Source organism: Stenotrophomonas maltophilia, assembly GCF_002799245.1.
Lineage (GTDB): Bacteria > Pseudomonadota > Gammaproteobacteria > Xanthomonadales > Xanthomonadaceae > Stenotrophomonas > Stenotrophomonas maltophilia_S.
Genome location: NZ_NEQV01000002.1, coordinates 113,063 through 1,035,808, shown reverse-complemented (window position 1 = coordinate 1,035,808; position 922,746 = coordinate 113,063). Strand labels below are relative to the sequence as shown.

At 67.1% G+C, this 922,746-nt stretch carries 793 protein-coding genes, 11 tRNA genes, 1 other RNA gene, 4 pseudogenes and 3 riboswitches (2 of these 812 only partly in view); of the genes and pseudogenes, 326 read left to right on the top strand and 483 right to left on the bottom strand.

Annotation, left to right across the window (positions count from 1 at the left end):
* The 4 genes in view from pgaA to pgaD are tightly spaced (at most 1 nt apart) and all read left to right on the top strand, a layout consistent with a single transcriptional unit that may run on beyond the window.
* On the top strand, positions 1–21 hold the 3' end of the coding sequence (gene pgaA, locus B9Y64_RS10585; RefSeq protein ID WP_100440615.1) for a poly-beta-1,6 N-acetyl-D-glucosamine export porin PgaA. It extends 2,007 nt beyond the left edge of the window; 21 of the gene's 2,028 nt are visible here — the last part of the coding sequence; its start codon lies beyond the left edge, outside the window; the stop codon is at positions 19–21.
* 1 nt (position 22) lies between these two features.
* Complete coding sequence (pgaB, locus tag B9Y64_RS10580; RefSeq protein WP_100440614.1) at positions 23–1,909, top strand: poly-beta-1,6-N-acetyl-D-glucosamine N-deacetylase PgaB; 1,887 nt, start codon at positions 23–25, stop codon at positions 1,907–1,909.
* Position 1,910: 1 nt separating this feature from the next.
* On the top strand, positions 1,911–3,167 hold the full coding sequence (gene pgaC / locus B9Y64_RS10575) for a poly-beta-1,6-N-acetyl-D-glucosamine synthase (RefSeq protein ID WP_100440613.1): 1,257 nt from the start codon (positions 1,911–1,913) through the stop codon (positions 3,165–3,167).
* Complete coding sequence (gene pgaD / locus B9Y64_RS10570) at positions 3,164–3,634, top strand: poly-beta-1,6-N-acetyl-D-glucosamine biosynthesis protein PgaD (RefSeq protein WP_100440612.1); 471 nt, start codon at positions 3,164–3,166, stop codon at positions 3,632–3,634. Before pgaC ends, pgaD begins: the two co-directional genes overlap by 4 nt.
* Before the next feature lie 143 nt (positions 3,635–3,777).
* Here pgaD and B9Y64_RS10565 read toward each other — a convergent pair whose 3' ends face one another.
* The 11 genes from B9Y64_RS10565 to B9Y64_RS10515 all read right to left on the bottom strand — a co-directional run bounded on the left by B9Y64_RS10565 (position 3,778) and on the right by B9Y64_RS10515 (position 15,089).
* Positions 3,778–5,049, bottom strand: coding sequence for a glutamate-5-semialdehyde dehydrogenase (locus B9Y64_RS10565; RefSeq protein WP_100440611.1), 1,272 nt, complete (start codon positions 5,047–5,049; stop codon positions 3,778–3,780).
* Complete coding sequence (gene proB / locus B9Y64_RS10560) at positions 5,046–6,203, bottom strand: glutamate 5-kinase (protein ID WP_100440610.1); 1,158 nt, start codon at positions 6,201–6,203, stop codon at positions 5,046–5,048. Before proB ends, B9Y64_RS10565 begins: the two co-directional genes overlap by 4 nt.
* A gap of 11 nt (positions 6,204–6,214) precedes the next feature.
* A complete protein-coding gene (locus B9Y64_RS10555) occupies positions 6,215–6,478 on the bottom strand; it encodes a YciI family protein (RefSeq protein ID WP_100440609.1) in 264 nt (87 codons plus the stop codon).
* On the bottom strand, positions 6,478–7,773 hold the full coding sequence (gene argH, locus B9Y64_RS10550; RefSeq protein ID WP_100440608.1) for an argininosuccinate lyase: 1,296 nt from the start codon (positions 7,771–7,773) through the stop codon (positions 6,478–6,480). The genes B9Y64_RS10555 and argH overlap by 1 nt, the downstream gene beginning before the upstream one ends.
* Positions 7,774–7,793: 20 nt before the next feature.
* Positions 7,794–8,747: an N-acetyl-gamma-glutamyl-phosphate reductase gene (gene argC, locus B9Y64_RS10545; RefSeq protein ID WP_100440607.1), complete on the bottom strand. Its 954-nt coding sequence runs from the start codon at positions 8,745–8,747 to the stop codon at positions 7,794–7,796.
* A complete protein-coding gene (locus B9Y64_RS10540; RefSeq protein WP_100440606.1) occupies positions 8,744–9,346 on the bottom strand; it encodes a GNAT family N-acetyltransferase in 603 nt (200 codons plus the stop codon). Before B9Y64_RS10540 ends, argC begins: the two co-directional genes overlap by 4 nt.
* A gap of 3 nt (positions 9,347–9,349) precedes the next feature.
* Positions 9,350–10,678, bottom strand: a complete 1,329-nt coding sequence (locus B9Y64_RS10535; RefSeq protein ID WP_100440605.1) for an acetylglutamate kinase — start codon at positions 10,676–10,678, stop codon at positions 9,350–9,352.
* A gap of 75 nt (positions 10,679–10,753) precedes the next feature.
* Complete coding sequence (locus tag B9Y64_RS10530; protein WP_100440604.1) at positions 10,754–11,842, bottom strand: acetylornithine deacetylase; 1,089 nt, start codon at positions 11,840–11,842, stop codon at positions 10,754–10,756.
* 85 nt (positions 11,843–11,927) lie between these two features.
* On the bottom strand, positions 11,928–13,124 hold the full coding sequence (locus B9Y64_RS10525) for an argininosuccinate synthase (protein ID WP_100440603.1): 1,197 nt from the start codon (positions 13,122–13,124) through the stop codon (positions 11,928–11,930).
* A 71-nt stretch (positions 13,125–13,195) separates the two neighbouring features.
* A complete protein-coding gene (locus B9Y64_RS10520; protein WP_049412647.1) occupies positions 13,196–14,206 on the bottom strand; it encodes an N-acetylornithine carbamoyltransferase in 1,011 nt (336 codons plus the stop codon).
* Between the two features lie 319 nt (positions 14,207–14,525).
* Complete coding sequence (locus B9Y64_RS10515) at positions 14,526–15,089, bottom strand: hypothetical protein (protein WP_100440602.1); 564 nt, start codon at positions 15,087–15,089, stop codon at positions 14,526–14,528.
* A 187-nt stretch (positions 15,090–15,276) separates the two neighbouring features.
* Between B9Y64_RS10515 and cysS the strand changes: the two genes are divergently transcribed.
* The 3 genes from cysS to B9Y64_RS10500 are packed head-to-tail and all read left to right on the top strand — an operon-like array spanning position 15,277 to position 18,404.
* On the top strand, positions 15,277–16,653 hold the full coding sequence (gene cysS / locus B9Y64_RS10510; protein ID WP_100440601.1) for a cysteine--tRNA ligase: 1,377 nt from the start codon (positions 15,277–15,279) through the stop codon (positions 16,651–16,653).
* A 54-nt stretch (positions 16,654–16,707) separates the two neighbouring features.
* The gene (locus B9Y64_RS10505) at positions 16,708–17,160 is read left to right on the top strand and encodes a SufE family protein (RefSeq protein ID WP_100440600.1); all 453 of its coding nucleotides are present in this window, start codon (positions 16,708–16,710) and stop codon (positions 17,158–17,160) included.
* Positions 17,157–18,404, top strand: coding sequence for an MFS transporter (locus B9Y64_RS10500; RefSeq protein WP_100440599.1), 1,248 nt, complete (start codon positions 17,157–17,159; stop codon positions 18,402–18,404). Before B9Y64_RS10505 ends, B9Y64_RS10500 begins: the two co-directional genes overlap by 4 nt.
* A gap of 210 nt (positions 18,405–18,614) precedes the next feature.
* Here the strand turns inward: B9Y64_RS10500 and dksA are convergent, their stop codons facing one another.
* Positions 18,615–19,841: an RNA polymerase-binding protein DksA gene (gene dksA, locus B9Y64_RS10495; protein ID WP_100440598.1), complete on the bottom strand. Its 1,227-nt coding sequence runs from the start codon at positions 19,839–19,841 to the stop codon at positions 18,615–18,617.
* A gap of 271 nt (positions 19,842–20,112) precedes the next feature.
* Here dksA and yidD point away from each other — a divergent pair, with 271 nt between their 5' ends.
* The 3 genes from yidD to B9Y64_RS10480 are packed head-to-tail and all read left to right on the top strand — an operon-like array spanning position 20,113 to position 22,560.
* Positions 20,113–20,367 carry a membrane protein insertion efficiency factor YidD gene (gene yidD, locus B9Y64_RS10490; protein WP_100440597.1) on the top strand — a complete coding sequence of 85 codons (255 nt, stop codon included), beginning with the start codon at positions 20,113–20,115 and terminating at the stop codon, positions 20,365–20,367.
* Between the two features lies 1 nt (position 20,368).
* Entirely contained in the window at positions 20,369–21,715 is a 1,347-nt protein-coding gene (locus B9Y64_RS10485) for a dihydroorotase (protein WP_100440596.1), read from the top strand.
* Positions 21,715–22,560 (top strand): M23 family metallopeptidase, encoded by an 846-nt coding sequence (locus tag B9Y64_RS10480; RefSeq protein WP_162292370.1) that lies wholly within the window; start codon positions 21,715–21,717, stop codon positions 22,558–22,560. The genes B9Y64_RS10485 and B9Y64_RS10480 overlap by 1 nt, the downstream gene beginning before the upstream one ends.
* 265 nt (positions 22,561–22,825) lie before the next feature.
* Here the strand turns inward: B9Y64_RS10480 and B9Y64_RS10475 are convergent, their stop codons facing one another.
* From B9Y64_RS10475 to efp, 5 genes are all read right to left on the bottom strand, one after another.
* Complete coding sequence (locus B9Y64_RS10475) at positions 22,826–23,545, bottom strand: squalene/phytoene synthase family protein (protein ID WP_100440594.1); 720 nt, start codon at positions 23,543–23,545, stop codon at positions 22,826–22,828.
* A gap of 11 nt (positions 23,546–23,556) precedes the next feature.
* A complete protein-coding gene (locus tag B9Y64_RS10470; protein WP_100440593.1) occupies positions 23,557–24,252 on the bottom strand; it encodes a phosphoglycolate phosphatase in 696 nt (231 codons plus the stop codon).
* Positions 24,249–24,965 carry a bifunctional 2-polyprenyl-6-hydroxyphenol methylase/3-demethylubiquinol 3-O-methyltransferase UbiG gene (ubiG, locus tag B9Y64_RS10465; protein ID WP_100440592.1) on the bottom strand — a complete coding sequence of 239 codons (717 nt, stop codon included), beginning with the start codon at positions 24,963–24,965 and terminating at the stop codon, positions 24,249–24,251. The genes B9Y64_RS10470 and ubiG overlap by 4 nt, the downstream gene beginning before the upstream one ends.
* 25 nt (positions 24,966–24,990) lie before the next feature.
* On the bottom strand, positions 24,991–26,334 hold the full coding sequence (locus B9Y64_RS10460; protein WP_100440591.1) for a TRZ/ATZ family hydrolase: 1,344 nt from the start codon (positions 26,332–26,334) through the stop codon (positions 24,991–24,993).
* 162 nt (positions 26,335–26,496) lie between these two features.
* The gene (gene efp / locus B9Y64_RS10455; protein WP_014037874.1) at positions 26,497–27,063 is read right to left on the bottom strand and encodes an elongation factor P; all 567 of its coding nucleotides are present in this window, start codon (positions 27,061–27,063) and stop codon (positions 26,497–26,499) included.
* A gap of 120 nt (positions 27,064–27,183) precedes the next feature.
* Between efp and epmB the strand changes: the two genes are divergently transcribed.
* Positions 27,184–28,200, top strand: a complete 1,017-nt coding sequence (gene epmB / locus B9Y64_RS10450; RefSeq protein WP_162292369.1) for an EF-P beta-lysylation protein EpmB — start codon at positions 27,184–27,186, stop codon at positions 28,198–28,200.
* A gap of 134 nt (positions 28,201–28,334) precedes the next feature.
* Here epmB and B9Y64_RS10445 read toward each other — a convergent pair whose 3' ends face one another.
* The 3 genes from B9Y64_RS10445 to B9Y64_RS10435 form a co-directional block, all read right to left on the bottom strand.
* Positions 28,335–30,461, bottom strand: coding sequence for a putative bifunctional diguanylate cyclase/phosphodiesterase (locus B9Y64_RS10445; protein WP_100440589.1), 2,127 nt, complete (start codon positions 30,459–30,461; stop codon positions 28,335–28,337).
* Entirely contained in the window at positions 30,458–31,333 is an 876-nt protein-coding gene (locus B9Y64_RS10440; protein ID WP_428993243.1) for a phosphate/phosphite/phosphonate ABC transporter substrate-binding protein, read from the bottom strand. Before B9Y64_RS10440 ends, B9Y64_RS10445 begins: the two co-directional genes overlap by 4 nt.
* A 103-nt stretch (positions 31,334–31,436) precedes the next feature.
* Positions 31,437–32,207, bottom strand: a complete 771-nt coding sequence (locus B9Y64_RS10435; RefSeq protein ID WP_100440587.1) for an RNA methyltransferase — start codon at positions 32,205–32,207, stop codon at positions 31,437–31,439.
* Positions 32,208–32,327: 120 nt separating this feature from the next.
* Here B9Y64_RS10435 and B9Y64_RS10430 point away from each other — a divergent pair, with 120 nt between their 5' ends.
* The gene (locus B9Y64_RS10430; protein ID WP_100440586.1) at positions 32,328–33,155 is read left to right on the top strand and encodes an inositol monophosphatase family protein; all 828 of its coding nucleotides are present in this window, start codon (positions 32,328–32,330) and stop codon (positions 33,153–33,155) included.
* Positions 33,156–33,850: 695 nt separating this feature from the next.
* On the opposite strand, the gene htpX is transcribed toward B9Y64_RS10430, so the two are convergent.
* Positions 33,851–34,717: a protease HtpX gene (gene htpX, locus B9Y64_RS10425; RefSeq protein ID WP_100440585.1), complete on the bottom strand. Its 867-nt coding sequence runs from the start codon at positions 34,715–34,717 to the stop codon at positions 33,851–33,853.
* A gap of 93 nt (positions 34,718–34,810) precedes the next feature.
* Here htpX and gluQRS point away from each other — a divergent pair, with 93 nt between their 5' ends.
* From gluQRS to phaR, 3 genes are all read left to right on the top strand, one after another.
* Positions 34,811–35,731 (top strand): tRNA glutamyl-Q(34) synthetase GluQRS, encoded by a 921-nt coding sequence (gluQRS, locus tag B9Y64_RS10420; protein ID WP_100440584.1) that lies wholly within the window; start codon positions 34,811–34,813, stop codon positions 35,729–35,731.
* Between the two features lie 17 nt (positions 35,732–35,748).
* Positions 35,749–36,489 carry a beta-ketoacyl-ACP reductase gene (locus tag B9Y64_RS10415; RefSeq protein ID WP_014037880.1) on the top strand — a complete coding sequence of 247 codons (741 nt, stop codon included), beginning with the start codon at positions 35,749–35,751 and terminating at the stop codon, positions 36,487–36,489.
* Positions 36,490–36,672: 183 nt separating this feature from the next.
* Complete coding sequence (gene phaR / locus B9Y64_RS10410; RefSeq protein WP_100440712.1) at positions 36,673–37,212, top strand: polyhydroxyalkanoate synthesis repressor PhaR; 540 nt, start codon at positions 36,673–36,675, stop codon at positions 37,210–37,212.
* A 74-nt stretch (positions 37,213–37,286) separates the two neighbouring features.
* Here the strand turns inward: phaR and B9Y64_RS10405 are convergent, their stop codons facing one another.
* The 6 genes from B9Y64_RS10405 to B9Y64_RS10380 all read right to left on the bottom strand — a co-directional run bounded on the left by B9Y64_RS10405 (position 37,287) and on the right by B9Y64_RS10380 (position 44,903).
* The gene (locus B9Y64_RS10405; RefSeq protein WP_100440583.1) at positions 37,287–38,249 is read right to left on the bottom strand and encodes a TraB/GumN family protein; all 963 of its coding nucleotides are present in this window, start codon (positions 38,247–38,249) and stop codon (positions 37,287–37,289) included.
* Between the two features lie 2 nt (positions 38,250–38,251).
* Complete coding sequence (locus B9Y64_RS10400) at positions 38,252–39,181, bottom strand: DUF1684 domain-containing protein (RefSeq protein ID WP_100440582.1); 930 nt, start codon at positions 39,179–39,181, stop codon at positions 38,252–38,254.
* Positions 39,182–39,192: 11 nt separating this feature from the next.
* Positions 39,193–41,100, bottom strand: coding sequence for a DNA mismatch repair endonuclease MutL (mutL, locus tag B9Y64_RS10395; RefSeq protein ID WP_100440581.1), 1,908 nt, complete (start codon positions 41,098–41,100; stop codon positions 39,193–39,195).
* A 188-nt stretch (positions 41,101–41,288) separates the two neighbouring features.
* Complete coding sequence (locus tag B9Y64_RS10390; RefSeq protein ID WP_100440580.1) at positions 41,289–42,857, bottom strand: N-acetylmuramoyl-L-alanine amidase; 1,569 nt, start codon at positions 42,855–42,857, stop codon at positions 41,289–41,291.
* An 82-nt stretch (positions 42,858–42,939) separates the two neighbouring features.
* Positions 42,940–43,422 (bottom strand): tRNA (adenosine(37)-N6)-threonylcarbamoyltransferase complex ATPase subunit type 1 TsaE, encoded by a 483-nt coding sequence (gene tsaE, locus B9Y64_RS10385; RefSeq protein ID WP_100440579.1) that lies wholly within the window; start codon positions 43,420–43,422, stop codon positions 42,940–42,942.
* Positions 43,419–44,903 (bottom strand): NAD(P)H-hydrate dehydratase, encoded by a 1,485-nt coding sequence (locus B9Y64_RS10380; RefSeq protein WP_100440578.1) that lies wholly within the window; start codon positions 44,901–44,903, stop codon positions 43,419–43,421. The genes tsaE and B9Y64_RS10380 overlap by 4 nt, the downstream gene beginning before the upstream one ends.
* A gap of 23 nt (positions 44,904–44,926) precedes the next feature.
* Here B9Y64_RS10380 and queG point away from each other — a divergent pair, with 23 nt between their 5' ends.
* Both queG and xseA read left to right on the top strand, forming a co-directional pair.
* On the top strand, positions 44,927–45,997 hold the full coding sequence (gene queG, locus B9Y64_RS10375) for a tRNA epoxyqueuosine(34) reductase QueG (RefSeq protein ID WP_100440577.1): 1,071 nt from the start codon (positions 44,927–44,929) through the stop codon (positions 45,995–45,997).
* 44 nt (positions 45,998–46,041) lie between these two features.
* Complete coding sequence (gene xseA, locus B9Y64_RS10370; RefSeq protein WP_100440576.1) at positions 46,042–47,373, top strand: exodeoxyribonuclease VII large subunit; 1,332 nt, start codon at positions 46,042–46,044, stop codon at positions 47,371–47,373.
* 527 nt (positions 47,374–47,900) lie between these two features.
* Here the strand turns inward: xseA and B9Y64_RS10360 are convergent.
* Together B9Y64_RS10360 and B9Y64_RS10355 are read right to left on the bottom strand one after the other, a co-directional pair.
* Positions 47,901–48,797 carry a M48 family metallopeptidase gene (locus B9Y64_RS10360; RefSeq protein ID WP_005417787.1) on the bottom strand — a complete coding sequence of 299 codons (897 nt, stop codon included), beginning with the start codon at positions 48,795–48,797 and terminating at the stop codon, positions 47,901–47,903.
* A gap of 87 nt (positions 48,798–48,884) precedes the next feature.
* Positions 48,885–50,777 (bottom strand): formylglycine-generating enzyme family protein, encoded by a 1,893-nt coding sequence (locus B9Y64_RS10355; protein WP_100440575.1) that lies wholly within the window; start codon positions 50,775–50,777, stop codon positions 48,885–48,887.
* An 84-nt stretch (positions 50,778–50,861) separates the two neighbouring features.
* Between B9Y64_RS10355 and rnd the strand changes: the two genes are divergently transcribed.
* Together rnd and B9Y64_RS10345 are read left to right on the top strand one after the other, a co-directional pair.
* Positions 50,862–51,941 carry a ribonuclease D gene (gene rnd, locus B9Y64_RS10350; protein ID WP_100440574.1) on the top strand — a complete coding sequence of 360 codons (1,080 nt, stop codon included), beginning with the start codon at positions 50,862–50,864 and terminating at the stop codon, positions 51,939–51,941.
* Between the two features lie 121 nt (positions 51,942–52,062).
* Complete coding sequence (locus B9Y64_RS10345; RefSeq protein ID WP_100440573.1) at positions 52,063–54,135, top strand: DUF4034 domain-containing protein; 2,073 nt, start codon at positions 52,063–52,065, stop codon at positions 54,133–54,135.
* An 88-nt stretch (positions 54,136–54,223) separates the two neighbouring features.
* On the opposite strand, the gene B9Y64_RS10340 is transcribed toward B9Y64_RS10345, so the two are convergent.
* Both B9Y64_RS10340 and B9Y64_RS10335 read right to left on the bottom strand, forming a co-directional pair.
* Positions 54,224–56,554 (bottom strand): TonB-dependent receptor, encoded by a 2,331-nt coding sequence (locus B9Y64_RS10340; RefSeq protein WP_100440572.1) that lies wholly within the window; start codon positions 56,552–56,554, stop codon positions 54,224–54,226.
* Positions 56,555–56,770: 216 nt separating this feature from the next.
* A complete protein-coding gene (locus B9Y64_RS10335) occupies positions 56,771–57,352 on the bottom strand; it encodes a TetR/AcrR family transcriptional regulator (RefSeq protein ID WP_100440571.1) in 582 nt (193 codons plus the stop codon).
* A gap of 101 nt (positions 57,353–57,453) precedes the next feature.
* Here B9Y64_RS10335 and B9Y64_RS10330 point away from each other — a divergent pair, with 101 nt between their 5' ends.
* The 4 genes and pseudogenes from B9Y64_RS10330 (at position 57,454) to B9Y64_RS10315 (ending at position 60,509) form a co-directional block, all read left to right on the top strand.
* Positions 57,454–58,509 carry a sugar phosphate isomerase/epimerase family protein gene (locus tag B9Y64_RS10330; protein ID WP_100440570.1) on the top strand — a complete coding sequence of 352 codons (1,056 nt, stop codon included), beginning with the start codon at positions 57,454–57,456 and terminating at the stop codon, positions 58,507–58,509.
* Positions 58,510–58,530: 21 nt separating this feature from the next.
* Positions 58,531–59,424 (top strand): alpha/beta fold hydrolase, encoded by an 894-nt coding sequence (locus B9Y64_RS10325; protein WP_100440569.1) that lies wholly within the window; start codon positions 58,531–58,533, stop codon positions 59,422–59,424.
* A pseudogene (locus tag B9Y64_RS10320) lies at positions 59,414–60,339 on the top strand (alpha/beta hydrolase). The gene B9Y64_RS10325 and the pseudogene B9Y64_RS10320 overlap by 11 nt, the downstream one beginning before the upstream one ends.
* A gap of 94 nt (positions 60,340–60,433) precedes the next feature.
* Positions 60,434–60,509, top strand: a tRNA-Ala gene (locus tag B9Y64_RS10315).
* Positions 60,510–60,571: 62 nt separating this feature from the next.
* Here B9Y64_RS10315 and B9Y64_RS22140 read toward each other — a convergent pair.
* Both B9Y64_RS22140 and B9Y64_RS10310 read right to left on the bottom strand, forming a co-directional pair.
* Entirely contained in the window at positions 60,572–60,742 is a 171-nt protein-coding gene (locus B9Y64_RS22140) for a hypothetical protein (protein WP_202909056.1), read from the bottom strand.
* A 217-nt stretch (positions 60,743–60,959) separates the two neighbouring features.
* Positions 60,960–61,721 (bottom strand): SDR family oxidoreductase, encoded by a 762-nt coding sequence (locus B9Y64_RS10310; protein ID WP_100440568.1) that lies wholly within the window; start codon positions 61,719–61,721, stop codon positions 60,960–60,962.
* Positions 61,722–61,853: 132 nt separating this feature from the next.
* Between B9Y64_RS10310 and B9Y64_RS10305 the strand changes: the two genes are divergently transcribed.
* Positions 61,854–62,696 carry a bifunctional transcriptional activator/DNA repair enzyme AdaA gene (locus tag B9Y64_RS10305; protein ID WP_100440567.1) on the top strand — a complete coding sequence of 281 codons (843 nt, stop codon included), beginning with the start codon at positions 61,854–61,856 and terminating at the stop codon, positions 62,694–62,696.
* Between the two features lie 73 nt (positions 62,697–62,769).
* Here the strand turns inward: B9Y64_RS10305 and B9Y64_RS10300 are convergent, their stop codons facing one another.
* The gene (locus B9Y64_RS10300; protein WP_100440566.1) at positions 62,770–63,795 is read right to left on the bottom strand and encodes an NADP-dependent oxidoreductase; all 1,026 of its coding nucleotides are present in this window, start codon (positions 63,793–63,795) and stop codon (positions 62,770–62,772) included.
* Positions 63,796–64,164: 369 nt separating this feature from the next.
* On the opposite strand from B9Y64_RS10300, the gene B9Y64_RS10295 reads away from it, so the two are divergent.
* The 7 genes from B9Y64_RS10295 (at position 64,165) to dxs (ending at position 70,464) form a co-directional block, all read left to right on the top strand.
* Positions 64,165–64,240 (top strand) — tRNA-Phe (locus B9Y64_RS10295).
* A gap of 72 nt (positions 64,241–64,312) precedes the next feature.
* A tRNA-Phe gene (locus B9Y64_RS10290) sits at positions 64,313–64,388 on the top strand.
* A 161-nt stretch (positions 64,389–64,549) separates the two neighbouring features.
* Positions 64,550–65,101, top strand: coding sequence for a lipocalin family protein (locus B9Y64_RS10285; RefSeq protein ID WP_100440565.1), 552 nt, complete (start codon positions 64,550–64,552; stop codon positions 65,099–65,101).
* 164 nt (positions 65,102–65,265) lie between these two features.
* Positions 65,266–65,742, top strand: coding sequence for an LEA type 2 family protein (locus tag B9Y64_RS10280; RefSeq protein WP_100440564.1), 477 nt, complete (start codon positions 65,266–65,268; stop codon positions 65,740–65,742).
* Positions 65,743–65,806: 64 nt separating this feature from the next.
* Positions 65,807–67,597 carry an acyl-CoA dehydrogenase C-terminal domain-containing protein gene (locus B9Y64_RS10275; protein WP_100440563.1) on the top strand — a complete coding sequence of 597 codons (1,791 nt, stop codon included), beginning with the start codon at positions 65,807–65,809 and terminating at the stop codon, positions 67,595–67,597.
* A 188-nt stretch (positions 67,598–67,785) separates the two neighbouring features.
* Entirely contained in the window at positions 67,786–68,451 is a 666-nt protein-coding gene (locus tag B9Y64_RS10270; protein WP_014037907.1) for an HNH endonuclease, read from the top strand.
* 105 nt (positions 68,452–68,556) lie between these two features.
* Positions 68,557–70,464: a 1-deoxy-D-xylulose-5-phosphate synthase gene (gene dxs / locus B9Y64_RS10265; RefSeq protein ID WP_100440711.1), complete on the top strand. Its 1,908-nt coding sequence runs from the start codon at positions 68,557–68,559 to the stop codon at positions 70,462–70,464.
* A gap of 133 nt (positions 70,465–70,597) precedes the next feature.
* Here the strand turns inward: dxs and B9Y64_RS10260 are convergent, their stop codons facing one another.
* From B9Y64_RS10260 to B9Y64_RS10250, 3 genes are all read right to left on the bottom strand, one after another.
* Complete coding sequence (locus B9Y64_RS10260; protein WP_005417823.1) at positions 70,598–70,801, bottom strand: hypothetical protein; 204 nt, start codon at positions 70,799–70,801, stop codon at positions 70,598–70,600.
* A gap of 174 nt (positions 70,802–70,975) precedes the next feature.
* Positions 70,976–71,533, bottom strand: coding sequence for a DUF3011 domain-containing protein (locus tag B9Y64_RS10255; protein WP_100440562.1), 558 nt, complete (start codon positions 71,531–71,533; stop codon positions 70,976–70,978).
* 131 nt (positions 71,534–71,664) lie between these two features.
* Complete coding sequence (locus B9Y64_RS10250) at positions 71,665–71,871, bottom strand: hypothetical protein (protein WP_100440561.1); 207 nt, start codon at positions 71,869–71,871, stop codon at positions 71,665–71,667.
* A 403-nt stretch (positions 71,872–72,274) separates the two neighbouring features.
* Here B9Y64_RS10250 and B9Y64_RS10245 point away from each other — a divergent pair, with 403 nt between their 5' ends.
* From B9Y64_RS10245 to B9Y64_RS10230, 4 genes are all read left to right on the top strand, one after another.
* Complete coding sequence (locus B9Y64_RS10245; RefSeq protein ID WP_100440560.1) at positions 72,275–72,559, top strand: hypothetical protein; 285 nt, start codon at positions 72,275–72,277, stop codon at positions 72,557–72,559.
* A 12-nt stretch (positions 72,560–72,571) separates the two neighbouring features.
* Complete coding sequence (locus B9Y64_RS10240) at positions 72,572–72,805, top strand: DUF1653 domain-containing protein (protein WP_100440559.1); 234 nt, start codon at positions 72,572–72,574, stop codon at positions 72,803–72,805.
* 90 nt (positions 72,806–72,895) lie between these two features.
* On the top strand, positions 72,896–73,468 hold the full coding sequence (locus B9Y64_RS10235; protein ID WP_100440558.1) for a TetR/AcrR family transcriptional regulator: 573 nt from the start codon (positions 72,896–72,898) through the stop codon (positions 73,466–73,468).
* 13 nt (positions 73,469–73,481) lie between these two features.
* Positions 73,482–73,814: an SMR family transporter gene (locus tag B9Y64_RS10230; protein ID WP_100440557.1), complete on the top strand. Its 333-nt coding sequence runs from the start codon at positions 73,482–73,484 to the stop codon at positions 73,812–73,814.
* A 22-nt stretch (positions 73,815–73,836) separates the two neighbouring features.
* On the opposite strand, the gene B9Y64_RS10225 is transcribed toward B9Y64_RS10230, so the two are convergent.
* The 3 genes from B9Y64_RS10225 to B9Y64_RS10215 form a co-directional block, all read right to left on the bottom strand.
* Positions 73,837–74,010 carry a DUF1328 domain-containing protein gene (locus B9Y64_RS10225; protein WP_005417836.1) on the bottom strand — a complete coding sequence of 58 codons (174 nt, stop codon included), beginning with the start codon at positions 74,008–74,010 and terminating at the stop codon, positions 73,837–73,839.
* Positions 74,011–74,104: 94 nt separating this feature from the next.
* Positions 74,105–74,746, bottom strand: coding sequence for a LysE family translocator (locus B9Y64_RS10220; protein WP_100440710.1), 642 nt, complete (start codon positions 74,744–74,746; stop codon positions 74,105–74,107).
* Between the two features lie 97 nt (positions 74,747–74,843).
* On the bottom strand, positions 74,844–75,476 hold the full coding sequence (locus tag B9Y64_RS10215; protein ID WP_100440556.1) for a cation transporter: 633 nt from the start codon (positions 75,474–75,476) through the stop codon (positions 74,844–74,846).
* Positions 75,477–75,592: 116 nt separating this feature from the next.
* On the opposite strand from B9Y64_RS10215, the gene B9Y64_RS10210 reads away from it, so the two are divergent.
* Entirely contained in the window at positions 75,593–76,285 is a 693-nt protein-coding gene (locus B9Y64_RS10210; protein WP_100440555.1) for an aspartate/glutamate racemase family protein, read from the top strand.
* A 12-nt stretch (positions 76,286–76,297) separates the two neighbouring features.
* Here the strand turns inward: B9Y64_RS10210 and B9Y64_RS10205 are convergent, their stop codons facing one another.
* Positions 76,298–76,693: a hypothetical protein gene (locus B9Y64_RS10205; RefSeq protein WP_100440554.1), complete on the bottom strand. Its 396-nt coding sequence runs from the start codon at positions 76,691–76,693 to the stop codon at positions 76,298–76,300.
* Between the two features lie 241 nt (positions 76,694–76,934).
* Between B9Y64_RS10205 and B9Y64_RS10200 the strand changes: the two genes are divergently transcribed.
* A complete protein-coding gene (locus B9Y64_RS10200; RefSeq protein ID WP_100440553.1) occupies positions 76,935–77,450 on the top strand; it encodes a DUF3011 domain-containing protein in 516 nt (171 codons plus the stop codon).
* Positions 77,451–77,535: 85 nt separating this feature from the next.
* On the top strand, positions 77,536–77,985 hold the full coding sequence (locus B9Y64_RS10195; RefSeq protein WP_100440552.1) for a GNAT family N-acetyltransferase: 450 nt from the start codon (positions 77,536–77,538) through the stop codon (positions 77,983–77,985).
* Here the strand turns inward: B9Y64_RS10195 and B9Y64_RS10190 are convergent.
* The 10 genes from B9Y64_RS10190 to thrS form a co-directional block, all read right to left on the bottom strand.
* The gene (locus B9Y64_RS10190; RefSeq protein ID WP_100440551.1) at positions 77,964–78,305 is read right to left on the bottom strand and encodes a low molecular weight protein tyrosine phosphatase family protein; all 342 of its coding nucleotides are present in this window, start codon (positions 78,303–78,305) and stop codon (positions 77,964–77,966) included. The genes B9Y64_RS10195 and B9Y64_RS10190 overlap by 22 nt on opposite strands.
* 53 nt (positions 78,306–78,358) lie before the next feature.
* Positions 78,359–78,435, bottom strand: a tRNA-Pro gene (locus tag B9Y64_RS10185).
* A 68-nt stretch (positions 78,436–78,503) separates the two neighbouring features.
* Complete coding sequence (locus B9Y64_RS10180; protein WP_005410431.1) at positions 78,504–78,860, bottom strand: MerR family transcriptional regulator; 357 nt, start codon at positions 78,858–78,860, stop codon at positions 78,504–78,506.
* Positions 78,841–79,140, bottom strand: coding sequence for an integration host factor subunit alpha (locus B9Y64_RS10175; protein ID WP_005410432.1), 300 nt, complete (start codon positions 79,138–79,140; stop codon positions 78,841–78,843). Before B9Y64_RS10175 ends, B9Y64_RS10180 begins: the two co-directional genes overlap by 20 nt.
* 27 nt (positions 79,141–79,167) lie before the next feature.
* Complete coding sequence (gene pheT, locus B9Y64_RS10170; RefSeq protein WP_100440709.1) at positions 79,168–81,564, bottom strand: phenylalanine--tRNA ligase subunit beta; 2,397 nt, start codon at positions 81,562–81,564, stop codon at positions 79,168–79,170.
* Positions 81,565–81,652: 88 nt separating this feature from the next.
* Positions 81,653–82,648, bottom strand: a complete 996-nt coding sequence (locus tag B9Y64_RS10165) for a phenylalanine--tRNA ligase subunit alpha (protein WP_005417865.1) — start codon at positions 82,646–82,648, stop codon at positions 81,653–81,655.
* Positions 82,649–82,841: 193 nt separating this feature from the next.
* The gene (gene rplT / locus B9Y64_RS10160) at positions 82,842–83,201 is read right to left on the bottom strand and encodes a 50S ribosomal protein L20 (RefSeq protein WP_005410435.1); all 360 of its coding nucleotides are present in this window, start codon (positions 83,199–83,201) and stop codon (positions 82,842–82,844) included.
* 11 nt (positions 83,202–83,212) lie between these two features.
* Positions 83,213–83,410, bottom strand: coding sequence for a 50S ribosomal protein L35 (gene rpmI / locus B9Y64_RS10155; protein WP_005410436.1), 198 nt, complete (start codon positions 83,408–83,410; stop codon positions 83,213–83,215).
* A gap of 266 nt (positions 83,411–83,676) precedes the next feature.
* Positions 83,677–84,219 carry a translation initiation factor IF-3 gene (gene infC, locus B9Y64_RS10150; RefSeq protein WP_079222586.1) on the bottom strand — a complete coding sequence of 181 codons (543 nt, stop codon included), beginning with the start codon at positions 84,217–84,219 and terminating at the stop codon, positions 83,677–83,679.
* Positions 84,220–84,267: 48 nt separating this feature from the next.
* Positions 84,268–86,169 (bottom strand): threonine--tRNA ligase, encoded by a 1,902-nt coding sequence (gene thrS / locus B9Y64_RS10145; protein ID WP_100440550.1) that lies wholly within the window; start codon positions 86,167–86,169, stop codon positions 84,268–84,270.
* A 429-nt stretch (positions 86,170–86,598) separates the two neighbouring features.
* Here thrS and B9Y64_RS10140 point away from each other — a divergent pair, with 429 nt between their 5' ends.
* The 3 genes from B9Y64_RS10140 to B9Y64_RS10130 are packed head-to-tail and all read left to right on the top strand — an operon-like array spanning position 86,599 to position 88,728.
* Positions 86,599–86,895, top strand: coding sequence for a hypothetical protein (locus tag B9Y64_RS10140; protein ID WP_049445770.1), 297 nt, complete (start codon positions 86,599–86,601; stop codon positions 86,893–86,895).
* Complete coding sequence (locus tag B9Y64_RS10135; RefSeq protein ID WP_100440549.1) at positions 86,895–87,158, top strand: hypothetical protein; 264 nt, start codon at positions 86,895–86,897, stop codon at positions 87,156–87,158. Before B9Y64_RS10140 ends, B9Y64_RS10135 begins: the two co-directional genes overlap by 1 nt.
* Before the next feature lie 10 nt (positions 87,159–87,168).
* On the top strand, positions 87,169–88,728 hold the full coding sequence (locus tag B9Y64_RS10130; protein WP_100440548.1) for a PepSY-associated TM helix domain-containing protein: 1,560 nt from the start codon (positions 87,169–87,171) through the stop codon (positions 88,726–88,728).
* A 24-nt stretch (positions 88,729–88,752) separates the two neighbouring features.
* Here B9Y64_RS10130 and B9Y64_RS10125 read toward each other — a convergent pair whose 3' ends face one another.
* The 29 genes from B9Y64_RS10125 to B9Y64_RS09985 form a co-directional block, all read right to left on the bottom strand.
* Positions 88,753–89,157: a VOC family protein gene (locus B9Y64_RS10125; protein ID WP_100440547.1), complete on the bottom strand. Its 405-nt coding sequence runs from the start codon at positions 89,155–89,157 to the stop codon at positions 88,753–88,755.
* Between the two features lie 97 nt (positions 89,158–89,254).
* A complete protein-coding gene (locus B9Y64_RS10120; RefSeq protein ID WP_100440546.1) occupies positions 89,255–90,445 on the bottom strand; it encodes a glycoside hydrolase family 18 protein in 1,191 nt (396 codons plus the stop codon).
* Between the two features lie 280 nt (positions 90,446–90,725).
* On the bottom strand, positions 90,726–92,834 hold the full coding sequence (pnp, locus tag B9Y64_RS10115; RefSeq protein WP_100440545.1) for a polyribonucleotide nucleotidyltransferase: 2,109 nt from the start codon (positions 92,832–92,834) through the stop codon (positions 90,726–90,728).
* Positions 92,835–92,985: 151 nt separating this feature from the next.
* Positions 92,986–93,246, bottom strand: coding sequence for a 30S ribosomal protein S15 (gene rpsO / locus B9Y64_RS10110; RefSeq protein WP_005410445.1), 261 nt, complete (start codon positions 93,244–93,246; stop codon positions 92,986–92,988).
* A 174-nt stretch (positions 93,247–93,420) separates the two neighbouring features.
* Positions 93,421–94,329, bottom strand: coding sequence for a tRNA pseudouridine(55) synthase TruB (truB, locus tag B9Y64_RS10105; RefSeq protein WP_100440544.1), 909 nt, complete (start codon positions 94,327–94,329; stop codon positions 93,421–93,423).
* Positions 94,330–94,436: 107 nt separating this feature from the next.
* Entirely contained in the window at positions 94,437–94,820 is a 384-nt protein-coding gene (rbfA, locus tag B9Y64_RS10100; RefSeq protein ID WP_005410447.1) for a 30S ribosome-binding factor RbfA, read from the bottom strand.
* A gap of 132 nt (positions 94,821–94,952) precedes the next feature.
* Positions 94,953–97,604 carry a translation initiation factor IF-2 gene (gene infB / locus B9Y64_RS10095; protein WP_100440543.1) on the bottom strand — a complete coding sequence of 884 codons (2,652 nt, stop codon included), beginning with the start codon at positions 97,602–97,604 and terminating at the stop codon, positions 94,953–94,955.
* Between the two features lie 92 nt (positions 97,605–97,696).
* On the bottom strand, positions 97,697–99,208 hold the full coding sequence (gene nusA, locus B9Y64_RS10090) for a transcription termination factor NusA (protein ID WP_005410449.1): 1,512 nt from the start codon (positions 99,206–99,208) through the stop codon (positions 97,697–97,699).
* 4 nt (positions 99,209–99,212) lie between these two features.
* Positions 99,213–99,803, bottom strand: coding sequence for a ribosome maturation factor RimP (gene rimP / locus B9Y64_RS10085; protein WP_014037945.1), 591 nt, complete (start codon positions 99,801–99,803; stop codon positions 99,213–99,215).
* A gap of 368 nt (positions 99,804–100,171) precedes the next feature.
* Positions 100,172–100,248: transfer RNA gene (locus B9Y64_RS10080), tRNA-Met, on the bottom strand.
* Between the two features lie 82 nt (positions 100,249–100,330).
* Positions 100,331–100,407, bottom strand: a tRNA-Met gene (locus tag B9Y64_RS10075).
* A 127-nt stretch (positions 100,408–100,534) separates the two neighbouring features.
* Positions 100,535–101,995: an NADH-quinone oxidoreductase subunit NuoN gene (gene nuoN / locus B9Y64_RS10070; RefSeq protein ID WP_100440542.1), complete on the bottom strand. Its 1,461-nt coding sequence runs from the start codon at positions 101,993–101,995 to the stop codon at positions 100,535–100,537.
* A gap of 15 nt (positions 101,996–102,010) precedes the next feature.
* Positions 102,011–103,519 carry an NADH-quinone oxidoreductase subunit M gene (locus tag B9Y64_RS10065; protein WP_100440541.1) on the bottom strand — a complete coding sequence of 503 codons (1,509 nt, stop codon included), beginning with the start codon at positions 103,517–103,519 and terminating at the stop codon, positions 102,011–102,013.
* A gap of 23 nt (positions 103,520–103,542) precedes the next feature.
* Positions 103,543–105,705 (bottom strand): NADH-quinone oxidoreductase subunit L, encoded by a 2,163-nt coding sequence (nuoL, locus tag B9Y64_RS10060; protein ID WP_100440540.1) that lies wholly within the window; start codon positions 105,703–105,705, stop codon positions 103,543–103,545.
* 7 nt (positions 105,706–105,712) lie between these two features.
* Positions 105,713–106,018, bottom strand: a complete 306-nt coding sequence (nuoK, locus tag B9Y64_RS10055) for an NADH-quinone oxidoreductase subunit NuoK (RefSeq protein ID WP_005410454.1) — start codon at positions 106,016–106,018, stop codon at positions 105,713–105,715.
* On the bottom strand, positions 106,015–106,671 hold the full coding sequence (locus B9Y64_RS10050) for an NADH-quinone oxidoreductase subunit J (protein ID WP_093999837.1): 657 nt from the start codon (positions 106,669–106,671) through the stop codon (positions 106,015–106,017). Before B9Y64_RS10050 ends, nuoK begins: the two co-directional genes overlap by 4 nt.
* Before the next feature lie 9 nt (positions 106,672–106,680).
* On the bottom strand, positions 106,681–107,169 hold the full coding sequence (gene nuoI / locus B9Y64_RS10045; RefSeq protein WP_005417924.1) for an NADH-quinone oxidoreductase subunit NuoI: 489 nt from the start codon (positions 107,167–107,169) through the stop codon (positions 106,681–106,683).
* A gap of 4 nt (positions 107,170–107,173) precedes the next feature.
* Complete coding sequence (gene nuoH / locus B9Y64_RS10040; protein ID WP_006458641.1) at positions 107,174–108,268, bottom strand: NADH-quinone oxidoreductase subunit NuoH; 1,095 nt, start codon at positions 108,266–108,268, stop codon at positions 107,174–107,176.
* Positions 108,265–110,499, bottom strand: a complete 2,235-nt coding sequence (nuoG, locus tag B9Y64_RS10035) for an NADH-quinone oxidoreductase subunit NuoG (protein WP_100440539.1) — start codon at positions 110,497–110,499, stop codon at positions 108,265–108,267. The genes nuoH and nuoG overlap by 4 nt, the downstream gene beginning before the upstream one ends.
* Positions 110,496–111,836, bottom strand: a complete 1,341-nt coding sequence (nuoF, locus tag B9Y64_RS10030) for an NADH-quinone oxidoreductase subunit NuoF (protein WP_100440538.1) — start codon at positions 111,834–111,836, stop codon at positions 110,496–110,498. Before nuoF ends, nuoG begins: the two co-directional genes overlap by 4 nt.
* Before the next feature lie 4 nt (positions 111,837–111,840).
* Positions 111,841–112,368, bottom strand: coding sequence for an NADH-quinone oxidoreductase subunit NuoE (nuoE, locus tag B9Y64_RS10025; protein WP_006381132.1), 528 nt, complete (start codon positions 112,366–112,368; stop codon positions 111,841–111,843).
* Between the two features lie 97 nt (positions 112,369–112,465).
* Positions 112,466–113,773: an NADH-quinone oxidoreductase subunit D gene (locus B9Y64_RS10020; protein WP_057499470.1), complete on the bottom strand. Its 1,308-nt coding sequence runs from the start codon at positions 113,771–113,773 to the stop codon at positions 112,466–112,468.
* A complete protein-coding gene (locus B9Y64_RS10015) occupies positions 113,770–114,519 on the bottom strand; it encodes an NADH-quinone oxidoreductase subunit C (RefSeq protein ID WP_010486428.1) in 750 nt (249 codons plus the stop codon). Before B9Y64_RS10015 ends, B9Y64_RS10020 begins: the two co-directional genes overlap by 4 nt.
* A 33-nt stretch (positions 114,520–114,552) precedes the next feature.
* On the bottom strand, positions 114,553–115,107 hold the full coding sequence (locus tag B9Y64_RS10010) for a NuoB/complex I 20 kDa subunit family protein (protein ID WP_005417936.1): 555 nt from the start codon (positions 115,105–115,107) through the stop codon (positions 114,553–114,555).
* Entirely contained in the window at positions 115,098–115,454 is a 357-nt protein-coding gene (locus B9Y64_RS10005) for an NADH-quinone oxidoreductase subunit A (RefSeq protein ID WP_005414075.1), read from the bottom strand. The genes B9Y64_RS10010 and B9Y64_RS10005 overlap by 10 nt, the downstream gene beginning before the upstream one ends.
* Positions 115,455–115,565: 111 nt before the next feature.
* Positions 115,566–115,650 (bottom strand) — tRNA-Leu (locus B9Y64_RS10000).
* Between the two features lie 51 nt (positions 115,651–115,701).
* The gene (gene secG / locus B9Y64_RS09995; RefSeq protein WP_014037951.1) at positions 115,702–116,139 is read right to left on the bottom strand and encodes a preprotein translocase subunit SecG; all 438 of its coding nucleotides are present in this window, start codon (positions 116,137–116,139) and stop codon (positions 115,702–115,704) included.
* Between the two features lie 32 nt (positions 116,140–116,171).
* Positions 116,172–116,927 (bottom strand): triose-phosphate isomerase, encoded by a 756-nt coding sequence (gene tpiA, locus B9Y64_RS09990; RefSeq protein WP_100440537.1) that lies wholly within the window; start codon positions 116,925–116,927, stop codon positions 116,172–116,174.
* Between the two features lie 345 nt (positions 116,928–117,272).
* Positions 117,273–118,250: an isopenicillin N synthase family dioxygenase gene (locus B9Y64_RS09985; protein ID WP_100440536.1), complete on the bottom strand. Its 978-nt coding sequence runs from the start codon at positions 118,248–118,250 to the stop codon at positions 117,273–117,275.
* 153 nt (positions 118,251–118,403) lie between these two features.
* On the opposite strand from B9Y64_RS09985, the gene B9Y64_RS09980 reads away from it, so the two are divergent.
* From B9Y64_RS09980 to B9Y64_RS09970, 3 genes are read left to right on the top strand one after another with little or no spacing between them, the layout of a single operon-like run.
* Positions 118,404–120,281 carry a DUF3413 domain-containing protein gene (locus B9Y64_RS09980; protein ID WP_100440535.1) on the top strand — a complete coding sequence of 626 codons (1,878 nt, stop codon included), beginning with the start codon at positions 118,404–118,406 and terminating at the stop codon, positions 120,279–120,281.
* Between the two features lie 20 nt (positions 120,282–120,301).
* Positions 120,302–121,447, top strand: a complete 1,146-nt coding sequence (locus B9Y64_RS09975) for a glycosyltransferase family 4 protein (protein ID WP_100440534.1) — start codon at positions 120,302–120,304, stop codon at positions 121,445–121,447.
* Positions 121,440–122,297: a polysaccharide deacetylase family protein gene (locus B9Y64_RS09970; protein ID WP_100440533.1), complete on the top strand. Its 858-nt coding sequence runs from the start codon at positions 121,440–121,442 to the stop codon at positions 122,295–122,297. Before B9Y64_RS09975 ends, B9Y64_RS09970 begins: the two co-directional genes overlap by 8 nt.
* 48 nt (positions 122,298–122,345) lie before the next feature.
* On the opposite strand, the gene B9Y64_RS09965 is transcribed toward B9Y64_RS09970, so the two are convergent.
* The 6 genes from B9Y64_RS09965 to trpB form a co-directional block, all read right to left on the bottom strand.
* Positions 122,346–122,828, bottom strand: coding sequence for an RcnB family protein (locus B9Y64_RS09965; protein ID WP_100440532.1), 483 nt, complete (start codon positions 122,826–122,828; stop codon positions 122,346–122,348).
* A 257-nt stretch (positions 122,829–123,085) separates the two neighbouring features.
* Positions 123,086–124,447 carry a phosphoglucosamine mutase gene (gene glmM / locus B9Y64_RS09960; protein ID WP_100440531.1) on the bottom strand — a complete coding sequence of 454 codons (1,362 nt, stop codon included), beginning with the start codon at positions 124,445–124,447 and terminating at the stop codon, positions 123,086–123,088.
* Positions 124,447–125,322 (bottom strand): acetyl-CoA carboxylase, carboxyltransferase subunit beta, encoded by an 876-nt coding sequence (gene accD, locus B9Y64_RS09955; RefSeq protein ID WP_100440530.1) that lies wholly within the window; start codon positions 125,320–125,322, stop codon positions 124,447–124,449. The genes glmM and accD overlap by 1 nt, the downstream gene beginning before the upstream one ends.
* 216 nt (positions 125,323–125,538) lie before the next feature.
* Positions 125,539–126,348, bottom strand: coding sequence for a tryptophan synthase subunit alpha (gene trpA, locus B9Y64_RS09950; RefSeq protein WP_100440529.1), 810 nt, complete (start codon positions 126,346–126,348; stop codon positions 125,539–125,541).
* 1 nt (position 126,349) lies between these two features.
* Complete coding sequence (locus tag B9Y64_RS09945) at positions 126,350–127,030, bottom strand: hypothetical protein (RefSeq protein WP_100440528.1); 681 nt, start codon at positions 127,028–127,030, stop codon at positions 126,350–126,352.
* Positions 127,027–128,244, bottom strand: coding sequence for a tryptophan synthase subunit beta (gene trpB, locus B9Y64_RS09940; RefSeq protein WP_014647880.1), 1,218 nt, complete (start codon positions 128,242–128,244; stop codon positions 127,027–127,029). Before trpB ends, B9Y64_RS09945 begins: the two co-directional genes overlap by 4 nt.
* Positions 128,245–128,341: 97 nt before the next feature.
* On the opposite strand from trpB, the gene B9Y64_RS09935 reads away from it, so the two are divergent.
* On the top strand, positions 128,342–129,229 hold the full coding sequence (locus B9Y64_RS09935) for a LysR family transcriptional regulator (RefSeq protein WP_100440527.1): 888 nt from the start codon (positions 128,342–128,344) through the stop codon (positions 129,227–129,229).
* 77 nt (positions 129,230–129,306) lie between these two features.
* On the opposite strand, the gene B9Y64_RS09930 is transcribed toward B9Y64_RS09935, so the two are convergent.
* The 9 genes from B9Y64_RS09930 to B9Y64_RS09890 all read right to left on the bottom strand — a co-directional run bounded on the left by B9Y64_RS09930 (position 129,307) and on the right by B9Y64_RS09890 (position 143,371).
* Positions 129,307–130,416 carry a toxic anion resistance protein gene (locus B9Y64_RS09930; protein ID WP_100440526.1) on the bottom strand — a complete coding sequence of 370 codons (1,110 nt, stop codon included), beginning with the start codon at positions 130,414–130,416 and terminating at the stop codon, positions 129,307–129,309.
* 44 nt (positions 130,417–130,460) lie between these two features.
* On the bottom strand, positions 130,461–131,168 hold the full coding sequence (locus tag B9Y64_RS09925) for a cell division protein FtsY (RefSeq protein ID WP_100440525.1): 708 nt from the start codon (positions 131,166–131,168) through the stop codon (positions 130,461–130,463).
* Positions 131,165–136,555 (bottom strand): DNA repair ATPase, encoded by a 5,391-nt coding sequence (locus B9Y64_RS22400; protein WP_100440524.1) that lies wholly within the window; start codon positions 136,553–136,555, stop codon positions 131,165–131,167. Before B9Y64_RS22400 ends, B9Y64_RS09925 begins: the two co-directional genes overlap by 4 nt.
* 85 nt (positions 136,556–136,640) lie before the next feature.
* Entirely contained in the window at positions 136,641–138,659 is a 2,019-nt protein-coding gene (locus B9Y64_RS09915) for a hypothetical protein (RefSeq protein ID WP_075677095.1), read from the bottom strand.
* Positions 138,656–139,330, bottom strand: a complete 675-nt coding sequence (locus B9Y64_RS09910; protein ID WP_100440523.1) for an OB-fold-containig protein — start codon at positions 139,328–139,330, stop codon at positions 138,656–138,658. Before B9Y64_RS09910 ends, B9Y64_RS09915 begins: the two co-directional genes overlap by 4 nt.
* A 168-nt stretch (positions 139,331–139,498) precedes the next feature.
* The gene (locus B9Y64_RS09905) at positions 139,499–140,155 is read right to left on the bottom strand and encodes a phosphoribosylanthranilate isomerase (protein WP_014037969.1); all 657 of its coding nucleotides are present in this window, start codon (positions 140,153–140,155) and stop codon (positions 139,499–139,501) included.
* On the bottom strand, positions 140,152–140,922 hold the full coding sequence (gene truA, locus B9Y64_RS09900; protein ID WP_100440522.1) for a tRNA pseudouridine(38-40) synthase TruA: 771 nt from the start codon (positions 140,920–140,922) through the stop codon (positions 140,152–140,154). The genes B9Y64_RS09905 and truA overlap by 4 nt, the downstream gene beginning before the upstream one ends.
* Before the next feature lie 32 nt (positions 140,923–140,954).
* Positions 140,955–141,317 (bottom strand): VOC family protein, encoded by a 363-nt coding sequence (locus B9Y64_RS09895; protein WP_100440521.1) that lies wholly within the window; start codon positions 141,315–141,317, stop codon positions 140,955–140,957.
* A 26-nt stretch (positions 141,318–141,343) separates the two neighbouring features.
* Positions 141,344–143,371: a FimV/HubP family polar landmark protein gene (locus B9Y64_RS09890; RefSeq protein ID WP_100440520.1), complete on the bottom strand. Its 2,028-nt coding sequence runs from the start codon at positions 143,369–143,371 to the stop codon at positions 141,344–141,346.
* Between the two features lie 39 nt (positions 143,372–143,410).
* On the opposite strand from B9Y64_RS09890, the gene B9Y64_RS22395 reads away from it, so the two are divergent.
* On the top strand, positions 143,411–143,539 hold the full coding sequence (locus B9Y64_RS22395) for a hypothetical protein (protein WP_265350052.1): 129 nt from the start codon (positions 143,411–143,413) through the stop codon (positions 143,537–143,539).
* On the opposite strand, the gene B9Y64_RS09885 is transcribed toward B9Y64_RS22395, so the two are convergent.
* From B9Y64_RS09885 to prmB, 4 genes are all read right to left on the bottom strand, one after another.
* Complete coding sequence (locus B9Y64_RS09885) at positions 143,540–144,568, bottom strand: aspartate-semialdehyde dehydrogenase (protein ID WP_053500248.1); 1,029 nt, start codon at positions 144,566–144,568, stop codon at positions 143,540–143,542. It lies immediately after the preceding gene.
* Between the two features lie 92 nt (positions 144,569–144,660).
* Positions 144,661–145,698, bottom strand: coding sequence for a 2-hydroxyacid dehydrogenase (locus B9Y64_RS09880; protein WP_100440519.1), 1,038 nt, complete (start codon positions 145,696–145,698; stop codon positions 144,661–144,663).
* A complete protein-coding gene (gene aroC, locus B9Y64_RS09875) occupies positions 145,691–146,794 on the bottom strand; it encodes a chorismate synthase (RefSeq protein ID WP_100440518.1) in 1,104 nt (367 codons plus the stop codon). The genes B9Y64_RS09880 and aroC overlap by 8 nt, the downstream gene beginning before the upstream one ends.
* Positions 146,791–147,720: a 50S ribosomal protein L3 N(5)-glutamine methyltransferase gene (prmB, locus tag B9Y64_RS09870; RefSeq protein ID WP_100440517.1), complete on the bottom strand. Its 930-nt coding sequence runs from the start codon at positions 147,718–147,720 to the stop codon at positions 146,791–146,793. Before prmB ends, aroC begins: the two co-directional genes overlap by 4 nt.
* Positions 147,721–147,842: 122 nt before the next feature.
* Here prmB and B9Y64_RS09865 point away from each other — a divergent pair, with 122 nt between their 5' ends.
* Positions 147,843–148,493 (top strand): SCO family protein, encoded by a 651-nt coding sequence (locus B9Y64_RS09865; protein WP_005417991.1) that lies wholly within the window; start codon positions 147,843–147,845, stop codon positions 148,491–148,493.
* Complete coding sequence (asd, locus tag B9Y64_RS09860) at positions 148,490–149,332, top strand: archaetidylserine decarboxylase (RefSeq protein ID WP_100440516.1); 843 nt, start codon at positions 148,490–148,492, stop codon at positions 149,330–149,332. Before B9Y64_RS09865 ends, asd begins: the two co-directional genes overlap by 4 nt.
* A gap of 83 nt (positions 149,333–149,415) precedes the next feature.
* Here the strand turns inward: asd and B9Y64_RS09855 are convergent, their stop codons facing one another.
* On the bottom strand, positions 149,416–149,763 hold the full coding sequence (locus tag B9Y64_RS09855) for a ribonuclease E inhibitor RraB (protein ID WP_100440515.1): 348 nt from the start codon (positions 149,761–149,763) through the stop codon (positions 149,416–149,418).
* 24 nt (positions 149,764–149,787) lie between these two features.
* On the bottom strand, positions 149,788–151,398 hold the full coding sequence (locus B9Y64_RS09850) for a transglycosylase SLT domain-containing protein (protein WP_100440514.1): 1,611 nt from the start codon (positions 151,396–151,398) through the stop codon (positions 149,788–149,790).
* Positions 151,399–151,520: 122 nt separating this feature from the next.
* On the opposite strand from B9Y64_RS09850, the gene B9Y64_RS09845 reads away from it, so the two are divergent.
* Both B9Y64_RS09845 and greB read left to right on the top strand, forming a co-directional pair.
* On the top strand, positions 151,521–153,026 hold the full coding sequence (locus tag B9Y64_RS09845) for a helicase HerA-like domain-containing protein (protein ID WP_100440513.1): 1,506 nt from the start codon (positions 151,521–151,523) through the stop codon (positions 153,024–153,026).
* 121 nt (positions 153,027–153,147) lie between these two features.
* Positions 153,148–153,654, top strand: a complete 507-nt coding sequence (greB, locus tag B9Y64_RS09840; protein ID WP_100440512.1) for a transcription elongation factor GreB — start codon at positions 153,148–153,150, stop codon at positions 153,652–153,654.
* 53 nt (positions 153,655–153,707) lie between these two features.
* Here the strand turns inward: greB and B9Y64_RS09835 are convergent, their stop codons facing one another.
* Positions 153,708–154,544, bottom strand: coding sequence for a DUF3025 domain-containing protein (locus B9Y64_RS09835; protein WP_100440511.1), 837 nt, complete (start codon positions 154,542–154,544; stop codon positions 153,708–153,710).
* Positions 154,541–155,902 carry a 30S ribosomal protein S12 methylthiotransferase RimO gene (gene rimO / locus B9Y64_RS09830; protein ID WP_049436796.1) on the bottom strand — a complete coding sequence of 454 codons (1,362 nt, stop codon included), beginning with the start codon at positions 155,900–155,902 and terminating at the stop codon, positions 154,541–154,543. Before rimO ends, B9Y64_RS09835 begins: the two co-directional genes overlap by 4 nt.
* 204 nt (positions 155,903–156,106) lie before the next feature.
* On the opposite strand from rimO, the gene B9Y64_RS09825 reads away from it, so the two are divergent.
* The 3 genes from B9Y64_RS09825 to B9Y64_RS22135 are packed head-to-tail and all read left to right on the top strand — an operon-like array spanning position 156,107 to position 157,380.
* Positions 156,107–156,778 carry a dienelactone hydrolase family protein gene (locus tag B9Y64_RS09825; RefSeq protein ID WP_049445708.1) on the top strand — a complete coding sequence of 224 codons (672 nt, stop codon included), beginning with the start codon at positions 156,107–156,109 and terminating at the stop codon, positions 156,776–156,778.
* Complete coding sequence (locus tag B9Y64_RS09820; protein ID WP_014037994.1) at positions 156,775–157,197, top strand: HIT domain-containing protein; 423 nt, start codon at positions 156,775–156,777, stop codon at positions 157,195–157,197. Before B9Y64_RS09825 ends, B9Y64_RS09820 begins: the two co-directional genes overlap by 4 nt.
* 15 nt (positions 157,198–157,212) lie before the next feature.
* The gene (locus B9Y64_RS22135) at positions 157,213–157,380 is read left to right on the top strand and encodes a LiaI-LiaF-like domain-containing protein (RefSeq protein WP_005418011.1); all 168 of its coding nucleotides are present in this window, start codon (positions 157,213–157,215) and stop codon (positions 157,378–157,380) included.
* Between the two features lie 114 nt (positions 157,381–157,494).
* Here the strand turns inward: B9Y64_RS22135 and dcd are convergent, their stop codons facing one another.
* Positions 157,495–158,067, bottom strand: a complete 573-nt coding sequence (gene dcd, locus B9Y64_RS09815; protein ID WP_100440510.1) for a dCTP deaminase — start codon at positions 158,065–158,067, stop codon at positions 157,495–157,497.
* Positions 158,068–158,145: 78 nt separating this feature from the next.
* Positions 158,146–159,000: an iron-sulfur cluster carrier protein ApbC gene (gene apbC / locus B9Y64_RS09810; protein ID WP_042359268.1), complete on the bottom strand. Its 855-nt coding sequence runs from the start codon at positions 158,998–159,000 to the stop codon at positions 158,146–158,148.
* A gap of 213 nt (positions 159,001–159,213) precedes the next feature.
* Here apbC and B9Y64_RS09805 point away from each other — a divergent pair, with 213 nt between their 5' ends.
* Together B9Y64_RS09805 and B9Y64_RS09800 are read left to right on the top strand one after the other, a co-directional pair.
* Complete coding sequence (locus B9Y64_RS09805) at positions 159,214–162,003, top strand: TonB-dependent receptor plug domain-containing protein (protein WP_100440509.1); 2,790 nt, start codon at positions 159,214–159,216, stop codon at positions 162,001–162,003.
* A gap of 410 nt (positions 162,004–162,413) precedes the next feature.
* On the top strand, positions 162,414–165,221 hold the full coding sequence (locus B9Y64_RS09800; RefSeq protein WP_100440508.1) for a TonB-dependent receptor domain-containing protein: 2,808 nt from the start codon (positions 162,414–162,416) through the stop codon (positions 165,219–165,221).
* 118 nt (positions 165,222–165,339) lie between these two features.
* On the opposite strand, the gene B9Y64_RS09795 is transcribed toward B9Y64_RS09800, so the two are convergent.
* Complete coding sequence (locus tag B9Y64_RS09795) at positions 165,340–168,456, bottom strand: TonB-dependent receptor domain-containing protein (RefSeq protein ID WP_100440507.1); 3,117 nt, start codon at positions 168,454–168,456, stop codon at positions 165,340–165,342.
* Positions 168,457–169,017: 561 nt separating this feature from the next.
* Between B9Y64_RS09795 and B9Y64_RS09790 the strand changes: the two genes are divergently transcribed.
* From B9Y64_RS09790 to B9Y64_RS09775, 4 genes are all read left to right on the top strand, one after another.
* Positions 169,018–171,120 (top strand): M13 family metallopeptidase, encoded by a 2,103-nt coding sequence (locus B9Y64_RS09790; protein WP_100440708.1) that lies wholly within the window; start codon positions 169,018–169,020, stop codon positions 171,118–171,120.
* Between the two features lie 186 nt (positions 171,121–171,306).
* The gene (locus tag B9Y64_RS09785) at positions 171,307–173,316 is read left to right on the top strand and encodes a M13 family metallopeptidase (RefSeq protein ID WP_100440506.1); all 2,010 of its coding nucleotides are present in this window, start codon (positions 171,307–171,309) and stop codon (positions 173,314–173,316) included.
* A 125-nt stretch (positions 173,317–173,441) separates the two neighbouring features.
* Complete coding sequence (locus B9Y64_RS09780; protein ID WP_100440505.1) at positions 173,442–173,936, top strand: VOC family protein; 495 nt, start codon at positions 173,442–173,444, stop codon at positions 173,934–173,936.
* A gap of 76 nt (positions 173,937–174,012) precedes the next feature.
* Positions 174,013–175,596: a phytoene desaturase family protein gene (locus B9Y64_RS09775; RefSeq protein ID WP_100440504.1), complete on the top strand. Its 1,584-nt coding sequence runs from the start codon at positions 174,013–174,015 to the stop codon at positions 175,594–175,596.
* A 441-nt stretch (positions 175,597–176,037) separates the two neighbouring features.
* Here the strand turns inward: B9Y64_RS09775 and B9Y64_RS09770 are convergent, their stop codons facing one another.
* From B9Y64_RS09770 to B9Y64_RS09740, 7 genes are all read right to left on the bottom strand, one after another.
* Positions 176,038–176,712, bottom strand: a complete 675-nt coding sequence (locus tag B9Y64_RS09770; RefSeq protein ID WP_095377638.1) for a rhomboid family intramembrane serine protease — start codon at positions 176,710–176,712, stop codon at positions 176,038–176,040.
* Between the two features lie 93 nt (positions 176,713–176,805).
* The gene (locus B9Y64_RS09765; RefSeq protein WP_406753028.1) at positions 176,806–177,234 is read right to left on the bottom strand and encodes an MGMT family protein; all 429 of its coding nucleotides are present in this window, start codon (positions 177,232–177,234) and stop codon (positions 176,806–176,808) included.
* Entirely contained in the window at positions 177,141–178,061 is a 921-nt protein-coding gene (locus B9Y64_RS09760) for a DMT family transporter (RefSeq protein ID WP_100440503.1), read from the bottom strand. Before B9Y64_RS09760 ends, B9Y64_RS09765 begins: the two co-directional genes overlap by 94 nt.
* A gap of 159 nt (positions 178,062–178,220) precedes the next feature.
* Positions 178,221–179,579, bottom strand: a complete 1,359-nt coding sequence (gorA, locus tag B9Y64_RS09755; RefSeq protein WP_100440502.1) for a glutathione-disulfide reductase — start codon at positions 179,577–179,579, stop codon at positions 178,221–178,223.
* Positions 179,576–180,826 carry an NAD(P)/FAD-dependent oxidoreductase gene (locus B9Y64_RS09750; RefSeq protein WP_100440501.1) on the bottom strand — a complete coding sequence of 417 codons (1,251 nt, stop codon included), beginning with the start codon at positions 180,824–180,826 and terminating at the stop codon, positions 179,576–179,578. Before B9Y64_RS09750 ends, gorA begins: the two co-directional genes overlap by 4 nt.
* A gap of 3 nt (positions 180,827–180,829) precedes the next feature.
* The gene (locus B9Y64_RS09745) at positions 180,830–182,074 is read right to left on the bottom strand and encodes a DUF418 domain-containing protein (protein ID WP_100440500.1); all 1,245 of its coding nucleotides are present in this window, start codon (positions 182,072–182,074) and stop codon (positions 180,830–180,832) included.
* A 99-nt stretch (positions 182,075–182,173) separates the two neighbouring features.
* The gene (locus tag B9Y64_RS09740) at positions 182,174–182,656 is read right to left on the bottom strand and encodes an FKBP-type peptidyl-prolyl cis-trans isomerase (RefSeq protein WP_032128998.1); all 483 of its coding nucleotides are present in this window, start codon (positions 182,654–182,656) and stop codon (positions 182,174–182,176) included.
* 111 nt (positions 182,657–182,767) lie between these two features.
* Here B9Y64_RS09740 and B9Y64_RS09735 point away from each other — a divergent pair, with 111 nt between their 5' ends.
* Both B9Y64_RS09735 and B9Y64_RS09730 read left to right on the top strand, forming a co-directional pair.
* Complete coding sequence (locus tag B9Y64_RS09735) at positions 182,768–183,307, top strand: C40 family peptidase (protein ID WP_100440706.1); 540 nt, start codon at positions 182,768–182,770, stop codon at positions 183,305–183,307.
* Between the two features lie 131 nt (positions 183,308–183,438).
* Positions 183,439–184,212 (top strand): C40 family peptidase, encoded by a 774-nt coding sequence (locus B9Y64_RS09730; RefSeq protein ID WP_100440499.1) that lies wholly within the window; start codon positions 183,439–183,441, stop codon positions 184,210–184,212.
* 245 nt (positions 184,213–184,457) lie between these two features.
* On the opposite strand, the gene B9Y64_RS09725 is transcribed toward B9Y64_RS09730, so the two are convergent.
* Positions 184,458–185,792, bottom strand: coding sequence for a dicarboxylate/amino acid:cation symporter (locus B9Y64_RS09725; RefSeq protein ID WP_100440498.1), 1,335 nt, complete (start codon positions 185,790–185,792; stop codon positions 184,458–184,460).
* A gap of 154 nt (positions 185,793–185,946) precedes the next feature.
* On the opposite strand from B9Y64_RS09725, the gene B9Y64_RS09720 reads away from it, so the two are divergent.
* The 5 genes from B9Y64_RS09720 to B9Y64_RS09690 all read left to right on the top strand — a co-directional run bounded on the left by B9Y64_RS09720 (position 185,947) and on the right by B9Y64_RS09690 (position 191,276).
* The gene (locus B9Y64_RS09720) at positions 185,947–187,653 is read left to right on the top strand and encodes an alkaline phosphatase (protein WP_100440497.1); all 1,707 of its coding nucleotides are present in this window, start codon (positions 185,947–185,949) and stop codon (positions 187,651–187,653) included.
* On the top strand, positions 187,650–188,195 hold the full coding sequence (locus tag B9Y64_RS09715) for a WG repeat-containing protein (RefSeq protein ID WP_100440496.1): 546 nt from the start codon (positions 187,650–187,652) through the stop codon (positions 188,193–188,195). Before B9Y64_RS09720 ends, B9Y64_RS09715 begins: the two co-directional genes overlap by 4 nt.
* A gap of 629 nt (positions 188,196–188,824) precedes the next feature.
* Positions 188,825–190,111: a tRNA lysidine(34) synthetase TilS gene (gene tilS / locus B9Y64_RS09700; protein WP_100440494.1), complete on the top strand. Its 1,287-nt coding sequence runs from the start codon at positions 188,825–188,827 to the stop codon at positions 190,109–190,111.
* Between the two features lie 36 nt (positions 190,112–190,147).
* A complete protein-coding gene (locus tag B9Y64_RS09695; RefSeq protein ID WP_006381978.1) occupies positions 190,148–190,408 on the top strand; it encodes an exodeoxyribonuclease VII small subunit in 261 nt (86 codons plus the stop codon).
* On the top strand, positions 190,398–191,276 hold the full coding sequence (locus B9Y64_RS09690; protein WP_100440493.1) for a polyprenyl synthetase family protein: 879 nt from the start codon (positions 190,398–190,400) through the stop codon (positions 191,274–191,276). The genes B9Y64_RS09695 and B9Y64_RS09690 overlap by 11 nt, the downstream gene beginning before the upstream one ends.
* Positions 191,277–191,364: 88 nt before the next feature.
* On the opposite strand, the gene B9Y64_RS09685 is transcribed toward B9Y64_RS09690, so the two are convergent.
* The gene (locus B9Y64_RS09685; RefSeq protein WP_100440492.1) at positions 191,365–191,736 is read right to left on the bottom strand and encodes a DUF4870 domain-containing protein; all 372 of its coding nucleotides are present in this window, start codon (positions 191,734–191,736) and stop codon (positions 191,365–191,367) included.
* 87 nt (positions 191,737–191,823) lie between these two features.
* Positions 191,824–193,191, bottom strand: coding sequence for a metalloprotease PmbA (gene pmbA / locus B9Y64_RS09680; RefSeq protein WP_100440491.1), 1,368 nt, complete (start codon positions 193,189–193,191; stop codon positions 191,824–191,826).
* Positions 193,192–193,259: 68 nt separating this feature from the next.
* Here pmbA and yjgA point away from each other — a divergent pair, with 68 nt between their 5' ends.
* On the top strand, positions 193,260–193,847 hold the full coding sequence (gene yjgA, locus B9Y64_RS09675; protein ID WP_100440490.1) for a ribosome biogenesis factor YjgA: 588 nt from the start codon (positions 193,260–193,262) through the stop codon (positions 193,845–193,847).
* Between the two features lie 41 nt (positions 193,848–193,888).
* Here yjgA and tldD read toward each other — a convergent pair whose 3' ends face one another.
* The 4 genes from tldD to B9Y64_RS09655 are packed head-to-tail and all read right to left on the bottom strand — an operon-like array spanning position 193,889 to position 201,366.
* Positions 193,889–195,334 (bottom strand): metalloprotease TldD, encoded by a 1,446-nt coding sequence (tldD, locus tag B9Y64_RS09670; RefSeq protein ID WP_100440489.1) that lies wholly within the window; start codon positions 195,332–195,334, stop codon positions 193,889–193,891.
* A 58-nt stretch (positions 195,335–195,392) separates the two neighbouring features.
* Positions 195,393–199,247 carry a YhdP family protein gene (locus tag B9Y64_RS09665; RefSeq protein ID WP_100440488.1) on the bottom strand — a complete coding sequence of 1,285 codons (3,855 nt, stop codon included), beginning with the start codon at positions 199,245–199,247 and terminating at the stop codon, positions 195,393–195,395.
* Positions 199,248–199,277: 30 nt separating this feature from the next.
* Positions 199,278–200,765, bottom strand: a complete 1,488-nt coding sequence (rng, locus tag B9Y64_RS09660; protein WP_005418079.1) for a ribonuclease G — start codon at positions 200,763–200,765, stop codon at positions 199,278–199,280.
* Positions 200,758–201,366, bottom strand: coding sequence for a Maf family nucleotide pyrophosphatase (locus tag B9Y64_RS09655; RefSeq protein ID WP_100440487.1), 609 nt, complete (start codon positions 201,364–201,366; stop codon positions 200,758–200,760). The genes rng and B9Y64_RS09655 overlap by 8 nt, the downstream gene beginning before the upstream one ends.
* 130 nt (positions 201,367–201,496) lie before the next feature.
* Here B9Y64_RS09655 and B9Y64_RS09650 point away from each other — a divergent pair, with 130 nt between their 5' ends.
* From B9Y64_RS09650 to arcD, 4 genes are all read left to right on the top strand, one after another.
* On the top strand, positions 201,497–202,234 hold the full coding sequence (locus B9Y64_RS09650; protein WP_100440486.1) for an SIMPL domain-containing protein: 738 nt from the start codon (positions 201,497–201,499) through the stop codon (positions 202,232–202,234).
* 217 nt (positions 202,235–202,451) lie between these two features.
* Entirely contained in the window at positions 202,452–203,102 is a 651-nt protein-coding gene (locus B9Y64_RS09645) for an energy transducer TonB (protein ID WP_100440485.1), read from the top strand.
* A gap of 194 nt (positions 203,103–203,296) precedes the next feature.
* A complete protein-coding gene (locus B9Y64_RS09640) occupies positions 203,297–206,104 on the top strand; it encodes a TonB-dependent receptor (RefSeq protein WP_100440484.1) in 2,808 nt (935 codons plus the stop codon).
* Positions 206,105–206,256: 152 nt separating this feature from the next.
* On the top strand, positions 206,257–207,678 hold the full coding sequence (arcD, locus tag B9Y64_RS09635; RefSeq protein ID WP_100440483.1) for an arginine-ornithine antiporter: 1,422 nt from the start codon (positions 206,257–206,259) through the stop codon (positions 207,676–207,678).
* Between the two features lie 150 nt (positions 207,679–207,828).
* Here arcD and B9Y64_RS09630 read toward each other — a convergent pair whose 3' ends face one another.
* The 9 genes from B9Y64_RS09630 to B9Y64_RS09590 all read right to left on the bottom strand — a co-directional run bounded on the left by B9Y64_RS09630 (position 207,829) and on the right by B9Y64_RS09590 (position 215,819).
* Positions 207,829–208,776 (bottom strand): alpha/beta hydrolase, encoded by a 948-nt coding sequence (locus B9Y64_RS09630; protein ID WP_406753118.1) that lies wholly within the window; start codon positions 208,774–208,776, stop codon positions 207,829–207,831.
* A gap of 151 nt (positions 208,777–208,927) precedes the next feature.
* Positions 208,928–209,004: transfer RNA gene (locus B9Y64_RS09625), tRNA-Asn, on the bottom strand.
* Positions 209,005–209,026: 22 nt separating this feature from the next.
* On the bottom strand, positions 209,027–209,497 hold the full coding sequence (gene rlmH, locus B9Y64_RS09620) for a 23S rRNA (pseudouridine(1915)-N(3))-methyltransferase RlmH (RefSeq protein ID WP_005418108.1): 471 nt from the start codon (positions 209,495–209,497) through the stop codon (positions 209,027–209,029).
* Between the two features lie 64 nt (positions 209,498–209,561).
* Positions 209,562–209,972 (bottom strand): ribosome silencing factor, encoded by a 411-nt coding sequence (rsfS, locus tag B9Y64_RS09615; protein WP_005418109.1) that lies wholly within the window; start codon positions 209,970–209,972, stop codon positions 209,562–209,564.
* A 58-nt stretch (positions 209,973–210,030) separates the two neighbouring features.
* Positions 210,031–210,696: a nicotinate-nucleotide adenylyltransferase gene (gene nadD, locus B9Y64_RS09610; RefSeq protein WP_100440482.1), complete on the bottom strand. Its 666-nt coding sequence runs from the start codon at positions 210,694–210,696 to the stop codon at positions 210,031–210,033.
* A gap of 3 nt (positions 210,697–210,699) precedes the next feature.
* Positions 210,700–211,737: a DNA polymerase III subunit delta gene (gene holA, locus B9Y64_RS09605; RefSeq protein WP_100440481.1), complete on the bottom strand. Its 1,038-nt coding sequence runs from the start codon at positions 211,735–211,737 to the stop codon at positions 210,700–210,702.
* A 12-nt stretch (positions 211,738–211,749) separates the two neighbouring features.
* The gene (gene lptE, locus B9Y64_RS09600; RefSeq protein WP_100440480.1) at positions 211,750–212,334 is read right to left on the bottom strand and encodes an LPS assembly lipoprotein LptE; all 585 of its coding nucleotides are present in this window, start codon (positions 212,332–212,334) and stop codon (positions 211,750–211,752) included.
* 137 nt (positions 212,335–212,471) lie between these two features.
* On the bottom strand, positions 212,472–215,114 hold the full coding sequence (gene leuS, locus B9Y64_RS09595) for a leucine--tRNA ligase (protein WP_100440704.1): 2,643 nt from the start codon (positions 215,112–215,114) through the stop codon (positions 212,472–212,474).
* A 105-nt stretch (positions 215,115–215,219) separates the two neighbouring features.
* A complete protein-coding gene (locus tag B9Y64_RS09590) occupies positions 215,220–215,819 on the bottom strand; it encodes a DUF998 domain-containing protein (protein WP_100440479.1) in 600 nt (199 codons plus the stop codon).
* Positions 215,820–215,987: 168 nt separating this feature from the next.
* On the opposite strand from B9Y64_RS09590, the gene trxA reads away from it, so the two are divergent.
* The 5 genes from trxA (at position 215,988) to B9Y64_RS09565 (ending at position 221,615) form a co-directional block, all read left to right on the top strand.
* Entirely contained in the window at positions 215,988–216,845 is an 858-nt protein-coding gene (trxA, locus tag B9Y64_RS09585) for a thioredoxin (protein WP_100440478.1), read from the top strand.
* A gap of 107 nt (positions 216,846–216,952) precedes the next feature.
* The gene (locus tag B9Y64_RS09580; protein WP_100440477.1) at positions 216,953–218,653 is read left to right on the top strand and encodes a FecR family protein; all 1,701 of its coding nucleotides are present in this window, start codon (positions 216,953–216,955) and stop codon (positions 218,651–218,653) included.
* Positions 218,650–220,272 (top strand): CHASE2 domain-containing protein, encoded by a 1,623-nt coding sequence (locus B9Y64_RS09575; protein WP_100440476.1) that lies wholly within the window; start codon positions 218,650–218,652, stop codon positions 220,270–220,272. Before B9Y64_RS09580 ends, B9Y64_RS09575 begins: the two co-directional genes overlap by 4 nt.
* 126 nt (positions 220,273–220,398) lie before the next feature.
* Positions 220,399–220,851, top strand: coding sequence for a DUF4442 domain-containing protein (locus tag B9Y64_RS09570; RefSeq protein WP_100440475.1), 453 nt, complete (start codon positions 220,399–220,401; stop codon positions 220,849–220,851).
* Positions 220,852–220,898: 47 nt separating this feature from the next.
* Complete coding sequence (locus tag B9Y64_RS09565; protein WP_100440474.1) at positions 220,899–221,615, top strand: hypothetical protein; 717 nt, start codon at positions 220,899–220,901, stop codon at positions 221,613–221,615.
* Between the two features lie 8 nt (positions 221,616–221,623).
* Here B9Y64_RS09565 and B9Y64_RS09560 read toward each other — a convergent pair whose 3' ends face one another.
* Complete coding sequence (locus B9Y64_RS09560) at positions 221,624–222,940, bottom strand: hypothetical protein (RefSeq protein ID WP_100440473.1); 1,317 nt, start codon at positions 222,938–222,940, stop codon at positions 221,624–221,626.
* Between the two features lie 76 nt (positions 222,941–223,016).
* Between B9Y64_RS09560 and B9Y64_RS09555 the strand changes: the two genes are divergently transcribed.
* The 9 genes from B9Y64_RS09555 (at position 223,017) to rnfB (ending at position 232,057) form a co-directional block, all read left to right on the top strand.
* Complete coding sequence (locus B9Y64_RS09555; protein ID WP_100440472.1) at positions 223,017–223,700, top strand: DUF502 domain-containing protein; 684 nt, start codon at positions 223,017–223,019, stop codon at positions 223,698–223,700.
* Positions 223,697–224,482, top strand: coding sequence for a queuosine precursor transporter (locus B9Y64_RS09550; RefSeq protein ID WP_100440471.1), 786 nt, complete (start codon positions 223,697–223,699; stop codon positions 224,480–224,482). Before B9Y64_RS09555 ends, B9Y64_RS09550 begins: the two co-directional genes overlap by 4 nt.
* 94 nt (positions 224,483–224,576) lie before the next feature.
* Positions 224,577–226,523: a DUF885 domain-containing protein gene (locus tag B9Y64_RS09545; RefSeq protein ID WP_100440470.1), complete on the top strand. Its 1,947-nt coding sequence runs from the start codon at positions 224,577–224,579 to the stop codon at positions 226,521–226,523.
* A 16-nt stretch (positions 226,524–226,539) separates the two neighbouring features.
* Positions 226,540–227,610: a serine hydrolase domain-containing protein gene (locus B9Y64_RS09540; protein ID WP_100440469.1), complete on the top strand. Its 1,071-nt coding sequence runs from the start codon at positions 226,540–226,542 to the stop codon at positions 227,608–227,610.
* Entirely contained in the window at positions 227,607–228,011 is a 405-nt protein-coding gene (gene gloA2, locus B9Y64_RS09535) for an SMU1112c/YaeR family gloxylase I-like metalloprotein (protein ID WP_100440468.1), read from the top strand. Before B9Y64_RS09540 ends, gloA2 begins: the two co-directional genes overlap by 4 nt.
* 295 nt (positions 228,012–228,306) lie before the next feature.
* Positions 228,307–228,750 (top strand): DUF2147 domain-containing protein, encoded by a 444-nt coding sequence (locus B9Y64_RS09530; protein ID WP_100440467.1) that lies wholly within the window; start codon positions 228,307–228,309, stop codon positions 228,748–228,750.
* Positions 228,751–228,852: 102 nt separating this feature from the next.
* A complete protein-coding gene (metG, locus tag B9Y64_RS09525; RefSeq protein WP_100440466.1) occupies positions 228,853–230,949 on the top strand; it encodes a methionine--tRNA ligase in 2,097 nt (698 codons plus the stop codon).
* A gap of 78 nt (positions 230,950–231,027) precedes the next feature.
* Positions 231,028–231,618 carry an HAD family hydrolase gene (locus B9Y64_RS09520; RefSeq protein ID WP_100440465.1) on the top strand — a complete coding sequence of 197 codons (591 nt, stop codon included), beginning with the start codon at positions 231,028–231,030 and terminating at the stop codon, positions 231,616–231,618.
* Positions 231,619–231,643: 25 nt separating this feature from the next.
* The gene (gene rnfB / locus B9Y64_RS09515) at positions 231,644–232,057 is read left to right on the top strand and encodes an Rnf electron transport complex subunit RnfB (protein WP_100440464.1); all 414 of its coding nucleotides are present in this window, start codon (positions 231,644–231,646) and stop codon (positions 232,055–232,057) included.
* Positions 232,058–232,121: 64 nt separating this feature from the next.
* Here rnfB and B9Y64_RS09510 read toward each other — a convergent pair whose 3' ends face one another.
* Positions 232,122–232,469, bottom strand: coding sequence for a RidA family protein (locus tag B9Y64_RS09510; RefSeq protein WP_049465077.1), 348 nt, complete (start codon positions 232,467–232,469; stop codon positions 232,122–232,124).
* Positions 232,470–232,663: 194 nt separating this feature from the next.
* Here B9Y64_RS09510 and mprF point away from each other — a divergent pair, with 194 nt between their 5' ends.
* Entirely contained in the window at positions 232,664–235,228 is a 2,565-nt protein-coding gene (gene mprF, locus B9Y64_RS09505; RefSeq protein ID WP_100440463.1) for a bifunctional lysylphosphatidylglycerol flippase/synthetase MprF, read from the top strand.
* Between the two features lie 512 nt (positions 235,229–235,740).
* Here the strand turns inward: mprF and B9Y64_RS09500 are convergent.
* The 4 genes from B9Y64_RS09500 to B9Y64_RS09485 form a co-directional block, all read right to left on the bottom strand.
* Positions 235,741–237,087 carry a virulence factor family protein gene (locus tag B9Y64_RS09500; protein ID WP_238379859.1) on the bottom strand — a complete coding sequence of 449 codons (1,347 nt, stop codon included), beginning with the start codon at positions 237,085–237,087 and terminating at the stop codon, positions 235,741–235,743.
* A gap of 78 nt (positions 237,088–237,165) precedes the next feature.
* The gene (locus B9Y64_RS09495) at positions 237,166–237,783 is read right to left on the bottom strand and encodes a DUF998 domain-containing protein (RefSeq protein WP_100440461.1); all 618 of its coding nucleotides are present in this window, start codon (positions 237,781–237,783) and stop codon (positions 237,166–237,168) included.
* Positions 237,780–237,953 carry an oxidoreductase-like domain-containing protein gene (locus tag B9Y64_RS09490; protein WP_238379858.1) on the bottom strand — a complete coding sequence of 58 codons (174 nt, stop codon included), beginning with the start codon at positions 237,951–237,953 and terminating at the stop codon, positions 237,780–237,782. The genes B9Y64_RS09495 and B9Y64_RS09490 overlap by 4 nt, the downstream gene beginning before the upstream one ends.
* Positions 237,954–238,002: 49 nt before the next feature.
* The gene (locus tag B9Y64_RS09485) at positions 238,003–238,605 is read right to left on the bottom strand and encodes an HD domain-containing protein (protein ID WP_100440459.1); all 603 of its coding nucleotides are present in this window, start codon (positions 238,603–238,605) and stop codon (positions 238,003–238,005) included.
* Between the two features lie 229 nt (positions 238,606–238,834).
* Here B9Y64_RS09485 and B9Y64_RS09480 point away from each other — a divergent pair, with 229 nt between their 5' ends.
* Positions 238,835–239,986, top strand: a complete 1,152-nt coding sequence (locus B9Y64_RS09480) for a tetratricopeptide repeat protein (protein WP_100440458.1) — start codon at positions 238,835–238,837, stop codon at positions 239,984–239,986.
* Between the two features lie 7 nt (positions 239,987–239,993).
* On the opposite strand, the gene B9Y64_RS09475 is transcribed toward B9Y64_RS09480, so the two are convergent.
* Positions 239,994–240,329: a zinc ribbon domain-containing protein YjdM gene (locus B9Y64_RS09475; RefSeq protein WP_014038055.1), complete on the bottom strand. Its 336-nt coding sequence runs from the start codon at positions 240,327–240,329 to the stop codon at positions 239,994–239,996.
* A gap of 192 nt (positions 240,330–240,521) precedes the next feature.
* Here B9Y64_RS09475 and B9Y64_RS09470 point away from each other — a divergent pair, with 192 nt between their 5' ends.
* The 3 genes from B9Y64_RS09470 (at position 240,522) to B9Y64_RS09460 (ending at position 242,601) form a co-directional block, all read left to right on the top strand.
* A complete protein-coding gene (locus B9Y64_RS09470) occupies positions 240,522–241,883 on the top strand; it encodes an Hsp70 family protein (RefSeq protein ID WP_100440457.1) in 1,362 nt (453 codons plus the stop codon).
* 230 nt (positions 241,884–242,113) lie between these two features.
* Entirely contained in the window at positions 242,114–242,407 is a 294-nt protein-coding gene (locus B9Y64_RS09465) for a YkgJ family cysteine cluster protein (protein WP_053462562.1), read from the top strand.
* A gap of 11 nt (positions 242,408–242,418) precedes the next feature.
* Entirely contained in the window at positions 242,419–242,601 is a 183-nt protein-coding gene (locus tag B9Y64_RS09460; RefSeq protein ID WP_005410566.1) for a hypothetical protein, read from the top strand.
* 49 nt (positions 242,602–242,650) lie between these two features.
* Here the strand turns inward: B9Y64_RS09460 and B9Y64_RS09455 are convergent, their stop codons facing one another.
* The 3 genes from B9Y64_RS09455 to B9Y64_RS09445 are packed head-to-tail and all read right to left on the bottom strand — an operon-like array spanning position 242,651 to position 244,652.
* Positions 242,651–243,532 (bottom strand): DUF4097 family beta strand repeat-containing protein, encoded by an 882-nt coding sequence (locus tag B9Y64_RS09455; RefSeq protein WP_100440456.1) that lies wholly within the window; start codon positions 243,530–243,532, stop codon positions 242,651–242,653.
* An 11-nt stretch (positions 243,533–243,543) separates the two neighbouring features.
* Positions 243,544–244,077: a hypothetical protein gene (locus B9Y64_RS09450; protein WP_100440455.1), complete on the bottom strand. Its 534-nt coding sequence runs from the start codon at positions 244,075–244,077 to the stop codon at positions 243,544–243,546.
* The gene (locus B9Y64_RS09445) at positions 244,074–244,652 is read right to left on the bottom strand and encodes an RNA polymerase sigma factor (RefSeq protein ID WP_100440454.1); all 579 of its coding nucleotides are present in this window, start codon (positions 244,650–244,652) and stop codon (positions 244,074–244,076) included. Before B9Y64_RS09445 ends, B9Y64_RS09450 begins: the two co-directional genes overlap by 4 nt.
* 125 nt (positions 244,653–244,777) lie before the next feature.
* Here B9Y64_RS09445 and B9Y64_RS09440 point away from each other — a divergent pair, with 125 nt between their 5' ends.
* Both B9Y64_RS09440 and B9Y64_RS09435 read left to right on the top strand, forming a co-directional pair.
* Positions 244,778–244,957 carry a hypothetical protein gene (locus tag B9Y64_RS09440; RefSeq protein WP_100440453.1) on the top strand — a complete coding sequence of 60 codons (180 nt, stop codon included), beginning with the start codon at positions 244,778–244,780 and terminating at the stop codon, positions 244,955–244,957.
* A gap of 33 nt (positions 244,958–244,990) precedes the next feature.
* Positions 244,991–245,584, top strand: a complete 594-nt coding sequence (locus B9Y64_RS09435; RefSeq protein ID WP_100440452.1) for a mechanosensitive ion channel family protein — start codon at positions 244,991–244,993, stop codon at positions 245,582–245,584.
* A 493-nt stretch (positions 245,585–246,077) separates the two neighbouring features.
* Here B9Y64_RS09435 and B9Y64_RS09425 read toward each other — a convergent pair whose 3' ends face one another.
* A complete protein-coding gene (locus B9Y64_RS09425; protein WP_100440451.1) occupies positions 246,078–246,344 on the bottom strand; it encodes a DksA/TraR family C4-type zinc finger protein in 267 nt (88 codons plus the stop codon).
* A 169-nt stretch (positions 246,345–246,513) separates the two neighbouring features.
* Complete coding sequence (locus tag B9Y64_RS09420; RefSeq protein ID WP_100440450.1) at positions 246,514–247,071, bottom strand: DUF2058 domain-containing protein; 558 nt, start codon at positions 247,069–247,071, stop codon at positions 246,514–246,516.
* A 63-nt stretch (positions 247,072–247,134) separates the two neighbouring features.
* Here B9Y64_RS09420 and B9Y64_RS09415 point away from each other — a divergent pair, with 63 nt between their 5' ends.
* The 3 genes from B9Y64_RS09415 to B9Y64_RS09405 all read left to right on the top strand — a co-directional run bounded on the left by B9Y64_RS09415 (position 247,135) and on the right by B9Y64_RS09405 (position 250,087).
* Positions 247,135–247,635 carry a M48 metallopeptidase family protein gene (locus tag B9Y64_RS09415; RefSeq protein WP_014647976.1) on the top strand — a complete coding sequence of 167 codons (501 nt, stop codon included), beginning with the start codon at positions 247,135–247,137 and terminating at the stop codon, positions 247,633–247,635.
* Between the two features lie 47 nt (positions 247,636–247,682).
* A complete protein-coding gene (locus tag B9Y64_RS09410; protein WP_100440449.1) occupies positions 247,683–248,381 on the top strand; it encodes an RNA pseudouridine synthase in 699 nt (232 codons plus the stop codon).
* Positions 248,382–248,497: 116 nt separating this feature from the next.
* Positions 248,498–250,087 (top strand): phospholipase D family protein, encoded by a 1,590-nt coding sequence (locus B9Y64_RS09405; RefSeq protein ID WP_100440448.1) that lies wholly within the window; start codon positions 248,498–248,500, stop codon positions 250,085–250,087.
* Between the two features lie 3 nt (positions 250,088–250,090).
* Here B9Y64_RS09405 and B9Y64_RS09400 read toward each other — a convergent pair whose 3' ends face one another.
* The gene (locus tag B9Y64_RS09400; RefSeq protein ID WP_100440447.1) at positions 250,091–251,167 is read right to left on the bottom strand and encodes an HDOD domain-containing protein; all 1,077 of its coding nucleotides are present in this window, start codon (positions 251,165–251,167) and stop codon (positions 250,091–250,093) included.
* Between the two features lie 278 nt (positions 251,168–251,445).
* On the opposite strand from B9Y64_RS09400, the gene B9Y64_RS09395 reads away from it, so the two are divergent.
* On the top strand, positions 251,446–252,543 hold the full coding sequence (locus tag B9Y64_RS09395) for a Glu/Leu/Phe/Val dehydrogenase dimerization domain-containing protein (RefSeq protein WP_049448108.1): 1,098 nt from the start codon (positions 251,446–251,448) through the stop codon (positions 252,541–252,543).
* A 46-nt stretch (positions 252,544–252,589) separates the two neighbouring features.
* Here the strand turns inward: B9Y64_RS09395 and B9Y64_RS09390 are convergent, their stop codons facing one another.
* Positions 252,590–255,433, bottom strand: a complete 2,844-nt coding sequence (locus tag B9Y64_RS09390) for an autotransporter serine protease (protein ID WP_100440446.1) — start codon at positions 255,431–255,433, stop codon at positions 252,590–252,592.
* A gap of 182 nt (positions 255,434–255,615) precedes the next feature.
* Here B9Y64_RS09390 and B9Y64_RS09385 point away from each other — a divergent pair, with 182 nt between their 5' ends.
* The 3 genes from B9Y64_RS09385 (at position 255,616) to B9Y64_RS09375 (ending at position 257,824) form a co-directional block, all read left to right on the top strand.
* The gene (locus B9Y64_RS09385; protein WP_100440445.1) at positions 255,616–256,791 is read left to right on the top strand and encodes a thiolase family protein; all 1,176 of its coding nucleotides are present in this window, start codon (positions 255,616–255,618) and stop codon (positions 256,789–256,791) included.
* Between the two features lie 124 nt (positions 256,792–256,915).
* Complete coding sequence (locus tag B9Y64_RS09380) at positions 256,916–257,257, top strand: hypothetical protein (RefSeq protein WP_075676974.1); 342 nt, start codon at positions 256,916–256,918, stop codon at positions 257,255–257,257.
* A 156-nt stretch (positions 257,258–257,413) separates the two neighbouring features.
* On the top strand, positions 257,414–257,824 hold the full coding sequence (locus tag B9Y64_RS09375; RefSeq protein ID WP_100440444.1) for a hypothetical protein: 411 nt from the start codon (positions 257,414–257,416) through the stop codon (positions 257,822–257,824).
* 252 nt (positions 257,825–258,076) lie between these two features.
* Here B9Y64_RS09375 and B9Y64_RS09370 read toward each other — a convergent pair whose 3' ends face one another.
* The 10 genes from B9Y64_RS09370 to rlmD form a co-directional block, all read right to left on the bottom strand.
* Entirely contained in the window at positions 258,077–259,714 is a 1,638-nt protein-coding gene (locus B9Y64_RS09370) for an acyl-CoA dehydrogenase family protein (RefSeq protein ID WP_100440443.1), read from the bottom strand.
* A 61-nt stretch (positions 259,715–259,775) separates the two neighbouring features.
* Positions 259,776–260,030, bottom strand: a complete 255-nt coding sequence (locus tag B9Y64_RS09365) for a hypothetical protein (protein ID WP_100440442.1) — start codon at positions 260,028–260,030, stop codon at positions 259,776–259,778.
* Positions 260,031–260,211: 181 nt separating this feature from the next.
* Entirely contained in the window at positions 260,212–261,480 is a 1,269-nt protein-coding gene (locus tag B9Y64_RS09360; RefSeq protein ID WP_100440441.1) for an FAD-dependent oxidoreductase, read from the bottom strand.
* 126 nt (positions 261,481–261,606) lie between these two features.
* On the bottom strand, positions 261,607–261,813 hold the full coding sequence (locus tag B9Y64_RS09355) for a cold-shock protein (RefSeq protein ID WP_005410590.1): 207 nt from the start codon (positions 261,811–261,813) through the stop codon (positions 261,607–261,609).
* Between the two features lie 88 nt (positions 261,814–261,901).
* Positions 261,902–262,648, bottom strand: a complete 747-nt coding sequence (locus B9Y64_RS09350; RefSeq protein ID WP_100440440.1) for an S-methyl-5'-thioinosine phosphorylase — start codon at positions 262,646–262,648, stop codon at positions 261,902–261,904.
* An 82-nt stretch (positions 262,649–262,730) separates the two neighbouring features.
* Positions 262,731–263,285, bottom strand: coding sequence for a hypoxanthine-guanine phosphoribosyltransferase (locus B9Y64_RS09345; protein WP_005410592.1), 555 nt, complete (start codon positions 263,283–263,285; stop codon positions 262,731–262,733).
* Positions 263,285–264,292 (bottom strand): beta-N-acetylhexosaminidase, encoded by a 1,008-nt coding sequence (gene nagZ, locus B9Y64_RS09340; RefSeq protein WP_100440439.1) that lies wholly within the window; start codon positions 264,290–264,292, stop codon positions 263,285–263,287. The genes B9Y64_RS09345 and nagZ overlap by 1 nt, the downstream gene beginning before the upstream one ends.
* 163 nt (positions 264,293–264,455) lie before the next feature.
* Positions 264,456–265,151 (bottom strand): DsbA family oxidoreductase, encoded by a 696-nt coding sequence (locus tag B9Y64_RS09335; protein ID WP_100440438.1) that lies wholly within the window; start codon positions 265,149–265,151, stop codon positions 264,456–264,458.
* Positions 265,152–265,264: 113 nt separating this feature from the next.
* A complete protein-coding gene (locus tag B9Y64_RS09330) occupies positions 265,265–265,750 on the bottom strand; it encodes a CYTH domain-containing protein (RefSeq protein WP_100440437.1) in 486 nt (161 codons plus the stop codon).
* 34 nt (positions 265,751–265,784) lie between these two features.
* Positions 265,785–267,119 carry a 23S rRNA (uracil(1939)-C(5))-methyltransferase RlmD gene (gene rlmD, locus B9Y64_RS09325; RefSeq protein WP_100440436.1) on the bottom strand — a complete coding sequence of 445 codons (1,335 nt, stop codon included), beginning with the start codon at positions 267,117–267,119 and terminating at the stop codon, positions 265,785–265,787.
* Positions 267,120–267,246: 127 nt separating this feature from the next.
* Between rlmD and B9Y64_RS09320 the strand changes: the two genes are divergently transcribed.
* On the top strand, positions 267,247–267,975 hold the full coding sequence (locus B9Y64_RS09320) for a response regulator (protein WP_014647994.1): 729 nt from the start codon (positions 267,247–267,249) through the stop codon (positions 267,973–267,975).
* Positions 267,976–268,334: 359 nt separating this feature from the next.
* Here the strand turns inward: B9Y64_RS09320 and recO are convergent, their stop codons facing one another.
* From recO to rpoE, 9 genes are all read right to left on the bottom strand, one after another.
* Positions 268,335–269,054, bottom strand: coding sequence for a DNA repair protein RecO (recO, locus tag B9Y64_RS09315; protein WP_100440435.1), 720 nt, complete (start codon positions 269,052–269,054; stop codon positions 268,335–268,337).
* 18 nt (positions 269,055–269,072) lie between these two features.
* A complete protein-coding gene (gene era / locus B9Y64_RS09310) occupies positions 269,073–269,969 on the bottom strand; it encodes a GTPase Era (RefSeq protein WP_100440434.1) in 897 nt (298 codons plus the stop codon).
* Positions 269,966–270,646 (bottom strand): ribonuclease III, encoded by a 681-nt coding sequence (gene rnc / locus B9Y64_RS09305; RefSeq protein ID WP_100440433.1) that lies wholly within the window; start codon positions 270,644–270,646, stop codon positions 269,966–269,968. The genes era and rnc overlap by 4 nt, the downstream gene beginning before the upstream one ends.
* Positions 270,636–271,019, bottom strand: a complete 384-nt coding sequence (locus B9Y64_RS09300; RefSeq protein WP_014038086.1) for a DUF4845 domain-containing protein — start codon at positions 271,017–271,019, stop codon at positions 270,636–270,638. The genes rnc and B9Y64_RS09300 overlap by 11 nt, the downstream gene beginning before the upstream one ends.
* A 52-nt stretch (positions 271,020–271,071) precedes the next feature.
* Positions 271,072–271,866: a signal peptidase I gene (gene lepB / locus B9Y64_RS09295; protein ID WP_014038087.1), complete on the bottom strand. Its 795-nt coding sequence runs from the start codon at positions 271,864–271,866 to the stop codon at positions 271,072–271,074.
* A 54-nt stretch (positions 271,867–271,920) separates the two neighbouring features.
* Complete coding sequence (lepA, locus tag B9Y64_RS09290; RefSeq protein ID WP_162292372.1) at positions 271,921–273,714, bottom strand: translation elongation factor 4; 1,794 nt, start codon at positions 273,712–273,714, stop codon at positions 271,921–271,923.
* 179 nt (positions 273,715–273,893) lie between these two features.
* Positions 273,894–275,426 carry a DegQ family serine endoprotease gene (locus B9Y64_RS09285; protein WP_100440431.1) on the bottom strand — a complete coding sequence of 511 codons (1,533 nt, stop codon included), beginning with the start codon at positions 275,424–275,426 and terminating at the stop codon, positions 273,894–273,896.
* A gap of 74 nt (positions 275,427–275,500) precedes the next feature.
* A complete protein-coding gene (locus B9Y64_RS09280; protein WP_100440430.1) occupies positions 275,501–276,382 on the bottom strand; it encodes a sigma-E factor negative regulatory protein in 882 nt (293 codons plus the stop codon).
* Positions 276,379–276,999 (bottom strand): RNA polymerase sigma factor RpoE, encoded by a 621-nt coding sequence (gene rpoE, locus B9Y64_RS09275; RefSeq protein ID WP_014038091.1) that lies wholly within the window; start codon positions 276,997–276,999, stop codon positions 276,379–276,381. Before rpoE ends, B9Y64_RS09280 begins: the two co-directional genes overlap by 4 nt.
* Positions 277,000–277,234: 235 nt before the next feature.
* Here rpoE and B9Y64_RS09270 point away from each other — a divergent pair, with 235 nt between their 5' ends.
* The 4 genes from B9Y64_RS09270 to B9Y64_RS09255 all read left to right on the top strand — a co-directional run bounded on the left by B9Y64_RS09270 (position 277,235) and on the right by B9Y64_RS09255 (position 282,093).
* A complete protein-coding gene (locus B9Y64_RS09270; protein ID WP_100440429.1) occupies positions 277,235–279,298 on the top strand; it encodes a 3-hydroxyacyl-CoA dehydrogenase NAD-binding domain-containing protein in 2,064 nt (687 codons plus the stop codon).
* Between the two features lie 434 nt (positions 279,299–279,732).
* Entirely contained in the window at positions 279,733–280,596 is an 864-nt protein-coding gene (locus tag B9Y64_RS09265) for a pirin family protein (RefSeq protein WP_049427674.1), read from the top strand.
* A gap of 121 nt (positions 280,597–280,717) precedes the next feature.
* Positions 280,718–281,437 (top strand): aquaporin Z, encoded by a 720-nt coding sequence (gene aqpZ / locus B9Y64_RS09260; protein ID WP_100440428.1) that lies wholly within the window; start codon positions 280,718–280,720, stop codon positions 281,435–281,437.
* A gap of 197 nt (positions 281,438–281,634) precedes the next feature.
* A complete protein-coding gene (locus B9Y64_RS09255) occupies positions 281,635–282,093 on the top strand; it encodes a hypothetical protein (protein WP_100440427.1) in 459 nt (152 codons plus the stop codon).
* A 128-nt stretch (positions 282,094–282,221) separates the two neighbouring features.
* Here B9Y64_RS09255 and B9Y64_RS09250 read toward each other — a convergent pair whose 3' ends face one another.
* Positions 282,222–283,073: a pirin family protein gene (locus B9Y64_RS09250; protein WP_100440426.1), complete on the bottom strand. Its 852-nt coding sequence runs from the start codon at positions 283,071–283,073 to the stop codon at positions 282,222–282,224.
* A gap of 215 nt (positions 283,074–283,288) precedes the next feature.
* Here B9Y64_RS09250 and B9Y64_RS09240 point away from each other — a divergent pair, with 215 nt between their 5' ends.
* Entirely contained in the window at positions 283,289–285,370 is a 2,082-nt protein-coding gene (locus B9Y64_RS09240) for a carbon starvation CstA family protein (RefSeq protein ID WP_100440424.1), read from the top strand.
* Positions 285,370–285,594 carry a YbdD/YjiX family protein gene (locus tag B9Y64_RS09235; RefSeq protein WP_005410613.1) on the top strand — a complete coding sequence of 75 codons (225 nt, stop codon included), beginning with the start codon at positions 285,370–285,372 and terminating at the stop codon, positions 285,592–285,594. The genes B9Y64_RS09240 and B9Y64_RS09235 overlap by 1 nt, the downstream gene beginning before the upstream one ends.
* A gap of 109 nt (positions 285,595–285,703) precedes the next feature.
* Here the strand turns inward: B9Y64_RS09235 and B9Y64_RS09230 are convergent, their stop codons facing one another.
* The 3 genes from B9Y64_RS09230 to B9Y64_RS09220 all read right to left on the bottom strand — a co-directional run bounded on the left by B9Y64_RS09230 (position 285,704) and on the right by B9Y64_RS09220 (position 289,062).
* Entirely contained in the window at positions 285,704–286,954 is a 1,251-nt protein-coding gene (locus tag B9Y64_RS09230) for a DUF819 domain-containing protein (RefSeq protein ID WP_100440423.1), read from the bottom strand.
* Between the two features lie 121 nt (positions 286,955–287,075).
* The gene (locus B9Y64_RS09225; protein ID WP_100440703.1) at positions 287,076–288,362 is read right to left on the bottom strand and encodes a sensor histidine kinase; all 1,287 of its coding nucleotides are present in this window, start codon (positions 288,360–288,362) and stop codon (positions 287,076–287,078) included.
* Positions 288,349–289,062 (bottom strand): response regulator transcription factor, encoded by a 714-nt coding sequence (locus tag B9Y64_RS09220; protein ID WP_100440422.1) that lies wholly within the window; start codon positions 289,060–289,062, stop codon positions 288,349–288,351. Before B9Y64_RS09220 ends, B9Y64_RS09225 begins: the two co-directional genes overlap by 14 nt.
* A 131-nt stretch (positions 289,063–289,193) precedes the next feature.
* Between B9Y64_RS09220 and B9Y64_RS09215 the strand changes: the two genes are divergently transcribed.
* From B9Y64_RS09215 to B9Y64_RS09200, 4 genes are all read left to right on the top strand, one after another.
* Positions 289,194–290,897, top strand: a complete 1,704-nt coding sequence (locus tag B9Y64_RS09215) for an ArnT family glycosyltransferase (protein WP_100440421.1) — start codon at positions 289,194–289,196, stop codon at positions 290,895–290,897.
* A gap of 111 nt (positions 290,898–291,008) precedes the next feature.
* Positions 291,009–291,761 carry a phosphatase PAP2 family protein gene (locus B9Y64_RS09210; RefSeq protein WP_100440420.1) on the top strand — a complete coding sequence of 251 codons (753 nt, stop codon included), beginning with the start codon at positions 291,009–291,011 and terminating at the stop codon, positions 291,759–291,761.
* Positions 291,758–293,407, top strand: a complete 1,650-nt coding sequence (locus B9Y64_RS09205) for a phosphoethanolamine transferase (protein ID WP_100440419.1) — start codon at positions 291,758–291,760, stop codon at positions 293,405–293,407. The genes B9Y64_RS09210 and B9Y64_RS09205 overlap by 4 nt, the downstream gene beginning before the upstream one ends.
* A 677-nt stretch (positions 293,408–294,084) precedes the next feature.
* Positions 294,085–296,049: a M2 family metallopeptidase gene (locus B9Y64_RS09200; protein ID WP_100440418.1), complete on the top strand. Its 1,965-nt coding sequence runs from the start codon at positions 294,085–294,087 to the stop codon at positions 296,047–296,049.
* Positions 296,050–296,168: 119 nt separating this feature from the next.
* Here the strand turns inward: B9Y64_RS09200 and B9Y64_RS09195 are convergent, their stop codons facing one another.
* The 3 genes from B9Y64_RS09195 to B9Y64_RS09185 all read right to left on the bottom strand — a co-directional run bounded on the left by B9Y64_RS09195 (position 296,169) and on the right by B9Y64_RS09185 (position 298,908).
* On the bottom strand, positions 296,169–296,561 hold the full coding sequence (locus tag B9Y64_RS09195) for a hypothetical protein (RefSeq protein ID WP_100440417.1): 393 nt from the start codon (positions 296,559–296,561) through the stop codon (positions 296,169–296,171).
* A gap of 82 nt (positions 296,562–296,643) precedes the next feature.
* Entirely contained in the window at positions 296,644–297,540 is an 897-nt protein-coding gene (locus tag B9Y64_RS09190; RefSeq protein ID WP_100440416.1) for a siderophore-interacting protein, read from the bottom strand.
* 141 nt (positions 297,541–297,681) lie between these two features.
* Entirely contained in the window at positions 297,682–298,908 is a 1,227-nt protein-coding gene (locus B9Y64_RS09185) for a multidrug effflux MFS transporter (RefSeq protein WP_100440415.1), read from the bottom strand.
* Between the two features lie 304 nt (positions 298,909–299,212).
* Positions 299,213–299,315: riboswitch (glycine riboswitch) on the top strand.
* A 62-nt stretch (positions 299,316–299,377) separates the two neighbouring features.
* On the opposite strand from B9Y64_RS09185, the gene gcvP reads away from it, so the two are divergent.
* Complete coding sequence (gcvP, locus tag B9Y64_RS09180; RefSeq protein WP_100440414.1) at positions 299,378–302,245, top strand: aminomethyl-transferring glycine dehydrogenase; 2,868 nt, start codon at positions 299,378–299,380, stop codon at positions 302,243–302,245.
* A 92-nt stretch (positions 302,246–302,337) separates the two neighbouring features.
* Here gcvP and B9Y64_RS09175 read toward each other — a convergent pair whose 3' ends face one another.
* The 3 genes from B9Y64_RS09175 to B9Y64_RS09165 all read right to left on the bottom strand — a co-directional run bounded on the left by B9Y64_RS09175 (position 302,338) and on the right by B9Y64_RS09165 (position 305,111).
* Positions 302,338–302,748, bottom strand: coding sequence for a VOC family protein (locus B9Y64_RS09175; RefSeq protein ID WP_046985104.1), 411 nt, complete (start codon positions 302,746–302,748; stop codon positions 302,338–302,340).
* Between the two features lie 190 nt (positions 302,749–302,938).
* Positions 302,939–304,306 (bottom strand): amino acid permease, encoded by a 1,368-nt coding sequence (locus B9Y64_RS09170; protein ID WP_100440413.1) that lies wholly within the window; start codon positions 304,304–304,306, stop codon positions 302,939–302,941.
* Between the two features lie 82 nt (positions 304,307–304,388).
* Positions 304,389–305,111: a helix-turn-helix transcriptional regulator gene (locus tag B9Y64_RS09165; protein WP_100440412.1), complete on the bottom strand. Its 723-nt coding sequence runs from the start codon at positions 305,109–305,111 to the stop codon at positions 304,389–304,391.
* A gap of 107 nt (positions 305,112–305,218) precedes the next feature.
* Here B9Y64_RS09165 and B9Y64_RS09160 point away from each other — a divergent pair.
* Together B9Y64_RS09160 and B9Y64_RS09155 are read left to right on the top strand one after the other, a co-directional pair.
* Positions 305,219–305,413: pseudogene (locus tag B9Y64_RS09160) on the top strand (hypothetical protein); the annotation flags it as partial.
* A 118-nt stretch (positions 305,414–305,531) separates the two neighbouring features.
* Positions 305,532–305,819, top strand: a complete 288-nt coding sequence (locus B9Y64_RS09155) for a hypothetical protein (protein ID WP_100440410.1) — start codon at positions 305,532–305,534, stop codon at positions 305,817–305,819.
* An 86-nt stretch (positions 305,820–305,905) separates the two neighbouring features.
* Here B9Y64_RS09155 and B9Y64_RS09150 read toward each other — a convergent pair whose 3' ends face one another.
* Both B9Y64_RS09150 and B9Y64_RS09145 read right to left on the bottom strand, forming a co-directional pair.
* On the bottom strand, positions 305,906–308,029 hold the full coding sequence (locus tag B9Y64_RS09150; protein WP_100440409.1) for a methyl-accepting chemotaxis protein: 2,124 nt from the start codon (positions 308,027–308,029) through the stop codon (positions 305,906–305,908).
* 152 nt (positions 308,030–308,181) lie between these two features.
* Positions 308,182–308,730: a potassium channel family protein gene (locus B9Y64_RS09145; protein ID WP_100440408.1), complete on the bottom strand. Its 549-nt coding sequence runs from the start codon at positions 308,728–308,730 to the stop codon at positions 308,182–308,184.
* 384 nt (positions 308,731–309,114) lie between these two features.
* On the opposite strand from B9Y64_RS09145, the gene B9Y64_RS09140 reads away from it, so the two are divergent.
* Positions 309,115–310,356 (top strand): DUF4062 domain-containing protein, encoded by a 1,242-nt coding sequence (locus B9Y64_RS09140; protein WP_100440407.1) that lies wholly within the window; start codon positions 309,115–309,117, stop codon positions 310,354–310,356.
* A 98-nt stretch (positions 310,357–310,454) separates the two neighbouring features.
* On the opposite strand, the gene B9Y64_RS09135 is transcribed toward B9Y64_RS09140, so the two are convergent.
* The 5 genes from B9Y64_RS09135 to hflK form a co-directional block, all read right to left on the bottom strand.
* Positions 310,455–311,090, bottom strand: a complete 636-nt coding sequence (locus B9Y64_RS09135) for a hypothetical protein (RefSeq protein WP_100440406.1) — start codon at positions 311,088–311,090, stop codon at positions 310,455–310,457.
* 123 nt (positions 311,091–311,213) lie between these two features.
* A complete protein-coding gene (locus B9Y64_RS09130) occupies positions 311,214–312,506 on the bottom strand; it encodes an adenylosuccinate synthase (protein WP_014038120.1) in 1,293 nt (430 codons plus the stop codon).
* Between the two features lie 319 nt (positions 312,507–312,825).
* On the bottom strand, positions 312,826–313,011 hold the full coding sequence (locus B9Y64_RS09125) for a DUF2065 domain-containing protein (protein ID WP_005410640.1): 186 nt from the start codon (positions 313,009–313,011) through the stop codon (positions 312,826–312,828).
* Positions 313,012–313,079: 68 nt separating this feature from the next.
* Positions 313,080–313,943: a protease modulator HflC gene (gene hflC / locus B9Y64_RS09120; RefSeq protein ID WP_010482785.1), complete on the bottom strand. Its 864-nt coding sequence runs from the start codon at positions 313,941–313,943 to the stop codon at positions 313,080–313,082.
* Positions 313,940–315,073 carry an FtsH protease activity modulator HflK gene (gene hflK, locus B9Y64_RS09115; RefSeq protein WP_100440405.1) on the bottom strand — a complete coding sequence of 378 codons (1,134 nt, stop codon included), beginning with the start codon at positions 315,071–315,073 and terminating at the stop codon, positions 313,940–313,942. The genes hflC and hflK overlap by 4 nt, the downstream gene beginning before the upstream one ends.
* Positions 315,074–315,226: 153 nt before the next feature.
* Here hflK and B9Y64_RS09110 point away from each other — a divergent pair, with 153 nt between their 5' ends.
* Together B9Y64_RS09110 and pilH are read left to right on the top strand one after the other, a co-directional pair.
* Positions 315,227–316,222: a YhdH/YhfP family quinone oxidoreductase gene (locus tag B9Y64_RS09110; protein WP_100440404.1), complete on the top strand. Its 996-nt coding sequence runs from the start codon at positions 315,227–315,229 to the stop codon at positions 316,220–316,222.
* 88 nt (positions 316,223–316,310) lie between these two features.
* Positions 316,311–316,682: a twitching motility response regulator PilH gene (pilH, locus tag B9Y64_RS09105; protein ID WP_005410644.1), complete on the top strand. Its 372-nt coding sequence runs from the start codon at positions 316,311–316,313 to the stop codon at positions 316,680–316,682.
* 140 nt (positions 316,683–316,822) lie between these two features.
* Here pilH and B9Y64_RS09100 read toward each other — a convergent pair whose 3' ends face one another.
* Positions 316,823–317,710 carry a DnaJ C-terminal domain-containing protein gene (locus tag B9Y64_RS09100; protein WP_100440403.1) on the bottom strand — a complete coding sequence of 296 codons (888 nt, stop codon included), beginning with the start codon at positions 317,708–317,710 and terminating at the stop codon, positions 316,823–316,825.
* 261 nt (positions 317,711–317,971) lie between these two features.
* Here B9Y64_RS09100 and B9Y64_RS09095 point away from each other — a divergent pair, with 261 nt between their 5' ends.
* Positions 317,972–318,454 carry a peroxiredoxin gene (locus tag B9Y64_RS09095; RefSeq protein WP_100440402.1) on the top strand — a complete coding sequence of 161 codons (483 nt, stop codon included), beginning with the start codon at positions 317,972–317,974 and terminating at the stop codon, positions 318,452–318,454.
* A gap of 29 nt (positions 318,455–318,483) precedes the next feature.
* Positions 318,484–319,059: a ferritin-like domain-containing protein gene (locus B9Y64_RS09090; protein ID WP_049435264.1), complete on the top strand. Its 576-nt coding sequence runs from the start codon at positions 318,484–318,486 to the stop codon at positions 319,057–319,059.
* A gap of 56 nt (positions 319,060–319,115) precedes the next feature.
* Here B9Y64_RS09090 and pbpC read toward each other — a convergent pair whose 3' ends face one another.
* The 7 genes from pbpC to prpB form a co-directional block, all read right to left on the bottom strand.
* Positions 319,116–321,497 carry a penicillin-binding protein 1C gene (gene pbpC / locus B9Y64_RS09085; RefSeq protein ID WP_100440401.1) on the bottom strand — a complete coding sequence of 794 codons (2,382 nt, stop codon included), beginning with the start codon at positions 321,495–321,497 and terminating at the stop codon, positions 319,116–319,118.
* 49 nt (positions 321,498–321,546) lie between these two features.
* Positions 321,547–326,454 carry an alpha-2-macroglobulin family protein gene (locus tag B9Y64_RS09080; RefSeq protein WP_100440400.1) on the bottom strand — a complete coding sequence of 1,636 codons (4,908 nt, stop codon included), beginning with the start codon at positions 326,452–326,454 and terminating at the stop codon, positions 321,547–321,549.
* Between the two features lie 230 nt (positions 326,455–326,684).
* Positions 326,685–328,145: a bifunctional 2-methylcitrate dehydratase/aconitate hydratase gene (locus tag B9Y64_RS09075; RefSeq protein ID WP_100440399.1), complete on the bottom strand. Its 1,461-nt coding sequence runs from the start codon at positions 328,143–328,145 to the stop codon at positions 326,685–326,687.
* A gap of 148 nt (positions 328,146–328,293) precedes the next feature.
* A complete protein-coding gene (gene prpF, locus B9Y64_RS09070) occupies positions 328,294–329,472 on the bottom strand; it encodes a 2-methylaconitate cis-trans isomerase PrpF (RefSeq protein WP_100440398.1) in 1,179 nt (392 codons plus the stop codon).
* A 51-nt stretch (positions 329,473–329,523) separates the two neighbouring features.
* A complete protein-coding gene (acnD, locus tag B9Y64_RS09065) occupies positions 329,524–332,142 on the bottom strand; it encodes a Fe/S-dependent 2-methylisocitrate dehydratase AcnD (protein ID WP_100440397.1) in 2,619 nt (872 codons plus the stop codon).
* Between the two features lie 97 nt (positions 332,143–332,239).
* Entirely contained in the window at positions 332,240–333,397 is a 1,158-nt protein-coding gene (prpC, locus tag B9Y64_RS09060; protein ID WP_010482770.1) for a bifunctional 2-methylcitrate synthase/citrate synthase, read from the bottom strand.
* A 36-nt stretch (positions 333,398–333,433) separates the two neighbouring features.
* Positions 333,434–334,327: a methylisocitrate lyase gene (prpB, locus tag B9Y64_RS09055; RefSeq protein ID WP_100440702.1), complete on the bottom strand. Its 894-nt coding sequence runs from the start codon at positions 334,325–334,327 to the stop codon at positions 333,434–333,436.
* Between the two features lie 154 nt (positions 334,328–334,481).
* Between prpB and prpR the strand changes: the two genes are divergently transcribed.
* On the top strand, positions 334,482–336,065 hold the full coding sequence (gene prpR / locus B9Y64_RS09050) for a propionate catabolism operon regulatory protein PrpR (protein ID WP_100440396.1): 1,584 nt from the start codon (positions 334,482–334,484) through the stop codon (positions 336,063–336,065).
* A 5-nt stretch (positions 336,066–336,070) separates the two neighbouring features.
* On the opposite strand, the gene B9Y64_RS09045 is transcribed toward prpR, so the two are convergent.
* Positions 336,071–336,532: a DoxX family protein gene (locus tag B9Y64_RS09045; protein WP_100440395.1), complete on the bottom strand. Its 462-nt coding sequence runs from the start codon at positions 336,530–336,532 to the stop codon at positions 336,071–336,073.
* A 190-nt stretch (positions 336,533–336,722) separates the two neighbouring features.
* Positions 336,723–337,322, bottom strand: a complete 600-nt coding sequence (gene pdxH, locus B9Y64_RS09040; protein WP_100440394.1) for a pyridoxamine 5'-phosphate oxidase — start codon at positions 337,320–337,322, stop codon at positions 336,723–336,725.
* A 40-nt stretch (positions 337,323–337,362) separates the two neighbouring features.
* Between pdxH and B9Y64_RS09035 the strand changes: the two genes are divergently transcribed.
* On the top strand, positions 337,363–338,190 hold the full coding sequence (locus B9Y64_RS09035; RefSeq protein WP_100440393.1) for a kinase: 828 nt from the start codon (positions 337,363–337,365) through the stop codon (positions 338,188–338,190).
* A 6-nt stretch (positions 338,191–338,196) separates the two neighbouring features.
* On the opposite strand, the gene B9Y64_RS09030 is transcribed toward B9Y64_RS09035, so the two are convergent.
* The gene (locus B9Y64_RS09030; RefSeq protein WP_049435250.1) at positions 338,197–338,400 is read right to left on the bottom strand and encodes a dodecin family protein; all 204 of its coding nucleotides are present in this window, start codon (positions 338,398–338,400) and stop codon (positions 338,197–338,199) included.
* Positions 338,401–338,498: 98 nt separating this feature from the next.
* Here B9Y64_RS09030 and B9Y64_RS09025 point away from each other — a divergent pair, with 98 nt between their 5' ends.
* The 5 genes from B9Y64_RS09025 (at position 338,499) to mdtD (ending at position 343,119) form a co-directional block, all read left to right on the top strand.
* Positions 338,499–339,041, top strand: coding sequence for a shikimate kinase (locus B9Y64_RS09025; RefSeq protein WP_100440392.1), 543 nt, complete (start codon positions 338,499–338,501; stop codon positions 339,039–339,041).
* Positions 339,038–340,150, top strand: a complete 1,113-nt coding sequence (gene aroB, locus B9Y64_RS09020) for a 3-dehydroquinate synthase (RefSeq protein WP_100440391.1) — start codon at positions 339,038–339,040, stop codon at positions 340,148–340,150. The genes B9Y64_RS09025 and aroB overlap by 4 nt, the downstream gene beginning before the upstream one ends.
* 119 nt (positions 340,151–340,269) lie before the next feature.
* The gene (locus tag B9Y64_RS09015) at positions 340,270–340,509 is read left to right on the top strand and encodes a WGR domain-containing protein (protein ID WP_014038141.1); all 240 of its coding nucleotides are present in this window, start codon (positions 340,270–340,272) and stop codon (positions 340,507–340,509) included.
* A gap of 25 nt (positions 340,510–340,534) precedes the next feature.
* Entirely contained in the window at positions 340,535–341,617 is a 1,083-nt protein-coding gene (gene hemE, locus B9Y64_RS09010) for a uroporphyrinogen decarboxylase (RefSeq protein ID WP_100440390.1), read from the top strand.
* Between the two features lie 92 nt (positions 341,618–341,709).
* A complete protein-coding gene (mdtD, locus tag B9Y64_RS09005) occupies positions 341,710–343,119 on the top strand; it encodes a multidrug transporter subunit MdtD (protein ID WP_100440389.1) in 1,410 nt (469 codons plus the stop codon).
* 524 nt (positions 343,120–343,643) lie between these two features.
* On the opposite strand, the gene B9Y64_RS09000 is transcribed toward mdtD, so the two are convergent.
* Both B9Y64_RS09000 and B9Y64_RS08995 read right to left on the bottom strand, forming a co-directional pair.
* Positions 343,644–347,171, bottom strand: a complete 3,528-nt coding sequence (locus B9Y64_RS09000) for a hybrid sensor histidine kinase/response regulator (RefSeq protein ID WP_100440388.1) — start codon at positions 347,169–347,171, stop codon at positions 343,644–343,646.
* Positions 347,172–347,267: 96 nt separating this feature from the next.
* Positions 347,268–350,795 carry a hybrid sensor histidine kinase/response regulator gene (locus B9Y64_RS08995; protein ID WP_100440387.1) on the bottom strand — a complete coding sequence of 1,176 codons (3,528 nt, stop codon included), beginning with the start codon at positions 350,793–350,795 and terminating at the stop codon, positions 347,268–347,270.
* 163 nt (positions 350,796–350,958) lie between these two features.
* Between B9Y64_RS08995 and B9Y64_RS08990 the strand changes: the two genes are divergently transcribed.
* From B9Y64_RS08990 to B9Y64_RS08980, 3 genes are read left to right on the top strand one after another with little or no spacing between them, the layout of a single operon-like run.
* Entirely contained in the window at positions 350,959–351,603 is a 645-nt protein-coding gene (locus tag B9Y64_RS08990) for a YceI family protein (protein WP_100440386.1), read from the top strand.
* The gene (locus tag B9Y64_RS08985) at positions 351,600–352,172 is read left to right on the top strand and encodes a cytochrome b (protein ID WP_100440385.1); all 573 of its coding nucleotides are present in this window, start codon (positions 351,600–351,602) and stop codon (positions 352,170–352,172) included. Before B9Y64_RS08990 ends, B9Y64_RS08985 begins: the two co-directional genes overlap by 4 nt.
* 3 nt (positions 352,173–352,175) lie before the next feature.
* A complete protein-coding gene (locus tag B9Y64_RS08980; protein WP_100440384.1) occupies positions 352,176–352,748 on the top strand; it encodes a YceI family protein in 573 nt (190 codons plus the stop codon).
* A 101-nt stretch (positions 352,749–352,849) separates the two neighbouring features.
* Here the strand turns inward: B9Y64_RS08980 and B9Y64_RS08975 are convergent, their stop codons facing one another.
* Complete coding sequence (locus tag B9Y64_RS08975; RefSeq protein WP_100440383.1) at positions 352,850–353,083, bottom strand: glutaredoxin family protein; 234 nt, start codon at positions 353,081–353,083, stop codon at positions 352,850–352,852.
* Positions 353,084–353,182: 99 nt separating this feature from the next.
* Here B9Y64_RS08975 and B9Y64_RS08970 point away from each other — a divergent pair, with 99 nt between their 5' ends.
* Entirely contained in the window at positions 353,183–354,565 is a 1,383-nt protein-coding gene (locus B9Y64_RS08970) for an L-serine ammonia-lyase (protein ID WP_049456519.1), read from the top strand.
* Positions 354,566–354,740: 175 nt separating this feature from the next.
* Positions 354,741–355,736, top strand: coding sequence for an alpha/beta fold hydrolase (locus tag B9Y64_RS08965; protein ID WP_100440382.1), 996 nt, complete (start codon positions 354,741–354,743; stop codon positions 355,734–355,736).
* 107 nt (positions 355,737–355,843) lie between these two features.
* On the opposite strand, the gene B9Y64_RS08960 is transcribed toward B9Y64_RS08965, so the two are convergent.
* The 3 genes from B9Y64_RS08960 to metX are packed head-to-tail and all read right to left on the bottom strand — an operon-like array spanning position 355,844 to position 359,171.
* Positions 355,844–356,911 carry a homoserine dehydrogenase gene (locus B9Y64_RS08960; RefSeq protein ID WP_100440381.1) on the bottom strand — a complete coding sequence of 356 codons (1,068 nt, stop codon included), beginning with the start codon at positions 356,909–356,911 and terminating at the stop codon, positions 355,844–355,846.
* Positions 356,908–358,143, bottom strand: a complete 1,236-nt coding sequence (locus tag B9Y64_RS08955) for an O-succinylhomoserine (thiol)-lyase (protein WP_100440380.1) — start codon at positions 358,141–358,143, stop codon at positions 356,908–356,910. Before B9Y64_RS08955 ends, B9Y64_RS08960 begins: the two co-directional genes overlap by 4 nt.
* Positions 358,140–359,171 carry a homoserine O-succinyltransferase MetX gene (gene metX, locus B9Y64_RS08950; RefSeq protein WP_100440379.1) on the bottom strand — a complete coding sequence of 344 codons (1,032 nt, stop codon included), beginning with the start codon at positions 359,169–359,171 and terminating at the stop codon, positions 358,140–358,142. Before metX ends, B9Y64_RS08955 begins: the two co-directional genes overlap by 4 nt.
* A gap of 77 nt (positions 359,172–359,248) precedes the next feature.
* Positions 359,249–359,367: riboswitch (SAM riboswitch) on the bottom strand.
* Positions 359,368–359,515: 148 nt separating this feature from the next.
* Here metX and B9Y64_RS08945 point away from each other — a divergent pair.
* The 4 genes from B9Y64_RS08945 to B9Y64_RS08930 all read left to right on the top strand — a co-directional run bounded on the left by B9Y64_RS08945 (position 359,516) and on the right by B9Y64_RS08930 (position 365,091).
* Positions 359,516–360,400 carry a M23 family metallopeptidase gene (locus tag B9Y64_RS08945; RefSeq protein ID WP_100440378.1) on the top strand — a complete coding sequence of 295 codons (885 nt, stop codon included), beginning with the start codon at positions 359,516–359,518 and terminating at the stop codon, positions 360,398–360,400.
* A gap of 66 nt (positions 360,401–360,466) precedes the next feature.
* Positions 360,467–362,071 carry a peptide chain release factor 3 gene (locus tag B9Y64_RS08940; RefSeq protein ID WP_100440377.1) on the top strand — a complete coding sequence of 535 codons (1,605 nt, stop codon included), beginning with the start codon at positions 360,467–360,469 and terminating at the stop codon, positions 362,069–362,071.
* A gap of 325 nt (positions 362,072–362,396) precedes the next feature.
* The gene (gene trhA / locus B9Y64_RS08935; protein WP_014038156.1) at positions 362,397–363,035 is read left to right on the top strand and encodes a PAQR family membrane homeostasis protein TrhA; all 639 of its coding nucleotides are present in this window, start codon (positions 362,397–362,399) and stop codon (positions 363,033–363,035) included.
* Positions 363,036–363,117: 82 nt separating this feature from the next.
* Complete coding sequence (locus B9Y64_RS08930) at positions 363,118–365,091, top strand: AsmA family protein (RefSeq protein ID WP_100440376.1); 1,974 nt, start codon at positions 363,118–363,120, stop codon at positions 365,089–365,091.
* 370 nt (positions 365,092–365,461) lie between these two features.
* Here the strand turns inward: B9Y64_RS08930 and B9Y64_RS08925 are convergent, their stop codons facing one another.
* The 3 genes from B9Y64_RS08925 to mtgA all read right to left on the bottom strand — a co-directional run bounded on the left by B9Y64_RS08925 (position 365,462) and on the right by mtgA (position 367,685).
* A complete protein-coding gene (locus B9Y64_RS08925) occupies positions 365,462–365,893 on the bottom strand; it encodes a CBS domain-containing protein (RefSeq protein WP_088026824.1) in 432 nt (143 codons plus the stop codon).
* Complete coding sequence (locus B9Y64_RS08920) at positions 365,853–366,872, bottom strand: glycosyltransferase family 2 protein (RefSeq protein ID WP_100440701.1); 1,020 nt, start codon at positions 366,870–366,872, stop codon at positions 365,853–365,855. The genes B9Y64_RS08925 and B9Y64_RS08920 overlap by 41 nt, the downstream gene beginning before the upstream one ends.
* 63 nt (positions 366,873–366,935) lie before the next feature.
* Positions 366,936–367,685: a monofunctional biosynthetic peptidoglycan transglycosylase gene (mtgA, locus tag B9Y64_RS08915; RefSeq protein ID WP_100440375.1), complete on the bottom strand. Its 750-nt coding sequence runs from the start codon at positions 367,683–367,685 to the stop codon at positions 366,936–366,938.
* Positions 367,686–367,762: 77 nt separating this feature from the next.
* Between mtgA and B9Y64_RS08910 the strand changes: the two genes are divergently transcribed.
* From B9Y64_RS08910 to B9Y64_RS08900, 3 genes are all read left to right on the top strand, one after another.
* Positions 367,763–368,656: an Hsp33 family molecular chaperone HslO gene (locus tag B9Y64_RS08910; protein ID WP_100440374.1), complete on the top strand. Its 894-nt coding sequence runs from the start codon at positions 367,763–367,765 to the stop codon at positions 368,654–368,656.
* Between the two features lie 116 nt (positions 368,657–368,772).
* The gene (locus B9Y64_RS08905) at positions 368,773–369,621 is read left to right on the top strand and encodes a hypothetical protein (RefSeq protein ID WP_014038162.1); all 849 of its coding nucleotides are present in this window, start codon (positions 368,773–368,775) and stop codon (positions 369,619–369,621) included.
* A gap of 383 nt (positions 369,622–370,004) precedes the next feature.
* Positions 370,005–372,893, top strand: coding sequence for a TonB-dependent receptor domain-containing protein (locus B9Y64_RS08900; RefSeq protein WP_100440373.1), 2,889 nt, complete (start codon positions 370,005–370,007; stop codon positions 372,891–372,893).
* 140 nt (positions 372,894–373,033) lie between these two features.
* Here the strand turns inward: B9Y64_RS08900 and B9Y64_RS08895 are convergent, their stop codons facing one another.
* The gene (locus B9Y64_RS08895; protein WP_005418411.1) at positions 373,034–373,636 is read right to left on the bottom strand and encodes a TetR/AcrR family transcriptional regulator; all 603 of its coding nucleotides are present in this window, start codon (positions 373,634–373,636) and stop codon (positions 373,034–373,036) included.
* Between the two features lie 153 nt (positions 373,637–373,789).
* Here B9Y64_RS08895 and B9Y64_RS08890 point away from each other — a divergent pair, with 153 nt between their 5' ends.
* From B9Y64_RS08890 to B9Y64_RS08880, 3 genes are all read left to right on the top strand, one after another.
* Positions 373,790–374,707 (top strand): alpha/beta fold hydrolase, encoded by a 918-nt coding sequence (locus tag B9Y64_RS08890; RefSeq protein WP_100440372.1) that lies wholly within the window; start codon positions 373,790–373,792, stop codon positions 374,705–374,707.
* Complete coding sequence (locus B9Y64_RS08885; protein ID WP_100440371.1) at positions 374,704–377,181, top strand: acyl-CoA dehydrogenase; 2,478 nt, start codon at positions 374,704–374,706, stop codon at positions 377,179–377,181. Before B9Y64_RS08890 ends, B9Y64_RS08885 begins: the two co-directional genes overlap by 4 nt.
* Before the next feature lie 75 nt (positions 377,182–377,256).
* Positions 377,257–377,724 carry a hotdog fold domain-containing protein gene (locus tag B9Y64_RS08880; RefSeq protein WP_100440370.1) on the top strand — a complete coding sequence of 156 codons (468 nt, stop codon included), beginning with the start codon at positions 377,257–377,259 and terminating at the stop codon, positions 377,722–377,724.
* 670 nt (positions 377,725–378,394) lie between these two features.
* On the opposite strand, the gene B9Y64_RS08875 is transcribed toward B9Y64_RS08880, so the two are convergent.
* Positions 378,395–378,745 (bottom strand): DUF1304 domain-containing protein, encoded by a 351-nt coding sequence (locus B9Y64_RS08875; protein WP_100440369.1) that lies wholly within the window; start codon positions 378,743–378,745, stop codon positions 378,395–378,397.
* A gap of 76 nt (positions 378,746–378,821) precedes the next feature.
* Positions 378,822–380,111 carry an NTP/NDP exchange transporter gene (locus tag B9Y64_RS08870; protein ID WP_202909060.1) on the bottom strand — a complete coding sequence of 430 codons (1,290 nt, stop codon included), beginning with the start codon at positions 380,109–380,111 and terminating at the stop codon, positions 378,822–378,824.
* Positions 380,112–380,436: 325 nt separating this feature from the next.
* Here B9Y64_RS08870 and B9Y64_RS08865 point away from each other — a divergent pair, with 325 nt between their 5' ends.
* Positions 380,437–381,834: a serine hydrolase domain-containing protein gene (locus tag B9Y64_RS08865; protein WP_049442987.1), complete on the top strand. Its 1,398-nt coding sequence runs from the start codon at positions 380,437–380,439 to the stop codon at positions 381,832–381,834.
* A gap of 286 nt (positions 381,835–382,120) precedes the next feature.
* Here B9Y64_RS08865 and B9Y64_RS08860 read toward each other — a convergent pair whose 3' ends face one another.
* Positions 382,121–382,879, bottom strand: coding sequence for an SDR family NAD(P)-dependent oxidoreductase (locus B9Y64_RS08860; protein ID WP_100440368.1), 759 nt, complete (start codon positions 382,877–382,879; stop codon positions 382,121–382,123).
* A gap of 114 nt (positions 382,880–382,993) precedes the next feature.
* Between B9Y64_RS08860 and B9Y64_RS08855 the strand changes: the two genes are divergently transcribed.
* Positions 382,994–383,908 carry a LysR family transcriptional regulator gene (locus B9Y64_RS08855; RefSeq protein ID WP_100440367.1) on the top strand — a complete coding sequence of 305 codons (915 nt, stop codon included), beginning with the start codon at positions 382,994–382,996 and terminating at the stop codon, positions 383,906–383,908.
* 64 nt (positions 383,909–383,972) lie between these two features.
* Here the strand turns inward: B9Y64_RS08855 and B9Y64_RS08850 are convergent, their stop codons facing one another.
* Positions 383,973–384,503 (bottom strand): histone, encoded by a 531-nt coding sequence (locus B9Y64_RS08850; protein WP_100440366.1) that lies wholly within the window; start codon positions 384,501–384,503, stop codon positions 383,973–383,975.
* A gap of 183 nt (positions 384,504–384,686) precedes the next feature.
* Here B9Y64_RS08850 and B9Y64_RS21935 point away from each other — a divergent pair, with 183 nt between their 5' ends.
* Positions 384,687–384,986, top strand: a complete 300-nt coding sequence (locus B9Y64_RS21935; RefSeq protein ID WP_157804507.1) for a hypothetical protein — start codon at positions 384,687–384,689, stop codon at positions 384,984–384,986.
* 292 nt (positions 384,987–385,278) lie between these two features.
* Here B9Y64_RS21935 and gcvH read toward each other — a convergent pair whose 3' ends face one another.
* From gcvH to nudE, 7 genes are all read right to left on the bottom strand, one after another.
* Positions 385,279–385,674: a glycine cleavage system protein GcvH gene (gene gcvH, locus B9Y64_RS08845; protein ID WP_100440365.1), complete on the bottom strand. Its 396-nt coding sequence runs from the start codon at positions 385,672–385,674 to the stop codon at positions 385,279–385,281.
* Positions 385,675–385,767: 93 nt separating this feature from the next.
* Positions 385,768–386,880: a glycine cleavage system aminomethyltransferase GcvT gene (gene gcvT, locus B9Y64_RS08840; protein ID WP_100440364.1), complete on the bottom strand. Its 1,113-nt coding sequence runs from the start codon at positions 386,878–386,880 to the stop codon at positions 385,768–385,770.
* A 152-nt stretch (positions 386,881–387,032) separates the two neighbouring features.
* A complete protein-coding gene (locus B9Y64_RS08835) occupies positions 387,033–387,335 on the bottom strand; it encodes a DUF962 domain-containing protein (protein WP_100440363.1) in 303 nt (100 codons plus the stop codon).
* Between the two features lie 77 nt (positions 387,336–387,412).
* Entirely contained in the window at positions 387,413–387,742 is a 330-nt protein-coding gene (locus B9Y64_RS08830; RefSeq protein ID WP_100440362.1) for a YnfA family protein, read from the bottom strand.
* Positions 387,739–388,578: a nucleoside triphosphate pyrophosphohydrolase gene (gene mazG / locus B9Y64_RS08825; RefSeq protein ID WP_100440361.1), complete on the bottom strand. Its 840-nt coding sequence runs from the start codon at positions 388,576–388,578 to the stop codon at positions 387,739–387,741. The genes B9Y64_RS08830 and mazG overlap by 4 nt, the downstream gene beginning before the upstream one ends.
* A 13-nt stretch (positions 388,579–388,591) precedes the next feature.
* Entirely contained in the window at positions 388,592–389,395 is an 804-nt protein-coding gene (gene cysQ, locus B9Y64_RS08820) for a 3'(2'),5'-bisphosphate nucleotidase CysQ (protein WP_100440360.1), read from the bottom strand.
* Entirely contained in the window at positions 389,392–389,955 is a 564-nt protein-coding gene (gene nudE, locus B9Y64_RS08815; protein WP_100440359.1) for an ADP compounds hydrolase NudE, read from the bottom strand. The genes cysQ and nudE overlap by 4 nt, the downstream gene beginning before the upstream one ends.
* 77 nt (positions 389,956–390,032) lie before the next feature.
* Here nudE and bioA point away from each other — a divergent pair, with 77 nt between their 5' ends.
* A complete protein-coding gene (bioA, locus tag B9Y64_RS08810) occupies positions 390,033–391,424 on the top strand; it encodes an adenosylmethionine--8-amino-7-oxononanoate transaminase (RefSeq protein WP_238379857.1) in 1,392 nt (463 codons plus the stop codon).
* Complete coding sequence (locus B9Y64_RS08805) at positions 391,415–392,152, top strand: 16S rRNA (uracil(1498)-N(3))-methyltransferase (RefSeq protein ID WP_100440357.1); 738 nt, start codon at positions 391,415–391,417, stop codon at positions 392,150–392,152. Before bioA ends, B9Y64_RS08805 begins: the two co-directional genes overlap by 10 nt.
* Before the next feature lie 122 nt (positions 392,153–392,274).
* On the opposite strand, the gene B9Y64_RS08800 is transcribed toward B9Y64_RS08805, so the two are convergent.
* From B9Y64_RS08800 to pilG, 7 genes are all read right to left on the bottom strand, one after another.
* Positions 392,275–392,739 carry a chemotaxis protein CheW gene (locus tag B9Y64_RS08800; RefSeq protein WP_014648089.1) on the bottom strand — a complete coding sequence of 155 codons (465 nt, stop codon included), beginning with the start codon at positions 392,737–392,739 and terminating at the stop codon, positions 392,275–392,277.
* On the bottom strand, positions 392,736–394,073 hold the full coding sequence (locus tag B9Y64_RS08795) for a chemotaxis protein CheB (RefSeq protein ID WP_100440356.1): 1,338 nt from the start codon (positions 394,071–394,073) through the stop codon (positions 392,736–392,738). The genes B9Y64_RS08800 and B9Y64_RS08795 overlap by 4 nt, the downstream gene beginning before the upstream one ends.
* Positions 394,060–400,788, bottom strand: coding sequence for an Hpt domain-containing protein (locus tag B9Y64_RS08790; protein WP_100440355.1), 6,729 nt, complete (start codon positions 400,786–400,788; stop codon positions 394,060–394,062). The genes B9Y64_RS08795 and B9Y64_RS08790 overlap by 14 nt, the downstream gene beginning before the upstream one ends.
* Positions 400,789–400,888: 100 nt before the next feature.
* On the bottom strand, positions 400,889–402,925 hold the full coding sequence (locus tag B9Y64_RS08785) for a methyl-accepting chemotaxis protein (RefSeq protein WP_100440354.1): 2,037 nt from the start codon (positions 402,923–402,925) through the stop codon (positions 400,889–400,891).
* A gap of 41 nt (positions 402,926–402,966) precedes the next feature.
* Entirely contained in the window at positions 402,967–403,497 is a 531-nt protein-coding gene (locus B9Y64_RS08780; RefSeq protein ID WP_087923382.1) for a chemotaxis protein CheW, read from the bottom strand.
* Positions 403,497–403,859: a response regulator gene (locus B9Y64_RS08775; protein WP_100440353.1), complete on the bottom strand. Its 363-nt coding sequence runs from the start codon at positions 403,857–403,859 to the stop codon at positions 403,497–403,499. Before B9Y64_RS08775 ends, B9Y64_RS08780 begins: the two co-directional genes overlap by 1 nt.
* 18 nt (positions 403,860–403,877) lie before the next feature.
* Positions 403,878–404,279, bottom strand: coding sequence for a twitching motility response regulator PilG (gene pilG / locus B9Y64_RS08770; protein ID WP_005418455.1), 402 nt, complete (start codon positions 404,277–404,279; stop codon positions 403,878–403,880).
* A gap of 240 nt (positions 404,280–404,519) precedes the next feature.
* Between pilG and gshB the strand changes: the two genes are divergently transcribed.
* Positions 404,520–405,467, top strand: a complete 948-nt coding sequence (gene gshB / locus B9Y64_RS08765) for a glutathione synthase (RefSeq protein WP_100440352.1) — start codon at positions 404,520–404,522, stop codon at positions 405,465–405,467.
* Entirely contained in the window at positions 405,467–406,351 is an 885-nt protein-coding gene (locus tag B9Y64_RS08760) for an energy transducer TonB family protein (protein WP_100440351.1), read from the top strand. The genes gshB and B9Y64_RS08760 overlap by 1 nt, the downstream gene beginning before the upstream one ends.
* 503 nt (positions 406,352–406,854) lie before the next feature.
* Here B9Y64_RS08760 and tsaB read toward each other — a convergent pair.
* The 4 genes from tsaB to mrcB all read right to left on the bottom strand — a co-directional run bounded on the left by tsaB (position 406,855) and on the right by mrcB (position 413,107).
* Complete coding sequence (gene tsaB, locus B9Y64_RS08755) at positions 406,855–407,568, bottom strand: tRNA (adenosine(37)-N6)-threonylcarbamoyltransferase complex dimerization subunit type 1 TsaB (RefSeq protein ID WP_100440350.1); 714 nt, start codon at positions 407,566–407,568, stop codon at positions 406,855–406,857.
* Positions 407,569–407,577: 9 nt separating this feature from the next.
* Entirely contained in the window at positions 407,578–409,626 is a 2,049-nt protein-coding gene (locus tag B9Y64_RS08750; RefSeq protein WP_100440699.1) for an ATP-dependent DNA helicase, read from the bottom strand.
* A 518-nt stretch (positions 409,627–410,144) separates the two neighbouring features.
* Entirely contained in the window at positions 410,145–410,681 is a 537-nt protein-coding gene (locus B9Y64_RS08745) for a hypothetical protein (protein WP_100440349.1), read from the bottom strand.
* On the bottom strand, positions 410,678–413,107 hold the full coding sequence (mrcB, locus tag B9Y64_RS08740) for a penicillin-binding protein 1B (protein WP_100440348.1): 2,430 nt from the start codon (positions 413,105–413,107) through the stop codon (positions 410,678–410,680). Before mrcB ends, B9Y64_RS08745 begins: the two co-directional genes overlap by 4 nt.
* 96 nt (positions 413,108–413,203) lie before the next feature.
* On the opposite strand from mrcB, the gene B9Y64_RS08735 reads away from it, so the two are divergent.
* Positions 413,204–415,303: a glycosyltransferase gene (locus tag B9Y64_RS08735; RefSeq protein WP_100440347.1), complete on the top strand. Its 2,100-nt coding sequence runs from the start codon at positions 413,204–413,206 to the stop codon at positions 415,301–415,303.
* Here the strand turns inward: B9Y64_RS08735 and B9Y64_RS08730 are convergent.
* Together B9Y64_RS08730 and B9Y64_RS08725 are read right to left on the bottom strand one after the other, a co-directional pair.
* Positions 415,300–416,865: a hypothetical protein gene (locus tag B9Y64_RS08730; RefSeq protein WP_100440346.1), complete on the bottom strand. Its 1,566-nt coding sequence runs from the start codon at positions 416,863–416,865 to the stop codon at positions 415,300–415,302. The two genes, B9Y64_RS08735 and B9Y64_RS08730, sit on opposite strands and share 4 nt — an antisense overlap.
* 30 nt (positions 416,866–416,895) lie before the next feature.
* Positions 416,896–419,052, bottom strand: a complete 2,157-nt coding sequence (locus B9Y64_RS08725) for a RelA/SpoT family protein (protein WP_100440345.1) — start codon at positions 419,050–419,052, stop codon at positions 416,896–416,898.
* A gap of 130 nt (positions 419,053–419,182) precedes the next feature.
* Between B9Y64_RS08725 and B9Y64_RS08720 the strand changes: the two genes are divergently transcribed.
* Entirely contained in the window at positions 419,183–419,707 is a 525-nt protein-coding gene (locus tag B9Y64_RS08720; RefSeq protein WP_100440344.1) for a hypothetical protein, read from the top strand.
* A 75-nt stretch (positions 419,708–419,782) separates the two neighbouring features.
* Here the strand turns inward: B9Y64_RS08720 and hrpA are convergent, their stop codons facing one another.
* On the bottom strand, positions 419,783–423,865 hold the full coding sequence (hrpA, locus tag B9Y64_RS08715; protein ID WP_100440343.1) for an ATP-dependent RNA helicase HrpA: 4,083 nt from the start codon (positions 423,863–423,865) through the stop codon (positions 419,783–419,785).
* A gap of 86 nt (positions 423,866–423,951) precedes the next feature.
* On the opposite strand from hrpA, the gene B9Y64_RS08710 reads away from it, so the two are divergent.
* The 6 genes from B9Y64_RS08710 (at position 423,952) to B9Y64_RS08685 (ending at position 430,846) form a co-directional block, all read left to right on the top strand.
* Positions 423,952–424,500 (top strand): Dps family protein, encoded by a 549-nt coding sequence (locus tag B9Y64_RS08710; RefSeq protein WP_100440342.1) that lies wholly within the window; start codon positions 423,952–423,954, stop codon positions 424,498–424,500.
* Positions 424,501–424,929: 429 nt separating this feature from the next.
* Complete coding sequence (gene recQ / locus B9Y64_RS08705) at positions 424,930–426,735, top strand: DNA helicase RecQ (RefSeq protein WP_100440341.1); 1,806 nt, start codon at positions 424,930–424,932, stop codon at positions 426,733–426,735.
* A gap of 203 nt (positions 426,736–426,938) precedes the next feature.
* Positions 426,939–427,322 carry a CopL family metal-binding regulatory protein gene (locus B9Y64_RS08700; protein ID WP_100440340.1) on the top strand — a complete coding sequence of 128 codons (384 nt, stop codon included), beginning with the start codon at positions 426,939–426,941 and terminating at the stop codon, positions 427,320–427,322.
* Between the two features lie 75 nt (positions 427,323–427,397).
* On the top strand, positions 427,398–429,215 hold the full coding sequence (locus B9Y64_RS08695) for a copper resistance system multicopper oxidase (RefSeq protein WP_100440339.1): 1,818 nt from the start codon (positions 427,398–427,400) through the stop codon (positions 429,213–429,215).
* On the top strand, positions 429,212–430,252 hold the full coding sequence (locus B9Y64_RS08690) for a copper resistance protein B (protein ID WP_100440338.1): 1,041 nt from the start codon (positions 429,212–429,214) through the stop codon (positions 430,250–430,252). The genes B9Y64_RS08695 and B9Y64_RS08690 overlap by 4 nt, the downstream gene beginning before the upstream one ends.
* A gap of 81 nt (positions 430,253–430,333) precedes the next feature.
* Entirely contained in the window at positions 430,334–430,846 is a 513-nt protein-coding gene (locus B9Y64_RS08685; RefSeq protein ID WP_100440337.1) for a GNAT family N-acetyltransferase, read from the top strand.
* A 68-nt stretch (positions 430,847–430,914) separates the two neighbouring features.
* Here the strand turns inward: B9Y64_RS08685 and B9Y64_RS08680 are convergent, their stop codons facing one another.
* Entirely contained in the window at positions 430,915–431,220 is a 306-nt protein-coding gene (locus B9Y64_RS08680; protein WP_100440336.1) for a zf-TFIIB domain-containing protein, read from the bottom strand.
* Between the two features lie 149 nt (positions 431,221–431,369).
* Here B9Y64_RS08680 and B9Y64_RS08675 point away from each other — a divergent pair, with 149 nt between their 5' ends.
* The gene (locus B9Y64_RS08675) at positions 431,370–432,137 is read left to right on the top strand and encodes a CPBP family glutamic-type intramembrane protease (RefSeq protein ID WP_100440335.1); all 768 of its coding nucleotides are present in this window, start codon (positions 431,370–431,372) and stop codon (positions 432,135–432,137) included.
* A 94-nt stretch (positions 432,138–432,231) separates the two neighbouring features.
* Positions 432,232–432,654, top strand: a complete 423-nt coding sequence (locus tag B9Y64_RS08670; protein ID WP_100440334.1) for a response regulator — start codon at positions 432,232–432,234, stop codon at positions 432,652–432,654.
* Positions 432,655–432,690: 36 nt separating this feature from the next.
* On the opposite strand, the gene B9Y64_RS08665 is transcribed toward B9Y64_RS08670, so the two are convergent.
* From B9Y64_RS08665 to B9Y64_RS08635, 7 genes are all read right to left on the bottom strand, one after another.
* A complete protein-coding gene (locus B9Y64_RS08665) occupies positions 432,691–433,629 on the bottom strand; it encodes an alpha/beta hydrolase (RefSeq protein WP_100440333.1) in 939 nt (312 codons plus the stop codon).
* A gap of 84 nt (positions 433,630–433,713) precedes the next feature.
* Complete coding sequence (locus B9Y64_RS08660) at positions 433,714–434,577, bottom strand: alpha/beta hydrolase (protein WP_100440332.1); 864 nt, start codon at positions 434,575–434,577, stop codon at positions 433,714–433,716.
* 49 nt (positions 434,578–434,626) lie between these two features.
* The gene (locus B9Y64_RS08655; RefSeq protein WP_238379856.1) at positions 434,627–435,070 is read right to left on the bottom strand and encodes a lysozyme; all 444 of its coding nucleotides are present in this window, start codon (positions 435,068–435,070) and stop codon (positions 434,627–434,629) included.
* A gap of 24 nt (positions 435,071–435,094) precedes the next feature.
* Positions 435,095–435,631, bottom strand: coding sequence for a lysozyme (locus B9Y64_RS08650; RefSeq protein ID WP_100440330.1), 537 nt, complete (start codon positions 435,629–435,631; stop codon positions 435,095–435,097).
* Positions 435,628–435,825: a hypothetical protein gene (locus B9Y64_RS08645; RefSeq protein ID WP_057494733.1), complete on the bottom strand. Its 198-nt coding sequence runs from the start codon at positions 435,823–435,825 to the stop codon at positions 435,628–435,630. The genes B9Y64_RS08650 and B9Y64_RS08645 overlap by 4 nt, the downstream gene beginning before the upstream one ends.
* 125 nt (positions 435,826–435,950) lie before the next feature.
* Positions 435,951–436,379 (bottom strand): hypothetical protein, encoded by a 429-nt coding sequence (locus B9Y64_RS08640; RefSeq protein WP_057494732.1) that lies wholly within the window; start codon positions 436,377–436,379, stop codon positions 435,951–435,953.
* Positions 436,369–436,629, bottom strand: a complete 261-nt coding sequence (locus tag B9Y64_RS08635; RefSeq protein WP_100440329.1) for a YdaS family helix-turn-helix protein — start codon at positions 436,627–436,629, stop codon at positions 436,369–436,371. The genes B9Y64_RS08640 and B9Y64_RS08635 overlap by 11 nt, the downstream gene beginning before the upstream one ends.
* Before the next feature lie 85 nt (positions 436,630–436,714).
* On the opposite strand from B9Y64_RS08635, the gene B9Y64_RS08630 reads away from it, so the two are divergent.
* Positions 436,715–437,221 carry a hypothetical protein gene (locus B9Y64_RS08630; protein WP_100440328.1) on the top strand — a complete coding sequence of 169 codons (507 nt, stop codon included), beginning with the start codon at positions 436,715–436,717 and terminating at the stop codon, positions 437,219–437,221.
* Positions 437,222–437,309: 88 nt separating this feature from the next.
* Complete coding sequence (locus tag B9Y64_RS08625) at positions 437,310–437,543, top strand: hypothetical protein (RefSeq protein ID WP_032958956.1); 234 nt, start codon at positions 437,310–437,312, stop codon at positions 437,541–437,543.
* A gap of 299 nt (positions 437,544–437,842) precedes the next feature.
* Here the strand turns inward: B9Y64_RS08625 and B9Y64_RS08620 are convergent.
* A tRNA-Lys gene (locus B9Y64_RS08620) sits at positions 437,843–437,918 on the bottom strand.
* 178 nt (positions 437,919–438,096) lie between these two features.
* Here B9Y64_RS08620 and B9Y64_RS08615 point away from each other — a divergent pair.
* Positions 438,097–439,053 carry a DUF2268 domain-containing putative Zn-dependent protease gene (locus B9Y64_RS08615; protein WP_100440327.1) on the top strand — a complete coding sequence of 319 codons (957 nt, stop codon included), beginning with the start codon at positions 438,097–438,099 and terminating at the stop codon, positions 439,051–439,053.
* Between the two features lie 92 nt (positions 439,054–439,145).
* On the opposite strand, the gene queC is transcribed toward B9Y64_RS08615, so the two are convergent.
* The 18 genes from queC to aspS all read right to left on the bottom strand — a co-directional run bounded on the left by queC (position 439,146) and on the right by aspS (position 455,300).
* On the bottom strand, positions 439,146–439,811 hold the full coding sequence (queC, locus tag B9Y64_RS08610; protein WP_043400548.1) for a 7-cyano-7-deazaguanine synthase QueC: 666 nt from the start codon (positions 439,809–439,811) through the stop codon (positions 439,146–439,148).
* A 78-nt stretch (positions 439,812–439,889) separates the two neighbouring features.
* On the bottom strand, positions 439,890–440,591 hold the full coding sequence (queE, locus tag B9Y64_RS08605) for a 7-carboxy-7-deazaguanine synthase QueE (protein ID WP_100440326.1): 702 nt from the start codon (positions 440,589–440,591) through the stop codon (positions 439,890–439,892).
* Positions 440,592–440,793: 202 nt separating this feature from the next.
* Positions 440,794–441,612 (bottom strand): tol-pal system protein YbgF, encoded by an 819-nt coding sequence (ybgF, locus tag B9Y64_RS08600; protein ID WP_100440325.1) that lies wholly within the window; start codon positions 441,610–441,612, stop codon positions 440,794–440,796.
* Positions 441,613–441,615: 3 nt separating this feature from the next.
* The gene (pal, locus tag B9Y64_RS08595) at positions 441,616–442,134 is read right to left on the bottom strand and encodes a peptidoglycan-associated lipoprotein Pal (RefSeq protein ID WP_053450575.1); all 519 of its coding nucleotides are present in this window, start codon (positions 442,132–442,134) and stop codon (positions 441,616–441,618) included.
* 64 nt (positions 442,135–442,198) lie between these two features.
* On the bottom strand, positions 442,199–443,518 hold the full coding sequence (gene tolB, locus B9Y64_RS08590; RefSeq protein WP_014038220.1) for a Tol-Pal system beta propeller repeat protein TolB: 1,320 nt from the start codon (positions 443,516–443,518) through the stop codon (positions 442,199–442,201).
* A gap of 283 nt (positions 443,519–443,801) precedes the next feature.
* Positions 443,802–444,854: a cell envelope integrity protein TolA gene (tolA, locus tag B9Y64_RS08585; RefSeq protein ID WP_100440324.1), complete on the bottom strand. Its 1,053-nt coding sequence runs from the start codon at positions 444,852–444,854 to the stop codon at positions 443,802–443,804.
* The gene (gene tolR, locus B9Y64_RS08580) at positions 444,844–445,272 is read right to left on the bottom strand and encodes a protein TolR (protein WP_006438804.1); all 429 of its coding nucleotides are present in this window, start codon (positions 445,270–445,272) and stop codon (positions 444,844–444,846) included. The genes tolA and tolR overlap by 11 nt, the downstream gene beginning before the upstream one ends.
* Before the next feature lie 24 nt (positions 445,273–445,296).
* Positions 445,297–446,076 carry a protein TolQ gene (gene tolQ, locus B9Y64_RS08575; RefSeq protein WP_079222896.1) on the bottom strand — a complete coding sequence of 260 codons (780 nt, stop codon included), beginning with the start codon at positions 446,074–446,076 and terminating at the stop codon, positions 445,297–445,299.
* Positions 446,077–446,086: 10 nt separating this feature from the next.
* Positions 446,087–446,518, bottom strand: a complete 432-nt coding sequence (gene ybgC, locus B9Y64_RS08570) for a tol-pal system-associated acyl-CoA thioesterase (RefSeq protein ID WP_071229045.1) — start codon at positions 446,516–446,518, stop codon at positions 446,087–446,089.
* Positions 446,508–447,548 carry a Holliday junction branch migration DNA helicase RuvB gene (gene ruvB / locus B9Y64_RS08565; RefSeq protein ID WP_100440323.1) on the bottom strand — a complete coding sequence of 347 codons (1,041 nt, stop codon included), beginning with the start codon at positions 447,546–447,548 and terminating at the stop codon, positions 446,508–446,510. The genes ybgC and ruvB overlap by 11 nt, the downstream gene beginning before the upstream one ends.
* Positions 447,549–447,834: 286 nt before the next feature.
* Entirely contained in the window at positions 447,835–449,754 is a 1,920-nt protein-coding gene (locus B9Y64_RS08560) for a potassium transporter Kup (protein WP_100440322.1), read from the bottom strand.
* 49 nt (positions 449,755–449,803) lie between these two features.
* A complete protein-coding gene (gene ruvA / locus B9Y64_RS08555) occupies positions 449,804–450,397 on the bottom strand; it encodes a Holliday junction branch migration protein RuvA (RefSeq protein ID WP_005410756.1) in 594 nt (197 codons plus the stop codon).
* A 13-nt stretch (positions 450,398–450,410) separates the two neighbouring features.
* The gene (ruvC, locus tag B9Y64_RS08550; protein WP_100440321.1) at positions 450,411–450,932 is read right to left on the bottom strand and encodes a crossover junction endodeoxyribonuclease RuvC; all 522 of its coding nucleotides are present in this window, start codon (positions 450,930–450,932) and stop codon (positions 450,411–450,413) included.
* 105 nt (positions 450,933–451,037) lie between these two features.
* Positions 451,038–451,769, bottom strand: a complete 732-nt coding sequence (locus B9Y64_RS08545; protein WP_100440320.1) for a YebC/PmpR family DNA-binding transcriptional regulator — start codon at positions 451,767–451,769, stop codon at positions 451,038–451,040.
* A gap of 175 nt (positions 451,770–451,944) precedes the next feature.
* A complete protein-coding gene (locus B9Y64_RS08540) occupies positions 451,945–452,577 on the bottom strand; it encodes an esterase/lipase family protein (RefSeq protein ID WP_100440319.1) in 633 nt (210 codons plus the stop codon).
* A gap of 75 nt (positions 452,578–452,652) precedes the next feature.
* Positions 452,653–453,174 (bottom strand): GNAT family N-acetyltransferase, encoded by a 522-nt coding sequence (locus tag B9Y64_RS08535; protein ID WP_014038229.1) that lies wholly within the window; start codon positions 453,172–453,174, stop codon positions 452,653–452,655.
* A gap of 31 nt (positions 453,175–453,205) precedes the next feature.
* Positions 453,206–453,532 carry a DNA primase gene (locus B9Y64_RS08530; RefSeq protein ID WP_100440318.1) on the bottom strand — a complete coding sequence of 109 codons (327 nt, stop codon included), beginning with the start codon at positions 453,530–453,532 and terminating at the stop codon, positions 453,206–453,208.
* 16 nt (positions 453,533–453,548) lie between these two features.
* Positions 453,549–455,300, bottom strand: a complete 1,752-nt coding sequence (gene aspS, locus B9Y64_RS08525; RefSeq protein WP_100440317.1) for an aspartate--tRNA ligase — start codon at positions 455,298–455,300, stop codon at positions 453,549–453,551.
* Between the two features lie 158 nt (positions 455,301–455,458).
* On the opposite strand from aspS, the gene B9Y64_RS08520 reads away from it, so the two are divergent.
* Positions 455,459–456,211 carry a DUF3011 domain-containing protein gene (locus B9Y64_RS08520; RefSeq protein ID WP_100440316.1) on the top strand — a complete coding sequence of 251 codons (753 nt, stop codon included), beginning with the start codon at positions 455,459–455,461 and terminating at the stop codon, positions 456,209–456,211.
* 145 nt (positions 456,212–456,356) lie between these two features.
* Here B9Y64_RS08520 and B9Y64_RS08515 read toward each other — a convergent pair whose 3' ends face one another.
* The 4 genes from B9Y64_RS08515 to blaL2 form a co-directional block, all read right to left on the bottom strand.
* Complete coding sequence (locus B9Y64_RS08515) at positions 456,357–456,998, bottom strand: hypothetical protein (protein WP_100440315.1); 642 nt, start codon at positions 456,996–456,998, stop codon at positions 456,357–456,359.
* A 59-nt stretch (positions 456,999–457,057) separates the two neighbouring features.
* Positions 457,058–458,614 carry an ArnT family glycosyltransferase gene (locus B9Y64_RS08510; RefSeq protein ID WP_100440314.1) on the bottom strand — a complete coding sequence of 519 codons (1,557 nt, stop codon included), beginning with the start codon at positions 458,612–458,614 and terminating at the stop codon, positions 457,058–457,060.
* Between the two features lie 105 nt (positions 458,615–458,719).
* Positions 458,720–459,949 carry a cation:proton antiporter gene (locus tag B9Y64_RS08505; RefSeq protein ID WP_100440313.1) on the bottom strand — a complete coding sequence of 410 codons (1,230 nt, stop codon included), beginning with the start codon at positions 459,947–459,949 and terminating at the stop codon, positions 458,720–458,722.
* 86 nt (positions 459,950–460,035) lie between these two features.
* Positions 460,036–460,947 (bottom strand): L2 family extended-spectrum class A beta-lactamase, encoded by a 912-nt coding sequence (gene blaL2, locus B9Y64_RS08500; protein WP_100440312.1) that lies wholly within the window; start codon positions 460,945–460,947, stop codon positions 460,036–460,038.
* Between the two features lie 175 nt (positions 460,948–461,122).
* Between blaL2 and ampR the strand changes: the two genes are divergently transcribed.
* A complete protein-coding gene (gene ampR / locus B9Y64_RS08495) occupies positions 461,123–461,986 on the top strand; it encodes a LysR family transcriptional regulator AmpR (protein WP_100440311.1) in 864 nt (287 codons plus the stop codon).
* A 73-nt stretch (positions 461,987–462,059) separates the two neighbouring features.
* On the opposite strand, the gene B9Y64_RS08490 is transcribed toward ampR, so the two are convergent.
* A complete protein-coding gene (locus tag B9Y64_RS08490) occupies positions 462,060–463,925 on the bottom strand; it encodes an ABC-F family ATP-binding cassette domain-containing protein (protein ID WP_100440310.1) in 1,866 nt (621 codons plus the stop codon).
* A 335-nt stretch (positions 463,926–464,260) separates the two neighbouring features.
* Here B9Y64_RS08490 and B9Y64_RS08485 point away from each other — a divergent pair, with 335 nt between their 5' ends.
* Together B9Y64_RS08485 and ybaL are read left to right on the top strand one after the other, a co-directional pair.
* On the top strand, positions 464,261–466,648 hold the full coding sequence (locus tag B9Y64_RS08485) for a TonB-dependent receptor plug domain-containing protein (protein WP_100440309.1): 2,388 nt from the start codon (positions 464,261–464,263) through the stop codon (positions 466,646–466,648).
* 169 nt (positions 466,649–466,817) lie between these two features.
* Complete coding sequence (ybaL, locus tag B9Y64_RS08480) at positions 466,818–468,515, top strand: YbaL family putative K(+) efflux transporter (RefSeq protein WP_100440308.1); 1,698 nt, start codon at positions 466,818–466,820, stop codon at positions 468,513–468,515.
* A 440-nt stretch (positions 468,516–468,955) separates the two neighbouring features.
* Here the strand turns inward: ybaL and B9Y64_RS08470 are convergent, their stop codons facing one another.
* Positions 468,956–470,242, bottom strand: coding sequence for an O-acetylhomoserine aminocarboxypropyltransferase/cysteine synthase family protein (locus tag B9Y64_RS08470; RefSeq protein ID WP_100440307.1), 1,287 nt, complete (start codon positions 470,240–470,242; stop codon positions 468,956–468,958).
* Between the two features lie 180 nt (positions 470,243–470,422).
* Here B9Y64_RS08470 and B9Y64_RS08465 point away from each other — a divergent pair, with 180 nt between their 5' ends.
* The 3 genes from B9Y64_RS08465 (at position 470,423) to B9Y64_RS08455 (ending at position 473,387) form a co-directional block, all read left to right on the top strand.
* Positions 470,423–471,160 (top strand): response regulator transcription factor, encoded by a 738-nt coding sequence (locus tag B9Y64_RS08465; RefSeq protein ID WP_100440306.1) that lies wholly within the window; start codon positions 470,423–470,425, stop codon positions 471,158–471,160.
* On the top strand, positions 471,157–472,446 hold the full coding sequence (locus B9Y64_RS08460) for an ATP-binding protein (protein WP_100440305.1): 1,290 nt from the start codon (positions 471,157–471,159) through the stop codon (positions 472,444–472,446). Before B9Y64_RS08465 ends, B9Y64_RS08460 begins: the two co-directional genes overlap by 4 nt.
* A 140-nt stretch (positions 472,447–472,586) precedes the next feature.
* Positions 472,587–473,387, top strand: coding sequence for a MipA/OmpV family protein (locus B9Y64_RS08455; RefSeq protein WP_100440304.1), 801 nt, complete (start codon positions 472,587–472,589; stop codon positions 473,385–473,387).
* Between the two features lie 73 nt (positions 473,388–473,460).
* Here B9Y64_RS08455 and clpB read toward each other — a convergent pair whose 3' ends face one another.
* Positions 473,461–476,046 (bottom strand): ATP-dependent chaperone ClpB, encoded by a 2,586-nt coding sequence (gene clpB / locus B9Y64_RS08450; RefSeq protein WP_100440303.1) that lies wholly within the window; start codon positions 476,044–476,046, stop codon positions 473,461–473,463.
* A gap of 181 nt (positions 476,047–476,227) precedes the next feature.
* Positions 476,228–477,049, bottom strand: coding sequence for a DUF3014 domain-containing protein (locus tag B9Y64_RS08445; protein ID WP_100440302.1), 822 nt, complete (start codon positions 477,047–477,049; stop codon positions 476,228–476,230).
* Positions 477,050–477,221: 172 nt separating this feature from the next.
* Between B9Y64_RS08445 and B9Y64_RS08440 the strand changes: the two genes are divergently transcribed.
* The gene (locus tag B9Y64_RS08440; protein ID WP_100440301.1) at positions 477,222–477,932 is read left to right on the top strand and encodes a glutathione S-transferase; all 711 of its coding nucleotides are present in this window, start codon (positions 477,222–477,224) and stop codon (positions 477,930–477,932) included.
* An 88-nt stretch (positions 477,933–478,020) separates the two neighbouring features.
* Here the strand turns inward: B9Y64_RS08440 and B9Y64_RS08435 are convergent, their stop codons facing one another.
* The 4 genes from B9Y64_RS08435 to B9Y64_RS08420 all read right to left on the bottom strand — a co-directional run bounded on the left by B9Y64_RS08435 (position 478,021) and on the right by B9Y64_RS08420 (position 483,115).
* Positions 478,021–479,631 carry a hypothetical protein gene (locus B9Y64_RS08435; protein WP_100440300.1) on the bottom strand — a complete coding sequence of 537 codons (1,611 nt, stop codon included), beginning with the start codon at positions 479,629–479,631 and terminating at the stop codon, positions 478,021–478,023.
* Positions 479,632–479,875: 244 nt separating this feature from the next.
* Positions 479,876–481,594, bottom strand: coding sequence for a thiamine pyrophosphate-dependent enzyme (locus B9Y64_RS08430; RefSeq protein WP_100440299.1), 1,719 nt, complete (start codon positions 481,592–481,594; stop codon positions 479,876–479,878).
* 144 nt (positions 481,595–481,738) lie between these two features.
* Positions 481,739–482,596 (bottom strand): XAC2610-related protein, encoded by an 858-nt coding sequence (locus B9Y64_RS08425; protein ID WP_100440298.1) that lies wholly within the window; start codon positions 482,594–482,596, stop codon positions 481,739–481,741.
* 36 nt (positions 482,597–482,632) lie between these two features.
* Positions 482,633–483,115, bottom strand: coding sequence for a DUF3574 domain-containing protein (locus B9Y64_RS08420; protein WP_100440297.1), 483 nt, complete (start codon positions 483,113–483,115; stop codon positions 482,633–482,635).
* A 214-nt stretch (positions 483,116–483,329) separates the two neighbouring features.
* Between B9Y64_RS08420 and B9Y64_RS08415 the strand changes: the two genes are divergently transcribed.
* From B9Y64_RS08415 to otsA, 4 genes are all read left to right on the top strand, one after another.
* Positions 483,330–485,765, top strand: a complete 2,436-nt coding sequence (locus B9Y64_RS08415; RefSeq protein WP_100440296.1) for a TonB-dependent receptor plug domain-containing protein — start codon at positions 483,330–483,332, stop codon at positions 485,763–485,765.
* 804 nt (positions 485,766–486,569) lie between these two features.
* Positions 486,570–487,328 carry a trehalose-phosphatase gene (gene otsB, locus B9Y64_RS08410; RefSeq protein ID WP_100440295.1) on the top strand — a complete coding sequence of 253 codons (759 nt, stop codon included), beginning with the start codon at positions 486,570–486,572 and terminating at the stop codon, positions 487,326–487,328.
* A 41-nt stretch (positions 487,329–487,369) separates the two neighbouring features.
* Positions 487,370–489,151, top strand: coding sequence for a glycoside hydrolase family 15 protein (locus B9Y64_RS08405; RefSeq protein WP_100440698.1), 1,782 nt, complete (start codon positions 487,370–487,372; stop codon positions 489,149–489,151).
* Positions 489,148–490,512, top strand: coding sequence for an alpha,alpha-trehalose-phosphate synthase (UDP-forming) (otsA, locus tag B9Y64_RS08400; protein ID WP_100440294.1), 1,365 nt, complete (start codon positions 489,148–489,150; stop codon positions 490,510–490,512). The genes B9Y64_RS08405 and otsA overlap by 4 nt, the downstream gene beginning before the upstream one ends.
* A 68-nt stretch (positions 490,513–490,580) precedes the next feature.
* Here otsA and B9Y64_RS08395 read toward each other — a convergent pair whose 3' ends face one another.
* From B9Y64_RS08395 to rluD, 4 genes are read right to left on the bottom strand one after another with little or no spacing between them, the layout of a single operon-like run.
* Entirely contained in the window at positions 490,581–491,018 is a 438-nt protein-coding gene (locus tag B9Y64_RS08395) for a thiol-disulfide oxidoreductase DCC family protein (RefSeq protein ID WP_100440293.1), read from the bottom strand.
* Positions 490,993–491,499, bottom strand: a complete 507-nt coding sequence (locus B9Y64_RS08390; protein WP_100440292.1) for a DUF4166 domain-containing protein — start codon at positions 491,497–491,499, stop codon at positions 490,993–490,995. The genes B9Y64_RS08395 and B9Y64_RS08390 overlap by 26 nt, the downstream gene beginning before the upstream one ends.
* Before the next feature lie 20 nt (positions 491,500–491,519).
* Positions 491,520–492,290 (bottom strand): peptidoglycan editing factor PgeF, encoded by a 771-nt coding sequence (gene pgeF / locus B9Y64_RS08385; protein ID WP_100440291.1) that lies wholly within the window; start codon positions 492,288–492,290, stop codon positions 491,520–491,522.
* Positions 492,290–493,279, bottom strand: coding sequence for a 23S rRNA pseudouridine(1911/1915/1917) synthase RluD (rluD, locus tag B9Y64_RS08380; RefSeq protein WP_014038257.1), 990 nt, complete (start codon positions 493,277–493,279; stop codon positions 492,290–492,292). Before rluD ends, pgeF begins: the two co-directional genes overlap by 1 nt.
* A gap of 113 nt (positions 493,280–493,392) precedes the next feature.
* Here rluD and B9Y64_RS08375 point away from each other — a divergent pair, with 113 nt between their 5' ends.
* The gene (locus tag B9Y64_RS08375; protein WP_100440290.1) at positions 493,393–494,280 is read left to right on the top strand and encodes an outer membrane protein assembly factor BamD; all 888 of its coding nucleotides are present in this window, start codon (positions 493,393–493,395) and stop codon (positions 494,278–494,280) included.
* Positions 494,281–494,347: 67 nt separating this feature from the next.
* On the opposite strand, the gene B9Y64_RS08370 is transcribed toward B9Y64_RS08375, so the two are convergent.
* The 4 genes from B9Y64_RS08370 to sucC all read right to left on the bottom strand — a co-directional run bounded on the left by B9Y64_RS08370 (position 494,348) and on the right by sucC (position 499,604).
* Positions 494,348–495,481: a hypothetical protein gene (locus B9Y64_RS08370; protein WP_100440289.1), complete on the bottom strand. Its 1,134-nt coding sequence runs from the start codon at positions 495,479–495,481 to the stop codon at positions 494,348–494,350.
* A 239-nt stretch (positions 495,482–495,720) separates the two neighbouring features.
* Positions 495,721–497,355: an NAD+ synthase gene (locus tag B9Y64_RS08365; RefSeq protein WP_100440288.1), complete on the bottom strand. Its 1,635-nt coding sequence runs from the start codon at positions 497,353–497,355 to the stop codon at positions 495,721–495,723.
* Positions 497,356–497,538: 183 nt separating this feature from the next.
* Positions 497,539–498,414 carry a succinate--CoA ligase subunit alpha gene (gene sucD / locus B9Y64_RS08360; protein ID WP_005410793.1) on the bottom strand — a complete coding sequence of 292 codons (876 nt, stop codon included), beginning with the start codon at positions 498,412–498,414 and terminating at the stop codon, positions 497,539–497,541.
* Positions 498,415–498,434: 20 nt separating this feature from the next.
* Positions 498,435–499,604, bottom strand: a complete 1,170-nt coding sequence (gene sucC / locus B9Y64_RS08355; RefSeq protein ID WP_004154430.1) for an ADP-forming succinate--CoA ligase subunit beta — start codon at positions 499,602–499,604, stop codon at positions 498,435–498,437.
* Positions 499,605–500,009: 405 nt separating this feature from the next.
* Here sucC and B9Y64_RS08350 point away from each other — a divergent pair, with 405 nt between their 5' ends.
* Positions 500,010–501,623, top strand: coding sequence for a sensor histidine kinase (locus B9Y64_RS08350; RefSeq protein ID WP_100440287.1), 1,614 nt, complete (start codon positions 500,010–500,012; stop codon positions 501,621–501,623).
* 54 nt (positions 501,624–501,677) lie between these two features.
* Positions 501,678–503,051 carry a sigma-54-dependent transcriptional regulator gene (locus B9Y64_RS08345; protein WP_100440286.1) on the top strand — a complete coding sequence of 458 codons (1,374 nt, stop codon included), beginning with the start codon at positions 501,678–501,680 and terminating at the stop codon, positions 503,049–503,051.
* 528 nt (positions 503,052–503,579) lie between these two features.
* Here B9Y64_RS08345 and pilB read toward each other — a convergent pair.
* The 3 genes from pilB to B9Y64_RS08330 form a co-directional block, all read right to left on the bottom strand.
* Positions 503,580–505,310, bottom strand: a complete 1,731-nt coding sequence (gene pilB / locus B9Y64_RS08340) for a type IV-A pilus assembly ATPase PilB (RefSeq protein ID WP_100440285.1) — start codon at positions 505,308–505,310, stop codon at positions 503,580–503,582.
* 224 nt (positions 505,311–505,534) lie between these two features.
* Entirely contained in the window at positions 505,535–505,942 is a 408-nt protein-coding gene (locus tag B9Y64_RS08335) for a pilin (RefSeq protein WP_100440284.1), read from the bottom strand.
* A 117-nt stretch (positions 505,943–506,059) separates the two neighbouring features.
* Complete coding sequence (locus B9Y64_RS08330; RefSeq protein WP_100440283.1) at positions 506,060–506,476, bottom strand: pilin; 417 nt, start codon at positions 506,474–506,476, stop codon at positions 506,060–506,062.
* Between the two features lie 355 nt (positions 506,477–506,831).
* On the opposite strand from B9Y64_RS08330, the gene B9Y64_RS08325 reads away from it, so the two are divergent.
* Genes B9Y64_RS08325 through coaE form a run of 3 tightly spaced genes read left to right on the top strand, consistent with a single transcriptional unit; the run spans position 506,832 to position 509,585 of the window.
* A complete protein-coding gene (locus B9Y64_RS08325; RefSeq protein WP_100440282.1) occupies positions 506,832–508,091 on the top strand; it encodes a type II secretion system F family protein in 1,260 nt (419 codons plus the stop codon).
* Positions 508,092–508,098: 7 nt separating this feature from the next.
* A complete protein-coding gene (locus tag B9Y64_RS08320) occupies positions 508,099–508,962 on the top strand; it encodes a prepilin peptidase (protein ID WP_005418626.1) in 864 nt (287 codons plus the stop codon).
* Positions 508,963–508,973: 11 nt separating this feature from the next.
* Complete coding sequence (coaE, locus tag B9Y64_RS08315; RefSeq protein WP_100440281.1) at positions 508,974–509,585, top strand: dephospho-CoA kinase; 612 nt, start codon at positions 508,974–508,976, stop codon at positions 509,583–509,585.
* Between the two features lie 1,090 nt (positions 509,586–510,675).
* On the opposite strand, the gene B9Y64_RS08310 is transcribed toward coaE, so the two are convergent.
* Complete coding sequence (locus B9Y64_RS08310; RefSeq protein ID WP_413482655.1) at positions 510,676–515,034, bottom strand: RHS repeat-associated core domain-containing protein; 4,359 nt, start codon at positions 515,032–515,034, stop codon at positions 510,676–510,678.
* A 548-nt stretch (positions 515,035–515,582) separates the two neighbouring features.
* Here B9Y64_RS08310 and B9Y64_RS08305 point away from each other — a divergent pair.
* Positions 515,583–515,726, top strand: a pseudogene (locus B9Y64_RS08305) (dephospho-CoA kinase); the annotation flags it as partial.
* 1,055 nt (positions 515,727–516,781) lie between these two features.
* On the opposite strand, the gene B9Y64_RS08300 reads toward B9Y64_RS08305, so the two are convergent.
* From B9Y64_RS08300 to B9Y64_RS08245, 12 genes are all read right to left on the bottom strand, one after another.
* Complete coding sequence (locus B9Y64_RS08300; RefSeq protein ID WP_100440280.1) at positions 516,782–517,081, bottom strand: hypothetical protein; 300 nt, start codon at positions 517,079–517,081, stop codon at positions 516,782–516,784.
* A 113-nt stretch (positions 517,082–517,194) separates the two neighbouring features.
* Positions 517,195–517,998 (bottom strand): hypothetical protein, encoded by an 804-nt coding sequence (locus B9Y64_RS08295; RefSeq protein ID WP_157804506.1) that lies wholly within the window; start codon positions 517,996–517,998, stop codon positions 517,195–517,197.
* Positions 517,999–518,015: 17 nt separating this feature from the next.
* The gene (locus B9Y64_RS08290; protein WP_238379871.1) at positions 518,016–518,666 is read right to left on the bottom strand and encodes a hypothetical protein; all 651 of its coding nucleotides are present in this window, start codon (positions 518,664–518,666) and stop codon (positions 518,016–518,018) included.
* A gap of 294 nt (positions 518,667–518,960) precedes the next feature.
* Positions 518,961–519,347, bottom strand: a complete 387-nt coding sequence (locus tag B9Y64_RS08285) for a hypothetical protein (RefSeq protein ID WP_100440278.1) — start codon at positions 519,345–519,347, stop codon at positions 518,961–518,963.
* 518 nt (positions 519,348–519,865) lie between these two features.
* Positions 519,866–521,236: a sensor histidine kinase gene (locus B9Y64_RS08280; protein WP_100440277.1), complete on the bottom strand. Its 1,371-nt coding sequence runs from the start codon at positions 521,234–521,236 to the stop codon at positions 519,866–519,868.
* Positions 521,199–521,876: a response regulator transcription factor gene (locus tag B9Y64_RS08275; protein WP_005410804.1), complete on the bottom strand. Its 678-nt coding sequence runs from the start codon at positions 521,874–521,876 to the stop codon at positions 521,199–521,201. The genes B9Y64_RS08280 and B9Y64_RS08275 overlap by 38 nt, the downstream gene beginning before the upstream one ends.
* Positions 521,877–522,038: 162 nt before the next feature.
* The gene (locus B9Y64_RS08270) at positions 522,039–522,500 is read right to left on the bottom strand and encodes a hypothetical protein (RefSeq protein WP_075676408.1); all 462 of its coding nucleotides are present in this window, start codon (positions 522,498–522,500) and stop codon (positions 522,039–522,041) included.
* A gap of 111 nt (positions 522,501–522,611) precedes the next feature.
* Positions 522,612–523,085, bottom strand: a complete 474-nt coding sequence (locus B9Y64_RS08265) for a hypothetical protein (RefSeq protein ID WP_100440276.1) — start codon at positions 523,083–523,085, stop codon at positions 522,612–522,614.
* Between the two features lie 95 nt (positions 523,086–523,180).
* Positions 523,181–523,660, bottom strand: coding sequence for a hypothetical protein (locus tag B9Y64_RS08260; protein ID WP_100440275.1), 480 nt, complete (start codon positions 523,658–523,660; stop codon positions 523,181–523,183).
* A 258-nt stretch (positions 523,661–523,918) separates the two neighbouring features.
* Positions 523,919–524,797: a 30S ribosomal protein S6--L-glutamate ligase gene (rimK, locus tag B9Y64_RS08255; protein ID WP_100440696.1), complete on the bottom strand. Its 879-nt coding sequence runs from the start codon at positions 524,795–524,797 to the stop codon at positions 523,919–523,921.
* Positions 524,798–525,039: 242 nt separating this feature from the next.
* Positions 525,040–525,113, bottom strand: a tRNA-Gly gene (locus B9Y64_RS08250).
* A gap of 115 nt (positions 525,114–525,228) precedes the next feature.
* Positions 525,229–527,064 (bottom strand): autotransporter outer membrane beta-barrel domain-containing protein, encoded by a 1,836-nt coding sequence (locus tag B9Y64_RS08245; protein WP_100440274.1) that lies wholly within the window; start codon positions 527,062–527,064, stop codon positions 525,229–525,231.
* A gap of 208 nt (positions 527,065–527,272) precedes the next feature.
* Here B9Y64_RS08245 and thiS point away from each other — a divergent pair, with 208 nt between their 5' ends.
* The 4 genes from thiS to B9Y64_RS08225 all read left to right on the top strand — a co-directional run bounded on the left by thiS (position 527,273) and on the right by B9Y64_RS08225 (position 530,994).
* Positions 527,273–527,473 (top strand): sulfur carrier protein ThiS, encoded by a 201-nt coding sequence (gene thiS / locus B9Y64_RS08240; RefSeq protein WP_100440273.1) that lies wholly within the window; start codon positions 527,273–527,275, stop codon positions 527,471–527,473.
* A 117-nt stretch (positions 527,474–527,590) separates the two neighbouring features.
* Complete coding sequence (locus B9Y64_RS08235; protein ID WP_005418798.1) at positions 527,591–528,385, top strand: thiazole synthase; 795 nt, start codon at positions 527,591–527,593, stop codon at positions 528,383–528,385.
* A complete protein-coding gene (gene trmB, locus B9Y64_RS08230; protein WP_010481468.1) occupies positions 528,385–529,119 on the top strand; it encodes a tRNA (guanosine(46)-N7)-methyltransferase TrmB in 735 nt (244 codons plus the stop codon). Before B9Y64_RS08235 ends, trmB begins: the two co-directional genes overlap by 1 nt.
* 27 nt (positions 529,120–529,146) lie before the next feature.
* On the top strand, positions 529,147–530,994 hold the full coding sequence (locus B9Y64_RS08225) for an SLC13 family permease (protein ID WP_100440272.1): 1,848 nt from the start codon (positions 529,147–529,149) through the stop codon (positions 530,992–530,994).
* A gap of 111 nt (positions 530,995–531,105) precedes the next feature.
* Here the strand turns inward: B9Y64_RS08225 and B9Y64_RS08220 are convergent, their stop codons facing one another.
* On the bottom strand, positions 531,106–531,441 hold the full coding sequence (locus B9Y64_RS08220; protein ID WP_100440271.1) for a Rieske (2Fe-2S) protein: 336 nt from the start codon (positions 531,439–531,441) through the stop codon (positions 531,106–531,108).
* Between the two features lie 178 nt (positions 531,442–531,619).
* Between B9Y64_RS08220 and B9Y64_RS08215 the strand changes: the two genes are divergently transcribed.
* The 4 genes from B9Y64_RS08215 (at position 531,620) to B9Y64_RS08200 (ending at position 534,817) form a co-directional block, all read left to right on the top strand.
* Entirely contained in the window at positions 531,620–531,901 is a 282-nt protein-coding gene (locus B9Y64_RS08215; protein ID WP_005410817.1) for a hypothetical protein, read from the top strand.
* A 75-nt stretch (positions 531,902–531,976) separates the two neighbouring features.
* Positions 531,977–532,693, top strand: a complete 717-nt coding sequence (locus B9Y64_RS08210; protein ID WP_100440270.1) for a fumarylacetoacetate hydrolase family protein — start codon at positions 531,977–531,979, stop codon at positions 532,691–532,693.
* Between the two features lie 54 nt (positions 532,694–532,747).
* Positions 532,748–533,152 carry a large-conductance mechanosensitive channel protein MscL gene (mscL, locus tag B9Y64_RS08205; RefSeq protein ID WP_014038282.1) on the top strand — a complete coding sequence of 135 codons (405 nt, stop codon included), beginning with the start codon at positions 532,748–532,750 and terminating at the stop codon, positions 533,150–533,152.
* Positions 533,153–533,395: 243 nt separating this feature from the next.
* On the top strand, positions 533,396–534,817 hold the full coding sequence (locus tag B9Y64_RS08200; protein WP_100440269.1) for a M28 family peptidase: 1,422 nt from the start codon (positions 533,396–533,398) through the stop codon (positions 534,815–534,817).
* An 83-nt stretch (positions 534,818–534,900) separates the two neighbouring features.
* Here the strand turns inward: B9Y64_RS08200 and B9Y64_RS08195 are convergent, their stop codons facing one another.
* The 10 genes from B9Y64_RS08195 to B9Y64_RS08140 form a co-directional block, all read right to left on the bottom strand.
* Entirely contained in the window at positions 534,901–536,352 is a 1,452-nt protein-coding gene (locus B9Y64_RS08195) for an alanine/glycine:cation symporter family protein (RefSeq protein WP_100440268.1), read from the bottom strand.
* A 13-nt stretch (positions 536,353–536,365) separates the two neighbouring features.
* The gene (locus B9Y64_RS08190; protein ID WP_238379854.1) at positions 536,366–537,358 is read right to left on the bottom strand and encodes a hypothetical protein; all 993 of its coding nucleotides are present in this window, start codon (positions 537,356–537,358) and stop codon (positions 536,366–536,368) included.
* Positions 537,359–537,589: 231 nt separating this feature from the next.
* The gene (locus tag B9Y64_RS08185) at positions 537,590–538,423 is read right to left on the bottom strand and encodes a TrmH family RNA methyltransferase (protein WP_100440266.1); all 834 of its coding nucleotides are present in this window, start codon (positions 538,421–538,423) and stop codon (positions 537,590–537,592) included.
* Positions 538,416–539,936, bottom strand: a complete 1,521-nt coding sequence (locus B9Y64_RS08180) for an alanine/glycine:cation symporter family protein (RefSeq protein ID WP_100440265.1) — start codon at positions 539,934–539,936, stop codon at positions 538,416–538,418. The genes B9Y64_RS08185 and B9Y64_RS08180 overlap by 8 nt, the downstream gene beginning before the upstream one ends.
* Positions 539,937–540,116: 180 nt before the next feature.
* On the bottom strand, positions 540,117–540,713 hold the full coding sequence (locus B9Y64_RS08175) for a GNAT family N-acetyltransferase (protein ID WP_100440264.1): 597 nt from the start codon (positions 540,711–540,713) through the stop codon (positions 540,117–540,119).
* Positions 540,706–543,831: an efflux RND transporter permease subunit gene (locus B9Y64_RS08170; protein WP_100440263.1), complete on the bottom strand. Its 3,126-nt coding sequence runs from the start codon at positions 543,829–543,831 to the stop codon at positions 540,706–540,708. The genes B9Y64_RS08175 and B9Y64_RS08170 overlap by 8 nt, the downstream gene beginning before the upstream one ends.
* Positions 543,828–544,934 (bottom strand): efflux RND transporter periplasmic adaptor subunit, encoded by a 1,107-nt coding sequence (locus tag B9Y64_RS08165; protein WP_100440262.1) that lies wholly within the window; start codon positions 544,932–544,934, stop codon positions 543,828–543,830. The genes B9Y64_RS08170 and B9Y64_RS08165 overlap by 4 nt, the downstream gene beginning before the upstream one ends.
* 312 nt (positions 544,935–545,246) lie before the next feature.
* Positions 545,247–547,310 (bottom strand): TonB-dependent copper receptor, encoded by a 2,064-nt coding sequence (locus B9Y64_RS08160; protein WP_100440261.1) that lies wholly within the window; start codon positions 547,308–547,310, stop codon positions 545,247–545,249.
* A gap of 72 nt (positions 547,311–547,382) precedes the next feature.
* Positions 547,383–547,802, bottom strand: a complete 420-nt coding sequence (locus tag B9Y64_RS08155) for a DUF2946 family protein (RefSeq protein WP_100440260.1) — start codon at positions 547,800–547,802, stop codon at positions 547,383–547,385.
* A 583-nt stretch (positions 547,803–548,385) separates the two neighbouring features.
* Positions 548,386–549,369 (bottom strand): LysR family transcriptional regulator, encoded by a 984-nt coding sequence (locus tag B9Y64_RS08140; RefSeq protein WP_100440258.1) that lies wholly within the window; start codon positions 549,367–549,369, stop codon positions 548,386–548,388.
* A gap of 209 nt (positions 549,370–549,578) precedes the next feature.
* Here B9Y64_RS08140 and cysK point away from each other — a divergent pair, with 209 nt between their 5' ends.
* Complete coding sequence (gene cysK / locus B9Y64_RS08135; RefSeq protein WP_014038293.1) at positions 549,579–550,538, top strand: cysteine synthase A; 960 nt, start codon at positions 549,579–549,581, stop codon at positions 550,536–550,538.
* Positions 550,539–550,805: 267 nt separating this feature from the next.
* Positions 550,806–551,405, top strand: coding sequence for an O-acetyl-ADP-ribose deacetylase (locus B9Y64_RS08130; protein ID WP_100440257.1), 600 nt, complete (start codon positions 550,806–550,808; stop codon positions 551,403–551,405).
* An 89-nt stretch (positions 551,406–551,494) separates the two neighbouring features.
* On the opposite strand, the gene B9Y64_RS08125 is transcribed toward B9Y64_RS08130, so the two are convergent.
* From B9Y64_RS08125 to gap, 8 genes are all read right to left on the bottom strand, one after another.
* On the bottom strand, positions 551,495–552,598 hold the full coding sequence (locus B9Y64_RS08125) for an ABC transporter substrate-binding protein (protein WP_100440256.1): 1,104 nt from the start codon (positions 552,596–552,598) through the stop codon (positions 551,495–551,497).
* Positions 552,599–552,727: 129 nt separating this feature from the next.
* Complete coding sequence (locus B9Y64_RS08120) at positions 552,728–553,732, bottom strand: class I fructose-bisphosphate aldolase (RefSeq protein WP_006465625.1); 1,005 nt, start codon at positions 553,730–553,732, stop codon at positions 552,728–552,730.
* Positions 553,733–553,957: 225 nt separating this feature from the next.
* Positions 553,958–555,424 carry a pyruvate kinase gene (gene pyk / locus B9Y64_RS08115; protein ID WP_100440255.1) on the bottom strand — a complete coding sequence of 489 codons (1,467 nt, stop codon included), beginning with the start codon at positions 555,422–555,424 and terminating at the stop codon, positions 553,958–553,960.
* Positions 555,425–555,634: 210 nt separating this feature from the next.
* Complete coding sequence (locus B9Y64_RS08110; RefSeq protein ID WP_100440254.1) at positions 555,635–556,288, bottom strand: HAD hydrolase-like protein; 654 nt, start codon at positions 556,286–556,288, stop codon at positions 555,635–555,637.
* A complete protein-coding gene (locus tag B9Y64_RS08105; RefSeq protein WP_100440253.1) occupies positions 556,285–557,460 on the bottom strand; it encodes a phosphoglycerate kinase in 1,176 nt (391 codons plus the stop codon). The genes B9Y64_RS08110 and B9Y64_RS08105 overlap by 4 nt, the downstream gene beginning before the upstream one ends.
* Before the next feature lie 345 nt (positions 557,461–557,805).
* Positions 557,806–559,182: a DUF3999 domain-containing protein gene (locus B9Y64_RS08100; RefSeq protein ID WP_100440252.1), complete on the bottom strand. Its 1,377-nt coding sequence runs from the start codon at positions 559,180–559,182 to the stop codon at positions 557,806–557,808.
* Positions 559,179–561,848: a DUF2339 domain-containing protein gene (locus B9Y64_RS08095; RefSeq protein ID WP_100440251.1), complete on the bottom strand. Its 2,670-nt coding sequence runs from the start codon at positions 561,846–561,848 to the stop codon at positions 559,179–559,181. The genes B9Y64_RS08100 and B9Y64_RS08095 overlap by 4 nt, the downstream gene beginning before the upstream one ends.
* Before the next feature lie 125 nt (positions 561,849–561,973).
* On the bottom strand, positions 561,974–562,978 hold the full coding sequence (gene gap / locus B9Y64_RS08090; protein ID WP_005414333.1) for a type I glyceraldehyde-3-phosphate dehydrogenase: 1,005 nt from the start codon (positions 562,976–562,978) through the stop codon (positions 561,974–561,976).
* A gap of 193 nt (positions 562,979–563,171) precedes the next feature.
* Between gap and B9Y64_RS08085 the strand changes: the two genes are divergently transcribed.
* From B9Y64_RS08085 to B9Y64_RS08075, 3 genes are all read left to right on the top strand, one after another.
* On the top strand, positions 563,172–563,801 hold the full coding sequence (locus B9Y64_RS08085; protein ID WP_099542721.1) for an OmpW/AlkL family protein: 630 nt from the start codon (positions 563,172–563,174) through the stop codon (positions 563,799–563,801).
* A gap of 443 nt (positions 563,802–564,244) precedes the next feature.
* The gene (locus tag B9Y64_RS08080; RefSeq protein WP_100440250.1) at positions 564,245–565,063 is read left to right on the top strand and encodes a S1/P1 nuclease; all 819 of its coding nucleotides are present in this window, start codon (positions 564,245–564,247) and stop codon (positions 565,061–565,063) included.
* 11 nt (positions 565,064–565,074) lie between these two features.
* A complete protein-coding gene (locus B9Y64_RS08075; protein WP_100440249.1) occupies positions 565,075–565,875 on the top strand; it encodes an MBL fold metallo-hydrolase in 801 nt (266 codons plus the stop codon).
* Positions 565,876–565,931: 56 nt separating this feature from the next.
* Here the strand turns inward: B9Y64_RS08075 and B9Y64_RS08070 are convergent, their stop codons facing one another.
* The 3 genes from B9Y64_RS08070 to B9Y64_RS08060 are packed head-to-tail and all read right to left on the bottom strand — an operon-like array spanning position 565,932 to position 568,052.
* A complete protein-coding gene (locus B9Y64_RS08070; RefSeq protein ID WP_100440248.1) occupies positions 565,932–566,495 on the bottom strand; it encodes a hypothetical protein in 564 nt (187 codons plus the stop codon).
* A complete protein-coding gene (locus tag B9Y64_RS08065; RefSeq protein WP_100440247.1) occupies positions 566,492–567,694 on the bottom strand; it encodes a M56 family metallopeptidase in 1,203 nt (400 codons plus the stop codon). Before B9Y64_RS08065 ends, B9Y64_RS08070 begins: the two co-directional genes overlap by 4 nt.
* Positions 567,687–568,052, bottom strand: coding sequence for a BlaI/MecI/CopY family transcriptional regulator (locus B9Y64_RS08060; protein WP_100440246.1), 366 nt, complete (start codon positions 568,050–568,052; stop codon positions 567,687–567,689). The genes B9Y64_RS08065 and B9Y64_RS08060 overlap by 8 nt, the downstream gene beginning before the upstream one ends.
* Before the next feature lie 118 nt (positions 568,053–568,170).
* Between B9Y64_RS08060 and B9Y64_RS08055 the strand changes: the two genes are divergently transcribed.
* Both B9Y64_RS08055 and B9Y64_RS08050 read left to right on the top strand, forming a co-directional pair.
* A complete protein-coding gene (locus B9Y64_RS08055) occupies positions 568,171–568,728 on the top strand; it encodes a flavin reductase family protein (RefSeq protein ID WP_100440245.1) in 558 nt (185 codons plus the stop codon).
* A 34-nt stretch (positions 568,729–568,762) separates the two neighbouring features.
* Complete coding sequence (locus tag B9Y64_RS08050; protein ID WP_100440244.1) at positions 568,763–570,715, top strand: acetyl-CoA hydrolase/transferase C-terminal domain-containing protein; 1,953 nt, start codon at positions 568,763–568,765, stop codon at positions 570,713–570,715.
* Positions 570,716–570,849: 134 nt separating this feature from the next.
* On the opposite strand, the gene tkt is transcribed toward B9Y64_RS08050, so the two are convergent.
* The 13 genes from tkt to B9Y64_RS07985 all read right to left on the bottom strand — a co-directional run bounded on the left by tkt (position 570,850) and on the right by B9Y64_RS07985 (position 586,697).
* The gene (gene tkt, locus B9Y64_RS08045) at positions 570,850–572,847 is read right to left on the bottom strand and encodes a transketolase (RefSeq protein ID WP_010484072.1); all 1,998 of its coding nucleotides are present in this window, start codon (positions 572,845–572,847) and stop codon (positions 570,850–570,852) included.
* 215 nt (positions 572,848–573,062) lie between these two features.
* Positions 573,063–574,382, bottom strand: coding sequence for a dicarboxylate/amino acid:cation symporter (locus tag B9Y64_RS08040; RefSeq protein WP_100440243.1), 1,320 nt, complete (start codon positions 574,380–574,382; stop codon positions 573,063–573,065).
* A gap of 57 nt (positions 574,383–574,439) precedes the next feature.
* On the bottom strand, positions 574,440–576,155 hold the full coding sequence (locus B9Y64_RS08035) for a BatD family protein (protein WP_100440242.1): 1,716 nt from the start codon (positions 576,153–576,155) through the stop codon (positions 574,440–574,442).
* Complete coding sequence (locus B9Y64_RS08030; protein ID WP_100440241.1) at positions 576,152–577,996, bottom strand: VWA domain-containing protein; 1,845 nt, start codon at positions 577,994–577,996, stop codon at positions 576,152–576,154. The genes B9Y64_RS08035 and B9Y64_RS08030 overlap by 4 nt, the downstream gene beginning before the upstream one ends.
* On the bottom strand, positions 577,993–578,997 hold the full coding sequence (locus B9Y64_RS08025; RefSeq protein ID WP_100440240.1) for a vWA domain-containing protein: 1,005 nt from the start codon (positions 578,995–578,997) through the stop codon (positions 577,993–577,995). The genes B9Y64_RS08030 and B9Y64_RS08025 overlap by 4 nt, the downstream gene beginning before the upstream one ends.
* Positions 578,994–579,443 (bottom strand): DUF4381 family protein, encoded by a 450-nt coding sequence (locus B9Y64_RS08020; RefSeq protein WP_100440239.1) that lies wholly within the window; start codon positions 579,441–579,443, stop codon positions 578,994–578,996. The genes B9Y64_RS08025 and B9Y64_RS08020 overlap by 4 nt, the downstream gene beginning before the upstream one ends.
* Entirely contained in the window at positions 579,440–580,369 is a 930-nt protein-coding gene (locus B9Y64_RS08015; protein ID WP_100440238.1) for a DUF58 domain-containing protein, read from the bottom strand. The genes B9Y64_RS08020 and B9Y64_RS08015 overlap by 4 nt, the downstream gene beginning before the upstream one ends.
* A gap of 8 nt (positions 580,370–580,377) precedes the next feature.
* Positions 580,378–581,403: an AAA family ATPase gene (locus tag B9Y64_RS08010; protein WP_100440237.1), complete on the bottom strand. Its 1,026-nt coding sequence runs from the start codon at positions 581,401–581,403 to the stop codon at positions 580,378–580,380.
* 176 nt (positions 581,404–581,579) lie between these two features.
* Entirely contained in the window at positions 581,580–583,550 is a 1,971-nt protein-coding gene (locus B9Y64_RS08005; RefSeq protein ID WP_100440236.1) for a type IV pilus secretin PilQ, read from the bottom strand.
* A gap of 21 nt (positions 583,551–583,571) precedes the next feature.
* The gene (locus tag B9Y64_RS08000) at positions 583,572–584,105 is read right to left on the bottom strand and encodes a pilus assembly protein PilP (protein ID WP_005418914.1); all 534 of its coding nucleotides are present in this window, start codon (positions 584,103–584,105) and stop codon (positions 583,572–583,574) included.
* A complete protein-coding gene (locus tag B9Y64_RS07995) occupies positions 584,105–584,761 on the bottom strand; it encodes a type 4a pilus biogenesis protein PilO (RefSeq protein WP_005418916.1) in 657 nt (218 codons plus the stop codon). Before B9Y64_RS07995 ends, B9Y64_RS08000 begins: the two co-directional genes overlap by 1 nt.
* Positions 584,758–585,639 carry a PilN domain-containing protein gene (locus tag B9Y64_RS07990; RefSeq protein ID WP_100440235.1) on the bottom strand — a complete coding sequence of 294 codons (882 nt, stop codon included), beginning with the start codon at positions 585,637–585,639 and terminating at the stop codon, positions 584,758–584,760. Before B9Y64_RS07990 ends, B9Y64_RS07995 begins: the two co-directional genes overlap by 4 nt.
* A complete protein-coding gene (locus B9Y64_RS07985) occupies positions 585,639–586,697 on the bottom strand; it encodes a pilus assembly protein PilM (protein WP_014038321.1) in 1,059 nt (352 codons plus the stop codon). Before B9Y64_RS07985 ends, B9Y64_RS07990 begins: the two co-directional genes overlap by 1 nt.
* Before the next feature lie 219 nt (positions 586,698–586,916).
* On the opposite strand from B9Y64_RS07985, the gene B9Y64_RS07980 reads away from it, so the two are divergent.
* Entirely contained in the window at positions 586,917–589,340 is a 2,424-nt protein-coding gene (locus B9Y64_RS07980; protein ID WP_100440234.1) for a penicillin-binding protein 1A, read from the top strand.
* Positions 589,341–589,670: 330 nt separating this feature from the next.
* Positions 589,671–590,315 (top strand): hypothetical protein, encoded by a 645-nt coding sequence (locus B9Y64_RS07975; RefSeq protein ID WP_100440233.1) that lies wholly within the window; start codon positions 589,671–589,673, stop codon positions 590,313–590,315.
* 117 nt (positions 590,316–590,432) lie between these two features.
* Here the strand turns inward: B9Y64_RS07975 and B9Y64_RS07970 are convergent, their stop codons facing one another.
* The 8 genes from B9Y64_RS07970 to gmk form a co-directional block, all read right to left on the bottom strand.
* Positions 590,433–591,710, bottom strand: coding sequence for a citrate synthase (locus B9Y64_RS07970; RefSeq protein WP_014038331.1), 1,278 nt, complete (start codon positions 591,708–591,710; stop codon positions 590,433–590,435).
* A gap of 296 nt (positions 591,711–592,006) precedes the next feature.
* The gene (locus B9Y64_RS07965; protein ID WP_100440232.1) at positions 592,007–592,249 is read right to left on the bottom strand and encodes a type B 50S ribosomal protein L31; all 243 of its coding nucleotides are present in this window, start codon (positions 592,247–592,249) and stop codon (positions 592,007–592,009) included.
* Positions 592,250–592,337: 88 nt separating this feature from the next.
* Positions 592,338–593,276: a nucleoside hydrolase gene (locus B9Y64_RS07960; RefSeq protein ID WP_100440231.1), complete on the bottom strand. Its 939-nt coding sequence runs from the start codon at positions 593,274–593,276 to the stop codon at positions 592,338–592,340.
* Positions 593,277–594,118: 842 nt separating this feature from the next.
* Entirely contained in the window at positions 594,119–596,230 is a 2,112-nt protein-coding gene (recG, locus tag B9Y64_RS07955) for an ATP-dependent DNA helicase RecG (protein WP_100440230.1), read from the bottom strand.
* A 7-nt stretch (positions 596,231–596,237) separates the two neighbouring features.
* Complete coding sequence (locus B9Y64_RS07950; protein ID WP_005410875.1) at positions 596,238–596,624, bottom strand: RidA family protein; 387 nt, start codon at positions 596,622–596,624, stop codon at positions 596,238–596,240.
* A gap of 198 nt (positions 596,625–596,822) precedes the next feature.
* On the bottom strand, positions 596,823–598,985 hold the full coding sequence (locus tag B9Y64_RS07945) for a RelA/SpoT family protein (RefSeq protein ID WP_005410876.1): 2,163 nt from the start codon (positions 598,983–598,985) through the stop codon (positions 596,823–596,825).
* A 107-nt stretch (positions 598,986–599,092) separates the two neighbouring features.
* On the bottom strand, positions 599,093–599,392 hold the full coding sequence (gene rpoZ / locus B9Y64_RS07940) for a DNA-directed RNA polymerase subunit omega (RefSeq protein WP_005410877.1): 300 nt from the start codon (positions 599,390–599,392) through the stop codon (positions 599,093–599,095).
* Between the two features lie 110 nt (positions 599,393–599,502).
* Positions 599,503–600,168: a guanylate kinase gene (gene gmk / locus B9Y64_RS07935; RefSeq protein WP_014038334.1), complete on the bottom strand. Its 666-nt coding sequence runs from the start codon at positions 600,166–600,168 to the stop codon at positions 599,503–599,505.
* Between the two features lie 290 nt (positions 600,169–600,458).
* Here gmk and fdnG point away from each other — a divergent pair, with 290 nt between their 5' ends.
* The 8 genes from fdnG (at position 600,459) to selD (ending at position 610,800) form a co-directional block, all read left to right on the top strand.
* Positions 600,459–603,527 (top strand): formate dehydrogenase-N subunit alpha, encoded by a 3,069-nt coding sequence (fdnG, locus tag B9Y64_RS07925; protein WP_157804505.1) that lies wholly within the window; start codon positions 600,459–600,461, stop codon positions 603,525–603,527.
* A gap of 10 nt (positions 603,528–603,537) precedes the next feature.
* Positions 603,538–604,452 (top strand): formate dehydrogenase subunit beta, encoded by a 915-nt coding sequence (gene fdxH / locus B9Y64_RS07920; protein WP_100440228.1) that lies wholly within the window; start codon positions 603,538–603,540, stop codon positions 604,450–604,452.
* Entirely contained in the window at positions 604,449–605,096 is a 648-nt protein-coding gene (locus B9Y64_RS07915; RefSeq protein WP_100440227.1) for a formate dehydrogenase subunit gamma, read from the top strand. Before fdxH ends, B9Y64_RS07915 begins: the two co-directional genes overlap by 4 nt.
* 138 nt (positions 605,097–605,234) lie before the next feature.
* A complete protein-coding gene (fdhE, locus tag B9Y64_RS07910; RefSeq protein WP_100440226.1) occupies positions 605,235–606,218 on the top strand; it encodes a formate dehydrogenase accessory protein FdhE in 984 nt (327 codons plus the stop codon).
* Between the two features lie 3 nt (positions 606,219–606,221).
* On the top strand, positions 606,222–607,646 hold the full coding sequence (selA, locus tag B9Y64_RS07905) for an L-seryl-tRNA(Sec) selenium transferase (RefSeq protein ID WP_100440225.1): 1,425 nt from the start codon (positions 606,222–606,224) through the stop codon (positions 607,644–607,646).
* On the top strand, positions 607,643–609,574 hold the full coding sequence (gene selB, locus B9Y64_RS07900; RefSeq protein WP_100440695.1) for a selenocysteine-specific translation elongation factor: 1,932 nt from the start codon (positions 607,643–607,645) through the stop codon (positions 609,572–609,574). Before selA ends, selB begins: the two co-directional genes overlap by 4 nt.
* A gap of 24 nt (positions 609,575–609,598) precedes the next feature.
* Positions 609,599–609,694 (top strand) — tRNA-Sec (locus tag B9Y64_RS07895).
* A 26-nt stretch (positions 609,695–609,720) separates the two neighbouring features.
* Positions 609,721–610,800: a selenide, water dikinase SelD gene (gene selD, locus B9Y64_RS07890; RefSeq protein WP_100440224.1), complete on the top strand. Its 1,080-nt coding sequence runs from the start codon at positions 609,721–609,723 to the stop codon at positions 610,798–610,800.
* A gap of 57 nt (positions 610,801–610,857) precedes the next feature.
* On the opposite strand, the gene B9Y64_RS07885 is transcribed toward selD, so the two are convergent.
* Positions 610,858–611,718 (bottom strand): YicC/YloC family endoribonuclease, encoded by an 861-nt coding sequence (locus tag B9Y64_RS07885; protein WP_019661992.1) that lies wholly within the window; start codon positions 611,716–611,718, stop codon positions 610,858–610,860.
* A gap of 124 nt (positions 611,719–611,842) precedes the next feature.
* Between B9Y64_RS07885 and rph the strand changes: the two genes are divergently transcribed.
* The 7 genes from rph (at position 611,843) to pepQ (ending at position 619,090) form a co-directional block, all read left to right on the top strand.
* Complete coding sequence (rph, locus tag B9Y64_RS07880) at positions 611,843–612,568, top strand: ribonuclease PH (RefSeq protein WP_049426699.1); 726 nt, start codon at positions 611,843–611,845, stop codon at positions 612,566–612,568.
* Positions 612,565–612,954 (top strand): VOC family protein, encoded by a 390-nt coding sequence (locus tag B9Y64_RS07875; protein ID WP_005418968.1) that lies wholly within the window; start codon positions 612,565–612,567, stop codon positions 612,952–612,954. The genes rph and B9Y64_RS07875 overlap by 4 nt, the downstream gene beginning before the upstream one ends.
* Complete coding sequence (rdgB, locus tag B9Y64_RS07870; protein ID WP_100440223.1) at positions 612,951–613,547, top strand: RdgB/HAM1 family non-canonical purine NTP pyrophosphatase; 597 nt, start codon at positions 612,951–612,953, stop codon at positions 613,545–613,547. The genes B9Y64_RS07875 and rdgB overlap by 4 nt, the downstream gene beginning before the upstream one ends.
* Before the next feature lie 56 nt (positions 613,548–613,603).
* Positions 613,604–614,830 (top strand): radical SAM family heme chaperone HemW, encoded by a 1,227-nt coding sequence (gene hemW, locus B9Y64_RS07865; RefSeq protein WP_100440694.1) that lies wholly within the window; start codon positions 613,604–613,606, stop codon positions 614,828–614,830.
* Between the two features lie 202 nt (positions 614,831–615,032).
* Entirely contained in the window at positions 615,033–617,312 is a 2,280-nt protein-coding gene (locus tag B9Y64_RS07860) for a DUF1631 family protein (RefSeq protein WP_100440222.1), read from the top strand.
* The gene (locus B9Y64_RS07855) at positions 617,309–617,683 is read left to right on the top strand and encodes a PilZ domain-containing protein (protein WP_100440221.1); all 375 of its coding nucleotides are present in this window, start codon (positions 617,309–617,311) and stop codon (positions 617,681–617,683) included. Before B9Y64_RS07860 ends, B9Y64_RS07855 begins: the two co-directional genes overlap by 4 nt.
* A 75-nt stretch (positions 617,684–617,758) precedes the next feature.
* Complete coding sequence (gene pepQ, locus B9Y64_RS07850; RefSeq protein WP_100440220.1) at positions 617,759–619,090, top strand: Xaa-Pro dipeptidase; 1,332 nt, start codon at positions 617,759–617,761, stop codon at positions 619,088–619,090.
* 514 nt (positions 619,091–619,604) lie between these two features.
* On the opposite strand, the gene B9Y64_RS07845 is transcribed toward pepQ, so the two are convergent.
* Positions 619,605–620,927 (bottom strand): aminopeptidase P N-terminal domain-containing protein, encoded by a 1,323-nt coding sequence (locus B9Y64_RS07845; RefSeq protein WP_100440693.1) that lies wholly within the window; start codon positions 620,925–620,927, stop codon positions 619,605–619,607.
* 5 nt (positions 620,928–620,932) lie between these two features.
* Positions 620,933–621,481, bottom strand: a complete 549-nt coding sequence (locus B9Y64_RS07840; RefSeq protein WP_100440219.1) for a YecA family protein — start codon at positions 621,479–621,481, stop codon at positions 620,933–620,935.
* A 153-nt stretch (positions 621,482–621,634) separates the two neighbouring features.
* On the opposite strand from B9Y64_RS07840, the gene B9Y64_RS07835 reads away from it, so the two are divergent.
* From B9Y64_RS07835 to B9Y64_RS07800, 8 genes are all read left to right on the top strand, one after another.
* Positions 621,635–621,856 carry a TIGR02449 family protein gene (locus B9Y64_RS07835; protein ID WP_043034082.1) on the top strand — a complete coding sequence of 74 codons (222 nt, stop codon included), beginning with the start codon at positions 621,635–621,637 and terminating at the stop codon, positions 621,854–621,856.
* Positions 621,853–622,149, top strand: a complete 297-nt coding sequence (locus B9Y64_RS07830) for a cell division protein ZapA (RefSeq protein ID WP_005410899.1) — start codon at positions 621,853–621,855, stop codon at positions 622,147–622,149. Before B9Y64_RS07835 ends, B9Y64_RS07830 begins: the two co-directional genes overlap by 4 nt.
* Before the next feature lie 154 nt (positions 622,150–622,303).
* Positions 622,304–622,489, top strand: a non-coding RNA gene (gene ssrS, locus B9Y64_RS07825) — 6S RNA.
* An 83-nt stretch (positions 622,490–622,572) separates the two neighbouring features.
* The gene (locus tag B9Y64_RS07820; protein WP_100440218.1) at positions 622,573–623,166 is read left to right on the top strand and encodes a 5-formyltetrahydrofolate cyclo-ligase; all 594 of its coding nucleotides are present in this window, start codon (positions 622,573–622,575) and stop codon (positions 623,164–623,166) included.
* Positions 623,163–623,642 (top strand): EVE domain-containing protein, encoded by a 480-nt coding sequence (locus B9Y64_RS07815; protein WP_005419001.1) that lies wholly within the window; start codon positions 623,163–623,165, stop codon positions 623,640–623,642. Before B9Y64_RS07820 ends, B9Y64_RS07815 begins: the two co-directional genes overlap by 4 nt.
* Positions 623,643–623,664: 22 nt before the next feature.
* Positions 623,665–624,312 carry a ribose-5-phosphate isomerase RpiA gene (gene rpiA, locus B9Y64_RS07810; protein WP_006389802.1) on the top strand — a complete coding sequence of 216 codons (648 nt, stop codon included), beginning with the start codon at positions 623,665–623,667 and terminating at the stop codon, positions 624,310–624,312.
* 21 nt (positions 624,313–624,333) lie between these two features.
* Positions 624,334–624,777 (top strand): DUF192 domain-containing protein, encoded by a 444-nt coding sequence (locus B9Y64_RS07805; protein WP_100440217.1) that lies wholly within the window; start codon positions 624,334–624,336, stop codon positions 624,775–624,777.
* Between the two features lie 139 nt (positions 624,778–624,916).
* Complete coding sequence (locus B9Y64_RS07800; RefSeq protein WP_100440216.1) at positions 624,917–625,762, top strand: SirB1 family protein; 846 nt, start codon at positions 624,917–624,919, stop codon at positions 625,760–625,762.
* A 40-nt stretch (positions 625,763–625,802) separates the two neighbouring features.
* Here the strand turns inward: B9Y64_RS07800 and B9Y64_RS07795 are convergent, their stop codons facing one another.
* Positions 625,803–626,027 (bottom strand): rubredoxin, encoded by a 225-nt coding sequence (locus B9Y64_RS07795; RefSeq protein WP_014038358.1) that lies wholly within the window; start codon positions 626,025–626,027, stop codon positions 625,803–625,805.
* Positions 626,028–626,061: 34 nt separating this feature from the next.
* On the opposite strand from B9Y64_RS07795, the gene thiE reads away from it, so the two are divergent.
* Both thiE and hemL read left to right on the top strand, forming a co-directional pair.
* Positions 626,062–626,688, top strand: coding sequence for a thiamine phosphate synthase (thiE, locus tag B9Y64_RS07790; RefSeq protein ID WP_100440215.1), 627 nt, complete (start codon positions 626,062–626,064; stop codon positions 626,686–626,688).
* Between the two features lie 17 nt (positions 626,689–626,705).
* A complete protein-coding gene (gene hemL, locus B9Y64_RS07785) occupies positions 626,706–627,995 on the top strand; it encodes a glutamate-1-semialdehyde 2,1-aminomutase (protein WP_100440214.1) in 1,290 nt (429 codons plus the stop codon).
* Between the two features lie 111 nt (positions 627,996–628,106).
* On the opposite strand, the gene azu is transcribed toward hemL, so the two are convergent.
* Entirely contained in the window at positions 628,107–628,556 is a 450-nt protein-coding gene (azu, locus tag B9Y64_RS07780; protein ID WP_100440692.1) for an azurin, read from the bottom strand.
* A gap of 123 nt (positions 628,557–628,679) precedes the next feature.
* Between azu and B9Y64_RS07775 the strand changes: the two genes are divergently transcribed.
* Positions 628,680–629,282 carry an HAD-IA family hydrolase gene (locus tag B9Y64_RS07775; protein ID WP_100440213.1) on the top strand — a complete coding sequence of 201 codons (603 nt, stop codon included), beginning with the start codon at positions 628,680–628,682 and terminating at the stop codon, positions 629,280–629,282.
* Positions 629,283–629,829: 547 nt separating this feature from the next.
* On the opposite strand, the gene B9Y64_RS07770 is transcribed toward B9Y64_RS07775, so the two are convergent.
* Entirely contained in the window at positions 629,830–631,056 is a 1,227-nt protein-coding gene (locus B9Y64_RS07770) for an acetylornithine transaminase (RefSeq protein WP_100440212.1), read from the bottom strand.
* Between the two features lie 63 nt (positions 631,057–631,119).
* On the opposite strand from B9Y64_RS07770, the gene B9Y64_RS07765 reads away from it, so the two are divergent.
* Positions 631,120–631,992, top strand: coding sequence for an ion transporter (locus tag B9Y64_RS07765; RefSeq protein ID WP_100440211.1), 873 nt, complete (start codon positions 631,120–631,122; stop codon positions 631,990–631,992).
* Between the two features lie 116 nt (positions 631,993–632,108).
* On the opposite strand, the gene B9Y64_RS07760 is transcribed toward B9Y64_RS07765, so the two are convergent.
* A complete protein-coding gene (locus B9Y64_RS07760; protein ID WP_014038366.1) occupies positions 632,109–632,927 on the bottom strand; it encodes an SDR family oxidoreductase in 819 nt (272 codons plus the stop codon).
* Positions 632,928–633,035: 108 nt separating this feature from the next.
* Between B9Y64_RS07760 and B9Y64_RS07755 the strand changes: the two genes are divergently transcribed.
* Positions 633,036–633,719, top strand: a complete 684-nt coding sequence (locus tag B9Y64_RS07755) for a hypothetical protein (protein WP_100440210.1) — start codon at positions 633,036–633,038, stop codon at positions 633,717–633,719.
* 45 nt (positions 633,720–633,764) lie between these two features.
* On the opposite strand, the gene B9Y64_RS07750 is transcribed toward B9Y64_RS07755, so the two are convergent.
* The 6 genes from B9Y64_RS07750 to B9Y64_RS07725 form a co-directional block, all read right to left on the bottom strand.
* Positions 633,765–634,127, bottom strand: a complete 363-nt coding sequence (locus B9Y64_RS07750; protein WP_100440209.1) for a DUF4288 domain-containing protein — start codon at positions 634,125–634,127, stop codon at positions 633,765–633,767.
* 134 nt (positions 634,128–634,261) lie between these two features.
* On the bottom strand, positions 634,262–634,732 hold the full coding sequence (locus tag B9Y64_RS07745) for a hypothetical protein (protein ID WP_157804504.1): 471 nt from the start codon (positions 634,730–634,732) through the stop codon (positions 634,262–634,264).
* Positions 634,733–634,774: 42 nt separating this feature from the next.
* The gene (locus B9Y64_RS07740; protein WP_100440207.1) at positions 634,775–635,338 is read right to left on the bottom strand and encodes a hypothetical protein; all 564 of its coding nucleotides are present in this window, start codon (positions 635,336–635,338) and stop codon (positions 634,775–634,777) included.
* Entirely contained in the window at positions 635,331–635,726 is a 396-nt protein-coding gene (locus B9Y64_RS07735; RefSeq protein ID WP_157804503.1) for a DUF6984 family protein, read from the bottom strand. Before B9Y64_RS07735 ends, B9Y64_RS07740 begins: the two co-directional genes overlap by 8 nt.
* A 367-nt stretch (positions 635,727–636,093) precedes the next feature.
* Positions 636,094–636,600 (bottom strand): DUF2867 domain-containing protein, encoded by a 507-nt coding sequence (locus B9Y64_RS07730; RefSeq protein WP_100440205.1) that lies wholly within the window; start codon positions 636,598–636,600, stop codon positions 636,094–636,096.
* Positions 636,597–637,259, bottom strand: a complete 663-nt coding sequence (locus B9Y64_RS07725; protein ID WP_100440204.1) for a serine/threonine-protein kinase — start codon at positions 637,257–637,259, stop codon at positions 636,597–636,599. The genes B9Y64_RS07730 and B9Y64_RS07725 overlap by 4 nt, the downstream gene beginning before the upstream one ends.
* A gap of 85 nt (positions 637,260–637,344) precedes the next feature.
* Here B9Y64_RS07725 and B9Y64_RS07720 point away from each other — a divergent pair, with 85 nt between their 5' ends.
* A complete protein-coding gene (locus tag B9Y64_RS07720) occupies positions 637,345–639,342 on the top strand; it encodes a bifunctional DedA family/phosphatase PAP2 family protein (RefSeq protein ID WP_100440203.1) in 1,998 nt (665 codons plus the stop codon).
* Positions 639,343–639,733: 391 nt separating this feature from the next.
* On the opposite strand, the gene B9Y64_RS07715 is transcribed toward B9Y64_RS07720, so the two are convergent.
* The 3 genes from B9Y64_RS07715 to B9Y64_RS07705 form a co-directional block, all read right to left on the bottom strand.
* Positions 639,734–640,312 carry an LON peptidase substrate-binding domain-containing protein gene (locus B9Y64_RS07715; RefSeq protein WP_100440202.1) on the bottom strand — a complete coding sequence of 193 codons (579 nt, stop codon included), beginning with the start codon at positions 640,310–640,312 and terminating at the stop codon, positions 639,734–639,736.
* Positions 640,309–641,673: a UDP-N-acetylmuramate:L-alanyl-gamma-D-glutamyl-meso-diaminopimelate ligase gene (gene mpl, locus B9Y64_RS07710; protein WP_100440201.1), complete on the bottom strand. Its 1,365-nt coding sequence runs from the start codon at positions 641,671–641,673 to the stop codon at positions 640,309–640,311. Before mpl ends, B9Y64_RS07715 begins: the two co-directional genes overlap by 4 nt.
* Positions 641,674–642,002: 329 nt before the next feature.
* The gene (locus tag B9Y64_RS07705) at positions 642,003–642,566 is read right to left on the bottom strand and encodes an adenylate kinase (RefSeq protein ID WP_014038375.1); all 564 of its coding nucleotides are present in this window, start codon (positions 642,564–642,566) and stop codon (positions 642,003–642,005) included.
* Positions 642,567–642,702: 136 nt separating this feature from the next.
* Between B9Y64_RS07705 and B9Y64_RS07700 the strand changes: the two genes are divergently transcribed.
* The 3 genes from B9Y64_RS07700 (at position 642,703) to B9Y64_RS07690 (ending at position 645,426) form a co-directional block, all read left to right on the top strand.
* Positions 642,703–643,959: a 6-phosphofructokinase gene (locus tag B9Y64_RS07700; protein ID WP_100440200.1), complete on the top strand. Its 1,257-nt coding sequence runs from the start codon at positions 642,703–642,705 to the stop codon at positions 643,957–643,959.
* A gap of 164 nt (positions 643,960–644,123) precedes the next feature.
* A complete protein-coding gene (locus B9Y64_RS07695; RefSeq protein WP_100440199.1) occupies positions 644,124–644,918 on the top strand; it encodes a hypothetical protein in 795 nt (264 codons plus the stop codon).
* A gap of 121 nt (positions 644,919–645,039) precedes the next feature.
* Positions 645,040–645,426, top strand: coding sequence for a DUF488 domain-containing protein (locus B9Y64_RS07690; RefSeq protein WP_100440198.1), 387 nt, complete (start codon positions 645,040–645,042; stop codon positions 645,424–645,426).
* Between the two features lie 81 nt (positions 645,427–645,507).
* On the opposite strand, the gene B9Y64_RS07685 is transcribed toward B9Y64_RS07690, so the two are convergent.
* Positions 645,508–646,011 (bottom strand): hypothetical protein, encoded by a 504-nt coding sequence (locus tag B9Y64_RS07685; RefSeq protein WP_100440197.1) that lies wholly within the window; start codon positions 646,009–646,011, stop codon positions 645,508–645,510.
* A gap of 278 nt (positions 646,012–646,289) precedes the next feature.
* Here B9Y64_RS07685 and B9Y64_RS07680 point away from each other — a divergent pair, with 278 nt between their 5' ends.
* Positions 646,290–648,317 (top strand): sodium-translocating pyrophosphatase, encoded by a 2,028-nt coding sequence (locus tag B9Y64_RS07680; protein WP_100440196.1) that lies wholly within the window; start codon positions 646,290–646,292, stop codon positions 648,315–648,317.
* Positions 648,318–648,560: 243 nt separating this feature from the next.
* Here B9Y64_RS07680 and B9Y64_RS07675 read toward each other — a convergent pair whose 3' ends face one another.
* From B9Y64_RS07675 to B9Y64_RS07655, 5 genes are read right to left on the bottom strand one after another with little or no spacing between them, the layout of a single operon-like run.
* Positions 648,561–649,280: an energy transducer TonB gene (locus tag B9Y64_RS07675; RefSeq protein WP_100440195.1), complete on the bottom strand. Its 720-nt coding sequence runs from the start codon at positions 649,278–649,280 to the stop codon at positions 648,561–648,563.
* Complete coding sequence (gene exbD, locus B9Y64_RS07670; protein ID WP_100440194.1) at positions 649,277–649,702, bottom strand: TonB system transport protein ExbD; 426 nt, start codon at positions 649,700–649,702, stop codon at positions 649,277–649,279. The genes B9Y64_RS07675 and exbD overlap by 4 nt, the downstream gene beginning before the upstream one ends.
* A gap of 9 nt (positions 649,703–649,711) precedes the next feature.
* The gene (gene exbB / locus B9Y64_RS07665) at positions 649,712–650,440 is read right to left on the bottom strand and encodes a tonB-system energizer ExbB (protein ID WP_100440193.1); all 729 of its coding nucleotides are present in this window, start codon (positions 650,438–650,440) and stop codon (positions 649,712–649,714) included.
* Complete coding sequence (locus tag B9Y64_RS07660) at positions 650,427–650,894, bottom strand: YbaN family protein (protein WP_100440192.1); 468 nt, start codon at positions 650,892–650,894, stop codon at positions 650,427–650,429. Before B9Y64_RS07660 ends, exbB begins: the two co-directional genes overlap by 14 nt.
* A 31-nt stretch (positions 650,895–650,925) precedes the next feature.
* The gene (locus B9Y64_RS07655; RefSeq protein ID WP_100440191.1) at positions 650,926–651,513 is read right to left on the bottom strand and encodes a biliverdin-producing heme oxygenase; all 588 of its coding nucleotides are present in this window, start codon (positions 651,511–651,513) and stop codon (positions 650,926–650,928) included.
* Positions 651,514–651,620: 107 nt separating this feature from the next.
* Here B9Y64_RS07655 and B9Y64_RS07650 point away from each other — a divergent pair, with 107 nt between their 5' ends.
* Complete coding sequence (locus B9Y64_RS07650) at positions 651,621–651,878, top strand: DUF2789 domain-containing protein (RefSeq protein WP_010483993.1); 258 nt, start codon at positions 651,621–651,623, stop codon at positions 651,876–651,878.
* Positions 651,879–652,000: 122 nt separating this feature from the next.
* Here the strand turns inward: B9Y64_RS07650 and B9Y64_RS07645 are convergent, their stop codons facing one another.
* The 5 genes from B9Y64_RS07645 to B9Y64_RS07625 all read right to left on the bottom strand — a co-directional run bounded on the left by B9Y64_RS07645 (position 652,001) and on the right by B9Y64_RS07625 (position 657,873).
* Entirely contained in the window at positions 652,001–654,919 is a 2,919-nt protein-coding gene (locus B9Y64_RS07645) for a TonB-dependent receptor domain-containing protein (RefSeq protein WP_100440190.1), read from the bottom strand.
* A gap of 358 nt (positions 654,920–655,277) precedes the next feature.
* The gene (locus B9Y64_RS07640) at positions 655,278–656,213 is read right to left on the bottom strand and encodes a FecR family protein (RefSeq protein WP_100440189.1); all 936 of its coding nucleotides are present in this window, start codon (positions 656,211–656,213) and stop codon (positions 655,278–655,280) included.
* Positions 656,214–656,317: 104 nt separating this feature from the next.
* On the bottom strand, positions 656,318–656,818 hold the full coding sequence (locus B9Y64_RS07635; protein ID WP_100440188.1) for an RNA polymerase sigma factor: 501 nt from the start codon (positions 656,816–656,818) through the stop codon (positions 656,318–656,320).
* An 87-nt stretch (positions 656,819–656,905) separates the two neighbouring features.
* Positions 656,906–657,382, bottom strand: a complete 477-nt coding sequence (locus tag B9Y64_RS07630; protein WP_100440187.1) for a hypothetical protein — start codon at positions 657,380–657,382, stop codon at positions 656,906–656,908.
* A complete protein-coding gene (locus B9Y64_RS07625) occupies positions 657,382–657,873 on the bottom strand; it encodes a hypothetical protein (RefSeq protein WP_100440186.1) in 492 nt (163 codons plus the stop codon). The genes B9Y64_RS07630 and B9Y64_RS07625 overlap by 1 nt, the downstream gene beginning before the upstream one ends.
* Positions 657,874–658,057: 184 nt before the next feature.
* Between B9Y64_RS07625 and ppa the strand changes: the two genes are divergently transcribed.
* A complete protein-coding gene (ppa, locus tag B9Y64_RS07620; protein ID WP_005410935.1) occupies positions 658,058–658,594 on the top strand; it encodes an inorganic diphosphatase in 537 nt (178 codons plus the stop codon).
* A 152-nt stretch (positions 658,595–658,746) separates the two neighbouring features.
* Entirely contained in the window at positions 658,747–659,868 is a 1,122-nt protein-coding gene (locus B9Y64_RS07615) for an HDOD domain-containing protein (protein WP_100440185.1), read from the top strand.
* Between the two features lie 59 nt (positions 659,869–659,927).
* On the opposite strand, the gene B9Y64_RS07610 is transcribed toward B9Y64_RS07615, so the two are convergent.
* The 6 genes from B9Y64_RS07610 to thiC form a co-directional block, all read right to left on the bottom strand.
* The gene (locus tag B9Y64_RS07610) at positions 659,928–660,137 is read right to left on the bottom strand and encodes a hypothetical protein (protein ID WP_014648325.1); all 210 of its coding nucleotides are present in this window, start codon (positions 660,135–660,137) and stop codon (positions 659,928–659,930) included.
* A 170-nt stretch (positions 660,138–660,307) separates the two neighbouring features.
* Positions 660,308–663,154 carry a TonB-dependent receptor gene (locus tag B9Y64_RS07605; RefSeq protein WP_100440184.1) on the bottom strand — a complete coding sequence of 949 codons (2,847 nt, stop codon included), beginning with the start codon at positions 663,152–663,154 and terminating at the stop codon, positions 660,308–660,310.
* Positions 663,155–663,203: 49 nt separating this feature from the next.
* On the bottom strand, positions 663,204–664,103 hold the full coding sequence (locus tag B9Y64_RS07600; RefSeq protein ID WP_049446610.1) for a helix-turn-helix transcriptional regulator: 900 nt from the start codon (positions 664,101–664,103) through the stop codon (positions 663,204–663,206).
* Between the two features lie 115 nt (positions 664,104–664,218).
* Positions 664,219–666,558, bottom strand: coding sequence for a winged helix-turn-helix domain-containing protein (locus B9Y64_RS07595; RefSeq protein WP_100440183.1), 2,340 nt, complete (start codon positions 666,556–666,558; stop codon positions 664,219–664,221).
* Positions 666,559–666,817: 259 nt separating this feature from the next.
* Positions 666,818–667,489, bottom strand: a complete 672-nt coding sequence (locus tag B9Y64_RS07590) for an ion channel (RefSeq protein ID WP_100440182.1) — start codon at positions 667,487–667,489, stop codon at positions 666,818–666,820.
* Positions 667,490–667,625: 136 nt separating this feature from the next.
* On the bottom strand, positions 667,626–669,470 hold the full coding sequence (gene thiC, locus B9Y64_RS07585) for a phosphomethylpyrimidine synthase ThiC (RefSeq protein WP_100440181.1): 1,845 nt from the start codon (positions 669,468–669,470) through the stop codon (positions 667,626–667,628).
* An 82-nt stretch (positions 669,471–669,552) separates the two neighbouring features.
* A riboswitch (TPP riboswitch) is annotated at positions 669,553–669,654 on the bottom strand.
* Between the two features lie 265 nt (positions 669,655–669,919).
* Here thiC and B9Y64_RS07580 point away from each other — a divergent pair.
* Positions 669,920–671,497, top strand: a complete 1,578-nt coding sequence (locus tag B9Y64_RS07580; protein WP_100440180.1) for a BCCT family transporter — start codon at positions 669,920–669,922, stop codon at positions 671,495–671,497.
* Between the two features lie 554 nt (positions 671,498–672,051).
* Here B9Y64_RS07580 and ggt read toward each other — a convergent pair.
* Positions 672,052–673,767 (bottom strand): gamma-glutamyltransferase, encoded by a 1,716-nt coding sequence (gene ggt / locus B9Y64_RS07575; protein WP_100440179.1) that lies wholly within the window; start codon positions 673,765–673,767, stop codon positions 672,052–672,054.
* Positions 673,768–674,450: 683 nt separating this feature from the next.
* Between ggt and ilvC the strand changes: the two genes are divergently transcribed.
* The 9 genes from ilvC (at position 674,451) to leuB (ending at position 684,105) form a co-directional block, all read left to right on the top strand.
* Positions 674,451–675,425: a ketol-acid reductoisomerase gene (ilvC, locus tag B9Y64_RS07570; protein ID WP_099555194.1), complete on the top strand. Its 975-nt coding sequence runs from the start codon at positions 674,451–674,453 to the stop codon at positions 675,423–675,425.
* Between the two features lie 39 nt (positions 675,426–675,464).
* Positions 675,465–677,201, top strand: coding sequence for an acetolactate synthase 2 catalytic subunit (gene ilvG, locus B9Y64_RS07565; protein ID WP_100440178.1), 1,737 nt, complete (start codon positions 675,465–675,467; stop codon positions 677,199–677,201).
* Positions 677,185–677,436: an ACT domain-containing protein gene (locus B9Y64_RS07560; RefSeq protein ID WP_005410947.1), complete on the top strand. Its 252-nt coding sequence runs from the start codon at positions 677,185–677,187 to the stop codon at positions 677,434–677,436. The genes ilvG and B9Y64_RS07560 overlap by 17 nt, the downstream gene beginning before the upstream one ends.
* Positions 677,437–677,532: 96 nt before the next feature.
* A complete protein-coding gene (locus B9Y64_RS07555; RefSeq protein ID WP_100440177.1) occupies positions 677,533–678,624 on the top strand; it encodes a threonine dehydratase in 1,092 nt (363 codons plus the stop codon).
* Positions 678,621–680,207 (top strand): 2-isopropylmalate synthase, encoded by a 1,587-nt coding sequence (locus B9Y64_RS07550; protein ID WP_100440176.1) that lies wholly within the window; start codon positions 678,621–678,623, stop codon positions 680,205–680,207. Before B9Y64_RS07555 ends, B9Y64_RS07550 begins: the two co-directional genes overlap by 4 nt.
* A gap of 10 nt (positions 680,208–680,217) precedes the next feature.
* Positions 680,218–680,997, top strand: a complete 780-nt coding sequence (locus B9Y64_RS07545) for a class I SAM-dependent methyltransferase (RefSeq protein WP_100440175.1) — start codon at positions 680,218–680,220, stop codon at positions 680,995–680,997.
* A gap of 60 nt (positions 680,998–681,057) precedes the next feature.
* Positions 681,058–682,476 (top strand): 3-isopropylmalate dehydratase large subunit, encoded by a 1,419-nt coding sequence (leuC, locus tag B9Y64_RS07540; RefSeq protein WP_100440174.1) that lies wholly within the window; start codon positions 681,058–681,060, stop codon positions 682,474–682,476.
* Positions 682,476–683,054, top strand: coding sequence for a 3-isopropylmalate dehydratase small subunit (gene leuD / locus B9Y64_RS07535; protein ID WP_100440173.1), 579 nt, complete (start codon positions 682,476–682,478; stop codon positions 683,052–683,054). The genes leuC and leuD overlap by 1 nt, the downstream gene beginning before the upstream one ends.
* Positions 683,044–684,105, top strand: a complete 1,062-nt coding sequence (gene leuB, locus B9Y64_RS07530; protein ID WP_100440172.1) for a 3-isopropylmalate dehydrogenase — start codon at positions 683,044–683,046, stop codon at positions 684,103–684,105. The genes leuD and leuB overlap by 11 nt, the downstream gene beginning before the upstream one ends.
* A gap of 281 nt (positions 684,106–684,386) precedes the next feature.
* On the opposite strand, the gene B9Y64_RS07525 is transcribed toward leuB, so the two are convergent.
* Positions 684,387–685,160, bottom strand: coding sequence for an SDR family oxidoreductase (locus B9Y64_RS07525; protein ID WP_100440171.1), 774 nt, complete (start codon positions 685,158–685,160; stop codon positions 684,387–684,389).
* A gap of 117 nt (positions 685,161–685,277) precedes the next feature.
* On the opposite strand from B9Y64_RS07525, the gene B9Y64_RS07520 reads away from it, so the two are divergent.
* The gene (locus B9Y64_RS07520) at positions 685,278–686,183 is read left to right on the top strand and encodes a LysR family transcriptional regulator (RefSeq protein ID WP_100440170.1); all 906 of its coding nucleotides are present in this window, start codon (positions 685,278–685,280) and stop codon (positions 686,181–686,183) included.
* Between the two features lie 370 nt (positions 686,184–686,553).
* Here the strand turns inward: B9Y64_RS07520 and B9Y64_RS07515 are convergent, their stop codons facing one another.
* Together B9Y64_RS07515 and B9Y64_RS07510 are read right to left on the bottom strand one after the other, a co-directional pair.
* On the bottom strand, positions 686,554–689,715 hold the full coding sequence (locus B9Y64_RS07515) for an efflux RND transporter permease subunit (RefSeq protein WP_100440169.1): 3,162 nt from the start codon (positions 689,713–689,715) through the stop codon (positions 686,554–686,556).
* 4 nt (positions 689,716–689,719) lie between these two features.
* Positions 689,720–690,850 carry an efflux RND transporter periplasmic adaptor subunit gene (locus B9Y64_RS07510; protein WP_100440168.1) on the bottom strand — a complete coding sequence of 377 codons (1,131 nt, stop codon included), beginning with the start codon at positions 690,848–690,850 and terminating at the stop codon, positions 689,720–689,722.
* A 117-nt stretch (positions 690,851–690,967) separates the two neighbouring features.
* On the opposite strand from B9Y64_RS07510, the gene B9Y64_RS07505 reads away from it, so the two are divergent.
* From B9Y64_RS07505 to B9Y64_RS07495, 3 genes are all read left to right on the top strand, one after another.
* Complete coding sequence (locus tag B9Y64_RS07505) at positions 690,968–691,648, top strand: TetR/AcrR family transcriptional regulator (RefSeq protein WP_100440167.1); 681 nt, start codon at positions 690,968–690,970, stop codon at positions 691,646–691,648.
* Between the two features lie 136 nt (positions 691,649–691,784).
* Positions 691,785–692,432 (top strand): protein-L-isoaspartate O-methyltransferase family protein, encoded by a 648-nt coding sequence (locus B9Y64_RS07500; protein ID WP_049421767.1) that lies wholly within the window; start codon positions 691,785–691,787, stop codon positions 692,430–692,432.
* A 16-nt stretch (positions 692,433–692,448) separates the two neighbouring features.
* Positions 692,449–693,807 (top strand): TolC family outer membrane protein, encoded by a 1,359-nt coding sequence (locus B9Y64_RS07495; protein WP_100440166.1) that lies wholly within the window; start codon positions 692,449–692,451, stop codon positions 693,805–693,807.
* 72 nt (positions 693,808–693,879) lie between these two features.
* On the opposite strand, the gene B9Y64_RS07490 is transcribed toward B9Y64_RS07495, so the two are convergent.
* Positions 693,880–695,124, bottom strand: a complete 1,245-nt coding sequence (locus B9Y64_RS07490) for an amino acid transporter (protein ID WP_100440165.1) — start codon at positions 695,122–695,124, stop codon at positions 693,880–693,882.
* Between the two features lie 223 nt (positions 695,125–695,347).
* Entirely contained in the window at positions 695,348–696,646 is a 1,299-nt protein-coding gene (gene waaA, locus B9Y64_RS07485; RefSeq protein WP_100440164.1) for a lipid IV(A) 3-deoxy-D-manno-octulosonic acid transferase, read from the bottom strand.
* 60 nt (positions 696,647–696,706) lie between these two features.
* Between waaA and B9Y64_RS07480 the strand changes: the two genes are divergently transcribed.
* Positions 696,707–697,624, top strand: coding sequence for an LpxL/LpxP family Kdo(2)-lipid IV(A) lauroyl/palmitoleoyl acyltransferase (locus B9Y64_RS07480; protein WP_100440163.1), 918 nt, complete (start codon positions 696,707–696,709; stop codon positions 697,622–697,624).
* An 18-nt stretch (positions 697,625–697,642) separates the two neighbouring features.
* Here the strand turns inward: B9Y64_RS07480 and B9Y64_RS07475 are convergent, their stop codons facing one another.
* The 4 genes from B9Y64_RS07475 to B9Y64_RS07460 all read right to left on the bottom strand — a co-directional run bounded on the left by B9Y64_RS07475 (position 697,643) and on the right by B9Y64_RS07460 (position 700,945).
* Positions 697,643–698,167, bottom strand: coding sequence for an REP-associated tyrosine transposase (locus tag B9Y64_RS07475; protein WP_100440162.1), 525 nt, complete (start codon positions 698,165–698,167; stop codon positions 697,643–697,645).
* Between the two features lie 137 nt (positions 698,168–698,304).
* The gene (locus tag B9Y64_RS07470) at positions 698,305–699,636 is read right to left on the bottom strand and encodes an O-antigen ligase family protein (protein WP_100440161.1); all 1,332 of its coding nucleotides are present in this window, start codon (positions 699,634–699,636) and stop codon (positions 698,305–698,307) included.
* Positions 699,617–700,732 (bottom strand): glycosyltransferase, encoded by a 1,116-nt coding sequence (locus B9Y64_RS07465; protein ID WP_100440160.1) that lies wholly within the window; start codon positions 700,730–700,732, stop codon positions 699,617–699,619. Before B9Y64_RS07465 ends, B9Y64_RS07470 begins: the two co-directional genes overlap by 20 nt.
* Before the next feature lie 15 nt (positions 700,733–700,747).
* Positions 700,748–700,945 (bottom strand): zinc-finger domain-containing protein, encoded by a 198-nt coding sequence (locus B9Y64_RS07460; protein WP_005410967.1) that lies wholly within the window; start codon positions 700,943–700,945, stop codon positions 700,748–700,750.
* Between the two features lie 419 nt (positions 700,946–701,364).
* Between B9Y64_RS07460 and B9Y64_RS07455 the strand changes: the two genes are divergently transcribed.
* Entirely contained in the window at positions 701,365–704,709 is a 3,345-nt protein-coding gene (locus B9Y64_RS07455; RefSeq protein WP_100440159.1) for a GH92 family glycosyl hydrolase, read from the top strand.
* Positions 704,706–705,449 carry a basic secretory protein-like protein gene (locus B9Y64_RS07450; protein WP_100440158.1) on the top strand — a complete coding sequence of 248 codons (744 nt, stop codon included), beginning with the start codon at positions 704,706–704,708 and terminating at the stop codon, positions 705,447–705,449. Before B9Y64_RS07455 ends, B9Y64_RS07450 begins: the two co-directional genes overlap by 4 nt.
* A gap of 450 nt (positions 705,450–705,899) precedes the next feature.
* On the opposite strand, the gene B9Y64_RS07445 is transcribed toward B9Y64_RS07450, so the two are convergent.
* The gene (locus B9Y64_RS07445) at positions 705,900–708,191 is read right to left on the bottom strand and encodes an NADP-dependent malic enzyme (RefSeq protein ID WP_014038426.1); all 2,292 of its coding nucleotides are present in this window, start codon (positions 708,189–708,191) and stop codon (positions 705,900–705,902) included.
* Between the two features lie 230 nt (positions 708,192–708,421).
* On the bottom strand, positions 708,422–709,765 hold the full coding sequence (locus B9Y64_RS07440; RefSeq protein ID WP_100440157.1) for a dicarboxylate/amino acid:cation symporter: 1,344 nt from the start codon (positions 709,763–709,765) through the stop codon (positions 708,422–708,424).
* 332 nt (positions 709,766–710,097) lie between these two features.
* Between B9Y64_RS07440 and B9Y64_RS22555 the strand changes: the two are divergent.
* Together B9Y64_RS22555 and B9Y64_RS07430 are read left to right on the top strand one after the other, a co-directional pair.
* Positions 710,098–711,263, top strand: a pseudogene (locus B9Y64_RS22555) (OprO/OprP family phosphate-selective porin).
* Between the two features lie 66 nt (positions 711,264–711,329).
* Positions 711,330–713,972: a hybrid sensor histidine kinase/response regulator gene (locus B9Y64_RS07430; RefSeq protein WP_100440156.1), complete on the top strand. Its 2,643-nt coding sequence runs from the start codon at positions 711,330–711,332 to the stop codon at positions 713,970–713,972.
* A 406-nt stretch (positions 713,973–714,378) separates the two neighbouring features.
* On the opposite strand, the gene B9Y64_RS07425 is transcribed toward B9Y64_RS07430, so the two are convergent.
* The 4 genes from B9Y64_RS07425 to B9Y64_RS07410 are packed head-to-tail and all read right to left on the bottom strand — an operon-like array spanning position 714,379 to position 718,221.
* A complete protein-coding gene (locus tag B9Y64_RS07425) occupies positions 714,379–715,029 on the bottom strand; it encodes a response regulator (protein ID WP_100440155.1) in 651 nt (216 codons plus the stop codon).
* A gap of 60 nt (positions 715,030–715,089) precedes the next feature.
* Positions 715,090–716,145: an ABC transporter substrate-binding protein gene (locus tag B9Y64_RS07420; protein ID WP_100440154.1), complete on the bottom strand. Its 1,056-nt coding sequence runs from the start codon at positions 716,143–716,145 to the stop codon at positions 715,090–715,092.
* The gene (locus B9Y64_RS07415) at positions 716,142–717,533 is read right to left on the bottom strand and encodes a sensor histidine kinase (protein WP_100440691.1); all 1,392 of its coding nucleotides are present in this window, start codon (positions 717,531–717,533) and stop codon (positions 716,142–716,144) included. Before B9Y64_RS07415 ends, B9Y64_RS07420 begins: the two co-directional genes overlap by 4 nt.
* A complete protein-coding gene (locus tag B9Y64_RS07410) occupies positions 717,526–718,221 on the bottom strand; it encodes a response regulator transcription factor (protein ID WP_100440153.1) in 696 nt (231 codons plus the stop codon). Before B9Y64_RS07410 ends, B9Y64_RS07415 begins: the two co-directional genes overlap by 8 nt.
* A 211-nt stretch (positions 718,222–718,432) precedes the next feature.
* Between B9Y64_RS07410 and B9Y64_RS07405 the strand changes: the two genes are divergently transcribed.
* The 4 genes from B9Y64_RS07405 to B9Y64_RS07390 all read left to right on the top strand — a co-directional run bounded on the left by B9Y64_RS07405 (position 718,433) and on the right by B9Y64_RS07390 (position 724,335).
* Positions 718,433–719,569 carry an OprO/OprP family phosphate-selective porin gene (locus B9Y64_RS07405; protein ID WP_100440152.1) on the top strand — a complete coding sequence of 379 codons (1,137 nt, stop codon included), beginning with the start codon at positions 718,433–718,435 and terminating at the stop codon, positions 719,567–719,569.
* A 75-nt stretch (positions 719,570–719,644) separates the two neighbouring features.
* Positions 719,645–720,973: a CitMHS family transporter gene (locus B9Y64_RS07400; protein WP_100440690.1), complete on the top strand. Its 1,329-nt coding sequence runs from the start codon at positions 719,645–719,647 to the stop codon at positions 720,971–720,973.
* A 24-nt stretch (positions 720,974–720,997) separates the two neighbouring features.
* Entirely contained in the window at positions 720,998–721,738 is a 741-nt protein-coding gene (phbB, locus tag B9Y64_RS07395; RefSeq protein ID WP_100440151.1) for an acetoacetyl-CoA reductase, read from the top strand.
* 302 nt (positions 721,739–722,040) lie between these two features.
* Positions 722,041–724,335 carry a TonB-dependent receptor gene (locus tag B9Y64_RS07390; protein WP_100440150.1) on the top strand — a complete coding sequence of 765 codons (2,295 nt, stop codon included), beginning with the start codon at positions 722,041–722,043 and terminating at the stop codon, positions 724,333–724,335.
* A 518-nt stretch (positions 724,336–724,853) separates the two neighbouring features.
* Here the strand turns inward: B9Y64_RS07390 and B9Y64_RS07385 are convergent.
* Complete coding sequence (locus B9Y64_RS07385; RefSeq protein ID WP_100440149.1) at positions 724,854–726,107, bottom strand: flavohemoglobin expression-modulating QEGLA motif protein; 1,254 nt, start codon at positions 726,105–726,107, stop codon at positions 724,854–724,856.
* 126 nt (positions 726,108–726,233) lie between these two features.
* Entirely contained in the window at positions 726,234–727,343 is a 1,110-nt protein-coding gene (rsgA, locus tag B9Y64_RS07380; protein WP_100440148.1) for a ribosome small subunit-dependent GTPase A, read from the bottom strand.
* Positions 727,344–727,457: 114 nt separating this feature from the next.
* On the opposite strand from rsgA, the gene B9Y64_RS07375 reads away from it, so the two are divergent.
* Genes B9Y64_RS07375 through B9Y64_RS07365 form a run of 3 tightly spaced genes read left to right on the top strand, consistent with a single transcriptional unit; the run spans position 727,458 to position 730,077 of the window.
* On the top strand, positions 727,458–728,732 hold the full coding sequence (locus B9Y64_RS07375; RefSeq protein ID WP_100440147.1) for a pyridoxal phosphate-dependent aminotransferase: 1,275 nt from the start codon (positions 727,458–727,460) through the stop codon (positions 728,730–728,732).
* A gap of 3 nt (positions 728,733–728,735) precedes the next feature.
* Complete coding sequence (locus B9Y64_RS07370; protein WP_100440146.1) at positions 728,736–729,353, top strand: SGNH/GDSL hydrolase family protein; 618 nt, start codon at positions 728,736–728,738, stop codon at positions 729,351–729,353.
* A gap of 4 nt (positions 729,354–729,357) precedes the next feature.
* A complete protein-coding gene (locus tag B9Y64_RS07365; protein WP_100440145.1) occupies positions 729,358–730,077 on the top strand; it encodes a class I SAM-dependent methyltransferase in 720 nt (239 codons plus the stop codon).
* 414 nt (positions 730,078–730,491) lie between these two features.
* Here the strand turns inward: B9Y64_RS07365 and B9Y64_RS07360 are convergent, their stop codons facing one another.
* A complete protein-coding gene (locus B9Y64_RS07360) occupies positions 730,492–731,271 on the bottom strand; it encodes a polysaccharide deacetylase family protein (RefSeq protein ID WP_100440144.1) in 780 nt (259 codons plus the stop codon).
* A 59-nt stretch (positions 731,272–731,330) separates the two neighbouring features.
* Between B9Y64_RS07360 and grxD the strand changes: the two genes are divergently transcribed.
* Positions 731,331–732,257: a Grx4 family monothiol glutaredoxin gene (gene grxD / locus B9Y64_RS07355; RefSeq protein ID WP_100440143.1), complete on the top strand. Its 927-nt coding sequence runs from the start codon at positions 731,331–731,333 to the stop codon at positions 732,255–732,257.
* Positions 732,258–732,333: 76 nt separating this feature from the next.
* On the opposite strand, the gene B9Y64_RS07350 is transcribed toward grxD, so the two are convergent.
* The 3 genes from B9Y64_RS07350 to B9Y64_RS07340 form a co-directional block, all read right to left on the bottom strand.
* Positions 732,334–732,873 (bottom strand): DUF924 family protein, encoded by a 540-nt coding sequence (locus B9Y64_RS07350; RefSeq protein ID WP_075676279.1) that lies wholly within the window; start codon positions 732,871–732,873, stop codon positions 732,334–732,336.
* Positions 732,874–732,916: 43 nt separating this feature from the next.
* Positions 732,917–733,693: an AMP nucleosidase gene (locus tag B9Y64_RS07345; RefSeq protein ID WP_005414446.1), complete on the bottom strand. Its 777-nt coding sequence runs from the start codon at positions 733,691–733,693 to the stop codon at positions 732,917–732,919.
* 130 nt (positions 733,694–733,823) lie between these two features.
* Positions 733,824–737,585, bottom strand: a complete 3,762-nt coding sequence (locus B9Y64_RS07340) for an autotransporter domain-containing protein (protein WP_100440142.1) — start codon at positions 737,583–737,585, stop codon at positions 733,824–733,826.
* A 242-nt stretch (positions 737,586–737,827) separates the two neighbouring features.
* Here B9Y64_RS07340 and B9Y64_RS07335 point away from each other — a divergent pair, with 242 nt between their 5' ends.
* The 5 genes from B9Y64_RS07335 to B9Y64_RS07315 all read left to right on the top strand — a co-directional run bounded on the left by B9Y64_RS07335 (position 737,828) and on the right by B9Y64_RS07315 (position 742,590).
* A complete protein-coding gene (locus B9Y64_RS07335) occupies positions 737,828–739,237 on the top strand; it encodes an amidohydrolase (protein ID WP_100440141.1) in 1,410 nt (469 codons plus the stop codon).
* A complete protein-coding gene (locus B9Y64_RS07330) occupies positions 739,237–740,484 on the top strand; it encodes an amidohydrolase family protein (RefSeq protein WP_100440140.1) in 1,248 nt (415 codons plus the stop codon). Before B9Y64_RS07335 ends, B9Y64_RS07330 begins: the two co-directional genes overlap by 1 nt.
* A 20-nt stretch (positions 740,485–740,504) precedes the next feature.
* Positions 740,505–741,137 carry a 2-hydroxychromene-2-carboxylate isomerase gene (locus B9Y64_RS07325; protein WP_100440139.1) on the top strand — a complete coding sequence of 211 codons (633 nt, stop codon included), beginning with the start codon at positions 740,505–740,507 and terminating at the stop codon, positions 741,135–741,137.
* A gap of 95 nt (positions 741,138–741,232) precedes the next feature.
* Entirely contained in the window at positions 741,233–742,174 is a 942-nt protein-coding gene (locus B9Y64_RS07320; RefSeq protein ID WP_100440138.1) for a DegV family protein, read from the top strand.
* A 77-nt stretch (positions 742,175–742,251) separates the two neighbouring features.
* Positions 742,252–742,590 carry a hypothetical protein gene (locus tag B9Y64_RS07315; protein WP_006469105.1) on the top strand — a complete coding sequence of 113 codons (339 nt, stop codon included), beginning with the start codon at positions 742,252–742,254 and terminating at the stop codon, positions 742,588–742,590.
* A gap of 44 nt (positions 742,591–742,634) precedes the next feature.
* Here the strand turns inward: B9Y64_RS07315 and B9Y64_RS07310 are convergent, their stop codons facing one another.
* The 4 genes from B9Y64_RS07310 to B9Y64_RS07295 form a co-directional block, all read right to left on the bottom strand.
* Entirely contained in the window at positions 742,635–744,047 is a 1,413-nt protein-coding gene (locus B9Y64_RS07310; RefSeq protein ID WP_100440137.1) for an efflux transporter outer membrane subunit, read from the bottom strand.
* Positions 744,044–745,126, bottom strand: coding sequence for an HlyD family secretion protein (locus tag B9Y64_RS07305; protein WP_100440136.1), 1,083 nt, complete (start codon positions 745,124–745,126; stop codon positions 744,044–744,046). The genes B9Y64_RS07310 and B9Y64_RS07305 overlap by 4 nt, the downstream gene beginning before the upstream one ends.
* A 21-nt stretch (positions 745,127–745,147) precedes the next feature.
* Positions 745,148–746,677 (bottom strand): MFS transporter, encoded by a 1,530-nt coding sequence (locus tag B9Y64_RS07300; protein ID WP_100440135.1) that lies wholly within the window; start codon positions 746,675–746,677, stop codon positions 745,148–745,150.
* A 152-nt stretch (positions 746,678–746,829) separates the two neighbouring features.
* Positions 746,830–747,747: a LysR family transcriptional regulator gene (locus B9Y64_RS07295; RefSeq protein ID WP_100440134.1), complete on the bottom strand. Its 918-nt coding sequence runs from the start codon at positions 747,745–747,747 to the stop codon at positions 746,830–746,832.
* Between the two features lie 156 nt (positions 747,748–747,903).
* On the opposite strand from B9Y64_RS07295, the gene B9Y64_RS07290 reads away from it, so the two are divergent.
* The gene (locus B9Y64_RS07290) at positions 747,904–748,350 is read left to right on the top strand and encodes a universal stress protein (RefSeq protein WP_100440133.1); all 447 of its coding nucleotides are present in this window, start codon (positions 747,904–747,906) and stop codon (positions 748,348–748,350) included.
* A gap of 89 nt (positions 748,351–748,439) precedes the next feature.
* On the opposite strand, the gene B9Y64_RS07285 is transcribed toward B9Y64_RS07290, so the two are convergent.
* The 4 genes from B9Y64_RS07285 to frmR form a co-directional block, all read right to left on the bottom strand.
* A complete protein-coding gene (locus B9Y64_RS07285; RefSeq protein ID WP_100440132.1) occupies positions 748,440–749,885 on the bottom strand; it encodes a GGDEF domain-containing protein in 1,446 nt (481 codons plus the stop codon).
* A gap of 148 nt (positions 749,886–750,033) precedes the next feature.
* On the bottom strand, positions 750,034–750,864 hold the full coding sequence (gene fghA, locus B9Y64_RS07280; protein ID WP_100440131.1) for an S-formylglutathione hydrolase: 831 nt from the start codon (positions 750,862–750,864) through the stop codon (positions 750,034–750,036).
* A gap of 50 nt (positions 750,865–750,914) precedes the next feature.
* On the bottom strand, positions 750,915–752,024 hold the full coding sequence (locus B9Y64_RS07275; protein WP_100440130.1) for an S-(hydroxymethyl)glutathione dehydrogenase/class III alcohol dehydrogenase: 1,110 nt from the start codon (positions 752,022–752,024) through the stop codon (positions 750,915–750,917).
* Positions 752,025–752,089: 65 nt separating this feature from the next.
* A complete protein-coding gene (frmR, locus tag B9Y64_RS07270) occupies positions 752,090–752,365 on the bottom strand; it encodes a formaldehyde-responsive transcriptional repressor FrmR (protein WP_005411009.1) in 276 nt (91 codons plus the stop codon).
* A 173-nt stretch (positions 752,366–752,538) separates the two neighbouring features.
* Between frmR and B9Y64_RS07265 the strand changes: the two genes are divergently transcribed.
* Positions 752,539–753,573 carry a hypothetical protein gene (locus B9Y64_RS07265; protein ID WP_100440129.1) on the top strand — a complete coding sequence of 345 codons (1,035 nt, stop codon included), beginning with the start codon at positions 752,539–752,541 and terminating at the stop codon, positions 753,571–753,573.
* On the opposite strand, the gene B9Y64_RS07260 is transcribed toward B9Y64_RS07265, so the two are convergent.
* Positions 753,555–754,460: a LysR family transcriptional regulator gene (locus tag B9Y64_RS07260; RefSeq protein WP_100440128.1), complete on the bottom strand. Its 906-nt coding sequence runs from the start codon at positions 754,458–754,460 to the stop codon at positions 753,555–753,557. The genes B9Y64_RS07265 and B9Y64_RS07260 overlap by 19 nt on opposite strands.
* Before the next feature lie 130 nt (positions 754,461–754,590).
* On the opposite strand from B9Y64_RS07260, the gene B9Y64_RS07255 reads away from it, so the two are divergent.
* Positions 754,591–755,694: an alkene reductase gene (locus tag B9Y64_RS07255; RefSeq protein WP_100440689.1), complete on the top strand. Its 1,104-nt coding sequence runs from the start codon at positions 754,591–754,593 to the stop codon at positions 755,692–755,694.
* Between the two features lie 419 nt (positions 755,695–756,113).
* Here the strand turns inward: B9Y64_RS07255 and B9Y64_RS07250 are convergent, their stop codons facing one another.
* Positions 756,114–756,998, bottom strand: coding sequence for a LysR family transcriptional regulator (locus tag B9Y64_RS07250; RefSeq protein ID WP_100440127.1), 885 nt, complete (start codon positions 756,996–756,998; stop codon positions 756,114–756,116).
* A gap of 107 nt (positions 756,999–757,105) precedes the next feature.
* Here B9Y64_RS07250 and B9Y64_RS07245 point away from each other — a divergent pair, with 107 nt between their 5' ends.
* Complete coding sequence (locus B9Y64_RS07245; RefSeq protein ID WP_100440126.1) at positions 757,106–758,164, top strand: NAD(P)-dependent alcohol dehydrogenase; 1,059 nt, start codon at positions 757,106–757,108, stop codon at positions 758,162–758,164.
* A 109-nt stretch (positions 758,165–758,273) separates the two neighbouring features.
* Here the strand turns inward: B9Y64_RS07245 and B9Y64_RS07240 are convergent, their stop codons facing one another.
* Positions 758,274–759,860: an autotransporter outer membrane beta-barrel domain-containing protein gene (locus tag B9Y64_RS07240; protein WP_238379851.1), complete on the bottom strand. Its 1,587-nt coding sequence runs from the start codon at positions 759,858–759,860 to the stop codon at positions 758,274–758,276.
* A gap of 195 nt (positions 759,861–760,055) precedes the next feature.
* Between B9Y64_RS07240 and B9Y64_RS22240 the strand changes: the two genes are divergently transcribed.
* Complete coding sequence (locus tag B9Y64_RS22240) at positions 760,056–760,382, top strand: hypothetical protein (protein ID WP_238379850.1); 327 nt, start codon at positions 760,056–760,058, stop codon at positions 760,380–760,382.
* Positions 760,383–761,030: 648 nt separating this feature from the next.
* Here B9Y64_RS22240 and B9Y64_RS07235 read toward each other — a convergent pair.
* Positions 761,031–762,395, bottom strand: a complete 1,365-nt coding sequence (locus B9Y64_RS07235) for a glutamate--cysteine ligase (protein ID WP_100440124.1) — start codon at positions 762,393–762,395, stop codon at positions 761,031–761,033.
* A gap of 152 nt (positions 762,396–762,547) precedes the next feature.
* On the opposite strand from B9Y64_RS07235, the gene B9Y64_RS07230 reads away from it, so the two are divergent.
* From B9Y64_RS07230 to B9Y64_RS07220, 3 genes are all read left to right on the top strand, one after another.
* Positions 762,548–763,252: a VIT1/CCC1 transporter family protein gene (locus tag B9Y64_RS07230; RefSeq protein ID WP_100440123.1), complete on the top strand. Its 705-nt coding sequence runs from the start codon at positions 762,548–762,550 to the stop codon at positions 763,250–763,252.
* The gene (locus B9Y64_RS07225) at positions 763,249–764,073 is read left to right on the top strand and encodes a helix-turn-helix transcriptional regulator (RefSeq protein ID WP_100440122.1); all 825 of its coding nucleotides are present in this window, start codon (positions 763,249–763,251) and stop codon (positions 764,071–764,073) included. The genes B9Y64_RS07230 and B9Y64_RS07225 overlap by 4 nt, the downstream gene beginning before the upstream one ends.
* A 635-nt stretch (positions 764,074–764,708) precedes the next feature.
* Positions 764,709–765,683, top strand: coding sequence for an MBL fold metallo-hydrolase (locus B9Y64_RS07220; protein ID WP_100440121.1), 975 nt, complete (start codon positions 764,709–764,711; stop codon positions 765,681–765,683).
* A 127-nt stretch (positions 765,684–765,810) separates the two neighbouring features.
* Here B9Y64_RS07220 and yihA read toward each other — a convergent pair whose 3' ends face one another.
* On the bottom strand, positions 765,811–766,413 hold the full coding sequence (gene yihA / locus B9Y64_RS07215) for a ribosome biogenesis GTP-binding protein YihA/YsxC (RefSeq protein ID WP_100440120.1): 603 nt from the start codon (positions 766,411–766,413) through the stop codon (positions 765,811–765,813).
* Between the two features lie 156 nt (positions 766,414–766,569).
* Here yihA and B9Y64_RS07210 point away from each other — a divergent pair, with 156 nt between their 5' ends.
* From B9Y64_RS07210 to B9Y64_RS07195, 4 genes are all read left to right on the top strand, one after another.
* Entirely contained in the window at positions 766,570–767,370 is an 801-nt protein-coding gene (locus tag B9Y64_RS07210) for a c-type cytochrome (RefSeq protein WP_100440119.1), read from the top strand.
* 106 nt (positions 767,371–767,476) lie between these two features.
* Positions 767,477–768,127 carry a thiol:disulfide interchange protein DsbA/DsbL gene (locus tag B9Y64_RS07205; RefSeq protein ID WP_100440118.1) on the top strand — a complete coding sequence of 217 codons (651 nt, stop codon included), beginning with the start codon at positions 767,477–767,479 and terminating at the stop codon, positions 768,125–768,127.
* 106 nt (positions 768,128–768,233) lie between these two features.
* Positions 768,234–769,073: a thiol:disulfide interchange protein DsbA/DsbL gene (locus B9Y64_RS07200; RefSeq protein WP_100440117.1), complete on the top strand. Its 840-nt coding sequence runs from the start codon at positions 768,234–768,236 to the stop codon at positions 769,071–769,073.
* Positions 769,074–769,126: 53 nt separating this feature from the next.
* Positions 769,127–769,864, top strand: coding sequence for an endonuclease/exonuclease/phosphatase family protein (locus tag B9Y64_RS07195; protein ID WP_202909057.1), 738 nt, complete (start codon positions 769,127–769,129; stop codon positions 769,862–769,864).
* 70 nt (positions 769,865–769,934) lie between these two features.
* On the opposite strand, the gene B9Y64_RS07190 is transcribed toward B9Y64_RS07195, so the two are convergent.
* Positions 769,935–770,804, bottom strand: a complete 870-nt coding sequence (locus tag B9Y64_RS07190; protein ID WP_100440115.1) for an EamA family transporter — start codon at positions 770,802–770,804, stop codon at positions 769,935–769,937.
* A gap of 72 nt (positions 770,805–770,876) precedes the next feature.
* Here B9Y64_RS07190 and B9Y64_RS07185 point away from each other — a divergent pair, with 72 nt between their 5' ends.
* The 3 genes from B9Y64_RS07185 to fhuE all read left to right on the top strand — a co-directional run bounded on the left by B9Y64_RS07185 (position 770,877) and on the right by fhuE (position 774,281).
* Positions 770,877–771,350 (top strand): Lrp/AsnC family transcriptional regulator, encoded by a 474-nt coding sequence (locus B9Y64_RS07185; protein ID WP_100440114.1) that lies wholly within the window; start codon positions 770,877–770,879, stop codon positions 771,348–771,350.
* Between the two features lie 43 nt (positions 771,351–771,393).
* A complete protein-coding gene (locus B9Y64_RS07180) occupies positions 771,394–771,945 on the top strand; it encodes a M23 family metallopeptidase (RefSeq protein WP_100440113.1) in 552 nt (183 codons plus the stop codon).
* 176 nt (positions 771,946–772,121) lie between these two features.
* Entirely contained in the window at positions 772,122–774,281 is a 2,160-nt protein-coding gene (fhuE, locus tag B9Y64_RS07175; protein WP_100440112.1) for a ferric-rhodotorulic acid/ferric-coprogen receptor FhuE, read from the top strand.
* Positions 774,282–774,413: 132 nt separating this feature from the next.
* On the opposite strand, the gene B9Y64_RS07170 is transcribed toward fhuE, so the two are convergent.
* The 3 genes from B9Y64_RS07170 to B9Y64_RS07160 form a co-directional block, all read right to left on the bottom strand.
* Entirely contained in the window at positions 774,414–777,224 is a 2,811-nt protein-coding gene (locus tag B9Y64_RS07170; RefSeq protein WP_406753706.1) for a TonB-dependent receptor, read from the bottom strand.
* 322 nt (positions 777,225–777,546) lie between these two features.
* Positions 777,547–777,954: a biopolymer transporter ExbD gene (locus B9Y64_RS07165; RefSeq protein ID WP_100440110.1), complete on the bottom strand. Its 408-nt coding sequence runs from the start codon at positions 777,952–777,954 to the stop codon at positions 777,547–777,549.
* Between the two features lie 71 nt (positions 777,955–778,025).
* Positions 778,026–778,433 (bottom strand): ExbD/TolR family protein, encoded by a 408-nt coding sequence (locus B9Y64_RS07160; protein ID WP_100440109.1) that lies wholly within the window; start codon positions 778,431–778,433, stop codon positions 778,026–778,028.
* 151 nt (positions 778,434–778,584) lie between these two features.
* Here B9Y64_RS07160 and B9Y64_RS07155 point away from each other — a divergent pair, with 151 nt between their 5' ends.
* The 3 genes from B9Y64_RS07155 (at position 778,585) to B9Y64_RS07145 (ending at position 782,202) form a co-directional block, all read left to right on the top strand.
* Positions 778,585–780,570, top strand: coding sequence for a transglycosylase SLT domain-containing protein (locus B9Y64_RS07155; RefSeq protein WP_100440108.1), 1,986 nt, complete (start codon positions 778,585–778,587; stop codon positions 780,568–780,570).
* Between the two features lie 119 nt (positions 780,571–780,689).
* Positions 780,690–780,926, top strand: a complete 237-nt coding sequence (locus B9Y64_RS07150) for a hypothetical protein (protein WP_049429401.1) — start codon at positions 780,690–780,692, stop codon at positions 780,924–780,926.
* 55 nt (positions 780,927–780,981) lie between these two features.
* Positions 780,982–782,202: a multifunctional CCA addition/repair protein gene (locus B9Y64_RS07145; protein WP_100440107.1), complete on the top strand. Its 1,221-nt coding sequence runs from the start codon at positions 780,982–780,984 to the stop codon at positions 782,200–782,202.
* A gap of 79 nt (positions 782,203–782,281) precedes the next feature.
* Here the strand turns inward: B9Y64_RS07145 and B9Y64_RS07140 are convergent, their stop codons facing one another.
* From B9Y64_RS07140 to B9Y64_RS07100, 9 genes are all read right to left on the bottom strand, one after another.
* Complete coding sequence (locus tag B9Y64_RS07140) at positions 782,282–782,716, bottom strand: SseB family protein (RefSeq protein WP_100440106.1); 435 nt, start codon at positions 782,714–782,716, stop codon at positions 782,282–782,284.
* A 49-nt stretch (positions 782,717–782,765) separates the two neighbouring features.
* Complete coding sequence (locus tag B9Y64_RS07135) at positions 782,766–783,101, bottom strand: hypothetical protein (protein WP_100440105.1); 336 nt, start codon at positions 783,099–783,101, stop codon at positions 782,766–782,768.
* 3 nt (positions 783,102–783,104) lie between these two features.
* On the bottom strand, positions 783,105–784,142 hold the full coding sequence (locus B9Y64_RS07130; protein ID WP_100440104.1) for a S41 family peptidase: 1,038 nt from the start codon (positions 784,140–784,142) through the stop codon (positions 783,105–783,107).
* A 612-nt stretch (positions 784,143–784,754) separates the two neighbouring features.
* Positions 784,755–788,120: an autotransporter domain-containing protein gene (locus B9Y64_RS07125; RefSeq protein WP_100440103.1), complete on the bottom strand. Its 3,366-nt coding sequence runs from the start codon at positions 788,118–788,120 to the stop codon at positions 784,755–784,757.
* Positions 788,121–788,402: 282 nt separating this feature from the next.
* A complete protein-coding gene (locus B9Y64_RS07120) occupies positions 788,403–789,470 on the bottom strand; it encodes an acyltransferase family protein (protein WP_100440102.1) in 1,068 nt (355 codons plus the stop codon).
* Positions 789,470–790,618 (bottom strand): N-acetylglucosamine-6-phosphate deacetylase, encoded by a 1,149-nt coding sequence (gene nagA / locus B9Y64_RS07115; protein WP_100440101.1) that lies wholly within the window; start codon positions 790,616–790,618, stop codon positions 789,470–789,472. Before nagA ends, B9Y64_RS07120 begins: the two co-directional genes overlap by 1 nt.
* Positions 790,618–791,646 carry an SIS domain-containing protein gene (locus B9Y64_RS07110; protein WP_100440100.1) on the bottom strand — a complete coding sequence of 343 codons (1,029 nt, stop codon included), beginning with the start codon at positions 791,644–791,646 and terminating at the stop codon, positions 790,618–790,620. Before B9Y64_RS07110 ends, nagA begins: the two co-directional genes overlap by 1 nt.
* Before the next feature lie 7 nt (positions 791,647–791,653).
* A complete protein-coding gene (locus B9Y64_RS07105) occupies positions 791,654–792,721 on the bottom strand; it encodes a LacI family DNA-binding transcriptional regulator (protein ID WP_006391719.1) in 1,068 nt (355 codons plus the stop codon).
* A 39-nt stretch (positions 792,722–792,760) separates the two neighbouring features.
* On the bottom strand, positions 792,761–794,050 hold the full coding sequence (locus tag B9Y64_RS07100; RefSeq protein WP_100440099.1) for a sugar MFS transporter: 1,290 nt from the start codon (positions 794,048–794,050) through the stop codon (positions 792,761–792,763).
* A gap of 376 nt (positions 794,051–794,426) precedes the next feature.
* On the opposite strand from B9Y64_RS07100, the gene B9Y64_RS07095 reads away from it, so the two are divergent.
* From B9Y64_RS07095 to B9Y64_RS07085, 3 genes are all read left to right on the top strand, one after another.
* Positions 794,427–795,443 carry a glucokinase family protein gene (locus B9Y64_RS07095; RefSeq protein WP_049442849.1) on the top strand — a complete coding sequence of 339 codons (1,017 nt, stop codon included), beginning with the start codon at positions 794,427–794,429 and terminating at the stop codon, positions 795,441–795,443.
* Positions 795,444–795,586: 143 nt separating this feature from the next.
* The gene (locus B9Y64_RS07090; protein ID WP_100440098.1) at positions 795,587–798,250 is read left to right on the top strand and encodes a TonB-dependent receptor; all 2,664 of its coding nucleotides are present in this window, start codon (positions 795,587–795,589) and stop codon (positions 798,248–798,250) included.
* 111 nt (positions 798,251–798,361) lie between these two features.
* Positions 798,362–800,719 carry a beta-N-acetylhexosaminidase gene (locus B9Y64_RS07085; RefSeq protein WP_100440097.1) on the top strand — a complete coding sequence of 786 codons (2,358 nt, stop codon included), beginning with the start codon at positions 798,362–798,364 and terminating at the stop codon, positions 800,717–800,719.
* A gap of 224 nt (positions 800,720–800,943) precedes the next feature.
* On the opposite strand, the gene B9Y64_RS07080 is transcribed toward B9Y64_RS07085, so the two are convergent.
* Positions 800,944–801,336 (bottom strand): VanZ family protein, encoded by a 393-nt coding sequence (locus B9Y64_RS07080; RefSeq protein WP_100440096.1) that lies wholly within the window; start codon positions 801,334–801,336, stop codon positions 800,944–800,946.
* Positions 801,333–802,517 carry a class I SAM-dependent methyltransferase gene (locus B9Y64_RS07075; RefSeq protein WP_100440095.1) on the bottom strand — a complete coding sequence of 395 codons (1,185 nt, stop codon included), beginning with the start codon at positions 802,515–802,517 and terminating at the stop codon, positions 801,333–801,335. The genes B9Y64_RS07080 and B9Y64_RS07075 overlap by 4 nt, the downstream gene beginning before the upstream one ends.
* A 59-nt stretch (positions 802,518–802,576) precedes the next feature.
* Between B9Y64_RS07075 and B9Y64_RS07070 the strand changes: the two genes are divergently transcribed.
* Positions 802,577–803,314 (top strand): pteridine reductase, encoded by a 738-nt coding sequence (locus B9Y64_RS07070; protein WP_008265570.1) that lies wholly within the window; start codon positions 802,577–802,579, stop codon positions 803,312–803,314.
* 65 nt (positions 803,315–803,379) lie between these two features.
* On the opposite strand, the gene folK is transcribed toward B9Y64_RS07070, so the two are convergent.
* Positions 803,380–803,865, bottom strand: coding sequence for a 2-amino-4-hydroxy-6-hydroxymethyldihydropteridine diphosphokinase (folK, locus tag B9Y64_RS07065; protein WP_100440094.1), 486 nt, complete (start codon positions 803,863–803,865; stop codon positions 803,380–803,382).
* Between the two features lie 90 nt (positions 803,866–803,955).
* Here folK and B9Y64_RS07060 point away from each other — a divergent pair, with 90 nt between their 5' ends.
* On the top strand, positions 803,956–804,696 hold the full coding sequence (locus B9Y64_RS07060) for a 20S proteasome subunit A/B (RefSeq protein WP_100440093.1): 741 nt from the start codon (positions 803,956–803,958) through the stop codon (positions 804,694–804,696).
* 80 nt (positions 804,697–804,776) lie between these two features.
* On the opposite strand, the gene B9Y64_RS07055 is transcribed toward B9Y64_RS07060, so the two are convergent.
* The 4 genes from B9Y64_RS07055 to B9Y64_RS07040 all read right to left on the bottom strand — a co-directional run bounded on the left by B9Y64_RS07055 (position 804,777) and on the right by B9Y64_RS07040 (position 809,183).
* Positions 804,777–806,288 (bottom strand): ATP-binding response regulator, encoded by a 1,512-nt coding sequence (locus tag B9Y64_RS07055; protein ID WP_100440092.1) that lies wholly within the window; start codon positions 806,286–806,288, stop codon positions 804,777–804,779.
* Between the two features lie 4 nt (positions 806,289–806,292).
* Positions 806,293–806,733, bottom strand: a complete 441-nt coding sequence (locus tag B9Y64_RS07050) for a response regulator (RefSeq protein ID WP_005411057.1) — start codon at positions 806,731–806,733, stop codon at positions 806,293–806,295.
* Positions 806,730–808,547, bottom strand: coding sequence for a sensor histidine kinase (locus B9Y64_RS07045; protein WP_100440091.1), 1,818 nt, complete (start codon positions 808,545–808,547; stop codon positions 806,730–806,732). Before B9Y64_RS07045 ends, B9Y64_RS07050 begins: the two co-directional genes overlap by 4 nt.
* 249 nt (positions 808,548–808,796) lie before the next feature.
* A complete protein-coding gene (locus tag B9Y64_RS07040) occupies positions 808,797–809,183 on the bottom strand; it encodes a BON domain-containing protein (protein WP_100440090.1) in 387 nt (128 codons plus the stop codon).
* Positions 809,184–809,353: 170 nt separating this feature from the next.
* On the opposite strand from B9Y64_RS07040, the gene B9Y64_RS07035 reads away from it, so the two are divergent.
* On the top strand, positions 809,354–810,397 hold the full coding sequence (locus B9Y64_RS07035) for an oxidoreductase (protein ID WP_100440089.1): 1,044 nt from the start codon (positions 809,354–809,356) through the stop codon (positions 810,395–810,397).
* A gap of 124 nt (positions 810,398–810,521) precedes the next feature.
* On the opposite strand, the gene gnd is transcribed toward B9Y64_RS07035, so the two are convergent.
* The 7 genes from gnd to B9Y64_RS07000 form a co-directional block, all read right to left on the bottom strand.
* Positions 810,522–811,427, bottom strand: coding sequence for a phosphogluconate dehydrogenase (NAD(+)-dependent, decarboxylating) (gene gnd / locus B9Y64_RS07030; RefSeq protein WP_100440088.1), 906 nt, complete (start codon positions 811,425–811,427; stop codon positions 810,522–810,524).
* 10 nt (positions 811,428–811,437) lie between these two features.
* A complete protein-coding gene (locus B9Y64_RS07025; RefSeq protein WP_100440688.1) occupies positions 811,438–812,676 on the bottom strand; it encodes a hypothetical protein in 1,239 nt (412 codons plus the stop codon).
* A gap of 17 nt (positions 812,677–812,693) precedes the next feature.
* Entirely contained in the window at positions 812,694–813,284 is a 591-nt protein-coding gene (locus tag B9Y64_RS07020) for a DUF2242 domain-containing protein (protein WP_100440087.1), read from the bottom strand.
* Between the two features lie 216 nt (positions 813,285–813,500).
* Positions 813,501–815,678, bottom strand: a complete 2,178-nt coding sequence (locus B9Y64_RS07015) for a carboxy terminal-processing peptidase (RefSeq protein ID WP_100440086.1) — start codon at positions 815,676–815,678, stop codon at positions 813,501–813,503.
* A gap of 232 nt (positions 815,679–815,910) precedes the next feature.
* The gene (gene lipA / locus B9Y64_RS07010; RefSeq protein WP_032130310.1) at positions 815,911–816,921 is read right to left on the bottom strand and encodes a lipoyl synthase; all 1,011 of its coding nucleotides are present in this window, start codon (positions 816,919–816,921) and stop codon (positions 815,911–815,913) included.
* An 18-nt stretch (positions 816,922–816,939) separates the two neighbouring features.
* Positions 816,940–817,650 (bottom strand): lipoyl(octanoyl) transferase LipB, encoded by a 711-nt coding sequence (gene lipB / locus B9Y64_RS07005; RefSeq protein ID WP_100440085.1) that lies wholly within the window; start codon positions 817,648–817,650, stop codon positions 816,940–816,942.
* Complete coding sequence (locus B9Y64_RS07000; RefSeq protein ID WP_100440084.1) at positions 817,638–817,916, bottom strand: YbeD family protein; 279 nt, start codon at positions 817,914–817,916, stop codon at positions 817,638–817,640. Before B9Y64_RS07000 ends, lipB begins: the two co-directional genes overlap by 13 nt.
* Before the next feature lie 342 nt (positions 817,917–818,258).
* Here B9Y64_RS07000 and B9Y64_RS06995 point away from each other — a divergent pair, with 342 nt between their 5' ends.
* Positions 818,259–819,317 carry a lipid A deacylase LpxR family protein gene (locus tag B9Y64_RS06995; protein WP_202909052.1) on the top strand — a complete coding sequence of 353 codons (1,059 nt, stop codon included), beginning with the start codon at positions 818,259–818,261 and terminating at the stop codon, positions 819,315–819,317.
* Positions 819,318–819,454: 137 nt separating this feature from the next.
* On the opposite strand, the gene B9Y64_RS06990 is transcribed toward B9Y64_RS06995, so the two are convergent.
* The 9 genes from B9Y64_RS06990 to B9Y64_RS06950 form a co-directional block, all read right to left on the bottom strand.
* The gene (locus B9Y64_RS06990; RefSeq protein WP_100440082.1) at positions 819,455–820,675 is read right to left on the bottom strand and encodes a D-alanyl-D-alanine carboxypeptidase family protein; all 1,221 of its coding nucleotides are present in this window, start codon (positions 820,673–820,675) and stop codon (positions 819,455–819,457) included.
* Positions 820,676–820,775: 100 nt separating this feature from the next.
* Positions 820,776–822,047, bottom strand: a complete 1,272-nt coding sequence (locus B9Y64_RS06985) for a septal ring lytic transglycosylase RlpA family protein (RefSeq protein WP_100440081.1) — start codon at positions 822,045–822,047, stop codon at positions 820,776–820,778.
* Entirely contained in the window at positions 822,044–823,189 is a 1,146-nt protein-coding gene (mltB, locus tag B9Y64_RS06980) for a lytic murein transglycosylase B (RefSeq protein WP_100440080.1), read from the bottom strand. The genes B9Y64_RS06985 and mltB overlap by 4 nt, the downstream gene beginning before the upstream one ends.
* Positions 823,190–823,945: 756 nt before the next feature.
* A complete protein-coding gene (gene rodA, locus B9Y64_RS06975; protein WP_100440079.1) occupies positions 823,946–825,040 on the bottom strand; it encodes a rod shape-determining protein RodA in 1,095 nt (364 codons plus the stop codon).
* Positions 825,041–825,223: 183 nt separating this feature from the next.
* Positions 825,224–826,336: a rod shape-determining protein RodA gene (rodA, locus tag B9Y64_RS06970; RefSeq protein ID WP_100440078.1), complete on the bottom strand. Its 1,113-nt coding sequence runs from the start codon at positions 826,334–826,336 to the stop codon at positions 825,224–825,226.
* Positions 826,333–828,411 (bottom strand): penicillin-binding protein 2, encoded by a 2,079-nt coding sequence (mrdA, locus tag B9Y64_RS06965; protein ID WP_100440077.1) that lies wholly within the window; start codon positions 828,409–828,411, stop codon positions 826,333–826,335. The genes rodA (B9Y64_RS06970) and mrdA overlap by 4 nt, the downstream gene beginning before the upstream one ends.
* 3 nt (positions 828,412–828,414) lie before the next feature.
* Complete coding sequence (gene mreD / locus B9Y64_RS06960; protein ID WP_100440076.1) at positions 828,415–828,900, bottom strand: rod shape-determining protein MreD; 486 nt, start codon at positions 828,898–828,900, stop codon at positions 828,415–828,417.
* Positions 828,897–829,919 carry a rod shape-determining protein MreC gene (gene mreC / locus B9Y64_RS06955; RefSeq protein ID WP_100440075.1) on the bottom strand — a complete coding sequence of 341 codons (1,023 nt, stop codon included), beginning with the start codon at positions 829,917–829,919 and terminating at the stop codon, positions 828,897–828,899. Before mreC ends, mreD begins: the two co-directional genes overlap by 4 nt.
* Before the next feature lie 121 nt (positions 829,920–830,040).
* Positions 830,041–831,087 carry a rod shape-determining protein gene (locus tag B9Y64_RS06950; RefSeq protein WP_005419402.1) on the bottom strand — a complete coding sequence of 349 codons (1,047 nt, stop codon included), beginning with the start codon at positions 831,085–831,087 and terminating at the stop codon, positions 830,041–830,043.
* 283 nt (positions 831,088–831,370) lie between these two features.
* Here B9Y64_RS06950 and B9Y64_RS06945 point away from each other — a divergent pair, with 283 nt between their 5' ends.
* Positions 831,371–832,309, top strand: coding sequence for a carbohydrate kinase family protein (locus B9Y64_RS06945; protein ID WP_049463230.1), 939 nt, complete (start codon positions 831,371–831,373; stop codon positions 832,307–832,309).
* Between the two features lie 685 nt (positions 832,310–832,994).
* Here the strand turns inward: B9Y64_RS06945 and B9Y64_RS06940 are convergent.
* From B9Y64_RS06940 to ubiE, 4 genes are all read right to left on the bottom strand, one after another.
* The gene (locus tag B9Y64_RS06940; RefSeq protein WP_100440687.1) at positions 832,995–833,615 is read right to left on the bottom strand and encodes an HAD family hydrolase; all 621 of its coding nucleotides are present in this window, start codon (positions 833,613–833,615) and stop codon (positions 832,995–832,997) included.
* Positions 833,615–834,346, bottom strand: a complete 732-nt coding sequence (locus tag B9Y64_RS06935) for a hypothetical protein (RefSeq protein WP_100440074.1) — start codon at positions 834,344–834,346, stop codon at positions 833,615–833,617. The genes B9Y64_RS06940 and B9Y64_RS06935 overlap by 1 nt, the downstream gene beginning before the upstream one ends.
* Before the next feature lie 125 nt (positions 834,347–834,471).
* On the bottom strand, positions 834,472–836,400 hold the full coding sequence (locus B9Y64_RS06930; protein WP_100440073.1) for a M1 family metallopeptidase: 1,929 nt from the start codon (positions 836,398–836,400) through the stop codon (positions 834,472–834,474).
* A 340-nt stretch (positions 836,401–836,740) separates the two neighbouring features.
* On the bottom strand, positions 836,741–837,502 hold the full coding sequence (gene ubiE, locus B9Y64_RS06925) for a bifunctional demethylmenaquinone methyltransferase/2-methoxy-6-polyprenyl-1,4-benzoquinol methylase UbiE (protein WP_005411082.1): 762 nt from the start codon (positions 837,500–837,502) through the stop codon (positions 836,741–836,743).
* A gap of 80 nt (positions 837,503–837,582) precedes the next feature.
* Here ubiE and B9Y64_RS06920 point away from each other — a divergent pair, with 80 nt between their 5' ends.
* The 4 genes from B9Y64_RS06920 to B9Y64_RS06905 all read left to right on the top strand — a co-directional run bounded on the left by B9Y64_RS06920 (position 837,583) and on the right by B9Y64_RS06905 (position 839,392).
* Positions 837,583–838,035: a nucleoside deaminase gene (locus B9Y64_RS06920; protein WP_075676219.1), complete on the top strand. Its 453-nt coding sequence runs from the start codon at positions 837,583–837,585 to the stop codon at positions 838,033–838,035.
* A gap of 199 nt (positions 838,036–838,234) precedes the next feature.
* Positions 838,235–838,495 carry a hypothetical protein gene (locus B9Y64_RS06915; RefSeq protein ID WP_100440072.1) on the top strand — a complete coding sequence of 87 codons (261 nt, stop codon included), beginning with the start codon at positions 838,235–838,237 and terminating at the stop codon, positions 838,493–838,495.
* 73 nt (positions 838,496–838,568) lie between these two features.
* A complete protein-coding gene (locus B9Y64_RS06910) occupies positions 838,569–838,895 on the top strand; it encodes a hypothetical protein (RefSeq protein ID WP_049463228.1) in 327 nt (108 codons plus the stop codon).
* Positions 838,896–838,969: 74 nt separating this feature from the next.
* Entirely contained in the window at positions 838,970–839,392 is a 423-nt protein-coding gene (locus tag B9Y64_RS06905; protein WP_100440071.1) for a low affinity iron permease family protein, read from the top strand.
* Between the two features lie 86 nt (positions 839,393–839,478).
* On the opposite strand, the gene smeF is transcribed toward B9Y64_RS06905, so the two are convergent.
* The 3 genes from smeF to smeD all read right to left on the bottom strand — a co-directional run bounded on the left by smeF (position 839,479) and on the right by smeD (position 845,308).
* Positions 839,479–840,879 carry a multidrug efflux RND transporter outer membrane subunit SmeF gene (smeF, locus tag B9Y64_RS06900; protein WP_157804501.1) on the bottom strand — a complete coding sequence of 467 codons (1,401 nt, stop codon included), beginning with the start codon at positions 840,877–840,879 and terminating at the stop codon, positions 839,479–839,481.
* A 109-nt stretch (positions 840,880–840,988) separates the two neighbouring features.
* Complete coding sequence (smeE, locus tag B9Y64_RS06895; RefSeq protein ID WP_100440069.1) at positions 840,989–844,111, bottom strand: multidrug efflux RND transporter permease subunit SmeE; 3,123 nt, start codon at positions 844,109–844,111, stop codon at positions 840,989–840,991.
* A 12-nt stretch (positions 844,112–844,123) separates the two neighbouring features.
* The gene (gene smeD, locus B9Y64_RS06890) at positions 844,124–845,308 is read right to left on the bottom strand and encodes a multidrug efflux RND transporter periplasmic adaptor subunit SmeD (RefSeq protein WP_100440068.1); all 1,185 of its coding nucleotides are present in this window, start codon (positions 845,306–845,308) and stop codon (positions 844,124–844,126) included.
* A gap of 224 nt (positions 845,309–845,532) precedes the next feature.
* Between smeD and smeT the strand changes: the two genes are divergently transcribed.
* Positions 845,533–846,192, top strand: a complete 660-nt coding sequence (gene smeT, locus B9Y64_RS06885; RefSeq protein ID WP_100440067.1) for an efflux transporter SmeDEF transcriptional repressor SmeT — start codon at positions 845,533–845,535, stop codon at positions 846,190–846,192.
* 137 nt (positions 846,193–846,329) lie between these two features.
* Here smeT and hslU read toward each other — a convergent pair whose 3' ends face one another.
* The 9 genes from hslU to B9Y64_RS06840 form a co-directional block, all read right to left on the bottom strand.
* Positions 846,330–847,706: an ATP-dependent protease ATPase subunit HslU gene (gene hslU / locus B9Y64_RS06880; RefSeq protein ID WP_100440066.1), complete on the bottom strand. Its 1,377-nt coding sequence runs from the start codon at positions 847,704–847,706 to the stop codon at positions 846,330–846,332.
* 94 nt (positions 847,707–847,800) lie between these two features.
* Entirely contained in the window at positions 847,801–848,352 is a 552-nt protein-coding gene (gene hslV, locus B9Y64_RS06875) for an ATP-dependent protease subunit HslV (RefSeq protein ID WP_100440065.1), read from the bottom strand.
* 172 nt (positions 848,353–848,524) lie between these two features.
* Entirely contained in the window at positions 848,525–848,725 is a 201-nt protein-coding gene (locus B9Y64_RS06870) for a DUF3079 domain-containing protein (RefSeq protein WP_100440686.1), read from the bottom strand.
* Between the two features lie 77 nt (positions 848,726–848,802).
* Positions 848,803–849,693: a tyrosine recombinase XerC gene (xerC, locus tag B9Y64_RS06865; protein WP_100440064.1), complete on the bottom strand. Its 891-nt coding sequence runs from the start codon at positions 849,691–849,693 to the stop codon at positions 848,803–848,805.
* Positions 849,694–849,709: 16 nt separating this feature from the next.
* The gene (locus B9Y64_RS06860) at positions 849,710–850,384 is read right to left on the bottom strand and encodes a DUF484 family protein (protein WP_049443709.1); all 675 of its coding nucleotides are present in this window, start codon (positions 850,382–850,384) and stop codon (positions 849,710–849,712) included.
* Complete coding sequence (gene dapF / locus B9Y64_RS06855; protein WP_100440063.1) at positions 850,381–851,232, bottom strand: diaminopimelate epimerase; 852 nt, start codon at positions 851,230–851,232, stop codon at positions 850,381–850,383. The genes B9Y64_RS06860 and dapF overlap by 4 nt, the downstream gene beginning before the upstream one ends.
* Complete coding sequence (gene lptM / locus B9Y64_RS06850) at positions 851,225–851,497, bottom strand: LPS translocon maturation chaperone LptM (protein ID WP_100440062.1); 273 nt, start codon at positions 851,495–851,497, stop codon at positions 851,225–851,227. The genes dapF and lptM overlap by 8 nt, the downstream gene beginning before the upstream one ends.
* 82 nt (positions 851,498–851,579) lie before the next feature.
* Complete coding sequence (locus tag B9Y64_RS06845) at positions 851,580–852,005, bottom strand: YbaN family protein (protein WP_100440061.1); 426 nt, start codon at positions 852,003–852,005, stop codon at positions 851,580–851,582.
* A 54-nt stretch (positions 852,006–852,059) separates the two neighbouring features.
* Entirely contained in the window at positions 852,060–854,135 is a 2,076-nt protein-coding gene (locus B9Y64_RS06840) for a S9 family peptidase (protein ID WP_413482520.1), read from the bottom strand.
* On the opposite strand from B9Y64_RS06840, the gene B9Y64_RS22550 reads away from it, so the two are divergent.
* Together B9Y64_RS22550 and B9Y64_RS06835 are read left to right on the top strand one after the other, a co-directional pair.
* Positions 854,110–854,178: a hypothetical protein gene (locus tag B9Y64_RS22550; RefSeq protein ID WP_406753023.1), complete on the top strand. Its 69-nt coding sequence runs from the start codon at positions 854,110–854,112 to the stop codon at positions 854,176–854,178. The genes B9Y64_RS06840 and B9Y64_RS22550 overlap by 26 nt on opposite strands.
* A 184-nt stretch (positions 854,179–854,362) precedes the next feature.
* Positions 854,363–855,550, top strand: coding sequence for a pyridoxal phosphate-dependent aminotransferase (locus tag B9Y64_RS06835; RefSeq protein WP_100440059.1), 1,188 nt, complete (start codon positions 854,363–854,365; stop codon positions 855,548–855,550).
* A 136-nt stretch (positions 855,551–855,686) separates the two neighbouring features.
* Here B9Y64_RS06835 and B9Y64_RS06830 read toward each other — a convergent pair whose 3' ends face one another.
* Positions 855,687–857,783, bottom strand: coding sequence for a prolyl oligopeptidase family serine peptidase (locus B9Y64_RS06830; RefSeq protein WP_100440058.1), 2,097 nt, complete (start codon positions 857,781–857,783; stop codon positions 855,687–855,689).
* Between the two features lie 69 nt (positions 857,784–857,852).
* Positions 857,853–858,176, bottom strand: a complete 324-nt coding sequence (locus B9Y64_RS06825) for a hypothetical protein (RefSeq protein ID WP_100440057.1) — start codon at positions 858,174–858,176, stop codon at positions 857,853–857,855.
* Positions 858,177–858,303: 127 nt separating this feature from the next.
* On the opposite strand from B9Y64_RS06825, the gene B9Y64_RS06820 reads away from it, so the two are divergent.
* The gene (locus B9Y64_RS06820) at positions 858,304–858,906 is read left to right on the top strand and encodes a lipocalin family protein (RefSeq protein WP_100440056.1); all 603 of its coding nucleotides are present in this window, start codon (positions 858,304–858,306) and stop codon (positions 858,904–858,906) included.
* Positions 858,907–858,974: 68 nt separating this feature from the next.
* Here the strand turns inward: B9Y64_RS06820 and B9Y64_RS06815 are convergent, their stop codons facing one another.
* The 3 genes from B9Y64_RS06815 to B9Y64_RS06805 form a co-directional block, all read right to left on the bottom strand.
* Positions 858,975–859,664: a methionine ABC transporter permease gene (locus B9Y64_RS06815; protein ID WP_049439996.1), complete on the bottom strand. Its 690-nt coding sequence runs from the start codon at positions 859,662–859,664 to the stop codon at positions 858,975–858,977.
* The gene (locus tag B9Y64_RS06810; protein WP_100440055.1) at positions 859,661–860,668 is read right to left on the bottom strand and encodes a methionine ABC transporter ATP-binding protein; all 1,008 of its coding nucleotides are present in this window, start codon (positions 860,666–860,668) and stop codon (positions 859,661–859,663) included. The genes B9Y64_RS06815 and B9Y64_RS06810 overlap by 4 nt, the downstream gene beginning before the upstream one ends.
* 170 nt (positions 860,669–860,838) lie before the next feature.
* Positions 860,839–861,735: a DMT family transporter gene (locus tag B9Y64_RS06805; protein WP_014038546.1), complete on the bottom strand. Its 897-nt coding sequence runs from the start codon at positions 861,733–861,735 to the stop codon at positions 860,839–860,841.
* 311 nt (positions 861,736–862,046) lie between these two features.
* Here B9Y64_RS06805 and B9Y64_RS06795 point away from each other — a divergent pair, with 311 nt between their 5' ends.
* The 3 genes from B9Y64_RS06795 (at position 862,047) to B9Y64_RS06785 (ending at position 863,997) form a co-directional block, all read left to right on the top strand.
* On the top strand, positions 862,047–862,529 hold the full coding sequence (locus B9Y64_RS06795; protein WP_100440053.1) for a YajQ family cyclic di-GMP-binding protein: 483 nt from the start codon (positions 862,047–862,049) through the stop codon (positions 862,527–862,529).
* A gap of 101 nt (positions 862,530–862,630) precedes the next feature.
* A complete protein-coding gene (locus B9Y64_RS06790) occupies positions 862,631–863,197 on the top strand; it encodes a DUF1415 domain-containing protein (RefSeq protein WP_032129027.1) in 567 nt (188 codons plus the stop codon).
* Positions 863,194–863,997, top strand: coding sequence for an SDR family oxidoreductase (locus B9Y64_RS06785; protein WP_100440052.1), 804 nt, complete (start codon positions 863,194–863,196; stop codon positions 863,995–863,997). The genes B9Y64_RS06790 and B9Y64_RS06785 overlap by 4 nt, the downstream gene beginning before the upstream one ends.
* A gap of 83 nt (positions 863,998–864,080) precedes the next feature.
* Here B9Y64_RS06785 and B9Y64_RS06780 read toward each other — a convergent pair whose 3' ends face one another.
* The gene (locus tag B9Y64_RS06780; RefSeq protein WP_100440051.1) at positions 864,081–866,111 is read right to left on the bottom strand and encodes a M3 family metallopeptidase; all 2,031 of its coding nucleotides are present in this window, start codon (positions 866,109–866,111) and stop codon (positions 864,081–864,083) included.
* A 170-nt stretch (positions 866,112–866,281) separates the two neighbouring features.
* On the opposite strand from B9Y64_RS06780, the gene B9Y64_RS06775 reads away from it, so the two are divergent.
* A complete protein-coding gene (locus B9Y64_RS06775) occupies positions 866,282–866,686 on the top strand; it encodes a hypothetical protein (protein WP_100440050.1) in 405 nt (134 codons plus the stop codon).
* A gap of 57 nt (positions 866,687–866,743) precedes the next feature.
* Here the strand turns inward: B9Y64_RS06775 and B9Y64_RS06770 are convergent, their stop codons facing one another.
* On the bottom strand, positions 866,744–867,856 hold the full coding sequence (locus tag B9Y64_RS06770; protein WP_100440049.1) for a PLP-dependent cysteine synthase family protein: 1,113 nt from the start codon (positions 867,854–867,856) through the stop codon (positions 866,744–866,746).
* Between the two features lie 125 nt (positions 867,857–867,981).
* Between B9Y64_RS06770 and gloA the strand changes: the two genes are divergently transcribed.
* Positions 867,982–868,497, top strand: coding sequence for a lactoylglutathione lyase (gloA, locus tag B9Y64_RS06765; RefSeq protein ID WP_100440048.1), 516 nt, complete (start codon positions 867,982–867,984; stop codon positions 868,495–868,497).
* Between the two features lie 93 nt (positions 868,498–868,590).
* On the top strand, positions 868,591–869,019 hold the full coding sequence (locus B9Y64_RS06760) for a VOC family protein (protein WP_100440047.1): 429 nt from the start codon (positions 868,591–868,593) through the stop codon (positions 869,017–869,019).
* Positions 869,020–869,086: 67 nt separating this feature from the next.
* Here B9Y64_RS06760 and B9Y64_RS06755 read toward each other — a convergent pair whose 3' ends face one another.
* Positions 869,087–869,518, bottom strand: a complete 432-nt coding sequence (locus B9Y64_RS06755; protein WP_100440046.1) for a CBS domain-containing protein — start codon at positions 869,516–869,518, stop codon at positions 869,087–869,089.
* 556 nt (positions 869,519–870,074) lie between these two features.
* Here B9Y64_RS06755 and B9Y64_RS06750 point away from each other — a divergent pair.
* The 7 genes from B9Y64_RS06750 (at position 870,075) to B9Y64_RS06725 (ending at position 878,303) form a co-directional block, all read left to right on the top strand.
* Entirely contained in the window at positions 870,075–871,895 is a 1,821-nt protein-coding gene (locus B9Y64_RS06750) for an ABC transporter ATP-binding protein (protein WP_100440045.1), read from the top strand.
* An 11-nt stretch (positions 871,896–871,906) separates the two neighbouring features.
* The gene (locus B9Y64_RS06745; RefSeq protein ID WP_100440044.1) at positions 871,907–873,310 is read left to right on the top strand and encodes a PqqD family peptide modification chaperone; all 1,404 of its coding nucleotides are present in this window, start codon (positions 871,907–871,909) and stop codon (positions 873,308–873,310) included.
* Positions 873,311–873,391: 81 nt separating this feature from the next.
* Positions 873,392–873,529 (top strand): hypothetical protein, encoded by a 138-nt coding sequence (locus B9Y64_RS21925; RefSeq protein WP_157804500.1) that lies wholly within the window; start codon positions 873,392–873,394, stop codon positions 873,527–873,529.
* A gap of 82 nt (positions 873,530–873,611) precedes the next feature.
* Positions 873,612–874,076, top strand: a complete 465-nt coding sequence (locus B9Y64_RS06740; RefSeq protein ID WP_157804499.1) for a hypothetical protein — start codon at positions 873,612–873,614, stop codon at positions 874,074–874,076.
* A gap of 103 nt (positions 874,077–874,179) precedes the next feature.
* A complete protein-coding gene (locus B9Y64_RS06735) occupies positions 874,180–875,613 on the top strand; it encodes an NADH-ubiquinone oxidoreductase-F iron-sulfur binding region domain-containing protein (RefSeq protein WP_100440042.1) in 1,434 nt (477 codons plus the stop codon).
* 71 nt (positions 875,614–875,684) lie between these two features.
* Positions 875,685–876,995, top strand: a complete 1,311-nt coding sequence (locus B9Y64_RS06730) for an ABC transporter permease (RefSeq protein WP_100440041.1) — start codon at positions 875,685–875,687, stop codon at positions 876,993–876,995.
* Positions 876,996–877,079: 84 nt separating this feature from the next.
* The gene (locus tag B9Y64_RS06725) at positions 877,080–878,303 is read left to right on the top strand and encodes an ABC transporter permease (protein WP_100440040.1); all 1,224 of its coding nucleotides are present in this window, start codon (positions 877,080–877,082) and stop codon (positions 878,301–878,303) included.
* A 126-nt stretch (positions 878,304–878,429) separates the two neighbouring features.
* Here the strand turns inward: B9Y64_RS06725 and glmS are convergent, their stop codons facing one another.
* Positions 878,430–880,268 (bottom strand): glutamine--fructose-6-phosphate transaminase (isomerizing), encoded by a 1,839-nt coding sequence (glmS, locus tag B9Y64_RS06720; protein WP_100440039.1) that lies wholly within the window; start codon positions 880,266–880,268, stop codon positions 878,430–878,432.
* 203 nt (positions 880,269–880,471) lie between these two features.
* Here glmS and B9Y64_RS06715 point away from each other — a divergent pair, with 203 nt between their 5' ends.
* From B9Y64_RS06715 to B9Y64_RS06690, 6 genes are all read left to right on the top strand, one after another.
* Positions 880,472–881,749, top strand: a complete 1,278-nt coding sequence (locus tag B9Y64_RS06715) for an efflux RND transporter periplasmic adaptor subunit (RefSeq protein WP_100440038.1) — start codon at positions 880,472–880,474, stop codon at positions 881,747–881,749.
* A gap of 35 nt (positions 881,750–881,784) precedes the next feature.
* On the top strand, positions 881,785–882,507 hold the full coding sequence (locus B9Y64_RS06710; protein WP_100440037.1) for an ABC transporter ATP-binding protein: 723 nt from the start codon (positions 881,785–881,787) through the stop codon (positions 882,505–882,507).
* A 10-nt stretch (positions 882,508–882,517) separates the two neighbouring features.
* Positions 882,518–883,819: an ABC transporter permease gene (locus B9Y64_RS06705; RefSeq protein ID WP_100440036.1), complete on the top strand. Its 1,302-nt coding sequence runs from the start codon at positions 882,518–882,520 to the stop codon at positions 883,817–883,819.
* A 21-nt stretch (positions 883,820–883,840) separates the two neighbouring features.
* The gene (locus B9Y64_RS06700) at positions 883,841–885,055 is read left to right on the top strand and encodes an ABC transporter permease (protein WP_100440035.1); all 1,215 of its coding nucleotides are present in this window, start codon (positions 883,841–883,843) and stop codon (positions 885,053–885,055) included.
* Positions 885,056–885,234: 179 nt separating this feature from the next.
* A complete protein-coding gene (locus B9Y64_RS06695) occupies positions 885,235–886,581 on the top strand; it encodes a sigma-54-dependent transcriptional regulator (protein ID WP_100440034.1) in 1,347 nt (448 codons plus the stop codon).
* Entirely contained in the window at positions 886,578–887,930 is a 1,353-nt protein-coding gene (locus B9Y64_RS06690) for a sensor histidine kinase (protein ID WP_100440033.1), read from the top strand. The genes B9Y64_RS06695 and B9Y64_RS06690 overlap by 4 nt, the downstream gene beginning before the upstream one ends.
* A gap of 56 nt (positions 887,931–887,986) precedes the next feature.
* Here B9Y64_RS06690 and B9Y64_RS06685 read toward each other — a convergent pair whose 3' ends face one another.
* Entirely contained in the window at positions 887,987–888,520 is a 534-nt protein-coding gene (locus B9Y64_RS06685) for a GNAT family N-acetyltransferase (protein ID WP_100440032.1), read from the bottom strand.
* Complete coding sequence (glmU, locus tag B9Y64_RS06680; RefSeq protein WP_100440031.1) at positions 888,489–889,856, bottom strand: bifunctional UDP-N-acetylglucosamine diphosphorylase/glucosamine-1-phosphate N-acetyltransferase GlmU; 1,368 nt, start codon at positions 889,854–889,856, stop codon at positions 888,489–888,491. The genes B9Y64_RS06685 and glmU overlap by 32 nt, the downstream gene beginning before the upstream one ends.
* Before the next feature lie 83 nt (positions 889,857–889,939).
* Between glmU and B9Y64_RS06675 the strand changes: the two genes are divergently transcribed.
* Positions 889,940–890,326 carry a GtrA family protein gene (locus tag B9Y64_RS06675; RefSeq protein WP_100440030.1) on the top strand — a complete coding sequence of 129 codons (387 nt, stop codon included), beginning with the start codon at positions 889,940–889,942 and terminating at the stop codon, positions 890,324–890,326.
* A 99-nt stretch (positions 890,327–890,425) separates the two neighbouring features.
* Here B9Y64_RS06675 and B9Y64_RS06670 read toward each other — a convergent pair whose 3' ends face one another.
* From B9Y64_RS06670 to B9Y64_RS06630, 9 genes are all read right to left on the bottom strand, one after another.
* Positions 890,426–890,848 (bottom strand): F0F1 ATP synthase subunit epsilon, encoded by a 423-nt coding sequence (locus B9Y64_RS06670; RefSeq protein ID WP_005419509.1) that lies wholly within the window; start codon positions 890,846–890,848, stop codon positions 890,426–890,428.
* Positions 890,849–890,961: 113 nt separating this feature from the next.
* Complete coding sequence (gene atpD / locus B9Y64_RS06665) at positions 890,962–892,368, bottom strand: F0F1 ATP synthase subunit beta (RefSeq protein WP_100440029.1); 1,407 nt, start codon at positions 892,366–892,368, stop codon at positions 890,962–890,964.
* A 38-nt stretch (positions 892,369–892,406) separates the two neighbouring features.
* Positions 892,407–893,270: a F0F1 ATP synthase subunit gamma gene (atpG, locus tag B9Y64_RS06660; RefSeq protein WP_100440028.1), complete on the bottom strand. Its 864-nt coding sequence runs from the start codon at positions 893,268–893,270 to the stop codon at positions 892,407–892,409.
* Positions 893,271–893,367: 97 nt separating this feature from the next.
* A complete protein-coding gene (gene atpA, locus B9Y64_RS06655; protein ID WP_014038567.1) occupies positions 893,368–894,915 on the bottom strand; it encodes a F0F1 ATP synthase subunit alpha in 1,548 nt (515 codons plus the stop codon).
* A gap of 44 nt (positions 894,916–894,959) precedes the next feature.
* Complete coding sequence (locus B9Y64_RS06650; protein ID WP_075676182.1) at positions 894,960–895,487, bottom strand: F0F1 ATP synthase subunit delta; 528 nt, start codon at positions 895,485–895,487, stop codon at positions 894,960–894,962.
* A 2-nt stretch (positions 895,488–895,489) separates the two neighbouring features.
* Entirely contained in the window at positions 895,490–895,960 is a 471-nt protein-coding gene (locus tag B9Y64_RS06645; RefSeq protein WP_075676766.1) for a F0F1 ATP synthase subunit B, read from the bottom strand.
* A 106-nt stretch (positions 895,961–896,066) separates the two neighbouring features.
* Positions 896,067–896,372: a F0F1 ATP synthase subunit C gene (gene atpE / locus B9Y64_RS06640; protein WP_005411133.1), complete on the bottom strand. Its 306-nt coding sequence runs from the start codon at positions 896,370–896,372 to the stop codon at positions 896,067–896,069.
* 73 nt (positions 896,373–896,445) lie between these two features.
* Entirely contained in the window at positions 896,446–897,246 is an 801-nt protein-coding gene (gene atpB / locus B9Y64_RS06635; protein WP_100440027.1) for a F0F1 ATP synthase subunit A, read from the bottom strand.
* A gap of 31 nt (positions 897,247–897,277) precedes the next feature.
* A complete protein-coding gene (locus tag B9Y64_RS06630) occupies positions 897,278–897,643 on the bottom strand; it encodes a hypothetical protein (protein WP_014648497.1) in 366 nt (121 codons plus the stop codon).
* A gap of 458 nt (positions 897,644–898,101) precedes the next feature.
* On the opposite strand from B9Y64_RS06630, the gene B9Y64_RS06625 reads away from it, so the two are divergent.
* Complete coding sequence (locus B9Y64_RS06625) at positions 898,102–898,920, top strand: hypothetical protein (RefSeq protein ID WP_100440026.1); 819 nt, start codon at positions 898,102–898,104, stop codon at positions 898,918–898,920.
* Between the two features lie 868 nt (positions 898,921–899,788).
* On the opposite strand, the gene lpdA is transcribed toward B9Y64_RS06625, so the two are convergent.
* The 3 genes from lpdA to B9Y64_RS06610 all read right to left on the bottom strand — a co-directional run bounded on the left by lpdA (position 899,789) and on the right by B9Y64_RS06610 (position 904,057).
* A complete protein-coding gene (lpdA, locus tag B9Y64_RS06620) occupies positions 899,789–901,579 on the bottom strand; it encodes a dihydrolipoyl dehydrogenase (RefSeq protein ID WP_100440025.1) in 1,791 nt (596 codons plus the stop codon).
* 106 nt (positions 901,580–901,685) lie between these two features.
* Positions 901,686–903,374, bottom strand: coding sequence for a dihydrolipoyllysine-residue acetyltransferase (gene aceF / locus B9Y64_RS06615; RefSeq protein WP_100440024.1), 1,689 nt, complete (start codon positions 903,372–903,374; stop codon positions 901,686–901,688).
* A 167-nt stretch (positions 903,375–903,541) separates the two neighbouring features.
* Entirely contained in the window at positions 903,542–904,057 is a 516-nt protein-coding gene (locus B9Y64_RS06610) for a DNA-deoxyinosine glycosylase (RefSeq protein WP_100440023.1), read from the bottom strand.
* Between the two features lie 186 nt (positions 904,058–904,243).
* Here B9Y64_RS06610 and B9Y64_RS06605 point away from each other — a divergent pair, with 186 nt between their 5' ends.
* From B9Y64_RS06605 to glpK, 3 genes are all read left to right on the top strand, one after another.
* Positions 904,244–904,879 carry an OmpW/AlkL family protein gene (locus B9Y64_RS06605; RefSeq protein WP_014038574.1) on the top strand — a complete coding sequence of 212 codons (636 nt, stop codon included), beginning with the start codon at positions 904,244–904,246 and terminating at the stop codon, positions 904,877–904,879.
* A 225-nt stretch (positions 904,880–905,104) separates the two neighbouring features.
* A complete protein-coding gene (gene glpD, locus B9Y64_RS06600) occupies positions 905,105–906,592 on the top strand; it encodes a glycerol-3-phosphate dehydrogenase (RefSeq protein WP_100440022.1) in 1,488 nt (495 codons plus the stop codon).
* A gap of 102 nt (positions 906,593–906,694) precedes the next feature.
* Positions 906,695–908,194, top strand: a complete 1,500-nt coding sequence (gene glpK / locus B9Y64_RS06595) for a glycerol kinase GlpK (RefSeq protein WP_100440021.1) — start codon at positions 906,695–906,697, stop codon at positions 908,192–908,194.
* A gap of 139 nt (positions 908,195–908,333) precedes the next feature.
* On the opposite strand, the gene B9Y64_RS06590 is transcribed toward glpK, so the two are convergent.
* Both B9Y64_RS06590 and B9Y64_RS06585 read right to left on the bottom strand, forming a co-directional pair.
* On the bottom strand, positions 908,334–909,128 hold the full coding sequence (locus B9Y64_RS06590) for a MetQ/NlpA family ABC transporter substrate-binding protein (RefSeq protein WP_100440020.1): 795 nt from the start codon (positions 909,126–909,128) through the stop codon (positions 908,334–908,336).
* A 26-nt stretch (positions 909,129–909,154) separates the two neighbouring features.
* Entirely contained in the window at positions 909,155–910,126 is a 972-nt protein-coding gene (locus B9Y64_RS06585) for a helix-turn-helix transcriptional regulator (protein WP_100440019.1), read from the bottom strand.
* 81 nt (positions 910,127–910,207) lie between these two features.
* Between B9Y64_RS06585 and B9Y64_RS06580 the strand changes: the two genes are divergently transcribed.
* Together B9Y64_RS06580 and B9Y64_RS06575 are read left to right on the top strand one after the other, a co-directional pair.
* Positions 910,208–910,810, top strand: a complete 603-nt coding sequence (locus B9Y64_RS06580) for a hypothetical protein (RefSeq protein WP_100440018.1) — start codon at positions 910,208–910,210, stop codon at positions 910,808–910,810.
* A gap of 106 nt (positions 910,811–910,916) precedes the next feature.
* Positions 910,917–911,693: a DUF481 domain-containing protein gene (locus tag B9Y64_RS06575; protein WP_100440017.1), complete on the top strand. Its 777-nt coding sequence runs from the start codon at positions 910,917–910,919 to the stop codon at positions 911,691–911,693.
* 128 nt (positions 911,694–911,821) lie between these two features.
* On the opposite strand, the gene hemC is transcribed toward B9Y64_RS06575, so the two are convergent.
* From hemC to mdoH, 5 genes are all read right to left on the bottom strand, one after another.
* Positions 911,822–912,733, bottom strand: coding sequence for a hydroxymethylbilane synthase (hemC, locus tag B9Y64_RS06570; RefSeq protein WP_100440016.1), 912 nt, complete (start codon positions 912,731–912,733; stop codon positions 911,822–911,824).
* A gap of 582 nt (positions 912,734–913,315) precedes the next feature.
* The gene (locus tag B9Y64_RS06565) at positions 913,316–914,047 is read right to left on the bottom strand and encodes a LytR/AlgR family response regulator transcription factor (RefSeq protein ID WP_100440015.1); all 732 of its coding nucleotides are present in this window, start codon (positions 914,045–914,047) and stop codon (positions 913,316–913,318) included.
* A gap of 10 nt (positions 914,048–914,057) precedes the next feature.
* Positions 914,058–915,101 carry a sensor histidine kinase gene (locus tag B9Y64_RS06560; RefSeq protein WP_202909051.1) on the bottom strand — a complete coding sequence of 348 codons (1,044 nt, stop codon included), beginning with the start codon at positions 915,099–915,101 and terminating at the stop codon, positions 914,058–914,060.
* A gap of 3 nt (positions 915,102–915,104) precedes the next feature.
* A complete protein-coding gene (locus tag B9Y64_RS06555; protein WP_100440014.1) occupies positions 915,105–915,764 on the bottom strand; it encodes an alpha/beta hydrolase in 660 nt (219 codons plus the stop codon).
* Between the two features lie 50 nt (positions 915,765–915,814).
* Complete coding sequence (gene mdoH, locus B9Y64_RS06550) at positions 915,815–917,740, bottom strand: glucans biosynthesis glucosyltransferase MdoH (protein ID WP_100440013.1); 1,926 nt, start codon at positions 917,738–917,740, stop codon at positions 915,815–915,817.
* 494 nt (positions 917,741–918,234) lie between these two features.
* On the opposite strand from mdoH, the gene B9Y64_RS06540 reads away from it, so the two are divergent.
* On the top strand, positions 918,235–920,280 hold the full coding sequence (locus B9Y64_RS06540) for a TonB-dependent receptor domain-containing protein (RefSeq protein ID WP_100440012.1): 2,046 nt from the start codon (positions 918,235–918,237) through the stop codon (positions 920,278–920,280).
* A 60-nt stretch (positions 920,281–920,340) separates the two neighbouring features.
* Here B9Y64_RS06540 and B9Y64_RS22130 read toward each other — a convergent pair whose 3' ends face one another.
* Positions 920,341–920,511, bottom strand: coding sequence for a hypothetical protein (locus B9Y64_RS22130; RefSeq protein WP_005419553.1), 171 nt, complete (start codon positions 920,509–920,511; stop codon positions 920,341–920,343).
* Between the two features lie 216 nt (positions 920,512–920,727).
* Between B9Y64_RS22130 and B9Y64_RS06535 the strand changes: the two genes are divergently transcribed.
* Positions 920,728–921,114, top strand: a complete 387-nt coding sequence (locus tag B9Y64_RS06535; RefSeq protein WP_100440011.1) for a DUF2628 domain-containing protein — start codon at positions 920,728–920,730, stop codon at positions 921,112–921,114.
* Between the two features lie 90 nt (positions 921,115–921,204).
* On the opposite strand, the gene B9Y64_RS22460 is transcribed toward B9Y64_RS06535, so the two are convergent.
* Positions 921,205–922,746, bottom strand: the 3' portion of a protein-coding gene (locus B9Y64_RS22460) for a methyl-accepting chemotaxis protein (protein WP_100440010.1). It continues 990 nt past the right edge of the window; the window shows 1,542 of its 2,532 coding nt (coding positions 991–2,532); its start codon lies beyond the right edge, outside the window; it ends in the stop codon at positions 921,205–921,207.

Sequence of the window (922,746 nt, the reverse complement as noted above, 5' to 3'; positions counted from 1 at the left end):
GCATTGCGCTGGGGAGACTGACATGGCCCGTATCCTGCGACTGATCGTGCTCCTGCTGCTGGCCTGCGTGCCACCGGCGTTCGCGCAGCAGCCCCTGCATCTTGATGCGGTCGACAACGGCCTGCTGATCCTCAGCTACCACGACATCCGCGACCAGGTGGCCGCCAAGGGCGATGCCGATACCTATGCGGTGAGCACGCAGAACTTCGCCGCGCATCTGGACTGGCTGGGCGCGCATGGTTACCACCCGGTATCGCTGTCGCAGCTGATCGAGGCCTCGCAGGGCCGTGCCACGCTGCCTCCGAAGCCGGTGCTGCTGACCTTCGACGATGGCCTGCGCAGCGTCTACGACAAGGCCTTCCCGCTGCTGCAGGCCTACCACTACCCGGCCCTGGTAGCGGTGATCACCGACTACGTGGACATGCTGCCGGGCCGCACCATTGACTACGGCTACCGCCCGTTCGGCCACGATGACTTCGTTACCTGGGCGCAGCTGAAACAGATGCACGACAGCGGCCTGATCGAAGTGGCCAGCCATACCGACGACCTGCATCACGGCGTGCCTGCCAATCCGCAGGGCAATTCCACGCCCGCCGTGGTCACCCGCATCTACAGCCCGGCCACGCACAGCTACGAGAGCGAAGCGCAGTATGAGCAGCGCCTGCGCAGCGACCTCGCACGCAGCGTGCAGCGCATCGAACAGCATCTCGGGGTACGCCCGCGCGCCATCGTCTGGCCATACGCGGCCTACAACCAGTTGAGCAACGACATCGCCGAGCAGCTGGGCATGCCGGTCTCATTCGACCTGGAGGGCCGCAGCACCCCGGTGGCCAGCGACCTGCACGGGCTGGCAAGGCTGCTGGTGAGCGACAATCCGACCGTGGAGGGCCTGGCCTATGAACTGCGCCGTGATGTCGCGCTCGATGGCATCCGCGCCCTGCAGGTCGACCTGGATGATGTGTACGATCCGGATCCGGCACAACAGGCCCGCAACCTCGACGCGCTGGTCGAGCGGGTCAAGCGCATCGCACCGACCCATGTCTACCTGCAGGCCTTCGCCGACCCGGACGGCAACAACACGGCCGACGCGCTGTACTTCCCCAACCGGCACATGCCGATGCGGGCGGACCTGTTCAGCCGCGTCGCCTGGCAGCTGAAATCCCGAGCGGGCGTGAAGGTCTACGCGTGGTTGCCGGTGCTCGGCTTCGAGCTGCCCGACCCGGTGCAGCGCAAGGCGCTGGCGATCCGCAACGGCGATGCCGACGGCATGTACCGGTTGGATTTCACCAATCCGAAGGCCCGGCAGATCATGCTCGACATCTACGAGGACCTGGCGGTCAATTCCTACTGTGAAGGCCTGCTGTTCCATGACGACGGCTACCTGCGCGACACCGAGCTGCCCGCCTTGGCGGCCGGAGAAGATGGCAGCGCACGCACCCAGGCCCTGATCGACTTCACCCTGGCCCTGCGCGACAGCGCGCAGCGCTGGCGGCCGAAACTGGCAACGGTGCGCAACCTGTATGCCGAGCCGGTACTGCGCCCGCAGAGTGAAGCCTGGTTCGCGCAGCGACTGGACCTGTTCAACAAGGCCTACGACCAGACGGCGCTGATGGCGATGCCCTGGATGGAAGGCAGCAGGCACCCCGAGCGCTGGCTCGATCAACTGCTGGCCGCAGTACGCGCACACGACCCGCAACTGCAGCACACGCTGTTCGAGCTGCAGACCGTCGATTGGCGCAACGGGCAGCCGATTCCCGCCGAGCGCCTGCGTGCACAGATCCGCCAGCTGCAGGCGCAGGGCGTGCACCACTTCGCCTGGTACCCGGACGACTTCATCGCCGACCAGCCCTCCACCCGCGATGCCCGCGCGGCGATGTCCGCCGGCACCTTCCCGTACCCGGAGAAGTGACATGGGCATGCATCCGCTGCTGCAGGTCCTGTTCCAGTTCGCCTTCTACTACCCGATGGTGATGGCGTTCTTCTGGATGTCGGGCGGCCTCTATTACTACTACCGGCGCGAACGCCACTCGCGCCCGCGCAACGATCCTCCATTGATGATCGATCCCCCTTTCGCGAGCCTGCTGGTGCCCTGTCACAACGAGGCGGAGAACCTGGACGACACGCTCACTGCGGCGCTGGCCCAGCGCTACCCTGCCGACTACGAAGTGATCGCCATCGATGATGGCAGCAGCGATGACACCGGCGCACGGCTGGATGCACTGGCAGCGCAGCATCCACGGCTGCGCGTACTGCACCTGGACCGCAACCTGGGCAAGGCCAATGCGCTGCGCATGGGTGCACTGGCCGCGCGCTCGGAGTACCTGGTATGCATCGATGGCGATGCAATGCTGGAGGAACACGCGCTGCACTGGATGGTCTGGCACCTGGTCAGCGGCAACCGGGTCGGTGCGGTGACCGGCAACCCGCGCATCCGCAACCGCTCCACCCTGCTCGGACGCCTGCAGGTGGCCGAGTTCTCCTCGATCATCGGCATGATCAAGCGTGCACAGCGGGTGTACGGGCGCATCTTCACCATCTCCGGAGTGATCGCCGGTTTCCGCCGTACCGCCCTGCACCAGGTCGGCTGGTGGTCGGATGACATGGTGACCGAGGACATCGACATCAGCTGGCGCCTGCAGCGCGCGCACTGGGACATCCGCTACGAACCCAATGCACTGTGCTTCATCCTGATGCCGGAGACACTCAAGGGCCTGTGGCGGCAACGCCTGCGCTGGGCCCAGGGTGGCGTGGAGGTGATGCTGCGCCACGCGCGCTCGCTGCTGCACTGGAAAGAGCGGCGCATGTGGGGCGTGCTGCTGGAGTACGTGCTGAGTGTGATCTGGGCCTACACCATGCTGTTCATCGTGCTGCTGTGGGCGCTGGGAAAATTCATCGAGCTGCCGCCGCAGCTGCACATCGCCAGCCTGCTACCGGAGTGGCATGGCGTGATCCTGGCGATGGTCTGCCTGCTGCAGTTCGCCAGCAGCCTGATCATCGACCGGCGTTACGAAACACAGATTGGACGCAACTACTTCTGGGTCATCTGGTACCCGATGGCGTACTGGCTGATCAGCCTTTCCACCACCCTGGTGGCGCTGCCGAAGACGCTGCTGCGCCGTCGCAGCAAGCGCGCCACCTGGACCAGCCCTGACCGGGGGATCCGATGAACGCGCAACGCCCGTCCAACCGCTTCGACTCGCGGATGATCCGCAAGCCGCATCGCCAGCCACGCTTCCAGCGCACCGCCTGGGGATTCGTCACCCTGGCGTTCTGGGGCTTCTACTTCTACCTGTGGGCGCCACTGGTGACCCTGCTCTCGTGGCTGATCGGCGGCCAGCTGGCCTGGCGTCAGCTGTACGAACGGCAGAACCAGTTCGACCCGTACGTGCTGGTGGCGCTGCCCTTGATGCTGCTGTGCGCCAGCGTGCTGCTTATCGCCTGGGCGGAGTACAACCGCGCACGCTTCCGTGGCCGCGAGCGCCGCCTGCCGCGGCCACTGGCCAGCCTCAACGAAGTGGCTGCGGACCTGGGGGCCAGCACCGGCCTGGCCGAGCGCCTGAAGGGCTGCAAGGCCGCCACGCTGCACATGGATGAACATGCGCGGCCGATCGGCATCCGCCGCGAGGTGGTGTGAGGCCATATCCGGCGCGCCAGCCGCCGCCCCTGCCCGGCGCCAGCTCTGGTAGCTGCCGACCTTGGTCGGCGCTTGCCCTGGTAGCTGCCGACCTTGGTCGGCACCGGGGTCTACCGCGATGAACATCCACGCATGGCGTGGATCTACTTGCGGGTCTGCCCTTCGCCACGCACCACGAAACGTTCGACGGTGAGTGCTTCCAGGCCCATCGGGCCATACGCATGCAGGCGCGTGGTGGAAATGCCGATCTCGCTGCCCAGGCCCAGCTGGCCACCATCGGAGAAGCGTGACGAGGCATTGACCATCACCACCGCCGAGCGCAGCGCATTGACGAAGCGCTCGGCATGGCCGGCATCCCCGGTGGCGATCACTTCGGTATGGTCGGAGGTATAGCGGCGGATGTGCGCGATGGCCGCATCGAGGTCGTCGACCACGCGCACGGCCAGCACCAGGTCGAGGAACTCGGCAGCATAGTCCTCATCGGTCGCCGCCGTACTGCCCGGCAGCAGCGGCTGCGCCTGCGCATCGGCGCGCAGCTGCACGCCGCGCTCGCCGAGCGCCTGCGCCACGCGCGGCAGGAACGCGCCCGCCACGTCGCGGTGCACCAGCAGCGTCTCCAGCGAATTGCACGCCGCCGGCCGGCTGCACTTGCCGTCCACCAGCAGGTCGATGGCCTTGCCCAGGTCGGCACTGGCGTCCACGAACAGGTGGCAGACGCCCTTGTAGTGCTTGATCACCGGGACCCGCGCATGCTCGGCCACGAAACGGATCAGGCCTTCGCCCCCCCGCGGAATCGCCAGGTCGATCAGCTCATGCAGCTGCAGCAGCTCCAGCATCGCTTCGCGGCGCAGGTCGGTCAGCACGGTCACCGCGGCCGGCGGTACGCCGTTGGCCTGCAGGGCACCGGCCAGCGCCAGGGCGATGGCCGTGTTGGAATGAATCGCCTCGGAGCCACCGCGCAGGATCACGCCATTGCCCGCCTTCAGGCACAGCGCGGCCGCTTCGGCGGTCACGTTCGGGCGTGCCTCGTAGATCATCGCGATCACCCCCAGCGGAACGCGGACCTTCTGCACGCGGATACCGTTCGGGCGCACATCGTCCCGGGTCACCTGACCAACCGGGTCCGGCAATGCCGCCACCTCGCGCACGGCCTCGGCCATGGCGAACAGGCGTGCCGGGTCCAGCGCCAGGCGGTCGAGCATGGCACTGCCAACGCCCTTGTCGCGCGCGGCGGCGAGGTCGCGCGCATTGCCGGCCAGGATCAGCCCTGCATTCACTTCCAGTGCCTGCGCCATCGCCAGCAGCAGCGTGCGTCGCGCCGCGCTGTCGAGGCCGGCAACGATCTGCGCTGCATCACGGCAGGCACGCGCCTTCGCTTCGATTTCGCTCATCGGGATGTCCTTCAAACCGGTCATGGCAGCACCAGATCGTCGCGATGGACGACGCTGCCGCCGTAGTTGTAGCCGAGCACGGCCTGGATGTCGCGCGAATGGTGGCCGGCGATCCGGCGCACGTCATCGGCCGCGTACTGGCTGACGCCACGGGCCACGCAGACACGGCCCTGCGGCGCGTTCCAGCACACCTGCACCATGTCACCACGGCGGAACACGCCCTCCGCCCCGATGATGCCACCGGGCAGCAGCGAGGCCCCCTTCTCGCGCATCGCCTGTGCCGCACCGGCATCGATGACGATCGCGCCCTCGGCCAGCGGCGCGTGCCGCAGCCAGTGCTTGCGTGCTGCTTCGCGGCTGCGTGCGGCATGGATGCGGGTGCCGAACAGGCGGTCCTGCGCCAGCGCGCGCACCACCTCGCCACTGCGGCCATTGAACAGATAGGTCTCGATGCCGAGGCGGCCCGCCTTCGCCGCAGCCTCCAGCTTGGTACGCATGCCGCCGGTACCGGCGCGCGAGCCGGCGCCGCCCGCCATCGCCAGCACCTCGTCACTCAGTTCCGGCACGTCGTGCAACGGCCGCGCATCGGCCACGGTGCGCGGGTCGGCGCTGTACAGGCCATCGATGTCGGTGGCGATGAACAGCGCATCGGCATCGACCAGCGCCGCCACGGTGGCGGCCAGGTTGTCGTTGTCGCCGAGCTTGAGCTCATCCACCGACACGGTGTCGTTCTCGTTGACCACCGGCAACGCGCCCAGGCGCAGCAGCTCATTGAGCGTGGCACGTGCATTGAGATAGCGACGACGGTTGCGCAGGTCATCATGGGTCAGCAGCACCTGCGCCACCGGGCGCTCGAAGAAGCGCTGCCAGAGCCCGATCAGCTGCGCCTGGCCGAGCGCGGCCAGGGCCTGCCGCGCCGCCATCGCCGCACCGGGTTCATCGGCGCGCGGCAGGATCGCTCGGCCGGCAGCAACGGCGCCAGACGAGACGATCACCACCTCGCGCCCGGCCAGTACATTGGCCGAGACGAACTGGGCCAGGCCCAGCGCGTGGCGCGGCGACAGGCCACCACCGTCGGCCGCCAGCAGGCTGCTGCCGACCTTCAGCACCGCACGCCGCCACGGCGGCAGCACCTGTTCCGGGAACGGCGAGGCGACGTGGGCGGCGTGCAGGGTCATCGGTCAGGCTCTCAGCGGGTGTTCCATTCGTGCACGGTCAGGTCGGAGGCCTGCATCGTCACCAGCGGATCGGTGGCGACAATGGCCTGCGCCTGCGCCAGGCTCTCAACATTGCACAGCACGTAGGCGCCACCACTGCCATCGGCGAAACCGCCGGTCAGCTGCAGCTTGCCCTGCGCCTGCAGGGCATCAAGGAAATCGCGGTGCGGTTGCACCGCTGCGGCAGTGAAGCCGGGGCGGCGCATCGCCAGCACCAGGTATACGGTGGCGGCCATCAGGACAGTGCCTGCCAGCGTGCGCGCAGTTCATCCAGGCGCAGGTCGGCGGCCGAGCCCGGCGACACGCGCGCGGCCAGGCTGCCTTCCGGCGTGCGTCCCTGCCCTGCACTGTCGGCACCCGCCGCAGCCGCCTTGTAGGCCTCGCGGAACGGCACGCCGGCCACGGCAGCTTCGACGGCCACATCGGTGGCATACATGCCCGAGTCGATCGCTGCGCGCAGCTTGTCGTCACGCCATTCCAGGTTGGCCAGCAGCGCCGGCAGCAGCTCCAGCGCGGCCAGGCCACGGCCGAAGCCGTGGAAGATGGCACCCTTGGACGACTGCAGATCGCGGTGATAGCCCGACGGCAGCGACAGCAGCTGCTCGATCTCGGTGCGTGCAGCGGCGACGCTGGCGTGGGTGGCGCGCATCAATTCGATCACGTCCGGGTTGCGCTTGTTGGGCATGATCGAACTGCCAGTGGTGTACTGCGCCGGCAGCGCGACGAAGCCGAACTCGGCACTGGTGAACAGCGACAGGTCCCACGCAATGCGGCGCAGGTCCAGCGTGGCGCCACCGAGCGCCTCCAGCGCGGCCAGCTCGAACTTGCCGCGCGACAGCTGTGCGTAGATCGGCGAGATCTGCAGGCGCGCGAAACCGAGCGCCGCCGTGGTGTGCTCGCGGTCCAGCGGCAGGTTCACGCCGTAGCCGGCGGCGGTGCCGAGCGGATTGGCGTCGACCAGCGCATGGGTGTCGCGGGCGCGGACGGCGTTGTCGATGAAGGCCTCGGCCCAGCCGGCCCACCACATGCCGGCCGAGGACACCACGGCGCGCTGGATGTGGGTGTAGCCGGGAATCGGCAGGTCCTTCTCGGCCTGTGCTCGGTCCAGCGCGACCTTGGCCACTTCGGCGCTGAGCTGGGCGACGCGCTGCAGCTTCTCCTTCAGCCACAGGCGGGTGGCCACCAGGATCTGGTCGTTGCGGCTGCGGCCGGTGTGGATCTTGCGGCCGGCATCACCGAGGCGTTCGGTCAGCCGCGCTTCGATCGCCGAGTGGCCATCTTCGTACTGCGTGTCCAGCACGAAGCGGCCTTCGCGGAAGTCCTGCGCCAGGATGTCCAGTTCACGCAGCAGGCCGGCCAGCTCGTCGGCGCTGAGGATGCCGATGTGCTGCAGTCCCTGTGCGTGCGCGGCGCTTGCGGCGATGTCGTGCAGGAAGAACTCGCGGTCGAGGATCACATCGTCGCCGGCGAGGAAGGTCTGGATCTGTGCGTCGACGGCGACGCCGGGCTTCTGCCAAAGAAGGTCTGCCATGGGGGCTCCGGAAAACGGGTTCAGTGCGGGATCGACGTCAATTCGTCGATGCCCAGCGCGAGGTTGAGGTTCTGCATGGCCTGGGTGGCCGCGCCCTTGAGCAGGTTGTCCAGGGTCGCTACCACCACGACCCGTTTGCCGCCCGGGGCCAGCGTGAAGCCACCGACCTGGGCACCATGGCGGCCGGCGATGCGGCTGACCCACGGTGCTTCGTCCACCACCTCGATCAGTGGTTCGCCGGCATAGGCCTGCTGGAAGCGCTCGACGATCTGTTCGCGGGTCTGCACGCGGTTCAGCCACAGGTTGGCGGTGAGGGTGATGCCACGGAAATGCGGCGCGACATGCGGCATGAACTCGACAGCCACGCCCAGCTGCACCGACACCTCGCGCTCGTGCACATGGTTGGTCAGCGCATACGGCATCAGGTTGTCGGCCAGCAGTTCGACGTTGTTCTTGTCCGACGGGGTGGTACCGGCACCGGAGTAACCGGACACACCGAAGCACTGCGGCGGGCCGGCCAGCAGGTCCAGCAGCGGATGCACCGCCAGCTGCATCGCCGTGGCATAGCAGCCCGGGTTGCTGATGTGCTTCTGGCCGTTGTAACGGCCGCGGGTCAGCTCCGGCAGGCCGTAGTACCAGCTGTTGTCGAAACGGTAGTCGGCCGAAAGATCGACGATGACGGTGTCCGGCTTCGCCGCTTCCAGCGCAGCCACGAACGGCGCGGCCAACCCATTGGGCAGGGCCAGGATCACCGCGTCCACCCCCTTGGCGGCCACCGCGTCGGCGTCCAGGTTCTCGTACTGCAGGTCACCCTGGAATTCCGGATGGTGGTCGGACAGGCGCTGTCCGGCACGCTCGCGCGAAGAGACGAAGGCCAGTTCCAGCCGCGGGTGGGCGGCCACCAGCTTGATCAGCTCGGCACCGGTATGGCCGCGGGCACCGACGATGCCAAGGGTAAAGGTCGAATCGTTCATGCGTGACTGTCCAGGCGGTACTGCAGGTGGCGCTTCACGCCCTGCCATTCCGCATCGATGATGGAGAAGATGACGGTGTCGCGCGGCGTGCCGTCGGCGTGCCGCTTGTGGTTGCGCAGCACGCCATCCTGCTTTGCGCCGAGGCGGGCGATGGCGGTGCGCGAGGTGAAGTTGAACCAGCTGGTTTCCAGCACCACGCTGATGCACCCCAGGGCCTCGAACGCATGCTGCAGCAGCAACAGCTTGGCTTCGGTGTTGGCACCGGTGCGCTGCACGCGCGGCGTGTACCAGGTGTAGCCGAGGCTGAGCTTGGGCACGTCCGCCTCCAGGCCGTAGAAGCGCGTGCTGCCGATGATGGCGCCCGCCGCATCGCGGATCACGAACGGCAACCCCTTGCCTTCGGCCTGCGCCTGCAGCGCGGCCTGCACATAATGCTCGACCTGCTGCGGCGACGGCACCTGGGTGTACCAGAGCTGGTCCAGGCCGCTGCCTTCGAGCGCATCGCGCAGGCCCGGCACGTGCTCGTGCTGCAGTGGCTGCAGCGTCACGTGCTGGCCGCGCAGGGTGGGAACGGTGGTCCAGGCGTCCGGGTTGCTCATCGCTCAGCCCTGCAGGCTCGGTGCGCGCCGCGCGCAATGGTCGACATAGGTCTTGATCCGGTCGATGCCATCGGCACCGAACCAGAACACCTTCCAATGGTCCTGCTTGTAGCAGCCATCGGATTCGGCGTAGTAGAAGTGGTTGATCGGGTTGCCATGGCGTGAACGCCAGAACAGCTGCGGGGTTTCCTCCAGCATCACGTTCCACACCGCACGGCCCAGGCCTTCGCCCTGCGCGTCGTCGAGCACGGCGAACTTGTCCAGGTACACGCCCTCGGCCTCGTCGGTGAGGATCACCGCGGTGCGGTAGTTCTCGCTGACATAGGCACGCAGCAGCCGGGTCTTCTCGAAGTACTCCGGCACCAGGGTGCGGCCGAAGCTGGATTCGATCAGGCCCTTCAGGCGCGGCAGGTCCAGCTCGCTCCAGGCGGTGGCGCGCAGCACTTTCTCGCCCTTGCGCACCAGCGTGCCCGAACCCTTGTGGGTGAACAGCTCCTTGGCCAGGTCGGCCGGGCGCGTGATCGACACCGACGACTCCAGCGGCAGGCGATCAAGCAGATCCTTGATCTGTTCAATCTTCACCTTCATGCCGCCGTGGATCCACGGCTGCGCGATCAGGTGGTCGTATTCGGTGGACAGGTTGATCGAGTCGATCACGTTGCCCTGCTCGTCCAGCAGGCCGCCGGTGCCGGTCAGGAAGATGATCTTGTACGGCTGCAGCTCCTGCACCAGCTCGTTGGCGGCGAAGTCGGCGTTGACGTTGAGGATCTGGCCGCCAGCGGTTTCGCCCAGGCTGGTGATGACCGGGATCGAGCCGGCGCGCAGGCTGGCCTCGATCGGTGCCAGATTGACCTTCCTCACCTCACCGACCAGGCCGTAGGTGTCCACGTCCAGGTACTCGGCCTCGAACACGCCGCCGGTGATCGAGGTGGCGCGTGCACCGTTCTGCTGCAGCGCCTCGACCAGGCGCAGGTTGGACTGCTGGAACACCCGGCGCACGATCGCCAGCGCTTCCGGCGAGGTCACGCGCAGGCCGTTCACGGTCTGCTTCTCGATACCGGCGGCCGACAGTTCGGCATCCAGCTGCGGGCCGGCGCCGTGCAGCACGATCGGGGTCAGCCCGACTTCCTGCAGGAACGACAGCGACGAGGTCAGCGCGTCGAGGTCGTCGCGCAGCACCGCGCCGCCGACCTTGACCACGGCGAAGCGCTTGGCGTCCAGCTGCGAGAAGCGCTTGAGGTACTGGCTGATCTCCTTCGCGCTGGCCATGCTGGAAAGCAGGCGCACGATGGTCTGGCGGGTCTGGCGGTGGGGCTGGAGGGCAGGAGACATTTCGGTTTCGTCACAGGCGGCGGTCGCCGCGTTGCAGTTCCACCCGGCCAGGGCCGGGCGGCGTTGTGGGGTCGATCAGGCGCCGGCAGCGATGATGCGGTGCACGGCGTCGGTGTAGCGCTGCAGCTGCTCCAGCGTCACGAACTCATCGGCAGTGTGAGCCTGGGCGATATCGCCCGGACCGAACACCAGCGTGGTATAGCCAGCGGCAGAGAACAGGGAAGCCTCGGTCCAGAAATCCACCGCGTTGCCGATCGGCAGATCCAGCGCATCGGCCACGTCGCGTGCCAGCAGGCGGCGGTTCTCGGCTTCGGCGATGTCACCGGCCGGCAGGCTGGGACCACGGAACGTCTCAGTGAACACGGCGGCTTCCGGTTCGGCGAAGCCGGCAAAGGTCGCCAGCAGCGCATCGATATCCATCGACGGCAGCGGCCGGAAACCGAAGCGCAGTTCGGCCGCCGGTGCGATCATGTTGGCCTTGATCCCACCTTCGACGCGGCCGATGTTGAAGCGCAGGCCGGTCAGCCCACCGAAACGCGCCGAGGCCAGCGACTCCACATGATCCAGCGCGCGGTTGCCCCAGCGCATGGCCTGGTGCAGCGCACTGGCAGCTGCATCCTGCTTGCCCGAGGCGTGCCCGGCGCGGCCGGCGAACTGCATCAGCACCGAGCTGATGCCACGGTGCGCGAGCACCGCTTCGCTCATGGTCGGCTCGGCCACCAGCACCGCTTCATACGGGATACCGCGGGCCAGGAACGCGGCGATGCAGCGTGGGTCGTTGGCTTCCTCGTCGCTGGAGAACAGGAAGGCGGCATCACCATTGCTGGCATTGGCCGCCGCCACCAGTGCGGCAGCGGCGCCCTTGATGTCACATACGCCCAAGCCGACCACACGGTCGTCCAGGCGGCGCATCACGTGCGGGTCGGCACTCCAGTGCGGTGAGTCCGGCACGGTATCCAGGTGCACGTTGAACAGGTACTTCGGCGTACCGCGCACGGCGTACAGGCTTACCGCGCCCGCGCCATGGTCGATCACCTCGACGTTGAAGCCCGGCAGGTTCGCGCGCAGGTAATCGAAGATGCCACCGGTGGTGATCGCACGCGGTGGGTTGCGGGTGTCGAAGGACACCAGGGCCTGCAGGTGATCGAGCGTCTGTTCAAGCATGAATCAACAATCCTGGTAGTGCCGGCCGCTGGCCGGCAACGATGTCGGTGGTGAATGCCGGCCAGCGGCCGGCACTACCGTCACGTCAACCGCGGTTGACCTGCGCGTACAGCGTGGAGCTCATGCCGAACAGCTTGATGAAGCCTTCAGCCTCTTCCACGCCCCAGTCGGCCGACTGCGCGTAGGTGGCGCCCTTGGTGTTGAGCAGGTGCGGCGACTTCACCGCCACTGCATCGACGCGGCCACCACGGGTTTCCAGCACCACCTCGCCGTTGACCTTGGCCTGCGAGGACTTCAGGAAAGCCTCGATGTCGGTCTTCAGCGGATCGTGGTAGAAACCTTCGTACACCAGCTCCACCCACTTGCGTGCCACGTCCGGCTTGAAACGGTTCTGCTGCTTGGTCAGCACGGCATCTTCCAGCGCGCGGTGTGCGGCCAGCAGCGAGACCAGGCCCGGGGCCTCGAATACGATGCGGCCCTTCAGGCCGATCACGGTGTCGCCGGTGTAGACGCCGCGGCCAACGCCATACGGGGCGAACAGCTTGTTGAGCTGGGCCAGGATCTGGTCGCCCGGCAGCGCCTTGCCGTCCAGTTCGACGGCTTCGCCCTCAACGAACTTCAGGGTCACGCTCAGGGCCTGTTCCGGCCACTCGCTGCGCGGTGCGCACCAGCCACGCGCGCCCTCGCCCGGGGCTTCCCAACGGTCGATCTCGCCACCGGACATGGTCAGGCCCAGCAGGTTCTCGTTGATGGTGTAGGCCTGCTGCTTGGCGCGCACGCCAAAGCCACGCTCTTCCAGGTACTTCTGCTCGTAGGCGCGGGTCTGGGTGTGTTCCTTCTGGATCTCGCGGATCGGCGCGATGATCTGGTAGTCGCCCAGTGCCTTCACGGCCAGGTCGAAACGGACCTGGTCGTTGCCCATGCCGGTGCAGCCGTGGGCGATGATGTTGGTGCCCAGCTCGGCAGCACGCTTCAACGCGGCATCGACGATCAGGTAGCGGTCCGAGACCAGCAGCGGGTACTGGCCCTGGTAACCTTCACCGGCCCACACGAACGGCTTGACGAAGCCTTCCCAGATGGCCGGGCCACCATTGACCGTGACATGGCTGGCCACGCCCAGCTCGGCAGCGCGCTTCTCGATGAAATCACGCTCTTCATCATCCACGCCGCCGGTATCGGCGAACACGGTGTGCACGTTGTAGCCACGCTCCTGCAGGTACGGCACGCAGAAACTGGTATCGAGGCCGCCGGAGAAGGCGAGGACGACGTCTTTGTTGCTCATGGGGGGTATGTCCTGGTAGCGCCGGGCCATGCCCGGCGGATTGTCTGGAATGCTTGAACGTCTAACGAGAATCAGCGCCCGGCAACGGCGGCCATGATCGCCTTCTGCACATGCAGTCGGTTCTCGGCTTCGTTGATGGCGATGCACTGCGGCGAATCCATCACTGCATCGGTGGCCTTCACGTTGCGGCGCAGCGGCAGGCAGTGGCTGAACACACCGTTGTTGGTCAGCGCCATCTTCCGTTCGTCGACGATGAAGTGCTTGAACTGGTCGCGGATCGGCTTTTCCGGTTCCCAGTTGCCGAAGAACGGCAGCGCGCCCCAGCTCTTGGCGTAGACCACGTCGGCACCGGCGTAGGCGCTGTCGATGTCATGGCTGATCTTCAGCGAGCCGCCGCTCTCGGCCACGTTCTGCTCGGCCCAGCCCATGTAGCGGTCGTCGAGGATGTAGTCGGCGGTCGGGCACAGCAGGGTCACGTCCATGCCCATGCGGGTGGCGATGGTCAGCGCCGAATTGGCCACCGCGGTGTTCAGCGGCTTGGGGTGGTAGGTCCAGGTCAGCACGTACTTCTTGCCACGCAGGTCCTGGGTACCGAAGTGCTCCTGCAGGGCCATGATGTGGGCCAGCTCCTGGCACGGGTGGGTGATGGTCTCCATGTTGATGACCGGCACCGGCGAGTACCTGGCGAAGCTGTTGAGGACGATGTCCTGGCGGTCATAGGCCCAGTCGATGAACTTGGGGAACGCGCGCACGGCGATGATGTCGCAGTAACGGCCCAGCACCTTGGCCACTTCAGCGATGTGCTCTTCGGTGTCTCCGTCCATCACCGTGCCGAGGTTGAACTCGATCGGCCACGCATCCTTGCCTGGCTGCAGCACCACCGCGTGGGCGCCGAGCTGGAAGGCACCCAGCTCGAAGCTGGTGCGGGTGCGCATGGACGGGTTGAAGAACACCAGCGCGATCGACTTGCCCTTGAGCTGGTCGCCGAGCTTGTTGCGCTTGAACAGCGCAGCCTGGGTCAGCAGCGCGTCGAGATCGCTGCGGCTCCAGTCCTGGGTGTTCAGGAAGTGCTTGGGGGACATCATCTTTCCTTGCGAGGCGGCGCCGGGTTCGACGCAGTGGAAGGGAAAAACAGGAACCAAAGGTGGAGCGAAAAGGTTGCAGTTGCAGCTTTCAGAACGCGGAAACGAAAAAACCCAGCCGGTGGGCTGGGTTTTTTTCGGACGAACAGCAAAAAGCTCCGGTTACCCAGCGAGAATGTGGGGTTCCGGTCGACGCGCACGCGAGGTCATGCCAGACGCCTGTCGGGCTGCGCTGCTGTCGTGCTGGAAGTCGGTGAGCTTCATGGCCGAATATCTTTGCATGCGTCCGGGGCCGGCGCAAGAGGCCGGGGTCGCAGAATCAGGGATTGCTGGCAGTGCCCTGCTCGGGGCCGACCCAGGGGGTGATCGATACCCGGATCTTGAGCCGGTTGCCGGGGTCTTCCGGCAGCCGCGAGCGGTACTTGGTGCCCTTGTAGACGTAATCCACGTCGTAGGCGATGGGCCGGCGGAATTCACGCCCCACCGGCACGATGCGGCAGTCGCGGGTCAGCATCGGGCCATTGTTGGCCGGCGCCGGGGCCGGCGTTTCGGCTCCGACCTCCTCGACGGCCTCGTCGTCGCTGCGCTTGAACATCGAGCGCACCGAGTCCCAGAAGCGGCTGATCCGGCCCTTGTCCTCGACCGGCTCCTCGCCGGTCACGTTGACCGGGGCCAGGGTCCGCGTCGACACCGGCTCGCAGTGTTCTTCGGTACGGGTCGCGCGAAGGGTCTGGAACACCGGCTCGACGTTCAGCACCTGGGCGTAGTCGAACTTCACGTTCTCCACGATCACCACCCGGTTGCGGGGCTCGGCCTCCTGGGCCAGCACCACGGCGGGCAGCGCCGACAGGCAGGCCAGGGTCAGCAACGCGGTGGATTTCATTGGCGACGGGAGCAAGGACACGGCGATAGTGTAGGCAGTGACGAGCGCAAGGGGCTGAACATTACCCGTCCACGCCGCTCCTGCCCACCCCACTGCCGGAGAACCGGCGTCCACCGGTGGCAGCCAGTGCCCCCAAAGGGGGCCGACACGTTCTAAAATCACAGGCTTGTCCCCCAGCCACAGCCCCATGACCCTGCGCCTGCACAACAACCTGACTCGCCAGCTCGAACCGTTCACCCCGCTCGACCCGGCCTGTCCGACCCTGTATGTGTGCGGCCCGACGGTCTACAACTACGTGCACATCGGCAACGCCCGTGGCCCGGTGGTGTTCGGGGTGCTGGCCGACCTGCTGCGGCGCCGTTTCGGCGCACTGCGCTACGCCCGCAACATCACCGACGTGGACGACAAGATCAACACCGCCGCGCGCGAGCAGGGGGTGCCGATCAGCACCATCACCGACCGCTTCGCCGCCGCCTACCGTGAAGACATGGCCGCACTGGGTGTGGTGCCGCCGGACATCGAGCCGGAAGTAACCGCGCACATGCCGCAGATCATCACCATGATCGAGCAGCTGATCGCCAACGGGCATGCCTATGCCGCCGAGGGCCATGTGCTGTTCGCCGTGGCCAGCTTCGACGGCTATGGCAAGCTGTCGCGCCGCGACCCCGACGAAATGCTGGCCGGCGCCCGCGTCGACGTGGCTCCGTACAAGCGCGACCCGGGCGATTTCGTGCTGTGGAAGCCGTCCAGCGACGACCTGCCCGGCTGGGAATCGCCGTGGGGCCGGGGCCGTCCGGGCTGGCATATCGAGTGCTCGGCGATGGCCGCCGCCCACCTGGGCGAGACCATCGACATCCACGCCGGCGGCGTCGACCTGCAGTTCCCGCACCACGAGAACGAGATCGCGCAGAGCGAATGCGCTCACGGCGGCAGGATCTTCGCCCGGTTCTGGCTGCACAACGGCATGCTCAACTTCGGCGGCGCCAAGATGAGCAAGTCGCTGGGCAACATCGAGCGCGTGCACGACCTGGTGCGCCAGCATCCGCCGGAAGCGTTGCGCCTGGCCCTGCTGTCGGCCCACTACCGGCAGCCGCTGGACTGGTCCGATGGCTTGATCGAGCAATCGGTGCGCACCCTGGACCGCCTGTACGGCACCCTGCGCGAGCTGGCATCGGTCGAGGCCAGCGCAGTGATTCCGGCCACGGTCGAGGCGACCTTGGACGACGATCTCAACACCCCGCAGGCGCTGGCCGAAGTGGCGCGCATCGCCGCCGACGCGCGTCGTGCCACCGACCCGGCCGAGCAGGCGCGCCTGAAGGGTGAGCTGCTCGGCGCCGGCCTGGCGCTGGGCCTGCTGCAGGCCGACCCGGCACAGTGGTTCGGTACCGCGGCCAGCGATGGCGGCGACGATGCCCGCATCCAGGGCCTGATCGACGCGCGTGCCGCTGCCAAGAAGGCGCGCGACTTCGCCCGTTCCGACGCCATCCGCGACCAGCTGGCCGCCGAAGGCATCGTGCTGGAAGACACCCCGCAGGGCGTGCGCTGGTCGCGCAAGCGCGGCTGACCTGCCCTGCCCCGTGGCCGGCATGCCGGCCACGCCCCCACCGTAGAGACTGTTGTGACCGACTCCCCGTTCCCGCTTGAACCCACCGCCGCCGAGGCCCAGGCCGCCATCGCCGAGGAATTCGGCTTCTTCGGCGACTGGTCCGAGCGCTACCAGTACCTGATCGACCTCGGCCGCAAGCTGCCGGCCTTCCCGGAAGAATGGAAGACCGAAGAGCATCGCCTGCTCGGCTGCCAGTCGATGGTCTGGATCGTGCCCGAAGGCAACGCGCAGGCGCTGCGCTTCCATGCCATCAGCGATTCGGCGATTGTCTCCGGCCTGATCTTCCTGGCGCTGCGCGTGTACTCTGGGCGCTCGGCGCAGGAGATCCTGGCCACCGAACCGAGCTACATCCAGGACATCGGCCTGGCCCGCCACCTCTCGCCGACCCGCAGCAATGGTGTGGCGGCGATGCTGGCCTTCATCCGCGAAACCGCGCAGGCGCAGCTGCAGCGCGACCCGTCGTGAGCGAACCTGCCACAGCCGAAGACAGCGCACTGGGCCTGCTGTCCCGCCCCGGTTTCGCCAGGCTGCTGGCCTACCGCATCTTCGCGATGCTGTCCTACCAGGTGGTCGCGGTCACCGTCGGCTGGCATATCTACGAAGTCACCCGCAATCCGTTCTCGCTGGGCCTGATCGGCCTGGCCGAGGTCGTGCCGTTCTTCTGCGTGGCCCCGTTCGCCGGTTACCTGGTGGATCACCTGCCACGCCGTCGGCTGGGCATGGTCGCCTGTTGCGGGCTGATCGCCACCGCACTGGTATTGACCAGCGTGGCCATGGGCTGGCTGCCGATTGACGGCGTGTGGCCGATCTATGCGGCCATCGCACTGACCGGCATGGTCCGTGCCTTCCTGTCGCCAATCTACAACGCATTGTTCGCGCGGGTACTGGCCCGCGATCAGTTCGCCCGTGGCGCCGGTCTTGGCGCCGTGGTGTTCCAGGCCGGCATGATCGCCGGCCCGGCGCTGGGGGGCGTGCTGGTCGGCTTCGGCGGCAAGGGCCTGTCCTACGCGGTGGCCACCGTCTTCGCGCTGGTGGCGATGGCCTGCCTGGCCACTCTGAAGGTGGAAGAGCCGGTGCATGCCGGCCCGGCCGCCCCGATCTTCAAGAGCATCGCTGAGGGCGCGCGCTTCGTGGTCGGCAACCGGATCATGGTCGGCGCGATGGCGCTGGACATGTTCTCGGTGCTGCTGGGCGGCGTGGTGGCGATGCTGCCGGCGTTCCTGCACGAGATCCTGCACCACGGCCCGGAAGGCCTGGGCATCCTGCGCGCAATGCCGGCGCTGGGCTCGGTGTGCGTGGGCCTGTGGCTGGCCCGCCATCCGCTGCACCGCAATGCCGGCCGCGTGCTGCTGTTCGCGGTGGCCGGCTTCGGCCTGTGCGTGATCAGCTTCGGGCTGTCGCAGCACTTCTGGCTGTCGGCGCTGATCCTGCTGTTCTATGGGGCTTTCGATGGCGTCTCGGTGGTGGTCCGCTCGACCATCCTGCAGCTGGCCACGCCGGAAGAGATGCGCGGCCGCGTGTCGTCGATCAACGGCATCTTCATCAGTTCGTCCAATGAACTGGGCGCGTTCTATGCCGGCACGATGGCGAAGCTGCTCGGCCTGGTTCCCGCCGTGGTGCTGGGTGGGTTCGCGGTGCTGAGCGTGGCCGGGATCACCGCCTGGAAGAACCCGACGCTGCGGAAGTTGAATCTTCGCGACCTGCAATGAACCTGTAGAGCCGAGCCCATGCTCGGCTGCTTCTGCTCCGGCCGCGGCCTGAGCCGAGCGTGGGCTCGGCTCTACAGCGACCGCCCGCGAAGGCCGGCTTTCCCGCCGCGCACCGGCACGTTGTAGAGCCGAGCCCATGCTCGGCTGCTTCTGCTGACAAAAAACCCGGCCGAGGCCGGGTTTTCTGCATGACCACGCAACGACCGGGAATCAGTCGCCCTGCTGCTTCTGCAGGTGCTCCCAACGCTCCTGGGCGTCGATGGTGCGCTCGGCGGTCAGACGCGCTTCCAGGCGCTCCAGGCCGATTTCTTCGCCGGTATCGACGCAGTAACCGTAGTCGCCGGCTTCCAGGCGCTTCAGGGTGCTGTCGATCTTGCCGATCAGCTTGCGGTAGCGGTCGCGGGTACGCAGTTCCAGCGAGTTCTCGGTCTCGCGGGTCGCGCGCTCGGCTTCGTCGCCGATGTCACGCACTTCCTCGCGCAGGTTCTCGATGGTCTGCTTGGACTCTTCCACCAGATCCGCACGCCAGTTCTGCAGGCGCTGACGGAAATATTCCTGCTGCAGCGGGCTCATGTATTCCTCTTCCGAGGACGGCTTGTAGCCAGCCGGCAGGATCGGGCGGCCAGTGGCCTCGTCGGTCTTGTACTCGACCACCTTGTACTTGCTGCGCGGGGCCGGTGCCGCCGAGCGGGCGGCGACGGCCACGGCAACCTTGCCGACAGGGCGCGACACGGTCTTCGGGGCGGAATCGGATTTCACGGCGGTTTTGGCAGGCGATTTCGAAACGGGCACGGGATTCTTGGATTGCGGGGCCTTCGAAGCAGCAGGAGCGGCGGCCGGGGCCGGCTTGGAGGCCGGTTGGGCTGCTGCCACTGCCACGGTCTTGGCCGGGACAGGCTTGGCCGGAGCCGGCTTGGCGGCAGGCTTCGGTGCGGACTTCACTACTGGGGCCGGGGTCGGCTTTACGGCCGGCGCGGCGACATTCTTGGCGACCTTCTTTACAGCAGCAGGCGTGGCGACCGGCTTGGCCGCAGCGACCTTCTTTGCCGCGGGCTTGGCGACCGGCTTGGCAGCGGCCTTCTTCACCACCGCCTTCGGCGCCGGCTTGGCTGCTGCCTTCTTGACCACCGGCGTGGCGGCGGCCTTTTTTACCGGCGCAGCCTTGCTGACGGCCTTCTTCACCGGCGCCTTCTTGCTGGCAGCGGCTGGCTTGGCCTTGGCGGGCGCAGCGGCCTTCTTCGCCACCGGCTTGGTTGCCTTGACCGGCGCTTTCTTTGCGGTGGCCTTCCTGGCCGCCGGTTGCGAGGACGCTGCCTTGGTCGCCGGCTTGCTGGCCGGCTTCTTGGCAACGGGCTTTGCCGCCAACTTCTTCACAACAGGCTTGGCGGTTTTCTTGGCGGCCGTTGCGGCCTTCTTTGCAGTTTTTTTAGCAGCCACGAAACGCTCTTCCTTGGATTCCCCGGGGCCCGGGAAAGCGGGCCTTTATAGCCTACCCGACCCGCAGCAGCAACCTCGGCACCCTGCTCCATTCAGTCCTGGAGTCAAGGCGCCCTGGGGGCAGTCCGACGAACACGGACCGCCTTGCGCGGTACGGAACCTGGCCAGCACCCGAAGGTGCTGGTACCGGTCGCAGGCCATCGGCGACATGCGACCAACGGCCCATCCTGCACAAATGCGGCCTTCATGCCAACTGGCATAAGATGACTGGGTGATCTCGCGCCTGCTCATCGCCCTGCTGCGCTTCTACAAGCGCTTCATCAGCCCCTTGCTGGGGCCACGCTGCCGTTTCGTGCCGAGCTGTTCTGAATACGCGATGGATGCCATCTCGCGACACGGCCCGCTGCGCGGCAGCTGGCTGGCTGCGCGCAGGCTGGGCCGCTGCCACCCGTTCCATCCCGGCGGCTTCGACCCCGTGCCCGAGTCCCCCGACGCCCCCTCTTGCCGTTGCACAGGAAAACACTGACATGTCCTCCACCCTCATCACCAACGCCCGCATGGTCAACGAAGGCCGCACCTTCGACGGCGACCTGCGCATCGAGAACGGCCGCATCGCGCAGATCGGCAGTGGGCTGGCGCCGCGCGACGGCGAGCAGGTGGTGGACGCGGCCGGGCGCTGGCTGCTGCCCGGCATGATCGATGACCAGGTGCACTTCCGCGAACCGGGCCTGACCCACAAGGGCGATATCGCCAGCGAATCGGCCGCGGCCGTGGCCGGTGGCCTGACCAGCTTCATGGACATGCCCAACACCAACCCGCCGACGCTGGATTCGACCATCCTGGAAGCCAAGTACGAGCTCGCCCGCGGCCGTGCCTGGGCCAACTACGGCTTCTACCACGGCGCCAGCAATGACAACCTGGACGCGATCCGCGCCCTGGACCCGAAGAAGGCCCCGGGCGTGAAGGTGTTCATGGGTGCTTCGACCGGCAACATGCTGGTCGACAACCCGGAAACGCTGGATGCGATCTTCCGCGAATGCCCGACCCCGATCATCACGCACTGCGAAGACACGCCGATGATCGATGCCAACCTGAAGGCCTTCCAGGAGAAGTACGGCGACGCGCTGACCCCGGACATGCACCCGGACATCCGCTCGCGCGAAGCCTGCATCAAGTCGACCCGCCTGGCGATGTCGCTGGCGCGCAAGCACGGCACGCGCCTGCACGTGCTGCACATCTCCACCGCCGACGAGCTGGCGCTGTTCGAGAAGGGCCCGCTGATCCGCGCCGACGGCAGCCGCAAGCAGATCACCGCTGAAACCTGCGTGCACTTCCTGCACTTCGCGCGGCCGGACTATGCGACCAAGGGCAACCTGATCAAGTGCAACCCGGCCATCAAGGAAGTGTCCGACCGCGAGGCGATCACCGCTGCGCTGGCCGACGACGTGCTGGACGTGCTGGCCACCGACCATGCGCCGCATACCTGGGAAGAGAAGCAGAAGCCCTACGCGCAGGCGCCGTCGGGCCTGCCGCTGGTGCAGTACGCGCTGGTGGCCGCGCTGGAGCGCGTGCACGAAGGCAAGCTGACCCGCGAGCAGGTGGTGGAGAAGTTCGCCCATGCGCCGGCACAGCTGTTCGACGTCGAGGAGCGTGGCTTCCTGCGTGAAGGGTACTTTGCCGACCTGGTACTGGTTGAGGATGTGCCGTTCACGGTCAAGCGCGAGGACGTGCTGTCCAAGTGCGGCTGGTCGCCGTTCGAGGGCACCACGTTCCGTTCGCGCATTGCCTCCACCTGGGTCAATGGCCAGCTGGTGTGGGACGGCAGCAAGCTGGTGGGCGAGCCCGCCGGCCAGCGCATGACCTACGACCGCTGATGCGCTCCGTTCTCCTGATCGGGGCGCTGCTGGCCGCGCCCCTGTTTTCCGCATCCCCGGCGCAGGCGCAGGATGGCATCGGCAGCCTGATCGACAGCCGCGTGGTGTTCCCGGCCAGTGCGTCGCAGGGCGCACTGGTGATCGGCAAGGTTCCTGCCGGCAGCCGCGTGCAGTACGCCGGCCGCCAGCTGCGGGTGAGCGGCTATGGCAGCGTGGTGTTCGGCATTGGCCGCGACGAGAAGGGCCCGCTGCGCGTACAGGTGCAACGCCCCGATGGTGGCAGCGAGACGGAAACCATTGCGGTGACGCCGCGTGACTGGCCCACCGAGCGGGTCAATGGCGTGCCGCCGAAGACGGTCAATCCGCCGCCGGCGATTGCCGAGCGGATCAAGCGCGAGCAGGCACAGGTGACCGCCGCACGCGCCCGCGATGACGACCGTACCGACTTCACCCAGACCTTCATCTGGCCGGTGCAGGGCCGCATCAGCGGCCGCTTCGGCAACGCACGCGTGTACAACGGCCAGCCCGGCGCCGGTCATTCCGGCATGGACATCGCGGTACCGACCGGCACGCCCGTGAAGGCGCCTGCCGCCGGCATCGTCACCTTCGCCGGCCCGGACCTGTATCTGACCGGTGGCACGCTGCTGCTCGACCACGGTTTCGGGGTCAGTTCCAACTTCCTGCACCTGTCGCGCATCGACGTAAAGGTCGGTGATCGCGTGGAACAGGGCCAGGTGATCGCCGCGGTCGGCGCCACCGGCCGTGCCACCGGCCCGCACCTGCACTGGGGCATGAACTGGTTCGATACCCGCATCGACCCGTTGCTGGTGCTGGAGCGCAAGTAGCGCAGAAAGGCAGCCGAGCGTGGGCTCGGCTCTACAGCAGGCAGGGAATCTGCAGAGCCGAGCCCATGCTCGGCTCATCACGCGATGCGGCCAGCGGATCAGCCGCGCGCAGCCCACCACACGCGCAACCCCGCATCGACCCGTTGCTGGTGCTGGAGCGCAAGTAGCGCAGAAAGGCAGCCGAGCGTGGGCTCGGCTCTACAGCAGGCAGGGAATCTGTAGAGCCGAGCCCATGCTCGGCTCATCACGCGATGCGGCCAGCGGATCAGCCGCGCGCAGCCCACCACACGCGCAACAGAGTGCGCACGGGAGTGGCTTCAATCGGCTTGCCTGCGGCCTGCGCGACGACACGGGCACGCGCCAGGCTGGACCACACGCGGCGCGGGCGCGGGCCGGGCACGCGGGTGCCCCACCCCTTCAACAGATGCTGTGCCCAGCGCTGCGCGGCGGTGCTGGCATCACCGTCCAGCAGGCTGCGCGGTACACCTGCCACGCCGGCATCCTGCAGGCGCTGGGCCAGGGTCTGCAGCTGCACTGCGCGACCGGCGCCGCTGCGCGGTGTGCCATTACCCGGCTTTCCAGCGAACAAGGCCGCCTCCACTGCGGCTACGGCCTCGGCGTAGTTCGCCAGCGCACGCTCGGCACCGGCCGCATCCAGCGCGACGGTACGCGCCTCAACCAGATCCGGCAGCGCTTCGGCCAGCTGTGCCCACGGCGCACGCACCGGTTCCAGCAGGCGGCCCAGCGGATGGCGCGAACGATGCGCGGCCCAGCTGCGCAGTTCCTCGCCCCACCACGCCAGCTTGGCGTCGGCCGGCAGCGGATCACCGCCGGTGTTGAGCATGTCGTCGAACTCCTGCAGCAGCGCGAACCACGCCACTGCAAGCTCGCGTTGCGATTCGGCCACGAACGGGGCGGCCACCGACCATTCCGGCCAACGGCTGCGCCACTTGTCGAGGAAACTGTCCAGCGCGGTACTGCTCACTACGTCATTCCTTACGGCTGGGCCGGGGCTGCCGGCCGGGTCGGCCAGAGACTGGCCAGTTGCAGAAGTTCGGCGTTCTCGACCAGCACGTCGGCCTGCCAGGCCAGCGGGTCGTCGCTGTGCAGGCGGTAGCCCCACAGCGCCGCCACCGACGGCATGGCTGCCGCACGCGCAGCGACGATGTCGCGCTCGTCATCGCCGACGTACACGCAGTCTTCGGCGGCGATACCGATCGCCTGCGCGGCGTGCAGCAGCGGCAGCGGGTGCGGCTTGCGCTCGGCCAGGCTGTCACCGCCGACCAGCACCGCGCAGCGCTGCTGCCAGCCGTACTGCGGCAGGATCAAGCGCGCCAGGTACTCGGGCTTGTTGGTGACGATGCCCCACACCGTACCGGCGTCATCCAGCGCGGCAAGCATGCCGGCCACGCCATCGAACAGAACGGCGTGCTGGCCGATCAACGCTTCATAGCGCTGCAGGAATTCCGGGATCAGCGCATCGCGCGCGGTGGTATCCAGGTCCGGGAAGGCGGCCCCCACCATGGCACGCGAGCCCTTCGAGACCACCGGCCGCAGCTGCGCCGGATCGACCGGCGCACGGCCACGTTCGGCCAGCATCGCGTTGCAGGTGGCGACGAAGTCCGGCGCGCTGTCCAGCAAGGTGCCATCCAGGTCGAACAACACCGCGCGCGGGAAGCGGGCGGAGGTCATGCCGGCTTGACCGCGTAAGCCAGATAGTTGATGTCGGTGCGGCTGCTCAGGCGGGCATGGTTGCGCCACGGCTCGTAGGCCATGCCGCTGACATCCGCCAGCTGCAGGTCGGCCTCGCGCAGCCAGCGTGCCAGCTCGGCCGGCTTGATGAATTCCTGGTAGTGGTGGGTGCCCTTGGGCAGCAGCCGCGCCACGTACTCGGCACCGACAATCGCCACCGCGAAGGCGGCAGCGGTGCGGTTGATGGTCGACAGGAACAGGTGACCGCCCGGCTTCAGCAGGCGCTTGCAGGCTTCGATGACTGCGCCGGGATCGGGCACGTGCTCGAGCATCTCCATGCAGGTGACCACATCGAAACTGCCCGGCTGCTCAGCGGCCAGATCCTCGGCGGCCTGGACCCGGTAGTCGACCTTGGCGCCGCTTTCCAGCGCATGCAGCCGCGCGACCTTGACCAGTTCCGGGGCCAGGTCGATGGCGGTGACGTCGGCGCCGGCCTGCGCCAGCGCTTCGCTCAACAGGCCGCCACCGCAACCGATGTCGAGCACGCGTGCGCCGCGCAGCGGCACGCGATCCGCGACGTACTGCAGGCGCACCGGATTGAGCGCATGCAGCGGCTTCTGCGGGCCATCAGCGTCCCACCAGCGGTTGGCCAGAGCGGCGAACTTGTCCAGCTCGGCCTGATCGAAATTGGAGGAAGCGTGGGGGGCAGTCATGAGGGTGTCCTTGCGGCGCCAGGGATCAGGCGCGGATATGGCGGATGCGCTCGCGCCACTGGCGCGCGTTGGCGATGATGCCCGGCAGGTCCATGCCGACCAGCTCGCGCTGCACCAGCTTCGGCTTGCCGGCAATCCAGACGTCGCTGACCTGCTGGCGGCCGGTGGCGTACACCAGCTGCGACAGCACGTTGTGCAGCGGCTGCGTTTCCAGCGCGGACAGGTCGACGCAGACCAGGTCGGCCTGCTTGCCGGCTTCGATCGAACCGATGCGGTCACCGAAGCCCAGCGCGCGCGCACCGCCCAGCGTGGACGCGCGCAGCGTGGTGGCCGCATCCAGCGCGGTGGCATCATCGGCCACGGCCTTGGCCAGGATCGCCGCGGTGCGGTTCTCGCTGAACATGTCCAGGTCGTTGTTGCTGGCACAGCCGTCGGTGCCGATCGCCAGGTTCACGCCGGCGCGCTGCAGGGCGCAGGCCGGGCAGAATCCGGAGGCCAGCTTCAGGTTCGATTCCGGGCAGTGCACCACGCTGACGCCACGCTCGGCGCACAGGTGGATTTCCGCGTCGGTCAGCTGGGTCATGTGCACCGCGATCAGGCGGTCGTTGACCAGGCCGAGGCGATCCAGCCGCGCCAGCGGGCGCTGGCCGTGCAGCCTGATCGAATCGTTGATTTCCTGCGCGGTCTCGTGGGTGTGCAGGTGCACCTGCATGTCGAGCTGGTCGGACAGCATCCGCACCCGCTCGAAGTTGGCATCGTTCACCGTATACGGCGCATGCGGCGCGAACGCGGTGCCGATCAGCGGATCGGTGCGCCACTGGTCGTGCAGTTCACCGGCCTTGGCGAAGTACTCGTCGTCGGTCTTGGCCCAGGCGGTGGGGAAGTCGATGATCACCGCGCCGACCAGCGCGCGGAAACCATGCTTCTTGTAGACCGCGGCCTGCACGTCGCCGAAGAAGTAGTTCTCGTTGGCACAGGTGGTGCCGCCGCGCAGCATCTCGGCGATGGCCAGCGTGGTGCCGTCGGCAACGAACTCGGGGCCGATCACCGCCGCTTCCACCGGCCAGATGTGCTGCTGCAGCCAGGTCATCAGCGGCAGGTCGTCGGCGACGCCGCGCAGCAGGGTCATCGGGTTGTGCGTGTGCGCATTGACCAGGCCCGGCATCAGTGCGGCTTCGGGACGGCTGACCACCTGCGCGGCACGGAACCGCGCGCGCGCCTCGGCACGCGGCAGGATGGCCACGATCTCACTGCCACGCACGGCGACGGCGTGGTCTTCCAGCACCACCGCATGCGGCTCGATCGGAACGACATAACCGGCTTCGATGAGCAGGTCGCAGGCTTCGGGGAGGTGCGGGCTATCGCTCATGCGGGCTCACTGGCTGGGGGGCGGTGGGCCTACGATCCACCGGGGTGGATCGTGGCCATGTAGCGCCGAGCGATGCTCGGCTGCTGTTCGTTCCGGCGCCAGCGGGGCCGGAAGCAAAGCCGAGCATGGGCTCGGCTCTACAGGTAATCCGGCTGCGCCGGATTATTTGACGCGCGCGGAGTACTCACCCGAACGGGTGTCGACGCGGATCACTTCTTCCTGGTTGACGAACAGCGGCACGCGGACCACCGCGCCGGTTTCCAGGGTAGCCGGCTTGCCGCCGCCACCCGAGGTGTCGCCGCGGACGCCCGGATCGGTTTCGGTGATCTTCAGTTCGACGAAATTCGGCGGCTGCACGAAGATCGGCTCACCGTTCCACAGGGTGACCACGCAGGACTCTTCACCCTTCAGCCACTTCTCGGCGCCGCCCATGCCGGCCTTGGTGGCCTGGACCTGCTCGAAGGACTCCGGGTCCATGAAGTGCCAGTACTCGCCGTCGCTGTACATGAAGTTCATGTCGGTATCGACGACGTCGGCTGCATCCAGCGAGTCGGTCGACTTCATGGTGACTTCCTGGGTACGGCCGTCCTTGATCAGGCGGTACTTCACGCGGGTGAAGGCCTGGCCCTTGCCCGGCTTGACGTATTCGGTGTCGATGATGACGGCCGGTTGGTTGTTGACCAGGATCTTCATCCCGTTCTTGACGTCGTTCATGCCGTAGCTGGCCATGCGTAAACTCCTGAGTGGCAGAAACGCCGCGGGTGCGGCGAGCCGTTAGAATGGAAAGCCCACCGGAGACCGGTGGGCGACAGTTTTTCTGCCCCCATGATAACCGCAGGCCCCCTCTCCATGCAGCTTTCCGCCTTCCCCCGGCCCCAGTCGCCAGGCGCGCCCGCGCGCTGGCAGCAGCTCTGGCGCCAGGCGCTGCGCGACCCGCACGCCCTGCTGGCGCGGCTGCAGCTGGACCCGGCTGCGCTGGGCGTCTCGGAGGCGGCCATGGCCCAGTTCGCGCTGCGCGTGCCCGAGGGCTTCGTGGCCCGCATGCGCAAGGGCGATGCGACCGACCCGCTGCTGCGCCAGGTGCTGCCGATCGACGAGGAAATGCGGCCGGCACCCGGATTCAGCTTTGACGCGGTGGGCGATGGCGCGGCCAAGAAGGCCACCGGCGTCATCCAGAAATACCGAGGCCGCGCCCTCTTGGTCGCCACCGGCAGCTGCGCGATCAACTGCCGCTACTGTTTCCGCCGCCACTTCGACTATGGCGCGGAAAACGCCGCCAAGGGCGGCTGGCAGGAGGCCGTGGCCGCCATCGCGGCCGACCCGGACATCGACGAGGTGATCCTGTCCGGCGGTGATCCGCTGTCACTGGCCACGCACAAGCTGGCCGAGCTGACCGACGCCCTGCGCGCGATCCCGCATATCCGCCGCCTGCGCATCCATACCCGGCTGCCGATCGTGCTACCGGAGCGCGTGGACGAGGAGCTGCTGGCCTGGCTGGGCGGCCTGCCCTGGCCGCTGGCGATCGTGGTCCATGCCAACCATGCCAATGAATTCGACGCCAGCGTGGACACGGCGATGGGCCGCCTGCGCGGCATCGGCGCCCAGCTGCTGAACCAGGCCGTACTGCTGCGTGGGGTCAACGACAGCGTGCAGGCCCTGCAGGACCTGAGCGAGCGCAGCTTCGCCGCCGGCGTGCTGCCCTACTACCTGCACCAGCTGGACCGGGTCGAGGGCGTAGCCCACTTCGAGGTGGACGATGCCCAGGCCAAGGCGCTGATAGCCGGGCTGACCGCGCGCCTTTCCGGCTATCTGGTTCCCAAGCTGGTACGCGAACTGCCCGGCGACCCGAGCAAGCGCCCGCTGTAACGCGGCGCCGGGGTCGGATCCCACCAGAACGGCAGTAGATCCACGCCATGCGTGGATGCTTTGGCCAGGAAAGCCCATCCACGCATGGCGTGGATCTACTAGGACGGCTCATCCACGCGTGGCGTGATCTACCGTCAGAGGCCCGACTCGATCATCCGCACCACTTCGGTGGCGGTCACCGGGTGGCTCAGCCAGTAGCCCTGGCCGAGGTCGCAGCCGCGCTGGGCCAGCAGCTCGTACTGCGCCTGCTGCTCGATGCCCTCGGCCACCACCGTGATGCCCAGCGCGTGGGCCATGGCGATGATCGCGGTGGTCAGCGCAAGGTCGTCGGGGTCGCGCTGCATGTCGGCAACGAAGCTCTTGTCGATCTTCACGCCGTCCACCGGCACCTGGCGCAGGTGGCTGAGACCGGAGAAGCCGGTGCCGAAATCGTCCAGCCAGACCTTCACGCCGGTGCGGTGCAGCTTGTCCAGCAGCTGCGCGGCAACCATTTCGTCGCCGATCACTGCGGTTTCGGTCAGCTCCAGGTGCAGACGCGAGGCCGGCAGCCCGGACTCGTGCAGGCACTGCGCAACCAATGCCGGCAGCTCGCCGCCGCGCAACTGCCGCGGCGACACGTTCACCGACACGAACAGATCATCGCCGCCCGCCCCCCTGGGCCACTGCGAGGCTTCCATGCAGGCCGCACGCAGCACCTTCGGGCCGATGATCTCGATCAGCCCACTCTGCTCGGCCACTTCGATGAACACCGACGGCGGAATCGTACCCAGGGTCGGATGCTGCCAGCGCAGCAGCACTTCGACGCCGACCATGCGGCGGTCGCGCATGCGGAAGATCGGCTGGTAGGCCAGGCGCAGCTCGCCGCGCTCCCAGGCCCCACGCAGCTCCTGCTCCATGTGCACGCGGCGCTCGACCGCATGGTCCATCGCCCGGCTGTAGTAGCGATAGCAGTTCTTGCCGGCCATCTTCGCCTGGTACATGGCGATGTCGCCGTTCTTCAGCAGCGTGGTCGCATCAGCGGCATCGTCCGGGAACAGGGTCACGCCGATCGAGGTCCCCAGGAACAGCTCCCTGCCCTGCACCACCAGCGGCTTGCCCAGCTCGCGCACCAGCACCTCGGCCAGCAGCCGCGCGTTCGCGGCCACGTCGCCATCACCGACCAGGATCACGAATTCGTCGCCGCCGAAGCGGGCCAGCAGGGCCTCGTCGCCCCCTGCTTCGGTGACCGCGCGACCAATGCGCTGCGCGAACTGCAGCAGCGCTTCGTCACCGGCCTCATGGCCGAGGGTGTCATTGACCCGCTTGAAATCGTCGATATCGGCGAACAGCAGGCCCAGCCGATGATTGGATGCGCGCGCAGCCATCAGGCGATGGTCCAGGGCTTCCCGGAACGCCAGGCGGTTGGTCAGCCCGGTCAGTGCGTCGGTATAGGCCATGCGCCGCACCTCGCGGTCATGGCGGGCGATGGCATCGCGCATGCGGACGAAGCCGCGCACCAGCTCGCCGACCTCGTCGTCGCGGGTGTTCTCGGCCAGCGGCGCCTGGTAGTCGCCGGCCTCGATGCGGCGCGCCGCGGCGGCAAGATCACGGATCGGCGCAACCAGGGTGCGCTGCACGTACAGGATCACCACCACGCCGATCACCACCAGCAGGCCCAGCATCAGCAGCAGCCAGCCCAGGTGGCGGCTGCCGACCTGCTGCAGGCGCTCGCCGAGCGTGGCATTGGCAGCCTGTTCGCGCTGCTGCACCTCGTCCAGCGCCATGCCGACGCGGACGCCGCCGATGCGCTGGTTGCCGACCATGATCGGCATGGTGTTGTCGAGCACCTTGGGCGATTCCTGCACCAGCAGCGCCTGCGCCACTGCGGCCTTCGGAGCCAGCGGGTCGGCCATCGGCTGGCCGAAGCCGGACACCTCGATCGAGCCGTCATGCACCAGCCGGCCACGTTCGTCGAACACCAGCACGTAGCGTACGACCGGCTGCCGTGCGGTGCTGCGTACCAGCGCACCGACCTGGTCGAGGTCGCGGTAGTACAACGGGTTGGCCAGCGCGTCGGACAGCTCACGCGCCATCGCCTCGCCGCGGCTGCGCACGCTGCGATCGAACAGTTCATGGATGACGCCACCACTGAGGTTGCGCACCTCGCCCTGCATCGCCGCCTGCCGTCCCAGCAACACCGCCAGGATCGCCACCACCACGACCATTGCCCCGCCCATCGCGAGCAGGAACCGGGCCTGCATTCCCGAGCCGAGCCACTTCATTCCACTTCCATCCGCACGCGCGTCAATCCTTGTTTCAATTCATCCAGCCGCTGCTGCGCATGCGCATCGACGCGGTGGAAACCGGAAGTGCCGAAAAACCGATGCAATGCCCCCTGTGCCTGAGGGTCGCTGGCCGCCTGCAGCAGGACTTCCTGCAGCCGGTCGCGCACCCGCGGGTCGAGGTCGGCGCGCACCATTTCCACCGCCCGCGGGTAAGGTTCGGTACGCAGCAGCTCGCGGAAGTCACGCCGGAATGCCGCCGGCACCCGTCGCTCGTCGTTCCAGTCCACGCTGCTCACCGCCCCCACTTCGACCACGCCCTTGTGCACGAACGTGGCGATGTTCAACTCGCTACGCGCGAACACATACCCCACGCTGTCCCGGCCCGGTACGTCCCACACGCCGGCCAGGATCTGCGGCGCCAGCCCCTCCTGCAGCAGCGTCATCACCGGCACCAGGTAGGCACTGGTGGACGCCGTGTTCTGCAGGGCAAGGCGATGCCCGCGCAGGTCCTGGATCCGCTGGATCGGACTGTCGCGGCGCACGAAGAACACGCTCTGGTATTCACGCACGCCGTTGCGCTCGGTCAGCAGCAGCGGCCGCGCACCACTGCGCTGGCCCAGTGCCACCGCCGTCCCCGACGTTTCCGTGACCCAGTCGACCCGCCCCCGCCGCAGATAGCTGGCCATCTGCTGTGGATCGCGTGCCATCAGGATCCGCCCTTCCTTGATGCCGACGCCGTGCATGCGCGCCACCACATAGTCCAGCAACGGTTGCAGCTGCTCGTAATGGGCCTTCGGATCATCACTGATCCGGCCCAGCACCAGCACCGGGTCCGGTGCTGCATGCACCGTCCCGGCCAGCAGGATCATGACCAGGCTCAGCAGTCCCCTCTGCACTGCCCTTCGCAGACCCGACACAGGCTTCATCCCCCCTGGGTATCCAGACAGACTACCCGAAAAAATGAGAACGTCGTCAGCTGTCCTTGTTGCCCGCTTGTGCCAGTCGCGCCATGCGCTGGGTGTCGGCGAGGATGCCTCGCAACAGGCGCACTTCCTGCTCGCTCGGCTCGCTGCGCAGGAACAGGCGGCGCAGCTTGCGCATCGCCGATTCCGGTGCGCGGCCCTTGTGGAAATCGATCTCATCCAGGGTGTCGCCGAGCTGGGCGAAGAAGCTCTCCATCTGCTCATGGCTGGCCGCCTGTTCGCGGAAGCCCGGCTCGGCGTCGGCGGCCGGCTGCGCGCCCAGCAGCTGCATGCGCGTTTCATAGGCCAGCACCTGCACCGCGGCAGCCAGGTTGAGCGAGCTGAACTCCGGGTCGGACGGAATATGCACTGCCGCATGGCAGAGCTGCAGTTCCTCGTTGGTCAGGCCAGTGCGCTCACGGCCAAACACCAGCGCCACCTCAGCACCCTCGCCCGCCTTGGCCACCGCTCGGGCGGCGGCATCGGCCGGCAGGTACTCTTCCAGCTGCACGCGGCGGGCACGGGCGGTACAGCCCAGCACCAGGCGGCAATCGGCCACGGCCTCGGCCAGGGTGGCCACCACCGGGGCGTCCCCCAGCACGTCTTCGGCACCGGCCGAGCGGCGGAAGGCCTCCTCGTCCAGCGGTTTTTCGGGTGCGACCAGCACCAGGCGGGCCAGGCCCATGGTCTTCAGGGCACGGGCGGCGGCCCCCATGTTGCCGGGGTGCTGGGTACCGACCAGGACGAATCGGAGGCGGTTGGCGGCGGGAAACTGGGACATGAACAGGGAAAAGGTCGAGCTGGACGATGACCAATGGTAAACTCTGCGGCCGGCCACTGCGCCGGACCCGCTCTTTTCCCCCGCCAGTCCATCTCTTCTGCCTTTCCGGGAGCCCACGCCATGCAGAAACCCGCCGTAACCGTCATGGTCAAGGCCGCCCGCCTCGCCGGCAACGTCCTGTTGCGCAACATCAACAAGCTCGAGGCACTGAACGTGGTGCAGAAGGGCCGGATGGACTACGCCAGCGAAGTGGATGCGGACGCGGAAAAGGTCATCGTCAAGGAACTCAAGCGCGCTTACCCGGACTACGGCATCTTCGGTGAAGAAGGTGGCGTGCAGGGCGAGCGCCGCCAGATGTGGGTCATCGACCCGCTGGACGGCACCAGCAACTACCTGCGCGGCGTGCCGCACTACTGCGTGTCGATCGCCCTGGTCGAGAACGGCGAGCCGACCGACGCGGTCATCTTCGACCCGCTGCGCAATGAACTGTTCACCGCCAGCCGTGGCGCGGGCGCCGTGCTGAACGACCGCCGCATCCGCGTGGCCGACCGCAAGGACCTGGAAGGCACGATGATCCACACCGGCTTCGCCCCGCGCGAGCGCGCCCGGGCCAGCGCCCAGCTGAAGGCGGTCGACGCCCTGCTGGTGCACGGCGAGGACATCCGCCGCACCGGTTCGGCGGCGCTGGACCTGGCCTACGTGGCCTGTGGCCGTGCCGATGCCTACTTCGAAGCCGGCGTGAAGGCGTGGGACATCGCTGCCGGCCTGCTGCTGGTCCGCGAGGCCGGCGGCAAGGTCTGCGACTTCAAGGGCGCGACCCTGGGGCGCATGGACAACCGTGGCCCGGAGACCCACCAGATCGTGGCCGGCAACCTGAAGGTGGCCGAGTCGCTGCAGAAGGTGCTGGTGAACACCGGCTACGCAGCGGAGTTCGACGCGAAGTTCTGAGGTCCCGTGTAACGCGGTTCACTGAAACGGCATCTGCGAGGGTGCCGTTTTCGTTTGTGCGCCGACGCATTGGCGCGCCAGGCGATGCCTGGGGATCATTTCCGCGACCGCGGAGGGGTGTCACTTTCTTTGCGCGCAAAGAAAGTAACCAAAGAAACGCTCCGCCGTCCGCGAGCCGACGTGCTGCGCACGCCGGTGCCCTGCGCTTCTCGGCGAATCAGGGGACGGCGCCGAACTCGCTGCGCTCAAACACCGGCGCCTCTTCGCCCCTGATTCCCCTGCGATGCTCGGCTCGCTCAAGGCGGACTGGAGGATCAAGATCAACGGCAACAGCATCCACGCATGGCGTGGATCAACCGGGTGCCGCTGTGGCATTTGACCTTGGGTCCGCCTTGAGCGAGCCGAGCACCGCAGGTCCGGCGAGGGCGAAGAGGTGCGGGTGTCTGAGCGCAGCGAGTTCCCGCACCGTCCCTCGACGGGCCGAGGAGCGCAGGGTACCGGCGTGCGCAGCACGTCGGCTCGCGGACGGCGGCGTGTTTCTTTGGTTACTTTCTTTGCACGAGCAAAGAAAGTGACACCTCCCCGCAGGCGCGGAAACGATCCGCCGGGCACGATCCGGCATCAGCAATGCACCGCGCAAACAAAAACGCCCGGCGCGAGGCCGGGCGTTCCTGCACTACCGGGGACGCGGAGGCTTACGCCGCCGTCGATGCCCGCAGCGCGGCGATGCGCTCTTCCAGCGGCGGGTGGCTCATGAACAGCTTCTTCGCCGTCGAACCGGCGATGCCGAACGCCGCGATCTGGGTCGGCAGCGTGCTCTGGCCATGGTTGAGCTGCAGGCGCTCCAGCGCGGCGATCATCTTCTGGCGACCGGCCAGCGACGCACCACCGGCGTCCGCACGGAACTCGCGGTGGCGCGAGAACCACATCGAGATCATCGTCGCGAACAGGCCGAACACCATCTCCAGCACGAACACGATGATGAAGTAGGCGAAACCGCGGCCGCCGCCTTCGCGGTTGCCGGACAGCGCGCTGTCGATGATGCCGCCGACCACGCGGGCCAGCACGATCACGAAGGTGTTCAGCACGCCCTGCAGCAGCGCCATGGTGATCATGTCACCGTTGGCGACGTGGGCGATTTCGTGGCCCAGCACCGCCTCGGCCTCGTCTTCGCTCATGTTGTGCAGCAGCCCGGTGGACACCGCCACCAGCGCGTTGTTGCGGTTGGCACCGGTAGCGAAGGCGTTGATCTCCGGGCCGTCATAGACCGCCACTTCCGGCATGCCGATGCCGGCCGCCTTGGCCTGGCGCTCGACCGTGGCCAGCAGCCAGCGCTCGGTCTGGTTGCGCGGCTCGGTGATCACCACCGCGCCCGTGGAGCGCTTGGCCATCCACTTGGACAGCAGCAGCGAGATGAAGGAGCCACCGAAACCGAAGATGCCGGCCATGACCAGCAGGCCGCTCATCGAACGCGAGTCCACGCCCAGGATCGACATGACGATGCCGGCGAGGATCAGGACCGCGAGGTTGGTCGCCAGGAACAGGGCAATACGGGTGAACATGGGAAAATCCGGCTCGGAAGGGGTCGATATCCGTCAATTTGCGGTGCGCTCAGCTTGAATTCAAGCGCCAACCTGACCGACGATTCAGCCTGCATGACCGCCATTGTTCCCTGCGGCCGCTTCGCGCCCTCGCCGACCGGCCTGCTCCACCCCGGATCCCTGCTTGCCGCCTTCGGCAGCTGGCTGCTTGCCCGCCATCATGGCGGCCTGTGGCGGCTGCGCGTCGAAGACGTCGATCCGCCGCGCACGGTGCCTGGAGCCGCGGCGTCACAACTGCAGGCACTGGCCGCCTTCGGCCTTGTCCACGACGGCCCGGTCCTGTGGCAGAGCAACCGTGGCGAGGCCTACCAGGCCGCGCTGGACGTGTTGCTGGCCAGCGACCTGGCCTTCACCTGCCACTGCAGCCGCAGTGAGCTGGCCGCCAGCGGCGGCATTCACCACCGCTGCGTCGCGCGGCAGCCACGACCGGACCCTGCCGTCCGCTTCCGCGTACCGCCCGGCAGCGTGCTCCGCTTCGACGATGGCCTGCGTGGCCCGCAGCAGCAGGACGTGCATGCCGAGGTCGGCGACTTCGTACTGCGCCGTGCCGACGGCTGCTGGGCCTACCAGTTGGCCGTGGTGGTTGATGACGCCGCGCAGGGCGTGACTGAAGTGGTGCGCGGCGCCGACCTGCTCGATTCCACGGCGCGGCAGATCCTGCTGCAGCAGGCGCTGGGCCTGGCAGTGCCGCGCTACTGGCATCTGCCGCTGCTGCTCGATGCCCCGGGCCACAAGCTGTCCAAGTCGCTGGCGTCGCTGCCGGTGGACAGCTCGCGGCCGGTGCCGGTACTGCGCGCACTCTGGCAGTTGCTGGGCCAGGCTCCTGCCGCACTGGACGGCGCCGATGACCGGGATGCGCTGCTGGACGCTGCGCAACGGGCCTTCGACCCCGCCCAGCTCCCGCGTGCCGACATCCTGTTGCCGGCCGGCGCACTTTCCGCGCCGATGTTGCAGAATCCCCTTTCCCCCACCTGACTCCCGGACAGCATTCCATGACATCTCGCGTCGCACTGGTCACCGGCGGAACCGGCGGCATCGGTACCGCCATCTGCCAACGCCTGGCCGACCAGGGCCACCGGGTCGCCACCAATTACCGCGACGAGGCCAAGGCCCGCGCCTGGCAGCAGGCGATGACCGAGCGCGGCTACAGCGTGTCGATCTTCCCGGGCGATGTCTCCGATCCGGACAGCGCCGAGGCGCTGGTGCGCGCGGTCGAGGCCGAGCTGGGCCCGGTCGAGATCCTGGTCAACAACGCCGGCATCACCCGCGACACGACGTTCCACCGCATGCGCGCGGACCAGTGGCACGATGTGATCAACACCAACCTCAACTCGGTGTTCAACGTCACCCGGCCGGTCATCGAGGGCATGCGCCGCCGCGGCTGGGGCCGGGTCATCCAGATCAGCTCGATCAACGGCCTGAAGGGCCAGTACGGCCAGGCCAACTACGCCGCGGCCAAGGCCGGCATGCACGGCTTCACCATCTCGCTGGCCCGCGAGAACGCCGGCTTCGGCATCACCGTGAACACCATTTCGCCCGGCTACGTCGCCACCGATATGGTGATGGCGGTTCCGGAGGACGTGCGCGCCAAGATCATCGCCGACATCCCCACCGGGCGCCTCGGCAAGCCGGAGGAAATCGCCTATGGCGTGTCCTTCCTGGTGGCCGAAGAGGCCTCATGGATCACCGGCAGCAACCTGGACATCAACGGCGGCCACCACATGGGCTGGTAAGCCGCGCACGGGGTCGCTGCGGCAAGCGCCGGCGGCCCCTGCCGATGGTCATGCTGCGCAGCACGCAAACCCTTGTTGCGCAACATGATGGCCCCTGAAAGCCAAGCCTGGCGGGGGCTGGGGCGGTTGCAACCGCTGCTGCACTGCGCCATGCTGCGCGTCTACTGTGACGAGTACCGCTTCATGGCTGCGACCCGCATCATCAAGAAGTATCCGAACCGCCGTCTCTACGACACCGAGATCTCCAGCTACATCACCATCGAGGACGTGCGCCAGCTGATACTGGACGGTGAAGACTTCGAAGTCCGCGATGCCAAGAGCGGCGACGACCTCACCCGTTCGGTCCTGTTGCAGATCATTGCCGACCAGGAACAGGACGGCGAACCGATGCTGTCCACCCAGCTGCTGAGCCAGCTGATCCGCTTCTACGGCGATTCCCTGCAGGGCTTCATGGGCAACTACCTGGAGCGCAGCATGCAGGTGTTCCTCGACCAGCAGCAGCAGTTCCGCCAGCAGATGGGCAACCTGCTGGGCCAGACCCCGTGGGCGATGATGAACCAGCTGACCGAGCGCAACCTGGAACTGTGGCAGGAATTCCAGCGCAGCATGGGCAGCGGCTTCGGTGGCCCGCGCCCGGGCGGCACCGGAACGGGAACGGGAACCGGCACCGGTAACAAGCCCGGCGAACCGGGTACCGGCACCGGCGGCAAGACCCGGCGCTGAGCTGCAGCAACGGCTGATACGAAAACGGCGCGCCCCTGGCGCGCCGTTTTGTCTGGAACCGCTCCAACGATGCGTCAGCGTTTCGCCTTGCACCCCGTGCACACGCGCTCGACCTTGTAGCCCTTCGCCTTCAGCTTCTCGACCACGCCATCACTGCCCAGCAGGTGCAGCGTGCCGACCACCACCAGCGTACCGCCCTGCCCGGCCTGCAGGTACGGCTGCAGCTTCGGCACCCAGGCATCGTTGCGCCCGGTGTTGATGCGCTGGTACAGCTGCGGATACTGCTGGCGCATCTCCGCCGCCATCTTGGTCCACAGCAGGCGCTCGTCACCGCGGCGCCAGGCGTCATGCAGCAGCCGCGCCTGCTCATCGGCCTTGCCGGCCTGGTCCAGCGCTTCGGCCAGCATCTGCCGCTGCTCCTGCACCGTCATCCCGTCCAGCATGCCGATCTGGGTATCGATGTCTTCCAGTCCCGCTGTCTTGCGGCCGGTCTTCTGCGCACGCTCCATGAAGTGGCGGTCCAGGCCCAGCGCCGGGTCCAGGCCCAGCTTCTGCATCTGCCCGACCGAAATGCTCAAGCCGACGAACCAGGCCTTCATGCCCTGCATCTGTGCCAGCGGCAACGCGTTCGCGGCAGCAAAGGCCTGCAGCTTCTGCCAGGTTGCAGCATCGAGATCACGCTTGAGCTCGCTGCCATCGGTGCGGGTCGCAGCCTGCACCATGCGGCTGGCCAGCTGTGGCGACTGCATGTCTTCCGGCGACAGTTCGAACACCACCCGCTGCGAGGCTTCGAACGCCTGCTCGACATCGGGCGACAGTGGATAGTCCTGCGGCTTCAGCAGATGGAACGATCCGAGCAGGTAGACGCGTGCATCGCCCGGGCCGGTGACTTTCCACAACAGGGGTACCGGTGGCTTGGCCGCTGCTGCGGTCCCGGCCACAGCCGTGGTGGCCGGGGCATCACGGGCCGTAGCCAGCGGTGCCATCACGCAGGCCAGCAGCAGCAATGCGGTACGGAACAGGTCGTTGATCGGCATGGTCAGCCTTCTCCTTCAGGCAGGTGGTAGGCCTTCTCGCCCGCTTCCACGCGCAGGTCCAGCCGGTTCTCCGGCGGCGCCAGCGGACAGGTTGCGTAGGCGGTGAACGCACATGGTGGGTTGTAGGCATGGTTGAAGTCGATGCGCACCGTGCCGTCTGCGGCGGGGGCGTCGGTATCCAGATAGCGCCCGGCCGGATAGCTGCCGCGACCGCTGGTGCGGTCGGCGAAGATCAGGAACAGTGGCTGCCCCGGCGCACCGATCGCCTCCAGTCGCCAGCTGCGGCCCTCACGCTCGAACTCCACCGCACCGGCATTGGGCATTTCGGTGGTCAGGCCCGTGATGTCGACGATGGGCAGGGTCTTGCCTGGCGGATGCGCGATGAAGCGCGCCTGCACCTGCCAGTCCGCGCCGCCCGGCCAGTACTGCAGGCCGGCGAAATCACGGCGTGCGGCTGCATCGGCGTGCTTGACCCGCAATGCATCGCGCGGCCCCCGGCGGATGATGCTGAGCTGCCCCTTGCCGCCATCGAAGGCCAGCAGCGTCGGCTGCGCGTCCTTGTCGGTGTCGACGCGGATGCGACCGCGCACCGGCTGGCCGTCGTGGCTGACATCGACACCGGCCTCAGGCGTGAACCACCACTGCGTCCCTTCGCGGCGCAGCAGGCCCAGCTTGTCCGGGCCAACCGTCAGGCGGATGCCGCTGGTGGCGCCGCTGCCAACGAAGTGGGATTTGTTCTGCAGCCAGTGCAGGCCGACCAGGGCCGTCCAGCCATCGGGCCGGGTCAGGTCCTGGTAGCGCGCCACACGCCATTGCTGCTGCGCGGCCGCGTAGGCCGGATCTTCAGTGACTGCCGGCGCCGGCGGTGCTGCCGGGCTGCAGGCGGCCAACCACACGGCGGCCAGCAGGCCCGCCACTCCCCGATAACGCATCGATGCTCCCCTCAACGTCCGCGCAGGAACCAGCGGTCGATCTCCGCCAGCGAAAAACGGGCCCAGGTCGGTCGGCCGTGGTTGCACTGGCCGGACCGTTCGGTGATTTCCATGTCGCGCAGCAGCGCGTTCATTTCCGGCACGGTCAGGCGCCGGTTGGCACGCACCGCGCCATGGCAGGCCATGGTCGACAGCAGCTCGTCGCGGGCGCTGGCCACGCGGCGGCTCTGGCCATGCTCGCGCAGGTCGGTCAGCACGTCGCGCAGCAGCCCTTCCGGTTCGGCATGCGCCAGCAGTGCCGGAATGCTGCGCACGTGCAGCGAACCGGGGCCGGCACGGGTCACCTCGAAACCGAGCGCCGCCAGTGTGTCGGCTTCGCTTTCGGCGGTATCGGCCTCGCGCTCGCCCACCGCGAGCGTGATCGGCACCAGCAACGGCTGCGACTGCAGGCCGATGCCATCGTGCGCATTCTTCAGGCGCTCGTAGCCGATGCGTTCGTGTGCCGCATGCATGTCGACCACGATCAGGCCTTCGGCGTTCTCGGCCAGGATGTAGATGCCATGCAGCTGCGCGATCGCATAGCCCAGGGGCGGCACGCCCGCGTCGGCGCTGGTCACCGGCAACCCGTTCGCGGTCGGCATCGGCGGCAGTGCCATCCCGCGTTCGGCATCGGCCGGCGTGGCATACAGCGCAGCATAGGCGGCCGGTGCATCGGCCACCTGCAGTCCCAGCGGTTGCTGCGGTCGCCACCCGGAGAATCCGCCGCCTCCGCCTCCGCCGGAGCCGGCACCGGGTGCCGGACCACGCACCAGCCCGAAACCGGAGGCGCCCGCGCTCGATGCCATGGGGGCAGCCGCAGCATCTGCCGGATGCACTGGACCGGCACCGATCTCCTGCGCCGACATGCCGGCACGGGTATCGGCCAGCGCATCCTTCAGCGTGCGATAGACGAAATCATGGACCAGCCGCGAATCGCGGAAGCGCACCTCGTGCTTGGCCGGGTGCACGTTGACATCGACGCGGGTCGGGTCCAGTTCGAGGAACAGCACGTAGGCCGGCTGGCGGCCGTGGTACAGCACATCGCCATAGGCCATCTTCACTGCGTGGGCCACGCTGCGGTCACGCACCGAACGGCCGTTGACGTACAGGTACTGCTGATCGGCGCTGGCCCGCGAATAGTGCGGCTGCGCGATCCAGCCATGCAGGCGCAGCCCGGCACCGCTGTGGTCCACGCGCACGGCCTGATTGGCGAAGTCCTCGCCCAGCGTTTCGGCCAGCCGCGCGTCGGAGTACAGGTCACCCGGCTTGTAACGACGCGAGGCCTTGCCATTGTGCGACACGCGCAGCTCGACATCCGGCCGCGCCAACGCCAGAGAGCGCAGCCACTCCTCGATATGGCCCAGTTCGGTGCGCTCGGCGCGCAGGAACTTGCGCCGCGCCGGCACGTTGTAGAACAGCTCGCGCACTTCCACCGTGGTGCCCGGCGCATGCGCGCGCGGGGTCACCTCGCCGATCTTGCCACCTTCGATCTGCAGTGCCGAACCGTGCTCGTCGTGCGCGCGGCGCGAGGACAAGGTGAAGCGGCTGACCGACGCGATCGACGGCAGCGCCTCACCGCGGAAACCGAGCGTGGCCACCGATTCGAGATCGTCCAGATCGGCGATCTTGCTGGTCGCATGGCGCGACACCGCCAGTGGCAACTGTTCGGGCGCGATACCGCTGCCGTTGTCGCGGATGCGGATCAGGCGTACGCCGCCCTCTTCCAGATCGATGTCGACACGGCTGGCGCCGGCATCGATCGCGTTCTCGACCAGTTCCTTGACCACCGACGCGGGCCGTTCGACCACTTCGCCAGCGGCGATCTGGTTGATCAGGATGTCCGGCAACGGCCGGATCGGACGCGGACCGGGCGCGCTCATGGGAGGGGATGGGCAGCAGACTTCATGGGTCGATGATAGCGGAGCGGCCCGTCGTCCGCCGGGCATGAATCATCTCGCGTGCCCGGCGGCGGGGTCCGCGCGCATGGCGATGCGTTCATCGGGAGGGCGCCCATCGGTCATGAGGCGCGGCTCGACTCTACAGAAAGCAGAAACCCGCCTTCGGCGGGTTACTTGCTGCCGCCAGCCATGGTGCCGGCCGCGTCGATCTCGGCCTGGGCGCGCGCGGCATACAACGTGCCCGGTGGAGGCTGGCGGCTGAAGAAGGTGTGCACGCCATCCAGCACGGCGCCTGCGACCTTGCGCTGGTAAGCCGGGTCCATCAGGCGGCGCTCTTCATCCGGATTGGAGATGAACGCGGTTTCCACCAGCATCGCCGGCATGTCCGACGTGCGCAGCACTGCAAAGTTGGCGCGCTCGATGTTCGGCTTGTGGTTGTTGCCGATCCGCTTCAGGCCGCCCAGCACATGGCCGGCCGCGTCTTCAGACGCCTTCATGTAGCCACTCTGCGCCAGATCCAGCAGCACGTTGGCCAGGGTTCCTTCGGTCTGCTGCAGGCGCACGCCGCCGACCAGGTCGGCCGCGTTTTCCTTGTCCGCCAGCCAACGGGCGCGCTGCGAAGAAGCGCCCTTGGTCGACAGCACGTAGACCGACGAGCCCGTGGCCGAACGGTTTTCGGCCGCGTCGGCATGGATCGAGATGAAGATGTCGGCCTTGTTCGCACGCGCCTTCTGCGCACGCATCGGCAGCGGAATGAACACGTCGCTGTCGCGCGTCAGGTAGGCCTTCAGGCCCGGCGTAGCGTTGACCTGACGGGCCAGCTCGCGCGCCACCGCCAGGGTCACATCCTTCTCGCGCTTTCCGGTCGGGCCGATCGCACCCGGGTCCTGGCCACCGTGGCCGGGATCGATCGCCACCACCAGGTGGCGCATGCCGGCCTGCATGCGGATGCGTGACGCATCGCTGGGCATGGCCGGACGCGGCGGCTCGGCCGGCGTCGGCACCGGTGCGGGAACCGTGGCCGGCGGCGTGGTCACCACCGCAGCGGTGCGCTGGCCGGCGAGGATCGCAGCCGGCGAAGACGAAGGCGTGCTGCTGGCCGCGACACCTGCCGCAGCGACCTGGGCCGGCGCGGTGGTCGGTGCCGGGGTCGGCGTGGCCGGTGCAGCCGCGGTGGCGCTGGCCTGCTGCTGCACCTGTGCGGTCAGCAGGGCCGTGGCACGCGCGGCATCGGTGCGCGACTGCGCGTTCTCGGCTGGCGTGGGCGCAACTGAAGCACCCGCTGCGGATGGCTGCGGCTGCACGGCCGGCGTCGCCGCCGGGCGGCTGCTGGCCACGGCCGGGCCATCACCCGGCCATTCGATCACCAGCTTGGATTCATTGCCTTCGCGCTGCATCTGCGGGCGGAACGGCGCCACCGATTCGGCGAGGTCGAAAACGACACGGAAAGTGCCCGGGACCGGCTGTCCGGTACGCACCGCCGTGACTACGCCCTGCGCAGCCGGCATTTTCAGGTTGCGTATCGCGCTGGAGTCGGGGAAATCGACCACCAGGCGGTTCGGGCCGGCCAGCGACAAGGTCTTGTAGCCGCCACTGCCGACCAGCGAGATCTCGGCACGGGTGCCGGTAGCGCCGGTGTTCAGCAGGACCTGGCGGACTTCGCCCGCCCACGCACCGGCGCTCGCCAGACCCAGTCCGACGGTGGCACAGATGGCGATGAGACGGTTCCCCAGGCGCATGGCTCAGGATTCAATCACCGCGCTGAACGGAATGCAACACCTTTTTCCTTAATAATCCGTAACCTGCCGGTCTTTGTTCTCGTCAGCCGACAGAAATGGCCTGCAAGTCACCCCCTTGAGGCAGCCGTTTCAGCCATTCATGTCCCACGTCGCTCGCCCCGGTGAGACGGGCGCGACGCCCCTGCCCCTCGATCTCCAACGCCACTACCAGGTCGGTCGGCGGCAGCGCGCCGGCGCCCCGTTCCGGCCATTCGACCAGCCACAGCACCGCACTGCCCTCGTCCAGGCCGAGGAAATCCAGCTCGCCGGCCTGGCCGATGCGGTACAGGTCCAGGTGCCACGCCTCACCACCACTGGCCAGCGGATAACGCTCGACCAGGGTGTAGGTGGGGCTGCGGATCGCGCCCTGCACGCCCAGCGCGCGCAGCAGCGCGCGGGCCGTGGTGGACTTGCCGGCACCCAGATCGCCGCGCAGTTCGATCAGCGCCTGCGGTGGCCGGGTGGCCGCCAGCCACTGCCCGAGCAGTTCGGTGGCGTCGCTGTCGGCAAGGAAGAAATCGGTCATGGGGAAGGTTCCGGGTTGGCCAGTCGCCGCAGCGGCGCCAGCAGATCAGTAGGAAGCAGGCCGCGTGCGCCGTCAGCGGCAGCCGCGTCGCCGGCCAGTGCATGCAGCAACGCGCCCGCGGCGGCGGCATCGAAGGCCGCAAGGCCCTGCGCGCGCAGGCTGGCGATGATGCCGGTGAGCAGGTCGCCCATGCCACCCACGGCCATGCCGGGATTGCCGGCGGCGATCAACCGTGGCGTTTGCCCAGGCGCCGCCACGATGCTGCCGGCCCCCTTCAGCACCACCACCGCATGGAAACGTTCGGCGAGCGCCTGCGCACAGGTGTAGCGGTCGGCCTGGATATCGGCGGTGCTGCAGCCGAGCAGGCGCGCGGCCTCGCCCGGGTGCGGTGTGAGGATGGCGCTGGGCAGGGCACGCGGATCCTGCGCCAGCAGGTTCAGGGCATCGGCATCGACCACCAGTGGCTTGGCGCTGGCCAGCACCCGCGCAAACAACGCGCGTGCCCATTCGTCCTGGCCCAGGCCGGGCCCGATCGCCACCACCTTCGCCTTGTCCAGCAACGCCGGCAGCGCATCGCCGTCTTCCAGCGCATGGGTCATCGCCTCGGGCAACCGGGCCAGCAGCGGACCAACGTGATCGCGGCGGGTGCCCAGGCTCAACAGCCCGGCACCTGCGCGCAAAGCGGCTTCGGCCGCCATTGCGATGGCGCCGCCGCTGCCGTGGTTGCCGCCGACGCACAGCACGTGCCCGGATTCCCCCTTGTGGGTATTTGCGCGGCGCGGCGGCAGCAGGGCCGGCAGGCGCACCTGGGTCCAGCGCTCCGCAGCGGGTACCGCGCCCTGCCAGGCGGCCACGGGCAACCGCAGGGGGGCCAGCACCTTCTGCCCGCAATGGTCCAGCGCATCACCGGTATACAGCCCGCGATGGGCCACGATGAACTGCAGGGTCAGTGCAGCGCGCACTGCCACGCCGGGTACAGCGCCGCGGTCGGCATCGACGCCACTGGGCACATCCAGTGCCAGCACGGGGGCCACCTGCGCATTGAGCGCAACGATCAGCGCCTGCGCCGCCCCCTCAGGCGCGCGGTCAAAACCAAGGCCGAACAACGCATCCACCCAGATATCGGCCGCGGGCAATACGCCGTCAAAATCAACGAAGTGCCCCCCGGCGGACCTGAATTCCAACGCCGCACGCTGTGCCAGCGCGGTCGACGGCGGCCTGCCCGGCAGCGCGGTCACCATTACCTCGCGCCCGGCCTGCAGCGCGTGGCGGGCCAGCACATGGCCATCGCCGCCATTGTTGCCCGCGCCAACCACCACGCCAATCCGCTGCGCCTGCGGCCAATGCTGCAGCAGGCACTGCCAGGCGGCCTGGCCGGCCTGCGCCATCAGTCCCCAGCCAGCATCCCCCGCCAGCGCGGACGCCTGGGCATCAAGCGCACGCGCGGCAGTGGAATTGAACAGATCGGCAAGGTTGGCCATGCAGGGATTTTATACTGGTGCACATGTCCCCCGTCCCCACCCCTGTCGACCCGGCCCAGGCCGTGCAGCGCGTCCGCGAACTGGCCCGTGCGCATGGCTTCCAGCGCTGCGGCATCGCCGGCATCGAACTGGGCGAGGATGAAGCTCACCTGGCCGACTGGCTGGGCCAGGGCCTGTACGGCACGATGGACTGGATGGCGCGCCACGGCACCCTGCGCGCACGCCCGGCCGAACTGCTGCCCGGCACCGTGCGCGTGATTTCGGTCGGCATGGACTACAGCCACAAGGACGACACCGAGGCCTGGGCAACCCTGGCCGATCCCGGCCGCGCCTATGTGGCGCGTTACGCGCTGGGGCGCGACTACCACAAGCTGATGCGCAACCGCCTGCAGAAGCTGGCTACCCGGATCAACGACGAAGTGGCGCCGCTGGGCTACCGCGTATTCGTCGATTCCGCCCCTGTGCTGGAACGCGCCTTGGCGCGCAACGCCGGTCTCGGCTGGATCGGCAAGCACACCTGCCTGATCGACCGGCATGGCGGTTCCTGGTTCTTCATCGGCGAGATCTACATCGATATCCCGTTGCCGATCGATACGCCGGCCACGGCGCACTGCGGCACCTGCACGCGCTGCATCGATGTCTGCCCTACCCGCGCGATCACCGGGCCACAGCGGCTGGACGCGCGGCGCTGCATTTCCTACCTGACCATCGAGCACGACGGCGCCATTCCCGAAGAGATGCGGCCGTTGATCGGCAACCGCATCTACGGCTGCGACGACTGCCAGCTGGTCTGCCCCTGGAACAAGTTCGCCAAGCGCACCGACGAAGCCGATTTCCGCGCGCGCAACGACCTGGATACCGCGCGGCTGGACCAGCTGTTCGCCTGGGACGAAGCCGAGTTCCTGCGCCGCACCGAAGGCAGCCCGATCCGGCGCAGCGGCCATGAGCGTTGGCTGCGCAATATTGCGGTGGCGCTGGGCAATGCGCCGACCACGGCGGAAACCCTGGCCGCATTGCAGACCCGTGCCGACGATCCCTCGCCACTGGTGCGTGAACACGTGCAGTGGGCACTGGGCCAGCACAGGCCGCGCTGACGTGCGATCCTGAGCGCCCGTTCCACCCGCAGCACGCCGTTCCCATGCAGCCACGCAACAACGACATCCTCACCCCCAGCCAGCTCAACACCCTGGCCCGCGACCTGCTGGAAGGCAGCTTCCCGGCGATCTGGGTCGAGGCCGAGCTGGGCAGCGTGGCGCGCCCCGCCTCCGGGCATCTGTATTTCACCCTGAAGGACGCGCGTGCGCAGCTGCGTGCCGCAATGTTCCGGATGAAGGCGCAGTACCTGAAGTTCGTGCCACGCGAAGGCATGCGCGTGCTGGTGCGCGGCAAGGTGACCCTGTACGACGCCCGTGGCGAGTACCAGATGGTGCTGGACCACATGGAAGAGGCCGGCGAAGGCGCGCTGCGGCGCGCGTTCGAAGAACTGAAGGCACGACTGGAAGCCGAAGGCCTGTTCGACCCGGCACGCAAGCGGCCACTGCCGGCGCACGTGCAGCGCCTGGCAGTGATCACCTCGCCCACCGGCGCCGCCGTGCGCGATGTGCTGAGCGTGCTCGGCCGCCGCTTCCCGCTGCTGGAAGTGGACCTGCTGCCAACCCTGGTGCAGGGCAGCAGCGCCGCGGCGCAGATCACCCGGCTGTTGCAGGCTGCCGACGCCAGTGGCCGCTACGACGTGATCCTGCTGACCCGCGGCGGCGGTTCGCTGGAAGACCTGTGGGCGTTCAATGACGAGGCCTTGGCCCGTGCGATCGCGGCCAGTCGCACCCCGGTGGTGTCGGCGGTGGGCCACGAGACCGACTTCAGCCTCAGCGACTTCGCCGCCGACCTGCGCGCGCCAACGCCATCGGTGGCGGCCGAGCTGCTGGTCCCGGACCAGCGCGAACTGGCGCTGCGCCTGCGCCGCACGGCCGCCCGCATGGTGCAGCTGCAACGACATGCGATGCAGCAGGCGATGCAGCGCGCCGACCGCGCCCTGTTGCGCCTGAACGCCCAGAGCCCGCAGGCACGACTGGATCTGCTGCGCCGCCGCCAGCTGGATCTGGGCCGGCGCCTGCATGCCGCGTTCAATCAGCAGCAGGAACGCCGTTCAGCGCGCCTGCGTCACGCGGCCGCGATCCTGCGCGGGCACCATCCGCAGCGCCAGCTCGACACGATGCAGCGCCGTCTGGCTGCCCTGCGCGGGCGACCGCAGGCGGCGATGCAGCGTCTTCTGGAACGCGATGCACTGCGCCTGCGCGGGCTGGCGCGTTCACTGGAAGCGGTCAGCCCGCTGGCAACCGTGGCCCGCGGCTACAGCATCCTGACCCGTAGCGACGACGGCGCACTGGTGCGGCACATCGACCAGGTGCAGCCCGGTGACGCATTGCAGGCCCGCGTGGGCGACGGCGTGATCGACGTGCAGGTCAAGTAGAGGGGTGTTCGGCAGGGCTGCGCCCTGCACCTGCCGAAGCTTCAATCAACGACCGAAGCAACAGCAGAAGCTGGCTATCCGTGGGATGGCGGGGCGATGTCGGAGTGCGGGGACGCCGCAAGTACGTCCATGTAGGCTTGGCAGCCGCATCCATGCGGCTGACACCCCACACTCCGACACCGCCCCACCTCTGACAGACCTCCGCGATCAGGTAGATCCACGCCATGTGTGGATGAATCTCTTTCAGATATCGAATCAATTCGGGGTCAGATCCGTTTTCCTGCGGAAAACGGATCTGACCCCAAGCGCCATTCCGGCAGATCGCGGAGATCTGTCGAAGGCGGGGCGGGTCCGGTTGCGGGAGTGTCCGCGGCATGGATGCCGCGGCCAAGCCCCCATGGACGGGTTTACGGCGTCTCCCGCAACCGGACCCACCCCGCCATCCCACGGAATGCACGCTGTTGCTGTTGCTGTTGCTGTTGCTCTGGCTTCGGCAGGTGCAGGGCGCAGCCCTGCCGAACACCCCTCTATTTCGCCTGCTCGCAGAACTTCTGCCGGTACTCGAGGGCTTTCGGCATCAGCGCCTGCAGGTTCTGGATGCGGGTGCCCGGGTTCGGGTGGGTGGAGGCGAACTCCGGCGGCGCCTGACCGCCACTGGCCTGGCCCATGCGCTGCCACAGCGGCACTGCCTCGCGGGGATCGAAGCATGCCGCTGCGGCCAGCATCAGCCCCACTTCATCCGCCTGCGTCTCGTGGCTGCGCGCATAGGGCAGCAGATACCCATAGCCCATCGCCGACATCATCATCTGTTGCTGCTGCGCGTCCATACCGCTGGCGGCACCCGCCATCTGCCCGATCTGGGTCAGCTTCTGCTGCGCCATCCGCTGCGCACCATGGCGTAGCAGCGCATGGGCGATCTCATGGCCCATCACCACGGCCATCGCGTCACGCGTACGTGCCACCGGCACCAGGCCGGTGTAGACAGCCATCTTGCCGCCGGGCAGGCAGAACGCATTGGCCTGCTCGGACGGGATCACATTCACTTCCCACTGGAAATCCCGCGCGAAATGCGCCGGCTGCACGCCGTGCTCCTGTGCCAGCGCGGTCTCCACCACATCCACCTTGGCGATCAGGCGCTGTGCGATGTCGCGCACATCGCGCGCGATCGGCGCATTCGGATCCATCGGCCGTTCCTGCGACAGGATCTGCTGGTAGGCCTGCAACCCGAGCGCGGTCTCCTGGCGCGCATCCAGGCTGCTGTCGATCATCACCTTCTCGCCGGTATAGGGATCGACCGTACGGTTGGAGAACCAGTAGAACACCGCATAGCCCGCCGCCAGCAGCAGCACCCACCAGCGGATGTTGCCGAACAGGCCGCGCCGCTGCGGGCCCTGGGGCGAGCGGGAAAAGGGATCGTTGCGCATCGGTGGTCTTCCAGCAGCCCCGCCGGCCGGCGGGCACGGCGCAATCTTAGTGCGCGAACGCCAGCAGCGGGTGAAGCCCGATGCCGCTCAGATGCCCCGCACCAGACGGAAGCCGATGCGCGCGTTGGTGGTATCCGAATCCTGCGATTGCCGCCAGGCCGCACGGGTCTGCTCGGGCGCGTTGGCCCAGTTGCCGCCCCGGATCACCCGCGACCGGCAGCCCGGGTTGAACCAGGCGGCACCATCGGACGGCGCACGCCGGTAGCTGGCATGCCAGCAGTCGGCCACCCATTCGCTGAGATTGCCGGCCATGTCGTGCAGGCCGAAGGCATTGGCCTGGAAGCTCGCCACCGGCGCTGGCCCCCACCAGCCATCGCCATAGCCGATGAAGGCGTTGTGCCAGTGCCGACCAGAGGGAGAAACATCCTTGCTGCCGGTGAAGTTGCCGGTTCCAGGGGGCGGCGTGCCGGCGTCGCCCCACGGATAGCGGCCACTGCTGCCGGCACGCAGCGCATACTCGAATTCGGCCTCGCTGGGCAGCCGGTAGCTGCGCCCTGTCTGCTCGGACAACCACGCCGCGTAGTTCTCGGCATCACGCACGCTCACATGCATCACCGGCGAATTGCCCAGTGCACGCGCGCCATCGTAATCGGAACGCCAGTCCACACCGCTGCGGCGGATGAAATTGCCGCTGCGCTCGTCATAGACCACGGAGTGGCCTCGCCGTGTCGCACGCGGCCGCGCATTGGTCGACTTCACATAGCGCTCGAAATCGCCGACGGTGACCTCGGTGATCGCCATCGCGAAGCCGCGGTCGAAGCGCACGTAATGCGAGGGGCGCTCGGCATCGGTGGAACCCGGCTCGGCATCGCCCGCACCCATCTGGAAGCCACCATGCGGCACCACCACCATCTGCGGCCCGCGCCCGCCGTCGCGCATCGCGTCGCTGAACACCTGCCCGGGCCGGAAGCTGCCGTAATGGGTGGCCAGATCGATGCGCTCGCGCAACTGGGCAACCACCGCATCGCCCGGCAGGGCGATGCGCAGGGCCTCGGCCAGCTTTTCGCGCGCCAGCTTCAGGCCCTGCGGCGTGGCCAGCTCGCGCAGGCCATCGTCGCGCAGTTGCAGCAATGCGGCCGCACGGATCTGTTCGATGCGCTCGAAGGCATCGGCAATGGTCGGTGACGAGTCGCGGACCTTGCTGGCTTCGGCCAGCCAGGTGCCAGCGCTGGCAAAATCGCGTGCGCGCGCCGCGTCCTCGGCACGGCGGATCAGGCCACTCTCGGCCGCCGCCAGGCCCTGCCGCGCCCGGCTGTTGTGTTCATCCAGGGCCAGCGCTTCACGGAAGTTGCCGATCGCACCGTCGCCGTCCTCACCGATCCGTCCCGAACGCAGGTCTTCCTCGCCGGCACGGTTGTAGGCCACCACGCGCTGGGCAAGCTCCACCCGGCCCTGCAGCGCGCGCACCTTCTCATCCTTCGGCGCCAGGGTCAGCAGCACCAGCGCCTGGCGGCTGGCCTCGGCCAGCGCCTCGCGCTGCTGCAGCGGCCGAACCAGCAGGGCATCGGCCTGCTGCTGCAGGCGCTGGCGTGCGCGCTGCAGGCCGCTGCGGGCCAGGCGGTCATCCGGGTCTTCCTCCTGCACCGCCAGCCACAGCGGAACCGCCGCGTCGGCGTCCTCGTACAGGCGCCCTTCGCTGAACGCCTTCTCGGCCGCGCGACGCAGTTGGGCCAGGCTGCGCCCCTGCCGATCGACCCGGGGCGGTGTCCAGCGCTGCACATCCTCGGCGGCATCCTCACCGGCAATGGTGACGCTGCCCTGCCCGGTCTCCGGCGTCGCTTCCGCCTGCGAACCGTCCTGCGGCCGCGCGTCTTCGCCCACGGCCGGCCGCGGCTCCGGCGTCGCCGAAGGCGACGGCGTGCAGCCGGCCAGGGCCACGGCCAGGGCGGTGCACAGCACGGACGACAGCGGAAAACGCAAGCAGGATCTCCTTCGGCACGGATGCGGACCGACGTTAGGCTATTCTCCCCTGCCTGAGCAAACCCGAGTAGTAGGCCCTGACCCGTGGCAACCTGGATCACCACCCCCGCCGAGCTGGATGCGTACTTCCAGCAGCGCCCGGCCCGCATCGGCCTGGACACCGAATTCATCCGTGAACGCACCTTCTGGCCGCAGTTGGCCCTGGTGCAGATGGCGGTCGGGCAGGACATCCTGCTGATCGATCCGCTGATTCCCGGCATGACCGAGGCACTGGCGCCCTGGCTTGCCGATGAATCGATCATCAAGGTGATGCACAGCGCCAGCGAAGACCTGGTCGCCTTCAAGTGGGCCTGCGGCGTGTTGCCGCGACCGCTGTTCGACACCCAGATCGGCGCCGCGCTGGCCGGCATCGGTGGCGGCATGGGCTACCAGAAGCTGGTCGCGGAAATCACCGGCGTGGCGCTGGCCAAGGGCGAAACCCGCTCGGACTGGATGCGCCGTCCGCTCTCGGAGTCGCAGCTGCAGTACGCCGCCGACGATGTCGAGCACCTGTTCGCGCTGCATGACGCCATCGATGCCAAGCTGCAGGCGCTGGGCCGCCAGCAGTGGCTGCACGACGACGGTGAGCGCCTGCTGGCCAGCGTCGCCAACGACGAAGACCGCTGGCCGCACCTGGCGATGCGCTCGGCGCAGTTCCTCGATGCCGCCGCACAGCATCGCCTGCTGCGCCTGCTGCGCTGGCGCGATGTGCAGGCGCGCAGCAGCGACCGCCCGCGCAGCTGGATCCTGGACAACGAACTGGCCGCCACGCTGGCACGCACGCCACCGGCCGATGCCGCTGCGCTGGGCAAGCTGTTCGAACAGTTCCCGAAGGCACCGCGCAAGCTCGCTGGCGCGGTGTGGCAGGCGCTGGACACACCGCTGGCCGATGAGGCCGAGGCACCGCTGGCGCTGCCGGCCAACGACAGCAACAAGCAGGCCCTGAAGAAGCTGCAGGACGCGGTCGCCGAGCGCAGCCGCGAACTGGGCCTGCCGGATGGCGTGCTGGCCTCGCGCAAGCACCTGGAAAGCTACCTGGAACGCCGCCAGTGGCCCGCCGCACTGGCCGGCTGGCGCCAGCAGGAACTGGAATCGCGGCTGCAGGCCCTGCTGCCCGCCGTCTGATGTCGCCGGGCGCCGGGGCATGGCCTCGGCCCCGGCGGCGTCGGAATGAGCATCTGCCACGCTTGCCGGCGCCGGCGCAGGCCTGTCCAATAGCGGCCCCGCTACTGTTGGATGGCTTCAGATGACAAATGGAATTGCGAAGGACGGCCTCTCCGTCGAGGACCTGGCCTGGCGCACGCAGGCACGTACCGCGCTGCAGGAAGACGACCATGCGGCGCTGGAGGCACTGCTGGCCCCTCACGAACACGCCTGGCTGGACGGGGAGCGAGCACTGCCCGGTATCCGCTGGCGCCTGCGCAACCTGCAGGACAAGGTGCTCACCCTGGATGAGCGCCTGCAGCAGGCACAGCGATGGGTCGCCGCCGCACCACGCAGCTACTACGCCTGGCTGTGCCTGGGTGCGTGCTGGCAGGACGCTGCCGGCGAACTGCGCAGCGCCGACGTGGCCGCGCTGGTGGAGGACAGCCAGTGGCTGGCCGCGCAGCTGGCCCGCGACCACGCCGTGCACGCCTACCTGCAGGCGATCCCGTTGTCGTCGCGCCCGGCACTGGCGCTGGATGGCATCAAGCGCATCACCAGCTACCTGCGCGAACCAAACTGGATGCTCGCGCTGCAGGCCGGGCAGCCAGCGCAGTCCGACGAGGGCGCATTGGCTGAACATTATCCGCAGGCGTGGCCGCAGGCACTTCATCTTCTGTCGCGCTTCGGTGCTCCGCTGCAGGTCCTGCCCGACAGCCTGCCGCCGCTGCTGCACAACCGCAGCCCGGAGGACTTCGATGCGCCCCTGGCGTACTGGATGCGCCTGGTGCTGGAACAACGCCCCAACGACCTGGGCACGCTGGAAGGCACCCTGTACTTCCTGTACCCGCGCTGGGGCGGCAGCCACGAGGTGATGGAAGACTTCATCGAGGGCAGCTGGTGTCGCGGCCTCGACCTGGCGCAGAGCAATGCCCTGCGCTGGCGCAAGGCACAGGACTGGCTGGCCGAGTTGCCGCAGCGCGATGACGGCGAAACCGTAGCGGCGCACGAGCGCGCATATGCACAGATCCTCGACTGGCACCTGGACCGCAACCTGCGCGCGGAAGTGCTGACCCAACGCGCCGGGCTGCGCTACCGGCTCGGCCGCATCGAAGAGGTCGAAGACAGGGTCCAGTGGGACCCACAGCACATGCAGGCGGTGTTCGAGGACCTGCAGCAGGCCTGGGCACTGGACCGCGACAGGGTCCTGCACGATGGCCTCAGCAATCTCGAGGCCTGCACCTGGTTTGCTCACGTCGAGGGTGCCGAAGCGCTGTTCGCCCAGGTGGTGGACTATGCCGCACGCGAAGGCGATTCGGCGATCGGCCTGCTCTGGGCCGCGACTGCCGTCGAGCATGGGCTGCTTGGCCAGACCGCCGATCCAGTACGCGCCGCGCCCCTGCTGCGGCGCGCGCTGAAGCTGGCACCGCAGGAGAACACCTCTGCTGTCACGTTCGCGGCCAACCTGTTCTGCGATGTCTCACAGGCTGCCGGCCTGTCGCTGCTGCTGCGGATGGCCGAAGCCGGTGACGCCGGCGCGATGTCCGCACTGTGCGACCTGTACAAGGGCCGCCTGGGAGGACGCGACCAACCGCAGTTCGTTGATGCAGGGAAGGCAGCGTACTGGCAGGAGCGCGCGGTGGAGGGCGGCGACCTGATCGCCACCTACAACCTCGGCGTGCGCCTGGTCGCCGCCGGTGGTGCCGACAACGAAGCGCGTGCGCGCGAGTTGTACCTGCGCTGCCTGCAGGATGCCGAAGCCGGTGAGCGCGTATGGGGCCCGACCTGCCGCAACCTGGCCTGCCTGGCCCTGGACGGCGAGAACGACGCGCACAAGCGCGAAGCAGTCGAACGCGCATTGATTCCGCTGTGGTGGCGCGGCGACGACGACGACAAGCTGTGGGCAGCCGGATACCTGGCCGACATCTACCATTTCGGCAACGGCGTGCCGGCCAATGCGTTCCTGGCCCTGACCTGGCTGCAGCGCGCCAGCGAGATCGATCCAGAGTACGTGGACGTGGTGCGCATGGCGCCGCTGATCAATGGCGAAGGCCGCTGGTTCGGCGCCAGCCGCGCGCGCAAGCAGCAGGTGCAGGACCGCCAGCAGGTGGACAGCGCAACCTGGGCGCTGACCTTCGGCCAACGCAGCCAGGACAGCGACCTTACTGCAGTCTGAGGCAACGAAAAGGGCGACCCGGATCACCGGGCCGCCCTCTGCGTTCAAGCCGTGCGGTGGCGGGACGACCCGCCATCGCAACAATGCATTACCAGTTCATGTTCAGCGAGACACCGACGGTGCGCGGTTCGTTGTAGACCGCCGCCATGTAGTTCTCGATCACACCCTTGAGGTTCTTCTCGTTGGTGATGTTGCGCGCGAACAGCGCCACTTCGTAGGCACCGTAGTTGCCCGAGTAGCCGATCTTCAGGCCGCCCTCGAAATCACCCTTGGAGTTGAACTCCTTGCTGTCGTACAGCACGAAGCTGGTGTAACCCTGCTTGTTCCAGTCGGTGGAAACGAACATGGTGCCGGCGTCGCTGACCGGGAAGTCGTAACGGGCGGCCAGGTTCACGTTGTACTTCGGCGCGTTCGGCAGCGGATTGCCGTCGATCTGCGCGAAGGTGTTGGCACCGACCTTGATGGTCGGGTCATTCACCGTGCACACCACCTGCCCGTTGAGGCCGCAGACCTGCGCGTAGACGCGCTTGTCCTTGATCTCGCTGTGCAGCAGGCTCAGGCCGGCGCTCAGGGTCAGGTTCGGGATCGGGCGCAGTTCCATGTCCGCTTCGAAGCCGTAGGCCTTGGCCTTGTCGGCGTTGAACAGCACGCCATTGCCGTCCGAATCGTTGCCGTTGAGCTGGATGTCATTGACGGTGTAGGTGAACGCAGTGGCGTTCAGGCGCAGGCGGTTGTCCCACAGGCTGCTCTTCACGCCCGCTTCCCAGGACAGGATGGTCTCGGAATCGGCAGTGGTGAAGTCGGCGTTGAACACCGCCGAACGGCCCTGGATGGTCGGGCCGCGGAAGCCGCGGGCAACCTTGGCGTAGACGCTCACGTCCGGCGTGATCTGATACATCGCGCTCAGATCCCAGCTCGGGGTGGTGTCGGACATCTTGACGTCGGTGCGGCCCTTGTAGGTAACCGCGCCGGCAGCGGTGTCAGCCGTCTTCAGCAGGCGGGTGTGCTTCTCGTCCTTGGTCTGGCGCAGGCCGGCAGTGACGGTGAACTTGTCGGTGAAGGCGTAGCTCAGCTGGCCGAAACCAGCCCAGGAGGTGTTCTTGTTGCGCAGGCGCACCCAGTTGTTCGGGTTGCGTGCCGCGCCCTGCAGGAACCACGCGCGCTGGTAGAAGTCGGTGGTGTCGCTGCCGTTGAAGTAGAACGCACCGGCCTGCCACTGCAGCGCGCTGTCGTCATGGCTGGCCAGGCGGAACTCCTGGGTCCACTGGTCCAGGTCGCGGATGCGGCCCATCGACTGGCCGTAACCGTTCGGCACGCCATTGACCGGGAAGTTCACCGCGGCGCCGCCGTCGGTGTCGCCTCGGCTGTAGCCGGAAGTGGTCTCGTAGGCAGTGATCGAGGTGAAGTCGATCGCACCGAAGTCGTAACGCGCCTTCACCGAACCGCCGTAGGTCTTGTAGGCCTGCGGATTGTTGTCGGCTTCGTCGTAGGCGACCTTGTCACGCGGCACGTCGGTCTTGTTCGAGCCCTTGGTCAGCGCACCGCGCAGGAACAGGGTCGAGGTGCCTTCGTAGTCACGGGCATGGGCCGAGGCCAGGATCGAGAACTGGTCGCTGGGGGTCAGCAGCAGCTGCGCGCGCACATTGCGGTCATCGAAGCCGCCCATGGCGTTCTTCTTCGGGCTGACCGTGCCGTCGGCGCTCGGGCCCTTGTAGGTGTTGTCGACGTAGTCGTCGCGGTGCTGGTACAGCGCCGACACGCGGAAGGCGGCAACGTCGTTGATCGGGCCGCCGAAGCCACCGTCGATCGATACGCTGTTGTAGGTCGCGTAGCTGGCGCTGACGCGCCCGGTGTATTCCTGGGTCGGCTTCAGCGTGTCGAACTTGATGATGCCGGCGGTGGTGTTGCGGCCGAACAGCGAGCCCTGCGGGCCGCGCAGCACTTCCACCTGGTCCACGTCATAGACCGGGTTGGACTTCAGCACCACATGTTCCAGCACCACGTCGTCCTGGATGATCGACACCGGCTGCGAGGCACCCAGGTAGAAGTCGATGTTGCCCAGGCCGCGGATGTAGAAGCGCGGGAAGATGCGGCCGGTGGTGGTTTCCGCATACAGGCTCGGCACGCGGCCGGACAGCGCCAGCAGGGTGTCGTCGCCGCCGGCGGTGAAGTCGCGCATGCGCTCGCCCTGCACCACGCCGACCGAGACCGGCACTTCCTGCAGGTTCTGCTCACGGTGTTCGGCGGTCACGGTGATGGTGTCCAGCCCGGTCGGGGTCGGCGCGCTGTCCTGCGCGGCGGCACCGAAGCTGCCGACCAGGGCCAGGCCGGCACAGGCCAGGGCCAGCGGATGGCGGCGGAAGGAAACGAAGGAAGACGACATACCCGACAGGCGGCGGGAATCGGAATGGGAGGGCATGAAATGCTCTGAGGAGGCGTCCGTGCGGCCTGCGCGAGCCGGGCGGCAAAAAGGAGGAGAACTGCGCAAGCGGCCATTATCCCCCAAATTGTTACGATTTCGTTGCGCGAAAGGGGACGGAGGGGATTAAGGCGTATTCGGCACAGTCCTGGCCACCCCGTTCACCGCTTGTGGTCAGATCCGCTTTCCAAGGGAAAACGGATCTGACCCCGGATCTCAGGGCAGCGGGCTCAGCGCCACATCGACCATCGCCAGCAGCCGCTCGCGGCCGACGCCATCGCGGGCCTGTACCGAAATGCCGTGCAGCACCGTGGCGAAATGGTCGCCCAGCGCCTGCACTGCTGCCCCGGCGGGGAGTTCGCCATCGGCCTGCGCCTGCTGCAGCCGCGCGATGATCGCCGCCGTGCGCTGGCGGCGATGGCTGGCCAACCAATCCCGCACGCCTTCGCCATCCGGCGAGACACTGCTGGCCGAGGACACCACCAGGCAGCCATGGGGGCGCCCACGCCGGGTGTAGGTCAACACCGCTTCACGCAGCATCGAACCGATCGCCTCTCGCAGCGTTGCCTGCTCCAGCGCGCGCGGCGCGAAGCCGCCCTCGCCTTCTTCGTACAGCGCAACGGCTTCGCGGAACAACTGCTCCTTGCTGCCGAACGCGGCGTAGATGCGTGCCGAGGCGATGCCCAGTGCTTCGACCAGTGCCGACATCGACGTGCCTTCGTAGCCGTGCTGCCAGAACAGCAGCATCGCCTTGCGCAACGCCTGGTCCCTGTCGAATTCGCGCGGTCGCCCTGCCATCTGCCTGCCTGCCTTGTTGAAGCGCGCAGTGTAGCGCGGGTGTTGACCGCCGCGAGACACGCGCCTATTCTTTGTCGACCGACAAACAATTGGAGCAACACATGCAGACCCTCAAGGGCCCCAGCCTGCACCTGGCGCAGTTCGCCGGCGACCAGGCCCCGTTCAACAGCCTTGCCGGCATCGCCGCGTGGGCCGCAGGCCACGGCTTCAAGGCCCTGCAGATTCCCGCGTGGGACGCACGCCTGTTCGACCTGGCCACTGCTGCCGACAGCCAGGATTACTGCGACGACATCCGTGGCACCCTCGCCGAGCACGGCCTGCAGGTCAGTGAGCTGACCACCCACATCCTCGGCCAGCTGGTCGCCGTGCATCCGGCCTACGACGAACTCTGCGATGGCTTCGCGCCAGAGGCACTGCGCGGCAATCCGCAGGCCCGCACCGAATGGGCGCAGCAGCAGCTGCACCTGGCTGCCCGCGCCTCGCGCCGGCTGGGCCTGCAGGACATGGGCACCTTCTCGGGCTCCTTCGCCTGGCCCTACCTGTTCCCGTTCCCGCAGCGCCCGCCAGGCCTGATCGATGCCGCCTTCGACGAACTGGCGCGCCGTTGGCGGCCGATCCTCGATACCTGCGAAGACAACGGCATCAACCTCTGCTACGAGATCCACCCCAGCGAGGATCTGCATGACGGCACCAGCTTCGAGCGCTTCTTCGAACGCGTCGGCCAGCACGAGCGCTGCCGCATCCTGTTCGATCCCAGCCATTTCGTGCTGCAGCAGCTGGACTACCTGCAGTACCTGGATATCTACCACCCGCTGATCCGCATGTTCCACGTCAAGGATGCGGAGTTCCGCCCCAGCGGCCGCCAGGGCATCTATGGCGGCTATGCCGACTGGACCGAACGTGCCGGCCGCTTCCGCTCGCTGGGCGATGGCCAGGTCGACTTCAAGTCGATCTTCTCCAAGCTGGCCCAGTACGACTACCAGGGCTGGGCAACGCTGGAATGGGAGTGCTGCCTGAAGGACCAGGAAGCCGGCGCGCGCGAAGGTGCGGCCTTCATCCGCGATCACATCATTCCGGTCACCGACAAGATTTTCGACGACTTCGCCGGTGCACCGATCAGCACCGAACAGATGCAGCACATGCTCGGCATCGCCTGAGCCCCGACAGAGCGCTCCCCCATGACCACTTCCCTTTCCGCTGGCACTGCCGGCGATGCTTCCCTGCGCCACCACTATCTGCGCATCGATGGCCAGCGCGTGCATTGCGTGTCCGCGGGTCACGGTGAACCCGTGCTGCTGATCCCCGGCTGGCCACAGACCTGGTACGCCTGGCGCCATGTACTCCACGCCCTGGCCGAGGCCGGCTTCGAAGCAATTGCCGTGGATCCGCCAGGCATCGGCGAATCCGATCGCCCCGCCCACGGCTACGACACCGGCAGCGCCGCCGCCGTCCTGCACCAGACCATGCTGGCGCTGGGCCACGATCGTTACCAGGTGGTTGGCCATGACATCGGCATGTGGATCGCCTATGCACTGGCCAGCGACCAACCGCAGGCGGTGCGCCAGCTGGCAGTCACCGAGGCGGTGATTCCCGGCCTGGCACCGGAACCGGGCATCTTCGCCGCACCGGCCGACAACATCTTCCTCTGGCACTTCATGTTCAACCAGGTGGCCGACCTGCCTGAAGCACTGATCAGCGGGCGCGAACGCGCCTATCTGGAGTTCATGTTCGACCGCTGGTCGTACCGCCGCGACGCGGTGGCAGCCGACACCTACATCGCAGCCTACAGCCGCCCCGGCGCGCTGCGCGCGGGCTTCGCCTGGTACCGCGCGATTCCGGAGACGATCCGCCAGAACAAGGAACGTGCGCAGCGCCGGCTGGCGATGCCGGTACTGGCGATCGGCGCCGAGCACGCCACCGCCGATGCACCGATGCTGACCCTGCAACCGCACGCCGACAACGTGCGCGGCAGCATCGTGCCGGGCTGTGGCCACTTCATCATGGAAGAAGCCCCGCAGGCGTTCCTGGCGCAGCTGCTGCCGTTCCTGCAGGAGGCGCGTCATGTTGCTTGAACCAGCGCTGCAGCAGTTCGTCGATGCTGTCGCGGCCCATCCGCTGCCGGTCGACCTGCGCGAACTGCGCGCAATCAGCGAAACGGCGCTGCCGCAACTGCAGGGCGTCCCCAGCGCATCGCACATGTGGTCGAGCACACGCTGATCGCACGCGATGGGCATGCGCTGGAAGTCCGCCTCTATACACCGGAAGGGCTGCGCGATGGTCCGGCACCGGCCCTGCTGTTCGCCCACGGTGGCGGCTGGTTCCAGTGTTCACTGGCGGTCTATGACGGCCCTTGCCGTGCATTGGCCAATGCCAGCGGCTGCGTGATCGCCGCGGTCGGCTACCGGCTCGCGCCGGAACATCCGTTCCCGGTGCCGCTGCACGACGTCGCCGACGCCTGGCAGTGGTTGCAGGCCAACGCCGAGGGCCTGGGCCTGGACCCGCAGCGCCTGGCGATCGGTGGCGACAGCGCCGGTGGCAATCTCGCCGCCGCCTGCTGCCTGCTGCTGCGCGATCTCGGCCTGCCGCAACCGTGCCACCAGCTGCTGCTGTACCCGGCACTCGATGCCGGGATGGGCAGCGACTCCTACCGCGACTACGCCCATGGCTACTACCTCAGCGCCGAACTGATGCAGCGTTGCTGGCAGGCGTATCTTGGCGATCGGCACCCGCCGCAGGCACTGGCCTCGCCGGCCCACGCAACAGACCTGCATGGCCTGGCGCCGGCCTCCGTGCTCAGCTGCGAACACGACCCGCTGCGTGATGAGGCCGAGCAGTACGCGCGGCGGCTGCAGACGGCAGGTATCGACTGCACGCTGGAGCGGCTGCCGGGGATGATCCACGCCTGCATCCACCTGCAGGGCGTGGCCGCATCCACCGGCATGGCGGTCCAGCGCGCGGGCGTCCTGCTGCGCCAGGCCCTGGCCTGAACCCGCATGGGACGGCGGTGGATCCACACCTGCCGCCGTCCCGGCCCGGCGCTTGGCAAGCCTGGCAGGCAGCGCTACACTGAAGTCCTGCCGTGGGGCCATAGCTCAGCTGGGAGAGCGCGTCGTTCGCAATGACGAGGTCAGGAGTTCGATCCTCCTTGGCTCCACCACTATTCGGAAAGAACCCGCAGATCTTCGCGATCTGCGGGTTTTTTCTTGCCCGGAGTGCGCCTCAGCCGGGTTCCCCGCCCCCATCCTTGCGCCGGGGACTGCGCGAATGTGCATCGCGCACCTGCTGATCGCGCTGCCCAGGCCGCTGCTTGGCTACTTCATCCTGCTGCCTGTCCTGGCGGCTTTCCTGCACACCCTGCTTCGGGTCCTGGTCCTTGTCTCGCTCATTCATTGGGTTTTCCCTCGCCGGCGGCAGGCCAACGCTGTGCGCCACGCTAGAGGCTGGCGGGTAATCCACGGGTCAGTCCCGCGGCAACGGCGTGTGTACAAACCGGCTTGCTGCGGCGGCCCGCACACGCCCGGAACCCGATGCAACACGAGCTGCGGGTGCGCCGTGCCCTCTGACGCCGAAGTGGCCTTTCCGCGACTGGCCGCACACGTGACCCGGCTCAGGTACGGGTGATCGACACCCCACCCTCCACGCGCATCGCGGTACCGGTAACGAAACTGCTTTCATCGCTGGCCAGGAACAACGCCGCATTGGCGATCTCCTCCGGCTCGGCCATGCGCTTGAGCGCGTGCAGCGAGCGCACAAAGTCACGCGCATCGCCGGTCGGTGCGGCCTGCCGGCCCATCTCGGTATCGGTTCCGCCGGGCAGCAGCACGTTGCTGCGCACGCCACGCGCACCGTACTCGGCGGCGATCACCTGGCTCAGGCCGATCAGTCCGGCCTTGCTCGACGCATAGGCCGCCATGCCGGGGAATCCCACGGTATGGCCGACGAAGGTGCCGACAAACACCAGCGAGCCACCGCCGCGTGCCAGCAATGCCGGCAACTGGGCGCGTGCGGCATGGAAGGCGGCATCGAGATTGGTGGCCATCACCTCGCGCCACGCATCCACCGGGAACTCCGCTGCCGGCACACCGGGGCCAAGCATGCCCGCATTGTTGAGCGCGATGTCCAAGCCACCGAATGACTGCTGCGCCAGTTCCACCAGCGCCGGTGCCGTGGCCGGATCAGCCACATCGGCGGCATGCACCACCACCTCGCCACCGGCGGCACGGATCTGCGCGGCCAGTGCCTGCAGCGGTTGCGGCCGCCGCGCATTGAGCACCAGCCTTGCCCCTTCGGCAGCAAAGCGCAGCGCGCTGGCGCGGCCAATGCCAGCGCTGGCACCGGTGATGAGGGCGATCTTGTTGTTCAGGCGCATGGTGGCGGTACCGGTTGTGAAGTGGCCGCCACGATGCCGCGCCTTCGGCCCGCCAACACTCCGTTTCCGGGCCTCGCGGCCAGGTGCAGGAAACGGAGTTTCCGCAGAACCGGCACATGCCAGAATCCGCCCATGGACAGCACCGCCACCACCGCCCTCGACGCCCGTGTTGAACGGGTCTGCCGCCATCTGCAGGCCAGCCTCGACGAGCCCTCGCTGCACCAGCTGGCTGCGATCGCCGGCTGCAGCCCGACCCGGCTGCACCGCCTGTTCAAGCAGGCCACCGGGCTGACCCCGAAACAGTACGCCGCCGCGTTGCGCGCCGATCGCCTGCGCACTGGGCTGCAGCAGCAGGAACGCATCACCGATGCCTTCCACGATGCCGGCTTCGGCTCCAGCGGGCGCTTCTACGAAAACGCACCGAAGTTGCTGGGCATGACGCCGAAGCAATGGCGCGCCGGCGGTCGCGGCGAAGTCATCCACTTCGCGCTTGCCGAGAGCTCGCTGGGCAGCGTGCTGGTGGCCAGCAGTGCCACCGGCGTGGTCGCGATCCTGCTCGGCGATGACCCGGAGGCGTTGCTGCAGTCACTGCAGCAACGCTTCCGCCAGGCCGAACTGGTCGGCGCCGACCATGGCTACGAGCAACTGGTGGCACAGGTGGTCGGCCTGGTCGAGGATCCCTCGCGCGACGCCACGCTGCCGCTGGACATCCGCGGCACCGCCTTCCAGCAACGGGTATGGCAGGCGCTGCAGCAGATTCCGCGCGGGCAGACGGCCTCGTACGCCGATATCGCCGCGCGTATCGGCGCGCCGCGATCGAGCCGCGCGGTGGCACGCGCCTGTGCAAGCAATCCGCTGGCCGTGGCGGTGCCCTGTCACCGGGTGGTGCGCCGCGACGGCGACCTGTCCGGTTATGCCTGGGGCGTGGCACGCAAGCGCGAACTGCTGCGCCGGGAGAAAGCAGCCAACGGCTGACGCACGCCGGTAGCGGCCGACCCCGGTCGGCACGCTTCGCGCCCGGTAACGCCCTGCCCCGATCCGCGGACACTCAGTCCAGCTTCACCACCAGCTTGCCGAAGTTGTGCCCCTTCAGCAGCCCGAAGAAGGCCTCCGGTGCCTTCTCCAGCCCTTCCACCACATCCTCGCGGTACTGGATGCGGCCCTCGCGCAGCCACTGCGGCATCTCGCGCTCGAATTCCGGCCACAGGTGGTTGAAGTCATGCACGATGAAACCACGCACGGTCAGGCGCTGGCGCAGGATCTGGCTGAACAGTGACGGCAGGCGGTCCGGGCCAGGCTGCTCGACACCGCGATCGTTGTAGGTGGCGATGGTGCCGCACACCGGGATGCGGGCGAAGTCGTTGAGCAACGGCAGCACCGCATCCAGTACATGGCCCCCGACGTTCTCGAAGTACACGTCGATACCCGCGGGCACCGCCGCGCGCAGCTGCTCTGCAAAATCAGCAGCGCGATGATCCAGCGCCACGTCCACCCCCAGCGTCTGCAGATAGGCGCGCTTGGCTTCACCACCGGCGATGGCCACCACCCGTGCGCCCTGCAGCTTGGCCAACTGCGCCACGGTCGCGCCGACCGGCCCCGTCGCGGCGGCCACCACCAGCGTCTCGCCCGGCTTCAAACGGGCGATTTCATGCAGGCTGGAATAGGCGGTGAATCCCGGCATGCCATACACGCCCAGCGCGGTACTCAACGGCAGTCCGGCCGGGTCCAGGCGGCGCCCCAGCGCCTTGGCCGGCAGCACCGCGTGGGTCTGCCAGCCGCCCGGCGCCAGCACCAGCTCGCCCACTGCCACGCCCTCGGCATTGGACTGCAGCACCTCGGCCACGGTCTGGCCTTCCATTACCGCCCCCACCGCCACCGGCGCGGCATACGACGGTCCCTCGTCCATGCGTCCACGCATGTACGGATCCAACGACAGGTAGCGGTTGCGCAGCAGCACCTCGCCATCGGCCAATGCCGGCAGCGCGGCCTGCTCCAGGCGGAAGTTGGCCGCACTCGGTGCGCCCTGCGGACGCGACGCCAGCACGATGCGGGAGGTGGTCGATGAGTCGGACATGACGACGGTCTCTGCTGTTGCCAGCATCAGGAAAGGAATGCCGACACTACGCCGCAGCGTCCCCCCGTGGCGGCCACGAAAACAGCGTTCCATGCCCGGTACCGGCGCCGTCCACGTGCAGGCCCTGCTACGCCGCCTTTGCCGATCACGGTGGCCCGCTGAATTCCGCCATCAGCGGTGATCGGGGCGCAATCCCGACCGCATGAATCGACATTCAGCCGTCCCCGCCCTGCCCCCTCGACGAAGGATCAAGCACTTGCACATGCGCAGACGGCAATGTGAAGGTTTTTTGCCAAAATGCTTGCCGTAGGCGGCTGACCTCCGTAATATGCGCGTCCTTGGCAGCGACCTCGCTGCAACGAAACATGTGGCCGAGTAGCTCAGTTGGTAGAGCAGGGGATTGAAAATCCCCGTGTCGGCGGTTCGATTCCGTCCTCGGCCACCACGTTTTGAAGACCTGCAGAAATGCAGGTTTTTTTTCCGGGAATCGCGATTGATTGCGGTTGCCACACAATTTGGCCGAGTAGCTCAGTTGGTAGAGCAGGGGATTGAAAATCCCCGTGTCGGCGGTTCGATTCCGTCTTCGGCCACCACGTTTTGAGGACCTGCAGAAATGCAGGTCTTTTTTTGTCCGCGCTTCGCGCTGCGTGCAAGCGACGAATGCAGCGCCGGCCGCCCTGGCCCGGTTGACGAAACATTTACACCGGCATGCGCGGCGGCACCTACGCTCAAGACTCCTGCCTGGAGCCTGCCGATGCATCTGCGCCCCGCCCTGCTCGCCTGCCTGCTGCTGGCCGCCTTCCCGGTGATCGCCACTGAACCGGTGCGCGCGGTCGAGCGCCTGGACATCGATCGCTACGCCGGCCAATGGCACGAGATCGCGCATCTTCCCGTCTCGTTCCAGAAGCAGTGCGTGGGCGAGATCACCGCCAACTACGGCCTGCGCCGCGACGGCCGCATCAGCGTCACCAATGCCTGCCGCAATGGCGACGGCGAGCGCGTGGTGGCCGAAGGCGTGGCACGCCCGGTGGCCGGTCACCCCGGCCAGCTGCAGGTGCGCTTCGTCCCCGACTGGCTGAGCTGGGCGCCCCTGGTCTGGGCCGACTACTGGGTGCTGGCTCTGGACCCGGACTATCAATGGGCCCTGGTCGGCGAGCCCGGCCGCAAATACCTGTGGATCCTCTCGCGCCTGCCGGAAATGGAGCGCGACCGGTTTGAACAGTTGAAAGCCAAGGCCGAGTCGATGGGGTACGACCTCGGCCCCCTGCGCCTGATGGCCCCGCTGCGCGACCCCGCGGCCGACTGAACCGCCCCGCACAGGGCGCATCGCGCGCGCCCGATCCAGCAGTGCGCACGCCCGGCCGCCATCTTCACGCGCTAACCTCTGCGATGGGTCGCCCCAGGCGATCCACAAAACCATACGCCGTAGTATGCTTACGCCAACGCACCCCCTCCAGAGGACTTGCGCCCATGCTCCACCGTTTCCGTACCGCCTTGATCGTCCTGTGCACCCTCGCCCTTGTTGCCTGCAACAACGGCATCGTCAAGCGTGTTTCGGAACCGGCGGCCAGCCTGCAGCAGCTGACCGTGCGTGCCGACGGCAACTGGACCGTGGCCCTGCGCCTGCAGAACTTCAGCTCGATGCCGATGACCTTCGATGACGTCTCGCTGGCGCTGACCGTCGGCGACAGCGCAGCCGGCACCCTGCAGGTCAAGCCCGGCATCTCCATTGGCGGCACCTCCGCCGACGTCATCAATGTCGACCTCGCGCCCAGTTCGGCCGCGCGCCTGGTGGTGGCCGACGCACTGGCCGGCAACCGCACCCTGGCCTATGGCCTGAAGGGAACGGTGGCGGCCACGCCGCAGGAAAAGAAGCAGCGCAGTTTCGACATCAGCAACCGCAGCACCCTCAACCAGGCCCCCGGCCTGCCGGGCGTGCTGCGCTGACCCCGCCTTTCGTCGCGGCGCCTGGCGCCACTCCCCTCTGTCCTGATCAAATCGAGACGTACCGATGAGCAGCTACACCGCCCCGCTTTCCGACCTCCGTTTCGCCCTGCACGACGTGCTCAAGGTCGAACCCCTGTTCGCCCGCCTGGGCTTCACCGACGCCACCGCCGACGTGGTCGATGCCGTGCTGGAAGAAGCCGGCCGCTTCAGCGCCACCGTGCTGGCCCCGCTCAACAGCGTCGGCGACGAGATCGGCTGCGTGCTCGACCAGGCCACCGGTGAAGTGACCACCCCGCCCGGCTTCAAGCAGGCCTACGACCAGTTCGTCGATGGCGGCTGGACCGGCCTGACCGCCTCGCCGGAGCTGGGCGGCCAGGGCCTGCCGCACACCCTGGGGGTGCCGCTGAACGAAATGATCAACGCCGCCAACCTGGCCTGGGGCAACTTCCCGCTGCTCTCGCACGGTGCCATCGAAGCGCTGAAGCAGCACGGCGAGGCCTGGCAGCACGAGGCCTTCCTCAAGCCGCTGATCGAGGGCCGCTGGACCGGCACCATGTGCCTGACCGAGCCGCACTGCGGCACCGACCTGGGACTGCTCAAGACCAAGGCCGAACCGAACGCCGATGGCAGCTATTCGATCACCGGCACCAAGATCTTCATCACCGCCGGCGAGCACGACCTGACCGGCAACATCGTGCACCTGGTACTGGCCAAGCTGCCCGACGCCCCTCCGGGCGCCAAGGGCATCTCGCTGTTCGTCACCCCGAAGTTCAAGGTCGACCGCGACGGCAACGTCGGCGAGCGCAACGCACTGCGCTGCGGCTCGATCGAGCACAAGATGGGCATCAAGGGTTCGGTCACCTGCGTGATGAACTTCGATGGTGCGCAGGGCTACCTGGTCGGCCAGCCGCACAAGGGCCTGCAGGCGATGTTCACCATGATGAACACCGCCCGCCTCGGCGTCGGCCTGCAGGGCATCGGCCTGTCCGAGCGCGCCTACCAGAACGCGCTGAAGTACAGCCGTGAGCGCCTGCAGTCGCGCGCCCTGAGCGGTGCCAAGTTCCCCGACAAGCCGGCCGACCCGATCCTGGTCCACCCGGATGTGCGCCGCATGCTGCTGACGGTGAAGTCGCTGGTCGAGGGCAGCCGCCTGCTGGCCCTGCACGCGGCCACCCTGATCGACGTCGCCCACCACGCCGAGGATGCCGCCGAGCGCGAGCGCGCCGACACCCTGGTGAGCTTCCTAACCCCGATCTCCAAGGCCTGCCAGACCGAATGGGGCATCGAGAACACCTACAACGCCCTGCAGTGCTTCGGTGGCCACGGCTACATCCGCGAACACGGCATGGAGCAGCTGGCCCGTGATGCGCGCATCACCACGCTCTATGAAGGCACCACCGGCATCCAGGCGCTGGACCTGATCGGCCGCAAGACCGCGTCCAGCCAGGGCGCCGGCCTGAAGTTGATGCTGGCCGAGATCGAAGCCTTCGCCAAGGCCAACGAGGGCAATGAAGCACTGGCCGAGTTCATCGGCCCGCTGCGCGCCAAGGCCGCCGAATGGGGCAAGCTGACCATGGACGTGCTGCAGCGCGCGGCTGGCAACCCGGACGAACTGGGCGCAGCCAGCTACGACTACCTGTTCTATTCGGGTTACGTGGTGCTGGCCTACTGGTGGGCCCGCAGCGTGGCCGCCGCCGAAGCCAGCGCACATGGCGCCGCCTTCGCCCAGGGCAAGCGCGAGACTGCGCGCTTCTATTTCGCCCGCGTGCTGCCGCGCACGCTCAGCCACGCCGCCGCGATCCAGGCCGGCGCCGCCCCGCTGATGGCGATGGACGACGAGCGCTTCGGCGCCTGAGCCCATCCCGCCAGTAGATCCACGCCATGCGTGGATGAGGGGTCAGAGCCCTTTCCTGCGGAAAGGGATCCGACCCCAGCCCTCCGTCTGGAGAAGAGCCCCCTTTTGTTAAAGGGGGCGCACCGATTTGCGTATCGCCGACGGGCGATACACAAATCGTCAACATTCAGGTATAAGCTGTTCTCCCGATGGAGACAGACACTACACGCTTGGGTCTGATCGAAGCCGGAGCTCCGTTTTCTGCTCCGGGCGCCGAAGCATCGCCCAACGCCACGACGCTGCATCGCCCCGGTTCGGTCCGGCTGCTCTCGCTTGATGCCCACGGACGCGTACTGGACTGGATCACCTGGCAGGATGCGGCCTGCCTCTACGCCCGTGAAGCGGTGGCCTGGACGCTCGGCGATCCCTGCCTGCACATCCACGGCGGCACCAACCGCTTCAGCGGCCTGCAGAGTGGCATGGACCTGCACCCGATCATCGCCGCCCGCGGCCATGCCCGCTCCCGCGCGATCGACCCGACACCGAACCTGACCAACCAGGCCCTGTTCGCCCGCGACGCCCATCTGTGCATGTACTGCGGCCAGCAGTTCAACCGCCCCACGCTCACCCGCGACCATGTCATGCCGCTGTCCAAGGGCGGCCTGGACTGCTGGGAAAACGTGGTCACCGCCTGCTTCCACTGCAATTCGCGCAAGAGCGACCGCACCCCGCAGCAGGCCGGCATGCCGCTGCTGGCGGTACCCTACCGGCCCAGCTGGATCGAGCACCTGATCCTGTCCAACCGCAACATCCTGGCCGACCAGATGGCCTTCCTGAAGGCGCAATTGCCCAAGCGGTCGAAACTGAGCACCTGAACGCCCGAAAATGCAACCCTCACCGTCCTGTCACGGACGGCGGCGTTTGCTTGCCCCACCCCCGTTTGAGGGCGAAAATGGGCGTTCAGAAAAAGTGCGAACATGATGATCGACTCTGCCCGCTATCCCCGCCTCGCGCGCATCCAGACACCGGATGACCTGCGCACGTTCGACGAATCCGAAATGAGGGCGATCGCCGACGAACTGCGCGCCTACCTCATCGAATCGGTGGGCAAGAGCGGTGGCCACTTCGCCGCCGGCCTGGGCGTGATCGAGCTCACCGTGGCCCTGCACTACCTGTACCAGACCCCGCACGATCAGCTGGTCTGGGACGTCGGCCACCAGACCTATCCGCACAAGATCCTGACCGGCCGCCGCGACGAGATCCACACCGTCAAGCAGAAGGACGGCGTCGCGCCATTCCCGAAGCGCGAAGAGAGCGAATACGACACCTTTGGCGTCGGCCACTCCTCGACTTCGATCTCGGCGGCGCTCGGCATGGCCATCGCCCGCCAGTCCGAAGGCGACGACCGCAAGGTCGTGGCGGTGATCGGTGACGGCGCGATGACCGCCGGCATGGCGTTTGAAGCGCTGATGCACGCCGGCGGCATGGAGCCGGAGCCGAACCTGCTGGTGATCCTCAACGACAACAACATGTCGATCTCCGAGGCAGTGGGCGGACTGACCAAGATGCTGGGCCGCGCCACCGGCAGCCGCACGCTCAACGCACTGCGCGAAGGCGGCAAGAAGATCCTCGGTGACAAGAAGAACAACCCGGCGCGCTTCGTCAAGCGCTGGGAAGAACACTGGAAGGGCATGTTCGTGCCCTCCACGATGTTCGAGGAAATGGGCTTCCACTACACCGGCCCGATCGACGGCCACGACATGCCTGCCCTGCTGTCCACGCTGAAGACGCTGCGCGCCTCCAAGGGCCCGAAGCTGCTGCATGTGATGACCACCAAGGGCAAGGGCTACGAGCCGGCCGAAGGCGATCAGATCGGTTACCACGCCGTGGGCCCGTTCGATCCGGACAAGGGCCTGGTGGCCAAGGCCGGTGCCAAGAAGCCGACCTACACCGATGTCTTCAGCGACTGGCTGTGCGATGCCGCCGCCGCCGAGCCACGCCTGTACGGCATCACCCCGGCAATGCGCGAAGGCTCCGGCCTGGTGCGCTTCAGCAGGGAATACCCGCAGCGCTATTTCGACGTGGCGATCGCCGAACAGCACGCGGTCACCCTCGCCGCCGGCATGGCCACCCAGGGCGGCAAGCCGGTGGTGGCGATCTACTCGACCTTCCTGCAGCGCGCGTACGACCAGCTGGTGCACGACGTGGCGATCCAGGATCTGGACGTGCTGTTTGCGATCGACCGCGCTGGCGTGGTCGGCCCGGACGGCGCGACCCACGCCGGCAACCTCGACCTGAGCTTCCTGCGCTGCGTGCCGAACCTGGTGGTGATGGCGCCGTCCAATGAAGCCGAGTGCCGGCAGATGCTCAGCACCGGCCTGCAGCACCCGGGCCCGGCCGCCGTACGCTACCCGCGTGGCACCGGCACCGGCGTTGCGGCCGGCACCGACCTGTCGACCCTGCCGATCGGCAAGGGCGAGCTGCGCCTGCAGGGCAGCCGAATCGCCCTGCTCGCCTTCGGCAGCACCGTGGCCGCCGCGGAGCAGGTCGGCCGCGAACTGGGCCTGAGCGTGGTCAACATGCGCTTCATCAAGCCGCTGGATCGCGAGCTGGTGCTGGCCATCGCCGCCCAGCACGAGGGTCTGGTCACGATCGAAGACAACGTGGTGGCCGGCGGCGCCGGTTCCGGCGTCGGTGAACTGCTCAATGCCGAAGGCGTGCTGCGTCCGATCCTGCACCTGGGCCTGCCCGACAGCTACCAGCACCACGCCAGCCGCGAGGACCTGCTGGCCGAAGCCGGCATCGATGCGGCCGGCATCCGCGCCGCGGTGCTCAAGCGCTGGCCGCAGCTGGCCACAGGTACCCCGCCGCTGAGTGCAGCCGGCTGAGGCCGATCAGGGACCCGGGCATGACCGGGAAGGTGCGGCCGAGGGCCCGCACCTTCTACGGCGGAAGCAGAAGGATCCACGCCGTGCGTGGATGGCGGAACTGCACAGGCCTGCCGCGGCAGGCACCCCACGCTCAGCCGTAACTGACGGCTTCGACGAATGCGCCGCTGGCTTCCACGCGCACGGCCGCACGCTGCCCGGTATCGACGAAGTGCAGGCGGGCCAGGGTCTCGGCGAAGTCATAGGCGCGTGCGCCATCGCGGAACTCTATCGGCTCCGGCCTATCCGGATGCAGCACGCGCCACTGGCGCTGTTCGCATTGCAGGCGGATCAACATGCAGCTCACTCCTTGAGGCAGCGTATCGATGGCGATGCGATGCTCATGCCGGCTACGGCACACGTCATCGCGGGGAATCAGGGCACGCGAGGTGCCCTGATCACAGACGATACGGCGTTCAAAATGTGAGCTGTATCAGATTATTCTGATTTTCACGGGCCAAACCCGTAATGCTCAGTTCACCTGGAACTGCGCCCGGCAGCCATCACTGACCCAGATGCCGCGGCGGTCCCAGCCCCAGCTCTGGCCTTCGATGCAGGCGCTGCGCGAGTCCTGGCGGATCAGGCGCACCCCTCGGCGGATGCGGGCGTCGCAGTACTCCTGCCGATGACCATTGGAATGGCAGGTGACCACATCGCCACCACCCCAACCATTGCCATTGCCCCAGCCGCCACCGTTGCCGCCCCAGCCGCCACCGCGGCGGTATTCACCCACGAATTCGGCACGGCATCCCTGTGTGACCCAGACGCCATTGCGCGACTGGCCCCAGGTTTCACCTTCCACGCAGGGCGAACCGGACAACTGGCGGATCAACCGCGCACGGCCGTCGAGGCGGCACTCATTGCTGCGGTTCTTGACCGACTCGCAACGCACGATGCCACCGCCATCGCGGCCGCCATAGCGGTCGTCGTCATAGCCGTAGCCATAGCTCTGCGCCTGGGCGCCGCCGGCAGCCGCCAGCATCGGCAACAGGGTGCAGGCCAGGGTGCGCCAGGTGGGTGCCTTGCCCATCGAGATCTCCAGATGAATACGATGGCGCAAGCATCCGGGATTCGCGGCCCGCCGCACAGAGGGGCGCGCAACGGCGGTTTTTCCCCATTCAAACAACTCAACCGCGGCTGACTGCACCACGGCCGTCGGTGTCACCCCCCGACGTGGAGGGCGTCTACCGTGTTGCCAAGCGCCTCGACCCGCACCGTGCTGCGCTGGCCGGTGCGGCGGTGATGTTCCAGGGCCAGTGCGGCGGCGGCATCAAAGGCGTCGGCGCCACGGGCGTAACCCCTGGCGTCGCTCGCCTGCGGATGCAGCACGGACCAGCGCTGGGCGGTGCATTGGACGGTAATGACCATTGGGAGGCTCCTGCGGATGGAAAGGTGCGGTGGCAGGCAGACGAGCCGCTTGCCGTTACACCATCAGGCTAGCGACCGCCTCGGGGATGGCCTATCAGATTTGTACGAAAATGCCGCGCCTTCGAGTCGGATCGTGGCTTCCTCACATCCCTGAGCCCGTTTAGCCCGTTCATTCCGTGATTCTTGTCACGAAGTCAGGTTGGCTTCACACTACCGTCACCAACAGGGGCCCCTTCCACATGCGCACCTTCTTCTCACAGCAGCGCTGGACGTTGCTGAAGTTCTATTTCGTGGCCAGCTATCTGATCCTGATCGAAGAATTGGTCCGCGCCGCGGTGCATTGAGCGCTTGCTGCCCTGGCAGCCGGCAAGCACACTGCTGCTTTAGGCACGGAGCCCGCCCGATGAAAGCACTTCTTCTGATCCCCGCCCTGCTGGTCCTGGCCGCATGCGCCAGCCCGGACAAGGCGACGACGCATGCCGACAGCAGTGCGGCATCGACCGCCACGCCGATGGTAGGCGGCGACCGTGATGCGCACGGCTGCATCGGTTCGGCCGGCTACCAATGGTGCGAGCACAGCCAGCGCTGCGAGCGTCCCTGGGAGCTGGCACAGGCACAGGGCCTGCCCAACACGGCCGAGGCCATCGATGCATACTGCGCGAAGCCGGCCAGCCCGGCGCGCAAGTGAGCACGCTCCGTCATGGCTGAGCTGAGCCCCCTGCCCGACCTCGCCCGTGGCCGTTATCGGCACTTCAAGGGCGGCGAATACGAGGTGATCGGCATCGTCCGCAGCAGCGAGACGCTGGAGCCGATGGTGCTCTATCGCGCACTCTATGGCGAAGGCGGCCTGTGGGTACGCCCCTACCCGATGTTCATCGAGCAGGTCCCGGGCGAACACGGCCCGCAGGCGCGTTTCGCACGCATCGACGATTGATCCGGCCACCACCGGCGGCGGCCGATGGCCCCGTCGGTGAAGCGATCCGGCTGCGCTACAATCGTACCGTCCAGTCGGTTTCTTCCCATCATGTCCTCACCCCCTCCCCGCTCGCGCCGCAAGGCGCCCGACAGCGTGCGCCAGTCATTGCTGCAGGCCACCATCGCCATGATCGGCCAGCACGGACTGGCGGCACTGACCGTGCAGGACGTCGCGCGCGCGGCCGGGGTCAGCAAAGGCGCGTTGTTCCACCATTTCAGCAGCAAGCAGGCACTGGTCGATGAAGCCATCGGCACACTCATCGGCGAGTTCGAAGCACGCGTGCGCGCGCTCCTGCAGGACGGCACGGCCGGCCACGGCTGCTTCAGCCGCGCCTATGTGCAGGCCAACTTCGAGCATCTGCTGCAGCAGGAACACGACAACGACATCGGCCTGACCCTGGGCAATCTGATGGAGCCGGCCCTGCTGGCGCACTGGCGCGATTGGAAGCGCGCGATGCTGGCCGAATTCCCCGGCGAAGCCTGCGATCCACGCCTGTACGCGGCACGCTGCGCGGCCGACGGCTATTGGGCCACCGCCTACGGTCGTCCGCTGGACGAAGAAGAGCGCCTCAATGCACTGGCCATGGCCGAGCAGGCCCTCAAGCTGTGCGACCCCCAGTAACCCGGAGCCCGCGATGAACCCCTATGTCTACCTGGCCGCTGCCATCGTGCTGGAAGTGATTGCCACCTCGCTGCTGAAAGCCTCGGACGGCATGAGCCGGCTGTGGCCGACGCTGGGCGCGCTGGTCGGCTACGGGCTGTGCTTCTACCTGCTGTCGGTCACCATGAAGTCGGTGCCGACCGGCATCGCCTATGCGATCTGGTCCGGCGTCGGCATCGTGCTGATTTCGCTGATCGGCCTGGTGGTGTTCAAGCAGCGGCTGGATGCACCGGCGCTGGCCGGCATCGCGCTGATCTGCGCCGGCGTGCTGGTGATCAACCTTTTCTCGCGCAGCAGCGCGCACTGAACACGCTGCTGCGCGACAGGTGCTAGCTGACCTTCTTCGCCACGCTCATGCCGATCAGGAACAGCACCACGGCGATGATGATGCCGGCCCAGAACAGGAACTTGGCGATGCCCACAGCGGCACCGGCGATGCCGCCGAAGCCCAGCACGCCCGCGATGATGCCGATGATGGCGAAGATGATGGCCCACTTGATCATGTCAGTCCTTTCCCCGCGGGGAACGTAAACGGTGTGATCAGGCTAGGCCGCAGCCGATGCTGCAGTCGTGAACAGGCCGCGTGTGCGGCGTGAATCAGCGCGGCCGGAAGCGCAGCAGTGCCACCGCGAAGGCCAGGAACACACTTCCCACCAGCCGCTCGAACCAGCGCTGTGCGAAGGGCTTTGCGAGCCAGCGGCGCAGGCCGTGGCCACCGGCCGCATACATCACGTACCAGAACAGTTCGCAGGTCGCGAAGGTCGCCACCAGCACGCTGTACTGCACGGCCTGGCTGCGCGACGGGTCGACGAACTGCGGCAGGAACGCCGCAGCGAACAACAACAGCTTGGGGTTGCTCAGGCCAACCCACAGGCCGCCACGGAACACGGTCCCGGCGCCGTGCACCGGTGACAGTACGGCCTCGCCATCGTTGGCCACGGGCGGTGCCGGCCGGCAGCTGTCGCGCCAGGCCTTGATGCCGAGCCAGGCCAGATAGGCCACACCGAGATAGCGCAGCACCTCGAACAGCATCGGCGAGGAGTGCAGCAGCGCGCTCAGGCCTGCAGCGGATGCGGCCAGCACCAGCAGCATGGCCAGCAGGCAGCCGGCCATGGCCGGCACGCTGCCACGGAACCCCAGCCCGACGCTGCGGCCAAGGATGTGCAGCATGTTCGGCCCGGGCGTCCCGCACAGCACGAAGACCGTGGCCAGGAACCACCACCAGGTATGCAGGGCCATGCCGGTTTCCACTTCAGAAGACGGCACCAGCATAAGGTGCCCACGCAGTGTGCGGCACATACAGCATGCAGCGGATGCGACGGTTACAGATGCCTGCTCAGTGGGCCGCCAGGCGGGCGCTGCGCAGTTCGGTCCAGGCCGTACGCAGCACCCGCAGCGCCGAGCGCAGGAACAGCACCAGCAACGCACCGGCCACCAGCAGATCCGGCCAGCCAGCACCGAACAGCGCCACCAGCCCGGCTGCCAGCAGCACCGATGCACCCTCGTAGAGATCGTTGCGCGAGCATTCCCAGGCCGACGCCAGGTTGATGTCGTCGTTGCGATACGGCGTCAGCAGCCATAGGCACAGCGCATTGGCGGCCAGGTTGAGCAACGCCGCCAGGCCCATGCTGGCGAACAGCGGCACCTCCGGGTGAAGCAGTCGCCAACCGATCTGCATCGCCACCGCCAGCGCTGCGGCCAGGATCAGCAGGCCCTTGAACAGCGCCACCCGCGCTTTCGCCACCAGGCCGGCGCCGACCACAGCCAGGCTCAACGCATAGGTCGCCGCGTCGCCGAGGTTGTCCAGCGCGCCGGACAACAGCGAGGACGAATGGCTGTACCACGCCGCGGCAACCATCATCGCGAAGGTAGCCAGGTTGACCAGCAGCACGATCCACAGCACGCGCCGGTGACGGGCCTGCATCGCCGCCACGTCCAGGGTCTTGCCACAGCCGCAACACTCGCCCATTACCCGGCCTTCCACAGTTGATGGGGGCATTATCGCGCCCTGCCCGTGCCAGGTCGATCCATTCCCCGCGGCCGCCATCCTGTGCTGCAATGTCCCCCTCTGGCATGGAGCAGTGCATGAAGACCCTGGGCCTGATCGGCGGCATGAGCTGGGAAAGCTCGGCGCAGTACTACCGGCTCATCAACGAGGCAGTGCGGCATCGCCTCGGCGGCGCGCATTCGGCGCAACTGCTGCTGTGGTCGGTCGATTTCGCCGGCATCAAGCAGTTGCAGCACGACGGTCACTGGGACGCGCTGGGCGATCACATGCTCGATGCGGCACGCAGGCTGCAGGCCGGTGGCGCCGAACTGCTGGTGATCTGCACCAACACCATGCACACGCTGGCCGGCCGGATCGAAGCCGAGTGCCCGTTGCCTCTGCTGCATATCGCCGACCCGACCGCCACAGCGATCCTCCAGGCTGGCATCCGCAAGGTGGGACTGCTCGGCACCGCCTTCACCATGGAGCAGGCGTTCTACCGTGACCGGCTGCAGGACCGCTTCGGGCTGCAGGTACTGGTTCCGGAGGCCGATGATCGCCGCTGCGTGCACGACATCATCTACCAGGAACTGATCGCCGGCGTGGTCAGCGAACACTCGCGGCAGGCCTATGCCGGCGTGATCGCACGCCTGGTCGCGCGCGGCGCCGAAGCGATCATCCTCGGCTGTACCGAGATCATGCTGCTGGTGCGCCCCGAAGACAGTGCGGTGCCGCTGTTCGACACCACCACCCTGCACGCGCTTGCAGCGGTGGACGCGGCGCTGGCCTGACCCTGCGCGCTGTCAGCCCTCGCCCTGCACTTCCAGTGCGGTGATCAGCCAGTCGACCACGGCCTGCGAATCACACAGGAAGAAGATGGCATCGCCCGAACGCGCTTCGGTCAGCAGCCGATAGACGGTAATCGCCACCGCCGACTGGTTGGCGATGAACACCTCCGGGCTGCGCGGACCCTCGCTGTGGCCGGCCACGGCATGCAGCGCCTTGCGCGCAGCCACGGTGGCGGCCGGGTCCGCACTGCGGGCCAGTTCCGGCCCGCGCAGGCCCCAGGCAATGAACACGTGCTTGCCCTTGAACGTGGTGTCCAGGACACGCACCTGCCCGGTATCTGCGCCAGCCGAGCGATGAATGACGGTACTGCTGATCAACGCAACCCCCTGTGGTCGTCGTGGTCCGCGCATCCTCCTCCACAAGCCGACTGCACGCCAGTGACGGCAGCCACAGGCTGTGCCGGCAAGCGTGGAAGACATGTAAGAAGGTGTAAGCCGATGCGATCGGATGTGCAGCGATGATAAGGGATGTAAGGCCCTGCATGGGCCCGTGCGTACTACTAAATCCCCACTGAGCCAGCACCGGAACGATCCGTTCCGATGGCCTCGGGCTGGTCCATTCTTGCGGCCCGTTCCCCCGCCGAGGCTCCCCATGACCCATCGCCTGCTGCTGCCGATTGCCACCTCCACCCTGGCCCTGCTGCTGGCCGCCACCACGGTGGCAGCCCAGGATTACGACAGCGATCACATTCCGCCGCTGCGCTGCGAGTCGCAGTTCAACAAGACCCAGCAATGCCCGATCGAAGGCCGCATGCGCCTGGCCAGGCAGCTGTCGGTCACCCGCTGCGTCGAGGACCAGAACTGGGGGCAGAACCGCCGCATGCTCTGGGTCACCGACGGCTGTCGCGCCGAGTTCGTCGCCGACGAACGTGGACGCGGCCATTGGCCGGGACGCGGCCGGGATCGTGACCGGGATGACGACGGCAAGCGCCTGGTCTGCGAGTCCTATGAGCAGAAGGACAAGGAATGCCGCATCCGCGTGCGTCATGAGGTGCGCCTGGTCAAGCAGAAGTCGGTGACGCCGTGCGTCGAGGATCGCAACTGGGGCTGGGACCGCCGCGGCGTGTGGGTCAGCGACGGCTGCCGTGCCGAGTTCCGCGTGTATTGACTGCCGTCCACACGCTGGCTGCGGCGGATGTGCAGACACGGCCGACGTGATCGATAGACTGGGACACCCAGCCCAGGAGCCTTCGATGGTGCCGCCCGATCCCACCTCGACGAGGCTGCATATCCGCGCGGCGATGCTCGCCGACGTCCCCGCGCTGATCGCGCTCGACAGCGTTGCGGCCCACGATCCGCAGCGAGCACGGCAGATCACCGCCTGGCAGGCCAGCGGCGGCGTGCACGTGGCGGAACGGGCCGGCCAGCTGGCCGGTTACCTGGCCATCCACCATCACTTCTTCGGCGAAGCCTTCGTCGAGATGCTGATGGTGGCGCACGAACAACGCGGCCAGGGCGTCGGCGCCGCCCTGCTGCGGCATGCCATCGCACTGCGCGGCGACGGCAGGCTGTTCACTTCGACCAATGCTTCCAATACCGGCATGCAACGCCTGCTCACCGTCTCGGGTTTCATCGACAGCGGCATCGTGCATGGACTGGACGAAGGCGATCCGGAGTTGATCTACCGCTTTGCCGGCAGCTGATCGAGATACGCGGTCACTTTCGTGTCCAGCAGATCCATCAACAGCGTATCCATGCAGCGATAGTCGTCGGGGATGTCCAGGCAATGCAGGCGCTTGTGTTCCAGCAGGCGCGCGTACGTGGCCTGCAGGCGATGCTGGTGCTTGGCTTCCATCACGAAGATGACATCGGCCCAGCGGATGTCCGCCGGGCCGATGGGGCGTCGTGCATGCGGGCTGGTGCCGGCCGACAGCGCGTTGAAACCGGGCCGCCGTCGCCACATGGCTTCGGCGGCCGGGCTGCGCAGCTGGTTGCGGCTGCAGACGAACAGCAGGTTGATCATTCCTGCACAAAAAAGCCCACGCATCGCTGCGCAGGCTTCTTGATTCACCACAGTGGTCGGGACGGCCGGATTCGAACCGACGACCCTCTGCCCCCCAGGCAGATGCGCTACCAGGCTGCGCTACGCCCCGACTGATGCTGCGATGTGCCCGCCAGTGCGGCGGGCCGTGAAGTATAGCGGATTACGATGGAAATGGGATCAGCGGCGCAGCAACTGCAGCACTTCTTCCAGCTCCATGCGCACCTGCTTGATGATCTGGTTGCTCAGCGCCGATTCCTCGCGGGCATCGGGGCCGTCCAGACGCAGGCGTGCACCACCGATGGTGTAGCCCTGTTCGTACAGCAGGCTGCGGATCTGCCGCACCATCAGCACGTCATGGCGCTGGTAGTAGCGGCGGTTGCCTCGGCGCTTGGCCGGCTCAAGGCTGGGAAACTCGGTTTCCCAGTAGCGCAGGACGTGCGGCTTGACGTCGCACAGCTCGCTGACCTCACCGATGGTGAAGTAGCGCTTGGCCGGGATCGGCGGTAGTTCGCGGTTACTGCCCGGATCCAGCATAAGCTTCCACCCTCTCCTTGAGCTTCTGGCCCGGACGGAAGGTGACCACCGTACGGGCGGAAATCGGAATTTCCTCGCCGGTCTTGGGGTTGCGACCCGGGCGCTGGTTCTTGCGCCTCAGGTCGAAATTGCCAAAGCCCGACAGCTTTACCTGGCGTCCCTGCTCCAATGCTTCACGCAGCACATCGAAAAACGCGTCGACGAATTCCTTGGCTTCCCGCTTGTTCAGACCGACTTCGTCGAACAGCTTTTCCGCCATCTCCGCCTTGGTCAATGCCATTGCCTGCTACCCCCGAGTGCTGCCCGCTCAGCCGCGGATCCGGGCGTGGTGTTCACGCTCGATGGCAGTGACCGCCTCGGCCACCACCGCATCCACGTCGCGGTCCGTCAGAGTGCGCGACTTGTCCTGCAAAATCAAGCCCATAGCGAGACTCTTGAATCCCGGCTCGACGCCCTGGCCGACATAGCGGTCGAACAGGTTCAGGTCGCGCAGCAGCGGGCCGGCGGCCTGGCGGACAGTGGCCGCCAGATCGGCCCAGGCCACCTGTTCAGGCACCAGGAAGGCCAGGTCGCGACGCACCGCCGGGAAGCGCGACAGCTCGCCGGCACGCGGCAGGCGGCGGGCGGTCAACGGCTCCAGGTCCAGCTCGAAGGCATAGACGTCGGCTTCGATGTCCATCGCCCTGGCCAGGCGCGGGTGGATCTGGCCGATCCAGCCAATCACCACGCCATCGCGCAGCACCTCGGCCGAACGCGCCGGGTGGCCGTAGGCACGGGCCGACGGGCGGAACTCCAGCTGCGCGCCGCTGGCGGCCGCCAGCGATTCCAGGTCGCCCTTCAGGTCATGGAAGTCGACCTTGCGGGTCGGCAGGCCCCACTGCACCGACTGCGCATCACCGCAGACCGCAGCGGCCACGCGCGGGGTTTCCAGCGGTGCCGGCCGGCTTTCGCCGAGCGGCGCGTCTCCGGCCTGCTGGGCAAACACCCGGCCGAGCTCGAACAGGCGCACGCGGCCGAGCTGGCGGGCGGCGTTGCGGCCCAGCGTAGCGACCAGGCCCGGCAGCAGCGACGGGCGCATCACCGCCAGTTCGGCCGACAGCGGGTTGGCCAGCGGCACCAGGCCGTCGCGCAGCTGCCACTGGGTCAGCAGCGCGTCGTCGACGAAGGCGAAATTGACGGTTTCCTGCAGGTCACGGGCGACCAGCTGGCGGCGCACGCTCAGCGCATCCAGCTGGGTCTCGCTCGGCATCGCCACGCGCGAGGCACCGCCCGGCAGCGTGGTCGGGATCTGCTCGTACCCGTGGATGCGGGCCAGTTCTTCGATCAGGTCTTCTTCGATGGCGATGTCGAAGCGGCGGCTCGGCGCAACCACCTGCCAGCCATCGGCGGTGGCGACCACATCCATGCCCAGCGCGCGCAGGATGCGCTCGACTTCAGCATCCTCGACGGTGATGCCGAGCACGCGGGTGATGCGGGCGCGGCGCAGCACGATGGTTGCCGGCTGCGGCAGATCGGCTTCACGCACGGCCTCGGTGACCGGCGCCGGGGTACCGCCGGCCAGGTCCAGCACCAGGCGGGTGGCGTACTCGATCGCGGTGCGTGGCAGTGCCGGATCGACACCACGCTCGAAGCGGTGGCCGGCATCCGTATGCAGGCCCAGCTTGCGGCCACGGCCCATGATCGCGGCCGGGGCGAAGTGCGCAGCTTCCAGGAACACGGCGGTGGTCGCGTCGGTGACACGGGTGTCGAAGCCGCCCATCAGGCCAGCCAGACCGACCGCACGATCCGCATCGGTGACCACCAGGAAGCTGTCGTCCAGCGCCGCATCGCGGCCATCCAGCAGCTTCAGGCTCTCGCCGGCACGCGAACGACGCACGGCGATGCTGCCCTGCAGGGTGCCCAGGTCGTAGGCATGCATCGGCTGGCCGAGCTCGAGCATCACGTACTGGGTGATGTCGACCAGCAGCGAGACCGGGCGCACGCCGCTGCGGCGCAGGCGCTCGGCCATCCACAACGGCGTCCTGGCAGCCGCGTTGACACCTTCGATGACACGGCCCAGGTAACGCGGCGCTTCGGCGCCGGCGTCGAGCTGGATGCCCAGCTCACGGCTGCCAACCGCCGCAATGGCGTCGGCGGCGAAATCCAGCACTTCGCTGCGGGTTGCGGCGGCGACATCGTAGGCGATGCCGCGCAGGCTGAAGCAATCGGCGCGGTTCGGGGTCAGCTTGATCTCGATGCTGGCGTCCGGCAGGCCCAGGTAGTCGACCAGGGCCTGGCCGACCGGGGCATCATCGGGCAGTTCCAGCAGGCCGGACGCATCATTGTCCAGGCCCAGCTCCTTGGCCGAGCACAGCATGCCGTTGGACTCGACGCCGCGCAGCTTGGCCGGCTTGATCTTCAGCTCGCCGATCTGCGCGCCGACCATTGCCAGCGGCGCGACCAGGCCCGGGCGCGCGTTCGGCGCGCCGCAGACGATCTGCAGCAGTTCGCCCTGCCCGGCATCGACACTGCACACCTGCAGGCGATCCGCTTCCGGATGACGCACCGCGTCGACGATGCGTGCCACGACCACATGCTCAAGGCCTTCGCCCAGCGCGGTCACTTCTTCCACTTCCAGGCCGATGGCGGTCAGCACCGCACTCAGTTCATCGCGCGAGGCGCCGGTCGGGACGTGGCTGCGCAGCCAGTTTTCGGAGAATTTCATGATGTCATCCTGGTGGGCCCGGCGCATGCGCCTGGGCCTGCGAATTTAGAAGCATGCCGAGCATGGCCCGGCTCCACACGGTTGCGGCTTACGCGAACTGTTTCAGGAACCGCACGTCGTTCTCGAAGAACGCGCGCAGATCGTTGACGCCGTAGCGCAGCATCGCGAAGCGCTCCACGCCCATGCCGAAGGCGAAGCCGGTGTAGCGTTCCGGATCGATGCCGACGTTGCGCAGAACGTTCGGATGGACCATGCCGCAGCCGAGCACTTCCAGCCAGCGGGTGCTGCCATCGGGCTGCTGCCAGGCGATATCCACTTCCGCGCCCGGTTCAACGAACGGGAAGTAGCTGGGGCGGAAGCGCATCTCGAAATCGCGCTCGAAGAAGGCGCGCACGAACTCGGCCAGCGTGCCCTTCAGGTCGGCGAAGGTCGAATGCTCGTCCACCAGCAGGCCTTCCACCTGATGGAACATCGGCGAATGGGTCTGGTCGCTGTCGCTGCGGTACACCTTGCCGGCGGCGATCATGCGCAGCGGCGGCGCGTGGTCGCCCATGTAGCGCACCTGCACACCCGAGGTGTGCGTGCGCAGCAGGCGGCCGTCGCCGAAGTAGAAGGTGTCGTGCATGGCGCGCGCCGGGTGGTGCGGCGGGAAGTTCAGCGCCTCGAAGTTGTGCCAATCGTCCTCGATCTCCGGCCCTTCCGACAGCTCGTAGCCCAGCCGGCCGAAGATGCCGGTGATGCGCTCCAGGGTACGGGTGATCGGATGCAGGCCGGCGCGATCGCCGTTGCGACCCGGCAGGGTGATGTCGATGGCTTCGGCGGCCAGGCGCGCATCCAGTGCCGCGTCTTCCAGCAGCGCCTTGCGCTCGCCCAGCGCACGGGTCAGCGCGTCGCGGGCCTGGTTGATCGCTTCACCGGCGGCCTTGCGCTCGTCGGCCGGCAGGGCACCGAGCTGCTTGAGCTGCGAGGTGATGCTGCCACTCTTGCCAAGCAGGGCCACGCGCAGCTGTTCCAGCACGTCGGGGCTCTGTGCGGCGGCCACATCGGCCAGCGCCTGGGTGGTGAGGGATTGGATGTCGCTCATGGGGGGCCGGAACTCCAGTCGATCTGCCATCGCGATGCGCGAAGGGCCGACCCCTGTCGCCACCGCCGTCCCCGCGCTGCCGCTGTGGCCTCGCCGGGACCCAAAAAAGAATGGGGAAGGACTTGCGCCCTTCCCCATGCATTGCCTTGACCTGACACCGTTCCGAGTGAACGGTTACGGCATCGGGAAGGACTTATGCCGCCAGCGCGCCCTTGGCCTTTTCGGCCAGCGCAGCAAAACCGGCTGCGTCGTGCACGGCGATGTCAGCCAGGACCTTGCGATCCAGGGTGATGCCGGCCTTCAGCAGACCGTTCATGAAGCGGCTGTAGCTCAGGCCGTTGATGCGGGCAGCCGCATTGATACGGGTGATCCACAGCGAACGGAAGTTGCGCTTCTTCTGCTTACGGCCGATGTAGGCGTACTGCTGTGCCTTGATGACCGCCTGCTTGGCGACGCGGAAGACCTTGCGACGGGCGTTGTAATAGCCCTTGGCGAGATCCAGAATTTTCTTGTGGCGGCGACGCGCCTGTACGCCACGCTTAACTCGTGCCATTTTTCAGTTCCTCAGAGGTAAGGGAGCATGCGGTCCAGACGGCCTGCGTCTTCTGCACGGACATGGCCCGTCTGACGCAGATTACGCTTACGCTTGGTCGCTTTCTTCGTGAGGATGTGGCTACGGTTGGCGTGGCCGCACTTGTACTTGCCCGAGGCGGTCTTGCGGAAACGCTTGGCCGCTGCCCGGTTGGTCTTGATCTTGGGCATTGCAATGTCCTTGATGGGATATGACCCTGGTTTCTGACTGATCTGGCGGCGGCCTGGGCCGCTCTTTCCGTCCTGCCATGATCGGCGTACGACCCGTCCTGGGTGGGTCGAGCCGGGCATGATACAGGCAAAACCGCCCTGCCACCAGCCCCCGCCCTCCTTTCGCCGGCAATGCACCGGCTTGCCGGAAAAGCAAAGGGACGCCAGCGGCGCCCCCTTACCCTGAACCATTCAGCCAGGCGCCCCGAAAGGCGGCCCGTCAGGCCTCAGGTCTTCTTCTTCGGCGCGATCATCATGACCATCTGACGCCCTTCCAGGCGCGGACGGGATTCAATGACGATGTCCTCGCCCAGATCGGTCTCGATCCGGTTGGCCATTTCACGACCCAGTTCCTGGTGGCTCATTTCACGACCACGGAAGCGGATGTTGACCTTGATCTTGTCGCCTTCTTCGAGGAACCCGCGCATCTTGCGCAGCTTGATCTGGTAGTCGCCCTCGTCCGTGACCGGACGGAACTTCACTTCCTTGATCTCGACCTGCTTGGTCTTCTTCTTGGCCTCGCTGGCCTTTTTCTGCGCTTCGAACTTGAACTTGCCGAAGTCCATGATCTTGCAGACCGGCGGGTCGGCCTGCGGCTGGATTTCGACCAGGTCCAGGCCTTCATCTTCGGCCATGGACAGCGCTTCGTCGCGCGACAACACGCCGATCATTTCACCGTCACTGCCGATCACGCGGACGCGCGGCACACGGATTTCCTGATTCTTGCGGTTCTGTTTGTTGTCAGGGGTGCTGATATTACGTTCTCCCAAGGGTATCGAACCGGTCCGGGTGCCTGTGCCCCCGGACCGGACCTTTGCTTACGCGCCCTCGGCCTGGAGCCGTTCGATGAAGGCCTGCAGGCTCATGCTGCCCAGGTCTTCGCCAGAACGCGTACGCACCGCCACAGCCCCATTTTCCTTCTCGCGGTCACCAATGACCAGCAGGTAGGGCACGCGCTGCAACGTATGCTCGCGGATTTTATAGCCGATCTTCTCGTTACGCAAATCCGAGCTGACGCGGAAGCCTTGCTCCGCAAGGGTTTTGGTCACGCCCGAGACGTAGTCGGCCTGGGCATCGGTGATGTTGGCCACCACCACCTGGGTCGGCGCCAGCCAGGCCGGGAACTGGCCGGCATGGTGCTCGATCAGGATGCCCAGGAAGCGCTCCATCGAGCCGACGATGGCGCGATGCAGCATGACCGGGTGCTTCTTCTGGCTGTTCTCGTCCACGTACTCGGCGCCCAGGCGGCCCGGCATCATGAAGTCGACCTGCATGGTGCCCAGCTGCCAGGTACGGCCGATGGCATCCTTCAGGTGGTACTCGATCTTCGGGCCATAGAAGGCGCCCTCGCCCGGCAGCTCCTGCCATTCCACGCCACAGCTGGACAGCGCCGAACGCAGTGCGCCCTCGGCCTTGTCCCAGGTGGCGTCGTCGCCCAGGCGCGATTCCGGACGCAGTGCGATCTTGATCTGGATCTCGTCGAAGCCGAAGTGCTGGTAGACCGCCAGCGCCTGCTGATGGAACGCGGTCACTTCCGATTCGATCTGGCTCTCGGTGCAGAACACATGACCGTCGTCCTGGGTGAAACCGCGCACGCGCAGGATGCCGTGCAGCGCGCCGGACGGCTCGTTGCGGTGGCAGGAACCGAACTCACCGTAGCGGATCGGCAGGTCGCGGTAGCTGTGCAGGCCCTGGTTGAACACCTGCACGTGGCCCGGGCAGTTCATCGGCTTGACTGCGTAGGTGCGCTTCTCCGACTCGGTGAAGAACATGTTGTCCTGGTAGTTGTCCCAGTGACCGGACTTCTTCCACAGGCTCACGTCCAGGATCTGCGGGCAGCGCACTTCGCCGTAGCCGCTGCTGCGGTAGACCTTGCGCATGTACTGCTCGACCACCTGCCACAGTGCCCAGCCCTTCGGGTGCCAGAACACCAGGCCCGGCGCCTCTTCCTGCAGGTGGAACAGGTCCTGCTGCTTGCCGATGCGGCGGTGGTCGCGCATCTCGGCTTCCTCGATGCGCTTGATGTACGCCTCGAGCTGCTTCTTGTCGGCCCAGGCGGTGCCGTAGATGCGCTGCAGCTGCTCGTTCTGGGCATCGCCGCGCCAGTAGGCACCGGAGATGCGGGTGAGCTTGAAGGCCTTCAGGAAGCGCGTGTTCGGCACGTGCGGGCCACGGCACATGTCCACGTATTCCTGGTGGTAGTACATGCCCATCGCCTGGATGTCGTCGGACATGTCCTCGATCAGGCGCAGCTTGTAGTCCTCGCCACGGGCCTTGAAGATCTCGATCACTTCGGCGCGCGGCGTCACCTTCTTGATGACGTCGTAATCCTGGGCGATCAGTTCACCCATGCGCTTCTCGATCGCCGCCATGTCGTCCGGGGTGAACGGGCGCTCGGAGTAGATGTCGTAGTAGAAGCCCTCGGCGATCACCGGGCCGATCACCATCTTCACGTCCGGGTACAGCTGCTTGACGGCGTGGCCGACCAGGTGGGCGCAGGAGTGGCGAATGATCTCCACGCCCTCCTCGTCCTTGGCGGTGATGATGCGCAGGCTGGCATCGTGATCGATGACGTCGCTGGCATCGACCAGCACGCCATCGACCGAACCGGCGATGGTGGCCTTGGCCAGGCCGGCACCGATCGACTGGGCGACGTCCATGACGCTGACGGGGTTTTCGAACTCGCGGCGGCTGCCGTCGGGAAGGGTAATGTTGATCATCGCATTGGCTTCGTGCGGGGCCCGCTGGGCGGGCTGGAAAGCGTTCCCGGGCCGTTGCCCGGGCAATAAAAAAGCGCCGCGAGGGCGCCTGGAACACAGGGCCTTCGGGGGCAGGTCAACAGTGGGCGGTGGTAGTGCTCATGTCACACGCTCGGCCGGCGCTGGGCGCGGGCCACCTTGTTCCAGTCGGGGTTCTGCGATGATCTTAAACCAGCGCACCGGAAAGCCCAAGGGCTACCGTACGGTCCGCTGAATGGCCCTCGCTGGCGGCGTGAAAACGCAATGATTACCATGTCCGCGCAGCCCGCCCCGTGCCAGCCTGCCCGCTTCCCCCCAGGACCTCGTGATGCGCCACCCGCTCCGACCGGCTCCCGCCGGCCCCGCCCGTGCTCCGCGTTCGCCGGCCCGCCGCCAAGGCGGTCGCCCGCAATGATCACCGTCGGCCTTTCCACGCTGGGCTTCTGCAGCCTGGGCATGCTGGCAGCGATGTTCTCGGCACTGGCCTTCTATGCCGCCTCGCCGCACTGCCGTTGGCCACGCCTGCGCCGCGCCGGCCGCCTCGGCCACCAGATCGGCCTGGTCGCCGCCGCTGCCGCGTTGTGGCTGTGGATGGCCGAACTCGGCTTTGCCGCTGGCCTGGTGGCGATGCTGTGCACCTGGATGCTGGCCGCGATGCTGCTGCCGGCGCTGGCCGCCTGGCATCGCCCGGGCACGGAGTCGCCCTGATGTGGCCGCGCGCCTTCGCCGGCATCATTGCCGGCTTCCTGCTTGCGGCGGCCGTTACCGGCCTGCTGGCCTGGCTGCCGCCCGGCCCGTGGCAGCGTGCGCTGGTGCCGACCCTGATCGCCTTCATCCCGTTATGGATGCTGGCCGCCCTGTGGGCGTTCAGCTTCCGCAGCGCACTGCGCGCCTGGCTGGTACTGGGTGGCAGCGCCGCGGCCGGCTTCGCCGTGCTGGGGCTGCTGCGCCTGGCCGGCGCGGTGCAATGAGAGCCACTCCATGAAGTTCAGTTCGCAGACCCTGCGCACGTTCACCACCCTGCACACCTGGGTCGGCCTGGTCGCCGGCTTCGGCCTGTTCGTGGCCTTCTATGCGGGTGCGCTGACCCTGTTCCATCACGACCTGCCGCTGTGGCAGACCCCCGGCGCAGCCACCGCGTTGCCGGCAGGCCTGGACGACACGCAGTACCTGCTGGAAGACGTACTGGCGGCACACCCGGAAGCCCGCCGCCACGTCGGCATGACCTTCCCCGGCACCGAACATCCGCAGCCACTGGCGTATTGGCAGGCCGATGACGGCAGCTGGCGCTATGCGTGGCCGGGTCAGATCGCCGGCAGCTCCACGCCGCCACAGACCGGACTGGCCGAACTGGTCAACGAACTGCACTACAGCCTCGGCCTGCCGGTGGCCGGCATCTACGTGATGGGCATCGTCAGCCTGCTGTATGGCATGGCGCTGCTGAGCGGCCTGGTGATCCACCTGCCGAAGCTGTTCGGCGACCTGTTCGCGCTGCGTCCGGGCCGCAACCTGAAGCAGCTGTGGCAGGACGCGCACAACGTGATCGGCGTGCTCAGCCTGCCCTTCCACCTGATGTTCGCGGTCACTGGCGCGCTGCTGTGCCTGGTGTTCGTGCAGATGGCCCTGCTCAACCCGTTGATCTACGACGGCAAGGCGCTGCAGGCAGTGCCGACCGCCATGGACACCGCGCCGGTGCGCGATGCCAGCGGCATCCCGGCGCCACCGGGCAGCCTGCGCGTACTGCATGCGCGCGCGCTTGAAGTGGCCCGCGCACAGGGCGTGGCCAACTTTGAACCGGCCTACCTGAAGCTGGCCAACGCCGGCGATGCCAACGCCACCATCGAAATCACCGGTGAGGCCAGCGGCACGCTGGGGCCGCTCGGCGCGGTAGCGCTGGACGTGGCCACCGGCAACCTGCTGGCCTCCCAGCTGCCGGGCCAGCGCGATGCCAACCACGCCACGCTCAGCGCTGCCTATGCACTGCACTTCGGCGAGTTCGGCAACGGCGTGGTGGTCTGGCTGTACTTCCTGCTCGGCCTTGGCGGTGCGTTCCTGTTCTACTCCGGCAACCTGTTGTGGATCGAGTCGCGGCGCAAGCGTCGCCAGCCGCAGCAGCCGCGCGCAGGGGTGAACATGGCGCGGGCCACGGTCGGCGTGTGCATCGGCCTGTGCGTGGCGATCTCGATCGCGTTCGTCACCGCGCTGGTGCTGGAGCGCATCGCGCCGTCCACGGTCGATCACGGCATCCGCTGGGCCTGCTTCGGCAGCTGGGCAGCCTGTGCGCTGTGGGCTGCGCTGCGTCGCCCCGCGCAGGCCGCACGCGAACTGCTCTGGGCTGCGGCGATCAGCACCGCGCTGGTGCCGGTCCTGCATGGCGCACTCAATGGTGACTGGCTGTGGCGCGCGGCCGCGCGTGGCCACTGGCCGCTGTTCTGGATCGATGCCATCGCGCTGGCCATGGCCTTCGGCTTTGCCCGCCTGGCGGTGGCCAGCCAGCGCCGCGCCCGCAATGGCGATCCGAACAGCGTCTGGGCGGACTGATGCGTCGCCGGGCATGGCCCGGCGCTACCGGGGTGGATGCGCTTCGTCCGGGTAACGACTGACTTCGATCAGGTTGCCGTCCGGATCGCGGAAGTACACCGATTCGATCGGGCCCAGTGCACCGGTGCGGGCCACTGGCCCCTCCTCCACCGCAATGGCCTGCGCCTGCAGGTGCGCCAGCACATCGGCCGTTGCCATGCGCGTGACCAGGCACAGATCCGCGCTGCCCGGCATCGGCCGCAGCGCATGCGGTTGCAGCGGCGCGCTGGCAGGATGCAGGTTGATCTTCTGCTGACCGAACTGCAGCGCGGTGCGGCCAGCGCCGAAGCGCACGACCTGCATGCCGAGCACGCACTGGTAGAAATCACAGCTGCGTTCGATGTCGGCGACGGTAAGGACCAGATGGTCCAGGCGTTCGAGAAGGATCATGCCCGCAGCCTAGCGCTGCGGGCGTTGCCACGGTGTGCGGGGTTGGGCCGATGGCGTTGCCGCATCCGCCGGGCATGGCCCGGCGCCAGCAGGCGGCTCAATCGCCGATGCGGGCCTTCTGCCACGGGCCGAGCATGGCGTTGAGCAGGCTGGCCTGTTCGTCGTCGCCGGTCAGCTCCCACATGAATACCCCGGCCAGGCCCTGCTCGCGGGCAAACTGCGCACGCAGGCCGATCGAGCGCGGGTCTTCATAGCTGATGAAGATCTTCTGTTCGGCGTTGTACAGCCATGGGCTCTGCGCCTGCGGCTGCCAGTGCTTCGTCCAACCCGGCTGGTCGAGATAGCGCGCCTTGATCACCCGCCAGTCGCCGGCATCGGCCGGAGCGCTGTAGGGCTGATACAGGCCATCCGGCGCATCGCCGGTGACCTTGAAGCCACGCCCGTAGAACGGCACGCCCAGCACCAGCTTGTCGGCCGGCACACCGTGCTCGCGGTAGTACTGCACGGCGCCGGCCACGTTGTTCCAGCGCCGCAATGCCGGCGCCAGCGGATCGGACGGCACTTCATGCAAGGGCGCATTGAAGGTCGACACCGACGAGAAGCCGGTACCCATGTCGTAGCTCATCAGGTTGATGAAATCGAACACCTTGGCCAGCGCCGGCAGGTCGTAGCTTGCGGCCGGATCGTAGGGGCCATCGGTCTGCAGGCGGCCGGCGGCCAGCGCGGCGGTCAGCAGCATCGGCTGCCCTGCCTTGCGACCGCGCGCATCCAGTGCCACGCGGAAGGCCTGCGCGAGCCGGGTCAGATTGGCGCGATCCTGCGGGCGATGCGCCAGTTCCTTCGGCCCACCACTGACCGGGAATTCCCAGTCGATGTCCACGCCATCGAAGCTGCCGGCGTGGCGTTCGAAGAACAGCGCCATGCACGAATCGACCAGGCGCTTGCGACTGGTCTCGGTCAGCGCCGCATCGGAGAAGCCGCCTGCGCCCCAGCCACCGATCGAGATCAGCGTGCGCAGGTGCGGATGCGCCTTCTTGAGTTCGGCCAGTGCGGCGAAGTTCTTCGGCGCTTCTGCACCGATCGTGCAGCGGCCGTCCTCGATGGTGGAGAACGCATAGAACAGATGGGTCAGGCGCTCAGCGGGAATGCTCGACACCGGATAGCGCTCGGCCGAACCACCGGGGTAATAGGCGCCGAAGATCGGCGGCTGTGGCTGCGCGGCATGCGCGGCAAGGGGCAAGGCACCGGCAATCAGCACGGCAAGGACGGCCACGGTCTGGCGGAACATGGGATCTCCCGGATCAAAGGCGCAGCCACGTTAGCAAACCGATGCACCCGCGGTACGGATGTCGCGGCATGTCGTCCCGTGGACAGGCGCGATCCGCGCAACCGTGCCAGAACGGTGACCTCGTGGCGGCGCTCATGCACTGCAGCAGGACAAGCAGCGACCTGGACGAGCCGCTCCTGGCAACGCCGAGGCAAAGAAAAAGCGGGCCGAAGCCCGCTTTTTCATCTGCGAAAGCGTGAGGACCAACGGTCCTCACCTACAGAACAATCGGCGATGCCGATTATTCGGCGCTGGCGCCTTCGCCTTCTTCCACGGCCTTCATCGACAGGCGGATACGGCCCTGCTTGTCGACTTCCAGCACCTTGACCTTGACCACATCGCCTTCCTTCAGCTTGTCGCCGACCTTCTCGACGCGCTCGCTGGAGATCTGCGACACGTGGACCAGGCCGTCCTTGCCCGGCAGGATGGTGACGAACGCACCGAAGTCCATGATCTTGGCGACCTTGCCTTCGTAGATGCGGCCCGGCTCGACGTCCGAGGTGATCTGCTCGATGCGGGCCTTGGCGGCCTGGGCAGCGATGGCGTTGACCGAAGCGATGACGATGGTGCCGTCATCCTGGATGTCGATCTGGGTGCCGGTTTCCTTGGTGATGGCCTGGATGGTCGAACCACCCTTGCCGATCACTTCGCGGATCTTGTCCGGGTGGATCTTGATGGTCAGCAGGCGCGGCGCGTAGTCCGACAGCTCTTCACGCGGAGCGGTCAGGCCGTGGGCCATTTCGCCCAGGATGTGCAGACGGCCAGCCTTGGCCTGCTGCAGGGCCTGCTTCATGATCTCTTCGGTGATGCCTTCGATCTTGATGTCCATCTGCAGGGCGGAGATGCCCTCAGCGGTACCGGCCACCTTGAAGTCCATGTCGCCCAGGTGATCTTCGTCACCCAGGATGTCGGACAGGACGACGAAGCGCTCGCCTTCCTTGACCAGACCCATGGCGATACCGGCCACCGGCGCCTTCACCGGCACGCCGGCGTCCATCAGGGCCAGCGACGAGCCGCAGACCGATGCCATCGACGAGGAACCATTCGACTCGGTGATTTCCGAGACGACGCGGATGGTGTACGGGAAGGCTTCCAGCGACGGCATGACAGCCAGCACACCGCGCTTGGCCAGGCGACCGTGGCCGATTTCACGGCGCTTCGGGCCCATCATGCGGCCGCACTCACCCACCGAGAACGGAGGGAAGTTGTAGTGGAACAGGAAGTTTTCCTTGTACTCACCGGCAACGGCATCGATGACCTGGCCATCACGGGCGGTGCCCAGGGTGATGGTCACGATGGCCTGGGTTTCGCCACGGGTGAACAGCGAGGAGCCGTGGGTACGCGGCAGCACGCCGGTCTTCACCGCGATCGGGCGGACGGTGTCCAGCGCACGGCCGTCGATACGGACCTTGGTGTCCAGCACCGAGTCACGCATGGTGCGGTATTCCAGCTCGCCGAATTCCTTCGACAGCTCGGCCGGGTTCCAGCCTTCAGCGGCCACGCGGCCAGCCAGGCTTTCGACCACGTCCTTCTTGATCGCCGAGATGGCGTCACGGCGCTGCAGCTTGTCACGCACCTGGAAGGCTTCACCCAGACGCGGGCCGATGGCCTCCTTCAGGGCGGAGATCAGCACGTCGTTCTTGGCCGGGGCTTCCCAGGTCGACGGCTTGGTGCCGGCTTCGACGGTCAGCTCGTTGATCGCGTTGATGACCTTCTGCATTTCGCGGTGACCGAAGGTCACAGCGCCCAGCATCACTTCTTCGGACAGCAGCGCGGCTTCCGATTCGACCATCAGCACGGCGTTGGAGGTACCGGCGACGACCAGTTCCAGCTGCGAGTCAGCCAGTTCGCTGACGGTCGGGTTCAGGATGTACTCGCCGTTCTTGTAGCCGACCTTGGCAGCGCCGATCGGGCCCATGAACGGGGTGCCGGCCAGGGACAGGGCAGCCGAGGCACCGATCAGGGCGGCGATGTCGCCGTCCACGTCCGGGTTCAGCGACATGACCGTGGCGATGATCTGCACTTCGTTCTTGTAGTCTTCCGGGAACAGCGGACGGATCGGACGGTCGATCAGACGCGAGATCAGGGTTTCCTTCTCGGTCGCACGGCCTTCACGCTTGAAGAAACCACCCGGGATGCGGCCGCCAGCGTAGAACTTTTCCTGATAATCGACGGTCAGCGGGAAGAAGTCCTGGCCTTCGCGCGCGCTCTTGGCGGCGACGGCGGTGACCAGCAGTACGGTGTCGTCCATCTTGACGATGACGGCACCGCTGGCCTGGCGGGCGACTTCGCCGGTCTCAAGCGTGACGGTGTGCTTGCCGTACTGGAAGGTTTTGGTGATTTTTGCCACGGAGGGTGTCCTTGGGGATGCTGTCTGCGAATTTGGACCGTCGGCGACCCTTGCCGCCAGCGGGTGGCCGGATCGTTCCGGCCTGAATCGGGGATTACGGTGCTACAAAACAAAACCGCGGCGCATCGCTGCGCCGCGGGGGATTCGTTGCTTAGCGACGCAGGCCAAGCTTCTCGATCAGGGCCTTGTAACGCTCGACGTCCTTCTTCTTCAGGTAGTCGAGCAGGCTGCGACGGCGGTTGACCATCTGCAGCAGGCCGCGGCGGCTGTGGTGGTCCTTCTTGTGGGTCTTGAAGTGGCCGGTCAGCAGTTCGATGCGGGCGGTCAGCAGTGCAACCTGGACTTCCGGGGAGCCGGTGTCAGCCGAGCTGCGCTTGTTGTCTTCAATGACCTTCTGGGTGTCGATCGACATTTTCTTTTTTCTCTGTGATGCGTGGCCGGCAGGAACGCGCTTCGCGCACCGCCAGGCTCGCCGTGGACTACGAGGATGAAACCTGCGCGAAGCAGGTTGCCGGAAAACGGCCGCGAAATTGTAACGGTCAGGGGCTTCCGGGACAAGGACCGGGGCTGAACCGGCAGGCCGCGGTCAGAGGTTGAAACGGCGCTGCGGGGCCAGCAGGCCACTGTCGTCGACCTGGCCCAGGCCCTGGACGGCACCGTCCGGACCGAACACGGCCACCAGGCCATGCGGCCAGGACACGTCGCGCTGGCGCTGGCCGACACAGAACCGGTGGGCCTGCTCAGCATCGAGGTCGACCCGCGGGTATTCAGCCAGGCCGGCTGCCAGCGGCAGCAGCAGCGCGTCCATGCCCGCCTCGTCGCCCGCCTCGACCATCGCCCGCAACTGGTCCAGGGTGACCATGGCCGGCTCGCGGAACGGCTCGACCCACAGCCGGCGCAGGGCGCTGATGTGGGCGCCACAGCCCAGGCTTTCACCGAGATCGCGGGCCAGGCTGCGGATATAGGTGCCGGAGCCACAGGTCACCCGCAGCCGCAGCCGTTCGGGCTGCTGATCCAGCACCTCGATGGCGTGCACCTGGACCTCACGCTCGGGAGCTTCGATGGCATCCCCACGGCGGGCCTTCACATACAGCGGTTCACCGCCCTGCTTCAGCGCCGAATAGATCGGGGCACGCTGGCGGATGCTGCCGGTCAGTGGCGCCAGCGCAGCCTGCAGGGCTTCGGCGCTGATCGCCGGCACCGGGCGCTGCAGCAGCACCTGGCCTTCGGCATCATCGGTATCCGTGGTCTGGCCAAGCACGATCTCGGCATCGTAGGCCTTGGCCGAGCCCAGCAGCAGGCCGGCGATCTTGGTCGCCTCGCCGAAGCACAGCGGCAGCAGGCCGGTGGCCAACGGGTCGAGGCTGCCGGTGTGGCCGCCCTTCTCGGCACGGAACAGGCGGCGCGCCACCTGCAGGGCGGCGTTGGAGCTCATGCCGGTCGACTTGTCGAGCAGCAGGATGCCATCCAGGCGGCGGAACTGAATTCGGGTCATGACAGGAGTATGTAGAGCCGAGCCATGCTCGGCTGCCGCAGCGCGGTCTGCATCAGACATCGCGCAGCCGGAATGCAGCAACGCCGGGCATGCCCGGCGTCGCGCGGTTATTCTTCGTCGCTCTCGCGACGCTTCTCGGCGGCCAGCGTATCGGGCAGGTCGCGCAGGATGTTGTCGATGTGCTCACCACGGTCAACCGAGTCGTCGTAGTGGAAATGCAGCTCCGGCACGTGACGCAGCTTCATTGCGCGGGCCAGGTCCATGCGCAGGCGGTAGCCCAGCTCCTTCAGGCCGGCAACGGCTTCAGCCGAACGTTCCGGCATCAGCGCGGTGACGAACACCTTGGCATGGGCCATGTCGCGGGTGATTTCCACGTCGGACACGCTCACCGAGGGCAACCCGTGCTCGCGCACGGCGTTGTGCACCAGGGTGCCGAGTTCACGGCGCAGCTGGGCGGAGACACGGTCGGTTCGATGGAAAGTCTTGGGCACGAGGGACTCTTGATTCAGTTATCGCCCGACCAACGGTCGGGCGCTACCTTTGATTCGATTGTCGCCCGACCAACGGCCGGGCGCTACAGGTACATGGCAGGGCCCGACCGTTGGTCGGGCCACAACCTGGCATTACAGGGTGCGCGGCACTTCGATACGCTCGAAGCACTCGATCTGGTCACCCGGCTTGACGTCGTTGTAGGCCTTCACCGCGATACCGCATTCGGTACCGTTGCGGACTTCCTCGACGTTCTCCTTGAAGCGACGCAGCGATTCCAGCTCGCCCTCGAAGATCACCACGCTGTCGCGCAGCACGCGGATCGGCTTGTTGCGCTTGACCACGCCCTCGATGACCATCGAACCGGCGACGGCACCCAGCTTGGAGCTGCGGAAGACGTCGCGGACCTCGGCGATACCGATGATCTCTTCGCGGATCTCCACGCCCAGCAGGCCGGAAGCCACCTGCTTCACCTGATCGATCACGTCATAGATGATCGAGAAGTAACGCAGGTCGACGCCGTTGGATTCAATGATGCGACGGGCCGAAGCATCCGCACGCACGTTGAAGCCGATGACGGTGGCCTTCGAAGCGGCTGCCGAGTTGGCGTCCGACTCGGTGATGCCGCCCACGCCGGAGTGGATCACGTTGATGCGGATGTCTTCGTTGGACAGCGCGACCAGTGCCTGGCTCAGGGCCTGCACCGAACCCTGCACGTCGGCCTTGATGACCAGGTTGAGGACCTGCTGGCCCTCGCCCTTGCCCAGGGTCGCCATGATGTCTTCCATGCGGCTGCCGGCGGTGGCGACCAGGCGCGATTCACGACGCTTGGTCTCACGCTGCTGGGCAACGTCCTTGGCCAGGCGCTCATCCTCGACCACCACGAAGTCGTCACCGGCTTCCGGCACACCGGACAGGCCCAGGACCTGCACCGGGATGGACGGGCCGGCGAACTCCGGCTGCTTGCCGGTTTCGTCGAACAGCGCACGCACGCGGCCGTACTGGATGCCGCACACCAGGTAGTCGCCCTTCTTCAGGCGGCCCTGCTGCACCAGCACCGTAGCGACCGGGCCACGGCCCTTGTCCAGCGACGATTCGATCACCACGCCCGAGGCGCGACCTTCGTCGACGGCCTTCAGTTCCAGCAGTTCGGCCTGCACCGACACCGCGTCCAGCAGGTCGTCGATACCCAGGCCGGTCTTGGCCGAGATCTCCACCATCTGGATGTCACCACCGAAGTCTTCGGCCACGACCTGCTCGGAGAGCAGCTCGTTCTTGACCCGCATCGGGTCGGCGCCGGACTTGTCGATCTTGTTGATCGCCACGATCAGCGGCACACCCGCCGAACGGGCGTGCTGGATCGCTTCCTTGGTCTGCGGCATGACGCCGTCGTCGGCGGCAACCACCAGCACCACGATGTCGGTCAGCTTGGCACCGCGGGCACGCATCGAGGTGAACGCGGCGTGGCCCGGGGTATCCAGGAAGCTGATGACGCCCTTGGGCGTATCAACGTGGTAGGCACCGATGTGCTGGGTAATGCCACCGGCTTCGCCGTGGGCGACCTTGGTGCGGCGGATGTAATCCAGCAGCGAGGTCTTGCCGTGGTCGACGTGACCCATGATGGTGACCACCGGCGGACGCTGCACGGCTTCGCCCTGGGTTTCACCGGCCGAAGCCAGCAGTGCGTCTTCGGCATCGTTGTCGTTGGCGCGGATCGCCTTGTGGCCGAGTTCTTCGGTCACCAGCGCAGCGGTGTCGTGGTCGATGGACTGGGTGATGGTCGCCATCACGCCCATCTTGAACAGCGCCTTCACCACCTCACCGCCCTTCAGCGCGAGCTTCTGCGCCAGGTCGGCCACGGTGATGGTCTCGCCGATCGCCACTTCACGCACGACCGGTGCGGTCGGACGTTCGAAGGCGTGCGGACCGGCGTTGTTGCCACCACGCGACATGTCGCGACGGCCACCGCTCTGGTTGCGGCCACCCGGACGACCACGGTTGTTGCTGTTGTTGCTGTTGCCACGACGCGCACGGTCGGCAGCCGACAGATGCATCTGGCCGGCGAAACGGTCGCCCGGGCCACGCTCGTTGCGCGGCGCGCTGCGGTTGTTGCGGTCGTCGCTGCGCGGCGGCGACGGCGGCGCACCACGCGGTGCAGCCGGGGCGGCAGCCGGGGCGCGCGGCGGGCGCGGCGCGGTTTCGTCGATCGGAGCGCGCACCTTGGGCTTGCTGGCAGCCAGTGCCTCGGCAGCCTTGGCCGCAGCCGCAGCTTCCTCGGCCGCCTTCTTCTCGGCTTCAGCACGTTCCTTGGCGGCAACCTCTTCCTCGCGTGCACGGACGATGGCCTCGTCGCGCAGACGATCCTTCTCGGCCAGCGCCTGCTGTTCGGCAAGGTTGCGGGCGCGCGACTCTTCCAGCTTGCGCAGGATGTCGGCGCGCTCTTCGTCCGGGGTCATGGCGCGAGCACCATCCTTGACGTAGGTACGCTTCTGGCGCACCTCGACATTCACGGTCGTCTTGCTGCGACCGGAATTGACCGTCACTTCCTGCTGCTTCCGGCGGTTGAGCGTGATCTTCTTTGCAGACTGATCGGTCTCTTCCGGGGCCTGCTCGGGCTTGCCGTGCGAACGACGAAGGAAGCCCAGGAGCTTTACCTTCTCGGAGCTGGTCACGACCTGGTCGGGACCGCTGAACTTCATGCCGGCACCGGCCAGCTGTTCCAGCAGTTTTTCGACCGGCGTGTTGACCAGTTCGGCAAGCTTGCGGATGGTGGTTTGCTGCGACATTCGGATCCTATGATCTTGTGGGCGCCCCCCCGCATATGGAGGTGGCGCGGATTCTACGCCCTGAGCGGCTCAGGGCCCTGTTCATTGCCGGCTCATTCGCCGCGTTCCAGTCGGGCGATCTCCTCGGCACGGGCGGCCAGGATCAGCGCAGCGGCGCGCGCCTGATCCAGTCCTTCGATGCCGAAGTCCATGACCTCGTCGGCGGCCAGGTCGGACAGGTCCTCGCTGGTACGCACGCCGTGGCCGGCCAGCGCATATGCGGTGGCTTCGTCCATGCCCTTCAGGGACAGCAGGTCCTGCGCCGGCTGGCCGTCTTCAAGGCCTTCCTCGACTGCCAGGGCCTCATTGAGCAGCGCATCGCGGGCACGAGCGCGCAGCTCTTCGACGATGTCCTCGTCGAAACCTTCCACGGCCAGCAGCTCGCCGACCGGGACATAGGCGATTTCCTCGACGGTGCCGAAGCCTTCGCTGACCAGGATGCCGGCGATCTCTTCGTCCACTTCCAGCTTGTCCATGAACAGCTGGCGGGCCGAAGCCTGCTCGGCCTCCGACTTGGCGGTGACCTGGTCCTGGGTCATCACGTTGAGCTGCCAGCCGGTCAGGCGGCTGGCCAGGCGCACGTTCTGGCCACCCTTGCCGATCGCCTGGGCCAGGCGGTCTTCGGCGACGGCCAGGTCCATCGAGTGCTTGTCTTCATCGACGATGATCGACTGCACTTCGGCCGGCGCCATCGCGTTGATGACGAAGTTGGCCGGGTTGTCGTTCCACAGCACGATGTCCACGCGCTCGCCATTAAGCTCGTTGGACACGGCCTGCACGCGCGAACCGCGCATGCCGATGCAGGCACCGATCGGGTCGGTACGCTGGTCGTGGGCCAGCACGGCGATCTTGGCGCGGTCGCCCGGATCGCGGGCGCAGGCCTTGATTTCCACCAGGCCCTGGCCGACTTCCGGCACTTCCAGCTTGAACAGCTCGATCATGAATTCCGGCGCGGCGCGGCTGATGAACAGCTGCGGGCCACGCGGCTCCGAGCGCACTTCGGCCAGATAGCCGCGCACGCGGTCACCGGCGCGCAGCACATCGCGCGGAATGCCCTTGTCCTTCGGGATGAAGCCTTCGGCGTTGCCGCCGAGGTCGACATAGATGTTGCCGCGCTCGGCGCGCTTGACCACGCCGGTGATCAGCTCACCCACGCGATCCTTCCATGCATCCACGACCTGCTGGCGCTCGGCTTCGCGCACGCGCTGGACGATGACCTGCTTGGCGGCCTGGGCAGCGATGCGGCCGAAATCCGGGTTCTCGATCTGCTCTTCGATGTAGTCGCCGACGTCCACGCCTTCGGCTTCATCGACGGCATCCATCAGGCGGATCTGGCGGTCCGGCGATTCCATGACCACGTCATCGGCCACCACTTCCCAGCGGCGGAAGGTTTCGTAGCTGCCATCCTTGTGGTCGATGACCACGCGGGTCAGCACTTCCTCGTCGGGATAGCGCTTCTTCGCTGCCGAGGCCAGGGCGGCCTCGATGGCATCGAAGATCACTTCACGCGGCACGCCCTTCTCGTTGGCGACTGCGTCGACTACCAGCAACAGTTCCTTGCTCATTGGCTCACTCCGCGCGCGGCTTCTTTGCCGCCGGCTCGTTGGAAGAAGAATTCTTGTTCGGCTTCGGACGCTTCGGTGCCGGACCGGTCGGCTTGCTCGGGGCCAGCCCCAGCGCCACCCAGTCGGGCATGATCCGTGCCTTGTCGATGTTGTCCGCCGACACGACCACTTCCGCCTTGTCGACGATGAAGGTGATGGTATCCGCGGCCTCGTCGGTCGCTTCGATGCGGCCCTGCAGGCGACGACGGTTGTCCTGCGGCAGCTTCAGCGTGACCTTGGCCATTTCGCCGAGGTGACGGCCGAACTGCTCCAGGTTGAACAGCGGACGGTCGACGCCCGGCGAAGACACTTCCAGCGTGTAATTGCCGCTGATCGGGTCTTCGACGTCCATCTGCGCCGACACTTCGCGGCTGACGCGTTCGCAGTCGTCGACATTGATGATGCGCTCGGGCTGTTCAGCCAGCGGCACGTCGATGTAAAGGCGCAGGGTCGCACCGCCGGGGGCCGGCAGATACTCAACGCCCAGCAGCTCCAGGCCCAGCGACACAACGGTCGGGGCGAGCAGATTCGCGATGTCGGTTGCCTTGTCGCTCACAGCCTGCCTTGATCTCTATGGTTGGGTGCCGGCCTTGGCCGGCGTGGAAACATGACGCCCCGGAAACGACAAAGGGCCCGTTGGGCCCCTTTTCCGGAAAGACTCCGGTGACTGGATTCCGGTTGCAACCTGCAGTGCCTGCCGGTTGCGGCCCTCCTTCCGGGTCCGGACTCCCGCTGGGAGGCCGCCTTCAGGGGTACTGCTAGGCCGCTGATGATAGCGACTGCACCGCGCTGGTGCAAGGTGCGAGGCCTGGGGTCAGATCCCTTTTCCGCAGGAAAAGGGATCTGACCCCAATCGGACGGAAACGACGCAAACAGCAAAGAAAAACGCCTTCGAAGCAGGACTTCGAAGGCGATCTCTTTACTTGGTAGCGGGGGCAGGATTTGAACCTGCGACCTTCGGGTTATGAGCCCGACGAGCTGCCAGACTGCTCCACCCCGCATCAGAAGCGGAATTATGAGTGATTGCTTCAAAACATGCAAGCTTTCCCTCATTCATCAAACCGGTTGGCGCCGATCCGATGTTGGTAGCGGGGGCAGGATTTGAACCTGCGACCTTCGGGTTATGAGCCCGACGAGCTGCCAGACTGCTCCACCCCGCACCGGAAGTGTTTGAACTGCTGCCCTGCTCTTTCGAGGAGGGCTACCGCAACGATGTTCTGGCTGAACCGCTGCAGTGACAACTCAGGCTGCGCATATTACACGAATCGCGCAGCTTTGTGTCAACTTTTATGCAAGATGCGCAAATGCCTGCTGGCACCAGACCATGATCGGGTTCCAGGCCAGGCCCAGGGCCAGCAGTGCCAGGGCATTCACGCCCAGCACCACGCCCAGGACGCGGTCGTTGTTGCGCGGCATGGCCTCGCCCACCGGCTCATCGAAGTACATGACCTTGATGACGCGCAGGTAGTAGAAGCAGCCGACCACAGCACACAGCACGCCGAGGATGGCCAGCCACAGCAGGCCACCGTTGACGGCCGCACCCAGCACCGCCAGCTTGGTCCAGAAGCCCAGGAACGGCGGAATGCCGGCCAGCGACGCCATGATGCACAGCACCAGGCCGGCCATCCACGGGTTGCGGGCATTCAGGCCCTTGAAGTCTTCGATGTTCTCGGCTTCAAAACCGGCACGCGACAGCGCGATGATCGCGCCGAAGGCTGCGGTGGACATGATGGCGTAGGCCAGTGCGTAGAACAGCGCGGCGGCATAGCCCTGCGAACCGCCACCGGCAATGCCCATCAGCAGGAAGCCGATGTGCGAAACGGTGGAGAACGCCAGCATGCGCTTGAGGTTGCTCTGCGCGATGGCCATCAGGTTGCCGATGACCAGCGAGACCGCGGCCAGGCCGGCGATCAGCAGCTGCAGTTCGGTCGACAGCGGGCCCACGCCCATTTCCAGCAGGCGATACGCCATGCCGAAGGCGGCCAGCTTCGGCGCCGAGCTGATGAACAGCGCGATCGGCGCCGGGGCACCCTGGTACACGTCCGGCAGCCACATGTGGAACGGCGCGGCACCCAGCTTGAAGGCGACGCCGGCGATCATGAACACCGCACCGGTGATCAGCAGCACGCGCTCTTCCGAGTGCGGGATGGCGTCACGGATGACATCCAGGTGCAGGCTGCCGGTGGCACCGTAGATCAGCGACATGCCGTACAGCAGCAGGCCGGAGGCCAGCGAGCCCAGCACGATGTACTTCATCGCCGCTTCCGAGGCCAGGCCGTTTTCGCGGTTGCTGGCGACCAGGGCGTAGGAGCACAGCGCCAGCAGTTCCAGGCCCAGGTAGACCATCAGCAGGCTGCCGGCCGAGACCAGGATCATCATGCCGGCGGTGCCGAACAGGATCAGCACCGGGATCTCGCCCTGGAACAGGTTGCGGTCACGCAGGTAGCGCCAGCCGTAGATCAGGGTCAGGCCGCTGAGCAGCACGATCCCGGTCTTCATCACGTCCGCGGCGGTATCGCGCACGAACATGCCATGGAAGACCTCCCCCTGCCCGCCCACGCCGGTGGCCAGCATGAACAGCACCACGGCCAGCGCAGCGAGCGAGAACAGGTGGGTGACGATCTTGTTCCGGTTGCTGACGAACAGGTCGAGGATCATCAGGGCGAAGGCGCTGCCGATCAGCACCAGCTCGGGGGCGAGCGGTGGCAGGTCAGCGGCGGTCAATGGCAGCAGCGGCGAGGTGGTCATCATCAAATCCTGGAATTACAGCAGCTTGCTGGATGCGATCTGCATCGCCAGCTTCGCGATCGAGGGCTCCATCAGGTCGGTCAGCGGCTTGGGATAGATGCCCAGGGCCAGCACGCCGATGGCGAACACGCCCAGCACCAGCCATTCGCGGCCGTTGATGTCCTTCAGTTCGGCAACATGGCTGTTGGCCACTTCACCGAAGAAGATGCGCTTGTACAGCCACAGGGTGTAGGCGGCGCCGATGATCAGGGTGGTGGCCGCGCCCAGGGCGATCCACGGATTACGCTGGAAGGCCGACAGGATGACCATGAACTCGCCGACGAAACCGCTGGTACCCGGCAGGCCCGCGTTGGCCATGAAGAACAGCATGGCGAAGGTGGCGAACCACGGCATCACGTTGACCACGCCGCCGTAATCGGCGATGCGGCGGCTGTGCATGCGGTCGTACAGCACGCCGACGCAGGAGAACATCGCGCCGGATACGAAGCCGTGCGAGATCATCTGCACCATGGCGCCCTGCAGGCCCAGGCGGGCTGCATCGGCGTTACCGGCTTCACGCACCAGCCACAGGGCAATGAAGGTGCCCAGGGTGACAAAGCCCATGTGCGCGATCGACGAATAGGCGATCAGCTTCTTCATGTCGTCCTGCACCAGGGCGACCAGGCCGACATAGATCACTGCGATCAGCGACAGCGCGATCACCAGCCAGGCCCATTCCTGCGACGCGTCCGGGACGATCGGCAGGTTGAAGCGCAGGAAGCCGTAGCCACCGATCTTCAGGGCGATGGCGGCCAGGATCACCGAACCGGCGGTCGGCGCTTCCACGTGGGCGTCCGGCAGCCAGGTGTGGACCGGGAACATCGGCACCTTGACCGCGAAGGCGATCAGGAAGGCGAAGAAGATCCAGGTCTGTTCCTTGGCCGACAGCGGCAGCGCGTACAGGTCGGCCAGCTGGAAGCTGCCGCCCTTCAGGTACAGGTAGATCAGCGCCACCAGCATCAGCACCGAGCCGAGGAAGGTGTACAGGAAGAACTTCAGCGCGGCGTAGATGCGACGCGGGCCGCCCCAGACACCGATGATCAGGAACATCGGGATCAGCATCGCCTCGAAGAACACGTAGAACAGCATCGCGTCCGTGGCCGAGAAGATACCGACCGTGACGCCTTCCAGGATCAGGAAGGCCGCCACGTACTGGTTGACGCGCTTGTCGATCGCGCTCCAGGCGCCGATCAGGGCAAGCACGCTGACCAGGGTGGTCAGCAGGATCAGCGCCACGGCAATGCCGTCCACGCCCAGGTTGTAGCCGATCTTGTACGCCGGGATCCAGGCATGGGTCTCGACGAACTGCAGACCGTCGATGCCCGCGTTGTAGCCGCTCAGCAGCGAGAGGCTCGCCACGAACGTCAGCACCGCTACGCCCAGCGACGCCCAGCGGGCGGTCTGCGCATCACGGATCGCAAGGATCAGGGCGCCACCGATGATCGGCAGCCAGATGAGGACACTGAGTAGAGGCCAGTTCGACACGTCTTCTTATTCCGTACAGGTCATCAACGCAGGTAATGCATCAGCACGCCCAGCAGGGCAATCAGGCCGATGATCATCGCGAAGGCGTAGTGATAGAGGAAACCGGATTGGGTACGACGCAGCACGCCGGCTGCGACGTCCACAACACGTGCCGAGAGATTGACCACGCCGTCGACGATGTTGCTGTCGATCCAGCGCGAGACCCTGCCCAGCTTGACGCTGCCACCGGCAAAGCCATCGATCCACAGCTTGTCGAAGCCGTACTTGTTTTCCAGCACCGACACCAGCGGAGCGAAGGTCTTGCGGGCCTTGCCCGACAGGTCCGGCTTCCACAGGTAGAACAGTGCGGCCAGCAGGAAGCCCGCAACGGTCAGCATGAACGCCGGAGCCATCATGCCGTGCAGCGCGAAGGCGACCGGGCCGTGGAACTCCTCGCCCAGGAAGCCGATGGTGTTCTTGGCCGGATCGTAGAAATCGACGACGCCGGTGAAGAACGTGTGCGCCTGGCCCTTGATGGCGTCGTGCGCATGGTTGCCGGCCCAGTCGGTGCCGTACAGCATCGGACCGATGCTGAAGAAACCGATGGCGATCGACGGGATGGCCAGCAGGATCAGCGGCAGGGTCACCACCCACGGGGTTTCGTGCGGCTCATGCGGACCGTGGCCATGGCCGTGGTCGTCGTGATGCGCATCGCCATGGTGGGCGTCGGCAGCGTGGTGATCGTCATGGCCATGACCATGATCATCATGCGCGTCGCGGAAACGTTCCTTGCCGTGGAAGGTCAGGAACAGCAGGCGGAAGCTGTAGAAGCTGGTGACGATCACGCCGCCCAGCACCGCCCAGTAGCCATACGTGGCCACCCAGTTGTTGGACAGGTGCGCGTGCAGCTCGGCGGCCTCGATGATGGTGTCCTTCGAGTAGAAGCCGGAGAAGAACGGCGTACCGACCAGCGCCAGGGTACCGATCCACATGGTGACGAAGGTGATCGGCATGTACTTGCGCAGGCCGCCCATCTTGCGCATGTCCTGCTCGTGGTGCATCGCGATGATGACCGAGCCGGCACCCAGGAACAGCAGCGCCTTGAAGAAGGCATGGGTCATCAGGTGGAACACGGCGGCCGAGTATGCCGACACGCCCAGGGCGACGGTCATGTAGCCCAGCTGCGACAGGGTCGAGTACGCGACCACGCGCTTGATGTCGTTCTGCACGATGCCGATCAGGCCGGTGAAGAACGCGGTGGTGGCACCGATGAACAGCACGAAGTTCAGCGCGGTCTGCGACAGCTCGAACAGCGGCGACATGCGGGTGACCATGAAGATACCGGCGGTCACCATCGTCGCGGCGTGGATCAGTGCCGAGATCGGGGTCGGGCCTTCCATCGAGTCCGGCAGCCACACGTGCAGCGGGACCTGGGCCGACTTGCCCATGGCACCGATGAACAGGCAGATGCAGATGACGGTGGCGATCGACCAGATCACCGGCTCGTTCAGCAGCTGCATGCCCAGGATCGTGCCGTCCCAGATCTGCAGCTGGGCGCGCGGGTCAGCCAGCATGCCGGCCTGCGAGAACACCTGCGAGTAGTCCAGGGTGCCGAACACCCACAGCACGCCGGCGATGCCCAGCAGGAAGCCGAAGTCACCCACGCGGTTGACCAGGAACGCCTTCATGTTGGCGAAGATCGCGGTCGGGCGCTTGAACCAGAAGCCGATCAGCAGGTACGACACCAGGCCCACCGCTTCCCAGCCGAAGAACAGCTGCAGGAAGTTGTTGCTCATCACCAGGGTGAGCATCGAGAAGGTGAACAGCGAGATGTAGCTGAAGAACCGCTGGTAGCCCGGATCATCCTGCATGTAGCCGATCGTGTAGATGTGGACCAGCAGCGACACGAAGGTCACCACCACCATCATCATCGCGGTCAGCTTGTCGACCATGAAGCCGACGTGCGCGGAATACTGGCCGACTTCGAAGAACGTGTAGATGTTCTGGTTGAACGGCTGCGCACCGCCCCACAGCAGCTGGTAGAGCGTGTACATCGACAGGCCGCAGGCAACCGCGACGCCGAGGATGGTGATGGTCTGCGCGCCGAAGCGCTTGACCTGGCGACCGAACAGGCCGGCGATGATGCTGCCGAACAGCGGTGCAAGCACCACTGCGATCAACAGACTCTTGGAGAGAGTGATTTCCATCTGTGGATCAGCCCTTCAGCGAATCGACTTCGCCGACATTGATCGTGCGGCGGGTACGGAACAGGGTCACCAGGATCGCCAGGCCGATGGCGGCTTCCGCGGCGGCGACGGTCAGGATGAAGAACACGAACAGCTGGCCGGACGGATCGCCCAGCTGACGCGAGAAGCCGACGAAGTTGATGTTCACCGACAGCAGCATCAGTTCGATCGACATCAGCAGGACGATGACGTTCTTCCGGTTGAGGAAGATGCCGGCCAGGCTGATGGCGAACAGCACCGCGCCCAGCGCAAGCATGTGGCCAAGGGTAATCACGGCTGGGTCTCCTCGCCGGCGGCCGGCTTGCTGTTGCTGTGCACGACCGGTGCCTCGGCGCCCATCTTGACCATGCGCAGGCGCTGGCCGGCCTTGACCATGGTCTGCTCGCCCGGGTTCTGGCTCTTCACGCCGGTACGGCGACGCAGGGTCAGCATCACGGCGGCAACCACGGCCACGGTCAGGATGACGGCGGCGAACTCGAACGGCAGCAGGTATTCGGTGAACAGCGTGCGCGCCAGCCAGGTGACGTTGGAGCTGTCAGCAGCGACCGCGGCAGCGTTGTCGGCCGGGAACGGGGTAACCGCCCTGCCCTTCACGCCGATCAGGATCAGCATCTGCACCAGCATCGCCACGGCCACGATCAGGCCGACCGGCAGGTAGCGCACCCAACCCTCACGCATCTTGGTGGGGTCGATGTCCAGCATCATCACCACGAACAGGAACAACACCATCACCGCGCCGACGTAGACCAGTACCAGCGCCACACCGAGGAACTCGGCGCCCACCAGCAGCCACACGCAGGCAATGGAGAAGAAGGTCAGCACCAGGCAGAGCACGGCGTGAACCGGGTTGCGCACGCTGATCACCGCACCGGCCGAAACCGTTGCCGCGATGGCGAACACCCAGAAAGCGATATTTACCCAATCCATCTCTCGACCTCAGCGGTAAGCGGCATCGGCGGCGCGACGCTCGGCGATCTCGGATTCGAGACGGTCGCCCAGGGCCAGCAGCTGCGGCTTGGTAACGATGTTTTCGCCACGATTCTCGAAGTGGTACTCGAGGATGTGGGTTTCGACGATCGAGTCCACCGGGCAGCTTTCTTCGCAGAAGCCACAGAAGATGCACTTGAACAGGTCGATGTCGTAGCGGGTGGTACGGCGGGTGCCGTCCTCGCGCTTGGCCGAGTCGATGGTGATGGCCAGCGCCGGGCACACCGCTTCGCACAGCTTGCAGGCGATGCAGCGCTCTTCGCCGTTGGGATAACGGCGCAGCGCGTGCAGGCCACGGAAGCGCGGCGACTGCGGGAACTTCTCCATCGGGTACATCATCGTGTACTTCGGCTTGAAGCTGTACTTCAGCGTCAGCCAGAGGCCCGCCAGCAGTTCGAGCAGCAGCAGGCTCTTGAAGTAATGGGTAATCCTGTTCATCACTTTAGACGCCCTTTTGAATCACGCCGAAGAACACCATGACGGCGGTAACCGCGATCCACAGAATGGCCAGCGGGATGAAGACCTTCCAGCCCAGGCGCATGATCTGGTCATAGCGGAAGCGCGGGAAGCTGGCACGGAACCAGATGTAGGCACTGGCGAAGAAGAACACCTTGACGAACAGCCACGGTGCGCCACCCTTCCAGATCCAGTCGACCAGCGGCGAGACATCGCCGAAGTTGACCCAGCCCTGGACCGGGCTCAGCCAGCCGCCGAGGAAGAAGATCGAGATCAGGAAGCTGATCAGGATCATGTTCGCGTATTCGGCCAGGAAGAACAGGGCGAAGGCACCGCCGGAGTACTCGACCATGTGGCCGGCGACGATTTCCGACTCGCCTTCCACCACGTCGAACGGCGCGCGGTTGGTTTCAGCCACGCCCGACACCCAGTAGATGACGAACAGCGGGAACAGCGGCAGCAGGAACCAGTCGAAGAAACCGGAACTGCCGGCCTGCGCCATCACGATGTTGCTCAGGTTCAGGCTGCCCGACGCGATCATCACGCCGACCAGGGCGAAGCCCATGGCGATTTCGTAGCTGATCATCTGCGCCGAGGCGCGCATCGCACCCAGGAACGCGTACTTCGAGTTGGACGCCCAACCGGCCAGGATGATGCCGTAGATGCCCAGCGAGGTCATCGCCAGCAGGTACAGCAGGCCGGCGTTGGCATTGGACAGCACGATCTGCGAATCGAAGGGAACCACCGACCAGGCCGCGAAGGCCGGGGCCAGGGTGATGAGCGGTGCCAGCAGGTAGATCGCCTTGTTGGCGCTGCTCGGCTGGACCACTTCCTTGAACAGCAGCTTGAAGACGTCGGCGAAGGCCTGGAAGATGCCCATGCCCACGTACATCGGGCCGTGGCGGACGTGCATCCAGCCGATCAGCTTGCGTTCCCAGACCACGTAGAAGGCCACCGAGATGATCACCGGGACGGTGATCACCAGGATCTTCAGGATGATCCAGATCAGCGCGCCGATGTCACCGAGGCCAAGCAGCCACTGGTGCAGCGGGTCGACCGCGTTCAACAGCAATTCGTTCATGCAGCCACCACCGTTACGCGAGCGGCACCCAGCGGCGCGGTCGCGCCGTGGCCCGATTCAATCCAGACCGAACCCGCAGCGACGCGGGCGTCGACCACCACCGGCAGGGTGGCCTTGCCGGCATCGGTGCCGACCTTGGCCATCTGCCCTTCCTGCAGCTGCAGGCGAGCGGCATCTTCAGCGTTCAGCACGATGCGCGGGGCGTTGTTGAGCGGATGCGACTGCAGCGCCGGGGCGCGACGGACCACCGCATCGGTGCGGTAGATCGCAGCGGTCGAAGCCACTTCCAGGCCTTCGCCGGCGATCACCGGCTGCGCCGAAGCGGCAACGGCGACCGACACCGGGGCCAGGCTGGCGCGCAGGCCGGCCAGGTCGGTGAAGTCGAAACCGGCCAGCGCCATTTCGCCGCCCAGTGCGCGCAGCACGCGCCAGCCCTCACGGGCCTCGCCCGGCAGCTTGCCGCCGGCACGGGCCGACTGCTCGCGACCATCGAGGTTGGTCAGGGTGGCGTCGATTTCCGGCAGCGCGCCGATCGGCAGGATCACGTCGGCGACGTCGCGGGTCGAGGCACAGGCGAACTGGCTGAAGGCCACCACCTGGGCGCCGACCAGTGCCTTGCGCGCGGCAGGTGCATCGGCGAAGTCCAGGCCCGGCTCCAGGCCGTACACCACGTAGGCCTGGCGCGGCTGCGCCAGCATCGCGGCGACGTCCTTGCCGGCCGGCAGCACGCCGGCGCGGGTCAGGCCAACGGCGTTGGCGCCCTGCGGGATGCGGCACAGCTTGGCACCGGTGGCGGCGGCGAAGTCACGCGCGGCGGCGCGGATCGCGGCAGCCTGCGGGTGGTTCTCGGCGATGCCACCGACGATCAGCACGGTGTTGTTGCCGCCCTGCACCGCCGAACGCAGCTCGGCGTTGGCCAGCGCGTCGACGAACTTCGACGGCGCGACGATCTGCTTGCCGGCGATGCTGAAGGCGAAGTCGAAGTCCACCGGGTTGACGACGTGGATCTTCGCGCCGTTGGTGGTCTGTGCCTTGCGCAGGCGGGCATGCAGCAGCGGCAGTTCGTGGCGGATGTTGCTGCCCAGAACGACGATGCGGTCAGCGCCCTCGATCTCGGCCAGCGGCAGGCCGAACACTTCGGCGGTTGCGGCGTCGGAGAAATCGCGGTTGTTGATGCGGTGGTCGATGTTGCTCGAGCCCAGGCCCTTGGCCAGACGGGCCAGCAGCGCGCCTTCCTCGTTCGAGGTCGACGGATGCACCAACACGCCCAGGTTGTCGCCCTGGTTCGCCTTGAGGATCCCGGCGGCGGCGGCCAGGCCTTCAGCCCAGCTCACTTCCTTCCACTCGCCATTGACCTTGCGCAGCGGCTTGACCGCACGGTCTTCGCTGTACAGGCCCTGGTGCGAGTAGCGGTCACGGTCGGACAGCCAGCACTCGTTCACGGCTTCGTTGTCGCGCGGCACGGTGCGCAGCACTTCGCCGCGACGCACGTGCAGGAACAGGTTCGAACCCATCGCGTCGTGGTAGCCCAGCGACTCGCGCGCGGTCAGTTCCCACGGGCGGGCGCGGAACTGGAACACCTTGTTGGTCAGCGCGCCGACCGGGCAGACGTCGACGACGTTGCCGGACAGTTCGGTGGTCAGCGGCTTGCCGTCGAAGGTACCGATCTGCAGGTTCTCACCGCGGTACATGCCACCCAGTTCGTAGGTACCGGCAACGTCGGCGGTGAAGCGGACGCAGCGGGTGCACTGGATGCAGCGGGTCATCTCGGTGGCGACCAGCGGGCCCATGTCCTCGTCCGGCACCACGCGCTTGCGCTCGTTGAAGCGGCTGACCGAACGGCCATAGCCCAGCGACACGTCCTGCAGCTCGCACTCGCCGCCCTGATCGCAGATCGGGCAGTCCAGCGGATGGTTGATGAGCAGGAACTCCATCACCGAGCGCTGGAACTTCAGTGCCTTCTCGCTGCGGGTGGCGACCTTCATGCCGTCCATCACCGGGGTGGCGCAGGCAGGCGCCGGCTTCGGCGACTTCTCCACGTCCACCAGGCACATGCGGCAGTTGGCGGCGATCGGCAGCTTCTCGTGGTAGCAGAAGCGCGGAATGGAGATGCCGGCCTTGTCGGCGGCCTGGATGATCATCGAGCCCTTGGGCACGACCAGCGACTTGCCATCGATCTCGATGGTGACGTGATCGGGTGGGACGCTCGGATTTACGGGTTGCGCGCTCATGCGGCGGCTGCCTCCACCTTCTTGCCGTCAACCATCGAATGACCGTTGACGATGTAGTACTCGAACTCGTCCCAGAACTGGCGCAGGAAGCCCTGGATGGGCCATGCAGCCGCTTCGCCGAACGCACAGATGGTGTGGCCTTCGATCTGGCCGGCCACCGCCTTCAGCTGGTGCAGGTCTTCCATCGTGGCCTTGCCGGCGACGATGCGCTCCAGCACGCGGTGCATCCAGCCGGTGCCTTCACGGCACGGGGTGCACTGGCCGCAGGATTCCTTGTGGAAGAACTGGCTGATGCGGCAGGCGAACTTGACGCAGCAGACGCTGTCGTCGAGCACCACGATCGCACCCGAACCCAGGCCGGAGCCCAGCGCACGGATGGTGTCGTAGTCCATCGGCAGGCCCTTCAGCTCGGCCGCGGTCAGCACCGGCATCGATACGCCGCCCGGGATCGCGCCCTTCAGCTTGCGGCCCGGGCGCAGGCCACCGGCCATTTCCAGCAGGTCGTCGAAGGTGGTGCCCAGCGGCACTTCAAAGTTGCCGCCGTTCTGCACGCAGCCGGACACCGAGAAGCACTTCGGGCCGCCGTTGGCGGTCAGGCTCAGGCCCTTGAACCACTCCGGACCATTGCGGATGATCGCCGGCACCGAACCGTAGGTTTCAGTGTTGTTGATCGTCGACGGCTTGCCGTAGAGGCCGAAGTTGGCCGGGAACGGCGGCTTGTAGCGCGGCTGGCCCTTCTTGCCTTCCAGCGATTCCATCAGCGCGGTTTCTTCGCCGCAGATGTACGCGCCGGCGCCCAGCGCACCGTAGATATCGATGTCCACGCCCGAGCCCATCACGTTCTTGCCCAGCCAGCCGTTTGCATAGGCGTCGGCCAGGGCCTGCTCGAAGTGCTCGAACGGCTCGTGGTGGAACTCACCGCGCAGGTAGTTGTAACCCACGGTCGAACCGGTGGCGTAGCAGGCGATCGCCATGCCTTCCACCACCGAATGTGGGTTGTAGCGCAGGATGTCGCGGTCCTTGCAGGTGCCCGGCTCGGATTCGTCCGAGTTGCAGAGGATGTACTTCTGCATGTTGCCCTTGGGCATGAAGGACCACTTCAGGCCGGTCGGGAAGCCCGCGCCACCGCGGCCGCGCAGGCCCGAGGCCTTGACCATCTCGATGACCTGCTCCGGCGGGATCTTCTCTTCGAGGATCTTGCGCAGGGCGGCGTAGCCACCGGTCTTCAGGTAGCTTTCGTACGACCACGGGGTGTCGTAATGCAGGGTGGTGTAGACCACCTGGTGCGGCAGCGGCGCGGGGCCGACCGGACCCTTGGATTCGTGGTGATGTGCCATGCCCTTACTCCAGCCCGTCCAGCAGCTCGTCGACCTTTTCCAGGGTCAGACGCTCATGGTAGTGACCGTTGATGACCATCATCGGCGCGCCACCGCAACCGGCCAGGCACTCTTCCTCGCGCTTGAGGTAGACGCGGCCGTCCGGCGTCGATTCACCGTGCTTGATGCCCAGCTTCTTCTCGCAATGGCGGACGATGTCCTCGGCGCCATTGAGCCAGCAGCTGATGTTGGTGCAGATGGCCACGTTGTTGCGGCCTACCTTCTCGGTCTCGAACATCGAGTAGAAGCTGGCGACCTCGTAGGCCCACACCGGCGGCAGGTCGAGGTACTTGGCCACGCCGGCGATCAGCTCGTCGGTCAGCCAACCCTCGTTCTGCTCCTGGGCCGCATGCAGGCCCTGCAGCACGGCAGAGCGCTTGCGGTCCGGCGGGAACTTGGACAGCCAGTGATCGATGTGAGCGCGGGTCTTGTCGCTCAGCACCACCATCGGGTCGACGTCGCGCGCCGCCTCGAAATTACCTGTCGCCTTCATCGGCCGACCTCAGCGAAATGCATAACGTGAAATTCCAGAAACTGCGGCGCCGGCTTGCGCCGGCTGCCTGCAGCGGGCGTTGGCGTGGCGGACGGCATTACCGGTCAACCTCGCCGAACACCAGGTCGTAGGTACCGATCATCGCCACCACGTCGGCCAGCATGTGGCCGCGCACGATCGAATCGATCGAGGACAGGTGGGCGAAGCCCGGTGCGCGCAGGTGCACGCGGAAGGGCTTGTTGGCGCCATCGGAGACCAGGTAGCAGCCGAACTCGCCCTTGGGCGCTTCCACTGCCGCGTAGGTTTCGCCGGCCGGCACGCAGTAGCCTTCGCTGAACAGCTTGAAGTGGTGGATCAGCGCTTCCATGTCGTCCTTCATGTCCTCGCGCTTGGGCGGAGCGACCTTGAAGTTCTTGACCATGACCGGGCCGGGGTTGGCCTTCAGCCATGCCACGCACTGCTTGATGATGCGGTTGGATTCGCGCATTTCGGCAACGCGAACCAGGTAGCGGTCGTAGCAGTCGCCTTCCTTGCCCAGCGGGATGTCGAAATCGACGGCATCGTACTTGGCGTACGGGCGCTTCTTGCGCAGGTCCCAGGCAACGCCCGAGCCGCGCAGCATCACGCCGGTCATGCCCCACTGGTGGGCCAGCTCCGGAGTGACCACGCCGATGCCGACGGTACGCTGCTTCCAGATACGGTTGTCGGTCAGCAGGGTCTCGTACTCGTCGACGCGACCCGGGAATTCGTTGGTGAAGTTTTCCAGGAAGTCCAGCAGCGAGCCTTCACGCGAAGCATTGAGCTGCTTCAGCGCCTTGCCCTTGTGCCAGCGCGATTCCTTGTACTTCGGCATGTGGTCCGGCAGGTCGCGGTAGACACCGCCCGGACGGTAGTACGCCGCGTGCATGCGCGCGCCGGAGACCGCTTCATAGCAGTCCATCAGCTCTTCGCGCTCGCGGAAGGCATACAGCATCACCGCCATCGCACCCAGGTCGAGCGCGTTGGAACCCAGCCACATCAGGTGGTTGAGGATGCGGGTGATCTCGTCGTACATCGTGCGGATGTACTGCGCACGCTCCGGCGCCTCGATACCCATCAGGGTCTCGATCGCGCGCACGTAGGCGTGCTCGTTGCACATCATCGACACGTAATCCAGGCGATCCATGTAGCCGATCGACTGGTTGAACGGCTTGGACTCGGCCAGCTTTTCGGTACCACGGTGCAGCAGACCCACGTGCGGGTCGGCGCGCATGATGGTTTCGCCGTCCATTTCCAGGATCAGGCGCAGCACACCGTGGGCGGCCGGATGCTGCGGGCCGAAGTTCATGGTGTAGTTGCGGATTTCCTGCCGGCTTTCGGCGGCGTTGCTGGCGAATGCTTCGCCGGCCTGGTGTACGTGGCTCACTTCACTGCCTCCTGCGCGCGCTCACCTTCTGCGGTCTGCAGACGGGCGTCGTCGCGGATCACGCGCGGCACGCCGACGCGCGGCTCCACCGAGGTGACCGGTTCGTAGATCACGCGCTTCTTTTCTTCGTCGTAGCGGACTTCGACATTGCCGATCAGCGGGAAGTCCTTGCGGAACGGATGGCCGACGAAACCGTAGTCGGTCAGGATCCGGCGCAGGTCCGGGTGGCCTTCGAAGATCACGCCGTACAGGTCGAACGCTTCGCGCTCGAACCAGTTCAGGCCCGGCCAGATGCTGGTCAGCGAGGACACCACCGGCAGCGCTTCGTCAGGGGCGAAGCAACGCAGGTGCATCATCAGGTTGTGCTGGTACGAACGCAGCTGGGCGACCACGGCGAAGCGCTGGGTCGGCATGTGCTGCGGGCGGGCACCGTCGGCACCGTTCTCCTCGGTGGGGAACTCGCCCCACGCGAAGCGGCCCTGGGCCTTGCCTTCGACACCACGGCTGAAGCCCTGCGAGGACACGTCGGCGGTGTCCCATTCGTCGGAGCCATAACCGAGGTAGTCGACGCCGCAGAGATCCACGGCCTGTTCGAAACCAAACTCGTCACGCAGCGCCAGGGCGGTGGCGTGCCACTCGGCGGCAGGCACTTCCAGCGTCACTTCGCCGCGGGGTTCGACCACGATGACCTTCGCACCTGCGAAACGTGCGGAGAGTCGGTCGATGAAGGATGCTTGCTCTGCCATGGGGGCTTGGCGCGCTCTTGTCAGGTGAAGGGGTCAGCGGGCGATGGTCTGTGTACGCCAGATCTTCTTCTGCAGCTGCAGGATCCCGTACACCAGCGCCTCGGCGGTCGGCGGGCAGCCCGGGACGTAGACGTCCACCGGCACCACGCGATCACAGCCGCGCACGACAGAATAGGAGTAGTGGTAATAGCCGCCGCCGTTGGCGCAGCTACCCATCGAGATGACCCACTTCGGGTCCGGCATCTGGTCGTAGACCTTGCGCAGCGCCGGGGCCATCTTGTTGACCAGGGTTCCGGCGACGATCATCACGTCGGACTGGCGCGGCGACGGGCGGAACACCACGCCGTAACGGTCCAGGTCCAGGCGCGCGGCGCCGGCGTGCATCATCTCGACCGCACAGCAGGCCAGGCCGAAGGTCATCGGCCACATCGAGCCGGTGCGAGCCCAGTTCAGCAGTGCGTCGACGCTGGTGGTGACGAAGCCCTTTTCCAGCAGCGGGTTGTCGCCTTCCGGCCGCAGGATGTCATCAACCCGGCCTTCCGGCGACGGGTTGTTCATGAGGCCATCGAGAGTCTGAATCACTCCCATTCCAGCGCTCCCTTCTTCCAGACGTAAATGAAACCGAGGAACAGCATGCCGACGAACAGGCCCATGGTGACCAGTGAACGGGCGCCCAGTTCCATGAAGACCTGGGTCCACGGCACGATGAAGATGATTTCCAGGTCGAAGACGATGAACTGGATCGCGATCAGGTAGTAGCGCACGTCGAACTTCATGCGCGCGTCTTCGAAGGCTTCGAAGCCGCACTCGTACGGCGACAGCTTTTCCAGATCGGGGCGGCGGGGACCGAGGAATCGACCAACCAGCATCAGCGTAATGCCGATACCGGTGGCAACGATCAGAAACAGCAGAGACGGCAAATATTCGGCCAGCACAGCGATTCTCTCTTGCCTCTGCCGCTGCGCCTGCAGGCGCTTTGGCATGGGGGAGTGGACGGGAATCTGTCTGGCGCCTTGCGCGCCAGACGAACCCGCTTTACTTACAAATGGTGCCCAAGAGGGGACTCGAACCCCTACGACTTGCGTCGCTACCACCTCAAGGTAGTGCGTCTACCAATTCCGCCACCTGGGCAAACGATCACATCAGACTATCTTCCCGATGCGCCGCGTATTGTAACCGGCTTCAGTCTTTCTGGGAGCCTTCCGAAGGCTTTTCTTCACCAGAAACCGAAGATTCCGCCTTAGCCGGCACATTCGCGGCCGGAACCGGGGCTGCCGGGACCGCATCGGCCTTCGGAACGGCCGGCAGTTCGCCCGCCGGGGCCGCCGGAGCGGTCGCCGCCGGGGCGGACATCAGGCCCAGATCCTGGTCGGCCGCCGGACGGGTGCCGTGACCGGCATACCAGGCCATGAAGAGGCTGATGCCAAAGAACACGACGGCCAGCCACTTGGTCGACTTGGACAGGAAGTTCGAGGCGCCGCGCGCACCGAACACCGTGCCCGAGGCACCGGCACCAAAGCCCGAACCCGCCGCCGCACCCGAGCCACGCTGCATCAGGATCAGCGCGATCATGGCCACAGCGACCAGCACGTAGACGACATTGAGGATCAACATCAGCATTGGAAACCGCCCTCGGACAATACTTCTTAGGATTAGTTCGCGGCCGCCGCCCGTGCGATGGCCAGGAAGTCCGCGGCCACCAGGGAGGCGCCGCCGACCAGCCCACCATCGACATCCGGCTGCGCGAACAGTTCCCCGGCATTGTCGGGCTTCACGCTACCGCCGTAAACAATGGGCAGTGAATCAGCGATTCTAGCATCGATACGCGCGACTTCGCCACGGATGAACGCGTGCACCTGCTGCGCCTGCTCCTTGCTGGCGGTGCGGCCGGTGCCGATGGCCCAGACCGGCTCGTAGGCGACCACGGCCTTGGCGAAACCGGCCGCGCCGACCAGCTCCAGCACCGGCGCCAGCTGGCTGGCGATGACCGTTTCGGTCTGCCCGGCCTCGCGCTGCTCCAGGGTCTCGCCCACGCACAACACCGGCACCAGGCCGGCGTGCTGGGCGGCAGCGAACTTGCGCGCGACCAGCTCGCTGCTTTCATGGTGGTACTGGCGGCGCTCGGAGTGGCCGACCAGGCCATAGCGTGCGCCCACTTCGGCCAGCATGGCCGCGCAGACCTCGCCGGTATAGGCGCCCTTCTCGTTGCTGCTCACGTCCTGCGCGCCAAAGGCCAGGCCGGTCTCGCCGAAGTCCTCGACCAGCTCACCCAGGTAAGGCAGCGGCGGCAGGATCACCACCTCCACCCCCTCCAGTGGCAGCCCGGCGGCCACCTGCCCCAGCAGTTCATTGGCGAATTGACGGCTGCCATGCAGCTTCCAGTTTCCGGCGACGATCTTGCGGCGCATGAGCGGGTGGCTCCTGTGTGAAGTCAGCCGTCCATGATACCCGTTACGGGAAAAACCCGTTTCCGTGTAAGCGGTTACATGGTTTTTCAGGCAACGGCGCAGCCCCACGTGGCGGGGGTTGGGGGGGCGCGGAGAGCCCCGGGGCGGATTCCGGGGTCAGATCCCTCTCCGCAGGAAAAGGGATCTGACCCCTACCCCACTTCGACCTGACAGATCTCATCCACGCATGGCCTGGATATACCGTGTCGACCAAGGTCGACACCTACCAACCCTGATCGGGACGGTGCAGGGGTGGGGTGCAACCCTGCAAAGAAAAGGGCCGCCTTTCGGCGGCCTCACTTCTCGTTACTTCAGCTTGATCTCGCGCAGGCGTTCCTCGAGGAAGCCGTGGGCGGTGATCGGCTCCGGGTACCGGCTCGGGTTCTCCGGGGTGATGCACGAGGGCAGCACGTCGATCAGGAAGTCCGGGTTCGGGTGCAGGAAGAACGGCACCGAGTAGCGCGGCTGGCGCGCCAGGTCGCCCGGGGGGTTGACCACGCGATGGATCGTCGACGGATACACGTGGTTGGTCAGGCGTTGCAGCATGTCGCCGATGTTGACCACGATGGTGTCCGCGTCCGAGGTGAACGGCACCCATTCGCCCTCGTGCGACTGCACTTCCAGACCCGCGGCGCTGGCACCGACCAGCAGGGTGATGAAGTTGATGTCGCCGTGGGCACCGGCACGCACGTTCGGAATGTCGTCGGTGGTGATCGGCGGGTAGTGGATCGGGCGCAGGATCGAATTGCCGAAGTTGGTCTTGTCGGCGAAGAAGGTCTCCGGCAGGCCGATGTGCAGGGCCAGCGCCGACAGCACGCGCGAGCCCAGGTTGTCCAGCGCCTGGTACAGGCCGTAACCGCGCTCGCGGAAGCCCTCGACCTCGGTCGGCCACAGGTTCGGCGCCATCACGTCACGGTACTTGGAGTCGTCGGCGATCTCGCGGCCGATGTGCCAGAACTCCTTCAGGTCGAAATGCTTGGAGCCCTTGGCGGTTTCCACGCCGAACGGGGTGTAGCCGCGGGCGCCGCCGCTGCCGGCCACGTGGTACTTGCGCTTGACCTCTTCCGGCAGTGCGAAGAAGGCCTTGAAGGCATCGTAGGCCGCGTCGATGTCGGCCTGCGGGATGCCGTGGTTGCGGATGCCCGCGAATCCCCATTGGCGGTAGGCCGCGCCCAGCTCGGCCACGAAGGCCTCGCGGTCGCTGTCGAAACGGGTGATGTCGAGGGTGGGGATCTGGCTCACAGCGGTTCCTGGCTTGTCGTTGGGTCTGGGGGGCCAGCGCATTCATGGCCCGCCTGAACATTGTGACAGATCGCCCGGGGGACGCCACTCGATACGAAGAAACAAACCGATACAATGCGCGACCCGCGCGCGGCGTAACGCTTCCGTCACGTTGGCGCCTCCCGTTGCCCCTGCGCTCCCTGAATCCGCCCCGCCATGCCCGCAGCTGCCTCTGCCGCCCCTGTCATTGAAGGTTCCGCCCGACGCTGGCGCCGGCTGGCCTGGTGGTCGCTGTTCATCGCCGGCAATGCGGTTCTGGCCGCGGCGATCGCGCTGGGCAACGTACCGCTGCGCGACAATCCGGGCGGCGGCGCCGGCCTGGCCTACCTGGCGATCGCCCTGCCCGGTCACCTGCTCGCGTTCGGTGCGCTGGCCGGCCTGCTGCCGCTGCTGCTGGGCCTGTGGCCGCGCAGTGCGCGTACGTTGAGCATCACCGCCGTACTGCTGCAGGGCCTGTGGCTGTGCCTGCTGCTGGTCGACGCCAAGGTCTTCACCCTGTACCGCTTCCACCTCAATGCCATGGTCGTGAACATGGTGTTCGGCGGCGCCCTGCAGGACCAGGTTGCCCTGTCCTGGAAGACCTGGCTGCAGGTCGCCCTGCTGGTTGCCGCGGTCTTCACCGCCGAAGGCCTGCTGGCCTGGGCGTGCTGGAAGCTGCTGCCGGCCGCGCCGCGGCGGCGCCGGGTGCTGCAGGCCTGGGCCGTGGTCGCGCTGCTGATGGGCGGCGGCCAGGTCGCCACGGCCTACTACGATGCCCGCGGCGACCGCGATGTGATCGCGCAGTGGAACTACCTGCCGTGGGCGCAACCGATCACGGCCAAGAGCTTCATGCGGCGCCTGGGCGTGGTCAGCCAGCAGCAGGCCGGCCTGCCCGACCCGCGCCATGCGCAGCTGCTGTACCCGCTGCACCCGCTGCGCTGCCAGAGCCCGCATCGACCCAATGTGCTGATGGTGGTGCTGGAATCGCTGCGCCAGGACGCGCTGACACCTCAGCTGATGCCCAACACCGCGGCGCTGGCGCAGGATGCGCGCGTGTTCGATCACCACTTCAGCACCGGCAATGCCACCCGCTACGGCCTGTTCGGGCTGCTGTACGGCCTGCCCGGTGGTTACTGGCCCAGCATGCTCGACGAGCAGCGGGGCTCGCAGCTGTTCCAGGTGCTGGGCCAGCAGGGCTACGACCTGCACCTGTACGGCAGCGCGCCGCTGTACAGCCCGGAATTCGATCGCACTGTGTTCGCCGATGTGCGCGACCAGCTGCACCAGGGGCCATCGGCACTGAAGTCCGACGGCCGCGACCGCGCGATCATCAGCGCACTGCAGCAGGATATCCGCGCCAGCCAGGCCGCGCAGCGCCCTTGGTTCGGCTTCGTGTTCCTCGACTCCACCCACGCGCCGTACCACATGCCCGACGGTTACCCGCCGGTGGCGACGCCGATGGCTGCGGACATCGACTTCCTCAAATTCGGCCCGGAGCATGACCCGACGCCGGAACTCAACCGCTACCGCACCGCCGTGCACTATGCCGACAGCCTGATCGGCTCGTTGCTGGACGACCTGCGTGCACAGGGCCTGGCCGAGGACACCATCGTGCTGGTCACCGGTGACCATGCCGAAGAGTTCAACGACCTGAAGCTGAACTATTGGGGCCACAACGGCAACTTCTCCGACTACCAGCTGCAGGTCCCGTTCGTGCTGCATTGGCCGGGCAAGGCTGCTGGCCACGACGCACGCACCAGCTCGCACGAAGACTGGGTACCGACGCTGATGCGCCACGCGCTGGGCTGCGAGAACGCACTGACCGATTACAGCACCGGCCAGGACCTGCTGGCCGAGCCGCAGGGCACGCGTGCGCTGGTGGTCGAAAGCTGGTCGCAGCGCGCGGTGCGCCATGGCAATGCCATCTACGTGTTCGACAAGTTCGGCAACGCCACCGCGCTGGACCTGCACTACCGCCCACTGCCGCAGCAGGCGCCCGATGCGGCCGCCGTACGCACTGCATGGGAAGCGCTGACCCGCTTCCGCAACCGCTGACCCTCAAGGATCGATCCCGCATGAACCGTCCGCTGCGCATCCTGCACACCGAAGCCGCCAAGGGAATGGGCGGGCAGGAGATCTACATCTTCCGCCACATGCAGGTGATGCGCGCGCGCGGCCACGAAGTGGCACTGCTGTGCCAGCCCGAAGCGCGACTGGCCCAGCTGGCACGCGATGATGGTTTCACCGTGCACACCCTGCGCATGGGCGGCCTGCTGCGCCTGCTGCGCGGCATCTGGTCGGTATCGCGCCTGGTGCGCCGCGAGCGCTACGACGTGGTCAACACCACCAGCCGCCGTGACGCGCTGATCGCCGCCGCCGGCGCACGCCTGGGCGGCACACCGCTGGTGGTGCGCTCGCGCCACCTGATGAGCCCGGTCAACTCGCTGCTGACCTATACCGGCCTGCCGCACCGGGTGCTGACCGTCAGCGGCTTCGTCAAGCAGTTGCTGGCCGAGCGTGGCATCCCGGCCGAGCACATCGGGATCGTGCCGCCCATCGCAGTCCCGCCGCGCTGGAGCGACATGCGCCTGGAAAACCCGTGGCAGCGGCTGCAGGAGGTCCGGGCTGAAATCCGTGCCGAGCTCGGCTTCGGCGAACAGGACGTCGTCGTCGGCTGCGTGGCGGTGCTGCGCGAGCCCAAGGGCCATGCCGACCTGCTGCAGGCGATGATACCGCTGTGCAAGACCCACCCGAACCTGCACCTGGTGGTGATCGGCGATGGCCAGCCGGTCATGGACCGGCTGCAGGCGCTGCGCGACGAGCACGGGCTGCAGCAGCAGGTCCATCTGCTCGGCTATCGGGATGGCGCATGCCGGCTGATGGCCGGCTTCGACATCTTCGCGCTGGCTTCGCACAAGGAAGCTGCCGGTACCGTCTTCCTGGAGGCCGCCTATGTCGGGGTGCCGATCGTGGCCACGCGGGTGGGGGGCGTGCCGGAAATGGTGGTCGATGGCAGCAATGCGATCCTCACCCGGCTGGGCGACAATGCAGCCCTGACAGGCGCCCTGCGCCTGCTGGTGGACGATCCGGAACGGCGGCGGCAGATGGGCCGCGCCGGGTGGGACTGGATGCGCAGCGCGCACCGGTTCACCCCCGACGGCCACGGTGAGACCACCGAACACTATTACCACCAGTGGCTGAAGGAGCTGGGACATGGCTGATGCCCGAACCGTACCGGTGCTGATGCACCACCACGTCAGTCCGTCTCCGGGCATGATCACCGTGTCACCGGAGAATTTCGAAAGCCAGATCGCATGGTTGGCCGGCAACGGCTGGACCTCGCTGACACTGGACCAGTACGCCGGCTTCCTGGCCGGCAAGCCGGTGCCGCGCAAGTCGATCGTGATCACCTTCGACGATGGCTACCTGGACAACTGGGTATACGCGCACCCGATCCTGCAGAAGTACGGCATGCATGCGGTGGTGTTCGTGGTCACCGGCTGGATGGGCGAAGGCCCGGAGCGGCCCCATGCAGGGCTTGCCGGGGCAACGTTGCCTGCCACGCCGGACCACCGCGGCTGCGAAGCGGCGATCTACGAGCAGAACCGCAGCGACGACGTGATGATGCGCTGGAGCGAAGCGCGCGCGGCCATCGCCGCCGGCACCTTCGAAGTGCATTGCCACACCCATACCCACACCCGCTGGCTGCGCCGCGACGACCTGGACCGCGCACAGCGCCGTGCCGGCCTGAGCCACGACCTGGCAGTCTCGCGCGAGGTCCTGCAGGACAAGCTCGGCGAGGTGTCCGATACGCTGTGCTGGCCATACGGCGATTTCGACCAGGACCACATCGAGGTGGCACGCGAGCAGGGCTTCCGCTACCTGCACACCACCCATCCGTTCGGCCGCAACGTGGTCGGCGGCGATCCGGAACGCATCTATCGCTTCGCGATCCGCAACCGCCCGGCGAGCTGGTTGCGCAAGCGCATCGCGCAGAGCTACACCCCCCTGATCGCGCCGCTGTTCAATGGCTTCAAGGCGCGCCAGAAGAAGATGGTGCCGGGGCCGTGAACCCGGCAACCTCCGCGCCCACGAGGGCGCGGGAGGCCTGCGACGGTGTCAGAAGAATCGCCCGTACACGACCTGCACGATCTCACCGTTGCCGGTATTGATCAGCAGCGCGTCCGGCCCATAACGCACCCATTCAAAGCCCATCGGCGGCATGTCCAGGCCGAACAGCCAGAAGTCGTTGAGGATGTAATCGCCCGCCCAGTAGGGACGCGGCAGGATCTGGCCGTAGTGCCAGCGCTGGTAGGCGTAGCCGACCGGCGGATGGTATGGGCCGATGCGGAAGGCGTGGTCGGCACGGAAATTGTGCCGGTACTCTTCGCGGAACGCCGGGCGCGCATTACCCAGTTCGCGCGGACGCTCCATCCGTGGATAGCCCCACGGCGCGCGCATGGGCTCCTCGCGCGGGGCGGTCATATGCGGCCCGCCTTCGGGGCGGCGCTCGGCGGCGGCAATGGAAACGCCACCCAGCAACGGCAGCACCAGCAGCGCACCTGCCAGCAGGCAGCGGCTGTAGCGCAATGAGGTATTCATGGTCGTGGTCCTTGCAACGGAAGAAGAAGGATGGAGCGCGATCCGCTCCGACCGGGTCCCTGCCTGCGCGGGCTCCGCATGGCAGCAAGGGATCCTGATCCCGGGAATACGCCGGGTATCGTTCACGACGCGTCACAAAGCGCACAGCCGCAGCTGAACATGATCGCGGGTCGTGATCGGTTCAGTCAGTGCCGCGGTAAAGCGACATGGCCGCAGAAGCGGCCATGTCGAGGTGCCAGGTTGTAGCGCCGCCGGCCTCAGGCGGCGGCTTCACGCACCGCGGCGGACAGGCGGTCCAGCGTGTCCTGCATCAGCGTTGCATCATCGGCCTCGACCGTGACCCGCACCACCGGCTCGGTACCGGACGGGCGCAGGAATGCACGGCCACGGCCGGCCACCGACTGCTGCGCGACGGCCAGCGCGGCCTGCACGCTGCCGGCCTGCACCGTGGCCTTGGCCGAGACATTGCCCAGCCGCACGTTGACCGTCTTCTGCGGCACCCGCACCAGTCCCTTCAGTGCCTGGCGCAGGGTCTGCCCGCTGTTGCGCAGCGCCACCAGCACCTGCAGGGCACTGACGATGCCGTCACCGGTGGTGGCCCGATCCAGGCACAGCAGGTGGCCGGACGCTTCACCGCCGAGCACGCCACCGCCTTCGATCAGCGCCTGGTGCACGTAGCGATCACCGACATTGCTGCGCACGAACGGAATCTGCAGGTCGGCGAATGCCTTCTCGATGCCGTAGTTGCTCATCAGCGTGCCGACCACCGGGCCGCGCAGGCGGCCTTCGGCCTTCCATGCACGGGCCAGGATATACAGCAGGTCATCGCCGTCGACCGGGTTGCCCTGGTCGTCGGCCATCAGCACGCGGTCGCCATCACCGTCGAAGGCGATGCCGAGATCGGCGCGGGTTTCGCGGACCTTGGCCGCCAGGTTGTCGATGTGGGTGGAGCCCACGCCGGCGTTGATGTTGACGCCGTTGGGCTCGGCACCAATGCCGATCACCTCGGCGCCCAGTTCGCGGAACAGCAGCGGTGCGATCTGGTAGGTGGCGCCGTGCGCGCAGTCCAGCACCAGGCGTACGCCACGCAGGTCGAACGCGCGCGGCACGCTGGCCTTGCAGAACTCGATGTAGCGGCCGACCGCCTCGCGGGCACGCGACGCCTTGCCCAGCTTTTCCGATTCGGCGGTGGTGAACGGAACGTCCAGCGCCGCTTCCAGGGCCAGCTCGGTGGCATCGTCGAGTTTCTCGCCCTGGGCGGAGAAGAACTTGATGCCGTTGTCGTAGTGCGGGTTGTGCGAGGCACTGATGACGATGCCGGCATCCACGCCCAGCGTACGGGTCAGGAACGCCACCGCCGGGGTCGGCATCGGTCCCAGCAGCTGTACATCGGCACCAGCGGCGACCAGGCCGGCTTCCAGTGCTGCCTCGAACATGTAACCGGAAATGCGGGTGTCCTTGCCGATCACCACGATCGGCCGACGCCCGTCCTGGCCGCGCTGGGCGACCAGGACACGGCCCAGGGCGTTGCCCAGGCGCAGCACGAAGTCGGCCGAGATCACGCCCTGGCCGACCCGCCCACGGATGCCATCAGTACCGAAGTACTTGCGGCCTCCCATCAAGCCACCTCCGGCGCCGGTTGACGGCCCAGCATCGCCAGCAGATCGGACAGGCGGTCGCGCATTTCGCGGCGGTCGCAGATCTGGTCGATGGCACCGTGCTCCAACAGGAACTCGGAGCGCTGGAAGCCTTCCGGCAGCTTCTCGCGCACGGTCTGCTCGATCACGCGCGGGCCGGCAAAGCCGATCAGCGCCTGCGGTTCGGCGATGTTGATGTCACCCAGCATCGCGAACGAGGCCGACACGCCACCGGTGGTCGGATGGGTCAGCACCGAGATGTACGGCAGGCCGGCTTCACGCAGCTTGCCCAGCGCGGCCGAGGTCTTGGCCATCTGCATCAGGGAGAACAGGCCTTCCTGCATGCGGGCGCCGCCGCTCTGCGAGAAGCACACGTAGGGCGCACCGATCTCGGCCGCGGTTTCCGCAGCCAGCGCGAAACGCTCGCCGACCACCGAACCCATCGAACCGCCCATGAAGGCGAAGTCGAAGGACGATGCCACCAGCGCACGGCCCTTGAGCAGGCCACGCATGGCGATCAGCGCGTCGTACTCGCCGGTGTTCTTCTGCGCGATCTTGATGCGCTCGCTGTACTTCTTCTGGTCCTTGAACTTGAGCAGGTCGGTCGGCCCCAGGCGCGCACCGATCTCGGTGGTGCTGTCGGCGTCGAACAGGGCCGCCAGGCGCGCACGCGCACGGATCGCCATGTGATGGCCGCACTTCGGGCAGACTTCCAGGTTCTCTTCCAGTTCCGGACGGTACAACGCGCTGCCGCAGTTGCTGCACTTTTCCCACAGGCCCTCGGGGACACTGCGCTTCTTGCTGGGGGTGTTGTCGGTGCGGATGCCGGACGGCATCAACTTGCTGAGCCAACTCATGCGGGAGGACACTTCCGTTCAGGGCGGCCCAGGGGCCGCAAAGGCGGACAGTCTAGCTCCGCTTTCCCCGCCCGTGCACCCCCTTGCCAGCCACGGGGCAGCCGGAAAAAACCATGCTGGGACGTACGTTTAGGTGCCGGGTAGTGCCGGCCACGGGCCGGCAGCCCTTCCACGCGGACGGGTATGGAGGATGCCGGCCAGCGGCCGGCACTACCGTTACGCGTCCAGCGCCTGCCGCAGCGGGGCGAGGAAGGCCCGGGCGCGCTGCGCGGCCTCTTCAGCCGAACCCGCTTCGGCCAGCGCTGCGACCAGCGCGCTTCCCACCACCACGCCGTCGGCCTGGCGGGCCATCGCCGCGGCACTGTCGGCATCCTTGATGCCGAAGCCTGCCACCACCGGCACCGAAGCACGCGCGCGCAAGGCCTGCAGGCGGGCACTGGCGGCATCGCTGTCCAGGCGCTCGGACGCACCGGTGACACCGGCAAAGCTGACGTAATAGAGATAGCCACGGGCCAGCGCCAGCAGCTTGTCGGCCCGCGCCTCGCTGGTGGTCGGCGACGCCAGCAGGACCAGCGCAAGGCCGGCTGCGTCGAACGCCTGCAGGGCCTCGCCCGCTTCTTCCGGCGGCAGATCGACCAGCAGCACGCCGTCCACGCCGGCTTCCACGGCAGCCTTGGCGAATGCCGCATAGCCGTGGATCTCCACCGGGTTCAGATACCCCATCAACACCACCGGGGTCTGCGCATCGCGCTCGCGGAACTGCGCCACGGCCTGCAGGACGTAGCGGCTGCCGGCACCACGTGCCAGCGCGCGCTCGGAGCTGCGCTGGATGGTCGGGCCATCGGCCATCGGGTCGGAGAATGGCACGCCCAGTTCGATCACATCGGCACCGGCCTCGACCAGTGCGTGCATGACCGGCACGGTGGCCTCCAGCGAGGGGTCACCGGCAGTAACGAAGGGAATCAGCGCCTTGCGCTGCTGTTCGCGCAGACGCTGGAAACAGGCATCGAGTCGGGATACGGACATTTCAGGCACATCCTTCAATCAGTTCAATCGCATCGCTGGTTCCCCAGTACATCTGGGTGACCTTCCCTTCAAACAGTTCCACGCGGATCCCCAGGTCCGAACCCGGGTCCTGCCAGGTGAGGTACTCGCCCTGGTCACCGTCGTAGGCGTGCGGGCTGGACACCGGTGGCTTCGGGAACTGGGCCATGGCCTGGGCCCGGGTCATGCCGACACGCAGGCCGAACGGACCGGGCTGCTGGGTCGGCGCCCCGCTCTCCGGATCCAGGCCAAGGTCGAAACGGACGACGCGATCTTCATCGGTCATCATCGACACGCCGGGCGGCAGCCCTTTGCCGTCGTAGTACTCGCAACTGCCGCCGATGGCTTCGACGGCCCCTTGTGCCGTCCACGGCCCGAGCGCTTTCAGATCCGTCATGTGCTGGCCGATCAGCACCTCGCCGGCATGGTCCAGCGCCACCGAGGCCACCGCGGGCGCGTCATCGCTGTCCGTGCCTTCCACAGACGGCGGATCGACAATCGGCGCACGCGCCATCGGGTCGAGGTCATCGTTGGCGGCCGGCTGCTGTGCCGGCTGCGTGGTGGCCTTGGCGGCCGGAGCCAGCACCGGCGGCTCCGGTGGCTGGCACGCGGCCAACCCCAGCGCCAGCAGCAGCACGCCGCTGTTGCGCAGCAGCGCGCTCACAGCACCAGCCCTTCGCGCGCGGCGATGGTATGCACGTCCTTGTCGCCACGGCCGGACAGGTTGCACAGCACGATCTGGTCGCGCGGACGCTCGCGCGCCAGCTTGATCGCCTGTGCCAGCGCATGGCTGGACTCCAGTGCCGGCAGGATGCCCTCGGTATGCGCCAGCAGGTGGAAGGCCTGCAATGCTTCTTCATCGGTGATGCCAAGGTAGCGTGCACGGCCGGTGTCGGCCAGGAATGCGTGCTCCGGACCGACGCCCGGATAGTCCAGGCCGGCCGACACCGAATGGGTCTCGATGATCTGGCCGTCGTCGTCGCACAGTACATAGGTTCGGTTGCCATGCAGCACGCCCGGGCGACCGGCCGCGATCGACGCCGCATGGCGCCCGGTGCTGATGCCATCACCTGCGGCTTCGGCGCCGACGATCTCGACCTGGCGGTCGTTGAGGAAGGCATGGAACAGGCCGATGGCATTGCTGCCGCCCCCCACGCAGGCGGTGATCGCATCGGGCAGGCGGCCGTACTCGGCCAGCATCTGCTCGCGTGCTTCGCGGCCGACGATGGCGTTGAAGTCGCGCACCATGCGCGGATACGGATCCGGACCAGCGACCGTACCGATGATGTAGAAGGTGTCCTGCACATTGGTCACCCAGTCGCGCATCGCTTCGTTGAGCGCGTCCTTCAGGGTGGCCGAGCCGGAGGTGACCGGCACCACCGTCGCGCCGAGCAGCTTCATGCGGTAGACGTTGATCTTCTGCCGCTCGATATCGGTGGCGCCCATGTACACCACGCACTCCAGGCCCAGCCGCGCGGCAACCGTGGCGCTGGCCACGCCGTGCTGGCCGGCACCGGTCTCGGCGATGATGCGCTTCTTGCCCATCCGCGCCGCCAGCAGCGCCTGGCCGATGGTGTTGTTGATCTTGTGCGCGCCGGTGTGGTTCAGGTCTTCGCGCTTGAGCAGGATCTGCGCACCGCCGACATGGTCGCTCAGCCGCTGGGCGTGGTAGATCGGGCTCGGCCGGCCCACGTAATGGGCCAGATCGCGGTCGTAGGCGGCCTGGAATGCCGGGTCCTGGCGGGCCTGGTCATAGGCCTGGGCCAGTTCCTGCAGCGGGCCGACCAGGGTTTCGGCAACGAAGCTGCCGCCGTAGCGGCCAAAATGGCCCTGGGCATCCGGGAAGGCGTGATAGTCGGCAATGGGGGAGGCAGACATGGAAGCGACCGCTGGTTCGAGACAGGTGGATACTCTAGCGCACGGGTCGTGACCGGAAAATGGATATTATCTGGCACATATCGTCAGGAAATCTCACATGAGCCGTTCCCTGCTGCCACCGCTCAACGCGCTGCGCGCGTTCGAGGCCACCGCCCGCCTCGGCGGGGTTGGCCGCGCCGCACAGGACCTGCATGTCACCCACGGCGCGGTCAGCCGACAGCTGAAGCTGCTGGAAGACCATCTCGGCCTGGCGCTGTTCCAGCGTGCCGGTCGCGGCCTGCGCCTGACCGCTGCCGGCACGCGCCTGCAGGCAGCGTGCAGCGAGGCCTTCAGCGGCATCGAAGACTGCGTGCGCGAACTGCGGCGGCCGGCGGCGGCCCCGGCACTGGTGCTGGGTTGCAGCGGCAGCGTGCTGGCGCGCTGGATGATCCCGCGCCTGCCTGCTCTGCAGGCCGCCCTGCCCGGCGTGCGCCTGCAGTGGTCGGCGCTGGATGGCAGCTTCACCGAAGCGCAGGCAGCACTGGATGCGGTACTGCTGTTGGCGCAGGGGCCATGGCCCCGGGGCTGGCAGGTGCGTGAGCTGGCGCCGGAACGGGTCGGCGTGGTGGTGGCACCATCGCATCCGGCAGCGCAGCGCCTGCGGCATGTACCGCCCTCGGCACTGCTGCAGGAGACGCTGCTGCACACCAGCTCACGGCCACAGGCGTGGCCGGCGTGGGCGCAGGCGCACGATCTGGACACCTCGAAGCTGCAGCTGGGCACCGCCTTCGAGCACCTGTATTACCTGCTGGAAGCCGCGGTGGCCGGGCTGGGCCCGGCGATCGCGCCCGAGCCGCTGGTGGCCGAGGACCTGGCTGCGGGCCGGTTGGTCGCGCCATGGGGGTTTGCCGCCACCGGTGGCTTCTGGGTGCTGGCGCGACCAGATGGTCTGGTCGATGCGCGCGTGGATGCGCTGGCAGACTGGCTGGGCCAGCAACTCCGTTGACAACGAGAAAGGGGACGGAGGGGATTAAGTCGTATGTGGCGTATGCGACTTAATCCCCTCCGTCCCCTTTTTCTACTTCAGGGGGCGGTGGGGGCAGCCAACCGCTGCTGCAGGTCCTCGCGCAGGCGCGACAGTTCCACTTCCGCCTGTTGCCGCTGCTGCATCCCCTCACGATGGATGCTGCGCACTTCTTCCACCGTGGCGATCAGCTGGTCGTGCACATGGCGCAGCGTGGCCACGTCGATCACTCCGCGCTGGTTGCTGCGTGCGGTATCCACCGAGGCCTGGCGCAGCAGGTCGGCATTGCGGCGCATCAACTCGTTGGTGGCATCGTCGATGGCCGTGGACAGTTCGACCGCCGCCTTCTGTTCGCCCAGCGAGAGCTGGATGGCGAACTGGCGCTTCCACGACGGAATGGTGATGTCGCGGACGGTGTTGAACTTCTCGATCAGCTGCAGCGCATTGGCCTGGATCAGGCGGATCATCGGCAGCGACTGGTCGGCGGCGTGCTGCATCAGCTGCAGGTCGGACACGCGCTTCTCGATCAACCGGATCGCGTTGTCGATCTCGCCCTGGCGGATGCGCTGCTGGGGATCCTCGCTGCCCTGCCCGGCCCGCTGCTCGGCCTGCAGTTCGGCCAGCCGCTGCTTGCCCGCTGCCGCATACAGGCCGAGCGCATGGCGTTCTTCGCGGACGATGTCGTGCATGCGGTCGAACTCGCCCACGCGCTTGCCCATCAGCGCCTGCTGCACACCGACATCGCCAAGCAACTGCTCGATCTGCGCATTGGTGTCGCTGAACTTCTGCACCAGCTCGCCCTTGGATACGCGCAGGCGGTCGATCAGGCCGCCGATCACCGGCACCTTCGATCGCTGGGCGAAGCCATCCAGCTTCAGGCCGCGCGCGATGCGCACCACTTCGCCCAGCTTCTCGCCACTGGCATCCAGGTCACGATTGCGCACCTGGTCCAGCAGCTGGCTGGAGAACGCTGCGGTGCGCGTGGCCGCTTCGCGACCGAAGACCTGCAGGTTGCCCGGGCGCAGATCTTCCAGCTCCAGGCGGATCTCGGCGATGCGCGGCAGATCCTCGCGGACCAGTCCCAGCGCCTGCAATGCACCTTCATCGAGAGGAGCGGCGGTGGTCGTGCCGGGCACGAGGGCTCCGGGGGTCTGGCTGTCCTGGGTCATCGGGCAGTCTCCTTGCAGTTGGGTAAGCGGCAGCGGCGGCCGGCTCAAGGCAGTCTAGCCTGAGCCGCAGCCACCTCGTCATCGATCTGTGCGTGCAGCGTGGCCGCCTTGCCGGCCAACGCAGCGCCCGCAGCGGCCTGGTCCACCAGTGCCGCCTGCCGCCAGGCCGGCAGCAGGACGTCATGGATGCGCGCGAACCGTTGCAGCAGTATGTTGTCCTGGTCCTGCAGCAGCTGCCATTGGCTGGCTTCCAGGCGCCGCAGTGCCGCCAGCCGGCGAAGGTGATCCAGCCGTTGCGACAGCGCGGCCTGGCCGGCGACATCCAGCGGCGTCAGCCGCGACGCCGCCAGTTCGGCCCAGCCCTCCAGTGCCGCGGCCGCCTCTGAATGTTCGATGATGGCCATGGTCCGCCGCTGCAGGTGCTGCTGCAGGTGCTGGGCCTGCTCACGCGCCTGCAGGGCCAGTACGCCCAGCTGCGACTGCAGCGCGCGCGCTTCCGCCTCGCGAGCGACATCGCGCCCCAGCAATCGGCCCCACCAGCCCTCCTGCTGCCGGATCTGCGCCGGGTTGCCGGCCTGCAGGGCCAGCGCGATGCGTGCCAGCGCGGCCACCAGGCCCTCGCCCGCACCCGCCGGCAACGTTGTCTCGCGCTGCGCCAGCGCCTCCAGCAGTGGCGCACCGTAGTCGGCCAGCACGGCGACATCGGCCGTGCCCGGCAGCATCGGCGACGGCAGCGGTGCCTGCGGGGTCACGGCAGCGGCGGCGGCTTCGGCGTGGATGCCGGGATGCCGTCGCTGTCTTCCGGCGGCAATGACTCGCCGTAGAAGTGGCGCATCAAGGCCTCATCCAACGCCCGCTCCTCCGGCGTCGCGGCGCGGCGCACGCGCGCGCGCTGCGCCACCACAGCGCTGGGCGCGCCACGCTCGACCTGCTGCCGCGCCCAGCCAGCGAACGCGGCCAGGGTCTGCGACACCTGCATCTGCTGCGCCTGCGATGCCGCCAGCAGTTCCACCAGCGGCGCCAGGCCCGCCTGCAGGTCTTCGGCCAGGACCGCGGACGGCACACTGGCGGCGGCCGCAACCGGCACCGGTGCGGTGGCAGCAGGACGCGTTTCAGAAAGGCGATGCAGGGCCTCCAGCAACGCCGGCCACGGTGCAGGGTCGGCAACGGCGATCGCTTCCGGCGCCGGCGGGGGCAGCTGCAGCGCGGTGGCGATATCGGCCAACTGCGCAACCACGCGCCCGCCAACATCGCTGTCGTCGGCCCCCATGGCCTTGTTGCGCAGGAAGTCACGCTTGATCTGTGCCCAGCGCTGCGCCTGCGTGTCATCCAGCACGCCGCGCAGTTCGGCCAGCTTCAACAGGTTCTCTTCGGCGCCGGTGGTCAGCAGCTGTGCCTCGCCCAGATAGTGGTCAGAGATCAATTGCTGCAGCTCATCCTCATTCATCACCGGCGAGATCTTCTCGGCCAGCTTGTTCATGTTGCGGTAGCTGCCCTGCAGGCGGAACGGCGGCTCGGTGCGGTAGCGGTCGTCCTGTGCGGCACTGGCGATGTACTGCTGGTTGACCCGGTAGACCACGTCGCGCACGCGCAGCATGCGCTGCAGGGTGGCGGTGATCTCATTGATCTCCGCGCTGCTGTAGGCGTGGCTGAGGCCGTTGGTCGAGACCTCCTTGCCCATTGCGCGGTCGACCAGCACGTACAGGTCAGCCATCTCGCGCGTGGCCAGCGGCGCCAGCACCGGATTGGAGGTCAGGCTGTTCTCGATGTAGCTGAGGATGAAGGCTGCCTCCATGCCACCGAGCACATCACCGAGGTTGTAGATGTCGGCACGGTTGGCCAGCATGTCCGGAATCTTGAACACCTCGCCGGACTCGGTGTACGGGTTGCCGGCCATCACCACGCAGAACTTCTTGCCGCGCATGTCATAGGTGCGGGTACGACCGCGCCACACACCCTCGATACGGCGCGTGCCATCGCACAGCGAGATGAACTTCTGCAGGAACTCGGGATGGGTGTGCTGGATGTCGTCCACATACAGCATGGTGTTGTTGCCCATCTCCAGCGCCAGGTTGAGCTTTTCCAGCTCCTGCCGCGAGGTCGCGTCCGGTGCCTGGGCCGGGTCCAGCGAGCGCACCTCATGGCCCAGCGCCGGGCCGTTGATCTTCATGAAGACCAGGCCCAGGCGGTGCGCCACGTATTCCATCAGCGTGGTTTTGCCGTAACCCGGGGGCGAAATCATCATCAGCAGGCCCATCAGGTCGCTGCGCTTGTTCTCGCCGACCGTGCCCATCTGCTTGGCAAGGTTGTCACCGATCACGCCCAGGTAGACATCGTTGATCAGCTTGTTGCGCACGAACGAGGACAGCGGCCGCGCCTTGAACTCGGAAAGCCGCAGGGTCTCGCGCTCGCGGCTGATGATGCCCTGGCGCAGCGCCTGGTAGGCATGGAACGCCGGCACGAAGTGGCGCAGGTGCTGCTTCAGGCGTGCCAGGAAGTCATCCAGCGACACCACCAGCGTGCCATTGCTGATGCGCGCGTGCTCGCCCAGCAGGCCACTGACCTCCGACTGCAGCGCAGCGTCGCTGGCGCGGCTGCGCAGCTGCCGCTGCACCAGCAGCAACGCCGCAGCTTCATCGACATAACCGGCATGCGTGGCATGCGCCGGCATCCGCGCCAGCGCACGCAGCCACTGCCCGGCCAGCGCCCAGCGCGCGGCCAGCGGGTCCTGGCTGCGCTGCAGGGCGCGTTCGACCGCCTCGCGCTGCCCGGCCTGTTCCAGCTGCTGCGCCAATGCCTCCAGCAGTGCCACCGCATGGCGGCTGCTGCTGAACACCGGATCGCCCGCCGCCAGTTCTTCGCCCAGATAGGCGGCTGCGGCTTCCGCGGCATCGGCATCGAACGGCAGCGCGTGGGACTGCGCATACGCCAGCAGCGCCTCGGCCATTTCCGCACGCAACGCCAGCCGCCCTTCGTCGGACCCCAGCAGGCGTGCCAGCGCTTCGGCGCCCACCTGCCGCGCCGGCCATTGCGCCACCGCCTCGCGCCGCTGCTCGCCTGCCCAGAACAGCAGCGCCAGCGCACGTACCCGCGGCACATGGCGCAGGCTGCCAGCGGCCTGCTGCAAGGGCAGCAACGCACGCAGGATCAGCGCGGCATCATGGTCATGGATGCCGCGCTCGTAGCCTTCGCGATAGCGCGGTGCGGCGAACGCACGCACGCGCTGGTCCAGCGCATCGGGGTTGGCAACGTCCTGCTGCAGCATGGCCAGGTCGAGGCCGTCGCGCCCCTCCTGCGCGGCCATCAGCAGGCTGCCGGCCAGGTATTCGCCGCGATACAGCGTGGGTGATTCAGAGTCCAGCGTGACCGGCCAGAACGGCTTCAGCGCATCCAGCTCCGGATCGTGCAGGGTCTCCAGGAAGTCGGTGCCGGTCAGGTGGATGGCCAGCGCATCGCCACGCGGCAACAGGGTCAGGTCCAGTGCCTGGGTGTTGACGCTGAAGCGGTGGCGCGGCCCCAGCCGCACCACGTTGCCGCCGGCTTCGTACAGATCACTGCGGTCACGCAGCTGGCGCACCGCCTGGTCACGCACGCCCTTCAACCGCGCCTCGATGTCGTCGGCCTTGACGTTGTCGTGCAGCGTGCGCAGGCGCTCGGCCAGTTCACGCAGCTTGAGGATCAGCGGATCGCCGGCGAAGAATGCGTTGAGCTCGTCGGCGGTGGCGAAGCGCTCGGTGCGCTTGGCCAGGCCGTCGAGGATGCGGTTGGCCGCATCCAGGACCGAGCGCGCCTTGCGCTGGCGGTCATCCAGCAAGGCCTGCTTGTGCGTTTCGAAGGCTTCAACCAGCTCTTCGCGCTTGCTCAGGATGTCGCCGAGGAACTGCTCGTGTTCGCCGAACTGGCTCTCCAGTTCCTCCAGCTGCACCAGCAGGCGCGACAGCTGCTCGTCGGCGCGTTCCGGGTCGGTGGACAGGGCCAGCGCACTGGTGATCGACTGCGAGAACAGTGCGAACTGTGCGGCGAACTGGGCCACGGCCTCAGCCGAACCGAGCGACCTGCGGCGCTGTTCAGCACGCGCGCGGGCCTGGTTGAGGCGGCCGTACAGCACCGAGATCGACTCGACCACGCGGGTGCGGGCAGTGGCATCGTCCACCTTCAGGCCGGCCATCAGCTCGGACAGCATGTCCAGGTCGGCCGCCATCCCACGCAGTCCCTCCAGCTGCTCGTCCAGCTGGCGGGCACTCTGTGCCTGCTGGGCAGCTTCATCCAGCGCCTGCAGGCGCGTGGTCAGCGGCACCAGCGCGGCGTCACCGGCGAGGAACTCGCCTGTGGCGGCACCGACCTGGTCCTGCGCCTGCACCAGTTCGGCCGTCATCGTCTCGATGCGCGCGGTATCGATGTAGCGCAGCTCGCGGATGGTCAGCAGCCGGCCACGCAATGCGGTGATCGCATTGAGGCCCTCGACGAAGGTCTGCACCTCGCTCCAGTTCTGCGGTTGCAGCCGGCCCAGCAGCGCCTTGTGCGCGGCCTCTGCCTCGACCATCGCCTGCGTCGACTGCTGGCGGATCGACTGCACCTTCTCGTATTCGTCCAGCACCGATTCGCCGGTGGCGCTGATCTGCCGCAGCAGCGCCTCGGCACCGTCGCAGGCCTCGTCGCCCAGCCAGTGGTGTGCATCGAACAGGCGCCGGGTATCGGCCACCAGGCGCTGGTAACGCTGTACCGACACGTCCTGGCCGTCGATCTCGCGTGCCAGGTTGAACAGGTTGGAGATGCCGCGCACCAGTTCGGCGTTGCCGATGCGGCCCATGAAGGTGTTGCCGGGCGGTCGGCTGGCAGCAAACTCGTCACTGCTGAACGGGGTCTGCCAGACCTGCATCGGATGGATGCGGGTCGGTTCGCTGCCTTCGGCGTGGAACAGCACCATGCGCCCGTCCTGCATCAGGGCGTAGCCATGGCCGAACACCGGGTTCTGCAGCACGCGCTGGATGGTGTTGTAGACGAACAGCGCCGAGCGTCCGCCTTCGCGCTCGTAGAAGATGTACAGCACGTCCTCGCCGTTCGGCGAGCGGATGCTGCGCTTGAACTGCATGCCGGCCATCGAGGCGTCGAATGCCTTGTGCTCGCCGCCCTGCAGGTAATAGCCACCCGGGAAGATCACGCCGTGGTCTTCGGGCAGCTGCACGCAGGCCTGCACGATGGCATCGTTGCGCACGATGCCGCCGGTCAGCGTGTTGTAGATCAGGCCGCGCCACTCCGTCTCGCGGTACGGCAGCACCTTCAGCAGCACCAGCGAACCGACCCGGGCGAATTCGAACTGGGCGTCGTCCAGCGACTGCGTGCTGTCCTCGACCGGTTCGCTGTAGATGCCCTGCCCGGTCTCGGTGTTGTTCTCGACCTTGATGGTGAGGTCGCCGCCGGTGGTCTCCACGAACAGGGTGTCGAGGATGTTCAGGTGCGAATGGCGGCCATTGACCGCCAGGTCGCGGGTCGCCTTGGTCCATTCGAAGTCGAACGGCGGCGGCAGTGCGATATCGCGCTCACCGCGCGCATCCAGATAGGTCAGTTCGCCATCGCGCGCCAGCGCCCAGCGGAACACACGCACGTCGCTGCTGCGCTCGCCGATCTGGAACGAGGCCAGCAGCTTGTCGCCCACCACGATCAGCTGCAGCAGGCGTGCGTGCTTGTAGTAGGCATACAGCTCGTTGAAATCGTGCACGAAGCCGGGCTGGTCGAGGAAGCTGCCCTTCAGCTCCAGCGCAGCGACGTCGTAGCCGTCGTTGCCCTGCACCAGCCGGTACAGGCCGAACACATCCTCGATGCGGGTGTGGGTCTTCAGCCCGATGAACACGTTGTAGCCGAACAGCAGTCGGTCCGGGCCGACCTGCACGATGTCACGGCCAACGCAGTTGTTCTCGCTGCGGATGCGGAAACGCCCGACCACCTCCAGGCGGCTGTCGCCGAACTCGGCCAGGCGCTGGCGGTTGAGCGTCTCGGCCAGGCCCTGCAGGCGCTGGCCTTGCTCGGCCAGGCGGCGGCGCAGGACTTCGTAGGCGCCCCCCTGGGCGACGGCCTGGTCGACGGTGTTGCTGCCGACCTCCGATGCGATGGGTTCGGCGGACGGATGGGTTTCAGACATCAGCAGGCTTCCGGCTCACGGGCGGACGGCCGCGGTTGCGGCCGGCGCGGGCGGGCGATGGCCACAGCGGCCACCGCCCGATGCATCAACGGGCGCTGTCGACCACGGTGGCCGACACGGTCGGCACCGCTTCGGCATCCTCGGCGATCTGGCGCGGTGCCGGTTCGGCCACGGCCACGCCCAGGTAGCGCTGCATCAGCTCCTGCACGATCGGGCTCTTGCCGGCGAAGCCTTCGATCGACTTGCCCAGCGACACGGCCTTGACCAGGTTCTCGAACATGCCGCCGTCGCCACCGACCAGGTCGATATCGGCGTTGCGCAGCGCGCTGGCGATGACATTGGCGTTCTCGCGCGAGACTTCCTTGCCGGCTTCGATCGAGGCCAGCGCCTGCTTCAGGCTGTTGTCCAGCATCATGCGGAACTCTTCGTGGCCACGTGCCTGGTCGCTCAGCGAGGCGATGGCTTCGAACTTGCGCACCAGGCCCTCAGCCTCGGCCAGCAGCTTCTTCTGCACCACGCCGGCTTCGGCGTTGCCCAGCGACTCGGTGGCAGTGGCACGGGCCAGGCCCATCTTTTCCTCACCCTGTGCCTGCGCCTGCAGGGTCTCGGCCAGCACCCGGGCTTCGTTGCTGCCCTGCTTCAGGCTGGCTTCGGCCTTGGCTTCGATCACGCGGGCCTCGGCGATGCCGACCTTCTCGATGGCCAGTGCCGAGGCTTCACGCACCTGCGCCTCGGCCAGGCCAGGAGCGGCCTGTTCGGCACGCAGGGCATCGGCCAACAGGCGCTTGGCTTCGGCCTGCTTGCCAGCCGCTTCGTGCTCGGCCTGGGCCAGCGTGGTCAGTTCCACCGCACGATGCTTGGAGGCGGTTTCACGCGCCTGCGCTTCCTTCACTTCGCGCACCAGCGATTCCTGCGCCTTGGCCTCGGCCTCCAGGATCAGCACCTGCTTCTGGCGGTCGGCCTCGGAGACCTCGCGCACTTCCTTGATGCGCTCCTCTTCCTGCGCCACGGTCTTGTCGATGGAGATGCGTTCGCGGGTGATGTTGGCCACGTCCATCTTGCCCTGCTCGACCACCTTGTCGCGCTCCACGCCCTGCAGCTGCACTTCACGGTCGGTGGTGACCTGCTCCAGCTGGCGCGCGCGCTCCACGCGCTCGGCTTCGATGGCCACCGCACGCTGGCGGTTCTGCTCGGCCACTTCCACTTCGCGCAGGCGGTTCTGGTCGCGGATCTCGATCAGCTGCTGCGCCTCGATGCGGGCATTCTCGGACAGCTGGCGCTGTTCTTCCTGCACCTTGGCAGTCTCGGCTTCCTCGCGCGCGCGGATGGTCTCGATCTCGCGCTTCTGGCGTGCTTCGGCTTCGGCCTGCTGGCGCTCCAGTGCCAGCAGCGCTTCACGGGCTTCCACGTTCTTCTTGGTGATGGCGAGCTTCTCGTTCTGCTCCAGCTCGTTGGTCACCACGTTCTGCGCGGCGGTCAGCTCGGTGATCTTGCGGATGCCCTGCGCATCGAGAATGTTGAACTGGTCCAGCAGCGACTTCGGGGTCTGTTCCAGGTAGTCGATCGCCACGTCTTCCAGCACGTAGCCGTTGAGGTCGTTGCCGATCACCGCGATGATCTCGTCGCGGAATTCCTGGCGCTTCTCGAACAGTTCGGTGAAGTCGAATTTCTTGCCGACCGTCTTCAGCGCTTCGGAGAACTTGGCGTTGAACAGCTCATCGACGGCATGCTTGTCCGACGCACGATCAGCACCGATGGCCTTGGCCACGCGCAGCACGTCGGCCTGGGTCTCGTTCACCCGCAGATAGAAGGCAACGGCGATGTCGGCACGCATGTTGTCGCGGCAGATCAGGCCTTCCTTGCCGCGGCGGTCGATCTGCAGGGTGATCAGGCTGATCCGCATCAGCTCGGCGCGGTACAGCACCGGGATGATCAGTGCACCGGTGAAATGCACCTTGGGCGTGGAGCTCATGTCGTTGACGATCAGGGCCACACCCTGGTCGACCTTGCGATAGAAGGCCTTGAACAGGCCGGCCACGCCCAGCAACAGGACGAGCAGGCCGCCGGCGACGGCCAGGATCGGTAAGAGGGACGCCAACGTCATTGATGATTCTCCTTGTTGCCCGGAAGCAGGTTGTCCTGGAAATCGAGGGCGACCGCATCGGCGCGGACCACCCGGTAATAGTGCTGTTCGGCCATGTGCTCGACCAGCACGATGCGCTCGCCACGCTGCAGTTCGATGTCGCTGCGGACCTGCAGCACCAGCCCGGCGCCGCCGTCATCGACATTGGCATGGCCGCTGCGTGCGTCCACCTTCGGCGATGCGACCACGCCGATCCGGCCCAGCAGCGATGCCTGAGGCACCGGCCGCAGGCGCAGCAGGAAGCGCCGGACCGGGCGCAGGATCAACGCGGTGAGCGGTACTGCAGGCAGCGGTGCCAGCACCGCCACGAGCGTGCCCAGCCCCCAGCGCAGCAGGTCCGGCAGCGGCAGCAGTACGAACAGATGGATGAAATAGGTGATGAACCAGCCGAACAGGCCCAGCAATGTGACCACCACCATGATCGGGACGCCGCCCAGGCCCCAGCGCGCCAGCACGGCCGACAGGCCACTGAGATCGGTCCCGGCCTCGAGTGCGCCATCGGCGCCGAGATCGCCGAAGCCGTCATCGACCAGGCCGAACGCCGCAACCGCCCAATACATCACCGACACCATCAGCAGAATGCTGTACGGCAGAGTCGGGTAACCGAGCACGACGGTGAGAAACTCCTGCATCGCTTGCCTTCCTGGGCTGTGGGCGGCGGCCGCCCGTTCAGGGCGCGCAATGCCCGCCCCGTCGATCCCGGCGCCGGCCCTCATGGCAGGCGCGCTAGGGACCATCCTATGTGAAGAATGCGTGCAGGCTCAAATCAAGGTCTCAATCACGGCAAATAGTGACGCCGATCACTCGAGGACCGTGCAGTCGGCGCGGCGCACTTCTTCGACGAAGGTACGCATCTTGTAGCCGTCCTTGATGCCCGGCTCCAGTTCGATGCCGCTGGAGACATCCACGCCCCACGGCAGGGTGGCCAGCACCGCGTCGTAGACGTTTTCCGGGTTCAGGCCGCCGGCCAGCAGGAACGGGCGATGCAGGCCGGTCGGAATCCGGCCCCAGTCGAAGGCCACGCCGGTGCCGCCGCCGCCGCCCGGCGCATGGCTGTCGAACAGGAAGCCGGCGGCGCTGGGGTAACGCAGCTGGAGCGTGCGGGCATTGATCTCTTCACGCCCGCCCATGGCGATCGCCTTCAGGTAGGGCATGTTGAAGCTGCGGCAGAAGCTCTCGTCTTCCTCGCCGTGGAACTGCAGCAGGGTCGGCCGTACCGTGCGCAGCACCTCGCGCACCTCTTCCTTGCTGTTGTTGCGGAACAATGCCACCACGTCGACCATCGGCGCGATCGCCTGGCGCATCGCGCGCGCCTCGGCCGGGGCAACCCGACGGCTGCTTTCACGGGCAAAGATGAAACCCACCGCGTCCACGCCCAGCTCACCGGCCAGGCGGACATCGCCGGCCCGGGTCATGCCACAGAACTTGATGCGGGTGCGGTAGTAGGAGCGGCTCATAGCGTGACCTCGGCGGGCAGATGCCAGTTGTCGGGGTACAGGGGCCCAAGGAACACCAGGCCCTGCGGCGGTGCGGTGGGACCGGCTACGGTGCGATCGCGCCCGGCCAGCAGTTCGGCGATCCATTCCACCGGTTTTTCGCCGCTGCCCACCAGGATCAACGATCCGACGATATTGCGGACCATGTGATGAAGGAATGCATTGCCCTGCACGGCGACTTCGATCACCTCGTCCTGGCGGCTGACCCGCAGTGACTGCAGTTCACGCCGCGCATGCAGCGCCTGGCACTGCACCGAACGGAACGCGCTGAAGTCGTTCTCGCCGAGCAGGGCCTGGCCGGCGGCATGCATCAGGCTCGCGTCCAGTGCACGGCGCTCCCAGCTGAGCGTCTGCCGCTCCAGCGCCGGCCGCACCTCGCGGTTGAGCAGGCGGTAACGGTAACGGCGCGCACGTGCCGAGAAGCGGGCGTGGAAATCGTCGGCCACCGGCACGCACCAGCGCACCGCGATCGAGCGCGGCAAGCGGGTGGTGGTCCCCAGCATCCAGGCACGCGGATCGCGCACCACGTCGGTGTCGAAATGCACGACCTGGCACTGGCCGTGCACGCCGGCATCGGTGCGGCCGGCACAGACCACCTGCAGTGGCGAATCTGCCACCGACGACAGGGCCTGCTCAAGGCTGGCCTGCACGCTGGGGCCACCCTCGCCCAGGTTCTGCCAGCCCCTGAAATCGCTGCCGTCGTACTCGACGCCAAGCGCGTAACGCATGTGCTACCTCGATGTTGCGGGAGGGGCGGCGCTCAGGCCGGATCGCGTTCGGACCAGACCGCCAGTTCGTTGCCACCGGGCTCGACGAACTGGAAACGGCTGCCACCGGGGAAAGAAAACACCGGCCGCACGATCTCACCGCCAGCGTCACGCACCGCTGCCTCGACCGGCGCCAGCTGGTCAGCGTACAACACCAGCAGCGGCGCACCGGCATCGCTGGCACGCTGTGGCTGGCCGCGGAAGAAGCCCCCCTGCAGGCGGCCGTCGTCGAACGCGGTGTAGTCGCTGCCATAGTCGACGAACGACCAGCCGAACGCCTTTTCGAAGAAGGCGCGGCTGGCCGCAGGATCCGTGGAGGCGAATTCAACGTAGTCGATGCGGCGCTCGCGGCTCATGGCAGGGTCCTTGTCGGCGGGGTCGGTCACGGCAGGCGGGCCAGCAGTTCGCGGGCCTGGGCCTGGCAGTGCAGGTCGCCGCCGTCGGCCACTTCCTGCAGCAACGTACGTGCGGTCTGGGCATCGCCCAGATCGAGGTAGGCGATGGCCAGCTCCAGGCGTTCCTGCCCAGCGCGCGGCGCCCAGCCGGCATCGCTGGCCGGTGCTGCGGCGCCGTCTTCGTGCGCGGCCGTGGCCAGCGCGTCGTGCGGCGCCTCGCTTGAATCCCCGCTGTCATGGCGCTCGGCCGGCAGGTCGAACACGCCACGGAACTGCGGCTGCTGTTCGGCGTGCAGCGCGTAATCCGGCACTGCCACCTCGTCAGGTGCCGCCGACGCGACCGCGTCATCCTGCACGGAGGCGGCCGCCACGCGGTCGTCCTGCGTGGTCACCGGCTCGTCCCAGCGCGGCAGGTCGGTCACTGCCTCAGGCAGCGCCACCACTTCGTCATCGCGCAGCGTCTGCGCCTGCCAGTCAGTCTGGGCGGCGACGTCGGCGTCCGGTTCGACAGCCACATCATCCTGCACCTCGGTTCCGCTCGCCCAGGCCGGCATCGCCGGCTCCTGTCGCCCGCCATCGGGCACCAGCGACGACCACGAGGACTGCTCGGCCAGCGTATCCAGCGCCGCGCCCGCCGGTACCGCTGCGGCCAGGCCAGCGGCATCGCCTTCTTCGCGCAGCGGCGGCAGCGGCGACGGCTTGCGACGGCGCAGCAGCCAGGCCGCACCGGCCGCCAGCAGCAGCACCGGCAGCCCCAGCCAGTACCACGGCGTTGCCGCATCGCGGCCATCCGGTGCCTGCGCCAGGCGCTGCTGCGCGGCGGCCAGGTCGTTGTCCTTCATCGCGATCAGCGACTGCTGCTGTTCCTTGAGCTTTTCCAGGTCGGCCACGCGCTGCTTCAGCTCGCCGATCTCGGCATCGCGGGTCGCGATGTCCTCGCGTGCCTGGCGCAGTTGTTCGTTGCCCAGCATGTCACCCTCGCTGCCGGCTCCGGTGCCGGTGGTTGTGCCCGCGTGCGTGGCGTCGGAGGCCAGCGCCGGGGCGATTTCAAGTCGTGCCCCATTGGCCGCAGCCGGGGAAGAAGCGTTCGTGGTTGCCGCCTTGGCGACCGGGGCAACGGTGCCCGCAGGTTGCGGCACGGTGCGCGCCTGCCGCCACTGTGCGGCGTGTTCACGCACCAGCGCTGCGGCTTCGGCGGCATCGACCGCCGCCAGTGCATCGCTGCCCGGCATGCGCAGTACGGCGCCCTGCTTGAGCAGGTTGACGTTGCCCCGGATGAAGGCCTCCGGGTTGGCCCGCAGCAGGGCAATCATTGCGCGGTCACGGCTGACCTGGTTGCCGCGGGCCACCGCGCTGGCGATCTGCGACAGGGTCTGCCCACGCTGGACGGTGACGCTGCCATCGGCTGCCGGCGCGGCAGCGGGTGCAGCCACTGCACGCGGGCGAGCCGGGGCCGGGGCCGGCGCTGCCGCGGTGGACGGCGCAGGCACGCTCGCGCGCTCTGCGGCGGCCGGTGCAGGGGCAGCGTCACGGACGATGGTGTTGGAGAGGGTGCCCGCCGGTGCGACGATCTCCGGCTCGGCCACCGCCAGTGCGCTGGAGGGCGCATCGACCAGTGCCGAATACTCGCGCACCAGGCGGCCCTGGCCCCAATCGGCCTCGATCAGGAAGCTCAGCGACGGGGCCTCGACCGGCGTCTGCGAGGTCACCCGCACCACCGCCCTGCCCTGCGCATTGCGGGTCAGTTCGAACTGCAGCTCGCTGACCAGCCCGGTCGGCCGCTGCAGACCGACGCGCTCGAAGGTGACCGGTGAAGCAAGCGCGACGCGCAGGTTCTCCAGCTCGGACGGATCGGCCGAGACCACCGGGATTTCGGCCAGCAGGGGCTGGCCCGGCTTGGACAGGACACGGATGTCACCCAAGCCCAGGGCAAGCGCCGAACTGCTGGCCAGGGCCAACAGCGCGGTGGAAAGATAGAGGAGCGGGCGCTTTGCGCCCCTGGCCCGTTTATTCATGGGCGACACTATAAAGCGTGCGGACCAGGGTCCGCACCCATGCAGAGCCGAGCCCGTGCCCGGCTGCACAGCCTGGTGGTGCCGGCCGCTGGCCGCCAGGCACGCACGTCCAGCCCTCACGGCAATGCCGGCCAGCAGCCGGCACTACCGGTGAGGCAACCGCTGTGATCAACGCTGCTCGGCGGCAACCAGCTCGGCCAGCTGCACGGCATTCAGGGCAGCGCCCTTGCGTACGTTGTCCGACACGATCCACAGATTCAGGCCACGCGGGTGCGACAGGTCCTCGCGGATGCGGCCGACGTACACCGCATCGGTGCCCGAGGCGTGGGTGACCGGGGTCGGGTAGCCACCGGCCTCGTGACGGTCAACCACTTCGATGCCCGGCGACTGCTCCAGCAGCGCACGCGCTTCGGCCACGGTGACCTTGTCACGGGTCTCGATCGCCACCGACTCGGAGTGGCCGTAGAACACCGGCACGCGGACCGCGGTCGGGTTCACCAGGATGCTGTCGTCGCCGAGGATCTTGCGGGTCTCCCAGATCAGCTTCATCTCTTCCTTGGTGAAGCCATTGTCCTGGAAGTCGTCGATGTGCGGGATCAGGTTGAAAGCGATCTGCACCGGGAAGCGCTGCGGATCGATCTCCTGGAAGCTCAGCAGCTGGCCGGTCTGCTTGCCCAGTTCCTCGGTGGCCGAACGACCACCGCCGGACACCGACTGGTAGGTGGAGACGTTGATGCGCTCGATGCCGTACTTGCGGTGCAGCGGCGCCAGCGCCACCAGCATCTGCATGGTCGAGCAGTTCGGGTTGGCGATGATGCCGCGCGGACGGTTGGCGACCTGTTCCGGGTTGACCTCGGACACCACCAGCGGCACGTCATCGTCGTAACGGAAGGCCGAGGAGTTGTCGATCACCACCGCACCGGCGGCGGCGAACTTCGGTGCGTATTCCTTGGACACGCTGCCGCCGGCCGAGAACAGCGCGATCTCGACACCGGTGGGATCGAAGGTGGCCAGGTCCTGGACCTTGACCTTCTGGCCGTTGAACTCGATCTCGCCGCCGGCCGAACGCTCGGAGGCCAGCACGCTCAGGGTGCCGACCGGGAAGTCACGCTCGGCCAGGATCGACAACATGGTCTCGCCGACGGCGCCGGTGGCACCGACGACGGCAACGTGGAAACTGCGCTGTGCATTGCTCATGGGGGAAACTCTCACGAAAACGGGGATGGGGAAAAATCACGCACGACAGCTGGGTTCGGGGAACCTCCTCAAGCGGGGTGCGCGGAGGTTCCCTATCGTTTCCCGGTTTTTTTGCCCAGAGTCACGCGCGCAGCCATCGCCGCGTCAGCGTTGATCGCGCTCGGCATGCGCGACGGGCCGCCGTCCAGGCCAAGCCCGGCAACCAGATTATCCACGGCCAGCTGTACCATCGCCGTGCGCGTTAGCAGCGAGGCGCTGCCGATGTGCGGAGTGAGCACCACATTGCGCAGTGCCAGCAGCTCCGGGCGCACCTTCGGCTCGCCCTCGTATACATCCAGGCCGGCGGCAGCCAGGCGGCCGCTGTCCAGCGCATCGGCCAGCGCGATCTCATCGACCAGGCCACCACGGGCGATGTTCACCAGCGTTGCCGACGGCTTCATCTTCGCCAGCGCGGCGGCATCGATCAGATGGTGCGAGGCCGGGGTGTACGGCAGCACCAGCAGCAGGTGATCGGATTGCGCGAGCAGCGTATCCAGGTCCACATAGGTGGCGCCCACCTCCGCTTCGGTCGCCGCTGGCAGCTGCGAACGGTTGTGGTACAGCACCTTCATGCCGAAACCGTGCGCGCCACGGCGGGCGATCCCCTGGCCGATGCGGCCCATGCCGAGGATGCCCAGCGTGCTGCCATGGATGTCGGCACCGAGCATGGTCTGGAACGACCACTGCTGCCACTGGCCTTCACGCAGCCAGCGTTCGGACTCGGTGATCCGGCGCGCCGTCGCCATCAGCAGGGCGAAACCGAGATCTGCGGTGGTTTCGGTAAGGACGTCCGGCGTGTTGCTGGCCAGGATGCCGGCCGCGCTGAGCGCGTCGACGTCCAGGTTGTTGTAGCCGACACCGACATTGGCGATCACCTGCAGCTGCGTGGCATCCGCCACCTGGGCCGCACCGATGCGCTCGTTGAGGGTGATGATCGCGCCATCGGCGCTGGCCAGCTGTGCGGCGATCTGGTCCGGCGACCAGGCGGTGACGGTGTCGGTACTGCGCAGCTGCACGCGATCGCGCAGCGGCGCGATGGCCGCGTCGATCAGCGGCTGGCTCACCCACACGGTCGGCCGCGTGTCAGCCATCGATCTGCCCGGGAATGCGCGGAGTGATCGTGCCGACATCGCCACACTGCGCGCGATGGCGCAGCGCCTGGTCCATCAGCACCATCGCCATCATCGCCTCGGCGATCGGAGTGGCGCGGATGCCGACGCAGGGATCGTGGCGACCGGTGGTGACCACCTCCACCACGTTGCCGGCGGTATCCAGCGACGGGCCCGGCAGGCGCAGGCTGGAGGTCGGCTTCAAGGCAATCGATGCGACCACCGGCTGGCCGGTGGAGATACCACCGAGGATGCCGCCGGCATGGTTGCTGGCGAAGCCCTGCGGGGTCAGCAGGTCACGGTGCTCGGTGCCCTTCTGCGCAGCGCTGGCGAAACCGTCGCCGATCTCCACGCCCTTCACCGCATTGATGCTCATCAGGGCGGCGGCAAGGTCGCCATCGAGCTTGCCGTAGATCGGCTCGCCCCAGCCCGGCGGCACGTTGTCGGCGACCACATCCACGCATGCACCGACCGAATCTCCGGACTTGCGCAGCGCATCCATGTACGCCTCCAGCTCGGGCACCTGTGCGGCGTGCGGCCAGAAGAACGGGTTGTCCTCCACCGCCGACCAGTCGAAACCGGCCGGGGTGATGTCACCCAGCTGCGACAGGTAGCCACGCACGGTGACGCCGAAGCGCTCGGCCAGCCACTTCTTGGCGACCACGCCGGCGGCCACGCGCATGGTGGTCTCGCGTGCCGAGGAACGGCCGCCACCGCGCGGATCGCGGATGCCGTACTTGTGCCAGTAGCTGTAGTCGGCATGGCCCGGGCGGAACTGCTGGCCGATGTTGGCGTAGTCCTTGCTGCGCTGGTCGGTGTTGCGGATCAGCAGCGCGATCGGAGTACCGGTGGTCAGGCCCTCGTATACGCCCGACAGGATCTCGACCTCATCGGCCTCGCGCCGTGCCGAGGTGTGCCGGCTCTTGCCGGTGGCGCGGCGCTGCAGATCGTGGGCGAATTCGGCCGCGTCCAGCGCCAGCCCCGGCGGGCAGCCATCGATCACGCAGCCGATGGCCGGCCCGTGCGACTCGCCGAACGTGGTGACGGTGAACAGCTTGCCGAACGAATTGGAGCTCACGGGCGCTGCGCCGCCAGTTCGGTGATGCGTGCACTGTGGGCGATCAGTTCACGGCATTCGACCGCGAAGATGCCCATCTGGCCGACCTTGAACTCGATCCAGTCGAAGTCCACTTCCGGCAGCAGCCTGACCAGATGCTGCTGCGACTCGCCCACTTCGCAGATCAGCAGGCCGGTTTCGCTCAGGTGCAGCGGCGCATCGCGCAGGATCTTCAGCACCAGGTCCAGGCCGTCGTCACCGGCACGCAGGCCCATTTCCGGCTCGTAGGAGTATTCCTGCGGCAGGGCATCGGTCTCGTCGTTGGTCACGTACGGCGGATTGGTGACGATCAGGTCGTAGTGGCGGCCGGTCAGGCCAGTGAACAGGTCCGACTTGATCAGGGCGACGTTGTGCGCCTGCAGCCGTTCCTTGTTCTCCTCGGCCAGCGACAGCGCGTCGTCGCTGAGGTCCACGCCATCGACTTCCCAGTTCGGGTAGTAGTGGCCGATGGCGATGGCGATGCAGCCCGAACCGGTGCACAGGTCCAGCGCACGGTGCACGTAGCGGTCACCCAGCCACGGCTGGAAGCCGCATTCGATCAGCTCGGCGATCGGCGAGCGCGGCACCAGGGCGCGCGGGTCGCTCTTGAAACTCAGGCCGGCAAACCAGGCCTCGCCGGTCAGGTAGGCGGCCGGAACGCGTTCGTCGATGCGGCGCTGGAACAGCTCCAGTACGCGCAGCTTCTCGGCCTGCAGCAGGCGCGCCTGGCCGTAGGCCGGGCCGAGGTCATGCGGCAGGTGCAGGCTGTGCAGCACCAGCTGGGTGGCCTCGTCCAGCGCATTGTCGTAGCTGTGCCCGAAGGTCAGCCCGGCTTCGTTGAAACGGCTGGTGCCGTAGCGGATCAGATCGATGATCGTGTGGAGTTCGGCGGCCGTTTCAGCGGTCATGGCGGTACTGCGGGCAAAGTGGCCCCCGATTATAGGGGCTGGCGCCCGCGGCGGCATCCGTTGCGGCGGAAACGATCGGGCCGCAGCCGTTATGATGGAGCCCATTTCGCGCGGGAGCCCCCATGTTCAATCGCAACGCCGGCATCATCCTGCTGATCGCCCTGGCCGCGGGGCTCGGCCTGCTGGCCGCCCAGCAGGTGTTCGCGCCGAAGCCGCCGGCCAACGCCCCGGCCACCGAGGCGATCACCCTGTATCCACAGCCGCGTGAACTGCCCGACTTCAACCTGGCCCAGTCCGACGGCACCCGGCTGATCCCGGGCGAACTGAAGGGCCACTGGACCCTGGTGTTCCTGGGCTTCACCTTCTGCCCCGACGTCTGCCCGACCACCCTGGCCGAGCTGGCCGGCGCGCAGAACCAGTGGGAGGCCCTGCCCGATGGCCTGCGCCCGCGCGTGCTGTTCATCTCGGTCGACCCGGATCGCGACAGCGCCACCCGCCTCGGCGAGTACGTGCACGGCTTCCACAAGGACACCCTGGCCGCCACCGCCGATATCCCCTCGCTGGAGCGCTTCGCCACCTCGCTGGGCTTCGTGTTCCAGAAGGTCCCGGGCAAGCATTTCGACGAGAACCCCGAGGATTACACCGTCGAGCATTCGGCCAGCCTGGCCGTGCTCGACCCGCAGGGCCGCCTTGCCGGCCTGGTGCGCCCCCCGTTCAATGCGCCGGCGATTGCCCGCGACCTGCAGAAGCTGACCGAGAAAACCGCCCCATGAGCCTCACCACCGCCCTGACGTACGCCCTGCCCCATCGCCTGCTGTCCTCGATGGCGCGCTCGCTGGCGTACTCGGACGATCCGCGCGTGTCGCGCTGGCTGATCGACACCGTCACCCGCAAGTTCAACGTCGACCTGGACGAGGCGGCCAACCCGGACCCGCGCAGCTACGCGACCTTCAACCAGTTCTTCACCCGCGCGCTGAAGCCGGGCGCACGCGTGGCCGATGCCGATCCGCGCAGCCTGGTGATGCCGGCCGACGGCCGCATCAGCCAGCTCGGCAGGATCGAGGCCGGCCGCATCTTCCAGGCCAAGGGCCAGTCGTTCACCGCCGCCGAACTGCTGGGCAGCGCCGAGGATGCCAAGCCGTACAACGACGGCCTGTACGCCACCGTGTACCTGTCCCCGCGCGACTACCACCGCGTGCACATGCCGTGGACCGGCACCCTGCGTGAGACCGTGCACGTGCCGGGGCGCCTGTTCAGCGTCGGCCCGGCAGCCGTCAACGGCGTACCGCGCCTGTTCGCCCGCAACGAGCGCCTGGTCTGCCACTTCGACACCAGCTTCGGCCCGATGGTCAGCGTGATGGTCGGTGCACTGCTGGTGTCCGGCGTGGAAACCGTGTGGAGCGGCGAGGAGATCCCGGCCTACGGCGATCGCATCACCCGCAAGGACTACCGCGGCCAGGGCATCAAGCTGGAGCGCTTTGCCGAGATGGCACGGTTCAACTACGGCTCGACCGTGATCGTGCTGCTGCCACCGGGCGTAGCCGAATTCGCCCCGCAGCTGGGCGCCGAAAGCCCGGTGCAGCTGGGCCAGGCCCTGGCGAAGCTGCGCTGAAGAAAAAGGGGACGGAGGGGATTAAGTCGTTAATGCATTAACGACTTAATCCCCTCCGTCCCCTTTTTGCGTCCCTTCTTGGGTTACTGCAGGGCCGGGGCCGGGCCGACGTCCATGCCGTCGTAGTCTTCCACGCCGCGCTCCGCGGCCAGCGCTGCGAACGCCTGGTTGCGGCGGTCCAGCGAGGTTTCGTCGTGGATCTCCACGCGCTCCACGTGCAGCACGTGGAACGAGGCATCGCCTTCTTCCGGCTCCTGCTCGAACAGTTCCACGAAGGTGTAGCCCTGCTCCTGCAGGTGGTCGGCCAGTGCCTGCAGCGGTTCAGCGCTGGAGTGGACGAAGAAATACCCCCACAGCAACGGGCCGTTGATGTCCCAGTCGGTGTTTTCGCGGAGGTTGGCGAACAGGTTGCGGGTGGCTTCGAGGTCCATGCGGATTCCAGCAGTCGTGGGGGATTACTTGTCGCAGCCCTGCAGCTTCAGCGTCTGGCCATGGCGCAGGCTGTAGGCCGGGGCCTTCAGGCCGTTGGCGCGGGCCAGGGTCGGCACGTCGCACTGGAACTTCGCCGCGATGGCGCCCAGGGTCTCGCCCTTGCCCACCTTGTGGCTGCGCACCGGCTTCGGCCGGGCGGCCGGCGCCGGGCGCGGCGTCGCCACTGCGGCCACCGGTGTGGTCGGCACGCTGGTGGATGCGGCCGCATCGGCCACCGGCACCACACCGCCCACCGCCACGCTGCCGGTATAGCTGGCCGCGGTCGGGCGCTTGATCGCCGCGTTCAGATCGGCGGTGATCAGCGTGCGGGCCAGGTCGGCACGCGGGCCACTGACACAGTTGCGCTGGTACAGGCCGGCGATGCGGGTGGTGGCGTTGATCAGCGTGCCGGCCGGAATCCAGCCATCGGCTTCATAGCGCGGGTTGAGATTGCGCAGCGCGCGCATGTAGCCATCACGGGTGCCGTGGCTGCCCAGGCAGATGGTCAGTTCGTAGATGGTGGTGGACTTGGCCAGGCGCAGCGTGGCCGGCTGCGCGCTGATCTTCGGGAACTCCACGCCGTACTGCTGCGGGTGCAGGAAGATCCAGGCGGCGGCGATCACCATCGGCACATAGTCCTTGGTTTCGCCCGGGAACTGGTTGTAGACGCTGTCGGTCCAGAAGCTCTGGCCACTGCTCTGCCTGAACACGCGTGCGGCACGGCCTTCGCCACCGTTGTAGGCAGCCACCGACATTTCCACGTTGTTGTTCAGTTCGCGCAGGCGCTCGTTGAGGTAGCTGGCGCTGGCCTCGGCCGCGCTGCGCGCATCGAAACGGGTATCGAAGCCGGTGCCGTCCGGGCCCAGGCCGAAGCGACGGCCGGTGGCCGGCATGAACTGCATCAGGCCGGCGGCGCCGGCGCGCGAGGACGCATGCACGCGACCGTTGGACTCCTTGGCCATGATGCCGAACAGAAGCGCCTCGGGCAGGCCGCGCTTCTCCCACTCCGGCCACATCACCGCGCGCAGGTTCTGGTAATTCTCGTAGCTCGTCAGCAGCGCCGGGCGCATGTCGGTCAGCCAGCGACGGATGCCGGCCTGCACCGCCGGGTTGTATTCGACCATGCTGTCGAAGGCGTGCCGCTTGTCGTTCAGCAGCGCGGCAGCGCGCGCGGCCTCGGGCACGTCCGCGGTCAGCGGGCCGATATGGTCGGGGTCGGCTTCCAGGCGGTCGCCGCCCTCGTCGGCCACGTCATCGCTGGCGGCCGCATCGGCGTCGTGCTTGAGCAGGCGCTTGTAGCTGGCCAGCAGGGTGCCCATCTGGCAGCCCTTCTGCTTCACGCAGTCGTTGAGGACATCTTCCATGTCCTCCAGCGCGGCATCGGCCTCGTTGCTGCCCTTCGGGTCGGCATTGGCAACCAGCAGCAGGGCGTCGCTGTAGCGCTTTTCGGCGGCGGTCATGCGCTGTTGCAGCGCATCCACCTTCACCTTGTCCCGGGCCGAAACCCGCTGCGCATGGGCGTCGGGGGCCAGGGAAACCAGGCCGGCCAGGGCCAGCAGCGGCCAACCACGGGAAATCAGGACAGGAACGGGCATTGATGGCACTGTGTGCGAAACAGGCAGGCAGAGTAGCGGCGCCGCCAAGGTCCGGGCAAGCCGACCATCGGACCGTCACTGCCGGCGGTTAACATTGGGCTATTCACCACAAGGGCTGGACCATGGATCCGATTCTGCTCGGCAAAGGCATTACAGACGATATTGCCGTCACCCTGCTGCCGAAACTCGGCAACCGTCACGGCCTGGTGGCCGGTGCCACCGGTACCGGCAAGACCGTGACCCTGATGACCCTGGCCGAGGGGTTCTCGCGGCTGGGCGTGCCGGTGTTCCTGGCCGACGTGAAGGGTGATGTCTCCGGCCTGGCCGTACCCGGCACTGGCGCCGAGAACCTGCTCCAGCGTGCCGCCGAGATCGGCGTGGCCGACTATGCACCGGCCGCCAGCCCCACCATCTTCTGGGACCTGTACGGCAAGCTGGGCCACCCGGTGCGCACCACCGTCAGCGAAATGGGCCCCACCCTGCTGTCGCGCATCCTCGAATTGAACGACACCCAGGCCGGGGTGCTCGACATCGTCTTCAAGCTGGCCGACGACCGCGGCCTGCTGCTGCTGGACATGGACGACCTGCGCGCCCTGCTCGGCCTGGTCGCCGAGGAGCGCAAGGACATCTCCACCGAGTACGGCCTGGTCAGCGCGCAGTCGATCGCCGCGATCCAGCGTTCGGTCCTGCGCCTGGCACAGGACGGCGGCGAGAATTTCTTCGGCGAACCGGCACTGGAGCTGGCCGACATCATGCGGGTCAACCACGACGGCCGCGGCGTGATCGGCATCCTCGCCGCCGACCAGCTGGTGCTCAAGCCCAAGCTGTACTCCACCTTCCTGCTGTGGCTGCTGTCGGAGCTGTTCGAACAGCTGCCGGAAGTGGGCGACCTGGACAAGCCGAAGCTGGTCTTCATCTTCGACGAGGCACACCTGTTGTTCGACGATGCGCCGCCGTCGCTGGTGCAGCGCATCGAGCAGGTGGTGCGCCTGATCCGTTCCAAGGGCGTGGGCGTGTATTTCTGCTCGCAGTTCCCCGACGACGTGCCGGGCAACATCCTCGGCCAGCTCGGCAACCGCGTACAGCACGCGCTGCGTGCGTTCACCCCGCGCGACCAGAAGGCGGTGAAGACCGCGGCCGAAACCTTCGTGCCGAACCCGAAATTGGACGTGACCAAGGTGCTGAGCCAGCTCGGCACCGGCGAGGCGCTGGTCTCCACGCTGCAGGACAAGGGCATACCGATGCCGGTGCAGCAGACGATGATCGCACCGCCGCGTTGCCGGATGGGGCCGATCACCGAAGCCGAGCGTGCCCAGGTGCGTGCCGGCAGCCCGGTCGGCAGCCGCTACGACACCGCGATCAACCGCGAATCGGCCGCCGAACTGCTGGCCCAGCGCGCGCAGAAGACGGTCGAACAGGCGCAGGCTCCGGCCGCGCGCAGCCGCGAGCAGGACGAAGCGCAGCAAGGTGGTTTCGGCCAGGCGATCAAGGATGCGATCTTCGGCACCAAGCGCCGCCAGGGCATGATTGAAACCATGGCCAAGCAGACCACGCGCACCGTCGGCACCAAGCTGGGCAACCAGATCGTGCGCGGCATCCTCGGTGGCATCTTCGGCGGCAAGCGCTGATTCACCGCCACTGGGGTCAGAGCCCTTTCCGTGTGAAAGGGATCTGACCCCGGGGTCGGATCCCTCCGGCAGGAAGGGCTCTGACCCCTTCCTTCCCCTGAAAAAATAGAAGTCGTATTGCATGTCCCGTTGGCGTCCCCCAGCAGAAAAAAGCACCGCCCTGATCACCGCCTCCGGGCATGCACGACTGAAGGCCGAACTGGATGAGCTATGGCGTGTGCGCCGCCCGGAGGTGGTGAAGGCACTGGCTGCCGCTGCCGCGGAAGGCGACCGTTCCGAGAACGCCGAGTACACGTACCGCAAGAAGCAACTGGGCGAGATCGACCGCCGCGTGCGCTACCTGACCAAGCGGCTGGAATCGCTGCGCGTGGTCGATACCACGCCAACCGATCCGCTGGCGGTGTTCTTCGGCGCATGGGTGGAACTGGAGAACGTGGACAACGGCGACACCAGCCGCTATCGCATTGTCGGGCCGGATGAGACCGATGCTGGCCTGGGCTGGATCAGCATCGATTCACCCCTGGCGCGTGCGCTGCTGAAGAAGCGGCTGGATGATGAATTCTCGCTGGAGCTGCCCGGCGGGCAGTTCACCTTCGCGGTGATCGGCGTGGAGTACGAGCCGCTGTAGAGCCGAGCCGATGCTCGGCTGCGTTTGACCATCGGCCGGGCACGGGCCCGGCTCTACAGGGAATACGCCAACGGCGGCGGGTAATGACGGCCGGCGCGCAGCGGGCGGAAATAATCGGCATTGCGATAGAAGGCCGGATCCTGCACCTCATGCCAGCCGGGAATACCGGCCAATGGCAGGGGCCGCAACTGCAGCGGGTCGGTCACTGCCCTGCCTTCGGCGATGGCAGCGGTCACCGCGTCAACACAGGCAGCATCGGCATCGCCCTGCACCACCACGCACTTGCCGACCAGCAATCGCCCCGGCAGCAGTGCCTGCTCCATCAGCGCATGCCCGAATACCACAGCAATGGCGATGTCACCGCGCTGCCAGCGCGCCGGCTCGAACAATGCGGGCCAGTCATGCCCATCCCACGCGCGCAGCAACGTGTCATCGCGCACACGCACGATCACGCCGGATTCGTCGAACTGGGTCAGGGCAGCCTGCATGCGATTGCGCTGGCCGGGTGGCATCGCCTCGACATGCCGGCATTGCTGCGCGTTGAGTGCACGCTTCAGCTGCGGGTGGCAGGCCCACACCAGCGCGTTGAACAGGTCGTGCCAGTTGTCGGCGCGGGTGGCGATGCGCCCCCGCGCGATGCGCGCTTCGTAGTGCAGGCCATCGGCCAGCAGCGCCGCATCCTGTTCCACCAGCTGCCAACCCGGCAAGGACAGGCGTGCGTCAAGTGCCGCGATGGACGGCCAGCGAGTACCCACCAGCAGATCACGGAAATCCTGCAGCCCGGCAAACACCGGGTGCCCGAACACCTGCGGATCGACCGCCGCACGCGGCGGCGGCACGAAGCGGCGGACACCGCTGCCGTCACCGGCGGCGGTCGTCGCTGCGGTCACAGCATCTTGAGGTCGAATGCCGGGCGGGTAGCGGCTGGCAGCGCGTCACCGTACAGGTCGTGCTCGTCGCTCTCGGTGATTTCCACATCGACGAATTCGCCCACGCGCAGCGGCACCTGGTCGGCATTCTGGATATGCACCAGGCCGTCGATCTCCGGGGCATCAGCCTTGGAGCGGGCCACGGCGATATCGCCTTCGATGGCGTCGACCAGGCACTGCTGCACGGTGCCGATCTTGGCTTCAAGGCGCGCGGCGGAGATCTGCGCCTGCTTCTCCATGAAGCGGGCCAGACGCTCCTGCTTTACTTCCTCCGGCACAGCGTCGGGCAGATCGTTGGCGGTCGCCCCCTCAACCGGCGAATAGGCGAACGCGCCCACGCGGTCCAGCTGCGCCTCGTCAAGGAACGACAGCAGTTCTTCGAACTCGGCCTCGGTCTCGCCCGGGAAGCCGACGATGAAGGTCGAACGCACGGTGATGTCCGGCGCAATGCGGCGCCAGTTCTGCACGCGCTCCAGGGTCTTCTCGACCGCGCCGGGGCGCTTCATCAAACGCAGGATGCGCGGGCTCGCATGCTGGAACGGGATGTCCAGGTACGGCAGGATCCGGTTCTCGGCCATCAGCGGCACCACCTCGTCCACATGCGGGTACGGGTAGACGTAGTGCATGCGCACCCACGCATCCAGTTCCGACAGGCCTTCGCACAGCGCCTTCAGGCGGGTCTGGTAGGCCTTGTCACGCCACATCTTCTCGGCGTACTTCACGTCCACGCCATAGGCCGAGGTGTCCTGCGAAACCACCAGCAGCTCACGCACGCCACCACGCACCAGACGCTCGGCTTCACGCAGCACCTCGTCGACCGGGCGCGAGACCAGCTTGCCGCGCATCGACGGAATGATGCAGAAGCTGCACTTGTGGTTGCAGCCCTCGGAAATCTTCAGGTAGGCGTAGTGGCGCGGGGTCAGCTTGATACCGTAGTCGGGCACCAGGTCCACGAACGGATCGTGCTTGGGCGGCAGTGCTTCATGCACCGCTTCCATCACGCTCTGGTAGTCCTGCGGGCCGGACACCGCCAGCACATTGGGGTAGGCCTCGCGGATCTGCTCCGGGCGCTTGCCCAGGCAGCCGGTGACGATGACCTTGCCGTTCTGGTTCATCGCCTCGCCAATCGCATCCAGCGACTCGGTCACCGCCGAATCGATGAAGCCGCAGGTGTTGACCACCACCACGTCGGCCGAATCGTAGGACGGGACGATGTCGTAACCTTCCGAGCGGAGCTGGGTAAGGATGCGCTCGGAATCGACGAGGGCCTTCGGGCAGCCGAGGCTGACGAAGCCGACTTTGGGGTTCAGCTGGGACATGGAATCGCGGGACTCTGGGGGCCTGGGCCCCTGCCGGCATGGCAGGGGTTCCTGGGGGCCGGGGCCTGAAAGGGCGCCAGTATACCGGGGTTGGCGGCCGCGCTCTGAATGCCCAGCCGCCCGATCACGCACAGCCGCTGACGCCGCGCTAACCGGCGCAGCACCGACAATGCAGCTCTGTTCCCTGCAACGAGGAAGATGACGATGGCCGAGTGGATCACCCTGGATACGCATCACGGCCCGGTACGGGCCTGGCAGGCCCTGCCGGAAGGCACCGCACGCGGCGGCTTGGTGGTGGTGCAGGAAATCTTCGGCGCCAATCCGCACATCCGCAGCGTGGCCGAGCGCTTCGCGGCTGAAGGCTATGCGGTGCTGGCGCCCTCGTTCTTTGACCTGCTCGACGGCCCCGACGCCGATCCGGACGCACTGCCCTACGACGCCGAGGGCGTGAAGCAGGGCCTGGAGCGGGTCGGCGCGCTGGGCATGGAACGGGCGCTGGAGGTGGTCCGGGCTGCGGCAACCCGGCTGGCGCCGCAGGGCAAGGTCGGCACCGTCGGCTACTGCTGGGGTGGCACGGTGGCGATGCTGTCCGCAGTGCGCCTGGGGCTGCCGTCGGTCAGCTACTACGGTGCGCGCAACGTGCAGTTCCTCGATGAAACACCCAAGGCCCCGGTGATCTTCCACTTCGGTGCCCAGGACCGCAGCATCCCGCCGGAAGCGGTCCAGGCCCATCGCGAGAAGCTGCCGCAGATGGCCACCTACGTCTATCCGGCCGATCACGCCTTCAACCGGGAGGTCGGACATGCGTATGATCCAGACAGCGCCGCCCTGGCGCTGCAACGCACCCTGGACTTCTTCTCGGAGCATCTTGGATGAGCGAATTCGAACTCGATTCACGCCTGGCCACCGATAGCGTGCTGGTGGCGGAAGGACCGTTGTCGCAAGTGCGGCTGATGAACGACGAACGATTCCCCTGGCTGGTGCTGGTACCGCGCCTGGCCGGAGTGACCGAGTGGATCGAGCTGGACGGTGAGCAGCAGGACAAGCTGCGCACCGAGCTCAACCGCGCCTGCAAGGCCCTGAAGGGCTCCGACGGGGTGGAAAAGATCAACATCGGGGCGCTGGGCAACATCGTGCGCCAGCTGCATTTCCATGTGATCGGCCGCCATGACGGAGATCCGGCCTGGCCGGGCCCGGTCTGGGGCAGCGGCCCGGCGCACCGTTACGAGCCGGCGGCGCTGGACCAGCATGTCGCCTACTGGAAGGAACGGCTAGGATATCCGGCCCAGTCCTGAGCCTGCGCCGACCCGATGCGATTCAACCTTGTTGCCGCCGTCCTGCTGATCCTGATCGGCCTGTTCATGCTCGCCAGCAATCTCGGCTGGACGCATCTGAACCTGTCCAAGCTGCTGCTGACCTGGTGGCCGGTGGCCCTGGTGGGTGTCGGCATCGCGATGCTGTTCGGCCGCGGCAAATAAGCAAAGGCGGCGCAAGCGCCGCCTCTGTTCCTGTAGAGCCGAGCCATGCTCGGCTGCATCCATCCCATATGTGGAAGCCGAGCATGGCCCGGCTCTACGGCATGTGCGCGCCGCTCAGGTCCGCGGCAGGGTCACGCCGGTCTGGCCCTGGTACTTGCCGCCACGATCGCGGTACGAGGTCTCGCAGACGTCATCGGCGGCGGCCTGGAAGAACAGCATCTGCGCCACGCCTTCGTTGGCATAGATGCGCGCCGGCAGCGGCGTGGTGTTGCTGAATTCCAGGGTGACGTGGCCTTCCCATTCCGGCTCCAGCGGCGTCACGTTGACGATGATGCCGCAGCGCGCGTAGGTGCTCTTGCCCAGGCACACCACCAGGGTATCGCGCGGAATGCGGAAGTACTCGACGGTACGCGCCAGAGCGAAACTGTTGGGCGGAATGATGCATTCATCGCCGACGATATCCACGAAGCTGCCCGGATCGAAGTGCTTGGGATCGACGATCGTCGAGTTGATGTTGGTGAACACCTTGAACTCGCGCGAGCAGCGCACGTCGTAGCCATAACTGGACGTGCCGTAGCTGACGATGCGCTGGCCGTTGGCCTGCTTGACCTGCCCGGCCTCGAACGGCTCGATCATGCCGTGCTGCTCGGACATGCGGCGGATCCAACGGTCACTCTTGATGCTCATGCTTTGTCCTGGGGGTACGAGGGGGCGCGAGGATTCTAGCAGGGGCCCGGCCTCGGCCGGCGGCCCCTGCACCCGCGCTTACAGCAGCGACGACAGGATCGGGATCGAGGCCCGCGGGCGCTTGCCGACTTCCTCGATCAGGCGCTGCGCGGCATGGCGGTAAGCCTGGGCCGGTGCCGAATCCGGCTGGGCCACGGTGATCGGGGTGCCTGCATCGCCCTGTTCGCGGATGCCGATCTGCAGCGGCAGCGACCCCAGCAGCGGCACGCCGTACTGCGCGGCCATGCGCTCGCCACCGCCCTCACCAAACAGATGCTCGATGTGCCCGCAGCTGCTGCAGGTGTGCACGGCCATGTTCTCGACGATGCCCAGCACCGGTACCTCGACCTTCTCGAACATCTTCAGCGCCTTCTTCGCATCCAGCGTGGCGATGTCCTGCGGCGTGGTCACGATCACCGCACCGGCCAGCGGGATCTTCTGGGTCAGGGTCAGCTGGATGTCACCGGTGCCCGGCGGCAGGTCGATCAGCAGGAAATCCAGGTCGTCCCACAGGGTGTCGTTGAACAGCTGGGTCATCGCCGAGGTGGCCATCGGGCCACGCCAGATCATCGGTGTGTCTTCTTCGATCAGGTAGCCGATCGACATGGTGTCCACGCCGAACGCGCGCAGCGGCTCGATGCTCTTGTTGTCCGGGCTTTCCGGGCGGCCGGACAGGCCCAGCATGGCCGGCACGCTGGGGCCATAGATGTCGGCATCGAGCACGCCCACGCGCGCGCCGAGCTGCTGCAGCGCCACGGCCAGGTTCACCGAGGTGGTGGACTTGCCGACGCCGCCCTTGCCCGAACCGACCGCGATGACATTGCGGATGCGGGCATGCGGCGTGAGTCCCTTCTGGACCTGGCTGACATGGGGACGGCGGGGAGAACTGTTCACAACGAGCACCGGCGGGGTCAGGGGGATAACCCAACATCATACAAGCTGGACGTAACCTGACTGAAATTCAGGATTGCGACAGATTCGTGCACAGATTGTTAAGTTCATGTTACGTTCGATAAGCACTGTTTTGAGCTGCGGAGCGGGGTATTCCGGCCCGCGCGATGGCGCATGCGCAGTGCCGTTTTTGTTTTTGCTCTCCATTGGAACTACATGAAACACGTCAGCAATACCGCACGTCGCAACACGCTCGCCGTCGCCCTGATTTCCGCTCTGATGGCCGCCGCCCCGGCAATGGCCCAGGACAAGGCGACCAACCTGGACAAGATCACCGTCACCGGTTCGCTGATCCCGCAGACCCAGGTCGAAACCCAGACTCCGGTGATGTCCATCACCGCCGAAGACATCCAGACCCGCGGCTTCAGCAGTGTTGCTGAAGTGCTGCAGCAGTCGTCGCTGACCACGGGCGGCCTGCAGGGTGGCCAGACCTCGGGTGCGTTCACCCAGGGCGCCGAAGCGGCCGGCATGTTCGGCCTGAACCCGGGCTACACCAAGTACCTGATCAACGGCCGCCCGATGCTCTCGTATCCGGCGCTGTACAACGGCAGCGAGTCGTTCAACAACATCAGCGGCATCCCGATCGACATCGTCGAGCGCATCGAAGTCCTGCCGGGCGGCCAGTCGTCGCTGTACGGCTCGGACGCGATCGCCGGCGTGGTCAACATCATCCTGAAGGAACGCATGGACGGCGGCACGATGTCGATCCGTGGCGGCACCTACACCGAAGGTGGTGGCAGCAACATCCGCTTCAGCGCCGCCAAGGGCTTCAACGCGTTCGATGACCGCTTCCACGCGCTGGTCAACGTGCAGATCGAAAACGGCAGCCCGATCTGGGGCTACCAGCGTGACATCACCAAGCAGAACAACCCGGTCGGTTACACCGCGCAGCTGCCGTCGAACGACTTTGCCGTCATCGGCAACGCCGACAACAAGCTGTACATGATGGACCCGACCCGCTGCGCCAATGTGGCAGGCCTGTACGACGGCACCACCACCGTCGGCAAGCGTGCATCGGGCGAATCGTGCGGCTCGGTGTACAGCGCCGGCTACAAGACCCTGAAGAACGGCAAGAACAGTGGCCAGTTCTACTCGTCGATGACCTTCGACGTGAACGACAACTTCCAGCTGTTCGCCGACGTGCTGTACAGCAAGGAAAAGACCGAGTTCACCTCCGGCTCCAGCGCCCTGTGGTGGGGCACCAAGTCGGTGATGGGCGGTTTCTACGACCAGGGCCTGGGCAAGGTCGTGAACCTGCAGCGCGCCTTCGCGCCGGAAGAAATCGGCCCGGGCCACTACAACAACATCCTGAACTCCGATGAGAGCCGTTCCTACCAGGTCACCCTGGGCGGCAAGGGCATGGTCGGCGACTGGGACTACAGCGCCAGCTTCACCCGTGGCGAGTACCGCCTGGACCAGAACCGCTTCGCGCGCTGGAAGGACAAGATCGAGGGCTTCTTCGGCGACACCGTGCTGGGCCCGCGCCTGGGCACCACCGCTGATGGTTTCGGCATCTACAACCCGAACTACGCCGCGTTCTACTCGCCGATCACCCCGGACCAGTTCGCCAGCTTCACCGGCTATGGCACCCACCGCAGCAAGACCTGGCAGAACCTGGGTCGCGTGCAGGTGACCAACGGTTCGCTGTTCTCCCTGCCGGGCGGCGACGCCGGCCTGGCCGTCGTGCTGGAAGGCGGCAGCGAAGGTTGGGACTACTCGCCCGACCAGGCCTTCGTCGATGGCAACGCCTGGGGCGCCAGCGCCGTGGCCGGTGCCGGCCACCGCAGCAACTACGCAGTGACCAGCGAACTGCACATGCCGGTGTTCGAGTCGCTGACCATCAGCGCCTCGGGCCGCTATGACGCCTTCAAGATCGCCGACAAGACCGTCGACAAGGCCACCTACAGCATCGGCCTGGAATACCGTCCGGTTGAAAGCCTGCTGCTGCGCGGCAAGTACGGCACCGCGTTCCGCGCGCCGACCCTGTCCGATGCCTTCCAGGGCATGAGCGGCTCGTTCGCCTCCGGCCAGAACGACTACTACCGCTGCAGCCAGATGGGCTACGCGCTGCGTGACGAAGCCTGCTCGTTCTACAAGACCACCTCGGTGTACAGCGAAAAGTCCGGCAACCCGGACCTGAAGCCGATCACCGCCGACGTGTGGAGCGCAGGCGTGGTGTGGGCCCCGGTGAGCAACTTCTCGCTGTCGGTCGACTACTACAACTGGAAGATCAAGAACGAGGTCAAGACCCTGAGCACCGACCAGCTGCTGCTGGCCGAGTACCAGTGCCACAACGGCCTGCCGAACAACACCTCGGCCAGCTGCCAGAACGTGACCGACTGGGTGACCCGCGACGCCGGTGGCAACCTGACCCGCGTGTACACCCCGAAGCTCAACGTGGCCAGCCAGAACCTGGAAGCGGTGACCGTCGGTGCGAAGTACCAGCAGGACCTGGGCCGCTTCGGTTCGCTGATGCTCTCCGGCAACTACACCAACATGCTGAAGCGTGAAGTGGTGGCCCTGCCGGGTGCGCAGAAGCTGGACCTGCTGAGCGATCCGTACAACATGTGGTACTACGACAACTTCGCCAAGGTCCGCGGCGACGTGTCGGTGGCTTGGGCCATCTCCAAGTTCACCACCACCGTGTACGCCAACTACGTCGGCAGCACCCCGAACTACCTGGCCTACACCGGCCGCAGCTATGACTACGTCCACTCCTCCGGCGCCAAGGCCGGCAAGTGGGGCTCGTACACCACGTACAACATGAGCCTGAACTACCAGGCGCAGGATGATCTGACCCTGTCGCTGATGGTCAACAACGTGTTCAACAAGCTGCCGGAAGGCCAGCGCTACAACTACCCGGGCAACGAATCGACCCCGTTCAACGACGGCTTCTACAGCGTCTACGGCCGTCAGATCTCGGCCCAGGTCAAGTACGACTTCTGATCCCGTCGTATTCCGGACCTCGTGTCTGGACCAGGCCCCGCTTCGGCGGGGCCTTTTTTTTGGGGCACCGGCCTGCCTGTTCTGCCTGCGGCAGAAAGTGTGACCCACACCGCACCAGCACCAGCGTTCAGGGAAACGCGGATTGCGCGCAATTCATTGATTTTAAAGGGACATTCTCCACATCGACATGCTCCCTTGCATGTCGCCATCTTTTGAAACATGCCAAAACAAACCGCCTTATCCATTGATTCAGAAGCGTTTTTTTGCCTTCCCGTGGCACCCTGATGTGACAGGTCCGTGTTGGCAACGTTAACGACGTGTTACGGTCGACCTGAATGGAATCACACTGAACGAATTGTTAATGCGCAGGGAATGCGCCGCCAAGACATTGCTCACTACGGGGATCCACCATGTCTCGCCAACGTTCCACGCTCTCGCGTCACCCTCTGACCCTCGCCCTGCTCGGCACCCTCCTGGCCTCCGGCACCGCCCTGGCCCAGGACCGCAATGCGCCGACCCAGCTTGACCGTGTGACCGTCACCGGATCGCTGATTCCGCAGACCGAGATCGAGAACCACACGCCCGTCCTGACCGTCACCGCCGAGGATATCCAGACCCGCGGTTTCACCAGCGTCGCCGATGTCCTGCAGCAGTCCTCGCTGTCCACCGGCGGCCTGCAGGGCGGCCAGACCTCCGCATCCTTCACCCAGGGTGCCGAAGCGGCCGGCATGTTCGGCCTCAGCCCGGGCTACACCAAGTACCTGATCAACGGCCGCCCGATGCTCTCGTATCCGGCGCTGTACAACGGCGGCGATACCTTCAACAACATCAGCGGCATCCCGATCGACATCGTCGAGCGCATCGAGATCCTGCCGGGCGGCCAGTCGTCGCTGTACGGCTCGGACGCGATCGCCGGCGTGGTCAACATCATCCTCAAGGAGCGCATGGATGGCGGCGTGCTCAATGTGCGTGGCGGCGCCTACAGCGAAGGCGGCGGCAACAGCTTCCGCCTCAGTGGCGCACGCGGCTTCAACTCGAAGGACGACCGCTTCCATGCACTGGTCAACGTGCAGTATGAGAAGACCAGCCCGATCTGGGGTTACCAGCGCGACCTGACCAAGGTCAACAACCCCGACGGCTACAGCCCGCAGTACGTCTCCAATGATTTCCTGGTGCTGCTGCCGGCCGCCAACAACCGCTACGCGATGATGGACCCGAACCTGTGCGCCAACGTGGCGGGCCAGTTCGACGGCACCACCGTGCTTGGCACCCGGCCCACCGGCCAGGCCTGCGGCTCGGTCTATGGCACGGGCTACAAGACCATCAAGAACGGCAAGGAAAGCGGGCAGATCTACAGCTCGGCCACCTTCGATGTGAACGACAACTTCCAGCTGTTCGGCGACGCGCTGTACAGCCTGGAGGAGGTCAAGTACGCAACCGGTTCCGGCTACACCTGGTGGGGCACCTCCTCGGGCTGGGGCCGCTTCTATGACCAGGCCAGCGGCCAGTACATGAACCTGCAGCGCGTGTTCGCGCCGGAGGACATCGGCGGTGGTGGCTACCGCGACATCATGAACACCGACCGCAACAAGGCCTACCAGGTCACCCTCGGCGGCCGCGGCACCGCTGGCAACTGGGACTACAGCCTCAGCTTCACCCGAGGCGAGTACAAGCTGACCGAGCGCAACTTCGTGCGCTGGAACGACCCGATCAACGACTACTTCGAGCAGCGCGTGCTGGGCCCGGTACTGGGCACCACCAGCACCGGCTACGACATCTACAGCCCGAACTGGGAAGCGTTCTATGCGCCGCTGCCGGCCGGCGACTTCCAGAGCTTCACCGGCTACAGCTACAGCGAAAGCCGCACCTGGCAGAACCTGGCCCGTGCCCAGGTCACCAACGGCTCGCTGTTCAAGCTGCCCGGTGGTGATGCCGGCTTCGCCGTGGTTGTCGAAGGTGGCAGCGAAGGCTGGGATTACACGCCCGACCCGGGCCTGATGGACGGCAGCGTGTGGGGCACCACCGCCGTGTCCGGTGCCGGCCATCGCAGCAACTATGCGGTGACCACCGAACTGCGCATGCCGCTGCTGGAAACGCTGACCGTCACCGGCTCCGGCCGCTATGACGCCTTCAAGATCGGCGGCAACACCGTGGACAAGGCCACCTACAGCGTCGGCATCGAGTTCCGTCCGATCGAAAGCCTGCTGTTCCGCGGCAAGTACGGTACGGCTTTCCGCGCGCCGACGCTCTCCGACGCCTTCCAGGGTCGCAGTGGCTACTACGCCAACGGCTCCACCGACTACTACCGTTGCGGCCAGCTGGGCTACGACCCGGCCAACACTGCCGGCTGCCCTTACGACAGCGTCTCGGTGTTCGGCACCCGTTCGGGCAACCCCGACCTGGAGCCGATCACCGCCGATGTCTGGAATGCAGGCGTCGTGTGGGCACCGATCAACAACCTGTCGCTGTCGGTCGACTACTACAACTGGAAGATCAAGAACGAGGTCGATACGCTCAGCTCCGACCAGCTGCTGCTGGCCGAGTACTACTGCCGCAACGGCCAGTCCAACAACACCTCGGCCAGCTGCCAGAACGTCAGTGACTGGATCACCCGTGATGCATCGGGCGTGCTCGACGAGATCTACACGCCGAAGATGAACGTCGCCCGCCAGAACCTGGAAGCGCTGACCGCCAGCTTCAAGTACGTGCAGGACATCGGTCGCTTCGGTTCGCTGCAGTTCTCGGCCAACTACACCGACATGCTCAAGCGCAAGCTGCAGCCGCAGCCGGGCGACGAGTACCTGGACCTGCTGCACGACCCGTATGCGATGTGGGTGTACGACTCCTACGCGAAGGTCCGTGCGGACGGCTCGATCGGCTGGGCCAAGGACAACTGGACCACCACCCTGTACGCTAACTACATCGGCAAGACGCCGAACTACATGGCTTACGTGGGCAACGGCTATGACTACGTGCACAGCTCCGGCTACAAGGCGGGCAAGTGGGGTTCCTACACCACCTACAACCTGAGCGTGAACTACCGCGCGATGGAGAACCTGACCCTGTCGCTGATGGTCAACAACGTGTTCAACAAGATGCCGGACAACCAGCGCTACAGCTTCGCCGGCACCAGCGGCCAGCCGTACAACAACTACCTGTACAACGCCTACGGGCGCGCGATCTACGTGCAGGCCAAGTACGCGTTCGGCGTGAAGTAAGCCAGCAACCGCAGCAACGGAAAAGCCCCGCCATGGCGGGGCTTTTCCTTGTCCGGCATGACCGGCCGGAAGAACAGGCCCAGCTGAAGCCGGGCCTGCCCTCCTCCGGTTCTTCCGCTCAGCGGAAGCTGTAGCGCAGGCTGGCCATGTAGCGACGGCCCAGTGCATCCAGCACGTACGGGAACGGACCGATGTCGTCGGACAGGTTCAGCACCGACAGGTTCACGCGTGCATTGTCGGTCAGGCGGTAGCTGACATTGGCGTCCCAGGTCGTCCAGCTGTCGCGCTTGAAGTACTGCCGGCTTTCCGGGGTTGCGGTCAGGCTGAACTGCGAGCCGCTCGTGTAGTTGGACGTCACGCCATAGCTCCACTTGCCGATGGCATGCTGCGCCGTCCAGCGGAACTGGCGCTTGGGCTCGTCGAACGTACCCACGCGCTCCACGAACGGCACATCCGCGTTGGCGGCCTGGCCACGGTTCTTCGGCATGTAGCCGTAGAAGCCAAGTGCCACCTGGCCGAATCGGCCCATATCCCAGTTGTAGTCCACCTCGGCCGTCCAGCCGCGGAACATCAGCACCGGGCCATTGCCGTACTCGGTGCGGATATCGGTGGCCGCACCACTCAGCGGATTGCGCGTCACCAGGCTGCAGAAGCGGTTGGCGTTGGGCACGTTGGAGGCATTGAAGTCCGGGTTGTCGAAGCAGCCGGTGATGATGTCGGTCGGGCTGAGGCTGGTGATCACATCGGTGATCTTGATGTCATACCAGTCGGCCGCGACCCGCAGGCCCTTGGCCCAGTCCGGTGCGAACACGATGCCCGCTGTCCAGGACTTTGCCTTCTCGTTCTTCAGGCCGGTATAGCCGTTGACCGAGCCAAGGGTGTTGGTCGGCGAGGCCTGGAACGTTGCCGGATCCGCCCCCGGGTAAGCCTGGAAGAAGGCCTCGCAGTTGCGGCGGCGAATCGCAGGATTGGTGCCGCCGTTGATGGCCGACACGGAGCAGACTTCCGGGATGTTGTAGTACGCCGGCTGCAGCGAGGTGTAGAGCTCGGCAATCGACGGGGCACGCAGCGACTGGGTCTTGCTGCCGCGCAGCTGGATTCCCGCGAACGGCTCGTACTGGATGCCATAGGTGTACGCATTGAAGCCACCGGCCACCGAGTTGACCACGCGGCGGCCCTTCAGGGTCACGTCCAGGCGATGCAGGCCTGGCAGATCCCAGTCGGGGTTGAACAGCGGTGCCAGGAACTCGGCGAAGATTTCATTGGTGTGATAGTCACCCTTGGCGCCCTGGATCGGCACCGAACGGCCCTGCCCCAGCCGCTGATACTCGCTCGGAGTGAACGAACCTTCTTCGCGACGATGCTCCACGCCTGCGGCGAAGGAGAACTCGCCGCCCGGCATGTCGAACAGGCCACCGGTCACCGACGCGTTGAACACGGTCTGGCGCGTCCGTGCCTTGGCCAGGGTCGGCGTTGACACATAGGCCAGCGCTTCAGGCGATGCCTGGTTCTCGCCGAACAGATTCAGCGGACGGCAGTTCGGATCCGCCGTGGTGCCCGGGGCGGACGCATCACAGACGATGTTGCCGCTGGCATCGCGCTTCACATTGAGCGCATTGATGAAGTTCTGCTGGATCAGGCCGGTCCCCTTGTAGTCGAAGTCGCCTCGACCGTGGGTCACACTGGCTTCCCAGTTGAAACGGCGCTCGCCGATATCGAAGAAGCCGTCCAGGCCGAGCACGATGCGGCTCAGGCGCGTATCGGTGCTGGCGTTGTTCATGCTCAGGTCGCGCGAGGAGCGCGACAGGCGGAACGAGGTGATGCCGTTCTCGGCCAGGATGCGGCGCGACTCGGCACTGAGGAACGGATTGTTCGCGCTGAACAGCATCGCGCCGCTCTGGTCACCACTGCCATCGGGATTTGCGGCACCAAAGCCGGCGGCGTTGTAGACGTTCTGGTCCAACGTCTCGCGCGCGGTGGCGCTGTAGTGCGACAGTTCAAAGAAGCCACGCACGTTGTCGTTGAAGTCGAAGCTGCCGGTCGAATAGACCGTACGGCGCTCGAGGTCAGCGATCAGCGGGAGGGTTTCGTTGAGGTTGAGGCCATCGCCACCGGACGCATTGCCGCTGGGATAGGAAATGCCCGGATCGTAGGCAACCAGGTCGCCCTTGTTGTTGAAGTGCCAGAGCTTGTTGTTCGGGCCGAAGCCGTTCAACTCACCCGTGGCATTGCGCTGGTAGCTGCGCCGCACCTGGATGTCCGACGGCATGATCAGGCCGCCGAAGGTCATGCTGGAAATTCGCCGGTTGCGGATCCAGACCTGGTCGGCGATGCCGTCAGCCGGCCCGGTGTTGAACGGGATGCTGGGGTCGATGCGGCCGTCATTGCCCGGGGTACGCCACGGCTGGAAGCGCGCCACGTTTGCCGCAGTCGGATTGGTCTGCAGGCTGTAGCCGTTACGGTAGAAGTCGCGCTGGAGCGCGTTCACGCCATCGCTGTTGTCCAGTTCGGCAGCGATGGTGAAGTGGCCACGGCCATCGGCGAAACCGCTGCCGAAAATGGCCGACCACGAGTAACGATCATTGTCGTTCTTGGTGGTCCTGCCAAAGCCGATCTCGACCTCGGCGCCTTCGAACTTGTCGCGCAGGATGATGTTGTTCACGCCGGAGATGGCGTCGGAACCGTACGTGGGGGCACCACCGATGCTCAGGCTTTCCACACGCTCGACCATCACGGTCGGAATCGAGTTCATGTCGACCTGGATGCCCGAGCCGCCGCCTGCACCGAACACGGTTGGCGGTGCGGAGGTCACGAAGCGGCGACCGTTGACCAGGGTCAGCAGGCGGTTGCTGCCGAGGCCGAAGCGGCTGGCGAAGTTCACGCCGGCGCCGAAGCCGGCCTGATCACCCCGCGAGGAGACGCCGGCAGAAATACCGGGGATCTTGGTCAACGCATCGATCAGGTTGGTGTGTCCGTACGCCTCGATGTCCTGGCGGGATACCACGGCGGCCGGTTCCAAAGTGTCATAGCCGGCGCGATAGATGTGCGAGCCCGTTACCGTGATGCGGTCCAGCTGGGTGGCCGCGGCTTCATTGGAAGCCTTCTTCGCGCTCTCGGCAGTCTCCTTGGCAACGTCTCCCTCCTGCGCGAAGGCAGGCAGGGCGACGGCAAGCAGAATGGCCGAGGTGAGCGCGAGACTCAACGGATTGCGGGGTAGTGGGCGAGTCTTCTGCATGTCTCTCTCTCTGAAAAGTGAGGGCACAAAAAGCTCTGCATCGGCAAGACAGAGGAAATGTAGTCAGCAGCCGTTCACGTGCCGATAACGGAATTCATACACATAAAGACACGAAACGGCAACATTCAGCGAAAGTTCAATTTCATATGACACTTCGCGAAATACAGCATGAGGGCATGAACCCGCACAGGGATTCTCTAAATACCCTTTTCCAATCAGCAGCTTGTGACTGCAACACCCACTCCCGTGGCACCCCTCGCGCTGCGTGGACAGTTGTCGGGACATGTCCTGTCCCGACCGGCATCCAGCACCTGCACCCCCGACAACTGCGAGCGCGCGTTCATAATCAATTCACCCAATGCACCTGTAGACGACCACCGCTCGCGCGGCCTTGCGACGGGGCCTGGTGTGCCCTCCTGCGACGCCTTGCAGGCGGCTGCGCGCCCCTTGCGCAGGGACATGACCTTCGACACCCTTGCAGGTCTGGCCAGCGGCGTATCGTTCGGCCCACGGTCGCACCTGCGGCCACTCCCTGACTCACTCGGCCTGGAGGCCATTCAAGTGACCCGTACTCCCAAGATCGTGCTGCTGACCCTGGCCGTTTCGGCCGCGCTGGTTGGCTGCGGCAAGACTGAAACCCCGGCCAAGGATGCCGCCGCCTCCGCCCCGGCCACCGCCGAAGCCACCCACTACACCCTGGACGACAGCAAGCTGCCGGCCTACAACGCCTTCCAGCCGAGCGACCTGGACACCACCAAGGACGCCTGCACCGCCTTCGGCGACTACGTCAACAGCAAGTGGCTGGCCGCCAACGAAATCCCGGGCGACCGCACCAGCTGGGGCGCGTTCACCATCCTCGACGAGCGCTCGGTGGCCGTGCAGCACCAGCTGGCCGAACAGGTCGCGCAGGTCAAGAATCCGAACCACATCGAGAAGATCGTCGGCGACCTGTGGGCCACCGGCATGGACGAGGCAAAGATCAATGCCCAGGGCATCGAGCCGCTGAAGGCCGACCTGGCTGCGATCGACGGCCTGCAGGACAAGGCGGCCATCGCCAACTACCTGCGCACCAGCGCCGCCAAGGGTGACAACATCCTGTTCGGCTTCGGCGCCGAAGCGGACTTCAAGAACTCCGCCATGAACATGGCCTATGCCAGCCAGGGCGGCCTGGGCCTGCCGGATACCACCTACTACACCGATGCCAAGAACGCCGACAAGCTGAAGGCCTACCAGGCGCACGTCGCCAAGGTGCTGGAGCTGTCCGGCGTGGCCGCGGCCGATGCGGCCAAGCAGGCCGAGGAAGTGGTCAAGTTCGAAACCCGCCTGGCCAAGGCCTCCAAGTCGCGCGTCGAGCTGTCGCGCAACGTCGAGCTGTACTACAACCCGGTCACCCTGGCCGACGCCGACAAGCTGACCCCGAACTTCAGCTGGACCGAGTTCTTCAAGTCGCAGGGCGTGGCCGCGCCGGAGAAGTTCTCGCTGGCCATGCCGGCCTTCCATGAGGAAGTGAGCAAGTCGCTGGCCGACACCGATCCGTCGGTGTGGCGCGCCTACCTGCGCTTCCACACCGTGGACAGCGCTTCGCCGTACCTGGCCGATGCCTTCGTGCAGGAGAACTATGAGTTCTACGGCAAGACCCTCAACGGCCAGAAGGAACAGAAGCCGCGCTGGAAGCGCGTGCTGGGCACCATCGAGAATGATGCCGGTGAAGCCTTCGGCCAGCTGTACGTGAAGGTCGCCTTCTCGCCGGAAGCCAAGGCGAAGATGGAAGAACTGGTGAAGAACCTCGCCGCCTCGCTGAAGGACCGCATCCAGGGCCTGAGCTGGATGAGCGAAGAAACCAAGGCCAAGGCCATCGCCAAGTGGGAGACCTTCACCCCGAAGATCGGTTACCCGGACAAGTGGCGTGACTGGTCGGGCCTGCAGACCCAGCGCGACAGCTTCCTGGGCAACGTGCGCGCGGCCAACGAGTTCAACTACAAGTTCAACCTGTCCAAGATCGGCAAGCCGGTGGACAAGACCGAGTGGGGCATGACCCCGCAGACCGTCAACGCCTACTACAACCCGCTGCAGAACGAGATCGTGTTCCCGGCCGCCATCCTGCAGCCGCCGTTCTTCGATCCGAAGGCCGACGACGCCCTGAACTACGGCGGCATCGGTGCGGTGATCGGCCATGAAATGACCCACGGCTATGACGACCAGGGTGCGCGCTTCGGGCCGACCGGCAACATGGAAGACTGGTGGACCCCGGCCGACAAGAAGAACTTCGAAGGCCTCACCGGCAAGCTGGTCAAGCAGTTCGACCAGTACAAGGTCGACGGCCAGGCGGTGAACGGTCACCTGACCCTGGGCGAGAACATCGCCGATCTGGGTGGTCTGGCCACCGCCTACGACGCCCTGCAGAAGGCCACCGCCGGCAAGGAAGATGCGAAGGTCGATGGCTTCACCCGCGACCAGCGCTTCTTCTTCAACTGGGCCACCGTGTGGCGCACCAAGTACACCCCGGAAAACGCCAAGGTCCGCCTGGCGACCGACCCGCACGCCCCGGCGCAGTTCCGCGCCATGGGTGCACCGTCGAACCTGCCAACCTTCGCCGCTGCGTTCCAGTGCAAGGCCGGTTCGCCGATGGCCCGCGCTGGCGAGCAGCAGGTGGTGATCTGGTAAGCCACGGCTGACGCTGCGGCAGACCTGCAAAGGCCCGGGGATTCCCGGGCCTTTGTTTTTGCCGCGTTGCTCGTCCACGCGTGGCGTCGATCGACGGCCGCCCCCGCGCAGTGATGCGTGCATGCCGCGCCCATGCGCGGCTTGCTATAGTGCGCGCGCCCTCAATCCATCACGGATTCGTTCCACATGCCCAATTTCCGTCCGCTTGCCATCGCCCTGGGCATCAGCCTGGCGACCCTGGTCCCGACCCACGATGCGTTTGCCGCCGCCAAGAAGAAGGCCGCACGCGCGCCGGCCGTCAGCGCCCAGTGCAGCGACTTCTACGACGCCACCAATGCGGGCTGGCTGAAGGCCAATCCGGTGCCACAGACCGGCGCTACCACCGCGCTGGGCCAGCTGGTCGATCGCAGCCGCCAGCAGCAGCGTGAACTGCTCGACGCCGCCATGAAATCGCCGCAGGGCAATGTGCAGAAGCTGCTGGGTGACTTCTGGGCCAGTGGCCTGGACGAAGCCGCCGTGGAAGCGGACGGCTCCAACCCGATCGCTCCGCTGCTGACCCGCATCAACGCCATCAAGAAGGCCAAGGATGTGCCGGCATCGATCGCCGCGCTGCACCAGGTCGGCATCCCGGTGGCCTTCAACTTCGGCCCGGACGTCGACCTGAAGGCACTGGACCGCCACATCGGCTACTTCATGCAGGGCGGCATGGGCCTGCCGGACCCGGCGTTCTATACCCGCACCGACGCCGACACCGTGGCGCTGATGGGGCGCTACCGCAACTACGTCAAGCAGATCCTGGCGCTGACCGGCACCCCGGCGGCCAAGCTGGATGCCGAGTCGCAGTCGGTGATCGCGCTGGAGACCGAGCTGGCGCGCAACGCGCAGTCGCTGGCCGGCATCAACAACCCGTTCAACAACTACGCGCCGATCTCCACCAAGGAGCTCAACAGCCGCTACCGCAATCTGCAGCTGGACGCATTCCTGAAGGCACAGGGCGTGGACGACGACCTGGTCTCGCTGGCCGACCCAGGCCTGTTCAAGCAGCTCGATGGCATGGTCACCAAGCTCAAGCCGGACCAGTGGAAGGCCTACCTGCGCTGGCGCGTTGGCGATTCGATGGCACCGTACCTGTCCAAGGCCTACCGCGACGCAGAGTTTGAATTCCGCGGCCGCGTGCTGCGTGGCGAAACCCTGCCGCCGCAGCGCTGGGAAGACGTGCTGGACGCGATCAACGTGGCCGCTGGCCCGATGGTCGGCCGCGAATATGCCGCCCGCTACCTGTCGGCCGAAGACCGCCGTCAGGCCGCGTGGATCGTCGACAAGCTGCGCGAAGTGCAGATCGAGGCGGTCAAGAACAACAGCTGGATGAGCGCCGAAGCCAAGACCGAAGCGCAGGCCAAGCTGGCCGCGTTGAAGATCGAGATCGGTACCCCGCTGCGCGACCTCGACTACAGCGTGCAGCCGATGGGCCGCGGCTCGTTCGGTGGCAACATGCTGATCGCCTCGACCTGGCGCCACCGCGAGGAAATGAAGCGCATCGGCAAGGGCAACGCCGACCGTCGCTGGGACGTGCTGCCGCAGCAGCCGTCGCTGGCCTACGACCTGGCGCAGAACCGCCTGATCGTCACCGCCGCGATCCTGCAGGGCCCGGTGTTCAACGCCAAGGCCGACGCCGCCGACAAGTTCGGCAGCTTCGGTGGCCTGGTCGGCCATGAGCTGACCCGTGCGATCGACGCCAAGGGTGCGCTGGTCGACGCCAAGGGCGAGCTGCGCAGCTGGTGGACCCCGGCCGACAAGACCGCCTGGACGCTGCTCGGCAACCGCGTGGCCGCGCAATACGGCGCCTACGACTTCCCGGGTGTGAAGGGGGCCAAGGTCAACGGCACGCTCACCCAGGAAGAGAACCTGGCCGACATCGCCGGCCTCGAACTGGCCTGGGCGGCTTATGTCGCACAGGAACCGAAGGCCAAGCAGGCACAGCAGCAGGGCTTCTTCCGCGCGTGGTCGACGCTGTGGGCACAGCAGCTGTCGCCGAACGAGGCCGTGCGCCGCCTGACCGCCGACATCCGCGCGCCGGGCCTGTGGCGCAGCAATGGCACGCTGGCCAATCTGCCGGCGTTCGGTGCCACCTTCAGCTGCAAAGCCGGCCAGCCGATGCAGCGCAGCGAAGCTGACCAGATCAAGGTCTGGCGCTGAGCCATCGGCCGCAGCGGTAACGCAGAGGGCGCCTTCGGGCGCCCTTTTTTTTGCGGGTGCAGCACGATCCGGGATTAACACCCGGCGTGCTATCGCTGCGGCTCCGTCCAACGTGGAGCCCCGACATGGCACACAAGAACACGATCTGTGTCTGGTACGACAACGGCGCGCTCGAGGCCGCCACCTTCTATGCCAGCCTCCTGCCCGACAGCGCGGTGACTGCCGTACATCACGCACCGGGCGACTACCCCGACGGCAAGGAAGGCACCGTACTGACGGTTGAATTCACCGTCTGCGGCATCCCCTGCGTCGGTCTCAATGGCGGCACCGCGTTCAAGCACAGCGAAGCCTTCTCCTTTCAGATCCAGACCGAGGACCAGGCAGAGACCGACCGCCTGTGGAATGCGATCGTGGGCAATGGAGGACAGGAGAGCCAATGCGGCTGGTGCAAGGACCGCTGGGGCATCTCCTGGCAGATCAGCCCGCGCATGCTGATCGAAGCGGTGACCAGCAAGGACAAAGCGCTGGCCAAGCGTGCCTTCAACGCGATGATGCCGATGAAGAAGATCGACATCGCCACCATCCGGGCCGCAATCGAAAAAGGGGACGGAGGGGATTAAGTCGCTTCTCGCACTGGTCTATGCTCAGATGCCGATTACGACTTAATTCCCTCCGTCCCCTTTTTTCGAGGTGCTGATGTCCTGGGATGCAATCATCATCGGTGGCGGCCACAACGGGCTGGTCTGCGCGGCCTATCTGGCGCGCGCTGGCAAGCAGGTACTGATGCTAGAGCGCCGCAGCGTCCTGGGCGGTGCTGCGGTCACCGAGGAATTCCACCCGGGCTTCCGCAACTCGGTCGCGTCCTACACGGTGTCATTGCTGCAGCCCAAGGTGATCGACGACCTGCAACTCCATGCGCATGGGCTGCGCATCATCAATCGCCCGGCCAACAACTTCCTGCCGCTTGAGGATGATCGCTACCTGCTGTCCGCGCCGGGCCGCACCCAGGCCGAGGTCGCCAAGTTCTCCGAGCGGGATGCGCAGCGGCTACCCGAGTACGAAGCACGCCTGGAGATCTTCGCCGATGTGCTGCGCAGCTGGGCCCTGCGCGCGCCACCGGACCTCGGCGCTGCTGGCGGTTGGCGCGCGTTGCCTGCGCTGTGGCAGATGGGGCGGCTCGGCCGCGAACTGGCGACGCTGGATGCGCCGCTTCGCCAGGAACTGCTGGACCTGTTCACGCTGTCGGCCGCCGAGTACCTGGATCGCTGGTTCGAGAGCGAGCCGATCAAGGCGCTGTTCGGCTTCGATGGCATCGTCGGCAACTACGCAAGCCCGTATGCGCCGGGCAGTGCCTACGTACTGCTGCACCATGTGTTCGGCCAGTGCAACGGCGTGAAAGGTGCGTGGGGCCATGCGATCGGTGGCATGGGCGCGATCAGCCAGGCCATCGCCAGCGCGGCGCGCGAGGCCGGGGCCGAGCTGCGCGTGGATGCCGGCGTGCAACGCCTGCTGGTCGAACAGGGCCGTGTAGTGGGCGTGGAGCTGGTCAACGGCGAAACCCTGCGTGCACGCGCAATGATCGCCAACGTCAATCCGAAACTGCTGTACGAACAGATGCTGGCACCGGCGCAGGTACCGGCCGCAACCCGCGAACGCATGGCGAACTGGCGCTGCGGTTCCGGCACGTTCCGGATGAACGTTGCCCTGTCGCGGCTGCCGGACTTCCGCGCCCTGCCCGGCCCCGGCGACCACCTCAGCGCGGGCATCATCATGGCGCCCACCCTGGACTACATGGACCGCGCCTGGCTGGATGCACGCCGCGACGGCTGGTCGCGCGAGCCGATCGTGGAAATGCTGATTCCCAGCACGCTGGACGATTCGCTGGCGCCAGCCGGGCGGCATGTGGCCAGCCTGTTCTGCCAGCACGTCGCCCCCGTGCTGCCCGGCGGGCGCCACTGGGATGACCATCGCGAGACCGTGGCCGGCCTGATGATCGCCACCGTCGAACGGTACGCGCCCGGCTTCGCTGCCAGCGTGCTCGGTCAGCAGGTGCTGTCACCGCTGGATCTGGAACGCACCTTCGGCCTGGTCGGCGGTGACATCTTCCACGGCGCACTGAGTGCCAACCAGTTGTTCTCGGCACGGCCGATGGTCGGCCAGGCCGGCTATCGCGGCGCTCTGCCCGGCCTGTATCTGTGTGGCTCGGGAACCCATCCCGGTGGCGGCGTCACCGGCGCACCCGGGCACAACGCCGCACAGGTGGTGTTGCAGGATCTGTAGGGCCATGCTGTGAGTGGATGCGGGTGTACCCCGCCGCGCGCATCATCTGCTGTTGGCAGGTGCCGACCTTGGTTGGCACGAGGCAGCAGAAGCGATTGCCAACCGGGGTTGGTATCTACCAGGTCAAATGATCCGAGCCAAAGCGTGCCAACCAAGGTTGGCAAACTACCCGCGTCAAATGATCCTGCCCAAAGCATGCCCACCAACGGTGGGCACCCACAGCGTCAAATGATCCTGCCCAAAGCATGCCCACCAACGGTGGGCACCCACAGCGTCAAATGATCCTGCCCAAAGCATGCCCACCAACGGTGGGCACCCACAGCGTCAAATGATCCTGCCCAAAGCATGCCCACCAACGGTGGGCACCCACAGCGTCAAATGATCCTGCCCAAAGCATGCCCACCAACGGTGGGCACCCACAGCGTCAAATGATCCTGCGGATCATTTGACGCTGCGCAGATGGTTCGGGCGCTTCGGCGGGCCCGGCGGGCGGCGCTTGTTGAACGGCGGCTGCCCCCGCCAGTAACGGATCAGCAACCAGCCGAACAGCATGCCGCCCAGATGCGCGAAGTGGGCCACGCCCGGCTGCCAACCGGTCATGCCCAGCACCAGTTCGCCCACACCGAACAGGATCACGAAGGTACGCGCCTTCATGGGGATCGGCGGGAACAGCAGCATCACCCGCTGGTTGGGGAACAACATGCCGTAGGCCAGCAGCAGGCCGAACACACCGCCGGAGGCACCCAGCACCGTGGCCGGGTTTTCCAGCAGCGTCCCCACCAGCAGCTGGCAGACACCGGCACCGGCCACGCAGACCAGGTAGTACAGCAGGAAGCGCTTTTCGCCCCAGGTCTGCTCCAGCGGCGCGCCGAACATGAAGACCGCCAGCATGTTGAAGAACAGATGCATGAAGCTGCCATGCAGGAAGCCATAGGTCAGCAGCTGCCACGGCTGGAAGTTGCCACCCGGCGAGAATGCGTCGAAGCCCTGCTGCAGCGGTTGCAGCATGAACGGCTCGAAGGTCTGCATGCCAAGCAGGAATGGCTGCTGCAGCAGGAACAGGATCGCGTTGGCGATCAGCAGGGCCTTGGTGACGGTTGGCAGTCGCGGGAACATGGGAGCACCGGCATGGAACGGCCTCCATCATAGCCGCAGCACCGGGTCTTGTTGGCGACCCGCAGGTCCGGCCTGTTCAGTCGCCAGCGGTGCTCAGCCAGGGCCCCACACGGCCGCATCCAGCGCCGCTGCCGGATCGGTCGCCGGCATCCGCACCCGGCCGTTCTCCACCACCACGCCCTCGGCACGCAGCCGCTGCGACTGCTCGCGCCAGCCGGCCGAACCTTCTTCCATGGCGATGCGCCCATCCGAGCGCAGCACGCGGTGCCAGGGCAGGTCCGGGTCGTCATTCTGGCCAAGGATGCGTGCGGTCAGGCGCGCACGCCCGGGCAGGCCGGCGCGCATTGCCACCTGGCCGTAGCCCATCACCTGCCCCGCCGGGATCGCGCGGATCACCGCAAGGATGCGCGCACGCGCCTGCTCCGGCGTCAGCGCCGCAGGCGGGTCACCAGCAGAACGCCGATCAGCACCAGCACGGTGCCGGCGATCTGCGCCGGCCCCATCGGTTCGTCGAGCAGCCATAGGCTCATCACGATCGTGGAAACGGGACCCAGCATACCGACCTGCGCGGCCAGTGACGAACCCACGCGCTGCACCGCCAGCATGATCGCCAGCACCGGCAGCACCGTGCACACGGTGGCATTGACCAGCGACAGCCACTGCACCGGCGCCGGTGCCTGCCACAGCAATGGCAGCGGATGGGTCACCGCGAAATGCAGCAGCACCAGCACGCCCGCCACGCAGCTGGCATAGGCGGTCAGCCGCACTGCGCCGATGCGCGCGACCACCTGACCACTGCCAAACAGGTACAGCGCGTAGCTGAGCGCACTGCCCAGCACCAGCAGGCTGCCGACGATGATCTGCCCACCCTCGCGCTGCAGGTCATGCCCGAAGGCCAGCAGCACGCCCAGATAGCTCAGCACCAGCGCACCGATCTGCCATCGGCCCGGCCGCTGGCGCGCCAGCAGCACGTTGATCAGCAGCACCAGGGTCGGGTTCAAGTACAGGATCAGCCGCTCCAGGGTCACGCTGATGTACTGCAGCCCCTGGAAATCGAGCAGGCTGGACAGGTAGTAGCCGGTGAAGCCCAGCCACAGCACGCGGGCACGGTCGGCCCAGGACAGCGGCTCGGCCCGGCGCGCGGCCCACAATGCCATCAACGCGAACAACGGCAGCGCCATCAGCATGCGCAGGGCGAGCAGCGTGGTGGCATCCACGCCGTGGCGCAGACCGAGCTTGACGATGATCGCCTTGCCGGAAGCAGCGATGGCACCGATCGCAGCCAGGCCGATCCCCCCCAGCGCGATGCGTGGGGAAGCGGTAGCGATACGGGAGGCGGTGTTGGACATCAGGACGGCGGCGGGCCGCACAGGGCGGCCCGGGAAGGCGTGGGGGCGCCCATTGTCGCATGGGCGCGCCCGGTGCCCTGCAGAGCCGAGCCTGCGCCCGGCGTCGCCATGCCTGGGCGGAACGCAGCCGAGCATGGGCTCGGCTCCACAACGGCCGGCTCAGCGCATCAGCACCACTTCTTCGGCCGAGGTCGGGTGGATCGCCACGGTGTCGTCGAACTGGGCCTTGGTCGCGCCCATCTTCACCGCCACCGCGAAGCCCTGCAGGATCTCGTCGGCCGCTTCACCCAGCAGGTGGATGCCGACCACGCGTTCTTCCGGGCCGGCGCAGACCATCTTGAACAGGCTGCGCTGGGTGCCGTTGGCCAGCGCCTGCAACATCGGGCGGAAACGGCTGTGGTAGACGCTCACCTGGTCGAACCGTGCACGCGCTTCTTCCTCGCTCATGCCCACCGCGCCCAGCGGCGGATGCGAAAACACCACGCTGGCCACGTTCTCGTAATCCATCTTCGACTGCGGGCGGCCACCGAACAGGCGGTCCATCAGCCGCCGCGAAGCGGCCACCGCGACTGGGGTCAGGCCGACCTTGCCGGCGATGTCACCCACCGCGTGCACGCTCGGCACGCTGGTGGTCTGCCATTCATCCACCTGTACCTGCTGGTGCTCGCCAATGCCGATGCCGAGCGCTTCCAGGCCCAGATCACGACTGTTGCCACGGCGACCGGTGGCGAAGAACACGGCATCGAACACATTGTCGAGCGGACCGTCATGGCCGAACGCACGCACGCGTTCGCCATCGCGCTGCAGTTCGCGCAGGCGGTAGTCGAAATGGATCCGCACGCCCTGCTGCTTCAGGTTCTCGGCCAACTGATCGGTCAGCTCGTAGTCGAAGCGCTCCAGCAGGCGCCTGCCGCGTACCAGCAGGCTCACCCTGCTGCCCAGTGCCTGCAGCAACCCGGCCAGTTCCACCGCGATGTAGCCGCCACCAATGATCGCAACCTCGGCCGGTGCCGCGCGCAGATCGAAGAAATCATCGGACACCAGCCCCAGTTCCGCACCGGGAATGTCCGGGCGCAGCGGATGCGCGCCGGTGGCGATCAGGATGTGCTCGGCGCTGTAACGCACACCATCGCTGCAAGCCACGGTGTGCGCATCGAGCAGATGACCGCGTGCCGGAATGCGCACCACGCCGGTTTCATCCAGGCGCTTGTGGTAGCTGGTGTGGATGTTGCTGATGTAGGCCTGGCGATGGATCACCAGTTCCTTCCACGACAGCGCCGGGCGTGCCTCGACATCGAAGCCCATCGCATTGGCCAGGCCAATGCGCTCGTGCAGGTCGGCTGCCAGCCACATCGCCTTCTTCGGCACGCAGCCGACATTGACGCAGGTTCCACCCAGTTCGCCAGGCTCCAGCATCGCCACGCGCTTGCCATGCTGCGCCGCGCGGATCGCGCCGGCCAGGCCGGCGGAGCCGCCGCCAAGGACGATCAGGTCGTAATCATAGGATGCAGTGCTCATCGGAATCGCTCGGGTCGGTAAGGGGCAGGATCGATCGCTGGTGTGCGGCCGCAGATGAGATCGGCGATCAGCTGGCCGGTGCCGGCACTCATGCTGATGCCGAGCATGCCATGCCCCGCTGCAAGCCAGACGTGAGGATGCGCGGGCGCGCGGCCGATCAACGGCACGTCGTCCACGCTCATGGGGCGCCAACCACACCACTGCTCCTGCAGCTGCGCGCCACGCGGTGTGCGCAGGTATTGGTCGGCGGCTTGCTGCAGGGCCTGCAGGCGGGTCGTGCGCAACTGCGGGTCGGCACCGGCGAATTCCATGGTGCCGCCCAGCCGCAACGCCTCGCGCCAGGCAATCACGAACACGGAGTGGTCCTTCAGCACCACCGGGCGCTTGGGCACCTGCGACGGTCGCGACCAGGTCAGCGAGTAACCCTTGCCGGGCTGGATCGGCACGCGCAGATCCAGTTGCCGCGCCCAGCGCGGCGACCACGGCCCGGTCGCCAGCACCAGCTCGCGCGCGTGCAGCGTGCGTTCGCCGGCGCGCACGCGCACGCCCTGCGCGTCTGCGCTGAAATCCTGCATCTTCACCTGCTCCTCGATCACCACGCCCTGTGCACGCAACACGCGCGCCAGTTCAGCGGTGTAACGGTCTGGACGCAGCTGTGCATCGCCGGGGAAGTGGATCGCACCGGCAAGGCGATCATGGAACGCCGGATTGTCGCGCACGTAGTCGCCGCCATCGATGCAGGCAGTAACAATGCCCTGCGCGTTCAGCGCCTCGCACTCGGCAGCATGGTGATCGAAGTTGCGGGCATCACCGAATACATAGTCCAGACCGCGTGCATCGAATTCGCAGTCCAGCGCATGCGTATGCACCCAGTGCGCCAGGCGCAGCCGTGAGTCATTCAACAACGCGCCGCGCGCCCGCGTGGAGTGCAGCCAGTCGCGCGCATTGCAGCGCGCCCCGAACTGCAGCAACCAACGCCACAGTGCCGGATCCAGGCGTGTACGCACATACAGTGGCGCACGCGGATCAAGCATCCAGCGCAGCGCGCGCAACGGCACGCCGGGAGCGGCCAGCGGTGGCGCATGGCTGGGAGTGATGGTGCCGCAGTTGCCATGCGACGTCGCGCCACCGCTGCGTCCACGGTCGATCACCCGCACCTGCCGCCCCTGCGTGCGCAGCGCAAGCGCGGCGGCCAGCCCAATGGCACCGGCGCCGACCACGATCACATCCTCGCGCGCGCCCTGCATCGATCAGCCCTGCCCGGCCTCGCGCCGCATCGGCGGCCATTGCCGGTAGGTCATCGCACGCCACAGCCATTCCATCGGGCCAAAGCGGAAGCGTGCCAGCCACGCATGCGAGAAGGCCACCTGCACGGCGAACAGCAGCAGCGCGAACAGCAGCTGCACGCTGCGCGGCATCACCTCGAACCAGCCCAGGCCATAGTGATAGAACAGCCAGGTGCACAGCAGCGACTGGCCCAGGTAGTGAGTCAACGCCATGCGCCCGACCGGTGCCAGCCAGGCCAACCGCGCACGCCAATGCACGATCCACGCCAGGTAACCCAGGCACATCGGCAGGCCGCCCACGGTTACAAGCGCCATCGCGGCCGTGACCGGCAGGTTGTAGGCGCCCGGTGCCAGATACGGCTTCCAGGCAACGCCCAGCAGCGTGACCACCAGGCCCAGCGGCAGTGCCACCCAACGCAGCACCGCGTACAGCCGCGGGAAGCGCTCTGGCGCCGACAGCGCACCGCTGCCGGCGAACCAGCTGCCGATCAGGAACATGCCCAGCACTTCCGGGCCGGTGATCAGCAGCGCGCCCATCGACGATCCGAACTCGTGCAGGCGCTGCACATTGGCCTGCATCCAGCTGCCCTGCCCGTACACCAGGCGCTGCTGCGCGATGCCCTGCTGTGCTTCGGCGAGCATCTTCTGCACGTCCTCCGCTGAAGCCATCGACACCATCGCCCCCACCAGCAGCATCATCGCCACACCACCGAGGTAGACCGTCACGCCCATCCACGGCAGCCAGCTGCGCGGCGCCTCCCTGCAGGCCAGCAGCGGCAACGAGACCAGTGCATACATCACCAGGATGTCACCGGACCAGACCAGCAGTGCATGGCACAGCCCGATCAGCAGCAGGCCAGCACTGCGACGCAGGTAGAACGGGGTGAAATCGCGCCCGGCCACCTCGGCGCGCTGTGCCATCACCGCGAAGCCGGCGCCGAACAGCAACGAGAACAGGGTGAAGAACTTGCCCTGCACGAACACGTAGACGAACGCGTCGGCCCAGTAATCGATGCCCAGCCAGTGCGTGTCGATGCCGGTGAAGGCCAGGTCCAGCGGCCCGCTGAAGGCCTCGATGTTCATCAGCAGGATGCCCAGCAGCGCAGCACCGCGCAGCACGTCCAGCACGCCGATGCGTTCGCCGGAAGCCACCGGCTGCAGGGAAGGAGAAGCGGCGTTCACGGGGGGTCCGTCAGGCAGGTCCGCCATTATGCCGCCGGCCCGTGCGCCATGGATGGCCGCGCCGTGTTCCAGAAACGCAACGGCCCGCCGAAGCGGGCCGTTGCTGCCATCACGATCGCGCAGCGATCAGTGCTGGTGACCGCCGTCGCCGTGAACGTGGCCGTGGTCGAGTTCTTCCTGGCCGGCTTCGCGCACGTCGACGATTTCGACGTCGAAATGCAGGTCCTTGCCGGCCATCGGGTGGTTCAGGTCGACGTCGACGACACTCATGCCGACCTTCTGCACCGTCACCGCACGCGGGCCGAAGTTGGTCTGCAGCACGACCTGCTGGCCCGGAGCCAGCTTGGTGTTGCCGAAGTGCTTCTTCGGCACGCGCTGGGACAGGCCTTCACGACGCTCGCCGTAGGCATCGGCCGCCTTGACGTCGACGTTGAAGGTCGCGCCGGCTTCCTTGTCCATCATGGCGTTTTCCAGGCCCGGGATGATGTTGCCGTGACCGATCAGGATCGCCAGCGGCTCGCCGCGGTCCTTGGACGATTCGATCGGCTCCTGGCCGACTTCGGAAACGGTGTAGTGGAAGCGGACAACGCGGTCTTTTTCGATCTTCATGCGCAACTCTGTCTGGATCTGCCGGAGGCAGGCGGGTTGGGGCGGGTTGTCGCCCGGCGGGGACGCCGCCATCATGACGGCCAATCCAAGGTGGCGCATTATCCGGAGATCATGCACATCACGCCAGTTTCGTCCGGCCTGCGCCGGTTCCTCGCCCCGGCCCTGCTGCTGGCCCTGCCCCTGTTGATGACCGCCTGCGGTGGTGGCAAGGCCACCCGCCCGGCGCCGCCCCCGCCGACGGCGAACTGGCCAAAGACCGTGCCGGACAACCCCGAGGCCGCCAACTCGGTGCTGATGCGCGCCATCAGCCTGGTCGGCACCCCGTACCGCTATGGCGGCAACACCCCGGATTCGGGCTTCGACTGCAGCGGCCTGGTCGCCTATGTCTATCGCGAGATGCTGGACCTGCGGCTGCCGCGCACCTCGCGCGACCTGGCGGCGGTACAGGGCCCGAAGATCGATCCGAAGCGCCTGGCCACCGGCGATCTGGTGTTCTTCGGCAGCCGCGGCAGCGTCACCCATGTCGGTATTTATGTAGGTGAAGGGCGTTTCGTGCACGCGCCGAGTACCGGCGGCACGGTGCGACTGGACTCGCTCAGCGGCCCCTACTGGAAGGACCACTACACCGGTGCGAAACGTGTCCTTCGCTAAAATGAACAGGCGATATGTTCAAAACTGTGACGACCATCACCCTGAAACTAACGGTTTACTAACGGAATTTTTAACTTATTGCCGCTTTTACAGGGCATGATGCCCCATCGTTTTTTTCCTGTGACCGACGCGTGACGACTGACGACCTGAAAAGCGAAGGCCAGACTTCCGTATCTTCACGTAGTGCCCGCCCGCTGTTGCTTGGCCTGGCACTGTGTCTGACCAGCCTTCCGGCCTGGTCGCAGACTGCTCCGAACCGTTCCGATGTGCCCCCGGCCCCCGTGGCCGAGAGCACCGCCCGACCGGCCGCCAAGGCCGAGGCTGCCGCTCCGCAGCGCAGCCGCGTCGATGCCGCCGCCACCGCCACGCTGGCTGCCCTGCTGCCGCACCTGGCCGCCAACGACACCATTCCGCTGATGGACCGCTCGGCCGTTGTGGCCGGTGACCTCAGCCGCCTGCTCGCCAACTACGACACCAGCAGCGCCGCCAATGGCAGCGTTGTCGGCACCGCCGCCGACAACGGCAAGGTGCAGTCGCTGCTGCGCCGCGCGATGACCCTGCTGGGCACCCCGTACCGTTGGGGTGGCAGCAACCCGGACAGCGGTTTCGACTGCAGCGGCCTGGTCGGCTATGTGTTCCGCTCGGCCCTGGGCATCGAGCTGCCGCGCGTCTCGCGCGAGATGGCCCACGATGACAACGCCGAACTGATCAACGACCGCACCGCACTGGCTGCGGGAGACCTGGTCTTCTTCGGCCGCAAGGGCCGCGTCGACCACGTCGGCATCTATGTCGGCGATGGCCGCTTCCTGCACGCGCCGAGCTCGGGCAAGGACGTTCGCGTGGACACCCTGCTCAGTGGCTACTGGGGCAACAAGTTCATGCAGGCCCGCCGGGTCGACCTCTGACCCCGCCGGCGCCGCAGCGCCGCCCGATACGCAAAGCTAAAGCCGCTGCCCTGCAGCGGCTTTTTTGTTGGACCCGCAATGGGTGTGGGTAGCTGCCGCCCCTGGCCGGCACTCTCCATCCACGCATGGCGTGGATCTACCAGGGGCCCACCTTGGCCGGCACCGCATCAGCCATCTCCCAAACAAAAGGCCCGCCAAACAAAAGGCCCGCCGGGTCGGGGCGGGCCTTTCATCTCCACGCAACCTCAGGCGCGTGGCGGTGTCGGGTCAGGATCGTCCATGCCCACATTGCTGGACGGATTGTCATACACCGCCTGGTCGAGCAGCCCGGTTTCCTTGGCTACCAGCACCGGCACCAGCATCTGGCCCGTCACATTGGTCATCGTGCGCATCATGTCCAGGATGCGGTCGATGGCATACAGGTAGCCGATGGTCTCCAGCGGCAGGTTGGCTGCGCTCAGCACCACCGTCGCCATGATCACCGCGGTACCCGGCACGCCGGCCGTACCGAAGCTGCCCAGCACCGAGGCGATCAGCACCACCACGTACTGCTCCGGGGTCAGCGGCACACCGCTGTACTGCGCGATGAACACCGCGCACAGCGCCGGATAGATCGCGCCGCAGCCGTCCATCTTGATGCTGGCGCCCAGCGGCACCGCGAACGAACCGTAGTCCTTGTTCACGCCCAGGTTGTGGGTGATCGAACGCAGCGCCACCGGCATCGCCGCGAAGCTGGACGAGCTGACGAACGCAACCTGCATGCCCGGCGCCGCACCGCGGAAGAACTTCAGCGGGTTCAGGCCGTGCGCCAGCAGCAGTGCGCTGTAGACCACCACGATGTGCAGGGCACAGGCCACGTACAGGGCCAGCACGAAATGACCCAGCGGCAGCAGCTTTTCGAACCCGTAGCTGCCGACCAGGCCGGCGATCAGGCCGAAGGTACCGATCGGGGTGACTTCCAGCACGAAGCGGGTCACCTGGATCATGATGTCGCTCATCTGGCCGACCAGCTTGCGCGCCTCGGTCACCTTCTCGCCCAGCTTGACGATGGCAAAGCCCACCAGGCCGGCGAAGAAGATCACCGGCAGGATCGAGCCGCGACCGGCCGCCAGCACGGTCTCACCGGCCGCGTTGACCTTGGTGCCGATGCCGGACAGCGCATAGAAGACATTGGCCGGCACCACGTCCAGCAGCACCTGCACCACGCTGGGCACTTCGCGCGGCACATAGTTGCTGGCCATCGACAGTTCCAGGCCACCGGCGCCGGGCTGCAGCACGGTGCCCACGCCCAGCCCGACGCATACCGCCAGCGCAGCGGTGATCACGAACCACAGGAAGGTGCGGCCACTGAGCGCGGCGACCGACTTCTGCCCATGCAGCGACGAGATCGCGTTGATGACCGCGAAGAACACCAGCGGTACGGCGATCATCTTGATCAGGGTGACGTACAGCTCACCGAGCGGGCCGAACCACGTTTCGGCGGCCGGGCCAAGCGCCCAGCCGGCCAGCGCGCCGAGCACGAAGCCACCGACCACGCGCTGCCAGAATGGAATCCGCAGCCAGGCAGAGACCAGCTTCATAGGCAATCCAGAGGGGAAGGAAGGGATGCTGGCACGATAGCCCAAGGCGGCCCGCAGAACGACAGCCCGGCCGGCAAATCAGTGTGTCATCGGCGTGCCTTGCAGGGGCGGGCATAATGAACGTCCCGTTACAGTTTGTGAGATCCCAGCGTCCATGCGCCGTTCCGTCTCCCTGTTGGCCGCCTGCGCCACCACCCTGCTGCTGGGCGCCTGCGCCAGCACCACCCCCGCCTCTGCCCCGGCCGGCCTGAAGGTCGCCGTCGACCCGGTCGCCCACCCGGCCGGCGAGACCCCGCAGTGGTGGTATCGCAGCGGCGCATCCCAGGCCGCCGCCAACGGCGCGATGTCCGGCAAGGCTAAAAACGTCATCCTGTTCCTCGGCGACGGCATGAGCCTGACCACCGTGGCGGCCGCACGCATCTACGAAGGGCAGCAGAAGGGCAGCTCGGGCGAAGAAAACCTGCTGTCGTGGGAGCACTTCCCGGCCACGGCGTTCAGCAAGACCTACAACACCGATTCGCAGACCCCGGATTCGGCCGGCACCATGACCGCCATCACCACCGGCGTGAAGACCCACATGGGCGCGATCGGCGTCAGCGCCGGCAGCCGCACCGACTGCGCCGACAGCCTGTCCAAGGGCCTGTTGACCTGGCTGCAGCTGGCCGACAGCGCCGGCCTGGCCACCGGCGTGGTGTCCACCGCGCGCCTGACCCATGCCACCCCGGCCGCCACCTATGCGCACTCGCCCGAGCGCAACTGGGAAAACGATACCGACCTGACTGAAGCGGCCAAGGCTGCCGGCTGCAAGGACATCGCCCAGCAGCTGCTGTCGACCTCGCGCTACGGCCGTGGCCCGCTGGTCGCCCTCGGCGGCGGCCGTGGTGAATTCACTACCGTGGAAGAGCGCGATCCGGAATACGACGACAAGGTCGGCCAGCGCCTGGATGGCCGCAGCCTGGTGCAGGAATGGCAGCAGGCGCATCCGCAGGGTGCCTACGTGTGGAACAGCAAGCAGCTGGCGGCGGCGGCCAATGCACCGGCCATCCTCGGCCTGTTCGAGCCGGACCACATGCGCTACGAGTACGAGCGCCCGCAGGATCCGGGCGGTGAGCCGAGCCTGGCCGAACTGACTGCTGCAGCGATCAGGAATCTGTCGAAGCACCAGGAAGGCTACGTGCTGATGATCGAAGGCGCGCGCATCGACCACGCCAACCACAGCGGCAACGCCTACCGTGCACTGACCGAGACCGTGGCCCTGTCCGATGCGGTGCGCGTGGCCAACGAGCTGACCTCGGCCGACGACACCCTGATCATCGTCACCGCCGATCACTCGCACACGCTGAACTTCGTCGGCTACCCGGCACGTGGCAACCCGATCCTGGGCAAGGTGAAGGACAAGGGGGGCGAAGACGGCGCCGGCAAGCTGGACTACGCGCTGGACGGCAGCGGCCAGCCGTACACCACGCTGACCTACGCCAACGGCCCCGGCCATACCGGCGCCAGCAACCAGCAGCCGGCCGGCCCGAAGCGTTACCCGCACAACCCGAGCAGCTTCGAACCGGCCAACGGCCGCCCGAACCTGCGCGACGTCGACACCGAGCATCCGGACTACATGCAGGAAGCGCTGGTGCCGATGAAGTCCGAGTCGCATGGTGGCGAAGACGTCGGCATCTGGGCACGCGGCCCGGGCAGCAAGGCGATCCGCGGCACGCTGGAACAGAACGCGATCTACCACATGATCGTGCAGGCCACCCCGGCCCTGCGCGAGCGCCTGTGCCAGGCCGGCACCTGCGATGACAAGGGCGTGCCGGTGCAGCTGCCGGCACCGACGGCCTTCGAGCGCAAGGCCGAGGCCAAGTGATCATCCGGCAGGCCCGCCCTGCCCCCGCCCGCGGCCGCTTCGCGCGGTCGCTGGCCCTGCTCGGCGTACTGGCCAGTTCCAGTGCGCTGGCGCAGGCACCGGCGTGCAAGCTGCTGACCGACGAACACGGGTTGTGGCCGCTGCCCAACTGCGAGGTGGTCGATCATCGGCCGAAGATCAGCGCCGGCACATTGAAGGACCTGAATTACGACGACCAGGGCCTGGCTGTGGTGTATGCCGACCAGGGCTTCCACTACGTCGACCGCAAGGGCCGCAGCCTGCCGGTACTGACCTGGGACAACGGCCCGGAAACGCCGCAGGAAGGCCTGCTGCGCGGCCGTGTCGGCAACCGCGTGGGCTACTTCGATCTGAAGTTCCGCCAGGTGGTGCCGGGCACCTTCGATTTCGCCTGGCCATTCCGCGACGGCGTGGCCCAGGTCTGCAACGGCTGCCGCCGCGGCACGCCGGATGCCGAAGGCCACACGCCGATGGAAGGCGGGGAGTGGTTCCGCATCGACCGCTCGGGCCGTCGGGTGAAGTAGGGGTTTCGTTCGGCAGGGCTGCGCCCTGCACCTGCAGACGCCACGGCAACGGCCGAAGCAACAGCAACGGCGTGCATTCCGTGGGATGTCGGGGCACTGTGGGTTTGCAGGGACGCCGTAAACCCGTCCATGGGGGCTTGGTCGCCGCATCCATGCGGCTCACACCCCGCAAACCCACAGTACCCCGCCTTCGACAGTTTTCCGGCGGCCAGTAGATCCACGCCATGCGTGGATGAAATCTGTCAGATATCGAAATAGATCGGGGTCAGATCCGTTTTCCGCAGGAAAACGGATCTGACCCCAAAAGCAATTCCGACAGTTCGCAGAAGACTGTCGAAGGCGGGGTGGGTCCGGTTGCGGGGGCGTGAGCGCCATGGATGGCGCGACCGAGCCTACAGGGGTGAGGGCGCTTTGCTTGCGAAGCACTGCTTCGCAAGCGCCCGAACGCACAGCCGCCAGCGGCTGGGCCGGACCGCGGAGCGGGATTTACGGCGTCCCCCGCAACCGGACCCACCGCGCCGACGCGCAGGAAACCAGCTTCTGCTGTTGCTTCGGCTCTTGCTGTGGCCGTGGCCTCTGCGGGTGCAGGGCGCAGCCCTGCCAAGGCCCCCCACCCTATACTTGCCGCCGTGACTGCCTTCCCTGCCCTTGTTCCGCTGGATGCGCCGCTGCTGGTGGGCTACAGCGGCGGTGTCGACTCGACCGTGCTGCTGCACTGGCTGTGGCGCTGCGCCCAGGCCTCCGGCACGGCGCTGCGTGCGGTGCACGTTCACCATGGCCTGCAACCCGATGCGGACGGCTGGGTGCTGCATTGCCAGCAGCAATGCGCAGCACTGGGCGTCGAACTGGCCGTGCATCGCGTGCAGATCGACATCAGCGCGGGCCTCGGCCTTGAAGGCGCGGCGCGGCAGGCGCGACGTGCAGCGTTCGCGGCCGAACTGCACGACGACGAAACGCTGGCACTGGCGCAGCACCAGGACGATCAGGCCGAGACCTTCCTGCTGCGGGCCCTGCGTGGTTCCGGTGTCGATGGCCTTGCCGCGATGTCCGCACGCAGCCAGCTGGGCGGACAGCCTTTGTGGCGGCCACTGCTGGCGATGCCACGCAGCGCAGTGCTCGATTACGCGCGCGAACACGCGCTGAGCTGGATCGAAGACCCCAGCAATGGCGACGACCATGCCGATCGCAACTTCCTGCGCCTGCAGGTGCTGCCCTTGCTGCGCCAGCGCTGGCCGCATGCCGCTGCGGCGTTGGCGGGCAGCGCCACGCACTGCGGGCAGACCCGCGAACTGCTCGACGAGGAGGACGCCGAGCTGATCGCGCATCTGGAAGTGGCACCGCGCGTGCTGTCGCTGCCACTGCTGCGTCAGGTCTCGCCGGGGCGCGCCGCGCGCGTGCTGCGCGCCTGGGTTATCGGCCACGGTGCCGCGCCACTGCCGGCCACGGTGCTGCAGCAGGGACTGGATGAACTGCTGCCGGCCGGCAATGATCGCCGGGCGCGGGTGCGCTGGCACGATCATGCCATCCAGCAATGGCGCGATCATGCCTATCTGCTGCCCGCGCAGCTGCCGGCGCTGCCTCCCGGGTGGCGGGCCGAATGGGATGGGCGCGCAGCGTTGGCACTGCCCGATGGCGGCCAACTGAGCCTGCACGGTGCCGCGGCCTTCGACCACCCGCTCCAGGTCCGCGCACGCGAGGGCGGCGAGCGCATCCTGCTGCCCGGCCGCCAGCATTCGCATGCACTGAAGGACTGCCTGCAACGCGAACACCTTGCCCCCTGGCGGCGCGCCCAGTTGCCGCTGGTCTTCGATGGACCGCAGCTGCTCGCCGCCGCCGACGTGGTCATCGCAGCCCCTCTGCAAGCCTGGTTGCAGTCGCGGGATGCCCAGCTGCAGTGGCGTCCCGGCGGCTGGTGAATTGACCCCCGCGCGCAGCCCGTCCACACTTGCCGCATGGCCAAGAAGTCCCCCGAAAACGCCTCCCCGGTCGCCCAGTTCGAGCAGTCGCTCGAATCACTGGAACAGTTGGTGGAGCAGATGGAAACCGGCGAGCTGAGCCTGGAAGCGTCGCTCAGTGCCTACGAACGTGGCGTCGGCCTGTACCGCCAGTGCCAGCAGGCACTGGAGCAGGCAGAGCTGCGCGTACGCCTGCTCAGCGATCCGGCCCAGCCGGAAACGGCCGAGCCTTTCGATCCGCCCAGCCATGACGGCTGAGGCCCAGTTCGCGCGCTGGCGCGACCGTATCGAAAGCGAGCTCGACGCCGCTCTGCCCTCGCCTGCCGAAGCACCTCAGCGGCTGCACCAGGCCATGCGCTATTCGGTGCTGGGCGGCGGCAAGCGCATGCGCCCGCTGCTGGTGTACGCCAGTGGCCACCTGTTGGGTGCACCGCTGGAGCACCTGGACGCAGCGGCGATGGCCGTCGAGCTCATCCACGCCTATTCGCTGGTGCATGACGACCTGCCAGCAATGGACGATGACGCCCTGCGCCGCGGCAAGCCGACCACCCACATCGCCTTCGACGAAGCCACCGCGATCCTCGCTGGCGATGCGCTGCAGACCCGTGCCTTCGGCCTGCTGGCCGATGCACCGCTGCCCGCCACGCTGCGCGTGGCCTGCCTGCAGACCCTGGCCCACGCGTCCGGCGCCTCCGGCATGTGCGGTGGCCAGGCGCTGGACATCGATGCCACCGGCCAGCAGCAGACGCTGGCGGCACTGACCCGCATGCATGCGCTGAAGACCGGTGCACTGATCCGCGCGGCGGTGCGCATGGGTGCGCTGTGCGGCCAGGCCCACGAGCCGCAGCTGGCCCAGCTCGACAGTTTCGCCGATGCACTCGGCCTGGCCTTCCAGGTACGCGACGACATCCTCGATGTCGAAGCCAGTTCCGAACAGCTGGGCAAGACCGCCGGCAAGGACCAGGCGCAGGACAAGAGCACCTTCCCCGCCCTGCTCGGCATGGACGGTGCGAAGGCGCAGCTGCGCGAACTGGCCGCACGCATGCAGGCCACCTTGGCCGGATATGGCGAAGAGGCCGACGCGCTGCGCGCGCTGGCAACGCTGGCGGTGGAACGCGATCACTGACCGCTGGCACTGCGCGCTCGCCGGGCGTTGCCCGCACACGAAAACGCCCGGCAATGCCGGGCGTTTTCAGTTCCGCATGCGGCCGGTCTTACTTGACCAGGCGCAGCGCGAACGGGTAGCGGTAGGCTTCGCCGTTGTTCGCCTTGACTGCGGCGATGATGCAGAACACCAGGTTCAGGAGGCCGACGATCGGGGCCAGGATGCCGCCGATGATCACGATGGTCAGCACGATGCAGATCAGCATCGCGATGGTGATGGTGATCTGGAAGTTCAGCGCTTCCTTGGCCTGGTCGGTCACGAAGGCCTTGCTCGCGTCGTCCTTGTTGATCAGCCAGATGATCAGCGGGCCGATGAACCAGGTGAAGATGCCCAGCAGGTGGGCGGCCAGGGCCATGGTGCGCTGGTCGGCCGGCGCATCGGTGGTGGCCGGCGGCGGCGGGACGTTATCGAATTCACTCACGACAAAACTCCTTTTCATTGGGTGGTCTTGACCCACCAGCACCAGGCTGATTGCGTCAGGCGGGCATAGCTTACGCCATCAACGCCATCAATCATTACCGGCGATGGTCATCCGCCCCAGCAGGATCGATCCGGTCCGGATGTGCGAGCGCGGGTCGACATCGCTGCCGACCGCCTCGATCGTGCTGAACATCTCGCGCAGGTTGCCGGCAATGGTGACGCCGTCCACCGGGTACTGGATCTCGCCGTTCTCGACACGGAAGCCGCCCGCGCCCCGCGAGTAGTCGCCGGTTACCCCGTTCACACCCTGCCCCATCAGCTCGGTCACCAGCAGGCCGTCGCCCATCTGCCGGGCGATCTCTTCCAGCGGGCCGGCATTGGCCGTTAGCTGCAGGTTGTGCACGCCGCCGGCATTGGCGGTGGTCTGCAGGCCGAGCTTGCGCGCCGAATAGCTGCCCAGCACGTAGCGCTGCAGCACGCCGTCACGGACCAGCGCCGAAGCACGGGTGGCCACGCCGTCGCCGTCGAAGGCGGCCGAGCGCAGGCCGCGGCGCAGGTGCGGCAGTTCGTCGATCTGCATCCATTCCGGGAACAGGCGCTGGCCGACGCTGTCCAGCAGGAAGCTGGCCTGGCGGTACAGGGCACCGCCGGACACTGCCGACAGCAGGTGGCCGACCAGGCTGCGTGCCACTTCCGGGGCGAACAGCACCGGCATGCTGCCGGTGGCCAGCGAACGCGGCTGCAGGCGGGCCACGGTGCGCTCGGCGGCGCGGCGGCCGACCAGGCCCACGTCTTCCAGGTCCTCGCGGGCCAGCGCGCTGGTGTACCAGCCATCACGCTGCATGCCATCGCCCTGCCCGGCGATCAGCGCGCAGCCGACCGAATGATGGGTACCGCGCTCACGGCCGAAGAAGCCATGCGAATTGGCGTACACCGACAGGCTCTGCATGCTCGACACCGATGCGCCATCGGAATTGCGGATCTGCGCATCGGCCTCACGGCCCGCGGCTTCGCAGGCCAGGGCCAGGTCCACCGCCTCATCGGCCTGCAGCACCCACGGGTGCCAACCGTCCAGGTCCGGGAAGTCGGTGGCCATCAGCGCGGCTTCGGCCAGGCCGGCGGCCGGGTCGTCCTCGGTATGCCGGGCGATCGCGCAGGCCTGCTCGACCGTGGCGGCGAGGCTGGCCTCGTTCAGGTCGCCGGTGCTGGCACTGCCCTTGCGCTGGCCGAAATAGACAGTCACGGCAATGCCGCGGTCACGGGTGGACTGCACGGTCTCGACCTCGCCGAGACGGACATTGACCTCCAGGCCCCGGTCTTCGCTGCAGCTGACCTCGGCCTGGCTGGCGCCCAGCGCGCGGGCGCGGTCGAGCAGCTGCTGGGAGAGGTCGGCCAGCCGTTCCAGCCGGGCCGGGCTGTCGTCGCCGACGGCGACTTCAGGGGCGATCACGTTCAATGCTTTATCCTGTGCGGGTTGGGCCCGGCATCACGCCGGGCGACTTTTTTTGAGATCAGGTAGGAACGATGCGCGGACGCGACGAAGAAACCGGTGAATTCCACGACAAGAGCCGCAGCCAGAACCGGCGCGACGCGCTCGACGTCCTGGCCCTGGGCGAGAAGCTGGTGTCGCTGACCCCGGCCCAGCTGGCGCGCCTGCCGATCCCGGAAGACCTGCTGCCGCATATCGCCGAGTGCAAGCGCATCACGGCCCACATCGCCCACAAGCGGCAGCTGGCGTTCCTGGCCAAGCACATGCGTCGCGAAGAAGACGCCACGCTGGATGCGATCCGCGATGCGCTGGACGCCAACAGCGAAACCGGCCGCCGCGAAGTGGCGATGATGCACCGCGCAGAGGACTGGCGCGACCGCCTGCTGGCCGAGGGTGACACAGCTCTGGCCGCACTGCTCAACGACTACCCGCAGGCCGACCGCCAGCAGCTGCGCACCCTGGTACGCAACGCGCAGGCCGAAAAAGCCAGGAACAAGCCGCCGCGCGCCTACCGCGAGATCTTCCAGGTGCTGCGCACCCTGATGCTGCCGGCCGCGCTGGGCCTGAAGGCCAGCGCCGAAGACACCGACTCCGTCGAGACCGACGAAGCCGACGAGGACTGAGTCCCCGCCGAGCGGGGCGGTGGCGCTGGCCATCGCCCGGCTCAGGCCTGGGTACCGCCGACGGTGATGCCCTCGATCAGCAGCGAGGGCTGGCCGACACCCACGGGCACGCTCTGCCCGTCCTTGCCACAGATGCCCACGCCCTCGTCCAGAGCCAGGTCGTTGCCGACCATGCGCACCTTCTGCATGGTTTCCGGGCCGTTGCCGATCAGGGTCGCGCCCTTCACCGGCGTGGTGATGCGGCCATCCTCGATCAGGTAAGCCTCGGTGGCCGAGAACACGTACTTGCCGCTGGTGATGTCGACCTGCCCGCCGCCGAAGTTGACCGCGTACAGTCCCTTCTTCACCGAACGGATCATCTCCTGCGGGTCGTGCTGGCCGGCACGCATGTAGGTATTGGTCATGCGCGGCATGGTCAGGTGCGCGAACGATTCACGGCGCCCGTTGCCGGTCGGTGCCATGCCCATCAGCCGCGCATTGAGGCTGTCCTGCATGTAGCCGACCAGGATGCCGTCCTCGATCAGCGTGGTGCACTGGGTCGGGTGGCCTTCGTCATCGATGTTCAACGAACCGCGCCGACCGTCGAGCGTGCCATCGTCGACGATGGTCACCCCCGGTGCCGCGACACGCTCACCGATGCGGCCGGCGTAGACACTGGTGCCCTTGCGGTTGAAGTCACCTTCCAGGCCGTGGCCGACCGCTTCGTGCAGCAGCACGCCCGGCCAACCCGGGCCCAGCACCACCGGCATCATGCCGGCCGGCGCCGGCACCGCTTCCAGGTTCACCAGCGCCTGGCGCAGTGCTTCCTGGGCGAGGGCCTCCGGGCGGCCACTGGCAAACAGATCTTCGTAGCCATAGCGGCCACCACCGCCGGCATAGCCGGACTCGCGACGGCCATTGTGTTCGACGATCACCTGCACGTTCAGGCGTACCAGCGGACGCACGTCGGCTGCCAGCACGCCATCACTGCGGGCGATCAGCACCGTATCGACGCCGCCGGACAGGCTCACCATCACCTGCTTCACGCGGGGATCGGCGGCACGCAGGTAGTCATCCAGGCGCTTGAGCACCTCGACCTTGGCTTCGTTGCCGATACCGTCGATCGGGTCCAGCGCCGGGTACAGCGCGCGCGCATTGCCACGCAGCAGCGAACGTCCGCGCTGCGCACCGCCCTCACGCGAGATCGCGCGCGCCGACTGTGCCGCCGCCAGCAGCGCATCGGCATGGATGTCATCGGAGTAGGCGAAGCCGGTCTTCTCGCCGGAAATCGCCCGCACGCCCACGCCCTGCTCGATGGAATGGGCGCCGTCCTTGACGATGCCGTCTTCCACGCTCCAGCTCTCGCGGCGGGCGTGCTGGAAATACAGGTCGCCGAAGTCGACACCGGGGCCAAGCAGCTGGCCGAAGGTGCGCTCCAGGCCAGCGGTATCCAGGCCGCCGGGGCGCAGCAGGCGATCTTGGGCAAGCGTCAGGGCGATATCAGTCATGGTCTCGATCTGGGGGTGCGGGGGCGCTCAGGCAAGCCCCGTGAACAGGAAACCGCGCTCAGCGCGAGCGCGGCAGGTCGGTGACGGGCGGCGGAATGGCCGGCGCAGGTGCCGGCGCGGGCGGCGGGGTCTTGTCGCGGCTGCGCTCGATCACTTCCACCTTCGGCTCCTTCCATGGACCGGTCACCTTGTAGGTGCGGGCGCCAATCTCGCCCAGCGGCTTGGACAATACCGCATTGGTCGCCGCGCCCAGCGCGGCCCCCACCGGGCCACCGGCCACCGCACCGACCACGGTCAGCAGGTTGCCCGCGCGCGGGTTGACGTCGATGGTCTGGTCGAACCGCTGGTTGCGCAGGTCGGCCTGTCCACGGATGGTGATGTTGGCCGCCGGGCCCTCGATCAGCACCTTGTCGGTGCGCGCCATGCCCTGGCCGAACTGCATGTTGCCGTCGATCTGGTTGAACGCGAAGCCCTTGGAGAAGAAGTCGCGGAAATCGAACATCAGGCGACGCGGCAGCTGCGCGACGCTGAGCAGGCCCAGCACGCGGCCGGCGCCCGGATCCAGCTCCAGCAGCTGGCCATTGCGCGCGTGCAGGTCGAGGCTGCCCTGCAGGTTGCCCAGCTGGAAGTCCGATGGACCACCGCTCCACGAGGCCTGCAGCTGCGCCTGGCCGGAACCACCGCGCAACTGGCCGCCGTAGTCGAGGTTCTGCATCAACCCGCCCAGGTCCTCGCTGCGCACCTGTGCGGTCAGCTCGGTACGCGCACCCCCGGTACGGCCCAGCCAGCGGCCGCTGATGTCGATCTCCTGGTCCGGCGCACGGAAGCGCAGCTCGTCCACGTTCAGGCCATTGGCCAGCGGGCGCGTGCGCAGCACCGCCTGGCCCAGCACCACCTTCCCGAACTTCAGGTCGGCGATGTCCAGCGCGAACGGCGGCAGCTTGGCCGGGTCCATGTCGTTGGCACCGGCCTGTACCCGCGCAGGTGCGGCCGGCGCACCCGGTGCCGCCGGCAGCGACTGCCAGTGCACGCGGTCAAGCTGGCCACTGATCGTGCCGCCGTCTGCATTGGGGACCGTCAGGCGGCCAGCCAGCGACGGGCCGTCCAGGCGCACATCCAGTGCCTGCGGGCCCGGGTGCAGCTGCAGCCGGGTCTGCTCGAACACACCGCCGATCAGCTTGAGCTGGCCAACCTGCACGTCCACCGCACGCAGTGGCATGGCATCGTCGTCACCGCCGCCCCGTGCCAGGCTGATCCACTCCAGCGCATCCAGGGTCGGGCTGCGGCCATTGACCGTCAGTCCGCTTGGCGGCGGCTCGCGGTCGACATGATCACTGCCCAGCGTGACCTGCACGCCGGTCTGGTTGTTGTGGCTGCGTGCCGCCAGGGCCAGGCGCTGGCCGAAGGCCACATCGATGCGGCCGGCGCCCATCGGCAGCTGCGCGGCCACCGTGGTCGCCAGCGGTTCGGCGGCGGGCTTGTCCAACGGCGCGGGCAGGTCCAGCCGGGTGCCGACCAGGTCCGAACTCAAGCGCAGCTCGCTCGGCGGCGCAGGCGCGCCCGGGGCCACCTTGGGCAGGTTGACTGCGATGGTCCACGCCGAATTGCCCGTGATGTAGGGCTTGAGCCAGGCCATTTCCGGTGCGCGGTCGATCAGTACGCCGACATCAAGATGGGCCGTCAGCTGCGATTCGAAGGCCCGCGTGCTGTCGTGCACGTAGCCACCGGCACGCAGGCTCAGGCGGCCATCCTGGCCAAGGTGGCGCACCGCCAGTTCCTCGGCGTCGAAACCGCCATTGCTGTAGCGCGCCTGCCCATGCATGTTGTCGAAGGCCAGCTGGAAGCGCTTGTCGACCAGCTTCACGCCGGTCAGATCGACCGTGCCCTGCAGGTGGCCCTCGCCTTCGTCCAGGTGCAGCGGCTGCAGCAGATCGAACGTCACATGCGCCGGGCCGCTGGCGACCAGGTTGTCCAGGGTGTCGCCGTAATCCTTGTGCAGCGGGCTCTGGCGCAGCATCGCCAGCAGCTTGCCGGCCTCGCTCGGCGCGTCGGCGCGCACGTACAGCGGCTGGTGGCCGAAGTCCGGAATGCCGGCCTCGAATTTCTGCACTGCCACGCCAGCCAGGTCGCCACGCCCACGCATGTCGAAGCCGGGGCCGATGAAGGCGATATCGGCATCGACCTGGCTCATCAGCGGCCAGTCGTGCTGGAAGCGGATGTCGCCATTGGTGATGTGGCCGGTGGCCTCGAAGCGGCCATCGTTGTTGTCGAACGGCCAGTCGTCCAGATCACCGGTGACCAGGCCGACACCACCGCGTACCTGGCCGCCGGCCAGTGCCATGTCCAGCCAGTCGGTGGCGCCCTTGCTCATCTTGGAGTGGATCCAGAAGCGCTTGGCCGCCGTCATCGGCACGTCGTCCAGCTTGGCGGCCAGCTGCAGCCACGGCCGCGTGCCGTCGCCCTGGAACCAGACACCGCCGCGCACGTCGGCCGCGTAGTCGGTGCCTTCCACGCGCATGGCCGGCGTTCCGATCCGCCAACCACCGCCCTCGTCGCGCCAGCCCACGATCTGACCGGCCAGGTGCAGGTCATGCCGCACGCCAAAGCCGGTCGGCCAATCGAACTGCAGCTGCCGTTGCGGCTGCAGCTGCAGGCTGAAGCCATCGGCATCGCCTTCGAAACGCCCGCCCAGGCCGCGCAGGCCCGGAGAATCGCCAACGCTGGCAAAGCCCAGCGACTGCAGCTCGCCCTGTGCCCGCAACGGACCATCGCGTTCGCCGGCCAGCTGCAACTCGCGCACCTCCAGCTGCGGCCTGGACAGGAACAGCCAGCGCCGCAGCCCCGGTTCAAGGCGATCGCTCAGGGCCAGCCCGCGCAGCGCGGTACCGGCCTGCACCGCACCGGCGTCCACCCGCAGCTGCTTGCCGACCTGCATCTGCAGGCCATCGAGCTGCTGTTCGCCGTCTTCGGTCTTCAGCCGCAGGCGTGGCACCTGCAGCGCCCAGCCATCGGCCTGGCGCTGCCAGCGCAGGCGGGCCTGCAGCCGCTGCAGTTGCAGCTGCGGTGCCGCCACGCCGGGCATCGGTGCGCCGTCGACGCGCACGTCGCGCAGGTCCGAATCGGTGGTCAGCGCCACCGGCGCGAAATCACGCAGGGTCAGCCACAGGTTCAACTCGCCCTTGCCCTCGCGCAGGCGGACACCGCCGGCCGCCAGCAAGGGCGACCAGGCATGGAAATCGACAGGGTCGGCACCCAGCCAGGCCTGGCCATTGCCGCGCACGCGGTCCACGTCCAGTACCGCGGTCAGCGGCAGCGCCTCGGCCTGGGCCCAGGCGCGTACGCCCACGCGCAGGCGATCGCCATTGACCCGCATGCGCAGGTCGATGCGCGGCAGCGTGGTGTCGATGCCCAACGCCGGCGCGCGTACGCCCAGGCGGCCCCCGATCACCTGCAGTTCGCCCAGCCGGCGCAACGCGTCCAGAGGATCACCACCGCTGTCGGACTGCGGCAACCCCCGCACCGACCAGCGTCCGTCGTCGCCCTGCTGCAGGTCCAGCGCCAGGCCACGCAGGCGCAGCTCGGTCAGCGAACGCCCGGGCAGCAGCCCGCTGTACATCGACACCAGCACCTCGGCCTCACCGATCGCCAGGCCCTGCCCGGCACCGATGCGCAGTCCTTTCAGCTGCAGCAGCGGGCCACGACGGGTCCAGGCCGTGTGCAGCTGGTCGAATCGCACCGGCTGGCCGGCACGCTCACTCAGCCAGGCGGCAATCTTCTCGGGATGGCGCTCGGCCAGCGGCAGCAGCTGGCTGAGCGTGCCCACCAGCAGTGCAAGCCCGACCAGGCCCACCGCACAGGCGGCAATGAAATGACGGCGGATCCTTCGCAGTCGCAGGCGCGGCGGCGCGCTCATCGGCCACCGCCGGCCTGCGGCCGGCGAGGATCAGAGCAGAACAACATCGAATTGCTCCTGCAGGTACTGCTCGTCCGCCTGGAAGCGGATGCTCTTGCCGAGGAACTCCTCCAGCTCGGCCACCGCCGACGATTCCTCATCGGTGATGCGCGCGACCACCTTGGTCGAGGCGATGACCAGCAGCCGCGCGGCATCGAACTGGCGCACGGCACGGGTGATCTCGCGGAAGATCTCGTAGGTCACCGTCTCGGTGGTCTTGATGCTGCCGCGGCCGCTGCACTGCGGGCAGGTTTCCGACAGCTGGCGCTCCAGGCTTTCCACCGTGCGCTTGCGGGTCATCTCCACCAGGCCCAGCGGCGAGAAATCATAGACCGTGGTCTTGGCATGATCGCGGGCCAGCGCTTTCTCAAGCGTGCGCAGCACCTGGCGGCGGTGCTCTGCGTCATCCATGTCGATGAAGTCGATGATGATGATGCCGCCCAGGTTGCGCAGCCGCAGCTGCCGCGCCACCGCCTGCGCCGCTTCCAGGTTGGTGCGGAACACCGTTTCTTCCAGGTTGCGCTGGCCGAGGAACGAGCCGGTGTTGACGTCGATGGTGGTCATCGCTTCGGTCTGGTCGATCACCAGGTAGCCACCGGATTTCAGCGGCACCTGCTTGTCCAGCGCGCGGCCGATCTCGTCCTCCACGCCGAACATGTCGAAGATCGGGCGGTCGCCGGAATACAGCTCCAGCTTCTCGGCCAGCACCGGCATGTACTTGGCGACGAAGGCCTGCAGCTGGCCGAAGGTCTCCTTCGAGTCCACCTTCACCTTGTCCACGTCCTTGCGGATCAGGTCGCGCACGGACCGCAGCGGCAGGCTCAGGTCTTCATAGATGATGCTGCACGACGGCGCTTCGCGGCCGCGGCGCTCGACCACGTTCCACACCCGCGACAGGTAGGCGATGTCCTCGGCGATGGCCTCGGCCGGCTGCCCTTCGGCGTTGGTGCGCACGATGTAGCCGTAACCACCGTGCTGCGCCGACAGTTCGGTCACCAGCGCCTTCAGGCGGGCGCGCTCGGTTTCGTCTTCGATGCGCGCCGACACGCCCACCACCTTGGACTGCGGCAGCAACACCATGTAGCGCGAGGGAATGCTGATCTGCGTGGTCAGGCGGGCACCCTTGGTGCCGATCGGGTCCTTCACCACCTGCACCACGATGTCCTGGCCGTCACGCAGCAGCTCGACGATCGGCACGCTGGCCGGCGGCGGCAGGGTGGTGTTCTCGGTGTCGGCGCTGGCCACCGGCGCCGGCCGCACCACGTCGTTGGCGTGCAGGAACGCCGCGCGCTCCAGGCCGACTTCGACGAAGGCGGCCTGCATGCCGGGCATGACCCGCTGCACCTTGCCCTTGTAGATGTTGCCGACCACGCCACGGCGCCAACCGCGCTCGATGTGCAGTTCCTGCAGCATGCCATTTTCGATCACCGCGACCCGGGTCTCGCGCGGGGTCACATTGACCAGGATTTCCTCAGACATCGGCAGCCTCCCTGGCGGCATCGGCAGTGGGGGCCGGCACGCCACAGCGCGCCAGCAGTCGATCGGTATGCAGCAGCGGCAACCCCATTACGCCGGAGTAGCTGCCGGAAAGATGTTCGATCCAGCGTTCGGCCCCACCCTGGATGGCGTAGGCACCGGCCTTGTCCAGCGGCTCGCCGGTGGCGACATAGGCGGCGATGCTGGCGGCGTCGATCGGGGCGAAGGTCACTTCGGAAATGACCAGCTCGCTGTCCAGGCCGTCTGCGCCAACCACCACCACCGCGGTCATCACCTGATGGGTGCGCCCGGCCAGACGCGCCAGCATCGCCCGCGCGTCTTCGGCGTCGGCCGGCTTGCCGAAGACCTCGCCCTCCAGCACCACCTCGGTGTCCGAACCGAGCACCCGCGCCTGCGGGTCGCCGGCCAGCACCCGGGCCAGCCCGGCACGCGCCTTGTCGGCGGCGACCCGGCACACATACTGTTCGGCACTTTCAGTCGCCGCGCGATGCTCGGCGACCTCCAGGTCAAGGGCCTGGAAGGGGCGTCCGAGTCGGGCCAGCAGCTGGTTGCGTCGGGGGGAGCGGGAAGCAAGATAGAGCATCGGCACAGCATAACCTGAGGCCGCCACCTGAATCGTCGGCAACCCGTTACGGAACGCGTACAACCCCGAACAGGCTCACAGCGCGTTCATCGCTACGACACCACCCTCACCGCCACAACAAGGAGATCCCATGCGCCTGACCGCCACCCCGCTGCTGCTTGCCCTGTCCCTCGCCCTTGGAACCTCGATGACCGCTCATGCCGCTCCGTCGTCGCCGTCGATCGCCGCCGCGGCCGAAGGCACCCTGCTGAACATCTCGGCCAACGCCGAAGCCACCCGCGTGCCGGACATCGCCACCCTGTCGGCCGGCGTGGTCTCCCAGGCCGCCGACGGCAACAGCGCCATGCGCCAGAACGCCCAGCAGATGGACAAGGTGCTGGCCGCGATCAAGGCCGCCGGCATTGCCGAGCGCGACGTGCAGACCAGCGGCGTCAGCCTCAACCCGCAGTACCGCTATGCCGACAATGAAGCGCCGAAGATCACCGGCTACCAGGCCAGCAACACGGTCAGCCTGAAGGTGCGCGACATCGCCAAGCTCGGCAAGGTGCTCGACGCACTGGCCGCCCAGGGCGCCAACCAGATCAATGGCCCCAGCTTCGAGATCGACCAGCCCGAACCGGTCTATGACGAAGCCCGCCTGGCCGCCCTGAAGAAGGCCCAGGCCCGCGCCCAGACCTACGCCAGGTCGCTGGGCCTGCAGGTGCGCCGCATCGTCAGCATCTCCGAGAACAGCAACGGCGGCTTCCGCCCGATGCCGATGATGCGCACCATGGCGGCCGGTGCGGCGATGGACAAGGCCACCCCGGTCGCGCCGGGTGAATCGACCGTCTCGGTCAACCTGGACGTGGTGTTCGAACTGGGCCGCTGATCGCGCCGGCCACTGCCGACACAGGCGGGTCCCGCAGGGGGCCCGCCTTTTTTCGTGCCCTCCTGCGGCGCTGGCTGAAGGCCAGCCCAACGCGCATGCCCCTGCCTCTAGGCAGTGGCCGCCATGCCGCGCTACTGATGGACTGCCAGCCGCGTGCGGCAACCCCGCCACGGGCCCTGGTGCGTTGAGGACTTCGTCACTGGCATGGAGGTGGATCATGGTTCGTACGTATCCCGTTGCATCCCCGCACTTCGACCCCGCCCGCGTAGCCGCCTGGAGTGCGGCGATCGCCCTGCACCTGCTGGCCTTCCTGTTGCTGCTCATCCCTGCGACCTACCAGGCCGTGCAGGTCCCGCGTGACAAGACCCCGGTCCGGCTGATCGAGAAGATCCCGCCACCGCCGGCGCCGCCGGTTCCGCTCCCGCCGAAAGACATCGTCCAAGTGGTGCCGAAACCGCGGACGCAGCCGGTGGTACCGCCACTGCCCGCACCCACCGCGACCGTGGAGGAGACCCAGGGCATCGCGTTGCCGGCCGCCGAACCGGCTCCGCCGCAGCTGGCGCCGAGCATCGATACCTCCACCCCACTGGCGGGCGCCCAGCTGCAGTACCGCAGCGCCCCGCCGCCGGCCTACCCGATCCAGGCCATGCGCAACCACGAACAGGGCACGGTCCTGTTGCGGGTGGAAGTGAACATCCACGGCCAGCCGGTCGCCGTCAGCGTCGAGCGCAGCAGCGGCTCGCGCACCCTGGACCAGGCCGCCCGCCAGCAGGTGCTCAAGCACTGGCGCTTCGAGCCAGCCCAGCGTGACGGCGTTGCGGTTCCGGCCATCGGCATGGTGCCGGTACAGTTCTCGCTGCCGGACTGAGCGACCCACCGGCCCGGCCTCGCGCCGGGCCGGCCCCTGCTACTGCCCGGGGATGCGGACAGACCAGGACCAAGCGTTACCGATTAAGCAAAAATTCACGACTTCGTCACCCGGTGGAAACCTAGATTGGCGCGTCCCGGTATTGATCCGGCGACAGCCCTCAACGCTACGGTTTTCCAGTTAGGAGAGAAGCTGTGAAACACCCGATCCAACGGCCCGCCAGCCGCCGCCGCAGCACCCTGGCATCGTCCATCACCCACATCCTCACCGGCGGCGCCCTGCTGCTGGCCGGCGCCGTCGCTTCCTCCTCCGCCTTCGCGCAGGAAAAGGCCACCAACCTCGACCGCATCACGGTCACCGGCTCCAACATTCCGCGCACCAACACCGAGACTCCGTCGCCGGTACAGGTGGTGACCCGCCAGGAAATCGACCGCACCGGCAAGACCTCGCTGGCCGAGTACCTGCAGACCATCACCGCCGATGGCGCCGGCTCGATCCCCAAGACCTTCGGCAACGGTTTCGCCGGCGGTGGTGCCGGCATCTCGCTGCGCGGCCTGGGCGCCGGCTCGACGCTGGTGCTGTTGAACGGCCGCCGCATGGCCACCTATGGCCTGGCCGATGACGGCCAGAAGGTCTTCACCGACCTCAGCACCATTCCGCTCGATGCCGTCGAGCGCGTGGAAGTGCTCAAGGACGGCGCCTCGGCGATCTACGGCTCCGATGCCATCGCCGGCGTGGTCAACATCATTCTGCGCAGCGACTTCCAGGGCGCCATCCTGCGTGGTTCCTACGGCCTGTCCGGTGACAGCGATGGCGACGCCAAAAAGGCGACCCTGACCGCCGGTACCGGCGACCTGGCCACCGATGGCTGGAACGCATTCTTCAGCCTGGACGTCGGCAAGACCGACGCGATCAAGCTCAGCGACCGCAAGAACCGCAAGTGGATCGGTACCGGTGACACCCGCCAGTGGGGCTATGACAAGACCGCCCAGTTCCTCGGCGGTGCCTACACCCGTGGCGGCACCTCCGGCGGCTCCGGCCCGAACGGCTCCTACCTCGACGCCACCGGCCACCTGGTGCCGCTGCCGGGCTGTGCTGGCCTGACCACCATCGGTGGGCAGACGCCGGCCAGCATCGCCGCTGACGGCTGCCTGTTCGATCCGGCGCAGCAGTACCGCGACCTGATCCCGGAAGAGAAGTACGTCAACGTGTTCGGCCGCGCCAGCTTCGCCTTCGGTGAAGGCGGCGAGATCTACACCGAGATCGGCTACTCGAAGAAGGAAACCATCTTCAGCAACACCCCGTCCGGCGTGTCCGGTGGCTGGGGCTACCCGGGCGGCCCGGTCAACGCCAACAGTGGCCCAGGTGCCACCGTGCTGGGTGCCAACCACCCGGACAACCCGTTCTACGGGCAGCCGGGCGCCACCCCGGTCCGCGTGCGCTACTCCGCCTGGGATGTCGGCCCGCGCGTGACCGACAACACCAATGAGTTCAACCGCTTCCTGGTCGGCATCAAGGGCAACTGGGGCGACTGGAGCTACGACACCGCCTACCTGCATTCGGGCACCGACCTGACCAACAAGCGCACCGGCTTCCTGCGTTACAGCTCGGTGCTGTGCGCGCTGGGCAACCCGAACTGCGCCGGCGGTACCTGGCGCATCGGCGACAACGCCAACCTGAACTCGCAGGCGCTGTACGACTACATCTCGCCGACCATCAGCGCCCGCGCCAAGTCCAGCCTGGACATGTTCGACTTCACCGTGTCGCGCAGCCTGATGGACCTCAAGGGCGGTCCGCTGGGCCTGGCGATCGGTACCGAGTGGCGCAAGACCAGCAACAGCCTGACCCCGCAGACCTACACCGACCAGGGCGACATCATCGGCCTGGGCTACTCGGCCTATGACGGCACCCAGAACGTCTACGCCGGCTACGTCGAACTGTCGGCGCCGGTGCTGGAACAGCTGGAACTGTCCGGTGCCCTGCGTTACGACAAGTACGAAAGCGGTGAAGGCAAGGCCACGCCGAAGCTGGGCGTGAAGTGGACCCCGGCCGACTGGATCGCCCTGCGCGCCAGCTACGCCGAAGGTTTCCGCGCGCCGAACCCGGCCGAGAACGGTGACGGTGGCCTGGCTGCCTTCTCCACCGCGGTCGACCCGGTGCGTTGCCAGATCAGCGGCAACGCCGCCAGCGAGTGCGGCGCCAACTCGGTGGCGATCATCACCAAGCCGAACAAGCTGCTGAAGCCGGAAGAGTCCAAGAGCTACTCGGTCGGCATCGTGCTGCAGCCGACCTCGACCACCTCGATGACCGTCGACGCCTGGCAGATCAAGCGCACCAACGAGATCGTGCAGGGCAGCACGGCGGCGGCGATCCTCGCCGGCAACGTGCTGCGCGACAGCAACAATCTCAATGGCGTGGCCAACAGCGGCACCATCCTGGCGGTCAACACCGGCTACGTGAATGCCAGCTCGTCGCGCGTGCGCGGTATCGATACCGATATCCGCCAGACCTTCGAGATCGGCCCGGGCCAGCTGGAGCTGGACCTGCAGTGGAGCCACATCCTGAAGTTCGAGCGCACCGAAGGCGGCGACACGGTTGATTACGTGGGTACCCACGGCAACTGCGACGTCACCAACTGCATCGGTACGCCGAAGGACAAGGTCAACTTCGGCACCACCTGGAAGCAGGGCCCGTGGAGCGTCAGCGGCATCGTCAACTACATCAGCAAGATGGACAACATCGACAGCCGTGGTGGCAGCTACCTGGCCTTCTACGCTGACGGTACGCCGGTGACGAAGATCTCCTCGTTCACCACGATGGACCTGTCCGGTCGCTGGAGCATCAACGATTCGTTCGAACTCAACGCCTCGGTGGCCAACGTGTTCGATCGCATCGCCCCGCTCGACCCGACCACCTACGGCGCGGTGAACTACAACCCGATGCACTTCTCCGGTGCGCTGGGCCGTTACTACACCGTCGGCTTCAAGTACACGTTCAAGTAATACCGGTTGCAGCGTCACCCTCGAAGGCCCGGGCTTCTGCCCGGGCCTTCATCGTTTCCGTGCGTACCGGTTTCGGTGGCCGGTGCTTGCAGGCATGTTCACGGGGACATCGCTACCGTGTGCTCGCGGCATCCACGCCGCAGGGGATCTCCATGGCCGCGACATCGCAACGCCTGGGCCTGCCCGCGTTGACTGCACTGGTAGTCGGCTCGATGGTCGGCGCCGGCATCTTTTCACTGCCGCAGAACGTGGCGCGCAGCGCCGGCCCGGCCGCCGCGCTGATCGGCTGGGCGGTCAGTGGCGCCGGCATGCTGATGCTGGCCTTCGTGTTCCAGGCCCTGGCCAACCGCCGGCCGGATCTTGATACCGGCATCTACGCGTACGCGCGCGAAGGCTTCGGCAACTACATCGGCTTCTCCGCAGCATGGGGCTACTGGGTTGCCTCGGTGCTCGGCAACGCCAGCTTCTTCGTGCTGATCTTCAGTGGCCTCGGCCACTTCCTGCCGGTGTTTGGCGAAGGCAACACCGCAGCCGCCGTGGCCGCATCGTCCGTGCTGTTGTGGACCGTCCACCTGCTGGTGCTGCGTGGCCTGCGAACAGCGGCCATCGTCAACGGCCTGGTGACCGTGGCCAAGCTGCTGCCGATCGCGCTGTTCCTGATCCTGGCTGCAGGCGCGTTCCGCATGGACGTGTTCCGTGCCGACTTCCTCGGCAGGCCCGCACTCGGTGACCTTGGCCAGCAGCTGCGCGGCATGATGCTGGTGACCGTGTGGGTATTCATCGGCATCGAAGGCGCCAGCATCTATTCGCGGCGTGCCGCGCGCCGTGCCGACGTCGGCCGTGCCACGGTGATCGGTTTCCTGGGCGTCTGGCTGCTGCTGGTACTGGTCAGCCTGCTGTCGATGGGCGTGCTGTCGCAGGCCGAACTGGCCAGGCTGCCCAACCCATCGATGGCCTATGTGCTGCGCGCCATCGTCGGCGAATGGGGCGCAACGGTGATCATCATCGGTTCGATCATTTCAGTGCTCGGTGCGCTGCTGGCCTGGGTGCTGCTGTGCGCTGAAGTGCTGTATGCCGCCGCCGGCGACGGCACCATGCCGGCCTTCCTCGGCCGCGAGAATGCGCGCGGCGTGCCGGCCAATGCACTCTGGCTGAGCAACGGGCTGATCCAGCTGTTCCTGCTGCTGGTGCTGGTCAATGCGGGCAGCTACACCGGGCTGGTGCTGCTGGCCGCATCGATGAGCCTGGTGCCCTATTTCCTGTCCACCGCGTTCGGCGTGCAGCTGGCCTGGCGCGGTCAGGCCTACGCAGGTGAGCCCGGCGTGCGCTGGCGCGATTTCGGGGTCGCACTGCTGGCCAGCGCCTATGCGCTGTGGCTGGTGTATGCCGGCGGCCTCGACAAGCTGCTGCTGTCGGTGCTGCTGTATGTGCCGGGCGTGGTGCTGTTCGCACTGGCCCGGCGGCAACGCGGCGAGCCGGTATTCACGCGCTGGGAGTGGGTGCTGTTCGGCGCGATCCTGGCGGTGGCGGTGGTCACCTTGGTGGCGTTCCGCAGGGGCCAGCTAACGCTGTAGAGCCGAACCATGCCCGGCTTCGCGCATGCAGCCGGGCATGGCTCGGCTCTACGGGTTGAGGCAGCCGAGCGTAGGCTCGGCTCTACGGGGTGAGGCAGCCGAGCGTAGGCTCGGCTCTACGGGGTGAGGCAGCCGAGCGTAGGCTCGGCGCTACGGCTCCTGCTTCGGCAGCATGCCGATGTCCTGCATCCAGCGCTCGGCCAGCCGCGGCCACGCCGTTACAGGTGCATCCTTCATGCGCAGCCCGAATGCATGGCCGCCGCGGGCGAACAGATGCATTTCCACCGACACGCCCGCGTCGATCAGCGCACGGTAATAGGCCAGTGATTCGCGCACGTCATCGGTGCGATCGTCGGTGGCCTGCGCGATGAAGGTCGGCGGCACCGTGTCATCCACGGCGATGTCCTTGACCAGCGACAACCCCTTTCCGTGCCCTGCCCACAGGTGCCCGGAATACATCACCATCGCGAAATCGGGGCGGCTCGGCTGCTCATCCGCGGCATCGACCGGCGCGTAGCTGCGCAGCGCATGCGTGCTCAGTCCCGCCACTACATGACCACCCGCGGAAAAGCCGATTACCCCGATCCGCTTCGGATTGATTGCCCAGCGCCCGGCCTGCGCGCGCAGCAGGCCCATTGCACGCTGTGCATCCTGCAGGGCCATCGGCACCTTCGGAATGTCGCGGCAGTTGCACTCGGGGTCCCAGTTCGGGCCGGATGCCGGCACGCGATATTTCAGCAATGCACAGGTGACGCCCTGCGCGGTCAGCCAGTCGCAGATCTCGCTGCCTTCCAGGTCCATCGCCAGCACCCGGTAGCCTCCGCCAGGCACCACCATCACCGCGGTGCCATTGGCCTGCCCCTTCGGCGGAAACATGGTGAGGGTCGGTACCGCCACGTTCTGCAGCATCATCCAGTGTTCACCACTGGCTTCGGAGGTTGCTTCGCTGACCTGCTCGGGCCCTTTCAGTTTCGGCGGCACGCTCACCTTGCCCTGCGGCCACAACGGAAGCTCGGTGGCGCCCTGTGGCGGATGCCAGGTGGAGGGCGCGGCCTTCGCTGCGGCGAATGGCAGCAATGCAAGCAGCACAGAGCCCAGGGACAAGAGTGCGCGCACGATCAGCATCCGTGGTTGGAGCTGCAGATTGTACGGCCGGGCCCGCGCTCGGCTGCATCCTCGAAGCCGGGCGCGGGCTCGGCCACAACAGGGCAAAAAAAAACCTGCATCTCGCGATGCAGGTTTCTCAAGGTGGCGCCCGAAGTTGGACTCGAACCAACGACCCCCTGATTAACAGTCAAGTGCTCTAACCGGCTGAGCTATTCGGGCAGACGACTAGTATAACCACTCTTCACGCGCGATGGTAGGGGTGATTGGCAATCATTGCCGCAGCCCGATACAGCTGCTCGGCCACCACCAGGCGCACCAGCATGTGCGGCAGCGTCAGCGGTCCGATCGACCACTTCTCATCGGCCAGCGCGGAGACTTCCGGCGAATGCCCTTCCGGACCACCGATCAGGAACGCCAGGTCCCGGCCCTGCCCGCGCCAATGCTCCAGGCGCTGTGCCAGCTGTTCGGAACTGAGCTGCCGTCCCGGCACATCCAGTGCCACCACATAAGCGTTCTTCGGCAGCGCAGCGATGACCCGCTTGCCTTCATCTTCGGTGGCGCGGCGCGGATCGCGGCCCTTGCCGCGCAGGCCGGGCTCGATTTCCACCAGCTCGAACGGCAGCCAATGCGACAGCCGCTTCTGGTATTCGGCGAAACCCTGCGCGACCCAGCTGGGCGCGCGTTCACCGGTGGCGATCAGGCGGGCTTTCATCAACGGTCCTCCAAAACGTCGACGGCGCCATCGGCGCCGTCGAAGGGATGCGTCAACGTGTGGCTCAGGCCACTTCGTCGTCGCTGGACGGCGGCTGGTCGCCGACGGTCCACAGGCGCTCGAGAGCGTAGAACTCACGCACGCGCGGCAGCATCACGTGGACGATCACGTCGCCCAGATCAACCAGCACCCACTCGGCTTCGCGCTCGCCTTCAACACCCAGCGGCATCACATCGATGTTCTTGGCGAAGCGCACGACTTCATCGGCGATCGACTTGACATGGCGGGTCGAGGTGCCCGACACGACGATCATGTAGTCGGCAACGCTGGACCGGCCGCGCACGTCGATCTCGACCAGGTCCTTGGCCTTCAGGTCTTCGGTGGCTTGGCGGACGCTGGCCAGCAGTTCCGGCACGGACGGCGGCGGGCTGGGCAGATCGACCTTGATGGTCTGGGGCTGGGTCTGGTTGCTCAAAGTGGATCGACTCGATAAACGTGGGGGCGATTATACGGGGATGGCGCGGCCGCGCCATTCACGCTGTGGCCGGGCGGTACAGCCCGTGTGCAGCGACATAGTCGGCCACGGCCGGTGGCAGCAGGGCACGCCAGGGACCACCGGCAGCGATCTGCGAGCGCACGGCGCTGGCCGATTCCTCGCGCAGCGGGTGGTGCAGGCGCAGGATGCGCCCGGCCGGGCTGGCGAACAGGGCCTGCTCGTTGTCGGCCCAGCGCCCTTGCAGGGCACGCCCCAGTTCACCGTCGATCGACGCCTGCAACGGACTGCCCGGCCGTTCGGCCACCACGAAATGGGCCAGCCCGAACAGGGCCTCCCATTCGTGCCAGCCGGACAGGCCCAGCAGGCTGTCGGCGCCCACCAGCCAGGCCAGCGGCCGGCTCGGGCCCAGCTCGCCACGCAGCTCGCGCAGGGTATCGACGGTGTAGGAAGGACGACCGGGATAGCGGGTGGCACGGTCCAGTTCGCGGCGGTCCAGCAGCAGCCCCGGCTCGTCGCCGATGGCCAGCGACAGCATGGTGCAGCGCTGCTCGGCGGTGGCACCGGGTACCGAACGATGTGGCGGATCGCCCGCCGGCAACATGCGCACGGCGACCTGCAGTTCGTCACGGGCAGCCCGCGCGATCGCCAGATGCCCCAGGTGCACCGGATCGAAGGTGCCCCCGTAATAGATCCGCAGGCTCATCACTCAGGCCCGTGCCAGCAGGCGCACGGCACGCGGTTCGGCCACGGCCACCAGCAGGCGCTCCAGCGCCAGCCAGGCATCACCGTCGGCGCGCCCCTTGGCGATGCGGTCGACCAGGCCGGCTTCGGCCACGAAGCGTTCCCAGCGCTTGCCTTCCGGGTGCCGCTGCAGCGCGCGCTTGTAAGGCGCCTGCCGCGATTCCCAGATGCCACGCGATTTCATTTCGGCAGCCAGGTTGCCGCCACGGGCCTGCACGCGGGCCAGGCCGGCACCAGCCAGCAGTTCGCGGATCACGATCGGCATCAGCGCCGCCACTGCCTCGCCCTCGCCACGCAGGCCGGCCAGCATGCGCAGCACGGCCGGCGGCTGGCCGGAGAACGTCGCCTCCACCAGCCGGAACACGTCGTAGCGGGCAGCGTCAGCCACCAGCGACTCCATCCGCTCCACATCCAGCGGCTGGCCATCGGCCAACAGCGCCAGTTTGTCGATTTCCTGGGCGGCCGCCAGCAGGTTGCCCTCCACCCGCTCGGCCAGGCGCTGCACGGCGGCCGGGTCGGCACGCAGGCCCTTGCTGCGCAGGCGGCGCTCGATCCAGTCCGGCAGTTCGTGCGGCTTGATCGCCCATGCCACCGACAGCACGCCGATACGGCTGACCGCCTCGGCCCACTTGCCCTGATGGGCCTTGCTCCATTCATTGGCGGTGATCATCAGCACCACGTCCGGCGCCGGGTTGGCGCAGAACTGGCTGATCACCTCGGCGCCATCCTTGCCCGGCTTGCCGCTGGGCAGGCGCACCTCGACCAGGCGGCGGGCGCTGAACAGGCTGGGTGCATTGAAGCTGGCGTCGAGCTGGTTCCAGTCGAAATCACGGCCATCGGCGTCGAACACTTCGCGCTCGCCGATGCCCGAGGCGCGCGCACGCGCGCGGATGGCATCGGCCGCCTCCAGCACGCGCAGGGTTTCCGGGCCTGCGATCAGGTACACCGGCGCCAACGGGGTGTCAGCGCCCTGGCTGGCCAGCTGCTCCGGACGCAGTTCCATCGTCGCTGCCGCTCAGTGCTTGACGGCGGCGGCCGGCCCGGCCGGCACCGCACCCTCGATCGGCTTGGCCTTCGGCGCGGACAGGCTGCCACCCTTCTCGATCTCGGCGCGGACCACGCTGTCGATACGACGGATGATCGAGGCGGACATTTCCCGGCGCAACTCCGTGGCCAGGATTTCGCGTTCGGTGGTGGTACCGGTGGCGTCGGTCGGCGGCGACACGTAATCGCGCGACAGTTCGATCACCTGCTGCGGCACCAGTTCGCTGCCATCTTCGCGGCGGAAGAGGAAGATCACGGCGTAGCGCAGGCTGTATTCCTGTGCACGGCCCTGCGAGTCGATGGCAATCGGCAGGTCACCCCAGCGCTCGGACAGCACCTGCAGCTGGGCACTGGGTTCCTTGCTGTCCTCATCGGCCAGCTTGGCACCGGAAGCCAGCAGGCTGCGGTTGAGCAGCTTGACCAGTTCACTGTACGGGGCGGTGGATACCACCTTCACCGGGGCGGTGTCGGTCGGCAGCATCAGCTTGTTGCGCAGATGGAAGCCGCAGCCGGCAAGGCCGAGGACAAGAACGAGGGCAAGCAGGATTCGGGTCATGGAGACAGTCTGGCGGAGCCGGGCGATCACGGCAACACACAGCGTGCCCGAAGCCGCGTGAATGCAGGGCCATCATGTACCCGGCCCTGCTTCTGGAAAGGCACCGGCCACCACGCGGGTGGCCGGTGCGGGGTACATCAGGCGGCGACGATGTTCACGATCTTGCCGGGGACGATGATGATCTTGCGCACCGTCAGGCCTTCCATGAACCTGGCCGCGTTGGGCTCGGTCAGCGCCAGCGCCTCGACCTGCTCGCGCGCGGCATCGGCGGCCACCTCGATGGTGCCACGCAGCTTGCCGTTGACCTGCACCGCCAGGGTGAGCGCATCGCGAACCAGCGCGCTGCTGTCGGCCTGCGGGAACGGCTGGTCTTCCAGCAGCGTCTCGCCATGGCCCAGCACCTGCCACAGGGCGTGGCTGGCATGCGGAGTGATCGGGTTCAGCAGCAGCACGATGGCCTGCAGCGCTTCCTGGCGCACCGCGCGGCCCTGCTCGCTGCCGTCCTCGAATTTGGCCAGCGCGTTCATCAGCTCCATCACCGCAGCGATCGCGGTATTGAAGCTGTGGCGGCGGCCGTAGTCATCACCGACCTTGCCGATGGTTTCGTGGGTCTTGCGGCGCAGCGCCTTCTGGTTGGCATCCAGCGCGGCGGCATCCAGCGCCGGGGCGGTACCGTCGGCCGCGTGCTTCTGCACCTGGGCCCACAGGCGGCGCAGGAACCGGGCCATGCCGTCCACGCCGGCCTCGTTCCACTCCAGCGACTGCTCCGGCGGCGCGGCGAACATCGAGAACAGGCGCACGGTGTCGGCGCCGTACTTGCCGACCATCGCCTGCGGATCCACGCCGTTGTTCTTCGACTTGGACATCTTCTCGGTGCCACCGACCACCACCGGCTGGCCGTCGGCGATCAGGGTGGCGCCGGTGATGCGGCCGCGCTCGTCGCGCTGCACTTCCACATCGGCCGGGTTGATCCAGTCCTTCGAGCCGTCCGGGTTCGGGCGGTAATAGGTTTCGGCGATCACCATGCCCTGGCACAGCAGGTTGCGCGCCGGCTCGTTGCTGTCCACCATCCGCGCGTCACGCAGCAGCTTGTGATAGAAGCGGAAATACATCAGGTGCAGGATCGCGTGCTCGATGCCACCGATGTACTGGTCGACCGGCAGCCAGTAATTGCCGCGCTTGTCGACCGCATCACGGGCACCCGGCGAGGTGTAGCGGGCGTAGTACCAGCTCGACTCCATGAAGGTGTCGAAGGTATCGGTCTCGCGCTCGGCCGCGCCGCCGCAGTCCGGGCAGGTGGTCTTGCGCCATTCCGGGTCGGTCTTGATCGGCGAGCCGGTGCCGGCGAACGCCACGTCTTCCGGCAGCACCACCGGCAACTGCTCTTCCGGCACCGGCACCGCACCGCACTTGGCGCAGTAGATCACCGGAATCGGGCAACCCCAGTAACGCTGGCGGCTCACGCCCCAGTCGCGCAGGCGGTAGTTGACGCGGCGCTGGCCCTGGGCCTTGCGCTCGAAACGTTCGGCCAGGGCTTCGAAGGCTCCCTGGAAATCCAGGCCGTCGAATTCGGCGGAGTTGACCAGTTCGGTCTGGCGGCTCTTGTCGCTGTACCAGTCCTGCCAGCGGCTGCCGTCCCAGTTGCGCTCCTCTTCGGTGCGCGCATCCTTCAGGGCGATGACCTGCCTGATCGGCAGGCCGTACTTGTTGGCCACTTCGTTGTCGCGCTGGTCATGGCCCGGAACGGCCATCACCGCGCCGGTGCCGTAGCCCATCAGCACGAAGTTGGCGACCCACACCGGCACCGGCTCGCCGGTGACCGGATGCAGCGCGCGCAGGCCGGTGTCCATGCCGCGCTTTTCCTGGGTTTCCAGCTCGGCCTCGGACACACCGCCCTGCTTCAGGTCGGCCAGCAGCGCCGCCAGTTCCGGGTTGTTCTTCGCCGCGTGCAGCGCCAGCGGATGCTCGGCGGCGATCGACACGAAGGTCACGCCCATCACCGTGTCCGGGCGGGTGGTGAACACGCGCAGCGGGTCCAGCATGCCGCCATCGACATCACGCACGTCGAACTGGATTTCCAGGCCCTCGGAGCGGCCGATCCAGTTGCGCTGCATGGTCTTGACCGATTCCGGCCAGCCGTCCAGCTCGTCCAGGCCGTCCAGCAGCTCCTGGGCGTAATCGGTGATGCGCAGGAACCACTGCGGGATCTCGCGCTTCTCGACCAGGGCACCGGAGCGCCAGCCACGGCCGTCGATGACCTGCTCGTTGGCCAGCACGGTCTGGTCGACCGGGTCCCAGTTCACCACCGCGTTGCGGCGATAGGCCAGGCCCTTGCGCATCAGGCGGGTGAACATGCGCTGCTCGTGGACGTAGTAGTCCGGACGGCAGGTAGCGAACTCGCGCGACCAGTCGATGGCATAGCCCAGCGACTTCAGCTGGCTGCGCATGTGATCGATGTTCTTGTAGGTCCACGCCGCCGGCGCGGTCTTGTTCTTGATCGCGGCGTTTTCCGCCGGCAGGCCGAACGCGTCCCAGCCCATCGGCTGCAGCACGTTGTGACCGGTCATGCGCTTGTAGCGGCTGATCACGTCGCCAATCGTGTAATTGCGCACGTGGCCCATGTGCAGCGCACCGGACGGGTACGGAAGCATCGACAGGCAGTAGTACTTCGGCTTGTCCGAAGTCTCGTCGACCTCGAAGGCACGGGTGGCGTCCCAGTACTGCTGGGCGTCGGATTCAACCTGCTGCGGGTCGTAGGCGTTGGTTTCAGCGCTGGTCATGGAACACGCGGATGCGGCGGCAAAGCGGTACAGCGTACCGCAGTGCGGCAAACGTCTCCAATCCTGCCTGCTGGAGGTGGACGCCGCGACGCTCCGCAAGGCGTCTCAGCGTGGGCGCGACAGCGGCAGTACGGCCACCAGCCAGACCGCCCAGCAGGCGAATGCCAGCCGTTGTGCCAGCGGCGCCGGCAGTACACCCTGCAGCGCAAACGCCGCCAGCGCGGCCAGCACGCCACAGCCCAGGGCCAGCCCGCCCAGGGCGCGACCCTGCGCCTGGCGCAACTGCGACGTGCCCAGCAACAGGGTCCCGGCGACAAACCCCAGCACCCAGATCATCCAGGCACTGGCATGCAGCTGGCTGGCCGGCCCATGCAGGTCGTCCACGTCCAGAGGCAGAAGCCCCATCGCAGCAAAGGCCAGGCCGGCCACGAGCAGCATCTGGCTGCCGACCCGTGGTGCCCAGCCGGCGGTGGCGGGCAGGCGGCGACGCAGGCGCTCAGCCACCCCCACGGCCAGCACACCGGGCAGCACGAAACCAAGCAGGTTGAAGGCCAGCGCATGCGGCACACCGCGCGCGCCCAGCAGCGCCACCGGGTGGCGGGCCTGCGCATAGCCCTCCAGGCCGGCACCGAAGCCGGCCACGGCCAGCACGAACACGACTGCAGCAAGCAGCCCCAACCAACGATCAAGCCGGACCACGGACATTGCGCGCAATCACCCGGAAAGGAATGGACCACAGCATTGTCACGGCAGCGGCGCGATGCGCCAAGCGGCAACACACCCCGATGAGGCCCGTTGCGTGATGGCAGGGTTGAGACCGGCGTCGATCGTCACCATAGAATCGGTCTCCAGATGCCAAGCGATGCCTCCCCCATGACCGAGACGACCTACGTATTCGACGCCACCACTGCGACCTTCGAGGCCGAAGTCCTGCAGAAGTCGCTGCAGACGCCGGTGCTGGTCGACTTCTGGGCCACCTGGTGCGGGCCGTGCAAGACCCTGGGCCCGATGCTGGAAAAGCTGGCGGCCGAGTACAACGGTGCCTTCGAGCTGGCCAAGGTCGATGTCGACAAGGAACAGCAGATCGCTGCGGCCTTCCAGATCCGCTCGGTACCGACCGTGTTCCTGGTCAAGGGCGGCCAGCTGGTGGACGGCTTCCCCGGCGCCATCCCGGAAGGCCAGCTGCGTGAGTTCCTGGCCCAGCACGGCATCGTGCCGGCCGATGTCGGCGACACCGCTCCCGAAGATGACGCCCCGCTGGACCCGCAGGCGCAGGTCGACGTGCTGCGCGCACAGATCGCCGCCGAGCCGGACAAGGATGAGCTGAAGCTCGACCTGGCCCTGGCCCTGCTGCAGATCGGTGGCGTGGACGAAGCCGGTACCCTGATCGACGGCCTGCCGGCCAATCTGGCCACCGACGACCGCGCCGTGCGTGCCCGCGCCCGCCTGGCCTTCGCCGCCGCACTGAAGAATGCCCCGGCGGCCGAGGTACTGGAGGCACGCATCGCGGCCGATGGCAAGGACCTCAAGGCCCGCCACCTGCGCGGCGTGCAGCTGCTGCTCGGCGGCCATGACGAGGCCGCGCTGGCCCAGTTCCTGGAAATGCTGCGGATCGACCGTGGGTTCGAGGAAGGGCTGCCGCGCAAGGCCCTGATCGACGCCTTTAATGTGATCTCCGACGAGGACCTGGTTGGCCAGTACCGCCGCAGGATGGCGTCGCTGCTGTTCTGAACGGGAGCCCGCTCCGTTCAGAATCCCTGCACTGAACGCGGGCAATAATGCGCGCGCTGGCGGCCATGCGGTCGCCACGATCCGTTCGGGGGGATGAGGTCGGGGCCATGGGGTCTTGCAGCTGCACCCCCGCATTGCCGGGATTGCAAACTGTGACCGTCGTCCGCTCTCTGTCGTTCGCCATGCGTTTATCGGGCGCCCTGCTCTGCGCCCTCTTCCTGCTGCCCGCCATCGCCGGCGCCCAGGACTGGAACTACCGGGTCCGGTCCGGCGACACCCTGTGGGACCTGGGCGGGCTGTACCTGAAGCCTTCGGTACGCTGGCAGCAGCTGCAGCAGCACAACCGCATCGACAACCCGTATCAATTGCCGCCGGGCCAGCTGTTGCGCTTCCCGATCAGCTGGCTGCGCACCGAGCCGGCGCCGGCACGGGTGCTGTCCGTGCGCGGCAAGGTCGAACTGGCCGGTGCCGATGGCACCGCGACCCGCGCCCTCCAGGCCGGCGAGCAGCTGCATATCGGTGACACCGTGGAAACCGAGGGCGATTCCAGCATCACTCTGGAGTTCGCCGATGCCTCGCGCCTGCAGCTGCGCGAATACTCGCGCCTGCGCCTGGACCAGCTGAGCCGCTACGGCCACACCGGCATGGTCGACACCCGCCTGCGACTGCAGCAGGGGCGTGCCAGCAACCGGGTGACGCCGGCGCGCGGTCCTGCCTCGCGCTACATCATCGATGCGCCCACCGCGACCAGCAGCGTGCGCGGCACGGTGTTCCGGGTCAGCGCCGGAGACACCGGACACGTCGGTGCCACCGAGGTCCTGCAGGGCAAGGTGCAGGTCGGCAACCCCCATGGCCAGCGCCTGGTCCGGCCGGGCCAGGCCACCCGCAGCAGCAGTGCCGACGCAGCCCCCGCCGCGGTCTCCGCACTGCTGCCGGCGCCGGCGCTGCGCAATGACGAGCTGCGCCTGGCGCCGCTGCCGACCGTACTGGCCTGGGAACCGGTCAATGGCGCCGACCACTACCGGGTGGAAGTGGTGCAGGCGGCAACCCCGGAGATCCTGCTGTTCGCCGCCACCACCGCCGACACCCGGCTGGCGATCGGCGACCTGCCGCCCGGCCAGCTGCGCATCCTGTTGCGCGCGGTCGATGCCCAGGGCATCGAAGGCCTGGATGCCAGCGCCGATTTCGAGCTCAGTGACCAGCCACCACCGCCGCTGACCGTATCGCCGCTGCATGGGCAGACAATCAACAGCGACCGCCCGCGTTTCCGCTGGAGCCAGGCCCCCGGTGCGCGCAGCAGCGTGCTGCAGATCGCCGCCGAACCCAGCTTCCGGCAACCCCTGCAGGAGCAGGCCACCCATGCGACCGACCTGCGCCTGGCGCAACCGCTGCCGCCCGGCCAGTACTACTGGCGCGTGGCGTCGCGCGATGGCGAAGGCCACCAGGGCCGCTACGGTCAGGCGCTGCCGCTACAGCTGAGCAACGAGCCGGTGGACCCGGCGCTGCAACCGCCCGAGGCCGCACACGGCGAGCTGACGCTGCGCTGGCAGGCCGGCAGCGAAGGCCAGCGCTACCGGGTGCAGGTGGATCGCCGCGGGGACTTCAAGACGCCGCTGGTCGACGAAACCGTGGCCGAGCCGCAGGTGAGCTTCAAGCGCCCGTGGAGCGGCACCCTGCACGTGCGCGTGCAGTACATCGACGACGACGGCCACGCCGGCGAATTTTCCCCTGCCCAGCAGATCCCCCTGCCGTGCCGCCTGTGCTACAGCGCCGGTGGCGGTGCCCTGCTGCTCTGGCTGTTGTTGTGAGGCGCTCGCCGCTGCCATGGTCGAAGCGGATCCTGCTGGCCCTGCTGGCCGGCGTGCTGACCATCCTGGCCAGCCATGGGCAGTGGCTGTGGCGGCAGGACGAGGCAGCCTATGACGCGCTGGTCGGCAACTGGGATTACCGCCCCGACCCCAGCGTGCTGATCGTGGCCATCGACGAAGGCAGCCTGCAGCGCATCGGCCAGTGGCCCTGGCCGCGCTCGGTGCACGCACGCCTGCTGGACCGCCTGACCGATGCCGGCGCCGAACGCATCGCGCTGGACCTGATGCTGTCCGAACCCGATCGTCGCGACAGCCGCCAGGATGATGAGCTGGCGGCCGCCATCCGACGCAATGGCCGGGTAGTGCTGCCGGTGCTGGCCGCACCTGCGGCCGGCGACCGCATGGCCGAGGAAATGCTGCCGATCCCGCAGATCGCCACCAGTGCCGCCGCGATCGGCCACACCGATGTCGAGGTGGATGGCGATGGCGTCGCCCGCGGCGTCTATCTGCACGCGGGTATTGGCCAGCCGCATTGGCCGGCACTGGGCCTGGCACTGGCCAACCTGCCTGCGGGTGCGGTACGCGGCCTGCCCGATCCCGACCCGGAACTGGGCTCGCCCTATCAATGGCGTCGCGACGATTACGTCCGCGTGCGCTACGCCGGCCCACCCGAGCGGCTGCCGCAGGTGTCCTACGCGGACGTACTCGATGGCCACGTGGACATGGCGATGCTGCATGGCCGCCGCATCGTGGTCGGCATGACCGCCAGCGGCATCGCACCCCGCCTGCTGACCCCGACCACCCGCGAGTTCTGGATGAGCGGCAGCGAGTACCAGGCCAACATCGCCTCGATGCTGCTGCAGCACAAGCAGATCGATGTGTTGCCGCATGCCTGGCAGCACGCCATCAGCGGCGTGCTGGTGGCACTGTGCGTGATCCTGCTCGGCCTGCGGCTGCCCTGGCTCGCCGCGCTGTGTTCGCTGCCGGCGCCTCCCCTGCTGAGCTGGCTGCTGCTGCGCACGGGTGACCTGTGGTGGGCGCCGGCCAGCGCGATGCTGGGCGTGGTGCTGGCACTGCTGGTCTGGGCGGTGTGGCGGATCTCGGCCTGGCACCGCCAGGCCAACCGCGATGCCCTCACCGGCCTGGGCAACCGCCTGCGCTTCGAGCAGTCGCTGCAGCAGGAATGCGATGCTGCGCGGCGCAGTGGCAAGCCACTGAGCCTGGCGCTGATCGACGTCGACCACTTCAAGCGCCACAACGACCGCCACGGCCACCAGGTCGGCGACCGCGTGCTGCGTGATGTCGCCCGCCTGATCGGCGCCCATGCGCGCCGCCCGCGCGACATGGCGGCGCGCTACGGTGGCGACGAATTCGCGCTGGTGCTGCCGGATACCCCGGCCGAGGGCGCGCGCCAGGTGATCGAGGACCTGATTGCCTGCGTGCGCGCATTGCCGGCGCCGGGCGATGGCAGCAACGATGCCGTCACGCTCACCATCGGTGTATTCACCCGCGTGCCCGACGGCGAACTGCAGCCGCACCATTTCGTGGAAGGCGCCGACACCGCCCTGTACCAGGCCAAGGCCAACGGACGCGACGGGTACATGATCGACGGCCCGTGAGGCCGTCCAGCACGCTCGACGCTACGTTTCGCCGGGCCACGCCGAATCGCGTGGACACACGCCCGGGGTGCAACATACGCATGCGAATGGTTAGACTGGGCACCTCGCCTCGCGTCCCGGACCCGCATGAACGCCCGCCTGTTCCGCTTCGGCATCAACCTCTGGCCGCCGTTCCTGTTCACCGGCATCCACGTCACCCGGATCACGCCCGATTACCGGCAGATCGACGTGGAGCTGCGGTTGCGGCCCTGGAACCGCAATTACGTGGGCACGCATTTCGGCGGCAGCCTGTTCGCGATGACCGATCCGTTCTGGATGCTGGGCCTGCTGCATATCCTCGGCCGCGACTACTACGTGTGGGACCGGGCCGGTGCGATCGATTTCCTCAAGCCTGGCCGGGGCACGGTGCGCACCTCGTTCCGTATCGACGATGCACTGCTGGCTGAACTGCGCACCGAAGCGGCTGGCGGTGACAAGGTGCTGCGCTGGTTCAGCAACGATGTCGTCGACGAAAGCGGCGAGGTGGTCGCCCAGGTGCGCAAGCAGGTTTACCTGCGGCTGAAGCCACACGCACGCTGATCCAGCCCGCGGGCGCTATCCTCTGCCTCCCTGCCATGGAGGCCCCGATGCGCCCGCATGCTCTTGCCACACTGCTGACCACCCTGCCCTTCGCCACCCACGCCCTGGACCTGCCGCCGGTGCAGTATCCGGCGCTGCCGGCACAGGCGGCCGATGCCGCCGGTTTCGTGCCCCGGGGATGGACACTTGAATCGAGCGTCGAAGGCGATCTGGACCAGGATGGCCGCGCGGATCTGGTCCTGGTGCTGCGCCAGCAGGAACCACGCAATGTCATCCAGCACGATGGCTTCGGCCCCTCGCCGTACGACAGCAACCCGCGCATTCTCGCCGTGGCGTGGTCGCGCCCGTCCGGCTATGTGCTGGCAGTACAGGACCATCAGCTGATACCGCGCCCGGACAATCCGGTGATGAGCGACCCGCTCGAAGATGGCGGCGTCAGCATCCAGCGGGGCACCCTGAAGGTCGCGCTGTTTTCATTCGCCAGCGCAGGAAGCTGGTCAATGGGCACGACCGCCTTCACCTTCCGCTGGCAGGACGATGCCTTCGCGCTGATCGGCTACGACCAGAACTCGGTGATGCGCAATTCCGGGAGAACCGAATCAGTGAGCGTGAACTTCTCCACCCGCAAGGTGAAGCGGAGCGAAGGCAGCATCGAGGACGACAAGGACAGCGTGCACTGGCAGCCACTGCACAGCGCTCGCCGCTGGACGCTGCAGACCATCGGTGATGGCTGGGCATTCGATCCGCTGGCGGGCGGCAACTGAGACGCGGCTCAGTCGCGCGCAGCGGCGGCCGAGGCATCCTCCATCACCAGCGGCACCGACAGCCATGGGCTCCCGTCGGTGCTGCGCGATGGTGAACGCCGCGGCACCTGCAGGTGACGACCATCGGCCGACAACTGCGGTACCCGCACCGGCGAACGGAACCGGGCAGGCAAGCGCTGCAGTGCATCCACCGGGTCCTCGGCCTGCTGTCGCAGCCAGCGCTGCGCGCCGATCAGCCGCACCATTGCCGCGGCATCCTGGGTCCGCGACGAATAGGCGGGATAGACCGGGCCGGCGATATCGGTCAGCACGCATCCCATGACGTTCGCCAGGCAGCCGAAGTCATGCTGCGGCGGCGCCGGCACCGGCAGCGGGCGGTCCGCCTCGAGCGCGGCCATGGCCGCCGCTCCGCAGGCCCAGCCCAGATTACCCGCCGCGCGCGCCAGGGTGCTGCTGCGATCGAGTACCAGCACCCCGCCAAACTCCTGCGCCGAGGCTTCGATCGCGGCCCGGCTCATCGCGTACTCGCCCTGCATCGCACGGCACAGGCTCTGTTCGGCGGCCAGCATCGGCTGCATCGCCGGCTCGCATTCTGCTGGCAGCGGATGCCCGGCCGGCAGCTCGACCAGCATGTCGGCCAGCAGCTGGGCATTGGCCTGCACCAGGCTGGCACCGATGATGCTCTCCACCAGGTAGTTGCCGCCCGTCACCAGCCGCCGGCCCAGCTGCAGTCCCCGGCAACTGCCACGCAACGCACCGTCGATATCGCCCTGCACATAGGCCAGCGCGCGTGCGCTGGTGGCATCGATCATCAGGCCATAGGTCGGCATCGGTACCAGGATGCCGTCACCCTTGGGCTGGAACGGCGATGCGAAGTGGTCTGCATCGGCCAGCTGGTCCAGGCGTGCATGCAACTGCTGGTGGCCGGCGTGGGCATCGACGAAGCGCTGCGGATCGGCGCGTACCTGGCGCAGGCAGTCGCTGGCGGTCGGTCCGCAGCTGGCCGCCGGCCGTGAACGCAGCTCGTCATGATCCTCTGCCAGCTGCAGCAGGCCGCCGCCATCGCCGCGCGGGTCCGCCTCCCAACGCTGCACATCACGGGCCAACGCCTGTTCGCGCTGGCCCGCGTCGAGATCGTCGAACGCGAGTGTCCACATCAGCGCAAAGCCGTTGTGGCCCTGGACGGGCAGGCGGGCCTGCAGCCGCTGCTGGGCCTGCAGCCGCGATTCCGGCACCGGCCACATGCGCGAGGCGCACCACACCACGATGGCCAGCACCAGCAGGCCCGCCAGGGTCCAGCCCAGTCCGCGCAGAATCTTCAACACAGCTTCCCTTCCATGTGTCGTTGCCGCAGTAGATTCCCCAGCGTAATCGACCGGCCGTGACCGCTACAATGCACACATGTCGCTCGAAGCCCCCGCCCTGGTCCCCCGCCCCTCCCTGCAGCGCCTGTTCCTGACCGGCCTGCTGACCCTGCTGCCGATCTGGCTGACCTGGGTCGTGGTCAAGTTCGTGTTCGTGCTGCTGTCGGGCATTTCCAGCCCGCTGGTGGTGCCGCTTTCCGAGCAGATCGCGACAAGCTTCCCGCATTACCTCGGCTGGGTCCGTGCCGAATGGATCCAGGACACCATCGCCCTGCTGGCCACCCTGCTGGTGATCCTGGCGGTGGGCGTGGCCAGCCGCCGCGTGCTCGGCCAGCGCCTGCTGCGCTGGGTGGGCGCGATCATCAAGCGCATTCCACTGGCGAGCATCATCTACGACAGCGCCAAGAAGCTGCTGGACATGCTGCAGACCGAACCGGGCAGCACCCAGCGCGTGGTGCTGATCGACTTCCCGCACCGCGACATGAAATCGGTCGGGCTGGTCACCCGCGTGATCAAGGAGCACGGCACCGACCGTGAGCTGGCCGCGGTATACGTGCCGACCACGCCGAACCCGACCTCCGGCTACCTGGAAATCGTGCCGGTGGAGCTGCTGACCCCGACCGACTGGACCGTCGACCAGGCCATGAGCTTCATCATTTCCGGCGGCGCCGTGGCACCGTCCAGCGTTCCATTCACGCGTGCCGGCGAACGCAGCGAATGACTGCGGCACCGATCGAGCGTCCGCTGCAGGACCGCGCGGTCCTGCTGTTCATCGTGCTGGCCGCGTTCTTCTGCGGCAACGCCGTGCTGGCCGAGCTGATCGGGGTGAAGATCTTCGCGCTGGAAGACACCCTCGGCATCGATCCGCTGAACTGGAACCTGTTCGGCCAGACCGGCTCGCTCAGCTTCACCGCCGGCACCCTGCTGTGGCCGGTGGTGTTCATCATGACCGACACCATCAACGAGTTTTTCGGCAAGCGCGGCGTGCGCTTCATCTCGTGGCTGGCCGTGGTCCTGATCGCCTATGGCTTCCTGTTCGCCTTCGCAGCGATCTCGCTGGCGCCGGCCAGCTGGTGGGTCACCTCGATGGACGGCCACGGCGTGCCCGACTACCAGGCCGCATTCGCCGCGGTGTTCGGCCAGGGCATGTGGACCATTGCCGGTTCGCTGGTGGCCTTCCTGCTCGGCCAGCTGATCGACGTGGCAGTGTTCCATCGCATCCGCCAGGCAACCGGCGAGCGCCACGTGTGGCTGCGTGCGACCGGCTCCACCGCGATCTCCCAGGTGGTGGACAGCTTCGTGGTGATCTGGATCGCCTTCGTGCTCGGCCCGCAGCACTGGCCGACCTCGCTGTTCCTGGCCGTCAGCAGCGTCAACTACATCTACAAGATGGGCTTTGCGATTGCATTGATTCCACTGCTGTACCTGATGCGGCGTGCGATCACCGGTTATCTGGGCGCGGACAGGGCCGCCGCGCTGCGTGCCGCCGCCGCGGCTGACTGAAGCCCCAGCGACGGCAAGCTGACTGCGCCTTCACGCTGGCCGTACGCGGCCGGATCGTGCAAGCTCCACGGTCTGTGTTCCACGGAAGCTCCTGATGCCGCATCCCACCCGCGCCCTGGCCGCCGCCATTGCCGCGTTGTTCCTGTTCAGTGCCGTGCCGTCGGCCGAAGCAGCGAAGAAGAAGGCCAGCCGCCCTGCCGCCGCGCAGACCCGCCAGGCTGCCAAGCCCAAGGCCAAGCCCGCCCGTGCCACCGCGCCGGCGCGTGGCAGCTCGGCACGCCGCGCCGCGACGCGTCCGGTCGCACCGGCCCGTGCCGTACCCAAGCAGGTACAGCTGGAGCGCCTGTACGACGAATACTGGGATGCCTCGATGCGGTTGAACCCGCTGCAGGCCACCTTCCAGGGCGAACCCCGCTACAACGACCAGTTGCCCAACATCCTGTCGGCCACCTGGCGCCAGCAGTCGCACGACTTCACCACGCAATGGCTGGGCAAGGTCGAGAAGCTCGGCAGTGACGGCCTGCAGGGCCAGGACCTGCTCAGCTACGAGATCTTCGTGCGCGACGCACGCGCATCATTGGCCGCCGAACGCTACCCGAGCTGGATGATGCCGATCAGCCAGTACTACAACATCGGCAGCATCATGGCGATCCTCGGTGCCGGTGCCGGCGCGCAGCCGTTCAACACCGTGCAGGACTACGACACCTGGTCGCGCCGTTCGCTGGGCATTCCCGAGTTGTTCGACCAGGCCATCGACAACATGCGCCAGGGCATGAAGGCCGGTGTGGTACAGCCACGCGACCTGATGGAGAAAGTCCTGCCGCAGCTGGATGCGGTGATCAAGCCGACCGCCGAAGAGAGCATCTTCTGGTCGCCGATCCGCACCATGCCGAACACAATCACGGCTGAGGACAAGGCGCGCATCAGCGCCGAATACAAACGCATGATCGAACTGCGCATCATGCCGGCCTACCGCGCCCTGCGTGGCTTCATCGCCACCGAATACCTGCCGGCCACGCGTGCCAGCAGCGGCCTGGGCGCATTGCCCGACGGCCAGGCCTGGTACGCCAACCTGATCGTGCAGACCACGGCCAGCGACCAGACCGCCGCGCAGCTGCATGCGCTGGGCGAACAACGCGTGCAGGAGCTGCAGGCGCAGATCGCCACGGTGATGAAGGATGCCAAGCTGCGCGGCACCCCCACCAAGCTGCTGCGCAGCATGCGCAACGACCGCCAGTTCCAGTACGGCGATGCCAACGCGCTCATCAACCGCTACCGCCAGGTGCAGCAGCAGGTCAACGCACGCCTGCCGCAGGTGCTCGATACGCTGCCCAAGTCAACGCTGGAAGTGCGCGCAGTGGAACCGGAGCGTGCGCTGACCGCCGCCGCAGCGGCCTATCAGCCCTCTCCGGCCGGGCAACCCGGCGTGCTGTACGTGAACACCCGCGACCTGCCCAGCCGCAAGCGCTGGAACGTGCCGGTGCAGTACCTGCACGAAGCGATCCCCGGCCACCACGTGCAGCTGGGCCTGCAGCAGGAGCTGGCCAAGCTGCCGCGCTTCCGCCGCCTCGGTGGCGATCTCGCCTTCGTCGAAGGCTGGGGCCTGTACGCCGAAACACTGGGCGAGGACCTGGGCATCTACACCGATCCCTACGACCGCATCGGCTACCTGTATTCGCGCCTGCTGCGCGCCGCCCGTGTGGTGGCCGACACCGGCGTGAACGCACAGGGCTGGAGCAAGCAGCAGGCCGTCACCTACCTGCAGAAGACCGTGGACATGAGCAGCGACGACGCCAGCGCGGAAGTCGAGCGGATCATGGCCCAGCCCGGCCAGGCGCTGTCCAACGTGGCGGGCCTGACCACCATCGTCGCCCTGCGCGACAAGGCCAAGGCACGCCAGGGCGCCGCCTTCGACCTGCGTCGCTTCCACGCCGAACTGCTGAAGGACGGCTCGATGCCGCTGGACGTGCTGGACCGCAAGATGGAACGTTGGATGGTTCAGCCGGCCAGCACTGCGCCCGCGCCCACACCTTCACCCTGACCCGTCTGGAGCCACCATGCGCCCTGCCGTCGCCCTGTTCGCCGTCGTGCTGGGCCTGCTGCCGCGGGTGACGTCTGCCGCACCGGTGCTGACCCCACCGGATGCGGGTATTGACGGCCTGATGCAGGCCTACGACGGCCAGGTGCCCGGCGCTGCAGTGCTGGTGCTGCACGACGGGCAACCGGTATTCCGCCGCAGCTACGGCCTGGCGGTGGTGGAGGACGGCACCCTGATCACTGCGGCCAGCAACTTCCGGCTGGCCTCGGTCAGCAAGCAGTTCACTGCTGCGGCAGTGCTGCTGCTGGTGGAAGACGGCCGGCTGGGGCTGGATCAACCTGCCCGGCGGTGGCTGCCCGAGCTGCCACCGGCTGCGACAGCCATCACCATCCGCCAGCTGCTCTCGCACACCGCTGGCCTGCTCGACTACGAAGACCTGATGGACCCGGCCGACGGCCGCCAGGTGCATGACGCCGATGTACTGACCCTGCTGTCGCGCCAGGACCGGCTGGACTTCGCACCCGGTACCCGGTACCACTACAGCAACAGCGGCTATGCGCTGCTGGCACTGATCGTCGGCCGCGCCTCCGGCCAGGATTTCGCAGCTTTCCTGCAGCAGCGCATCTTCCGCCCACTGGGCATGGCCCACACCGTGGCCCACCAGGACGGCGTCGATACCGTAGCCGCACGCGCCTATGGCTACAGCCGGATCGATGGCCGCTGGCAGCGCACCGACCAGAGCAGCACCAGCGCCGTGCTCGGCGATGGCGGCATCTATTCCTCGCTGGATGACCTGGCCCGATGGGATGCCGCGCTGTACGACGATCGCCTGCTGTCGAAGGCTTCTCGCCTGGCAATGTTCAGCCCGGCCACATCGACACCCGAACCTGATGTGCCGCACTACGGCTTCGGCTGGCGCCTGAATGGCCCGGTGCAATGGCACAGCGGCGAGAGCATCGGCTTCCGCAACGTGATCGTGCGCCACCCGGAGAAGCACCTGACCGTGATCGTACTGACCAACCGCAACGACCCCGAACCCTATCCGCTGGCGCTGAAGATCGCCCAGCGCTGGCTGGACGCCCTGCAATGACCGCCGATTCCAACACCCTGCTGGGGATCCACCACGCCGCACTGATCTGCAGCGACTACGCACGCTCGAAGGACTTCTACGTGCGCATCCTCGGCCTGCGCGTGCTGGCCGAGAACCACCGCGCCGCGCGCGACTCCTGGAAGCTGGACCTGGCCCTGCCGGACGGCGGCCAGCTGGAACTGTTCTCCTTCCCCTCGCCGCCGCCCCGTCCCAGCCGTCCGGAAGCCCAGGGCCTGCGCCACCTCGCGTTCCGGGTGGCCACGCTGGAACCCTTCATCCAGCGCCTGTCGGCGCACGGCGTGGTGTGCGAACCGATCCGCGTGGACGAGTACACCGGCCGCCGCTTCACCTTCTTCGCCGACCCCGACGACCTGCCGCTGGAGCTGTACGAAACCGGGTGAGGCCCAGGGGGTCAGATCCCTTTTCCGAGGGAAAAGGGATCTGACCCCCATCACCGCCACGGAAAGCCTCATCCACGCATGGCGTGGATCCACCGTGTCGACCCAGGTCGACACCTGCCAACAGCACACAGTGCCCCGCCATCCCCCAGCAAATCCGCTGTTACTGTTGCCGGCCAGCGGCCGGCACTACCGCGGGTGCCGGGTGCAACCCGGCCCCCCTTCCCCATACCCCGCCGAATGGGTATACAGTCGACCCGTACCGGCACCGTGCCGGAATGAACCCTGGGAGGGGACCATGCGCAACACCTTCAAGACCCTGCTGCTGGCACTGCCGCTGTGCCTGGCCGCGCTCTCGGCCCAGGCCGCCGACGGCGCCGCCGGCCGCTGGAAGACCATCGACGACAAGACCGGCAAGGTGAAGTCGATCGTCGAGATCACCGAGGCCGCCAACGGCACGCTGACCGGCAAGGTGGTCGACATCCTGCACTCGGACAAGGGCCCGAACCCGGTCTGTGACGGATGTGAAGGCGCCAACAGGAACAAGCCGGTGAAGGGCATGACCATCCTCTGGAACCTGAAGGCCGATGGCGCCAACAAGTGGTCCGGCGGCACCATCCTCGACCCGGCCAACGGCAAGACCTACAAGTCGAAGATGGAGCTGCAGCCGGGTGGCACCAAGCTGGACGTCTCCGGCTGCATCGCCTTCATCTGCCGCGCGCAGACCTGGCAGCGCGAGTAAGCGCCCGGCCAGATGCCCCACCCACGTGACCCGGCCCCGGCCGGGTCACGTCGTTGCGGGCATGCGATAATCTGCGGTTCCCCTCGGATCCACCCCGCGACCATGACCCGTACCGCGCTCGTCACCACCGCCCTGCCCTACGCCAACGGCCCGCTGCATCTGGGCCACCTGGTCGGCTACATCCAGGCCGACATCTGGGTGCGTGCGCGGCGAATGAGCGGCGGCAAGGCGTGGTTCGTCTGCGCCGACGACACCCACGGCACGCCGATCATGCTGGCCGCGGAAAAGGCCGGGGTCACCCCGGAAACCTTCATTGCCAACATCCAGGCAAGCCACGAACGTGACTTCGCCGCCTTCGGCGTGGCCTTCGACCACTACGACTCGACCAACTCAGCGGCCAACAAGTCACTGACCGAGCAGTTCTACCTGAAGCTGGAAGCGGCCGGCCACATCAGCCGCCGTTCGGTCGCGCAGTTCTACGACCCGGCCAAGGGCATGTTCCTGCCCGACCGCTACGTCAAGGGCATCTGCCCGAACTGCGGCAGCCCCGACCAGTACGGCGACAACTGCGAAGTCTGCGGCGCGACCTATGCACCGACCGACCTGAAGGAGCCGCGTTCGGTCATCTCCGGTGCCACGCCGGAAATGCGCGATTCGGAGCACTTCTTCTTCGAGGTGGGCCACTTCGATGCATTCCTGCGCGAATGGCTGGCCGGCGATGTCGCCCTGCCGGGCGTGAAGGCCAAGCTGGGTGAGTGGCTCAATGCCGAAGGTGGCCTGCGCGCGTGGGACATCTCGCGCGATGCGCCGTACTTCGGTTTCCAGATCCCCGGCCAGCCGGGCAAGTACTTCTACGTCTGGCTGGATGCGCCGATCGGCTACCTGTCCAGCTTCCAGACCCTGTGCGGCAAGCTCGGCGAAGACTTCGAAGCGCACCTGCGTGCCGGCACCAGCACCGAGCTGCACCACTTCATCGGCAAGGACATCGTCAACTTCCACGGCCTGTTCTGGCCGGCGGTGCTGCACGGTACCGGCCACCGCGCGCCGACCCGCCTGCACGTCAACGGCTACCTGACCGTGGACGGCGCCAAGATGAGCAAGTCGCGCGGCACCTTCGTGATGGCCCGCACCTTCCTCGATGCCGGCCTGGAGCCGGAAGCGCTGCGCTACTACTACGCCGCCAAGTCCGGCGGTGGTGTCGACGATCTCGACCTGAACCTGGGTGACTTCATCGCCCGCGTCAACGCCGACCTGGTCGGCAAGTTCGTCAACCTGGCCAGCCGCTGCGCCGGCTTCATCAGCAAGCGCTTCGACGGCCAGCTGGCCGCACAGCTGCCCGATGCGGCGCAGTACCAGCGCTTCGTCGATGGCCTGGCGCCGATCCGTGAAGCCTACGAGCGCAATGACCCGGCCGCGGCGATCCGCCTGACCATGACCCTGGCCGATGAAGCCAACCGCTACATCGACGACGTCAAGCCGTGGGTCATCGCCAAGCAGGAAGGCGCCGACGCGCAGCTGCAGGCCGTGTGCAGCCAGGGCCTGAACCTGTTCCGCGTGCTGGTCACCGCACTCAAGCCGGTGCTGCCGGCCACCGCCGCGCAGGCCGAGGCCTTCCTGGCCGCGCCGGTGAACGACTGGACCGACCTGGTACAGCCGCTGCTGGGCCACCGCATCACCGACTACACCCCGCTGTTCACCCGTATCGACCCGAAGAAGATTGACGCCATGATCGACGCCTCCAAGGACACCCTGCAGCCGGCCGCCGCTGCCGCCCCCGCCGCCAAGGTTGAAGCATCCCCGGCAAAGGCCGCCGCGCCGGCCGCACCGGCCCCGGCCAAGGACGACGCAAAGAGCGCGGATGCTCCGGCCTACATCGGCATCGACGATTTTGCCAAGCTCGACCTGCGCATCGGCAAGGTGCTGGTGTGCGAGTTCGTGGAAGGTTCGGACAAGCTGCTGCGCTTCGAACTGGACGCTGGCGAACTGGGCAAGCGCCAGATCTTCTCCGGCATCCGTGGCAGCTACGGCGAGCCGGAAACGCTGGTCGGCCGCAGCGTGGTGTTCATCGCCAACCTGGCCCCGCGCAAGATGCGCTTCGGCCTGAGCGAGGGCATGATCCTGTCGGCCGGTTTCGATGGCGGCGCGCTGGCGCTGCTGGACGCCGACAGCGGCGCACAGCCGGGCATGCCGGTCCGCTGATGCCTGAAGCGGGCGTGGCCATCGCCACGCCCGCCGGCACCACCGGCCACAGGAGGCAACGCGATGGGAGGCAACGGAATGGAACTGGCGCTGTTCGACTTCGACCACACCGTGACCACCTGCGATACCTATGGCCGTTTCCTGCGCCGCGTGGCCACCGCCGAACAGCTGGCGCAGGCGTGGTGGAAGATCGGCCCGTGGCTGGTCGCCTACAAGCTGAAACTGATCTCGGCCGAGCGCATCCGCGCGCGCGTCACCCGCCTGACCTTCAGTGACCGCCACAGCGATGACATCGCCACGCTGGCGGCCGGCTTCTCGCGTGAGTTCCTGCCCGACGTGGTACGCCCGGAAATGCTGGAGCAGATCCGCTGGCACAAGGAACAGCAGCACACCGTGGTGATCGTGTCCGGCTCGCTGGACCTGTACCTGCGGCCGTGGTGCGAGCAGTTGGGCCTGCAGCTGATCTGCAACCGGCTGGAAAGCCAGGACGGGCGCCTGACCGGTCGTTATGCCGGTGGCGACTGCGGCCCGCGCAAGGCCGAGCACATCCGTCGCCAGTTCGATCTGTCGCGCTACGTGCGCATCCACGCCTACGGTGACAGTTCCGAAGACAAGCCGATGCTGGCGCTGGCCCATGAGCGCTGGTTCCGTGGCAAACCCCTGAAGTAACCCCAACGCGCAGCCTTCGCCACGCATGAGCCTGATCCCGCCCCTGACCGAACGCCTCGACCGCCTGCTGCCGCAGACCCAATGCGGGCAATGCGGCTATGACGGCTGCCGCCCGTATGCGCAGGCAATGGCACGCGGCGAGGCGGGCGTGGACCGCTGCCCACCGGGTGGCGATGCCGGTGCACGGGCACTGTCACAGGTGCTGGGCGTACCGGCGATTCCGTTCGATCGTTCGCGCGGCCAGCACAAGGCTGCCCAGGTGGCGTTGATCGTGGAAGCCGACTGCATCGGCTGCACCAAGTGCATCCAGGCCTGCCCGGTGGATGCCATCGTCGGCGGTGCCAAGTACATGCACACGGTCATTGCCGATCTGTGCACCGGTTGCGAGCTGTGCATTCCACCGTGCCCGGTGGATTGCATCGAGCTGGTGCAACTGTAACGAGGTCTGCCGCCGGGGTCAGATCCCTTTTCCTCTGGAAAAGGGATCTGACCCCGTTCAGTGATTACGGCACGGCCGCCGTCACCACGATCTCGACCTTCCACTCGGCGTGGGCCAGCTTGGCTTCGAACGTTGCGCGGGCCGGGGTCGCGCCCTCGACCACCCACTCGTCCCACGCCTTGTTCATGCCCTCGAAGTCGGCGATGTCGGCCAGGAACACTTCCGCACGCAGCACGTGCTGGCGATCGCTGGCGACCAGCGCCAGCAGCTTGTCGATCTCCGCCAGCACCTGCCGGGTCTGCCCGGTGATGTCCTGGCTGGTGTCTTCCGGAATCTGGCCGGAGAGGTAGGCGACCTTGTTGTACACGGTCATTTCGGACATGCGCGGTCCGACGTCGTAACGCTCCATCATGGGCGTGGCTCCTGCGGGTGATCAGGCCTGCATTGTCCTCCAATCCGGTCAACGGTGGGTGCAGGAGGGAACCTTCGTGCAGCATCACTACCGGGCTACGACACGCCTGCTGGTCAAATGGTGGCGACAGGCGCACGATGCGCCACGCTCCGCGTTGACACTGCCCTCGCCCCTCCTGACGCACCCTTGCGCCGATGACCCCAGACACCGACCCCGCCACCGCTTCCTCCACCCCGGCATGGAAGCGGGTCCTCACCATCGTCGTTCCCCTGCTGATCCTCTCGCTGGCCCTGCATGGCCTGGCCAGTGAATTCGATGAGCACGGCTACCGTGCCATCCGCCAGGCGTTCCGCCAGCTCAGTGGCATGCAGATCGCGCTCACGGTGGTGCTCGGCCTGGCCAGCTACGCCTGCCTGATCGGCTTCGATGCCATCGGCCTGCGCCGCAGCGGCATCCGTGTACATCCGGCGCGCATCGGCATCACCGCCTTCCTTGCACATACGCTGGGCCAGACCGTGGGCTTTGCGGCATTGACCGGCGGCGCAGTGCGCCTGCGTGGCTATCGCAGCGCCGGCCTGGACCTGGCGCAGATCGGCCAGGTGGTGTTGATGAGCACGCTCGGCTTCGTGTTCGGTGCATGGCTGCTGATCAGTGTGGCGCTGTGCATGGAGCCTGCGGCTGCAGCGTTGGCATTGCCATTGGATCCCGATGCCGTGCGCATCGTCGGCATTGTCGGCCTGCTTGCCTATCTGGGCACCGTGCTGCTGGTCGGCCGCGATGGACGGCAGTTCAGCGTGTTCGGCCATGCGTTGTGGCTGCCCGACCGCCGCACCATGATCGGCGTCACCGTGCTCAGTGTGATCGAACTGGTGCTGGCCAGTGCCGCGTTCTACGTGCTGCTGCCGGACTCCACGCCGACCGGCCTGCCCGGCTTCGTCGGCCTGTACCTGGTGGCGGTGCTGGCCGGCCTGGTCTCGACCGTGCCGGCCGGCCTGGGCGTGTTCGAATGGAGCCTGTTGAAGCTGTTGCCGCAGGTGGCACCGGCGGCGGTGCTGGCGGCGGCGTTGATCTACCGCGTTACCTACTACGTGCTGCCGCTGGTGCTGGCTACCCTGCTCGCCCTTGCGCCGGCCCTGCGCCAGCCGCTGCAGGCCAGTGCCGGAGCAACCCGTGCCGGCTGGAACGCGTTGCGCCCATGGTTGCCGCAGATCATCGCACTGGCGGTGTTCAGCATCGGCGCCGCGCTGGTCATCGACGGCACGCTGCCGACGCCGCGCCGTCACCTGGTGAACGCCTCGCTGCCGATCCTGGAAACCTCGCACCTGATCGGCAGCCTCAGTGGCGTCGCACTGCTGCTGATCGGCCAGGGCCTGGCCCGGCGCAGCCACGCGGCGTGGATGCTGGCGATGGCAGTGTGCGTGGTCACCCCGCTGCCGCTGTGGCTGCGTGGTGGCCAGCCGTTGATCGCCGTCTCGGCCGTACTGGTGGCGATGGCGCTGTGGGCCGCACGACGCGAGTTCTACCGCCAGGGTGCGCTGCTGGACGAAGCCTGGTCGTGGCCGTGGCTGCGCAACCTGGGCCTGGTGCTGGTGGCGGTGACCTGGCTGCTGTTCTTCACCTACAGCCATGTCGAATACCAGAATGAGCTGTGGTGGCAGTTCGCCGTGTCCGGCAACGCACCGCGCGCGTTGCGTGCGTTGCTGGTGGTGGCCATCGCGCTGGTGATGTTCGGCCTGGCGCGACTGCTGCACAGTACGCGCAGCCCGCTGCCGGCCGCTGATGAACCCACACTGCAATCACTGGCGCCGGTACTGGCCGGTGCCACCGACACCCAGGCCTGCCTGGTGCTGACCGCTGACAAGGCGGTGCTGCGCGACGAAGCGAAACTGGGCTTCGTGATGATGCAGCGCTATGGGGGATCGCTGATCGCGATGGGCGATCCGGTCGGCCCACCCGATGTCGCCCGTGCACTGATCTGGCGCTTCCGCGAGGAAGCCGACCGCCTCGGCCTGCGCCCGGTCTTCTACCAGGTCGGCGAGACTTACTGGCAGACCTATCTCGACCTCGGCCTGGGCCTGGTCAAGCTGGGCGAAGAAGCGATGGTGCCGCTGCACGACTTCGGCCTGGAAGGCCGCGAACGTGCCGACCTGCGCCAGGCCTGGAACCGCGGCAAGCGCAGCGGCCTGTCGTTCCGCGTGGCGCAGGTGGAGGAGATTCCCAGCCTGCTGCCGCGCCTGCACGCGATCTCCAATGCGTGGCTGGAAGACAAGGCCGGCGATGAAAAAGGCTTCTCGCTCGGCAGCTACGACCCGGATTACCTGGTGCGCTTCCCGGTGGCGCTGGTGGAGGCCGAAGGCCAGATCGTGGCCTTCGCCAACCTGTGGCAGGCACCGGCCGGTGCCGAGCTGTCGGTGGACCTGATGCGCCACGTCAACGAGGCGCCGAAGGGCACGATGGACTTCCTGTTCATCGAGCTGTTCCTGTGGGGCCGCGCGCAAGGCTATGCACGCTTCTCGCTGGGCATGGCGCCGCTGTCCGGGCTGGCACAGCATCGTCTGGCCGGCCGCTGGAACCGCCTGGCCGGCCTGCTGGCACGGCATGGCGAACGCTTCTACGGGTTCAGTGGCCTGCGCCGTTTCAAGTCGAAGTTCGATCCGCAGTGGCGGCCACGCTATCTCGCAGCGCCGGGCGGCATGCACCTGCCGGCCGCGCTGCTGGATGCCACGCGCCTGATCTCGCTGGACCCGCGGCGCAACTGACACCCCCGAGCCGCCAGGCTCGGCCCGACGCTACGCGCCACCCGGTAGGTGTCGACCTTGGTCGACACGCGCCTTCCACGGCGTCCTCAGCCCCAGCGCCGACCAAGGTCGGCGTCTACCACCAGCGCTATCTGCCACCCGGTAGGTGTCGACCTTGGTCGACACACGCCTTCCACGGCGTCCACAGCCCCAGCGCCGACCAAGGTCGGCGCTACCACCGGCGCTATCTGCCACCCGGTAGGTATCGACCTTGGTCGACACACACCTTCCACGGCGTCCTCAGCCCCAGCGCCGACCAAGGTCGGCGTCCACCACCGGCGCTATCTGCCACCCGGTAGGTGTCGACCTTGGTCGACACACGCCTTCCACGGCGTCCACAGCCCCAGCGCCGACCAAGGTCGGCGCTACCACCGGCGCTATCTGCCACCCGGTAGGTGTCGACCTTGGTCGACACGCGCCTTCCACGGCGTCCACAGCCCCAGCGCCGACCAAGGTCGGCGCTACCACCGGCGCTACGCCCCGCCTTTGAGGATCACTTCCGCCAGACGGTCGTAATCACCATTGAAGTGATGATCGCCGGGCAGCTTCACCTTCTGCACACCGTCGTTTGCCGGCAGGCCTGGGCACAGCGCGTCATCGTCATCCTGGCCGTACACGCACAGCGTCTTGCCGGCCGGCAGCCTGGCCACTTCCGGGGCAATCGGCAGGCCATCGCCGCCGCCGCCCAGCCAGTTGCTGACATGGAATTCGAAGTCGGCCTTCTTGCCCACCGACAGCAGCACGATGCGGTCCAGCGCCTCACGGGTACCCGCGTCGAGCTGATTGATAGTGGCCGGCAGCACATCGGCACCCTGTGAGAAACCGATCAGCATCACCTTGTCGCGGTGCCACTGCTGGCGGTAGTGATCGATGATCTTCTGCAGGTCGCCGGCAAAGCCCTTCGGTGTGCGCTCGCTCCAGAAGTAGCGCAGCGAGTCGATGCCGACCACCGCCACGCCATGCTCGTTGAGCGACGACGCCACGTCCTTGTCCAGGCCGGCCCAGCCACCATCGCCGGAGACGAACACGGCCAGCGTGTCGCCGTTGCCGGTCGCCGGCACTTCCACCACCGGCAACCCCTTCAGCGCGGCCGGTGGCGGCGCCAGGCTGACACCGGCCTGCGCACCCATCACCCGCGCCGCGGCCACCAGGCCCGGCGACGCATCACCGCGCGCGGTGCGCTTGAACTCGCGCGCCATCGCTACCTGCTGCACGAACCGGCTGGCCTCGCCCACCTTGCAGCCGTGGTCACCGGCCGCACTCAACCATGGGAAGTTCAGTTCGGCGGGCTGCAGCCTGTTGTGCTTCACGCCATCGCCACAGACCATGCGCTCGTGGCTGTGATCCGGGCAGAAGCCGGTGGTCAGCAGGCCGGCGAACACCTGGGTATCAGCCTGCGCGGCCAGCGAATAGGCCAGTTCGGCGCCCTCGCCATCGCCGCCGACCAGCGGCAGGTGGTAGCCCGAAAGATGCAGGGACGCCTGCAGCCAGCGCGAGAAGTTCTCGACGTCGCCGGAACCGAACGAACAGGTCGGGTCACCCTCACGCTTGAGCACCCCGCGCAGGTGCGCGATATCCACGGCCGCCACCATCGCACCGTCTGCTCGCAGGGCCTCGATCGGCAAGCGGCTGGTATCGCCACCGGCGCTGGGTTCGTGGAACCAGATCACCACCCGCTGCGGCGTTCCCGACGGCATATGCACCGGAATCTGTTCAAACCGCCCGTGGCTGAACTGCTGAACGGTCGCTGCCGCCGTTGCCGGCAGTGCGGCCAGCGCCAGCACCACACCCATTGCCCTGCCCAGCCCTGCACGCTTCATATCGCATCCCCGATGGAATGCGCACACGATACGCTGCCTCCACGTGCACGGCACGTACCGGTGCAGGCTGTTGGGCTTTCAGCAGGCCGCAGCGCGACGACTGCGCCGATACAGCGCCAACGCCAGATAGAGCAGCCAGCCCACGATCACCAGGATCACCACCTTCTGCCCCAGCCCGCGCGGCGGCCCGCCACGCCACAGCACATGCAGCCACAGCAGCACGAAGGCCAGCCAGGCCCAGCCCCAGAGCAGGCCGGCGGCGGATTGCCAGCCCGGTTCGCGACGCAGGTACCAGGCCTGCAGCAGCATGCCGACGCTGGCGCACAGGAATGCGGTGTTGGCCGCCAGCCCATGGATGAAGGGGGCCAGCAGCGGCGTTGCTTCAGGCAGCCAGCTGTCGCCGATGGCGACCGTGGCCAGGCCCAGCGCCGAGACAGTGAACAGCAGTGGCGCCGCCGCGCTGCGCCGCGGGCCGATGCTGCCGCGGTAGAGGCTGACGCCCAGCAGGGCGATCGCCAGTGCCAGCAGACAGTAGGCCGCACGCAACGCCAGCCCCCACGGCCCGTGCAGGTAGAGGCTGAGCGTGGCCCGCACCCAGTCCAGATCGGTGCGTGCGAACTGGGTCCACAGCGCGGTGGCCACGAACAGCAGCAGCGCCACCAGCGCCAGCAGCGCCGCCGGGCGCGCGCGGCTCATGTGGACGCCTCCGGGTGCCGCGCCTGCCATTCGGCCAACGCCTTGCGATAGCGCTGCAGCTCGTCGGAATACAGGTCCAGCACGCACAGCGGGCAACCGCTGCCGCAGCATTCGTTGGGGCCGGGCTCTTCCGGCGGCAACGGACGGGGATCGGGATCAGGGACGGACACGGTCGGAACCGACAATCGATGGAAACAGGCCCCAGTGTACCGGGCTTGCTCAGCGGCCCAGCTGCCGGCGCAGGTTGTCGCGGGCGGCCGCGTCGAGGCGCTGGTGGAAGAATTCACTGAGGAAGATGCGCGGTGCACGCAGCAGGCCCTGCAGGAAACGGCGGCGGCCGGCGCGATACAGGAAGCCCGGCACCACGCCCTTGTATTCTTCGGCCACGCCACGGTCATAGGCGCTGAACACCGGTTCCGGCGCGGCCAGGATCGCCATGTCGCAGTCCAGGAACAGCGCAGCCTCGGCATCGACATCATCCGGGCCGAGTTCGCCATGGCGGGCGGTCAGCAGGATCAGCTGCTCGACCCGGGCCGCATCGACTGCGGCCAGTTCCGGCGCATGTGCGATCGCCTGCAGGGCCAGCTGCGCCGAACGCGCCTCGTTGTCCTTTCGCCCCGCCACGTAGATCGCATCGTGGTAGAGCACGGCCAGGTAGACCTCGGCCGGCTGCTGCCAGCCGGGGCCGTCGGCAACCTCCTGGCAGTGCTGCAGCACCGCGCGCACATGGCCGAAGTGATGGTAGGCACGTGGTGGTGCTGCATAGCTGTCCTGCAGCGCCTGCCACTGCGCCGGAGCAAGCGTCAGCGGGGAGAAGTCCATGCCCGGATCATCCCGCCTGCGCCGGTGGCGGGCAAGCTGGCGGTTTTTTCACCACACCCTCACAACGCCCTCCGCACGGGGCCGCAACGCGGTTGTCCACAGCTTTGTCGAGCGATGGTCCACACCGGCTGTGGATGAACGCGTGGACCGACCAGCGGTCACTGCAGCAGCGCGCGCACAGGTCTACACTCGCCTCAGGCGGGAGCGCCCGCCGCTGCCGGGAGCCGTCATGTACCGTCCTGCCGCCCGATCTGTTCTGCTCGCACTGGCCGCATTGGCGGCACCGTCCGCGATCGCCCAGGATCGCGCCGGAACGGCCGCTCCCCTGGTCGTTGCCAGCACTGCCGCCCCGACGATTCCGACCCCGCAGCAGGTGTTCGCGATTCCACCCGCGATGCTCGACATGCTGCGCACGCAGGTGATCAGTCGCAGCTACTCGCGTGAGCAGCGCCTGCAGGCGCTGGTGGAGATGATCTTCGACCGCCATGGCATGGACCTGCAGTACGACGCCGACGCGACCCTTACCGTCAGCGAGATCTGGCAGCAGCGACGCGCCAACTGCCTGGCCTTCACCCTGATGTTCGTCGCACTGGCACGCGAGGCCGGCATCCAGGCGCGCGTGCAGGAAGTCGGCCAGGTGGTGTCGTGGTACCAGGACCAGGCCCAGGGTCTGGTCTACAGCGTAGGCCACGTCAATGCCGGGGTCGGCTTCGCCGGCCGCTTCGCCACCGTCGATCTGGATCGCAATGTGCTGTATGACCGCCGTGGGCCGCTGCCGATCAGCCAGGCGCGGGCGTTGGCGCACTTCTACAACAATCGCGGCGCCGAGCGCATGGCCAGCGGCGATCTGGTGGGCGCACGCAGCTTCTTCAATGCCGCGCTGGCGCAGGACGACAGCTTCGCTGCCACCTGGAACAACCTGGGTGTGCTGGAAAACCGCACGGGCAATGCGGCCGCCGCACGCCGGGCACTGGAAACGGCGTTGCGGCTGGACGGCCGCCAGGACGCTGCACTGACCAACGCCAGCGCCCTGTACCGCAAGCTGGGCATGCTCGCGCAGGCGCAGGCACTGGAACAGCGACTGCAGTCGGTGCAGCGCGAGGACCCGTTCGCGCAGTACATGCTCGGCGCCGAAGCCGAACGCGCCGGCCAGCTGGACCAGGCGATCCGCTATTACCGGCAGGCCGTGCGCCTGTACGACACCGCGCACCAGTTCCACTTCGGGCTGGCGCGGGTTTACTTCCTGGCTGGCCAGCTCAAGCGCGCCGATCGCGAACTGCTGCGTGCACAGGAACTGGGCGGTGCACCGCAACAGGCGCGCTACCAGGCCAAGCTGGACAGCCTGGCCCGCTGGCGCGCACAGCAGCAGGCCAGGCGCTGAAAGCCGGTCAGGCCTTCTTGAGGAAGCAGGTCTTCAGGACCAGGCCCTTGATCTTGTCCGAATTGCCTTCGATGTGCTCGGCATCGTCCTCGACCAGGCGGATGTTGCGGATCACGGTGCCCTGCTTGAGCGGGATTGAGGAGCCCTTCACCTTCAAGTCCTTGATCACGGTGACGGTGTCACCGGCCTGCAGGGTATTGCCGTTGCTGTCGCGCACGACCAGGGTCGAACCGGCACCTTCCTCGGCGGTCCATTCGAAGCCGCAGTCGGCGCAGATCCACAGCGCGCCATCGGCATAGGTGTTTTCCAGGGTGCACTGCGGGCAAGCGGGGGCAGAAGACATCAGCAAGTACCTCAAAGTGAATCAACAGCCGCCATTGTAACCGCCCGGCTCCCTTGGCCTTTTCAGGGCAACCCCCGGTTGCCTCCTTGACCCGATCCGGAACCCCTGTCCGGAACAGGAAGCCGCAGGAACTTGCAGTCGGCGGCGAACTGCAGCAGAGTGCGCGGCCCCTGATCGCCCCCGGAACTCCCCATGCGCCTCGGCATCGACTTCGGTACCAGCAACTCCGCCGCCGCCATCGTGCATGAAGGGAAACTGCTGCCGATCCGCTTCGGCGACGCCGAGCAGTTCCGTACCAGCGTGTATTTCCCCGGCGTGGTGCCCGACCCGGACGACTTCCAGCTCGATGACGGCCAGGAACACCAGCTGCAGCAGATGATCGACAGCGCCGCGCGCGCGGCCCGTGCCGCCGGCCAGGAACGCACGCCGCAGGCGCTGCGTCGTGAAGCCCTGCGCGCGCTGCGCCGGGAATGGATGGAAGCCCGTGCAGGCAAGGAACGCAGCGCCAGCGACCTGCTGCAGAACGCGGTCTACGGCGACGATGCGCTGGAAGCCTATTTCGAGGAACACGAAGGCAACCTGGTGCAGAGCCCGAAGTCGATGCTCGGCTACAACCTGCACCCGCGCGCGAAGCAGACCATCACCGGCATCGCCGCGCACATCCTCGAGCACATCCGCCTGACCGCCAGCGCCCAGCTCGGCCAGCCGCTGCGAGCGGCCCTGCTCGGGCGCCCGGTGCAGTTCCGCAGTTCGATCGGTGCCGCCGGCAACGACCAGGCGCTGGACATCCTGCGCGAAGCTGCCACCCAGGCCGGCTTCGACCAGATCGATTTCCTCGAGGAACCGGCCGCGGCGGCCATGCACTACCACGCCGAAAGCCGCGAACGGCACCAGGCGGTGATCGTCGACATCGGTGGCGGTACCACCGACATCGCGCATGCCGAAGTCGGCGGCGACGACGCTCCGCGCATCCACCGCGCCTGGGGTATCGCCCGCGGCGGTACCGATATCGACCTGGCGCTGAGCCTGTCCAGCTACATGCCGCTGTTCGGCCGCGGCATCACCCGCGTGCCCGCCCACCACTACGTGGAAGCGGCCACCGTGCAGGACATGACCCGCCAGCGCGACTTCCGCCTGCACAAGTACGACCATGTCGACGACCCGTGGGGCGCACGCCTGCAGGCGCTGCAGGACACCGGCAACACTGCCCGCCTGTACCGCGACGTCGAGCGCGCCAAGATCGCCCTCAGCGCCGCCAGCGAACATCGGAGCACGCTGGACTACATCGCCCGCGACCTGCATGCCGATAGCAGCGCCGACGGCCTGGCCGCCGCCGCCCATGGCTATCTGGAGCAGATCCGCGAGCTGCTGGCCCAGGTCCGCAGCGACATCGGCGGTGACCCGGATGCGGTGTTCCTGACCGGCGGCATGTCCCGCGCCGGCTACCTCCGCCAGGCGGTGGCAGCCGCCTTTCCGAGCGCCCGCATGGTCCACGGCGAGCCCTCGCTGGGCGTAGTCCAGGGCCTTGCGCTGGCGGCAGCCAGCCAGGATTAACAAAACGTTACGCGAACTAAGTTACTCTTGGTCGGCTAGAACCCTGCCGCACCTTTCCACCGGCCACGCCGGTGTGTGTCCACGGTGCAGCCTGGCCCGCCCTGCGGGCCTAGCGGCCATGCCTTCCTGGCTCGTTCATGGTCCGCGCAGCACCTGAGCCGCCATCGAGACCCGCTTTGGGCACCCGCCAGGCCCCAGAGGCCTTACAACCTGATGCAGCACCTGCACCCATCGACTGTCGCCGTTGTGACGCGGTCTGTTGCCGGTTGCCCGTGCTGCTGCAGCCCGGCGACCACGTGCCCGGCCAGTTCCTGTCACGCGACACCCACGGCCGTGCCGTGATGGCGCGCAACGAGGAAGGCTGGTGCGCGGCGATCGATCCCTATCACCTGCGCTGCACGATCTATTCGCAGCGCCCGGCGATCTGCCGCCAGTTTTCGATGGGCGGCGATGACTGCCGCCGCGAGCGGCAGGACTACCTGCGCCAGGCCGACGCCTGGGCGCTTTCCTCCCCTTCCACCTGACAGGAGCAACCATGCCCCGCAAGGCAAAGACCCCCGCGAAGGCCAGCAACAGCATCCGCAGCGAACGCAAGGGCGCGGCCGCCAGCACCGTGGTCAGCAGCGATTCGATCGCTTCGGACCTGGCTGCGTTCCGCAAGGCCGGTGGCAAGATCGAAGTCCTCGGCACCACCTGGGCGCTGAAGAAAGCCAGCTGACCCAGCTCCGACCGCGGCGGCGCTGCCGCCGCGGCCTGCCGGATCGCGCTCAGCGGTCCAGGCTTACCCGCACACTACCCGAATGCGACTGGATGCGGATGTCACCGTCGCCACTGCCCAGCCGTGTATCGAGATGGCTGCCGGGGCCGTAGCGCGGCCGCTCCACCTGACCCGCGTCGCTGTTGATCGACCCGCTGAAGCTGTTCACCGACAGCTGCGCCGAGACCGCGCGTGGCAGGCGCAGGTTGACCGACGCACTCACCGATTCGACATTGATCCGGCCACCGGGTGCCAGCCCGGCCGCCGCCAGGTCGATGCTGCCCGATACGGTTTCCACCGCCAGCCGCTGCACCCGCCCGGCATCGACCTCGACCCGGCCGGATACCGTCTGTGCACCGATATCACCTGACACGCCGCCGCCGGCTTCGATGCGCCCGCTGACCGTGTTCACGTCCAGCTTCGGCGTCTGCAGGCGCGCGCTGACACCGCCACTGACCGTATTGAGCTTGCTGTCACCACTGCGACCGGAGGCACTCAGGCTGCCGCTGACACTGTCGGCCTGCAGGCGGCGCACATCGATGCCGCTGATGTCCTGGCTGGCACTGACGGTGCTCAGCAGCAGTTCCACCGAGCGCGGCACGTTCAACACCAGCGTCGCGCCACCGTTGTTGTTGCGACGGGGGTACTCGACCTCCCAGCGCACGCGGTTGGCACTCTTCTCCTGCCGCAGCTGCAGGCCATCGCTGAGCGTGCCGGTGAGCTGCACGTCGTTGCGATCCCACCCACGCACGGTCACTTTGCCGGCCACGTTGCTCAGTTCAATGCGGCCGCCGGCGGCCAGATTGTGGCGTTCGTCGACCTGGGTGTCAGCCAGGGCCACCGCAGGCAGCAGCAACAGCGCGGCGTAGCAGGTCATCAGGGTTCGTGTCATCGGGGGTCTCCTCAGGTCGTCAGGCCGGACTCGGCGGCATAGGCCGCCTGCCGGGTCAGTTCCAGCCGCAGCGCATAGGTGCGCTTGAGCTGGCCAAGCAGGTGCGGCGCACGTGGATCCTGCGCCAGTGCGGCCTGGATCTGTGCCGCGCTTTCATCGAGTTCATGCAGCGCAGGCTGCCACTCCGGTGCCCGCCCTGCGGGCAGCGACGCCACCGCCTGCTGGTACTGCTCGGTCATCGCCGCGGCCTGCAGCTGCAGGGTCGACGGCACCGGCGCATCGGGCTGCGCGTGACGCCACGGCGCCACGGTGTAGACCACCAGGCTGGCCGCCAACGCCGCACCCACCGGCAACCACCAGCGCCGACGCGGACGTGCTGGCAGCGCCACCACATTGCTGGCCGGCGCAGGTGCCGCCTGCGGTTGGCGCGGCGGCAACTGCGCCGACAGGCGTGCCCAGCCATCACTGGGCACATCGCGCTCGCCCGGCAGCGCGCGCAGGCGCGCCAGCAGGTCGTGGTCTGAATCGTGGTCGTGTGTACTCATGTCATGTCTCCCAGCCGCGCGCGCAACAGGCCACGCGCACGATGCAACTGTGCCTTGGAACTGCCGACGGCCATCTGCAGCTGCTCGGCGATTTCCTGGTGTTTCCAGCCTTCGATGTCATGCAGCACCAGCACCGCGCGCGCCCTCGGCGGCAGCGTCGCAAGTGCGCGCTCCAGGTCGCGCTCGGTACCGGCGCAACGGTCGTGCACCGCCAGTTCCTGCAGGCCACCGTCAACCTCATCGAGGCTGTCATGGTCCTGCCCGGCGGCGCGCCCGCGCAGTTCCATCAGTGCGGCGTTGACGCCCAACCGATGCAGCCAGGTCGACAGGCTGCTTTCGAACCGGAACCCCGGCAGCGCCTTCCATGCCTGCAGGAAGGCTTCCTGCAGGGCATCTTCAGCGCGCGCCTGCTGGCCCCCGCACAAGCGCCACAACACGGCGAACACGCGCGGCGCATGGCGCCGGTACAACAGTTCATAGGCCGCGGTATCGCCGGCGGCCGCCGCCCGTACCAGGGCGGGTTCGTCGACGGGGTCGTGGGCGGCTGGTGGTGCTGGCATGGTGGTGTCGAGCATATCGCTTGGATGCGGCGGCCCGGAAAAAGGTTTAGAGCCGATCGATGGGCGATCGCATGCAACCTTTTCGGCGACTGCTGCATCCATGGAAGGTCCTTCGTGAAAACGCGTCCAGGAGCACCGCCATGTCCAGCCCAACCTGCGCCGCCCTACTGGTGATCGCCGCCTGCGTCGTGCTGCAGGCGCTGGGCCTGTCATTGCAGTTGCGCCCCGACAACGGCCGCGCCTGCCTGCAACAGCATCGCCAGGAGCTGGTCTGCCTGGCGTGGTCACCGGTGGTCGAAACCCCGGCACGCGCCGGGTAACATCGGGGGCCGTTTCCGTCACCTGTTCCCCCCATGATGTTGTCGCTGAAGGATCACCTGCCGCCCTGGACCCACCCCTGGCTGAATGACCTGGGCATCGCCGTGAAGATCCTGCTGACCCTGCTGGCGGCCTGGCTGCTGCGGGTGCTGGCGCGGCGCCTGATCCGCCGCTTCGCCGAGCACTACACCCTGCCGCCGGAGATGGTGATGGGCGCGCGCCGCATCACCAGTTTCGTGGTCTATTTCAGTGCCCTGCTGTACATCCTCAGCCTGCTCGGCGCATCGCCATCGGTCCTGTGGACGGCCTTCACCGGATTTGCGGCCGTGGGCGCGGTCGCGTTCTTCGCCGCCTGGAGCGTGCTGTCCAACATCTTCTGCACGCTGCTGATCTTCACCACCCGCCCGTTCCGCCTGCACGACTACATCGAGGTGCTGGAAAACGGCGAGAAGCCGGGCCTGAAGGGCCGGGTGATCGACGTGAACCTGATCTACACCACGCTGCAGGAGACCGGCGACGGCCACGAAGGCACGGTGCTGCAGTTGCCGAACAACCTGTTCTTCCAGCGCACGGTGCGCCGCTGGCGCGACCCGGCGCAGGCGCCCGGCGGCATCCAGGGCGACGGCTGAGGGGGCGCCGTAAATACGTCCATGTAGGCTCGGTCGCCGCTTGCTCGTGTGCGCTGTCCTGCGCACACGGCAAGACCGGGGTTGAGCCTCCTGCCCAACCCGCCCGAGGCATGCCTCGGGCCCATGCGGCTCACGCCCCCTCAACCGGACCCACCCCGCCTTCGACAGTTTTCCGCGATCTGCCGGAACAGCTTATGGGGTCAGATCCGTTTTCCTGCGGAAAACGGATCTGACCCCGAATTTCATTCGATATCTGACAGATGTGTCGACCAAGGTCGACACCTGCCAACAGCCGCGAAGATCTGTCAGAGGTGGGGCGGTGTCGGATTGCGGGGTGTCAGCCGCATGGATGCGGCTGCCAAGCCTACAAGGACGTACTTGCGGCGTCCCCGCAATCCGGCACCGCCCCACCACCCCACGGAACGCCAGCTGTTGCCGTTGCTCTGGCTTGAAGGCTTCGGCAGGTGCAGGGCGCAGCCCTGCCGAACAAACGTTACCTCAGCTGGCTGTCCTTGCTGCCGCGCCGGTTGTATCCGGCATGCGCCTGTTCTTCGTCATCATGTGCCTGCTGGCACGCCACGCACAGTCGAACACCCGGCACGGCCTGGCGCCGCGCCAACGGGATCGGCGCGTCGCATTCCTCACAGTATTCCAGACCCGGGCCCTGCCGCAGCTGGCGCCGCGCGCGGGCGATCGCATCGTCGACGGTGGCGTCGATCTGGTCCTGGACCGCGCCATCTCCCGCCCAACCGGTGGCCATGGCCATCCTCCGCAGGTGTGTCGCCTGATATGGGGACGATACACCCACGGAAAAGGCATCAACGGCTGTAGAGCCGCGCCCATGCTCGGCTGCGCTTCATAAAAAAGGGGACGGAGGGGATTAAGTCGTTTGTGCCACAAACGACTTAATCCCCTCCGTCCCCTTTTTCTTACCAGACCAGGTCGTCGGGGACCTGGAACTGCGCGTAGTAGGCGTCGTCTTCGGCGTTGCCGGTGGAGATCTCGGCGGTCGAGCCCGGCTGGCCGTGGTCGACGATGATCGCTTCCGGGGCCCGTTCACGCACTTTCTCGGCGGCGGCACGCGGCAGCAGGGCGTAACCCTCGCCATTGGCAACGATGACCAGCACGCCCACCGCCAGCGCCTTGCGCAGCTTGGGGTCGATCAGCAGGGTGCGGATCGCCGCACCATCGTTGAACCGGTACTCGTCATCGCCCTTGTGGGGCACGGCATGGGCCGTGATGATCTGCCGGGCCTGGGCCTTGTGTTCGGCCTGCCTGGCCTGGGCGTTGCGCTCGGCGGCCAGCGCACGGTCGCGCTCGACCTTCTCGGCGCGGGCGCGTTCAGCCTCGCGCTGGACCTCGGCCGAGGTCGATTCGGCCTTGCCCTGGCGGGCCTTGGCCTGCTCGCGCGCGGCGGCGCTGGCCTGCGACTTCTTGGCCAGGCCGGCCTTGAGCAATTGTTCCTGCAGCGCGTTGGGCTTTGCCATGGTCGGTGCGTACCGCGTGTAATCTTGGGTGTCCCCATTCTACCGACGCCCCGCCGCCCCTGCATGGCAGTCCTGAAGTACCTCACCGGCTATCCCGAACCCCTGGTCGCCCAGGTCAGCGAGCTGCTGGCGCAGGGCAGGCTGGGCCCCTGGCTGCAACAGCGCTACCCGGACCCGCATGAAGTGCGCAGCGACCGCCAGCTGTACGACTACACCCAGGAGCTGAAGGACCGCTACCTGCGCAAGTCGGTGCCGCTCAACAAGGTCTGCTACGACAACACCCTGGAAGTGATCAAGCACGCGCTGGGTACCCATACCGCCATCTCCCGCGTGCACGGCGGCCGCCTCAAGGCCAGCCGCGAGATCCGCATCGCGACCGTGTTCCGCCAGGCGCCAGCGGCGTTCCTGCGCATGATCGTGGTGCACGAGCTGGCCCACCTGAAGGAAGCCGACCACAACAAGGCCTTCTACCAGCTGTGCCAGCACATGGAACCGGATTACCTGCAGCTGGAGTTCGATACCCGCCTGTACCTGACCGAGCTGGCCAACCGCGGCCAGCGCTGACCGGCCGCAGCAGCTACACTGCGCGCCCCCTGCCCGACCTGCCTGCCATGGAACCGATCCGTCTCGACAAACGCCTGTCCGCCCTGCTCGGCATCCCGCGCGGCGAAGCGCGACGCTACATCGAAGGCGGCTGGGTCACGGTCAACGGCGAAGTGGTGGAACAGCCGCAGCGCCCGGTCGATGAGGCCGCGCAGATCGTGGTTGCCGAGCAGGCCAGCGATGAAAAGGCCGAGCGGGTCAGCATGCTGCTGCACAAGCCGGCCGGCGTTGCCGCCGAAACCCTCTGCGCACTGGTCAGCAGTGACAGCCGCAGTGAGCTCGATGCCAGCGGCGTCCGCCCCCTGCAACGCCACTTCCACGGCCTGCAGCTGGCCGCCTCGCTTCCGGCCAGCGACAGCGGCCTGGTGGTGGTCAGCCAGGATCCGGCCACGCTGGCCCATCTGCAGCGCAACCTGGGCCGCACCGAACAGGAATACCTGATCGAAGTGGCCGAAGGGGGTCCCGAGCGCGGGCCATGGCTGCTGGCGCGGCTGCAGCAGGAATCCGGCGGCGCCAAAGTCAGCTGGCAGAGCGAGCAGCGCCTGCGCTTTGCTGGCAAGGGGCTGACCGCCAAGGGCCTGCGCGTGGCGGTGACCGCGGCCGGCCTGCAGGTGCTGGCCGTGCGCCGACTGCGCATCGGCCGCGTGGCATTGGGGCCGCTGCCGCCGGCGCAGTGGCGCTACCTGGGCAGCGACGAGCGGTTCTGAGGCCCGGGGTCAGAGCCCTTTCCTGCGGACAGGGATCCGACCCCCTATTGATCCCGCATGCGTCCATCCACGCGTGGCGTGGATCTACAACGTGGGCGGCCGGCTTTCATCCACGCATGGCGTGCATCTACCATCGGGGCATGAGCCTGCCCAAGCCCTTGTGGCGACGCCTGCTGCGCGTCGCTGCGATCATCCTCGCCGCGCTGTTGCTGCTGGTCCTGTCCGGGCTGCTGCTGGCTGACCACCTCACGCCGCAGGCGCAGGGCGCCCCCTCGCACGTTCTGCCGCTGCAGCCAGCACAGACCCGCATCGACCGGGAGATCGTGCCGCTGCAGGAGGCTCATCCCGGCCAGTCCGGCGTGGCCTTCCTCAGCGATGGCATGGATGCCTTCGCCGCGCGCGCGATGATCACCACGCACGCAGGCCGCAGCCTGGACTTGCAGTACTACATCTGGCACGACGACCTGATCGGCCACCTGATGGCCAAGGCGCTGTATGACGCCGCCGAGCGCGGCGTGCGCGTGCGCATCCTGCTCGACGACATGAACGCCAAGGACAAGGACGCGCTGATGATGGCGCTCGATGCGCATCCGAACATCGAGCTCCGCCTGTACAACCCGTTCCGCAACCGCAGCGGCATCGCGCGCACGCTGGAACTGGTGCAACGCGCCTTCAGCGTGAACCACCGCATGCACAACAAGAGCTGGATCGCCGATGGCCGCATCGCGATCGTCGGTGGCCGCAACATCGGCGAGGAATACTTCAGCGCGCGCGACGATGTGAACTTCCAGGACCTGGACCTGGTGGTGGCCGGCCCCGCCGTGCAGCAGGCCAACCAGATCTTCGACGACTATTGGAACAGCAGCGCGGCGATCCCGATTTCCGCGTTGGCCTCGTATACCGATGAACAGTTGCGGCAGCTGGTGCGGCAGTCGGACCTGGATGCGATGCATGCCAAGGCACAGCCCTACCTCCAGCGCGTGGCCGATTCACGCAGACTGCAGCGGCCCAGCCCGGAACCGCTGCACTGGAGCGCGGACGTGCGCATCGCCTCCGATCCGCCGATGAAGCACCGCGATGACGATCGCCACACCTGGCTGGTCAACGCCCTCAGCGAGGAGCTGCGCAGCACCCGCCGCAGCGCGCTGTTGATCTCGCCCTATTTCGTGCCTGGCGATGATGGCGTGCAGGCGCTTTCGACGCTGGCCGCCCGCGGCGCGCAGGTAGGCGTGGTGACCAATTCGCTGGCCGCCAACGATGTGGCGGCCGTGCATGGCGGCTACATGGGCTACCGCGTGCCGCTGCTGAAGGCCGGCGTGCGGCTGTACGAACTGAAAGCACATGGCCAGCCGGATACCAGCCTGTTCGGCAGCAGCGGCGCCAGCCTGCACACCAAGGCGTTCGTGGTCGATGATCGCCGCGGCTTCGTCGGCTCGTTCAACCTCGACCCGCGCTCGGCCTACCTCAACACCGAAATGGGCGTGCTGTTCGACGACCCGGTGCTGGGTGCGCAGCTGCGCGATGAATACCTGCGCCTGGCCAGCCCGGAGCACAGCTGGTGGCTGGCGCTGGGGCGCGATGATGGTCTGCGCTGGCTGCAGCGGCAACCGCCACCGCACTGGGTGGAGGCCGAGCCCGGTGCGAGCCTGGGCAAGCGCTGGACCGCGCGGGCAATCAGCTGGCTGCCGGTCGAATCGCAGCTGTAGCGCTCAGGGCGGCGGGCTGGCCTCGTCCTGCCCGGCCTCATCCAGGGTTTCCACACTGCGCCCATGCAGGCGCCGCCAGATCCAGCGCAATGCATGCGGCGGTGCCGACGGCAGCTGCTCGAGCAGGGCCAGCATGCGGCTCTGGCTGGCATGCCCATGCCGGCACAGCAGGCTGGCCGCTGCGGCGGCGCTGGCCAGGCGCAGGCTGTCGGCCAATGGTCCTTCTGCATCCACCGCCAGAGCCTGGTGAACCGGCTCCGGCAACTCCCATGCGGCGGCCACCCGCTGCGCCAACGGCAACGACCACTGCTGCAGCAGCTGCAGGGCCAACGCCGGCTCCACGGCCTCGCCGCGGGCCTGCGCCTCCTGCAGCAGCTGGCGCATCACCAGTGCGGCACCCAGCCCCTGCACCAGTCCCAGCCACTGCGCGGCGAAGGCATCGCCGAAGGTCACCGTGCGCGCATGGTCGGCCGCTGCACGCGATGCCAGCAGTGCGTGCTCCCAGATGATCGCGCTGAACTGCGGGAACACCTCGCACTGCACCTGCATCACCGGCTGTACCAGTACCGCACTGATGATCTGCCGCACGCCTTCGGTACCGACCAGTGTCACCGCCCGCTGCAGGCTTTCGACCGGGCGCTCATGGACCTTGTAGGCCGGGCTGTTGGCGATACGCAGCAGGTTGCCGGTCAGCACCGGGTCCTGGCCGATGATCGCGGCCATCACGCGCGCCGAGGCGGCATCGTCGTTGACGGTCTGGATCAGCTGCGGCAGCAGTTGCGGCCGCCGGGGCAGCTGCTTGGCCGCCCAGTTGCGGTCCTGCAGCGCGCGCGCCACCACCTCGCCCAGGCCCGGGTCCTGCACCGGCGCCGGCTCGCCGGCCAGCCGCGGGTACAGGGCGAGCGCGTGCAGTCCGCGTTGCAGGTGGGCGGCGACTTCCGCCGATGGCAGCGCCTCGCCCTGCAGGCTTGCGGCTGCGGCGGCCACCGCCTGGCGGGACGCAGCAACCAACCGCGAGGGTGCCGTCCCAGTCAAACGCGCCAGCCAGCCGCGCAGCGATTGCCACCAGGCCGGTGTCATCGCCGCCAGCCCTGTCGTTGTAATGCCCTTGCCGTCACAGACCGACCCGCCTCTTCACGCCCATCCGGCCACCCGCCGTCGTCGCAGCATCGGCCGCACTTTCATCTTCTTTAACCGGACGGCCGCCGAAGTCGACGGCACCGGCCGGGGGAATGGACTAGAATGGCGCCGCGCGACCCGTCCCCCAGCCATGACGACGTCGCTTTTTTTGTTTTGGGACCCTACCGTTCACTGGCCGTTCGCTGCAGTTCGCCGCTGTTCGCGCCATCGGAGACGCCATGCTATTCGAAACCCTCGCCACCACCGGCCACGAACAAGTGGTGTTCTGCCACAACCACGATGCCGGCCTGCAGGCGATCATCGCCATCCACAACACCACCCTGGGCCCGGCCCTGGGCGGCGTGCGCATGCGTCCGTATGCCAGCACCGACGAGGCGCTGGCCGACGTGCTGCGGCTGAGCCGGACGATGACCTACAAGAATGCGCTGGCCGGCCTCAACGTCGGTGGCGGCAAGGCGGTGATCATCGGTGACCCGAAGGTGGACAAGACCGAGGTGCTGTTCCGCGCCTTCGGCCGTTATGTCGACTCGCTGGGCGGTCGCTACATCACCGCCGAGGACGTCGGCACCGACGTCAACGACATGGAGAACATCTACCTGGAGAGCCAGTTCGTGACCGGCGTGCACCAGGTCCATGGCGGCTCGGGTGACCCGGCACCGTTCACTGCCTACGGTGCACTGCAGGCGCTGATGGCCTCGATGCGTTTCAAGTTCGGCCACGAGGAAGTGGGCAAGACCAGTATCGCCGTGCAGGGCCTGGGCCACATCGGCATGGAACTGGTGAAGCTGCTGCGCGACCGCGGCGCCAAGCTGTACGTAACCGACCTGGACAGCGCCCTCGTCGATCGCGCGGTCAGCGATTTCGGTGCCGAAGCGGTCAAGCCGGATGAGATCCACGAGGTGAATGCCGACGTGTTCGCACCGTGCGCGCTGGAAGGCGCGATCAACGCCGACACCCTGCCGCGGATCAAGGCGAAGATCATCTGCGGTACCGCCAACAACCAGCTGTCGAGCCTGGAAATCGGCGATGAGCTGCATGCGCGCGGCATCCTGTATGCACCGGACTATGCGGTCAATGCGGGCGGCGTGATGAACGTGTCGCTGGAGATCGACGGCTACAACCGCGAACGCGCGATGCGCCTGATCCGCAGCATCTATCACAACCTCACCCGCATCTTCGAACTGTCGCAGCGCGAGAACATCGCACCGCAGCGGGCAGCCGACCGCATCGCCGAAAGCCGCATCCTGTCCATCGGCAAGCTGAAGATGCCGCTGGGCCGCAGCACCCCGCGCCTGGGCAACCTGCGCGGCGGCTGAGCCTGGACCTGTCGCGCCGGGCTTTCGGCCCGGCGCGACCGCCCGCTCAGAACCCGGTGCTGTAGCGTAGCGCCGCCTGGCGCGCGCCTTCGCCACCGACGCGCTGGTCGAAGCCCAGGCTCAGGCGGCCATTACGGCCCCACCACGACTCCAGCGCCACGCCGAACAGCGCACTGCCGCGCGGCGCGTTCCAGCCCGCCAGCGGCGCCCAGGCATCGACGCCGACAAAACTGGCCTGCCACTGCGCATCGGCACCATCGAGCCGCTGCTGCCACTCGGCATGGCCGCGCAGGGTCCAGCGCCCCCAGCCGCGTTCGCCACGGATACCGGCCAGCATCTGGCTGCGCTGTACGCGGTTGGCATCACCCCGCAGGCCGAAACCGAAACCACCCAGCTCGTTGAAGGCATCGGTATCCACGCGCGTGGTGCTGGCGCCCAGGTACGGTGTCAACGATGCGCCTGCGCGGCCGAAACGATAGCCGCCTTCGACGCTGGCACTGCTGAAGCGCCCGCCGTAACGTGCAGAGACACCGTAGGCACCGGCACCCAGCAGCAGCTGGCGATCCAGCGCGCGGGTGAACTGGCCGCTGCCGACCTGTGCCAGCGCATAGCCGCGACCCAGATTCCAGCCGGCGTACAACTGCGCCTGCGCCTGGCGGTCACGCCCACGATCGCCGCCGAAGCTGCTGCCACCGTTGCTGCGGGTTTCGCCAAAGGCCACACCCATCAGCCCATTGCTGCCCAGCGGCAGGTCCTGACCGGCCATCCAGCCCCGGCTGTCGGCGGCATTGCCGGCAAAACTGCCCTGCCCGGCCTCGCCGAGCGCACTCTGCCAGGCCCCGCGCAGGCGCGGCGCCGCCTGCACGCGATCAAAGCGCTCGGCGATCGCACGGCGTGACATGTCGATGCTGTCGAAGGTGGCCGACTCGGCCCGTGCATGCGCCTGCCCGGACAGACTCTGCAGGCTGGCCGCCAGGCCTTCGCTGCCACCACCGGTCCATTGCAGCGCACCGGCCGCCGCGCCGAAGGCCGAGCCCTGCAGGGCCGCACTGCCATCGAGCGTGCCGAACGCACCTTCCAGACGTTGCGCAGCGGACTGCGCCGAGGCCGAAAGCCCGCTCGCTGCTGCCGTGACGCTGACCTGGGTCAGGTTCAACCAGGCATTGTTGTTGTCATAGCCATAGCTGCTCTGCAGCAGCGACAGGCCCTGCAGGCCGCTGGAGGTGGCCGCGCTGCTGAAGGTGCCGCTCAGGCCACCGGCGGCGTGGATCAGGTCCTGGCGGCTGCCGTTCTGCGGCACATAGCCGGAGACGAAGCCGTGCACGCGCACGCCACCGTTGATCGTGGCGTTGCCGGTGACCTGCAGCGCATTGGCCCCGAGCGCGATCATCAGCTGCGCGCCAGCCTGCTGGGTGTAGTTGCCCTCGATGGTGCCGGTGGTGTTGCCGGTGGTGAGGAACACGCTGCTGCCGTTGACCACGTTGCCGATCACGCGCGGCGTACCGCCATTGAACTGCAGGCCGGTCGAATCCGGATCGGGCTGTGCCAGGATCGTCACGTTGGAGCGGATCACGCTGCCGTTCTGCAGCGACAGGATGCCGCGCTCAATGCGGGTGGCGCCGCTGTAGCTGTTGTTGCCACCCAGCACCAGGGTTCCGCCACCCTGTTTGACCAGGCCACCACTGCCGACGATGTCGTTGCTCCACAGCGAACCACTCGACGGCGCATCGACATTGGCCACCACATCGCCCCAGTCGAAACGACCGGGCCCCTTGATCGCCCGGCCGATGTCGAGCAGGCCGTAGCCGAACACCGCGTCCACACCGGGCGCGCCGATGTCCTTGGCGGTGCCCAGCAGGGTCTGCCGCACCAGGTTGTTGTCAAAATACGGGTAGCGCTGCCAGACCAGTGCGGCGGCGCCGGAAATCAGCGGGGCGGCGAACGAGGTGCCGTAGTTCCAGTAATAGGTACTGCCGTTGGCATCGGGATAGACCGCGCTGCCCGGCGCCGCCAGGCAGTAGCGCGCGGCCTGGCCGCAGGCATTGGCGTAGCTGGCCAGCGTGCCCGGTGCGTAGGGATCCACCGCGGTCGCCACCAGCCAGCCGCGCTCCAGGTCGGCCGCTGGCAGCGAGCCGGCAACGCCCTGCTGGCTGGGCAGCGCGGCCAGGCTGCTCGGCTCGGTGCGCGCGTCGTTGCCGGCCGCGAACACCACCAGGCCGCCATGGTTGATGACGAATGGACGATACTCGGCCGCCACCTGCGCGGTGGTCGGCAGGTCGGTCCAGTACAGGCCGCCCCACGAATTGTTCATCACCTTCACGTTGTAGCTGATCAGGTCCTGGTGGACCTGCGCCACGCCCAGCGGGCCGCTGAAGGAATTGCCCTTGCCACTGCCGTCATCGACGGGCGGCTTGTCGGCGATGATCCGCGCCGAAACGATCTGCGCGCCGGGGGCGATGCCGCCTGGCCAGGAGCCCACTGCCGCACCGGCGGCGAGGCTGGCGACGGCGGTGCCATGCCCGACCACGTCGTCGACCGCCAGATTGTTCCTGGCGGGATCGATGTAGTTCAGGTTCGCGAGCACCCGTCCATTCAGGGCCGCCGCGTTGCGCTGCACGCCCGAATCGACGATGCCGATGCGCACCCCCTGCCCGGTCAGGCCGGCGGCCTGTGCGGCGCGCGCATTGGTTACTGACAGGTGCGCGTCGAAGGCCGGCTCCTGCGGCTTGGCCGGAGGCGGTGTCGTCGGAGGGGGCGTGGTCGGGGGTGTCGGCGTGGTCGGGGGCGGATCGATGCGGACATTGCCGCCGCCTCCGCCACCACCGCATGCCGTCAATGCCATCGCCAGCGCCGTCGCCAGCGCGGACCTCACCATCATCGTGCGTTCCATCGATTCCTTCCCATGAACGTTGGCCTGCCTACATCCCGGCAGGCGTGCGGTGCCGCCCAGCGGCGGCCCTCCCCGACCCTCTATACTTGGGCCGACCCCCACGCAGTCTGCCGGGAAACCGCGGCGCTTCCAACGTCCTCGGTCTCCTTTCCGAACATTGCTTACGCATCAACGAGATTGCCATGTCCAACATCGTCATCGCCGCCGCCAAGCGCACCGCCATCGGCTCCTTCCTCGGCCAGTTCAACGGCGTGCCGACCCCCACCCTCGGCGCGGCCGCCATCGCGGCCGCCCTGGAACAGTCGGGCGTGCCGGCCAGCGACGTCTCCGAGGTCCTCATGGGCTGCGTGCTGCCGGCCAACCTCGGCCAGGCGCCCGCCCGCCAGGCGGCGATCGCTGCCGGCATTCCGCTGTCGACCGGTGCCACCACCCTCAACAAGGTGTGCGGCTCGGGCATGAAGACCATCATGCTCGGCCATGACCTGATCAAGGCCGGTTCGGCCAGCATCGTGGTCGCCGGTGGCATGGAATCGATGTCCAACGCCCCGCACCTGCTGCCGAACTCGCGTACCGGCAACCGCTTCGGCAACTTCCAGGCGATCGACCACATGGCCCACGACGGCCTGGTCAACGCCTACGACGGCAAGGCCATGGGTGAATTCGCCGAGTGCGCCGTGGACAAGTACCAGTTCAGCCGCGAGGAACAGGACGCCTACGCGATCGAATCGGTCAAGCGCGCGCAGGCGGCGCAGGCCAATGGCGCGTTCGCCGACGAGATCGTCGCGGTGAAGGTCGCCACCCGCAAGGGCGAGGTCGAGGTCACCACCGACGAGCAGCCCGGCCGCTCCGACATTGCCAAGATCCCGACCCTGCGGCCGGCCTTCAAGAAGGACGGCAGCGTCACCGCCGCCAGTTCCTCCAGCATCTCCGACGGCGCCGCCGCCGTGGTCCTGCTGACCGAGGAAGACGCGGCCGCACGCGGCATCACGCCCCTGGCCCGCATCGTCGGCCACGCCACCCATTCGCAGGAACCGGAGTGGTTCACCACCGCCCCGATCGGCGCGATCCACACCCTGCTGGCCAAGACCGGCTGGTCGCTGGACCAGGTCGACCTGTTCGAAATCAACGAAGCATTTGCCGTGGTGGCGATGGCGCCGATGCGTGAACTGGGCATCCCGCACGACAAGCTCAACGTGAATGGCGGTGCCTGCGCACTGGGTCATCCCATCGGTGCCTCCGGTGCACGTCTGGTGGTGACCTTGGTCAACGCCCTGCGCACGCACGGTGGCAAGCGCGGCATTGCCACCTTGTGTATCGGTGGCGGCGAAGCAACGGCAATCGCCATCGAATTGATTTAAAAAGATTTAACGACGATTTCGCAAAAATGAATGCGGGATCGCTTGACACCCAATCTTGGCTTGTCATCATGTTGTCGGCGCGCAGCATGCGCGTTGCCTAATTCTAACGACGAGGATTTACACAATGAGCATCAACAAGCTGCTGGTCGCGATGTCCCTGGCTCTGGCCCTGGCCGCCTGCTCGAAGCAGGAAGCTGCCCAGGACGCCGCTGCTTCGGCCAACGAAGCCGCCACCGAAGCCCAGGCTGCTGCCGACCAGGCTGCCGCTGCCGGCGCCCAGACCGCTGACGCTGCCCAGCAGGCCGCCAACACCGCCGCCACCGCTGCTGACGCTTCGGTCGACGCTGCTGCCCAGGCTGGCGCTGCTGCCACCGACGCTGCTGCCGGCGCTGCTGCCGACGCTGCCAAGGCTGCCGAAGGCACCGCCGAGAAGGCCAAGGACGCTGCTGAAGAAGCCAAGAAGTAATAACTTCTTTCTTCACGCTGTTCTGGAAAAGCCGCTGGTTCGCCAGCGGCTTTTTCTTTGCACGGAGGCCACCGTGTGCCGCAGGCATCGCGACCCGGTCTTCACAACGGCATGAATAGGCTGGCGTCCCCATCCATTGCAGTACCGGAGACCGCCATGAAGATTCGCCCGATCACCACCACTCTGCTGGCTGCCTCCCTGCTGCTGGCCCTGGCCGCCTGCAAGGGCCCGGAAGCCGAGCAGGCCAAGCAGGACGCGCAGCAGGCCGCTGACAGCGCCGGCGCTGCCGCCCGCGATGCCGTCGACAAGGCCGCAGAAGCCACCCGCGAAGCCGCCGACAAGACCGCCGCAGCCTCCGAGCAGGCCGCAGCCGATACCCAGAAGGCGCTGGACAAGGCCGCAGACGCCACGTCCAACGCTGCCGACAAGGCCAAGGATGCGGCGACCGACGCCGCTGCACACGCCAGCGATGCCACCGCCACCGCGGCACAGAAGGTGGCCGACAAGGCCCGCGATGTCGCCAATGATGCGAAGGCGAACGCAGCCAAGGAAGAAGCCAAGCACTGAGCCGTACCGGCAGCCGGGCATGGGTTCGGCGCTATGGGAAAAGCCGCGGCAGTGCCGCGGCTTTTCTGCTTCCGCTCTCTGCTTTTCTGTTGATTCCGCGGTCGGCACACCGGGCAACCGTCCAAGCTTGCGCGGCTGGGCCGGACTGCGGAGCGGGGTTGACCGCGCGCCCTGCGCAGCCCATCCGTGCGGCCCGCACGCGCTGCGGACTTCGCGCCGTCCATCGCGAGGGGCACCGCCGTTGGCCGTCCCCTACGGCAGCGCGCGCGCCAACATCGCCGACAGGTCCATGCCGGCCGGCAGCGTCCCGAACACCAGCCCATGCTCCCCTTCCAGCCGGCTGCGCACGAACGCTTCAGCCATCGGACTGCGCGCCCGCAGCAGCAGCGCGGCCTGCAACAGCAGCGCAGTGCGCTCGCAGAACAGCCGCGCCTGCGACTCATCCGGCGCCGGCGCCGCTGCCCAACGCTGCAAAGCCGCTGCGTAGCGCGCATCACGATCGGCCACCGCCGCCAGCTCAGCGCGCACCGCCGCCAGCGCCTCCGGTTCGCGGGCCAATGCCCGCAGCACGTCCAGGCACTGGATGTTGCCGCTTCCTTCCCAGATCGAGTTCAACGGTGCCTGCCGGTACAGCCGCGGCAGCATCGATTCCTCCACATAGCCTGCACCGCCGAGGCATTCCTGCGCTTCATTGACGAACGCCGGCGCGCGCTTGCACAGCCAGTACTTGCCCAGCGCGGTTCCCACCCGTGCCAACGCAGCTTCGTTGGCATCCACGCCGGCGCGATCCACCGCACGTGCGATGCGCATCGACAGCACCGTGGCCGCTTCCGATTCCAGTGCCAGGTCGGCCAGCACATTGGCCATCAACGGGTGCTCGACCAGCAGCCTGCCGAACGTACGGCGATGGCGTGCGTGGTGCAACGCCTGCGCCAACGCCATGCGCATTTCCGCCGCCGCCCCCAGCATGCAATCCAGGCGGGTCATCATCACCATGCCGATGATGGTGGCCACGCCGCGCCCTTCCTCGCCCACGCGCCAAGCCTGCGCGCCACAGAACTCGACTTCGCTGGAGGCATTGGCCCAATCGCCGAGCTTGTCCTTCAGCCGCATCAGCCGGAACGCATTGCGGTCACCATCGGCCAGCCGGCGCGGCATCAGCAGGCAGGTCAATCCTCCCGGCGCCTGCGCCAGCACCAGGAAACCATCGCACATCGGTGCGGAAAAGAACCACTTGTGGCCGACCAGGCGATAGCGCTCGCCATCGATCGGTTCGGCGCGCGTGCTGTTGGCGCGCACATCCGAGCCTCCCTGCTTCTCGGTCATGCCCATGCCCAGGGTGATGCCGGCCTTGTCCGCCACCGGCACATCGCGCGGGTCATAGACCGGCGCTGCGGCCTTGCGTGCCCACTCGGCCAGGTGCGGCTGTGTGTGCAGCACCGCTACTGCCGCATGGGTCATCGTCAACGGGCAACTGGTGCCGGCCTCGGCCTGGTGGTGCAGGTAGCTCAACACCGCACGCGCGACATGTGCGCCAGGTTGCGGCTCGTGCCAGGACAATCCGGCGACACCGTGCGATTTGGCCGTCCCCATCAACTGGTGATAGGCCGGATGGAACTCCACCGTATCGATGCGGTGGCCCTGTGCATCATGCGTACGCAGGCGAGGCCGATCGCGATTGGCATCGAAGCCGAGCCGGTACAGCTCGTCACCCGCCAGCGCACCATATACCGCCAGTCGCGGCGCGAAGCTGCCAGCACCTTCGCGCTGCACCGCCTCCATCAGCGCCACGTCATCGGTCCACAGCTGGCGCCCCGCGAACGGCGGCGGCTGGTTCAACACCACGTGGGTCTCGAAGGGGGCATTCATCGCATTGCCTGCTGTGGTCATCGGCGCATCCTGCACGAAGAGGTGATGACCGATTCTGCCGCAGGCCGCGACGATGCCGTGTTCAGCCGCCGCGGGCCAATGCCACCGGCATCAGGTTGAAATCAACGTCGGCACCGGCCACCGGCAGTTCCTGCAGCATCTGCGCTGCACATCGGCGGATATAGCTGTGGTGCTCATCGGCGGCATGGCTGATCAGGCTGCCGACATGGAACTCGAACACATCCCCCAGTACGTCGGGCTGGTCCTCGTGCAGCATCCGCAGCAGGCCCCGCAGCTTGCAGATTTCCGATTCCAGCTCCTCGACCGCGAACAACATGGCGTCCTCCTCTTCAACTTCAGCGGCTCATCCGGGCCGCAGCAGGCGGCGACGGCAGGGCCGCCCGGGGCCATGCGCGATGTTGATCACGGAAAGGAAAACGGGCGACGCGGCTGTCGCGTGCTCCCCTCTTGTCGCATATCCGCAGTGAGGCAAGCGTTAATTCACGTGACGGCGTGCTTCATGCCGTTGCCACCGCCGCGATCGCACGAGGTGGTTCGGCCGCAGTGGCCAGCGCGTTGATGAAGGCCGGATCCAGCGTGAGCGAGCCGAACCAGCCATGCTGGGTACCACTGAGCACGCGCAGCATGTGGCCACGCCCGCCTGGCAGGCGCCCCATCGGGCCCAGCAGCACATCGCGCGCCTTCGCCCAGGCATCGCGGTCGGACTGGAACAGCGGCGTCAGCCAACGGCTCCAGCGCTGGTAAACCGCAACGTGTGCCCTGCGTTGCGCCTGGTAGGCCTGCAATGCAGCGGCACCACCGCCATGCGCGCGCACGGCATCGCGCAGCGCCAGCGCATCGAGCAGCGCCATGTTCACGCCCTGCCCCAGCTGCGGGCTCATCGCATGTGCGGCATCACCGGCCAGCACCATGCGGCCGTGATGCCAGCGCGTCATCACGGCGTCGCGGTAGACAGCACGCGCCAGCTGGCCGGCATCACGCAGATGCGCAAAACGTGCACTGGCCTGTGGCCACAGCGCGTGCAGCTCGTCCAGCCAGGGCGACATGCCATCGGCCTGCCAGCGCTCGAAGTCGGCGCGTGGAAGGCTCCAGAAGAAGCTCAGGCGCGGCGTGTCATCACCGGGCCGCGTACCGACCGGCAGCAGGCCGATCATCTTGCGCGCGGCCACGTAGCGCTGCCGCAGCTCCTGCAGGTGCGGCCAGTCTTCGGCCGGCAACAGGCACCACAGCGCGCCCCACGGATACACGCGGTCCAGCCCGGCACCGCCTTCGATCGTACCGCGCAGCATCGACGCCGCACCATCGGCGGCCACCACCAGGTCGAACGGACCGTGCATGCGCCCTTCGCTGTCACGCAGGCGGCCCTGCCCGGCATCCACCGCGGCGATGGAAACGCCGGCATGCAGCTGGCCCGCGCCTGCACGCGCTTCGTCCAGCAACGAGAACAACGCCCCACGCTGCATGCCGAGGCCGTGCAGGCGCGCATCCAGGCCGTCATAGCGCATGTCCATCACCGCACGTTCGCACGGCGTATCGCCATACAGGCGGTGCACCGGCGCGGCATGCGCGCGCACGTCATCGAGCAGGCCCATCTGCCACAGCACCTGCAGGCCGCTGGGTTGCAGCAGGAAGCCCGCCCCGACCGGCCCCGGCGTGGGCACCCGTTCGAAGATCTCCACCTCGTGGCCATCACGGGTGAGCAGGATGGCCAATGCCTGGCCAGCAGTGCCGTAGCCGATCACGGCGATGCGCAGTCGTTCCTTCATGGGCGCATTGTGCCCGAGCGTAAATCCGGATGACCACCTGGAATGCTGCCCACGGCGCCGCAATACCCGTCGCGGCGCAAAAAAAAACCCCGCCGGAGCGGGGTTTTCAACGCACTGTCGAGTGGATCACTCGGCCGGCGTGATGTTCGAAGCCTGGGCACCCTTCGGGCCCTGGGTCACGTCATAGGTGACACGCTGGCCTTCCTGCAGGCTGCGGAAGCCCTTGGAGTTGATGGCGGAGAAGTGCGCGAACACGTCGGCGCTGCCATCCTCCGGCGAGATGAAGCCAAATCCCTTGGCGTCGTTGAACCACTTGACGGTACCGTTCGGCATGGTGATGCGAGACCTTATGCAATGAATGGGTGGTGTACGCTGAACCCGCGCACAAGCTGAGTATGCAAAGCTTGCTCGGGGAAGACAATCACCCCCGCGCCAATTCGCCCACCAGTTCCGGAAGTCCGTTGCTGGCCGCCTGCACATTGGCCAGCACTTCGGCCATCGTAATCTCCTCGCCATCACCGCAGCCGGCGGCCCAGTTGGCGATGATCGCCAGGCAGGCGTAATCCAGCCCCAGCTCCCGCGCCAGTGCGGCTTCCGGCATGCCGGTCATGCCCACCAGATCGCAACCGTCGCGGCGCATGCGGGCGATTTCGGCAATGGTTTCCAGGCGCGGGCCCTGCGTTGCGCCATAGCAACCACCGTCATGGACCGTGACACCGGTCACTTTGGCTGCTGCCAGGATCTTGCTGCGCAGCATCGGCGTGTACGGATGGCCGAAATCCACGTGGACCACGTCGGTGCCTTCTTCTTCACAGATCGTGCTGATGCGGCCCCAGGTGTAGTCGATGATCTGGTCCGGGCAGGCCAGCACGCGCGGACCGAAGTTCTCGGTGATGCCACCCACCGTGTTCAGCGCCAGCACCCGCTGCGCGCCCAGCTGCTGCAGCGCGGCCAGGTTGGCGCGGTAGTTGATCTTGTGCGGCGGCAGCGAATGCCCCTCGCCGTGCCGCGCCAGGAATGCCACGCGATGGCCGAGCAGCGTGCCCACGCGCACCGGGCCGGACGGGCGGCCGAAGCGGGTGTCGATCTCGTGCGTCTGCACGTCGTCAAGCTTGGCCAGGTTGTAGACACCGGTACCGCCGATCACGGCCAGGGCGATCTGTTGCATTCGAAGCACTCCATGAAAAGACGAACGCCGGCACCCGAGGATGCCGGCGATGGAAGAAGACGCGCCGCAGGCGGCTGCGCCGTTATTCCTTCATTGCGTAGATGGCCGGCACGCAGCGCAGGGTCTCGTTGACATCCATGCCGAAGCCGAACACGTAGCGGTCCGGCAGCTCGATGCCGGCGTAATCGGCGGTGACGTCCGGCAGTGCACGGTCATGCTTCTTCACGGTCATCGCCGCGATGCGCACATCGGTCGCGCCCTGCTCCAGGCACCAGGTGCGCACGCCCTGCAGGGTGTAGCCCTCGTCGAGGATGTCGTCGACCAGCAGCACGCGACGGCCGAACAGCGAGGTGGCCGGCTTGTGCTTCCAGACCAGGTCGCCACCGGTGGTTTCGCCACGGTAGCGGGTGGCGTGCAGGTAATCGAACTGCACGTCCTGGCCGCGCGCGCCCAGTTCCAACGCCAGCTGGCCGGCGAACGGCAGGGCGCCATGCATGATCGACAGGAACAACGGCACCTCGCCCTTGTAATCGCGCGCGATGGCGTCGGCGATACCAGCGATGGCCTTGTCGATGGTGGGGCGGTCGACCAGCAGGTCAGCCTGGGCCAGGGCCTGGGAAATGGTGAGGTTGGGCATCAGACGGTTCTTCCAAGGGTTTCAAGCAGACGGGATTGGGTGTCGCCATGGCGGGCGTCGGCCAGCAGGCCGTCCCAGCCGAGCGCGCCGCGGCCAAGCAGGCCCAGCAGCGCAGCAGTATTGAGGGGGCGTCCCTGCACGGCGTGCAGGGCTTCATCGACCAGTTCCGGGTGGCAGACCAGCACGACGTCGCAGCCGGCATCCAGGTGCGCGTGCACGCGCGCGGACACACCGCCGGCACTGTGCGAGGCGGCCATGCCGATGTCGTCGGAGAACACCACACCCCGGAAGCCCAGCTCACCACGCAGGATGTCCTGGATCCAGCGTGGCGAGTAGCCGGCGGGCTCCGGTGCCACCTGCGGGTAGATCACGTGCGCCATCATCACCGCGTCGGCACCGGCGGCGATGCCGGCCTGGAACGGCACCAGGTCCTGCGCGCGCAGCTCGTCCAGCGCACGCGGATCGATCGCGGTATCGACGTGGGTATCTTCCAGCACGGTGCCGTGGCCGGGGAAATGCTTGAGCGTGGCGGCCATGCCGACCGCGTGCATGCCGCGCACGTAGGCGGCGGTGAATGCGGCCACCACCTGCGGGTCTTCACTGAAGGCACGGTTGCCGATGGCGCGGTTGCCGCGGCCAAGATCAACCACCGGCGCGAAGCTGAGATCCAGGCCGCTGGCGCGGACTTCACTGGCCATCAGCCAGGCGTGCTGCTCGGCCAGGGCCAGGGCCTGCTGCGGATCGGTGGCGTACAGCGCACCGATGTCCTGCAGCGGCGGCAGCTCGCTGTAGCCCTCACGGAAGCGCTGCACACGGCCGCCTTCCTGGTCCACGCAGATCAGCTGCGGGCGCGGGGCAGCGGCACGGATCGCCGCACTCAGATCGGTCACCTGCTGGCGCGAAGCGAAGTTGCGCTTGAACAGCACCACTCCGGCCACGGCGTCGTGCTGCAGCCAGTCACGTTCCTGGGCGGTCAGTTCGGTGCCGGCAACGCCGATCAGCAACATGGTCGATCTCCACAACGCGCGCCCGCATGGCGCAGTGCCGCATTGTCGCAGAACCGGCCGACAGGCGCAGTGGTCGCGAAAAGGGGACGGAGGGGATTAAGTCGTTTCCGGCACTTGTGGGCCGATTGCGCCTTAATCCCCTCCGTCCCCTTTTCGAGGGGGCTCAGACCTTGCAGCCGTCCGCGCCGCAGGCCTCGTCACCGGCCGACGAGGCCGAGGGCGCGCCCTGTTCGGCGGCGATCTGGCGCAGGGCGTTGGCGAATGCCTCGGGCGGCTGCGCCCCGGAAATGGCCCAGCGGCCGTCGATGACGAAGGTCGGTACCGAGGAAATGCCCAGCGCATGGGCCTGCGCCAGCTTGGCTTCGACCTCGGCCAGACCGCGGTCGGAGGCCAGCATCTGCGCGATTTCGCCACCGTCCAGGCCGCCAGCCACGCCAGCCTTCACCAGCACGGCGGTGTCGGCCAGGTTCTGGCCAAGCTCGAAGTGGGCGCGGAACAGTGCTTCACCCACCGCCTCCTGCACACCGTGCTCACCGGCCAGCCACAGCACCCGATGGGCCGGCAGCGTGGTCACCCGCACCTGGCCCTGACTGAAATCCATCGGCAGGCCCTCGGCCCGCGCCGTGGTCTGGGTCTGGCCGAGGATCTGCTCGGTGCGCTCGACGCCACCGAACTTCCGCACATACGCCTCGCGCAGCGGCACCGGGGTGTCGTCCGCGTCCGGATCCAGCTGGAACGGCTGCCAGTGGATATCGAGTTCAGGCGCATTGGCGCCCAGCAACTGCACACCCTGCTGGAAGCGATGCTTGCCGATCCAGCACCAGGGGCAGACCACGTCGGAGTAGATGTCGATTCTCATCCCCACGACATGGGGCCCACCTCCCTCGAAAAAAGGGGACGGATGGGATTAAGTCGTTTCCCGCACAGGTGGGGCAAATACGACTTAATCCCCTCCGTCCCCTTTTTGGGGGTTCACCACTGTGAATAGGGGTGGCTGGCCAGTGCGACGTTGTAGTAGCGCGCGTCGTCGGTTACTTCGGTACCCGCCCAGTCGGGCAGGTCGATCGCCTGATCGGCACTCTCCAGCTCGACCTCGGCCACCACCAGGCCGGCGTTGTCGCCCAGGAACTCGTCCACCTCCCAGGTCAGGCCGGCGTGCTCGACCAGATGGCGGCGCTTGTCGATCAGGCCCCCCACGCACAACGCCAGCAGCGCGCGCGCGTCCTCCACCGGGATCGGGTAGTCGAACTCCTGGCGGGTATGGCCGATGGTGCGCGACTTCAGGTTCAGCGCGGCGTGGTCACCTTCGATGCGCACGCGCACCGAGGCGTTCTGGGTGCCGCGATCGAGCGCGCCCATATCGTTGATGTAGCCCTGCGCCATCGGGATCACCCGGTGCGCGGCGGTGCGCCAGCCATCGTTGCTGACGAGGAATTTGCGTTCGATTTCAATGCCCATCGCGCCATTATGCGCGATGGGTGATGACAACCCGTCAGCGCTTCTCGAACACCGCGATGCTTTCCACATGCGCGGTGTGCGGGAACATGTCCATGGCACCCGCGCTGACCAGGGTAAAGCCCTGTTCGTTGACCAGGTAGCCGGCATCGCGCGCCAGCGAGCCCGGGTGGCAGCTGACGTAGACAATGCGCTTGAACTGCTTCAGCGGCAGCTGCTGCAGCACTTCGATCGCGCCCGAGCGCGGCGGGTCCAGCAGCAGCTTGTCAAAGCCCTGGCGCATCCACGGGGTGCTGCGCTGGTCCTGGGTCAGGTCGGCACTGAAGAACTGCGCGTTGGCCAGGCCGTTGCGCTCGGCGTTCTCACGCGCACGCGCCACCAGGCCGGCATCGCCTTCCACACCGACCACCTCACGCACGCGGCGGGCCAGCGGCAGGGTGAAGTTGCCCAGGCCACAGAACAGGTCCAGCACGCGCTCGTCCTCAGCCGGTTCCAGCAGGTCCAGGGCGTGAGCGATCATCTTCTCGTTGAGCTTGGCGTTGACCTGGATGAAGTCCAGCGGGCGGAACGCCAGCTCGACATCCCACGGCGCCAGCCGGAACGACAGCGCCACGCCCTGCCCGTCCAGCGGCTGCACGGTGTCTACGCCGCCGGACTGCAGGTAGATCACGAAACCATGCTGCTGGCCGAAGGCCGCCCAGGCCACTCGGTCGGCATCGCTGAGCGGCTGCAGGTGGCGCACGGTCAGGACCACGGCCTGGTCACCGGCGATGAATTCGATCTGCGGGATGTCACGCTTGCCATCGAGCGATTCGATGAAGGTGGACAGTGCCTCGACCTTGGTGCCGATCTCCGGGATCACGGTCAGGCACTGGCCCAGATCGGCGACGAAGCGCGGATCCTGTTCACGGAAACCGACCAGGGTCTTGTCCTTCTTTTCCACCCGGCGCACCGAGAAGCGGCCCTTGCGGCGGTAGCCCCAGCTCTCACCGACCAGCGGCGCCAGCACGGTACCCGGCTTCACATGGCCGATCCGCTCCAGGTTGTCCATCAGCACGCGCTGCTTGGCGACGATCTGCTGGTCCTCGTCCAGATGCTGCAGCACGCAGCCGGCGCAGGTACCAAAATGCGGGCACTTGGGGGTCACGCGCTGCGGCGAGGCCTGCAGCACCTCCAAGGTGCGTGCCTCGTCGAAATGGCGGCTGCGGGCAGTCTGTTCAGCCATCACCACCTCGCCAGGCAGGGCGCCGCTGACGAAGGTGACCTTGCCGCCCTCGCCTTCACGGCGGGCGACACCGCGACCATCATGGCTGAGGTCGAGGATCTCGGTCTGGAATGGGGTACGGTCGGTGCGGGAGCGGGATCGGGCCACGTGGCAACAGGCTGCGGGCAAAAATGGGGGCGTATTGTGGCAGATCCTGACCGACGGGGCCCGGACCCGCTTGCGCCCGTGGCCGCCGTGCTTGATGATTGGGGCAGCTGACATGGAGGCAGCCCTGATGCAGATGACCCCGCGGGCCGCACGGCCCCGCTTCCTGCTTGTCGAGGACGACATCATCAGCCGCGGTTTTTTCAAGGCGGCGTTGGAAACGTTACCGGCGGATGTGGATACCGCAGATTCACTGGCCAGTGCCCTGGCCAGCGCCGAACCCGGCGCGCATGATCTATGGCTGATCGACGTCAACCTGCCGGACGGCAATGGCGCGCAGCTGCTGCGTGAGCTGCGCCGTTCACATCCCGACACGCCGGCGCTGGCACATACCGCCGACGGCGATACCTCCATCCATGCCCGCCTGCGCGAAGCCGGCTTCAGCGACACCCTGGTCAAGCCCCTGGGCCGCGACCAGCTGCTGAAGGCGGTGCGCCGGGCACTGGTCAACAGCCCGGCGGGAATCTTCGTGGCACAGGCCCCGGCCGCGGTCGAACTGGCCGTGCAGGACTGGGACGAGACCGCAGCCCTGGCCGCGCTCAATGGCCAGCGCAACCACCTGATCGCCCTGCGCGAGCTGTTTCTGGCCGAGTTGCCGGGCGTGCGCGACGCGGTCGAGCAGGCGGTGGACCAGCATGACGAGCGCCAGCTTCGCAGCCAGCTGCACCGCTTGCAGGCCAGCTGTGGCTTCGTGGGGGCCGCACGATTGGGTCGGGCGGTGCGCCAGCTGCATCATGCACCCGAGTCCGGGCAGGCCCAGGATGGGTTCCGCGCCGCGGTGGCTGCGCTGCTGCATTGAGGGTTGTTCGGCAGGGCTGCGCCCTGCACCTGCAGATGCTTCAAGCCAGAGCAGCATCAAAGGCCAGAGCCAGAGCGGCTCTGGCCTTCTGCTTGTTGGGTGGACCGGTGACGGCTGGTAGATCCACGCCATGCGTGGATGAATCTCTGTCAGATATAGAAATTCAAACTGGGGTCAGATCCGTTTTCCTGCGGAAAACGGATCTGACCCCGTGCCGTTCCGACAGCTCGCGGAAAACTGTTGAAGGCGGGCCTCAACCGGCCCCACCCCGCCATCCCACGGAATGCCGGCTTCTGCTGTTGCTCTTGCGATTGACGTTGATTCGGCAGGTGCAGGGCTGCAAGCCCTGCCGAACACCCCTACCTGCGGGGCGCGAGCTGCTCGAGCATTTCCCAGGACTTCAGGCCGCGCGGCCCCAGGTGATGGGCCAGCACCCGTCGCATCGGCAGGCGCAGGCTGGCCAGATCGGCCGCTCCGGGCTCTTCGTCGGCGGCCAGGGCCAGCAGCGCTGATCCGGTGGCCGCTGCCCGGCGTTCCCCGCCGCGCTCGCTCAGCAGGCGCTGCGCGCCCTCCTGCGGATCCAGTTCGTAACGCGCCGCCGGGTCGATCGGCTGGCCATCACTGGCACTGTCCAGCTCGAAGCCCAGCCCCAGCGCGGACAGCAGTTCGCGTTCGAAACGGCGCAGGGTCCAGGCCAGGCCCGCGCCCACCGCCAGCCGTGCCCGCGCCTCGCCATAGGCGAGATACAGCTCCGGCAGCGGGTCCTGGCGCGGGGCCAGGCGCAGGGTCAGTTCACTCAGGTAGAAGCCGGCGAGCATCGCCTGGCCGACCAGGCGTGGCGCGGCATCCAGTGCCTCGGCGCCACGTAGCTGGGCCAGTTCACCCCGCTGCTGGGCGCTGAAGCGGATCCACTGCAACGGCTGCAGGGCGGCGCGCAGCACCTGGCCCTTGGCGGTGGACACGCCACGCGCAAGCAGGCCGATACGGCCATGCTGCGCGCTCAACACTTCGACCAGCAGGCTGGTCTCACGGTAGGCCCGTGCGTGCAGCACGAAGCCGGTGTCGTCCTCGATCATCATCGAAGCGACGGCAACTGCTTACTCGTAACCGAAGGCCTTCAGCGCGGCCTCGTCGTCGGACCAGCCTTCGCGCACGCGCACCCAGGTCTCCAGGAACACCTTGGCCCCGAACAGACGTTCCATCTGCAGGCGGGACTTGGCACCGATCTCCTTCAGGCGGGCGCCGCCCTTGCCGATCACAATGGCCTTCTGGCCTTCGCGCTCGACCCAGATCACCGCACCGATGCGCAGCAGGTTGCCGTCCTCGGTGAAGCGCTCGATCTCGACGGTGGTGGCATACGGCAGTTCCTCGCCGAGCTGGCGCATCAGCTGCTCGCGCACCAGTTCACCGGCCAGGAAACGCTGGCTGCGGTCGGTGATCTCGTCCTCGCCGAACATCGGCGGGGCTTCCGGCAGCAGCTTCAGCACGTCGCGCACCAGCGCTTCCAGGCCGTTGCGCTTCTGCGCGGAGATCGGATGCACGGCGGCGAAGTCGCGGCCCTCGGTCACCTGCTGCAGGAACGGCAGCAGCGCGCCCTTTTCCTTCAGGCGATCGATCTTGTTGACCACCAGCACCACCGGGATGCCGGCGTCGCGCAGCACATTGAACGCCAGGCTGTCCTCTTCATCCCAGCGGCCGGCTTCGATCACCAGCAGGCCGGCATCGACGCCTTCCAGCGAGCCGCGCGCGGCGCGGTTCATCACCCGGTTCATCGCCCGCTTCTGCACCTTGTGCAGGCCGGGCGTGTCGACCAGCACCAGCTGGCCTTCCGGATAGGTGGCGATGCCCAGCAGGCGATGACGCGTGGTCTGCGGACGGTTGGAGACGATGCTGACCTTGGCGCCGACCAGGGCGTTGGTCAGGGTCGACTTGCCCACGTTCGGGCGGCCGATGACGGCCAGGCTGCCGCAATGATGGGGAGTTTGTTCGCTCACTTGGAATCCAGTTGTTCTAGGACGGTCGCAGCCGCCTGTTGTTCGGCAAGCCGCCGCGAAGGGCCTTCGCCCTCGGTGCTGGCGGCCGGGTCAGCTACGTTGCAGCGTACCCGGAAATGTTTGGCGTGGTCGTCACCGGATTCTGACACCAGTTCGTACTGCGGCAACGCCTTCTGTCGGGCCTGCAGCCATTCCTGCAGGCGGGTCTTGGGGTCCTTCTCGGGCCGTCCGGTGGCCGGCAATGCTTCCATCGAGGCGCTGAACCAGGGCAGCACCACCTCTCGGCAGGCCTCGAACCCCACATCCAGGTAGATCGCGGCCACCACGGCTTCCAATGCGTCGGCTAGGATCGAATCCCGGCGATGGCCGCCGGACTTCATCTCGCCTGGCCCCAGCGTCAGGCGCTCCCCCAGTTGCAGGGTGCGCGCAATCACGGCCAGCGCACCTTCGCGCACCAGCTCGGCGCGGGCACGGGTCAACGCGCCCTCGTCGGTTTTGGGCCAGCGCTGGTACAGCGCCTCGGCCACCATCATGTTGACGATGCTGTCGCCCAGGAACTCCAGGCGCTCGTTGTGCGGCGCGCCGGCACTGCGATGGGTCAGCGCCTGCTTGAGCAGCGCCGGGTCGCGGAAGGAATGACCGATCAGGTCACCACGTTGGAAAGGTTTATTCGGCACCGCTTCGGGTCAGGTCCTGGGATGAATCGAATTTGCCAACCACATCAAGGTTGCCGACCAGCGGACGGCGCACTTCGTAGTTGACCTTGAGGGTCCAGCCATTGTCGCGACGATCGAACTTCACGTTGGCCGGCTTCACGTTTTCCGAGTAGTTGATGTACAGGCGCTTGAAGAACAGATCCTGGATCCGGGCCGGCTCCATGCTGCCCACACCCGGCTCTTTGGCCAGGCTCTTCATCGCCGAGCGCACCGCGTAATACTCCTGGTACATCGGGAACAGCTTCATGCCGATGTAAAGGAAGAAACCGACCACGATCAGGACCGCCAGGAACGAGGTCAGGGTCATGCCACGCTGCGTGTTCATCGTCTTCATTGCGTTCTCCCCAGATACGCGTTGGATGTGAAGGTACTCAGTTGATGCCCGGTCAGTTGATGCTCGAGCCGATCCGCGACGGCTCGAAGCCATCCTTGCAGAACCAGCCCTGGCAGTTCAGCCAGATCAGGAAGGCCTTGCCGCGCAGGTTTTCTTCCGGCAGCAGGCCCCAGAATCGGCCATCGTCGCTGTTGTCACGGTTGTCGCCCATCACCAGGTACTTGCCGGCCGGCACGGTCCACTGGCCCTGGCCACGCGGATAGTCGGTCTCCAGCACGGTGTGGGTGCGGCCCGGCAGGTGCTCGACCAGCAGGTTGGCACCCTCGCCCTGGCCCTTGTGGCCGGCGTAGATGCCCTTGTTGTCGTACTTCAGCGGTTCGCCATTGAGGATCACGCCGTCGCCTTCGAAGACCACGGTGTCACCCGGCACGCCGATCACGCGCTTGATGAAATTCTCGCCCTTGGCCGGGTCGTTGTCGCTGTGGCCGGGGAAGTGGAACACCACCACGTCGCCGCGCGACGGCTCGCCGAACGGCACGATCTTGGTGTTGCTGATCGGCAGGCGCAGGCCGTAGGAGAACTTGTTGACCAGGATGAAATCGCCGATCAGCAGGTTCGGCATCATCGAGCTGGACGGGATCTTGTACGGCTCGGCGATGAAACTGCGCACGATCAGCACGATTGCCAGCACCGGGAAGAACGCACGCGAGTAGTCCACCAGCACCGGCTCGGAATCGAGCAGGCCCGCGCGCTGGGCGCGACGCTTGGCGAGATACAGCTTGTCCGCGAGCAGGATCAGGCCCGAGGCCAGGGTCAGCACGACCAGGAGGATCTCAAACAGTTTCATTCAGGGTCCTTTGCAACGTCACCGGACGACCGGCCCCGCGGGGCCGGTGCGGGCTTACTTGTTGTCCATCTGCAGAACGGCCAGGAACGCTTCCTGCGGAATCTCCACGCGGCCGACCTGCTTCATGCGCTTCTTGCCTTCCTTCTGCTTTTCCAGAAGCTTCTTCTTGCGCGAAACGTCGCCACCATAGCACTTGGCCAGCACGTTCTTGCGCATCGCCTTGACCGTGGTACGGGCGATGATCTGCGAACCGACAGCGGCCTGGATGGCCACGTCGAACATCTGGCGCGGGATCAGGTCCTTCATCTTCTCGCACAGCTCGCGGCCGCGACGATCGGCATGGCTGCGGTGCACGATCAGCGACAGTGCGTCGACCTTGTCACCGTTGATCAGCACGTCGACGCGCACGAACGGGCCCGCGTCGAAGCGCACGAAGTGGTAGTCCAGCGAGGCATAGCCACGGCTGACCGACTTCAGCTTGTCGAAGAAGTCCAGCACCACCTCGGCCATCGGCAGCTCGTAGCTGATCTGCACCTGGCTGCCGAGGTAGTTGATGCCGATCTGGCTGCCGCGCTTTTCTTCGCACAGCTTGATGATGTTGCCGATGTACTCCTCGGGGGTGAGCACGTTGGCACGGATGATCGGCTCGCGGATCTCCTCGACCTGGTTCACCGCCGGCAGCTTGGCCGGGTTGTCCATGTTGATGATCGAGCCATCGGTCTTCAGGACCTCATACACCACCGTCGGCGCGGTGCTGATCAGGTCCAGGTTGTACTCGCGCTCCAGGCGCTCCTGCACGATTTCCATGTGCAGCATGCCGAGGAAGCCGCAGCGGAAGCCGAAGCCCATCGCTTCGGAGCTTTCCGGCTCGAAACGCAGCGCGGCATCGTTCAGGCGCAGCTTGTCCAGCGCTTCGCGCAGGTCCGGGTAGTCCTCGGCGTCGACCGGGAACAGGCCGGCGAACACGCGCGGCTGCATTTCCTGGAAGCCCGGCAGCGGCTTCGGTGCCGGATCGCCGGCCAGGGTGAGGGTGTCGCCGACCGGCGCACCGTGCACGTCCTTGATGCTGGCGGTGACCCAGCCCACTTCACCGGCACGCAGCGCCGGCAGCACCTTGCGCTTCGGGGTGAACACGCCGACGTTGTCGACCTGGTGATTGCGGCCGGTCGACATCACCTGCAGCTTGTCACCGGCCTTGATCTCGCCCTGCATCACGCGCACCAGCGAGACCACGCCCAGGTAGTTGTCGAACCAGGAGTCGATGATCAGCGCCTGCAGCTTGTCGGTGTCGCGCGGCACCGGCGGCGGGATGCGATGGACGATCGCTTCCAGCACGTCCTGCACGTTGAGGCCGGTCTTGGCACTGACCGGCACGGCGTCGGCGGCGTCGATGCCGATCACGGCCTCGATCTCGGCCTTGGCGCGCTCAATGTCAGCGGTGGGCAGGTCGATCTTGTTGATCACCGGCACCACTTCCAGGCCCTGCTCCACCGCGGTGTAACAGTTGGCCACCGACTGCGCTTCCACGCCCTGGGCCGCGTCGACCACCAGCAGCGCGCCTTCGCAGGCGGCCAGCGAGCGGCTGACTTCATAGGAGAAGTCGACGTGGCCGGGGGTGTCGATGAAGTTCAGGTGGTAGGTCTGCCCGTCCTTGGCCAGGTACGGCAGTGACACCGACTGCGCCTTGATCGTGATGCCACGCTCGCGCTCGATCGGATTGGAGTCGAGCACCTGCGCTTCCATCTCACGGGCCTGCAGGCCACCGCAGAGCTGGATGATGCGGTCGGCCAGCGTGGACTTGCCGTGGTCGACATGGGCGATGATGGAGAAGTTGCGGATGTTCCGCATCGAATCAGAAGACATAGGTGGCGGCGGCGCGCGGCGTCGTCAGGGTAACGGTCGATTATCGCATGCCCGGCGCCCGGCCGCGAAAACTGCCTCATCGGACCGTCCCTGAACGGCTGAAGCCCCGCCGAGGCGGGGCTTCAGGGGAAAAGCAGGAGCCGCCGGAGCGGCCCCGGCAGGCCTTACTGGCCGGCCTTGACCGCCACGAAGGCGCTGTTGCCGTTGGCCGTGCGGACCAGCAGCATCACCACATCGTCCTTTTTGAAGCTGGACAGCGCCCGGTTCAGGGCATCGACACTGCCGACCGCAACGCGGCCGACCTGCAGGATCACCATGCCCGGCGACAGGCCGGCATCACGCGCCGCCTGGCCCTTGACCCCGGTGATGCGCACGCCTTCGTTGCCATTGAGCCCGAACTGCTTGCGCTGGGCCGCGTTCAGGTCGCTGACGTCCAGCCCCAGCAGGGCATTGGCACCCGTCTGCGGAGCCGCCTCGGCGCCGCCGGCCGACGGCCCGCGGGCATTGGCCTGCCCGTCTTCGCTCAATGCGGTCAGCGTGGCACTGAGGTTGTGCGGCTTGCCGTCGCGGTACACCACCAGGTTCACCTTGCTGCCCGGTGCCATCGCACCGATCAGCGGCGGCAGGTCGGACCAGCTGTTGACCGCGCTGCCGTTGACCGAGCGGATGACATCGCCCACCTGCACGCCGGCCTTGGCGGCCGCACTGCCGGCTACGATCTGGTTGACCAGTGCGCCACGGCTGTCCGGCAGGCCCAGGCCCTGCGCCTTCAGCGAATCGATCGGCTCGACCACGGCGCCGAGCTGACCGCGGGTGACCTTGCCGCTCTTCTTGATCTGCTCGACCGCGCTCATCGCCAGGTCGATCGGGATCGCGAAGCTGATGCCCATGTAGCCGCCGGAGGCGGAGAAGATCTGCGAGTTGATACCGACCACTTCGCCACGGGTGTTCAGCAGCGGGCCGCCGGAATTGCCCTGGTTGATCGCTACGTCGGTCTGGATGAACGGCACGTAGCGCTGATCGGCGCCACCGGTACTGCGGCCCAGCGCGCTGACGATGCCGGCCGTGACCGAGTGGTCGAGGCCGAACGGCGAGCCGATCGCGACAACCCACTGGCCCGGCTTCAGGGTGTTGGAGTCACCCACGCGCACGGTCGGCAGGTTCTTGCCGTCGATCTTCAGCAGGGCGACGTCGTACTGCTGGTCACTGCCCACCACCTTGGCGGTGAACTCGCGGCTGTCGCCCAGCTTGACCTTCACGTCGCTGGCGTCGGCCACCACGTGGTAGTTGGTCAGCACATAGCCATCGGGCGAGATGATGAAGCCCGAGCCCATGCCACGCCCCTTGATGCTGGGGCCGCCGTCCTGCCCACCCGGTCCCTGCCCCGGCATCGGGAAGTCCGGCCCGAAGAAGCGGCGGAAGAACTCCGGCATGTCGTCGTCGCCCATCGGGCCGCGCGAGGCCTGGCGGTTGTTGCGGACGATCGTGGTATCGACGTTGACCACGCCCGGGCCGACCTGTTCGACCAGGTTGGTGAAGTCGGGCAGGCCACTGACCAGCGGCTGCGCGGGCGCCCGCGGCGCCGCAGCCGGCGCAGGCTGGGTCTGGGCGGCAGGCGCCGGAGCCTGGGCGCAGGCCACCAGGGGAAGGGTCAGGGCCAGCAGGCCAATGGCCTGCGTGCGGAGTCGGGGAGTCATCGGACGGCAACCTCCGGGTCGGGTGGAAAGAGAAATACGGGCCCCGCCGACGGCGGGGCGTGAAGGCACCCGGCTCAGTCGCGCGGGCGCGGCGGCACCGGCAGGTCGTCCTGCAGGCGCGGCTCGAACGGGTAGAACGCGGCGCCACCGGCGTGGGCCGGGAAGCTGGCATTGAGCGCGCCACCTGCGGCGGGCGCCAGGCTGGAGCGCGGCCACGGCCGGGCCTGCAGCCCGCCGACCTCACCGAACGGCAGGTTGCGGTTGGCGTTGGCCGGCACGGTCGGGGTCAACGGTGCCTGCGCGGCAGCGATGGCGCGCTGCGGGGTATCGTCGCGCTGGGCGGCACGCGCGGCCTGCTGGCTGCGCGTGGCGCTGGCACGGCGGGCGTCCTGGCGACGGTTGGCTGCGGCCATCGCCACTGCCGGCACACCGGCCACCGCCATCGCGGCGGTGTCCACCGAGGCTTCGGTCACCGGGGCTGGCTGGGACGGCGCCGGCGGCAGTTCCGCCTGGCTGGCGATCACCTGCGGTGCCAGTGGTTCGCCGGGCGTGGCCTCCTTCAGCTTCTCGCCGCCGATGAACAGTGCCACCGCAGCAACCGATGCGGCCAGGGCAGCGCCGCCGCCCCAGGCCCGCCAAGCACTGCGACGCACCTGGCGGCGGGGTTCGGGCTGCGGCGTCGGCTCGGCCGCAATGGCAGCAGCCACGGCAGCGCTGAAGCCGGCCGGTGCCAACGCCGGGGCCTGCCCACGCATCACGTCGCCCAGCAGCTGCCAGCGCTCCTGGCAGCCGGCCAGCTCGGGGTCGTGCTCCATCCGGCGCAGCAGGAAGCGCGCTTCATCGGCGCCCAGTTCGCCATCGACCAGGGCCGACAGCTGCTCGCGATGGCGCTGGTCCAGGCGCTGCCCGGCGGGCGATTGATGGTTCTGCGATTCATTGAACGGGTTACTGGTCATACGCGGCTCTTCTCACGGGTGGCGCTGCCGATGTCCAACAGCGGCCGGAGTTCGGTGTCGATCGCCTCGCGCGCCCGGAAGATCCGTGAACGCACGGTGCCGATCGGGCACCCCATCTTCTGCGCGATATCCTCGTAGCTCAGGCCTTCCACCTCGCGCAGGGTGATCGCCGACCGGAGTTCTTCCGGCAGCGCGTTGACGGCCTTCATGACCGTCTGTTCCAGCTCCTGGCGCATCAATTCGCGCTCGGGCGTGTCGGTGTCCCGCAAGCGGGTACCGCTGTCGAACTGCTCGGCGTCGCCGATGTCGATGTCATCGGTCGGCGGACGTCGATTGTGTGAAGCCAGGTAGTTTTTGGCGGTATTCACGGCGATTCGATGCAACCAGGTTGAGAACTGGGCATCGCCACGGAAACTTCCGATCGCGCGGTAGGCACGGATGAAAGTGTCCTGGGCGACGTCCTGACATTCGCTCCAGTCGGCGATGTAGCGACCGACCAGGGCCACGACCCGATGCTGGTACTTGCGCACCAGGACATCGAACGCGGCACTCTCGCCGTGCTGCACGCGCCGGACCAGCTCCAGGTCCAGCTCCTGAGGTGTATCAACATCGGCCATGAGGGGCCGCACTCCTGTCAGCCCAACCGACGTCGGGCAATGAGACTGCCAATCCCGGGAAAAGTTCAGTCGCCGATCACCCGGCGCCGCACCAGCTTTTAACCACCGTTCCGTTAGCGTCCCGGTCCACGGCCATGGATCCAGGGGCGCCACTCCCCTGCTATTGGGATTTGACGCGGGGGAAACAACCTCTGGATCATAGCCGCTTCACCATACACAACCGGATGGAACGTCCATGCTCTCAGGCTTCGATGGTCTCCGCTTCAGCCACTGGCACCCCGAGATCCGCGACGACGGCGTGGTGGTTCTCTCCCTGGATCGTCAGGACAGCAGCGTCAACGCGATGTCGCAGGACGTGCTGCTGGAACTGGGCGACCTGCTTGAGCGCATCGCCCTGGACCCGCCCAAGGGCGTGGTGATCCAGTCGCTGAAGAAGGCCGGCTTCATCGCCGGTGCCGACCTGAAGGAGTTCCAGGAATTCGACCGTCGCGGCACCGTCAACGACGCGATCCGGCGCGGCCAGGCCACCTATCAGAAGCTGGCCGAGCTGCCCTGCCCCACCGTGGCGGCGATCCACGGCCACTGCCTGGGCGGCGGTACCGAGCTGGCGCTGGCCTGCCGCTATCGCGTGGCCTCCAATGACAGCAGCACCCGCATCGGCCTGCCGGAAACCCAGCTGGGCATTTTCCCGGGCTGGGGCGGCAGCGCGCGCCTGCCGCAACTGGTGGGTGCCCCGGCGGCGATGGACATGATGCTGACCGGCCGTACCCTGTCGGCCTCGGCCGCGCGTGGCATCGGCCTGGTCGACAAGGTGGTGGCACCGGCGGTGGTGCTCGATACCGCCGTCGCCCTGGCCCTGTCCGGCACCACCCGCCCGTTCAAGCAGCGCGCGACGGCGTGGGCCACCAACACCTGGCTGGCACGCACGCTGCTGGCACCGCAGATGGTCAAGCAGGTCGCGCGCAAGGCCAAGAAGGACCAGTACCCGGCGCCGTACGCGCTGATCAGCACCTGGCAGCGCAGCGGCGGCAAGCCGATCCAGGCACGCCTGGACGCCGAGCGGCGTGCGGTGGTGAAGCTGGCCAGCACGCCGACCGCACGCAACCTGATCCGTATCTTCTTCCTCACCGAGCGCCTGAAGGGCCTGGGCGGCGGTGATTCCGGCATCCGCCACGTGCATGTGGTCGGTGCCGGCGTGATGGGCGGCGACATCGCCGCGTGGGCCGCCTACAAGGGCTTCGAGGTGACCCTGCAGGACCGCGAACAGCGCTTCATCGACCCGGCCATGGAACGCGCGCAGGCGCTGTTCGCCAAGAAGGTGCGCGACGAGAGCAAGCGCACCGCCGTGGCCGCGCGCCTGCGTGCCGACCTGGAAGGCAACGGCGTGGCCGAGGCCGACCTGGTGATCGAGGCGATCATCGAGAACCCGGAAGCCAAGCGTGCGCTCTACCAGACGCTGGAGCCGAAGATGAAGCTGGACGCGCTGCTGACCACCAACACCTCGTCGATTCCGTTGCTGGAGCTGCGTGACCACATCCAGCGCCCGGCGCAGTTCGCCGGCCTGCACTACTTCAACCCGGTCGCGCAGATGCCCTTGGTGGAGATCATCCATCACGACGGCATGGCACCGGAAACCGAGCGTCGCCTGGCCGCGTTCTGCAAGGCGCTGGGCAAGTTCCCGGTACCGGTGGCCGGCAGCCCCGGCTTCCTGGTCAACCGCGTGCTGTTCCCGTACATGCTGGAGGCAGCCACGGCATACGCCGAAGGCATCCCGGGCCCGGTGATCGACAAGGCTGCCGTGAAGTTCGGCATGCCGATGGGCCCGATCGAACTGATCGACACCGTCGGCCTGGACGTGGCCGCCGGCGTCGGCCGCGAACTGGCACCGTTCCTGGGCCTGCAGATTCCGGCTGCGCTGCAGACGGTGGAGCCGGACAAGCGCGGCAAGAAGGATGGCCAGGGCATCTACACCTGGGAAAACGGCAAGCCGAAGAAGCCGGACGTGGCCAGCGACTACCAGGCCCCGGCCGATCTGGAGGACCGCCTGATCCTGCCGCTGTTGAACGAAGCGGTGGCCTGCCTGCATGAGGGTGTGGTGGCCGATGCGGACCTGCTGGATGCCGGCGTGATCTTCGGTACCGGTTTCGCACCGTTCCGCGGTGGCCCGATCCAGCACATCCGCGCGGTCGGTGCCGATGTGATCGTCGAGCGCTTGAAGGCGCTGCAGCAGCGCCATGGCGACCGTTTCGCGCCGCGCCCGGGCTGGGACAACCCCGCCCTGCGCGAACCGGTGGTGTAAGAGGTTTCATCGGCCGGGCCTGCGGCCCGGCACCCGCAGAGGCAACAGCTACAGCAAAAGCCAGAGCCACAGCGGCTCTGGCTTTTCTGTTTGTTGGGCGGGGTGGGTTCGCGGGGGTGTCAGCCGCATGGATGCGGCTGCCAAGCCTCCAGGGGTGAGGGCGCTTTGCTTGCGAAGCACTGCTTCGCAAGCGCCCGAACGCACAGCCGCCAGCGGCTGGGCCGGACCGCGGAGCGGGGTTTACGGCGTGTCCTGCGCAACCCACCCGCCCGGCCAAGCGCGGCTTTTGATCTTGCTTCCGCCTTCAGCGACCAACCCACAGCCACGAGGGGCTGCGCCGTTGGCTGGAACAACCTGTTACCCCTACGGGGCATGTCCCCGTCACAGCCACATGCGATGCTGATCACCTGATCCCTGCCAGCGAGAACGCCCGCATGACCACCATCATCGCCCCGCGCGTGCACGACATCGGCGGCCTCGAAGTCCGTCGCGCCGTCCCTACCCTGCAGGCGCGCAGCATCGGTTCGTTCGTGTTCGTCGACCAGATGGGCCCGGCACTCATGCATCCGGGCACGGCCATCGACGTGCGCCCGCATCCGCATATCGGCCTGGCCACGGTCACCTATCTGTGGTCCGGCGCCATCGGCCACCGCGACACGCTGGGTTCGGATCAGGTGATCCGTCCCGGTGACGTCAACTGGATGACCGCCGGCCGCGGCATCGCCCATTCCGAGCGGACGCCGCAACCGGACCGGGATCACGACAACCCGATCCACGGCATGCAGACCTGGGTCGCGCTGCCGAAGTCGCATGAGGAGATCGAGCCGGCGTTCTATCACCATGCCGCCGCCACCCTGCCCGAGCAGCGCCGCAACGGCGCGTGGCTGCGGGTGATCGCCGGCCGTGCGTACGGCGAGGAATCGCCGGTGAAGGTGTTCGCCGACACCCTCAACGTGGCGATCGATCTGGACCCGGATGCGGAGATCGATATCGACGACGGCCACCGCGAGCGCGCGCTGTACATCCTCGAAGGCGAGGCGCAACTGGATGGCGTGGACATTCCCGCCCAGCACCTGGTGATTCCCGAAGCCGGCGCACGAGGCCGCCTGCGCGCGAAGACGCCAGTGAAGGCGATGCTGTTCGGTGGCGAGCCGCTGGATGGCCCGCGGCACCTGTGGTGGAACTTCGTGTCCAGCTCGAAGGAGCGCATCGAGCAGGCCAAGCACGACTGGGAAGCCGGCCGCTTCGGCACCATCCCGGGCGACGACAAGGAGTTCATCCCGCTGCCGCAGTACTGAACATCGCGTGTTGCACACATTCGAGGGTGTATCCCTGCACCCGGCGTTGACGCTACAGTCACCCGCTGATCATTGAAATGTGACATAAATCACACTTTCTGCCGTCAAAGGAGTGCAACACATGAGCATGGGTAAACGCTTGTCCGCCGAGTTCCTCGGCACGTTCTGGCTGGTTCTGGGTGGCTGTGGCAGTGCGGTGCTGGCCGCCAAGTTCGGCGGTGACGGCAATCCGCTGGGTATCGGTTTCCTCGGCGTAGCGCTCGCCTTCGGCCTGACCGTGGTGACCGGCGCCTATGCGTTCGGCCATATCTCCGGCGCGCACTTCAACCCGGCGGTCAGCGTCGGGCTGTGGGCTGGCGGCCGCTTCCCGACCAGGGATCTGGTGCCCTACATCATCGCCCAGGTCGCCGGCGGCCTGCTGGCCGGCTTCATCCTGCTGCAGATCGCCTCCGGCGCCAGCGGCTTCGCCATTGATGGCAGCCAGGCCGGTGCGTTCGCAAGCAATGGCTATGGCGCACTGTCGCCCGGTGGCTACAGCGTAGCGGCCGCCTTCCTGTGCGAAGTGGTGCTGACCGCGGTGTTCCTGATCGTGATCATGGGGTCCACCCACGGCAAGGCACCGGCCGGTTTCGCCCCGCTGGCGATCGGCCTGTCGCTGACCCTGATCCACCTGATCAGCATTCCGGTCACCAATACCTCGGTGAACCCGGCCCGCTCCACCGCCGTGGCCTTCTTTGCCGGCAGCGGCGCCGTCGGCCAGCTGTGGCTGTTCTGGGTCGCCCCCCTGCTGGGCGGCGCGATCGGCGGCCTGATCTACAAGTGGATCGGCAGCGACCGCTGACCCACGCGGCACCCATTGCGGCCGACCATCGGCCGCAATGGTTACGTCTGTAACCGCGAATTGTGCGATTGCTCACGTTCCGTTAAGGTTGAGTTGACCGTCCGTGCACATGCCGGAGGGGGTGGCATCCGGGGATGGGATGCCATGGCCGCTGGCCCCGCTGGCGGATCCAAACAACTCATCACCTTGGGGGATGCATGAAGTTCGTGCCTGTCATGTTGTCGAGCCTGCTGTTTGCCGCGGCCCAGGCCGCCGCGCAGGCACCGTCCGAGTGTCCTTCGCTGCCCGCCAGCAGCGGGCTGCAGTGGCAGCAGCAGGTGCAGGCCGATTTCCTGGTCTGCCGCGCCAGCACCCACGATGGCCGCGAAGTGCTGAGCCTGATGCTCAGCGCGCGTGACCCCGCCATTCCGCTGAGCCGCTCGCTGCGCCAGGAAAAAGGCAGTTTCGGCGGCGAATCGCTGTACTGGTACCAGCCCGACCTGGGCGGCCAGCAACCGCCGGGGTATGCCGAACGGCGCATCAGCGTGGTCAAGATCGACAAAGGGCGTTACGCGCAGATTTCGCTGTATCCGGACAGCGCGCAGGAGCTGGGCTCGCTGCAGCAGCTGGCGCAGGGCATGAGCCTGACCCCGTCGGCCGTGGCCGCCGGGCGCTGAAGGTGACGGGGATGACTGCCTGGCAGCATCCCCGCAATGCACCTCGATCCACGGGTAGTGCCGGCCGCTGGCCGGCACCTCCTTCGATCCTGATCAGAAGAGGTTGCCGGCCAGCGGCCGGCACTCCCTCAGAACTTGCCTTCCTGGAAATCGACGAAGGCCTGCATCAGTTCCTGCCGCGTGTTCATCACGAACGGGCCGTGCCGCATCACCGGCTCGCGCAGCGGGCGGCCGGCCACCAGGATCAGGCGCGCGCCTTCGCTGCCCGCCGAAACATGCAGCTGTTCGCCACCGCCCAGCACCGCCAGTTCCTGCCGCGCGACATCGCGGGCGGCATCCTGCTCGCCCACCGTCAGCGCACCTTCGAATACATAGGCGAAGGCGTTGTGGCCTTCCGGCAGCGTGTAGGTCCAGGCCCGGTCAGGCGCCAGCGTGATGTCCAGGTAGAGCGGCTCGGTGGCCGGTTGCACGATCGGGCCGTGGGTGCCGTCAACCGTGCCGGCGATCACCTTCACGTCCACGCCGGCTTCCGGCTGCACCACGGGAATGCGCTCGGGCGCGAACTCCTGGTACTTCGGCTCGGTCATCTTCTCCTTCGCCGGCAGGTTCACCCACAGCTGGAAGCCGCGCATCTGCCCGCTCTCCTGCTCGGGCATCTCCGAGTGCACCAGGCCACGGCCAGCGGTCATCCACTGCACGCTGCCCGGGGTCAGCAGGCCTTCGTTGCCGTGGTTGTCGCGGTGCCGCATGCGTCCGTCGAGCATGTAGGTGACGGTCTCGAAACCGCGGTGCGGGTGCTCCGGGAAACCGGCGATGTAGTCCTCGGCGCGGTCGGTGCCGAATTCATCGAGCAGCAGGAACGGATCCAGGTCGGGCAGCGTGGGGCCGCCGATCACTCGGGTCAGGCGCACGCCGGCACCGTCGGAGGTGGGCATGCCACGGATGGTCCGCAGCACGCGGACCGGTTCGGGAAAGCTCATGGCGACTCCTGTTGGATGGATGCCACTGAAGATGGACGCCACATGGCCGTACGCCAATGGATGGCACCGCAACCGATTGTTCCATCCCTGATGTTCGCTGCACGTCAGCACAACCGCTGTACGACCAAAGTACTAACGCCGATTCGTCCTGTGCCAATTGACCCTGTCGAGGCCACGCGGGACTCTTTGTCTGTCTTTCCGGGAGAGAGCACCTCATGAAAGGGTTTTCCAAACTGGGCTGGGCGGCACTCGCCCTGCTCGGCGCATTCTGTCTGGGCACGGTGGCCCTGCGCCGCGGTGAACACATCAACGCACTGTGGATCGTGGTGGCAGCGGTTTCGCTGTACCTGGTCGCCTACCGCTTCTACAGCCTGTTCATCGCCAACAAGGTGATGCAGCTGGATCCGACCCGGGCCACCCCGGCGGTGATCAACAACGATGGCCTGGATTACGTGCCGACCAACAAGCACGTGTTGTTCGGCCACCACTTCGCCGCCATCGCCGGCGCCGGTCCGCTGGTCGGCCCGGTCCTGGCCGCGCAGATGGGCTATCTGCCTGGACTGCTGTGGCTGGTGGTGGGCGTGGCGCTGGCCGGTGCGGTGCAGGACTTCATGGTGCTGTTCCTGTCCAGCCGTCGCAACGGCCGCTCGCTGGGCGACCTGGTACGCGAGGAAATGGGCCAGGTGCCCGGCACCATCGCGTTGTTCGGTGCGTTCCTGATCATGATCATCATCCTGGCGGTGCTGGCGATGGTGGTGGTCAAGGCGCTGGCCGAAAGCCCGTGGGGCATGTTCACGGTGATCGCGACGATGCCCATCGCGATCCTGATGGGCGTCTACATGCGCTACATCCGCCCCGGCAAGATCGGCGAGATCTCGGTGGTCGGCCTGATCCTGCTGCTGGCCGCGATCTGGTACGGCGGCAAGGTCGCCGCCGACCCGGTGTGGGGCCCGGCGTTCACCTTCACCGGCACCCAGATCACCTGGATGCTGATCGGCTACGGCTTCGTCGCATCGGTACTGCCGGTGTGGCTGCTGCTGGCCCCGCGTGACTATCTGTCGACCTTCCTCAAGATCGGCACCATCATCGCGCTGGCCATCGGCATCCTGGTGGTGATGCCGGAACTGAAGATGCCGGCGCTGACCCAGTTCGCCGCCAGCGGTGATGGCCCGGTGTGGAAGGGCGGCATGTTCCCGTTCCTGTTCATCACCATCGCCTGCGGTGCGGTGTCGGGTTTCCACGCACTGATCTCCTCCGGCACCACGCCGAAGCTGCTGGCCAATGAAGCGCACATGCGCTACATCGGCTACGGCGGCATGCTGATGGAATCGTTCGTGGCGGTGATGGCACTGGTGGCGGCCTCGATCATTGATCCGGGCATCTACTTCGCGATGAACAGCCCGGCAGCGGTGATCGGTGCCGATGCTGCTTCGGCGGCGCACTACATCACCAACACCTGGGGCTTCACCATCACGCCCGAGCAGCTGACCGCGACCGCGGCGGCGATCGGCGAGCCGACCATCCTGCACCGCGCCGGTGGTGCGCCGACACTGGCGGTGGGCATCGCGCAGATCCTGCATGAAGCGATTCCCAGCGGCAGCGACGCGATGATGGCGTTCTGGTACCACTTCGCGATCCTGTTCGAGGCACTGTTCATCCTGACCGCGGTTGACGCCGGCACCCGCGCCGGCCGCTTCATGCTGCAGGACCTGCTGGGCAACTTCGTGCCGGCCCTGAAGAAAACCGAGTCGTGGACCGCCAACATCATCGGTACCGCCGGCTGCGTGGCGCTGTGGGGCTACCTGCTCTACACCGGCGTGGTCGATCCGTTCGGTGGCATCCAGACGCTGTGGCCGCTGTTCGGCATCTCCAACCAGATGCTGGCCGGCATCGCGCTGATGCTGGGCACGGTGGTGCTGTTCAAGATGAAGCGTGACCGCTACGCGTGGGTCACCGCGGTACCGGCGGTGTGGTTGCTGATCTGCACCACCTACGCCGGCTTCATCAAGATCTTCGACAGCAACCCGGCGCAGGGTTTCCTGGCGCAGGCGCACAAGTTCCAGGCTGCCCTCGCCAGCGATACGATCACTGCACCGGCCAAGTCGGTGGCGCAGATGAAGCAGATCGTGGTCAACGCCTACGTCAACACCGGCCTGACCGCGCTGTTCCTGCTGGTGGTGGGCGCAGTGCTGGTGTATTCGATCAAGACCATCCTGGCGGCCCGCCGCAATCCGCAGCGCACTGACCGCGAGACCCCGTACGTGGCGCTGAAGCCGCATGAAATGGTGGATCTGTGATGAGCACTCAACTGGTTCCTGCCGGGCAGTACCAGGCACACCGCCGCATCTGGCGGCGCCTGGTGCAGACCGCCCGGCTGTGCTGTGGCATTCCTGATTACGACAACTACGTCCGGCACATGCTGGAAAAGCATCCGGACCAGGAGCCGATGGACTACAAGACGTTCTTCCGCGAACGCCAGGAAGCACGCTACGGCGGACGCAACGGTGGTCGTTGCTGCTGAGCCAGGAAGGGGGCCGGGCGCGCAGCCCGCCCCCTCCCGAAAAAAGGGGACGGAGGGGATTAAGTCGTTTGTGCCATAAACGACTTAATCCCCTCCGTCCCCTTTTTCTTCAGGCGTTGGCCATCCACTTCAGGATCAGGCCGGTGACATAGGCCAGCCCGGTGCCGGTGGCATAGCCCACCGTACCCAGCAGCACGCCCACCGGGGCCAGCGTCGGATGGAAGGCCGCCGCGACCACGGGCGCCGAAGCCGCGGCGCCGATGTTGCCCTGCGAACCGATCGCGAAGAAGAACAGCGGTGCGCGCAGCAGCTTGGCCACCACCCACAGCACCAGCACGTGGGTGGCCATCCAGATCGCCCCCAGCAGGAACAGCCACGGACGATCCAGCAGCGAGAGCAGGTTCATCTGCATGCCGATGCAGGCGATCAGGAAGTACAGGAACACGGTACCCAGCCGCGAGGCACCTGCGGCTTCCAGCCGGCGTGCGCGGGTGAAGCTCAGGCCCAGGCCCATCGCGGTGGACAGCAGGATCACCCACACGAACTGGCTGTCCAGGCTGAACTGGCTGGCCCAGCTGACATTGGCCTTGAACCATCCTGACAGTGGCGCGGCGATGGCATGGGCCAGGCCGACGCCGCCCAGCGCCACGCCGACGATCACCATCAGGTCGGTCATGCTGGGAATGCGTGCGTTCTGTGCCTCGTAGGCACTGATGCGCGCCTTCATCTCGTCGATGGCACGGGTATCGGCACCATTGCGGGTGTCGATCTGCTGCGCGCGGTTGGCCAGGAACAGCAGGATCGCCATCCACAGGCTGGCGCAGGCCACGTCGACCACCGCGAACTGGCCAAAGGTGGTGGCATCGGTGCCGAACACTTCGCGCATCGCGACCATGTTGGCGCCGCCGCCGATCCAGCTGCCCGCCAATGCCGCCATGCCAGCCCAGGTATCACCGGCCACGGTTTCCGGGTGGATCAGCTTCATCAGCTGGAACGAGACGATGGCGCCGAGCATGATGCCGGCGGTACCGGCACAGAACACGAGCAGCAGTTTCGGGCCAAGCTTGATGACGCCCTTGAGGTCGATCGACAGCGTCAGCAGGACCAGCGCGGCCGGCAGCAGCACGTCGCGCGCGACCGGGTTGTACAGCGAGGTGTTGTGGCCATCGATGACACCGGCGGTGTTGTAGATGGCGGGGATGAAGTAGCACAGCAGCAGTGCCGGTACCCAGGCGAAGATCTTCTTCAACAACGGGGTCGGACCACTGGCGGCCCAGAAGATCAGGGCCAGGGTGGCGGCAATCAGGCCCAGTCCAACGATATCGTTGCTGATCAGGGCAGTAGCGGGTTCGGTCGGCATGGGATCCTCTGTCGATCGAAAGAGCGGGGAAAAAAAAGCGCCGCGTAAAGCGGCGCAGGTCGAGATTAACACTGTCTTCACGCCGGGTCATGCCGCAGCGCGGAGCAGGTTGGGATGCCGGTCACGCCGGGCGCGAGGCGCCGAAGTCCAGGGTGACGCGTGTCCCGCGCGGTTCGCAGGGCTGCAGCTGCAGTGTCCAGCCCAGGTGTTCACACAGCCGCGCGATCAGGTCCAGGCCGATGCCGCCGCCACGATCCGCGCGCTCACCCCGCGCCATGCGGGCGTGGATCGCGGCGATCTCCTCCGGGCTCATGCCATGTCCCGGGTCCTGCAGGGTCAGCACCGCCGACGAACTCAGCTGCAGCTCGATATGGCCGCGGCCGCTGTTCTCGATGGCATTGCGCAGCAGGTTGCCGATTGCCGCCTGCACCACCGCCAGCGGCGCGACGATATCCACCGCTGCGGCCTGGATGCCGATGCTCAGGTCCTTGTCACCGAGCAGGTGGCGATGGTCGTCGACGATCTCCGGCAGCAGCTGGTCCAGTGCGATGCGCTCGGCACGCGCGGCCAGGCGGGCCGGATCACGCGCCAGCACCAGCAGCAGCTCGATCAGCTGTTCCACGCTCTGTGCCGTGCGCAGGACCCGCTGCATCTGCTGGCGGGCACGTTCTGGCAGGCCGGGTTGCTCCAGCGCCAGTTCGGCCGCACCGGTCATCACCGCGATCGGCGTGCGCAGTTCATGGCTGGCGGTACTGATGAAGACCCGCTCGCGCTCGACGAACTGCTCGTTGCGGTCCAGGTAGTCGTTCAACGCATCGGCGATGGTGTGCAGCTCGGAACTGCCGCGCGGGTCGACCTCGATACGCTGGCCCTGCACGCCCGGCCGCAACGCGCCGATGTGCTGTGCCAGCAGGCTCAACGGGCGCACCATGCGCTCCATGCCGAAGGACGCCATCAGCACGGTGACGAAGATCATGATCACCCCGGCCAGCATCACCCAACGCGTGGCGAACTGCTCCAGGTCATGGAAGTCGGAGATGTCCAGCGCCAGCGCCACCCGCCCCATCGAGCCGGTATCGCGCACCATCACTGCGGTCTGCCGATCCTTGATCGGTACGCCATCATGCAGCCCAGGATGCAGCGTGCGCACGCTCTCGGGCATGTTGCCCTCGTCGAAGCGGAACAGGCTGAGCGTGTCCGAATCCTGCCAGCGGTAATGCGGCTCGTGCTCGGTGTGGTCGACAATGCTGTCCAGTTCGGAATTGAGCAGCGCGCGCCAGGCGGCATGCTCGGCGTGTTCATGCACGTAGTTGCCGACGCTGAACACGGCGATCGACAGCAGGGCCAGATAGCCCAGCAACCACCACACCACGCGCCGGTACAGCGGGCCCGGCTTACGCGCCTTCATCATCGTCCTTGCCTGCGGCGCTGGCCGCGGTCACCGCCAGTCGATAACCAACCCGCGGCAGGGTGTGGATCAGCTTGTCGGCGAAGGGGCCATCAACGCTGCGGCGCAGCTCGTAGACGTGCGAGCGCAGCAGGTCGCCATCAGGTGGTTCGTCGCCCCACAGGGCGAACTCCAGCTGCTGACGGGTCACCGCCCCCGGGCTGGCGCGCATCAGCACTTCCAGCAGCTTGCGGCAGGCCGGGTACAGGTGCAGCACCTGGCTGCCGCGCTGGGCCTCCAGGGTTGCCAGGTCCAGTACCAGGTCGCCAACCTGCAGGCGCTTGCGAGGATTGCGGCCCTGCGCACGCAGCAGCAGCGCCTCCAGCCGCACTTCCAGCTCAGGCAGGGCGAACGGCTTGGTCAGGTAGTCGTCGGCGCCGGCGCGGAAGCCTGCGATCTTGTCCGGCAGCTCGTCACGCGCGGTCAGCATGATCACCGGCACCTCCGACGCGTGTTCGGCGCGCAGGCGACGCAGCACCTCCGGCCCCTCCATGCGCGGCAGCATCCAGTCCAGGATCACCGCATCGTAAGGGTGGCTGCCAGCCAGGTGCAGGCCGGTGATGCCATCCGGGGCCACGTCGAGCACGTGCCCACGCGACTCGAAATAGTCGAACAGGTTGGCCACCAGCTGGCGGTTGTCCTCGATCACCAACAGACGCATGCACGAAAGATCCACGGAAGTTCGTACCATGGTAGCGCCGACCATGTCGGAATGCGGTCGCCCTGCGCCCGCTCCGACGCCTTTCCTACCCCTGCCACCTCAGAGTGGCCGTTTTGCTCCCGGAGCCTGCCGTGCCCGTAGCCCTGCCCCGTCATTGGCGCCTGCCCCTGTTGTGGCTGCTGATCATCGCTGCATTGGCGGCCGGTATCGGCCTGCGCCAACCGCAGCCGCCGGACGAGCCGCGCTTCGTGCTGGCGGCCCGCACCATGGTCGAAAGCGGGGAATGGCTGCTGCCGCACCGGGGCGTGGAGCTGTACGCGGAAAAGCCGCCGGTCTTCATGTGGCTGCAGGCGGCGGCCTACGAGATCGTCGGCAGCTGGCAGTGGTCGTTCCTGCTGCCGTCGCTGCTGGGTGCCCTGCTCAGCCTGTGGCTGGTCTCGGACCTGGCGCGCAGGCTGTGGTCACCCCGGCATTCGCTGTACGCCCTGGCCGCGCTGTTCTGCACCCTGCAGTTCGGCCTGATGGCCAAGCGCGCACAGATCGACATGGTGCTGGTCGGCATGACCACGGTGGCCCTGTGGGGCCTGATGCGTCACCTGTGCGAGCGCCGCAACCTGCCCGCACTGTGGCTGGCAGGTTTCGCCGCCGGCCTCGGCACGGTGACCAAAGGCGTGGGTTTCCTGCCGCTGCTGATGGTGCTGCCGTGGTTCGGCTGGTGGCTGTACCAGCGTCGCCGCAGGCGCAGCGTGGACGGCCCGCACCCGGCAACGCTGCTGTGGCTGATCCCGGCCTTCCTGCTGGGCGTGGCGGTCTGGCTTGCCCCACTGGGCTGGGCACTGCTGCATGAGCCCAGTGCAGCGCTGCAGTCCTATGCCCACGAACTGCTGTTCAAGCAGACCGGCACCCGCTATGCCAACGCCTGGCACCACCGCCAACCGGTCTGGTACTACCTGCAGGTGATTCTGACCCTGTGGCTGCCGGGCAGCCTGCTGCTGCCGATGCTGTTCAAGCCGTGGTGGCGCCGCATCCGCCGTGTCGACCGCAGGCAGTGGCTGCTGCTGGGCTGGGCGCTGCTGGTGCTGGTGTTCTTCAGTGCCAGCCCGGGCAAGCGCGAGGTCTATGTGCTGCCGATGCTGCCGGCGATGGCGCTGGCAGTGGCGCCGTTGCTGCCGGGCCTGCTGCGCAGGCTGTGCGTGCGGCGCTACCTGTTCGGCTACAGCGTGGTGCTGATGCTGGCCACCGGCGTGCTCGGCGTGATGCTGATGACCGAGCATCCGTGGGCCGTGGCACAGCTGGAACGACGGGCGATGCCCGACTCGCTGCTGCCGGTGCTGGGGGATGGCCTGCTGACCTTTGCCATTGCCCTGGCCACGCTGATCGTGTGGCTGCGGGTGCGCCGTGCCGCAACGCTGGTGCTGCTGACCCACGGCATGCTGTGGATGCTCTACGGCCTGGTGCTGATCCCGGCGCTGGATCCGTACGCGTCGGCGTCGGCGGTGATGCGCCGGGTGGGCGCGCGGATCGGACCGGACGCGGAGCTTGCGCTGGTCGCCTGGCGCGAACAGAACCTGCTGCAGGCCGACCGGCCGGTGCGCGAGTTCGGCTTCAAGCGCCCCTGGGCCGAGCAGTGGCATGACGCCGGCCCGTGGTTGGCCGAAGCACCGGAGAAGCGCTGGCTGCTGGTGCTGGACGATGCGATGAGCCCCTGCGTGGACCCGGCCAAGGTGATCGACATCGGCATTGCCAACAGGAATCGTTGGCAACTGCTTCCCGGTACGGCCTGGGACCCGCAATGCCACGCCGAACGGGCCGGCTCGACCGCCGAAGAAGACTGAACGTTGACACGCGCTGGGGAATCATTAACCCGGCGCGAACGAGCGTCCGACCCTTCTCCGACATCCAGGTGACGAGCATGACTGCGGATTCCCGAACCGCCCCTTCCCAGCATGCCCGTTCGTCCCATTGATTCGGTAGCGCCGCTTGCAACATCGCCACTGGCGTCAAAATTTGCCGTAACTCACCTCTGGCTGCCTGTTGCAATCGGTCTGCCCGTGTTCACGCTGCTGATGGGTTTCGGCGGCGACCAATGGGTGGCCGATCACCTGTTCCGCCTTGAAGGCGGCCATTGGGCGTTGCAGGACGCCTGGGTCACCCGCACCGTGGTGCACAAGGCAGGCAAATGGCTGAGCACGGCAGCGGCGCTGGTGGCGATCCTGCTGTGCTTCCACCACTGGCGCAAGGGACGCGATCGCACCCTGCGATGGGCGCTGCTTTATGTCGTAATTGCCATGGCGCTAGGTACCGGTGTGATCTCCCTGCTGAAGGCGCTGGTGCCGATGGAATGCCCGTGGGATCTGCTGCGCTACGGTGGCCACGAGCCCTTCATCGGGTTGTTCACGCTGCGCCCTGACGGCATGGCGCCGCGTGCCTGCTTCCCGGCTGGCCACGCCAGCGCTGGCTACGCCTGGCTGTGCCTGTACTATTTCGCCCTGCTGTGGCGTCCATCCTGGCGTTGGGCCGGGTTGTGGATCGGCCTTGGCACCGGCCTGGTGTTCGGCATCAGCCAGCAGCTTCGGGGCGCGCATTTCCTTTCGCATGACGTTGCCACTGCATTGATATGTTGGCTGCTTTCGCTCGGCCTGTATGTCCTGATCCGCCGTCAGCTGGACCGTCCCAACCGCCAGGAGGCAAACGCATGAGTGCATCGGTCCAACGCCCCGCCCGCCTTCCCGCACTGGCGAGCCTTCGCCGCTGGCGGCCGCAGCTGTCCACCGAAGCACTGATCGCACTGACCAGCCTGTTCTTCGCGGTGGCCGGCAATGGCCTGTTCTGGCACAGCGCAATGGCCAGCCATCCGGGCAGCCTGCGCTACGCGCTTTCGCTGCTGCTGTTGCTGCTGGGTGCGCACGGCGTGCTGCTGGGCATCCTGGTCTGGCGCTGGAATGCCAAGGTGGTGATCAGCCTGTTGCTGCTGGTGACCGCATTCGCCGCGCACTACATGAGCCGCTACCACATCTACCTGGATGCGGACATGCTGCGCAACGTGCTGGCGACCGACCCCAAGGAAAGCCGCGAGCTGATGACCGTATCGCTGCTGTGGCCGGTGCTGTTGCTGGCGGTACTGCCGATGGTGGTGCTGTGGCGCGTGCAGCTGCGTCGCCGCAGCTGGGGCCGCAGCCTGCTGTGGCGGCTGGGCTTCCTGGTGGTGGCGGCGGTGACCGCCGTCGGCGGCGCGTTGATCTCGTTCCAGGATGTCTCGGCACTGATGCGCAACCAGCGCGAAGTGCGCTACCTCGCCACGCCTGCCAATGTGCTGCTGGGCATGCCACGCGCACTGCGTGGCGACAACCCGGTGCAGCGCGCACCCAAACTGCCGATCGGCACCGACGCCAAGGCCACCCCGCGAGCACCGGCCAGCAAGCCGCGCCTGCTGGTGATCGTCATGGGCGAGACCGTGCGCGCGCAGAACTGGGGCCTCAACGGTGGCCGCAACACCACTCCGGAACTGGCGCAGGCCAGCGTGATCAATTTCCCGGACATGCACTCGTGCGGCACCAGCACCGAGGTGTCGCTGCCCTGCCTGTTCTCGCCGTGGGGTCGCCACGACTACGACGAAAAGAAGATCCGTGCGCACCAGTCACTGCTGCACGTGTTGAACCGCGCCGGCGTCGCGCCGTTGTGGCGTGACAACCAGTCCGGCTGCAAGGGCGTGTGCGAGGGACTGGACTTCCAGTCGCTGTCCGATGCCACCACGCCGGGCCTGTGCGCCGATGGCCGCTGCATGGACGAGATCCTGCTGCAGGACCTGGCCACCCAGGTGCGGGCCAAGCCCGGCGACCGGGTGGTGGTGCTGCACCAGCTCGGCAACCACGGGCCGGCCTACTTCGAGCGCTATCCGCCTGCATTCCGCCGCTTCACCCCGACCTGCGATACCCGTGACATCGGCCGTTGCTCGCGCGAAGAGATCACCAACAGCTACGACAATGCCGTGCTGTATACCGATCACTTCCTGACCAGGACCATCGGCACGCTGCAGGGCATGCAGGACTACGACACGGCGATGATCTACCTGTCCGATCACGGCGAGTCGCTGGGCGAGAAGGGCCTGTTCCTGCACGGCGTGCCCTACGCCATTGCCCCGGCCGAGCAGACCCGGGTGCCGATGACGATGTGGTTCTCGCCGGGCTTCGCCAGCAGCCGCGGGCTGGACCTGCAGTGCGTGCGCAAGCGTTCGGCGGCCTATACCGACCATGACAACCTGTTCCCGTCGGTGCTGGGCCTGATGCAGGTGAAGACCTCGCTGTACGAGCGCGACCGCGACGTGTTCGCCAACTGCGAAGGGTGAGGGTTGTTCGGCAGGGCTTGCAGCCCTGCACCCGCACCCACAACGGCAACGGCCACGGCTGAAGCAACAGCAGCAGCGTGCATTCCGTGGGATGGCGGGGTGGCTCCGGTGACGGGAGACGCCGTAAACCCCGCTCCGCGGTCCGGCCCAGCCGCTGGCGGCTGTGCGTTCGGGCGCTTGCGAAGCAGTGCTTCGCAAGCAAAGCGCCCTCACCCATGGGGGCTTGGCCGCGGCATCCATGCTGCGGACACTCCCGCCACCGGACCCACCCCGCCTTCGACAGTTTTCCGCGATCTGATGGAACGACGTTGGGGTCAGATCCGTTTTCCGCAGGAAAACGGATCTGACCCCATTTTGATCGTCGATACCTGACAGATGTGTCGACCAAGGTCGACACCTACCAACAGCCGCCGAAATCTGTCAGAGGTGGGGCGGTGTCGGAGTGCGGGGTGTCAGCCGCATGGATGCGGCTGCCAAGCCTACAAGGACGTACTTGCGGCGTCCCCGTACTCCGACACCGCCCCGCCACCCCACGGAATCCCCGCTTTTGGCGTTGACGTTGCCATTGCTTGAGCACCTCTGCGGGTGCAGGGCGCAGCCCTGCCGACCTTTGCCACTTGCGGTGGCAGCGACTGCCCACTAGCCTTCGGCCGTCGTTCACCACCCAAGGATCGCCCGTGAAACACCGTCATCTCCTGCTGGCCTCGGCAATCGCCGTCGCCACGCTGGCCCTGGCCGCCTGCAAGAAGGAAGCTGCCCCAGGCACCGATACCGCCAGCAGCAGTGCCCCGGCCGGCGAAACCGCCGACCAGTTCGTGGCCCGCATCAACGCCGAATTCAAGGCCGCCTACCCGGAGATGACCTCGGCGCAGTGGCTGTCCTCCACCTACATCAACGGTGATTCGGAACGCATCGCGGCCAAGGCCAACGAGCGTTCCCTGACCCAGCTCAACAGCTGGATCGAACAGGCCGCCAAGTTCGACGGCAAGCCGATGAGCGAGGACAGCAAGCGCGCGATCCATCTGCTGAAGCTGATGTCGTCGATGCCGGCGCCGCGCGACCCGGCCAAGCTGGCCGAACTGACCCAGATCGCCACCCGCATGGAAGGCAGCTACGGCGCCGGCAAGTACTGCACCGACGCCAACGATCCGAACTCCTGCCGCCAGCTGGGCGAGCTGGAGCAGGTGCTGGCGCGCAGCCGCGACTACGACAAGCAGCTCGATGCCTGGCAGGGCTGGCACAGCACCACCAAGGCCATGCGCGGCGACTACCAGAAATTCGTCGGCCTGGTGAACGAAGGTGCCAAGGGCATGGGCTTCACCGATGCCGGCCAGATGTGGCGCAGCGGCTATGACATGCCGCCGGAACAGATCGGCCCGGAAACCGATCGCCTGTGGGAACAGGTCAAGCCGATGTACGAGCAGCTGCACTGCTACGCACGCGGCAAGCTGGACAAGACCTACGGCAAGGACAAGGCCGAAGTGGGCAACGGCCTGATCGCCGCGCACCTGCTGGGCAACATGTGGCAGCAGGACTGGTCGAACCTGTGGGACCAGCTGGAACCGTACCCGGGTGCCGGCAGCCTGGACATCACCGCTGCACTGGAAAAGCAGTACCAGACCAACCTGAGTGCGGCGCTGGCCAAGGCCGGCAAGGATGCCAACGTGGCGGCGCAGTACAAGGCGCAGCGCGAGGCCGAACTGCGTACCGCCAAGCAGATGACCGAACGCGCGCAGGACTTCTACGTGTCGCTGGGCATGCCGTCGCTGCCGCAGTCGTACTGGGAACGCACCCAGTTCATCAAGCCCGACGACCGCGATGTGGTCTGCCACGCCAGCGCCTGGGACATGAACATGGAAGGCGACGTGCGCACCAAGATGTGCATCAAGCCGAACGAAGAGAACTTCACCACCATCTACCACGAGCTGGGCCACATCTATTACGACCTGGCCTACAACCCGCTGCCCCCGCTGTTCCAGGGCGGTGCCAACGATGGTTTCCATGAAGCGATCGGCGACACCATCGTGCTGGCGATGACGCCCAAGTACCTCAGCTCGATCGGCCTGGTCGACGCGCCGACCGAAAGCCGCGAAGCAGTCATCAACAACCAGATGCGCATGGCGCTGTCGGGCGTGTCGTTCCTGCCGTTCGGGCTGATGATCGACCGCTGGCGCTGGGGCGTGTTCGATGGTTCGATCACCGCCGACAACTACAACAAGGCGTGGTGGGACCTGAAGGCCAAGTACCAGGGCGTGGCCCCGGCCAGCACCCGTGGCGAGGAGTTCTTCGATCCGGGTGCGAAGTACCACGTGCCGGGCAACACCCCGTACACCCGCTACTTCCTGGCACGCATCCTGCAGTTCCAGTTCTACAAGGGCCTGTGCGATGCGGCCGGCTACAAGGGCCCGCTGCATGAGTGCACCTTCTACGGCAACAAGGAAGCCGGCCAGAAGTACTGGGCGATGCTGAGCAAGGGTGCCAGCCAGCCGTGGCAGGCCACGCTGAAGGAGCTGACCGGTACCGACAAGCTCGATGCGGGCCCGATGATCGAGTACTTCACCCCGGTCAACGAGTGGCTGAAGCAGCAGAACGAAGGCCAGATGTGCGGTTGGCAGGCCAACGCGGCCCCGGCGGCAAAATGAGAAAAGGGGCGGGTCCGCAAGGATCCGCCCCTTTCCGGTAGTGCCGGCCGCTGGCCGGCAACTGCACGCCGGAAATCCATCTGGCAGCCGGCCAACGGCCGGCTCTACCAGAACAGCGATCAGCTGTCCTTCTTCGCCACCATCTGCGCGGCCAGTTCGGCCTTGAATTCCTCGAAGGTCTGGCCCTTCTCCTTCGCTTCGGCCTGCGCGGCATCGCGCAGCGCGTCGGAGTACATCAGGCGCACCGGCGTGCCGTTGCGCTCGTGCAGTTCACCGGCCTGCATGATCAGCGCCAGTACCTGTGCGGCGGAGTCACTGTGGCCGGCGATACGGCCATCCATGCCCAGCACCCATTCGCCATCGCGGCGCACGACACCGGCCAGCAGGGTGCGCTGCGCGTCGCGCAGTTCGGCATGCGGTTCCACCGGTGAAGCCTGGGCGGCGGCCTTGTTGGCGGCCTGCTTTTCCTGGCGACGGCGCTGGTCGCGGCGGGTCTTGGAACTGGTGGACATGGTGCGGTACCGCTGCGAGGGGGGCGCAAGGATAGCGCACCCCGCCCGCAGCGCCGCTTCACGCGCGCTCGATCCAGCGCGGTCAGTCCAGCACCTTGCCGTGCCGCCAGTAGCCCATGAAGGTGATCGCGCGGCGGTCCAGCCCGCAGTCGCGCACCAGGTGCCGGCGGATCGCCATTACCGCCCCCGCCTCGCCTGCCACCCAGGCATACAGCGGCCCGGCCACGCCGGTATCGGCCTGCTCCCAGAGGATCTGCGTATCGACGTCGATCTCCTCCAGCGCATCGCCGGCAGCCACGCCGGAAGCTGCCGCCAGGCGCGCCTGGACCGCCTGCAGCAGGGGCTGCCCGTACGCCGCCTGCCCGCGCGCCAGCCAGACCAGTTCGGCCGTGGCCGGCGCCTTCAGCGGCACCGCATCACCGGCCTGCGCCACTTCCAGCAGGGCCAGCGTACGCGGCGGATCCACCATGGCCGCCAGTTCCTCCAGGATGCCGGCCACTGCCGGCAACGCGGTTTCGTCGGCCACCAGCAGCACCTGGCCGACGCCGGCAGGTGGCTTCCATTCCCAGCCCTCGCTGCTGTCGGCGCAGTCAGCGTCCGGGGCAAGCAGCACCACGCGGTCACCCGGCCGCGCATGCGTGGCCCAGCGAGAAGCCGGCCCGGTCTCGCCGTGGATGACGAAATCGACGTCGACCTCGCCCTGCCCGGCGCGCAGCTGGCGGATGGTGTAGGTGCGCATGGGCGGGCGCTGATCGTCCGGCAGGGCCCGGTAGCGCGGGTACCAGTCCTCGCCGCTGGGTACCTGCGGCACCTCCTGGCCGGGCAAGGGGAAGAACACCTTGATGCGCTGGTCCGGGCCTTCGGTCTTCATCCGCGCCACGTCGGCACCGGTGAACACCATGCGGTCCAGGGAAGGGGAAAGTACGCGGCGCTCCTTCAGCGCCACCTCGAACAGGCGGTAGGTCTGCTGCGCAGCCATCGGGGAACCTCATGCAACGACAATGGATCGGCTGGCTGTCGTGCATCCAAGCACCGGCTGGCTGGAGTGCCCAGCCTAGTCCGGTGGTTTCCCGTCGCAAGCCCTGCAGGCCGCTCGGCCTACCCTACCCCTGCGCGCTGCTCAGTGACCCGTGCAGGCTGCCTGTGCCGCGCGTTCGCGCTGGTGTTCCCAGTACCAGAACACGAAGCCGGCGCCGAAAAACGCCGCCTGGCCCAGTGCCAGGTGCAGCGGGCTGGCGCTCAGCAGCGGCGACACCACGCCAGCCACCACGGTGCTGATCATCAGCTGCACGAACGCCTGCAGTGACGAGGCCAGGCCGCGCTGATGCGGGTACATGTCCAGCACCGCCAGCGCCAGGATCGGGAAGATCAGCGCCATGCCCATGCCACCCAGGAAGATCGGCAGCACCGCCCACGGCAGCACGAACTGCGGCGACAGCGCCACGTAGCCGACATTCAGCAGCACCGACAGCGCGCAGAGGCTGAAACCAATGGAAACCTGGCGGGTGGGCGTGGTGTGCCCGGCCATGCGCCCGGACAGGAACGAGCCGGCGGTCATGCCGCCGATGGTGGGGATGAACAACCAGGCGAAACCTCCCTCGCCCAGATGCAGGTGCTGCATCACGAACACCGGCGCCGAGGAGATGTACAGGAAGATGCCGCCGAAGCCGATGCTGCCGGCCAGCGCCAGGCGCAGGAAGCGCGGGTTGAAGCCGATGCGCACGTAGTCGCGCAGCAGTACGCGCGGTGACAATGGCACCCGTGCTTCAACCGGATGGGTCTCCGGCAGGTAGCGTGCGGTGGCGGCCAGCAGCACCAGCGAGAACACCACCAGGAACCAGAAGATCAGCGGCCAGCCGGCGCCGCTGAGCAGGATCCAGCCACCGATGATCGGTGCGATCGCCGGGGCGATGCCGAACAGCATCGACACCTGGCTCATCAGCCGCTGCGCGTCATGGCCGTGGTACAGGTCGCGGATCACCGCGCGGCCGACGATCATGCCGACGCCCGCAGACAGGCCCTGCAGTGCGCGGAAGGCCAGCAGCGTGGTCAGGTCGGTGGACAGCGCGCAGCCGACCGAGGCGCCGACGAACACCACCAGGCCACCGAGGATCACCCGCTTGCGGCCCCAGGCATCGGACAGCGGGCCGTGCGCCAGGCTCATCAGGCCGTAGAACAGCAGGTACACGCTGATGGTCTGCTGTACCGCCACCTCGTCCACCGCCAGGCGCTGGGCCAGCTGCGGGAAAGCCGGAAAGATGGTGTCGATCGAGAACGGGCCGAACATGGCCAGGCCGGCAAGCAGCAGGGCCATGCGGCGGGTGGAGGGAGCAACAGCGGCGGTCATGGGAAAGGCGTCCGGCAGGCAGGGCCATGCGTGGCACGCACGGCGGGCGCCGGTCCCCCTGCAGCAGGGACGGCGCCAGATGAATTCGGGTATCCGCCCATCATAGGTGGGGATTGCGCCCGATGCCATGCAGCGGTGCACAAAACGCACGGCCGGGCCATCGGCCATTCAGGCGCAGCGGCCGGGCCCGGAGGCGGCTGGCGGGCGCGCAACGGGCTATAATCGGCGGGCAACACGGTGGGAGAAGCGGAACACCGCTGCCGAAGGCGCAACGCCCGTAATCGCTCAGGCCCGATACCACCCGTAACAGAACTCTGGAGAGACCGGTTCGATCCGGCGCCGAAGGGGCACGAAGCTGCGGTTTTCCGCGCTTCCAAACTCTCAGGCAAAAGGACAGAGGGGCGCCCCGCAGACCGCCGACCGGCGGCTTGTGCCCGTGCGTGTGCCCTTTCCTGACGGATCCTTCGCCATGTCCCAGAACACCCCTTCCCTGCGTGAGCTCGAGCATCATTCCGCGTTCGTCGAGCGCCACATCGGCCCCAACGATGCCGAGATCGCGCAGATGCTCGACGTCGTCGGCCACGCGTCGCTGGATGCGATGACCGATGCCATCGTGCCGGCCAAGATCAAGTCGCCGGCGCCACTGGCGCTGCCGGAATCGATGACCGAAGTGCAGGCACTGGCGAAGATCCGTGCGATCGCCGACAAGAACACCGTGCTACGCAGCTTCATCGGCCAGGGCTACTACGGCACCCACACGCCGAACGTGATCCTGCGCAACATCCTGGAAAACCCGGCCTGGTACACCGCCTACACCCCGTACCAGGCGGAAATCTCGCAGGGCCGCATGGAAGCGCTGATCAACTTCCAGACCCTGTGCGCCGACCTCACCGGCATGGAAATCGCCAACGCCTCGCTGCTGGACGAAGCCACCGCCGCCGCCGAAGCGATGACCCTGGCCAAGCGCTCGGCCAAGTCGAAGTCGGACACCTTCTTCGTGCACGACGCCGTGCACCCGCAGACCCTGGAACTGCTGCGCACCCGCGCCGAGCCCATGGGCATCGTGCTGCGCGTCGGCACCCCGGCCGAAGCACTGGAAGCAGAAGCCTTCGGCCTGCTGCTGCAGTACCCAGACACCTTCGGCCAGGTCGGCGACTACAAGGCACTGGTCGATGCCGTGCACGCACGCGGCGGCCTGGTGGCCGTGGCCACCGACCTGCTGGCACTGACCCTGCTGGCGGCCCCGGGCGAATGGGGCGCGGACATCGTGGTCGGCAACAGCCAGCGTTTCGGCGTGCCGTTCGGCTTCGGTGGCCCGCACGCTGCCTTCATGGCCTGCCGTGACGCCTACAAGCGCTCGATGCCGGGCCGCCTGATCGGTGTCTCGATCGATGCCCAGGGCAACCCGGCCTACCGCCTGACCCTGCAGACCCGCGAGCAGCACATCCGCCGCGAGAAGGCCACCTCCAACATCTGTACCGCACAGGTGCTGCTGGCGGTGATGGCCTCGATGTATGCCGTCTACCACGGCCCGGAAGGCCTGACCCGCATCGCCCGTCGCACTCATCGCCTGGCCTCGATCCTGGCCGCGGCACTGCGCAAGGCCGGCGTGCAGGTCGGTGGCGACTTCTTCGACACCCTGCATGTCACCGGCGTGCATGCCGATGAGATCCACGCCAAGGCCCGTGCCGCCGGTTACAACCTGCGCGCGATCGACAGCGACTCGGTCGGCATCAGCCTGGACGAGACTGCCACCCGCGCCGACGTGGTCGCGCTGGCCGCCGTGTTCGGCGCGCAGGCCGACGTCGAGGCGCTGGATGCCAGCACCGCCGATGCGCTGCCGGCCGGCCTGCTGCGCCAGTCCGCGTTCCTGACCCACCCGGTGTTCAACACCCACCACAGCGAGCACGAACTGCTGCGCTACCTGCGTTCGCTGGCCGACAAGGACCTGGCGATGGACCGCACGATGATCCCGCTGGGCTCGTGCACCATGAAGCTCAACGCCACCGCCGAGATGATCCCGGTGACCTGGCCGGAGTTCTCGCAGATCCACCCGCTGGTGCCGGCCGACCAGGCGCTGGGCTACAAGGAACTGATCGACACGCTGGAAGCGATGCTGGTCGAATGCACCGGCTACGACGCGGTCAGCCTGCAGCCGAACTCCGGCGCGCAGGGCGAGTACGCCGGCCTGCTGGCGATCCGTGCCTACCACCGTTCGCGTGGCGAGGATCATCGCGACATCTGCCTGATCCCGGACTCGGCGCACGGCACCAACCCGGCCTCGGCGCAGATGTGCGGCATGAAGGTCGTGGTGACCAAGACCGACGCCAACGGCAACGTCGACGTCGAGGACATCCGCCTCAACGCCGAGAAGTACAGCGATCGCCTGGCCGCGATCATGATGACCTACCCGTCCACGCACGGCGTGTTCGAGGAAGAAGTGGTCGAGATCTGCGAGATCATCCACAAGCATGGCGGCCAGGTGTACACCGACGGCGCCAACATGAACGCCCTGGTCGGCGTGGCCAAGCCGGGCAAGTGGGGTTCGGACGTTTCGCACCTGAACCTGCACAAGACCTTCTGCATCCCGCACGGCGGTGGTGGCCCGGGCGTCGGCCCGTGCGCGGTCAAGGAGCACCTGGCCCCGTTCCTGCCGGGCAAGCTGGGTGACAACGGCCCGGTCGGCATGGTCAGCGCGGCCAGCTTCGGCAGCGCCTCGATCCTGCCGATCAGCTGGATGTACATCGCGATGATGGGCCGCGAAGGCCTGCGCAAGGCCACCCAGGTCGCGCAGCTCAACGCCAACTACATCGCCAAGCGCCTGGCCCCGCACTTCAAGACGCTGTACACCGGCCGCAACGGCCTGGTGGCGCACGAGTGCATCCTCGACGTGCGTCCGTTGGAGAAGACCAGCGGCATCGGTGCCGAGGACGTGGCCAAGCGCCTGATCGACTTCGGCTTCCACGCCCCGACCCTGAGCTTCCCGGTGGCGGGCACGCTGATGGTCGAACCGACCGAGAGCGAGTCGCTGCACGAACTGGACCGCTTCATCGACGCGATGATCCAGATCCGCGAAGAGATCACCGCGATCGAAGACGGCCGACTGGACCGCGAGGACAACCCGCTGAAGAACGCGCCGCACACCGCCACCGCGGTGACCGCCAGCGAGTGGACCCACGCCTACCCGCGCGAGCTGGCCGCGTTCCCGCTGGCCAGCCTGAAGCAGAGCAAGTACTGGCCGCCGGTGGCACGCGTCGACAATGTGTACGGCGACAAGAACGTGATGTGCGCCTGCATCCCGGTCGATGCCTACAAGGACGATGAAGTCGAGGCGTAAGCCTTCGATCCATCGGAAATGAAAACGGCCCGCGCAAGCGGGCCGTTTTCGTAGGGGCGTGTGGAGCGAGGTCCACACCCGCAAACATCCGGTCACGGATCCGGCATCTGCCCCAGGCTCAACTGCCACGACACGCCGAAGCGGTCCTGCACCCAGCCATAGCGGTTGCTGAAGTCGTAGTCACCCACCGGCATCAGCCAATGGCCGCCCTCGCCCAGCACGCGTGCCGCACGCTCGAACTGTTCAGCGCCGGAACACTCCACGAACAGCGAGATCGACGGCGAGAAGGTGAAATCGTGCACATCCAGGCTGTCGAAGCACAGGTAGTGGGTGCCACCGAGCAGGAAGATGGCCTGACGGACCTGCCCGGGCACGCCGGCACCCGGTCCCTCCGGGTGGCGCTGCAGGGCCAGCAGGCGGAAATCGGCGAAGGCCTCGGCGTACAGGGCCAGCGCGGCCTCGGCCTGGCCGGTGAACATCAGGAAGGGACGGCTGCGCAGCATGCGGTGCTCCTGTTCGACGGGCCGATGACGGCCCACGCAATCAGCATTGCACGTGGAATGTGCGCACGGCGTGTGGCCCCGCCGTGTTCCCGCCGCACATGCCCCCTCCTGTAGAGCCGAGCCCGTGCTCGGCTCAGCGCGGTCTGGCCGGAGAGCAGCCGAGCGTGGGCTCGGCTCTACAGGAGGGGGTTCAGGCCTCGCGCATGCGCCGCGCGATGGCGCTGCCGGCGGCGATGGTGGCGGTCAGTGCCACCATCGACAGGAACTGCAGGCGGGTATGCGATTCACTCAGCAGCAGGCCGAAGATCAGCGCCAGGATCGCCAGCGCGCAGCAGGTCAGCCACGGGAAACCCGCCATGCGGAACGGCAGCCGGGTACCCAGGCGATCCGCGCGGCGACGCAGTACCAGCTGCGAGACCAGCGACAGCGTCCACACCAGCAGGCAGGTGGAACCGACGATGTTCAGCAGCACGGGCAACACCCGGTCCGGGAACAGCAGTTCCATCACCGTGGCGGCGAAGCCGAACAGCACGCTGGCCAGCACCGCAACCACCGGCACCTGGCGCGGGTCGGTCCAGCCGAGCACGGCCGGGGCTTCGCGGCGCTGCGCCAGCGAATACATCATGCGCGAGGCGCCGTAAAGATTGGCATTGAGCGCCGACAGCAGCGCGATCACCGCGATCAGGGTGATGGCGGTGCCGGCCCCCGGAATGCGCGCGATGTCCAGCACGGCGGCGAACGGCGACTTCAGTGCCTCGCTGGTCCAGGGCACCACCGCGATGATCACGCTCAGCGAGCCGATGTAGAACACCAGGATGCGCCAGGCCACGGTGCGGATGGCACGGGCGATGCTGCGCTCCGGATCTTCGGTCTCGGCTGCGGCAACGGCCACGATCTCGGTGCCACCGAAGGCAAAGACGACAACCAGCAATGCCGCACCGATCCCGGCCAGGCCCTTCGGTGCAAACCCGCCGTGCTCGGTGAAGTTGCTCAGCCCCGGCGAAGTCACCTGCGGCAGCCAACCCATCAGCAGTGCCACGCCGATGGCGATGAAGGCCAGGATCGCCGCCACCTTGAGGATGGCGAACCAGAATTCGAACTCGCCGAAATTCTTCACCCCGAGCAGGTTGATCGCGGTGAAGAACAGCATGAAGGCCAGCGCTGCCATCGGTACCGGTACCGCCGGCCAGACCGTAGCCAGCAACCCGGCCGCGCCCACCGCCTCGGCAGCGATCACGATCACCAGCTGCACCCACCACAACCAGCCGACCGTGGCGCCGGCGGTGGCGCCCATGGCATCGGCGGCGTACACCGAGAACGCGCCACTGGTCGGTTTGGCCGCCGCCATCTCGCCCAGTGCGTTCATCACGATGATCACCAGCGCGCCGGCCACCAGGTACGACACCAGTACCGCCGGACCGGCCGCCTGCACACCCACGCCCGAGCCGAGGAACAGGCCGGCGCCGATGGCGCTGCCCAGGCCCATCATGATCAGCTGGCGGGGCTTGAGCGAATGTCCGAGGCGGGACGGCGAAGCGGTCGGAATCGAGTTGGGCATCGGCGGGGCTGGCGGCGGGCTACAGGGGCGACACCTTACCCTGTCCCATGCCCGCGGGGATAGGCACAGCGCAGCAGGCGGCTCAGGCCAGCGCCGGCTCGCCGACACTGCCACCAATGCGGGCGCGGTAGGCGCGCGGCGAGAAACCGGTTTCAGCCTTGAACTTGCGGGTGAAGGCGCTCTGGTCGCTGAAACCGCAGGCCTGGCCGATGCAGGCGATGCTGTCGTCGCCATGCAGCAGGTGCATGGCCATCTGGATCCGCAGCCGGGTCAGCACCTGCTGCGGGGTCATCTGGAACACCTTGCGGAAACTGCGCTCCAGCTTGGACAGCGAGAAGCCGGTGATGTCCAGCAGGGTCTGCATGCGCACGTTCTCGGCGTAGTGCGCATTGAGATGGGCCAGCGCCAGCCGCAGCTGCTCGTACTGGGCGCCCAGGCTGTCCTTCTGGCCAAGATCGCGGGAAATGCCGATCAGGCCCTCGATGGCTCCATCGACCACCAACGGGCGCTTGCAGGTCAGGCACCAGCCCGGTTCGCGGTTGGCGAACAGGTGCAGCTCCATCAGGTTCTCGATCACCTCGCCGGACAGGACCCGGGCGTCCTGGTCGACGTAGTCCGCGCTGAGGCCGGTCGGGTAGATCTCGGCCGCGGTACGCCCGATGACGTCCTTGCGCGCGCGCAGGCCCAGCCGTCGCAGCATGGTCTGGTTGACGTGGGTGTAACGCCCCTGAAGGTCCTTGATGAAGAACAGCACATCCGGGATGGCGTCGAACAGGGCTTCGATGTCGGCGGGCTCGACTCGCATGGGGCAAGCATAGCCGAGGCGCCCTTGCCGGTGCGATCACCCTTGCGGGACTTGCGCTTAACGCCACCAGGCCCACGTGGGGGCCAGCCCCCACCGGAGAACCGGCCATGCCCCGCGGTGACAAGTCCGCCTATACCGAAAAACAGAAGCGCCAGGCCGAACACATCGAGGACAGCGAGCGCGAGCGCGGTGCCAGCGAGGAAACCGCCGAACGCATCGCGTGGGCCACCGTGAACAAGCAGGATGGCGGTGGCAAGCGCAGCGGCAGCGGGCGCAAGGCGGCGAAGAAGGCGGCGAAAAAGGCATAGCGCTTCGCACGGCTTCCTGCCCTACAGCTTCCCCCATCGGCCCGGGTATTGGAAGTGCACGTCGGCGCACGCGACGCTACGCTGGGAGTCCCGACGGAACGGAGAACACGGCATGCGCAAGCCTCGCTGGCTCAGCTGGACCAGCATTGCCGTATGCACACTCTATCTCGCGCTGACCGCCTGGCTGGTGCTCGATGCCCAGGCCAACAGCGATCCCAAAAGCGCCTACATCCTCATGCAGCTGCCGGTGATGCTGCAGACCGCAGCACTCAACGTCATCGGCATGGATGCATGGCTTTCCGGAATGTCCTGGACGACCGTCTACCTCCTGGTGATTCCCCCTACCCTGCCCGTGCTGTATGCGGTGGGGGCCATGCTCGGCAGCGTCCTCGAACAATGATGGCGATGCCTCCGCCTGCCTGAGCGGGCAATGGAAATACGGCCGCCCAGGGCGGCCGCATTCCAGTCAGCGGGCCGGCAGCCTGCTCAGGCGGCGCGACGCGGCGCGGCCGAAACCGCTGCGCCTTCCACCTTGAACACCGCCACCGAGGTGGTCAGTGCATGCGCCTGTTCTTCCAGCGCGCGGCTGGCTGCGGTGGCTTCTTCCACCAGAGCGGCGTTCTGCTGGGTCACCTGGTCCATCTGCACCACCACCTGGTTGACCTGCTCGATACCGGCCGCCTGTTCCTTGCTGGCCGCTGCAATGTCGCTCATCAGCTGGGTGGTGCGCGAGCTTGCCTGGGCCACGCGCGCAATCGCAGCTTCGGATTCAACGGTTACAGCCAGGCCACTCTTCACCTTGGCAGCGGCGTCTTCGATCAGTTCCTTGATCTCCTTGGCAGCGACACCGGCGCGTTGCGCGAGCGTACGCACTTCGCTGGCGACCACGGCAAAACCACGGCCCTGCTCACCCGCTCGCGCGGCTTCCACGGCGGCATTCAAGGCCAGGATGTTGGTCTGGAACGCGATGCCATCGATCACCGTGGATATCTCCGAGATGCGTGCCGACGACTGATCGATCTCGCCCATCACCGTGGCCATCTGTGCCATCGCCTGCTCGGTCTCGCGCACGGCAGCGCCGGCCGCATGCGCCTCGCTGTCCGCCTGTCGCGCCAGTTCGGCATTCTGGCGCACGGTGGACGTCAGTTCCTCCATCGATGCAGCAGCTTCTTCCAGGTTGGCCGCCTGCTGCTCGGTGCGGCGCGACAGGTCGTTGTTGCCGGCGGCCAGTTCCTGCGCCGCGTTGTTGATGCTGTCGGCAGCCACCTGGATGCCACGCACGATGCCGGTCAGCTGTGCGGTGGTGGTGTTGGCGTCGTCGCGCATGCGCGCGAACACGCCGTCGTACTCGCCGTCCATGCGTGCGGTCAGGTCGCCGTGCGAGATCGCGCGCAGCACATCGGAAACATCGGCGATGCTGGCCTGTGAACTGGCCATCATGCCGTTGAGGTGTTCGACCATCGCCTTGAACTGGTACTGGAACGCAGCGGCATCGCCACGCATGCTGAAGTCACCGGCGCGCGCAGCGCGGGCCAGTTCATCGATCTGCGCGTTGATCGCCATCAGGCTCTGCTTCACCGCCGCCAGGGTGCGGGTCAGCATGCCCTTCTCGCCCGGGTAGTCCGGCAGGTCGCGACTGAGGTCACCGATGGCGTAGCGCTGCATCACCTCGGCCATCAGCAGTTCCACCTGCACGTGCGATTCGACCAGGCTGTTGGTGGCCTGCACCATGCGGCCGAAATCACCGGGGAAGGCACTGGCATCCATGCGATAGCGGATTGCGCCGGCCTCATGCTGCCCGGCCATCTGCAGCTGCGCACCGATCGCCGCCTGCACGCTCTGCCGAACGCTGGCCATCGCCTCGCCCAGCTGGGTCAGTTCGTCACGGCCGCCGAGGCGGAACTCCTGGTCCAGCTGGCCCTTGGACAGGCGTTCTGCCAGGTTCACCGCGCGGGCCAGCGGACCGGTCAGGCTGCGGCCGATCATCACCGAGGCACCGATGCCCGCCAGCAGCGCAACGCCGCCCAGCACCAGCAGCTGCACCAGGCTGCGCTCACCCAGGCGGATCGCTTCGGCGGCGGCCTTGCGGCTCTCCTTCTCTTCAAAGTCCACACCGTCGGACAGTGCCTTGTTCCAGCCATTGGCCGCTTCCTGCACCGGGCCCAGGGTCAGCGCCACGGCGCCCGGGTAGTCGCCCTGCTCCATCAGTTCGCTGGTCTGCTTGTTGAGCGGACGCGCGATGGCCCGCTTGGCCGCGATGGTTTCCGCGATGGCCTTGCCGTCGGCGTCGCTGGGCAGTGCCTGGTAGTCGGTCCAGCTGGCCTCGTAGCGCTTGACCAGGTCGGCAATGCGCTGCTCGTCGTTGCCGCGGTCGTCGCCCTGGCGAATCAGCATCTCGCGGCGCACCACCATCATCTGGTTGTTGGCATCGAGCATCTGCGAGAGCAGGCGCACCTTGGCCACGCTGACGTCCACCACCTGCTGCATCGCGCGCTTCTGCACGACACTGGCGGTGGCGCCGGTGGCCACCACGGCGGCAACCAGCAGCAACAACAGGCCAAAGCCCAGCCCAAGACGCCAGGCAACCCTGACATTCCTCAAGTAGTTCATGGGTACATCCAAAACGGGGGGATGTGGCCCTATCGGCACATGCACTGCCGCACTTGATATCGACCGCGACCTTCCTCCCAAATTCGTTCAGGCAAGTGAAGAATCAGATGGATCCTGGGACGCTGACGTCCACGCCAACGTCGTCGGACAGGTCACTTCTTACAACCATCCACACTTTGGCTGAAGTCGACATTCCGGAGAAAGGTCAAGATAAACAGAACCATGTGAGTCATTCCCAACAATGACTCAAGCATTACCACCCATCTCCCTTGATCGTTCGCTGGCACGATGTCGCCATACCCAAGCGTCGTGAAAGTTGCAGTAGAAAAGTAAATTGCAGACGTCAGATCGCCAGAGACAGGCGCGTCATTCCGAGTCGAAACAGCGATCGGGAAAGCGATGTAGTAGCTGGAGAATGCAAGGATCAAGAGAATGGCGGTCGACACAAAAACCAGAGGAGCAATGACAAGCTGTTCCCGCGTATACCGAACGTATCGGTGGCTGATGAAACCAAAGCTGGCATAGCTGACCGCAATGAGCGGCATCCCAATCCAAAGGGCTGCATTCGTGGGGATCCACGCTCGCAACAGTGGCAGCAGCGCTGCCGCAATGACCAACCCCATGCTCAGAATGAATCGAGAGCGACCACTGGGATCTTTGAGCTCCATCCAACTCACGAACTTCACCGTCAGCGTCCGCACGTCAACATCTCCAATTTCCCCGGTTAGCCAATGAGGAGATAGCGGCGCTGTACAGCCACAGCTTTAGCAGAACCCACCTTCCACGCACTCTTCGCTCCAAGCGCCTCTCAGCAACGATACTGCTTGGCCAGAACGTCCAAGTTCCCCCTGGCACCCACTACTGTCATCAGAACCAGGAGCTAAACGCACGCCCCCTACATTGGCGTCCAGCGCCCCCTCCAATCCCGTTCGAAAGGAGGATTCTCGCAGTTGGAACTTCATGCCGCAGACACATGACGCTCGAACTACCGGTCAGTGCAGCTTCGCCCCGGGAACCTGCAGAAACCACTCCCCCTCCCGGCGGTTCTATATTAGAGTCAGAAGAGTCCATTTCCAGCGCCCCCAATGACTCTCAGAGCTTTCATCAGCAGCACCATGGATGATCTTGTGAACGAAAGACGGCTCGTTGCCAAGAGACTCAAAGAACTTGGCATTGAACCTGTAAATGCTGAAGCCATGCCCCCCTCTGGCCTCAACAGCTGGGACAGGATCAGAGGCGAAATAGACAGCTGTCAGATTGTGATCCTCATCTTGGGCGACAGGTATGGCTGGGTGCCAGATGACGGCCATGGTGCCAAGCTGGGTAAATCAGTAACGCACCTTGAGTACGACCATGCGAAGGAACGGGGAAAGATCATTCTCCCGTTTCAGAAGCGACTGAGATACGGACACCCTGTAGACACTCTCCGGGACGACTTCCGTCGCGAAGTTTCCGAATGGTCCGATGGCACGTTCCGACAGGAGTTCGACTTCGCGGACGAGCTTTCAGAGCTTGCTGGCGCCGCCATCATCGATCTTCTCCGAAACACATTCCTCAAGAACCCGCCGTACCCCCATCGTCGGCCGAGGTCAATTCCACAGCCGGCCCTTCCCACCTCAAACCGTTCCACCAACAAGGATGTCCTGATTGCTGGAGCAGGGATGTCCATTGCCGCAGGAATGCCCCCTGCATCACTTCTGATCGGCCTACTTTCGCATGAAATCTGGGATCAACCGAGCCAATCGGAGCGGTTCAATTTCAGTGATGTTGCCGAGTTCTACGCTCTTCAATTTGGCAAAGAACAGCTGATTAGCCGATTGGTGGAAGCAATGGACAGGCTAGGAAACCCTCAGCCGACAACCGCGCATAAGCACGCGGTAAATTATTTCGGCGCAATCATTACTACCAACTTCGATAACTTGTTCGAGCAGGCTTGCGAGCAACAGGGCATTCCATACATTGTCATGCTTCCTGGCGAGTCGCTCCCCGAGGTTGGAAATCGCCTGCCAATCTATAAGCTCATAGGAAGCTTGGATACACCAGAATCGCTGCGCTTGACTCAACGAGAAACGGCCGTAGAGGTGAATTCGGATCTTGTGATGATGGCAAAACAGCTCACGCAAAGGAACCCAGTAACAGTGATAGGTCACGGACTTCGCGATGGACTCATCCCTGAAATCCTCTCCCAACGACCAGAGAGTCTTGAAGGAAGAATGGTTTCTCCAATCGCAGCTCCCATGGAAGAGATACTCCTAAATCGATTCCATTTGAAGAAAGTCGAAATATCAGCTGACGATTTCATGGAAGATCTGATAGGTGGGCAGTGACTTCAGTCAAAGGGCAATGAGGCAATGCAGGCCATTCCCAATGCGATCAAATGCAGAAGCCACAGGACGGTGCAGCGGTCCATGCACCGCTGCAAAGGCTACTGAAGCAAGTTCCGCCGCCAGCGCCGCAACGCAACGGTGAACCCCGCCAACGCCGCCCCTGGAATCAGCAGGAACAGCGCCGCCATCTTCCAGAAGAAGAACGGCCACAGCCAGATGTAATCCAGGTTGGTCAGCTTCAGCAGATCCAGCGGGGGCTGCAACTCGATGTCTGCCGCGTGCCCCGCCAGCTCCGGGTCCACCTCCAGCACGGTTACCCGCAGCCATGAGCGCCCGCGCGGCAATGCATCGCCGCGGCCATAACCAAAGTAGGACGCCATGAGGCCGCTGGACTCAACCGATACCAGCGCACGGTTGATGCCCTGCCCGGCCACTCCCGAACGCTCCCCCGCGCGGAAGTCCCCATGATCGGTGGGAGTGTCGATGCGCAGCAGCACTTCAGGGTCAGCTTCCATGCCGTCTGCGGCATACCGCAGGCGCAGCCGCAGCTGGTCATCGATGAAGCGGTAGACCGTCACCTCAGCCGTCGCGCCCGGGCTCAGCAGCAGCGGCAGGGTCTGGGTGCGCGAGGCCAGATGATTGGCGATTGCCCCCAGCAGCAGAACCACGCAGGCGATACCCCATAAGCTCCAGAGTACCCACAGGGTGACCCGCACCACTGTCTCGCCCTTCACGCTGACATCCTGGTCATCGTTCCGCCTCCCGGCTGGCCGTGCGCCCACAGTAACGAAAAAGCCCCGCGTTTGCGGGGCTTTTCCTTGCAGCGACGCCGGGCATGGCCCGGCGCTACCGCTCACTCAGGCGAACGGATCCTGCAGGACCATGGTGTGGTCGCGGTCCGGGCCGGTGGAGACGATGCTGATCGGGCAACCGGCCAGCTCTTCCAGCGAACGCAGGTAGGCACGCGCGGCCGGCGGCAGGTCATCCCAGTTGGTGATGCCGTGGGTGTTCTCGCTCCAGCCCGGGAATTCCAGGTACACCGGGGTGCAGTCTTCCCAGCCCTGCGCGTCCAGCGGCGCGTATTCGGTACGCTTGCCGTTGTATTCGTAGGCGATGCAGACCTTCAGCTTTTCCATGCCATCCAGCACGTCCAGCTTGGTGATGCACAGGCCGCTGATGCCGTTGATGGCCACGGCGCGCTTCAGCGCGACGATGTCCATCCAGCCGCAGCGACGCGGACGGCCGGTCGAAGCACCGTACTCGGCGCCGCGGTCACGGATGCCCTGGCCGACTTCGTCGTCCAGCTCGGTCGGGAACGGGCCACCGCCGACGCGGGTGGCGTAGGCCTTGGCGATGCCCAGCACGTAGTCGATCGAATCGGCGCCCACGCCGGAACCGGCCAGCGCACCACCGACAGTGGTGTTGGAGCTGGTGACGTACGGGTAGGTGCCGTGGTCGATGTCCAGCAGTGCACCCTGCGCACCTTCGAACAGCACGCGCTTACCCTGCTTGCGCAGGTCGTGCAGGATGCCGGCCACGTCGGACTTCATCGGCTGCACGTATTCGCCGAAGGCCAGTGCTTCGTCGAAGGTCTTCTGGAAATCGACCGCATCGGTATTCAGATACTTGGTCAGCACGAAGTTGTGGTAATCCAGCGCGGTGCGCAGCAGTTCTTCCAGCTGCTTCGGGTAATGCAGGTCGGCAATGCGGATGCCGCGACGCGCGACCTTGTCTTCGTAGGCCGGGCCGATGCCACGGCCGGTGGTGCCGATCGCCTTGCCACCGGCAGCGCGCTCGCGCGCCTGGTCCAGGGCGATGTGGTACGGCATGATCAGCGGCGCGGCCGGGGAGATCTTCAGGCGCGAACGCACTTCCACGCCGGAGGCTTCCAGCTCGGCGATTTCCTTCTGCAGCGCGGCCGGCGAGATCACCACGCCGTTGCCGATCAGGCACAGCGCGTCGTCACGCAGGATGCCCGACGGGATCAGGTGCAGGACGGTCTTCTTACCGTTGATGACCAGGGTGTGGCCGGCATTGTGGCCGCCCTGGAAGCGCACGACGGCGCCGATTTCCTCAGTGAGCAGATCGACGATCTTGCCCTTGCCTTCATCGCCCCACTGGGCACCCAACACTACGACAGACTGACCCATGACGGGCTCCTCGATTTGTTGCGGCCATCGGGGCCGCGGACGGGTAAACCGTGGCGGGGCTGGCCAGCACCTGGATGGCGGCTCCAAACGGGGAGCGGCCGGCGATGGAAGGCCCAGACACGGAAAAAGCCGAACGGGGAGGCCCGTCCGGCTTTTGTGCATTATCCGGGTTTCCGGGGTCCGCTGCCACCTTTCCGACGGACGGCTTCACCGGCCGGTCAGGCCGGCGACTGCTGTAGAGCCGAGCTCATGCTCGGCTGCCATCGCGCCGCTGCGCAGCGCCGCCCGAGCATGGGCTCGGGCGCTACAGGGCTGCGCTTCAGTGCCTTGCCCACCACAGCAGGCTCAGGCCGGCCAGCAGCACCAGCCCACCGAAGCTGCGCAGGGCCGGGCTGGGCAGGTCCAGCAGGCGTTCGGCCATGCGCTTCCAGGCGAACGGTGCGACGAACAGGAACAGGCCTTCCAGCACCGCGACCAGGCAGACGGCGGCGAACAGATCTTTCATGGGGGGACTCCGGAAAAAGCACGGGGCCCGGCTGCTGGCCGGGCCCCGTGGGGTAGTGCCCTGCGACCTCAGCGGTCGTTCTTCAGGTACTGCAGGAACGGGTCGTTCTTGTCGAGCACGATCACGCCATTGCCGTCGGTCATGGAGCCGCGGTAGGCCTCCAGGCTGCGGTAGAACGCGTAGAACGACGGGTCGGCCGAGCCGGCCTTGCCGTAGATGCGGGCCGCATCGGCATCGCCTTCACCGCGCAGGCGCTGTGCATCACGCTCGGCTTCGGCGATCAGCACGGTGCTGTCACGGTCGGCCTGGGCGCGGATGGTCAGCGACTGCTCCTCGCCCTCCGCACGCAGCTTGGCGGCTTCCTGCTTGCGCTGGGCGCGCATGCGCTCGTACACGTCGTTGATCACCTGGCTGTCGGTCGGCAGGTCCACCTGCTTGATGCGCAGGTCGATCATCTGCATGCCCAGACCGGCCACGGCCTCGTTGATCCCCTTCAGCTGCTCGGCGATCAGCTCGCTGCGGTCGCCGGATACCAGCTGCTGCAGGGTGCGCGAGTTGATCTGGTTGCGCAGCGAGTCGGTGATGATCGGTGCCAGGCGGGCGTTGGCGATGCGCGGATCGCCGCCGGTGGCACGGAAGTAGTCACCTACGTTGGAGATGTAGCCGATGGCGAAGAAGTCGACGCTGACGTCCTTCTGCTCGGCGGTGAAGTAGCGCGCCGGCGCGGTGTCGAGCACCTGGAAGCGGCGGTCGAAGACCTTCACCGTTTCCACCACCGGCACCTTGAAGTGCAGGCCCGGCTTGATGTCCGAACGCACCACCTTGCCCAGGTTCAGCACCATGGCGGTCTGGTCCTCACGGACCACGTACACCGAGCCGAGCAGGCCCAGCACCACCGCCACGATCACGGCGATCCAGATAGGACTCTTCATCGGCTGCCCTCCTCACGGCCACTCGGTCGCCCGGTAGGGCGGCCTGCCGGCCGGCCCGGATCACGGGACTGTTCCACCGCTGCGCCCGGCAGCGACGGCATCACCACCTCCGGGTTCGTCACTCCCGGTGGAGCCGAGGTGGTGGGACGGGTATCGCCGGTCATCGGCACGTAGATCAGCTGGCGGCCATCGCCACCGATCACCTTGCGGTTCTCGCTCAGCACCTGCTGCACGGTCTCCAGCCACAGGCGCTTGCGGGTCACTTCCGGGGCGTCCTTGTACTGGGCCTGCAACAGGCTGAAGCGCTGCGCGTCACCCTCGGCCTTGGACACCACGGCCTGCTTGTAGCCTTCGGCGGTGGTACGGGCACGCGAGGCCTGGCCTCGGGCTTCCGGCACGACCTTGGCGGCGTACGCCTGGGCCTCGTTGATCAGGCGCTCCTTGACCTGCTGCGCACCGTTGACCTCGTCGAAGGCCGGCTTCACTTCCTCCGGCGGACGGGCGTCCTGCAGGGTCAGGCCGGTCACGGTCAGGCCGGTCTTGAACGCCTTCAGCAGCGCCTGCAGGCGCTCTTCGGCAGCCACGGCCAACGGGCCACGGTTGTTCAGTACCGCGTTGAGGTCGGCACGGCCGACTTCCTCGCGCACCGCGCTCTGCGCCGACTGCTCCAGCACCTGGTTGGCATCGACGGTGCCGAACAGGTACTGCTGCGGGTCGTCGATGCGGTACTGGACGTTCAGCGAGACGTTGACGATGTTCTCGTCGCGGGTCAGCACCGGCACCTGGATCGAGAACGTCTTGATCTCGGTGGCGTTGACCTTGGTGACCGATTCGATCGGCCACGGCAGCTTGAAGTTCGGGCCGGGCTGCAGGATGCGCGAGAACTGGCCGAAGCGCAGCACCACGCCACGCTGCTGTTCGCCGATCAGCTGGAAGCTGGAGAACAGCACCAGCAGCACGACAGCCGCCACCACCCAACGCATGATGCCGCCGTCGAACAGGTCCTTCAGTGGCCCGGGCAGTCCGCCCCAGCCACCACCATTGCCACCGCCGCGCGACCCGAACGGCCCGCGTCGATTGTCCTCGGGGCCTTGTCCGCCCTTGTTGCCGCCGGGTGTATTCCAGGCCATGCACGCTCCATCAAGATTTGGGCTGCGGCGCGGGCCCTTCCCGCGGCGCCAGCCGTGAAACCATTACCGATCATACAAGATGGGGCGGATCGGCAGGATCGAAAGGGGGGCAACGGGGTAAGGTGGCGTTTTCCTCGAAGTCAGGCAACGCCGATGGCCCCCACCACCCCGTTCACCGCCTTCCGCATCGAAAACGACGACGCAGGCTACCGCAGCGGCCTGGCCCAGCTCGGGGTCGACGACCTCAACCCCGGCCAGGTGCTGATCCGCGCCCACTGGTCCTCGGTCAACTACAAGGATGCCCTGGCCGGCACCGGCAAAGGGAAGATCCTGCGCCGCTTCCCGCTGGTGGGCGGCATCGACGTGGCCGGCACCGTGGTCGCCAGCACCGACCCGGACTGGCGTGAAGGCGACGCGGTGCTGGCCACCGGCTGCGGCCTCAGCGAGACCCGCGACGGTGGTTACAGCCAGTATGTGCGGCTGGAATCGCGTGCAGTGATCGCCCAGCCGGCCGGGCTGAGCCCGCGCGAGGCGATGGTGCTGGGCACCGCCGGCTTCACTGCGGCCCTGGCCCTGCTGCGCATGCAGGACAACCGGCAGGTCCCAGAACTGGGCCCGCTGGCGGTCACCGGCGCCAGCGGTGGCGTCGGCGCGCTGGCGCTGTCGATCTTCAGCCGTGCCGGCTACACCGTGCACGCGATCAGCGGCAAACCCGACCAGACCGGTTTCCTGCGCGCCATCGGCGCCACCGAGGTGCTGCCGCGTGAGGCGCTGGCCGATAGCGGCCCGCTGCAGTCGGCGCGTTTCGGCGGGGGCCTGGACAATGCCGGCGGCGCCATGCTCGCCAGCCTGCTGGCACAGACCGTGCCCTATGGCAGCGTGGTCAGTGCCGGCCTGGCGGCCAGCCCGTCGCTGGACATGACGGTGATGCCGTTCATCCTGCGCGGCGTGTCGCTGCTCGGGGTGTCTTCGGCCAATGCACCGCGCCGGCTGCGCGAAGAGGTGTGGTCGCGCCTGGGCGGCAAGTGGAAGCCACAGCACCTGGACCGCATCTGTACCGCCGAGGTCGGCCTCGATGGCCTGCCGGCAGTGTTCGAGCGGATGCTGGCCGGTGGATCGCTGGGGCGCACCGTGGTGCGGATCGACTGAACGTCGCAGGCAGGCGACGGACGGCAGATGCGCCCCTCCCGCCGGTAATCAGCCCGCACTACACTGCGGGCATTACATGGGGAACAACATGGCACGCATTCTGATCGTCGACGACTCACCGTCGCAGCTGTTGGGGATACAGCGCATCGTCGAGAAGCTCGGGCACCAGATCCTGACCGCCACCGATGGCGCCGCCGGGGTCGAAACCGCCAAGGCCGAGCTGCCCGACCTGGTCCTGATGGACGTGGTGATGCCCAACCTCAATGGCTTCCAGGCCACCCGCACCCTCGCCCGCGACGAGGCGACCCGGCATATTCCGGTGATCCTGGTGACCACCAAGGACCAGGACACCGACCGCATGTGGGGCATGCGCCAGGGCGCCAAGGCCTACATCACCAAGCCGTTCTCGGAAGACGAACTGTCCGAGGTCCTGGAGCGCGTGTTCGCCGGCCAGGGCTGAGGGGTTCGCGGTAGGTGCCAACCTTGGTTGGCACAGCGTTGCCGGCCAGCGGCCGGCTACCGCAATTGGTGCGGAAGCACCGCCCTGGTAGGTGCCAACCTTGGTTGGCACACCTTGGCCTGCACCCATCAAAGCGGATATCAGATCGACTCGCCGAAGGCCTTGGCCAGGTTGCGGTAGGCCTTCTTCTGCGCCTCGTCGGTCGCGGCCGGAGCCACGATCTCGATTTCGACGATCTGGTCGCCCTCCGGGTTGCCCGGCAGGCCACGACCGCGCAGGCGCAGCTTGCGACCGGCATCGGAGTCGGCCGGAATCTTCAGTTCCACCGCACCGCCCAGGGTCGGCACGCTGATGCTGGTGCCCAGCGCGGCCTGCCACGGGGTCAACGGCAACGTATAGAGGATGTTGCGGCCATCGACCTCGAACTGCGGGTGCGCGGCGTACTCCACTTCCAACAGCAGGTTGCCACCATGGTTGCCCTGCCCGGCCAGGCGGATCACCTGCCCCGGACGGATGCCCTTGGGCACGCGCACATCCAGCTGCTTGCCGTTGACGGTGATGCGCAGGCTGTCGCCGCTGTAGGCCGCTTCCAGCGGCACCGACAGCTTGGCACGGGTGTCGCGGTTGGGTGCATGGCCCTGGCTGCTGAAGCCCGGGCCTGGACCGGCACCGCCGCGCTGGCGCGCGAACAGGCTCTCGAAGAAGTCGCTGAAGCCGCCGTTGGGGCCACCACCGCCGAACACTTCCTCGAAATTGAAACCACCGGCGCCGCCGTAGTTGGGCGGCACGTTGAACTCCTCGCCCGGGCGGTAGCCCTGCGCGCGCAGCTGGTCGTACGCCGCGCGCTTTTCCGGATCGCGCAGCGCCTCGTAGGCCTCGTTCACTGCCTTGAACTTGTCCTCGGCCCCGGCCTCCTTGCTGACGTCCGGGTGGTACTTGCGTGCCAGCCGGCGGTAGGCGGTCTTGATCTCCGCCTCGCCCGCGCTCGGTTCCACCCCCAGGGTGGCGTAGTAATCCTTGAATTCCATCCAGCTACCTCGATCTGCTTCGGCCGCGCCGGTGGCGCCGCCCCGGGTTCATTCTACGCGCCAGCGATGCTACGCCGCCCCTCGTGCGGCCCCGGTGAGGCCGACTGATCCTGCGCAATGCGGCTGCCATCGCCCTGCCCCAGGCTGTGGCTGGAAGCCCGCTCCGCAAAGCCTGAAGATGGGGCCTGCACGCCGGTTTTCCAATGTCTTGACGCCCCTGTCCCATCCGGCCCACTAGCCTGCCCCAGCAAGGAGTTCCCCATGACCATCCAAGTCGGCGACCGCATTCCGGAAGTGACCGTCAAGCGCATCCGCGAGGGCATCGAAACGCTCGATACGCATTCGCTGTTCGACGCGCGCAAGGTGGTGCTGTTCGCCGTGCCCGGTGCATTCACCCCGACCTGCTCGGCACGCCACCTGCCCGGTTATGTCGAGAAGTTCCAGGCCTTCCGCCAGCGCGGCATCGACGTCTACTGCATGGCGGTCAACGACCCGTTCGTGATGAAGGCCTGGGCCGCCGACCAGAGCGTGCCCGACGGCCTGCTGATGCTGTCTGACGGCAATGCCGAACTGACCCGCGCGCTCGGCCTGGAGCTCGACGCCAGTGCCTCGGGCATGGGCATCCGCTCACGCCGTTTCGCCCTGTATGTGGTCGATGGCGTGGTCCGTGCGGCCTGGATCGAGCAGCCGGGCCAGTTCGAGGTGTCTTCGGCCGAGTACGTGCTGGAGCACCTGCCCACCTGATTCCCCACCGCAAGAGGAAACGGCCAGCCATGTCCAGCAAGCCAGCCAAAGCCGCAAAGCCCGCCGCAAAGGTTCCCGGCATCAGTGACCGCAAGACCCTGCGCGAGCGCGCCCGGCGCAACATCGAAGACGGGGCGATCACCGACAGCTACAGCGCCGACCGCAAGGTGGTGATCAAGCTGCTCAACGACGCACTGGCCACCGAATACGTGTGCGTGCTGCGCTACTACCGGCATTACTTCATGGCCAAGGGCATGCTGGCCGACGCGGTCAAGGCCGAGTTCCTCGAGCATGCGCAGCAGGAACAGGCGCACGCCGGCAAGCTGGCCGAGCGCATCGTCCAGCTTGGCGGCGAGCCCGACCTCAACCCGGACACGCTGACCGCGCGTTCGCATGCCGAATACAAGGAAGGCAGCGATCTGCGCGACATGGTCCGCGAGAATTTGGTGGCCGAACGGATCGCCATCGACAGCTACCGCGAGATGATCAACTTCATCGGCGACCGCGACACCACCACCAAGCGCATCCTTGAAGAGATCCTGGCGCAGGAAGAGGAACACGCCGACGAGTTCGCCGACCTGCTGGATGGGTGGATCGGGGAATGATCCGGTAGATGCCCACCCTGGTGGGCGTTCTGCCACGTGCCAACCAAGGTTGGCACCTACCGCAGGACGTTGAACCGCACCTGGGTCCATGCACCGTCCGCCGCCAGCGCGGTCAGCGTGTGTGCGCCAGGCTCGGCGAATTCACGCTGCATCAGCTGCGCGCCCCGGGTCTGCGCGATCCAGCGGCCATCCAGCAACCAGTCCACCGCCTGCTCGCTGCCCAGCGCGCGCAGCTGCAGGCGTACGCCATGTTCCGAATTCGGCGCGCGCGCCAGCGTGGCGCCATCATTGAGCCCGTCCACATGCAGCGCGACGCTGGCCTCACGCCCGTCGTCGCGGCAGTCCGGCGACAGCGCGGGCAGCTGCGAGGCCTCGCGCGTGGCCTTGGGCAGCCACGGTGACAACAACGCCGGCCAGCGCGCGATCTCACGCGCGACCTCGTCATGGGGAGTGCGGCAATCGGCCGATACGCGCAGACCGGTCCGGGCGTCGGCCAGGTAACGCTGCCGGCCCGGCTGCCAGCGCCGCGCCTCGCGCTCGGGAAAGGTCGGCGGTGCCGCGCCGTCCAGCAGGTAGGCCGACATCCGTCGCTGGCACAGTGCCGCCGGCAGCCCCTCGGCACGTTCGCCGGTTGGCCAGCAGATGTCCTCCTGGCTGACGCTGGCCGGCATCGGCGCGGCCGCAGAATCACCACGCTGGCGTGGCAGGCTGTCCACCACTTCAAACATCAGCGGCAGCGCGGTGACCGCGCCGTACTGGCCCGGCAAGGGTGTGCCGTCCGGCCGGCCCACCCACACGCCCACCGTGTAGTGGCGGGTACTGCCGATGGCCCACGCATCGCGATAGCCGTAACTGGTGCCGGTCTTCCACGCCACGCGCGGGCGGCCACCGACATCGAAAGTACCCACGCTGTATCCCGGGCGCGGGTTCGACTCCAGCATCTCGCGCACGATCCAGCTGGCGCCCGGCGAGGCCAGGCGCCGCTCGATCATCGGCTCTTCGTCGGTGTAGCGCACGCGGCCGGCGATGCCGTTGCGGTTGAGCGCGGCGAACGCGCCGACCAGGTCTTCCAGGCGTGCGCCGGTGCCGCCCAGGATCAACGACAGGTTGGGCGTGCTGCCCGGCGGGAAGCGCAGCTGGATGCCGGCGTGCGACAGGCGTGCGGCGAAGCGCGCGGCGCCGACCCGCTGCAGCAGGTCCACCGAGGGTACGTTGAGCGACAGCCGCAATGCGCTGGAGGCGCCGATCGGCCCATTGAACGCCATGTCGAAGTTGCCGGGGCGGTAGCTGCCGAAACTCTGCGGCGCATCGACCAGCAGGCTTTCCGAATGGATCAGGCCATCGTCCAGCGCCATCGCATACAGGAACGGCTTGAGCGTGGAGCCCGGCGAACGCCAGGCCTGCACCATGTCCACGTGGCCAAGCCGCTGGCGATCACCGAACGCCAGCGTGCCGACATAGGCACGCGCCTGCAGGGTCTGGTTGTCGACCACCAGCAGGGCCGCCGAGGTGCGCTCGGGCAGCGCCGAGAAATAGCTGGCCACGCGTTCTTCCAGCGTGCGCTGAAGGCCGATGTCGATGCTGCTCTGGATGCGTGCCTGGCCCGGATGCGCCGAGTGCAGGCGCTGTGCCAGCAGCGCAGCGTGCAGCGGAGGCCGCAGCGAGCGCGCCACCACGTTCTCGATGCGCGCATCCTCCACCTCTTCCGGTGTCCACGCGCCCAGTTCGGCCATGCGTGACAGCACCTTGTCACGCGCCTTCTGCGCGGCTTCCGGGTGGCGGTCCGGGCGCAGCCGGCTCGGTGCCTGTGGCAGTACCGCCAGCAACGCGGCCTCGGCATGTGACAGCTGCGCCGCCGGCTTGCCCAGATAGGCCCAGCTGGCCGCTTCCACGCCCTCGATGGTGCCGCCGTAGGGCGCACGCTCCAGATACAGGGCCAGGATCTGCTGCTTGCTCAGATGCACTTCCAGCTGCACCGCGCGCAGCATCTGCTTGAGCTTTCCCCAGGGCGTGCGCGTATGCGGGTCGAGGATGCGTGCGACCTGCATGGTCAGGGTCGAGCCACCGGAAACGATGCGGCCGCCGCGCAGCAGCTGGCCGCTGGCACGCAGGATCGCCAGCGGGTTGATGCCCGGATGCCGCCAGAACCAGCGGTCTTCGTAGGTCAGCAACGCCTGCAGGTACAGCGGCGAGACGCTCTCGATCGAGGCCGGATAGCGCCACACGCCCTCGGCATCGGCGAACGCACGCAGCGGGGTGCCGTCGGCAGCCACCACCAGGGTGCTGGTATCACGCTGCTTCGGCAGCGGCGGCGGGAAGGCGAAATCCAGCACCAGCAGCAGCGCCAGCGTGGCGGCCATGCCCCAGCGCAGCCACGGCCACAGCGGCCGCAGCCGGCGGCGCAGGGCCGCCAGCCGGGTGGTCATCATGTTCTTCATTGCAGGTTGCCAGCAGGACGGGCCGCGCCGTCGCGGCCCGTCCGCGCGGTCACGGCTGTACCACCGTGATCGTGGTCGGGTTGCTGCGGCCCACGCCGCGCAGCTGCGGCCGGTACATGTCCTCCACCAGCGGCGGCGGCACCGAGTAGGTTCCCGGAGTCACCGCGCGCACCAGGTAGAACACGCTGGCCTTGCTGCCACGCGAGAGCTTCAGCGCGGCCACGTAGCGGTCATCGCGGAACTCCTCGTGCTTGGTATCGGCGGCTTCACCACGGTCGCTGATGGTGATGCCATCGACCACCACATCGGCCCACTGCTTGGCATCACCCAGGTTGAAGTTCTCGATCTCCAGGCCCGCCGGCAGCAGGTCGGTCAGCAGTGCATCGGGCATCGTGGTGTCAGCGGTCACGGTGACGCGCACGATCAGTGCTTCGCCCTCCTTCAGCGGGCGCGGCGACCACGGCTTGCCATCGGTGCCGTAGTAGCTGCGCTCGACGCCCAGCACGCTGCTGTCCGGCGCCGGTGCGCTGCGCGGGATGCCGGCCACGTCGATGCTGGCGAACATCGGCGGCTGCCCCTGCGGAGTGAAGCGCACGCCGCTGGCGAGCTCACTGGCGCTGAAGTTGCGGCCGAACAGCTTGCGCTCGCCGATGGCTTCGGTGTTGCCACCGATCACCAGCTCACCGGCGACCAGCGCCTTCTGATTGGCGGCGAGCGCCTTGCCAAGGCGGGCAATCGCCACCTGCTCCTGCGTGCTCAGCCACATCCAGCCGGCATTGCGACGCGCATCCAGGCCACGGCCCAGGTCCACCGCACGCGCATCCCAGGCAGGCTTGGCCAGCTTGTTTTCGTGGGTCAGCGCGATCATCAGCGCGTCGTCACGGATCGCGCTGCCGTAGTCACCGAAGTACGACGGGCGTTCGCTGCTGGACTTGGCGAAGGCCGCCGCCAACGCCGCCTGGCCGCGCTTGGCATCGCCCTGCAGCGACAGCGCCACACCCAGGTGGACCAGCGACAAGCCACCGACCGCCTTGCTGCGCTCGTTGTCGTACAGCGTGCGCAGGGTGCCCAGCGGCGCACGGTTGACCCGGGCCAGCACGTAACCCGAGTACGCCTGGTTGGCGAACTTCAGCTTCTCGCGGTCGTCCTGGCCATAGAACTGGTTGCCACCGGACAGCAGGTCCTCGCTGAGCCGGTTGAGCGCCTTCTGCAGCACGTTGTCCGGCACCGCGAAACCGGCATCCTTGGCATCGAGCAGGAACTCGGTGATGTACGGGGTCAGCCACGGGTTCACGTAGCCGTCGTCACCCCACATCGAGAAGTTGCCATTGGCCACCTGCATCGATGCCAGGCGGCCGAACGCACCTTCCATGCGCTCGCGACGGGTCTTGGCATCCAGGCCGTCTGCACCGAGCATCGACGACGTCGCCTGGTCCAGGATCAGCGCGGCATAGCCCTTGCTGGTGGTCTGCTCGGCACAGCCATAGGGGTAGTTCAGCGCGCCCTGCAGTGCACTGGCGAACGGAATCGGCGGCAGCGGGCTGACCAGCAGGCGGGCATTCACCGACTCGGACATCAGGCCATCGGTCAGGCTGTTGTCGAGACTGACCGCCGCCAGCGGATCGAGCGTGCGCACCTGCGAACGCAGCACCTGCGGCCACGCCGCACGCACCGGCAGGTCGTAGCGGCGATCGGCCTTGAAGCCGTTGCCATCCACCCGCACCCGCACCTTGGCCACGCTGTGGCCCTCACGCGCCGACAGCGGGAAGCTCAGCGTGGTCTTGACATCGGCATTCAACTGCACGCTGCGGCTGCCCTCGCCCAGGTTCAACGGGCCCTCGGTGTCCACCTTCACGTTGAACTGGCCCGGCTTGCCGGTGAAGTTCTGCACGTCCAGGGTCACGGTGCTGCGGTCGCCCGGGGCCAGCACGCGCGGCATGCTGGCTTCGGCCAGGATCGGCGCGCGCACAATGGTTTCCACGTCGCGCTTGCCGTACTGGTCATCGCTGTAGACCAGCGCCGATACACGCAGGGTGCCGTTGAAGTCCGGCACCTTCAGGCGGACGCGGGCATTGCCCTTGGCGTCCAGCTGCACCGGGCCGGAGAACAGGTCCACGGTCTGCACGCGCGCAGTCGGACGCTTGGCCTGTGGCAGTGCCTGCAGCGCCATGTCGCCACCGAACTTCAGCTTGCCGCTGCCACCATCGAAGCTCTCGATCACCCGGCTGTAGATGTCATAGGCATCAATGCCGAGACGACGCTGGGCGAAGAAGTGCGCACCGGCGTCGGGCACCGGGAAGCGGGTGATGTTGAGGATGCCCACGTCCACCGCCGAGACGGTGACGTGCGCCGTCCTGCCGGCCAGCTGCGGCGCGCTGACCGTCACCGGCAGGTCCTGCTCCGGCCGCATCTGCTTGGGCGCGACCAGGCCGACGGCTACGGTGCGGCCCTTGCGGTCCATCGGTACGTGTACCACGCCCACCGCACGGGCCGGGGTGATCTTGCTCGGCGCACTGCCGCCACGGAACACCAGCGCGGTGATGTAGACGTCGTGGCGTTCCCAGTCGGCGGTGACCGGAATCTTGAAGGTCGACCCCGGCTTGGCCTCGATGTCCTGCACGTACAGCATGCGGTCGGTCTCGACCATCAGGATGCCCTTGCCGGCGTGCGGCGGGGTCACCGTCACCTGCAGGGTGTCACCGGCCTTGTAGCCGGTCTTGTCCAGGCCCAGCTTGACCTTGTCCGGGCGCGCGTCGAGGCCGCGGTTGTCATCGCCCCAGCTCCAGCCGGCACGGAACGGGTAGCGGCTGGTCAGGCCGGTGGACGGATCGAACACGTCCACCCGGTACTCGCCCCACTCCACCGGGAAATCGAAGGCGACCGCGCTGCTGCCGGCATCGACGGTGCGGGTTTCCTTGTTCTCGAAACGGCGGGTGAAATCGTAGTCCCAGCGGTTGTCGTTGAAGGTCCAGTGGTAGTCACGCAGCTCGCGTACCAGGGTGATCTTCAGGCCCTTCGCCGGCTGCGGCGCGCCCGAGGCATCCACGCGCATCAGCTCGAAGCGCGCATTGCCATTGGAATCGGCCCCATCGTCAGGGTTGAACAACGGGCGTACACCCACCAGCGCGTTGGCCGGCCACATCACCCGCTTCAGGGTACGGGTGACCGTGCGGCCACCGGTTTCATACAGGCTGCCGGACAACACCACGGCGACCGGTGCCTTGGCCTTGGCCGCCTCCTCCGGCAGCGCCACGTCCTCACGCAGCTGGCCATTGCCCGGCAGCGTGGTGTCGATCACGTCCTTGGCTTCGCGTGGCAGCTGCAGGGTCGGGTCACCGAAGAAGTAGCCCGGCAGGCCGTCCACCGGCTTCTGTTCGGCGGCCACCGCCATGCGTGCGGTGAAGCGGTTGCCATCGGCCGGGGCGCCATACAAATAGGCACCGTTGGCCTGCAGGCGCAGGTCCTCGCCCGGCTTCAGCGTCTTCTGCGCGCTGTCCAGGTCCAGCTTCATGCGCTCGGGCAGGAACTCCTCGATGCGCAGGGTCATGCCCTGGATCGCTTCCTTGCTGGCGGGATCGGTACGGAACTCGACCTGCCAGCGCCCAGTGGGCGCCTCGGCGGGAATGACCTGCTCGAAGTTGATGTAGCCCTGGTCGCCCGGCTGCAGGCGGGTCTCGCGGAAGGTCTTGCCGTCAGGCTGCTTCAGGCGCAGGAACACCGGTTGCGCCTTGACCGGCTTGCCGTCGTTGTCGCGCAGCAGCGCGGACAGGCGCACGGTCTCGCCGGGGCGGTACAGGTCGCGGCCAGACCAGGCGTAGACATCGAACCACGCGTTGTCACGCCCCGCCACGGCGAATTCGCTCAGGTCCAGTGCCGGCTGGTTGAACGGCAGGAAGCTGGTGTCCTTGCCACTGCTGGCGACCAGCACATGGGTGGCATCCAGGGTGTAGTTCAGCAGCGCATTGCCATTGCCGTCGGTGCTGCCCTTCAGCACCACCTCGCCCTTGGCATCCAGCACGCGCAGATCGATGCCCTTCAGCGGCGCGCCGTCCTTCAGGCCGGCGGTGTGCACGAACAGTTTGTCCTTGTAAGCACGGGTATGCAGGCCGATGTCGCTGACCGAGAAGAACGCGGTATCGAACTCGCCTTCGTAGTCGCCGGTGCGCTTGAGCAAGGCGAAGTACAGGCCCGGCTCCTGCAGTTCCTTGATGTCCTGGGTCGGCAGGTAGGTCAGCACCCGCTCGTTCTTCTTGCCACCGAGGATGAAGCGGTTGACGTAGACCGGCTCGGCCAGCTTGTTGATCGGGCTGCGCTCGTAGTCGCTGCTCAGCTCCCAGCTGCCACGGCGGCCGCCGCGCTGGTACTGGCTGAAGAAGGTCGGCAGGTCCTTCTCGCGCACGCGCAGGAACTCGACATCGACCTCCGGCACGTTCACCGAGACCACCGGCAGGCCGCGGCTGTCCTTGGCCGGCAGCACACTGCCCTGCGAAGCGAAGCCCACCACCGGCTTCAGCTCGCCGCTGAACACCTTCTGCTTCAGTTCCTTGCCCAGCCGGCTGCCATCGGCAGCCAGAAGGTCCGGCGAGACCACCAGGCTGAATTCCTTGCCGGCCTCGACGAACGGGTAGCGCAGGGTCAGGCCGTCATCGGACAGCGTCCAGCTGCTGTCGTCGGTGCCGACCTTCTCCTCGAAGCGCACCAGCTTGTCGAAATCCTGGGTGCCGACCAGCGGGCGCGAGAACTCCAGCGCCAGCGACAGACCGTCATTCTTCTGGTCCGGGTAGGCGCGCAACAGGGTGAATTCCTTCACCTGCTCGGCCTTGGTGGTGATCGCCTCACCACTGGCCTTGGGCAGCTGCCCGCTGTCGTTGCGGCAGCCGGCCAGGCCCAGCAACAGGCCTCCTGCCAGCAATGCTGCCGTCCATCCCCACCGCATCCGCCGTGCCGGACCGCTCATGTCGTCACTCCTTGATCGAGGTGGCCATTATAGGCAGGCCGCGTCAAGGCGTTGACGCGAATCCGGCAATTGCCCGGGGTGCGGGTAGTGCCGGCCGCTGGCCGGCAGTATCGGTAGCCGCCAACCTTGGTTGGCGTTGGGCCCGTGCCAACCAAGGTTGGCACCTACCAAAGCCGGTCGAGCCACGTGCCCGGCAAGCAGGTGCGGTGTCAGATCCACCAAGGCGCACCCTACCCCGGCAGGTACAGGTCCACGTAGTCGGTCACCGGCATCGCCGCCAGCGCCACCGGGTCCAGCGACGCAGCAAGAATGCGCTGCTGCTGGGCGGTCGGAAAGCGATGGGCCAGGTGCCGGCGGAACTTGTCCATCAGCAGCGGAATGCCCTCCTCGCGGCGTCGGGCATGGCCGAGCGGATACTCCACCAGTACCTCCGGCAGTGCGCTGCCATCGCTGAAGCGCACGCTCAGGCCGTTGGCAATGCTGCGCTTGCCCGGGTCCAGGTAATCGGCGCTGAGCCGGGGATCCTCATGGCAGGCCATCTTCGCGCGCAGTGCGTCGATGCGCGGATCGGCCGCCACGTCGTCTTCATAGTCCTCGGCCACCAGCCGCCCGTGCAGCAATGCGATGGCGACCATGTACTGCACGCAGTGATCACGGTCGGCCGGGTTGTGCAGCGGGCCCTGCTTGTCGATGATGCGGATGCAGGCTTCCTGGGTCCGGATCGCGATATGCGCGATGTCCTCGACCCGTCGCCCCATCGCGCGCAGCTGCTGGTGCAGGGCGATCGCCGCCTCCACCGCGGTCTGGCCATGGAACTCGGCCGGGTAGCTGATCTTGAACAGCACGTTTTCCATCACGTAGCTGCCCAGCGGTCGCCCCAGCGTCAGCGCCTGGCCACGCATGGACACCGCTTCGAAGCCCCAGGTCGGCGCACTGAGCACGCTGGGGTAGCCCATCTCGCCACTGGCCGCCATCAGCGCCAGGCGTACGCCCCGGCTGGTCGCATCACCGGCCGCCCAGCTCTTGCGCGAGCCGGTGTTGGGTGCGTGCCGGTATGTCCGCAGCGCCTGGCCGTCGACCCAGGCCAGCGACAGCGCATTGAGCATGCGTTCGCGATCCAGCCCCAGCAGCTGCGCCACCACGGCGGTGGTGGCGACCTTGACCAGCACCACATGGTCCAGCCCGACCCGGTTGAAGGAATTCTGCAGTGCCAGCACACCCTGGATCTCGTGCGCCTTGATCATCGCCAGCAGCACGTCGTGCAGGGTCGGCGGCGGGCGGCGCAGGGCCTGCGCGTTGCGGCCCAGCCAATCGCAGACGGCAAGGATGCCCCCCAGATTGTCCGAGGGGTGGCCCCATTCGGCGGCCAGCCAGGTGTCGTTGAAATCCAGCCAGCGCACCATCGCACCGAGGTTGAAGGCCGCCTGCACCGGATCCAGCACGTAGTGCGTGCCAGGTACGCGCGCGCCGTTGACCACGTTGATGCCCGGTACCAGGGGACCGAGCAGCTTGCTGCAGGCCGGGAAAGACAGCGCTTCCAGGCCGCACCCCAGCGTATCAAGCAGGCAGTGATGCGCGGTCTGGAAGGCCAGCGGCGAGTCGATGCGTGCGTCGCGCACGTAATCGACGATGTCCACCAGCAGCGCATCCCACGCCGCACGTTCGTTGGATGGGGTGTGGCTGTCGGACATCGTCGATCTCCTCGTTGCGGTGTACGGTTGCCCGTGCCCCCCTGCCAACCAAGGTTGGCATCTACCAAAGCAAAAGGTTGGCATCCACCAAAGCAATCGGTCTCTGCGGCCCGGTAGTCGCCAACCTCGGTTGGCGTTTACCAGCGCATCATTCGGCCGGCACCCGCACCTTGCCTTCCATCAGCACACGGGCGCTGCGGCTCATGATGGCCTTGGTCACCGTCCACTGGCCGTCAACGAGACCGGCCTGTGCACCCACGCGCAAGGTGCCGGAGGGATGACCGAAGGTCACCGCCTCGCGTTCGCCACCACCGGCCGCACGATTGACCAGGGTGCCCGGAATCGCCGCGGCGGTACCGATCGCCACGGCGGCGGTCCCCATCATCGCGTGGTGCAGCTTGCCCATCGACAACGCACGCGCGTGCAGGTCGATCGCCGACGCCGGGATGGCTTTGCCACTGGATGACACGTAGTCCTGTGCCGGCGCCACGAAGGCCACCTTCGGCGTGTGCTGGCGGGTCGCTGCGTCTTCCAGGTTCCTGATCAGGCCCATGCGCAGGGCACCGTAGGCGCGGATCTTCTCAAAGCGTTCCAGCGCGGCCTTGTCTTCGTTGATGACCGGCTGCAGCTCGGTACCGCTGTAGCCCAGGTCGGCGGCGTTGAGGAAGATGGTCGGGATGCCGGCGGTGATCATGGTCACCTCGAAGCTGCCCAGGCCAGGCACATCCAGAGTGTCGACCAGATTGCCGGTCGGGAACATCGCGCCCGCATCGCCGTCATCGGACGGATCGATGAATTCGAGCTGGATCTCGGCCGCCGGGAAGGTCACGCCGTCCAGCTCGAAATTTCCGATTTCCTGCACTTCGCCATCGCGCATCGGCACATGGGCGACGATGGTCTTGCCGATGTTGGCCTGCCAGATGCGCACGGTGCACAGGCCATCGCGCGGCACGCGGGCCGGATCGATCAGCCCGTTGGCAATCGCGAACGGGCCAACCGCAGTGCTGAGGTTGCCGCAGTTGCCACTCCAGTCGACGAATGCTGTATCGATCGAGACCTGGCCGTACAGATAATCGACATCGTGGTCCGGCACCGAGGCGCTGGAGATGATCACGCACTTGCTGGTGCTGGAGGTGGCGCCGCCCATGCCGTCGGTCTGCTTGCCATACGGATCGGGCGAGCCAATCACGCGCATCAACAGTGCATCGCGTGCGGCGCCCGGCACCTGCGCGGCTTCGGGCAGGTCCTGCAGGCGGAAGAACACGCCCTTGCTGGTGCCGCCGCGCATGTAGGTGGCGGGGATGCGGAGTTGCGGGAGAAATGCCATGGAACGGTTCCTTGCAATGTAAGACGGCCCGTTGCCGGGCCGTCGGATGACTTACGCCACCTTGGCGCCTTCCAGGAAGTCCTGGGCGAAGCGCTGCAGCACGCCGCCGGCTTCGTAGATCGCCACTTCCTCGTCGCTGTCCAGGCGGCAGGTCACCGGCACGATCACGTCCTGGCCGTCGCGGCGATGGATGACCAGGGTCAGGTCGGCGCGCGGGGTGCGCTCACCGATCACGTCGAAGGTTTCGGTGCCATCGATGCCCAGCGTCAAGCGCGTGGTGCCCGGCTTGAACTCCAGCGGCAGCACGCCCATGCCGATCAGGTTGGTACGGTGAATCCGCTCGAAACCTTCGGCCACGATCGCCTCCACGCCGGCCAGGCGCACGCCCTTGGCGGCCCAGTCGCGCGAACTGCCCTGGCCGTAGTCGGCACCGGCGATGATGATCAGCGGCTGCTTGCGGTCCATGTAGGTCTCGATCGCTTCCCACATGCGCATCACCTTGCCTTCCGGCTCCACGCGCGCCAGCGACCCCTGCTTCACGCTGCCGTCGTCGTTGCGCACCATCTCGTTGAACAGCTTCGGGTTGGCGAAGGTGGCGCGCTGCGCGGTCAGGTGGTCGCCGCGGTGGGTCGCGTAGGAATTGAAGTCCTCCTCCGGCAGGCCCATCTTCGCCAGGTACTCACCGGCGGCACTGGACGCCAGGATCGCGTTGGACGGCGACAGGTGGTCGGTGGTGATGTTGTCCGGCAGCACCGCCAGCGCACGCATGCCCGCCAGCGTGCGCTCACCGGCCAATGCGCCCTCCCAGTACGGCGGACGGCGGATGTAGGTGCTCTGCGGGCGCCAGTCGTACAGCGGGCTGACCGCCGCGCCATGCTCCACGCGCACGTTGAACATCGGGTTGTAGACGCGGCGGAACTGCTCCGGCTTCACTGCGGCCTTCACCACGGCATCGATCTCGGCGTCGCTCGGCCAGATATCCTTCAGGCGCACCTCGTTGCCGTCGGCGTCCACGCCCAGCACGTCCTTCTCGATGTCGAAACGCACGGTACCGGCGATGGCATAGGCGATCACCAGCGGCGGCGAGGCCAGGAACGCCTGCTTCGCATACGGGTGGATGCGGCCATCAAAATTACGGTTGCCCGACAGTACGGCCGTGGAATACAGGTCACGGTCGATGATCTCCTGCTGGATTGCCGGATCCAGCGCGCCACTCATGCCGTTGCAGGTGGTGCAGGCGAACGCCACGATGCCGAAGCCGAGCTTCTCCAGGTCCGGCAGCAGGCCGGCCTCTTCCAGGTACAGCTGCACCGCCTTCGAGCCCGGCGCCAGCGACGACTTCACCCACGGCTTGCGCAGCAGGCCACGCTCGTTGGCCTTGCGCGCCAGCAGTGCGGCGGCGATCACGTTGCGCGGGTTGGAGGTGTTGGTGCAGCTGGTGATGGCAGCAATGATCACCGCGCCATCAGGCATCAGGCCCTGCGCCTGCTCGGCCTTGCCTGCCTCCAGCTTGGCTTCGTCGGCGATGCCACGCTCGGCCAGCTCGGCGGTGGCCACGCGCTTGTGCGGGTTGGACGGACCGGCCATGTTGCGCACCACGCTGGACAGGTCGAAGCGCAGCACGCGCTCGTACTGCGCAGTGGCCAGATCGTCAGCCCACAGGCCGGTGGTGCGGGCGTAGTTCTCCACCAGCGCCACCTGCGATTCCTCGCGGCCGGTCAGGCGCAGGTAATCGATGGTCTGCCCGTCGATGTAGAACATCGCGGCGGTCGCGCCGTATTCCGGGCACATGTTGGAAATGGTGGCGCGGTCACCGATGGTCAGTGCCGCGGCACCCTCGCCGAAGAATTCAAGATAGGCGCCGACCACGCGCTCCCTGCGCAGGAACTCGGTCAGCGCCAGCACCACGTCGGTGGCGGTGATGCCCGGCTGCGGCCTGCCGGTCAGCTCGACGCCGATGATATCCGGTAGGCGCATCCACGAGGCACGGCCGAGCATCACGTTCTCGGCCTCCAGGCCGCCCACGCCGATGGCGATCACGCCCAGCGCATCCACGTGCGGGGTGTGGCTGTCGGTACCCACGCAGGTATCCGGGAAGGCGACACCGTCCTGCACGTAGACCACCGGCGACATCTTCTCCAGGTTGATCTGGTGCATGATGCCGTTGCCCGGCGGAATCACGTCCACGTTCTCGAACGCCAGCTTGGTCCAGTCGATGAAGTGGAAACGGTCTTCGTTGCGACGATCCTCGATGGCGCGGTTCTTCTCGAACGCCTGCGGATCGAAACCACCGCACTCCACCGCCAGCGAGTGATCGACGATCAGCTGCACCGGCACCACCGGATTCACCTTGGCCGGGTCACCCCCCTTGTCGGCGATCGCATCACGCAGGCCGGCCAGGTCGACCAGTGCGGTCTGGCCGAGGATGTCGTGGCACACAACGCGCGCCGGGAACCACGGGAAGTCGAGGTCGCGACGACGCTCGATCAGCTGCTTCAGCGAATCGCTGAGCGTGGCCGGATCGCAGCGGCGCACCAGGTTCTCGGCCAGCACGCGCGAGGTGTACGGCAGGGTGGCATAGGCGCCGGGCTGGATCGCATCGACAGCGGCGCGCGCGTCGAAATAATCCAGCGTGCTGCCGGGGAGGTTCTTGCGGTAATCGGTATTCATGGGCTGGCGGAGTACTTGAGGCGGGCCGGGTGCCGGCGATGCGGCGGCGAAAGCATCCGGCCGGCACGCGGCCGGCCGGATGGGTACAGCAGGTGGATCAGACGCGCTTGTCGATGGCGACGAAGTCGCGGTCTTCCGGACCGATGTAGTTGGCGCTCGGACGGATGATCTTGCCGTCGATGCGCTGCTCGACAATGTGCGCGCTCCAGCCGGCGGTGCGGGCGATCACGAACAGCGGGGTGAACATCGCGGTCGGCACGCCCATCATGTGGTAGCTGACGGCGCTGAACCAGTCCAGGTTCGGGAACATCTTCTTGATGTCCCACATCACCGATTCCAGGCGCTCGGCGATGTCGTACATCTTCATGCTCGACTGCTCTTCGGACAGCTCGCGGGCCACGTCCTTGATCACCTTGTTGCGCGGATCGGAGACGGTATACACCGGGTGGCCGAAACCGATCACCACTTCCTTGCGCTCGACGCGGGCCTTGATGTCTTCCTCGGCCTCATCGGGAGTGTCGTAGCGCTTCTGCACTTCGAACGCCACTTCGTTGGCACCGCCATGCTTCGGGCCGCGCAGCGCACCGATGCCACCGCAGATCGCGCTGTACATGTCGCTGCCGGTACCGGCGATGACGCGGCAGGTGAAGGTCGAGGCGTTGAACTCGTGTTCCGCGTACAGGATCAGCGAGGTGTGCATCGCCTTCACCCACGACTCCTGCGGCTTCTCGCCATGCAGCAGGTGCAGGAAGTGGCCACCGATCGAGTCGTCATCGGTTTCCACGTCGATGGCGCGGCCGTTGTGGCTCCAGTGGTACCAGTACAGCAGCATCGAACCGAGGCAGGCCATCAGCTTGTCGGCGATGTCGCGCGCGCCCGGATGGTTGTGGTCGTCCTTCTCCGGCGCCACGCAGCCGAGCACGGACACGCCGGTGCGCATCACGTCCATCGGGTGCGCCGACGGCGGCAGCTCTTCCAGTGCGGCCTTCACCGCGGCCGGGATGCCACGCAGCGACTTCAGCTTGGCCTTGTACGAGACCAGCTCGGCGCGGGTCGGCAGCTTGCCATGCACCAGCAGGTAGGCGATCTCCTCGAATTCGCTGGTGTTGGCCAGGTCCAGGATGTCGTAGCCGCGGTAGTGCAGGTCGTTGCCGCTACGGCCCACGCTGCACAGCGCGGTGTTGCCGGCCGCGGTGCCGGACAGGGCGACGGACTTCTTCGGCTTGAAGGTCGGGGTTGCGGTCGTATCGTTCATGTTTTCCCTCCGAAAACTGATGGTGCAGGGTACTGCTTATTTCTTGGCGGCGAACAGTGCATCGAGCTGCTGCTCGAAGGCGTGGTAGCCGATGCGGTCGTAGAGTTCTTCGCGGGTCTGCATGGTCTCCACCACATTGCGCTGGTGGCCATCGCGGCGCACCGCCTGGTAGACGTTCTCGGCGGCCTTGTTGCCCGCACGGAACGCCGACAGCGGGAACAGCTGGATGGCGACGCCGGCTGAGGCCAGCTCGTCGCGGCTGAACAGCGGGGTGGCGCCGAACTCGGTGATGTTGGCCAGTACCGGCACCTTCACTGCATCGACGAAGCGGCGGTAGGTGTCCAGGTCGTAGGCCGCTTCGGCGAAGATGCCGTCGGCACCGGCCTCGACGCAGGCGATGGCGCGCTCGATGGCCTTGTCCACGCCGTCCACCTGGATGGCGTCGGTGCGCGCGATCAGGAAGAAGTCCGGATCGGTCTTGGCATCGGCAGCAGCCTTCACGCGGTCGACCATTTCGCCCTGCGAGACGATCTCCTTGCCCGGGCGGTGGCCGCAGCGCTTGGCACCGACCTGGTCTTCGATGTGGCAGGCGGCCGCGCCGGCCTTGATCAGCGACTTCACGGTGCGCGCGATGTTGAACGCGCTCGGGCCGAAGCCGGTATCGATGTCGACCATCAACGGCAGGTCGCAGACATCGGTGATGCGGCGCACGTCCACCAGCACGTCTTCCAGGGTGTTGATGCCCAGGTCCGGCAGGCCCAGCGAACCTGCGGCAACACCGCCACCGGACAGGTAGATGGCGCGGAAGCCGGCGCGCTTGGCCAGCAGGGCGTGGTTGGCGTTGATCGCGCCGATCACCTGCAGCGGCGATTCGGCAGCCAGCGCCTCACGGAAGCGGGCACCGGCGGAAAAAGGGGCGGAAGCGGTCATGCGGCAGTCCAGGTTGAAGAACAGGAAGATGAGCGCAAGCACCATGCCAAGCTGCAAGCGATTGATTTCACGGGGATGACCGCCACCCAGCAGTGAAACATATGAAACGTTGAAACGGATGTATCATGAAACATCCCACCCCGTGCAAGCCGCCATGTACCTGCCCCGCTCGCCCCTGCGCCATGCCGACGCCGACCCCGGTCGTCCGGTGATCTGGACCGTCAGCGTCTCGCGGCTGACCGGCCTGCTCGGCGACGTCATTCCGGAGTTCGACCGCCGCGCGCGCATCGAGCAGATCAATCTCGGCTTCGAGGAAGCGGTGGATGTGATCGGCCAGCGCCTGCGCCGCGAGCACTGCGACGTAGTGATCGCCGGTGGCTCCAACGCGGCCTGGCTGCGCGGCCGGCTGGAGCTGCCACTGGTGCCGATCCAGGCCAACGGCTTCGACCTGATGGAAGCGCTGGCACGTGCACGGCGGATCGCCAGCCGCATCGGCCTGGTCACCCACGCCAGCGACGTACCGGTGTTCAGCAACTTCCAGCAGAGTTTCGGCCTGGATATCGAGCATCGCCGCTTCGTCACCCGCGAGGACGCACGCGACTGCATTGCCGACCTGCGTGCCAACGGCATCGAGGTGATCGTCGGCACCGGCATGGCCATCGACCATGCCGAGCAGGCCGGCCTCCCCGGCGTGCTGCTGTACTCCGCCGATTCGGTGCGGCAGGCGTTCGAACATGCACTGGAACTGACCCAGACCCTGGCCCGTTCCAGTGGCAGCCGATCCAGCCCACGCAGGCGCCCGGCAGCGCGCACCGACACGCATGAACTGCTCGGCGACAGCGATGCGATGGCGCAGGTGCGTGCACGGATCGCGCTGTATGCGCCGCACGACAGCACCGTACTGGTCACCGGCGAAACCGGCACCGGCAAGGAACTGGTGGCGCGCCAGCTGCATGCCGCCAGCGGCCGTCGCGGGCGCTTCGTGGCGCTGAACTGCGGCGCCATCAGCGAATCGCTGCTGGAAGCGGAACTGTTCGGCTACAGCGATGGCGCTTTCACCGGCGCGCGTCGTGGCGGCCGTGTTGGCCTGGTTGAAGCCGCGGATGGCGGCACGCTGTTCCTGGACGAGATCGGCGAACTGCCGCTGCCGCTGCAGACCCGCCTGCTGCGGGTACTGGAAGAACGTGAGGTACTGCGTGTCGGCGCCACCGAGCCGACCCCGGTCGACCTGCGCGTGGTGGCCGCCACCCTGCAATCGCTGGAGCAGCGCGCGGCGACCGGCAGCTTCCGTCGCGACCTGTACTACCGCCTGGCAGCGCTACGCATCAGCCTGCCCCCGCTGCGCGCCCGGCGCGCTGACATCCCGCTGTTGGCGCAGCATTTCTTCCGCCAGCTGCGTGGCGTCGACGCGCCGCTGGATGGGGAGGCACTGGCGGTACTGGCCGCTGCCGAGTGGCCCGGCAACGTGCGCGAACTGCGCAACCTGGTCGATCGACTACGCATCCACTGGCAGCCAGCGGAAGGCCTGATTGATACCGCGCGACTGCTGCAGCTGGCACCCGAGCTGGTGAATGAAGGCGCTGCAGCCTTGCCGGTGGAAAGCAACGGCAAGCGCCCACCGCGTGCACGGCTGGAAGCGCTGCTGCAGGAGCACCGCAACGACCGCGAGGGCATGGCGCAGGCACTGGGCGTGTCACGTACCACGCTATGGCGCTGGTTGCGCGCGGAGGGCCTGTAGAGCCGTCAGCGTGCCCAGCGCGCCTCGATGGCAAACCGGCCGCTGCCTACGGCCGCAATCCACAGCAGCAGCACGCCCAGCGGCACTTCGCTCAGATAGAAGAACCAGCTCAGCCAATCCGGCACGCCCAGCCCCGCGGGAATGCGCGCGATGCCATCGGTCAGCGCCGCCACAGCGCAGATCGCCGCCAGCAGCAATGCCGAGGGACGGCTGAGCAGGCCCAGCACCAGCAGGCCACCTGCGATCCATTCAATCGCGCCGAGCACCGGCGCACTGAACACCGGGAACGGAATGCCCGCGTCGACCAGCGTATGCACCATGCGCTCACGCCCGGCCTCGGTGAACACCTTGTTCCAGCCGGATACGCTGAACATCACGCCGGCCACGATGCGGGCAAGCAGCAGCAGGAAGGCTTCCAGGCCGCGGCGCGGCGACGGCACCGCAAACAGGCAACGCCAGGAGGGCATGGCAACTCCAGAAATCGAGGATATTCGTGGGAGTCTGCCGGTTGCCGGCCTGCTCGCAGATGAAGCTGGCCGGTCCATTCGCGACAAGCGCGGACTTCTGTAGAGCCGAGCCCATGCTCGGCGGATGTTCCTGAAGCAGCAGCCGAGCGTGGGCTCTGCATTACAGCAGCCCCTGCAGCCGCACCCCGTCTTACGGGTACAGCAGCCGCTTGCTCCAGCGCCCTTCGGCACCGGCTTCATAGCACCAGCGCTCATGCAGGCGGAACTGCGCGCCATACCAGAACTCGATGCGGTCAGGCACCACGCGCAGGCCGCTCCAGCCTTCCGGGCGCGGCACGTCCCGGCCCTCGAAGCGGGCTTCGATCTCGGCCACGCGTGCATCGAACTCCTCACGCGTTGCCAGCGTCTTCGACTGCTGCGAAGCCCAGGCACCGATCTGGCTCATCCGCGGGCGGCTGGCGAAATAGGCGTCGGCCTCGGCATCGGCGACCTGCTCGACACGGCCTTCGATGCGCACCTGGATGCCGGCCTCGCGCAGGCTGCGCCACAGGAACAGCAGCGCGGCCTGCGGATTGGCCTGCAGCTCCTGGCCCTTGTGGCTGTCCAGATGGGTGTAGAAGACGAAACCGCGCTCATCGAACGCCTTCAGCAGCACGGTGCGCGCCGAGGGACGGCCTTGCGTGTCCGCGGTGGCCACGGTCATCGCGTTCGGCTCGACCTCGCGGCTCTGTTTGGCCTCTTCGAACAGGCCGGCAAACGTGGACAGGGCTTCGGCGTACAGGTCGCTCATGATTGCGTTCTTCTCACACGGATTGGGCTATTGTGGCTGCATGGCCGCTGCTGCGTATATGCCCCAGGTGAAAGGATTCCCCGAAACATTGGCCGAACAGGTGCTGGACGATGCACTGGGCAGTGGCGCAGCGGTTCCAGTATTGGCGATCAGCGGCCTGCAGGGGAGCGGCAAATCGACGCTGGCCGCGCAGGTGGTGGCCCGCGCCCAGGCACGCGGGCTGAACGCGGCCACGCTGTCGATCGACGACGTCTACCTCACCCGCGTGCAGCGCCAGCGACTGGCCCGCCAGGTGCACCCACTGCTGATCACGCGCGGCCCACCCGGCACCCACGACCTGCCGCTGGCCCACGCCGTGCTCGACGCCGCAGCTCAACGCCAGCCCTTCGCGATGCCGCGCTTCGACAAGCTGGCCGACGAACGCCTGCCCGAAGCGCAATGGCCGCGCCTGCAGCAACCACTGGATCTGCTGGTATTCGAAGGCTGGTTCCTCGGCACCCCCGCGCAGGCTGACGACGCGCTGGACAGCCCGTTGAACGCACTGGAACACGAGGCCGACACCGATGGCCGCTGGCGGCGCTGGTGCAACCAGGCGCTGGCCCGTGACTACCCGGCGCTGTGGCAGCGCTGTGACCGCCTGTGGTTCCTGCAGCCGCCGGATTTCTCGGTGGTACCACGCTGGCGCTGGCAACAGGAGCAGAACCTGCAGGCCGCGCAGCCGGGCCGGCACGGCATGAGCCGGCCACAGCTGGAGCGCTTCGTGCAGTACTACGAGCGGGTCAGCCGGCAGGCCCTGCGCGCCCTGCCCGCCCTCGCCGACCATGTGGTGGTGCTGGACGGCCAGCGGCAGGTGCAGGACGTGCGCTGAGCGCGCCTATTCCACCAAAAAGGTCACCCGCAGGTTGACCCGCCATTCGGTGATCTCGCCGCTGCCATTGGTGACCACCTTGGTCTCGTTCACCCAGGCGCCCTGGATGCCCTTGACCGTCCCGGAGACCTTCTTCAGCCCACTGCGCACGGCATCCTCCACGCTCTTCGGCGAGGAGGCGGTGATTTCGATGACCTTGGCGACCGTCATGGCCTGTACTCCGGCTGGCGCGGGAGACCCCGCAGGAACGCCTACCCTGACGTGAAGAACGTAAAGGCCGGGGCACGGAGGTGTTAGCATCAGAGGGCATGAATCCTGCTCCGAACCTGATCCTGATCGGCCCGATGGGCGCTGGCAAAACCTGCATCGGCCGTCGCCTGGCCGAGCGCTTCACGCTGGACTTCGTCGATGTCGACCAGGCCATCGTCGATGCCGCCGGCGCCAGCATCCCGACCATCTTCGAGCACTCCGGCGAAGCCGGCTTCCGCAGCCATGAACGCGAAGCCCTGGCCCGCGTGCTGGAGGGCCACGGCCAGCTGGTCTCCACCGGTGGCGGCGCGGTGCTGGATCCCGGCAACCGTGCACTGATCGCCCGGCGCGGCTTCGTGGTCTACCTGCGGGTCAGCGTGGCCGCGCAGCTGGAACGCCTGGCCCGCGACAAGGGCCGGCCGCTGCTGCAGCGCCCCGACCGCGAGCAGGTGCTGCACGATCTGGCCGCGCACCGCGACCCGCTGTACCGCGAACTGGCCGACCTCACCCTCGATACCGACCCGTATACCGCTGCCGACGCGACTGCCCATCTGGTGGTCAAACTGGCCACGCAATGGCAGCGCCAGGACCTGACCGCATGACCTCCCCCGCCCTGCTGCAGGTCGCCGTTGGCGGCGACCGCCCCTACTCCATCACCATCGGCGCCGGTGCCCAGGCCGATGGCGCTGCGCTGGCTTCGCACGTACGCGGCCGCCACGTGCTGCTGCTCAGCGACAGCGAAGTGGCCCCGCGCTATCTGGCGTCGGTGAAACAGACGCTGCTGGCTGCACGCCCCGACCTGATCATCGGCGAGCATGTGCTGGCCGCCGGCGAAGCCTCCAAGACCCTGGCCGAATTCGGCCGCGCGATCGAAGCGCTGGCTGCGCTCGGCGCCACCCGCGACGCCTGCGTGTTCGCCCTCGGCGGCGGCGTGGTCGGTGACCTTGCCGGTTTTGCCGCCGCCTGCTGGATGCGCGGCGTGGATTGCGTGCAGCTGCCGACCACCCTGCTGGCGATGGTCGATTCCTCGGTGGGCGGCAAGACCGCGGTCGACATTCCGGCCGGCAAGAACCTGGTCGGCGCGTTCCATCCGCCGCGTGCAGTCATCGCCGATACCCGCGTGCTGGCCACCCTGCCGCCGCGCGAGCTGCGTGCTGGCCTGGCCGAAGTGGTGAAGTACGGCGCGCTGGGCGATGCCGTGTTCTTCGAGTGGCTGCAGCAGCATGCCGATGCACTGCTGGCCGGCGAGGATGCGGTACTGGCCGAAGCCATCGCGCGCAGCTGCCGGCACAAGGCCGCCATCGTCGAGCGCGATCCGTTCGAGAAGGGCGAGCGCGCCCTGCTCAACCTTGGCCATACCTTCGGCCATGCCATCGAGACCGAGCAGGGCTACTCGGCCCCGGGCCGCGATGCGCTGAACCATGGCGAAGCGGTGGCGGTCGGCATGGTGCTGGCGGCAAAGCTGTCCACCGGACTGGGCCTGGCCGACGATGCCGACCGCGCTCGCCTGCAGGCACTGCTGGAACGCCTCGGCCTGCCGGTGGCGATTCCGGCCGGGCTGGACCCGCAGGCCCTGCTCGGCCGCATGCGGCTGGACAAGAAGAACGTGGCCGGCCGCCTGCGCCTTGTACTGTGGCGTGGCATGGGCCGTGCTGAGGTGGTACCGGACGTGGATGAGGCGGCGGTGCTGAAGGTGCTGGGCGCGGGCTGAGCTTTCCGCGTTCGCCGGGCATGGCCCGGCGCTACCGGCTTGTGTCGCGGCATGAAGCGCAGCCGAGCGTGGGCTCGGCTCTACAGGTCCGTGCCGCCCCGGGGCGATACAATCGGCCCATGCACGTCTACCTGCAACATCCCGACGCCGGTGCGCAGGCACCACGCTTCCTGCGCCTGAGCCTGCTGCCGGACCTGTTCGGCGGCTGGGAGCTGCTGCGCGAGAGCGGCCGCGTCGGCAGCCGCTCGCAGCTGCGGCGCGAGCTGTTCCTGCAGGCCGACGAAGCCCGCCACGCCTTCGAGAAGGCCCGCGATGCCGAACTGCATCGCGGCTTCCAGATCCTTTCGCACGGCGATTGACGCCGCTGCTCCTCCCGTCCAAGGAATGCCCATCGTGACCAGCCCTCTCCGCAACGATCGACTGCTGCGCGCCCTGCGCCGCGAACCGGTGGACTGCACCCCCGTCTGGCTGATGCGCCAGGCCGGCCGCTACCTGCCGGAATACCGCGCGACCCGGGCCAAGGCCGGCAGTTTCCTGGCCATGGCCAAGACGCCGGAGATCGCCTGCGAAGTCACCCTGCAGCCGCTGCGCCGCTTCCCGCTGGATGCGGCCATCCTGTTCTCGGACATCCTCACCATTCCCGATGCAATGGGCCTGGAGCTGTACTTCGTCGAAGGCGAAGGCCCGAAGTTCCGCCACCCGGTGCGCGACGAAGCCGCCATCGCCCGGCTGGCCGTGCCGGACATGGAACAGGACCTGGGCTACGTGATGGACGCGGTGCGCCTGATCCGCCGCGAGCTGGATGGCCAGGTGCCGCTGATCGGTTTCTCCGGCAGCCCGTGGACACTGGCCTGCTACATGGTGGAAGGCGGCGGCAGCAAGGATTTCTCGCGCATCAAGGCGATGGCGCTGAACCATCCGCAGGCCCTGCATCGCCTGCTGGAGGTCACCACCGAAGCGGTGATCGCCTATCTCGGTGCGCAACGCGCGGCCGGTGCGCAGGCGCTGCAGGTGTTCGACACCTGGGGCGGCGTTCTGTCGCCGGCGATGTACCGTGAGTTCTCGCTGCGTTACCTGCAGCGGATTGCCCAGGGCCTGGACCGTGGCGAAGGCAGCGAGCGCACACCGCTGATCCTGTTCGGCAAGGGCACCGGCCTGCACCTGGAAGCGCTGTCGCAGACCGGCGCCGACGCGCTCGGCCTGGACTGGACGCTGGACCTGGACGAAGCACTGCGCCGCACCGGTGGCCGCGTCGCCCTGCAGGGCAACCTCGACCCGACCACGCTGTACGCCTCGCCGGACGCGATCGCCGCTGCTGCTGCACGCGTGCTCGACACCTATGCCGCCGGCAACGGCGGCTCGCGCGAGGGCCATGTGTTCAACCTCGGCCACGGCATGTCGCCGGACATGGACCCCGCACATGTACAGGTTCTGGTCGACGCGGTGCACGCGCACAGCCAACGCTGAGCATTCCGCATGCCATCACGGCGCGGCCTTGATCGCGCCGTGACCCGCATTGCGCGATCATGGCGGCCCCCACGCTGCACCGGCCGCACCCCATGTCCACATCGCCATCGACCTACAACCGCCAGCGCCCCCTGCTGTGGCTGGTGTCCTTGGCGATTTTCATGCAGATGCTGGACTCGACCATCGTCAACACGGCGTTGCCGGCGATGGCAGCCAGCCTGGGCGAGAGCCCGCTGCAGATGCAGTCGGTGGTGTTCAGCTATGCGCTGGCGGTAGCCACCTTCATTCCCGCCTCGGGCTGGATCGCCGACCGCTACGGCACCCGCCGCACCTTCCTGGTGGCGATCATCCTGTTCACCCTCGGCTCGCTGGCCTGCGCGCTGGCCCAGCACCTGCACCAGCTGGTCGGTGCACGCGTGCTGCAGGGCATCGGCGGTGCGATGCTGCTGCCGGTCGGGCGGCTGGCGGTGATGCGTTCGGTGCCGCGCGAGGATTTCCTGCGCGCGATGAGCTTCATCGCCATCCCCGCGCTGGTCGGCCCGCTGATCGGCCCGACGCTGGGCGGCTGGCTGGTGGAAATCGCCTCATGGCACTGGGTATTCCTGATCAACCTGCCGATCGGCGTGATCGGTTTCATCGCCGCGATGAAGATCATGCCCGACCACTACGCCAGCCATCGCACCCGCTTCGACCTGCGCGGCTACATCATGCTGGCCTTTGCGATGGTGGTGCTGTCGCTGGCGCTGGACGGCATCTCCGGGCTCGGCACCCCGCACGCGCTGGTGATGCTGATGACGGTCGCAGGCCTGGCCGCGCTGGTGGGCTACTGGCTGCACGCCGCCAACTCCACCGCGCCCTTGTTCTCGCTGGCACTGTTCCGCGTACCCAGCTACCGCATCGGCATCCTCGGCAACCTGTTCTCGCGCATCGGCAGCAGCGCCATGCCGATGCTGATCCCGCTGCTGCTGCAGGTCGGCCTCGGCCTGGGCCCGATGCACGCGGGCCTGATGATGGTGCCGGTGGCGGCGGCCGGCATGGTGTCCAAGCAGCTGGCGGTGAAGCTGGTCGAGCGCTACGGCTACCGCCGCGTACTGATGGTCAACACCGTGCTGGTCGGCCTGGCAATGGCCAGCTTCATCCTGATGACACCCGGCCAGCACCTGGCCTGGCGCCTGCTGCAACTGGCGTTCTTCGGTGCGGTCAATTCACTGCAGTTCACCGTGATGAACACCGTGACCCTGCGCGACCTGGACCGCGAATTCGCCAGTTCCGGCAACAGTCTGCTGTCGATGGTGATGATGCTCGCGGCGGGTTTCGGCGCCGCCGCGGCGGGCAGCCTGCTGGCCGCGTTCGGCACCCACCTGGACAGCACCGACGCCACGGCGGCATTGCATGCCACGTTCCTGTGCGTGGGTGCGATCACGCTGACCTCGACGATGATCTTCTGGCAGCTGCCCGACACCAAGCCCGAACCACGGCAGGTCGAGCACGTCGCGGAGTGAGTGGATTTGGCAGGGTTGCACCCTGCACCTGCAGAGGCTTCAAGCCAAGGCAACAGCAACAGCAACAGCAACAGCCAGCATTCCGTGGGTTGGCGGGGCGGTGTGGGCTTGCAGGACACGCCGTAAACCCGTCCTTGGGGGCTCGATGGCGCCATCCATGGCGCCAACGGTCCTGCAAGCCCACACCGCCCCACCTCTGACAGGGTCACGCGGCTGTGGGTAACGGCGACTGTTGGAACGCGCGGTTGTTGGTAGGTGTCGACCTTGGTCGACACATCTATCAGATATCGAATTCCAGATTGGGGTCAGAGCCCATTGCGCAGCAACGGGATCCGACCCCGTGCTCGGGCAGAGCACTGCTTCGCAAGCGCCCGAACGCACAGCCGCCAGCGGCTGGGCCGGACCGCGGAGCGGGGTTTACGGCGTCCCCCGCAACCGGACCCACCCCGCCATCTCACGGAATGCAGGCGTTTGACGTTGACGTTGATTCTGCAAGTGCAGGGCTGCAAGCCCTGCAATAAACCCTACCGCCCCATCACCCTGGCAATCGCTTCCACCAGCAGTTCACCGGTCACCGGTTTACGCAGGAAACCACCGATACCCGCCGCTTCCACCTGCTGCTGCAGGTCCGGGTCGGTCCGCGCGGTCACCGCCAGCAGCGGCAGCATGTAGCCCTGGTTGCGCAGGTGCTGGGCCAGCTCGAAGCCGCTCAGGCCCGGCAGGTCCAGATCCAGCAGGCCGACGTCGAAATCGCCGGCACTGATCTCGCGCAGTGCCGCCAGTGCATGCCCCGCATGCACCACCTCGTGGCCGCGTGCGCTCAACAGCCCCCGCACCACATCGGCCACGGTGGCATCGTCCTCGACCAGCAGCACCCGCAGTGGCGACATGTTCGCCGCTTCATCGCGATTCCCTTCGGCGGATGCCTCGGCATCGCTGTTCACCACCAGCGGCAACGGCAGGGTCACACCGAAACAGGTGCCGCGGCCCAGCTGGCTCTCCACCTGGATCCGCCCCTGCATCGCATGCGCCAGCTCGCGGCAGATCGCAAGGCCCAGGCCGCTGCCACCGTACTGCGCTGCGGTACGTGCACCATCGGCCTGCTCGAAGCGGCGGAACAGACGCTGCTGCTGTTCCTGGCTGATGCCCGGGCCGGTATCGCGCACTTCGAAGTGCAGCGCGCGCAGTTCGCCGTCGCAGCGCGCGTGCAACGTGATGGTGCCGCGGCTGGTGAATTTGACTGCGTTCGACAGCAGGTTGAGCAGGATCTGCCGCACGCGCATGGCATCACCGGTCGCCTGCAGGCCCGCAGGCAGCTGGTTGTCGAGGGCGAAGCGCAGGCCCTTCTGGGCGGCCAGCGGGCCCATCAGGGCCGCCAGATCCTGCAACAGGCCATTCAACGCAAACGACTGCGACTGCAGTTCCAGGCGCCCGGACTCGATCCTCGCCAGGTCCAGCGCATCGTTGACCAGGTGCAGCAGGTGCTCGCCGGCATGCCGGATCGACTGCGTGTAGCCGCGCTGCTGCGGGTCCAGAGGCGAGGCCAGCAGCAGCTCGCTCATGCCCAGCACGCCGGTCATCGGCGTACGGATCTCATGCCCAAGGTTGGCCAGGAAGCGGGTCTTCGCCGCCGAGGCCTGCTCGGCCAGTTCCTGTTTGTGCAGCGCCAGCTGGTAGGCGTGGCGCCGCTGCAGGCGGCGTCGGTACAACCAGGCGAACCAGCTGGTCAGCAGCAATCCGACCGACGCCAGCACCAGCAGGCCGGACAGGCTGCGCCACCACGGCGGCTGCACGCGGAATTCCAGGCTCTGCACCCGCGACCACACATGGTCGGCCGAACGTGCCTGCACTTCCAGCCGGTAGCTGCCCGGCGCCAGGCGCGAGAACAGGCGCTCGCCGGCTGGGCCGACTTCGACCCAATCCGGGTCGTAGCCGGCCAGGCGGTAACGGTACGTATTGGACGCCGAGTCGGCGAAGGACAGCAACCGCGCAACGATGCGCAGGTCACGGTCGCCATCGGCAATCTGCAACGGTGCATCGTGGGTCATGTCCAGCACCTGCTCGTTGCGCCGCACTTCCACCCGCTCGATCACCAGCGGGGCGCGACGTACCGAAGGGCGCACCTGCTCCGGGTCGAACACCACCGCGCCCGCCGCCGTTCCGGCCACCAGGTGGCCGTCGGCCGCTGCAATCAGGGTGTGCTCGCGGAACTCCTGGCTCGGCAGGCCATCATGCACGCCATACAGGCGCACGCTCTGCCCATCTGCACTGACACGCACCAGCCCGCGTGCGCTGGTCGCCCAGGCCACGCCCTGTGCATCCACCACCAGGCCGGAGGCGGAGATTGCCGGATAGCCCTGCTCGGCACCGACCACGGCCTGCCGTTCCAGGCGCCCCTGGCTCCAGCGGTAACGTGACAGGCGACCGTCCTCGGACAACCAGACCTGGCCGTCTCGGCCCACATGCAACGCATGGATCGCCGTTGCCGGCGCACCCGGCACCGGCTGGAAGCGCTCGCTTTCCGGCAGCCACTGCAGCAGGCCGCGGCTGCTGGCCAGCCAGATGTGGTCCTGCGGGCCGCATTCCATATCGAGGTTGAGCTGGCCCTGCTGCAGTCCGCGCTGGCCATTGTCCAGCTGACGCCGCAGGCGCCCGTCGAGATCACGTTGCTGCAGGCCTGCAGGCAGCATCAACCAGAGGCTGTCGCCGTCGCAGGTCATCATCGCTTCGATGACCCCTTCCATCGCCGCATCGGCACCGGCATCACGGCCCCAACGGCGAAGTTCGCGCCGTTGCGGGTCGTAGCGCACCAGCGCATCGGTCGATCCGATCCAGACCTGGCCACGCCGGTCCTCACGCACCGAAGTCAGCCAGTGCATGCCGTTGAACCAGGTGCGGTGCTGCTCGATCCTGCCGGTCTTCGGATCGAAGCGGTCCAGCGCGCCGTGGCTGCCCACTGTCCAGACGCCGCCATTGCTGGACGGGCTGGTGCCCAGCACGAGCGCATTGCGCAGCGAGCTGGGGTCGTCCTCCAGGCGCGACAGCACCGAGAACTGCCACCAGCGTGGCAGCAGGTGCCACAGGCCGGCATTGGTGCTGGCCAGCCAGATGCCGCCTTCGCGGTCCTCGTAGGCACCGGTCCAGTTCGGCCGCACCGGGCCGCGTGCGATCGCGCTGTACAGCGGCACGGTCTGGTACTGGCCGTCAACCGCACGCCCCAGCCCGGTCCGCGTATCCAGCCAGTGCCCGCCCTGCTCGTCGCGCAGCATCATGCCCAGCACCTGCTCGCCTGGCGGCAGCTTCCAGGGCGGTGCCTCGAAGCGGCCATCCGGGCGGCGTACGGTAGCCCCGGCCATCGTGCTGATCCACAGGCTGCCATCCGGTTCGGCGGTCAGCCCGTTGATCAGCAAGCTGGGGATGACGTCGGTACCGACACGCTCGAAGTCCGTCCCGGTCCAGCGCGCCACGCCATGCTTGGTGCCGATCCACAGGCTGCCATCGGCCAGCGTGGCCAGGTAGGGCACCGACGACGAAGGCAGACTGCGCGGATTGTTCGGCTCAGGCAGGAAGCGCTGCAGGCGGTCCTGGCTGTCCAGGCGGTACAGGCCGCCTTCGTGGGTACCGAACCAGATCGAGCCATCAGGCGTGCTGGCCAGGCTCCAGACCGTGTTGGTGCCCATCAACGGCTGGCTGCTGCGGTCGTAGAAGTGCAGCTGCCGGCGGTCGGCCGACATGCGCACCAGGCCGGCGTTCTCGGTGCCTATCCACAACTGGTTGCGGGCATCGACCAGCACCGTCCAGATGCGGTTGTCACGGAGCCCATCCTCGGAACGCCACACGCGGTAGGTGCGCCCGTCATAGCGGGCCAGGCCATCGTTGGTGGCGATCCACAGGTAACCGTAGCGGTCCTCGGCCATGCGGTTGACGGTGTTGGACGGCAGGCCATCGAACACCGTCACCTGCCGCGGGCTCGGCGGCACCGGCTGTGCGGCAGCGGGCAATGCGCAGCACAGGAGGACCAGCAGCAGCATCGCCGCCCGCAGATACACCACCGATTGCCTCCTCACGCTGGTCCTGATGATTCCCGCGTTGCGGGCGTCGGCATGGTAAACCGAAAGTCGCGCCATTCACGCCAGGCGCCGACGCAATCAAGCAGTCGCTTGTCGTTTCCCACGCGCCAGGGCGATGGCCGCCACCAGCAGGTCGCCGGTCACCGGCTTGCGCAGGAAGCCGTCGAAGCCGGCGGCCAGCACCTGGGTTTCGGCATAGGCATCGGAACGGGCGGTCACCGCCACCAGCGGCAGTTCATAGCCCATGGTGCGCAGCTGGCGGGCAATGGCCGTACCGTCCAGCGCGGGCAGATCGAGATCGAGCAGGCCCACGTCGAAACCGTCGGTGGCGATCTCCGACAACGCGCCCAGTCCATGCAGCACGTGTACCACCTCATGCCCGCGCATGCGCAGCAGGCCGGCGATGACCTCGGCCACGGTGGCATCGTCCTCGACCAGAAGAATGCGCAGCGGCGGCAGTACCGGCGGGGCCACCGGCTCGCCCGCCGCGCTGGCGGCCTGGCGCGTCCAGGGCAGCGGCAGGCGCACGCGGAACCGCGCGCCCTTGCCAGGCTGGCTGTCCAATTCGATACAGCCCCCCATCGCCACCGCCAGTTCCTGGCAGATCGCCAGCCCCAGGCCACTGCCACCGTACGGGCCGTCGGCCTGTTCGAAACGATGGAACAGGCGCTGCTGCTGCTCGGCACTGATGCCCGGGCCACTGTCATGCACCTCGAAACACAGGCCGCCCTTTTCTTCCAGGCTTACGGCCAGGCCGACGTGGCCACGCTCGGTGAACTTGATGGCGTTGCCGAGCAGGTTCAACAGGATCTGGCGTACACGCGTCTCGTCGCCGCTGACACTGATCGGCCCGGGTAGGTCTTCACCACGCTGGAACTCCAGCTGGCGCTGCTGCGCCATCGGCTGCGTCAGGCCCTGTACCTGGTCGAGCAGTTCCCCCAGATCGAACGGACGCAGGTCCAGCTCCAGCCGCCCGGCTTCGATCCGGGCCAGGTCCAGGGCATCGTTGACCAGTCGCAGCAAGTGGCTGCCGGCCTGCTGGATCGACCCCGCGTAGCTGCGCTGCACCGGATCCAGCGGGGTGGCCAGCAGCAGCTCGCTCATGCCCAGCACACCGGTCATCGGCGTGCGGACTTCGTGACCCAGCGTGGCCAGGAATCGACTCTTGGCCTGCGAAGCCTGCTCGGCCAGCTGCTGCTTGTGCACCGTCAGCTGCCATTGCTGGCGGCGGCGCAGCCGCGCGCGGATCGCCCAGACCAGGACCACCAGCAGCAGCGACCCCAGCAGGATGTAGCCGAAGATCGCCATGCCGCTTCGCCACCACGGCGGCAGCACCTTCACCTGCAACTGCTGCGAAGGGGTCCACGCGCCCCTGGCGGTCGCCGCCTGCACCTCGATGACATAGCTGCCGGTCGGCAGCCGCGACAGCGTGCGCTGGCCATCGCCGCCCTGCTCCACCCAGTCCTGGTCATAACCCTGCACGCGGAAGCGGTAACGGTTGCCCTGCGGGCTTGCATAGGACAGCAGCCGCGCATCGATCTGCAGGTCGCGGTCATCCGGCCCCAGCAACAGCGTGCCGGTGAGCGGCAACGGCTGCCAGCCGCGTGCGTCGTCGCGGCGCACCCGCACTTCGGCGATCACCAGCGAGGAAGACGGCAGCACGGTATCGTCGGCATTCACGTCAAAGGCGACCAAGCCGGTCTGGGTGACGGCCAGTACGCGGCCATCGGCATTCACCGCCGGTGGCCGCCCGGTGAACTCCGCATCGGACAGGCCATCGCGCTCGTTGAACTGCTGCAGGCGCCGCGTCTTCGGGTCCCAACGCAGCAGGCCGCGCGGCGTCGTGGCCCACAGCTGTCCATTGCCGGCAAGGGCCAGCCCGCCCATGCTGACCGGCGGCACGCCCGCACTGCCGTCGATGCGCTGGATCAGGCGCAGGCTCATGCCATCCCACTGGTAGCGCTCGAAGGCACCTTGGCGCGCCAGCCACAACTGCTGCGGATCGATCCATACCAGATCGTAGATCGGGCCACGCGAAACGCCCGGCACCGCCTCGAAGCGCCCGGCCTGCTCACGCCAGATGCCCATGTCGCCCATCACCCAGGGCCGACCATGGGCGTCGAAGCGGATCTGCTCGATCGGCGCATCGGCCGTCCCGCGGAAATGCTCCAGCGGATAGCTGTGCAGCAGCCGCCCCTCTGCATTGCGCTGCTGCAGGTCCAGGCCCATCACCGACACCCACACCGTGCCATCAGGAGCCTGCCGCATCAGGTCGATGCGCTGGCGCAGGTCGGCACTGCCGTCGATCCGCAGATCGCGCAAAGCGCCGGTGGCCGGATCGTAGATGGTGATGCGGCCACCGCGTCCCAGCCACAGGCGACCGTCCGGGCGCGGCAGCACCGACCACACCACACCGTTGCCAAGCTGCCGGTCACTGGCCAGCAGACGCAGGGTGCCCTGCGCATCCAGCTGGTACACCCCTCGGGCCGAGCCGACGTAGTAGTTCGTCCCATCGCTGGCCGCGCTCAACAGGTACTGGCTGTCCAGTGGCTTGCCGTCCAGCTGGTTCCAGATCGAGAAGCGCCGCCAGTCCGGTGGCAGATAGGCCAGGCCCTGGGTCAGCAGGGCCACCCACAATCCGCCCTCGTGGTCCTGCAGCAGATCGAGCACACCGCTGTGCGCGGTCAGGAAGCCGCTGCCGCGGTCGCCCTCCAGCCGGCGCAGCGTCGCCGCATCCCCTCGCAACAGTCCATCGGAGGTGCCAGCCCAGTAGCCCCCCTGGCGATCGGCCAGGACCAGGGCCGAGCGCAGCTGGGCGCTGTCGGCCCATCGCGGGCGGCTGACCCGGTCCTGCCCATCGATGCGGTACAGGCCATCGTTCTGGCTGCCTACCCAGATCGAGCCCTCCGCATCACGGCTCAACCGGAGCACGCTCAGCGTGCCCAGTTCCCGCGCGGCCACCGGCTCGAACCCGCTGCCGTTCCAACGCGCCACACCGGCTTCGGTGCCCACCCACAGGCGGCCCCGCGCATCGACCAGGCTGGTGAAAATGCTGTTGCTGGGCAGGCCATCCGGGTGTGCTGGGTCATGGGTGTAGAGACGCACGCTGCCGTCTTCGCCAAGACGGCAGACGCCATGGTTGTTGGTACCGATCCACAGGGCATCGTCGACATAGGCCAGTGCCCAGAACTGCCCCTGGCAGGTGGAATTGACCGTGTCGAAGGTCTGGAAGCGCTCGCGGTCGGCGTCCAGGCGGGCCACGCCCTTGCCATTGATGCCCACCCAGACCCGGTCCAGCGGATCGATCAGCAGGGTCTCGATCTCGTTGCCCGGCAGCGAGCCCGCCTGTTCCGGGTCGTGCTCCCAGACCCGCAGGCTGTTGCCGTCATAGCGGGCGAGCCCACCATCGGTGGCGGCCCAGATATGGCCCTGGCGATCCTCGGCCAGCGCCACCACCATGCGTGACGGCAAGCCTTCGGCGGCACCGAAGCGGCGCAGGCGCGGTGTTTCTGCCATGTCCGGGGTCGCAGCCGCTGTGGCCATCGCCATCAGCAGCAGTCCCATACCTGCGATGCCTCGGCACCACAGGCGCCAGCCGCTCGTCATCCTGAACCCCCTGTCCCGGGCTGATTGTCACACAGGCCGGGTCCATGCCTGCAACAGCCTGTTTCCAGCGGTGGCACCACCACGAACTGTTGCACCCATGCACGCAACGTTGGCAGGGGGCTGTGCGTATGATCGCAGCGTCCCCTTCCGGAGCCCGCCATCGATGCGTCCCTGCCTGGCCCTGCTGCCGATGCTGCTCGCCACCGCCCCTGCCTGGGCGGCCGCTGACACCTATCGCCTCGATCCGGTGCACACGCGGGTGCTGTTCTCCATCGACCACGCGGGCTACTCGCAGGCCATGGGCACGGTGTCCGGCAGCGAGGGCCGCGTGCGGTTCGATCCCGACAACTGGCGCGACGCCACCCTGGAAGTGGATATCCCGGTGTCGCGACTGGACCTTGGCGACGCCAAGTGGAACCAGGCCACGCTGGCCCGCAGCCTGCTCGACGGCGAGCGCTACCCGACCGCGCGCTTCGTCTCCACCCGGGTGGAGCCGATCGATGCCAGGCACGCGCATGTGATCGGCACGCTGACCCTGCGCGGGGTCAGCCAGGACGTCACCCTGGAGGTGACCCTCAACGCACTCAAGCGCTACCCGCTCCCTCCATTCCGACGCACCGCCGGGTTTTCCGCCAGCACTACGCTGAGCCGGCGCGCGTTCGGCATCACCGCCTGGCCGGGCGTCATCGGTGATGCAGTACAGGTGCGGATCGAGGCTGAAGCCACCCTCGACCGCAGCGACGCCCCGGGAACTCCCGCTCCCGTTCCACACTCCGACCATACGACGGCCCCCAAGGACCCTTCATGACCGCCAAGAACACCCCTGCCGCCTGGGGGAGTGTCAGCCAGATCCTGCACTGGTTGATCGCACTGCTGATCCTCGCCCTGGGCGTAGTCGGCCTGACCATGGGCGAACTGCCCAAGACGCCCAAGTACTTCTGGGTCTACACCGCGCACAAGTCGATCGGCATGACCGTGCTGGCGCTGGTGCTGTTCCGTCTCGGCTGGCGCCTGTATGCCGGTGCACCGAAGCCGGTGCCGGGCGTGCCCAGCTGGCAGGAACGCATCGCCAGCGCCACCCACGTGCTGCTCTATGTACTGATGTTCGCCATCCCGCTGTCGGGCTGGCTGTACGATTCGGCCAGTGGCCTGCGCCCGTTCCGCTGGTTCGGCCTGGTCGACGTGCCCAAACTGAGCGGCCCCGACCCGCAGGTCGTCGCGGTGTCCCATGCCCTCCACGAATACGGCTTCTGGCTGTTGATCGCGGTGGTGCTGGCCCATGCCGGCGCTGCCTTCTACCACCACCTGTTCCAGCGCGATGCAACGCTGTCCCGCATGTTGCCGCGCGGCTGGCTCGCCTCCCCTCAGAAGGACTGACCGATGAACCTGAAACTGACCACTCCGGCCGCCGTGGCCGCCGCCCTGGCCGGCATGCTGGCCACTGCCCCGGTGCTCGCCGCAGACTACGCGCAGGCTCCCGGTGCCGGCTCGATCCTGGTGTTCGCCACCAAGTACGACGGCGAAGTGTTCACCGGCAGCTTCCCGGGCTTTGCGACCAAGCTCAGCTTCGACCCGGCCAACCCGGCCGCCGGCTCGCTGGACGTGGTGATCCCGCTGGCCGGTGCCAAGAGCGGCAACAGCGACCGTGACTCGACCCTGCAGGGCGCCGATTTCTTCAATGTCGGCAAGTTCGCCACGGCGCGTTATACCGCCAAGGGCTTCCGCGCCGTGGGCAACGACCAGTTCGCCGCCGATGGCACCCTGGAACTGCGCGGCGTCAGCAAGCCGGTCACCCTGACCTTCACCTGGAAGCCGGGCACCCAGCCGGTGCTGACCGGCAAGGCCACGGTCAAGCGCCTGGACTTCGGCGTCGGCGGCGGTGACTGGGCCGATACCAAGACCATCCCGGACGACACCGCGATCAGCACGATCGTGAAGTTCGACGCGAAATGATCGCGCGGCCGGGGCCACGCCCCGGCCCCCTCCTGTAGAGCCGAGCCCATGCTCGGCTGCTCCTGGAGCCGGGCATGAAACGGCCGAGCATGGGCTCGGCCCTACAGCAAGCTTTCAGCCAGCCAGGCCCGCACGCTGGCCGCATCGAACGGCCAATCCAGCTCACGGCCGTCGGCCTCGTCACGCAGCACCGGCACCCGCGCGCCATAGCGGGCTTCCAGCGCCGGCTGGTCATCAAGGAACACCGATTCGAACTCCGGCACCCGCGCCTTGGCCAGCTCGGCCAGGGCCATGTCGCACAGGTGGCAGTCGTCACGCTGGATCAGGGTCAACACCAGTCAGGCTCCCGTGGCGGAAATGCTGCGCCGCAGCCATCGGATGGCCCGGCAAGCCGCTAGAATAGCGGCTTGTCCGGTACCCGCAGTTTGGCATCCATGGCTGTCAGCACGTTCGACGTTTTCAAGATCGGCATTGGCCCGAGTTCCTCGCACACCGTCGGGCCGATGAAGGCCGCCGAGCGATTCATCCATCGCTGGCTGCTCGACCCGGGCCGGCTGCACGAGGTCGCGCGCATCCGCGCCGATGTCTATGGCTCGCTGGCGTTGACCGGCCGCGGCCATGGCACCGACAAGGCGATCCTGCTGGGCCTGGAAGGCCAGCGGCCGAACCTGATCGATCCGGACATCATTCCGGCCACCCTGGAGCGCATCCGCAGCAGCAAGCGCATCCAGCTGATGGGCCAGCACGAGATCGCCTTCGACGAGAAGCGCGACCTGGGCATGAACAAGCGCCAGAAGCTGCCCTACCACACCAACGGCATGCGCTTCACCGCGTACAACGCCGACGACGAAGTGATCGCCACCCGCGATTACTACTCGGTCGGTGGCGGCTTCGTGGTCAACCAGGACGACGCGGCCGATGACCGCATCGTGCCCGATGAAACCCCGCTGCCCTACCCGTTCAAGAGCGGTGACGAGCTGCTGGCGCAGACCGCACGCAGCGGCCTGAGCATCGCCCAGCTGATGTTCGAGAACGAGAAGTGCTGGCGCAGCGAAGACGAGATCCGCGCCAACCTGCGCGAGATCTGGAGCGCGATGCAGTCGTGCGTGGCGCGCGGCATCCGCGAGGAAGGCGTGCTGCCGGGCGGCCTCAAGGTGGGCCGTCGTGCACCGGCGCTGTACCGCGAGCTGTCGTCGAAGCCGGAAGCGGCGATGCGCGATCCGCTGACCACGCTGGACTGGGTCAACCTGTACGCGCTGGCGGTGAACGAAGAGAACGCCGCCGGTGGCCGCGTGGTGACGGCGCCGACCAACGGCGCCGCCGGCGTGCTGCCGGCGGTGCTGCACTATTTCGACCGTTTCTGCCCCGGCGCCAACGAACAGCGCGTGTTCGACTTCCTGCTGACCTCGGCGGCGATCGGCATCCTGTACAAGGAAAACGCGTCGATTTCCGGCGCCGAAGTGGGCTGCCAGGGCGAAGTGGGCGTGGCCTGCTCGATGGCGGCCGGTGGCCTGGTCGCGGCACTGGGCGGCAATCCCAGCCAGATCGAGAACGCCGCGGAAATCGGCATGGAACACAACCTGGGCCTGACCTGCGACCCGATCGGCGGCCTGGTGCAGATCCCCTGCATCGAACGCAACGCAATGGGCGCGGTGAAGGCGATCAATGCCTCGCGCATGGCGATGCGTGGCGACGGCAAGCACAAGGTGTCGCTGGACAAGGTGATCAAGACCATGCGCGACACCGGCCGCGACATGCAGGACAAGTACAAGGAAACCAGCCGCGGCGGCCTGGCGGTGAACGTCATCGAATGCTGATGGCCCTGGGTAGAGTCGACCGTTGGTCGACTATCGCGCGCAGCGCGGGATTTTCGCGGTCTGATCGAAGAGCAGTCGACTGACAGTCGACTCTACCCCGTTGCCCCTACCCGGCCGGACGACACCGTCACCGCGTTCCGGTTAGGCTCGGGGCTCCCCTGCCACGGACGTTCCCATGCGCGTGATCGCTGCCGCCCTGCTTGCCTGCCTTCCGCTGCCCGTCCTGGCCGCGCCCACCTACGGGCCGCGGCTGGAGGGTTTCGATTACGGCTATCCGGTGAAGATCTTCGCGCTGGAATCGCAGCGGCAGCCGCTGGAGATGGCCTACCTGGACATCGCGCCGAAGAAGGCGCCGATCGGGGTGGTCGTGCTGCTGCACGGCAAGAATTTCTGTGCGGCCACCTGGAAGGAATCGATCAAGCCGCTGGTTGCCGCCGGCTACCGGGTGATTGCGCCGGACCAGGTGGGCTTCTGCAAATCCAGCAAGCCCGAGCGCTACCAGTACACCTTCGCGCAGCTCGCCGCCAACACCCATGCCCTGCTGCAGCAGCTGCAGCTGGGGGATGCGCCGGTGCACCTGGTCGGCCATTCGATGGGCGGCATGCTGGCGGTGCGCTACGCACTGATGTTCCCGCAGGACCTGCGCAGCCTGTCGCTGGTCAACCCGATCGGGTTGGAAGACTGGAAGGCGCTGGGCGTACCGTGGCGCAGCGTGGACGCGTGGTACGCCGGCGAAATGAACATCAGCTATGACAGCATCCGCCGTTACCAGCTGGAGGTGTACTACGACGGCAAATGGAAGCCAGCCTACGAACCCTGGGCACGGATGCAGTCGGGCATGTACGAAGGGCCCGGCAAGCAGGCCGTTGCATGGAGCCAGGCCCTGGCCTCGGACATGGTGTTCAACCAGCCGGTGGTCTACGAACTGAAGAATGTGCAGGTGCCGACCACGCTGTTCATCGGGCAGAAGGACCGCACCGCGATCGGCCGTGACCAGGCGCCGCCTGCGGTGAAGGCGACGCTGGGCAATTACCCGGTACTCGGCAAAGCGGCGGCCGCGGCGATTCCGGGCGCGACGCTGGTCGAGTTCGCCGAACTGGGCCATTCGCCGCAGGTGCAGGACCCGAAGCAGTTCAATGCGGCGTTGTTGAAGGCGTTGAAAGCGAATTGAACGGCAGCCCTCCTCTGTAGAGCCGAGCCCATGCTCGGCTCATACGGCAGGAGGGGATCTCGCCAGCAGCAGCCGAGCGCAGGCTCGGCTCTACAGCAGCGGTGCGATCAGCCCACGATCCTCAACACGTCATCCAGCAACGCGGCGGCGGTGACTTCCGCGCCTGCGCCCGGCCCCTGGATCAACAAGGGCTGGCGGTGGTAGCGATCGCTGTGGATGGCCACGCGGTTGTCGGTGCCCGCACCCTGCGCCAGCGGATGATCGGCCGGCAGCTCGCGCAGGCCCACCTGCGCACCCTCGCCGTCGACACGGCCAACGAAACGCAGCACACGGCCGTTGTCGCGTGCCTGCTGCCACCGCGCCTGCAGTGGTGCATCCAGCTGCTCCAGTGCAGCCACTGCGTCCTCCAGCGGCAACGCTGCCAGCGCTTCAGGCACCAACGAATCCACCTGCACCTGCGAAGCATCCAGCGCCAGCCCGCTGCTGCGGGCCAGGATCAGCAGCTTGCGGCGCACGTCTTCGCCGGACAGGTCCAGGCGCGGATCCGGTTCGGTGTAACCGGCCGCCAATGCTTCGCGCACGGCGGCCGAGAACGGCGACCGTCCGTCATAGCGATGGAACAGCCAAGCCAGCGAACCGGACAGCACACCCTCGATGGCGTGGATGTGATCACCACCTGCCACCAACGCGCGCAGGCTGCTCAGCAGCGGCAGACCGGCACCGACGGTGGCGCTGTCGCCGTAGCGCGCACCACTGTCGGCGCAGCTCTCGGCGATGGCCGTGGCGCGGGCCAGCTGCGCACCGCGGCCCAGCTTGTTGGCGGTTACCACATGCACTCCGCGCGCCAGCCACTGCACGTGACGTGCGGCCACGTCTTCGCTGGCGGTGGCATCGACCACCACGTCACCGCGCTCCAGCCCCTCGGCATTGGCCCATGGCGGCGAGCTGTGGCCGTCGCGCGGGGCACGCCGCGCCAGCTCCAGCGGCAACGCCAGGTCGCGATCGATCGCCAGCGCAGTGCGTGAGTTGGCCAGCCACTGCACGCTGGGCAGGTCCAGCCCGCGCGCCTGCAACGCCTGGTAGCGCTGCACAAAGGCCGAACCCACCGTACCCGTACCCAGCAGCGCCAGGCGCCCCGCGCCCAGCGCGGGAATTTCAGCCGCGAGCGCGCTCATGCATCCACCACCTGTTTGCGGCGTGCGGCCGCATCGATCACGGCTTCGGCGCGCTGCAGCGCGGCACCGAGATCGGCCAGCAGGTCACGCTCGGCCTCGATGCCGACCGACAGGCGCAGCAGGCCTTCACTGATTCCGGCCGCCGCACGCGCTTCGGCAGTCATCGCCGCATGGGTCATGGTGGCCGGATGCGCGATCAGGCTTTCGACGCCGCCCAGCGATTCGGCCAGGGTGAAACAGCGCAGGCCATCCACGAAGGCGCGCACCGCCGCGTGCGGATCATCACCGGCGCAGTGCGCCAGCTCGAACGAGAGCATCGCTCCGAAGCCGTTCTGCTGGCGTGCGGCGATGGCATGGCCGGGGTGATCGGTCAGGCCCGGGTAGTAGACCGTGCCAACTGCCGGATGCTGGTCCAGCAGGGCCACGATCGACGCGGTGTTCTCCTGGTGCACGCGCAGGCGCGCATCCAGCGTGCGCAGGCCGCGCAGGGTCAGGAACGCATCGAACGGCGAACCGGTCAGGCCGAGCGCATTGCCCCACCACACCAGCTGCTCGTGCAGTGCCGGATCACGTGCGACCACGGCCCCCCCCACCACATCGCTGTGGCCATTGATGTACTTGGTCGTGGAATGCAGCACCAGGTCTGCACCGAACGACAGCGGCTGCTGCAGCGCCGGCGACAGGAACGTGTTGTCGACCACCACCAGTGCACCGGCCTTGTGCGCGGCATCGATGACGAAGCGCAGGTCGGTGATGCGCAGCAGCGGGTTGGACGGCGTTTCCACCAGCACCAGCTTCGGCTGGGTGGCCAGCGCCTGGGCCAGCGCTCGTGGATCGGTCAGGTCGGCGGTGACCAGCTCGAAGTGGCCCTTTTTCGCCAGCGCATTGAACAGGCGCCAGCTGCCACCGTACGCATCGTGCGGCACCACCAGGGTATCGCCCGGCTGCAGCAGCGCGTTCAGCACCAGGTTGATCGCGCCCATGCCGGTCGCAGTGATGACGCCACCGGCGCCGCCCTCCAGTTCCGCCAGCGCCTCACCCAGCAGGTCGCGGGTCGGGTTGCCACTGCGCGTGTAGTCGTACTGGCGCTTGTTGCCGAAGCCTTCAAAGCTGAAGTTCGACGACAGCACGATCGGCGGAGTGACCGCACCATGCGCGGTGTCCCGATCGATGCCGGCACGGACGGCGGCAGTGGTGCGACTACAGGACGGCTCGTTTGCGTGCAGGCTCATGCGGACTCTCCAGAAGTGCGGAAGGCGGTGGCGAGGATCGCGTCGATGCGATCGGTTTCTTTGAGGAAGGCGTCGTGGCCGTAGGGCGAGCGCAGAACGCGCAGGCTGCCGCGCGGGCCCAGACCTTCGACCAGGCCGACCAGGTCGGCCAGCGGCACCAGGCGGTCACCCTCCACGGCTACCACGACGGTCGGTGGCAGGATCGCGGTGGGGTCAACGCGGTGCAGGTCGATCGATTCGGACAGGCGCAGGTAGGCGGTCACCGGCGTGCGCGCGACGTACTGCGCACCGGCCGCGTCGAGATAGTCTTCAGCTGCCACGCGCACGCGGCCATTGATGACTTCCGGCGCAGCGTCGAAGCGCTCGCCGAACTCTTCCGGGGTGCGGTAGCTGAGCATGGCGAACTGCCGGGCCAGGGCCAGGCCATGGTCTTCGCCGCACTGCAGCTGGCCGAGCGCGACCGCGCGGCGCTGCAGCGCACGCCAGGCGGCGGCATAGGGATGCGGGCGATGTGCACCGCTGGCCAGCACCAGCTGGCGCACGCGGGCACGGTGCCGGATCGCGAACTGCTGGCCGACCAGCGCGCCGTAGGAGTAACCCACGAACGCCTTCAGCGTGCGGATGCCGAGGTGGTCCAGCAGCAGCGCCAATGCATCGGCCTGGTCGGCGGTATCGATCGGCACATCCAGTGCACCGTCGGCACCGATGAAATCGAAGGCCAGCACACGCAACTGCTGCGGATCCAGCGCGCGGCCACTGCCCACCAGGTCTTCGGCCCAGCCCTTCTCGCTGAACTGCGCGTTGGACGCCACGTGGCGGTGGGCGGAGATGCCGCCGGCCAACACCACCACCGGCGCGTTGGCCGGGCCGACCCACTCGTAGCGCAGGCGCACCGGGCTGGGGCCGCTGTGGCGCATCGACAGCACCGCGGCGAACTCACCGCGCTCGGCGTGCACGCGGTCTTCGAGCGGCACGCTGACGGGGACAAAGGGTTCGGGGCGAAGCGCGGTACTGGCGGCGAAGCTCATGGCGGGATCCGGTTGGGGAATCGGCCATCGAGCCTTCGCGGGGCCCGCGTTCGAGATGCACGTGCGGTGCATGGTTCGAACCATCTTTCGGTGGACGCCACGGTCCCCGCAGGATTTGGCACCTACGCAGACGCTTGCGCGCCTGCGGGCTGCCCCGGCTTCAAAGGGCCTGTCCCTCTGCCGGTCTCGATGGTGGAGCCACGATGCCACCCCTTTCCGGCACTGTCAATCCCTTCATGCGGATAAAGCGATGAATATTTTCAGGGCCACTATGCGAAGCCCGTACCGGTCGTCCCGTTCAGGATCGGGTACAGTCCCGGCGATCCTTTCCGCTGGAAACGCCGATGCCGCGCCTGCCCCTGTCCTGCCTGCTGTTGCCTCTGCTGGCGAGCGCAACCGCACACGCGGACGACTGGCGCCTGGGCTGGGGGCTGGTTCCCCCGCCCGCCCCGGCGACCCGCGCAGGCAGCGCCGAGGGCGCCGCCCCCATGGCGCGGCTGCGCCTGCAGCCGGTTGGCGGGCAATGGCAGGCCCGGATCGACAACGGGCTGGCGGGGCCGCTGCAGATCCAGCTGCGCGCCGCGCCGGGACACCCGGTCGAAGGCCTGCCGGTCGAGTCACTGATCCAGGGCGACAGCAGCCTGGTGGTCGGCCACCTGCCCGCCCCGACCGATGGCCGTGCGCTGGACCTGCGCCTGCAGTCGGTGCCGGGCAACCCGGCCGCACAGGCCGAAGAGGTCGCCTATCGCCTGCCGTTCGATGCGGCCCGCCTGCGCGTGGACCAGGCGCCGCAGGGACGGTTCAGCCATGACGACGAGGAGAACCGCGACGCGGTCGACTTCGCACTGCCGGAGGGCACCCTGGTGCTGGCCGCGCGCGAGGGCACGGTGATGCAGATCCAGGATGGCTTCCGTGGCAACGGCCAGGACCGCGAACGCGATGGTGCCCGCGCCAACTTCATCCGCGTGCTGCACAGCGACGGCAGCATGGCCCTGTACGGCCACCTGCAGGCGGGCGGCATGCGCGTGCGTCGCGGCCAGGCAGTAGGCGCCGGGCAACCGATCGGCCTGTCCGGCAACAGTGGCTACAGCAGTGCGCCGCACTTGCACTTCGTGGTGCAGGTCAACCGCGGCATGGGCCTGCGCTCGGTGCCGGTGCGCATCTTCGCCGAGCAGGGCCAGCTGCAGTTCGCCCGCCAGGGCGAGGCCGACGGCGGTACCGGGCGCTGACCGGCCCCGGCCGGTATAATCGGGCGCTTATCTCTTTGAAAAGCGCCCCGGGCGGGCGCCACTGCCATGTCCGAAGTCGCCAACGAAGCGTCGCGTCGCCGCACCTTCGCCATCATTTCCCACCCTGACGCCGGCAAGACCACGCTGACCGAAAAGCTGCTGCTGTTCGGAGGCGCGATCCAGATGGCCGGTTCGGTCAAGGGCCGCAAGGCCGCCCGCCATGCCACCTCCGACTGGATGGCACTGGAAAAGGAGCGCGGCATCTCCGTCACCTCGTCGGTGATGCAGTTCCCGTACGAAGGCAAGATCGTCAACCTGCTCGACACCCCCGGCCACGCCGACTTCGGCGAGGACACCTACCGCGTGCTGACCGCGGTGGACTCGGCGCTGATGGTGATCGACGTGGCCAAGGGCGTGGAAGAGCGCACCATCAAGCTGATGGAAGTGTGCCGCCTGCGCGACACCCCGATCATGACCTTCATCAACAAGCTCGACCGCGAGGGCAAGGACCCGATCGAGCTGCTGGATGAAGTGGAAACCGTGCTCGGCATCCAGTGCGCGCCGGTGACCTGGCCGATCGGCATGGGCCAGCGCCTGAAGGGCGTGGTCCACCTGCTGACCGGCGAAGTGCACCTGTACGAACCGGGCCGCAACTTCACCCGCCAGGACTCGACCATCTTCCCGTCCATCGATGCGCCCGGCCTGGCCGAGAAGATCGGTGCACAGATGCTGGCCGACCTGCGCGACGAACTGGAACTGGTGCAGGGCGCCAGCCATCCGTTCGACCTGCAGGCCTACCGCGAGGGCAAGCAGACCCCGGTGTTCTTCGGCTCGGGCGTGAACAACTTCGGCGTGCAGCCGCTGCTGGACTTCTTCGTCGAGCATGCGCCATCGCCGCAGGCGCGCTCCACCACCGGCCGCGAGATCGCCCCGGAAGAAAACAAGCTGACCGGCTTCGTGTTCAAGATCCAGGCCAACATGGACCCGCAGCACCGCGACCGCGTAGCGTTCATGCGGGTCTGCTCGGGCCGTTTCAGCGCCGGCATGAAGACCTTCCACGTGCGTACCGGCAAGGAAATGAAACTGGCCAACGCGCTGACCTTCATGGCCAGCGACCGTGAGATCGCCGCCGAGGCCTGGCCGGGCGATGTGATCGGCATCCACAACCACGGCACCATCTCCATCGGCGACACCTTCACCGAAGGCGAAGCGGTGACCTTCACCGGCATCCCCAACTTCGCCCCGGAACTGTTCCGCCGCGCACGCCTGCGCGATCCGCTCAAGCTCAAGCAGCTGCAGAAGGGCCTTGCCCAGCTGTCCGAGGAAGGTGCGACCCAGTTCTTCCGCCCGCTGACCAGCAACGACCTGATCCTGGGTGCGGTCGGTGTGCTGCAGTTCGACGTGGCCGCCTACCGCCTGAAGGACGAGTACGGCGTGGAAGCCACCTTCGAGCCGGTCAGCGTCACCACCGCGCGTTGGGTCCACTGCAGCAACGAGAAGAAGCTGGAAGAGTTCCGCGAGAAGAACGCGTTGAACCTGGCGCTGGATGCCGCCGGGCACCTGGTCTACCTGGCGCCGACCCGGGTCAACCTGCAGCTGGCCCAGGAACGCTCACCGGATGTGCGTTTCTCGGCGACCCGCGAAGCGGCGCACACCGTTTCGGTGGGCTGATGCCACGGGGTCGGATCCCTTTCCACGGGAAAGGGCTCTGACCCCAGTGATCCGGACAGGGTCGGGTTCCTTTCCACGGGAAAGGGCTCTGACCCCAGCGATCCGGACAGGGTCGGATCCCTTTCCGCGGGAAAGGGCTCTGACCCCTGCAGTGACCCCTGCAGTGCCGGGCGCCCATCCACGCATGGCGTGGATCTACCGATCGCGGATACATCGGCGCAACGCAGGGATTCACCCACCATACGGTGACGGGCGTGCACATGGCGCCCATCGCGGCGATGATAGGGGGGTGCGGGTCCCCCTCCCCGCGAACGATGCCTACGTCATGTCCACGACTTCCGTTGCTTCGATCCGCGAAGAAATCGCCAGCGCCCTGACCCACGGCCTCGGCGCGGTGTTTGCGCTGGGTGCCGGCGCGGTGCTGATCACCCTGGCCGCGATCTACAGCGATGGCTGGCAGCTGGCCGGCGCCATCGTGTTCGGCATCGCGCTGCTGCTGCTGTACACCGCCTCCACCCTCTACCACGCCATCCAGCACCCGGTCGCCAAGGGCCGGCTCAAGGTCTTCGACCACTGCGCGATCTACGTGCTGATCGCCGGCACCTACACCCCATTCACCCTGATCGGCCTGCGCGGCCCGTGGGGCTGGGGCCTGTTCGCCGCGATCTGGACCCTGGCCCTGGCCGGCGTGGTGTTCAAGCTGTTCTACACCGGCCGCTTCAAGCGCCTGTCCACCGCCATCTACGTTGCCATGGGCTGGCTGGTGATCGTGGCGGTCAAGCCGATGCTGGCCTCGATCGACGGCTGGACGCTGGGCTGGCTGCTGGCCGGCGGCCTGTCGTACACGCTGGGCACCTATTTCTACCACCGCGAATCGATCCCCTATTCGCATGCCATCTGGCACCTGTTCGTGATCGGTGGCAGCGTCTGCCACTTCGTCGCAGTCACCATGCAGGTGCTGTAACACCTGCCCGCACGCGGCTTCTGCACGCCGCGCACATGGACGCTTCGCGCCCCGTCCACGAAGAGGGGGCAACCATGGCAGCGTGAATGCTGCCGCCTCCCCTGCTGCACAGCGCACGTCCCGCTGGCGCCTCCGCCGCCCCGGCCCGCGAGGCCGGCGTTGGCTGACCCTTCTGACCTTCCTGCTGGCGGCGATCCTGGTCCTGATCGCACTGTGGGACTGGAACTGGTTCAAGGGCCCGGTCGAGCGCGCGGTGCAGGCCCGCACCGGCCGTGCACTGCACATCGGCCACCTGGATGTCGACCTCGGCCGCACCAGTACGATCCGTGCCGATGCGATCACCTTCGCCAATGCAGGCTGGGCGAAGCAGCCGGACATGGCCAGTGCCGACCGCGTCGAGATCGACGTGCGGGTCTGGCCCCTGCTGCGCGGCAGCGTGCAGCTGCCCGAAGTGCGCCTGACCCGGCCGGACGTGCTGCTGGAAACCGCCCCACGCAAGGGCGACCCGGGCAACTGGGATTTCCTCGGTGACAGCGCTGGCGGGGCCAGCCCCCAGCTCAAGCGGCTGCGCATCGACGACGGCCGCCTGCAGTTCCTCGACGCACTCGGCCGCACCGATATCCGCGTGGACGTGCGCAGCGGGCAGCCGAAGCAGGCCGATGCCGCGCCACCGCTGCTGGTGCAGGGCAAGGGACACTGGCAGGGCAATCCGTTCACCCTGCGCGGCGGCACTGAATCACCGCTGGAGCTGACCGACAGCGACCACCCGTTCCGCATCCACCTCGAAGGTCGCGCCGGCGCCACCCATGCCGAAGCCAGCGGCACATTGACCAACCCATTCCAGCTGCGCGTGTTCGACGTGCAGTTCGCGCTCAGCGGCCAGGACCTCGCCGATCTCTACCCCTTGCTCGGCATCGCCATCCCGCCGTCCCCGCCCTATGCGTTGAACGGCCGCCTCAAGCGTGACCACAACCTCTGGCGCTACGAGACCTTCACCGGCAAGGTCGGCGACAGCGACCTCGGCGGCAACCTGCAGTTCGAAGTGGGCGGCGCGCGCCCGCGACTGACCGCCACGCTGGAATCCAGACGCCTGGACTTCGATGACCTGGCCGGCTTCGTCGGTGCGCCACCGAAGACCGGCGGCGGCGAAACCGCCAACGCGGAACAGAAGGCCGAGGCGGCACGGGTGGCCGCTCGTCCGCGCGTGCTTCCGGACACGCCCTACAACCTCGGCAAGCTGCGTGCGATGGATGCCGACGTGCGCTGGAAGGCCCACCGCATCAACGCGCCATCATTGCCATTGGACGACATGGATGCACACCTGCTGCTGGATGACGGTGTGCTGCGGCTGGACCCGCTGAACTTCGGCGTCGCGGGCGGCGATATCCGCAGCACCATCCGCATGGACGCGCGCCAGGCGCAGATCAGCACTGCGCTGAAGGCCAGCGTGCGCGGCGTGCAGCTCGGCCAGTTGTTCCCCGACGCCAAGCTGGCCGAACAGGCCAAGGGCGGCATCGGCGGCGAGGTGGACCTGAGTGGCCGCGGCAACTCGATCGCCGCGATGCTCGGCAGCAGCAACGGCAAGGTCGGCCTGGCAATGGGCCGTGGCCATGTCGGCAACCTGGTGATGGAGCTGGCCGGCCTGGACATCACCGAGTCGCTGAAATTCCTGGTGACCGGCGACAAGCAGATCCCCCTGCGCTGCGCCTTCGCCGACTTCGGTGTGCGCGACGGCCTGATGACCAGCCAGGCACTGGCGGTGGATACCACCGACACGATCATCATCGGCGAAGGCACGGTCAGCCTGCGCGACGAGTCCCTGGACCTGCTGCTGAAGCCACGCCCGAAAGACAAGAGCATCCTGGTGCTGCGCTCGCCACTGCACATCGCCGGCACGTTCAAGGACCCGTCGTTCCGCCCTGACTTCAAGGCGCTGGGCATCCGCGGCGCGGTGGCCCTGGCACTGGGCAGCATCGCCCCGCCGGCGGCATTGCTGGCGACCATTGAACTGGGCCCGGGCAAGGATGCCGACTGCGGCGGGCAGTATGCGAAGTAGAAGCGTTCGTTCGCGGCGCCTCAATTGATCGTGGTTTGAGGGGGACGGGTGACGCAGGCAGGACACGCCGCAAGTACGTCCCCGTAGGCTCAATGGCGCCATCCATGGCGCCAACGGTCCTGCCTGCGTCACCCGTCCCCCTCCCGACAGTTTCCTGCGCGCGCGGAACGAGAGCGGAAATTCAAAGTCAAAAGAAAAAAGCAAAGTCAAAAGCTGTGCCAACCAAGGTTGGCCGCTACCAGAGGCGAGGCACCGCGCACGTACGCACCGCGCTCGCAGGAACGTGTCCCGAGGTGGAGGGTGCGGCTCTCAGCTCCGGCTCTGGCTTCGCAAAGCGGGCCGGCGGGCCGCAGGCCCGCCAGCGACACCCTCAGCCGGCGACGATGTACTGCTGCAGCTGGTCCAGCTCACGCCGCTGCGCATCGATCACCGACTTCACCAGGTCCCCAATGGAGATCACGCCCAGCACCTGTGCGCCCTCCACCACCGGCAGATGGCGGATGCGGTAATCGGTCACCAGCTGCAGGCAATGCTCCACCTGCTCGCCGGGCGCCACCGTCACCACCTGCGCTGTCATGATCTCCGCCACCGCCGTATCACGCGAGGAACGATCACGCAGCACGATCTTGCGCGCGTAATCACGCTCGGACAGGATGCCGACCAGCCGCGGCCCGTCCATCACCAGCACCGCACCGATGCCCTTTTCCGCCATCAACCGGATCGCATCGATCACCGCCGCATCCGGCGCGACCGCATGTACTTCAGGAGACTTGCCGTCCAACAGTTGCCGTACCGTCGTCATCTGCCTGCCCTCCGAGGGTGGGTTGCAGGGCCGAGTCTGCCACGGCGGATGCTAGCCAGGCGTCAACCAGATACAACGGCCGCTGCTTGGACTCCTCGTACAGCCGCCCCAGATACTCGCCGATCAGGCCAAGTGCGATCAGCTGCACGCCGCCCAGGAACAGGATGACCGCCATCATCGTCGGCCAGCCGGCCACCCGGTCGCCATACAGCGCTGCCTTTACGATGACCCACAGGCCGAACACGAAAGCGACCGCCGCAGTCGCCAGCCCCAGATAGGTCGCCGCCCGCAACGGTACGGTGGAAAAGCCGGTAATGCCCTCCAGCGCGAAATTCCACAGCCGCCACAGGCTGAATTTGCTGGTGCCGGCCACGCGCGCGTGGCGGTGGTAGGGCACGGCGATCCGCTTGAATCCCACCCAGCTGAAAAGCCCCTTCATGAAGCGGTGGCGCTCGCGCATCGCGCGCAGGGCGCTCAGCGCGCGCGGTGACAGCAGGCGGAAATCGCCGGTATCGGCCGGGATCGGTGTCCGCGACAGGCGGCCCATCACCCGATAGAACATCGCGGCCGTGGCGCGCTTGATCCAGGCCTCGCCATCGCGGGCCATGCGCGTGCCGTAGACATTGTCATGGCCCTCGCGCCAGCGCGCGACGAACTGGGGCACCAGCTCCGGCGGGTCCTGGCCGTCGGCGTCGAGGATCATCGCCGCACCCTCGTGCACCAGGTCCAGGCCCGCGGTCAGCGCCGCTTCCTTGCCGAAGTTGCGCGACAGCTTCAGCGCCGACACGCGTGCATCGGCCTGGGCCAGCCCGGCGATCACGTCCCAGGTGCGGTCATGACTGCCGTCATCCACATAGAGGATGTGACCGTCGATGTCGGGCATGCCGTCGAGCACCGCGCACAGCCGCGGGTGCAGCAGCGGCAGTGCCAGGGCCTCGTTGTAGGCGGCGATGACAAAGGTGAGCCGTTCGCGGGTCATGCCCGGATTGTACGTTGCCGGCGCACGCACGGCCCGTTGCCCGCCAGCCACACCGCGCCTGCCTCAGTCCTCCGACAGATAGGACGCGCCCCCCAGCTGGCGCGCCTGGCGCTGGATCCATGCCGCACGCCGCTGCACATACGGCCCTGGTTTTGCCGCGTTGTAGCGTCGCGGTGCCGGCAGCACGGCGGCCAGGCGCGCGCTCTCGGCCGGGCTCAGCCGGGCAGCGTCCTTGCCCCAGAACGTCTGCGCCGCCGCCTGCGCGCCGTACACACCGTCACCGAACTCGGCGATGTTGGCGTACATCTCCAGGATGCGCTCCTTCGGCCACAGCGCCTCGATCAGCACCGTGTACCAGACCTCCAGGCCCTTGCGGATCCAGCTGCGGCCCTGCCACAGGAACAGGTTCTTGGCCACCTGCTGGCTGATCGTGCTGGCGCCGCGCAGGCGCCCGCCCCTGGCGTTGTGGTCGCGGGCCTTTTCGATGGCCTGCAGATCGAAGCCATTGTGGTCGGGGAAGCGCTGGTCCTCGGCCGCCACCAGCGAGATCGGCAGGCTCGGGGCCATCTGGTCGAGATCGCGCCACTGGTAATGCAGCCGGTAGGACCAGTCGGCCTCGCCCAGCGCCTCGCCATAGCGCCACAGCATCACTGTGGACACGGGCGGATCGATGAACCGCAGCACCAGTACCTGCAGGCAGCTGAAGGCGGCCAGCAGCACCGGCAGCCACAGCAGCCGCTTCCAGCGCCAGCGTCGCCAGCGCGGCGCGGCCACCACCGCCTCTACCTTGTGCTGCTCTCCCGCTGCCCCCATTACTGGTGCATCCTTCTTATGCCTGGTTGTCGGCGCATTATCCGGCAACCGCCCTCGTTTACGCGCGATGTGAGCCGATGACCGCCAACTCCGATTCCCTGATCCGTTTCCTGCTCCCCGACGCCGGCGTCCGCGGTGTGCATGTGCACCTGCAGGCCACCTGGCAGGAAATCCTGTCCCACGCCGCATACCCGGATGCCGCTGCCGAGCTGCTCGGCGAGGCCTGTGTCGCCTCTGCACTGTTCACCGGCCACACCAAGATCGACGGCCGCCTGTCCGTGCAGCTGCGCAGCAGCACTGCCCTGCGCACCCTGTTCGCCGAATGCACCGCAGGCGGCACCCTGCGCGGCATTGCCCAGCTCAGCGAGGGCGCCGACGCGCCGCGTGACCTGTCCAGCCTCGGCGATGACGCCATCCTCGCCATCACCATCGAGAACCCCGGCCTGGACCCGCGCGAGCCGCAGCGCTACCAGAGCCTGGTCGCGCTGACTGCACCGGAACTGGACGAGGCCTTCGAGGACTACTTCCGCCAGTCGGAGCAGCTGCCGACCCGCCTGCTGCTGGCGGCCGACCGCAATGGCGCCGCCGGCCTGCTGCTGCAGAAGCTGCCGGGCGACGAAGGCGACGAGGATGGCTGGGCCCGCGCCAGCGCCCTGTTCGAGACCCTGGGCAAGGCCGAGCTGCTGGCGACCCCGGCCGAGCAGCTGCTGCACCGCCTGTTCCACGAGGAGCGGCCGGAACTGCTGGGCGGCAAGCCGCTGTCCTTCGCCTGCTCGTGCTCGCGCGAACGGGTCGCCGGCATGCTGCAGTCACTGGGGGAAGAGGAAGCCCGTGCAGCCGCCGAGGACACCGGCGCCGTCGAGGTGCGTTGCGAATTCTGCGGGCGCGAGTATCACTTTCCATTGACGGAGTTCGGCATACTGTTCCACGGCGCCCAGGGGGCTGTACCGGCGCCTGAACGACTTCAGTAAACGGCAGTCTTGTACCTGGGGAGGATCAAGGCTTGTTAAGAATTCATAAACACCCTAGGATCAAGTTCCCGTCCCCACGGGAACTTCCGTTGTCCGTCCCTGTCTGAACTGGTCCGATGCGTACCTACCTGCGTCTACCGCTGGCCCTGCTGATCGCCCTTGGCGCGATCACGGGCGTGCATGCGCAGAGCAAGGACACCCGCACCGTGCTGCCGGTATGGAACAAGGGCAGTGGCAAGGTCGAGGCGCTGCTGTACCTGGAGCCGACCGGTGAACAGGCAGCCGGCGCCCGCTGGCATTTCGGCCGCAATTCGCTGGATGCGGCCTTTGGCCTGTCCTCCGGCGATTCGCTGGGCCTGCTCTGCAACAGCAGCAGCGGTACCAGCATCAGCGGCCTGGCCAGTCATTGCATGCTGGCCAGCCTGGGCGACGAGGATGATCTGAACAGCCGTCGTTTCAGCGGTACCGCCGCGCTGAACCGCGGCAACAGCCGCCTGGGCATCACCGCCGGCACCGGCCGTGAAACCCTGCCTGCCTGGTTGTCGGGCCCGAACAAGACGCCCTCGCTGCGCGCCGAGCAGAACGATCTGACCGTATTCGCGCAGAAGAACATCGGCCGCGAAGGCTTCGTCTCCATTGCCGGTACCTACGCCAAGGCGCGCCTGGTTCCGCTGGCTGACGCCTCGCCGGCCATCGTCGATCGCTGGGACAGCAAGAGCCTGAGCATCGGCGCCGGTTACGGCAACTTCACCGGCAGCATCATCGGCCGCGTGGTCGACGTCCCGGGCAAGCCCGGCAAGTGGGAAGGCCTGGGCATCGGCCTGACCTGGCGTACCCCGTGGTCCGGCCAGCTCACCGTCGGCGCTGAGAATGTGATCAGCCGCGGCAAGAATCCGTTCTCCCCGCGCAATGAAAGCAACGACGACGGCACCGTGCCGTATGTGCGTTACGAACAGGATCTCTGATCCAGGAAGGCGGGTTCAGCTGGATATTCGCAAAGGCGCCGAAAGGCGCCTTTTGCATATGCGTGCCTGCCACGCACCGGCAGAACCGCCATTACCGTCCGGATGATGAAACAGAGCGCATCGACATAGTGAGATACATATCAATCGAAACTTTTTTCATCATTCTGAGTTAACAAACGAGGCATGACAACATTGAGATATCAGCAAGCCATTGATTTCAATGGATAAGGCCTGTTTTTACCAAAATCACAGATTTGATTAACACAGCTTTAATTCTTGGCGAACGCCCGCTACTATCGGTTCAGCCTCGCGATTTGGGAGCGCTTTTTCGCTCCCCCGCCGGGCATTAACCCCAGCCAAGATTTCTTGGAGAGAGAGAGCCAATGAAACTCAAGTCCAGCCAGCTGCGTGACGCAGTTGTAATCGCGCTTGTCGCCGGTGCCACCACCGCGACGGCCCACGCCCAGGAAGCCACCAACCTCGACCGTATCGAGGTCACCGGTTCGCGCATCCGTCAGGTCGATACCGAAACCGCCCAGCCCGTTCTGAGCATCAGCCGTGCTTCGATCGAGAAGAGCGGCTTCAAGACGGTTGCCGACGTCCTGCAGAACATCTCTGCCGCCGGCAGCCCGGCCATCAGCCGTTCCGAGCCGCTGTCCTCCGGTGAAGCCGTCGGTGGCTTCTACATCGATCTGCGCAACCTCGGTGCCGAGCGCACCCTGGTGCTGGTTGACGGCAAGCGCCTCGGCGCCAGCGTCAGCGGCCTGCAGGACGTGTCGCAGATTCCGTCGTCCATCGTCGAACGCATCGACGTGCTGAAGGACGGTGCCTCGTCGATCTACGGCTCCGACGCGATTGCCGGCGTGATCAACATCATCACCCGCAAGAACTTCCAGGGCCTGGAAGCCAATGCCTACGTCGGCCAGTACGGCGAAGGCGATGGCCAGAAGAGCAGCTTCGACTTCGTGGCCGGCTTCACCGGTGATCGTGGTTCGGTCACCATCGGCGCCGAATACGCCGAAGAAAAGGCCGTCTGGGCCAAGGATCGCTGGTTCAGCAAGTCGCAGCGCACGGATCGCCACCCGGACCGCGGCTGGACCTCGGTCAGCCAGTGGGGCGCGATCTATGACGTCAATGATCCGAATGCGCCGTTGCTGACGCTGAACCGTGGCGGGAATCCGTTCGATCCGAACGCCTATCACGAGACCGACCTCACCCCGATCACCGGTGACGTCAGCAACTCCAACGAGCAGATGCACCTGCTGACGCCGACCAAGCGTCGCTCGGTGTTCGCAAACGTGCAGTACGACCTGACCGACAACATCCGCTTCGTCTCCGACCTGCTGTACACCCGTCGCGAGTCGCAGGCCCAGGTCGCCGGTTATCCGCTGCAGTCGGCCGACTACGAGCGCCAGCTGGGTACCGTGCTCTCGCAGGACAGCTACTACAACCCGTTCGGCACCGACATGGGCTTCATCCGCCGTGGCTGGGAAGTGCCGCGTCTGTCAACCAACAAGCTGACCACCTTCCGCTTCACTGGCGCCCTGCAGGGCAGCTTCCAGTTCAATGACAAGTACTTCGACTGGGAAGCCGGCTACATCTACCAGAATTCGGAGAACCTGCAGACCCAGACCGGCAACTACAACATGCTGGCGGTCACCCAGGCCACCGGTGCGTCGTTCCTCAACCCGGCCACCGGCCGCGTCGAGTGCGGCACAGCCGCCGGCCTGGCCGCAGGCACCAACCCGATCTATGGCCCGGGCCCGGGCGGCTGCATTCCGTGGAATCCGGCCATTCCGTACGGACGTACCGGCGACGGCGGCCTGACCGGCAATCCTGCCCTGCAGCAGTTCCTGTTCCCGACCACCAAGAACACCGGTGAAGTCACCACCAAGACCTACTACGCGAACATCGCCGGCAGCCTGTTCACCCTGCCCGCCGGCGACCTGGGCTTCGCACTGGGTTACGAGTACCGCGAAGACAAGGGCACCTACGTTCCGGATGCGCTGTCGCAGTCGGGCTACTCGACCGATCTGGCCGCCGGCCCGACCGGTGGTGGCTACAACGTCAACGAAGTCTATCTGGAGCTGAACGTTCCGATCCTGGCTGACCTGCCGGGTGCCAAGGAACTGAGCTTCAACGCCGCATCGCGCTACTCGAAGTACAACACCTTCGGCAACACCACCAACAACAAGTTCGGCCTGAAGTGGAAGCCGATCGACCAGCTGCTGGTGCGTGCAACCTACGCCGAAGGCTTCCGCGCGCCGACCATCGACAACCTGTACGGCGGCAGCTCGCAGACCTTCGCCTACTTCACCGATCCGTGCGATACCGATTTCGGTCTGGCTGCCAGCGATCCGGCCACCGCCCAGCGTTGCGCCGCCGCCCTGGGCGCACTGGCCCCGAATTTCCGCCAGCTGAAGCAGGGTTACGTCCCGGCGGAAGGCCAGGATGAGCAGAGCCCGGTGCCGTTCAACGCCGTCTCCAACCCGAACCTGACTCCGGAAAAGTCCAAGTCCAAGACGGTTGGCCTGGTGTGGAGCCCGACCTTCGCCCAGGGCCTGAACATGAGCCTGGACTGGTGGAACATCAAGATCACCAACACCATCGTCACCGACGATCCGACCACCCAGCTCAACGACTGCTACGTGCTCGGCATCGCCGACCGCTGCAACTCGTTCACCCGCGACGCAACCCGCGGCATCGTGACGAACCTGACGTACGCACCGCGTAATGCCGGTTACCAGGAAACCGAAGGCTTCGACTTCGATGTGGCCTATCGCTTCGAAACCAGCAGCTGGGGCAGCTTCAACGCCAACCTGCAGAACACCTACGTCAGCAAGAACGTGCTGAAGACCACCAATGCCGAGTCGGTTCCGGTGTCGGTGCTCAATGGCTTCAGCAGCAACTTCCGCCTGCGTTCGAACCTGGTGCTGGGCTGGGAATACGGCGATTGGGGCATCACCTGGGGTACCCGTTACTTCTCCAGCGTGAAGGAACAGTGCTACTTCTCGACCGAGTGCAGCCTGCCTGACTTCGGCTCGCCGGATCCGGCACGCAACCAGCCGATGAACCGCCGTGGCGCCACCACCTTCCACGACGTCCAGGTCTCCTGGAACGCACCGTGGAATGCAACCATCGCCGTGGGCGCGCGTAACGTGTTCGACCATTACGGCCCGCAGATGTACTCGGCGCCGAACTCGCAGTACTCCTACTACGGTGGTTACGACATCGGTCGCTTCATGTACATGCAGTACAAGCAGAAGTTCTGATCGGCAGCCTGATCAGCTGATGCAGCAACGGCCCCGCAAGGGGCCGTTGTTCTTTGCGCCGCATGGAGACAATTGGCCAGCGCACAACAAAAAAGGCCGCGGTGTCGCCGCGGCCTTGCTTCCACATCATTCCCTGGCGCTCATCCGTTCGGAATCAGCGTCTCGATCAGATGCTCGACGTACGCTTCGAAATCCTCGCGCGCCTGCTTGGGTTGCTGCAGCTGCAACGACAACTGCAGGAAGCCGACATAGGCGGCGTAGGCAAGACGTGCGCGATGACGCGCATCGGTCGAGCTGAGCCCGGCCTGGCGGAACGAGGCGACCAGATAATCAAGGCGGCGCTGCGAGACGCGGTCGATCACCGGCCGCACCATCGGATGATCCAATGCCTTCAGCAGCTCGCTGTAGATGATGTGCGGCTGCACTTCATGCGCCACCATCTGGAACAGCTGGCGCAGGCGCACGCGCGGATCCGGCACGTCTTCCAGGCTGCCGAACACCTGTTCCTGTTCGAACAGTTCCCAGCGTTCCAGCGCCGCCTGCAGCAAGGCATCGCGCGAAGGGAAATGCCAGTAGAAACTGCCCTTGGTGACGCCGAGCCGCCGTGCCAGCGGCTCCACCGCGACGGCGCCGACACCTTGTTCAGCAATCAGATCGAGGGCCGCCTGGGCCCAGTCTTCGGCACTCAGGCGGCTGTTGCGGCCGGCGCGCGGTTCGCCGGCGGAAGCGTCAGGTTGATTCATGGGCTGATTTAACCATACGCCGGGGTTCGTTGCAGTACGCGGTTGCGGTCGGAACCATCCTGGAGCCCTCGGGCGGGGCCATTCAGGCACCTTCCGCAGCGCACCATACCGTGCAGTATTGACTTCCCCCCGAAGCAATCCATACTAGCAAGTATGGTTACGTCCCCAACTCCCGCTGCGTTCCATGACCTGCGCCTGGACGCCGCCCATGGCGCCCGCCTGGCGGCGACCGCCAGCGACCATGGCCGGCGCGGCCGGGTGCTGTTCGCGCATGGCTTCGGCCAGACCCGGCATGCCTGGAATGCCACCGCCCATGCACTGAACGCGGCCGGCCTGCAGACGCTGGCCTATGACGCCCGCGGCCATGGCGATTCCGACTGGAATGCCGCCGACCTGCCCTATCACGGCGAACAGTTCGCCGACGACCTGATCGTGCTGGCCGGTGAGCAGCCGCGTCCGCCGGTACTGGTTGCCGCTTCGATGGGCGGCCTGTTCGGCCTGCTGGCCGAGTCGCGCTGGCCGGGCCTGTTCTCGGCGATGGTGCTGGTCGACATCACCCCGCGCTGGGATACCGCCGGTGTCGAGCGCATCCTCGCCTTCATGACCGCCCATCCTGACGGCTTTGCCTCGCTGACCCAGGCCGCAGACGTGATCTCGGCGTACATGCCGCACCGTCCGCGCAAATCCGAGCAGTCGCTGCGTGCGCTGCTGCGCGAGGACGGCCACGGCCGCTGGCGCTGGCACTGGGATCCGCGCCTGGTGGCCGAGCTGGCCCGCGACAGCGAACAGCACCAGGACGCACTGGCCGAGGCCGCGCGCCAGGTGAAGTGCCCACTGCTGCTGGTCAGCGGCGGCCGCAGCGACCTGGTCACGCCGCAGACCGTGGCCGAATTCCTGGCGTTGGCGCCGCATGCGCGCCATGTACAGCTGCCGCAGGCCACGCATATGGTCGCCGGCGATGACAACGACGCCTTTACCGCTACTGTGTTGGACTATCTGGACGTGTTGCCCGCAGCGGACGCTGCGGCTTCGTCCGCCACAAACGAGCACGTCACCGGAGCACGCTCATGAGCATCGTTCTTCCCTTCCTCGCCCTGCTGCTGGCAGGCGCCTTCGTCGCCTACCACCGCATGCGGCTGGTTACCTGGACGCTGATCAGCGTGGCCCTGCTGGCCGCCTGCTGGTTCATCCCCTATGTCAACCAGACCGCCACGATCGTCGCGGCCGCCGTGCTGGCCGTCATCGCGGTGCCGCTGCTGCTGCCGTTCATCCGCAAGCCGCTGCTGACCGGCCCGATGATGAAGGTGTTCCGCAAGGTGCTGCCGCCGCTGTCGCAGACCGAGCGCATCGCGCTGGAAACCGGTTCGGTCGGTTTCGAGGGCGAACTGTTCACCGGTGATCCGGACTGGAACATCCTGCTCAACTATCCCAAGCCGCAGCTGACCGCCGAGGAACAGGCCTTCCTTGATGGCCCGGTGGAAGAGCTGTGCACGATGGTCAACGACTGGGAAATCACCCACGTCCACGCTGACCTGCCGCCGGAACTGTGGGCCTTCATCAAGAAGAACAAGTTCTTCGGCATGATCATCCCGAAGGAATACGGCGGCCTGGGCTTCTCCGCGCTGGCCCACCACAAGGTGATCCAGAAGCTGGCCTCGGTGTCTTCGGTGGTCAGCTCCACCGTCGGCGTGCCGAACTCGCTGGGCCCGGGTGAACTGCTGGTGCATTACGGCACCCAGGAACAGAAGGACCAGTACCTGCCGCGCCTGGCCGATGGCCGCGAAGTGCCCTGCTTCGGCCTGACCGGTCCGTTCGCCGGCTCCGACGCCACCTCGATTCCGGACTACGGCATCGTCTGCAGGGGCGAGTGGAACGGCGAGCAGGTGCTCGGCGTCAAGCTGACCTTCGACAAGCGCTACATCACCCTGGCCCCGGTCGCTTCGCTGATCGGCCTGGCCTTCCGCATGTACGACCCGGACGGCCTGATCGGCCAGACCCGCGACATCGGCATCACCCTGGGCCTGCTGCCGCGCGACACCGCCGGCGTTGAAATTGGCCGTCGCCACTTCCCGCTGAACTCGACGTTCCAGAACGGCCCGATCCGCGGCAAGGACGTGTTCATTCCGCTGACCCAGCTGATCGGTGGCGCCGCCATGGCCGGCAAGGGCTGGAACATGCTCAACGAGTGCCTGGCCGTGGGCCGCTCGATCACCCTGCCGTCCACCGCCAGCGGCGGTGCCAAGGCCGGTGCCGCCGTGACCGGCGCCTATGCACGCATCCGCAAGCAGTTCGGCCTGTCGGTCGGTCGCTTCGAGGGCGTGGAAGAAGCGCTGGCCCGCATCGGCGGCAAGGCCTACAAGATCAGCGCGCTGTCGCAGGCCACGGCTGCCGCCGTTGACCGCGGCGACGTGCCGTCGGTGCCGTCGGCGATCGCCAAGTACCACTGCACCAACATGAGCCGCGAAGTGATCTCGGACATGATGGACGTGATCGGCGGCAAGGGCATCATCCTGGGGCCGCGCAACTTTGCCGGCCGCAGCTGGCAGGCCGCGCCGATCGCGATCACCGTGGAAGGCGCCAACATCATGACCCGCAGCCTGCTGATCTTCGGCCAGGGTGCGATCCTCTGCCACCCGTGGGTGCTGAAGGAAATGAAGGCCGCGCAGGACCCGGATACCCGTGCCGGCCTGCAGGACTTCGACCGCAGCCTGTTCGGCCACATCCGTTTCGGCATCTCCAATGCCGTGCGTTCGTTCTGGTTCGGCCTGACCGGCGCGCGCTTCGGTGCCGCCCCGGGCGACGCCTATACCCGCCGCTACTTCCGCAAGCTGGACCGCTACTCGGCCAACCTGGCGCTGATGGCCGACATCTCGATGATGACCCTCGGCGGCAAGCTGAAGTTCAAGGAGTCGCTGTCCGGCCGCCTGGGCGATGTGCTGAGCCACGTCTACATGACCAGCGCCATGCTCAAGCGCTACCACGACGAAGGCGCACCGCAGGCCGACCAGCCGCTGCTGGCCTGGGCCTTCCATGACAGCGTGCACAAGATCGAAGAGTCGCTGTCGGCCGCGCTGCGCAACTTCCCGATCCGTCCGATCGGCTGGCTGATGTGGGCGCTGATCTTCCCGCTGGGCCGTCGTGCCGAGGCTCCGGGCGACCGCCTGAGCCGCCGCGTTGCCGCCCTGCTGATGGCGCCGAATGAAGCCCGCGACCGCCTGGCCAGTGGCGTGTTCCTGACCCCGTGCGAGAACAACCCGGGTGGCCGCATCAACAGCTACCTGAGCAAGGCGATCATGGCCGAGCCGGTGGAGCGCAAGTTCCTGAAGGCGCTGAAGAGCAAGGGCATCGAGGCGCTGGACTTCAAGGCGCAGCTGGACGAAGCCGTGGCCGAGGGCGTGATCACCCAGGACGAGCGCAGCCTGCTGGAAGAACTGCGCACGCTGACCCTGGACACCATCACCGTGGACGACTTCGACACCCACGAACTGCGCGCGGCCAGCTACTACGACCGCCAGCACAAGGACCCGCATTCGCAGGCAGCCTGATCGCCCGCCAAACGCGTTGCCTCGACGGCGGGCCCTGGCCCGCCGTCGCTTTATCCGCCGATCGGAATACCCACCATGTCCACGCCCCTGCTCTCGCTTTACCACCGCCTGCAGCGCTGGCCCGCCGGCAACTGGCTGTTCTCGCGCGCGGTGTGCTTCAAGGCCCCCTACTTCGCCAGCATCGCGCCACGCATCACCCGCCTGGAACACGGCCGCTGCGAAGGCACGCTGGACGACCGCCGCAAGGTGCGCAACCACATCGGCACGGTGCACGCGATCGCGATGTGCAACCTGGCCGAACTGACCGCCGGGTTGATGGTCGACGCATCACTGCCGAAGGGCATGCGCTGGATCCCGAAGGGGATGCAGGTGCAGTACCTGGCCAAGGCACGTGGCAGGCTGCAGGCTGTGGCGCTGCCGGCACAGCCGATTGTGGTCGCGGCCGAGGGCTATGCGCTGCCGGTGACGGTCAGCGTGCGCGATGGTGCGGGGACGGAAGTGTTCAGCGCGGTCATCGACATGTGGATGTCGCCGGCGAAGTAGTGTTCCGGCGAACGGCGCAGCCCCTCGTGGGTGGATCGCGGAATGCGGTTTATCGGTTGGGCCGGAGGGGTGGGGCCGGGCGGGGACGCCGCAAGTACGTCCGTGTAGGCTTAGCCGCGGCTTGCTCGTGTGCGCTGTCCTGCGCACACGGCAAGACCGGGGTTGGGCGTCCTGCCCAACCCGCCCGAGGCATGCCTCGGGCCCATGGCGCGGATACCCCGCCCGGCCCCACCCCTCCGGCCTCTGACAGATCTCTGTGGCGTCCACCCACGCAAGAGAAGAAAGAAGAGCAAAAGCAAAAGCGGCCCTGCGGCCGCTTTTTTCATGCGCGCAGAACCCACGAGCGCAGCGACCCGCTGTTGCTGTTGCTGTTGCTCTTGATCTTCTTTTTCTTCTCCGTGGGCTGGCCGCACACGGAAACTATTGGGGGTGTGGCGGGTGGGCCGTGCAGGGGCGTTGGCGCCATGGATGGCGCCATCGAGCTTACAGGGGTGAGGGCGCTTTGCTTGCGAAGCACTGCTTCGCAAGCGCCCGAACGCACAGCCGCCAGCGGCTGGGCCGGGCCCCGGAGGGGGACTTGCAGCGTCCCCTGCACGGCCCACCCGCCACACCCAACCCATGACCCGCATTCCGCGACCAACCCACGAGGGGCTGCGCCGTTGGCTGGAAACTACGCTACCGCCCGCAACACCAACGCCAGGATCGCCGGCAGCGCCTGGATCATGAAAATGCGGCGGCTCACGCTGTACGCGCCATAGCACCCCGCCACCACCACGCAGGCCAGCGAGAACGTCACCAGCACCGGCTGATCGATCACCAGCCCCAGCACGATGCCCGCCGCCAGGAAGCCGTTGTACAAGCCCTGGTTGGCCGCCAGCACGCGCGTGGTCTCGGCCTTCTCCAGCGTGTTGCGGAAGGTCTTCAGGCCCAGCGGGCGGGTCCACAGGAACATCTCCAGCACCAGGAAATACACGTGCAGCAGTGCGACCAGCAGGGTCAGGACGAGTGCGATCCAGTACATGGGCGGTTCCTTGGACAGGGATGGAGAATGGGGTCAGATCCCTTGCCCTGCGGGAAGGGGATCTGACCCCGGAAGATCAGCGGTCGCGCGGCAGCTTCTTTTCTTCGCGCAGCACACCGAAGGCGGCCAGGGTCATGAAGCCGGCCACCAGCACGCCGCCGACGAACACCACGTGCGAACCGAACAGGGTCAGCGCCTTGTGGATCCAGGTGAAACCCAGGTCTGCGCCGCGGTACACCACGGTGTCGATCGCTGCGCCGGCCTTGTAGCGCCACTGCCGGTCCACGCGGGTGTAGATCGTCTCGCGCGCCGGCTTGGCCAGCGCGAATTCACTGGCGCGTGTCATCACCTGCACCACCGCGACCATCAGCGGCATCGGCGAGGCCGCCAGCACCGAGAAACCGATCAGGATCGCGAAACCGGGAATCAGCAGCGCCGGCGCGATGCCATGGCGTGACAGCAGCCAGCGGGTCAGGCCCACCTGCATCAGCAGCGCCAGCGCGTTCACCGCCAGGTCGATGCGCGAGAAGAACGCGGTACTGGCCGCCGGGTCGGTGAAGGCCGCGCGCACGATGCTGGCCTGCTGGTTGTACAGCAGCGTGCCGACACCCACGCCGAACACCACCATCACCGCCAACCAGCGCAGCAGCGGCTCGCGCACGATCAGTTTCAGGCCGTCCAGCACGCTGCCGCCCATCGGCTGTTCGCCGGAAACCAGTTGCTGCTCGCGCTCGCGCAGCACCGCCCAGTGCCGCAGCCGCCAGATGCACAACAGGCACACGACCAGGAATCCCGCCGAGACCAGCATGAGGTTGGCGATGCCCACGCGCTGCACCAGCGCGCTGGTGATCAACGGGCCGAGGAACGCGCCAACGGTACCCGCCGCACCGATGTAGCCATAGTAGGCACGTGCCTGTGCGTTGGAGAACACGTCGGCCATGAAGCTCCAGAACACCGCCACCGCGAACAGGTTGAACACCATGACCCAGAGGAAGAAGGCCATGCCCCGCCCGGGTACGTGGCTGTCGAACAGTGCGTAGAAGCCCAGCAGGGTGACGATGAAGAAGCCGTACACCACGGGAAGGAACACACGGCGTGGGAAGCGGCTGACCAGCCAACCGTACACCGGCTGCAGCACCAGCATGATCACGAACACGCAGGAGAACAGGAACTGCAGGACGAAGTCCTTCAACGCGATGCCGTGGCTGGCGAACCAGGCAATCAGCACGGGCGGGAACACCGTTTCCAGGTCCGCCGAGGCGGCCATGGCCTCGCGCACCGGACGCAGCACGTAGTAGCCGCTGAGCAGGCAGAAGAAGTACAGGAACGACCACCACAGCGCCGGCGACTCGCGCAGCGCCAGCATCAGTTCCCGCAGCGGGCCCTTGCCCGACGCCGCGCTCACGCAGCGCCCCTCGCCCACAGACGGCGGTTGGACAGCGGCATGGCAGGCTCCGGGGGCGGTGAAGCGCGTACGTTAGCCAATGCACTGCAACATCGCCAGCAGCAGGCACGCTGAAGGCTGCAACACGCTGTCACGGACGGGTCCGGGCGACACGTTCCGACACATGCTTTCGGGGCGTCAAAATTCCAACTTTTTCAACGAGATGCGCATTCATCTTCGCTTTGTTTGTGCACAGGGGAAAAGCGGCGCTAGAATCGCCCTCAGCAGTCGCGCACGGGTCCAACCGATGAAAAAGAACAGCCTGCGCCGTCCGATCCGTTCGGCGGCCACCGGTTTGCTGGGCATGTTGATGCCCGTTGCCTTGTCCACCACCGCGCAGACCCCGCCGGCGTTGCCACCAATGCCGGCCAACATCGAGTCGGCCGCCACGGCCGTTGCCCACACCCAGCCGGCGGCCTACCGGACCGGCCTGGTGCCGCAGGTGCAGGCGCCGGCCGCCGGTTTCAACGTCGCCAACATCGAGTCGATGGCGCAGCAGCTCACCTATGGCGAGCGCGTGCCCGGCATGGCAGTGGCGATCGTGCAGGGCGGCCGCATCCTCAGCGCGCGCGGCTATGGCGTTACCGACGTCAACAATCCGCTGCCGGTGGATGCGCACACCGTGTTCCGCCTGGCGTCGCTGTCCAAGGCCTTCGCCGGCACCATGGCCGGCCTGCTGGTCAACGACGGCACGCTGCGCTGGGACAGCAAGGTCACCGACTATGTGCCGGGCTTCCGCCTGAACTCGCCGGAAGCCACTGATCGCCTGACCGTGGCCGACGTGCTCAGCCATCGCGTCGGCCTGCCCTACAACGCCTACGACCGCGACATCGAAGGCAACGCCGAGTACTACTCGCTGACCCAGAAACTGGCCAACACCAGCCTGAAGTGCCTGCCGGGCGACTGCTACGCCTACCAGAACGTGGCCTTCAGCCTGATCGGCGATGTCGTCTATGCGGCCTCCGGCAGCTTCTACGAGCAGTCGGTCGAGCGCCGCATCTTCAAGCCACTGGGCATGAACGACGCCAGCCTCGGCCTGGCCGGCATCCAGGCCAGTTCGCGCTGGGCACGTCCGCATGTGCGCAGCCGCAACGGCTGGGTCTCGCTGACGCCGAAGCCGACCTACTACCGCGTTGCTCCGGCGGCCGGCGTCAACGCCAGCGCCAGCGACATGGCGCAGTGGCTGCTGGCCCACACCGGCCATCGCCCCGACGTGCTGCCGGCACCGCTGCTGGCCACCCTGCATTCGAGCCTGATCAACACCCCCGGCGAGATGCGTTCGGGCTGGCGCCGCGAACGCCTGCACTCGGCCGGCTACGCCCTGGGCTGGCGTACCTTCGACTACGCCGGCCACGACGTGGTGTTCCATGCCGGTGCCGTGCAGGGCTATCGCGGCCTGGTCGCGCTGGTGCCGGAACGCGATCTCGGCATCGCCATCCTCTGGAACGGCGAAAGCGGCCTGCCCAGCGGCCTGCTGCCGACCGTGCTCGACTCCGCGCTCGGCCTGCCGGCGCAGCGCTGGCTGGACGTGGACACCGACTTCGGCAGCGACAACCTGATGGCCGAGGGCGCCAGCCCGGCGCAGCAGGACAAGCGCAAGGGCAAGGGCGCCTCGGGCAATCGCGCGGTGGCTTCGCCGCGCTGATCAGGCGGGCTCGACCGTAAGCGAAAAGGGCGGCCTGCGGGCCGCCTTTTTTGTGGGCGCTTGCGGCGTCGAGCCATGATCGGCTCTACAGATGCAAAGCGCAGCCGAGCGTGGGCTCGGCTCTACTGATGCAAAGCGCAGCCGAGCGTGGGCTCGGCTCTACAGATGCAAAGCGCAGCCGAGCGTGGGCTCGGCTCTACTGATGCAAAGCGCGGCTGAGCGTGGGCTCGGCTCTACTGATGCAAAGCGCAGCCGAGCATGGGCTCGGCTCTACAGTTCCGCCGGGCTAGTGCGCGAAATAATGCATGCCGCCGTCCACTGGAATCACCGCACCGGTGACATAGCCGGCCAACGGCGAGGCCAGGAACGCCACCAGCGGCGCCACTTCCTCCGGTTCACCGAAGCGCCCCATCGGGATGTTGCGGGCGATGAACGCACGCCGGCTTTCCTCGGTGGGATGCAGGCGGTCCAGGATCTGCGCGCTGTTGATGCGCCCCGGTGCAATCGCATTCACCGTGATGCCCTGCCCGGCCACCTCCGACGACAGTCCCTTGCTCCACAGATGAAGCGCCGCCTTCGCCGCGGTGGCGGCATTCACCGCACGTGGTTCCATCGAACCGCTGAAATTGATCACCCGCCCCCATGCCTGCGCCTGCATGCCGGGCAACAGTGCCTGGGTCAGGCGTCGCGCGGCGGAGAAGTTCAGCGCCATCGCTTCCTCCCAGACATCGTCATCGGCATCCACGGTGGTCGGCCGCGAGCCTCCTGCGGCATTGACCAGGATGTCGACACGTTGCAGTGCCTCCCGGGATGCTTCCGCGATGTACTGCACGTCACCGGCGACAGTGACATCGCCGGCCACGATGAACGGTACCGCGCCGCCCTCGGTTTCGATCCGCGCCGCCAGCGCCTGCAGGGGTGCCCGCTGCCGCGACGTGATGGCAACGCGCACGCCCTGCGCCGCCAGCTGCCTGGCGACGGCAGCGCCGATGCCGCTGGCCGCGCCCGTCACCAGGGCGGTACGGCCTGCAAGATTCAAGTCCATGGTGTTCTCCTGTCAGCGTGGCCGGCGAATCCGGCCATTGCCCGACATGCTGTTTGATCACCCCTGATTGATAAACTCCGCGCAGGTTTCAGCATTCAACACCCGGGGTGTCAGATGAACCTGCTGGAAAGCATGCAGGTCTACGTGCTGATCGTGGACAAGGGCAGCCTCAGTGCGGCGGCGGCGGCGATGGACATCTCCGCGACGATGGCCGGCAAGCATCTGCGTGCATTGGAAGCACGGCTGGGCATGCAGTTGTTGAGCCGTACCACCCGGCGCCAGCACATGACGCCTTTCGGCGAGGACTACTACACCCGCTGCCGGGAGATCCTGCGCCTGGTGGAGGAAACCGACGCGCAGGCACAGCACCAGCACCTGGCACCGGCGGGTACGCTGCGCATCAGCGCACCGGTGATCTTCGGTACGCATGCGCTGGTGCCGGCACTGGCCGAGTACATGGCGCGCCATCCGGATGTGCGGGTCGAAGCCACGCTGACGGATCGCGTGGTCGACCTTGCCGAAGAGGGCTTCGAAGCGGCGCTGCGCATCGGTACGCTGGCCGACAGCAGCGTGCTTGTGGCGCGCGCACTGGCCCCCTATCGCCTGATGATGTGCGCCTCGCCAGCGTATCTGGCCACGCATGGCACGCCGCACAGCGTGCAGGCACTTGCCGGCCACCAATGCCTGTCGTTCGAACCGAGCGCACTTGCACAGTGGCTGCAGGCCGACGCTGGCGAGCTCGACCATGTGCCGGACGGCCGGCTGCAGATCAACAATGGCGAAGCGCTGCGTTCGGCGGCACTGCACGGCCTGGGCATCGTCCTGCAGTCGACGCTGCTGCTGTCTGCCGATGTCGAGGCTGGGCGGCTGGTGCAGCTGCTCCCGGAGCACGGCCAGGCCGGTCGGCCGATGCACGTGGTCTATGCGCACGACCGTTATCACTCCACCCGCCTGCGCAGCTTCCTCGACTTCCTGGTGCAGCGCTTCCCGCCCACGGCGTCCCTGTTGCCTGCCGGCACGCAGGCATAAAAAAACCCCCTCCCCGCTGGGCAGCCAGGGAAGGGGGTTTCAGGGTGTCGCTATCGGGAAGTACTTAGATCAGCGGCGCCGGGGTTGCCGGCAGAGCGACCGGAGCGGCCTTCTTCTTGCGGGCGGCCGGCTTGCGCTTGGCAACCTTCTTCGCTGCCTTCTTCGGGGCAGCCTTCTTGGTGGCCTTCTTCGCGGTCTTCTTTACTGCCTTCTTGGCGGTCTTCTTGACGGCCTTCTTGGCAGTCGCCTTCTTTGCGACCTTCTTCGCGACCTTCTTGGCCGGCTTGCGGGCCGTGGCCTTCTTGGCAGTCTTCTTGGTGGCCTTCTTGGCTACCTTCTTGACGGCCTTCTTTGCGGTCTTCTTCACGGCCTTCTTGGCAGTGGACTTCTTGGCTACCTTCTTCGCCGCCTTCTTCACTGCCTTCTTCGCAGTGGTCTTCTTGGCGACCTTCTTCGCAGCCTTCTTCACTGCCTTCTTGGCGGTCGCCTTCTTCGCGACCTTCTTCACTGCCTTCTTGGCAGCGGCCTTCTTCGCGACCTTCTTCACCGCTTTCTTGGCGGCGGGCTTCTTCTTCGCAGCTTTCTTGGTTGCCATGGGATGGCTCCTCGTCAGTGATAGGGAGTTGAAACGCCCAGTTGGATCAAACCCGCGGATGCTGCGTGCGGGGACCGCCGGCGCGTCAGGCGCGCCGTTACGGATGCGGCAATGCCCACCTCGATCGGCGGAGCGGGCATCGGAACGGGAGTTGCCTTGCATTTCTCCGGGGGAAGCGGGGCCATGTCCACCGTCATCAGGATCGCGGTGGTCTTGAAGGGGCTGCTTCGCATCGGACGATTGATTCTGCGCACTCGGTTGGGCAGGCAAGGTCTGCTGAGGCGAAACCTAATCACGGTTTTTTTTACTGTCAACAACCCCCGCGAAAAATTTTCACATCCGCGCCATCCTGGATGCCGCCGGCGCCACCACTCCGCACCGCCCGCAACGACGGTTGAAGCGGCGCGCACGCGCCTTGCCTGCACCGGCATCGACGCAGCCGCCGATCAAAAAACACTTGAAATAAGCACTCCGCGCAGATAGGCACAGGTTTGGCACAACAGCGCGAGCACATCGGCGATGGTCACCGGTACCACTGCCAACGCCAGCACAACGGCGCCGCAACGGGGGGCGAAAAGTTTTCACATTCGAACGCTTCGGCGCGGGGCGGAAACGCGGATTTGCGCAAAACTGCGCACGCCCATCGGCACCGTTCGTCTGCCCGCTGATGCCGCACCGAGGGTGCGCAACGAACCCCGCGTCATGAGTCCGGCGCGGTCGCCAAAACAAAAACGGCCACCCGAAGGTGGCCGTTTCAGAATCCGGAAACGTCGACTCAGTGGTCTTCGTTTTCCAGGGCTTCGGCGTACGCGTCCGGGTCCAGCAGCTCGTTGAGCTCTTCGGCGTTGGTCAGTTCGACCACGAACATCCAGCCTTCGCCGTAGGCATCTTCGTTGATGGTTTCCGGCTTGTCGGACAGGGCCGAGTTGACCTCGACGACCTTGCCGCTGATCGGGCTGTAGACGTCCGAGGCGGCCTTCACCGACTCGACGACGGCGATCTGTTCACCGGCCTTGGCGTCGGCGCCGACTTCCGGCAGTTCGACGTAGACCAGGTCACCCAGCAGGCCCTGGGCGTGGTCGGAAATACCGACAGTGACGCGGCCATTGCCTTCGACACGGGCCCACTCATGGGACTTGAGGAACTTGAGGTCGCCGGGGATCTCGCTCATGGGACTGCTCCAGAGATATGCAGGGGTGGAAAAAACGGGGCTAGTGTAACCAACCGGCCGCCACTGCTGTCAGTGATGACCGGCATGTTTGGATCAGGCGTCGGCGAGCACGCCGGGCTGGGCCTGGCCTTCGCGTACGAACGGGAACTTGACCACGCGCACCGGCACCTGCCGGCCGCGGATGTCGACGGTGACCTCGCCGAGTTCACCGGCCGGCACGCGGGCGAAGGCGATGCCCTTGGCCAGGGTCGGCGAGAAGGTGCCGGACAGGATCTCGCCCTGGCCGCCGGCAGTGGTGACCGCCTGGCCGTGGCGCAGCACGCCCTTCTCGTCCATCACCAGGCCGATCATCTGGCGTGCGGTGCCGGCGCTCTTCTGCGCCTCCAGCACGTCGCGGCCGATGAAATCGCGGCCTTCGTCCAGCGACACGGTCCAGGCCAGCGCCGCTTCATACGGGCTGATCTCCTCGTCCATGTCCTGGCCGTACAGGTTCATGCCGGCTTCCAGGCGCAGGGTGTCGCGCGCGCCAAGGCCGGCCGGCTTCACGCCTGCCGCCAGCAGGCGGTTCCAGAAGGCGACCACGGCATCCTGCGGCAGCAGGATCTCGAAACCATCTTCACCGGTGTAGCCGGTGCGGGCGACGAACAGCTCCACGCCATCGTCGGAATGCACCTGCAGGGCGGCGAAGCGACCCAGCTTGGTCAACGCTGCACGATCGGCTTCGCCGGCCAGGCCGATCACGACGTCGCGCGCCTGCGGGCCCTGCACGGCGAGGATGGCCAGGTCCGGGCGCTGCTCGACGGCGACGCCGAACGGCGCGGCCTGCTCGCGCAGCCATGCCAGGTCCTTCTCGCGGGTGGAGGCGTTGACCACCATGCGGAAGAAGTCGTCGCCCAGGTAGTAGACGATCAGGTCGTCGATGACGCCGCCGCGCGGGTTCAGCATGCACGAGTACAGCGCCTTGCCGGTCACCTTCAGCTTGTCGACCGAGTTGGCCAGCAGGCGGCGCAGGAACGGCTTGACCTGGTCACCGCGCAGGTCGACCACCGTCATGTGGCTGACGTCGAACACACCGGACTCGCGACGCACCAGGTGGTGCTCGTCCAGCTGCGAGCCGTAGTGGATGGGCATGTCCCAACCCCCGAAATCGACCATCTTGGCGCCAAGGGCGCGGTGGGTATCGTTGAGCAGCGTCTTCTGGGTCATGACCGGTTCCGGCAGCAGAGGAAACAAGAATCCCCATTATCCCAGATCGGTCGCCCCCAGGCGTGCCGCAGCGCAGCGGTTCGTGCAAGCGCAAGCCGCCCCGCCCTTTCCCTTGCGGGCGGGCAACGGCCGCGGAGCCCGGCAGCCATCTGCTACAGACGCACCCGCCCACGCAGGATGTCGACGAACATCACCCAGTCACCCATGAACGAGTACAGCGGATGCCGGAACGTCGCCGGGCGGTTCTTCTCGAAGAAGAAATGGCCGACCCAGGCGAACCCGTAGCCGCAGACCAGAGCGCCGAGCAGGAGCAGCGGCTGGCCACGCAGCAGGGCAGCGGCGACCAGCAGGAGCACGCCGCAGCTGCCGATGAAATGCAGGCGCCGCGAGACCGGGTGGCGGTGCTCGTCCAGATAGAACGGGTAGAACTCACGGAAGCTGGCGAATCGGGACATGGGCGTGCTCCGGGGGCCGTGGTCGCCGCCATCATGCGCCATTCCCGGCAGCGCCGCGCTACGCGCCCGGCTCGACGCTACAGCGGGGGCGTGCGCGGGCCGAACATGATCACCGCCATGCCGGCCAGGCACAGCGCCGCGCCCAGCAGGTCCCAGCGGCTGGGACGAATGCCGTCGACCAGCCACAGCCAGAACAGCGCGGTGCCGATGTAGACGCCACCGTAGGCGGCATAGACCCGCCCACTGGCAGTCGGGTGCAGGGTCAACAGCCACGCGAACAGGGCCAGGCTGGCCGCCGCCGGCAGCAGCAACCAGGCACCACCGCCCTTGCGCAGCCACAACCATGGCAGGTAGCAGCCGACGATCTCGGCCAGCGCGGTCAGCAGGAACAGGCCGAGCGTCTTCACGCTTTTTCTGCTGCCTTGGCGTGCTGCCACAGCGCTTCCTGCGCATCCAGGTCCAGTGCGGCCAACGCCTCGCCCTGCGCGTCGGCCTGCGCTTCCATCGCGCGGAAGCGACGCTCGAACTTGTGGTTGGCCCCGCGCAGTGCGGCGCCCAGATCGATATCGGCATGACGCGCCAGGTTCGCGCAGACGAACAGCAGGTCGCCCAGTTCCTCCTGAAGGCGCGCCTTGTTGCCCGCGATATCGCCGCGCTCGAATTCCTCGCGCAGCTCCTGCAGTTCTTCGGCTGCCTTGTCCAGCACCGGCAGCGGGCCTGGCCAGTCGAAACCGACCTTGGCTGCACGCGACTGCAGCTTCACCGCCCGCTGCCATTCGGGCAGGCCGCGCGAGATGCCGGCCAGCGCGGACGTGTCCTGCTCGCCCTTGGCGGCACGCTCGGCACGCTTGATCGCGTCCCAGTTGCGCATCACCCCGTCGGCATCGTCGACGCTGACATCAGCGAACACATGCGGGTGACGGCGCTGCATCTTGTCGCTGATCGCACGGGCGACCTCGGCGAAGGCAAACGCCCCCTGCTCCTCGGCCATGCGCGCGTGGAACACCACCTGCAGCAGCAGGTCGCCGAGCTCGTCGCACAGATCGTCCAGGTCACCCCGGTCGATCGCATCGGCGACCTCGTAGGCTTCTTCGATGGTGTAGGGGGCGATGGTCGAGAAGTCCTGTTCCAGATCCCATGGACAGCCACCCTGCGGATCGCGCAGGCGCGCCATGATCGCCAGCAGGCGTTCCAGTTCATGGCTGGCATCGCTGCCGGTGGTGCGGGTGTCGTGCGCGCTCATGCGGCCTCCAGGATCAGTCGGACAACCAGTCGCGCCACGGCAGGCTGGTATCACCAAGGGCAATGAAATCGCCGTTCAACAGGGTCTCGCGGCGGTTGTAGCGGAACGGCTTGCCGGTTGCCGCCGACAGCACTGCGCCGCCAGCGGCATGCAGCACGCACTGGCCGGCGGCGGTATCCCATTCGGAGGTCGGGCCCAGCCGCGGATAGACATCCAGGCCGCCTTCGGCGATCCGGCAGAATTTCAGCGACGAGCCCTGCGCGATGGTCTCGATGCGGCCCATGCGCGCCAGCAGCGCCTCGGTTTCCGGCGAGCGGTGCGACCGGCTGGCGGCGACGCGCAGCGGGGCGGTGGCCGGCGTCCGGGTACGCAGCACGGTATCGTGCAGGCCCTGGCGCCGATAGGCCAGCTCGCCGCGCATGGCATGCCAGACGATGCCGGTGACCGGCGCCAGCACCACGCCGAAGGCCGGCGCCCCCTGGTAGATCAAGGCGATGTTGACGCTGAATTCGCCGTTGCGCTTGACGAACTCGCGGGTGCCGTCGAGCGGATCCACCAGCCAGTAAGCGCCCCAGTGGCGGCGCTGCTCCCAGCCCACCTGCGCCGATTCCTCGGACAGGATCGGCAGGTCCGGGGTCAGCTGGCGCAGGCCCAGTTCAATGACCTGGTTGGCAGCCAGGTCGGCCGCGGTGACCGGGCTGTTGTCGTCCTTGATCTGGACCTCGAAGCCATCGGCATACACCTGCATGATGGCCTGGCCGGCTTCCTGGGCGATGGCGATGGCGGTCTCGCGCAGGTCCGTCGTCAGCTTGATCATCGCGTTCCCTGCAGCCACTGGCGGGCAATGAACAGCGCCGCCAGCGAGCGTCCCTCGGAGAAGTCCTCACGCAGCATCAGCTGGTCCAGTTCAGCCAGTTTCCACGGCACCACTTCCAGTTCTTCCGGCTCGTCGCCTGCCAGCTTTTCCGGGTACAGGTCGCGCGCCACCACCAACCACGACTGGTGGCTCATGTAGGTCGGGGCCAGGGTCATCGCGCGCAGCACGTCGACCCGGCGCGCGCCATAACCGGCCTCTTCCTTCAGTTCGCGGTCGGCGGCCTGCTCGGGGGTCTCGCCAGCGTCGATCCGGCCCTTCACCAGGCCCAGTTCGTAACGGTGCATGCCGGCGGCGTATTCACGTACCAGCAGCACGGTTTCCTCGTCGAGCATCGGCACCACCACCACCGCACCGTGCCCACGGCTGACCAGCCGCTCGAAACGACGGCGTTCACCATTGGAGAACTCCAGGTCCAGGTGCTGGCGCTGGAAGGGACCGTTTTCCTCATCGGTGATCCGATGGATGATCGGCAAGCGACGCCCGGCACGGTCATCGTTCATGCGGAATCTCCGCGGCGCCCGGCGCCTGCGCCGGGGCCGATAGAATGTGCAGGCAGCAACATGTTCATGAGCCCGAAATGCTAGCAGACCCAACCCCCTCCCCGCTGGCCCGCCACTGGCGGCAGCGCGACCTGCAGGTGCTGTGGCACCCGTGCACCCAGATGCGTGAGCATCCGGACACCCTGCCGCTGGTGCCGATTGCCCGTGGCGAAGGCGCGTGGCTGATCGACCACGACGGCAACCGCTATCTGGACGCGGTCAGCAGCTGGTGGACCAACCTGTTCGGCCACGCCGAACCGCGCATCGGTGGCGCCATCGCTGCCCAGGCCGGGCAGCTGGAACAGGTGATGCTCGCCGGTTTCGGCCACGAGCCGGCGATCACCCTGGCAGAACGCCTGCTGGCACTGGCGCCACGCCAGGCCGGCCGTGCACCGCTGGCCAAGGTGTTCTATGCCGACAATGGTTCAGCCGGCGTGGAAGTGGCGCTGAAGATGGCCTTCCAGTATTTCCAGAATCGCGGAGAGCCCCAGCGCACGCGCTTCATCGCGCTGGAGAACGGCTACCACGGCGAAACCCTGGGGGCGCTGGCGCTGGGTGACATCCCGCTGTACCGCCGCGTCTATGCGCCGCTGCTGGCCGAAGGCCTGTTCGCACCGTCGCCCGATGCCTATCTGGCCGAACCGGGCCAGAGCGCGGCCGATCGCGCGCGGCAGGCGGCCGATGGCCTGGCCACGCTGTTCGACCAGCACCCGGGCGAGATCTGCGCGGTGATCCTGGAACCGCGCCTGCAGTGTGCCGGCGGCATGCGCATGCATGACCCGGTCTACCTGCAGCGCGTGCGCGAACTGTGCGATGCCCATGGCGCGTTCATGATCGCCGACGAGATCGCCACCGGATTCGGCCGCACCGGAACGCTGTTCGCCTGCGAGCAGGCCGGGGTGATGCCGGACCTGATGTGCCTGTCCAAGGGCCTGACCGGCGGCTTCCTGCCGCTGGCCGCAGTGCTGGCCACGCAGGCGCTGTACGACGCCTTCCTTGACGACTCGCGCGAGCGCGCCTTCCTGCATTCGCACAGTTACACCGGCAACCCGCTGGCCTGCGCGGCGGCGCTGGCGACACTGGACATCTTCCGCGACGACGATGTGATCGCCCGCAATCGAGGCATCGCCTCGGTGATGGGGACGCTGGCGGCGCCATTTGCCGACCATCCGCACGTGGCTGACGTGCGCCAGGCCGGCATGGTGGTGGCCTTCGAGCTGTCGCGCGACGGCAACAGGCGCACGCCGTTCGACCCGGGCCTGCGGCTGGGCCTGCACGCCTACAAGGCCGCGCTCAGGCGCGGCGTGGTGCTGCGCCCGCTGGGCGACGTGCTGTACTGGATGCCACCCTACTGCGTGGATGACGAACAACTGGAGCTGCTGGCACATACCACGCTGGCGGCCATCGACGAGGCGATTGCATGCGCGTGACCCGCTGCCCCATCGACCTGGCGCTGCACAGCGGCCAGACCCTGACCCTGCCGGAAGAAACCGCCAACCATCTGGTGCGGGTGATGCGCCTGCGCGAGGGGGACACCTGCGTGCTGTTCAACGGCGACGGCCATGACTACAGCGCGACGCTGACCGTGGCCGGCAAGCGCGAGGTGCAGGTGCGCATCGACGCGGTGGCGGCCGTCGGCAACGAATCGCCGCTGGCGATCACCCTGCTGCAGGGCATCGCCCGCGGCGAGAAGATGGACCTGATCCTGCAGAAGGCCACGGAGCTGGGTGTGGCGGCGATCATTCCGGTCAACGCCGAGCGCACCGAGGTGAAGCTGGATGCGGCACGTGCCGGGAAGCGCGTGGCGCACTGGAACAACGTGGTGACGTCGGCCTGCGGCCAGTCCGGGCGGGCGCGCATTCCGCAGGTGGGATCGCCACTGTCGCTGGCGCAGGCTGCGGCGACACTGCCGGCGCAGACGCTGCGGCTGACCCTGGACCCGCAGGGGGCGCATCGCCTGTCGACGCTGGACGTCGCTCCTGCGGGCGGCATCGTGATCGCGATCGGCCCGGAAGGGGGCTGGTCACCGCGCGACCGCGACCAACTGGCAGCGGCAGGATTCCAGGGATTGCAGCTGGGCCCACGGATCCTGCGCACGGAAACCGCCGGACTGGCCGCGATCGCGGCGTTGCAGGCGCGGTTGGGCGATCTGGGGTAAGGCCCGGCGACGTCCCGGCGCGGTGCGCCGCCGCCCGAGCATCGGCTCGGGCGCTACGGGAATCCTGACCTGCGTTGCAACCTGTAAAGCCGAGCCCATGCTCGGCGGCCTTCCGGCTGGGGTCAGGCCGCCAGCGAATCCAGTGCCGCTTCCAGTGCGTCCAGGTTCGGCAGCAGCGCGCTCTGCTCGCCCAGCAGCACGCGCATGTGCACGATCTGCGGCAGGGTTTCTTCGGAGGCGTCAGCCAGCAGGCCATCGCGTGGCACCGAGATCAGCTGCGGAAAGTTCTGCGTCAGCAGCGCGTAGTACGGGCGCTGTGCGTTGCCGCTGAGGGACTTCAGCACCACCACCTTGTTGTGGCCGGCCACCGTCTCTTCGCCCAGCCCCGAAAGGCGTGCGAACGACACCAGCGGCACCTGCCAGCCATGCCAGCCGATTTCGCCAACCAGCCAGCGCGGCGCATCGGAGACCGGCTGCACCGGCACGCGCGACATCATTTCGGCCACGGTGGCATTGGGCAGCAGTACGCGCTCGTTGCCGGCCTGGATCAGGACGCCGCGGATTTCGTCATTGCTGGCGTAGCTCATGGTGCCTCTCCGTTGTCGTCCTGCTCACCCCAGCGCGCGGCGATCGCCTGCGCCAGTTCCTGCGGTTCACCGGCCACCATGCCGGCAGCGACCACGGCAGTGGCCGCAGCCGGGTCATAGCAGCCCTCGCCCACCTGCCCGGCCACCCATGCACCGGCGGCCGCCAGGTCCAGCGCCGGCCCGACGTGGGCCAGGTCGGCACCGCTGAGCAGCACCAGCGCGGTGTGCTCGGCCGGTAGTGAATCGAGCGAAATACCATTGGCATCGCCCTGGAAATGCAGGCCATCGCCGGCCGCGCGCACGCCGATATCATCGGCCAGCACGTGGACCTCGCCCGGCACGGCGCACTGGCCGGCCTCGGCCAGCTGCACCGGCAATGGCGAAACGCGCGACATCTGCTTGACCAGGTTGCCGTAGCGGCCACCGTCCAGGCGCATGTGCACCAGTACCGGCACGCTCAACGACGCGGGCAGTGCGCCGAGCAGGCGACGCAATGCATCCGGCCCACCGATGCCGGCCAGCACCAGCAGCGATGCGGCCCGCGCACCGACCGGGGCGGCGGCATCCAGATCGACCAGGCTCAAGTGATCGGTATCGAAGGAGGGCTGCGCCGCGGAGACAGGCACCACTGCTTCTGCCGGTGCCGGCGCCTCGCTCGATTCCTCGACCAGCGACCAGGCGGTGTGATCGAAGGAGATCGGCGGTGCCGCAGGCGCCACCGGCTCGGCCCGCGCTTGCGGCGGCGAAGGCGGATCCAGAGGTTCGGGCACCACCGGCTGCAGCGCCGCCAGGGCCTGCTCCAGTGCGATCGGTTCGTGCAGGTGTGCGGGCGGCGAATACAGGCCGTCGGCCGGAACGTCATCGGCCCAGCTCAGCGCCTGCTCCAGGTGCGGCTGCAGGGCTTCTTCCTGCGGCACCGGCGCCGGCGCCGGATGGCCGGGTTCCAGCTGCAAGCCGGGCTCTTCTTCAGCACCCGGCGGCAACACCTGCTGGTGGCCGTGCAACTTGGCGGCCAGATGGCGCCCCCAACGCTGCGCCTCCCAGCCGTCGCGGCGCGCGGCCAGCTCGGCCTCATCGAACACCAGGGTCAGCCCCGGTGCCGAGAGCACGGCTTCCAGCCGTTCCAGTGCGTCCTCGATGGCGGCTTCCAGCGCGATCACCACGAACCGCGGATCGGCGGCCTGCAGGACCTGTGGTTCCAGGCCGTTCGGATCATCTTCCAGGACCAGCTGCACATCTGCATGCGACAGCGCCTCGCGCAGGCGTTCGCGCGCCGCACCAGGGCGGGCCAGCAGGGCGACGGCCGGGGCCGGATGGGTTTCACTCACGGACACGGGCGATCCCCAGCAGGTCGTACACGTTACGCATCAGGTCCAGTTCCTGGTACGGCTTGCCCAGATAGCGCTGGACACCGATCTCGAAGGCGCGCTGGCGGTGCTTGTCGCCGCTGCGCGAGGTGATCATCACGATCGGCACATCCCTGTAGCGCGGGTCGGCACGCATCGCCGTGGCCAGCTCGTAGCCGTCCATGCGCGGCATCTCGATGTCCAGCAGCATCAGGTCCGGTACGCGCTCTTCCAGTCGCTCCAGTGCTTCCACGCCATCGCGGGCGACACTGACTTCGAAGTTGTGGCGTTCAAGAATGCGGCCGGTCACCTTGCGCATGGTCAGCGAGTCGTCCACCACCATCACCAGCGGCACCTGGCGTTCATCGCGTGGCGCATTGGCCAGCACCGGTGCCGTCGGATTGGCCAGGAAGCGGCGCACCAGCGGCGCGACGTCCAGGATCACCACCACGCGACCATCGCCGGTGATGGTGGCACCGTAGATGCCCGGTACCGATGCGATCTGCAGGCCGACCGGCTTGACCACGATTTCGCGGTTGCCCAGCACCTGGTCGATCGCCACTGCAGCGCGCAGGTCACCGGCACGGACCAGCAGCAGCGGCACCTGGTCCTGGCCATCGGCGCGCGCCGGCGCCTGCCCGACCAGGCTGCCGAGGTCATACAGCGGATAGTCTTCGCCGCTGTAGCGGTAACTGCTGTCGGCGGCCTCGAAACGTTCACGCGACAGGCGGCCGATACCACTGACCGAGGCCACCGGCACGGCGAAGGTGGTTTCGCCGATCTGCACGAACACCGCCTGGGTGACGGCCAGCGTCTGCGGCAGGCGCAGGGTGAAGCGCACGCCCTGGCCACGCACCGACTGGATGTCGACCGAGCCGCCGAGCTGGCGCACTTCGTTGCGCACCACGTCCATGCCCACGCCGCGGCCCGCCAGCTGGCTGACCTGGTCGGCGGTGGAGAAACCGGAGGCGAAGATCAGGTTGTCCAGTTCCTGCTCGTTCGGCTGTGCATCGGCGGCCAACAGGCCACGGTCGATGGCGCGGCGACGGATCGCTTCACGGTCCAGGCCGGCACCGTCATCGGCCACTTCCAGCACGATTTCCGAGCCTTCACGGTGCAGGCGGATGGCGACTTCGCCCTCTTCCGGCTTGCCAGCGGCGCGACGCTGTTCCGGTGCTTCCAGGCCATGGGCCACGGAATTGCGCAGCATGTGCTCCAGCGGCGCGACCATGCGGTCGAGAACGTTGCGGTCCAGTTCGCCGTGGGTGCCTTCCAGGGTCAGGTGCACCTGCTTGCCGGTATCCATGCCGGACTGGCGGACCACGCGGCGCAGGCGCGGCACCAGGCCATCGAACGGCACCATGCGCGCGCGCATCAGGCCGTCCTGCAGCTCGGAGCTGACGCGCGACTGCTGTTGCAGCAGCGAATCGTACTGGCGCGACAGATCGTCCAGCACGCCCTGCAGGCCCCCGAGATCGGCTGCCGACTCGTTCAGCGCACGACTGAGCTGCTGCAGCGTGGAGAAGCGGTCCAGCTCCAGCGGATCGAACTTCTGATCGGCCTGGTCCTGCTCACGCTGGTAGCGGGCAACGATCTGCGCTTCGGTTTCCAGGTCGAGGCGGCGCAGCTGGTCGCGCAGTCGCGCATTGGTGCGCTCCAGTTCGCCCATCGCGCCACGGAAGGCGCCGAGCTGCTGTTCCAGGCGCGAACGGTAGATCGCCACTTCACCAGCATGGTTGACCAGGCGGTCGAGCAGATCCGCGCGCACGCGCACCTGTTCCTGCTGCGGGCGTGCCAGCGGATCTTCATCGACCACGCCTTCGGCCGGCAGAGGTGCCGACAACGGCGCATCGAGCACTGCCGGTGCCGGGCTGGCGACCGGCGCAGAAGCGGTTTCTGCGACGCTCGCCCCGTTGGCTGCCGCTGCGGCAGCCGCCGCAGCCGCAGCGATATCGGTGGTGGTACGCACTTCGAATGCGTCGACCAGATCCTGCGCCGGTTCCACCACGCGGTGGTCACCGGTGCGGGTCAACAGCTGGTGCAGGCGATCGAATCCGCGCTCCAGCAACTGCACATCGCGGCGTTCAATCTCGGTGCGACCGGCGGCGACGGCTTCCAGCAACGATTCGATGCTGTGGCCGAGATCGCCGATGGCGTTGATGCCGGCCATGCGTGCGCCACCCTTCAGGGTGTGCAGGTCACGCTGCAGGCCAGCCAGCACCTCGCGATCCTGCGGTGCATCGCGCAGCTCGCTGATCAGGCCATCGCAATGGTCGAGCAGGTCCTTGCCTTCCTCGACGAAGATGTCGACCAGCTCGCGATCGTAGATGCTGAAGTCGAGCGTATCGGCGCTGTCTTCCAGCACCGGCATGGCAGGTACTTCAGGTGCCACGGGCTCAGGCACGCCGGCTTCAGGCGCGTCGGCTGCCACGGCATCCGGCACGGCAACCCCATCGAGGCCGGCGGCTTCGGCGTGGACATCCGCCTGGCCCGGTGCGTCCTCCAGTTCGAAGAAGCGCACCGGTTCGGCGGTGGCCGGCGCTGCGGTCTCCGCGATCTCCTCGTTCACCGTCGCCGGGGACGGCTGATCGGCGCTCTCTCCTTCACCGATCGCCGCCTCCCCGCCGACGTCCGCATCCTCGGCAAAGGCTTCCGCCTCGCCCGGCGCGAGTTCGCTGGCCTGCAGGCCGAGCACGGGCCATTGCCCGTCGTCGGCCAGGGGCTGCTCTTCGTCGATCACGTGCAGGCCGGCCTCGAGCGCGGCTTCCAGCGAGACCGGTTCTGCAAACCCCGGCGCAGCCATTTCATCCTGCAGGCTCGACAGCCCGCTGTCGAGTGGCAGTGCAGCAGGCGACTCGAACGCCACCGCGTCAGCGTCGTGCGCGTGATCGGACGAGGACGCATTCAGGTCAGATGCGCCGGCTTCGGCAGTTGCGGGAATCTCTTCGGCGTCGCGGTCGTCGACCGGCAGCGCACTGGCGTCCAGGTACGGCGACAGATCGTCCGCGACGGTCAACCCATCATCGTCGGACAACAGCGGTACGCCTTCGGCCTCCGCCTCGGCGCGGTCTGCAGCAACGTCCGGAACATCGTCGGCCACCTGGATCGATTCGACCACCGGCAGCGACGCCCCGCCCTCACCCGGTACGGACGGCCATCCGGCATCGAAGTAGCGCGATAGGTCGTCGCTGGCGGTCAGCTCACCGACCTCCAGCCCGGCCTCGATCGCCCCATCGGCGACCGCGGCTTCCGCCCTATCGGCCGGTGCCTCCGCTTCCTGTTCCGGTGCGGCAAACGAAAGCGGCACAGCATCGGCTTCAACCGCGGCGGTTGTCGATGCTTCCGCGCCCGGTTCGGCCGCCGGTTCGTCGTCCAGCACCAGATCGTCCTCGTCGTCTTCCAGGCCCACCATCGGCCAGCGCGCTTCCGGCAACTCGCCGGCCAGCGCCTGCAGGCGCTGTGCCAGTACCTGTTGCGGCGCGATGCGCGGCTGTTCGGCCTGCAGCGCTTGCATGGTGGCGGTGATCGCCTGCGCAGTCGCATCCAGGGCGGCCACGCCTTCATCACCCGGCACCACCTCGGCGGCCAGTGCACGCTTGATGTAGGACTCGGCACCACCGGTCACAGCCGTGATCTCGGGCACTTCGGTCATCGCGAAGGCGCCGTTCATGGTGTGCACCGCGCGCAGCAGTGCATCGCTGACCGGCTGTGGTGCCTGCTGTGCCGAACGCAGCCAGTCCTGCAGGGTGGCCTGATGGACTTCCACCTCGGCTTCGAGGATCTCGCGCAGCACGCTGTCGATGTTGGCCGGCGTGCCGGCGGCTTCGGCCTCCACGGCGGCGTCGGCCAGCGCCGACGCGGCAGCTTCCGCGTCGAGAATGCGGCTGACCTCGTCTTCGCCGTCGGCTTCGGCCACCGGTACGACCGGTGCAGGGGCCGCCGGCAGTGGCACGTAGTAGGTTTCCTCGCCTGCACCGACACGATCGGCGATGGCCTGCATGGCCTGCAGGTCGACGCTGATGCGCTGGCCGTGGCGCAGCGCCGCGTTCAGCTGCGGCAGCGCCGCATGCGCGTTGTCGACCATCGCCAGCACTGCGGGGGATGCGGCGCGGCTGCCGTCCAGCACGCGGTTGAGCATGCCTTCGATCTTCCACGCGAACTCACCCAGGGTGCGTGCGCCGACCAGGCGGCCACTGCCCTTGAGGGTATGGAAGATGCGCCGGATCGGGCGCAGCCGGTCCATGTTGTCCGGCTGCATGCGCCACGCTGGCAGCAGCGTGCCGAGATTGGCCAGCTCGTCGTCGAACTCTTCCAGGAACACCTCGCGGATGTCCTCGTCGATGTTCTCGGCATCGTCGTCGAAGCCGGCGTCGAAGCCGGCAGAGGTGTCGGTGCCGGCGTCGGCCGCAACCGCCGCTTCCGGCGCCGCTGCAGCGGCCATCGCCTGCGGATTGAAGCCGGCAGCGGCCGCACTCAGCTCGGCGAAGAACTGGGCATCGGCCTCGCTGAAATCAATCGGCGCGATGGTGTCGATATCGATCACCGACACGGCCGGTGCGGACGTTTCCGCCGCCGGAGCCGGCGCATCGATCAGTGGCGGCGTGATCGACGATTCCGGCAGGTCACCCGCCGGGGTTTCATCCATCTCGACCCGCGCTGCGGGTGATGCATCAGCCAGCGGCGGGGCTACGGCGTCGACCATCTCCAGCGACGGATGCAACCCGGCGTCATCATCCAGCGACAGCGTTTCCATCGCATGCAGCGACAGCACGTCGTCAGCGTTGTCCAGTGCGTCGGCGTCGAAGCGGAACACCACGTCGTCGGCCACGGCAGCCGCATCCTGTTCGGCCGCCACCGGATCGAACGCCGGCGCAGCATCGAAAGCGGTTGCGGAGGCGACCAACGCATCCGTCGTCTCGTCGATGGCAGGCGCTGCGGTTTCCACCGCTACCTGCGGCGCCTCGGACAGCGACCACTGCGGTGCACCGGCGTGCCCCCCGTCAGCCAGCTCGAAGCTGACCGGATCGAAACTGGCGAAGGTCGGGCTGCGCTCGTCGTCGGCAGGCGCGACGACGTCGCCCTCCGGATGGAACGGCGCCAGCTCCCACTGCGGGACATCCGGCGCAGGCGCGCTGGACGCCGCGAAGACCAGCGAGGCCTCCGCATCATCGTGCGTCGGCAATGGCGAAGCGCCGGTATCACCGGTACTGGCGGCCACGGCTGCCGCAGCACCCGGTACGCCGAACACCCGGTGGTTGTCGGACGCCATCGGCGCCGGTGTGGCCGGCGGCGGGTCGAAGATGAAGTCCGGCAGCGGCACCGGCACGTCGCCGGCAGCGGGCGCCGCAGGCTGCACCGGAACCTCGATGCGCTCCGGCTGCAGCGGCTCGGCCTGCAGCGCAACCGGCTCGCGTTCGACCGGCAGCAGTACCGGTGCTTCCGGCGCGGCAGCAGTGCGTTCGGGCAGCGGCCAGTAGCGCAGTGCCTCGAGGCTGCTGCGGGTGATTTCGAGGATGTCTTCGCGGCCCGGGCGGCGGTCGCGCAGGGCTTCCAGGTAGTACTCCAGGCTGGCCATGGCATCGGCCAGGGTGTCCAGCTGGCGGCCGCTGGGCACGCGCTGGCGGCCGATCAGTTCAGCCTCGATGTACTGCTGCACGCCACGCAGGTAATCGGCGGCGGTGCCCAGGTCGAGCATGCGCAGCGCGCCGGACACGTCGCCCAGCAGGCGCGGCACATCCTGCAGCTCGGCATGGTTCCAGCTGGTTTCGATGAAGGCGACGAAATGCTCGCGGGCGGCGGCGAAGTTGGCGATGGCTTCATGCGCCAGCACCTCCACCGTGCGCCGGTTCTCGACCGCGCTCGGATCGTCCTCGCCACTGCCGCCGGCACCCAGATGGGCGACCTGGTCATCCAGCGAGGCATCGACGTACAGCAGCGCACCGGCAATATCCAGCAGCAGGTTCTCGTCGATCTGCTGCCGGCCCTCGACCACGCCACGCAGCGCGTCGCGCTGCTGCACGACCACGCCACGGGCCACGCCCAGCCCCATCATGCCCAGCGTGTCGGCCACGGCGCCGAGCTCGTTGGCCTGGGTCTGCAGCTGTTCCGGCGCACCACCGGTGCGCAGGTGCAGGTCAAGCGCATCCTTGATGCGCAGCAGTTCTTCCTTCACCGCGTTGCCGACCGTGTCGAGCAGCTCGCGGTTGCGCCCGCTCAGGCTGCCACGGGCATGGTCCAGCTCGGCTTCGGTGGCGGTGACACTGTCCGGCGCGAAGGCCAGCAGCACGCTGTCATTGACGCCTTCTTCGCCGCGCGACGCACGGATCTCGTTGAGCAGCGGCATCAGCACGATCGGAATGTCGCGATGGCCGTTCTGCAGGCGTTCCAGATAGTCAGGCAGCAGCACGCTGCCACGCATCAGGGTCGCGCAGGCTTCATCACGGTCGGCCACGCGGCCGGCGCCGATGGCGTTGGCCAGCTGCTCCAGCTCTTCGGCCACCATCGCCGGCGCATACAGTTCGACCATGCGCAGGGTGCCCTGCACCTGGTGCAGGTAGCCGGCGCAGATGCGCATGCGGCTGGCATCGGTCGGGTCTTCCGCGTAGTACTCGACCTCGTTGCGCACCTGGCGCAGGGTCTCGTCCAGCTCGGGCTTGACCCAGCCCAGCGCTGCGTGGCTCATCGCATCGCGCAGACTGCTCATGGACGCGCTCCGTTCGCCGCCGCGCGGTGGCCGCGCGAGTTCTGGCGTGGGGAATGGAAATGCTTCATCGACTGGTTCCTTGCTCGCCGCCCTGCCCGCGTCACGCCGGCAGCTTGAAGTCGGCGACCGAACGGCGCAGGTCCGCCGCCAGCTGCGCGAGGTGGCCGATCGACTCTGCGGTCTGCCCGGCACCCTGCGAGGTCTGGCCGGTGATCTGCCGGATCACGCCCATGGTGCGGGTGATGTCGGAGGCGGCGGCGGACTGCTGCTGGGCGGCGATGGAGATGTTCTTGATGAGGGTGTTCAGGGCGTTGGACACGCGTTCGATCTCGGTCAGCGCGGTACCGGCGTCCTCGGCCAGGCGCGCACCGGACACCACTTCGGCAGTGGTCTGCTCCATCGAGGTGACCGCTTCGTTGGTGTCGGCCTGAATGGCCTGGACCAGGTTCTCGATGCGTCGGGTCGCACCCGAGGTACGTTCTGCCAGGCGCTGCACTTCGTCGGCCACGACCGCGAAACCGCGGCCCGCTTCACCGGCCGACGCAGCCTGCACCGCCGCGTTCAACGCCAGGATGTTGGTCTGCTCGGAAATGTCGTTGATCAGTTCCACGATCGATCCGATTTCCTGCGACGACTCGCCCAGGCGCTTGATGCGCTTGGAGGTTTCCTGGATCTGGTCACGGATCTGGTCCATGCCCTGGATGGTCTCGCGCACCACGCCGGCACCTTCGGCGGCGATCACCACCGAACGCTGTGCCACGTCGGCCGACTCGGCCGAGTTGCGCGATACCTGCTCGATGCTCGCCGCGATTTCGCCGATGCGGTCCGAGGCCGAGGTGATCTGGTTGGCCTGGTGACCCGCCGCCTCTGCCAGCTGCATGGCGGTGGCCTGCGTTTCCTGGGTGGACATCGCGACCTTGGCCGAGGTGTCGTTGATGGTGGTCACCAGGTGGCGCAGCTCGTCGACCGCGTAGTTGATTGCGTCCGCGATCGCGCCGGTCATGTCCTCGGTCACCGAGGCCTTCACCGTCAGGTCGCCCTCACCGAGCGAGGAGATTTCGTCCAGCAGCCGCATGATCGCCTGCTGGTTGCGGCTGTTGAATTCCACCTGGGTCTGGTAACGCAGTTCCTGCTCGCGCGAGCGGCTGCGCACGTTGGTGGAGACGAAGCCGATGATCGCGATCAGCGACAGCGCACCGGACACCACGCCAATCCAGAAGTTCGGGAACAGGCGGGTGTCGGATACCGAACCGAACGAGGAGAACGCGTCGAACAGCTTGCGGCTGTCGTCCAGCATGTGTGCCGAACCCTGGCCCAGCGCGGTGGCCGCCGACTGCGCCGCGAACAGCTGGCGCGAGCTGGCCAGGATCGCGTCGGCGTCCTGCTTCATCGCTTCCCACTTCTGCTGCGACTGTTCCAGGGCGGCCACGGCGGCGGCACCGCGCACGGCGGTGATGCCCAGTTCCTCGTTGCCGTTGCGCAGGCCATCGAGCACCTGCGAGAACACGGTGATGTCACGCGCCAGCGCATCGCCGGCGGTTGCCGCGGCGCTGCCACCGGCACGCATCTCGGTCACGCGGCGGGCCATCGAACCGGCCACCACGACCTGCTGCAGCGCGCTGTACACCTGCGACGACGGTGCGCCGGAGGCGGACATCGCGCGCACCAGCTCGTTCAGCTGGGCCTGCAGGCCCGGCACCGCGCCGGTGAAGTTGTTCGCGTTGCCGGCCAGCGCCAGCACGGCCGGCTCGCTGGCCACCAGCTGCCCGGCCTGCTTGCCCAACGGTGCCCAGGTCTCGCCCAGGGTCGCGATGGCACCGGACACGCCGGGCTCCTTGCCATAGCGGCCCTGCAGCGTCGACACGTTCTGTTCGATCGCGTTGCGGGTGGCCTTGAAGGCGGTGAAGGCCTGGGCGTTGCCGCCGACCGCATCACGTCCCTGGTTGGCCAGCTGCTGCGACAGTACCTGCAGGTCGGCAGCCTTGGAGCCGGCGTCGGCAAGGCGGCTGCCCTGCCAGGTAGCGACGCCGGTGTTGACGCCGAACAGGATCATCGATGCCAGCAGCAGGAACAGCCAGAGGTTGCTGCCGCCCAGCCGCAGCTTTCCGGTCTTGGTGGCGTCCGAAGCAGTACTCATCGTTCAACCTCGATCTTCAATGCAGGGGGCGATGCCCGGCCTCAGGCCGCGGCTTGCCGGAATTCAGGGGTGCGCGACAGCAGCGAGAGCGAGAACACGCCCCAGTCATGGCCGTCGGCATGGAAGGCACGGTCGACGAAATGGCCGTAACGGCCTTCGGCCAACGTGCCAGCTTCGATCTGCTGGTCCAGCTCGAAGCTGCGCTGGCCGAACAGTTCATCGATGGTCAGTGCGACGTCGCCGCCGGCCTGGCGCATGATCAGCACGCGCTGGCCTTCCTGCTGCACGGTGCGCGTGCCTTCCAGGAAGTACTTCAGGTCGACCACCGGGAACAGGTTGCCGCGCAGGTTGCCCACGCCCAGCAGCCAGGGCTGTGCGCAGGGCACCGGGGTTACCGGCGGCATCGGCACGATTTCCACCACTTCGCGGAAATCGGACACCAGCCGGCGCTGGCCGACGCGGAAACCCACGCCACGCCACAGGTCCTGGGCAAACTGCCGCCCGGGCAGCTGCACCGCGTGGGCCAGGCTGCGCCGTTCGTAGGCTTCAAGGATGTCGAAGGGCGAGCGCATCAGGCCACCAGTTCGTTGATCCGCGCGATCAGTTCATCCTCGCGCGGCGGCTTGACGATGTAATCGGCTGCGCCCTGGCGCAGGCCCCAGGCCTTGTCGGTTTCCATCGCTTTGGTGCTGACGATGATCACCGGGATGTGCTTGATCGACGCATCACGGGCCATTGCACGGGTGGCCTGGAAACCGCTCATGCCGGGCAGGACCACGTCCATCAGCACCAGCTGCGGCACCTGGTCGCGGACCAGCTGCAGGCCATCCTCGGCGTTGTCCGCTTCCAGCACCTCGTGGCCGGCACGGCGCAGCCACTGGGTGAACACCGCGCGGTCGGTCGGTGAATCCTCGATCAGGACGATACGAGCCATTGTGCCTTTCCCCCCTGGTCAGGCGTTGACGTATGTGCGGATGGCACCCAGCAGTTCTTCGCGCGTGAAAGGCTTGGTCAGGTATTGCTCCGAGCCGACGATGCGCCCCCGCGCCTTGTCGAACAGGCCATCCTTGGATGACAGCATGATCACCGGGGTCGCCTTGAACAGCTGGTTGCCCTTGATCAGCGCGCAGGTCTGGTAGCCATCCAGGCGCGGCATCATGATGTCGACGAAGATGATCTGCGGTTGCTGGTCTGCGATCTTGGCAAGCGCTTCAAAGCCGTCGGTGGCGGTGACCACCTCGCAGCCTTCGCGCTTGAGCAGCGTTTCCGCAGTCCTGCGGATGGTCTTCGAATCATCGATGACCATCACCCGGAGTCCTGCGAGTTCCCCGCCCGCAGTCGTGTTTTCAGTCATTGCCTATCCCCAAGCGCACGGCCCAATCTCTGGCGGGAGCCGCTGCGAAAGCGTATCTATATCGCACTTTCCGCGCCCGCTTCAAGGCCGGCCCACCGCGCAGGGGGTGGCGCCCGGCTGAACGTGACCGGGTTCGCAATGACTGCGCTGCCGGCAGGCGGACGCTGCGTTGCAGTACGGCGGGGAGGCGCGCGGCCAGCGTTGCCGCTACCATCAACGCCTTGCCTGACAGGTGCGCCCATGCCGTTGAACGTCATCGTGGTGATGGACCCCATCGCCCACATCAAGATCGCCAAGGACACCACCTTCGCCATGCTGCTGGAAGCCCAGCGCCGCGGCCATGCCCTGCACTACGTGCGGCCGGGCGGACTGGCCCTGGAAGGTGGCGTGGCGGTGGCCCAGACCGCCCCGATGCAGGTGCGCGACGACCCGGCCGGCTGGTATGAGCTGGGTACGTTCAGCCGTACCGAGTTCGGTCCCGGCCAGATCGTGCTGATGCGCAAGGACCCGCCGGTCGACGCCGAGTACCTGTACGACACCCAGGTGCTGGACGTGGCTGCCGCTGCCGGTGCCTGCGTGGTCAACAACCCGCAGGGCCTGCGCGACTACAACGAGAAGCTGGCCGCCCTGCTGTTCCCGCAGTGCTGCCCACCGACCCTGGTCAGCCGCGATGCCAAGGCACTGAAGGCCTTCGCCCTGGAACACGGCCAGGCCGTGCTGAAGCCGCTGGACGGCATGGGTGGCCGCTCGATCTTCCGCAGCGGCCAGGGCGATCCGAACCTGAACGTGATCCTGGAAACCCTGACCGACGGCGGCCGCAAGCTGGCGCTGGCCCAGAAGTTCATCCCCGACATCACGGCCGGTGACAAGCGCATCCTGCTGGTCGACGGCGAACCGGTCGACTACTGCCTGGCGCGCATCCCGCAGGGTGACGAGTTCCGTGGCAACCTCGCGGCCGGCGGCCGTGGCGAAGGCCGCCCGCTGAGCGAGCGTGACCGCTGGATCGCCGCCCAGGTCGGACCGGAGATGAAGCGACGCGGCATGCGTTTCGTCGGCCTGGACGTGATCGGCGATTACCTGACCGAGGTCAACGTGACCAGCCCGACCTGCGTGCGCGAGCTGGACGCGCAGTACGGCCTGAACATTGCCGGCACCCTGTTCGACGCGCTCGAGGCCGGCCTGCGCTGATGGCGGCCGCACCTGCCGTCCTGCCACCGCCGCCGCGCGAAGCGCAACGGCTGGGGGCGACCATCGCACTGTCGGTGCTGGTCCACGCCCTGCTGATCCTGGGCGTGGGCTTCGCCGTGAAGGGTGATGCACCGCTGGTGCCGACGCTGGAAGTGATCTTCAGCCAGACCCGCACCGCACTGACGCCCAAGCAGGCTGATTTCCTTGCCGCCGCCAGCCAGGAAGGCGGTGGCGAGCACGACCGCGCACAGCGGCCGCGCGACAACCAGGCCGGCATCGTGCCGCAGGCGCAGTCCGGGCTCAGCCCGGTTGCGCAGCAGCAGCAATCGGCCGCGCCGGTTCCGCCGCCGCAGGCACGGGTGGTCAGCAGCCGCAACGGAGAGGACACCGTGGCGCAGGCACAGTCCCGGCCAACGCCGGAACAGCCGGAGCCGGATGCACCGCTGAGCGCGCGCGAGCAGCGCGATGTGGAGATGGCGCGGCTGGCTGCTGAAGTGCATCTGCGCTCGGCGCAGTACGCCAAGCGCCCGAACCGCAAGTTCGTGTCGGCCAGCACGCGCGAATATGCCTATGCCAATTACCTGCGTGCCTGGGTCGACCGCGCCGAGCGCGTAGGCAACCTGAACTACCCGGACGAGGCCCGGCAGCGCCGGCTCGGCGGCCAGGTGGTGATCAGCGTGGGCGTGCGCCGCGACGGCAGCGTGGAGAGCAGCCGGATCCTGCGCTCGAGCGGAACGCCGTTGCTGGATGAGGCGGCGCTGCGGGTGGTGAAGCTGGCACAGCCGTTCCCGCCGTTGCCGAAGACCGAGGACGAGATCGACATCCTGCAGGTCACCCGTACCTGGGTGTTCCTGCCAGGCGGCACCCTGCACGACGACCGGTAGGGTTCTGGTGCCCGGGCCTGCGGCCCGGAACCCGCAGAGGCAACGGCCACAGCCGAAGCAACAGCAGAAGCGGCGGCGGGGATGCTGGACCTGGCGGGGCGGTATGGGCTTGCAGGACACGCCGTAAACCCGTCCTTGGGGGCTCGATGGCGCCATCCATGGCGCCAACGGTCCTGCAAGCCCACACCGCCCCACCTCTGATAAATCGCGGCGCATCATCGGCTGTTGGTAGGTGTCGACCTTGGTCGACACACATCCACGCCACGCGCGGATGCGAGCGAAGCGATCCGCTTTTGATTTTGATTTTCTTTTTTGATTTTCCGTGGCGGACGCACACGGAAACTGTCAGAGGCCGGGCGGGTGGGCTGCGCAGGGGCGTGAGCCGCATGGATGCGGCGACCGAGCTTACAGGGACGTACTTGCAGCGTCCCCTGCGCAGCCCACCCGCCCGGCCAAACCACGGCTTTTGATTTACGCGATCAACCAACCCCGCCACGAGGGGCTCAGCCGTTGGCCTTCGCCTTCGCCTCGCGCGCCGCCTGCTGCTCGACCAGGGTCAATGCCACGTTGTCGCGCAGGTAGGCCGGCTCGACCTTCTCCGGCGCGATGGCCTCACCGCGCGCGAATGCTGGTACCGCCAGTGCCAATACGTCCGACGCGCGTGGCAATGCCGTCGCGTCAAAGCCGCGCAGGCCTGCACCGAGCTGCGCCACCAGCGCACCTTCGGCTGCGGCGAAACCGGTGCCGACGCCGTAGGCCGGCAGTCCTTCCGGCACCACCACCGCGGAGGGCGCGCACACGCGCTCGGCATCGCGCGCGACGGGCAGGCCGTCCACACGTTCGAAGCGTGCGACATACAGCTCGCCCATCCGCGCATCGATCGCCGACAGGATCTGCGTTTCCTCGGCCGGTGCCCGCAGCGCCAGCACCTGCAGCGTCGAGACCGGCAGCAGCGGGCGGTCCAGCGCCAGTGCGATGCCCTGGGCGATGGCAATGGCCAGGCGCACGCCGGTGAACGCACCCGGGCCGCGACTGAGCGCGATGCCATCGAGCTGACGACGGCTGATGCCGGCGTCGGCCAGCAGCGCCTCAGCCCACGGCAGGCTCAGTTCGGCGTGCCGGCGCGGCGCAATCTCGAATCGTTCCAGCACCTGCCCATCGACATGCAGGGCAACGGAGCAGGCTTCGGTGGCGGTTTCAAAGGCGAGCAGTTTCATCGGATCAGGTCAGAACAGGGGGAGCGTGGCACCGGGAGCAGGCTCCGGGCCCGGCGCAACAGCAGCCGGGTCGGCCGCATCATCGGCCACGGGCCCCCATTGTGGCGTAAAGAAGGCCTGCACATCGGCCAGGCTGCGGGTGCGCCGGAACGGCGGCAGCGACTCCAGGAAGACCCGCCCATAGCCCCGGTTGAGCAGGCGCGGGTCGCACAGTACCAGCACGCCCCGGTCGCTTTCGCTGCGGATCAGGCGGCCAACGCCCTGCTTCAGTGCGATCACCGCCTGCGGCAACTGTTCGTCGCGGAACGGATTGCCGCCCTGGCTGCGGATCGCCTCCAGCCGTGCCTCGTACACCGGATCGTCCGGCGCCGCGAACGGCAGCTTGTCGATCATCACCACGCTCAGCGCTTCGCCGACCACGTCCACGCCCTCGCGGAAACTGGCCGAGCCCAGCAGCACGCCATTGCCCGATTCACGGAAACGCTGCAGCAGCGTCGCGCGCGGCGCCTCGCCCTGCACGAACAACGGCCACGGCCCGTCGCGCAGTGCCTCGGCGGCCTCACGCAATGCACGGTGCGAGGCGAACAACAGGAATGCCCTGCCCTGCGAAGCCTGCAACACCGGCCGCAGGGTCTGGATCAGCGCGGTGCCGAATCCACGCGCCGCCGGATCGGGCAGGCCTTCGGGCAGGTAGCACAATGCCTGCTCGGGCCAGTTGAACGGACTCGGCTGCACCAGCGTGTGCGGATCGTCCAGGCCCAGGCGGGTGGCGATGTGGTCGAAGCCGCCGCCGACGGTCAGCGTGGCCGAGGTGAAGATCCAGGCCGCGCGACTGCGCTCGCGATGCTCGCGCAGCGGGCCGGACACATCCATCGGCGTGCGCTGGCAGCGGAAACCACGCGGCGTGAGCTCGTACCAGAGCACATCGGCGGCACGGGCGTTGTCCGCCGGATCGGTATCGAAATCGAGGGTGGGCTCATCATCACCCAGCCAGCGCTGCAGCCGCGACACCGCCTCGCGCGCCCGTGCATGGCAGGCATCCAGGCCCGCCGCCGCTTCGCGCAGCGGCTGCAATGCCTGCTCCAACGCCACCAGGCCGGCCAGCACCGTATCGAAACCGTCGCGGACCTGCGGCATGGCCAGCGCACGCCACTGCGTACCTCGCGGGGGCAGCCCTTCCATCGCCGAACGCAACGCAAGCAATGCCTGTTGCAACTGGTCGACCGGCTCCTGCAGAACCGACTGCGCGCCGCCTACACCGCGCGCTTCGGCCAGGCAGTCGCGGCCCAGTTCCTGCCAGGGGCGCATGCCGAAGCCTTCGCCGAAGAACTGCGCAGCCAACTCGGGCAGCTGGTGTGCCTCGTCGATGACAAAGGCCTGCGCCCCCGGCAGCAACTCACCGAAACCATCCTGCTTCAGCGCCAGATCGGCCAGCAGCAGGTGATGGTTGACCACCACCACATCGGCGGCCTGTGCGCGTTGCCGCGCACGCACCACGAAGCAGTCATCCCAGAACGGGCAGTCGGTACCCAGGCAGTTGTCGACGGTGGAGGTGACCATCGGCAGCAACGGCGAATCATCAGCCAGGCCGTCCAGCTCAGCGATGTCACCGAACTCCGAGCGGCCGGACCAGGCCAGGATGCGCTGGAACTGCGCGGCCTGTTCGGGGCTGGAAAACCGCGGCTCGCCCCGCGCCTGCTGCAGGCGATAGCGGCACAGGTAGTTCGCGCGCCCCTTCAGCAGCGCACTGCGCAGGCCGACGCCCAGCGCCTGGCGCACGCGCGGCAGATCGCGGTGGTAGAGCTGGTCCTGCAGCGCCCGGGTACCGGTGGAGATGATGGTGCGCAACCCGGACAGCAACACCGGCACCAGATAGGCAAAGGTCTTGCCGGTGCCGGTACCGGCCTCGGCCAGCAGCAGGTCTCGCTGCTGCAGCGAATCGGCGATGGCTTCGGTCAGGTGCAGCTGCGCCGGACGCGGGACAAAGGCATCCAGGTGCGAGGCGAGCGCGCCGCCGTCGCTGAGGGCTTCGCGGCTGGCATGGACAAGGTCGGACATCAGACGGAAAGGATACCCGGCCGGGCGCTGCCCGGCACCCGTTTCAAGCCGGAGCACCAGCAACGGCAACGGCGTTGTTCACGGCTCTGGGTTTCTACGTGCTGGGCGGGCCGGCAGGGCAGGCAGGACACGCCTTCGACAGTTTCCCGGTGACGGATGGACGCGCGGCGTAGCGTCGAGCTTGCTCGACTGGATTCAGAAGCGGTGGGTAGAACGGAAACAAGAAGGGGTCGGAGCCGTTTTCCTGCGGAAAACGGATCCGACCCCACGGCGAGTGCGCGCAGCGCGCGACCCGCTTTTGATTTTCTTTTTCTCTTCCGTGGCTGGACGCACACGGAAACTGTCAGAGGCCGGGCGGGGTGGGTTCGCGGGGGTGTCCGCGGCATGGATGCCGCGGCCAAGCCCCCAAGGATGGGTTCACGGCGTCCCCCGCGAACCCACCCCGCCCAGCCAAGCGCGGCTTTTGCCTTAAGCGGCCAAGCAGCCAGCCACGAGGGGCTGCGCCGTTGGCTGGAAATTCAGTACCGCTTGATCCCCGGCACCGTGCAGCCTTCCAGCTGCGCATGCGCCGACACCGCATTCTCCTTCTCGCCCCGCGCCAGGCGCGACTGCTCGATCGTCGCCCAGTGGCGGCGGCACAGCGGCCCGGTCTTCGAGCCCAGATCCACGGCCTTGCGCGCGAACGTCTCCGCCTGGGCCCACTGCCCCTGCAGCAAGGCCAGTTCGGCGCGTTCCTGCAGCACCGCCGGGTCACCAGCCACGATTTCCAGCGCATGGTCCAGGCTGCTGGCGGCACCGGCCAGATCGTTCGCCTGGCGCTGCGCCTGTGCGGTCAGCCGCAGATCCTCCACCTGCGAATCACGCAGCGGCTGCACCGACAGTTCCTTGTCGTCCGGACCCGCTGCGGCATCCACCGCAGCCAGCCGCTGCGCCGGCGTGGTGGTGTCGACCGGCTTGACCACCGGCGGCGCGCTGCTCACGCAGGCGGCCAGGACCAGGCTGAGGCCGGTCAGGGCCAGGGGCTGCAGCAGGGTTCGCATGTTCATCGGCATCATCGGCTTGGGGAAGGAGGGGGGGCGGCAGGTTCGGCAGGTGCTTCCGGCTTGCGGTCCAGGCCGAACCAGCTGCGCCAGCCACCGCCCTCGCCTTCGGCCTCGCCCTGCCCCTCCGGCGACGCGGCCGGCGCACACGGCGCATAGGCCGGCGCATAGCCCACCACGAACGGGAAACGACGCGCGCCGGGGCAGCCTTCATCGGTGCTGTTGAGACCGGTGGAAGCCACCGACTGCCAGTCCAGGCCCTTGTTGCTGACCCGCAGCGGCGCACTCGGCAGGCGCTGGAAGATGCCCGACCAGACCCGCATCGCGCCGGTGGCGCCATACAGGCCGGCCTGCTCGTTCTGATCGTTGCCGATCCAGATCACCGCCAGATGATCGCCGGTGTAGCCGGCATACCAGCTGTCACGGCCATCATTGGTGGTGCCGGTCTTGCCGGCTGGCTGCAGGCGGCCAAGGCCATCGGCATTGAGCCGCTGCGCGGTACCGCTGGCGACCACCTGCTGCAGGCCGACACTGATCAGGTTGGCGGCAATCGAATCGCCTTCCTGTGCCGGCGCCGGGGTCTTGTCGTATCGCTTGAGCAGCTTGCCCTGCGGATCGAGCACGCCACGCACCGCGTGCAGCGGCTGGATCTCGCCACCGGACGCCAGGAACTGGTACAGCTGCGCCATCGCGTACGGGCTCTGGTCGGTCGAGCCGAGGATCACCGCCGGGTTGGCCTCGGCCTTGATGCCGGCCAGCACGTGGATCAACTGGGTCACACGCTCGGGGCCGACCTGCATGCCCACGCGCACCGTGGCCTGGTTGTAGGAATGCGCCAGCGCGTCGATCAGGCGCACCGTGCCGTGGCTGCGGTTGTCCGCATTGCCGGGGCTCCAGTTGCGGCCGCGGCCGAGCTGCACCGTCACCGGTGAATCATCGACCCAGCTGGCCAGCGAGTAGCGGTCCGGCTGCGCCAGGGCCAGCAGGTACACGAACGGCTTGAGCAGCGAACCCACCGGGCGCTGCGCCTCGATCGCTCGATTGAAGCCGACCTCGGACACCTCACGGCTGCCGATCACCGCCAGCACGTCGCCGTTGTGCACGTCGGTCAGCACCATGCCGGCCTGCAGTTCAGGGCGACGCTGGCTTTCCAGGGACTTGATGGTGCGGGTCACCGCGCCTTCGGCATAGGCCTGCGCGGACGGCGACATGCCGGTCATCACGCTCAGGCCCGCGCCCTGCAGCGCCGATTCCGGATAGTCATGGCCGAGCTGGCGGCGGACCAGGTCAACGTAGGCGGGGAAGCGGTTGGCGGCCACCAGGCCCGGCGTCTTGGGCACGCCCAGCGGTGCCTTCAGCGCGCGCTGGTACTCGGCATCGTCGATCAGCGTGGCCTCGTGCAGCTTGCCCAGCACGAAGTTGCGGCGATCCAGCGCGCGTTCCGGGTTGCGCCGCGGGTCGTAGAAGGACGGCCCCTTGACCAGGCCGATCAGCAAGGCGATCTGCTCGGTCTCCAGCGACTGCAGGTCACGCCCGAACCAGAACTCGGCGCCGGACGACATGCCATGGATCGCCTGGCTGCCGCGCTGGCCCAGGTACACCTGGTTGAGATAGGCCTCGAAAATGGTGCGCTTGTCGTAGCGCGCTTCCATGATCAGCGCGTACAGCACCTCATTGAACTTGCGGGTGACCGTCTGTTCCTTGCCGATGCCGAGCAGGCCGCTGCGGGCCAGCTGCTGGGTCAGCGTCGAAGCACCCTGGCGGCTCTGGCCACCGGAACGGATCGTCACCCACACAGCGCGCGCGATGCCGGACAGGTCGATGCCGTGATGGCGGTTGAAGTCCTTGTCCTCCACTGCCTGCAGGCCGGTCACCAGCAGGTCCGGCGCCTCGTCCATGCGGATCAGGCGGCGTTCTTCCTGCTTCTGGCCGTACAAGGTCGCGATGCGCGCCGGATCCAGCCGCGCAGCCTTCAGCGCCTTGCGGTTGTCGGCGTCGCGCAGCGAGGCCACGCCGCCATCGGCCAGCGACAGCTCGACCCGGCGCGGGGCGACCCGGCCATCGACGTCGCTGTAGCCGCGGCTGGAGATGACAAAGCGACCGCCGTTCACCGCATAGGTGGCCGGCTCCTTGCCCTGGCCGTCATCGCGGTAGGCAGAGGCGGCCAGTTCGGTCTTCAGCGTAGACGCGTCCATCGCCTTGCCGGGGGTCAGCACCAGCGGGCGGGCGTACACGCGCGTCGGGATCTGCCAGCGCAGCTCGCCGAAACGCTGCGTCACCTGCTGGTTCAGGTACAGCGTATAGGGAATGAGGAAACCCAATCCCAACGCGACCGCAGCCATGCTCCAGGTGATCAGCCGGCGCCGCCACAGCGGACCGCTGTCCTGCTGGTCGTCGTCGTCGAAATCGTCGATGTCGTCGGAATCGTAGCGTCGGGGCACGGGAATGCGAGAATGTAGGGTCTGGCGAGTCTACCCCAGCCGCTGCGGCTGGCGGATTCTCCCGGGTTCCCCTGCTTAAGCTGGAGTTGCAACCGGATGGCGATGTCCCTGGCCGAGATCCGTTACCTGATCAACCGCCTGTCGGGCCTGGCCCGCCGGAGCCTGGCAAGCCTGCGCACCCGTGGGTGGCGGGCCACCTGGCAGCGCATCCGCGTGCATGCCCAGCGCGCCGTTCCCGCACCGCGCACGCCGCTGTTCCTGCCGCCAGCCCAGGATTTCGCCCCCTTCACGGTGCCGTTCAGCGAGTCGCCGGAGGTGAGCATCGTCATCCCGGTCTACAACCACGCCGACCACACCCTGGCCTGCCTGCGCGCCCTGGCGGCACACCCGCCCGCAGCCGCGTGCGAGATCCTGGTGGTGGATGACGGCAGCAGCGACGCCACCGTGCAGTGGATGCCGCAGGTGGCGGGGTTGCGCTATGAAGTGCGCGAGCACAACGGCGGCTTCATTGAAGCCTGCAATGATGGTGTATCGCGTGCACGTGGCCGCTACGTCGTGCTGCTCAACAACGATACGGTGCCGCAGCCGGGCTGGCTCGATGCCCTGCTGGACACCTTCGGCAGCGTGCCCGGCGCCGGCCTGGTCGGCAGCCAGCTGCTGTACCCGGATGGCCGCCTGCAGGAATCGGGCGGGGTGATCTTCGCCGATGGCAGCGGCTGGAGCTATGGCCGCTTCGAGGCCGCTGACGACCCACGTTTTGCCAGCCTGCGCGACGTCGACTACTGCTCGGGTGCGGCGCTGATGCTGTCACGCGCCCTCTGGCAGCAGCTGGACGGCTTCGATGCCCGCTACAAGCCCGCGTACTACGAGGACACCGACCTGGCCTTCCGCGTGCGTGCACAGGGCCTGCGCGTACTGGTGCAGCCGGCCAGCCGGGTGATCCACGACGAAGGCACCAGCAACGGCACCGACACCGGCAGCGGCGTGAAGGCCTACCAGGTGCGCAACCAGGCCATCTTCGCCGCTCGCTGGGCCACCGAGCTCGCCCGCCATCCGCGGGTTGGCGAAGTACCGTCTCCGGCACTGCTGCTGCGCGGCCGGCGCCAGGTGCTGATCCTGGACGAGGAAGTACCGCAGCCGGATCGCGATTCCGGGTCGCTGCGCCAGGTCAACCTGATCCGCCTGCTGCTGCAGGGCGGTGCCCATGTGGTGTTCGTACCGACCCGGCGCGAGCATGCCGGTGCGGCAACCGAAGCGCTGCAACGGATGGGCGTGGAAGTCTGGTACGCCCCCTTCCTGGACGGCGTGGCCAGCTGGCTGCGCAGCCAGGGGTCGCGTTTCGACGTGGCGATGCTGGTGCGCCACCATGTCGCCCATGAGTGCCTGCCGCTGCTCAAGCGCTATGCGCCGCAGGCACGCACCGTGTTTGACACCGTCGACCTGCACTACCTGCGCGAACGCCGCGGTGCCGAAGTTGCCGGCGACACGACCCTGCTGCGCGCAGCCGAACGCACCCGCAGCAGCGAACTGGCGGTGATGGAGCAGTGCGACATCACCGTGCTGGTCAGTGCGGCCGAACGGGAGCAGCTGCAGGCCGATGCGCCGCGGGTGCGGGTGGAGCTGATCTCCAACCTGCACGAGGTTGCCGGCGCCGGCGCCGTATTCGAGCAACGGCACGATCTGGTGTTTGTCGGTGGCTTCCGCCATCCGCCGAACCTGGATGGCATGGAATGGTTCATCGGCGAGGTGTTCGCCCGCATCCGCGCCCGGCTGCCGGAGGTGCGCCTGCACTGCATCGGCGCTGCGGCACCGGAATCGCTGCTGGCACTGGCCGCGCGCCAGCCTGGCGTGCAGATGCACGGGTTCGTCGAAGACATCACGCCCTACATGGACGGCGCGCGCATTGCCATCGCGCCGCTGCGGTTCGGCGCCGGAGTGAAAGGCAAGATCAACCTGAGCATGGCCCATGGCCAACCGGTGGTCGGTACCACCTGCGCCGTGGAAGGCATGCACCTGCACCCCGGCCAGGACGTGCTGGTGGCCGATGACGCTGCCGGGTTCGCCGATGCGGTGATCCGCCTGTACCAGGATCCGCAGCTGTGGCAGCAGTTGTCCGATGCTGGCCTGGCCAACGTCGCCGAACATTTCTCGCTCGATGCCGCCCGTGCGACCGTACAGCGGGTGTTCTTCGCCTAGTCCGCCCGTCCACCGGCGCGACGCAGGCGGTCTTCGAACGCCGGCAGTTCGGCCAGGTCCGGTTGCAGCAACCGTGCCTGTTCGGCGGCATGCACGGCAAAGGCCAGGTCGCCGTTGCCGAGCCGTTCGCTGCCGATCGCCAGCCAGCGCTGGGCCAGCCGCAGCCGCGCCGAGGGCAGCCCGGCCGCAGTCGGTGACAAGGTCTGCCAGGCCTGCAGGCAGGCGCCTGCCGCCTGTACGCGGTTCTGCCGCAGGTTGTCGTCGAAGCAGCGGCGGCTGGCGGGCAGCAGGCGCGCGGCGGCGGCCTTTACCCGCGCGTCGCGAGGGGCCAGTGACTGTGCTTCACGCAGCGCGTCGAACGCGCTGTGCCCCGGTGGGCTGATCCACTGCCCTGCACGCTCGGCACGCTCGATCTTGCGCAGGTGGTCGCGCAGCTGGCGTTCGCGCTGCGCCGTGCTGACCGCGGGCTGCTGCAGCGCCCGTTGTGCCTGCTGCGCGCGCTGCAGGCGCTGCGCCAATTGTTGCCGAACTGCCTGCGCAGCCCCCAGTTCCTCCGCCAGCGCCGCATCGCGTTGCGCCGCATCGAACTGGAAGTCGTCGGCGGATTTCTGGCTGCGCGCCACCACCGCCTGCAATGCCTGCTCACGCCCGCGCTGGGCATTGGGATCGTCGGCGGCCACCGCCAGCACCGCCAGGAAGCCCTTGGCCGCCGTTTCCAGCTGCTGCCGCTGCAACGCACGCTGCGCCTGCCGCAAGCGCTGGTCGACCGCCCGGGCCAGGGCTTCCTCGCTGGCCGGCAGATCGGCATGGCCGGCATCGAACTGACGGGCACGGCGCAGGATCGCGGCCGCCTCGGCCAGCGCTCCGCGCCCCGCCAGCGTGCGCGCCTGCAGCAGCAGGTCGCTCAGTGCATCTTCCCGCCCTTCCAGCGCCGGCAGGTTGTCCGGCTGCAGGGCCAGGATGCGCTGGAACAAGGGCAACGCACTACTGTCGCCGTCATCCAGGCGTCCGGCTGCGAACGCGTTGCGCGCCTGCGCCAACAGCGCACCAATACCTGCTCCGGCACTGCGCCGCGCCTGCAACTGGCGGGCGACCGCATCCGCTTCACCCTGGGGCACCTGCAGCTCACGCGCCAATGCCAGTGCCTGCGCGCTGCCGTCCAGGTCATCAGCCTGCAAGCGATCGCGCGCCTGTTGCAGCGCTGCCGCGCCGGTATTGGCCAGGCCCTGGCGCGCCTGCGGGCGATCACCGTCCAGCGCCAGCACCGCCTGGTAGCGCTCGCGCGCACCACTGCCATCGGCATCGCTCAGGCGACCGGCGGCCAATGCACGATCCCCCTCGGCCAGCAGCTGTTCGATCTGCGGCTCGTCCCAGAACCAGTCGGCCAGCGGCTTGCGCAGCAGTACCAGCAGTACGAACACGGCCAGCGCGGCAAGCAGCGCCCAGCGCCAGATCCGGCGCGCATGGCGCGCCTGCAGCCACCACCAACGGCCCTCGCGACGGACGCGGTCCAGCGCAGGATGTTCAGCGCCATGCGGGCGATGCGGGGGCTCGCGTTCCATGCGTGCAGGGTAGCCGGGGCAGCGTGAAGCTCAGCCGAGGCGACGCGCCTCGCTCACGCCGGGCAGCGCATCGAGCTTGCCCAGCAGGGTCGACAACTGCCCATAGTCACTGACCTTCAGCCGCAGCCGCAGATGGGCACGGCCACTGTTGCGCACGTTGTCACTGTGGATGTCGAGCACGTAGGCGTCTTCCTGGGCGATCAGGTTGGTGATGTCCTTCAGCAGCCAGCGGCGGTCGACCGCAGTAACCACCACGTCCACTTCGTAGCCACCGCCGGCCTGGCCCCATTCCACCGGCAGGATGCGCTGCGGGCTGCTGGCTGCCAGCCGGGCCAGCGCAGCACAGTCTGCACGATGTACGGTGACACCACGGCTACGGGTGAGGTAGCCGACGATCGGCTCGCCGGCCACCGGCTGGCAGCAGCGTGCCAGCTGCACCAGCAGGTTGCCCACGCCCTGCACGGTGAACTTGGACTTGCCCAGGTTCTCGCGGCGCGCGGTCGGCCGCGGCAGGGTCGGCGCAGGTGCGGGCTGGCTGGCGGCACGCTCCGCTTCCAGCAGCGCACGGCTGACCTGGTTCGGGCCGGTATCGCCCAGCGCCACCTGGATGTACAGGTCATCGACGCTGTCGGCATGAAACTTCTTCGCCGCCACGGCCAGGTCCGAGTGCTGCAGGCCCAGCCGCTTCAGCTCGCGCTCGAGCAGCTCGCGGCCGGCCTGCACGTTGCGCGCCCGATCCAGCTTGTGGAACCAGCTGCGGACCTTCTCGCGCGAGCGGTTGCTGGCCAGGAAGCCGTTGGCCGGCATCAGCCAGTCGCGACGCGGGTCGGCCTCCTTGCCGGTCAGGATCTCGACGCGGTCGCCGCTGCGCAGGCGATAGGTCAGCGGCACGATACGGCCGTTGACCTTGGCGCCACGGCAGCGGTGCCCCACCATGGTGTGCACCTGGTAGGCGAAATCGAGCGGCGTGGCGCCCTGCGGCAGGTCCAGCACCTCGTCCTTCGGGCTCAGCGCATAGACCCGATCCTCGGTCAGCTCGGCATCGAGCGCCCCAGCCAGTTCATTGCCCTGACCGTCCTGCGCCTGCTCCAGCAGCTGACGCATCCAGGTGATCTTGCGATCGAAGGACTTCTCCGCGCCCTTGCCGCCTTCCTTGTACTTCCAATGCGCGGCCACGCCCAGCTCGGCCTGCGAGTGCATTTCATGGGTACGGATCTGCACTTCGATGGTGCGCCCTTCCGGGCCGACCACTGCGGTATGCAGCGAGCGATAGTCGTTGGCCTTGGGCCGGGCGATGTAATCGTCGAACTCGCTCGGCACCGGTGCCCACAACGCGTGCACCACGCCCAGCGCGGCATAGCAGGCGGCGACGTCGTCGACCATCACGCGCACCGCACGGATGTCATACAGCTGGTCGAAGGCCAGCCGCTTCTTCTGCATCTTCCGCCAGATGCTGTAGATGTGCTTCGGGCGGCCGCTGACTTCGGCCCTGATGCCCTGGGCGACCAGCTCGCGCGACAACACCTTCTTGACGTTCTCGACGTAACGCTCGCGGGCGATGCGGGTTTCGTCCACCTCGCGGGCGATGCGGCGGTAGGTCTCCGGTTCCAGGTGGCGGAACGCCAGGTCTTCCAGCTCCCACTTCAGCTGCCAGATGCCAAGGCGGTTGGCCAGCGGCGCGTGGATGTCGCGGGTCAGCTGGGCCAGCGCGCGGCGCTGCTCATCGTCCAGCTTGTCGGCCGCACGCATCCGCGCCAGCTGGCGTGCCAGCAGGATCGGCACCACGCGCAGGTCGCGGATGATCGCCAGCAGCAACCGGCGCAGGCCCTCGCTGTTGCGTCCCGCCTCACGGCCGGCATGCAGCGCCCACACCGGATCGGCCGCATCCTGGCCATCGAGCAGCCCGATCACCGCCGCCTTGTGGCCGCCCAGCGGCAGCTGGTCCAGGCTGACGCGCAGGCCCGGCAGGTCGAACAGCAAGGCTGCCACCACCGCGCCCTCGTCTGCCGAGAGCATCGCCAGCGCATCGAGGGTATCGCCCAGCACCGACCAGGTGGCACGCATCTGGTGGTCGCAGTCCGGCGCTTCCCAATGCTCGCGCAGGGCCTGGCGCAGCGGAGCAGGCAGCACCGCTGCCGAGGGACGGTTCAACAAGGCATCCAGGCCAGGGACGGAAGCGCGGTTCACAGCATCGAGCAGGCAAGACAGAAGCCCCTACACTAGCGCCGGCGCCGTTCAGGGACAATCACCGCGGCCACCATCACCCGGCATGAAGACATGCCGCTACACTCGCCAACATCCCCAGGAGAGACCTGCCATGCCTTCGATTGCCCTGCGCGTCCGTCCACGGCTGCTGGCCTGTGCCGCCGTGCTGCTGTCCCTGTCCGCGCCTGCGCTGGCCCAGCGCGTGGTGCAGGGCGACCTGCAGCAGCAGATGTCACCCACCGAGTTCAAGGCCGCCGGCCTGGACAAGCTCAGTGCCGATGAGCTGGCTACGCTCAACCGCTGGCTGCAGGGCAAGGTCGAGGCGGCCACCACCCAGGCCGTCGCCGCAGCGCGCGAAGAAGGCCGCCAGGAAGTGATCAAGAAGAACCGTGGCTTCCTGGATTTCGGCAGCAGCGAGCCGATCGAAAGCAACCTGCAGGGCGAGTTCCGTGGCTTCAGCCAGGGCCGCCGCTACGTGCTGCAGAACGGCCAGGAGTGGGAGCAGATAGATGCCACGCACTATTCCGGTGGCCGCAAGGAAGCCCCGAACGTCAGCATGCGCCCGGGCGTGATGGGGGCCTGGTACATGAAGGTGGACGGGGTGAACGTTCAGCCGAAGGTTCGCCGCACCAAGTAACGCCCGGGCATGCCGGCCGCGCCGGATCGATGCCCGGCGGCAAGGGTCGCCCGATGGGGCGACCCTTGCACGCGGTCACGCCTGGCGCAGTGCGGTCACCCGCTGCGCCAGTTTCTTCGCCGAGATGCCGGTGCGTGCACCCAGCTCCTGGGCGAACAGCGATACCCGCAGTTCTTCCAGATCCCAGCGCAGGGCCTGCCATTGCGGCCGCTCGCGCAGCCCCTGCTGCTCACCCACCTGCAGCGCTTCCAGGAAGGGATGCAGTTCCAGCATGCGTGCCTGGTCGCGCGGCGGATCACGCTTGGCGCGCTCGGTGCGCAGGATCATCGCCTTCAGGTAGCGCGGGTACTGCGCCAGTGCGTCGGCCGGCGTATCACGCAGGAACCCGGGGTGGATCAGGCCGGCCAGCTGCGCTTCCATATCGTCCAGGTTGCCGCGCGCCCAGCCCATCAACGGCGCTTCCAGCATCGGCTTGAGTTCTGCCACCAGCGCCAGGATGCTCTCGGCCAGCTTCAGCCGTGACATGGCCTCGCCGAACAGGGCCTTGGCGGCATGCTCGCGTCGATGCTCGAAGGCCGCTGCATCGCGGATGTCTTCCAGGCCCTCCGCCAGCACCGCGTTCATCGCCGCATCGACCAGGTCACCGCGCAGGCGCTCCTGCGATTCGATCGCGGCATACAGCAAGCCGGTCTTGGCACCGACCGGCAACTGCTTGCGTGCCTGCTTGACCTTCTCGGCCAGCGCGATCTCCAGCAGGCGGCGCACGCCCAGCGGATGGGCCTCCTGCGCCTGCTGGCGATCGGCGAAGATGCGCAGCGCCACGCTGTTGCCCTCATCGAGCAGCGCCGGATAGGCCGGTACACCGGCTTCGCCCGGCACCTGCAGCGGAACCGGCGCCGCCGGGAACGTACGCAGGCCATCAGCTGCCATCTCGCGGCCGGCGCGTGCAGCGAAGGCATCGCCGGCACGGCTGCCGAACGTCGCGCGCAGTGCGTCCAGATCACGCGAGGTCGCCAGCACCTTGCCCTGCTCGTCGCGCAGCCGCAGGTTCATGTGCAGGTGCGGCTCGATCGAACCGGGCTCGAAATCCAGCGCGGTCACCGTCGCGCCGGTGGCGCGTGACAGGAAACGCGCCAACTCGCCGGTGATGGCATCGGCACTGGGCTGCGGGAACGCCTCGTAGAACGCGCGACCGAAGTCCGGCGCCGGCACGTAGTTGCGGCGCATCGCCTTGGGCAGGCTGCGGATCAGTGCCGAGGCCTTGTCGGCGACGAAGCCCGGCGCCAGCCAGCCCAGCTGCACCGGGTCCAGCGCGTTGAGCAGGTGCAGCGGCACGTCCAGGGTCACGCCGTCGTCGTCGGCACCCGGTTCGAAGCGGTAATGCAGCGGCAGCCGCGCCTGGCCCAGCGCCAGGTACTTCGGATAGCGCTCCTGTTCGCTGCCTTCACCCGGCAACAGATCGACCAGCGACCAGTGCAGGGTCTTGCGCTGTTCCGGCGCCAGCCCCTTCCACCAGGCATCCAGCCCCGCGGCCGAATGGATCTGCGGCGGCACCCGGTCCAGGTACCAGCGCGCCTGCCAGTCTTCGTCGGCAACGATGCCGGCGCGGCGCAGCTTCGCTTCTTCCTCGCGGGCGACCTCCAGCACTTTCTGGTTGTCGGCCACGAAACTGGCACGGGTGTTGATCTCGCCGGTCACCAGTGCCTGGCGCACGAAGATGTCATGCGCTTCGCCCGGTGCGATGCGACCGTAGTGCACCGGCTTTTTCGGCGCCAGCACCAGGCCGAACAGGCTGATCTGCTCGGACGCCAGCACCTGGCCCTGCGCGCGCGACCAGTGCGGGTCGAAGTGCTTGCGCAGCAGCAGGTGCGGTAGTTCGGCAATCACCCAGTCCGGCTCGATCGCGGCCAGGGTCATGCCCCACACCTTCTGCGTATCCAGCAGATTGGCCACCAGCAGCCACGGCGGCGGCCGCTTGGACAGCGCCGAGCCCGGGAACGGCAGGAAACGGCGCTGGCGCGGCGCCTGGAAATCGCCCTTCTCGGTGCGGTGGCCGATCTGCGTCGGCAGGCCCGCCACCAGCGCACGGTGCAGGGTCTGGTAGGCCGCTGCACGCACGCGTTCGCTGAAACCCCCTCCCGCCGGTGCCTGTTCCTTCTGCGCACGCACGGGCACCGGGGCCGGTGCGGCCTCGGCCTTGCTTTCGCGGGCCAGGCGTGCAGCGCGGTGCAACTGGCCACGGGTGGCCTTCACCGCGGCAGCATAATCACGCGCTGGCGCCGGCGCACTGCTGCCGGCCAGCAGCGGCGCCATCGACGCCTCGCTGGCCTCTTCCTTCCAGCCCAGCTCCTCGCACAGCAGGCGCAGCTGGCGATGCAGCTCGCGCCACTCGCGCATGCGCAGGAAGCCAAGGAAATGACGGCCGCACCAATCGCGCAGCTTGGACTGGGTCAGATCTTCATGGGCCTGCCGATAGGCATCCCACAGGCGCAGCACGCCGACGAACTCGGAGCGCCCATCGGCGAACTGCGCATGCGCGCTGTCGGCTGCACCGCGTGCTTCGGGCGGGCGTTCGCGCGGATCCTGGATGCCCAGGAACGAGGCGATCACCAGCATCGGCCGCAGGCAGCCGGCCGCCTGCGCGGCCACCAGCATGCGCGCCAGCTTCACGTCCACCGGCAGGCGTGCCATCTGCTTGCCGATGGTGGTCATGCGCCGCTCGGTATCGATCGCGCCCAGTTCGGTCAGCTGCTGCCAGCCATCGGCCACCGCACGCTCGTCCGGCGCTTCCAGGAATGGGAATTCTTCGATGCGACCCAGGCCCAGCTGCAGCATGCGCAGGATCACCCCGGCCAGGCTGGAGCGGCGGATTTCCGGATCGGTGAACTCCGGCCGCGCCTGGAAATCGGCCTCGGCGTACAGGCGGTAACAGATACCCTCGGCGATACGGCCACAGCGGCCCTTGCGCTGGTTGGCGCTGGCCTGCGAGATCGGCTCGATGTGCAGGCGGTCCAGCTTGTTGCGCGGGCTGTAGCGCTTGACGCGGGCGAAGCCCGGATCGACCACGTAACGGATGCGCGGCACCGTCAGCGAGGTTTCCGCCACGTTGGTGGCGAGCACGATGCGCCGGTTCGGCCCGGGGTTGAATACCCGGTCCTGGTCCTGGTTGGACAGGCGCGCGTACAGCGGCAGCACCTCGGTGTTGCGGTACTTGCGCCGTTCCAGCGACTGGTGCGCATCGCGGATCTCGCGCTCGCCCGGCAGGAAGATCAGCACATCGCCGCGCGAATCCAGGCGGGTGATCTCATCGATGGCCGACACGATGGCGTCGTTGACGGTGCGTTCGCCTTCCTGTTCACCCTCGCCTTCCAGCGCGCGGTAGCGCACTTCCACCGGGTAGGTGCGGCCTTCGACGCTGATCACCGGCGCATTGTCGAAATGGCTGGCGAAGCGTTCGGTGTCGATGGTGGCCGAGGTGACGATCAGCTTCAGGTCCGGGCGCTTGCGCAGCAGCTGCTTCAGGTAGCCCAGCAGGAAATCGATGTTGAGGCTGCGTTCGTGCGCCTCGTCGACGATGATCGTGTCGTAGTTCGACAGCCAGCGGTCACTGGCGATCTCCGCCAGCAGGATGCCGTCGGTCATGAACTTGATGCGGCTGTCTTCGCTGACCTTGTCGTTGAAGCGCACCTGGTAACCGACCAGCTGGCCCAGCTCGCTCTGCAGTTCCTGCGCCACGCGGCTGGCCACCGCACGTGCGGCAATCCGTCGCGGCTGGGTGCAGCCGATCATGCCGGCCTGGCCACGGCCTGCGGCCAGGCACAGTTTCGGCAGCTGGGTGGTCTTGCCCGAGCCGGTTTCACCGGCGATCACCACGACCTGGTGGTCGCGGATCAGCCCGATGATGGCCTCGGCTTCACGCGCAATGGGCAGCTGCGGGTCCAGAGTAATGGACGGCTGCTGCTGCGCCCTGACCTGCCGGCGCTGCACCGACGCCTGCAAGGCCTGCTCGAAGGTAGCGGCCAGTGCCGCATCCTGTGGCTTGGCCTGGCAACGCGAGAGCATCCCCAGCAAACGGCCCCGGTCGCGGCTCATGGCGCCGTCGATGGCGGCGCGCTGTTGGCGCAGGCGGGGCGGCGGATTTTTATCGATAGAGTTCATCAATCGGTTCGTTCAAAACTTTGAAAGCGACCAGTCATCGAGACTGATTTACTGTGAAGGCCAACGATTCCACAAGGAGGAACCCCATGGCGAAGACCAAGAGCACGACCAAGGCCAAGACCGGCAAGCAGAAGCTTGCAGTGGCGGCACCGTCGGCGCCGAACATCGATATCGGGATCACCCAGGGCGACCGCAAGAAGATCGCCGACGGCCTGTCGCACTTCCAGGCCGATGCGTTCACGCTCTACCTGAAGACGCACAACTTCCACTGGAACGTGACCGGGTCGATGTTCAACTCGCTGCACACCATGTTCGAGACGCAGTACACCGAGCAGTGGGCAGCACTGGACGACGTGGCCGAGCGCATCCGCGCGCTGGGCTTCAATGCCCCGGGCTCCTACCGGGAATTCGCTGCGCTGACCTCGATCGTCGAGGAACCGGGCCTGACCGACAGTGCGGACTGGCGTGAAATGGTACGCCAGTTGGTGGTCGCCAACGAAGCGGTCTGCCGTACGGCACGTGAAGTGCTGGAGGTGGCGGCCAAGGGTGACGACGCCCCGACCGAGGATCTGATGACCCAGCGCCTGCAGACCCACGAGAAGTACGCCTGGATGCTGCGCTCTCTACTGCAGTAACCCTTCAGGGCTTCGCCCCTACGGGTTTCCATGATTCCGCGGTGCGGAATCATGGACCCTGCATCACCTGCCGGCCTCTCCCCGCGCCTGTCGGCGCGCCCCCTCAACAGAGGGGGCTGCTTGGGGTGGCAGTAGGTCGGGACATCCTGGGGTCAGATCCGTTTTCCGCAGGAAAACGGATCTGACCCCATGTTGTTTGTCGATATCTGACAGATTTCATCCACGCATGGCGTGGATCTACTGACCACCGGGCCAAGTCTAGGGGAGTGCCCCCTGAGTCAGGGGGCGGCCGCGAAGCGGCGGGGGTCTGGAAGCTGGTAAGTGGGGCCCGCGTTTCGCGAAGCGAAGCGTGGGAGCGGCAGCGCGCATGCGATGGCGCGTTCCCTGGGCGCAGCCCTGCCGGCTCCCCCGCCGGGGTAAACTAGCGCGATGCCTTCCCGCCCCGCGCACGACCTGCTCCAACGCGTCTTTGGTTACGACGATTTCCGTGGTCCGCAGCAGGACATCGTGGAGCATGTGGCTGCCGGTCACGATGCCCTGGTGCTGATGCCCACCGGCGGCGGCAAGTCGCTGTGCTACCAGGTCCCGGCCCTGCTGCGTGACGGTTGCGGCATCGTCATCTCGCCGCTGATCGCGCTGATGCAGGACCAGGTCGAGGCCCTGCGCCAGCTGGGCGTGCGCGCCGAGTACCTGAATTCAACCCTGGATGCCGAGACCGCCGGCCGCGTCGAGCGCGAACTGCTCGCTGGCGAGCTGGACATGCTCTATGTCGCCCCGGAGCGGCTGCTGACCGGTCGCTTCCTGTCGCTGCTGTCGCGCAGCCAGATCGCCCTGTTCGCCATCGACGAAGCGCACTGCGTGTCGCAATGGGGCCATGATTTCCGCCCCGAGTACCGCCAGCTGACCGTGCTGCACGAGCGTTGGCCGCAGATCCCACGGATCGCGCTGACCGCGACCGCCGATCCGCCGACCCAGCGCGAGATCGCCGAGCGCCTCGATCTGCAGGACGCCCGCCACTTCGTCAGCTCTTTCGACCGCCCCAACATCCGCTACACCGTGGTGCAGAAGGACAATGCCCGCAAGCAGCTGACCGATTTCCTGCGCGGCCACCGTGGCGAGGCCGGCATCGTCTACTGCATGTCGCGGCGCAAGGTCGAGGAGACCGCCGAATTCCTCTGCGGCCAGGGCTTCAACGCCCTGCCCTACCACGCCGGCCTGCCGCCGGAAGTGCGCGCCAGCAACCAGCGCCGCTTCCTGCGCGAAGACGGCATCGTGATGTGCGCCACCATCGCTTTCGGCATGGGCATCGACAAGCCGGACGTGCGCTTCGTCGCGCATACCGACCTGCCCAAGTCGATGGAAGGCTATTACCAGGAAACCGGCCGCGCCGGGCGCGATGGCGAGGCCGCCGAGGCCTGGCTGTGTTACGGCCTGGGTGATGTGGTGCTGCTGAAGCAGATGATCGAGCAGTCCGAGGCCGGCGAAGAACGCAAGCAGCTGGAGCGGGCCAAGCTCGACCATCTGCTGGGCTACTGCGAATCCATGCAATGTCGCCGCCAGGTGCTGCTGGCCGGCTTCGGCGAGACCTACCCCCAGCCCTGCGGCAACTGCGACAACTGCCTGACGCCGCCGGCCTCGTGGGACGCGACCATTCCGGCACAGAAAGCGCTGAGCTGCGTCTACCGCAGCGGCCAGCGCTTCGGCGTCGGCCACCTGATCGACATCCTGCGTGGCAGCGAGAACGAGAAGGTGAAGCAGCAGGGGCACGACAAGCTCAGCACCTATGCCATCGGCCGCGACCTGGATGCGCGCACCTGGCGCAGCGTGTTCCGCCAGCTGGTCGCCGCCAGCCTGCTGGAAGTGGACAGCGAGGGCCACGGTGGCCTGCGCCTGACCGACGCCAGCCGCGACGTGTTGACCGGCCGGCGCCAGATCAGCATGCGCCGCGATCCGGCCAGCAGCACCAGCGGACGGGAACGCAGTGCGCAACGCACCGGGCTGTCGGTGCTGCCGCAGGATCTGGCCCTGTTCAACGCGCTGCGCGGCCTGCGCGCCGAACTGGCCCGCGAACAGAACGTGCCGGCGTTCGTGATCTTCCACGACAGCACCCTGCGCAACATCGCCGAGCAGCGCCCGACCAGCCTGGATGAACTGGCCCGGGTCGGCGGCATCGGTGGCACCAAGCTGAGCCGCTACGGCCCACGCCTGGTCGAAATCGTTCGCGAAGAGGGCTGACGGTATCGCGCTGCCGCGCTGCGCGGCCGCCGGGCATGGTCCCAACGACGCGCGGGCGCCCTGTAGAGCCGAGCCCACGCTCGGCTGCCTCTGCGCGAACAGCAGCCGAGCGTGGGCTCGGCGCTACATTGGTGCGGGTCCAACCTTGAACCGGCCATTCAGCCGGAAGTGCATCGCCGCCCGCTTGCGGCTAGATTAGCGCCATGTCCCTGGCCTCGACCCTGCTCCGCGTCGTGCTCATGCTCAGCCTGTTGCTCAACGGGCTGAACGCGGCCATGGCCAGTGGTCACGAAGAAATGGGCCGGATGGCGCACGCCGTGGCCGCTGCTGTTGATGGCGGCAGTCCCGACTGCCACCACCACGCCGGCATGCAGGCCGACCCGGCCCCACAGGCCAAGGCCCCCGCCCACGACGCCCACTGCCAGATCAAGGACTGCGTGCGCAGCTGCGCCCAGCACCCGCTGCTGGTGGTGCAGCCATTGCCGTTCATGGCCGGCCCGGCGCTGTCGCTGGCCCCGCAGCCGATGCCCGCCACCGGCCGGCCGGCGCCGCCGCTGCCGCCCATCTCGCGCCCTCCCATCGGCTGATTCCACACGCACCGTGCGCCCTGCGCACCGTAGCCGGCCGCCTGCCGGCGTCTTTACGTGTCTGGAGTCACCACCATGAATACCCGCATTCCCCCCGGCCCGGGCGCCGTGCCCATGCCGTCGCGCCGCCTGTTCGTGCAGGGCCTGGCCGCCGGCGGCGTGGTTGCCGGCATCGCCGCTGTCGGCGTGCCGCAGCGCGCGCTCGCCGCCGCCACGGCCACGCCACGCCTGGCCGGTGCTCCCGCCGTGCTGAGCGATACCCGCATCGAACTGGCCATCGGCGAATCGCTGGCCAACTTCACCGGCCGCACCCGCCCGGCGATCACCGTCAACGGCTCGCTGCCGGCCCCGATCCTGCGCTGGCGCGAGGGCCAGACCGTGGACCTGTTCGTGCGCAACACGCTGGAACGCCACCCGACCTCGATCCACTGGCACGGCATCCTGCTGCCGGCCAACATGGACGGCGTGCCCGGCCTGAGCTTCAACGGCATCGGGCCCGGCGAGACCTACCACTATCACTTCGATCTGAAGCAGTCCGGTACCTACTGGTATCACAGCCACTCGATGTTCCAGGAGCAGGCCGGCCTGTACGGCGCGCTGATCATCGACCCCGCCGAACCGGCGCCGTACCGGCACGACCGCGAGCACGTGATCATGCTGTCCGACTGGACCGACATGGACCCGGGCGCACTGTTCCGCCGCATGAAGAAGCTGGCGGCGTACGACAACTACTACATGCGCACGCTGCCGGATTTCTTGCGCGACGTGAAGCGCGACGGCTGGTCGGCGGCGCTGTCCGACCGTGGCATGTGGGGCCGGATGCGGATGACGCCAACCGACCTGTCCGACGTCAACGCCAACACCTATACCTACCTGATGAACGGTACTGCCCCGGCCGGCAACTGGACCGGCCTGTTCCGCAGTGGCGAGAAGGTGCTGCTGCGCTTCATCAACGGCGGGTCGATGACCTACTTCGACGTGCGCATCCCCGGTTTGAAGATGACCGTGGTCGCCGCCGATGGCCAGTACATCCACCCGGTCAGCATCGATGAATTCCGCATCGCTCCGGCTGAAACCTACGATGTACTGGTGGAACCCAGCGGCCAGGATGCCTTCACCATCTTCTGCCAGGACATGGGCCGTACCGGCTACGCCGCCGGCACGCTGGCGGTCCGCCACGGCCTGCAGGCGCCGATTCCCGAGCGTGACCCACGCGTGCTGTTGACCATGGCCGACATGGGCCACGGCATGCCGGGCCATGACATGGGCGGTGGTGGCCACGACATGGCCGCGATGAAGGGCATGGAAGGTGGCTGCGGCGCCAGCATGGGCCACGGCGCGCATGGCGGCGGCGATAGCGCCAGCAAGGCCCCCAAGCACCCGGCCAGCGAGCGCAACAACCCGCTGGTGGACATGCAGAGTTCGGCCACCGAACCGAAGCTGGACGACCCCGGCATCGGCCTGCGCGACAACGGCCGCCAGGTGCTGACCTACGGCGCGATGCGCAGCCTGTTCGAGGATCCCGATGGCCGCGAGCCCAGCCGCGAGATCGAGCTGCACCTGACCGGCCACATGGAGAAATTCTCCTGGTCGTTCGATGGCATCCCGTTCGCCAGCGCCGAACCGCTGCGGCTGAACTACGGCGAGCGCATGCGCATCGTGCTGGTCAACGACACCATGATGCAGCACCCGATCCACCTGCACGGCGTGTGGAGCGATCTGGAAAACGCACAGGGCGAGTTCCAGCTGCGCAAGCACACCATCGACATGCCACCCGGCACCCGCCGCAGCTACCGCGTGCGCGCCGATGCACTGGGCCGCTGGGCCTACCACTGCCATCTGCTGTACCACATGGAAGCGGGCATGATGCGCGAAGTGAGGATCGAAGAATGAGCCGTCCCCTCCTTTCCCCCAGCCTGCTGGCGCTGGGCCTGGCCACCGCGCTGCCGGTGTTCGCGCAGTCACACGCCGGCCATGACATGGCGGCAATGGCACCGCCGGCGAAGGCCGCGGAGGCGCCGGCCGAGCAGGTCGATCATTCCAGGATGGACCCTTCGACGATGGACTCCAGTGTGATGGACCACACCGGCATGGACCATTCGAAGATGGATCACTCGAAGACGGACCAGGGCGCGATGCAACCGGCAGCGATGGACCACGCCACGATGGACCATTCCAGGATGGACCACGCGGCCATGGGCCACGGCACGCCGGCACCCACCGAACCGCGCGAACCGATCCCGGTTCCCACCGACGCCGACCGCGCCGCCGCATTCCCGCCGATCGCGCACGGCGCAATGGAACACGCGCCGGAGATCAACAGCCTGCTGCTGATCGACCGCCTGGAGCACTGGGACGGCAAGAGCAGCACCGGCCAGGCCTGGGAGGCTACCGGGTGGATCGGCGGCAACATCAACCGCCTGTGGCTGCGCACCGATGGCGAACGCAGCCGCGGCCGCACCGGGTCATCGTCACTGGAAGCGCTGTATGGCCGCAGTGTGTCGCCGTGGTGGGACGTGCTGGTCGGCGTGCGCCAGGACTTCCGGCCGGCCGACTCGCGCACATGGGCGGCCATCGGCATCCAGGGCCTTGCACCGTACAAGTTCGAGAGCTCGGCGACTCTGTACATGGGCTCCGGCGGCCAGGTGCTGGCCAAGGCCGAGGTCGAGTACGACGTGCTGCTGACCAACCGCCTGATCCTGCAACCGCTGCTGGAAGCCACCGTCGCAGCCAGGGATGAACCGGAGTACGGCATTGGCCGCGGACTGAACAAGGTGGAAGCCGGGCTGCGCCTGCGCTATGAGTTCAGCCGCCGCTTCGCGCCGTACATTGGCATCAGCCACGAACGCACGTTTGGCGACACCGCCGATTATGCCGGTGACCATGCACGCGACACCCGCTGGGTGGCCGGCGTGCGCATGTGGTTCTGAGCAGCGGTTCGTGAGCAGTGGCCAGCCCCGGCAGCCGCCGGGGCCGGCTACACTGCGCCACGTTCCATTGCAGGCACCGCCATGTCGTTGCAGATCCGCCGCGCCACCCTTGCCGATGTCGATGCCCTGTCGGCCATCGCGATTGCCACCTACATCGAAACCTGGGGCGATTCCTATCCGCAGCAGGAGCTGCACGATTTCCTGCAGGCGCACTACAGCAGCGAACCGCAGCGCGTCGAACTGTCCGACCCGCGCAGCGCGATCTGGCTGCTGATGGACGGTGGCTCCGTGGTCGGCTATCTGGCCGCCGGCGCCAACACCCTGCCGCATGCAGAGGCACGCGAGGGCGACATCGAACTGAAGCGGTTCTACATCCTGGCCGCACACCAGAACGGCGGCCACGGCGCACGCATGATGGACGCATTCATGGCCTGGCTGGACCAGCCGCAGCGCCGTACCCTGTGGGTGGGCGCATGGGAAGAGAACTTCGGCGCGCAGCGCTTCTACGCGCGCTACGGCTGCAGCAAGGTCGGCGAGTACGACTTCATCGTCGGTGACACGCACGACCGCGAGTTCATCCTGCGCAGGGCGTGATCACGCGTCCTGTAGCCCAGGGCTTGCTCGACCAGCGCAGCATTCAAGTCGAGCAGGCCCGGCTCCACCTAGAAGTCGAACAACTCCGACAGGAAGCTGTCCTTCTTTTTTTTCTTGTAACCGTGGCCACGGTTGTCCTCGTAGCGCTGGCCGAGGTGACGGGTATCACGGTGCATCACTGGCGGCGGCGAGGATACCGGCTGCTGCACGGGCGCTGGCGGCGGCACAGCGGCATCTGCACCGGCACGTTCGATGATCTTGTCCAGCTCGCCACGATCCAGCCACACGCCGCGGCAGCTCGGGCAGTAGTCAATCTCGATGCCATGGCGTTCGGCCATCTGCAGCGTCTGGGTCTTGCACACGGGGCACAGCATCGGCATCACTCCTGTCGGTCTGGCAACGACTCTACCTGCACGGCGATGACTATGCGGCAACGCATGACCGATGGCACAAGGACTTCCGGCGCGTGTCCTCCCCCCTGCAACCCCGCAGACTGAAGCCCTGTCCCGCAGGAAGTGCAAGCATGGCTGTGCTGTCCCGCCTCCCCACTGCAGCGCGCCTGGCGCTGGTGCTGTTGGGCGTCGCCCTGGGCCTGAACCTGCGCGATATCGCCGCCGCCGTCGGCACACCGATTCCAGCGCTGCCCATCGCCTACGGCGGCAGCCTGCTCGACAACGCACTGGCGGTGCTGGTGGCAGTGCTGCTGGCCCTGCTGCTGCGTCCCCGTGGCATGGGCCTGCTGGCCAGCCTTGGGCTGCACGGAAATGGTTGGGGCGGCCCGTTGTGGGTGCTGCTGGCCAGCCTGCCCTGCTGGCTGGGCCTTGCGCTGCTCGGCACGCCGAACACGGCGCTGACCGCGCTGGATGCCACGATGCTGGCGGTGCTGTTCCCACTGGCCGAGGAAGTGCTGTTCCGCGGCCTCGGCTTCGTGCTGCTGGTGCAGCTCGTGCGCGGGCCATGGCCCCTGCTCGCGCTGCCGCAGGCGCTGCTGTTCGGCTGGGTGCACTGGCTGGGTTTCGGCGGGTTCGATGGCGGCGGCACCGCACTGTTTGTCGGTGCGGTGATCGCACTCGGTGGCTTCATCTTCGCCTGGCTCGATCACCTCGACGGCAATACCGTGTGGTGCGGCCTGGTCCTGCACGTTTCGATGAACCTGGCCTGGAACGTGTTCAGCCTCGACGACGCCCTCGCGCTGGGCTGGCAGGCCACCAGCCTGCGCATCGGCACCGCCCTGCTGGCGGTCGTGGCCCTGGCCTGGCACATGCGCCGCCGGCGCCAGGCGCGCCTGTAACGCCCACTTAGCTTGCCGTGCACGCCGGGCTCACTACCGGCTTGCGCATACTTGCGCGCCTTTCGCTCCCCCTGTTGTCCGGAGTTGCCGCGTCATGTTGCTGTCCAAGCGCTTTGTGGAACCGCGCGTCCTGCTGATCGAGGACGCCGAGGAAACCCAGGAACTCAGTCGCCTCGCCCTGGAAAGCCAGGCCTGCCAGGTCACCGCTGTCAGCAGCGCCGAAGCCGCTCTGGGCCTGCTCAACGCTGGCGAACCGTTCGACCTGCTGTTCACCGACGTCTGCCTGGGCGGCATCAGCGGCATCGAAACCGCCAACCGCGTGCGCGAACACCTGCCGCAGCTGCCGATCCTGGTCACCTCCGGCATGGACCAGCATCGCGTGCTGCCGCAGCTGCGCGCCGGCATCCACTTCCTGCCCAAGCCGTACAGCATGAGCGAGCTGCTCGATGCCATCCGCCTGTGCTTCCGCCATGCCGACGTGGGCGTGCTGACCGGGCCGGGCGCACAGGCCGCATGAGGCCCCATCCACGCCACGCGTGGATGGAACCCTCCCTCAACCGCTGCTGTACGGCCCCGTACCCGGGAACACCTTCAGCAACGCGCGGGTGATCATGTCCGGATACACGGTGAAGTGGTCCTCGTCGTCGATCACCATGTTGTCCACCGTCAACGGACGCCCACTACCGCGCAGCTGCTCGGCGAACTCGGCGTTGTGGCGCAGCATGTCGTTGCGGGTGAAATAGCGCGGCTCCGGCTTGACCGTTTCGAAGCTGCCGATCGACAGCACCACCGTGGTCGGCTGCGTGGGCGCCTTGGCTGCGGCCTGCATGCGCGGTACCCGATGGTTGTCGAACCACAGCGACGGGCTGGACAGGATGTAGCTGTGGAACATGTCCGGGCGCGTGGTCAGCACGTAGGCGCCAAACAGGCCGCCATAGGAATGGCCGGCATAGGCACGCCGCGCCGGATCGGTGCGGTAGCGCGCATCGATCATCGGCAGTACGCGTTCGGCGAGGAAATCGCGGTAATGCGCCGCGCCGCCGTAGCTGACGTCGTCGCTGTAGTCACGCGGATCGGTGCGCGCCGGATCGCTGGGCGTGTAATCGCGCGAGCGGCTCTGCCTGGAGGTCAGGCCTTCCTGCGGCGGCAGCCCGACCAGGATGAAATCCTCGATGTTGACGCCCTTCTGGCCCACCATGTTGCGCACACTGCGCACCAGCGGGAAGCTGTACAGCGCGTCGGTCACATACAGCACCGGATAGCGCTTCTCCGGATGCGCCGCGTAGTCGGCCGGCAACGCCACCCAGATCGGGTAATCGCGGCCCACCGGATCGTGCACGCGCAGCGCTTCAGTATCCGGCAGCACCACGCCCGGCACAGCGGTGGCCGCGCTTTCCTTCGCTTCATTCTGCGTTGCCGGTGGTGCCACCGACATCGCACACCCACCCAACACCAGGCAGGCCACCACACTCCATCCACGCACACGCTGCATCCACGCTCTCCCGTTGCGGGCGGCGCACCCGGGTGGCGCCGCTACCGCATCCTCACATGTCGTGCAGCGCAGCGCCACGCCGGGTCAGGGCGAGGCCGGCGCTGGTGCCGGGAACAGCGTGCGCAGCGCCTGCAGGGCGGCCGGGTGATAGATCGTCGCGTGGGTTTCCTCCGGCAGCGGCAGGTACTTCACCAGCGGCGACGGCGAGGCCTGCTGCAACAACGCGGCCAGACGCGCGGTTGACGCGGCCAGTTCCGGCTGCCCGCTGCTGGCCAGGAACACCTGCGGCCGTGTGCGCGTCACTGCCGGCAGCTGCCTGGCCGCTCCGGCCAGCAAGGTGCCATGGTTCCACCACAGGCTGGGGTCCAGCGCGATGTAGCTGTTGAACAGCGCCGGTTCCTGCAGCAGCGTCTCGACCACGAACAGGCCGGCCAGCGACTCTCCGATCAGTGCGCGCTCGTCGGTGGTCGGGTAGCGCTGGCGTACCTGCGGCATCAGCTCATCGCGCAGGAAGCTGCGGTAGGCCGCCGATCCACCAATGCGTGGCGCGATCTTCTGGTCCTGCGGATCGCTGCTGGGGCCGGTCATGTCGCGGCGGCGCTCGGTGTTCTCGATACCGACCAGCAGGAACGGACGCATGCTGCCATTGCCGGCCAGCACCTGCACCAGCCCTGCCACATGCAGGAAGTCCTCGCCGATGCCGCCATCGGCCATGTACAGCACCGGCAGCGGCGCCTTCGGGTCCAGCCCCCAGGGCTGCGGGCGGTAGACATTGATGCGGCGGGTTTCGCCAAGCGCCTTCGACTCGATGGTGAAGGTCTCGCCAATCACCAACGGAGCCGCCGCAGTGACCGGCTCCGGTGGCGTCGCCTGCGCCGCGGGAACAGCGGCGACAGCTGGCCCCGCAGTGGCCAGCAGGATCATGACGGACAGGACAGCGACGCGCATGCGAACTTCCATTTTCGAGAGGACGGCCAGCATAACTGCGCCGGCGCCCTCAACGGCGATCCAGTTCGATCACCGCCTGGCAGGCGCGGAGCTGGTCGTCGGCATCGCGTCCGATTCGAACAAGCGCTGCCGCAACCTCTGCTCGTAGCTGGGCACCCGCATCACGTTCGCCGGTGCGGGCGGCGGCTTCGGACAGACGGCCGGTGTGGCACGCGGCAAGGTCGTCGCGCAGGCGGAGAGTGCCAGCACGCAGGGCAGCCACCACATCAGCGTCCACCTCGGCTGCGCGCGCACGGTCATGTTCATGTTGTTCCCCCACTGAGGCCATCGCCTCGTTCCGTTCTTCCTGATCCCGGCGCAGCCGCCGCTCGGACTGCACGGCGCCGGCCTGTTGTTCCACATCCACCCGCGCCATCGCGAGATCGCTGCGATCACCGCGCCAACGCCAGCCGGCCGCGAACATCAGCAGTGACCACAGCAGCAGCGACGCCATTACCACCCACAGGCGTGGCATGTGTCACTGCTCCGCCAGGCAACGCGCATGGCGCTGTTGCTGGCGCTCCCATACCCCCCAGCACACGGTGTTGGGGCGGCCATCGACACGGGTCGAACAGTCGTAGCCCCCTGCCCGCTTCCACAGCAGCAAGGCATCGCAGGCCTGGCGGTATTCACCCTGCAGCAGATGACGGCGCATCGATGACGCGCGCCAGTTGCCGATGCCGTACTGGTAGAGGAAATCGACATAGACGTCGTACTCGCCCTGGCTGAGCGCCACACCGGGCAGCGAGGCTCGGAACTGCCCTTCTTCCCTGGCCAGATGGGCCTGCACGGTATGCAGTGCACGTACCGGCGTGGTGCGGTCGCCCATCCTGACCGGCGTGCCATCCTCGCGAACGGTCGAGCCGAAGCCATAGGTTGGACGGTCATTGCGCGTGGGCACCACCGCGGCGTCGGTGTATCCCTCACGGTCGACGATGGCGATCAGGCCCGCAGCGCTGAGCGCAAGCACGGCGACCAGGCTGCGTATCGGCAAGGTGCTGCCGGGCCGGCTCATTCGCGTTCCCTGCGGCGCCATTCGCGCAGCCAACGCCAGCCCAGATAGGCAATCTGCGCAGCCAGGTACACGATGGTCAGCACCACCACCAGGCGGTCCAGGGTGATGCCGGCTGCAAGCGCACCGGCGACGGTGACCGGCGGCGCGGACTTGATGGCCGCTGCGCCGGCCGTACTGATGATTTCTTCTTTCATGATGGGTCCTGGAGGGAATGCAGGCCGCGCCGCATCGACGTGGCCCGAAGAGGTGCCCGCCTCGCTGCCGGCTCGGCACGAGGGTTGTTCCGGTCGGGAGGCGGGCGAAAGATCCGATCCGCCGCTCAAGCGGCCTGGGCGATGCCCTCCATCCAGCCACGCACGCGCTGGAAGCCAAGTTCGACCAGGTTGAGGTAGTGCCGGTTGGACACCGGTCGCTGCCCGCAGTTGGCCAGCAGCAGATTCGCCGTCTCGAATCGTTCGACCTTGCGCCGGCCGCGGCCGCAGTAGTAGCCGCGCAGCGCGCACGCCATTGCCACGTTGTCGCGCGCGACAGCAGTGATGATGTCTTCGATCTGCTGCGCCAGCTGATCCGTTTCCAGGGGTTTGTATCCCTGGGCCCGGCCGGGCATGTCACCGCGATGCTCGATCAGCACCGCCAGCAGGTTGCGGGACTGGAAGCCGAGGTATTCGCAGTCGCGATGCAGGGCATATTCGCCGCCCCAATGTTCCAGCCGGCTGCGGACGTACTCACCGAACGTATCAAGCTGCATGGGGGGCTTCTCCTTTGAGGTGCGACGGGGCCGGGCCGAAGACATCCGGGCGCAGGGATTCGCGGCGTACAACGCCTGCCGTGGCCAGCTCGATGCGCCGGCACAGCCGCGCGCCGGGCAGCTTGTGGCCGCGGGCGATCATGTAGAGGGTCCGCAGCGCGCAACCGGTCTGGTGGGCCAGGCGGCGCATGACGGGGCAACTGGGGGTGCCGTAGCCCCCCTGGGAGATCGCGTAGTCGATGAGGTTCATGACGCACACATTACCGTGCAGGTAATGGCAAGTCAATACCGTTTTGGTCATTTGCTGGATTGGTAATGCAGCGCACCATCTACGCATGGACGCCAGTACCGCCCGCACCCACAACATGCGCCTCCGCGTGGCCGCCGCCGGCGGCCCGGCCGAATGGGCCCGCCAGTTCGGTGGCACCCGCTGGGCACAGCCCCAGGTCAGCCAGTGGATTTCCGAGAGCAACCCGAAGAGCATCGGCAATCGTCTCGCGCGCGATCTTGAATCAGTGATGCAGCTTCCACATGGAACGCTGGACCGAGTCGATCAAGACGGAGAGATGTCGCTTCAGTCTCAATCTACGGGACTGGATTTCGAGAAAATGAGCGCTGCGGTCAAGGTGCTTTCGCACTACCTGGAGCTGGTCGGCGATCCACCGGAATGGATCTACGATCCCGTGCTGCTGGAGACCGCATTCACGGTCGTGGACGAGTTCGGTCAGCCTTCTGCACCGGACAACGTGCTCGACCTGACGAAGCTTCTGGCAAGACGGATCAGGGAGGCAAAGGATGACTCACACGCGACTCGAGGAGCTCGCACAGCGGTTGGCCGCTAGGACCCAGGAACTGCGCGGCGAGCGCAACCCGGCCCCGGCCTTGCGGGTGGTGGCGGGAGATGCACATGGGGTTCGCGGGGAGAGGCGCATGGACGCGATCATGCGCGAGTGGCATTGCCGCATGATCCGCAACGTGCGCCGGCGCTGGGGCGAGCCCATGCAGCATGTGATCGACCAGGCCTGTTGCGGCGTGGTCAACATCGAGCAGCTTGCCGACGACGCACTGATCCAGTTGCACAAGGACATGGAGCGCGCCGAGGAGTGCATCCGGGAAGGCATTTCCTTCCACGACGCCGGGCTGTTGCGCGCGCATTACGGCTGACAGCGCCCCTGACCGGCCGGAAACGGCCGGTTTTGATGACGCCAATTACCTTTGATTACCAATATTTTTACCGCAAAGGTAATTGGATCGAAGCGAGCGACGTGAGGTCAACAGCGACGGATGCGCGCGCTTGGGACGCCGCCTCCTCGCACCTGCTGATCCGCTGGCACCCGCTGCCTGCGGGTCCACCGACAACACCCGCAGCACCGAATCGTTGCTGCGGCGCTTCCCGCACTGCCGAAGCGCTTTCGAGGAAGCAAAAAAAAAGGCGCCCGTGGGCGCCTTGATCATCAATGCATTGGTGGGCCGTGAAGGATTCGAACCTTCGACCAAAAGATTAAAAGTCTTCTGCTCTACCGACTGAGCTAACGGCCCAATGCATTGCCCCGGCCTTTCGGCGGGGTGGGCATTCTACCCTACTTTGCCGGGTCGCGCGAAACCCCGACATGCCGAAGATGCCGGCCAGCGGCCGGCACGACACGATCCGGTCAGCCGGCTTAAACCTTTCGGACGGCGACCGCATCCCATCTGCGATCCCACCATGGAACTCCGGATGCGCCTGACCCTCAGCCTGCTTGCCGCACTGCTGTTGCCCTGCACAGCGTTGGCCTCCCCGTCGCAGGTCGTCACCGACGACATCGCCCGCTTCTGGGCAACCTACGATGCGGTGCGCGCCGAGCCCGATGCCGAGCGCCGGGTTGCCCTGGTCCAGCAGCGCTACATCGATCCGGGCAGCACCGGCCTGCACGCATTGATGCAGGTCCGCAACTACAGCGCCCGCGAGTACGCCGAGGCCATGCAGTCATGGCCACGCTTCTGGACCTCGGTACGACCGTTGACTGCCAACGCGCAGCAGGCCAGTGCAACCCTGGAACGGGATCTTTCCGCCTTCCGCACGCTCTACCCTGCACTGCGCCCGGCCACCATCACCTACGCGATCGGCGTGCTGCGCACCGGCGGTACCACCTTGGGCGACAGGGTGCTGATCGGTGCGGAGATGGCGCTGGGCGACGCGAGTGTGGACGTGAGCGAGCTGCCGGAGCGGATGCGCAGCCGACTGCGGATCTTCTACGACAGCCAGCCCGGTGCGAACAACGCGCAGAACAACCTGCACGAGTACGTGCATACCCAGCAGCGCGAGACCACCGGCAGCCTGGCCCAGTACGCAGTACGCGAAGGCGTTGCCGAATACGTGGCAGAGCGCATCAGCGGCCGCCGTCCAGCACTGCCGCTGTACACCTACGGGCCCGCGCACGAAGCGGAAATCCGCATACGCTTCGTTGCGGAGATGCACGGGGACAGCCTGGACAACTGGCTGTACAACAGCGCGCGCAATCCGTTCGGGGTGAGTGATCTGGGCTACTACGCCGGCTACCGCATCGCGCAGGAGTACATGCGCCAGCAGACCGACGAGAAGGCCGCCATCGCGCGGATGATCGAGCTGGACTATGCCGATCCGAAGGCGGTGCGGGCGTTCATTGAAGCGTCGGGGTGGTTGCAGGCCCGGTAGCGGCGGGCCATGCCCGGGCGACCAGGGAGTGCGAGCCAACGGTTCGCACCCACCCAGGTGCAGTCAAACGGTTCGCACCCACCGCAGTGCAGTCAGGCGTACAGCGTCGGGTCGGGCACGCCGGCTTCGGTAAAGCCCTGCGCGCGCAGGCGGCAGGCATCGCAATGGCCGCAGGCGGCGCCGTTGGCGTCGGCGTTGTAGCAGGACACGGTCAGGCCGAAGTCCACGCCCAGGCGCACGCCTTCACTGACGATCTGGCCCTTGCTGAGGAACTGCAGCGGTGCGTGCACCTTGATGCCCGCGCCCTCCACGCCCGACTTGGTGGCGAGGTTGGCCAGCGCCTGGAACGCAGCCACGAACTCGGGGCGGCAGTCCGGGTAGCCGGAGTAGTCCACGGCGTTGACGCCGCAGAAGATGTCGTTGGCGCCGAGCACTTCGGCCCAGCCCAGGGCCAGCGACAGCATGATGGTGTTGCGCGCCGGCACGTAGGTGACGGGGATGCCGGCACCACCAGCCTCGGGCACGTCGATGTCGTCGGTCAGTGCCGAACCGCCGATGCTGCGCAGGTCCACATCCACGGTCTTGTGCGCGACCACGCCCTGGGCCTTGGCCACGCGGGCGGCGGCATCCAGTTCGGAGGTATGGCGCTGGCCATAGCGCACGCTCAGGGCATGCACGGCGAAGCCCTGTTCCTGGGCCATGGCGATGACGGCGGCTGAATCCATGCCGCCGGAGAGAAGCACGACTGCCTTCTTCATGGGAAAAACGTCCGGTTGGGAGGGGAAAGCCAGCACGCTGTCCCGCGCCGGAGCTACATCAGGGAACGCTGCGCCGGCTCATCGGCCCGGCTCGTCGTTCCACAGGATTTTATGCAACTGCATCTGGAAGCGCACCGGCAGCCGGTCCTCGACGATCCAGTCGGCCAGCTGGCGTGCGGTGATCTCGCCCTTGCTGGGCGAGAAGAACACCGTGCAGCGCTTCACCAGTTCATGCTCGGCGACCATGGCCTTGGCCCAGTCGTAGTCCTCGCGGTTGCAGATGACGAACTTGATCTGGTCGCGTGCGGTCAGCAGCGGCAGGTTTTCCAGGCGGTTGCGGGCGGCTTCGGCCGAGCCCGGCGTCTTGATGTCGACCACGCGCGACACGCGCGGGTCCACCGCGCTGACGTCCAGTGCACCCGAGGTTTCCAGCGAGACGTCCATGCCGGCATCGCACAGCTTTTCCAACAGCACCAGGCAGCGCTTCTGCGCCAGCGGCTCGCCACCGGTCACGCAGACATGGCGTACGCCCTGGGCCAGCACCTCGGCGACGATGTCGTCGATGTCCCACCAGGTGCCGCCGTGGAAGGCATAGGCGGTGTCGCAGTACTGACAGCGCAGCGGGCAGCCGGTCAGGCGCACGAACACGGTCGGCCAGCCGGCGGTATCGGCTTCGCCCTGCAGCGAGGTGAAGATCTCGGTGATCTTCAGGCGTGGCAGCGGCGACTGCACGATCTCGCTGGGCGTGGCGGCGGCGCTGGACGGGGTAACGGCGGTCATGGCGGGTACTTCTTGGTGGGACACGTGGCGGGGGAGCTACCGTGGCCGGTAACGAACGCAGCCGAACATGGCTCGGCCCTACAACTGCGGCCGGTCGGTCAGGGTCCAGCCGGCGCTACCGGGTCCGGGCGTTTTTGCCCGTCCGGAAACGAAAGCAGCCGAGCGTGGGCTCGGCTCTACGGAACACGCATTGTACGCCGGATCAGCGGATCTGCTTGCCGAGGCGGATCGACTGCAGGCGGTCCTGCGCGGTGCGCGCGGCGTCCGAGCCGGGGTACTGCGCCACGACGGCCTCCAGCGTCTGCTGGGCCTGGTCGACCTTGCCCTCGCCATACTGCGAGAGGCCAACCTTGAGCAGGCCGCCAGCGGCCTTGTCGTGGGTCGGATAGCGCGAGAGCAGTTCACGGAACTGGGTCTCGGCCATCGGGAAATTGCGGGTGGCGTAATAGCTCTCGCCCAGCCAGTACAGCGCGTTCGGCGCGTACACGCCGTTCGGGTACAGCTGCAGGAAGCTCAGGAACAGCTGCGCCGAATCATCGTACTTGCCGGCCTTCAGCGATTCGAAGGCGACGTTGTAGGAGGTGCGCTCGTCACCGGTGGCGGCAAGGCTGCCGGCATCACCATGGACCGAAGGCGGCCGCTCGGAAGGGGCCGCCGCTGCGGGATTTGCCGGGGCCGGAGCGGCCTTCGGCGCGCTCGCCGGAACGGGCGGCAGGGCCGGGGCGGCAGTGCCCCCTTCCAACCGGTTCAGGCGGCTGTCCAGATCCAGGTACTGGTCCTGGGCGGACTGCTTGAGCTGGGCGTTGTCGTGCTGCAACTGCTCGATCGAGGCCTGCAGGCTGGTGACCTGCTGCCGCAGCTGATTGATCTGGTTCAACAGGTCCTGGTTGGCACTGTTGTTGTACATCTGCTGCTCGAGCGCGCCGACGCGGTCGGCCAGGCTCTGCCGCTGTGCATGCGCCGGTGCGGCAGCCACGAGGGCTGCCGCAACGACCAGCATCAGTTTGATGCCAATGCGCATGGATTACTGCGCGGTGTAGACGATTTCGACGCGACGGTTCTGCGACCAGCAGGACTCGTTCGACTCGGTGCAGACCGGACGCTCTTCACCGTAGGACACGACGGTCAGCTGCGAAGCCGAGCCACCGTTGGCCTGCAGCGCCGAGTTGACGCCGTTGCCACGACGCTCGCCCAGGGCCTGGTTGTACGCGCGCGAACCGCGCTCGTCGGTGTGGCCCTGCAGGGTGATGCGCGAGGACGGACGGTCACGCAGGTACTTGGCGTGGCAAGCCATGATGGCCTGGAATTCCGGCTTCACGTCTTCCTTGTCCAGGTCGAAGTAGACAACGCGCTGGCGCAGGCAAGCGTCGGTGTCCAGGTCGCCCGGGCCGTACAGGCCGGAGGTCGACGGACCGGTCGGGGTGGTGGTCGAGGTGCCGGTGTCGACCGGGGCTACCGGCTCTTCCTTCACCTTCTTCGAGCAACCGGCCAGGACGGCCACAGACAGCAGGGAAACAAGCAGAACACGGGTGGACTTGTTCATGGCGATACCTTTGTGGCTCCTAGGCCGATGAGGGGTTCAAGACAACGAAAATATTAACACTCTTTTAGCGCTGGGTACGGTATGGGGACCATGCCGGTTCGCGCACATCACCATCGGCCAGGACCAGGCGCTGGCGAACCCGCGCATCGGCCGAGACGGCATACAACACACCCCGCCCACCTTCGCGGGCGGCGTACAGCACCATGCTTGCGTTGGGCGCAAAGCTCGGAGACTCATCCAGCGAACCCGGGGACAGCGTGCTCCAGCGGGGCGAACCCAGCGAGCTGTCCATCATCGCGATCTTGTAGCTGTTGCCCGAGCCCTGTGCGACGGCGATCTTCTTGCCATCGTAGGACACCGAGGGCTTGGCATTGTAGTTGCCCTGGAAGGTCACGCGCTCGGCGCTGCCGCCACCGGCACCGACCTTGTAGACCTGCGGACGGCCGCCGCGGTCGGAGGTGAAGTACACCGCACTGCCGTCCGGTGCCCAGGTCGGCTCGGTATCGATGGCGAAGTGGTTGGTCAGCTGGGTCAGCTGCTTGCTGCCCAGGTCCATCACGTAGATTTCCGGGTTGCCCGAGCGTGACAGGGTCAGGGCCAGCTTGCGGCCGTCCGGCGAGAATGCCGGGGCGCTGTTGATGCCACGGAAGCTGGTGACCAGCTCGCGTGCGCCGGTGCCGATGTTCTGGATGTAGATCGCCGAATTGCCACGCTCGAAGCTGACGTAGGCCAGCTTGCTGCCATCCGGGCTCCACGACGGCGACAGCAGCGGCTCGGCCGAACGCACGATGGTCTGCGGGTTGTAGCCGTCGGAGTCAGCCACCATCAGCGCATAGCGCATGGCGTCGCCCTTGCCACTGGCGGTGACGTAGGCGATGCGGGTCCAGAAAGCGCCGCGCACACCGGTGATCTTTTCGTAGATGGCGTCGGCCATCTGGTGGGCAACGTCGCGCATGGCATTGCCACGAGCGGTCATCGCCAGGCCCAGCAGGCGCTCGCCCTTGGGCACGTCGAACAGTTCGTACTCGACGCGGTAGGCGCCGGCACCGGCGTCGAGCACGCGGCCGACGACGATGTAGTTCTGCTTCAGCGCGCGCCAGGTGGCGAACTGGATGTCGCCACCACGCACGGGCTTTTCGACGATCTGCGCTTCCGGCAGCGTGCGGAACTGGCCCGAACGCTCCAGGTCGGCGCGGACCACGCCGGCGACGTCGGTCTGCGGAGCGGCCGACGAACCCTGGTAGGGCATCGGCACGATGGTGATCGGCAGGGCGGAGGCATTGCCGCCGATGATGTCGATATCCAGCCCCTTCTGCTGCGCGACGGCAGCAAAGGGCAGCAACAGGGCCGCAAACACGGCAAGCCAGCGAGGCATCTTTTTCATGGAGCGCTCAATAGGGGGAAACCGGAACGAGGGATAACAAAGCAGGAGTGAACCGCTTCGCAATCATGAACCAAGGGTACGTGAATTCCGGGTCAGTTCCAGCCCGTCTTCTCACGCACCGTTAACGTCGTGGCTAACATCGCACCGTCTGCCCCGGTCACGCCGCCCTGCAGGGCGGTGTTCGACAGCAGCCCTCAGCCTGCCCGGTCGAAACCGAGCACACCAGAGGCAAGAGCGACAGCCGTGGGCGCGGGCGGCCTGGTGACCGCCCTGCCCGGCCCGATCAATCCTGCGCGGTAAAGGTCAGGTTGAGCGTGCGGTTGAATACCGACTCGAAGCCCCGGTAGGGCAATGGCTGGGCATTGAGCACGGCAGCCTCGATCGAGCGCTTGCCGGCCTCGTCATAGGGGCAGTTTGCACCCACCTTGGCCTGCAGTACCTGCCCACCCGGGATCTGGGTGATGGTCACCTGGCACTTCTGCCCCAGCGGCACGCTGTCCGGGCGAGTCCAGGTGTCACGCACTTTGGCCTGGATCGCCGCAGCGTACTTGGCGGTCAGATCATCGCTGTTGCCACCACCACCGGCAGCCGGCCGCGAGGCACCACTGGCACCGGCAGCCGCACTGCCGGCGGCATTGCGCGCGGCGGCGACCTGGCGCAGTTTCTGCTCGGCCAGCTTGGCTTCCTTTTCGGCCTGCTCGCGGCGGGCACGCAGCTCGGCGATCTTCTTCTGCTTCTCGGCTTCGGCCTTGTCAGCGGCCACGCGCTCCTGCTCGGCCTGCTTCTTCTTCTCGTCCGCTTCCTGCTGCTTGGCCAGGCGCAGCTTCTGCTCCGCTTCTTCCTGGCGCTTGCGTTCGGTCAGGTCGATCTGCTCCTGGCGGCGCTTGGCTTCCTGTTCCTGCTTGGCCTTCTCCTGCGAGATGGCCAGCGCACTCACCGCTTCCTGGTCCTTGGTATCCGGCTGCGCGACACGCTCCTGCGCCTGTTGCTGCTGGGGCGTGGGGGCGTCCTGCGGGCGCGGCTCGGGAATCGGCTGCGGCGGCGGAATGGTGTCTTCCGGCACCGGGATCGGCTCGGCAACCGGCGGCGGCAGGTCTTCCAGCTTCTCCGACTGGCGCAGCGCCTGGCGCGCGGCGGACGCCTCGGATGCGGACAGCGCCAGGCTGGCCTCGACCGATGGGTCACCGGCGGCGGCCTCGGTGTTGCGCTCGGGCGACCACAGCCAGGCGCCGATGAAGATCAGCGCGACCAGCAGGTGCACCAGCACGGCCAGCACCAGGGGCAGGCCCCAGCCGGGTTCGCGCTGATGCGGGGGTGGCAGGGCGTCAGCGTGCATCGGTGGCCAGGCCTACCTTGTCTACCTTGGCGCGCTTGATCACGTCCATCGCGGCGATGACCTTTTCATAGGCCACGGCGCGGTCGGCGGCGACGATCACGCGCACGCCCTTGTCCTGGGCGGCGATGCCGGCCAGGCGGCCTTCCAGTTCCTCGGCCGACACGGCGGCCGGTTCCTTGGCGTCGGGCAGCTTCAGGCTGAGCTGGCCGTCCTGGCGCACCGAGACGATCACCGGGTCCTGCTTGCTTTCCAGCGCCTTGGCGTTGGACTGCGGCAGGTCGACGTCGAAACTCAGGGTGAGCAGTGGCGCAGTGACCATGAAGATGATCAGCAGCACCAGCATGACGTCGATGTAGGGAACGACGTTGATTTCCGATTTCAGCTTGCGGCGCTTGCGGCGACCGATGGCAGCGGACATGGCTTGGACTCCCGGGTCAGGCGCTTACTCGTCGCCAGCGCTCTGGCGCTGCAGGATGGAGCTGAACTCTTCGGCGAAGGTCTCGAACCGCACCGACATGCGCTCCACGCGGGTGGTGAAGCGGTTGTAGGCCCACACCGCCGGGATCGCCACGAACAGGCCGATGGCGGTGGCGAACAGCGCTTCGGAGATGCCCGGCGCGACGGCGGCGATACCGGCCTGCGCACCGCTGCTGATCATGTCGTGCATGGTCACCATGATGCCGAACACGGTACCGACCAGGCCCACGTACGGCGCGGTCGAGCCGATGTTGGCCAGCAGCTCCAGATTGCGCTCCAGCTGGTCCACTTCGCGGGTGTAGGTGGTGCGCATGGCGCGTTGCGCGCCTTCCAGCTGCGCACGGCCATCCAGGCGGCGCTTGTCGCGCAGGCGGCTGTACTCGCGGAAACCGGCTTCGAAGATGGCTTCCAGGCCGCCGACATTGCGGCTGCGGTCGGTGGCCGAGCTGTACAGCTTGCCCAGGTCGGCGCCGGACCAGAAGCGGTTCTCGAACTCGTCGGCTTCACGGGTGGCCTGCTTGAACACGCGGGCCTTGCGGAAAATGATCACCCAGCTGACGAACGAACCGACCAGCAGCAGCAGCACGATGATCTTCACCGGCAGGCTGGCCTTGGCCATCAGTTCGAGGTAGTTGATGCCGCCGCCAGTGGTGGCCTGGGCAAGGGTCTGTGTCGCGGCGTTGCTGACGTCGGCCGGCAGTGCCTCGGTGACCGTGGCCTGCAGGGCCAGGAGCGTTGCGATCATCCGTTGTTCCTCAGTGTTCGGATTCGGGGTGGAGGTGGGGTTGCAGCACGGCAAGGACGGCCTCGTCCATGCCACGCGGGCGGAAACTGGCCGCTTCCAGTGCGGCGATGCGGACCTGCGCCGACAGCAGCAGCTCGCCGTCGCGCAGGATCTGCTGGTCGAAGACCATGCTGGCCTTCTTCAGCTGGACCAGGCGGGCGCTCACCTGCAGGGTGTCATCCAGCCGTGCCGGCTTGATGAAATCCATCTGCATCGAGCGCACCGCGAAGACCATCCCGTGCTCGGCGCGCATGCGCTCCTGGCCGTAACCCAGCGCACGCATCCATTCGGTCCGGGCCCGTTCCATGAAGGCCACGTAGCGGGCGTGGTAGACCACGCCACCTGCGTCGGTATCTTCCCAGTAAATGCGTGTCGGCCAACTGAATCGCGGCTCAACCGACATCGGGAACCTCCGCGAACAGGTCCTGCGGCGGGTTCTTCGGCTTCAGGCCCATGTGCCGGTAGGCCTTGTGGGTGGCCATGCGGCCGCGCGCGGTGCGCACCAGGAAACCCTGCTGGATCAGGTACGGCTCGACCACGTCTTCCAGCGTGCCGCGCTCTTCGGACAGCGCTGCGGCCAGCGATTCAATGCCGACCGGGCCACCGTCGAAGTAGTCCACCATGGTTTTCAGCAGGCGCCGGTCAAGCTCGTCGAAGCCTTCCGGGTCGACCTTGAGCATCTTCATGGCCGCCTGGGCCACGGGCTCATCGATGTGGCCACCGGCCTTGACCTGGGCATAGTCGCGCACGCGGCGCAGCAGGCGGTTGGCGATACGCGGGGTGCCACGCGCACGGCGCGCGATTTCCCCTGCGCCATCGGCGGTGCAATCGATGCCGAGGATGGTTGCCGAGCGGCGCACGATCCGGGTCAGTTCCTCGACACTGTAGAACTCCAGGCGCTGGACGATGCCGAAGCGGTCGCGCAGCGGCGCGGTCAACAGGCCGGCGCGGGTGGTGGCGCCGATCAGGGTGAACGGCGGCAGGTCGATCTTGATCGAGCGCGCCGCAGGGCCCTCGCCGATCATGATGTCGATCTGGAAGTCTTCCATCGCCGGGTACAGCACTTCCTCGACCACCGGCGACAGGCGATGGATCTCGTCGATGAACAGCACGTCGTGCGGCTGCAGGTTGGTCAGCAGCGCGGCGAGGTCACCGGCCTTCTCGATCACCGGGCCGGAGGTCACCCGCAATGCCACGCCCAGCTCATTGGCGATGACGTGGCTGAGCGTGGTCTTGCCCAGGCCCGGCGGGCCGAAGATCAGCACGTGGTCGAGTGCATCGCCACGCGCCTTGGCCGCTTCGATGTAGATCTCCAGCTGCTCGCGCACGGGGGCCTGGCCGAGATAGTCGGCAAGGCGCTTGGGGCGGATGCTGGCGTCGGCGGCGTCATCCTCGCGGGTGGCGCCGGCGCCGATGATGCGGTCGTCGGTCATGCCGTGATTATGCGGTAAAACGAGTGACGACCAACGGTCGTCACCCACCAGAAGCGATAGAACGGTCGTCACCCACCAGAAGCGGTAGAACGGTCGTCACCCACCAGAAGGGGCAGAACGGTCGTCACCCACCAGAAGGGGCAGAACGGTCGTCACCCACCAGAAGCGGTAGAACGGTCGTCACCCACCAGAAGGGGCAGAACGGTCATCACCCACCAGAAGGGGCAGAAATGCCCGGCATGGGCAGAAGTACCCGATAGCGGCCGACCGTTGGTCGGCCGGCGCGTCAGATCTCCACCTGCGCGCCGAGCTCCACCAACCGGTTGCCCGGAATGCGGAAGAAGCCGGTCGCGGGGGCGGCATTCCTGTGCATCAGCGCGAACAGCTTGTCGCGCCAGATCGGCATGCCGCGGTTGGCGGTGGCAACAATGGTCTCGCGACTGGCGAAGAAGGTGGTGTCCATCGGGTCGAAGTAGATGCCGCCGTGGTCGCACGAGCGCATCAGCGCCAGCGGCACGTCCGGGGTCTCCATGAAGCCGAAGCGCACGTAGACGCGATAGAACTCATCGCCCACCGATTCGATCTTCAGCCGCTGCCCCTCCTGCGCATAGGGAACCGGCAGCGTCACCACGTGCAGGAACACGTTGCGCTCGTGCAGCACCTTGTTGTGCTTGAGGTTGTGCATCAGCGCGTGCGGCGCCACGGTCGGGTCGGCGGTGAGGAATACCGCGGTGCCCGGCACGCGCACCGGCGGCGCCAGCATCAGGCCCGGCAGGAAGGTATCCAGGCGGATGCCGTCCTTGCGGATCTCATCGCGCAGCAGCTCGCGGCCACGGCGCCAGGTGCGCATCATGGTGAACAGGAAGATGCCCAGCACCACCGGGAACCAGGCGCCCTGCAGCAGCTTGGCGCCGTTGGCGATGACGAAGCCAAGGTCGATGATGAAGAACACCACGCACAGCGGCAGGATCCAGTTGCGTGCCTTCGGCCACAGCGAACGCGCGACCAGGGCCAGCAGCAGGGTATCGATCAGCATGGTTGCCGATACCGAGATGCCGTAGGCCACGGCCAGGTTGGAGGAGCTGCGGAAGGCCAGCACCAGGCCGATCACCATCACCGCGATGCCCCAGTTGATGCCGGGGATGTAGATCTGGCCGATGGTGTCGTGCGAGGTGTGCTTGATGCGCATGCGCGGGATGTAGCCCAGCTGCATGGCCTGGCGCGAGACCGAGAACGCGCCGGTGATCACCGACTGCGAAGCGATCACCGCAGCCATGGTGGCCAGGATGATCATCGGGTACAGCGCCCACGATGGCACCGCCTCGAAGAACGGGTTCTTCAGTGCCTCGGGGTGGTTGAGCACCAGTGCGCCCTGCCCCAGGTAGTTCAGGACCAGGCACGGCAGCACGAAGAAGTACCAGGCGTGGCGGATCGGCTTGGCGCCGAAGTGACCCATGTCGGCGTACAGCGCTTCACCGCCGGTCACCGCCAGCACCACCGCGCCGAGGATGAAGATGCCGTGCCAGCCGTGCTCCATGAAGAAGCGGATCGCCCACCACGGGTTGAATGCCTTCAGCACTTCGGGTGCGTCGACGATGTTGTAGATGCCGATCGCCGCCAGCGAAATGAACCAGATTGAGGTGATCGGCCCGAACAGCTTGCCGATCTTCTCGGTGCCGAAGCGCTGTACGGCAAACACCGCCAGCAGCACCACCACGGTGATCGGCACGATGAAGGCATGCAGCCCGGGGGCGGCGACCTCCAGGCCTTCAACGGCACCCAGCACCGATATCGCCGGCGTGATCACACCATCGCCAAAGAACAGCGACGCGCCGAAGATGCCGAGGATGCCCACCACATACGCCGAGCGTGACCCGTTGCGCAGGGTGCGCTGGGTCAGCGCCATCAACGCCATGATGCCGCCCTCGCCATCGTTGTCGGCGCGCATGATGATGGTCACGTACTTCAGGGTGACCACGATGTTCAGTGCCCAGAACGCCAGCGACAGCACGCCCAGCACGGTGTCATGGTCGCTGTTGAGCCCGTAGTGCGGCGAGAACGCCTCCTTCAGGGTGTACAGCGGGCTGGTGCCGATATCGCCGAAGACCACGCCGATCGCACCGATGATCAGCGCCAGTCCCCCGGCCGGGGGGGCGTGACCGTGACCGCCAGGGGCGGCTGTGTGCGGGGTTTGACTGCTGGACATGGGACTCCTGGCGAAGCTCAGGCGGTTCGTGGAAGGGAAAAGGGGCGGATCAGCGCAGCGCCGACTGCAGGGCCTTGCGGATCACGGTGGCCACTTCGTCGCCTTCATTGAAGGCGTCGCGGGCCATGCGTGCCGCTTCGGCCGGCTTGTAGCCCAGCTGCTGCAGTGCCACGGTCGCGTCGGACAGCGGGTCGGCCGGGGCCGGGCCGCTGCCGGTGGGCAGCGCACCGCCGGCACCGAACTGGGCGGCGCGATCGCGCAGTTCCAGCACCATGCGCTCGGCGGTCTTCTTGCCGATACCCGGGATGCGGGTCAGCGCGGTGATGTCACCGGCCTGGACCATGCGCGCGAACTCTTCCACGGTGACGCCGGACAGCACGGCCAGCGCGATCTTCGCGCCGATGCCACTGACCTTCTGCACGTCGCGGAACAGGCGCCGCTCGCCCTCGCGCAGGAAGCCGTACAGCGAGACGCTGTCCTCCTTCTGCGAGTAATGGGTGTACAGGGTGACCTCACGGCCGAGTTCGGGCAGGTCGTAGAAGGTGCTCATCGGCGCCTCCAGTTCGTAGCCCACTCCGTTCACGTCCACCACCAGCCACGGCGGCGCCTTGTAGGCGACGATGCCGCGCAGTCGACCGATCATTGCGTGCAGCTCCTCATTTGCGGCCCCACGCCTGGCGGGCACTGAGCCCCAGGCGGTTGGCCGTTGCCCTTACGTGGGCATGGGTGATGGCCACGGCCAACGCGTCGGCCGCGTCGGCCTGCAGCTTGGTTTTCAGGTTGAGCATGAGCCCGACCATGTGTTGAACCTGTTGCTTTTCGGCGCCACCGCGGCCGACCACGGCGAGCTTGATCTCGCTGGCGGCGTATTCGTGCACCGGCAGGTCGCGCAGCACAACGGCCGAGATCGCCGCGCCCCGGGCCTGGCCCAGCTTCAGCGCCGAATCGGGATTGCGGGCCATGAACACCTTTTCGATGGCCACTTCCTGCGGCTGGTACTCGCGGCACAGGTCGGCCAGGCCCAGCACCAGCAGCTTCATGCGCTGCGGGAAGTCGTCGGCGCCCAGCAGCACCAGCGGCTGGTGGTGCACGTGGCTGATGCGGCCGGCGGCGTCGACATCGATGATGCCAACCCCGGTCCGCTGCGAACCGGGGTCGATGCCGAGGATGCGGGTCATGCTGCGCTCCTGGCGTGGCGGAACGGGATGCGCTGGCAGGCGTATGGGCTCATGACTGTCCGCGGTGACCGTTCAGCGGCCCGCGCCCAGGCCGTCGAAGACGGCTCAGGCGTAGGCGTCGGCGCCGAGTTCGGCGTTGGAATACACGTCCTGCACGTCGTCCAGGTCTTCGAGCATGTCCAGCAGCTTCTTGACCTGCAGGGCGACGTCGCCTTCCACCTTGATGTCGTTGTCCGCGCGGAAGGTGATCTCGGCGTGGTCGGCGACATGGCCGGCGGCGGCCATCGCATCCTTCACTGCATTGAACGCCTCAGGGCTGGTGACCACATCGATCGAGCCGTCATCGGGGTAGACCACGATGTCGTCGGCGCCGGCCTCGATGGCCGCTTCGGTAATGGCTTCCTCGTCGGCGCCGGCGGCGAAGCTGAGCACGCCAAGACGCTTGAACATGAAGGCCACCGAGCCCTCGGTGCCCATGTTGCCGCCGCACTTGCTGAACGCATGGCGGACATCGGCCACGGTGCGCACGCGGTTGTCGGTCAGGCAGTCGACGATCACGGCCACGCCACCCGGGGCGTACCCCTCGTAGCGGATTTCCTCGTAGTCGACGCCTTCCAGTTCACCGGTGGCCTTCTTGATGGCACGCTCGATCACGTCCTTGGACATGTTCACGGCCAGGCCCTTGTCCATGGCCACGCGCAGGCGCGGGTTGTTGTTGGGGTCGCCTCCACCGCCGCGCGCGGCAACGCCGATCTCGCGGATGATCTTGGTGAAAATCTTGCCGCGCTTCGCGTCGGACGCGTTCTTGCGGGCTTCGATGGAGGGGCCTCTACCCATGGGTGCTACCGTCTGGCTGCTTCAGGATCAAGGCGCGGATTCTACCTGATCGGGCGCTGCAACCGTGTCTAGGGCGCATTGTTGTAGAGCCGAGCCGATGCTCGGCTCAGCGGCGCCTGACCGAACAGCAGCCGAGCGTGGGCTCGGCTCTACAGAACGGTCCCACCGCCGGGCCTTACGCGGCGGCGGCGTCGCGGCTGTGGTCGAACTGGCCGTGGCGCAGGAAAAAGGCGGTCTGCCGCGCGGCATCGGGCGACACCACCAGGCCGCTGTGGCTGGTGCGGACCACGCAATGATCGGCCAGGCCCGGCAGGCGGGTCTCGGCCAGCGCCACGGTGCCGTCGGAGGCATCGTCGATCGCCCCCAGCAGGCTGCCCAGCCCATGCGGCACGGAACCGGCGATCAGCCCGACTTCGGCATTGCCCTGCCAGTCCGGCAGGCCATCCAGCAACAGTTCGCTGCTGCGGCCCAGCGCCAGGCCCCAACCGTGCTCGGACAGCGAACGCGCGGTGCCGCTGCCGCGCAGCGGCGAGCCCAGGCAGACCACGCGCTGCACCGGCAGCTGCGGATTGCGGCGCAGGGCTTCCAGCGCCAGCAATCCGCCCAGGCTGTGGCCGACCAGCGACAGCGGTCCGGCATTGGCCAGGCGCTCCAGCAGCTGCGGCACGGCCACGTCGGGGCCACCGAACACCGAGGAATAGCCGAACGCATGCACCTGGAAACCACGCGCACGCAGGCGCCAGGCCAGTGGCCCGACCCAGGCACGGGCATTCCAGATGCCATGCAGCAGCAATACGGGGGGAGTCATGCAAACAGCCTGGCGGTCAGCGGGGCAGGAACGAGAGATGATTGAACACGCGCGCGCAGCAAGCGGCGGTGAACGTCAGGCCGCGCGTGGTGCGCGGCGCAGGATGAATTCGAGGTCCTGGGTGTCACCGACCGGGAACAGGTACTCGCCGGCCTTCTCGAAACCGTAGCGGGCGTAGAAGCGTTGCGCGCCGAAGTTCTCCGACCACACGCCCAGCCACAGCGTGCGCGGGCCTTCGTGCTCCAGCCAGGCCAGCGCGGTTTCCAGCAGGCGGCTGCCCCAGCCGCAGCTCTGCTGCGTCTTGATCAGGTACAGGCGCTTGAGTTCACCGTCACCGGGTTTCACATCCGGATGCGGCAGGCCGCAAGGGCCCGCGGCGGCATGGCCGACCGCCTCCCCATCCAGTTCCAGCAGCCACACCGCGTAATCGGGATGGGCCAGGATCACGCGCTGGCGCTCGACCGTATAGGCCTCCTCAAGGAAGGCCTGCAGGTCCTGCGGCGGATACAGATGGCCGAAGGTTTCGGTGAACGTGCGAGCGGCCAGCGCCGACAGGGTCGGCGCGTCGTCCACAGTGGCGCGGCGGATCGAATACATGCAGGAAGTTGACGTCAGGGTGAAGCGCGGGTCAAGCCTTTTCAGACGATTCCGCTTCTTCTTCCTCGTCCTCTTCCTCGTATTCCTCTTCGTCCTCGTCCTCTTCTTCCTCGCCTTCCTCGTCCTCGTCGTACTCTTCCTCTTCCTCTTCGTCGTCCTCGTAATCCTCGACGCCGAAGTCTTCACCGTCCCAGCGGCCTTCGCCGTCGGCGACGAAGGTCAGGGCCATCGCCGCCGGGTTGGTTCCGACACGGACCAGCCAACCACCGAACACGCGGGCACGCTCGGTGACCAGGTTGGCCTCGGAGCCTTCATTGCCCAGCTTTTCCCACTCCAGCGAAAACGCAAACTCGGTCATTGCCTGGATCTCCTGATCAGTTGGTCTTGGGGCGAACCTGGATGTGCACTTCGGCCAGCTGCGCGTCGACGATCGGCGACGGCGCATCGGTCATCAGATCCTGTGCACCGGTGGTCTTCGGGAACGGGATGACGTCGCGGATCGACTCGGTGCCGGCCATCAGCGCGGCGATGCGGTCGATGCCGAAGGCGATGCCACCGTGCGGCGGCGCGCCGTAGTTCAGCGCGTCGAGCAGGAAGCCGAACTTGGCGCGGGCTTCCTCGGCACCGATGCCGAGCAGCTCGAACACTGCGCTCTGCATGTCCGGACGGTGGATACGGATCGAACCGCCGCCGATTTCATTGCCGTTGAGCACCATGTCGTAGCCGCGCGAGACGGCGGTACGGGCGTTGGCGCGCAGGTCGGCAATGTCGTCCACGGCCGGAGCGGTGAAGGGGTGATGCAGGGCGACGTAGCGCTGTTCTTCCTCGTCCCATTCGAACATCGGGAAGTCGGTGACCCACAGCGGCGCCCAACCGTCGGCGACCAGGCCGAAGTCCTTGCCGGCCTTCAGGCGCAGCGCACCCATGAAATCGGAGACCTTGTTGTAGCCACCGGCACCGAAGAACACGATGTCGCCGTTGCCGGCGCCGACATGGGCAACCAGCGCAGCGAAGGAGGCTTCACTGAAGAACTTCTGGATCGGCGAGCTGACTTCGCCGTTGTCGGCGATCTTGATGTAGGCCAGGCCCTTGGCGCCGTACTTGGCGGCATGCGCGGCGTACTCGTCGATCTGCTTGCGGCTCAGCGCTGCACCGCCCGGGATGCGCAGCGCGGCGACGCGGCCTTCGGCATCGTTGGCCGGGCCGGTGAACACCGGGAACTCGCTGTCCTTGACCAGCTCAGCCACGTCGACCAGCTCCAGCGCGATGCGCAGGTCCGGCTTGTCCGAACCGTAGCGACGCATCGCCTCGGCCCAGGTCATGCGCGGGAAGCTGGCATCCAGCTGGACGTCGACCACCTCCTTGAAGATGGCGCGGATCATGTCTTCGACGAAGTCCTGCACGTCGCGTTCGCGGACGAAGGCGAACTCCATGTCCAGCTGGGTGAATTCCAGCTGGCGGTCGGCACGCAGCGCTTCGTCGCGGAAGCAGCGCGCGATCTGGTAGTAGCGGTCGAAGCCGGCCACCATCAGGATCTGCTTGAACAGCTGCGGGCTCTGCGGCAGGGCGTAGAACTCGCCCGGGTGCATGCGGGCCGGCACCAGGAAGTCACGGGCGCCTTCCGGGGTGGCCTTGGTCAGGATCGGGGTTTCGATGTCCTGGAAGCCCTTTTCGTCCAGGTGGCGGCGCAGGGCCTGCACCAGCTTGATGCGGGTGCGCTGCATGCGCTGCATTTCCGGGCGGCGCAGGTCCAGGTAACGGTACTTCAGGCGGGTTTCCTCGCCCGGGTTCTCGTGGGCGTGGAACGGCAGCGGCGCGGCCTTGTTCAGCACGGTGATGGCGGTGGCGATCACTTCCACCTTGCCGGTGCGCATCTTGTCGTTCACCGCGTGGCGGGCGCGCACGACGCCTTCCACCTGCAGCACGTCCTCGTAGCCCAGCGAAGCGGCCACGGCGAACACTTCGGCGTTGTCGACCTCCACGGTCACCTGCACGATGCCTTCATGATCCCGGAGATCGATGAAGCAGACGCCGCCCTGGTTACGGGCCACGTCGGTCCAGCCGGCGAGGGTGACAGTCTGGCCAATCAGGGTCTCGTCGACCAGGCCGCAGAAGTGGGTACGCATGGGGGGAAGCTCCGCTGGAGAACGCCGGCGCCGGATGGGGGCCGGAAAGCCTCGTATTCTGCGGCCGAGGCCCCGGCCGGGGCAAATCCGGCCAGTCACACCGGCTTGATCGCCCCCTTCCCTATAGTCAGGCACCTGCCACCGTATGGGATGCCGCCATGAAACCGCTGTCCCTGGCCAGCCTGGCCGTGACCCTGAGCCTGGGCGCCATCGCCACGCTCGCCCTGCCCTCCGCCCCGGCCGCCGCACAGGACGGGGTGATCCGCTGCGAGAGCCAGAACAACCGCGAACGGGTCTGCAACACCGGCTGGCGCAATGCGCAGCTGGTCCGCCAGCTGTCCGGCAGCGCCTGCGACGAAGGCCGCACCTGGGGCAGCCGCAATGGCAGCATCTGGGTCACCAATGGCTGCCGCGCCGAATTCGTCGAGGCCCGCGGTGGCTGGGGCGGCGGCAACGGCGGTGGCTGGGGTGGCAACAACGGCCGCCCCGGCGAGACCATCCGCTGCGAGAGCCAGAACAATCGCGAGCGCAGCTGCCCGGTTGGCTGGCGCAATGCCCGCCTGGTCCGCCAGCTGTCCGGCAGCCCCTGCGACGAAGGCCGCACCTGGGGCGTGCGCAATGGCGCGGTGTGGGTCAGCGGCGGCTGCCGCGCCGAATTCGCCGAAGCCCGCGGCTGGGGCGGCGGCGGCGGCGGTGGCGGTGGTTGGGGGGGCGGCAACAGCAACTACTCGATCACCTGCAGCAGCAACAACAACCGCACGCAGAACTGTGACTGGGATGAGCGCCAGGGTCGGCCCGTGCTGCAGCAGCAGCTGTCCGGCAGCGCCTGCCAGGAGGGCCGCAGCTGGGGCTATGCACGCGGCCAGGTATGGGTGAGCAATGGTTGCCGGGCGCGCTTCGGCGCGCGCTGAATGCCGGTTTGAGCATGGGGTCGGATCCCTGGCCGACGGCCAGGGCTCTGACCCCGGTCAGGTATCCCGCATCCACGCATGGCGTGGATCTACTGGGGGTCGTTCCGGGTTCGGAGCCCTCCACAGCAGGGATCCGGCCCCGGAATCAGGGGGCCGGCGCCTTCTCGTCGCCCCACGGCGGCGGCGGCAGGTCGACCGGCTTGCTCAGGTCGAACTTCACGCGGAAGCGGCGGCCCTCCGGGCGCGTCAGCTCGTAGACGAAGGCCTGGTCCGGGTCGATCTCCATCGCCCAGGTGTTGTGCGTGGACGCCAGCATGTCGGCACGACGGAACATCGCCACCGAATCGGAGTCGGCCGGGAACTGCTGGCGCTCGGCGGTGCCCGGCGGCGTGCTGTCGCCGCCGTACAGGGTGATCGCATCCGCGCTGCCATCCTGATGGCGATGATCATGCTTCAGGCGCAGGCCGTTTGCGGTGCGGGTCAGCACCCAGGTGCGCGAGTGGTCATCCCCCACATGGAAGGGAATCCGCAGTTCATGGGCAGGGTCGGCACAGCCGCGCACATGCATGACCAGGCGCTGGCCGGCGAACGGGTCCTTGCCGGTTGGTGCCGGCGTGTCTTCCACCACCCGGCCCTCATAGGCCTGGCCGCAATGCGCGGCGATGGCGGCCATGAAGGCATCGGCCGGCGCGGTCGCCAGGTCATGGGCGACCGTATCGGAACGCTGCGAACAGGCAGCGAGGCTGAGCAGGAGGGCGGAAGCGGCAACAACGGCAGGCAGTCTCATGCCCCAACCCTAACCACCCTGGCCGATGCACGCAAACCACGCGGACCGGCCACCTCACGTCAGTGGTGCAGCCAGACTTCGCAACCGCCCACATCCTGCTTCTGGCCACCAGCGGCATAGCGGCCGGTGATCTCGGCCATCCACCGCCCGCGCTCAGGGCTGCTGCCCACCTGGTTGGGGCAGTTGACCAGCGCCGCCAGCGGCAATCCACCCAGTGCCGCGTCATCTGCGGCCAACGATGCGAGCACCTCGTCCGATGCCCAGTCCGGGATCATCACGGCACGGCGGCCGGAGAAGTACGGCAGTTCGGACGACCAGTCCTGCCCGAACGCGACCACCACACCCTGCGCCGTCGTGCCGCTACGGATGACCTCGGCGATCTGCGAAACCGGCGTCGGCTCGCGTGCCTCCCTGATGTCCTTCAGCGACTTCACCAGGCCAAAGCCCACCGACAGCACGCACAGGAAGATCGCCAGCGCGACGCCACGGCGCGGCTTGCCCGCCGCTTCGGCCGCCATCACCGTCGACCACAGCACCAGGCCGATGATCGAGGTGGCGAACACGATGTTGGCCGCCTGGTAGTAGGGATGGGCGATGTGCAGGTTGGTGAAGACCAGGAACGGCGCCAGGTAGGCCAGCAGCAGGATTCCCACCGCCGCGCGGGTGCGCTTCTGCCACAGCCCGGCGATGACGAAGACGAGGAAGATCCAGTTGGAGCCGATCGCACCGGAGAAGCGCTTCTTGAACACCGTGCCCCACCAGGTCGCCGGATCCAGGCGCTGCTGCAGGGTGCCGTAATTCCAGGTGGACAGCGCGTCGGAAGTGATCTGCCGGCCCAGCGCCGACTGCGCCTTCAGCGCGTCGGCATGCTGCAGCCAAAGGCTGAGCGTGGCCAGCACGGCAAGCGCGGACAGGCCACCCCAGAACATCAGGCGCCAGTGCTGTTGCAGCCACTGCGGGCGCCAGCCGTGCTCACGCAGGGCCAGCCACAGGAAGGCCAGCGCAACGAACGCGGCAAAGCCGAAGAACGAGGTGACCTTGATGGCCGCCGACAGCACCGCCGCGACGATTGCGACCAGGCCCACCCACGCGCGCGGCTGGCTGCGCAGGCGCGCCATCGCCCAGACAAAGAGCAGGCCGAAGAACACGGCGCTGGACTCCATCATCACCGAGCGCCCCCAGAACTGCGCGTACGGCGAGACGGCAAAAGCGCCGGCGATGCACAACGCCAGCGTGCGGTCAGGACGCCACGCCAGCAGCGTGCGGTAGACCAGCCAGATGCAGCCGGCATGGAAGACGGTGGAGACCAGCCGCCCGCTGTTGTCGGCACTCATGCCGGTGATGCTGGACAGCAACGCCGCCAACCACTGGTAGAACGGGAACTCGAAGGGAATCGACCAGGGCGCACCCAGCACCGGGGTCACGTAGTCCAGCCAGGGGCCGCCGCGCAGCAACCAGTCGATCGACAGCGCAGTCTGGGTCTGCCGGAAACCGGAGGCATCGACCGGTGGCATCGACCAGCTGCAGACCAGCAGGATCAGCAGCGTGATCGCCGAGAACCACAGCAGGATCTTGCCTGGCAACAGGCTGCGGTCTGGGTTGCTTTCCTGGGTCACGCCTGTTGCTCCTGACAGTGGCCGCCCACGACAGGGCGCGCTTCACGGGCGCGCAGTGTCTGCGTTGGCGCACGCCAGTGCAAGCCGCTGCACGCGGCTGCGTGCTCAGCCCTGCGGTGGCAGCGGCGCCTTCAGCGGCTCGGCGTGGACCACTTCGGTGGCCGCTACCGGAGCGGTCTCTCCCTCGCCCGCCGGTTCCTGCTCCACCGGATCGACGTCGAACGGTGTACGGAACACCAGCGACGGCAGCAGCGTGGTCAGTGCGGCATACAGCAGCAGCGCGCCGAACAGTACCGCCGGAATCTGGAAACGCTCGCGCATGATCGCCGCCAGCACCAGGGTGAAGATCAGGGTCGGGGCCAGCGCCAGCGAGACCCGCAGGCTGCTGCGGAAGCTCTCGCCGAACATCACCCGGCGCTGCAGCCAGACCACGCCGATGCGCAGCGGCAGCACCACCAGGGTGATCACGATGCCCAGCCCCAGTGCCTCGAAGCTCAGTGCTTCGCTGGGCACCTTGGTGCCGGCATTGAAGAAGTAGAACGGCACGAAGAACGAGGCGAACAGGCGCAGCGCGTGCAGGTTCTCGTGCGAGGCCAGCAGCGGCATGCGCTGGTGCAGCAGGCGCGCGACCAGGCCGGCGATGAATGCCCCCACCAGGTAGTACACGCCCAGCAGATAGGTGATGTACGCCGCGACCATGCCCACCATCACCAGCAGCGAGAACTCCGAGCCCGGCGCGTGCGGCGCCACCCAGCGGCCCAGCGCGATGAACAGCAGCGGCAGGCCGACCATCATCGCCAGCAGTGCCAGGCTGGACAGCGCCATGTGCCCCGGATCACCGGCCTGCAGCACGATGAACAAGGCGGCCAACGCCAGCAGTTCACCGGCAATGGCCTTGCTGGTGACCCAGAACCGCTCGTCCTCGCTCAGGCCCAGCCGTGACAGCGAGTCCATGATGAAGCCGGTGGAGGGCGTCAGCAGCGCCAACGCCAGCAGCCCGGCGGCCTGCCACGGCAATCCCGCGTAGCGCCAGGCCAACCAGCCGACCCCGAACAGCGTGGCGCTGCGGATCACCAGATGCGCCAGCAGCGGCCACATGCCGCGCCGCAGTGCCTGCAGATCCACTTCCAGGCCGGCGAACAGGAACAGCGAGGATATTCCCAGCGTGGCCAGCAGGCCGATCACCGCGTCGTGCGCCTGGTCGCCCAGCCACAGCATGCCGATGATGCCGAACAGCAGGCAGGTCAGCGGCGCGGGCAGGCTGAATCGCTGCAGCGCACGCGGGATCACCAGCAGCGCGAAGATCAGCAGCAGGTAGATCAACTCATGGCTCATGGGGGACTTCCGTGTGGTTCGAACGCGCGCAGGATGCGCGTGCTGATCCGATCCGGCAAGCGGTTTCTGGATGACTCCCGGTTACCTCATCCGATCAGTCGATCGGCGATGCGCCCGACCTGTGCCAGTACCGCGGCACGCTGTTCGTTGCTGATCGCCCCGGCCTGCAGATAGGCGGTCAGCACCCACGGCGCGCCGCCGGCCAGTGGCCACAGCACGGCGATGTCGTTGCGCGCGTCCTCACCGTTGCTGCCCGTCTTGTCACCCACCCGCCAGCGCTTGCCGAGCCCCGCGCGCAGGCAGGCATCACCGGTTTCATTGTCGATCAGCCAGTCGGCCAGCTGCTGCCGTGAGGCAGGTTGCAGCACCTCGCCCAGCACCACGCGCTGCAGGGTCGCGGCCATCGCCGCCGGCGTGGTGGTATCGCGCGGATCGCCCTCGGCGAAGGTGTTCAGTTCCGGCTCCAGCCGATCACTACGGCTCACCGGATCGCCACTGGCACGCAGGAAGGCGGTCACTGCCGGCGGGCCACCGACCACACCGAACAGCAGGTTGGCGGCGGTGTTGTCACTGGTGATCAGCGTGGCCCGGCACAGGTCGCGCACGGTCATGTCCTTGCCGGCGTGGCGACGGGTGACCGGAGCGTGCGAGAGCAGGTCGGCATCACGCACCGGCACGCGTGCGTCCAGCAACGCCGGCGTGCGCTCGGCCTGGCTGAGCACGGTGGCCGCCAGCATGCTCTTGAAGGTGCTGCACATCGGGAAGCGCTCGTCCTGGCGATGGCCGGAACGGCGGCCGCTGGCGGTGTCGAGCAGGGTCACCCCCAGGCGGCCGGCACAGGCCTTCTCCAGCGCTGCGAAATCTGTGGCAGCGGTGATGGCGGCATCGCTCGGCGGGTGGGTGGACACCTTGCCGGCGGCACGGGCCAGCAACGGCAGAGTGAGCGAAGAAGCGACGGCGGCACCACTGAACTGCAGGAATCGGCGACGGGCGAGCATGCGGGTTCTCCAGGGGGACTGCTCGATTATTGAGGCCTCACCTGGGGGCGACCAGCGCAAAAAATCATTGATAGACATTACTTCAACTAATGCCTATCACGTTCAACCCCTTATTTTTCCGAAATGACGCGCTGGCGGGTTAGGATCAGCCATCACTCCAGCTCACGACTGCGCGATGCTGCACCCTACCCTGCCCCTGAACGCGCTGCGTGCCTTCGAAGCCGCTGCGCGCCATCAGAACTTCACCCGTGCCGCGCTCGAGCTGTGCGTCAGCCAGGCCGCGCTGAGCCACCAGATCCGCGGCCTGGAAGACCGGCTCGGCATCCGCCTGTTCCATCGCCTGCCACGCGGCGTGGCGCTGACCGACGAGGGCGCGGCGCTGTATCCGGTGCTCAACGAATCGTTCGAGCGCATCTCGGCCAGCATTGCCCGCTACACCGGCGGTCCGGCCCGCGAAGTACTGACGCTGGGCGTGGTCGGCACCTTCGCCACCGGCTGGCTGCTGCCACGGCTGGCCGCGTTCGAGGCGGCGCACCCGGACATCGAGCTACGCCTGCAGACCCACAACAACCGCATCGACCTGGCCGGCGAAGGGCTGGACCTGGCGATCCGCTTCGGTGATGGCGACTGGCAGGGCCAGGCCTGTACGGCGATCCTCGATGCCCCCTTCGCGCCGCTGTGTGCCCCGGCATTGGCACGGCGGCTGAAGCAGCCGCGCGACCTTGCCACACTACCGTTGTTGCGCTCCTACCGCAGCGACGAATGGCCGCGCTGGCTGCAGGCAGCCGGCGTCAGCGGCGTGGAAGCGCGCGGGCCGGTGTTCGATTCCTCACTGACGGTGGCGATGGCCGCCGCCGGTGGTGCCGGCGTGGCCCTGCTGCCCTTGCGCATGTTCGAACAGGAACTGGCCGAAGGCCGCCTGCTGCAGCCCTTCGGCACCACGCTCGAGCTGGGCCGCTACTGGTTGACGCGGCTGCGCTCGCGCGCCGAGCGCGAGCCGGCAAAGCGCTTCCGCGAGTGGCTGCAGACGCAGGCATGAAAAAAGGGGACGGAGGGGATTAAGTCGTTTGTGCACATACGACTTAATCCCCTCCGCCCCCTTTTTTGCGGAGTTACGACTCCAGCAGCTCCATCCACGCCGCTTCGGCTTTTTCCAGCTGCGCGGCGATGGTTTCGCGGTCGCGGCCGATCACCGCCATGCGGGTGGCATCGGCATAGTTGGCCGGGTCGGCCAGCTGGCGGTCCAGTTCGGCCACTGCGCCTTCCAGCTCGGCCACCTTGGCCTCGGCGGCGGCCAGCTTGTGCGGGTTCACCGGCTTCTTCTGCACCACCTGCGCCACCGGGGCGGTCTTGACCACCACCGGCTCTTCCACCTGCTCCATGCGCGCCTTGGTGCCCTGCGCCTGCGGACGCGTGCGCAGCCATGCGGCGTACGCATCCAGGTCACCGTCGAACGGCTCGACCACGCCATCGGCCACGCGCCAGTAGGTATCGCAGACCAGGCCGATCAGATGGCGGTCATGCGAGACCATCACGATCGCGCCTTCAAAGGTGGCCAGTGCTTCGGCCAGCGCTTCGCGCATTTCCAGGTCAAGGTGGTTGGTCGGTTCGTCCAGCAGCAGCACGTTCGGCTGCTGCCAGGCGATCAGCGCCAGCGCCAGGCGCGCGCGCTCACCACCGGAGAAGCCATCGACCGGCTCGAATGCCCGGTCGCCGGGGAAGTTCCACTTGCCGAGGAAGTCGCGGAACGACTGGTTCGGTGCGTCCGGGGCGATCTCGCGGAAGTGCTCCATCGGCGACTGGCCTTCGTGCAGCGACTCCACCGTGTGCTGGGCGAAGTAGCCGATCTTCAGGTCCGGGTGCGCCATACGCTCGCCGACGATCGGTGCCAGTTCGCCCACCAGGGTCTTCACCAGGGTGGTCTTGCCGGCGCCGTTCGGGCCGAGCAGGCCGATGCGCTGGCCCGCTTCCAGGCCGAAGCCGACGTTGTGCAGGATCACCGCGTCCTTGCCGTAGCCGGCCTCGACGTGGTTCAGGCGGATCAGCGAGAACGGCAGCTTGGCCGGCGGTGCGAACTCGATGCGGAACTCGCGTTCGGCACGCACCGCTTCGGTACCGGCCAGCTTGGCCAGGCGCTTCATGCGGCTCTGCGCCTGCGCGGCCTTGCTGGCCTGCGCCTTGAAGCGGTCGATGAAGCTCTGCAGGTGGGCGCGCTCGGCCTGCTCCTTCTCGTGCGCGATCTGCTGCTGGCGCAGCTGTTCGGCGCGCTGGCGCTCGAAATCGGTGTAGCCACCCGGATAGAGCTTGGCGCCGCCACCGTGCAGGTGCAGGGTGTGGGTGGCCACGTTGTCGAGGAACTCGCGGTCATGCGAGATCAGCAGCAGGGTGCCCGGGTACTTCAGCAGCCACTGTTCCAGCCAGTACACCGCATCCAGATCCAGGTGGTTGGTCGGTTCGTCCAGCAGCAGCAGGTCGCTGGGCATCATCAGCGCGCGCGCCAGGTTCAGGCGCACACGCCAGCCGCCGGAGAACGAGGACACCGCACGGTGGTGGGTCTCGGCCGGGAACCCGAGGCCGTGCAACAGCTTGCCGGCGCGCGCTTCGGCGTCATAGGCGTTGAGCTCGGCCATCCTGGTATGCGCCTCGGCCACCGCCTCCCAGTCCTCGCGGGCGGTCGCGTCGGCCTCGGCGGCCAGCACTGCGGCCACCTCGATGTCGCCGCCAAGTACGAAGCTCAGCGCCGGGTCGGGCAGCGACGGGGTTTCCTGGGCAACGCTGGCGATGCGCACCTTGCCGGGCAGGTCGACATCGCCCTTGTCCGCCTCCAGCTCGCCCTTCACCGCCGCGAACAGGCTGGACTTGCCAGCACCATTGCGGCCGACCACACCCACCCGGTAACCGGCATGCAGGGTCAGGTCGACATTGGACAACAGCAGCCGCTCGCCGCGGCGCAAGGCGAAATTACGAAGCGAAATCATGGGGGAAGGCGTCCATATAACCGAATGGAATGTGCTGGTGAGCACTGTTCCTGCGACGCAATTCTAGCGTTAACGAATACTTGACGCGCCCCGGGATGCGCGGCGGCCGGCGTTCCTCTCTCCCACGTCCTCGCCGCGCGCCTCCCGGGCCCCCTCCCCGCAAGCGCCGATCCGGGCTAAATGGTTGCTGCTGCAACGTTTTTCCCGGTGACCGGCATTTGACAGCCACTGAATATCCCGTTAATTCCTGCTTTGCGCACCGCAACAACCGCCGTCCGCCTCACGCCCGTGATGTCGATTCCGGTGCCACCCCCGCCAACCGGAGCCCCATCCCGATGACCCGCAAGACCAGCCTGATCGCCGCCGCCGTCGCTGTCGCACTCGGTGGCTCTCCGTTCCTCGCCGCTGCCCAGCAGACCGGCACCGCTGCCAACACCCTGGACACGGTGATCGTCACCGGCACCCGCGTGGCCGACCGTACGGTCGCCGAATCGCAGTCGCCGATCGACATCATCACCCCCGAAGCGCTGCAGTCCACCGGCACCAGCGAACTGGCCACCGCGCTGTCGCGCGCGCTGCCGTCGCTGAACTTCCCGCGCCCCGCCCTGACCGACGGCACCAGTGGCGTGCGCCCGGCGCAGCTGCGCGGCCTGTCGCCAGACCAGGTGCTGGTACTGGTCAACGGCAAGCGCCGCCACACCTCGGCGATGATCAACGTCAACGGCAGCATTGGCCGTGGCTCATCGGCCGTGGACATCAACGCGATTCCGATCGCCGCCATCGAGCGCGTGGAAGTGCTGCGCGACGGCGCGTCGGCGCAGTACGGTTCGGATGCCATCGCCGGCGTCATCAACATCGTGCTCAAGGGCAGCGGCAGTGGTGGCAGCCTGGCGGTGGACTACGGCCAGTACTCGGCTGGCGACGGCAACAAGTACCAGCTCTCCGGCGATACCGGCGTCGAGTTCGGCAACGGCCGTGGCCGCGTACACGTGGCCGGCCAGATCAGCCAGCAGGATGAAAGCAACCGCGCCGGCCCGTACCGGGGCACCACGCCGAACACGGGCAATTACCCGAGCATCGGCCAGAAGACCTTCATCGTCGGCGACCCGCGCGTCGATGCCACGGCCGCCTCGGTCAATGCCAGCTTCGATTTCAGCGACCGGGTGACCGGCTATGCCAGCGCGCTGCTCAGCAACCGCGACATCACCTCCTTCGCGTTCTACCGCTCGCGCAACCACAACGGGCAGACCGCGCTGCTGGCGCAGACCTATCCGGACGGCTTCGTGCCGGAGATCAACCAGTACTCCAAGGACCGCTCGCTGGTGGCCGGGGTCAAGGGCAACACCGACAACGGCTGGACCTGGGACCTGAGCCTGAACCACGGCGAGAACACCCTGGACTTCCACACCCGCAACAGCATCAACTACAGCCTGGGCGCGACCAGCCCGCGCTCGTTCTACGACGGCACGCTGAAGTACCAGCAGGACATCTTCAATGCCGATCTGACCAAGTCGCTGGACTGGGGCCTGGCCTACCCGGTCACGTTGTCCTTCGGCGGTGAGTACCGCAAGGAGAAGTGGGACCAGAACCCGGGCGAGCTGAACTCGTACACCGGCAGCGGCGCACAGGGCTTCGGCGGCTTCACCCCGACCAATGAAGTGCATGCCGACCGCCACAACTACGCGGTCTACGCTGGCCTGGAAGCAGACCTGACCGAGAAGTTCTCGGCCGGCGTCACCGGCCGCTACGAGGACTACTCGGACTTCGGCGACCGCTTCTCCGGCAAGCTGTCGGCGCGCTATGCGTTCACCGACAAGGTCGCGCTGCGCGCAACCGCGTCCAGCGGCTTCCGCGCACCGTCGCTGGCCCAGCAGGGATACCAGGCAGTCACCAGCCAGTTCACCAACGGCGTGTTCGTCGAGCGCGGCACCTTCCCGACCACCAGCCAGGCCGCGCAGGCGCTGGGCGCCTCGCCGCTGAAGGCCGAGACCTCCACCTCCTACAGCCTGGGCCTGGTGCTGCAACCGGTCGACCGCCTGTACATCACCGTCGATGCCTACCAGATCGACATCGATGACCGTATCGCGCTGTCCTCCAGCATCACCACCAACGCGGCCAGCAGCGCGCTGCTGGCCGGCCTGGGCCTGCCGCAGGTAACGGCGTTCTCGTACTTCACCAACGGCCTGGATACGCGCACCCGTGGCGTCGACTTCGTGTCCAGCTACACCGTGCCGTTCAGTGCCAGCAGCCTGGAGCTGACCGCTGCGTACAGCTACAACGACACCGAAGTGCGGCGCGTCGGCGGCACCCCTGCGGTGTTCGGCACGCTGGGCCTGAACCAGTCGCTGATCGGCCGCGATGAGATCGGCCGCATCGAGGACAGCTACCCGCGTGACAAGGCCATCCTGAGCGGCACCTGGCGCTCGGATCACTGGGAACTGGGCCTGGCGGCGACCCGCTACGGCACGTTCACCGTGCGCAACTCGGCCACCGCGCTGCGCGACCAGACCTACGGCGACAAGTGGGTACTGGATGCCTCGGCCAGCTACAAGCCCAGCAGCAACTGGACCCTCACCGTGGGTGCCGACAACCTGCTGAACGAGTACCCGGACCGCACCGAGGACCTGCAGAACTCCACCTTCGGCATGCTGCCGTACAGCAACTACTCGCCGTTTGGCTTCAACGGCGCCTATGTGTACGGGCGGATCAAGTACACCTGGTAAGTGCTGGCGGGCGGTTCCCTGGTAGTGCCGGCCGCTGGCAGGCAACTCCCTGGTGGGGTCATATCCCTTTTCCTGCGGGAAAGGGATATGACCCCATTCGCATTTAAGGTTTGCCGTATCTGGCCTCATCGGTGAAAATCGGGACACCCCCGATTTCCTGCGAGAGCCGATGCACCATGACACCGACCTGATCAACATCGTTGCCGTTGGCCTCGGGCTCGCCTTCATCTTCGGCGCGCTGGCCAACAAGCTCCGCTTGTCTCCCCTGGTCGGTTACCTGGTTGCTGGCATCTGCGTAGGCCCGTTCACCCCTGGCTTCGTCGCCGACCAGGCGCTGGCCAACCAGCTGGCCGAGCTGGGCGTGATGCTGCTGATGTTCGGCGTCGGCCTGCACTTCTCGCTGAAGGACCTGATGGCGGTCAAGGCCATCGCCATCCCCGGTGCCATCGGACAGATCGCGGTCGCTACCCTGCTTGGCTGGGGTGTTGCCTGGCTGATGGGCTGGCCCGCCATCCACGGCGTCATCTTCGGTTTCTCCCTGGCCACGGCCAGTACCGTGGTGCTGCTGCGGGCGATGGAGGAACGCCGCCTGCTGGAGACGATGCGCGGCAAGATCGCGGTCGGCTGGCTGATCGTGGAAGACCTGGCCTGTGTGCTGGCACTGGTGATGATGCCAGTGATGGCCGGTGTGTTCGGCCCCGATGCGGCCAAGGAATCGCACTCGCTGGGCAGCGTGCTGGCCGACATCGGCTGGACCTTCGTGCAGCTGGGCCTGTTCGTGGCGGTGATGCTGGTGGTCGGCCGCCGGGTCATCCCGTGGATCCTGGAGCGCATCGCGGGTACCGGTTCGCGCGAACTGTTCACCCTGTCGGTGCTGGCGATCGCGCTGGGCGTGGCGTTCGGCTCGGCCATGTTGTTCGGCGTCTCGTTCGCGCTGGGCGCATTCTTCGCCGGCATGCTGCTCAATGAATCGGAACTCAGCCACAAGGCCGCCACTGACTCGCTGCCGCTGCGTGATGCGTTCGCCGTGCTGTTCTTCGTCTCGGTCGGCATGCTGTTCGACCCGAACATCCTCATCCAGCACCCGTGGCAGGTACTGGCGACGGTGCTGATCATCATGTTCGGCAAGTCGGCCGCCGCATTCTTCATCGTGCGCGCGTTCGGTCACCCGACCAGCACCGCGCTGACCATCTCGGCCAGCCTGGCGCAGATCGGCGAGTTCGCCTTCATCATCGCCGGCCTCGGCGTCGCCCTGCAGATCCTGCCCAAGGAAGGCCAGTCGCTGGTACTGGCCGGTGCGCTGGTATCGATCATGCTCAACCCGCTGGTGTTCGGTCTGCTCGACCGCTGGCAGGCCAAGCAGGAACAGCATCCGCAGCCGGCCGAGCCGGAAGAAGCCATCGGCCCGTCGCGTGATCTGGACGCGCACGCCATCGTGATCGGCTACGGCCGGGTCGGCAGCGAACTGGCGCAGGTGCTGCGCGATCGCGGCGTGCCGGTGCTGGTGATCGATGACAACAAGGACCACGTGGAGCGTGCGCATGCCAATGGCATTGCGGCGATCCGTGGTAGTGCCGCCGCCGACCGGGTGCTGGCCGAGGCCCATCCGGAGCGCGCGAAGATCGCGGTGCTGGCGATTCCGCAGCCGCTGGAGGCCGGTGAGGCGCTGGCCAAGCTGCGCGCGATCAATCCGGATCTGACCCTGCTGGCGCGTGCGCACAGCGATGCCGAAGTGAAGCATCTGCTGGAGCACGGCGCCGACGGTACGGTGATGGCCGAGCGTGAACTGGCCTATTCGCTGGCGGAGATGATCATGTCCACGCCGCCGTACCGGAATCTGGGGCAGCACAGCATTCCGGTGGTGTGAGGGGTGTGCGGCAGGGCTTGCAGCCCTGCACCTGCAGAGGCGACGGCAACAGCCGAAGCAACAGCAACGGCAAAAGCTGGCATTCCGTGGGATGGCGGGGTGGGTCCGGTTGCGGGGGACGCCGTAAATACATCCATGTAGGCTCGGTCGCCGCATCCATGCGGCTCACGCCCCCGCAACCGGACCCACCCCGCCTTCGACAATTCCCGCTGCTGCTGGTGGGTGTCGACCTTGGTCGACACGGCGGTGCAAATGGGGTCAGATCCGTTTTCCTGCGGGAAAATGGATCTGACCCCGAAAACGTAAAAATCCCCGGTCGACCCGCATCGACCGGGGATCTGGATCACCACGTTGCCACGCCTTGGAGAGGCAGTTCCACCGTAGCGCATCGCGGCGCCGGTGGTGATCGCCTGTGGCGATGACGACCAAGCGCGCGGCTATCAGGCCCCGGCCAGGGCCTGTTCCAGGTCCGCGCGCAGGTCGCCGATGTGCTCGATGCCGATCGACAACCGCACGGTGTCCTCGCTGACGCCGGCCTTGGCCAGCTCGGCCGCGTCCAGCTGGCGATGGGTGGTCGAAGCCGGATGCGTGGCCAGCGACTTTGCATCGCCCAGGTTGACCAAGCGGGTGAACAGCTTCAGTGCATCGAGGAAGCGCGCGCCCGCCTCGCGGCCGCCCGGCAGGCCGAAGGTCAGCACGCCCGAGCCATGCCCGCCGAGGTAGCGCTGTGCGGCGGCATGCTCCGGATCGTCGGCCAGCCCGGCATAGCGCACCCAGGCCACCTTGTCGTGCGCCTTCAGGAACTGCGCGACGGCCAGGGCGTTGGCGTTGATGCGTTCCATGCGCAGGGCCAGGGTTTCGATGCCCTGCAGGATCAGGAAGGCATTGAAGGGTGACAACGCCGCACCGGTGTTCCGCAGTGGCACCACGCGCGCGCGGCCGATATAGGCGGCCGGCCCCAGTGCTTCGGTGTAGACCACGCCGTGGTAGCTGGGGTCGGGTTGGTTGAGGCGGGCAAAGCGCCTGGGTTGTGCGGCCCAGTCGAAGCGGCCGGAGTCGATGATGGCGCCGCCCAGGCTGTTGCCGTGCCCGCCCAGATACTTGGTCAGCGAATGCACCACGATGTCGGCACCGTGCTCGAACGGGCGCAGCAGGAACGGCGTGGCCACCGTGTTGTCGACAATCAGCGGCACGCAGGCGGCATGGGCAACCCCGGCAATGGCGGCGATGTCGGTGACATTCCCGCGCGGGTTGCCGATCGATTCGACGAACACCGCCTTGGTGCGGTCGTCGATCAGCGCGGCGAACGCAGCTGGATCGGCCGGGTCGGCGAAGCGCGCCTGGATGCCGTACTGCGGCAGCGTGTGCGCCAGCAGATTGAGGCTGCCGCCATACAGGGCACTGGAGGCGACGATGTTGTCGCCGGCTTCGGCGATGGTCTGGATGGCATAGGTGATCGCGGCCTGTCCCGAGGCCAGCGCCAGCGCGCCGATGCCACCTTCCAGTGCGGCCAGGCGCTGTTCCAGCACGTCGGTGGTGGGGTTCATGATGCGGGTGTAGATGTTGCCGGGCACTTTCAGGTCGAACAGGTCGGCGCCGTGCTGGGTGTCATCGAACGCATACGCCACGGTCTGGTAGATCGGCACCGCCACCGCACGGGTGGTCGGGTCGGGACGGTAGCCGCCATGCACGGCCAGGGTTTCCAGTTGCCACTGCGGGTTGCTCATTGCACCAGGCTCCATCCGGGGAAACCGCCACCATAGGCCAGCCAGTGCCTGCCGCTGAAAGCCGCTGGCGATGACGCCCGTACCGGCGGTTATCAGGTTGGTCGCGATTCAGGCAGGCGTCATGGGCCGTTGCTAGGCTTCGCCGCCGGGCGCTCCTGCCCGGGCACGGAGGCCCCACCCATGCAGCCATCCCCCTGGACCCCCACCGCCAGCCGCTCGCCCACGTCGGTACTGCTGGTGGAGGACGACCGTCGCCTGGCCGAACTAGTGAGCGACTACCTCCACGAGCATGGCTTCGCCGTGCAGCATGTGGCCCGCGGTGACCTTGCCGGGGCGGCCTGCCGCCAGCATGCGCCAGAGCTGGTGGTGCTGGACCTGATGCTGCCAGGCCTCGGTGGCATCGATGTGTGCCGGCAGATCCGCAGCTTCTCCGACGTACCGATCCTGATGCTGACCGCCTGCGAGGACGACATCGAACAGGTGCTGGGCCTGGAATCGGGCGCCGACGACTATGTGCACAAGCCGATCGAACCACGCCTGCTGCTGGCCCGCCTGCGCGCCCTGCTGCGCCGCCGCCATGGCAGCAGCAACACCGGCACGCCCAGCCGGCTGATGCACGGGCAACTGCTGATCGATCGCATGCAGCGTGAAGTGCACCTGCACGGTGCGGCGGTGGATGTGGGCACCACCGAGTTCGAGATCCTGTGGCTGCTGGCCAGCCGGCCCGGGCAGATCCTGTCGCGTGACCAGATCCTGCAGGCGGTGCGCGGTATCGGCTTCGACGGCCTGGACCGCAGCGTTGACGTCTGCATCGGCAAGCTGCGCCGCAAGCTCGGCGACGATGCGCGCGAGCCGCGGCGGATCAAGACGGTGTGGGGGCGCGGCTACCAGTTCAATCCAGCGGCCTGGTCGGAATGAAGCGGCTGTTCCTGTGGCTGTGGCTGCTTACCAGTGCCTGCTTCCTGGCCTCGGTATTCCTGCTCAACCACCTTCTGGATGGGATCTACACGCCGGTACAGGATCGGGTCTTTGCCCAGCAGGTGCGCGGCCAGGTGTACGCGCTGCGCACGGGCCTGGAGGGATTGGACGCTGCACAGCAGCGTGAGCGCCTGCGCCGGTGGCAGCCGCACTATGGCATCCGCCTGAGCCTGCTCGATACACCGCCCGCGCTCGACGCAAGGGAGCAGGCAACCCTGCGCACGCAGGGGTTCATCGTGCGTGACCAGTACCAGCAGATCCTGTTGCCCATCGACGGCGCGACGGGCCGCTGGCTGCATCTGCGCCTGCCCGGCGAAGTGCGGATGAAAACGCACATGACCATCGCGGCCTACCTCAGCATCCTGCTGCTGGTCGGCGCCTGCCTGTATGCCTGGGTGCGCCTGCTCTGGCGTGACCTGGAAGCGCTGCGCCGGCACGCCGACCGCATCGGTTCGGGCGATCTGCAGGCACGCGCGCAGGTTTCGCCACGCTCGCAGATCCGGGTCATCGTCGACCACTCCAACCGCATGGCCGCACGCGTGGCCGAACTGGTGCAGCGACAACGCGAACTCACCCATGCCATTTCGCACGAACTGCGCACGCCCATCGCACGCATGGCCTTCGGCCTGGACCTGATGCAGGACAGCGATGACCCCGCGCGCCGTGCACGCCTGGCACAAGGCCTGCACGGCGACCTCGCCGAGCTCAACCGGCTGGTCAGCGAACTGCTGGCCTACGAACGGCTGGAGCATCCCGGCGAGGGCGAACCGATGCAGCGGATTGAAGCCAACGACTGGCTGCAGGCCTGCCTGGCCGATGCCCGCCGCGATGCCGAGCGTGCCGGCCTGGTGCTGCGCGTGCTGCCCAGCGCCCTGCCGCGGGTGGATGCCGAGCCACGGCTGCTGCAGTTGGCACTGAGCAACCTGGTCGGCAATGCGCTGCGCCACGCGCGCTCGCAGGTGGAAGTGTCGCTGGTGGGCGTGGGCGGACGCGCCTGCCTGCGGGTGGACGACGACGGCCCCGGCATCGCCGAGGCCGACCGCGAGAAGGTGGTCCGCCCGTTCACCCGCCTGGATGACAGCCGCAGCCGTGATACCGGCGGCTTCGGCCTGGGCCTGGCGATCGTCGGCCGCATTGCCGCACGCCACCAGGGCGAGCTGCGGATCGGTCGCGCCACCCTCGGCGGCGCACGCCTGGAAATGCACTGGCCGCTGGCTGCGAGCTGAACGTGCCGGTGCGCGATTACAGTTGATTACAACTCCCGCACAACTGCGGACGGATCGGTCGCCGGCGTATCGCCACGCTAGCGACCCTGCAGCACTCGCCGGATGCGCGCGCTGCTTTCCTCCCATTGCCGAGAGTTTCCATGTCCCAGCTTCGCCGTTCCCCCGCCCTGCTCTGCCTGGCCCTGTTGCCGCTGTTCGCCGCCCCGATCGCCCACGCCAAGGATGACCACTGGACCTTCGAGCTCGCCTCCGGTGGTGGCGTGACGCCGCGCTACAGCGGCAGCGATGAGTATCGAGCGACACCTTCGCTGTCCTTCGATGTCAGCTCGCCGGGCGGGTGGTTTCTGGGCACCAGTGGCATCGGCTGGGGCACCACCCTCGGCGAGCACACCCGTGTGCGCGCCTATGTCGGTGCCAGCGGCATCCGCAAGGACAAGGATTCCCTGCTCGGCGGTTCGGACTTCCTGCGCGGCATGGGCGATATCGATACCCGTCCCCTGGTCGGTCTCTCGGCTGGTTATACGCTGGGCGAAGCCGTGCTGAGCGGCTCCTGGCAGTTCACCCGCAAGGACGAGGACAAGGCCGAGAACGGCCTGGCCACCCAGCAGATCCACCTGAACCTGACAATGCCGCTGTTCGATCTGGCCGGCGGCGTGGTCAGCGGCAGCGTCTCCACCGACTACGGCAACCGTGGCTACATGCAGACCTGGTACGGCGTCAGCCCGGAACAGGCCGCGCGCACGGGCTTCGCCGAGCACAAGCCCAAGGCCGGCCTGGTCAGCGCCGGTGTCGGCTTGAAGTGGAGCCATCGCGTGGGCCGCAATGGCAACTGGTACATCTCGGCCGAAGGCACGCGCCTGCTCGGCGATGCGGCCGACAGCCCGATCGTGCAGAAGCCCAACCAGTTCGGGCTGATGAGCGGTTACACGCACCGCTTCTGAGTGATCGCCGGGCATGCCCCGGCACGACCGGCGGCAAACGGGGCGCTGCGGTCATGCAGCGCCCCGTGGTGATTCAGGCCTTGGCGAACACCAGATGGCCGCCGTCGTTGCCGACTTCGATGGTGTCGCCGCTGATGAAGGCACCGGACAGGATCTTCTGCGCCAGCGGGTTTTCCAGCTGCGCCTGGATCGCGCGCTTCAACGGACGCGCACCATACACCGGATCGAAACCAACGTTGCCGAGCAGGTCGAACGCTGCGTCGGACACCATCAGCTTCAGGCCACGCTCGGCCAGGCGCTTTTCCAGGCCACGCATCTGGATGCGCGCGATCTGCTTGATCTGCTGCTTGTCCAGCGGGTGGAACACCACGATGTCGTCCAGGCGGTTGATGAACTCCGGACGGAAGTGCGCCTGCACCACGCCCATCACCGCCGCCTTCATCTGCGTGTAGGCCTCCGGGCTGTCGTCGGCGCTCATGTCCTGGATCTGGTGCGAGCCCAGGTTCGAGGTCATCACGATGACGGTGTTGCGGAAGTCCACGGTACGGCCCTGGCCATCGGTCAGGCGGCCATCGTCCAGCACCTGCAGCAGGATGTTGAACACATCCGGATGCGCCTTCTCCACTTCGTCGAGCAGGATCAGCGAATACGGGCGGCGGCGCACCGCCTCGGTCAGGTAGCCGCCTTCCTCGTATCCCACGTAGCCCGGAGGTGCACCGATCAGGCGGGCGACGCTGTGCTTCTCCATGAACTCGCTCATGTCGATGCGGATCATCGCGTCGGCGCTGTCGAACAGGAACTCGGCCAGCGACTTGCACAGTTCGGTCTTGCCGACACCGGTCGGGCCCAGGAACAGGAACGAGCCGGCCGGGCGATTCGGATCGGACAGGCCCGCACGCGAACGACGCACGGCATCGGAGACGACCTTGATCGCTTCCTCCTGGCCGACCACGCGGTTGTGCAGCACCTCTTCCATGCGCAGCAGCTTGTCGCGCTCGCCTTCGAGCATCTTGTTGACCGGGATACCGGTCCAGCGTGACACGACCTCGGCGATCTCCTCGTCGGTGACCCGGTCCTGCACCAGCTTGAAGTCCTTGTGTTCGGCTTCCTGCGCGGCGGCCAGCTGCTTTTCCAGCTGCGGCAGCAGGCCGTACTGGATCTCGCTCATGCGTGCGAAATCCTGGCGGCGCTGCGCGGCTTCCAGGTCCAGCTTGGCCTGCTCGACCTGCTCCTTGATCTTCGTCGCGCCCTGCAGCGCAGCCTTCTCCGACTTCCAGATTTCATTGAGGTCGGAGAACTCGCGCTCCAGGCCATCAATGTCGTTCTCCAGATCCGCCAGGCGCTGCCGCGAGGCTTCGTCCTTTTCCTTCTTCAGCATCTCGCGCTGGATCTTCAGCTGGATCACACGACGTTCCAGGCGGTCCAGCTCTTCCGGCTTGGAGTCGATCTCCATGCGCAGGCGCGAGGCCGCCTCGTCCATCAGATCGATGGCCTTGTCCGGCAGCTGGCGGTCGGTGATGTAGCGATTGGACAGCGTCGCCGCGGCCACGATGGCCGGATCGGTGATCTCCACCCCGTGGTGCACCGCGTACTTCTCCTTCAGCCCGCGCAGGATCGCGATGGTGTCCTCCACCGACGGCTCACCCACGAACACCTTCTGGAAGCGGCGCTCCAGCGCAGCATCCTTTTCGATGTACTTGCGGTACTCATCCAGCGTGGTGGCGCCCACGCAGTGCAGTTCGCCCCGCGCCAGCGCCGGCTTGAGCATGTTGCCGGCATCCATCGCGCCGTCGGCCTTGCCCGCGCCGACCATGGTGTGCAGTTCGTCGATGAACAGGATGATCTGCCCTTCACTCTTGGCCAGGTCGTTGAGCACGCCCTTCAGGCGCTCCTCGAATTCACCGCGGAACTTGGCGCCGGCAATCAGCGCGCCCATGTCCAGCGAGAGCACGCGCTTGCCGCGCAGGCCCTCGGGTACTTCGTCGTTGATGATGCGCTGGGCCAGGCCTTCCACGATCGCGGTCTTGCCCACGCCAGGCTCGCCGATCAGCACCGGGTTGTTCTTGGTCCGGCGCTGCAGCACCTGGATGGTGCGACGGATTTCCTCGTCACGGCCGATCACCGGATCGAGCTTGCCGCTCTCGGCACGAGCGGTCAGGTCGATGGTGTACTTCTCCAGCGCCTGCCGCTGTTCCTCGGCATTCTCCGACTGCACGTTCTCGCCGCCACGCAGCTTGTCGATCGCGGCCTGCAGGCGAGCCTTGTCGGCACCGGCGGCGCGCAGCGCCATGCCCAGCGTGCCGCTGTCTTCCAGCGCCGCGAGCACGAACCACTCGCTGGCAATGAAGGCATCGCCGTTCTGCTGGGCCAGCTTGTCGGTCTGGTTCAGCAGGCGCCCCAGGTCATTGCCCATCGAAACGTTGCCGGCCTGGCCGGACACCTTGGGCAATGCGTCCAGCGCCTCGGTCAGGCGCTCGCGCAGCACCGGCACGTTCACCCCGGCCTGGGCCAGCAGCGGACGCGTGCTGCCGCCCTGCTGGTCCAGCAGCGCGCTGAACAGGTGAACCGGTTCGATGATGCTGTTGTCGCGGCCCACGGCCAGCGACTGTGCGTCTGCCAGCGCCTGCTGGAAACGCGAGGTGAGCTTGTCCATCCGCATTGCGAATCCTCATCGGTCATCAGGGCCGGCCCGCGCCGGCGATGCTGGAAAGATGCGGTTGCCCCACCCGGTTTCAAGGGTGGCTGCGACTGCACCCCGAGGCCAGTCAGCCTGCGGCCAGCATGCCGGAGCGGGTGTGGTCGGCGCGTTGATCCCGATCAGTTCCGCGCGGTGGCCGGGCTCAGCGCGTGATCGCGCTGCGGATGGCCCGCAGCTGCTGCTTCACCGCCCGTGCCTGGGACACGTCCATGCGCAGCAGGGCCTTCTGGCCGATCGAGCGCGACTGCAGGGTGGGGTCGACGAAGCGGTAGCGACCGCGCTCATCGCGCTGCACCAGCGGCACCTGCGCCAGTTCCGGGGTGTCCAGCAGATGGTCGATCACCGCCACCAGGCGATCGTTGAAATAGCCTTCGGGCCGGCCCAGGTCGACATAAGCCTGCTGGATGAGCGGGTAGAAACGCTTGTAGGTCGTGGCGGTTGCCGCAGGGTCGAGCGCAGTGAACGCCTGCACGTAGGGCGCATAGCGCGCCGCGTTGCCTGCGGCGATGCGTTCCCCGCCCTCGCCCGGCTCGACCTGCAGGCTGCCCGGCAGCGGCCGAGCGGCCAGCGCGGTCGGCGGCACGCTGGGCTTGTCCAGGTTGTCGACCTGGGTGACCAGGCGCTGGACCAGGTGATCGCGCAGCAGCAGGGTCAGCGGCCCCTCGCCCTGGAACAGCTGGCTCAATGCGCCCCAGGCAGCGGCATCGCTGTCAGCCAGCTTCGGCAGCGCTGGATCCGCCGCAACCCCGGCATCCAGCGGATGCCTGATCGGGGGTGGTGCTGGCGCGGGTTCTGCCGCCGCCTTCGGCTGTGGCGGTGCGCTGGTACTGGCAGGGGTTGATTGCACCGGCACTGAAACACCGTCGGCCAGGCTCTTCAGCTGATCGCGGAACAACCAGCCACCCGCGCCACCAATCACCACCACGCCCAGCACCCAGGGCCATACCGCCTTTCCACTCTGCATGATGCAGTCCCTCGTTGTTCTCCTGCATGGACAAGGTGTGACCCCACTGATTCGGGCCGGTTCCCCGCCTGTTCCGCTGCCGTTCGGGTTGAGGCCTGCGGGAAGGCCGCACTCACGCCCGCTTTGCGCAACCGGCGCGACGCTGTGCATCCTGTCCTGTGGAGGCACTGCCATGCAGTACGCGCTGTATTACTGGACCGGCATCCAGGGCCGTGGCGAGTTCGTGCGGCTGGCGCTGGAAGATGCCGGCGCCGACTACATCGACATGGCGCGGGTGCACGGCGACGCGGTAATGCAGCCGTTCCTCGATGGCAGCCGCGAAGGTGCACATCCCTTCGCTCCCCCATTCCTGAAGGCGGGCCGCCAGGTCATCGCACAGGTCGCGGCGATCCTGGACTATCTCGGCCCGACCCTGGACCTGGTGCCGCAGGCGGCCTCACGGCGGATGCAGGCGCTGCAACTGCAGCTGACCATCGCCGACCTGGTGGCCGAGGTGCATGACACCCACCACCCGATCGCTGCCTCGAAGTACTACGAGGAACAGAAGACCGAAGCCAGGGCACGTGCCACGTCGCTGCGCAGCGAGCGGCTGCCGAAGTTCCTCGGTTACTTCGAGCAGGTGCTGGCCGCCAACGGCGGTCGCCATGCACTGCGCGAGCATTCCTACGTGGATCTGTCGCTGTTCCAGTTGCTGAGCGGGCTGGACTACATGTTCCCGCGCCGCATGCAGGCGCTCGGCCCCACCCTGCCCCTGCTGCGCGCGCTGCAGGAGCGGGTGGCGAAACGGCCGAACATCGCCGCCTACCTGCGCTCGGAACGGCGCTTGGCGTTCAACACCAACGGCATCTTCCGCCACTACCCGGAGCTGGACGCCGAACGGTAGTGCCGGCGGCGGGCCGGCCGGGCGCGCTGCAGGCAATCGCTGCCTGCAACACGCCCTGTGGGAGCCGGGCCATGCCCGGAGTCAACGGTCAACGGTCGGTGCGATCATCCAGCGGCTTCACCGGCTGCTTCTGCAGCGACAGCAGCCCCAGCAGCAAGGCCAGCGCCACGTAGGCGCCGGCGAACTGCAGGCTGATGATGCGCGCCAGGCCGTCCAGTTCCCACGGCAGGTAGATGCCGCCGCGCGGGTCCACCGAGTGGATCAGGCCGAACAGGGTCAACACCGCCGCCACCAGCAGGAAGCCGCAGGCGCGGCGCAGGCGGCCATCAACCATCGCCGCCACCGCCGAAATCCACAGCATCGAGGTGATGATGAAGCCGTTGCCCAGGGTGAAGATCACCGCCAGCTCCGGCAGGCCGTGGCCGTCGAGCCTGGTCAGCAGCTGCGGCAGCTGGTCCGGCGCGATCCAGCCGGGTGCCTTGATCGCCAGCAGGTAGGCCACCGACGGCAGGAAACCGAACACCATCGCGCCAGCATGGTGACGCGGCGTGGCCTGGAAGGCCTGGGTGGTGATGTCGATGGCCACGTACACGATGATCGGCGCCAGCACCGCCAGCGGCAGCCACTGCACCAGCCCGGAGATGATGCCGAGCATGCCACCGATGCCGACGAACAGGCCTGTCAGCAGCGTGTAGCCGCTGCGTGCGCCCATGTGCTTGTAGGCCGGTTGCCCGATGTAGGGCGTCGTCTGCGCCACGCCGCCGCAGACACCGGCCACCAGCGTGGCCACCGCCTCCACCAGCAGGATGTCGCGGGTGCGGTAGTCATCGCCGGCCGCGCGCGCGCTTTCAGACACGTTGATGCCGCCGACCACCATCAGCAGGCCGAACGGCAGCAGCAGCGGCAGGTAGGTCATCGCGGTGGGCAGGCCGTCGAGGAAGCCCAGCGTCGGCAGCGGCAGCACCACCTGCGGCGGCACCCACTCCGGCACATGGAAGCCCGGTGCGCCCAGCCCGGCCAGGCCGAGGCCGTAATACAGCACGGTACCGAACACGAAGGCCAGCAGAACGCCCGGGCCACGCACCGGCAGCTTGCCCTTGGCGATCAGCACGTACAGCAGCAAACCGAGCGTGGTGAAGCCGACCAGTGGCGAGCGCAGCGTTTCCAGCAGCGGCAGCAGGCCCATCAGCACCAGCGCGATGCCAGCAATGGAACCCAGCAGCGCGGCACGCGGCAGCGCGCGGGTGACCGCTTCGCCGAAGAACGACAGCACGAACTTGAGCACGCCCATGATGACCAGCGCGGCCATGCCCAGCTGCCAGGTGGCGATGCCCGCAGCATGCGGGTCCATGCCCTGCTGCTTGAAGGCGATGAAGGCCGGGCCGAGAACCAGCAACGCCATGCCAATGCTGGTGGGCGCATCCAGGCCGAGCGGCATGGCGGTGACATCGTCGCGGCCGGTACGCGCGGCCAGCCGGCGCGCCATCAGGGTGTACAGCAGGTTGCCAACCAGCACGCCAAAGGCGGTACCGGGGAACATGCGGCCGAACACCACGTCGGCGGGGAACTGGAAGATCCCGACCAGGGCCATGGCGATGAAGCCGAGGATGGAGAGGTTGTCGACGACCAGGCCGAAGAAGCCATTGAAGTCGCCGGCGACGAACCAGCGACGCGGTGCGGCGGAAGCGGGAGCGGACATGGAAGGGGCGGTGGGGGTGGGGACCGCCGATGGTAGGCCCAGCGGGGCCTGGGCGCCAATTCCGTCATGGAATGATGGGTTCCAGCCATCGGCGGGGCCCCTTGTGGCTGGGTTGGTCGCCGAAAGCGGGTTTATCGGAGTGGGCCGAGCCCATGCCCGGCTGCTGTACGCGAGCCCCGTGAGCCGAGCATGGCTCGGCTCTACATCAACGGCGGATGCAGGGCGCAGCCCTGCATCGTCCCCCCTACTTCTTAAGGAAGTTGTCCACCAGCAGATGCTTCACATCGTCGAAGCGGCCGTTCAGCACCGCTTTGGCGGCATACAACGCCGCACCGGCCACCTGCTTGGCCTCGATCTGCGGCGGCATCACCAGTTCGGCGCGGCTGGTATGCACGTCCAGCAGCGCCGGACCGCGCTGCGACAGGAAGTCCAGCACCGCTTCCTCCAGGTCCTCGCTGCGGGTGACCGTGCGGCCGTGGTAACCGATCACCTCGGCCAGGCGGCCAAAGTCCGGGTTCTTCAGGTCGGTGTAGTTGTCCAGCAACCCCTCCACCTTCTGCTCCAGCTCGACGAAGTTCAGCGAACCGTTGTTGAACACCACCACCTTGATCGGCAGGTTCTCCTGCACCGCCGTCAGCAGGTCACCCAGCAGCATTGCCAGGCCACCGTCTCCGGACAGCGAAATCACCTGGCGGCCGGGGAACGCCTTCTGCAGGCCCAGCGCCTGCGGCATTGCGTTGGCCATCGTGCCGTGCAGCAGGCTGGTCAGCGTGCGGCGGCGGCCGTTGACGCGGATGTGGCGCAGCACCCACACCATCGGGGAACCGCCGTCGGCGGTGAACAGCGCATCGTCGCTGGCGTGCTTCGACAGCAGCGCGGTCAGGTGCTGCGGGTGGATCAGTTCACCCTCGCCCGGTTGTTCTTCCTGATCGCGCTTCTTCAGCGCCTTGTCGCGACGTTCGATGCACTCGTCCAGGAAACTGCTGTCCTCGCGTGGCGGCAGCATCGGCAGCAGCGCATCCAGCGTCGGGGCGATATCGCCGACCACGCCGAGGTTCACCGGGTGGCGGCGGCCGAGGTGGCTGCCATCGCGGTCAACCTGGATGATCGTGGCCTTGTCCGGGTAGAACTGGCCCCAGGCGAAATCGGCGCCGAGCAGCAGCAGCGTGTCGCACTCCATCAGCGTGTGGAAGCCGGATTCAATGCCGAAAATGCCGGTCATGCCCATGTTGTAAGGGTTGTCCGGCTCGACGAAGTCCTTGGCGCGCGAGGTGTGCGCGATGGGAGCCTGCAGGCGTCGGGCCAGTTCCAGCAACTGCGCATGCGCCCCCTGGCAGCCGGCACCGGCATAGACGCCGATACGCTTGCCCTGCCCCAGCAGCTCGGCGATGCGCTGCAGTTCGGCGTCGGAAGGGCGCAGCACCGGCTGCGTGTAATGCACCGAGAACGGCACATCATGCTTCACCTCGGCCTGGCTGATATCAGCCGGCAGGATCACCACCGCCACGCCGCGGCGGCTGATCGCCGCCTGGCAGGCCAGCGTGACCACGCGTCGTGCCTGTTCGGCACTATGCACCTGCTCGCAGAACACCGAACAACTGGCATACACCGCCTTGAAATCCACTTCCTGCGGGAATTCCATGCCCAGCTCGCTGGTCACCACCTGGCTGGCGATCAGCACCATCGGCGCACGGTTGCGGTTGCTCTCGAACACGCCGTTGATGAAATGCAGGCTGCCCGGGCCGCAGGAGCCGGCGCAGGCGGTCAGCTCGCCACTGACCAGCGAATCGGCGCCGGCGGCAAAGGCAGCCACTTCCTCATGCCGCACGTGCACCCAGGCGATCTCACTGCCATGCATCGCATCGGTCACATGGTTGAGCGTATCGCCCACGATGCCGTAGCAACGGCGGACACCGGCCTGCTGCAGAGCGTCCACCACGATTTCGGCCACGCGCTTGCTCATCGGATACATCCTCGAACGGGGGAACACCCGAGGCTAGACCCGATGAAGTGATGCCTCCGCAAAAAAAGGGGACGGAGGGAATTAAGTCGCTTGCGGCACAGTCGCTTGCGGCACAAACGACTTAATTCCCTCCGTCCCCTTTTTTCAATCGTTGACGTTGATCCAGCCTTCCATCACGCCCTGCTTCGGGTTGCGGTAGCGCAGTTTTACCCAGCCATCCTGTTCATCCAGCAGTTCCACGCGGTCACCCTGCACCAGGTAGCGTCTGGTGCTGGACGCGCCGGGTCGATCGAACAGGAACAGGCGCGCCGCCAACACTGAGGCCTGCTGGCCACGCAGCGGCCCGTCGGGCGGTGCGCCCAGGCCATCGGCAATCGCGCTCTCCAGCACACGGCCATCGGCATCGTAGGTGCGCCAGACCGCCAGCGGGCCCTGCTCGTCGGTCTGCACCCAATGCAATGCGGCGTTCAACGTATCGCCCAGCATCAATACGCTCTCCGAGCGGTACAGATGGAGTTTCGCGCCCGCAAACCGATACTGGTCGGTGTACCACATCGGTCCGCTGCGGCAGCTGCTGGTCAGGGTGCGGCTCGGACGATCGACAGTCAGCCCCATCAAGCCGCCACAGCTGTCCTTGCCATGGGTGTCGGCCTGCAGCGCGCGATACGAAGCACTGGCCGGATCGAACCGGTACACCGCCACCGCTTCGTTGACCATGCCCACCGATGCACGTGCGACCAGTTCCGGGTAGCCATCGAAATCGACGTCCTCCAGATTCCAGCGCGAATTGCCATCGGCATCCGCCGCGCCCGCCAGCGTCTGGCGCTTGCCCGACGGCGACAGCTGCACCGCGATGCTGCCGTCCTGCTGGGGATCGGCGTGCGCCTGTACGTGAGCGGCTACCTGGAACCGGAGCGTCTCATCGTGGTCCTCACTCGCCTGCACCGACGGTGCCAGCGCGCCTGCCAACACCAGGCCCAGCATGCATTCCCTGTAGTTCATCATCGCTTCCTGCGGCGCCGCGGTGGCACCTTCAACTCAGAACGATACCTCGACCGGCTGCCGCGACCACAGCACCGATTGATGCTTGGTCTGCTGCTTCCACGCCAGGCGGATCGCTTCGATATCGGCGCGACGCTGCGGTGTGTCCTCATGCAGCACCACCAGCACCTTGGTGCGCAGGCGGTTGGGTGCGGCATCGCCGCGGAACAGCCACTGGCCGTAGGCATCGAACACGGTCAGGCCATCCGGGAAGCGCGGGGTCACTTCCTTGTCCAGGAAGGTGCGCCACTGCGCCTCGCTGATGGTGTCGGCCTGCGGACGGTTGCCCGCGCCCTGCTCCTCGCCCACCCCGAAATACAGCTCGCTGCGCACCCAGCCATGGCCATCGGACGGGCGTGCGGCATCGCCCTTCATTTCAGCGGTGGTGGCCGTGGCATAGGCGCTGGGCGCCTGCGAGGACAGGCTGGCGCAGCCACTGGTGGCCAGCAGCACGGCGAAGACGAGGCCAAGGTGTTTCATCGGTACAGCTCCGGGGAAGGGGGACAAGGCGAGCCGGCAGCGTACAGCGCCACCGGCCCGGCGTGCTGATGCCGACAGGGCATCAGCTCATGCCGGACCGGCAGGGGCTTGCATCGGCACCGGTCATCACGCGAAGATAATATATCGCTTCATCCGGATGGATGTAAGTGAAACCATCTCCCCCTTCCCCGTCGTCGTTGTTGCTGGAGCCCCCATGTCCGTCCGCCTGCCTGCGTCGCCACTCGGCCTCGCCATCGCCCTCGCGCTTTCCTCCACCGCCGCCCCGGCCCTGGCCCAGGACGCCACCAACCTGGACACGGTGATCGTCACCGGCACCCGTGCCGCCGACCGCACCGTGCTCGAATCCACCTCGCCGGTGGATGTGCTCACCGCCGAGGACATCCGCAAGGCCGGCGTGGTCAACGGTGAACTGGGCAGCGCGCTGCAGGCGCTGCTGCCGTCGTTCAACTTCCCGCGCCAGTCCAACTCCGGCGGCGCCGACCACGTCCGCGCCGCACAGTTGCGCGGCCTGTCGCCGGACCAGGTGCTGGTGCTGGTCAATGGCAAGCGCCGCCACCACACCGCGCTGGTCAACACCGACAGCAAGATCGGCAAGGGCACCACCCCGGTCGACTTCAATTCGATCCCGGTCAGCGCGATCAAGCGCATCGAAGTGCTGCGCGACGGCGCCGGGGCGCTGTACGGGTCGGACGCCGTGGCCGGCGTGATCAACGTGATCCTCGACAACGGCGGCGACGGCGGCGAGATCGAGGCCAGCTACGGCGCCAACCACACCGACCTCAAGCCGATCGGGCGCACGCTCACCGATGGCCAGACCGGCAACATCAGCGCCAAGGTCGGCACCTCGCTGGGCGAAGACGGCGGCTTCCTGCGCGTCGGCCTGGAGTACAAGCACCGCAACGGCACCAACCGCGCCGGCTTCGACCAGATCCCGCCGTGGGACCAGACCCCGGACAACCTGGCGCTGCAGGGCAAGCGCAATTACGTGCTGGGCGATGGCAAGAGCAAGGACATCAACCTGTGGCTGAACACCGAGATCCCGGTGGGCCAGACCTCGACGTTCTACGCGTTCGGCACCTTCAACCAGCGTGACACCGAAGGCGCGAACTACTTCCGCTACCCCGACGGCGATGCCAACTGGAAGCAGGTCTATCCGAACGGCTACCGGCCGATCTCCGAAGGCGAGAACCGCGATGTGCAGGCCGTGGCCGGCGTGCGCGGGCAGTGGGGCGAATGGAGCTACGACGGCAGCCTGGATTACGGCCAGAACGACTTCACCTACCGCCTGCGCGATTCGCTCAACGCGTCGCTGGGCCCGACCAGCCCGACCCGCTTCAAGACCGCCGACTACGAGTACGCCCAGACCGTGGGCAACCTCGATCTGAGCCGCGTGTTCACCCAGAGCGACAGCATCAGCCACACCCTGGGCCTGGGCGTGGAAGCGCGCCATGAGCGCTACCAGACCCGCCCCGGCGACCCGGCCAGCTATGCGGCCGGCCCGTACACCGACCGCCCGACCGGTTCGCAGGCCGGTGGCGGCCTGACCCCGCAGGACGCAGCCACCCTGTCGCGCGATGTGGCCAGCGCCTATGCCAGCCTGTCCAGCCAGTTCGGCGAGCACTTCTCCAGTGACCTGGCCGCGCGCTACGAGCACAACGACGACTTCGGCGGCGAACTGACCGGCAAGCTCGGCCTGCGCTATGAATTCACCCCGGCGTTCGCGTTGCGCGGCGCCATCTCCAACAACTTCCGTGCGCCGTCGCTGGCGCAGATCGGCTACGAGTCCACTTCCACCGGCTACAACGCCGGCGGCCAGCTGGTGCAGGGCCGCCTGCTGTCGGTCAACAACCCGATCGCGCGTGGCCTGGGCGCGCGTGACCTGAAGCCGGAGAAGTCGATCAATACGTCGCTGGGCTTCACCAGCCGCATCGGCGAACACTTCGACCTGTCGCTGGACTTCTTCCAGATCGACATCGACGACCGCATCGCGCTGTCGGAGAGCATCACCGGTGATGCGCTCACCGATTACGTGGCCGCCAACTACGGCGTCAGCGGCCTGCAGAGCGCCAGCTTCTTCGTCAACGCGGCCGATACCCGCACCCGCGGCGCCGAGCTGGTAAGCAACTGGCGCCAATCGCTGGGCGATGGCCAGCTGCTGCTGACCGGCACCTACGCCTACACCAAGACCACGCTGAAGAACGTACTGGCCACGCCGGCGCAGCTGCGAGCATTGAATCCGGACTACGTGCTGTTCGGCATCGAAGAGACCAACACGCTTACCGATGCCACGCCGCGCACGCGTGGCAGTTTCTCGGCGGCCTGGAGCAACGATCACTGGTCGCTGAGCACCCGCGTGAACCGCTATGGCAGCGCCACCCGCGTGTTCAACTTCGGTGATGGCTATATCCCGCGCCAGACCTACCAGGCCGAATGGCAGCTGGATGCGGAAGTCGAGTACCGCATCACCCCGCAGTGGAGCGTAGCCATCGGCGGGCAGAACCTGACCGACAACTACCCGGATCGATCCAACAACGACATCTACTACTTCGGCAACCTGCCGTACGACGTGCTGTCGCCGATCGGCAGCAACGGCGCGTATTACTACGGCCGCGTCCGCTATACGTTCTGATTGCTCCGGGTAGGTGCGGACCGCTGGTCCGCACGGCACGGTAGTGCCGGCCAGCGGCCGGCAACTTCAGGGTCCGGGTGCGAACCTGCCTCGGGTGGGTGCGGACCGTTGGTCCGCACTGCCTGAGCTCGATGCAGCCTGACCTGTCGTGCCGACCAACGGTCGGCACCCACCGAAGCAAGGCCATGCGGACCATTGGTCCACACTGCCTGAGGATGGGTACGAACCTGCCTCGGGTGGGTGCGGACCGTTGGTCCGCACTGCCTGAGCTCGATGCAGACTGACCTGTCGTGCCGACCAACGGTCGGCACCCACCGAAGCAAGGCCGTGCGGACCATTGGTCCGCACTGCCTGAGGATGGGTGCGAACCTGCCTCGGGTGGGTGCGGACCGTTGGTCCGCACTGCCTGAGCTCGATGCAGACTGACCTGTCGTGCCGACCAACCGTCTGCACCCACCGAAGCAAGGCAGTGCGGACCATTGGTCCGCACTGCCTGAGGATGGGTGCGAACCTGCCTCGGGTGGGTGCGGACCGTTGGTCCGCACTGCCTGAGCTCGATGCAGACTGACCTGTCGTGCCGACCAACCGTCTGCACCCACCGAAGCAAGGCAGTGCGGACCATTGGTCCGCACTGCCTGAGGATGGGTGCGAACCTGCCTCGGGTGGGTGCGGACCGTTGGTCCGCACTGCCTGAGCTCGATGCAGACTGACCTGTCGTGCCGACCAACCGTCTGCACCCACCGAAGCAAGGCGGTAGCCTGCCCTCGACCCTACGTACACGCCCACGCTGGCAAGCTGGGCGTCATGGCTGAACCGCTCCCCCTGCGTCCGCCGCCGCCACTGCTGGATGACGCCTGTGCGTTGTTCCTCGATGTCGACGGCACTCTGATCGAATTCGCTGCACGCCCGGATGCCGTGCAACTGCTGCCGGATGTGCGCGAAGCCATCGGCCGCATCAGCGACCGCCTGGAAGGTGCCGTAGCACTGGTCAGCGGTCGACCGCTTGAACAGCTGGACCAGTTGTTCGCGCCCCTGCAACTGCCCGCCGCTGGCCTGCATGGCCATGAACTGCGCGGCCACGATGGACGCGTGCTGCGCGACGAGCACGACGACGACACTGCGGAATGGCTGCATGCGCTGCACCAGCAGGCGATGCGCTTCGCCCACGGCCATCCCGGCGTGCTGGTGGAAGACAAGGGCGTCGGCCTGGCCCTGCATTGGCGCGGTGCGCCGCACGCTGGCAGCGATGTGCGCGCCTTTGCCGACCGCCACGTGCGCGGGCGTGCCAGCTACCGCCTGCAACCGGGCGACCACGTGGTCGAGTTCGTCCCGGTGGGCACCGACAAAGGACGCGCGGTGCGCCGGATGATGCAGTACCTGCCCTTCCGCGGGCGCCTGCCGGTATTCATCGGCGATGACCTCACCGATGAATTCGGCTTCGACGCCGCCAACGTCCAGCATGGCTGGAGCGTGCTGGTGGGTGAACGTGAACCCAGCGCGGCCGTGTTCGCGCTGCCCGACATACGCAGCGTGCACGCCTGGCTGCGTGAGAATGCCTATTGACCCGGCCAACCCCCACGGCCGCAACCGAGATGTACCGCGTGATGACCCAACCCGATCTTGATCTGGGCGTGGTCGGCAACGGCAGCTTCGGCGCCCTGGTCGACAAACATGCCCGCGTTGTCTGGAGCTGCCTGCCCACCTTCGACGGCGACCCCACCTTCTGTGCCCTGCTCGGCCCCAACCAGCAGACCGGTGGCGACTTCGCCATCGAGCTGGAAGACTTCGCCAGCAGCGAGCAGGAATACCTCACCAACACGGCAATCCTTCGCACCGTGCTGCGCGACGCGCACGGCGGCGAACTGGAAGTCCTCGACTTCGCCCCGCGCTGGCGGCAGAACGACCGCTTCTACCGCCCGGTCAGCCTGATCCGCCAGGTGCGTCCGCTGGCTGGCAGCCCGCGCATCACCGTGCGTGCACGCCCGCTGGCGGACTGGGGCGCGCGCGTGCCGGAGTCCACCTGGGGCAGCAACCATGTGCGCTGGGTCCTGCCCGAGCATGTGCTGCGGCTGACCACCGACGTGCCCGTACGCTTCGTGCGCGACGGCCTGCCGTTCGTACTCAACCATCCCATCCACCTGATCCTGGGCGTGGACGAGTCGCTCAACCGCTCGATCAGCGGCTATGTGCAGGAGGCTTTCCAGCGTACCCGCGACTATTGGCGCGAATGGGTGCGCTACCTGTCCATTCCCCTGGAATGGCAGGATGCGGTGATCCGCAGTGCGATCACCCTGAAGCTGTGCCAGTACGAGGACAGCGGCGCGATCATCGCGGCGATGACCACCTCCATCCCGGAAGCCCCCGGCAGCGTGCGCAACTGGGACTACCGCTACTGTTGGCTGCGTGATGCGGCGTTCGTGGTGCGTGCGCTGAACCGCCTCGGCGCGACGCGCACGATGGAGCAGTTCCTCGGCTACATCTTCAACCTGGCCACCACCGACGGTACGCTGCAGCCGCTGTATGGCATCGGCTTCGAAGCCAAGCTGGACGAAGACGAAGTGCCCAGCCTGTCCGGCTATCGCGGCATGGGGCCGGTGCGGCGCGGCAATCTGGCCTGGGTGCAGCGCCAGCATGATGTCTACGGCAGCGTGGTGCTGGCGTCCACGCAGTTGTTCTTCGACCGGCGGTTGCAGGACCCGGGTGACGCGCACACGTTCGCCCGCCTCGAACCCCTCGGCGAGCAGGCCTTCGCCCTGCACGACGTTCCCGATGCCGGCCTGTGGGAGTTCCGTGGCCGCACCGAAGTGCACACCTACACCAGCGCGATGTGCTGGGCGGCCTGCGACCGCCTGTGCAAGATCGCCGTGCGCCTGAAACGTGACGACCGCGCACGCTATTGGCGCGAGCGCGCCGACACCATCCACGCGCGCATCATGGCCGAATCCTGGAATGAGGAACTGGGCCACTTCACCGATACCTTCGGCGGCCATCGCCTGGATGCCTCGCTCCTGCTGCTGGCCGACATCGGCTTCATCGACGCGATGGACGCACGCTTCATCGCCACCGTCGAAGCCATCGGCCGCGATCTCAAGCATGGCAATTCGCTGTACCGCTACGTGGCGCCGGATGATTTCGGCGAACCGGAAACCAGCTTCACCATCTGCACCTTCTGGTACATCGACGCGCTGGCCGCCATCGGGCGCCTGGACGAGGCACGCGGGATGTTCGAACTGCTGTTGAAGCAACGCAACCACCTGGGCCTGCTGTCGGAGGATCTAGCCTTCGACAGCGGGGAGGCCTGGGGCAATTTCCCGCAGACCTATTCGCACGTCGGCCTGATCACCGCCGCCATGCGCCTGTCGCGGTCCTGGCAGGAGGCATCGTGAGTCGTCTGGTAGTGGTTTCAAACCGCGTGGCCGTGCCGGGCGAGAACCGTGCCGGTGGCCTGGCCGTCGGCCTGCTGGCCGCGCTGAAGGAACGCGGCGGCATGTGGTTCGGCTGGAGCGGCAAAAGCGTGCGCGACGGCAGCGGCACGCTGCACAGGCAGAAGGACGGCGACATCGAGTTCGTCACCCTCGACCTGAGCAAGCGCGAGGTCGATGGCTACTACAACGGCTTCGCCAATCGCACCCTGTGGCCGCTGCTGCACTTCCGCCTGGACCTGGTCGACTACGACCGCGGCACGCGCGAGACCTACCACAAGGTCAACGCACTGTTTGCCGACAAGCTCGCGCCGCTGCTGCGCGAGGATGACATCGTCTGGATCCACGACTACCACCTGATTCCGCTCGGTGCCTTGCTGCGCGAGCGTGGCATCGGCTGCCGCATCGGCTTCTTCCTGCATATCCCGATGCCGTCGGCCGACCTGCTGCAGGCGATGCCCGACCATCTGCGGCTGTTCTCCGCGCTGTACGCCTACGACCTGGTCGGCTTCCAGACCCAGCGCGACACCGATCGCTTCCAGACCTACCTGCGCCTGTTCGGCGGTGGCCGCGTGCTCGACAACGGCGAGCTGGAAGCTCCGGGTGGGCGTCGTTTCCGCGCGGCGGCCTTCCCGATCGGCATCGACACCGATCTGATCGCACGCCAGGCCGGCACCGCGGCGACCAAGGCCGCAGTGAAGAACCTGCGCAACAGCCTGCGCGACCGCCAGCTGGCGATCGGCGTCGACCGCCTGGACTATTCCAAGGGCCTGCCCGAGCGCTTCCTCGGCTTCGAGCGTTACCTGCAGCGCCACCCGGATCAGCGCGGCTCGCTGACCTACCTGCAGATCGCGCCGGTCTCGCGCGGCGATGTCACCGAGTACCGGCAGCTGCGCAGCCAGCTGGAGCAGATCGCCGGCCACATCAACGGCGGCCACGCCGAGCCGGACTGGACACCGCTGCGCTACGTCAACCAGAACTTCACCCATGCCACGCTTACCGGTTTCTACCGGGCTGCGGCGGTCGGCCTGGTCACGCCGCTGCGCGATGGCATGAACCTGGTGGCCAAGGAATACGTGGCCTCGCAGGACCCGGAGGATCCCGGCGTGCTGGTGCTGTCACTGCTGGCCGGCGCCGCCGACGAACTGAAGCAGGCGCTGCTGGTGAACCCGCATGACCTGGACGGCGTGGCCGACGCCATCGCCACCGCAGCGACGATGTCGCTGCACAGGCGCAAGGAACGCTGGCACGCGATGATGGAACACCTGCGCACCTACGACATCAACCACTGGCGCCGCAGCTACCTGGACGCACTGGAAGGCTGACGAAAAAGGGGACGGAGGGGATTAAGTCGCATATGCATAAACGACTTAATCCCCTCCGTCCCCTTTTTTCAATCCAGGAACCGCGCGGCCTGCTCGGGTGCGGGCAGATGGCAGGCGTCATGCCGCCCGAACCAGCGGTAGCGGTTGCGTGCCAGTGCGCGGTACGCAGCATCGCGCCAGCGACGCGGCACCAGCCACAGCAGTCCGCTCAGGCGCCAGGCGCCACCCAGCCCCGCAAGTACGCGCAGGATCGCATCGGTATCGGTCCAGGCTCCCTGCGTGTCCAGCAGCAGGAAGGATGCAGGGTCCTGCGGATCCAACCCGTGCGCGCGCAGCAGCGCACTGCCCCGCTCGCCCTGCATCGCTGCAAAGCGGTAGCGCCCCTTGCGATCGAAACGCAGCAGGAAGCGCACCCAGCGATTGCACAGGGCGCACACGCCATCGAACACGATCACCGCGCTGCCAGCTTCGGCGGCGGTCTCACTGCGGTTCGAGCCAGCCTTCATAGCGGATCAGGGCTCCGGCCCAGGGCAGTGTCACGTCGACCAGGAAAGTGTAACGCTCGCCCTGCCAGGCTTCGCGGCAACGCACACCGCCAAACCAGCGCGTCGGCAGCGGCAGCAAGCCGAACGCCCAGACCCGCCGCACCGACCAGTCGATACCCCCCTCGCGGGCCTGCAACCCGAACTCGAAGCGCACCGCGCCCAGTTGCTCGCGCAGATGCCCTTCGTGCGCCCACAGCCGCGACACCATCGGCCAGCGGCCAAACCGCCGCGCCCACTGCTCGCCCTGCCGGTACTGGCTGAACGCCACTTCGGTGGGCAGCGCGTCGCCGTCCTTCGGCAACCGCGCCAGCGCGGCCAGCAACGGCACCAGCCAGTGCCGCCCCCGCACGATCCGCGCCTGCCCCACGTAGCGGCAGGGCAGCGCCGCGGCATGCAGCGCCTGCACCGGCCCTGCCAGGGTGGCGAACGCCGGCCCCAGCACGCGCGCGAACAGCGGCGGGGTCAGGGCGCGATCCAGGCCAGGGTCGCCATGCGTCCGGTGCGCCGGTCGCGCCGGTGCGAATACAGGTCAGGGTCGGCCATGGTCGACACCGTGCCGCCATACACCTGCGCCGGGTCCATCCCCGCCGCCTGCAACCGCTGCCGCGCCAGTGCGAACAGGTCCACCTTCCAGTGCCCGGGACGGGTGGCCACGAACGCTGCCCCCGCGGCCGGATCGTGGCCGACGAAGGCGTGGTAGACCTCCTCGCCAATCTCATAGTCGGCCGGCCCGGCGGCCGGGCCCAGCCAGGCCCGCAGCTGCGCCGGCGGCGTCTGCAGGGCGGCCACCGTGGCTTCCAGCATGCCGTCGGCCAGGCCGCGCCAACCGGCATGGGCCGCACCCACCTCGCTGCCATCGGCTGCGGCAAACACCACCGGCAGGCAGTCGGCGGTCAGGATCGCCAGTACCACACCGGGCACCGAGGTCACCGCGGCATCGGCCACCGGTTCGCTGGCGCCGGGCACCGGCGGCGCAGTGAAGCGCAGCACGGTACTGCTGTGCACCTGGCGCAGCCAGTGCGGTGCCGAGGGCAGCGCCAGCCCCTGCTGCAGCAGTTGGCGGTTGTGCTCCACGTTGGCCGGGGTATCTCCATCTGCCGCGTGCCGGTTGCCCAGGTTGAACTGCGCGAACGGCGCCGGCGAGATGCCCGCGCCCTGCCGGCGCGTGGTCAGCGCATGGACGCCCGGGGGCGCCGGCCAGTCCGCCTGCAGCAATGGCAGCGCGGCAGCCATCACCAGCGGTCCCGCTCGCGCGCGGCGAAGGCTTCGCTGTCTTCGCGCAGCACCTTCATCAGGTGCAGCATGTCCTCAGGCACCGGCGCGGTATTGCGCACCGGCTCACCGGTGATCGGGTGCATGAACTCCAGGGTTTCGGCGTGCAGGGCCTGCCGCTTGAAGCCACGCAGTGCAGCCACCAGCTCGTCGCTGGCGCCCTTGGGCAGCTTCAGCGCGCCGCCGTACAGCGGGTCACCGATGATCGGATGGCGCACATGCGCCATGTGCACGCGGATCTGGTGGGTACGGCCGGTTTCCAGGCGGCACTCCAGCGCAGTGTGCGCACGGAAGCGCTCGCGCAGGCGGTAGTGGGTCACCGCTTCCTTGCCGTCTTCGCGCACCGCCATCTTCAGGCGGTCGCGCGGATGGCGGTCGATCGGGGCATCGGCGGTACCACCCGCCACCAGCGCGCCCATCACGATGGCCAGGTACTGGCGGTGCACGTCACGTGCCGCCAGCTGCTCGACCAGCGCGGTCTGCGCTTCCAGGGTCTTGGCCACCACCATCACGCCGCTGGTGTCCTTGTCCAGGCGGTGCACGATGCCCGCGCGCGGCAGCACCGCCACCGACGGGTCGCGGAACAGCAGGGCGTTGACCAGGGTGCCGCTGTGGTTGCCGGCGCCAGGGTGGACCACCAGGCCGACCGGCTTGTTGATCACCAGCACATGCTCATCCTCGAACAGCACGTCCAGCGGGATGTCCTCCGGCTGGGCGTCGGTCTGGGTTTCCAGCACCACATGGAGGGTCACGACCTCGCCGCCGCGCAGCGGATCGCGCGGACGCACCTGGGCGCCGTCCAGCAGGACATCACCGGACTTGATCCACTCGGTCAGGCGCGAACGCGAGTATTCGGGGAACAGTTCGGCCACGACGGCGTCGAAACGGCGGCCGGCAGCGGTGTCGGGGACGATGGCCTGGCGGGCCGATTCAGAGGGTTGTTCAGACATGGCAGGGGGCATTCTTTGAAATTTTGGGGTCCCGGCGGCCGGTTTCAGTCGCTGGACAGGACACTAGGCTATCATCGACCCTTCGTATTCCAGCCGCGTCCCGCCTCGACCCCATGATCCGACGCTCCGCCATGCTCTCCGCGCCCGTCCGCCTCACCGCCCTGCTGCTGGTGCTGGTCATCGCCGCAACCGGCTGCCATCGCGGCGCCAAGAAGGGTGATCGCCCCGATGAAGGGACGCCGGTCGAACAGCTGTACGAGAAAAGCCACAAGCTGATGCAGGGCGGCAACTGGAGCGGCGCCGAAGCCAGCTTCCGCCGCCTGGTGGCCCAGTACCCCTACGGCCCGTACACCGAGCAGGCGATGATCGAAACCGCCTACGCCCAGTACAAGGCCGGCAAGCACGATGATGCGGTGTCCAGCATCGACCGCTTCATCCGTACCTACCCGACGCACCGCAACATCGCCTACCTGTATTACCTGCGCGGCCTGTCCAACTCCAACCGCAGTACGGTTTTCCTGCGCCGCGTATGGTCGCTGGATGCCAGCCGCCGCGACCTGTCCACGCCGCACCAGGCGTACTCGGACTTCAACATCGTGGTTGATCGTTACCCGAACAGCCGTTACGCCGCCGATGCGCGCCAGCGCATGCTGGAGCTGCGTGATGTGTTCGCCCAGCACGAGCTGGACAACGCCCTGTACTACATGCGCCGCGGCGCCTGGGTCTCGGCCGTGGGCCGCGCCAACTACCTGCTGGAAACCTACCCGCAGAGCGCCTTCCAGTACGACGCCGTGGCTGTGCTGGCCGATTCCTACACCCACCTGGGCAACAAGACCCTGGCCGACGACGCCCGTCGCGTCCTGCAGCTGAACCAGCCGGACCACCCGTGGCTGGAAGGCAAGTGGCCGAAGTACCCGTGGATGATCCGCAAGCTGAACCCGTTCGCCGGCGAGAAGTCCGCCAGCACCGGCCAGCGCAACGCGCGACTGGAAAAGAAGTAAGAGACAGCAGAAAGGCCCCGCGAGGGGCCTTTCTTTTACGTGGTATCCCGGCCGGCGGCCGGCGCGATCAGAGGTTCGACCCCGCACGCGGTGCGTGGTGGCCGATCACGGACCGTGGCGCCGTGTCCGTGTGCGACCTGCGCAGGGACAGCATCAGCGAGGTCTGGTCCAGGGCCCGTTCAATACCGGCCTGCGCCAGCTCCGATCCACGCATGTACTCCATCATTGACTGGCTCCGGCCGCGCCCGGGCCGCACCAGCAGGGCCTCAGGAGAACGCCCCTCGGCATGGGTGATGGCCGCGGCCTGGACCAGGGCGATGTCCTGGCCCAGCGAATCGCCGGTCGGGTAGCGGTCGTCGTCCCAATTGACATGGAAGGCACGCACCGCGCCCCCGAGCAAGCCGTCGATCACCGCCTGGTAGGCATCCAGCAACAGGATTCTGGCTGCCACGTGACGCGGGCCCTGGCATCTGACCAGGGCACGCAGCATTCCCGGCGTCGGCATCCTGCAGAACCGCTCGGCCTGTGGCGTGATGTGCGTCCATAACGCCGCGTTGCTGCTGATCTTCACGGCAAGCTTGTCCAGCACCTTCTGCTGATCGCGACAGTCGTCGAAATGCCGCAGGATCGAGTCGCTGATCAGGCGCGCCACGGACGACAGCTGCTCATCGGCCACCAGCAGCAGCGAGTCGGCCAGGCACTCGGCCAGAAGCTTCGCATGGCCATCGGGAAGATGATCGGCCCCGGCCGCCTCACGCGGGATGTCCTGCAGGGTCTGATGGAACGCCGGGCTGGCCTGGGCCGAAGCGCCAATGCGCGTCAGTGTATCGATGCATGCGCCATCGGAGGCACCGTTGCCCCATGCCAGCAGCAGGGCATCGTCCATCCTGCGGGCCAGGCCCGGCAGGCCGATATGGCCCTTCACCGCCACTTTGGCCGACAGCAGGGTGGCGATCGAGGCGCGCTGTGGGGCGGCCGGGGGCATCGATGCAAAGCCGCTGTTGGCTTCGGACCGCGACCGTGGCACCGGCACGCCCACCGGGCTTGCCTGCTTCCCCTGCCGCCCATGCAGCAGGGTGTTGGCACCGTTGCGGATGGATCCGAGGGCGGCCGCCAGGCGTCCGCGTCTGGCCGGCGCCGCCGGCATGTCGCGCAGCCCAGGCGCGACGCCTGCGGCTGCGGTGTTCTTGAAGATGGACATAGGTACTCCGTTGCTGCAATGACAGGTCAGCCCAAGGCTGGCGGTCGAACGGGCAGCGGCGTGCCTTGCCTCCAACAGCCTGCGGGCTCGCTCATGGGCACTGGCGGGGGCCGCCCGCGGCGGTCCCGTCCTTCAGCCTCATGAGCACCCCGCAGGCTAGTGCCTCATCGTGGCGGCGGCTTTCAATAAACCCTCATGCAGCGCGTGCCTGCGGCGCGACCCGCCCAGGCACACCGCGCTCAGCCCTTGTAACCGTTGCTGATCGGATAGCGACGCTCGCGCCCGAAGGCGCGACGCGACACCTTCGGCCCCGGCGCGGCCTGGTGCCGCTTCCACTCGCTGATGCGCACCAGGCGCAGCACGCGGTCGACTACGGTCGCGTCATAGCCAGCGGCGACAATTTCCCCGCGCGACTGCTCCTGGTCGATGTAGCGGTACAGGATGCCATCCAGCACGTCATAGGCCGGCAGCGAGTCCTGGTCCAGCTGGTTCTCGCGCAGCTCGGCCGACGGCGGGCGGCTGATCACCGCCGGCGGGATCACCGGTGCACCGCCCACGGTGTTGCGCCACTTCGACAGCCCGAACACTTCGGTCTTGTACAGGTCCTTCAGCGGCGCATAGCCACCGCACATGTCGCCGTAGATCGTGGCGTAGCCGACCGCGTACTCGCTCTTGTTGCCGGTGGTCAGCAGCAGGCCGCCGAACTTGTTGGCCAGTGCCATCAGGATCACGCCACGGCTGCGCGACTGCAGGTTCTCTTCGGTCACGTCCGGCGTGGTGCCTTCGAACATCGGCGCCAAGGCTTCCATCAGGCCCTTGAACGCCGGCTCGATCGACACCGCCTCCAGCTTCACGCCCAGCGCCTGGCACTGCTCGGCCGCCAGATCGTTGGACAGGCCCGCGGTGTAGCGCGAGGGCAAGCGCACTGCGGTCACGTTCTCCGCCCCCATCGCGTCCACCGCCATGGCCAGCACGATCGCCGAGTCGATGCCGCCGGACAGGCCCAGCCACACCTTCCTGAAGCCGTTCTTGCGGCAATAGTCCTGGATGCCACGGGTCACCGCACGCCAGGCCAGCGCATCCATGCTCTCGTCGCCGTCGTCCATCCACACGTGCGGCATGAAGCGGCGGCTGCCGCCGTCGTACTCCACCACCAGCCACTGGTCGACAAAGGCGGCGGCGGCCGGGTGCACCGTGCCGTCACCGTCGGCCACCACCGACGCGCCATCGAACACCAGCGCGTCCTGGCCGCCCACCACGTTGAGGTAGGCAATCGCCGCCCCGCTCTCGCGGGTACGTGCGGCAAGCACGGCGTCACGCTGGGCATGCTTGCCGCGCTCGTAGGGCGAAGCATTCGGCACCACCACCAGCTGCGCACCGGCGCGCATGGTGTCGGCCAGCGGCTCGGCGAACCACAGGTCCTCGCAGATCAGCAGGCCGACCGGAATGCCATTGACCTCGAACACGCAGCTGCCGCCATCGGGATCAACATCGAAGTAGCGGCGCTCGTCAAACACCGCGTAATTGGGCAGCTCGCGCTTGCGGTAGGTCTGCTCGACCAGGCCGTCACGCAGCACGCTGGCGGCGTTGTAGACCACCGCGCCGGCTGCCTGCGGCCAACCGACCACGGCAGTGATGCCACGGCAGGCGGCGGCGATGCGGCCCATTGCCTGCTCGCACTCGTACAGGAAGCCCGGGCGCAGCAGCAGGTCCTCCGGCGGGTAGCCGCTCACCGCCAGCTCGGGGAACATCACCAGCTCGGCGCCGTACTCGTCGCGCGCCTGGCCGATCATCTCGATGATGCGCTCGGTGTTGCCGGCGACATCGCCGACCGGGAAGTCGAACTGCGCCATCGCGATGCGGATCGAAGCCATGGGAATCCAGCCTGTGGTTGCAATGCATCCATTGTAACGCCGGGGTCAGATCCCTTTTGCCACGCAAAGGGAACTGACCCCATTCCAGACGCAGAAAGGCCGCCCGAAGGCGGCCTTTCTGTTTCAAGCAGCCGGCCAGCGGCCGGCTCTACAGATCGCGCCGGCCGGAGGCCGGCAACCATCTTATTTCACCAGCTTGGCGATGGCAGCGCCCAGGTCGCCCGGCGAACGGACGGTGACGACGCCAGCGGCTTCCATCGCGGCGAACTTGCCTTCCGCGGTGCCCTTGCCGCCCGAGGCGATCGCGCCCGCGTGGCCCATGCGCTTGCCGGCCGGAGCCGACGCACCGGCGATGAAGCCGACGACCGGCTTCTTCACGTGGTTCTTGATGTACTCGGCGCCGGCTTCCTCAGCGTCACCGCCGATTTCGCCGACCATGATGATGCCTTCGGTCTGCGGATCTTCGTTGAACAGCTTCAGGCAGTCGACGAAGTTCAGGCCGTTGATCGGGTCACCACCGATGCCGATGCAGGTGGACTGGCCCAGGCCGACTTCGGTGGTCTGCTTGACCGCTTCATAGGTCAGGGTGCCCGAACGCGACACGATGCCGATCTTGCCCGGCTGGTGGATGTGGCCCGGCATGATGCCGATCTTGCACTCACCCGGGGTGATGACGCCCGGGCAGTTCGGCCCGATCAGCACGGTGTCCGGATGCGAACGGGTCAGCACGTTCTTGACGCGCAGCATGTCCAGCACCGGGATGCCTTCGGTGATGCAGACAATGACCTTGATGCCGGCAGCAGCGGCTTCCAGGATCGCGTCGGCCGCGTACGGCGGCGGCACGTAGATGACCGAAGCGTTGGCGCCGGTGCTCTGCACGGCGTCGGCAACGGTGTTGAAGACCGGCAGGTCGATGTGGGTGGTGCCACCCTTGCCCGGGGTCACGCCGCCAACAACCTGGGTGCCGTACTCGATCATCTGAGTGGCGTGGAAGGTGCCCTGCTGGCCGGTGAAGCCCTGCACGATCACCTTGGTGTTCTTGTTAATCAAAACAGACATGGGAATTCCTTGGTGTCGAATCAGGCAGCGTTCTTGACAGCTTCAACGATCTTCTTGGCGCCATCGTTGATGTTGTCAGCCGGGATGATGGCCATGCCGCTGTCGCGCAGCAGCTGCTTGCCTTCTTCCACGTTGGTGCCTTCCAGGCGCACCACGACCGGAACCTTGACGCCCACTTCCTTCACGGCGGCGATGATGCCTTCGGCAATCATGTCGCAGCGGACGATGCCGCCGAAGATGTTGACGAAGATGCCTTCAACCTTGTCCGAGGACAGGATCAGCTTGAACGCTTCGATGACGCGCTGCTTGTTGGCACCGCCGCCCACGTCCAGGAAGTTCGCCGGCTCGCCGCCGTTGAGCTTGATGACGTCCATGGTGGCCATGGCCAGGCCGGCGCCGTTCACCATGCAGCCGATGTTGCCGTCCATGGTGACGTAGTTGATGTCCAGCTCCGAAGCGATCACTTCGGTCGGATCTTCCTGGGTCTTGTCGCGCATGGCGACCAGGGCCTTCTGGCGGAACGCGGCGTTGTCGTCGCTGTCGAACTTGCCGTCCAGCGCGTACAGGTTGCCGTCGTCCAGGATGGCCAGCGGGTTGATTTCAACCAGGGCCAGGTCCTTTTCGTTGAACAGGCGGTACAGGTTCACCATGATGCTGGCGAACTGGCCGGCCTGCTTGGCGGTCAGGCCCAACTTGAAGCCGAAATCACGGCCGTGGTAACCCTGCACGCCTTCGACGAAGTCGACGTTCAGCGAGTGGATCAGCTCCGGGGTTTCAGCAGCGACCTGCTCGATTTCCACGCCGCCTTCCGAAGAGGCGATGTAGGTGATGGTCTTGGTGCCACGGTCGACCAGCACCGACAGGTACAGTTCCTTGACGATCTCGCCGGCGGTGGTCACCAGCACCAGGTTGACCGGCAGTTCAACGCCTGCGGTCTGGTAGGTGGCCATCTTGGTGCCGAGCATCTTGGCCGCAGCGGCCTTCACGTCGTCGGTGGTCTTGCAGAACTTGACGCCGCCAGCCTTGCCGCGGCCGCCAGCGTGGATCTGCGCCTTGACCATCCAGGGGCCCTGGCCCAGGGAGTTGGCAGCGGCAACCGCTTCGTCCGGGGTCGCAGCGACCTTGCCGGCCGGGACCGGGATGCCGTACTCGGCAAGCAGTTGTTTTGACTGGTATTCGTGGAAATTCATGCGTCACCGTGGGAATAGGAACGACCGCACGCAATTCCTCAGGGCCCCGGCGGGGCGCCGGCATGGACCGCGGCGGGCCCACTATTGTGGCCGAGCCAGCGCCGGGGCGCAAAGAAGTCTGTACAAAACGCCAGACCCGGCCAGATTTCCGCCTCCATTCAGGCAGTTGCGCCCGGGTGCCCACTGGCCACCGGTATCCGTCCCGGGCCGAATGCGCGATCCGGGCCGCTCCGGCGGCGCCCTGCCGGGGGCCCTATACTGGTCAACCAAGGTGTGTAGAGTCGAGCGTGTTCGACGGCTTCCACCGCGGGCCACATCGAAGCGACGTACCCGCCCGGCTTCAGGGGACGCCAGGCAGGCCCGCCGCAGATTCCAGACCCAGGCAGCCAGAAGGGGAGTTCCGGCGTGTCACCCAGTGCTTCATTGATCGACCGCATCGAATCGATTCCGCGGCGCGAGCTGTATTTCTTCGCGCTGTACCGGGTGCTGATCGCCTCGGTCATCGCCGCCCTGCTCTACAGCCCCCTGTCGGCCATGGTCGGCGAAGCCCACCACCCGCGGCTGGCCGACACCGTCGCCGCCATCTACCTGGTGCTGTCACTGCTGGCCCTGGTGATCGGCCGCAACGAACGCTGGCTGCGCCCGATCGTGGTCAGCGGCGTGCTGGTGGACATCGTCGCCGCCACCCTGTTGTCGCATGCCCTGCCCGGTGCCAGCGCCGGCATCTCGATGTCGCTGCTGTTCAACATCGCCGCCGCCGCCACCCTGCTGCCGCTCAGCCTGGGGCTGGGCCTGGCGCTGGCCGCCAGCCTCGCCACCGGGGTCGAATACACCTGGAAGCTGCTGGAAGGTGGCGACCCCACGCGCACCCTGGCCGAACTGGCCATGTTCGCCACCAGCTACCTGGCGCTGGCCTTCATCAGCTACCAGGTCGGCAGCCGTGCGCGCCGCAACCAGCAGCTGGCCAACCAGCGCGGCGACGAAGTGGCCAACCTGTTCCAGATCAACGAGCTGATCATCCGCCGCATGCGCACCGGCGTGCTGGTGGTCGACGCCGACAACCGCGTCACCCTGGCCAACGAAGCTGCCTCGATGCTGCTCGGTGACAACGACGGCAGCGGCGAAAGCGGCCGCCTGGACCTGGCCAGCGCCGCCCCCGAACTCGCCCGCCGCCTGCAGCGCTGGCGCAACGGCTGGGCCCAGGACGAACTGCCGCTGCAGCTCAACCCCGACCAGCCCGAAGTGCAGCCCCGCTTCGCGCGCCTGCTGGCCGGCAGCGACCTGGCCCTGGTGTTCCTGGACGATTCCAGCGTGGTCTCGCGCCGCGCCGAATCGCTCACCCTGTCGGCGATGGGGCGCTTCTCGGCCAGCCTCGCCCACGAGATCCGCAATCCGCTGGCCGCGATCAACTACGCGGTGCAGCTGCTGGAAGAAGGTACCGGCTTCAACGAAAGCGACCGCCGCCTGCTGCAGATCATCCGCCAGCAGTGCCAGCGCACCAACGGCATCGTCGAAAGCGTGCTGGGCCTGGCCCGGCGCGAGCGCGCCACGCCCGAGAACGTCGACCTGGCCGCCTTCGTGCGCCGCTTCGTGCTGGAGTACAAGCAGGGCCAGACGCTGGAGACCGACAGCATCGAGCCGATCATCAACGACACCTCGGTGCTGGCCCAGGTCGACACCAAGCACCTCTACCAGGTGCTGACCGTGCTGGTGCACAACGCGCTCAAGTACGGCCGCATCGGCCAGCAACCGGCACGGGTGCGGCTGCGCGTGGCGCAGCACGAGCGCAGTGCGGTGATCGACGTGATGGATCGTGGCCCCGGCATTCCCGAGAGTGTCGCCGCGCAGTTGTTCCGGCCATTCTTCACCACCTCCGAGCATGGCACCGGGCTGGGCCTGTATATCGCCCGCGAGCTGTGCCGGGCCAACCAGGCGCGGCTGGACTACATCCCGGTGCCGGCCGGTGGCTCCTGCTTCCGCCTGGTGCTGCCCGGCCCGCATACACTGCTGCCGAGCTGATTCCGTGCGTCAAACATTTGTCGCTTCCAGCCCCCTCGTTTATCTTCTCCGCCCATGAACGAAACCCGCAGCGCCCTCGTCGTCGACGACGAACGCGACATCCGCGAACTGCTGGTACTGACGCTCGGCCGCATGGGGCTGCGCATCAGTACTGCAGCCAACCTTGCCGAAGCGCGTGAACTGCTGGCCAGCAATCCGTACGACCTGTGCATCACCGACATGCGCCTGCCGGACGGCAATGGCATCGAACTGGTCAGCGAGATCGCCCAGCACTACCCGCGCACGCCGGTGGCGATGATCACCGCCTTCGGCAGCATGGACCTGGCCGTGGAAGCGCTGAAGGCCGGTGCCTTCGACTTCGTCAGCAAGCCGGTGGATATCGCCGTGCTGCGCGGCCTGGTCAAGCACGCACTGGAACTCAACAACACCGAGCGTCCCGCACCCGGCCCCAGCGCCGAACAGGGCGCGCGCCTGCTCGGCGATTCGCCGGCGATGGACGTGCTGCGTACCACCATCGGCAAGGTTGCGCGCAGCCAGGCGCCGGTCTACATCCTCGGCGAATCGGGGGTGGGCAAGGAGCTGGTCGCACGCACCATCCATGCGCAGGGCGCCCGTGCGGCCGGCCCGTTCGTGCCGGTCAACTGCGGCGCCATTCCCGGCGAGCTGATGGAGAGCGAATTCTTCGGCCACCGCAAGGGCAGCTTCAGCGGCGCCCACGCCGACAAGCCCGGGCTGTTCCAGGCCGCGCATGGCGGCACCCTGTTCCTGGACGAAGTGGCCGAACTGCCGCTGCAGATGCAGGTGAAGCTGCTGCGCGCGATCCAGGAGAAGTCGGTGCGCGCGGTCGGCGCCGCCAACGAGGAGCCGGTGGACGTGCGCATCCTCTCGGCCACCCACAAGGACCTGGCCGAGCTGGTCGAGGACGGGCGCTTCCGCCACGACCTCTACTACCGCATCAACGTGATCGAACTGAGGGTGCCGCCGCTGCGCGAGCGTCGCCAGGACCTGCCGGAACTGGCCGCGTCGGTACTGGCACGGCTGGCCCGCAGCCATGGCCGCCCGACCCCGTTGCTGGCGCCCTCGGCACTGGACGCACTGGCCCAGTACGCCTTCCCCGGCAACGTGCGCGAACTGGAGAACATCCTGGAACGCGCGCTGGCACTGGCCGAAGAAGACCGCATCGGCGCCGACGACCTGCGCCTGCCGCAGCATGCCCCGCGCACGCCCGGCGGCGGTGCCGCCGCCGAAGCCGTGGCGGACCTGCAGCCCGGCAGCGCCGCCCTGCCCTCGTACATCGAGCAACTCGAGCGCAGCGCCATCCAGCGCGCGCTGGAAGAAAACCGCTGGAACAAGACCCGCACCGCCGCACAGCTGGGCATCACCTTCCGCGCGCTGCGCTACAAGCTGAAGAAGCTGGGGATGGAGTAAGCCGCCGGGGCGGATGCGCTCTGGTAGTGCCGGCCTTGGTCGGCGCTCCGCCGCCCCGCCCTCCACGCATGGCGTGGATCTACCCACCAACGTGGTGGTGCCGGCCGCTGGCCGGCAACCTCATGCACCACGCATCCACGCATGGCGTGGATCTACCCACCAACGTGGTGGTGCCGGCCGCTGGCCGGCAACCTCATGCACCACGCATCCACGCATGGCGTGGATCTACCCACCAACGTGGTGGTGCCGGCCGCTGGCCGGCAACCTCATGCACCACGCATCCACGCATGGCGTGGATCTACCCACCAACGTGGTGGTGCCGGCCGCTGGCCGGCAACCTCATGCACCACGCATCCACGCATGGCGTGGATCTACCCACCAACGTGGTGGTGCCGGCCGCTGGCCGGCAACCTCATGCACCACGCATCCACGCATGGCGTGGATCTACTGTAGAGCCGAGCCCATGCTCGGCTGCTCTTCGCGCATTGAGCCGAGCATGGGCTCGGCTCTACAGAAAACCGCGTTACCTCAATCCTTGGTAACGCGGTTGATCTCGGCCAGGCTGGTGACACCCGCAGCCGCCTTCTTCAACGCCGACTGGCGCAGATCGTTCACCCCGATCTGCTGTGCGGCCTCGGCAATCTGCAACGCATTGCCGCCGGCCAGCACGATCGTGGCGATCTCGTCGGTCATCGGCATCACCTGGTAGATGCCGGTACGGCCCTTGTAGCCCTCCGTGCATTCATCGCAGCCGACCGCCTCGTACAGTTCGATACCGGCATCCAGCTGTGCCTGGGTGAAGCCTTCGGCCAGCAGCGCATGCTCGGGCAGGTTGGCCGGGCGCTTGCAGTTGCTGCACAGCCGGCGCGCCAGGCGCTGGGCGATCACCAGGGTTACCGAGCTGGTGATGTTGTACGGCGCGATGCCCATGTTCATCAGGCGCGCGATGGTCTGCGGCGCGTCGTTGGTGTGCAGCGTGGACAGCACCATGTGGCCGGTCTGCGCCGCCTTGATCGCGATCTCGGCCGTCTCCAGGTCGCGGATTTCGCCGACCATGATGATGTCCGGATCCTGTCGCAGGAACGAGCGCAGCGCCGCGGCGAAGGTCATGCCGCGCTTGTTGTTCTGCTGCACCTGGTTGACGCCGGGCAGGCGGATTTCCACCGGGTCTTCGGCGGTGGAGATGTTGCGCGTCTCGTCGTTGAGGATGCCCAGCGCGGTGTACAGCGACACCGTCTTGCCCGAACCGGTCGGGCCGGTCACCAGCACCATGCCGTACGGCTTGTGGATGGCGTCCAGGAACAGCTTCTGCTGGTCCGTTTCGTAACCCAGCTTGTCGATGCCCAGCTTGGCCGCGCTGCCATCCAGGATACGCAGCACCACCTTCTCGCCGAACAGGGTCGGCAGCGTGCTCACGCGGAAGTCGATCTGCTTGGTCTTGGACAGGTTGAGCTTGATGCGCCCGTCCTGCGGCACGCGCTTCTCGGCGATGTCCAGCTGTGCCATCACCTTCAGGCGCGCGGCGATGCGCTGGTTCAACTTCACCGGCGCGCGCGCCACCATCTTCAGCAGGCCGTCGATGCGCAGGCGCACACGATAGTCGTCTTCATAGGGCTCGAAGTGGATGTCCGAGGCGCCCTTGCGGATCGCGTCCACCAGCACCTTGTTGACGAACTTCACCACCGGGGTGTCGTCGCCCTTGGCATCGATGCCGGAGTCGCTGCCGCCGGAAATGTCCTCGTCACCGCCGGACACATCCAGGTTGCCCATGCCATCGTCGTCACCGCCCAGTGCGTCGCCCAGCGTGTCGTGGCTGGCATGCCACTGCTCGAGCGTGCGGCGGATCTGGTCCTCATCGACCAGGATCGGCTCCACCACCAGATTGGTGTGGAACTTGATCTCGTCCAGCGAATGGGTCGGGTTGCTGGTGCCCACGAACAACTTGCCGCCGCGCTTGAACAGCGGCAGCACGTTGTGCTTGCGCAGCAGCTCCTCGCTGACCAGGCTCATCGCGTTCTGGCTGGCGTCGAACGTGGACACGTCGAACAGCGGCATGCCGAACTCGACCGCATTGGCGGCCGCCAGCTGGGCCGCCCCGACCACCTTGTTCTGCGCGAACCAGGTCGGCAGCGGCTGGCGGGCCGCCGCGGCCTTGGCCATCGCGTCGCGGGCGGAAGCCTCGTCCAGCGCACCATCCTGGACCAGGCGACGGGCCAGGCCGGTGATGCCAACGAGATTGGCGGTGGTTACGGCATTCATATGGATCCTTGGCTCATCATGGGTCAGGCAGTGCGGCGCGCCTTCCAGGGGCGCCGCACAGGGCAGCAGAACCTGCCGCGACCCGATGGCCGACGACGACGCCAATCCTTCAGCATGACTGCCTTGCCCGGCATTCCCAGCCCGGCAGGCACGATCCTGACTCCCCCGGGGATGATAGCCCCGTCAACGGCCCGCCAACATCCCATTGGCAGGCCGAAGTGTGATCAACAGCCGGTTGGGCGATAGCGCGCCTCGAAGGCGCTGCCGTCGCAGGTCCAGGTGCCGTCGGCTGCGCGGCGGAGGATGAGGTCTTTGCCATTGACAGCCGGGCCACCAATGACGGTACAGCCTATGCTGGCCACGCCACTGGCCGCCAGCTCTGCCGAGACTTCCGAACAACGCGGAGAAGGCCTCAAACCCACATAAGTTGCGTCGATCAACGAACTGTCCCGACTATCCTGCACTGTCGTTTCAATTGTCGTCTTGCCCGGACGGATGTCGGCGAAAGCTGCCGACAACTGCGCCCTCGCGACATAGTCCTGATAGATCGGCAATGCAATTGCCGCGAGGATCGCAATGATCGCGACGACGATCATCAGCTCAATCAAAGAAAACCCGCGCTCCCGGCTCATATGGAACACTCCCCAATGGTTCCAGACCTGCTTCAGCGAATCTGACTGCCCAAGCAGTCAAGCCCCAAAAAAGAGGCCCCGACGAGCGGGGCCTCTGATCAACCAATGCAGTTCACATTAGCCGGTGACGCAGCCGCTCGGGATGTACTTCTTGTCCGCTGCGGTGATATCGGTCTTGCAGGCCCAGGTGCCGTCGGCAGCGCGTTCCACGCGGATCTTCTTGCCGATGATCTTGGTGTTGCCCTTCAGGGTGCACTCGACCGAGCCGGTCTCGGTCAGAGCGGTGATCGGGGTGATGGTGCAGCGATCGGAGTCCTTCAGACCCAGCTCGGCAATATTGGCGACAGAGGTCTTGCCTTCGTTCAAGGCAACTTCGTACTGGGTCTTGCCGGGGGTGATTTCAGCCAGGCCAGCAGTGACCTGCGACTTGGCCACATAGTCCTGGTACATCGGCAGGGCGATGGCGGCCAGGATGGCGATGATCGCAACGACGATCATCAGTTCGATAAGGGTGAAGCCCTTCTGGTTCTTCATTTGGTACATCCCCAAGATAGTGGTGGTTGATTTCAGAGCACAGGATCGGTCTGGCCAGCGGCCAGCTGAGCGGGTCCTGCCCCCTGCGGGTGGATCAACGCAGGTTGCGTGCCAACCCCGGCACGCCTCCCCCTGGATTTCCCCGCGCCCATGATGGCAGCTATTTCACGGATGGGAACCCCCCCGGATGCGAATCTGCGATGGACGCGGCAATGTGACGCAGTGCGTCACCTTTGGTCGGCACCCGGCACGAATTCGCATCATCGCCCCCCTGGCAACTGCCCAGACGGGCATGAACCCGCTACCATCGACGGCTAGACGCCCGCCTGGGGATGGCGGGTCTTGGGGAGCCGATATGTCTGTCAGTCGCAGTGCGATGAAGAAGGAGCCCGTGGCGCGCAGCACCACGGAACTGCAGCCGTTTGTCTGGGTGGGGACCGACAAGCGGGGCGTAAAGATGAAAGGGGAGCAGGCCGCGAAGAATGCGAACCTGCTGCGGGCTGAGTTGCGCCGCCAAGGCATTACGCCAGGCACGGTCAAACTCAAGCCCAAGCCGTTGTTCGGCGGCTCCGGCAGCCGGATTTCACCGAAGGACATCGCGTTCTTCAGCCGGCAGATGGCCACCATGATGAAGTCCGGTGTGCCTATCGTGAGTTCGCTGGAAATCATCGCCAGCGGGCACAAGAACCCGCGCATGAAGAAGATGGTGGATGGCCTGCGCACCGATATCGAGGGCGGATCATCCCTGTACGAGGCTGTCAGCAAGCACCCGGTACAGTTCGACGAGCTCTACCGCAATCTGGTCAAGGCCGGCGAAGGTGCCGGCGTGCTGGAGACAGTGCTGGATACTGTCGCCAACTATAAAGAGAATATCGAAGCCCTGAAGGGCAAGATCAAGAAGGCGATGTTCTATCCCGCCATGGTGCTGGCGGTCGCACTTCTGGTGAGCGGCATCCTGCTGGTCTGGGTGGTGCCGCAGTTCGAGGACGTGTTCAAGGGCTTCGGCGCGGACCTGCCCGCCTTCACCCAGATGATCGTCAATCTGTCCCGCTTCATGGTCTCGTGGTGGTGGCTGATCCTGCTGGTCATCATCGGTTCGATCGTCGGCTTCATCGCCGCATACAAGCGATCACCCAAGATGCAGCACGGCATGGACCGACTGGTCCTGAAGCTGCCGGTCATCGGTCAGATCATGCACAACAGCTCGATCGCGCGCTTTGCCCGTACCACCGCCGTCACCTTCAAGGCCGGCGTGCCCTTGGTGGAGGCCCTGGGCATCGTGGCCGGCGCCACCGGCAATACGGTTTACGAGCATGCCGTATTGCGCATGCGCGATGACGTTTCGGTCGGTTACCCGGTCAACATGGCCATGAAGCAGACCGCCCTGTTCCCGCACATGGTCATCCAGATGACCGGCATCGGTGAAGAGGCCGGCGCCCTGGACGCCATGCTGTTCAAGGTGGCCGAGTATTATGAGCAGGAGGTCAACAATGCCGTTGACGCCCTGAGCAGCCTGCTGGAACCGATCATCATGGTGATCATTGGTACCATCGTCGGCGGCATGGTCATCGGCATGTACCTGCCGATCTTCAAGCTCGCCTCCGTCGTCGGATAATCACTACATGGCATTTCTCGACCAGCATCCCGGCCTCGGCTACCCCGCCGCGGCCGCCCTGGGGCTGCTGCTGGGCAGTTTCCTCAACGTCGTCATCCTGCGCCTGCCCAAGCGGCTGGAGTGGCAGTGGAAGCGCGATGCGCGCGAGGTCCTGGAGGAACCGGACTTCTACGAGCCCCCACCACCGGGGATCGTGGTCGAGCCCTCGCACTGCCCGCACTGCAAGCACAAGCTGAGCTGGTACGAGAACATCCCGCTGTTCAGCTGGATCATCCAGGGCGGCAAGTGCCGCCACTGCAAGGCGCCGATCTCGCTGCAGTACCCGCTGGTCGAGGCCCTGACCTCGGTGCTGGTGCTGGCCTGCGTCTGGCAGTTCGGCTTCGGCTGGCAGGGGTTCGGCGCCATCGTGCTGACCTGCTTCCTGATCGCCCTGTCCGGCATCGACCTGCGCACCCAGCTGCTACCCGACCAGTTGACCCTGCCCCTGATGTGGCTGGGCCTGATAGGCAACATCGACAACCTGTACATGCCGGCCAAGCCTGCCCTGGTCGGCGCGGCGGTGGGCTACCTGTCGCTGTGGATGGTCTGGTGGCTGTTCAAGCAGCTGACCGGCAAGGAAGGCATGGGCCACGGCGATTTCAAGCTGCTGGCCGCCCTCGGCGCCTGGTGCGGGTTGAAGGGCATCCTGCCGATCATCCTGCTGTCGTCGGTGCTGGGCGCCATCATCGGCTCGATCTGGCTGTACACCCGGGGCCGTGACCGCGCCACACCCATCCCGTTCGGCCCCTACCTGGCCATTGCGGGCTGGCTGTACTTCATGTGGGGCGCTCCCGTGGTGGAGCAGTACCTGGTGCTGAGCGGGCTGCGCTGAGGGGAATCCCCATGAGCCGGTATGTGGTGGGCCTGACCGGCGGCATTGCCGCCGGCAAGAGCGAGGTGACCCGGCGCTTCGAGGCGCTGGGCATCGTGGTGGCCGACGCCGATCTGGCCGCCCGCGCGGTGGTCGCCGCCGGCAGCCCTGCCCTGGAGCGCATCGCCGAGCGTTTTGGCGCCGGCATGCTGCAGGCGGACGGCAGCCTGGACCGGGCGCGCCTGCGTGCCCACGTATTCGCCGATCCGGCCGAACGGGCCGCGCTGGAAGCGATCACCCACCCGGCCATCCGCCTGCTGATGCAACAGCAGTGCGAGCAGGCCGCCAGCCCCTATGCGATTGCCGCCATTCCGCTGCTGACCGAGGTCGGCGGGCGGCAGGCCTACCCGTGGTTGGACCGGGTACTACTCGTGGATGCCCCCGAAGCCGTGCAGCACGCCCGGCTGATGCAGCGTGACGGCATCGACGCCGCGCTGGCCGACAAGATGATCGCCGCCCAGGCCAGCCGCGCACAGCGCTTGGCACTGGCCGATGATGTGGTGGTCAACGATGGCCATCCGGAGGACCTGCAGGCGCGGGTGGAAGCGCTGCATGTGCGCTATCTGGGGTTGGCTGCGGGCTGATTCCTCCGTGTTACGCAGGAGTGCATCTACCCATCGCGTGGATCCACTGGGGCATTGCAACCGATCATCTCGATCGACGTCGACGTCCCTTTTTCCGCCTACGCTTGTCCGCCGATCCCTTTCCGTGCCGAGCCACGACGGAAACAAAGACGAACATCGCTCCCGCGACAATCCAGGAAAGGCCCATCAGTTTGTTGTAGGCCGGCTGCCCGAACAAACGAATCAAGGCGCTGTACAGACTGCAGTTCGCTCGGCAAGGGCCCGTCCCAATCAATGCATCGTCCATGACTGCAACGCCATAGACGACCATCAATAGACCCACGAGACATCCGAAAATACGCACGGCAAGCATCTTCATGGATTCGCGTCAAATACTCCGTCACTGGCATTTGACATAAAGATCTCCAACTACTGAGCGAATGAATCAAGACCCTTAGCGCAGAAGAATTTACAACGAGGAAACCAGTTTACTCAGAGCGCGCATCTATCTGGAGAGCGCCCTACCGCGCTTTCGGATCCTCCCTCCCATCATTTCAGGCAACCTCCAGCCCAGGATTCAACGACGGAGCATCCACTCGCCGCAATATGGTCGCGCCAGTCACCGCCCGCTACGGGTCAACGTAGTCAACAGCGTCTACCCGTGGCGCCCAACAAGCCACGGTTACTGACTGTATCGTAGGCATAGGCGCCGACTCACATGAACCCTTGACGATGTTAGCCTTTAGCTCGGCATTCAACAGCTCGGGCCTTAATCAACATTCAATTCAAACTCCAGCTAGAGACAAGCCCCGTCACCGAATGACCCAAATCCAGACCAACGGAATCAACATGACGAGATAAGTAGAGAATGACAACCAAAATACCGCAAGAAGCAACCTTCGGCCAGAAGAAGCCACCCTGAACACACGCCACCACCCACAAAATGGATACTTCCCCATTAAATGATCCCGCTCCAGAATCGCAGGCCTTCCAAGTGAGCTCCACAGCCCCGGGGAGTTTCTTTTCAACTCCCAAACAAGAATAAACCTGGAAGCGATCGCGATCACCAGCATCACGACTGCCAACACACAAAGTAATTCGAATATAGATTCTAGGGACATCCGCAGCTACTCCATCTGACGCCAGCACCCGAGAGACTGCTGCGCCCTATGACGTAGCTCGCCGTGGCATCCCACCCCCCTTGCCCACCGATTCCCACTGACGAGACCGCACCAATTTTCACGGTTGAAAGGGAGAGCCCACCACCAACTGCCGCTCCCAACGAGAGGATAGAGGAACCCCCAACTAGCTCACCCGGATCTACATACATCAAGTTGCCCCCAGTGAGAGTTACATTGGAGACAGTTGCGGAAACCGGAGACCCGGCGCCGACGCCGACACCTGCAAAGACAACTTCAACAGATGCCTGGCGACCGTTAAGGCATTCTGACGTAAGGCTAAGCCTTGCACCAGCAACGCCACCAACAAGCCCGACACCAGTACCCCCGAACGACATTGTCCCGGTCCACGTAGCCAACCCCAGTGAGTCAATTTTTCCTTGGGGAGACAGACCGGCGTAACTGAAGGTTGAGATCCCACCAATCAATCCAATCGGGTCACTCTGCGAGTACCGCCCCACAGCCGGGTCGTACTCACGCTGGTAGTTGTAGAACAACCCACTCGCATCCGTCGCCTGCTGCCCCGGGAAGCGCAGCGCCAACTCGAACGCCACACCATCGCCATCAGGGTCGGCATTCGGAATCTGGTTGCCGAACACCTCGCTCTTGTTGCTCCACTCCCAAATCGCGACATTCCGCACCGGATCGATCACCGCGCGCGGCGTACCCAGATGATCCGGCTGGATGTAGGCCAGCTCCGGTACACCAGCGCCAGGCGCATTGATCAGCGCCACCGGGTAGTTGCCCAGCCAGATGGCCTGCTGCTGCGCGTGGCCCGTGGCCGAATAGTTGCCCAGCCACTGTCCTGCTTCGTCGTACAGGGTGATCTGAGCCTCGCCACCGGCCGGGGTGCGCAGCACGCGCTCGCCGCGATGGTTGTAGACGTAGCTTTCCAGCACAGCATTGCCCTGCTTCACCGCGTTCATGCGGTTGGCATCGCTATAGATGAACGCCTTGCTGCCGATGCTGGTGGTGTTACCCACCGCATCATGGTTGCGCGCTTCACCATCCACCGCGGTCAGCCGGTGGCTGGTCGTAGGATAGGTGTAGCTGGCGGTTCCTGCCGACGTGGTCAGCGAGGTGCGATTGCCGGTCGCGTCATACGAATAGGTTTCGATCGACGTGCCGGTTGCACCGTCCCGGGTCTGGGTCAGGCGGCCCAGCGCATCGTAACCATATCGCGCCAGCGTGGTCGTCCCGGTGCCATCCTTGACTTCAACAATGTTCCCATCCGCGTCATAGCCGAACCCGATGGACAAGCCCCCCGGCGCCGCGTCATACACCCGCGTTGGACGGTAATCCGCATCCAACTCGCGCAGCAGATGGCGACCATTACCGTACGTCCAACCCATCATCGGGCCAAACGGCGCGTACTCGATATTGGTAACGACCACCTTCCGAGCCTGCCCAGGAAGCGTCAGCCCTACCTCACTGGCACGCCCCAGATTGTCATAGACATAGTCGGTGACACTGCCATCCGGATAGGTCAACCGCTCCAGCCTCCCCGCCTTGGTGTAGGCGTAACGCAGAGCCAAGCCAACCCCATCGACCGTCTGTACCTTGCGTACCACCTGACCAAAACGGTCATAGCAGTAAGCCGTACTGCCGCCTGCATGCAGCACCTGGCCCACGCGCCCCTCGCCGAAGCGCTCACCGGCTGGGCAGACCGCAGGAGCAGCATCATAGGCGTAGACCACATCCAGATTCGGGTCTGCATAAGTGATGCTCTTGAGGCGATCAAGCACATCGTAGCTGTAGGACGCTTTTACACCACGCGCGTCGGTGCGCGTGGTGCGGTTGCCCATAGCATCCACCGTAAAGGCATCACTGCCAGTATCTGGGCTGAGCTGGCCTTGAGGAGTGCCAAATCCATCGTATGCGTACCGTGTCGCAAGCCCCTTGGGATCGACGACCTGCTCTACCTGTCCGTTGGCGGAATAGGCATAGCGAACTTCAGCGTTGATCCCACCCGCGTCTTGAATCTGCACTTTGGGGCGATCCGCACCATCGTAGGTGCTCTTTGAAATGACCCCCAGCGGACTCTCGGTCTCCAGCACGTTGCCATTGGCATCATGACGGAAGAGGAAAGGTTGTCCATCAGCACCCGCCTGTCGGGTCATCCGGCTATGGGTGTCGAACTGACGATCCCCGAACCGCTTCAACGCACCACTGCTGTCCCGAACCTCTTCCCGGATACGGTTACCAGCAGCGTCCAAGGTGTACGTGACACGATTGCCGGCCGCGTCCTCGATGGCCACCAGTCGATCCGCCGTGTCGTAGACCATGCGAACCCACACACCATCTGGCCCGGTGACACGAGTCCGCTTGCCCGTTGAGCTGTACTCATAGAGGCTGATGCGGTCATTGGCCGGCACATCGCCCTTGAGTGTCTCAGTCAGAACGCGCCCCATCGAATCGAACAACCGTTCGACTACGGAACCATCGATGCCACGGATCTGAATCGGGTTACCGAGCGCGTCATACTCCAGCAGCTCGGTGCGCTGGCCCAACGCATTGACGATTGCCCGCAGATCCCCCTTGCGATGGGAACATGCGCCCCCTGCATCACAGCCCGGATCATTTGCGGCGAAGTACTCAAACTGCGTTACATTTCCGGCCGGATCCTTGATCGAGCGCTGAAGGCCCACGAGGGGGCATAGCAGTGCATTGGCGGCCACATCTGCATCCGTGCAATACGCACGTGCCGTCTGCCGGACATTGCCAGGCGCCACGGGCAGCGAGCCACATACGTAGTCCGTGCCCTGCGTTGCATCGTACTGGCATGAATTGAGAGCACGCCCCGATGCATCCAGCACTTCTCGATCAAGCGAGACCAGCTGTTCATTGCCAGCGTTCTTCTGGCTCACACGCTGCTCAATCACCCTGTTGCCGGAGTCACGGACTGTCCGTGTCACCCGCCCCAATGATTCCTCTGTAGTCGTCAGCACCTGCGAAACCGCACCACTGCTCGAATCGACATAGGCATACGAAGTGCGATTCCCCAGCGCGTCCTGCGTATAGGAGCGCCGGCCATTTGACGTGAAACCGAACGACTTGCTCCCCTGGGAATCTGTGGTTTTGGTGATCTGCCGGAACTTCTCACCGCCAACCAGGTTCTGACGGACCTCCCCCAGGCTGTTCACGGTTGTTGCCGAACCATCGCTGTTGTAGTTGATGGTAATGGCATCCACGGGCTGCCCCGCCGACCAAAGATGGCTTCCTGTGACCTTTGCCTTCTCGTTGTACGAGAACGTTGCGTAGCGCGCGCCGCCTTCGACGATGCCGGTCAACAGGTTACGGCCACCAGCCGGGGCCAGCCCAGGCTCCGCGTACAGATACTGCCGGGAGGTGCCATCGGGCCTCACGACCCCTGTGAGGTTATCGAAGTCATCGTAGGTATATGTGGCCGCTGAGCCGTCCGGGAGCGTGATTGAGATCAGCCTGCCACGCTCGTAGGCAAAGACCAGTGCCCTGCCCAACCCATCAACGGCTCGCTCCAGCCTGCCATTCGCATCATAGTTGAGCGAGACGGCGTTCTTTGGATCCGGGCCACCGATCGCAATCAAGCGTCCTTGCGCGGTGAAGCGTCGCGTTGAACCTGATTCCTCAACGAGCTCGAATTCACCGCCGGGGAGCTTCTTGAGCGTCTCTGCAGAAGCGCGCTCCCCACGTCCGGATGAGTAAGCTTCCAGATAGCCTCGCTCCGTGAAGCGCCCCTCCCCATAGGAGGACGTGAATGAACCCATATAGGTGTGCGACCAGTTGGTACCCACCTCTGGCGAAATTTGAATCTGCCCCAGCGAGTGATAGGAGCGAACGAAGTCCTTCCCGGCAAACTGGAAGTCCACCTCAAATCGCGCCTTATCACCCGTTGCAGGAAAACAGGGATTGCAGTTGCCTGGAGCCGACTCAGTCTGAGTGACGTTGTAGATGTAGATGGATTCATGTGCATCAACGGCCCGGCATGCATTGGGCCAATCAATGAGCATTGAATTCGGATTGTACTGAGGATGCTGACTGTCGATGACCCGATAGCCGACCGGACAATCAAAATACTGAAATCTCCTAATACTGTTTTTCCTCTGATCAGGCACTCCTGTACCCCAGCCAGGGCAGTAGACCTCGTAGCGCAGCTCACGCGGGCTGGCGAGAGAGTCAAAAATTGCAGTCCCGTAGCCGTAGTGGGAGGTTATGCTCGAGTACGGTCGCAGGTGTTCGCCTGACACTCCACGACTGACATGCGTACACCCTGGGAAAAGTGACTGCAGATATGCCATATAGCCACTGACCATCTCGTCTTCGCTCTTGCAGTGGCTTTTCCCATGCCCTGCAGCGGCAGCTTGGCAGTAGCCCAGCTCCGGGCCGTCATTGCCCAGACCATAGCCAGGCTCGTACCAAACTTCAGGCTGCCGATCAGGTGCTTGGTAGAGAATTCTAAGCACATCACCAGTGGCGGGAGACCAACTGTCCCGAATGGTCCTTTCTTTGCGAAGCGCACTTCCGTACCGCGACTTCGACCGCATCAGAGATTCCGCAGCTCCAATGTTGTTGAAGCAGCTCCCCTGGTAACAGTATCGGGTCTCAGCGGGCGGCGTCTGCGCAAATGCCGGCCTGATGGACATCATCAGTCCCAGGCAGAAGATGATGCACAACGAAAAATTGGCTTTGAACATGAACTCCAATCCCTGGACTCAACAATCAGACGCTTCGATGATACATAAAGCCACATGTAAGCATATGGCAGCCGTACTCAGCTCCCAACTTCTTTAGCCTGGGCACCGATGACTTCTTTGCAATGATCAAGAGCCCCGCGCTTTCCAAACGCTCCCAGTCCTATACGAACCAGATGATCGCCGCCCAGGCCAGCCGCGCACAGCGCTTGGCACTGGCCGATGATGTGGTGGTCAACGATGGCCATCCGGAGGACCTGCAGGCGCGGGTGGAAGCGCTGCATGTGCGCTATCTGGGGTTGGCTGCGGGTTGATTCCTCCGTGTTACGCAGGAGTGCATCCACCCATCGCGTGGATCCTCTGGGGCATTGCAACCGATCATTTCGATCGACGTCGACGTCCCTTTTTCCGCCTACGCTTGTCCGCCGATCCCTTTCCGTGCCGAGCCACGACGGAAACAAAGACGAACATCGCTCCCGCGACAATCCAGGAAAGGCCCATCAGTTTGTTGTAGGCCGGCTGCCCGAACAAACGAATCAAGGCGCTGTACAGACTGCAGTTCGCTCGGCAAGGGCCCGTCCCAATCAATGCATCGTCCATGACTGCAACGCCATAGACGACCATCAATAGACCCACGAGACATCCGAAAATACGCACGGCAAGCATCTGTCATCCTGAGTGCGCGCCAATGACTCTGCAATCGGCGCGGAGGATCCAATCTCCTGGCGAGCGAATCAAGCTCCTCAGCCCTACGACTCAGAAGCTCCTGATCGCCCCCGTTCGATCAAAGTGAAGTCGTGCTCAGCATCTGGACAGTGTAGTAGACCGAACCCAGGCGCCTGCAACAGAGCACCTCGTCCGAGGTGCCGCCATTCTTCCGCAGAAAAGCCAACTGCATAAGACTCGTCATCGATCACGGCAACCACGATCCCACACGTTCCGCCACCAAGATCAACGACGTCGCCAAGCAGTACACACTCCCCATCCAAGTAATTCACAACACCCCCCGGGATTGATTGAAGATCACAAGCGCGATTGGGCCAGAGATTGGCTCAAGCTAACCCTTCTTCATTCACCGCCCCAATCAAGGCCGACGCAAACGCAGCTGAACTGGGCACGCGGGCGCGAACAACTTCATGGACATGCTGCATATCCGGCACAAACAGCGCAGCTTGCTTGAATCAACGTTGGATGCCCCATGCGTTCTGGAACCACCCGACCGCTACGATCACGCATACCCCCAACCCGACTCTATGCGCTCTATCAAACTCTCAAATACGGGCCTGATCTGCATCGGTTGCAGCGCTCCGTTGCCTACGAAATCCCAGCCACTCCAGCGCGTCACAGCAGCTCCGACTTAAAGCCCCAATCAAACAGGGAACTGCGGGCCGCGACGAATCAAAAGATCCACATCGTGATCAAAGCAAGTGCTTTGGGCAATGTACTTTCTGACATCATCAGCCATCACCTGATCAGGATCGAGAAAGGAAAGCTCTACCAACTTCATCAGTACATCCTTGCTTGGCGACTGCCTCAACCACCAATGGAAGACACTATTCCTATCGTGCTCAGAGGCGCCCTCCATCCCTGGCTTGTATGTAGCCACGAGTTCCTCAATCAGGCCTGCTGGCAGCAGGTTGTACTCCCGCCACTTGGCCGGGAATTCCATTATTTCCAGATAGGCATTTCCGCCCACAAACCACCCCCGACCATGCCTCCGACCAACTCTGTTCGGAGTGGCCGATCCGGATTTCCATTGATCGGCCACCAACGGTAGCCGAGCTAGACATACGGATCAAAATCCAATGAAACGCTGCCAGACGCCATTAGTCCGATCACATCACAAGAAAGGTTGAAGCCCGGCCACAGCCCGCGCTGACTGGACAGACGCACTCCCACCTGCAGCCCCCACAGCTTTGCCTCACCCTGCACCTTCTGAAGGCCCAGCTGCAACACTTCATGAACCCCGCTCTGGATGTCACCGGTTCTGTATAGCTGACGCTCGAATCTGGAAAGGATGACTTCTTCACCACTCTCAGGAGCGTCACCGACCAGAACAACAACCAGCTCAGGGCGCGTCGCTGAATACTCTTCCTCCGCCATCTCCGATCCGTCCCTGCCAGCATCTCCAGTCAGCGCGGGATCAAAACTCAATGAAGCGGATGCGAACGCCATCTCTTCCAGGGTGGCTGCAGAAAGATTCAGGCACGCCCTCAATCCCTCGCCAATCCCAACCCGCACATTGACCTCAAGATCCCTGCGGGGCAACTCAAGCAGACCTGCCACTGCGCGACGATCAACCGCAGTCCTGATCAGTTCATCCGCTGCATCCACTTCATTCACTTCACGCGACAGCTGCGCAATCACCTCATAGCTCGCGCGACTCGCGACCGAAGACCTCAATGTCACTTCAATCCCAGGAGGCATCACTTCCACCGACAATTGACAACGTCCACGATAAGCCCTCCGCAGCCGCGAGGCTTGATCCACGTCGGGCGCACCAGCCGCGATTCCCGCTTCACGGAGCATGCCCGCGCCCAATCTCTTGACGCAAGTACGATTCGAGACATCACCCAGCCCTTTCACGGCTGCAGACCAGTCCCTCAGAACGACAGGATTGCGGCACGGGCTTCAATCTCGACGATCCCATTCAACAGATACAACCAGAAGACACCTCGCCCTTCGTCGACGACGCAACTCGCCACGTTGCCAAACCGTTCGTGCTCAACCATTGCTGTCGCATCGAATCTCACTACGCTCGACCTGACACCCTCGAAACATACAGACGCAGAGATCCGCTCAGGCGACTCCGGCAGGCGCCCGGTTTCCGCGTCCCTGAGAACCAGCAACTGTGCGGTGAACTGCTTGTTGGCAGCGGAGTGGCAGAAGCCCGTCAACACTGCGGAATGGAGTCCGTGGGCAACAGTGCCGTCCAATCGAATCCCAGCACCTGCCAACCCGACAGGCCCAGGAGAATGCTCAGGCGCCGATGGCAGCTCTGACCCAAGGGAGCCTCCCCGTGCTTCCAGCATGCCCCCGGCGAGGAAAAGACGGAGCACGCAAGCGCCGTCCTCTCCATCGAAATGCCCGTCCTGGATGTTCCCGGGCCACGCACTTTCCGACAGCTCATGACTGTCGAGCACCAGGAAGAAGGATTCCAGGTTACGACAGGAGATGTCAGCCAGTGTCCCTTCCGCCAGATCTCCACATACACCCACCACTCGCACCTGGCAGGATCGATCCAAGATCGACACCTGCACAGAGTCGAACGATGAGTCATGAAGCCCTGTCGCTCCCAATGGATTTCGTTTCGCCAAGCCAACCCCCGAGCTGCCACATAAGTAACTCATCCCTGACGTTCGGCACTCCTCCGACCGTCGTCGGCTCCGCAAATCCCAGGGAGCATTTCATTTCCATGATCGTAATAGATCAGCTGCGAACGCGCAGGATTGATGTTGTAGAGCCGGGCCCACGCTCGGCTTGATGATCGCAGCCGAGCATGGGCTCGGCTCTACAGAAGCCGTTTCGCATCCACGCATGGCGTGGATCTACTCCAACTGCAGGCGCGCGTAGCGGGCCAGTTCTCGCGCGCCAAGTAACAAACCGTCGACGACGTCGGGGCTGAGCTGCTGGTGCGCACCGCCCTGCTCGCGGGCCGCCTCGGCGGCGTGCAGCACCTGCATGAGTGCATTCAAGCCCGCCAGGGTGCGGCTGAGGCCGGCCATGGTGGTCGCCTGTGCCGGGCTGAGGCCCTGCGCTTCCAGCCGCCGGCCGTCGGCCGCATCGCGGCCGTCCATGCGGGCCAGCAGGGCGGGCAGCAGATCCCTGGGGTCATCGAGCAGGGTTTCGACGCGCTCGGCGACAGCGGGCGGCAGCAGGTCGGCGGCTTCGCCGATCAGGGCGTGCAGTTGGGGGAACAATGGGCGTGCGGACATGGTGAGGCTCCTCGCAGTCGGCGGGCCACCTGCAGATGCAAGGTGGCGGACGGTGCGGGTTGGCGTACCGGAGTCCCAACAACTCAAGCGCGAGGAAGAAAACTCCAGCGGATTCTGATGAATCCCCACGCACCGTCCGCCGAAACGAGGCAGGCGATGCATTTTCCATGATGAGCCGCAGCACACCCGGAGCGCTTGAGTTGAAGGTTTTTTTCAGGACGCCAATCCCGGCCAGGGCACCCGCCCCAGCCGCCCCATCTGGCCATCACGCAGCACCGTGATCTGTAAGGAAATTCTCAAGCCACAGCGGAGGGAACGAATGCGTGCAGGCGGACACGTGCGCGACGTGGCAGCGGTCACGGTGCTGTCGTGTTGGGCTTCTGGCTCGCCATTCCTGCGAGGGCGATTCAGTGGCACAAGCGACACAGGGCGCAATGCAACGTCGGCGGGATTCGTGCCGACCAAGGTCGGCACCTACCGAAGCGGGGTCCGGGCCGGCCGGGATCGACAGCCCGCGCTTACAACGGCTTCGGCGAGAACGTCAGGGTGGCGATCACGCCGCGCTCGCCGCCGGGGCGCACGCTGACCTGCCAGCCGTACAGATCGCACAGGCGGCTGACAATCGACAGGCCGATGCCACCGCCCTGCGAATGGCCGGCGTGGGTGCCGCGATAGCCGCGCTGGAACAGCTTGGCGGCGTCCTCTTCGCTCAGGCCCGGGCCGCTGTCGGTCACCGAGACGGCGTTGGCGCCCACATGCACGCGCACTTCGCCATCCTGCGAATACTTCACCGCGTTGCCGATCAGGTTGCCCAGCGCCACCGACAACGCGGCTTCCGGTGCATCGATGACCAGGTCGCGCTCGCCTTCCAGCGCCAGCTCCAGCGGCTTGCCACCCAGCTGTGCACGGTGGGCATCCAGCAATTGCTCGGCCACGCGCGCGACGTTGCTGGTGCCCTGCCCGCGCTCGTTGCGCGACAGCAGCAGCAGCGCGCCGATCAGGTCGCTGCACTGCTGTTCGGCACGCTGGATGCGCTGCAGACGCTGCAGCACCTTTTCGTCCAGGCCGGGCCGGGTCAGCAGCAGCTCGGTGGCGCCACGGATCACCGCCAGCGGCGTGCGCAGCTCGTGGCTGACGTCGGCATTGAACTCACGGTCGCGCTGCACCACTTCGGTCAGCCGCGACGAATAATCATCCAGCGCCTGCGCCAGCTGCCCCACTTCGTCATCGGGGAACCGCGGTGCCAGCGGCTCGGGGTCGCTGGTACCACCGCGATAGGCACGCAGCCGCGCGGCCAGGTCCGAGACCGGCTTCATCACCTTCGACGCCGACCACCAGCCCAGCACCAGCGACAACAGGCTGAACACCAGCACCGACAGCACCAGCGCGCGATTGAGCTGCTGCCCACCGCGCACGCTGTCGGTCATGTCGTAGGCCAGGAACGCCCAGGCGTCGGGCGTCTTGCGCACGGCCAGCTTGTAGGAATAGCGCTGGCCGCGCTCGTCCACGCCGCCCATGTTGTACAGGCCATCCTTGAACTCGTACCAGTCCGGCTCTTCCTCGCGCAGCGCGTCGAACTTGTCAGGCTTGATCAGGCGCGCACGCATCTGCTGCACGGGCAGGTCGGGGTTGCGATCCGGGCTCTCGTAGAAGCGCCGCACATACTCGTTGATGTTGCGGTTCATCACGTCTTCCACCAGCTGGTTTTCCACGCGCATGCGGGCCCAGTTGGTGGCGAACGCAAACAGTGTCGTCAGGCAGAAGCCCAACAACACGAACGAGACGATGATGCGGCTGCGCAGGCGCCGCCGATATGGCGAACGCCGGCGCTCCCCCTTGCCTGCCACGGAATCAGGCTTCCGGGGTAGCGATGCGGTATCCGATGCCATGGCGGGTCTGGATCAGCGGCACTTCAAACGGCTTGTCGACCACCGCACGCAGGCCGTGGATATGGACACGCAGCGAATCCGAATCGGGCAATTCTTCGCCCCAGACGCGGGTTTCCAGTTCCTGGCGGGTGACCACGGCCGGCGCGGCCTCCATCAGGGCCTGCAGGATCTTCAGCGCGGTCGGGTTGAGCTGCAACAGCTTGCCCTGGCGGCGCACTTCCAGCGTGTCCAGGTTGTATTCCAGATCGCCGGTTTCCAGCACGCGGGTCTGCACGCCCTTGCCGCGGCGCGACAGCGCGTTCAAGCGCACTTCCACTTCCTGCAGCGCGAACGGCTTGATCAGGTAGTCATCGGCGCCGGAATCGAAACCGGCCAGCTTGTTGTCCAGCGAGTCGCGGGCGGTCAGCATCAGTACCGGGGTCTGCTTGCGCGCTTCGTTGCGCAGCTTGCGGCACACTTCGATGCCATCCATGCCCGGCAGATTCAGGTCAAGAACGATGGCGTCGAACTCGTGGACCACGGCCAGGTGCAGGCCGGTCACGCCGTCGGCGGCGAAGTCCACGGTGTGGCCACGATCCTCAAGGTAGTCGCCAAGGTTGGCGGCGATATCGCTGTTGTCTTCGATTACGAGAATGCGCACTGGGACCTCTGGTTCTTGAAGGGTCGTCGGGGGGCCAGGCCCACCCGCTCAGGATGCCCCTGCGTGGGTGGACGCGACGTCTACCTGCTGAACGATACAGGTTCCATTCTTAACATTTCGTGCCGAAGCGACGACACCGGCAAAAGGCCCCCGGGCGAACGGTCAGCGGCTGATGCGCTGCTGGTCGGTCAGCGCCTGGCGGCTCTCTTCCTGGGCCTTGCGACGCTGGGCGACCGTCAGGCAGACGCTGGTGGGCATGTTGCTGCCGGTGAGGCGCTCGCGGCGGCAGATCATGCGGCTGTCGGCCTGGGCGCGGGTCATGATGGTGTTGACGATCTCCTGCTCGTTGAACAGGTCGTTGCGCTCCTGCGGTGCCAGCTCATCCACCTTCTCGCGGCCATTCATCTTGACCCTGATCCGGTTCAGTGCCTGCTGCACGCGGCTTTTGTCCTCCAGCCCGATCTCGCTGTAGTCCTCGCTGCCCATGGCCGTTTCAACGCGGCGGATCTGTTCGGATACCGGGGTGAAGGAATCCATCTGCACGGTGTCCTTCTGGGCCTTGGCCTGCACGGTGGCAACCAGGCCCAGCGACAGCATCAGGGCGAGCGTAGTGTTGCGGTACATGACGAGCTCCATGTTCGTCCATGAATAGGGCCTCGACTTTACGATTCCGCCGATGCGTCCACAAGGGACGCACGGCAGGGTGACCGATGGCGGCGTGCGACCGGTCCAGCCTCAATCAGGCTTGAAGTTGTTGAAGCGCTGGTTGTCGTTGAGCGCCTTGCGGCTGTCTTCCTGCGCCTTGCGGCGCTGGGCCACGGTCAGGCAGACGCTCTGCGGCATGTTGCTGCCGGTGGTGCGCTCGCGACGGCAGACCATGCGGCTGTCGGCATGGGCGCGGGTCATGATCGTGTTGATCACTTCCTGGTCGTTGAAGATCTCGGTGCGGTCGTGCGGGCTCAACTGCTCCACCCGTTCGTGGTCGCCCATCTTGATCTTGATGCGGCCCAGCGCCTGCTGCACACGGCTTTTGTCTTCCAGCCCGATCTCGCTGTAGTCCTCGGTGTTGATGGCCGTCTCAACGTTGCGGATCTGTTCGGCCACCGGGGCGTTGGCGTCGAACTTCACCTGCCCTTTCTCGGGCTTGGCGTGGACGGTGGTGGCCAGAGCCAGGCCCAGCATCAGGGCGAAGGGGGTCATGCGCTGCATCGTTACCTCCAGGTTCTTCCATGAGGGGAACATCGACCCTGCGGTGCCACCGATACGCCGTCACGGCACGTTCGGTGGGCCGAAGGGCGGTGCGGTCAACGCCCGGCGGGCGGCGGGCTGAGCGTGTTGTAACTGCGCTGGTCGTTGATCAGCGCCTTGCCCTTCTCTTCGATCCGGCGCCGCTCGGCCACGGTCAGGCAGCGGCTCTTGGGCATGTTGCTGCCGGTGGTGCGTTCGTACTTGCAGATCTGGCGGCTGTCTTCATGGCCACGCGCCAACAGGGTGTTGATGCGTTCCTGCTCGTTGAAGACCTCGGCCTGCAGCTGCGGCGGCAGCTCCTGCACGGTCTGGCGTTCGCCCATGTGCTGGCGGATGCGCGACAGCGACTGCTGCACCTGGCCGCGATCCTCGGCAGACAGTTCGGCATAGTCGGGGGCGGCCAGGGCGGTTTCCACCTGGCGCATCTGCTCGGCGACCGGCCCCTGCCGGTCCATCTGTACAGCAACCTTCTCCGGCTTGGCGGCAACAGCGCCAGACAGGCCCAGCAACAACGCGATCGTCATGATGCGGTACATCGCCAACCTCCCGATCCATCCCGGAACGAAGGGCCAACTCTACGACCGTCACGCGGCCTCCACAAGAGACCTTGGGCACAGGGCCGACAGGCATAAAAAAGGCCCAGACGGTGCACCCGCCTGGGCCTGAAGTCGTATCCCGATACCGATCCTGCTGAGAGGCAGAGCTGCGGTTCGGTGAAGCCTACGCCGGGGCCGATTAAAGGCTTGTTAAAGACCCGGATCAATTGCCCATGAGAATCACAACCCCATGAATAATCAGGTTTTTTTGATCTTCTCGACGTGCTCGATGATCCGCGTGGCCACGTCGACCCCGCAGGCCGCTTCGATGCCCTCCAGGCCTGGCGTTGAATTGACCTCCAGCACCAGCGGCCCGCGCGCGGAGCGGATCAGGTCCACGCCGCACACCGACAGGCCCAGCGCCTTGGCCGAACGCACCGCCACCTGCTGCTCGGCACGGCTGGCCTTGGCCGCCACGGCGGTACCGCCGGCGTGCAGATTGGAGCGGAAGTCGCCCTCTGGTGCCTGCCGCTGCATCGAAGCCACCACCTGGTCGCCCACCACGAAGCAGCGCAGGTCGGCGCCCTTGGCCTCGCCGATGAATTCCTGCATCAGGAAATTGGCGTACAGGCCGCGCAGCGCTTCGACGATGCCGCGCGAGGCACTGGCCTTTTCGGTGAGGATCACGCCGCGCCCCTGGGTGCCTTCATTGAGCTTCACCACATGCGGCGGCGGGCCGAGCATGGACAGCAGATCGACGGTGTCATCGGGGTTGTCGCCGAACACGGTGACCGGCATGTCGATGCCCTTGGCCGCCAGCAGCTGGTGCGCGCGCAGCTTGTCGCGCGAACGCAGGATGGCATCGGACGGATTGGGCGTGCGCGCACCCATCAGTTCGAACTGGCGCAGCACCGCGGTGCCGTAGCGGGTGATCGAAGCACCGATGCGTGGAATGACCATGTCCACGCCGGTCATCGGCCGGCCCTTGTAATGCATGGAAAAGCCATCGGCGGCGATGCGCATGTAGCAACGCAACGGGTCGAGGATACGAACGGTGTGGCCGCGTGCGCGTGCCGCCTCGACCAGCCGGCGGGTGGAATACAAAGAACTGTTGCGGGACAGGATGGCGAGCTTCATCGCGGTGGGATCGGTCGGCAGGCGCGCAGCATAGCGCGGGCGCGTGGCCGGCGGATGATGCCTGGCCGGCCTGCACAGGCCAGGCAGAACCACGGATGCGAGTGGAAATTGCGCGGTTGTTGCCTGGCCGGGCGGGAAGCGCCGCAGACGCCAGCCGGGCGCAGAGGGCACGGGCGCTGAAATCTGCTGGAAATGAAAAAGGCCGCAGATGAGCGGCCTTCTGTCTACGCGCGTGGCGTGATTGGAGCGGGCGATGGGAATCGAACCCACGTCAGTAGCTTGGGAAGCTACAGCTCTACCATTGAGCTACGCCCGCATTGCGGGTGAAAGTCTATGCGGTGGGGCCGGTGCAGCGCAATGGTGGCCGTCGCATCCGCGCGGGATCGGAGCCCTTTCCTCGCGGAAAGGGTTCCGACCCCGGCGGTGGCTGCTTAGAACGTGCCGCTGAAGTTGGCGAACAGGGTGGCGTCCTGCGCGCGCTTCTGGCCGGTCGAAGCGCTCAGGCCGACGTTGCTCTGCAGGCCGAACAGTTCGGTGCGGGCACCCAGCACGACGGTGGCGTAGTTCTTGTCGAACTTCAGGCCCGGCACGCGGTAGCTGCCCAGTTCCGGCAGGGTCTGCAGCCAGGCGCTGGCCTGCTTGGTGTCCTCGAACTCATGGTCGTAGGTCACCTGCGCGTACGGCTTGACGGTGCCACCATCGAAGCGGGCCTGCCAGCCGATGCGACCGACGGTCGAATCGACGTTCTGGCGGTCGTAGCCCAGTGCGGTGGCGAGCGTGCCAGCCGCGGCGCTTTCGGTGTAGCCGTCGATCTTCACCTTCTGCCAGATCACCGAGGCGATCGGACCGTGGCGGAAGCCGCCCTCGGTGCCGAACTCGTAACCGGCGTTCAGGGCAGCGGTCAGGTTGCTGCCGTCCGGCGAACCGCCGTGCTCGCGGGTGGCCGGGCCCAGCTGGACCTTGCGGTTCACGTCGTAGGACAGCCAGGTGTAGCTGACCTGGCCGTTCACCCAGATGCGGTCGCCGTACCAGCCGGCGAACAGACCGGCGGTGGTGTCCTTCTGGGTGAAGTCGCCACGGCTGTTGCCGAAGTCGGCGTTGAGGCGGCCGAAGCCGGCGAAGCCGCCGAACACCATGCCGTCGCGTGCCCAGTCGATGCCGAACAGGCCGGCCGGGGCCAGGCCGTCGTACAGGTCGGCGTGGTCGTAACGCTGCAGGTCACCGCGCACGCCGCCCCACCAGGACAGGCCGTCGGCCGGACGACCACCCAGGTGCATGCTGACCTGGTCGGCGCGCGAGCGGCCGATGGTCTGTGCCGAGTGGCTCAGCACCTGCTGCAGGCGCGGCGCTTCCAGCACCGAGACCGCGTACTGGCCCAGCAGCTGATGGCCGGCGGTGGTCGGGTGCACGCCATCGGCGAACAGGTAGGTGTTGGCTGCATCCGGGCTGACGTAGCTGGTCGGGTTGCAGGTCAGGATGCTCTGCGTCGAGTTGGCCGGATCGATCTTGCAGCCGGTGCTGGTGACGTTGGTGAAGCCATACATGCCCGGGTTGGCGGCGACTTCGCCCAGCACGGTGAAGGTATCGAGCGGAATGAACTCGATGCCGGCCTGCTTCAGGCCGCCGTACAGCGCCTTGTTGTAACCGGCGGACAGCGCGGTGGCGGTGGCGGCGTTCGGGCCGCGGAAGGCCGGGGTCAGGCCGACGTTGGGCAGGTTCGGCACCAGCACGTACTGGGCACCGGCCTGCTTCAGCGCGCCCACCAGGGCGATCTGGTCAGTGACGGCCGCGCCGATGATGGCCTGTGCCTGCGCCGGCGCAGCAGCGGCGGCGAACAGGTCGTTGGCACCGCCCCACACCGTGTACAGCACGTTGGCGTCAGCCTTGCCGCCATTGGCAGCCAGGTAGCGGGCCGCCTGCGACTTCAGCGACGGGATGGTGCCCATCGCGCTCGGTACGTCCACGCCGACGCGGGCGCCGCCGGCAGCGTAGTTGTCACCGCTCTGGCCGTTGCCGTTGGCGGCGCCGTTGACGCCGTAGTAGTTGGCGACCTGCTGCGACCACACCCAGCCCGGGTTGGTGGTGAACTGGCCGGTGACCGGCTGCACGCCGGCTGGCAGCAGCGGGCGGAAATAGCCGGCATCGGTGAGGCTGTCACCGAAGAACACGGCCTTGGAATACGGGGATTCGCCTGCCATGGCCGGAAGCGCGGCCAGCGCGATCGCGGCCGCCATCAGGGAGCGGATCGGGCGTTTGCTGAGCAGCATGTAAAAAACTCCTGTGGGGAAATCGTTGAGGATCCGGCGGACGTACGCCGGCGCACGGTGAATGGTTTCACTGCGCCGCGTTTTGCTCACGCTGCGCCGCCGCATGGATTGTCACCCGGCACCCTGCCGCAGAGTGTGCCGGCGGTCGCGTCCTGGGCGGATTGCAGCGGTTCTGACGGCCATTACGACGATCGGCGACAATGCGAGCATGAACATCCAGCTCAACGGCGAACCCCGCACCCTGCCCGCTTCGGCGACCCTCCACGACCTGCTGCTGGCCGAGCAGCTGCTGCAGCGCCGGGTGGCGGTGGAGGTCAACGGCGAGATCGTCAGCCGCAGCCGCCATGGCGAGCACGCCCTGGCCGAGGGTGACGTGGTGGAGATCGTGCATGCACTGGGTGGCGGCTGAGGACGGCCCGGGTCTTGCGGGGTCAGATCCCTTTGCCACGGGCAAAGGGATCTGACCCCGATCTCCCCCATCCGCTGCATGACCCCATCCTTCAGGCGGATAAGCGATAATCGGGCCATGAACGTTCATGTCTCCCCCGATTCGCTGGTGATCGCCGGCAAGACCTATGGCTCGCGGCTGCTCACCGGCACCGGCAAGTTCAAGGACCTGGAAGAAACCCGCCTGGCCACCGAGGCCGCTGGCGCCCAGATCGTCACCGTGGCCATCCGCCGCACCAACATCGGGCAGAACCCGGGCGAGCCAAACCTGCTGGACGTGCTGCCGCCGGAGCGCTTCACCATCCTGCCCAACACCGCCGGCTGCTACACCGCCGAGGACGCCGTGCGCACCTGCCGCCTGGCCCGTGAACTGCTGGACGGCCACAACCTGACCAAACTGGAAGTGCTGGGCGACCAGAAGACCCTGTACCCGGACGTGATGCAGACCCTCAAGGCCGCCGAGCAGCTGGTCAAGGACGGCTTCGAAGTGATGGTCTACACCTCCGACGACCCGATCCTGGCCAAGCGCCTGGAAGAGATCGGCTGCGCTGCGGTGATGCCGCTGGCCGCGCCGATCGGTTCGGGCCTGGGCATCCAGAACAAGTACAACCTGCTGCAGATCATCGAAGACGCCAAGGTGCCGATCATCGTCGACGCAGGCGTGGGCACCGCGTCGGATGCCGCGATTGCGATGGAGCTGGGCTGCGACGGCGTGCTGATGAATACCGCCATCGCCGGTGCACGCAGCCCGGTGCTGATGGCCAGTGCGATGCGCAAGGCGGTCGAGGCCGGCCGCGAGGCCTTCCTGGCCGGGCGCATCCCGCGCAAGCGCTACGCCAGCGCCTCCTCCCCGGTGGATGGGCTGATCGGCTGATGACCAATCCTTTTGACAGCGCCGGGTCCAAGGCCCCGCCCAAGCCCTTCACCGTGAGCGAGGGCCGCCGCGAAGTACGCAGCTTCGTGCTGCGCCAGGGCCGTTTCACTCCCGCCCAGCAGCGCGCGTTCGACGAACGCTGGCCACGCTTCGGCATCGACTACAACGGCCAGCCGCGTGACCTGGATGCCACCTTCGGCCGCCCGGCACACAAGGTGCTGGAAATCGGCTTCGGCAACGGTGCCGCACTGCGCTTCGCCGCCCAGCACGACCCGTCGCGCGACTACATCGGTATCGAGGTGCACGCCCCCGGCGTGGGCCGGCTGCTGAACGCGCTGGCCGACGACAACGCCGACCACGTGCGCCTGTACCACCACGATGCGGTGGAAGTGCTGCAGAACGAGATCGCCGATGGCGCGCTCGATGAAGTGCGCATCTACTTCCCGGACCCGTGGCACAAGAAGCGCCACAACAAGCGCCGCCTGCTGCAGCCGGCATTCGCCGAACTGCTGGTGCGCAAGCTGCGCCCGGGTGGCCGCCTGCACTGCGCGACCGACTGGGAAGACTACGCCGAGCAGATGTGGGATGTTCTCGACGCTACCGCCGGCCTGGTCAACCGTGCCGGCCCGCGTGGCAGCGTGCCGCGCCCGGACTGGCGCCCGCAGACCCACTTCGAGACCCGCGGCCAGAAGCTCGGCCATGGCGTCTGGGACCTGTTGTACGACCGCACCTGACGATCGCCTGAGGACACCGCGCCCCACATGGATACCGCGCTGACGCTGACCAACGACATGAAGCTCGTGCTCGGGCTGGTCGGCTTCACGATGGCGATGTTCCTGTTCGAGCGCATCCGCGCCGACGTGGTCGCGCTGGTGGTGCTGGTGGTGCTCGGTGTCACCGGCCTGATCGCGCCGGAGGAGATCTTCGGTGGCTTCTCCGGTAACGCGGTGATGAGCATCATCGCCACCACCATCCTCGGTGCGGGCCTGGACCGCACCGGGGCGCTGAACCGGCTGGCCGCCTGGCTGCTGCGGCGCGGCCATGGTGTCGAGCAACGGCTGCTGATGATGACCACCGCCATCGCCGGCCTGAACTCGTCCTTCATGCAGAACCCGTCGGTGATGGCGTTGTACCTGCCGGTCGCCTCGCGACTGGCCGCGCGCACCGGCCTGACGATGCAGCGCCTGCTGCTGCCGATCTCGGCAGCGATCGTGATGGGCGGCGCGCTGACCATGGTCGGCAATTCGCCGCTGATCCTGCTGAACGATCTGCTGGCCTCGGCCAACAACAACCTGCCCTCGGGCCTGGCCACCATCGAGCCGCTGCGCATGTTCGCGCCGCTGCCGATCGGCGTGGCGTTGCTGATCGCCTCGTTGCTGTACTTCCGCTACTACGGCGACCGCAAGCTGATCGAAGAGGAAAGCCTGGTCAACGACGGAGTCACCCCGGCGCGCACCGAGAGCTATTTCGCCAAGACCTATGGCATCGAAGGCGATGTGTTCGAGCTGGTGGTGACCGCCGAAAGCCCGCTGGTGGGCATGACCCTGGGCGAGGCCGAGACCCTGCACGATGCACCGCTGCTGCTGGCGTTGAAGACCGGCAACGACACCCGCCTGGCGCCGCCGGCGGAGATGCGCATCTGGGTGGGCAGCGTGCTCGGTGCGATGGGCCCGCGCCAGCAGATAAGCGACTTCGCGCAGAACCAGTTCCTGCGCATGTCCTCGCGCCTGAAGCACCTGGGCGACCTGTTCAACCCCAGCCGCGCCGGCATTTCCGAGGCGGTGGTACCGCCGACCTCGAACGTGATCGGCAAGAGTGCGGCCGATCTGCGCCTGCGCAAGGAGCGCGGCATCAGCCTGCTGGCGATCAACCGCGACAAGCAGGTGATCCGCGAGGACGTGCGCGACGTGCAACTGCGCGCCGGCGACATGCTGGTGTTCCACAGCATCTGGACCGATCTGGCGCAGGCCGCCCGCAGCCGCGATTTCGTGGTGGTGACCGACTACCCGACCGGCGAGCAGCGCCCGCACAAGTTCAAGATCGCGATGGCGATCTTCGCGCTGACCATCCTGATCGCGCTGACCAGCAAGCTGCCGGTGGCGCTGACGCTGATGACCGGCGTGGCCGGCATGCTGCTGACCGGCGTGCTGCGCATGGACGAGGCCTATGCCTCGATCAACTGGAAGACGGTATTCATGATGGCCGGGCTGATTCCGCTCGGCTGGGCGATGGACTCCAGCGGTGCGGCCGCGTGGGTGGCCGGCCATACCATCGACAAGCTGCCGACCGGCATCCCGGTGTGGGTGCTGGAGGTGGCGCTGGCGCTGCTGACCACGGCGTTTTCGCTGGTGATCAGCCATGTGGGTGCGACCATCGTGATGGTGCCGATCGCGGTGAACCTGGCACTGGCGGCGGGCGGCAACCCGACCGCGTTCGCGCTGATCGTGGCGCTGTCGGCATCCAACAACCTGATGACGGCCTCCAACCCGGTGATCTCGATGATCACCGGCCCGGCCAACTACACCCCGCGCGAGATGTGGCGGGTCGGCGGCCCGCTGTCGCTGATCTACACGCTGGTGGTGGTGTTGATGATCAACCTGATGTTCTGAGCCGTGCAGCCGAGCATGGGCTCGGCTCTACAATGGGCCTGGCGCGGTGGGTGCGGACCAACGGTCCGCACCCACCTCAATCAGCATCCTCTCGGTCAACATCATCCAGCCTCAGGCCAGGTAGACCTGCCCGTCGCGCACGTCCACCGGCACCGCACGCAGGCGGTCGCCCTTGCACGGGCCGGCGATGCAGTCGCCGCTGTCCAGCGTGAACGAGGCGCCGTGCGCGGCACACACCAGGTGGCCCTCGCGGCTCTTCAGGAACTGGCCCGGCGCCCAGTCCAGGCGGCGGCCGGCGTGCGGGCAGATGTTCAGGAACGCGCGCACCTGCGCACCGTCGCGGTACAGCACCAGCGATTCGGCATCGCCATCGACCACCGCTTCGACCTCGGCAAACGCGCCATCGGCAATGGCATCAAGGGCGATCAGGGCAGCAGCGGCAGTCATGGCGAAGGCTCGGACGGTAAACCCGCATTGTCGCATGCCCACTCAGGTGACTGGCTGCGACATGAACACAAGTCATTGATCCGTAATAAGCACAGGCTATATTTAACGAGTTTTTCACTCAATGACAGTGGCGCGTCCCGATACTCTGGTTTCGCTGATCCCAGCCTATCGAGCCGCCATGTTCAATCGCGCATCCGCCTTCAACCAGTTCCGCACCCTGTTCGCGCCGCGCAAGCCGCGTCACCCGCTGGTGCGCGTTGCCGTGGGCCTGCTTGGCCTGGCAATCCTGGCTGCGATGGTGTTCATCGGCGTGTTCGTCGGTGCGGCGATGATCCTGGTCGGCCTGGCGTGGAAGCTGCTGGCTTCGCGCAAGCCCGGCGTTGCCCGTCCGGTCGACCCGACCGTGGTCGAAGGCGAGTACCGCGTGGTGCGCAAGCCGGTATTGCCGGCCTCGCGCTGATCCGCGCCTTCCGCGCCCGCTGACGGCGGGCGCCATGCGTTCTAGACTGCGGGCACGCCCTTCCTGGATGCCCGCATGCCTGATGTCTCCGATGTGATCCCTGCCGTAGCCCTGCCGCGTGTGCCGGTAGCCGGGGGCGGCAGTTTCCCCGTGCACCGCATCTACTGCGTCGGCCGCAACTTCGCCGACCACGCCCGCGAAATGGGCGCGGCGGTGCCGGCGGCCGATGACCGCGGCCGCCCGATGTTCTTCAGCAAGCCGGCCGATGCCATCGTGGTCGGCCACGACGATGCCATCCCCTACCCGCCGGCGACCGCCAACCTGCACCACGAAGTGGAACTGGTGGTGGCGATCGGCCGCGATGCGCCCGCAGGCGAGCTGGCCGTGGCCGACGCCGATGCGCTGGTCTACGGCTATGCCGTCGGCCTGGACCTGACCCGCCGCGACCTGCAGGCCGCCGCCAAGGACAAGGGCCACCCGTGGGACGCGGCCAAGGGCTTCGATGCCTCCGCGCCGATCAGCGAAATCGTCCACGCCGCGGAAGTCGGCGACCTGGCCGCGCTGAACCTGTCGCTGGAAGTCAACGGCGAGGTGCGCCAACAGGCACTGCTCGACCAGATGATCTGGAACGTACCGGAGATCCTGCATGAGCTGTCCAAGCTGTGGCAGCTGCGTGCCGGCGACCTGGTATTCATGGGCACCCCGTCCGGGGTGGCTGCACTGAAGCCCGGCGACCGCTTCAGTGCCCGCCTGGAAAACGTGGCCGAGCGCCACGGCGTGATCGCCGGCTGACATCACCTGCGCTACCCTGCGCGCTGTCCACTTCCCCACCGGAGAAAAACAACAATGGGAATGCTCACCGAGTTCAAGGAATTCGCGATGCGCGGCAACGTCATCGACCTCGCCGTCGGCGTGGTGATCGGCGCGGCCTTCGGCAAGATCGTGACGGCGCTGGTCGAGAAGATCATCATGCCGCCGCTGGGCTACCTGATCGGCCGCGTGGACTTCTCCAGCCTGGCCTGGACCCTGTCGCCGGCTCACTTGGGTCCGGATGGCAAGGAGATTCCGGCCGTGGTGGTTGGCTACGGCGACTTCATCAATACCATCATCCAGTTCGTGATCGTGGCCTTTGCCATCTTCATCGTGGTCAAGGCGATCAATCGCCTGTCGCGCAAGCAGGAAGCCGCCCCGGCCGCGCCTGCCGAGGAAGTGGTGCTGCTGCGCGAGATCCGCGACAGCCTGAAGAAGTAAGGGTACCCGGCGCCGACGGGCGCCCCTCCCACCTGTAGAGCCGAGCCCACGCTCGGCTGATCTGCAAGGCAGCCGAGCATGGGCTCGGCTCTACATGACCCTGTGAAAGCCTCGCTCCGGCGGGGCTTTCGCTTTGCCGGACATGGCGGAAAACAGCGTTCGCGCCAGCCATGACCTCCCGCCCATGCGCCGGGCTGAACGACTGTTAAGCTCCAGGGCTTAGGTCCCTTCCTGGAGTTGTCCATGCGTCGCCGCGTCCTTGCCATCGCGTCCTCCCTCGCCCTGCTGGCCGCCCCGGCCTTTGCGGCGCCGCACACCACCACCCTGCCCCCGGCGTCGCTGGCCACCGCCGCACAGCTGCGCGACCAGGCGCTGGCCGATGACACCGGCTGGAAGGTGGTCGAATCACTCACCACCGAGATCGGCCCGCGCATTGCCGGCGGCGAAGCCGACGCCCGCGCCGTGGCCTGGGCCGAAGCCAAGTTCAAGGCCCTGGGCTTTGACAAGGTATGGAAGGAGCCGGTGACGTTCCCGAAGTGGGAACGCCGCAGCGAACACGCCGCCGTGACCGGCAGGAACCCGCAGCCGCTGCAGATCACGGCACTGGGCGGCAGCCCGGGCGGCACCGTGGAAGCCGAAGTGGTGCGCTTCGCCGACCTGGCGGCGCTGCAGGCCGCACCGGCAGGTTCGCTGAAGGGCAAGATCGCCTTCGTCGATTACCAGATGCTGCCATTCCGCGATGGCCGCGATTACGGCCGCGGCGGTGCGATCCGCAGCAAGGGCCCGTCTGAAGCGATCCGCAAGGGCGCAGTCGGCTTCCTGATGCGCTCGGCCGGTACCGACTCGCACCGCGTGCCGCACACCGGCATCACCCGCTTTGACGAAGGCCTGACTCCGGTGCCGTCGGCCGCGCTGTCGGTGCCCGATGCCGACCAGCTGGCGCGTTTGCTGGCCCGTGGCAGCACCACGGTGAAGGTCGCGCTGGACTGCGGTTGGGATGGCACGGCCACCTCCTACAACGTGATCGGCGAGATCACCGGCCGCAGCCTGCCGAAGGAAGTGGTGGTGATTGGTGGTCACCTGGATTCGTGGGACCTGGGCACCGGCGCAGTGGATGACGGCGCGGGCGTGGGCATCACCATGGCCGCCGGCCATCTGATCGGCCAGCTCAAGCAGGCCCCGAAGCGCACCATCCGCGTGATCGCCTTCGCCAACGAAGAACAGGGCCTGTATGGCGGCAAGGCCTACGCTGAAGCGCACGCCAAGGACGTGGCCCTGCACCAGCTGGCCGCCGAGAGCGATTTCGGTGCTGGCCGCATCTATGCGTTCAACACCGGTTCGCCGAACCCGGAGGGTTCGCGCGAGGCGACGAAGCAGATTGCCGATGTGATGAAGCCGCTGGGCATCGAGTACCAGGCCGACAAGGGCGGCCCGGGCCCGGACGTCGGCCCGCTGGCCGCCAAGGGTGGTGCATGGGCGTGGCTGGCACAGGATGGTTCGGACTACTTCCACCTGCACCACACCGCCGACGACACGCTGGACAAGATCGACCCGAAGGCGCTGGCGCAGAACGTGGCCGCGTACACCGTGTTCGCGTACCTGGCGGCGGAAGCCGATGGCAGCTTCGGCAGCGAGGCCAAGGCGACCACGCCGCCGAACGAATGACGGCACAACAGTCCGTCATTGAAGCGCGCCGGGCCTGACCCGGCGCACTTCCCGTGGGGCAAGCCGTCAATCGGCTTCGCACGCTACCCCTGCCACACACCGCCGTTGCGCAGACCCAGCAGCTGCGGCTTGTACCGTGGATCGCAGTTGTCCCTGCGCTGCTGTTCGTAATCGCGCAGCGCGGCCAGGGCCGGCTTCTGCAGCAGCAGGATGGCGATGATGTTCAACCAGCTCATCAGGCCAACGCTGATGTCACCCAGCGACCAGGCAATCGTGGCGCTGTTCACCGTCGAATAGCCTGCCGCCGCCAGGAACAGCAGCTGGAACACCGTCATCACCCAGCGGCGCGGGCGGTCCCGGCACAGGTAACTGACGTTGGTCTCGGCCATGTAGTACAGCGCCAGGATGGTGGTGAACGCGAACGGCAGGATCGCCAGCGCCACGAACGAACGACCGAAGCCGGGCAGCGCCGATCCCACCGCGTGCTGCACGAAGCGCGGCCCGGCTTCCACGCCGGGCAGATTGCCCAGCAGCAGCCGTGCCTCATCCGGAATGCCATTCACCGCCGGGTCGTAGACGTTGTACAGGCCGGTGGAGAGGATCAGGAAGGCCGTGGCACTGCACACCACCATGGTGTCGATGTAGACCGAGAACGACTGCACCAGGCCCTGCTTGACCGGGTGCGAGACCTCGGCGGCGGCGGCCGGATGCGCACCACTGCCCATGCCGGCCTCGTTGGACAGCACGCCACGACGCACGCCCCACTGGATGGCGGTACCGATCATCGCGCCGAACGCGGCGTCCACGCCGAATGCACTGCGCAGCACCAGCATGATCACCTCCGGCACCTTTTCGGCGTTGAGCACCATCACCAGCGCCGCCACCAGCAGATAGGCCACGGCCATCAACGGCACTACCCATTCGGCCACGCGCGCGATGCGGCGCACGCCACCGAACAGGATCACCGCCAGCACCGCCAGCAACACCGCCGTCGTGCCCGCCACCGGCAGGTCCCACGCTTCGTTCACCGCGCTGGTGATGGCATTGGACTGGGTGCCGGCCAGCAGTGCGCCGGCCAGCACGGTGACCAGCGCGAACAGCACGGCATACCAGCGCTGGCCCAGGCCCTTTTCGATGTAGTACGCCGGGCCGCCGCGGTACTGGCCCTTGGCGTCCTTGTCCTTGTAGATCTGCGCCAGGGTGGATTCGATGAAGGCACTGGAGGCGCCGAGGAAGGCCACCACCCACATCCAGAAGATCGCGCCCGGCCCGCCGAAGGCGATGGCCATGGCCACGCCGGCGATGTTGCCCACGCCGACCCGGCTGGACAGTGAGATCGACAGCGCCTGGAACGGCGAAACGCCCGATGCCGAACGCTCATGGCGGAACATCAGGCGCAGCATGTCCGGCAGCGCGCGCAACTGGATGAAGCGCGTGCGGATGCTGAAGTACAGCCCGGCCAGCAGGCACAGCATGACCAGGTACGGGCTCCAGACGATGCCGAGCAGAGTGTTGATGATGGATTCGATGTTCAATCGTCTGCCCCGGTCAGAAGAACATGCCCAGGGCGACCTGGGGGCTGATGATGCGGCCGGTGTTGCGCCCGGCCACGGTGAACTCCACGCCGGCGATCAGGCCCAGCGAGGGACTGAAGTGGTATTCCACGGCCGGGGCCAGGGCCACGCTGCGGCTGGCCGGGCGCCGCTCGTCGATGCGCTGGATCTCACCGTCGGCATCGCGTGCGAAACCACTCAGGCGCTGGCCGGTTTCGCGGCTGGCGGCCATCTCCATCACCCCGACCCAGCGTTCGTTGAAGCTGTATTCGGCGCCGACCGACAGGCCCAGCACCGAACCACGCGCGATATGCCCGTGGAAGCTGTCGCTGGTGCCGTAGACGCTGGCCCCGGTAATGGCCGTGCGTGCCGGCGCCGGCCCCGCAGTGAGCTGGCCGCGCCAGCGCAGCGGGCGGTCATTGCCCAGCCACACCACCTGCTGCACGCCCAGCGCCGCCGTGGTGCGCTGTACGCCATCGCCCTGCGCATCCAGCGGGTTGCCGGTGATGCGATCGTGGCTGCCGGTGCTGAAGCGCTGCACCAGGGCCACCGATACCGCCGGCCGGGTGCCATCGGCACTGGGGGCCTGCAGCAGGTACTGCAGGCGCGCGGTGGTATCGCCGGCGCGGAAGCCACTGCTGCGCGCACTTCCCGATTCGGCACGCGACGCGCTGAGGTTGACCTGGCCGGTCACCCGCTCGCTGAAGCCATAGATGATCGGCACCACCATCGCCCAGGCACCGCTGCGCTCGTCACTGCGCCGGCGATTCCCGCGGTCATCGAAATGGTCGCGGCTGTCGACACGGACCAGGTAGGGTTCGATGTACCAATGCCCCGCTGGCATGCCTGCGGGATTGGGGGTGATCAGCGGGCCGGTGAAGTTGACGCCGTCCAGGCTGCGCTCGTCGGCGTGCGCGCTGGCCGTGGCAAGGATCGTGGACGCCAGCACCAGGCATGCCATCGAGGCATGGCGACGGAAACATTGCATGGAAACCACCTTTGTTCGACACGGGATGGATTTCCACCCTGCGTCGCGTGAAGGGGCACCACAATGAAGTAAGTTTCAAATTCGCGCGACTTCGCGGAAAGCGCGCTTGATGCGTCGCGCAGGTACGCAGCATGCGCACGGGCAGGTCATCCCTGCATGCGTGGGTCGAGCGTGCTCGACCCACACCTCACCTGCGCGGCCCTGGTCCCGCCGCGCAGGCGGTGAGGCAACTCAATCGTGCCGGCTGGCCCACTGCGCCAGCAGCACGGCGGTGGCCGAGGCCACGTTCAGGCTCTCCACCGCGCCGCTGCCGGGAATGGATACCTGCTGATCGCACTGGGCGGCCAGGCTGCGGTCCATGCCTTCACCCTCGGCGCCCATCACATAGACCAGGCGTGCCGGCAATGCCGCGCGGAACACGTCATCACCGCTCTCGACCAGGGTCGCGGCCAGGCCGAAACCGGCCTCGCGCAACTGCGCCATCGCCTGTGCGTTCTCCGGCAGCTGCACCAGCGGCACCGACTCGGCCCCACCCTCGGCAACGCGCGCGGCGGCACCCGACAGCGCCAGGGTGCTGCCGGCCGGCAGCAGCAGCGCTTTGACGCCAAAGTGCGCGGCCGAACGCAGGATTGCGCCGAAGTTGTGCGGATTGCCGACACCGTCCAGCCACAACGCCAGCGCCGGGCCTTCACCCAGATCGCCCAGCCACTGCGCCAGCGGCACGACCGGGGCACGCAGCACGTCGGCCACCAGGCCTTCGTGATGGGTCGTGGCTGCCAGCTTGTTGAGGTCACCCTCCTCCACGACCCGATAGCCCACGCGATTGGCCACGCACCACTTCAACACCGGCTGCATGCGCGGAATCAACTCATCCACCAGATACAGCTTGCGCAGTGCCTGCGGACGCTTGGCGAACAGGGCCTGCACGGCGTTCCAGCCATACAGGCGCAGCTCGTCGTTGCCACGCCCCGGTGGTGGCGGAGTGCCGCCCTCACGCGGAGGCAGCGGGGTGGCCCGCGGCGGTCGCGACGACGGGCGGCGGGCATTCTTCCAGGGATCATTCACTACGGGACAACTCCAGCTTGCGTTGACGCCAGAAATCGGCGTTCTTGATGCCCAGGGCATCGGGGTCGAAGATCGGATCAAGGCCGAGCTTCTTCTGTCGTTCGTAATCACGCAGGGCCAGCATCGCCGGCTTCTGGATGATGAGGATGGCAATGATGTTCAGCCAGGCCATCAGGCCAACGCCGATGTCACCCAGCGCCCAGGCCAGGGTTGCATTGTGGAACGCGCCGAACACCACCATGCCGATGATGCCCAGGCGCAGCACCAGTACGGTGAGCGGGCGCTTCTTGTTGTGGTTCACATAGCTGAGGTTGGTCTCGGCCATGTAGTAGTACGCCATGATGGTAGTGAAGGCGAAGAAGAAGATGGCGATGGACACGAACGCCGAACCCCAGCCCGGCAGCACCGCTTCCACACCGGCCTGGGCGTAGCCCGCACCTTCCGGAATGCCGGCCAGGCCCTGGAAGATCGGCGGGGCGCTGGCGCCTGCCGCCGAATACACGTTGTAGGTGCCGCTGGCCAGGATCAGGAACGCGGTGGCGGTGCACACCATCATGGTGTCGAAGTAGATCGCGAAGGCCTGCACGTAGCCCTGCTTGGCCGGGTGCGAGACTTCCGAGGCCGCCGCCGCATGCGGGCCCGAGCCCTGGCCGGCTTCGTTGGCGTAGATGCCGCGCTTGATGCCCCATTCCACCGCCAGGCCCATCATCGCGCCGAACGCGGCGTGGGTGCCGAAGGCGCTGCTGAAGATGATGTTGAACATCTCCGGCACGCGGTCGTAGTTGATGATCATGATGGCGATGGCCATCAGGATGAAGCCGGCGGCCATGAACGGCACCACCACTTCGGCGAAGTTGGCGATGCGCTTGACGCCGCCGAAGATCACCACGCCCAGCAGCAGCGCGACCACGATGCCGATGCCCAGCTTCAGCGCCTGCACCGATTCCATGCCGAAGGCCTGGCCATCGAGCGGGCCGCACAGTGCGGTGCCGCGGCAGGCGTTGATGATGCTGTCGGCGATGGCATTGGCCTGCACGCCCGGCATCAGGAAGCCGGCGGCGATGATCGTGGCGAAGGCAAAGGCCAGCGCGTACCACTTCAGGCCCATGGCCTTTTCGATGTAGTACGCCGGGCCACCGCGATAACGGCCTTCGGCGTCCTTGGTCTTGTAGATCTGCGCCAGGGTGCATTCCACATACGAGGTGGACGCGCCGAGGAAGCCCATCACCCACATCCAGAAGATCGCACCGGGGCCGCCGAAGGCGATGGCGGTGGCCACGCCGGCGATGTTGCCGATACCCATGCGGCCGGCCATCGACATGGCCAGCGCCTGGAACGAGGACACGCCGGCGTCGGATTTCTCACCCTTGACGGTGAGGCGGCACATCTCGAAGAAGCCACGGATCTGCATGAAGCGCGTGCGCAGGCTGAAGAACAGGCCGGCGCCCAGGCACACGAAGATCAGTGCCTTGCTCCAGATGATGCTGTTGATGAAGTGTACGGTTGCTTCCACGCGCGCTCTCTCCAGTCGGCGGGTTGTAAGGACGTCCCGTCGGCTGGAGGGGACCGGTCGATTCTCCCTGATCGGAGGCCGCTGCGGTAGCGCTGTTTGGTAGAGCCGAGCCCATGCTCGGCTGCCGCCAGGGGACCAAGCCGAGCATGGGCTCGGCTCTACAGCGGCCAGCCCGCGTGTTCAGGGCAGCTGCGTGCGCACCCGGGCGAAGCGGCGCAGATCGTGCAGCACGCCACGCTTGTAGACCGCACAGCGCTCCACGCCCTCTTCCTGGAAGCCGTTCTTCTCCAGCACCCGGGCCGAGCCGAGGTTGAAGTCGACCACGGTGGCCTGCAGCCTGAACAGGCGCAGCTCATCCATCACCCACGGCGCGAACACCCCGACCACGCGGGTCATCAGGCCCCGCCCCCAATGGGCCTGTCCCAGCCAGTAGCCCAGTTCGGCGGTGTGCCCACGCTCGGCCACGCCCTGCTGGGCAGCGACGCTGCCGCAGGCCTGGCCGTCGATCTCGATGGCCAGGTTCAGGGTGCCGGGGGCCAGCACGCGACCAGCGAGGAAGGCCTCGCCATCCTCCCGCGTGTAGGGATACGGGAAGCGGTCGCGCAGGCCACGCGACACTTCGGGGTCGTTGGCGTGGCGCAGCAGTGATTCGAGGTCGTCGGGGCGCCAGGGGCGAAGTTGGAAGCCGTCGCCTTGCAGTGGTGGGGTCAGAGCCCTTTCCCGATGGGAAAGGGATCCGACCCCCGATCCGACCCCGTCGGCGTGCCGGTCAGGCATGACCGCCCACCGACGGCGATTCCGCTTCCTGCTTCTCCAGCTCGCGCTTCACCGCTTCCGGCGAGCGGGTGTACGGGGCCAGCCGCGCGTAGAACGCCGGCACCACGAACAGCGACAGGAACGTCGACAGGGTTACGCCGAAGATGATCACGATGCCGATCGTGCCACGGCTGGCCGAACCGGGACCACCGGCCACCACCAGCGGAATGGCGCCGACCACGGTGGCGATCGAGGTCATCAGGATCGGGCGCAGGCGCACCATCGCCGATTCGATGATCGCCTCGCGCACGCTGCGCCCATCGTCGCGCAGCTGGTTGGCGAATTCGACGATGAGGATGCCGTTCTTCGCGGCCAGGCCAACCAGCATCACGATGCCGATCTGACTGAACAGGTTCACCGTGCCACCACTCACCCACAGGCCCACCAGCGCGCCGAGCACGCCCAGTGGCACGGTCAGCATGATGGTCAGCGGATGGATGAAGCTCTCGAACTGCGCGGCCAGCACCAGGTACACCACCAGCAGGGCCATGGCGAAGGTGAGCAGCACGGCGCCGCCGGCACTCTGGTACTCGCGCGATTCCCCCTTCCAGTTCACCTGTGCGTACTGCGGCAGTTCTTCCTGGGCCACGTTCTGTGCCCAGGCAATGGCCTCGCCCAGCGGATAGCCAGGCGCCAGGCCGGCACTGATGGTGATCGAGCGCAGTCGGTTGAAGCGGTTCAGGGTGCCGGCCTCGGCCACTTCACTGAGCGTGACCAGGTTGGACAGCGGCACCAGCTCGCCGGAGGTGGCTCGCACACGGATCGCGGCCAGGTCGGCCGGGCTGGCGCGACCGTCACGCCCGGCCTGCACCAGCACGTCGTATTCCTCGCCGTTGTCGACGAAGGTGGTGACACGGCGCGAACCCATCATGGTCTCCAGCGCCGAACCGATCGCGGTGACCGGCACGCCGAGATCGGCCGCACGCTGGCGGTCGATGTTCACCCGCATCTGCGGCCGGGTTTCCTTGTAGTCCGAGTCCGGGCCGACCAGGCCGGGGTTGTCGGCCATGCGCAGCAGGATACGGTCGCGCCACTGCGCGATCTCGGCATACTCGGGGCCGCCCAGCACGATCTGGAACGGCTGGCCGCCACTGCGCACCAGGCCGCCACCGACCTGGGTACGCACGCGCACGCCACGGATGGTGTTCAGTTCCTTCTGCAGTTCGTTGGCCACGTCCGGGGTGGCCTCGCTGCGCTGGCGCCACGGCTGCAGGAAGATGCTGACCCGGCCGGTGTGCATTTCCTCGCTGGCACCGAAGCCACCGGGAACGCGCGGGTTGGCGCGCACGATCGGCTTGTCCGGGCCGACATGCGGCGCCAGCAGCGCTTCCACCTGCTGCACCTGCTGCACGGTGTAGTCGTAGCCGGCGCCTTCCGGGCCGTCGATCATGATCTGGAACGAACCGCGGTCTTCGGCCGGCGCCAGCTCGGAGGGCAGCAGCTTGAGCAGGCCCCAGCTGGCGGCCAGTGCGGCGACCATCACCAGCAGGTAGATCCAGGTGCGGTCGACATGATGATCGAGCACCCGCCCATAGGCACCCGCCAGGCGTTCCAGGTTGCGGTTGATGAAGCCATGCAGGCCGCGGGGTGCCTGCCCGGTATGCGGCTTGAGCAGCTTGGAGGCCATCATCGGCGTCAGCGTCAGTGCCACGAACGCGGACAACGCCACGGCGGCGGCCAGCGCCACCGCCAGTTCGCGGAACAGGCGCCCGGTGTTGCCTTCCAGGAATCCGACCGGCAGGAACACCGCCACCAGCACGGCGGTGGTGGCGATCACCGCGAAGGCGACCTGCGCGGTGCCGCGCTTGGACGCCACCAGCGGTGGTTCGCCCAGGTCGATGCGGCGCTGTACGTTCTCCACCACCACGATCGCATCGTCCACCACCAGGCCGATACACAGCACCAGGGCCAGCAGGGTCAGCAGGTTGATCGAGAAGTCGAACGCATACAGCGCGATGAACGCCGCGACCAGGCAGACCGGCACCGTCACCGCCGGAATCAACGCGGCGCGGAAACTGCCGAGGAACAGCCAGATCACCGCCAGCACCAGGATCATCGCTTCCACCAGCGTGGCGTAGACGCGGTCCACGGCGGCTTCGATGAAGGTGGTGTTGTCGAAGGCGACGAAGATCTGCGTGCCCTTGGGCAGGGTCAGCGCCACCCGCTCGGCCTCAGCGCGCGCGGTACGTGCCACGTCCAGCGAGTTGGCGGTGGAGGTCTTGACGATGCCCAGGCCGATGCCCGGCTCGCCGTTGCTGCGGTAGTACGCGCGGCGTTCGGCCGAGGCCAGCTCGATCTTCGCCACGTCGCCCATGCGCACCACGTAACCGTCGCGGCCCTTGCCCAGCGGGATGGTCGCGAAGTCTTCCGGCTTGATGTAGTTGCGCTCCACGCGCAGGGTGAAATCACGGTCGGTCGACTCGATGCGGCCGGCCGGCAGTTCCACGTTCTCGTTGCGCAGTGCGGTTTCCACGTCGCCGGTGGTCAGGCCGCGTGCGGCCAGCTGGTCACGGTCCAGCCAGATCCGCATCGCGTAGCGCTGGCGGCCGCCGATGCGGACCTGGGCCACGCCGTCGAGGCTGGAAAAGCGATCGACCACGTAACGGTCGGCGTAGTCGCTCAGCTCCAGCGTGTCCATGGTCGAGGAGACCATGTTGAACCAGATGATCGGGTCTGCATCGCTCTCGACCTTGGCGATTTCCGGCGGCCGCGCTTCTTCCGGCATGCGGTCGGCAACGCGGCTGACTGCATCGCGCACGTCGTTGGCCGCCGCTTCGATATCGCGGTTGGAGGTGAACTCGATGCTGACCTGCGAGCGGCCGTTGGTGCTGCGCGCGTTGATCGTATCGATGCCTTCGATGCCGGCCAGCGCGTCTTCCAGCACCTGGGTGATGCGGCTTTCGATGACCGCCGCCGAAGCACCGGTGTAATCCACCGAGACCGAGACGATCGGCGGATCGATGGCCGGCAGTTCGCGCAGGGTCAGGCGGGTGAAGGACATCACGCCCAGCACCAGCAGCAACAGGCTCATCACCACGGCGAACACCGGCCGCTGGATGGAGATGTCGGACAGCTTCATCCGCCGTGGCCCTCGGCCGCGACCGGCGCCGGCGCGTCAGCCGGCTTGGCACCACTGGCTGGCGCTGCGTCCTTGGCGGCGACCTTCAGGCCCGGGCGCAACTTGCCGGTGCCATCGACCACGATGCGCTGGCCCGCTTCCAGGCCCTGCCTGATCTCGACCACGCCGGCACGGCGCGCGCCGGTGACCACGTCCACGCGCTCGACGCTGTCGTCGGCGGTGATGCGGTACACGAAGGTATCGCGCCCGACCTGCACCACGGCGATTTCCGGAACCACCAGCGCCGGGCGCTCGGGGCGGAACAGGCGCACGTCCAGCAGCATGCCCGGGCGCAGCGCGTGGTCGCCATTGGCGAAATCGGCGCGCACGGTCACCGCACGGGTGGCCGGATCGATGCGCGCATCGATGGTGCTGACCACGCCTTCGAAGGTGCGGCCCGGCCACGCCACGCTGGTGGCGCTGACCTTGTCACCGACGCCCAGTGCGGCCAGTTCCACCTCAGGCACCTGGAAGTCGATGTGCATGTGCTCGATGTCGTCGAGCGTGGCAATCACCGTGGTCGGCGTCAGCAGGGTGCCCGGGCTGACCTGGCGGATGCCGAGCACACCGGCGAACGGTGCACGCACGCGGCGGTCACCGATGTCCGACTGCATCTGCGCCACGCGCGCTTCGGCGGCATCGCGGATCGACTTCTGCGTATCCAGCGTGGCGCTGGACACCAGCCGCTGGGTGGCCAGCTCGCGCTGGCGCTTGTACAGCTGATCCGCTTCATGGAAGGTGGCCTGCGCCTGCACCAGCGCGGCCTCCTGGGCCTGGCCGCGCAAGGTCACGATCGGCGCGCCGGCGGCGATGTGCTGGCCGCTTTCGAAATGCACCTTCTCGACGATTTCGCTGACCTTGGCGGTCACGCTGATCGATTCGCGCGCCTTGGCCGTGCCCAGCGCCTGCAGGGTGTCGCTCCACTGCCGGGACTGCACCACCTGCGCAGTGACCGGCACCGCTTCTCCCTGCCGACGTGCGGCGGCCTCCTGTTTGCCTGCGCACCCGGCCAACACGGCCAGGCTGAGGCCAAGGGCCAGGGTCGAAGCGATACGAGCCAACATGAACGGTCCTGATTGATCCACGGTCGCCGAGTGTAGGCAAGCGCCCGCAAAAGCGGTATGTGCCAAGCGTTTACCGGCGTGGAACCAAGGCCGCGATAGCGCCGTGAACCCGTTCCGTGCAAGGCTGCCACGGGCGGTGTCGGCGTGTGTCGGGGTGTATCCAGCCGTGCACCACCGGAGCCGTCATCGTAGAGTCGGATCTGCCCGACGGAGGGCGTCGGGCGGGGACGGATCCTGGCGGGGATCCGGCCCCGTTTTTTTCGCCCGACAGCAACGCCGGGCATGGCCCGGCGCTACCGTTCCGCACGTCGGTCAGTACCGGTAGTTCAGCTTCATCCACACGCTGCGCCCCGGCTCATTGATGCGCACCGGATCAGCCGGGAAGCCGAAGTCGGCGCTGCCGGCCAGGTTCAGGTGCTCGCTGTAGGCGCGGTCGAACAGATTGTCGACGCCTGCGCTGAGCTGCAGCTGCGAACTGAAACGGTAGGCCGCGTTGAGCGCGAAGGTGGCAAAGCCGGCACTCGGCCCGAGGTCCTGTGCGACCACATTGCCCTGGCCATCTGCGACACGATGCTGGTGGGTCACCGCACGCAGCAGCACACCGGCGCTCCAGCGCTGGCCTTCCCAGTTCGCACTCAGGCGCGCTTCCAGCGGCGGCATCTGCGGCAGCGGACGCTGCTGGTCGCGGTTCTCGCCCCAGGCATAGGCCAGCGTGCCACCCAGCTTCCACTGCTCGGCCAGGCTCACTTCCAGCCCCGCTTCGGCACCGGCGATACGCGCATCGACGTTGCTGGCCTGGCTCATCCCCATCATGCCGCTGCCGTGGTAGGTGAACAGGATGTAGTCCCGGATCTGCCCGGCATACGCCGAGACCCATGCCTGCACGCGTGGTCCCTTGTACTGCAGGCCGACGTCGAGCTGGGTCGTACGCTCGGGTTGGATGCCGGCAAACGCGTTCGCCGCACCGGCCGGGCCGTGGTCGGGCGAGAACAGCTCCCAGTAGTCGGGCATGCGCTCGCTGTGGCCGAGGCCGGCATACCAGGTCAGGCCATCGGCCAGGTCCTGCTCGTAGCGCAGGAAACCGCTGCCGAGCCACTCCTTGCGGCGCTGCCCCGCGGTCGGATTGGGCATGCTCCCCATCATTCCGCGGATCGACGCTCGCTCGTCGCGCACGCTGGCACGGTCGATGCGCAGGCCGCTGATCCAGCGCTGGTCGGTGCCGGCACCGAGGGTCAACTCGGTGAATGCGCCATAGCGGCGGAAGTTCGCATCGGTTTCCCAGGCTGCCTGGCGGTAGGTACCGCGCCCCATGCCCATGCGGCCACGATGGCGGCTGTCTTCTCCATCCACACCCGCCACCAGCTGCACGTCCTGCCAGCGCCACTCGGAACTGACCCGCCCCCCCTGGGTACGGCGATCCACGTTCGATGCCATCGGCATCGGCATCATGCTGTGCGGGTTGGGCGTGCGCAGCGTGTAGTTGTCCATCACGTGGTCGGCCTCGTTGTAGTACACGTTGGCCTGCACCGTGTCCCACGCACCCGGCAGGTTGCGCTTCTCGAAACGCGCGGCATAGCTGGTGCGTTCGAACGCGGCTCCGTCCATGCCGCGCCCGGCGTAACGCGCGATGGCATCGCCGGCACCGGCGGAGATTTCCAGCAGCGTGTCTGCATCCGGCGTCCAGCCAAAGGCCACGTCACCGTTCCACTTCCGCCACTTCGATGGCACCACCTCGCCGTGGCCGTCCTTGTAGTCATCGGCTTCGGAACGGTTGCCGCTGGCACGCACGTAACCGGTGGGATTGCCCAGGGTCAGGTCCAGCACCTGGTCGTTGCGGTTGCGCGAACCGACCAGCGCGCTGGCGTTGGCACGCAGGCCCGGCTCCTCGAAGCGCGGCGCATCGCGCTCGAAACGCACGGTGCCCGCTGACGCACCCGCGCCCCAGCGCACGCTCTGCGGGCCCTTGATGACGGTCAGCCGGTCGAAGCTCTCCGGCGCGATGTAGGACAGCGGGTTGTCCATGCGCGACGGGCAGGCACCGATCAGGTTGCCGTCATTGCTGAGGATGTTCAGGCGCGAACCGAACATGCCCCGCAGCACCGGGTCGCCGTTGGTGCCACCGTTGCGGATGGCGGAGAAGCCGGGAACGGTCTTCAGGTAATCGGCGCCGTCACTGGCCGGTACCGGCTGCCGCGGCAGGCGCGGGTCGGTCACCCAGTGCAGGGGCGACGAGGGCGCGGCGGCGGTGACCACCAGGGTGTCGAGGGTGCGCGCCTGTTCGGCGGGTGCAGCGTGGGCCAGAGTGGCAGCCACGACCAGGCCAAGGGCAGCCGGCAGGCGCGCACAGGCGCCCGCAGGGCGGGAAGTCATTTTCATCGGAACAGCTCCAAGGTACGCACGCGCGCACGGCGCCCAATCAGGCGTCGTGCGGCAGATTCGATAGGGACATCAGCAGACGATGGAGAAATGCGGCGGCCCACGCGCGGCATGTGCCGGCCAGCGCAGCGCGGGCAATACCTGCTGTGACCACGGGAACACCAGCCGCGGCCGCCACAGCAGCGGCAACAGCAGCACCAGCACCGCCAGCCACGGCAGCAGGCGCATGGCCAGCACGCAGTATTCGCAGGCTTCGCCATGCATGGCGTGGGGGTCGGCCGGTGCGGTCAGGTCCCTTTGCCCATGCACAGGGCCCTGACCCGATGCGTCAGCATCGTGGTGCATGTGCGCGTGGTCCATGCCCGCCATCGCGGCGGGGGCCATCGGCGCCCCCTGCAGCGCGCGGCTGACCAGTGGCGCAAGCACCATCAGCAGCGTCGCCAGAACGGCAAGCTGGAGCAGGAGGCGCTGCGGGCGGGACAGGCGGGTCACCCCACCAGTGTAGAGCCGGGTCCAGGGTTGCCCGTGCGACGAACCGTCGCAGGAGGGGGTATCGGCAGGGCTGCGCCCTGCACCTGCTGAATCAACGTCAACGTCAAAAGCGGGCAATCTGTGGGATGGCGGGGTGGGTCCGGTTGCGGGGGACGCCGTAAATACGTCCATGTAGGCTCGGTCGCCGCATCCATGCGGCTCACGCCCCCGCAACCGGACCCACCCCGCCTTCAACAGATCTCCGTGATCTGCAGTAGATCCACGCCATGCGTGGATGAATCTCCATCGGAAACGAATATTTCGAATTGGAATCGAAATGCATCCACGCATGGCGTGGATCTACCGTGTCGACCAAGGTCGACACCTACCAACAGCCGCAGTGAACTGTCAGAGGTGGGGCGGTGTCGGAGTGCGGGGTGTCAGCCGCATGGATGCGGCTGCCAAGCTTACAGGGACGTACTTGCAGCGTCCCCGCACTCCGACACCGCCCCGCCATCCCGCGGATAGCAAGCTTTTGACGTTGACGTTGCTGTTGCTCCGGTTTGCAGCAGGTGCAGGGCTGCAAGCCCTGCTCGCCCCGCCCTCAGACCGTGATGGTCTGGGTGAGCGATTCCCACGTCGGGGGCACCGGCCACGCGGCGGCCTGGTTGCCATCCAGCACCCTGCGCAGATCCCGCGGATCAATCTGCGGTGCCAGCACATGCACCAGCTCCAGCGCGTAGTCACGCAGCACCCGGTCGCGCGGCAGCACCGCCCAGGCGATGCACTCGGCGATGGGGGCAGGCGCCGGCCACGCTTTCAGGTCTTCGTCGTTGGAACTGACCGCCATCTCGGCCAGCAGGCCCACGCCCAGGCCAGTACGCACATAGGTCTTGATCAGGTCGGCATCGAGAGCGGTCAAGGCCAGGTCGGGCACCAGGCCGTGTGCGGCGAAGGCGCGCTGCAGCGACGAATTCGGGCGGGTCGAGGATTCGTAGCTGATCAACGGCTGGCGGGCCAGCGCGGCCAGGTCCGGCGCGCGGCCGGCGCGGTCCAGCGGGTGGCCCTTGGGCACCACCACCAGGCGTCGCCAGCGGAACAGCGGCACCGCGATGCCATCGGTGGGTTCACCGCCAGCGGTGCTGATGATGGCGATATCAGCGTCCCCCTGGTTCAAGCGATCCAGCGCGTCGGCTTCCCCGGCCTGCTGCAGGTGCACGCTGACCTGCGGGTAGGCCTGCTTGATCGCCGCCACGGCCGGCGGCAGCACGAAACGCGCCTGGGTGTGGGTGGTGGTCAGGATCAGCTGGCCCTGGCTCTCGCGGCGCTGGTTGGCCGCGTAGGTACGGATGTTGTTGGCTTCGGCCAGCACCGCGCGGGCACGGGCGATCACCTCGGTGCCGGCCGGGGTGACCGACTCCAGGCTGCGGCCCTTGCGCACGAACAACAGGAAGCCAAGCTCGTCCTCCAGCTGCTTGAGCTGCTTGGACAAGCCGGGCTGGGTGGCGTGTACGCGCGAGGCGGCCAGCGTGATGTTCAGCTCGGCGTCGGCGATGGCAACCAGGTAGCGCAGCTGGGTCAGCGTCATGGGCAGGCAGGCGGCGTGGGGCGGAGGTCCACTCTAGGGTCAATTGCCGTCACCAGCTTATAACCAAAGGTTGTTTAAGAAAGGTATCTGGTCATTTCCGGGCGTCATATGCCGGCGCTACGGTCAGCCGGCAGCCGCTGGCCCGAACAGCCAGCCCTCCTCCCTTCGCCCGCCGAAGCCCGGCGCGGCCCCGTTTCCGGAGCGCTTCCATGGCCCTGTACGACTCCATTCTCGATACCGTCGGCAACACCCCCATCGTCAGGTTGCAGCGCCTGGCGCCGCCACAGGTCAGCGTCTACGCCAAGGTCGAGTCGTTCAACCCCGGTGGTTCGGTGAAGGATCGCCTGGCGCTGGCGATCATCCTCGATGCCGAAGCACGTGGCCTGCTCAAGCCGGGCGACACCATCGTGGAGGCCACCTCGGGCAACACCGGCGTGGCACTGGCGATGGTCGCCGCCGCGCGCGGCTACAAGTTCGTGGCGACCATGGTCGAGACCTTCTCGGTCGAGCGCCGCAAGCTGATGCGTGCCTATGGTGCCAAGGTGATCCTGACCCCGGCCGCCGAGCGTGGCAGCGGTATGGTACGCAAGGCCGCCGAACTGGCCGAGCAGCACGGCTGGTTCCTGGCCAGCCAGTTCGCCAACCCGGCCAACCCGGCCTATCACCGCAACACCACCGCCGCGGAAATCCTGCGCGACTTCGCCGGCAAGCGGCTGGACTACTTCGTCAGCGGCTGGGGCACCGGCGGCACACTCACCGGTGTAGGCGAGGTACTGAAAGTGGCACGTCCGCAAACCCGCATCATCGCCACCGAGCCGGCGGGCGCCGCCCTGCTCAAGGGCGATGACTGGAAGCCTCACAAGATCCAGGGCTGGACCCCGGACTTCGTGCCGGATGTGCTCAACCGCGATGTGGTGGATGAACTGGTCTCGGTGGAAGACGACCGCGCGATCGCAACCGCGCGCCGCCTGGCCGCCGAGGAAGGCATCTTCGTCGGCATCTCCGCTGGCGCCACGGTGGCCAGCGCGCTGGACGTGGCCGCACGCGCCGAACCGGGTTCGGTGATTCTGGCGATGCTGCCGGACACCGGTGAACGCTACTTCTCCACGCCACTGTTTGCCGATGTGAATGAAGGCTCCGACGACGACTGGCTGGCCGGCCTGCCGTGATGCACAGGGCCGGATCCCTTTCCATCCGGAAAAGGATCTGACCCCATCCTGCTGCATGCCCGGGGTCGGATCCCTTTTCCGCAGGGAAAGGGCTCCGACCCCGTTCTGCTTCAGCCTGCGTGAAGGCGTCGCCCGCCATCGTGCGTGAAGACCGTTGGATCGCAGCGCGTGAGACGGTCATGACGCAGTATCGATGCCCTGTCCCCTACCGTGGGAACAGCCGGCGCAGATGCTGCGCGGATCACCTCACAGGCAGGAGACGGACGCATGAAGATCGAGGTTTGGCAGGGCGACATCACGACCCTGGCGGTGGATGCGATCGTCAACGCGGCCAATGAAACGCTGCTGGGTGGCGGCGGTGTCGACGGCGCGATCCATCGCGCGGCCGGCCCCGCATTGCTGGCCGAGTGCGAGCAGTTGCCGGAGCTGCGCCCAGGCGTGCGTTGCCCGACCGGCGAAGTGCGCGCCACCGACGCCCATGCGTTGCCGGCACGCCATGTACTGCACACGGTTGGCCCGGTCTGGCACGACGGCCAGCGCGATGAACCGGCGTTGCTCGCCAACTGCTACTGGAAGTCGCTGCAGCTGGCCGAATCGCTGGGTGTGCAGTCGATCGCCTTCCCGGCGATCAGCTGCGGCGTGTATGGCTATCCGCTGTACCAGGCGGCGCAGATCGCCGTCACCGAAACACTGGCCTGGCAGCGCAGCCATGCGCAACCGATGCGCATCGTGCTGGTGGCCTTCAACACCGCTACGGCCAAGGCCTACCAACAGGCGTTGAGCGCCGCCGGGCAGAACCTGGACAGCGAACCACGCAGCGCAGTGCTGCCGCCGCTGGGCGATGCCGGCTTTGCCGCTGCGCACTGAACCCTGCGCGGCCTGAAAGAAAAGGCCGGGCATTGCCCGGCCTTTTCCATTGCACCGTTGTGCTCATCCACGCATGGCGTGGATCACGCTCAACGGCTGGCGGCTTCCACCGCGGCGGCATCATCGGCCACGGCGGCAGCCGCTTCGGCGCCATCCACCTGCACGCGCACTTCCACCATGCCCGCGCCATTGTTCAGGCTGGACACGTCGACGGTGTAGTGACCGGCCGGCAGGGTCTCTTCCAGGCGCGAATTGGTGCCGTTGCCACCGTCGTCGTCGGTCAGCTCGACATCGCCGCCGACCACGCGCAGCACGGTATCGACCTGGCTGGAGATCGCATCCAGGCGCACATCGGCCGGGCGGTCCAGAGTCAGCAGGAAGCGGCGGCGGCCATCGTTGTCGAGCATCGTGTACACGCTGCCCGACTTCGGCAGCGCCGTGCCATCGCGCTCGACCAGATTGCCGGGCAGCTCGATGCGGTTGGCCGACAGGGTGAACATGCCATTGACGCCATCGCCCAGGCCGCGCGCGGTCAGGGTGTACTTGCCCGGCTTCAGTGACAGGGTCAGGCGCGAGTTGGTGCTGTCCCCGCCATCGTCATTCTCGGCATCCACGCCCTGGCCCGACAGCTTCAGCACCGGATCGAAGACATCCGACACCAGGCGGATCTCGTACAGGCCGGCCTTGTCCACCTGCAGGGTGTAGTCCTGGGAACCACCGGCCAGCATGTCGACGATCTCGCCACTGCCCGCCAGCGGCTTGCCGTCGTACGGCACCAGCTTCTCGGCGCGCAGGCGGTACGGGCCGTAATCGGTCGAACCGTTGGCGTTGACCGCCACCTGGTAGGTGCCGCCACCGTTGGCACGGAAGGCCAGCGAGACGTCGCTTTCGCGCTCGTAGCCGGTGTTGCTGCTGGCCACCAGGCTGCCGTTGTTGAACACGGTGATCGAGCCGCTCAGCGAACCGGTCAGCTTCAGCCCGACCAGCTGCTTGTCTTCCAGCTTGATCTGGTAGAGCTGGTGGTGGCTGCCGTCGTTGTAGTTGATGCCGCTGCGCGAGGTGATCTCGCCGGACACCGGCTTGTCGAAATCGAGCGATGCGGCCTTGCCCGCATCCGCGCCGCCGCCGATGCGGTTGCAACCGCCGGCGACCAGGACCGTGGCAACGGCCAGTGTGATTGCTGCCAAACGCATGTTGTTTCTCCTTGGCCTTCCATGTAGTTCCCGCATGCCGGCCGGGCACGCGGGGGCGGAAAAGATACCCGCAAAAGCAAACGCCGGCGTAAAGCCGGCGTTGCCCTGTTCATCCTGCAACGGGACGGATCAACCGTTCCACTTGCCCAGCGCGGCCAGGCCGTTGTCCTTGGCGCGCTCGTACACGGTCTTCTGGGCAGCAGCGTAGTTGCCCTTCATGTCCTTGGCCCACAGCTTCAGCGCGGCCTGCTGCATGGCGCGGCCGTAGGAGAAGCTCAGCGGCCACGGCAGGTTGCCCAGCTGGTTCATCGCGTTCAGGTGCTCGGTGGACTGCTCGTCGCTCTGGCCACCGGACAGGAACACCACGCCCGGCAGGATCGCCGGCACGGTGCTCTTCAGGCACATCACGGTCGACTCGGCCACTTCCTCGACGTCGGCCTGCTCATCGCAGCCCTTGCCGGAGATGACCATCGACGCCTTCAGGATGGTGCCTTCCAGCAGCACGTTCTGCTGGTACAGGGCATCGAACAGCGAACGCAGGGTGGCTTCGGTGACTTCGTAGCAGGTCTCGATGTCGTGGTCGCCGTCCATGATCACTTCCGGCTCGACCATCGGCACCAGGCCGCATTCCTGGCACAGCGCTGCATAGCGGGCCAGCGCATGGGCGTTGGACTCGATGCAGGTACCCGACGGGATGCTCTCGCCGATGTTGATGACCGCACGCCACTTGGCGAAGCGCGCGCCCAGCTTGTAGTACTCCTGCAGGCGCTCACGCAGGCCATCGAGGCCTTCGGTCACCAGCTCGCCCGGGCAGCCGGCCAGCGGGTGCGCACCCTTGTCCACCTTGATGCCCGGAATCATGCCGTGGTCGGCCATGTACTTGGCGAACGGCACGCCGTCCTTGGTCGACTGGCGGATGGTTTCGTCGTACAGGATGGCGCCGGAAATGTGCTCGTTGAGCTTCGGCGTGGTCAGCAGCAGCTCGCGGTAGGCGCGACGGTTCTCCTCGGTGTTCTCGATACCGACGCCGGCGAAACGCTTGGCGATGGTAGCGGTGGATTCGTCGATCGCGATGATGCCCTTGCCCGGGGCGACCATGGCCTGGGCGGTTTCAGCCAGCTGTTCGATGCTCATGTATTTCCTGTGGCGGGTGCGGGAAAAACGTAAGTATAGCCCCGCGGCCCGTTGCCTCGCCGTGGAGGACAGGATGGAAACGCTTCCACGTCTGTGGCAGGACAAAGGATGTCCTGCGGCATGGGGTCAGAGCCCCTGCGGGGATCTGACCCCTGGTCAGTACGGGGTCAGATCCCCGCAGGGGCTCTGACCCCAGATTGGCAGCGCCGACCCGACCGCCAGGGCTTACAGGTCGCCCAGGCCGCTGGCGCGGCCGTCTTCACCCACTTCCAGAAGACGCAGGGTGTTGGTCGCACCCAGGGTTTCCATGTGCTCGCCGCTGGTGAACACGACGCGGTCACCGGCCTGCAGCAGTTCGGATTCGACCAGCAGGCGGATGCTGCCGCGCGCGGCTTCGCGCGGGGTCAGGCCGCGGCTGTCGAAGTTGATCGGGTAGACATCGCGCATCAGCGCCATCTGGCGACGCGCGCCATCATGGCGGGTCACTGCGAACACCGGTGCCTTGGCGCGGAAACGCGACAGGTAGCGTGCGGTACCACCGGATTCGGTCATGGCCACGATCGCGCGCACGCCCACGTGCTGGGACAGGAACATGGTGGCCATGGCAATCGCCTGGTCGGCACGTTCCAGATTGCGCGGCGAGGCATTGAAGTCGGTCTCGGTCTGGAACTGGCGCTCGGCGCCCAGGCAGATGCGTGCCATCGCTTCCACGGCCTTGACCGGGTAGGCACCGGCGGCGGTTTCCGCCGACAGCATCACCGCATCGGTACCGTCGATGACCGAGTTGGCCACGTCCAGCACTTCGGCACGGGTCGGGATCGGGCTTTCCACCATCGACTGCAGCATCTGCGTGGCGGTGATCACCACCTTGTTCTGCGCCAGCGAGGCCTTGATGATCTTCTTCTGCAGGCCCGGCAGCTCGGCATCGCCGATTTCCACGCCAAGATCGCCACGGGCGACCATCACCACATCGCTGGCCTCGACGATTTCTTCCAGGTTCTCGATGGCCTCGGTGCGCTCGATCTTCGACACCAGCGCGGCATCACAGCCGTGCGAGCGGGCGATGTCGCGCGCGTCGTTCATGTCCTGCGCGTTGCGGCAGAACGACACGGCAATGAAGTCCACGCCGATCTTGGCAACGATGCCGATCAGTTCCTTGTCGCGCTCGGTCAGCGCACCCAGCGACAGGCCGCCACCCTGCTTGTTCAGGCCCTTGCGGTCGGACAGCACGCCATCGTTGAGCACCGTGTTGACGATGCGGTCACCCTGCACTTCCACCACCTGCAACTGCATCAGGCCGTCGTCGAGCAGCAGCACATCACCCGGGCCCACGTCCTGCGGCAGGCCGAGGTAGCTCACGCCCACCTGGCTGGCAGTGCCCGGGCCGGCGTTCTCGCTGGCGATCAGGTCGAAACGGTCACCGGCCTTCAGCTGCACCTTGCCTTCGGCGAAGCGCTCGATGCGGATCTTCGGGCCCGGCAGGTCGGCCAGGATGCCCACTTCCACGCCCACGCGGGCCGCAGCAGCACGCACATCGGCGGCACGCTTGGCCTGGCCGGACGGATCACCATGGCTGAAGTTCAGGCGCACCACATTGACGCCGGCGCGGAACAGATCCTCCAGCACGCCCGGCGGATCAGTGGCCGGGCCGAGGGTGGCAAGGATCTTGGTGCGACGCTGACGCTCGAACATGGTGGATGGGCCTCTCCCGATAAAGAACGGAAATTAGCACATCCTTCACGCCGCATGTATACGGTTACAGCCTTGTGCTACCTGACTTCGCGGGTCATGGAACAGACATCGTCCGGACATACGCTGGCGCAGGGAGTTCTGTAGAGCCAGACCCATCCTCGGCTGGGCCTGTACCGAAACAGCCGAGCATGGGCCCGGCTCTACAGGAGCCTAGGCCAGCAGTGTTTCCAGCTGCGCCGGCTCACGTGCGAGCTGGCTGGCACCGGCTTCGGTCAATTCCGCCTCACCGCCAAAGCCCCACAGCACACCGACACTGCGCAGGCCGTGGTGGCGCGCGCCTTCGATGTCCATGCGCCGGTCACCGATCATCCAGCACTGCGCGGGCTGCACCTGCAGCCGGCGCAACGCCTCGCCGACCAGTTCCGGCTTGTGGCTGCGCGAGCCATCCAGGGTGGAACCGACGATCTCCTCGAACAGCCCGCCAAACGGCAGGTGGGCGAGGATGCGGCGCGCGTGCGGCTCGTTCTTGGCGGTGACCACCGCCAACCGGTGGCCACGGCCATGCAGTGTGCGCAGCGTGTCTTCCACCTGCGGGTACACCGTATGTTCGCGCCAGCCTTCGACGTCGAAGCGCTCACGGTAGTAGCCCACCGCCTGTTCCACCCGCGCCGGTTCGACGAACAGCGGCGCGAAAGTGGTACGCAGCGACGGGCCGATCCAGCCCAGCAGCGTCTCCTGCGGCGGCACCGGATGGTCCATCTTCTGCAACGCATAGGCGATGCAGGCAGTGATGCCCACCTGCGAATCGATCAACGTGCCGTCGAGGTCGAAGAACAGGACATCCTTGCTGCGATCGGCACTCATGCGCCGCGCGCGTCGAGTGCGGCGACGGCCGGCAGGGTCTTGCCTTCCAGGAACTCCAGGAACGCACCACCGCCAGTGGAGATGTAGCTGACCTGCCTGGCGATATCGAACTTGTCGACCGCGGCCAGGGTGTCGCCGCCGCCGGCGATGGAGAACGCCTTCGAGCTGGCGATGGCGCGGGCCAGCGCTTCGGTGCCCTTGCTGAAGGCCTCGAACTCGAACACACCGACCGGACCGTTCCAGACCACGGTGCCGGCCTTCTCGATCAGCTGCGCATACTGCGCGGCGGTCTGCGGGCCGATGTCCAGGATCAGGTCGTCTTCGGCAACGGCGTCGACCGCCTTCACTTCGGCAATGGCATCGGGCATGAACTGCTTGGCGGTGACCACGTCGACCGGCAGCGGGATGTCGGCGCCACGCGCCTTGGCGTCGGCCACGATCTTCTTCGCGGTGTCCAGCAGGTCCGGCTCGTACAGCGACTTGCCGACGTTGTAGCCCGCAGCGGCGATGAAGGTGTTGGCGATGCCACCACCGACGATCAGCTGGTCGACCTTGCCGACCAGGTTGGCCAGCAGTTCCAGCTTGGTGCTGACCTTGCTGCCGGCGACGATGGCCAGCAGCGGCTTGGCCGGTGCATCCAGCGCCTGCGCCAGCGCGTCCAGCTCGGCCATCAGCAGCGGGCCACCGGCAGCGACCGGGGCGAAGCGGATGACACCATGGGTGGAAGCCTGCGCACGATGCGCGGTACCGAAGGCATCCATCACGAACACGTCGCACAGGGCGGCGTACTTCTTCGACAGGGCCTCGTCGTCCTTGCCCTCGCCAACATTCATGCGGCAGTTTTCCAGCAGCACCAGCTGGCCCGGCTGCACGTCGACACCGTCGACCCAGTCACGCACCAGCGGAACCTCGCGGCCGAGCAGCTCGGACAGGCGCTGGGCGACCGGCGCCAGCGAGTCGGCCTCGCTCCACACGCCTTCCTTCGGGCGCCCCAGGTGCGAGGTGACCATCACCGCCGCACCCTGCTCCAGCGCGCGCTTGAGCGTCGGCAGCGAAGCGGTGATGCGCTGTTCGGAGGTGATGCGGCCATTCTCGATCGGCACGTTCAGATCCTGGCGGATCAGCACGCGCTTGCCGGAGAGGTCGAGGTCGGTCATGCGGACGATGGACATGGGCAACTCTTTGGCTCAGGGACGGGATGCCGGGCTACGGCAGGCGGCCATTGTATCGGGTGCGGGTGGTGGGAGGGCCGATGCCTGCGGCAGGCAGAGGCGCAGGAAAACGGATCTGACCCCGAGGGTACTGCTGTTCTGTAGAGCCGAGCCCGTGCTCGGCTGGATCTACCGCGAACAGCAGCCGAGCATGGGCTCGGCTCTACAAGGAGCGCGCAGCCAAGCTGCTTTTGCTCTTGCTCTTCTTTCTCTTCCGTGGGTGGACGCGAACCCACCCCGCCCGGCCAAGCACGGCTTTTGCTTTACACGCCCCCACCCCCGAGGGGCTGCGCCGTTCGCCGCAAACTACGCCGAAGGCGCAGGCTTCTGCTTCAGCAGGCTGAGCGCCAACCCACCCACCACCAGCACGCCCAGACCCAGCAGCGCCCACAACAGCCACGCCTTCCAGTCATGCTGCGGCTTCAACGCTGCGTCGCCCGCCAGCGGTTCCGGGCTGCCTTCCAGGCGCGCCAGCGTCGGCTGCCACGACGGATCATTGCGCTGCCGCAGTTCCTCGATCAGCACCCCGATCGGCGCGTCGGTGCGGCGCGCGGTCGCGCTGCCCACTGCCAGTGCGTAGGGCGCCGCACCCTGGCTCAGGAACACCAGCACTTCCGGTTGGTAACCCAGGCGCAGCGTGGGTGCGGTGGCGGTTTCCGCCGGATTCGCCACCAGCTTCCAGTAGCGGTCGCGATGCACACCGCCCAGCGCCTGTGCCGCCGACTGCTGGCGCTGGCCCTGCGTGCCCTGCTGCACCTGGTAGGCGATCCACGGTGCGCTGCGACGCTGCCACTCCGCACTCTCGTCATCGCGACTGAACAGCGTCCATTGCACCAGGCTGTTGTCGGTGCTGGACACGTCGGCGCGCGCCACCGGGAACCGGCCATCCATCTCGAAGGTGTACTCGCCCTTGCCCTTCGACGTCGGCTCCAGCGACAGCCATTCCCACGGCAGCGTCGCCGGCGCTGGCGGCAGTTCCGCCAGTACGCCACGCAGGGTCGGCAGGCGCGAATCGCCCTGCGCCAGGATGCGCAGGTAGCGTGCGGTGCCGTCCACCTGCAGGCGACGCTGCAGCAGGCGCTTGCCCGCGCGCTGCAGATCCACCAGCGGCACGTCGCGGCCAATCAAGCGCCAATGCTGCAGGTCGTCACTGGCATCCAGCTGCACCTGCGCCTGCAGCGGCTGGCCGCTGTCGGCCCAGTCCAGCACCAGCGCCGCCAACGGCTGCTGGTCGAGCATGCTGGCGTCGATCAGCCAGCCTCCCTGCCCGTTCGCCGCCGTCCCGCCACTCACCCGTGCTTCGACCCGGCGCACGCGTCCGTCGGTATCGCGCTCGGTCAGCAGCTGCAGATCGTTGCGCTGTGCATCGGCCAGCGGCGGCAGCGCGAACCAGGGCAGTTCACGTTGTACCGGCGGCTGCGCCAGCGGCTGGTCCGGTGCCAGCAGTGCCGACGGCAACAACTGGCTGGCCGCATTGAACACCTGCAGATCGCTGAGGTCGGCAGTCACCGCACGGCGGTAGATCGCCGGCTCCAGCACGATACGGTAGGCACCGGACTGCGCACTGGACAAGGTCAGCGGCCATTGCTCGGCATATTGGGTGCGGTAATCGGCCGCCTGCACCACGACGGCGGCCAGCATGCCGAGCATCGCCGGCAGCAGCGCCCTGCTCCACTTCCTCATTGTTTTTCCTCCACGGTCGGCGCCGCGCTCGGCGGTGCCGGTGCCAGATAACCCACGACCGTGCACAGCAGGCCGTAGGCGATGAACGATGCGATGCCCAGCAGATTGCCCAGGTGCTGGCGATCGACAACAACCAGCTTGGCCAGCACCACGCCCATCAGCACGGCACCGACCATCCACAGCACACGCTGGCCACGACGCGAACCCCATACCCAGGCAATCACGCCGAGCACGCTCCACAGCACGGTCAGGCTGGTCTGCGCCAGGCTGAAGCGCATCATCGACGCGTTCCACGCCAGGCCACCCCACTGGTGCACGCCATGCAGCACCAGGCTGGTCAGCGCGACGAAGGCCGCCAGTGCCAGCAACGGCATGCGGATATCCAGCAATGCCTGCGGTGCCTGGTCGCTGTACAGCCAGCGCGCCAGCAGCAACAGGCTCACCCATTGGCCGATCTCGGCCGGATTCAGCACCGGCAGCCACAACAGCGGCGCAGCGTCGCCCGGCAGCAGCTGGCCGAACAGCCAGCCGATCGACAGCAGGCCGAACAGCACGCACTGCAGCGGCACGCGCACGCTGTCAAAGGCCTGTCCCAGCGGCCAGCGCAGCGCGTTCCAGCGCCACAGCGACAATGCCGCCATCAGCAGCCACGGCAAGGTCACCAGCAGGGTGGTCCAGCCCTGCGCCAGATCGGCTTCGCCACCGCCCCACAGGGCCAGCAGCGAAAGCAGCGACGGCCACAGCAGCCACCACAGGAACTGCGCGATGCGGGCCACGGTATCGCCGCCCTGGCGCAGGCACAGCAGGGTACGCACGCCCAGCACCGCGAACACCGCCCAGGCCAGCGCGCCATAGCCGGCAAACGGCTGGTGGTGCGCATCGCTCTGCATCAGTGCCAGCGGGAAGCCCAGCGCGAGCATGGCCAGCGCAGTCACGCCCAGCGCACGCGCCGGCTGGCGACGCTGCACTTCGGCGGCCAGCCATGCCGTGACCGCGGCCAGCACCAGCAACGCATCCACTTCGGTGCGGTATGGGAAGAAACGGGTGATCTCATGGACCAGGCCGCCCAGCCACCACAGCAGGCCCCACAGGTAGTACACCAATGCGACCTCATGACGCGGCCTGCGCTGGTAGCTCCAGGCCGACGCGAAGCCCGCCAGGGCCAGCAACAGGGCGCCAATGGCGGTCGGGTTGATCAGGAAGCGCAGGTCTTCGTGCCAGTGGTCGCCGCCGGCAACGAAGGCGAACGCAGCGCCAATCTGCAGCAACGCGCCGGATACCTGCGGCAGCCAGCGCTTCTGGCGCAGCCCCAACCAGGCCAGGCCAGCACCTTCCAGTGCAAACACGGCACCGGTGGCGCGCGCCGACAATGCCAGCGGTACCGCCAGCGTGGCAAAGCCCACCGCAAGCACGGCATGCGACTGCGCCAGCACGGTGTACGACGCGCGTGCGATCAGTGCCCGCGCCAGTACCGCGTAGATCGCGGCCAGGCCCAGCGCGCACAGTGCCAGCGTCATCGGCTGTTCGTGCAGCATGCCCGCCTGCAACGAGAACGCGACCAGCGGCGTGCCGAACACCAGGCTGCCATCGATCAGGTCACGACGTCCGGCCGGCTGGCGACGCGCGTACAACAGCGGTATCAGCAGGTAGAACACGAAGAACAGCACCAGGAACGGCTCGGTGCTGCTGAACTTGTCCGGTGCGTACTGCAGCGCGCCCCAGAAGGTGCCGATGCCGAAGGTGAAGGCGAAGCCCAGCAGGTTCAGCGCGCGCCATGGGCGGAACCAGGCGATGGCGAAGATGCCCGCGTTGAGCACGGCGTAATAGCTGAACAGCCCCACATGGTTGCCACTGCCGGTGGACAGCCACAGCGGGGCCATGAAACCGGCCAGGATGCCCAGCACCGCCAGCGTGCGCGAGTTCTGCACTACCGCCAGCACGCACAGCCCGGCCACCAGTGCAATGGAGCTGACGAAGGCCAAGCCCGGCGGAATCAGGTCGAAGCGCTTGAATGCCGCGAAGATGGTCAGCAGCAGTACGCCAATGGCGCCGCCCTGCAACGCCAGCGCAAACAGGCGCCGGCGCTCGCGCTGGTGCCAACCGAAGGCCAGCAGGCCCAGCGCACCCACGGTGATGCCGGCCAGGCGCAGCTCGATCGGCAACACCAGCCAGCCCTGGTCGCTGACGTACTTCAGCAGCGCAGCGACACCCGCCAGCAGCACCAGCATGCCGATCTTGACCGGCACGTTGCCTTCGGTGAACCAGCGCTTGACCGCACCGATGCCGCGCTCGATGAAACCGGGCAGTGCCGGTTCGGAAGGCAACGGCGGCTGCATCGGCACCGGCGGTACCGGCGGTGGCGCGGCAGGACGGGGAGCGGGCACCTCGCTGGGCGCTGCTTCGCGTACCGGTGACTGCGGGGGTTGCGGCGCAGCAGCGGCGGCCGGCCGCAGGAACGGAGGATCGGCACTGGCTGCGGGCGCGGGCGCAGCCCGTTCAGGCGTGGGCGCGGTAGCGGCGGGCCTGACGGTGGCAGGTGCGGCAGCCATCGCGCTTTCCAGCGCAGCGACGCGGCGGCGCAGGCCGGCGATCATCACCAGCGCCACCACCAGCAGCAGCGGGATGGCCAACAGGACCAGTACCACCAGGGCTATGAGTGCTTCCATTGCGTGCGTCCATTGCGTTCCCGTGCCCCAGCGGCAGCGGTCGACCGCCCCATGCTACGACAGGGCAGGCCCCATAAACGACGAACCCCGGCCAGGCCGGGGTCCGTCTGCGATCTGCGCCGGCCTTACTTGGCGGCGATGACCTTGGCCATTTCCAGGCACTTGTTCGAGTAGCCCCACTCGTTGTCGTACCAGGTCACCAGCTTGACGAAGGTGCCGTCCAGGGCGATGCCGGCATCGGCGTCGAACACCGAGGTGCAGGTTTCGCCACGGAAATCGGTGGCCACGACCTTGTCTTCGGTGTAGCCCAGGATGCCCTTCAGCGGGCCTTCGCTCTGTGCCTTCACTTCAGCGCAGATCTCGGCGTAGGTGGCTTCCTTCTCCAGCTCGACGGTCAGGTCGACCACCGACACGTCCGAGGTCGGCACGCGGAAGCTCATGCCGGTCAGCTTCTTGTTCAGTTCCGGGATGACCACGCCGACGGCCTTGGCCGCACCGGTGGACGAGGGAATGATGTTTTCCAGGATGCCACGGCCGCCGCGCCAGTCCTTGTTGGACGGGCCATCGACGGTCTTCTGGGTGGCGGTGGCCGCATGCACGGTGGTCATCAGGCCGCGCTTGATGCCCCACTTGTCGTTGATGACCTTGGCCAGCGGGGCCAGGCAGTTGGTGGTGCACGAGGCGTTGGAGATGATCGCCTGGCCGGCGTAGGTCTTGTCGTTCACGCCGTACACGAACATCGGCGTGTCGTCCTTCGACGGCGCGGACATGATGACCTTCTTGGCGCCGGCATCGATGTGCTTCTGCGCGGTTTCCTTGGTCAGGAACAGGCCGGTGGCTTCCAGCACCACGTCGGCGCCGACTTCATCCCACTTCAGGTTGGCCGGGTCGCGTTCCTGGGTCAGGCGGATCTTCTTGCCATTGACCAGCAGGTCGTTGCCCTGCACCGCCACGTCGGCCTTGAAGCGGCCGTGCACGGAGTCGTACTTGAGCATGTACGCCAGATAGTCCGGCTCCAGCAGATCGTTGATGGCCACGATTTCGATGTCGTCGCCGAAGTTCAGCACCGCCGAGCGCAGGACGTTACGCCCGATGCGACCGAAACCGTTGATACCAACCTTGATTGCCATGTTCTCAAGCTCCTGCGGCCGCGACAGGTGCGGCGGGATGGATAGGGCCCACAAGTCTAGCAAACCGGGGCTGGCCACCGCGGGCCAGCCGGGCCCGGCGGCAGGCCGGCGGACAGGATTTGATCCGGATCAAAGCGTTAGCACGGCGTGAGGCCGACACTGGCCCCATCCACCCAGCAGCGAGAACACCCCCATGCGCAAGACCTCCCCCCTGATCGTGGCCAGCCTGGCCGCCGCCCTGTCCCTGGCCGCCGCCCCGGCCATGGCCCAGTCCAAGGGCGACTGGACCGTTTCGGCCGGCGTGCACCAGGTGGCACCGAAGTCGAACAACGGCTGGCTGGCCGGCGGCACCCTGAAGGTCGACGTCGACAACGACGTCAAGCCGACCATCACCGGCGAGTACTTCATCGCCGACAACCTGGGCATCGAAGTGCTGGCCGCACTGCCGTTCAAGCACGACATCAACATCAACGGCCTGGGCCGCGTCGGCAGCACCAAGCAGCTGCCGCCGGTGGTGACCCTGCAGTACCACTTCAACAGCAAGGGCAAGGTGTCGCCGTTCGTCGGCGCGGGCGTGAACTACACGACCTTCTTCAGCGAAGACACCACCGGTGCGCTGGCCGGCAGCAAGCTGAAGCTGCAGGATTCGTGGGGCCTGGCCGCACACGCCGGCGTGGACTTCGCGATCGGCGAGAAGGGCGCCCTGCGCGTGGACATGCGCTGGATCGACATCGACAGCAAGGTGAAGTTGAACGGCGAGAAGATCGGCACGGTCAACATCGATCCGCTGGTCTACGGCGCGTCCTACGTCTTCAAGTTCTAAGCGGTGTACTGGGCGCGGGGGCTTCGCCCCCGCTCCCCCGCTACACGCAAAACCCTCGCAGCATGTTGCCCCGGTGATTGCCGGGGCTTTTTTTGTGCGAGAAGCACAGGCTTCTGCAGTTGGGCGGAGAGGGTGGAGTGATCGGGAAACACCGTAAATGCGTCCCTGCAGGCTCGATCGCCGCCTCCATGCGGCGAACGGTCCCGATCACTCCACCCTCTCCACCCTTCCGATCTGCGCGCGCGTGCCAGCTCAAGCAAAGGCAAGAGCTGAACCTGTACATCCGAGGCGTAATGGCTGCCTGCAATTGCAGGATGCGGATTTTGATCCTGCATTTGTTCTTGATGTTGCCTTTGACGTTTGCATCCGCCTCCGCGGCCATGTTGGATGGGGGCTGCAGGGGCAGGCGCTCTTCCATCCACCTACCCCGCTAGAATGTGCGCATGAACGCCCTGCACTCCCTCTTCCTCGCCGCCGCCCTGGCGCCGGCCCTGCTGTCCGTCTCCGCCCCCGCACACGCTTGGGGCGCGCAAGGCCACCGCCTGGTTGCCGAAGTCGCCGACGCCCGCCTCACCCCCACCGCCCGTGCCGAAGTGGACCGCCTGCTGGCCACCGAACCGGACGCCACCCTGGCCAGCATCGCGCCGTGGGCCGACCAGCTGCGCGCCAAGGACCCGGGCCTGGGCCGTCGCTCGGCCGGCTGGCACTACGTCAACATCGCCGAAGACAACTGCCACTACGAAGCACCGAAGCACTGCAAGAACGGCAACTGCATCGTCGAAGCCCTGAAGGCACAGAGCGCCATCCTTGGCGACCGCAGCCTGACCGACGGCGAGCGCCTGCAGGCGCTGAAGTTCGTCGTGCACCTGGTCGGCGACATCCACCAGCCAATGCACGCTGGCTATGCGCACGACAAGGGCGGCAACGATTTCCAGCTGCAGTTCGGCAACCGCGGTACCAACCTGCACTCACTGTGGGACAGCGGCATGCTCAACACCCGCAAGCTGGACGATGCCGGCTACCTGCCGCTGCTGCAGAGCCAGCGCGCACCGAAGCTGGCGCGCCAGTCCAACCCGCAGCGCGACCCGCAGACCTGGGCCGAAGCCAGCTGCCGCATCTCCATGCAAGCTGGCGTTTATCCGGCCTCGCATAAAATCGGTGACGAATACACCGAGCGCTACCGGCCGCTGGCCGAAGCGCAGCTGCGACTGGCCGGTGAGAACCTGGCGCAGTTGCTGAACCGCGTGCTCGGCACGCGCTGAGGAGAGTTCCGATGCCGGTCCGGGTGCAGTCGTTCTTCCACCGTGACAGCAACACGTTCAGCTACCTGGTCAGCGATCCGGCCAGTGGCGAGACGGCGTTGATCGATCCGGTCCTGGACTACGACCCGGATACCGACGCCAGCAGCGAGTCACCGCTGCGCGCGGCGTTGCAGGCCATCGAACAGCAGGGCCTGCAGCTGCGCTGGCTGCTGGAGACGCATGCCCATGCCGACCATGTATCGGCCGGGCGCCGGCTCAAGCAGCGCTTCCCGCAGGCCACGCTGGCCATCGGTGAAGGCATCCGCGCGGTGCAGGCCACGTTCGCACCGCGCTATGGCCTGCAGCTTCCAGCAGCCGACGAAATCTTCGACCACCTGTTCAGCGATGGCGAAAGCTTTGCCGTTGGCGAGCTGCATGGCCAGGTGATCGCCGTGCCCGGCCACACCAGCGACAGCATCGCCTACCTGATCGGCGATGCACTGTTCACCGGCGATTCGTTGTTCATGCCCGACGGCGGCACCGCCCGCTGCGATTTCCCGGGCGGTGATGCCGCGCAGCTGTACCGCTCGATCCAGCGCCTGCTGGCCTTGCCCGACGCCACCCGCGTATTCGTCTGCCACGACTACGGCCCGGGCGGCCGCGACTTCGCCAACGAAACCACCATCGGCGAACAGCGCGCGCACAACATCCATGTGCACGACGGCGTGGCCGAGGCGGAGTTCGTCAGCGTGCGCCAGGCCCGTGATGCCACGCTGGAAGAACCGAAGCTGATGCAGCCGGCGGTGAAGGCCAATATCCAGGGTGGGGCCTGAGTCGCGCCGCTGTGCTCGCCGGGCAGTGCCCGGCGCTGCCCAGGCAGCGTGGGCGATCATTTCCCCTGCATCCGCACCACATGCTGGCCCTTCACGATCTCGAAGGTGAAGGCGTACTGCAGGGTGACCGCCACCGGCTCAACCCGCTCGGCGCCGCGGCAGTCGCCGCGATCAGCCGGCACCTTGCCAGCCGCGAAGTGGCAGACCGCTGCTGACGAGTACTTCCACATCGCCACGGCTTCCTGCGCAGCCTGCAGCAGGGGGGCGTTCTCGCGCATGGCACCTGCCGCGCACCCAGCGCGATCGGTCAACGGCAGGCTGCGCTCCACAGCACCGTTGGCATCAACCACCACCTGCAGGCAGATGGTGGTCGGGGCCAGCTCCGCGCGCGGATCACGATCGCCGACCTCCGGGTCCGGCGCCGCGTACAGCTGCGGCATCCGGTAGCCCTCGGTCGCACCCAGCGAATACGCCTGCAGCTGCCCGCTGCCACCGCCCGCCTGCGGCTGCAGTCGCTGGTGGCCGACATTCTCGCTGCGGGTATCGACGGTGGCCAGGCGATCCTGGGTTGCGCATCCTGCCAGCAGCGCCGCCATCATCAACAGCGGCGCCCGCTTCACTTCGTGTCCTCGGTGTCGTCCATGGCGTAGTTGATCGGAATCTTCACTGCCCCTGCCACCGGCTTGCCATTCTTCATCGCCGGCCGATAGGTCCAGCTGCGCGCAGCGGCGATCGACACCGCATCGAACACCCCCGGATTGGAGGCGCTGAGCACGCGGACATCGCTGGGGTGCCCTTGCGCATCCACTTCCACACGCAGGTTCACCACGCCGACCTGACGCTGCTCGATCGCAGACTTCGGGTAGGACGGCGGTGGCATCTTGTCGACCTGGATCTCCCGATCCACGACGGCCGCTGCAGGGCTGCCGGCCATCGTACTGCCCTGGCTGGCCCACGCCACCGCTCCCATTCCCACGCACACCCCGACCACCAGCACCTGCCCCGACACCCACGGCAATGCCTTCCGCCTGGACTGCTTCAACATGGCGATACGCTCCTTCAACACGGGTTGGCTGCGCCAATGGCAGACCGCCGGCGCAACCGGGTGGACCAGCTGCGCCTTCAGCAGCGTGCTGGCGTAGAGGCCGCGCAGCGACGGCTGCGGGGCCATGGTGCGCGCATCGCAGGCCAGTTCCTGGTCGCGCAGGAAGCAGCGCGCAGCCCAAGACAGAAGAGGATGGAACCAGAACACGGCGCGTATCAGCAGCAGGGCACCATTGGCCCAGTGATCGCCGTTGCGTTGGTGGCTGCGCTCGTGCTGCAGGATCAGGCCCTGTTCCTGCACAGTGAACTGCTGATCGAAATCGGGGCCGACCACGATGCGTGGGCGCCACAGACCGACCAGTGCCGGCAGGCCAGGATCGCCACTGGCCTGCCAGCTGCCATCGGCGCGTGGCTTCAGCGGGCCCATGTTCCGTTCAAAACGACGCTGCGCGCGCAGGTCGCGCAGCAGGCAGATGCCCATGCCCAGCGCCCAGGCCATCAGCAACAGCCAGGCCCCGGGCAGCGACTGCCCATCCACACTGTCGCTGGCCCCCGGCAGCACTTTCAGCGGCAACGCCGGTACATGCTGCAGCAGCGCGGCCTGCGGCAACGGCAGCAGCAGGGCCACCAGCAGCAGCGGCAGCAGCCACCAGCTGCGGTAGGCCAGCCCGGCACCGCCCATCCGCACCAGCAGCGGCCGCAGCACTGCCAGCAGGGCCACACCCGCTGCCAGCCACAGGCTGGCCTGCAACAATCCGTCGAGCAGCTCAGTCATGGTCCAGCTCCTGGATCAGCTTCTTCAGGTCGGCGATGTCCTGCGCGCTCAACTGGCCGCGTTCGCTGAAGTGCGCGACCAACGGCGCCACACGCCCTTCGAACACGCGGCCGATGAAGTCCTGGCTCTGCGCCTCCACCCACGCCTGGCGTTGCAGCAGCGGCCGGTACAGGTAGCGCCGGCCGTCGCGCTCGGCGGCGATCGCGCCCTTGGTCAGCAGGCGGTTGAGCAGGGTCTTGATGGTCGGTTCGGCCCAGTCGCGGTGGGCCAGTGCGGCCACCACTTCGTCGGCACTACGCGGCGCCTGCTGCCACAACACCTCCATCACAACGGCTTCGGCTTCGCTGATCGGGGTCATGATTTACATCCGTAATCGACACCCCGATTACGCGCGTAATCGAATTGGCTGTCAAGCCCCTCGACTCCGGGTTCATCGCCGCTGCGCCAGCATCGATTCCTCCCGCCCCAGGCCCCGGATGAAAGCGCTGCCCAAGAAGGATTTCCCGGTCGAACAGGCCCGCCGCTTCCTTGAACCCGGCCCGATCGTGCTGGTCAGCACCGCCTGGCGTGGCCAGCGCAACCTGATGACGATGGGCTGGCACATGGTGATGGGTTTCTCGCCCTCGCTGGTCGCCACCTACCTGTGGGACGCGAACCACAGCCACGCGCTGGCCCGAGGCAGCGGCGAGTGCGTGATCAACGTGCCCGGCGTGGAGCTGCTCGATACCGTGGTGGACATCGGCAACTGCAGCGGCCGCGAGGTCGACAAGTTCGCCCGTTTCGGGCTCGATGCGCTGCCCGCGCGCGAGGTCGGTGCGCCGCTGGTCGGCCAATGCCATTCGTGCTTCGAATGCCGCTTGTACGACGACAGCCAGGTGGCGTCGAGCAACCTGTTCATCTGGGAAATCGTGCGCGCCCACGTTGCGCCCCGGCCGAAACTGCCGCGCACGGTGCATTACCGCGGCGATGGGCAGTTCATGGTGTCCGGTGCGGAGGTCTCGCGTCGACGGCGGTTCAAGCCCGACATGCTGTAATGCCAGCACTCCCCCACACGCAGGACCGCCGCGCATGACCGAACACCTCACCGACCTGGACGCCGCCGTCGACTGGTTGTTTGCGCGCGTGGAAGGGCCGCTGCGGATCGGGGCACCGCTGGCGCTGGGCAAGCCGCATCGGCTGCTCAATGCCCTGTATGCACGCGTGGAGCGCGATCCGGCGCGGCCGTTGCAGCTGTATACCGCACTGTCGCTGAATCCGCCGAAGGCACGCGGCAACGGCCTGGAAGCGCGCTTCCTGGCGCCGTTCGCACAGCGCCATTTCGGCGATGATTTCCCGCGCCTGGCCTATGCCGATGCGATCGCGCGCGACGCGCTGCCGGCCCACGTGCAGGTGGAAGAGTTCTACATGCAGTCCGGCGCCCTGCTCGGCTCGCGCCAGGCGCAGTCCAGCTATACCAGCCTGAACTACACCCACGCCGCCGACGCGGTGGCGCAGCGCGCACCGCAGGTGATCGTGCAGAAGGTGGCGATGCGGCCGAACGACCGCCGGCTTTCGCTGTCGTGCAACAACGACATCACCCAGGACACGCTGGATGCGATGACCGCGCGGGGCCTGCCGCGGCCATTGCTGGTCGCCGAGATCGATCCGCAACTGCCTTATCTGGGCGGCTCGGCCACGGTCGATGTGTCGTTCTTCGATCTGGTGATCACCCCGCCGCCGCCGTATCCGGCACTGTTCGGCCTGCCGCGGCAGCCGGTCGGCGACGCCGACTACGCCATTGGCCTGTATGCCAGCACGCTGGTACGCGACGGCGGCACCCTGCAGATCGGCATCGGCACGCTGGCCGACGCGCTCAGCCATGCGCTGGTGCTGCGGCACACCGACAACGCGCGCTACCGCCGCGTGCTGCATGCACTGGATCCGCAGCTGGCCAGCCACCCGCTGGTGCAGGAGATCGGCGGACTGGATCCGTTCGAAGTTGGACTGTACGGCTGCAGCGAGATGCTCAACGAAGGCTTCCGCCGACTGGTGCAGACCGGGGTGATCAAGCGCAAGGTGCACGACGACCTGGCGCTGATGCAGCGCATCGAGAATGGCAGCACGTTGTCGATCGACCACGCCACCCTGGCCGCCGAAGGCGAGTACCTGCACGGCGCGTTCTACCTGGGCTCGCCGGAATTCTACGAGTGGCTGCGCACGCTGCCGGAAGACGAGTGCCGTGCGATCGGCATGCGCCGCATCAGCGAGATCAACCAGCTATACGGCGGCAACGAGACGCTGGAGCGCCTGCAGCGCCGCCATGCGCGCTTCTTCAACTCCTGCATGATGGCCACCGCGCTGGGCGCGGCGGTGTCGGATGCGCTGGACGATGGCCGCGTGGTGTCCGGCGTGGGCGGACAGTACAACTTCGTGGCGATGGCCCATGCCCTGCCGGAAGCGCGCAGCGTGCTGATGTTCCGTGCCGCGCGCGATGACAAGGGCCGGCGCGAATCGAATGTGCGCTGGAACTACGGCCACACCACCATCCCGCGCCACCTGCGCGACATCTACCTCAACGAGTATGGCATCGCCGACCTGCGCGGCATGACCGACGAAGACTGCGTGCATGCGATGACCGCAATCACCGAGGCCCCGTTCCAGGGCGACCTGCTGCTGCAGGCGCATGCTTCGCGCAAGCTGCTGGTGGCCACGCAACCGGATCCGGAGCGGCAGCAGCGCAACACGCCGCAGGCATTGGCCAGGGCGCTGGCACCGTTCCGTGCCGATGGCAGCCTGCCGGACTATCCACTGGGCAGCGACTTCAACGAGATCGAGCAGGTGCTGGTGAAAGCGCTGGCCTGGCTGAAGGCCAACACGCAGACCCGCGGCGACAAGCTGCGTACGGTCTGGGCGGCACTGCGCCAACCCGCTGGCGACGGCGATGCGGTGTACCTGCAGCGCATGGGCCTGCAGGCACCCAGGGATTTCGCCGAACGCCTGGACGCACGACTGCTGCGTCTCGCGCTGGCACGCACCGCCTGAAAAAAGGGGACGGAGGGGATTAAGTCGTTTGCGGCACGTGGCACAAACGACTTAATCCCCTCCGTCCCCTTTTTCTTGCGGCAAAGAAAAGGCCGGCTTGCGCCGGCCCCTTCTTCATTGCTCCGCGAGGCTGCTTACAGCGCCTTGGCGGCTTCCACCACGTGGGCGGTGGTGATGCCGAAGTGCTTGTACAGCTGGTCGGCCGGGGCCGAAGCACCGAAGGTGTCGATACCGATCACCGCGCCGTCCAGGCCGACGAACTGGCGCCAGAAACCGGTGACGCCGGCTTCCACGGCCACGCGCTTGCGCACCGCGTTCGGCAGCACCGATTCACGGTAGGCCGCATCCTGACGCAGGAACACGTCGGTGGACGGCATCGAGACCACGCGGGTCTTGAGGCCAGCCGCGTCCAGCTGGGCCTTCGCTTCAGTGGCCAGCGAGACTTCCGAACCGGTGGCGATCAGGATCACGTCCGGGGTGCCGGCCGCATCGGCCAGCACATAGCCGCCGCGCTCGATCTGGGCGATCTGCTCGGCGTTGCGCGGCTGGTGCGGCAGGTTCTGGCGGCTGAACACCAGGCAGCTCGGGCCGTCCTGGCGGGTGATCGCGGCCTTCCAGCTCACCGCCGACTCGACCGCATCGCACGGACGCCACACGTCGTTGTTCGGGATGTAGCGCAGCGAGGCCAGGTGCTCCACCGGCTGGTGGGTCGGGCCGTCTTCGCCCAGGCCGATCGAGTCGTGGGTGTAGACGTGGATGGCGTGGGCCGGGATCAGCGCGCTCATGCGCACACCGTTGCGGGCGTAGTCGCTGAACACCAGGAAGGTGGCGTCGAACGGAATGAAGCCACCGTGCAACGCCAGGCCATTGGCGATCGCGGTCATGCCGAACTCGCGCACGCCGTAATACACGTAGTTGGCGTTGGCGTCGTCGCTGGCAACCGACTTGCTGCCCTTCCACAGGGTCAGGTTGGAGTGCGCCAGGTCGGCCGAGCCGCCGACGATTTCCGGCAGCAGCGGGGCGTAGGCTTCGATGGCCAGCTGCGAGGCCTTGCGCGAGGCGATCGTCGGGCCTTCAGCGGCCACCTGGGCGATGTAGGCATCGGCCTTGGCAACGAAGTCGGCCGGCAGCTCGCCGTGCGAGCGACGGGTCAGCTCGGCCGCTTCGCCCGGGTACTGGCTGGCGTACTTGTCGAACAGCTGTTCCCACTCGGCCTGGCGCAGGGTGCCGGCGCCATTGGCACGCCAGCCGTCGTAGATCGCCTGCGGGATCTCGAACGGACCGTATTCCCAGCCCAGCTGCTTGCGGGTGGCTTCCAGCTCGTCCTTGCCCAGCGGGGCGCCGTGGCTGGATTCCTTGCCCGCCTTGTTCGGCGAACCAAAACCAATGGTAGTGCGGCAGCAGATCAGGGTCGGCTTGTCGCTCTGCGACAGCGCAGCCTCGATGCCGGCCTTGATGCTTTCCGGGTCATGGCCATCGACATCGCGGACCACGTTCCAGCCGTAGGCCTCGAAACGCTCCGGGGTGTTGTCGGTGAACCAGCCCTCGACGTTGCCGTCGATGGAGATGTGGTTGTTGTCCCAGAAGCAGACCAGCTTGTGCAGGCCCCAGGTGCCGGCCAGCGATGCGGCTTCATGCGACACGCCTTCCATCAGGCAGCCATCGCCCATGAACACCCAGGTGCGGTGGTCGACCACTTCCAGCTCCGGGCGGTTGAAGCGCTGTGCCAGCAGCTTCTCGGCCAGGGCGAAGCCCACGGCATTGGCGAAACCCTGGCCCAGCGGGCCGGTGGTGGTTTCCACGCCCGGGGTCTCGTGGCGCTCCGGGTGGCCAGCGGTGTGGCTGCCCAGCTGGCGGAACAGCTTCAGCTGCTCGATCGGCAGGTCGTAACCACTCAGGTGCAGCAATGCGTACTGCAGCATCGAACCGTGGCCGTTGGACAGCACGAAACGGTCGCGGTTGAACCAGTGCGGATTGCTCGGGTTATGGCGGAGGTAGTCGTTCCAGAGGACTTCGGCGATGTCGGCCATGCCCATGGGCATGCCGGGGTGGCCGGACTTTGCGGTTTCAACCGCATCGGCGGCAAGGAAGCGGATGGCGTTGGCCAACTGGCGACGGGTAGGCTGCGTCATGGTTCTGTCGGAATCGGGAGGCGGCCGCGGACGTGCGGGCGGCCTATTGTCCCATAGTCGCCGGGCGGGGGGTCAGTCCGCCTTGCCCGGTCGTGCCGGCCGCTGGCCGGCAACGTCAGGATTTCCGCCGGATTCCGCATGTGAAACGGGGTCGGAGCCCTTTCCCTGTGGAAAGGAATCCGACCCCGATCAGGTCGCCAGCAGCGGCGCTGGACTCAGTCGTCGTGCGGGGTCAGCGCCGGGCCGTCGTGGGACTCGCCCTTGGCCACCAGCGTGGTCAGGGCCAGGTCGCCGGTCACGTTCAGCGCGGTGCGGCACATGTCCAGGAAGTGGTTCACGCCCAGGATCAGGCCGATGCCCAACGGGTTCACGCCGACCATCGCGCAGATCATCGCCACCACCGGCAGCGAGCCCGACGGCACACCCGCGGTTCCGATGCCACCGAGGATGCAGACCGCCATCACCATGAACTGCTGGCCGATGCTCAGGTCCACACCGAAGAACTGGGCCAGGAAGATCACCGTCACGCCCTCGAACAGCGCGGTGCCGTTCTGGTTGGCGGTGGCGCCCACGGTCAGCACGAAGCGCGACACGCGCTGCGGCAGGCCCATCTGGTCGGCCACGCGCAGTGCGGTCGGCAGGGTCGCATTGCTGGAGGCGGTGGAGAACGCCATCACCGTCGCTTCCTGGGTATCGCGGAAGAACGACAGCGGCGAGCGGCCCGACAGCCACACCGCGGCGCCGTAGGTCACGATCATGTGCAGGCCCAGCGCCAGCACCACCACGCCCACGTAGGCACCGAGGCGGATGATCAGCTCGAAACCGAACAGTGCGGCCAGGTTGAACATGAAGCAGGCCACCGCGTACGGGGCCAGGCGGATGACCAGGTTGATCAGGGTCATCGAGATTTCGAACACGCCTTCGATGGCGCGGCGCAGCGGGGCGACCTTCTCATTGTCGGTCAGCACCATGCCGATGCCGAACATCAGCGCGAAGAACATCAGCGACAGGATCGCGCCGTTGTCCGACGCCGCCTGCAGCACATTGCTCGGCACGATCGACAGCAGCATGTCCATGCCCTTCGGCGTGCCATGGATGCCAGCGACGATTTCCTTGCTGCGCTCGGCATTCTCCGACAGCATCAGTGCCGCCGTCTGCGGATCGACGCCCGCGCCCGGCTTGAGCACGTTGACCAGCACCAGGCCGATGCCTACCGCGATGCCGGACAGCAGCACGGTGTAGGCCAGCGTCTTCCAGCCGATGCGGCCGAGGGCGCGGATGTCGCCCATTTCCGACACGCCCATGATCAGCGCCGAGAAGATCAGCGGCACGATCAGCATGAAGATCAGGTTGAGGAACAGGCCCGACGCCGGGGTGGTGACGTAGTCCATTACCCACTTGGCACCGGCCTGCAGACCATCGACGCTGCCGCCCAGGGCGTGCACGATCAGTCCCAGGACCAGGCCGATCGCAAAGCCGATGCCCATCTTCCAATGCAGGGGCAACTTCTTCTTGCCGGCAGCAGCTGCTGTCATACGCGGGTTTCCTCGAAAAATGAATGCACTCTAACAAAGCCCGCAAGCGGCGCCGGTTCAGGTTCGCCGCGGTGGATACAGCGGTGCCAGGCCAGTTTCGGCGGTACCCGCAGCCGCCGACCAGTGCGGTCCGTCACGGAAGACCTCGCGCAGGCGCGTGCGCAGCGATGCCAGTTCGCCCTGCCCGCCCCAGCGTGCCTGCTGGAGGTCATGCAGCACCTGACGCTGGGCTGCATCCTCAAGCCGGGCGATGACCTGCTCGATGCGTTCGACACCGGCCATCGCGCACAGCCGTGCTTCCACCTGATCGAAGCCTTCGCCATCGAGCGCGCGGCGCAGTTCGGCCAGGCCGGCACGACCGGCCGCCACAGTCGGCACAGAGGGCTTGCCGGCTGCAGGTGCCGCCGCACGCGGGCGGCGACCTCTCTGCCAGCCCCACACCAGGGTCAACAGCCACAGCAGCGCCAGGCCGATGGCCGCCGCCATCCACGGCCACGGACGCTCGGACAGGCCACTGGCACGTGGATCGGTCGCGGCAATACGCGCGTCCTGTCCGTCGGTGCCGGGCAGCGCGGCATCGGTGTCGATCGGCGGCAGCGGTGCCGGCGAGGCAGTGCCAGCGCCGGTGCCGGCCGCAACGGCCAGCGTCAGGTCCGGCAGCTTCGCTTCCTGTGCCTTGCCGTTGCGTACATCCCACCAGGGCAGGCGCGGTCCCGGCACCACCAGCGAACCCGGCTGGCGCGGCACGATCGAATAGCGGCGGGTGATCTTCAGGCGCGGCGTACTGCCGTTGAAGGTCTCCTCGTACTGCGCGGGTTCGGCGAACACCTGCGCGGCGTTGCCGACATCGGGTACCGGCAGGTCGGTGAACTGTGCACGGGTCGCGCCTTCGGCAACCGCCTCGACGACCACGTTGGCCGCCTCACCGGTACGGGCACTGGTCGGCGCACTGGTGTAGCGCAGCTGCAGGCTCTGCAGGGGCAACCACGGCTGCGGCGCCTGTGCCGGCTGTGCCTGCACCTGCAGCGTGCGGTCGGCGCTGGTGGCATTCATGCGTCCGTCGCCACCGCCGAAGAAATCATCGAAGAAGCCACCGGCGCTGCGCCCGCTGAAACGCGCACCTGCCAGCCGCAACGCGCCGCTGCGCTCGGGGATCAGCAGGAAACGCCGTTCGACCACGTTGTAGCGGCGGCCGTTGACCTGGCGCACGTCGGTGTGGTCATCGCCCACGCGCTGCAGCGACGCACCCGCCGGGGTATCCAGCACCAGCTCGCCGGAGGCCAGCTGCGAGGCGAAATACAGCCGCACCACCACGCCCACGCTCTGCTGCACATAGGGCGTATCGTCATCGACAACGGTTTCAATGAAGGCCATCGCATTGCTGCCGGGCGCGGCCACGGCGGCCGCATCCACCTGCAGCGTCAGCGGCGCGGTGCGCACGCTGCCCACCTGCAGGCCCGGCACCACCAGCGCACCACTGCGCCGTGGCGTCAGCGCCACCCCATACAGATTGCGCTGCTGCATGCTGCCATTGCTCCACTCCACCTGGCGGCTGCTGGTCTGGCCGCTCAGGTCGAAGTCGCTGCGCAACGGCGTGAAGTCAGGGGCACCCTGATCGCTCTCGACATTGAGGGTGACCGTATCGCCCATCGCGATGCGGTCGCGGTCGAGCCAGGCGCGCGGCTGCGCCCAGGCCAGCAGCGGCAGCCACACCAGCAGCGCCGCCAACAGCTGCCATGGCCAGCGCCCATGCATAGAGATCGCCCGCGTCATCGCCCTTCCCTCTTCCTGCGTTCGTTTTCCAGCTGGAACTTGGCCCGCAGCAACGCGCCCGGATCATCCGGCACGCGACGCATCCACGCCTCGACCGCCTGTTGCTCCTCACGCTGACGCGGGGTGCGGCCATCGCTGGCCGGCACCGGCTTGCCATCCTTGTCGGCCTCACCTTCGCGTGCCTGCTGCATCGCCTGTTGCATGCGCTGGCGCTGCTGTTCGTCGGCCTGTGCCTGCGCCCTGGTGTCCTCTGCCTGCGGCGGTGCCTGCTGGCCATCGCGGCCACGCTCGCCGGTCTGCGGGTTCGACTGCGAGGCGTCGTCGCCGGGCTTGGGTGGCGCTTGCTGGCCGGACGACGGCTGGCCCTGCCCGGGCGACGTCTGGCCCTGCTGCGGCTGCCCCTGTGGATTGTGCTGGCCCTGCGGGCTCTGCGGTTGCTTCTGCTGCCCGTTCTGCGGCGGCTTCTGCTGATCCTGGCCCTGGCCACCACCGGATGGCCTGCGCTTGCGTGCGGCATCGACCACGGCACGGTTGGCCACCGCATCGGCCATGCCCGGATGCAGTGCCAGCGCGCGGTCGTAGGCGGCGATCGCTTCGTCGTAGTTGCCTTCTCGTGCCAGCGTGTTGGCCAGGTTGTACCAACCGGCATCGTTGTCGATGCCTTCGAACTGTCTGCGTGCAGTGGCGAAGTCGCCCTTGCGGTAAGCCTGAACCCCCTCGGCCAGGCGCTGATGCTGCACCTGGTCGCCACGCTTCCACAGCGTGCCCTGCGCGGGCGCAGAGGCGTGCGTCGCAGGCGCCTGCGCCTGCGCCTGCGCGTCATTCATCCACGGCAGCAGGCCGACCGCGAGCACCGCTGCCAGCACCGCGCGACGGCGGAAGGCCAGCAATGCCAGCAGCATCACCGGCGGCAGCAACCAGAAGCCCTCGTCACGCCACTGCTTGCCTTCGCCCGGCCGCTGCGCCGCCATGCCATCGCGCGCGTCAAGCACGCCGAGCGCACGCAGGTCGCTGTCATCGGCGGAGATGCGTGCATAGCGGCCGCCACCTGCCGTAGCCACCGCACGCAGGCTGCCCTCATCCAGCGCAGCCTGGCGGATCTGCCCGCTGCCATCGCGGTAGGCGGCACCGGCAGGCGTGCCCAGGCCCAGCACCGACACCTGCAGGCCCAGCCCGCGTGCCTGCGCTGCGGCTAGTGCAGCCTCACCCTCGGCCTGATCGCTGACCAGCAGGATCTGCCCCCGCAACGCGCCAATCTGCCGCATCAGCCGTGCTGCCCAGTCGATGCCACGGTCGGCACGCTGGCCATCGCGTGGCATCACGTCCGGTGAAAGGGCATCCAGATACAGCGCGACGTTGCTGCCGTCGTCGGTGAGCGGTGCCACGGTGTAGGCATCATCGGCGTACACCACCAGGCCCACCTGCCCGCCCTGGCGCGCGCGCAGCAGCTGGCCCACTTTCGCCCGCGCCTGCAGCAGGCGCGACGGTGGCAGATCGGTTGCAGTGATCCGGCTGGACAAGTCCAGCACCACCAGCAGGGGCGCGCTGGCCTGGAACATCGGTTGTGCCTGCTGCCGCCAGCTGGGTCCGGCCATCGCCAGCGATGCCAGTGCCCAGCCCAGCAGCAGCACCCAGGGCAGGCGCACGCGACGCTTCGCGCCAGCCGCCAGCAGGTGCGGCAACAGGTGTGCATCCACCGCCTGCCGCCACGCGTCACTGCGTCGTTGCCGGTACAGCGCCAGCGCAACGATCAGCGGCAGCGCCAGCAACGCCCACAACCATTCCGGTCGCAGGAAGTGCAGCGCGTTCCAATCGGGAAAGTGGGTGGCCAGGGCAATCATCGGCGACGCTCCGGCCACAGCCAGGCCAGCACACCCAGCAGCAACGCAATCCCCAATGGCCAGGCATAACGTTCTTCGCGCGGGCGCAGGCTCGGCCCCTTCGCGGCAACCGGCTCCAGGCGATCGAGCTCGGCGTAGATCCCGGCCAGCTGCGCGGTGTCACGTGCGCGGAAGAACTGGCCACCGGTCATGCTGGCGATCTTCTTCAGGGTGGCCTCATCGACCGGATCCTGGTCGGTGGAAATCGGAATGCCAAACAACCGCATGCTGCCATCGCCGCCAAACGCAACCGTGTGGATGCGCACGCCCTCGGCGCGCGCGACTTCCGCGGCACGCAACGGCTCCAGCACGCCGGCATTGCTGACACCATCGGTCAACAGGATCAGTACCCGCTGCCCCTCCGGCTGGCTGCGCAGGCGCTTCACCGCCAGGCCGATGGCATCACCGATGGCGGTCTCGCGCCCGGCCAGGCCGACCACGCTGTCGCGCAGCTGGTCGCGCACGCTGGCCAGATCCGCGGTAAGCGGCGTGAGCGTGTAGGCGCGGTCGCCGAAGATCAGCAGGCCGACGCGATCGCCCGCACGACGATCAAGGAAATCGGCAAGCACGGCCTTGGCGGCGGTGAGACGATCGACCGCCTGGCCGCCCAGCACCATGTCGCCCTCGCCCATGCTGCCGGACACATCCATGGCCAGCATCATCTGCCGCCCCTGCTGCGGCGGTGTGATGGCTTCGCCCAGCTGCTGCGGTCGTGCCAGCGCGATGCACAGTGCGCACCACCCCAGCCACAGCAGCAGCGTACGCAACCACGACACGTCGACACGGCCACCACCGGACAGTGCTTCCAGTTCGGCAGCGGCATAGGGCACACGCAGCGCAGCTCCCGGCTCTGCCCGCCGCTTCCACCAGCGCATCAGCAGCGGCAACGGCAGCGCCAGCAGGGCCAGCGGCCACGCCAGCTGTAGATCCGGCCATGGCCAATAGGTTGCCCACAGGTTCATCGGCGACGCTCCAGCAGCATCGCCAGATAGCGCTCGCGGGCCCAGCGGCGCACGGCCGCCACGTCGTTGCTGTTCACGCGCGGGCGATAGGCGCCTTCGGCCAGCAGGCTGCGCTGCGCACCGGGCAACGCGCCCTGCGGATCCAGGCGTTGCCACCAGGCGTCATCGCGCAGCGATTCGCTGCCCGGCTTTGCATGGCGTGCGGCACGGCGCAGCAGTCCCGCGATGGCCGCCAGTTCGGCCGCAGCGTCGGTGGCTTTTTCCAGTTCCCTGTCGAACAGCTGCAACCAACGCTGGCGACGGCGGCGACGCCGCCACATCACCACGCTGATCACCAGCAGCACCAGCACGACCGCCACGCCGATCATCAGGTAGCCGGGGGCGGGCGGCCACCATGATGGTGCCGGTGGCAGCTGCACATCGCGCAACGGCAGAGCGGCGCTCATGCCGGCACCTCGGTCGGCGACGGCGCCAGCCAGGCGTCGCTGGGCGCATCGGTGGACAGCACCTGCACGTCGACCCGGCGCGCACCGAGCTGGCGGCGCAGCGCATGCAGCGGTTCAACGAAATGCGACTGCCAGTGCGCCTGCACCTCGCTGCGCCGCAGGTCGAGACCGATACGCTGCTGTGCGGCTTGGAACTGCAGCGCCGCCGAGGGCGGGTGCAGTTCCAGGGGATCGACCAGCAGCACCAGGCTGAGGTCGTGATGCTGGGCCAGCGCGCTCCATCGCGCCGGTGGAATGCGGATGGCCTGCTGCGGATCGGCCAGCACCAGCATGCGCGCCCCCGGGCGCAACACGCGGCCTGCATGATCCAGCGCACGCTCCAGGCCCAGGTCGTCCGCCGGCGGCTGCGCATACCAGCGGGTCAGCGCGTCGAGCACGCGCAACACGCCGCGTGGCCCGCCTGCGGGGGCGATCGGCGCTTCGCAGTCGCTGCCACGCAGCGCGCCTACGCGGTCCCCACGGCGCTGCGCCGACCACGCGGCAACAGCGCCGGCACGTGCGGCCTGCACCGATTTGAAGCGCACGCGGGTACCGAAGTACAGCGCTGGCGACGTATCGGCCACGATCAGGCTGACCCGCTCGCGCTCGGCCTGGAACAATTTGGTGTGGGCGCGACCGGTGCGCGCGGTCACGCGCCAATCGATGTGGCGCGCGTCGTCGCCGGCCACGTATTCGCGCGACTCGGCGTACTCCATGCCGCGGCCACGCAGCGGGGACGGTGCCTGGCCCGCGTTGCCGGTGCGGCCACGGCGTGGCGGCGGCGGACGCTGTGCCAGCCGCCGCAGCGCGACCAGTTCGGCCAGCTGCGGGCGCAGCCCGTCACCTTCGACCACAGACGGTGCCTGTTCCAGGGAAGGATCGGTCATGCGCAGGCTCAGGGTGCCGGCACCCGGGCCAGCAGCTCCTGCACCAGGCGTTCGCCATCCCAGCCCTCGGCGGTGGCTTCATAGCTGGGCAGCACGCGATGGCGCAGCACGTCAGCGGCGACTGCACGCACATCGTCGGGCGTGACGAAGTCGCGGCCAGCCAGCCAGGCTCGAGCACGGGCGCAGCGCTCCAGTGCGATGGAACCGCGCGGGCTTGCCCCCCAGGCGATGCGGCGGCCCAGGCCGGCGTCGTAGCGCGATGGATCGCGCGAAGCCAGCACCAGTTCGATCAGGTAGCGCTCCAGCGCCGGCGCCATGTGCAGGTCCAGCACTTCGCGGCGGGCATCGAACACGTCCTGCATCGGCATCTTGTCCGGGGCCGGTGCAGCCTCGCCCAACGCACCGCGGGCGCGCTCGCGTGCCAGCCGCAGGATTTCCGATTCGGCCGCCTGGTCCGGGTAACCGATGCGCACATGCATCAGGAAGCGGTCCAGCTGCGCTTCCGGCAACGGGAAGGTGCCTTCCTGCTCGATCGGGTTCTGCGTGGCCATCACCAGGAACAGCGGCGGCAGCGCATAGGTATGGCGGCCAACCGTGACCTGGCGTTCGCCCATGGCCTCCAGCAGCGCCGACTGCACCTTGGCCGGTGCACGGTTGATCTCATCGGCCAGCAGGATCGGGTGGAAGATCGGGCCGGGCACGAACTCGAAGCGGCCTTCCTGCGGGCGCCAGATCTCGGTGCCGGTAAGGTCGGCCGGCAGCAGGTCGGGCGTGAACTGCACACGGGCAAAGTCCGCTTCCAGGCGGGACGCCAGTGCACGGATCGCCGTGGTCTTGGCCAGGCCCGGTGCGCCCTCCACCAGCAGATGGCCGTCGGCCAGCAGCGCGATCAGCAAGCGTTCGACCAGTGCCGACTGGCCGACGATCTCGGCCGACAACGCATCGCGCAGCTGGGTGAATGCCGCATGCAGGCGGGAGATGGCCGGCGCGGGCGGCGGCGAGACGGATTCGGGCATCGGCGGTGGCAGGTTCATGGGGGCCTTTGACCGGCGCAGGACGGCACGGGTTCCCGACATCATCGCAGGGTGCCTTGCGAATGGCATCAAGAACGGCTGAACAGCCCTCCACGCAGGCCATGGATCGACAGGGCGGCGCAAACGAAGAAGGGCCGCACAGGGCGGCCCTTCTTCCAGCACGAGCGTGCGTTGGCTCAGTTCTGCTTGGCCACGCGCAGCACCTTCGGGGTGACGAACACCAGCAGCTCGGCCTTGTCCTTGTTGCGGCCGCGCTTCTTGAACAGGTTGCCCAGGAACGGCACGTCGCCCAGGAACGGCACCTTGCTGATGCTGTTGCGATCGGTGAACTCGTAGACACCACCGATCACCACGGTCTGCCCATCCTCGACCAGCACCGCGGTATTGACTTCGCGACGGTTGATCGACGGCACGGTGCCGTAGCCCTCCAGCTGGATCAGCTGGTCGACTTCATCCTTCTTCACCTGCATGTTGAGGAACACGCGGTTGTCGTTGGTGATGGTCGGGGTGACCTTCAGTTCCAGCACCACTTCCTTGAACTGCACGTTCGGCGTAGCCACGCCGCCAGCGGTACCACCGCTGATGGTGACGTAACCGATTTCCTTGCCCTGCTTGATCATCGCTTCGCGCTGGTTGGTGGTGACCACGCGCGGGTTGGAGATCACCTCGCCTCGCGATTCCTGCTGCATGGCCGACAGCTCCACGTCCAGCAGGTAACCGGCATTGAGGATCGACAGTGCCAGCGAACCCGGGTTGCTGGCGGCGGCCACCGGCAGGTTCCAGTTCAGGCCACGGGTGATCGCCGAGCCGGACTTCACCGGCGGCGGGCCAACCCGGCCACCGGCTTCCCAGTCGCGCTCGGCCTTGGCATTGGCCAGGTCGGTCGCAACCTGCGACTTGCGGGTCTCGGCATTGGCATCCAGGCTGCCACTGAAGTACACGTTGTCGCGGCTGCCACTGACACCGAACTTCGCGCCCAGTTCACGGGCGAAGGTATCGGTGGCGATGACGATGCGGCTTTCGATCAGCACCTGGTCGACCGGGCGGTCGATCACGTTGATCAGCTCGCGCATGCGCGCGATCTTCTTCGGGATGTCGCTGATCATCAGCGTGTTGGTGCGCTCGTCGGCCACGATGCGGCCGCGCGAGGACAGGAAGCCACTGTCTTCCTGCGACGAACCACCCGAACCACCGCCACTGCCGCCACCACCACTGCCGCCGATGCCCTTGGCCTCGGTCAGTGCCTTGAAGATCTGCGTGGCGCTGTGGTAGTTGATCTGGATGTAGTCGGTCTGCAGGTCTTCGCGGTTCTCGATGGCGATGCGCGCGTCTTCCTTCTCCTGCTCGAACTTGGCCAGTTCAGCCTGCGGTGCCACCCAGATCACGCTGCCGTCGCGACGCTTGTCCAGGCCCTTGGCGCGCAGGACGATGTCCAGCGCCTGGTCCCACGGCACATTGACCAGGCGCAGGGTCACATTGCCCTGCACCGAGTCGGACGCAACCACGTTCAGGTTGGACTCCTCGGCGATCAACTGCAGCACGGTGCGCACCGGCACGTCCTGGAAGTTGAAGGTCACCGGCTTGCCGGTGAAACCGCGCTGGCCGACGGCCTTGGCCGCCTGGGTGACGCTGCCGGCGGTGACCGCGCCGACGGCGGCCTGGGCCTGCCGCGGGCTGATCTCGACCACGTACTCGTTGCCGCTCTGGTAGGCCAGCGATTCCACCGCACCACCGGTGCTCAGCACCAGCTGGGTGCCGGCACCGGACGGCTTGGCGTCGATGCGCTGTACCGGCGTGGCGAAGTCGGTGACGTTCATCGGCTTCTGCAGGTTGGCCGGCAGCCGGGCATTGCCGACGTCGACCACAACGCTGTTGCCCTGCGTGCGCAGGTCAGGGATCGCGCCCTGCCCGTCGAACTGCACGATCAGGCGCCCGGCGCCGTCATCGCCGCGCTTGAAATCGATCTTGGCCACCGACAGGCCGGCCGGCGCAGCGGCCGGTGCCACGGTGGCGCCCACCGGCTTTTCCGCCGGTGCGGCAGCCAGCGCCGGAGCGCAGGCCAGCATCAGCGCGACTCCCAGCGCGCTGACACGGTTCAAGGTAGAGCGCCGGATGGGACGCAGCCCCTTGGCTTGGTGAAAGGTCATCGTGCTATCCCCAGTAAACGATCATTGATCTTCAAGCGAGAGCGTTGCCGGCCGTTCCAGCCAGCCACCCGCGCCATCCGGCACCAGTTCGATCAGCTCCACGCGGTCTTCGAAGACCGCCGTGACCCGCCCGTCGCTCTGCCCCAGGTAACCGCCCGGGCGAACCCGGTAGGTGACCTTGTCCGGCCCCATCACCAGCGCCACGGTGCCTGCACCGGTGCCGATGGTGCCGACCATGTCCAGCGCATCCAGCGGGAAGCCTTCCAGCGGCTCCTTGCGCCGGTTCGGATCCGGTCGCAATCCGCCGTTCCCCTGCTGCGGATTGGTCCAGGCATCGGTGAACGGATCGCGCATGCCCTGCGCGGAGTACTCGAAGGTCTCGAACTGCTGCATCACCGGCAGCGGCTCCAGCGGTTGCGCCGGTCGCGCACGCTCGCCTTCCACCCACTTCTCAAGATTCGGTGCGTCGCCGGGCGTGCTGGTCACGCCACGGCCGCAACCGGCCAGCAGCAATACCGCCAGCACCATCGCACCACGTACGGTCTGCGCGCGCATCACTTCTTGCCCTCCTTGCCAGCGTCGGCCGCCTGCTGCGCCTGCACCTCGGTCTCGTCCAGGTAGCGATAGGTCTTGACCGTACCGGACAGTTCCAGTGCACCGCTGCGGACGTTGCCGCCGGTCTTTTCCTTGGGCTTGAGGTTGATGTCATGCATGGTCAGGATCACCACCCGCGGCAACGAGGCCACGCCACTGACGAACGCGCCGAACTGGTGGTAACTGCCCACCATCCGCAGCTTGATCGGCTTCTCGGCGTAGAACTCCTTGATCTGCTCCTGCTCCGGCTCGAACAGCTCGTTGGTCAGGCCGCTGGACAGCGCGGTCTGCGAGATGTCGATGATCAGGTCGGGCATTTCGGTCTTGCTCGGCAGCTGCCGCAGCATCTGCTGCAGGACCTGCTCCATCTGCGCCAGCTGCTGCTTCAGCGGCCCCAGGTTCACCGCGCGTTCCTGCTGCTTGGTGAACTCGGTACGCAGCTCGACTTCCTTCGATTCCAGGCCGGCCAGTTCCTCGCGCTTGCCGCTGATCAGCAGCATCCACGCCACGAACATGATGACCAGTGCCAGCAACGAGCAGAAGACGATCTTGGCCTTCTGCGGCCAGTTGCCGATGTCGTTGAAATCCAGGTTCTTGATGTCGATCTTCTGGCTCATGCGCGGTCCCCCTGCAGCAGCGCATTGAAGGCCTGCGGCGGCTGCGCCAGGCGGCTGCCCTCAGGCTTCGGGGCAGGTGCCGGGGCCGGCGCGGCGGCCGGCGCGGCTGGCTGGTTCGGCTTGGCCGGAGCGGCCGCCGGTGCAGCGGCAGGTGCGGCAGGTGCCGGCGGCTGGCCAGCCGCCGGAGCGGCAGGCGTCGCAGCATCCGGGCCTGCAGCCAACGGTGCCACCGGTGCCGGGGCAGCCGTCGCCACCGAGCCATCGGCGTTCAGGCCCGGCGTCGCCGATACCTCTTCGCTCTGTGCCGGCAGCTTCACCTTGACCACGAACACGTAGGGCAGCGCCTTGATGTCGGCCAGCGGGCCGGCCTTGCCGTCCTTGTCCTTCTCCGGGTCACGCGCTTCGATGATCGACAGCTCCGGGTTGGTCATCCAGCCGGAGGTCTCCAGGTTGCGCATGTAGGCCGAAACACGGGCGTTGGACTGGGTGCGGCCTTCCAGCGTCAGCACATCACCTTCCTGCTTCAGCGCGGTCAGCACCACGCCATCGGGGATGGTGCGCACCAGCGCGTCGAACAGGTGGACCATCTGCGAGCGCTTGGCCTGCAGTTCCTCGATCACCTTCTTGCGGGCCAGCAGGCGTTCCTTCTGCGCGTCGAGGCGATCGATCTCCTTGTTCTGTTCCTTGACCTTCTCGATCTCGGCTTCCAGATAGGCATTGCGGTCCATCTGGCCGCTCACCTGGCGGTCGTAATAGAACCAGATCATCAGCGACAGCAGCAGGCCACCGACGGCGGCCATGCCCAGCATTGCGTAGAACTCGCGCTGGCGTTGCTTGCGCCGCTCGGCGCGCCAGGGCAATAGATTGATGCGTGCCATCAGTCGAAGCTCCTCAGCGCCAGACCGGTCGCGATCATCAGCGCGGGGGCATCCTGGGCCAACGCATGCGCGTTCACCTTCGGCCCCAGGGTCATCTGCGCCAGCGGGTTGGCGACCACGGTCGGCACGCCCAGCTGTTCCTCGACCATCTCCGGCAGGCCACCGAGCACGGCGCAGCCGCCGGCCAGCACGATGTGATCGACGCGGTTGAATTCGCTGCCTGCATAGAAGAACTGCAGCAGGCGGCTGATCTGCTGGACCGTGGCTTCCTTGAACGGCTCCAGCACTTCCATCTCGTAGCTTTCCGGCAGGCCGCCCTGGCGCTTGGCCAGCCCGGCTTCCTCGTAGCTCAGGCCGTAGCGGCGCATGATCTCGTCGGTCAGCTGCTTGCCACCGAACACCTGCTCGCGGCTGTAGAGGCTACGGCCGCCGCGCAGGACGTTGAGGGTGGTCATGGTGGCGCCGATGTCGACCAGCGCAACCACGCCGTCGATGGACACCGGCAGCTCGCTGGCGACCAGGGCGTAGGCGTTCTCGACCGCGAAGGCCTCCACGTCCATCACCTTGGCCTGCAGGCCACCGAGTTCCAGTGCGGACTGGCGCAGCTCGACATTTTCCGAACGCGACGCGGCCAGTAGCACCTGGACCATCTCCGGGTTGTTCGGGATCGACCCGATCACCTCGAAGTCCAGGTTCACTTCCTCGATCGGATACGGAATGTAGTTGACCGCTTCCAGCTCGATCTGGGCTTCCATGTCGTTCTCGTCGAGATCGGCCGGCATCGGGATCACCTTGGTGATCACCGCCGACCCCGCGACGGCGGCAGCGGCCAATTTGGCCTTGCTGCCTGAACGGTTCATCGCCCGGCGGATGGCCTCACCCACGGCCTCCACTTCAACGATGTTCTTCTCCACCACCGCATTCGGCGGAAGAGGTTCCACAGCGTAATGTTCCACGCGGAAACGATTGCCACTGCGGGACAGCTGCAAAAGCTTTACCGCAGTCGAACTGATGTCGACGCCAACAAGCGGCGACTGACTTTTTGGGATGAGCCCCACGGTTTCTCCCCTGCCGACGGGCACTTGGACGCAAGAGCTGCGTCCGCGCATTAATAACGTATTCTTAGCAAATGACAACCGCCCTGCTGTGAATTCCCTCACGGATTCACGATGCAGCCCCTGGCAATTCCCCTTGCGCTCCCCGGTGCCGACCCCAGCCGCCACCTTGCGTAATCTATACTCTGCGACCACGAAATTCGCAATCGGAATCTGAACCCGATGACTCGACTCCGCCGCTGGCTGCGCTGGATCTTCCTGATTGTCCTGGTCCTGGCGCTGATCGGCGCGGCCGCCGTGGGCGGTCTGTACTATGCCGTTTCCTCCAAGCTCCCCGACGTGCAGACCCTGCGCGACGTGGAAATGCAGGAGCCGATGTACGTCTATGCTGCCGACGGCAAGCTGATGGCGGTGTTCGGCGAGACCCGGCGTACCCCGATCACCATGAAGGACGTGCCGGAGAAGCTGAAGCAGGCGTTCCTGGCGACCGAGGACGCGCGCTTCTACGAGCACGGCGGTGTGGACTACATGGGCATCGGCCGCGCGGTGTGGCTGCTGGCCACCACCAACGACAAGCGCGTGCCGGGCGGATCGACCATCACCCAGCAGGTCGCCCGCCAGTTCTTCCTCAGCTCCGAGTACAGCTATACCCGCAAGCTGGCCGAGATCCTGCTGGCGCGGAAGATCGAGTCCGAGCTGAGCAAGGACGAGATCTTCGAGCTGTACCTGAACAAGAGTTTCTTCGGCAACCGCGCCTACGGCGTGGCCGCCGCCGCCGAGTTCTACTACGGCAAGAAGCTGAACGAGCTGGACCTGGACGAGATGGCCTCGCTGGCCGGCATCCCCAAGTTCCCCTCTTCGGGCAACCCGATCTCCAACCCGGAACGCGCCCGCCAGCGCCGCGACAACTACGTGCTGCAGCGCATGGCCGACCTGAAGTTCGTCAGCCAGGCCGAGGCCGACGCGGCCAAGGCCGTGCCGATGCACGCCACCGCGCATGAGCCGCCGGTGCAGGTGGATGCGCCCTACGTGGCCGAGCTGGTGCGCCAGGAAATGATCGCCCGCTTCGGCGGCGACGTGGTCAACAAGGGTTACCACGTCACCACCACGATCGACTCCACCCTGCAGACCGCCGCCAACCTGGCCATCCGCGATGGCCTGCTGCTGTACGACCACCGTCACGGCTGGCACGGCGTGGAGAAGCAGGTCCAGCTGGGCGCCGGCGACGATACCGCCGCCCTGGCCGAGCACCTGCGCGGCATGTTCGGCCAGGCCGGCCTGCTGCCGGCCATCGTCGCCAGCACCGGTGCCGATGGCAGCGCCACGGTGGTGCTGGCCAACCGCACCGAGATCGTGCTGCCGGCCGGCGCCGCCAAGTGGACCAACAAGACCCCGGGCAAGCTGGTGCAGCGCGGCGACATCGTGCGTGTGCGCGCCGGTGCCAAGGAAGGTGAGTGGCTGCTGGACCAGATCCCGCGCGGCCAGTCCGCCCTGGTCTCGCTGGATGCCCACAACGGCGCACTGAAGGCGCTGGTCGGTGGCTTCAGCTTCTCCGGCAACAAGTTCAACCGCGCCACCCAGGCCCGTCGCCAGCCGGGCTCGAGCTTCAAGCCGTTCGTCTACGCGGCGGCCTTCGACAAGGGCTACAACCCGGCTTCGATCGTGCTTGACGCCCCGGTCGTGTTCCGCGACCGCCGCGGCAAGACCTGGGCCCCGCAGAACGACGGCGGCGGCTTCCGTGGCCCGATGCGCCTGCGCGAAGCGCTGGTGCAGTCGCGCAACCTGGTCTCGGTGCGCCTGCTGGATGGCATGGGCGTGGACTACGCGCGCAAGTACATCAGCGAGTTTGGCTTTGCCGAATCGGAACTGCCGCCGAACCTGTCGATGTCGCTGGGTACCGCCTCGCTGACCCCGCTGTCGGTGGCCCGTGGCTACGCGGTGTTCGCCAATGGCGGCTCGCGCGTGGATACCTGGCTGATCGACCAGGTCAATGACCGCGACGGCAACCTGGTGTTCAAGGAAAACCCGGCGCTGGCCTGCCGCGACTGCGCCGGCAGCAGCGACCAGCCGGTCAACCAGGTGGTGGACGGCTTCAACTTCGGTGCCCCGGCCCCGAAGGTGGACCCGGCCGCTGCGGCCAAGGCCGAAGCCAGGACCGAAACCGCCGTCGTGCCAGCCAACCCGGATGCGCGCACCGCCCCGCGCGCGATCGACGCCCGCACCGCCTACCAGCTGGTGTCGATGATGCGCGACGTGGTCCAGCGCGGTACCGGCGTGCAGGCCAAGGTGCTCGGCCGCGAAGACGTCGGCGGCAAGACCGGCTCCACCAACGACCACCGCGACGCCTGGTTCTCCGGCTTTGGCGGCCCGTACGTGACCACCGTGTGGGTGGGCCGCGACGACTTCCGCTCGCTGGGCTACCGCGAATACGGCGGCAAGGCCGCGCTGCCGATCTGGATCGACTACATGCGCACCGCGCTGAAGGACACCCCGATCGCGCAGAACGACCCGCCCAGCGGCATGGTCCAGGCCACCCTCAACGGCGCGACCGAGTGGGTGAAGGTGGAAGACATGGATCGCCTGACCGACTACGACCTGAACCTCAATACGCCACAGGCCGACGCCGCCGCGTTCGATATCTTCTGAGGAAGAACCGGCGGGTGCCAACCGGCGCCTGCCTGGTAGGGGCCAACCTTGGTTGGCATCGCCTTTGCCTGGTAGGGGCCAACCTTGGTTGGCGCCCTGTGCCGACCAAGGTCGGCAACTACCAGGGCGGCTTCATCGTGCCGCCTTTGCCTGGTAGGTGCCAACCGTTGGTTGGCATCGCCTTTGCCTGGTAGGGGCCAACCGTTGGTTGGCATCGCCTTTGCCTGGTAGGGGCCGACCGTTGGTTGGCATCGCCTTTGTAGAGCCGAGCCCACACAGATGTCACATCCTTGCGCTAGTCTGTAGCCAGGTCGCAACAGGAGTCATCGCATGCATCGCGCCCAGCAGCATGCTGCCAGCCAGACCCGCGAGCGGCGCCACCGCCTCGCCCACGAAGCCGCCCGCCTGATGGCCGAAGGCGGCATCCGCGACTACCACCAGGCCAAGTTGAAGGCCGCCAGCCGGCTCGGCATCCACGACGATGCCTCCCTGCCCCGCAACACCGAGATCGAAGACGCGCTGCGCGAGTACCAGCGGCTGTTCTCCGGGCCCCGGCACGGCAACGAACTGCAGCGTCGCCGCGAAGCCGCGATGCGTGCACTGGAGTTCCTGCACGGCTTCGCCCCACGCCTGGCCGGCCCGGTGCTGGATGGCACCGCCGATGCCAACAGCCCCGTGCAGCTGCACCTGCACAGCGACGACCCGGAAGCCGTGCATCGCTTCCTGGACGAACACGGCATTCCCGCCGAATCGCGCACGCGCCGCCTGCGCATGGACCGCGAACGCTGCCTGGATGTGCCGGTGTGGGTGTTCAGTGCCGAAGAGCTGACCTTCGATCTGGCCGTGCTGCCGTACGACGCCCTGCGCCAGGCGCCACTGTCGCCGGTGGATGAGAAGCCGATGCGGCGCGCGTCTGTCGCGCAGTTGCGGCAGCTGTTGGCCGAAGCCGAGATCACTGCCTATATCGGCGCCTGACCGCGAGGCCGGGCATGGGCCCGGCCATTGCTGTAGCGCCCGCGCGCGGGCCCCGGCTCCACCAACGAAAACGCCCCGCGGATGCGGGGCGCTTCCAGCACAACCTACGCGGGGCGATCAGCCCTGGTAGTCGCGCACGTCGCTGCCGGTGTAGACCTGGCGCGGACGGCCGATCTTCATTTCCGGATCAACCTGCTGTTCCAGCCAATGCGACACCCAGCCGGAGGTACGGCCCAGGGCGAACATGACGGTGAACATTTCGGTCGGGATCTGCAGCGCCTTGTAGATGATGCCGCTGTAGAAATCGACGTTCGGGTACAGCTTGCGGGCGACGAAGTACTCGTCCTGCAGCGCGGCCTGTTCCAGCTTCACGGCCACGTCCAGCAGCGGATCCTGCACGCCCAGCTGCTTGAGCACCTTGCTGGTCATCTCACCGATGACCTTGGCACGCGGATCGAAGTTCTTGTAGACGCGGTGGCCGAAGCCCATCAGGCGGAAGCCGGAGGTCTTGTCCTTGGCCTTGACCACGGCGGACTCGACGTTGTCGGCGCTGCCGATCTCTTCCAGCATCTTCAGCACGGCTTCGTTGGCACCGCCGTGGGCCGGACCCCACAGCGCGGTGACGCCAGCGGCGACCGACGCGTACGGGTTGGCACCGGTCGAGCCGACCAGGCGCACGGTCGAGGTCGAAGCGTTCTGCTCGTGGTCGGCGTGCAGGATGAACAGCAGGTCCAGTGCCTTGACCACGTCCGGGTTCAGATCGTACTGGCCGTCGGCCGACTCGAAGGTCTGCTTCAGGAAGCGGCTGACGTAGTCCAGCGAGGTGTCCGGCTTGTTGGCCGGCAGGCCCTTGCCGTGGCGGTAGATCAGCGCCGACAGGGTCGGCACCTTGGCGATCAGGCGCACGGCGGCCTGGCGACGCTGTTCGGCGTCGGACAGGTCCAGCGAGTCGTGGTAGATGGCCGACAGCTGCGCGATCGCAGCAGCCAGGATGGCCATCGGGTGGGCATCCTTGGCGAAGCTGCCGATCAGGGTGTTGATCGAATCATCGACGTTGGCTTCGGCAGTCAGCTCATCGGTGAAGGCCTTCAGCTGCTCGGCGCTCGGGCGCTCGCCGTTGATCAGCAGGTAGGCCACTTCGACGTAGCTCGACTTTTCCGACAACTGTTCGATCGGGTAGCCGCGGTACAGCAGCACGCCCTTGTCGCCGTCGATGTAGGTGATGGCGGACTTGCAGCTGGCCGTCGCGGTGAAGCCGGAATCGTAGGTGAAGAACCCCGTTTCCTTGGTCAGCTTCGCGATGTCGACACAATCGTTGCCAAGGGTGGGTTTGATGACGGGCAGAACGACCGACTTATCGCCGGCGTTGAGCGTGACCTGATCAAGATCGGACACTGTGTGCGCTCCTTCATGGGAAGGCGCCTGCCCAAGCGCATTGGTCAGGCACGTGAATGACGTCCTCGGCCTGTGCCGGGGATCACGCCATTATCGCACAGCAGCATTTGCCCGGCGCTAGACAGAAGTCGTAGACGGCAGGCGGCCAGAACCCGGCCAGCAAGCGGCCCGGATCGGCAAAAGCGTTGTCACACGAACGCAGTGTTCCGTCCATCCAAACGCCCGTTTGGCAGGCGTTGGGGAAAAACAAACGGCCGCGCAGAGCGCGGCCGTCGGTTCGAAGCTGGATCAACAGATCAGCGCGCGTAGCGCTTCTGGAACTTGTCGATACGGCCCGAGGTGTCGATGACCTTGTGCTTGCCCGTGTAGAACGGGTGCGAAGCAGAGGAAATTTCAACCTTCACCAGCGGGTAGTCGTTGCCGTCTTCCCACTTGATGGTTTCCTTCGTGCCCATGGTCGAGCGGGTCAGGAACTTGAAATCGGAGGTGACGTCATGGAAGACGACGTCGCGGTAGTTCGGATGGATATCGGCCTTCATGGGCTCACACCGTAAATGGGCTGGTGGTCAAGAGCGGCATTATAAGCACCGGTTGCCGCTCTGGGCAACCGGTGCCGGGCAATGAACTTCAATCCGCGCCCAGGGCCTGGCGCACCAGGGCCTCGAAACGCCCCTGATCGTAGGCCATCAGCAGATCGCAGTTGTCCGGTTGGCCGGTCTGGCGGTTCCAGTCGACGATGGTGGCCCCGCGGCTGAACGTTCCGTTCAGCTCCACGTTCAGCGGCCGCGACTCGACCTGCAGCTGCCCTTCCGGGTTCAGCGCCCAGGCCATGGCCACTGCGTCGGCGGTATACCAGCGGCCACCCTTGCTGTCTTCGGACAGGCCACGGGTCTTGCGCGAGATCAGCTCGTAGAAGCGGGCGCGATCGGAATCGGCCTGCAGCCACTTTTCGGCCTCCTCCAGCGGCAGCCCGTGGGCAACCGTGGCCTCCCAGTCCGACACCAGCAGGTGCTTGAACGAGGTGAACACCACGTGCGCGGCTTCCGGATCGAAGGCGATGTTGAATTCGGCCGCCGGGGTGATGTTGCCGTGGCAGGTGACTGCACCGCCCATCACCACGATGCGCTTGATGCGCTGGGGCAGGGTCGGGTCCAGCTTCAGCGCCAGCGCCAGGTTGGTCAGCGGGCCGAGCATCACCAGCATCAGTTCGCCGGCGTGTTCGTGCGACAGGCGCAGGATGGCCAGGGCAGCGTGCTCGGCTTCAGCCTGGCGGCTCGGCGGCGGCAGGTCCACGTCGCCGTAGCCATCACGGCCATGCACGTGGGCAGCGTCGACGGAGGGATGCAGCAGCGGATCCGGGCTGCCGGCAAACACCGGCACGTCGGCGCGGCCGACGATGTCGCAGAGCTTGAGGGCATTGCGGACGGTGTACTGCAGGCCGACATTGCCGGCGGCGATGGTCAGGGCGACCACGTCATGCCGTTCATCGGCAAAGGCCATCAGCAGGGCCAGGGCGTCGTCCACACCGGGATCGGTGTCGATCAACAGGGGGATCTTGTGGGTCATCGTTGCCGTCTTCAGATCGGCAACGAAGTGTGGACCTGGATGATGACCGTTGCAAGACCGGGGTTGGGGCGGCCGGCCGGGGCATGGATGCCGCGGCTGTTGGCAGGTGTCGACCTTGGTCGACACATCCACGCGAACGGCAGCCGAGCATGGGCTCGGCTCTACAGTGGATTTCCGCGGCTGTTGGCAGGTGTCGACCTTGGTCGACACATCCGCGCGAACGGCAGCCGAGCGCGGGCTCGGCTCTGCAGTGGATTTCCGCGGCTGTTGCTAGGTGTCGACCTTGGTAGACACATCCACGCGAACGGCAGCCGAGCGTGGGCTCGGCTCTACAGTGGATTTCCGCGGCTGTTGGCAGGTGTCGACCTTGGTCGACACATCCGCGCGAACGGCAGCCGAGCGTGGGCTCGGCTCTGCAGTGGATTTCCGCGGCTGTTGCTAGGTGTCGACCTTGGTAGACACATCCACGCGAACGGCAGCCGAGCGTGGGCTCGGCTCTACAGTGGATTTCCGCGGCTGTTGGTAGGTGTCGACCTTGGTCGACACATCCACGCGAACGGCAGCCGAGCGCGGGCTCGGCTCTACAGTGGATTTCCGCGGCTGTTGGCAGGTGTCGACCTTGGTCGACACATCCGCGCGAACGGCGGCCGAGCGCGGGCTCGGCTCTACAGTGGATTTCCGCGGCTGTTGGCAGGTGTCGACCTTGGTCGACACATCCGCGCGAACGGCAGCCGAGCACGGGCTCGGCTCTACAGTGGATTTCCGCGGCTGTTGGCAGGTGGCGACCTTGGTCGACACATCCACGCGAACGGCAGCCGAGCATGGGCCCGGCTCTACAGGAATCAGGCCGAGGCGTAACGCACGGCGGTGCCGATCCAGCGTGCAACCACGCGATCCGCCAGCGCCGGTTGCTGGGCCAGCAGGCGCTCGGCCAAGTCGTGTACGCCGGGCAGCAGGCCGGCGTCGCGGGCCAGATCGGCAATGCGGAAACCGGCCAGGCCGGTCTGCCGCGTGCCGAGCAGTTCGCCGGGGCCACGCAGTTCCAGATCCTTCTCGGCGATGACAAAACCATCGTTGGTTTCGCGCATGGTCTGCAGGCGCTCGCGCGCCATCTGCGAAAGCGGCGCCTGGTACAGCAGCACGCAACGCGATACCGCCGAACCACGACCGACGCGGCCGCGCAGCTGGTGCAGCTGGGCCAGGCCGAGGCGCTCGGCGTTCTCGATCACCATCAACGAAGCATTCGGTACATCCACACCCACTTCGATGACCGTGGTTGCCACCAGCAGGTCGATATCGCCGGCCTTGAACGCCACCATCGTCGCCAGCTTTTCGGCGGCTTTCAGGCGGCCATGCACCAGCCCCACGCGAACACCTGGCAGCAGTGCCTGCAGTGATTCGTAGGTGGCCTGCGCCGGGGTGGCATCCAGCTCTTCGCTTTCCTCGATGAGCGTGCACACCCAGTACACCTGCCGCCCTTCCTGGCAGGCCAGCGCGATGCGCTCGATCAGCTCCGGGCGCCGGTCATTGTTGAGTGCCACGGTCTGCACCGGCGTGCGCCCTGGCGGAAGCTCGTCGATGGCCGACACATCCAGGTCTGCGTATTCGGACATCGCCAGCGTGCGCGGAATCGGCGTGGCGGTCATCACCAGCTGGTGCGGGACGCTGTTGCCGCCCGCGCCCTTGTCGCGCAGGGCCAACCGCTGATGCACGCCGAAGCGGTGCTGTTCGTCGACGATGGCCAGCGCCAGATCCTGGAACACCACCGCCTCCTGCATCAGCGCGTGGGTACCGACCACCACCTGCGCTTCGCCGTTGGCGACCTGCTCCATCACCCTGGCGCGCGCCTTGCCGGTGACCTTGCCGGCCAGCCAGGCAATGCGCACGCCCAGCGGCTCCAGCCAGCCGCGCAGGTTGTTGAGATGCTGTTCGGCCAGCAGCTCGGTGGGTGCGGCCAGCGCGACCTGCTTGCCCTGCTCCACTGCCAGCATGGCGGCCAGCGCGGCGACCACGGTCTTGCCCGAACCGACGTCGCCCTGCACCAGCCGCAGCATCGGGCTGGGGCGCGACAGGTCTTCGCGGATCTGCTTGAACACACGCGCCTGCGCACCGGTCAGGGCGAATGGCAGCTGCTTCAACAGCGCCTTGGCCAGCTTGCCGGGGCCGGCCAGCGGCGGGGCATGGTGTGCCTGCAACGCAATGCGCTGGCGACGCAGGCTGAGGTGATGGGCCAGCAGCTCTTCCATCGCCAGGCGGCGCTGCGCCGGGTGGGTGCCGGCGGCCAGTGCAGCCAGGTCGGCATCCGGCGGCGGCCGGTGCACGGTCAGCAGCGCGCTGCGCAGCGACGGCAGTCCGAGGCCATCAAGCCAGCCGCTGGGCAGCAGTTCCAGCGTGCTTTCCTCGGGCAGGCGGTCCAGGGCCTGGCCGATCAGCTTGCGCATCGTCATCGGCCCGACGCCTTCGACGGTGGGATACACCGGGTCGAGGCGGTCGCCGAGTTCGGGATCATCGTTGCGGCCCAGCACCTGGTAGCTGGGATGGACGATTTCCAGGCCGAGGTGGCCGGGCTTGGGCGTGCCGAAGCAGCGCAGCCGGTTGCCGACCGCGAACTGCCCGACCTGCTGCTGGCGGAAATGGAAGAAGCGCAGCACCAGGCTGCCCTGCCCTTCGTCCTCCACGGCCACCTTCAGCATCGGCCGGTAGCGCATGCCACGTTCGACCGCGACCACCCGCACTTCCACCTGCGCCGGCACGCCCGAACGCAGGTCTTCGATGCGGGTCAGCCGGGTCCGGTCTTCATAGCGCAGCGGCAGGTGAAGCCAGAGATCCTGCAGTGTGGCCAGGCCACGCGCCTGCAGCTTGGCGGCCACGGCCGGACCGACGCCCGCGAGCATCGCCAGGGATGCTTCGCCGGACGGTGACAGGACCGGGGTGACCGCCGCCTTGCGTGCCACGTTGCGGTCAGTCGATGACCATCACCGCGTCGACCTCGAAGTTGGCGCCCTTCGGCAGGCCGGAGACTTCGATGGTGGAACGGGCCGGGTACGGGGCCTGGAAGTAGTCCTGCATGACCGCGTTGACCTTGGCGAACTCGCCCAGGTCGGTCAGGTACAGGCCCAGGCGCACGACCTTGTCCAGCGAGCCGCCAGCAGCTTCTGCCACGGCCTTGAGGTTGTCGAAGGCACGACGGGCCTGCGCTTCGACGTCGCCGGCGCCGACGATGTCGCCGGTGGCCGGGTCCAGCGGGATCTGGCCGGAGAAATACACAGTGTTGCCGGCGCGCACGGCCTGCGAGTACGGGCCGATGGCGGCGGGGGCCTTTTCGGTGTTGATGATCTGGCGGGACATGGGTCGCTCCGGTACTTGGGGGAAAACAGAGCGGTGATTGTACCGGGTGGGGGCGGCATCGGCAGGGGGCGGATCCGACGCCTGCCGGGAGACGGCTCTGCCCCCGTGCGCTCTCTGTAGAGCCGAGCCCATGCTCGGCTGCTTCAGGCAAGAGCAGCCGAGCATGGGCTCGGCTCTACGGATCGGTGCCGGCGCGGGTTACTGGCGACGCACCGACTGCACGACCGACAGGCGGCGCAGGCGGCGCATCACTTCGGCCAGGTGATTGCGGTCGCGCACCTGGATGTTGAACGCCAGCACCGCGGCGTTGAAGTCGCGGTCCAGGTAGTCCACGCGCTCGATGTTGGAATGGCTCTGCGCGATGGCGGCGGCCAGCTGCGCCAGCACGCCGGTGCCGTTCTCCACTTCCACCACCAGCGAGGTGTCGTAGTCGCCGGAGACGGTGGTGTCCCAGCCGATCGGCACCCAGCGCTCGGGCGACTTGCGCAGCTCGGCCAGGTTCGGGCAGTCCATGCGGTGCACCACGATGCCCTTGCCGGCGGTGTGGTAACCCATGATCTCGTCGCCGGGAATCGGCTGGCAGCAGCCGGCGAAGGTGACCACGCCACGCTCGCTGCCGTTGATCAGGATCTTTTCCTGCGAGTGGTGGCGCGAATGCGGGCCGCCACGCAGTTCGGCGTAGGCCATCAGCGCCTGCGCGGCCTGGGTCGGCATCCAGTTGCCCAGCGCGACCTCGGCCAGCAGCGCCTCCAGGCGCGGGAAACGGTGCTCGGCCAGGAACGCATCCAGGCGCCCCTTCGGCAGCCGCTCCAGCGACGAATCCATCGCCTCCAGCGCACGGTCGAGCATGCGGTGGCCCAGCTGCACGGCATCTTCGTGCTCCAGCTGCTTGAGCTGGTGGCGGATGGCGGTGCGTGCCTTGCTGGTGACCACGAATTCCAGCCACTGCGGCTTCGGCGTGGCCGAGCGTGCGGTGATGATCTCCACCGATTGCCCGGACACCAGCTTGGTGCGCAGCGGTACCAGCTTCTTGTCCACGCGCGAGGCCACGGCCATGTTGCCGACATCGGTATGCACGGCGTAGGCGAAATCGAGCGCGGTGGAATTGCGCGGCAGGGCCAGGATCTTGCCCTTCGGGGTGAACAGGTAGACCTCGTCCGGGAACAGGTCGACCTTGACGTTGTCGAGGAACTCCAGCGAGGACCCCGCAGCGCGCTGCGAGTCGATCAGCTCGACGATCCAGGCGTGCGCGCGGCTCTGCGCGCTGTTGGGCGAATCGCCACCGAACTTGTAGGTCCAGTGCGCGGCCACGCCGCGTTCGGCGATCAGGTCCATTTCCTCGGTACGGATCTGCACTTCGATCGGAGAGCCATACGGCCCGAACAGCACGGTGTGCAGCGACTGGTAACCGTTGGCCTTGGGAATGGCGATGAAGTCGCGGAAGCGGCCGTCCAGCGGCTTGAAGGTGGCGTGCACCGAACCCAGCGCGTGGTAGCAGCTGGGCACGCTGCGCACGACCAGGCGGAAGCCGAACACATCCATCACCTGGTCGAAGGATTTGTTCTCGTCGCGCATCTTGTTGTAGATGCTCCACGGGGTCTTGATGCGGCTGATCAGCCGATGCTCGATCCCCTCCTTGGCCAGGCGCTGCGACAGCTGCACTTCCACCTGCGCCATTGCTTCGCGGCGCACCACCGGCTGGCTGCGGATGTGCTTTTCGATGATGGCGTGGCGCCACGGGTACAGCGCCTTGAACCCCAGGTTCTGCAGCTCGCTCTTGACCAGGCTCATGCCCAGGCGTTGGGCGATGGGCGCGTAGATCTCCAGCGTCTCGCGCGCGATGCGGCCGCGCGCTTCGCGGCTCTGCGCGCCCAGCGTGCGCATGTTGTGCAGGCGGTCGGCCAGCTTGATCATGATCACGCGCAGGTCGCGCGACATCGCCAGCAGCATCTTGCGGAAGCTCTCGGCGGCCGCTTCCTGGCGGTCGCGGAACTTCAGCTTGTCCAGCTTGGTGACGCCGTCGACCAGTTCGGCCACAGCTTCGCCGAACTCGGCAGCCAATGCCTCACGGGTCAGCGGGGTATCTTCGATGGTGTCGTGCAGGATCGCAGCAATCAGCGCTTCCACGTCCAGGCCGAGCTCGGCCAGCACCTGGGCCACCGCCACCGGATGGGTGATATAGGGCTCGCCCGACTTGCGCGTCTGCCCAGCGTGCGCGGAGGCTCCGACTTCCCAGGCACGGCGCAACAGCGGCAGCTGTTCCGGCGGCAGGTAGTGGGCGGCGCGTTCAAGCTGGAGGACGTAGTCGGGTACGGCGGCAGCCGGGGCTGCGGCGACCTTGGCAGTGGGGCCTGGGTTCATGCCCGCAGCCTATTCCAGCGCGACGTTTACGGCAAATCCTGAATGCGAAACAGCCCGCACGGGGCGGGCTGTTTCAGCACATCCAACGATTACGTTGATCGATGCGATCAATCGTCGTTCTTGGACATGTCTTCGTCGGCGACCACTTCCGCGGCAGCCCACTCCAGCGCTTCGCGCTCGGCGCGCTCACGCTCGGCCTTCTCGACTTCGTCGATCAGCGCGTTGTCGATCTTGCGGGCGGCGATTTCGCGCAGCGCCAGCACGGTCGGCTTGTCCTCGGTCTCGCTGTTGTCCAGCGTGGCCTGCACGCCGTTGGCGAGCTGGCGGGCACGCTTGGATGCCATCATGACCAGCTCGAAACGGTTGTTAACGACTTCCAGGCAATCTTCTACGGTGATGCGGGCCATACGGGCTCCCGGCGACCGGTCGGCCGCTCAGTCGAATGAGGGAAAGGGGACGGAGTGTACTGGCAGGGGCTGGACAAAATCAAGCCAACCCCCACCCGATTCTTTTGGAATCAGTCAGTTGCGCCCGGATCGGGGGTCAGCAGGGCCTGGATCAGGCCGGCGTGGCGGACCTTCTGGGCCTCCCGGCGTAGGCGGCTGGCGGTGAAGATGGCGCACAGCTCGTCCACCGCGGTGTCGAACACCTCGTTGACAATGACGTAATCGAACTCGTTGAAGTGCAGCATCTCGTCACGGGCCGCACCCAGGCGCTGGGCGATGACTGCCTCGCTGTCCTGGCCGCGCTTGCGCATGCGGTCCTGCAGGGCCTGCTTGGACGGCGGCAGGATGAACACAGTGACCGTACCCGGCACCAGCTGGCGCACCTGCTGCGCGCCCTGCCAGTCGATCTCCAGCAGCACGTCCTGGCCAGCGGCCAGCTGCGGCTCCACCGACTGGCGGGCGGTGCCCTTCCAGTCGCCGTGCACCCAGGCATGCTCGAAGAAGTCGCCGGCGGCGATCATCTCCTCGAACTTTTCCGCAGAGACGAAATGGTAGTGCTGGCCGTTCACTTCCCCCGGGCGCATCGCACGCGAGGTGAAGGAAATCGACAGGGCGATCTGCGGGTCACGCGCCAGGGTGGCGTTGACGATGCTGCTCTTGCCGGCACCGGAGGGCGCGGCAACGATGTACAGCGTGCCGCGCGCAACGGCGTCCGACGGCTTCGACGGGGCGCTCATGCACGGAACCCAACTGGTTGATTTCGCAAAATTTTTCCTCGATGTTCCAGATCCGGCGCGGAGGATCGCGCCAGGACGGCGGGGGCTGCGCGGAACATCCTGGAACCAGGCCCGGCAGACGGCTCCCCGGGGTGCGGGCACGCAACTTTACCAGAGCGGCCCCGTTGCGCGCCCGTCCGGCAGGCGCAGGGCCTTGTGCCACATGGGCATCCGGGGGCCTGTGCTATAACCGGGCCGTACCCAACGACAGCCCGGAGGCCTGCGCCTCCCCGCCATCCCAGGAGAACGGCATGCCATCGATGAGCCGCCGCCAGTTCCTGAAAGTGACCGGGACAACCCTGGTCGGCTCCAGTCTGGCATTGATGGGCTTCGCGCCCGGCATCGCGCTCGCGGAGGTCCGGCAATACAAGCTGACCCGCGCGACCGAGACCCGCAACACCTGTACGTACTGTTCGGTGGCCTGCGGCATCCTGATGTACAGCCTCGGCGATGGCGCCAAGAACGCCGAGCCGAGCATCTTCCATATCGAGGGTGACCCGGATCATCCGGTCAACCGCGGCACGCTGTGCCCGAAGGGTGCCGGCCTGGCCGACATCATCCACAGCAAGTCGCGCCTGCTCTACCCCGAGTACCGGGCGCCGGGCTCGAACGAGTGGAAGCGGCTGAGCTGGGACGATGCGCTGGACCGCATCGCGCGGCTGATGAAGGAAGACCGCGATGCCAACTTCGTGCAGAAGAACGAAGCCGGGCAGACGGTCAACCGCTGGCTGACCACTGGCATGCTGGCGGCCTCGGCCACCAGCAATGAAACTGCGGTACTGACCCACAAGGTCGTCCGCTCCCTCGGCATGTTGGCATTCGACAACCAGGCACGTGTCTGACACGGCCCGACGGTGGCAGGTCTTGCCCCGACGCTAGGCCGTGGTGCGATGACGAATCACTGGGTCGACATCAAGAATGCCGACCTGATCCTGATCATGGGTGGCAATGCCGCCGAGGCGCATCCGTGCGGGTTCAAATGGGTGACCGAGGCCAAGGCGCACAACAAGGCCCGGCTGATCGTGGTCGATCCGCGCTTCAACCGTTCGGCCGCGGTGGCCGACGTGTACGCGCCGATCCGCACCGGTACCGACATCGTGTTCCTGGGCGGACTGATCAACTACCTGTTGACCGAGGACCGCATCCAGCACGAATACGTACTGAACTACACCGACATGTCGTTCCTGGTGAAGGACGAATTCGCCTTCAAGGACGGCCTGTATTCGGGCTACAACGAAGAGAAGCGCAGCTACGACCGTTCCAGCTGGGACTACGTGTACGGCGATGATGGCTACGTGCGCAGCGACCCGACGCTGAAGGACCCGCGCTGCGTCTACAACCTGCTCAAGCAGCACTACGCGCGCTACACCGTGGAGATGGTCGAGCGCATCTGCGGTACGCCGGCCGACAGCATCCGGCAGGTCTGGGAGATGATCGCGTCCACCGCCGGCAAGGACAAGGCGATGACCATCCTGTACGCGCTGGGCTGGACGCAGCATTCGGTGGGCGCGCAGAACGTGCGTGCCGGCACCATGGTGCAGCTGCTGCTGGGCAACATCGGCGTGGCCGGTGGTGGCATGAATGCCTTGCGCGGGCATTCCAACATCCAGGGCCTGACCGACATCGGCCTGATGTCCGACCTGCTGCCCGGCTACCTGACACTGCCCAAACAGGACGAGCAGGACTACGACGCCTACATCGCCAAGCGCACGCAGAAGCCCCTGCGCGCCAACCAGATGTCGTTCTGGCAGAACTACCCGAAGTTCCACGTCAGCCTGATGAAATCGTGGTGGGGCGATGCCGCCACCGCGGACAACAACTGGTGCTTCGACCACCTGCCCAAGCTCGACAAGCCGTACGACATGCTGCAGGCGTACGAGCTGATGAACGAGGGCAAGATCCACGGCTACATCTGCCAGGGCTTCAACCCGCTGGCCTCGGCGCCGAACAAGGGCAAGCTGATCAGCGCGTTCTCCAAGCTGAAGTTCATGGTCAGCATGGACCCGCTGGAGACCGAGACCATCGCCTTCTGGCAGAACCACGGTGCGCTGAACGACGTCGACCCGGGCACGATCCAGACCGAGGTGTTCCGCCTGCCGACCACCTCCTTCGCCGAGGAGAACGGCGCGGTGGTGAATTCCTCGCGCTGGCTGCAATGGCACTGGAAGGGTGCCAATCCGCCGGGCGAAGCGCGCAGCGACATCGAGATCATGTCCGAGCTTTTCCATCGCATCAAAGCGATGTACGAGAAGGACGGCGGTGCGTGGTGGGAGCCGGTGCGCGACCTGGCCTGGAAGTATTCCAACCCGGAACTGCCGACACCGGAAGAACTGGCGATGGAATACAACGGCAAGGCGCTGGCCGACGTGTTCGATCCGAAGGACCCGACCAAGCTGGTGCGCAAGGCCGGCGAGCAACTGGCCGCGTTCGGTGACCTGCGCGACGACGGCAGCACCTCCTCCGGCTGCTGGATCTACATCGGCGCCTGGGGCCCCACCGGCAACATGATGGCGCGGCGTGACAACAGCGACCCCACCGGCATCGGCAACACGCTGGGCTGGGCCTGGGCATGGCCGGCCAACCGCCGGGTGATGTACAACCGCGCCTCGTGCGACGTGGCCGGCCAGCCATTCGATCCACGCCGCACGCTGCTGGCCTGGAACGGGAAAAACTGGGGCAGCGTGGACGTGCCGGACTTCAAGGCCGACGAAGATCCCGCCGGTGGCATGGGCCCGTTCATCATGAACCCGGAGGGCATCGCCCGTTTCTTTGCCAAGGCCGGCATGGCCGAGGGACCGTTCCCGGAGCACTACGAGCCGTTCGATACCCCCCTGCGCAGCAATCCGCTCAGCCCCGGCCAGGCACTGACGCTGAACAACCCGGCGGCACGCGTGTTCGCCAGCGATCGCGCACAGATCGGTTCACCGGATGAGTTCCCGCATGTGGCCACCACCTACCGCCTGACCGAGCATTTCCACTTCTGGACCAAGCACGGCAAGCTCAACGCCATCATCCAGCCCGAGCAGTTCGTCGAGATCGGTGCGGCCCTGGCCGACGAGCTGGGCATCAACAATGGCAGCCGCGTGCGGGTCAGCTCCAAGCGCGGCCACATCGAGGCGGTGGCCATGGTGACCAAGCGCATCAAGGCCCTGCAGATCGATGGCCGCACCGTGCACCAGGTAGGCGTGCCGATCCACTGGGGCTTCCTCGGTGCGGCCAAGCCCGGATACATCGCCAATACGCTGACCAACGCCATCGGTGACGGCAATTCGCAGACGCCCGAATCGAAGTGCATCCTGGTCAAGGTCGAGAAGGTGTAGGAGACCCGCCATGTCACTGCAATCCCTGGACATCATCCGCCGCTCGGCCACCACCACGCCCTCGCCGGAGGCGCGTGGTGCGCACACCGGCCAGGTCGCCAAGCTGATCGATGTCAGCAAGTGCATCGGCTGCAAGGCCTGCCAGGTCGCCTGCATGGAGTGGAACGACCTGCGCGACGAGGTCGGCAGCTGCGTCGGCAGCTATGACAACCCGCCCGACCTGAGCGAACAGTCGTGGACGGTGATGAAGTTCCGCGAGTACGAGGACGAGAAGGGCAAGCTGGAGTGGCTGATCCGCAAGGAAGGCTGCATGCATTGCAGCGACCCGGGCTGCCTGAAGGCCTGCCCGTCGCCGGGCGCGATCATCCAGTATGCCAACGGCATCGTCGACTTCCAGGAAGAAAACTGCATCGGCTGCGGCTACTGCGTGACCGGTTGCCCGTTCGACGTGCCGCGCATTTCCAAGAAGGACCACAAGGCCTACAAATGCACGCTGTGTTCGGACCGGGTGGCGGTGGGCCAGGAACCGGCCTGCGTGAAGACCTGCCCGACCGGGGCGATCACCTTCGGCAGCAAGCAGGCGATGACCGAGCATGCGGCCGGGCGCGTGGAAGACCTGAAATCGCGGGGTTACGACAACGCCGGCCTGTACGATCCACAAGGCGTCGGCGGCACCCACGTGATGTACGTGCTGCAGCATGTGGACAAGCCGGAGCTGTACGCCGACCTGCCCAAGGACCCGCGCATCAGCCCGATGGTGGAAGTCTGGAAGGGCGTGGCCAAGCCACTGGGCGTGCTGGCGATCGCCGCCACGGCCTTCGCTGGCTTCCTGCATTACATCGGCATCGGCCGCAACACGGTTGACGAGGAAGAGGAAGAACACGCCGAGCGTGAAGCCGAGAAGATCGAGGAGGACCGGTCATGAGCCGCGCCCCGCGTCCCCGCCAGATCATCCGCTACCGCGCACCGACCCGCATCAACCACTGGATCGTGGCGATCTGCTTCGTACTGACCGCCCTGTCCGGGCTGGCGTTGTTCCACCCTGCCCTGTTCCCGCTGACGCAACTGTTCGGTGGTGGCCCGTGGACGCGCATCCTGCATCCGTTCATCGGCCTGGCCATGGTCATCGGCTTTGCCCTGCTGGCGCTGCGGATGTGGCGTGACAACTTCCTCAGCGCGGACGACCGTGCGTGGATGCGCGGCATGCGCGATGTGCTGCGCAACGAGGACGAGAAGCTGCCGCCGGTAGGTCGCTTCAATGCCGGCCAGAAACTGCTGTTCTGGGCCATCATCGGCTGCCTGTCGGCGCTGCTGCTGACCGGCTTCGTGATCTGGCGGCAGTACTTCAGCCACTTCTTCCCGATCGGGCTGATCCGCTTCTCGGTCCTGGCCCACGCGCTGTTCGGCTGGGTGCTGGTGTGCGCGATCGTGGTGCACATCTATGCAGCAATCTGGATCAAGGGTTCGGTGCAGGCGATGACCCAGGGCAAGGTGACCTACGGGTGGGCGTACAAGCATCACCGGCAGTGGTTCCGGGACATCCTGCGCGGGCGTCGGGAACAGGGCTAGCGGCAAAGTCCGATGGGGTCAGATCCGTTTTCCTCTGGAAAACGGATCTGACCCCGGCATGTCGAATGGCCGGCAGCACGCTGGACGCCAGCGCCGACAACGGCGAGGATGGAGGCTGGTTCTTCTGGCTGGCCCTGCATGGCGCAACGCATCCTTGAACCCGGTGAGATCGAGACGCTCGCCTCGCGCGATGTGCCGCGCATCATCCTGCCCGACACTGCCTCCCTGTTCGCGCAGCGCGCGGCGCGCCTGCGCAGCCTGGCTGCGCACAGTGCCATCGGTGGCTACCTGCAGCTGCTGGCGGCCCTGGCCGATGCACAGCAGGCGCTGCTGGAGGAGCTGACGCCACAGCAGCGCGAGGCGCTTCAGGTGCAAGCACGCGCGCAGCAGTCGAGTGCGGCCGCCGGTGCCGGCATGCCATTGCGGCCGGCCAACACGCTGCAACTGGATGGGCGCTGGCGCGACTGGCTGCGCTCGCTGTGCCGGCACTGCGCCGACGAAGCCGGGCTGCCGGCGGAAACGCGGCACGAGCTGCTTCGCGTCGCCGCGGCCGATGACAGCTGGCTGGATGCGCAGGCCCACGCCGTGCTGGAACGCGATGATGCACCCTCGGTCGACGCAGTCGCTGCACTGCTGGTGATGAACGCGTTGCAGGTGTATTGGGCGGTACTCGCCGCCAGCTTCCGCCCCACCGACCTGAAGCCGCTGGTGGACGCGCCAGGGCTGTGCCCGCTGTGCGGCACCCTGCCGGTGACCAGCGTGGTGCAGGCCCGCCCACCCTATGCGTCCTACCGCTACCTGTCGTGCTCGCTGTGCGCCTGCCAGTGGCACTACGTGCGCGTGCAGTGCAGCCAGTGTGGTGCCGCCGGCAAGGACATCGCCTACCGCGCCCTGGCTGATGCCGACGGCGATACCGGCCAGGCCGTCCGCGAGAGTGCGGTGCGCGCGGAAACCTGCGACCACTGCCACAGCTACCGCAAGATCCTGTATCTGGAAAAGGACCCGTCACTGGAACCGGTGGCTGACGACCTCGGCACACTGGCCCTGGACATTCTGCTGGGCGAGGAAGGCTACGCGCGCGCCAGCCAGAATCCACTGCTATGGCAATCCGACAGCGACTGACCGATGCCACGCACGCCCCCCATCCCGGCATCGGCCGCCGCCCTGCCCTCGCTGGACCGGCTGCTGCGCCTGCCGGCCTTGTCGCCACAGATTGAAGCCCACGGCCGCAGCCGCATCACCCAGCTGTTGCGCGCATATCTGCAGGCGCTGCGTGAGCGCATCGGTGCCGCGCAGCTCTCGGCCGGGCAGTTGCACCAGGCCATTGAAGGCCCGGCACTGGTCGCGGCGCTCGACGCTGCGCTCGCCGCCGATGCGCGGCTGGACCTGCAGCCGGTATTCAACCTGACCGGCACCGTGCTGCACACCAACCTGGGCCGTGCCCTGCTGCCCGAGGCCGCGGTGCAGTCTGTTGCGCACGCGATGCGGGCGCCGGTCGATCTGGAATTCGACATCACCCGCGGCCGTCGCGGCGACCGCGATGCACGGGTACAGGCGCTGGTCTGCGAGCTGACCGGCGCCGAAGCTGCCACCGTGGTCAACAACAACGCGGCGGCGGTCCTGCTGCTGCTCAACAGCCTGGCCAACCGCCGCGAGGTGGTGGTGTCGCGCGGCGAGCTGGTGGAGATCGGCGGTGCCTTCCGCATTCCCGATGTGATGCGCAGTGCCGGCGCACGGCTGCTGGAAGTGGGCACCACCAATCGCACTCACCCAGCCGATTTCACCCATGCCATCGGCACCCGCACTGCGCTGCTGATGGAAGTGCATGCCAGCAACTACGCGATCACCGGCTTCACCGCCAAGGTCGACACTGCCGCGATGGCGGCCATCGCGCACGACCATGGCCTGCCGCTGGTGGTGGACCTGGGCAGTGGCAGCCTGTGCGACCTGGCGGCATTCGGCCTGCCGCATGAGCCGACCGTGCAGGAAGCACTGTCGGCCGGCGCCGACCTGGTCTCGTTCAGTGGCGACAAGCTGCTGGGCGGGCCACAGGCCGGCATCATCGCTGGCCGCGCCGACCTGATCGCGCGGATCAACCGCAATCCGCTCAAGCGCGCGCTGCGCATGGACAAGATGGGCCTGGCTGCACTGGAAGCGGTACTGGCCCTGTACCGCGAACCGGAGCTGCTGGCACAACGGTTGCCGACACTGCGCACGCTCTCGCGGACGCGAGATGACATTGATGCGCAGGCTCAGCGCCTGCTGCAGCCGATGCGTTCCGCGCTGGCGACCGGCTACACGCTTGAACCGGCATCGATGCACAGCCAGATCGGCAGCGGTGCACAACCACAGGCGCAGCTCGGCAGTGCCGGCCTGCGCATCACCACCGCGCAGCGTGGCGGGCTGGATCGCCTGGCCCAGCGCCTGCGGCAGCTGCCACGGCCGGTACTGGGCCGCATCGCCGATGACGCACTGTGGCTTGACCTGCGCTGCCTGGAACCTGCGGATGAAACAGTGTTCCTGGCCCAATGGAGCGCGATGCAGGCATGATCGTCGGCACCGCCGGGCATATCGACCACGGCAAGACCCGCCTGGTACGGGCGCTGACCGGCATCGAAACCGATCGCCTGCAGGAAGAGCGTACGCGTGGGATTTCCATCGAACTGGGCTATGCCTATGTCCCGGTGGAAAACACCGGTGACGAGAATGCCGAGGCGATGCTGGGCTTCGTCGACGTGCCGGGTCATGAGCGCTTCGTGCACACGATGGTGGCCGGTGCTACCGGCATCGATGTGGCCCTGCTGGTGGTCGCCGCCGACGATGGCGTGATGCCGCAGACCCGCGAGCACCTGGCGATCCTGCAGTTGCTGGGCGTGGATCGCGGCGCGGTGGCCCTGACCAAGATCGACCGCGTGGACGCCGCGCGCCTCGCCCGGGTCGAGATCGAGATCGCCGCTCTGCTGGCCGGAACACCGCTGCAAGGTTCCCCCATATTCGCCTGCAACAGCACCTCATCCGATGATGCCGGCATCAACGCATTGCGCACCCACCTGCACGCATGGGCCGCAGGCGATGCCAACGCGCACCGGGCCGACCTGCGCAGCGAGCTGTTCCGCATGCCGGTGGACCGCGTGTTCTCGCTGGCCGGCCACGGCACGCTGGTGACCGGTGCGGTGCATGGCGGCGTGGCCACGCTTGGCGAACACCTGCAGCTGATGCCCGCCGCCACCGATGTACGCCTGCGCAGCATCCACGCCCAGAACCAGGCCAGCGAACACGCCATGGCCGGGCAGCGCTGCGCACTGAACCTGGCCGCCATCGCCCGTGACGACATCAATCGCGGCGACTGGATCGCCGATCCGCGCGCGCTGCTGGCGACCACCCGCATCGACGTGCGGCTGCGGCTTTCCCCGCTGGCCACACCATTGCGCGACTGGGCGCCGCTGCACGTCCATTGGGGCACGATGCACCGGCAGGCCCATGTGGTGCTGCTGGAGGACGATGATCACGGCAATGGCCAGCTCGTGCAGCTGGTCTTCCCGGCGCCGGTCTGCGCGATGTGTGGTGATCGCTTCATCGCCCGTGATTCCGCCGCGACCCACACGCTGGGCGGTGGCGTCGTGCTCGACCCGGACCCGCCGCAGCGGCGTCGGCGCAGCCCGGCACGGCTCGCATGGCTGCGAGCACTGGAGCAGCTGGCCGCTGGCGCCGGAATCGGTCCGCTGCTGCAACAGGCCCCCTTCGGCATTCCCATGGCCGCGCTGCAGCGCTACTGCCGGCGCGCCGCCGACCGGATCGATCTGCCTGCAGACACCCTGCGCATCGCCACCCGGGAAGACACGGTGGTCATCCTTGCCTCGCACTGGCAGGTGCTGCGCGAACAGGTGACCGCTTCGCTGCGTGACTGGCACGAGCGACGCCCCGACGAACCCGGTGTCGACAGCGGGCGCCTGCAGCGCAGCACCCTGCCCGCGCTTGCGGCGAGCCTGTGGAACGCCCTGCTGCTGGACCTGCTCGGCGACGGCACGCTGCAGCGCGTGGGTGCCTGGTGGCGCCTGCCCGGTCACGACCATGCACCGCCGGAGCGTGAACGCCTGCTGCTCGAACGTGTGCTGCCGCAACTGCATGCCGGCGGCTTCGATCCGCCGTGGGTGCGTACCCTGGCCGCCGGGATCGGCCTGGCCGAGGACGAGCTCCGGGCTGTGCTGCGCCGCGCCGCAGCACGCGGTGAACTGTTCCAGGTGGTACCGGACCTGTTCTATGCACCGGCCCGCATCGCCGAGCTGGCCGCGATCGTCGCGCAGCTGTCACAGGCCACCGGCACGGTGGATGCGGCCGCATTCCGCGATGCCATCGGCCTGGGCCGCAAGCGCAGCATCCAGATCTTGGAGTTCTTCAATCGCGTTGGCTACACTCGACGCGTCGGTGACCAGCATCGGCCGCGCGGCGACCTGCAGTGGAATGCAGCCCGCGATTGAGCCCACCGGTACCGCCGTACTTTCGGAAGGCATGCGCATCCGGGCATGCGGCTGGGCTTCAAACCCAGTAGGGGGCGTCGATCGTTCCCTGGTAGGTTCGACTCCTGCTGCCTTCCGCCATTCGTGTTTGCGCAGGAGATGTCGGCATGGCCACGCACGCGCAGTTCCCCGCCCCTTCAACGGCCGATGCCCCGCAACGACTCACCTCGCTGGCACACGGTGGTGGCTGCGGCTGCAAGATCGCGCCGGGCGTGCTGACCGAACTGCTGCGCGGTGTTCCAGCGCTTCCGGCACCGGCTGAACTGCTGGTCGGCCGCGAGAACAGCGACGACGCCGCGGTGTACCGCCTCGATGACCGCCAGGCCATCGTCGCCACCACCGATTTCTTCATGCCGATCGTCGACGACCCGTTCGACTTCGGCCGCATCGCCGCCACCAACGCGCTGTCGGACCTGTATGCGATGGGCGCGCGCCCGCTGTTCGCACTGGCCATCGTCGGCATGCCGATCAATACGCTGCCGCAGGACACCATCCGCGGCATCCTGCAGGGCGGTGAACGCGCCTGCGCCGATGCGGGCATCGTGGTTGCCGGCGGCCACAGCATCGATTCGGTGGAGCCCATCTATGGCCTGGCCGCGATCGGCGTGCTCGATCCGCAGCGGCTCAAGCGCAATGCCGACGCCCGCGCCGGCGACGTGCTGGTGCTGGGCAAGCCCTTGGGCGTGGGCGTGTATTCGTCGGCGCTGAAGAAGGAGCTGCTCGATGCCGAGGGCTACCGGCAGATGATCGAGTCGACCACCCGCCTGAACACTGTGGGCGTTCCCCTGGCCGCGCTGGACGGCGTGCATGCGATGACCGACGTCACCGGCTTCGGCCTGCTCGGGCACCTGCTGGAAGTGTGCCGCGCCAGTGGCGTCGCCGCCGAAGTGGACAGCGCGCGGATTCCACTGCTGCCACAGGCGCTGCACCTGCTGCAGCGTGGCTGCGTGACCGGCGCCTCCAACCGCAACTGGGCCTCGTATGGCACCGGGGTGCGCTTCGCCGAGGGCTTGCCGGCGCACTGGCAGCCACTGCTGACCGACCCGCAGACCAGCGGCGGCCTGCTGGTGTCGTGCGCCCCGGAAGCGGTCGATGCGGTGCTGGCCTGTTTCCACGAGGCGGGGTTCGGCCAGGCGGCGGTGGTGGGGCGATTGGGCGCGGGAACGCCGGGCATCAGCGTGCGCTGATGCGCTGAAACGACAAGGGCGCCCGAAGGCGCCCCTGCTGTACCGCCGGATGCAACATCACTCGATGTTCTGCACCTGTTCGCGGATCTGGTCGATCAGCACCTTCAGCTCCACTGCGGCATTGGAGGTGCGGCTGTCCACCGACTTCGAGCCCAACGTATTGGCTTCGCGGTTGAATTCCTGCAGCAGGAAGTCCAGGCGGCGGCCGACCGGCTCGCGCTGCTTGAGCACGCGGCGGATCTCGACGATATGGCTGCCGAGACGGTCCAGTTCTTCATCCACGTCCAGCTTCTGCAGCCACAGCACCAGCTCCTGCTCCGCGCGGCCAGGGTCGACCGGGTGCGGCAGGTCGGCCAGGCGTGCGGCCAGCTTGGCGCGCTGGCCGTCGCGAATGGCCGGAATCAGCGTGCGGACTTCGGTGGCGATGCGTTCGATGCCATCCACGCGCTCACTGATGGCGGCTGACAACTTGCCGCCTTCGCGTTCACGCGCCTCGACGAAGCCGTCCAGCACCTGGTCCAGCAGGGCCAGCGCCTCGACCTGCAGGGCCGCGGCATCAGTGGCCTCGCCGCGGGTCACGCCCGGCAGCTGCAGCAGGTCGGTGAAGCTGACCTGCAGGTTGGGGAAATCGGAGGTCAGGCGGTGGGCCAGACGGCCCAGCTGGCCCAGCAGGGCCTCGTCCACCTGCAGGTTGGCGGCCGCTTCCGGCGCGCGCAGGCGCATCACCAGATCCAGCTTGCCGCGGCTCAGCCGGGCGGCGATACGCTCGCGCAGCTGCGGTTCGAGCGCCCGCAGTTCCTCGGGCAGGCGGGTGCCGACCTCCAGGAAGCGGTGGTTGACCGAGCGCAGCTCGCAGCCCAGCGTGCCCCACGGGGTGACCCGCTCGCCGCCGGCATAGGCGGTCATGCTTCGAATCATGGATTGTGTCCGGTGCGTGCAAAGGGGGAATGGTACCCTAGCGCCCTCACCAGAGCCCCCTTGCCCGCCCCGTGAAGGCCGCGGGCGTGGCGGCGTACTCCCACGCCATTACGGAACCCGCACCATGTCCGATTCCCGCCCCAGCGGCCGCCAGCCCGACCAGCTCCGCCCGGTCGTCATCCAACGCGGCTTCACCCGCCACGCCGAAGGCTCGGTGCTGGTGTGCTTCGGTGAAACCCGTGTGCTGTGCACCGCCAGCGTCGAGAACCGCGTGCCGGGCTTCCTGCGCGGCAAGGGCGAAGGCTGGGTGACCGCCGAGTACGGCATGCTGCCGCGCGCCACCCACACCCGCAGCGACCGTGAAGCGGCACGTGGCAAGCAGGGCGGCCGCACGCTGGAGATCCAGCGCCTGATCGGCCGCAGCCTGCGCGCGTGCGTGGACCGCAATGCACTGGGCGAGCGCACCATCACCCTCGACTGCGACGTGCTGCAGGCCGATGGTGGCACCCGCACCGCCGCCATCACCGGCGCCTACGTGGCACTGGTCGATGCGGTGAACGTGCTGATGAAGCGCGGCGACATCAAGCGCAACCCGATCCTGGGCGCGGTGGCCGCAGTGTCGGTGGGCGTATACCGCGGCACCCCGGTGCTGGACCTGGACTACGCCGAAGACAGCGACTGCGACACCGACATGAACGTGGTGATGAACGACGGTGGTGGCTTCATCGAGCTGCAGGGCACCGCCGAAGGCCACGCCTTCCGGCGCGATGAACTGGACGCGCTGCTGGGCCTGGCCGAGAAGGGTGTGGCCGAGCTTCTGGCCGCGCAGCAGGCGGCGCTGTCGGCATGAACCGGCGCCTTGCCCTGACCACCCTGGTGGTGGCCGACTATGACGAAGCCATTGCCTGGTACACCGGCAAGCTCGGCTTCGCACTGCTGGAGGACATCGACCAGGGCCACAAGCGCTGGGTGGTGGTCGGCCCGACCGACGGCAGCGCCGCCGCCCTGCTGCTGGCGCGTGCCAGCGATGAGGCTCAGCGCAGCCGGATCGGCAACCAGACCGGTGGCCGCGTTGCCTTCTTCCTCAACACCGATGACTTCCACCGCGACCACGCGGCGATGCTGGCCGCCGGGGTCGAGTTCCTGGAAGCGCCGCGCGAAGAACCCTATGCAACGGTCGCGGTGTTCCGCGATCTGTATGGCAACACCTGGGACCTTCTGGAGCCCCGTCAATGAAGAAACTGGTACTGGCCAGCCACAACGCTGGCAAGCTGGTGGAGATGCAGGAGATCCTCGCCGACCTGCCGCTGCAGATCACCTCGGCCGCCGAGCTGGGCCTGGGCGATGTGGAAGAGACCGGCCTGACCTTCGTCGAGAACGCGCTGCTGAAGGCACGCGCGGCCTGCGAAGCAACCGGCCTGCCGGCGCTGGCCGATGATTCGGGCCTGATCGTCGATGCCCTCGGCGGTGCCCCGGGCCTGTACAGCGCGCGCTATGCCGGTCGCCCGACCAATGACGCGGCCAACAATGCCAAGCTGCTGGACGCCATGGCCGACGTGCCCGATGGCCAGCGCAGCGCGCGCTTTTACGCGGTGATCGTGCTGCTGCGCCACGCCACCGACCCGCAGCCGCTGATCTGCGAGGGTCGCTGGGAAGGCGAGATCATCCGCGAACTGCGCGGCAGCAACGGCTTCGGCTACAACCCGGTGTTCCTTGATACCGCCCACGGCCAGACCGCAGCGGAGATGAACACCGCGCTGAAGAACACCCTCAGCCATCGCGCCCTCGCCCTGCAGCAGCTCAAGCAGCAGCTGGCGACGCTGTACTGACGCCACCCGATCGAACCAGGGAAGCCGGCCAGCGGCCGGCACTACCGATGAAGCCCATGCCGCACGCCCACGACCACTGCAACCACCTGCCCGGCGAAGCCTGCTCCGCTGACCACGACACCCCGCCGCGGCTGGTGCCGCCACCGCTGTCGTTGTACGTGCACCTGCCGTGGTGCGTGCGCAAATGCCCGTACTGCGATTTCAATTCGCACCAGGCCAAGGGCGAACTGCCGTTCGATGCCTACATCGATGCGCTGCTGCGCGACCTGGACCAGGACCTGCCGCTGGTCTGGGGCCGGGTGGTGCACAGCGTGTTCTTCGGTGGCGGCACGCCCAGCCTGTTCCCGCCGGAGGCGATCGACCGTTTCCTGCAGCAGGCCAGCGCGCGCCTGCGCTTCGCACCCAACGCCGAAATCACCCTGGAAACCAACCCGGGCACGGCCGAGCATGGCCGTTTCGATCGTTACCGCGCGGCCGGCGTGAACCGCCTCAGCTTTGGCATCCAGAGTTTCGACGACGCCATGCTCAAGCGCCTGGGCCGCATCCACGACAGTGGTGAAGCCGAGCGCGCAGTGAAAATGGCGCAGGACGCGGGCTACGACAACTTCAACATCGACCTGATGTACGCGCTGCCGGAACAGACCCTGGCCGGGGCCGAGGCTGACCTGGAACGTGCGTTCGCGCTGCAACCGGCGCACATCTCGCACTACCAGCTGACCCTGGAACCGAACACGGTGTTCTTCGCGCGGCCGCCGCAGGGCATTCCCGATGAAGACAATGCCTGGGACATGCAGGAACACTGCCAGGCGCTGTTGGCGCAGGCCGGCTTCGGCCAGTACGAGGTCAGCGCCTACGCGCGCCCGGGCCGGCAGAGCGCGCACAACCTGAACTACTGGCGTTTCGGCGATTACCTGGGCATCGGTGCCGGCGCGCACGGCAAGATCAGCTCGGGCGCCGAGGAACATGTGCTGCGCCGCTGGAAGCTGAAGCACCCTCAGGCCTACCTGGACAGCGCCGGCACTCCGGCCTCGTTCGGTGGCGACGACGTGATCGCAGCCGAGCGCCTGCCGTTCGAGTACATGCTCAACCTGCTGCGCCTGCACGAAGGTTTCGGCCTGCGCGATTTCGAGTCGCGCACGGGGCTGCCGCGCAGCGTGCTGGACGCCCCCCTGGCCGAAGCCGTTCAGCGCGGCTGGCTGCAGGTGATCGATGGCCATGTGCAGCCGACCGAACTGGGCCGCCGATTCACCAACGACGTGGTGAGTCTGTTCCTGGAGGACTGATCCTCGCGTGACCGAGGATAGCGCCGGCCGCTGGCCGGCAATCCGGTGAAGACCGATCTGCCGGCCAGCGGCCGGCACTACCGTTCATCCGCCGGGCACGCCCCGGTGAACGGCACGCGCATTCACCCTAAAGTAGCGCCGACTGCGGCCGACACGGTAGATTCACAGGATCGATCCGCGGGAATCCGGGTACCGCTCGCCGATGTCAGCTGTCTTTTCCATCACCTCTGCCGACAAAGCCCGCCTGGCCGCCAGCGACCTGCCACCGCGCGTGCGTGAGCTGCTGGGCGCCTTGATCGGCCTGTGCCGGCAAACGCTGGCCGCGCCTCTGATCCTGACTGTCGAAGCGCTGGAGCAGACGCTGCTGCACGACGCCGACCGCGCACGCAATCCCATGCAACAGGCGGACCTGATGGCCCAGCGGAGCCAGCTGCACGCCTTCGCCGGCCACTTCGCCGACCGCATGCTCGATGCCGTGGCCGAGGCGCTGGCGGGCCTGCGTGAGCCGTCCACTGCCAGCGCGCCCCATGCCACGCCACCGCCGCTGCCGGGCATGCTCGGCCTGTCGCTGGTCGATGAGCGCGAGGTGGATCGCGACCTGCTGCTGACCGAGATGATCCGGCGCGAGACGCTGCGTTCAACCAACACGTTGAACCTGCTGGGCCAACGCCTGGGCGTGCTCGCAGCGGCGCCGGCCTTCGAGGCCGACACCCTGCCCCTGGCACCGCAGGCGCTGTGCGCGATGGTGCGCCGGATCGCCGAACAGGACGCCCTCGGCGTGGAAGTGCAGCTTGCGCTGTACCGCAGCTTCGAGCGGCAGGTACTGGAACGCCTGGGCGATGTGCTGGACCGCGCCAATGCGCTGCTGGCCCAGCACGACGTGCTGCCGGGGCTGGTCTACACCCCCTACCTGGCACGCTCGTCGAGCACCCGGCGGATCATCACCCAGTCGGTGGCGGGCGGCCGCGCAACCCAGCCTGGCAAGCGGGCCGCCGCGCCGTTGACCGGCTGGAACGGCTCCGCTCCGGCCGGTTCCTGGTCGAACCTGGTGCAGGACGCCTTCAACGACGCGGGCAGTGCGGGCCCTGCAGCCCCTGGCCTGACCACGTCCACCAGCAGTGCCTTGCACGAGTTGCTGCAGCAGGCCCGCCATGCCACGACAGCCCCTGCAGATACCGCTGCCGTGCCCAGTGCTGCGGTCGATGCGGTCCTCGCACGCCTGCAGGCCCAGTCCAGCGCTGCCACCGGCGTCGCCGACCTGCAGGCTGCGGTGGTCGCCCAGCTGCGCAGCGAGCACGGCGCGCAGGCCCAGTTGGGCAGCCACGACCGCGACAACCTCGACCTGCTGCGCCTGCTGATGCAGCAGGTACAGCAGCAGCAGCGCCCCGACCCGGTGCCCGCCGCGCTGCTGGCGCGCCTGCAGGTGCCGCTGGCGCGTGCGGCGATGGCTGACCCCGGCTTCTTCGTGCGCGACGAACACCCCGCACGCGAACTGCTCAACCAGATTGCCGAGGTCGGCGCCAACTGGCTGGGCGACGACGATGTGGACCCACAGCTGCTGCAACGCATGGCGCAGAGCGTGCAGGGCCTGCTCGGCCAGGATGCGCGCTCGCCCGAGGCCTTCGCCACCGCCAACGAAGATGTGCAGCAGCACCAGCGCGCGGCAGCCCACCGCGCCGAACTGGCCGAGCGCCGCCACGTCGAAGCCGCACGCGGCAAGGAACGGCTGGAACTGGCGCGCCGCCAGGCCAACGCACAGATCGACCAGTGCTGCGACGCACAGGAGCCGCCGCGCTTCGTGCAGACCCTGCTGCGCCAGGCCTGGGCCGATGCACTCACCCTCACCCGACTGCGCCACGGCGACGATTCACCGCAATGGCAGGAGCGCCTGCACCAGACCGAGCGCATCGCCGCGGTGACCGCGCAGGCTGTCGATGCCCCCGGCGGTACCGATGCATCGCTGGCCAGCGACGTGGAGTCCGCGCTGGTACAGGTCGGCTATCACGCCGAGGAAGCCGCCGCCGTTGCCCGCCGCCTGGCCACGCCCGGTGGCGAGGACGAAAGCACCTCGCGCACTGAGCTCAGTGCACGGCTGAAGGCGCGAGCACGGCTGGGCGAACATGCCGCCAGCGGCAGTGGCCCCGCATCGCTGGCACCGCGCAGCAGCGCCGAAGAGGCCGCCTACCAGCAGCTGGCCACCCTGCCCTTCGGCAGCTGGTTCGACATCGACAACGGTGATGGCAGCCTGCGCCGCCAGCGCCTGTCCTGGTACAGCCTGCTGACCGGCCACGCCCTGTTCGTCAATCCGCGCGGGCAGAAGATCGCCGATACCGACCTCGACACGCTTGCCCGGCAGATCAGCGCCGGACGCGCGCAGCTGGTCACCGAAGACAAGGGGCGGCTGGTCGATCGCGCATGGCAGGCCAGCCTCGGTGCGCTGCGTGCGCTGGCCGGCAGCCGTTCCAGGGAGACGCCCGCTTGAACACGCAACCGCCGCAGGACACCCGCCGCGCACCGCGCCGCCAGGTCTCGGACCTGGTGCCGGTTACCGACCAGATGCGCGAAAGCGTGGTCGGTCGGCTCGGCAACGTCTCTGAAACCGGCATGCTGATGCTGGCCAGCACGCCGCTGCGCGAGGACGCGCTGTACCAGTTCCGCTTCCCGTTGCCGATGGGCGACGGCCGCCACGAGGCCATCGACGTGGGCGTGCACCTGCTGTGGAGCGAACCTGCGCATGTGCCGGGCCAGAGCTGGACCGGCTTCCGTTTTCTCACCCTGTCGCGCGAACATCGGCAGCTGCTGCGCCAGTGGGTGGGTGAAGACAGCGACGAGGGGCCGGTTTCGACGGCCTGAGTGCCGGTTCCAGCACAGCGGTTTTCCCCGGTATGCGGCAGAATCTAGGGCCGTTTTCCGTGTCGAGCCACCGCAATGATCCAGCAAGACCCCGGCGCCCTGTATCCCGACCATCTGGCCGTGCTGTGCCGACGTGCCGAACAGGCGCTGGCCCGTGGCGGCTTCGATCACCTGGTGGTGCCCAGCGGCACCCTGCACTACCAGGTGTTCGACGATCGCGACTACCCGTACGCGGTCAATCCGCAGTTCAAGGCCTGGCTGCCGCTGACCCGCGTGCCCAACAGCTGGATCGTGTTCACCCCGGGCAAGCGCCCGGCGGTGATCTTCCACCAGCCCTTCGACTACTGGCACGTAGTACCCGACGCACCCAGCGGCTGGTGGGTGGACCACTTCGACATCCACATCATCCGCAAGCCGGAAGAGGCGCTGGCCCTGCTGCCGGCCGATCCGTCGCGCTGCGCGATCCTCGGCGAGCCGCAGAGCGCGCTGGGCAGCTACGTGCCGAACAACCCGGCACCGGTGGTGAACTACCTGGAATGGCACCGCGGCAGCAAGACGCCGTATGAAATCGCGCTGATGCGCCAGGCGCAGGTGCTGGGCGTGCGCGGCCACCGCGCCGCCGAAGCCGCGTTCCGCAACGGCGCCGACGAGTTCAGCATCCACATGGCGTACTGCCAGGCGGTGGGCCAGGACGCCAACGAGCTGCCCTACGGCAACATCGTGGCGCTGAATGAACATGCCGCCGTGCTGCATTACACCGAACTGGGCCGCAAGGCACCGCAGCCGCTGCGCAGCTTCCTGATCGATGCCGGCGCCAGTGCGCATGGCTACGCCAGCGACATCACCCGCACCTACGGCGCGCAGGGCCACGACGAATTCGCGGCGATGATCGCCGCCGTCGACGCTGCCCAGCAGCAGATGTGCGCGGCGGTCCGCCCGGGCTTCGACTACAAGCAGCTGCACGTGGACGCACACCTTTCGCTGATGGGCGTGCTGAAGGACTTCGGCGTGATCAGGGTGTCGCCGCAGACCGCGCTGGAGACCGGCGTCAGCGCCGCGTTCTTCCCGCACGGCATCGGTCACCTGATCGGCCTGCAGGTGCACGACGTGGCGGGCTTTGCGGCCAGCGATGAAGGCGGGCGTATCGAGCGCCCGACGGGCCACCCGTACCTGCGCCTGACCCGCGTACTGGAACCGGGCATGGTGGTGACCATCGAACCGGGCCTGTACTTCATCGACATGCTGTTGAACGAAGTGAAGGACGCCGGCCATGGCGATGCGATCAACTGGGACCGCGTGGACTTCTTCCGCCCGTATGGCGGCATCCGCATCGAAGACGAAGTGCTGTGCACCGACGGTGAAGCGGACAACCTGACGCGGCCGGTGTTTGCAGCGGCCAACGGCTGAGCCCCTCGTGGTTGGTCTCACAGGTAGAGTCGACTGTTAGTCGACTGGCATCATGCGTGATGCGCGCTTGGCGGGGCGGAGTGGGTTCGCGGGGGACGCCGTGAACCCATCCATGGGGGCTTGGCCGCGGCATCCATGCCGCGGACACCCCCGCGAACCCACTCCGCCCCACCTCTGGCAGTTTCCTGGGCGCGTCCAACCACGGAAAAGAGAAAGAAAAGCAAAAGCGGATCGCTTGCTGCGCTCGCTCCGTGTCGACCAAGGTCGACACCTACCAACAGCCGCGCGTCCCAACAACCGCCGTTACCAACAGCGGCGTGAACCTGTCGAAGGCGGGGCACTGTGGGCTTGCGGGGTGTGAGCCGCATGGATGCGGCGACCAAGCCCCCATGGACGGGTTTACGGCGTCCCCGCAAACCCACAATGCCCCGCCATCCCACGGAATGCCGCTCTGGCTTTGGCCGTTGCCGTTGCATTGAGCAGGTGCAGGGCTGCAAGCCCTGCAGAACACCCCTTACCCCGCCATCACCGCTTCAATCTCGTCGGCGCTGCGCGCCAGGCCTTCGGTCAGCACGCGATGGCCATCATCGGTGATCAGCACATCGTCTTCGGTGCGGATGCCGATACCGCGCCAGCGCGGCTCCACCGTCGTATCGTCCACGCCGATGTACAGCCCCGGCTCGATGGTGAACGCCATGCCCGGCTCCAGCAGGCGCGAATCGCCAGCCAGGCGGTAATCGCCCACGTCGTGCACGTCCAGCCCGATCCAGTGACCGGTCTTGTGCCGGTAGAAACGCTGGTACAGGCCTTCGGACAGGTTCTTTTCCAGCGTGCCCTTCAGCAGGCCCAGCCGCAGCAGGCCCTCGGTCAGGGTCTGCACCGCGGCCAGGTGGCCACTCTCGTACGGCACACCCGGCTTGGCCTGGGCCAGCGCCGCGGCCTGCGCATCACCCACCAGGTCATGCAGCGCGCGCTGCTCGGCACTGAAACGGCCGTTCACCGGGAAGGTGCGGGTGATGTCGCTGGCGTAGCCGCGGTACTCGGCACCGGCATCGATCAGCACCAGTTCGCCATCGCGCGAACGCGCGTTGTTGTCGCGGTAATGCAGGATGCAGCCGTTGCGGCCCGCACCGACGATGCTGCAGTACGCCGGTACCGCATCGTTGGCGCGGAATACGCGCTCCAGTTCGGCCTGCAGCTCGTACTCGTGGATACCCGCCCTGGCCGCCTTCATCGCCGCCAGATGCGCACGCACGCTGATCTGCGCGGCGTGGTGCATCAACGCCACTTCGGCGCCGGACTTGAACAGGCGCTGCTCGTGCAGCAGGTGGCCCAGCTCGAGGAACTCATGCGGCGGCTGCGCGCCGTGGCGCACCTGCGAGCGCACGCGGTTGACCCAGCCGATCAGCTTCAGGTCGAAATCCGCGTCGCGGCCAAAGTGGTAGTAGACGCGCGAACGGCCTTCCAGCAGCCCCGGCAGGATGTCATCCAGATCGTCGATCGGGTACGCATCATCCATGCCGAACTGCGCTACCGCGCCTTCCTGGCCGGCGCGGCCGCCGTCCCAGGCCTCACGTTCGGCATCGCGTTCGCGGCAGAACAGGATGGTCTCGCCATGGCGCCGGCCCGGAATCAGCACCAGCACCGCCTCCGGTTCCGGAAAACCGCTCAGGTACTGGAAATCGGAATCCTGGCGGAACGGGTAATGGGTATCGAGGCTGCGCACCTTCTCGGCCGCGGCTGGCAGTACCAGGATCGCGTCCTCACCGGCCATGTCCATCAGCTGGCGGCGGCGACGCTTGTATTCGCCGGCCGCGATGCCGGTGCGCTGCTTGATGTCCATCAGTTCAGGCGCTGCCGATGGCGCGAGGCCAGCACCACGTCACCGTGCAGCAGCAGCACCGCCACGCGGATGAATTCCTCGATCTCCGACAGGGCTTCATCGTCATCCTCGCCACCCGCTTCGAAATCCTCGCTGGAGGCACGGGCCAGGCTGGCCATGTCGGTCAGCGCTTCTTCGCCCTCTTCGGACAGGGTCGGGCGACGGCCGCCACTGCCCAGGCCGAAGCCGCCCAGGAAGGAACGGGTCCAGCTGAACATGGCATCGGCCTGCGCGGACACGTTGTCAGTGTCGGTCAGCAACAGCTCGAAGGCGAAGTCGCGGTCTTCCAGCTGCTTGATGGTGGCCTGCAGCAGTTGTCCCAGCACGCTGTCGGCGGCCACCGGCGGCAGATTGTCGTCGGCCAGCACGCGCGCCGGCCAGTCGTTGCCGGGGGCGCCGCCGGCGGCCAGCCAGCCACACAGTGCACCGTGCAGCTCGGCAGCGGTGGCGCCCAGGCCCAGCTCCTGGCTGGCGCGGGTAACGTCGTCGACGGAGGGAAGTTCGGTCATCGTGCGGCTCGTTCGGAATGTAAGGAAACCCGGCGCGCGCGTGCGCCCGTGAGACCCCGTAGTGTAGCAACCCGACGGCATACTCTCTGCGGCCGTCAGGCCTTGCTGCGACAACGCTTGACCGCCCTTACCCGGCTTGCCTATCGTGCCTGCATGGAACCCGCCGACCCCCTTGCCCAGCTGCAGGACTTCGCCGCCCGCGTGGAAGCGTTGCTTGACCGCAACCAGCGCCTGGCCGAGGAGAACCGCAGCCTGCGCCATCAGCAGGAACAACTCGTGGCCGAGCGTTCCACGCTGCTGGCCAAGAACGAGCAGGCGCGCTCGCGGGTGGAGGCAATGATCAGCCGGCTCAAATCCCTGGAGCAGCACACATGAGCGCCGAACCGGTCAGTGTCCGCATCCTCGATCGTGAATACACCGTGGGCGTCGGCGGCGACGAACGCGACAGCCTGATGGCCGCCGCGCGCCTGCTTGATGCACGCATGCGCGAGATCCGCGGCAGCAACCGCATGGCCGCCGTGGACCGCGTCGCCGTGCTGGCCGCGCTGAACCTGGCCCACGAACTGCAACTGCTGCGCGACGAGAACGCCCGCCAGGCAGTGGCCCTGCAGCAGACGCTGGCCGACCTGAACCGGCGCCTGGACCGCGCCATCGACGGCACCCCATAGAAAAAAGGGGACGGAGGGGATTAAGGCGCATTCGCCCCTTCCGTGCTGGAAACGCCTTAATCCCCTCCGTCCCCTTTTCGCGTATCTGAATTGGCACGGACTGTTGCCGACGAACGGCCTATCCAGATCCTGCATGCTGGCTATAATGGCGACGCGTTCTCTGCGGTACTCGACGGCATGTGCAAACATTCGCCTTGTCCCTTAAGAACGACACCGGGAGCGCGACAGCGCCGGGAGTGCAGGTCCGCCTTGTAGCGGGAAGCCCGATGGTTCTCCAGCGTTCCCACTTGAGCCCCCGGGTTCAAGGTCGTTTCGCATGCATCGACATTGCGGAGAATGCAATATTCCAGCAAGGGCGGCGTCTTCGGGCGTCGCCCTTGTTCTTTCCGGCACAATAACGGCTGACCCTCGCCGCTCGCTGCCATGACCGACCCGCGCCAGGCCCTGCGCCACGACCTGCGGCAACGCCGCCGCGACCTTTCCGCGGGTGAGCGCATCGCCGCCGCCGAATCGCTTGCCGATGCCCTGCTCGCCCTGCCGTTCGCCCCGCGCGAAGGCGCCGTGGCCGGCTACTGGGCGCTGGATGGCGAGATCGCCCTGCATCGCTGGCAGCTGCAACTGCCCGAAGGGCTCACCTACTGCCTGCCGGTCCTGGCCGGCGACATGCTGCGCTTCGCGCCGTGGCGGCCCGGGCAGCCGCTGACCAGCAACCGCTATGGCATCCCCGAGCCGGACGTGGCGGTGCAAGACACCCTGGAACCGGCGCAGATGGCGCTGGTGGTGACTCCCCTGGTGGGTTTCGACACACAGTGCCGGCGGCTGGGCATGGGGGGCGGCTGGTATGATCGCAGCTTCGCCTTCCGCCACGACCGGCCGGCGCCGCCCTGGCTGGTCGGTGCTGCCTTCACGGTGCAGCAGGTCGAGTCCTTGCCAGTGGCGTCGTGGGACGTACCGGTGGATGCGATCTGCACCGAAGACGGCACCCTGTTCCCCTCCGCTGCCCCCGTGAACGCATGACCGCCCGCAAGCGCTACTGGCTGATGAAGTCCGAACCGGACGCCTTCTCCATCGATGACCTGGCCAAGGTCAAGGTTGAACCCTGGAACGGGGTGCGCAACTACCAGGCGCGCAATTTCATGCGCGATGGCATGCAGGTGGGCGACGGCATCCTGTTCTACCACTCCAATACCAAGGTGCCCGGCATCGTCGGCCTGGCCACGGTCGCCAGCCCGGCCTATCCGGACGACACCCAGTTCGACCCGAAATCCGACTACCACGACCCCAAGAGCACGCGCGAGAACCCGCGCTGGATGCTGGTGGACGTGGCCTTCGACCGCAAGCTCAAGCAGGTGATCGCGCTGGACGAGATCAAGCTGCACGCCGACGAGCTCGGCGAGGGCTTCCCGCTGGTTGCCAAGGGCAACCGCCTGTCGGTGTTCCCGGTGACCGCCGCGCAGTGGAAGCTGCTGCTGTCGCTGGAAAAGAAATCCTGATTCCCTGCCTGAGAGTTCTCCCATGTCCGAAGCCAAGCGCCTGGCCGCCGAGAAAGCCATCGAGTACGTTGAAGACGGCATGATCGTCGGTGTCGGCACCGGTTCCACCGTGGCCTATTTCATCGATGCCCTGGCCCGCATCCAGCACCGCATCAAGGGCGCCGTGTCCAGCTCCGAGCAGAGCACCGCGCGCCTGAAGCAGCACGGCATCGAGGTGATCGAGCTGAACCACAGCGGCAACCTGTCGCTGTACGTGGACGGCGCCGATGAGTGCGACGCCAACAAGTGCCTGATCAAGGGCGGCGGCGCCGCGCTGACCCGCGAGAAGATCATCGCCGAGGCCAGCGAGCGCTTCATCTGCATCGTCGACCCGAGCAAGCAGGTGCCGGTGCTGGGCAAGTTCCCGCTGCCGGTGGAAGTGATCCCGATGGCGCGCAGCCTGGTCGCCCGCCAGATCCGCGACATGACCGGCGGCCAGCCGACCTGGCGCGAAGGCGTGGTCACCGACAACGGCAACCAGATCCTGGACATCCACAACCTGCAGATCACCGATCCGGAAAAGCTGGAGCGCGAGCTCAACCAGCTGCCGGGCGTGGTCTGCGTCGGCCTGTTCGCGCGCCGTCGCGCCGATGTGGTGATCGTCGGCGGCGAGCCGCCGGTCGTGCTCTGACCCTTCCGAAGGATCCTGACGATGTCGCTGTTGCGTTCGCTGCTGATGCTTCCGCTGCTGGCCCTGACCGGCTGCGCCACCGATGCGGCCCGCCATTGGGTCGAGCTGGATGGCGCCCGCTACCAGGTCGAGCTGGCCACCAATGATGAAACCCGTGCGCGCGGGCTGATGTTCCGCGACCAGATGTCGACCGACCACGGCATGCTGTTCATCCACGACCGCGAAGAAATGCAGGCGTACTGGATGAAGAACACCAAGATCGCGCTGGACATCCTGTACTTCGACAGCCAGCGCAAGCTGGTCAGCCAGCAGCGCGACGTACCGCCGTGCTCGGCCGGCGACATGTGCCCGCCCTACCCCAGCGGCGGCCCGGCGCGCTACGTGCTGGAACTCAACGCCGGCCAGGCCGAGAAGCTGCAGCTGAAGGACGGCACCCAGCTGACCTTCGGCCCGGGCATCGAGTAACAGGGTTCTGCCGGGTTGCGCCCGGCGCCCGCCGAAAAACCCGGGGTCAGATCCCTTTCGCGTGCGAAAGGGATCTGACCCCTGAATTTTTCACGCGACACCGCTTGAAACCGCCTGCGAATGACGCCAGTCTGTGGCCATGCAGGACCGGATCACACTCCCCGACTGGGATGCACTGGCCGACCTCGAAGACGAGGCGCTGCCACTGTTGCCGACCGCGCTGCTGATCGCGCGCGATGAATACCCCGATCTGCAGCCGTCGACCTACGACGCGCTGATCCAGAGCCATGTCGAGCACCTCCGTTCGGAAGTGGAGAGCATCGACAACAGCCCGCTGAAGATGGCGGCGATCAACCGCCACCTGTTCGACGAGCTGGGTTACAGCGGCGACCACGACGAGTACTACGACCCGCGCAACAGCTACCTCAACCAGGTATTCGAGCGCCGCCTGGGCAACCCGATCTCGCTGGCACTGGTGCAGATGGAAGTCGCGCGCCGGCTGGGCATTCCGCTCGACGGGGTGTCCTTCCCCGGCCACTTCCTGGTGCGCCTGCCGGTGGACGACGGCGTGCTGGTGATGGACCCGTTCAACGGTGGCCGCCCGCTGGACGTGGACGAACTGCGCGAGCGGGCCAAGTCACACCTGGGTGGGCAGATGCCCGACGATCAGGTGCTGGCGCAGATCCTCGACCCGGCTCCGGCGCGCGCGATCCTGATGCGCATGCTGCGCAACCTGCATGGCGTGTACGCCGAGGCGGGCGAGTGGGACCGCGCTGCGCGCAGTGCCGACCGCCTGCTGAAGCTGGCCCCGGAGCAGGACGACGCCCTGCGCGACCGCGGCCTGGCCTACCTGCAGCTGGAATACCTGGCCGGTGCCCGCCACGACCTGGGGCAGTACCTGAAGCGCAACCCGGAAGCCAGCGATGCGCAGTGGCTGCGCGAGAAGCTGATCGACCTCGGCGGGCCGGTGCCGCGGCTGCATTGAGGGTGCCGGTGTGTGGACCAACGGTCCACACCTGCCCTCATCAATCGACCTCGACCATCTCGAAATCGGCCTTGGTCACCCCGCAATCAGGGCAGGTCCAGGTCTCGGGAATGTCCTCCCAGCGCGTCCCCGGCGCGATGCCCTCTTCCGGCAGGCCCTCCGCTTCGCTGTAAAGGAAGCCGCAGACCACGCACATCCAGGTACGCAAGGTGGTGGGGGTGGCATCGCTCATCGGATAATCAGGGCTGGATTCACGGGCCGCCATTGTCCCATCGCGGTCCACTCACCGGTAGCCATCGATGACTTCTGCTTCCCCGGCGCCCCGCGGCGTCTACCTGATCACCCCGGACGAGCCCGATACCGCGCGCCTGCTGGCCCGCACCGCGCCGTTGCTGGCCGCCGGTGCCACCTGGCTGCAGTACCGCAACAAGACCGCCAGCGACACGCTGCGGCGGGAGCAGGCCACCGCCCTGCAGGCACTGTGCACGGAACACGGCGTGCCGCTGATCATCAACGACGACCCGGCGCTGGCCAGGGCGGTCGGCGCGGCTGGCGTGCACCTGGGCGGCACCGATGGTGACATTCCCAGCGCGCGCGCCCTGCTCGGCCCGGAGGCCATCATCGGCGCCTCCTGCTACGACCAGCTGGCCAATGCCGACAAGGCCGTGGCCGCCGGCGCCAGCTATGTGGCCTTTGGCGCCTTCTTCCCGACCACGACCAAGGTCACCACCAGCCGCGCCCATACCGACCTGCTGCGGCAAAGCGCCGCACTGGGCGTGCCGCGGGTGGCGATCGGCGGCCTGACGCCGGACAATGTCGGTCCCATCATCGACGCTGGCGCCGATCTGGTCGCCGTGGTCAGCAGCGTGTTCGCCGCCGAAGATCCGGTCGCGACCCAGCGCGCCTACCTCGCCCAGTTCGCGTAATGCCCAGGAAAGCCCCCATGAACCACGACCAGTCCCACGCCCTGTTCTCCCGCGCCCAGCACCTGCTGCCGGGTGGCGTCAATTCGCCGGTACGCGCGTTCAAGTCGGTCGGTGGCGAGCCGTTCTTCGTCGAACGTGCCAACGGCGCCTACCTGTACGACGTCGACGGCAACCGCTACATCGACTACGTCGGTTCGTGGGGCCCGATGATCGTCGGCCACAACCACCCGGCCGTGCGCCAGGCGGTGAAGAAGGCGATCGACAACGGCCTGTCGTTCGGTGCGCCGTGCGCGGCCGAAGTGACCATGGCCGAGACCATCACCCGCCTGGTGCCATCGTGCGAGATGGTGCGCATGGTCAACTCGGGTACCGAGGCCACGCTGTCGGCGATCCGCCTGGCGCGTGGCGCCACCGGCCGCAACCGCATCGTGAAGTTCGAAGGTTGCTATCACGGCCACGGCGACTCGTTCCTGGTCAAGGCCGGCAGCGGCATGCTGACCCTGGGCGTGCCGACCTCGCCGGGCGTCCCGGCCGGCCTGAGCGAACTGACCCTGACCCTGCCCTACAACGACTTCGAAGCAGCCACCGCCCTGTTCGAACAGCAGGGTGACGACATCGCCGGCCTGATCATCGAACCGGTGGTCGGCAATGCCAACTGCATCGCGCCGCGCGAGGGCTACCTGCAGCACCTGCGCGAACTGTGCACGAAGCATGGCGCACTGCTGATCTTCGACGAAGTGATGACCGGCTTCCGCGTCGCCCTCGGCGGTGCACAGGCTCACTACGGCATCACCCCGGACCTGACCACCTTCGGCAAGATCATCGGCGGCGGCATGCCGGTGGGTGCCTACGGCGGTCGCCGCGAGCTGATGCAGCAGATTGCCCCGGCCGGCCCGATCTACCAGGCTGGCACGCTGAGCGGCAATCCGGTGGCGATGGCCGCTGGCCTGGCGATGCTGGAGCTGATCCAGCAGCCGGGTTTCCACGCCGACCTCGCCGAACGCACCGCGCGCCTGTGTGCCGGCCTGGAATCGGCCGCTGCCGAAGCCGGCGTGGCAGTGACCACCACCCGCGTGGGTGCGATGTTCGGCCTGTTCTTCACCAGTGAGAAGGTGGAGACCTATGCCCAGGCCACCGCCTGTGACATCCCGGCGTTCAACCGCTTCTTCCACGCGATGCTGGAGCAGGGCGTGTTCCTGGCACCGTCGGCCTACGAGGCCGGCTTCCTGTCCAGTGCACACGACGATGCAGTGATCGAAGCCACCCTCGCCGCAGCACGCGTAGCGTTCAAGGCCGCCAAGGGCTGAGCCACGCCCTGGTAGGTGCCAACCTTGGTTGGCACAAAAAGGGGACGGAGGGGATTAAGTCGTTTTTGCCGCATGTGCCAAAAACGACTTAATCCCCTCCGTCCCCTTTTTTCAACCGAAGACGAACTTGCCCTTCATCATCGCGAAGTGGCCGGGGAACGAGCAGAAGAAGGTGTAGTCGCCTCCCTTCTGCAGGCCCTGGGTGGAGAACCGCACGCGCGTGGTCTCGCCGCCGCCGATCACCTTGGTGTGCGCCAGCACGCGCTTGTCGGCCTTCGGCAGGTAGCTGTCGGCCAGGGTCATGCGCATGCCCGCCATCGCCACCGGCTGGTAGTCGGCGGTGCGGGTCAGCACCCAGTTGTGCCCCATCGCGGTGGCGGCCAGCTTGCCGGTGTGGCGCAGGGTCAGGTCCACGGCACTGCAGTCGGCGGCGATCCTGATCTCGCGGCTGCTGAAACTCATCTGGTCGGTGCTGTCGATGCTCACCGCACACACCCGCGCCATCGCCGATGGCGCCAGCATCAGCGCACCCAGTCCCACTGCCACCACCCAAGCCTTCATCATCACATCTCCTGCGGATTCAACCGCCATTCTAGGCAGGCCTCTGCGGCCCCGGCTGCGACCGTCTGTCGCATGGCCACTCCAGGGTTTCCCGCGCATCCATCACGATGGCATGCTCGGCCGATGCGGATCGACCTGTTGCTGCTGGATGTGGATGGCGTGCTGGTGCACTACCAGCGCGCGCAGCGCGTGCTGCACCTGGCGCAGGCACTGGCGGTTCCTGCCGCAACGGTACAGGCCGCGCTGTATGACAGTGGACTGGAAGCGGCGCACGACAACGGTACGCTGGACGGCCCGGCCTATCTGGCGCGGCTGGGTGCGCTGCTGGGCAGGACCGTCGATATCCCCATCTGGATCGCCGCACGCCAGGCCGCCAGCCATCCGCAGCAGTCGGTGCTGCAGCGGCTGCAGACCTTGCAACTGCCGATGGCAGTGCTGACCAACAACGGTCCGCTGATGGTGCAGGCGCTACCCACCGTGCTGCCGGAACTGTTCCCTGCCCTGCAGGGCCGCGTGTTCTGCAGCGCGGATTTCGGCCTGCGCAAACCCGCACCGGAGGTCTTCCTGCGCACGCTTGAGGTACTCGGCGTGGCGCCTGCGCACACGCTGTTCGTCGATGATCTGTTCGCCAATGTGCGCGGCGCACGCGCTGCCGGCCTGCACGCGGAAACCGTGCGCGATGGCCGTGGGTTGGGCAAGGTGCTGAAGCGCTATCGGATTGCGTGAACCACTGCAGAGCCGAGCATAGGCTCGGCTCTATGGGGAATCCGCAGCAACGGGGTCAGAGCCCTCTCCACAGGAGAGGAATCCGACCCCAGCGCGATGAGCCGAGCATAGGCTCGGCTCTACGGGGAATCCGCAGCAACGGGGTCAGAGCCCTCTCCACAGGAGAGGAATCCGACCCCAGCGCGATGAGCCGAGCATAGGCTCGGCTCTACGGGGAATCCGCAGCAACGGGGTCAGAGCCCTCTCCACAGGAGAGGAATCCGACCCCAGCGCGATGAGCCGAGCATAGGCTCGGCTCTACGGGGAATCCGCAGCAACGGGGTCAGAGCCCTCTCCACAGGAGAGGAATCCGACCCCAGCGCGATGAGCCGAGCATAGGCTCGGCTCTACGGGGAATCCGCAGCAACGGGGTCAGAGCCCTCTCCACAGGAGAGGAATCCGACCCCAGCGCGATGGGCCGAGCATAGGCTCGGCTCTACGGGGAATCCGCAGCAACGGGGTCAGAGCCCTCTCCTCAGGAGAGGCATCCGACCCCGGCGCCAGGGCTTCAGCGCGCAGCGATGAACGCAGCAACCGCAGCGCGCAGGCGCTTCAGGCCTTCAGCCACTTCTTCGTCGGTGATGTTCAGCGAGGGCACGAAGCGCAGCACGTCCGGGCCGGCCTGCAGGGTCAGCAGGCCCTGCTCGGCGGCATGGTCGAGGATCGCCCCGGCCTGGCCGGCAAAGTCCTTGCTCAGCACCGCACCCAGCATCAGGCCGCGGCCGCGCACGTCGCTGAACACACCGAACTCGTCGTTGATGCGGGCGAAGCCGTCGCGCAGCGCCTTCGACTGGCGGCTGACGTTGGCGGCGATCTCCGCCGAGGCCAGCTTGCGCAGCGCCACGCGGGCAACCGCCGCGGCCAGCGGGTTGCCACCGAAGGTGGTGCCGTGCGCGCCGAACTGCATGGTTTCGGCCACCTTCGGGCCGGCCAGCATCGCGCCGATCGGGAAGCCGCCACCGAGTGCCTTGGCCAGGGTGACCATGTCCGGCACCACATCATCCTGCCAGTGCGCGAACAGCGTGCCGGTGCGGCCCATGCCGGCCTGGATCTCGTCCAGCACCAGCAGTGCGTTGTGCTGGTCGCACAGTTCGCGCACGCGCTTGAGGAAACCGGACTTGGCCGGCATCACCCCGCCCTCGCCCTGGATCGGCTCCAGCATCACCGCCGCCACGTCACCGGCGGCCATCGCGGTTTCCAGCTGCACTTCGTCGTTGAAATCGATGTAGCGGAAGCCACCGGGCAGCGGCTCGTAGCCTTCCTGGTACTTCGGCTGGGCAGTCGCGGTAACCGCGCCCATGGTGCGGCCATGGAAGCTGCCACGGAAGGTGATGATCACCCGCTTGTCGGCCGGGCGGCCCTGGCTGGAGGCCCACTTGCGGACCATCTTGATCGCCACTTCGTTGGCTTCGGCGCCGGAGTTGCACAGGAACACGCGCTCGGCGAAGCGGCTGGCCTTCACCAGTTCCTCGGCCAGGTGCAGCGGCGGCGCGCTGTAGAACACGTTGCTGGTGTGCCAGAGCTTGCCGGCCTGCTCGACCAGCGCGGCCACCAGGTCCGGATCGTTGTGGCCCAGCCCGCACACGGCGATGCCGGCGGCCAGGTCGATGAACTCACGGCCCTGGCTGTCCCACACGCGGGCGCCCTGGCCTCGCTCCAGTACCACCTGGCGGGGCTTGTAGACCGGCAGGTAATAGTGCGAAAGGGAGATCAGCGGATCGGTAGCGGCGGTCATGGCAGTCGGCAGGATTCAGGAATCCCCATTCTCGCGCCGGAACCCCTGCGGCACAATGCGCCCATGCGACCGTTTTCCGCCCCCCAGCTGAACCCCGCCACCGAGACCGGCTGGCGCCGTCGGTGGTTCGACATCATCTACCGCCATGACTCGCGGCCCTCGCGCAATTTCGACCTGATCCTGGTGGTGGCGATCGTCGCCAGCATCCTGGTGGTGATGATCGACAGCGTGCAGCACCTGCATGCCGAGTGGGCCACCGGCCTGTACATCGTGGAATGGGCCTTCACGATCATCTTCACCGCCGAGTACCTGCTGCGGCTGGCGGTGGTCAGACGCCCGTTGCGTTACGCGGTGAGCATCTGGGGCATCATCGACCTGCTGTCGATCCTGCCCGCCTACCTGTCGCTGTTCATCCCCGGCGCGCAGAGCCTGCTGGTGGTGCGCGCGCTGCGCATCCTGCGTGTATTCCGCATCCTCAAGCTGACCCGCTACATCGAGGAAAGCGGCGTACTGATGACGTCGCTGTGGCGCAGCCGGCGCAAGGTGCTGGTGTTCCTGTTCACGGTGATCACCATCACCATCATCGCCGGTGCGCTGATGTACGTGATCGAGGGTCCCGAACACGGCTTCACCAGCATTCCGGCCAGCATGTACTGGGCGGTGGTGACCATGGCCACGGTCGGTTTCGGCGACATCGTGCCACAGACCGTGCTCGGTCGCTTCGTCACCTCGGTGCTGATCCTGATCGGCTACAGCATCATCGCCGTGCCCACCGGCATCTACACCGCCGAACTGGCCAGCACCATGCGCGAAGCCGAGCAGGCCGCACGCCGCGACGCCCGCGGGTGCCCGCACTGTGGGCTGGAGGGGCATGAACCGGATGCACGCTACTGCCGCAAATGCGGCGGCGGGCTGCCCGATCCGTTCAACCATTGATCGGGCACCTCCGGTAGAGCCGGGCCCATGCTCGGCTGATCCCGCAAGGCAGCCGAGCATGGGCTCGGCTCTACAACAACGTGGCCGAGCATGGGCTCGGCGCTACGGTGAGCAGCTCAATCCAGGAACAGGTCCGGCAGCAGCGGCCGCGACGGGTCCACCGCGTAGCCGGACAGATCGGTGACGCCCGCCTGTGCCAGCACTTCATCGTCGATCAGGAACTGGCCGTGGAAACCGGCCGCTTCGCGCACCAGCACCGCATGCGCGGCGTCGGCCATGATCTGCGGCGTACGGCAGCCGGCCGCATCCACGCCAGGAATCATGTTGATCGCATCGGTGGCGATCACCGTGCGCGGCCACAACGCGTTCACCGCCACGCCCTGCGGGCCGAATTCCGCGGCCAGGCCGAGGGTGACGAAGCTCATGCCCATCTTCGCCAGCGTGTAGCCGGTATGCGCGCCCCACCACTTCGGTTCCAGGCTCGGCGGCGGCGCCAGGGTAAGGATGTGCGGGTTCGGCGCCTGCAGCAGGTACGGCAGGCAAGCCTGCGCACAGAGGAAGCTGCCACGCGAATTGACCTGCTGCATCAGGTCGAAGCGCTTCATCGGCGTATCCAGCGTGCCGCGCAGCCAGATCGCGCTGGCGTTGTTGATCAGGATGTCGATGCCACCGAAGGTGTCGACCGTGGCTGCAACCGCGGCCTGCACCTGCTCTTCCTCGCGGATGTCGCACTTCAGCGCCAGGCCCTGGCCACCGGCCGCCGTAACGGCCTCGGCGGCGGTGTGGATGGTGCCCGGCAGCTTCGGGTTCGGCACCGACGACTTGGCGGCGATTGCCACGTTGGCCCCGTCGCGCGCAGCGCGCAGTGCGATGGCCAGGCCGATACCGCGCGAGGCACCGGTGATGAAAAGGGTTTTGCCCTGCAGACTGCCCACGTTCCACACTCCAGCGTATGCAATGAGCCGCTAGTATGCCGCGCCGACGCGGAGTTCACCCGGCCTTGACGATACTCGGGCCTCCAGCCAACGCACGAGGTCCACGCCATGCGCCGTTCCCGCCTGCTGCTGCCTGCCCTGGGGCTTGCCCTGCTGACCGCCTGCCAGGGCCGTTCGCCGGAACCCGGCAAGGAGCCGCCTGCCGGTGACGCACCCAGCGCAGAGCAGGCCGCCGCCGACGGCAAGCTGCGCTGGAGCGAGGCAGTAGTGTGGGATGGCGACCTCAACGCCTGCCGCCAGGGCGAGAACGCCGCCACCCGCGAGTGCCTGCGCGATGCGATGCGCGCCGGTGGCGCCAGCGCCGATGCGATCAGCGCCGCCGAACAGTTGTCCACCGGCGGCGAGCTGGCCTATGTGACCGCCTGGCACGAGAACGATGGCCTGGGCGTGGCCACGGTCGAATACCCGTTCCGCGCCAACACCAACGAAGGCACCCGCCTGGTCGACGCCAGCGGCAAGCGCATCGATGTGGATGCCGTGCAGCTGGACGACACCCTGCGCGCCGACCCGGCCGTGCAGGAGCTGCTGAAGGCCAACCCGCAGGCCACACCGTTCGCGCCTGCGCAGTCGGCCGGAGCGACACCGCTGGAGGGCGGCGGCATCCGCCTGTTGTACCGCACGCCACTGCGCGACTGCCACGCCTGCCCGGATGTGGGCCAGCTGCAGATCGCCTACGACTTCGATGCCAAGCGCAACTTCATCGGCCAGCAGGTGGTGCCGGCGACGCCGTAACGTCAAAGACCTCTGTAGAGCCGAGCCATGCTCGGCTCTAGATTTCTATTCCTGGTACAGCACTTCCACGCCATCACCACGGGCAAGACGTCTCACCTGATCCAACGTATCCACTGCCATGACGGAGTACGTGATTTCCACTCCGGAGTGCAGGCGCCCCTCGGCAGTGTCCTCATCAGTCTCTACCGATATGAGCTTGCGGATTCCGGCGAATCGATAGAGGGAGGGCTTACCGTCGTCCCCCACCAAACGGCCGCTCATATCCTCATACTCAGAAGCAAGCGCTTTCGCATTGTCGAGAGCTTGCTCTTCGCTATCCGCACTGAGGAGATAGACGTTCTCATGCACCAGGAACGAGTCCTGTCCTGGGCTCTCGTAATAGAAAATGGCGTGTGCGCAGTACCACATACATCACCTCAATAGCTTTCTTGCCGCTCGCCATCACGACTGACCATCAGCAGAGGCCAACGCGCTCACGTGCTTCTCGATTCGCCAACTTGCATCACCCTGCATTCTCGACGGCCTCACAGGTTGGACGCTCCTCAATCAACCTCATCGACCTTTGATATGCGCGATATGAAAGGCGCCCTCAGTTCGCCCACGCAGGCACCGTTCACTGCCCCCGCGTGATACACCCCCTGGACCATGACAAAGTACAGGCCTTGCTCGATACCACGCACGGAGTCCTCGTACTCCGCGCCACTCAGATCAACCGCGACACATCCTATGAAGTCGATTCTGCGTAGCGCATCGGCGGAGGGACCAAGGGCATCACTGCTCCCCCCCTCATGGAGCAGGTAGCCGAATGCGGCAACGTGCCTGCCGTCATAGTCGCCCGAATTCGCAAGAAGCGCCTGCAGCGGCGTCTGGCAGTACTGCACACCATTGCGCGCCCCACTCATTCCTTGGCAAATGTCTCGAGGCTTGTCCCTGGCAAAGGCGGGAACCAGACCCGCCCCACCCGCTGCCAGCAGCAGGGCGATACCGAGTGCTCTATTCAGACCGTTGCACATTGACCACTTTCCCTTGTGATGGGCAGACCCATTTGACACCCATCAGCCACCGGCGTGTTGATGACCACAGGACTCTTCAGAGCTGAGCCGACTCTCGATCACCGATCTGACATAGGCAGCCCTCGCTTTGCCAGACCCGGAGTACTCAGCCAGGAGCTCCATCGCCTCAGACCTCATCTCAGCACCACCAGTGGCCATGAACACAGAAAATGCCGGCTCCAGGTAGCCAGGCGTCTCCCACATGAACCGTTTGCGTTCATCAAGCGGGAAATCGATGGCGTAATCCGCCCACTCGATATAGCGCTTCCAGAAAGCCGGTGCCCCACGCTGCTGATCCTGCTGATCAACCATCCGCATAAACAGGGATAGCTGTTCAGAGCACGCATCCACGACGCTTCCAGGCAGGTCCAATCCGGCGACGCGCCCGGGATCAACGGACTGCCAACAGAACACCATGAAGTCGGCGACGAATTCAGCGTCGCTTCGTTCAAGCATCATGCGCTGGTACATCGCCAGCGCTTCCGCGACGTCCACGGGCTCTTCGAGGCAGGCATTCTGCACATTGCCCTTGTCATCACCAGAATCCTTCCTCGCCACCTCATGCATAGCAGATCAAGCTCTCGATCTGCGGAGATATCAGCTCGGCACCATCCCAACGGATGATCTCCAGCTCCAGCAGACGGTCATTTGCGTCCGCATGAAGAATCGGCGTGAGTTCAGCACCATCGGCGTCCTGCATCAGCAGCTCGACGGGATACGGGTGCTGCCCTTGATACGGCGGACGCTCATATCCAGAAATGACGAATCCCACCCTAGATCCGCCAGGGCCCATTTCCACGGCCGTTGCGGAAGCCAGGTCAGCCTGAAGCTGCGAAGCAGAGATCGCAGGCAGGTGCGCCGCCACAGCTTCAATCAGCGCGCTTTCGAAATTGGAAACAGTACGCATTGGATTGCTCTTCTTCCTATTGCCAGCAACCAAACTCAGCGGCGCCATCTACCCCTCAGGGCATCAACAGAATACGACAACAGCAGAAATGCCTGAAAGACAAGAAATGGGTAAAGAGCAATTCGAGCCGCGTTGCCAACCCCTCTGTAATCGAGGATGACGTAGACCAGCGCAAAGAACAGCGCCCCTCCGATCTCATAAGCCAATAGAGAACGCGTTGATGATTTCACTTCCGCTTCTCCAGCTTTTTTGCACTGCCTCGGTCACCATCCGGACTGATGCTTGAGCAGTCCATGGCATGGGGGACTGTCCAGAACCTACGCACAACACCAGTACCACAGCCATACGGCGCTGCCAAGCAGTCACTCGTCACGACTCCCCCGCGTCCGCATTGGCATCCACGCATGGCGTGGCTCTACCGGTACGCCTGCACCTGCTTCCTCAGCAGATGCGGCGCGATCAACCGATGCACGGGCGCAACCGGCAGCATGTACACGCGCCCAAACGCATTGTGCGTATGCACCACCGTCGCCACTTCCAGCATGTCGCCCTGCCATTGCAAAGCAAGCTGCACACGCAGGTGGCGGTCATCGTCTTCCAGCACAATGGCATCGTCAGCCAGCGACTGCAGGGTGAAGATCCCCAGCCGCTGGCCGGGAACCGGATCGACGGTGTCCTGCACCGCACGCAACGAGCCCAGGTGCTTCATGCCTAAGAGCCGCATGCCGCGATTGCGCAGCGCCATCAGCCCATCGAACCAGCCGGGAATGGTCGTGGCCATGTCGCGATAGGCCTGCAAGGCCGAGCGCCCATCGCGACGGGTGGTCGCCTGGCAGGCGTGCACGAAGTCGGCGCCAGCCAGCTGTGGGCGCAGCACGCTGCCCGCACTCGGCGGGCCGGTCACCACCCGCGATGGACTCACGGCTTGGGCCCCTGCCCCTCGTTGTCTTCCCAATGCAGGATGCGGCGGGTAACGAAGCGGTAGACCGGCTTGCCGGTGGCAAACCACAGTTCGCGTACCCACGAGGTGCGCTTGAGCACGCGCTTCTCCACCGGGGTGAGCGACTCGCGGCAATACATGCGCTTGTGCTTGAGCAGGTGGCGCAGGTCCTCGCGGGCCAGCAGGCGCATCCAGCGCGAGCGCGGGTGGCCGATCACCGCCAGCTGGAAGTCGATCAATGCCGGGCGGCCATCGTCGGTGACCAGCCAGTTGGCTTCCTTGGCCAGGTCGTTGTGGGCCACGCCGCGCCGATGCAACTGTTGCAGCAGCCGCCGCGCCGAACGGAACCAGGCCAGGTCGCCGCGTGGCGGACGCTGGTACATGGCGTCGCCGGCCATGAAGCTGCGGTCGAGATGACGGCCATCCCACGCCAGCAGTTGCGTCACATCGGCCATGCCGTGGATATGGCGCAGCGCGCGCGCTTCGCGGCGGGCCAGCCACCAGGCCGGCAGCCGCAACCACAGCGGCGTGGCGCCCAGATCACGGCGTACGAAGGGGCCGTTGGGCCCTTCCACAAGGAGGATGCGACCGAAGCTGTCAGCCTTCAGGGCGTGCGGGGGCGTGTCTGGCGAATGCGGCATGTGCCCATTCTAGGCGATGGCGCCGGTTGCAAACGGTCACGAAGCGGCTGGGAACCAGTCACCTTCACGCCCCTATAATCGGGCAATGGACTCTTCATGGATCGACGCCACGCTTGCGTGGATTGCCGCTCACCCCGTACTGGCGGGTGCCGTTATCTTCCTCATCGCCTTCTGCGATGCGGTGATCATTCTTGGTGCCATCGTGCCGGCCCTGCCGCTGCTGTTCGCGGTGGGCGTGTTCATCGGCCTGGGTCAGATCTCCGGGCCGTACGCGGTGGCGGCGGCGGCGCTGGGCGCGTTCGCCGGTGATGGCATCAGCTACTGGATCGGCCGCCGCTGGGGCGACCGCCTGCGTGGCGTGTGGCCGTTCAGCCGTTACCCGCAGCTGCTCGACCGCGGCGAGAACCTGTTCCGCCGCAATGCCTTCAAGAGCATCCTGATCGCACGTTACGTGGGCGCGATCCGCCCGTTCGTGCCGGCCATCGCCGGCATGATGAAGATGCCCGCCAGCCGCTACATGCAGGCCAGTGGTATCGCCAGCATTTCCTGGGCGGTGCTGTTCCTGGCCCCGGGCTGGGTGCTCGGCGAGGCCTACGACGCGGTGGCCGCTGTGGCTGGGCGACTGGTGGTGGTGGTCGGCCTGCTGGCAGTGATCCTCGGCCTGGTCTGGGCCATCGTGCTGTACGGCTATCGCTGGTCGGCCGCGCGCATGGACAACTGGCTGGCGCGCCTGCTGGACTGGTCCAACCGCCACCCGACGCTGGGCCGCTATACCGTCGGCGTGCTGGACCCGAAGCGCCGCGAATCGGTGCCGCTGGCGATGCTGGCGCTGATGCTGCTGGTGCTGGGCTGGGGCTGGTTCGCGCTGCTGACCGTGGTGGTCGCGCACGGCGAACCGCTGGCCATCGATCTGCTGGTGCACCAGGCGATGCTGGCCCTGCGCAACCCGCTGGCCGATTACCCGATGGCCGCGCTGGCTTCACTGGGCGCCTGGCAGGTGTTGTTGCCAGCCACCGCTGCCGCGATGGGCTACCTGATCTGGCGCCGGCGCTGGATGGCCGCCGCGCACTGGCTGGCCGCCCTCGCCTTCGGCCTGGCGTTGACCATGCTGCTCGGCGCCACCGTGGATGTGGTGCGACCGGTCGATGCCAGCAGTGGCTTCGGCTTCCCGTCGGTGTCGGTGACCATGGCCACCATCACCTTCGGCTTCTTCGCAGTGCTGATCGCCCGCGAGATGCCTGGCCGTACCCGCGTCTGGCCGTACCTGGTGTCGGGCATCGTAGTCAGCCTGATCGGTTTCTCGCGCCTGTACCTGGGCGCGCATTGGCTGAGCGATGTGATCGGCGGCATGCTGTTCGGCACGTTCTGGCTGCTGGTGCTGGGCATCGCCTACCGCCGCCGCTTCAACCGCTCGTTCTGGGTGAAGCCGGTGGCGTGGCTGTTCTACGGCGTCTTCGCCGTCGCCGCGATGTGGTACGCACCGCGCCACATCCCGGTGAAGCTGGAACGCTTCGAGCCGACCCTGCCGGCCCCGCAGGCAATGGACACGCAGGCCTGGTGGCAGCATGACTGGGCGAAGCTGCCGGCGCGCCGCAACGAGTTCGACGACGACCAGCGCTGGCCGCTGGACGTGCAGGTGGCGGGCCCACTGGCGCCGCTGCAGGCGCAGCTGGAAGCACGCGGCTGGAAGCGGCAGGACCAGGCCGGCTGGCAGGAGGCGCTGCTGATGCTGGACAAGAACACCGGTGCCGAAGAACTGCCGGTGCTGCCGGCCACGCTGGAAACACGGGTGGAGGCACTGCTGATGGTGCGCCAGGGCGCGCAGCCGGATGAGCGCTATGTGCTGCGCCTGTGGCCGGCGCCGGCCCAGCTGCAACCGGGCAACACGCCGCTATGGCTGGGCAGCGCGCAGACCCTGCGCTACGAGCGCCATTTCGAGTGGATCGGCATGTGGCACCCGCTACGTGGCGTCGACCCGGCGCTGAACGCCGTGAAGGAGGCCGTGCAGGGCCTGCCGCAGCGCGAGGATGTGCACAGCGAAACCGGGTTGCCGGTGTTGCGATTGAAGACCAGCACGCCCTGACAGGTACGGGTGCGCGATCACCCACTGTAGAGCCGAGCCTGCGCTCGGCTGCTCTTCGCGCGACCCAACAAGCCGAGCATGGGCTCGGCTCTACAGTAGTAGATCCACGCCATGCGTGGATGTGGGTTCCAGTAGATCCACGCCATGCGTGGATGTGGGTTCCAGTAGATCCACGCCATGCGTGGATGTGGGTTCCAGTAGATCCACGCCATGCGTGGATGTGGGTTCCAGTAGATCCACGCCATGCGTGGATGTGGGTTCCAGTAGATCCACGCCATGCGTGGATGTGGGTTCCAGTAGATCCACGCCATGCGTGGATGTGGGTTCCAGTAGATCCACGCCATGCGTGGATGTGGGTTCCAGTAGATCCACGCCATGCGTGGATGGCTCGCTACGGCATCCAGCCCAACAACTGCTGCAGGCGCTGGTGCGGGTCGTCCATCTGCAGCAGCTGCAGGCGCTGCTGCTCGCTCAGTGGCAACAGCTCGGCCAACCGCCAGCCGACCCAGCTGGCCTGGTCCATCAACGCTGGGCTGGACGGCGCATAGGCCTCGCCAGCCTGTTCGATGATGTGCCCCAGCACCGTGGCCAGCAGCGCGTGCTGCGGTTGCAGTTCGTCGTCGGGGTCTTCATCACACCAGCGCACGTCGGCGACCAGCAGCCCGTTGTCGCGCACACGGGTCCGCTCGACATGGAAGCGGCGGGTGCCACGCAGGCGCAGCTGCAGCACGCCATCGGCGCCGACATCGAAGTCCTCGATGCGCACCTGCACGCCATAGGCGGCCGGCGTCGCCGGGGGCCCCACTTCCTGGCCGTCCAGGATCAGGCAGACACCAAAGCCCTCGCCACTACGGCCGCTGTCGCGGACCAGGTCCAGATAGCGCCGCTCGAATACCCGCAGGCCCACCGCCGCACCTGGTACCAGCGCGGTGTGCAGCGGGAACAGTGGCAGCGAACCGTCGCCGCTCATCGGGACTGCAAGGCGGCGAGGAAGCGGCGCGGCGCGCCGTCGAAGCCACCGTTGGACATGAACACCACATGGTCGCCACGGCGTGCGCTGGCCTTCAATTGCGCCAGCAATGCGTCGGTATCCGGCACCGCGTGCGCCTCACCGCGCACCGCGGCGATCACCGCAGCGGCATCCCAGGCCAGTTCCGGGCGATGCAGGAACACGACTTCATCGGCCAGCGCCAGCGACGGAGCCAGCGCCTGCGCATGCGCACCCAGCCGCATCGAGTTGCTGCGCGGTTCCATCGCGACCACGATGCGCGCATCGCCCACCTTGGCACGCAGGCCTTCCAGCGTGGTGGCGATCGCGGTCGGGTGATGGGCGAAATCGTCGTAGATGGTGATGCCATCATGGCTGCCGATCACTTCCATGCGGCGCTTGACGCTGCGGAAGCGTGCCAGCGCCGGGATCACCTCTGCAGGTGCCACGCCCACTGCATGCGCCGCGGCCAATGCGGCCAGCCCGTTGAGCACGTTGTGGCGGCCCAGCAGCGACCACTGCACATCGCCCAGCGCTTGCCCACGATGGTGCACGCGGAACGCACTGCCATCGGCGGCCAGCAGCTCGGCATGCCATTCCAGCGACGGATCGAATCCGAAACGCTCGACCGGGGTCCAGCAGCCCATCGCCAGCACTTCGGCCAGATGCTGATCCTCGCCGTTGACGATCAGGCGGCCACGCGCCGGTACCGTCCGCACCAGGTGATGGAACTGGCGCTGGATCGCCGCCACGTCCGGGAAGATGTCGGCGTGGTCGTATTCAAGATTATTGAGGATGGCCACCAGCGGCCGGTAGTGCACGAACTTGCTGCGCTTGTCGAAGAAGGCCGTGTCGTACTCATCGGCCTCGACCACGAACTCGCGGCCCTGGCCCAGGCGAGCAGAGACGCCGAAATCCTCGGCGACGCCGCCGATCAGGAAGCCCGGCGAGCGCCCGGCGCTTTCCAGCAGCCAGGTGAGGATGGTGGTGGTGGTGGTCTTGCCGTGGGTGCCGGCCACGGCCAGCGTGTCGCGGCCCGGCAGCACCTGCTCGGACAGCCACTGGGCACCGGAGATGTAGCGCTGGCCGGCGTCGAGCACGGCTTCCACCGCGGCATTGCCGCGCGACAGCGCATTGCCGATCACCACCTCATCCGTGCCGGCGGGCACGCTGTCGGCGCGATAGCCCTGGTCCAGGGTGATGCCCAGCTGCTCGAGCTGGGTGGACATCGGCGGGTAGATGGCCTGGTCGCTGCCGCTGACCGCATGGCCCAGTTCCCGCGCCAGGGCGGCCACGCCGCCCATGAAGGTACCGGCGATTGCAAGGATATGTACGCTGCTCATGACCGAGGATTGTGACCGATGACGGCTGTATAGGGCCAATGTCCGCTCCCGGGTAAGACAAGTCCTACACAGGATGTGAGAAAACTCCAATCAGCTGTCAGGGAATTCCCGATAGCGATGTTCTGTGAACCCGGACACAATTCGAACTGCCAGCCGCAGTACCCGAACCGGTCCTACTCCCCAAGAGGCCATCCCCAAGGGAGCTCATGCTGCGGGGCCCTGAGCAAGCCCTTCGCTGGCGCCTATCAAACGACACAGGCCTGATCCTCGCGGACCAGGCCTGTGTTTTTTTACGCCCGAAGGGCCGGAAGCGTGCCGGCCCGGCCGGATCAGGCCTTGATCGCCGCCAGGATGCGGGCTTCGATCTCGTCCAGCTCACCGACGCCATCGACGCGGGCCAGGGTGCCACGGCCGGCGTAGAAATCGACCACCGGGGCGGTCTGGTCGTTGTAGACCTGCAGGCGCTGGCGCACCGCTTCCGGATTGTCATCGGCGCGGCCCTGCTCCTTGGCACGACCGGCGATGCGATCGACCAGCAGCTCGGTGGCCACGTCCAGCTGCACCACGGCGTCCAGCGGCTGGCCGATCTTGGCCAGCAGGCCGTCCATCGCATTGGCCTGGGCCACATTGCGCGGGTAGCCATCCAGGATGAAGCCTTTGGCGACATCAGCCTGGGTCAGGCGCGACTCCAGCATGCCCAGCAGGATGTCGTCCGACACCAGGTTGCCGGCATCCATCACCGTCTTGGCCTGCTTGCCCAGCTCCGTGCCGGCGGCGATTTCCGCGCGCAGCATGTCACCGGTCGAAATATGGGCGATCCCCAGCTTTTCCTTCAGGCGCGTCGCCTGTGTCCCCTTGCCCGAACCGGGCGGTCCCAACAGAACCAATCGCATTGACCTGACTCCAACGTGTTGAAAACAAAGAAGGTTCGCGTCCCGGACGGTCCGGTATCGCTGCACCGCAATAGCGCCACTTTACCGCATCCGGGTAATGTCCCTGCAATGTCCCCTCCCCCGAGCAGGTAGAAGCATGCGCAACGGTACTCTCCTTTATGCCCAGTCCGGCGGTGTCACCGCCGTCATCAATGCCACAGCGGCAGCGGTGATCGAGCAGGCCCGGGCCAAGGGCATCAAGGTTCTGGCCGCCCGCAACGGCATCCTTGGCGCCCTGCGCGAGGAGCTGATCGACACCAGCAAGGAGAGCGCCGCAGCGATCCGCGCCCTCGCCCACACCCCGGGCGGCGCCTTCGGCTCGTGCCGGGTCAAGCTGAAATCGCTGGACGCCGACCGCGCCCGCTACGACCGCCTGCTGGAGGTGCTGCGCGCGCATGACGTGCGCTGGTTCCTCTACAACGGTGGCAACGATTCGGCCGATACCGCGCTGAAGGTCTCGCAGCTGGCCAAAGCCTCCGGCTACGACCTGACCTGCATCGGCGTGCCCAAGACCATCGACAACGATCTGGCGGTGACCGACACCTGCCCCGGCTTCGGCTCGGCGGCCAAGTACACCGCCGTCTCGGTGCGCGAGGCGGCCCTGGACGTAGCGGCGATGGCCGAGACCTCTACCCGCGTCTTCATCTACGAGGCGATGGGCCGCCACGCCGGCTGGCTGGCTGCGGCCGCCGGCCTGGCGGGCAACGGCGATGACGAAGCACCGCACATCATCCTGCTGCCCGAGCGCGCCTACGACGAGGCTGCGTTCCTGGCCAAGGTGAAGGCCGTGGTCGAGCGTGTCGGCTACTGCGTGGTGGTGGCGTCGGAAGGCATCGCCACCGCCGATGGCCGCTTCGTCGCCGACGCCGGCGGCGGCAAGGACTCGTTCGGTCACGCGCAGCTGGGTGGCGTGGCCGCGCACCTGGCCGGCCGGGTCAAGGACCAGCTGGGCCTGAAGGTGCATTGGGCGCTGCCCGACTACCTGCAGCGCTCGGCCCGCCACCTGGCCAGCAAGACCGACTGGGAGCAGGCACAGGCGGTTGGCAAGGCCGCCGTGCAGTTGGCACTGAAGGGCCAGAACGGCGTGATGCCGGTGATCGTGCGCAGCAGCGATGCGCCCTATCGCTGGAAGATCGAAGCAGCGCCGCTGTCGAAGATCGCCAACCACGAGAAGAAGATGCCGGCCGGCTTCATCCGCCGTGACGGTTTCGGCATCACCGCCAAGGCACGCGCCTACCTGTCGCCGCTGATCAAGGGTGAAGCGCCGCTTCCCTATGGCGCCGATGGCCTGCCGAAGTACGTCACGCTGAAGAACGTGGCGGTGAAGCAGAAGCTGCCGGCCTTCGAAGGCTGAGCTGCACCTGCGCCCTGTGTGGAGCACAGGGCGCATTGCGGCGACCACCGATGCGCCCCACAATCGGGCTCCGGCCCGGGGCAAAGGGGCCGCCGCAAGCCAGACTCGACGCTGCCCGGCCACATGGCCCGGGCCTGTGCTGCCATTTCACAAGGACTGTAACCATGAAGCACCCGATCCTGATCACCGCCCTGCTGTGCGGTGCTGCCGCGCCCGCCTTCGCTGCGACCTGCGAAAGCAACTTCCAGAAGAAGGGCAATCCCTTCGTCGGCACGACCTTCACTTCGTCGGTCACCCACCCGGACCTGACCGTGGCCAGCGCCATCGGCCAGATGCGGGTGATCGCCAAGAACGCCAACATGGATGTCCTCAGCGAGGACGTGGAAGGCGGCTCGATGCTGATCGAAGAACCGGAAACCATGGCCCACAAGCCGATTCCGATGATCATCAGCGCCACCTCTGAAGGCGGCCAGGGCACCGTCGGCATGGTGGTGAAGGTCAACAAGGGCGCCATCGCCTCGGCCGACGGCGTGCGCGAGGAAATGTGCAAGCTGCTCAACCAGATCAAGCCGGGCAAGGCTGGCGAACAGGCGGCCAAGGCCACTCCGCAGGCGTCGGTGGTGACCATTGCCGCCGACCGCTTCGGCTTCCAGCTGCGCAACCAGAACAAGGACAACCCGGCGGCGGTCGAGCCGCGCTACAAGGGCAAGACCTACGCCATCACCGGTCGCATCACCACCGTGCTGCGCAGCGGCGGCACCTACAACACCAGCTTCGACCTGCCCAGCGATGGCAGCATCGACTTTGAGCGCGTGGCCATTTCCTGCTCGTTCGCAGCCAACCAGGCCGCGTATGCGCTGGCCCTGCGCCCGCGCGAGAAGGTCACCCTGACCGGCGTGGTCGACAGTTACGACCAGATCGGCCGCGTGCTGTGGCTGAAGGACTGCCGCGGCAACTGACCACTGCCGGCTTGAGCGAAGGCCCGGATGCGCAAGCGCCCGGGCCTTTCCATTTCCGCAGCGGTTCACGTCTGGCGCACGTGCACGGCAGGAAGATGAACCCACCCGCCAGGAGGTCACCATGGCCCTGCATGTGGTTCGTCTCGGCAGCCCGCGCCAACCCGGCGAGGGGCTGCGCATCGGCACGGTGCGGCGCCCGCCGCGCGGCGTGCCACGCAGCGAGTTCGCCAGGCAGGACTGGTACGACGTCTGGTTCCCGACCCTGTCACCGAGCGCGGAGCTGGTGAAGCAGGCGCATGAAGCAAAGACCACCGCCGACTGGAATGCCTTCTTCCGCCACTACAAAGCCGAGATGAAGGCGCCTGCGGCTGCCCACGCGCTGGATCTTCTGGCCGCGATGTCGCAGCACAGCGACATCAGCGTCGGCTGCTACTGTGAGGATGAAGCGCACTGCCACCGCAGGGCATTGCGCGAGTTGCTGGTGACGCGGGGAGCAACGCTGGCCTGACTGCAGGGTTGCCGGCCAGCGGCCGGCACTACCTCGCACGACGCACTGCAGAGGATCCACGACACGCGTGGATGCACCGCGTCAATTGCAGGCCTTGCCTTCCATCTGCAGCTGCGCGGCGAACATCGTCACCTGCGGAATCTGGCCGGCCGCCGCCTGCTTCTTCGCCTCTTCCAGGTAGATGCGCGACTGGCCCTGCCCATCCAGCTCGACCTTGTTGCTCGACGGCAGGCGCCATACCCGCACTACGGCCTGCTGCGCCGGGCATGCGGCGTTGGGCACGCGGATCACATCATTGAGCTTCCAGCCTTTGTCGGCACTCGGCTGTGCCTTGGCGTAGTCGACGAAGCGCGCGCGTGGCTGGCACTGCTCGCTGGTGCGTACCGCGGAAAAGCGATACGGCTCGGCGGCCTGGCCGGTGAAGGCACCTTCCAGACGCGCGCAGGCCTCGGGGATCTGACGCAGCGTATGCACCGCGCCCACCGCCTGGGGGGCACCCACGGCGCGCTGAAGTTCCGGGGTTTCCGCAGCGAGTGCCGGCACGGCCGGTACCAGCGCGGCGAGCATCAACAGGGACAGGCGCATCGGGGATCTCCTTCAGGACTGTGCGCAGGCTTGCAGAGACTGGCTTAACGGGGTGCAAAGGCCGGTTGGCCGGGCGTGGTTTCAACTGCCCGTCGAGCATGGCTCGACTCTACAGGGAGCGGCACGCATACTGCGGGCACCAGGGAATGCTGAACACCGCCATACGTCGGACGACCACCAAGGTCGGTACGGGTTGGTTCCAGGCTGCAGCCCGTCGTCCCCCTCGTGGTGCCGTTCATCGCCACTGGATGCCTACATCCATTCTGCGGAGGGGTCTAATGCTGGAACGTCACGGGCTGTCACTGGCGCTGGGCTGCGCCATTCTCGCGATCCTGTTCGGAATCGTCTCGGCGCGCTGGATCCTGCGCCAACCCACCGGCAATGAACGCATGATCGCGATCGCCACCGCGATCCAGGAAGGTGCGCGCGCCTACCTCAACCGCCAGTACCTGACCATCGGCATTGCCGGTGTGGTGTTGTTCGTGCTGGTGGGCATCTTCCTCAGCTGGTACACCGCGATCGGGTTTGCGGTCGGCGCGGTGCTGTCCGGCGCCGCCGGCTACATCGGCATGAACGTCTCGGTGCGCGCCAACGTGCGCACGGCGGAGGCGGCGCGCCACGGCATCAGCGCGGCGATGGACGTTGCCTTCCGCGGCGGCGCGATCACCGGCATGCTGGTGGTCGGGCTGGGCCTGCTGGGCGTGGCCGGCTACTACGCACTGCTGCTGCGGATGGGCCTGCCGATGGAACAGGCGCTGCACGCCCTGGTCGGGCTGGCCTTCGGTTCCTCGCTGATCTCGATCTTCGCCCGCCTGGGCGGTGGCATCTTCACCAAGGGTGCCGACGTCGGTGCCGATCTGGTAGGCAAGGTCGAAGCCGGCATTCCCGAGGACGACCCGCGCAACCCGGCGGTGATCGCCGACAACGTCGGAGACAACGTCGGCGACTGCGCCGGCATGGCCGCCGACCTGTTCGAGACCTACGCGGTGACCGTCATCGCCACCATGCTGCTGGGCAGCCTGATGCTGGCCGAGGCGGGCGCCAATGCGGTGCTGTATCCGCTGGTGCTGGGTGGCGTATCGATCATCGCCTCGATCATCGGTGCGCTGTTCGTCAAGGTAAAGCCTGGCGGCTCGATCATGGGCGCGCTGTACAAGGGCGTGATCGTCTCCGGCGTGCTGGCCGCGATTGCGTTCTACCCGATCACCACCGGGCTGATGTCCGACAACGTGCATGGACCGATGGCGCTGTATGGCTGTGCGCTGATCGGCCTGGTCCTGACCGGCCTGATCGTGTGGATCACCGAGTACTACACCGGCACCCAGTACAAGCCGGTGCAACATGTGGCGCAGGCGTCGACCACCGGCCACGGCACCAACATCATCGCCGGCCTCGGCATCTCGATGAAGTCCACCGCGCTGCCGGTGGTGGCGGTGTGTGCGGCGATCTGGGGCGCGTTCGCGCTGGGTGGCCTGTACGGCATCGCCATCGCCGCCACGGCAATGCTGTCGATGGCCGGCATGATCGTTGCCCTCGATGCCTACGGACCGATCACCGACAACGCCGGTGGCATCGCCGAAATGGCCGAGCTGCCTTCGGAAATCCGCGACATCACCGATCCGCTGGATGCGGTGGGCAACACCACCAAGGCGGTGACCAAGGGCTATGCGATCGGATCGGCGGCGCTGGCGGCACTGGTGCTGTTCGCCGACTACACCCACAACCTGCAGGCGGCCCATCCCGGCCAGGAGTTCCGCTTCGACCTCAGCGACCACACGGTGATCATCGGCCTGCTGATCGGCGGCCTGATTCCCTACCTGTTCGGTGCGATGGCGATGGAAGCGGTCGGTCGCGCGGCGGGTGCGGTGGTGGAAGAGGTGCGACGCCAGTTCCGCGAGATTCCCGGCATCATGCAGGGTACCGGCAAGCCGCAGTACGACAAGGCGGTGGACATGCTGACCCGCTCGGCCATCCGCGAAATGATCGTGCCGTCACTGCTGCCGGTGGCGGTGCCGGTGGTGGTCGGCCTGCTGCTGGGGCCACGTGCACTCGGCGGCCTGCTGATCGGCACGATCGTCACCGGCCTGTTCGTGGCCATTTCGATGACCACCGGCGGCGGCGCCTGGGACAACGCGAAGAAGTACATCGAGGACGGCCACTTCGGTGGCAAGGGCAGCGAAGCGCACAAGGCCGCGGTGACCGGCGATACCGTCGGTGACCCGTACAAGGACACCGCTGGCCCCGCGATCAATCCGCTGATCAAGATCATCAACATCGTGGCGCTGCTGCTGGTGCCGTTGCTGTAGGTCCACGCCACGCGTGGATGGCGGCTCCAATGGGGTCAGATCCCTTTCCTGCGGAAAGGGATCCGACCCCGCCGTGGTCAACGCCCGCGCAGGAACGACACCGGCACCATTCAAGATCATCAACATCGTGGCGCTGCTGCTGGTGCCCTTGCTGCAAGGGCTTTCTGTAGAGCCGAGCCCATGCTCGGCTTGACGGGCCCACGGGATCGGAGAGCAGCCGAGCATAGGCTCGGCTCTACAACGTCAACGCCCGCGCAGGAAGAACGACACCGGCACCATCACCTCCACCGGGTCGCCGGCCACTTCGGCCGGCGGCGCCGGCACCGGGCTGGCCCGCTGCACGGTGTCCAGGGTCTCCTGGTCGAGCAGCTCGTAGCCGCTGCTGCGGCCCAGTTTCAACGCCGAGACCGCGCCATCGCGGGCCACGGCGAAGCGAACGTAGACCACACCCTGCTGGCGCAGCCGCTCGGCCTGGCGCGGGTAGCGCCGGTGCTTCTGCAGGTGCCCGAGCAGGCGCCCTTCCCAGCTTGCTTCGGCACGCGAGCGTTCACCCGCCGTGGTCTGCGGTGCGGCATAGCGTGCAGCTGCATCGGCGGCTACCTGCGGCGGAGCGCTGGTCTGCGCGACGTCGGCGTCGGCGGTGTCCGGCGCGGGCGTCGGCTCCGGCGTACGCGGCGGCGGCAGCTCACCTTGTGATTGCACCGGCGCCCTGGGTTGCTCACGCAGGGCCGGCTTCGGCGCCTGCCGCTGCTGTTGTTGCTGCAGCGGCCCGGTGGCGACGTCGCGTGGCGGCGCTGGCGGTGCCTGCGCCATCGGCGCCAGTTCCAGCATCAGTGCCGCGGGGGGTGCCATTGCAGCCTGCACGGGCGCGCGCGCTGCCCACCAGCAGGCCGCGCCGATCAACAGCGCATGCACCAGCAGCACGATTGCCAGGCTGGTCGCCCAGCGTCGCAGCCCACTCATCGTGCACCCTGCTCCAGGCCGACCAGTGCCACCTTCAGATAGCCCGCGGCGCGCAGCGCATCCAGCGTCGCCATCAGTTCGCCGTAGGGCACGCGGGTATCGGCGCGCAGGAACAGGCGTTGGGTGGTGTCACCATGGGTAGCCGCCTGCAACGCAGCAGCCAGCCCATCACGTGCCACCGCCTGCTCGCCGACGCGCAGCGACAGATCGGCCTGCACGGTCACATACACCGGCGCCGGTTCCGCCGGGGTGGCGCTGGCGCTGCTGGCCGGCAGCTGCACCGGCACCGACACGGTGGCCAACGGCGCGGCCACCATGAAGATGATCAGCAGCACCAGCATCACGTCGATGAAAGGCGTGACATTGATTTCGTGGGCTTCTTCCGCTGCATCGTCGCGGTCGGACGCGGTCCTGATCGCCATCGTCGTGCCTCAGTGCACCGCACGCAGCGGCGCTGCTGCGGTACGTGGAACGGCGCGGTCCAGATCACGCGAGACCAGCTGCTGCACGGCCGCCGACAGATCGCCGAGCAGCCCACGCAGGCCGGCCAGCACGCGGCTGAAGTGGTTGTAGACCAGTACCGCTGGAATCGCCGCGACCAGGCCAAGCGCGGTCGCCAGCAGGGCCTCGGCAATGCCGGGCGCAACCACCGCAAGGTTGGTGGTGTTGCTGTGGGCGATGCCGATGAAACTGTTCATGATGCCCCACACCGTTCCGAACAGGCCGACGAACGGCGCCACCGCGCCGATGCTGGCGAGCGCGCCGATACCCCGCCGCTGCACGCGCGCCGTGTCCAGTTCGATGCGGTCCAGGCGCGAGGCGACGCGCTCCTTGATGCCGTCGCGGCTGTCCAGATCCTGCGACAGGCGCAGTTCGGTGTGGGCCGCATCCAGCATCGCCAGCGCAGTGCCCTGCAGCACGCCAGCATCGGCGCTTCCGGAGGGCAGGCTCGGCGCCTGCAACAGCAACGCGCGTGCCGCGCGCAGCTGCCGCGCCTGACGGGCCAGCTCCCAGCCCTTGGCCAGCAGCACGGTCCATGTGGCCAGCGACGCCAGTGCGAGCATGATCATCACCCCCTTCACCACCGCATCGGCGGCCAGGTACATGCCCCACGGGGTCAGTGCGGGGGCGGCCGCAGGGGCCAGGTCAGCAGGCAGCATCGTCTCGGGTTCCATCAGTCTCGGGGGATCCCGCGCGACGGCGAGCCGTGCGCGGGTCCTGGGCGTCGTCCACTTCCACCAGTGCGGTGGGCTCCATGCGCGGTGCCGGACGGCTGAGCACATAGCCGGCGCTGACCGCGAAGAACAGGCCCACGCCCAGCAACAGGCGCCACGACGGGTGCGCGCCCCAGCAGAACAGGGCAAAGCCCACCGCCATGCCGGCGCTGGCGAACGCCTTGCCCTTGCGTGACACCGCGCCCTGTTCGCGCCATAACCGCAGCGACGGGCCATAGCGCGGATGCGCCAGCAGGCGCTGCTCGAACTTCGGCGAGCTGCGCGCGAAGCAGCCCACGGCCAGGATCAGGAAGATGGTGGTCGGCATGACCGGCAGCAGCGCACCGATCACCCCGAGGCCGACCATCAGCCAGCCCAGCACGAACCAGAGCCAGCGCATCAGCGTTGTGCCCGCAGGCGGGAGCCGTGCATCAGGCGAACTCCACTTCGACGTGGCCGTGCACGCTGCGGAACGCGGCGTCGGCCGCGTCGATCACCTGCTGCTCCTGCTCCGCACTCAGCGGCACCGCGTCCAGCGCGGCGGTGAACTCACGCCAGTGGCGCGCTGCGCCATCGGGATGCGCGGCCAGGTGACGAGCGCCGAAATCACGATCCAGGCCGAGCTTGGCCGCCATCTTGTACAGCACGGTGCCGCCCAGGTTGGAGCCTTCAGCCACGTACAGCCAACCCAACGCCGCCGGCAACGCCAGGTCCGCGGGCAGCGCGGTGATGTCCGCGCCTGGCAGGGTCTGCTCCAGGTCCTGCAGATCGCGCCCGACCTGTGCCAGGCGGCGGCGCTCACCGAGATCGGGCAGCAGTGCGTCCAGTGCAGGGTTGGCATACAGCGCATCGATGCTGCGGTGGAAGCGGTACTGCACGCGCAGGAAACGGGCGAAGTTGCTGCGGTCGGCGAAGATGTCGCCGGCCATGATGCGCTTGTCCAGGGCGCCGTGACTGTCGCGGGTGGCGGCCTTGAGGCGCAGGCTGCGGCTGTCTTCAGGGGCGATGTGTGCGTTCATGGGGGAATGCCAGGAGGGTCGTCCTGCTGTAGACGTCCACCGCGGGACTTTCCCCAAGCCCATGTGCGCCGATAATGGGCCATTCCCTTCTTCCACCGGAGCCGACGATGATCACCACCGAACCGCGCATGACCAACCTGTTCCTGCAGCTGGGCCTGGATGCCAGCGCCGAGGGCATCGCCCGTTTCATCCGCGAGCATCAGCTGGCCACCGACGTTGAAGTGGTGGAGGCACCCTACTGGAACGATGCCCAGCGCCAGTTCCTGTCCGAATCGCTGCAGGCCGATGCGGCATGGAGCACCGTAGTGGACGAGCTGAACGAGTCGCTGCACGAAGATGCGGTGAAGGCGGCGACCGGGCTGTAAGCAGGCGCCGGGCATGGGCCGGCGTGGGCGGTTGCAAGGCACAGCAGGTCCACGCCATGCGTGGATGGCTGGAGCCGATGGGGTCGGAGCCCTTCCGCAGGGAAGGGATCCGACCCCTCCGATCAGTACTTCCAGGTCAACGCCAGCCGCGCGGTTCGGCCCGGAGCCGGCATCACCCCCAGGGCCAGCGGGTCCAGGTAGTAGCGGTCGGTCAGGTTGTCCACGCCGGCTTCCACCGACCACTGGTCGTTGAAGCTCCAGCTGGCGAACAGATCCACCAGCGTGTTCGGCCGGTACAGCTGCTGGATCGCCGACAGCCCCACGTTCCAGTCCTTGTCCAGCTTGCTGATCGGGCCAGCGTTGTGGACCACGCGGGTGCCGAAGGTCAGGCGCTCGTCGAACAGGCGCGAACCCAGGGTCAGGTTGACCATGTAGCGCGGCGGGTTCTGGGTATTGGTGTACGAGCCCTCGAAGCCGCCGTCCACGCAGTCGGGCGTGTTGGCCAGCTCGTCGTTCCTGCGCTGGGCGCCGTAGGCACGCCGCTCGGCGGCGATGTCCGGCGCGCAGGTCTTGGCCTTGAAGTAATAGTGCGCGGACAGATCGGCAAACACCTTGCCGCTGTCATAGCTGGACTGGAACTCCATGCCCGAGACCTTGAACCGGTCGACGTTGCGGATCAGGCCAGCCGACAGCGTGCGGTAGTCGCGGGTGATCAGGTCGTCGATGCGGGTATCGAAATACGCCAGCTTCAACGCCAGGCGATCGCCAGCAGTGATCAGGTCATACCGGATGGTGCTGGCGCCGATTTCCCAGCTGCGCGCGCGCTCGGGCTTCAGTTCGCCGACCGGCTTGGCGGCGGTGAACAGGCCCAGCGTGGTCTCGAACAGGCTGGGCAGCTTGGTGCCTTCGGCGTACTTCACGTAGACCATGGTGTCTTCGCTGAAGCGGTAGGCCACGCTGGCGGTCGGCGAGAACGCGCTGTCGCGGCGGCGGATCGGCTGCGACCAGCTCCAGCTGACCGGCACCTCCAGGTCCTGCGGCTTGCCGGCGTCGTAGAAGTTCCAGCCCGCGATGTCCCCCACCGTGCCCTTCTTGTACGGCGAGGCCAGCAGCGAGGCCTGGGTGAAGTTGCCATTGGCATCCGGATACCAGTTCAGCAGCGCGATGCGCTTGGCACGCCACGAAGGCAGTGCCGGGTTGCCGTTGAGCAGCTCGGTGTAGCGGTACTGGCCCTGAACCTCGTAGGCATCGGGCGTGGCCAGCCGGTTGCGGTCGTGCACATCCACCCGGTTCCAGCGGCCGCCGGCCAGCAGTTCCCAGTGTTCGTCGGGCTGCCATTTCAGCGAGGCCACGGCGCTGTATTCCTTGCGCTCGGCGTTGCGCAGGAAGCGGTTGTTGACCAGGTCGTCGTGCATGATCGGGCCCGAGCTGCCCGGGGCGATGTCCTCGTCGCTGTAGGACAGGCCATAGTCGAGCGTGAACACACCGGCACCGGTGTCGAACGTCGACGTATTGCTGGCATCCAGGCCGAAGCGCTTCTGCCGCAGCGGATTGCGGTAGGCATCCTTGTAGCCGGGGTCGCCACTGAAGCTGGGCGCGTCGTACCACTCGGTACGGCGGTCGAAGTACCACGGCGTGATGCCGGTCAGGCTGTTGTACATCACGCTGTCGGTGTCGGTGTACGCAGCGTTGACGCGCAGATCGACCAGCTCACTGTCCGGATTGAAGCGGTAGCGCAGGTTGTAGCTGTCCATGTCGACGTGGCCCGGATCCCACTGCGGAATGCGGTCACGATCAACACGGATGATCTGCGAGGCCATGATCTCGCCAGCGGTGCCTTCATAGCGGCGGTAGCCGGCCTCCAGCGTCTGTGCGTCGTCGATGCGCCAGGTGCCCTTGAGCAGCGCCGACTTCGAGCGCGAGGACGTGTTGAACACCTCGGTACGCGGCGGATTCAGCGGCGCCAGCGTGCGCCGGGTCTGCGGGAAATCGTCGTAGCCGTGCCTGCCCGAGAAGTAGTTGCCGTTGTCGCGGTAGGCGTAGGCAGCGACCAGATCGAAGCGATCCCAGTGCCCGGCGCCGGCCACGTTGAAGAACTGGCTGCCGGTGGCGCTGCGATCGGTACGCGGCGCGGCACTGTAGGACGGCAGGTTGTTGGCACTGCCATTGGCCAGGCCACCGCGCACGCGCACGCCGAAGTCGCGGCCCTCGCGCAGCACGTCACCGATCTTCAGCGTCTCCATTTCGACCACGCCGCCGATGCCGCCGGAGGCGTTGGCCTGCAGGCTCGGGCCCTTGGTGATGGTCAGGCTGGAGATCAGGTCAGGGTCGAGGTAGGTGCGCTGCGACTGGCCGGCATAGCCACGGTAGGTATCCATGCTGGACTGGCCACCGTCGATGATCACCGGCACGCGGCCCTGGCCCTGGATGCCTCGGATGTTGACGTCGAAGCCGTTGCCGACGCGTGGATCACCGGCGGTGACGCCAGCCACACCCTTGACGATGTCACCGGTGGAGGTTCCGCGGAAGCGCTCCAGCTGCGTGCGGTTGAGCGTAGTGGTCGAACCCACGCTGCGGTAGCTGTCGAGCAGGCGCGCTTCATCGCTGGTCGCGCCGCTGTCGACCCGGTCGCCGGCCACGCTCAGCGTGTCGGTGACGATCACACCGCTGTCGGCCTGCACCTGCGACGCCGCTTCCAGGGTGACCGCGTCGGCGCTGACCCGGCGCACCGCCAGGCCACTGCCCAGCAGCAGCTGCTGCAACGCCTCGTTGGCCGACAGGCTGCCGCTGACCGCGCGAGAGGCTACGCCACGTGCCAGCGATGCGGGGTACACCACCTGCACGCCGGACTGGCGCATGTAGCTGCGCAGTGCGTCATCCAGCGGTTGTGCGGGAATATCGAAGCGCTGTACGGCCGCGTGGTCGCTGCTGGCGCTCTGCGCCAGTACGGACGGCGCCGTGCTGGCCAGGCCGGCGGCGAGCAACGCGATGCACAGGCGGGACGGGCGCAGCACGCGGCCCGAGCGGTGGGAGTCGAACATGGAGGAACCTGTCAGGTAATCGGTGCCGCGAACGCGGCGTCATCCGCAACACGGGCGGACACGACGACGTACGTGGCGGCGGCGGGTACGTTCGCCGGGTAAGACGGCTGGGCGCTCGGTAACCCCAAGGGAACTTGCAGTCGCGGCAGGTACCCACGGCAGGTCGGCCGGTTGCAGCGGTGGGTGCCGACCGTTGGTCGGCCAGTTGCAGCGGCAGGTGCCGACCGTTGGTCGGCCGGTTGCAGCGGTGGGTGCCGACCGTTGGTCGGCCGGTTGCAGCGGCAGGTGCCGACCGTTGGTCGGCCGGTTGCAGCGGTGGGTGCCGACCGTTGGTCGGCACACGGGAAATGCCTTGGCTCTAAAGGTGGACGATCGCGACACCGAACGGCAGGCGCGTGACCTGCAATCCGGCCGTCGCGGCCAGCGCATCCAGCGCCTGTTCCGGGCGGTCGATGCGCAACGCCGCACTGACCGCTGGCAACCGCGACAGATCACCGCGCACGAAGGTCGGCCCCGCGCGATAGCGCCCGACCCACTGCACCGCATCGGCCACGCCAGCCTGCTCCAGCAGCAGCTCGCCCTGCCGCCAGGCACCGACGCTGTCGGCGGTCACGTCAGCCAGTCGCGTGACTCCGCCATGTTCCCCGTAGACGGCACGCTGCCCCTGCTGCAGGTAGGTCCAGCCACCGTCAGCCGGGCTGGCCACACGCACCCTGCCCTGCCCGACCTGGGTTTCCACCCGGTCGTCGCCACGCGCAACGGTGAACGCGGTCGAGATGTCCTCGACCAGGCCATTGCCGGCGCGCACGCTGAAACGCCGCTGTACATCCGGGCTGACGTCGAACCAGGCGCGCCCGCGCAGCAGCTCGACCTCGCGGGCGTTCGCATTGAAGCGCACGGCAATCGCACTGTCGGCGTCCAGCACCGCACGGCTGCCATCAGGCAGCAGCACGTTCTGCACCTGATGCGTGCTGCGATGGTCGGAGGTCAGCCGCAGCCACGCCTCCGGCCATGCCACCAGCATCGCCAGCATTGCCGCTGCGGCCATCGCCCAACGCAGCCGGCGCGGGCGTCGACGATCCACGGGCGTGGCCGGCACGCGTGGCCCGATGCTGCGCCACAGCGCGCGCTCGTGTTCAAAGGCCCGGCGATGCCCCGGCTGTTGCAGCCAGCACTCGAACTCCTGCATGCGCGCATCGCTGATGTCGCCCGAGGCCAGCCACGCGATCCAGCCCCGGGCCTGTTCGGCCAGGGCATCGTCATTGGCGGCGGGCAGCATGTTCGGCGGGCTCATCGGCTGGCGGACAGGCGCATTCAAGCGCGGGCGGGGGAACTAGACCGCATCCACGGTCCAGTGATCAAGACGTTTGCGCGAAGGCCAGCCCCAAGCCGGCGCGATCATCGCCCGCTGCGCGCCCAGGCCAGGCGCTGCAGCGCGGTGCGTACGTGATTCTCCACCGTGGTCACCGACACCCCGAGGCGACGCGCGATCTCGGCCTGGGTCAGGCCCTGGAGGCGGTTGAGCCGGAAGATGGTGCGGGTCGGCTCGGGCAGGTGTCCCGCCGCGTCGAGCACGCGCTGCAGTTCGTCCTGCGCCATGGCCTGCTCCTCGGTGGAGATCACCTCGTCCGGACCCCACAGGTAGTGGTCGGCCAGCAGCCGGTTGCGGCGGGTTGATTCGCGGCCATGGTCGGTGGCCAGGTTGGCGGCCAGCCGATACAGATAGGCGCGCGGGTTGTCGATGGCCTGGCTGTCATCGACCCCACGGGCCTTGAACCAGACCGCCTGGATCACGTCTTCGGCGCCGTTGTCACCGCCCAGTATCCGTTGCACGCGACGCAGCAGCGCTGGCCGCTCGCGGATCAGCAGTTCGGTGAGGGTGGCGGCATTGGAGGACATGCGCGGAGCCGGTACGACAGACGGAGGGCGCCGCGCATGCTACTCCGTTAATGCGAATCAGTCACGTTTGCATTTCTAATCGGAGTATCACAGGCAGTCGACCAGCGCGTCATACGTGTTGCCCGTGGTGCCCGGCAGCGGCGCGTGCAGAGCGTCATGCCCGGAACCGGCCGTCTCCCACACCTCCAGCAATTGGCGCAGAGGCGTTCCGGCCGCCAGCGGCAGCTCGCAGGCATAACTCCCCAGATCGACGTCGATCCGACCGCTGGTGCGCACCCCCGTCTCACTGCCGGCAAAGGTCCAGACACAACTGCCCACCTCACCGGTAGCCGGCCGCACCGAACAGCGCAGGCGCATCGCCTGCAGGTTGTAGTACTGCCCCTCGCAGAAGGTATCGCCACAGACGTCGTCGAACCCCGCCACCAGCGTGCGTTCGGCGGCCAGGAAGCGCTCATGGCCCATACCGGGGGCGGGATAGTCGCGGGCATCCACGAACGCAGGCCCTCCCTGTGCGCTACCGGCCAGCAGCACGCCGAGCAGCATTGATCGCGGGAAAATCGGCATCAGCCCATCCCCCCCTGCGTCTGCAGGCAGGCCGGCAGCACCTCGAACAGCCCGTGGTCGAGGCCGGGCAACGGCGCGGCCAGGCCACCGGGTGCCTCCAGTGCGGCATGGAACACTTCGACCGGCACGCCCGGCTGCAGCTCCACCCGGCAGGCCCATCGCCCGTTGTCGGCCTGCACCTGGCCGTTCTCGGGCTGCACTGCCAGTTCGCTGGCCGCCACCACCCAGACGCAGCGCTGCACGGTGCCGCGGTGGGCCAGTACGGCGCAACGGAACTGCATCACGCGGTAGTTGGAATAGTCGCCCTCGCAGAGGGTATCGGCGCACAGCGCGCTGAACTCACCGGCCAGGGCCGCTTCCAGCTCGAAGGCGCGGTCCCAGTTCGCCTCCGGGCGGGGGTAGTCGATCAGGTCCACATGCGGGCCGCGCGCCAGGCACGGCAGCGAGGCAGACAGCGCGATGGCGCCACAGCACCAGGTTTTCCAGGACATGACAGGACTCCTCGGGGATGAGTCTGCAGCCTGCGCCGTGGCGCCCGATGTCCCCATCGGGATACCCCGCGCCGACGGGTGGTCCGCCACCGCGACGGCCGGTCGGCGCTGCGCCCCTGCACAGCGCCCGGCAAAGGCATAAAATGGTGAGCTATCCGTCTACATCCCCCACCTGGAGCACACCATGGGTCTGGAACTCGTCTCGCCCGGCAAGAACCCGCCGGAAGAAATCAACGTCATCATCGAGATCCCGAAGGACTCGGAGCCGGTGAAGTACGAAGTGGACAAGGAAACCGGCGCGATCTTCGTCGACCGCATCCTGTCCACGCCGATGCGCTACCCGTGCAACTACGGCTACGTGCCGAGCACCCTGTGTGGCGATGGCGATCCGGCCGACGTGCTGGTGGTCCTGCCGCTGCCGCTGGTGCCGGGCTCGGTGGTGCGCTGCCGTCCGGTCGGCGTGCTGAAGATGAGCGATGAGGCAGGCAGCGACGAGAAGATCCTGGCCGTGCCGGTCTCGAAGATCTTCAGTGGCTACGCCCACGTCGAGGACATCGCCCAGGTCTCGAGCCACTGGCTGGAGCGCATCGGCCACTTCTTCGAGCACTACAAGGACCTGGAGAAGGGCAAGTGGGTCAAGCTGGACGGTTGGGGCGGCGCCGCTGAGGCCAAGCAGATCCTGATCGAGGCGCACCAGCGCCATCTCGACAGCAAGGCCTGAGCCTGAACCGGATCGCTCCGGCGGCACCCTGCCGGAGCGATGCGGGTCACGTTTCATGATGACGGCACATCACTCTTGCTGCCGTATTAGGTAAATTGCGTCACTTCACACGTCATCGACATCCATCGTCGAGACAGCCAGGGGAATGTGTCGTGCGTATTCTGCTTGTTGGGGATGCAGCCAGCCTGCCGGCTGAGCTGACCGAATTCATTGCCGATCTTGGGGAAGACTGGCAGCCGCTAACCGCCACCGATGGCCAGACCGCGATGACTGCGGTGGCTACACAGGGCGTGGACGCGGTGATCGTCTGCCCGCAGTTGCCCGATCTCAATGCCACCACGCTGCTGGGGCAGATCCGGACACTGCGCCCGGAGACCATCCGCATCGCGCTGATCGATGCGCAGCATGGCAACCGCCCGCCGCCGGCGCGCCTGATCGGTGTCGCCCACCGTTTCCTGCCGCTGCCACTGGCACCGGAAGTGCTGCTGGAGGCGCTGACCAGCCTGGAAGAACTGCGCGAAGTGCTGGACAGCCCACGCCTGCGCGATGCCATCGGCCGTATCGAGAAACTGCCCTCGCCGCCGCACCTGTACCTGAGCCTGACCCAGGCCCTGGAACACGACGACGATGCCGACAGCGCCGATGTGGCCAAGCTGGTTGCCGCCGATCCGGCCATCGCAGCCAAGGTGCTGCAGCTGTCGAATTCGGCGTTCTTCAGCCAGGGCCGCACCATTGCCGACCTGCGCACCGCTGTCACCCGGCTGGGCCTGGCCACGCTGCGTGACCTGGTGCTGGCCAGCGAAGTGTTCTCCGCGCCGACGCTGTCGGCCGCCGAGCGCAACTCGCTGCAGCAGCGTGCACTGCTCGCCTCGCGCCTGGCGGCACGCCTGCTGCCCGAATCCAGTGCCGAACTGGGCGCGACCGCCGCACTGCTGGCCGACATCGGCCTGCTGCTGCCGGGGGTGCGCAACGAACGCAGCGAGCCCACGCTGGCCGCTGACACCCGCCCCGGCCATGCCGAGGCCGGCGCCTACCTGCTGGGCCTGTGGGGCCTGCCGATGCCGATCATCGAAGCGGTGGCATTCCACCTGCAGCCGCAGCGCGCCAATACCCGCAGCTTCTGGGTGACCGGCGCGGTGCACGTGGCCCTGGCGCTGGTCAATGGCGATCCGGTGGACGAGGACTACCTGCAGCGCGCAGGTGTGCTGAACAAACTGCCGCAATGGCGCGAACACGCCAATGCGCTGATGGGGCTGGTGCCCAGCGACGCCTGAACGCGCTGCACGATTTCCGGATGACAGAGGGCGCACCCGCAAGGTGCGCCCTTTCCACGTCAGCGCGTACCGCAGGCGTCCTGCACGCAACGCCGGTACTGCGACTCGCAGATGACCGGTGACTTGCCGCTGGCCAGGCACTGCTGGCGGAACTCTTCGCAGTAGAGCCCACCGCCGCAGACCCCGAGGCCCTGCGCGAACACCGCGCCCACCAGCGTTGCATAGATCAGTGCAGCGGCTGATGCCTGGCGCAGCAACGTGTTCTTCATATTCCTCTCCACATGCAGGCGTCCGGTATTGGACTTCCTGACTGTGTTGAATACGACAGGACGGGACCGTGACTGCGCTCACCTTCCAACAGTTTCCGGAATTCCCCTACAAAAAAAGAGGGCGGACCTTTCGGTCCGCCCTCCTTCTGTTGCTACCGCACTTCGATGGATCAGAAGCGCTGGGTGTACTTCATGTACAGGAAGCGACCCACGTCGAAGCCGCCGTAGTAGGCGAACGCCGAGTTCGGAGCCGAGTACTGCAGCGGACCCTTGTGGTCGAACACGTTGTTCGCGCCCAGGGCGATCGTCGCATCCCACGGTGCCTTCCAGCTGACCTGCAGGTCGTGGAAGGTGTTGGAACCGGTGTGACGCAGCGGATCGGTCTCGCCATTGGCCATGTGGTTCGGAGCATCGCACCAGCCATCAGCCAGCGAGATGCAGCTTTCCTTCATGCCCGAGTAGTAGCGCGCGGTGTAGTTCACACCGAAATCGCCGTACTGCCAGTTGACACCCAGGTTCGAACGCACGCGGAACAGGCCCGGCTCGCCGACGCGGCCGATCATGATGTTGTCGCCCGCGCTGTTCTGGCCCTGCTCGTCGTACTTGGCGGTGTAGCTGGTCTGCCAGTCGATGCTGAACTGACCGATGGCCAGTTCCGGCAGGCGGTACTTGACGCCCAGGTCGTAACCTTCGGTCTTCATCTTGCCGAGGTTGGCGGTGCCGTAGGTGATCGCGCTGACGTGGCCGTCGGCGGCACGGGTCACGCTCGAGCAACGCTCGGAGTTGCCCAGCACGTAGCAGTCACGCAGGATGCGGTCGACGCTGTCAGCGATGATCATGTCGCTGATTTCGTACTTGTACCAATCCAGCGACAGGTCCAGGCCCTGCACCCAACGCGGGCTCCACACCAGGCCGAAGGTGGTGCTCTTGGAGGTTTCCGGCTTCAGGTTCGGGTTGGCACCCGAGACGAACTGGTCACCCGACTGGCACGGCAGGGTCGAGCACGGCAGGTTGCCCTGGCCCAGCTGCACGTAGTTGGCCGGAGCGCCAGCGGCGGTGCACGCGGCATTGCCGGCAACGCTGCCCGGAGCCTTCACGCCGCACGGATCAATGTACGACTCGAAGCTCGAGCTCAGGCCACCGTACAGGTCGCTGATGGTCGGAGCACGGAAGCCCTGGGCGTAGGTACCACGGACCAGCAGTTCATCCAGCGGACGCCAGGTCAGGCCGAACTTGCTGTTGGTGGTGCCACCGAAGTTGCTGTAGTCCGAGTAACGGCTGGCAACGTTCAGGGTCAGTTCCTTGGCGAAGGCCATGTCGGCCAGCAGCGGCACGTTCAGTTCGAGGTAGACCTCGTTCAGATCGTACTGGCCGCGGGTCGGCTTCTGGCCCAGTCCGGTGGACTGGCCCGACTGCGCGAAGGCGTCCGGCACATAGCTGCCTTCTTCCTTGCGGTGCTCGACACCCAGGGCGAAGCCCAGGTCGCCGGCCGGCAGGGTCACGATGGAGCCCGACAGGTTGGCGGTGAAGCTGGTGGTCTTGGTGACGCCACGGGTGGTGAAGGTCGGGAACAGGAAGTCCTGCAGTTCCTGGTTCGCCAGCGAACCCTGGCCATCAACGCCGTACGGCAGCAGCGGGTTCCACGGGCGGCAGTCGCCCAGGATCGGCTTGGCCGCGGTGCCGCAGCGGGCAACGCCACCGGCATCGATGAACGACGGGCCCAGGGCCTGGGCTGCGGAGATCAGGCTCATGTCACCGCGGTTGGTCTTGATCGACTCGTTGCGGTTCCACAGTGCGCCGACATCCCAGTCGAAGGTCTTGCCGCCCAGCTCGAAGAAGCCGGTCAGGGTCGGCGCGAAGCGCAGGGTCTTCAGCTGGCTGTCAGTGGTACGCGGCACTTCCCACAGGCGACGGCGGAAGTTGACGTCCTGGCCGACCGGGTTGAAGGCGCTCGAGCCCTCCAGCGGGGTGCCGAACGAGCCGGACTGGAACGGGTAGCCGGCGATCTGCTGGAACGTCTGGCGCTCGTTGTAGAGCACGTCGGTGTTCAGGCTGATCGAATCGGTGAAGTCGTAGGTGCCGTTGATGTAGACCGACTTGCGCTTCACACCGGTCAGCAGGGTCATCTGCTCGTTGGAGTTGGCGAATTCGTCTGCAGTAATGACGTGGTAGTCATTCGGGTTCTTCGGGTTGCCGCCCGGGTTCAGGGTCTTCCAGACAGCCTGCTTGGAGTCGCTGCAATCGACCTGGGTCGGGTTGCACCAGCTGCCGTTCTGGCTGATCGGGCTCCAGGTGGCCGAGGTCGAGTTCGGACCCAGCGAGCCGTCACGGCTGTACCAGCGGTCCTTGGCCCACACCGGATCCTGCTTCGAGTACTCGGCCGACAGGGTCAGGCTGCCGCGTTCGCCGCGGGCACCGAGGGTCATCGAATAGGTTTCGGTGTCGCCGTCGCCCTTGCCGTACTGGCCGACGTAGACATTGGCTTCGCCGCCGTCGAAGTTCTTGCGGGTGATCACGTTGACCACGCCGGCGATGGCGTCGGAACCGTAGATCGAGGACGCGCCGTCCTTCAGGATTTCGATGCGCTCAACGGCCGACATCGGGATCTGGCTGAGATCCTGGTAACCGGCGGTGGTTGCGCCCAGGCGCTTGCCGTTCATCAGCACCAGGGTGCGCTGGGCGCCCAGGTTGCGGATGTCGACGTAGTAGCCGCCCACGTTCTCGCCCGAAGCCAGCGATTCCGAGCGCGAGATGGCCGGGGAGCCGGCCGAGGTCAGGTTGTTCAGCACGTCGGCGACGCTCGAGAAGCCCTGCTTTTCCAGGGATTCACGGGTCATCGTCAGGATCGGCTGCTGGGTCTCCACCGAGGCGCCGCGGATGCGCGAGCCGGTGACCGAAATGCGGTCCAGGTCGGTGGTGCCCTTTGCTTCCTGGGCGGAAGCAAAGGCCGGCGCCAGCGCCAACGCAATGCCGGCCGGCAGCAAGCCGAACCGCACTGCGGGATTACGAACGTTCATCAATCTCTCCAAGGTACGTGTTAGCAGCGTGTTAAAACACCCCAGCACGTTACGATTGCGTTGCAGCGCTGTATTTGCGCGAACCAACCGGAGACTTTGCGGATTGTGGCGGGAGCAAGCCGCCGTTCTCCCTGAAGCGTGATGCGGACTGGCCGTAGCGGGCGCGGAACGCACGCGCGAAGCTGCAGCAGTTGTCGAAGCCACTGGCGGCGGCAACCTCGCCCACCATCATGTCGGTGTCGCGCAGCAGGTCGGCGGCGCGTTCGAGGCGCAGCCGTGCCGAAAGCGACTGCGGGCTTTCCTCGTACAGGCTTTGGAAGGTCTTGGAGAGGTACCAGCTGGAGAAGTTGGTCAGCTCGGCCAGTTCACCGATGCGCACCACGCGGTGGCTGTTGCCTTCCAGATACAGGCGCGCGCGCTGCATGCGGCCGAACACCTGGCGCTTGCGGCTGCGCGAGCGGCCCGGGCAGCGCTGCACGTTGTCGGCCAGGCCACGCTGCAAGCCAGCGAGGTGCAGCAACAACGGGCGCAGGGCCTGAGCCGGCTGGCCGCTGGCCAGCGCATCGCGCCACAGGCGCAGCGCCACGCGGGCGTCACTGCGGTTCATGCGGCCACGACCGGCATACAGCCCGCAGTCGGCCATCTCGGTCAGCACGCGAAGCGCTTCGACGTTCAGGTTCAGGCCGACGCACAGCCCGTTGCGACCAGCTTGCACCAGCGGCCGCGATTCCTTCTCGAAGGCGATCCACTCGCCCTGGCGCAGCCGGAAGCGCCCTTCCTTGGCCTCGACCCACGAACTGCCACGCACCTGCATCCAGACGGTGAAGCTGGAACCGGCGGTCTGCAGGCTGCCCAGCCGGGCCACGCCCAGGCAGGTCGGCGCGACGTCGTCGAGCGAGCGGTCCAGGGAGACGGTTTGGCCGCGATCGGCCAGCGAGAGTTGACGCATGGGGGCACCACGGGTTTGCCTAGTACAGGACTCCGTTTTGCCAAATCAGGTGGCACCGCGTCAGGAAAATCCTACGAGATCGCCACGAATTCGCGACGAGATCCCGACGAAGAAATTACGAAGGCCCATTTCCCTTGAACAACAACAACTTGGAGAAGGCCGGAAACATCGCGGGCGGTCGTTCAGGCAACCGCATCACGCCGATATCAGCGCCATCGCTCACCGCCATCGCTACAAACAGGTCATCTCCGTCAGCGCTGGCGCTGAGCCCGTTGCCGGCGCTGAGCCGTTCTGCGTCCAGGCAGCGTTCCGGCTCGTCACGGCCGGGCAGGATGCGCACAAAGGTGGTGCCACACGTGGTCGAGGTACCGAGGTAGCCGATGCCGTTGTTGCCGGCCACGGTCCAGGCCCGGTATCGCCAGCGGCTGGGCCGGTCATCGCTGATCTGCTGCACGCTGGCCGACGACAACTCGGCATCGGCCGACCACAGGCCCCCCGCCGCCAGGCGGGTGAACAACACGCGACCACTGCTTCGGTCAAAACGCGCCTGCGACACCCCATCGATGCTGGCCAAGCGGCGCCAGGGCTGGGCGCTGCGATCGAACAGGCTCAACCGGGTGCGCTGGTCGGCATCGCGCTCGACCACGAACAGCTGCTCAGGCGAGGCGCCATACAGCGCCTGCAGCGGCTGTTCGGCCGGGACCGGCAAGGGTTGCAGGCGTTCATCGCGTGGCGCGATCTCGTACACCACCGTGCGCCCATGCGCATCGCGGCCGACAACCAGCAACTGGCGGCTATCGGCCGACCAGTCCGGCGCCTGCCGTGCTTCGGGCCGCAGCCCTTCGATGGGGCGCAGCGATTCCGGCCGCTGCATGTCCGCCCACCACAGGGCAAAGCTGCCGGAGCGATCCGAGGTGAACACCAGCTGGCGGCCGTCAGGCGCTGCCATCGGTTGTCCGTCGCGGCCACTGGAGGCAAACAGGCGCTCGGGGGTACCACTGCCCTGCATCGGTACCTTGAACACGCCGAACTGCGCGCGCCGGTGGACGAAGGCCAGCATGCCACCGCGTCGCGACACGGCCGGCCACTGCGCATCATCCAGGCCCGCGTCGCGCAGCGTGTGCCGTTCGACGTCCAGGTAATAGAGCCGCGCCTCGCTGTCGACCCGGCGACCGAACACGATGGTGCGGCCATCGTCCAGCCAGGCCCAGCCACGCAGCTCTGCCGCTTCGTTGGTCAACTGCTCGGGCGTACCGCCCGCGGCCGGCACCCGCCACAGATCGCCCAGCTGCGGGTTGCGCACGAACACCAGCCACTGTCCATCGGGCGAATAACGCGGTGCGTAGTCGAAGTCATCCTGGTCGACGCTGTAGGCCAGCGCGCGCCACTCGCCACTGGCCAGGTCCAGCACGCGGATGCCACGGTGGGCGTAGCGCCCGACCATGCTGCCGAACACCAGGCCACGCCCATCAGGCGTCCAGTCGAAGCTGAGCAGCTCCGTGCCATCGCAGCGGGTGGCCTGGCGCAGTGCGCCACCAGTAGCGCTGGCGATCAGCACCTGGCAGCCACCGTCGGCGGAGAACCGTGCGAAGGCGATCTCACGACCATCCGGCGACCAGTTCGGGAATCGATCGACGGCACCGGCCGGTGGCACCAGCAGCTGGCGCGCCGGGGCGTTGCCGGAGGTCTGCACCTTGATCGCGCCACCGCCGTTGCCATCTTCGTTGGCGCCCTCATAAGCCACCAGCGAACCGTCCGGTGACAGCGTGGGATAGGTTTCAAAGCCGCTGGTCGCGGTGATCAACCGATACGGACGCTGCGGACTGCCGATCACCCGCGTGCCGTTTTCCACGGCAGCCTCCACCGGTGAACTGCCGGCAGGTGGGCGGCGCAGCAGCAGCGTGGCCAGCACCAGCAAGGTGGCCAGCATCAATACGCCCAGCGCCAGCAGCACGCGACGGCGCACATGGCGCCAGCGGCGGCGCGACTGCTGCACGTGCGCCGGTGGCACGGCGGCGCCAGCGGACACCGGTTGCACATCCGCGGCTTCGTCATCAGGCACTACTGCGGCCGAGGGCTCCACATCGTCCAGCACCTGCACCGGCACGCGCAGCCGATAGCCGGTCTTGGCGATGGTTTCGATATAGGCCTGGCCGCTGTCGTCGTCGTTGCTGAACGCCTTGCGCAGCTGGGTGACGGCCTGGGTAAGCACATCATTGGTCGGCAGCGTGTCCGGCCACACCTCGGCGAACAGCTCGTCGCGGGTGACGACGCGGCCCGGCTGCCGGAGCAGCACGCGCAGCACGCCCAGCGCCTTCGGCGTCAGCCGGCGCGGGCGACGTGCACCGACGACCTCGACTTCGCGCGAGGACAGAGTGACGGTGCACTCTCCTATCCGCATCCGATCAGATACGGCCCGATCAGATACGGGTGGCTGTATTTCGCTGCTGTTCATTTTCTGCTACACAGTAGAGACAGGTCCCGGGCAGTGTTTGCCTTCGATACCGTCCCTTCCTGGGAACAGCGAAAAGCCAGACTCCGCACAAAGCATCGGCGCATACCGCAAAAACAATCGAGCGCGCGAATACTAGCCTATGCCGGTTACCTCGCCTATCGCGTGGTCGACATCAGGCTCTCTCTCGCCGACGCATTCACATAATTCGCGACACTATTCGCGCCCTCTTGGGCGCGAAATTTTTATCTGGCGTTCATTTTCACATGCGCCGCAACATGGTCAGTCCGACCAGCCGCGAAACCACCAAAGCTACGTACATCACGCCGGAAAACTGCTCCAGCATGACCAGTGCGCGTGCCTGTGGATGCAGTGGCACGACGTCGCTCAAGCCAACTCCAGACAGCAAGCTGAAGCTGAGATAAAGCAACTCCATCCAACTGCGCTGCGCACCATCGCCGGTGCCCTGGAAACTGCCCGGATACCACTGCTGGCACACAGCGAATGCGAACGCGAATGCCCATGCGAGCAAGGTGAATGTCGCGCCAGCGGCAAACAGTTCGTCGCGGGTGACCTTGTGGTCCTGGAGCATGTAGGCGATCAGGGCGCCTGCCGTATAGAAGTACAGCAGGCTCTCCAGCAACTGCGCGGTGGTCAGCAGCGCGGAGCGGTCGAGCAATGCGCCCGCCAACGAGAACACCACCGAAGGGATCGCCAGCAACAGCGCCAGCCAGGTGCCCAGCGGGCTGCGCTGCACCACCCACAGTGCCAGGCCGAGTACCGCCATGCCGAACATGCCCAGCGCCGCGCGGCCCGCGGCGGTGTCGTCCAGCGCGGGATACAGCAGCACCGCCAGCAGCTGCGCGCCCAGCAACCAGGCCGAAGGATGACGGCGGGCAATGGCCAGCCAACGCGTGGTCATGGCAACAGGCATGGTGTCCTTCCCCTGGGCGATGGGCGGAGGATAGCCGGGCGCGGCGTGATGAGTCGTAGTGGCGGCCACTGGCCGGCATGCCCCGGCCACCCGCTCAACGCAGTGCCGGCCAGCGACCGGCACTGCCCGCTACGCGTCAGCTCTGGTGATAGACCTCGGCACCAGCGGCACGGAACTCCGCCGACTTCTCCTTCATGCCGGCCTCGGCGTAGTCACGCACATCCTGGGTGATCTTCATCGAACAGAAGTGCGGGCCGCACATCGAGCAGAAGTGCGCCAGCTTGTGCGCATCCTTCGGCAGCGTCTCGTCATGGAACTCCTTGGCCTTCTCCGGATCCAGGCCAAGGTGGAACTGGTCTTCCCAGCGGAACTCGAAGCGCGCCTTGCTCAGCGCGTTGTCGCGTACCTGCGCGCCCGGATGGCCCTTAGCAAGGTCGGCCGCATGCGCGGCGATGCGGTAGGCCATGATGCCGTCGCGCACGTCCTGGCGGTTGGGCAGGCCGAGGTGCTCCTTCGGCGTCACGTAGCAGAGCATTGCCGTGCCGAACCAGCCGATCATCGCCGCACCGATCGCGCTGGTGATGTGGTCGTAGCCCGGCGCGATGTCGGTGGTCAGCGGCCCCAGCGTATAGAACGGTGCTTCACCGCATTCGCGAAGCTGCTTGTCCATGTTCTCCTTGATCAGCTGCATCGGCACATGGCCGGGGCCTTCGATCATGGTCTGCACATCGTGCTTCCAGGCGATCTTCGTCAGCTCACCCAGCGTCTCCAGCTCACCGAACTGCGCCGCGTCGTTGGCATCGGCGATGCAGCCCGGGCGCAGGCCGTCACCCAGCGAGAAGGTCACGTCGTAGGCCTTCATGATTTCGCAGATCTCTTCGAAATGCGTGTAGAGGAAGTTCTCCCTGTGGTGCGCCAGGCACCATTTGGCCATGATCGAGCCACCGCGGCTGACGATGCCGGTAACACGCTTGGCGGTGAGCGGCACATAGCGCAGCAGCACGCCGGCATGGATGGTGAAGTAGTCCACGCCCTGCTCGGCCTGCTCGATCAGCGTGTCGCGGAAGATCTCCCAGGTGAGCGCCTCGGCGCGGCCGTCGACCTTTTCCAGCGCCTGGTAGATCGGCACCGTACCAATCGCCACCGGCGAATTGCGGATGATCCACTCGCGGGTTTCGTGGATGTGCTTGCCGGTGGACAGGTCCATTACCGTATCACCGCCCCAGCGGATCGCCCACACCAGTTTCTCCACCTCCTCGGCGATGCCCGAGGAAACGGCGCTGTTGCCGATATTGGCATTGATCTTGGTGAGGAAGTTGCGGCCGATGATCATCGGCTCGCTTTCCGGATGGTTGATGTTGTTGGGCAGCACCGCGCGGCCGCGAGCGATTTCATCGCGCACGAACTCCGGTGTGATGATCTTCTGGATCGAGGCGCCGAACGCCTCGCCCGGATGCTGCTGCAGCAGGCCTGCATCGCGGATCGCTTCCAGCCGCTGGTTCTCGCGGATGGCGACGAATTCCATTTCCGGCGTGATGATGCCGCGGCGCGCATAGTGCATCTGGGTGACGTTCGCGCCTGCACGGGCACGCCGCGGCAGGCTGCGCGCGGGGAAACGCACGGCATCGAGCTTCGGGTCATGCTCACGATCGCGGCCGAACGACGAGCTCAGGCCTTCGAGCTGCTCGGTATCGCCACGTTCCTCCACCCAACCGCGACGCAGCGCCGGCAGCCCGGCAGACAGATCGATGCGCACGCCCGGATCGGTGTAGGGACCCGACGTGTCGTAGACCGTGACCGGTGCATTCTCTTCGCCACCGAACAGCGTCGGCGTGCGGGTCAACGCGATCTCGCGCATCGGCACCTGCAGGTCCGGACGCGAACCGGGCACATGGATCTTGCGCGAGCCGGGAATGGGCCGGGTCACGGATTCGGAGAGTTGCTGGGCCTGTTGCTGCAGGGCGGAGAGCTGTGCGTTCATCGGGCATCGTCCAGGAAGGTCAGGGACGAAGCGGCGGCGCACTGCGCCCGCACACGAACGGTCCTTGGGCGGAGTCCGGGCACGGCTGCATTGCAAAGCTTCCCTACGCCGGTATGAGCCGGATCAGGTTCCAAGGGACTGTCTCAACCGTGGCCACATGGCCGCGGTACCCCCGCTTCTTGCCGGGCATTAGAGCATAGACCGCCTGCCTGCGGGGTTGCCTCCGGGGCCAGGTCCGTTTTCCTGCGGAAAGCGGATCTGACCCCGATCGCCATTCGTTAACGGAACCATGACGTCGCGTTCAGTAACGTGCACGCGCATCGTGTCGCTGCGACCGATGCTTCCCTCGCCGCCCCTGCGGCCCCTGCCCGGTCCGTGCTGCATGCCGCCGGCCCCTCGCTGCAAGCTCTGCTCGCTCCCCTCAATCCCTTGATCGGAGAAGCTCCTTCATGGTGTTTCGCGTTTCCATCGCACTGGTCCTGCTGCTGGTGCTGCTTGCCGGCATCGCCCCCGGCCCCTTCAATACCGTTGTGCAATCCATGCTGGCGGAGGTCATCCGCAGTGTCGGCTGGCTGTACCTGCTGGTGGTGTTCCTGGCGCTGGTGTTCCTGATGTACCTGGCCTTCGGCCGCTTCGGCAACCTGCGCATCGGCGGCGAAGACGCCGAGCCGGAGTTCTCCCGCGCCAGCTGGATGTCGATGCTGTTCGCCGCCGGCATGGGCATCGGCCTGGTGTTCTGGGGTGCCGCCGAACCCATCTCGCATTTCAGCAAGCCGCCAGAAGGCCTTGCTCCACAAAGCATGGATGCAGCACGCGCCTCGATGCGCTATGCGTTCTTCCACTGGGGACTGCATCCGTGGGCGATCTATGCACTGATCGGCCTGGCGATGGCCTGGTTCCAGTTCAACCGCAATGGACGCGGCCTGGTCAGCGACATGCTGCAGCCGATCATCGGCCGCCACCATCGCGGCTGGATTGGCCGGGTGGTCAACATCGCCGCGGTGGTGGCCACTGCGATCGGCGTGGCCACCACGCTGGGTTTTGGCACCATCCAGATCGCCGCCGGCATCGAGCGTGTGTTCGGCGTGCAGGCTTCGGTCGCAGTACAGATGATCATCATCGCCGTTGCGTTCGTGCTGTACATGGCGTCCACCGCCAGCGGCGTGGAGCGCGGGGTGAAGTGGCTGTCCAACTTCAACCTGGCATTGGCGGCGCTGTTGGCAGTTACAGTGCTGGTGCTGGGGCCGACCGGTTTCATCTTCGATACGTTCACCACCACGCTGGGGTCCTACCTCAACCAGCTGGTGACGATGAGCCTGCGCATGTCGCCGTTCTCCGGCAGCACCTGGGTCGCGGACTGGACGATCTTCTACTGGGCGTGGTGGATCTCCTGGGCACCGTTCGTCGGATCGTTCATCGCGCGCATTTCGCGCGGTCGCAGCGTGCGCGAGTTCGTGATCGGCGTGGTACTGGCGCCGACGCTGCTGGGCTTCGTCTGGTTCGCGGTATTCGGCGGCACTGCGTTGTGGGCACAGATCTTCGGCCACGCCGATCTGCTCCAGGCGCTGGGCAACGGCTATGAGACGGTGCTGTTCACCTTGTTCGACAGCATGCCGCTGCCGCTGCTGCTGTCGTGCATCGCGCTGGTACTGCTGATGATCTTCTTCGTGACCTCGGCCGATTCGGCGGTACTGGTGCTGGCCAGCATGTCCACCGACGAGGCCGGGGATCCACCGCTGAAACGCAAGCTGGCCTGGGGCATCGCGGTGGCGTTGATCGCAGCGGCGCTGCTGCTGGCCGGTGGCCTGGATGCGCTGCAGGGCATGATCACGATTGCGGCGTTGCCGTTTGCGCTGCTGATGGTGCTGGTGATGGTGTCGCTGTATCGGGTGCTGGACCAGGAGTACACCCGTGAGCGTCGGCAGGCGCAGCGCCAGCGGCACATGATCGATGCCTGGATCGCACGCGAGATGGCCGCACAGGAGGAGACCCAGGCGGAGGCCGCTCGCGCGCACGATCAGGATTGAGGGGGTTTTGCAGCCTGCGGCTGCACCGCTTCTTTCAGGCAAGTGCAAGTGCAAGTGCAGAAGCCAAAGCGGCTCTGGGTTTCTGCTTGCTTGGCGGGGAGGGGGCAGATGGCGGAACACGCCGCAAGTACGTCCCTGTAGGCTCGGCCACGGCATCCATGCCGTGGACGGTCCCGCCATCTGCCCCCTCCCCGCCTCCGACAATTTCCCGGTGACGGCAGTAGATCCACGCCATGCGTGGATGAGGTGTATCGGAAAACAAGAAGGGGTCAGATCCGTTTTCCTTCGGAAAACGGATCTGACCCCAACCCACAGCACGCAGCTGTTGCTGTTGCCTTTGCTTTTGATCTTCTTCTTTCTGTTCCTGCGGTGGCGGCCACGGAAACTGTCAGGGGCCGGGCGGGTGGGCTGGGCGGGGGTGTCAGCCGCATGGATGCGGCTGCCAAGCCTCCAGGGACGGATTCACGGCGTCCCCCGACCAGCCCACCCGCCCGGCCAAGCCCCGTATCACTGCCATCACCGCAGAGGGGGCTCAGCCCGGTGGCCGGGAATCCTCAATACCCCGCCGCCTGCCCATCCTTGCGGCTCTCCGAAGCGCCGTAGTAAACCCCGGTCTCGGGATCCCGCATGATCGCCTGGTACCCGCCATACGGGCCGTCGGCGAACACGATGCGATGGCCCTTGCGCATCAGCGCGCGGACCGTCTCGTACGGGAAGCCGGTTTCCAGGTTCACCTCACCGCCATCGGTCATCGCCGTGGCCTGCCCGGTCGGTTCGGTCGAACCTTCATGCTGGATGCGCGGCGCATCACCGGCCTCCTGCAGGTTCATGCCGAAGTCCACCAGGTTCATCACGATCTGCGCGTGGCCCTGCGGCTGCATCGCGCCGCCCATCACGCCGAAGCTCGCATACGGCTTGCCGCCCTTGGTGATGAAGGCCGGAATGATGGTCTGGAACGGGCGCTTGCCCGGTGCGTAGCCGTTGGGATGGTTCTTCTGCAGCACGAACATTTCGCCACGATCCTGCAGGATGAAGCCCAGCCCCGGCGGTGCCATGCCACTGCCCATGCCACGGTAGTTGGACTGGATCAGCGACACCATCATGCCGTCGGCGTCGGCCACGGTCATGTAGATCGTGTCGCCCTCCTCCAGCTGCTTCGGCGTGCCCGGCTGCACTTCCTTCAACGCCTTGTCCATCGAGATCAGCGCGCGGCGCTGCGCGGCGTATTCCTTGGAGATCAGCTTCTGCACCGGTGCCGGCTGGAACGCCATGTCGGCATAGAAGCGCGCGCGGTCGGCGAAGGCCAGCTTCTTCGCTTCAACGAACAGGTGCACGTGCTCCGGTGAACCAAACGGGATCTTCGAGAAGTCGTAGCCTTCCAGTACGTTGAGGATCTGCAGCGCGGCGATGCCCTGGCTGTTCGGCGGCAGTTCCCACACGTCGTAGCCGCGGTAATTGCTGCTGACCGGCTCGACCCATTCGCCATGGTGGTCGGCCATGTCCTGATAGCTCAGGTAGCCACCGTTGGCCTTGAAGTAATCGCCGATGGTGCGGGCGATGTCTCCCTTGTAGAAGGCGTCGCGTCCGCCGTCGGCGATCTTCTGCAGCGTGCTGGCCAGGTTCGGGTTCTTCCACATCTCGCCCTTGCGCGGGGCGTGGCCGTTGATCGTGAACTGTTCCTTGAAGCCCGGGTACTGCGACAGCCTGGGAACCGAGCGGTCCCAGTAGTAGGCGATCACTTCGGCCACCGGGTGGCCCTCGCGGGCATAGCGGATGGCCGGCGCCAGGTTGTCGGCCATCGGCTTGCGGCCGAAGCGGTCGTGCAGCGCGAACCAGCCGTCGACCGCGCCAGGCACGGAGACCGGCAGCGGGCCGGTGGCCGGAATGTCCTTCAGGCCACGGCGCTGGAACTCGGCCAGGGTCAGCGACTTCGGCGAGCGGCCCGAGCCGTTGTAGCCGTAGAGCTTCTGCGTCTTCGGGTCCCAGACGATGGCGAACAGGTCGCCGCCGATGCCGTTGCCGGTCGGCTCCATCAGGCCGAGCGCGGCGTTGGCGGCAATCGCCGCGTCCACCGCCGAACCGCCGCCCTTCATCACGTCCAGCGCGATCTGGGTGGCCAGTGGCTGCGAGGTGGCGGCCATCGCATGCGGGGCGATCACCTCCGAACGGGTGGCGAAGGTGTGGCCGGTGATGCGGTCTGCGGCAAAGGACAGCGCGGGCACAGCGGCCAACACGGCGGCGAGCAGGGAACGGGCAAGGCGTCGGGACACGGTCGGGTTCCGATGGAAGGGTGGTCTCCCGATCTTCGCCGCTGCGGCCTTCACCTGGTATCCGGCAGAGGTCATGGACGGCACCGGCATCCGGACGGGCATGGACCGACGCGCGCAGCGTCGGAATGGCCCCGTTTCCGCGCAAAAGCCGCCCTGGAAGGAGTGAATTCGGGTTCACCGAAACACTTTCAGCGGCAACCATCCTTGTGCCACAAGCGATTCCACTCGATACAGCGGAAACCGACAAGAACTCCGTCGCGAGGGTTGACATCGCCGAAATGGCTGTGTTTCTCTCGATCACATGCTGCAACACAACACGCCACCGCGAACCCACATCGAAGCCGCCGACAACGGCGCCGCCTCGCTGCGTTCGATTCTTGTGCTCGTACTTATTACCCAACCAACAGGTGCGGGACGAGCCAGCGTGTAAGCAACAAACACACCGGAACTCATCAAAAACCCGCACCCGCCCCGGTGCGGGTTTTTTCATTTCAGAACCTGGTTTCAGACGCAACCACCATGAACAACGCCCAGTGCAAAACCCGGACCCACACCACCACGCCTCGTGGTGGCTGTGCCTGTGCGATGCGCGGCGCCTCCTCCACCGCTTTCCCCTGACCGGCCGGCACGTCACCTCGACGACCGGCCGTTCTTTTTTCTTCCCACCGCAAGGAACCTCCCCCATGAGCACCAACGACCTGCCCCAGACCAAGATCGCCGTCATCGGCTACGGCAGCCAGGGCCGCGCCCACGCACTGAACCTGCGCGAATCCGGCTTCGATGTGGTGGTAGGCCTGCGTCCGGGCGGCCCGACCGAGGTCAAGGCACAGGCCGATGGCTTCACCGTGAAAGCACCGGCCGACGCGGTGAAGGACGCCGACCTGGTTGCCGTACTGACGCCGGACATGGTGCAGAAGAAGCTCTACGACGACGTGCTGGCGGCGAACATGAAGCAGGGCGCGGTGCTGTTGTTCGCGCACGGCCTGAACGTGCATTTCGACATGATCAAGCCGCGCGAGGACCTGGACGTGGTGCTGGTCGCACCCAAGGGCCCGGGTGCGCTGGTGCGCCGCGAGTACGAAATCGGCCGTGGCGTGCCGTGCATCTGGGCCGTGTACCAGGACAAGAGCGGCAAGGCGGCCGAGTACGCCTTGGCCTATGCCGGCGGTCTCGGCGGTGCCCGCGCCAACCTGATCCAGACCACCTTCAAGGAAGAAACCGAGACCGATCTGTTCGGCGAGCAGGCGGTGCTGTGTGGTGGCGCCTCGGCGCTGGTGCAGGCCGGTTTCGAGACCCTGGTCGAAGCCGGTTACCAGCCGGAGATCGCCTACTACGAGGTACTGCACGAGCTGAAGCTGATCGTCGACCTGTTCTATGAAGGCGGCATCTCGCGCATGTTGGAGTTCATCTCCGAGACCGCGCAGTACGGCGACTACGTCAGCGGCCCGCGCGTGATCGACGCCGGCACCAAGGCACGCATGAAGGAAGTGCTGAAGGACATCCAGGACGGCACCTTCACCAAGAACTGGGTGGCCGAGTACGAAGCGGGCCTGCCGAACTACAACCGGTTCAAGCAGGCCGACCTGGAGCACCCGATCGAAAAGGTAGGCAAGGAACTGCGCGCCAAGATGGTCTGGTTGCAAGGACAGGCCGCGTAACCGCGCGGCCCTCCCCCACCCGCTTTGCAAGGTTCCCCCATGAACTCTTCCACACACCGCAGCGCGCCGCCCAACGGCGCGCGTTGGCTGACCCAGGCGCTGGAAGCCGAAGGCGTCCGCACGCTGTTCGGCTATCCCGGCGGCACCATCATGCCGTTCTACGACGCGCTGGTGGATTCGTCGCTGAAGCACATCCTGGTACGCCATGAGCAGGGCGCTGCCCTGGCCGCCAACGGTTTCGCCCGCGCCAGCAACCAGGTTGGCGTCTGCGTGGCCACGTCCGGCCCGGGCGCATCGAACCTGGTCACCGGCATCGCCGACGCGATGCTGGATTCGGTCCCGATGGTCTGCATCACTGGCCAGGTCGGCACGCCGCTGCTGGGCACCGACGCCTTCCAGGAACTGGATGTGTTCGGCCTGACGATGCCGATCGTCAAGCACAGCTGGCTGGTGCGCAGCGTCGATGACCTGCCGCGCGTGGTGGCCGATGCGTTCCGGATCGCCCGCGAGGGCCGTCCCGGCCCGGTGCTGATCGACCTGCCCAAGGATGTGCAGCTGGCCGATGCCAGCCATCTGCCGGCCCATGTGCCCAGCAGCGTCGAACCGCCGCCGGCGCCGGCCGAGGCCGCCATCGCCGAGGCCATCGCCGCGCTGGCGGCGGCCGAGAAGCCGGTGGTCTATGCCGGCGGTGGCATCGCGCTGGGTGATGCGGTGCAGGACCTGCGCGACTTCGTCGAGGCCAGCGCCATCCCCACCGTGATGACCCTGCGTGGACTGGGTGCACTGCCGGCCAGCCATCCGCAGTCGCTGGGCATGCTGGGCATGCACGGCACCCGCGCGGCCAACATGGCGGTGCAGGAAAGCGACCTGCTGCTGGTGCTGGGTGCACGCTTCGATGACCGCGCCACCGGCAAGCTGGCCGAGTTCGCCCCGTTCGCCCGCGTCGTCCACATCGATGCGGACGCCTACGAGATCTCCAAGCTGCGCAGTGCCGATGTCGCTGTGCCCGGCAACGTCGGTCATGCCATCCGCGCCCTGCGTGCGGCCTTCCCCTCCCCCAAGGCCCACCAGGATGCATGGCGCAAGCGCTGTGCGCAGCACCGCGATCGCTTCGCCGCACGCTACGACGCGCCGGGCCAGCACATCTACGCCCCGGCGCTGCTGAAGCGCCTGAGCGAGCTGGCCCCGGCCGATGCGGTGATCGCCTGCGATGTCGGCCAGCACCAGATGTGGGTGGCCCAGCACTGCCGCTTCAACCACCCCCGCAACCACCTGACCAGTGGCGCGCTGGGCACCATGGGCTTCGGCCTGCCGGCCGCGATGGGCGCGCAGTTCGCCTGCCCCGAACGCACCGTGGTGCTGGTGTCCGGCGACGGCAGCTTCATGATGAACGTGCAGGAGCTGGCGACCATCGCCCGCTGCCGCCTGCCGGTGAAGATCGTGCTGCTGGACAACAGTTCGCTGGGCATGGTGCGGCAATGGCAGGAGCTGTTCTTCGCCGAGCGTTACAGCGAGATCGACCTGTCCGACAACCCGGACTTCGTGGCACTGGCACAGGTGTTCGGCATCGCCGCCACCCGCATCGACGCTCGCGACGACGTTGAGGGCGGGCTGGCCGCGCTGCTGGCCGAACCGGGCCCGGCACTGCTGCATGTGGCCATCGATGCACGCGCCAACGTGTGGCCGCTGGTGCCGCCGAACACCGCCAACAGCACGATGCTGGAAAGCAACCCCGCCCATGCCCGCCAGGAGGCACCCAATGCAATACCGGCTTGACCTGGTGCTGCACCCGGCCGAAGGCGCGCTGTTGCGCGTGATCGGCATGGCCGAACGGCGCGGCTTCGCGCCGCGTGCGATCAGCGGCGCGCCGGTGGCCGCCGACGATGGCCGCTGGCACCTGCAGCTGGTGGTGGATGGCCAGCGCCCGGCGGAAACGCTGTGCCGGCAGATCGAGAAGATCTACGACTGCGTATCCGTGCAGGTCACGGCCGTGGAAGGAGTATCGCCATGAACACCCGTACCGTAGCGACCACGGTGCCGGTACGGAGGCGTCTTCTTCGTCGCCCGTACCCGCATGCGGCGCTCGCCCGCACCCCGCTGGTGGCCCATGCCGGCCGCTGACGCCAGCCAGGAAAGCGATGTCGGCGACGTAAGCGTCGCCGACGTACTGGCGGCGCAGGCCCGCCTGCGCCGCTTCCTGCCCCCCACCCCGCTGCACCATGCCGAGCGCTTCGGCACCTGGCTGAAGCTGGAGAACCTTCAGCGCACCGGTTCCTACAAGGTACGCGGTGCGTTGAACGCGCTGCTGGCTGGCCGCGAGCGCGGAGACACCCGCCCGGTGATCTGCGCTTCGGCCGGCAACCACGCCCAGGGCGTTGCGTGGGCGGCCTATCGCCTGGACGTACCGGCCATCACCGTGATGCCGCACGGCGCGCCAGCCACCAAGATCGCTGGCGTCGCCCATTGGGGTGCGACCGTGCGCCAGCACGGCACCAGCTATGACGAAGCCTATGCCTTCGCCGTCGAACTGGCGCAGCGCCACGGCTATCGCTTCCTGTCTGCGTTCGACGACGCCGATGTGATCGCCGGCCAGGGTACGGTCGGCATCGAGCTGGCCGCGCATGCCCCGGACGTGGTGATCGTGCCGATCGGCGGCGGTGGCCTGGCCTCCGGCGTTGCCCTGGCGCTGAAATCGCAGGGCGTGCGCGTGATCGGTGCGCAGGTGGAAGGCGTCGATTCGATGGCACGCGCGATCCGCGGCGACGCGCGCGAGATCGCCCCCGTCGCCTCGCTGGCCGACGGCGTGCGGGTGAAGATCCCCGGCTTCCTGACCCGCCGCCTGTGCACCTCGCTGCTGGACGACGTGGTGATCGTGCGCGAAGCCGAGCTGCGCGAAACCCTGGTGCGCCTGGCGCTGGAAGAACACATCATCGCCGAGGGCGCGGGTGCGCTGGCGCTGGCCGCCGGCCGCCGCGTGGCCGGCCGCCGCAAGTGCGCGGTGGTGTCCGGCGGCAACATCGACGCCGGTGTTCTGGCCGGCCTGCTCACCGACATCCGTCCACGCCCGCCACGCAAGCCTCGGCGACGGCGCAGCGAAACACCGCGCTCGCCCGGCAGGGCCAGCGCACCCGCCTCCCCCACCTCTTCCCCTTCCCCCCTGCAAGCCGTTGCACCCGCTGTCGAGGAGATTTCCCTGTGACCACCATCGAACGAATTACCACCCCGCGCATCCGCATCTTCGACACCACCCTGCGTGACGGCGAGCAGTCCCCCGGCTGCAGCATGAGCCCGCCGCAGAAGCTGGTGATGGCGCGTGCGCTGGACGAACTGGGCGTGGACATCATCGAGACCGGCTTCCCGGCCAGCTCGCAGTCCGACCGCGAGGCGATGGCCCTGATCGGCCGCGAACTGCGCCGGCCGGACCTGAGCCTGGCCGTGCTGTCACGCTGCCTGCAGGCCGATATCGAGACTTCGGCACGTGCACTGGAAGCGGCGGTCAACCCGCGCCTGCACGTGTTCCTGTCAACCAGCCCGCTGCACCGCGAGCACAAGCTGCGGATGACCCGCGAGCAGGTGCTGGAGTCGGTACGCAAGCATGTATCGCTGGCGCGCTCGTACATCGACGATGTCGAATTCTCGGCCGAGGATGCCACCCGCACCGAGCTGGACTACCTGATCGAAGTCTCGCGCGTGGCCATTGCCGCCGGCGCCACCACCATCAACCTGCCCGACACCGTCGGCTTCACCACGCCGGAAGAGATCCGCGCGATGTTCCAGCAGGTGATCGCCGGCGTCGCCGACATTCCCAATGCCGCCAACGTGATCTTCAGCGCGCACTGCCACAACGACCTGGGCCTGGCCGTAGCCAACTCGCTGGCCGCCATCGAAGGCGGCGCACGCCAGGTCGAGTGCACTATCAACGGTATCGGCGAGCGCGCCGGCAACTGTTCGCTGGAAGAGATCGCGATGGTGCTGAAGGTGCGCCAGGCCTTCTACGAGCAGGACAGTTCGATCAACACGCCGCGCATCGTCGGCACCTCGCAGCTGCTGCAGCGGCTGGTCGGCATGCCGGTGCAGCGCAACAAGGCCATCGTCGGCGCCAACGCCTTCGCCCACGAGTCGGGCATCCACCAGCACGGCATGCTGCGCCACCGTGGCACCTACGAAATCATGCGTCCGGAAGACGTGGGCTGGGAAGATTCGCAGATGGTGCTGGGCCGCCACAGTGGCCGCGCCGCCGTCGAGGCACGCCTGCGTGCGCTGGGCTTCTGGCTGGACGAAGACGAACTGAAGCTGGTATTCGAGCAGTTCAAGGGCCTGTGCGAACAGCAGCGCGTGGTCACCGATGCCGACCTGCAGACGCTGATGCAGGGCGGCTCCAACGCGCAGGGCTACCGCCTGGCCTCGATGACCATCAGCGACGTCGGCAGCCGCGCCAACGCGCTGGTCGAACTGTCTGACCCGGACGGCAACCGCGTGGCCGAGACCGCGCAGGGCGACGGCCCGGTCGATGCGCTGTTCGGCGCGCTGTCGGCCGCCACCGGCGTGCAGCTGATGCTGGACAGCTACCACGTGCACAGCGTCGGCATCGGCACCGATGCGCGCGGCGAAGCCAACCTGAGCGTGCGCCACGAGGGCGTGGAGTACGACGGCACCGGCACCAGCAAGGACATCATCGAAGCCTCCGCGCTGGCCTGGCTGGATGTTGCCAACCGCCTGCTGCGCCAGCGCCAGGCTACCGCCCACAGCAGCACCGACGTTCCCACCCCTGCCACCGCCTGAGGAACCCGCCATGAGCGCCTTCGACACCCCCACCCCGACCAGCGCCGCTGGCCAGCAGTGGAACGCCCAGGACTATGCGATCGATGCCGGCTTCGTGCCGCTGCTCGGCGGCGCGGTATCGCGCCTGCTCGACCCGCGCGCCGGTGAGCGCATCCTCGACCTGGGCTGTGGCGATGGCGTGCTGAGCACCGAACTGGCCCTGAGCGGCGCGCGCATCCACGGCGTGGATGCCTCGCCGGAACTGGTGATCGCCGCCCGTGCGCGCGGTGTCGATGCCCAGGTGATGGACGGCCACGCACTGTCGTTCGACAGCGCGTTCGATGCGGTGTTCAGCAACGCGGCACTGCATTGGATGGGCAATCCCGACCAGGTGCTGGAAGGCGTGCGCCGCGCCCTGCGCCCCGGTGGCCGCTTCGTCGCCGAGTTCGGCGGCCATGGCAACGTGGCCACGATCATCGCGGCGGTGCAGGCCGCACGCCTGGCCCATGGTCACGGCGCCAGCGCCTTCCGATGGTATTTCCCGACGGCCGATGCCTACGCCGACCGCCTGCGCCAGCATGGCTTCCAGGTGCAGCTGATCGAATGCACGCCGCGCCCGACCGCGCTGCCGACCGGCGTGGCCGGCTGGCTGCGGGTGTTCGCCGCGCCACTGCTGGAGGACCTGCCCGCCGACGCCCGCGCCACCGTGCGCGAGGCCGCTGCTGCGCTGCTGGCCGATCTGCCGCGCAACGCCGCCGGCCAGCCGCTGGCCGACTACGTACGGCTGCGGGTGCTCGCCCGCCGCCGCTGAGATGACCTTTTCGCTATCTTTCCTGATGTCCGCACTTTCGTACTTCTGCCAGGCACACGCATGACTTCCGCACCCCGCACCCTGTACGACAAACTGTGGGACGCCCACGTGGTGGTTCCCGAATCCGACAGCGCGCCCGCCGTGCTGTACATCGACCTGCACCTGATCCACGAGGTGACCTCGCCGCAGGCGTTCACCGAACTGCGCGAGCGCGGCCTGTCGCCGCGCCGGCCGGACCGCACCAAGGCGACGATGGATCATTCCACACCGACCCTGCCGGCCAACGCCGACGGCACGCTGCCCTACGCCAGCGCCGCCTCCGAAGCGCAGGTCGCCACCCTGGCGCGCAACTGCGCCGAGCACGGCATCGAGCTGTTCGACATGGCGTCGGACAACCGTGGCATCGTCCATGTGATCGCGCCGGAACAGGGCTTCACCCAGCCGGGCATGACCATCGTCTGCGGCGACAGCCACACCTCCACCCATGGTGCGTTCGGTTCGCTGGCGTTCGGCATCGGCACCAGCGAAGTCGGCCATGTGCTGGCCACGCAGTGCCTGCTGCAGCGCAAGGCCAAGACGTTCGCCATTACCGTCGATGGCCCGCTGGCCCCGGGCGTGGGCGCCAAGGACGTGGTCCTGCACATCATCGGCGTGATCGGCGTCAACGGCGGCACCGGCCATGTCATCGAGTTCCGCGGCAGCACCATCGAGGCGATGGACATGGAACAGCGCATGACCCTGTGCAACATGTCGATCGAGGCCGGCGCGCGTGCCGGCATGGTCGCCCCGGACCAGGTCACCTTCGACTTCGTCGCCCGCACCCCGCGCGGCCCCAAGGGCGCCGACTTCGACGCCGCCGTGGCGCGCTGGCAGCAGCTGCGCAGCGATGAAGGCGCACGCTTCGACAGTGAAGTGCACATCGATGCTGCAGACATCCGCCCGACCCTGACCTGGGGCACGCATCCGGGCACCGCCATCGCCGTGGATGCGCCGATCCCGGCTGCCAACGATGCCGCTGCGCAGAAGGGCCTGGACTATATGCACTTCCAGGCCGGCAAGGCGCTGGCCGGTACGCCGGTGGACGTGGTGTTCGTCGGTTCGTGCACCAACGGTCGCCTGAGCGACATGCGCGAAGTGGCGCAGGTGCTGCGAGGCCGTCGTGTCGCTGATCGCGTGCGCATGCTGGTGGTGCCGGGTTCCGAGATCGTCAAGCGCGAAGCCGAAGCCGAGGGCATCCATGAGATCGTGCGCGCGGCCGGTGCCGAGTGGCGCGAGCCCGGCTGCTCGATGTGCATCGCCATGAACGGCGACCTGGTCGCCCCCGGCCAGCTGGCCGTGAGCACCAGCAACCGCAACTTCGAAGGCCGCCAGGGCCCCGGTTCGCGCACCCTGCTGGCCTCGCCGATGAGCGCGGCATGGGCTGCGGTCAACGGGCGCGTTGCCGATACCCGCGAGCTGTTCGCACAGGAGGTGGCGTGATGGCCGGTTTCCGTACCCTGACCTCGGCCAGCGTGGTGCTGCGCCAGACCAACATCGATACCGACCAGATCATCCCGGCGCGGTTCCTGTCCACCACCGAGCGCGCGGGCCTGGGCCGCAATGCGTTCAACGACTGGCGCTGGCAGGCCGATGGCACGCCGGTGGCCGACTTCGCCTTCAACCAGCCGCACAACGCCGGCCGCAGCATCCTGCTGGCGGGCCGCAACTTCGGCTGCGGTTCCTCGCGCGAACATGCACCCTGGGCACTGACCGATCTGGGCCTGCACGCCATTGTCAGCAGCGAGATCGCCGACATCTTCCGCGGCAACTCGCTGAAGAACGGCCTGCTGCCGATCGTGCTGGACGAGGCGGACGTGCAGGCGCTGATGCAGCGGCCGGACGACGAGTTGACCATCGACGTGGCCACGCGCGAACTGCGCACCCCGGACGGCCGCATCTATTCCTTCCCGCTGGATGGCTTCTCGCAGACCTGCCTGCTGGAAGGTGTCGACCAGTTGGGGTATCTGTTGGGCCGTGTCCCTGAAATCGAACGCTACGAGAGTGAGCATGCACGCTGAAATTGTTGTCCTGCCCGGTGATGGCATCGGCCCGGAAGTGGCCGCCGCGGCAGTTGCCGTCCTGAAGACCGTCGCCGAACGCTTCAACCACAGCTTCACCTTCAGCGAGCACGACATCGGTGGCGTTGCCATCGACCGGCACGGTGAACCGCTGCCAGCCTCGACCCTGGCCGCCTGCCAGGCCGCCAATGCGGTGCTGCTGGGCGCGGTCGGTGGCCCGAAGTGGTCCGACCCGAATGCCAGGGTGCGTCCGGAACAGGGCCTGCTGGCGATCCGCAAGGCGCTGGGCCTGTATGCCAACCTGCGCCCGGTGCGGACCCACGACGCCGCACTGCATGCCTCGCCGATCAAGGCCGAGCTGCTGCAGGGCGTGGACTTCGTGGTGGTACGCGAACTGACCGGCGGCATCTACTTCGGCGACAAGACCCGCGACGCCGACAGCGCCAGCGACCTGTGCCGCTACACCGTGGCCGAGATCGAGCGGGTGCTGCGCACGGCCTTCCGCCTGGCCCGGCAGCGTCGTGGCAAGGTCACCTCGGTGGACAAGGCGAACGTGCTGGAAACCTCGCGCCTGTGGCGTGACGTGGCCGCACGCATCGGCCGCGAGGAATTCCCGGACGTGGCGCTGGAGCACCAGCTGGTCGATTCGATGGCCATGCACCTGCTGGCCAAGCCGCGCGAGTACGACGTGATCGTCACCGAGAACATGTTCGGCGACATCCTCACCGATGAGGCGTCGATGCTGGCCGGTTCGCTGGGCCTGCTGCCCTCGGCTTCGCTGGGCGAACCCGGTGCGGTGGGCATCTACGAGCCGATTCATGGTTCGGCACCGGATATCGCCGGCAAGGGCATCGCCAATCCGTACGCAACGATCTTCAGCGCGGCGATGCTGCTGCGCCATTCGCTGGGGCTGGAAGCAGAAGCCGCAGCGGTGGAAGCGGCGGTACACGCGGTATTGGACGACGGCGTGTTCACTGCCGATCTGGCCGCGAAAGGCCAGGCAGTGAGCACCGCCGCCGCAACGGATGCGGTGCTGGCAAAGCTGGCCTGATGACAGCCGAGCGTGGGCTCGGCTCTACCGATGCCGGGGGCCTGCAAGGCTTCCTTGTAGAGCCGAGCCATGCTCGGCTCATGCAGGAGCAGCCGAGCGTGGGCTCGGCTCTACCGATGCCGGGGGCCTGCAAGGCTTCCTTGTAGAGCCGAGCCATGCTCGGCTCATGCAGGAGCAGCCGAGCGCGGGCTCGGCTCTACCGATGCCGGGGCCTGCAAGGCTTCCTTGTAGAGCCGAGCCATGCTCGGCTCATGCAGGAGCAGCCGAGCGTGGGCTCGGCTCTACTTCGTTGTGTAGCCGCCATTGACCAGGATGGTCTGGCCGGTCATCCACCAGCCGTCGGTGACCAGGAAACGGATCCACGGCACGATGTCGGCGATATCGGTCAGGCCAGTCCGGGTGAACGCCGAAAGCGCCGCCGCAGTCTTGTGATACGCCTGCGCATCGGCACTCTCGGCCGGATAGAAGAACGGTGTGTCCATCGGACCAGGCCCGATCGCAGTCACCGAGATGCCGCGTTCGCCGAACTCCTTCGACGCCGCACGGGTGAAGTGCTCGACCGGTGCCTTGGTGCCGGCATAGCTGGAATAGAACGGCGTGAACGCGCCCAGCAGTGACGTGACCAGGGTGCAGATGCGGCCACCGTCATTGACTTGGCGGCCGGCCTCCTTCAGGAAGAAGAAGGCGGCCTTGGCGTTAACCGCGCTCATTTCGTCGTACTCCGCTTCGCTGATGTCCAGCAGCGGCTTCTTCAGTACCTTGCCGACGGTGTTGATTGCGATGTCGGGGCGCCCGACCGCTGCCACGGCATCGGCGAACAGGCGCTCCATCGCTGCCGCCGACGTCAGGTCTCCCTGCAGGGCCACCGCCTTGCTGCCGGCCGCCTGCACGGCGGCAACGGTCGCTTCCGCATCGGCCTGGGTGGCGGCACTGTTGTAGTGGATGACGATGGCGCTGGCACCCCGGCGGGCGAAGTCGCGGGCGATCAGGCCGCCCAGGTTCTTGGCGCCACCGGCGATCAGCACGGTCTTGCCCTTGAGGGAATGGTCGGTCATGGCTTCGGTCTCGGGAGGGGGCTGCCCGGGGTGGCAACCCTGCCCTGTCGACGATATCGTGCAGAAAAAGCGGATAAAGCCCGCTAAATTGACTTAACTTTCCAGAGCCAGCGAACAATGGACCGGATCGATCGCTTCCGCATCTTCACCCGGGTCGTGGAGTGCGCCAGCTTCACCCGCGCCGCCGACCAGCTTGGCCTGCCCCGCTCCACCGTCTCGGCGGCGATTGCGGAGCTGGAGCAGCGGCTCGGTACCCGCCTGCTGCAACGTTCGACCCGTCGCGTTTCCACCACCCATGATGGCGACGTGTTCCATGCCCGCTGCCTGCGCCTGATTGCAGAGGTTGAAGACGCCGAGTCGCTGTTTCGACAGGATGACGCACAGCCGGTCGGTCTGCTGAAGATCGACGTGCCCAGTCGCATCGGCCGTCGCATCATCGCCCCGGCGCTACCGGAGTTCTTCGCGCGGTACCCGCAGGTGGAAGTCGACCTGGGCATGACCGACCGCGCGGTGAACCTGATCGAAGACGGCTGCGATGCCGTGCTGCGCGTCGGCCAACTGGGCGATTCCAGCCTGGTGGCCCGCATGCTGGGCCTGCTCGACTTCGTCAACGTTGCCGCACCGGCCTACCTGCGCGGGCACGGTGTGCCGCAGCATCCTGGCGATCTGGCGCGGCACCGCGCGGTGAACTACGCCTCGCCGACCACGGCGCGGGTGGAACCGTGGGAATGGCAGGAAGGCGGCCAGCTGCGCACGCTGCCCGTGCCCGGCTGGGTGCGCGTGAACAGCGCCGAGGCGTCGATCGCCTGCTGCGTGGCGGGACTGGGGCTGCTGCAGATTCCGCGCTACGACGTGCAGGCCGAACTGCAGTCGGGGGCATTGGTGGAAGTGATGCCGCAGCACGTGGCGCAACCGCTGCCGGTAACCCTGTTGCAACCGCATCGGCAACACCGCGCGCCGCGCGTGCAGGTATTCATCGAATGGCTGCTGCCGTTGCTGCGGAACGGCCTGCAGCTGCAGTAGATCCACGCCATGCGTGGATGCATGTTGCAGTGCCAACCAAGGTTGGCGCCTACCAGCGCAAAGACCATCTACGGTAGATCCACGCCATGCGTGGATGCATGTTGCAGTGCCAACCAAGGTTGGCACCTGCCAGGGCAAAGACCATCTACGGTAGATCCACGCCATGCGTGGATGCATGCCTCAGTGCCAACCAAGGTTGGCACCTACCAGGGCAAAGACCAGCTGCAGTAGATCCACGCCATGCGTGGATGCATGTTGCAGTGCCAACCAAGGTTGGCACCTACCAGGGGCGTTGGCACCTACCGGGGACGTTGGTACCTACCAGGGCCGCTGGCATCTACCAGCGGCCGTGGCCGCAGAATCCGGGGCGTCACGCCCCGGATTCGTCCGGCTTGACCCGGAACCACGCCGCGTACAGCGCCGGCAGGAACACCAGGGTCAGCACCGTGCCGACAATCAGGCCACCCATGATCGAGATCGCCATCGAGCCGTAGAACGCACTGCGCGACAGCGGGATCATCGCCAGCACCGCCGCCAGCGCGGTCAGCACGATCGGGCGGAAACGGCGCACCGTGGCATCGATGATCGAATGCCAGCGGTCATGCCCGGCATCGATGTCCTGCTGGATCTGGTCGATCAGGATCACCGAGTTGCGCATGATCATGCCGGCCAGCGCGATCGTGCCCAGCAGCGCAACGAAGCCAAACGGCGCACGGAACAGCAGCAGGAACAGGGTCGCACCGATGATGCCCAGCGGCGCGGTGACCAGCACCATCGCCGCACGCGAGAAGCTGCGCAGCTGCAGCATCAGCAGCGTGGCCACCACCACCAGGAACAGCGGCATGCCGGCCTTGATCGAGTTCTGGCCACGTGCCGAATCCTCCACCGTGCCGCCGGTTTCCAGCAGGTAGCCGCTGGGCAGCTCGGCACGGATGCCGTCCAGCGTCGGCAGGATCTGGTGCACCACGTCCAGCGGTTGCATGCCATCGCTGATGTCGGCACGCACGGTCACCGTCGGCAGGCGGTTGCGGTGCCAGATGATGCCGTCCTCGAAACCGTACTCCATCGTCGCCACCTGCGACAGCGTGATGCTGCCGCCGTTGGCAGTCGGCATCGACAGGCTCGACAGCAGCTCCAGCTGGTTGCGCTCATCGGCCGGGCCACGCAGCAGCATCTCGATCTGGCGGTTGCCTTCGCGGTACACGCTCACCGACTGCCCAGCCAGCGAGCTGGACAGGAACTGGCTGACCTGGGCGCTGCTCACGCCCAGCGCGCGGGCACGTTCCTGGTCGATCACCAGGCGCACCACCTTGCTCGGCTCGCTCCAGTCCAGGTTGACGTTCATCACGTGCGGGTTCTCACGCACCTTGGCCTCGACCTGGCGTGCGATCGCCTGCACCTTCTCGATGTGCTCGCCGGAGATGCGCATCTGCACCGGATAGCCGACCGGCGGGCCGTTCTCCAGGCGGGTCACGCGCATCTGCACGTCCGGGAACTTCGGGATCACCTCGTGCAGCAGCCAGTCGCGGGTGCTCTCGCGCGATTTGATGTCCTTGGCCAGCACCACGAACTGGGCGAAGTTGGTCGCCGGCAGCTGCTGGTCCAGCGGCAGGTAGAAGCGCGGCGAACCGGTGCCCACGTAGGATACGTAATTGGCGATGCCCTCACGGCTGGACAGCAGTTTCTCCAGCTTCTCGGCCTGGGCCTGGGTCGAGCGCAGCGACGCGCCTTCGGCCAGCTCGATGTCCACCATCAGTTCCGGCCGGGTCGAATCCGGGAAGAACTGCTGCGGCACGAAGCGGAACATCATCAGCGAGAACACGAACAGGGCGATGGTCGCAGCGATCACCCACCAGCGGTGGCGCAGACAGGCATCGAGGAAGCGGCGGAAGCTGCGGTAGAACGGGCGCTGGTACGGATCGTGGTCGTGCCCATGCTGCGGCGGCGCGATCAGGTTGGCCAGTGCCGGGTAACGGTCGGCCCACTGCTGGCGCTTGGCGTGCCAGCGCGCGGACAGGCTGCCGGGCTTCGGTGGCTGCGGATTGAACAGGTCCGGCAGCATCTTGTCGCCCAGGTACGGGATGAACAGCACCGCTGCGATCCACGACACCACCAGCGCGATGGTCACCACCTGGAACAGCGAACGGGTGTACTCGCCGGTGCTCGAAGCGGCGGTGGCGATCGGCAGGAAGCCGGCCGCGGTGATCAACGTGCCTGTCAGCATCGGGAACGCGGTCGATTCCCAGGCGAAGCTGGCCGCACGCAGGCGGTCGTAGCCCTGCTCCATCTTGGTGGCCATCATCTCCACCGCGATGATCGCATCGTCCACCAGCAGGCCCAGCGCCAGCACCAGCGCACCCAGCGAGATCTTGTGCAGGCCGATGTCGAAGTAGTGCATGACGAAGAAGGTCATCGCCAGCACCAGCGGAATGGTCACGCCGACCACCAGGCCGGTACGCAGGCCCAGCGAGAAGAAACTGACCAGCAGCACGATCACCACCGCCTCGGTCAGCACCTGCACGAACTCGCCGACCGACTCCTCCACCGACTGCGGCTGGTCGGACACCTTGCGCAGCTGCATGCCTGCCGGCAGCGTCTTCTGCAGGCGCTCGAACTCGGCATCCAGGTTGGCACCGAGCTTGAGGATGTCACCGCCATCCTTCATGGCAACAGCCAGGCCGATCGCCTCTTCGCCCATGAAGCGCATCTTCGGCGACGCCGGATCGGCGAAGCCGCGCTTGACCTCGGCGATGTCGCCCAGGTGCACGGTACGGTCACCGGCACGGATCGGGAACTGGCGGATCGCCTCGATATCGTTGAACTGGCCGGTCACGCGCAGCTGCACGCGGTCGGTGGCGGTCTCGAAGAAGCTGGTGCCGGTGATCGCGTTCTGGTCGGCCAACGCCTGCTGCACCTGCTGCATCGACACCCCCAGCGTGGCCAGGCGGGTGTTGGACAACTCGATCCACACCTTCTCGTCCTGCAGGCCCACCAGGTCGATCTTGCCGACGTCGGGCACGCGCTGCAGTTCCAGCTGGATGCGGTCGGCGTAGTCGCGCATCACCGCGTAGTCGAAGCCCTTGCCCGTCAACGCATAGATGTTGCCGTAGGTGTCGCCGAACTCGTCGTTGAAGAACGGGCCGACGATCTCGCGCGGCAGCGTCGCGCGGATGTCGCCCACGCGCTTGCGGACCTGGTACCACAGGTCCGGGATCTGCTTGGAACGCAGGCTGTCACGGGCCATGAAGATGACCTGCGATTCGCCCGGGCGCGAGTACGAGCGGATGAACTCATACTCGCCGGTGTTCATCAGCGCCTTCTCGATCGGCTCGGTCACCTGCCGCGAGACCTGCTCGGCGGTCGCGCCCGGCCACAGCGTGCGCACCACCATCGCCTTGAAGGTGAACGGCGGGTCTTCGGACTGGCCCAGATGCTTGTACGACCAAGCACCGATCAGGGCGAAGGCGAGCATCGCGAACAGCACCAGGGGGCGGTTGGCCAGCGCCCACTCGGAAAGATTGAAGCGGCGCACCGGCTTACTCCTTGGCCTTGGCAGCGGCGGGCGGTGCGGCCGGCTTCAGCACCGGGCGATTCTGCCGATCGACCGCGATCACCGGCTGGCCGGCGCGCAGCAGATGGCCACCGGCGGCGACCACCCAGTCACCTGCGCCGACGCCGGACAGCACCGGCACCGTCTCGCTGCCGTAGGCACCGGTGGTGACCGGCGCGGCCTTCAGCGTGCTGTTGGCCGGATCGACCACCCACACGCTGGCGGCACCGTTGGCGCCACGCTGCAGCGCGCCCAGCGGCAGCTGCAGCGTGCCGTGGCGGCCAGCGCTGCTGTAGACACGCGCGCTCTGGCCCAGTTCGACGTCGGCCAGCGCATCGGCGGCCAGGCTGACGCGGGTGGCATAGGTGCGTGCCTGCGGATCGGCGGCGGCGGCGATTTCACGGATCGTGCCCGGCAGGCGCTGGCCCGGGCGGTTCCACAGTTCCACGTCGACCGGCTGGCCGACGGCGTAGTCGCGGATGGTGGCTTCGGGCAGGTCGATCAGCACCTCGCGGCCACCATCGGCGGCCAGGTTGAAGATGGTCTGCCCCGCCGACACCACCTGCCCGGCTTCAGCTTCGCGGCTGGCGATCACGCCGTCGGCCGGGGCGCGCAGCTGCGCGTAGTCGGCCTGGTTGCGCAGCACGTCGAGGTTGGCGCGGGCCGCATTGGCCTGGCCCTGCGCGGCCTTGAACGCCGCGGACTGCTGGTCCAGCTGCGAGCGGCTGACCAGTTGCTGGTCGGCCAGCACCTGGTAGCGCTTCAGGTCATCGCGGGCACGCACCAGATCGGCCTCGGCCGCGGCCAGCTGCGCCTGCGAGGCGCGGGCCTGCAGCGCGAAGTCGGCCACGTCCAGTTCGGCCAGCACGTCACCCTTCTTCACCCGTTGCCCGGCATCGACGTGGCGCTTGACCAGATTGCCGCCAACGCGGAACGACAACGGGCTTTCCTGCCGTGCACGCACCGTGCCCGGGAACGCCGCCGGCGACTGCCCGGCCTGCTCGCCGGGATGAACCACCAGCACCGGAACGGCCGCCTGAGGCGCCTGTTCCTGTCCCGAACAGGCTGCCAGCACAGCCACCCACACCATACCGCCCATCCAGCGCACGATCTTCATCGGTCAACGTCCTGAAAACGCAGGGTTGCAACAAGGGGGAGCCGCGACTGCCGGCCCAATTTAATAAACCGGTCGGTATAGTATAAATATCGAACCGCTTGGTCTAGTATTGTCGTGATGAGTTCCCACACTTCCCGCAAGCCGTCGGCCAAGCCTGCTGCCAAGGCCGCCGGACCCGGGCGCCCCAAGGATCTGGGCAAGCGCGCGGCGATCCTTGAAGCAGCCAAGGTACTGTTCATCGAACAGGGCTATACCGGCGTGAGCATGGACACCATCGCCGCTCAGGCAGGCGTCTCGAAGCTGACTGTGTACAGCCACTTCGGCGACAAGGAGACCCTGTTCTCCCAGGCCGTGCAGTCAAAGTGCATTGAAATGCTGCCCGACGCGCTGTTCGTGGCTGACGCGGATGGCCCGCTGCGCGATCAGCTGATCGGCATCGGACTGGCCTTCTTCGAGCTGATCACCTCCGACGCGGCGATCTCGATCCAGCGCATGATGATGGCGCCGGAAACGGATGAGCGCCTGCGCGAGCTGTTCTGGCAGGCCGGTCCGGAGCGTACCTGCGAGGCCCTGGCCGACTTCCTGCGCGCACGCGGTGGGCGCGGCGAACTGGACATCCCCGACTATTACCTTGCCGGCCAGCAGTTCCTGACCCTGGTCAAGGGCGAAGTGCACATGCATATGATGTGCGGCATGCCACTGTCACCGGTGGAGTGCGACCCTCTTGCCCATGTGACCGCCAGCATCGACTTCTTCCTGCGCGCCTATGCGCCGCGAGGGGCCGGGACGGCTGAATAACCAAAACTGAACGAACCGGAGGTCGCGATGACTTCCGGCACTGCGACCCCGGCCTCCCGGCAGCTGATGCTCTGGGCGCGCCGCCGGCCTCCGGCACCGGTAAAATGGCCGGCCCACTGCGCTGGATTTGAACCTCATGACGATTGATTACGCCCACGCCCGCGAACTGATGGTGGAACAGCAGATCCGTCCCTGGGACGTGCTGGACATCAAGGTGCTCGACGTTCTGGCCCGCCTGCCGCGCGAGGCCTTTGTCGCCGACGCGCACCGGGCACTGGCCTACGCCGATGTCGAACTGCCGATCGGCCATGGCCAGAAGATGATGAAGCCGGTCATCGAGGGCCGTACCCTGCAGGCACTGGACCTGCAGCCGGGTGACGAAGTGCTGGAAATCGGCACCGGCAGCGGCTTCCTGGCGGCCTGCATCGGCGCGCTGGCGCGCGACGTGCTGAGCCTGGAAATCGACCCGGAACTGGCTGCCGCCGCCCGCGCCCGCCTGGATGCCTCCGGCCTGGGCACCAATGTCCGCGTGGAAGTGGCCGATGCCCTGTCCTGGCAGACCGAACGCCGCTTTGACGTGATCTGTGTCACTGGTGCGGTCGACGTGGTGCCGTCACAGTTCGCTTCGTGGCTGCGTCCGGGTGGTCGCCTGTTCGTGATCCATGGCCGTTCGCCGGCGATGGAGGCCCTGCTGGTCAAGGCCGACGGCAGCAGCGAATCCCTGTTCGAGACCGATATCGATTACCTGCGTGGTGCCGCCCCGGCCCCCCAGTTCCACCTCTGAGTCCAAGGAAGCCGCAATGATCCGCCGATCCCTCGCTGTTGCGCTGGCCACTGCCCTGCTGCCGTTGTCCGCCCATGCCGCCGACCTGCTGCAGGTCTACGAAATGGCGCGCAACGGCGATCCGCAGCTGTCCGCTGCCGAATCGACCCGGCTGTACGACAAGGAAGGCGCCGTGCAGGCGCGTGCTGCCCTGCTGCCGCAGATCAACGGCCAGGCCACGCTGAACCGCTCGCGCACCGAGGCGGACCATGACGCCAACTCCGGCACCGTTACCAGCAAGCGCCGCAACTACACGATCGAAGGGAGCCAGACGCTGTTCAACTGGACCCAGATCAACAACCTGCGTTCGCAGCGCGAGCTGAGCAAGGCGGCGGACTTCACCCTCGATTCGGCCAACGACAGCCTGATCGTGCGCACCTCGGCGGCCTACTTCAACGTGCTGGTGGCGATCGAATCGCTGAACGCCGCACAGACCAATGAAGCGGCCGCGAAGAAGCAGTTCGACTTCGCCGACAAGCGCCTGGAAGTGGGCCTGGCGCCGATCACCGACGTGCATGAAGCACGCGCCCAGTATGACCAGGCGCGTGCCAACACCATCGTTGCGCAGAACACCCTGGCAGATAACTACCAGGCGCTGACCGAACTGACCGGCCAGCCGGTGGTCAACCTGAAGGGCCTGCCGGCGGACTTCCGTCCGGAAGTGCCGGCCAACCGTGGCAACATCGACGAGCTGGTGCACCAGGCGAGTTCGCAGAATCCAGCGCTGAAGGCGCAGGAACTGAAGGTCAGCGCCGCCGAGGCCGGTGTGCAGGCTGCCCGTGGCGGCCATTACCCGACCCTGTCGCTGGGCGGCAGCTGGGGCAAGAGCGCGACCTGGGGTGACAGCACCGGTGCCGGCTCGCTGTCGCCGGATGCGCGCACCAACAGCATCGGCCTGACCCTGAGCGTGCCGATCTTCTCCGGCGGTGCCACCCAGTCCGGCGTGCGCCAGGCGCTGGCCCAGCGTGACATCGCCCAGGACGGTTACGAACAGCAGAAGCGCGCCCTGGACCGCAACACCCGCAATGCCTACCAGACCCTGGTGCAGGGCATCAGCGAAGTGGAAGCCCGCCGCCTGGCGGTGGTCTCGGCACAGAGCGCCTACGACGCCTCGCAGGTCGGCCTGGAAGTCGGTACCCGTACCGTGCTGGACGTGATCCAGAACCAGCGCATCCTGTTCTCGGCGCAGCTGGATTACGCCAATGCCCGCTACACCTTCCTGCAGAACCGCCTGCTGCTGAGCCAGTCGCTGGGTGCGCTGGACGTGGCCGAGCTGCAGGATGTCAACCGCCTGCTGACCCAGGACGCGGGCAACCCGGCGACGACCACGCACTGAGGCGTCGCCCTGCCGGCAACGAAGAAGCCACCCGCGAGGGTGGCTTTTTTGATGGCGCGGCCCCGCGAACCGTCAACCCGGCCATGCCCGCAGGCGTTCCAGCGCCGCAAGCAGGCACAGTGCGGCCGCCAATGCGGCCAGGATCGGCATCATCAGATCGCGACCGGCTTTACCCCGCACCGCGTCGTCCTGTCGCCGCAACACCGCCAGGCACAGCGCCGCCATCACCAGCAGGGTTGCCGGACCCGGCAGCGCCGGCAGGGTGCCCAGCGGCAGCCACAGCATCACCGCTGGCAACCCGACCACCACTGCGCCCCAGCCGGTGCGGGATCGTCTCGCCGCGCCAGCTGCGCGTGGCCACATCGACCTGGCCAGCCGGGCGGCAAGCATCAGCAGCACCAGCTGCAGGGCGGCCAGGCCTGCTGCCCCGGCCAGCGGCAACAACGGCAGCATCCACCGCAGCTGCGGGTGCGCCTGCAGCGCCACCGTCAGTGGCCGGGTACTGGCCAGCGCGGAAAACTCGACCAGCCCGGCCTGCAGTGCTGCCAGCACGATCAGCAGCAACATCGCCAGCAACGAGACCAGCGCCAGCACCGCCGGTTGCCACATCGCGCCCTGGCGGCGCAGCGCAGGAAAGCCCAGTGCCAACCCCACGCTGGCAAATACGCCCAGCAGCGGCACCGCAGCCGCCAGCACACCGCCCAACCCGAAGCGATACGGCGCGGTCGCCGGTGGCAGCCACGGAATCCAGTACGCGTAGTGCACGTAACGTGCTGCCAGCGCCAGCAGCAGCACCCCCACGCCGATCTTCACCGTCAGCAGGGCACAGGCCGCCAGGGCCACATCCCGCGGCGGCAGCAACGCCAGCGCACCCAACATCAGCAGACCCACCGACGCCGTTACCTGGCCGGGCAGCCAGCCGCCGGCCTGGAGGCCCCCAGCCGCCGCCGCCGCCGCGTGCAGATGGTGGGCCATGGACTGCGCCACGCCCGCCGTGGTCGCCATCAGCTCAAGCAACAGGATCGTGCCCAGAACCATGGCCACCCGTGGCCCCCAGCTGGCGGCCAGCAGCCCGTGCAGGCCCTCGGCCGCCGGCAGTCGCAGCACCAGTTCCTGCAGGCAGCACAGCACCAGGCCCGCTGCCAGTGCGGCCAGCAGCAGGCTCAGCACGATGGCCGGGCCGGCCTGTGCCGCGGTGTGCTGGCCCACCCGAGCGATCACGCTGCCGCCCACCAGCAGCGTCAGCGCCACCACCGCCAGATGGTCCATCCCCAGCCGGGCCCCGCCGGTGCCGTCCCTGCCCCTGTCGCCGTCCATCGCAAGTTCCCTTGATATCCGCCCAAACGCGGTCGACAGCAGGCTGGCAGCCTGCATTGCCCTGCGGAATCAGAATCGGTGCGGTGTGCACCACGATGTGATGGCAGGCACGCTGCCATCGGCACGTTCGGTCCAGCAACGACAGAAAAATCGTTGCTAAGCAGAATTGATGAAGTTGTTCACGACAGTACTCCGCTGCGCCGCCGAAGCCACGCCAGCCGGATCACTCGCGCGGCGGCGGCAGGTGCGGCGCAACCAGGGCCAGCGTGCGCTGCAGCGCGCCGCGGCCATTGCTGACCAGCGTGCACCCCGCACGAGCCATGTCTTCGCGGGCCTGGGCATCGCCGAGCAGGTGCTGCAGCAGATCGCCCACCGCCTGCGCGTCCTCGCCGATCAGCAGTGCACCGGCCTCGCGCATGCGCCGGGAGATTTCCGCGAAGTTGTGCAGATGCGGGCCGGTCACCGCCGCGGTTCCCATCGCGGCGGGCTCCAGCAGGTTGTGGCCACCGATCGCCTGCAGGCTGCCGCCCACGAAGGCGACCTGGGCACAGGCGTAGAACGGCATCAGCTCGCCGAGCGTATCGATGACGAACACGTCGGTGGCGGCGTGCGGCCACTGGTCCACGCGGCGGGTCGCCACGCTCCAGCCCTGTTCGCGCGCCAGCGCTTCCACCTTCGGGAAGCGCTCGGGATGGCGCGGCGCCCACAGCAGCAGCAGATCGGGATGCTGCTGGCGCAGGCGCCGGTGCAGGTCGATCACCGCCTGCTCTTCGCCATCATGGGTACTGGCGGCGATCCATACCGGGCGGGCGGCCGCTACCCGTGCATGGAACTGTTCGACGAAGCCCTGCACATCCGGCGTGGTGATGTCGAACTTCAGGTTGCCCAGCGCCTGCACCTGGCCGGGCTCAGCCCCCAGTTGCACGAAGCGCTCGGCATCGTCCTGCGACTGCGCGGCCACGCAGGTGACGGTGCGCAGCGCGCGGCGGATCAGTGCGGCCAGCAGCCGGTAGCCGCGCAGCGAACGCGCCGACAGCCGGGCATTGAGGATGTAGACCGGAATACTGCGGTCACGGCAGCCGAACAGCATGTTCGGCCACAACTCGGTTTCCAGGATCAGCGCCAGGCTGGGCTGGAAATGGCCGAGGAAGCGGTTGACGCTGCCCGGCACGTCGTACGGCAGGTAGACATGGTCCAGTGCATCGCCCCACAGCGCACGCACGCGCTCGGAGCCGGTCGGGGTGATGGTGGTGATCACCCAGCGGATGTCCGGGCGCTGCTGGCGCAGGGCATTGACCAGTGGCGCGGCGGCATTGACCTCGCCCACCGAGACCGCGTGCAGCCACACCCTCGGCTGGCCGGTCGGCTGCGGATAGGAAGCGTAGCGTTCGTCCCAGCGCCGGAAATATTCACGGACCCGGAAGCCGCGCCAGACCAGGTGGTACACGGTGATCGGCAGCAGGATGTAGAGCACGACCGAGTACAGGCCGCGCAGGATCCATTCGACAGGGTCTTTACGCATGCGGCAAGGATACGGGAGCCCCCCGGGAAAGACACGCGGCCGCCTTGGTAGAATGGCCCCATGTCAGATGCCTCCACCGCCGTCCGCCCGTCGCTGCGCGATCCGCGCAACTGGCCGATGTTTGCCGCCATGTTCGGCGCCTTCGCCATCGCCCGCCTGCCGTGGATGCTGCAGCGCGCGCTGGGCCGGGGCGTCGGCTGGATCACCTGGCGCCTGCTGGGCAGCCGCCGCCGCGCCGCCGAGGTCAACCTTCAGCTGTGCTTCCCCGAGAAGGACGAAGCGTGGCGGCAGCGGCTGGTGCGCGACAGTTTCGACGCACTGGGCGTGGGCGTGTTCGAGTGCATCCGCGCCTGGTGGGGCAGCATCGACAGCATCCGCCCGCAGGTGCGCATCGAAGGCCTGGAACACCTGCGGCAGATGCAGGCCGAAGGCCGCGGCGTGCTGCTGGTCTCCGGCCACTTCATGACCCTGGAAATGTGCGGCCGACTGCTGTGCGACTACGTCGACCTGTCCGGCATGTACCGCAAGCACAAGAACCCGGTGTACGAGTGGGCAGTGAAGTTCGGCCGCCTGCGCTATGCCAAGGCGATGTTCGCCAACGAAGACATCCGCGCCACCGTGCGCCACCTGAAGAAGGGTGGTTTCCTCTGGTACGCGCCTGACCAGGACATGCGTGGCAAGGACACCGTGTTCGTGCCGTTCTTCGGCCACACCGCTTCGACCATCACCGCCACCCACCAGCTGGCGCGGATGACCGGCTGCGCGGTGATTCCGTACTTCCACCGCCGCGAAGGCGGGAAGTACGTGCTGAAGATCGGTGCACCGCTGGAGAATTTCCCCAGCGAAGACGTGGAAGCCGACACCACGCGGGTCAACCAGGCCATCGAGGAGATGGTGCGCGAGGCCCCCGACCAGTACCTGTGGATCCACCGCCGCTTCAAGCGCCAGCCGGGCGGCCGGAGTGATTTCTACAAGTAACGGTGGGGCGGGATGGCTTCATCTCTGATGACGCGGAGCATCCTGAAGTAGATCCACGCCATGCGTGGATGCTCTGCATCCGGGTACCGGCAACTGCAATGGCCAACGGCACCATGCGTACGGGTACTCGCCCAACGTGCTGGCCAGGCCCGCCCGGACCGGATTGGCGAGGATGTACATCGCCTTCTCATGAAGGAATTCATCGCTGCGTACGGCGTGATCGTGGTAGCCGTGCTGCCACAGCGACCCTCGCCGCTCCAATCGCCGGTTCAACAGTCTGCTGCTGCGTGATTTGAGCAGGGCCATGCACTCGGCCAGGCTTCCCCCGCGCAGCTCCATCAGCCAGTGCAGATGGTCGGGCATGACCGCCCAGGCGAGGCTGTGGCTGAAACCCTGGCGCTCTACGAAGCGCAGGGTGTCGATAAGGATCGCCACGCTTGCCGCATCGGCGAATAACGGTTCGCGGCCGAGGGTTGCTGTGGTCAATGAGTACACGTTGCCGGATCGGGAATACCGACCGTAGCGAAGTCTGGGGCTGGCCATGCCTCCAGCGTGCGCGAACTGCTGGGGCACCGATATTGGAGATGTCGCCGTGTTCAGGTCGGGAAAGCCCCATCCACGCATGGCGTGGATCTACTGATCGGCTCCAGGGTTGATACCTACCAGGCGCAGATGCGCGGTCACTTCACCGGCGGGGAATCATCTGCGTCGCGGGCCAGCAGGCTGCCGGCGAACAGGGCTGCCAGCAGCACGGTCAGGCCACCCCAGAACGCGGAATAGAACGCCAGGTGCGTATTGAGCGGAAACACGGTCACCGCCAGCGCCAGCATCGCCGGGCGGGCGCGATCACGCGCGGCCGGCGGCGCATAGCGCCAGGCCCGCCAGGCCTGCGCCACGGCCGCCAACCACAGCAGCAGGCCCAGCACGCCGGTCTCGGCAAGGATTTCCAGCACGATCTGGTGGGCGTGCAATGCCGGTTGATTGCCCCACACTGCGGGGCCCTCGTCGGCCACGCAGGCCGGATACGCATCGCGGAAGCCCCGCGCACCGACACCGTTGACCGGATGTTCCTCGATCATGCACACGGCCGCCTTCCAGATGCGCGCGCGTCCCGAAAGCGCCTCGTCAACGCCCTGCCCGTCTTCGTTCCATGCCTGTGCCGTGCGCGCAACACGCTCGCGCAGCTGCGGCACCCCCGCGGTCAGTGCGGCCGACCCCAGCGCTGCCACCAGGGCCAGCAGGAGCAGCCGCTTCCAGCCGAACTGGCGCACGCCGCTGTAGGCCAGCACCAGCACGAAGGTGATCCACGAGGCGCGCGAACCCGCCAGCAGCAGCACGCATCCCAGTGCGGCGGCGGCCAGCAACCAACCTGCACTGCCGAAACGCCGCGCCATCGGCAGCAGCAGGAACGGTGACAGGCTGGCCAGCACCTGGCCGAATTTCAGATTGCAGGGGCCGAGCGCGCCACTGAGGCGATCGGCCAGTGCGGCTTCGTCGGCCGGGCACAGCGCGTGGCCACTCACGGCCAGCTTCAGGTGCTCCAGCGACCAGAACCATGGGCTGGTGCCCGCCAGCGCCTGCACCAGCGCGTCCAGCGTCCACGCGGCGGTGATCAGTGCCAGGCCGCCGAAGGTCAGCCGCCGCCGCTCCGGTGTGGCCACCGCGATCGCCACCAGCCACATGAAGGGCAGGTAGCGCAGTCCGGCAGCGGCCTTGGTCCACGAGGCCGAAGGATCGATCGCATCGATGGCCGAGAACGCCTGCGGCAGCCAATAGCCGAGGAACAGGATCGAGGTCAGTGCCCACGCCGCCGTGCTCAACAGGTGCGGGCGGCGCTGCAGCCGGCGCATGACCATGCGCGCGGCAGCATAGAGCGCGCCCAGTCCGAGCACGGTTTCGGCGATGCCCGGCAACGGCCACATCGCCACGTACGCCAGCACCCACCAGGGCGCCCAGCGCCCGGCGCGGTCGTCGCGCACGATGACAGCGGGGTCAGCCGGCGAGATCGGCATAGAGGCGGAGGGTATCGCGCTGCATGGCCTGCAGGGTAAACGGGATGCGGGTCGGCAAGGACGGCGGCTGCGCCAGCAGGGCCAGCGCACGTTCACCCAGTGCGCGCGCATCGCCGAGCGGCACCGCACCGCTGGGCTGCAGCTGCTGCAGCAGTTCGCCGACGCCGCCGTGGTCCCAGCCCAGCACCGGGCGGCCGACCGACAGCGCCTCGACCACGGTACGGCCAAAGGCTTCCGGCTTGTCCGACAGCTGCAGCACCAGATCGCTGGCGGCGTAGGCCTGGGCGATGCGTGCGGTAGGCGTGCTGATCTGTACGGCCTCGGCCACGCCCAGCGCCGCTGCCTGACCGCGCAGCTCGGCCACGTAGGCCTCGCGCCCGGGCTCGTCGGTGCCCAGCATCCACAGCTGGGCAGGCACGCCGGCGGCACGCACATCGGCCAGCAGGCGCAACGCGTGAGCGTGGCCCTTCAGCCGGGTGCCGCGCCCGGGCAGCAGCAGCAGCGGGCCTTCAACCTTGGCCAGCCAGGGGTAGTCGGCCGCCAGCGCCAGCCGCGGGCGACGGTCGGCACGCGCTACGCGTGGGAACTGGTCGACATCGACACCCCGGGGAATGACCTGCAGTTTTTCTTCCGGCACCGTCGGGTAGTGGCGTTGCACGTAGGCACGCACGGTATTGGACACGCAGATCACGCGCTCGCCACTGGTCATCACCGCGCTGTAGCGGCTGGGCGAATTCAACCCGTGCACGGTGGTCACCCAATGCGGGCGCTGCGCGGCGGGCATGGCACGGATCGCGTACAGGCCCAGCCAGGCCGGCAGCCGCGAACGGGCGTGCACGATATCCGCGCCAACCTCGGCAAACAGCCGGCGCAGGGTCGGCAGGTGGCGCAGGGTCAGCAGCGACTTGCGGCCGATGTCCAGGGTGAGGTGCTCGGCACCGCTGTCCAGCAGCGGCTGCACCAGGCGTCCACCGGCCGATACCACCAGCGCGCGATGGCCTGCGGCAACCAGGGCCGCAGCAATTTCAAGGGTCGAGCGCTCGACGCCGCCGGAGTGCAGCGCCGGCAGCAACTGCACCACGGTCAATCGGCGCATCGAAGGGGCCGCCGCTTAGTCGGCCAGCACGAACACGGAACCGCAGTACGGGCACTGCGCTTCGCCGTTGGGTTCGTCTTCGATCGGCAGGTACACGCGCGGATGCGAGTTCCACAGCGCCATTTCCGGGGTCGGGCAGCTCAACGGCAGATCGCTGCGGTGCACGGTGTAGCGCTTCTCGGCGTTGGCGGGCGCGGTGGCGGTATGGCTCATGGCGGATGTCGGTGAACGGGTTGCGAGGCCTGTGATTCTAGCATCTGGGCCGCACCGACATTGCGCCGCAACGGGCCTTTGCGCACTCCCGCCACTGCCGCGCACCTCCGCGCCGGACGCCGGGCGGTGGCACCCACGGGGATTGGGCGGTCGTTCCGGCAGGTTCGCTCGCCGGAATCGACTCCAGCGATATTTCCCGCATTTGGATCGAACTAAATGGCACTTGTCAGCGCGCGGCGGCTGTTGCAGGATCGGGCCAGTCGCACCCCGCCCCACCCAATCCGACCCGATCGCATGGCCCGCCCCCACCGGACCGGCATCGCCTCTTCCACTGCCATCCCGGCGGGCGGAGCGATGCTGTCCGTGGTGTCCGCCGATGCGGGTTCTGCCCGCCGCCAGCCCTTCCGGGAGACCCTTGCATGACCCTGTCCGATCCGCGCCGCGCCCTGCTTCCGCTCGCCCTGGCCCTGGCCTGTGCGACCACTGCGATGCCGGTGCTGGCGCAGGGGCTGCAGACCTCGTTCGAACCGGGCGAACCTGCCCCGGCGCAGGCCGCAGGTGCGCTGCAGGTCGCGATCGGCAATGGACCCGCCGCGCCCTATACCGCCAAGCGCAACGCCGGCTACAGCGGCCTGCATGCACTGCGCTACAGCAGCGGAGGCGGCAACGCACGGCGCGAACTGTTCAGGACCGACCTGGCCATCGAAGCCGACACGACGCTGTCGTGGCTGGTGCTGCCGGAAATCGTCGGCAAGGACACGGTGGCCTCCACCTACGTCTCGCTGGACCTGCGGCTGGACGACGGCAGCCGCGTTTCGGCCGGGGCTGCGCGTGACCAGCACGGCGTAGCGATCGGCGCCCACGCGCAGGGCGAGTCGAAGACGCTGTACCCGCAGCAGTGGGCACGCAAGGCGGTGCGGCTGGGCGACGTGCCGGCACTGAAGGGCCGCCGCGTGGTGGCGATCGAACTGGAAGTGGCCAGCGCCGAGGGTGCACCCGTCTCCGGCTGGATCGATGACGTGCGCCTGGACACGGTGCCGAGGCAGCAGCCACAGCGCGTCTCCGACTGGGTGCTGACCACCCGTGGCACCCAGGCCAACGGCACCTTCTCGCGCGGCAACAATTTCCCGGCCACGGCGGTGCCGCACGGGTTCAACTTCTGGACCCCGGTGACCGATGCCGGCGCACTGAACTGGCTGTACCGCTGGAACGAGCAGAACGATGCGCAGAACCGTCCACAGCTGCAGGCGCTGGCGCTGAGCCATCAGCCCAGCCCGTGGATGGGCGACCGCCAGACCTTCCAGGTGATGCCCTCGTCCAGCCGTGGCGTGCCGGACGCCGACCGCCGCAAGCGCGCACTGTCGTTCGACCGCAGCCATGAAAGCGCGCGCCCCTACCGCTACGACGTCCGCTTCGACAATGGCATCGCCGCCGCCATCGCGCCGACCGACCATGCCGCGCTGTTCCGCTTCGACTTCCCCGAAGGTGCTGACGCCAACCTGCTGTTCGACAATGTCGATGCGCGTGGTGGCCTGACGCTGGACGCAGCCACGCAGACGCTGTCCGGCTACACCGATACGCGCAGCGGCCTGTCCAACGGCGCCAGCCGCATGTACGTGGTGGCCAGCTTCGACAGGCCATGGCGCAGCAGCGGCCACCTCGACACCGGTCGCCCGACCGGCTACATCAAGTTCGATGCCGGCAGCGACCGGCGGGTGACGATGCGCATCGCCACCTCGCTGATCTCGGTGGAGCAGGCGCGGCACAACCTGGCGCTGGAAATCGCTGCGACCGATACGCTGGAGAGCGTGGCCGGCCGCGCGCAGGATGCGTGGGACGCGCGCCTGGCCCGCTTCGACATCGGCGATGCCAGCGACGACCAGAAGACCACGCTGTACTCCAGCCTGTACCGGCTGTACCTGTATCCCAATTCCGGCCACGAGAATGCCGGCAGCGCGGCCGCGCCCGACTGGCGCTACGCCAACCAGGCCAGTGCCAGCGACGACAACACCGAGGGCAGCGCCAACCGCAGCTTCACCGGCGTGCGCGATGGCAGGGTTTTCGTCAACAACGGCTTCTGGGACACCTTCCGCACGACCTGGCCAGCCTATGCACTGTTCACGCCCGACGATGCCGGGCAGATGGTGCAGGGCTTCATCGAGCAGTACCGCGCCGGCGGCTGGATCGCGCGCTGGTCGTCGCCGGGCTACGCCGACCTGATGGTCGGTACCAGCTCGGACGTGGCCTTCGCCGATGCGTGGCTGAAGGGCATCGGCGGCTTTGATCCCGCCGAGGCCTACGCCGCCGCACTGAAGAACGCGACCGTGGTACCGCCCGACCGCCATGTCGGCCGCAAAGGCATGGACCGTTCGACCTTCCGCGGCTACGCAAGTGCGGACGTGCACGAAGGCATGTCGTGGACGATGGAAGGCGCACTCAACGACTTCGGCATCGCCAACATGGCCGATGCCCTGGCCAGGCAAGCAGCAACGCCGGCTGCACGCGAGCGCTACAGCACCGAGGCCGACTACTTCCGCTACCGCGCCGCCAGTTACGCAACGATGTTCGACCCGGCCGCTGGCTTCTTCCAGGGCCGCAATGCCGATGGCCGCTGGCGCGTGGACGCCAGGGACTACGACCCGCGCCTGTGGGGCCACGACTACACCGAGTCCAATGGCTGGACCTTCGCCTTCACCGCCGCCCACGATGGCGAAGGCCTGGCAGCGCTGTACGGTGGCCGCGACAGGCTGGCGGCGAAGCTGGATACCTTCTTTGCCACGCCGGAAACCGCGGACCCGGCGCTGGCCGGCTCCTACGGCGGCACCATCCACGAGATGACCGAGGCGCGCGACGTGCGCATGGGCATGTACGCGCACAGCAACCAGCCGGCGCACCACATCCCGTGGATGTACCTGTACGCCGGGCAGCCGTGGAAGACCCAGCAGCACGTGCGCGAGATCCTGTCGCGGCTGTATGTCGGCAGCGAGATCGGCCAGGGCTACCCGGGCGACGAGGACAACGGCGAAACCTCGGCGTGGTACGTGCTGGCCTCGCTGGGCCTGTACCCGTTGCGCATGGGCGCGCCGGAGTACGTGATCGGTTCGCCGGCGTTCCGCCACGCCCGGGTGGAACTGCAGGGCGGCGCGGTGCTGACCGTGAACGCGGCCAACAACTCGCGTGAGAACGTCTACGTGCAGTCGCTGAAGATCAACGGCAAGCCCTGGACGAAGACCTGGGTACCGCACGAGCTGATCGCCAAGGGTGCGACGCTGGACTTCGTGATGGGCCCGCAGCCATCGCGCTGGGGCAGCGGCGTGGATGACGTGCCGCGCTCGTTGACCGCGCGTGGCCAGCGGCCACAGCTACTGCACGACCTGCTCGGCAGCAGCGCGAAGGCAACACTGGCCGATGGCCGTGCCCTGCCGGCACTGGTCGATGACGATGCGTCCACCACCGTGGGCCTGGGCGGCGGCGCAACCATCGCGTTGACCGGCCTGAGCGAGGGTGCGCCGACGATGTACACGCTCACCAGCGGTGACGGCCGCATCCAGGGCGGGGAATGGACGCTGGAGGCGCGCAACGGCAACGGCCGCTGGACCGTGCTCGACCAGCGCAGCGGCGAAGCCTTCGAGTCTGCCCGCCAGACCCGCCCGTTCCGCATCGCCAAGCCCGGCCACTACGGCGAGTACCGGCTGCGCCTGGCCGCACCAGGCCGGCTGCCGCTGGCGGAGATCGAACTGTTGGCACCCAGCGCCGTACAATGAGCCCTATGCGCTACCGTCTGTTGCCTCTGGCCCTTGTTGCCCTGTCCTTCTCCAGCTTCGGCCAGACCCAGGCCTTTGATGCGCAGCTCACCCGCGATGGCGTGACGCTGAACTACCAGGACGCCCGTGGCGCCCTGACGGCGGCGCAGCGCAAGCGGGTGATCGATACGTTCTACTTCGCCTACCTGCGCGAACGTGCGGACTTCCACCCGGCCGCGCCGGCGATGGTGCGCATCGTGATCGATCCGGCCTACACCGGGATCGCCTTCGTCGGTGACAAGGACCAGGCGGCAACGATCACCATCAACCCGGGCTGGCTGGCGCAGCACCCGAACGACATCGACCTGGTCACCCATGAGGCCATGCACATCGTGCAGGGCTATCCGGGCTATGGCGACGCGCGGGTACCGGGCTGGCTGGTGGAAGGCATCGCCGACTACGCGCGCGACCGCTACGGCATGGACAATGCCGCCGCGGGCTGGGTGCTGCCGGGCAAGGTCGAGAAAGGGCAGAACTTCGACAGCGGCTACCGGGTGACCGGTGCGTTCCTGAAGTGGGCCGACAGCGAACACCCGGGCCTGGTGCTGGCACTGGACAAGGCCCTGCGCGACGGCCGCTATGCGCCGGCGCTGTGGCAGAAGCACACCGGCAAGGCATTGCCTGCACTGTGGACGCAGTACGCCAAGCCGCGTTCTGACGCGCCGCCGCCGGCCCCTGCACGCCGCGGCAAGCGGCACTGACACCCACGCACTGCACGTTCGCCGGGCATTGCCCGGCGCTACCGCATCGCCGCCTCAGCGCGACTGCACGAAACCGGCGTACAGCGCGAACAGCTGCTGGAAATATCGCCGCGTCACTCGATTGCGCATGACACCCTCGCCCATGAAAAGTTGGTCGGGCCCAGGGTGGGAAGGCCGGTCCGGACCCTTCCCACGGCCAGGCCGCGTGGGCGTATTGGGCCGCAACGGCGTTGCAGGGAAATGACCGGGTTGCGTAGCGCGTGTGGCAGGTTCGGCGGCCGTTGCGGCAAATGAAAACACCGGGCAATGCCCGGTGCTTTTCATTTGCGCCGACCTCCAACCGCGCCAGCGCCATCATTCTTCCGACCAGGAGCCCCTTCTTGTTGAAGGGGCGCGCCGAAGGCGGGGGTAGAGGAAGAATGCGTGGGCAGCGGAAGTGGGAAAGAAGGCTTACGCCTTCTTTTCCGCTTCCAGCTGCTTGCGGATCTGCGCATCGACCGCGGCAATCGCGGTCATGTTCAGGATCCGGCGCGAGGTCGCGCTGGTGGTCAGGATGTGCACCGGCTTGTTCACGCCCATCAGGATCGGGCCGATCGCCACGCCGTCGGTGAACACACGCACCAGGTTGTAGGCGATGTTGGCCGCTTCCAGGTTCGGCAGCACGAACAGGTTGGCGCGGCCCTGCAGGGTCGAGCCCGGCAGCAGCTTCTGGCGCAGCGCTTCATCCCATGCGGTATCGCCCTGCATTTCGCCATCCACGTTCAGACGCGGGTTGCGCTTGAGCAGCAGCTCGCGCACCTGGCGCATCTTCAGCGCATCCTTCGAATCATGGCTGCCGAAGTTGGAATGCGACAGCAGCGCCACCTTCGGCTCGATGCCGAACAGCTTCATGCGGTAGGCCGCCTGCAGGGTCGCTTCGCACAGCTGCTCGGCGGTCGGGTCTTCCTGCACGTGGGTATCCACGAAGAAGAACACGCCCTGCTGGTTGATCACGCCGGTCATCGCCGAGGTCGACGTGACCTTCGGCTCCAGCGGCAACACGCTGCGCACGTAGCCCAGCTTCTTGTGGAAGCGGCCGACGATGCCGGTCAGCATCGCATCGGCTTCGCCACGAGCCACCATCACCGCCGCGATCAGGGTCGGGCGCGAACGCATCAGGTTCTTCGCCGCAGCCACGGTCACGCCACGACGGCCGGTCAGGCCGTGGTAGTACTGCCAGTACTCGTTGAAGCGCGGATCGTCGTTGATGTTGGTGACTTCAACGTTCTCGCCGATCTTCAGGCGCAGGCCGAGGCGCTCGATGCGCGACTCGATCACTTCCGGGCGGCCGATCAGGATCGGGTGCGCCAGGCCGTCATCGACCACGTTCTGCACCGCCTGCAGCACCACTTCCTCTTCGCCCTCGGCGTACACCACGCGCTGCTTGTCGCTGCGCGCGCGGTCATAGACCGGCTTCATCATCAGGCTGGTGCGGTAGACGAACTGGGCCAGCTTGTCGCGGTAGGCGCCCATGTCGTCGATCGGGCGCGAGGCCACGCCCGAGTCCATCGCGGCCTGGGCCACGGCGGCCGACAGCTCCACCAGCAGGCGGCGGTCGAACGGGCGCGGGATCAGGTATTCACGGCCGAAGCTCGGGGTATCGCCGCCGTAGGCCGAGCCCATGTCGGTGGCGGCACGGCGTGCCAGTGCGGCGATGGCACGCACGCAGGCGATCTTCATTTCCTCGTTGATCGCAGTGGCGCCCACGTCCAGCGCACCACGGAACAGGTACGGGAAGCACAGCACGTTGTTGACCTGGTTCGGGTAGTCCGAACGGCCGGTGCCGATGATCGCGTCCGGACGGGCGGCGCGCGCCAGTTCCGGCATGATTTCCGGGGTCGGGTTGGCCAGCGCGAAGATCACCGGATCCGGCGCCATGGTCTTGACCATGTCGGCGGTCAGGATGCCCGGCGCCGAAAGGCCCAGGAAGATATCCGCGCCGTCGACGATCTCGGCCAGGGTGCGCTTGTCGGTGTCGCGCGCATAGCGCTGCTTTTCCGGGTCCAGGTCGGTACGGCCGGTGTGGATCACGCCCTCGCGGTCGAAGGCCAGGATGTTCTCCGGCTTCAGGCCCAGCTGCACCAGCATGTTCACGCAGGAAATGCCGGCCGCGCCCATGCCCGTGGTCGCCAGCTTCACTTCCTCGATCTTCTTGCCGGTGATCGCCATCGCATTGAGCACCGCCGCGCCGACGATGATCGCCGTGCCGTGCTGGTCGTCATGGAATACCGGGATCTTCATGCGCTCGCGCAGCTTGCGCTCGACCACGAAGCACTCCGGCGCCTTGATGTCTTCCAGGTTGATGCCGCCGAAGGTCGGCTCCAGCGAGGCGATGATGTCGACCAGCTTGTCCGGATCGGTCTCGTCGACTTCGATGTCGAACACATCGATGCCGGCGAACTTCTGGAACAGCACACCCTTGCCTTCCATCACCGGCTTGCCGGCCAGTGCGCCGATGTTGCCCAGGCCCAGCACGGCGGTGCCGTTGGAGATCACCGCCACCAGGTTGCCGCGGGCGGTCAGCTCGCTTGCCTGCTGCGGGTCGGCCTTGATCGCTTCACAGGCGTACGCCACGCCCGGCGAATACGCCAGCGACAGGTCGCGCTGGGTCAGCATGGGCTTGGTAGCGGAAACCTTGATCTTTCCCGGCGGGGACATCCGGTGGTAATCGAGGGCGGCCTGTTTGAAATCTTCGTTGGACATCGATGTGGGTTACATGAATGGGCAGAAGGGACAGGGGATGATACCCCCGTTGGAGCGTCTGGACCTGTCGCTATCCTGTCGCAGGCATGCTGCGACCGCACAATTCCATGCCGTATGCGAAGGTACCGCGACACCAGCTTCGGCGCTGCCCATGACAGCCATGGGACGCCCTGAAACGCCGCGGGGCCGTACCACTGTCGTGACCGGCCCCGCGGTACCACACACCTGGATCAGCCCTTGGCCGGCAGCGCCTCGGGCAGCGCATCGACCGGCGGCGGCAGTTCGCTTTCGCGGCCATCCAGCGCCAGCTTCAGGCGGTTGCGGTCCAGCGCGCCTTCCCAGCGCGAGACCACCACGGTGGCCACGGCATTGCCGATGAAGTTGGTCAGCGAGCGGCATTCGCTCATGAAGCGGTCCACGCCCAGGATCAGCGCCATGCCGGCCACCGGCACTTCCGGCACCACCGCCAGGGTCGCGGCCAGGGTGATGAAGCCGGCACCGGTGACACCGGCCGCGCCCTTGGAGCTGAGCATGGCGACCAGCAGCAGGGCGATCTGGTGGCCCAGGGTCAGTTCGGTGTTGGTGGCCTGGGCGATGAACAGCGCCGCCAGGGTCATGTAGATGTTGGTGCCGTCCAGGTTGAACGAATAGCCGGTCGGGACCACCAGGCCCACCACCGACTTGCTGCAGCCGGCGCGTTCCATCTTCTCCATCAGCGACGGCAGCGCCGACTCCGACGAGGAGGTGCCGAGCACCAGCAGCAGTTCGGCCTTCAGGTAGCGCGCCAGCTTGAATACCGAGAAGCCGCACAGGCGGCAGACCAGACCGAGGATCACCGCCACGAACAGGAAGGCGGTGAGGTAGAACGAGCCCACCAGCCACGCCAGGTTGATCAGCGAACCGACGCCGTACTTGCCGATGGTGAAGGCGATCGCGCCGAAGGCACCGATCGGGGCAGCCTTCATCAGGATGTGCACCAGCTTGAACACCGGGGCGACCAGCGCCTCCAGGAAGTTCAGCACCGGCTTGCCCTTCTCGCCCACCATCGCCAGTGCGATGCCGAACAGCACGGCCACGAACAACACCTGCAGGATGTTGCCATCGACGAACGCGCTGAGCAGCGTCTTCGGAATGATGTCCATCAGGAAGCCGACCAGGGTCAGGTCGTGCGACTTCTCCACGTAGCTGTGCACCGCGGTCTGGTCCAGCTCGGCCGGGTTGATGTTCATGCCGGCGCCGGGCTGCACCACGTGCGCCACGATCATGCCGACGATCAGCGCCAGCGTGGAGAAGAACAGGAAGTACGCCATCGCCTTGGCAAACACCCGGCCCACCGTGCGCAGGTGGGTCATGCTGGCGATGCCGGTGACGATGGTCAGGAAGATCACCGGCGCGATGATCATCTTCACCAGGTTGATGAAGGCATCGCCGAGCGGCTTCATCTTCTCGCCGACCAACGGTTCGTAGTGGCCGAGGATGGCGCCCAGGACGATCGCCACGATCACCTGGAAGTACAGCTGGCGATAGATCGGCAACGGCTTTGCAGGCACCGGTGCTGCGGTCGGGATGTGCATGGCGGACTCCGGAAGGGGCGTTTTCAGGCACGTACGGCCCCGGGACTGCACGGGAACCGTTACCGTGGAAACTGATCGCAGGCCCTGTGCAGCACGCACAGGGGGTGCGACCAATGGACGCCTTTGTACGCGCCAGGCACGCCGGCGCAGATAACCTATTGGTACTAGCCCCCCGGTTCAGGTGGCACAGGTGCCTACACTGGCGCCGCACCGCCCGATCCTGGGGAGGCTGGTGGCCCGGGCTGAACGGCTGGGCGTGTCTTTGCGAAAGTTCCGGTCCTTGCGGCCGTTGTTGTCCTGTCCACACGCAATCTGAGAGAGCCGCACCCAACATGCGCCCGAATCCCACCTTGCTGGCCCTGTCGCTGGCCACCCTTCCCGCCTTTGCCTCGGCCGCCGATTTCGACAACTGGCCGACCAAGTACACCTTCGGCGATGGCACCGAGCTGGCGGCCACCGCCAACATCGCCTACGACTACAACGACTTTTCCTCGGCCAGTGGCCTTGAGGACGATGACGCCGTGCGCCGCAAGGAATTCGGCGCGACGCTGAAAAAGAAGGGCGTCTACGATGCGATGGTCTACTACGACTTCCAGGCCGATACCTGGCTGGACGTGTTCGTGCGCTTCGAGAGCAAGGCGTTCTTCGGCCGTGACGTCGGCCGCTTCCGCTTCGGCTACATGAAGACTCCGGTCGGCCTCGACGCGAATACCTCTTCGCGCGCCGGCAGCTTCCTGGAAACCGCGCTGCCCGTGCAGGCCTTCTATGCAGGACGCCGTACCGGCGTGGAATGGGTGCTGGAGCGTCCGCAGTACCTGCTGCAGGCCGGCGCCTATGGCGGCAAGGACCTGCAGGGCGACAATCCCGGCACGACCCAGGCGGTGCGCGCGGTGTGGACGCCGGTGAAGGCACCGGTGATGTGATCCACCTGGGCGTGGCCTACTCGCAGGAGAATCCGCGCGGCTACAGCGATGGCCGCGATGTGCACCACGAGGCCAGCGCCCGCCTGCGCGCGCGCCCGGAAGCCGGCCTGACCGATATCCGCTACGTCGATTCCGGCGCGCTGGTCACCGCTGACCAGATCCGCCGCACCGGCCTGGAAGGCATCTGGATCCGCGGCCCGTTCTCGCTGCAGGCCGAAGCCCTGCAGGCCACCGTCACCCGCAAGGGCCTGCCCGACTACACCGGCAGCGGCCAGTACGCGATGGCCAGCTGGGTACTGACCGGCGAATCGCGCCCGTACAACGCTGGCGCGGTGGCCAACATCAAGCCGGCGCACAACTACGGCGCGGTCGAACTGGTGGCCCGCTACAGCCGCCTGGACCTGGACGACGGCAGCATCCTCGGTGGCCGCCAGCACGACCTCACCCTGGGTGCGAACTGGTACCTGACCAGCCACTTCAAGTTCCAGGCCAACTACGTGAAGGTCGACGCCAGCCGTCGTGGCGTGCACAGCACGCCGGAGATCTTCGAACTGCGCGCGCAGATGCACTTCTGACCCCTTCCACGTCAGATCCCGGCGGGCGTGCACGCCACGCCCGCCGGCCCTGCGTAGACTGCCGCCATGTACTGGCTCAGCCGCCACCGGATGCTGTTGCTGACGATCCTGGTGATGGTCGGTGGCACCGTGCTGTGCGCGGTCGCCGCCGGCCACTACGCCTGGCGGCGCGCGCTCGGCGAGGAAAGCAGCCAGGTGCAACGCCAGCTGCAGCTGTACGGCCAGGGCCTGCAACAGCGCATCGACCGCTTCGGCACCTTGCCGCAGGTACTGGCGCTGGATCCGGATCTGCTGCACGCGCTGCGCGTGCCACCCTCGCCCACCGAACGGCAGCGCCTGAACCTCAAGCTGCAACGCGCCAATGAAGTCACCCGTGCCTCGACCCTGACCCTGGTCGGCCATGATGGCGTGGCGGTGGCAGCCAGCAACTGGGACCAGCCCACCACCAACGTCGGCGAGAACTACAGCTACCGTCCCTACTACCGCCAGGCGCTGGCGCAGGGCCGTGGCCGCTTCTACGGCATCGGCATGACCACCGGCGTGCCCGGCTACTACCTCTCGCAGGCCATCGAAGAAGACGGCAAGCGGCTGGGCGTGGTGGTGATCAAGGTCGAGCTGTCCGCGCTGGAACAGGAATGGCTGAGCAGCCCGGACGTGGTGCTGGCCAGCGACGACCACGACGTGGTGTTCCTGGCCAACCGTGACAGCTGGCGCTACCGGCTGCTGCGCCCGCTGGGCGCCCATGAGCGCCGCGAGATGCTGGACGCCCGCCAGTACGCCGACCGCGCCTTGCAGCCGCTGCGCGCGCGTACCGAAGACGTGCTGGCCGACGGCGGCCGCATGGTGCGCCTGCTGGATCCGGCACTGCCGCAACCGATGCTGTGGCAAAGCCTGCCGCTTCCCGCCGAGGGCTGGAACCTGCACCTGCTGCACGACGCCAGTGCCGCCACCGGTGCCGGTCGCGCCGCAGCACTCACCGGCGGTGCCGCCTGGCTGGCGTTGGGCTTCCTGGTGCTGTTCGTGCAGCAGCGCCGGCGCCTGGCCAAGCATCGCCTGCGCAGCCGCCGCGAGCTGGAAACCCTGCTCAAGCAGCACGCGCAGGAACTGCGCACCGCACAGGATGGCCTGCTGCAGGCCGCCACCGATGCCGACAGCGGACTCAGCCGCAGCCTCGAACACCTGCCCCAGGGTGTGGTGGTGATCGACCGGGAACTGCGCCTGGTCGCATGGAATTCGCGCTATCTGGAGCTGTTCCGCTTCCCGCTGGATCTGGTGCGGGTGGGCCGGCCGATCGAGGAACTGTTCCGCTTCAACGCACGCCGTGGCCTGCTCGGTCCCGGCCCGGTGGACGAGGCCATCGAGCGCCGCCTGAACCATCTGCGCAGCGGCCGCCCGCACATGCGCGAGAGCGAGAAGGACGACGGCACGGTGCTGGAGATCCGTGGCAATCCCCTGCCCGATGGTGGCTTCGTCACCAGCTACGCCGACATCACCAGCTACAAGAACGCTGCGCGTGAACTGCGCTCGCTGGCCGATGCGCTGGAACATCGCATTGCCGAGCGCACCCACGACCTGGACGAAGCACGCCGCGAGGCCGAGCAGGCCAACCGCTACAAGACCCGCTTCGTGGCCTCGGCGGTGCACGACCTGCTGCAGCCGCTCAATGCGGCGCGCATGTTCGTTTCGGTGCTGCGCGGCAAGCTGAGTGACCCGGCGCAGCAGCAGACCAGCGACCACATCGATGCCGCGCTGGCTGCGCAGGATGCGATTCTCAACAGCCTGCTGGATATCGCCCGGCTGGAATCCGGCAGCCTGCCCACCCGCGTGCAGGCGTTCCGACTGGGGCCCCTGCTGCAGACCCTGGCGCGCGAGTTCGGCATCGCCGCGCAATCGCGTGGGCTGATGGTGGACTGGGTCGACACCGGCGCCGTGGTGGTCAGCGATGAAGCGTTGCTGCGCCGTATCCTGCAGAACTTCCTGTCCAATGCGCTGCGCTACAGCGAACGCGGCCGCGTGCTGCTCGGTTGCCGGCGCCGCGATGGCCTGCTGTGGATCGAAGTGCACGACCAGGGCCCTGGCATTCCCGATGCGCTGCAGGGCGAGATCTTCGAGGAATTCCGCCGCCTGCACGACGGCCAGCAGCGCGGTGCCGGCCTCGGCCTGGCCATCGTCGATCGCATCGGCCGCCTGCTCGGCCATCCAATCCGGCTGCGCTCGCACGTGGGCCAGGGCAGCGTGTTCGCAGTGGGCGTGCCGCTCGGCGAGGCCAGCGCGATTCCAGCCACGGCGCCCGCGCCGGTGCTGGTCCAGGAGACCGCTGCGGACAATCCCCTGCGTGGTCGGCGCGTCTGGGTGATCGACGACGATCCGCACGTGTGCGCGGCCAGCCGCGCCTTGCTGGAACGCTGGGGTTGCGAGGTGGTACTGGCCGACGGCCCGCAGGCCGCGCTGCAGCTGGCCAATACCGCGACCGTGCCGGAGCTGGTGCTGCTGGACGTGCGCATGGGTGACCACCACGGACCGGTGCTGTACGAGACGCTGGCGGAGCTGTGGCAGGCACGGCCGCCGGTGGTGCTGGTAACCGCCGAACGCGATGCGGGGTTGCGCGAGATGGCCGCCGAGCGCGGCTGGGGAATGATGGCCAAGCCGGTGAAGCCTCCGGCGCTGCGGGCACTGATGAGCCAGCTGCTGATCCGCCATCGCGGGTGATTCCAGCCAACGGCGCAGCCCCTCGTGGGTGGTCGCGCAAAGCAGTTCATCGGTGGGGCCGGGTAGATGGGCTGCGCTTGCTCGTGTAGAGCCGAGCCCATGCTCGGCTTGGCGGACCGACCGCAGAGCAGCCGAGCGTGGGCTCGGCTCTACAGAAAGCGGCCTGTCAGGCTGCCTTTGCTTTTGATCTTCTTTTTCTTCTCCGTGGGTGACAGGCCACCGCAATCTGTCAGAGGCCGGTCTTGCCGTGTGCGCAGGACGGCGCACACGAGCAAGCGGCTGCCAAGTCTCCAGGGACGGATTCACGGCGTCCCCCGCGCACCCAACCCGACCGGCCCACTCGCGGCTTCTGCTTTCAGCGACCAACCCAAACCCACCCACGAGGGGCTGCGCCGTTGGCAGGAAACTACAGCCCGGCGCCGGCGTCGCCCTCAGGCTCCAGCGCCTTCACCAGCACCGCTGCCTGCGTTCGGCTATGGCACTCGAGTTTTTTCAGGATGGCGGTGACATGCACCTTCACCGTGTTCTCGGCCAACCCCAGCGTGTAGGCGATCTGCTTGTTGAGCAGGCCATCGGCCAGGCACAGCAGCACGCGGAACTGCTGCGGGGTCAGCTGGGCCAGGCGGCTGGCCAGCAGCGCGTCCGCCTCGGAACGCTCGGCGGCCATCGCCGGAAACCACAGGCCACCATCAAGCACCGCCTGCACCGCTTCGCCAATGGTCTCGGCAGGGGCCGACTTGGGGATGAAACCGGCGGCACCGAACTGCTGGGCACGACGGATCACCCGTGGGTGGTCGTTGGACGAGAGGATCACCACCGGAATGTCCGCATGCGAGCCACGCACGTGCAGCAGTGCGGAAAAACCGTGTGCACCGGGCATGGTCAGGTCGAGCAGCACCAGGTCCACATCCGGGTGCGCGTCGAGTGCCTCGGCCAGTGCCTCGGCGCTGGCGACCTCGCGTACCTGTGCCAGCGGCAGGCTCTGCCGCAATGACTGCACCACCGCCGAACGCAGCAGCGGGTGGTCATCGGCGATCAGGATGGTGTATTCGCTCATGCCGACATTGTACGGCCAGCAAACCGCATCCGCCGGCCACGGCCCGGCGCTGCCAGGACATCAGCGCCCTGCCGGCTCGACGCTGCTGCGCCAGGCGTCGAGGAACTGGCGGCGCTTGAGCGCATCCAGGTACACCAGCAGGCCCGGGCCCAGCTGGATCGGGCGCCGGCTGCGGCCGGGCGCATCCGCGCCGCGTGCGTTGCCGGTCACGATCGGCATCAGCCGAGCCTCGCGCGAGAGCACCTGCTGGCCACGCGGCGACAACAGGTAGTCGAGGAAGCGCCGGGCTTCTTCCGGGTGCGGGCCGGTACGCGGGATCACCGCAGTACGCAGCACCACCAGCGTGTAGTCCTCGGGTTCGACGATGGCCAGCGGAGCGCCAGCATCGACCCGTGCCTGCGCGTAGGAGCCGAGCACGTTGTAGACCAGCGACAGTTGGCCACTGGCCACCTTGTCCAGCAGCACGCCGGTGCGCTCTTCGCGCACCACATCGTTGTCGCCCAGCGCACCCAGCAACGCGCCGGCAATGCTGCCGCGCTGCGCATCCTGGGTTGCCAGCAGGTAGCCGACACTGCTGCGCTCGATGTCATAGGTGCCTACCTTGCCGCGCAGCGGTGCTCCCTCGGCACGCAGCCGGTCCAGCAGCTGGCGGCGTGTGTGTGGCACCTTCGCCGCAGGCATTGCACGGGTGTTGTAGACCATCACTACCGGCTCGTAGCTGATGCCGAATGCCTCGTTGCGCCACTGCGCCCACCCCGGCAGCGCGGCGGTCTGCGCCGAACGGTGTGGCAGCGCGTGGCCATCGTTGACCAGCCTGGTCTGCAGGTCCATGCCGCTGGAGATCAGCAGGTCCGGCGATGCCGGCCCGGCACGGTCGTGCAGGTACCGTGCGTACAGGTCCTGGGTGATGATGTCTTCGTACACCACTTCGGTGCCCGGGTGCAGCCGCTGGTAATCGGCGATGACCACCGCGAACACTTCAATGTCGGTGGTGCCGTGGATGCGCAGCTGCGCGGTGGCCGCTGCATGCGCAGGAAAGCGGCGTACATCACCGGGCGCGGCCAGCACCGGCAGGGCCAGCAGCAGCGCAACGGCCATGGCGAACAGGCGGATCATGAGCTGCTCCGGGGCAGGCGGATGGTGGCGACCAGCCCGCCCTGCGGACGGTTGCTGAGGTCGATGCGGCCGCCATGGCTGTCGACCACGCGCTTGACGATGGCCAGGCCAAGCCCGGCGCCGCCGGACGGCGCGCCTTCGCCACGCGCGAAGCGCTCGAATACACGTTCGGCATCGCCAGGCGGGATACCTGCACCATGATCGGCAATGGTCAGCACGGCCTGCCCGCCCTCCACGGTCAGCGCGATCTGCAGCGGGCCCTCGCCGCCGTACTTCAGTGCGTTGTCGACCAGGTTCTTGATCGCCTCGCGCAGCAATAGTGCGTCGCCATGCACCTGCACCGGCTCGGCGGTCATCGCCAGCTGCACGCGTGGCGCCGGGCCGGCCTGCGGCAGCGCTTCATGCAGGGCCTGGTGCACGGTCTCGGCCAGGTCAACCGCCGCAAAGCGCTGCAGATGGGAACGATGGATCACGCTGGCATCGCTGAGCAGCTGGTTGAGCAGCCGGCTCATATGCGTGGCATTGCGCTCGATCGCCTGCAGGCTGCGCCGCATGTCCTCCGGATCGTCATCATCCAGCGCCAACTGCGCCTGCGCGCGCAATGCCGCCAGTGGCGTGCGCATCTGGTGTGCCGCCTCTGCCATGAACGCGCGCAGCGTCTCGTTGCTGCTCGACAGGCGTTCCATGAAGCGATTCAAGGCCGCCACCATCTGGTCCATCTCGCGCGGCACGCGGGCATCCAGCGGCTTCAGGTCGGACGGTTCGCGGCGCGACAGCTCGCGCTCCACCCGCACCAGCGGGCGAAACGCGCGATGCACGCCAAAGGCCACCAGCGCCAGCAGCAGGCCGGACAACACGCCGATCGCCAGCAGCGCGCGGTTGACCATGTCCTGCGCCAGCGCTTCGCGCGCACGCCGGGTCTGGCCAACCTGCACCTGCACCTCGCCCTGCGCCGAGGCGGCGGCGAAGCTGCGGCCGACCACCACGAAGCGCACGGTCTCGCCGCTGTAGCTGGCATCGAACAGCTGCGGCTGCGTGCCGGGCCTGCGCGGCGGCGCCGGCAGGTCACCGTAGCCGGTGATCAGCCGGCCGCGGCTGTCGGCCACCCGATAGAACACGCGGTCTTCCGGTGCCATCGCCAGCAGATCCAGCGCGGCATACGGCAGATCCACCTGCCACTGGCCATCGACCAGGGCCACCGAATCGGCAATGGACAGCGCCGAGGACACCAGCAGGTGATCGTAGGAGCGATTGGCAGCACGCTGGCCGTAATCGCGTGCGGCAAACAACAGGGCCACCGCGAACACCGCCAGCAGCACGCCGAGGTAGAGCAGCAGCGTGCGCCGCAGCGAACCCGGCGCCGCAGCCGCAGCGCGCGCGTCAGCCATCGGCGTCGGCGTCGGCATGGGTATCGCTTGCTTCCAGCAGGTAACCGACACCGCGCACCGTAGTGATACGCAAGGGTGCGCCGGCCAGCTTCCTGCGCAGGCGGCCAACATACAACTCGATGGCGTTCGGGCCGGCTTCGTCATCGAAGCCGAACAGGCCGTTGCCGATCTCGTCCTTGCCGACCACCTGGCCGAGGCGACCGACCAGGATCTCCAGCAGGCGGTATTCGCGGTTGGGCAGTTCGATCGGTTCGCCATCGAGGCTGACCCGGTGCGCAGCGTTGTCGAACTGGAAGCCGCCGATCTGCACCACTTCGCTGGCCTGGCCACGCGCACGCCGCAGCAGCACGCGGCAACGCGCTTCGAACTCGCGGAAATCGAACGGCTTGCCCAGGTAGTCGTCGGCCCCCACATCCAGCGCCTGCACGCGATCTTCGATGCCATCGCGCGCGGTCAGCATCAGCACCGGCGTGCTGTCACCGCGCTCGCGCATGCCGGCCAGCACGCGCAGGCCATCGAGCTTGGGCAGGCCGATATCCAGCACCACCAGGTCAAAGCTCTGGTAGCGCAGCACGCTGGCAGCAGCCAGGCCATCGGCCTGCCAGTCCACGGCGTGCCCGCTGCGGCGCATCCGGCGGATGATCGCATCGGCCAGATCCGGATTGTCTTCGACCAGCAGCAGGCGCATGGGCACACGTGTGGGAGGGGAAACGAATGCTACCGCATGCCGCCGCCGCGCCCGTTTTACGCTGCACCGCACCATCCGTTGACAGGACGATGACAGCTTGCCCGACCCAGACTGCGGCCGCGCACCGTCCGGTGCCCACGATTGCCGCGCGCCTGGCGCGCACCTGGGAGGGTTTGTGGAATTCACGTTTGCCTGGCGGCGTCCTGCCGCCATGATGGCGCTGGCTGCCCTGTCGGCGCCGGCCTTCGCCGAAGACGACCGTCCGGTCACCGCCACCCTCGGCGGTCGCCTGCACCTGGACTTCGCCACCTTCGACAACGACAACCGCGGCACGCCGAACAAGGACGACACCGAAATCCGCCGCGCCTGGGTGGATGTGTCCGGCAGGTTCTTCGTGGTCGACTACAAGCTGGAAGCCGACTTCTCCGGCGACCGCGTCGAGGCCAAGGACGTGTACCTGGCACGCAGCTTCGGCAAGGCCGGCAAGCTGACCGTGGGCCAGTTCAAGCAGTACTTCTCGCTGGATGACCGCACCAGCTCCAACTACGGCAGCTTCCTGGAGCGCGGCAACGCCGGCACCACGCTGGCGCCGCTGTACCGGCTGGGTGCGTCGTGGCAGGCCAATCCGGGTGATTTCACCTGGGCGGCCAGCGTCTACAGCCTGGAAAGCATCGACGCCTGGCAGGTGAAGGGCCGCGCCGCCGGTGGCCGCGTCACCTGGGCACCCTCGCCCAGCGACGGTGACGTGCTGCACCTGGGCCTGTCGCTGGCCCGCGAGGCCTACGACAACCCCGGCGCCAACGGCGTTCCGGGCCTGAAGATCCGCCCGCGCCCGGCCGGCCACCTGTCCGACGAGAGCCGCCTGACCCTGGTCGATTTCTCCGCCGGTCGCGATACCGACGTCAACAAGTGGTCGCTGGAGTACGCGCAGGTACGCGGCCCGCTGTCGTGGCAGGGCGAGTTCAGTGGCGCCACCTTCGATGACGGTGCGCAGCGCGGCGACGTGATGGCCGCCTACGGCATGCTCAGCTGGTTCGTCACCGGCGAAAGCCGTGCCTACGATCGCAAGACCGGTCGATTCGCACGGGTGAAGGACATCCGCCACAAGGCCGGCGCCTTCGAAGTGGCGCTGCGCTACGACCAGATGTGGGGCGCGCAGCACCTTGATGGCGCGCCGGACCTGCGCCGCGGCAGCACCGAAGCTTGGACGCTGGGCGGCAACTGGTACCTGCGCGACAACCTGCGCTTCATGCTCAACGTGATCGAAAGCCGCAACCGCGACCGCCTCGCCGGAGTCACGGTGGACCGCACGCGCGCGGTCACCGGACGCCTGCAGTACGACTTCTAAGCCCGGTATCCCGGGCATGCCGCCCGGGCCCCTTCCACTCCCCCACATCCTGTTTTCGCAAGGAGTCCGCAGATGATGCTGAGCATCCTCGGCTTTGGCATGGTCATTACGTTCATGTACTTGATCATGAGCAAGCGGCTGTCGCCGCTGGTGGCCCTGATCACCATCCCCATCCTGTTCGCGCTGATCGGCGGCTTCGGCGCCGGCATCGACGAAATGATGCTGGAAGGCATCAAGAAGATCGCGCCGACCGGCGTGATGCTGATGTTCGCCATCCTCTACTTCGGGGTGATGATCGACGCCGGCCTGTTCGATCCGCTGGTGCGGATCATCCTGCGCTTCGTCAAGGGCGATCCGATGAAGATCGTGCTCGGTACCGCCGTGCTGGCGATGCTGATCTCGCTCGATGGTGATGGCTCGACCACGTACATGATCACCGTCTCGGCGATGCTGCCGCTGTACCAGCGCCTCGGCATGAACGCGCTGAACATGACCTGCGTGACCATCCTCGCCGGCGGCGTGATGAACCTGACCCCGTGGGGCGGCCCGACCGCACGCGCGGCCACCGCGCTGCACGTGGATCCGGCCGATGTGTTCGTGCCGCTGATCCCGTCGATGGTGATCGCCTGCGCCGGCGTACTGCTGCTGGCCTGGTACCTGGGCCTGAAGGAACGCCGTCGCCTCGGCGTGGTGACCCTGCCCAAGGGCGGCAGCTGGATGGACAACAGCGTGTCCGACGACAGCAATCCGCTGCCGACCGTGGAAGACGCCGAGGACATCAAGCGCCCGAAGCTGCTGTGGGTCAACCTGGCCCTGACCGTGGCACTGATGACCGCGCTGATCATCGGCCTGCTGCCGATGCCGGTGCTGTTCATGGTCGGCTTCGCCATCGCCCTGGTGATCAACTACCCGAACCTGGCCGAGCAGCGCCGCCGCGTGGTCAACCATGCCGGCAACGTGCTGTCGGTGGTGTCGCTGATCTTCGCCGCAGGCATCTTCACCGGCATCCTCAACAACACCGGCATGGTCGAAGCGATGTCGCACAGCTTCCTGGCGGTGATTCCGGAGTCGTGGGGCCCGTACCTGGCGGTGATCACAGCGGTTGCGTCGATGCCGTTCACCTTCTTCATGTCCAACGACGCGTTCTACTTCGGCGTGCTGCCGATTCTCTCCGAGGCTGCCAGCAACTACGGCATCACCCCGGTGGAAATGGCGCGCGCCTCGTTGGCCGGCCAGCCGGTGCACCTGCTCAGCCCGCTGGTGCCATCCACCTACCTGCTGGTGGGCCTGGCCAAGGTCGAATTCGCCGACCACCAGAAGTTCACCCTGAAGTGGGCCATCGCCATCTCGATGCTGCTGATGGTCGGCAGCCTGCTGTTCGGCCTGTACCCGCTCGCCGCCTGACCCCTTACCAAGGAGCCTTCTGCAATGACGCTTCGAATCGCTTACGTCACCAGCGGCATGGGCAGTGTCGGTACTGCCATCTGCCAGAGCCTGGCCCGCAGTGGCCACACCGTGGTTGCCGGCTGCGCGCCGAACTCGCCGCGCAAGGCCAACTGGCTGCGCGAGCAGCGCGAACAGGGTTTCGACTTCATCGCCTCCGAAGGCAACGCCACCGACTGGGCCTCGACCAGCGCCGCGTTCGCCAAGGTCCGCGCCGAAGTCGGCGAGGTGGACGTGCTGGTCAACAACTCCGGTGGCAGCCGCGACCTGCTGTTCCGGCAGATGACGGTGGAGGACTGGAACGCGGTGATCGCCTCCAACCTCAATGCGTTGTTCAACCTGACCAAGCAGGTGGTCGATGGCATGGCCTCGCGCGGCTGGGGCCGCATCATCAACATCGGTTCGGTCAGCGCCCACAAGGGCCAGATCGGCCAGGTGAACTACGCCACCGCCAAGGCGGCGATGCATGGCTTCAGCCGGGCGCTGGCCGCGGAAGTGGCCTCGCGCGGGGTCACCGTCAACACGCTGTCGCCAGGCTATATCGCCAGCCAGGCGATCAGCAGCTTCCCGCCGGACGTACTGGATCGGCTGGCCGCCTCGGTGCCGGTGCGCCGCCTGGGGCGCCCCGAGGAAGTGGCCGGCCTGTGCGCGTGGCTGGCCTCGGATGAAGCCTCGTACGTGACCGGTGCCGACTATCCGGTCAATGGTGGCCTGTACATGGGTTGAGTCCTGCCCATGCGGGGCCATGGGGTCGGCCACGGGGTCAGATCCCTTTTGCCTGCAAAAGGGATCTGACCCCGCCTCCTGCGGCCCCCCCCTGCCATCCCTGCACCGTTCGTTGGCTTCTTGGCCATGGGGTCAGATCCCTTTTGCAGGCAAAAGGGATCTGACCCCGCCTCTTCCGGACCCCGCCTGCCATCCCTGCGCCGTTCGTTGGTTTTTCGTAAAGAAGGTTTCATGTTCCGTTCGCATAGTGGCCATGCACCGCGCACGCGTGCCGGTGACCACCCCCAATGCAACGGACCACCATGCAGACCCGACACCTGACGATCGCCGTGGCGATCGCGCTCTCCGCCGCCGCCAGCGCCCATGCCACCACCGCCGATACCGGCGCCAGCACCGATGCCGCGCTGAGCGCGCAGACGCTGGATACCGTCTCCGTGATCGGCCAGGGCGAGACCCGCCAGGTGCAGCGCATCACCGCCGTCGACAAGCAGGTGCTGCCCCCGGGTACCAGTGGCCAGAAGATCCTCGACCGCCTGCCGGGCGTATCGGTGCAGTCCAACGATGCCTTTGGTGCCAACGAGGAATCGCAGACCATCAGCCTGCGCGGCTTCGACAAGAGCCGCCTCGGCTACACGCTGGACGGCATCCCGCTGGGCGACAACAGCTACGGCAACTACAACGGCCTGAGCATCGCCCGCGCGATCATCGCCGAGAACCTGGCCGGCGCCGAGCTGTCGCAGGGCATCGGCTCGCTGGGCGTGGCGTCGACCAGCAACCTGGGTGGCACCATCCAGTACTTCTCGATGGACCCGTCCACCGAATTCGGTGGTCGCGCCAGCGTCACCGTCGGTGACAACAACCAGCGCCGCGGCTACCTGCGCGTGGACACCGGCGACCTCAATGGCTTCTCGGCCTATGTGTCCGGCGTGCACCAGGACCAGGACATGTGGGCCGCGCCGTACCAGAACCAGACCACCCGCCAGTTCAACGCAAAGGCGGTGTGGAATGTCGGCGACCACCGCTTCGGTGCGTTCGTGGCGACCTCGCGCGCCAGCCAGGCCAACTACGCCTATCTGTCCAAGGACATGCTGGCCCGCGGCCTGGGCTACGACTGGAACATCTATGCACCGGACTGGGATCGCGCCGTCGCCGCTGCGTACTGCGCGCCGGGCACCTACAACAAGGCGCGCTGCGCGTTCAGCGGCGGCGTCAACAGCATCGACGATGCGTACTACCAGAGCCGTGCGCTGCGTGACGACAACCTGTATTCGGTCGATGCCGACCTGCGCCTGGGCGAGCAGGGCCGCCTGAAGCTGCTGGCCTACCACCACGACAATCGTGGCCAGGGCCACTGGTGGGCACCGGGCCAGCCTTCCTATCCGGGCACCGACAGGATGCTGCCGATCTCGATCCGCAGCACCAACTACACGATCAACCGCGATGGCCTGACCGCCGCGCTGTCGTGGACGGTGGGCATCCACGAGCTGGAAGCCGGCCTGTGGTACGAGCAGAACGACCATAACGTGTCGCGCAACTTCTACTACATCAGCGGCCCGTTCCTGGACGACCTGTACCTGAAGAACCCGGACCGCCTGCTGTTCAACCAGGACTTCGACATCCGCACGCGCCAGTTCTACGTGCAGGACCGCATGCGCTTCCTGGACCAGCGCCTGACCGTGGACGTGGGCATCAAGAGCCCCAACACCCGCATGCGCGCCACCGCGCAGCCCGGCGTGGAAACCAGCATCGCTTCGGGCACGCTGACCGCCAAGGAATCGGTGCTGCCGCAGGTGGGCCTGGGCTTCAAGCTCAACGCCAACAATGAGCTGTTCGCCTCCTACGCCGAGAACATCGCCGCCTTCGTCGGCGGTGGCAGCGGCGGCCCGCTGCAGGTGTCGCCGGAATCGTTCGCGGCCAGCGCCGGGCTGGAGCCGGAGAAGTCCAAGAGCCTGGAAGCCGGCTTCCGTACCTTCGGAGAGAAGTACCAGGCGTCGATCGCGGCCTACAACGTCAAGTTCGACAACCGCCTGCTGTCGCTGAACCCGTGCTCGAGCATTGAAGTCGGCACGCGTCCGGAGTGCGTGACGCGCTTCATCAACGTCGGTTCGGTGAAGAGCTACGGCGCGGAGCTGACCTTCATCTTCAAGCCGATCGATGGCCTGCAGTGGTACAACGCGCTGTCCTGGAACAAGACCACCTACGAGGATGACTACCTGTCCGGCGGTGCGGTGGTGCCGGTGGCCGGCAAGATCACGGTGGATACGCCGCAGCGCATGGCCTCCAGCGAAATCAGCTGGAACCGCGATGGCTTCTTCGCCAGCCTGCGTGCCAAGTACACCGGCAAGCGCTACTACACCTACACCAACGACCAGTCGGTGCCGGGCGTGACCACCTTCGACGCCGGTGCCGGCTACGACTTCGGTCCGGGCCTGGGCCTGCGCAACGTGCGGGTGTCGTTGAACGCGACCAACCTGACCAACAAGCGCTATGCCGGCCAGCTGAGCTCGTTCGCACCGACCGATCCGAAGGGGACGCGCTATGCGATCCACGCCAGCGCACCGCGGCAGCTGTTCATGACGGTGGCGGCGGAGTTCTAAGTCGAAAGCGTTGCCCCGCGGCGTCTTGATTACCGCTGCGGGGCAGGGCCGGATGGGCCGGGGCAGGACACGCCGTAAACCCCGCTTCGCGGTCCGGCCCAGCCGCTGGCGGCTGGGCGTTCGGGCGCTTGCGAAGCAGTGCTTCGCAAGCAAAGCGCCCTCACCCATGGGGGCTCGATGGCGCCATCCATGGCGCCAACGGTCCTGCGCCGGCCCATCCGACCCTGCTCGACGGTTTCCCGCGCCACGGTGCGGAGGGCAAAGAAGAGCAAGAGCAAAGAGCCGGGCATTGCCCGGCTCTTTGCTTTTCAAGCGCAATCCCTTCGGCGCGGTGATGTGCTGCCGCCCGCGCGGGAAACTGTCTGGCGGCGGTGGGGCACCCTGGCCAGGACCGTGAGGCGCATGGATGCGCCGATCGAGCCCCCATGGATGGGTTTACGGCGTGTCCTGGCCAGGGTGCCCCACCGCCGCCCAGCGATATCAATCGAGGCGCCAGCGCATCATCCCGCCAACGCCTTTCATTCCGGCGCCAGCTGGTCCATCCGTATCCGGTTGGCGAACAGCGAGAACGCCAGCATGCCGGCCAGGCCGTTCGCCCGGCTCACCCAGTGCGGCAGCCAGCGCGGTGGCTTCAACACCCCCGCCTCGAACAGCGGCGCGAAGGCGATCGCATCGGTCAGGCTCATCTTGCCGGCAAACAACCAGCGGCAGACCTGCAGCCGGTCCTCGGCCAGCATGTGGCGGAAGAAGGTATGCACCGACACCAGGCCGCGCAGGTACACCGTGTCCTTGGTGAAGGCCAGGCCGCCACTGGGCGGTACGCCGCGGAACACGCGCTGCGCCGAAGCGAAACTCTCCTCGGCGTTCTGCCCGGCATCGCAGAAGTAGCGGAATACCTCGATGAAGTCGGCGCCTTCGCGTGCCATGGCAATCGCTTCGGTACGCAGGCTGATGCGCTTGAGGCGCTCGATGTCGATGCTGCCGGTGATCTGTTCGGCGAACGTAGCCAGCCCTTCCTGGGTTGCCGTCACCCGCGGCGAGGACAGCGCCAGGCTCGGCAACACCGGTTGTTCGCGGCCGTTCAATGCGGTCAGCGAATGCACCAGCGCTTCATGGTGGAACAACTGCGCACGATCGTAGGCACTGAAGCGCGCACTGGTGCGCAGGCGGATGCGGGTCGGGCCTGCGGCCGCTTTGGAAACCAGTTCCGGGTCGAGCTGCACCTGGATGATGCGTGATTCGAAGAAGGCGTCCAGATCGTTCTGCAGCTGCAGTTGCAGCGCGATGGCCGAGACCGGCACCTGCTCCTCCGGTGCCAGCAGTTCGTGGTCCAGCTCGGCGGCAATCTGGATGAAGTGCCGCGCCGCTTCGCGCGTGCTGGGGCCATTGCCCGGCAACGGCTGCTCGGGCGCGCCGAACAGCTGCACCGAACAGGTATCGACTGCAGCGGTGCCCAGCCCTTCCAGTAGCTGCGCGGCCAGGTCCCAGCTGTGTGCCGACTGCCGCACATAGTGTCCCAGCGGGTGGCTGTCATCGCAGCCGGCAGCGATCGCGGCCAGCGCGCGGCGCTCTTCGCTGAAGTCGAGCCGAGGGTAATCCACCTTCGGCAGGACCGGCTGGCCGCGCGCCACGCTGTCCAGGAACGGTGCCTGCAGCGTGGCCGGCCAGCTGGTCAGTCCCAGCAGGCGGATGCCTCCCACGGCCTCGACCAGGCGCGCATCGAGCGCTGCATGGTGGGCCACCTCACGGTCCAGCGTCGCGGTCGGTTCCATGCGCGGACTATAGCGCCCTGCCGTGTCCGGCGCCGTGCGCCGCCGCCCGAGCATCGGCTCGGGCGCTACAGGGAATGATTCCACCGCGAACCAAGTGTAGAGCCGAGCCCATGCTCGGCTGCCTTGTTACCGCCGGCGCGGCTTGCCTGCCGGGCGGAACTGCTGGCCCTTGCCCTTCCTGCCGCTGCGCTCCTGCGCGGTCTCGGCCTGGCGTACCGCCAGCTTGGCGGCAGCGGCAGCCACTTCTTCCTTCAGCTTGAAGTAGTTCAGCAGCCGGCTCTCTTCGATCTCGCCGGCATCGATCGCCGCACGAACAGCACAGCCCGGTTCCTGCTGATGCTTGCAGTCGTTGAAGCGGCACTGTGCCGCCAGCGCTTCGATATCGGCGAAGCCGCCTTCGGACAGCGTCTCTTCACCGGTCGGCTTCAGCTCGCGCATGCCGGGGGTGTCGATCAGGCACGCGCCCATCGGCAGCGGCATCAGCGCGCGATGGGTGGTGGTGTGGCGGCCGCGCGAATCGTTGGCACGCACCGCGTTGGTCTTCATCCGCTGCTCGCCGAGCAGGGTATTGGTCAGCGTGGATTTGCCGGCACCGGAAGAACCCACCAGCACCACCGTGCGGCCCGGGCCCAGCCACGGCTGCAGCACCGCCACGCTGTCGGCATCCAGTCCATTGATCGCATGCAGCGCGATGCCCTGCATTTCCAGCTCTTCCAGCACCGCCAGCGCATCCTCGCTGTACTCGGTCTGGTCGGCCTTGGTCAGCACCACCACCGGTTCGGCACCACCGCCGCCGACCAGCAGCAGGTAGCGTTCGATGCGCCTCGGATTGAAGTCGGCATCCAGGCCGCAGACGATGAACACCGTATCGATGTTGGCCGCGATCACCTGCTGGTGATAGTGCTCACCAGCGGCGCCACGCTTGATCGCGGTGCGGCGTGGCAACAGCGCGACAATGCGGATGCCGTCCAGCAGCACCCAGTCACCCACGGCCGGCCGCTCGTGGCTGGGGAAGCGCGGGCGCTGCCATTCCGGCAGCGACTCGGCCTTGATCGCCGCGTCCGGGCCATCGGCCACCACGTAATGGGTACGGTGCTGTTCGATCACCCGCGCCGGGCGGGCCTGCGGGTGCGCGGCCATCACGGCCTGCCAGTCGGCCTGCTGCGCCGGGCCCGGCCAGGGCCAGCCGATGGTCTGCAGGGCGATGAAATCGGGGGTCTGGGTCATCGCCGCCATTCTACCTGTGACGGCCCCCTGCCAGCCCAGCAATGACAAGCCCGGAGCCCTTGCCATGCACTGCAGCAATTCCGGTAGGATGGAATCCCCATGCCTTTTGACGGCCCAGCCCCCATGTCCACCATCTCGCCCAAGCCCCTGGCCATCCGCGAGCGCCTTTCCGAAGTGCGCTACGAGATCCGCGGAGAACTGGCGCGGCGAGCCCGGGAGCTGGAGGCGCAGGGCCGCAAGCTGATCAAGCTCAACATCGGCAATCCGGGCAACTTCGGTTTCCGCGCACCCGAGCACCTGCAGCGCGCGATTGCCGACGACATGGGCCGCACCGACCCGTACACCCACCAGCAGGGCCTGCCGGTGGCACGTGAGGCCATCGCCGGCTACTACGCCCGCCGCGGTGCGCCGGATGCACACCCGGACCGCATGTTCGTCGGCAACGGCGTCAGCGAGCTGATCGACCTGTCGCTGCGCGCACTGCTCAATCCGGGCGATGAAGTGCTGGTGCCGTCGCCGGACTATCCGCTGTGGTCGGCCTCGACCATCCTCAACGATGGCCGCCCGGTGTACTACCGCTGCGCCGCCGAGAACGGCTTCCAGCCGGACCCGAGCGAGATCGAGACGCTGGTGTCGTCACGTACCCGCGCCATCGTGCTGATCAACCCGAACAACCCCAGTGGCGCCAGTTACCCGCGCGAACTGCTGGAGCGCGTGGTCGAGATCGCGCGACGCCACAACCTGCTGCTGCTGGTCGATGAGATCTACGACCAGATCCTGTACGACGATGCGGTGTTCCAGCCGGTCGCGCCGCTGGCCGGCGACCACCCGTGCCTGACCTTCAGCGGCCTGAGCAAGGTGCACCGTGCCTGCGGCTGGCGCGTGGGCTGGGCCCACCTGAGCGGCGACGACGCACGCCTGGGCGACTTCCGCGCAGCGCTGGACCTGCTCGGCGCGCTGCGCCTGTGCGCCAACGTGCCGGGCCAGTATGCCATCGAGGCCGCGGTGAACGGCCCGGACACCATCTCCGAACTGTGCACGCCGGGTGGCCGCCTGTATGAAACCCGCCGCGCAGTGATCGAGGCCTGCGAAGCCAGCGAGCACCTGTCGCTGGTCGCACCGGCCGGCGCGCTGTATGCGTTCCCGGCCGTGGTCGGTGCCGCCGCCAAGGGCTTCGACGACCACAGCTTCGCACTGGACCTGATGAACAACGAGGGGGTGCTGGTGGTACCGGGTTCCAGCTTCAATGTGCCCTACCGCCATCATTTCCGCGTGACCCTGCTGCCGGAAGCCTCGGTGATGCGCGACGTGTTCGCCCGCATCGACCGCGTGCTGGCCCGGCGTGCCGAGGACGCGACCAAGGTCGTGCCGCTGAAGCCACGCCGTTCGGTGGCCTGAGCCGTGGCGCTGTCCTACCTGGCGCTGGGCGACTCGTACACCATCGGTGAAGCGGTTGCGGTCGAAGGCCGCTGGCCGCACCAGCTGGCCGCCGCGCTGCGTGCGCAGGGCATCGAGCTGTCTGATCCGCAGACCATTGCGACCACCGGTTGGACCACCGACGAACTCGATGCCGGCATCGACGCGGCCGCACCGCAGGGCCGGTTCGATTTCGTCAGCCTGCTGATCGGCGTCAACAACCAGTACCGCGGGCGTCCGCTGGACGAATACCGCGTCCAGTTCCAGGCCCTGCTGCAGCGTGCGATCGGCTTCGCGGGCGGTGATGCTGGCCGCGTGCTGGTGCTGTCCTTCCCCGATTGGGGTGCCACCCCGTTCGGCGCCGGCAGTGGCCGCGACCTGGCCGCGATCGAGATCGAGACCGACGAATTCAATGCCGCCGCCGAGGTGATCAGCACCCAGCAGGGCGTGGCCTTCGTCGACATCACCGACATCAGCCGCGCGCAGGGCGAAGACCCGACGATGATCGCCGAGGACGGCCTGCATCCTTCAGCACGCATGTACGCGCTGTGGAGCGCGTGCGCCCTGCCGGTCGCCGCGCATCTGCTGGGCGGCACGGACTGAGGCGATGGACGGCACGCCACGGAACGGCCCGCCCCTGCCCTGTACGCCCCTGACAGCCGCGCAGGCCCGCTTGATCGCCGAAGCGTTCCGGCCGGTGCAGGCCTGGGGCAGCCGCCGCGACTACTACTACACCCGCGGCAAACTGGGCAGCGACCCGTTGTACGACGGCGTGCTGCAGCATCTTCCCGACGACGGGCAGGCGCTGCTGGACCTGGGCTGCGGGCTGGGCCTGTTCGCCCATGTGCTGCGCCAGCGCGGCGGCAGCCAGCCCTACCTCGGCGTGGACGTGGATGCCGGCAAGATCACCCGCGCCCAGCGCGCCGCCACCGGCCTGCACGATGTGCGCTTCGACTGCCTGGACGTGCAGGCGCCACTGCCGGCGCAGGCCGGGCACGTCCTGCTGCTGGATGTGCTGCAGTACCTGGATGCGGGGCCACAACAGGCCCTGTTGCGCGCGGCCAGTGCGCGGGTCGCTCCCGGCGGCCGCCTGCTGCTGCGCACGCCACTGGCCACTGGCGATGGCCGCGACCGCACCACGCGGGTGGCGGACCGGCTGGCCTGGCTGGTCGGCTGGATGGGCACGCGGCCGCGCCACTACCCCGACCCGCAGATGCTGCAGGCGACACTGGCCGAGGCCGGATTGCAGGTGACGCCGCCTCGCCCCCTGCATGGGCGCACCCCGTTCAACAGCTGGTTGCTGGTGGCCGAACGCCCTGGAGTGTAGGGCTACAGGATGATCACCCGCCCCTGTAGAGCCGAGCCCATGCTCGGCTGCCCTGCAACGTCTGCCGGTGCTGCGCACCGCCGCCCGAGCATCACCCGCCCCTGTAGAGCCGAGCCCACGCTCGGCTGCCCTGCAACGTCTGCCGGTGCTGCGCACCGCCGCCCGAGCATCACCCGCCCTTGTAGAGCCGAGCCCATGCTCGGCTGCCCTGCAACGTCTGCCGGTGCTGCGCACCGCCACCCGAGCATCACCCGCCCCTGTAGAGCCGAGCCCATGCTCGGCTGCCCTGCAACGTCTGCCGGTGCTGCGCACCGCCACCCGAGCATCGGCTCGGGCGCTACAGAATGATCGCCAGGTCTTGTAGTTGTAGAGCCGAGCCCATGCTCGGCTGCTCCAGGCGCCCCCTTCCCGGAGTTACGGGGCCGGCAGCTCGGCCTTCAGCCCGCGCTCGTCCAGCGCCTGCAGCACGCGCTCGATGATCACCAGGTTGTGACCGTGGGCGGCCCCCTCATGCAGCAGCACGATGGCGCCCGGGCGCAGGTCCGGCAGCAGCCGGTCGAGCACGCCCTGCGCCGTGCAGCCGATACCGTCGAAGCCGCGCGCGCTCCAGCCGACCCGGACCAGGCCCAACCGCTGCAGTACCGGTGCCACGAACGGATTGGTCATGCCCACCACCGAGCGGTACCAGCGCACCGGGCGACCGCTCACCGCCTGCAGCGCATGCTGGCAGCCCTCGATCTCGGCACGCATCGCCGCCGGCCCCAGCCGCCAGAAGCGCGCCTGTGGATGGCTGTGGCTGTGGTTGCCCAGGTCGTGCCCGCGGCGCAGGATCTCCTGCACCAGCGCCGGCTGCGCCAGCGCGCGCTCGCCCACCAGGAAGAAGGTGGCGCGGGCCTGGTGGCGGTCCAGCAGGTCGAGCACCGCACGGGTTTCCGGGCCAGGACCGTCATCGATGGTCAACCAGACACTGTTGCCGGCATCCGGCAGCCGGCTCAGCACCGGCGCATAGAAGCGGCTGTTGGGCAGGAAGATCGGCACCATGAACAGTGCGTGGCTGGCCACCATCAGCGGCAGCCCCCAGTGCCAGCCGGCCAGGACCCAGGCCAGGATCACAGCCAGCTGCGACGCCACCAGCCAGGGCAGCCAGCGCCAGGGCCGGGTCGGAATGCGATGCAATGTTCCTGCGTTGCTCATCCCCCATGATGCCATGAGGGTTAGAATCGATGATTCGAATTCCCGGAACCCCGACGTCCATGTCCCTCGATCCCGCCCTGCGTTCACGCATCGATTCCATCCTCAACGCCAACCGCGTCGTGCTGTTCATGAAGGGCCAGCCGTCGATGCCGCAGTGTGGCTTCTCGGCCAAGGCCGTGGGCGCCCTGCAGGACCTCGGCGTCGAGTTCGCCCACGTCAACGTGCTGGCCGACCAGGAAATCCGTGAAGGCATCAAGGCCTATGGCGACTGGCCGACCATCCCGCAGCTGTACATCGACGGCGAACTGGTCGGCGGCAGCGACATCGTGCTGCAGATGGCCGCCAGCGGTGAACTGAGCAGCGTGCTGGGCCTGGCTGCGCCGGACCGTACCCCGCCGAGCATCACCGTCACCCCGGCTGCCGTGGAAATGCTCAAGGGCGCGCTGGCCGATGCCCCGGGTGCCGCCCTGCAGCTGTCCATCGATGCCGGTTTCCAGCCGAACTTCCAGCTGGCCCCGCACGACGAAGGCGCCATCGCCGCCGAGTCCAACGGCCTGCGCGTGCAGTTCGACCTGGCCAGCGCCCGTCGCGCCAACGGCATCACCATCGACTGGGTGGACGACATCCGCGGCAAGGGCCTGGCCATCGACAACCCGAATGCACCCAGGCCGGTGCAGGAAATCAGCGTGCGCGATGCCGACGACCTGGTGCGTGCCGGCAACATCACCCTGGTGGACGTGCGCCCGGCCGACGAGCGTGAAATCGCCGCCGTGGGCGTGCCGTTCAAGACCTTCGACGGCACCGGCCGCGCCGCGCTGGAAGCCCTGCCCAAGGACACCCCGCTGGCCTTCATGTGCCACCACGGTGGCCGCAGCGCGCAGGCCGCCGAGCAGTTCCGCGCCCTGGGCTTCACCAAGGTGTTCAACGTCACCGGCGGCATCAATGCCTGGTCGGAAGACGTCGACAACGGCGTGCCGAAGTACTGATCGGCCCTGAAAAAGGGGACGGAGGGGATTAAGTCGTTTGTGGAAAAACGACTTAATCCCCTCCGTCCCCTTTTTGTTAGCCGGCGAAGCCGCCTTCGGCCAGGTAGTCCAGTTCCTCCGGCGAGGGAATGCGCCCCAGCACGGCGTTGCGGTGCGGGAAGCGACCGAAGCGGCGGATGATGTCGCGGTGCAGCTCGGCGTACTGGAGGTATTCCTTGTCGCCCAGCACATCGAACATCGCCACCGAACGGTCCTGGTCCAGCGGATCCTCGGAGTGCTCGAACGGCAGGTAGATGAAGGCGCGCAGCTTGGGCACCAGCTGCAGGTCCAGGCCTTCCTCGATGGCGCGCATGGCGTAGTGCCGGGCCAGGCCATCGGTGGCATAGGAATGGGCGCTGCCGCGGAAGCAGTTGCGCGGGAACTGGTCCAGCAGCAGCATCAGCGCCAGTGCGCCCTCGGCACTGCCCAGCCAGTGTTCGCGCGCACGCGAAGCGGCCGCGAAATGCTCATCCAGGAACAACTGGCGGAACTGCGCGTCGAACGCATCGTCGCGGGCGAACCACTTCGCAGGGCCCGCCTCCTTCCAGAAATCCACCACTTGCGCGGCAACGTCCATCACCTACTCCCCAGGGCCGGCGCGCCGCGCCAGGCCATCATCATCATTCGTCGAAGCGCAGGTGGCGGACCGACTTGCCGTTGCGCCGGATAAGCTTAAGCGCCTCGATACCGATCTGGATATGGTTTTCCACGAACTGGGAGCTGACCTTGGCATCGGAGGCCTCGGTCTTGACCCCGTCGGGGATCATCGGCTGGTCCGAGACCAGCAGCAGCGCGCCACTGGGGATGTGGTTGGCGAAGCCGGCCGCGAACACGGTGGCGGTTTCCATGTCGATGGCCATGCAGCGCATCGCCCGCAGCCGCTCCTTGAAGGCCTCGTCGTGCTCCCAGACCCGGCGGTTGGTGGTGTAGACGGTACCGGTCCAGTAGTCGTGGCCGAGGTCGCGGATCATGGTCGAGACCGCCCGCTGCAGCGCGAAGGCCGGCAGCGCCGGGACCTCCGGTGGCAGGTAGTCGCCCGAGGTGCCCTCGCCACGGATCGCTGCAATCGGCAGCACCAGGTCACCCAGCTGGTTCTTGCGCTTCAGGCCACCGCACTTGCCCAGGAACAGCACGGCCTTGGGCATCACCGCCGACAGCAGGTCCATGATGATCGCGGCATTGGGGCTGCCCATGCCGAAGTTGATCATGGTGATGCCGTCGATGGTGGCGCTGGCCATCGGCCGGTCCAGGCCGATGACGGGGGCGCCGGTCAGCTCGGAAAAGGTGTGCAGGTAGCCCCCGAAGTTGGTCAGCAGGATGTGCTGGCCGAACTGGTCCAGGGGCACGCCGGTGTAGCGCGGCAGCCAGTTGTCGACGATTTCCTGCTTGCTCTTCATGGGCGGTCCGGTACGGCGTGGGGGCCGCCATTGTAGGCCTGCACAGGCCAGCCCACACCTGGGCCGGCAACGAAGAAGGGCGGCCCTGCGGCCGCCCTCCTGGGTCTTCCCGATGCCCGCAGGCAGAGGATCAGAAACGTACCGACCAGCGCAGGTTCGCACTGTGGTCGCGGCTTTCGTCGCCATACTGGCCGCTGTAACCCAGCTCCAGCTGCTGGCGTGCGGTCAACCAGGCCGACAGGCCGAGTTCGGCCACCACCGTTCTGTCAGCAACCGGGGCACCGCTGACCACGAAGCTGTCGCTGCCCGAGGCGAAGGCGAAGCGGGCCGCCGGGTCACGATCGCCGCTGGCGTGGCGGTAGCCCACGCCACCGCGCAGATGCAGCCAGCTGTCCTGTTGGAACGACGCCCTCAGGCCCTTGTCGAAGCGCAGGCCGGCCGTTGCCACCGTGGTGCGCAGATCGTCCACCTCGCCCTGCAATGCAGCAGCGCCGCCGCGTTCGTTGACACGCTTCATGTCCACTTCCACACGTGCCAGCTGCAGGTAAGGCTCCAGCCCCGCCTCGCGATCGCCGAAGCGGTAGCTCGCCTCGATGAACGCCTGGCGGGTGCGACCGTCGTAGCGGGCCACCAGCGTGTCGCTGTAGCCGGAGAAGCCCAGCTCGCGGGTGCTCTTCACCTCATGCTCGCTCCAGGCCAGGCCACCACGCAGGCCGAAGGCGCCCCAGTCGTGGCTGGCGTAGGCGCCCAGGTGCGTGTTGTCCACCTTGGCACGCGCGCGGCGCCCTTCCTGCTGCTTGGCATCGGTACGGCCGGTGCCGGCCAGCACACCCACCTGCCAGCCGTTGATCTCGCGGTCCACGCCCACCAGCAGGCCATTGCTGTTGGCCTCGGTGCGTGCGGTGTTGCCATTGCCGTCAAGCGTGGTGCTGCCACCGATGGCCTGGACCCACACGCCCGTGGCGGCTTCGCCGTCTGCGCCCGGAGCGCGGGTACCGACCCGACGCGACAGGGCGGCGTCACGCACGTAGCGGCTACCCTCGACCAGGGCCATCGCAGTGGCCGCATGCAGCTCGCCGCTGAGGCCATCCAGTGCAGCGCCGACCTGCTGCGGGAACAGCAACGTCAGCGGGCGTGGCAGGCCCTGGTTGACCGCCAGTCCGTCGGCCACCGTGGCGACCGCGCGCTGGTTGTCGGTACGGGCGGCACTGGCAAGCGGATTGCCACGGGTCACTTCAATGCGCGCGCCACCGGCACCATAGGCCAGGCTGAATTTCATGAACGGTGAGAACGCACTGAAGTCGGCGGTGGCGAACTGGCCACTGATTCCGCCGTCGGCACGGATGAAGTTGAACTGCTCACCCAGGTAATAGGTGCCCGCCTCCGGCAGAGCGATCAGGGTGCCTCCCAGGGTGGCGGTACCGGTGACGCGCAGCTGGTCGCTGCGCCCACCCGGTGCCAGTTCGGCCTGGTACACACCGGTGGCGGTCTGCACGTAGTTGCCGTTGATGGTCAGCGTGCCGATCGAATTGCCCGGTGCGACGATGCCGGCCACGGTGGTATCGCCCAGCTGGCCGATACCTTTCAGTGTGGCCTTCGGGCCGACGAAGGTATGGCCGCCGGTCTGCACACCGTTGAACGACAGCACGCCGCCATTGATGGCCAGGTCGGAACCTGCGAGCACGCCGCCAGCGTTTACACGGCTGTTGCCCAGGCTGGTCAACGTGCTGTCTTCCAGCCTGCCGTTCAACTCGAAGGTGCCCTGCCCGGCCACCAGGGTGCGCGCGCCGGTCTGCACACCGTTGAACGACAGCACGCCGCCGTTGATGGTCAGGTCGGAACCGGCGAGCACGCCGCCGGCATTTACACGGCTGTTGCCCAGGCTGGTCAACGTGCTGTTTTCCAGCCTGCCGTTCAACTCGAAGGTCCCCTGCCCGGCCACCAGGGTGTGCGCGCCGCGCTGCACGCCATCGAAGGTCACCGCGCCGCCATTGATGGTCAGGTCGGAGCCATCCAGCACACCACGGGCATTGATATGGCTGGTGCCGCCCAGGTTGTTCAGCGCGGTGTTCTTCAGCGTGCCGTTGAGCAGGAAGCTGCCGCCGGTCACGTCCACGGCACCGGTGAGCGTATTGACGCCATCCAGTTCCAGCACGCCCTCGCGCACCAGCGCACCGTTGAAGCTGTTGTCGCCGCTCAGCCGCAGCCAACCGGTACCACTCTTGGTCAGCTTCCCGGGGCCGCCAATGTCGTTGGTCCAGTCATCCCATGCATCGCCCTCCCACACTTTCAGGCCGCCGGCACGCTGGTTCATCACCACGTTGGTATCCACACGCAGCGATCCGTAGCCTTCGATGGCCTTGGCCAGGTTCAGCAGGCCCCAGCCGTAGATCTCGTCGATGCCTGGCGCGCCAAGATCGGTCGTCGTGGTCAGCAGCACGTCGCGCACCTGCGCGCTGTCCAGATAGGGGAAGCGCTCGAACAGCAGGCCGAGGGCGCCGGTAACGTGAGGGGCGGCCATCGACGTACCGCTCAGCATTGCGTAGCCGTAGGTGGGCACACGCTGCTGGATGTCCAGGCTGACGTTGCCATTGGCATCGATACCGATGCTGCCGGACAGGTTCGAATCATCACCGTACGCGGTCGACACGATGTCCGAACCCGGGGCAGCAAGGCACCAGTTGGCACTCAGGCCGCACTTGTTGGAACGATTGCTCAGCGTCAGGTTGGTACCGACGTTGACCACACTCAGCCAGTACGGCTCGATGTCGGCGAAGGCACGCGGCAGCGTGGCGTACATGCCGGCAATGGGGCTCTGCGCAGGCGTCGGAATGAGGGAATTGGTGTTGCCCGCCGCCCACACCTGGATCATCCCGCGCGCACGCGAACCGTCGGCGAAGGTACTCAGGTACTGGCGATCATCGGGATCGTTGTAGATCTCGTCCATGTCCGCCGCGGTCGACGGTTCCACCGTCAGGCCCCAGCTGTGGTTGATGGCCCGCACGCCCTGGGCGTTCATCTGCTCGTACATGTCCTGGAAGGCGCTGAGCTTCGGGCCGACCGCGCCCAGCGTCACCACCGCATAACCGTCCGCAGTGCGCTGCCATTCGCTGATGCTGTCGGAGAACAACCGGCCAACGGTCAGGTCCGAGCCGAAGGACACGCCCTGCATGCCGTTGCCGTCCCGGTTCGCCGCGATGGTGCCGGCAACGTGCGTGCCATGGATCTCGAACTGTATGCCCGGCTGCACGTAAGGGCCCGACTCGATGATCCTGCGGATGTTCTCGGGGACATTGGCGTTGTAGCCCACATAGCTGATCTGCACGTCATCGCCATCACTGGCGAAGCAGGCCGCCGGACCGCGCACCGCGCTGGTGTTGGTGCAACGCGTGCCATCGGCCATCAGATCTGCGATGCGGATGCTGCGGTTGTCCTTGCCGGCGAACTCCGGATGGTCCAGACCCGTGCCACTGTCGAACACGCCCAGGCGGATGCCCGTACCCGTCAATCCTCGCGCATAGGCTGCATCGGCATTGATCGCAGCCAGGCCCCAGTCGAGGTTGAATTCACTGGTACGCCAGCTCGCAGCATCACCGGGCGTGCCCATGACCGGCTCCGCGGGAGCCACGACGCTGGGAGCCAGCACCGCCACCGGAATCGCTACCGAGGGAGCGATCATTGCCGGAGCGGAGGCCGGCACCCCGCCTGACGCGGCGAACGCCGACTGCAGACTGCGCTGCAGCTGGTAGCGGGCCAGGGCATCGTCGTTGTCCTGGGCCAGCACCGGCAGCGCGGCAGCCGCCAGCAACGAACCGACAATGGCCGAAGCCAGTGGCGAAGGCAGGAAGGAACGGCGCGAAACAGTCGAACGGCAGGGCTTTGCAGCAGTCATCGGTTGCGTCCTTGATTCCATGAAAAGTGCGGGCTGGCTCCGTCTTGGAGCAGGTGCGAAAGCTGGTGATGCAGGTCAGTGAGAGACGTAATCAGCCATCGCTTCATCCAACGTTAATATTTCCTTCACAAATCCTCCATCAGAAAATCCCTACCCCCCACGCCCCTGCCCAAGGTCACTTGGCAAGCCGCATCGGCCCCGGCTAGCGTCGGTGGATTCATGTTTCGGGCGAGGGGAACTGCATGGCATCGACGTTGTTGCGCGCCGGGGTGGCACTGGCGCTGCTTTCAGTGAGCACGGCACCGGCGGCAGGCGCCTCGCGCTTCGTCGCCGACCCCTACCCCAGCACCTACCAGGCCCATCCCGATGCGCCGGTGCTGATCCAGAACGCCACCGTGCTGACCGGCACCGGCCAGCGCCTGGACAATGCCGATGTGCTGCTGCGCGAAGGCCGCATCGTCGCCGTGGGCCGCCAGCTGCAGGCCGATGCCGGTGTCACCCGCATCGATGCACAGGGCAAGTGGGTCACCCCGGGGCTGATCGACGTGCATTCGCACCTGGGCGTGTACCCCAGCCCGGGCGTCGGCGCGCACAGTGACGGCAACGAGATGACCGCGCCGGTCACCGCCAACGTCTGGGCCGAGCACTCGGTGTGGCCGCAGGACCCGGGCTTCGCCACCGCCCTGGCCGGCGGCGTGACCAGCATGCAGGTGTTGCCGGGCTCGGCCAACCTGGTCGGTGGCCGTGGCGTGACCCTGAAGAACGTACCCGCCATCACCTACCAGGCGATGAAGTTTCCCGGCGCACCGTGGGGGCTGAAAATGGCCTGCGGCGAGAACCCGAAGCGGGTCTATGGCGAAGGCAAGGGCGTGGCCCCGGCCACGCGGATGGGCAACGTGGCCGGCTACCGCGCCGCCTTCATCGATGCCGCCGACTACATCGCCAAGAACAAGCCCAAGCCGGCCAAGCGCAAGGGCTGGTTCGGCAGCGACAAGGGCGACAGCGCCGGTGATGCCGGCGGCAAGCGCGATCTCAAGCTGGACACGCTGGCCGGCGCGATCGAAGGCGATATCCGCGTGCACATCCACTGCTACCGCGCCGACGAGATGGCCACCATGCTCGACCTGGCCAAGGAATTCGGCTTCAAGGTGGCCGCCTTCCACCATGGCGTGGAGGCCTACAAGCTGGCCGACCGGCTGGCCGCCGACGGCGTCTGCGGTGCGCTGTGGGCCGACTGGTGGGGCTTCAAGATGGAGGCCTTCGACGGCATTCCGGAGAACATCGCACTGGTCGACCGGCCGAAGAACAGCTGCGCCATCGTCCATTCCGATTCACCCGAAGGCATCCAGCGCCTGAACCAGGAAGCGGCCAAGGTGATCGCCGCTGCGCGCCGCGCGCACATGCCGGAGATCACCCCCGAACACGCCATCACCTGGATGACCGCCAACGCCGCCAAGGCGCTGGGCATTGAAGGCCAGACCGGCACCCTGGAGGCCGGCAAGATGGCCGACGTGGTGGTGTGGAACGGCAATCCCTTCAGCTCGTATGCGCTGGCCGAGCAGGTCTTCATCGACGGCCGACGGCTGTACGACCGCCGCGCGCCGGCGGCGACGCCACGTTCCGATTTCCAGCTTGGCCAGGAGGTGCACTGATGGGCACGTTGAGATGGCCCGGCGCTGCCGTGGTGGCGCTGTTGTTGCTGGCAACCACGGCATCGGCGCAGGATCTGCTGGTCCGCAATGCCACCGTGCATACCGCCGGCGCGCGCGGCAGCCTGCAGCACGCCGATGTGCTGGTGCAGGGCGGAATCATCCGCGCGGTCGGCAGCGGGCTGTCCGCGCCGGCCGGGACCCGCGTGGTCGAGGCCGAAGGCCGCCCGCTGACGCCGGCGCTGTTCGGGGGCATTACCGAGATCGGCATCGAAGAGGTCTCCGGTGAAGCGAGCACGGTCGACAGCACGTTGAAGATCGGCGAACAACCGCTGCGCCCCGAATTCGATGTCACCCTGGCCTACAACCCGGCCTCGGTACTGATCCCGGTGGCGCGCCTGGACGGCATCGGCTTCACCGCTCTGGGGGCCGCCACCGGTGGCGGCTTCGTTGCAGGCCAGGGCGGTGTGATGCGGCTGGACGGCAGCACCGATCCACTCGGGCCGCGCGCGCTGTTCCTGCGCCTGGGGTCGGCTGCAGTGGAGCTGACCGGACATTCGCGTGCGGCGCAATGGATGCTGCTGCAGCAGATGGTGGACGAGGCGCGTGGCCAGGTCGCCGTGGACTCACCGCATGCGCTGCTGACGCCGGCCGGTCGCCGCACGCTGGGCAGGTACCTGGCGGGCCAGGGCCGCATCGTGGTGGAGGTGGATCGCGCGGCGGACATCCGCCAGCTGCTGCGCTGGGCCGCCCGAGAGAAGGTGAAGATCGCCATTGCCGGTGGCAGCGAAGCCTGGCAGCTGGCACCGGAGCTGGCGGCCGCGCAGGTGCCGGTGTTCGTCGACGTGCTGTCCAACCTGCCGGCCAGCTTCGACCAGATCGGCGCTACGCTGGAAAATGCGGCACGCCTGCAGCGTTCCGGCGTGGCGGTCTCGTTCGTGCAGCGTGGCGATGCCTCGCACAACGCACGCAAGATGCGCCAGCTGGCGGGCAATGCCGTGGCCAATGGCCTGCCCTGGGCCGACGGCCTGGCCGGCCTGACCCGGGTGCCGGCGCAGGCGTTCGGCGTGGCCGACCAGATCGGCAGCATCGAGCCGGGCAAGCGTGCCGACCTGGTGCTGTGGGAGGGCGACCCGCTGGACGTGGCGCACTATGCCGAGCAGGTCTGGCTGGGGGGCCGGGCGATGCCGATGCGCTCGCGCCAGACCGAGCTGCGCGACCGCTACCTGCTGCGCAACGCACAGCCCTGATCGCATTGGAGAAAACACCCATGACAACGCTGCGCTGGTACTTCGACTTCGTTTCGCCGTACTCCTACCTGCACTGGCAGAAGCTGAAGCAGCTGCCCCGGTTCGCACAGATCCAGACCGTGCCGATCGCCTTCGGTGCCGTGCTGCATCACCTGGGCAACCTCGGGCCGGCCGAGATCCCGGCCAAGCGCCGCTTCATCTACCGCCAGCTGCTGTGGACTGCGCAGGCGGAGGGCACGCCGCTGCGGTTCCCGCCGGGCCATCCGTTCAACCCGTTGTCGGCGCTGCGCCTGTGCCTGGCCGCCGGTGCCAGCGTGCAGGCGGTGGACGCGCTGTTCGACTGGATCTGGCGCGAGGGCAATGCCGGTGACAGCGCCGAAGCCCTGCGCGAGCCGGGCGCGCAGCTGGGCATCGAGGATGTCGCCAGTGCCATCGCCGACCCGGCGGTCAAGGAGCAGCTGCGGCGCAACACCGAGGCCGCCATTGCTGCCGGCGTGTTCGGCGTTCCCACGCTGGCCATCGATGACGAGCTGTTCTGGGGCAACGACGCCCATCCGCTGATGGCAGCGGTGCTGGCCGACCCGGATCTGCTGCAGCAGCCCGAATGGCGGCGCCTGGCCGAGCTTCCGGTGGCAGTGCAGCGCAGTCGCTGAACAGGGCGTGGCGCGTTTTCCTCGCGCGCCACGCCAGGTTTTGAGATAGATTTCACGTTTCCGAACCTACAACCGCCCTGGAGGGGGAGCCGCGGATGCGCATCGGAATCGTCGTCGACTCGGCCTGCGACCTGCCGCAGGACTTCATTGCCGAGCACAACATCGTGCTGCTGCCGATCACCGTACGGATCGGCGAAGCCGTGCTGGCCGATCATCGCGATGAGCAGGCCACCCTGAGCTTCCTGCATGCGCATGTGGCCGAACATGGCGCTGAAGCGGAGACCATCCCCTTCAGCGTCAACCAGATCCGCGACCTGTTCCTGCAGCAGCTGGTGATCGATTACGACCACGTGTTCTGCATGACCATCACCAAGACCCGCAGCCCGATCCACGACAACGCGCTGCAGGCCAGCTTCGCCATCCTCAACGACTACAAGCCGGTGCGGCAGGCAGCGGGCTACAACTCACCGTTCGCGCTGCGCGTGCTCGATACCCAGAACCTGTTCGCCGCCCAGGCGGTGACCGCGGTGGAGGCGGTTCGCCTGCGTGGCAGTGGTGCCAGCGTGCAGCAGATCCGCGAACGGCTGGAAGAGCTGGCCGGCAACGTGCACGGCTACATGATCACCCGCGACCTGTACTACATGCGCGCACGCGCACGGCACAAGGGTGACCGCAGTGTCGGCCTGCTCAGCGCGGCGCTGGGCAGCGCACTGGACATCAAGCCGGTGCTGCACGGTTACCGTGGCGAGACCGGGCCGGTGGCCAAGATCAAGGGATTCGACAGTGCCGTGCAGAAGCTGTTCGCGGTGGTCGGCCAGCGCGTGCGCGCCGGCCTGATGACGCCAACGGTGTGCGTCAGCTACGGCGGCGAACTGGACGAACTGCGCGCCCTGCCCGGCTATGCACAGATGCAGGAGGCCTGCGCTGGCCACGGCGTGACCGTGTACGAATCGGTGATGAGCCTGACCGGCATGGTCAACGTCGGCAAGGGCGCGGTCACCGTGGGCTTTGCCGATGGGCCGCATCGGTTTGAATGAGCGCTGGCCACGGCTGGAATCTGCACATCGATTCCACCGCGGCTGTGCGAGCCTTGCCGCACTTCAAGGAGAACTCCATGCCTGCGCAGTACCACATCAGCCTGCCCGACCCGTCCAAGGCCCGCGGCAACGACCCTGACCTGTCCTTCCATTCGCAGGGCGCCGCCGGTTTCGCCGAAGAGCTGCAGGACGCCCTGCGCAGCGGCACGCTGTTCGAGCGCTGGAAGGCCAAGCAGCCCGACCCGGACGCGGTGGAGCCGCAGTGGGGCGTGACCGATCCGGATGCCACCGTGACCGGCGAGCAGAAGGACCTGCGCATCAACCTGGTCGCCACCACCCGCATCGACAGTGACGTGTTCAAGCAGCGCCTGCGCCTGCTGGCCGGCCACCACTGGGAACTGCGCGACGTGCGTTGAGGCCCCGCTCGGGTAGATGCCAACCTTGGTTGGCAACCACGGCACTACCAGCCACCGCCCAGCGCGCGGTACAGATCCACCCGTGCGATCGCGGCGATGGCCTGGCTGTTGGCCAGTGCGGCCTGGTTGTCCAGCGCGATGCGCTGGGCGGTCAGCACATCCAGCATGTCGACCACACCGGCCTGGTACTGCCGGCGCGCCGCCCCCAGTGCGGTCTCGCTCTCGTCCACCGCCACGAGCAGCTGCACGCTGCGCTGCTGCTCGGCACTGTAGCCATCAATGGCGTCGTCCACTTCGTGCCAGGCCTGCAGCACCGTACGGCGGAACTGCAGTGACGCCTGTTGCTGCTGCAGCCTGCTCAGCGCGAGGTTGGCCTTCAGCCGCCCGCCCTGGAAGATCGGCACGCTGATCGACGGCCCGATGCTGAAACGGTGCGCGTTCCAGCCATCCAGGTCATCGAGCTGCCTGGCCTGGAAGCCGGCGTCGCCATTCAAGGTGATGCGCGGCAGGAAACTGGCCTTGGCCGCGCCGATGCCGGCCGTTGCCGCGTGCAATGCCGCTTCGGCACGACGGATGTCCGGGCGGCGCTCGGCCAGTCCGCTCGGCAGGCCCACTGCCACAGCCGGCAGCGCCGGCCAGTCACGGCGTGCATCCTGCAGCTGCGCGTCCAGCGCCTGCGGCGGCTGTGCCAGCAGGAACGCCAGCGCATTGCGCAGCTGGGATTCGCGATGCCGCAGCGGCGCGATGCGCGCCTGCAACGAGGCCACCTGCGCGGCCGCGCTGGACACCTGCAGCGTGCTGGCCACGCCCTGGCGCTGGCGTGCTTCGGTCAGCCGCTTGATGTCGTGGGCGATGCTGAGGTTGTCCCCGGTGATCGCCAGCAGTTGTCGCGTCGCACGCAGCTGCAGGTAGTCACGCGCGGTTTCCGCCAGCAGCGCGATGCGCACTGCGTGCGCATCTTCCTCGGCCATCTGCACGCGTGCGTCAGCAGCTTCCACCTGGCGGCGTACGCGGCCCCACAGATCCAGTTCCCAGCCCACACCGATACCGGCCTGGAACAACCCGTAGTCATCACGGCCGCCTTTGCCGGAAGGATCGTTCAGGCCCACCTCGCTGTTGCGCGCACGCATGCCACTGGCGCTCGCGTTGACGCCGGGCAACCGGTCGGCGGCGGAGATGCCACGCGCAGCGCGGCTCTGCTGCACGCGGTTGGCCGCCAGCTGCAGATCCAGGTTGGCCGCCAGCACCTGGCCGGCCAACTGCCCCAGCAGCGGATCGTCGAAACCCGCCCACCAGGCGGCGTCCTGATCGATGGCATTGCCGGCGACAACCTCACCCTGCCAGTGGCTGGGCAGTTCCGCCTGCGGGCGTACGAAGTCCGGGCCCATCGTGCAGGCGGCCAGGGCCAGGCACAGGCCGGCCGCAACGACGGTGCGCAACACGCTGACGGCGCTCATGCGCCCTCCCCGGCCTTGTGGCCCGGCCCGTGCTGCACGCTCTGCACGCGCGCGCGGCTGCGCAGGTCAACGCTGGCTTCCACCGACATGCCGGCACGCAGCTGGTCCAGCAACGGCTGGCCCGGCTCCAGCACGATCTTCACCGGAATCCGCTGCACCACCTTGGTGAAGTTGCCGGTGGCGTTCTCCGGTGCGACTGCTGCGAAGGTAACGCCGGTGGCCGGCGCGATGCTGTCGATGTGCCCGCGCAGCGGCCTGCCCGGAAACACGTCCACCTTCAGTTCGACCGGCTGGCCGGCCTGCATGCGGGTCATCTGCGTTTCCTGGAAGTTGGCGACCACGAAGGCGCGCTTCAGCGGCACCACCGCGGCCACCGGCGTCCCCGGGGTCAGGTAGGCACCCACGCGCACCGCGCGGCGGCCAACCATGCCGTCGATCGGCGCGCGCAGCACGGTATGCGACAGATCCAGTTCGGCGCGTGCCTGTGCCGCTTCTGCTCGCTGCACGGCCGCCTGTGCGGCCTGCACACCGGCCGCCAGGATGCCGGTGCGCTGGCGTGCGGTCGACAGCGCCGCCTGGCCCTGCTGCAGATGGGCACTGGCCACGGCCCGCTTCGACTGCGCCTGCTGCGCGCTCTGCACGGTACCGGCGCCGTCGCGGGCCAGTTCGCGGTAACGCTGCTGGTCGGCGCTGGCCAGGGTCAGTTCGGAACGGCTGACATCGACACTGGCCCTGGCCTGCTCGATCAGCGAGCCCTGCTGGGCCAGTGCGGCCTGCGCGTTGGCCAGCTGTGCACGGGCATTGGCGAGGTCGGCGCGGGCTGCCTGCAGGGCTACCTGGTAGTCGCGGTCGTCGATGCGGGCGAGCACGTCGCCGGCCTTCACCGGCTGGTTGTCCTCCACCTCCACGGCACTGACGAAGCCGGCAATCTTCGGCGCCACCAGGGTGTAGTCGGCCACCACATACGCGTTGTTGGTGCTCTGGTGGCCGCCATCGCGCAGCAGCAGCCAGGCGCCGATGGCCAGCGCCAGCACGCCCAGGCCCAGCCCGGTGTGGAGAGTGGTTCGATTGATCGTCATGAGGGAATTCCTGCGAAAGGTTCAGGCCACGGCACGTGGCGGATGGATGCGGGTGGGCATCCAGGCAACAAGGGGAATGAAGGCAAGCGCCACCAGCGCGACCACCCAGTACAGGTCGGCCGAGGTCAGTGCCTGCACCTGTGCATGCAGGCGCGCGCCCAGCTGCGGGCCCTCGGCCAGCCACGGTTGCTCGCCAAGGCGGTCGACCAGCACGGTGGAGTGGAAATGACGGCGGCCCTGGGCGACGGCATCCAGCACGCCGCTGGCAAGCACCGCAGCAAAGCCCTTGACCGTGTTGAACCACGCCGAGGCGAATGGGCCGTCCTGCGGCGGCAGGCCGGTGGTCGCCAGCATCAGCAGCGGCAGCACCGCCATCGGCTGGGCGAACACCTGCAGCAACTGCACCCACAGGAAGTTGTCGCGGATCCAGGCCACATCCAGGTGCGAGCCCAGCCAGCAGGCCAGGGCGAGCATTGCCAGGCCGGTGGCCTGCACCCAGCGGCAGTCCACCGCGCGGATATTCAGCAGCGTCGCCACCAAAGGCAGCGCGATCACCTGCGGCAATGCCACCCACAGCAACATCGGTGCAGTCTGCAGCGGCCGGTAGCCCTGCACGCTGGCCAGGAAACCGGAGGGGATCGAGATCACCGCCAGCAGCACGAACAACACGCCGCCCAGCGTCACCAGCGAGTAGCTGAGGTTGCGGTTGGCCAGCAGCTGCAGCTTGAAGAACGGCAGCGGGTGGAACCATTCATTGATCATGAACAGCACCATCAGCCCGGCACCGCCACCGATCATCAGCGTGATCATCGGCGAGTCGAACCAGTTCAGGCGCGGGCCCTGCACCAGGCCCAGCACCAGCAGCACCAGCGCGGGCAGGCCCAGCAGCAGGCCGACGCCATCGAACTGGGCGAAGCGTTCCAGCCGCAGCGGGTCCTGCGGCAGGCCCCAGCTGACCATCGCCATCGCTGCCAGGCAGTACGGCACGATCTGCCAGAACGCCCACTGCCAGCCCACCTGCTCGACCCAGAACGCGGCCAGCGGCGTGCCCATGCTCGGGCCGAAGGTCGCGGTCAGCGCGTAGCCGGCCAGTCCATACAGCTTGATGCCCGGCGGCAGGAAGCGCAGCGCCACGCTCATCAGCAGCGGCGGCAGCGCGCCGCCGCACAGGCCCTGCAGCGCACGCAGCAGCAGGAACACCTGCAGGTTCGGGGCAAGCGGGCAGAGCACGCCCAGCACCATGAAGCCACCGATCATCGCCAGCGCAAAACGACGCAGCGAGAAGGTGGCGGCACACCACGGCGCGAAGGCCATCGCGCTGACCGACATCGCGCTGTAGACGGCGACGATCCAGCTGCCGTCGTCGACGCTGAAACCCATCGCGCCACGGATGTCGGCCAAGGCGACCTTGGTGATGTTCTCGTTGAAGCCCGATACCAGCACCGCCAGCAGCACCCCACACAGGCCGACCAGAACGCGGCGGTCGAGCCCGGGGGCGGCGGCAGGACGGGGCGCTGCGGCGTTCGGGACAGTGGCGGCCGGCGTACTCATCGCCGGGCACCGATCCGTGCAGTGCACGGCATGTTGGGGGTCATTGGAATGCGCTCAGTGAAACTCCGGGGAGCGCAGTCTAGGGAGCCGGTACCGTCCAAAAAATGGCGTGACCGGCATCGCAGGCGTGCGTCGGGCGCACGCCCGGAACCTCAGCGACGGCTGTCCTCGACGCTTTCGCACATGGTCTTGATCGACCGTCGCAGCCACTGGTGGGCAGCGTCGTTGTCCAGCCGCGGATGCCAGGCCTGCACGATCGCCGCCGTGCGCACCGGAATCGGCAGCGGGAACAGGCGCAGGGGCAGGCGCATGCTGACGATCCGCTCCAGCATCACGCTCGGCATCTGCGGCAGGATCAGGTCCGATTCGGCCGCGGCGAAAATCGCACCGTGGAAGGTTGGGCTGATCAGCGCCACGCGGCGTTGCAGGCCGAGCGTGGCGAGATCATCATCGATCGGCCCGCGTGGCAGGCCACGGCGCGACACTGCGATGTGGTCGCAGGCGGCAAAGCGCTCTGCGCTGATCTCGCCATCGAACAACGGATGGTCCTCGCGCGCAGCGCCCATGAACGAGGTACTGAACAGGTTCTGCACCTTGGTGTCGGATGCGTGCTTGCCGGCGGTGCTGATGTACAGATCGATCCGGCCCTGCGCCATCGCATCGTCATCGGTATCGCCTTCGGGCACGAAACGCAGCACCGCACGCGGTGCCTGCTGGCGGAATATCTCGCGCAGGCGCCCGCCAAAGCCACCAATGAAGACATCGTTGGCGCGCACGTTGAAGGTGCGCTCCAGGGTAGCCACGTCGATCTCGCGGCCGGCATGAAAAACACGGTGGGCCTGTTCAATGACGTCGCGCACCTGCTCGCGCAGCTGCAGCGCGCGTGGCGTCGGTGCCAGTCCACGGCCGGCCCGCACCAGCACCGGGTCGCCCAGTGCCACACGGATCCGGCCCAGGGTGCGGCTCATCGCCGGCGCGCTCAGGTTCATCCGCCGCGCGGCGGCGGCCACGCTGCATTCATCGATCAGCACGTCCAGTGCCAGCAACAGGTTCAGGTCCGGCAGGGGCATGGCGGTCTCCAATGGAACAATCTTCAGCAATCCGGATGACTCTACGGCACTTGCTGTTCGTGTGGATTGCGTCTGGCGCATCCATTGACTGCCGCGCACGGCATGGGTGCGCGCGGTGACATCGGCGACCATCCCCGGCCTGCCAAGGAGACATCCATGTTCAACACCCTGCTGGTCGCCCTGGACGGCGGCCCCCAGCACGCACGCGTGCTGGACCTGGCCGCGGCCATCGCCGGCCCGCGCAGCCGCCTGCACCTGCTGTGCGTGCTCGACCCCGAATTCGCGCTGGCCGCCGATGCCAGCGAGGCCGACCGCCGCGAGTACCCGGAAGCCGCGCGGCAGCGCTCGCAGGCCGAGGCGGTGCTGGCCGAAGCCCTGGCTGAGCTGCGCGAACGCGGCGTCGATGCCATCGCACAGATTCCCTCCGGCGACCCCGGCGAAGTGATCAGCGAACAGGCACGGCGCTTGAAATGCGACCTGATCGTCATCGGCCATCGTCACCTGTCGCGGCTGGAACGCCTGTTCGAGCCTTCGATCGGGCAATGGACCATCGATCACGCGCCCTGTCCGGTGCTGGTGGAAACCCGCGACCCACGACCCTAGCCCCCAGGGCCTCACGTTCCCGGTTGTTTCCGGCTACCGCGCCTTCGGCCGCCAGTTCGGCCACGGCGAACAGGCGCTGCGGGGCGCGCTCAGCAATCCATCCTTCCGTGCGCGCTGCCCTCGTCGTCCAGCACATGGGCATGCAGGATCACCTGGTTGCGGCCAGCACGCTTGGCGGCATACAGGCCGGCATCGGCATCCGCCAGCAGCTGATCGGCGCTGGCCAGGGCCGGTGGATGCAGGTAGCCCACGCCGATGCTGATGCTGACCGATCCTTCCGGCAACGGCAGCGCTTCCACCGCCTCGCGCAGGCGCTCGGCCAGCGCCAGCACGCCCGACAGCGCGCTTCCAGGCACGATCACCGCGAATTCCTCACCGCCATAACGCGCAACGCTGTCACTGGCGCGGCCGGCACTCGTCTTCAGGACTGCGGCCACGGCCTGCAGGCAGCGGTCACCGGCGGGATGGCCGTGGCGGTCGTTGAAGACCTTGAAATGATCGATATCCAGCAGCAGCAGGCCCAGCTCGGTACCACTGCGCCGTGCACGGTTCCACTCGGCCAACAGCAGTGCATCGAACTCGCGGCGGTTGGCCACCCCGGTCAGGCCATCCTGCCGTGCCAGCTGGTCCAGCGATGCCTGGCGTTCCATCAGGTCCACCTGCAGCAGGATGCTGCGCACGCCGAAGCCCAGCGTGGCCACCACGAAACCGGTGACCGCCAGCGGCCGGGCGTGGTCGACCACCAGCGTGCCGACCACCAGCAGCAGCAGCGGCAGGATCATCGGCCCCGCCGCCTGCACCGTTCTCGCCAGCCTTGGGTGCATCACCCGCACCGGTGCGGGCGCGTGGCCCAGCGCAAGCAGGGCAAGCAACAGGAACGGCAGATCGATCAGCAGGTCGTTGTAGGCGCCGAACGCATCCCCCGAGGTGTAGTGGTTGATGTAGTACGCCACCATCAGGTAGGCCACGGCATAGATCGCCAGTGCGCGGAAGAAGGCGCGTCGCTCCGCAACGTCACCGACCAGCCAGCGCACCACCGCGAACCCGGCGATGCACAGGTTCTGGATATCGAACATGCGCTGCATGTTGGACAGGGCGTGGTCGTCGATGTCCACGCGGGCGGCGAACGACTGCGCGTGTACGAAGAACAGCACCCCCAGCAATGCTGCCATCCCCGCATCGATCAGGCTGATGCTGAGCCGCTCGCGGCGCGCCCGGGCGAGGATGAACACCAGCGGCACGCCATACAGCACATACAGGAACAGGCTCACCTGCGGGGTGACATCGGCGCGGCCGGCCCCCAGCGCATCGATCATGTTGAACGCCATGCCACCGGCCCACAGCAGCAGCGCCGCCGCGGTGGCCCGCCAGCCCAGCGCCGCCCGGTCGCGGCGCGCCCGCCACAGGCATGCGGCCGCAGCCAGCAACGGGGCACCGGTCAGGAACACGAAGGATCCCGCCCCGGCAGGGCCCGGCCACAGGGTCAGCACCAGGCCATGGCACAGCACATACAGCAGCGCCAGCACTACCGGCATGCATCCCCCGATCCACAAGGCCGTACGCCCGCACCATAGCCCCGTCCGCGCCACGGCCACGTAAAAAAAGGGGACGGAGGGGATTAAGTCGCATTCGGCGCAGCGGCAAATGCGACTTAATCCCCTCCGTCCCCTTTTTCGGGGGGTGTCAGCCGTGCAGGGCGCGGGCGTGGTGGGCGATGTGCTCGCCGATGAAGCTGCCGATGAAGTAGTAGCTGTGGTCGTAGCCGGGCTGCAGGCGCAGGGTCAGCGGATGGCCGGCGGCCGCGCAGGCTTCCTGCAGGCGCTGCGGCTGCAGCTGGGTCTGCAGGAACTCGTCCGCCTCGCCCTGGTCGACCAGCAGCGGCAGCCGTTCATTGGCCTCCGCCAGCAGCGCGCACGCGTCCCACTGCGCCCAGTCGGCCGGGTTGTCACCCAGATAAGCGGTGAACGCCTTCTGCCCCCACGGCACGTGGCTGGGCGCGACGATCGGCGAGAACGCCGACACACTGCGGTAGCGCCCCGGGTTGCGCAATGCAATCACCAGCGCACCATGGCCGCCCATCGAATGGCCACTGATGGCACGCGCGCCGGTGACGGGGAAGTTCGCTTCGATCAGCGCGGGCAGTTCCTGCGCCACATAGTCGTGCATGCGGTAGTGCTTCGCCCACGGTGCACGGGTGGCGTTGAGATAGAACCCCGCCCCCTTGCCCAGGTCGTAGCCCTCGGCATCGGCCACGTCATCACCGCGCGGGCTCGTGTCAGGCGCGACGATGATCACGCCGTGCTCGGCCGCATAGCGTTGTGCACCGGCCTTGGTGATGAAATTCTGCTCGGTGCAGGTCAGGCCGCTCAACCAGTACAGCACCGGCAGTTTCTGCGTTTCCGCCTGCGGCGGCAGGTACACGGCGAACTGCATGTCGCAGCCCAGCGTGGTCGAACGATGGCGGTAGACGTCCTGCCAGCCACCGGAACAGGCGCGGTGTTCAATACGTTCCATGGGTTCCTCCCGAGGAGCGGCAGGCACGGCAGCCTGCCGCCCGGCGTGGATCAGTAGTGGACCACCGAACGGATCGACTTGCCTTCATGCATCAGGTCGAAGGCTTCATTGATCTTGTCCAGGTCCATGGTGTGGGTGACGAACGGGGCCAGTTCGATATCGCCCTTCATCGCGTCTTCGACCATGCCCGGCAGCTGGCTGCGCCCCTTCACGCCACCGAAGGCAGTGCCCATCCACTTGCGGCCGGTCACCAGCTGGAACGGGCGGGTGGAGATCTCCTGGCCCGAACCGGCCACGCCGATCACCACGCTCTGGCCCCAGCCACGGTGCGCGCATTCCAGCGCCGCGCGCATCACGTTGACGTTGCCGATGCACTCGAAGCTGTGATCCACGCCCCAGGTGGTCATTTCAACGATGACCTGCTGGATCGGCTTGTCGAAGTCCTTCGGGTTGATGCAGTCGGTGGCACCGAATTCGCGCGCCAGTTCAAACTTGGACGGGTTGGTATCCACCGCGATGATGCGGCCGGCCTTGGCCTGGCGCGCACCCTGGATCACCGCCAGGCCGATGCCACCGAGGCCGAACACGGCCACGCTGTCGCCTTCCTGCACCTTGGCGGTGTTGTGCACCGCGCCGATGCCGGTGGTGACGCCGCAGCCGAGCAGGCAGACGTGTTCCGGGTTCGCGTCCGGGTTGATCTTCGCCAGCGAAACCTCGGCCACCACGGTGTACTCGCTGAAGGTCGAGCAGCCCATGTAGTGGTACAGCGGCTCGCCGTTGTAGCTGAAGCGGCTGGTGCCGTCGGGCATCACGCCCTTGCCCTGGGTGGCGCGCACCGACACGCACAGGTTGGTCTTGCCGCTCTTGCAGAACAGGCACTCGCCGCACTCGGCGGTGTACAGCGGAATGACGTGGTCGCCCGGCTTGACGCTGGTCACGCCCTCGCCCACTTCCACCACGACACCGGCACCCTCATGGCCCAGCACCACCGGGAACAGGCCTTCCGGATCATCGCCGGACAGGGTGAACGCATCGGTGTGGCAGACACCGGTGTGGGTGATCTTCACCAGCACTTCGCCCGCCTTCGGCGGGGCGACGTCGATCTCGACGATCTGCAGCGGCTGGCCGGGACCAAAGGCGACGGCGGCACGGGACTTCATGGTGGACTCTCCAGGATCAGGCGGGAATGGGATACAGCGTGATGGGCGCGATGTCGCGCCATCGTTCATTTCAGGTAGGAGCGGATCAACGCGCTCATGTCGCGCACGCGTTCGGCGCGTTGTTCGTCGGACGCCGCAGGCTGGCCGAACTCCTCTCGCAGATGGGCCTCCATCACCTCCGACATCAGGCCGTTGACCGCGCCACGGATGGCGGCGATCTGCTGCAGCACCGGCCCGCAGTCGGCACCGGCTTCCAGCGCGCGGTCCAGCGCATCGCACTGGCCACGGATGCGGCGTACGCGGGCCAGGACCTTCTTCTTTTCTTCGGGGGAGTGCGGCATGGCGAGGCCACCTCGGAACTATACTGGGGGATAGTATACACAGCCACTCCGGCAGCACCACCCATCGCCCCGGCCCGCTGTCAGAAACCGGGCTAAAGAACACCACCCCGCAGCCGCTAATCCGTGCCTGATGGCGAATGAGTCGCCGGCAAAGACACGGAGTTCTACTGATCATGCGTCCCCTGCTGTCCGCCTGCCTGGCCCTGGCCCTGGCATTTCCCGCACTGGCCGAGCAGGCCCCCACCGCCGCAGCCGCCCAGGTGGATCTGCAGCAACCGGCGCGCATCCGCCTGTTCAGCGCCAATGGCCAGTACCTGGCGATGCGCAAGAACCACACCCGCAGCGGCGCCGAAGCCGAAGTGGTAAGGGTGGAGAGCAAGGCCTCCAAGGGCGTGTTCAGTACGCTCGCCTCGTTGGCCACCGGCAATGAAAGCACCTCGATCGGCATGCCCGAGTCATTCGCCACCGGTTCGCTGGGCGGTATCCGCAAGCCGTTCTATCGGGAATTCGCGCTGGTGCCGGGCCAGCTGGTCAATGTGATGGCCAACTTCGAGGGCAACCGCCGCTGCGTTCCTGCTGACGAAAAGGTTCGCGACCTGCGCTTCGCGCTGCCGCCCTCGTTCCTGCTGACGCCAGAACCCGGCCTGGATTACGAAGTATCGTTCGGCACCGACGGCAGCAGCTGCGGCATGAACGCCAGGCTGCTGCTGGCCGACGGACGCTCGGTGCCGCTCCCCACCGAGTTGCAGCGGCAACGCTCGCCGAAGACGTACAAGGTGGAAGGAACACACCTGTATACCTTCCTGTTCCGCCCTGGCAGCGTGTACTACCGCCCGGTCGGCGAGGCGGAGGATCTGCAGCTGCGCACCGACGATGCCGAGCATGCCGATGCCTTCGAAACGGCGATGCGCGAGATCGCCTCCCGGCCCGGCACCCAGATGTGCATCGTGCTGCCGGACTTCTTCTACAAGAGCCCGCTGAAAGACCGGCTGGACCGTGTCCTGGACGAGCAGGGCAAGGAGTTTCCAGCCATCCTCGAACCGATCGCAGGGCTGCGCAGCACCCGCCAGCTTGAGGACCATGTGCCGACAACCTTCCTGGATGCTGCCGCGTACTGCCAGTTGGCGGGAATGATGGCGTTCCCGCCGCGCAACACGCTCGATGGCGCACCCGAGGTGGCAGCCCCGGCTCAGTCAAACACGCCCTGAGCCGCCAGCCGCGCCAGCTCATCCACCACATAGCGCACCTTCGGCCGCAGGTGGCGCGTCGGCGGCCACAGCGCGTGGATGTCGATATGGCGCTGCATGTGTTCGTCCAGCACCGAGTGCAGCGCACCGGACTCCAGGTGCCGGCGGACCAGTGAAATGGGCATCTGGCAGATGCCCAGCCCGGCGATGGCGCCTTCGATCACCGCATCGCCATCGTTGAGCTGGTAGGCCGCGTTCGGGATGAAGGTTCCCTCCACATCGTCGCTGCCGATCCGCCATGCCACCGGCTGGCCATGGCGGAAGCCGACGATGCTGCGGTGTTGTGCCAGTTCCTCCACGCTGGCCGGCACGCCGTGCGCCTGCAGGTACTCCGGCGATGCGCAGGTGACCAGGCGTTGGCGGCCCAGCCGACGCGCGACCAGATGCTCTGCGTGGTGCAGCCCGCCGAAGCGGATCAGCAGGTCGATGCCCTCTTCGACCGGATCGACGAAGTGATCGGTGAAGGTCATCGTCAGCTGCAGGTCCGGGTACTGCCGGCACAGGCGCAACAGCACCGGCAGCACCACCAGCCGCCCGAACGAGGACGGCATGTCGATGCGCAGCCGCCCGCTGGGCAGGCCGGCCGAGCCCAGGCAGGCCTCGGCCGCTGAGATTTCTTCCAGCGCCGCCGCACACGATGCGTAGTACGCCTCGCCGTCGGTGGTCAGCGCGATGCGCCGCGTGGTGCGGTGGAACAGGCGCACACCCAGCCGCGTTTCCAGCCGGGCGATGGCCTTGCCCACCGCCGAGCGCGAGATGCCCAGTGCATCGGCGGCTTCGGTGAAGCTGCCCGACCGGGCCGTGGTGACGAAGGTCACCAGGCCATTCAACGATTCCAGCGGCAGCATGCGCCCCTCCACATTGGGGACAAATAGTCCCGCACCCAGGGAGATCGAAGCGCTTTATGCGCTTGCATGTCAACTCCATCCTGTGTGCATCGCGCCGCTGGCGCTCCTCCCCCGCACCGAGATGACCGACATGACCGCCGCCCTGTTCCGCCCCTTCGATCTTTCAGGCACCGCCCTGCGCAACCGCATTGCGATGGCCCCGATGACCCGTGCCCGCAACCCCGGCACCGTGGCCAACGAGCGGACCGCCCAGTACTACCGCCAGCGGGCCAGCGCCGGCCTGATCATCAGTGAAGGCACGCCGGTTTCGCCGCAGGGCCAGGGCTACATCGACGTGCCGGGCATCTGGTCGGCCGAGCAGGTTGCCGGGTGGAAGCAGGTCACCGAGGCGGTGCACGCCGAACAGGGCGCGATCTTCGCCCAGCTGTGGCACGTCGGCCGCATGTCGCATCGTTCGCTGCAGCCCGACGGTGGACAGCCGGTCAGCGCCGGCACCCGCCCGGTCGCCAGCGCACCGAAGAACACCTCGTTCGTCTATCTGGAAGATGGCAGCCGCGGCCACGCCGATCCCACCCCTGCGCGTGCACTGCAGACTGCGGAGATTCCCGGCATCGTCGACGACTTCGTGCGCGGCGCCGGGAACGCGATCGCGGCCGGCTTCGACGGCATCGAACTGCATGCCGCCAACGGCTACCTGTTCGAGCAGTTCCTCAACCCGCTCATCAACCAGCGCGATGATCGCTACGGCGGCTCGCTGCCCAACCGTGCGCGGTTGATCCTGGAAACCGTCGATGCGATGGCCCAGCGCATCGGCGCGCACCGTATCGGCGTGCGCCTGGCGCCGAACAACCTCACCTTCGACATGCCGTTCTACCCCGACAACGAAGCCACCTATCTGTACCTGGCCGGGGAACTGGGCAAGCGCGGGCTGGCCTACGTGCATCTGAACGACAACCTGCAGCAGGGCGAATCGGTGCTGGGAGAGGCCTTCCTGCAGCAGTTCAAGCAGGCCTACGGTGGCACCGTGATGCTGGCCGGCGGCATGACCCGCGCGCGTGCCCTGCAGCTGGTCGAGGCCGGCACCATCGACCTGGCCGCGTTCGGCCAGCCGTTCATCGCCAACCCGGATCTGGTGGAGCGCCTGCAGCACGACATTGCGTTGGCCACGCCGGACCGCAGCAGCTACTACGGTGGTGGCGAAGCAGGCTATCTCGACTACCCGCGCGCGCAGTAGAACCCGCGGCACCGACACTGGTGGGTGCCGACCGTTGGTCGGCACTGCATCACCGGCACTGCATCATCGGCACTGCATCACCGGCACTGCATCACTGGTGGGTGCCGACCGTTGGTCGGCACTGCATCACCGGCACTGCATCACCCACACTGCATCACTGGTGGGTGCCGACCGTTGGTCGGCACTGCATCACCGGCACTGCATCACCGGCACTGCATCACCCATACTGCATCACTGGTGGGTGCCGACCGTTGGTCGGCACTGCATCACTGGCACTGCATCACCCACACTGCATCACTGGTGGGTGCCGACCGTTGGTCGGCACTGCATCACCGGCACTGCATCACCCACACTGCATCACTGGTGGGTGCCGACCGTTGGTCGGCACTGCATCATCGGCACTGCATCACCCACCAGAGTCACTCGCGCAGCATGTCCACGAACGCGCGCAATGCACCCGGCATCTGCCGCTGCTTCGGGTAATACAGCGCGAAGCCGGAAAACGGCTCGCTCCAGTCTTCCAGCACCGCCACCATCTGCCCCGATTCGATGTACGGCCGTGCGGTGTCTTCCAGCACGTAGGCCAGGCCGATGCCATCGATCACCGCGCGCACGATCGTGCCCTGCTCGCACAGGGTCAGCCGCCCCGGCACATCGATTTCCAGTGACTGGCCATCGCGGTCGAACTGCCACTTGTACAGATGTCCGCTGGCGAAACGGAAGCGGATGCATTCGTGCGCGGCCAGGTCGCGCGGATGCTGCGGTGCCGGGTGCCTGCGCAGGTAGTCCGGGGAGCCGACGATCAAGCCGCGCAGTGGCGGCCCCATCGGTACCGCCACCATGTCCTCGGGCACGAACTCATGCAGCCGCACGCCGGCGTCGTAGCCCTCGGCGACGATGTCGACCAGGCCGTCGTTCTCGGTCAGTTCCACCCGCACGTCCGGATGGGCGTGCAGGAAGCGCGCCAGCCGCGGCCCCAGCTGGGTCGGCACCGCGGCGCGGGTGGCATTGATGCGCAGCAGGCCGGCCGGGGCGGCACGAAACTGGTTCATCTCCTCCAGCGCATCGTGCACCTGCCCCAGGGCCGGCTGCAGGCGCTCCAGCAGGCGCTGCCCGGCCTCGGTCAGGGCCACGCTGCGGGTGGTGCGATGGAACAGGCCCACCCCAAGCCGCTCCTCCAGCGCGCGGATCGCATAGCTCACCGCCGAGGTCGACAGCGCCAGCTCGGCGCCGGCGCGGCGGAAGCTGCGGTGACGGGCGACCGCAGCGAACGCAGCCAGGTGGGAGAGATTGTCAGTGGCCACGATTGTGCAGTCTGCCTTGATGAATCATGCCGATATCCGCCCTTTTTCCTGCCGGGTACGGCGCGTATTGTAAAACGCCTTTCGACAAACCCTGCCAAGGATTCCCCATGTCCCTCGCCCGTGGTTACGCCGCCCATTCACATACCGACCCGCTGATCCCGTACGAGTTCGAACGCCGCGCGATCGGCCCGGACGATGTGCGCATCGAGATCCTCTACAGCGGCATCTGCCATTCCGACCTGCACCAGGCCCGCGACGACTGGGGTGGCTCGATCTACCCGATGGTGCCGGGCCACGAGATCATCGGCCGGGTCACCGAGGTCGGCAGCAACGTCACCCGCTTCAAGGTCGGCGACCACGCCGGCGTGGGCTGCATGGTCGACTCCTGCCGCCACTGCGACGCCTGCGAGCACGACCTGGAGCAGTACTGCGCCGAAGGTGCGACCTGGACCTACAACGGCCGTGAACGCGAAAGCGGCGCGCCGACCTATGGCGGCTACTCCGACCACGTGGTGGTCGAACAGCGCTTCGTGGTGAAGGTGTCCGACAGCCTGGACCTGAAGGCGGCCGCGCCGCTGCTGTGCGCCGGCATCACCACCTGGTCGCCGCTGCGCCACTGGAAGGTCGGCCCGGGCCAGAAGGTCGGCGTGATCGGTCTCGGTGGCCTCGGCCACATGGGCGTGAAGTTCGCCAAGGCGCTCGGCGCGCATGTGGTGATGATCACCACCACGCCGGAAAAGGGTGCCGACGCCAAGCGCCTGGGCGCCGACGAAGTGCTGGTGTCGCGTGATGCCGCGCAGATGAAGGCGCACGCCGGCAGCTTCGACTTCCTGCTCAACACCATTCCGGTCGGCCACGACACCAACCCGTACATGGGCCTGCTCAAGCGCGAGGCCACCATGTGCCTGGTCGGCGTGCTGACCGAACTGGACCCGCCGCTGACCGGCGGCAGCGTGATCTTCGGCCGCAAGCACCTGACCGGCTCGGCGATCGGTGGCATGGCCGAAACCCAGGAAATGATGGACTTCTGCGCCGAGCACGGCATCGTCAGCGACGTCGAGATGATCGACATCAAGAACGTCAACGAAGCCTGGGACCGCATGGCGAAGAACGATGTGCGCTACCGCTTCGTGATCGACATGGCAACGATGAAGAACGCGGCCTGATCCAAAGCAGATGTGAAAATGAAAAACCCCGGCCATGCGCCGGGGTTTTTCATTCTTCGCTGCGCTGCGTGCGAGAGTCGACTGACAGTCGACTCTACCCAGCCGTGGCTTACCAGCTGTAGTTCACGCCCAGCTGCGCGGCCGTGCGGTGGTAACCCGAGGCATGCTGCAGCGACAGCCCACCGAACACACCCACGCCACCGGCGAACTTCAGCGAGGCACCGGCGCTGACCTCGGCGCGGCTGCGCGGGATGCGTGCATCCACCGCGTCACCATCCATGTCCACCTGCAGGTTGGCGCGGTTGTGCAGCCAATGCGCGGCCACATACGGCTGCACTTCGGCAACACCATTACCCCAGCGGGTCACGCCGGACAGGCGCACACCGGCACGGCCAAACAGGCCGTTGGCATCCTCGATGGTCACTTCCGTGCCGTTCACTTCGGTGTGGCGGGTATCGCTCCAGCGGTTGTAGCCCACCTGCAGCTCCGGCTGCAGGTAGATGCCGCCATTGCTGGCACCGCCGATGCGGAATGCATGGCCTGCTTCCAACGTGCCCTGCCAGGCGCGGCTGCGGTAACGCTCGGCTTCCAGGCCCACGCCTTCCACGCGGTTGCGGAACTGCGCACGCTGCACGGTGGCATCCACATAGAAGCCGGCGCTGGGGTCAGCGGCGTTGCCACCTCGCCAGGTGCCATACACGCCCAGCGCCTCGCCCTTCACCTTGCCACGGGCGTAGTAGCCGGTCAGTGCACTGGTGCTGGTGCTGGTGGCGTTGCCGCTGGCCAGCATCACACCGGCGCTGAGGCCGTTGTCGCTGTGCCACACGTCGCTGCCCACGGTCAGCGACTGGCTGTTGCCGTGGATGTCCAGCTGGCGGCTGACCGCATCGAAGCCCTGCCGCGAACCGTCCACGCTCACCCAGCTGCGGCCGCCGTTCAAGCCGGCCTGGCGCTGCTGGTAGCCCATCTGGAACATCGACTGCGCCGCCTGCAGGTTGGCCAGGTAGGCGCCACCTTCCGGGCGCAGCACCGGCTCGGGGTTCCGGCCGTCCGGGTCGGGGCCTGGCAGCGGGAAGGGCTCGTCATCTTCCGGTTGCGGGCCGGGCAGCGGGAAGGCGTTTTCGTCCGGACCGGGCATCGGATGGGTATCTTCGCCCGGTTCCGGCATCGGGTCTGCATCGTCCACCGCCGGCAACTGCGAACGCAGGTACCAGTTGCCGTTGCTGCCGATGCCCTTGTGCAGGAAGTACTCGTACTGGCCACCGATGGCGCGGCCCAGCAGGGTGAACACGCCGTTGGAAGCGCCGCCCACGTTGATCAGCTCGATGCCATTGACCGTCTGCGCACCGGCACCGCCGACATTGTTGACGCGCACGTTGGCGGTGCCACTGGTATCGCCACCGATCACCAGTCTGTCGCTGGCGGCGGCATCATCGGCCAGTACGGTGTTGAACAGGATCGTGCCGCCGTTGCCGCTGAAATCACCGGCCACGTCCAGGGTCTTGTGCACGCCGCCCGTAGGCGCAGCAAAGGCCACCGCGCCAGTGCCGAGATCCAGGCGGCCCAGCATCGAGTCACCGGTGATGTTCCAGGTGGCCGCATCCAGGGCGAGACTGCTCACGTTGGTCATCGCGCCGGTGAGCGAAGCACCATTCTGCAGGCGCGCATCAATGGTGGAGCCGACAGCATTGAGCAAGTCACCTCGCAAAGTGCTGTTATCAACATTGAAGTTGACCTCTGCCGCGCCAACGGTCTCCAGCAGAATGCCATTGCCTGCTGTTACGGTAGTCCCATTACGCAGTTCAATTTCTGCGCTTGTGTAACCGAACGCATCGACAAGGATGGCAGATCCGATGTGGCTTTCCAGATGTGAGCCATCAACGGTCAATGAATGGGTGCCGGGACTGATGTTGCCGTTCTGAACCATCTTCACGGCATTCTCGGAGCCTATCGCACGACTTCCCTCGGCAAGGTGGGCCATATTGACCTCCCCGGCGGCGCCATTGATGAAATGAAGAGCAACGCCATCAGTATCGGTCGCCATAATCGAAGTATTGCGCAGCGAAGCTTGGGCCCCGCGTACAAAACCAACACCGATCCCTCCCTCTCCCGCAGTGATCGTCGAATCGCTGATATCTGCCTGAGCAAGATGGCGGAGGTCGACAGCGATCCCGCGACTACCTGCAATAATTGCCGCATTACGTACGCTTGCGTCTGAACCATTGCCCAGATACAGGCCGTAAGAAGAAGCGTCGTTGGATCTCCCAATTGTTCCGCCATCGATGCTGACAGTCGATCTGTCTGCCCAAACTGTCGTAGCTACAGACCCGGGAATCATGGCAATGGACGCCTCTTCCAGACTCCACTCTTCCGCCGCATCACCGGGCAGAACGGTGTGTGACTCTCCAGGCCCGAGATTTCTGGCCTGCAGCGGCAATGCAGTGCACAACCCCACGGCGATGGCTATCGCAACGCGGCGTCTATGGAAACGGGTTTTCATGATTGAATTCCTATGAATGGCAATGGTTGGCGAACGCATCAAGCGTGCGGACCGGCGCTCTCGGCAGTGCCGTCGATTGCCCGCACCCGGGGCATGCAAGCCCCTCTTCAAGTCATGACTGATGGTGTTGAATGCGTCACGCCAGGGCCATACAACTCGTTGCAAATCCCCTGACAAACAGTCGAACGAGTGAATTCGTTAAGCATGAGCAACACGCGTCCATGCCAGGTACAGCCATGCGATCTGCTGTAAACGCCCAGAACGCAAAAACCCCAGCAGAGCCGGGGTTCATTCTCTGGTAGTTCCGGCCGCTGGCCGGCAACCCCATGCAACTGCCGGCCAGCGGCCGGCACTACCGCAAGGCGATCAGTACGCGAACTCGCGGAACACCGGGTCCACGTCGCCGTGCCAGCGGCCATGGAACAGCGCCAGCTTGCGCTCGGCCGGGGTCAGCCCGGACTCGACGATTTCCTGCAGCACGTCCAGGAACTTGCTCTCGTCCTGGCCGTCGGCATTGCGCGCCGCGCGGCGCTTGAGGCCTTCCACCGAAATCTTCACCGCTTCGCGGGCCAGGTCGCGCACGCTGCCATTGCGGAACGGCAGGTTCATTGCATGCCTGGGCACGCCGTCACGCAGCGCATGGCGCTCGGCCAGGGTGAAGTCACGCACCAGGTCCCAGGCCGCATCCAGCGCGGTGTCGTCGTACAGCAGGCCCACCCAGAACGCCGGCAGCGCGCACAGGCGGCTCCACGGGCCACCGTCGGCGCCGCGCATTTCCAGGTACTTCTTCAGCCGCACTTCCGGGAACGCGGTGGTCATGTGGTCCGACCAGTCGCGCAGCGTCGGCAGCGCCCCCGGCAGCACCGGCAGCCGGCCCTGCATGAAATCGCGGAAGCTCTGCCCGCTGGCGTCGTGGTAGATGCCATCGCGGTAGGAGAAGTACATCGGCACGTCGAGCAGGTAGTCGACATAGCGCTCGTAACCGAAGCCGTCCTCGAACACGAAGTCGAGCATGCCGGTGCGATCGGCGTCGGTGTCGGTCCAGATGTGCGAGCGGTAGCTCAGGTAACCGTTCGGCTTGCCTTCGGTGAACGGCGAATCGGCGAACAGCGCCGTAGCAATCGGCTGCAGCGCCAGCGACACGCGGAACTTCTTCACCATGTCCGCTTCGGTGGCGTAGTCCAGGTTCACCTGCACCGTGCAGGTGCGGGTCATCATGTCCAGGCCGAGCGAGCCGACCTTGGGCATGTACGCGCGCATGATCTTGTAGCGGCCCTTCGGCATCCACGGCATCTCATCGCGCTTCCACTTCGGCTGGAAACCCATGCCGAGGAAACCCAGCTGCAGTTCGCCGGCCACCTGCGCCACTTCATTCAGATGGGTGCCGGTCTCCACGCAGGTCTGGTGGATGGTCTCCAGCGCCGCGCCGGACAGCTCCAGCTGGCCGGCCGGTTCCAGCGTCACCGAGGCACCATCGCGCAGCAGCGCGATCGTGTTGCCGTTTTCCTGCACCGGCTCCCAGCCGAAGCGGACCAGCCCGTTGAGCAGCGCCTCGATGCCGCGCTCGCCCTCGAAGGTCGGCGGGCGCAGGTCGTCCAGGCGGAACCCGAACTTCTCGTGCTCGGTACCGATGCGCCACTGCGCGCGGGGCTTCTCGCCGGAGGCGATCACCTCCACCAGCTGCGAGCGGTCGGTAATGGGTGTATCGGCGACGTGGCTGGGGCTCGACAAGGGAAAGGCTCGCTGGACGTTGGCAGGGGATGTGGGGCTGGGGGCCTTCCATCGCAAGGGCGCACTATAGCGTGGCGGCCCGTTGCGTCATGCGACGGTGACGGTTTTCTGCATCCTACCGACGCCCTCTTGACCCCCGTACACTCAGAGCCATGAGCCGTCATTCACGACACCCCGAACTGCACCGCTCCGAGCGCGTCGGCTGGCTGCGTGCCGCCGTGCTGGGGGCCAACGATGGCATCGTCTCCGTGGCCGGCCTGGTGGTCGGCGTGGCCGCCAGTGGCGCCTCTGCGGCGACCATCCTGGCCACCGGCGTGGCCGGCACCGTGGCCGGCGCGATGTCGATGGCCGCCGGCGAATATGTCTCGGTGCAGACCCAGGCCGACACCGAAGATGCCGACCTGGCAATGGAAAAGCGCGAACTGCACGAAGATCCGCACAGCGAGCTGGAAGAGCTGGCCGCGATCTACCGCCACCGCGGCCTGGAACCGGCACTGGCACGACAGGTGGCCGAACAGCTCACCGCCCACGATGCGCTGGGCGCCCATGCACGCGACGAGCTGGGCATCACCGATACCCTGCGCGCGCGCCCGCTGCAGGCGGCGCTTGCCTCGGCCGGGGCGTTCACCTGTGGTGCGGCCCTGCCGGTGCTGACCGCCCTGCTCGCACCGGTGGACAAGGTCGCGATGATGACCACGGCCAGCACCCTGCTCGGCCTGTGCCTGACCGGCGCGATGGCGGCCCAGGCCGGTGGTGCACCGCCGGTGCGCGGCGCGATCCGGGTGATGTTCTGGGGCGCGCTGGCGATGGCCGCGGCCGCAGGCGTCGGTCGCCTGCTGGGCGCCCACGTCTCGTGACCGCCATGCTGCCCCCGGCCACCGCACTGCTGGCCGAGATGGCCAGCCTGGCCGGCTGCGCACGCGCCGAAGGCTATGCGTGCATCACCGCCCGGCGCGAACATGGCGCCAGCTCGGTGGAGATTCCGCAACCGCAGTTCGCGATCCTGCTGGAAGGCCGCAAGCAGGTGCGCACCGCGCACCAGTCGCTGGCGTTCATGCCCGGCGATATCCTGCTGCTGACCCAGCGCTGCCGCATCGATGTGGTCAACACCCCCGACCCGCGCAGCGGCCGTTACCTCAGCGCCATCGTGCCGCTGTGTGCCGAAGTGCTGGCGGCGGCACGCACGCTGTGGAACGAGGAGCTTCCCGTCCCTGGCCAGGCGATGGCGCGACTGCCGTTGATCGAGCACGGCGCGGTGCTGCGCCAGTGGCGGCAATCGCTGCAGGACGGCCGTTACAGCGAAGCGCGGCTGGCCCTGGCCTCGCTGGTGCTGACCCTGTGCCGGCAGGGCCACGGCAATCTGCTGCTGCCGCAGGCACCGAGCCTGGGCGAACAGATCCGCGACCGCATCGCCGCCGAGCCCGCACACGACTGGCAATCGCGCGATGTGGAAGAACAGTTCGCGCTGAGCGGCGCGACCCTGCGCCGTCGCCTCGCCGCCGAGGACACCAGCCTGCGCCAGCTGCTCACCGAGGCCCGCCTGGCGCATGGCATGCAGCTGCTCTACACCACCGACCTGCCGTTGAAGACCGTCGCCGCACGCGCGGGCTACCGGTCTGCGGCGAGTTTCAGCAAGCGCTTCGCCGAGCGGTACGGACTGGCGCCCACAGACATTTGAGGGGGGTTCGGCAGGGCTGCGCCCTGCACCTGCCGAAGCGTTGAAGCAACAGCCGAAGCAACAGCAACAGCGGGCTATCCGTGGGATGGCGGGGCGGTGTCGGAGTGCGGGGACGCCGTAAACCCGTCCATGGGGGCTTGGCAGCCGCATCCATGCGGCTGACACCCCGCACTCCGACACCGCCCCACCTCTGACAGATCTCCGCGGCTGTTGGTAGGTGTCGACCTTGGTCGACACATCTGTCAGATATCGAATGAAATTCGGGGTCAGATCCGTTTTCCTGCGGAAAACGGATCTGACCCCAAGAGCAATTCCGACAGATCGCGGAAAACTGTCGAAGGCGGGGTGGGTCCGGTTGCGGGGGTGTCCGCGGCATGGATGCCGCGGCCAAGCCTACATGGACGTACTTGCGGCGTCCCCCGCAGCCGGACCCACCCCGCCATCCCACGGGCAGCCCGCTGTTGCTGTTGCTGTTGCTTCGGCCGTTGCTTCAACGCTTCGGCAGGTGCAGGGCGCAGCCCTGCCCACAACACCCCCTCCCTGAGCATTCCACGCAGTGGTTTGAGCGCCGCACACACATCGGCCACGGCACGCTATGCGGCAACGGAACCGTCCGTCATCCACCGAGAACCGCCATGACCCTGCGTCACCTGCCGCTGCGCGGCGCCCTGCTGCTGGCCCTGTCGTCCCTGCCGCTGGCCGCGCTTGCCGAAGCCACCTCGCCCGCCCCCGCCCAGCAGGTGCCCGGCGTCTACCACCAGCGCGTCGGTGCGCTGCAGGTCACCGCGCTGTTCGACGGCGTGGTCGCGCTGGGCCGGCAGGAAGTGGTGGACGTGCCGCCGACGCTGGTCAGCCGCCTGCTGGAAGGCCGCTACGTGCCCGAAGACAAGAAGGGCCTGCAGACCGCGATCAACGCCTTCCTGGTGCGCCAGGGCAACCACCTGACCCTGGTCGATACCGGTACCGCGCAGTGCTTCGGCCCCGGCCTGGGCCAGGTGCTGGGCAACCTGCGCGCCGCCGGCGTGGACCCGGCCGAGGTGGACGAGGTGCTGCTGACCCACGCCCACCCGGACCACCTGTGCGGGGTGCTCGACGCACAGGGCAAGCCGGCCTACCCGAATGCCACCGTATGGCTGTCCAAGGCCGATGCCGACTACTGGCTCACCCCGTCCAGCGAGGCCACCGCGCCGGAGGGCGTGCGCTTCGCCTTCCCGCTGGCGCGCAATGCGGTGGCGCCCTACCAGGCCAGCGGCCGCCTGCGCACCTTCAGCCCCGGCGACGCCCTGCCCGGCGGCGCGGTGGCGATGGACACCCATGGCCACACCCCCGGCCATGTCTCCTACCGGTTCGACAGCCAGGGCCAATCACTGCTGGTATGGGGCGATGTGCTGCACTTCCATGCGGTGCAGTTCGCGCACCCGGAGGCGGCATTCGAGGCCGATTCGGACCGCAAGGCGGCCATCGCCAGCCGTCGCGGGCTGCTGCAGCAGGCCACCGCCCACGGCTGGTGGGTGGCCGGTGCGCACCTGCCGTTCCCGGGGCTGGGCCATGTGCGCAGCGAAGGCCAGGCCTATGCCTGGGTGCCGGCGGAGTATTCGCCGTTGAAATGAGCCGATGAGCCCTTGTAGCGCCGAGCCCATGCTCGGCTACCGGGGGCGAGCCGCACTGCGTGCGGCAGCCGGGCGTGGGCTCGGCTCTACAGGAATGTCGCCGGGCGCCGCCCGGCGCACCTTGTTCTTATTCCAGCCCCAGCCAGCCGCCGATCACGCCGCGGGCTTCGTCCACGCCGGTGCGGTCTTCGCCGGAGAACACCTGCACGCTGACGCTGTCGCCGTAGGCCGAGTGCAGTTCCTTGCGCACTTTCTGCAGGGTCTGCATCTGCTGGCTGCGGCTGAGCTTGTCGGCCTTGGTCAGCAGCGCGTGCGCCGGCAGGCCACGCTGCACGGCGTAGGACAGCATCTGCCGGTCGTAATCCTTCAGCGGATGGCGGATGTCCATCACCACCACCAGCCCCTTCAGGGCCTCGCGGGTACGGAAATACTTGTCGATGAAGGCCTGCCAGTGCGCCTGCAGGTCCAGCGGCACCTTGGCGTAGCCGTAACCGGGCAGGTCGACCAGATGGGCTTCCGGGGTGATCTGGAAGAACACCAGCTGCTGGGTGCGGCCCGGGGTCTTGGAGACACGGGCCAGGGCGTTCTGGCGGGTCAGCGCGTTGAGCGCACTGGACTTGCCGGCGTTGGAGCGGCCGGCAAAGGCCACTTCGGCCCCTTCGTCGGGCGGCAGCTGCCGCACGTTATGGGCCGAAAGGTGGTAACGGGCGCGTTCGATGAGCAATGACATGCGCCTAGGATCGCATGTTGCGGCGCCGCGCGCCCGTGCCGGCGGCCTCCGCGGCCATTTTGCTGCACTGCTGCGTTGACCGTGCGCGGAAACGCCGTTGATAATCCGGGCGATGCCGGCGGCCACCGCCCGGCCCGGTCCATACGGAGCTTTAGCATGCGCCACGCTCGCGTTCTTGCCGTATCCGCCCTTGCCACTGCTGTAGTCGTTGCCGCCGCTGCGTTCGCGCAGACCACGTTGACCCCGCTACCCGACAACGGGCCGATCCGCACCGCCTCGCTGGAGGTGGATTTCAGCAAGACCCACTGGGGCGATGCCAAGGCCGGCCAGACCAAGGCGACGGCCTGCGCGGCCTGCCACGGTGCCGACGGCAATTCCACGGTGGAGATGTACCCGTCCATTGCCGGCCAGAGCGAACGCTACGTGGCCCAGCAGATGGCCCTGATCGCCAACGGCCAGCGCAGTTCCGGCGCGGCGGTGGCGATGGTGCCGTTCGTGCAGAACCTTACCCCGCAGGACATGCGCGATATCGGCGCCTACTTCGCCACGCAGAAGGCCAACGCCGGCATCGCCGACGACACGGCGGTTACCGAGGGCCCCTACAAGGGCATGAAGTTCTACGAGATCGGCCAGCAGCTGTACCGCGGCGGTGATGCCAAACGTGGCCTGCCGGCCTGCATGGCCTGCCACGGCCCCAGCGGTGCCGGCAATCCCGGCCCGGCCTACCCGCACCTCGGTGGGCAGCACGCCAGCTATGTCGCGCGCCGCCTGCAGGAATACCAGGCCGGCCAGACCAACGAGACCGACAAGGCGCACTTCCAGATCATGGCGACGGTCGCGCAGAAGCTCAGCGAGCAGGAGGTGCAGGCACTGTCGAGCTACCTGCAGGGCCTGCACAACAAGGCCGATGACGTGGCCGCTGCGGCGGCTCCGGCACAACCGGCTGCCGCCCCCTGACCACCACTGGTCGGCCCGGGCCGCCACGTCGGCCCGCGGCTGCGGTATGTTTCCTTCACGCCGGCGGCTGCGCCGGCGTTGCTTTTTTCAACGGAGATGCGTGTCGATGAGGTTGATTTCCCGCCTGCTGTTGTCCGTGCTGGTGCTGCTGCCGCTGGCAGCCGGCGCCGCCACCCCCGCCAATGCCCCGCTGGTCGAGGGCAAAGACTACGAGCGCATCGCCCAGCCGGGCCCGTTCCAGCCGCTGGCCGGCAAGATCGAGGTGGTCGAGGTGTTCGGCTACACCTGCCCGCACTGCGCCCATTTCGAGCCGCAGCTGGAAGCCTGGGCGGCCAAGCTGCCGGCCGATGTGCGCTTCACCCCGGTCCCGGCAGCCTTCGGTGGCGTCTGGGATGCCTGGGCACTGGCCTACTACGCCGCTGACGAAGTCGGCGTGGCCAAGCGCAGCCATGCCGCCGTGTTCAAGGCCCTGCACGAACAGGGTTCGCTGCCGATGCAGAACGTCTCGGCCGATGAGCTCGCCACCTTCTACAAGGCCTACGGCGTGACCCCGGACCGCTACATCCAGGCCCTGCGCGGCGATGCCGTGCAGAAGAAGGTCGATGCCGCGCGCGCGTTCGCCCAGCGCACCAAGGTTCCGGGCACCCCGGCCATCATCATCAACGGCCAGTACCTGGTGCGTGGCAACAGCTTCGACGACCAGCTGCGCATCGCCTCGGCGCTGATCGCCCAGGCCCGCGCCGCCCGCGGCCGCTGAACCCAGCCCCACCACCGACACGGCGCTGTCGCCGCCGCGTGTCATCATTTCCCTCTGGCCGGCGCCCGCCGCCGGCCCCACCTTTCCAGATGCTGGAGACGTTTCCATGAAGACCCGTTTCGCCGCCCTCGCCCTCGCAGCGCTGCTGCCGATCCTGGCCGCCTGCAAGGCCGACGACGGCAGCACCAACACCACCGCGGCCCCGGCCGAACCGGCTGCGGCCCCGGCTGCCACCACCGAACCGGCTGCTGCGCCGGCCGCGGGCAACGAAGGCACCGCTCCGGCTGCCGCCGAAGGCGACAAGGCCCCGGCCGAAGCGGCTCCGGCCGCCGCGCCGGCCCCGACCACCGCCGCGCTGACCGGCCCGGCCCCGGTGGAAGGCGCCGACTATCAGGTGATCCCGAACGGCCAGCCGTTCCAGCCGGCCGCCGGCAAGATCGAAGTGACCGAGATCTTCGGCTACGTCTGCCCGGCCTGCGCCGCGTTCCAGCCGCTGGTCGGCCCGTGGAAGGCCGGCCTGCCGAGCGACGTGAACTTCGTCTACGTGCCGGCCATGTTCGGCGGCACCTGGGATGACTACGCCCGTGCCTTCTACGCCGCGCAGACCCTGGGCGTGCAGGAGAAGACCCACGAAGCGCTGTACGCCGCCATCCACTCGCAGAAGACCCTGAAGGGCGAGCGCGGCCGTGACTCGGTGGAAGACATCGCCAAGTTCTATGCCGCCTACGGCGTGGATCCGAAGCAGTTCGCCGCCACCATGGGCAGCTTCGCGGTGAACGCCAAGACCAACTCGGCCAAGCAGTTCGCCCAGCGCAGCCAGATCAGCGGCACCCCGTCGATCATCGTCAACGGCAAGTACCTGGTGAAGGGCAAGAGCTTCCCGGACATGCTGCGCATCGCCGACCACCTGATCGCCCGCGAACGCGGTGCGGCCCAGGCTCACTGATCCAAGAGAAGCATTTCCCGGCCGTGAATTCCCCCCGTACACGGACCCTGCGCTTGCTGACGGCCAACATCCAGGCCGGCTCCAGTACCCGCCGCTACAGCGACTATGTGACCCGCAGCTGGTCGCATGCGCTGCCGGCGGGTCGCAAGCGCAGCAGCCTGGACGCGATCGCCACCCTGGCACGCGAACATGACATCGTCGGCCTGCAGGAGGCCGACCCGGGCAGCCTGCGCTCGGGCTTCACCAACCAGACCCACTACCTGGCCCAGCGCGCCGGCTTCAACTACTGGAGCCACCAGCCGAACCGGCGCATGGGCGGGGTCGCGTCCAGCGCCAATGGCCTGCTGAGCAAGCTGGAGCCGGTGGAAGTGCAGGACCACGCCCTGCCCGGCCGCATCGGCGGGCGCGGCGTGCTGCTGGCCAAGTTCGGCGACGGCACCGACGGCCTGGCGGTGGCGGTGGCCCATCTGTCATTGGGTGCGGGCTCCCGGATGTCGCAGCTGGGCTTCATCGCCGAGCTGCTGTCCGACCACCCCAACGCGGTGCTGATGGGCGACTTCAACTGCCTGGCAGAACGCCCGGAAATGCAGGTGCTGTACCAGAAGACCCGGCTGCAGCCACCGGGCTGCATCGTGCCGACCTTCCCCAGCTGGCGGCCCGACCGCGCCATCGACCACATCCTGGTCAGCAGTGGCCTGCACACCCGCACCGTGGAAGCCGTGCCGGCCGCGTTCTCCGATCACCTCGCGCTGGCGATGGCGATCGACGTCCCGGCCGACGCCCTGCGCTGAACCAAAAAGGGGACGGAGGGGATTAAGTCGTTTATGCATTAACGACTTAATCCCCTCCGTCCCCTTTTTTTCATGCGGCGATCGGCACCTTCAATCGCCGTGCGGTCATGGTGCTGCCGACCGAGGCCAGCACCGTGCAGCCGATCGCCAGCCACTGCAGCCCGTGCAGGTGTTCGTGCAGCAGCAGCATCGCCCACAGCGCGGCCACCGCCGGCTCCATGCTGATCAGGATGCCGAACGTCTCCTTCGGCAGGCGCTTGAGCGCCATCATCTCCAGCGACATCGGGATCGCGCTGGACACCAGCGCCACCACCAGGCCGGCTGCCAGGATCTTCGGATCGAGCAGCGCGGCGCCGGCATGCACCACGCCCACCGGCACCACCACCAGCGAGGCCGCCAGCAGCCCCAGCGACACCGAATGCCCGGCGTGCAGGTGGCCGGCACGCTTGCCGAACACGATGTACAGGCCCCAGCACGCCGCTGCGCCCATCGCATACAGCACGCCGGCCGGGTCCAGCGCCGGGCCGCCCCCCAGTGGCAGCAGCAGCAACAACCCCACCACCGCGCAGCCCACCCAGACGAAGTCGATCGGTCGTCGTGACGACAGCATCGCCACCGTCAGCGGCCCGGTGAACTCGATGGCCACCGCGATGCCGAACGGGATCGTGCGCAGGGCCATGTAGAACAGCAGGTTCATCAGGCCCAGAGTGAGCCCGTAGCGCAGGATGGTGATCGCATCCACGCGGCTGGTCTTCCAGCGCCATGGCCGCCAGAACAGCAGCAGCAACAGCGCCGAAAAGCCCACGCGCAGCGCGCTGGTGCCCTGGGCGCCGATCAGCGGGAACAGGTGTTTTGCGTAGGAGGTGCCGATGGCCAGCGAGGTGACCGAGCCAAGCACCGCCAGCGCCGGCAACATCGGCGCAAGTCGTGAGGTCTGCATGGGCAGAGTCTATTGCGCCGGCGCCGAGCACTTGGCTCAATTGACAGCCCGTTCGTGCAACTTCTGCTCGCCATGGCCACCGCCCCTGTGCTCGACAGCTTCGACCGCGCCATCCTCGACCTGCTGCAGCGGGACAACGCCCTGCCGCAGCGCGAAATCGCCGAGGCCGTGCACCTGTCCACCCCGGCCGTGCAGCGCCGCATCAAGCGCCTGCAGGACAGCGGCGTGATCACGGCCAATGTGGCGGTGGTCGCCGCCGCCAAGGTCGGGCGGCCACTGACCATCATCGTCGAGGTGCGCGTGGTCAGCGAGCAGCGCGAACGCGTGGCGCCGTTCAAGCGCCGCGTGCAGGACGACCCGGCAGTGCAGCAGTGCTACTCGATCACCGGCGATGGCGATTTCCTGCTGCTGCTTTCGGCGGCGTCGATGGAAGAGTACGAGGCGATCACCGAGCGGTTGTTCGGCGGCGATGACAACATCGAGCGGTTCCGTACGTCGGTCGCGCTGGGTACGTTGAAGCGGAGTTTCGAAGTGCCGCTGTCCTAGCGCAGATGCCGTCGAGCACGGCCCGACGCTACAGTCGGAGACCATGAACACATCGCCCTCCCCCGCCCGTCGCCTGCGCCGCTGGCTGCTGCGCGGCACGTGCCTGGCCATTGCTCTCGTTGCCGTGCTGACGCTGTGGAACAGCCCGTGGGCCGCCGCGCCGAAGCAGCTGTGGACACTCTCGCGGATGCCTCCGGCCAGCGAGCTGCCGGTGCCGGTGGACGGCGTCCGGCCACGCCAGATCGCCGATACCTTCGGTGCGCCGCGTGGCCGTGACCGCTCCCATGCCGGCATCGACATCTTCGCCAGGCGCGGCACCCCGGTGCGCAGTGCCACCGTCGGCGTCATCGTGGATGTCAGCGACCGCGGCCTAGGTGGCCGCCAGGTGTGGCTGATCGGGCCCGGGCGCGAACGCTACTACTACGCCCATCTGGACGGCTGGGCCGAGGGCCTTGCGCGCGGCCAGGTGGTGCAGCCCGGAGACCTGCTCGGCCATGTCGGCGACAGCGGCAACGCCAAGGGCACCCCGCCGCACCTGCACTGGGGCATCTACGGCACCGACGGCGCGCGCGATCCGCTGCCGCTGCTGCGCTGACCCGCCCGACCCCGTGAACAACGGGCCGGCTTGTTCATGATTTGTAAATAGGAATAGTTCGTATTACGATTCTTTCGTTTCCGGTGGCGCCAGGACGGCCTGCCTGCCCTATCCCTACCCCGTAGCGCCTCGCCTCCTGGATGCCGGCCGATCGCGCGTGCTCGCCCAGGACCCCCATGACCCGTTCCACCCTCCGTACCCCGCAGCCGCAACGGCTGTCCGTTGCTGTGCTTGCCGTGCTCTGCGCCGTGGCCCCGACCGCCTTCGCCGACACCGCCGCCGACCCGACCACCCTCGACAAGGTGGTGGTGAAGGGTGAACGCGCCGAAGGCTATTCGGTACGCCGCACCTCGGCCGGTACCCGCTTCGACCTCGCGCCGCGCGAGATCCCGCAGTCGGTCAGCATCATCAGCCACCAGCGCATCGAAGATCAGAAGCTGGACGACATCATCGACGTGCTGGCCAACACCACCGGCGTCACCAGCACCCAGTCCGACAGCGAACGCACCGAGTTCTACGCACGCGGGTTCTACATCGATGCGTACCAGTTCGATGGCCTGCCCACGCAGATGGTGCAGAACTGGAGCTACGGCGATTCCGGGCTGGACCTGGCGCTGTACGACCGGGTGGAAGTGGTGCGCGGCGCCACCGGCCTGCTGAGTGGCGCCGGCAATCCGTCGGCATCGGTGAACCTGATCCGCAAGCACGCCGACAGCGCCGAGCTGACCGGCAGCGTGTCGGTGAACGTCGGCAGCTGGGGCCGCACCCGCACCACCGTGGACGTGGGCAGCGCGCTGAACGCCAGCGGCACCGTGCGCGGCCGGGTGATCGGCAGCTACCTGGATACCGACGGCCAGATGGACCGCTACAACCAGCGCAAGACGCTGGGCTATGCGGTGATCGACGCCGACCTGACGCCTGACACCCAGTTGAGCGTGGGCTACGACTACCAGCAGAAGCGTGCCAACGGCGCCACCTGGGGCGGCTTCCCGATGCTGTACTCCGACGGCTCGCGCACCGGCTACGACGAATCGTTCAACGCCAGCCCGGACTGGACCTACTGGGACACCACCAGCAAGCGCGCGTTCGCCACCCTGCAGCACGCCTTCAGCAATGGCTGGAAGTTCAAGCTCGGCGCGACGCATGACGAGACCAAGGCCGACGACAAGCTGTTCTACCCCGCGTACAACGATTGGATCACCGGCGCGTCGAACTTCGACAAGACCACTGGAGCCGGTATTTCGCCCTCGGCCGGCTTCTACAACACCGAGCGCAAGGTCACCGGCGTGGATGGTTATGTCGATGGCCCGTTCCAGCTGTTCGGCCGCGAGCACCAGTTCATGGCCGGCCTGAGCTACAACAAGCGCGAGTACGCCAACTACGGCGACTACCAGGTCGGTGGCCCAGGCCGGCCCTGGGACCCGTTCGCCAGCTATCTGAACTGGACCGGCAACATCAGCGAGCCGGGCTGGGGGCCGCTCGGCCTGCAGAGCCGTGGCACGATCACCCAGAAGGCCGGTTATGCCGCCACCCGCCTGTCGCTGGCTGATCCGCTGAAGCTGATCATCGGCGCACGCTACACCGACTGGAAGAGTGAGGGCGAGGGCGCTGACCGCGCGCACAAGGTGACCACGCCGTACGCCGGCCTGGTGTTCGACATCAACGGCACGTACTCGACCTACGCCAGCTACACCGAAATCTTCCAGCCGCAGACGCTGAAGGACCGCAACGGCAGCTACCTCGATCCGGTCGACGGCAAGAGCTACGAGGTGGGCGTCAAGGGTGCCTGGTTCGACAACCGGCTGAATGCTTCGCTGGCGGTATTCCGCATCGAACAGGACAACGTCGGCCAGATCACTGGCGAGCCGGTGCCCGGCAGCCAGAACGAATTTGCCTATCGCGCCGCGCGCGGCACGGTCAGCCGTGGCTTCGAGTTCGAGCTCAACGGCGAACTGGCACCGGGCTGGAATGCCACCTTCGGCGCCTCCCGCTACGTGGCCAAGGACATCAATGGCGCCGACATCAACACCAACCTGCCGCAGACCGCACTGAAGCTGTTCACCAGCTACACGCCGCAGTCGCTGCAGGAACTCACCGTCGGTGGCGGTGCCAACTGGCAGAACCGCATCTACTACCCGGTGCCGGCCTATGGCCGTATCGAGCAGAGTGGCTACGCGCTGGTCAGTGCCTTCGTGCGCTACCGCATCTCACCGGAGTTCAGCGTGCAGGCCAACCTCAACAACCTGCTGGACAAGAAGTATCTCTCGCAGATCACCGGCTACGGTGCGTATGGCGATGGTCGCAATGGTTCGCTGACCTTTACCTGGGCGTTCTGAGCAGGCACGGGGCACGACCGCCCCGCACCTGTAGAGCCGAGCCCATGCTCGGCTCAGAGATTCAGCCGAGCGTGGGCTCGGCTCTACACCCGCAAGGCAGCGCCGGAATTGACCGGCGCTGCCACCGTCACATCAGAACCGCAGATCCGCGCGCAGGTACCAGTAACGGCCACGCGGGATGTCGTAGGTCGACGCGTCATACCCGTTCAACGAGCACGACAGGCAGATCGGCGGATCCTTGTCGAACACGTTGTTCAGGCCGGCAGTCAGCTGCAGCCCCTTCATCCAGTCGATCTTGTAGCCCACCTGCATGTCGTGGAAGGTGGTGGCCGAGAGCGTGTTGGTGCCGGCGGCCTGGTTGCTGCACACCGGGAACGCCACGGCATCACCGCAGTTCTCGGTCAGCTCGGAGATGTGCCGCACCGTCCAGTTCGCACTCCAGCGGTCCATCGTCCAGGCGATGCTGGCGTTGCTGGTCCACTCCGGAATGGAGCTGTCGGCCACTTCCACGCCCGGCTTCTGCGGCTGCTTCTGGCCGGCCGCGCCGGTGGCCTCGTAACGGCCGACGAAGGTGTTCTTCCAGGCCAGCTTGAACTGGCCGACGGAGGTCTGCGGCAACGTCCAGAACAGGTCCACGTCCCAGCCATCGGTCTTGATCGAGCCGAGGTTGGTCAGGCGGTTGTTGAAGCTGCTGACCGCACCGGTGCTGGCGCGGGTGATGCCATTGCAGTACACCGGGTCGAGCGTATCCACGCACAGGTCCAGCTGGGTCTGCGCGTTGATCGCCTGGATCGCACCGTCGATGGCATGGCGGTAGAAGGTCACTTCCACGTCGAAGCGCTCCGACCACGACGCGTTGTTGCCGAACCACGGGCTCCACACGAAGCCGGCGCTGAAGCTGCGCGAGCGCTCCGGCTCCAGCTCGCGGTTGCCGCCGGTGGTCACCGAGATCTGCGAATTGGCCTGCTGGAAGCCGGCCGGCACGCCGAGCGCGGCGCAGTTGGCGGCACTGCCGCGTGGCGGCGTACCGCCCAGGCCCACCGAGCACGGATCGAACAGCTGCAGGTCGGCGCGCGCGGCCGAACCGTACAGCTCACCGATCGACGGTGCACGGAAGCCCTCGGCATAGGTGGTGCGCAGCACGAAGTCGTCGGTCACCTGCCAGCGCAGGCCGTACTTGGGGGTGAACTCGCCACCGAAGGTGGAGTAGTCCGAATAGCGGCCCGCCAGGCTCAGGTCCAGCTTCTTGCCCAGCGGCGAGTCGGCGAAGATCGGAACGCTCAACTCCAGGTACGCTTCGTTGACATCATACGAACCGGACGTCGGCTGCGACGGCACGCCATTGTAGTGGCCGGCCACAGTCAGCGGATCGGGCTGGTACCAGCCCTTGTACTTGCGGTACTCGTAGCCGCTGGCGAACGACACCGGGCCGGCCGGCAGGGTGAACAGGTCGCTGGACAGGTTGGCGGTGAACAGGCTCAGCTCGTTCTGGCTGCGATCACGCACCACCGGCTGGATCCACTTCAGCATGTCCGGGGTGATCGAGCCGACGCCGCCGAAGATGTTCAGTGGCACGCAGCCCGGCGTTGCCGCACACACCGCCGGATCACCCAGCGCCATGTTGACGTTGTAGATGTTGTAGCTGCCGTAGTTGGTCTGTTCGGCCTTGTTCTTGCTGTACATGCCGTTGACGTCCCAGTACCAGCTGCGGTCGGCGGCATGGAAGTTGCCGACCAGGCCGGTGGCCACATAGGTCGTGTTGACCTCCTGCTTGAACACGCGTGCCCCACCCTCCACCGGGCGGCGCCCGATCAGGCTCATGTTGCCCGAGGACACCAGGTCGAAGCCGAACGGGTTGTACGGGTTCAGGCGCGAGACCACGATGTTGTCGGCCAGCGGATTGCCGGTGGCACCGTCGGGGCCGAAGAACAGCGGCTCGGGGCCGGCCTGGTTGGTCGACTCGCGGCGGTTGCCCAGCGCCTTGATGTACCACTGCACGTTGTCGGTGATGTCGAAGCGGAACTGGCCGAACAGGCCCTTGCGCTCGGACGGGGTCAACACCATGTTGTATTCGGCGAAGTTGAAACGATCGGCGCTGGTGAAGCAGTGGTAATCATCGGTGCGGTTGCAGCCGGCACTGCCGTCGTAGCGCGGGCTGCTCACGCCGGTATTGGGCACGATGTCCTGCTCGGCGCCGGTGTTGGGATCGACGAAGGCGAAGCGGCCCTGCGGAATGCCGCCGCTGCCGAAGGCCAGGCCGGTCCCCGGGATCGGGAAGCGCGACTGCTCGCGGTCGCGGGCGAACACCGGGTCCTGCTTGGTCCAGCTGGCACCGAGGAACAGGCTGTAGCGATCGCCGCTCTTGCCCCACGCCAGGTCCACGCCCTTCTGCGTGCCGTCGCCCTTGCTGTACTCACCATAGTTCAGGGTCACCTGGCCGCCATCGAAGTCGCGGCGGGTGATGATGTTGACCACGCCGGCGATGGCATCGGAGCCGTACAGCGACGATGCGCCGTCTTCCAGCACCTCGATGCGTTCGACGATGGCCAGCGGGATGGTGTTGAGGTCGGTGGCCGCACCGACGCCCGATGCGGACGACTCATTGACCCAGCGGATGCCGTCGACCAGCACCAGCACGCGCTTGGCACCGAGATGGCGCAGGTCGACCTGCGCCGAACCGGCACCCACGCCGCTGCCATCCGGCGGGAAGCCGAAGTTGCCGGACGAATTGAACTTGGCATTGAGCGCCGAACCGGAGCCGGTGAGCTGCTGCAGCACCTCGCTGATCGAGTTCAGGCCGGTGCGTTCGATGTCACCGCGGGTCAGGGTCTGGATCGGGACCTGGCCTTCGACTTCAGCGCGCTTGATGCGGGTACCGGTGACTTCCACCGCGTCGAGGTTGGTGGTGGATTGTGCAGCGGCACCCAAGGGTGCCAGGGCCATCACGCACAGCGTGACGGCAACCGCCAACGGGCGGTGGTGCAGGTGATTCATTCGCTCTCTCTCCAAAGGAATGTCGGGACATGGGCTGCCGCGCTCCCCCCTGCATGGCGGCAGCGTCTCCTTTGTAAACAAGCGGTAAAAATCACGGCGTGATGATCGACACTCTTTCACGCGGAATTGACGCAATTGACGGTCATTTGCGTGAGATGAGGGCCGTTTGGAACCGGACGGTACTGTTCACCGCCTTCCGCATCTATGCCGGTTACGACAGCACTCGCCGAGATCCGCCACAGTTCATCAAGCGGACCTGTCGGTACCGGCGCTAGTTGCCCGCCGCGTCCACGCGCAGCCCATGCTGGCTGACGGCCAGCAGCACGCGCGCCATGTCTGCGTAATCGGTGTCGTCGGAGGTCGCCAGATGCACCCAGGGGCGATGCTGCTGGGGCATCTGTTGCGCCTGTGCCAGGTACTGCTGCAAGGCGGGGCCGTCCAGCGGCTGGCCATTCCAGAACACCGCGCCCGCGGCGTCGATGCGCAGGTTGATCGGCTGGGGCGAAGACGCCGGCCAGGGTGGGCAGGAGGTGCGCTGCTGGAACGCCAGCAGGCCGGTTGCCTGCGCCATCGGCAGCGTGGTGATCACCAGTGCCAGCAGCACCAGCAGCACATCCACCAGCGGTGCCAGATTGGGGGTGGCAATCAGCGAGGCCACGCGCTGTGTTCCGTATCGCATGCCCTGTTCCCTCGCAGGAAGAGCGGCCCGCCGATGGCGGGCCGCCCGTTGCCGGGACCACCGCGCGAAACTCACCGCACGAAGGCGATGCGCTCCATGCCGGTGGCCTCGGCGGCGGCCAGTATCCGCGCCATGCCTTCGTACTCGGCCGACGGGTCGGTGGCGATGCGCAGCTCCGGCAGGTTGCCGGCATGTTCGCCGGCCTGCGCCTGCAGTCGCGCCTGCAGATCGCCGATGGCCATCGGCTGGCCATCCCAGCTGAGCTGGTTCGAGGCATCCAGGCGCAGCTCGATCGGCGGCGGCGGTTCGGGGCGATCGAGCGTGCGATCGGTGGCCTGTGGCAACTGCACGGCAATCGGCCGGGCCACGATCGGCGCGGTCACGATGAAGATGATCAACAGCACCAGCATTACATCCACCAGTGGCGTGACATTGATGTCCGCCAGCGGGCCGCTTCTTCCTGCGCTACTGAACGCCATGTGCCGCTCCCTGCAGCCGGGCCGTTCGCCCAAGGCCGACGTTACGACGCCTGCCATCACCTGCGGCAGGGGCCTGCGCGGATTCATTCAGCTGTCGTTGCCGACGCCCGGCGTGCACGCAATGCGAAACTGAATTCAGCCATTGCCCGCTATGCTGCCCGCCATGACCCGACGCTCTTCGACCGCCCTGTCCCTGCTGCCCTTGGCCACCACGCTGCTGATCGGCTGCGCCAATGCCCAGTCCCTCGACGCCCAGAACGCGCAGCTGAAGGCCGCGATCGCGGCCGCCGAACGCGGCCAGTTCGATCCTGGCCAGGCCGCCGCGCTCAGCCGCCATCCGGCCTATGGCTGGCTGGAGTACGCCAACCTGCGCCGCAACATCGACACCGTCGATACCGCGCAGGCGCAGGCCTTCCTCAAGCGCTACGACGGCCAGGCCGTGGCCAGCACGTTCCGCAGCGTGTGGCTGCCCTCGGTTGCACGCCGCCAGGACTGGCCGACCCTGCTGGCCAACTGGGCCCCCACCGACAACGCCGGCCTGCGCTGTGCGCAGCTGACCGCGCGCCAGGTGACGGGCAAGGTCGATCCGCAGTGGATCAGCGAAGCGCAGGACCTGTGGCGCAAGAACGGCAAATCGCTGCCGGATGCCTGTGACGCCGTGTTCGCCGTGCTGCAGGCCCAGGGTGGGCTGAGTGACGCCCTGCGCTGGGAACGCATCGACGCTGCCGCCGACGCCCAGCAACCGGCGGTGATGCGCAGCGCCGCACGTGGACTGCCTGCCACCGACCTGGCACTGGCCAACAATTACGCCGCCTTTGTCGACAAGCCCAATGCCGGCGCACTGAACTGGCCACGCAACGAGCGCAGCCGGCGCATTGCCACCGATGGCCTGGCCAAGCTGGCCAAGGCCGACCCGGCTGCCACCGAACAGCAGCTGCCGCAGTACGCCCAGGCCCTGGGCCTGAGTGCCGACCAGCAGGGCCAGGTGCTGTACCAGATCGCACTGTGGACAGTGGCCTCCTACCTGCCCGATTCTGCGCGCCGCCTCAACGCGGTGCCGGAATCGGCGTATGACGAGCGCCTGCACGAATGGCGCGTGCGCGAAGCGATGTCGCGTGGTGACTGGCCGGCGGCGCTGACGGCGATCCGCAAGATGGGCAGCAAGCAGCGCAGCGACCCGCGCTGGCGCTACTTCGAAGGCCGCATGCTGGAGAAGACCGGCCAGGCCCAGCAGGCGCAGCCGCTGTTCCGCGAGGCTGCGCGCGCACCGACCTTCCACGGTTTCCTCGCCGCCGACAAGCTGCAGCAGGGCTACACGCTGTGCCCGTGGAAGCCGAACGACAGTGCGCAGGCGCAGGCGGTGATCGCGCGCGACCCGGCCATCCAGCGCGCGATGGCGCTGTACCAGATCGATCGCGCCGGCTGGGCCGTGGCCGAATGGAACAGCGCGCTGTCGCGTTTCGACAACACCCAGCGCCGCCTCGCCGTACGCGTGGCGCAGGACAACGGCTGGTTCGACCGCGCCGTGTTCGCGCTCGGCAAGCAGCCGCAGGAACAGCGCCTGTACGACCTGCGCTTCCCGCTGCACCACGACGCCACCATCCGCCGCGAATCGGCACGCAACGCGATCGATCCGGCCTGGGTGGCGGCGGAGATCCGCGCCGAGAGCACCTTCACCCCGCGCGCGCGCTCGCCTGCCAATGCGATGGGCCTGATGCAGGTGCTGCCGGCCACCGGTGCCGGCGTGGCCAAGTCGATCGGCCTGACCGGCTACGGCGGTGCCGACAGCCTGTACGACCCGGACACCAACATCGCCATCGGCACCGCCTACCTGCGCCAGCTGATGAACAAGTACGACGGCCTGCCGTACGTGACCATCGCCGCCTACAACGCCGGCCCGACCCCGACCGCACGCTGGCAGGGCCAGCGCCCGGGCTTCGATCCGGACCTGTGGATCGAGACCATCAGCTACAAGGAAACCCGCGAGTACGTGGCCCGCGTGCTGGCCTTCAGCGTGATCTACGACTGGCGCCTCAACGGCGATGCGCTGCCGCTGAGCGACCGCCTGATGGGCCGCCTGGTGGACAAGCGCAAGAGTTTCAGCTGCGCGGCCAACGCCGACCAGGGCGGCGATTGATCGCGCAGCGCCTGTAGAGCCGAGCCTATGCTCGGCTGCGGTTCGTTCCACCCGCGTTGCCGCACGATGAGCCGAGCATTGGCTCGGCTCTATACGATCGCCCTGGGGAGGGGGAAACAATGAGCCTGCTGGCCTGGATCGGGATATTCGCCGCCTGGAGCCTGTTCGCCACCTGGGTGCTGCGCTGGGGTGGCGCGGCCTGGATGGAAGGCTGGAAGTCGCTGGCCTTCGTCGACAGCTGGGGCAGCCTGTGGGACGAAGCGCAGATCAAGCTGTACTTCCTGTGCCTGTGGATCGTCTACGGCCTGTGGTTCCTGGCCGGCCTGTTCGTGCCGGAGTGGCGCGGCCTGCCGTAAGGCCTGTGCACCGGTAGTGCCGGAACATCTGCGCCTGCCATGCGATCATCCCCCCATGAAGATCTATCTTGTCGGCGGCGCCGTGCGCGACCGCCTGCTGCAGCGCCCTGCCGGCGACCGCGACTGGGTGGTGGTCGGCGCCACGCCCGCGCAGATGGAAGCGCAGGGCTATACCGCCGTCGGCCGCGATTTCCCGGTGTTCCTGCATCCGAAGACCGGCGAGGAATACGCGCTGGCACGCACCGAGCGCAAATCCGGCCGTGGCTATCGCGGCTTCGTGGTCGATGCCGATCCGGCGGTGACGCTGGAGGATGACCTGCAGCGCCGCGACTTCACCATCAACGCGATTGCCTGTGATGAAGATACCGGCACGCTGGTTGATCCCTATGGTGGTGTGCACGATCTTGAGCAGCGCGTGCTGCGCCACGTCTGCCCGGCGTTCGTGGAAGACCCGCTGCGCGTGCTGCGCGCGGCGCGCTTCATGGCCCGTTTTGCACCACTGGGCTTTACCGTCGCCGAAGAGACCATGGCACTGATGCGCGAGGTTGCCGTCAGTGGCGAGCTGGACGCACTGGTGCCGGAACGCGTCTGGCAGGAACTGCGCAAGGCGCTGGTCAGTGCGCAACCCTCCGCCTTCCTGCGCACGCTGCACGATGCGCAGGCACTGGGCCCGATCCTGCCCGAACTGGAAGCGCTGTACGGTGTGCCGCAGCGTGCCGAATTCCACCCCGAAGTCGATACCGGCGTCCACCAGGAAATGGTCAGCGACATGGCGGCGAAACTGGCGCCGGGCGATGACCTGGTCGGCTTTGCCGCGCTCACCCACGACCTCGGCAAGGGCCTGACGCCGCCGGAGGAATGGCCGCGCCACATCATGCACGAGCAGCGCGGCATCAAGCCGCTGAAGGCATTGTGCGCGCGGTTGAAGATTCCCACCGAGCACCAGCAGCTGGCCGAAGCGGTCTGCCGCGAGCACTTGAACGTGCACCGCATCGACGAACTGCGCGATGCCACGGTGCTGGAACTGCTGGGCCGTTGTGATGCGCTGCGCCGGCCGGAACGCGTGGCCCGCATCGCGCTGTGCTGCGAGGCTGACAAGCGCGGCCGGCTCGGCTTCGAGGACGCCGACTACCCGCAGGGCGAGACGCTCAAGCGCCTGCACCAGGCGGCATTGTCAGTGCAGGCGCGTGATCTGGATACCACCCATCTGAAGGGCCCGGCCATCGGTGAAGCGCTGGCCAAGGCGCGGGTGAAAGCCATCGCCGCCGCCCGCTGATTCTCAACGGCCGTACCGGCCGCGCGCGGACTGTTACGGGTAGTGCCGGCCGCTGGCCGGCAACCCTGTATCGCTGGATTCAGTGCGCCATGCCGCGGGTGATCGCCGCCGCACGCTGCTTCAGCTGGGCCACGGCATCGGGAATCATCTCCATGCCCACGTCCAGGCCCGGGTTCAGCACCAGGCCAACGCCCTCACCGATGCCGGCCAGCAGCGCGTGCACCGCGATCGGCATGGCGTGGGCGAACTGCGGCAACTGCTCGTGCCACAGGCCGGCGCGCTCGGGCGCGGTGAACACCGCGAACATCGGCTCGCCGCCCTCGCTGGTCAGCACCAGCGGCGAGATGCTCTCGTCCCAGGCGCCATCTTCGCCGATGGCCTTGTCCAGCAGCACGAACGCCGTCGAGGTCAGCAGGCCGTCGAGGAACTGCGCTGCGGTCAGCGTGCCGTCCTGGGCCTGCAGCAGGCGCACCTCGAGGTCGTTGAGGGGTTCGAACGGGGTGTCGTGGTCCATGGTCGGTTCCGGTACGTGATTGCAGGGCAGACTTTAACAGGCCCGGTCCTCAACCGAGGTATCCGTGCCGCCACATCCATCCGGCCATCGCCAGCCCGGCCACCCCCACCAGCATCAACGGCAGGCCGAAGCGGTGCCGCCACGGGATCGGCACCCCGCCCAGCTGCTGGTCCATGGTGTCGGTATCCAGTACCCAGCCGTGCTCGCACCGGGTGCAGGCCAGTTCGTAGCGGCGCTGGTAGGTGAAGCCGAACAGCAGGTCGATGCGCGCCATCCTGTAGCGCAGCTGCGGCGCGAACTCGGTTTCGGTCTGGCAGCGCAGGCAGTGGTGCGCTTCGGTGGGGCCGACGATCAGCACCCGTTCCTGCTGGCCGATCAGGATCATGGCTCAGCGGCCCTGGCAGGCAGGCTGGGCCAGCAGCCAGGCCTGGGCGGCGGCTACCGTGGCGGCATCACCGTCGACGCGCTGGTCAGGCTCGATCTTCAACCCATCGCCACGATCATTGCGGTCGCGCATCACGCTGGTGGTCAGCACCAGGCGACTACCATCCGACAACGTGTGCACCACATTGCCGGTGGAGACACCCGCGGTCGGCTGGCCGAAGCTGCGCATCTGCGGGCGGCCACGCCACGACAGCACCGACGCCTCGCCCGAACTGCCGGTGCGCGGCCCGAACAGCACCGCCACCGGCGCGCCAGGCTGCCGCAGCACATGGCCGGGCTGGCCGAAGTCCAGCAGCGGCTTGCCCGCCAGCCGCACGGCGGTCGCCGTCAACGTCCAGCGCTGCGGCCCTTGCGCGGTTTCGAACGAGCCAACGTCCTCGCTGTTCACCACCGAAGTGCGCAGCAGCGGTGCCATGCCCAGCAGCATCGGCCACATGGAGCCACCACTGTTGTCCCGCAGGTCGACGATCCAGCCACAGCGCGCGCCGTTGTCCTTGCCGCGGATGACCTGCTGCCACCGCGCAGCACGCTGGATGTCCTGGCGGAATTGTTCCTGGGGCGTTGCGCCGGGTGTGGACGCATATCCCTCGATGACCACCCAGCCGATGCGCGCATCCACCGCATCGGCGGCCTTGGCCCTGTCCACGGCGGCGGCGCCGGCCTGCTGCGCACGCGCAAGGGATTCGCTCTGGCGCTGGGTCGTGGTCCACACGCCATGCTGGCCCGTGCTGAGCGCGATGGCTTCGCGCAGCAACGCCAGCCGTTGCACAGGGTCGCCCTGCACCGACTGCAGCCGTGCGCGGGTAGCGGGCCAGTCCACCCGGTCGCGATACAGCGCCTGCCGTTCAAGCAGGTCGAGCATCTCGGCCTGCGCTTCCGGCGAGGGCACCTCGATCGCCTTCGGCGTATCGGCCAGGGCGTTGGCGGCGAGCAGCGTGAGCATCAACGCGCCGATGCGACGCACTCCCTTGCGAACCTGCATGCGACGTTTCCTTGTCGTTGAGCCAGGCCGCAGCATAGCTCGCGGGGGATGCCATTCGCCATGCGCGAAATCCTGCGGGTGCATGCGCGCCGTTGTTGTAGAGCCGAGCCCATGCTCGGCTGCGCGGGTCCTGGCGCCGGTGGGACCTGTGCCGGCCAAGGTCGGCACCTACCGAAGCGGAATCGTGCGGCCTGGTGGGACCTGTGCCGACCAAGGTCGGCACCTACCGAAGCGGAATCGTGCGGCCTGGTGGGATCTGTGCCGACCAAGGTCGGCACCTACCGGATGGGTGCATGCGCGCCGTTGTTGTAGAGCCGAGCCCATGCTCGGCTGCGCGGGTCCTGGCACCGGTGGGATCTGTGCCGACCAAGGTCGGCACCTACCGAAGCGGAATCACGCGGCCTGGTGGGATCTATGCCGACCAAGGTCGGTACCTACCGGATGGGCACATCCGCGCCGTTGTTGTAGAGCCGAGCCCATGCTCGGCTGCGCGGGTCCTGGCACCGGTGGGATCCGTGCCGACCAAGGTCGGCACCTACCGAAGCGGAATCACGCGGCCCGCCGAAGCGGAATCGTGCGGCCCGTTGAATTCTGGCCGGGCATGGCCCGGCGCTACCAGTCCGCGCGCAGGCCGATGTTGCCTTCGATGATGCGGCGCTTCTCGTTGCGGTCGCCGCCCAGTTCACGGGCGTAGTCAGCCACGGCATAGGCACTGATGGTGCGGTTGAAGCGGCCGACCACGCCGACACCGGCTTCCAGCGCGCGCGAACGCTGCGTGTTGATGATCGCTTCGTCATCGAAGCGCACGCGGTCCTCGCCGGAACGGCCATGCCAGTAGTTGAGCTTGAAGTACGGCTGCCAGCCGTTGTCGGCCAGCTGGTAGTCACCGGCCAGGCGCAGGCCGATGCGGGCGGTCCAGGCGTTGTCGCTGTCGAAGCGCTCGGTCGACACCAGATCGCGCCGGTCATCCAGCGAGAGGCGTTGCCAGATCACCTGTGCCTGCGGCTCCAACCACCAGACGGACTGCCCGAACCGCAGCAGCGGTTTGCCGGCCTCCAGCGAAAGCGTGGTGCCATCGCCACGGATGCCGAAGCCCAGCCCGCGCGAGGAGCGCACGCGGCCGTCGTAGCGGCTCTGCAGGGCCACCGCGTCGAGATAGCCCCCTTCGCTGCCGGTAAGCGTCCAATACAGGCCCACGTGCTTGTCGTCCAGGCGGCTCTGGCCAACGTCCACGTTGTCCCAGCCCAGCGCCAGGCCGGTACTCCTGCCCTGTGCGCGGGTACGGCCGACGAACACGCCCACCTGATTGCGGTGGTTGCCGCTGTCCATGGCCCACACGTCCAGACCCGCCTGCACACCCATCACCTCGCCATCGAAGCCCGAACGCGCATTGCCCTTCCAATGGATCTCGCTGCTCTGCCCGACCAGCCGGCCCCAGGCCGTGCGCAGCGCGCCCTGGCTGTACAGCAGGCGCTGCTCGCCCTGGCGTTCGTGGAAGGTGCCCAGGCTGGCCCGCGACGCCTCGCGCAGCAGCGGCAGCACGCCGCTGTAGAGCGCGGTCTCCACCCGGTACAACGGCACGGTGCCGTCATCATCCGGCTCGGCCGGTTCGGCATCGGGTGTCGGCGGTGGCGTGCCGGTCCCCGGCAGGCCGCTGTCATCGGACGGCGTGGGTGGCGTCGGCGTATCCGGGGTGGGTTCCACCACCTGGTTGGAGCGCATGTACCAGTTCTGCCCGGTACCGGGGCTGACACCGCCCTTGAACAGGAAGTACTGGTGGGCACCGGCCGATACCGGCGCATACAGGGTGAACGCACCGGCCGTCGAGGTTGCACCGTTCAACGCCTGCACCACCATCACCCCGTCCACCATGCTCGCCGCGCCCGGCCCGCCCACGTTGGTCACCTTCAACGAACTGCGGCCGCTGGCTGCGCCACCGTCGACCACCAGCCGGTCCGAGGGCGCGCCATCGCCGGCAAGATAAGCATTGAGGGCGATGGTTGCGTCCTGGCCCACGTAGTTGCCCGCGACCGTGAGGGTGTTGCCGACGCCCGTGCCGCCGAGCTGCAGCAGGCCGGCATTGGCCAGGTTGCCGTTGATCCTGAAGGTGCCGGAGTTGCCCGCAGCCAGGCCCGGCGCCGCATTGGCCACCGCGATCGTGCCGGTGTTGCTGACGTTGCCGGTGACGCTGCCGTAGCCACCCAGCGTGGCCCCAGCCGCGACCTGCACCGGGCCACCGCCGCCCAGCGAAGCCGCCGCGCTGCTGCTGCTGCCGAGAACCAGTGTTCCGGCAGCGATGTTGGTGCCGCCCGCATGGCTGCTGGCGCCGTTGAGCGTCAGCGTGCCGCTGCCGAGCTTGGTCAAGGCCCCCACTCCACTGATGCCCTGTGCGAGAGTTGAATTGAAGCCTTGGGTATCGATCGCGCCGTTGTTGGCGGTGATCGACAGCGCGCGCGCCGCGTCCAGATCGAATGCTCCCCCCAGTTGCAGCGTGCCACCGTTGAACGCCAGCGGGCCCGATGCCGCGCCCAGCGCCGCATCTGCCGCCACCGACAGGACGCCCTGACTGAGGGTGGTACCCCCGGCATAGGTGTTGCCGGATGCCGGCGCCAGCGTCAGCGTGCCGGCACCGGTCTTCTCGACCGCACCGCTGCCACTGAGCGTGCCGGTATAGGTGCCGGCACTGTCCTGCTTGAAACGGACCAGGCCGTTGTCGGTGACCGACAACGGCAGGTTCCCCGCGTTGGCCTGCAGGGTTGCGCCAGCATCGACCGTGGCCACCACCGACGCGGTGCTGGTGCCGAGCGTACCGGTGAGGTCCAGCGTGCCGCTCTGCACGCGCGCGGTATCGAAGGTCCCCGTACCCGCCCAGGCCCAGGCATCGCCCGCCATGGTCAGGCTCTGGAAACCGTTGAAGGCATTGGACGCCGTACCGGTGCCCTGCAACGTCACCGTGTTGGTGCCGTTGCCACCGTTGGCGACGCCGACAATCTCCGAGCCGGTCTGCAGCACCAGCGTCACATCGCCGTTGCCGCCCTGGATGGCAGTGCCGCTTCCGCCCTCGATCCGGCCGGCGTTGGTGATGGTGGTGGCTCCATTGGTCGAGCGCACGCCGATGCCATTGCTGCTGATGATGCGGCCGCCCGCCAGATTGGTGATCGTGGCGGTGAACGATCTGCCAAGCGTGTTGGAAACCACCGCGTCGGCACTGCCACTGCTGTTGGTGGCGCCCGTGGCCAGCACCGTGCCGCTGTTGGTCAATGTGTTGTTGTTGCCCTGCATGTACACGGCGGGCGCATTGCGGCCATTGCTGGTGAGCGTGCCACTGTTGTCGATCGTGCCATTTCCACCCAGCAGGGACGCCGCCCGTGCATTGTTGCCCGAGGTGGTGACGGTGCCGGTATTGATGATCGTATTGTTGGCGGCGCCGCTGTTGCTCTGCCCCCAGGCGGCGGTCATGCCGTAGGAGTTGTTGCCGGTGGTGGTGATGCTGCCGTTGTTGACCAGCACGTTGCCGTTGCCGTTGGCGGCAATGCCGTCGTTGTAGGCACCCGTGGTGGAGATCACCCCGCTGTTGGTGTTGGTGATCGTGTTTCCATTGTTGGCCCCCAGCAGCACCGCACCACGGTTGGCCACGCCGCTGCCGTTGCCGCTCATCGACAGGTTGCCGCTGTTGCTGATGGTGCTGGCACTGTCCACCGAATACGGCGTCGGATCGGAACCCAGCACGAAACTGCCGTTGGCCGTTGCATCAAGACTGATGGAGACATTGCTGCTGCCTGTGGCCGCCACCACGGCAGGCACGCCGTCACCGGTGCAGGTCACCGCCGTATTGCTGGTTGGCGACGTCGACGAGCAACTGCCGGCAGCGGCTGCAGGCGGCGCACCCAACGCCAGCAACGGACCGGCAGCCAGAACCTGCAGCAGGGCAATGGTCAGGCGGCGAAGGCGGAGCACGGGAGGAACGGCACGGAACATACAGCACTCCTGGACAGGGGGAACAGGAACTGCGGGTATGCGGCACCGCGAAGCAACCTGCCGTGCCGGCGAGGATTTTCCGCTGAAGTTATGCACCCGTCGTGGCATGACGGATGTGAAGCCATGCCATCATCACACTGGCGTTACGTGGCTGAAATTGTTCAGCGCAGTCACTGAGTGCATCCACGCATGGCGGGGATGCACTGAACCCGCAGCGTCGATCGATTCATGCACGACACGCCGTAGATCCCCGCGATGCGTGGATGCCGTTCGCGGAGGCGGTCAGATCTTCAGGTAGATCCTGCGCCGGTCCAGCCACCACGCCACGCCCCACCAGATCGCGACGAACGCCAACGCCTGCAGCATCGACGCCAGTTCCAGCGCCTGCGGCATCGCGGTGGCCAGTTGCTGCCAGACCCAGCCCCAGGCACCGGTGGCCATCAGCACCACCGACATCACCGATGCGCCCAGATACGCGGTGATTGCATTGACACCGAAGCGCCGGCCCAGCGCCGGCCAGCCCTTCTGGTCGATCAGCACATGCCCCAGCCACAGCGCCAGCGCGGCCAGTCCGCCGGTCCACAGCACGTAGCTGGGCGTCCACAGCTGCTTGTTCAACGGCAGCATCGTAGCCAGCAGCAAGCCCAGCACGGCGGTCACCGCGCCCAGCCCGGCCAACCCGGCAGAGCGACCGCCACGCAGCAGGCCGCCGGCCAGCAGCCCGAGCACGGTGCTGGCCAACGCGCCCAGCGTGCTCAGCAGCCCTTCCGGGTCGTGGCCAAGCCCGGTATCGGCATGCCACTGGTAGATCCACGGTGCGAACAGCGTGGTATCCAGGCGGCTGGCCGGGTTGGTCCATGGCGCCAGGTCACCGATGCCCAGCAACAGCGCGGTGTACCCGACCAGCAATGCGACCAGCACGCCCGCCTGCATGCGCGGCCGCGCGTACACCGCCAGCACGCCCACCAGCGCCGCACACACCGCGATGCGTTGCAGCACGCCCCATATGCGGAAGTGATGGGTATGCAGCGCCCACCAGATCAACAGGTGCAGCAACGCACCGGCCACCAGGATGCGCAGCGCGCGCTCCAGCACGCCGCGCGCCAACGCCGGCCGCGCCGAGGCTTCCAGCGCGCGCGGTGCCACGCTGAAGGCCATCGACACGCCCACCAGGAACAGGAAGAACGGGAACACCAGATCGGTGGGCGTGCAGCCATGCCATTCCGAATGACGCAGCGGCGCGAACACCGCGCTCCAGTCGCCCGGATTGTTGACCAGCAGCATCGCCGCCACGGTGATGCCGCGCAGGGCATCGATCGAGCCCAGCCGGCGTGGCGGCGAACGGTTCATCAGGCGGCCTCGTACTGTCCGGCAATCCAGGTGCCACGTACCTGCAGCGCATCATCGAGCAGCACCAGGTCGGCCTGGTAGCCTTCGGCGATATGGCCCAGGCGGTCATCGACGTTGAGGAACTGCGCCGGATAGGTCGAGGCCATGCGCGCGGCTTCGGCCAGCGGCTGGCCGAGCAGCTGCACGGTATTGCGCACGGCAGTGGCCATGTCCAGCGCCGACCCCGCCAGCGAACCGGCGGCATTGCGCACCACGCCATCGATGGCGGTGATGGTTTCGCCATACAGCACATAGCTGGGATCGTCGGCACCGACCGGCGGCATCGCATCGGTCACCAGCAGCAGGCGACCACGCGGCTTGGCCGCCAACGCCACGCGCAGGCTGGCCGGATGCACATGCACGCCATCGACGATGATGCCGATCCAGCTGTCGCGGTCTTCCAGTGCAGCGCCCACCGCACCGGGCTCGCGGCCCTGCAGCGGCGACATCGCGTTGTACAGGTGGGTGAAGCCACGCACGCCGGCATCCAGACCCTCGCGGATCTCTTCGTAGGTGCCCGCGGTGTGGCCGGCGGCAACGATCACGCCGCGCTCGACCAGCGCACGGATGGTCTCCAGCGGCACGCGCTCCGGTGCCAGCGTCAGCAGGGTCACGCCGTTGTCCAGCGACGCGGCCAGCGCGATTTCTTCCTCGTCCGGCACACGGAACTTGCTGGCATCGTGCGTGCCCTTGCGCGCCGGCGCGATGTACGGTCCTTCCAGATGGATGCCGATCACGCCCGGCACCCCTTGTGCGATCGCCTCGCGCAGCGCCGCGATCGCTTCGCGCATCACCGCCACGTCGTCGCTGATCAGCGTCGGCAGCATCGCGGTGGTGCCGAAGCGGCGGTGCGCCTGCGCGATGGTACGCAGCGAAGCGACATCGGGCGTGTTGTTGAACAGCGCGCCGCCGCCGCCATTGACCTGGACATCGATGAAACCGGGCAGCAACCAGCCGCCGCCCAGGTCCACCTGCTCGGTCGCGTGGCCCAGCTGTGGTGCAGCGTCAGGCAGCAGCGCGCTGATGCGACCGTCCTCGATCACCACCGCCAGATCGTCGCGGAACTCATCGCCGGCGAGGATGCGGGCATTGCGCAGGACCGTTGCCATCACACCGTCTCCGTGACCTTGTTCAGGTGCGGCGGCAGGTCCGGGTTGAAGCCACGGCGCAGCGCCAGCGCATTGATCGCGCGGTAGAAACTCTGCACGGTCAGCAGGGGTGCGCACAGCGGATGCGGTGCGGCGGCCACTGGCAGGTTGCCACCGGCACCGGCCATCCACACCTGCGCGCCACGCGCGGTGAACTCATCGACCACTGCGCGGGTACCGGCGCCGGTTTCGTCCGGCTGGGCGAACGCCAGCACCGGGAATCCACGATCGACCAGCGCCATCGGGCCGTGCTTGACCTCGGCCGAACTGTAGGCCTCGGCGTGCAGGCTGCAGGTTTCCTTGAACTTCAGCGCCGCTTCCTGCGCCGCGCCCAGGCCCAGGCCACGGCCGAGCACGAACAGGTTGGTGGCATCGACCAGGCCCTCGGTCACCGCGCTCCAGTCGCACTGCCAGGCCTCACGCATCGCGTCCGGCAGCAGGTCCAGCGCCGCACGCAGGCCGCTGTCCTGCTTCCAGTACGCGGCCAGCTGCAGCAATGCGGCCAGCGAGGCCAGGTAGCTCTTGGTCGCCGCCACGCTCTTTTCGGCACCGGCATGCAGCGGAATGACCGTGTCGGCCAGCTGCGCCAGCGGCGAATCCTCGACGTTGACCAGCGCGATCACGCGCGCGCCGGCAGCCTTGGCCGCCTCGGCGTTGCGCAGCAGGTCCGGGCTCTTGCCCGACTGCGAAATGACAATGAACAGCGCACCGCGCAGCTGCAGCGGTGCGGCATAGACCGAACCCACCGACGGCGAGGCCGAGGCGACCACCAGGCCCAGCTGGGTTTCCAGCAGGTACTTGCCATAGGTGGCGGCATGGTCGGAGCTGCCGCGTGCGCAGGTGACCACGAACGGCGGCGGCGCGGCACGCAGGCTGGCAGCCAGGGTTTCCATGGTGGCGTGGTTGCGCGAGAACTGGCGGGCAACCACGTCGGCCGCTTCGGCGGCCTCGGCGAACATCAGGGTAGCGGTGGGGTCTGACAGCGACATGGCAGGCTCAGGCAGGATCGGAAGGAAGGGGGCGTGCGCCGGCCGGGCGCATCGGCGCAGTCGAACCGCGCACCACCAGCTGCGGCACGAAGCCCTGGTTGTGCAGCGGTGCCGGTGCATCGTCGTAGGCGTCGCTGCGCAGCTGCGCGATCAGCAGGCGCGCGGCGTGGCGGGCGATGTCCTCGGTGGCCTGCTTGGCGGTGGTCAGCGGCGGCCACGACTGGCGCGAGAACGGGCTGTCCTCGAAACCGGCGATGGACAGGTCGTACGGCACATTCATGCCGGCCGATTTGGCAGCGGCCAGCACGCCGGCAGCGATTTCGTCGTTGGAACCGAAGATGGCCGTGGGCGGTTCGCGCAGCGCCAGCAGGCGGCGCGCGCCGCGGAAGCCATCATCGAAGGTGTAATCGCCCTGCACCACCAGGTGCTTGTCCACGGTCATGCCGTAGTCCTTCAGCGCGGCTTCGTAACCGGCATAGCGTTCGCCCGACGACCGATGCGAGATGCCACCCCAGAGGAAGCCGATGCGCTGGTGGCCCAGCTGGATCAGGTGCTCGGTGATCTCGTAGGCGGCCTCGCGGTCGTCGACGAACACGCAGGCGCCGTCGGCCGGGTCTTCGGTGGCCGCGATGATGCGCACCAGCTTGATGCCGCGCGCAGTCAGCGCCTGGATCAGGTCGCGGCGCTCGGACATCGGCGCGGTCAGCACCAGCCCGGCCAGGCGCGAACGCTGCACCCAGTCGGCCAGTTCATCGGCCAGCAGCGGCGAACTGGAATCGCAGGGATGGATCTGCAGGCCGAAACCGGTCTCGCGGCACGCGGCCAGCACGCCGTTCTGCACGCCGATGATGTGGTACGGGTTGGGGTTGTCGTAGACCAGCCCGATCACGAAGGTGGTACCGCTGCGCAGGTTGCGCGCGGACGGATCGGGCTCGTAGTCGAGTTCGGCGATGGCACGCAGCACCCGCGCGCGGGTGGCCTGCATCACCGAAGGCTCGTTGTTGATCACCCGCGAGACCGTCTTCAGCGAGACCTTGGCCTTCTCCGCAACGTCCTTGATGGTCGCTCTGCGCATGGGTTTTCCCTGGGGTTGGCTGCCGTCCATCATCGCCGATCAGGCCTTGTCCTGCGGCAGGCCGGCGCGATGGCCGATCACCGAGTAGAACAGGATGTACAGGTAGCACGGCACCATCAGCAGCACGAACACCAGCTGGAAGTCGATGTGCTGCTTGAGCACGGCGAACAGCTGCGGAATGATCGCGCCGCCGGCGATGCCCATCACCAGCAGCGCCGAGCCGGTCTCGGTGAAGCGGCCCAGGCCACGGATCGCCAGCGGGAAGATCGCCGGCCACATCATGGCGTTGGCGAAGCCCAGCAGGGCCACGAAGGCCACCGACACATAGCCGTGGGTGGCCCAGGCGCCCAGGCAGAACACCACGCCCAGCACCGCCGAAATGGTCAGGTAGCGCGACTGCGAGACCACCTTGGGGATCAGCAGCAGGCCGACCACATAGCCGACCAGCATCGCGCCAAGGGTCAGCGAGGTGAACATCTTGGTCTGGTCCAACGGCAGGTCGAAACCATGGCCGTAGGTACCAATCGCATCACCGGCCATCACCTCCACGCCCACGTAGACGAACAGGCACAGCACGCCCAGCCACAGGTGCGGGAACTGGAAGATGCTGCGGCGCTCGGCGGCGCCGGCCGCGAGCGGCGTGGCGTTGGCTTCGGACGATTTGATTTCCGGCAGCGGCGAGAACAGCACGGCCACTGCCAGCAGCACCAGCAGGCCGGCCATGGCCAGGTAAGGCGCATGGATCTTGGCGGCAAAGTCGTTCAGCAGCTGTGCCTTGGTCGCCTCATCGGCGGCGGCCACCGTGGCCGACAGATCGCCGATGCCGTGCAGCACCACGGTGCCGATCAGCACCGGGGCCAGCATGCCGGCGATCTTGTTGCAGATGCCCATCAACGCGATGCGGCGCGCCGCCGTTTCGATCGGGCCGAGGATGGAGATGTAGGGATTGATCGCGGTCTGCAGCAGGGCCAGGCCGCTGCCGATCACGAACAGGCCGCCGAGCGCGCCCGGGTACCAGCGCTGGGTGGCGAACTCACCGAACAGCGCGGCACCACCGGCCATCACCAGCAGGCTCAGGCTCAGGCCCTTCTTCATGCCGGTGCGGCGCAGGATCCACGACGCCGGCAGGGCCAGGAAGAAGTAGGACAGGTAGAACACCATCAGCACCAGGAAGGCACCGACCTCGCTGAGTTCGAAGGCCAGCTTGACGAAGGTGATCAGCGGGCCGTTGAGCCAGGTGAAGAAGCCGATCAGGAAGAACAACACGCCGACGATGGCGATGGAGGTGGCCACGTTCGGGCGCGCGCTTGCAGCGGGGACGGCGGACATCAGGAGGGCTCCTGCGGCGACGGCCGCAGAACGCGGCGTCGGAGAGTGGCTGGGAACAACGTTGTCACATTCTTTCGGTGGACAGCGGCGGTTTGTCAACTTCCATCGGCGGCCCCGTGAACCTCGTGCTGCACTGCGCAAGGCGATTGCGGCGCGCCGCGCTGAATGCGTGACAGGCCTAGAGCCCCATGCAGCAAAGGTTCCCACGTGAATCCCGCACTCACGCCATGTAAACGTTTACTGCATGTCGCATTCGTTGCGGCGCAGCAACGAAAGTGTCACGAACTCGTTGACATCGTTGTCAGCGCGGTTACAGACTCCGCCCCAATCGCCGCGCCCGATCCTGGGGCCGGCCCCACCTGCAGCAGGAGCCCGCGTGACCGCCAGCCACCCCGCCCCGTCGCATGTCCTGTCCCGCGTCGCGCCCTCGTTCCTGGCCGCCGACGTCGGTGGCACCCATGTGCGCGTGGCCCGGGTCCAGGCCAGCGGTGACACCGCCCATCCGGTGCAGGTGCTGGAATACCGCAAGTACCGCAATGCCGACCACGCTGGCCTCAGCGCGATCCTGTCCGACTTCCTCGGCGAAGGCCCGCGGCCCACGCATTGCGTGGTTGCCAGCGCCGGCTATGCCCGCGAGGACGGCACGGTGATCACCGCCAACCTGCCGTGGCCGCTGTCGGCGCGCCAGGTGGAAGCCGACGTCGGCCTGCAGCGGGTCTACATCGTCAACGACTTCGAAGCGGTGGCCTATGCCGCCGCGCAGGTGGACGCCAGTGGCGTGCTGCACCTGTGCGGGCCGGACACCGCTGCGCGCGGCCCGACCCTGGTGGTCGGCCCCGGCACCGGCCTCGGCGCCGCGCTGTGGATCCCCACCGCGCACGGCCCGGTGGTGCTGCCCACCGAGGCCGGCCAGCCGACCCTGGCCGCCAGCACCGAACTGGAAATGGCCATCGTCCGCCACATGCAGCGCGACCGCGCCCATGTGTCGATCGAGCATGCGATCTCCGGCCCGGGCCTGATGAACCTGTACCGCGCGGTGTGTGCGCTGCAGGGGCAGGCTCCGACGCTGGCCAGCCCCGATGCGGTCACCGCCGCAGCCATGGCCGATACCGATGCGCACGCGCGCCAGGCGCTGGATGTGTTCTGCGGCCTGCTCGGCAGCACCATCGGCGACATGGCGCTGTTCTATGGCGCCCACGGTGGCGTCTACCTGGCCGGTGGCATCCTGCCGCAGATCCGCGAATACCTGCATGCCAGCACCTTCGTCGAGCGCTACCTGCAGAAGGGGCCGATGGGCGAAGCGCTGGCACGCATCCCGGTGAAGGTCGTCGAGCACGGCCAGCTGGGCGTGGTCGGCGCTGCCAGCTGGTACCTGCAGCAGTCGGCCGCCTGACACCGCAACAGGCTTCAACGCAATCGCAGCACGCAGTACGTGGCACGCCAACGCACGGGACTTCGCCGCCGCCCCGCGCATGTCATCGCAACCGTAATCGAACACCGCCGCCGGCATCCAATCGAGTGATGAGGAGAGACATCATGAATACCCGCAAGACCCTGCTTTCGGCCGCCATCGTCAGCTGCATCGCCTTCAGTGCCCACGCGCAGCAGGCCGCCCCGACCGCCACCGATCTGGACACCGTGACTGTCACGGGCATCCGTGGTTCGATGGAAAAGTCGCTGGACACCAAGCGCGAAGCCAATGCGCGCGTGGAAGTGGTCACCGCCGAGGACGTGGGCAAGCTGCCGGCGCACAACGTCGCCGACACCCTGCAGCGCCTGCCCGGCGTCAACATCAGCTCGTCCAGCGCCGATGAAGGCGGCTTCGACGAAGCCGACCGTGTCAGCCTGCGCGGCACCAGCCCGAGCCTGACCCAGACCCTGATCAACGGCCACACCGTCGGCTCGGCCGACTGGTTCGTGCTCAGCCAGGGCAACAACGTCGGCCGCAGCGTCAGCTACTCGCTGCTGCCATCGGAACTGGTCAGCTCGGTGGAAGTGAACAAGTCCTCGCAGGCCAAGCTGCAGGACGGCGGCACCACCGGTACCGTCAACATCATCACCCGCAAGCCGCTGGAGTTCTCCAAGCAGTTCACCGCTGAAGGCTCGATCGGCATGGTGCGCTCGGACCAGGCCAAGTCGAACGACCCGCAGTATTCGGCGCTGTTCAACTACAAGAACGACGAAGGCACCTTCGGCGTGATGGTGCAGGGCTTCAGCCAGAAGCGCGAACTGCGTCGCGAGGCGCAGGAAATCCCGGGCGGCTTCTTCAAGATCGGCGCCGGCGATCCGGTCGCCAAGACCAATCCGGACCTGATCGGCGTCAACGTGCCGGGCCTGCTGGGTTCTACCCTGTTCGAACAGACCCGTGAGCGCAAGGGCGGCCTGGTCTCGCTGCAGTTCAAGCCGATGGACAACCTGACCCTTGGCCTGAACGGTTTCAGCTCCGAGCTGAAGGCGAACAACTACAACCGCAACTTCATGATGTTCGGCAACAGCTTCGCCAAGTCGCAGGCGCCGGATCCGGGCTATGTGGTCAAGGATGGCGTGCTGACCAACGCCAGCTACAAGGGCGTGCCCGGCACCGACTACGCGGTGTACGACATGATCTACCGCGAGTCGAAGGCCAAGTCGAGCTATGTCACCTTCGATGCCGACTGGCAGATCAACGACAGCCTGACCGCCAAGTTCCAGGCCGGCAGCACCAAGGGCACCGGCGAGACGCCGCGCCAGTACATCGCCGAGGTCACCCTGGCCAACGGCGGCGGCGCCAGCTGGGCCACCCACGGCAATGGCTCGCCGATCGACTGGAATGTCGGCGGCGACCTCTCGCCCAACGGCGTGACCAGCTTCGGCACCTGGGGCAACCAGCAGGTCACTGCCGAAGACAAGGAGAAGTGGGCCACGCTCGACTTCAACCAGTACTTCAATGATGGCGGCGTGCTGAGCTCGATCGACTTCGGCCTGCGTTTCGCCGACCACAAGCGCGAAGCGCTGTCGCCGGAAGGTGCAACCCCGGGTGACATCTGGAGCGCGCTGAAGAACGGTGCGACGGCCAACTATCCCAGTGGCTTTGCCGGTGACATCGGCGGCACCTTCCCGCGCAACCTCTGGTACTTCACCCCGGGCGCGCTGAAGGACGCAGTGACCAACAACTCCACCTGGCTGGCCGGCAATGATGGCCCGACCGGCCGCCACAACTACGGCGCCGAGTGGAAGGTGAAGGAAAAGAACTTCGCCGGCTACGTGCAGGCCAACTTCCGCGGCGACTGGTGGAGCGGCAACGTCGGCCTGCGCTACGTCAACATCAAGCAGGACATCGACACCTACAACGCCGTCAGCAAGGCCGCCGATGCCGATGTCAGCAGCCTGTTCGGCATGTGGGAGCGCCTGGCCTTCCAGAACAAGCGCAACCGTGTCCTGCCCAGCGCCAACATCAAGTTCGACCTGGACGACACCCTGGTGCTGCGCGTCGCTGCCTCGCAGACCCAGACCCTGCCGGACTACTCGGCCCTGGGCGCCTCCTCGTACGGCTCGGACCTGAACCGGACCGGCGGCGGCGGCAACCCGAACCTCAAGCCGACCCTGTCGACCAACCTGGATGCCAACCTGGAGTGGTACTTCATGCCGCGCGGCCTGCTGTCGGTGGGTGCGTACCACATGAACCTGAAGGACTACATCGCCTTCGACGTGGTGTCGCGCCAGCTGTACAGCGAACTGACCAACCAGCTTGAGACCTACCAGATCTCCACCCCGATCAATGCCGACGGCAAGGTGACCGGCGTGGAAGTGGCCTACGAGCAGCCGATCGGCGAGTACTTCGGCATCAATGCCAACTACACCTACGCCAACGGCACCACCTCGCACACCTGGTCGGATGGTTCGCACAACCTGCTGGGCACCTCGAAGAACACCTACAACGTGGGTGCCTACTTCGAGAACGAGCGCTTCGGTGCCCGGGTCAGCTACACCCGCCGCTCCTCGTTCCTGATCAGCCTGTCGGGCACCAACCCGTACTACCAGGATGACTTCGGCACGCTGTCGGCATCGCTGAGCTACAAGGCCACCGACTGGCTGAGCATCAGCCTGGATGGCCTGAACCTCAACAACCCGACCTACAAGTACTACCAGACCGCAGCGATCCCGACCTCGTTCTACAGCAACGGTCGCCAGTACTACCTCAACTTCCGCTTCAAGTACTGATCCAGCGGCAGCAACATCGCCGAGTCGTGCACGCACGCCGGGCCTGGGTCATTCCGGGCCCGGCGTTTTTCATGTATAGCGTTCATCGCACCGTTCCAAGGAGTTGTTCCGATGGTCAAGCCTTCCCGCGCCCGGATGCGCAGCGCACTGCTGCTGGGCAGCCTGCTCGCCATGCTGCCGGCACTGCCGGTACTCGCCGCCGATCCCACGCCGGCCGCTGAAGCACCTGGCCCGCAGCTGCGTGCCGGCAGCCTGATGCTGATTCCCGCACCTGCCACAGTGATGCCCGGCCAGGGCAGCGGCATCACCGTACGCGCCGATACCGCGCTGCAGGCCGAAGGCGAGGCCGCGCAGCGGGTCGCCACCCAGTTCGCCGACCTGCTGGCCCGCAGCGGCGGCCCGCGCCTTGCACTGGCCAAGGTCAAGGCGGCAGGCAAGTCGGGCAGCATCCGCTTCGAGATCGTGCCCACCTTCCGCGACAGCGGCGAGGGCTACACGCTGGAAAGCACCGCGCAGGGCGTGGTGGTGCAGGCCGGCAACGAAACCGGCCTGTTCTATGGCGCGACCACCCTCGCCCAGCTCGCCACCGGCGGCAGCAACGGCGTGCTGCCGGCAGTGCAGATCCAGGACGCGCCGCGCTTCAGCTGGCGCGGCTTCATGCTCGATTCCGCCCGGCACTTCCAGAGCCTGGACGAGATCAAGCGCGTGCTCGACGCAATGGCCGCGCACAAGCTCAACACCTTCCATTGGCACCTGACCGACGACCAGGGCTGGCGCATGGAGATCAAGCGCTACCCGAAGCTGACTGAGGTCGGCAGCTGCCGCCTGCCGGCCGGTGATGGCGGCATCGATCCGGTCAGCGGCCAGGAGCATCCGTACTGCGGTTTCTACACGCAGGACCAGATCCGCGAGGTGATCGCCTATGCGGCCAAGCTGCATATCCAGGTGATTCCGGAAATCGACGTGCCGGGCCACGCGACCGCAGCGATCGCCGCGTATCCGGAACTGGGCTCGATCAACACCCCGCTGAAGCCGATCAGCGAATGGGGCGTGTTCCCGAACCTGTTCAACGTGGAAGACAGCACCGTTACCTTCCTCGAGAACGTGCTGGAGGAAGTGATCGACCTGTTCCCGGCCAAGTACGTGCACGTGGGCGGCGACGAGGCGGTCAAGGACCAGTGGGAGGCCTCCAGGCAGGTGCAGCAGCGCATGCGTGCGCTGGGCATCAAGAACGAGATGGCCATGCAGAGCCACATCATCAAGCGCCTGGAGACGTTCCTGGAGGAACACGACCGACGCCTGATCGGCTGGGATGAGATCCTCGAAGGTGGCCTGCCGCCGCAGGCCACGGTGATGTCGTGGCAGGGCACCGAAGGCGGCCTGGCCGCCGCCAGTGCCGGCCATGACGTGATCATGTCGCCGGTCGGCTACCTGTACCTGGACTACCTGCAGACGGCCTCGCCGAATGAACCACCGGGCCGCCCGGCCCAGGTCAACCTCGGCAAGCTCTACAACTTCGAGCCGGTGCCGGCCGAACTGGCCGCCGACAAGCGCCAGCACATCCTCGGCCTGCAGGCCAACATGTTCACCGAACACACGCGCACCTATGCACGCCTGCAGCACAACCTGTTCCCGCGCCTGGCCGCGGTGGCCGAGACCGGTTGGAGCACGCCGGAACATCGCGACTTCCGCGATTTCCTCGCACGCCTGCCGGCGCAGCTGCAGCGCTACCGCGCCTGGGGCCTGGCCTACGCGCAGACCCCGTTCGAAGTGGGCGTGGACTACACCGACAACCGCGCGGCCAACACGGTGACGGTGTCGCTGGCCAACCCGCTGGGCTACGAAGTGCGCTACAGCACCGATGGCCAGCCGGTGACCGCGCAGTCGCCGCTGTACCAGCAGCCGCTGACCGGGACACTGCCGGCCACCGTGCAGGCCGCCGCGTTCTACCAGGGCCAGATGCTGGCGGCGAAGCCGACCATCGCCGCGTTCACCGCGCAGTCGCTGCTCAGCCGTCGCAGTGATGAGCTGCTCAGCTGCGTGGGCACGAAGGGGCTGGTGCTGCGCCTGGAAGACGATGGCCCGCGCGAAGGAACGCGTGCGGTGTTCAACGTCGATATCTTCCAGCCGTGCTGGCGCTGGCCGCAGGCACAGCTGGATGGCATCGGCAGCGTGGAGGTCCGCGCGGGCCGTATTCCGTACTACTTCCAGCTGGCCCACGACGAACCCAAGCGCCGCTTCGGCAAGGCCCAGCGTGCGCACGGCGAAATGCAGGTGCGTCGTGGCGACTGCAACGGCAAGGTGGTGGCCGAAGTAGCGCTGCCGGCCAAGCCCGACGCTGATGGCTTCGTGACCCTGCGTGCAGCGCTGCCCAAGGGCACGCAGGGCACGGGTGACCTGTGCATCAACTTCACCGGCGACACGCGCCCGGCGATGTGGGTGCTCGATGAGGTCACGCTGGGGAAATGACCGTGGCTCTGCCCTCCGGTGCCGGCGCTTGCCGGCGCCGGGGGGATTCATCCACGCATGGCGTGGATCTACCTATTTCATCCACGCATGGCGTGGATCTACCTATTTCATCCACGCATGGCGTGGATCTACTGATTTCATCCACGCATCTTCTGTAGAGCCGAGCCCATGCTCGGCTTTCCCGTTGAAGAGCAGCCGAGCATGGGCTCGGCTCTACAGGAATGTCACCCGCGCCAGCGCAGCAGCAGGTCACGCCATGGCGTCAACGCCGTGCCCAGACCGGCCAGCACGCCGATGGTGTTGGCGAGCGCGTCCATCGGGTCGGCGGTGCGGTTGCTGGTCAGCGCGCCCTGTGCGAACTCGATGCCGATGCCCATCAGCACCAGGCCCACGCCCACCCACAACAGCGGGCGGCCCGGGCGGAACAGCTGCACCGCGCTGCCGGCCAGTATGAAATAGGCGAGGAAGTGCTCACCCTTGTCGCTGTTTTCCGGCAACGGAATCGGCGGTGGTGGGATCAGGCAGACCACGATCACCAGCAGCACCGCGATGACCCACAGTGCGCTCCACAGCCGCGGCCGCCGCAGCGGTTTGATCAGCGGCAGCGCTCCACTCACAGGCGCCAGCTCAGGTCACCCAGCTCGAAGGCCGGCTCGAAGTCGACGCCACGCTGCAGGCCGATCGCCTGGAAGCGCTCGCCCATCTCGGTCGGCAGGGTCAGCTTCTTCACCTGGTCGCGCAGCTGGATACGACCCACTTCATCGGTGCGTTCCTCGGCCAGCAGCAGCACCTGGTCCAGGCCGTTGCCGAGCAGGAAGCTGGCCTGGCTGCAGTAACCGGCCAGTTCAAAACCACCGTGCGCGCCGGCCTCGGCCATCGCGGTGAAATCCACCGACGCGGTGATGTCCTGCAGGCCCGGCCAGCGATGCACGTCGTTGTGCACGTGGTGGCGGTAGAACGCACGGACGGTGCCGTCGTCGCGGTCGTGCTGGTAGAACTCGCTGCGGTTGTAACCGTAATCGACGAACAACAGCGCACCGCGCTGCAGGCCGCCGGCCACCGCCTGCAGCCAGTACGGCAGCTGTGGCAGCACCTCGGAGCGGTAGCCCTCGGCGAAGGGCTTCTCCAGATAACGCTCGATATGCCGCACCGCGCCGTTGAGCAGGATGTCGGCCGGCTGCGCGCCGCGGATGAAATTGCCCTCGGCGTCCAGCTCGACGGTTTCCTCGTAGACCTCGCCGTCCCTGATCAGGAAGCGCGGGGTCGGCAGCGCGTCGATCACCTCGTTGGCGAACACCACGCCTTCCCAGTCCTCTTCGAACGGGCGGTCGACCCAGTCCACGCGCGCGGCCAGCTCGGCCGGCAGGTTCTGCTGCAGGCGCTGCTGCTGGCGCTCGCGCAGGTCCGCGCTGGGTTCAAGGATCGCGTAACGCGACGGCAGTGCGTCCAGCTCGGCCAGGCGCAGCAGCACCGCCTCGGCGAACGCACCGGTGCCGCCGCCCAGTTCCAGCATGCGCGCCTGCGCACCCAGCTGGGCGAACACCGGCGCCAGCGCATTGGCCACGCTGCCGGCGAACAGGCTGCCGAGCTCGGGCGCGGTGGTGAAGTCACCGCTGCCACCAAACTTGCTGGCGCCAGCGCTGTAATAGCCCCAGCCGGGGGTGTACAGGCACAGTTCCATGAAGCGGGAGAACGGCATCGCCCCGCCCTGCGCAAGGATTTCGGCGCGCAGGGCGGCAGCCAGCTGGTCGCTGTGGGCCAGGGCATCGGCTTCGGGCAGGGGGAAGGTGGGCTGCATGGCGTCTTCGAATGCGGTGACAATGGTGCACAGGATAGCCGAGCCTTGGAGGACCCTCGATGAGCGATACCCACCCCGTGGTCCTGATCACCGGCAGCGCGCGCCGGATCGGTGCGGCCATCGCCCGCCAGTTCCACGCCTGTGGCTGGTCGGTGGTGCTGCACGCCAACACCTCCAGCGCCGAGCTGCAGCAGGCCGCGTTCGATTTCGACAACGTGCGCCCCGGCAGCGTGCTGGCCCTGCAGGCCGACCTGCGCGACGCCGACGCCCTGCCCGACCTGGTGGAACAGGCCGTCACCCACTTCGGCCGCCTGGACGCGCTGGTCAACAACGCCTCCAACTTCTTCCCCACCCCGCTCGGCCAGGTCACCGCCGAGGCGATGGACGAGCTGTATGCGGTCAATGCACGCGCGCCGCTGCTGCTGTCACAGGCGGCGGCGCCCTACCTGCGCCGCCAGCAGGGCTGCATCGTCAACCTGACCGACCTGCACGGCACCGACCCGATGCGCGACCACATCGCCTACACCATGGCCAAGGCCGCACTGGAAATGGCCACCCGCTCGCTGGCGCTGGAGCTGGCGCCAAAGGTGCGGGTCAATGCGGTAGCCCCGGGTGCGATCCTGTGGCCGGAACAGGGCAAGGATGATTTCGCCCGTGAGGCGCTGCTGGCCCGCACGCCGCTGGCGCGGATCGGCACGGTCGAGGAGATCGCCGAGGCGGTGTACTGGCTGGTGGCCGAGGCCAGCTTCGTCACCGGCCACACCCTGCGCGTGGATGGCGGGCGCACGGTCAGTTGAGGTGTTGCCGGGATCCACGACGGGGTCAGATCCCTTTTCCCGGTGGGAAAAGGGATCTGACCCCATCACCCGAGGTCCACCACCTCGAACGCCTCGCCGAACTGCCTGTGCGCGCGCCACAGCGTGTCCAGGTCCAGCCCGCTGACCGGGTCGATGAAGCCCGGCGCAATGTCGGCCAGTGGCTTCAGCACGAAGGCATGCTTCAGCTCCGGGCGCGGAATGCGCAGGTGACCCGGGCCTTCCACCACCAGGTCGCCGTAGAACACCACGTCGATGTCCAGGGTCCGGTCGGAAAAGCGCGGCCCGCTGCGGTCGCGGCCATGCGCGTCTTCCAGCGCATGCAGCCAGTCGTCCAGTTCCTGCAGCGGCAGGTCGGTCTCGATCGCCACCGCATTGTTGAGGAAGGCCGGGCCATCGAAGCCGACCGCGGCGGTACGGTAGGCCGGCGATACCTGCAGCGCGCCGAAGCGCTCGCGCAGGGCCGCCACCGCGGCGTGGAGGTAGCGGCGGGGCTGGACATTGCTGCCCAGGCTCAGGAGCACGGTCGTCATGCGGTTCAGGTGGCAGCGATGGGGGGCGTGGACATGCCGTCGTCACGGCGGCCTGCCTACAATCCGGGACGCACATGATAGGGCACCGACATGACCTATTGCGTTGGAATCGAGGTGGACGAGGGCCTGGTCTTCGCTGCCGACACCCGGACCAATGCCTCGCTGGACGATGTGCGCGTGCATCGCAAGCTGCACGTGTTCGAGTATCCCGGCCAGGCAGCCTACGTGTTGATGGCGGCTGGCAACCTGGCCACCACCCAGCTGCTGGTGTCGCGCCTGGGGCGCGATGCCGACGAACGGCGCGCGCCGAACCTGCGCGACATGACCCACCTGTTCGAAGCCGCCGAGTATGTCGGCCAGCTGCTGGTGGACAGCCAGGTGCACAGCAGCCACAGCGAACATGGCCACGATGGGGTCAACACCCAGGCCACGCTGATCTTTGGCGGCCAGATCGCCGGCGAGCGGCCAGGGTTGTACATGATCTACCCGCTGGGCAACGCCATCGCCGCCTCTCCGGAAACCCCGTACCTGCAGATCGGTGAATCCAAGTACGGCAAGCCGATCCTCGACCGCATCCTCAGCCCGGCCACGCGCCTGGAGGACGCCGCGCGCACGGCGATCGTCTCGCTGGACTCCACCATCCGTTCCAACCTGTCGGTGGGCCTGCCGATCGACCTTGCGCTGCTGCGCGACGGAGAGCTGCGCATCGGCCAGCAGCTGCGGCTGGGCGCGGATTCAGCGCTGTATGCCGATATCCACCAGAACTGGTCACGCCGCCTGGAACAGGCGGTGGACGCCCTGCCGCGCTTCCCGTGGGAATCTTCTCTGTAGAGCCGAGCCCATGCTCGGCTGAGGCGGTCGATGCGAACAGCAGCCGAGCATGGGCTCGGCTCTACAGCGCTCGCTCGCACTCAGCCCAGCGCTTCGGCCACTGCGCGGAACACCTGCTGCATCTGCAGCGGCTTGTGCAGCACGTGTACTTCCACGCCGGCCGGGAATGCATCGGCAGGCACCGCCACCGCCGCATCCTCCAGCACCAGCGCCGGGCCGCGATAACCCAATGCGGCCATCTCGCCCAGCAGCTGGCTGGCCGGCAGCAGCTTGGAACCCGCATCGGCAATCACCAGGGCCGGCATCGCCTCCTGCTGCATCCAGCGCAGTGCCGCCGGACCATCGGAGGCCAGCTGCAGCTGATACCCCTGGCTGGACAGCGCGTTGCCGAGCAGCGACAGGCGCGTGGCCTCGCCATCGACCACCAGGATCGACTGGCCACTGCCCAGCGCCACCAGCTGCTCGATCGGCTCGCTGCCGTCGCTGGCTTCGTGCATCGGCAAGCGCAGTTCGAAGCAGGTGCCCTGCCCCGGCTGGCTGCTGACATGGATGCTGCCGCCGGCACCTTCGACGATGCGCTTGCAGGAAATAAGGCCCAGGCCAGTGCCATCGGCCTTGGTGGTGAAGAACGGATTGAACAGGTGCGACAGCGTGTCCGCATCCATGCCGATGCCTTCATCGGCCACGCAGATCTGCATCCAGTCCACGCCATCGCGCTCGCCGGCATGGCTGGCGGTCAGGCTCAGGCGGCCACCGCTGGGCATCGCCTGGATCGCATTGAGCGCCAGGTTCAACATCACCTGCTGCAGCTCGGTGTAGTTGGCGTCGACCACCAGGCCTTCGTCCTGCACCTGCAGTTCCAGGCGCACGGCATCGGGCACGTTGCTGCGCAGCAGCAGTGCCACTGCATCGAACAGGCCATCGATCTCGATGCGCTCGCTCGGCTTGCGCGAACCGCGCACGAACGACAGCATCGATTCGGCCATCTCGTGGCCACGACGGCCGCACTCGGCAATGACGTCGGCCAGATGGTGCAGCTGCGGATCCTCGGTACGGGCCTTCAGCAGGTCCGGCATGATCAGCAACGGCTGCAGGATGTTGCGCAGGTCGTGGCTGAGGCCGGCGGCAAGCAGCGACAGGCTTTCCAGGCGCTGCGCGCGCATCAGTTCGGTTTCCACGCGGGCACGCTCGACTGCGCTGCGTGCATCGCGGATCGCACGCGCCACCGCCGACGGCAGGCGCGCCGGCAGGTGCTTGATGATGTAGTCGTTGGCGCCCTTCTGCAGCGCCGCCACCGCGTTCTCCTCACCCATGGTGCCGGAGACGAAGATGAAGGGCACTTCCGGCGAGGTTTCGCGCACGATGCGCAGCGCGTCATCACCGGAAAACCCCGGCATGCTCAGGTCGGACAGCACGATGTCCGGCTGGAACGCGGCCAGTGCCTGGCGCAGTTCAGCCTCGCTCTCGACACGCTCGAAGCGGGCTTCCAGGCCCGCGTCGAGCATCTGTTCGGACATCAGCTCGGCATCTTCCGGTGAGTCTTCCACCAGCAGGATGCGCAGCGCCCCCAGGGCGGGACCGGTCAGGGGCATGGGCTCACTCGAGTTCCGGTGCCTGGTTGATCAACGCCCAGAACTTGCCCAGGGTCTGCACCGCGCCGAAGAACTGGTCCACGTCCACCGGCTTGACCACGTAGGCGTTCACGCCCATGTCCCAGCTGCGGGCCAGATCGCTTTCCTCGCGCGAGGACGACAGGATCACCACCGGCAGGCGCTTGAGTTCCTCGTGCTCACGGATCTGCCTCAGCACTTCCAGGCCATCCATGCGCGGCATCTTGATGTCCAGCAGCAGTACCGCCGGCAGGCCTTCCTCACGGTTGGCGAAGGCCCCGCGGCGCAGCAGGTAGTCCATCACTTCCACGCCGTCTTCGACGTGCACGATGGGATTGGCCAGACGTGCCTCTTCCAGGGCGTCGATCGCCATTTCGGCATCCGCCGGGCTGTCTTCGGCGAGAAGAATGGTGCGCAGAGTCGTCATGCAGAAGGACCTTGTTTGTCCGCGTCGATCGCGGGAGGCAGGTAGAAGTGGAAGGTGGCGCCGACGTCCGGTTCGGCCTCGGCCCAGATACGGCCGCCATGGCGGGTCAGCACGCGGCGCACGCTGGCCAGGCCGATGCCGGTACCCGGGTAGTCACTGGCCTTGTGCAGGCGCTGGAACACACCGAACAGCTTGCCGGCGTAGGTCATGTCAAAGCCTGCACCATTGTCGCTGACCGTGAACTGATGGCCGCCATCGGGCAGCTGCTGGTAGTCCACGCGGATCTTCGCCGGTTCGCGGTTGCCCGAGTACTTCACTGCGTTGCCGAGCAGGTTGAGCCAGACCTGGCGGATCATGTTCTCGTCGCCCACCACGATCGGCAGCGGCGCGATGCTCCACTCCACCTGGTGCGCATGGCCGCTGTTCTCGGCCTCGGCCTGCAGGTTGGAATCGAGCATGGCGCGGGTATCGGCCACCAGCGACTGCATGTCCACCGCCTGCTGACGCATCGCCGCGCGGCCCAGCCGCGAGTAGACCAGCAGGTCGTCGATCAACGCCGCCATGCGCCGGGCCGAACTGGAGATCACTTCCAGGTAGTGGCGGCTCTTGTCATCGGCCTGATCGCCGAGGTGGCGCGACAGCTTGTCGGAGAATCCGGCCACGTGACGCAGCGGTGCACGCAGGTCATGCGAGACCGAGTAGCTGAAGGCCTCCAGCTCGCGGTTGACCTCCGATACCTGCGCGACCTTGCCTTCCAGCTGGCGGTTCAGCTCTTCCACGCGCAGCTGCACTGCGCGCTGCATGGTGACGTCGCTGATGGTCAGCAGCACCACCTCGTCATCGGTGTCGGGCAGCGGCATGCGCCGCGCATTGAGCAGCATGTAGCGCACCATGCCGTCGGCGGTGCGCTGCTCATGCTCGAAGTCCCAGAGTTCGCGACCGCGCGACAGCACGTCGGCCAGGCGTTGCCGTACCACCGGGTCCTGCCAGGCGTTGTCGCCGACGGTCTGCAGCAACAGGCCATCGGCACGTTCATCCTGCAGGCCATACAGCTCTGCGAATGCCGGATTGTGCAGCTGCACGCGCAGGTCGCGGTCGAGCAGCACGATCGGTTCGCGCACGGTCTGCAGCACCGAGGCCGCGCGTGCGGCCGAGCGCAGCGATTGCCGCTCCGCATGCAGGCGACGGCCGATCTGCCGCTGCAGCAGCCACAGCACCAGGCCAAGCAGCGCCAGCTGGATCACCAGCGAACTCCACGACACCAGCTCGGTCTGCTTGCGCTGGCGCGCGGCCTGCTCGGCGCGCAGCGACAGCAGCTCCTGCTCACTGGCCTGCAGTTCTTCCACCAGCCCGCGGATGGGATAGCGCGTGCTCAGGTCCTGGACCAGCTCGCGCTGGTCGCTGTTCGGTTCGGACCGCGCCAGCTCACGGGCCACCGCCAGGCGGCCATCCAGCATCGATTCGATGCGACCAATGCGGATCAGCTGATCCGGATTGTCGCGGGTCATCCGGCCCAGTTCGGCCAGGCGCCCGGGAATCTCGTTGGCCTTGGCCATGCGCTCGCGCAGGCCGGGGGCATCCACGCCCTTGGACAGGGTCAACGCGGCCGATTCGACATCGCGCACATCGGCCTGCAGTTGCTGCAGCGCCACGCCCACGGCCTGGGTATGGTTGACCCAGGCCATCGCTTGTTCGCTGTCCTGCTGCAGTTTGCGCAGGGTCAACCACGGCACCACGATGATCGCGGCAGCGGCCAGCGCCAAGGCCGGCAACCGCCAGCGGTCCCAGATGTCGTCACTGAAAACCAGCGCCATAGTTCCTCGTCAGCTCAGCCGCGAAGCGTTGGCCGGGGCGAGCCCGGCTGCGGCGGAACCGGCAATATAGCGCAGGCGGTCACAACTCTGGGGTTTCGGGGCCGCTGGCTGAACGGGTTCGCAGACCCGACCTGCGACGCCGGGCCCAGGCCCGGCTGGGACGCAGAGGCCACCGGGCATGGCGCGGTGCCAGATGCCAGCGGGCGCCCCATGCCGGGGCGCCCGCCTGATCAAGCACCAGGCGCCGGTTCAGCGCTTGGCGGCAGCGCTGACCTTCAATGCGGCGGCATCGACGCGGGTCACGCCCTTGATGCCCTTGGCGGTGGTGACCGCCTTGTCCTTCTCGGCCTGGGTGGCCACGGCACCGCTCAGGCTGACCACGCCGTTCACGGTTTCCACCTTGATTTCAGTGCCCGGAACGTTGCTGCTGGCCAGCAGGTCAGCCTTCACCTTGGTGGTGATCCAGCTGTCGGTCACCGGCTCGTTGGACTCATGCCGGTCGGCGTGGGTCATCGCCGAGTGGTCGGTCTTGGGCGGGCTCTTCGCGGCCGGATCCTTGGCGAATGCAGCCGAGGAGGACAGCGCCAGGCCCAGCGTCAGGGTCGAAGCAACCAGCATGCGGGTGGTATTGCTCATCGTGTCGTACTCCTTCGGAATGTGCTGCCAGTCTGGACAAGCCGACGTAGAGCAGGCGTGGCGTTGCGGTCATGCCGCCGTGAATCGAAGCGTTTCCAACGGCAACGGTTCAGTTTTGGCCTTCCAGCAGCCGTCGTTTACCCTGCCCTTCCCACTGCCGGAGCCCTGCCATGCGCCCCGACCTGCACCTGGCCCTGATCGGCTACGGCCTCGCCGGCCGCGTTTTCCATGCGCCGCTGATCCAGCACACGCCCGGCCTGGCCCTGCACAGCATCGTCAGCTCGCAGCGTGACACCCTGCTGCGTACGTTCAGCGATGTGCACGTACGTGCAACGCCGCAGGACGTGTTCGACGATCCAGCGGTGGATGCGGTAGTGATCGCCACGCCGAACGAACAACACGCGCCACTGGCCCTGGCCGCGCTGGCCGCCGGCAAGCACGTGCTGGTCGACAAGCCGTTCGCGCTGGATGTGGCCGAGGCGGAAACCGTGCTGGCCGCAGCACGCGATGCCGGACGCATCGCCACCGTGTTCCAGAACCGGCGTTTCGATGCCGACTTCCTCACCCTGCAGGCGCTGCTGGCCGAAGGCACGCTGGGCGACGTGGCCGAGTGCCACGCGCATTTCGATCGTTACCGGCCGCAGGTTCGCGACCGCTGGCGCGAACAGGACGGGCCGGGCAGCGGCCTGTGGTACGACCTCGGCCCGCACCTGCTGGACCAGATGCTGGTGCTGTTCGGCTGGCCCGAGGCCATCGATGCGGATCTGGCCGTGCAGCGCGAAGGCGGCGCCGGCATCGATTACTTCCACGCCGTGCTGCACTACCCACGTCATCGCGCCATCGTGCATTCCGGCTCACTGGTGGCTGCCCCTACCCCGCACTTCAGCGTGCATGGCAGCAAGGCAAGCTGGATCAAGCAGGGCCTGGATGTGCAGGAAGCGCAGCTGCGCCGCGGTGTTGCCCCGGGCGCGCCGGGCTGGGGCATCGATCCGCGGCATGGCGAACTGCTGCGCTGCGACGCCGAGGACAACGTGCAGCGCAGTACCGTCGACAACCTGCCGGGTGACTATCGCCGGCTGTATGCACAGTTCGCCGCCGCGATGCACGGCGATGGCGAAGCGACGGTCAGCCCGCTGCAGGCACTGCAGCTGATGCGGCTGCTGCAGGCCGGCATGGACAGCGCGCGCGAAGGGCGGCGGATCGAACTGGCATGACGCCGTGGTGTTGATGGGGTTGTTGATGGGGTCAGAGCCCTTTCCTGCGGAAAGGGATCCGACCCCGATCTGCATGGGGTCGGATCCCGTTGCTGCGCAACGGGCTCTGACCCCGACGCGGTGATTACGACTTCTTGATGGCGTGGCCACCGAACTCGTTGCGCATCGCCGACAGCAGGCGGTCGGTGAACGAATTGGACTCACGCGAACGCAGGCGTTCCAGCAGCGACAGGGTGATCACCGGTGCCGGCACGTCCAGCGCGATGGCTTCGGCCACCGTCCAGCGGCCTTCGCCGGAATCCTCGACATACGGTGCGATGCCATCCAGCGAAGGATTCCGCTTGAGTGCTTCGGTGCTCAGATCCAGCAGCCACGAACGCACCACGCTGCCGTGGCGCCACACTTCCGCCACCTGCGCCAGGTCCAGCTCCATCTCCTGCTTGCGCTCCATCAGCGCGAAGCCTTCGGCATAGGCCTGCATCATTCCGTACTCGATGCCGTTGTGGACCATCTTGGTGAAGTGGCCGGCGCCGGACGGGCCGACACGCCCCCAGCCACGATCTTCGGCCGGAGCCAGCGTGCGCAGCAACGGGGCGATCTGCTCCACCACCGACGCTTCGCCACCGACCATCAGGCTGTAGCCTTCCTGCAGGCCCCACACGCCACCACTGGTGCCGCAGTCGACGTAGCCCAGATCGTCTTCGGCCAGCGCCCTGGCGCGGCGGATCGAGTCCTGGTAGTTGGAGTTGCCACCGTCGATGACGATGTCACCCTCGGCCAGGTGCGGGGTCAGCTGGCCCAGCGTCTGGTCGACGGTTTCGCCGGCCGGCACCATCAGCCACACCACGCGCGGTACCGGCAGCGCGGCAACGGCGGCGGCCAGCGAATCAACCACCTCCAGGCCGGCCTCGGCGGCGCGCTGGCGGGCAGCTTCGCCCGGGTCGTAGCCGACCACGCGGTGGCCGCCGCGATGCAGGCGCTGGGCCATGTTGGCGCCCATGCGGCCGAGGCCGATCATTGCAATATCCATTGTTTCACCTTCAGTTGGGGTCTAGGGTCAGGCTGCCTGGCCTGCCGGTAGCCGCGCAGTGGCGCAGCTGCGCCTCGCGCCAACGCCGGTAGAGCGTGGTATGCAGATTGTGCACCGCCAGGTCGATCGAAAACGGCGTTCTCGGGTTGCGGTCGAGCAGGCGGGCAATGTGGTAGCCGATGGGACGTATACCGCGCGGATGCACGTAGATCACGAACTGCTGGTAGAACGGATCGTCCAGCAGCTGGTCCATGCGCCGCAATGCATCGTGGTAGCGCGGCGCCAGCCGTGCGCGCAGCTGCGGATCACGCTCGAACAGCAACCGCTCGAAATAGCGTTGGCCTGTGCGCGGAATGTCCTGCGCCAGTTTCCACAGCTCGGCATTGCGCTGGTCATACCAGGCCAGGCCGCCGTGCAGTTCCAGCGCCCGCGCCGCGCCCTCGCCCACCTCGACCACCACGAAGTTCTCGGCCTGGTTGCTCAGGTCGTCCAGGGTGACCTTGTCGTACACATGTTCGATGAAACCGGGTACGCCCACGAACGCCTGCCGCCCCATCGCCGAAGTGCGCACCGCCTTGCCATCGGCGAAGAAGTCGCCCGCATGCGCGCCGAGCAGGATGCTGTCGGTATCGTGCAGCGCCAGGAAGGTGCCGATCGACAGTTCGTCCGCTGCGAACTGGGTGTCGAAGGCAGCATCGCCATACAGCTCGCGCTGGGTGGCCAGCTGCGCGACCTGGCGGCCGACACCGCATTCGGCACGCACGCTACCGCTGTAGAACGCCTGCAACGCATGACTGTTGCCGGCACGGGGCACGAAGCCACGACCGAAACTGCGCGTGCGTTGCCAGCCCTGGGCCGGCGCGCCCTGTAACCCGAAGCCGATCCACCCCAGCTGCGGGCCGGAGAATCGGAACCCGGGATTGCCCTGCAGGGCCGAGGTCGCACGCTGCGTGGCCGCCCCCAGTTCGAAGGCATAGGCGCAGACCGTGGCCGGGTCATCCAGCAGCCGCTGCAGCAATGCCTGTCGTGCGGCAGCGGGCAGCGCAGCCGGCCAAAGCACACGCAGGTCACCGGCCGCCTGTGACTCCGCCAGCGAGGCACGCGTGCACACAGGCCCCCCGTGCACCTGCGGCGCGCTGAGGGACGCCTCCTCGAAGCGCCACCCCAATCGCTGCAGCAGGCCCTGCGTGCAGTCCAGGGACGACGCTGCCGTCACCCACGATGGCGCCAGCAGCAGGGCCACACTCAGCCACCTGCCGCGCACGTTCAGCCCTGGTCCGTAACCGCCGGTGCGGGTTCAGGCGCCGGTGCCGGCGATGGCGAGGGCTTGCCCGCTGCGGCCGGCAGGTACTGCTGCAGGCGCTGGAAGAAGCGACGATAGAACTCGGCATCGGTGACCGTGCTGCTGGCCACCTTCACCAGCGAGTCGTCATTGCTGCCGAAGGGCAGCGATACCGAGCCCAGCGCACCAACGCCGACACTGGCCGAGGTCGGGCTCTTCTTCAGTGCGTAGCGATCCTGCACGGCACTGACGAACACCAGCGTCTGGCTGCCACGCGGGGCGCAGGAGATGCGCAGCACCAGCTGCTCATGGTCGTCCTCGCGCGGCTGGAAGTTCTTGTTGCCTTCCACCTGTGCATCATCGGACCGGGCGATGGCATAGCCCTGGCTGAGCAGCGTGCGGCGCGCCGCCTCGCAGGCTTCGCCGGGACGGCCCTCAACGGTGCGTGAGAAGGTATCGCCGGAATCGAAAGACTCGCGCAACACGGTGCTGTCGGCGGCGCGGCCACCACAGGCCGAGAGGATCAGGGCACTGGCGAACGCCACGGCAGCGCTGGAAAGACGGGAGGCCCGCATGGGTACTCCTGCGAGAACGGAAGCGCCAAGGGTAGTCCCGCCCCCGTGTGCGGCAGGTCGACATGGCCCCCCGGCGTTGCTCCCGGTTCATGCACGAAAAAGGGGACGGAGGGGATTAAGTCGTTTGTGCCACAAACGACTTAATCCCCTCCGTCCCCTTTTTATGCAGAGGGCCGGCAATGCCGGCCCCTGCGGGTGTCACATGGGGATGTGCGCTCAGTCTGCCCAACGCCCCGCGCCGGTGGACTGCGGCAGCACCTGGGCCGACAGCGGGCGGTCGTTGGCCAGCAGGTTCACCGCGTCGGCCAGGATCGAGGCCGACTCGCGCAGCAGCGGGTCCGGGCGCTTTTCGGCGGCCTTCTCGCGGGCGGCATCCTTCACGATGTCGCGCTCATTGCCGGTCAGGCCGTCGTCGCTGCTGTCGTCGGCCAGCGGATCCAGGTCCAGGCCCAGTTCCTTGCGCATCAGCTGGCGCTCCTTGCGCTGGGTGTCCTGGCGCTCACGCTCGGCGCGTCGGGTGGCCTCGTTGAGCGAGATGTACTTCTTCGCGGCCTCGGTGCGGAACTGCTGCACGTCTTCATTCCACCACTGGAACTCCTTGTCGGTCGCGATGCGCGCGTCGTGGCGGGTTTCCAGCTTCGGCAGCAGCGGCGCGAAGTTGCCGTACTGGGTGTGCGGCACGGCAGCGATGCGGGTCCACGGCAGTGCATTGTCGTAGGTGCTTTCACCGAATTCGGTGGCATCGACGCTGGCCGGGAACGCCAGGTCCGGCACCACGCCCTTGTGCTGGGTGCTGCTGCCGCTGATGCGGAAGAACTGGGCGATGGTCAGCTTGACCTGGCCGAAGCGCTGGGTTTCGCCGCTCGGCCAACGGTCAAGGTCGACGATGTTCTGCACGGTGCCCTTGCCGAAGCTGGTCTCACCGATCACCAGGCCACGACCGTAGTCCTGGATGGCACCGGCGAAGATCTCCGAGGCCGAAGCCGAACCGCGGTTGATCAGTACCGCCAGCGGGCCGTCCCACGCCACGCCCTGGTTGCGGTCGCTGTTGACGGTGACACGGCCACCGGACTCGCGCACCTGCACCACCGGGCCCTGCTCGATGAACAGGCCGGTCAGTTCGATCGCTTCATCCAGCGAACCACCACCGTTGTTGCGCAGGTCCAGCACCACGCCATCCAGCTTGTCGTTCTTGAAACCGGCCAGCAGCTTGGCCACGTCACGGGTAGCGGAGGCATAGTCGGCCGCATTACGGCGACGGCCCTCGAAGTCCTGGTAGAAGGTCGGCAGCTTGATCACGCCGATCTTGCGTGCCGGCTCACCATTGGCGGCCGGAATGGTCATGGTCTCGCCCTTGGCGGCCTGTTCGGCCAGGCGCACCTTCTGCCGGGTCAGCAGCAGGGTGTGGTGCTTGCCGTCGGCACCTTCGGCAGCCGGAATGAATTCCAGCTTGACCTGGGTGTCCTTGGCGCCACGGATCTTGGCCACCACATCGTCGATGCGCCAGCCGATCACGTCCTCGACCAGGCCGGACTTGCCCTGGCCCACACCCACGATGCGGTCACCCGGCTTCAGCGTGCCGTCCACCGCGGCCGGACCACCGGCGATGATCTCGCGGATCACCACCATATCGTCCTGGCGCTGCAGCTGCGCACCGATGCCTTCCAGCGACAGCGACATCGCCTGGTTGAAGTTCTCGGCGGTGCGCGGGGTGAAGTAATCGGTGTGCGGATCGACGGCGCTGGTATAAGCGTTCATGAAGAACTGGAAGACGTCTTCGCCCTTCAGCTCGTTGACCGACTTCTCCAGCGTCGCGTAGCGCTTGTCCAGCGTCTTGCGGATGTCGTCCGGCTTCTTGCCGGCCAGCTTCAGGCGCAGCCAGTCGTTCTTCACCGACTTGCGCCACAGCTCATCCAGCTCGGCGTTGCTGGCCGCCCACGGCACCTTCTTGCGGTCGTACTCGAAGCGCTCGTCGGTGGTGAAGTCCGGTTCCTGTTTGAGCAGCTTGCGCGCATAGGCCACACGTTCGCCGACGCGCTGCTTGTAGACCGCAAACACCTGGAACGCCGGCTCAAGCTCGCCGCCACGGATGGCCGAGGAAATATTGGCTTCGAACGGCGCGAAACGCGCCACGTCGGCCTGGGTGAAGTACTGCTTGGCGCCGTCCAGCGTCTCCAGGTAACGCTTGAACACGTCCTTGGAGGTGGCCTCGTCCAGCGCGCGCGGGCGGTAGGCATAACGGCTGTCGGACAGCAGGCCATACACCAGCTTGGAGGTGGTCACCTGATCGGCGGTGGCCGCGGCAGGCAATGCAGGCGAGTCGGCCTTGGCCGCCAACGCCAGCGGCGCGACCAGCGCCAGGGCCATCAGGAATGCGGGGGCTTTGAATTTCATTGACGTGCTCGAAGGCGCCTTGCCAAGGGGGAGACTGCAGGGTGTTCAGACACCACGACAGTGCCGAAAGTTGCCGGGTTTGTCACTCGGCCACGCTCGGTGGAAAACCAGCCTAGCGGGGCCGGTGTAGCAAATTGTGAATGCAGGCGAAGGCGTGCGGACCAACGGCCCGCATCCACCAGGGGGGGTGGCACCCATTGGCAGCGCCGGGCCATGGCCCGGCGGCAACCACTTACCGGACGCCGGCGCCCTTGGCCTGCACGTCGGCGTGGTAGGACGAGCGCACCATCGGGCCGGACGCCACGTGGCTGAAGCCCAGCTCGTAGCCGTAGTCTTCCAGCGCCTTGTAGTCCTCGGGGGTCCAGTACTTCAGCACCGGGTGGTGATGCGCGGTCGGCTGCAGGTACTGGCCGATGGTGATCATGTCCACGTCATGCGCGCGCAGGTCGCGCATGGTGGCCTTGATCTGTTCGAACTCTTCGCCCAGGCCCAGCATGATGCCGCTCTTGGTCGGCACGTCCGGGTGCTGCGCCTTGAAGTTCTTCAGCAGGTTCAGCGACCACTGGTAGTCCGCACCCGGGCGCACGTTGCGGTACAGGTCCGGCACGGTCTCGATGTTGTGGTTGAACACATCCGGCGGGTTCTGCGCCAGGATCTCCAGCGCGCGCTCCATGCGGCCCTTGCCGCGGAAGTCCGGGGTCAGCACTTCGATGCGGGTGCCCGGCGACTTCGCGCGGATGGCACTGATGCAGTCGACGAAGTGCTGGGCACCGCCATCGCGCAGGTCATCGCGGTCGACGCTGGTCACCACCACGTACTTCAGGCCCATGTCGGCCACGGTCTGGCCGAGGCTGGCCGGCTCGTTGGCATCCGGCGGCTTCGGGCGGCCGTGGGCCACGTCGCAGAACGAGCAGCGCCGGGTGCAGACCTCGCCGAGGATCATGAAGGTGGCGGTGCCATGGCCGAAGCACTCGTGGATGTTCGGGCAGCTGGCTTCCTCGCACACCGTCACCAGGCGGTTCTCGCGCAGCTTGGCCTTCAGGTTCTGCACGGCATTGCCCGAGGGAATGCGCACGCGGATCCAGGACGGCTTGCGCAACACCGGCGCATCGGCGAACTGCACCGGCGAACGGTTGATCTTGTCACCGCCCAGCTGCTTGACCCCGGCCTGCAACGGCGCGGCGGACGGGGAATCGCCCTGCACGATCTGCAGGGGAATGGAACGGGCGGTGGTTTCAGTCATGGCAGTTCCGGGGGGCGGTCAGGCGGCCGCAGAAAGATCGGGCAGTTCGGGCGTGTGCTGCAGCAGCAGGCCAAACTGGCGGGCCAGGTGGTCCAGCAGCACCGGCTTGACGGCCTCCATCCCGGAGGGACCGCCCAAGTCTAGCACCGAGGTCACCTGCAACCCCTGATAGCCACAGGGGTTGATGCGGTGGAAGGGCTCCAGGTCCATGGCCACGTTGAAGGCCAGGCCATGGAAGGTGCAGCCGCGGCGCACGCGGATGCCGAGCGCGGCGATCTTGGCGCCACCGACGTAGACGCCCGGGGCGCCCTCGCGGCGTTCGGCGCCGATGTTCCACTCGGCCAGCGTATCGATGAGGGCCTGCTCGATGCGGCACACGTAGTCGCGCACTCCGATGCCCAGCCGCGGCAGGCGCAGCAGTGGATAGACCACGATCTGGCCGGGACCGTGATAGGTCACCTGGCCGCCGCGGTCCACATGGAGCACCGGAATGTCGCCCGGCGCCAGCACATGCTCATCCTTGCCGGCCTGGCCCAGGGTGAACACCGGATCGTGCTCGACCACCCACAGCTCATCGGCATCGGCATCGCTGCGCTGGTCGGTGAAGCGCTGCATGGCGCGCCAGACCGGCTCATAGGCCTGGCGGCCGAGATCGCGGACCACCGCAGGACGCGGCGCGCGGTCTTCCGGGGCGGCTTCGGCCAGGCAACTGTCGGCTACAGCGTCCACTTCACTTCCGGGTGGTCGCGCAGCGCCTGATGGGCCAGGTCGTACTGTTCGCGGTTTTCGGCCTTGAACACCAGGCGCACCGATACGTACTTGCCGTTGGACGAATGCTTCCAGCTGATGCGTTCGTTCACCACATCGATGCCGGCAGCCAGCAGCAGGCGGGGAAGCTCATGTTCCAGGCCGCGGTTGGCCGGGCCCATGGCGCTGAGCTCGAACTGGCCGGGGAACTGGAAGCCGTGGTCGGGGTTGTCGGACTTGATTTCCATGGCCCCATTATCGGGCCGCAGGGCAACAAACCCAAGAGTATTCATCAAAGTCAAAAGCGGCACCGGCGGTCTGCTGCGTTGCAGGCGGCACTAACGGCCCCTCCCACAAGCCAAACGGCAGCTGACTGCAGCCCTCCCCTTCCGCACCGGCCGGGCGCCCTGCGGCCGCCTTCACGCAATGGTCCCGATGCGCACGCGAGTAACGAATTGTGTCGGCAGGACAATGTTGTTTTCGGAACAGACAAGTGATCCGGACGTGCTCGTTCCGACACACGGGCGCGAGTACCGTAGCGTTGCATAGAACGACAGATAACCGCCCCCTTCCCCATGAGCATTCCATCCATGCGTAGTGTCGCAGCCCTCGGGCTGACCGGCCTGCTGGCCGCTGCCCTCCCCCTTGCCGCCCAGGCGGCCGAACAATGTGGCCCGGACGCGATGCGCGACCACCCGCCGCAGATCAACTTCCGCGTCGACAACGACCTGTTCGGCGGCCGCCACCAGGACCAGGGCTATACCAACGGCGCGCAGCTGACCCTGGTCTCGCCGAACCTGGTCGACTACACCGACGACCCCTGCCTGCCGCGCATGGCGCGCTGGGTGAACCAGTACCTGGAAGGCCTGCACCCGGGCCGGTTCGAGCAGCAGAACATGATCTTCAGCATCGGCCAGGGCATCTTCACCCCGACCGACCCGACCCGCCGCGACCTGATCGAGGACGACCGCCCGTATGCCGGCGTGCTGCTGGCCAGCTTCGGCTTCAACGCACGCAGCGGCGACCGCCTGCAGACCACCCAGCTGGCGGTGGGCGTGGTCGGCCCCTGGGCACAGGGCAAGCAGGTGCAGGACGCGGTGCACAACATCCTGGGCGACAAGAAGTTCGAGGGCTGGGACAACCAGCTGCACAACGAGCCGGTGTTCATGCTGACCCATGAGCGCATGCGGCGCTGGCCGGCCGATGCCAGCGTCAATGCCGGCGGCTGGGGCTGGGATGCGATCAGCCACTACGGCGGTGCGATCGGCAACCTGGAAACCAAGGCCAACGCCGGTGGCGAAGTGCGCTTCGGCTGGAAGCTGCCCGACGACTTCGGCAGCACGCCGCTGCGCCCGGCCGGCGAGAACACCGCACCGACCCGCGGTGGCCGGCCCAGCGGCTGGTCGTGGCACCTGTTCGCGACCACCGACGCCGCCTGGGTGATCCGCGACATCACCCTGGACGGCAACACCTTCCGCAACAGCCACAGCGTGGACAAGCGCCACGTGGTCGCCCAGGGCGGCTACGGCATCGCCGTCATGCGCGGGCGCTGGAAATTCGCGGTGGCGCGCTACCACAGCACCCGCGAATTCAACGGCCAACGCCAATCGCCGGTGTTCGGCAGCTTCACCATCAGCCGCTCGCTGTAAGCTCAAAAAGGGGACGGAGGGGATTAAGTCGTTTGTGGCACGGCGGACTGTGCCACAAACGACTTAATCCCCTCCGTCCCCTTTATGGAAAAGGCCGGCATTCGCCGGCCTTTTCGTTCACCACGCCGGGGCGTGGATCATTCCGATTCCCACCACATCCAGAAGCTGTCCCACAGGCGCTTGAAGAAGCCGGCCTGCTCGACGGCGGCCACGGCCACCAGCGGTGCCTCGGCGATGACCTTGCCATCCAGGGTGACCTTCACAGTGCCGATCTGCTGGCCGGCGGTGAACGGTGCCTCCAGGGTCTTGGGCACATCGATGCTCGGCTTCAGATCGTTGTAGCGGCCGCGCGGCACGCTCACCAGCATCGGCTGGGCCACGCCCAGCTGCACCTTGTCGGTGGTGCCCTTCCACACCTTGTGCTCGGCCACGGCCTTGCCCGGTTCATACAGGCGGTGGGTCTCGAAGAAGCGGAAGCCCCAGTTCAGCAGGGCCAGGCTGTCGTCGGCACGCTGCTTCTCCGACGCCCCGCCCAGCACCACGGCGATCAGGCGCTGGTCACCACGCTGGGCCGAGCTCATCAGGCAGTAGCCGGCTTCGGAGGTGTGGCCGGTCTTGATGCCGTCCACGCTGCCATCGCGCCACAGCAGCAGGTTGCGGTTCGGCTGCTTGATGTTGCCGACCTGGAATTCCTTGATCTTGTTGTACGCGTAGGTTTCCGGGTAATCACGCACCATCGCGCGGCCCAGCAGCGCCAGGTCGTAGGCGGTGCTGTGGTGGCCTTCGGCGGTCAGGCCGTGGGCATTGACGAAGTGCGAGTCCTTCATGCCGATCTTGGCGGCGTAGCTGTTCATCAGCGACGCGAAGGCTTCTTCGCTGCCGGCCACGTGCTCGGCCAGGGCGATCGCGGCGTCATTGCCGGACTGGATCGCCATGCCCTTTTCCATGTCTTCCAGGCGTGCAGTCTGGTTGACCGGGAAGCCGCTGTAGCTGCCGTCGGTACCCGCACCGCCTTCGCGCCAGGCGCGCTCGCTCATCATCACCTGGTCATCCGCACGGACCTTGCCGTTCTTGACCTCGGCGGCGATCACGTAGGACGTCATCACCTTGGTGATGCTGGCCGGGGCCAGCTGCTCGTGGACGTTCTCGCCAGCCAGTACCTGGCCGGTGGCGTAATCCATCAGGACCCAGGCCTTGGACACGCTCGGTGCCGGGGCCGGCGGAGTGGCGACGGTGGCCGGGGCAGCAGCGGCGGCGGCAGGCGCCGGCGTGGCCGGAGTCGGCAGCGGAGTCTGGGCGGAAGCCAGGCCCACCACCAGGGTGGCGGCCAGGGCGGTGGCGGCGGAACGGAAATTCATTGGACAGCAGGCTCCAGGGGACGGCCGGGAATGGAGGGTGGAACGTAACGGCCATTGTAAGGCCGGGGGAGCATGGGCCGGCAGCACCGGCCCGGGCGGATCAATCCTTGACGATCTGCGGCGAACCCAGGCCCAGACCCGCGATGCGGCCGACAAGTTCCGCGGCACTGGCATGGTCGTTGGCGGGAACGCGCAGGCGGAACAGCGTGCGGCCACCGGCCGCGATGTCGCTGATGGTCGCGCCGACGATGCCGGCGGCGTTGAGCTGGCCCATTGCGCGGTTGGCATTGTCGCGGCTGGAGAAGCTGGCGACCTGCACCATCACCTCGCCCACCACCTGCTGCGACAGGCTGGGGGCCGCCGGTGTGGCGGTGCGCACCGCTGCCGGTGCGACGGGTCGCGGCGCGGTGCTGGCGGCGGCAACCGTTGCAGGTGCAGTGCTGCGCAGCGGCGGCGCACTCGGCGGCAGGCTGCTGACCGCCACGTCCGGCACGGTGCTGGCCACGCCCTGGGTGGTGGCCGGCTGGCCACGTGCCGGCATGCCATCGGCCGGCAGGCCCTTGACCAGGCGATCAATGTCGCTGTCGGCGGTTGCACGCGCGGTCGGCGCCGGGCGTGCACTGGCCACGGCGGTCGCGGCGGCCGCTTCAGCGGCGCGGCGTTCCCGGCGCGATGGTTTCTGCGCCATCAGGTTGCTCTCGCCCGGCTGCAGCGCGCGCACTTCCACATTGCCGGTGCCGCGCTGGGTGATGCCCAGGCGCACGGCGGCGGCATAGCTGAGGTCGACCACGCGACCATCGTGGAACGGGCCGCGATCGTTGACGCGCACGATCACCGACTCGCCGTTGTCCAGGTTGGTCACGCGGGCGAAGCTGGGCAACGGCAGCGTCTTGTGCGCGGCGGTGAACTGGTACATGTCGTAGACCTCGCGGTTGGAGGTCAGGCGGCCATGGAACTTGGCGCCGTAGTAGGAGGCGGTGCCGCGCTCGACGTAGTTGCGGGTGTCGTCAAGCACCTTGTACGACTTGCCCAGCACCACGTAGGGCGTCTTGTTGCCGATGGCCGAGCGTTCCTCGGCGGTCACTTCCGGCTCGGGAATGCAGGCAACGTTGGGAATGTAGTCCGGCGTGCTGTCACGCACGCCCGGCTTGTACAGGCCACCGGCGGTGTAGTTGCCGCGGGTGCTCAGGTCTTCCTTGGCCGCCGCGTACGGCGAACCTTCCGGGCAGTGTGCCGGGCGCGAGCCGCGCCCCTGCACCAGCGTGCCGCTGGACTTGCCACCGTGGCCGGCCGTGGCCGGCTTCTTCGGCGCGCTGCTGCAGGCAGCCAGCGCGAGGACGATCAAGCCTGGTACCAGCCATCTGATGTTCATGCCGGGGGCAGCTCCTGTCCGGCGATGGCCTGGGACAACTGGAACACGGCCATCGCGTACATCTTCGAGAGGTTGTAGCGGGTGATCGCGTAGTAGTTCTGGAAGCCCAGCCAGTACTGCTTGCCGGTACTGCCTTCAAGCGTGACCGGCGTGGCCGTGGCGCCCGGCTGCACCGCAGCGCTGGGCTGGTAGCCACGTTGCGCCAGGTCGGCCAGCGACCAGGTCGGCATCCATTCGGTCGGGTTGAATTCCTCGCGGCCCGGCGCCAGCGTGGCCGGCACGGCAACCTGGCCACCCCGCACCCAGCCGCCCTTCTTCACGAAGTAGTTGGCAATGGACGAGAACACGTCGTCGTAGCTGGTGAACAGGTCGCGACGGCCGTCGCCATTGCCGTCCACGGCGTAATCCAGATAGCTGGACGGCATGAACTGGCCCATGCCCATCGCGCCGGCATAGCTGCCCTTGAGCGTGGTGATGTCCAGCTTTTCTTCGCGGCCCAGCTCGAACAGCTTGGCCAGCTCGTCGCGGAAGAACAGCTCGCGGCGCACTTCGCGTTCCAGCTTGGCCGGGTCGCCGCTGCGCGGGTAATAGAACGCCAGCGTGTACAGCGCATCAAGCACGCGATGGCTGCCGGCATTCTTTCCGTAGCTGGTTTCCACGCCGATGATCGCCACGATCACTTCGGCCGGCACGCCGGTGCGCTGCTGCACGCGATCCAGTTCAGCGCGGTGCTGGGCCAGGAACGCGCGGCCGCCGTCGATGCGCGCCTTGCTGATGAACATCGGCCGGTATTCATTCCACGGTTTGACCCGTTCGGCCGGGCGCGACATGGCGGCGATGATCGGCTGGCGCACCTGCGCCTGGTCGAGCACGCTGCTGATCTGCTCCGGCTTCAGGCCATAGCGCTTGGCGGTATCGGCAATGAAGCGGGCCCGCGCGACCTCGAACGGCACCGGGGTGAGATCGACCGGCGGCGCGGTGGCAGCAGCGGCTTCGGGCGCGGCCTCGGCCGGGCCCTGGGCCCTGGCGGCGGGTTGGCGCGGCGTACTGCTGGCCTGGGGCGAAGACGGTGGGGACTTCGGCTGGGTCGCGCAGGCGACCAGGCCGAGGGTGAGCATGCAGGCCAGAGTGCGTCGAATCATCGTCGCAGGTTAGCAGGTCATGGATGAATTAAAACCCCTAACACCATGAATCACAACGATTTGCCCGCGTTCAGCGGGAAATGTGAAGGTGTCGTGATCAGCCTCCCCCATTCAGAGAGGTTGCCGGTTGCGTCCCCATCCCCGCAGACGCAACCGGCGACCGGATCCGGTCGGTACCTGCGCGGCTGCCGCTCCCCAGTGGCAGTTCCCCGCGCTCCCTGTACCCGTTGGATCAGTACTGCTCCCGCCCGACGCCCCCTCGCGCTGCATCGATTGACGGCGCGCCGTGCCGAACGGGCCGCCATTGTGCAGGCCGATTACGACAAGTCCATTGATCAAGATCAACGCGCTGTAAAAGTGTGAACCAGCTAACATTTTTCCCGGGAATTGGTCAGAGCGCGTGCTGCTGTGCGTCGTTGTGAGAACGATTCCACAACAGGCATTGCGCAGAGTCAGGAAGTTTCCAGCCAACGGCGCAGCCCCTCGTGGGTGGGGTTGAGTGGGTCGCTGAAAGCCGGATTGCTGAGGGCTGGCCGGGTGGGTGCCCCACCCACGGAGAAGAAAAAGAAGATCAAAAGCAAGCGCAGCCTGGCTGGCCGCCTTTTGTAGAGCCGAGCCCACGCTCGGCTGCTTTCCGGCCGGCGCGCGAAGCCGAGCATGGGCTCGGCTCTACTCGAGCAGGCGCAGCGCCGCAATCCGGCTTTCAGCGACCCACTCAACCCCACCCACGAGGGGCTGCGCCGTTGGCCGGGAACGCTATCCCCCGTGCACGGGCCGATGCCCGCGTACCGCCATCACCAACCCGATGCCGGCCAGCAACGAGACGGCCGATGTCCCGCCGTAGCTGATCAGCGGCATCGGAATGCCCACCACCGGCAACAGGCCGGAGATCATTCCACCGTTGACCAGCACGTAGACGAAGAACGCCAGCCCCAGGCTGCCGGCCAGCAGGCGCGCATGCGTGTCGCGCGCGTGCACCGCAATCCACAGGCAGCGCCCGACCACGAACAGGTACAGCGCGAACAACGTTGCCACCCCGATCCAGCCAAACTCTTCGGCCAGCACCGAGAACGCGAAGTCGGTGGTGTATTCGGGCAGGAAATCCAGCGTGGCCTGCGTGCCCTGCCCCCAACCACGCCCCTGCCAGCCGCCGGAGCCGATCGCGATACGCGATTGCAGAATGTTCCAGCCGGTGCCAAGCGGGTCCGCCGCCGGGTCGAGGAAGGTCAGCACGCGGTCCTTCTGGTATTGCCGCAACAGCCCGAACCAGGCCAGGGGTGCGGCCACCGCCAGCCCCGCCGCACCCGTCGCCACCCATCCCCAGTGCAGGCCGGCCAGCAACAACGCGAACACGCCGCTGGCAGTGACCAAGGTGGCGGTACCGAGATTGGGTTGCATCAGGATCAGCACCGCCGGCACGCCGATCAGCGCTGCGGCGGTCAGTACCGTGCGTGGCGACGGCGGCAGTGGTTGCCGGTGCAGGTACCACGCCATCATCAGCGGCAGGCTGAGCTTGAGCAGCTCGGACGGCTGAAGATAGAACACCCCCAGGTTGAGCCAGCGCTGCCCGTACTTGCCGGTGCCGATGACGTACACCGCCATCAGCGGCAGCATCGACAACGCGTACAGTGCCGGTGTCCACGCGCGCAGGCGCAGCAGCGAGACACGCGACAGCAGCCACATTGCCAGCAGCCCACCGGCAAAGCGCGCCGCCTGCCCGGCCACCGGGCCGGAGACGCTGTGCAGCACCGCCAGGCCCGCGCCCATCAGGACCAGCAATGCGATCAGCAACGGCAGATCGATCGTGCGCAACGCCTCACGGCAGCCGCCAAGCAGTCGTTTCCCTTCCACCGGGGCACGGTAGCAAGGCGCGCTTGCGTGAAGCTGTCAGGCCGCATGTGCATTTGTGGAGCCGAGCCATGCTCGACCAGGGGCCTGCATGCGCCGTGCGAAAGGCAGCCGAGCATGGCTCGGCTCTACACAAGGCCCGGGCAGCCGAGCATGGCTCGGCTCTACAGGAGAGCGCTGCCCGCGTTACCCATAGCCGCCGTGCACCGGGTTGTGGCTGCGCACCGCCATCACCAGGCCGAAGCCGGCCAGCAGCGACACCGCCGAGGTACCGCCATAGCTGATCAGCGGCATCGGCACGCCCACCACCGGCAGCAGGCCGGAAATCATCCCGCCATTCACCAGCACATAGACGAAGAACGCCAAGCCGGTGGCACCGGCCAGCAGGCGCGAATAGGAATCGCGCGACTGGCTGGCGATCCACAGGCAGCGCCCGATCACCACCAGGTACAGCGCCAGCACGGTGGCCACGCCGATCCAGCCGAACTCCTCGCTCAGCACCGAGAACGCGAAGTCGGTGGTCTGCTCGGGAATGAAGTTCAGATGCGACTGCGAGCCCTCGCCCCAGCCCTTGCCATCGAAGCCACCGGAACCGATCGCGATCTTCGACTGGATGATGTTCCAGCCTGCACCCAGCGCATCCATCTCCGGGTCGAGGAACATCATGATGCGGTCCTTCTGGTACGGCCGCAGCAGCCAGAACCAGGCCACCGGCGCGACCGCGGCCACGCCGCCCACGCCCAGCCCCACCCACCACCACGGCAGGCCTGCCAGCAGCAGGACGAACACACCGCTGGCGGCGATCAGCACGCCGGTACCGAAGTCCGGCTGCAGCATCACCAGGCCGGTGGGCACGCCGATGATGACCAGCGCGGTGAGCACGGTGCTGAAGCGCGGCGGCAGCGGCATCTTGTGCAGGTACCAGGCCACCATCATCGGCAGGCTGACCTTCAGCAGTTCAGCCGGCTGCAGGTAGAAGAACTTCAGGTCCAGCCACTGCCGGCCGTACTTGCCGGTGCCCAGCACGAACACCGCCAGCAACGGGATCATCGAGATCGCATAGATCATCGGCGTGGCCGAGCGGATACGCAGGATCGGCACCCGCGAGATACCCCACAGGGCGGCCATGCCCACCGCGAAACGCGCGCCCTGGGCCATCACCAGGCCGTCGCCGCCGGCGCTCTTCAGGGTCGCCAGGCCGATCAGCATCAACGCGCCCAGGGCCAGGCACAGCACCCAGTCCAGCGTGCTGAAGAAGCGGCGCAGCATGTCGCCGGCCCAGCGCAGGAACACTCTCATCGTGCGGGCTCCGTGGAGGTCGTGCGCGGCGTGGCGGGCAGTACGGCAGCCTGCGCACCCGGCTGCGGCGCAGGCGCAGGCGCCGGTGCCGGTGCCGGCAGCCCGATCAACACCGGATGCTCTCCCACCTGTGCAGCGGCAAGGTCGCCGGCCTGGCGCGCGCCCGCGTCTTCGTTGTCGAACGCGGTGGCACCGATGGCGGTGGTGCCGCGCTCGCTGTCCAGCGGCTCCATGCCCTCAGGCATCTTGCCCAGCAGGTAGGCGTCGAACACCTTGCGTGCGATCGGCGCGGCCGCCGAACCGCCATAGCCACCACCTTCCACCGCCACTGCAATCGCGATCACCGGGTTGTCCGCCGGCGCAAAGCCGACGAACAGCGCGCGGTGGCGCAGATGCATCGGCAAGCTCTTCGGATTCACTGCGGCGGTGCCCTTGCGGCTGATGACCTGCGCGGTACCGGTCTTGCCGGCCATCACGTACGGCGCACCGACCGCCACGCGCCAGCCGCTGCCGCCGGGCCGCATGGTCGCCATCATGCCCTCACGCACGGCCTGCAGGTTGTTGGGGTTGGGACTGACCGGCTTGGTCTCGCCGGGCGACATCGCCGCCCAGTCGCTGTCGAAACCCTCGCGCTGCTGGATCACCAGGTGCGGGGTGCGCAGCTGGCCGTCGGCCAGCGCGCTGACGCCGCGCGCCAGCTGCAGCGGGGTGACCTTCCAGTCGCCCTGGCCGATGCTGATGTTGACCGTATCGCCGGGGTACCAGGCTTCCTTGCGGCTCTTCCGCTTGTAGGCGGGCGACGGCAGGATGCCGCCGATCTCGCCGGTGAGGTCGATGCCGGTCGGCTGGCCGAAGCCGTAGTACTCCATGTAGTGGTCGAAGCGCTCGATGCCCAGGTCCAGCGCCAGCTTGTAGTAGTAGGTATTGACCGATTCGGCGATGGACTTGCGCAGGTCGGTCCAGCCGTGGCCGCCACGGTGGGCGTCACCCCAGCCGCGCGAAGTGCCCGGCAGGTAGAACATGCCGGTGGACAGCACCTTGTCTTCCGGGCGGCGCACACCCGAATCGAGGCCGGCCAGGCCGATCAGCGGCTTCAGCGTGGAACCGGGCGCGACGCCACCGAGCACCAGGCGGTTGAACTGCGGTCGCGACGGGTTTTCGTTCAACGCCTTGAAGTCGGCATGGGAAATGCCGTTGACGAACAGGTTGGGGTCGTAGGAAGGCAGGCTGACCATCGCCAGCACTTCACCGGTGCGCGGGTCCATCGCCACCGCCGAACCTTCCTGGTCGCCGAAGGCGGCGACCATGGCACGCTGCAGGTCGGCGTCGATCGACAGCCGCAGATCGGCGCCGGACTGCGCGGCAACACGGCCGATGGTACGGATCGCGCGGCCCTGCACGTTGGTCTCGACCTGCTCGTAGCCGACCTTGCCGCGCAGCTGCTGCTCGTAGTAGCGCTCCAGGCCGGACTTGCCGATGTGGGTCAGCGCGGCATTGCCTTCGCCGAGGATCTCCAGGTCCCTGTCATCGACGCGGCCGACGTAGCCGATGATGTGCGCGAACAGGTCGCCGTACGGGTAGCGCCGGGTCAGGTAGGGCTCGAGCTCGACGCCGGGGAAGCGCCAGCGGTCGACGGCGAAGCGCGCCATCTCCTCGTCGCTCATGCGCAGCTTCAGCGTGACCGGCAGGAAGCGGCGGCGCGCCTTGCGCGACTTGTTGAACGCTTCCAGCTCTTCCGGGCTGATGGTGATGATCTTCGCCAGCCCTTCCAGGGTGGCGTCCATGTCCTTGACCTTGTCCGGGGTCACGTCCAGGCGGAAGGCCGGCACGTTCTCGGCCAGCAGGCGGCCGTTGCGGTCGTAGATCATGCCGCGCCCGGGCACCACCGGCCGCGGCTTGATGCGGTTGGCTTCCGAGCGCGTAGCGTAGACGTCGTGGTCCAGCACCTGCAGCTTGAAGTACCAGCCGCCCAGGCCCAGCAGGCAGACCAGCACGCCCAGGAAACCCAGCGCCGCACGTCGGCGGAACTGTTCGGCTTCGGCGTGCGGGTTCTTGACCTGGCGGCGCGGGATCATGGCTCAGCGCCCGCGCTTGCCGAAGCGCACCGCGTCCAGCAGCACGAACACCAGCGGCCACAGGCCCATGCCCAGCAGCGGCGCCCACCAGTACGACCAGGGCAGGGTCGGCTCATCCACCACGATATGGACCAGCGCGCTGACGATGCGGTCATTGAACAGCAGTCCACCGATGGCCAGCATCTGCTGCGACATCGGGAAGAAGCGGATACGCGCGCGGAAGCGCTGCAGGATGAAGGCCAGCATGACCAGCCGCAGCGCCTGCTCGCCCAGCACGCCGCCGTACAGCAGGTCGGCAACCACGCCGCTGGCGAAGGCGATGCCCAGGCCCACGCGCTCAGGCGCCTCGATGACCCAGTACGCCAGCACCAGTGCCAGCCAATACGGGCGCAGCGGCTGCAGCAGCGCCGGCAACGGCAGCAGGCCCAGCAGCAGTGCCACCACCACGCTGGCCGGCAGCACCCACGGGTTGTCGCGCAGGCGGCTCATCGCTGGGCCTCCGGCGTGGTCGGTTGCCGGCCAGCGGCCGGCACTACCGGAGCGCTGGCTGGGGGAGAGCCCCCTTCTTGTTGAAGGGGGCGCGCCGACGGCGCGGGGTCAAGGGAGGATGCGGGGGCCGGTTGCACCGAAGGTGCAGTCGGCTGCGGTTCGCTGGCCGCAGGCAAGCGAATCGCCGCGCCCGGGCGCAGCAGCAGCACATCGCGGCCGCGGTCGAGCTGCGCCGCCGGCTTCAGTTCGCCGACCAGGAAGGCATGGGTGTCGTCCGGGCGCAGGCCGGTGATGGTGCCGACCGGGAAGCCGGCCGGGAAACGCCCGCCGAGGCCGGAGGTGACGATCTCATCGCCCACTTCCACGCCGGCGCTGAGCGGGATGTCGCGCAGTTCCAGCTTGTCGCCGCGGCCGTAGACGATCAGGCGCACACCGTTGCGGGCCACGGTGACCGGCACGGCGTGGTCGGGGTCGGTCAGCAGCAGCACGGTGGAGGTGCCGCCGGTGACGCTGATCACCTGCCCCATCAAGCCGCCGGCGTCGATCACGGCCTGGCCGACGTGCACGCCCTCGCGGCTGCCGGCGTCAAGCACCAGGCGTTGCTTCACCGGGTCCAGGTCGATGTCCAGGATCGGCGCCAGCTGCACGTCCAGGCCACTGCGCTCGGCCACGTTCAGCAGTTCGCGCAGCTGGGCGTTGTCCAGCGCGGCGGTCTGCAGGCGGGTCAGGCGCGCATTGGCCAGCAGCAACTGGTTGCGCAGTTCACGGTTCTCGGTCACCAGCTGGGAATGGCTGGCGGCCGAATCCTTGACCTGGTTGCCGAGCTTGCCGGGCAGGCCGGCCAGCGCCCACACCGGCTGCACCAGGCTGTTGGCCTGCTCGCGCAGGCGCGCCAGCCAGCCGGCCTGGTCGTCGAGCACGATCAGGGTGATGGCCAATGCGAGATAGGCCAGCAACCTCAGGGGGCTGGCGGCATCACCGGATCGGGAGGCGACGGGAGGACCGGCGTAGGGCGGCACGGCAACGATTCAACTGGCAGAAGGCGGAAGGGAAACACGCGGGCGCCCCGCCGGTGCCGGCCCGCCATCACGGCGGGCCGCACCCCGGAAGGGCGCGGCGGGCAGGAACGGCCGGGACGGCTTATTCCGGCGCAAAGAACTCGTTGCCGTGCATGTCCACCAGCTCCAGCGCACGACCGCCACCGCGGGCCACGCAGGTCAGCGGATCGTCGGCCACCTGCACGTGCAGGCCGGTTTCCTCGGAGATCAGGCGGTCCAGGTCGCGCAGCAGGGCGCCACCACCGGTCAGCACGATGCCGCGCTCGGCGACGTCGGCGCACAGTTCCGGCGGGGTCTGCTCCAGCGCCAGCTTGACCGCGCTGACGATGCCCGACAGCGGCTCGTGCAGGGCCTCGAGCACCTCGTTGGAGCTGATCTTGATCATCTTCGGCACGCCCTCGGCGAGGTTGCGGCCGGAGATTTCCATCTCGATCACTTCCGCCTGCGGGTAGGCGCAGCCCAGCTCGACCTTGATGCGCTCGGCGGTGGCTTCACCGATCAGCATGCCGTGGTTGCGGCGCACGTAGTTGGTGATGGACTCGTCGAAGCGGTCGCCGCCGATGCGGACCGAGGCCGAATAGACGATGCCGTTGAGCGAGATCACCGCCACTTCGGTGGTGCCGCCACCGATATCGATGACCATCGAGCCACGGGCTTCGGTGACCGGCATGCCGGCGCCGATCGCGGCCGCCATCGGCTCTTCGATCAGGAACACATCACGGGCACCGGCTTCCTCGGCCGATTCCTTGATCGCGCGGCGCTCGACCTGGGTCGAGCCGGCCGGCACGCAGACCAGCACGCGCGGGCTCGGGCGCAGCACGCGCGACTTGTGCACCTTCTTGATGAAGTGCTTGAGCATCGCCTCGGTATAGGTGAAGTCGGCGATGACGCCGTCCTTCATCGGGCGGATGGTGGTGATGTGGCCCGGGGTACGGCCCAGCATCTGCTTGGCTTCGGCGCCCACGGCTGCCACCGAGCGGGTGCCACCGATGGCACGGTCCTGGCGCACGGCCACGACCGACGGCTCGTTCAGCACGATTCCCTGCCCGCGCACGTAGATGAGGGTGTTGGCCGTGCCCAGGTCGATGGACAGGTCGTTGGAGAACATGCCGCGGAGTTTCTTGAACATCTGAGGAAGGAGTCCTGAGGGGTGTCGCGCCCAACGCGGGATGGCGAAAAAATGGGCAGAAATCGAGGTCGACAAGCCTAGCAACCCGCCTGCCGCCGAGCAAGGAAAAAACTAGCTGAACCCGCGTCTTCACAGGCTTTCGGCCTGATCGGGTCTCACCCGGTTCTGGCCCTGAGCGGCACCAGCGGGTAACCTTTGCGCCGTCGGGCGCCCAAGGGCGCCGTTTGCTTGCCCGCTGAACCGGGCCGGCCCACCCCAAAATTCACCGCATAGGCTTACATCGATGTCCGCTCTGATCTGTGGTTCTCTTGCCTTCGACACCATCATGGTGTTCCCGGACCAGTTCAAGAATCACATCCTGCCGGACAAGGTGCACATCCTGAACGTGTCCTTCCTGGTGCCGCGCATGCGCCGCGAGTTTGGCGGCTGCGCCGGCAACATCGCCTACAACCTGCACCTGCTGGGTGGCCAGCCGATCCCGATGGGCACCGTGGGTTCGGACTTCGGCCCGTATCGCGAATACTTCGACGGCCTGGGCATCGACCTGTCGCGCGTGCGCGTGATCGATGAGCTGTTCACTCCGCAGGCGTTCATCACCACCGACCACGACAACAACCAGATCACCGCCTTCCACCCGGGCGCGATGATGCGTTCCTACGAGAACCACGTGCGTGGCGTGCCGGGCGTGACCCTGGGCCTGGTCGGCCCGGACGGCCGCGAAGGCATGATCCAGAACGCACAGGAATTCCACGAAGACGGCATCCCGTTCATCTTCGACCCGGGCCAGGCCATGCCGCTGTTCAACGGCCCGGAGCTGCGTGCCTTCATCGATCAGGCCGACTACGTGGTGGTCAACGACTACGAGTCGAACCTGCTGCAGGAACGCACCGGCTGGGACGAGAAGGAGATCGTCAGCCGGGTGAAGGCCTACATCACCACGCGTGGCCCGAAGGGCGCGGTCATCCACACCCCGGAAAAGAGCTACGACATCCCGCCGGCGCACGAGCGCCGCGTGGTCGACCCGACCGGCTGCGGCGACGCCTTCCGCGCCGGCCTGATCTACGGCATCCAGAAGGGCTACGACTGGCTGACCATCGGCCGCATGGGCAACCTGATGGGCGCGCTGAAGGTCGAGCACCCGGGCACCCAGAACCAGCGCTTCACCTTCGATGAGTTCAACGAGCAGTTCAAGCAGCAGTTCGGTTACGCGCTGGGCGCGTAAGCCGAACTGCCCGCGCATTCCACCTTATCCCCGCGCCTTCGGCGCGCCCCCTTGAACAACAAGGGGGCTTTCCACCCGATGTGCTTATGAGAACGTCCTACGCGCTGGGCGCGTAAGCCGAACTGCCCGCGCATTCCACCTTATCCCCGCGCCTTCGGCGCGCCCCCTTGAACAACAAGGGGGCTTTCCACCCGATGTGCTTATGAGAATGTCCCACGCGCTGGGCGCGTAAGCCGAACTGCCCGCGCATTCCACCTTATCCCCGCGCCTTCGGCGCGCCCCCTTGAACAACAAGGGGGCTTTCCACCCGATGTGCTTATGAGAACGTCCTACGCGCTGGGCGCGTAAGCCGAACTGCCCGCGCATTCCACCTTATCCCCGCGCCTTCGGCGCGCCCCCTTGAACAACAAGGGGGCTTTCCACCCGATGTGCTTATGAGAACGTCCTACGCGCTGGGCGCGTAAGCCGAACTGCCCGCGCATTCCACCTTATCCCCGCGCCTTCGGCGCGCCCCCTTGAACAACAAGGGGGCTTTCCACCCGATGCGCTGCCGGGAATGCTGTTGGTGGGTGTCGACCTTGGTCGACACGCTGTTTGATTCCTGTAGAGCCGAGCCATGCCCGGCTTGCGCGCGCCAGCGCGATCTGACCGGAGAGCAGCCGAGCGTGGGCTCGGCTCTACATCATCAGGCGCCCCGCCACGCCGCCAACAGCGCGCGGCAATCGGCGAAATGCCAGTCGGCACGGCCCGGCCACGGGTTTTCCGGCAGGTTGACCAGCACGGTATGGGCGCCCGCGGCGCGGCCGCACTCCAGGTCGTAGGCGTGGTCACCGACCATCACTGCCTGCGCAGGCGCGATGCCCCAACGCCGCAGATGCTGCTGCAGGCCATCCGGCGAGGGCTTGGGCACCGCTTCATCGCGGCCGATGATATCGGCATCGTCGAACAGCGCCCCGACCCCGATCGCCTCCAGCGTCAGCTTCGCCAGCGCATGGTCGTTGCGGGTCAGGATGCCCAGCCGGCAGCCAGCCGCCGCCAGCGCACGCAGCAGCTTCACCGCGCCCGGCGCCGGCAGCGCGTCCTCGGCCAGCGCGCGCTCGTGATCCAGCAGCCACTCACGCTTGGCCTGCGCAGGTGCGTCCGGCAACGCCGCGATATGGTCGAGGATGTCCTCCTCGGCCGCGATCTCCAGTGCGCGGCGGATCGCGGCGAAATCGTGCACGGCTACGGTCAGCGTGCCGTCCATGTCGAAGACCCAGTGCCGGATCGCGGACAACGCGTGCACTGCGCTGCCCGCCGCAACCATCATTGCCACCACTGCGGCATGCGGCTGGCGTCGACGCCACCGGTTTCGAACACCGCCGTGCGCGTGCCGCCGGCCTTGACCGGGAACTCGATGCTGATCGACTTGCCCTTGCGCGCCAGCTTCCACAGCGCCTTCTGGTCGGTGATGAACATGGCAATGGCTTCATCGGTCTTCGGGCGCCAGGCCGCCATCGACACCGGCTTGCCGTCGTCCACGGTCACTTTCACCGTGCACTGCGGGCAACGGAAATCACCGGCCTGCAGCACCAGGTAGGCATGCCGCTTCCACTCCGGATGATCGCGGAACACCAGCTGCACCGGCTTGGCACCGCTGCCATCCACGTCCACCCGTTCCTTGCTGTAGATCTGTGCCGACACCTGGTTGCCCTTGCCGCCCACCGGGATCTGGTTGTACTGCCACAGCGCCTGCATGCGGCGCAGGTCGCGCGCGGCATCGCCCTTGGCCTTGACCTCGTCGAAGCCTGCGGCGATGCGCTCGGCGGCGGCGGTGTCCTTGTACTGGTCCAGCAGCGAGGCGCCATGCAGGCGTGCGCGCTCCCAGTCCTGTGCGGCCACGGCCATGTCGTACTGCCTGGCCACGTCTTCGGCCTTGGCCTCCTTCTGTGCCTGCACGGCGGCCGCGGCGGCTTCCTGCGCCTTGCGTTCTTCCTCGGGGTTGCTGCAGGCAGCCAGCGCAAGCGTACAGGCGGTGAGCAGGATCAGTCGTTTCATGGCGGAAGTCCTTCGTGTTTGCGCATTCTTGTAGAGTCGAGCCATGCTCGGCTGCTGTTGAAGAGCCAGCCGAGCATGGCTCGACTCTACAAAAAAAAGCGCCGGGCAGTGCCCGGCGCTTTTCCTTACTTGGCTTCGGCCTTGGCCAGCATGTCCTGGACCGAGGCGGTGGTGATCGGGTGGTAGCCCGGCTTGGCCTTTTCAAAGGCCTGCTTGGCCAGCTCCAGCCCCTTCGGGGTCTTCACCAGTTCTGCGTAGATCGGCATGATCAGCTTGCGACGGCCGACGCGCTCGATGAACGCGGCGGCGCCTTCATTGGCCTGCTCATAGCCACTGCGGATCGCCAGCGGGTACCAGCGCATGGCGATCTCGCCATTCGGGGTGCCGGTGAAGTGGAAGGCCTTGTCCAGCGTGGCCAGCTTGTCCAGCGGCTGGGTCGCGCCCAGGCCGTCGATGAAGCGCACCCATTCCTGCGTGCTCCAGTCGGCGATGACCTGGCTGCTGGGCACGGTGCCGGCACTGGCGAAGGCGATGCGCGCGGTATCGACGCTGCTGAAGTTGCGCGACTGCGCCTTGGCCGCGAATGCCGGGATGCCCGGCTCGTCCAGCCACGCCTTCAGTTCGGCCTCGGTCACTGCCGACGGATTCTTCGGCAGCAGGTTCTTCTTCATGTACTCGACGAACTGGTCGGTATTCGCGCTCTGGAAGGCGTGGTCATCGAACCAGCCACGCAGGAACGGATCGAAGGTCTCGCGGCCAAAGCGCTGCTCCAGGAATTCCAGGAACCACGAACCCTTGACGTAGGCGACCTGGCTGAGGGCTTCGTCGGGGTCGCGCTCGTTCAGCGGCGGCAGTGCCAGCGCCTGGTCGGCCGGGCTCATGTCCTTCACTTCGGCCAGCAGGTCGGTCTGGTCGATCTGCTTCTCCATCTCGGCCATTTCCTTACCGTACAGCGCTTCGGTGATGCGGCCCTGGACGTAGGTGGTGAAGCCTTCATTGAGCCAGATGTCCTTCCAGCTGGCGTTGGTCACCAGGTTGCCCGACCAGCTGTGCGCCAGTTCGTGGGCGACCAGCGAGACCAGCGACTTGTCACCGACGATCACGGTCGGGGTGGCGAAGGTCAGGCGCGGATTCTCCATGCCGCCGAACGGGAACGACGGCGGCAGCACCAGCATGTCGTAGCGGCCCCAGCGGTATTCGCCGTACAGCTTCTCGGCAGCGCCGATCATCTTCTCGGTGTCTTCGAATTCCTTGGCCGCCTTGTTGACCATGGTCGGTTCGGCCCAGACGCCGGAGCGGCCGGAGATCGGCTCGAACACCAGGTCGCCGGCGGCGATGGCCAGCAGGTACGACGGAATCGGCTGCGGCATCTTGAAGGTGTAATCACCGTCACGCGCGGCCTTCGGATCGTTGTCGGCGCTCATCAGCACCATCACGTCCGGGCGCGAGACCACGTGCGCGCTGTAGGTGAAGCGCACGCTCGGGGTGTCCTGCAGCGGCACCCAGGAACGGGCGTGGATGGCCTGCGACTGGCTGAACATGAAGGGCAGCTTCTTGCCCTCGGTCATCGACGGCGCCAGCCACTGCAGGCCCGAGGCGGTCGGTGCGGTGTGATAGGTCACCTCCACCTTGGCCGGCTGCGCCGGGGCCTCGATGGTCAGCTTGCTGCCGAACACCTTGTCGACCGGGGCGAGCGCGAACTGCAGCGGGCTGCGCGCGCCATCGGCAGCAACGGCCTCGACCTTGGACACGGTCAGCTCGCGGGTGTCGAGCACCAGCTGCTTGGCGTCCTTCTGCTTCCATTCCAGGGTGTAGGTGGCGGTACCGCCGATCTGCTTCTGGTCGAAGTCCAGCTTCAGATCCAGCGCGATGTCCTTGATGACGACCTTGTCCGGCTCGGCGTACGAGCTTTCGTCGTGGCTGCGGTTCTCGGCGTTCACGGGGGCGGCAGGGGCCTTTTCGGCAGTCGGGGCAGCGGCGGGCGCGGCCGCCTCCTGGGAGCAGCCGGCGGCCAGGGCCACGGCCAGCGGAAGGAGCATCAGCGGATTACGCATGAATCGGGACCGTTACGGGGATCAAACCCCAATGGTACCTCCGTCCGGCCCCGCAGGCGTTGCGCGGTGCGGGGTAATGGCCTGCCGGGCGCGCGGCGGCGCCCTGGGTAGGTGCCAACCTTGGTTGGCACGGATCCTTCATTGCTCGCGGCAGGCCGGTGCCGACCAAGGTCGGCACCCACCACGGCAAATACCGGTCAAGGTGGGCCAACCATAGTCGGCTTCTACCGGTAGGTGCCAACCCTGGTTGGCACGGATCCTTCATCGCTCGCGGCCTGCGCTGTGCCAACCAAGGTTGGCACCTACCAGGGCAGATACCGGGGTTTCCCCCGTCCAGGGCTTACAGCTTGTAGCCGGAGTGGATCGAAACGATGCCGCCGGTCAGGTTCTTGTAGTGGCAGCGCTCGAAACCGGCCTGCCCCATCATCGCCTTCAGCTCGTCCTGCGGCGGGTGCTTGCGGATGCTTTCGGCCAGGTACTGGTAGCTGTCCGAATCGTTGGCGAACAGCTTGCCCAGCTTGGGCAGGATCTTGAACGAGTGGAAGTCGTAGATCGGCTTGAACCAGTCCGCAGTGACTTCGGAGAATTCCAGCACACGGGCCTGGCCGCCCACCTTCAGCACGCGGTACATCTCGCGCAGGCCGGCGTCCTTGTCGGTCACGTTGCGCAGGCCGAAGGCGATGGTGACCAGGTCGAAGCTGTTGTCCGGGAACGGCAGGGCTTCGGCGTTGCACTGCACGTAGTCCAGGCCGAGCACCAGGCCGCGATTGGTCAGGCGGTCACGGCCGACCGACAGCATGCCGGCGTTGATGTCGCCCAGCACCACCGAACCCTCGGCGCCGACGCGCTCCTTCAGCAGGGCGGCGATGTCGCCGGTGCCGCCCGCCAGATCGAGCACGCGGTCGCCCGGCTTCACCTGCGCGGTCGCCACGTAGTAGCGCTTCCACGCCCGGTGCACGCCCAGGCTCATCAGGTCGTTCATCAGGTCGTAGTTGCGCGCGACCGAGGTGAACACCTGGCCGACCAGCTTCTGCTTGTCCTTGGCGGCGACGTCGCGGAACCCGAAATGGGTGGTACCGGCTTTATAGGGGGATTCGCTCATGGCCCCGATTATCGCACCGCCGGGGGCCAGCGGCACCCCCTGCCCGTATCATGGCGGGCCACGACTTACCGGAGCCCCGCATGATCACCACGCCCGACTACCAGGCCCTGCTGCAGACCGCCATCGCCGAAGCCCGCCAGGGGCTGGCCGAGGGCGGCGTGCCGATCGGCGCGGCGCTGTACCACAACGACGGCCGCCTGCTCGGCTGCGGCCACAACCGCCGGGTGCAGGAAGGCGATCCGTCCGTGCACGGCGAGACCGACGCCTTCCGCAAGGCCGGTCGCCAGCGCCGCTACCAGGACACCATCATGGTCACCACCCTGGCCCCGTGCTGGTACTGCTCGGGCCTGGTGCGCCAGTTCAACATCGGCACCGTGGTGGTGGGCGAATCGCGCACGTTCCAGGGTGGCATCGACTGGCTGCGCGAAAACGGCGTCAACGTGATCGATCTCGACAACCAGGAATGCGTCGATCTGCTCGGTGACTTCATCGGCCGCCACCCGGACATCTGGAACGAAGACATCGGTGAATGAGCATCGCGCAGCCTGCTGTTGAACCCGCTTAATGAACGCTTCAGTGCCGGCACGCCCTAGTGCCGGCAGCGTTTGCGGCCGTTGCCGTGAACCCGTGCACAGTCAGCTGCGCTGCGTGCATACACCGCGGTAACACCCCGCCCGGCCACCGCGCCTAGGGTGGGGTTCCCGGGGCCCCCTTTCCCCGGTGGAGCCAGCCATGTGCGCGCATGCCGTATGTCCTGCGCCCGACCCCATCCTCGATGCCATCCGTGAGCGCCTGCAGCAGCAGTTCGCGCTGCACCGGCGTGGCCCATTGTTCTGGAGCGCCTACCAGGGCCTGCAGCTGGAACTGGTCCATGGCCATCCGCGCGACCACGTGCGCCTGTGCAACGCGATGGCCAGCATGGCCGAAGCGCTGGGCGCGGTCGAGCACGCGCAACTGATAGGCAATCGCAACGCCGGCTCCACGCCGCGCTGACACGGCATGCACCGGCGCATACGCCACACTGCGATGACCCCCACTCCCATCCACCTCAACCGATTGGATCGACATGCACGCTGAAGTCCCCACCATTCCCCCGGTCATCAACGTCGACGCCGAGCTTGACCATTGGCGCCGCCAGCATGCCGACGGTGCACTGGCGCACAACTCCTTCGGCTCCTACGTGCCGTGGATCAAGTTCGCCTGCGATTCGCTGATCACCCAGCCGCGCGCCAGCAATGCGCAGCGCGACGAGATGTTCCAGACCCAGTACGCCCTGCAGATCATGCCGCGGCTGAGCGAAGCCCAGGCCCGCGAGTTCGTCGACCGTTGCTGGCAGCACGTCTACCAGACCAGCCCGGTGCGGCTGCAGGACGCTCCGCGCCTGCGCGCCTGAGGCGCGCCTGACACTGCACGGTTTCTGCACGAGGCACTGCCGATCATCCTCGTCACCTGAGTGGGACGACGACGATGAAAGCACGCAATCTGTTCAACACGATCGCCAAGAAGTCGGCAACGGCCACAGGTTCGCCGTGGACTTTCCTCGCCGCACTGGCGATCGTGGTGCTGTGGGGCATCACCGGCCCGTTGTTCAATTTCAACGACACCTGGCAGCTGGTGATCAATACCGGCACCACCATCATCACCTTCCTGATGGTGTTCCTGATCCAGCACACGCAGAACTCGGATACGGCCGCGATGCAGATCAAGCTGGACGAGCTGATCCGCGCCACGGCGGAAGCCAACAACGAACTGTTGGATCTGGAAGAGCTGGACGAGGAACGGCTGGAAGAGATCCGGCGCGAGTACGAGCAGATGGCACGCGAAGCCGGCGACGCGCTGGCACGGGTGCGCGCCTGCCATGTAGCGCGGCGCGACGACGAAGCGGTGTAGCCGTTTCGGTGTAGAGCCGAGCCCATGCTCGGCTCGTCGGTTGGAAAGCCGAGCATGGGCTCGGCTCTACAGCGGCATCCGTTGCGTCAGCCGCGCTCGTGCCAGCCGCCGCCCAGCACCTTGTACAGGGTGATGCGGTTGGACTGCTGCGCCAGTTCGGCCTGCAAACGGGTCTGCTGCGCGGTGTAGGCGGTACGCCGCGCGTCGAGCAGGGTGACGAAGCTGTCCAGGCCGGCGTCGTAGCGAGCCTGCGACAGGCGGTTGGCCTGTTCCGCCGCTTCCACCAGGCGCTGCTGTGCGCTCACCTGCTCATCCAGGCTGACATTCAGCGCCAGTGCGTCGGCGGTTTCGCGGAAACCCACCTGGATCGACTTCTCGTACTGCGCCAGGGCGATATCGCGATCCGCATTGGCGATGGCGAGGTTCGCGCGCAGCTTGCCGCCCTGGAAGATCGGCAGGGTGATCTTCGGCAGGAAGCTCCACACGCGGGTGCCACTGTCGAACAGGTTGGACAGTTCATTGGAACCGCTGCCGATGCTGCCGGTCAGCGAGATGCTCGGGAAGAACGCCGCGCGCGCCGCACCAATGTTGGCGTTGGCAGCCAGCAGCTGGTGTTCGGCAGCCATGATGTCCGGGCGCTGCAGCAGCACGTCGCTGGGCAGGCCGGCCGGCGGCGGGGCCAGTGCCAGCAGCTGCGGTTCGATGCTGTCCGGCAGCAGGGCCGGATCGAGCTGGCCACCGGCCAGCAGCGCCAGCGCATTGCGGTCCTGGGCCAGCTGGCCACGCAGGCGTGCGGCATCCGTGCGCGCGGTTTCCACCAGCGTACGGGTCTGGGTCAGCTCCAGCGCCGAACTGCCGCCGCGTTCGTGACGGGCTTCGGCCAGGCGCAGCGAATCCTCGTAGGTCTTCAGCGTCGCCTCGGCGATCTTCAGCTGCTGCGCGTCGGCACCGTAGGTCAGCCAGGCGGTGGCGGTCTCGGCCACCAGGCTCAGCTGCGCGTTGCGGCGATTGGCGGCCACGGCGAAGTACTGCTGCAGTGCGGCCTCGCTGAGGTTGCGCACGCGACCGAACAGATCCAGCTCGAACTCGGCCACGCCGACGCCAGCGCTGAACTGCTCGGTGACGCCGGCATCGGTACCGCGACGGTCCATCTGGCCGGTGACGGCCACGCCGGGCACACGATCGGCACGCTGCACGCGGTACTGGCCGCGCGCGCGTTCAACATTGAGCACGGCCACGCGCAGGTCGCGGTTGTTCTGCAGCGATTGCTCGATCACCTGCTGCAGGCGAGGATCGGTGAAGAAGTCGCGCCAGCCGACAGCGGCGACATCGGCCACCTGGCCCTGCGTGGCCTCGGCCGGCCACTGCGCCGGAATGGCAGGCGCAACGGCGGTGTTCTTCGGCGCCAGGGTGGAACAGCCGGCGAGCGTGAGCACGGCGGCGATGGAAAGGAACAGGGATGCACTTTTCATGGGGATGACTTCCATCGGTACTGCCGGAAGGCAGGAGGTAGTGCCGGCCACTGGCCGGCAACCTCGTTGGATTCACATCAAGCGATCAGCAGATGCCGGCCAGCGGCCGGCACTGCCGTTTCGGTCACGTCGAGGATTTGCGCTTGAACAGGCGCTGCACCACCACGAAGAACAGCGGTACGAAGAACACGCCGAGCACGGTGCCGACGATCATGCCACCGAGCACGCCGGTGCCGATTGCCTGCTTGGCGCCGGAGCCGGCACCGGTGGAGATCGCCAGCGGTACCACGCCCATGCCGAAGGCCAGCGAGGTCATCACGATCGGGCGCAGGCGGTCGCGCACGGCGTGCATGATCGACTCGATCAGGCTGGCCCCCTTCTCCAGGTTTTCCTTGGCGAACTCGACGATCAGGATCGCGTTCTTGCTGGTCAGGCCCACCGTGGTCAGCATCGCCACCTGGAAGTAGATGTCGCGCTCCAGGCCCTTGAAGGTGTTGGCCAGCACGGCACCGAGGATACCCAGCGGAGCCGCCAGCAGCACCGCGGTCGGCACGCTCCAGCTTTCATACATCGCGGCCAGGCACAGGAACACGATCATCAGCGACAGCGTGTACAGCAGCGGGGTCTGCGAACCGGCCTGGCGCTCCTGGTAGGACATCGCCGTCCATTCGATGCCGAAGCCCTGCGGCAGCTGCTTGGCCAGCTGTTCGATCTCGGCCATGGCATCACCGGAGGCAACACCCGGGGCCGGCTCGCCCTGGATCTCCATCGCCGACACGCCGTTGTAGCGTTCCAGGCGCGGCGAGCCGTAGTCCCAGTGCTTGGTGGCAAACGCACTGAACGGCACCATCTCGCCCTTGTCGTTCTTCACGGACCAGAGATCGAAATCCTCCGGCACCATGCGGAACGCCTGGTCGGCCTGCACGAACACACGCTTGACGCGGCCGCGATCGACGAAGTCATCGATGTACGAGCTGCCCCATGCGGCGGCCAGCGTGCCGTTGATCTGGTCGATCGACAGCCCCAGCGACGTCGCCTTGGCCGCGTCGATGTCGATGCGGAACTGCGGCGTGTCTTCCTGGCCGTTCGGGCGCACGTTGGCCAGCTTCTTGCTGCCGGCGGCGAGGCCGAGCAGCTGGTTGCGCGCGGCCACCAGGGCTTCGTGGCCCTGGCCACTGTTGTCCTTCAGGAAGAACGTGTAGCCCGAGGCGGTACCCAGCTCCGGAATGGCCGGCGGCGGGAAGGCGAAGATGAAGGCATCCTTGATCTGGCCCAGTGCCGCCATCGCGCGACCGGTGATCGGCATCACGCCATTGTTGGCGTCACGCTCGCTCCAGTCCTTCAGCTTGACGAACGCCATGCCCGCGTTCTGTCCCATGCCGGCGAAGCTGAAGCCCTGCACCGAGAACACCGAGTCCACCGCATCCTTCTCGTTCTGCAGGAAGTGGTTTTCCAATGCCTGGATCGATTCCAGCGTACGTTCCTGGGTGGCACCGACCGGAGCCTGCACCAGCGCCATCAGCACGCCCTGGTCTTCGTTGGGCAGGAACGAGCTGGGCAGGCGCACGAACAGCACGCCCATCAGCACGAACAGTGCCGCCACGATGCCCATGAAGCGCCACGGACGGTGGATGATGCCGCGTACGCCGCGCTGGTAGCTTTCGCTGGTGCGGTCGAAGCCACGGTTGAAGCCGTTGAAGAAACGACCGGCCAGGCCACGGTGGGCAACGTGATGCTCGCCCTTCTTCAGCGGCTTGAGCATGGTCGCGCACAGCGCCGGGGTCAGCACGATCGCCACCAGCACCGACAACGCCATCGCAGAGACAATCGTGGCCGAGAACTGGCGATAGATCACGCCGGTGGAGCCGCTCATGAAGGCCATCGGCACGAACACCGCCGACAGCACCAGGCCGATGCCCACCAGCGCACCGGTGATCTGGCCCATCGACTTGCGGGTCGCTTCAAGCGGCGACAGTCCTTCCTCGGACATGATGCGCTCGACGTTCTCCACCACCACGATGGCATCGTCCACCAGCAGGCCGATCGCCAGCACCATCGCGAACATGGTCAGCATGTTCACCGAGAAGCCCAGCATGGCCAGCACGCCGAAGGTACCCAGCAGCACCACGGGCACCGCGATGGTCGGGATCAGGGTGGCGCGGAAGTTCTGCAGGAACAGGTACATCACCACGAACACCAGCACGATCGCTTCGATCAGGGTCTGCACCACGCCCTTGATCGACACGCGCACGAACGGGGTGGTGTCGTACGGGATCTCGGCCTTCAAGCCGGCCGGGAAGAAGCCCTTCATGTCCTGCAGCGCGGCATCCACGCCGGCGGCGGTATCCAGCGCGTTGGCGCCGGTGGCCAGGGTGACCGCCAGGCCGCTGGCCGGCTGGCCGTTGTAGCGGGTGACGAAGTCGTAGGACTCGGCACCCAGTTCGACGCGGGCGACATCCCCCAGGCGCAGCTCGGCACCATCCTGCGCACCGCGCACGATGATGTTGCGGAACTGTTCCGGGGTCTGCAGGCGCGACTGCGCATTGATGGTGGCGTTGAGCTGCTGGCCCTTCACCGACGGCGCACCGCCGAGCTGGCCGATCGCCACCTGGGCGTTCTGCGCCTTGATCGCGGCGGTTACTTCCGGCACCGACAGGCCATAGGTGTGCAGCTTGTTCGGGTCCAGCCAGATGCGCATGGCGTACTTGCCACCGAACACCTGGATGTTGCCCACGCCCGGCACACGGCTCAGACGGTCGACGACATTGGAACCGACGTAGTCGGCGATGTCGTTGGCGTCCATGCTGCCGTTCTCGGACACGAACGCGATGACGTTCAGGAAGCCCGAGCTGGACTTGGCCACGTTGATGCCCTGCCGCTGCACTTCCTGCGGCAGCAGCGGCATGGCCAGCTGCAGCTTGTTCTGCACCTGCACCTGGGCAATGTCCGGGTTGGTGCCGCTCTCGAAGGTCAGGGTGATGGTGGCCTGGCCGTTGGACGAGCTGTTGGAGGAGAAGTAGATCAGGCCATCAAGGCCCTTCATGTTCTGCTCGATGATCTGCGTCACCGAGTCCTCGACCACCTTGGCCGATGCACCCGGATAGGTGGCGCTGATTTCCACCGCCGGCGGTGCGACGTTGGGGTACATCGAGACCGGCAGCTTGAACAGGGCCAGGCCGCCGGCGAGCATGATGATGATGGCGATCACCCACGCGAAGATGGGTCGATCGATGAAAAAGCGTGCCATGGGGTTCTCCGCTTACTTCGCGTCGCCGGCCGGAGCGGCAGGCTGGGCGGCGGCGGCCGGCTTGGCCGGTGCGTCGCCCTTCTCGGTGGCCTTGACCGGCATGCCGGGGCCGATCTTCTGCAGGCCTTCGACAATGACCTTGTCGCCGGCCTTCAGGCCGTCCTCGACCAGCCACTTGTCGCCGACCGTGCGGCTGACCTTGACCGGGCGCACTTCGACCTTGTTGTCCTTGTCGACCACCATCGCCGTGGTGTCGCCCTTCGGATCGCGGGCGATACCCTGCATCGGCACCAGCACCGCATCGCTGCGCACGCCACCGCCGATCACCGCACGCACGTACATGCCCGGCATCAGCAGGCCGTCCGGGTTGTCCACCCTCACGCGCAGGCCAAAGCTGCCGGTGGTCGGATCGACGCTGACTTCGGAGAACTCCAGCGTGCCCTTGTGCTCGAAGGTGCTGCCGTCTTCCATCAGGATGCTGACCGGCAGGGTCTGGTTGTCCTGCAGGCGGCCGGCGGCCAGTTCGCGGCGCAGCTGCAGCAGCTCGGCCGAGGACTGGGTCAGGTCGACATAGATCGGGTCCAGCTGCTGCACCGTCGCCAGCGCGTTGGCCTGGCCGGCGCTGACCAGCGCACCCTGGGTGACGCTGGACTTGCCGATGCGGCCGCTGATCGGCGCGGTGATGCGGGCGTAGCCCAGGGTGACATTGGCCGCATCCAGCGAGGCCTTGGCGGCACCGACGTCTGCTTCGGCCTGCTTCTGCGCAGCCACTGCGTTTTCCAGATCCTGCTGGCTGACCGCATCGACCTTGGCCAGCTCGGTGATGCGCTTGGCGCTCAGGCGGGCGGCGTTGGCGGTGGCCTCGGCGCGGGCCAGCTGGGCACGGGCACTGTTGGCCTGGGCGCGGTAGCTGGCGTCCTCGATCTGGTACAGCGGCTCGCCGGCCTTGACCATGCCGCCCTCGGTGAACAGGCGCTTGGCGACGATGCCGTTGACCTGCGGGCGCACCTCGGCGACCAGGAAGGCATTGGTACGGCCCGGCAGTTCGCGGGTCAGGCCCACGGTCTCGGACTTCAGCGTGACCACAGTGACGTCACCCGGGCCCTGCTCGGGGGCCTGGGGTTGGCCGCCGCAGGCAGCCACGGTCGCGGCGATCGCCAGCGACAGTGCAAAGGGTCGGATTCGGCTCAGCAACATGACGGAAAGGCTCTTGGAGGAAGGAATCTCAGAAGACGCTGATACGACGGTCCTTCCCGTGTTCCGGTGAAAGCCCCGCAGATCGCGCCCACCCGGGTGGAGTGGGAGCCGGACTGGCCTGCCACGCACACGACGGGAATGATGGGAGCGAAATATACATACATGCTTGTTTGTTTGTAAACCGGTACAATTCAGCCACGTTTCACCCGCACTCGTACCCATCCATGGCCCGCAAGACCAAAGAGGACACCCAGGCAACCCGGGAAGGCATCCTTGACGCCGCCGAAGCCTGCTTCCATGAACACGGCGTGGCCCGTACCACGCTGGAGATGATCGGTGCCCGCGCCGGCTATACCCGCGGCGCGGTCTACTGGCACTTCAAGAACAAGAGCGAGGTGCTGACCGCGATCGTCGAGCGCGTGCACCTGCCCTTCATGCAGGAACTGGAGCGCACCTCCAGCGACCAGCGCGACACCCCGGTGCACGACCTGCGCGCGGTGATGATCCACTCGTTCATCGAGCTGTCCGAGGACGAACGCCTGCGCAAGACCATGGAGATCATGCTGCGCAGCGACGCCTCGGCCGATACCAGGGTGCTGACCGAACTGCAGCAGGCCGGTTTCCGCGATGCGCTGGACCGGATGGAACGCGCCCTGCGGCGTGCCCGCGACCTGGGCCAGCTGCGCGAAGGCGCCGACCCGAAGATCGCCGCACGCATGTTGCACGCCACCGTGCTGGGCGTGCTGCACGGCGCGATGGTGGAGCCGGACCTGATGGACCTCAAGCGCGATGGCATGCTCGCACTGGACATGACCCTGGCCGCCTACGTGAAGGACGGCGTGTTCGTGCCGGGTACGGTGCCCGAGCCGTTGCCGGAGGCGTGAGCGCACAAGGGTCGGATCCCTCTCCGCCCGGAGAGGGCTCTGACCCGTTGCAGGTGGGGTCAGAGCCCTCACCCGGGCGAGGGCTCTGACCCCGCAACGAAAAAGGCCGCCTTTCGGCGGCCTTTTCGCATTCCCGGTTACAGGATGTAGCGGCTCAGGTCCGGGTCCTGCACCAGCTCGCCCAGGTGTGCATCGACGTAAGCGCTGTCGATGGCCAGGGTTTCACCATCGCGGTCCGGGGCCTCGTAGCTGAGCGAATCCAGCAGGCGCTCCAGCACGGTGTGCAGGCGGCGGGCACCGATGTTCTCCTGGCGCTCGTTCACCTGGAAGGCGATCTCGGCCAGGCGATCGATGGCGTCGGCGGTGAAGCTGACCTTGACGCCTTCGGTGGCCAGCAGCGCTTCGTACTGCTTGGTCAGCGCAGCCTTCGGCTCGGTCAGGATGCGCACGAAGTCATTCTTGCTCAGCGCCCCCAGCTCCACGCGGATCGGGAAGCGGCCCTGCAGCTCCGGGATCAGGTCGCTGGGCTTGGCCAGGTGGAACGCGCCCGAAGCGATGAACAGGATGTGGTCGGTCTTGATCGTGCCGTACTTGGTGGACACGTTGGAGCCTTCCACCAGCGGCAGCAGGTCGCGCTGCACGCCTTCGCGGGAGACATCGCCGCCAGATGAACCGGCATCGCCACGCTTGGCGACCTTGTCGATCTCGTCGATGAAGACGATGCCGTGCTGCTCGCAGGCCTCGATCGCGGCGGTGCGGATGTCGTCCTCGTTGACCAGCTTGCCGGCTTCTTCCTCGATCAGCAGCGGACGCGCGGCCTTGATGGTCAGCGTGCGCTTGTGCGCCTTGGCGCCGCCGCCGAGGTTGGCGAACATCGACTTCAGCTGCTGGCCCATTTCCTCCATGCCCGGCGGGGTCATGATGTCCATGCTGACGTTGGCGGCCAGGTCGAGTTCGATCTCGCGCTCGTCCAGCTCGCCATTGCGCAGCATCTTGCGGAACTTGATGCGGGTCTCGTTGTCCTGCGCCGACGGCTCGTTGCGCGCCACTTCCGGATCGAAGCCGATACCGCCACTACGGCGCGGCAGCAGTGCATCGAGGATGCGGTCTTCGGCGCGCTCTTCGGCCTGGGTACGCACGCGCACCTTGGCCTGTTCGCGATAGAGCTTCACTGCGGTATCGGCCAGGTCGCGGATGATCTGCTCGACATCCTTGCCGACATAGCCCACCTCGGTGAAGCGGGTGGCTTCGACCTTCACGAACGGTGCGTTGGCCAGCGTGGCCAGGCGGCGCGCGATCTCGGTCTTGCCGACGCCGGTCGGGCCGATCATCAGGATGTTCTTCGGCATCACTTCATTGCGCAGTTCGGCCGGCAGCTGCATGCGGCGCCAGCGGTTGCGCAGGGCGATGGCCACCGCGCGCTTGGCGTCGTGCTGGCCCACGATGTGCCGGTCCAGTTCCTGCACGATCTCGCGCGGGGTCATGGTGGCGGAGGAAACTTCGATCTTCGACATGGATGTGCTCACGGATTCAGATGCATGTAGAGCCGAGCCATGCTCGGCTGACGGGCAGCCCTGCCGAGCATGGCTCGGCACTACAGAAGAGCGATCACAGCTCTTCGACCACCACGTTGCGGTTGGTGTAGATGCAGATGTCGCCGGCAATGCCGATGGCTTCGCTGGCGATGGTGCGCGCGTCCAGCTGGGTGTGCGCCATCAGCGCGCGTGCCGCCGACAGGGCATAGGAGCCGCCGGAACCGATGGCAATGATGCCGTCCTCCGGCTCGATCACATCACCGGTGCCGCTGATGATCAGCGAGGTTTCCTTGTCGGCCACCGCCAGCAGGGCTTCAAGCTTGCCCAGGCGCCGCTCGGTGCGCCAATCCTTGGCCAGCTCGACTGCGGCGCGCTGCAGCTGGCCGTGCTTTTCCAGCTTGGCCTCGAACAGCTCGAACAGGGTGAAGGCATCGGCGGCGGCACCGGCGAAGCCGGCCAGCACCTGGCCATCACGGCCAAGGCGGCGCACCTTGCGCGCATTGCCCTTCATCACGGTGTGGCCCAGCGTGACCTGGCCGTCGCCGGCAATGGCCACATGCTCGCCGCGACGGACGCAGACGATGGTGGTGGCGTGGAAAACGTTGGGGTTCTGACTGGGGTCCATGCGGCCTCCGATAGCTGTTCACGGGACATGGGGACAGCGCCCGGTGCGATCAAGCCTGCGCGGATGGCTGCCGTTCAGCGCCTGGCGGCGCCCCATGGACAGGGGGCGCCCTTCCAGCGAACGCATCGCAATGCGCGCGGACCCCACCGCCCGAACGTGGAACGCCTGCCGTTCAGCGCTTCGCGTGCGATGGCCGGTCTGGATTCGGCTCGATACCCCAGGCGATGTACCAGTCGTCACCCTGCGTCTCGATCGGGTGCTGGGTACGGCCGGCGCCATTGCCGCAGGCCAGCGCGTCGGCCGCGCAGTAGCGGTCGCAACCCCAGCAGATGCGCTCGGGGTGCTTGGGATGCAGCGGAATGGGCTTTGCCATGGTGGCGGTTTCCTCGAGGCCTGCGGCCACGGTGCGCCGGTGGCGCCTGCACTACCCTGATCCAGATCAAGCGCAGGCTATTCAGCCTTGTCGTCCCTGCTGCGGCGCTTGGCGCGCGGATGCGCGGCGTCGTAGACCTTGGCCAGGTGCTGGAAATCGAGGTGGGTGTAGATCTGCGTGGTGGCGATGTCGGCATGGCCGAGCAGTTCCTGCACGCCACGCAGGTCGCCGGACGATTCCAGGATGTGGCTGGCGAAACTGTGCCGCAGCATGTGCGGATGCACGTGCTTGAACAGGCCCTGGCGCTGCGCCAGCTGGCGGATGCGGATCTGCACCGCACGCTGGCTGATCGGCCCGTTGCGGCCGGGAAACACCGGCGCGGCCGGGCCGCCGCCACTTTCCGTGCGCCATGCCTGCAGCGCTTCGCGCGCCGGCCGCCCGAACGGCACGCGACGCTGGCGATTGCCCTTGCCCAGCACATTGACCAGGCCGCTGGCGAAATCCAGGTCGCGCCAGGTCAGTGCGCAGACTTCGCTCAGGCGCAGGCCGGAAGAATAGAACAGCTCCAGCAGCGCGCGGTCACGGCGGCCGAGCTCCCCCTCGGGTTCCAGTTCGACCAGCTGCACGGCTTCGTCGGCGTCCAGCACCTGCGGCAACCGGCGCGGCGCGCGCGGCGCCTTCAGCGTCGCTGCCGGACTGACCTCGATGCGCCCGTGCTTGAGCAACCAGGCGTAGAAGCTTCGGCAGGCCGACAAGCGGCGCTGCAGGCTCTTGGCCGACAGCCCGCGGCGATGCTCATCGGCAACGAACTGGCGCACCGCATCGGCATCAAGTGCCTCCACCGCCACGCCACGCGGCTCGGCCCAGACCGACAGCGCGTCCAGGTCGCGGCGGTAGGCGTCGAGCGTATGTGCCGACATCCGCCGTTCCACCTGCAGGTGCTGCAGGAAGGCCTGTACCGCGCTCATCGCCGTCTTGACCTGCTCAGCCGGGGAAGCGCTTCAGGCCGGTGACCAGCGCATCGCCCATCATGCGCAGGAACAACGTACCCATGCCCGGGTAGAAACGGTTCGGGTCGTGGCTGCCGACGGCGATCAGGCCGACGCCCGGCAGCGGCAGCAGCGCGGTGGTCTGCACTTCCTCGCTGCGCACGCCATACAGCACGGCATTCTTTTCCGGCTGCAGGCGGCCACAGATCGGCTCGCCGTCGTTCAGGCAATCGCGGAACGGGCCCAGCTGCGGATCATCCGCGGCAATCACCTGCAACCAGTCGGCCTGTTCCAGCCCGGCCACCGGCGCATGCACCACCAGCCGCACCAGGTCGCCGGCGAAGTCTTCCTGCAGCGATGCGGCCATCGCGCGCAGGGTATCGGCGGCGTTGTCCTGTTTCATCAGCGCCAGGGTCAGCTGGTGCGTGCGCACCGCCAGGCGTTCATTGACCTGGGCGGTCGCGCCCAGGTCGGCCAACCGTCGCGCCAGCTCGCGGTTCTTCTCGCGCAGCACTTCCAGCTGGTAGCTGGCCAGCGACGCGGTCGGGCCGTCGTCGCGCGGCACCACCAACGTCAGGGCCAGATCCGGGAACTGCTTGAGGAAGCCGGGATGACGCCGCAACCAGGCAGCGACTTCATGGGCCCCGAGCTTGTCGACGGTTTCGGTCATGCCATCCACTCCCCTTCGAAGACGAATGCGGTCGGGCCAGCCATCACCACCGGCTGGCCATCGCCCGGCCATTGGATGCGCAGATCGCCACCGGGCAGGCTGATGCGGGCATCGCGCTGCAGGCGGCCGCGCTGCATCAGGGTCACCGCGGCGGCGCAGGCGCCACTACCGCAGGCCAGGGTTTCGCCGACGCCGCGCTCGAACACGCGCAGGCGCGCGTGCGCCGGGCCCATCACCTGGGCGAAGCCGACGTTCACCGAGCGCGGGAACGACGCGTGCTGCTGCAGCAGCGAACCGACCCGCTCGACCGGTGCCGCATCGATCAGGCCCACTTCGATCACCGCATGCGGGTTGCCCATCGACACGGCGGCGAAGCGTACGCTCTCGCCCTGCAACGGCAGCAGGTATTCCTCGCGCGCGTGGGCGAAGCCCACCAGCGGCACGTTGGCCGGCTCGAAGGCAGGCACACCCATCGTCACCGCGAACTGACCCTCGCCCAGCACCTTCACTTCGTGGCTGGCCAGCGGGCTGTCGATGACGAATGCATCGCCCTGCGCGCTGCCCTCGCGCACCAGCCAGGCCGCTATGCAGCGTGCGCCATTGCCGCATTGCTCGGAATTGGAACCGTCGGCATTCCAGATGCGGTACGAGGCCACCGAGCCTTCCGCACGCGGCGCCTCGATGGTCAGGATCTGGTCGCAGCCGACGCCGGTGTGGCGGTCGGCCAGGCGTGCGGCCAGTCCAGGCGTGGGCGGCGCAGTACCGTCACGCAGGTCGATCACTACGAAATCATTGCCCGCGCCGTGCATCTTGCTGAAGCGCAGGGCCCTGGAACCGGCCTTACTCATTCCCGCTGCCCGCCTTCTTCGCTGGCGCGGGTGCCGGCTGGGGGGTCGGTGCCGCCGGATCCACGGTCGTGGCCGGGGCGGCGGTTCCCTGGGTCTCCGCCGGCGTCGCCTCGGTGGCGGGCTCGGCTGCGGGTTCGACGGTTTCTTCCACCGGCACCGGCTTCTGCGGCAGTACCAGCGGACCCTTGTTGCCGCAGGCGGCGAGGAGCAGCAGCGAGGCCGCTGCCAGCGGAATCAGGATGGCGTTTCGATGGGGGATCTTCATGCCCCGAGTATAGCCATTGGCGGCTGAGCGGTTCGTGCAGGGGATCGGGTTGCCGGCCAGCGGCCGGCCCTACCGCAGGTGCTCAATCCGCAGATGGCGGCAGCGGACGCGTCCACAGCCAGATCGCCACCACGGTCATGCTGCCGATCGAGAACCACTTCACCCAGGCGATCGGCACGCACCACAGCATGATGGCGGCGCACACCGCCATGGTGATCGTGGCCATCCACTTGCCGTAGCGGCTGACCGCCCCGTGTGCCTGCCAGTTGGCGATGGCCGGGCCGAAACGCGGATGCTGCAGCAGCCAGGCATGCAGGCGCTCGGAACCGCGCGAGGCGGCCCACGCCGAGATCAGGATGAATACGGTGGTCGGCAGGCCCGGTACGAAAATACCGACGATGCCGGTGCCCAGGCTGGCGTAGGCCAGCAGCCACCACGCCCAACGGAAACGCACCACGCGCGGTGGCGTGGTGGGATCGCGGGATGCGGAGGGCTCGGGCAGGCTCATGGCCGCAAGGATAACGGTTCGGGGTGCCCGGCAACGCCCGGCACCCCTTCGCCATTACGGCTGGGCGATGCCCAGCTGCTGCAGCACGAACGCATACGACTCGGACAGCTCACGATAGCGCTGGAAGCGCCCCGACTTGCCACCGTGGCCGGCTTCCATGTTGGTGCGGAACAGGATCGGGTAGTGGCCGGTGTTGTCGTCACGCAGCTTGGCCACCCACTTGGCCGGCTCCCAGTACTGCACCTGCGAATCCCACAGGCCGGTGCCCACGAACAGCGCCGGGTATGCCTGCTGCCTGACGTTGTCGTAAGGCGAGTAGGACAGCATGTAGTCGTAGTACTGCTTCTGCTCCGGGTTGCCCCACTCGTCGTACTCGTTGGTGGTCAGCGGGATGGTGGGGTCGAGCATGGTGGTGACCACGTCGACGAACGGCACCTGCGCCACCATCACCCGGTAATCCTGCGGGGCCTGGTTGGCCACCGCGCCCATCAGCAGGCCACCGGCGCTGCCACCGGACGCGGCCACGCGATCCTTCGCTGCCCAGCCCTGTGCGACCAGGCCACGGGTGACATCGATGAAGTCGTTGAAGGTGTTCTGCTTGTGCAGCAGCTTGCCGTTCTCGTACCAGTCGCGGCCCATCTCCTGGCCGCCGCGGATGTGGGCAATGGCATACACCACGCCACGATCAAGCAGGCTCACTGCGGTCTGGTTGAAGTACGGGTCCATCGACATGCCGTAGCTGCCATAGGCGTACTGGAACAGCGCACCCTTGCCATCCTTCTGGTAGCCCTTGCGGTAGACCAGCGACACCGGCACCTTCACGCCATCGCGTGCAGTGATCCAGACACGGTCGGTCTCGTACTTCGATGCGTCATAGCCGATCACCGGCTGCTGCTTCAGCTGGCGGCGCTCGCCGGTGGCGGTGTTCAGCTCGAACACGGTGGTCGGGGTGGTCATCGAGGTGTAGACGTAGCGCAGCCACGGCGTGTCGGCCTCGGTGTTGTCGCCCAGGCCCATCGAATACGCCGGCTCATCGGCCTTCACGTAGTCGCTGCGACCGTCCTTGAACAGCAGGCGGATGCGCTCCAGGCCCTCGGAACGTTCGGCAATGGCCGTGTACGCATCGAACAGCTCGAAGCCTTCGATGAACACTGCCTCGTCATGCGCGATCCAGTCTTTCCATTGCGCACGCGAGGTGGCATCGGTCGGCGCGGTGACCAGCTTGAAGTTCTTCGCACCGTCGTTGGTGCGGATCACCCAGCGGCCGTCGTAGTGGTCGGCGTCGTACTCGACGTCACGCTGGCGCGGCGCAAGCACGGTGAAGGTGGTCGGGTCGCTGGCCGGCGCGTAGCGCTCTTCCGAGGACACGGTGCTGTGCACGCCGATGGTGATGAAGCGATCGTCGCGGGTGCGGCCGATGCCCATGTAGAAGCTGTCGTCCTTCTCTTCGTAGACGACAGTGTCGGCGCTGGCCGGGGTGCCCAGCACATGCTTCTTCACGCGCACGGTCAGCAGCGTTTCCGGATCGTTCTCGACATACAGCACGGTGCGGTTGTCGTCGGCCCAGACCAGGTCGCCGGAGCTTCCGGTGATCACATCGGGCAGCACCTTGCCGGTGGCCAGGTCCTTGAAGCGGATGGTGTACTGGCGGCGGCCGACATCATCATCGGCCCAGGCCAGCAGCTGGTTGTCCTGGCTGACTTCCATCGAGCCGACGCTGAAGTAGCCCTTGCCGGCGGCCATCGTGTTGACGTCCAGCAGGACTTCCTCGGCGGCCTCCATGCTGCCCTTGCGGCGTGCATGGATGGGGTAATCCTGGCCAGTCTCGAAGCGGCTGTAGTACCAGTAGCCGCGCTCGCGCGCCGGCACGCTGGAATCGTCCTGCTTGATGCGGCCGACGATCTCCTTGTACAGGGTGTCTTCCAGTGGCTTGAGCGGCGCCAGCAGCTGGTCGGCGTAGGCATTCTCGGCCTGCAGGTAGGCCAGCATGTCCTTGTTCTCGCGCTTGTCGTCGCGCAGCCAGTAATAGTCATCGTTGCGGGTCGCGCCGAACGGCGCCTTGACCACATGCGGATGCCGGGCGGCGTCCGGCGGAACGGGCGGAGTGGCGGCGGTAGCAGTCGTGGTCATCAGGCTGGCGAGCAACAGGCAGAGGGTGGATTTCATGAGATAAGGCTCCAGGTGCATCAATGCAATGGTCTTCGACGGGGTCAGATCCCTTTTCCCGAAAAGGGATCTGACCCCAATCGCGGCACTGCGGCAACCCTGCGGATCGTCATGGGGCGGTTCCCGTTGGGGTCAGAGCCCTTTTGCAGGCAAAAGGGATCCGACCCCGGCACGCGGCGTACCATGGCTGCATGAGCACCCTGCCCCACACGCCGGGCTACAGCCGGCGCAGCCATGAAATCGCCCCGTTCCACGTGATGTCCCTGCTGGCCCGCGCACAGGCGCTGGAGCAGGCCGGCCACGATGTGATCCATCTGGAAATCGGCGAACCCGACTTCACCACTGCCGACCCCGTCGTGCGTGCCGGCCAGGCCGCACTGGCTGCCGGCCATACCCGCTACACCGCCGCACGCGGCCTGCCGGCCCTGCGCCAGGCCATCAGTGGTTTCTACCGCAGCCACTATGGGCTGGACATCGATCCCGAACGCATCCTGGTCACCCCCGGTGGGTCCGGTGCGCTGCTGCTGGCCAGCAGCCTGCTGGTCGATCCCGGCCGCCACTGGCTGCTGGCCGACCCCGGCTATCCGTGCAATCGCCACTTCCTGCGCCTGGTGGAAGGGGGGGCGCAGCTGGTCCCGGTCGGGCCGCAGACCGCCTACCAGCTGACCCCATCACTGGTGGAACAGCACTGGAACACCGACAGTGTCGGCGCGCTGGTCGCCTCTCCGGCCAACCCCACCGGCACCGTGCTTTCCGCCGACGAACTGGCCGCACTGTCGCAGACACTGCACGCGCGGGGCGGCCACCTGGTGGTGGACGAGATCTACCACGGCCTGACCTATGGCCTGGATGCGCCCAGCGTGCTGCAGGTGGACGACAGCGCGTTCGTGCTGAACAGCTTCTCCAAGTACTTCGGCATGACCGGCTGGCGGCTGGGCTGGCTGGTGGCACCGCCGGCAGCGGTACCGGATCTGGAGAAGCTGGCGCAGAACCTGTACATCAGCGCGTCAAGCATCGCCCAGCACGCCGCGCTCGCCTGCTTCAGTGAAGAATCGATGGCGATCTTCGAACAGCGCCGCGAAGCGTTCCGCCAGCGCCGCGACTTCCTGCTGCCCGCACTGCGCGAACTCGGCTTCCGCATCGAAGTCGAGCCGCAGGGCGCGTTCTACCTGTACGCCGATGTCAGCGCGTTCACCGACGACGCGCAGGCGTTCTGCGCCCACTTCCTGGAAACCGAGCACGTGGCATTCACCCCGGGCCTGGATTTCGGCTTCCATCGCGCCAACCAGCATGTGCGGCTGGCGTACACGCAGGAAGTGCCGCGCTTGCAGGAGGCGGTGGCGCGGATCGCGCGCGGGCTGAAGAGCTGGGGCGCCTGATCACCCGGCGCGAACGGCATCCACGCATGGCGTGGATCTACTGTCCGGGCGCACGGTACATAGGTAGATCCACGCCATGCGTGGATACGTGGCCCCAAAGAAAAACGCCGCCCTGGGGCGGCGTTCTTCGTTCTGCTTACTTGCCGCCCAACCGCTCCCACAGGAAGCTGTAGGCCAGCGCCGACATGTGCGCGGCCTGCGCATTGTTGGCTGCGCCGCCGTGGCCACCTTCGATGTTCTCGTAGTAGGTCACGTCCTTGCCGGCGTCGATCATCTTCGCCGCCATCTTGCGGGCGTGGCCCGGGTGCACGCGGTCGTCGCGGGTCGAGGTGGTGAACAGCACCGGCGGGTAGTTCTTCTTCGCGTTGAACAGGTGGTACGGCGAGAAGGTCTTGATGAACTCCCAGTCGCTGGTATCCGGGTTGCCGTACTCGGCCATCCACGAGGCGCCGGCCAGCAGGTGGCTGTAGCGCTTCATGTCCAGCAGCGGCACCTGCACCACCACCGCACCGAACAGTTCCGGGTACTGGGTCAGCATGTTGCCGGTCAGCAGGCCACCGTTGCTGCCGCCCTGCACGCCCAGGTGCTTGGCCGTGGTGATCTTGCGCTTGACCAGATCGCGCGCCACCGCGGCCATGTCTTCATAGGCCTTGTGGCGGTTCTGCTTCAGCGCCGCCTGGTGCCAGCGCGGGCCGTACTCGCCGCCGCCACGGATGTTGGCGACCACGTACACGCCGCCCTTCTCCAGCCAGGCGCGGCCCATGCCACCGGAATAGCTCGGGGTCAGCGAAATCTCGAAGCCACCGTAGCCATACAGCAGGGTCGGATTGGAGCCATCGAGCTTCATCGCCCGGTCGTGCACCACGAAGTACGGCACGCGGGTGCCGTCCTTGCTGGTGGCGAAGTGCTGCTCGATCACCTTGCCCTTGGCGTCGAAGAAGGCCGGCATGGTCTTCAGCGTTTCCGGTGCCTGGCCGATCTCGGCCAGCGCCAGCGTGGTCGGGGTGAGGTAGTCGGTGGCGGTCAGCCACACCGCGTCGCTGTCACTGCTGTCCACTGCAGCCACACCCAGCGTGCCGAAGGCCGGGGCGCCAACGAAGCGGCTGGTCTGCCAGCCATCGGCGCCGGGGGTCAGCACCGACAGGCGGTTCTTGACGTCGTCCAGCACGTTCAGCACCAGGTGGCTCCTGGTCCAGGTGGCGCTGGCCAGCGAGGTGGTCGCGGTCGGGGTGAACAGCACCTCGAAGTCGCGCTTGCCGGCCAGGAAGTCGTCCAGCCTGGTCGCCAGCAGCGAACCGGATGCATAGGTCTTGCCGCCCACGGTCCACGGATCGCGCAGTTCCAGGGTCAGCCACTGCTTGTGCAGGCCCTTCTCGGCCGAATTGGGCGCGTCGATCTTGGTCAGCGTGCCATCGTCGCCACGCAGGTAGAGCTCGTTGTTGTAGAACGCCAGGGTGCGGCTGACCAGGTTACGCTCGAAGCCCGGGGTGTCATCGTGCATCGCCGCGATGTACATGTCTTCCGGCTTGCCTTCGTACACCACGCTGGCCGAGGCCATCGGCGTGCCGCGCTTCCACAGCTTGGCCACGCGCGGATAGCCGGACGTGGTCATCGTGCCGGCACCGAAATCGGTGTAGACGAACACGGTGTCGCGGTCGATCCAGTTGAGGCCACCCTTCGACTCCGGACGGAAGAAGCCGTCCTTGATCCAGGTCTTGCTGGCCAGGTCGAACTCGCGGGTGACGTCGGCGTCGGCGCCACCGCGCGACAGCGCGATCAGGCAACGGCTGTAATCCGGGCGCAGGCAGTCGGCACCGTGCCAGACCCAGTTCTCACCCTCGGCCTTGTTCAGTGCATCCAGGTCGAGCACGGTCTCCCACTGCGGCGAGGCCTTGCGGTACTCGGCCAGGGTGGTGCGCCGCCACAGGCCGCGCTCGTGCTGCTGGTCCTTCCAGAAGTTGTAGTAGTAGTCGCCGATCTTCTGCACGCCGGGAATCTTCGCATCGGAGTCGAGCACCTCGCGGATGCTGGTCTCCATCTGCTTGAAGGCCGGGGTCTGCGCCAGGCGCGCCTCGGACTTGGCGTTCTGTTCCTTGACCCAGGACAGCGGCTTGTCGCCGGTGACGTCCTCCAGCCAGGCGTAGCGATCGGTGTCTTCAGCGGCCACGGCGGTCCCCACCGAGGCAGCGGTCATCATGCCGGCCAGCAGGCAGGCGGAAGCGAGTCGAGACATTGCAGCTCCAGGCAGTCATAAGCCGTGGAACGCTAGCACGGAACGCCGCGGCCTCCCCCGTGTCGAAGGTCAGGCCGTGGCCGCCGGACTGCGCCGGCCAGGTGCGGCCGAAACCGGCCGGCGGCGCGCCTGTCCACCGGTACGCCGCGCCCGCCGCAGCCACGACAGCCGCGGCAGCGGAAAGCGCAGCAGCGCCCACCAGGCCGCGAGCGGCATGCCCAGCAGCCACATCGGCAGCCAGCCCAACCATGCGCTGCTGCCACGTGCCGCTGGCCAGACCAGGACCAGCGCCAGGCCGGCCAGCGCCAGTTGCCGCACGCCGCGCAGCAGGCGCGGGTCGGCGCGTTCGATGACGCGTTCAGTTGCAGGGCGACGGACGGAACGTGCGTTCATGGGCCTTCTCCGGTAGACAATGCAACACAGCTTGGGCAAGCCCCTTCTCACAGGATGCGACACCATTGACGGATCGCGTGCACACAGTCGACCATGCGCGTGCAAGCCCACTGGAGCCCGCTCCCGCATGACTTCGATCCGCCCGTTCTGCGCCGTGCTGCTGGCTCTGTCCCTGGCAGGTCCTGCCATGGCCGCCAGTGAGCCGCCGTCGCCCCGCGCCAGCGCCTCCGACGCGGCCGACCCGGGGGCGCCGATCGACCTGAAGCGCTTCATGGGCACCTGGTATGTGATCGGCCGCGTGCCGAACTTCATCGAACGCGGGCATGTCGCCAGCGTCAATGAGTATGAGCTGCGCGACGAGCACAAGGTCGGCATCACCTACCGCTACCGCGACGGCTTCGGCGAACCGCTGCAGGAAGTACGCGCACGTGCCAGCGTCGACCCGGACAGCGGCAACCATGGCTGGCGAACCTGGTTCTACCGCGTGGTGCCAACCCATTCGCGGGTACTGGAAGTCGCCCCCGACTATTCCTGGGCACTGATTGGTTATCCGGGCCGCGAGATGGCCTGGATCTTCGCGCGCAAGCCGGACATGGACAAAGCCCTGTACAAGGAGCTGGCCGAACGCCTGCGCGACGAGTACGGCGTGAACACCGACAAGCTCAAGCGCGTGCCGCAGCACCCGGAACAGGTCGGCAAGCTGGGCTACGAAGTTCCGAACGCGCGTTGACCGCACGTGGGACTGCCGGCCAGCGGCCGGCACTGCCCTAACGATGCCGGGCGCCGCCCGGCATTCCGTTATCTGCGGCTGTAGTGCGCGACCAGGCGGTCGCCGAGCATCTGCAGCAGCTGCACCAGCACCAGCAGCAGGACCACGGTGACCAGGGCCACATCGGTGTGCGAACGCTGGTAACCATCGCGGAAGGCCAGATCACCAAGGCCACCGGAACCGATCGCACCGCCCATCGCGGTGAAGCCGATCAGGGCCACGGTGGTCACCGTCGCACCGGCGATCAGGCCTGGACGCGCTTCCGGCAGCAGCACGCGGGTGACCAGCTGCCAGGTGGTCGCACCCATCGCCTGGGTCGCCTCGATGACGCCGCGATCCACTTCGCGCAGCGCCGTCTCGACAAGACGCGCGTAGAACGGCGCCGCGCCGATCACCAGTGGCACGATCGCGCCGCGCACGCCCAGCGAAGTTCCCATCAGGAACAGCGTCACCGGGATCAGCACGATCATCAGGATGATGAAAGGCACCGAGCGCAGCAGGTTCACCACCAGTGCCAGCACGCCATAGGCGAATGGCCGGCGCTTCATCTGCGGCGCACCGAACAGGTACAGCAGCACGCCCAGCGGCAGGCCGATGGCCAGGGTCAGCGGCAGCGAACCGAGCAGCATCAGCAGGGTGTCGAGGGTGGCCTGGCCGATGTCGGCCCACTTGCCCGCATCCAGATGGCGGAAAAAGCCCCCGGCAGTAGCGATGATCATCGACGCAGCTCCTCAACATGCACGCCGGCAGCCACGAAGGCGGCCTGCGCTGCGGACTGGTCACCGCCCACCAGGGCGACCACCAGCTGGCCATACGGGGTGTCCTTGATCCGGTCGATACGGCCGGACAGGATGTTGTAGTCGACCCCGGTCTGGCGCGCGACGCTGCCCAGCAGGGGTTCGTAGGTGTCGCCACCGAGGAAGGTCAGGCGCACGATGCGCCCTCCCACCACGTCGAAATCGCGATGCAGCGCGCCTTCGTCCACATGCTCCGATTCGCTGACGAAACGGCGCGTGGTCGGGTGCTGCGGGTGCAGGAAGACCCGGGTGACCGGGCCGGTCTCGACCATCTGGCCGGCATCGAGCACCGCAACACGGTCACAGACACGGCGGATCACATCCATCTCGTGGGTGATCAGCACGATGGTCAGGCCCAGCTCGCGGTTGATCTTCGACAGCAGCGACAGCACCGAAGCCGTGGTCTGCGGGTCGAGCGCACTGGTGGCTTCGTCACACAGCAGGATCTGCGGACGGGTCGCCAGCGCGCGGGCGATGCCGACGCGCTGCTTCTGGCCACCGGACAGCTGCGCCGGATACTTCTGCGCGTGCGCTTCCAGGCCCACGGTCTGCAGCAGCTCGGCCACGCGCGCGTCGACCTCCGCCTTCGGCGTGCCGGCCAGTTCCAGCGGGAAGGCGACATTGCCAGCCACCGTGCGCGACGACAACAGGTTGAAGTGCTGGAAGATCATGCCGATGCGCCGGCGCAGCGTGCGCAGGCCATCCGCGTCCAGCGCGGTGACATCCTCGCCGCCGATCAGCAGCCGGCCGCCACTGGGTTCTTCCAGGCGGTTGATCATGCGGATCAGGGTCGATTTGCCGGCGCCGGAATGGCCGATGATGCCGAATACCTCACCGGCCTCGATGGTCAGGTCCAGCGGCTGCAGCGCGCTGACTTCGCGGCCGGCAACGGCATAGGATTTGTGCAGGCGCTGGAACTCGATCACGGGCGTGGCTCACCGGCTGGGTGACGGAAGGGGGCGTGCAGCCTACCAGCGCAGGCGGTCGCGCGCCCGCGCCATGGGCCAGAATGTTATTCCTTTTGGTTCTAAGGCGTCCGTGATGGCGCCTTGGCTGGGGTCGGATCCCCTGCGGGGCTCTGACCCCATTCCCCGGCTCAGGGATGGTCCAGCGGCTTCGGCGGTTCCTGCCGGTTCACCCGCTCACGATGCAGCAGGTACAGGCCGGAGGCGACGATGATCGCCGCGCCCACCCAGGTATAACCATCAGGCAGCTGGCCCCAGAAGGCCAGGTCCCAGCCAATCACCCAGACCAGCCCGCTGTACTCCAGCGGCGCGATCATCGAGGCCTCGCCCAGCTGGAAGGCCTTGGTCAGCGCGATCTGGCCCAGTGCCCCGGCCAGCCCCATGCCGGCGATCAGCGGCGCATGCGCCAGCTGCAGCGGCACCCAGCCGGGAATGGACAGCAGGCCGGCGCCGATGGCCATGATCACCAGGAACCAGACCACCATCGACTGCGAGGTATCGGTCCGGGTCAGCAGGCTGACCGTGATCGCCGCCACGGCATAGGCGGTGGCGGCGGCCAGCACCATCAGGCCGGGCACCGAAATGAAACCGTCCACGCCCGGCCGCAGCACCACCAGCACACCGACCAGGCCAATGCCGATGGCGACCCAGCGCCTTGGCCCGACCCGCTCGCCCAGCAGCGGCACCGACAGTGCGGCGATCAGCAGCGGGGCGACAAAATAGATGGTGTAGGCGGTGGACAGCGGCAGGTCGCGCAGGGCGAACACGAAGCAGCCGATCATCGCCATGCCCAGCGCGCCACGCAGCAGGTGCAGCCCCCAGCGACGCGGCACCAGCGAGCGCGGCCCGGCGCTGGCCAGCACCCAGACCAGCACGAACGGCAACGAGGCCGCACCGCGCAGGAAGGTCACTTCCAGGGTGGGGTAGCTGGCCGACAGCTGCTTCATGCCAGCGTCCATCAGCGAGAAGCAGGCGACCGCAGCGACCATCCAGGCCACTGCGCGCGAGGGAGAGCGTTGCACGTTCATGGCCCATTATCGCCCGGTCGTCGCCTTGTGTAGAGCCGAGCCCATGCTCGGCTGCGTCGTTGCCCTGTGTAGAGCCGAGCCCATGCTCGGCTGCGTCGTCGCCTTGTGTAGAGCCGAGCCCATGCTCGGCTGCGTCGTTGCCTTGTGTAGAGCCGAGCCCATGCTCGGCTGCGTCGTTGCCTTGTGTAGAGCCGAGCCCATGCTCGGCTGCAGTGTGAAGAACAGCCAAGCATTGGCCCGGCTCCACACACGGCGGGCACGCGGGCGCTCGCGATAGAATGGCGGCCACTGAAACCTGCGGAGCATCGCCCATGCCTTCCTTCGACGTCGTGTCCGAAGTCGACACCCACGAGCTGACCAACGCCATCGACCAGGCCAACCGCGAACTGAGCACCCGCTTCGACTTCAAGGGCGTGGACGCCAAGTTCGAGCGCGATGGCGATGTCATCAACCAGACCGCCCCGACCGAGTTTCAGCTCAAGCAGATGAACGACATCCTGCGCGCACGCCTGGCCGCTCGCGGCATCGACGTGCTCAGCCTGGAGTTCGGCGACATTGAGACCAACCTGGCACAGGCCCGGCAGAAGATCACCGTCAAGCAGGGGATCGAGCAGAAGATCGCCAAGAAGATCGCTGCGGCGCTGAAGGAAGCCAAGTTGAAGGTGGAAAGCCAGATCAACGGCGACAAGCTGCGCGTGCAGGGCAAGAAGCGCGACGACCTGCAGGACGCCATCGCCGTGCTCAAGGCCGGCAAGTTCGAGCTGCCGCTGCAGTTCAACAACTTCCGCGATTGAGGCCTCCGCCGGGCATCGCCCGGCGCTGCCAGCGGCAGGCACGACGGCGCGTTGCCAGCGACGCGCCTACAATGGCGGCCCCGCCAGCCGACGTGCCCGCCATGACCGATTCCCACCTGCCCACCGATGACCCGATCGCTGCCACCCGCCTGTGGCTGGAGCGCATCGTCATCGGCCTGAACCTGTGCCCCTTCGCCAAGGCGGTGTATGTGAAGGACCAGGTCCGCATCGTGCTCAGCGATGCGACCACGCCGGAAGCGCTGGTCGAACAGCTGGCCGAGGAGCTGGTGCTGCTGCGCGATACGCCGGCCGAACAGATCGATACCACGCTGATCGTGCATCCACAGGTGCTGACCGACTTCCTCGACTACAACGATTTCCTCGACAACGCCGACGCGGCGATCGAGGCGCTGGACCTGCAGGGCATCCTGCAGGTGGCCAGCTTCCACCCGGACTACCAGTTCGATGGCGTGGCGGCGGACGACGCCAGCAACTACACCAATCGCGCGCCCTTCCCCACCCTGCACCTGCTGCGCGAAGACAGCGTGGCGCGCGCAGTGGATGTCTATCCGGACCCCGACGTGATCGTCGAGCGCAACATCCAGACCCTGGACCGCATCGGCGTGGACGGATGGCATCGCCGCCTGCGTGGCGAAGACCTGACGTGAGTACAGTGCCGCCGATTGCCGCATGGCCGGCCGCGCCACTGTCGGGCAAGGTGGTGCTGGTCACCGGCGGCGCCAACGGCATCGGTCGCGGTATCGCCCAGGCCGTGCTCGGCGCCGGTGGTCGCGTGCTGATCGGCGACCTGGATGAGGAGGCCGGCCAGGCCTGCCTGGACGAATGGCAGCGCGGTGATGACGCCGCGTTCCAGCGCCTGGACATCACCGATGAAGCCAGCGTGCACGACTTCGTCGCCGTCGCCCTGCAGCGTTTCGGCCGCATCGACGGGCTGGTCAACAACGCCGGGATCGCCGGCCCGCATGGCACACTGCTGCAGGACATGGACTGGGACGAGTGGCAGCGCCGGCTGTCCTCGCTGCACGGCGCCTTCCTGTGCAGCAAGCACGCGTTGCCAGCGCTGACCGCCAGCACCGCCGGTTCGATCCTCAACATCGCTTCCACCCGCGCCTGGCAATCCGAAGCACACAGCGAAGCCTATGCCGCAGCCAAGGGCGGGCTGGTGGCCTTCACCCATGCGCTGGCGATCAGCAGCGGCCCGGCGGTGCGGGTGAACAGCATCAGTCCCGGCTGGATCGGCACCACCGCCTGGCAGGCCCCTTCGCGGCGCCACGAGCCGGAGTACTCCGCCATCGACCAGGCACAGCACCCGGTCGGCCGGGTCGGCCGCCCCGAGGACATCGGCACGCTGGCGGTGTACCTGCTGTCATCACTGTCCGGTTTCAGCACCGGCCAGGATTTCATCGTCGACGGCGGCATGACCCGGAAGATGATCTACGCCGAATAAAAAAGGGGACGGAGGGGATTAAGTCGTTTTCGGCCCGATAGTACCGAAAACGACTTAATCCCCTCCGTCCCCTTTTTCGGTGCTTATGCCATGCCGGAATGGCGCAGCAGCGCATCGATCTGCGGTGCGCGGCCGCGGAAGGCCTTGAAGTTCTCCGCTGCGGGGCGGCTGCCACCGCGAGAGAGGATCTCATCGCGGAAGCGTGCACCGGTTTCAGCCAGTGCCTGCGGTGCCTCCTCGAACGCGGCATAGGCGTCGGCGCTGAGTACCTCGGCCCACTTGTAGCTGTAGTAACCGGCGGCGTAACCGCCGGCGAAGATGTGGCTGAACTGGTGCGGGAAGCGGTTCCAGACCGGCGGGTGGTTCACCGCCACTTCCGCGCGCACGCGATCGAGCAGTGCCAGCACGCTGTCCTGCGCTGGTTCGAACTGGCTGTGCAGCAGCATGTCGAACAGGCCGAACTCCAGCTGGCGCACGGTGGCCATGCCGCTGTGGAAGTTGCGCGCGGCCAACATGCGTTCGTACAGCGCGCGCGGCAGCGGCTCGCCACTGTCCACATGCGCGGTCATGGCCTGCAGGTGCTCCCATTCCCAGCAGAAGTTCTCCATGAACTGGCTGGGCAGCTCCACCGCGTCCCATTCCACGCCGTTGATGCCAGCCACACCCAGTTCGCCGATGCGGGTCAGCAGCTGGTGCAGCCCGTGGCCCATCTCATGGAACAGCGTGGTCACTTCATTGTGGCTGAAGGTCGCCGGCTTGCCGTTGGCGCCGCGGCCGAAGTTGCACACCAGGTAGACCAGCGGGGTCTGCACGCTGCCGTCGCCGCGCACACGGCGGTTGCGGCAATCGTCCATCCATGCACCGCCGCGCTTGCCCTCGCGTGCGTACAGGTCCAGGTAGAACTGGCCGACCAGCGCACCCTGCGCATCGACCAGCCGGAAGAAACGCACGTCCTCGTGCCAGACCGGCGCGCTGTCTTCCTGCACGCGCAGGCCGTACAGCTGCTCGATCACCGAGAACAGGCCACCCAGCACCTTGGGCTCGGTGAGGTATTGCTTCACTTCCTGCTCGGAGTAGCTGTAGCGCGCCTGCTTCAGGCGGTCGGCGGCGAATGCCAGGTCCCAGGCCTGCAGGCTGTCGATGCCCAGCTGTTCGCGTGCGAACTGCTCCAGCTCGGCGCGGTCCCTGGCGGCGAAAGGTCTGGCACGCGCGGCCAGGTCACGCAGGAAACCCAGCACTTCGGCCGGGTCCTGCGCCATCTTGGTCGCCACCGAATATTCGCCATACGAACCGAAGCCGAGCAGCGCGGCCAGTTCCGCGCGAAGGGCGAGGATGCGGTCGATGTTGCCGCTGTTGTCCAGTGCGTCATCGCCGAACTCGGATGCACGCTGCGCGCTGGCGCGGTACAGGATCTCGCGCAGATCGCGGTCCTCGGCCCAGGTCTGCACTGGCAGGTAGCACGGCATCTGCAGGGTCAGTTTCCAGCCGGACTTGCCGTCCTTCCCGGCTGCCGCATGCGCGGCGGCCTTCACGTCATCCGGCAGGCCCTTCAGCCGCGCTTCGTCCTCGATGATCAGCGACCACGCATCGGTAGCGTCGAGCACGTTCTGCGAGAACTTCGCCGACAGCGCCGACAGTTCTTCCTTGATCGCCGCAAAGCGCTGCTGCGCCTCGGGCGCCAGCTCGGCACCGCCCAGGCGGAAGTCACGCAGCGTATTGTCCAGCACCTTGCGCTGGGCCTCGTCGAAGCGCACGGCCTCCGGGCTTGCGGCCAGTGCCTGGTACTGGCGGTACAGCGCCAGGTTCTGGCCCAGCGCGCTGGCGAAGCGGGTCACCCGCGGCAGGTTGCTGTTGTAGGCCTCACGCAGTTCCGGGGTGTTGACCACGCCCTGCAGGTGGCCCACCAGGCCCCAGGCACGCCACAGGCGCTCGGTGGCATCGTCCAGCGGGACCACGAAGGTCTCCCAGCGCACCGGCTGCACCTGCTCGGCCGTGCGGACCGCGGCTTCGGCCTCGGCCAGCAGCACGTCCAGCGCCGGCGCCACGTGCTCGGGGCGGATCGCCTCGAAGCGCGGCAGGCCGGAAAAAACGAGCAGGGGGTTGGCAACGGTCACGGCAGATCTCCAGGGTACGGGCCCGGCAGGCGGGCAGCCTGCTAGATATGGCGCTGCCAGGCAGGGCTGACAAGGGGGCACGGCCCGGCATTCACGTCGGCCTTACGCCCGCGCACCGAAGCTTTGGCTGCGGGGGAGTCCGCAGCGGTAGGCACCGAACGAGGCCCCACATGGAAGGTCTGGCTGCAGTTGCATCCGCCCCACCGGCCCGATCGCTGGCATTGTCCGCCAGCGCCGCCGAACTGACCTGGATCGCCGCGCTGTGCGATGCCGGCGACGACGCCACGCGCCACCTGCAACAGCTGCAGGCGGTGTTGCAGCAGGGCGGCACCTTCAACGATGCCCAGGAGTGGTACCCGTTCGAAGTGGTCGAACGCGGCGCCAGCCAGTTGCAGCTGGGTCACGAGCGGGAGTTCGTGATCTGCGTGCTGCTGTGGCTGCAGGCACTGGCCCAGGGCCGCGCCAGCATCCTGGACCCCAGCCTGCACCTGGATGACCGTGCGATGGACATCGAGGCGCTGCCTGATGCACTGCGCGATGCGGTGCTGGATGCGTTCACCGCGGCGGGATACTGACCGGGCACGACACACCGCTGCACTCGCCGGGCCATGCCCGGCGGACATGCCGGCCGGCTACAGCGCTTCCAGGCTGCACCACGGAAGCTCGGGCAGCCCCTGCCCGGCCACCGCCGCGGCCAGCTGCGCATCGGCGCCGTCCACGTCGATGCCCTGCCGCACGTACCACGACGGATCGTAGTAGCTCTGCGCGTAGCGCTCGCCGCTGTCGCACAGGATGCTGACGATGCTGCCCTGATGGCCCGCCTCGCGCATCCACTGCGCGGCCTGCAACACGCCGATGAAGTTGGTCCCGGTCGAGCCGCCGACACGGCGGCCGAGCTGACGGCTGACATGGCGCATCGCGGCCAGGCTCAGCGCGTCGGGCACCTTCACCATCGCATCGACGCTGGTCGGGATGAAACTCGGCTCCACCCGTGGCCGGCCGATGCCTTCCACGCGCGAGCCGCCGCTGCAGGTCAGGCCGCGCCAGTCCTGTTCACCTGCCACCGCAGCCTTGTAGCCATCGTAGAACACCGACACTTCCGGGTCCGCGCACAGGATGCGGGTGTCATGCCGGCGGTAGCTGACATAGCGGCCCAGCGTCGCTGCGGTACCGCCGGTGCCGGGGCTGCACACGATCCATTCCGGAACCGGGCTGGGCTCTTCGGCCATCTGCTTGAAGATGGATTCGGCGATGTTGTTGTTGGCACGCCAGTCGGTGGCGCGCTCGGCATAGGTGAACTGGTCCATGAAGTGGCCACCGGTTTCGCGGGCCAGCTTTTCCGAATCACAGTTGAGATCGCAGGCACGTTCGACCAGGTGGCAGCGGCCGCCGTGGAACTCGATCGCGGCGATCTTTTCCGGCGAGGTGGTCGCCGGGATCACCGCAATGAACGGCAGGCCGAGCAGGCGCGCGAAATAGGCTTCGGACACCGCCGTCGAACCGCTGGACGCTTCGATCACCGGCCGCCCTTCGCGCAACCAGCCGTTGGTCAACGCATACAGGAACAGCGAGCGCGCCAGCCGATGCTTGAGGCTGCCGGTGGGATGGCTCGATTCATCCTTCAGGTACAGGTCGATGCCCTCGAACCCGGGCAGCGCCAGCGGGATCAGATGGGTATCGGCGGAACGGTTGAAATCGGCTTCGATCTTGCGGATGGCGGCGGCCACCCATTCACGCTGCGACATGGCGGGCAATCGTTGTCAGGACGGAACGGTGCGATCCGACCATTGTACGTCGCGGTGCCGTCAGGTGCTGGCCGGTAGAATGAAGCCATCCGGCCGGCAACGGCCCTGTCTGAAGGACCTCCCCCATGACCATCCCTGCCCTGCGCGATGTCCCCGGCGTCGCCGCCCAGGCCCCGGCCGAAACCAGCGGCTTCGTGTTCAACCACACCATGCTGCGGGTGAAGGACATCACCGCCTCGCTGGACTTCTACACCCGTGTGCTCGGTTACCAGCTGATCGACAAGCGCGATTTCCCGGAGGCCCAGTTCAGCCTGTACTTCCTGGCCTATGTGCCGTCCGGTGCGGTGGTTCCGGAAGACGACAGCCAGCGCCGCCTGTGGATGGCCGGCCTGCCGGGCGTGCTGGAGCTGACCCACAACCACGGCACCGAAACCCAGGAAGGCGCGGTCTACCACGATGGCAACAGCGACCCGCGCGGCTTCGGCCACATCTGCGTGTCGGTGCCGGACATCGAGGCGGCCTGCCAGCGCTTCGAAGACCTCGGCGTGACCTTCCAGAAGCGCCTGACCGACGGCCGCATGAAGAACCTGGCCTTCATCAAGGACCCGGACGGCTACTGGGTCGAGATCATCTCCAACTGACAAAAAAAGGGGACGGAGGGGATTAAGTCGTTTCTGGCACTATGGAGCTGGAAGCGACTTAATCCCCTCCGTCCCCTTTTTTGAGAGGTTCGTATGGAAACGATGGAACTGCACCGCGGCCGCCTGATTGACCACCTGCAGCTGGTGGTGCGTGACCTGGCCGCCAGTCGACGCTTCTACCAGGCGGTGTTCGACACCATCGGCGTGCCGCTGGGCGGTGAAGGGCCGGACTTCTTCTGGGCCGACGAACTGTTCATCTCCAGCGCCAGCAGCGAGGCCGCTGCTGGCCAGCTGACCGGCCGCCACCATCTGGCCTTCCAGGCGCGCGACAGCGCCACCGTCGATGCCTTCCACACCGCCGCGATCGCGGCCGGCGGCACCGACAACGGCGCGCCGGGCGAACGCCCCTACCATCCGGGCTACTACGGTGCCTTCGTGCTCGATCCGGATGGCAACAACATCGAAGTGGTCTACCACGGCCCGGCCCGCTACAGCGCCGACTCGGTGAAGGTCACTTTCTGATTTCACCGATGCCGTGAACGAAGAAGCCGGGCAATGCCCGGCTTCCCTGCTTCCTGCGCTGCAGCCCTCAGTGGGCGGCCATGTAGATGTCCTGAAGCACGGCCTTTTCCAGTTCCAGCTCACCCAACAGGTTCTTCACGATATCGCCCAGGCTGAGGATGCCGACCAGGCGGGCGCCTTCAGTGACCATCAGATGGCGCCGCCGCGAGTACGTCATCAACGACATGGCCTGTTTCAGCGTGGCTTCCGGCGCAATGCCCTCCAGACCAGTGGACGGCAGGCTGGAAATCACCCGGCGGCCGGCCTGCGGGCCGTCGTCGGCCAGGGTACGCACGATGTCCTTTTCGGAAATGATGCCAATCGGGGCATCGTCCTTCATCACCACCAGGGCTGCGATTTTGTTCGCGCTCATCTTGTGGGCGGCGGCACCGATCGTGTCTTCGGCATCGATGGTGATGACAGCTTCTTTCTTGGATTGCAGGAGTTCGCGGACGTTCATTCTTGTTTCCTGGTGCAGGTCACTGAAGTCAAAAAAGTGTGCTCTTCCGATACGCCCCCTCCCCGGGAACAGACCTTTCAGCGCACGTCTGGCGCACCCGGCTGCCGCTCGGAAGGAATCGGCAGACAACGTGCTGCAACGCGAACGAGGCGGGTTCAACCGCGCAACCCGTATCTCGGACGAATCGATTCTACGACTGCGACACTCGGTCACTACCGGCATCGATGGGACAGTTCGTCGTGGGAACCAACTGACGATCCAGAGAATGGCACCGTGGCTGAAACCGACGCTGAATGCGTCGAGATCCGCGCACTCAAGATCCCGCGCGCCGCGCCGACGGGCCGGACAAAATCATCCGGCCATGTTCCACTTGCAAAGTGAGCGCCCCGCCTGATCGGCGTGAAAGGAAAGCACGGCAACCGATCCGGGCAGGCCGGTTGCCGCAGCGCAGTGCGCTGCGGGCGTCCACCAGGAAAAGAATTGCGCACCCTGCCTTGACAGCCCGGCATGGCGCAGGTACTTAACGCTCATAACAGGATGTTCATGAGCCATACATATGGAATTGGACAAAAACCGGCACAACGCCGATGTGGCATCCCGCGCTTCACAAAGCGCGCTGTCGTCTCTGCTCAAGCGCTTCTGGCGGGATTTCATTGGGCACCGGAAGGCATCCGTAACGCTGGCGGCCAGCCTGATGGTCCTGTCGGTGCTGCTCCAGCTGCCTGTTCCGCTGCTGACGATGCACATCATCGATGTCGTTGTCGAAAAGCGCGCTTTCAGCATCGTCAACCAGCTGGGCATGGCGCTGGTCGCGCTCATCCTGCTTCGCCACGCATTCTCCTACATCAATGAAAGCGTCACGCTCACGCTGAAGGAATCGATCATCGTCGACGCGCAGTCGACGCTGTTCCGGCACCTGCAGTCACTCCCGCTCAAGTTCTTCACCAACAAGCACTCGACCTACCTGCAGTCGCGCCTCATGAACGATGCGCGCGCCGTCGAGGGCGCGCTGGTCAGGAACTTCGTGACCATCGCGGTCAATGCGCTGACCTTCGTCGTCGGCGCCGCAATCATCCTTTACCTGCAACCCCGCATGGGCCTGGTGCTGCTGCTCACCATCATCCCGTTCGGTTGCATTCGCCTTTTCACCAACCAGCGCATGCGCTCGCTCAGCGCGGACATGCAGGAACAGCAGGCGGCCACGTCCGCAGCGATCAGCGAGCGCCTGGCTGGAGTGGCCACCATCAAATCGCTGGGCCAGGAGAACAGCCAGGCCGAACTGATGACGCAGCGCCTGGAAACGCTCAAGGGCGTCTATGTGCGGACCAACTGGTTCGGCGTCGTCAGCGGCATCGGCACCAGCCTGGTCACGTCGCTGAGCACAGCGTTCGTGCTGTGGTACGGGCTGCATCTGGTGACACAGGGCGAGATGTCGCTCGGCCAGGTCGTCGGCATTCTTTCGCTGATGAACTTCCTGTACGCCCCGGTCAACGCACTGGTTGCCGCTAACATCGGCATCCAGCAGGCGGCCTCTGCGGTGCAGCGGATCTATGAATTCCTCGACGAGGAACCCGAGCACGCGCATGGAGAGAGCTTCAGGCTCTCCCAGGGACGCGTCGAATTCCGCGCCATCGACTTCGCTTACAAACCCGAATCCAAGGTCTTCCAGGAGTTCAGCCTGACCATCGCCGGGCGCGAAACGATCGCCCTGGTGGGCCATTCGGGGGCGGGGAAAAGCTCACTGGTCCGCCTGCTGCCACGACTCAACGAGATCCAGGCAGGACAGATCCTGATCGATGGATCCGACATCCGCAGTGTCGCGCTTCCAGATCTCCGGGCGGCCATCGGCATTGTCGAGCAGCAGGCGTTCCTGTTCACCGGAAGCATCCTGGACAACATCCGCCTCGGGCGGCCGATGGCAACGCAGGAGGAAGTGGTCGCCGCCGCACGCAATGCCAATGCCCACGACTTCATCAGCGCCCTGCCGCAAGGCTACGAGACATGCGTAGGCGAGCGTGGGCTCACCCTGTCGGGGGGCGAGTGCCAGCGAATCGCACTCGCCCGCATGTTTCTGCGTGATCCCCGGATCCTCATCCTCGACGAGGCGGTATCGGCACTCGATTCGCAATCGGAGGAAGCCATCCAGCGAAGCCTGCAGTCGCTGTGCCGGGGCCGGACAACCATCATCATCGCCCATCGCCTGTCGACCCTGATGCTGGCCGACAGGATCGTCCTGATCGAGAAGGGCATGCTGGTCGAAGAGGGAACCCACGAAGAACTCATCGCCTCGCAGGGGGCATACGCTCGCTTGTTCCAGCAGCAGTTCCAGTCGCAGCACGTCCACGGGAAAGACCCCATCGGAATGGAAACGACCTGAGAGGATCGACAATGAACATGGTGATGCTCCCCCCCCGCGTCCGCATGTGGAATCGGGATGGCTGGTACCTCTACTTCGACCCGCACAACTTCAAATGGGTGCGGGTGAACGATTCCGGTCACTTCATCCTGACCCGGCTGCAGTTGTATCGGACCACCGAGGACATCATCAGCGAGATCGTCGAGCGCTTCGGCATGACCGGGGATGTCGCGCACGCGGCCGTGCATCAGTTCGTCGACGATCTCTCCAGCGTCGGCTTCCTGCACCACGACGAGTACAACGAAGGCGAACGGCCGACCTTTGGCCCTCGTGCCTTCGCGCACACGGTGTACATGCACCTCACCAACAACTGCAACCTGAAGTGCCCGTACTGTTACAACAAGAGTGACCGGGAGTACAAGATCAAGATGGAGAAGCAGGGCAGGATCGCTTCGATCCTGACCACCGACGAGAGCAAGGCGCTGATAACCCGGCTGGTCGAGAACGGCGTCAAGCACCTGGTTTTCACCGGTGGTGAGCCGCTGATGAGGCCAGATGCCTTGGAACTGTTCGAGCATGCCCGGTCCCTGAGCAGCACGCTCAAGATCGAGGTGCTGACCAATGGCATCCTGATCAAGGATGCGGTTGCCGAGAAGCTCTGCGAATTCGTCAACATGGTGACCATCAGCCTGGATGGGCACGAACGGCACATGCATGAGCGCTACCGGGGGCGCAACACGTTCGCGCCGACCATTCGCGGCATCCGGAAGCTGGTCGAGGTCCGCAAGCGGCGCGGCAAGCCAGGCCCTCGCATCTCGCTGGTGCCCGCGCTGACCGACAAGAACATCGGGTTCATGAAGGAGATCTACGAGTTCGCGCTCGATGATCTCGGTGTGGACGGCCTCGCTCCTATCCTGTTCCAGGCCGGTGATCATCAGGAACTGAGCATCCAGCAGATCCCCACCCTGGCCGAATGGGGAGTGGCCCAGAACCGCACACGGGACTATCTGCGCGGCCGTTCACCGCAACCGGTGAAGACCGCCCCGCCATCCCCCGTCGTCCCGCGCAACCACTGTGGCGTGGGCGAAGGTGAGTTCAGTGTTGACCCGGCCGGATTCGTATACCCGTGCCAGACGATGCATTTCGACCAGTTCATCTGCGGAAACGTCAGGGAGCTGGATATCAAGGAAATCTATGACACATCGCCCGTCATGCGTCGCGTCAGGACGGCGGTGGTCGACAATCTGGATGTCTGCAGGCATTGCGACGTCAAGTACTTCTGCAATGGCGGGTGCAGGTCTACCGCCTTCAATGTCTATGGTGAGTTCGAGAAGCACAACGAACTCTACTGCAGGCATCTCGAGAAGCTTGCCGTCGACCGCATGTGGGCAAACTGCGAGTTGCCGCTCCACGCCACGGAAGGTGTCTGTGCGTAATGCCGTGAGCCCGTGTTGCGGTTAAAGGCGGGCCGTGCATGTGCACGGCTCATGGTTGTACACAACGAAGGAGAAAACAGCATGTTCAATCCTCAGGTGTTTACCGGTACGCAGGACCTGCAGGCAGCTGCAGGCGCATGTGGTTGCGGCTGCGCGTGCAGCGGCGGCGGTGCGGGTGGTGGCAGCGGCAGCGGCGATGACTCGATGCAGCAGCTGTAACACCGGCTGAAAATCCCCCCTTGAGCCAAGGCTCAAGGGGGGACCCTGACAACGCACCAGCAAATTCCTCTAGGGACATCGCATGAAACGCCATGTTCACCTGATGGGAATCGCCTTTGTCGTGGCAGCCCTGAGCGCCTCGGCAGCGCCCCATCCAGCATTCACGCCTTCGGCCGGATTCTCGATCACCGACGGCACGCTTTATCGTGGCAAGGCCGCGATCGCCAGCCATTTTTCCATCTCCAGGACCGGGATCGGATACCTCTTCGTCTATGTCCCGCAGTTCGGCCTGATCACGCTTTCGACGAGCACGTTTCCCGGCGCCCAGGCGCACGGGCGTATCGAGAAGCAGGCGCTGCGATTCGATGCCGATGGCGAGGCCTTTGTCCTGACCAGCGAGTCCCCCCTGCTGGCTTCCGGAGAAAGCGTGGCATGGGTCAGCGTGGACAGGACGTTCGCCCTGCGCGGAAAGCGTGCCGTGGTCGCCTATGGCGACGACCCGGGCATGCCGTACGACTGGCCCATGCGTGAGGTTGCACGCAAGTAGCGGAGGCAGCCGTTGACGCAGCGGGACAAGGGGAACTGTCCCTCCGCCGCACACCTGCTCATGCCTGCATCAGCGAAGTTCATCATCAGACAGGACGGATTCCATGGGATCGAATGCACTTGAAAGCATGAGCAGCCACGCGACGCAGGACATCATCGTCGAGGGCCCGCTGCTGGGCGAGCTGCGCGGAAGCGGCCGTGGAGGCCTCGCCGGTTACCTCGGCGCCGGCGGCTACGATGCCCTGGCCCAGGCGATGCGAGGGGGCGCTGCGGATGCATTGGCACGCCTGGCTGCGTCGGGCCTGCGCGGACGGGCGGGCGGCGGATTTCCCACTGCAGTGAAGTGGAAGCAGGTCCGCGACAACGGCGCGCCAGCGCGCTACTTCGTCTGCAATGCCAATACCGGCCAACTGGGCGGCGGCAAGGAATCCGCACTGATCAGGCTGAATCCGCACGCGGTCATCGAAGCGGTTGCACTTGCGGCAAGTATCGTGGGTGCACAGGTCGCCTTCATCCACCTCGGGCAGTCGCTTGAGCATGAGCAGCTGCTGCTGGAAGCTGCCGTGCAGGAGGCGCGCATGCAGCATCTCCTGGATCCTGCAGCCTGTGACATCCGTATCCAGCGGTCTGAAAGTGGCTATCTGGCGGGAGAGGAAACCGCATTGCTGGAGCTGCTCGAGGGCCGACCAGGCCGGCCGCGCGGCAAGCCAGCGATGCCCACCCGCAGCGGCTTCCAGAAGCAACCCACGGTGGTGAACAATCTCGAGACCGTTCTGCAGGCCCTGCTGGCCATCCGGCTTGGCCCCGAACAGTTCCGTGCAGTCGGCAGCCGGTATGCCAGCGGAACCACCATCTTCAGTGTTGTCGGAGATGTGGCGCGCCCGGGACTGTATGAGCTTCCGCTGGGCACTGCGCTCGGCACCCTCATCCATGAACACGCCGGTGGCATTTCCGGGAACGGCTCCCTGAAGGCAGCGCTTGTCGGTGGCACAAGTGGAACTGCGGTCGGGGTGGAACACGCCGACCTGCCACTGGACTATGACAGTCTGGCCGGCATTGGCGGCAGCCTCGGCAGCGGGGTCATCATCGTACTGTCCGATACAACGTCGATGGTGGGCGTCGCACGCGACCTCGCCAGGTTCTACCACCAGAATTCCTGTGGCAAGTGCGCTCCCTGCAAGGATGGCACGCGGCGTGCCTATCACATGCTGGACAACCTTGATCGGGTCGATGAGAGCGCGACCGATTGGCAACTGTCGTCGGTGGAGCCCGTCGGCTCCCGGAAGATCCCGATGCTGCTGGTCAACGCCGCACCCGCCAAACGCGCAAGCATCAGCTATACCGATTCGGGCATCGGGCTGGAGAAGATCCGACTGATCTGCACCTGGTACTCCACCCGGGGCGATTGCCATCACCCCACGGAGTCCTCGCGGATGCTGCAAAGCCTGCTGGATGGATTCACCGACGAGTTTGAAAGGGAACGTGCGGCACCGGTGATGGACGAAGATGCAATGCGCTCGACGATGCCGGCAAACTGACCCTTGGAAGCGGCCCAATCAACGGACGTGGCTGCCGGGCCACGTCCAGGTGCGACACCTGGAGATGATGTGTGCTTGCCTACTATGTGAATCTGGCCCTACGCAGCTTCAAGCGGAACAAGGGCCTGACGATGTTGATGATCGCGGCCATCGGTGTGGGTATCGGCGGCTCGATGACGGCACTGACGGTGTTCTCCGCCCTGTCGGGAAACCCCATCCCCGCCAAGAGCGAGCGCCTGTTCTATCCACGGCTCGATCCTCGCCCAAAGAGCGATCAGGCCGCTGATGGGGAGCCAGCCGAACAACTGACCCGATTCGATGCAGAATCCCTGCTCCGTGATCGCAAGGCTGACCGCCAGGCGGTGATGGTCGGCGGCAGTGTGGCCGTGGAGCCGGAGGCATCACATATCCGGCCATTCATCGTCGACGCCCGGTATACCTCGGCAGACTTCTTCCCCATGTTCGAGGCGCCCTTCCGGTATGGCGGAGGGTGGAGCGCCACCGAAGACCAGGGGCGCGCACAGGTTGCGGTCATCTCCAGGGCCCTGAATGAAAAACTGTTCAGCGGTGCAGACAGCACCGGCAAGAGCCTGCTGGTCGCCGGTCGCCGGTTCCAGATCATCGGTGTTCTGGACCAATGGCGGCCGATGCCGAAGTTCTACGACATGACCAACGACCGCTTCAGCGAAGTGGAGCAGGTCTTCGTGCCGTTCTGGACCGCACTTTCGCTCAAACTGGGTATCCAGGGCAGCATGAACTGCTGGGGTGACGTCAGCGCGGATCCGGAAGGCGCGCAAGCCCTCAATGCGCCATGTTCCTGGCTCCAGTACTGGGTCGAGCTTCCCACCGCTGAGCGTGCACAGGCCTATCAAAGCTACCTGCAGAGCTACTCCGAGCAACAACGGGCGGCGGGACGTTTCCAGCGCCCCAGCAACGTCAGGCTGCACAACGTCATGGAATGGCTGGACCAGCGCGGTGCGGTGCCTGCCGATGTGCGGCTGCAACTCTGGGTGGCCCTGGGCTTCCTGCTCGTATGCCTGCTCAACACGGTGGGCCTGCTGATGGCGATGTTCATGCGACGCGCGCCTGAAATCGGTGTCCGCCGCGCGTTGGGCGCTTCTCGCCGGGACATATTCCGGCAGTTCCTTGTCGAGGCCGGCACGATCGGACTGATCGGTGGTGGCGTCGGGCTGCTGCTCGCCCACATCGGCCTGTGGACGGTTCGCCATCAGTCCCACAGCTATGCATCGGAAGTGCACATGGGCATGTCGATGCTGCTTGCAACCTTCGTACTTTCGGTTTCAGCGAGTCTGGCCGCGGGCATTTTCCCTGCATGGCGAGCAATGCAGGTAAGTCCTTCGGTGCAGGCGAAGCTGCAATAGGAGAACTGCAGCGGTGCGTGCCTGCGCCACGAACCGCCTGCCACATCCAGCGGCAACGTTGCACCCTTCTGTTCCGGAGATTCCATGAGTATCGGCCCCATCCTTTCCAGCCTCAAACGCAACAAGATCCAAGCGGTGCTGATCATTCTCGAGATCGCGCTCAGCTGCGCGATCGTCTCCAACGCGACGTTCATGATCAGCCAACGGTTGGAGCGCATGGAGCGGGCGACCGGCTTGGCCGACGACCAGATCGTGAGAATCAATGTCGCGGGTATTGGCGAGAGCGAGAACCCCGGAGCGCAGGTGCGGCAGGATCTGGCGGAGTTGCGCTCGATCGCCGGGGTCAAGGCCGCCACCAGCCTGAATCATGTTCCGTTCGACAATTCCGCATGGAATGGATCGGTTCGGCTGGATCGGAACCAGCGCGGCCCCAGCCTCAATGTCGCCATGTACCTGGGCAAGGACCTGCTCGATACCCTGGGTCTGACGCTGGTGGAAGGGCGCGATTTCTCTCCCTCCGAATACGTCGACTGGGAACAGTTCAACAGCGGTGGACCGGCGCTCCGGGTGCCATCGGCCATCATCACCCGGGACGTGGCCGAGAGGCTGTTTCCCGGACAGAGCGCCATTGGCAAGGAAATCTACGCGTGGAATCCGGACAATTCTCCACACCGCATCGTCGGCGTGGTCGAACGCCTGATCCGGCCCAATGACAATGGCGGCATCGAGAATGCCGGCTTCTCGCTGTTGCTGCCGATGAAGGACCTGACGATGGGCCGGTTCGCGCTCCGGACCGATCCTTCGCAGCGCGAGGCGGTCGAGAAGGCCGCGATCGCAGCGCTGGAACGCAGCAGCAACCGTCGCGTCATCATGGAGCACGCCGCCTTCACCGAGGTCATGCGGCAGTACTACCAGAAGGATCGTGACATGGCGTGGTTGCTGGCCATACTCATGATGGGGCTGCTGGCGATCACCGCGCTGGGGCTGTTTGGAATCGCCAGTTTCTGGGTCTCGCAACGGACCCGCAGCATCGGCATCCGGCGCGCGCTCGGCGCAACCCGCAGGCAGATCCTGCGCTACTTCCAGCTGGAGAACCTGCTGTTGGTGAGCATCGGCATTGCGCTGGGCATGATTGGCGCCTACGGAATCAACCAGGTGCTGATGAGCCATTACGAGCTGGATCGCCTGCCCGCGCTCTATCTTCCCATCGGCGCGGCGCTGCTGCTGCTCATCGGCCAGTTGGCGGTGTGGTCGCCTGCGCGCCGGGCATCCTCGGTAGCACCCGCCGTGGCTACGGGTGGCTTCTGAGGCGCAACCGGCAGCGAGGACGCTGTCGCCTGCACCATGTCTTCATTGATCACCGTGCCCGGTTCCCGCCCTGGCCCTGCGCAGGCTCCAGGAAGCCTGCGCAGTTGCCGAAGCCGGTACGGCGCCTTACTCCACCGTCACGCTCTTGGCCAGGTTGCGCGGCTTGTCCACGTCGGTGCCGCGGGCCAGCGCGGTGTGGTACGCCAGCAGCTGCACCGGGATGGTGTGCACGATCGGGCTGAGCACGCCGGCATGGCGCGGCGTGCGGATCACGTGCACGCCTTCGGACTCGTTGAAGTTGCTGTCCTGGTCGGTGAACACGAACAGCTCGCCGCCACGGGCACGCACTTCCTGCATGTTCGACTTCACCTTTTCCAGCAGGCTGTCGTTGGGGGCGATCACCACCACCGGCATGTCCTCGTCGACCAGCGCCAACGGGCCGTGCTTGAGCTCGCCGGCCGGGTAGGCCTCGGCGTGGATGTAGGAGATCTCCTTGAGCTTGAGCGAGCCTTCCAGCGCGATCGGGTAATGCAGGCCACGGCCGAGGAACAGCGCGTTGGATTTGCGTGCGAAGCGCTCGGCCCAGGCAGCGATCTGCGGCTCCAGGTTCAACGCATGCTGCACGCTGCCCGGCAGGAAGCGCAGCTGCTCCAGGTAGTCCGCTTCCTGCGCGGCATCGATGCGGCCATGCAGCTTGCCCAGTACCACGGTCAGCTGGAACAGCGCGGCCAGCTGGGTGGTGAAGGCCTTGGTCGAGGCCACGCCGATCTCGGCACCGGCGCGGGTATAGCAGACCAGTTCGCTGGCGCGCGGGATCGCGCTTTCCGGCACGTTGCAGATCGACAGCGTGTGCTTGTGGCCCAGCGACTTGGCGTACTTCAGCGCCTCCATCGTATCCAGCGTTTCGCCGGACTGGGAGATGGTGACGATCAGGTGCTTCGGGTTCGCATACGCGGCGCGGTAGCGGTACTCGCTGGCGATCTCCACGCTGCACGGCAGGCCCGAAATGGCTTCGATCCAGTAACGCGCTGTCAGGCCGGCGTAGTAGCTGGTGCCGCAGGCGATGATCTGCACGCCTTCGATGCCCGACAGCACCGCTTCGGCGTTCTTGCCGAACAGCTCGGCCGGGAAGCCACCGGCGTCGATCGCCGCCTCGATGGTGTCGCCCAGCGCGCGCGGCTGCTCGTGGATTTCCTTCTGCATGAAGTGGCGGTACGGGCCCAGTTCCAGCGAAGCCAGCGACACGTCGGACAGATGCACGTCGCGTTCGATCGGCTGGTCATGCTCATCGAAGATGCGCACGCCATCGCGACGGATCTCGGCGGTGTCGCCCTCTTCCAGGAAGATCACCTTGCGGGTGGCCGAGATCACCGCCGAGACGTCGGAGGCGACGAAGTTCTCGCCCTCGCCCAGGCCGACCAGCAGCGGGCAGCCCATCCGCGCGCAGACGAAGCGCTCCGGCTCGGCGCGGCTGACCACGGCCAGCGCGTAGGCACCGGTCAGCTCCTTCACCGTGTGCTGCAAGGCCACCAGCAGGTCGTCGCCGTCCTTCAGGTGATGATGGATCAGGTGGGCGATGACTTCGGTATCGGTCTGCGATTCGAAGGTGTAGCCCATCGCGCGCAGCTTCTCGCGCTGCTCTTCATGGTTCTCGATGATGCCGTTGTGCACCAGCGCCACACCGTGGCTGATGTGCGGATGCGCGTTGGCCTCGGTGACGCCGCCATGGGTGGCCCAACGGGTGTGGCCGATGCCCAGCACCGCATTGAAGCCCTCGGCCTCGGCCGCAGTGGCCATTTCCGATACGCGCCCCGTGCGACGGACACGACGTACCTCGGGGCGCTCGGCGTGGTCGATCACCGCGATGCCCGAGGAGTCGTAACCACGGTACTCAAGCCGCTTCAGGCCCTCGATCAGTACCGGCACCACATCGCGATCGGCGATTGCACCCACGATTCCACACATGTCACGCGTTTCCTTGAAGACGATCGGCGCATTCTAGCCCGCGTGTCCGGCTTCCCCCTCCTGTCCGCTTAATGAAAGTGTCCGGAAAGGTGTCCGCGGACACCCGGACACTTGAGCAGCCCACCCAACCCATTGACCTGAAAGGAAATAAAGTTGGCACGCTACATGCTTGGTACTCACCACCACCGTCAGGCACGCACCCGATGATCCGCGACACTTCCGCACAGGACCAGATCGTTTCCTCCGCCCCGGCCGGCACCCCCCGTGCAAACTGGCAGCGCTACCGCTGGCCGGCGCTGGGTGCCATCGCGCTGCTCGCCGGCATCGGCTGGGCGGTGCATGCCTGGTCCAATGCCAGTCGCTCCTTCGACAGCAGTCGCGTGCGCATCGCCGAAGTGAAGCAGGGTGACCTGGTCCGTGACATCGCCGCCGACGGCCGGGTGATCGCCGCCAACAGCCCGATCCTGTACGCCATCTCGGCCGGTACCGTGGACCTGAAGGTGGTCGCCGGTGACGTGGTCAAGAAGGGCCAGGAACTGGCGATCATCGACAGCCCGGAACTGCGCAGCAAGCTGGCCCAGGAACAGGCCACCCTGGCCGGCCTGGAAGCCGAGGCCAGCCGTGCCGCGCTGGACGCCACCCTGGCCCGCGCCAAGTCGCGCAAGGAAACCGACCAGGCCACGATCGAACGGCAGGCGGCCGACCGCGACCTGCAGCGCTACCAGCGCGGCTACGACGGCGGTGCAGTGCCGCAGATCGATCTGGCCAAGGCCAAGGACTCGCTGAAGAAGGCCGACATCACCCTGGCCAACGCCACCACCGACGCGCGCCTGCAGAGCCAGGGCGCAGACCTGGATGCCCGCAACAAGCGCCTGCTGGCCGACCGCCAGAAGGCCGTGGTGGCCGAAGTGCAGCGCCAGGTCGATGCACTGACCCTGCGCGCACCGTTCGACGGCCAGGTCGGCCAGGTGCAGGCCGTCCAGTCCACCAACCTGGCCGCCAACGCGCCGGTACTGGGCGTGGTTGACCTGTCCAAGTTCGAGGTCGAGATCAAGGTGCCGGAGAGCTTCGCCCGCGACCTGGCGATCGGCATGCCGGCGCAGCTGACCGGTGGCAACGGCCAGCCGTTCCCGGGCGAGATCAGCGCGGTGTCGCCTGAAGTGGTCAACGGCGAGGTCAACGCCCGCGTGCGCTTCGCCAGTGCGCAGCCGGAAGGCCTGCGCCAGAGCCAGCGGATGTCGGTTCGCGTGCTGCTCGACACCCGCAGGAACGTGCTGAAGGTCGAGCGCGGCCCGTTCGTCGAACAGGGCAATGGCGTGGCCTACGTGATGGATGGCCGCACCGCGGTGCGGCGTCCGGTGGAACTGGGCGTCAGCAGCCTGGGCGAAGTGGAAATCAAGTCGGGTGTGCAGCCGGGCGACCGCATCGTGGTCTCCGGCAGCGACCTGTTCAAGGACGCCGAACGCGTCTCCGTCAACTGATACCTGATACCTGAATCCTGGAGAGAGGACACCCCATGTACATGCTCGAAATGCGTTCGGTCGCCAAGGTCTTCCGCACCGAACAGGTGGAAACCCACGCGTTGCGCTCACTGGAACTGCAGGTCAAGGAAGGCGAGTTCGTCGCCGTCACCGGCCCGTCCGGCTCCGGCAAGACCACCTTCCTCAACATCGCCGGCCTGCTGGAAACCTTCACCAGCGGCACCTACATGCTCGACGGCCAGGACGTGAGCACGCTGGGCGACGATGCGCGCAGCCGCCTGCGCAACCAGAAGATCGGCTTCATCTTCCAGGGCTTCAACCTGATCCCCGACCTGAACCTGTTCGACAACGTCGACGTGCCGCTGCGCTACCGGAAGATGAGCGCCAACGAGCGCCGCGAACGCATCGAGAAGGCGCTGACCCAGGTCGGCCTCGGTTCGCGCATGAAGCATTACCCGAATGAGCTGTCCGGCGGCCAGCAGCAGCGTGCGGCGATTGCACGTGCCCTGGCCGGCAGCCCGCGCCTGCTGCTGGCCGACGAACCGACCGGCAACCTGGATACGCAGATGGCCCGCGGCGTGATGGAACTGCTGGAGGAGATCAATGCCGCCGGCACCACCATCGTGATGGTCACCCACGACCCGGAACTGGCCGCGCGCGCGCAGCGGAACGTGCACATCGTCGACGGCCAGGTCACCGACCTGGTGCGCGAACCGGTACTGACGACCCCGCGCCACATCGTCGCCGTCAACGAGTGAGGGCACTCCCATGTTCGCCTACTACGCCCGATTGGCGGTGCGCAGCTTCCGCCGCAACAAGGTCCTGACCGCGCTGATGGTGATCGCCATCGCGCTGGGCATTGGTGCCTCGATGACCACCCTGACGGTGTTCCATGTGCTGTCCGGCGACCCGATTCCCGGCAAGAGCGACCGGCTGTTCTATGTGCAGGTCGATCCGCGCCCGCGTGGCGGCTACACCCCGGGTGAGGAGCCCGAGGAACAGATGACCCGGCGCGACGCCGAGACCCTGCTGCGCGAGAAGCGCGGCGTCCGCCAGGCAATGATGAGCGCGGGCGGCGGCACGGTGGAACCGGAGCTCAGCACGCTCAAGCCGTTCTCGGTGGATACGCGCTGGACGTCGGCTGATTTCTTCCCGATGTTCGACGTGCCGATGCAGTACGGCCGTGCCTGGAACAGCAGTGACGATGACAACCGCAGCCGCGTGGTGGTGCTGTCGAAGGCGATCAACGACAAGCTGTTCCAGGGTGCCGACAGCACCGGTCGCGAGATCCGCCTCAGCGGCCATTCACTGCGGGTGATCGGCGTGATGAAGGAGTGGAGCCCCGAACCCCACTTCTTCGATCTGACCACCGGCAAGTACGGCAAGGATGAAGACCTGCTGGTGCCGTTCTCCACTGCGATGGACCTGGAGTTCGGCAGCAACGGCAACATGAACTGCTTCGGCGAGAATCCGGATGGCAACAGCAACTCGATCAGCGCACCCTGCAGCTGGATCCAGTACTGGGTGGAGCTGGACCCGGCCAAGGTCGAGGACTACCGCAGCTACCTGGTCAACTACTCGGACCAGCAGCGCGCGGCGGGCCGCTTCGAGCGCCCCACCAACGTGCGGCTGCGCCCGGTGATGGAGTGGTTGACGTTCAAGAACGCCGTGCCCAGCGACGTGCGCCTGCAGATGTGGCTGGCATTGGGCTTCCTCGGCGTCTGCCTGGTCAACACGGTGGGCCTGCTGCTGGCCAAGTTCCTGCGCCGCAGCGGCGAGATCGGTGTGCGCCGTGCGCTCGGCGCGAGCCGTGGGCAGATCTTCCTGCAATGCCTGGTTGAAGCCGGTGCGGTCGGCGTTGCCGGCGGCGTGCTCGGCATCGGCCTGGCCCTGCTCGGCCTGTATGCGGTACGCCAGCAACCCGTGGACTACGCGGACCTGGCCCACCTGGACGGCAGCATGCTGCTGCTGGCCATCGGCCTGACCCTGTGCGCCAGCCTCGCCGCCGGTTTCCTGCCCGCCTGGCGCGCGATGCAGGTTACCCCGGCCATCCAGCTCAAGTCGCAGTAAGTACGAGTACGAGGACCTCCCATGGATATCCGCCCCATCCTCAGCACCCTGCGCCGGCACAAGACGGCCGCCGCCCTGATCGTGCTGGAAGTCGCCCTGACCTGCGCCATCGTCTGCAATGCCCTGTTCCTGGTCACCCAGCGCGTTGAACGGATCAGCCAGACCAGCGGCCTGGCCGAGAACGAACTGGTGTTCGTCCGCGTCAGCGGCATCGGCAAGCAGACCAATGGCCAGGCCCGCACCCAGGAGGACCTGTCCGCGCTGCGCGCAGTTCCCGGGGTGACCGCTGCGGCCAAGGTCAACCAGCTGCCGTTCCGCCCGAACTCCTCCAATACCAGCGTTTCGCTGAAGCAGGACCAGGAACGCCCGACCGCCTTCGTCACCATGTACATGTTCGGCGAAGGCGGACTGCCCGCGCTCGGGCTGCAGCTGACCGCCGGCCGCGACTTCCAGTCCAGTGAGTACAGCAACATCGAGGACGCGCAGAAGAACGCCGCCACCAACACCGCCTCCTCGGTGATCATCAGCCGCACGCTCGCCGACAAGCTGTACCCCAGCGAGAATGCGCTGGGCAAGACGTTCTACATGGGCAAGCAGCCACTGCACGTGGTGGGCATCGTCGCTTCATTGGCCACGCCCACCGATTACAACAACAACACCACGCTGTCGATCGTGCTGCCGGTGCGGACCGATTTCACCCAAGGCCCGTACGTCCTGCGCACCGCTCCGGAACGGCGCGAGGAGGTCCTCAAGGGTGCGATCGCCGCGCTTGAACGCAATGACCCCAACCGGCTGGTGCGCGAGAAGCTGACCTATGAGGCGCAGCGCAATGACTACTTCAAGAACGACAAGGCCATGGTCGGGCTGCTGATCACCGTGTGCATCTCGCTGCTGGTGGTCACGGCGCTGGGCATCATCGGCCTGGCCAGCTTCTGGGTGCAGCAGCGCAGCAAGCAGATCGGCATCCGCCGCGCACTCGGTGCCACCCGCGGGCAGATCCTGCGCTACTTCCAGACCGAGAACTTCCTGCTCGCCTCGCTGGGCATCGTGCTGGGCATGCTGGCGGCCTACGCGATCAACCTGGCGCTGATGAACATGTACGAGCTGCCGCGCATGCCACTGTTGTACCTGCCGCTGGGTGCGCTGCTGCTGTGGGCACTGGGCCAGATCGCGGTGTTCGGCCCTGCCCGCCGCGCCGCAGCGGTGCCGCCGGCGGTCGCCACGCGGGGCAGCTGAGGCCACGCCCCGTCCTGACCGGGCCGCGCTGCCGGCCCGGTCTTCAGGACACCCCTGAAGGCGGCCCCTGCACCGCCACGGGTTTGGCTATGCTTGGTGGGTGGCGCCGGGCTCTCCCGGCGTATGGACACGAACACGGCTCCATCGGCGCCGCCCATCCCTTTCTGCAGAACCGCTTGATGCCTTCGATCCTGATCATCGACGACAACGCCAGTGTGGGCACCGCACTGGACGTGCTGTTCTCCCTGCACGACATCGACACCCTGCAGGCGCAGAGCCCGGCCGAGGGGCTGGCCCTGCTCGAGTCGCAGCCGGTCGACCTGGTCATCCAGGACATGAATTTCAGCGAGGACACCACCTCCGGCGAGGAAGGCGAAGACCTGTTCGTACAGATCCGTGCGCGCCACCCGGACCTGCCGGTGATCCTGCTGACCGCCTGGACCCACCTGAGCAGCGCGGTGGACCTGGTCAAGGCCGGCGCCGCCGACTACCTGGCCAAGCCCTGGGACGACCGCAAGCTGCTGACCACGGTCAACAACCTGCTGGAGCTGTCCGAGGCACGGCGCGAGCTGGACCGCCGCCGCAGCCGCGAGCTGCGCCAGCGCAATGCGCTGGAAGAGAAGTACGACCTGTGCGGCGCGGTGTTCGCCGATCCGGCCAGCGAGCGTGTCATCGCCCTGGCCTGCCAGGTCGCGCGCTCCGAGCTGCCGGTGCTGATCACCGGCCCCAACGGTGCCGGCAAGGAGAAGATCGCGCAGATCATCCAGGCCAATTCACTGGTGGCCAAGGGCCCGTTCATCACGGTCAACTGCGGCGCCCTGCCCTCGGAACTGATCGAGGCCGAACTGTTCGGTGCCGAGGCCGGCGCGTATACCGGCGCCAACAAGGCACGCGAGGGCAAGTTCGAAGCCGCCGATGGCGGCACGCTGTTCCTGGATGAGATCGGCAACCTGTCGCTGGGCGGCCAGATGAAGCTGTTGCGCGTGCTGGAAACCGGTCGTTTCGAGCGCCTGGGCTCCAATCGCGAACGCCAGGTCAAGGTCCGCGTGGTCAGCGCGACCAATGCCGACCTGCCGGCGATGATCCGCGACGGCACCTTCCGCGAAGACCTGTATTACCGCCTCAATACGGTGGAACTGGTGCTGCCGCCGCTGGCCGAGCGCCCGGGCGACATCGTGCCACTGGCCGAGCGCTTCCTGGCGGCCGGCAAGCCCCTTTCCAGTGCTGCTGCCACGGCCCTGCAACGGCACCCGTGGCCGGGCAACGTGCGCGAGCTGCGCAATGTGATCCAGCGCGCCGAGCTGCTGGCGACTGGCAACCGCATCGAAGTGGCCGACCTGAACCTGCCGCGTGCCGCACCCGCGCCGCGCCCTGCCCCCAGTGCCGGCAACGATCCTGACCGTGCGCGCATCGAGGATGTGCTGGCGCGCAACCACGGCGTCATCGCCCAGGCCGCCGCCGAACTCGGCCTGAGCCGCCAGGCGCTGTACCGGCGCATGGACCGGCACGGCATCCCGCGCGAATGAAACGGCGCTCGTTCACCTTCCGCCTGTTCCTGCGCCTGCTGCCGGTGCTGGCGCTGGCCGCCGCGTTGCCGTGGCTGCTGGCGTACTGGATGGACCATGGCTGGGTGGTGACCACGGTGTCGGCGGTGATCCTGCTGGCACTGATGTGGTGGACCCTGCGCCGCGCCACCGCACCGGTGCGCTCGCTGATGCGTGCGCTGTCCGGCACCACCAGCAGCTACCGCGACGGCGAGTACAACTTCGGCGTGTACTGGCCGGGCAACGACGAACTGGGCGACCTGGTGCAGGCGCACCGCGAGCTGGGCGATGTGCTGCGCGAGCAACGGCAGGGCCTGGTGCAGCGCGAACTGCTGCTGGACACCATGGTGCAGAACACCCCGGTGGCCATGCTGCTGATTGCCTCCGGCGGCGACGGCATCGCCCGCGTGGTGTTCTCCAACCTGGCCGCGCGCAAGCTGTTGCATGGCGGCTGGAAGCTGGAAGGCCAGCGTCTGGAAGAGGTGCTGGAACAGGTGCCGGTGGAGCTGCGCGATGCCATCGCCCGTGGCGGCGACAGCCTGTTCGCGGTGCATGCCGAAGGCGAAGACGGCGATGAGGATGATGAACAGGTCTATCACCTCTCACGCCGCGCCTTCCAGCTCAACGGCCGGCCCCACGACCTGCTGCTGGTACGCCTGCTCACCGCCGAGCTGCGCCGCCAGGAAGTGCAGACGTGGAAGAAGGTGATCCGGGTGATCAGCCACGAGCTCAACAACTCGCTGGCGCCGATCGCCTCGCTGGCGCATTCCGGCGGCGTGCTGGTGCAGCGCGAGCGCTTCGACCGGCTGCCGGAAATCTTCACCACCATCGAAGACCGCGCACGCCACCTGGAAGGCTTCATCCGTGGCTATGCGCGCTTCGCCAAGCTGCCGCAGCCGCAACTGCAGACCGTGCACTGGGCGCCCTTCCTGTCCAGCATGCGCCAGCAGATCCCGTTCACCATGGAACGCGAGCCGGACGAGGAACTGAGCAGCCGCATCGACATCGCCCAGTTCGGGCAGGCGTTGCTGAACCTGCTGAAGAACGCGCATGAAGCCTGCGCCGAAGCCGATCCACCCAACGATGACGTGCAGGTGCAGCTGACGCGGCTGCCGCAATGGCTGCGCCTGGATGTGCTGGACCGGGGCAAGGGCATGAACGAGCAGGTGCTGCAGAACGCACTGATGCCGTTCTATTCGACCAAGCGCAATGGCACCGGGTTGGGTCTGGCGCTGACCCGCGAGATCGTGGAAGCGCACGGTGGGCGGGTGTCGCTGCAGAACCGCGGTGATGGCGGGTTGTGCGTATCGATCCTGTTGCCGCTGGGCTGAGCGGGCCGATCGGGTAGATCCACGCCATGCGTGGATGTGCCGACCGAGGTCGGCAACTACCAGACGCGCCGCATCGCCACCCGCAGGTGCATCGGGAACCCCAGCGCGGCCTCTTCGGCCATCACCGTGCGCAGGTCATCGTTCCACTCCGCCTCAGGCACTTCAACGAATCCTTCGCTGGCGTAGAAGGCCGCATTCCAGGGCACGTCGGACAAGGTGGTCAGCACCGCGGCTGCGTAGCCATCCGCCCTCGCCTGCGCCAATGCATGGCGCAGCAACGCGCGGCCATGGCCGCGACGCGCGTGTGCCGGGTCCACATCCATCTGCAGGACATGGAACTCACCCGCCAGTTCGCCCGCCAGCAGGTAGCCGGCAATGCCGCCGTCGGCCGCATCCACCACCCACAGCTGCCCGCGCTCAAGGCCTTCCCGCAACGTCGGCAGGTCCAGGCCATGGCCGGCAAACACCGGGTAGGCTTCGTGGCCCTTCAGCAGTTCACCGGCACGCTGCTCGATCGCCCGCAGCATGCCGAGCTCGTCGGCATGCGGGAGGCGTGGCTCAGGACTTCTTGATCGGGCGCTTCCAGCCATCGATGGTTTCCTGTCGTGCACGGGCCAACGTCAGCTTGCCGTCCGGCGCATTGCGGGTAATGACCGAGCCGGCGGCGATGGTCGCGCCTTCGCCGATCGTCAGCGGCGCTACCAGCGAGCTGTTGGAGCCGATGAACGCGTTGTCGCCGATGGTGGTGGTCGACTTGTTCACGCCGTCGTAGTTGCAGGTGATGGTGCCGGCACCGATGTTCACCCTGCTGCCGATCACCGCATCGCCCAGGTAGGTGAGGTGGTTGGCCTTGCTGCCGACGCCGAGGGTGACTTTCTTGGCCTCAACGAAGTTGCCGACGTGCACGCCATCGGCCAGCACGGTACCCGGCCGCAGGCGTGCGAACGGGCCGATCTGCGCAGCCCCTTCGGTCACCACGCCTTCCAGATCGCAGTGCGCGCGCACTTCGGTGCCGGGGCCGAGATTGACGTCCTTCAGGCGGTTGAACGGGCCCACAGTGACGCCGTCAGCGAGCACGATGTTGCCTTCCAGCACGACGTCGACATCGATCAGCACGTCGCTGCCCACGGTGACGGTGCCACGGATATCCAGCCGTGCCGGATCGCGCACGCGCGCGCCCTGTGCGCACAGCGCACGCACCGCACGTCGCTGCCAGGCGCGCTCCAGCTGCGCCAGCTGCCACGGGTCATTCGCACCCTCGGCCTCCTGGGCATCGGCGACCAGCGCCATCTCGGCCGGGGTGTACTCATGCGCGGCGAACGCGAACACGTCGGTGAGGTAGTACTCGCTCTGCGCATTGCGGTTGGACAGCTGTGACAACCAGCGGCGCAGCGCGGTCGACTCTGCGGCGATGATGCCGGTGTTGATCGTGCGCACGCGCAGCTGGTCGTCGGTGGCGTCCTTCTGCTCGACGATCGCACCTACCTTGCCTTCTGCATCGCGCAGCACGCGGCCATAGCCGGTCGGGTCATCGACGTCGGCCACCAGCACCGCCAATCGCCCCGGCTGCGCCAGCAGCTCGCGCAGGGTCTGGGCGCGGATCAGCGGCACATCGCCGTACAGCACCAGCACCTGCGCAGCATCGGGAACCTGTGGCATCGCCTGCGCAACGGCGTGCCCGGTACCCAGCTGCTGTGCCTGTTCGGCCCACTGCAGGTCGGGCTGGTCGGCGAAATGCTGCCGCACCGCCTCACCGCCGTGGCCGTAGACCACATGGATCGCGGCCGGCTGCAGCTCGCGGGCGGCATCGATCACGTGCGCCAGCATCGGTTGGCCAGCGATCGGCTGCAGCACCTTCGGCAGCACCGACTTCATGCGCTTGCCGGCGCCGGCGGCGAGGATGATGACGTGCAGGGCTTGGGTCATGGGGGCAGCAATCCGTGGTTCGTTGCCGGTGATTCTAGAGCGTGGGCCGTTAACATGGGGACCTGCCCGCCCTCACTCCGACCATGAGCCTGCTCCGCCAGGGAAGCGCCTACCTCATCATCGGCGTGCTGCAACTGCTGCTCGACTGGGCGGTGTTCGTGCTGGTCACGGCTGCTGGCCTGCCCGTGGTGCCGGGCAACCTGGCCGGGCGCCTGGCCGGCATGCTGCTGGGATTCTGGTTGAACGGGCGGATCACCTTCGCCACTGCCGACGGCGGGCAACGGCTGGGCTGGCGACGCTTTGCACGCTTCCTGCCACTGTGGCTGCTGCTCACCAGTGCCAGCACGCTGCTGGTCTCAGCCGCCGATCATGCATTGGGCCTGCAGTACGCCTGGCTGGCCAAGCCGCTGGTGGAAGGTGGACTGGCCGTGATTTCCTTCCTGCTGCTGCGGCACGTGGTGTACCGCTGATACGACGGCGGGATCGGGATCGGTAGAGTCGGCTCTACCCCGCCGCACAAACAAAAACGCCGGCACAGGGCCGGCGTTCTCGTGGGTGCAGCGCGAACCTCAGTGCTTGAGATTCTTGCGCAGGCGCTCCAGCGCCTGCAGCTGGACGACGGCTTCAGCCAGCTTCTGCTGGGCTTCGGCCACTTCCATCGCTTCGCCGCGGTTGGCCAGGATGCGCTCGGCTTCTTCCTTGGCCTTGCGGACCGAGGCTTCGTCGATGTCCTGCGCGCGGATCGCGGTGTCGGCCAGCACGGTCACCACCTGCGGCTGCACTTCCAGGATGCCGCCGGAAATGGCGAAATCCAGCTGCTCGCCGTTCGGCGTGGTCACCACCACCTTGCCCGGCTTCAGGCGGGTGATCAGCGGCGCGTGCTTGGGCGCGATGCCCAGTTCGCCCAGCTCACCGGTGGCCACGACCAGGGTCGCTTCGCCACGGAAGATTTCCTGCTCGGCGCTGACGATGTCGCAACGGATCGTGCTCATGCAAATCTCTTCGCTGTTCGCGGCGGCGCAATGCCACCGTGGGGGTCCACCGGCGCGGGCGGTTGCCCGGCGCCGGCGTCAGGTCGGGCAGGATCGCTCCCGCCCGTCCCGGATCAGGCCTTCTCGGCCATCTTCTTGGCCTTCTCGACCGCTTCTTCGATGCTGCCGACCATGTAGAACGCCTGCTCCGGCAGGTGGTCGTACTCGCCATCGACGATGGCCTTGAAGCCACGGATGGTGTCCTTCAGCGGCACGTACTTGCCCGGCGAACCGGTGAACACTTCGGCCACGTGGAACGGCTGGCTGAAGAAGCGCTCGATCTTACGGGCGCGCGACACGGCCTGCTTGTCCTCTTCGGACAGTTCGTCCATGCCCAGGATCGCGATGATGTCCTTCAGTTCCTTGTACTTCTGCAGGGTCTGCTGGACGCGCTGGGCGGTGTCGTAGTGCTCGTGGCCGATGACCAGCGGATCCATCTGGCGGCTGGTGGAGTCCAGCGGATCGACGGCCGGGTAGATACCCAGCGAGGCGATCGAACGCGACAGGGTGACGGTCGAGTCCAGGTGGGCGAAGGTGGTTGCCGGCGACGGGTCGGTCAGGTCGTCCGCGGGAACGTAGACGGCCTGGATCGAGGTGATCGAGCCATTCTTGGTCGAGGTGATGCGCTCCTGCAGGACGCCCATTTCCTCGGCCAGGGTCGGCTGGTAACCCACGGCGGACGGCATACGGCCCAGCAGTGCCGACACTTCGGTACCGGCCAGGGTGTAGCGGTAGATGTTGTCGACGAACAGCAGGACGTCCTTGCCCTTGCCGTTTTCGTCCTTCTCGTCGCGGAAGTACTCGGCCATGGTCAGGCCGGTCAGGGCGACGCGCAGACGGTTGCCCGGCGGCTCGTTCATCTGGCCGTACACCATCGCCACCTTGTCGAGGACGTTGGAGTCCTTCATTTCGTGGTAGAAGTCGTTGCCCTCACGGGTACGCTCACCCACGCCGGCGAACACGGACAGACCGCTGTGCGCCTTGGCGATGTTGTTGATCAGTTCCATCATGTTGACGGTCTTGCCGACGCCGGCGCCGCCGAACAGGCCGACCTTGCCGCCCTTGGCGAACGGGCACATCAGGTCGATGACCTTGATGCCGGTTTCCAGCAGCTCGGTGGCCGGGGACTGGTCTTCGTACGACGGGGCCGCACGGTGGATTTCCCAGCTGTCGCTGGCGGCCACCGGGCCGGCTTCGTCGATCGGGCGGCCCAGCACGTCCATGATGCGGCCCAGGGTGCCAGCGCCGACCGGCACGGAGATGCCGCGGTCGGTGTTGGTGGCAACCAGGTTGCGCTTCAGGCCGTCGGTGGAACCGAGGGCGATGGTACGCACCACGCCGTCGCCCAGCTGCTGCTGGACTTCGAGGGTGATTTCGGTGTTGTCGACCTTCAGTGCGTCGTACACCTTCGGCACCGACTCACGCGGGAATTCGACGTCGACGACCGCGCCGATGATCTGAACGATCTTGCCCTGACTCATTGCTGCATCCTCTAAATGTGTGCTTTGAACGAACGCGGTCAGACTGCTGCCGCGCCGCCGACGATTTCGGAGATTTCCTGGGTGATCGCTGCCTGGCGCGCCTTGTTGTAGACGAGCTGCAGTTCGCCGATCAGCTTGTTGGCGTTGTCGCTCGCCGCCTTCATCGCGACCATGCGTGCGGCATGCTCGGAGGCGACGTTTTCCAGCAGTGCCTGGTACACCAGCGACTCGATGTAACGCGTCATCACGTGCTCGAGCACGGTCGCGGCATCGGGTTCGTACAGGTAATCCCAGTCGTGGTGAGCGACCTGCTTCTCAGCCGGCGGCAGCGGCAGCAGCTGATCGAAGCTGGCCTTCTGCGTCATGGTGTTCACGAAGCGGTTGTAGACCAGGTACACGCGGTCGACCTTGCCTTCGGTGAAGGCGTCGAGCATCACCTTGATCACACCGATCAGCGATTCCAGCTTCGGCACGTCGCCGATGTGGGTCACGCTGCCGACCATGTTGACCTTCACGCGGCGGAAGAAGGTCGATGCCTTCTGGCCGATGGTCACCAGGTCCACTTCGGCACCCTTGTCCTGCGATGCCTTGGCTTCGCCCAGCATCTTGCGGAACAGGTTGTTGTTCAGGCCGCCGGCCAGGCCGCGATCGGAGGAGATCACGATGAAGCCGACCCGCTTGACCTGCTCGCGCTCGACCAGGAACGGATGCTGGTAATCGGTACTGGCCTGGGCCAGGTGGCCGATCACCTGCTTCATCGCCTGCGCGTACGGACGCGAGGTCTTCATCCGATCCTGCGCCTTGCGGATCTTGGAGGCCGAGACCATTTCCAGGGCGCGCGTCACCTTGCGGGTGTTCTGCACGCTCTTGATCTTGGTTTTGATTTCGCGTCCGCTTGCCATCTCTTGTTTCCCGTGGCGCGGGGCTGATGCCCCGCGTTGTTCAACCGTTTGTCATCTGGTCCAGCGGAGCCAGCGGCTCCGCTCTACAGGACCGCGATTACCAGCTGCCGGTGGTCTTGAACTCGGCGATGCCCTTCTTGAAGGCACCTTCGATGTCGTTGTCCCAACCGCCGGTGGCGTTGACCTTGCTGATCAGCTCGCCCTGGGTGTTGGCGAAGTGGGCGTGCAGGCCTTCTTCGAACGCCAGCAGCTTGTTGACCGGCACGTCGTCGAGGTAACCCTCGTTGACGGCGTAGATCGACAGCGCCTGGTTGGCGATCGACATCGGCGCGTACTGCTTCTGCTTCATCAGCTCGGTGACGCGCTGGCCGCGCTCCAGCTGCTTGCGGGTCGCTTCGTCCAGGTCCGAGGCGAACTGCGCGAACGCAGCCAGCTCGCGGTACTGGGCCAGCGAGATACGGATGCCGCCCGACAGCTTCTTGATGATCTTGGTCTGGGCCGAGCCACCGACGCGCGACACCGAGATACCGGCGTTCACGGCCGGGCGGATGCCGGCGTTGAACAGGTCGGTTTCCAGGAAGATCTGGCCGTCGGTGATCGAGATCACGTTGGTCGGAACGAAGGCGGAGACGTCGCCGGCCTGGGTTTCGATGATCGGCAGCGCGGTCAGCGAACCGGTCTTGCCGGTGACCTTGCCTTCGGTGAACTTCTCGACGTATTCCTCGGACACGCGGGCAGCGCGTTCCAGCAGGCGCGAGTGCAGGTAGAACACGTCACCCGGGTAGGCTTCGCGGCCCGGCGGACGCTTCAGCAGCAGCGAGATCTGGCGGTAGGCGACGGCCTGCTTGGACAGATCGTCGTACACGATCAGCGCGTCTTCGCCGCGGTCCATGAAGTACTCACCCATGGTGCAGCCCGAGTAGGCGCTGATGTACTGCATGGCAGCCGATTCGGAAGCGGTCGCGGCCACCACGATGGTGTGGGCCAGCGCGCCGTTCTCTTCCAGCTTGCGCACGATGTTGGCGATGGTCGAAGCCTTCTGGCCGATCGCAACGTACACGCACTTGATGCCGGTGCCCTTCTGGTTGATCACCGCATCGATCGCCATGGCGGTCTTGCCGGTCTGGCGGTCACCGATGATCAGCTCGCGCTGGCCACGGCCGATCGGGATCATCGAGTCGACCGACTTGTAACCGGTCTGCACCGGCTGGTCGACCGACTTGCGCCAGATCACGCCCGGAGCAACGCGCTCCACCGGAGCGGTCAGGTCGGTACCCAGCGGGCCCTTGCCGTCGATCGGCTCGCCAAGCGCGTTGACAACGCGGCCCAGCAGTTCCGGACCGACCGGCACTTCCAGGATGCGGCCCGTGGTCTTGGCGACGTCGCCTTCGCGCAGGTTCTCGTAGTCACCCAGGACCACGGCGCCGACCGAGTCGCGCTCCAGGTTCAGGGCCAGTGCGAAGGTGTTGTTCGGCAGTTCGATCATTTCGCCCTGCATCACGTCGGCCAGACCGAAGATGCGCACGATGCCGTCGGACACGCTGGTCACGGTGCCTTCGTTGCGCGATTCCGCGGCCAGCTTGACCTTCTCGATGCGGTTCTTGATCAGTTCGCTGATTTCGGAGGGGTTGAGCGTGGTTGCCATCGTCAAGTCCTAGTGCCGGCAGCGGGGCCGGACGTTAAATGAATTCAGTTAGCGAGCGCGGTCTGCAGACGGGCCAGCTTGCCCTTCAGCGAACCATCGATGACCACGTCGCCGGCGTCGATCACGGCGCCGCCGATCAGCGAGGCATCCACCGCGGTGGTCACTTCGACCTCGCGGTTGAAGCGCTTGCGCAGCGCGGCCTTGATCGCGTCCAGTTCACCGGCCGACAGTTCGGCGGCCGAGGTCACCGTGGCCTTGACCACGTGCTCGGCTTCGGCGCGCAGGGCGTCGAACATGCCGGAGATTTCCGGCAGCAGCGGCAGACGATGCGATTCGGCCAGGATGGCCAGGAAGCGCGAGTAGGTCTCGCCGTGGGACACCGGCGCCAGCAGGGCGACGGCGTCGTCACGACCCAGCTCCGGGTTGGCGAGCAGGGCCGCCACGCGCGGGTCGGCGGCGACGTGGGCAGAGAACGCCAGGGCGTCCGACCACGGCGCGAACGCGCCTTCGTCGCGCGCGGTCGCGAACGCGGCGCGGGCGTACGGGCGGGCAAGCGTGAGGGCCTGGCTCATCCTTAGATCTCCGAGGCCAGCTCGTCGAGCAGCGCCTTGTGGGCGTTGACGTCGATTTCGCGCTTGAGCAGCTTTTCGGCACCGGTCACGGCCAGCGCGGACACCTGCTTGCGCAGATCTTCACGGGCACGGTTGGCGGCGGCGTCGATTTCAGCCTGGGCCAGTTCCTTCTGACGGGTGGCTTCGGTGATCGCTTCGTTACGGGCAGCATCAACGATCTGGTTGGCACGCGCGTGGGCCTGGTCGATGATCTCGTTGGCCTTGGTGCGGGCTTCCTTCAGCGCTTCGTTGACCTTCTCCTGCGCCTGGGCCAGATCTTTCTGGCTGCGGTCGGCAGCAGCGAGGCCTTCAGCAATCTTCTGCTGGCGCTCTTCGATCGCGTTCATCAACGGCGGCCAGATCTTGGTCGCGATGATCCAGATCAGACCAGCGAAGGCGAGCGCCTGCGCGAGAAGGGTGAAATTGATATTCATGGTTAGCTCGATCGCTGGTTTCGGGGTGGAGGCGCCGCCGTAGCGGCGCATCCGGCCTTCATCCGAAACCGGGTGCATCAGCACCCGGTCGTCTCAAACCGCTGTATCAGCCGGCCAGAGCCTTGGTGACGGCGCCAGCAAAGGCAGCCGACAGCGGGTTGGCGAAGGCCAGCAGCAGGCCAACGGCGACCGAGATGATGAACGCGGCGTCGATCAGGCCGGCGGTGATGAACATGCGGACCTGCAGGACCGGGATCAGTTCCGGCTGGCGGGCGGCCGACTCCAGGAACTTACCAGCCATGATGGCCAGACCCAGACCGGCGCCCAGCGCGGCCAGGCCGATCATGATGCCGACGGCAAGGGCGGTGGAGCTCTGAATCTGCGCGAAGTTGGTCAGGACGGCGAAGTACATGGTTATCTCCAGGAACTTAAGTTGCTAAGGGTGATGAAACGGATGAAGGTTGAAACGCGTTGAAGCTTGAAACTCAGTGAGCGTCTTCCGACAGGCTCAGGTACACGATCGACAGCATCATGAAGATGAAGGCCTGCAGCGGGATCACCAGCAGGTGGAACAGCATCCAGCCAAGGCCGAACACACCACCTGCGATGGCACCGAAGAAACCGGCACCACCCAGCACCCAGATCAGCAGGAACACGATTTCGCCGCCGAACATGTTGCCGAACAGTCGCATCGCCAGCGAGATCGGCTTGCTCAGCCACTCGACGATGTTGAGGATCAGGTTGAACGGCATCATCCACTTGCCGAACGGTGCCGTCAGGAATTCCTTGACGAAGCCCACCAGGCCCTTGGACTTCAGCGCGAAGAACAGCATCAGGAAGAACACGCTGATGGCCATGCCGAGGGTGGCGTTGACGTCAGCGGTCGGCACCGGCTTCCAGTAGTGGATGCCTGCCCATTCCAGCGGCTTGGCGATGAAGTCGGCCGGGATCATCTTGATCAGGTTCATCATCAGGATCCAGAAGAAGATCGTGATGGCGATCGGCGTGACCAGCTTGCTCTTGCCGTGGTAGGTGTCCTTGGCCTGGCGGTCGACGAACTCCAGGCAGATTTCGACGAAGGCCTGCCACTTGCCCGGCACGCCGGCAGTGGCCTTGCGGGTCCCCAGCCAGAACGCGACAACGATCACCAGGCCCATCAGGACGGCGGTGAGGAAGGTATCGACGTGGATATGCCAGAACATACCCTCACCCTTGCCGACCGGCGCGGTCAGGTTGTGCAGGTGATGCTGGATGTAGCTGGTAGGGGTTAGAGCCTCGCCCGCCATGTGTCCGGAACCTTCAGTTAATTGAATTCTGTCAACGCCTGGCCATGGCCAGGACCTGGAACATCAAGCCGACGGCGATACCGGCCAACAGCGCCAATGCAGGCAGCTTGAAGACCAGGAACCCCACCAGCAGGACACCGAAAACCACGACCCACTTGGCTACGATCGCAATGATCAGGCGAGCCATCGCCGATCCTGCCGCCACCGCACCACCGCCCAGTGCCATCCGTGCCGCAACCCAGCCACCGGCCGAAATGGCCACACCGGACGCCAGCGCGCCGAGGGCATATTTCGGACCCACCAGCAGGAAGGCCAGGGCCAGGACAGCGACTGCGGCCAGCGGGTAGACCGCGGCGCGCAGCATCAGTCGCCGACCCGCATCAACGGAGTTCAGCACAGGACGTCCCGCGTGGTTGCAAGTGGAGGGCTGAGGCGGCTACAGCAGGGGGGCCTCATCGAGCCGCCAAATTATAGCAATGGGACAATTTGCGAGACAACCGCTGCCTGTTCATCCCGGGAAGCCGCAAGTTGCGGTAACGGTTACATTTTTGCGTGCCACCCAGGGGACAATGACGTCCGCATGATGCTGCGCTGCAGTATTGAACTTTGGTCGCAGGCGCGGAACTTTCGCCGAATGCGCCGGTCCGACCTTTCGACCTGCCTGCAGCAACCTCGTCGACGCTCCGCCCCGCAGGTCCGACGATGGCCCCGAAGCCCGGCTCCGGGGCCATCTTTTTGCATCGCCGCGACAGCACTGAACCGTACACATGCCATGGACCATACGTTCACGGATGGTGGACGGGCCTGTCCGGCACAGTGGTTTTCATTCTGATGAACCACTGCAAGGACTCTTCGATGCGCTCCGTACCCACCCTGCTCGCCCTTTCCCTGCTCGCCGCCGGTGCTTCGTTCGCCACTGCCGCCCACGCCGCCGAAGGCGATGACCGCTTCGCCATCCGCCTGGGTGCGATGAACATCGACTCGGACAACACGATCCGCGGCAAGACCAACGTGGCCGGACAGGACATTGCCCTGGACCAGGACTTCAAGCTGGGGGGCAAGGAATGGGAACCGCGCATCGACGGCATGTTCCGCATCAGCAATCGCCAGCGCCTGCTGTTCAACTACTTCAAGTACGACAAGGACCGCCGCGAGACCCTGGACCAGGGCATTTCCTTTGGCGGTGAGAACGTGCCGGCCGGCAGCTTCGTGAAGGGTGAGCTGAAGTACCAGGTGGCCAGCCTGGTGTACGACTACTCGGTCGTCGATACCGATACCTTCGACCTCGGCCTGCAGATCGGTGGTGAGTACGCCAAGGTCAGCACCAAGGGCTACGCCGACCTGGGCACCGTGTACGACGGTCAGTTCCTCAACGAGAAGGCTGACGGCATTGCGCCGGTGGTGGGTGCGCGCATGACCTTCACCCCGGGCGAGCGCTGGATGATCACGCTGCAGGGCCAGTACCTGAACACGCGCTGGGGCAGCTTCGATGACTACAAGGGTGACCTGAGCCGCGCCAACGCCATCGTTGATTACCGCTTCACCAAGAACTTCGGCGTGTTCGCCGGCTACGACTGGTTCAAGCTGGACGTGGACAAGAAGGGCAGCGACGGCACCATCGGCCTGAAGCAGGAATTCAAGGGCCCGGTGGCCGGTATCAGCTTCGTGTTCTGATCCCCCGCCCCTTCCACGGCACTCTCTCTCCTGGCGCGGCCTCCGGAATATCGGGGCCGCGTTTTTTGTGGGTTGCTGGGATGAAGAGCGGAAGCGGGTTGGTCGAGCACTGGAGGGAGAGGGGGCTGCGTGCGAATGTCCGCAAGCCGAGCCGGTACGCGGGTGGCCCGCAAGCTCGCGATGACCGCAACCGCAGACGCAGGCTGGGTCGAGCGCTGGAGGGAGAGGAGGCTGCGTGCGAATGTCCCCCGGCGCCGGCCTGCGGCCGTCACCTCCTCCTTTACTTCGCACACAGCCCCCTCTCCCTCCGCGTGTCAAGCATCCAGGCGGCCGTGGCAGAACAACCGGCCGTGGCTTCTCCGTCCGCAAGCCGAGCCGGTGCGCGGATGGCAGGCGTTTGGACAAAGTAAAGGAGGAGGCGACCGCCGCAGGCGGACGACGGGGGACATTTGTCCAGACGCCTGCCACCCGCGCAGTGGCCCGGACTCTCGCGATGACCGCAACCGCAGACGCAGGCTGGGTCGAGCGCTGGAGGGAGAGGAGGCTGCGTGCGAATGTCCCCCGGCGCCGGCCCGTGGCCGTCACCTCCTCCTTTACTTCGCACACAGCCCCCTCTCCCTCCGCGTGTCCGGCATCCAGGCGGCCTTTGCGATGGCTGTTCCACCTTCCGCAAGCCGAGCCGCTGCGCAGGTGGCAGGCGTTTGGACAAAGTAAAGGAGGAGGCGACCGCCGCAGGCGGACGACGGGGGACATTTGTCCAGACGCCTGCCACCCGCGCACCGGCCCCACCGCTCGCGGTAACGCCTAACGAAGAAACAAAAAACCCCGGCAGATGCCGGGGCTTTTCGTTCGGAACGGCGCGGGCGCCTTACTTCTTCTTCGGCATGTACAGATCGGTGATCGTGCCGTCGTAGATTTCCGAGGCCATCGCCACCGATTCGCTCAGCGTCGGGTGGGCATGGATGGTGTGGCCGATGTCCTCGGCTTCCGCCCCCATTTCGATCGCCAGGCCGATCTCGGCCAGCAGGTCACCGGCATGCACACCGACGATCGCACCACCGATGATGCGGTGGGTTTCCTCGTCGAAGATCAGCTTGGTGAAGCCCTCGGTGCGACCGATGCCGATCGCGCGGCCGCTGGCAGCCCACGGGAACTTGGCCACGCCCACCTTCAGGCCCTTGGCCTTGGCCTCGGTTTCGGTCACGCCAACCCAGGCGATTTCCGGGTTGGTGTAGGCCACCGACGGAATCACGCGGGCCACCCATTCCTTCTTGTGCCCGGCAGCCACTTCAGCGGCCAGCTTGCCCTCGTGCGTGGCCTTGTGGGCCAGCATCGGGTTGCCGACGATATCGCCGATGGCAAAGATGTGCGGCACGTTGGTGCGCATCTGGCGATCAACCGGAATGAAGCCGCGATCGGTGACCTGCACGCCAGCCTTCTCGGCATCGATCTTCTTGCCGTTCGGCGAACGGCCCACAGCCACCAGCACGCGGTCGAAGGTGCCCTGCGCCAGGGCCGGCGTCTGGCCCTCTTCGGCGGCTTCAAAGGTCACGGTGATGCCCTTGGCGTCGGCAGTGACGCCGGAAGCCTTGGTCTTCAGGTGCACTTCGATGCCCTGCTTCTTCAGCCGGTCGGCCAGCGGCTTGACCAGGTCCTTGTCGGCGCCCGGCATCAGCTGGTCCATGAACTCCACCACGGTGACCTTGCTGCCCAGCGCGCTGTACACGGTGGCCATCTCCAGGCCGATGATGCCGCCGCCGACGACCAGCAGCGAGCCCGGCACTTCGGCCAGCTCCAGCGCGTCGGTGGAATCCATCACGCGCTTGTCGTCCCACGGGAAGTTCGGCAGCTTCACCGCCTGCGAACCGGCAGCGATGATGCACTTCTGGAAGCGCAGCAGCTGGGTGCTGCCGTCGGCAGCGGTGATTTCCAGCTCGTTGGCGGATACGAACCTGCCAACACCCTGCACGTTGCGGACCTTGCGCTGCTTGGCCATGCCAGCCAGGCCCTTGGTCAGCTGGTTGACGACCTTTTCCTTGTACTCGCGCAGCTTGTCCAGGGTGATGGTCGGCTTGCCGAACTCGACGCCGAAATCGCCGGCGTGGGCGACTTCGTCGATCACCGCAGCGGCATGCAGCAGCGCCTTGGACGGAATGCAACCGACATTGAGGCAGACGCCGCCAAGGCTGGCGTAACGCTCGACCAGCACCGTGTCCAGGCCGACGTCGGCGGCGCGGAAGGCGGCGGTGTAGCCGCCCGGGCCGGAGCCCAGCACGACCATTTCGCATTCGATGTCGGCCGGCTTGCCGCTGGACAGCGCCGGCTTCGGCGCAGCCGGTTCGGCCGGGGCGCGGTGCGACGGGGTCACCGGCGGCTTGCTGGCCGGAGCAGCGGCGGCCTTGGCCGGGGCTTCGGCGCTGCCTTCAGCGTCCAGCACCACGACCACGGCGCCCTCGGACAGGGTGTCGCCCAGCTTGACCTTGATTTCCTTGACCACGCCGGCGGCCGAGGACGGCACTTCCAGGGTGGCCTTGTCCGATTCCAGGGTCACCAGACCCTGATCCTTCTTCACCGTGTCGCCGACGGCGACCAACACTTCGATCACCGGCACATCGCTGTAATCGCCGATGTCGGGAACCTTGACTTCAATCGTGGCCATGGTGGTTTTCCTCGTGCCCGCCCGGCGTGGCCGGCGGGCTGTCACTGCATCTGTTCACGCGGCCGCGCCAGGGGCTGCGGCCGCACGGTGGGGGCGAAGCGGTGCCTTACAGCAGCACGCGGCGCATGTCGGCCAGCACCTGCGACAGGTACGTGGTGAAGCGTGCGGCCAGGGCGCCGTCGATGACGCGGTGGTCGTAGCTCAGCGACAGCGGCAGCATCAGCTTCGGTGCGAATTCCTTGCCGTTCCAGACCGGCTGGATGGACGACTTGGAGACGCCGAGGATGGCCACTTCCGGTGCGTTCACAATGGGGGTGAACGCGGTGCCGCCGATGCCGCCCAGCGAGCTGATCGAGAAGCAGCCACCGCTCATGTCGGCCGGGCCCAGCTTGCCGTCGCGCGCCTTCTTGGCCAGTTCGCCGGTTTCCTGCGCGATCTGCACCACGCCCTTCTTGTCCACGTCGCGGATCACCGGCACGACCAGGCCGTTCGGCGTGTCGGCGGCGAAGCCGATGTGGAAGTACTTCTTCAGGGTCAGGTTTTCACCGCTGGCATCGAGCGAGGCGTTGAATTCCGGGAACTTCTTCAGCGCCGCGGCGCTGGCCTTGATCAGGAAGGCGAGCATGGTCAGTTTGATGCCGGCCTTCTCGTTCTCCTTGTTCAGCGCCACGCGCAGGCCTTCCAGGTCGGTGATGTCGGCCTGTTCGAACTGGGTGACGTGCGGGATCATGGCCCAGTTGCGGGCCAGGTTCGCGCCGGAGATCTTCTTGATGCGCGACAGCGGCTGGACTTCGGTCTCGCCGAACTTGCTGAAGTCGACCTTCGGCCACGGCAGCAGGTTCAGGCCACCACCGGCGGCGACAGCGCCACCGGCAGCTGCCGGCACGCCACCGCTGAGCGCGGCCTTGACGAACTTCTGCACGTCACCCTTGGTGATGCGGCCACCCTTCTCGGTGCCGTTGATCTGCAGCAGGTCCACGCCCAGCTCGCGGGCGAACACGCGCACCGCCGGGGTGGCGTACGGCACCTTGGCCGGCAGCACGCCATCGGCGTTGAACTGCACCGGCGGGCTGGCCGGGGTACCGGCCGACGGCGCGGCCGCCACCGGAGCGGCGGCGGCAACCGGAGCAGCGGCCTGCGGTGCAGCCGCCGGGGCCGGCGCAGCGGCCTTGGCCGGGGCCGGCGCGGCAGCGCCCTCGGCCTCGATGATGGCAACCACGTTGCCCTGCGACAGATTGTCGCCGACCTTGACCTTGATCTCCTTGACCACACCGGCCACCGAGGACGGCACTTCCATGGTCGCCTTGTCGCTTTCCAGCGTGACCAGGCCCTGGTCCTTCTTGACCGTGTCGCCCACGGCGACCAGCACTTCGATGACCGGAATGCCGGAGTAGTCGCCGATGTCCGGCACCAGGGCTTCAACCGCACCACCGCTGGCGGCCGGAGCGGCCGGAGCAGCAGCGGCCGGGGCTGGCGCGCTCTGGGTGGCGGCAGCCGGGGCAGCGGCCTTGGCCGGCGCCGGTGCGGCGGCGGCCGGCGCGGCGGCTTCGCCTTCAGCCACTTCGATCAGCGCCACGACCTTGCCTTCGGACAGGCTGTCGCCAACCTTGACCTTGAGTTCCTTGACCACGCCCGCCACCGAAGACGGCACTTCCATGGTCGCCTTGTCGCTTTCAAGCGTCACCAGGCCCTGGTCCTTCTTGACCGTGTCGCCGACGGCGACAAGCACCTCGATTACCGGGATATCGCTGTAGTCACCGATATCGGGGACAAGTGCTTCCTTGATTTCGGCCATGGGGATAACTCCGGCAATCTGGTGTAGGGAAACGTCTATTGTGCGGCCAGCGGGGTCCAGCGCCAACCGTTACAGGTGTTTTCAGTACGCACGCAGCCGGGACAGGCTGTTGCCCATGGGTCGCGGCCGCGACCAGTCGGTAGCGTATTGTCCGGACGATGTCCGCTTCATGTCGCCAGCGCGTCGGCCACCGGCTGCCAGGCCTGGCGCAGGCGTGGCAACGACCACGCCGCATTGGCAGGGCTGGTCGACGGCAGCGCGACCACCTTGGGTGGAGCCTCCAGCCGCGGCAGCACCCAGCGCTGGAACGCCTGCAGCGACGCACTTCCATTGCAGCCGATCAGCTTCAGCTCAGGCAGTGTGGCGATCAGCTCGGGCAGTGCATTGGCCACTTCCGTGCCACGCACGATGTCCGCATCCAGGCTGCCGCGGCGCTCACAGCGGCCGATCACATCCCACAGGCCGATACCCGCTGCATTCAACGCCTGCAGCCGCAGCGCGTAGGCCAGATCCGCGCCGAAGCCACAGATATCGGCCATCAGCGGCCAGAAGCGGTTGCGCGGATGGGCGTAGTAGCGCTGTTCCTGCAGGGACGCCACGCCGGGCATCGAGCCCAGCAGCAGTACCCGGCACTCCACGTTCACCTGCGCTTGCAGGCCAATGCACAACGTTGCTGCGCTCACATCTTCTCCAACTGCATGAATGTCGGCGGGGGCCAGAAACCCCATGAATACAGGCATTCCGCACCCGTCGCTGAACAAGGAAAACTATTTTTTAACGTGCGTCGGATTCGATTCATGTTGGGGCGACTACGGTGTGCTCGCCCCGCAACCGGGGGCCCAAAACAAGAAACATTAGGAGATACCCCCATGCGCTCCATCCGTATCCTGAGTCTCGCCCTGCTGACCTCCGCCGCCTTCGCGCCGGCCGCTTTCGCCCAGGACAGCAGCACCACCGATACCGCCTCGGGCAAGCATTTTGCCGTTGTTGGCGGCATCTCGCTGCTGCAGCCGAAGAACGACCCGATCACCGGCGTGAAGAAGACCGACGGTGGCCCGGCGCCGACCGTCAGCTTCAGCTACTACATCAACGACAACTGGGCCGTTGAGCTGTGGGGCGCCGCTGACAAGTTCGACAACAAGTTCAAGGGCCCGAACAATGCCCGCCTGGGCTCGGTCGAGCAGCAGCCGGTCGCGCTGAGCGGCCAGTACCACTTCGGCCAGGCTGACAACGTGTTCCGTCCGTTCGTGGGCGTCGGCTACTACCAGTCGAGCTTCAGCAACGAGAAGCTGGGCAACGGCGCTGACACCGACATCCGCTTCAAGGATGCCAAGGGCGTGATCGGCACCGTCGGCGTCGACATGAACATCAATTCCACCTGGTTCGCCCGTGCCGACGCCCGCTACATGCGCGCCCGCCCGGACATCAAGGTTGGCGGCGAGAAGATCGGCGAAGCCAAGATGGATCCGTGGACCGTCGGCTTCGGCATCGGCGCCCGCTTCTGATCCAGGCAGCACCGCTTCACTGATGCATCGCGACGGGCCCTTCGGGGCCCGTCGTCATTTCCGGCAGCAGCCTTCTGTCTGTAGCCGAGCCCATGCTCGGCTGCATTTTTTGTAGAGCCGAGCCCATGCTCGGCTGCATTTTTTGTAGAGTCGAGCTTGCCCGGCTGCCCGAAATGCAGCCAAGCATGGACTCGACTCTGCAGAATGGCTGGATACGGAGGCACGATGGACGACGTCGACCTGCTGGTGATCGGTGGCGGCATCAACGGCGCCGGCATCGCCCGTGACGCCAGTGGCCGCGGCCTGCGCGTGCTGCTGTGCGAACAGCACGACCTGGCCGCACACACGTCCAGTGCCAGCAGCAAACTGATCCACGGCGGCCTGCGCTACCTGGAACAGGGCGAGTTCGGGCTGGTGCGCAAGGCACTGGGCGAACGTGAGGTGGTACGCCGGCAAGCCCCCTATCTGGTCCATCCGCTGCGCTTCGTGCTGCCCTGGGAGCCGCACCTGCGCCCGCGCTGGATGCTGCGCGCGGGACTGTGGCTGTACGACCATCTGGGCCGGCGCGGCCCTGCCTTCCCAGCGTCACGCGTACTGGACCTGCACCGCGACCCGCTGCGCCACTGGCTCTCCCCGATGCTGCGGCAGGGCTTCAGCTACGCCGATGCGCAGGTCGATGACGCGCGGCTGGTGCTGCTCAACGCCCTGGATGCCGCGCAGCGGGGGGCACAGGTGCGGGTGCGCAGCCGCTGCATCGACCTGCACCCCGTGCAGGGCCGATGGCAGGCCATTCTGGAATCCACTGATGGCCGGTCGCACCATGTGACTGCGCGCGCCGTCGCCAACGCGGCGGGCCCGTGGGCCGGTGGCCTGCTGGAACGGATGCAGGCGCGCAGCGGTGGCCCCGCGCTGCGCCTGGTGCAGGGCAGCCACATCGTGCTGCGCCGGCCCTGGCCTGATGACAGCGCCTGCCTGCTGCAGCAACCCGATGGACGCGTGGTGTTCCTGCTGCCCTTCGCCCACGACCACCTGCTGGTGGGCACCACCGATACCGACTATCGCGGTGACCCGGCGCGCTGCAGCGTGCTGCCTTCGGAGGTGGCGTACCTGTGCGAAGCAGCCAATCGCTACCTGCAGGAACCCATCGCGCCGGAAGCGGTGGTCTGGGCGTTCGCCGGTGTCCGTCCGCTGCTGGCCGATCCCGACCCGCGCGCGGCAAAACTCAGCCGCGATTACCGCCTGCAGCTGCAGGCGGACCCGGCACCGGCGCTGCATGTGCTGGGCGGCAAGCTGACCACCTACCGGGTGCTGGCCGAGGAGGCGCTGGACCTGCTGCGCCCTGCGCTGCCACAGATGGGCCCGGCGTGGACAGCAAGCGGAGACCCACTGCCGGGCAGCGGGTGGGGTGACGCCGCACAGGCATGCTCGCATCTTCGGGGGCTGGCACCGTGGTTGCCTGCCGGTATCGCGCAACGCTGGGCCGCTGCCTATGGCAGCCGCAGCGCGGAACTGCTGGAGGGTGCACGGGGCATGGACGACCTTGGCGAGGATTTTGGCGGCGGCCTGCATGCCCGCGAAGTAGGCTTCCTGCGCGACCGCGAGTGGGCGTTCGACAGCGACGATGTGCTGTGGCGGCGGAGCAAGCTGGGATTGCGGCTGGATGCTGCGCAGGTGGCACGGCTGCAGGCATGGATGGAACGCCCGGCGTTGTAGAGCCGAGCCACGCCCGGCGGTTCCCGCACACAGCAGCCGGGCATGGCTCGGCTCCACATAAAGCACGGTACCTTAGCCGGACCGCTCTACCGGAGACGCTGCATGACGCCCCGCTACGTGCTGGCCATCGACCAGGGCACCACCAGTTCGCGCGCGATCCTGTTCGATCGTGCCGGCGACATCGTCGGCAGTGCGCAGCGCGAGTTCGCGCAGATCTTCCCGCAACCCGGCTGGGTCGAGCATGACCCGCGCGAGATCCTGACCAGCGTCTATGCCACGTTGACCGAGCTGCTCAGCCGCGGGCAGATCGACCCGCGGCATATCGCCGCACTGGGCATCACCAACCAGCGTGAAACCACCGTGGTCTGGGACCGTGCCACCGGCCAGCCGATCCACAACGCCATCGTCTGGCAATCGCGGCAGAGCCACGCCATCTGCGAGCGGCTGAAGTCCGAAGGGCATGAAGCGCTGATCCGCGAGCGGACCGGCCTGCTGATCGACGCCTATTTCTCTGCGACCAAGGTGCGCTGGATCCTCGACCATGTGGAAGGTGCGCAGCAGCGCGCCGAGCGTGGCGAGCTGCTGTTCGGCACCATCGACAGCTGGCTGGTGTGGAACCTCAGCGGTGGCCAGGCGCATGTGACCGACTACAGCAATGCGGCACGCACGCTGCTGTTCAACATCCACACGCTGGACTGGGATGACGACCTGCTGGCCCTGCTCGACATCCCGCGCGCGATGCTGCCGCAGGTGCGCGACTCCAGTGCGGTGTACGCGCATACCCGGCCGCAGTTCTTCTTCGACCACCCGATCCCGATCGCCGGCATCGCCGGTGACCAGCAGGCGGCTCTGTTCGGCCAGGCCTGTTTCCAGCCGGGCATGGTCAAGAACACCTATGGCACCGGCTGCTTCATGCTGATGCATACCGGTGCGCAGGCGGTGCGCTCGCGCAACGGCCTGCTGACCACCATTGCCTGGGGCCTGGACGGGCGCGTGGAGTACGCGCTGGAAGGCTCGATCTTCATCGCAGGCTCGGTGGTGCAGTGGCTGCGCGATGGACTACGCATGATCGAACGCGCCAGCGACAGCCAGGCACTGGCCGCGCAGGTGCCCGACAGCGGCGGCGCCTACCTGGTACCGGCGTTTGTCGGCCTCGGTGCACCCTATTGGCGCAGTGACGTGCGCGGTGCGATGTTCGGCTTGACCCGTGGCACCCGCAAGGCGCACTTCGTCCGCGCCGCGCTGGAAGCGATGGCCTACCAGACCCGCGATGTGCTCGATGCGATGCAGTCTGATGCGGGTATCGCGCTGACCGAGCTGCGCGCCGATGGCGGTGCGATCGGCAACGACTTCCTGGCCGGTTTCCAGGCCGACATCCTCGGTGTGCCATTGCTGCGGCCGCGGCTGACCGAGACCACCGCGCTGGGTGCGGCCTACCTGGCCGGCCTGGCGGTGGGGTTCTGGACCAGCCGCGAACAGATCGCCGCGCAGTGGGGCCTGGACCGGCGCTTCGAACCGCAGATGGAGGTGGCCCGGCGCGAGAAGCTGTATGCCGGGTGGCAGCAGGCGGTGGCAGCCACCCTCGCCTTCCACGTCGACTGACATTGTAGAGCCGAGCCATGCTCGGCTGCCGTTGGTGGAATGCCGAAAACAGCAGAGCCGAGCGTGGGCTCGGCTCTACAGGGAAGACAGTGTCGACCAAGGTCGACACCCACCATTCAAATCATCAGATCAGCCGCGATCAGAACGCCGGCAGCACCGCGCCCTTGTACTTGGTCTCGATGAAGGCCTTCACCTGCGGGCTGGTCAGGGCCTTGGCCAGCTTCTGCACGCGGGCGTCGTCCTTGTTGTCCGGGCGCGCGACCAGGAAGTTCACGTACGGCGAATCCTTGCTCTCGATCGCCAGCGCATCCCTGGTCGGGTTGAGGCCGGCGTCCAGCGCGTAGTTGGTGTTGATCAGGGCCAGATCGACCTGGTCCAGCACGCGCGGCAGCATCGCCGAGTCCAGCTCGCGGAACTTCAGGTTCTTCGGGTTGGCGATGATGTCGCGCTGGGTCGCCAGCGCGTTGGCCGGGTCCTTCAGCTCGATCACGCCGGCCTTGTGCAGCAGGATCAGCGCGCGGCTGTTGTTGCTCGGGTCATTCGGGATCACCACGTCGGCACCTTCACGCAGCTCGGCCAGCGACTTGACCTTGCGCGAGTACGCACCGAACGGCTCGATGTGCACGCCGATCACCTTCACCAGGTCGGTCTTGCGGTCGCGGTTGTAGGCGTCCAGGTACGGCTCGGTCTGGAAGTAGTTGGCGTCCACCTGCTTCTGCACGAGCTGGTCGTTGGGCTGCACGTAGTCGTTGAACACGCGCACGTCCAGGTCCACGCCTTCCTGCTTGAGGATCGGCTTGACCACCTCGAGGATCTCGGCATGCGGCACGGCCGTGGCGGCCACCACCAGCTTCTGCGAGGGCTCGCCGGAGGTGCCGCAGGCGGTCAGGGCCAACGCAGCGGCGAGCAGGGGCAGCAACAGGGTCTTCTTCATGGGGGACTGGGTTCTCGGGGGGAGTATCAGGATTTTTCGTAGTTGCTCAGGGCCAGCTCAAGCAGCGCCTTGGCCTGCTCGCGCAGCATCATCGGCTCGACGATCTCGGCATCCGAACCATAGTGCAGCACGTCCATCAGCAGTTCGCGCGAGACGCTGTACGGCACCTTCAGCTCATAGCGGCCATCGGCCAGGAACCGGCCCTGCTGCTTGGAATGCCAGTGTTCGTCGGCCACCCAGCGCGCGGCCTTGGCGCTGAACAGGATGGTCGCCCAGCCCTTCGGCGCGCCGGAGAAGATGCCGTAGCTGGCACCGAGCTGTTCGTCCAGCTCGCTGTCGGCAACATCACGGGCGGCACTGTCGATCACCCGCGCCTTGTGGATGCGGTCCACCGCGAAGCTGCGCAGGGCCTCGCGGTCATGGTCCCAGGCGTCCAGATACCAGTTGTCGCGATAATGGGTCAGGCGCTGCGGCGAGACGGTGCGCTTGGTCGGCTCGTCGGTGGAACGGGCGCGGTACTCGAATGCCAGCTGGCGGCGCTCCAGCACGGCCGAAGCTACGCTGCGGAAGCTGCCCTCGTCGAACTTGCGGCCACGGTGCGGAATCACCCGTACGCGGTCGACCGGCCAGCTGGAGACACCGGCCTGGGCCGCCAGCAGGCTCTCGATGCGTTGCTGCAACGGCGCCAGCACCGAGGACAACACGCCACCGCCGGTACGCGCCAGCAGGTGCTGCGAGGCCAGCAGGGCATGCAGCTCCTCCGAACTGAGCCATAGGCCGGGCAGCTCGAAGCGGTCGCTCTCGTCGGCCTGGTAACGGAAGCCGGCCTCGCCGTCGCCCTCGATCGGTGCCATCAGCGCATCGCGCAGGAAGGCCAGATCGCGGTAGACGGTGGCACGGGAACAACCGAGCTTGTCCTGCAGGGTCGCCACCGTCACCGGATAGCGCGCGGACTTGAGCAGACGATGCAGGGCGGTGATGCGTTCGTATCGGTCCATACCCCCGATTATGTCCGAGTCGCGGGTCTTGTGTGGGACGTTTGGGCTATCGTGGTCGCCCCCACCCCCATGGAATGCCCGATGCGCCGGTTGCCTGCCCTGTCCCTGCTGGCCTGCCTGCTGCTGGCCGCCTGCGATCGCGCGCCAGCGCCGGCCGGCACCGCGGCCCCGGTACCCGCCGCCGATCCGGCACAGGCGGTGCTGGGCGCCAGCCAGCGTTTCGCGGCCCTGCGCAGCTTTCACGCCGAGCTGGAGGTGCTGGGCGCACCGCAGCCGGTTCGCAGCGCCATGGACTTCGTCGCGCCCGACCGTTTCCGGGTGCAAACCCCGGCCGGGCCGCAGACCATCATCGGTGACACCATGTTCCTGCAGGCCGACGGTGCGATCCGCCAGGTGCCGACCCCTCCCGGCCTGCTCGAGCAGTGGCGCAACCCGCTGCCGGCCGATGCCCTGCCCGCCGATCTGAAGGCCGAAGACCTCGGCAGCCAGATGCTGGACGGGGTCGAGACCCGGCACTACCGGCTGCGCGGCCCCCAGCCCGGCGAACGCCTTGAGTACTGGGTGGATGCCCAGGGCCTGCCCCGCCAGATCGTGCGCAGCGGCAGCAGCAACGGCCGCAGCTTCCAGCTGCGCCTGCGCTATTCGCGCTTCAACGACCCTGAATTGCGTGTCGATTTGCCCTGAATAGGCGGTCGCGGCAACGTTCGCTGAAGCGCGCATTGGATCGATTCGGACCGCCATCACGCTTCCAGTATCATCACCGGCTGTTAACCGTTTCGGAGAAGCCTCGATGTCCCTGCGCGTGTCCCTGCTGATCCCCCTGCTGCTGTGTGCGCCGCTTGCATACGCGCAGGATGCCTCCGAGCTGGCGGCGATGTCCTCGCCGTGGAGCGGCAGCGGCGGCGAGCTCGGCTTTGCCTCGGCACGCGGCAACAGCAGCACCGAGAGCTTCAACGGCCGCCTGCGCCTGCGCTACACCGACGGCGACTGGGTGCACAGCATGGACCTGTTCGGCCTGCGCTCCAGCTCCAAGGTGACCGAGACCAACGACGACGGCACCACCACCCGCCGCAACAACACCACCGCCAACCGCTACACCGGCAGCGCCGGCAGCGCGCTGCAGCTGGGCGAGCACCGCCAGCTGACCGCCACGGTGCGTACCGAGCGCGACGACTTCGCCACCTACGACCGCCAGAGCTCGTTCGGTCTGGGTTACGGCACCCGCCTGTGGAACACCGAGCGCTTCTCGTTCGATGCGCAGATCGGCCCCGGTGTGCGCCGTACCCACAGCACCGAGGATGACCGCACCCGCACCGGCCTGATCGGCCGTGGCCTGTTCGACATGAAGTATTCGCTGACCGACAACACCGACCTGGTGAACACCCTGCTGGTCGAGTCCGGTTCGTACAACACCTTCGGCCAGAACGACTTCGGTGTCTCGGTGAGCATGAACGAGCACCTGGCGCTGAAGGCCGGCTGGCAGGCGCGTTACAACAGCGACGTCGCGGCGGACAAGCGCAAGACCGATACGCTGACCACGATGAACGTGGTCTACAAGTTCAAGTAAGCAGAACGGGCGCCAAGGGCGCCCGTTTCGTTCTTGTAGAGTCGAGCCATGCTCGACTTACCCGCGAAGCGCGGGGGTTTTCCGGGGAAGCGCAGCCGAGCATGGCTCGGCTCTACAGAAATTGGGGCTCAGGCGTTCAACAGCTCGCCGGCGCCGTCATCCAGCAGCTGCCGGGCCACCTGCCGGCCCAGCGCTTCCGGATCACTGGCCGGGCCCACCGCCTCGGCACGCACCGCACGACCATCGCTGGCACTGCCGACCAGCCCCTGCAGGTGCAGATCGCCGCCCTGCCACTGCGCGATCGCGGCCACCGGCACATGGCAGCTGCCATGCAGCGCGCGGTTCATTGCCCGCTCGGCTTCCACACAGGCGCGCGTGGCTGCGTCATCAAGCGTGGCGAACAGCGCCATCAGCCGCGTATTGCCACCATCGCACTCCACCGCCACCGCGCCCTGCGCCGGCGCCGGCAACCACTGCGGCGGCTGCAGCCGCGCGACGATGCGATCGCCCAGGCCCAGACGCTCCAGGCCGGCCACGGCCAGCACGATGGCGTCGTAGCCACCGTTGTCGAGCTTGGCCAGGCGGGTGTTGACGTTGCCGCGCAGGTCCAGCAGCTCCAGGTCCGGGCGCAGCGCGCGCAGCTGGGCCTGGCGGCGCAGTGACGAAGTACCGACCCGCGCGCCGATCGGCAGCGCGTCCAGCGAGGCGTACAGGTTGGAGACGAAACCGTCGGCCGGATCGTGGCGGGTCAGCATCGCCGGCAGTGCGAAGGGTTCGTCCAGCTCCATCGGCACATCCTTCAACGAGTGCACGGCGCAGTCGGCCTCACCCCGCAGCATGGCCAGCTCCAGCTCTTTCAGGAACAGGCCCTTGCCACCGATCGCAGCCAGCGAGCGGTCCAGCACCTCGTCACCGCGGGTGCTCATCGGCACCAGTTCCACATGCAGGCCGGGATGGGCCTGGCGCAGGCGGTCGGCGACGTGTTCGCTCTGCCAGAGGGCGAGCGGGCTCTTGCGGGTGGCGATGCGGACGGTTTCCATCCGGTCATTATCGCGCCTTCGGCGCGGATACGGCCAACGGCGGAGCCCCTCGTGGCTGGCGGTAGAGTCGACTGTTAGTCGACTGGCATTGTGAGCTGGCCGGGCGGGATGGACTGCGCAGGGGCCGCTGCAGGTACGTCCATGTAAGCTCGGTCGCCGCATCCATGCGGCTCACGCCCCTGCGCAGCCCACCCCGCGCGGCCTCTGACAGTTTCCGTGTGCGGCCGCCACGGAAGATCAAAAGAAAGAAGCAGAAGCAAAAGCAACAGCCGGCGGCTTCCGGGGTCAGATCCCTTTTCCGCAGGAAAAGGGATCTGACCCCTCTTTCCAAGCCGATAACACCAACGCTTTTGCCGTCCGATGCAGCGAAGACGAGAGGGTCGGGCCGGGGTGGGGTGGCGGGACCGTTGGCGCCATGGATGGCGCCATCGAGCTTACAGGGATGTACTTGCAGCGTGTCCCGCCACCCCATCCCGGCCCGACCCAGCACGTAGCAACACCGAGCCATGACCCGCTGTTGCTGTTGCTGTTGCTGTTGCTGTTGATCTGAAAGCAGTCGCGGCCGCAGGCCGCGCGGAACACTCACAGATGCCGCAATTCCTGCTTCAGCGTCGCCACGCAGCGGCGGCTGACTTCCAGCGGCTGCTTGCCATGCCGCAGCACCGCCTGCACCTGGCCACCCGAGCCTCGACGCAGTTCCACCAGCTCGTGGCGTGCCACCAGGCAGTTGCGATGGATGCGGATGAAACGGCTGGCGAACTCTTCTTCCAGCGACTTCAGCGACTCCTCGATCAGGTCCTCGCCGCGTGCGTGGTGCACCACTACGTACTTTTCCTCGGCCTGCAGGTAGTGGATATCGTCCAGCGGAATCAGGCGCAGGCTGCCACGCAGGCGCGCGCACAGCACGCTGCGTGCCTGCTGCCCGCTGTGCTCCTGCGGCTGGCCATCACGGCCGGCCAGGAACGTGCGTGCACGCGCAATCGCCGCCGCCAATCGTTCGGCGCGCACTGGCTTCATCAGGTAATCGATCGCCGCAGCCTCGAACGCCGACAGCGCATGCGCATCGTAGGCGGTGCAGAACACCACCGCCGGCCGCGGTTCGAAGCTGGCCAGGTGGCGGGCCGCTTCCAGGCCGTCCAGCCCGGACATCGCGATATCCAGCAGGACCAGGTCCGGCTGCAGCTCCGCGCAGGCGTGCAGGGCCTGCTCGCCGTTGCCAGCCTCGGCCACCACGTCCACGCCGTCCTGCGCCGCCAACAGGCTGCGCAGGCGCTCGCGCGCCAGTGGCTCGTCATCAGCGATGACTACCCTCACGATCGTTCCCTCACTGGATCGGCACTGTCACCTGGCAGGCATAGTAGCCCTCGCTCCAGCCAGCCGTCATCCGCGCAGCGCTGCCAAAGCGCCAGGCCAGCCGATGGCCGATGCTGTGCTGGGCATGGCCTGCCCCCCGCGCCAACGCCAGCCCGGGCGCCTGCGGATCCGGCGCCGGGTTGCGCACGCGGATCTGCAGCTCATTGCCCTCGCGCACCAGCTGCAGTTCGATGGTGCCGCCGTCAGGCAAGCGCGAGATACCATGCAGCACGGCGTTTTCCACCAGCGGCTGCAGTACCAGCCTGGGCAATGGCAGGTCCCATGGCAGCGGCTCGTCGCGTTGCCAACGCACCTGCAGGCGTTCGCCCAGGCGCAGCGATTCGATCGACAGGTAACGCTCGGCCAGCTCGCATTCGTCGCGCAGGGTGGAATCGCCCTCGCCTGCCCCCAGCGCCGCGCGGAACAGGTCGGACAGATCGAGTACGGCACGTTCGGCCACCGCAGGATCGCGATGCAGCAGGCTGGCGATGAGGTTCATGCTGTTGAACAGGAAGTGCGGGCGGATCCGCGCCTGCAGCGCGTCGGCCTGGGCGCGCGCATTGGCCTGCACCTGTGCGGCCCAGCGGTCGCTGACATAGAAGTAGCGCAGCGCCAGCGCGGTGATCAGCGCTGTGGTTGCTGCACTTCCAAGGGTGAAGCGCCAGAAGCTGATGCCGCTGGCGAAGCTGTCACCCAGCACCGCATACAAGGCGTGCACGATACCGGCACAGACCACCGCGATCAGGGTTGCCAGCGTAATCGCAGCGACCGCCCCCAGCATCTGCGGCAGCCTCGACAGCGCGTTCCGCAGCAGGCACAGGCTGGCGGTCACCGCCAACGCCAGCCATAGGGCGAATCCACTGGCCGACACCAGTTCACCGAAGGTCCAGTGGCGGCTGCCATCCGGGGCCAGGGCCAGCACCACCACCACCAGCTCGGCCAGGCCGAGCATCGCCGCCAGCCGCGGCAGGCGGCACAGTTCCGGCATCCACGGCGGTGTGCTGGGCGGGGACATGGCTCAGGCCGCGCCCAGGCGTTCCTGCAGCCAGTCAGCCAGTGCCTGGATCTCTTCGGCACAGACCTGGTGGGCCATCGGGTAGCTGTGCCACGCCACGTCCAGGCCCAGCGTGCGCAGCGCCTGTGCGCTGTGCGCAGCCACGGCCTGCGGGATCACCGGGTCGCCACTGCCATGGGCCATGAATACCGGCACCTGCACTGCGCCTTCAACACGCTTGGCGCTGTCGGCTTCGGGCAGATAGGTGGACAGCGCGATCAAGCCGGCCAGCGGCGCGGTACGCGACAGCGCGGCGGTCAGGATGATCGCGCCACCCTGCGAGAAGCCGGCCAGGAAGATCTTCCCGGCCGGGATGCCACGCTCGATCTCACGCGCGATCAGCGCATCCAGCTGCACCACCGATTCCTGCACGCCGGCCATGTCGGCGCGCGAACGGAAGTCCATGCCGACGATGTCGTACCAGCCGCGCATCGGCACGCCGTTGTTGATCGTGATCGGCCGCACCGGTGCGTGCGGGAACACGAAGCGCAGCGCCGGCCAATGCGGCCGCACCAGCTCCGGCACGATCGGCGCGAAATCATGGCCGTCGGCGCCGAGGCCGTGCAGCCAGATCACCGACCACTGCGGCGAGGCGCCGGTTTCCTGTTCCACCGTTTGCAGCATGATGCGGCTCCTTCAAGTTCGAGCCGCATTATGCCGCTGGCGCGGGGCAATCAGTACAGCGGCGGTTGCTCGGCCGCTTCCCGGCGCAGCTGCGCGGCGCGTACCAGCACCGGCGGCGGGATGTTCTCCTCGGGAATGTCCAGCAGCCCCAGGCGATGCAGGAAGGCACCCGGACCACGCAGCGAGGTCAACGCCACCACCGGCACCGCCAGCACCATGCCGATCACCACCGGCGCCATCCACGCGGCCAGCGATGGCGACACCGCCCAGGCCAGCACGCCCATGAAGGCGCCGAACACACCCAGGCCACCGTAGCCACGGATCAGCGCCATCCACGAGATGCCGCCGTCGTCACGCTGCTGCGCATCCCAGCCGGAATCGCGGCCGGACAGCACTTCAGCCACGCCACGCGACTGCACGTACATCACCACCGGCGCCATCAACGCGGCCAGTACGGTCTCCACCAGCATCGACACGAAGGCACGGATCGTACCGCCACAGCCACGTCGGTCGACCGGGTCCAGCAGCATCGCCAGGTAGCCGAGCACCTTGGGCAGCAGCAGCACCGCCATGGTCGCAGCGAACAGGCGCACCACCTGCTCTTCGTCCTGTGCACGCCAGTACACGCTGGGCGACAGGTGCAGCAGGGCGTTGAAATCGATGCCCTCCTGGAACAGCGGGATGGCGATGCCGATCAGCATCAGCATTGCCCACATCGGTGCGGTGAAATAGTGGCCGATGCCGATCAGCATGTGCGTGCGGCTGATCCAGTGCAGCCCGCGGCTGCCGACCACCTTGCCGTGCTGCAGGTTGCCCTGGCACCAGCGGCGGTCGCGCACCAGCAGGTCGGTCAGCGTCGGCGGGCCCTCTTCATAGCTGCCACCGAGGTAGGGCACCATGTGCGCGGCCCAGCCGCCACGACGCATCAACGCCGCTTCGACGAAGTCATGGCTGAGCACGTGGCCGCCGAACGGCTTGCGCCCCGGCAGCGCCGGCAGGCCGGCGTGGTCGGCGAAGGCACGGGTACGGATGATGGCGTTATGGCCCCAGTAATTGCTCTCGGCGCCATGCCACCAGGCCACACCGCGGGCGATCACCGGCCCGTACACGCGGCCACCGAACTGCTGCATGCGCGCGAACAGGGTGCGGCCGCCGATCACCGACGGCAGGGTCTGGATCAGTCCGACGTCGGCGTTGTGCTCCATGCCGGCCACCAGGCGCACGATGCTGTCGCCGGTCATCAGGCTGTCGGCGTCGAGGATCAGCATCTGCGGGTAGGCGCCGCCGAAGCGGCGGACCCAGTCGGCGATGTTGCCGGCCTTGCGCCCGCTGTTGTCACCACGGCGACGGTAGAACAGGCGGGTCTGCCCATCCGGCACCCGCTCGCGCAGCTCGGCGAACACCTGCTCCTCGGCAGCGGCGATGTCCTCGCGGCGGGTATCGCTGAGCACGAAGAAGTCGAAGCGGTCGAGCTGGCCGGTGGCCGCCACCGACTCGTAGATCGCCTGCAGGCCCGCCAGCAGGCGGCGCGGGTCTTCGTTGTAGGTCGGCATCAACAGCGCGGTACGGCTGTGCACGGCCGGCAACGGCTTGTCCGGGTCGATGCCGAGGCGATAGCCACGGTCGAACACCGCGGTCAGGAAGCCGGCCAGGGCGCTGGCGAACGACAGCGCGATCCAGGCAAACAGGCCGACGAACAGCACCAGCAGGCAGGCTTCGAGCACACTGATGCCGTTGGCCGACAGCACCCGCCACATCATCCGCGTGGCCACGGCGGTCATGCCGAGCGTGCCACCAAAGATGTACAGCCGGCGCAGGCCGATCAGGCGCGGCGACGTGCGATGCCGGCGGACCTTCAGTGCACCTTCGCGCAAGGTCTGTTCGGGCATCGGCAACGGAGATTCAGCGGGCAGCAGCGCCCAGCCGGCATCGAGCCGGGGCGTTTCTGCTTCCGCATGGATGGTCTGCACCCCCATCGTCGCCTACTCCGCGCCGTCGGCACGGCCGGCCATCCCGGCCGGGCTGCATGCACCAAGGTTCCCGGCGCGCTTTCCCGGCGCCCGCACTTGTCCTGGCTGTGTCGGCCTCAAGCCGCACAGTCGATGTCTGTCACTACCGGAACCCACACGATCTCCAACGGGGCGGAATCGAAAATGCGGCCCAGTCTAGGGTGCCGAATGTAAGCCGGGTGCGAAGGTCTACGCCGGGATTTATCCCCATTCAGCAAATAGCAGGCGATCGCGCCGGGGGGTGGCCAGATGTCACTGCGTTGCTCCCGGTACTGGATCGTAACAAACGCGAACGGTTATCATTTCATTAACCAGGCAGGTCACCGTCTTCCGCACGGCCGCGACCCACCCAGCTGCGCCGGTCCACGCCGCGCCCAACGACCCACGGAAGGGGTGGCTGCCTGCTGTCTGCCTGCGCCTGCTGCTTCCACAGGGTCTCCCCACCTCCCATGGAAGCCGTCATGTCCCTGTCGTCCCGTTCCCGTTCCGCGCGCCTGCCGCGCACCCGCCTGGCCAGCGCCCTGGCCATCGCCTGCCTGCTGGCCCTGCCCGGCCTGGCCGCCGCAGCGGCCAGCGCCGATGCCTCCACCAAGGACCTGGATACCGTCGTGGTCACCGCCTCGGGCAACCAGCAGTGGATCAAGGATGCCCCGGCCAGCATCAGCGTGATCAGCCGCGAGGACATCGAGCGCCAGCCGGTGCCCGACCTGGCCACCCTGCTCAGCCGCGTGCCGGGCGTGACCGGTGGCCTCAGCGCGGTCGGCGAACAGTCCAAGATCAAGCTGCGTGGCATGCCCTCCAACTACACGCTGGTGCTGGTGGACGGCAAGCGCATGGGCAGTTCGGCCTCGACCAACTATCGCCCCGACCTCGGCCGCCAGGACCTGAACTGGATCTCGCCCGACCAGATCGAACGCATCGAAGTGGTGCGTGGACCGATGTCCTCGCTGTATGGCTCCGATGCCATGGGCGGGGTGATCAACATCATCACCCGGCGCATCGGCGATGAATGGAACGGCAGCGCCACCCACAGCTATACCCGCCCAGGTGATGGCAAGCGCGGCGACACCCAGCAGATCGGTGCGACCTTCTCCGGCCCGCTGGGCGAACGCTTCGGCCTGCGCATCGGTGCCAACAGCATGCGCCGTGATTCGGACCAGTCCAATGACGGTGTCTACGGCAACGCCTATGCCGGCGAGAAGGACCGCAATGTCGATGCGCTGCTGCAGTGGAAGCTGAGCGACGCACAGGAACTGTCGCTGGAGGCGGGCCACGGCGTGCAGCAGGCCTTCATCGATGCGTCGCTGGAAAAGCAGGACGAAGGTGCCTGGGGTGCCAGTGAGCTCAAGCGCAGCTCGCTGGCGCTCAACCACGACGGCAAGTGGAGCTTCGGTACCTCCAAGCTGAGCGCGTACTGGACCGAATACAAGAACGACATTGGCGCCACCGGCCGTTCCGAGGCCACCGATACGATCATCGAAGGCAGCCTGACCACGCCATTCACGCTGGGCGTTGAGCACCAGTTCGCCGTGGGTGGCCAGTGGAAGCGCCAGGAGCTGACCAACACCGACACCATCGGCCGCGCGCCGATCGACTATGCCGGCAACGCGGTCAGCGGCTCCAGCCTGGAAGTGGATACCTGGGCGCTGTTTGTCGAGGACGAGCTGAAGCTGCACCGCACCCTGGCCCTGACCGTGGGCGCGCGCCTGGACCATCACGAGCAGTTCGGCGGCCACGTCAGCCCGCGTGCGTACCTGGTCTGGCACCCCGCTGAACAATGGACGATCCGCGGTGGCGTCTCCAAGGGCTTCCGTGCGCCCAGCCTGACCGAGAATTCGCCCAGCGCGGCCACCCAGTCCGGCGGCCGCGGCTGTACCTCGCTGATTCCGCTGGGCTACACCCGCGGCGGGTGCTACATGGCCGGCAACCCGGACCTGGATCCGGAAACCAGCACCAACCGCGAGATCGGCATCAGCTTCGACAATGACCTGATCGATGCCGGCGTGACCTACTTCCATACCGACTTCCGGAACAAGATCGAATACGCCCCGCTGGGCCGGTTCAATGGCATCTGGTGGACACGCATGAGCAACGTACAGCGCGCACGCACCAGCGGCATGGAAGGCAACCTCAACGTCCGGTTCGGCGAGCAGTGGCGCTGGCGCACCTCGGCGACCTGGATGAAGGAAGCCAGGAACCTGACCACCGGCCGCAACCTGATCGATACGCCGGAATTCTCCGGCTATTCGTCGCTGGACTGGACGCCCAGCACGGTGTTCTCCAGCAGCCTGTCGGCGCAGTACACCGGCAAGCAGACCGGCACCGCCACGACCTTCCTCAAGGCCTACACCCTGTATGACCTGACCGCTGCATGGAACGTCAACGAGGTGCTGACCCTGCGCGGTGGCATCAGCAACCTGGCCGACAAGAAGCTGTATGCGGAAGGCTCCACCGACTACTTCGTCGCCGGGCGCAGCTACTTCCTCAGCATGACCGCACGGTTCTGACCTGCGGCGCGCGCCGTGATCGCGCTGGCGACGTGCCAGCGCGATCGACGGTGTTGCGGGTTACTCGCTTTCCAGCGCGGCCGGTGCCGCATCCCGCGTGGCGGCCGTGCGCGCACGGTCCATCGCCACCGCCAGTTGCTGGCGTGCGAGCAGTTGTTGTGCCTGCACCACTTCAGGTGTCGGCAGGAGCACCGGTCCCGGTGCGTTTTCCGGTGTAGCAGGTGTGGTCATGCAACCTCCATGGACATCCCGCCGCCGCACCGGTCCAGCCGGGGCGGCAGCGGAACTGCGCACCCTATCCTAAAATCAAGGCGGGTGGGTGACGGTGCGGCGCCCTGCCACAGCCCCATACCGGCCCGCGCGTCACATTCCTGGCGCCCCAGGCTGGTTTCCTGAACCGATCGCCCCGTATCATGTAACCGTTTTCCTACAAGGACGTATCCGTCAATGAACGCAGTCGACCTCTCCCGCTTCAGCCCGAAGTGGCAGTTCCGCTTCAACTTCTTCCAGCAGCACGGCGCTCCCAAGGAGCCGGGCTTCAAGCAGGCCTGGAAGGCGCTGTCCTTCGGCGACCGCCTGAAGGTCAACATCAACTTCTTCGCCTTCTTCTTCGGCGCCATCTACCTGTTCATCCTGGGCATGTGGCGCAAGGCGCTGGTGGTGATCGGCATCAACATCGCGCTGGCCATCGTCACCCTGTTCCTGCCGGAAATCATCGCCCGCGCCCTGTTCATCGCCCTGAACTTCCTGGTCGCCTCCAGCACCAACTACAGCTACTACCTGGAGCAGGTGAAGGGCAAGGCCAGCTGGAACCCGTTCGAAGGCATGTTCTAAGCCGCCGCAGTCACCGGGCCCGGCCCGGTGCATCGGCGAGTGAATCGAAGACGCCCGGCCCTGGCCGGGCGTCTTCGTTCATGCACAGCCTCAGGCTGCGCGGCGCGAGGGCGCCTGCGACCCGGCCTGCAGGCGGAAGCGCGACACCGCCACCGCCAACTGCTCGGCCTGTTCTTCCATCGCACGCGCAGCGGCACTGGCCTCCTCCACCAGCGCGGCGTTCTGCTGGGTGGTCTCGTCCATCTGCACCACGGTCTGGTTGACCTGCTCGATGCCGGCCGACTGTTCGCGCGACGCGGCCGAGATCTCGGCCATGATCTCGTTGACCCGGCCGACCTGGCCAACGATCTCCTGCATGGTGCGGCCCGCGCCATGCACCAGCTGCGCACCGGCACCGACCTGCGCCACCGAGGCGTCGATCAGCTCCTTGATCTCCTTGGCGGCACCCGCCGAGCGCTGCGCCAGCGCGCGTACTTCACTGGCGACCACGGCGAAGCCGCGGCCCTGCTCACCGGCGCGTGCCGCCTCCACGGCTGCGTTCAAGGCCAGGATGTTGGTCTGGAAGGCAATGCCATCGATCACCGAGATGATCTCGGCGATGCGCTGTGAGGACGCTTCAATCTGCTCCATGGTGTGCACCACCTGGCTGACCACCTGGCCGCCTTCGCTGGCCACGCCGGCCGCGGAACCGGCCAGCGTGTTGGCCTGCAGCGCATGGTCGGCGTTCTGGCGCACGGTGGAGGTCAGTTCCTCCATCGAGGCAGCGGTTTCCTCCAGGTTGGCGGCCTGCTGCTCGGTGCGGCGCGACAGATCGCTGTTGCCGGCGGCGATCTCACCTGCGGCCAAGCGGATGCTCGCCGCCGACTGCTGGATCTGGCCAACGATCTGGGTCAGTTGCTGCACGGTGCTGTTGGCATCGTCGCGCATCACCGCGAACACCCCGTGGAAATCACCCTGCATGCGGGCACTGAGGTCGCCGGCGGCGATCGCGCGCAGCAGCGTCGACAGTTCAGCCAGGTTGTGGTCGCTGACCTGCATCATCGTGTTCAGGGTCTCCACCATGCGGCGGAAATCATGGTCGAAGCGCAGTGCATCACCACGCACGGCAAAATCACCGGCGGCGGCGGCAGCGGCCAGCTGCTGGATCTGCTCGTTGATCGCGGCCAGGTTGTGCTTGGTGGTCGCCATCGCGGCGGTGAATACCGCCTTCTCGCCCGGCAGCGTTTCCATGTCCACGCTCAGGTCGCCCACGGCGTAGCGCTGCATCACTTCAACCAGGCGCTGGGTGACCGCGTTGCTGGAGGCCACCAGCTGGTTGCTGTCGGCCACCATGCGGCCGTACTCGCCGGGGAACGCCGCCGCGTCCATGCGGTAGCTGAGTTCACCGGCATCGTGGCGGCGCGCCATTTCGGCCTGCGCAGCCATCACCGACTGCAGCTGGCCGCGCATGCCCTGCATCGCCTCCAGCAGGCGCCCCACTTCGTCGTTGCTGCGCGGCGGCAACGTGCTGTCCAGCTTGCCGGCGGCGACGTCGCCTGCCACGCGCACCGCTTCGGCCAGCGGGCGGATCGCCAGGCGGCGCAGCAGCACGTAGACACCGGCACTGAGGGTCAGCGCGGCGATCACGCCGAC

Coding starts and splice junctions, on each gene's coding strand:
- B9Y64_RS08415 (WP_100440296.1), top strand. CDS start 483,330: ATGTCCGTCCGCCTGCCTGCGTCGCCACTCGGCCTCGCCATCGCCCTC.
- B9Y64_RS21935 (WP_157804507.1), top strand. CDS start 384,687: ATGTCCACCGTCATCAGGATCGCGGTGGTCTTGAAGGGGCTGCTTCGC.
- asd (WP_100440516.1), top strand. CDS start 148,490: ATGAGCCTCACCACCGCCCTGACGTACGCCCTGCCCCATCGCCTGCTG.
- B9Y64_RS09285 (WP_100440431.1), bottom strand. CDS start 275,426: ATGACTCCCCGACTCCGCACGCAGGCCATTGGCCTGCTGGCCCTGACC.
- B9Y64_RS10215 (WP_100440556.1), bottom strand. CDS start 75,476: ATGGGCGAGTGTTGCGGCTGTGGCAAGACCCTGGACGTGGCGGCGATG.
- B9Y64_RS07655 (WP_100440191.1), bottom strand. CDS start 651,513: ATGAACGCACACATCGCCCCTGAAGACAGCCGCAGCCTGCGCCTCAAG.
- B9Y64_RS08980 (WP_100440384.1), top strand. CDS start 352,176: ATGAACCTGAAACTGACCACTCCGGCCGCCGTGGCCGCCGCCCTGGCC.
- ilvG (WP_100440178.1), top strand. CDS start 675,465: ATGAACTCTTCCACACACCGCAGCGCGCCGCCCAACGGCGCGCGTTGG.
- B9Y64_RS08615 (WP_100440327.1), top strand. CDS start 438,097: ATGCGCCTGACCCTCAGCCTGCTTGCCGCACTGCTGTTGCCCTGCACA.
- B9Y64_RS07165 (WP_100440110.1), bottom strand. CDS start 777,954: ATGCGATACGGAACACAGCGCGTGGCCTCGCTGATTGCCACCCCCAAT.
- B9Y64_RS10260 (WP_005417823.1), bottom strand. CDS start 70,801: ATGTTGATCCGCCTGCAATGCGAACAGCGCCAGTGGCGCGTGCTGCAT.
- grxD (WP_100440143.1), top strand. CDS start 731,331: ATGTCCCTCGATCCCGCCCTGCGTTCACGCATCGATTCCATCCTCAAC.
- nudE (WP_100440359.1), bottom strand. CDS start 389,955: ATGAACGATGACCGTGCCGGGCGTCGCTTGCCGATCATCCATCGGATC.
- dcd (WP_100440510.1), bottom strand. CDS start 158,067: ATGAGCATCAAGAGTGACCGTTGGATCCGCCGCATGTCCGAGCAGCAC.
- B9Y64_RS10540 (WP_100440606.1), bottom strand. CDS start 9,346: ATGAGCAACCCGGACGCCTGGACCACCGTTCCCACCCTGCGCGGCCAG.
- B9Y64_RS09415 (WP_014647976.1), top strand. CDS start 247,135: ATGGCAGTCCTGAAGTACCTCACCGGCTATCCCGAACCCCTGGTCGCC.
- mtgA (WP_100440375.1), bottom strand. CDS start 367,685: ATGGGGGCAGCGGGAGAGCAGCACAAGGTAGAGGCGGTGGTGGCCGCG.
- B9Y64_RS07775 (WP_100440213.1), top strand. CDS start 628,680: ATGCGGATCGACCTGTTGCTGCTGGATGTGGATGGCGTGCTGGTGCAC.
- nagA (WP_100440101.1), bottom strand. CDS start 790,618: ATGGCAACGGTCCTGCGCAATGCCCGCATCCTCGCCGGCGATGAGTTC.
- B9Y64_RS07320 (WP_100440138.1), top strand. CDS start 741,233: ATGCGCATCGGAATCGTCGTCGACTCGGCCTGCGACCTGCCGCAGGAC.
- rpoZ (WP_005410877.1), bottom strand. CDS start 599,392: ATGGCCCGCATCACCGTAGAAGATTGCCTGGAAGTCGTTAACAACCGT.
- B9Y64_RS06700 (WP_100440035.1), top strand. CDS start 883,841: ATGGATATCCGCCCCATCCTCAGCACCCTGCGCCGGCACAAGACGGCC.
- B9Y64_RS07695 (WP_100440199.1), top strand. CDS start 644,124: ATGAAGCACCCGATCCTGATCACCGCCCTGCTGTGCGGTGCTGCCGCG.
- B9Y64_RS08665 (WP_100440333.1), bottom strand. CDS start 433,629: ATGCAGCGTGTGCGTGGATGGAGTGTGGTGGCCTGCCTGGTGTTGGGT.
- B9Y64_RS06840 (WP_413482520.1), bottom strand. CDS start 854,135: ATGACCACGACTGCTACCGCCGCCACTCCGCCCGTTCCGCCGGACGCC.
- B9Y64_RS09185 (WP_100440415.1), bottom strand. CDS start 298,908: ATGACCGCCGCTGTTGCTCCCTCCACCCGCCGCATGGCCCTGCTGCTT.
- B9Y64_RS08490 (WP_100440310.1), bottom strand. CDS start 463,925: ATGATTTCGCTTCGTAATTTCGCCTTGCGCCGCGGCGAGCGGCTGCTG.
- B9Y64_RS09030 (WP_049435250.1), bottom strand. CDS start 338,400: ATGACGGTCGCCAAGGTCATCGAAATCACCGCCTCCTCGCCGAAGAGC.
- B9Y64_RS06705 (WP_100440036.1), top strand. CDS start 882,518: ATGTTCGCCTACTACGCCCGATTGGCGGTGCGCAGCTTCCGCCGCAAC.
- B9Y64_RS10515 (WP_100440602.1), bottom strand. CDS start 15,089: ATGAAATCCACCGCGTTGCTGACCCTGGCCTGCCTGTCGGCGCTGCCC.
- B9Y64_RS09760 (WP_100440503.1), bottom strand. CDS start 178,061: ATGTCCAACACCGCCTCCCGTATCGCTACCGCTTCCCCACGCATCGCG.
- ubiE (WP_005411082.1), bottom strand. CDS start 837,502: ATGAGCGAATCCCCCTATAAAGCCGGTACCACCCATTTCGGGTTCCGC.
- B9Y64_RS10195 (WP_100440552.1), top strand. CDS start 77,536: ATGGTGCCGCCCGATCCCACCTCGACGAGGCTGCATATCCGCGCGGCG.
- B9Y64_RS07750 (WP_100440209.1), bottom strand. CDS start 634,127: ATGTGGTACTGCGCACACGCCATTTTCTATTACGAGAGCCCAGGACAG.
- B9Y64_RS08995 (WP_100440387.1), bottom strand. CDS start 350,795: ATGACGAGCGGCTGGCGCCTGTGGTGCCGAGGCATCGCAGGTATGGGA.
- rodA (WP_100440078.1), bottom strand. CDS start 826,336: ATGAGAGTGTTCCTGCGCTGGGCCGGCGACATGCTGCGCCGCTTCTTC.
- B9Y64_RS08720 (WP_100440344.1), top strand. CDS start 419,183: ATGCCTTCGATTGCCCTGCGCGTCCGTCCACGGCTGCTGGCCTGTGCC.
- B9Y64_RS08025 (WP_100440240.1), bottom strand. CDS start 578,997: ATGAACCTGTGGGCAACCTATTGGCCATGGCCGGATCTACAGCTGGCG.
- rlmH (WP_005418108.1), bottom strand. CDS start 209,497: ATGAAAGCCCGCCTGATCGCCACCGGTGAACGCGCGCCCAGCTGGGTC.
- B9Y64_RS08105 (WP_100440253.1), bottom strand. CDS start 557,460: ATGTCCATCGTCCGCATGACCGACCTCGACCTCTCCGGCAAGCGCGTG.
- B9Y64_RS21925 (WP_157804500.1), top strand. CDS start 873,392: ATGTTCAATCCTCAGGTGTTTACCGGTACGCAGGACCTGCAGGCAGCT.
- B9Y64_RS08520 (WP_100440316.1), top strand. CDS start 455,459: ATGAAACCGCTGTCCCTGGCCAGCCTGGCCGTGACCCTGAGCCTGGGC.
- B9Y64_RS10125 (WP_100440547.1), bottom strand. CDS start 89,157: ATGATCCTTCTCGAACGCCTGGACCATCTGGTCCTTACCGTCGCCGAC.
- mrdA (WP_100440077.1), bottom strand. CDS start 828,411: ATGATCCCGCGCCGCCAGGTCAAGAACCCGCACGCCGAAGCCGAACAG.
- pbpC (WP_100440401.1), bottom strand. CDS start 321,497: ATGAAGAACATGATGACCACCCGGCTGGCGGCCCTGCGCCGCCGGCTG.
- B9Y64_RS10190 (WP_100440551.1), bottom strand. CDS start 78,305: ATGATCAACCTGCTGTTCGTCTGCAGCCGCAACCAGCTGCGCAGCCCG.
- accD (WP_100440530.1), bottom strand. CDS start 125,322: ATGAGTTGGCTCAGCAAGTTGATGCCGTCCGGCATCCGCACCGACAAC.
- B9Y64_RS09985 (WP_100440536.1), bottom strand. CDS start 118,250: ATGCGCTGGCCCCCCAGACCCAACGACAAGCCAGGAACCGCTGTGAGC.
- B9Y64_RS07160 (WP_100440109.1), bottom strand. CDS start 778,433: ATGGCGTTCAGTAGCGCAGGAAGAAGCGGCCCGCTGGCGGACATCAAT.
- B9Y64_RS07140 (WP_100440106.1), bottom strand. CDS start 782,716: ATGGACCACGACACCCCGTTCGAACCCCTCAACGACCTCGAGGTGCGC.
- B9Y64_RS09175 (WP_046985104.1), bottom strand. CDS start 302,748: ATGCTGCGCAGCCGTCCCTTCCTGATGTTCACCGGCCAGGCCGAGGCC.
- B9Y64_RS07330 (WP_100440140.1), top strand. CDS start 739,237: ATGGGCACGTTGAGATGGCCCGGCGCTGCCGTGGTGGCGCTGTTGTTG.
- B9Y64_RS07015 (WP_100440086.1), bottom strand. CDS start 815,678: ATGAAATTCAAAGCCCCCGCATTCCTGATGGCCCTGGCGCTGGTCGCG.
- B9Y64_RS06555 (WP_100440014.1), bottom strand. CDS start 915,764: ATGCTGCAAACGGTGGAACAGGAAACCGGCGCCTCGCCGCAGTGGTCG.
- B9Y64_RS07490 (WP_100440165.1), bottom strand. CDS start 695,124: ATGGACGGCGACAGGGGCAGGGACGGCACCGGCGGGGCCCGGCTGGGG.
- B9Y64_RS07545 (WP_100440175.1), top strand. CDS start 680,218: ATGAGCGCCTTCGACACCCCCACCCCGACCAGCGCCGCTGGCCAGCAG.
- proB (WP_100440610.1), bottom strand. CDS start 6,203: ATGACCCTGCACGCCGCCCACGTCGCCTCGCCGTTCCCGGAACAGGTG.
- B9Y64_RS08120 (WP_006465625.1), bottom strand. CDS start 553,732: ATGAGCATCGAACAGCTGGCTGAAACCGCCCAGGCCATGGTCGCCCCG.
- B9Y64_RS07000 (WP_100440084.1), bottom strand. CDS start 817,916: ATGGAAATCAAGTCCGACAACCCCGACCACGGCTTCCAGTTCCCCGGC.
- B9Y64_RS10565 (WP_100440611.1), bottom strand. CDS start 5,049: ATGACCGGTTTGAAGGACATCCCGATGAGCGAAATCGAAGCGAAGGCG.
- B9Y64_RS09255 (WP_100440427.1), top strand. CDS start 281,635: ATGAAGTTCGTGCCTGTCATGTTGTCGAGCCTGCTGTTTGCCGCGGCC.
- atpD (WP_100440029.1), bottom strand. CDS start 892,368: ATGAGTCAGGGCAAGATCGTTCAGATCATCGGCGCGGTCGTCGACGTC.
- B9Y64_RS09130 (WP_014038120.1), bottom strand. CDS start 312,506: ATGGGTCAGTCTGTCGTAGTGTTGGGTGCCCAGTGGGGCGATGAAGGC.
- nuoI (WP_005417924.1), bottom strand. CDS start 107,169: ATGAACAGGATTACCCATTACTTCAAGAGCCTGCTGCTGCTCGAACTG.
- coaE (WP_100440281.1), top strand. CDS start 508,974: ATGAGCCGGTATGTGGTGGGCCTGACCGGCGGCATTGCCGCCGGCAAG.
- B9Y64_RS09225 (WP_100440703.1), bottom strand. CDS start 288,362: ATGAAGGCGCGTAAGCCGGGCCCGCTGTACCGGCGCGTGGTGTGGTGG.
- gcvT (WP_100440364.1), bottom strand. CDS start 386,880: ATGACCCAGAAGACGCTGCTCAACGATACCCACCGCGCCCTTGGCGCC.
- trxA (WP_100440478.1), top strand. CDS start 215,988: ATGACCGAGACGACCTACGTATTCGACGCCACCACTGCGACCTTCGAG.
- B9Y64_RS07440 (WP_100440157.1), bottom strand. CDS start 709,765: ATGCACATCCCGACCGCAGCACCGGTGCCTGCAAAGCCGTTGCCGATC.
- B9Y64_RS09405 (WP_100440448.1), top strand. CDS start 248,498: ATGGCGTGCATCTACCATCGGGGCATGAGCCTGCCCAAGCCCTTGTGG.
- B9Y64_RS06990 (WP_100440082.1), bottom strand. CDS start 820,675: ATGAATTTCCGTTCCGCCGCCACCGCCCTGGCCGCCACCCTGGTGGTG.
- trmB (WP_010481468.1), top strand. CDS start 528,385: ATGACCAATCCTTTTGACAGCGCCGGGTCCAAGGCCCCGCCCAAGCCC.
- B9Y64_RS09355 (WP_005410590.1), bottom strand. CDS start 261,813: ATGCCGAACGGTACCGTCAAGTGGTTCAACGACGCCAAGGGATTTGGC.
- B9Y64_RS08530 (WP_100440318.1), bottom strand. CDS start 453,532: ATGACCGAGTTTGCGTTTTCGCTGGAGTGGGAAAAGCTGGGCAATGAA.
- B9Y64_RS08965 (WP_100440382.1), top strand. CDS start 354,741: ATGCGCGTGATCGCTGCCGCCCTGCTTGCCTGCCTTCCGCTGCCCGTC.
- B9Y64_RS09140 (WP_100440407.1), top strand. CDS start 309,115: ATGACTCTCAGAGCTTTCATCAGCAGCACCATGGATGATCTTGTGAAC.
- B9Y64_RS09665 (WP_100440488.1), bottom strand. CDS start 199,247: ATGAGCGCGCCGCCGCGCCTGCGACTGCGAAGGATCCGCCGTCATTTC.
- B9Y64_RS08430 (WP_100440299.1), bottom strand. CDS start 481,594: ATGAGCAAGCGCGTGGCCGAAATCGTGGTGGACGCTCTGCAGCAGGCC.
- B9Y64_RS06710 (WP_100440037.1), top strand. CDS start 881,785: ATGTACATGCTCGAAATGCGTTCGGTCGCCAAGGTCTTCCGCACCGAA.
- B9Y64_RS06535 (WP_100440011.1), top strand. CDS start 920,728: ATGAACGCAGTCGACCTCTCCCGCTTCAGCCCGAAGTGGCAGTTCCGC.
- B9Y64_RS07145 (WP_100440107.1), top strand. CDS start 780,982: ATGAAGATCTATCTTGTCGGCGGCGCCGTGCGCGACCGCCTGCTGCAG.
- tolA (WP_100440324.1), bottom strand. CDS start 444,854: ATGCACGCTGACGCCCTGCCACCCCCGCATCAGCGCGAACCCGGCTGG.
- B9Y64_RS07475 (WP_100440162.1), bottom strand. CDS start 698,167: ATGGCCAGCCCCAGACTTCGCTACGGTCGGTATTCCCGATCCGGCAAC.
- B9Y64_RS10010 (WP_005417936.1), bottom strand. CDS start 115,107: ATGGGAGTGATTCAGACTCTCGATGGCCTCATGAACAACCCGTCGCCG.
- B9Y64_RS07465 (WP_100440160.1), bottom strand. CDS start 700,732: ATGCGCCGATTGACCGTGGTGCAGTTGCTGCCGGCGCTGCACTCCGGC.
- B9Y64_RS10130 (WP_100440548.1), top strand. CDS start 87,169: ATGAAGTTCAGTTCGCAGACCCTGCGCACGTTCACCACCCTGCACACC.
- B9Y64_RS06745 (WP_100440044.1), top strand. CDS start 871,907: ATGAACATGGTGATGCTCCCCCCCCGCGTCCGCATGTGGAATCGGGAT.
- B9Y64_RS07640 (WP_100440189.1), bottom strand. CDS start 656,213: ATGAGCCCGCCGAACATGCTGCCCGCCGCCAATGACGATGCCCTGGCC.
- hslV (WP_100440065.1), bottom strand. CDS start 848,352: ATGGACCCCAGTCAGAACCCCAACGTTTTCCACGCCACCACCATCGTC.
- B9Y64_RS08170 (WP_100440263.1), bottom strand. CDS start 543,831: ATGAAGCTGTCCGACATCTCCATCCAGCGGCCGGTGTTCGCCGTGGTG.
- B9Y64_RS10235 (WP_100440558.1), top strand. CDS start 72,896: ATGTCCTCACCCCCTCCCCGCTCGCGCCGCAAGGCGCCCGACAGCGTG.
- B9Y64_RS07660 (WP_100440192.1), bottom strand. CDS start 650,894: ATGCGCTGGCTCTGGTTCGTGCTGGGCTGGCTGATGGTCGGCCTCGGG.
- B9Y64_RS07965 (WP_100440232.1), bottom strand. CDS start 592,249: ATGAAGGCCGATATCCATCCGAACTACCGCGACGTCGTCTTCCATGAC.
- B9Y64_RS09570 (WP_100440475.1), top strand. CDS start 220,399: ATGAACGCCCGCCTGTTCCGCTTCGGCATCAACCTCTGGCCGCCGTTC.
- B9Y64_RS10050 (WP_093999837.1), bottom strand. CDS start 106,671: ATGGATTGGGTAAATATCGCTTTCTGGGTGTTCGCCATCGCGGCAACG.
- B9Y64_RS08625 (WP_032958956.1), top strand. CDS start 437,310: ATGGACGCGATCATGCGCGAGTGGCATTGCCGCATGATCCGCAACGTG.
- B9Y64_RS07820 (WP_100440218.1), top strand. CDS start 622,573: ATGACCGACCCGCGCCAGGCCCTGCGCCACGACCTGCGGCAACGCCGC.
- B9Y64_RS07765 (WP_100440211.1), top strand. CDS start 631,120: ATGCGACCGTTTTCCGCCCCCCAGCTGAACCCCGCCACCGAGACCGGC.
- B9Y64_RS07700 (WP_100440200.1), top strand. CDS start 642,703: ATGCGCAACGGTACTCTCCTTTATGCCCAGTCCGGCGGTGTCACCGCC.
- B9Y64_RS08080 (WP_100440250.1), top strand. CDS start 564,245: ATGAACGCCCTGCACTCCCTCTTCCTCGCCGCCGCCCTGGCGCCGGCC.
- smeT (WP_100440067.1), top strand. CDS start 845,533: ATGGCCCGCAAGACCAAAGAGGACACCCAGGCAACCCGGGAAGGCATC.
- B9Y64_RS22140 (WP_202909056.1), bottom strand. CDS start 60,742: ATGAATGAGCGAGACAAGGACCAGGACCCGAAGCAGGGTGTGCAGGAA.
- B9Y64_RS08885 (WP_100440371.1), top strand. CDS start 374,704: ATGAGCATCGTTCTTCCCTTCCTCGCCCTGCTGCTGGCAGGCGCCTTC.
- B9Y64_RS08850 (WP_100440366.1), bottom strand. CDS start 384,503: ATGGCAACCAAGAAAGCTGCGAAGAAGAAGCCCGCCGCCAAGAAAGCG.
- leuC (WP_100440174.1), top strand. CDS start 681,058: ATGACTTCCGCACCCCGCACCCTGTACGACAAACTGTGGGACGCCCAC.
- B9Y64_RS09930 (WP_100440526.1), bottom strand. CDS start 130,416: ATGACCCAGGACAGCCAGACCCCCGGAGCCCTCGTGCCCGGCACGACC.
- B9Y64_RS08775 (WP_100440353.1), bottom strand. CDS start 403,859: ATGGCTCGTATCGTCCTGATCGAGGATTCACCGACCGACCGCGCGGTG.
- pal (WP_053450575.1), bottom strand. CDS start 442,134: ATGAACAAGTCCACCCGTGTTCTGCTTGTTTCCCTGCTGTCTGTGGCC.
- hflC (WP_010482785.1), bottom strand. CDS start 313,943: ATGAAGAGTCCTATCTGGATCGCCGTGATCGTGGCGGTGGTGCTGGGC.
- B9Y64_RS10285 (WP_100440565.1), top strand. CDS start 64,550: ATGCATCTGCGCCCCGCCCTGCTCGCCTGCCTGCTGCTGGCCGCCTTC.
- B9Y64_RS06585 (WP_100440019.1), bottom strand. CDS start 910,126: ATGGACCGATACGAACGCATCACCGCCCTGCATCGTCTGCTCAAGTCC.
- atpA (WP_014038567.1), bottom strand. CDS start 894,915: ATGGCAACCACGCTCAACCCCTCCGAAATCAGCGAACTGATCAAGAAC.
- B9Y64_RS10210 (WP_100440555.1), top strand. CDS start 75,593: ATGAAGACCCTGGGCCTGATCGGCGGCATGAGCTGGGAAAGCTCGGCG.
- B9Y64_RS07745 (WP_157804504.1), bottom strand. CDS start 634,732: ATGTGCAACGGTCTGAATAGAGCACTCGGTATCGCCCTGCTGCTGGCA.
- B9Y64_RS06725 (WP_100440040.1), top strand. CDS start 877,080: ATGAGTATCGGCCCCATCCTTTCCAGCCTCAAACGCAACAAGATCCAA.
- B9Y64_RS07255 (WP_100440689.1), top strand. CDS start 754,591: ATGACCGCCGCCCTGTTCCGCCCCTTCGATCTTTCAGGCACCGCCCTG.
- pilB (WP_100440285.1), bottom strand. CDS start 505,310: ATGAATGCCGTAACCACCGCCAATCTCGTTGGCATCACCGGCCTGGCC.
- B9Y64_RS07605 (WP_100440184.1), bottom strand. CDS start 663,154: ATGAACGTTCGTAATCCCGCAGTGCGGTTCGGCTTGCTGCCGGCCGGC.
- B9Y64_RS08735 (WP_100440347.1), top strand. CDS start 413,204: ATGGCGATGTCCCTGGCCGAGATCCGTTACCTGATCAACCGCCTGTCG.
- rpiA (WP_006389802.1), top strand. CDS start 623,665: ATGTCCGAAGCCAAGCGCCTGGCCGCCGAGAAAGCCATCGAGTACGTT.
- B9Y64_RS06675 (WP_100440030.1), top strand. CDS start 889,940: ATGAGCCTGCTCCGCCAGGGAAGCGCCTACCTCATCATCGGCGTGCTG.
- B9Y64_RS08780 (WP_087923382.1), bottom strand. CDS start 403,497: ATGCGCTCGCCCTTCGACATCCTTGAAGCCTACGAACGGCGCAGCCTG.
- B9Y64_RS22130 (WP_005419553.1), bottom strand. CDS start 920,511: ATGACCACACCTGCTACACCGGAAAACGCACCGGGACCGGTGCTCCTG.
- B9Y64_RS06795 (WP_100440053.1), top strand. CDS start 862,047: ATGCCTTCCTTCGACGTCGTGTCCGAAGTCGACACCCACGAGCTGACC.
- B9Y64_RS08010 (WP_100440237.1), bottom strand. CDS start 581,403: ATGAACCTGCCACCGCCGATGCCCGAATCCGTCTCGCCGCCGCCCGCG.
- smeF (WP_157804501.1), bottom strand. CDS start 840,879: ATGGAAGTCATCCCCATGAAAAGTGCATCCCTGTTCCTTTCCATCGCC.
- B9Y64_RS08345 (WP_100440286.1), top strand. CDS start 501,678: ATGAACGAAACCCGCAGCGCCCTCGTCGTCGACGACGAACGCGACATC.
- B9Y64_RS09780 (WP_100440505.1), top strand. CDS start 173,442: ATGGCACACAAGAACACGATCTGTGTCTGGTACGACAACGGCGCGCTC.
- arcD (WP_100440483.1), top strand. CDS start 206,257: ATGGCCGCGACATCGCAACGCCTGGGCCTGCCCGCGTTGACTGCACTG.
- B9Y64_RS09770 (WP_095377638.1), bottom strand. CDS start 176,712: ATGTTCCCGCGACTGCCAACCGTCACCAAGGCCCTGCTGATCGCCAAC.
- B9Y64_RS06650 (WP_075676182.1), bottom strand. CDS start 895,487: ATGAGCCAGGCCCTCACGCTTGCCCGCCCGTACGCCCGCGCCGCGTTC.
- B9Y64_RS09855 (WP_100440515.1), bottom strand. CDS start 149,763: ATGGACCTCGAAGCCACCCGCAACCTGTTCGCCAACCTCCGCGAAAAC.
- B9Y64_RS08265 (WP_100440276.1), bottom strand. CDS start 523,085: ATGCAGCGCATGACCCCCTTCGCCCTGATGCTGGGCCTGGCTCTGGCC.
- B9Y64_RS10530 (WP_100440604.1), bottom strand. CDS start 11,842: ATGCTTGAACAGACGCTCGATCACCTGCAGGCCCTGGTGTCCTTCGAC.
- B9Y64_RS10280 (WP_100440564.1), top strand. CDS start 65,266: ATGCTCCACCGTTTCCGTACCGCCTTGATCGTCCTGTGCACCCTCGCC.
- B9Y64_RS09910 (WP_100440523.1), bottom strand. CDS start 139,330: ATGCAGGAGTTTCTCACCGTCGTGCTCGGTTACCCGACTCTGCCGTAC.
- B9Y64_RS07460 (WP_005410967.1), bottom strand. CDS start 700,945: ATGAGCCATACCGCCACCGCGCCCGCCAACGCCGAGAAGCGCTACACC.
- B9Y64_RS09045 (WP_100440395.1), bottom strand. CDS start 336,532: ATGCCCTCCTGGCGTTGCCTGTTTGCGGTGCCGTCGCCGCGCCGCGGC.
- B9Y64_RS08050 (WP_100440244.1), top strand. CDS start 568,763: ATGACCGAACACCTCACCGACCTGGACGCCGCCGTCGACTGGTTGTTT.
- B9Y64_RS07200 (WP_100440117.1), top strand. CDS start 768,234: ATGAAGACCCGTTTCGCCGCCCTCGCCCTCGCAGCGCTGCTGCCGATC.
- B9Y64_RS08445 (WP_100440302.1), bottom strand. CDS start 477,049: ATGCAGAGTGGAAAGGCGGTATGGCCCTGGGTGCTGGGCGTGGTGGTG.
- B9Y64_RS06835 (WP_100440059.1), top strand. CDS start 854,363: ATGAGCACCCTGCCCCACACGCCGGGCTACAGCCGGCGCAGCCATGAA.
- lepA (WP_162292372.1), bottom strand. CDS start 273,714: ATGCGGAACATCCGCAACTTCTCCATCATCGCCCATGTCGACCACGGC.
- B9Y64_RS07445 (WP_014038426.1), bottom strand. CDS start 708,191: ATGTCCAACGAAGATTTCAAACAGGCCGCCCTCGATTACCACCGGATG.
- B9Y64_RS10245 (WP_100440560.1), top strand. CDS start 72,275: ATGAAAGCACTTCTTCTGATCCCCGCCCTGCTGGTCCTGGCCGCATGC.
- B9Y64_RS08405 (WP_100440698.1), top strand. CDS start 487,370: ATGACCCAACCCGATCTTGATCTGGGCGTGGTCGGCAACGGCAGCTTC.
- B9Y64_RS08545 (WP_100440320.1), bottom strand. CDS start 451,769: ATGGGTAGAGGCCCCTCCATCGAAGCCCGCAAGAACGCGTCCGACGCG.
- B9Y64_RS06590 (WP_100440020.1), bottom strand. CDS start 909,128: ATGAAGAAGACCCTGTTGCTGCCCCTGCTCGCCGCTGCGTTGGCCCTG.
- B9Y64_RS07230 (WP_100440123.1), top strand. CDS start 762,548: ATGAGCCGTCATTCACGACACCCCGAACTGCACCGCTCCGAGCGCGTC.
- B9Y64_RS08805 (WP_100440357.1), top strand. CDS start 391,415: ATGCGCGTGACCCGCTGCCCCATCGACCTGGCGCTGCACAGCGGCCAG.
- B9Y64_RS08985 (WP_100440385.1), top strand. CDS start 351,600: ATGACCGCCAAGAACACCCCTGCCGCCTGGGGGAGTGTCAGCCAGATC.
- B9Y64_RS07130 (WP_100440104.1), bottom strand. CDS start 784,142: ATGCAGGTTCGCAAGGGAGTGCGTCGCATCGGCGCGTTGATGCTCACG.
- B9Y64_RS07975 (WP_100440233.1), top strand. CDS start 589,671: ATGCATCGCGCCCAGCAGCATGCTGCCAGCCAGACCCGCGAGCGGCGC.
- B9Y64_RS07470 (WP_100440161.1), bottom strand. CDS start 699,636: ATGCCGATCTCGCCGGCTGACCCCGCTGTCATCGTGCGCGACGACCGC.
- folK (WP_100440094.1), bottom strand. CDS start 803,865: ATGACGACCGTGCTCCTGAGCCTGGGCAGCAATGTCCAGCCCCGCCGC.
- gmk (WP_014038334.1), bottom strand. CDS start 600,168: ATGAGCGCCCCGTCGAAGCCGTCGGACGCCGTTGCGCGCGGCACGCTG.
- yjgA (WP_100440490.1), top strand. CDS start 193,260: ATGCGCGGACGCGACGAAGAAACCGGTGAATTCCACGACAAGAGCCGC.
- fdhE (WP_100440226.1), top strand. CDS start 605,235: ATGGCGCAACGCATCCTTGAACCCGGTGAGATCGAGACGCTCGCCTCG.
- B9Y64_RS08395 (WP_100440293.1), bottom strand. CDS start 491,018: ATGAAGGCTGGCTCGAACCGCAGTGAGACCGCCGCCGAAGCTGGCAGC.
- B9Y64_RS09195 (WP_100440417.1), bottom strand. CDS start 296,561: ATGTCCACCAGTTCCAAGACCCGCCGCGACCAGCGCCGTCGCCAGGAA.
- B9Y64_RS08645 (WP_057494733.1), bottom strand. CDS start 435,825: ATGAAAGAAGAAATCATCAGTACGGCCGGCGCAGCGGCCATCAAGTCC.
- B9Y64_RS08680 (WP_100440336.1), bottom strand. CDS start 431,220: ATGCTGTGCCCCGTGTGCAAGACCCAGACGCTGCAGATGGCCGAACGC.
- aspS (WP_100440317.1), bottom strand. CDS start 455,300: ATGCGTACCCACTTCTGCGGCCTGGTCGACGAGACCCTGATTGGCCAG.
- B9Y64_RS07555 (WP_100440177.1), top strand. CDS start 677,533: ATGCCGGCCGCTGACGCCAGCCAGGAAAGCGATGTCGGCGACGTAAGC.
- B9Y64_RS07305 (WP_100440136.1), bottom strand. CDS start 745,126: ATGACGATCAATCGAACCACTCTCCACACCGGGCTGGGCCTGGGCGTG.
- B9Y64_RS07325 (WP_100440139.1), top strand. CDS start 740,505: ATGACAACGCTGCGCTGGTACTTCGACTTCGTTTCGCCGTACTCCTAC.
- B9Y64_RS08970 (WP_049456519.1), top strand. CDS start 353,183: ATGGCTGTCAGCACGTTCGACGTTTTCAAGATCGGCATTGGCCCGAGT.
- argH (WP_100440608.1), bottom strand. CDS start 7,773: ATGGCAGACCTTCTTTGGCAGAAGCCCGGCGTCGCCGTCGACGCACAG.
- B9Y64_RS08675 (WP_100440335.1), top strand. CDS start 431,370: ATGGCTGTGCTGTCCCGCCTCCCCACTGCAGCGCGCCTGGCGCTGGTG.
- B9Y64_RS07980 (WP_100440234.1), top strand. CDS start 586,917: ATGACTCGACTCCGCCGCTGGCTGCGCTGGATCTTCCTGATTGTCCTG.
- clpB (WP_100440303.1), bottom strand. CDS start 476,046: ATGCGGATGGACAAGCTCACCTCGCGTTTCCAGCAGGCGCTGGCAGAC.
- yihA (WP_100440120.1), bottom strand. CDS start 766,413: ATGTCATTGCTCATCGAACGCGCCCGTTACCACCTTTCGGCCCATAAC.
- B9Y64_RS08030 (WP_100440241.1), bottom strand. CDS start 577,996: ATGATTGCCCTGGCCACCCACTTTCCCGATTGGAACGCGCTGCACTTC.
- B9Y64_RS10415 (WP_014037880.1), top strand. CDS start 35,749: ATGACATCTCGCGTCGCACTGGTCACCGGCGGAACCGGCGGCATCGGT.
- fhuE (WP_100440112.1), top strand. CDS start 772,122: ATGACCCGTTCCACCCTCCGTACCCCGCAGCCGCAACGGCTGTCCGTT.
- B9Y64_RS09885 (WP_053500248.1), bottom strand. CDS start 144,568: ATGAGCAATGCACAGCGCAGTTTCCACGTTGCCGTCGTCGGTGCCACC.
- tolR (WP_006438804.1), bottom strand. CDS start 445,272: ATGTCCGCTGCCATCGGTCGCCGCAAGCGCCGCAAGCTGAAATCGGAA.
- B9Y64_RS08730 (WP_100440346.1), bottom strand. CDS start 416,865: ATGGAACGCGAGCCCCCGCATCGCCCGCATGGCGCTGAACATCCTGCG.
- B9Y64_RS07800 (WP_100440216.1), top strand. CDS start 624,917: ATGCAGGACCGGATCACACTCCCCGACTGGGATGCACTGGCCGACCTC.
- B9Y64_RS07275 (WP_100440130.1), bottom strand. CDS start 752,024: ATGAAGTCCCGTGCCGCCGTCGCCTTTGGTCCCGGCCAGCCGCTGCAG.
- B9Y64_RS08960 (WP_100440381.1), bottom strand. CDS start 356,911: ATGAGCGCGCTCGCGGCTGAAATTCCCGCGCTGGGCGCGGGGCGCCTG.
- nuoE (WP_006381132.1), bottom strand. CDS start 112,368: ATGAAGGCGACAGGTAATTTCGAGGCGGCGCGCGACGTCGACCCGATG.
- B9Y64_RS10275 (WP_100440563.1), top strand. CDS start 65,807: ATGAGCAGCTACACCGCCCCGCTTTCCGACCTCCGTTTCGCCCTGCAC.
- B9Y64_RS08085 (WP_099542721.1), top strand. CDS start 563,172: ATGCGCAAGACCTCCCCCCTGATCGTGGCCAGCCTGGCCGCCGCCCTG.
- B9Y64_RS09170 (WP_100440413.1), bottom strand. CDS start 304,306: ATGCCCAACTCGATTCCGACCGCTTCGCCGTCCCGCCTCGGACATTCG.
- B9Y64_RS08225 (WP_100440272.1), top strand. CDS start 529,147: ATGGATACCGCGCTGACGCTGACCAACGACATGAAGCTCGTGCTCGGG.
- B9Y64_RS09370 (WP_100440443.1), bottom strand. CDS start 259,714: ATGACCACAGCAGGCAATGCGATGAATGCCCCCTTCGAGACCCACGTG.
- B9Y64_RS08365 (WP_100440288.1), bottom strand. CDS start 497,355: ATGGCTTCGATCCGCATCGCGATGGCGCAGTTCGACTTCCCGGTCGGC.
- lptM (WP_100440062.1), bottom strand. CDS start 851,497: ATGAAGATCCCCCATCGAAACGCCATCCTGATTCCGCTGGCAGCGGCC.
- B9Y64_RS10555 (WP_100440609.1), bottom strand. CDS start 6,478: ATGGCCGCCACCGTATACCTGGTGCTGGCGATGCGCCGCCCCGGCTTC.
- lpdA (WP_100440025.1), bottom strand. CDS start 901,579: ATGGCCACGATTGAAGTCAAGGTTCCCGACATCGGCGATTACAGCGAT.
- B9Y64_RS07525 (WP_100440171.1), bottom strand. CDS start 685,160: ATGACCGACCATTCCCTCAAGGGCAAGACCGTGCTGATCGCCGGTGGC.
- B9Y64_RS07505 (WP_100440167.1), top strand. CDS start 690,968: ATGAGTTCCCACACTTCCCGCAAGCCGTCGGCCAAGCCTGCTGCCAAG.
- B9Y64_RS08895 (WP_005418411.1), bottom strand. CDS start 373,636: ATGAATCAACCTGACGCTTCCGCCGGCGAACCGCGCGCCGGCCGCAAC.
- B9Y64_RS09385 (WP_100440445.1), top strand. CDS start 255,616: ATGTCCAACATCGTCATCGCCGCCGCCAAGCGCACCGCCATCGGCTCC.
- B9Y64_RS06920 (WP_075676219.1), top strand. CDS start 837,583: ATGATCACCACGCCCGACTACCAGGCCCTGCTGCAGACCGCCATCGCC.
- B9Y64_RS08790 (WP_100440355.1), bottom strand. CDS start 400,788: ATGAGCAGTCTGCGCGATGCGATGAGCCACGCAGCGCTGGGCTGGGTC.
- pgaD (WP_100440612.1), top strand. CDS start 3,164: ATGAACGCGCAACGCCCGTCCAACCGCTTCGACTCGCGGATGATCCGC.
- B9Y64_RS08750 (WP_100440699.1), bottom strand. CDS start 409,626: ATGTCCGACCTTGTCCATGCCAGCCGCGAAGCCCTCAGCGACGGCGGC.
- B9Y64_RS09210 (WP_100440420.1), top strand. CDS start 291,009: ATGCCCGTTCGTCCCATTGATTCGGTAGCGCCGCTTGCAACATCGCCA.
- B9Y64_RS09905 (WP_014037969.1), bottom strand. CDS start 140,155: ATGAGCCGCTCCTACTACCGCACCCGCATCAAGTTCTGTGGCATGACC.
- B9Y64_RS08200 (WP_100440269.1), top strand. CDS start 533,396: ATGCGTCGCCGCGTCCTTGCCATCGCGTCCTCCCTCGCCCTGCTGGCC.
- B9Y64_RS07950 (WP_005410875.1), bottom strand. CDS start 596,624: ATGTCCCGCCAGATCATCAACACCGAAAAGGCCCCCGCCGCCATCGGC.
- selD (WP_100440224.1), top strand. CDS start 609,721: ATGGCCACGCACGCGCAGTTCCCCGCCCCTTCAACGGCCGATGCCCCG.
- B9Y64_RS09125 (WP_005410640.1), bottom strand. CDS start 313,011: ATGAAAGATCTGTTCGCCGCCGTCTGCCTGGTCGCGGTGCTGGAAGGC.
- B9Y64_RS06560 (WP_202909051.1), bottom strand. CDS start 915,101: ATGTCCCCGCCCAGCACACCGCCGTGGATGCCGGAACTGTGCCGCCTG.
- mpl (WP_100440201.1), bottom strand. CDS start 641,673: ATGAGCAGCGTACATATCCTTGCAATCGCCGGTACCTTCATGGGCGGC.
- B9Y64_RS06770 (WP_100440049.1), bottom strand. CDS start 867,856: ATGTCGCAGCGTGAATGGGTGGCCGCCGCCATCCGCAAGATCGAAGCC.
- B9Y64_RS09965 (WP_100440532.1), bottom strand. CDS start 122,828: ATGAATACCTCATTGCGCTACAGCCGCTGCCTGCTGGCAGGTGCGCTG.
- lipA (WP_032130310.1), bottom strand. CDS start 816,921: ATGACTGAAACCACCGCCCGTTCCATTCCCCTGCAGATCGTGCAGGGC.
- B9Y64_RS10330 (WP_100440570.1), top strand. CDS start 57,454: ATGCAGACCCTCAAGGGCCCCAGCCTGCACCTGGCGCAGTTCGCCGGC.
- B9Y64_RS07295 (WP_100440134.1), bottom strand. CDS start 747,747: ATGCCCCTGCCGGACCTGAACCTGTTGCTGGCACTGGACGTGCTGATC.
- B9Y64_RS10270 (WP_014037907.1), top strand. CDS start 67,786: ATGGAGACAGACACTACACGCTTGGGTCTGATCGAAGCCGGAGCTCCG.
- B9Y64_RS06695 (WP_100440034.1), top strand. CDS start 885,235: ATGCCTTCGATCCTGATCATCGACGACAACGCCAGTGTGGGCACCGCA.
- B9Y64_RS06540 (WP_100440012.1), top strand. CDS start 918,235: ATGTCCCTGTCGTCCCGTTCCCGTTCCGCGCGCCTGCCGCGCACCCGC.
- epmB (WP_162292369.1), top strand. CDS start 27,184: ATGCAGCTTTCCGCCTTCCCCCGGCCCCAGTCGCCAGGCGCGCCCGCG.
- glmM (WP_100440531.1), bottom strand. CDS start 124,447: ATGGGAGGCCGCAAGTACTTCGGTACTGATGGCATCCGTGGGCGGGTC.
- B9Y64_RS08440 (WP_100440301.1), top strand. CDS start 477,222: ATGCAGTACGCGCTGTATTACTGGACCGGCATCCAGGGCCGTGGCGAG.
- B9Y64_RS08875 (WP_100440369.1), bottom strand. CDS start 378,745: ATGTACTGGATCGCACTCGTCCTGACCCTGCTGGTCGCACTGCTGCAC.
- B9Y64_RS07455 (WP_100440159.1), top strand. CDS start 701,365: ATGACCCTGTCCGATCCGCGCCGCGCCCTGCTTCCGCTCGCCCTGGCC.
- B9Y64_RS08325 (WP_100440282.1), top strand. CDS start 506,832: ATGTCTGTCAGTCGCAGTGCGATGAAGAAGGAGCCCGTGGCGCGCAGC.
- B9Y64_RS07055 (WP_100440092.1), bottom strand. CDS start 806,288: ATGCCCCTGACCGGTCCCGCCCTGGGGGCGCTGCGCATCCTGCTGGTG.
- B9Y64_RS07960 (WP_100440231.1), bottom strand. CDS start 593,276: ATGACCCACAAGATCCCCCTGTTGATCGACACCGATCCCGGTGTGGAC.
- B9Y64_RS09240 (WP_100440424.1), top strand. CDS start 283,289: ATGAAAGGGTTTTCCAAACTGGGCTGGGCGGCACTCGCCCTGCTCGGC.
- B9Y64_RS09935 (WP_100440527.1), top strand. CDS start 128,342: ATGAGCCGTTCCCTGCTGCCACCGCTCAACGCGCTGCGCGCGTTCGAG.
- B9Y64_RS08280 (WP_100440277.1), bottom strand. CDS start 521,236: ATGGCATCGGATACCGCATCGCTACCCCGGAAGCCTGATTCCGTGGCA.
- atpB (WP_100440027.1), bottom strand. CDS start 897,246: ATGGCGGGCGAGGCTCTAACCCCTACCAGCTACATCCAGCATCACCTG.
- prpF (WP_100440398.1), bottom strand. CDS start 329,472: ATGGCATTTCTCCCGCAACTCCGCATCCCCGCCACCTACATGCGCGGC.
- B9Y64_RS09980 (WP_100440535.1), top strand. CDS start 118,404: ATGCCCGCAGCTGCCTCTGCCGCCCCTGTCATTGAAGGTTCCGCCCGA.
- B9Y64_RS07135 (WP_100440105.1), bottom strand. CDS start 783,101: ATGATCCTGATCGGCCAGCAGGAACGGGTGCTGATCGTCGGCCCCACC.
- B9Y64_RS08125 (WP_100440256.1), bottom strand. CDS start 552,598: ATGCGTTTGGCAGCAATCACACTGGCCGTTGCCACGGTCCTGGTCGCC.
- B9Y64_RS09155 (WP_100440410.1), top strand. CDS start 305,532: ATGCGCAAGCCTCGCTGGCTCAGCTGGACCAGCATTGCCGTATGCACA.
- ppa (WP_005410935.1), top strand. CDS start 658,058: ATGGGTCTGGAACTCGTCTCGCCCGGCAAGAACCCGCCGGAAGAAATC.
- holA (WP_100440481.1), bottom strand. CDS start 211,737: ATGGAACTGCGTCCGGAGCAGCTGGCCAGCCAGGGCGCTGACACCCCG.
- prmB (WP_100440517.1), bottom strand. CDS start 147,720: ATGACCGCTGAAACGGCCGCCGAACTCCACACGATCATCGATCTGATC.
- tldD (WP_100440489.1), bottom strand. CDS start 195,334: ATGACTGATATCGCCCTGACGCTTGCCCAAGATCGCCTGCTGCGCCCC.
- B9Y64_RS08910 (WP_100440374.1), top strand. CDS start 367,763: ATGACCGCCAACTCCGATTCCCTGATCCGTTTCCTGCTCCCCGACGCC.
- B9Y64_RS09750 (WP_100440501.1), bottom strand. CDS start 180,826: ATGCAGGGCGCGCGCGAGGATGTGATCGTGGTCGGCGCCGGTGCCATT.
- B9Y64_RS08175 (WP_100440264.1), bottom strand. CDS start 540,713: ATGCCTGACCGGCACGCCGACGGGGTCGGATCGGGGGTCGGATCCCTT.
- leuB (WP_100440172.1), top strand. CDS start 683,044: ATGCACGCTGAAATTGTTGTCCTGCCCGGTGATGGCATCGGCCCGGAA.
- B9Y64_RS09380 (WP_075676974.1), top strand. CDS start 256,916: ATGAGCATCAACAAGCTGCTGGTCGCGATGTCCCTGGCTCTGGCCCTG.
- recO (WP_100440435.1), bottom strand. CDS start 269,054: ATGATGATCGAGGACGACACCGGCTTCGTGCTGCACGCACGGGCCTAC.
- B9Y64_RS08945 (WP_100440378.1), top strand. CDS start 359,516: ATGCCGCGCCTGCCCCTGTCCTGCCTGCTGTTGCCTCTGCTGGCGAGC.
- prpR (WP_100440396.1), top strand. CDS start 334,482: ATGTACCTGCCCCGCTCGCCCCTGCGCCATGCCGACGCCGACCCCGGT.
- pgaB (WP_100440614.1), top strand. CDS start 23: ATGGCCCGTATCCTGCGACTGATCGTGCTCCTGCTGCTGGCCTGCGTG.
- B9Y64_RS09165 (WP_100440412.1), bottom strand. CDS start 305,111: ATGCGAGTCGAGCCCGCCGACATCGAAGCCCTGTTCGACGCCATCCCG.
- B9Y64_RS06740 (WP_157804499.1), top strand. CDS start 873,612: ATGAAACGCCATGTTCACCTGATGGGAATCGCCTTTGTCGTGGCAGCC.
- B9Y64_RS09095 (WP_100440402.1), top strand. CDS start 317,972: ATGACCATCCAAGTCGGCGACCGCATTCCGGAAGTGACCGTCAAGCGC.
- B9Y64_RS07245 (WP_100440126.1), top strand. CDS start 757,106: ATGTCCCTCGCCCGTGGTTACGCCGCCCATTCACATACCGACCCGCTG.
- B9Y64_RS09540 (WP_100440469.1), top strand. CDS start 226,540: ATGCGCCCTGCCGTCGCCCTGTTCGCCGTCGTGCTGGGCCTGCTGCCG.
- tsaE (WP_100440579.1), bottom strand. CDS start 43,422: ATGACCGATTTCTTCCTTGCCGACAGCGACGCCACCGAACTGCTCGGG.
- B9Y64_RS07685 (WP_100440197.1), bottom strand. CDS start 646,011: ATGCGCCTGTCCCTGTTGATGCTCGCCGCGCTGGTACCGGCCGTGCCG.
- B9Y64_RS22240 (WP_238379850.1), top strand. CDS start 760,056: ATGGGTGCCGGGACTGATGTTGCCGTTCTGAACCATCTTCACGGCATT.
- nadD (WP_100440482.1), bottom strand. CDS start 210,696: ATGAGCCTGCGGATCTATTACGGGGGCACCTTCGATCCGGTGCACCTG.
- B9Y64_RS09890 (WP_100440520.1), bottom strand. CDS start 143,371: ATGAATAAACGGGCCAGGGGCGCAAAGCGCCCGCTCCTCTATCTTTCC.
- B9Y64_RS09720 (WP_100440497.1), top strand. CDS start 185,947: ATGCGCCGTTCCGTCTCCCTGTTGGCCGCCTGCGCCACCACCCTGCTG.
- hflK (WP_100440405.1), bottom strand. CDS start 315,073: ATGGCCTGGAATACACCCGGCGGCAACAAGGGCGGACAAGGCCCCGAG.
- B9Y64_RS10480 (WP_162292370.1), top strand. CDS start 21,715: ATGCGCTCCGTTCTCCTGATCGGGGCGCTGCTGGCCGCGCCCCTGTTT.
- B9Y64_RS06645 (WP_075676766.1), bottom strand. CDS start 895,960: ATGAATATCAATTTCACCCTTCTCGCGCAGGCGCTCGCCTTCGCTGGT.
- B9Y64_RS08235 (WP_005418798.1), top strand. CDS start 527,591: ATGAACGTTCATGTCTCCCCCGATTCGCTGGTGATCGCCGGCAAGACC.
- B9Y64_RS10120 (WP_100440546.1), bottom strand. CDS start 90,445: ATGTTCCGCCAGACCGTGGCCGTCCTTGCCGTGCTGATTGCCGGTGCC.
- ybgC (WP_071229045.1), bottom strand. CDS start 446,518: ATGTCGGTTGAGCCGCGATTCAGTTGGCCGACACGCATTTACTGGGAA.
- B9Y64_RS07860 (WP_100440222.1), top strand. CDS start 615,033: ATGTCAGCTGTCTTTTCCATCACCTCTGCCGACAAAGCCCGCCTGGCC.
- B9Y64_RS06870 (WP_100440686.1), bottom strand. CDS start 848,725: ATGGCAAAGCCCATTCCGCTGCATCCCAAGCACCCCGAGCGCATCTGC.
- B9Y64_RS07795 (WP_014038358.1), bottom strand. CDS start 626,027: ATGGCGGCCCGTGAATCCAGCCCTGATTATCCGATGAGCGATGCCACC.
- aroB (WP_100440391.1), top strand. CDS start 339,038: ATGACCTCCCCCGCCCTGCTGCAGGTCGCCGTTGGCGGCGACCGCCCC.
- fdxH (WP_100440228.1), top strand. CDS start 603,538: ATGTCACTGCAATCCCTGGACATCATCCGCCGCTCGGCCACCACCACG.
- nuoN (WP_100440542.1), bottom strand. CDS start 101,995: ATGACCACCTCGCCGCTGCTGCCATTGACCGCCGCTGACCTGCCACCG.
- B9Y64_RS07020 (WP_100440087.1), bottom strand. CDS start 813,284: ATGCGGGCCTCCCGTCTTTCCAGCGCTGCCGTGGCGTTCGCCAGTGCC.
- B9Y64_RS08435 (WP_100440300.1), bottom strand. CDS start 479,631: ATGTCCGCTCCCGCTTCCGCCGCACCGCGTCGCTGGTTCGTCGCCGGC.
- B9Y64_RS09745 (WP_100440500.1), bottom strand. CDS start 182,074: ATGGCGGACCTGCCTGACGGACCCCCCGTGAACGCCGCTTCTCCTTCC.
- B9Y64_RS08130 (WP_100440257.1), top strand. CDS start 550,806: ATGAAGATCGAGGTTTGGCAGGGCGACATCACGACCCTGGCGGTGGAT.
- B9Y64_RS06950 (WP_005419402.1), bottom strand. CDS start 831,087: ATGTTCAAGAAACTCCGCGGCATGTTCTCCAACGACCTGTCCATCGAC.
- queG (WP_100440577.1), top strand. CDS start 44,927: ATGTCCCCCGTCCCCACCCCTGTCGACCCGGCCCAGGCCGTGCAGCGC.
- B9Y64_RS08835 (WP_100440363.1), bottom strand. CDS start 387,335: ATGTCCCGATTCGCCAGCTTCCGTGAGTTCTACCCGTTCTATCTGGAC.
- bioA (WP_238379857.1), top strand. CDS start 390,033: ATGCTAGCAGACCCAACCCCCTCCCCGCTGGCCCGCCACTGGCGGCAG.
- B9Y64_RS09590 (WP_100440479.1), bottom strand. CDS start 215,819: ATGTCCGTGGTCCGGCTTGATCGTTGGTTGGGGCTGCTTGCTGCAGTC.
- B9Y64_RS08370 (WP_100440289.1), bottom strand. CDS start 495,481: ATGTCCATCTTCAAGAACACCGCAGCCGCAGGCGTCGCGCCTGGGCTG.
- B9Y64_RS08015 (WP_100440238.1), bottom strand. CDS start 580,369: ATGACCGATCCTTCCCTGGAACAGGCACCGTCTGTGGTCGAAGGTGAC.
- B9Y64_RS10180 (WP_005410431.1), bottom strand. CDS start 78,860: ATGCTGGATCCGGGCAGTAACCGCGAACTACCGCCGATCCCGGCCAAG.
- B9Y64_RS09785 (WP_100440506.1), top strand. CDS start 171,307: ATGCCCAATTTCCGTCCGCTTGCCATCGCCCTGGGCATCAGCCTGGCG.
- B9Y64_RS06750 (WP_100440045.1), top strand. CDS start 870,075: ATGGAATTGGACAAAAACCGGCACAACGCCGATGTGGCATCCCGCGCT.
- B9Y64_RS09360 (WP_100440441.1), bottom strand. CDS start 261,480: ATGAAGGAACGACTGCGCATCGCCGTGATCGGCTACGGCACTGCTGGC.
- B9Y64_RS08785 (WP_100440354.1), bottom strand. CDS start 402,925: ATGAGTACTGCTTCGGACGCCACCAAGACCGGAAAGCTGCGGCTGGGC.
- B9Y64_RS07835 (WP_043034082.1), top strand. CDS start 621,635: ATGGAACCCGCCGACCCCCTTGCCCAGCTGCAGGACTTCGCCGCCCGC.
- thiE (WP_100440215.1), top strand. CDS start 626,062: ATGACTTCTGCTTCCCCGGCGCCCCGCGGCGTCTACCTGATCACCCCG.
- xseA (WP_100440576.1), top strand. CDS start 46,042: ATGCAGCCACGCAACAACGACATCCTCACCCCCAGCCAGCTCAACACC.
- B9Y64_RS10440 (WP_428993243.1), bottom strand. CDS start 31,333: ATGATCCTGCTGGCCGGGACGGTGCATGCAGCACCGGACCCGGTGCTG.
- rpsO (WP_005410445.1), bottom strand. CDS start 93,246: ATGTCGATCGACACCCAGAAGGTCATTGAAGACAACAAGCGCAGCTCG.
- B9Y64_RS07500 (WP_049421767.1), top strand. CDS start 691,785: ATGACGATTGATTACGCCCACGCCCGCGAACTGATGGTGGAACAGCAG.
- B9Y64_RS10485 (WP_100440596.1), top strand. CDS start 20,369: ATGTCCTCCACCCTCATCACCAACGCCCGCATGGTCAACGAAGGCCGC.
- metX (WP_100440379.1), bottom strand. CDS start 359,171: ATGAGCTTCGCCGCCAGTACCGCGCTTCGCCCCGAACCCTTTGTCCCC.
- gnd (WP_100440088.1), bottom strand. CDS start 811,427: ATGGATATTGCAATGATCGGCCTCGGCCGCATGGGCGCCAACATGGCC.
- B9Y64_RS09480 (WP_100440458.1), top strand. CDS start 238,835: ATGTACCGTCCTGCCGCCCGATCTGTTCTGCTCGCACTGGCCGCATTG.
- B9Y64_RS10535 (WP_100440605.1), bottom strand. CDS start 10,678: ATGTCTCCTGCCCTCCAGCCCCACCGCCAGACCCGCCAGACCATCGTG.
- mscL (WP_014038282.1), top strand. CDS start 532,748: ATGGGAATGCTCACCGAGTTCAAGGAATTCGCGATGCGCGGCAACGTC.
- B9Y64_RS07205 (WP_100440118.1), top strand. CDS start 767,477: ATGAGGTTGATTTCCCGCCTGCTGTTGTCCGTGCTGGTGCTGCTGCCG.
- B9Y64_RS07990 (WP_100440235.1), bottom strand. CDS start 585,639: ATGGCACGCATCAATCTATTGCCCTGGCGCGCCGAGCGGCGCAAGCAA.
- B9Y64_RS09425 (WP_100440451.1), bottom strand. CDS start 246,344: ATGGCCACCGGTTGGGCGGGAGATGGCGCGGTCCAGGACCAGATCGAC.
- B9Y64_RS08040 (WP_100440243.1), bottom strand. CDS start 574,382: ATGACAGCAGCTGCTGCCGGCAAGAAGAAGTTGCCCCTGCATTGGAAG.
- truB (WP_100440544.1), bottom strand. CDS start 94,329: ATGACCCGAATTCAGTTCCGCCGCCTGGATGGCATCCTGCTGCTCGAC.
- B9Y64_RS06715 (WP_100440038.1), top strand. CDS start 880,472: ATGATCCGCGACACTTCCGCACAGGACCAGATCGTTTCCTCCGCCCCG.
- B9Y64_RS07390 (WP_100440150.1), top strand. CDS start 722,041: ATGCAGACCCGACACCTGACGATCGCCGTGGCGATCGCGCTCTCCGCC.
- ruvA (WP_005410756.1), bottom strand. CDS start 450,397: ATGATCGGTCGACTGCGCGGCATCGTCGCCTACAAGGCGCCGCCGTGG.
- rsgA (WP_100440148.1), bottom strand. CDS start 727,343: ATGGCGGCGATGACCCAGACCCCCGATTTCATCGCCCTGCAGACCATC.
- B9Y64_RS09580 (WP_100440477.1), top strand. CDS start 216,953: ATGGGGTCTTGCAGCTGCACCCCCGCATTGCCGGGATTGCAAACTGTG.
- B9Y64_RS07385 (WP_100440149.1), bottom strand. CDS start 726,107: ATGGAACCGACCGCGACGCTGGACCGTGAGGTGGCCCACCATGCAGCG.
- B9Y64_RS07580 (WP_100440180.1), top strand. CDS start 669,920: ATGGTGTTTCGCGTTTCCATCGCACTGGTCCTGCTGCTGGTGCTGCTT.
- B9Y64_RS10135 (WP_100440549.1), top strand. CDS start 86,895: ATGTGGCCGCGCGCCTTCGCCGGCATCATTGCCGGCTTCCTGCTTGCG.
- pgaC (WP_100440613.1), top strand. CDS start 1,911: ATGGGCATGCATCCGCTGCTGCAGGTCCTGTTCCAGTTCGCCTTCTAC.
- B9Y64_RS09765 (WP_406753028.1), bottom strand. CDS start 177,234: ATGGCTGCTCGACGAACCGATGGGGCCGGCGCAGATCGCCGGCACCGT.
- rng (WP_005418079.1), bottom strand. CDS start 200,765: ATGTCTGAGGAAATCCTGGTCAATGTGACCCCGCGCGAGACCCGGGTC.
- B9Y64_RS09460 (WP_005410566.1), top strand. CDS start 242,419: ATGCCCCGCAAGGCAAAGACCCCCGCGAAGGCCAGCAACAGCATCCGC.
- B9Y64_RS06930 (WP_100440073.1), bottom strand. CDS start 836,400: ATGCGTAATCCGCTGATGCTCCTTCCGCTGGCCGTGGCCCTGGCCGCC.
- B9Y64_RS08690 (WP_100440338.1), top strand. CDS start 429,212: ATGAGCCGTCCCCTCCTTTCCCCCAGCCTGCTGGCGCTGGGCCTGGCC.
- acnD (WP_100440397.1), bottom strand. CDS start 332,142: ATGAATACCGATTACCGCAAGAACCTCCCCGGCAGCACGCTGGATTAT.
- pyk (WP_100440255.1), bottom strand. CDS start 555,424: ATGTTCGAGCGTCAGCGTCGCACCAAGATCCTTGCCACCCTCGGCCCG.
- B9Y64_RS09880 (WP_100440519.1), bottom strand. CDS start 145,698: ATGGCTGACACGCGGCCGACCGTGTGGGTGAGCCAGCCGCTGATCGAC.
- gloA (WP_100440048.1), top strand. CDS start 867,982: ATGACCATCCCTGCCCTGCGCGATGTCCCCGGCGTCGCCGCCCAGGCC.
- ilvC (WP_099555194.1), top strand. CDS start 674,451: ATGAGCACCAACGACCTGCCCCAGACCAAGATCGCCGTCATCGGCTAC.
- B9Y64_RS07365 (WP_100440145.1), top strand. CDS start 729,358: ATGGACGGCACGCCACGGAACGGCCCGCCCCTGCCCTGTACGCCCCTG.
- B9Y64_RS07650 (WP_010483993.1), top strand. CDS start 651,621: ATGATCACCACCGAACCGCGCATGACCAACCTGTTCCTGCAGCTGGGC.
- B9Y64_RS09300 (WP_014038086.1), bottom strand. CDS start 271,019: ATGAAGACGATGAACACGCAGCGTGGCATGACCCTGACCTCGTTCCTG.
- B9Y64_RS07265 (WP_100440129.1), top strand. CDS start 752,539: ATGCGTCCCCTGCTGTCCGCCTGCCTGGCCCTGGCCCTGGCATTTCCC.
- B9Y64_RS10430 (WP_100440586.1), top strand. CDS start 32,328: ATGCAGAAACCCGCCGTAACCGTCATGGTCAAGGCCGCCCGCCTCGCC.
- B9Y64_RS09080 (WP_100440400.1), bottom strand. CDS start 326,454: ATGAGCGGTCCGGCACGGCGGATGCGGTGGGGATGGACGGCAGCATTG.
- B9Y64_RS07060 (WP_100440093.1), top strand. CDS start 803,956: ATGACCTATTGCGTTGGAATCGAGGTGGACGAGGGCCTGGTCTTCGCT.
- B9Y64_RS06755 (WP_100440046.1), bottom strand. CDS start 869,518: ATGAACGTCCGCGAACTCCTGCAATCCAAGAAAGAAGCTGTCATCACC.
- B9Y64_RS09695 (WP_006381978.1), top strand. CDS start 190,148: ATGGCCAAGAAGTCCCCCGAAAACGCCTCCCCGGTCGCCCAGTTCGAG.
- B9Y64_RS08635 (WP_100440329.1), bottom strand. CDS start 436,629: ATGAACCTCATCGACTACGCGATCTCCCAGGGGGGCTACGGCACCCCC.
- B9Y64_RS07480 (WP_100440163.1), top strand. CDS start 696,707: ATGTCAGATGCCTCCACCGCCGTCCGCCCGTCGCTGCGCGATCCGCGC.
- B9Y64_RS08160 (WP_100440261.1), bottom strand. CDS start 547,310: ATGAAAATGACTTCCCGCCCTGCGGGCGCCTGTGCGCGCCTGCCGGCT.
- B9Y64_RS10310 (WP_100440568.1), bottom strand. CDS start 61,721: ATGCGCCTGAACAACAAGATCGCCCTCATCACCGGTGCCAGCGCTGGC.
- B9Y64_RS07125 (WP_100440103.1), bottom strand. CDS start 788,120: ATGTTCCGTGCCGTTCCTCCCGTGCTCCGCCTTCGCCGCCTGACCATT.
- B9Y64_RS07085 (WP_100440097.1), top strand. CDS start 798,362: ATGGTCAAGCCTTCCCGCGCCCGGATGCGCAGCGCACTGCTGCTGGGC.
- atpE (WP_005411133.1), bottom strand. CDS start 896,372: ATGTACTTCGCCGTCCTGACCAACTTCGCGCAGATTCAGAGCTCCACC.
- B9Y64_RS09645 (WP_100440485.1), top strand. CDS start 202,452: ATGGTTCGTACGTATCCCGTTGCATCCCCGCACTTCGACCCCGCCCGC.
- gloA2 (WP_100440468.1), top strand. CDS start 227,607: ATGACCGCCGATTCCAACACCCTGCTGGGGATCCACCACGCCGCACTG.
- B9Y64_RS07885 (WP_019661992.1), bottom strand. CDS start 611,718: ATGATTCGAAGCATGACCGCCTATGCCGGCGGCGAGCGGGTCACCCCG.
- B9Y64_RS07595 (WP_100440183.1), bottom strand. CDS start 666,558: ATGAACAGCAGCGAAATACAGCCACCCGTATCTGATCGGGCCGTATCT.
- B9Y64_RS08425 (WP_100440298.1), bottom strand. CDS start 482,596: ATGAACTACAGGGAATGCATGCTGGGCCTGGTGTTGGCAGGCGCGCTG.
- B9Y64_RS10380 (WP_100440578.1), bottom strand. CDS start 44,903: ATGGCCAACCTTGCCGATCTGTTCAATTCCACTGCCGCGCGTGCGCTT.
- rluD (WP_014038257.1), bottom strand. CDS start 493,279: ATGTCTGAACAACCCTCTGAATCGGCCCGCCAGGCCATCGTCCCCGAC.
- B9Y64_RS06790 (WP_032129027.1), top strand. CDS start 862,631: ATGACCGATTCCCACCTGCCCACCGATGACCCGATCGCTGCCACCCGC.
- nuoG (WP_100440539.1), bottom strand. CDS start 110,499: ATGAGCGCGCAACCCGTAAATCCGAGCGTCCCACCCGATCACGTCACC.
- B9Y64_RS10250 (WP_100440561.1), bottom strand. CDS start 71,871: ATGGTCATTACCGTCCAATGCACCGCCCAGCGCTGGTCCGTGCTGCAT.
- cysQ (WP_100440360.1), bottom strand. CDS start 389,395: ATGATCAAGCTGACGACGGACCTGCGCGAGACCGCCATCGCCATCGCC.
- B9Y64_RS07805 (WP_100440217.1), top strand. CDS start 624,334: ATGTCGCTGTTGCGTTCGCTGCTGATGCTTCCGCTGCTGGCCCTGACC.
- B9Y64_RS08695 (WP_100440339.1), top strand. CDS start 427,398: ATGAATACCCGCATTCCCCCCGGCCCGGGCGCCGTGCCCATGCCGTCG.
- B9Y64_RS10390 (WP_100440580.1), bottom strand. CDS start 42,857: ATGCGCCTGGGGAACCGTCTCATCGCCATCTGTGCCACCGTCGGACTG.
- B9Y64_RS10405 (WP_100440583.1), bottom strand. CDS start 38,249: ATGCCGATCAACGACCTGTTCCGTACCGCATTGCTGCTGCTGGCCTGC.
- B9Y64_RS10255 (WP_100440562.1), bottom strand. CDS start 71,533: ATGGGCAAGGCACCCACCTGGCGCACCCTGGCCTGCACCCTGTTGCCG.
- B9Y64_RS07675 (WP_100440195.1), bottom strand. CDS start 649,280: ATGAGTGGGCTGCGACGCTGGGCGACCAGCCTGGCAATCGTGCTGCTG.
- B9Y64_RS10300 (WP_100440566.1), bottom strand. CDS start 63,795: ATGTCCGACTCATCGACCACCTCCCGCATCGTGCTGGCGTCGCGTCCG.
- B9Y64_RS09365 (WP_100440442.1), bottom strand. CDS start 260,030: ATGTTGTTCGCGGTCGAGGAGCTGGAATCGGAAATCTGCAAGCTGCGG.
- B9Y64_RS09335 (WP_100440438.1), bottom strand. CDS start 265,151: ATGAGAATCGACATCTACTCCGACGTGGTCTGCCCCTGGTGCTGGATC.
- B9Y64_RS06915 (WP_100440072.1), top strand. CDS start 838,235: ATGTGCGCGCATGCCGTATGTCCTGCGCCCGACCCCATCCTCGATGCC.
- B9Y64_RS07220 (WP_100440121.1), top strand. CDS start 764,709: ATGACCCTGCGTCACCTGCCGCTGCGCGGCGCCCTGCTGCTGGCCCTG.
- pilH (WP_005410644.1), top strand. CDS start 316,311: ATGGCACGCATTCTGATCGTCGACGACTCACCGTCGCAGCTGTTGGGG.
- B9Y64_RS10015 (WP_010486428.1), bottom strand. CDS start 114,519: ATGGCAGAGCAAGCATCCTTCATCGACCGACTCTCCGCACGTTTCGCA.
- B9Y64_RS07915 (WP_100440227.1), top strand. CDS start 604,449: ATGAGCCGCGCCCCGCGTCCCCGCCAGATCATCCGCTACCGCGCACCG.
- B9Y64_RS09565 (WP_100440474.1), top strand. CDS start 220,899: ATGCGCCCGCATGCTCTTGCCACACTGCTGACCACCCTGCCCTTCGCC.
- B9Y64_RS09735 (WP_100440706.1), top strand. CDS start 182,768: ATGCACATCACGCCAGTTTCGTCCGGCCTGCGCCGGTTCCTCGCCCCG.
- tsaB (WP_100440350.1), bottom strand. CDS start 407,568: ATGAAACTGCTCGCCTTTGAAACCGCCACCGAAGCCTGCTCCGTTGCC.
- B9Y64_RS07875 (WP_005418968.1), top strand. CDS start 612,565: ATGAACCGGCGCCTTGCCCTGACCACCCTGGTGGTGGCCGACTATGAC.
- B9Y64_RS09650 (WP_100440486.1), top strand. CDS start 201,497: ATGCGCCTGACCGCCACCCCGCTGCTGCTTGCCCTGTCCCTCGCCCTT.
- smeE (WP_100440069.1), bottom strand. CDS start 844,111: ATGGCACGCTTTTTCATCGATCGACCCATCTTCGCGTGGGTGATCGCC.
- B9Y64_RS07645 (WP_100440190.1), bottom strand. CDS start 654,919: ATGTTCGACTCCCACCGCTCGGGCCGCGTGCTGCGCCCGTCCCGCCTG.
- B9Y64_RS07375 (WP_100440147.1), top strand. CDS start 727,458: ATGTCCACCATCTCGCCCAAGCCCCTGGCCATCCGCGAGCGCCTTTCC.
- prpC (WP_010482770.1), bottom strand. CDS start 333,397: ATGAACGATACGACCGCAACCCCGACCTTCAAGCCGAAGAAGTCCGTC.
- mdtD (WP_100440389.1), top strand. CDS start 341,710: ATGTCCACATCGCCATCGACCTACAACCGCCAGCGCCCCCTGCTGTGG.
- B9Y64_RS09025 (WP_100440392.1), top strand. CDS start 338,499: ATGAATCCTGCTCCGAACCTGATCCTGATCGGCCCGATGGGCGCTGGC.
- B9Y64_RS08685 (WP_100440337.1), top strand. CDS start 430,334: ATGTCGTTGCAGATCCGCCGCGCCACCCTTGCCGATGTCGATGCCCTG.
- B9Y64_RS07705 (WP_014038375.1), bottom strand. CDS start 642,566: ATGCGATTGGTTCTGTTGGGACCGCCCGGTTCGGGCAAGGGGACACAG.
- B9Y64_RS07995 (WP_005418916.1), bottom strand. CDS start 584,761: ATGAGCCAGAAGATCGACATCAAGAACCTGGATTTCAACGACATCGGC.
- aceF (WP_100440024.1), bottom strand. CDS start 903,374: ATGGCCGAAATCAAGGAAGCACTTGTCCCCGATATCGGTGACTACAGC.
- glmS (WP_100440039.1), bottom strand. CDS start 880,268: ATGTGTGGAATCGTGGGTGCAATCGCCGATCGCGATGTGGTGCCGGTA.
- pepQ (WP_100440220.1), top strand. CDS start 617,759: ATGATCCAGCAAGACCCCGGCGCCCTGTATCCCGACCATCTGGCCGTG.
- B9Y64_RS10220 (WP_100440710.1), bottom strand. CDS start 74,746: ATGGCCCTGCATACCTGGTGGTGGTTCCTGGCCACGGTCTTCGTGCTG.
- B9Y64_RS08335 (WP_100440284.1), bottom strand. CDS start 505,942: ATGAGCCGGGAGCGCGGGTTTTCTTTGATTGAGCTGATGATCGTCGTC.
- B9Y64_RS08165 (WP_100440262.1), bottom strand. CDS start 544,934: ATGTTGGCTCGTATCGCTTCGACCCTGGCCCTTGGCCTCAGCCTGGCC.
- B9Y64_RS10520 (WP_049412647.1), bottom strand. CDS start 14,206: ATGTCCCCCAAGCACTTCCTGAACACCCAGGACTGGAGCCGCAGCGAT.
- B9Y64_RS06995 (WP_202909052.1), top strand. CDS start 818,259: ATGCGTAGTGTCGCAGCCCTCGGGCTGACCGGCCTGCTGGCCGCTGCC.
- B9Y64_RS08940 (WP_100440377.1), top strand. CDS start 360,467: ATGTCCGAAGTCGCCAACGAAGCGTCGCGTCGCCGCACCTTCGCCATC.
- selB (WP_100440695.1), top strand. CDS start 607,643: ATGATCGTCGGCACCGCCGGGCATATCGACCACGGCAAGACCCGCCTG.
- B9Y64_RS07735 (WP_157804503.1), bottom strand. CDS start 635,726: ATGGCGCCGCTGAGTTTGGTTGCTGGCAATAGGAAGAAGAGCAATCCA.
- B9Y64_RS09090 (WP_049435264.1), top strand. CDS start 318,484: ATGTCCAGCAAGCCAGCCAAAGCCGCAAAGCCCGCCGCAAAGGTTCCC.
- B9Y64_RS07420 (WP_100440154.1), bottom strand. CDS start 716,145: ATGATCCGCCTGTTCGCCATGGCCGTTGCGCTGCTGCTGGCCCTGCCG.
- B9Y64_RS08215 (WP_005410817.1), top strand. CDS start 531,620: ATGTTCAATCGCGCATCCGCCTTCAACCAGTTCCGCACCCTGTTCGCG.
- B9Y64_RS07075 (WP_100440095.1), bottom strand. CDS start 802,517: ATGCAGCCCACCTTCCCCCTGCCCGAAGCCGATGCCCTGGCCCACAGC.
- B9Y64_RS08860 (WP_100440368.1), bottom strand. CDS start 382,879: ATGGACTTGAATCTTGCAGGCCGTACCGCCCTGGTGACGGGCGCGGCC.
- phbB (WP_100440151.1), top strand. CDS start 720,998: ATGACGCTTCGAATCGCTTACGTCACCAGCGGCATGGGCAGTGTCGGT.
- B9Y64_RS08515 (WP_100440315.1), bottom strand. CDS start 456,998: ATGAGACTGCCTGCCGTTGTTGCCGCTTCCGCCCTCCTGCTCAGCCTC.
- B9Y64_RS07415 (WP_100440691.1), bottom strand. CDS start 717,533: ATGGCTGACGCGCGCGCTGCGGCTGCGGCGCCGGGTTCGCTGCGGCGC.
- B9Y64_RS08300 (WP_100440280.1), bottom strand. CDS start 517,081: ATGGAATTCCCGGCCAAGTGGCGGGAGTACAACCTGCTGCCAGCAGGC.
- B9Y64_RS07830 (WP_005410899.1), top strand. CDS start 621,853: ATGAGCGCCGAACCGGTCAGTGTCCGCATCCTCGATCGTGAATACACC.
- B9Y64_RS06935 (WP_100440074.1), bottom strand. CDS start 834,346: ATGAAACGACTGATCCTGCTCACCGCCTGTACGCTTGCGCTGGCTGCC.
- B9Y64_RS07510 (WP_100440168.1), bottom strand. CDS start 690,850: ATGAAGATCGTGCGCTGGATGGGCGGTATGGTGTGGGTGGCTGTGCTG.
- B9Y64_RS09220 (WP_100440422.1), bottom strand. CDS start 289,062: ATGCGTCTGTTGGTGATCGAGGACAACCGCCAGCTGGTGGCCAACCTG.
- prpB (WP_100440702.1), bottom strand. CDS start 334,327: ATGACCGCTTCCGCCCCTTTTTCCGCCGGTGCCCGCTTCCGTGAGGCG.
- B9Y64_RS06825 (WP_100440057.1), bottom strand. CDS start 858,176: ATGAACGCACGTTCCGTCCGTCGCCCTGCAACTGAACGCGTCATCGAA.
- B9Y64_RS06760 (WP_100440047.1), top strand. CDS start 868,591: ATGGAAACGATGGAACTGCACCGCGGCCGCCTGATTGACCACCTGCAG.
- B9Y64_RS07815 (WP_005419001.1), top strand. CDS start 623,163: ATGACCGCCCGCAAGCGCTACTGGCTGATGAAGTCCGAACCGGACGCC.
- B9Y64_RS07100 (WP_100440099.1), bottom strand. CDS start 794,050: ATGTCCGCCGTCCCCGCTGCAAGCGCGCGCCCGAACGTGGCCACCTCC.
- rimK (WP_100440696.1), bottom strand. CDS start 524,797: ATGAAGCTCGCCATCCTGTCCCGCAACAGTTCTTTGTATTCCACCCGC.
- B9Y64_RS10175 (WP_005410432.1), bottom strand. CDS start 79,140: ATGGCATTGACCAAGGCGGAGATGGCGGAAAAGCTGTTCGACGAAGTC.
- B9Y64_RS08660 (WP_100440332.1), bottom strand. CDS start 434,577: ATGCGCGTCGCTGTCCTGTCCGTCATGATCCTGCTGGCCACTGCGGGG.
- B9Y64_RS06775 (WP_100440050.1), top strand. CDS start 866,282: ATGGAAGGTCTGGCTGCAGTTGCATCCGCCCCACCGGCCCGATCGCTG.
- B9Y64_RS07600 (WP_049446610.1), bottom strand. CDS start 664,103: ATGCGTCAACTCTCGCTGGCCGATCGCGGCCAAACCGTCTCCCTGGAC.
- B9Y64_RS06940 (WP_100440687.1), bottom strand. CDS start 833,615: ATGGTTGCGGCGGGCAGCGCAGTGCACGCGTTGTCCGCGATCCGGCAC.
- B9Y64_RS09820 (WP_014037994.1), top strand. CDS start 156,775: ATGAGCGAATTCGAACTCGATTCACGCCTGGCCACCGATAGCGTGCTG.
- B9Y64_RS08220 (WP_100440271.1), bottom strand. CDS start 531,441: ATGACTGCCGCTGCTGCCCTGATCGCCCTTGATGCCATTGCCGATGGC.
- B9Y64_RS08055 (WP_100440245.1), top strand. CDS start 568,171: ATGAAAGCGCTGCCCAAGAAGGATTTCCCGGTCGAACAGGCCCGCCGC.
- B9Y64_RS08455 (WP_100440304.1), top strand. CDS start 472,587: ATGTCCCAGCTTCGCCGTTCCCCCGCCCTGCTCTGCCTGGCCCTGTTG.
- B9Y64_RS08890 (WP_100440372.1), top strand. CDS start 373,790: ATGGTTACGTCCCCAACTCCCGCTGCGTTCCATGACCTGCGCCTGGAC.
- B9Y64_RS10165 (WP_005417865.1), bottom strand. CDS start 82,648: ATGAGCGACATCCAATCCCTCACCACCCAGGCGCTGGCCGATGTGGCC.
- B9Y64_RS07035 (WP_100440089.1), top strand. CDS start 809,354: ATGCGCCCCGACCTGCACCTGGCCCTGATCGGCTACGGCCTCGCCGGC.
- hemC (WP_100440016.1), bottom strand. CDS start 912,733: ATGGAAACCGTCCGCATCGCCACCCGCAAGAGCCCGCTCGCCCTCTGG.
- B9Y64_RS07630 (WP_100440187.1), bottom strand. CDS start 657,382: ATGCCGATTTTCCCGCGATCAATGCTGCTCGGCGTGCTGCTGGCCGGT.
- B9Y64_RS09400 (WP_100440447.1), bottom strand. CDS start 251,167: ATGACACCGGCCTGGTGGCAATCGCTGCGCGGCTGGCTGGCGCGTTTG.
- B9Y64_RS09895 (WP_100440521.1), bottom strand. CDS start 141,317: ATGAGCCGCGAGCGCCGCATCGACTACGTTGAATTCGCCTCCACGGAT.
- B9Y64_RS08330 (WP_100440283.1), bottom strand. CDS start 506,476: ATGAAGAACCAGAAGGGCTTCACCCTTATCGAACTGATGATCGTCGTT.
- B9Y64_RS09655 (WP_100440487.1), bottom strand. CDS start 201,366: ATGCTCTATCTTGCTTCCCGCTCCCCCCGACGCAACCAGCTGCTGGCC.
- B9Y64_RS08210 (WP_100440270.1), top strand. CDS start 531,977: ATGCCTGATGTCTCCGATGTGATCCCTGCCGTAGCCCTGCCGCGTGTG.
- B9Y64_RS06860 (WP_049443709.1), bottom strand. CDS start 850,384: ATGACCGAAACCGTCGACAAGCTCGGGGCCCATGAAGTCGCTGCCTGG.
- B9Y64_RS10340 (WP_100440572.1), bottom strand. CDS start 56,554: ATGCCCTCCCATTCCGATTCCCGCCGCCTGTCGGGTATGTCGTCTTCC.
- B9Y64_RS09235 (WP_005410613.1), top strand. CDS start 285,370: ATGAGCACTCAACTGGTTCCTGCCGGGCAGTACCAGGCACACCGCCGC.
- gap (WP_005414333.1), bottom strand. CDS start 562,978: ATGGCAATCAAGGTTGGTATCAACGGTTTCGGTCGCATCGGGCGTAAC.
- B9Y64_RS06830 (WP_100440058.1), bottom strand. CDS start 857,783: ATGTCTCGACTCGCTTCCGCCTGCCTGCTGGCCGGCATGATGACCGCT.
- xerC (WP_100440064.1), bottom strand. CDS start 849,693: ATGAGCGCGGTACAGGCCTTCCTGCAGCACCTGCAGGTGGAACGGCGG.
- ruvB (WP_100440323.1), bottom strand. CDS start 447,548: ATGACCGACGACCGCATCATCGGCGCCGGCGCCACCCGCGAGGATGAC.
- mdoH (WP_100440013.1), bottom strand. CDS start 917,740: ATGGGGGTGCAGACCATCCATGCGGAAGCAGAAACGCCCCGGCTCGAT.
- B9Y64_RS08260 (WP_100440275.1), bottom strand. CDS start 523,660: ATGTACCGCATCATGACGATCGCGTTGTTGCTGGGCCTGTCTGGCGCT.
- B9Y64_RS08065 (WP_100440247.1), bottom strand. CDS start 567,694: ATGACTGAGCTGCTCGACGGATTGTTGCAGGCCAGCCTGTGGCTGGCA.
- B9Y64_RS06815 (WP_049439996.1), bottom strand. CDS start 859,664: ATGATCATCGCTACTGCCGGGGGCTTTTTCCGCCATCTGGATGCGGGC.
- B9Y64_RS06670 (WP_005419509.1), bottom strand. CDS start 890,848: ATGAGCACGATCCGTTGCGACATCGTCAGCGCCGAGCAGGAAATCTTC.
- B9Y64_RS08760 (WP_100440351.1), top strand. CDS start 405,467: ATGGCGGCCGCACCTGCCGTCCTGCCACCGCCGCCGCGCGAAGCGCAA.
- B9Y64_RS07755 (WP_100440210.1), top strand. CDS start 633,036: ATGCGCCGTTCCCGCCTGCTGCTGCCTGCCCTGGGGCTTGCCCTGCTG.
- B9Y64_RS08745 (WP_100440349.1), bottom strand. CDS start 410,681: ATGATGCCGATGAACATGCGAACCCTGCTGCAGCCCCTGGCCCTGACC.
- B9Y64_RS07945 (WP_005410876.1), bottom strand. CDS start 598,985: ATGAACCCAGGCCCCACTGCCAAGGTCGCCGCAGCCCCGGCTGCCGCC.
- B9Y64_RS07495 (WP_100440166.1), top strand. CDS start 692,449: ATGATCCGCCGATCCCTCGCTGTTGCGCTGGCCACTGCCCTGCTGCCG.
- smeD (WP_100440068.1), bottom strand. CDS start 845,308: ATGTTGCTGAGCCGAATCCGACCCTTTGCACTGTCGCTGGCGATCGCC.
- B9Y64_RS09205 (WP_100440419.1), top strand. CDS start 291,758: ATGAGTGCATCGGTCCAACGCCCCGCCCGCCTTCCCGCACTGGCGAGC.
- gshB (WP_100440352.1), top strand. CDS start 404,520: ATGCCGTTGAACGTCATCGTGGTGATGGACCCCATCGCCCACATCAAG.
- B9Y64_RS09970 (WP_100440533.1), top strand. CDS start 121,440: ATGGCTGATGCCCGAACCGTACCGGTGCTGATGCACCACCACGTCAGT.
- mazG (WP_100440361.1), bottom strand. CDS start 388,578: ATGAGCGCGCACGACACCCGCACCACCGGCAGCGATGCCAGCCATGAA.
- B9Y64_RS09230 (WP_100440423.1), bottom strand. CDS start 286,954: ATGCCGACCGAACCCGCTACTGCCCTGATCAGCAACGATATCGTTGGA.
- greB (WP_100440512.1), top strand. CDS start 153,148: ATGTCCCGTTGGCGTCCCCCAGCAGAAAAAAGCACCGCCCTGATCACC.
- B9Y64_RS07635 (WP_100440188.1), bottom strand. CDS start 656,818: ATGTCCTCCAATGCCGCCACCCTCACCGAACTGCTGATCCGCGAGCGG.
- pheT (WP_100440709.1), bottom strand. CDS start 81,564: ATGAAATTCTCCGAAAACTGGCTGCGCAGCCACGTCCCGACCGGCGCC.
- B9Y64_RS10400 (WP_100440582.1), bottom strand. CDS start 39,181: ATGCGTTATCGGGGAGTGGCGGGCCTGCTGGCCGCCGTGTGGTTGGCC.
- secG (WP_014037951.1), bottom strand. CDS start 116,139: ATGCTGATGTTGATCCTCAATGTCGTCTACGTGCTGGTCGCTGTGGCC.
- B9Y64_RS07335 (WP_100440141.1), top strand. CDS start 737,828: ATGGCATCGACGTTGTTGCGCGCCGGGGTGGCACTGGCGCTGCTTTCA.
- B9Y64_RS06580 (WP_100440018.1), top strand. CDS start 910,208: ATGCGCCGGTTGCCTGCCCTGTCCCTGCTGGCCTGCCTGCTGCTGGCC.
- B9Y64_RS09775 (WP_100440504.1), top strand. CDS start 174,013: ATGTCCTGGGATGCAATCATCATCGGTGGCGGCCACAACGGGCTGGTC.
- B9Y64_RS09495 (WP_100440461.1), bottom strand. CDS start 237,783: ATGAGCCGCGCGCGCCCGGCGGCGCTGCTGGCGCTGGTGGCGCTGCTG.
- phaR (WP_100440712.1), top strand. CDS start 36,673: ATGGCTGCGACCCGCATCATCAAGAAGTATCCGAACCGCCGTCTCTAC.
- B9Y64_RS08505 (WP_100440313.1), bottom strand. CDS start 459,949: ATGAGCCATGAGTTGATCTACCTGCTGCTGATCTTCGCGCTGCTGGTG.
- B9Y64_RS09270 (WP_100440429.1), top strand. CDS start 277,235: ATGCTCTCAGGCTTCGATGGTCTCCGCTTCAGCCACTGGCACCCCGAG.
- B9Y64_RS08100 (WP_100440252.1), bottom strand. CDS start 559,182: ATGAGGAAGTGGAGCAGGGCGCTGCTGCCGGCGATGCTCGGCATGCTG.
- tolQ (WP_079222896.1), bottom strand. CDS start 446,076: ATGATCGCAACGCTCCTGGCCCTGCAGGCCACGGTCACCGAGGCACTG.
- B9Y64_RS09330 (WP_100440437.1), bottom strand. CDS start 265,750: ATGGGCATTGAAATCGAACGCAAATTCCTCGTCAGCAACGATGGCTGG.
- pilG (WP_005418455.1), bottom strand. CDS start 404,279: ATGACTGAAAACACGACTGCGGGCGGGGAACTCGCAGGACTCCGGGTG.
- exbD (WP_100440194.1), bottom strand. CDS start 649,702: ATGGCGATCAGGACCGCGTCCGACCGCGACGATGCAGCGGAAGAAGCC.
- B9Y64_RS08925 (WP_088026824.1), bottom strand. CDS start 365,893: ATGACGACGGTACGGCAACTGTTGGACGGCAAGTCTCCTGAAGTACAT.
- blaL2 (WP_100440312.1), bottom strand. CDS start 460,947: ATGCTCGCCCGTCGCCGATTCCTGCAGTTCAGTGGTGCCGCCGTCGCT.
- B9Y64_RS09015 (WP_014038141.1), top strand. CDS start 340,270: ATGCACGTCTACCTGCAACATCCCGACGCCGGTGCGCAGGCACCACGC.
- B9Y64_RS22135 (WP_005418011.1), top strand. CDS start 157,213: ATGCGATTCAACCTTGTTGCCGCCGTCCTGCTGATCCTGATCGGCCTG.
- B9Y64_RS09350 (WP_100440440.1), bottom strand. CDS start 262,648: ATGCAACAGATCGCCCTGGCCGTGATCGGCGGTACCGGTGTCTACAAC.
- B9Y64_RS06735 (WP_100440042.1), top strand. CDS start 874,180: ATGGGATCGAATGCACTTGAAAGCATGAGCAGCCACGCGACGCAGGAC.
- B9Y64_RS08095 (WP_100440251.1), bottom strand. CDS start 561,848: ATGGAAGCACTCATAGCCCTGGTGGTACTGGTCCTGTTGGCCATCCCG.
- B9Y64_RS10525 (WP_100440603.1), bottom strand. CDS start 13,124: ATGAGCAACAAAGACGTCGTCCTCGCCTTCTCCGGCGGCCTCGATACC.
- tolB (WP_014038220.1), bottom strand. CDS start 443,518: ATGAAAAAGATGCCTCGCTGGCTTGCCGTGTTTGCGGCCCTGTTGCTG.
- B9Y64_RS10230 (WP_100440557.1), top strand. CDS start 73,482: ATGAACCCCTATGTCTACCTGGCCGCTGCCATCGTGCTGGAAGTGATT.
- B9Y64_RS06625 (WP_100440026.1), top strand. CDS start 898,102: ATGCGCTCCGTACCCACCCTGCTCGCCCTTTCCCTGCTCGCCGCCGGT.
- B9Y64_RS10225 (WP_005417836.1), bottom strand. CDS start 74,010: ATGATCAAGTGGGCCATCATCTTCGCCATCATCGGCATCATCGCGGGC.
- B9Y64_RS07560 (WP_005410947.1), top strand. CDS start 677,185: ATGCAATACCGGCTTGACCTGGTGCTGCACCCGGCCGAAGGCGCGCTG.
- gluQRS (WP_100440584.1), top strand. CDS start 34,811: ATGACCGCCATTGTTCCCTGCGGCCGCTTCGCGCCCTCGCCGACCGGC.
- B9Y64_RS09435 (WP_100440452.1), top strand. CDS start 244,991: ATGATGTTGTCGCTGAAGGATCACCTGCCGCCCTGGACCCACCCCTGG.
- B9Y64_RS09280 (WP_100440430.1), bottom strand. CDS start 276,382: ATGACCAGTAACCCGTTCAATGAATCGCAGAACCATCAATCGCCCGCC.
- B9Y64_RS10345 (WP_100440573.1), top strand. CDS start 52,063: ATGACAAATGGAATTGCGAAGGACGGCCTCTCCGTCGAGGACCTGGCC.
- argC (WP_100440607.1), bottom strand. CDS start 8,747: ATGAACGATTCGACCTTTACCCTTGGCATCGTCGGTGCCCGCGGCCAT.
- queE (WP_100440326.1), bottom strand. CDS start 440,591: ATGACCGCCGTTACCCCGTCCAGCGCCGCCGCCACGCCCAGCGAGATC.
- azu (WP_100440692.1), bottom strand. CDS start 628,556: ATGAAGGCTTGGGTGGTGGCAGTGGGACTGGGTGCGCTGATGCTGGCG.
- exbB (WP_100440193.1), bottom strand. CDS start 650,440: ATGCTGCCTGCTGACCTGGCCCCTGCGGCCGCCCCCGCACTGACCCCG.
- B9Y64_RS07285 (WP_100440132.1), bottom strand. CDS start 749,885: ATGCCGGTAGTGCTGGCGCTGCTGTATGTGCTGTGCCATGGCCTGGTG.
- B9Y64_RS09470 (WP_100440457.1), top strand. CDS start 240,522: ATGCGCCTCGGCATCGACTTCGGTACCAGCAACTCCGCCGCCGCCATC.
- B9Y64_RS07315 (WP_006469105.1), top strand. CDS start 742,252: ATGCCTGCGCAGTACCACATCAGCCTGCCCGACCCGTCCAAGGCCCGC.
- B9Y64_RS06905 (WP_100440071.1), top strand. CDS start 838,970: ATGAAAGCACGCAATCTGTTCAACACGATCGCCAAGAAGTCGGCAACG.
- B9Y64_RS09110 (WP_100440404.1), top strand. CDS start 315,227: ATGGCCCCCACCACCCCGTTCACCGCCTTCCGCATCGAAAACGACGAC.
- B9Y64_RS09825 (WP_049445708.1), top strand. CDS start 156,107: ATGGCCGAGTGGATCACCCTGGATACGCATCACGGCCCGGTACGGGCC.
- B9Y64_RS08855 (WP_100440367.1), top strand. CDS start 382,994: ATGAACCTGCTGGAAAGCATGCAGGTCTACGTGCTGATCGTGGACAAG.
- B9Y64_RS07360 (WP_100440144.1), bottom strand. CDS start 731,271: ATGAGCAACGCAGGAACATTGCATCGCATTCCGACCCGGCCCTGGCGC.
- B9Y64_RS09420 (WP_100440450.1), bottom strand. CDS start 247,071: ATGGCAAAGCCCAACGCGCTGCAGGAACAATTGCTCAAGGCCGGCCTG.
- B9Y64_RS09740 (WP_032128998.1), bottom strand. CDS start 182,656: ATGAAGATCGAAAAAGACCGCGTTGTCCGCTTCCACTACACCGTTTCC.
- B9Y64_RS08035 (WP_100440242.1), bottom strand. CDS start 576,155: ATGACGCGGGCGATCTCTATGCATGGGCGCTGGCCATGGCAGCTGTTG.
- B9Y64_RS08310 (WP_413482655.1), bottom strand. CDS start 515,034: ATGGTCAGTGGCTATATGGCATATCTGCAGTCACTTTTCCCAGGGTGT.
- B9Y64_RS08865 (WP_049442987.1), top strand. CDS start 380,437: ATGAAAAAGAACAGCCTGCGCCGTCCGATCCGTTCGGCGGCCACCGGT.
- B9Y64_RS06945 (WP_049463230.1), top strand. CDS start 831,371: ATGTCCGCTCTGATCTGTGGTTCTCTTGCCTTCGACACCATCATGGTG.
- B9Y64_RS09500 (WP_238379859.1), bottom strand. CDS start 237,087: ATGAAGCGTGCAGGGCTGGGCAGGGCAATGGGTGTGGTGCTGGCGCTG.
- B9Y64_RS07725 (WP_100440204.1), bottom strand. CDS start 637,259: ATGCCGCATTCGCCAGACACGCCCCCGCACGCCCTGAAGGCTGACAGC.
- B9Y64_RS07345 (WP_005414446.1), bottom strand. CDS start 733,693: ATGAAGAGCAAGCAGGAAATCGTCGACAACTGGCTGCCGCGCTACACC.
- B9Y64_RS08655 (WP_238379856.1), bottom strand. CDS start 435,070: ATGGCGTCGCTGCTGCTGTGGTCACTGCTGATGTTCGCGGCCGGCTGG.
- pdxH (WP_100440394.1), bottom strand. CDS start 337,322: ATGAGCGACCTGTACGCCGAAGCCCTGTCCACGTTTGCCGGCCTGTTC.
- B9Y64_RS09320 (WP_014647994.1), top strand. CDS start 267,247: ATGCAGATGACCCCGCGGGCCGCACGGCCCCGCTTCCTGCTTGTCGAG.
- thrS (WP_100440550.1), bottom strand. CDS start 86,169: ATGATCAACATTACCCTTCCCGACGGCAGCCGCCGCGAGTTCGAAAAC.
- fghA (WP_100440131.1), bottom strand. CDS start 750,864: ATGGAACGTATTGAACACCGCGCCTGTTCCGGTGGCTGGCAGGACGTC.
- B9Y64_RS07340 (WP_100440142.1), bottom strand. CDS start 737,585: ATGACTGCTGCAAAGCCCTGCCGTTCGACTGTTTCGCGCCGTTCCTTC.
- B9Y64_RS09485 (WP_100440459.1), bottom strand. CDS start 238,605: ATGGACTTCTCCCCGCTGACGCTTGCTCCGGCGCAGTGGCAGGCGCTG.
- glpD (WP_100440022.1), top strand. CDS start 905,105: ATGGACGACGTCGACCTGCTGGTGATCGGTGGCGGCATCAACGGCGCC.
- tkt (WP_010484072.1), bottom strand. CDS start 572,847: ATGACGCAGCCTACCCGTCGCCAGTTGGCCAACGCCATCCGCTTCCTT.
- B9Y64_RS09190 (WP_100440416.1), bottom strand. CDS start 297,540: ATGGCTGCGCAGCAGACCTACCGCCTGTTCGAGGTGGCGCTGAAGGAG.
- rnfB (WP_100440464.1), top strand. CDS start 231,644: ATGAGCCTGATCCCGCCCCTGACCGAACGCCTCGACCGCCTGCTGCCG.
- B9Y64_RS09440 (WP_100440453.1), top strand. CDS start 244,778: ATGTCCAGCCCAACCTGCGCCGCCCTACTGGTGATCGCCGCCTGCGTC.
- B9Y64_RS08060 (WP_100440246.1), bottom strand. CDS start 568,052: ATGACCCCGATCAGCGAAGCCGAAGCCGTTGTGATGGAGGTGTTGTGG.
- B9Y64_RS08375 (WP_100440290.1), top strand. CDS start 493,393: ATGATCCGACGCTCCGCCATGCTCTCCGCGCCCGTCCGCCTCACCGCC.
- B9Y64_RS07450 (WP_100440158.1), top strand. CDS start 704,706: ATGAGCCCTATGCGCTACCGTCTGTTGCCTCTGGCCCTTGTTGCCCTG.
- lptE (WP_100440480.1), bottom strand. CDS start 212,334: ATGACCCGAATCCTGCTTGCCCTCGTTCTTGTCCTCGGCCTTGCCGGC.
- B9Y64_RS08710 (WP_100440342.1), top strand. CDS start 423,952: ATGGCGAAGACCAAGAGCACGACCAAGGCCAAGACCGGCAAGCAGAAG.
- B9Y64_RS09845 (WP_100440513.1), top strand. CDS start 151,521: ATGGATCCGATTCTGCTCGGCAAAGGCATTACAGACGATATTGCCGTC.
- gcvP (WP_100440414.1), top strand. CDS start 299,378: ATGTCCCAGAACACCCCTTCCCTGCGTGAGCTCGAGCATCATTCCGCG.
- B9Y64_RS08640 (WP_057494732.1), bottom strand. CDS start 436,379: ATGCAGCTTGATACGTTCGGTGAGTACGTCCGCAGCCGGCTGGAACAT.
- B9Y64_RS10460 (WP_100440591.1), bottom strand. CDS start 26,334: ATGAGCGATAGCCCGCACCTCCCCGAAGCCTGCGACCTGCTCATCGAA.
- B9Y64_RS08535 (WP_014038229.1), bottom strand. CDS start 453,174: ATGTATTCGATCCGCCGCGCCACTGTGGACGACGCGCCGACCCTGTCG.
- B9Y64_RS06690 (WP_100440033.1), top strand. CDS start 886,578: ATGAAACGGCGCTCGTTCACCTTCCGCCTGTTCCTGCGCCTGCTGCCG.
- rimO (WP_049436796.1), bottom strand. CDS start 155,902: ATGTCCCAGCTGAACCCCAAAGTCGGCTTCGTCAGCCTCGGCTGCCCG.
- rph (WP_049426699.1), top strand. CDS start 611,843: ATGTCCGATTCCCGCCCCAGCGGCCGCCAGCCCGACCAGCTCCGCCCG.
- waaA (WP_100440164.1), bottom strand. CDS start 696,646: ATGCGTAAAGACCCTGTCGAATGGATCCTGCGCGGCCTGTACTCGGTC.
- B9Y64_RS10435 (WP_100440587.1), bottom strand. CDS start 32,207: ATGTCCCAGTTTCCCGCCGCCAACCGCCTCCGATTCGTCCTGGTCGGT.
- B9Y64_RS07170 (WP_406753706.1), bottom strand. CDS start 777,224: ATGGCCCTGGCACCCTTGGGTGCCGCTGCACAATCCACCACCAACCTC.
- B9Y64_RS06910 (WP_049463228.1), top strand. CDS start 838,569: ATGCACGCTGAAGTCCCCACCATTCCCCCGGTCATCAACGTCGACGCC.
- B9Y64_RS09250 (WP_100440426.1), bottom strand. CDS start 283,073: ATGAGCTTTCCCGAACCGGTCCGCGTGCTGCGGACCATCCGTGGCATG.
- B9Y64_RS07610 (WP_014648325.1), bottom strand. CDS start 660,137: ATGAAGAACACGTTGCTGCGCCAGGCATCAGCCGCTGCACTGATCTAT.
- B9Y64_RS10200 (WP_100440553.1), top strand. CDS start 76,935: ATGACCCATCGCCTGCTGCTGCCGATTGCCACCTCCACCCTGGCCCTG.
- B9Y64_RS08270 (WP_075676408.1), bottom strand. CDS start 522,500: ATGTACCGCAACACTACGCTCGCCCTGATGCTGTCGCTGGGCCTGGTT.
- cysK (WP_014038293.1), top strand. CDS start 549,579: ATGGCCCTGTACGACTCCATTCTCGATACCGTCGGCAACACCCCCATC.
- B9Y64_RS07690 (WP_100440198.1), top strand. CDS start 645,040: ATGGCCCTGCATGTGGTTCGTCTCGGCAGCCCGCGCCAACCCGGCGAG.
- B9Y64_RS09805 (WP_100440509.1), top strand. CDS start 159,214: ATGAAACACGTCAGCAATACCGCACGTCGCAACACGCTCGCCGTCGCC.
- rdgB (WP_100440223.1), top strand. CDS start 612,951: ATGAAGAAACTGGTACTGGCCAGCCACAACGCTGGCAAGCTGGTGGAG.
- B9Y64_RS09375 (WP_100440444.1), top strand. CDS start 257,414: ATGAAGATTCGCCCGATCACCACCACTCTGCTGGCTGCCTCCCTGCTG.
- pgeF (WP_100440291.1), bottom strand. CDS start 492,290: ATGGCTGCCGCGCTGCCATTGCTGCAGGCGGACTGGCCGGCGCCCCCG.
- tpiA (WP_100440537.1), bottom strand. CDS start 116,927: ATGCGCCGCAAGATCGTCGCCGGAAACTGGAAGCTGCATGGCAGCCGT.
- B9Y64_RS10335 (WP_100440571.1), bottom strand. CDS start 57,352: ATGGCAGGGCGACCGCGCGAATTCGACAGGGACCAGGCGTTGCGCAAG.
- B9Y64_RS06575 (WP_100440017.1), top strand. CDS start 910,917: ATGTCCCTGCGCGTGTCCCTGCTGATCCCCCTGCTGCTGTGTGCGCCG.
- B9Y64_RS07190 (WP_100440115.1), bottom strand. CDS start 770,804: ATGCAGACCTCACGACTTGCGCCGATGTTGCCGGCGCTGGCGGTGCTT.
- B9Y64_RS06605 (WP_014038574.1), top strand. CDS start 904,244: ATGCGCTCCATCCGTATCCTGAGTCTCGCCCTGCTGACCTCCGCCGCC.
- B9Y64_RS07720 (WP_100440203.1), top strand. CDS start 637,345: ATGGACTCTTCATGGATCGACGCCACGCTTGCGTGGATTGCCGCTCAC.
- B9Y64_RS07110 (WP_100440100.1), bottom strand. CDS start 791,646: ATGTCGCTGTCAGACCCCACCGCTACCCTGATGTTCGCCGAGGCCGCC.
- hemL (WP_100440214.1), top strand. CDS start 626,706: ATGAACCACGACCAGTCCCACGCCCTGTTCTCCCGCGCCCAGCACCTG.
- B9Y64_RS07300 (WP_100440135.1), bottom strand. CDS start 746,677: ATGAGTACGCCGGCCGCCACTGTCCCGAACGCCGCAGCGCCCCGTCCT.
- B9Y64_RS08005 (WP_100440236.1), bottom strand. CDS start 583,550: ATGACCTTTCACCAAGCCAAGGGGCTGCGTCCCATCCGGCGCTCTACC.
- B9Y64_RS09850 (WP_100440514.1), bottom strand. CDS start 151,398: ATGCCCGTTCCTGTCCTGATTTCCCGTGGTTGGCCGCTGCTGGCCCTG.
- B9Y64_RS08420 (WP_100440297.1), bottom strand. CDS start 483,115: ATGAAACACCTTGGCCTCGTCTTCGCCGTGCTGCTGGCCACCAGTGGC.
- B9Y64_RS08285 (WP_100440278.1), bottom strand. CDS start 519,347: ATGTCCGCACGCCCATTGTTCCCCCAACTGCACGCCCTGATCGGCGAA.
- selA (WP_100440225.1), top strand. CDS start 606,222: ATGCCACGCACGCCCCCCATCCCGGCATCGGCCGCCGCCCTGCCCTCG.
- trpA (WP_100440529.1), bottom strand. CDS start 126,348: ATGTCCGTATCCCGACTCGATGCCTGTTTCCAGCGTCTGCGCGAACAG.
- B9Y64_RS08905 (WP_014038162.1), top strand. CDS start 368,773: ATGCGTACCTACCTGCGTCTACCGCTGGCCCTGCTGATCGCCCTTGGC.
- aqpZ (WP_100440428.1), top strand. CDS start 280,718: ATGAGCATGGGTAAACGCTTGTCCGCCGAGTTCCTCGGCACGTTCTGG.
- B9Y64_RS09530 (WP_100440467.1), top strand. CDS start 228,307: ATGCGCAACACCTTCAAGACCCTGCTGCTGGCACTGCCGCTGTGCCTG.
- nuoF (WP_100440538.1), bottom strand. CDS start 111,836: ATGGCACATCACCACGAATCCAAGGGTCCGGTCGGCCCCGCGCCGCTG.
- B9Y64_RS07840 (WP_100440219.1), bottom strand. CDS start 621,481: ATGACCGAACTTCCCTCCGTCGACGACGTTACCCGCGCCAGCCAGGAG.
- B9Y64_RS10205 (WP_100440554.1), bottom strand. CDS start 76,693: ATGCGCGGACCACGACGACCACAGGGGGTTGCGTTGATCAGCAGTACC.
- B9Y64_RS08560 (WP_100440322.1), bottom strand. CDS start 449,754: ATGTCCAGCAGTCAAACCCCGCACACAGCCGCCCCTGGCGGTCACGGT.
- mprF (WP_100440463.1), top strand. CDS start 232,664: ATGACCCCAGACACCGACCCCGCCACCGCTTCCTCCACCCCGGCATGG.
- lepB (WP_014038087.1), bottom strand. CDS start 271,866: ATGAAACTGTTTGAGATCCTCCTGGTCGTGCTGACCCTGGCCTCGGGC.
- hrpA (WP_100440343.1), bottom strand. CDS start 423,865: ATGAACTCTATCGATAAAAATCCGCCGCCCCGCCTGCGCCAACAGCGC.
- B9Y64_RS10470 (WP_100440593.1), bottom strand. CDS start 24,252: ATGACCTCCGCCCGCTTCCCGCGCGCGGTGTTGTTCGACCTGGATGGC.
- B9Y64_RS08020 (WP_100440239.1), bottom strand. CDS start 579,443: ATGAGCGCCGCTCTGCCGTTGCGCGATGTGCAGCTGCCACCGGCACCA.
- rplT (WP_005410435.1), bottom strand. CDS start 83,201: ATGGCACGAGTTAAGCGTGGCGTACAGGCGCGTCGCCGCCACAAGAAA.
- B9Y64_RS09265 (WP_049427674.1), top strand. CDS start 279,733: ATGACCACCATCATCGCCCCGCGCGTGCACGACATCGGCGGCCTCGAA.
- trhA (WP_014038156.1), top strand. CDS start 362,397: ATGTCCACGACTTCCGTTGCTTCGATCCGCGAAGAAATCGCCAGCGCC.
- B9Y64_RS08470 (WP_100440307.1), bottom strand. CDS start 470,242: ATGAGCAACCCGCAGTGGCAACTGGAAACCCTGGCCGTGCATGGCGGC.
- B9Y64_RS09800 (WP_100440508.1), top strand. CDS start 162,414: ATGTCTCGCCAACGTTCCACGCTCTCGCGTCACCCTCTGACCCTCGCC.
- B9Y64_RS09725 (WP_100440498.1), bottom strand. CDS start 185,792: ATGAAGCTGGTCTCTGCCTGGCTGCGGATTCCATTCTGGCAGCGCGTG.
- B9Y64_RS08800 (WP_014648089.1), bottom strand. CDS start 392,739: ATGAGCTACGCCAGCAATGACGAAATCCGCGGCGTCCTGATCCAGGCC.
- B9Y64_RS09510 (WP_049465077.1), bottom strand. CDS start 232,469: ATGATGGAGCGTTACGACGTCGGACCGCGCATGTCCGAAATGACCGTG.
- B9Y64_RS10445 (WP_100440589.1), bottom strand. CDS start 30,461: ATGAAGTGGCTCGGCTCGGGAATGCAGGCCCGGTTCCTGCTCGCGATG.
- B9Y64_RS07715 (WP_100440202.1), bottom strand. CDS start 640,312: ATGAGCGGCGACGGTTCGCTGCCACTGTTCCCGCTGCACACCGCGCTG.
- B9Y64_RS09100 (WP_100440403.1), bottom strand. CDS start 317,710: ATGGAATTCAAGGATTACTACGCCACCCTGGGGGTGGAACCGAGCGCG.
- B9Y64_RS09545 (WP_100440470.1), top strand. CDS start 224,577: ATGCCGCATCCCACCCGCGCCCTGGCCGCCGCCATTGCCGCGTTGTTC.
- mltB (WP_100440080.1), bottom strand. CDS start 823,189: ATGATTCGACGCACTCTGGCCTGCATGCTCACCCTCGGCCTGGTCGCC.
- ybaL (WP_100440308.1), top strand. CDS start 466,818: ATGCACCATGACACCGACCTGATCAACATCGTTGCCGTTGGCCTCGGG.
- B9Y64_RS07590 (WP_100440182.1), bottom strand. CDS start 667,489: ATGCCTGTTGCCATGACCACGCGTTGGCTGGCCATTGCCCGCCGTCAT.
- B9Y64_RS07155 (WP_100440108.1), top strand. CDS start 778,585: ATGCTGCCCGCCATGACCCGACGCTCTTCGACCGCCCTGTCCCTGCTG.
- B9Y64_RS07045 (WP_100440091.1), bottom strand. CDS start 808,547: ATGGCGCTGGTTTTCAGTGACGACATCTGGGACCGCTGGCGGTTGCCG.
- nusA (WP_005410449.1), bottom strand. CDS start 99,208: ATGAGCAAGGAACTGTTGCTGGTAGTCGACGCAGTCGCCAACGAGAAG.
- B9Y64_RS09550 (WP_100440471.1), top strand. CDS start 223,697: ATGACTGCGGCACCGATCGAGCGTCCGCTGCAGGACCGCGCGGTCCTG.
- B9Y64_RS09035 (WP_100440393.1), top strand. CDS start 337,363: ATGGCCGCTGCTGCGTATATGCCCCAGGTGAAAGGATTCCCCGAAACA.
- B9Y64_RS07625 (WP_100440186.1), bottom strand. CDS start 657,873: ATGTCCTGGAAAACCTGGTGCTGTGGCGCCATCGCGCTGTCTGCCTCG.
- trpB (WP_014647880.1), bottom strand. CDS start 128,244: ATGTCTGCCTCCCCCATTGCCGACTATCACGCCTTCCCGGATGCCCAG.
- B9Y64_RS07400 (WP_100440690.1), top strand. CDS start 719,645: ATGCTGAGCATCCTCGGCTTTGGCATGGTCATTACGTTCATGTACTTG.
- efp (WP_014037874.1), bottom strand. CDS start 27,063: ATGGCCAGCTACGGCATGAACGACGTCAAGAACGGGATGAAGATCCTG.
- B9Y64_RS06985 (WP_100440081.1), bottom strand. CDS start 822,047: ATGAACATCAGATGGCTGGTACCAGGCTTGATCGTCCTCGCGCTGGCT.
- nagZ (WP_100440439.1), bottom strand. CDS start 264,292: ATGTTGCTGATCGGCGTTGCCGGCACCGAACTGACCGCCCAGGAACGT.
- B9Y64_RS10325 (WP_100440569.1), top strand. CDS start 58,531: ATGACCACTTCCCTTTCCGCTGGCACTGCCGGCGATGCTTCCCTGCGC.
- B9Y64_RS07740 (WP_100440207.1), bottom strand. CDS start 635,338: ATGCATGAGGTGGCGAGGAAGGATTCTGGTGATGACAAGGGCAATGTG.
- hemW (WP_100440694.1), top strand. CDS start 613,604: ATGCCGCACGCCCACGACCACTGCAACCACCTGCCCGGCGAAGCCTGC.
- sucC (WP_004154430.1), bottom strand. CDS start 499,604: ATGAATTTCCACGAATACCAGTCAAAACAACTGCTTGCCGAGTACGGC.
- B9Y64_RS09395 (WP_049448108.1), top strand. CDS start 251,446: ATGCTATTCGAAACCCTCGCCACCACCGGCCACGAACAAGTGGTGTTC.
- B9Y64_RS09795 (WP_100440507.1), bottom strand. CDS start 168,456: ATGCAGAAGACTCGCCCACTACCCCGCAATCCGTTGAGTCTCGCGCTC.
- queC (WP_043400548.1), bottom strand. CDS start 439,811: ATGAAGAAGGCAGTCGTGCTTCTCTCCGGCGGCATGGATTCAGCCGCC.
- B9Y64_RS09690 (WP_100440493.1), top strand. CDS start 190,398: ATGACGGCTGAGGCCCAGTTCGCGCGCTGGCGCGACCGTATCGAAAGC.
- B9Y64_RS10360 (WP_005417787.1), bottom strand. CDS start 48,797: ATGCGCAACGATCCCTTTTCCCGCTCGCCCCAGGGCCCGCAGCGGCGC.
- B9Y64_RS07150 (WP_049429401.1), top strand. CDS start 780,690: ATGAGCCTGCTGGCCTGGATCGGGATATTCGCCGCCTGGAGCCTGTTC.
- B9Y64_RS08140 (WP_100440258.1), bottom strand. CDS start 549,369: ATGACGCTGACCCAGCTGCGCTACCTGGTTGCCATCGCCGACGCCGAG.
- htpX (WP_100440585.1), bottom strand. CDS start 34,717: ATGTTCACCCGTATTGCCCTGTTCCTGGCGACCAACCTCGCGGTCCTG.
- B9Y64_RS22395 (WP_265350052.1), top strand. CDS start 143,411: ATGCAGAGCCGAGCCCGTGCCCGGCTGCACAGCCTGGTGGTGCCGGCC.
- B9Y64_RS09555 (WP_100440472.1), top strand. CDS start 223,017: ATGTCGCTCGAAGCCCCCGCCCTGGTCCCCCGCCCCTCCCTGCAGCGC.
- B9Y64_RS09390 (WP_100440446.1), bottom strand. CDS start 255,433: ATGGAACGCACGATGATGGTGAGGTCCGCGCTGGCGACGGCGCTGGCG.
- ybgF (WP_100440325.1), bottom strand. CDS start 441,612: ATGCGCATTGGCATCAAACTGATGCTGGTCGTTGCGGCAGCCCTCGTG.
- B9Y64_RS07185 (WP_100440114.1), top strand. CDS start 770,877: ATGGCCACCGCCCCTGTGCTCGACAGCTTCGACCGCGCCATCCTCGAC.
- mreD (WP_100440076.1), bottom strand. CDS start 828,900: ATGAGCCGCCTGCGCGACAACCCGTGGGTGCTGCCGGCCAGCGTGGTG.
- B9Y64_RS07520 (WP_100440170.1), top strand. CDS start 685,278: ATGGACCGGATCGATCGCTTCCGCATCTTCACCCGGGTCGTGGAGTGC.
- recQ (WP_100440341.1), top strand. CDS start 424,930: ATGCCTTCCCGCCCCGCGCACGACCTGCTCCAACGCGTCTTTGGTTAC.
- leuD (WP_100440173.1), top strand. CDS start 682,476: ATGGCCGGTTTCCGTACCCTGACCTCGGCCAGCGTGGTGCTGCGCCAG.
- B9Y64_RS09450 (WP_100440455.1), bottom strand. CDS start 244,077: ATGAGTACACACGACCACGATTCAGACCACGACCTGCTGGCGCGCCTG.
- leuS (WP_100440704.1), bottom strand. CDS start 215,114: ATGACCAGCGCTGAAACCAACGCCTACGACCCGCAGCAGGTTGAATCC.
- B9Y64_RS07680 (WP_100440196.1), top strand. CDS start 646,290: ATGCTGGAACGTCACGGGCTGTCACTGGCGCTGGGCTGCGCCATTCTC.
- B9Y64_RS08920 (WP_100440701.1), bottom strand. CDS start 366,872: ATGACCCGCGAACGGCTCACCTTTGTCATCGCCGCCTACAACGAGGCC.
- B9Y64_RS09915 (WP_075677095.1), bottom strand. CDS start 138,659: ATGACGTTGGCGTCCCTCTTACCGATCCTGGCCGTCGCCGGCGGCCTG.
- gorA (WP_100440502.1), bottom strand. CDS start 179,579: ATGAGCACTGCATCCTATGATTACGACCTGATCGTCCTTGGCGGCGGC.
- glpK (WP_100440021.1), top strand. CDS start 906,695: ATGACGCCCCGCTACGTGCTGGCCATCGACCAGGGCACCACCAGTTCG.
- ampR (WP_100440311.1), top strand. CDS start 461,123: ATGCTGCACCCTACCCTGCCCCTGAACGCGCTGCGTGCCTTCGAAGCC.
- B9Y64_RS08110 (WP_100440254.1), bottom strand. CDS start 556,288: ATGAGTGCCGATCGCAGCAAGGATGTCCTGTTCTTCGACCTCGACGGC.
- B9Y64_RS08540 (WP_100440319.1), bottom strand. CDS start 452,577: ATGACTCCCCCCGTATTGCTGCTGCATGGCATCTGGAATGCCCGTGCC.
- B9Y64_RS09445 (WP_100440454.1), bottom strand. CDS start 244,652: ATGCTCGACACCACCATGCCAGCACCACCAGCCGCCCACGACCCCGTC.
- thiC (WP_100440181.1), bottom strand. CDS start 669,470: ATGAACGCACAGCTCTCCGCCCTGCAGCAACAGGCCCAGCAACTCTCC.
- cysS (WP_100440601.1), top strand. CDS start 15,277: ATGACCCTGCGCCTGCACAACAACCTGACTCGCCAGCTCGAACCGTTC.
- thiS (WP_100440273.1), top strand. CDS start 527,273: ATGAACATCCAGCTCAACGGCGAACCCCGCACCCTGCCCGCTTCGGCG.
- nuoH (WP_006458641.1), bottom strand. CDS start 108,268: ATGAACGAATTGCTGTTGAACGCGGTCGACCCGCTGCACCAGTGGCTG.
- nuoL (WP_100440540.1), bottom strand. CDS start 105,705: ATGGAAATCACTCTCTCCAAGAGTCTGTTGATCGCAGTGGTGCTTGCA.
- frmR (WP_005411009.1), bottom strand. CDS start 752,365: ATGCCGCACTCCCCCGAAGAAAAGAAGAAGGTCCTGGCCCGCGTACGC.
- B9Y64_RS09865 (WP_005417991.1), top strand. CDS start 147,843: ATGTTCAATCGCAACGCCGGCATCATCCTGCTGATCGCCCTGGCCGCG.
- B9Y64_RS08955 (WP_100440380.1), bottom strand. CDS start 358,143: ATGAGCCTGCACGCAAACGAGCCGTCCTGTAGTCGCACCACTGCCGCC.
- infB (WP_100440543.1), bottom strand. CDS start 97,604: ATGTCGCAGCAAACCACCATCCGCAAGCTTGCCGAACTGGTCAACACG.
- atpG (WP_100440028.1), bottom strand. CDS start 893,270: ATGGCAAGCGGACGCGAAATCAAAACCAAGATCAAGAGCGTGCAGAAC.
- B9Y64_RS09345 (WP_005410592.1), bottom strand. CDS start 263,285: ATGCCCAACCTCACCATTTCCCAGGCCCTGGCCCAGGCTGACCTGCTG.
- B9Y64_RS07770 (WP_100440212.1), bottom strand. CDS start 631,056: ATGACCGCCGCTACCGATCCGCTGATCTCCCTTTCGCACTATTACCTG.
- B9Y64_RS10240 (WP_100440559.1), top strand. CDS start 72,572: ATGGCTGAGCTGAGCCCCCTGCCCGACCTCGCCCGTGGCCGTTATCGG.
- B9Y64_RS07210 (WP_100440119.1), top strand. CDS start 766,570: ATGCGCCACGCTCGCGTTCTTGCCGTATCCGCCCTTGCCACTGCTGTA.
- B9Y64_RS08650 (WP_100440330.1), bottom strand. CDS start 435,631: ATGAGCCGGCCCGGCAGCACCTTGCCGATACGCAGCCTGGTCGCCGTG.
- B9Y64_RS06685 (WP_100440032.1), bottom strand. CDS start 888,520: ATGGCTGGAAGCGCCCGATCAAGAAGTCCTGAGCCACGCCTCCCGCAT.
- B9Y64_RS07040 (WP_100440090.1), bottom strand. CDS start 809,183: ATGAGCAATACCACCCGCATGCTGGTTGCTTCGACCCTGACGCTGGGC.
- B9Y64_RS07070 (WP_008265570.1), top strand. CDS start 802,577: ATGAGCGATACCCACCCCGTGGTCCTGATCACCGGCAGCGCGCGCCGG.
- B9Y64_RS08485 (WP_100440309.1), top strand. CDS start 464,261: ATGACCCGCAAGACCAGCCTGATCGCCGCCGCCGTCGCTGTCGCACTC.
- B9Y64_RS08670 (WP_100440334.1), top strand. CDS start 432,232: ATGTTGCTGTCCAAGCGCTTTGTGGAACCGCGCGTCCTGCTGATCGAG.
- B9Y64_RS06805 (WP_014038546.1), bottom strand. CDS start 861,735: ATGAACGTGCAACGCTCTCCCTCGCGCGCAGTGGCCTGGATGGTCGCT.
- hemE (WP_100440390.1), top strand. CDS start 340,535: ATGCCCATCGTGACCAGCCCTCTCCGCAACGATCGACTGCTGCGCGCC.
- B9Y64_RS08465 (WP_100440306.1), top strand. CDS start 470,423: ATGCAGCCATCCCCCTGGACCCCCACCGCCAGCCGCTCGCCCACGTCG.
- B9Y64_RS09150 (WP_100440409.1), bottom strand. CDS start 308,029: ATGAACTACTTGAGGAATGTCAGGGTTGCCTGGCGTCTTGGGCTGGGC.
- rpmI (WP_005410436.1), bottom strand. CDS start 83,410: ATGCCCAAGATCAAGACCAACCGGGCAGCGGCCAAGCGTTTCCGCAAG.
- B9Y64_RS10140 (WP_049445770.1), top strand. CDS start 86,599: ATGATCACCGTCGGCCTTTCCACGCTGGGCTTCTGCAGCCTGGGCATG.
- ruvC (WP_100440321.1), bottom strand. CDS start 450,932: ATGACCCGCATCCTCGGCATCGACCCCGGTTCGCAGCGGACCGGGGTT.
- B9Y64_RS08190 (WP_238379854.1), bottom strand. CDS start 537,358: ATGCAATGTTTCCGTCGCCATGCCTCGATGGCATGCCTGGTGCTGGCG.
- B9Y64_RS08000 (WP_005418914.1), bottom strand. CDS start 584,105: ATGCGCGCGCAGACCGTACGTGGTGCGATGGTGCTGGCGGTATTGCTG.
- B9Y64_RS08870 (WP_202909060.1), bottom strand. CDS start 380,111: ATGCTGGCGCTGCGCGAGTCGCCGGCGCTGTGGTGGTCGTTCCTGTAC.
- B9Y64_RS09455 (WP_100440456.1), bottom strand. CDS start 243,532: ATGACACGAACCCTGATGACCTGCTACGCCGCGCTGTTGCTGCTGCCT.
- B9Y64_RS06820 (WP_100440056.1), top strand. CDS start 858,304: ATGACTTCGATCCGCCCGTTCTGCGCCGTGCTGCTGGCTCTGTCCCTG.
- glmU (WP_100440031.1), bottom strand. CDS start 889,856: ATGACCCAAGCCCTGCACGTCATCATCCTCGCCGCCGGCGCCGGCAAG.
- B9Y64_RS07120 (WP_100440102.1), bottom strand. CDS start 789,470: ATGAACCGTTCGCCGCCACGCCGGCTGGGCTCGATCGATGCCCTGCGC.
- B9Y64_RS09475 (WP_014038055.1), bottom strand. CDS start 240,329: ATGTCTTCTGCCCCCGCTTGCCCGCAGTGCACCCTGGAAAACACCTAT.
- B9Y64_RS07310 (WP_100440137.1), bottom strand. CDS start 744,047: ATGAGCGCCGTCAGCGTGTTGCGCACCGTCGTTGCGGCCGGCCTGTGC.
- B9Y64_RS09075 (WP_100440399.1), bottom strand. CDS start 328,145: ATGTCCGACAGCCACACCCCATCCAACGAACGTGCGGCGTGGGATGCG.
- B9Y64_RS07350 (WP_075676279.1), bottom strand. CDS start 732,873: ATGGACGTTGCCGCGCAAGTGGTGGATTTCTGGAAGGAGGCGGGCCCT.
- B9Y64_RS08075 (WP_100440249.1), top strand. CDS start 565,075: ATGCCGGTCCGGGTGCAGTCGTTCTTCCACCGTGACAGCAACACGTTC.
- sucD (WP_005410793.1), bottom strand. CDS start 498,414: ATGTCTGTTTTGATTAACAAGAACACCAAGGTGATCGTGCAGGGCTTC.
- B9Y64_RS08460 (WP_100440305.1), top strand. CDS start 471,157: ATGAAGCGGCTGTTCCTGTGGCTGTGGCTGCTTACCAGTGCCTGCTTC.
- mutL (WP_100440581.1), bottom strand. CDS start 41,100: ATGAGCGCGCCCGGTCCGCGTCCGATCCGGCCGTTGCCGGACATCCTG.
- B9Y64_RS06845 (WP_100440061.1), bottom strand. CDS start 852,005: ATGAGCCTGCCCGAGCCCTCCGCATCCCGCGATCCCACCACGCCACCG.
- B9Y64_RS08245 (WP_100440274.1), bottom strand. CDS start 527,064: ATGCTGCTCAGCAAACGCCCGATCCGCTCCCTGATGGCGGCCGCGATC.
- B9Y64_RS07405 (WP_100440152.1), top strand. CDS start 718,433: ATGATGGCGCTGGCTGCCCTGTCGGCGCCGGCCTTCGCCGAAGACGAC.
- B9Y64_RS07425 (WP_100440155.1), bottom strand. CDS start 715,029: ATGAGCGAATACACCATCCTGATCGCCGATGACCACCCGCTGCTGCGT.
- rpoE (WP_014038091.1), bottom strand. CDS start 276,999: ATGGCCGATGTTGATACACCTCAGGAGCTGGACCTGGAGCTGGTCCGG.
- ubiG (WP_100440592.1), bottom strand. CDS start 24,965: ATGACTGCCCCCCACGCTTCCTCCAATTTCGATCAGGCCGAGCTGGAC.
- truA (WP_100440522.1), bottom strand. CDS start 140,922: ATGCGTTACGCGCTTGGCGTCGAGTACGACGGCAGCGATTTCAGGGGC.
- B9Y64_RS09975 (WP_100440534.1), top strand. CDS start 120,302: ATGAACCGTCCGCTGCGCATCCTGCACACCGAAGCCGCCAAGGGAATG.
- B9Y64_RS09410 (WP_100440449.1), top strand. CDS start 247,683: ATGGAACCGATCCGTCTCGACAAACGCCTGTCCGCCCTGCTCGGCATC.
- B9Y64_RS07050 (WP_005411057.1), bottom strand. CDS start 806,733: ATGACGACTCTGCGCACCATTCTTCTCGCCGAAGACAGCCCGGCGGAT.
- B9Y64_RS08880 (WP_100440370.1), top strand. CDS start 377,257: ATGTCCACGCCCCTGCTCTCGCTTTACCACCGCCTGCAGCGCTGGCCC.
- B9Y64_RS08700 (WP_100440340.1), top strand. CDS start 426,939: ATGTCCCTGGCCTCGACCCTGCTCCGCGTCGTGCTCATGCTCAGCCTG.
- gcvH (WP_100440365.1), bottom strand. CDS start 385,674: ATGAGCGAGATCCCCGGCGACCTCAAGTTCCTCAAGTCCCATGAGTGG.
- dxs (WP_100440711.1), top strand. CDS start 68,557: ATGATCGACTCTGCCCGCTATCCCCGCCTCGCGCGCATCCAGACACCG.
- dapF (WP_100440063.1), bottom strand. CDS start 851,232: ATGAGTAAGGCCGGTTCCAGGGCCCTGCGCTTCAGCAAGATGCACGGC.
- B9Y64_RS07290 (WP_100440133.1), top strand. CDS start 747,904: ATGTTCAACACCCTGCTGGTCGCCCTGGACGGCGGCCCCCAGCACGCA.
- B9Y64_RS08990 (WP_100440386.1), top strand. CDS start 350,959: ATGCGTCCCTGCCTGGCCCTGCTGCCGATGCTGCTCGCCACCGCCCCT.
- B9Y64_RS10305 (WP_100440567.1), top strand. CDS start 61,854: ATGGACAGCACCGCCACCACCGCCCTCGACGCCCGTGTTGAACGGGTC.
- B9Y64_RS22400 (WP_100440524.1), bottom strand. CDS start 136,555: ATGTCTGAAACCCATCCGTCCGCCGAACCCATCGCATCGGAGGTCGGC.
- B9Y64_RS07430 (WP_100440156.1), top strand. CDS start 711,330: ATGTACTGGCTCAGCCGCCACCGGATGCTGTTGCTGACGATCCTGGTG.
- B9Y64_RS07105 (WP_006391719.1), bottom strand. CDS start 792,721: ATGCGCAGAGCGACCATCAAGGACGTTGCGGAGAAGGCCAAGGTCTCG.
- B9Y64_RS07090 (WP_100440098.1), top strand. CDS start 795,587: ATGAATACCCGCAAGACCCTGCTTTCGGCCGCCATCGTCAGCTGCATC.
- B9Y64_RS08320 (WP_005418626.1), top strand. CDS start 508,099: ATGGCATTTCTCGACCAGCATCCCGGCCTCGGCTACCCCGCCGCGGCC.
- B9Y64_RS07180 (WP_100440113.1), top strand. CDS start 771,394: ATGAACACATCGCCCTCCCCCGCCCGTCGCCTGCGCCGCTGGCTGCTG.
- B9Y64_RS07410 (WP_100440153.1), bottom strand. CDS start 718,221: ATGCGCCTGCTGCTGGTCGAAGACAATCCGGATCTGGCCGATGCGATC.
- otsB (WP_100440295.1), top strand. CDS start 486,570: ATGGCTGAACCGCTCCCCCTGCGTCCGCCGCCGCCACTGCTGGATGAC.
- B9Y64_RS07260 (WP_100440128.1), bottom strand. CDS start 754,460: ATGCTGCCGCTGGAATCGTTGAATGGCCTGGTGACCTTCGTCACCACG.
- B9Y64_RS09520 (WP_100440465.1), top strand. CDS start 231,028: ATGGAACTGGCGCTGTTCGACTTCGACCACACCGTGACCACCTGCGAT.
- B9Y64_RS08630 (WP_100440328.1), top strand. CDS start 436,715: ATGGACGCCAGTACCGCCCGCACCCACAACATGCGCCTCCGCGTGGCC.
- metG (WP_100440466.1), top strand. CDS start 228,853: ATGACCCGTACCGCGCTCGTCACCACCGCCCTGCCCTACGCCAACGGC.
- B9Y64_RS08900 (WP_100440373.1), top strand. CDS start 370,005: ATGAAACTCAAGTCCAGCCAGCTGCGTGACGCAGTTGTAATCGCGCTT.
- hslU (WP_100440066.1), bottom strand. CDS start 847,706: ATGTCGAAGATCGAAGTTTCCTCCGCCACCATGACCCCGCGCGAGATC.